This window comes from Arthrobacter saudimassiliensis (assembly GCF_059090665.1).
Map to the genome: position 1 here is coordinate 1 of NZ_JBNHFX010000001.1, position 902,726 is coordinate 902,726.

At 70.2% G+C, this 902,726-nt stretch carries 817 protein-coding genes, 10 tRNA genes, 1 other RNA gene, 2 pseudogenes and 2 riboswitches (1 of these 832 running past the window's edge); of the genes and pseudogenes, 312 read left to right on the forward strand and 518 right to left on the reverse strand.

All coding sequences use genetic code 11. The features are described from left to right. Positions 1-421 precede the first annotated feature (421 nt). The 3 genes from AC5RV6_RS00005 to AC5RV6_RS00015 all read right to left on the reverse strand — a co-directional run bounded on the left by AC5RV6_RS00005 (position 422) and on the right by AC5RV6_RS00015 (position 3,439). Positions 422-1,198, reverse strand: a complete 777-nt coding sequence (locus tag AC5RV6_RS00005; protein ID WP_494005236.1) for an MBL fold metallo-hydrolase — start codon at positions 1,196-1,198, stop codon at positions 422-424. Positions 1,199-1,205: 7 nt separating this feature from the next. Continuing rightward, the gene (locus AC5RV6_RS00010; RefSeq protein ID WP_494005237.1) at positions 1,206-2,312 is read right to left on the reverse strand and encodes a branched-chain amino acid aminotransferase; all 1,107 of its coding nucleotides are present in this window, start codon (positions 2,310-2,312) and stop codon (positions 1,206-1,208) included. Positions 2,313-2,374: 62 nt separating this feature from the next. Then, positions 2,375-3,439, reverse strand: a complete 1,065-nt coding sequence (locus AC5RV6_RS00015; RefSeq protein WP_494005238.1) for a 3-isopropylmalate dehydrogenase — start codon at positions 3,437-3,439, stop codon at positions 2,375-2,377. 180 nt (positions 3,440-3,619) lie between these two features. On the opposite strand from AC5RV6_RS00015, the gene AC5RV6_RS00020 reads away from it, so the two are divergent. The 5 genes from AC5RV6_RS00020 (at position 3,620) to AC5RV6_RS00040 (ending at position 9,711) form a co-directional block, all read left to right on the forward strand. Further along, positions 3,620-4,834 (forward strand): sensor histidine kinase, encoded by a 1,215-nt coding sequence (locus AC5RV6_RS00020; protein ID WP_494005239.1) that lies wholly within the window; start codon positions 3,620-3,622, stop codon positions 4,832-4,834. Positions 4,835-4,839: 5 nt separating this feature from the next. Then, entirely contained in the window at positions 4,840-5,535 is a 696-nt protein-coding gene (locus AC5RV6_RS00025; protein ID WP_494005240.1) for a response regulator, read from the forward strand. A gap of 163 nt (positions 5,536-5,698) precedes the next feature. Beyond that, positions 5,699-6,469 (forward strand): ABC transporter ATP-binding protein, encoded by a 771-nt coding sequence (locus tag AC5RV6_RS00030; RefSeq protein WP_494005241.1) that lies wholly within the window; start codon positions 5,699-5,701, stop codon positions 6,467-6,469. Positions 6,470-6,471: 2 nt separating this feature from the next. Continuing rightward, on the forward strand, positions 6,472-9,018 hold the full coding sequence (locus AC5RV6_RS00035) for an FtsX-like permease family protein (RefSeq protein WP_494005242.1): 2,547 nt from the start codon (positions 6,472-6,474) through the stop codon (positions 9,016-9,018). 183 nt (positions 9,019-9,201) lie between these two features. After that, complete coding sequence (locus tag AC5RV6_RS00040; protein WP_494005243.1) at positions 9,202-9,711, forward strand: hypothetical protein; 510 nt, start codon at positions 9,202-9,204, stop codon at positions 9,709-9,711. An 80-nt stretch (positions 9,712-9,791) separates the two neighbouring features. Here AC5RV6_RS00040 and metG read toward each other — a convergent pair whose 3' ends face one another. The 8 genes from metG to ilvD all read right to left on the reverse strand — a co-directional run bounded on the left by metG (position 9,792) and on the right by ilvD (position 21,131). After that, complete coding sequence (metG, locus tag AC5RV6_RS00045) at positions 9,792-11,351, reverse strand: methionine--tRNA ligase (RefSeq protein ID WP_494005244.1); 1,560 nt, start codon at positions 11,349-11,351, stop codon at positions 9,792-9,794. Between the two features lie 9 nt (positions 11,352-11,360). Beyond that, on the reverse strand, positions 11,361-12,740 hold the full coding sequence (locus tag AC5RV6_RS00050; protein WP_494005245.1) for an FtsX-like permease family protein: 1,380 nt from the start codon (positions 12,738-12,740) through the stop codon (positions 11,361-11,363). Beyond that, positions 12,737-13,474 carry an ABC transporter ATP-binding protein gene (locus tag AC5RV6_RS00055; RefSeq protein WP_494005246.1) on the reverse strand — a complete coding sequence of 246 codons (738 nt, stop codon included), beginning with the start codon at positions 13,472-13,474 and terminating at the stop codon, positions 12,737-12,739. The genes AC5RV6_RS00050 and AC5RV6_RS00055 overlap by 4 nt, the downstream gene beginning before the upstream one ends. A gap of 196 nt (positions 13,475-13,670) precedes the next feature. Next, on the reverse strand, positions 13,671-15,266 hold the full coding sequence (serA, locus tag AC5RV6_RS00060) for a phosphoglycerate dehydrogenase (protein ID WP_494005247.1): 1,596 nt from the start codon (positions 15,264-15,266) through the stop codon (positions 13,671-13,673). 171 nt (positions 15,267-15,437) lie between these two features. Further along, on the reverse strand, positions 15,438-16,463 hold the full coding sequence (gene ilvC / locus AC5RV6_RS00065) for a ketol-acid reductoisomerase (protein WP_494005248.1): 1,026 nt from the start codon (positions 16,461-16,463) through the stop codon (positions 15,438-15,440). A gap of 44 nt (positions 16,464-16,507) precedes the next feature. Next, entirely contained in the window at positions 16,508-17,020 is a 513-nt protein-coding gene (gene ilvN, locus AC5RV6_RS00070; RefSeq protein ID WP_494005249.1) for an acetolactate synthase small subunit, read from the reverse strand. Between the two features lie 3 nt (positions 17,021-17,023). Next, positions 17,024-18,931 (reverse strand): acetolactate synthase large subunit, encoded by a 1,908-nt coding sequence (locus tag AC5RV6_RS00075; RefSeq protein WP_494005250.1) that lies wholly within the window; start codon positions 18,929-18,931, stop codon positions 17,024-17,026. Positions 18,932-19,427: 496 nt separating this feature from the next. Then, positions 19,428-21,131 carry a dihydroxy-acid dehydratase gene (gene ilvD / locus AC5RV6_RS00080; protein WP_494005251.1) on the reverse strand — a complete coding sequence of 568 codons (1,704 nt, stop codon included), beginning with the start codon at positions 21,129-21,131 and terminating at the stop codon, positions 19,428-19,430. A 205-nt stretch (positions 21,132-21,336) separates the two neighbouring features. Between ilvD and AC5RV6_RS00085 the strand changes: the two genes are divergently transcribed. Next, on the forward strand, positions 21,337-21,762 hold the full coding sequence (locus AC5RV6_RS00085) for a hypothetical protein (protein WP_494005252.1): 426 nt from the start codon (positions 21,337-21,339) through the stop codon (positions 21,760-21,762). On the opposite strand, the gene AC5RV6_RS00090 is transcribed toward AC5RV6_RS00085, so the two are convergent. Next, positions 21,725-22,729, reverse strand: a complete 1,005-nt coding sequence (locus tag AC5RV6_RS00090) for a 2-hydroxyacid dehydrogenase (RefSeq protein ID WP_494005253.1) — start codon at positions 22,727-22,729, stop codon at positions 21,725-21,727. The genes AC5RV6_RS00085 and AC5RV6_RS00090 overlap by 38 nt on opposite strands. Before the next feature lie 133 nt (positions 22,730-22,862). On the opposite strand from AC5RV6_RS00090, the gene AC5RV6_RS00095 reads away from it, so the two are divergent. Further along, the gene (locus AC5RV6_RS00095; RefSeq protein ID WP_494005254.1) at positions 22,863-23,243 is read left to right on the forward strand and encodes a hypothetical protein; all 381 of its coding nucleotides are present in this window, start codon (positions 22,863-22,865) and stop codon (positions 23,241-23,243) included. Positions 23,244-23,347: 104 nt separating this feature from the next. Continuing rightward, positions 23,348-23,423: transfer RNA gene (locus tag AC5RV6_RS00100), tRNA-Lys, on the forward strand. Between the two features lie 152 nt (positions 23,424-23,575). Here the strand turns inward: AC5RV6_RS00100 and AC5RV6_RS00105 are convergent. Then, positions 23,576-24,046 carry a MarR family winged helix-turn-helix transcriptional regulator gene (locus tag AC5RV6_RS00105; RefSeq protein ID WP_494005255.1) on the reverse strand — a complete coding sequence of 157 codons (471 nt, stop codon included), beginning with the start codon at positions 24,044-24,046 and terminating at the stop codon, positions 23,576-23,578. A gap of 181 nt (positions 24,047-24,227) precedes the next feature. Between AC5RV6_RS00105 and bcp the strand changes: the two genes are divergently transcribed. The 5 genes from bcp (at position 24,228) to AC5RV6_RS00130 (ending at position 28,833) form a co-directional block, all read left to right on the forward strand. After that, positions 24,228-24,695, forward strand: coding sequence for a thioredoxin-dependent thiol peroxidase (gene bcp, locus AC5RV6_RS00110; RefSeq protein ID WP_494005256.1), 468 nt, complete (start codon positions 24,228-24,230; stop codon positions 24,693-24,695). 45 nt (positions 24,696-24,740) lie between these two features. Beyond that, positions 24,741-24,822, forward strand: a tRNA-Leu gene (locus AC5RV6_RS00115). Between the two features lie 265 nt (positions 24,823-25,087). Further along, complete coding sequence (locus AC5RV6_RS00120) at positions 25,088-26,782, forward strand: ABC transporter substrate-binding protein (protein WP_494005257.1); 1,695 nt, start codon at positions 25,088-25,090, stop codon at positions 26,780-26,782. Between the two features lie 102 nt (positions 26,783-26,884). Then, positions 26,885-27,889, forward strand: coding sequence for an ABC transporter permease (locus tag AC5RV6_RS00125; RefSeq protein WP_494005258.1), 1,005 nt, complete (start codon positions 26,885-26,887; stop codon positions 27,887-27,889). Next, the gene (locus tag AC5RV6_RS00130) at positions 27,886-28,833 is read left to right on the forward strand and encodes an ABC transporter permease (RefSeq protein ID WP_494005259.1); all 948 of its coding nucleotides are present in this window, start codon (positions 27,886-27,888) and stop codon (positions 28,831-28,833) included. Before AC5RV6_RS00125 ends, AC5RV6_RS00130 begins: the two co-directional genes overlap by 4 nt. A gap of 96 nt (positions 28,834-28,929) precedes the next feature. On the opposite strand, the gene AC5RV6_RS00135 is transcribed toward AC5RV6_RS00130, so the two are convergent. Then, positions 28,930-30,699 carry an ABC transporter ATP-binding protein gene (locus AC5RV6_RS00135; RefSeq protein ID WP_494005260.1) on the reverse strand — a complete coding sequence of 590 codons (1,770 nt, stop codon included), beginning with the start codon at positions 30,697-30,699 and terminating at the stop codon, positions 28,930-28,932. A 128-nt stretch (positions 30,700-30,827) separates the two neighbouring features. Between AC5RV6_RS00135 and AC5RV6_RS00140 the strand changes: the two genes are divergently transcribed. The 5 genes from AC5RV6_RS00140 (at position 30,828) to AC5RV6_RS00160 (ending at position 39,086) form a co-directional block, all read left to right on the forward strand. Next, positions 30,828-32,510 carry an ABC transporter substrate-binding protein gene (locus AC5RV6_RS00140; protein ID WP_494005261.1) on the forward strand — a complete coding sequence of 561 codons (1,683 nt, stop codon included), beginning with the start codon at positions 30,828-30,830 and terminating at the stop codon, positions 32,508-32,510. A gap of 88 nt (positions 32,511-32,598) precedes the next feature. After that, complete coding sequence (locus AC5RV6_RS00145; protein WP_494005262.1) at positions 32,599-34,098, forward strand: malate:quinone oxidoreductase; 1,500 nt, start codon at positions 32,599-32,601, stop codon at positions 34,096-34,098. A 126-nt stretch (positions 34,099-34,224) separates the two neighbouring features. Then, positions 34,225-37,353 carry an efflux RND transporter permease subunit gene (locus tag AC5RV6_RS00150; RefSeq protein ID WP_494005263.1) on the forward strand — a complete coding sequence of 1,043 codons (3,129 nt, stop codon included), beginning with the start codon at positions 34,225-34,227 and terminating at the stop codon, positions 37,351-37,353. Between the two features lie 70 nt (positions 37,354-37,423). After that, positions 37,424-38,563 carry an LLM class flavin-dependent oxidoreductase gene (locus tag AC5RV6_RS00155; protein ID WP_494005264.1) on the forward strand — a complete coding sequence of 380 codons (1,140 nt, stop codon included), beginning with the start codon at positions 37,424-37,426 and terminating at the stop codon, positions 38,561-38,563. Positions 38,564-38,573: 10 nt separating this feature from the next. Beyond that, positions 38,574-39,086: a MarR family winged helix-turn-helix transcriptional regulator gene (locus AC5RV6_RS00160; RefSeq protein ID WP_494005265.1), complete on the forward strand. Its 513-nt coding sequence runs from the start codon at positions 38,574-38,576 to the stop codon at positions 39,084-39,086. A gap of 28 nt (positions 39,087-39,114) precedes the next feature. On the opposite strand, the gene AC5RV6_RS00165 is transcribed toward AC5RV6_RS00160, so the two are convergent. The 8 genes from AC5RV6_RS00165 to AC5RV6_RS00200 all read right to left on the reverse strand — a co-directional run bounded on the left by AC5RV6_RS00165 (position 39,115) and on the right by AC5RV6_RS00200 (position 48,703). Further along, positions 39,115-40,578 carry an MFS transporter gene (locus tag AC5RV6_RS00165; RefSeq protein ID WP_494005266.1) on the reverse strand — a complete coding sequence of 488 codons (1,464 nt, stop codon included), beginning with the start codon at positions 40,576-40,578 and terminating at the stop codon, positions 39,115-39,117. Beyond that, positions 40,575-42,056, reverse strand: a complete 1,482-nt coding sequence (locus tag AC5RV6_RS00170; protein ID WP_494005267.1) for a M20/M25/M40 family metallo-hydrolase — start codon at positions 42,054-42,056, stop codon at positions 40,575-40,577. The genes AC5RV6_RS00165 and AC5RV6_RS00170 overlap by 4 nt, the downstream gene beginning before the upstream one ends. Positions 42,057-42,143: 87 nt before the next feature. Continuing rightward, entirely contained in the window at positions 42,144-43,292 is a 1,149-nt protein-coding gene (locus tag AC5RV6_RS00175; protein WP_494005268.1) for a cysteine desulfurase family protein, read from the reverse strand. Further along, positions 43,289-44,353 carry a carboxylating nicotinate-nucleotide diphosphorylase gene (gene nadC, locus AC5RV6_RS00180; RefSeq protein ID WP_494005269.1) on the reverse strand — a complete coding sequence of 355 codons (1,065 nt, stop codon included), beginning with the start codon at positions 44,351-44,353 and terminating at the stop codon, positions 43,289-43,291. Before nadC ends, AC5RV6_RS00175 begins: the two co-directional genes overlap by 4 nt. Continuing rightward, complete coding sequence (nadB, locus tag AC5RV6_RS00185) at positions 44,350-46,017, reverse strand: L-aspartate oxidase (RefSeq protein ID WP_494005270.1); 1,668 nt, start codon at positions 46,015-46,017, stop codon at positions 44,350-44,352. Before nadB ends, nadC begins: the two co-directional genes overlap by 4 nt. Then, the gene (gene nadA, locus AC5RV6_RS00190; protein ID WP_494005271.1) at positions 46,014-47,318 is read right to left on the reverse strand and encodes a quinolinate synthase NadA; all 1,305 of its coding nucleotides are present in this window, start codon (positions 47,316-47,318) and stop codon (positions 46,014-46,016) included. The genes nadB and nadA overlap by 4 nt, the downstream gene beginning before the upstream one ends. Further along, entirely contained in the window at positions 47,315-48,043 is a 729-nt protein-coding gene (locus AC5RV6_RS00195) for an NUDIX hydrolase (RefSeq protein WP_494005272.1), read from the reverse strand. Before AC5RV6_RS00195 ends, nadA begins: the two co-directional genes overlap by 4 nt. A gap of 141 nt (positions 48,044-48,184) precedes the next feature. Next, entirely contained in the window at positions 48,185-48,703 is a 519-nt protein-coding gene (locus tag AC5RV6_RS00200; protein ID WP_494005273.1) for an Lrp/AsnC family transcriptional regulator, read from the reverse strand. A 148-nt stretch (positions 48,704-48,851) separates the two neighbouring features. Between AC5RV6_RS00200 and AC5RV6_RS00205 the strand changes: the two genes are divergently transcribed. The 5 genes from AC5RV6_RS00205 to AC5RV6_RS00225 all read left to right on the forward strand — a co-directional run bounded on the left by AC5RV6_RS00205 (position 48,852) and on the right by AC5RV6_RS00225 (position 53,227). Beyond that, positions 48,852-49,874 carry a thiamine pyrophosphate-dependent enzyme gene (locus AC5RV6_RS00205; RefSeq protein ID WP_494005274.1) on the forward strand — a complete coding sequence of 341 codons (1,023 nt, stop codon included), beginning with the start codon at positions 48,852-48,854 and terminating at the stop codon, positions 49,872-49,874. Positions 49,875-50,007: 133 nt separating this feature from the next. Continuing rightward, positions 50,008-50,973, forward strand: coding sequence for an alpha-ketoacid dehydrogenase subunit beta (locus AC5RV6_RS00210; protein ID WP_494006592.1), 966 nt, complete (start codon positions 50,008-50,010; stop codon positions 50,971-50,973). After that, complete coding sequence (locus tag AC5RV6_RS00215; protein ID WP_494005275.1) at positions 50,966-51,298, forward strand: biotin/lipoyl-containing protein; 333 nt, start codon at positions 50,966-50,968, stop codon at positions 51,296-51,298. Before AC5RV6_RS00210 ends, AC5RV6_RS00215 begins: the two co-directional genes overlap by 8 nt. A 2-nt stretch (positions 51,299-51,300) precedes the next feature. Then, positions 51,301-52,101 carry an alpha/beta fold hydrolase gene (locus tag AC5RV6_RS00220; protein ID WP_494005276.1) on the forward strand — a complete coding sequence of 267 codons (801 nt, stop codon included), beginning with the start codon at positions 51,301-51,303 and terminating at the stop codon, positions 52,099-52,101. 181 nt (positions 52,102-52,282) lie between these two features. After that, positions 52,283-53,227 carry a serine/threonine-protein kinase gene (locus AC5RV6_RS00225; protein ID WP_494005277.1) on the forward strand — a complete coding sequence of 315 codons (945 nt, stop codon included), beginning with the start codon at positions 52,283-52,285 and terminating at the stop codon, positions 53,225-53,227. Positions 53,228-53,311: 84 nt separating this feature from the next. On the opposite strand, the gene AC5RV6_RS00230 is transcribed toward AC5RV6_RS00225, so the two are convergent. The 5 genes from AC5RV6_RS00230 to AC5RV6_RS00250 all read right to left on the reverse strand — a co-directional run bounded on the left by AC5RV6_RS00230 (position 53,312) and on the right by AC5RV6_RS00250 (position 60,434). Then, complete coding sequence (locus tag AC5RV6_RS00230) at positions 53,312-53,464, reverse strand: hypothetical protein (RefSeq protein WP_494005278.1); 153 nt, start codon at positions 53,462-53,464, stop codon at positions 53,312-53,314. A gap of 131 nt (positions 53,465-53,595) precedes the next feature. Then, on the reverse strand, positions 53,596-54,918 hold the full coding sequence (locus AC5RV6_RS00235) for an MFS transporter (RefSeq protein WP_494005279.1): 1,323 nt from the start codon (positions 54,916-54,918) through the stop codon (positions 53,596-53,598). A 73-nt stretch (positions 54,919-54,991) separates the two neighbouring features. Beyond that, positions 54,992-58,111 carry an AAA family ATPase gene (locus AC5RV6_RS00240; RefSeq protein ID WP_494005280.1) on the reverse strand — a complete coding sequence of 1,040 codons (3,120 nt, stop codon included), beginning with the start codon at positions 58,109-58,111 and terminating at the stop codon, positions 54,992-54,994. Beyond that, entirely contained in the window at positions 58,108-59,295 is a 1,188-nt protein-coding gene (locus AC5RV6_RS00245; protein WP_494005281.1) for an exonuclease SbcCD subunit D, read from the reverse strand. The genes AC5RV6_RS00240 and AC5RV6_RS00245 overlap by 4 nt, the downstream gene beginning before the upstream one ends. Before the next feature lie 95 nt (positions 59,296-59,390). Further along, positions 59,391-60,434 carry an MIP/aquaporin family protein gene (locus AC5RV6_RS00250; RefSeq protein ID WP_494005282.1) on the reverse strand — a complete coding sequence of 348 codons (1,044 nt, stop codon included), beginning with the start codon at positions 60,432-60,434 and terminating at the stop codon, positions 59,391-59,393. Between the two features lie 181 nt (positions 60,435-60,615). Between AC5RV6_RS00250 and AC5RV6_RS00255 the strand changes: the two genes are divergently transcribed. Next, a complete protein-coding gene (locus AC5RV6_RS00255) occupies positions 60,616-61,710 on the forward strand; it encodes an ADP-ribosylglycohydrolase family protein (RefSeq protein WP_494005283.1) in 1,095 nt (364 codons plus the stop codon). On the opposite strand, the gene AC5RV6_RS00260 is transcribed toward AC5RV6_RS00255, so the two are convergent. From AC5RV6_RS00260 to clpS, 8 genes are all read right to left on the reverse strand, one after another. Beyond that, positions 61,707-62,690 (reverse strand): exonuclease domain-containing protein, encoded by a 984-nt coding sequence (locus tag AC5RV6_RS00260; RefSeq protein ID WP_494005284.1) that lies wholly within the window; start codon positions 62,688-62,690, stop codon positions 61,707-61,709. The two genes, AC5RV6_RS00255 and AC5RV6_RS00260, sit on opposite strands and share 4 nt — an antisense overlap. Beyond that, a complete protein-coding gene (locus AC5RV6_RS00265; protein WP_494005285.1) occupies positions 62,691-63,377 on the reverse strand; it encodes a DedA family protein in 687 nt (228 codons plus the stop codon). A gap of 18 nt (positions 63,378-63,395) precedes the next feature. After that, on the reverse strand, positions 63,396-64,049 hold the full coding sequence (gene rdgB / locus AC5RV6_RS00270) for an RdgB/HAM1 family non-canonical purine NTP pyrophosphatase (RefSeq protein ID WP_494005286.1): 654 nt from the start codon (positions 64,047-64,049) through the stop codon (positions 63,396-63,398). Continuing rightward, on the reverse strand, positions 64,046-64,834 hold the full coding sequence (rph, locus tag AC5RV6_RS00275; protein WP_494005287.1) for a ribonuclease PH: 789 nt from the start codon (positions 64,832-64,834) through the stop codon (positions 64,046-64,048). Before rph ends, rdgB begins: the two co-directional genes overlap by 4 nt. Positions 64,835-64,843: 9 nt before the next feature. After that, positions 64,844-65,704 carry an MBL fold metallo-hydrolase gene (locus AC5RV6_RS00280; RefSeq protein WP_494005288.1) on the reverse strand — a complete coding sequence of 287 codons (861 nt, stop codon included), beginning with the start codon at positions 65,702-65,704 and terminating at the stop codon, positions 64,844-64,846. Then, the gene (gene murI, locus AC5RV6_RS00285; RefSeq protein ID WP_494005289.1) at positions 65,701-66,648 is read right to left on the reverse strand and encodes a glutamate racemase; all 948 of its coding nucleotides are present in this window, start codon (positions 66,646-66,648) and stop codon (positions 65,701-65,703) included. Before murI ends, AC5RV6_RS00280 begins: the two co-directional genes overlap by 4 nt. A 105-nt stretch (positions 66,649-66,753) precedes the next feature. After that, on the reverse strand, positions 66,754-67,317 hold the full coding sequence (locus AC5RV6_RS00290) for a DUF2017 domain-containing protein (RefSeq protein WP_494005290.1): 564 nt from the start codon (positions 67,315-67,317) through the stop codon (positions 66,754-66,756). A gap of 52 nt (positions 67,318-67,369) precedes the next feature. After that, positions 67,370-67,678 carry an ATP-dependent Clp protease adapter ClpS gene (clpS, locus tag AC5RV6_RS00295; protein WP_494005291.1) on the reverse strand — a complete coding sequence of 103 codons (309 nt, stop codon included), beginning with the start codon at positions 67,676-67,678 and terminating at the stop codon, positions 67,370-67,372. 68 nt (positions 67,679-67,746) lie between these two features. On the opposite strand from clpS, the gene AC5RV6_RS00300 reads away from it, so the two are divergent. Then, positions 67,747-69,069, forward strand: coding sequence for a nicotinate phosphoribosyltransferase (locus AC5RV6_RS00300; protein ID WP_494005292.1), 1,323 nt, complete (start codon positions 67,747-67,749; stop codon positions 69,067-69,069). Between the two features lie 3 nt (positions 69,070-69,072). After that, positions 69,073-69,687: a nicotinamidase gene (locus AC5RV6_RS00305; protein WP_494005293.1), complete on the forward strand. Its 615-nt coding sequence runs from the start codon at positions 69,073-69,075 to the stop codon at positions 69,685-69,687. A 40-nt stretch (positions 69,688-69,727) separates the two neighbouring features. On the opposite strand, the gene AC5RV6_RS00310 is transcribed toward AC5RV6_RS00305, so the two are convergent. The 6 genes from AC5RV6_RS00310 to AC5RV6_RS00335 form a co-directional block, all read right to left on the reverse strand. Next, positions 69,728-71,509, reverse strand: coding sequence for a DEAD/DEAH box helicase (locus tag AC5RV6_RS00310; RefSeq protein WP_494005294.1), 1,782 nt, complete (start codon positions 71,507-71,509; stop codon positions 69,728-69,730). Positions 71,510-71,644: 135 nt separating this feature from the next. Continuing rightward, complete coding sequence (locus AC5RV6_RS00315; protein ID WP_494005295.1) at positions 71,645-71,959, reverse strand: DUF3039 domain-containing protein; 315 nt, start codon at positions 71,957-71,959, stop codon at positions 71,645-71,647. A gap of 60 nt (positions 71,960-72,019) precedes the next feature. Further along, on the reverse strand, positions 72,020-73,588 hold the full coding sequence (locus AC5RV6_RS00320) for a transporter (protein ID WP_494005296.1): 1,569 nt from the start codon (positions 73,586-73,588) through the stop codon (positions 72,020-72,022). After that, positions 73,573-74,370 carry an ABC transporter ATP-binding protein gene (locus AC5RV6_RS00325; protein ID WP_494005297.1) on the reverse strand — a complete coding sequence of 266 codons (798 nt, stop codon included), beginning with the start codon at positions 74,368-74,370 and terminating at the stop codon, positions 73,573-73,575. Before AC5RV6_RS00325 ends, AC5RV6_RS00320 begins: the two co-directional genes overlap by 16 nt. 170 nt (positions 74,371-74,540) lie before the next feature. Continuing rightward, positions 74,541-75,506, reverse strand: a complete 966-nt coding sequence (locus AC5RV6_RS00330) for a tetratricopeptide repeat protein (RefSeq protein ID WP_494005298.1) — start codon at positions 75,504-75,506, stop codon at positions 74,541-74,543. 118 nt (positions 75,507-75,624) lie between these two features. Beyond that, on the reverse strand, positions 75,625-77,280 hold the full coding sequence (locus AC5RV6_RS00335) for a DUF8094 domain-containing protein (protein ID WP_494005299.1): 1,656 nt from the start codon (positions 77,278-77,280) through the stop codon (positions 75,625-75,627). A gap of 214 nt (positions 77,281-77,494) precedes the next feature. On the opposite strand from AC5RV6_RS00335, the gene AC5RV6_RS00340 reads away from it, so the two are divergent. Continuing rightward, positions 77,495-78,808 carry an AI-2E family transporter gene (locus tag AC5RV6_RS00340; RefSeq protein ID WP_494005300.1) on the forward strand — a complete coding sequence of 438 codons (1,314 nt, stop codon included), beginning with the start codon at positions 77,495-77,497 and terminating at the stop codon, positions 78,806-78,808. A 6-nt stretch (positions 78,809-78,814) separates the two neighbouring features. Here AC5RV6_RS00340 and AC5RV6_RS00345 read toward each other — a convergent pair whose 3' ends face one another. Further along, positions 78,815-79,165 (reverse strand): Rv1322 family protein, encoded by a 351-nt coding sequence (locus AC5RV6_RS00345; RefSeq protein ID WP_494005301.1) that lies wholly within the window; start codon positions 79,163-79,165, stop codon positions 78,815-78,817. Positions 79,166-79,205: 40 nt separating this feature from the next. Here AC5RV6_RS00345 and nucS point away from each other — a divergent pair, with 40 nt between their 5' ends. The 3 genes from nucS to AC5RV6_RS00360 all read left to right on the forward strand — a co-directional run bounded on the left by nucS (position 79,206) and on the right by AC5RV6_RS00360 (position 81,671). Beyond that, positions 79,206-79,901 (forward strand): endonuclease NucS, encoded by a 696-nt coding sequence (nucS, locus tag AC5RV6_RS00350; RefSeq protein WP_494005302.1) that lies wholly within the window; start codon positions 79,206-79,208, stop codon positions 79,899-79,901. A 61-nt stretch (positions 79,902-79,962) separates the two neighbouring features. Continuing rightward, entirely contained in the window at positions 79,963-81,186 is a 1,224-nt protein-coding gene (locus AC5RV6_RS00355; RefSeq protein WP_494005303.1) for an N-acetylglucosamine-6-phosphate deacetylase, read from the forward strand. 281 nt (positions 81,187-81,467) lie between these two features. After that, positions 81,468-81,671 (forward strand): cold-shock protein, encoded by a 204-nt coding sequence (locus tag AC5RV6_RS00360; RefSeq protein ID WP_325790278.1) that lies wholly within the window; start codon positions 81,468-81,470, stop codon positions 81,669-81,671. A 112-nt stretch (positions 81,672-81,783) separates the two neighbouring features. Here AC5RV6_RS00360 and murA read toward each other — a convergent pair whose 3' ends face one another. From murA to AC5RV6_RS00430, 14 genes are all read right to left on the reverse strand, one after another. Beyond that, the gene (gene murA / locus AC5RV6_RS00365; protein ID WP_494005304.1) at positions 81,784-83,049 is read right to left on the reverse strand and encodes a UDP-N-acetylglucosamine 1-carboxyvinyltransferase; all 1,266 of its coding nucleotides are present in this window, start codon (positions 83,047-83,049) and stop codon (positions 81,784-81,786) included. Between the two features lie 42 nt (positions 83,050-83,091). Then, on the reverse strand, positions 83,092-83,520 hold the full coding sequence (locus AC5RV6_RS00370; protein ID WP_494005305.1) for a DUF2550 domain-containing protein: 429 nt from the start codon (positions 83,518-83,520) through the stop codon (positions 83,092-83,094). A 9-nt stretch (positions 83,521-83,529) separates the two neighbouring features. Then, positions 83,530-83,823, reverse strand: a complete 294-nt coding sequence (locus AC5RV6_RS00375; RefSeq protein WP_494005306.1) for a F0F1 ATP synthase subunit epsilon — start codon at positions 83,821-83,823, stop codon at positions 83,530-83,532. A 5-nt stretch (positions 83,824-83,828) separates the two neighbouring features. Then, positions 83,829-85,292 carry a F0F1 ATP synthase subunit beta gene (gene atpD / locus AC5RV6_RS00380; protein ID WP_494005307.1) on the reverse strand — a complete coding sequence of 488 codons (1,464 nt, stop codon included), beginning with the start codon at positions 85,290-85,292 and terminating at the stop codon, positions 83,829-83,831. Positions 85,293-85,348: 56 nt separating this feature from the next. Then, positions 85,349-86,242, reverse strand: a complete 894-nt coding sequence (locus AC5RV6_RS00385) for a F0F1 ATP synthase subunit gamma (protein ID WP_494005308.1) — start codon at positions 86,240-86,242, stop codon at positions 85,349-85,351. Positions 86,243-86,340: 98 nt separating this feature from the next. Next, complete coding sequence (gene atpA, locus AC5RV6_RS00390; RefSeq protein WP_494005309.1) at positions 86,341-87,978, reverse strand: F0F1 ATP synthase subunit alpha; 1,638 nt, start codon at positions 87,976-87,978, stop codon at positions 86,341-86,343. A 100-nt stretch (positions 87,979-88,078) separates the two neighbouring features. Next, positions 88,079-88,894 (reverse strand): F0F1 ATP synthase subunit delta, encoded by an 816-nt coding sequence (locus AC5RV6_RS00395; RefSeq protein ID WP_494005310.1) that lies wholly within the window; start codon positions 88,892-88,894, stop codon positions 88,079-88,081. Further along, positions 88,894-89,442: a F0F1 ATP synthase subunit B gene (locus AC5RV6_RS00400; protein ID WP_494005311.1), complete on the reverse strand. Its 549-nt coding sequence runs from the start codon at positions 89,440-89,442 to the stop codon at positions 88,894-88,896. Before AC5RV6_RS00400 ends, AC5RV6_RS00395 begins: the two co-directional genes overlap by 1 nt. A 42-nt stretch (positions 89,443-89,484) precedes the next feature. After that, positions 89,485-89,697 (reverse strand): F0F1 ATP synthase subunit C, encoded by a 213-nt coding sequence (locus AC5RV6_RS00405; RefSeq protein ID WP_494005312.1) that lies wholly within the window; start codon positions 89,695-89,697, stop codon positions 89,485-89,487. Positions 89,698-89,768: 71 nt separating this feature from the next. Then, complete coding sequence (atpB, locus tag AC5RV6_RS00410) at positions 89,769-90,575, reverse strand: F0F1 ATP synthase subunit A (RefSeq protein WP_494005313.1); 807 nt, start codon at positions 90,573-90,575, stop codon at positions 89,769-89,771. 79 nt (positions 90,576-90,654) lie between these two features. Then, positions 90,655-90,909: an AtpZ/AtpI family protein gene (locus AC5RV6_RS00415; protein WP_494005314.1), complete on the reverse strand. Its 255-nt coding sequence runs from the start codon at positions 90,907-90,909 to the stop codon at positions 90,655-90,657. Between the two features lies 1 nt (position 90,910). Next, on the reverse strand, positions 90,911-91,399 hold the full coding sequence (locus AC5RV6_RS00420) for a hypothetical protein (RefSeq protein WP_494005315.1): 489 nt from the start codon (positions 91,397-91,399) through the stop codon (positions 90,911-90,913). A 97-nt stretch (positions 91,400-91,496) separates the two neighbouring features. Beyond that, positions 91,497-92,492 (reverse strand): MraY family glycosyltransferase, encoded by a 996-nt coding sequence (locus AC5RV6_RS00425; protein ID WP_494005316.1) that lies wholly within the window; start codon positions 92,490-92,492, stop codon positions 91,497-91,499. After that, positions 92,492-94,396 (reverse strand): polysaccharide biosynthesis protein, encoded by a 1,905-nt coding sequence (locus tag AC5RV6_RS00430; protein ID WP_494005317.1) that lies wholly within the window; start codon positions 94,394-94,396, stop codon positions 92,492-92,494. Before AC5RV6_RS00430 ends, AC5RV6_RS00425 begins: the two co-directional genes overlap by 1 nt. Before the next feature lie 201 nt (positions 94,397-94,597). On the opposite strand from AC5RV6_RS00430, the gene AC5RV6_RS00435 reads away from it, so the two are divergent. From AC5RV6_RS00435 to AC5RV6_RS00445, 3 genes are read left to right on the forward strand one after another with little or no spacing between them, the layout of a single operon-like run. Beyond that, positions 94,598-95,497 carry a glycosyltransferase gene (locus AC5RV6_RS00435; RefSeq protein WP_494005318.1) on the forward strand — a complete coding sequence of 300 codons (900 nt, stop codon included), beginning with the start codon at positions 94,598-94,600 and terminating at the stop codon, positions 95,495-95,497. An 8-nt stretch (positions 95,498-95,505) separates the two neighbouring features. After that, complete coding sequence (locus tag AC5RV6_RS00440) at positions 95,506-96,507, forward strand: glycosyltransferase (RefSeq protein ID WP_494005319.1); 1,002 nt, start codon at positions 95,506-95,508, stop codon at positions 96,505-96,507. After that, positions 96,504-97,562, forward strand: a complete 1,059-nt coding sequence (locus AC5RV6_RS00445) for an NAD-dependent epimerase/dehydratase family protein (protein ID WP_494005320.1) — start codon at positions 96,504-96,506, stop codon at positions 97,560-97,562. The genes AC5RV6_RS00440 and AC5RV6_RS00445 overlap by 4 nt, the downstream gene beginning before the upstream one ends. Here AC5RV6_RS00445 and AC5RV6_RS00450 read toward each other — a convergent pair. The 9 genes from AC5RV6_RS00450 to argS all read right to left on the reverse strand — a co-directional run bounded on the left by AC5RV6_RS00450 (position 97,522) and on the right by argS (position 109,422). Further along, positions 97,522-98,235, reverse strand: coding sequence for an L-threonylcarbamoyladenylate synthase (locus AC5RV6_RS00450; protein ID WP_494005321.1), 714 nt, complete (start codon positions 98,233-98,235; stop codon positions 97,522-97,524). The genes AC5RV6_RS00445 and AC5RV6_RS00450 overlap by 41 nt on opposite strands. A gap of 5 nt (positions 98,236-98,240) precedes the next feature. After that, positions 98,241-99,116 carry a peptide chain release factor N(5)-glutamine methyltransferase gene (gene prmC, locus AC5RV6_RS00455; protein ID WP_494005322.1) on the reverse strand — a complete coding sequence of 292 codons (876 nt, stop codon included), beginning with the start codon at positions 99,114-99,116 and terminating at the stop codon, positions 98,241-98,243. Next, positions 99,103-100,182 (reverse strand): peptide chain release factor 1, encoded by a 1,080-nt coding sequence (gene prfA, locus AC5RV6_RS00460; RefSeq protein ID WP_494005323.1) that lies wholly within the window; start codon positions 100,180-100,182, stop codon positions 99,103-99,105. Before prfA ends, prmC begins: the two co-directional genes overlap by 14 nt. A gap of 186 nt (positions 100,183-100,368) precedes the next feature. Next, the gene (gene rho / locus AC5RV6_RS00465; RefSeq protein ID WP_494005324.1) at positions 100,369-102,513 is read right to left on the reverse strand and encodes a transcription termination factor Rho; all 2,145 of its coding nucleotides are present in this window, start codon (positions 102,511-102,513) and stop codon (positions 100,369-100,371) included. A 380-nt stretch (positions 102,514-102,893) separates the two neighbouring features. Beyond that, positions 102,894-103,871 (reverse strand): homoserine kinase, encoded by a 978-nt coding sequence (thrB, locus tag AC5RV6_RS00470; RefSeq protein ID WP_494005325.1) that lies wholly within the window; start codon positions 103,869-103,871, stop codon positions 102,894-102,896. Between the two features lie 2 nt (positions 103,872-103,873). Beyond that, entirely contained in the window at positions 103,874-104,992 is a 1,119-nt protein-coding gene (gene thrC, locus AC5RV6_RS00475; RefSeq protein ID WP_494005326.1) for a threonine synthase, read from the reverse strand. Between the two features lie 4 nt (positions 104,993-104,996). Then, entirely contained in the window at positions 104,997-106,295 is a 1,299-nt protein-coding gene (locus AC5RV6_RS00480) for a homoserine dehydrogenase (RefSeq protein WP_494005327.1), read from the reverse strand. 21 nt (positions 106,296-106,316) lie between these two features. Beyond that, positions 106,317-107,768 (reverse strand): diaminopimelate decarboxylase, encoded by a 1,452-nt coding sequence (gene lysA / locus AC5RV6_RS00485; RefSeq protein ID WP_494005328.1) that lies wholly within the window; start codon positions 107,766-107,768, stop codon positions 106,317-106,319. A gap of 4 nt (positions 107,769-107,772) precedes the next feature. Continuing rightward, the gene (gene argS / locus AC5RV6_RS00490) at positions 107,773-109,422 is read right to left on the reverse strand and encodes an arginine--tRNA ligase (RefSeq protein WP_494005329.1); all 1,650 of its coding nucleotides are present in this window, start codon (positions 109,420-109,422) and stop codon (positions 107,773-107,775) included. Positions 109,423-109,631: 209 nt separating this feature from the next. On the opposite strand from argS, the gene AC5RV6_RS00495 reads away from it, so the two are divergent. The 10 genes from AC5RV6_RS00495 (at position 109,632) to AC5RV6_RS00540 (ending at position 118,340) form a co-directional block, all read left to right on the forward strand. Next, on the forward strand, positions 109,632-110,072 hold the full coding sequence (locus AC5RV6_RS00495) for an FMN-binding protein (RefSeq protein WP_494005330.1): 441 nt from the start codon (positions 109,632-109,634) through the stop codon (positions 110,070-110,072). 7 nt (positions 110,073-110,079) lie between these two features. Then, complete coding sequence (locus tag AC5RV6_RS00500) at positions 110,080-110,955, forward strand: FAD:protein FMN transferase (RefSeq protein WP_494005331.1); 876 nt, start codon at positions 110,080-110,082, stop codon at positions 110,953-110,955. After that, positions 110,952-112,466, forward strand: a complete 1,515-nt coding sequence (locus tag AC5RV6_RS00505) for an FAD-dependent oxidoreductase (protein ID WP_494005332.1) — start codon at positions 110,952-110,954, stop codon at positions 112,464-112,466. The genes AC5RV6_RS00500 and AC5RV6_RS00505 overlap by 4 nt, the downstream gene beginning before the upstream one ends. 97 nt (positions 112,467-112,563) lie before the next feature. After that, positions 112,564-112,636: transfer RNA gene (locus AC5RV6_RS00510), tRNA-Arg, on the forward strand. A gap of 222 nt (positions 112,637-112,858) precedes the next feature. Next, entirely contained in the window at positions 112,859-113,446 is a 588-nt protein-coding gene (locus AC5RV6_RS00515) for a TetR/AcrR family transcriptional regulator (RefSeq protein WP_494005333.1), read from the forward strand. 125 nt (positions 113,447-113,571) lie between these two features. After that, positions 113,572-114,363 (forward strand): ABC transporter ATP-binding protein, encoded by a 792-nt coding sequence (locus tag AC5RV6_RS00520; RefSeq protein ID WP_494005334.1) that lies wholly within the window; start codon positions 113,572-113,574, stop codon positions 114,361-114,363. Next, on the forward strand, positions 114,360-115,079 hold the full coding sequence (locus AC5RV6_RS00525; RefSeq protein WP_494005335.1) for an ABC transporter ATP-binding protein: 720 nt from the start codon (positions 114,360-114,362) through the stop codon (positions 115,077-115,079). The genes AC5RV6_RS00520 and AC5RV6_RS00525 overlap by 4 nt, the downstream gene beginning before the upstream one ends. Continuing rightward, positions 115,079-115,957 carry a branched-chain amino acid ABC transporter permease gene (locus AC5RV6_RS00530; RefSeq protein WP_494005336.1) on the forward strand — a complete coding sequence of 293 codons (879 nt, stop codon included), beginning with the start codon at positions 115,079-115,081 and terminating at the stop codon, positions 115,955-115,957. The genes AC5RV6_RS00525 and AC5RV6_RS00530 overlap by 1 nt, the downstream gene beginning before the upstream one ends. Next, the gene (locus AC5RV6_RS00535; RefSeq protein ID WP_494005337.1) at positions 115,954-117,060 is read left to right on the forward strand and encodes a branched-chain amino acid ABC transporter permease; all 1,107 of its coding nucleotides are present in this window, start codon (positions 115,954-115,956) and stop codon (positions 117,058-117,060) included. The genes AC5RV6_RS00530 and AC5RV6_RS00535 overlap by 4 nt, the downstream gene beginning before the upstream one ends. Continuing rightward, a complete protein-coding gene (locus tag AC5RV6_RS00540) occupies positions 117,057-118,340 on the forward strand; it encodes an ABC transporter substrate-binding protein (RefSeq protein ID WP_494005338.1) in 1,284 nt (427 codons plus the stop codon). The genes AC5RV6_RS00535 and AC5RV6_RS00540 overlap by 4 nt, the downstream gene beginning before the upstream one ends. Before the next feature lie 57 nt (positions 118,341-118,397). On the opposite strand, the gene AC5RV6_RS00545 is transcribed toward AC5RV6_RS00540, so the two are convergent. Beyond that, positions 118,398-119,423, reverse strand: a complete 1,026-nt coding sequence (locus AC5RV6_RS00545; protein ID WP_494005339.1) for a DUF808 domain-containing protein — start codon at positions 119,421-119,423, stop codon at positions 118,398-118,400. 204 nt (positions 119,424-119,627) lie between these two features. Here AC5RV6_RS00545 and AC5RV6_RS00550 point away from each other — a divergent pair, with 204 nt between their 5' ends. Then, positions 119,628-120,659 carry a helix-turn-helix transcriptional regulator gene (locus AC5RV6_RS00550; protein ID WP_494005340.1) on the forward strand — a complete coding sequence of 344 codons (1,032 nt, stop codon included), beginning with the start codon at positions 119,628-119,630 and terminating at the stop codon, positions 120,657-120,659. 13 nt (positions 120,660-120,672) lie between these two features. Continuing rightward, the gene (hrpA, locus tag AC5RV6_RS00555; RefSeq protein ID WP_494005341.1) at positions 120,673-124,629 is read left to right on the forward strand and encodes an ATP-dependent RNA helicase HrpA; all 3,957 of its coding nucleotides are present in this window, start codon (positions 120,673-120,675) and stop codon (positions 124,627-124,629) included. A 35-nt stretch (positions 124,630-124,664) separates the two neighbouring features. On the opposite strand, the gene AC5RV6_RS00560 is transcribed toward hrpA, so the two are convergent. The 3 genes from AC5RV6_RS00560 to AC5RV6_RS00570 all read right to left on the reverse strand — a co-directional run bounded on the left by AC5RV6_RS00560 (position 124,665) and on the right by AC5RV6_RS00570 (position 126,677). Beyond that, the gene (locus tag AC5RV6_RS00560) at positions 124,665-125,093 is read right to left on the reverse strand and encodes an HIT family protein (RefSeq protein ID WP_494005342.1); all 429 of its coding nucleotides are present in this window, start codon (positions 125,091-125,093) and stop codon (positions 124,665-124,667) included. A 91-nt stretch (positions 125,094-125,184) separates the two neighbouring features. Next, positions 125,185-126,024 carry a sulfurtransferase gene (locus AC5RV6_RS00565; RefSeq protein WP_494005343.1) on the reverse strand — a complete coding sequence of 280 codons (840 nt, stop codon included), beginning with the start codon at positions 126,022-126,024 and terminating at the stop codon, positions 125,185-125,187. Next, positions 126,021-126,677, reverse strand: coding sequence for an MBL fold metallo-hydrolase (locus AC5RV6_RS00570; protein ID WP_494005344.1), 657 nt, complete (start codon positions 126,675-126,677; stop codon positions 126,021-126,023). Before AC5RV6_RS00570 ends, AC5RV6_RS00565 begins: the two co-directional genes overlap by 4 nt. Before the next feature lie 121 nt (positions 126,678-126,798). Between AC5RV6_RS00570 and AC5RV6_RS00575 the strand changes: the two genes are divergently transcribed. Further along, positions 126,799-127,245 (forward strand): Fur family transcriptional regulator, encoded by a 447-nt coding sequence (locus tag AC5RV6_RS00575; protein ID WP_494005345.1) that lies wholly within the window; start codon positions 126,799-126,801, stop codon positions 127,243-127,245. Here the strand turns inward: AC5RV6_RS00575 and AC5RV6_RS00580 are convergent. From AC5RV6_RS00580 to AC5RV6_RS00600, 5 genes are all read right to left on the reverse strand, one after another. Continuing rightward, on the reverse strand, positions 127,242-128,117 hold the full coding sequence (locus tag AC5RV6_RS00580; RefSeq protein WP_494005346.1) for a metal ABC transporter permease: 876 nt from the start codon (positions 128,115-128,117) through the stop codon (positions 127,242-127,244). The genes AC5RV6_RS00575 and AC5RV6_RS00580 overlap by 4 nt on opposite strands. Continuing rightward, a complete protein-coding gene (locus tag AC5RV6_RS00585; RefSeq protein ID WP_494006593.1) occupies positions 128,104-128,883 on the reverse strand; it encodes a metal ABC transporter ATP-binding protein in 780 nt (259 codons plus the stop codon). Before AC5RV6_RS00585 ends, AC5RV6_RS00580 begins: the two co-directional genes overlap by 14 nt. 32 nt (positions 128,884-128,915) lie before the next feature. Continuing rightward, positions 128,916-129,896 carry a metal ABC transporter solute-binding protein, Zn/Mn family gene (locus AC5RV6_RS00590; RefSeq protein WP_494005347.1) on the reverse strand — a complete coding sequence of 327 codons (981 nt, stop codon included), beginning with the start codon at positions 129,894-129,896 and terminating at the stop codon, positions 128,916-128,918. A gap of 116 nt (positions 129,897-130,012) precedes the next feature. Beyond that, positions 130,013-131,083: a hemolysin family protein gene (locus tag AC5RV6_RS00595; protein WP_494005348.1), complete on the reverse strand. Its 1,071-nt coding sequence runs from the start codon at positions 131,081-131,083 to the stop codon at positions 130,013-130,015. Then, a complete protein-coding gene (locus AC5RV6_RS00600) occupies positions 131,080-132,423 on the reverse strand; it encodes a hemolysin family protein (RefSeq protein ID WP_494005349.1) in 1,344 nt (447 codons plus the stop codon). The genes AC5RV6_RS00595 and AC5RV6_RS00600 overlap by 4 nt, the downstream gene beginning before the upstream one ends. 510 nt (positions 132,424-132,933) lie before the next feature. On the opposite strand from AC5RV6_RS00600, the gene AC5RV6_RS00605 reads away from it, so the two are divergent. The 7 genes from AC5RV6_RS00605 to AC5RV6_RS00635 all read left to right on the forward strand — a co-directional run bounded on the left by AC5RV6_RS00605 (position 132,934) and on the right by AC5RV6_RS00635 (position 144,095). Next, positions 132,934-136,776: a multifunctional oxoglutarate decarboxylase/oxoglutarate dehydrogenase thiamine pyrophosphate-binding subunit/dihydrolipoyllysine-residue succinyltransferase subunit gene (locus tag AC5RV6_RS00605; protein ID WP_494005350.1), complete on the forward strand. Its 3,843-nt coding sequence runs from the start codon at positions 132,934-132,936 to the stop codon at positions 136,774-136,776. Between the two features lie 76 nt (positions 136,777-136,852). Beyond that, positions 136,853-137,452, forward strand: coding sequence for a GDSL-type esterase/lipase family protein (locus AC5RV6_RS00610; protein WP_494005351.1), 600 nt, complete (start codon positions 136,853-136,855; stop codon positions 137,450-137,452). A gap of 227 nt (positions 137,453-137,679) precedes the next feature. After that, on the forward strand, positions 137,680-139,437 hold the full coding sequence (locus tag AC5RV6_RS00615; RefSeq protein ID WP_494005352.1) for an ABC transporter family substrate-binding protein: 1,758 nt from the start codon (positions 137,680-137,682) through the stop codon (positions 139,435-139,437). A gap of 117 nt (positions 139,438-139,554) precedes the next feature. Beyond that, a complete protein-coding gene (locus tag AC5RV6_RS00620; protein WP_494005353.1) occupies positions 139,555-141,087 on the forward strand; it encodes an ABC transporter permease in 1,533 nt (510 codons plus the stop codon). 12 nt (positions 141,088-141,099) lie between these two features. Next, on the forward strand, positions 141,100-142,146 hold the full coding sequence (locus tag AC5RV6_RS00625; protein WP_494005354.1) for an ABC transporter permease: 1,047 nt from the start codon (positions 141,100-141,102) through the stop codon (positions 142,144-142,146). After that, a complete protein-coding gene (locus AC5RV6_RS00630; RefSeq protein ID WP_494005355.1) occupies positions 142,143-143,924 on the forward strand; it encodes a dipeptide ABC transporter ATP-binding protein in 1,782 nt (593 codons plus the stop codon). Before AC5RV6_RS00625 ends, AC5RV6_RS00630 begins: the two co-directional genes overlap by 4 nt. 96 nt (positions 143,925-144,020) lie before the next feature. Further along, positions 144,021-144,095: a 50S ribosomal protein bL37 gene (locus AC5RV6_RS00635; RefSeq protein WP_369299106.1), complete on the forward strand. Its 75-nt coding sequence runs from the start codon at positions 144,021-144,023 to the stop codon at positions 144,093-144,095. Between the two features lie 58 nt (positions 144,096-144,153). Here AC5RV6_RS00635 and rsrA read toward each other — a convergent pair whose 3' ends face one another. Next, positions 144,154-144,417: a mycothiol system anti-sigma-R factor gene (rsrA, locus tag AC5RV6_RS00640; RefSeq protein ID WP_494005356.1), complete on the reverse strand. Its 264-nt coding sequence runs from the start codon at positions 144,415-144,417 to the stop codon at positions 144,154-144,156. Then, positions 144,414-145,109: a sigma-70 family RNA polymerase sigma factor gene (locus AC5RV6_RS00645; protein ID WP_494006594.1), complete on the reverse strand. Its 696-nt coding sequence runs from the start codon at positions 145,107-145,109 to the stop codon at positions 144,414-144,416. Before AC5RV6_RS00645 ends, rsrA begins: the two co-directional genes overlap by 4 nt. 335 nt (positions 145,110-145,444) lie before the next feature. On the opposite strand from AC5RV6_RS00645, the gene AC5RV6_RS00650 reads away from it, so the two are divergent. From AC5RV6_RS00650 to AC5RV6_RS00690, 9 genes are all read left to right on the forward strand, one after another. Further along, positions 145,445-146,023 (forward strand): DoxX family protein, encoded by a 579-nt coding sequence (locus AC5RV6_RS00650; protein ID WP_494005357.1) that lies wholly within the window; start codon positions 145,445-145,447, stop codon positions 146,021-146,023. A gap of 1 nt (position 146,024) precedes the next feature. Next, positions 146,025-147,374: a 3-phosphoshikimate 1-carboxyvinyltransferase gene (aroA, locus tag AC5RV6_RS00655; protein WP_494005358.1), complete on the forward strand. Its 1,350-nt coding sequence runs from the start codon at positions 146,025-146,027 to the stop codon at positions 147,372-147,374. Further along, positions 147,374-148,480 (forward strand): ribosome small subunit-dependent GTPase A, encoded by a 1,107-nt coding sequence (gene rsgA, locus AC5RV6_RS00660; RefSeq protein WP_494005359.1) that lies wholly within the window; start codon positions 147,374-147,376, stop codon positions 148,478-148,480. The genes aroA and rsgA overlap by 1 nt, the downstream gene beginning before the upstream one ends. A gap of 58 nt (positions 148,481-148,538) precedes the next feature. Continuing rightward, positions 148,539-149,348: a histidinol-phosphatase gene (hisN, locus tag AC5RV6_RS00665; protein ID WP_494005360.1), complete on the forward strand. Its 810-nt coding sequence runs from the start codon at positions 148,539-148,541 to the stop codon at positions 149,346-149,348. Positions 149,349-149,350: 2 nt separating this feature from the next. Then, positions 149,351-150,142 carry a class I SAM-dependent methyltransferase gene (locus tag AC5RV6_RS00670; protein ID WP_494005361.1) on the forward strand — a complete coding sequence of 264 codons (792 nt, stop codon included), beginning with the start codon at positions 149,351-149,353 and terminating at the stop codon, positions 150,140-150,142. Further along, entirely contained in the window at positions 150,139-150,567 is a 429-nt protein-coding gene (locus tag AC5RV6_RS00675; RefSeq protein WP_494005362.1) for a FluC/FEX family fluoride channel, read from the forward strand. Before AC5RV6_RS00670 ends, AC5RV6_RS00675 begins: the two co-directional genes overlap by 4 nt. Then, positions 150,564-150,965: a CrcB family protein gene (locus tag AC5RV6_RS00680; protein WP_494005363.1), complete on the forward strand. Its 402-nt coding sequence runs from the start codon at positions 150,564-150,566 to the stop codon at positions 150,963-150,965. Before AC5RV6_RS00675 ends, AC5RV6_RS00680 begins: the two co-directional genes overlap by 4 nt. A 76-nt stretch (positions 150,966-151,041) precedes the next feature. After that, positions 151,042-152,121 (forward strand): carboxylate-amine ligase, encoded by a 1,080-nt coding sequence (locus AC5RV6_RS00685; protein ID WP_494005364.1) that lies wholly within the window; start codon positions 151,042-151,044, stop codon positions 152,119-152,121. A gap of 129 nt (positions 152,122-152,250) precedes the next feature. Further along, a complete protein-coding gene (locus tag AC5RV6_RS00690) occupies positions 152,251-153,351 on the forward strand; it encodes a carboxylate-amine ligase (RefSeq protein WP_494005365.1) in 1,101 nt (366 codons plus the stop codon). A gap of 2 nt (positions 153,352-153,353) precedes the next feature. On the opposite strand, the gene AC5RV6_RS00695 is transcribed toward AC5RV6_RS00690, so the two are convergent. Beyond that, complete coding sequence (locus AC5RV6_RS00695; protein WP_494005366.1) at positions 153,354-155,042, reverse strand: glycoside hydrolase family 13 protein; 1,689 nt, start codon at positions 155,040-155,042, stop codon at positions 153,354-153,356. 229 nt (positions 155,043-155,271) lie between these two features. Here AC5RV6_RS00695 and AC5RV6_RS00700 point away from each other — a divergent pair, with 229 nt between their 5' ends. Continuing rightward, positions 155,272-155,760 carry a DUF1269 domain-containing protein gene (locus tag AC5RV6_RS00700; protein WP_494005367.1) on the forward strand — a complete coding sequence of 163 codons (489 nt, stop codon included), beginning with the start codon at positions 155,272-155,274 and terminating at the stop codon, positions 155,758-155,760. A gap of 61 nt (positions 155,761-155,821) precedes the next feature. On the opposite strand, the gene AC5RV6_RS00705 is transcribed toward AC5RV6_RS00700, so the two are convergent. The 9 genes from AC5RV6_RS00705 to prfB form a co-directional block, all read right to left on the reverse strand. Further along, the gene (locus AC5RV6_RS00705; protein ID WP_494005368.1) at positions 155,822-156,454 is read right to left on the reverse strand and encodes a uracil-DNA glycosylase family protein; all 633 of its coding nucleotides are present in this window, start codon (positions 156,452-156,454) and stop codon (positions 155,822-155,824) included. A 346-nt stretch (positions 156,455-156,800) separates the two neighbouring features. Next, positions 156,801-157,171: a transfer-messenger RNA gene (gene ssrA, locus AC5RV6_RS00710) on the reverse strand. Between the two features lie 97 nt (positions 157,172-157,268). After that, the gene (locus AC5RV6_RS00715; protein ID WP_494005369.1) at positions 157,269-157,628 is read right to left on the reverse strand and encodes a hypothetical protein; all 360 of its coding nucleotides are present in this window, start codon (positions 157,626-157,628) and stop codon (positions 157,269-157,271) included. Next, positions 157,625-158,095: an SsrA-binding protein SmpB gene (gene smpB, locus AC5RV6_RS00720; RefSeq protein WP_494005370.1), complete on the reverse strand. Its 471-nt coding sequence runs from the start codon at positions 158,093-158,095 to the stop codon at positions 157,625-157,627. Before smpB ends, AC5RV6_RS00715 begins: the two co-directional genes overlap by 4 nt. Before the next feature lie 89 nt (positions 158,096-158,184). Then, positions 158,185-159,564: a peptidoglycan DD-metalloendopeptidase family protein gene (locus AC5RV6_RS00725; protein ID WP_494005371.1), complete on the reverse strand. Its 1,380-nt coding sequence runs from the start codon at positions 159,562-159,564 to the stop codon at positions 158,185-158,187. Positions 159,565-159,630: 66 nt separating this feature from the next. Further along, entirely contained in the window at positions 159,631-160,542 is a 912-nt protein-coding gene (ftsX, locus tag AC5RV6_RS00730) for a permease-like cell division protein FtsX (protein WP_494005372.1), read from the reverse strand. Beyond that, positions 160,539-161,324, reverse strand: coding sequence for a cell division ATP-binding protein FtsE (gene ftsE / locus AC5RV6_RS00735; protein ID WP_494005373.1), 786 nt, complete (start codon positions 161,322-161,324; stop codon positions 160,539-160,541). The genes ftsX and ftsE overlap by 4 nt, the downstream gene beginning before the upstream one ends. 135 nt (positions 161,325-161,459) lie before the next feature. Continuing rightward, positions 161,460-162,212 carry an SDR family oxidoreductase gene (locus tag AC5RV6_RS00740; protein WP_494005374.1) on the reverse strand — a complete coding sequence of 251 codons (753 nt, stop codon included), beginning with the start codon at positions 162,210-162,212 and terminating at the stop codon, positions 161,460-161,462. 157 nt (positions 162,213-162,369) lie between these two features. Then, positions 162,370-163,488: a peptide chain release factor 2 gene (prfB, locus tag AC5RV6_RS00745; protein ID WP_494005375.1), complete on the reverse strand. Its 1,119-nt coding sequence runs from the start codon at positions 163,486-163,488 to the stop codon at positions 162,370-162,372. Between the two features lie 159 nt (positions 163,489-163,647). Between prfB and AC5RV6_RS00750 the strand changes: the two genes are divergently transcribed. Next, positions 163,648-163,959 carry a hypothetical protein gene (locus tag AC5RV6_RS00750; RefSeq protein ID WP_494005376.1) on the forward strand — a complete coding sequence of 104 codons (312 nt, stop codon included), beginning with the start codon at positions 163,648-163,650 and terminating at the stop codon, positions 163,957-163,959. Positions 163,960-164,016: 57 nt separating this feature from the next. Continuing rightward, positions 164,017-165,210, forward strand: a complete 1,194-nt coding sequence (locus AC5RV6_RS00755; protein WP_494005377.1) for a polysaccharide pyruvyl transferase family protein — start codon at positions 164,017-164,019, stop codon at positions 165,208-165,210. A 27-nt stretch (positions 165,211-165,237) separates the two neighbouring features. Here the strand turns inward: AC5RV6_RS00755 and AC5RV6_RS00760 are convergent, their stop codons facing one another. From AC5RV6_RS00760 to AC5RV6_RS00800, 9 genes are all read right to left on the reverse strand, one after another. Then, positions 165,238-166,215, reverse strand: coding sequence for a D-alanyl-D-alanine carboxypeptidase family protein (locus AC5RV6_RS00760; protein ID WP_494005378.1), 978 nt, complete (start codon positions 166,213-166,215; stop codon positions 165,238-165,240). A 194-nt stretch (positions 166,216-166,409) separates the two neighbouring features. Then, on the reverse strand, positions 166,410-166,943 hold the full coding sequence (locus AC5RV6_RS00765; protein ID WP_494005379.1) for a pilus assembly protein TadG-related protein: 534 nt from the start codon (positions 166,941-166,943) through the stop codon (positions 166,410-166,412). Next, positions 166,940-167,329, reverse strand: a complete 390-nt coding sequence (locus tag AC5RV6_RS00770) for a hypothetical protein (RefSeq protein WP_494005380.1) — start codon at positions 167,327-167,329, stop codon at positions 166,940-166,942. The genes AC5RV6_RS00765 and AC5RV6_RS00770 overlap by 4 nt, the downstream gene beginning before the upstream one ends. A gap of 52 nt (positions 167,330-167,381) precedes the next feature. Continuing rightward, positions 167,382-167,798, reverse strand: a complete 417-nt coding sequence (locus AC5RV6_RS00775) for a TadE family protein (RefSeq protein ID WP_494005381.1) — start codon at positions 167,796-167,798, stop codon at positions 167,382-167,384. Further along, positions 167,788-167,997, reverse strand: a complete 210-nt coding sequence (locus tag AC5RV6_RS00780) for a hypothetical protein (protein WP_494005382.1) — start codon at positions 167,995-167,997, stop codon at positions 167,788-167,790. Before AC5RV6_RS00780 ends, AC5RV6_RS00775 begins: the two co-directional genes overlap by 11 nt. A 57-nt stretch (positions 167,998-168,054) precedes the next feature. Continuing rightward, positions 168,055-168,993 (reverse strand): type II secretion system F family protein, encoded by a 939-nt coding sequence (locus tag AC5RV6_RS00785; protein WP_494005383.1) that lies wholly within the window; start codon positions 168,991-168,993, stop codon positions 168,055-168,057. Continuing rightward, positions 168,990-169,841, reverse strand: a complete 852-nt coding sequence (locus AC5RV6_RS00790; RefSeq protein ID WP_494005384.1) for a type II secretion system F family protein — start codon at positions 169,839-169,841, stop codon at positions 168,990-168,992. Before AC5RV6_RS00790 ends, AC5RV6_RS00785 begins: the two co-directional genes overlap by 4 nt. Further along, the gene (locus AC5RV6_RS00795) at positions 169,838-171,061 is read right to left on the reverse strand and encodes a TadA family conjugal transfer-associated ATPase (RefSeq protein ID WP_494005385.1); all 1,224 of its coding nucleotides are present in this window, start codon (positions 171,059-171,061) and stop codon (positions 169,838-169,840) included. The genes AC5RV6_RS00790 and AC5RV6_RS00795 overlap by 4 nt, the downstream gene beginning before the upstream one ends. 162 nt (positions 171,062-171,223) lie before the next feature. Beyond that, the gene (locus AC5RV6_RS00800; RefSeq protein WP_494005386.1) at positions 171,224-172,498 is read right to left on the reverse strand and encodes a hypothetical protein; all 1,275 of its coding nucleotides are present in this window, start codon (positions 172,496-172,498) and stop codon (positions 171,224-171,226) included. Between the two features lie 238 nt (positions 172,499-172,736). Here AC5RV6_RS00800 and AC5RV6_RS00805 point away from each other — a divergent pair, with 238 nt between their 5' ends. Together AC5RV6_RS00805 and AC5RV6_RS00810 are read left to right on the forward strand one after the other, a co-directional pair. Next, positions 172,737-173,666, forward strand: a complete 930-nt coding sequence (locus AC5RV6_RS00805) for a glycosyltransferase family 2 protein (protein ID WP_494005387.1) — start codon at positions 172,737-172,739, stop codon at positions 173,664-173,666. A gap of 158 nt (positions 173,667-173,824) precedes the next feature. Then, on the forward strand, positions 173,825-176,566 hold the full coding sequence (locus AC5RV6_RS00810) for a GH25 family lysozyme (protein WP_494005388.1): 2,742 nt from the start codon (positions 173,825-173,827) through the stop codon (positions 176,564-176,566). A 183-nt stretch (positions 176,567-176,749) separates the two neighbouring features. Here AC5RV6_RS00810 and AC5RV6_RS00815 read toward each other — a convergent pair whose 3' ends face one another. Genes AC5RV6_RS00815 through AC5RV6_RS00830 form a run of 4 tightly spaced genes read right to left on the reverse strand, consistent with a single transcriptional unit; the run spans position 176,750 to position 180,223 of the window. After that, a complete protein-coding gene (locus tag AC5RV6_RS00815) occupies positions 176,750-177,883 on the reverse strand; it encodes a glycosyltransferase family 4 protein (RefSeq protein WP_494005389.1) in 1,134 nt (377 codons plus the stop codon). 25 nt (positions 177,884-177,908) lie between these two features. Continuing rightward, positions 177,909-178,301 (reverse strand): DUF2304 domain-containing protein, encoded by a 393-nt coding sequence (locus AC5RV6_RS00820; RefSeq protein WP_494005390.1) that lies wholly within the window; start codon positions 178,299-178,301, stop codon positions 177,909-177,911. A gap of 3 nt (positions 178,302-178,304) precedes the next feature. Next, positions 178,305-178,979 (reverse strand): glycosyltransferase family 2 protein, encoded by a 675-nt coding sequence (locus AC5RV6_RS00825; protein ID WP_494005391.1) that lies wholly within the window; start codon positions 178,977-178,979, stop codon positions 178,305-178,307. Beyond that, a complete protein-coding gene (locus AC5RV6_RS00830) occupies positions 178,979-180,223 on the reverse strand; it encodes a lipopolysaccharide biosynthesis protein (protein WP_494005392.1) in 1,245 nt (414 codons plus the stop codon). The genes AC5RV6_RS00825 and AC5RV6_RS00830 overlap by 1 nt, the downstream gene beginning before the upstream one ends. Positions 180,224-180,379: 156 nt before the next feature. Here AC5RV6_RS00830 and AC5RV6_RS00835 point away from each other — a divergent pair, with 156 nt between their 5' ends. Next, entirely contained in the window at positions 180,380-181,492 is a 1,113-nt protein-coding gene (locus tag AC5RV6_RS00835; RefSeq protein ID WP_494005393.1) for a glycosyltransferase, read from the forward strand. Positions 181,493-181,520: 28 nt separating this feature from the next. Here AC5RV6_RS00835 and AC5RV6_RS00840 read toward each other — a convergent pair whose 3' ends face one another. From AC5RV6_RS00840 to AC5RV6_RS00865, 6 genes are all read right to left on the reverse strand, one after another. Next, positions 181,521-183,509 carry a DUF6541 family protein gene (locus AC5RV6_RS00840; RefSeq protein ID WP_494005394.1) on the reverse strand — a complete coding sequence of 663 codons (1,989 nt, stop codon included), beginning with the start codon at positions 183,507-183,509 and terminating at the stop codon, positions 181,521-181,523. A 45-nt stretch (positions 183,510-183,554) separates the two neighbouring features. Then, on the reverse strand, positions 183,555-184,280 hold the full coding sequence (locus AC5RV6_RS00845; protein ID WP_494005395.1) for an ABC transporter ATP-binding protein: 726 nt from the start codon (positions 184,278-184,280) through the stop codon (positions 183,555-183,557). 4 nt (positions 184,281-184,284) lie between these two features. Next, positions 184,285-185,157 carry an ABC transporter permease gene (locus AC5RV6_RS00850; RefSeq protein WP_494005396.1) on the reverse strand — a complete coding sequence of 291 codons (873 nt, stop codon included), beginning with the start codon at positions 185,155-185,157 and terminating at the stop codon, positions 184,285-184,287. 1 nt (position 185,158) lies between these two features. Continuing rightward, on the reverse strand, positions 185,159-187,171 hold the full coding sequence (locus tag AC5RV6_RS00855) for a glycosyltransferase (RefSeq protein ID WP_494005397.1): 2,013 nt from the start codon (positions 187,169-187,171) through the stop codon (positions 185,159-185,161). Beyond that, the gene (glf, locus tag AC5RV6_RS00860; RefSeq protein WP_494005398.1) at positions 187,168-188,355 is read right to left on the reverse strand and encodes a UDP-galactopyranose mutase; all 1,188 of its coding nucleotides are present in this window, start codon (positions 188,353-188,355) and stop codon (positions 187,168-187,170) included. Before glf ends, AC5RV6_RS00855 begins: the two co-directional genes overlap by 4 nt. A 70-nt stretch (positions 188,356-188,425) precedes the next feature. Next, entirely contained in the window at positions 188,426-190,498 is a 2,073-nt protein-coding gene (locus AC5RV6_RS00865) for an SGNH hydrolase domain-containing protein (RefSeq protein WP_494005399.1), read from the reverse strand. A 177-nt stretch (positions 190,499-190,675) separates the two neighbouring features. Between AC5RV6_RS00865 and AC5RV6_RS00870 the strand changes: the two genes are divergently transcribed. Then, a complete protein-coding gene (locus AC5RV6_RS00870; protein WP_494005400.1) occupies positions 190,676-194,662 on the forward strand; it encodes an FtsK/SpoIIIE domain-containing protein in 3,987 nt (1,328 codons plus the stop codon). Here AC5RV6_RS00870 and AC5RV6_RS00875 read toward each other — a convergent pair. After that, positions 194,659-195,081 carry a hypothetical protein gene (locus AC5RV6_RS00875; RefSeq protein WP_494005401.1) on the reverse strand — a complete coding sequence of 141 codons (423 nt, stop codon included), beginning with the start codon at positions 195,079-195,081 and terminating at the stop codon, positions 194,659-194,661. The two genes, AC5RV6_RS00870 and AC5RV6_RS00875, sit on opposite strands and share 4 nt — an antisense overlap. Before the next feature lie 243 nt (positions 195,082-195,324). Between AC5RV6_RS00875 and AC5RV6_RS00880 the strand changes: the two genes are divergently transcribed. Beyond that, positions 195,325-195,573 (forward strand): WhiB family transcriptional regulator, encoded by a 249-nt coding sequence (locus tag AC5RV6_RS00880; protein ID WP_055239553.1) that lies wholly within the window; start codon positions 195,325-195,327, stop codon positions 195,571-195,573. A gap of 93 nt (positions 195,574-195,666) precedes the next feature. Here AC5RV6_RS00880 and AC5RV6_RS00885 read toward each other — a convergent pair whose 3' ends face one another. From AC5RV6_RS00885 to AC5RV6_RS00900, 4 genes are all read right to left on the reverse strand, one after another. Continuing rightward, positions 195,667-197,151 (reverse strand): sensor histidine kinase, encoded by a 1,485-nt coding sequence (locus AC5RV6_RS00885; RefSeq protein ID WP_494005402.1) that lies wholly within the window; start codon positions 197,149-197,151, stop codon positions 195,667-195,669. 3 nt (positions 197,152-197,154) lie between these two features. Beyond that, positions 197,155-201,993, reverse strand: coding sequence for an NAD-glutamate dehydrogenase (locus AC5RV6_RS00890; protein WP_494005403.1), 4,839 nt, complete (start codon positions 201,991-201,993; stop codon positions 197,155-197,157). A gap of 85 nt (positions 201,994-202,078) precedes the next feature. Beyond that, complete coding sequence (locus tag AC5RV6_RS00895) at positions 202,079-203,371, reverse strand: nucleotide-binding protein (RefSeq protein WP_494005404.1); 1,293 nt, start codon at positions 203,369-203,371, stop codon at positions 202,079-202,081. Beyond that, complete coding sequence (locus AC5RV6_RS00900; RefSeq protein ID WP_494005405.1) at positions 203,371-204,018, reverse strand: CpaB family protein; 648 nt, start codon at positions 204,016-204,018, stop codon at positions 203,371-203,373. The genes AC5RV6_RS00895 and AC5RV6_RS00900 overlap by 1 nt, the downstream gene beginning before the upstream one ends. Before the next feature lie 281 nt (positions 204,019-204,299). Between AC5RV6_RS00900 and AC5RV6_RS00905 the strand changes: the two genes are divergently transcribed. After that, positions 204,300-204,524, forward strand: a complete 225-nt coding sequence (locus AC5RV6_RS00905) for a helix-turn-helix domain-containing protein (RefSeq protein WP_494005406.1) — start codon at positions 204,300-204,302, stop codon at positions 204,522-204,524. 12 nt (positions 204,525-204,536) lie between these two features. Here the strand turns inward: AC5RV6_RS00905 and AC5RV6_RS00910 are convergent, their stop codons facing one another. Next, a complete protein-coding gene (locus AC5RV6_RS00910) occupies positions 204,537-205,070 on the reverse strand; it encodes a hypothetical protein (protein WP_494005407.1) in 534 nt (177 codons plus the stop codon). A gap of 203 nt (positions 205,071-205,273) precedes the next feature. Between AC5RV6_RS00910 and AC5RV6_RS00915 the strand changes: the two genes are divergently transcribed. Both AC5RV6_RS00915 and AC5RV6_RS00920 read left to right on the forward strand, forming a co-directional pair. Then, complete coding sequence (locus AC5RV6_RS00915; RefSeq protein ID WP_494005408.1) at positions 205,274-206,047, forward strand: LysM peptidoglycan-binding domain-containing protein; 774 nt, start codon at positions 205,274-205,276, stop codon at positions 206,045-206,047. A gap of 122 nt (positions 206,048-206,169) precedes the next feature. Beyond that, on the forward strand, positions 206,170-206,805 hold the full coding sequence (locus tag AC5RV6_RS00920; RefSeq protein ID WP_494005409.1) for an Rv3235 family protein: 636 nt from the start codon (positions 206,170-206,172) through the stop codon (positions 206,803-206,805). A gap of 4 nt (positions 206,806-206,809) precedes the next feature. Here the strand turns inward: AC5RV6_RS00920 and secA are convergent, their stop codons facing one another. From secA to mtrA, 7 genes are all read right to left on the reverse strand, one after another. Then, positions 206,810-209,557, reverse strand: a complete 2,748-nt coding sequence (gene secA, locus AC5RV6_RS00925) for a preprotein translocase subunit SecA (protein ID WP_494005410.1) — start codon at positions 209,555-209,557, stop codon at positions 206,810-206,812. Between the two features lie 92 nt (positions 209,558-209,649). Next, positions 209,650-210,861 (reverse strand): winged helix-turn-helix domain-containing protein, encoded by a 1,212-nt coding sequence (locus tag AC5RV6_RS00930; RefSeq protein WP_494005411.1) that lies wholly within the window; start codon positions 210,859-210,861, stop codon positions 209,650-209,652. 38 nt (positions 210,862-210,899) lie between these two features. Next, complete coding sequence (gene hpf / locus AC5RV6_RS00935) at positions 210,900-211,619, reverse strand: ribosome hibernation-promoting factor, HPF/YfiA family (protein WP_494005412.1); 720 nt, start codon at positions 211,617-211,619, stop codon at positions 210,900-210,902. A gap of 129 nt (positions 211,620-211,748) precedes the next feature. Beyond that, entirely contained in the window at positions 211,749-212,642 is an 894-nt protein-coding gene (locus AC5RV6_RS00940; protein WP_494005413.1) for a ComF family protein, read from the reverse strand. Positions 212,643-212,702: 60 nt separating this feature from the next. Then, positions 212,703-214,460, reverse strand: coding sequence for an LpqB family beta-propeller domain-containing protein (locus AC5RV6_RS00945; protein WP_494005414.1), 1,758 nt, complete (start codon positions 214,458-214,460; stop codon positions 212,703-212,705). After that, positions 214,457-216,160, reverse strand: coding sequence for an MtrAB system histidine kinase MtrB (gene mtrB / locus AC5RV6_RS00950; RefSeq protein WP_494005415.1), 1,704 nt, complete (start codon positions 216,158-216,160; stop codon positions 214,457-214,459). The genes AC5RV6_RS00945 and mtrB overlap by 4 nt, the downstream gene beginning before the upstream one ends. Then, positions 216,161-216,838, reverse strand: coding sequence for an MtrAB system response regulator MtrA (gene mtrA, locus AC5RV6_RS00955; RefSeq protein WP_494005416.1), 678 nt, complete (start codon positions 216,836-216,838; stop codon positions 216,161-216,163). Positions 216,839-217,426: 588 nt separating this feature from the next. Here mtrA and AC5RV6_RS00960 point away from each other — a divergent pair. From AC5RV6_RS00960 to AC5RV6_RS00985, 6 genes are read left to right on the forward strand one after another with little or no spacing between them, the layout of a single operon-like run. Then, positions 217,427-218,392: a DUF7847 domain-containing protein gene (locus tag AC5RV6_RS00960; protein WP_494005417.1), complete on the forward strand. Its 966-nt coding sequence runs from the start codon at positions 217,427-217,429 to the stop codon at positions 218,390-218,392. Next, the gene (locus AC5RV6_RS00965; RefSeq protein ID WP_494005418.1) at positions 218,383-219,054 is read left to right on the forward strand and encodes a DUF4129 domain-containing protein; all 672 of its coding nucleotides are present in this window, start codon (positions 218,383-218,385) and stop codon (positions 219,052-219,054) included. The genes AC5RV6_RS00960 and AC5RV6_RS00965 overlap by 10 nt, the downstream gene beginning before the upstream one ends. Next, a complete protein-coding gene (locus AC5RV6_RS00970) occupies positions 219,051-220,247 on the forward strand; it encodes a DUF4350 domain-containing protein (RefSeq protein ID WP_494005419.1) in 1,197 nt (398 codons plus the stop codon). Before AC5RV6_RS00965 ends, AC5RV6_RS00970 begins: the two co-directional genes overlap by 4 nt. Further along, positions 220,244-221,380: an AAA family ATPase gene (locus tag AC5RV6_RS00975; protein WP_494005420.1), complete on the forward strand. Its 1,137-nt coding sequence runs from the start codon at positions 220,244-220,246 to the stop codon at positions 221,378-221,380. The genes AC5RV6_RS00970 and AC5RV6_RS00975 overlap by 4 nt, the downstream gene beginning before the upstream one ends. 4 nt (positions 221,381-221,384) lie before the next feature. Beyond that, positions 221,385-222,677: a DUF58 domain-containing protein gene (locus AC5RV6_RS00980; protein WP_494005421.1), complete on the forward strand. Its 1,293-nt coding sequence runs from the start codon at positions 221,385-221,387 to the stop codon at positions 222,675-222,677. A 48-nt stretch (positions 222,678-222,725) separates the two neighbouring features. After that, a complete protein-coding gene (locus AC5RV6_RS00985; RefSeq protein WP_494006595.1) occupies positions 222,726-223,328 on the forward strand; it encodes a DUF4166 domain-containing protein in 603 nt (200 codons plus the stop codon). 15 nt (positions 223,329-223,343) lie between these two features. On the opposite strand, the gene AC5RV6_RS00990 is transcribed toward AC5RV6_RS00985, so the two are convergent. Then, positions 223,344-224,429: a uroporphyrinogen decarboxylase/cobalamine-independent methonine synthase family protein gene (locus AC5RV6_RS00990; RefSeq protein ID WP_494005422.1), complete on the reverse strand. Its 1,086-nt coding sequence runs from the start codon at positions 224,427-224,429 to the stop codon at positions 223,344-223,346. Then, positions 224,410-224,790 (reverse strand): chorismate mutase, encoded by a 381-nt coding sequence (locus AC5RV6_RS00995; RefSeq protein WP_494005423.1) that lies wholly within the window; start codon positions 224,788-224,790, stop codon positions 224,410-224,412. The genes AC5RV6_RS00990 and AC5RV6_RS00995 overlap by 20 nt, the downstream gene beginning before the upstream one ends. Before the next feature lie 106 nt (positions 224,791-224,896). Between AC5RV6_RS00995 and AC5RV6_RS01000 the strand changes: the two genes are divergently transcribed. Further along, positions 224,897-225,400: a VOC family protein gene (locus tag AC5RV6_RS01000; protein WP_494005424.1), complete on the forward strand. Its 504-nt coding sequence runs from the start codon at positions 224,897-224,899 to the stop codon at positions 225,398-225,400. A 113-nt stretch (positions 225,401-225,513) separates the two neighbouring features. Then, positions 225,514-225,804 carry a hypothetical protein gene (locus AC5RV6_RS01005; RefSeq protein ID WP_494005425.1) on the forward strand — a complete coding sequence of 97 codons (291 nt, stop codon included), beginning with the start codon at positions 225,514-225,516 and terminating at the stop codon, positions 225,802-225,804. Positions 225,805-225,905: 101 nt separating this feature from the next. Here the strand turns inward: AC5RV6_RS01005 and mnmA are convergent, their stop codons facing one another. Next, positions 225,906-227,048 (reverse strand): tRNA 2-thiouridine(34) synthase MnmA, encoded by a 1,143-nt coding sequence (gene mnmA / locus AC5RV6_RS01010; protein WP_494005426.1) that lies wholly within the window; start codon positions 227,046-227,048, stop codon positions 225,906-225,908. After that, a complete protein-coding gene (locus tag AC5RV6_RS01015) occupies positions 227,045-228,271 on the reverse strand; it encodes a cysteine desulfurase family protein (RefSeq protein ID WP_494005427.1) in 1,227 nt (408 codons plus the stop codon). The genes mnmA and AC5RV6_RS01015 overlap by 4 nt, the downstream gene beginning before the upstream one ends. A 131-nt stretch (positions 228,272-228,402) precedes the next feature. On the opposite strand from AC5RV6_RS01015, the gene AC5RV6_RS01020 reads away from it, so the two are divergent. Genes AC5RV6_RS01020 through AC5RV6_RS01030 form a run of 3 tightly spaced genes read left to right on the forward strand, consistent with a single transcriptional unit; the run spans position 228,403 to position 230,673 of the window. Next, on the forward strand, positions 228,403-229,365 hold the full coding sequence (locus AC5RV6_RS01020; RefSeq protein ID WP_494005428.1) for a J domain-containing protein: 963 nt from the start codon (positions 228,403-228,405) through the stop codon (positions 229,363-229,365). 30 nt (positions 229,366-229,395) lie between these two features. Beyond that, positions 229,396-229,863 (forward strand): tRNA (cytidine(34)-2'-O)-methyltransferase, encoded by a 468-nt coding sequence (locus tag AC5RV6_RS01025; protein WP_494005429.1) that lies wholly within the window; start codon positions 229,396-229,398, stop codon positions 229,861-229,863. A 9-nt stretch (positions 229,864-229,872) separates the two neighbouring features. After that, positions 229,873-230,673 (forward strand): class I SAM-dependent methyltransferase, encoded by an 801-nt coding sequence (locus AC5RV6_RS01030; protein WP_494005430.1) that lies wholly within the window; start codon positions 229,873-229,875, stop codon positions 230,671-230,673. A 63-nt stretch (positions 230,674-230,736) separates the two neighbouring features. On the opposite strand, the gene AC5RV6_RS01035 is transcribed toward AC5RV6_RS01030, so the two are convergent. The 4 genes from AC5RV6_RS01035 to AC5RV6_RS01050 form a co-directional block, all read right to left on the reverse strand. Then, positions 230,737-231,486 carry a PIG-L deacetylase family protein gene (locus AC5RV6_RS01035; protein ID WP_494005431.1) on the reverse strand — a complete coding sequence of 250 codons (750 nt, stop codon included), beginning with the start codon at positions 231,484-231,486 and terminating at the stop codon, positions 230,737-230,739. Further along, complete coding sequence (locus AC5RV6_RS01040; RefSeq protein WP_494005432.1) at positions 231,483-232,427, reverse strand: electron transfer flavoprotein subunit alpha/FixB family protein; 945 nt, start codon at positions 232,425-232,427, stop codon at positions 231,483-231,485. Before AC5RV6_RS01040 ends, AC5RV6_RS01035 begins: the two co-directional genes overlap by 4 nt. A gap of 64 nt (positions 232,428-232,491) precedes the next feature. Beyond that, on the reverse strand, positions 232,492-233,307 hold the full coding sequence (locus tag AC5RV6_RS01045; RefSeq protein ID WP_494005433.1) for an electron transfer flavoprotein subunit beta/FixA family protein: 816 nt from the start codon (positions 233,305-233,307) through the stop codon (positions 232,492-232,494). A 149-nt stretch (positions 233,308-233,456) separates the two neighbouring features. Then, positions 233,457-235,031 carry a S1C family serine protease gene (locus AC5RV6_RS01050; protein WP_494005434.1) on the reverse strand — a complete coding sequence of 525 codons (1,575 nt, stop codon included), beginning with the start codon at positions 235,029-235,031 and terminating at the stop codon, positions 233,457-233,459. Between the two features lie 339 nt (positions 235,032-235,370). Between AC5RV6_RS01050 and AC5RV6_RS01055 the strand changes: the two genes are divergently transcribed. Next, a complete protein-coding gene (locus AC5RV6_RS01055; RefSeq protein WP_494005435.1) occupies positions 235,371-237,401 on the forward strand; it encodes a TPM domain-containing protein in 2,031 nt (676 codons plus the stop codon). A gap of 102 nt (positions 237,402-237,503) precedes the next feature. Continuing rightward, complete coding sequence (locus AC5RV6_RS01060; protein ID WP_494005436.1) at positions 237,504-238,244, forward strand: PspA/IM30 family protein; 741 nt, start codon at positions 237,504-237,506, stop codon at positions 238,242-238,244. An 85-nt stretch (positions 238,245-238,329) separates the two neighbouring features. Here the strand turns inward: AC5RV6_RS01060 and AC5RV6_RS01065 are convergent. The 3 genes from AC5RV6_RS01065 to AC5RV6_RS01075 all read right to left on the reverse strand — a co-directional run bounded on the left by AC5RV6_RS01065 (position 238,330) and on the right by AC5RV6_RS01075 (position 242,854). Beyond that, positions 238,330-238,406, reverse strand: a tRNA-Met gene (locus AC5RV6_RS01065). A 47-nt stretch (positions 238,407-238,453) separates the two neighbouring features. Beyond that, positions 238,454-241,372 carry a UPF0182 family membrane protein gene (locus AC5RV6_RS01070; RefSeq protein ID WP_494006596.1) on the reverse strand — a complete coding sequence of 973 codons (2,919 nt, stop codon included), beginning with the start codon at positions 241,370-241,372 and terminating at the stop codon, positions 238,454-238,456. A 387-nt stretch (positions 241,373-241,759) separates the two neighbouring features. After that, positions 241,760-242,854, reverse strand: coding sequence for a YlbL family protein (locus AC5RV6_RS01075; protein ID WP_494005437.1), 1,095 nt, complete (start codon positions 242,852-242,854; stop codon positions 241,760-241,762). A gap of 217 nt (positions 242,855-243,071) precedes the next feature. Here AC5RV6_RS01075 and AC5RV6_RS01080 point away from each other — a divergent pair, with 217 nt between their 5' ends. Further along, entirely contained in the window at positions 243,072-244,577 is a 1,506-nt protein-coding gene (locus tag AC5RV6_RS01080; protein WP_494005438.1) for a zinc-dependent metalloprotease, read from the forward strand. Positions 244,578-244,635: 58 nt separating this feature from the next. On the opposite strand, the gene AC5RV6_RS01085 is transcribed toward AC5RV6_RS01080, so the two are convergent. Further along, positions 244,636-245,262 carry a M48 metallopeptidase family protein gene (locus AC5RV6_RS01085; RefSeq protein ID WP_494005439.1) on the reverse strand — a complete coding sequence of 209 codons (627 nt, stop codon included), beginning with the start codon at positions 245,260-245,262 and terminating at the stop codon, positions 244,636-244,638. Between the two features lie 141 nt (positions 245,263-245,403). Here AC5RV6_RS01085 and AC5RV6_RS01090 point away from each other — a divergent pair, with 141 nt between their 5' ends. Continuing rightward, the gene (locus AC5RV6_RS01090) at positions 245,404-246,363 is read left to right on the forward strand and encodes a ubiquitin-activating E1 family protein (protein WP_494005440.1); all 960 of its coding nucleotides are present in this window, start codon (positions 245,404-245,406) and stop codon (positions 246,361-246,363) included. 19 nt (positions 246,364-246,382) lie between these two features. Here the strand turns inward: AC5RV6_RS01090 and AC5RV6_RS01095 are convergent, their stop codons facing one another. Then, the gene (locus AC5RV6_RS01095; RefSeq protein ID WP_494005441.1) at positions 246,383-248,506 is read right to left on the reverse strand and encodes an ATP-dependent DNA helicase UvrD2; all 2,124 of its coding nucleotides are present in this window, start codon (positions 248,504-248,506) and stop codon (positions 246,383-246,385) included. After that, positions 248,503-249,468, reverse strand: coding sequence for an NAD(+) diphosphatase (gene nudC / locus AC5RV6_RS01100; protein ID WP_494005442.1), 966 nt, complete (start codon positions 249,466-249,468; stop codon positions 248,503-248,505). Before nudC ends, AC5RV6_RS01095 begins: the two co-directional genes overlap by 4 nt. A 147-nt stretch (positions 249,469-249,615) precedes the next feature. On the opposite strand from nudC, the gene AC5RV6_RS01105 reads away from it, so the two are divergent. From AC5RV6_RS01105 to AC5RV6_RS01120, 4 genes are all read left to right on the forward strand, one after another. Beyond that, positions 249,616-251,178, forward strand: coding sequence for a phosphotransferase (locus tag AC5RV6_RS01105; protein ID WP_494005443.1), 1,563 nt, complete (start codon positions 249,616-249,618; stop codon positions 251,176-251,178). Between the two features lie 383 nt (positions 251,179-251,561). Next, positions 251,562-251,942 (forward strand): GntR family transcriptional regulator, encoded by a 381-nt coding sequence (locus AC5RV6_RS01110; RefSeq protein ID WP_494005444.1) that lies wholly within the window; start codon positions 251,562-251,564, stop codon positions 251,940-251,942. Beyond that, on the forward strand, positions 251,939-252,865 hold the full coding sequence (locus AC5RV6_RS01115; RefSeq protein ID WP_494005445.1) for an ABC transporter ATP-binding protein: 927 nt from the start codon (positions 251,939-251,941) through the stop codon (positions 252,863-252,865). The genes AC5RV6_RS01110 and AC5RV6_RS01115 overlap by 4 nt, the downstream gene beginning before the upstream one ends. Beyond that, positions 252,862-253,554 carry a hypothetical protein gene (locus tag AC5RV6_RS01120; RefSeq protein ID WP_494005446.1) on the forward strand — a complete coding sequence of 231 codons (693 nt, stop codon included), beginning with the start codon at positions 252,862-252,864 and terminating at the stop codon, positions 253,552-253,554. The genes AC5RV6_RS01115 and AC5RV6_RS01120 overlap by 4 nt, the downstream gene beginning before the upstream one ends. 91 nt (positions 253,555-253,645) lie before the next feature. Here the strand turns inward: AC5RV6_RS01120 and AC5RV6_RS01125 are convergent, their stop codons facing one another. Both AC5RV6_RS01125 and AC5RV6_RS01130 read right to left on the reverse strand, forming a co-directional pair. After that, a complete protein-coding gene (locus AC5RV6_RS01125) occupies positions 253,646-254,725 on the reverse strand; it encodes an SMP-30/gluconolactonase/LRE family protein (protein ID WP_494005447.1) in 1,080 nt (359 codons plus the stop codon). Positions 254,726-254,736: 11 nt separating this feature from the next. Further along, complete coding sequence (locus AC5RV6_RS01130) at positions 254,737-256,584, reverse strand: flavin-containing monooxygenase (protein ID WP_494005448.1); 1,848 nt, start codon at positions 256,582-256,584, stop codon at positions 254,737-254,739. A gap of 147 nt (positions 256,585-256,731) precedes the next feature. Here AC5RV6_RS01130 and AC5RV6_RS01135 point away from each other — a divergent pair, with 147 nt between their 5' ends. After that, a complete protein-coding gene (locus AC5RV6_RS01135) occupies positions 256,732-257,361 on the forward strand; it encodes a TetR/AcrR family transcriptional regulator (RefSeq protein ID WP_494005449.1) in 630 nt (209 codons plus the stop codon). Positions 257,362-257,440: 79 nt separating this feature from the next. Here the strand turns inward: AC5RV6_RS01135 and AC5RV6_RS01140 are convergent, their stop codons facing one another. The 3 genes from AC5RV6_RS01140 to AC5RV6_RS01150 are packed head-to-tail and all read right to left on the reverse strand — an operon-like array spanning position 257,441 to position 264,649. Beyond that, a complete protein-coding gene (locus tag AC5RV6_RS01140) occupies positions 257,441-260,860 on the reverse strand; it encodes an ATP-dependent helicase (RefSeq protein ID WP_494005450.1) in 3,420 nt (1,139 codons plus the stop codon). Continuing rightward, complete coding sequence (locus AC5RV6_RS01145; RefSeq protein ID WP_494005451.1) at positions 260,857-264,150, reverse strand: ATP-dependent helicase; 3,294 nt, start codon at positions 264,148-264,150, stop codon at positions 260,857-260,859. Before AC5RV6_RS01145 ends, AC5RV6_RS01140 begins: the two co-directional genes overlap by 4 nt. Positions 264,151-264,184: 34 nt before the next feature. Beyond that, positions 264,185-264,649, reverse strand: a complete 465-nt coding sequence (locus AC5RV6_RS01150; protein WP_494005452.1) for an MGMT family protein — start codon at positions 264,647-264,649, stop codon at positions 264,185-264,187. 62 nt (positions 264,650-264,711) lie between these two features. Here AC5RV6_RS01150 and AC5RV6_RS01155 point away from each other — a divergent pair, with 62 nt between their 5' ends. From AC5RV6_RS01155 to AC5RV6_RS01185, 7 genes and pseudogenes are all read left to right on the forward strand, one after another. Beyond that, on the forward strand, positions 264,712-265,413 hold the full coding sequence (locus tag AC5RV6_RS01155) for a 3'-5' exonuclease (RefSeq protein ID WP_494005453.1): 702 nt from the start codon (positions 264,712-264,714) through the stop codon (positions 265,411-265,413). 400 nt (positions 265,414-265,813) lie between these two features. After that, on the forward strand, positions 265,814-267,226 hold the full coding sequence (locus AC5RV6_RS01160) for a hemolysin family protein (RefSeq protein WP_494005454.1): 1,413 nt from the start codon (positions 265,814-265,816) through the stop codon (positions 267,224-267,226). After that, positions 267,223-268,269 (forward strand): hemolysin family protein, encoded by a 1,047-nt coding sequence (locus tag AC5RV6_RS01165; RefSeq protein ID WP_494005455.1) that lies wholly within the window; start codon positions 267,223-267,225, stop codon positions 268,267-268,269. The genes AC5RV6_RS01160 and AC5RV6_RS01165 overlap by 4 nt, the downstream gene beginning before the upstream one ends. Positions 268,270-268,642: 373 nt before the next feature. Continuing rightward, positions 268,643-269,623, forward strand: coding sequence for a methionine ABC transporter ATP-binding protein (locus AC5RV6_RS01170; protein WP_494005456.1), 981 nt, complete (start codon positions 268,643-268,645; stop codon positions 269,621-269,623). After that, positions 269,620-270,297 (forward strand): annotated as a pseudogene (locus tag AC5RV6_RS01175) (methionine ABC transporter permease); the annotation flags it as partial. The gene AC5RV6_RS01170 and the pseudogene AC5RV6_RS01175, both read left to right, overlap by 4 nt. Before the next feature lie 250 nt (positions 270,298-270,547). After that, positions 270,548-271,387: a MetQ/NlpA family ABC transporter substrate-binding protein gene (locus AC5RV6_RS01180; RefSeq protein ID WP_494005457.1), complete on the forward strand. Its 840-nt coding sequence runs from the start codon at positions 270,548-270,550 to the stop codon at positions 271,385-271,387. Positions 271,388-271,599: 212 nt separating this feature from the next. Continuing rightward, entirely contained in the window at positions 271,600-273,816 is a 2,217-nt protein-coding gene (locus tag AC5RV6_RS01185; protein WP_494005458.1) for a catalase, read from the forward strand. 93 nt (positions 273,817-273,909) lie between these two features. Here AC5RV6_RS01185 and hemL read toward each other — a convergent pair whose 3' ends face one another. From hemL to AC5RV6_RS01230, 9 genes are all read right to left on the reverse strand, one after another. Continuing rightward, positions 273,910-275,217, reverse strand: coding sequence for a glutamate-1-semialdehyde 2,1-aminomutase (hemL, locus tag AC5RV6_RS01190; RefSeq protein ID WP_494005459.1), 1,308 nt, complete (start codon positions 275,215-275,217; stop codon positions 273,910-273,912). Next, entirely contained in the window at positions 275,218-276,201 is a 984-nt protein-coding gene (gene hemB, locus AC5RV6_RS01195; RefSeq protein ID WP_494005460.1) for a porphobilinogen synthase, read from the reverse strand. Further along, complete coding sequence (locus AC5RV6_RS01200; RefSeq protein WP_494005461.1) at positions 276,198-277,109, reverse strand: uroporphyrinogen-III synthase; 912 nt, start codon at positions 277,107-277,109, stop codon at positions 276,198-276,200. The genes hemB and AC5RV6_RS01200 overlap by 4 nt, the downstream gene beginning before the upstream one ends. Positions 277,110-277,130: 21 nt before the next feature. Then, positions 277,131-278,084: a hydroxymethylbilane synthase gene (gene hemC / locus AC5RV6_RS01205; RefSeq protein ID WP_494005462.1), complete on the reverse strand. Its 954-nt coding sequence runs from the start codon at positions 278,082-278,084 to the stop codon at positions 277,131-277,133. Beyond that, positions 278,084-279,268, reverse strand: coding sequence for a ferrochelatase (locus tag AC5RV6_RS01210; protein WP_494005463.1), 1,185 nt, complete (start codon positions 279,266-279,268; stop codon positions 278,084-278,086). The genes hemC and AC5RV6_RS01210 overlap by 1 nt, the downstream gene beginning before the upstream one ends. After that, positions 279,265-279,966 (reverse strand): hydrogen peroxide-dependent heme synthase, encoded by a 702-nt coding sequence (hemQ, locus tag AC5RV6_RS01215; RefSeq protein WP_494005464.1) that lies wholly within the window; start codon positions 279,964-279,966, stop codon positions 279,265-279,267. Before hemQ ends, AC5RV6_RS01210 begins: the two co-directional genes overlap by 4 nt. Positions 279,967-280,041: 75 nt before the next feature. Then, positions 280,042-281,574, reverse strand: a complete 1,533-nt coding sequence (gene hemG / locus AC5RV6_RS01220; protein WP_494005465.1) for a protoporphyrinogen oxidase — start codon at positions 281,572-281,574, stop codon at positions 280,042-280,044. Continuing rightward, entirely contained in the window at positions 281,575-282,636 is a 1,062-nt protein-coding gene (gene hemE, locus AC5RV6_RS01225; protein WP_494005466.1) for a uroporphyrinogen decarboxylase, read from the reverse strand. A 104-nt stretch (positions 282,637-282,740) separates the two neighbouring features. Continuing rightward, complete coding sequence (locus AC5RV6_RS01230; protein WP_494005467.1) at positions 282,741-284,303, reverse strand: FAD-binding protein; 1,563 nt, start codon at positions 284,301-284,303, stop codon at positions 282,741-282,743. A 246-nt stretch (positions 284,304-284,549) separates the two neighbouring features. Here AC5RV6_RS01230 and AC5RV6_RS01235 point away from each other — a divergent pair, with 246 nt between their 5' ends. Continuing rightward, positions 284,550-285,740: a 3-ketosteroid-9-alpha-monooxygenase, oxygenase component gene (locus AC5RV6_RS01235; protein WP_494005468.1), complete on the forward strand. Its 1,191-nt coding sequence runs from the start codon at positions 284,550-284,552 to the stop codon at positions 285,738-285,740. Continuing rightward, positions 285,740-286,024, forward strand: a complete 285-nt coding sequence (locus AC5RV6_RS01240; protein ID WP_494005469.1) for a hypothetical protein — start codon at positions 285,740-285,742, stop codon at positions 286,022-286,024. Before AC5RV6_RS01235 ends, AC5RV6_RS01240 begins: the two co-directional genes overlap by 1 nt. Positions 286,025-286,192: 168 nt before the next feature. Here AC5RV6_RS01240 and AC5RV6_RS01245 read toward each other — a convergent pair whose 3' ends face one another. After that, positions 286,193-287,233 carry a 2Fe-2S iron-sulfur cluster-binding protein gene (locus tag AC5RV6_RS01245; RefSeq protein WP_494005470.1) on the reverse strand — a complete coding sequence of 347 codons (1,041 nt, stop codon included), beginning with the start codon at positions 287,231-287,233 and terminating at the stop codon, positions 286,193-286,195. Beyond that, positions 287,230-288,135, reverse strand: coding sequence for an alpha/beta fold hydrolase (locus tag AC5RV6_RS01250; RefSeq protein WP_494005471.1), 906 nt, complete (start codon positions 288,133-288,135; stop codon positions 287,230-287,232). Before AC5RV6_RS01250 ends, AC5RV6_RS01245 begins: the two co-directional genes overlap by 4 nt. A gap of 226 nt (positions 288,136-288,361) precedes the next feature. On the opposite strand from AC5RV6_RS01250, the gene AC5RV6_RS01255 reads away from it, so the two are divergent. Both AC5RV6_RS01255 and AC5RV6_RS01260 read left to right on the forward strand, forming a co-directional pair. Beyond that, positions 288,362-289,546 (forward strand): acyl-CoA dehydrogenase family protein, encoded by a 1,185-nt coding sequence (locus AC5RV6_RS01255; protein WP_494005472.1) that lies wholly within the window; start codon positions 288,362-288,364, stop codon positions 289,544-289,546. A gap of 41 nt (positions 289,547-289,587) precedes the next feature. Next, entirely contained in the window at positions 289,588-290,520 is a 933-nt protein-coding gene (locus tag AC5RV6_RS01260; protein ID WP_494005473.1) for a VOC family protein, read from the forward strand. Positions 290,521-290,607: 87 nt separating this feature from the next. Here the strand turns inward: AC5RV6_RS01260 and AC5RV6_RS01265 are convergent, their stop codons facing one another. Then, positions 290,608-291,423 (reverse strand): IclR family transcriptional regulator, encoded by an 816-nt coding sequence (locus AC5RV6_RS01265; protein WP_494005474.1) that lies wholly within the window; start codon positions 291,421-291,423, stop codon positions 290,608-290,610. A 254-nt stretch (positions 291,424-291,677) separates the two neighbouring features. Here AC5RV6_RS01265 and AC5RV6_RS01270 point away from each other — a divergent pair, with 254 nt between their 5' ends. From AC5RV6_RS01270 to AC5RV6_RS01285, 4 genes are read left to right on the forward strand one after another with little or no spacing between them, the layout of a single operon-like run. Next, positions 291,678-292,493, forward strand: coding sequence for a 2-keto-4-pentenoate hydratase (locus AC5RV6_RS01270; RefSeq protein WP_494005475.1), 816 nt, complete (start codon positions 291,678-291,680; stop codon positions 292,491-292,493). Continuing rightward, positions 292,493-293,467 carry an acetaldehyde dehydrogenase (acetylating) gene (locus tag AC5RV6_RS01275; RefSeq protein ID WP_494005476.1) on the forward strand — a complete coding sequence of 325 codons (975 nt, stop codon included), beginning with the start codon at positions 292,493-292,495 and terminating at the stop codon, positions 293,465-293,467. The genes AC5RV6_RS01270 and AC5RV6_RS01275 overlap by 1 nt, the downstream gene beginning before the upstream one ends. Before the next feature lie 2 nt (positions 293,468-293,469). Beyond that, positions 293,470-294,477 carry a 4-hydroxy-2-oxovalerate aldolase gene (dmpG, locus tag AC5RV6_RS01280; protein WP_494005477.1) on the forward strand — a complete coding sequence of 336 codons (1,008 nt, stop codon included), beginning with the start codon at positions 293,470-293,472 and terminating at the stop codon, positions 294,475-294,477. Positions 294,478-294,508: 31 nt separating this feature from the next. After that, complete coding sequence (locus AC5RV6_RS01285) at positions 294,509-295,705, forward strand: flavin reductase (RefSeq protein ID WP_494005478.1); 1,197 nt, start codon at positions 294,509-294,511, stop codon at positions 295,703-295,705. 6 nt (positions 295,706-295,711) lie between these two features. Here the strand turns inward: AC5RV6_RS01285 and AC5RV6_RS01290 are convergent, their stop codons facing one another. Further along, positions 295,712-297,079 (reverse strand): TetR/AcrR family transcriptional regulator, encoded by a 1,368-nt coding sequence (locus AC5RV6_RS01290; protein WP_494005479.1) that lies wholly within the window; start codon positions 297,077-297,079, stop codon positions 295,712-295,714. A gap of 180 nt (positions 297,080-297,259) precedes the next feature. On the opposite strand from AC5RV6_RS01290, the gene AC5RV6_RS01295 reads away from it, so the two are divergent. Then, positions 297,260-298,597: a glutamyl-tRNA reductase gene (locus AC5RV6_RS01295; protein ID WP_494005480.1), complete on the forward strand. Its 1,338-nt coding sequence runs from the start codon at positions 297,260-297,262 to the stop codon at positions 298,595-298,597. A 36-nt stretch (positions 298,598-298,633) separates the two neighbouring features. On the opposite strand, the gene moeB is transcribed toward AC5RV6_RS01295, so the two are convergent. Beyond that, positions 298,634-299,809, reverse strand: a complete 1,176-nt coding sequence (gene moeB / locus AC5RV6_RS01300; protein WP_494005481.1) for a molybdopterin-synthase adenylyltransferase MoeB — start codon at positions 299,807-299,809, stop codon at positions 298,634-298,636. 123 nt (positions 299,810-299,932) lie between these two features. Here moeB and AC5RV6_RS01305 point away from each other — a divergent pair, with 123 nt between their 5' ends. From AC5RV6_RS01305 to AC5RV6_RS01315, 3 genes are read left to right on the forward strand one after another with little or no spacing between them, the layout of a single operon-like run. Then, on the forward strand, positions 299,933-300,547 hold the full coding sequence (locus AC5RV6_RS01305) for a TetR/AcrR family transcriptional regulator (protein ID WP_494005482.1): 615 nt from the start codon (positions 299,933-299,935) through the stop codon (positions 300,545-300,547). Between the two features lie 51 nt (positions 300,548-300,598). Continuing rightward, positions 300,599-300,823 (forward strand): DUF3107 domain-containing protein, encoded by a 225-nt coding sequence (locus AC5RV6_RS01310; protein WP_494005483.1) that lies wholly within the window; start codon positions 300,599-300,601, stop codon positions 300,821-300,823. A 22-nt stretch (positions 300,824-300,845) separates the two neighbouring features. Continuing rightward, complete coding sequence (locus tag AC5RV6_RS01315) at positions 300,846-301,148, forward strand: hypothetical protein (protein WP_494005484.1); 303 nt, start codon at positions 300,846-300,848, stop codon at positions 301,146-301,148. 29 nt (positions 301,149-301,177) lie between these two features. Here AC5RV6_RS01315 and AC5RV6_RS01320 read toward each other — a convergent pair whose 3' ends face one another. Continuing rightward, a complete protein-coding gene (locus AC5RV6_RS01320) occupies positions 301,178-302,269 on the reverse strand; it encodes an SGNH/GDSL hydrolase family protein (RefSeq protein WP_494005485.1) in 1,092 nt (363 codons plus the stop codon). 387 nt (positions 302,270-302,656) lie between these two features. On the opposite strand from AC5RV6_RS01320, the gene AC5RV6_RS01325 reads away from it, so the two are divergent. Both AC5RV6_RS01325 and AC5RV6_RS01330 read left to right on the forward strand, forming a co-directional pair. Continuing rightward, positions 302,657-304,345: a DEAD/DEAH box helicase gene (locus tag AC5RV6_RS01325; RefSeq protein WP_494005486.1), complete on the forward strand. Its 1,689-nt coding sequence runs from the start codon at positions 302,657-302,659 to the stop codon at positions 304,343-304,345. Between the two features lie 12 nt (positions 304,346-304,357). After that, positions 304,358-305,260, forward strand: a complete 903-nt coding sequence (locus tag AC5RV6_RS01330) for a DNA-methyltransferase (protein ID WP_494005487.1) — start codon at positions 304,358-304,360, stop codon at positions 305,258-305,260. A gap of 16 nt (positions 305,261-305,276) precedes the next feature. Here the strand turns inward: AC5RV6_RS01330 and AC5RV6_RS01335 are convergent, their stop codons facing one another. After that, positions 305,277-306,125 carry a PHP domain-containing protein gene (locus AC5RV6_RS01335; protein ID WP_494005488.1) on the reverse strand — a complete coding sequence of 283 codons (849 nt, stop codon included), beginning with the start codon at positions 306,123-306,125 and terminating at the stop codon, positions 305,277-305,279. A gap of 63 nt (positions 306,126-306,188) precedes the next feature. On the opposite strand from AC5RV6_RS01335, the gene AC5RV6_RS01340 reads away from it, so the two are divergent. After that, positions 306,189-307,796, forward strand: a complete 1,608-nt coding sequence (locus AC5RV6_RS01340; RefSeq protein WP_494005489.1) for an aminopeptidase P family protein — start codon at positions 306,189-306,191, stop codon at positions 307,794-307,796. A 106-nt stretch (positions 307,797-307,902) separates the two neighbouring features. Here AC5RV6_RS01340 and AC5RV6_RS01345 read toward each other — a convergent pair whose 3' ends face one another. Continuing rightward, positions 307,903-308,982: a YflT domain-containing protein gene (locus tag AC5RV6_RS01345; RefSeq protein ID WP_494005490.1), complete on the reverse strand. Its 1,080-nt coding sequence runs from the start codon at positions 308,980-308,982 to the stop codon at positions 307,903-307,905. A gap of 120 nt (positions 308,983-309,102) precedes the next feature. Here AC5RV6_RS01345 and AC5RV6_RS01350 point away from each other — a divergent pair, with 120 nt between their 5' ends. Genes AC5RV6_RS01350 through AC5RV6_RS01360 form a run of 3 tightly spaced genes read left to right on the forward strand, consistent with a single transcriptional unit; the run spans position 309,103 to position 312,042 of the window. Beyond that, positions 309,103-310,386, forward strand: a complete 1,284-nt coding sequence (locus tag AC5RV6_RS01350) for a magnesium transporter MgtE N-terminal domain-containing protein (protein WP_494005491.1) — start codon at positions 309,103-309,105, stop codon at positions 310,384-310,386. Further along, on the forward strand, positions 310,379-310,924 hold the full coding sequence (locus AC5RV6_RS01355; RefSeq protein ID WP_494005492.1) for a DUF1003 domain-containing protein: 546 nt from the start codon (positions 310,379-310,381) through the stop codon (positions 310,922-310,924). Before AC5RV6_RS01350 ends, AC5RV6_RS01355 begins: the two co-directional genes overlap by 8 nt. Then, on the forward strand, positions 310,921-312,042 hold the full coding sequence (locus AC5RV6_RS01360) for an Mrp/NBP35 family ATP-binding protein (RefSeq protein WP_494005493.1): 1,122 nt from the start codon (positions 310,921-310,923) through the stop codon (positions 312,040-312,042). Before AC5RV6_RS01355 ends, AC5RV6_RS01360 begins: the two co-directional genes overlap by 4 nt. On the opposite strand, the gene AC5RV6_RS01365 is transcribed toward AC5RV6_RS01360, so the two are convergent. From AC5RV6_RS01365 to AC5RV6_RS01375, 3 genes are read right to left on the reverse strand one after another with little or no spacing between them, the layout of a single operon-like run. After that, the gene (locus tag AC5RV6_RS01365) at positions 312,029-312,697 is read right to left on the reverse strand and encodes an HAD family hydrolase (protein WP_494005494.1); all 669 of its coding nucleotides are present in this window, start codon (positions 312,695-312,697) and stop codon (positions 312,029-312,031) included. The genes AC5RV6_RS01360 and AC5RV6_RS01365 overlap by 14 nt on opposite strands. Beyond that, positions 312,697-314,094 (reverse strand): xylulokinase, encoded by a 1,398-nt coding sequence (gene xylB / locus AC5RV6_RS01370; protein WP_494005495.1) that lies wholly within the window; start codon positions 314,092-314,094, stop codon positions 312,697-312,699. The genes AC5RV6_RS01365 and xylB overlap by 1 nt, the downstream gene beginning before the upstream one ends. Further along, the gene (locus AC5RV6_RS01375) at positions 314,091-315,041 is read right to left on the reverse strand and encodes a sugar-binding transcriptional regulator (RefSeq protein WP_494005496.1); all 951 of its coding nucleotides are present in this window, start codon (positions 315,039-315,041) and stop codon (positions 314,091-314,093) included. The genes xylB and AC5RV6_RS01375 overlap by 4 nt, the downstream gene beginning before the upstream one ends. A gap of 174 nt (positions 315,042-315,215) precedes the next feature. Here AC5RV6_RS01375 and AC5RV6_RS01380 point away from each other — a divergent pair, with 174 nt between their 5' ends. The 4 genes from AC5RV6_RS01380 to AC5RV6_RS01395 are packed head-to-tail and all read left to right on the forward strand — an operon-like array spanning position 315,216 to position 319,924. Then, entirely contained in the window at positions 315,216-316,250 is a 1,035-nt protein-coding gene (locus AC5RV6_RS01380) for an NAD(P)-dependent alcohol dehydrogenase (protein WP_494005497.1), read from the forward strand. 1 nt (position 316,251) lies between these two features. Then, on the forward strand, positions 316,252-317,811 hold the full coding sequence (locus AC5RV6_RS01385) for a sugar ABC transporter ATP-binding protein (RefSeq protein WP_494005498.1): 1,560 nt from the start codon (positions 316,252-316,254) through the stop codon (positions 317,809-317,811). Beyond that, positions 317,798-318,814 (forward strand): ABC transporter permease, encoded by a 1,017-nt coding sequence (locus tag AC5RV6_RS01390; RefSeq protein WP_494005499.1) that lies wholly within the window; start codon positions 317,798-317,800, stop codon positions 318,812-318,814. Before AC5RV6_RS01385 ends, AC5RV6_RS01390 begins: the two co-directional genes overlap by 14 nt. A 51-nt stretch (positions 318,815-318,865) precedes the next feature. After that, positions 318,866-319,924: a substrate-binding domain-containing protein gene (locus AC5RV6_RS01395; protein WP_494005500.1), complete on the forward strand. Its 1,059-nt coding sequence runs from the start codon at positions 318,866-318,868 to the stop codon at positions 319,922-319,924. A 137-nt stretch (positions 319,925-320,061) separates the two neighbouring features. Here AC5RV6_RS01395 and AC5RV6_RS01400 read toward each other — a convergent pair whose 3' ends face one another. The 3 genes from AC5RV6_RS01400 to sigE form a co-directional block, all read right to left on the reverse strand. Further along, a complete protein-coding gene (locus AC5RV6_RS01400) occupies positions 320,062-320,493 on the reverse strand; it encodes a twin-arginine translocase TatA/TatE family subunit (RefSeq protein ID WP_494005501.1) in 432 nt (143 codons plus the stop codon). Between the two features lie 62 nt (positions 320,494-320,555). Further along, on the reverse strand, positions 320,556-321,446 hold the full coding sequence (locus tag AC5RV6_RS01405; protein ID WP_494005502.1) for an anti-sigma factor family protein: 891 nt from the start codon (positions 321,444-321,446) through the stop codon (positions 320,556-320,558). Positions 321,447-321,450: 4 nt separating this feature from the next. After that, the gene (gene sigE, locus AC5RV6_RS01410; protein ID WP_494005503.1) at positions 321,451-322,059 is read right to left on the reverse strand and encodes an RNA polymerase sigma factor SigE; all 609 of its coding nucleotides are present in this window, start codon (positions 322,057-322,059) and stop codon (positions 321,451-321,453) included. Between the two features lie 219 nt (positions 322,060-322,278). Between sigE and AC5RV6_RS01415 the strand changes: the two genes are divergently transcribed. Further along, entirely contained in the window at positions 322,279-322,914 is a 636-nt protein-coding gene (locus AC5RV6_RS01415) for an O-methyltransferase (protein WP_494005504.1), read from the forward strand. 1 nt (position 322,915) lies between these two features. Here AC5RV6_RS01415 and AC5RV6_RS01420 read toward each other — a convergent pair whose 3' ends face one another. From AC5RV6_RS01420 to AC5RV6_RS01445, 6 genes are all read right to left on the reverse strand, one after another. Next, positions 322,916-324,598, reverse strand: a complete 1,683-nt coding sequence (locus AC5RV6_RS01420) for a leucyl aminopeptidase family protein (protein WP_494005505.1) — start codon at positions 324,596-324,598, stop codon at positions 322,916-322,918. A 13-nt stretch (positions 324,599-324,611) separates the two neighbouring features. Next, positions 324,612-324,779, reverse strand: coding sequence for a DUF3117 domain-containing protein (locus tag AC5RV6_RS01425; protein ID WP_083521353.1), 168 nt, complete (start codon positions 324,777-324,779; stop codon positions 324,612-324,614). Positions 324,780-324,950: 171 nt separating this feature from the next. Beyond that, positions 324,951-326,174, reverse strand: coding sequence for a hypothetical protein (locus AC5RV6_RS01430; protein WP_494005506.1), 1,224 nt, complete (start codon positions 326,172-326,174; stop codon positions 324,951-324,953). After that, positions 326,164-326,742, reverse strand: coding sequence for a DNA-3-methyladenine glycosylase I (locus tag AC5RV6_RS01435; protein WP_494005507.1), 579 nt, complete (start codon positions 326,740-326,742; stop codon positions 326,164-326,166). Before AC5RV6_RS01435 ends, AC5RV6_RS01430 begins: the two co-directional genes overlap by 11 nt. After that, a complete protein-coding gene (locus tag AC5RV6_RS01440; RefSeq protein WP_494005508.1) occupies positions 326,739-327,155 on the reverse strand; it encodes a DivIVA domain-containing protein in 417 nt (138 codons plus the stop codon). Before AC5RV6_RS01440 ends, AC5RV6_RS01435 begins: the two co-directional genes overlap by 4 nt. Before the next feature lie 26 nt (positions 327,156-327,181). Beyond that, on the reverse strand, positions 327,182-327,949 hold the full coding sequence (locus AC5RV6_RS01445) for an LOG family protein (RefSeq protein WP_494005509.1): 768 nt from the start codon (positions 327,947-327,949) through the stop codon (positions 327,182-327,184). Between the two features lie 155 nt (positions 327,950-328,104). On the opposite strand from AC5RV6_RS01445, the gene AC5RV6_RS01450 reads away from it, so the two are divergent. From AC5RV6_RS01450 to AC5RV6_RS01465, 4 genes are all read left to right on the forward strand, one after another. After that, positions 328,105-328,872 carry an amino acid ABC transporter ATP-binding protein gene (locus AC5RV6_RS01450; RefSeq protein ID WP_494005510.1) on the forward strand — a complete coding sequence of 256 codons (768 nt, stop codon included), beginning with the start codon at positions 328,105-328,107 and terminating at the stop codon, positions 328,870-328,872. Between the two features lie 99 nt (positions 328,873-328,971). Beyond that, complete coding sequence (locus AC5RV6_RS01455; RefSeq protein ID WP_494005511.1) at positions 328,972-329,817, forward strand: glutamate ABC transporter substrate-binding protein; 846 nt, start codon at positions 328,972-328,974, stop codon at positions 329,815-329,817. 103 nt (positions 329,818-329,920) lie between these two features. Further along, the gene (locus AC5RV6_RS01460; RefSeq protein ID WP_494005512.1) at positions 329,921-330,595 is read left to right on the forward strand and encodes an amino acid ABC transporter permease; all 675 of its coding nucleotides are present in this window, start codon (positions 329,921-329,923) and stop codon (positions 330,593-330,595) included. After that, complete coding sequence (locus AC5RV6_RS01465) at positions 330,592-331,464, forward strand: amino acid ABC transporter permease (RefSeq protein ID WP_494005513.1); 873 nt, start codon at positions 330,592-330,594, stop codon at positions 331,462-331,464. The genes AC5RV6_RS01460 and AC5RV6_RS01465 overlap by 4 nt, the downstream gene beginning before the upstream one ends. An 89-nt stretch (positions 331,465-331,553) precedes the next feature. Here the strand turns inward: AC5RV6_RS01465 and dapE are convergent, their stop codons facing one another. Further along, complete coding sequence (gene dapE, locus AC5RV6_RS01470) at positions 331,554-332,642, reverse strand: succinyl-diaminopimelate desuccinylase (protein WP_494005514.1); 1,089 nt, start codon at positions 332,640-332,642, stop codon at positions 331,554-331,556. A gap of 33 nt (positions 332,643-332,675) precedes the next feature. On the opposite strand from dapE, the gene dapD reads away from it, so the two are divergent. From dapD to galE, 3 genes are all read left to right on the forward strand, one after another. Then, positions 332,676-333,644: a 2,3,4,5-tetrahydropyridine-2,6-dicarboxylate N-succinyltransferase gene (dapD, locus tag AC5RV6_RS01475; RefSeq protein ID WP_494005515.1), complete on the forward strand. Its 969-nt coding sequence runs from the start codon at positions 332,676-332,678 to the stop codon at positions 333,642-333,644. A 21-nt stretch (positions 333,645-333,665) separates the two neighbouring features. Continuing rightward, complete coding sequence (locus AC5RV6_RS01480; RefSeq protein WP_494005516.1) at positions 333,666-334,547, forward strand: hypothetical protein; 882 nt, start codon at positions 333,666-333,668, stop codon at positions 334,545-334,547. 89 nt (positions 334,548-334,636) lie between these two features. Then, complete coding sequence (galE, locus tag AC5RV6_RS01485) at positions 334,637-335,653, forward strand: UDP-glucose 4-epimerase GalE (protein WP_494005517.1); 1,017 nt, start codon at positions 334,637-334,639, stop codon at positions 335,651-335,653. A gap of 134 nt (positions 335,654-335,787) precedes the next feature. Here galE and AC5RV6_RS01490 read toward each other — a convergent pair whose 3' ends face one another. From AC5RV6_RS01490 to fdxA, 3 genes are all read right to left on the reverse strand, one after another. Beyond that, positions 335,788-337,080, reverse strand: coding sequence for a citrate synthase (locus AC5RV6_RS01490; RefSeq protein WP_494005518.1), 1,293 nt, complete (start codon positions 337,078-337,080; stop codon positions 335,788-335,790). Between the two features lie 158 nt (positions 337,081-337,238). After that, positions 337,239-338,396: a succinyldiaminopimelate transaminase gene (dapC, locus tag AC5RV6_RS01495; RefSeq protein WP_494005519.1), complete on the reverse strand. Its 1,158-nt coding sequence runs from the start codon at positions 338,394-338,396 to the stop codon at positions 337,239-337,241. Beyond that, positions 338,393-338,719 carry a ferredoxin gene (fdxA, locus tag AC5RV6_RS01500; RefSeq protein ID WP_494005520.1) on the reverse strand — a complete coding sequence of 109 codons (327 nt, stop codon included), beginning with the start codon at positions 338,717-338,719 and terminating at the stop codon, positions 338,393-338,395. Before fdxA ends, dapC begins: the two co-directional genes overlap by 4 nt. A gap of 223 nt (positions 338,720-338,942) precedes the next feature. On the opposite strand from fdxA, the gene AC5RV6_RS01505 reads away from it, so the two are divergent. Both AC5RV6_RS01505 and AC5RV6_RS01510 read left to right on the forward strand, forming a co-directional pair. Further along, entirely contained in the window at positions 338,943-339,182 is a 240-nt protein-coding gene (locus AC5RV6_RS01505) for a putative acetyltransferase (RefSeq protein ID WP_494005521.1), read from the forward strand. A gap of 405 nt (positions 339,183-339,587) precedes the next feature. Further along, positions 339,588-341,090, forward strand: a complete 1,503-nt coding sequence (locus tag AC5RV6_RS01510) for an HNH endonuclease (RefSeq protein ID WP_494006597.1) — start codon at positions 339,588-339,590, stop codon at positions 341,088-341,090. A 173-nt stretch (positions 341,091-341,263) separates the two neighbouring features. Here the strand turns inward: AC5RV6_RS01510 and AC5RV6_RS01515 are convergent, their stop codons facing one another. The 7 genes from AC5RV6_RS01515 to AC5RV6_RS01545 form a co-directional block, all read right to left on the reverse strand. Next, positions 341,264-341,773 (reverse strand): hypothetical protein, encoded by a 510-nt coding sequence (locus tag AC5RV6_RS01515; protein ID WP_494005522.1) that lies wholly within the window; start codon positions 341,771-341,773, stop codon positions 341,264-341,266. Between the two features lie 8 nt (positions 341,774-341,781). Then, positions 341,782-343,704 (reverse strand): translational GTPase TypA, encoded by a 1,923-nt coding sequence (typA, locus tag AC5RV6_RS01520; protein ID WP_494005523.1) that lies wholly within the window; start codon positions 343,702-343,704, stop codon positions 341,782-341,784. Between the two features lie 292 nt (positions 343,705-343,996). Then, the gene (locus tag AC5RV6_RS01525) at positions 343,997-345,679 is read right to left on the reverse strand and encodes an ABC transporter ATP-binding protein (RefSeq protein WP_494005524.1); all 1,683 of its coding nucleotides are present in this window, start codon (positions 345,677-345,679) and stop codon (positions 343,997-343,999) included. Continuing rightward, entirely contained in the window at positions 345,676-346,638 is a 963-nt protein-coding gene (locus AC5RV6_RS01530; protein WP_494005525.1) for an ABC transporter permease, read from the reverse strand. The genes AC5RV6_RS01525 and AC5RV6_RS01530 overlap by 4 nt, the downstream gene beginning before the upstream one ends. Then, the gene (locus AC5RV6_RS01535; RefSeq protein ID WP_494005526.1) at positions 346,631-347,557 is read right to left on the reverse strand and encodes an ABC transporter permease; all 927 of its coding nucleotides are present in this window, start codon (positions 347,555-347,557) and stop codon (positions 346,631-346,633) included. The genes AC5RV6_RS01530 and AC5RV6_RS01535 overlap by 8 nt, the downstream gene beginning before the upstream one ends. A gap of 134 nt (positions 347,558-347,691) precedes the next feature. Next, positions 347,692-349,332 (reverse strand): peptide ABC transporter substrate-binding protein, encoded by a 1,641-nt coding sequence (locus AC5RV6_RS01540; RefSeq protein ID WP_494005527.1) that lies wholly within the window; start codon positions 349,330-349,332, stop codon positions 347,692-347,694. Between the two features lie 328 nt (positions 349,333-349,660). Further along, on the reverse strand, positions 349,661-351,418 hold the full coding sequence (locus AC5RV6_RS01545) for an ABC transporter family substrate-binding protein (protein ID WP_494005528.1): 1,758 nt from the start codon (positions 351,416-351,418) through the stop codon (positions 349,661-349,663). 402 nt (positions 351,419-351,820) lie between these two features. Here AC5RV6_RS01545 and AC5RV6_RS01550 point away from each other — a divergent pair, with 402 nt between their 5' ends. Together AC5RV6_RS01550 and AC5RV6_RS01555 are read left to right on the forward strand one after the other, a co-directional pair. Beyond that, positions 351,821-352,261 carry a hypothetical protein gene (locus AC5RV6_RS01550; protein ID WP_494005529.1) on the forward strand — a complete coding sequence of 147 codons (441 nt, stop codon included), beginning with the start codon at positions 351,821-351,823 and terminating at the stop codon, positions 352,259-352,261. 97 nt (positions 352,262-352,358) lie between these two features. After that, a complete protein-coding gene (locus tag AC5RV6_RS01555) occupies positions 352,359-352,970 on the forward strand; it encodes an NAD(P)-dependent oxidoreductase (RefSeq protein ID WP_494005530.1) in 612 nt (203 codons plus the stop codon). 18 nt (positions 352,971-352,988) lie between these two features. Here AC5RV6_RS01555 and AC5RV6_RS01560 read toward each other — a convergent pair whose 3' ends face one another. Then, positions 352,989-353,942 (reverse strand): hypothetical protein, encoded by a 954-nt coding sequence (locus AC5RV6_RS01560; protein WP_494005531.1) that lies wholly within the window; start codon positions 353,940-353,942, stop codon positions 352,989-352,991. Positions 353,943-354,117: 175 nt separating this feature from the next. Here AC5RV6_RS01560 and AC5RV6_RS01565 point away from each other — a divergent pair, with 175 nt between their 5' ends. After that, on the forward strand, positions 354,118-354,705 hold the full coding sequence (locus AC5RV6_RS01565; RefSeq protein WP_494005532.1) for a helix-turn-helix domain-containing protein: 588 nt from the start codon (positions 354,118-354,120) through the stop codon (positions 354,703-354,705). 21 nt (positions 354,706-354,726) lie between these two features. Here AC5RV6_RS01565 and AC5RV6_RS01570 read toward each other — a convergent pair whose 3' ends face one another. The 5 genes from AC5RV6_RS01570 to AC5RV6_RS01590 form a co-directional block, all read right to left on the reverse strand. Continuing rightward, complete coding sequence (locus AC5RV6_RS01570; protein ID WP_494005533.1) at positions 354,727-355,605, reverse strand: AraC family transcriptional regulator; 879 nt, start codon at positions 355,603-355,605, stop codon at positions 354,727-354,729. 181 nt (positions 355,606-355,786) lie between these two features. Then, a complete protein-coding gene (locus AC5RV6_RS01575) occupies positions 355,787-358,927 on the reverse strand; it encodes a DEAD/DEAH box helicase (protein WP_494005534.1) in 3,141 nt (1,046 codons plus the stop codon). 704 nt (positions 358,928-359,631) lie between these two features. Continuing rightward, positions 359,632-360,717, reverse strand: coding sequence for a redox-regulated ATPase YchF (ychF, locus tag AC5RV6_RS01580; RefSeq protein WP_494005535.1), 1,086 nt, complete (start codon positions 360,715-360,717; stop codon positions 359,632-359,634). Between the two features lie 102 nt (positions 360,718-360,819). Next, positions 360,820-361,902: a 4-hydroxy-3-methylbut-2-enyl diphosphate reductase gene (locus tag AC5RV6_RS01585; protein ID WP_494005536.1), complete on the reverse strand. Its 1,083-nt coding sequence runs from the start codon at positions 361,900-361,902 to the stop codon at positions 360,820-360,822. Positions 361,903-361,983: 81 nt separating this feature from the next. After that, positions 361,984-362,802, reverse strand: coding sequence for a hypothetical protein (locus tag AC5RV6_RS01590; protein WP_494005537.1), 819 nt, complete (start codon positions 362,800-362,802; stop codon positions 361,984-361,986). A gap of 265 nt (positions 362,803-363,067) precedes the next feature. Between AC5RV6_RS01590 and xseA the strand changes: the two genes are divergently transcribed. Continuing rightward, positions 363,068-364,336: an exodeoxyribonuclease VII large subunit gene (xseA, locus tag AC5RV6_RS01595; RefSeq protein ID WP_494005538.1), complete on the forward strand. Its 1,269-nt coding sequence runs from the start codon at positions 363,068-363,070 to the stop codon at positions 364,334-364,336. Positions 364,337-364,365: 29 nt separating this feature from the next. Further along, positions 364,366-364,590, forward strand: coding sequence for an exodeoxyribonuclease VII small subunit (locus AC5RV6_RS01600; RefSeq protein WP_494005539.1), 225 nt, complete (start codon positions 364,366-364,368; stop codon positions 364,588-364,590). A gap of 77 nt (positions 364,591-364,667) precedes the next feature. Here AC5RV6_RS01600 and AC5RV6_RS01605 read toward each other — a convergent pair whose 3' ends face one another. The 11 genes from AC5RV6_RS01605 to galU all read right to left on the reverse strand — a co-directional run bounded on the left by AC5RV6_RS01605 (position 364,668) and on the right by galU (position 374,809). Further along, positions 364,668-365,885, reverse strand: coding sequence for a pyridoxal phosphate-dependent aminotransferase (locus AC5RV6_RS01605; protein ID WP_494005540.1), 1,218 nt, complete (start codon positions 365,883-365,885; stop codon positions 364,668-364,670). A gap of 124 nt (positions 365,886-366,009) precedes the next feature. After that, complete coding sequence (locus AC5RV6_RS01610) at positions 366,010-366,990, reverse strand: ABC transporter substrate-binding protein (RefSeq protein WP_494005541.1); 981 nt, start codon at positions 366,988-366,990, stop codon at positions 366,010-366,012. Further along, positions 366,987-367,724, reverse strand: a complete 738-nt coding sequence (locus AC5RV6_RS01615) for an ABC transporter permease (protein ID WP_494005542.1) — start codon at positions 367,722-367,724, stop codon at positions 366,987-366,989. Before AC5RV6_RS01615 ends, AC5RV6_RS01610 begins: the two co-directional genes overlap by 4 nt. Then, positions 367,724-368,407, reverse strand: a complete 684-nt coding sequence (locus tag AC5RV6_RS01620; protein WP_494005543.1) for an ABC transporter permease — start codon at positions 368,405-368,407, stop codon at positions 367,724-367,726. The genes AC5RV6_RS01615 and AC5RV6_RS01620 overlap by 1 nt, the downstream gene beginning before the upstream one ends. A gap of 1 nt (position 368,408) precedes the next feature. Beyond that, positions 368,409-369,530, reverse strand: coding sequence for an ABC transporter ATP-binding protein (locus tag AC5RV6_RS01625; RefSeq protein ID WP_494006598.1), 1,122 nt, complete (start codon positions 369,528-369,530; stop codon positions 368,409-368,411). A gap of 151 nt (positions 369,531-369,681) precedes the next feature. Beyond that, positions 369,682-370,122, reverse strand: coding sequence for an NUDIX hydrolase (locus AC5RV6_RS01630; protein ID WP_494005544.1), 441 nt, complete (start codon positions 370,120-370,122; stop codon positions 369,682-369,684). After that, on the reverse strand, positions 370,119-371,036 hold the full coding sequence (locus AC5RV6_RS01635) for an N-acetylglucosamine kinase (protein ID WP_494005545.1): 918 nt from the start codon (positions 371,034-371,036) through the stop codon (positions 370,119-370,121). Before AC5RV6_RS01635 ends, AC5RV6_RS01630 begins: the two co-directional genes overlap by 4 nt. A gap of 26 nt (positions 371,037-371,062) precedes the next feature. After that, positions 371,063-372,265 carry a phosphotransferase gene (locus AC5RV6_RS01640; RefSeq protein WP_494005546.1) on the reverse strand — a complete coding sequence of 401 codons (1,203 nt, stop codon included), beginning with the start codon at positions 372,263-372,265 and terminating at the stop codon, positions 371,063-371,065. A gap of 22 nt (positions 372,266-372,287) precedes the next feature. Then, on the reverse strand, positions 372,288-373,004 hold the full coding sequence (locus AC5RV6_RS01645) for a hypothetical protein (RefSeq protein WP_494005547.1): 717 nt from the start codon (positions 373,002-373,004) through the stop codon (positions 372,288-372,290). 274 nt (positions 373,005-373,278) lie between these two features. After that, positions 373,279-373,905 (reverse strand): GNAT family N-acetyltransferase, encoded by a 627-nt coding sequence (locus AC5RV6_RS01650; protein WP_494005548.1) that lies wholly within the window; start codon positions 373,903-373,905, stop codon positions 373,279-373,281. Between the two features lie 4 nt (positions 373,906-373,909). Beyond that, complete coding sequence (gene galU, locus AC5RV6_RS01655; RefSeq protein WP_494005549.1) at positions 373,910-374,809, reverse strand: UTP--glucose-1-phosphate uridylyltransferase GalU; 900 nt, start codon at positions 374,807-374,809, stop codon at positions 373,910-373,912. A gap of 68 nt (positions 374,810-374,877) precedes the next feature. Between galU and AC5RV6_RS01660 the strand changes: the two genes are divergently transcribed. The 3 genes from AC5RV6_RS01660 to cpaB all read left to right on the forward strand — a co-directional run bounded on the left by AC5RV6_RS01660 (position 374,878) and on the right by cpaB (position 376,696). Continuing rightward, positions 374,878-375,477, forward strand: a complete 600-nt coding sequence (locus AC5RV6_RS01660) for a 5-formyltetrahydrofolate cyclo-ligase (RefSeq protein WP_494005550.1) — start codon at positions 374,878-374,880, stop codon at positions 375,475-375,477. Between the two features lie 81 nt (positions 375,478-375,558). After that, the gene (locus AC5RV6_RS01665; RefSeq protein ID WP_494005551.1) at positions 375,559-375,882 is read left to right on the forward strand and encodes an FmdB family zinc ribbon protein; all 324 of its coding nucleotides are present in this window, start codon (positions 375,559-375,561) and stop codon (positions 375,880-375,882) included. Positions 375,883-375,979: 97 nt separating this feature from the next. Then, a complete protein-coding gene (cpaB, locus tag AC5RV6_RS01670) occupies positions 375,980-376,696 on the forward strand; it encodes a Flp pilus assembly protein CpaB (RefSeq protein ID WP_494005552.1) in 717 nt (238 codons plus the stop codon). A gap of 48 nt (positions 376,697-376,744) precedes the next feature. Here the strand turns inward: cpaB and AC5RV6_RS01675 are convergent, their stop codons facing one another. The 12 genes from AC5RV6_RS01675 to groES form a co-directional block, all read right to left on the reverse strand. After that, positions 376,745-376,969: a hypothetical protein gene (locus AC5RV6_RS01675; RefSeq protein ID WP_494005553.1), complete on the reverse strand. Its 225-nt coding sequence runs from the start codon at positions 376,967-376,969 to the stop codon at positions 376,745-376,747. Between the two features lie 91 nt (positions 376,970-377,060). Further along, positions 377,061-381,035 carry an AAA family ATPase gene (locus AC5RV6_RS01680; protein ID WP_494005554.1) on the reverse strand — a complete coding sequence of 1,325 codons (3,975 nt, stop codon included), beginning with the start codon at positions 381,033-381,035 and terminating at the stop codon, positions 377,061-377,063. 154 nt (positions 381,036-381,189) lie between these two features. Beyond that, on the reverse strand, positions 381,190-382,740 hold the full coding sequence (gene guaA / locus AC5RV6_RS01685) for a glutamine-hydrolyzing GMP synthase (RefSeq protein ID WP_494006599.1): 1,551 nt from the start codon (positions 382,738-382,740) through the stop codon (positions 381,190-381,192). Positions 382,741-382,863: 123 nt separating this feature from the next. Further along, positions 382,864-383,280: a DUF3817 domain-containing protein gene (locus AC5RV6_RS01690; RefSeq protein ID WP_494005555.1), complete on the reverse strand. Its 417-nt coding sequence runs from the start codon at positions 383,278-383,280 to the stop codon at positions 382,864-382,866. A 41-nt stretch (positions 383,281-383,321) separates the two neighbouring features. Continuing rightward, complete coding sequence (locus AC5RV6_RS01695; protein WP_494005556.1) at positions 383,322-384,185, reverse strand: SURF1 family protein; 864 nt, start codon at positions 384,183-384,185, stop codon at positions 383,322-383,324. 45 nt (positions 384,186-384,230) lie between these two features. After that, the gene (locus AC5RV6_RS01700; RefSeq protein WP_494006600.1) at positions 384,231-384,725 is read right to left on the reverse strand and encodes a PTS sugar transporter subunit IIA; all 495 of its coding nucleotides are present in this window, start codon (positions 384,723-384,725) and stop codon (positions 384,231-384,233) included. Positions 384,726-384,734: 9 nt separating this feature from the next. Then, the gene (locus tag AC5RV6_RS01705; protein ID WP_494006601.1) at positions 384,735-386,417 is read right to left on the reverse strand and encodes a glycerol-3-phosphate dehydrogenase/oxidase; all 1,683 of its coding nucleotides are present in this window, start codon (positions 386,415-386,417) and stop codon (positions 384,735-384,737) included. A 121-nt stretch (positions 386,418-386,538) separates the two neighbouring features. Then, the gene (locus AC5RV6_RS01710; protein WP_494005557.1) at positions 386,539-387,678 is read right to left on the reverse strand and encodes a GuaB3 family IMP dehydrogenase-related protein; all 1,140 of its coding nucleotides are present in this window, start codon (positions 387,676-387,678) and stop codon (positions 386,539-386,541) included. Between the two features lie 148 nt (positions 387,679-387,826). Further along, positions 387,827-389,350: an IMP dehydrogenase gene (guaB, locus tag AC5RV6_RS01715; protein WP_494005558.1), complete on the reverse strand. Its 1,524-nt coding sequence runs from the start codon at positions 389,348-389,350 to the stop codon at positions 387,827-387,829. Positions 389,351-389,438: 88 nt separating this feature from the next. Continuing rightward, complete coding sequence (locus AC5RV6_RS01720; protein ID WP_494005559.1) at positions 389,439-391,544, reverse strand: acyltransferase family protein; 2,106 nt, start codon at positions 391,542-391,544, stop codon at positions 389,439-389,441. Between the two features lie 176 nt (positions 391,545-391,720). Next, complete coding sequence (gene groL / locus AC5RV6_RS01725) at positions 391,721-393,331, reverse strand: chaperonin GroEL (RefSeq protein WP_494005560.1); 1,611 nt, start codon at positions 393,329-393,331, stop codon at positions 391,721-391,723. A gap of 66 nt (positions 393,332-393,397) precedes the next feature. Continuing rightward, positions 393,398-393,694, reverse strand: a complete 297-nt coding sequence (groES, locus tag AC5RV6_RS01730; protein WP_494005561.1) for a co-chaperone GroES — start codon at positions 393,692-393,694, stop codon at positions 393,398-393,400. A 366-nt stretch (positions 393,695-394,060) separates the two neighbouring features. Between groES and AC5RV6_RS01735 the strand changes: the two genes are divergently transcribed. The 4 genes from AC5RV6_RS01735 (at position 394,061) to AC5RV6_RS01750 (ending at position 397,878) form a co-directional block, all read left to right on the forward strand. Then, positions 394,061-395,005 carry a siderophore ABC transporter substrate-binding protein gene (locus AC5RV6_RS01735; protein WP_494005562.1) on the forward strand — a complete coding sequence of 315 codons (945 nt, stop codon included), beginning with the start codon at positions 394,061-394,063 and terminating at the stop codon, positions 395,003-395,005. Positions 395,006-395,070: 65 nt separating this feature from the next. After that, complete coding sequence (locus AC5RV6_RS01740; protein ID WP_494005563.1) at positions 395,071-396,102, forward strand: ABC transporter permease; 1,032 nt, start codon at positions 395,071-395,073, stop codon at positions 396,100-396,102. Continuing rightward, the gene (locus AC5RV6_RS01745; RefSeq protein ID WP_494005564.1) at positions 396,095-397,123 is read left to right on the forward strand and encodes an iron chelate uptake ABC transporter family permease subunit; all 1,029 of its coding nucleotides are present in this window, start codon (positions 396,095-396,097) and stop codon (positions 397,121-397,123) included. The genes AC5RV6_RS01740 and AC5RV6_RS01745 overlap by 8 nt, the downstream gene beginning before the upstream one ends. Next, on the forward strand, positions 397,120-397,878 hold the full coding sequence (locus AC5RV6_RS01750; protein WP_494005565.1) for an iron ABC transporter ATP-binding protein: 759 nt from the start codon (positions 397,120-397,122) through the stop codon (positions 397,876-397,878). The genes AC5RV6_RS01745 and AC5RV6_RS01750 overlap by 4 nt, the downstream gene beginning before the upstream one ends. A 15-nt stretch (positions 397,879-397,893) precedes the next feature. On the opposite strand, the gene AC5RV6_RS01755 is transcribed toward AC5RV6_RS01750, so the two are convergent. Beyond that, the gene (locus AC5RV6_RS01755; RefSeq protein WP_494005566.1) at positions 397,894-399,054 is read right to left on the reverse strand and encodes a MalY/PatB family protein; all 1,161 of its coding nucleotides are present in this window, start codon (positions 399,052-399,054) and stop codon (positions 397,894-397,896) included. A 92-nt stretch (positions 399,055-399,146) separates the two neighbouring features. Here AC5RV6_RS01755 and AC5RV6_RS01760 point away from each other — a divergent pair, with 92 nt between their 5' ends. Continuing rightward, entirely contained in the window at positions 399,147-400,364 is a 1,218-nt protein-coding gene (locus tag AC5RV6_RS01760) for a THUMP-like domain-containing protein (protein ID WP_494005567.1), read from the forward strand. 49 nt (positions 400,365-400,413) lie between these two features. Here AC5RV6_RS01760 and AC5RV6_RS01765 read toward each other — a convergent pair whose 3' ends face one another. Then, complete coding sequence (locus AC5RV6_RS01765; protein WP_494005568.1) at positions 400,414-400,758, reverse strand: hypothetical protein; 345 nt, start codon at positions 400,756-400,758, stop codon at positions 400,414-400,416. A gap of 56 nt (positions 400,759-400,814) precedes the next feature. Further along, positions 400,815-401,627 (reverse strand): shikimate 5-dehydrogenase, encoded by an 813-nt coding sequence (locus AC5RV6_RS01770; protein WP_494005569.1) that lies wholly within the window; start codon positions 401,625-401,627, stop codon positions 400,815-400,817. A 150-nt stretch (positions 401,628-401,777) separates the two neighbouring features. Between AC5RV6_RS01770 and AC5RV6_RS01775 the strand changes: the two genes are divergently transcribed. Next, positions 401,778-402,923, forward strand: coding sequence for a glutamate--cysteine ligase (locus tag AC5RV6_RS01775; RefSeq protein WP_494005570.1), 1,146 nt, complete (start codon positions 401,778-401,780; stop codon positions 402,921-402,923). A 51-nt stretch (positions 402,924-402,974) separates the two neighbouring features. On the opposite strand, the gene tsaD is transcribed toward AC5RV6_RS01775, so the two are convergent. The 8 genes from tsaD to AC5RV6_RS01815 form a co-directional block, all read right to left on the reverse strand. Beyond that, entirely contained in the window at positions 402,975-404,042 is a 1,068-nt protein-coding gene (gene tsaD / locus AC5RV6_RS01780; RefSeq protein ID WP_494005571.1) for a tRNA (adenosine(37)-N6)-threonylcarbamoyltransferase complex transferase subunit TsaD, read from the reverse strand. Beyond that, on the reverse strand, positions 404,039-404,536 hold the full coding sequence (gene rimI, locus AC5RV6_RS01785; RefSeq protein WP_494006602.1) for a ribosomal protein S18-alanine N-acetyltransferase: 498 nt from the start codon (positions 404,534-404,536) through the stop codon (positions 404,039-404,041). Before rimI ends, tsaD begins: the two co-directional genes overlap by 4 nt. A gap of 17 nt (positions 404,537-404,553) precedes the next feature. Then, entirely contained in the window at positions 404,554-405,222 is a 669-nt protein-coding gene (gene tsaB / locus AC5RV6_RS01790; RefSeq protein WP_494005572.1) for a tRNA (adenosine(37)-N6)-threonylcarbamoyltransferase complex dimerization subunit type 1 TsaB, read from the reverse strand. 82 nt (positions 405,223-405,304) lie between these two features. Beyond that, on the reverse strand, positions 405,305-405,847 hold the full coding sequence (gene tsaE / locus AC5RV6_RS01795; protein ID WP_494005573.1) for a tRNA (adenosine(37)-N6)-threonylcarbamoyltransferase complex ATPase subunit type 1 TsaE: 543 nt from the start codon (positions 405,845-405,847) through the stop codon (positions 405,305-405,307). Continuing rightward, a complete protein-coding gene (alr, locus tag AC5RV6_RS01800; RefSeq protein WP_494005574.1) occupies positions 405,844-407,118 on the reverse strand; it encodes an alanine racemase in 1,275 nt (424 codons plus the stop codon). The genes tsaE and alr overlap by 4 nt, the downstream gene beginning before the upstream one ends. Before the next feature lie 19 nt (positions 407,119-407,137). After that, positions 407,138-407,686, reverse strand: coding sequence for a GNAT family N-acetyltransferase (locus AC5RV6_RS01805; RefSeq protein ID WP_494005575.1), 549 nt, complete (start codon positions 407,684-407,686; stop codon positions 407,138-407,140). Continuing rightward, entirely contained in the window at positions 407,683-408,729 is a 1,047-nt protein-coding gene (mgrA, locus tag AC5RV6_RS01810) for an L-glyceraldehyde 3-phosphate reductase (RefSeq protein ID WP_494005576.1), read from the reverse strand. The genes AC5RV6_RS01805 and mgrA overlap by 4 nt, the downstream gene beginning before the upstream one ends. Before the next feature lie 66 nt (positions 408,730-408,795). After that, positions 408,796-409,698, reverse strand: a complete 903-nt coding sequence (locus AC5RV6_RS01815; RefSeq protein ID WP_494005577.1) for a fumarylacetoacetate hydrolase family protein — start codon at positions 409,696-409,698, stop codon at positions 408,796-408,798. 142 nt (positions 409,699-409,840) lie between these two features. On the opposite strand from AC5RV6_RS01815, the gene AC5RV6_RS01820 reads away from it, so the two are divergent. Together AC5RV6_RS01820 and AC5RV6_RS01825 are read left to right on the forward strand one after the other, a co-directional pair. Then, positions 409,841-410,680, forward strand: a complete 840-nt coding sequence (locus AC5RV6_RS01820; protein ID WP_494005578.1) for an SDR family oxidoreductase — start codon at positions 409,841-409,843, stop codon at positions 410,678-410,680. Between the two features lie 80 nt (positions 410,681-410,760). Next, entirely contained in the window at positions 410,761-411,744 is a 984-nt protein-coding gene (locus tag AC5RV6_RS01825; protein ID WP_494005579.1) for an SDR family NAD(P)-dependent oxidoreductase, read from the forward strand. Positions 411,745-411,775: 31 nt separating this feature from the next. Here AC5RV6_RS01825 and treZ read toward each other — a convergent pair whose 3' ends face one another. Genes treZ through glmS form a run of 6 tightly spaced genes read right to left on the reverse strand, consistent with a single transcriptional unit; the run spans position 411,776 to position 421,924 of the window. Further along, a complete protein-coding gene (treZ, locus tag AC5RV6_RS01830) occupies positions 411,776-413,542 on the reverse strand; it encodes a malto-oligosyltrehalose trehalohydrolase (RefSeq protein WP_494005580.1) in 1,767 nt (588 codons plus the stop codon). Beyond that, positions 413,542-415,857 (reverse strand): malto-oligosyltrehalose synthase, encoded by a 2,316-nt coding sequence (gene treY / locus AC5RV6_RS01835; protein ID WP_494005581.1) that lies wholly within the window; start codon positions 415,855-415,857, stop codon positions 413,542-413,544. The genes treZ and treY overlap by 1 nt, the downstream gene beginning before the upstream one ends. Then, on the reverse strand, positions 415,854-418,064 hold the full coding sequence (gene glgX, locus AC5RV6_RS01840) for a glycogen debranching protein GlgX (RefSeq protein ID WP_494005582.1): 2,211 nt from the start codon (positions 418,062-418,064) through the stop codon (positions 415,854-415,856). Before glgX ends, treY begins: the two co-directional genes overlap by 4 nt. A gap of 54 nt (positions 418,065-418,118) precedes the next feature. Continuing rightward, the gene (locus AC5RV6_RS01845) at positions 418,119-419,651 is read right to left on the reverse strand and encodes an NAD(P)H-hydrate epimerase (RefSeq protein ID WP_494005583.1); all 1,533 of its coding nucleotides are present in this window, start codon (positions 419,649-419,651) and stop codon (positions 418,119-418,121) included. 28 nt (positions 419,652-419,679) lie between these two features. Then, on the reverse strand, positions 419,680-420,030 hold the full coding sequence (locus tag AC5RV6_RS01850) for a holo-ACP synthase (RefSeq protein WP_494005584.1): 351 nt from the start codon (positions 420,028-420,030) through the stop codon (positions 419,680-419,682). Between the two features lie 4 nt (positions 420,031-420,034). Then, the gene (glmS, locus tag AC5RV6_RS01855; RefSeq protein WP_494005585.1) at positions 420,035-421,924 is read right to left on the reverse strand and encodes a glutamine--fructose-6-phosphate transaminase (isomerizing); all 1,890 of its coding nucleotides are present in this window, start codon (positions 421,922-421,924) and stop codon (positions 420,035-420,037) included. Between the two features lie 129 nt (positions 421,925-422,053). Here glmS and coaA point away from each other — a divergent pair, with 129 nt between their 5' ends. Continuing rightward, complete coding sequence (coaA, locus tag AC5RV6_RS01860) at positions 422,054-423,043, forward strand: type I pantothenate kinase (protein ID WP_494005586.1); 990 nt, start codon at positions 422,054-422,056, stop codon at positions 423,041-423,043. Positions 423,044-423,114: 71 nt separating this feature from the next. On the opposite strand, the gene glmM is transcribed toward coaA, so the two are convergent. From glmM to rpoB, 52 genes are all read right to left on the reverse strand, one after another. After that, complete coding sequence (gene glmM, locus AC5RV6_RS01865; RefSeq protein WP_494005587.1) at positions 423,115-424,482, reverse strand: phosphoglucosamine mutase; 1,368 nt, start codon at positions 424,480-424,482, stop codon at positions 423,115-423,117. A gap of 516 nt (positions 424,483-424,998) precedes the next feature. Further along, positions 424,999-425,493 (reverse strand): 30S ribosomal protein S9, encoded by a 495-nt coding sequence (gene rpsI / locus AC5RV6_RS01870; RefSeq protein ID WP_494005588.1) that lies wholly within the window; start codon positions 425,491-425,493, stop codon positions 424,999-425,001. A 39-nt stretch (positions 425,494-425,532) separates the two neighbouring features. Then, on the reverse strand, positions 425,533-425,976 hold the full coding sequence (rplM, locus tag AC5RV6_RS01875) for a 50S ribosomal protein L13 (protein WP_494005589.1): 444 nt from the start codon (positions 425,974-425,976) through the stop codon (positions 425,533-425,535). A gap of 239 nt (positions 425,977-426,215) precedes the next feature. Beyond that, positions 426,216-427,169, reverse strand: coding sequence for a tRNA pseudouridine synthase A (locus AC5RV6_RS01880; protein ID WP_494005590.1), 954 nt, complete (start codon positions 427,167-427,169; stop codon positions 426,216-426,218). A 53-nt stretch (positions 427,170-427,222) separates the two neighbouring features. Further along, positions 427,223-427,858: a 50S ribosomal protein L17 gene (gene rplQ / locus AC5RV6_RS01885; protein WP_494005591.1), complete on the reverse strand. Its 636-nt coding sequence runs from the start codon at positions 427,856-427,858 to the stop codon at positions 427,223-427,225. Between the two features lie 64 nt (positions 427,859-427,922). Continuing rightward, positions 427,923-428,933 (reverse strand): DNA-directed RNA polymerase subunit alpha, encoded by a 1,011-nt coding sequence (locus AC5RV6_RS01890; RefSeq protein WP_494005592.1) that lies wholly within the window; start codon positions 428,931-428,933, stop codon positions 427,923-427,925. A 200-nt stretch (positions 428,934-429,133) separates the two neighbouring features. Then, complete coding sequence (rpsK, locus tag AC5RV6_RS01895; RefSeq protein ID WP_494005593.1) at positions 429,134-429,535, reverse strand: 30S ribosomal protein S11; 402 nt, start codon at positions 429,533-429,535, stop codon at positions 429,134-429,136. A 62-nt stretch (positions 429,536-429,597) separates the two neighbouring features. After that, positions 429,598-429,975 carry a 30S ribosomal protein S13 gene (gene rpsM, locus AC5RV6_RS01900; RefSeq protein WP_055239373.1) on the reverse strand — a complete coding sequence of 126 codons (378 nt, stop codon included), beginning with the start codon at positions 429,973-429,975 and terminating at the stop codon, positions 429,598-429,600. Between the two features lie 189 nt (positions 429,976-430,164). Beyond that, positions 430,165-430,278 (reverse strand): 50S ribosomal protein L36, encoded by a 114-nt coding sequence (gene rpmJ, locus AC5RV6_RS01905; protein ID WP_012397712.1) that lies wholly within the window; start codon positions 430,276-430,278, stop codon positions 430,165-430,167. A gap of 26 nt (positions 430,279-430,304) precedes the next feature. Continuing rightward, positions 430,305-430,526, reverse strand: a complete 222-nt coding sequence (gene infA / locus AC5RV6_RS01910; RefSeq protein WP_055239372.1) for a translation initiation factor IF-1 — start codon at positions 430,524-430,526, stop codon at positions 430,305-430,307. Positions 430,527-430,846: 320 nt separating this feature from the next. After that, on the reverse strand, positions 430,847-431,668 hold the full coding sequence (gene map / locus AC5RV6_RS01915; protein ID WP_494005594.1) for a type I methionyl aminopeptidase: 822 nt from the start codon (positions 431,666-431,668) through the stop codon (positions 430,847-430,849). A 69-nt stretch (positions 431,669-431,737) separates the two neighbouring features. Next, entirely contained in the window at positions 431,738-432,310 is a 573-nt protein-coding gene (locus tag AC5RV6_RS01920) for an adenylate kinase (RefSeq protein ID WP_494005595.1), read from the reverse strand. After that, positions 432,307-433,617, reverse strand: a complete 1,311-nt coding sequence (secY, locus tag AC5RV6_RS01925) for a preprotein translocase subunit SecY (protein ID WP_494005596.1) — start codon at positions 433,615-433,617, stop codon at positions 432,307-432,309. The genes AC5RV6_RS01920 and secY overlap by 4 nt, the downstream gene beginning before the upstream one ends. Positions 433,618-433,856: 239 nt before the next feature. Further along, on the reverse strand, positions 433,857-434,321 hold the full coding sequence (rplO, locus tag AC5RV6_RS01930) for a 50S ribosomal protein L15 (RefSeq protein ID WP_494005597.1): 465 nt from the start codon (positions 434,319-434,321) through the stop codon (positions 433,857-433,859). A gap of 1 nt (position 434,322) precedes the next feature. After that, positions 434,323-434,535, reverse strand: a complete 213-nt coding sequence (rpmD, locus tag AC5RV6_RS01935) for a 50S ribosomal protein L30 (RefSeq protein ID WP_494005598.1) — start codon at positions 434,533-434,535, stop codon at positions 434,323-434,325. Then, on the reverse strand, positions 434,535-435,212 hold the full coding sequence (rpsE, locus tag AC5RV6_RS01940) for a 30S ribosomal protein S5 (RefSeq protein ID WP_494005599.1): 678 nt from the start codon (positions 435,210-435,212) through the stop codon (positions 434,535-434,537). The genes rpmD and rpsE overlap by 1 nt, the downstream gene beginning before the upstream one ends. Positions 435,213-435,241: 29 nt before the next feature. Then, positions 435,242-435,625 carry a 50S ribosomal protein L18 gene (rplR, locus tag AC5RV6_RS01945; RefSeq protein ID WP_494005600.1) on the reverse strand — a complete coding sequence of 128 codons (384 nt, stop codon included), beginning with the start codon at positions 435,623-435,625 and terminating at the stop codon, positions 435,242-435,244. 2 nt (positions 435,626-435,627) lie between these two features. Beyond that, a complete protein-coding gene (rplF, locus tag AC5RV6_RS01950) occupies positions 435,628-436,164 on the reverse strand; it encodes a 50S ribosomal protein L6 (RefSeq protein ID WP_494005601.1) in 537 nt (178 codons plus the stop codon). Between the two features lie 19 nt (positions 436,165-436,183). Then, the gene (rpsH, locus tag AC5RV6_RS01955; RefSeq protein WP_494005602.1) at positions 436,184-436,585 is read right to left on the reverse strand and encodes a 30S ribosomal protein S8; all 402 of its coding nucleotides are present in this window, start codon (positions 436,583-436,585) and stop codon (positions 436,184-436,186) included. A gap of 87 nt (positions 436,586-436,672) precedes the next feature. Beyond that, complete coding sequence (gene rplE / locus AC5RV6_RS01960; RefSeq protein ID WP_494005603.1) at positions 436,673-437,242, reverse strand: 50S ribosomal protein L5; 570 nt, start codon at positions 437,240-437,242, stop codon at positions 436,673-436,675. Further along, positions 437,242-437,604 carry a 50S ribosomal protein L24 gene (gene rplX / locus AC5RV6_RS01965; RefSeq protein WP_494005604.1) on the reverse strand — a complete coding sequence of 121 codons (363 nt, stop codon included), beginning with the start codon at positions 437,602-437,604 and terminating at the stop codon, positions 437,242-437,244. The genes rplE and rplX overlap by 1 nt, the downstream gene beginning before the upstream one ends. 3 nt (positions 437,605-437,607) lie before the next feature. Next, positions 437,608-437,976, reverse strand: a complete 369-nt coding sequence (gene rplN, locus AC5RV6_RS01970) for a 50S ribosomal protein L14 (protein ID WP_055239356.1) — start codon at positions 437,974-437,976, stop codon at positions 437,608-437,610. A 365-nt stretch (positions 437,977-438,341) separates the two neighbouring features. After that, positions 438,342-438,635 carry a 30S ribosomal protein S17 gene (rpsQ, locus tag AC5RV6_RS01975; protein WP_494006603.1) on the reverse strand — a complete coding sequence of 98 codons (294 nt, stop codon included), beginning with the start codon at positions 438,633-438,635 and terminating at the stop codon, positions 438,342-438,344. 8 nt (positions 438,636-438,643) lie between these two features. Beyond that, positions 438,644-438,967: a 50S ribosomal protein L29 gene (gene rpmC, locus AC5RV6_RS01980; RefSeq protein ID WP_494005605.1), complete on the reverse strand. Its 324-nt coding sequence runs from the start codon at positions 438,965-438,967 to the stop codon at positions 438,644-438,646. A gap of 2 nt (positions 438,968-438,969) precedes the next feature. Then, entirely contained in the window at positions 438,970-439,386 is a 417-nt protein-coding gene (rplP, locus tag AC5RV6_RS01985) for a 50S ribosomal protein L16 (protein WP_494005606.1), read from the reverse strand. Further along, positions 439,387-440,199: a 30S ribosomal protein S3 gene (rpsC, locus tag AC5RV6_RS01990; protein ID WP_494005607.1), complete on the reverse strand. Its 813-nt coding sequence runs from the start codon at positions 440,197-440,199 to the stop codon at positions 439,387-439,389. Then, positions 440,200-440,565: a 50S ribosomal protein L22 gene (gene rplV / locus AC5RV6_RS01995; protein ID WP_494005608.1), complete on the reverse strand. Its 366-nt coding sequence runs from the start codon at positions 440,563-440,565 to the stop codon at positions 440,200-440,202. It abuts the gene before it with no gap. Positions 440,566-440,603: 38 nt separating this feature from the next. Beyond that, on the reverse strand, positions 440,604-440,885 hold the full coding sequence (rpsS, locus tag AC5RV6_RS02000) for a 30S ribosomal protein S19 (protein WP_494005609.1): 282 nt from the start codon (positions 440,883-440,885) through the stop codon (positions 440,604-440,606). A 12-nt stretch (positions 440,886-440,897) separates the two neighbouring features. After that, positions 440,898-441,737, reverse strand: a complete 840-nt coding sequence (gene rplB, locus AC5RV6_RS02005) for a 50S ribosomal protein L2 (protein ID WP_494005610.1) — start codon at positions 441,735-441,737, stop codon at positions 440,898-440,900. A gap of 30 nt (positions 441,738-441,767) precedes the next feature. After that, a complete protein-coding gene (gene rplW, locus AC5RV6_RS02010) occupies positions 441,768-442,073 on the reverse strand; it encodes a 50S ribosomal protein L23 (RefSeq protein ID WP_494005611.1) in 306 nt (101 codons plus the stop codon). Continuing rightward, a complete protein-coding gene (gene rplD / locus AC5RV6_RS02015) occupies positions 442,070-442,684 on the reverse strand; it encodes a 50S ribosomal protein L4 (RefSeq protein ID WP_494005612.1) in 615 nt (204 codons plus the stop codon). Before rplD ends, rplW begins: the two co-directional genes overlap by 4 nt. Before the next feature lie 4 nt (positions 442,685-442,688). Then, entirely contained in the window at positions 442,689-443,345 is a 657-nt protein-coding gene (gene rplC, locus AC5RV6_RS02020) for a 50S ribosomal protein L3 (RefSeq protein WP_494005613.1), read from the reverse strand. A gap of 17 nt (positions 443,346-443,362) precedes the next feature. Further along, positions 443,363-443,671 carry a 30S ribosomal protein S10 gene (gene rpsJ, locus AC5RV6_RS02025; protein ID WP_146361073.1) on the reverse strand — a complete coding sequence of 103 codons (309 nt, stop codon included), beginning with the start codon at positions 443,669-443,671 and terminating at the stop codon, positions 443,363-443,365. A 672-nt stretch (positions 443,672-444,343) separates the two neighbouring features. Further along, on the reverse strand, positions 444,344-444,475 hold the full coding sequence (locus AC5RV6_RS02030) for a hypothetical protein (protein WP_494005614.1): 132 nt from the start codon (positions 444,473-444,475) through the stop codon (positions 444,344-444,346). Between the two features lie 46 nt (positions 444,476-444,521). Beyond that, positions 444,522-449,720, reverse strand: coding sequence for a hypothetical protein (locus AC5RV6_RS02035; RefSeq protein ID WP_494005615.1), 5,199 nt, complete (start codon positions 449,718-449,720; stop codon positions 444,522-444,524). Positions 449,721-450,639: 919 nt separating this feature from the next. Next, complete coding sequence (gene tuf / locus AC5RV6_RS02040; protein WP_494005616.1) at positions 450,640-451,830, reverse strand: elongation factor Tu; 1,191 nt, start codon at positions 451,828-451,830, stop codon at positions 450,640-450,642. Between the two features lie 218 nt (positions 451,831-452,048). Next, the gene (gene fusA, locus AC5RV6_RS02045) at positions 452,049-454,163 is read right to left on the reverse strand and encodes an elongation factor G (RefSeq protein WP_494005617.1); all 2,115 of its coding nucleotides are present in this window, start codon (positions 454,161-454,163) and stop codon (positions 452,049-452,051) included. 111 nt (positions 454,164-454,274) lie between these two features. Continuing rightward, a complete protein-coding gene (gene rpsG, locus AC5RV6_RS02050; RefSeq protein WP_494005618.1) occupies positions 454,275-454,745 on the reverse strand; it encodes a 30S ribosomal protein S7 in 471 nt (156 codons plus the stop codon). Position 454,746: 1 nt separating this feature from the next. Then, positions 454,747-455,121 (reverse strand): 30S ribosomal protein S12, encoded by a 375-nt coding sequence (gene rpsL, locus AC5RV6_RS02055; RefSeq protein WP_494005619.1) that lies wholly within the window; start codon positions 455,119-455,121, stop codon positions 454,747-454,749. A 319-nt stretch (positions 455,122-455,440) separates the two neighbouring features. Further along, a complete protein-coding gene (locus AC5RV6_RS02060) occupies positions 455,441-456,274 on the reverse strand; it encodes an IclR family transcriptional regulator domain-containing protein (RefSeq protein WP_494006604.1) in 834 nt (277 codons plus the stop codon). Positions 456,275-456,316: 42 nt separating this feature from the next. Next, positions 456,317-457,012: a 3-oxoacid CoA-transferase subunit B gene (locus tag AC5RV6_RS02065; protein WP_494005620.1), complete on the reverse strand. Its 696-nt coding sequence runs from the start codon at positions 457,010-457,012 to the stop codon at positions 456,317-456,319. Next, a complete protein-coding gene (locus AC5RV6_RS02070; protein WP_494005621.1) occupies positions 457,009-457,692 on the reverse strand; it encodes a 3-oxoacid CoA-transferase subunit A in 684 nt (227 codons plus the stop codon). The genes AC5RV6_RS02065 and AC5RV6_RS02070 overlap by 4 nt, the downstream gene beginning before the upstream one ends. A 10-nt stretch (positions 457,693-457,702) precedes the next feature. Next, positions 457,703-458,908: a thiolase family protein gene (locus tag AC5RV6_RS02075; protein WP_494005622.1), complete on the reverse strand. Its 1,206-nt coding sequence runs from the start codon at positions 458,906-458,908 to the stop codon at positions 457,703-457,705. A gap of 68 nt (positions 458,909-458,976) precedes the next feature. Next, complete coding sequence (pcaC, locus tag AC5RV6_RS02080) at positions 458,977-459,369, reverse strand: 4-carboxymuconolactone decarboxylase (RefSeq protein WP_494006605.1); 393 nt, start codon at positions 459,367-459,369, stop codon at positions 458,977-458,979. 50 nt (positions 459,370-459,419) lie between these two features. Further along, positions 459,420-460,235, reverse strand: a complete 816-nt coding sequence (locus AC5RV6_RS02085) for an alpha/beta fold hydrolase (RefSeq protein ID WP_494005623.1) — start codon at positions 460,233-460,235, stop codon at positions 459,420-459,422. After that, positions 460,232-461,653, reverse strand: coding sequence for a lyase family protein (locus tag AC5RV6_RS02090; protein WP_494005624.1), 1,422 nt, complete (start codon positions 461,651-461,653; stop codon positions 460,232-460,234). The genes AC5RV6_RS02085 and AC5RV6_RS02090 overlap by 4 nt, the downstream gene beginning before the upstream one ends. Positions 461,654-461,655: 2 nt before the next feature. Then, complete coding sequence (gene pcaG, locus AC5RV6_RS02095) at positions 461,656-462,219, reverse strand: protocatechuate 3,4-dioxygenase subunit alpha (protein ID WP_494005625.1); 564 nt, start codon at positions 462,217-462,219, stop codon at positions 461,656-461,658. Further along, positions 462,219-463,037, reverse strand: coding sequence for a protocatechuate 3,4-dioxygenase subunit beta (pcaH, locus tag AC5RV6_RS02100; protein ID WP_494006606.1), 819 nt, complete (start codon positions 463,035-463,037; stop codon positions 462,219-462,221). The genes pcaG and pcaH overlap by 1 nt, the downstream gene beginning before the upstream one ends. A gap of 176 nt (positions 463,038-463,213) precedes the next feature. Continuing rightward, positions 463,214-464,410, reverse strand: a complete 1,197-nt coding sequence (locus AC5RV6_RS02105) for a 4-hydroxybenzoate 3-monooxygenase (protein WP_494005626.1) — start codon at positions 464,408-464,410, stop codon at positions 463,214-463,216. Between the two features lie 99 nt (positions 464,411-464,509). Further along, positions 464,510-465,316: an IclR family transcriptional regulator gene (locus tag AC5RV6_RS02110; protein WP_494005627.1), complete on the reverse strand. Its 807-nt coding sequence runs from the start codon at positions 465,314-465,316 to the stop codon at positions 464,510-464,512. Between the two features lie 165 nt (positions 465,317-465,481). Beyond that, positions 465,482-469,372 carry a DNA-directed RNA polymerase subunit beta' gene (locus tag AC5RV6_RS02115; RefSeq protein ID WP_494005628.1) on the reverse strand — a complete coding sequence of 1,297 codons (3,891 nt, stop codon included), beginning with the start codon at positions 469,370-469,372 and terminating at the stop codon, positions 465,482-465,484. 201 nt (positions 469,373-469,573) lie between these two features. After that, the gene (gene rpoB / locus AC5RV6_RS02120; RefSeq protein ID WP_494005629.1) at positions 469,574-473,074 is read right to left on the reverse strand and encodes a DNA-directed RNA polymerase subunit beta; all 3,501 of its coding nucleotides are present in this window, start codon (positions 473,072-473,074) and stop codon (positions 469,574-469,576) included. Positions 473,075-473,707: 633 nt separating this feature from the next. On the opposite strand from rpoB, the gene AC5RV6_RS02125 reads away from it, so the two are divergent. After that, a complete protein-coding gene (locus AC5RV6_RS02125) occupies positions 473,708-474,928 on the forward strand; it encodes an acetyl-CoA C-acetyltransferase (protein ID WP_494005630.1) in 1,221 nt (406 codons plus the stop codon). An 83-nt stretch (positions 474,929-475,011) separates the two neighbouring features. Beyond that, positions 475,012-475,521 (forward strand): aminoacyl-tRNA deacylase, encoded by a 510-nt coding sequence (locus AC5RV6_RS02130; protein ID WP_494006607.1) that lies wholly within the window; start codon positions 475,012-475,014, stop codon positions 475,519-475,521. 90 nt (positions 475,522-475,611) lie between these two features. Here AC5RV6_RS02130 and rplL read toward each other — a convergent pair whose 3' ends face one another. The 8 genes from rplL to AC5RV6_RS02170 form a co-directional block, all read right to left on the reverse strand. Beyond that, complete coding sequence (gene rplL / locus AC5RV6_RS02135; protein ID WP_494005631.1) at positions 475,612-475,992, reverse strand: 50S ribosomal protein L7/L12; 381 nt, start codon at positions 475,990-475,992, stop codon at positions 475,612-475,614. 59 nt (positions 475,993-476,051) lie between these two features. Further along, positions 476,052-476,621 (reverse strand): 50S ribosomal protein L10, encoded by a 570-nt coding sequence (gene rplJ / locus AC5RV6_RS02140; RefSeq protein WP_494005632.1) that lies wholly within the window; start codon positions 476,619-476,621, stop codon positions 476,052-476,054. Positions 476,622-476,943: 322 nt separating this feature from the next. Continuing rightward, positions 476,944-478,086, reverse strand: a complete 1,143-nt coding sequence (locus AC5RV6_RS02145; RefSeq protein ID WP_494005633.1) for a GNAT family N-acetyltransferase — start codon at positions 478,084-478,086, stop codon at positions 476,944-476,946. Between the two features lie 103 nt (positions 478,087-478,189). Continuing rightward, on the reverse strand, positions 478,190-478,897 hold the full coding sequence (gene rplA, locus AC5RV6_RS02150) for a 50S ribosomal protein L1 (RefSeq protein ID WP_494005634.1): 708 nt from the start codon (positions 478,895-478,897) through the stop codon (positions 478,190-478,192). A gap of 130 nt (positions 478,898-479,027) precedes the next feature. Continuing rightward, positions 479,028-479,459 (reverse strand): 50S ribosomal protein L11, encoded by a 432-nt coding sequence (gene rplK / locus AC5RV6_RS02155; protein ID WP_494005635.1) that lies wholly within the window; start codon positions 479,457-479,459, stop codon positions 479,028-479,030. Between the two features lie 127 nt (positions 479,460-479,586). After that, positions 479,587-480,408, reverse strand: a complete 822-nt coding sequence (nusG, locus tag AC5RV6_RS02160) for a transcription termination/antitermination protein NusG (protein ID WP_494005636.1) — start codon at positions 480,406-480,408, stop codon at positions 479,587-479,589. Positions 480,409-480,496: 88 nt separating this feature from the next. After that, positions 480,497-480,763 (reverse strand): preprotein translocase subunit SecE, encoded by a 267-nt coding sequence (gene secE, locus AC5RV6_RS02165; protein ID WP_494005637.1) that lies wholly within the window; start codon positions 480,761-480,763, stop codon positions 480,497-480,499. Positions 480,764-480,862: 99 nt separating this feature from the next. Next, positions 480,863-480,935: transfer RNA gene (locus tag AC5RV6_RS02170), tRNA-Trp, on the reverse strand. Between the two features lie 303 nt (positions 480,936-481,238). Between AC5RV6_RS02170 and AC5RV6_RS02175 the strand changes: the two genes are divergently transcribed. Beyond that, positions 481,239-482,459 carry a pyridoxal phosphate-dependent aminotransferase gene (locus AC5RV6_RS02175; RefSeq protein WP_494005638.1) on the forward strand — a complete coding sequence of 407 codons (1,221 nt, stop codon included), beginning with the start codon at positions 481,239-481,241 and terminating at the stop codon, positions 482,457-482,459. Positions 482,460-482,574: 115 nt separating this feature from the next. On the opposite strand, the gene AC5RV6_RS02180 is transcribed toward AC5RV6_RS02175, so the two are convergent. Together AC5RV6_RS02180 and AC5RV6_RS02185 are read right to left on the reverse strand one after the other, a co-directional pair. Next, the gene (locus AC5RV6_RS02180; protein WP_494005639.1) at positions 482,575-483,231 is read right to left on the reverse strand and encodes a LuxR C-terminal-related transcriptional regulator; all 657 of its coding nucleotides are present in this window, start codon (positions 483,229-483,231) and stop codon (positions 482,575-482,577) included. Beyond that, a complete protein-coding gene (locus AC5RV6_RS02185) occupies positions 483,228-484,598 on the reverse strand; it encodes an ATP-binding protein (protein WP_494005640.1) in 1,371 nt (456 codons plus the stop codon). The genes AC5RV6_RS02180 and AC5RV6_RS02185 overlap by 4 nt, the downstream gene beginning before the upstream one ends. 135 nt (positions 484,599-484,733) lie before the next feature. On the opposite strand from AC5RV6_RS02185, the gene AC5RV6_RS02190 reads away from it, so the two are divergent. The 5 genes from AC5RV6_RS02190 to AC5RV6_RS02210 all read left to right on the forward strand — a co-directional run bounded on the left by AC5RV6_RS02190 (position 484,734) and on the right by AC5RV6_RS02210 (position 488,738). Next, positions 484,734-486,191, forward strand: a complete 1,458-nt coding sequence (locus tag AC5RV6_RS02190; protein ID WP_494005641.1) for a PspC domain-containing protein — start codon at positions 484,734-484,736, stop codon at positions 486,189-486,191. Next, positions 486,188-486,481, forward strand: a complete 294-nt coding sequence (locus AC5RV6_RS02195; protein WP_494005642.1) for a hypothetical protein — start codon at positions 486,188-486,190, stop codon at positions 486,479-486,481. The genes AC5RV6_RS02190 and AC5RV6_RS02195 overlap by 4 nt, the downstream gene beginning before the upstream one ends. A gap of 87 nt (positions 486,482-486,568) precedes the next feature. Beyond that, positions 486,569-486,829 (forward strand): PspC domain-containing protein, encoded by a 261-nt coding sequence (locus AC5RV6_RS02200; RefSeq protein WP_494005643.1) that lies wholly within the window; start codon positions 486,569-486,571, stop codon positions 486,827-486,829. Positions 486,830-486,929: 100 nt separating this feature from the next. Continuing rightward, positions 486,930-487,961 carry a 6-phosphofructokinase gene (locus AC5RV6_RS02205; protein ID WP_494005644.1) on the forward strand — a complete coding sequence of 344 codons (1,032 nt, stop codon included), beginning with the start codon at positions 486,930-486,932 and terminating at the stop codon, positions 487,959-487,961. Between the two features lie 57 nt (positions 487,962-488,018). Then, entirely contained in the window at positions 488,019-488,738 is a 720-nt protein-coding gene (locus AC5RV6_RS02210; protein WP_494005645.1) for a GNAT family N-acetyltransferase, read from the forward strand. Here the strand turns inward: AC5RV6_RS02210 and AC5RV6_RS02215 are convergent. From AC5RV6_RS02215 to AC5RV6_RS02230, 4 genes are all read right to left on the reverse strand, one after another. Further along, positions 488,735-489,181, reverse strand: a complete 447-nt coding sequence (locus tag AC5RV6_RS02215; protein WP_494005646.1) for an ankyrin repeat domain-containing protein — start codon at positions 489,179-489,181, stop codon at positions 488,735-488,737. The two genes, AC5RV6_RS02210 and AC5RV6_RS02215, sit on opposite strands and share 4 nt — an antisense overlap. A gap of 100 nt (positions 489,182-489,281) precedes the next feature. Continuing rightward, a complete protein-coding gene (ygfZ, locus tag AC5RV6_RS02220) occupies positions 489,282-490,379 on the reverse strand; it encodes a CAF17-like 4Fe-4S cluster assembly/insertion protein YgfZ (protein WP_494005647.1) in 1,098 nt (365 codons plus the stop codon). 39 nt (positions 490,380-490,418) lie between these two features. Continuing rightward, the gene (locus AC5RV6_RS02225; protein ID WP_494005648.1) at positions 490,419-491,018 is read right to left on the reverse strand and encodes a heme-binding beta-barrel domain-containing protein; all 600 of its coding nucleotides are present in this window, start codon (positions 491,016-491,018) and stop codon (positions 490,419-490,421) included. A gap of 295 nt (positions 491,019-491,313) precedes the next feature. Beyond that, complete coding sequence (locus AC5RV6_RS02230; RefSeq protein ID WP_494005649.1) at positions 491,314-492,060, reverse strand: hypothetical protein; 747 nt, start codon at positions 492,058-492,060, stop codon at positions 491,314-491,316. Positions 492,061-492,206: 146 nt separating this feature from the next. Between AC5RV6_RS02230 and AC5RV6_RS02235 the strand changes: the two genes are divergently transcribed. The 11 genes from AC5RV6_RS02235 to AC5RV6_RS02285 all read left to right on the forward strand — a co-directional run bounded on the left by AC5RV6_RS02235 (position 492,207) and on the right by AC5RV6_RS02285 (position 503,369). After that, entirely contained in the window at positions 492,207-492,923 is a 717-nt protein-coding gene (locus AC5RV6_RS02235; protein ID WP_494005650.1) for a winged helix-turn-helix transcriptional regulator, read from the forward strand. A 57-nt stretch (positions 492,924-492,980) separates the two neighbouring features. Next, the gene (mshD, locus tag AC5RV6_RS02240; protein WP_494005651.1) at positions 492,981-493,943 is read left to right on the forward strand and encodes a mycothiol synthase; all 963 of its coding nucleotides are present in this window, start codon (positions 492,981-492,983) and stop codon (positions 493,941-493,943) included. 106 nt (positions 493,944-494,049) lie between these two features. Then, entirely contained in the window at positions 494,050-496,275 is a 2,226-nt protein-coding gene (locus AC5RV6_RS02245; RefSeq protein ID WP_494005652.1) for an RNA degradosome polyphosphate kinase, read from the forward strand. 65 nt (positions 496,276-496,340) lie between these two features. Then, entirely contained in the window at positions 496,341-497,303 is a 963-nt protein-coding gene (locus AC5RV6_RS02250; protein WP_494006608.1) for an NUDIX hydrolase, read from the forward strand. A 57-nt stretch (positions 497,304-497,360) separates the two neighbouring features. Further along, positions 497,361-497,885, forward strand: a complete 525-nt coding sequence (locus tag AC5RV6_RS02255; RefSeq protein WP_494005653.1) for a ferritin — start codon at positions 497,361-497,363, stop codon at positions 497,883-497,885. Between the two features lie 114 nt (positions 497,886-497,999). Further along, entirely contained in the window at positions 498,000-499,802 is a 1,803-nt protein-coding gene (locus tag AC5RV6_RS02260) for a hypothetical protein (RefSeq protein ID WP_494005654.1), read from the forward strand. After that, positions 499,799-500,209: a GntR family transcriptional regulator gene (locus tag AC5RV6_RS02265; protein ID WP_494005655.1), complete on the forward strand. Its 411-nt coding sequence runs from the start codon at positions 499,799-499,801 to the stop codon at positions 500,207-500,209. Before AC5RV6_RS02260 ends, AC5RV6_RS02265 begins: the two co-directional genes overlap by 4 nt. A gap of 77 nt (positions 500,210-500,286) precedes the next feature. Continuing rightward, on the forward strand, positions 500,287-501,090 hold the full coding sequence (locus AC5RV6_RS02270) for a thymidylate synthase (RefSeq protein ID WP_494005656.1): 804 nt from the start codon (positions 500,287-500,289) through the stop codon (positions 501,088-501,090). Positions 501,091-501,101: 11 nt separating this feature from the next. Then, positions 501,102-501,740: a dihydrofolate reductase gene (locus AC5RV6_RS02275; RefSeq protein ID WP_494005657.1), complete on the forward strand. Its 639-nt coding sequence runs from the start codon at positions 501,102-501,104 to the stop codon at positions 501,738-501,740. A gap of 114 nt (positions 501,741-501,854) precedes the next feature. After that, positions 501,855-502,994, forward strand: a complete 1,140-nt coding sequence (gene asd, locus AC5RV6_RS02280) for an aspartate-semialdehyde dehydrogenase (protein ID WP_494005658.1) — start codon at positions 501,855-501,857, stop codon at positions 502,992-502,994. A 171-nt stretch (positions 502,995-503,165) separates the two neighbouring features. Further along, positions 503,166-503,369: a hypothetical protein gene (locus tag AC5RV6_RS02285; protein ID WP_494005659.1), complete on the forward strand. Its 204-nt coding sequence runs from the start codon at positions 503,166-503,168 to the stop codon at positions 503,367-503,369. Between the two features lie 121 nt (positions 503,370-503,490). Here AC5RV6_RS02285 and AC5RV6_RS02290 read toward each other — a convergent pair whose 3' ends face one another. From AC5RV6_RS02290 to AC5RV6_RS02330, 9 genes are all read right to left on the reverse strand, one after another. Then, positions 503,491-504,582: a UDP-N-acetylmuramate dehydrogenase gene (locus AC5RV6_RS02290; RefSeq protein ID WP_494005660.1), complete on the reverse strand. Its 1,092-nt coding sequence runs from the start codon at positions 504,580-504,582 to the stop codon at positions 503,491-503,493. After that, on the reverse strand, positions 504,579-505,019 hold the full coding sequence (locus tag AC5RV6_RS02295) for a MaoC family dehydratase (protein ID WP_494005661.1): 441 nt from the start codon (positions 505,017-505,019) through the stop codon (positions 504,579-504,581). Before AC5RV6_RS02295 ends, AC5RV6_RS02290 begins: the two co-directional genes overlap by 4 nt. Positions 505,020-505,022: 3 nt before the next feature. Next, positions 505,023-505,472, reverse strand: a complete 450-nt coding sequence (locus AC5RV6_RS02300) for an FAS1-like dehydratase domain-containing protein (RefSeq protein WP_494005662.1) — start codon at positions 505,470-505,472, stop codon at positions 505,023-505,025. Further along, positions 505,469-505,726: a hypothetical protein gene (locus AC5RV6_RS02305; RefSeq protein ID WP_494005663.1), complete on the reverse strand. Its 258-nt coding sequence runs from the start codon at positions 505,724-505,726 to the stop codon at positions 505,469-505,471. Before AC5RV6_RS02305 ends, AC5RV6_RS02300 begins: the two co-directional genes overlap by 4 nt. A 33-nt stretch (positions 505,727-505,759) precedes the next feature. Then, complete coding sequence (locus tag AC5RV6_RS02310; protein WP_494005664.1) at positions 505,760-506,806, reverse strand: DUF2797 domain-containing protein; 1,047 nt, start codon at positions 506,804-506,806, stop codon at positions 505,760-505,762. A 99-nt stretch (positions 506,807-506,905) separates the two neighbouring features. Then, positions 506,906-507,472 carry a type 1 glutamine amidotransferase domain-containing protein gene (locus AC5RV6_RS02315; RefSeq protein WP_494005665.1) on the reverse strand — a complete coding sequence of 189 codons (567 nt, stop codon included), beginning with the start codon at positions 507,470-507,472 and terminating at the stop codon, positions 506,906-506,908. Positions 507,473-507,628: 156 nt separating this feature from the next. Beyond that, the gene (locus AC5RV6_RS02320; RefSeq protein ID WP_494005666.1) at positions 507,629-508,996 is read right to left on the reverse strand and encodes a MinD/ParA family ATP-binding protein; all 1,368 of its coding nucleotides are present in this window, start codon (positions 508,994-508,996) and stop codon (positions 507,629-507,631) included. Between the two features lie 242 nt (positions 508,997-509,238). Continuing rightward, positions 509,239-509,312, reverse strand: a tRNA-Met gene (locus AC5RV6_RS02325). A gap of 72 nt (positions 509,313-509,384) precedes the next feature. After that, positions 509,385-509,456, reverse strand: a tRNA-Thr gene (locus AC5RV6_RS02330). 241 nt (positions 509,457-509,697) lie between these two features. On the opposite strand from AC5RV6_RS02330, the gene AC5RV6_RS02335 reads away from it, so the two are divergent. Continuing rightward, positions 509,698-511,059, forward strand: coding sequence for a protein kinase domain-containing protein (locus AC5RV6_RS02335; protein ID WP_494005667.1), 1,362 nt, complete (start codon positions 509,698-509,700; stop codon positions 511,057-511,059). Between the two features lie 82 nt (positions 511,060-511,141). Here the strand turns inward: AC5RV6_RS02335 and AC5RV6_RS02340 are convergent, their stop codons facing one another. The 3 genes from AC5RV6_RS02340 to AC5RV6_RS02350 form a co-directional block, all read right to left on the reverse strand. Then, on the reverse strand, positions 511,142-513,058 hold the full coding sequence (locus tag AC5RV6_RS02340; protein ID WP_494005668.1) for a DEAD/DEAH box helicase: 1,917 nt from the start codon (positions 513,056-513,058) through the stop codon (positions 511,142-511,144). 334 nt (positions 513,059-513,392) lie between these two features. Further along, positions 513,393-514,085, reverse strand: a complete 693-nt coding sequence (locus AC5RV6_RS02345) for an MOSC domain-containing protein (protein WP_494005669.1) — start codon at positions 514,083-514,085, stop codon at positions 513,393-513,395. A gap of 39 nt (positions 514,086-514,124) precedes the next feature. Next, the gene (locus AC5RV6_RS02350) at positions 514,125-515,435 is read right to left on the reverse strand and encodes a glycosyltransferase 87 family protein (protein ID WP_494005670.1); all 1,311 of its coding nucleotides are present in this window, start codon (positions 515,433-515,435) and stop codon (positions 514,125-514,127) included. Positions 515,436-515,556: 121 nt separating this feature from the next. Between AC5RV6_RS02350 and AC5RV6_RS02355 the strand changes: the two genes are divergently transcribed. After that, positions 515,557-515,973 (forward strand): hypothetical protein, encoded by a 417-nt coding sequence (locus AC5RV6_RS02355; protein ID WP_494005671.1) that lies wholly within the window; start codon positions 515,557-515,559, stop codon positions 515,971-515,973. Positions 515,974-516,070: 97 nt separating this feature from the next. On the opposite strand, the gene AC5RV6_RS02360 is transcribed toward AC5RV6_RS02355, so the two are convergent. Together AC5RV6_RS02360 and AC5RV6_RS02365 are read right to left on the reverse strand one after the other, a co-directional pair. Continuing rightward, a complete protein-coding gene (locus AC5RV6_RS02360; RefSeq protein ID WP_494005672.1) occupies positions 516,071-517,228 on the reverse strand; it encodes a cystathionine gamma-synthase in 1,158 nt (385 codons plus the stop codon). 60 nt (positions 517,229-517,288) lie between these two features. Then, positions 517,289-518,665, reverse strand: coding sequence for a cystathionine beta-synthase (locus AC5RV6_RS02365; RefSeq protein WP_494005673.1), 1,377 nt, complete (start codon positions 518,663-518,665; stop codon positions 517,289-517,291). Positions 518,666-518,810: 145 nt separating this feature from the next. On the opposite strand from AC5RV6_RS02365, the gene AC5RV6_RS02370 reads away from it, so the two are divergent. Further along, positions 518,811-519,842, forward strand: coding sequence for a DNA-3-methyladenine glycosylase family protein (locus AC5RV6_RS02370; protein WP_494005674.1), 1,032 nt, complete (start codon positions 518,811-518,813; stop codon positions 519,840-519,842). A 21-nt stretch (positions 519,843-519,863) separates the two neighbouring features. Here AC5RV6_RS02370 and amt read toward each other — a convergent pair whose 3' ends face one another. From amt to AC5RV6_RS02395, 5 genes are all read right to left on the reverse strand, one after another. After that, positions 519,864-521,588: an ammonium transporter gene (amt, locus tag AC5RV6_RS02375; protein ID WP_494005675.1), complete on the reverse strand. Its 1,725-nt coding sequence runs from the start codon at positions 521,586-521,588 to the stop codon at positions 519,864-519,866. A 379-nt stretch (positions 521,589-521,967) separates the two neighbouring features. Further along, a complete protein-coding gene (fdhA, locus tag AC5RV6_RS02380) occupies positions 521,968-523,194 on the reverse strand; it encodes a formaldehyde dehydrogenase, glutathione-independent (protein WP_494005676.1) in 1,227 nt (408 codons plus the stop codon). 222 nt (positions 523,195-523,416) lie between these two features. Beyond that, the gene (gene trxA / locus AC5RV6_RS02385; RefSeq protein ID WP_494005677.1) at positions 523,417-523,815 is read right to left on the reverse strand and encodes a thioredoxin; all 399 of its coding nucleotides are present in this window, start codon (positions 523,813-523,815) and stop codon (positions 523,417-523,419) included. Positions 523,816-523,942: 127 nt separating this feature from the next. Beyond that, positions 523,943-524,024, reverse strand: a tRNA-Tyr gene (locus tag AC5RV6_RS02390). A gap of 88 nt (positions 524,025-524,112) precedes the next feature. Next, positions 524,113-524,376, reverse strand: coding sequence for a hypothetical protein (locus AC5RV6_RS02395; protein ID WP_494005678.1), 264 nt, complete (start codon positions 524,374-524,376; stop codon positions 524,113-524,115). 138 nt (positions 524,377-524,514) lie between these two features. Between AC5RV6_RS02395 and AC5RV6_RS02400 the strand changes: the two genes are divergently transcribed. Next, on the forward strand, positions 524,515-525,006 hold the full coding sequence (locus AC5RV6_RS02400) for a YajQ family cyclic di-GMP-binding protein (protein WP_494005679.1): 492 nt from the start codon (positions 524,515-524,517) through the stop codon (positions 525,004-525,006). A gap of 123 nt (positions 525,007-525,129) precedes the next feature. Here AC5RV6_RS02400 and AC5RV6_RS02405 read toward each other — a convergent pair whose 3' ends face one another. The 3 genes from AC5RV6_RS02405 to AC5RV6_RS02415 all read right to left on the reverse strand — a co-directional run bounded on the left by AC5RV6_RS02405 (position 525,130) and on the right by AC5RV6_RS02415 (position 528,048). Next, complete coding sequence (locus tag AC5RV6_RS02405) at positions 525,130-525,789, reverse strand: histidine phosphatase family protein (RefSeq protein ID WP_494005680.1); 660 nt, start codon at positions 525,787-525,789, stop codon at positions 525,130-525,132. Positions 525,790-525,798: 9 nt separating this feature from the next. Next, positions 525,799-526,671, reverse strand: coding sequence for a zinc metalloprotease HtpX (gene htpX / locus AC5RV6_RS02410; protein ID WP_494005681.1), 873 nt, complete (start codon positions 526,669-526,671; stop codon positions 525,799-525,801). 105 nt (positions 526,672-526,776) lie between these two features. Then, positions 526,777-528,048: an MFS transporter gene (locus AC5RV6_RS02415; protein WP_494005682.1), complete on the reverse strand. Its 1,272-nt coding sequence runs from the start codon at positions 528,046-528,048 to the stop codon at positions 526,777-526,779. 165 nt (positions 528,049-528,213) lie between these two features. On the opposite strand from AC5RV6_RS02415, the gene AC5RV6_RS02420 reads away from it, so the two are divergent. Continuing rightward, on the forward strand, positions 528,214-528,957 hold the full coding sequence (locus AC5RV6_RS02420) for an MBL fold metallo-hydrolase (RefSeq protein WP_494005683.1): 744 nt from the start codon (positions 528,214-528,216) through the stop codon (positions 528,955-528,957). An 89-nt stretch (positions 528,958-529,046) separates the two neighbouring features. Here AC5RV6_RS02420 and AC5RV6_RS02425 read toward each other — a convergent pair whose 3' ends face one another. Both AC5RV6_RS02425 and AC5RV6_RS02430 read right to left on the reverse strand, forming a co-directional pair. Continuing rightward, positions 529,047-529,739: an esterase/lipase family protein gene (locus AC5RV6_RS02425; RefSeq protein ID WP_494005684.1), complete on the reverse strand. Its 693-nt coding sequence runs from the start codon at positions 529,737-529,739 to the stop codon at positions 529,047-529,049. Next, positions 529,736-530,497, reverse strand: coding sequence for an alpha/beta fold hydrolase (locus tag AC5RV6_RS02430; RefSeq protein WP_494005685.1), 762 nt, complete (start codon positions 530,495-530,497; stop codon positions 529,736-529,738). The genes AC5RV6_RS02425 and AC5RV6_RS02430 overlap by 4 nt, the downstream gene beginning before the upstream one ends. Before the next feature lie 85 nt (positions 530,498-530,582). On the opposite strand from AC5RV6_RS02430, the gene AC5RV6_RS02435 reads away from it, so the two are divergent. After that, positions 530,583-531,029: a Fur family transcriptional regulator gene (locus tag AC5RV6_RS02435; protein ID WP_494005686.1), complete on the forward strand. Its 447-nt coding sequence runs from the start codon at positions 530,583-530,585 to the stop codon at positions 531,027-531,029. A gap of 93 nt (positions 531,030-531,122) precedes the next feature. Continuing rightward, entirely contained in the window at positions 531,123-532,613 is a 1,491-nt protein-coding gene (locus AC5RV6_RS02440; RefSeq protein ID WP_494005687.1) for a catalase, read from the forward strand. Positions 532,614-532,695: 82 nt separating this feature from the next. On the opposite strand, the gene AC5RV6_RS02445 is transcribed toward AC5RV6_RS02440, so the two are convergent. The 6 genes from AC5RV6_RS02445 to AC5RV6_RS02470 are packed head-to-tail and all read right to left on the reverse strand — an operon-like array spanning position 532,696 to position 537,901. Further along, complete coding sequence (locus AC5RV6_RS02445; RefSeq protein ID WP_494006609.1) at positions 532,696-533,544, reverse strand: prenyltransferase; 849 nt, start codon at positions 533,542-533,544, stop codon at positions 532,696-532,698. Positions 533,545-533,585: 41 nt separating this feature from the next. After that, on the reverse strand, positions 533,586-533,978 hold the full coding sequence (locus AC5RV6_RS02450) for a lycopene cyclase domain-containing protein (RefSeq protein WP_494005688.1): 393 nt from the start codon (positions 533,976-533,978) through the stop codon (positions 533,586-533,588). Further along, positions 533,975-534,355 (reverse strand): lycopene cyclase domain-containing protein, encoded by a 381-nt coding sequence (locus tag AC5RV6_RS02455; RefSeq protein ID WP_494005689.1) that lies wholly within the window; start codon positions 534,353-534,355, stop codon positions 533,975-533,977. Before AC5RV6_RS02455 ends, AC5RV6_RS02450 begins: the two co-directional genes overlap by 4 nt. Then, positions 534,355-535,956, reverse strand: a complete 1,602-nt coding sequence (gene crtI / locus AC5RV6_RS02460; RefSeq protein ID WP_494005690.1) for a phytoene desaturase family protein — start codon at positions 535,954-535,956, stop codon at positions 534,355-534,357. Before crtI ends, AC5RV6_RS02455 begins: the two co-directional genes overlap by 1 nt. After that, entirely contained in the window at positions 535,953-536,840 is an 888-nt protein-coding gene (locus AC5RV6_RS02465; RefSeq protein WP_494005691.1) for a phytoene/squalene synthase family protein, read from the reverse strand. The genes crtI and AC5RV6_RS02465 overlap by 4 nt, the downstream gene beginning before the upstream one ends. Continuing rightward, entirely contained in the window at positions 536,840-537,901 is a 1,062-nt protein-coding gene (locus AC5RV6_RS02470; protein ID WP_494005692.1) for a polyprenyl synthetase family protein, read from the reverse strand. The genes AC5RV6_RS02465 and AC5RV6_RS02470 overlap by 1 nt, the downstream gene beginning before the upstream one ends. Before the next feature lie 42 nt (positions 537,902-537,943). On the opposite strand from AC5RV6_RS02470, the gene idi reads away from it, so the two are divergent. After that, positions 537,944-538,471, forward strand: a complete 528-nt coding sequence (idi, locus tag AC5RV6_RS02475) for an isopentenyl-diphosphate Delta-isomerase (RefSeq protein ID WP_494005693.1) — start codon at positions 537,944-537,946, stop codon at positions 538,469-538,471. On the opposite strand, the gene AC5RV6_RS02480 is transcribed toward idi, so the two are convergent. Beyond that, entirely contained in the window at positions 538,468-539,223 is a 756-nt protein-coding gene (locus AC5RV6_RS02480) for a glycosyltransferase family 2 protein (RefSeq protein ID WP_494005694.1), read from the reverse strand. The two genes, idi and AC5RV6_RS02480, sit on opposite strands and share 4 nt — an antisense overlap. A 115-nt stretch (positions 539,224-539,338) precedes the next feature. Here AC5RV6_RS02480 and AC5RV6_RS02485 point away from each other — a divergent pair, with 115 nt between their 5' ends. Beyond that, positions 539,339-539,974 (forward strand): DUF2238 domain-containing protein, encoded by a 636-nt coding sequence (locus tag AC5RV6_RS02485; RefSeq protein WP_494005695.1) that lies wholly within the window; start codon positions 539,339-539,341, stop codon positions 539,972-539,974. A gap of 103 nt (positions 539,975-540,077) precedes the next feature. Here AC5RV6_RS02485 and AC5RV6_RS02490 read toward each other — a convergent pair whose 3' ends face one another. From AC5RV6_RS02490 to adh, 8 genes are all read right to left on the reverse strand, one after another. Then, positions 540,078-541,265 carry a TerC family protein gene (locus AC5RV6_RS02490; RefSeq protein ID WP_494005696.1) on the reverse strand — a complete coding sequence of 396 codons (1,188 nt, stop codon included), beginning with the start codon at positions 541,263-541,265 and terminating at the stop codon, positions 540,078-540,080. Between the two features lie 187 nt (positions 541,266-541,452). Continuing rightward, the gene (locus tag AC5RV6_RS02495) at positions 541,453-542,211 is read right to left on the reverse strand and encodes a nucleotidyltransferase family protein (RefSeq protein WP_494005697.1); all 759 of its coding nucleotides are present in this window, start codon (positions 542,209-542,211) and stop codon (positions 541,453-541,455) included. Between the two features lie 66 nt (positions 542,212-542,277). Continuing rightward, on the reverse strand, positions 542,278-542,577 hold the full coding sequence (locus AC5RV6_RS02500; RefSeq protein ID WP_494005698.1) for a DUF4193 domain-containing protein: 300 nt from the start codon (positions 542,575-542,577) through the stop codon (positions 542,278-542,280). 171 nt (positions 542,578-542,748) lie between these two features. After that, positions 542,749-545,325 (reverse strand): MMPL family transporter, encoded by a 2,577-nt coding sequence (locus AC5RV6_RS02505; protein WP_494005699.1) that lies wholly within the window; start codon positions 545,323-545,325, stop codon positions 542,749-542,751. A gap of 86 nt (positions 545,326-545,411) precedes the next feature. Beyond that, positions 545,412-546,038, reverse strand: a complete 627-nt coding sequence (locus tag AC5RV6_RS02510) for a TetR family transcriptional regulator (protein ID WP_494005700.1) — start codon at positions 546,036-546,038, stop codon at positions 545,412-545,414. 206 nt (positions 546,039-546,244) lie between these two features. Then, positions 546,245-546,676 carry a YtxH domain-containing protein gene (locus AC5RV6_RS02515; protein WP_494005701.1) on the reverse strand — a complete coding sequence of 144 codons (432 nt, stop codon included), beginning with the start codon at positions 546,674-546,676 and terminating at the stop codon, positions 546,245-546,247. Positions 546,677-546,824: 148 nt separating this feature from the next. Beyond that, positions 546,825-547,223, reverse strand: a complete 399-nt coding sequence (locus AC5RV6_RS02520) for a DUF779 domain-containing protein (RefSeq protein ID WP_494005702.1) — start codon at positions 547,221-547,223, stop codon at positions 546,825-546,827. A gap of 6 nt (positions 547,224-547,229) precedes the next feature. Further along, a complete protein-coding gene (gene adh, locus AC5RV6_RS02525) occupies positions 547,230-548,753 on the reverse strand; it encodes an aldehyde dehydrogenase (protein ID WP_494005703.1) in 1,524 nt (507 codons plus the stop codon). 225 nt (positions 548,754-548,978) lie between these two features. Here adh and AC5RV6_RS02530 point away from each other — a divergent pair, with 225 nt between their 5' ends. After that, positions 548,979-550,754, forward strand: a complete 1,776-nt coding sequence (locus tag AC5RV6_RS02530) for a DHA2 family efflux MFS transporter permease subunit (RefSeq protein ID WP_494005704.1) — start codon at positions 548,979-548,981, stop codon at positions 550,752-550,754. Between the two features lie 116 nt (positions 550,755-550,870). Further along, on the forward strand, positions 550,871-553,351 hold the full coding sequence (locus AC5RV6_RS02535; RefSeq protein WP_494005705.1) for a DUF6541 family protein: 2,481 nt from the start codon (positions 550,871-550,873) through the stop codon (positions 553,349-553,351). A gap of 40 nt (positions 553,352-553,391) precedes the next feature. Here AC5RV6_RS02535 and AC5RV6_RS02540 read toward each other — a convergent pair whose 3' ends face one another. Beyond that, positions 553,392-554,648 carry a GAF domain-containing protein gene (locus tag AC5RV6_RS02540; protein WP_494005706.1) on the reverse strand — a complete coding sequence of 419 codons (1,257 nt, stop codon included), beginning with the start codon at positions 554,646-554,648 and terminating at the stop codon, positions 553,392-553,394. A gap of 398 nt (positions 554,649-555,046) precedes the next feature. Continuing rightward, complete coding sequence (locus AC5RV6_RS02545; RefSeq protein WP_494005707.1) at positions 555,047-556,468, reverse strand: FAD-dependent oxidoreductase; 1,422 nt, start codon at positions 556,466-556,468, stop codon at positions 555,047-555,049. A gap of 156 nt (positions 556,469-556,624) precedes the next feature. Between AC5RV6_RS02545 and rarD the strand changes: the two genes are divergently transcribed. Both rarD and AC5RV6_RS02555 read left to right on the forward strand, forming a co-directional pair. After that, entirely contained in the window at positions 556,625-557,575 is a 951-nt protein-coding gene (rarD, locus tag AC5RV6_RS02550; RefSeq protein WP_494005708.1) for an EamA family transporter RarD, read from the forward strand. Between the two features lie 221 nt (positions 557,576-557,796). Continuing rightward, positions 557,797-559,515 (forward strand): HNH endonuclease signature motif containing protein, encoded by a 1,719-nt coding sequence (locus tag AC5RV6_RS02555; protein ID WP_494005709.1) that lies wholly within the window; start codon positions 557,797-557,799, stop codon positions 559,513-559,515. Between the two features lie 157 nt (positions 559,516-559,672). On the opposite strand, the gene AC5RV6_RS02560 is transcribed toward AC5RV6_RS02555, so the two are convergent. After that, the gene (locus AC5RV6_RS02560; RefSeq protein ID WP_494005710.1) at positions 559,673-561,286 is read right to left on the reverse strand and encodes a CAP domain-containing protein; all 1,614 of its coding nucleotides are present in this window, start codon (positions 561,284-561,286) and stop codon (positions 559,673-559,675) included. Between the two features lie 271 nt (positions 561,287-561,557). Further along, positions 561,558-562,913 (reverse strand): 4-aminobutyrate--2-oxoglutarate transaminase, encoded by a 1,356-nt coding sequence (gene gabT, locus AC5RV6_RS02565; protein WP_494005711.1) that lies wholly within the window; start codon positions 562,911-562,913, stop codon positions 561,558-561,560. Between the two features lie 248 nt (positions 562,914-563,161). Between gabT (AC5RV6_RS02565) and AC5RV6_RS02570 the strand changes: the two genes are divergently transcribed. From AC5RV6_RS02570 to AC5RV6_RS02585, 4 genes are all read left to right on the forward strand, one after another. Beyond that, positions 563,162-564,598 carry a PucR family transcriptional regulator gene (locus AC5RV6_RS02570; protein ID WP_494005712.1) on the forward strand — a complete coding sequence of 479 codons (1,437 nt, stop codon included), beginning with the start codon at positions 563,162-563,164 and terminating at the stop codon, positions 564,596-564,598. Between the two features lie 136 nt (positions 564,599-564,734). Continuing rightward, the gene (locus AC5RV6_RS02575; RefSeq protein WP_494005713.1) at positions 564,735-565,415 is read left to right on the forward strand and encodes a putative glycolipid-binding domain-containing protein; all 681 of its coding nucleotides are present in this window, start codon (positions 564,735-564,737) and stop codon (positions 565,413-565,415) included. 132 nt (positions 565,416-565,547) lie between these two features. Continuing rightward, positions 565,548-565,973, forward strand: coding sequence for a hypothetical protein (locus AC5RV6_RS02580; protein ID WP_494005714.1), 426 nt, complete (start codon positions 565,548-565,550; stop codon positions 565,971-565,973). Further along, complete coding sequence (locus AC5RV6_RS02585; protein WP_494005715.1) at positions 565,865-566,482, forward strand: HIT family protein; 618 nt, start codon at positions 565,865-565,867, stop codon at positions 566,480-566,482. The genes AC5RV6_RS02580 and AC5RV6_RS02585 overlap by 109 nt, the downstream gene beginning before the upstream one ends. A 120-nt stretch (positions 566,483-566,602) precedes the next feature. Here the strand turns inward: AC5RV6_RS02585 and AC5RV6_RS02590 are convergent, their stop codons facing one another. From AC5RV6_RS02590 to AC5RV6_RS02600, 3 genes are read right to left on the reverse strand one after another with little or no spacing between them, the layout of a single operon-like run. Continuing rightward, on the reverse strand, positions 566,603-567,661 hold the full coding sequence (locus AC5RV6_RS02590) for a polyprenyl synthetase family protein (RefSeq protein WP_494005716.1): 1,059 nt from the start codon (positions 567,659-567,661) through the stop codon (positions 566,603-566,605). A 9-nt stretch (positions 567,662-567,670) separates the two neighbouring features. After that, positions 567,671-569,026, reverse strand: coding sequence for a geranylgeranyl reductase family protein (locus tag AC5RV6_RS02595; protein WP_494005717.1), 1,356 nt, complete (start codon positions 569,024-569,026; stop codon positions 567,671-567,673). 1 nt (position 569,027) lies between these two features. Next, on the reverse strand, positions 569,028-569,762 hold the full coding sequence (locus AC5RV6_RS02600) for a demethylmenaquinone methyltransferase (protein ID WP_494005718.1): 735 nt from the start codon (positions 569,760-569,762) through the stop codon (positions 569,028-569,030). 144 nt (positions 569,763-569,906) lie between these two features. Here AC5RV6_RS02600 and AC5RV6_RS02605 point away from each other — a divergent pair, with 144 nt between their 5' ends. The 4 genes from AC5RV6_RS02605 to AC5RV6_RS02620 all read left to right on the forward strand — a co-directional run bounded on the left by AC5RV6_RS02605 (position 569,907) and on the right by AC5RV6_RS02620 (position 573,940). After that, entirely contained in the window at positions 569,907-571,256 is a 1,350-nt protein-coding gene (locus AC5RV6_RS02605) for an isochorismate synthase (RefSeq protein WP_494005719.1), read from the forward strand. A gap of 155 nt (positions 571,257-571,411) precedes the next feature. After that, a complete protein-coding gene (locus tag AC5RV6_RS02610; RefSeq protein ID WP_494005720.1) occupies positions 571,412-572,206 on the forward strand; it encodes a basic amino acid ABC transporter substrate-binding protein in 795 nt (264 codons plus the stop codon). A gap of 184 nt (positions 572,207-572,390) precedes the next feature. Beyond that, positions 572,391-573,176: an amino acid ABC transporter permease gene (locus AC5RV6_RS02615; protein ID WP_494005721.1), complete on the forward strand. Its 786-nt coding sequence runs from the start codon at positions 572,391-572,393 to the stop codon at positions 573,174-573,176. A gap of 5 nt (positions 573,177-573,181) precedes the next feature. After that, positions 573,182-573,940, forward strand: a complete 759-nt coding sequence (locus tag AC5RV6_RS02620) for an amino acid ABC transporter ATP-binding protein (RefSeq protein WP_494005722.1) — start codon at positions 573,182-573,184, stop codon at positions 573,938-573,940. A 193-nt stretch (positions 573,941-574,133) separates the two neighbouring features. Here AC5RV6_RS02620 and menD read toward each other — a convergent pair whose 3' ends face one another. The 5 genes from menD to AC5RV6_RS02645 form a co-directional block, all read right to left on the reverse strand. Next, on the reverse strand, positions 574,134-575,804 hold the full coding sequence (gene menD / locus AC5RV6_RS02625; RefSeq protein WP_494005723.1) for a 2-succinyl-5-enolpyruvyl-6-hydroxy-3-cyclohexene-1-carboxylic-acid synthase: 1,671 nt from the start codon (positions 575,802-575,804) through the stop codon (positions 574,134-574,136). 194 nt (positions 575,805-575,998) lie between these two features. Continuing rightward, positions 575,999-578,128 carry a PhoX family protein gene (locus AC5RV6_RS02630; RefSeq protein ID WP_494005724.1) on the reverse strand — a complete coding sequence of 710 codons (2,130 nt, stop codon included), beginning with the start codon at positions 578,126-578,128 and terminating at the stop codon, positions 575,999-576,001. Between the two features lie 176 nt (positions 578,129-578,304). Beyond that, positions 578,305-579,660, reverse strand: a complete 1,356-nt coding sequence (locus AC5RV6_RS02635; protein ID WP_494005725.1) for a nucleobase:cation symporter-2 family protein — start codon at positions 579,658-579,660, stop codon at positions 578,305-578,307. A 20-nt stretch (positions 579,661-579,680) separates the two neighbouring features. Beyond that, the gene (locus tag AC5RV6_RS02640; protein WP_494005726.1) at positions 579,681-580,982 is read right to left on the reverse strand and encodes an amidohydrolase family protein; all 1,302 of its coding nucleotides are present in this window, start codon (positions 580,980-580,982) and stop codon (positions 579,681-579,683) included. A 129-nt stretch (positions 580,983-581,111) separates the two neighbouring features. After that, positions 581,112-582,149 (reverse strand): o-succinylbenzoate synthase, encoded by a 1,038-nt coding sequence (locus AC5RV6_RS02645; RefSeq protein WP_494005727.1) that lies wholly within the window; start codon positions 582,147-582,149, stop codon positions 581,112-581,114. A gap of 121 nt (positions 582,150-582,270) precedes the next feature. Here AC5RV6_RS02645 and AC5RV6_RS02650 point away from each other — a divergent pair, with 121 nt between their 5' ends. Then, positions 582,271-583,164, forward strand: coding sequence for a phosphatase PAP2 family protein (locus AC5RV6_RS02650; RefSeq protein ID WP_494005728.1), 894 nt, complete (start codon positions 582,271-582,273; stop codon positions 583,162-583,164). A 72-nt stretch (positions 583,165-583,236) separates the two neighbouring features. Here the strand turns inward: AC5RV6_RS02650 and AC5RV6_RS02655 are convergent, their stop codons facing one another. The 3 genes from AC5RV6_RS02655 to AC5RV6_RS02665 form a co-directional block, all read right to left on the reverse strand. Further along, positions 583,237-584,682 (reverse strand): MFS transporter, encoded by a 1,446-nt coding sequence (locus AC5RV6_RS02655; RefSeq protein WP_494005729.1) that lies wholly within the window; start codon positions 584,680-584,682, stop codon positions 583,237-583,239. Positions 584,683-584,748: 66 nt separating this feature from the next. Beyond that, positions 584,749-585,405, reverse strand: a complete 657-nt coding sequence (locus AC5RV6_RS02660) for a response regulator (RefSeq protein ID WP_494005730.1) — start codon at positions 585,403-585,405, stop codon at positions 584,749-584,751. Beyond that, positions 585,387-586,490, reverse strand: a complete 1,104-nt coding sequence (locus tag AC5RV6_RS02665) for a sensor histidine kinase (protein ID WP_494005731.1) — start codon at positions 586,488-586,490, stop codon at positions 585,387-585,389. The genes AC5RV6_RS02660 and AC5RV6_RS02665 overlap by 19 nt, the downstream gene beginning before the upstream one ends. Positions 586,491-586,600: 110 nt before the next feature. Here AC5RV6_RS02665 and AC5RV6_RS02670 point away from each other — a divergent pair, with 110 nt between their 5' ends. Together AC5RV6_RS02670 and AC5RV6_RS02675 are read left to right on the forward strand one after the other, a co-directional pair. Then, complete coding sequence (locus AC5RV6_RS02670) at positions 586,601-587,338, forward strand: ABC transporter ATP-binding protein (RefSeq protein ID WP_494005732.1); 738 nt, start codon at positions 586,601-586,603, stop codon at positions 587,336-587,338. After that, positions 587,335-588,102 carry an ABC transporter permease gene (locus AC5RV6_RS02675; protein WP_494005733.1) on the forward strand — a complete coding sequence of 256 codons (768 nt, stop codon included), beginning with the start codon at positions 587,335-587,337 and terminating at the stop codon, positions 588,100-588,102. Before AC5RV6_RS02670 ends, AC5RV6_RS02675 begins: the two co-directional genes overlap by 4 nt. A 23-nt stretch (positions 588,103-588,125) precedes the next feature. On the opposite strand, the gene AC5RV6_RS02680 is transcribed toward AC5RV6_RS02675, so the two are convergent. The 4 genes from AC5RV6_RS02680 to pdhA all read right to left on the reverse strand — a co-directional run bounded on the left by AC5RV6_RS02680 (position 588,126) and on the right by pdhA (position 592,838). Continuing rightward, positions 588,126-588,980 (reverse strand): MBL fold metallo-hydrolase, encoded by an 855-nt coding sequence (locus AC5RV6_RS02680; RefSeq protein ID WP_494005734.1) that lies wholly within the window; start codon positions 588,978-588,980, stop codon positions 588,126-588,128. Between the two features lie 80 nt (positions 588,981-589,060). After that, positions 589,061-590,656 carry a dihydrolipoamide acetyltransferase family protein gene (locus tag AC5RV6_RS02685; protein WP_494006610.1) on the reverse strand — a complete coding sequence of 532 codons (1,596 nt, stop codon included), beginning with the start codon at positions 590,654-590,656 and terminating at the stop codon, positions 589,061-589,063. 2 nt (positions 590,657-590,658) lie between these two features. Continuing rightward, the gene (locus AC5RV6_RS02690; RefSeq protein WP_494005735.1) at positions 590,659-591,702 is read right to left on the reverse strand and encodes an alpha-ketoacid dehydrogenase subunit beta; all 1,044 of its coding nucleotides are present in this window, start codon (positions 591,700-591,702) and stop codon (positions 590,659-590,661) included. 14 nt (positions 591,703-591,716) lie between these two features. Continuing rightward, positions 591,717-592,838: a pyruvate dehydrogenase (acetyl-transferring) E1 component subunit alpha gene (pdhA, locus tag AC5RV6_RS02695; protein WP_494006611.1), complete on the reverse strand. Its 1,122-nt coding sequence runs from the start codon at positions 592,836-592,838 to the stop codon at positions 591,717-591,719. Between the two features lie 246 nt (positions 592,839-593,084). On the opposite strand from pdhA, the gene AC5RV6_RS02700 reads away from it, so the two are divergent. Further along, positions 593,085-593,537, forward strand: a complete 453-nt coding sequence (locus tag AC5RV6_RS02700; protein WP_494005736.1) for an Lrp/AsnC family transcriptional regulator — start codon at positions 593,085-593,087, stop codon at positions 593,535-593,537. A gap of 163 nt (positions 593,538-593,700) precedes the next feature. On the opposite strand, the gene AC5RV6_RS02705 is transcribed toward AC5RV6_RS02700, so the two are convergent. The 11 genes from AC5RV6_RS02705 to paaA all read right to left on the reverse strand — a co-directional run bounded on the left by AC5RV6_RS02705 (position 593,701) and on the right by paaA (position 602,669). Next, positions 593,701-593,949, reverse strand: a complete 249-nt coding sequence (locus AC5RV6_RS02705) for a DUF6480 family protein (protein ID WP_494005737.1) — start codon at positions 593,947-593,949, stop codon at positions 593,701-593,703. A gap of 206 nt (positions 593,950-594,155) precedes the next feature. After that, positions 594,156-595,577, reverse strand: a complete 1,422-nt coding sequence (locus AC5RV6_RS02710; protein WP_494005738.1) for a Dyp-type peroxidase — start codon at positions 595,575-595,577, stop codon at positions 594,156-594,158. After that, on the reverse strand, positions 595,577-596,101 hold the full coding sequence (locus tag AC5RV6_RS02715; RefSeq protein ID WP_494005739.1) for a copper chaperone PCu(A)C: 525 nt from the start codon (positions 596,099-596,101) through the stop codon (positions 595,577-595,579). Before AC5RV6_RS02715 ends, AC5RV6_RS02710 begins: the two co-directional genes overlap by 1 nt. Positions 596,102-596,296: 195 nt before the next feature. Then, complete coding sequence (locus tag AC5RV6_RS02720) at positions 596,297-596,890, reverse strand: copper resistance CopC family protein (RefSeq protein WP_494005740.1); 594 nt, start codon at positions 596,888-596,890, stop codon at positions 596,297-596,299. 350 nt (positions 596,891-597,240) lie between these two features. Further along, positions 597,241-597,933 carry a hypothetical protein gene (locus AC5RV6_RS02725; RefSeq protein WP_494005741.1) on the reverse strand — a complete coding sequence of 231 codons (693 nt, stop codon included), beginning with the start codon at positions 597,931-597,933 and terminating at the stop codon, positions 597,241-597,243. A gap of 142 nt (positions 597,934-598,075) precedes the next feature. Further along, positions 598,076-598,843: an enoyl-CoA hydratase/isomerase family protein gene (locus AC5RV6_RS02730; protein WP_494006612.1), complete on the reverse strand. Its 768-nt coding sequence runs from the start codon at positions 598,841-598,843 to the stop codon at positions 598,076-598,078. Between the two features lie 16 nt (positions 598,844-598,859). Beyond that, entirely contained in the window at positions 598,860-600,014 is a 1,155-nt protein-coding gene (gene paaE / locus AC5RV6_RS02735) for a 1,2-phenylacetyl-CoA epoxidase subunit PaaE (protein WP_494005742.1), read from the reverse strand. Between the two features lie 2 nt (positions 600,015-600,016). After that, entirely contained in the window at positions 600,017-600,553 is a 537-nt protein-coding gene (paaD, locus tag AC5RV6_RS02740) for a 1,2-phenylacetyl-CoA epoxidase subunit PaaD (RefSeq protein ID WP_494005743.1), read from the reverse strand. A gap of 2 nt (positions 600,554-600,555) precedes the next feature. After that, complete coding sequence (gene paaC / locus AC5RV6_RS02745; protein WP_494005744.1) at positions 600,556-601,368, reverse strand: 1,2-phenylacetyl-CoA epoxidase subunit PaaC; 813 nt, start codon at positions 601,366-601,368, stop codon at positions 600,556-600,558. 2 nt (positions 601,369-601,370) lie between these two features. Further along, positions 601,371-601,676: a 1,2-phenylacetyl-CoA epoxidase subunit PaaB gene (gene paaB, locus AC5RV6_RS02750; protein ID WP_494005745.1), complete on the reverse strand. Its 306-nt coding sequence runs from the start codon at positions 601,674-601,676 to the stop codon at positions 601,371-601,373. 3 nt (positions 601,677-601,679) lie between these two features. Then, positions 601,680-602,669 (reverse strand): 1,2-phenylacetyl-CoA epoxidase subunit PaaA, encoded by a 990-nt coding sequence (paaA, locus tag AC5RV6_RS02755; protein WP_494005746.1) that lies wholly within the window; start codon positions 602,667-602,669, stop codon positions 601,680-601,682. A 245-nt stretch (positions 602,670-602,914) separates the two neighbouring features. Between paaA and AC5RV6_RS02760 the strand changes: the two genes are divergently transcribed. The 5 genes from AC5RV6_RS02760 to AC5RV6_RS02780 all read left to right on the forward strand — a co-directional run bounded on the left by AC5RV6_RS02760 (position 602,915) and on the right by AC5RV6_RS02780 (position 608,497). Next, the gene (locus AC5RV6_RS02760) at positions 602,915-603,475 is read left to right on the forward strand and encodes a hypothetical protein (protein WP_494005747.1); all 561 of its coding nucleotides are present in this window, start codon (positions 602,915-602,917) and stop codon (positions 603,473-603,475) included. A gap of 84 nt (positions 603,476-603,559) precedes the next feature. Continuing rightward, a complete protein-coding gene (locus AC5RV6_RS02765) occupies positions 603,560-605,740 on the forward strand; it encodes a S9 family peptidase (protein ID WP_494005748.1) in 2,181 nt (726 codons plus the stop codon). Between the two features lie 206 nt (positions 605,741-605,946). Further along, a complete protein-coding gene (locus AC5RV6_RS02770; RefSeq protein WP_494005749.1) occupies positions 605,947-606,420 on the forward strand; it encodes a hotdog fold thioesterase in 474 nt (157 codons plus the stop codon). Between the two features lie 44 nt (positions 606,421-606,464). Next, positions 606,465-607,808 (forward strand): phenylacetate--CoA ligase PaaK, encoded by a 1,344-nt coding sequence (gene paaK / locus AC5RV6_RS02775; protein WP_494005750.1) that lies wholly within the window; start codon positions 606,465-606,467, stop codon positions 607,806-607,808. A gap of 65 nt (positions 607,809-607,873) precedes the next feature. Then, positions 607,874-608,497, forward strand: a complete 624-nt coding sequence (locus AC5RV6_RS02780) for a TetR/AcrR family transcriptional regulator (RefSeq protein ID WP_494005751.1) — start codon at positions 607,874-607,876, stop codon at positions 608,495-608,497. A gap of 182 nt (positions 608,498-608,679) precedes the next feature. Here the strand turns inward: AC5RV6_RS02780 and paaZ are convergent, their stop codons facing one another. Then, positions 608,680-610,773: a phenylacetic acid degradation bifunctional protein PaaZ gene (paaZ, locus tag AC5RV6_RS02785; RefSeq protein ID WP_494005752.1), complete on the reverse strand. Its 2,094-nt coding sequence runs from the start codon at positions 610,771-610,773 to the stop codon at positions 608,680-608,682. A 247-nt stretch (positions 610,774-611,020) separates the two neighbouring features. Here paaZ and AC5RV6_RS02790 point away from each other — a divergent pair, with 247 nt between their 5' ends. Further along, positions 611,021-611,974, forward strand: a complete 954-nt coding sequence (locus AC5RV6_RS02790; protein WP_494005753.1) for an SGNH/GDSL hydrolase family protein — start codon at positions 611,021-611,023, stop codon at positions 611,972-611,974. Between the two features lie 107 nt (positions 611,975-612,081). After that, positions 612,082-612,209, forward strand: a riboswitch (SAM riboswitch). An 80-nt stretch (positions 612,210-612,289) separates the two neighbouring features. Beyond that, a complete protein-coding gene (locus AC5RV6_RS02795; protein WP_494005754.1) occupies positions 612,290-612,676 on the forward strand; it encodes a hypothetical protein in 387 nt (128 codons plus the stop codon). Here AC5RV6_RS02795 and AC5RV6_RS02800 read toward each other — a convergent pair. Next, on the reverse strand, positions 612,613-613,431 hold the full coding sequence (locus AC5RV6_RS02800; RefSeq protein ID WP_494005755.1) for a tyrosine-protein phosphatase: 819 nt from the start codon (positions 613,429-613,431) through the stop codon (positions 612,613-612,615). The two genes, AC5RV6_RS02795 and AC5RV6_RS02800, sit on opposite strands and share 64 nt — an antisense overlap. A 96-nt stretch (positions 613,432-613,527) precedes the next feature. On the opposite strand from AC5RV6_RS02800, the gene AC5RV6_RS02805 reads away from it, so the two are divergent. Next, the gene (locus tag AC5RV6_RS02805; RefSeq protein ID WP_494005756.1) at positions 613,528-613,986 is read left to right on the forward strand and encodes a GyrI-like domain-containing protein; all 459 of its coding nucleotides are present in this window, start codon (positions 613,528-613,530) and stop codon (positions 613,984-613,986) included. A gap of 64 nt (positions 613,987-614,050) precedes the next feature. Here AC5RV6_RS02805 and AC5RV6_RS02810 read toward each other — a convergent pair whose 3' ends face one another. From AC5RV6_RS02810 to AC5RV6_RS02825, 4 genes are all read right to left on the reverse strand, one after another. Then, positions 614,051-614,845 carry a hypothetical protein gene (locus AC5RV6_RS02810; RefSeq protein ID WP_494005757.1) on the reverse strand — a complete coding sequence of 265 codons (795 nt, stop codon included), beginning with the start codon at positions 614,843-614,845 and terminating at the stop codon, positions 614,051-614,053. 194 nt (positions 614,846-615,039) lie between these two features. Next, positions 615,040-615,909: a 3-hydroxyacyl-CoA dehydrogenase family protein gene (locus tag AC5RV6_RS02815; protein ID WP_494005758.1), complete on the reverse strand. Its 870-nt coding sequence runs from the start codon at positions 615,907-615,909 to the stop codon at positions 615,040-615,042. Further along, the gene (locus AC5RV6_RS02820; RefSeq protein WP_494006613.1) at positions 615,909-616,634 is read right to left on the reverse strand and encodes an enoyl-CoA hydratase/isomerase family protein; all 726 of its coding nucleotides are present in this window, start codon (positions 616,632-616,634) and stop codon (positions 615,909-615,911) included. Before AC5RV6_RS02820 ends, AC5RV6_RS02815 begins: the two co-directional genes overlap by 1 nt. 27 nt (positions 616,635-616,661) lie before the next feature. Next, a complete protein-coding gene (locus AC5RV6_RS02825; RefSeq protein ID WP_494005759.1) occupies positions 616,662-617,873 on the reverse strand; it encodes a thiolase family protein in 1,212 nt (403 codons plus the stop codon). A gap of 207 nt (positions 617,874-618,080) precedes the next feature. On the opposite strand from AC5RV6_RS02825, the gene AC5RV6_RS02830 reads away from it, so the two are divergent. From AC5RV6_RS02830 to AC5RV6_RS02845, 4 genes are all read left to right on the forward strand, one after another. Further along, positions 618,081-618,908, forward strand: coding sequence for an alpha/beta fold hydrolase (locus tag AC5RV6_RS02830; protein WP_494005760.1), 828 nt, complete (start codon positions 618,081-618,083; stop codon positions 618,906-618,908). Continuing rightward, positions 618,901-619,473, forward strand: a complete 573-nt coding sequence (locus AC5RV6_RS02835; RefSeq protein WP_494005761.1) for a TetR/AcrR family transcriptional regulator — start codon at positions 618,901-618,903, stop codon at positions 619,471-619,473. The genes AC5RV6_RS02830 and AC5RV6_RS02835 overlap by 8 nt, the downstream gene beginning before the upstream one ends. Before the next feature lie 263 nt (positions 619,474-619,736). Beyond that, a complete protein-coding gene (locus AC5RV6_RS02840) occupies positions 619,737-620,294 on the forward strand; it encodes a dihydrofolate reductase family protein (RefSeq protein WP_494005762.1) in 558 nt (185 codons plus the stop codon). Positions 620,295-620,457: 163 nt separating this feature from the next. Continuing rightward, positions 620,458-620,886 (forward strand): VOC family protein, encoded by a 429-nt coding sequence (locus AC5RV6_RS02845; RefSeq protein ID WP_494005763.1) that lies wholly within the window; start codon positions 620,458-620,460, stop codon positions 620,884-620,886. A 61-nt stretch (positions 620,887-620,947) separates the two neighbouring features. Here AC5RV6_RS02845 and AC5RV6_RS02850 read toward each other — a convergent pair whose 3' ends face one another. From AC5RV6_RS02850 to AC5RV6_RS02880, 7 genes are all read right to left on the reverse strand, one after another. Next, the gene (locus AC5RV6_RS02850; RefSeq protein WP_494005764.1) at positions 620,948-621,691 is read right to left on the reverse strand and encodes a CPBP family intramembrane glutamic endopeptidase; all 744 of its coding nucleotides are present in this window, start codon (positions 621,689-621,691) and stop codon (positions 620,948-620,950) included. Between the two features lie 72 nt (positions 621,692-621,763). Next, positions 621,764-622,609: a histidine phosphatase family protein gene (locus AC5RV6_RS02855; RefSeq protein WP_494005765.1), complete on the reverse strand. Its 846-nt coding sequence runs from the start codon at positions 622,607-622,609 to the stop codon at positions 621,764-621,766. Between the two features lie 8 nt (positions 622,610-622,617). After that, on the reverse strand, positions 622,618-623,859 hold the full coding sequence (locus AC5RV6_RS02860; RefSeq protein WP_494005766.1) for a nitrate/nitrite transporter: 1,242 nt from the start codon (positions 623,857-623,859) through the stop codon (positions 622,618-622,620). Between the two features lie 60 nt (positions 623,860-623,919). Next, entirely contained in the window at positions 623,920-624,717 is a 798-nt protein-coding gene (gene narI / locus AC5RV6_RS02865) for a respiratory nitrate reductase subunit gamma (RefSeq protein WP_494005767.1), read from the reverse strand. Further along, positions 624,714-625,442 (reverse strand): nitrate reductase molybdenum cofactor assembly chaperone, encoded by a 729-nt coding sequence (gene narJ, locus AC5RV6_RS02870; protein WP_494005768.1) that lies wholly within the window; start codon positions 625,440-625,442, stop codon positions 624,714-624,716. Before narJ ends, narI begins: the two co-directional genes overlap by 4 nt. Then, complete coding sequence (gene narH / locus AC5RV6_RS02875) at positions 625,439-627,220, reverse strand: nitrate reductase subunit beta (protein ID WP_494005769.1); 1,782 nt, start codon at positions 627,218-627,220, stop codon at positions 625,439-625,441. Before narH ends, narJ begins: the two co-directional genes overlap by 4 nt. Further along, positions 627,220-630,999 (reverse strand): nitrate reductase subunit alpha, encoded by a 3,780-nt coding sequence (locus AC5RV6_RS02880; protein WP_494005770.1) that lies wholly within the window; start codon positions 630,997-630,999, stop codon positions 627,220-627,222. Before AC5RV6_RS02880 ends, narH begins: the two co-directional genes overlap by 1 nt. A gap of 151 nt (positions 631,000-631,150) precedes the next feature. On the opposite strand from AC5RV6_RS02880, the gene AC5RV6_RS02885 reads away from it, so the two are divergent. The 3 genes from AC5RV6_RS02885 (at position 631,151) to AC5RV6_RS02895 (ending at position 634,257) form a co-directional block, all read left to right on the forward strand. Further along, complete coding sequence (locus AC5RV6_RS02885; RefSeq protein ID WP_494005771.1) at positions 631,151-632,104, forward strand: 1,4-dihydroxy-2-naphthoyl-CoA synthase; 954 nt, start codon at positions 631,151-631,153, stop codon at positions 632,102-632,104. Positions 632,105-632,110: 6 nt separating this feature from the next. Beyond that, on the forward strand, positions 632,111-633,244 hold the full coding sequence (locus tag AC5RV6_RS02890; RefSeq protein WP_494005772.1) for an AMP-binding protein: 1,134 nt from the start codon (positions 632,111-632,113) through the stop codon (positions 633,242-633,244). A 128-nt stretch (positions 633,245-633,372) separates the two neighbouring features. Then, positions 633,373-634,257 carry a 1,4-dihydroxy-2-naphthoate polyprenyltransferase gene (locus tag AC5RV6_RS02895; RefSeq protein ID WP_494005773.1) on the forward strand — a complete coding sequence of 295 codons (885 nt, stop codon included), beginning with the start codon at positions 633,373-633,375 and terminating at the stop codon, positions 634,255-634,257. A gap of 48 nt (positions 634,258-634,305) precedes the next feature. On the opposite strand, the gene AC5RV6_RS02900 is transcribed toward AC5RV6_RS02895, so the two are convergent. Together AC5RV6_RS02900 and AC5RV6_RS02905 are read right to left on the reverse strand one after the other, a co-directional pair. Further along, the gene (locus AC5RV6_RS02900; RefSeq protein ID WP_494005774.1) at positions 634,306-635,364 is read right to left on the reverse strand and encodes a hypothetical protein; all 1,059 of its coding nucleotides are present in this window, start codon (positions 635,362-635,364) and stop codon (positions 634,306-634,308) included. 141 nt (positions 635,365-635,505) lie between these two features. Beyond that, positions 635,506-635,814 carry a DUF4229 domain-containing protein gene (locus AC5RV6_RS02905; RefSeq protein ID WP_494005775.1) on the reverse strand — a complete coding sequence of 103 codons (309 nt, stop codon included), beginning with the start codon at positions 635,812-635,814 and terminating at the stop codon, positions 635,506-635,508. 74 nt (positions 635,815-635,888) lie between these two features. On the opposite strand from AC5RV6_RS02905, the gene AC5RV6_RS02910 reads away from it, so the two are divergent. Then, positions 635,889-636,272, forward strand: coding sequence for a PLDc N-terminal domain-containing protein (locus AC5RV6_RS02910; protein WP_494005776.1), 384 nt, complete (start codon positions 635,889-635,891; stop codon positions 636,270-636,272). Positions 636,273-636,392: 120 nt separating this feature from the next. Here AC5RV6_RS02910 and ccsB read toward each other — a convergent pair whose 3' ends face one another. From ccsB to AC5RV6_RS02935, 5 genes are all read right to left on the reverse strand, one after another. Next, positions 636,393-637,439 (reverse strand): c-type cytochrome biogenesis protein CcsB, encoded by a 1,047-nt coding sequence (gene ccsB / locus AC5RV6_RS02915; RefSeq protein ID WP_494005777.1) that lies wholly within the window; start codon positions 637,437-637,439, stop codon positions 636,393-636,395. Beyond that, positions 637,439-639,187, reverse strand: a complete 1,749-nt coding sequence (resB, locus tag AC5RV6_RS02920; RefSeq protein ID WP_494005778.1) for a cytochrome c biogenesis protein ResB — start codon at positions 639,185-639,187, stop codon at positions 637,439-637,441. The genes ccsB and resB overlap by 1 nt, the downstream gene beginning before the upstream one ends. Positions 639,188-639,194: 7 nt before the next feature. Next, positions 639,195-639,911, reverse strand: a complete 717-nt coding sequence (locus tag AC5RV6_RS02925) for a cytochrome c biogenesis CcdA family protein (RefSeq protein WP_494006614.1) — start codon at positions 639,909-639,911, stop codon at positions 639,195-639,197. A gap of 72 nt (positions 639,912-639,983) precedes the next feature. Further along, a complete protein-coding gene (locus tag AC5RV6_RS02930; RefSeq protein WP_494006615.1) occupies positions 639,984-640,586 on the reverse strand; it encodes a TlpA family protein disulfide reductase in 603 nt (200 codons plus the stop codon). 93 nt (positions 640,587-640,679) lie between these two features. Further along, positions 640,680-641,342, reverse strand: coding sequence for a histidine phosphatase family protein (locus AC5RV6_RS02935; protein WP_494005779.1), 663 nt, complete (start codon positions 641,340-641,342; stop codon positions 640,680-640,682). A gap of 139 nt (positions 641,343-641,481) precedes the next feature. Here AC5RV6_RS02935 and AC5RV6_RS02940 point away from each other — a divergent pair, with 139 nt between their 5' ends. From AC5RV6_RS02940 to AC5RV6_RS02950, 3 genes are all read left to right on the forward strand, one after another. Next, positions 641,482-642,021 (forward strand): YceI family protein, encoded by a 540-nt coding sequence (locus AC5RV6_RS02940; protein ID WP_494005780.1) that lies wholly within the window; start codon positions 641,482-641,484, stop codon positions 642,019-642,021. A 335-nt stretch (positions 642,022-642,356) separates the two neighbouring features. Next, a complete protein-coding gene (locus AC5RV6_RS02945; RefSeq protein ID WP_494005781.1) occupies positions 642,357-643,538 on the forward strand; it encodes a hypothetical protein in 1,182 nt (393 codons plus the stop codon). Positions 643,539-643,788: 250 nt separating this feature from the next. Further along, complete coding sequence (locus AC5RV6_RS02950; protein WP_494005782.1) at positions 643,789-645,075, forward strand: hypothetical protein; 1,287 nt, start codon at positions 643,789-643,791, stop codon at positions 645,073-645,075. A gap of 38 nt (positions 645,076-645,113) precedes the next feature. Here AC5RV6_RS02950 and AC5RV6_RS02955 read toward each other — a convergent pair whose 3' ends face one another. The 3 genes from AC5RV6_RS02955 to AC5RV6_RS02965 are packed head-to-tail and all read right to left on the reverse strand — an operon-like array spanning position 645,114 to position 646,290. Beyond that, positions 645,114-645,863 carry a redox-sensing transcriptional repressor Rex gene (locus AC5RV6_RS02955; RefSeq protein WP_494006616.1) on the reverse strand — a complete coding sequence of 250 codons (750 nt, stop codon included), beginning with the start codon at positions 645,861-645,863 and terminating at the stop codon, positions 645,114-645,116. A 17-nt stretch (positions 645,864-645,880) separates the two neighbouring features. Continuing rightward, positions 645,881-646,024, reverse strand: a complete 144-nt coding sequence (locus tag AC5RV6_RS02960; RefSeq protein WP_494005783.1) for a hypothetical protein — start codon at positions 646,022-646,024, stop codon at positions 645,881-645,883. Next, entirely contained in the window at positions 646,021-646,290 is a 270-nt protein-coding gene (locus tag AC5RV6_RS02965) for a glutaredoxin family protein (protein ID WP_494005784.1), read from the reverse strand. Before AC5RV6_RS02965 ends, AC5RV6_RS02960 begins: the two co-directional genes overlap by 4 nt. A 96-nt stretch (positions 646,291-646,386) precedes the next feature. On the opposite strand from AC5RV6_RS02965, the gene AC5RV6_RS02970 reads away from it, so the two are divergent. Then, positions 646,387-647,199 carry an HAD family hydrolase gene (locus AC5RV6_RS02970; protein ID WP_494005785.1) on the forward strand — a complete coding sequence of 271 codons (813 nt, stop codon included), beginning with the start codon at positions 646,387-646,389 and terminating at the stop codon, positions 647,197-647,199. An 87-nt stretch (positions 647,200-647,286) separates the two neighbouring features. Here AC5RV6_RS02970 and AC5RV6_RS02975 read toward each other — a convergent pair whose 3' ends face one another. From AC5RV6_RS02975 to AC5RV6_RS02990, 4 genes are all read right to left on the reverse strand, one after another. Continuing rightward, positions 647,287-647,385 (reverse strand): 30S ribosomal protein bS22, encoded by a 99-nt coding sequence (locus AC5RV6_RS02975; protein WP_003792170.1) that lies wholly within the window; start codon positions 647,383-647,385, stop codon positions 647,287-647,289. A gap of 167 nt (positions 647,386-647,552) precedes the next feature. Beyond that, positions 647,553-647,765: a helix-turn-helix domain-containing protein gene (locus tag AC5RV6_RS02980; protein ID WP_494005786.1), complete on the reverse strand. Its 213-nt coding sequence runs from the start codon at positions 647,763-647,765 to the stop codon at positions 647,553-647,555. Between the two features lie 111 nt (positions 647,766-647,876). Beyond that, entirely contained in the window at positions 647,877-649,019 is a 1,143-nt protein-coding gene (locus AC5RV6_RS02985; protein ID WP_494005787.1) for a 3-deoxy-7-phosphoheptulonate synthase, read from the reverse strand. Between the two features lie 223 nt (positions 649,020-649,242). After that, the gene (locus tag AC5RV6_RS02990; RefSeq protein WP_494005788.1) at positions 649,243-649,944 is read right to left on the reverse strand and encodes a FadR/GntR family transcriptional regulator; all 702 of its coding nucleotides are present in this window, start codon (positions 649,942-649,944) and stop codon (positions 649,243-649,245) included. A gap of 78 nt (positions 649,945-650,022) precedes the next feature. Between AC5RV6_RS02990 and AC5RV6_RS02995 the strand changes: the two genes are divergently transcribed. Further along, positions 650,023-651,312 carry an alpha-hydroxy acid oxidase gene (locus AC5RV6_RS02995; RefSeq protein WP_494005789.1) on the forward strand — a complete coding sequence of 430 codons (1,290 nt, stop codon included), beginning with the start codon at positions 650,023-650,025 and terminating at the stop codon, positions 651,310-651,312. A gap of 110 nt (positions 651,313-651,422) precedes the next feature. On the opposite strand, the gene gdhA is transcribed toward AC5RV6_RS02995, so the two are convergent. The 3 genes from gdhA to AC5RV6_RS03010 all read right to left on the reverse strand — a co-directional run bounded on the left by gdhA (position 651,423) and on the right by AC5RV6_RS03010 (position 654,682). After that, positions 651,423-652,763, reverse strand: a complete 1,341-nt coding sequence (gene gdhA / locus AC5RV6_RS03000; protein ID WP_494005790.1) for an NADP-specific glutamate dehydrogenase — start codon at positions 652,761-652,763, stop codon at positions 651,423-651,425. A 132-nt stretch (positions 652,764-652,895) separates the two neighbouring features. Further along, positions 652,896-653,414 (reverse strand): ArsR/SmtB family transcription factor, encoded by a 519-nt coding sequence (locus tag AC5RV6_RS03005; RefSeq protein WP_494005791.1) that lies wholly within the window; start codon positions 653,412-653,414, stop codon positions 652,896-652,898. Positions 653,415-653,473: 59 nt separating this feature from the next. Then, positions 653,474-654,682, reverse strand: coding sequence for an acetoin utilization protein AcuC (locus AC5RV6_RS03010; protein WP_494005792.1), 1,209 nt, complete (start codon positions 654,680-654,682; stop codon positions 653,474-653,476). 100 nt (positions 654,683-654,782) lie between these two features. Here AC5RV6_RS03010 and AC5RV6_RS03015 point away from each other — a divergent pair, with 100 nt between their 5' ends. Next, a complete protein-coding gene (locus AC5RV6_RS03015; RefSeq protein WP_494005793.1) occupies positions 654,783-656,204 on the forward strand; it encodes a TrkH family potassium uptake protein in 1,422 nt (473 codons plus the stop codon). Beyond that, positions 656,197-656,865, forward strand: coding sequence for a potassium channel family protein (locus tag AC5RV6_RS03020; RefSeq protein WP_494005794.1), 669 nt, complete (start codon positions 656,197-656,199; stop codon positions 656,863-656,865). The genes AC5RV6_RS03015 and AC5RV6_RS03020 overlap by 8 nt, the downstream gene beginning before the upstream one ends. A gap of 55 nt (positions 656,866-656,920) precedes the next feature. Here the strand turns inward: AC5RV6_RS03020 and proC are convergent, their stop codons facing one another. The 5 genes from proC to trhO all read right to left on the reverse strand — a co-directional run bounded on the left by proC (position 656,921) and on the right by trhO (position 664,430). Next, the gene (proC, locus tag AC5RV6_RS03025) at positions 656,921-657,769 is read right to left on the reverse strand and encodes a pyrroline-5-carboxylate reductase (protein ID WP_494005795.1); all 849 of its coding nucleotides are present in this window, start codon (positions 657,767-657,769) and stop codon (positions 656,921-656,923) included. Positions 657,770-657,982: 213 nt separating this feature from the next. After that, the gene (locus AC5RV6_RS03030) at positions 657,983-658,801 is read right to left on the reverse strand and encodes a sugar phosphate isomerase/epimerase family protein (protein ID WP_494005796.1); all 819 of its coding nucleotides are present in this window, start codon (positions 658,799-658,801) and stop codon (positions 657,983-657,985) included. Between the two features lie 111 nt (positions 658,802-658,912). Continuing rightward, a complete protein-coding gene (gene topA / locus AC5RV6_RS03035; protein WP_494005797.1) occupies positions 658,913-661,633 on the reverse strand; it encodes a type I DNA topoisomerase in 2,721 nt (906 codons plus the stop codon). A gap of 147 nt (positions 661,634-661,780) precedes the next feature. Continuing rightward, positions 661,781-663,490, reverse strand: a complete 1,710-nt coding sequence (locus AC5RV6_RS03040) for a DUF7059 domain-containing protein (RefSeq protein ID WP_494005798.1) — start codon at positions 663,488-663,490, stop codon at positions 661,781-661,783. 46 nt (positions 663,491-663,536) lie between these two features. Further along, on the reverse strand, positions 663,537-664,430 hold the full coding sequence (gene trhO, locus AC5RV6_RS03045; protein ID WP_494005799.1) for an oxygen-dependent tRNA uridine(34) hydroxylase TrhO: 894 nt from the start codon (positions 664,428-664,430) through the stop codon (positions 663,537-663,539). Between the two features lie 139 nt (positions 664,431-664,569). Here trhO and AC5RV6_RS03050 point away from each other — a divergent pair, with 139 nt between their 5' ends. Together AC5RV6_RS03050 and AC5RV6_RS03055 are read left to right on the forward strand one after the other, a co-directional pair. After that, a complete protein-coding gene (locus AC5RV6_RS03050; RefSeq protein ID WP_494005800.1) occupies positions 664,570-665,226 on the forward strand; it encodes a GNAT family N-acetyltransferase in 657 nt (218 codons plus the stop codon). A gap of 76 nt (positions 665,227-665,302) precedes the next feature. Next, positions 665,303-667,669: a DEAD/DEAH box helicase gene (locus AC5RV6_RS03055; protein ID WP_494005801.1), complete on the forward strand. Its 2,367-nt coding sequence runs from the start codon at positions 665,303-665,305 to the stop codon at positions 667,667-667,669. 65 nt (positions 667,670-667,734) lie between these two features. On the opposite strand, the pseudogene AC5RV6_RS03060 reads toward AC5RV6_RS03055, so the two are convergent. The 7 genes and pseudogenes from AC5RV6_RS03060 to ssd all read right to left on the reverse strand — a co-directional run. After that, a pseudogene (locus tag AC5RV6_RS03060) lies at positions 667,735-668,088 on the reverse strand (Rv3654c family TadE-like protein); the annotation flags it as partial. After that, complete coding sequence (locus AC5RV6_RS03065; protein WP_494006617.1) at positions 668,088-668,396, reverse strand: TadE family type IV pilus minor pilin; 309 nt, start codon at positions 668,394-668,396, stop codon at positions 668,088-668,090. The gene AC5RV6_RS03065 and the pseudogene AC5RV6_RS03060, both read right to left, overlap by 1 nt. A gap of 254 nt (positions 668,397-668,650) precedes the next feature. Continuing rightward, complete coding sequence (locus tag AC5RV6_RS03070) at positions 668,651-668,995, reverse strand: DUF4244 domain-containing protein (protein WP_494005802.1); 345 nt, start codon at positions 668,993-668,995, stop codon at positions 668,651-668,653. A 191-nt stretch (positions 668,996-669,186) separates the two neighbouring features. Continuing rightward, positions 669,187-669,771, reverse strand: coding sequence for a type II secretion system F family protein (locus AC5RV6_RS03075; protein WP_494005803.1), 585 nt, complete (start codon positions 669,769-669,771; stop codon positions 669,187-669,189). Next, a complete protein-coding gene (locus tag AC5RV6_RS03080; RefSeq protein WP_494005804.1) occupies positions 669,768-670,562 on the reverse strand; it encodes a hypothetical protein in 795 nt (264 codons plus the stop codon). The genes AC5RV6_RS03075 and AC5RV6_RS03080 overlap by 4 nt, the downstream gene beginning before the upstream one ends. Positions 670,563-670,696: 134 nt before the next feature. Continuing rightward, on the reverse strand, positions 670,697-671,941 hold the full coding sequence (locus AC5RV6_RS03085) for a TadA family conjugal transfer-associated ATPase (protein WP_494005805.1): 1,245 nt from the start codon (positions 671,939-671,941) through the stop codon (positions 670,697-670,699). Next, positions 671,938-673,215 carry a septum site-determining protein Ssd gene (gene ssd / locus AC5RV6_RS03090; protein ID WP_494005806.1) on the reverse strand — a complete coding sequence of 426 codons (1,278 nt, stop codon included), beginning with the start codon at positions 673,213-673,215 and terminating at the stop codon, positions 671,938-671,940. The genes AC5RV6_RS03085 and ssd overlap by 4 nt, the downstream gene beginning before the upstream one ends. Before the next feature lie 214 nt (positions 673,216-673,429). Between ssd and AC5RV6_RS03095 the strand changes: the two genes are divergently transcribed. Then, positions 673,430-675,193 (forward strand): bifunctional 3'-5' exonuclease/DNA polymerase, encoded by a 1,764-nt coding sequence (locus AC5RV6_RS03095; protein WP_494005807.1) that lies wholly within the window; start codon positions 673,430-673,432, stop codon positions 675,191-675,193. Here AC5RV6_RS03095 and AC5RV6_RS03100 read toward each other — a convergent pair. Further along, entirely contained in the window at positions 675,175-676,083 is a 909-nt protein-coding gene (locus AC5RV6_RS03100) for a CPBP family intramembrane glutamic endopeptidase (RefSeq protein ID WP_494005808.1), read from the reverse strand. The genes AC5RV6_RS03095 and AC5RV6_RS03100 overlap by 19 nt on opposite strands. A gap of 134 nt (positions 676,084-676,217) precedes the next feature. Between AC5RV6_RS03100 and AC5RV6_RS03105 the strand changes: the two genes are divergently transcribed. After that, positions 676,218-677,381 carry a sensor histidine kinase gene (locus AC5RV6_RS03105; RefSeq protein WP_494005809.1) on the forward strand — a complete coding sequence of 388 codons (1,164 nt, stop codon included), beginning with the start codon at positions 676,218-676,220 and terminating at the stop codon, positions 677,379-677,381. Next, positions 677,378-678,070: a response regulator transcription factor gene (locus tag AC5RV6_RS03110; protein ID WP_494005810.1), complete on the forward strand. Its 693-nt coding sequence runs from the start codon at positions 677,378-677,380 to the stop codon at positions 678,068-678,070. Before AC5RV6_RS03105 ends, AC5RV6_RS03110 begins: the two co-directional genes overlap by 4 nt. A 61-nt stretch (positions 678,071-678,131) precedes the next feature. On the opposite strand, the gene AC5RV6_RS03115 is transcribed toward AC5RV6_RS03110, so the two are convergent. The 3 genes from AC5RV6_RS03115 to AC5RV6_RS03125 form a co-directional block, all read right to left on the reverse strand. Next, on the reverse strand, positions 678,132-678,827 hold the full coding sequence (locus tag AC5RV6_RS03115; protein ID WP_494005811.1) for an NUDIX hydrolase: 696 nt from the start codon (positions 678,825-678,827) through the stop codon (positions 678,132-678,134). Further along, positions 678,824-679,618, reverse strand: coding sequence for an endonuclease III (nth, locus tag AC5RV6_RS03120; RefSeq protein ID WP_494005812.1), 795 nt, complete (start codon positions 679,616-679,618; stop codon positions 678,824-678,826). Before nth ends, AC5RV6_RS03115 begins: the two co-directional genes overlap by 4 nt. 81 nt (positions 679,619-679,699) lie before the next feature. Next, on the reverse strand, positions 679,700-681,073 hold the full coding sequence (locus tag AC5RV6_RS03125) for a hypothetical protein (RefSeq protein ID WP_494005813.1): 1,374 nt from the start codon (positions 681,071-681,073) through the stop codon (positions 679,700-679,702). Between the two features lie 268 nt (positions 681,074-681,341). Between AC5RV6_RS03125 and acs the strand changes: the two genes are divergently transcribed. Then, positions 681,342-683,348: an acetate--CoA ligase gene (gene acs, locus AC5RV6_RS03130; protein WP_494005814.1), complete on the forward strand. Its 2,007-nt coding sequence runs from the start codon at positions 681,342-681,344 to the stop codon at positions 683,346-683,348. Between the two features lie 74 nt (positions 683,349-683,422). Here the strand turns inward: acs and AC5RV6_RS03135 are convergent, their stop codons facing one another. Then, on the reverse strand, positions 683,423-683,845 hold the full coding sequence (locus tag AC5RV6_RS03135; RefSeq protein ID WP_494005815.1) for an organic hydroperoxide resistance protein: 423 nt from the start codon (positions 683,843-683,845) through the stop codon (positions 683,423-683,425). 170 nt (positions 683,846-684,015) lie between these two features. Between AC5RV6_RS03135 and AC5RV6_RS03140 the strand changes: the two genes are divergently transcribed. Both AC5RV6_RS03140 and aroQ read left to right on the forward strand, forming a co-directional pair. Beyond that, positions 684,016-685,377, forward strand: a complete 1,362-nt coding sequence (locus AC5RV6_RS03140; protein WP_494005816.1) for an MFS transporter — start codon at positions 684,016-684,018, stop codon at positions 685,375-685,377. Positions 685,378-685,385: 8 nt separating this feature from the next. Continuing rightward, a complete protein-coding gene (gene aroQ, locus AC5RV6_RS03145; protein WP_494005817.1) occupies positions 685,386-685,853 on the forward strand; it encodes a type II 3-dehydroquinate dehydratase in 468 nt (155 codons plus the stop codon). 47 nt (positions 685,854-685,900) lie between these two features. On the opposite strand, the gene AC5RV6_RS03150 is transcribed toward aroQ, so the two are convergent. After that, a complete protein-coding gene (locus tag AC5RV6_RS03150) occupies positions 685,901-687,082 on the reverse strand; it encodes a MarP family serine protease (RefSeq protein WP_494005818.1) in 1,182 nt (393 codons plus the stop codon). A gap of 261 nt (positions 687,083-687,343) precedes the next feature. Here AC5RV6_RS03150 and AC5RV6_RS03155 point away from each other — a divergent pair, with 261 nt between their 5' ends. Beyond that, the gene (locus AC5RV6_RS03155) at positions 687,344-688,021 is read left to right on the forward strand and encodes a Crp/Fnr family transcriptional regulator (protein WP_494005819.1); all 678 of its coding nucleotides are present in this window, start codon (positions 687,344-687,346) and stop codon (positions 688,019-688,021) included. Positions 688,022-688,154: 133 nt separating this feature from the next. On the opposite strand, the gene AC5RV6_RS03160 is transcribed toward AC5RV6_RS03155, so the two are convergent. The 3 genes from AC5RV6_RS03160 to sp36 are packed head-to-tail and all read right to left on the reverse strand — an operon-like array spanning position 688,155 to position 689,693. Then, positions 688,155-689,063 carry an NUDIX hydrolase gene (locus AC5RV6_RS03160; protein ID WP_494005820.1) on the reverse strand — a complete coding sequence of 303 codons (909 nt, stop codon included), beginning with the start codon at positions 689,061-689,063 and terminating at the stop codon, positions 688,155-688,157. Further along, entirely contained in the window at positions 689,056-689,538 is a 483-nt protein-coding gene (locus AC5RV6_RS03165) for a RidA family protein (RefSeq protein WP_494005821.1), read from the reverse strand. Before AC5RV6_RS03165 ends, AC5RV6_RS03160 begins: the two co-directional genes overlap by 8 nt. Further along, positions 689,535-689,693, reverse strand: a complete 159-nt coding sequence (sp36, locus tag AC5RV6_RS03170) for a Sp36 family protein (RefSeq protein WP_494005822.1) — start codon at positions 689,691-689,693, stop codon at positions 689,535-689,537. Before sp36 ends, AC5RV6_RS03165 begins: the two co-directional genes overlap by 4 nt. Positions 689,694-689,730: 37 nt before the next feature. Here sp36 and AC5RV6_RS03175 point away from each other — a divergent pair, with 37 nt between their 5' ends. From AC5RV6_RS03175 to AC5RV6_RS03205, 7 genes are all read left to right on the forward strand, one after another. After that, positions 689,731-692,046 (forward strand): transglycosylase domain-containing protein, encoded by a 2,316-nt coding sequence (locus tag AC5RV6_RS03175; RefSeq protein ID WP_494005823.1) that lies wholly within the window; start codon positions 689,731-689,733, stop codon positions 692,044-692,046. Positions 692,047-692,048: 2 nt separating this feature from the next. Continuing rightward, the gene (locus AC5RV6_RS03180; RefSeq protein WP_494006618.1) at positions 692,049-693,014 is read left to right on the forward strand and encodes a metallophosphoesterase; all 966 of its coding nucleotides are present in this window, start codon (positions 692,049-692,051) and stop codon (positions 693,012-693,014) included. Positions 693,015-693,188: 174 nt separating this feature from the next. Further along, the gene (locus AC5RV6_RS03185; protein ID WP_494005824.1) at positions 693,189-695,021 is read left to right on the forward strand and encodes an ABC transporter ATP-binding protein; all 1,833 of its coding nucleotides are present in this window, start codon (positions 693,189-693,191) and stop codon (positions 695,019-695,021) included. Beyond that, positions 695,018-696,865: an ABC transporter ATP-binding protein gene (locus AC5RV6_RS03190; RefSeq protein WP_494005825.1), complete on the forward strand. Its 1,848-nt coding sequence runs from the start codon at positions 695,018-695,020 to the stop codon at positions 696,863-696,865. Before AC5RV6_RS03185 ends, AC5RV6_RS03190 begins: the two co-directional genes overlap by 4 nt. Before the next feature lie 144 nt (positions 696,866-697,009). Beyond that, positions 697,010-697,086: transfer RNA gene (locus tag AC5RV6_RS03195), tRNA-Pro, on the forward strand. A 93-nt stretch (positions 697,087-697,179) separates the two neighbouring features. Then, entirely contained in the window at positions 697,180-697,659 is a 480-nt protein-coding gene (locus AC5RV6_RS03200) for a hypothetical protein (RefSeq protein WP_494005826.1), read from the forward strand. A gap of 135 nt (positions 697,660-697,794) precedes the next feature. After that, positions 697,795-698,436 carry a dihydrofolate reductase family protein gene (locus AC5RV6_RS03205; protein WP_494005827.1) on the forward strand — a complete coding sequence of 214 codons (642 nt, stop codon included), beginning with the start codon at positions 697,795-697,797 and terminating at the stop codon, positions 698,434-698,436. A gap of 21 nt (positions 698,437-698,457) precedes the next feature. Here AC5RV6_RS03205 and AC5RV6_RS03210 read toward each other — a convergent pair whose 3' ends face one another. Next, on the reverse strand, positions 698,458-699,360 hold the full coding sequence (locus tag AC5RV6_RS03210) for a phosphoribosylaminoimidazolesuccinocarboxamide synthase (protein WP_494005828.1): 903 nt from the start codon (positions 699,358-699,360) through the stop codon (positions 698,458-698,460). Next, positions 699,357-700,667: a phosphoribosylamine--glycine ligase gene (gene purD / locus AC5RV6_RS03215; protein ID WP_494005829.1), complete on the reverse strand. Its 1,311-nt coding sequence runs from the start codon at positions 700,665-700,667 to the stop codon at positions 699,357-699,359. The genes AC5RV6_RS03210 and purD overlap by 4 nt, the downstream gene beginning before the upstream one ends. A gap of 162 nt (positions 700,668-700,829) precedes the next feature. On the opposite strand from purD, the gene AC5RV6_RS03220 reads away from it, so the two are divergent. The 5 genes from AC5RV6_RS03220 (at position 700,830) to purM (ending at position 705,370) form a co-directional block, all read left to right on the forward strand. Next, positions 700,830-701,849, forward strand: a complete 1,020-nt coding sequence (locus AC5RV6_RS03220; RefSeq protein ID WP_494005830.1) for an asparaginase — start codon at positions 700,830-700,832, stop codon at positions 701,847-701,849. A 13-nt stretch (positions 701,850-701,862) separates the two neighbouring features. Further along, complete coding sequence (locus tag AC5RV6_RS03225) at positions 701,863-702,222, forward strand: sterol carrier family protein (protein WP_494005831.1); 360 nt, start codon at positions 701,863-701,865, stop codon at positions 702,220-702,222. Positions 702,223-702,308: 86 nt separating this feature from the next. Then, complete coding sequence (locus AC5RV6_RS03230) at positions 702,309-702,629, forward strand: hypothetical protein (protein WP_494005832.1); 321 nt, start codon at positions 702,309-702,311, stop codon at positions 702,627-702,629. Between the two features lie 51 nt (positions 702,630-702,680). Further along, the gene (purF, locus tag AC5RV6_RS03235) at positions 702,681-704,252 is read left to right on the forward strand and encodes an amidophosphoribosyltransferase (RefSeq protein WP_494005833.1); all 1,572 of its coding nucleotides are present in this window, start codon (positions 702,681-702,683) and stop codon (positions 704,250-704,252) included. Beyond that, positions 704,249-705,370 (forward strand): phosphoribosylformylglycinamidine cyclo-ligase, encoded by a 1,122-nt coding sequence (gene purM / locus AC5RV6_RS03240; RefSeq protein WP_494005834.1) that lies wholly within the window; start codon positions 704,249-704,251, stop codon positions 705,368-705,370. The genes purF and purM overlap by 4 nt, the downstream gene beginning before the upstream one ends. Positions 705,371-705,575: 205 nt before the next feature. On the opposite strand, the gene AC5RV6_RS03245 is transcribed toward purM, so the two are convergent. Continuing rightward, positions 705,576-705,809 carry a DUF3073 domain-containing protein gene (locus tag AC5RV6_RS03245; protein ID WP_494005835.1) on the reverse strand — a complete coding sequence of 78 codons (234 nt, stop codon included), beginning with the start codon at positions 705,807-705,809 and terminating at the stop codon, positions 705,576-705,578. Positions 705,810-706,084: 275 nt separating this feature from the next. Here AC5RV6_RS03245 and AC5RV6_RS03250 point away from each other — a divergent pair, with 275 nt between their 5' ends. Then, positions 706,085-708,988, forward strand: coding sequence for a septum formation family protein (locus AC5RV6_RS03250; RefSeq protein WP_494005836.1), 2,904 nt, complete (start codon positions 706,085-706,087; stop codon positions 708,986-708,988). Between the two features lie 87 nt (positions 708,989-709,075). Here AC5RV6_RS03250 and clpB read toward each other — a convergent pair whose 3' ends face one another. After that, positions 709,076-711,715, reverse strand: coding sequence for an ATP-dependent chaperone ClpB (clpB, locus tag AC5RV6_RS03255; protein WP_494005837.1), 2,640 nt, complete (start codon positions 711,713-711,715; stop codon positions 709,076-709,078). Between the two features lie 196 nt (positions 711,716-711,911). Beyond that, positions 711,912-712,514, reverse strand: a complete 603-nt coding sequence (locus AC5RV6_RS03260) for an SRPBCC domain-containing protein (protein ID WP_494005838.1) — start codon at positions 712,512-712,514, stop codon at positions 711,912-711,914. 397 nt (positions 712,515-712,911) lie between these two features. Here AC5RV6_RS03260 and betT point away from each other — a divergent pair, with 397 nt between their 5' ends. The 4 genes from betT to AC5RV6_RS03280 all read left to right on the forward strand — a co-directional run bounded on the left by betT (position 712,912) and on the right by AC5RV6_RS03280 (position 720,192). Further along, on the forward strand, positions 712,912-715,041 hold the full coding sequence (gene betT, locus AC5RV6_RS03265) for a choline BCCT transporter BetT (RefSeq protein ID WP_494005839.1): 2,130 nt from the start codon (positions 712,912-712,914) through the stop codon (positions 715,039-715,041). Next, on the forward strand, positions 715,038-716,561 hold the full coding sequence (locus AC5RV6_RS03270; RefSeq protein WP_494005840.1) for an aldehyde dehydrogenase family protein: 1,524 nt from the start codon (positions 715,038-715,040) through the stop codon (positions 716,559-716,561). The genes betT and AC5RV6_RS03270 overlap by 4 nt, the downstream gene beginning before the upstream one ends. Next, positions 716,558-718,159, forward strand: coding sequence for a GMC family oxidoreductase (locus AC5RV6_RS03275; RefSeq protein ID WP_494005841.1), 1,602 nt, complete (start codon positions 716,558-716,560; stop codon positions 718,157-718,159). Before AC5RV6_RS03270 ends, AC5RV6_RS03275 begins: the two co-directional genes overlap by 4 nt. 107 nt (positions 718,160-718,266) lie before the next feature. Further along, positions 718,267-720,192, forward strand: a complete 1,926-nt coding sequence (locus AC5RV6_RS03280) for a penicillin-binding transpeptidase domain-containing protein (RefSeq protein WP_494005842.1) — start codon at positions 718,267-718,269, stop codon at positions 720,190-720,192. Here the strand turns inward: AC5RV6_RS03280 and AC5RV6_RS03285 are convergent. Further along, on the reverse strand, positions 720,189-720,659 hold the full coding sequence (locus AC5RV6_RS03285; protein ID WP_494005843.1) for a YccF domain-containing protein: 471 nt from the start codon (positions 720,657-720,659) through the stop codon (positions 720,189-720,191). The genes AC5RV6_RS03280 and AC5RV6_RS03285 overlap by 4 nt on opposite strands. 60 nt (positions 720,660-720,719) lie before the next feature. Here AC5RV6_RS03285 and AC5RV6_RS03290 point away from each other — a divergent pair, with 60 nt between their 5' ends. Further along, a complete protein-coding gene (locus AC5RV6_RS03290; RefSeq protein WP_494005844.1) occupies positions 720,720-721,178 on the forward strand; it encodes a pyridoxamine 5'-phosphate oxidase family protein in 459 nt (152 codons plus the stop codon). A gap of 19 nt (positions 721,179-721,197) precedes the next feature. Here the strand turns inward: AC5RV6_RS03290 and AC5RV6_RS03295 are convergent, their stop codons facing one another. Next, complete coding sequence (locus AC5RV6_RS03295) at positions 721,198-722,769, reverse strand: DEAD/DEAH box helicase (RefSeq protein WP_494005845.1); 1,572 nt, start codon at positions 722,767-722,769, stop codon at positions 721,198-721,200. A gap of 314 nt (positions 722,770-723,083) precedes the next feature. Between AC5RV6_RS03295 and trmB the strand changes: the two genes are divergently transcribed. The 6 genes from trmB (at position 723,084) to AC5RV6_RS03325 (ending at position 727,966) form a co-directional block, all read left to right on the forward strand. Continuing rightward, on the forward strand, positions 723,084-723,932 hold the full coding sequence (gene trmB, locus AC5RV6_RS03300) for a tRNA (guanosine(46)-N7)-methyltransferase TrmB (RefSeq protein WP_494005846.1): 849 nt from the start codon (positions 723,084-723,086) through the stop codon (positions 723,930-723,932). 35 nt (positions 723,933-723,967) lie between these two features. Beyond that, positions 723,968-724,969 (forward strand): NYN domain-containing protein, encoded by a 1,002-nt coding sequence (locus tag AC5RV6_RS03305; RefSeq protein WP_494005847.1) that lies wholly within the window; start codon positions 723,968-723,970, stop codon positions 724,967-724,969. 145 nt (positions 724,970-725,114) lie between these two features. Further along, the gene (locus AC5RV6_RS03310) at positions 725,115-725,849 is read left to right on the forward strand and encodes a hypothetical protein (RefSeq protein ID WP_494005848.1); all 735 of its coding nucleotides are present in this window, start codon (positions 725,115-725,117) and stop codon (positions 725,847-725,849) included. After that, positions 725,842-726,138: a transcriptional regulator gene (locus AC5RV6_RS03315; RefSeq protein ID WP_494005849.1), complete on the forward strand. Its 297-nt coding sequence runs from the start codon at positions 725,842-725,844 to the stop codon at positions 726,136-726,138. The genes AC5RV6_RS03310 and AC5RV6_RS03315 overlap by 8 nt, the downstream gene beginning before the upstream one ends. A 41-nt stretch (positions 726,139-726,179) precedes the next feature. After that, on the forward strand, positions 726,180-727,166 hold the full coding sequence (locus tag AC5RV6_RS03320) for an ABC transporter ATP-binding protein (RefSeq protein ID WP_494005850.1): 987 nt from the start codon (positions 726,180-726,182) through the stop codon (positions 727,164-727,166). After that, positions 727,163-727,966: an ABC transporter permease gene (locus AC5RV6_RS03325; RefSeq protein ID WP_494005851.1), complete on the forward strand. Its 804-nt coding sequence runs from the start codon at positions 727,163-727,165 to the stop codon at positions 727,964-727,966. Before AC5RV6_RS03320 ends, AC5RV6_RS03325 begins: the two co-directional genes overlap by 4 nt. Positions 727,967-727,994: 28 nt before the next feature. On the opposite strand, the gene AC5RV6_RS03330 is transcribed toward AC5RV6_RS03325, so the two are convergent. From AC5RV6_RS03330 to dnaK, 4 genes are all read right to left on the reverse strand, one after another. Next, positions 727,995-728,501, reverse strand: coding sequence for a heat shock protein transcriptional repressor HspR (locus AC5RV6_RS03330; protein WP_494005852.1), 507 nt, complete (start codon positions 728,499-728,501; stop codon positions 727,995-727,997). Between the two features lie 88 nt (positions 728,502-728,589). Then, positions 728,590-729,594, reverse strand: a complete 1,005-nt coding sequence (locus AC5RV6_RS03335; protein ID WP_494005853.1) for a DnaJ C-terminal domain-containing protein — start codon at positions 729,592-729,594, stop codon at positions 728,590-728,592. A gap of 85 nt (positions 729,595-729,679) precedes the next feature. Beyond that, on the reverse strand, positions 729,680-730,291 hold the full coding sequence (locus AC5RV6_RS03340; RefSeq protein WP_494005854.1) for a nucleotide exchange factor GrpE: 612 nt from the start codon (positions 730,289-730,291) through the stop codon (positions 729,680-729,682). Between the two features lie 2 nt (positions 730,292-730,293). Then, the gene (gene dnaK / locus AC5RV6_RS03345; RefSeq protein ID WP_494005855.1) at positions 730,294-732,165 is read right to left on the reverse strand and encodes a molecular chaperone DnaK; all 1,872 of its coding nucleotides are present in this window, start codon (positions 732,163-732,165) and stop codon (positions 730,294-730,296) included. Between the two features lie 209 nt (positions 732,166-732,374). Between dnaK and AC5RV6_RS03350 the strand changes: the two genes are divergently transcribed. The 3 genes from AC5RV6_RS03350 (at position 732,375) to AC5RV6_RS03360 (ending at position 734,342) form a co-directional block, all read left to right on the forward strand. Then, entirely contained in the window at positions 732,375-733,178 is an 804-nt protein-coding gene (locus AC5RV6_RS03350; protein ID WP_494005856.1) for a class I SAM-dependent methyltransferase, read from the forward strand. A 67-nt stretch (positions 733,179-733,245) separates the two neighbouring features. Then, a complete protein-coding gene (locus tag AC5RV6_RS03355) occupies positions 733,246-733,746 on the forward strand; it encodes a low molecular weight protein-tyrosine-phosphatase (protein ID WP_494005857.1) in 501 nt (166 codons plus the stop codon). Then, a complete protein-coding gene (locus AC5RV6_RS03360; protein ID WP_494005858.1) occupies positions 733,743-734,342 on the forward strand; it encodes a nucleoside/nucleotide kinase family protein in 600 nt (199 codons plus the stop codon). Before AC5RV6_RS03355 ends, AC5RV6_RS03360 begins: the two co-directional genes overlap by 4 nt. On the opposite strand, the gene cls is transcribed toward AC5RV6_RS03360, so the two are convergent. Further along, positions 734,323-735,789 (reverse strand): cardiolipin synthase, encoded by a 1,467-nt coding sequence (gene cls, locus AC5RV6_RS03365; RefSeq protein WP_494005859.1) that lies wholly within the window; start codon positions 735,787-735,789, stop codon positions 734,323-734,325. The genes AC5RV6_RS03360 and cls overlap by 20 nt on opposite strands. Positions 735,790-735,878: 89 nt before the next feature. Between cls and AC5RV6_RS03370 the strand changes: the two genes are divergently transcribed. Further along, complete coding sequence (locus AC5RV6_RS03370; RefSeq protein ID WP_494005860.1) at positions 735,879-736,754, forward strand: aminodeoxychorismate lyase; 876 nt, start codon at positions 735,879-735,881, stop codon at positions 736,752-736,754. Between the two features lie 24 nt (positions 736,755-736,778). On the opposite strand, the gene AC5RV6_RS03375 is transcribed toward AC5RV6_RS03370, so the two are convergent. The 3 genes from AC5RV6_RS03375 to AC5RV6_RS03385 are packed head-to-tail and all read right to left on the reverse strand — an operon-like array spanning position 736,779 to position 739,757. Next, positions 736,779-737,537, reverse strand: coding sequence for an energy-coupling factor transporter transmembrane component T family protein (locus AC5RV6_RS03375; protein WP_494005861.1), 759 nt, complete (start codon positions 737,535-737,537; stop codon positions 736,779-736,781). Beyond that, positions 737,534-739,069: an ABC transporter ATP-binding protein gene (locus tag AC5RV6_RS03380; RefSeq protein ID WP_494005862.1), complete on the reverse strand. Its 1,536-nt coding sequence runs from the start codon at positions 739,067-739,069 to the stop codon at positions 737,534-737,536. The genes AC5RV6_RS03375 and AC5RV6_RS03380 overlap by 4 nt, the downstream gene beginning before the upstream one ends. Continuing rightward, positions 739,062-739,757, reverse strand: a complete 696-nt coding sequence (locus AC5RV6_RS03385) for an ECF transporter S component (RefSeq protein ID WP_494005863.1) — start codon at positions 739,755-739,757, stop codon at positions 739,062-739,064. The genes AC5RV6_RS03380 and AC5RV6_RS03385 overlap by 8 nt, the downstream gene beginning before the upstream one ends. Before the next feature lie 51 nt (positions 739,758-739,808). After that, positions 739,809-739,940, reverse strand: a riboswitch (TPP riboswitch). Positions 739,941-740,026: 86 nt separating this feature from the next. Here AC5RV6_RS03385 and AC5RV6_RS03390 point away from each other — a divergent pair. Beyond that, complete coding sequence (locus AC5RV6_RS03390) at positions 740,027-740,290, forward strand: DUF4235 domain-containing protein (protein ID WP_494005864.1); 264 nt, start codon at positions 740,027-740,029, stop codon at positions 740,288-740,290. Between the two features lie 9 nt (positions 740,291-740,299). On the opposite strand, the gene mnhG is transcribed toward AC5RV6_RS03390, so the two are convergent. From mnhG to AC5RV6_RS03420, 6 genes are read right to left on the reverse strand one after another with little or no spacing between them, the layout of a single operon-like run. Next, on the reverse strand, positions 740,300-740,806 hold the full coding sequence (gene mnhG, locus AC5RV6_RS03395) for a monovalent cation/H(+) antiporter subunit G (protein ID WP_494005865.1): 507 nt from the start codon (positions 740,804-740,806) through the stop codon (positions 740,300-740,302). A 2-nt stretch (positions 740,807-740,808) separates the two neighbouring features. Continuing rightward, a complete protein-coding gene (locus AC5RV6_RS03400; RefSeq protein WP_494005866.1) occupies positions 740,809-741,069 on the reverse strand; it encodes an MrpF/PhaF family protein in 261 nt (86 codons plus the stop codon). Continuing rightward, positions 741,066-741,656, reverse strand: a complete 591-nt coding sequence (locus tag AC5RV6_RS03405; RefSeq protein WP_494005867.1) for a Na+/H+ antiporter subunit E — start codon at positions 741,654-741,656, stop codon at positions 741,066-741,068. Before AC5RV6_RS03405 ends, AC5RV6_RS03400 begins: the two co-directional genes overlap by 4 nt. Continuing rightward, positions 741,653-743,260, reverse strand: a complete 1,608-nt coding sequence (locus AC5RV6_RS03410) for a Na+/H+ antiporter subunit D (protein ID WP_494005868.1) — start codon at positions 743,258-743,260, stop codon at positions 741,653-741,655. The genes AC5RV6_RS03405 and AC5RV6_RS03410 overlap by 4 nt, the downstream gene beginning before the upstream one ends. Continuing rightward, positions 743,257-743,745: a Na(+)/H(+) antiporter subunit C gene (locus AC5RV6_RS03415; RefSeq protein WP_494005869.1), complete on the reverse strand. Its 489-nt coding sequence runs from the start codon at positions 743,743-743,745 to the stop codon at positions 743,257-743,259. The genes AC5RV6_RS03410 and AC5RV6_RS03415 overlap by 4 nt, the downstream gene beginning before the upstream one ends. Next, positions 743,742-746,744, reverse strand: a complete 3,003-nt coding sequence (locus AC5RV6_RS03420; protein ID WP_494005870.1) for a Na+/H+ antiporter subunit A — start codon at positions 746,742-746,744, stop codon at positions 743,742-743,744. The genes AC5RV6_RS03415 and AC5RV6_RS03420 overlap by 4 nt, the downstream gene beginning before the upstream one ends. Before the next feature lie 231 nt (positions 746,745-746,975). Here AC5RV6_RS03420 and AC5RV6_RS03425 point away from each other — a divergent pair, with 231 nt between their 5' ends. Next, positions 746,976-748,346 carry an MFS transporter gene (locus AC5RV6_RS03425; RefSeq protein WP_494005871.1) on the forward strand — a complete coding sequence of 457 codons (1,371 nt, stop codon included), beginning with the start codon at positions 746,976-746,978 and terminating at the stop codon, positions 748,344-748,346. A 37-nt stretch (positions 748,347-748,383) separates the two neighbouring features. Here the strand turns inward: AC5RV6_RS03425 and dcd are convergent, their stop codons facing one another. Next, a complete protein-coding gene (dcd, locus tag AC5RV6_RS03430; protein WP_494005872.1) occupies positions 748,384-748,959 on the reverse strand; it encodes a dCTP deaminase in 576 nt (191 codons plus the stop codon). Between the two features lie 110 nt (positions 748,960-749,069). Between dcd and AC5RV6_RS03435 the strand changes: the two genes are divergently transcribed. The 11 genes from AC5RV6_RS03435 (at position 749,070) to AC5RV6_RS03485 (ending at position 758,407) form a co-directional block, all read left to right on the forward strand. Next, positions 749,070-749,549: an SseB family protein gene (locus AC5RV6_RS03435; protein WP_494005873.1), complete on the forward strand. Its 480-nt coding sequence runs from the start codon at positions 749,070-749,072 to the stop codon at positions 749,547-749,549. A 153-nt stretch (positions 749,550-749,702) separates the two neighbouring features. Continuing rightward, positions 749,703-750,743, forward strand: coding sequence for a M4 family metallopeptidase (locus AC5RV6_RS03440; protein WP_494005874.1), 1,041 nt, complete (start codon positions 749,703-749,705; stop codon positions 750,741-750,743). Further along, on the forward strand, positions 750,740-751,021 hold the full coding sequence (locus AC5RV6_RS03445) for a protealysin inhibitor emfourin (protein ID WP_494005875.1): 282 nt from the start codon (positions 750,740-750,742) through the stop codon (positions 751,019-751,021). Before AC5RV6_RS03440 ends, AC5RV6_RS03445 begins: the two co-directional genes overlap by 4 nt. A 102-nt stretch (positions 751,022-751,123) precedes the next feature. Beyond that, positions 751,124-751,194: transfer RNA gene (locus AC5RV6_RS03450), tRNA-Gly, on the forward strand. Positions 751,195-751,346: 152 nt separating this feature from the next. Beyond that, positions 751,347-751,769: an aspartate 1-decarboxylase gene (panD, locus tag AC5RV6_RS03455; RefSeq protein WP_494005876.1), complete on the forward strand. Its 423-nt coding sequence runs from the start codon at positions 751,347-751,349 to the stop codon at positions 751,767-751,769. A gap of 11 nt (positions 751,770-751,780) precedes the next feature. Beyond that, the gene (locus AC5RV6_RS03460) at positions 751,781-752,707 is read left to right on the forward strand and encodes an AEC family transporter (RefSeq protein WP_494005877.1); all 927 of its coding nucleotides are present in this window, start codon (positions 751,781-751,783) and stop codon (positions 752,705-752,707) included. Positions 752,708-752,886: 179 nt separating this feature from the next. After that, on the forward strand, positions 752,887-754,206 hold the full coding sequence (locus tag AC5RV6_RS03465; protein WP_494005878.1) for a sugar ABC transporter substrate-binding protein: 1,320 nt from the start codon (positions 752,887-752,889) through the stop codon (positions 754,204-754,206). Further along, positions 754,203-755,171 carry a carbohydrate ABC transporter permease gene (locus AC5RV6_RS03470; protein WP_494005879.1) on the forward strand — a complete coding sequence of 323 codons (969 nt, stop codon included), beginning with the start codon at positions 754,203-754,205 and terminating at the stop codon, positions 755,169-755,171. Before AC5RV6_RS03465 ends, AC5RV6_RS03470 begins: the two co-directional genes overlap by 4 nt. Continuing rightward, the gene (locus AC5RV6_RS03475; protein WP_494005880.1) at positions 755,172-756,014 is read left to right on the forward strand and encodes a carbohydrate ABC transporter permease; all 843 of its coding nucleotides are present in this window, start codon (positions 755,172-755,174) and stop codon (positions 756,012-756,014) included. 39 nt (positions 756,015-756,053) lie between these two features. Beyond that, entirely contained in the window at positions 756,054-757,328 is a 1,275-nt protein-coding gene (locus AC5RV6_RS03480) for an ABC transporter ATP-binding protein (protein ID WP_494005881.1), read from the forward strand. A 95-nt stretch (positions 757,329-757,423) separates the two neighbouring features. Further along, complete coding sequence (locus AC5RV6_RS03485) at positions 757,424-758,407, forward strand: hypothetical protein (protein ID WP_494005882.1); 984 nt, start codon at positions 757,424-757,426, stop codon at positions 758,405-758,407. A gap of 92 nt (positions 758,408-758,499) precedes the next feature. Here AC5RV6_RS03485 and AC5RV6_RS03490 read toward each other — a convergent pair whose 3' ends face one another. From AC5RV6_RS03490 to AC5RV6_RS03535, 10 genes are all read right to left on the reverse strand, one after another. Beyond that, positions 758,500-760,380 carry an NHL domain-containing thioredoxin family protein gene (locus tag AC5RV6_RS03490; protein ID WP_494005883.1) on the reverse strand — a complete coding sequence of 627 codons (1,881 nt, stop codon included), beginning with the start codon at positions 760,378-760,380 and terminating at the stop codon, positions 758,500-758,502. Beyond that, a complete protein-coding gene (locus tag AC5RV6_RS03495) occupies positions 760,377-762,482 on the reverse strand; it encodes a bifunctional copper resistance protein CopD/cytochrome c oxidase assembly protein (protein WP_494005884.1) in 2,106 nt (701 codons plus the stop codon). The genes AC5RV6_RS03490 and AC5RV6_RS03495 overlap by 4 nt, the downstream gene beginning before the upstream one ends. 97 nt (positions 762,483-762,579) lie before the next feature. Next, on the reverse strand, positions 762,580-762,864 hold the full coding sequence (locus AC5RV6_RS03500; protein WP_494005885.1) for an HU family DNA-binding protein: 285 nt from the start codon (positions 762,862-762,864) through the stop codon (positions 762,580-762,582). 258 nt (positions 762,865-763,122) lie between these two features. After that, on the reverse strand, positions 763,123-763,428 hold the full coding sequence (rpsN, locus tag AC5RV6_RS03505) for a 30S ribosomal protein S14 (protein WP_494005886.1): 306 nt from the start codon (positions 763,426-763,428) through the stop codon (positions 763,123-763,125). Beyond that, positions 763,429-763,596 (reverse strand): 50S ribosomal protein L33, encoded by a 168-nt coding sequence (gene rpmG, locus AC5RV6_RS03510; RefSeq protein ID WP_003798558.1) that lies wholly within the window; start codon positions 763,594-763,596, stop codon positions 763,429-763,431. It abuts the gene before it with no gap. After that, positions 763,596-763,832 carry a 50S ribosomal protein L28 gene (gene rpmB / locus AC5RV6_RS03515; protein WP_494005887.1) on the reverse strand — a complete coding sequence of 79 codons (237 nt, stop codon included), beginning with the start codon at positions 763,830-763,832 and terminating at the stop codon, positions 763,596-763,598. Before rpmB ends, rpmG begins: the two co-directional genes overlap by 1 nt. A gap of 354 nt (positions 763,833-764,186) precedes the next feature. Next, positions 764,187-765,317: a glucose-1-phosphate adenylyltransferase family protein gene (locus tag AC5RV6_RS03520; protein WP_494005888.1), complete on the reverse strand. Its 1,131-nt coding sequence runs from the start codon at positions 765,315-765,317 to the stop codon at positions 764,187-764,189. A 62-nt stretch (positions 765,318-765,379) separates the two neighbouring features. Further along, positions 765,380-765,895: a MarR family winged helix-turn-helix transcriptional regulator gene (locus tag AC5RV6_RS03525; protein ID WP_494005889.1), complete on the reverse strand. Its 516-nt coding sequence runs from the start codon at positions 765,893-765,895 to the stop codon at positions 765,380-765,382. 30 nt (positions 765,896-765,925) lie between these two features. Then, positions 765,926-767,482, reverse strand: a complete 1,557-nt coding sequence (locus AC5RV6_RS03530; protein ID WP_494005890.1) for an MFS transporter — start codon at positions 767,480-767,482, stop codon at positions 765,926-765,928. Positions 767,483-767,632: 150 nt separating this feature from the next. Beyond that, positions 767,633-768,406, reverse strand: a complete 774-nt coding sequence (locus AC5RV6_RS03535) for an SGNH/GDSL hydrolase family protein (protein WP_494005891.1) — start codon at positions 768,404-768,406, stop codon at positions 767,633-767,635. 127 nt (positions 768,407-768,533) lie between these two features. Between AC5RV6_RS03535 and AC5RV6_RS03540 the strand changes: the two genes are divergently transcribed. Further along, positions 768,534-769,493 (forward strand): diacylglycerol/lipid kinase family protein, encoded by a 960-nt coding sequence (locus tag AC5RV6_RS03540; protein WP_494005892.1) that lies wholly within the window; start codon positions 768,534-768,536, stop codon positions 769,491-769,493. A gap of 18 nt (positions 769,494-769,511) precedes the next feature. Here the strand turns inward: AC5RV6_RS03540 and AC5RV6_RS03545 are convergent, their stop codons facing one another. From AC5RV6_RS03545 to AC5RV6_RS03570, 6 genes are all read right to left on the reverse strand, one after another. Continuing rightward, positions 769,512-770,420 (reverse strand): M23 family metallopeptidase, encoded by a 909-nt coding sequence (locus AC5RV6_RS03545; RefSeq protein WP_494005893.1) that lies wholly within the window; start codon positions 770,418-770,420, stop codon positions 769,512-769,514. Positions 770,421-770,617: 197 nt separating this feature from the next. Further along, positions 770,618-771,646, reverse strand: a complete 1,029-nt coding sequence (locus tag AC5RV6_RS03550; protein ID WP_494005894.1) for a siderophore-interacting protein — start codon at positions 771,644-771,646, stop codon at positions 770,618-770,620. Next, positions 771,643-772,524: an ABC transporter ATP-binding protein gene (locus AC5RV6_RS03555; protein ID WP_494005895.1), complete on the reverse strand. Its 882-nt coding sequence runs from the start codon at positions 772,522-772,524 to the stop codon at positions 771,643-771,645. The genes AC5RV6_RS03550 and AC5RV6_RS03555 overlap by 4 nt, the downstream gene beginning before the upstream one ends. Before the next feature lie 2 nt (positions 772,525-772,526). After that, the gene (locus AC5RV6_RS03560; protein ID WP_494006619.1) at positions 772,527-773,498 is read right to left on the reverse strand and encodes a FecCD family ABC transporter permease; all 972 of its coding nucleotides are present in this window, start codon (positions 773,496-773,498) and stop codon (positions 772,527-772,529) included. A gap of 80 nt (positions 773,499-773,578) precedes the next feature. Further along, on the reverse strand, positions 773,579-774,643 hold the full coding sequence (locus AC5RV6_RS03565; RefSeq protein WP_494005896.1) for a FecCD family ABC transporter permease: 1,065 nt from the start codon (positions 774,641-774,643) through the stop codon (positions 773,579-773,581). Between the two features lie 88 nt (positions 774,644-774,731). Then, positions 774,732-775,781 (reverse strand): glutathione S-transferase family protein, encoded by a 1,050-nt coding sequence (locus tag AC5RV6_RS03570; protein ID WP_494005897.1) that lies wholly within the window; start codon positions 775,779-775,781, stop codon positions 774,732-774,734. Between the two features lie 102 nt (positions 775,782-775,883). Here AC5RV6_RS03570 and AC5RV6_RS03575 point away from each other — a divergent pair, with 102 nt between their 5' ends. After that, positions 775,884-776,924 carry an NAD-dependent epimerase/dehydratase family protein gene (locus tag AC5RV6_RS03575; RefSeq protein WP_494005898.1) on the forward strand — a complete coding sequence of 347 codons (1,041 nt, stop codon included), beginning with the start codon at positions 775,884-775,886 and terminating at the stop codon, positions 776,922-776,924. A gap of 27 nt (positions 776,925-776,951) precedes the next feature. Here AC5RV6_RS03575 and AC5RV6_RS03580 read toward each other — a convergent pair whose 3' ends face one another. Then, positions 776,952-777,905 (reverse strand): NAD(P)/FAD-dependent oxidoreductase, encoded by a 954-nt coding sequence (locus tag AC5RV6_RS03580; RefSeq protein WP_494005899.1) that lies wholly within the window; start codon positions 777,903-777,905, stop codon positions 776,952-776,954. A 64-nt stretch (positions 777,906-777,969) separates the two neighbouring features. Here AC5RV6_RS03580 and AC5RV6_RS03585 point away from each other — a divergent pair, with 64 nt between their 5' ends. Then, positions 777,970-779,310, forward strand: a complete 1,341-nt coding sequence (locus tag AC5RV6_RS03585; protein WP_494005900.1) for an APC family permease — start codon at positions 777,970-777,972, stop codon at positions 779,308-779,310. 75 nt (positions 779,311-779,385) lie between these two features. Here AC5RV6_RS03585 and AC5RV6_RS03590 read toward each other — a convergent pair whose 3' ends face one another. The 6 genes from AC5RV6_RS03590 to AC5RV6_RS03615 all read right to left on the reverse strand — a co-directional run bounded on the left by AC5RV6_RS03590 (position 779,386) and on the right by AC5RV6_RS03615 (position 784,415). After that, positions 779,386-780,459: a YihY/virulence factor BrkB family protein gene (locus tag AC5RV6_RS03590; RefSeq protein WP_494005901.1), complete on the reverse strand. Its 1,074-nt coding sequence runs from the start codon at positions 780,457-780,459 to the stop codon at positions 779,386-779,388. A gap of 112 nt (positions 780,460-780,571) precedes the next feature. Further along, a complete protein-coding gene (locus AC5RV6_RS03595) occupies positions 780,572-780,886 on the reverse strand; it encodes a PRC-barrel domain-containing protein (protein ID WP_494005902.1) in 315 nt (104 codons plus the stop codon). A 143-nt stretch (positions 780,887-781,029) separates the two neighbouring features. Continuing rightward, positions 781,030-782,250, reverse strand: coding sequence for a mechanosensitive ion channel family protein (locus tag AC5RV6_RS03600; protein WP_494005903.1), 1,221 nt, complete (start codon positions 782,248-782,250; stop codon positions 781,030-781,032). 89 nt (positions 782,251-782,339) lie between these two features. Continuing rightward, a complete protein-coding gene (locus tag AC5RV6_RS03605) occupies positions 782,340-783,386 on the reverse strand; it encodes an iron-siderophore ABC transporter substrate-binding protein (RefSeq protein ID WP_494005904.1) in 1,047 nt (348 codons plus the stop codon). 144 nt (positions 783,387-783,530) lie between these two features. Then, positions 783,531-783,869: a bifunctional 3-phenylpropionate/cinnamic acid dioxygenase ferredoxin subunit gene (locus AC5RV6_RS03610; RefSeq protein ID WP_494005905.1), complete on the reverse strand. Its 339-nt coding sequence runs from the start codon at positions 783,867-783,869 to the stop codon at positions 783,531-783,533. 111 nt (positions 783,870-783,980) lie between these two features. Further along, positions 783,981-784,415: a MarR family transcriptional regulator gene (locus AC5RV6_RS03615; protein ID WP_494005906.1), complete on the reverse strand. Its 435-nt coding sequence runs from the start codon at positions 784,413-784,415 to the stop codon at positions 783,981-783,983. Between the two features lie 234 nt (positions 784,416-784,649). Between AC5RV6_RS03615 and AC5RV6_RS03620 the strand changes: the two genes are divergently transcribed. Beyond that, complete coding sequence (locus AC5RV6_RS03620) at positions 784,650-786,617, forward strand: acyl-CoA dehydrogenase family protein (protein ID WP_494005907.1); 1,968 nt, start codon at positions 784,650-784,652, stop codon at positions 786,615-786,617. 89 nt (positions 786,618-786,706) lie between these two features. Here AC5RV6_RS03620 and fmdA read toward each other — a convergent pair whose 3' ends face one another. The 3 genes from fmdA to AC5RV6_RS03635 all read right to left on the reverse strand — a co-directional run bounded on the left by fmdA (position 786,707) and on the right by AC5RV6_RS03635 (position 789,016). Further along, the gene (gene fmdA / locus AC5RV6_RS03625; RefSeq protein WP_494005908.1) at positions 786,707-787,963 is read right to left on the reverse strand and encodes a formamidase; all 1,257 of its coding nucleotides are present in this window, start codon (positions 787,961-787,963) and stop codon (positions 786,707-786,709) included. Positions 787,964-787,988: 25 nt separating this feature from the next. Beyond that, a complete protein-coding gene (locus AC5RV6_RS03630) occupies positions 787,989-788,276 on the reverse strand; it encodes an FmdB family zinc ribbon protein (protein ID WP_494005909.1) in 288 nt (95 codons plus the stop codon). 89 nt (positions 788,277-788,365) lie between these two features. Then, positions 788,366-789,016: a TetR/AcrR family transcriptional regulator gene (locus AC5RV6_RS03635; protein ID WP_494005910.1), complete on the reverse strand. Its 651-nt coding sequence runs from the start codon at positions 789,014-789,016 to the stop codon at positions 788,366-788,368. Positions 789,017-789,172: 156 nt separating this feature from the next. On the opposite strand from AC5RV6_RS03635, the gene AC5RV6_RS03640 reads away from it, so the two are divergent. From AC5RV6_RS03640 to AC5RV6_RS03670, 7 genes are all read left to right on the forward strand, one after another. Next, complete coding sequence (locus AC5RV6_RS03640; RefSeq protein ID WP_494005911.1) at positions 789,173-789,949, forward strand: SDR family oxidoreductase; 777 nt, start codon at positions 789,173-789,175, stop codon at positions 789,947-789,949. Further along, a complete protein-coding gene (locus AC5RV6_RS03645) occupies positions 789,946-791,268 on the forward strand; it encodes an acyl-CoA dehydrogenase family protein (protein WP_494005912.1) in 1,323 nt (440 codons plus the stop codon). Before AC5RV6_RS03640 ends, AC5RV6_RS03645 begins: the two co-directional genes overlap by 4 nt. Further along, a complete protein-coding gene (locus AC5RV6_RS03650; RefSeq protein WP_494005913.1) occupies positions 791,268-792,347 on the forward strand; it encodes a phosphotransferase family protein in 1,080 nt (359 codons plus the stop codon). Before AC5RV6_RS03645 ends, AC5RV6_RS03650 begins: the two co-directional genes overlap by 1 nt. Positions 792,348-792,585: 238 nt before the next feature. Further along, a complete protein-coding gene (locus AC5RV6_RS03655) occupies positions 792,586-793,266 on the forward strand; it encodes a DUF6318 family protein (protein WP_494005914.1) in 681 nt (226 codons plus the stop codon). Positions 793,267-793,648: 382 nt separating this feature from the next. Continuing rightward, the gene (locus AC5RV6_RS03660) at positions 793,649-794,146 is read left to right on the forward strand and encodes a hypothetical protein (RefSeq protein ID WP_494005915.1); all 498 of its coding nucleotides are present in this window, start codon (positions 793,649-793,651) and stop codon (positions 794,144-794,146) included. A 15-nt stretch (positions 794,147-794,161) separates the two neighbouring features. Further along, positions 794,162-794,809 carry a DUF6318 family protein gene (locus AC5RV6_RS03665; RefSeq protein WP_494005916.1) on the forward strand — a complete coding sequence of 216 codons (648 nt, stop codon included), beginning with the start codon at positions 794,162-794,164 and terminating at the stop codon, positions 794,807-794,809. A gap of 191 nt (positions 794,810-795,000) precedes the next feature. Beyond that, complete coding sequence (locus tag AC5RV6_RS03670) at positions 795,001-795,345, forward strand: DUF6318 family protein (RefSeq protein ID WP_494005917.1); 345 nt, start codon at positions 795,001-795,003, stop codon at positions 795,343-795,345. A 132-nt stretch (positions 795,346-795,477) separates the two neighbouring features. Here the strand turns inward: AC5RV6_RS03670 and AC5RV6_RS03675 are convergent, their stop codons facing one another. The 3 genes from AC5RV6_RS03675 to AC5RV6_RS03685 form a co-directional block, all read right to left on the reverse strand. Then, positions 795,478-796,512, reverse strand: a complete 1,035-nt coding sequence (locus tag AC5RV6_RS03675; RefSeq protein ID WP_494005918.1) for an NAD(P)-dependent alcohol dehydrogenase — start codon at positions 796,510-796,512, stop codon at positions 795,478-795,480. A gap of 131 nt (positions 796,513-796,643) precedes the next feature. Further along, positions 796,644-796,799, reverse strand: a complete 156-nt coding sequence (locus AC5RV6_RS03680) for an MFS transporter small subunit (protein ID WP_494005919.1) — start codon at positions 796,797-796,799, stop codon at positions 796,644-796,646. Continuing rightward, the gene (locus AC5RV6_RS03685; protein ID WP_494005920.1) at positions 796,796-798,289 is read right to left on the reverse strand and encodes an OFA family MFS transporter; all 1,494 of its coding nucleotides are present in this window, start codon (positions 798,287-798,289) and stop codon (positions 796,796-796,798) included. Before AC5RV6_RS03685 ends, AC5RV6_RS03680 begins: the two co-directional genes overlap by 4 nt. Positions 798,290-798,609: 320 nt before the next feature. Between AC5RV6_RS03685 and AC5RV6_RS03690 the strand changes: the two genes are divergently transcribed. Then, entirely contained in the window at positions 798,610-800,982 is a 2,373-nt protein-coding gene (locus AC5RV6_RS03690) for a hypothetical protein (RefSeq protein WP_494005921.1), read from the forward strand. A 95-nt stretch (positions 800,983-801,077) separates the two neighbouring features. Here the strand turns inward: AC5RV6_RS03690 and AC5RV6_RS03695 are convergent, their stop codons facing one another. From AC5RV6_RS03695 to AC5RV6_RS03710, 4 genes are all read right to left on the reverse strand, one after another. Next, complete coding sequence (locus AC5RV6_RS03695; protein WP_494005922.1) at positions 801,078-801,293, reverse strand: hypothetical protein; 216 nt, start codon at positions 801,291-801,293, stop codon at positions 801,078-801,080. Then, positions 801,290-801,823 carry a hypothetical protein gene (locus tag AC5RV6_RS03700; RefSeq protein WP_494005923.1) on the reverse strand — a complete coding sequence of 178 codons (534 nt, stop codon included), beginning with the start codon at positions 801,821-801,823 and terminating at the stop codon, positions 801,290-801,292. Before AC5RV6_RS03700 ends, AC5RV6_RS03695 begins: the two co-directional genes overlap by 4 nt. Positions 801,824-801,987: 164 nt before the next feature. Then, on the reverse strand, positions 801,988-802,539 hold the full coding sequence (locus AC5RV6_RS03705; RefSeq protein WP_494005924.1) for an acyl-CoA thioesterase: 552 nt from the start codon (positions 802,537-802,539) through the stop codon (positions 801,988-801,990). Between the two features lie 41 nt (positions 802,540-802,580). Continuing rightward, positions 802,581-803,654 (reverse strand): ATP-dependent DNA ligase, encoded by a 1,074-nt coding sequence (locus AC5RV6_RS03710; RefSeq protein ID WP_494005925.1) that lies wholly within the window; start codon positions 803,652-803,654, stop codon positions 802,581-802,583. Positions 803,655-803,827: 173 nt separating this feature from the next. Here AC5RV6_RS03710 and AC5RV6_RS03715 point away from each other — a divergent pair, with 173 nt between their 5' ends. Continuing rightward, the gene (locus AC5RV6_RS03715; protein ID WP_494005926.1) at positions 803,828-804,841 is read left to right on the forward strand and encodes an aldo/keto reductase; all 1,014 of its coding nucleotides are present in this window, start codon (positions 803,828-803,830) and stop codon (positions 804,839-804,841) included. Positions 804,842-804,890: 49 nt separating this feature from the next. Here AC5RV6_RS03715 and AC5RV6_RS03720 read toward each other — a convergent pair whose 3' ends face one another. The 4 genes from AC5RV6_RS03720 to AC5RV6_RS03735 are packed head-to-tail and all read right to left on the reverse strand — an operon-like array spanning position 804,891 to position 808,336. After that, the gene (locus AC5RV6_RS03720) at positions 804,891-805,751 is read right to left on the reverse strand and encodes an ABC transporter ATP-binding protein (RefSeq protein WP_494005927.1); all 861 of its coding nucleotides are present in this window, start codon (positions 805,749-805,751) and stop codon (positions 804,891-804,893) included. Beyond that, entirely contained in the window at positions 805,741-806,514 is a 774-nt protein-coding gene (locus tag AC5RV6_RS03725) for an ABC transporter permease (protein ID WP_494005928.1), read from the reverse strand. The genes AC5RV6_RS03720 and AC5RV6_RS03725 overlap by 11 nt, the downstream gene beginning before the upstream one ends. Then, positions 806,511-807,299, reverse strand: coding sequence for an ABC transporter permease (locus AC5RV6_RS03730; protein WP_494005929.1), 789 nt, complete (start codon positions 807,297-807,299; stop codon positions 806,511-806,513). The genes AC5RV6_RS03725 and AC5RV6_RS03730 overlap by 4 nt, the downstream gene beginning before the upstream one ends. Positions 807,300-807,331: 32 nt before the next feature. Continuing rightward, a complete protein-coding gene (locus tag AC5RV6_RS03735) occupies positions 807,332-808,336 on the reverse strand; it encodes an ABC transporter substrate-binding protein (protein ID WP_494005930.1) in 1,005 nt (334 codons plus the stop codon). Between the two features lie 497 nt (positions 808,337-808,833). On the opposite strand from AC5RV6_RS03735, the gene mdlC reads away from it, so the two are divergent. After that, positions 808,834-810,426: a benzoylformate decarboxylase gene (gene mdlC / locus AC5RV6_RS03740; protein ID WP_494005931.1), complete on the forward strand. Its 1,593-nt coding sequence runs from the start codon at positions 808,834-808,836 to the stop codon at positions 810,424-810,426. 12 nt (positions 810,427-810,438) lie between these two features. Here the strand turns inward: mdlC and AC5RV6_RS03745 are convergent, their stop codons facing one another. Together AC5RV6_RS03745 and AC5RV6_RS03750 are read right to left on the reverse strand one after the other, a co-directional pair. Further along, entirely contained in the window at positions 810,439-811,227 is a 789-nt protein-coding gene (locus tag AC5RV6_RS03745) for an IclR family transcriptional regulator (RefSeq protein WP_494005932.1), read from the reverse strand. 68 nt (positions 811,228-811,295) lie between these two features. Further along, on the reverse strand, positions 811,296-812,630 hold the full coding sequence (locus tag AC5RV6_RS03750) for an HNH endonuclease (RefSeq protein WP_494005933.1): 1,335 nt from the start codon (positions 812,628-812,630) through the stop codon (positions 811,296-811,298). Between the two features lie 398 nt (positions 812,631-813,028). Between AC5RV6_RS03750 and AC5RV6_RS03755 the strand changes: the two genes are divergently transcribed. Continuing rightward, positions 813,029-813,631, forward strand: coding sequence for a hypothetical protein (locus tag AC5RV6_RS03755; RefSeq protein WP_494005934.1), 603 nt, complete (start codon positions 813,029-813,031; stop codon positions 813,629-813,631). Between the two features lie 101 nt (positions 813,632-813,732). Here AC5RV6_RS03755 and AC5RV6_RS03760 read toward each other — a convergent pair whose 3' ends face one another. Then, complete coding sequence (locus tag AC5RV6_RS03760) at positions 813,733-815,178, reverse strand: APC family permease (RefSeq protein ID WP_494005935.1); 1,446 nt, start codon at positions 815,176-815,178, stop codon at positions 813,733-813,735. A gap of 235 nt (positions 815,179-815,413) precedes the next feature. Between AC5RV6_RS03760 and AC5RV6_RS03765 the strand changes: the two genes are divergently transcribed. Continuing rightward, a complete protein-coding gene (locus tag AC5RV6_RS03765; RefSeq protein ID WP_494005936.1) occupies positions 815,414-816,250 on the forward strand; it encodes a DUF8175 domain-containg protein in 837 nt (278 codons plus the stop codon). 39 nt (positions 816,251-816,289) lie between these two features. Here AC5RV6_RS03765 and AC5RV6_RS03770 read toward each other — a convergent pair whose 3' ends face one another. From AC5RV6_RS03770 to AC5RV6_RS03820, 11 genes are all read right to left on the reverse strand, one after another. Next, on the reverse strand, positions 816,290-817,312 hold the full coding sequence (locus tag AC5RV6_RS03770; protein ID WP_494005937.1) for a glycine betaine ABC transporter substrate-binding protein: 1,023 nt from the start codon (positions 817,310-817,312) through the stop codon (positions 816,290-816,292). Then, positions 817,312-818,190 (reverse strand): ABC transporter permease, encoded by an 879-nt coding sequence (locus AC5RV6_RS03775; protein WP_494005938.1) that lies wholly within the window; start codon positions 818,188-818,190, stop codon positions 817,312-817,314. The genes AC5RV6_RS03770 and AC5RV6_RS03775 overlap by 1 nt, the downstream gene beginning before the upstream one ends. Beyond that, a complete protein-coding gene (locus AC5RV6_RS03780) occupies positions 818,190-819,473 on the reverse strand; it encodes an ABC transporter ATP-binding protein (protein ID WP_494005939.1) in 1,284 nt (427 codons plus the stop codon). The genes AC5RV6_RS03775 and AC5RV6_RS03780 overlap by 1 nt, the downstream gene beginning before the upstream one ends. Further along, positions 819,466-820,107: an ABC transporter permease gene (locus AC5RV6_RS03785; RefSeq protein WP_494006620.1), complete on the reverse strand. Its 642-nt coding sequence runs from the start codon at positions 820,105-820,107 to the stop codon at positions 819,466-819,468. Before AC5RV6_RS03785 ends, AC5RV6_RS03780 begins: the two co-directional genes overlap by 8 nt. Positions 820,108-820,314: 207 nt before the next feature. Then, on the reverse strand, positions 820,315-821,022 hold the full coding sequence (locus AC5RV6_RS03790) for a DUF6308 family protein (protein ID WP_494005940.1): 708 nt from the start codon (positions 821,020-821,022) through the stop codon (positions 820,315-820,317). A gap of 113 nt (positions 821,023-821,135) precedes the next feature. Beyond that, entirely contained in the window at positions 821,136-821,684 is a 549-nt protein-coding gene (locus AC5RV6_RS03795) for a hypothetical protein (protein WP_494005941.1), read from the reverse strand. Further along, positions 821,681-821,908 (reverse strand): helix-turn-helix transcriptional regulator, encoded by a 228-nt coding sequence (locus AC5RV6_RS03800; RefSeq protein WP_494005942.1) that lies wholly within the window; start codon positions 821,906-821,908, stop codon positions 821,681-821,683. The genes AC5RV6_RS03795 and AC5RV6_RS03800 overlap by 4 nt, the downstream gene beginning before the upstream one ends. 74 nt (positions 821,909-821,982) lie before the next feature. Then, positions 821,983-822,447 carry a DoxX family protein gene (locus tag AC5RV6_RS03805; protein ID WP_494005943.1) on the reverse strand — a complete coding sequence of 155 codons (465 nt, stop codon included), beginning with the start codon at positions 822,445-822,447 and terminating at the stop codon, positions 821,983-821,985. A gap of 87 nt (positions 822,448-822,534) precedes the next feature. Continuing rightward, positions 822,535-822,732 carry a hypothetical protein gene (locus AC5RV6_RS03810; RefSeq protein WP_494005944.1) on the reverse strand — a complete coding sequence of 66 codons (198 nt, stop codon included), beginning with the start codon at positions 822,730-822,732 and terminating at the stop codon, positions 822,535-822,537. A gap of 66 nt (positions 822,733-822,798) precedes the next feature. Then, positions 822,799-823,278, reverse strand: a complete 480-nt coding sequence (locus AC5RV6_RS03815; protein ID WP_494006621.1) for a GNAT family N-acetyltransferase — start codon at positions 823,276-823,278, stop codon at positions 822,799-822,801. Then, a complete protein-coding gene (locus AC5RV6_RS03820) occupies positions 823,275-824,480 on the reverse strand; it encodes a M20 metallopeptidase family protein (RefSeq protein WP_494005945.1) in 1,206 nt (401 codons plus the stop codon). Before AC5RV6_RS03820 ends, AC5RV6_RS03815 begins: the two co-directional genes overlap by 4 nt. Before the next feature lie 130 nt (positions 824,481-824,610). Here AC5RV6_RS03820 and AC5RV6_RS03825 point away from each other — a divergent pair, with 130 nt between their 5' ends. From AC5RV6_RS03825 to AC5RV6_RS03840, 4 genes are all read left to right on the forward strand, one after another. After that, the gene (locus AC5RV6_RS03825; RefSeq protein ID WP_494005946.1) at positions 824,611-826,008 is read left to right on the forward strand and encodes a sensor histidine kinase; all 1,398 of its coding nucleotides are present in this window, start codon (positions 824,611-824,613) and stop codon (positions 826,006-826,008) included. Positions 826,009-826,095: 87 nt separating this feature from the next. After that, entirely contained in the window at positions 826,096-826,827 is a 732-nt protein-coding gene (locus AC5RV6_RS03830) for a response regulator (protein ID WP_494005947.1), read from the forward strand. A 107-nt stretch (positions 826,828-826,934) separates the two neighbouring features. Beyond that, complete coding sequence (locus tag AC5RV6_RS03835) at positions 826,935-827,816, forward strand: ABC transporter ATP-binding protein (protein WP_494005948.1); 882 nt, start codon at positions 826,935-826,937, stop codon at positions 827,814-827,816. Beyond that, positions 827,813-829,021 (forward strand): ABC transporter permease, encoded by a 1,209-nt coding sequence (locus AC5RV6_RS03840; protein WP_494005949.1) that lies wholly within the window; start codon positions 827,813-827,815, stop codon positions 829,019-829,021. The genes AC5RV6_RS03835 and AC5RV6_RS03840 overlap by 4 nt, the downstream gene beginning before the upstream one ends. A gap of 3 nt (positions 829,022-829,024) precedes the next feature. Here the strand turns inward: AC5RV6_RS03840 and AC5RV6_RS03845 are convergent, their stop codons facing one another. From AC5RV6_RS03845 to AC5RV6_RS03860, 4 genes are all read right to left on the reverse strand, one after another. Beyond that, positions 829,025-830,584 (reverse strand): acyl-CoA synthetase, encoded by a 1,560-nt coding sequence (locus AC5RV6_RS03845; RefSeq protein WP_494005950.1) that lies wholly within the window; start codon positions 830,582-830,584, stop codon positions 829,025-829,027. 9 nt (positions 830,585-830,593) lie between these two features. After that, a complete protein-coding gene (locus tag AC5RV6_RS03850; RefSeq protein WP_494005951.1) occupies positions 830,594-831,604 on the reverse strand; it encodes an ABC transporter substrate-binding protein in 1,011 nt (336 codons plus the stop codon). A 113-nt stretch (positions 831,605-831,717) separates the two neighbouring features. Next, positions 831,718-833,886, reverse strand: coding sequence for a 4-alpha-glucanotransferase (malQ, locus tag AC5RV6_RS03855; RefSeq protein ID WP_494005952.1), 2,169 nt, complete (start codon positions 833,884-833,886; stop codon positions 831,718-831,720). A gap of 93 nt (positions 833,887-833,979) precedes the next feature. Continuing rightward, entirely contained in the window at positions 833,980-834,309 is a 330-nt protein-coding gene (locus tag AC5RV6_RS03860) for a DUF6221 family protein (protein WP_494005953.1), read from the reverse strand. A gap of 159 nt (positions 834,310-834,468) precedes the next feature. Between AC5RV6_RS03860 and AC5RV6_RS03865 the strand changes: the two genes are divergently transcribed. Next, positions 834,469-834,708 (forward strand): hypothetical protein, encoded by a 240-nt coding sequence (locus AC5RV6_RS03865; RefSeq protein ID WP_494005954.1) that lies wholly within the window; start codon positions 834,469-834,471, stop codon positions 834,706-834,708. An 82-nt stretch (positions 834,709-834,790) separates the two neighbouring features. On the opposite strand, the gene AC5RV6_RS03870 is transcribed toward AC5RV6_RS03865, so the two are convergent. From AC5RV6_RS03870 to AC5RV6_RS03890, 5 genes are all read right to left on the reverse strand, one after another. Continuing rightward, the gene (locus tag AC5RV6_RS03870; RefSeq protein ID WP_494005955.1) at positions 834,791-835,735 is read right to left on the reverse strand and encodes a YsnF/AvaK domain-containing protein; all 945 of its coding nucleotides are present in this window, start codon (positions 835,733-835,735) and stop codon (positions 834,791-834,793) included. Between the two features lie 143 nt (positions 835,736-835,878). Next, a complete protein-coding gene (locus AC5RV6_RS03875; RefSeq protein WP_494005956.1) occupies positions 835,879-837,567 on the reverse strand; it encodes a long-chain-fatty-acid--CoA ligase in 1,689 nt (562 codons plus the stop codon). 131 nt (positions 837,568-837,698) lie between these two features. Beyond that, positions 837,699-838,667, reverse strand: a complete 969-nt coding sequence (locus AC5RV6_RS03880) for an ATP-grasp domain-containing protein (protein ID WP_494005957.1) — start codon at positions 838,665-838,667, stop codon at positions 837,699-837,701. Between the two features lie 46 nt (positions 838,668-838,713). Then, positions 838,714-840,339 (reverse strand): AbgT family transporter, encoded by a 1,626-nt coding sequence (locus AC5RV6_RS03885; RefSeq protein WP_494005958.1) that lies wholly within the window; start codon positions 840,337-840,339, stop codon positions 838,714-838,716. Between the two features lie 43 nt (positions 840,340-840,382). Next, positions 840,383-841,708, reverse strand: coding sequence for a M20 family metallopeptidase (locus tag AC5RV6_RS03890; RefSeq protein WP_494005959.1), 1,326 nt, complete (start codon positions 841,706-841,708; stop codon positions 840,383-840,385). 146 nt (positions 841,709-841,854) lie between these two features. On the opposite strand from AC5RV6_RS03890, the gene AC5RV6_RS03895 reads away from it, so the two are divergent. After that, positions 841,855-842,613: a class I SAM-dependent methyltransferase gene (locus AC5RV6_RS03895; protein ID WP_494005960.1), complete on the forward strand. Its 759-nt coding sequence runs from the start codon at positions 841,855-841,857 to the stop codon at positions 842,611-842,613. 25 nt (positions 842,614-842,638) lie between these two features. Here the strand turns inward: AC5RV6_RS03895 and AC5RV6_RS03900 are convergent, their stop codons facing one another. Both AC5RV6_RS03900 and AC5RV6_RS03905 read right to left on the reverse strand, forming a co-directional pair. After that, the gene (locus AC5RV6_RS03900) at positions 842,639-845,032 is read right to left on the reverse strand and encodes an ATP-binding cassette domain-containing protein (RefSeq protein WP_494005961.1); all 2,394 of its coding nucleotides are present in this window, start codon (positions 845,030-845,032) and stop codon (positions 842,639-842,641) included. Positions 845,033-845,166: 134 nt separating this feature from the next. Continuing rightward, complete coding sequence (locus tag AC5RV6_RS03905) at positions 845,167-845,658, reverse strand: Hsp20/alpha crystallin family protein (protein ID WP_494005962.1); 492 nt, start codon at positions 845,656-845,658, stop codon at positions 845,167-845,169. 170 nt (positions 845,659-845,828) lie between these two features. Here AC5RV6_RS03905 and AC5RV6_RS03910 point away from each other — a divergent pair, with 170 nt between their 5' ends. Continuing rightward, entirely contained in the window at positions 845,829-846,518 is a 690-nt protein-coding gene (locus AC5RV6_RS03910) for a hypothetical protein (protein ID WP_494005963.1), read from the forward strand. 18 nt (positions 846,519-846,536) lie between these two features. Here the strand turns inward: AC5RV6_RS03910 and AC5RV6_RS03915 are convergent, their stop codons facing one another. Further along, positions 846,537-847,289, reverse strand: coding sequence for an SDR family NAD(P)-dependent oxidoreductase (locus AC5RV6_RS03915; protein WP_494005964.1), 753 nt, complete (start codon positions 847,287-847,289; stop codon positions 846,537-846,539). A 90-nt stretch (positions 847,290-847,379) separates the two neighbouring features. On the opposite strand from AC5RV6_RS03915, the gene AC5RV6_RS03920 reads away from it, so the two are divergent. The 3 genes from AC5RV6_RS03920 (at position 847,380) to AC5RV6_RS03930 (ending at position 849,675) form a co-directional block, all read left to right on the forward strand. Beyond that, positions 847,380-848,051 (forward strand): phosphoribosyltransferase, encoded by a 672-nt coding sequence (locus tag AC5RV6_RS03920; RefSeq protein WP_494005965.1) that lies wholly within the window; start codon positions 847,380-847,382, stop codon positions 848,049-848,051. A 104-nt stretch (positions 848,052-848,155) separates the two neighbouring features. Then, the gene (locus tag AC5RV6_RS03925; RefSeq protein ID WP_494005966.1) at positions 848,156-849,010 is read left to right on the forward strand and encodes an SGNH/GDSL hydrolase family protein; all 855 of its coding nucleotides are present in this window, start codon (positions 848,156-848,158) and stop codon (positions 849,008-849,010) included. Positions 849,011-849,078: 68 nt separating this feature from the next. After that, the gene (locus AC5RV6_RS03930) at positions 849,079-849,675 is read left to right on the forward strand and encodes an HdeD family acid-resistance protein (protein WP_494005967.1); all 597 of its coding nucleotides are present in this window, start codon (positions 849,079-849,081) and stop codon (positions 849,673-849,675) included. A 36-nt stretch (positions 849,676-849,711) separates the two neighbouring features. Here the strand turns inward: AC5RV6_RS03930 and AC5RV6_RS03935 are convergent, their stop codons facing one another. After that, positions 849,712-850,590 carry an ABC transporter permease gene (locus tag AC5RV6_RS03935; RefSeq protein ID WP_494005968.1) on the reverse strand — a complete coding sequence of 293 codons (879 nt, stop codon included), beginning with the start codon at positions 850,588-850,590 and terminating at the stop codon, positions 849,712-849,714. After that, on the reverse strand, positions 850,587-851,549 hold the full coding sequence (locus AC5RV6_RS03940) for an ABC transporter ATP-binding protein (RefSeq protein WP_494005969.1): 963 nt from the start codon (positions 851,547-851,549) through the stop codon (positions 850,587-850,589). The genes AC5RV6_RS03935 and AC5RV6_RS03940 overlap by 4 nt, the downstream gene beginning before the upstream one ends. A gap of 244 nt (positions 851,550-851,793) precedes the next feature. Between AC5RV6_RS03940 and AC5RV6_RS03945 the strand changes: the two genes are divergently transcribed. Then, the gene (locus tag AC5RV6_RS03945; RefSeq protein WP_494005970.1) at positions 851,794-853,077 is read left to right on the forward strand and encodes an ammonium transporter; all 1,284 of its coding nucleotides are present in this window, start codon (positions 851,794-851,796) and stop codon (positions 853,075-853,077) included. 28 nt (positions 853,078-853,105) lie between these two features. On the opposite strand, the gene AC5RV6_RS03950 is transcribed toward AC5RV6_RS03945, so the two are convergent. After that, a complete protein-coding gene (locus AC5RV6_RS03950) occupies positions 853,106-854,896 on the reverse strand; it encodes a thiamine pyrophosphate-requiring protein (RefSeq protein WP_494005971.1) in 1,791 nt (596 codons plus the stop codon). A 223-nt stretch (positions 854,897-855,119) separates the two neighbouring features. Between AC5RV6_RS03950 and AC5RV6_RS03955 the strand changes: the two genes are divergently transcribed. The 5 genes from AC5RV6_RS03955 (at position 855,120) to AC5RV6_RS03975 (ending at position 861,721) form a co-directional block, all read left to right on the forward strand. Beyond that, complete coding sequence (locus AC5RV6_RS03955) at positions 855,120-856,121, forward strand: helix-turn-helix domain-containing protein (protein ID WP_494005972.1); 1,002 nt, start codon at positions 855,120-855,122, stop codon at positions 856,119-856,121. A 148-nt stretch (positions 856,122-856,269) separates the two neighbouring features. After that, complete coding sequence (locus AC5RV6_RS03960; RefSeq protein WP_494005973.1) at positions 856,270-857,385, forward strand: sugar ABC transporter substrate-binding protein; 1,116 nt, start codon at positions 856,270-856,272, stop codon at positions 857,383-857,385. 84 nt (positions 857,386-857,469) lie between these two features. After that, positions 857,470-859,071 carry a sugar ABC transporter ATP-binding protein gene (locus tag AC5RV6_RS03965; RefSeq protein WP_494005974.1) on the forward strand — a complete coding sequence of 534 codons (1,602 nt, stop codon included), beginning with the start codon at positions 857,470-857,472 and terminating at the stop codon, positions 859,069-859,071. An 11-nt stretch (positions 859,072-859,082) separates the two neighbouring features. Next, a complete protein-coding gene (locus AC5RV6_RS03970) occupies positions 859,083-860,135 on the forward strand; it encodes an ABC transporter permease (protein ID WP_494005975.1) in 1,053 nt (350 codons plus the stop codon). A 128-nt stretch (positions 860,136-860,263) separates the two neighbouring features. Next, positions 860,264-861,721, forward strand: a complete 1,458-nt coding sequence (locus tag AC5RV6_RS03975) for a benzaldehyde dehydrogenase (RefSeq protein WP_494005976.1) — start codon at positions 860,264-860,266, stop codon at positions 861,719-861,721. 73 nt (positions 861,722-861,794) lie between these two features. Here AC5RV6_RS03975 and AC5RV6_RS03980 read toward each other — a convergent pair whose 3' ends face one another. Together AC5RV6_RS03980 and AC5RV6_RS03985 are read right to left on the reverse strand one after the other, a co-directional pair. Then, complete coding sequence (locus tag AC5RV6_RS03980) at positions 861,795-862,262, reverse strand: carboxymuconolactone decarboxylase family protein (protein WP_494005977.1); 468 nt, start codon at positions 862,260-862,262, stop codon at positions 861,795-861,797. Between the two features lie 31 nt (positions 862,263-862,293). Beyond that, positions 862,294-863,439: a helix-turn-helix domain-containing protein gene (locus AC5RV6_RS03985; RefSeq protein ID WP_494005978.1), complete on the reverse strand. Its 1,146-nt coding sequence runs from the start codon at positions 863,437-863,439 to the stop codon at positions 862,294-862,296. A 124-nt stretch (positions 863,440-863,563) separates the two neighbouring features. On the opposite strand from AC5RV6_RS03985, the gene AC5RV6_RS03990 reads away from it, so the two are divergent. The 8 genes from AC5RV6_RS03990 to AC5RV6_RS04025 all read left to right on the forward strand — a co-directional run bounded on the left by AC5RV6_RS03990 (position 863,564) and on the right by AC5RV6_RS04025 (position 873,218). Further along, entirely contained in the window at positions 863,564-864,892 is a 1,329-nt protein-coding gene (locus AC5RV6_RS03990) for an MFS transporter (RefSeq protein ID WP_494005979.1), read from the forward strand. Continuing rightward, positions 864,889-866,553 carry a thiamine pyrophosphate-dependent enzyme gene (locus AC5RV6_RS03995; protein ID WP_494005980.1) on the forward strand — a complete coding sequence of 555 codons (1,665 nt, stop codon included), beginning with the start codon at positions 864,889-864,891 and terminating at the stop codon, positions 866,551-866,553. Before AC5RV6_RS03990 ends, AC5RV6_RS03995 begins: the two co-directional genes overlap by 4 nt. Further along, positions 866,550-868,193, forward strand: a complete 1,644-nt coding sequence (locus AC5RV6_RS04000; RefSeq protein WP_494005981.1) for an amidohydrolase — start codon at positions 866,550-866,552, stop codon at positions 868,191-868,193. Before AC5RV6_RS03995 ends, AC5RV6_RS04000 begins: the two co-directional genes overlap by 4 nt. A 26-nt stretch (positions 868,194-868,219) precedes the next feature. Then, positions 868,220-869,467 (forward strand): M20 family metallo-hydrolase, encoded by a 1,248-nt coding sequence (locus tag AC5RV6_RS04005; RefSeq protein WP_494005982.1) that lies wholly within the window; start codon positions 868,220-868,222, stop codon positions 869,465-869,467. A 33-nt stretch (positions 869,468-869,500) separates the two neighbouring features. After that, a complete protein-coding gene (locus AC5RV6_RS04010) occupies positions 869,501-870,040 on the forward strand; it encodes a dihydrofolate reductase family protein (RefSeq protein WP_494005983.1) in 540 nt (179 codons plus the stop codon). Between the two features lie 103 nt (positions 870,041-870,143). Next, entirely contained in the window at positions 870,144-870,959 is an 816-nt protein-coding gene (locus tag AC5RV6_RS04015; RefSeq protein WP_494005984.1) for an alpha/beta fold hydrolase, read from the forward strand. A gap of 46 nt (positions 870,960-871,005) precedes the next feature. Next, on the forward strand, positions 871,006-872,517 hold the full coding sequence (locus tag AC5RV6_RS04020) for a sensor histidine kinase (RefSeq protein WP_494005985.1): 1,512 nt from the start codon (positions 871,006-871,008) through the stop codon (positions 872,515-872,517). Positions 872,518-872,717: 200 nt separating this feature from the next. Continuing rightward, a complete protein-coding gene (locus tag AC5RV6_RS04025; RefSeq protein WP_494005986.1) occupies positions 872,718-873,218 on the forward strand; it encodes a GtrA family protein in 501 nt (166 codons plus the stop codon). A 43-nt stretch (positions 873,219-873,261) separates the two neighbouring features. Here the strand turns inward: AC5RV6_RS04025 and AC5RV6_RS04030 are convergent, their stop codons facing one another. Both AC5RV6_RS04030 and AC5RV6_RS04035 read right to left on the reverse strand, forming a co-directional pair. Continuing rightward, on the reverse strand, positions 873,262-874,641 hold the full coding sequence (locus AC5RV6_RS04030) for an NAD-dependent succinate-semialdehyde dehydrogenase (protein ID WP_494005987.1): 1,380 nt from the start codon (positions 874,639-874,641) through the stop codon (positions 873,262-873,264). A gap of 6 nt (positions 874,642-874,647) precedes the next feature. After that, positions 874,648-876,081: an APC family permease gene (locus AC5RV6_RS04035; protein WP_494005988.1), complete on the reverse strand. Its 1,434-nt coding sequence runs from the start codon at positions 876,079-876,081 to the stop codon at positions 874,648-874,650. A 166-nt stretch (positions 876,082-876,247) separates the two neighbouring features. On the opposite strand from AC5RV6_RS04035, the gene AC5RV6_RS04040 reads away from it, so the two are divergent. After that, the gene (locus tag AC5RV6_RS04040; protein WP_494005989.1) at positions 876,248-877,684 is read left to right on the forward strand and encodes a flavin monoamine oxidase family protein; all 1,437 of its coding nucleotides are present in this window, start codon (positions 876,248-876,250) and stop codon (positions 877,682-877,684) included. Then, on the forward strand, positions 877,684-878,844 hold the full coding sequence (locus AC5RV6_RS04045; RefSeq protein WP_494005990.1) for a CaiB/BaiF CoA transferase family protein: 1,161 nt from the start codon (positions 877,684-877,686) through the stop codon (positions 878,842-878,844). The genes AC5RV6_RS04040 and AC5RV6_RS04045 overlap by 1 nt, the downstream gene beginning before the upstream one ends. Here AC5RV6_RS04045 and AC5RV6_RS04050 read toward each other — a convergent pair. Beyond that, entirely contained in the window at positions 878,841-880,391 is a 1,551-nt protein-coding gene (locus AC5RV6_RS04050) for a PucR family transcriptional regulator (protein WP_494005991.1), read from the reverse strand. The two genes, AC5RV6_RS04045 and AC5RV6_RS04050, sit on opposite strands and share 4 nt — an antisense overlap. A 122-nt stretch (positions 880,392-880,513) precedes the next feature. Between AC5RV6_RS04050 and gabT (AC5RV6_RS04055) the strand changes: the two genes are divergently transcribed. The 3 genes from gabT (AC5RV6_RS04055) to AC5RV6_RS04065 are packed head-to-tail and all read left to right on the forward strand — an operon-like array spanning position 880,514 to position 884,621. Then, a complete protein-coding gene (gene gabT / locus AC5RV6_RS04055; RefSeq protein WP_494005992.1) occupies positions 880,514-881,875 on the forward strand; it encodes a 4-aminobutyrate--2-oxoglutarate transaminase in 1,362 nt (453 codons plus the stop codon). Further along, complete coding sequence (locus tag AC5RV6_RS04060) at positions 881,872-883,398, forward strand: aldehyde dehydrogenase family protein (protein ID WP_494005993.1); 1,527 nt, start codon at positions 881,872-881,874, stop codon at positions 883,396-883,398. The genes gabT (AC5RV6_RS04055) and AC5RV6_RS04060 overlap by 4 nt, the downstream gene beginning before the upstream one ends. Before the next feature lie 50 nt (positions 883,399-883,448). Then, complete coding sequence (locus tag AC5RV6_RS04065; protein WP_494005994.1) at positions 883,449-884,621, forward strand: acyl-CoA dehydrogenase family protein; 1,173 nt, start codon at positions 883,449-883,451, stop codon at positions 884,619-884,621. 19 nt (positions 884,622-884,640) lie between these two features. On the opposite strand, the gene AC5RV6_RS04070 is transcribed toward AC5RV6_RS04065, so the two are convergent. From AC5RV6_RS04070 to AC5RV6_RS04105, 8 genes are all read right to left on the reverse strand, one after another. Continuing rightward, positions 884,641-885,378 carry an NUDIX hydrolase gene (locus AC5RV6_RS04070; RefSeq protein WP_494005995.1) on the reverse strand — a complete coding sequence of 246 codons (738 nt, stop codon included), beginning with the start codon at positions 885,376-885,378 and terminating at the stop codon, positions 884,641-884,643. 292 nt (positions 885,379-885,670) lie between these two features. Further along, entirely contained in the window at positions 885,671-886,030 is a 360-nt protein-coding gene (locus AC5RV6_RS04075) for a hypothetical protein (protein ID WP_494005996.1), read from the reverse strand. Between the two features lie 76 nt (positions 886,031-886,106). Then, entirely contained in the window at positions 886,107-886,520 is a 414-nt protein-coding gene (locus AC5RV6_RS04080) for a CBS domain-containing protein (protein WP_494005997.1), read from the reverse strand. A 105-nt stretch (positions 886,521-886,625) separates the two neighbouring features. Further along, positions 886,626-887,555 (reverse strand): glycosyl hydrolase family 32, encoded by a 930-nt coding sequence (locus tag AC5RV6_RS04085; RefSeq protein ID WP_494005998.1) that lies wholly within the window; start codon positions 887,553-887,555, stop codon positions 886,626-886,628. Then, positions 887,536-888,336 (reverse strand): glucosamine-6-phosphate deaminase, encoded by an 801-nt coding sequence (nagB, locus tag AC5RV6_RS04090; protein ID WP_494005999.1) that lies wholly within the window; start codon positions 888,334-888,336, stop codon positions 887,536-887,538. The genes AC5RV6_RS04085 and nagB overlap by 20 nt, the downstream gene beginning before the upstream one ends. A 46-nt stretch (positions 888,337-888,382) precedes the next feature. Continuing rightward, positions 888,383-889,309 carry a carbohydrate ABC transporter permease gene (locus AC5RV6_RS04095; protein WP_494006000.1) on the reverse strand — a complete coding sequence of 309 codons (927 nt, stop codon included), beginning with the start codon at positions 889,307-889,309 and terminating at the stop codon, positions 888,383-888,385. 2 nt (positions 889,310-889,311) lie between these two features. Beyond that, positions 889,312-890,271 (reverse strand): carbohydrate ABC transporter permease, encoded by a 960-nt coding sequence (locus AC5RV6_RS04100; protein ID WP_494006001.1) that lies wholly within the window; start codon positions 890,269-890,271, stop codon positions 889,312-889,314. Positions 890,272-890,341: 70 nt separating this feature from the next. Continuing rightward, positions 890,342-891,667 carry an ABC transporter substrate-binding protein gene (locus AC5RV6_RS04105; protein WP_494006002.1) on the reverse strand — a complete coding sequence of 442 codons (1,326 nt, stop codon included), beginning with the start codon at positions 891,665-891,667 and terminating at the stop codon, positions 890,342-890,344. A gap of 105 nt (positions 891,668-891,772) precedes the next feature. Between AC5RV6_RS04105 and AC5RV6_RS04110 the strand changes: the two genes are divergently transcribed. Further along, positions 891,773-892,483 (forward strand): GntR family transcriptional regulator, encoded by a 711-nt coding sequence (locus tag AC5RV6_RS04110; protein WP_494006622.1) that lies wholly within the window; start codon positions 891,773-891,775, stop codon positions 892,481-892,483. 120 nt (positions 892,484-892,603) lie between these two features. Here AC5RV6_RS04110 and AC5RV6_RS04115 read toward each other — a convergent pair whose 3' ends face one another. From AC5RV6_RS04115 to AC5RV6_RS04150, 8 genes are all read right to left on the reverse strand, one after another. Continuing rightward, positions 892,604-893,875 (reverse strand): ABC transporter permease, encoded by a 1,272-nt coding sequence (locus AC5RV6_RS04115; RefSeq protein WP_494006003.1) that lies wholly within the window; start codon positions 893,873-893,875, stop codon positions 892,604-892,606. Then, positions 893,872-894,567, reverse strand: a complete 696-nt coding sequence (locus tag AC5RV6_RS04120; RefSeq protein ID WP_494006004.1) for an ABC transporter ATP-binding protein — start codon at positions 894,565-894,567, stop codon at positions 893,872-893,874. Before AC5RV6_RS04120 ends, AC5RV6_RS04115 begins: the two co-directional genes overlap by 4 nt. Before the next feature lie 193 nt (positions 894,568-894,760). After that, on the reverse strand, positions 894,761-895,414 hold the full coding sequence (locus AC5RV6_RS04125; protein ID WP_494006005.1) for a hypothetical protein: 654 nt from the start codon (positions 895,412-895,414) through the stop codon (positions 894,761-894,763). Positions 895,415-895,490: 76 nt separating this feature from the next. Further along, positions 895,491-897,257 carry an HNH endonuclease gene (locus AC5RV6_RS04130; RefSeq protein WP_494006006.1) on the reverse strand — a complete coding sequence of 589 codons (1,767 nt, stop codon included), beginning with the start codon at positions 897,255-897,257 and terminating at the stop codon, positions 895,491-895,493. Positions 897,258-897,594: 337 nt separating this feature from the next. Then, positions 897,595-898,641 (reverse strand): hypothetical protein, encoded by a 1,047-nt coding sequence (locus AC5RV6_RS04135; RefSeq protein WP_494006007.1) that lies wholly within the window; start codon positions 898,639-898,641, stop codon positions 897,595-897,597. Positions 898,642-898,721: 80 nt separating this feature from the next. After that, positions 898,722-899,750: a hypothetical protein gene (locus tag AC5RV6_RS04140; protein WP_494006008.1), complete on the reverse strand. Its 1,029-nt coding sequence runs from the start codon at positions 899,748-899,750 to the stop codon at positions 898,722-898,724. A 166-nt stretch (positions 899,751-899,916) separates the two neighbouring features. After that, on the reverse strand, positions 899,917-902,622 hold the full coding sequence (locus AC5RV6_RS04145; protein ID WP_494006009.1) for an MMPL family transporter: 2,706 nt from the start codon (positions 902,620-902,622) through the stop codon (positions 899,917-899,919). After that, on the reverse strand, positions 902,615-902,726 hold the 3' portion of the coding sequence (locus AC5RV6_RS04150; protein ID WP_494006010.1) for a TetR/AcrR family transcriptional regulator. 599 nt of this gene lie beyond the right edge of the window; the window shows 112 of its 711 coding nt (coding positions 600-711); the start codon falls outside the window, past its right edge; the stop codon is at positions 902,615-902,617. The genes AC5RV6_RS04145 and AC5RV6_RS04150 overlap by 8 nt, the downstream gene beginning before the upstream one ends.

Sequence of the window (902,726 nt, forward strand, 5' to 3'; positions counted from 1 at the left end):
GGGTGCGGCAAACCGGCCAAATAACCAATCAAAATAATTGGTATCAATAAACTTGGCACACTATTGAGTTCTCAAACAACAGACACATCCGGCCTACTCGGGAAAACCGTTCCAAAACCGGAACTTTCTTTTCCCTTTCGCACCGCCGTGGTGTGTTACAATCCTAAACCCTCCAACCGCTTTCCTGCAAATCCGGGTCTTTCACCGGAAACCAGGCCAACAGGCTTTCAGGACCTCCAAAACCACGGATAAAAACCGGCAGCAAAGCCACCCGGAATTCTCATCCGATCAGTTGTGAAGGGGATCGTCGCTCCGCTCTCCGGCGGGCAACAGATCCAACTATACGCACCCGGCCACCCCACCGCAACTCGACCGGATGTGATCCCGGTCAAGCAGTCGGGGGGCCGCGTCCTGCCGGAAGTTACCGGCTGCGCAGGTACTCCAGCTGAGCGGCCACCGAAAGTTCGGCGGCGGCGCGGACATTGGCCGGCACGTCCGCGTACACCAGGTCCGCGACCTGTTCCGCGGTGGCGTCGGCGCCGGCGTGCTCCACCGCCGCCCGGATCTGCGCCAGCCGTTCGGTCCGGTGGTCCCGATAGGTCAGGACCACCGAGGAGAGGTTGGGCAGCACGGGCCCGTGGGCGGGCAGCACCGTGGCCGGCCCGAGCCGGTCCAGCACATCCAGTGAACGCAGGTAGTCCGCGAGGGTTCCGTCGGGCCAGTCCAGCACGGTGGTGCCGCGGCCGAGGATGGTGTCCCCGGTGAGGACGGCGCCGGCCGGGCCGTCGTCGGGCAGGAAGAAGCACACCGAATCGGAGGTGTGCCCCGGTGTCGCCACGACCCGGATCCGCACTCCCCCGGCCGTGATCTCCTCGCCGTCGGCCAGCGGTTTTCCGTTGACGCAGTACTCGGGGTCCAGCGCACGGACCGGCGCTCCGGTCAGTTCCGCGAAGCGGGCGCTGCCCTCGGTGTGGTCCGCATGCCGATGCGTGATCAGTACCAGGTCGACGCTGCCGGCCGAAGCCAGCGCCTGCAGGTGCCCCTCATCGGCCGGGCCCGGGTCCACCACCACCAGGCCCCGCGCATCGGGCGCCGACAGCAGGTAGCTGTTGGTGCCGTCCAGGCTCATCGGACCGGGATTGGGCGCGAGCAGGAAGCTGCTGAGCTCCGAGCTGCGGACGGGGGCGGGCGCCGGCATCTGCATGCTAGGCCAGGCGGGTGAGCCAGCCGTGGGTGTCCTCCACGGTGCCGGTCTGGATGCCGAGCAGCTGCCCGCGGATGGACATGGTGACCTCGCCGGCGGCGGCGTCGGGCGAGCCGATCGTGAAGTCCTCGGACTTCAGCTCGCCGATCGGGGTGATCACCGCGGCGGTGCCGCAGGCGAACACTTCGGTGATCTCACCGGAGGCCACGCCGTCGCGCCACTCATCCAGGGTGATCTTCCGTTCCTGCACGTCCATGCCGCGGTCGCGGCCGAGCTGCAGCACGGAGGAGCGCGTGATGCCGTGCAGGATGGTGCCGGACAGGGCCGGGGTCACCAGGCGCCCGTCCTTGAAGACGAAGAACACGTTCATGCCGCCGAGCTCCTCGACGGCGTTGTCGTTCGCCTCGTCCAGGAACAGCACCTGCTTGCAGCCGTGCGCCTCCCCCTCCATCTGGGCAATGAGCGAGGCCGCATAGTTGCCGCCGCACTTGGCCTCGCCGGTGCCGCCGCGCCCGGCGCGGGCGTACTTCGTGGAAAGCCAGATGGACACGGGCTTCAGTTCACCGCCGAAGTAGTTGCCGGCGGGTGAAGCGATGACGCGGTAGGAGACCTCCCGCGCGGGCCGCACGCCCAGGAACGCCTCGGTGGCGATCATGAACGGCCGCAGGTACAGCGCTTCCCCGTCTCCGGTGGGCACCCAGTCACGGTCGACGTCGACCAGCTGGCGCAGCGAGTCCAGGAACAGCTCTTCGGGCAGCTCGGGCAGGGCCAGCCGGCGGGCGGAGGCGTTCAGCCGGGCGGCGTTGGCCTCGGGCCGGAAGCTGACGATGGAGCCGTCGGCGTGCCGGTAGGCCTTCAGGCCCTCGAAGATTTCCTGGCCGTAGTGCAGGACGGCGGCGGCCGGGTCCATCGGAATCGGCCCGTACGGCTCGATCCGTGCGTCCTGCCAGCTGCCCTCGCCGCTCTCCGGCGCACGGTAGTCGACGACGGCCGTGTGGTCGGTGAAGTGGTTGCCAAAGCCCGGGTCGGCCAGGATCGCCGCCCGCTCCTGCACTGACTTCGGGTGGGCGGAGAGCTTCCTGGTGAATTCCAGAGCGCTGACAGACATGGTTCCTCCACGCCGGACGGCACGGCCGCCCGGCAATACGGCGTTGATTTGGTAGGACGAGCTTATGCCACGGCGGCGGCGATCGCATCGCCGACGGCGGCGGTGGAACGCGGTTCGCCGGTGCGGGCGGCGATGTCGGCCTCCACCGCGCGGTTGACGGCGGCGGCTTCGTCCGCGAAGCCCAGATGCTCCAGCAGCAGGGCCACGGAGAGGATCGCCGCGGTGGGGTCGGCCAGCTGCCGGCCCGCAATGTCGGGCGCTGAACCGTGGACCGGTTCGAACATGGACGGCGCGGTGCCGTCCATGTTGATGTTGCCCGACGCCGCCAGCCCGATGCCGCCGGTGACCGCGGCGGCGAGGTCGGTCAGGATGTCGCCGAACAGGTTGTCGGTGACGATGACGTCGAACCGGGCCGGATCGGTGACCATGAAGATGGTCGCGGCGTCCACGTGGAGGTAGTCGTGGGTGACCTCCGGGAATTCCCGGGCCACCCGCTCCACGGTGCGCTTCCACAGCCGCCCGGCATGCACGAGCACGTTGTGCTTGTGCACCAGGGTCAGCTTCCGCCGCGGACGGGCTGCGGCGCGGCGGAACGCGTCGCGCACCACGCGCTCGACGCCGTGCGCGGTGTTCAGCGAAACCTCGGTGGCGATTTCGTGCGGGGTTCCTTCGCGCAGCACGCCGCCGTTGCCGACGTACGGGCCCTCGGTGCCTTCGCGCACGACGACGAAGTCGACGTCGCCGGGGCTGGCCAGCGGGCTGGGCACGCCCCGGTAGAGCTTGGACGGGCGCAGGTTCACGTAGTGGTCGAGGCTGAAGCGCAGCTTCAGCAGCATGTCCCGCTCGATCAGGCCCGACGGCATGCGGGTGTCGCCGGGGGCGGCACCGACGGCGCCGAAGAGGATGGCGTCGTGGCCGCGCAGGCGCTCGAGGGTCTCATCGGTCAGCGTCTCGCCGGTCTGCAGCCAGTGCTCGGCGCCGAGCCGGTAGTCGGTCAGCTCGAAGGTCGCCGCGCTGGCGGCGGTGGCACGGCGAAGGACCTTGACGGCTTCGGCGATGACCTCGGGGCCGATTCCGTCCCCGGGGATGACGGCCAGTGACACGGTGCGCGCTGCTTCTTGGCTCATGTCGGTATTCTAGGAACGGCGTCCGAATGCTGGGCAATCTGTCCATATTATGGACATACCGCAGGAAACACAGCGTCACGGCGCCCTGCCGGACCGGGGTTTTCCCGGCACCGGAGCGGCCTACCGGTTCATACCCCGGCATGAGGCGGCGGCGTGCCGTGCCGCCTAAAGTGGGTGTCCATGCTCGTGCACCGACGTCTCTATGCCTGGATGCAGGCGAACCACGCCAAGGTGGACCTGTGGCAGGCCCTTGCCGCCACACTGGTCTTCGCCGCCCCCTTCCTGCTCGTGGCGATCTACGACCGCTTCGCCCTGGTCGAGTTCGCCCTCTCCGCGGCCATCTGCCTGCCCCTGGCCTGGCGCAGGACCCGCCCGGTGCATGCGGCCGCCGTCCAGGCCGCGGCGTGCATCCTGCAGCTGTTCCTCATTCCGGAAACCGCCCTGCCGGCGGACATCCTCGTGATCGCCGTCGTGCACGGTCTCGCGGCTTACGGGCCGCGCTGGGCCAGCCTCGCCGGACTGGTGCTGGCCCTGATCGGCGGGGCACTGTTCCTGCTGCGCTATTTCCTGCTCCCCGTCATCGACCAGACGATGGACCTCGTCGACTTCATGATCGTGATGGGGATCGCCCTGGTCGCCATCGAAGCCACCGTCCTCGCCGCCTGGACCTTCGGGGACCTGGCCCGCACCCGGCGGCTGACCGTCCAGGCGCTCGAGGACCGGGCCCGCCGGCTTGAAGTGGAACGCCAGCAGGAACGCGACCTCGCGGCAGCCGACGAGCGCAGCCACATTGCCCGGGAAATGCACGACATCGTGGCCCACTCGCTGTCGGTGATCATCACCCAGGCCGACGGCGCACGGTATGCGAGCGCCGACGATCCCGAGGTTGCGCGGCAGACCCTCGGAACCATCGCGGAGACCGGCCGGGGATCGCTGCAGGAGATGCGCCGGCTGCTGGGCGTGCTGCGCGGCGACGACGACGCCTCCACCCGTCCCCTGCCCTCGCTGGCGGACCTGGACGGGCTGATTGAATCCGTCCGCCGGGCAGGGCTGCAGGTCTCCCACGCCATCGACGGCGTGCCGCGCCGGGCGCTGCCCGCCGGCGCCGAGCTCACCGCCTACCGGGTGGTCCAGGAGGCCCTGACCAACGTGCTCAAGCACGCCGGGCCGTCCGCCCGCGCCGAGGTCCGCCTGGCGTGGACCCTCCGCGGCCTGGAGCTGACCGTGCACGACGACGGCCGGGGCGCCGCCGCCGCGGCCTCCTCGGACGGCGCCGGACAGGGTATCAACGGCATGCGTGAACGGGTGGGCCTCTACGATGGAACCGTGGCCGCCGGCCCGGCCACGGGCGGCGGCTTCCACGTGGACGCTTTCATCCCCTATACGGAGGCCTGACCCCCATGCCCGAAGACGCCGGCCCCATCCGCGTCGCACTCGTCGATGACCAGCAGCTGGTCCGCGGCGGCTTCAAGATGCTGATCAACTCCCAGCCCGACCTCGAAGTGGTCGCAGAAGCCGGGAACGGCAGGGAGGCTCTGCAGGCACTCGCAGCGGTGCCTGCCGACGTCGTGCTGATGGATGTCCGGATGCCCGGGATGGACGGGATCGAGGCGACCACCCGGCTGCTGGGGGAAGACGGCGCCGCTGATCCCGACCGGCTGAAGGTCGTGGTCCTGACCACCTTCGACCTCGACGAGTACGCCCTCTCGGCGATCCGGGCCGGCGCCAGCGGGTTCCTGCTCAAGGACGCTCCGCCCGAGGAACTGCTTGAGGCCATCCGCACCGTCCACCGGGGCGACGCCGTGATTGCCCCGTCCACCACCCGGCGGCTGCTGGACCACGTCGCTCCCCTGCTGCGCGAACCGAGCGCCGAGGCCAGCGGCAACGCCGCGCGGGTCCAGTCCCTGACTCCCCGCGAGCGCGAGGTGTTCACGCTCATTGCCCGCGGGCTCTCCAATCCCGAGATCGCCGCGGAGCTGTTCCTCTCAGAGGCGACCGTCAAGACGCACGTGGGGCACATCCTGGCCAAGCTCGAGGCCCGCGACCGGGTGCAGGCCGTGGTTATTGCCTACGAAACCGGAATCGTCGCACCCTAGGTCCCGCCCGGCCCCGCCGCCCGGACAGCGGGCACCTGCCGGCCTGCTCCCCGAGTCCTACCGGCTGGCCGGCGGCGCTCCACCCAGGGTATGAGGCCGGGCGCCGCCGAACCGTTCCACCCTCCGATGTGCCGCCCCCGGCCCCCGCCATAGCGTTAGGGGCATGACGACACTCGCACAGCATTCCGCCGCGTCCGGCGCCGGCAGGCCGGCCCGCGCGGCCGCAGCACAGAAGCTCAACAAGACCTACGGCAGCGGCGACACCCGCGTCCACGCGCTCAAAGACGTGGACGTCAGCTTCGACGCAGGCACCTTCACCGCCATCATGGGCCCTTCCGGATCCGGCAAGTCCACCCTGATGCACTGCCTCGCCGGCCTGGACAGCGCCGACAACGGGCGCATCTGGATCGGCGACACCGAAATCACCGGGCTCAAGGATGCCGACCTGACCCGCCTGCGCCGGGACAGCGTGGGCTTCGTGTTCCAGTCCTTCAACCTCGTCCCCACCCTCACCGCCGAGCAGAACATCACCCTCCCGGTCTCCCTGGCCAACAGCACGGTGGACCGCGACTGGCTGGGGTACGTCACCGAGACCCTGGGGCTGACCGGGCGGCTGAAGCACCGCCCGCATGAGCTCTCCGGCGGCCAGCAGCAGCGTGTGGCGGTCGCCCGCGCCCTGCTGACCCGCCCCGACGTCATCTTCGGCGACGAGCCCACCGGCAACCTCGACTCCAAGTCCGGCGCGGAGGTGCTGTCCCTGCTGCGCCGCTCCACCCGGGAACTGGGCCAGAGCATCATCATGGTCACGCACGACCCGGTGGCGGCGTCCTACTCCGACCGCGTCGTCCTGATGAACGACGGCGCGCTGGTCGGCGAGCTGGACAGCCCCACCCCGGACTCCGTCCTGGCCGCCCTGTCCACCCTGGGGGCCTGACCATGCTGCGGGTTGCCCTGGCGCAGGTGCGCCTGAACGCACGGCGATTCATCGCCGTCTCCCTGGCCGTGATCATTGCCGTGGTCTTCCTGACTGCCACCCTGATTATCAACTCCTCCTCGAAGGCCTCGCTGGCCCAGAGCGTGGGGCACGGGTTCCGCCACGCGGACCTGGTGCTCACTCCCGACGATCCGTACGGCCAGAACGGCGAGCCGGACATCCTTGACCAGTCCGCCGTCGACGCCGTCGCAGACGCGGAGGGCGTTGCCGGAACGTACGCCCTCCGCGAGGCCTACGCTGTCTTCGGCGAAGGCCGGAACCGCAGCTACGGGCAGGTGCGCAGCCTGCCCGAATCCGCCCCGCTGCTGCCGGTCGACCTCGTCGAGGGAAACCTTCCCGCCACCGAAACCGAGGTGGTTCTGGACGAGGTGACCGCGGAACGGCTGGAACTGGGCCCGGGCTCCGTCCTCCCCTTGGAGACCCAGCCTCCCGCCGAACCGGGCGCGGAGGCATCCGGCGACCCCGGTCTGCCGCCCCTGACGGAGCTGACCGTCACCGGGCTGGTCACCGCTTCCGACGATCCGACCCTGATGGGCGGCGCACAGCTCTACGCTGCCGACGGCGCCGTGGCCAGGCTCGGGGAACCCGGGCAGGGTTTCACCAACCTGCAGATCGCCCTCGGTGATGACGCGGATACGGCTGCGGCCGCGGCCGCCCTGCAGCAGGCACTCACCGACGCAGGGGTCGCCGGTGTGACCGTGCGGACTGCGGCCGAAGAGGTCGACCGGACGATGGCAGGCTTCACCGGCGGGGAGGACCAGCTCACCGTCATCCTGCTGGCGTTCGCGGCCGTGGCGCTGCTGGTCTGCGCGCTGGTCGTCTCGAACACCTTCTCCGTCCTGGTGGCCCAGCGCACCAGGGAACTCGCCCTGCTGCGCTGCATCGGGGCAGGCAGGGCCCAGATCCGCCGCTCGGTCATCGTGGAGGCGCTGGTCGTGGGCGTGCTGTCGTCCGTCGTTGGCGTGCTGCTGGCGGTGGGCCTGATGGCCGGCGTCATTGCCTACCTGCAGACCGTGCCGGAAGCCGGATTCGCCACCCTCGCCGTCGGGCCCGGCGCCGTCGCGGCCGGCCTGACCGCCGGCATCCTGCTGACCGTGCTCGCGGCTCTGGTCCCGGCCCGGGCGGCCACCGCCGTCGCTCCCCTGGCTGCGCTGCGCCCGGCTGAGGACCTGCGGGTCGGCAGCCGGCGGGGCCGGATCCGGCTGGGCATCGGCCTGGTGCTGCTCGCCGTCGGCGCCCTGCTCCTCGGGACCGGAGCCGTCATGGCGAACCTGCTGATCGCCCTGCCCGGCGGAATCCTCAGCTTCATCGGCGTGCTGATGTGCGCCACGCTGTTCGTGCCGCCGCTGGTGCGGGCCGTCGGCGCCATGGCCGCCCCGCTGGGCGTGCCGGGCAAGCTGGCCGCGGTCAACGCGGTCCGCAACCCGCAGCGGACCTCAGCGACCTCCTCGGCACTGCTGATCGGCGTCACCCTGGTCGCCATGATGATGTCAGGAGCCGCGATGGCCCGAACCGCCTTCAACGACACCCTCGCGCAGCAGTACCCGGTGGACGTGAGCGTCGAGCAGGGTATGGACAGCGGGGAGCCCTACACTGACGCCGATGTGCAGAAGGTCCTGGCGCTGGACGGGGTGGACCAGGCGATCCTGCTGACGCCGGGGGGCGCGGTGGAAGTGGACGGCTCGGACTGGCCGGTCTACGTCCTGGATCCCGCTGAGGGGTCCGTGCTCAAGGACCAGGGGCTGGTCCCGGCCGACGGCACCATCTCCATGCCGGAGGGCACGAAAGCGGAGACCGTGACTGTACGCGGTGCGGCATCCCAGGTGGAGCTGGATGTGGTGGTCTCCGGGAATCCGTACTTCGATCCCCTGATCTCCCCTGCCACTGCCGAGCGGATCGGCGGCGCCCTGGCCCCGGTGATCGGCGAGTCCGCCGCCCAGCCGCAGCTCTGGCTCAGCGTCGAGGACGGCCTGGGCACCAACGAGCTGATGGACCTGCGCTCCGAGCTGTCAGCGGTCCTGGACGTCGAGGACTACTACATTGACGGCTCGGCCATCCAGCGGGCCGCCTTCGAACAGGTGATCAATGTGCTGCTGCTGGTCGTCACCGGCCTGCTGGGCGTGGCCGTGGTGATCGCGCTGGTCGGTGTGGCGAACACTCTGTCGCTGTCCGTCCTGGAACGCACCCGGGAGTCGTCGCTGCTGCGGGCCCTGGGCCTGACCCGGGCGCAGCTGCGCGGCATGCTCGCCCTGGAAGCCGTGCTGATTGCCGGCGTCGCCGCCCTGCTGGGCTGTGTGCTCGGGGTGGTGTACGGCTGGCTGGGGGCGCAGTCCGCGCTCGGCGCCTTCGCCCTTGTCGTGCCGGTGGTGCCCTGGCTGCAGCTCATCGCGGTGCTGGCCGTGGCCCTGGTCGCCGGGCTGCTGGCCAGCGTGCTTCCGGCGCGGCGGGCCGCCCGCCTCTCCCCCGTGGAAGGCCTGGCCGCCGACTGAGCCCGACGGCCCCGCGCGGCCCAGGGCCGGGTCCGCGAAGAACGCCCGGGCCGCCGACACGGCGGGCCGGGCGTTCGGCTGTCCGAAACTCGCAGCAGCCCGGCGGATCTGCAAGGATACTAAGCACGCTGAGCTGCAGGCAGGCACAACCGAGACAAACCGGCCGAACCGGAGGAGCACACGATGGCAGAGCAGGAGCAGGATTGGAAACCGGCCCACGAGTCGCTGGCCGCGTACCTGAACGACCATCTGGTGGGGGCAGAGACGGGCGTGCGCCTGTTCCGCGCCACGGCCGATACCTGGCGGGGGTCGGAGTATGAGTCGGTCTTCACGTCGCTGGCGGAGGAGCTCTCCGGCGAGCGGGACGAACTGGAGAACCTGATCATTGCCCTGGGCTACGGCAGGTCGAAGTTCAAGGCGCTGGCCGGATGGGCCGGTGCCCTGATCGGCCGGCTGGGCCCCATGAACCCGCTGGGCACCGGCGGCGGGCCGACCGGGCAGCTGGAGCTGGAGATGCTGCAGTCCCTGGTCCGACAGAAGGAATCGATGTGGCGCACCCTGCTGGTGCTCTCCGCGCGGGACCGCCGGTTCAATCCCGCCCGGCTGCGCGAACTCCTCGACGCCGCCCAGCGCCAGCAGCAGGAGGTGGCCCATGTGATGGAGGCGACCGCCGTCGCCCGCTTCCTCACCTGAACCGGACAAGGGAGCTCCGGGACACAGCTGCGGCCCGCACCATGATCGGTGCGGGCCGCAGCTGTGTGGAGTCGAGCCGGTTATTCGGCGGGTTCCTCGTACTTCGGGAAGATCGGCGCGGGGGCCGGCAGCGCCGTGCCCGGGACAAGCGGCGTGCCGATGGCACTGAACTGCCGGGCGGCACCCTCGTCCTGGCCCAGGACCGTGAGCAGCTTGGCCGCGCTGCCGGGCATCACCGGCTGGATGAGGATCGCCACGATGCGCAGCACCTCGAGCGTCACGTACAGCACCGTGTTCATGCGCTCGACGTCGGTCTTGCGCAGCACCCACGGCGCCTGCTCGGCGAAGTAGGCGTTGGTGTCGCCGAGGACCTTCCAGGTGGCCTCGAGGGCGGCGTGGAAGTCCTGGATGTCGTAGGCCTCGCGGGAGATCTGCAGCAGCTTCCCGGCGGCGTCGAGCAGCGCGGTGTCCTGGTCGGTGAACTCCCCCGGCTGCGGCACCGCAGCGCCGCAGTTCTTGGCCACCATCGACAGCGAGCGCTGGGCCAGGTTGCCCAGGTTGTTCGCGAGGTCGGAGTTCATGCGGGCGACGACGGCCTCGTGGTTGTAGGAGCCGTCGGCCCCGAAGGGCACCTCGCGCAGCAGGAAGAACCGCACCGCGTCCAGCCCGTACTGGTCCGCCCAGTCCTTGGGCGCCACCACGTTTCCCAGCGACTTGGACATCTTCACGCCCTTGTTGTGCAGGAAGCCGTGGATCATGATCCGCTTCGGCAGCTCCAGCTTGGCGGACATCAGGAACGCCGGCCAGAAAATGGCATGGAACCGGGAAATGTCCTTGCCGATCACGTGCACGTCGGCCGGCCAGTACTTCCGGAACGCCTCGCTGTCGGTGTCGGGGAAGCCGACGCCGGTGAGGTAGTTGGTCAGCGCGTCCACCCACACGTACATCACGTGGTCCGGGTTGCCCGGCACCGGGACGCCCCAGTCGAAGGTGGTGCGGGAGATGGACAGGTCCTCCAGGCCGCCCTTGACGAAGCTGATGACCTCGTTGAACCGCGAGCGCGGGGCGGCGAAGTCCGGCTGGGACTCGTAGAGGGCCAGCAGCTTGTCCTGGTAGGCGGAGAGGCGGAAGAAGTAGCTTTCCTCCTCCGTCCACGTCACCTCGGTGTCCGTCTCCTTGGAGTAGCGGACGCCGTCCTCACGGACCTCGGTTTCGTCCTCGCCGTAGTAGGCCTCGTCGCGCACGGAGTACCAGCCGGCGTACTTGGAGAGGTAGATGTCGCCGTTCTCCTCCATCCGCTTCCAGATGGCCTGGGCCGCGGCGTAGTGGTCGGCGTCGGTGGTGCGGATGAACCGGTCATAGGAGGTCCCCATGTCCGCCTCCATCTGCAGGAAGGCGGCGGAGTTTCGGTCCGCGAGTTCCTTGGCGGTGATGCCTTCCTTATCCGCGGACTGCTGCATCTTGAGTCCGTGCTCGTCCGTGCCCGTCATGAAGAACACGTCGTAACCGTCCAGCCGCTTGAAGCGGGCCATCGCGTCGGTGGCGATGTGCTCATAGGCGTGCCCGATGTGGGGCTCTCCGTTGGGATAGGAGATGGCCGTGGTGATGTAGAACGGGGTACGGGATTCGGAGGAAGTCACACTAGAAAATTACCCTCTTTTTCCGCCGTCCGCTTCCAGCGCCCGAGTCAGCACCGGCGCCGTCGCAGCGAGGCCGGCCCGCACCAGCAGCACACCGGCGGCCACGGTCGCGGCAAGGATCGCCATCGACGCCGGGCCAAACAGCAGCGCCGCGCCCACCAGCGGGGACAGCAGCACGCCCGAGACGGCCACGGACACGGTGCAGACCAGCAGCAGCGGCTGCATGACCGCTGCGATCCGGGCGGCGTCGATCACCTCGCGCGGCATCCCCATCCGGTCGAGGCTGCGGTAAAGGTCCGCCCGATCGAGGATTGCCGCCGCCTGCGAGATGCCCGCGGAGCAGGCCACCATGAGGAACCCCGCCACCACGGTGATCAGGACTCCGGTCTGGAGGTCCTGCAGCAGGAAGTCCTCCGGGTTCCGGCCCTGCGAGCCCCGGGCGGCCGCGGTGATCGAGCCGCCGATGACCGCGGTAAAGCACACCATCGACAGGGAGCTGACCTGGCGCCAGGCCGCCTTGGGCGCCTCGAGCACCATCCGGGCGGCGAGCAGTGCCTGCGGGGTGGCGGCACGCCGCAGCCGGCGCCGCGCCGAACGGGCCACCAGCCAGGGGCCGACCAGGTTGAGGACCGCCATGCCGGCGGCAAACACGCCGGTAATCACCGCAACCCCCACCACTGTGGAGCCGAACGGGACCTGCAGGGCCAGGAAACCCATGCCGACGACGGCGACGGCGCCCCAGGCGCGGCCCTTGCGCACCTTTTCGGGCAGGGCCCGGCTGCGTACGCCCAGGGGCGAGAGGACCACCCTCCGCAGTCCGAGCGCCGAGCTGAACGCGGCCAGGAGCACCACCAGCAGCAGGGTCAGCGCAAGGGCGGCCGGGTGCAGCCAGTAGGCGGAGCCCAGCGGCTCCCCGCGGAAGTGGATCAGCTGTACGAACGGAGCAAGCACGAGGTAGCCGGCCACGCCGGCCAGGGCACCGGCGGCGGCGACGGCGGTGGCTTCGAGCACCGTCACCAGGCCCACGGTCCGGGCAGAGGCACCGAGCAGGCGCAGCGTGGACAGGTGCTCGTCCCGGCGGCGGGCCGACAGGCGGGCGGCGGATCCGCCGAGGGTGATCAGCGGAAGCACCAGCAGGGTCAGGGCAAACCCGGCGAGCAGCTGGTAGAGGACGCCTTCCTCGTCGCCCCACTTGCCGAAGGACAGGGCTCCGGCCAGGACCGTCAGCAGCAGCGTGGTGACGATGGCGAAGGATGCCGCGGGCAGCAGCGCTGCCGCCCGCCGGCCCTCCCCCGGGCGGTTCAACAGCCACGCCACACGGAACGGAACGGTGGCTGCCGACGCCGACGGCGGCACGGACGCGGCGGAAGCAGCTGCAGGGGCGCTCATCGCCCGGCTCCCATCGGGCCGGTGCCGGGTGTGCCGGCGGTGTCGTGGGCGATCCGGCCGTCGGCCAGGGTGATGACCCGCCCGCACCAGCGCGCCACCTCGGGATCGTGGGTGACGACGACCAGCGCGCGTCCGGTGCCGTCGACGCTGCGCAGCAGCTGCTGCATGACCTCTGCCGAGGTCCGCGAATCCAGGGCGCCGGTCGGTTCGTCCGCGAACAGGACCCGGGCGCCGGTGACCTGAGCACGGGCGATGGCCACCCGCTGCGCCTGGCCCCCGGAGAGCTCGCCGATCCGTCGCTCCTCCATGCCTGCGAGCCCGAGATCCGCCAAGGCCCGGGCGGCGGCCTGCTCAGCATCCCGGCGGGCGGCGCCGATCAGCATCAGCGCCAGCGCGACGTTCTCTCCCGCAGTGAGCTCGGGGATCAGCAGCCCCTGCTGGAAGACAAAGCCGAAGTCGGTCCGCCGCAGGGCGGACCGGTCGTCGTCGTTCAGCGCGGTGACCTCCACGGGGCCGGCGCTGCCCTGGAACAGGACGCTGCCGGCGTCGGGCAGCAGGATGCCGGCCAGGCAGTGCAGCAGGGTGGTCTTCCCGGAGCCCGACGCTCCCATGACGGCCACCGCTTCACCGGGCCGGACGGCCAGCGAGACCCCGTCCAGGGCCGGCGGGCCGCCGTAGGACCTGACGAGGTTTTCGGCTGTCAGCAGGGGCGCTCCGGGCGCGGATGTACTCATGCCTCCATGCTGTCCCGGGCCGGGCCGGCCCCGCGTCGGAGCCGGGCATGAAACCGTACCGGGTGCTCCTCCTACCGTGGGCGGAGGCCGCCTCATCCCGCCGCCGCCCGGAGACGCCGAAACGGCAGGGGCGGGCCGTCGAAGCGGTCCGTCCCTGCCGTTGCGCGTCCCTGCGGACGCCGTGCCGGTGGAGGCGTCAGCCCTGCAGGTCGACCTCGCGGACGACGTCGGCGCTGATTTCCTGCTTCAGGGCCTCCAGCACCTCCTGCGGCACCGAGGAATCCACGGTGAGCAGCGACAGCGCCTGGCCGCCCTCGGTGCGGCGGGCGACCTGCATGCCGGCGATGTTGACCTGGTTCTCCCCCAGCACGCGGCCCAGGGCGCCGATGACGCCGGGCCGGTCCTGGTAGAGCAGGACCACCAGGTGCTCGCTGATCGGGATTTCCAGGTCGTAGCCGTTCACGCCCACGAGCTTCTCGATCTGCTTCGGCCCGGTCAGGGTGCCGGCCACGGAGATCCGGGTGCCGTCGGAAAGCGCGCCGCGCAGGGTCAGCACGTTGCGGTAATCATCCGCCTCGGGCGTGGTGAGCAGGCGCACCTCGATGCCGCGCTGCTCGGCGAGCACCGGGGCGTTCACGTAGGAGACCTGATCGGAGACGATGTCGGTGAAGATGCCCTTCAGTGCGGCCAGCTCCAGCGCCTTCACGTCGAGGGCGGCGATCTCGCCGGCCACTTCGATGTCGATGGCGGTCACGGAATCATGGGCCAGGGCGGTGAAGATCCGGCCGAGCTTCTCGATGAGCGGGATGCCGGGGCGCACGTCCTCGGCGATGACGCCGCCGGCGACGTTGACGGCGTCGGGCACCAGCTCGCCGGCCAGGGCCAGGCGCACGGACTTCGCGACGGAGATGCCGGCCTTTTCCTGGGCCTCATCGGTGGAGGCGCCCAGGTGCGGGGTCACGATGACGTTGTCCAGGGCGAAGAACGGCAGGTCGGTGCTGGGTTCCTTGACGAACACGTCGACGCCGGCGCCGGCGATCTGCCCTTCGGTCAGCGCGGTGTAGAGGGCTTCCTCGTCGACCAGGCCGCCGCGGGCCACATTGACCACGTACGCGGTGTCCTTCATCTTCGCGAACGCCTCGGTGCCAAGCATGCCCAGGGTCTCCGGGGTCTTGGGCATGTGGATGGTCACGAAGTCGGACTGCTCCAGCAGTTCGTCCAGGGAGACCAGCTCGACGTCGAGCTGCGCGGCGCGCGCGCTGGTGACGTAGGGGTCGTAGGCCAGGATCTGGGTGCCGAAGGCCTGCAGGCGGGCGGCGACCAGCGCGCCGATGCGGCCCAGGCCGATGATGCCGACCTTCTTTTCGTACAGCTCGGTGCCGGTGTACTTGCTCCGCTTCCACTCCCCGCCCTTGAGGGCGGCGGAGGCCTGCGGGATGTGCCGGGCCAGGGACAGGATGTGCCCGACCGTCAGTTCCGCGGCGGAGATGATGTTCGACGTCGGGGCGTTGACGACCATGACGCCGGCCTGGGTGGCGGCCTTGATGTCCACGTTGTCCAGGCCCACGCCGGCGCGGGCGATGACCTTCAGGTTCTTCGCGGCGGCGATCGCCTCGGCGTCGACCTGGGTGGCCGAGCGGACCAGGATCGCATCGACGTCGGCGATCTCGCGCAGCAGCTCGGAGCGGTCCGCGCCGTTGGCCTGGCGGATCTCAAAGTCGGGGCCCAGGGCCTCGACCGTGGCGGGGGACAGTTCCTCGGCGAGGAGTACTACGGGTTTGGTGGCAGTCACCGGTGACCTCTTCAGCTGGTGTCGTGTTCTGGTGGTTCCGCGCTTCACGCGCAAAAGGGCCGGGCCCGGCGGTTGCCGGGCCCGGCCCCGTTGCCGATGCGGCGTGCACTTCGAGCCTATCGCCCGCCGTGCTCAGGAGTCCGCAGCGCAGGGATTGTTACCCGGCGGGAATCAGCGGGCGACGGATCCCTCGGTGTAGTCGTCCTCGTTCTTCAGCCAGGAGAACAGCTTGCGCAGCTCGCGGCCGGTGGCCTCGATCGGGTGGTCCTCACCCTTCTTGCGCAGCGCCTTGAACTCCGGAGCGCCGGCGTCCTGGTCGTCGATGAAGCGCTTGGCGAAGGCACCGTTCTGGATGTCCGCGAGGACTGCCTTCATGTTCTCCTTGACGCGCTCGTCGATGACGCGCGGGCCGGAGACGTAGTCGCCGTACTCGGCGGTGTCGGAGACGCTCCAGCGCTGCTTGGCGATGCCGCCCTCGACCATCAGGTCGACGATGAGCTTGAGCTCGTGCAGCACCTCGAAGTAGGCGACCTGCGGCTGGTAGCCGGCCTCGGTCAGGGTCTCGAAGCCGTACTGGATCAGCTGCGAGGCGCCGCCGCAGAGCACGGCCTGCTCGCCGAACAGGTCGGTTTCGGTCTCTTCGGTGAAGGTGGTCTCGATGACGCCGGCGCGGGTGCCGCCGATGGCCTTGGCGTAGGAGAGCGCCAGGTCGCGGGCCTTGCCCGAGGCGTCCTGCTCGACGGCGATCAGGTCCGGCACGCCGCGGCCGGCCTCGAACTCGCGGCGGACGATGTGGCCCGGGCCCTTGGGAGCGACCAGGGCAACGTCGACGTCGGCCGGCGGCTGGATGTAGCCGTAGCGGATGTTGAAGCCGTGGCCGAAGAACAGCGCGTCGCCGGCCTTGAGGTTGGGGGCGATCTCCTCGGCGTAGACGAAGCGCTGGACCTGGTCCGGGGTGAGGATCATGATCAGGTCGGCCTCGGCGACGGCGTCGGCCACATTGAGGACGCGCAGGCCCTCGGCCTCGGCCTTGGCGCGGGACGCGGAGCCTTCCTTCAGGCCGACGCGGACGTCGACGCCGGAGTCGCGCAGGCTGAGGGCGTGGGCGTGGCCCTGGCTGCCGTAGCCGATGACGGCGACCTTGCGGCCCTGGATGATCGACAGGTCGGCGTCGTCGTCATAAAACATGGTGGTCACTTGTGTGTCTCCTGTTGGGTCTTGGATGAAGGTATCCGGGGGAACTAGGCGCTGCGCAGCGCGCGGTCGCTCATGGACTTCGCGCCGCGGCCGATCGCCAGGGTTCCGGACTGAACAATTTCGCGGATGCCAAAGGGCTCAAGCACTGAGAGCAGTGCGTTGAGCTTCTCGGCGGTGCCTGTGGCTTCAACGATCAGGGAGTCGGTGGACACATCGACCACTGAAGCGCGGAACAGCTCGGCTGCCTGGGTTACCTGCAGCCGGGTTGCGGCATCCGCGCGAACCTTGACCAAGATGTGGTCGCGTTGCACGGAGGATTCGGGAACGAGCTCGACAATCTTGATGACGTTGATGAGCTTGTTCAGCTGTTTGGTGACCTGCTCGAGCAGGTCACCCTCGGCGTCGACCACCACGGTGATCCGGGACAGCCCGGACACCTCGGAAGGGCCCACGGCCAGGGAATGGATGTTGAATGCGCGGCGGGCGAAAAGGCTGGCGACCCGGGTGAGCACACCGGGGACGTCTTCGACCAGCACCGACAGGGTATGGCGGGCCATGTCCTACTCCTCCTCGTCCCAGCTGGGGGTCATGTTGCGGGCGATCTGGATCAGGTCGTTGCTGACCCCGGACGGGACCATCGGCCAGACCATGGAGTCGCGGCTGACCACGAAGTCGATCACCACGGGGCGGTCGTTGATCTCCAGCGCCGCCTGGATGGTGGCGTCGATGTCCTCCTCCCGTTCGCAGCGCAGGCCGGCGCAGCCGTAGGCGTCGGCCAGCTTGACGAAGTCGGGCACCCGTACGGTGTCCGCCCCGGTGTTCAGGTCGGTGTTGGAGTAGCGGGACTCGTAGAAGAGCGTCTGCCACTGGCGCACCATGCCGAGCGAGGAGTTGTTGATGACGGCGACCTTGATCGGAATGTTGTTGATCACGCAGGTCGCCAGTTCCTGGTTGGTCATCTGGAAGCAGCCGTCGCCGTCGATCGCCCAGACCACGCGGTCCGGGTTGCCGACCTTGGCGCCCATCGCGGCGGGCACGGAGTAGCCCATGGTGCCCAGGCCGCCGGAGTTCAGCCACGCCCGGGGCCGCTCGTACTTGATGAACTGCGCGCTCCACATCTGGTGCTGGCCGACGCCGGCGACGTACACGCCTTCCGGGCCGGTCAGGGCGCCGATGCGCTCGATGACCTTCTGCGGGGCCATCAGCCCGTCCTCGGGCTCGGACCAGCCGGTGGGGTAGGTTTCGCGCAGCTTGTCGATGACGGCCCACCAGGCGGCGAGGTCGGGGGTGCCCGCGGCCTCGAACTGGGCCCGCACGGCCTCGGTGAGCTCGGGCATGATCTCCTTGACCGAGCCGACGATGGGCACATCTGCCGGCCGGTTCTTGGAGATTTCCGCCGGGTCGATGTCGGCGTGGATCACCTTCGCGCCGGGCGCGAAGGAGGACAGCACGCCGGTCACCCGGTCATCGAAGCGGGCGCCGAGGGTGATCAGCAGGTCCGACTGCTGCAGGGCGGTGACGGCGGAGACCGAGCCGTGCATGCCGGGCATCCCGGCATGCTGGCGGTGCGAATCGGGGAACACGCCGCGGGCCTGCAGGGTGGTGACCACGGGTGCGCCGACCAGTTCGGCCAGTTCCAGCAGCTCGGCCGAGGCATTGGCCTTCAGCACACCACCGCCGACGTAGAACACCGGGCGCTGCGCGGCGCCGATCAGCCGGGCCGCCTCGCGCACCTGCTTGGAGTGCCCGCGCACCACGGTGCGGTAGCCGGGCAGGTCGATCTTCGGCGGCCACGAGAACATGGTCCTGGCCTGCTGGGCGTCCTTGGTGACGTCAACCAGCACCGGGCCGGGGCGGCCGCTGGTGGCGATGTGGAAGGCCTCCGCGAGCACGGAGGGGATCTCGTCGGCCTTGGTGACCAGGTAGGAATGCTTGGTGATCGGCATGGTGATGCCGACGATGTCCGCCTCCTGGAAGGCGTCCGAGCCGATGACGGAGCTGGAGACCTGGCCGGTGATGGCGACCATCGGCACCGAGTCCATGTGGGCGTCGGCGATGGCGGTGACCAGGTTGGTGGCACCGGGGCCGGAGGTCGCGATGCACACGCCCGCCTGTCCGGTGACCATGGCGTAGCCTTCGGCCGCGTGGCCTGCGCCCTGCTCGTGGCGGACCAGGATGTGGTTGATCTTCTGCGAATCCATCAGCGGATCGTAGGTGGGCAGGATGGCTCCGCCCGGCAGGCCGAAGACGTCGGTGACGCCCAGCTCCTCCAGGGCGCGGACGATGGCCTGGGAGCCGCTCATCTCCGTGGGCGGAACAATGTTGTTGGGGCCCTGGATGCGGTCATCCACGGCGTCAGCAAGCACCGGCGCACTACCGGCAGTTTCTCGGGCCTTGGCCTGCGCCGCGCGCGGCGGTCCGGCTCGGTGGGCCATCAGCGAGGGGCTGATCGGCGATCCCTTGGTCATAAGGACTTCCTTTGCGGATGGGTATCCATATTGATGTGTGCGGCGGCCGTCCGGGGATTAGCCCGGCGCGGTCTTTGTGCTTCCTGAAGCCAATAAAAAAACCCCTCGAGCCGGTTGGCTCCGTAGGGGTCTGCGCGTGGCGTCACTTACCAGACGGGGCTCTTATGCCACGCGCTGAATAAGGACGACGGTTACCTTCTGCATAACCCTCAGTCTTCCGGTCCCCTCTGGTGAGTGTCAACCGGCGTTACCTTCGTCTCATTATATGAGACGATCCGTCCACGTTCCGGACATTACGCTCCGCCCGATCCGGGAGGCCTACTGGGCCGGAAACCGCCCCCCGCTCTGCTGTTTTGTTGTTCTGACCCGGAAGGTACCTTGCGCACCTCAGGCGGCAGGGCACCATTGAGGCACTTCGGCGGCAGGGCTTAATAAGGCTGCAACGCAGGGGCCCCAAGCGCATCCGCCCCCGGGCGGATGCGCTTGGGGAGGCGTATCAGCCGCAGTAAGCCCCCGTGGAGGCGGAATTGACCATCTTGGCGTACTTGGCCAGGACACCCTTGGTGAACTTGGCGGGCAGCGGCTGCCAGCCGACCCTGCGGGCTTCCAGCTCCTCCGGCTCCACCAGCAGGTCGAAGCTGCGGGCGGCGATGTCGACGCGGATCCGGTCGCCGTCCTTCACGAAGGCGATGGGGCCGCCGTCGACGGCTTCGGGGGCGACGTGCCCGATGCACAGGCCGGTGGTGCCGCCGGAGAACCGGCCGTCGGTGAGCAGCAGGACATCCTTGCCGAGGCCGGCGCCCTTGATGGCGCCGGTGATCGCGAGCATTTCGCGCATGCCCGGGCCGCCCTTGGGGCCTTCGTAGCGGATGACGACGACGTCGCCGGCGTGGATCTCGCCGTTGTCGAGGGCGTCGAGGGCACCCTGTTCGCGTTCGAAGACGCGGGCGGTGCCTTCGAAGATGTCGGCGTCGAAGCCGGCGCTCTTCACCACGGCGCCTTCGGGGGCCATCGAGCCGTGCAGGATGGTGATGCCGCCGGTCTTGTGGATGGGGTTGTCCAGGGCGCGCAGGATCTTGCCGTCGACGTCCGGCGGGTTGATCTCGGCCAGGTTCTCGGCCACGGTCTTGCCGGTGACGGTGAGGCAGTCGCCGTGGAGCAGGCCGGCGTCGAGCAGTGCCCGCATGATCACGGGCACGCCGCCGATCTTGTCCACGTCGGTCATCACGTAGCGGCCGAACGGCTTCAGGTCGCCCAGGTGGGGGATCTTGTCGCCGATGCGGTTGAAGTCCTCGAGCGTCAGGTCCACCTCGGCCTCGCGGGCGATGGCCAGCAGGTGCAGGACGGCGTTGGTGGAGCCGCCGAAGGCCATGGTGACGGCGATGGCGTTTTCGAAGGCCTTCTTGGTCATGATGTCGCGGGCGGTGATGCCCTTGCGCAGCAGGTTCACGACGGCTTCGCCGGACTTGCGGGCGAACTCGTCGCGGCGCCGGTCCGCCGAGGGCGGGGCGGCGGAGCCGGGCAGGGACATGCCCAGGGCCTCGCCGATGCAGGCCATGGTGTTGGCGGTGTACATGCCGCCGCAGGCGCCTTCGCCGGGGCAGATGGCCCGTTCGATACGGTCGAGGTCGCCGCGGCTCATCTTGCCGGCGGCGCAGGCGCCGACGGCTTCGAAGGCGTCGATGAGGGTGACCTGCTTCTCCGACCCGTCTTCGAGGGTGACCCAGCCGGGCATGATGGACCCGGCGTACAGGAAGACGCTGGAGAGGTCGAGCCGGGCGGCGGCCATCAGCATGCCGGGCAGGGACTTGTCGCAGCCGGCCAGCAGCACGGAGCCGTCGAGGCGTTCGGCCATCATGACGGTTTCGACGGAGTCCGCGATGACCTCACGGGAGACCAGGGAGAAGTGCATGCCTTCGTGGCCCATCGAGATGCCGTCGGAGACGGAGATGGTGCCGAACTGCATGGGGAAGCCGCCGCCTGCGTGCACGCCTTCCTTGGCTCCCTGGGCCAGGCGGTTCAGCGACAGGTTGCAGGGGGTGATTTCGTTCCAGGAACTGGCGATGCCGATCTGGGGTTTGGCGAAGTCGTCGTCGCCCATGCCGACCGCACGGAACATGCCGCGGGCCGGGGCAGCGTGAATGCCGTCGGTGACGACACGGCTTCTCGGTTTGATGTCTGGGGTGTTCTCCACGCTCATGCGCTAAATCCTATGACCATTGCCGGTCGCGGCCCGGGGATGTGACGGGGCGCGGTGCCGTGTTACGAACATGTTTCCTGCCTGGACCTCCCCCGGTTTCCAACGACCGGACGGGCCGGGACGGTTCCCGGCCGGTGCTGACGATCAGGTAACAGTCCGGCGCCCGGGCTCCCTCGACGGCGCTCCGCCTCCCTAGACTGGCCCCATGACTGCCGATCAGGGACACCCGGACAGCGACGAACTCAAGGCGGCCCTGCGGAGGATTTTCGACTCCCAGATTCCGAACTACGGAAGCTACAACCTGGTCTGCGCCTCGCCGGCCGGGGACGACGACCGGCACTATGTGCTGGGCTACCGCTGGACCCCCCTGGAGCTCATCTTCGCCCCCTTCGACCCGCGCACCCTCGAGGGCATTGAGGTGCCGACGTCCGTCGGGTCCACCAACCTGGCCCACACCGAGCCGGTCGGGCCGGGCCGGCTGGCCGTCGCGACGATCACCGGCCGTGTCTTTACGTTCGAGGTGCATCCCAAGGCCGGGCTGCCGGTGGCCTGCGGCGCCGGGGTGGTCGAGCAGGCCGCGGACCTGGAGGACTTCACCGGGTTCCTGGCGGAGTTCCGCCGGATCGGCTAGGAGCCCGCCCCCAGGGGCCGGGGATGACAAGGTTCTCCGGTTCCCTGCCGGCTGCCAAACGGGCGGCCTGCCGCCGCAGCAGGGCGGCGATCCGCGGCGGAAACGCGCCGCTGTTGCCGCCGTTGTGCGGGGTGATCAGCGCATTGGGCGCCGACCAGAGCGGGTGGCCGGACGGAAGCGGCTCCGGATCCACGACGTCGAGGGCGGCCCGCAGCCTGCCGGACACGACTTCACGGGTCAGGGCCGCGGTGTCGACGACGGGCCCGCGGGCCACGTTGACCACCAGCGCACCGTCGGGCAGCGCGGCAAGGACCTCGGCATTGACCAGGTGGCGGGTGTCCCCGTTCAGCGGGGTGATGACCACGAGCACCTCGGCCGTGCGCGCCAGCCCGGTCAGCTCGGCGGCCCCGTGCACCTGCCCGTCCGCGTCGGTGCGCGCGCGGGATCCCACCCGGGTCAGCTCCACGTCGAACGGTTTCAGCCGCGCCGCGATTTCGCGGCCGATGCCGCCCACCCCCAGGAGCAGGACACGCCGGTCCGCCAGGCCGGGCCAGCGCGCCGGTTCCCAGAGCTGCCGCCCCTGGCTGCGGACGGCCTCCGGGATGCCCCGAAGCGAGGCGATCATCAGCCCGAGGGCGAGTTCGGCGGTGGCGGCCGCATGGACTCCGGCGGCGGTGGCAACCGCGGTCTGCGGTCCGACGAGTTCGGGCACGCCGTCATAGCCCGTGGTCTGAGTCTGCACCAGCTGCAGGCGCGGCGCCCTCGCCAGCGCCGGGGCCCAGTCGCCGGCGGGAGCGTAGGGCAGGACGACGGCGTCCACTTCCGCGGCGTCCACGCCCTCCGGTTCCCCGGCCAGGTCCCATACCGCGGCCGTGATGGCTTCGGGCAGCGGGCCCAGATCACGCAGCAGCTGCGCATCCGGAACGGTGAGCGTGCGGACGGGACGGAACGGAATCTGGTCTGCCATGTCCGCCAGCCTACCGGCGCGGATCAGCGCATCCGACGCCGCCGGGGCGCGCGCCGTCCGTGCGGGTTTACCGCCGGCGCGGCGCCGTCCTACCGTCATAGGAAGCACTGCGGCATCGACGGGAGGAGCGGCGATGGAACGCTCACGGCTCAATCGGCTGGTGTTCGCGGCGGCGCTTGCCGGCGGCGCCCTGGCCGCCGCGATCCGCCGGCGGACGGACCGCGATTCACCTCCGCCCGGCTCACCGGGCGCCGGGAGCCGGGACGGCCGGCCGGACCCGGGCTCCGTCACGGTGACCGTCCGGCGGGGCGCGGACGGTGCGGACGGGCAGGAGGACGCGCGACACGGCGCCTGGCGGGGCGCACTCCCCCGCCGGATCCAACGCCGACCGCCGGCGCCGGCCGATCCGTCCCGCCCGGAACCGCGGCGCGTCTGGGTGGTGGAGGCCGGGCCGGAGTGGGACGGCACCGCCGGCGAGTGCGTGATCAGGCGCCCCGACCCCTCCGGAATGTGATCTGCCCTACTTTTACCGCCTGAATTTCAGGTTCCGGGCAGAGTGCTGGTAATGTTTCATGTCGTTGCAGCGCACCGCGGAGATATCCGGCGCAGCAGCAAAATGCACCTCTAGCTCAATTGGCAGAGCAATTGACTCTTAATCAATGGGTTCCGGGTTCAAGTCCCGGGGGGTGCACCACAATAAAGACTCCCGCCGACACTGTCGGCGGGAGTCTTTTTGTATTGTGCGGCGCCGACGAACCGGGCCCTCCCCTGACGCCGGGACCACAAACGACGACGGCGGGAGGAGGCCCCGAAGGCCTTCCTCCCGCCGTCGCGGAACGTACGTGACTACCCGGCGTTCAACACCGGAGGCTGCGGCATCCCCGGAGCCGGATCGATGGCCACCGGGATCCCGGAGACATCGACCGCGGCCTGCCAGCGGGGGCTGCCCAATTCGGTGATGACGCGGCGCAGCTGCCCGCGCAGCTCCTCGGACATCAGCTCGCCGCCTTCCAGCAGGGTCCGCTCGATGTTCTGCGCTTCACGCAGGGCCTCGCGGCCCTGGTCGGTGATCGAGACCATGTGGCTGCGTTTGTCCATGTCGTTGCGCACGCGCTTGACGTGCCCGTGGCTTTCCAGCCGCGCCAGGGTCTTGCCCATGGTCTGGGCCTGCACCCGCACCAGCTGGGCAAGGTGGGCCTGCGTCATGGGGCCCTGGGAATCAAGCACGCCCAAGGCGATGACGCCGGCGTGGGTTACTCCGATGCTGACCAGCCGCTCATTCCAGGCGTGCTCAACAAGCCGTGCGGCAGTCGACAACAGGCGACCGGTGGGCCAACGCTCCATATCCGGCATAAAGCAGAACTCTTCCTTTCAGGGGTTCGGATTCATTAGGCCGATCGGCTAGCCTGAAATCCACTGACTACGATAGCCACCGCAGTCCTGAGCTGTCGCGCGGCCCCGGGCCCCGCAACCTAATCGATACAAACAGGAGCACCTCATGTCCAGACTGACCGTCGGCGACGTCGCCCCCGATTTCACCCTCGAAGACTCGGCGTCAACCCCGGTCTCACTGTCCGACTTTTCCGGCCGCAGTGTCATTGTTTACTTTTATCCCGCCGCAGCCACTCCCGGCTGCACCAAGGAAGCCTGCGACTTCCGGGACAGCCTGGCCGGCCTGCAGCAGTCCGGCTACGCCGTCCTGGGCATCTCACCCGATCCGGTCAGCAAGCTGGCCAGGTTCACGGAGGACCAGGCGCTGAACTTCCCGCTGCTCTCCGACCCGGACCATGCCGTGGCCGAAGCCTACGGCGCCTGGGGCGAGAAGAAGAACTACGGAAAAGTCTATGAAGGACTCATCCGTTCCACAATCGTGATCGATCCGGAGGGCGTGGTGAGCCTCGCCCAGTATAACGTCCGCGCCACCGGGCACGTTGCCAAGCTGCGCCGCGACCTCGGCCTCGACTAGGCTCCGGTACACTGTAGGCTGGCCCGGCCCCCAGGGGGCGGCCAGGCGCGAGTGGCGAAATTGGCAGACGCGCTGGATTTAGGTTCCAGTGTCTTCGGACGTGGGGGTTCAAGTCCCTCCTCGCGCACTTCTCCGCCGACCCGCTGACGGGCGGCACCTGAGCCCTTCGGTTCCGACACCCCGACCCATCGGTCGGGGTGTTCTGCGTTCCGGCACCTTTCCTGCGTCCGGCGCCGCCCAGGCACGCCGTGACCCAATTGTGACCACACCCGCCTTCCGCCTGCCCGTCCCGGGCCGTCGATGCCCCTAGGCTCTGTGCATGGCTTGTGTCGCATGACACAGTCGCGGCGCCACCGCGCCGTGACCTACCACTCGCCCCTAGGAGCACCGATATGTCACCTGCTGGCAAGAACGCCGGGCGCCGCCCGGCCGGCAGGCGGGCCTCGGCCATCACGGCCGGACTCGCCATGAGCGCCCTCATCCTCTCCGGCTGCGCCGAGAGCAACCGCGACGGCGACGCCGGCGGCGGCGGGGAATCCAACGTCGACGGCACGTTCATTTTTGCGGCCTCGTCCGACCCGAAGTCCCTGGACCCGGCCTTCGCCTCTGACGGGGAATCCTTCCGTGTCAGCCGCCAGATCTTCGAAGGCCTGGTCGGAGTCAAGGAAGGCACGGCCGATCCCGAGCCGCTGCTGGCCGAGGACTGGGAGATCTCCGAGGACGGGCTGACCTACACCTTCGACCTCAAGGAAGGCGTGACCTTCCACGACGGCACCGAGTTCAACGGCGAGGCCGTCTGCGCGAACTTCGACCGCTGGTACAACTTCACCGGCATCCAGCAGGCCGAGAGCCAGGCCTATTACTACCGGATGCTGTTCAAGGGCTTCTCGGACACCCCCGAGGCCGCCACCTATGAGTCCTGTGAAGCAACCGGAGACACCGAGGCCACGGTCACCCTGGCCAAGCCGTTCGCCGGATTCATCGCCGCCCTGTCCCTGCCGGCCTTCGCCATGCAGAGCCCGGCCGCCATGGAGGAGCACGGCGCCAACAACGCCTCGGGCACCGAGGAGGCTCCGGAGCTGACCGCCTACGCCAAGGAGCACCCGACCGGCACCGGCCCGTTCAAGTTCGAGGGCTGGGAAGTGGGCAACCAGATCACCCTCTCCGCCTACGAGGACTACTGGGGCGAGCAGGGCCAGGTCACCGACATCATCTTCCGCGTCATCGACGACCCGAACTCCCGCCGCCAGGCCCTGCAGGCCGGCGACATCGACGGCTATGACCTGGTGGCGCCCGCCGATACCCAGGCCCTGACCGACGAGGGCTTCAACGTCATTCCCCGCGAGCCGTTCACCATCCTCTACCTGGGCATGAACCAGCAGGTCGAGCAGCTGGCCGATCCGCTGGTCCGCCAGGCCATCGCCCACGCGATCGACAAGGACGCCCTGGTCCGGCAGACCCTGCCGGAAGGCACCAAGGTGGCCACCCAGTTCATCCCCGAGGTGGTCAACGGCTACAACGAGGACGTCACCACCTACGAGTACGACCCGGAGAAGGCGAAGTCCCTGCTGGCCGAGGCCGGCTACCCGGAGGGCTTCACCATCGACTTCAACTACCCCACCGGCGTCTCCCGCCCGTACATGCCGACACCGGAACAGGTGTTCTCCAACATCTCGGCCCAGCTGGCCGAGGTGGGCATCACCGTTGAGGCCAAGCCTGCCAAGTGGTCCCCGGACTACCTGGACCAGGTCCAGGCCACGCCCGACCACGGCCTGCACCTGCTCGGCTGGACCGGCGACTACAACGACACCGACAACTTCGTCGGCGTGTTCTTCGGCAGCGAGAAGGACGAGTTCGGCTTCAACAACCCCGAGCTGTTCCAGGCCCTGGAGGAAGCCCGCCAGGTGACCAAGGTCGAGGAGCAGACCCCGATGTACGAACAGATCAACGAGGACATCGCCCAGTTCCTGCCCGCGGTGCCGCTGGCGCACCCGGCGCCGTCGCTGGCGTTCTCCGAGCGGGTCGAGTCCTACCCGGCCAGCCCCGTCAACGACGAGGTCTTCAACAAGATCCAGCTCACCGAGTAGCGAAACCATCCACCGGAAGGCCGGGGACGCACGCCGTCCCCGGCCTTCCGGCCGACCTTTCTCGACTCCTGTCAGCTCCTTCCGGGCTGAGAAAGGACTTCCGTGCTGCGAGTCATCGGCAAACGCCTGCTCCTGCTGGTCCCCACCCTCTTCGGCCTCTCGGTCCTGCTGTTCCTCTGGGTACGCAGCCTTCCGGGCGGGCCGGCCACCGCCCTGCTGGGCGAAAAGGCCACACCTGAAGCCATTGCCCGCATCAATGAGGCCTACGGCTTCGACCGTCCCCTGCACGAGCAGTACCTGACCTATGTCGGCAAGCTGCTGCAGGGAGACTTCGGCGTCTCCACCGTCACGGGCCGGCCCGTGCTCGAGGAGTTCGCCAACCGTTTTCCCGCGACGCTGGAACTTGCCGTCGTCGCCCTGATCTTCGCGATCGCCATCGGCATTCCGCTCGGCTACCTCGCCGCCCGCCACCAGGGGCGCATCCTGGACCACGGCTCCGTGGTCCTTTCCCTGCTGGGCATCACCATTCCGGTGTTCTTCCTTGCCTTCATGCTCAAGTGGGCCTTCGCCATCCAGCTGGGGTGGTTCCCCACCGACGGCCGGCAGGATCCAAGGATCAACGCAACGCACGTCACCGAGTTCTACGTGCTGGACGGCCTGCTGACCCGGGAGTGGGATGCCTCCTGGGACGCGATCATGCACCTGGTGCTGCCGGCCATCGCCCTGGGCACCATTCCGCTGGCCATCATCGTGCGCATCACCCGCGCCTCCGTCCTGGAGGTGCAGGGCGCGGACTATGTACGCACCGCCCGTGCCAAAGGCCTGATGGAGAAGACGATCCGCGGCCGGTTCGTGCTGCGCAACGCCATGCTGCCGGTCACCACGACCATCGGCCTGCAGACCGGCCTGCTGATCTCCGGGGCGGTGCTCACCGAAACGGTGTTCGCCTTCAACGGCATCGGACGCTTCCTGCGGGACGCCATCTTCAACCTGGACTATCCGGTGCTGCAGGGCTTCATCATTTTCATTGCCGTGGCGTACTCGCTGATCAACCTGCTGGTTGATGTGTCCTACGGCTTCATCGACCCGAGGGTGAGGGTGCAATGAGTACAGTCCTGCCGCCGTCACCCGGCGGAACCGTAACGACCCCCGACGAGAAGCCGCTGACCGCCGAGGCCCGCGGCAGCGGCATGTGGCGCGACGCCTTCCGGCGCCTGCGCCGCAACCCGGCGGCCATCGCCGGGGCGGTCATCATCGGCCTGTTCCTGCTGGTGGCCATCCTGGCACCGGTCCTGGCCCCTTACGGCGGGGAGGACCTGCCGGGCCGCACGGAGATCACCCCGACCTCCATTCCGGGTCCGGGCGAGCTGGACGCGTATCCCCTGGGCCTGGACCGCTTCGGCGGGGACGTGGTGTCGAAGCTGATCTGGGGTGCCCGCGCGTCACTGCTTATCGGCGTCATCTCTACGGCGCTCGGCCTGGCCGGCGGCATGATCCTGGGCCTGCTGGCCGGCGGCTTCGGCGGCTGGGTGGACTCGCTCATCATGCGGTTCGTGGACGTGCTGCTCTCCGTGCCGAACCTGCTGCTGGCCGTGAGCATCGCCGCCGTCCTGGGGCAGACCCCGGCAGCGGTGATGATCGCCATCGGTGTCTCCCAGGTGCCGATCTTCGCCCGGCTGCTGCGCTCCTCCATGCTCTCCCAGCGCGGGGCCGACTATATCCTGTCCGCCCAGACCCTGGGCCTGAGCCGCAGCACGATCACCATGAGCCACCTGCTGCCCAACAGCGTGGGGCCGGTCATCGTGCAGGCCACGCTGACCCTTGCCACGGCCGTGATCGACGCCGCGGCGCTGTCCTTCCTGGGCCTGGGCGGCGGCCGGCCGGAATCCGCGGAGTGGGGGCGCATGCTCACCTACGCCCAGAACGAGCTCGCCGTGGCACCGCAGCTCGCGTTCCTGCCCGGCATCTGCATCGCGGTCACTGCGCTCGGCTTCACCCTGCTGGGAGAGTCCCTGCGCGAGGCCCTCGATCCAAAGACCCGGCGCAAGTAGCAAGTGCTCTGCCGGCAGGCACCGCCGGCGCAGGAAAGGCTGCGGCCCCGGTTTCCACCGGGGCCGCAGCCTTTTGGTTTGCCCACCGCCCGCCCGCTAGGAGGCTTCCTCGGCGGCGTCGATGCCCAGCTCGTTGCCGGGAATGGAGGCCAGCAGCCTGCGCGTATAGGGATGGCGCGGGTTGGAGAAGACCTCTTCCGAGGTGGCAGCCTCCACCAGCTCGCCGTCCTTCATCACGCAGACGTAGTCGGAGATCAGCCGCACCACCGCGAGGTCGTGCGAAATGAACAGGTAGCTGAGCCCCAGCTCACGCTGCAGGTCCCCGAGAAGCGTCAGGATCTGGGCCTGCACCAGCACGTCCAGGGCGGAAACCGGTTCGTCACAGATGATCAGCTCCGGCTTCAGTGCCAGTGCCCGGGCGATCGCCACGCGCTGGCGCTGTCCGCCGGACAGCTCGGCGGGATACCGGGTGAGCATGGAGGCCGGCAGCGCCACCTGGTCCATCAGCTCCCGCACCCGCGCCGACCGCTCGGACCGGTCACCGCGGCGGTATGTCTTCAGCGGCTCCTCGAGGATCCGCTCGATGGTGAACATCGGGTCAAGGGAGGAGTAGGGGTCCTGGAAGATGGGCTGGACCCGCTGGCGGAACTGCCGCAGCTCGTCCTTCTTCAGCGCGGCCACGTCCTGGCCGTCGAAGGTCATGGTGCCTGCGGTGGGCTCCACCAGCTTCAGCAGCATCCGCGCCGTGGTCGTCTTGCCGGAGCCCGACTCACCGACGATCGACACCGTCTGCCCCCGCGGCACCTCAAGCGAGACGTTCCTGACGGCATGGAACTCCCCCTTGCCGCGGACCTTGTACACCTTGCTCAGGTCCCTGATCTCGACAATGTTGTCCTGCGCGGCAGCGTTGTCCCGCGCCGCGGCAGGCGGAGCGGCCTGCTCCGCAGGTGCCTGCGTCCCGGCGTCGGCGGTGCCGGAGGCGCCGGCATCATCGGCCGGCGCATCGACGGCGTGGAGCCGCCGGGCCGGAGCGGCGAACGCGCCCGGCGTCAGCCGGACGGCGGCCACGCTCGGGGCGGCCCGGACCAGGGACTGGGTGTAGGGGTGCTGCGGGTCCTCGAGCAGCTGCCGCACCGGCCCGGTCTCCACCACCCGGCCCCGGTGCATCACCACGACGTCGCTCGCGCGCTCGGCGGCCAGGCCGAGGTCGTGGGTAATGAGCAGGACGGAGGTCCCCAGCTCCTCGGTCATCCGGTCGATCTGGTCAAGGATCGTGCGCTGCACGGTCACGTCAAGCGCGCTCGTGGGCTCGTCGGCGATCAGCAGCCGCGGCCGGCAGGCCAGCCCGATGGCGATCAGCGCCCGCTGCCGCATGCCGCCGGAAAACTCGTGCGGATACTGCCTCGCCCGTTCCGCGGCGTCGGGCAGCCCGGCAGCGGTCAGGACCTCCACGACCTTCCGGTCCACGTCCCTGCCCGTGGCCATTCCGTGGACCAGGAGGGTCTCGGCGACCTGGGTGCCGATCTTCGTCACCGGGTTCAGGTTGGACATCGGATCCTGCGGAACCAGTCCGATGGACCGGCCGCGGATGGCGCGCATCTTGGATTCGGGCAGGCCCACGAGTTCCTGTCCGTCAAAGCGGATGGACCCGGACACGACGCGTCCGTTGCCGGGCAGCAGCCCGATGACGGCCATCGCCGTCGTGGATTTTCCGGAGCCGGACTCACCGACGATGGCCAGGGTCCGCCCCTGGGGCAGGACGAAGCCCGCCTCCTTGACGGCCTCGACGTCTCCGTCGATGGTGCGGAAGTTAATGGCGAGGTTGCTCACCTCGAGCAGCGCCGGGGCAGGGCTGGATTCAGTCATGGACTCATCCTGCCGCACAAAGGGAAGAGTGTGAGGCAGATCTCCTCCGGTTTCGCGGGTTTTTTATCGCCTAGACTGGAATCCGACCCCCGAACTGCAGGGACGCACGTCCCGAAGGAGAAGCAACTGTGGCCCGTTCCTGCGACCGCCGGTCCGTCCTGAGGGCCGGCCTGGCCGGAGCCGCCCTGGCGTTGACGGGCTGCACCGCCGCCCGCACCAGCGAGCCCAGCGGCAGCGCCTCCGCCGCAGCGAGCACCGCCGCGGCGCCGTCGGCCGTCTTCACCCTGGCCACCGCCGCCCGCCCGGCGGGCCTGGACCCGGCCCTGGTCATGGACACCGAGTCGCACCGGGTGACCCGGCAGGTGCTGGAGGGCCTCGTCGGCACCGATCCGCTCACCAGCGCCCCGGCACCGCTGCTGGCCAGCAGCTGGAAAGAGTCCGAGGACGGGCGGACCTACACCTTCACCCTGCGCAGCGATGTCCGCTTCCATGACGGCGAACCGTTCAACGCCGACGCCGTGCGGGCCAACTTCGAGCGCTGGTACAACCTTCCGGTTTCGGCCCGGGGCACCGAGAACCTCATGTACGGGGCCGTGTTCCGCGGCTACTCCGACAGCCCCGACCTGGCACTGTATGAATCCTGCGAGGTCCTGGACGAGTACACGGTCGCGGTGACGCTGCGCAACCGGCTGACCGGCTTCATTCCCGCGCTGGCCTCCCCCGCCTTCGCCATGTCCTCGCCCAAGGCGCTGCGCGAGGCCGCCGCCAACGAGCTGACCGAACGGATGAATGACATTCCCGTCAGCCGGTACGGACTGCACCCGGTGGGCACCGGCCCGTTCAGCTTCGACTCCTGGGAGGGCGACGAGGTGCGCCTGCGCTCCTTCCCCGAATACTGGGGAACGCGCGGGCAGATCGGCACTGTGGTGTTCAAGACGATCACCAGCCCGAGCAGCCGGCTGCGCGCCCTGCAGGACGGCGAGGTGGACGGCTATGACCTGGTCACGGTGGACGACGTCGACGAACTCGCCCGCGGGGGCCAGCAGATCCTGCAGCGCGACCCCTATTCAGTGCTGTACCTGGGCCTGAACCAGAATTTCCCGGGCCTGGACGAGCCCAAGATGCGCCAGGCCATTGCCCATGCCATCGACAAGCCCGCCCTGTTGGAGGGCCTGTTCCTCAACGGCACCAAGACCGCCAACCAGTTCCTGCCGGAGAAGCTGGGACTGACCTCCTCATCGGTCACCAACTACGGTTACGACCCGGAGAAGGCGAAGGCGCTGCTGGAGGAGATCGGCTACGACGGCGCCGAACTGCCCTTCCACTACCCCCGCCGGGTGACCCGCGCGTACCTGCCCTCCCCGGAGCGGGTCTACGCGGTGCTCAGCCGGCAGCTCACCGCCGTCGGGCTCAACATCCGGCCGCTGCCGGTGGACTGGTCCGAGGGCTACCTGGACCAGGTGCAGTCCGACGGAGACCGGGCCATGCACCTGCTCGGCATTTCCGGCACCTATGAGGACCCGGACACCTTCCTCGGACCGCTCTTCGGCAGCTACAGCCAGGAATTCGGCTACGAGGACCCGCAGCTGGCCACCAAGATCGAGCGGGCGCGGACGCTGCCCGCCGGGCAGGAGCAGGCCGACGCCTACGCGGAGATCGCCGACCGCATCTCCGCGCGGATTCCCGCCGTGCCCCTGGCCTTCCCCGTGTCCATCCTCGCGATGTCCCCGCGCGTGGTGCGCTACCCGACCTCCCCGGTGCTCAACGAGGTCTTCAACCTGATCGAACTGACTGATCCGCAGACCACCTGACCCGCCGCGACTTCCAAGCGCGGAGAATTGTCTGTAAGCGCGCTTTCAGAGATACCCTTCTAGGGCTAGCGCCCACGCGACTGGAGATATGAAGTTGACTGCACAAAGCCCGGCGGAGAGTTCCGCCACGACAACCGACGTACTGCTGATCGGCGGCGGCATCATGAGTGCCACGCTCGGTACGTTCCTGAAGCAGCTCGCCCCGGACTGGAACATTGCCCTCTTTGAGCGGCTGGACCGGGCCGGCCTGGAGAGCTCCGATCCGTGGAACAACGCCGGTACCGGCCACGCGGCGCTCTGCGAGCTGAACTACAGCCCGGCCGGCCCGGACGGGTCCGTCGACCCGGCCAAGGCGATCGGCATCAACGAGCAGTTCCAGGTTTCCCGGCAGTTCTGGTCCTTCCTGGTCTCCCAGGGCCATATCTCCAACAGCTTCATCAACCCGCTTCCGCACATGAGCTTCGTCTGGGGCGACGCACACGCCGACTACCTGCGCCGGCGGTACGAGTCCCTCAGCGCCCAGCCTCTGTTCCGTACCATGGAGCACAGCGAGGACCACGCGAAGATCGCCGAATGGGCCCCGCTGATCATGGAGGGCCGCGACGCCGGACAGCGCGTCGCCGCGTCCCGTGTGGCCGGCGGCACCGACGTCGACTTCGGCAACCTGACCCGCCAGCTGGTCGACCACCTCGGCGCCTCCGGCGTGGAGCTCAACTTCGGCCACCAGGTCCTGGACCTGACCCGGGCCTCCGACGGCGGCTGGGACGTGCGCGTGAAGAACCGGGCCACCGGTGAGGCCCGCACCGTGCACACCCGGTTCGTGTTCATCGGCGGCGGCGGCGGCGCGCTGCACCTGCTCCAGCGCTCCGGGATCCCCGAGGGCAAGGGCTTCGGCGGCTTCCCCGTCTCCGGCCAGTTCCTGCGCTGCACCGACGAGACCATCATTTCCCGGCACAACGCCAAGGTGTACGGCCAGGCCTCCGTGGGCGCCCCGCCGATGTCGGTGCCGCACCTGGACACCCGCTTCGTCGAAGGCCGCCGCTCCCTGCTCTTCGGACCGTACGGCGGTTTCTCGCCGAAGTTCCTGAAGAAGGGCTCGCTGCTGGACCTGCCGTTCTCCGTCCGCCCGGGCAACCTGGTCCCCATGCTGGCCGTGGCCAAGGACAACACCTCCCTGGTCAAGTACCTGGTCACCGAGGTCCTCAAGACCCGTGAAGGCAAGACCGCCGCCCTGCAGGAGTACTACCCCGAAGGCGCCACCGAGGGCTGGGAGCTGATCACCGCCGGCCAGCGCGTCCAGGTCATCAAGAAGGACCCGAAGAAGGGCGGCATCCTGCAGTTCGGCACCGAGCTCATCACCTCGGCCGACGGCACGGTCGGCGCGCTGCTCGGCGCCTCGCCCGGTGCATCCACCGCCCCGCCGATCATGGTGAACCTGCTCAAGCGCTGCTTCCCGAAGGAATTCGGCGGCTGGGAGCCGAAGATCAAGGAAATGATCCCGGGCTACGGCGTCAAGCTCAACGAGAACGAGAACCTGCTCGAGGAACTGACCAACGACACCAACCGGGTCCTCGGCCTGGACGGTTAGCATCACTTCGGGGCCGGAGGAACACTGTTCCTCCGGCCCCGAGCTGCAAGCAAGTCCCCCGCGGCGACGCGCACGGGCCGACGCCGCATCCCGGTCCCCGCTGAGCCCCTGAGCAAGGCAAGGCACATGGAGCGTTTGGCCAAACTGTCCCTGGCGAACCGGGCCCTGATCGCGCTGATCACCGTCTTCACGATGGTGTTCGGCGTCATCTCCCTGGGCTCGCTCAAGCAGGAACTCATTCCCGCCCTGGAGTTTCCGCAGATCACCGTGGTCAGCGCCCTGCCCGGCGCCTCGCCCGAAGTGGTGGATGCCCAGGTCAGCGAGCCGCTGGAAGCGGCCCTGACCGCCGTCGAGGGCCTGGAATCCTCCTCGGCGACCTCGCGCTCCGGCATCTCCACCATCAACCTGATGTTCGCCTACGGCACCAACCTGGACCGTGCACGCGGGCAGGTGGACCGGGCCATCTCGAACGCCCGCCAGGTCCTGCCCGAGGACGTCACCCCGCAGTCCCTGGCCGGGAGCATCAGCGACTTCCCCATCGTGTATCTGGCCGTCTCCTCCGACAAGCCGCTCAGCGAGCTCAGCGCGGACCTGCAGCGGCTCACCGTGCCGCGGCTGCAGAAGATCGAAGGCGTCCGCACGGCCGACGTCACCGGCGGCGCGTCCCGCTTCGTCTCCATCCTGCCGGACGAGACCGCGCTGGCCGAGGCCGGCGTACCGGTCTCGGCGATCGCCGATGCGCTGGCGAACAGCGGCGCCCTGACCCCCGCCGGCACCCTGGAGGAGGAGGGCCGCAGCCTCTCCATCCAGGTGGGCAGCCCGCTGGACAGCGTGGAGAAAATCGCCGCCCTGCCCCTGGAGACGGCGGACGGGGCAGCCGGCGGGGCTCCCCCGACCATCGCGGACGTGGCGTCCGTGCAGATCGAGGACCGGGAGCAGACGTCCATCACCCGCACCAACGGCGAGCCGACGCTGGCCATCTCCATCACCAAGACCCCCGACGGCGACACCGTGGGCATCTCCCACGAAGTGGTGGAGCTGCTGCCGGCCCTGTCGGATGAACTCGGCTCGGGTGCCAGGTTCACCGTGGTCTTCGACCAGGCGCCCTTCATCGAGGAATCCATCGAGAACCTGACCACCGAGGGAATCCTCGGACTCGGCTTCGCCGTGCTGGTGATCCTCGTGTTCCTGCTCTCGGTCCGCTCCACCCTGGTCACCGCGGTGTCCATCCCGCTGTCGCTGCTGGTGACCTTCATCGGCCTCTACGCCTTCGGCTACTCCCTGAACATCCTGACCCTGGGCGCGCTGACCATCGCGATCGGCCGGGTGGTGGACGACTCCATTGTGGTCATCGAAAACATCAAGCGGCACCTGGGCTACGGCGAGGACAAACGCACGGCCATCCTCACCGCCGTCCGCGAAGTGGCCGGCGCGATCACCGCCTCCACCCTGACCACCGTGGCCGTCTTCGCCCCCATCGCCTTCGTGGGCGACCTCGCCGGCGAGCTGTTCCGCCCCTTCGCGGTGACCACCGCCCTGGCGCTGCTCGCCTCGCTGCTCGTCTCGCTGACCATCGTTCCGGTGCTGGCGTACTGGTTCCTGAAGTCCGGCCCGCCGGTCGCGGACCCTGAGGCCTTCCGGGCCGAGGCGGAGGCGAAGGAGCAGCGGTCCCTGCTGCAGCGCGGGTACCTGCCGATCCTGCGCGGCACGCAGCGCCGGCCCGGCCTCACCCTGGCCGCGGGCGCGGTGATCCTGGCCGGCACCGTGGCCCTGACCCCGCTGCTGCAGACCAACCTGCTCGGGGACACCGGGCAGAACACGTTCAGCGTCAGCCAGGAGCTGCCTGCCGGCAGCAGCCTGGAACGCACCTCCGCCGCCGCGGCCGAGGTGGAGGAGGTCCTGACCGGCATCGACGGGGTCCGGGACGTGCAGGTCACGATGGGCACCAGTTCCACCGGACTCTCCGCCTTCACCGGCGGCAGCGCCTCCACGGCGTCCTTCACGGTGATCACCGAACCGGACACCGACCAGGTCGCCCTGCGCGACGCCGTGCGCAGCGGCCTCGACGACCTCGATGACAGCGCGGGCGATATCTCCATCGGCACCACCGGGGGCGGGTTCGGCACCTCGAACACTGTGGACATCAGCCTCTCCGCCGGTGATCCCGGCGAACTGGCTCCCGCCGCGGAGCAGGTGGCGGACGCGATGCGGGAGCTGCCCGGCAGCGCGGAGGTGACGAGCAACCTCTCCTCCAGCCAGCCCGTGGTCCAGGTGACCGTGGACCGGGCCCGCGCGGTCGCCGCCGGCCTCGACGAAGAGCAGATCTCCGGACTGGTCGCAGCCACGCTCAGCCCCCTGCCCGGCGGGTCGGTGCGCATCGGCACCGATGACTTCCCCGTCCTGATCGGTGAGGGCACCGACATCAGCGACATCGACCAGCTGCGGGCGCTGCCCGTGCCCGGCAGCGGCGGGGCCCTGACGCTGGGACAGGTCGCCACGGTCGAGGAGGTGGCGGTGCCGACGTCGGTCTCCTCCTCCGGCGGCGAGCGGACCGCCGTCGTCTCCGTCTCCCCCGCGGGAGAGAACCTGGGCGCGACCGTCGCCGAGGTCCAGGCCGAGCTGGACACCCTGGACCTGCCCGCCAGCGTGACCGCGTCGCTGAGCGGGGCCGCGACCCAGCAGGAGGAGTCCTTCCGGCAGCTGGGCCTGGCCCTGCTGGCCGCTGTCGCCATTGTCTACGTGATCATGGTGGCCACCTTCAAGTCCCTGATCCAGCCGCTGATCCTGCTGGTCTCGGTGCCCTTCGCCGCCACCGGCGCGATCCTGCTGCTGCTGGCGGCGAACGTGCCCGTGGGCCTGCCCTCGCTGGTGGGCATGCTGATGCTGGTCGGGATCGTGGTGACGAACGCGATCGTGCTGATGGACCTGATCAACCAGTACCGCCGGCCCCGTGAGGAGGGCGGCCCGGGCATGCCGCTGCAGGAGGCCATCATGCGCGGGGCGCGGCAGCGGCTGCGGCCCATCCTGATGACGGCCCTGGCCACCGTGTTCGCCCTGACCCCGATGGCGCTGGGCTTCACCGGGGAGGGCGGATTCATTTCCCGCCCGCTGGCCATCGTCGTCATCGGCGGGCTGGTCTCCTCCACCGCGCTGACCCTCATCCTGGTGCCGGTGCTCTACCGCCTCGTTGAAGGACGGAGGGAGAAGTCGGCCGCCCGCCGCGCGGCGCGCCGTGCTGCCGCACCGGTGGAATAACCCCGCGGCCGTGGCGGTTGGTAGATGCAAATGCATATACTTAACCGGTAACTCCACGGAAGGGCACACCATGCAGATCGGCGTCTTCAGCGTCAGCGACATCACTCCGGACCCCACCACCGGCCGGACCCCCACGGAGCACGAGCGGATCAAGGCCGCCGTCGCCATCGCCCGGAAGGCCGAAGAGATCGGCATGGACGTGTACGCCACCGGCGAGCACCACAATCCGCCGTTCTACGCCTCCTCCCCGACCACGCTGCTCGGCTACATCGCCGCCCAGACCGAGCGGATCATCCTCTCCACCGCCACCACGCTGATCACCACCAACGATCCGGTGAAGATCGCGGAGGACTTCGCGATGCTCCAGCACCTCGCCGACGGCAGGGTGGACCTGGTCCTGGGCCGGGGCAACACCGCACCGGTCTACCCCTGGTTCGGGAAGAGCCCGCAGGACTCGGTGGACCTGACGGTGGAGAACTACAACCTGCTGCGCCAGCTGTGGGACAACGACGTCGTGAACTGGGAAGGCAGGTTCCGCACCCCGCTGCGCGGCTTCACCGCCACCCCGCGGCCGCTCGACGGGGTCGCCCCGTTCGTCTGGCACGGCTCCATCCGCACCCCGCAGGTCGCCGAGATCGCCGCGTACTTCGGGGACGGCTTCTTCGCCAACAACATCTTCTGGCCCAAGGAGCACTACATGCGCCTGATCGGGCTGTACCGGGAACGGTACGAGCACTACGGCCACGGTTCGGCGGACCAGGCGATCGTGGGCCTGGGCGGCCAGTTCTTCATGCGGCCCAATTCGCAGGACGCGGTGCGGGAGTTCCGCCCCTACTTCGACAACGCCCCCGTCTACGGACACGGGCCCTCCCTGGAGGACTTCACCGCCCAGACGCCGCTGACCGTCGGCAGCCCGCAGGAAGTGCTGGAAAAGACGCTGACCTTCCAGGAGTACTTCGGCGACTACCAGCGCCAGCTGTTCCTGATCGACCATGCCGGGCTGCCGCTGAAGACCGTGCTGGAGCAGCTGGATCTGTTCGGCGAGCACGTGCTGCCGGAGCTGCGCCGCGAACTGGACTCCCGCCGTCCGGCGCACGTGCCGGACGGGCCCGTCCACGCAGCCCGCGTGGCCGCACGTGCCGCGGGCTCCCCCGCAGGACCCGCGGCACCCGAGCCTGCCGCTGCCGACAGCGGAGCAACAGTAGGCTAGGAGGATGTCCGTGGAGAGCAACGTTCCCGTGAAGCAGGCCGCCGAGGCCTGGGAGTCCCTGTTCCGTGCCCAGGTGGCGGTGATGCGACGCCTGCAAAGCAGCCCGGAGTTCAAGGACCTCACCATGAGGGAATATGACGTGCTGTTCAACCTCACACGCTGCCCCACCGGCTGGCTGCGCCTGAACGAACTCAACGAACATGTGCTGCTCAGCCAGCCCAGCCTCAGCCGGATGGTCGAGCGCCTCGAGGCCAAGGGGCTGGTGTGCCGCCGCCCCGCGGCCGAGGACCAGCGCGGCGTCGAGCTCTCGCTGACCGAGGAGGGCCGCCAGGTCCAGCGCCGGCTGGGCCGGGTCCACGTGCGCGACATCCACGAGATGATGACCGCCGCCCTCGACGCCGACGAGCTCGAGGAGCTGCGCCGGCTGACCGACAAGCTCCGGGGCGGGCTGCCGGTGCCTGAGCCGAAGGCGAAGGTCCGCGCGGCCGGTACCCGCCGGCCGAGGGCCGCCGCCAAGGGCTGATCCGCCGGGCCACCGGGTCAGCCGGCGTTCAACCGGCGGCCACGCCCGGCGGCACATCGGCAAAGGCCAGCTTCGGCACCGCCGTCAGCAGCACCGCGGCCACCAGGGCCGTGCCCGAACAGACCGCCCATACCGTGAGGTAGCCCGCCAGCGGGGCCGCGGCGTCGCCGCCGGCCACATCGCCCACACTGCCGGCCGCCGCGCCGAGCAGGGCGATGCCGAACACCGCCGAGGCGAACGATCCGCCCACGGTCTTAGTGGTGTTGGTCAGTCCCGTGGCCATTCCGGTACGGTCCGGCGGGGCGGCCGCCGCCGCAGCTGCGGGCAGCGCGGCCACCAGTGCGCCGGAGCCGAGGCCGGCGATCACCATGTTGACCAGCACCTGGACCAGGCTGCCGTGCAGCGGCAGCAGCAGGCCGTAGCCCAGGCCCACCAGGACGGCGGCGCCGCAGAGGGTGTTCCGCGGGGTGGTGCGCCGGGCGGCCGCCGGAAAGAGCAGCGCCCCGGCCAGCACCGACAGCACGTAGGCGCCGATGATCAGCGAGACCGACCCGGCCGACAGGCCCAGCCCGTAGCCGTGGACCTCCGGGTCGGTGCGGGCGAAGGTGGACATCGGCGCCTGCGCGCCCAGCACCGAGATGCCGAACAGTCCGGCGGTCAGCTGCACCGGCCACATGCGCCGGCTGCGCAGCATCCGCATATCCACGAGCGGGTCCTTCCGTCCCAGCTCCCAGCGGACAAAGGGCACGAAGGCCCCCAGCCCGGCCGCCAGCACCAGCCACACCCATCCGGTGTGGGGGCCGTTGATCCGCAGGAACGTCAGCCCCGAGGTCAGCAGCAGCAGCGCCAGGGCCAGCAGGGCGAATCCGGTGCGGTCCACCCCGCCGGTCCCGCGGACGCCGGTGTCGGGAACCCCGAACTGCACGGCGGCAATGCACGCCGTCACGGCGGCGGCGGGCACGGCCAGGGTCAGGGCCAGGTTCCCGGCGAAGACCTCCACCAGGACGCCGGCGGCCAGCGCCCCCACGATGACGCCGAACTGCAGGGCTCCCACCAGCAGCCCCGCGGCGCGGCGGGTCAGTGCGGCCTGGTCCGGTTCAGCGGCGGCGCGGCCGTAGATCAGCGCCACTTCCAGCGGCAGCCACACCACGTAGAAGCCCTGCAGGGACCAGGCGAGCAGGAAGGTCCAGAAGTCCGGGGCCAGCGCGACGCCCCACGAGGCCGCAGCGGTGAGGACCGTGGAGACCATCAGGATCCGCTTGTGGCCGTACAGGTCCCCCAACCGGGACAGCACCGGCACGGCGAGGGCGCTGAGCATCAGCTGCGCCGCCTCGAACCAGTTCACGTCGCCGTCGGCGATCCGCAGGTGCCGGGCGATGTCGGTCAGGATCGGTGTGTAGTAGCCCTGCAGGATGCCGCTGGTGACCTCGACCAGGGCCAGGAAGAGCACCACCGGGCCCAGCCGGCGCAGGCCGGCGGCGGGCGCGCTCATTGCCGGGCCGCCGGCAGGGCCTGCAGCAGCCGCCGGTAGAACAGGATGCCCTCGCCGAAGGCCTCGACGCCCAGCCGTTCGTTGTCGGCGTGGATGGAGGCCCGGGCGGCCGCGTCCATCCGGAACGGGGCGAACCGGTAGACGGCGTCGCTGATGCCGGTGACTCGGCGGGCGTCGCTGCCGCCGAGCATGATGTAGGGGGCCGGCACGGCGTCGGGAAACACGGCGGTGACGGTCTCCTCCAGCAGCCGGAACTGGTCGTTGGCGGTTCCGGACACCGGGGAGGGCTCGGTGCCCTCGACCACCCGCAGCGCGATGGACGGATCAGCGATCATTCGGCGGAGCCGGTCCAGGGTACCGGCGATGTCCTCCCCCACCGCCACCCGGATGTTGACGTTGGCCGACGCCCGGGTCGCCAGCACGTTGGACGCCGGCGAGCCGCGCAGTTCGGTGACCGCCGCCGTCGTGCGCACCATCGCGGCCGGTTCCCCGCCCAGCCTGCTGAACGCGGCGGCCAGCGCCGGCCGCAGCCGATGGGCCCGGCGCAGCACGGGGCGCAGCGGCAGCGGCGCCGCAGGGGCCAGCCGGTGCAGCATCTCCACCGGCACGTCCGGCAGCAGCACCGGAAAAGGCCGCCGGTCGATCCGCAGGATGGCCCGGGCCAGCCGGGCGGTCGCTCCGCCGCGGCGCGGCGTGGAGGCATGCCCGCCGGGATCCTCCGCGGACAGCTCGACGTCGAGGATCCCCTTCTCGGACACTCCGATGACGGCCATGGGGGCGGCGATGAGGGGAAAGGCCTGCGACGCGACGGCGCCGCCTTCGTCGAGGACAAGCCACGGCCGCACCCCACGGGCCGCCAGCAGCGCCGCGGCCGCCGCGGCGGTGTCTCCGGCGGTCTCCTCGTTGTTGCCGAACGAGAGGTAGACGTCCCGCGCCGGGACGAAGCCGTCGGCGGCCAGCGCTTCGACGGCCTCCATGATCGCCGCGAGCGCGCCCTTGTCGTCGAGGGCGCCGCGGCCCCAGATGAACCCGTCGGCCACCGCTCCGGAGAACGGCGGATGCATCCACCCGTCCGCGTCCGCCACGGGCACCACGTCATAGTGCGCCATCAGCACCACCGGCTGCCCATCGGCGCGCCCCGGCCAGCGGAAGAGCAGGCCGTACCCGTTGACCCGCTCGTGCTCCAGCACGGCGTGGGCGGTGGGATAGAGCTGCCGCAGCTCCGCGATGAACGCCTCGAACTCGCCGGTGTCCACCTCCGCGGCGTTCCGGGAGGAGACGGTGCGGCAGCGGATCAGCCGGGCCAGGCGCCCGGCCGCCTCCGCGCCCAGGTCGGCGGCGTCCTGCTCGGCGGCACCGGCGGGTGGACGGGATGCGGCCCGGGCTGGAGCGGCGGAGCCCGGTGCCGCCGTGCCAGGGCGGATCGGCGGGGCCGCAGGGCCGCGGAACCGGGCGGCCCGCCGGGAGGGGATGCGCATGCAGGCAGTGTAACGGCGCTCACGCCGACCGCTGCGAACGACGGTCCGGCCCGCCGGCGCGTTGCGGAACCGGCCCGGGCTCCGGCGTCAGGTGCGCGGAGCCAGGCCGCGCACCCGCGCCACTGCGGGCCCGACGACGGAGGCGGCGAGCGCCGCCTCCGCCTCCGTCACCGAGGTCGGGAAGGTGAAGCGGACCGCGGTGCCGGCGGTGTCGGGGTCATAGCCCATGGCCGTCAGCACGGGCGAGGGCTCGTCCCGGCCCGCAGCGCAGGCGGAGCCGCTGGAACACTGCACTCCGGCCCGTTCCAGCTCCAGCAGCACCGATTCCCCGCTGGTGCCCGGAAAGCAGAACGAGGCATGGGCGGGCAGCCGCTGCTCCGGGTGCCCGGTCAGCACCGCCTCCGGCACCTCGGCCAGGACCCGGCGCACGAGATGGTCCCGATACCGGCCGATCCGCTCCGCGGCCTCGCTCCGCCCGCCTTCGGCCAGGGCCAGCGCGGTGGCCACGGCGACGGCGCCGGCCACGTTTTCGGTGCCGGAGCGGCGGCCGCGCTCCTGCCCGCCGCCGTGCAGCAGCGGTTCCAGCGGCAGCGACCCCCGCATGTAGAGCAGCCCGCAGCCCTTGGGCGCGCCCAGCTTGTGCCCGGAGATGCTCATGGCGTCCACGCCCAGCGTGCCGACATCCAGCGGCAGCCAGCCGGCCGCCTGCACGGCATCGGTGTGGAAGGGCACGCCCATTGCCCGGCAGTGCGCGGCCACCTCGGCGACGGGCTGGACGGTGCCCACCTCGTTGTTGGCGTACATCAGGGTGCACAGCGTCGTCTCCGCGGTGACCGCGGCCCGGAACGCCTCCGGGTCGGCCCGGCCGGCGGCGTCCACCGGCACCAGGGTGACGCGGAAGCCGTGGACCCGGCGCAGGAAGTCCAGGGACTCAAGGACGGCGGGATGTTCGACGGCGGAGGAGACCAGGTGCCGGCCCCGCGGAGCGGCAAGGGCCCAGCCCTTGACGGCCAGGTTGTCGGCCTCGGTGCCGCCGGAGGTGAAGACGATCTCTCCCGGACGGCAGCCGAGCACCCCGGCGGCGGTCCGCCGGGCGTAGTCCAGGGCCCGGGCCGCGGTTTCGCCGGCGCCGTGGCTGCTGGAGGGGTTGCCGAAGTCCCGGGTCAGCAGCGGCGCGATGGTCTGCAGCACCTCCTCGCGCACGGGCGCGGTGGCGGCGGCGTCGAGGTAGATCATGCGCGTTCCTCCGGTGCGCCGCCGTCGAAGCTCACGTCCAGGCCCAGGTCCAGGGCCCGGACGCTGTGGGTGAGCGCGCCGGCGGAGATGATGTCGACCCCGGTTTCGGCGATGGCCCGTACGGTCCCGAGCCGGACGTTGCCGCTGGCCTCCACCAGCGCCCGGCCGGCGATCAGCTCCACCCCGCGGCGCAGGTCCTCGAGGCTGAAGTTGTCCAGCAGGACGGTGTCGGCGCCGCCGGCGAGCACCTCCTCGATCTGGTCCAGCCGGTCCACCTCCACCTCGAAGTGCACGGTGTGGGGCAGCCGCGCCTTGGCGGCCCGCAGCGCCGGGGCGAGGTCCAGCCCCGCGGCCGTGAGCAGGGCCAGGTGGTTGTCCTTGGCCATCACCGCGTCCGAAAGGCTGAAGCGGTGGTTCGCACCGCCGCCGCAGCGCACGGCCCAGCGCTCCAGCACCCGCAGGCCGGGCGTGGTCTTGCGCGTATCGGCGATGCGCGCCTTGGTTCCGGCGGCTTCGGCCACGAACGCGGCGGTGAGCGTGGCGATGCCGCTCAGCCGCTGCACCAGGTTCAGGGCCACCCGCTCGGCGCCCAGCACGGCCCGGGCGTTGCCGCTGACCTCGGCCAGCAGTCCGCCGGCGTCGAACCCGTCGCCGTCCTGCACCAGCAGCAGCACCTGGGCCTGCGGGTCCAGCGCCCGGAAGGCCGCTTCGATGACGGCGCCGCCGCAGAAGACGCCGGGTTCGCGCGCCGTGAGGAACGCCGTTGCCTGCACCTGCGGCGGTATGAGCGCAGCGGACGTCAGGTCCCCCCACGGCAGGTCCTCGGCGAGCGCGGCCCGGACGATCGCCCCGACCGCGGCCGGTTCCGGGCCCTCGGTCCCCCAGCCGGCGGGCCCAGCGCCGGACGACGGCGCCGGTGCCCCCGGGGCCGGAGCAGCGGGGCCGGCTGCCGGGGCCCGGGTCACCGGTGCGGGCGGTACGGCAGGTCCGGGCGGTGCGGCAGGTACCGCGGACGGTGCGGCGGAGAGTCCGCCCGGGGTGTAGGAGTGGGCGGTGGTCATGGGATCAGGCTCCTGGTGGCTTCTTCGGCTCCGGCTGCTTCAGCTGGGGCTTTTCCGGCTGTGACTTCTTCGGCTGCGACGGCGACCGAGCTGCCGGCGACCGAGCTGCCGGCGGCGGCCGGGTCGTCGGTCCGGTGGTGGGCGCCGAGGCTGCCCGGCCGGGCGAGCGCCGCCTCCAGCAGCAGGGCGGCGCAGGTGGCCAGGTTGGCGGCTTCGTGGGCGGCCGGGTCGGCTGCCTCCGGTGCCGCTGCCTGGGCGATGGCGGTCCGTGCGCGGCTCAGGCCGGGCCCGGACCGCAGGATACCGGCATGGGCGCTCATCAGCCGCCGGACGACGTCGGGGGCGGGCACGGCGTCGGGGACGGCGTCAGGCACGCCGGAGGGCGCGGGCGCGCCGGACTCTGCGACAGCCGCCCGGGTTCCGGACACCGCCTCGGCCGCTGCCTCTTCAGCCGGTGCCCGCTGCCCGACCGGTGCGGCGAGCGCGGCTGCCGCCCGGGCGGCGAAGACCAGGGCTTCGAGCAGCGAGTTGGAGGCGAGCCGGTTGGCGCCGTGGACGCCGGTGCAGGCGGTCTCTCCGGCGGCGTAAAGTCCCGGGACGGAGGTCCGGGCGGACAGGTCCGTGGCCACGCCGCCCATCCAGTAGTGCGCGGCGGGCACCACGGGAACCGGTTCGCGGTCCCAGTCCCAGCCGTGGCCGCGGGTCAGGGCGGCCAGCGCGGGAAAGCGGCGTTCCAGCCAGCCGGGCCCGTGGAGGGCCGCGGCCCCGGTGGCGTCGAGCCAGACCCGGCGCCCGCCCGTGGCGGCCAGATGCGCGGCGATGCCGCGCGCCACGACGTCACGCGGCGCCAGTTCCGCGTCCCGGGCGTAGCTGGGAAGGAACCGCAGCCCGGCGTCGTCGCGCAGCACCGCGCCCTCCCCCCGGACGGCTTCGGAGATCAGCGGGTTGCCGGGGACATCCAGCGAGGTCGGATGGAACTGCAGGAACTCCAGGTCCCGCAGCCGGGCACCGGCCCGGGCGGCCAGGGCCACGCCGTCGCCGGTGGCGGAGGCCGGGTTGGTGGTGTGCTCGTACATCTGCCCGGCGCCGCCGGCGGCGAGCACGACGGCGCGGGCCGCCAGCCTGCGCCGGGCCCCGCCCGAGAGCATGTCCAGGCCCGCGGCCCGGCCGCCGTCGAGCAGCACGCGCACCGCCATGGTTCCCGGCAGGACGGTGATGTTCGGCCGCGAGCGCACGGCCGGCAGCAGGGCGGCGATGATCCCCGCCCCGGTGGCATCGCCGCCCATGTGCAGGATGCGCCGGAAGGAGTGTGCCGCTTCCCGGGCCAGCGCCGGCGCGCCGTCGGGGCCGGTGTCGAAGCGGGCTCCGGCGCGGACCAGGTTCCGGATCTGCCCGTCCGCCGCCGTGCAGAGCAGCCGTACCGCCTCCGCGCTGCCGTGGCCGGCCCCCGCCGCCAGTGTGTCCGCGGCATGGCGGTCCGGACTGTCGCCGGGGTCCTGCCCCTCGGCCAGGACGGCGGCGATGCCGCCCTGCGCCCAGGCGGTGTTGCCCTCGCCCGGACGGCCCTTGGTCACCACCACGATGTCCTCCCCGGGGCAGGCCGCCGCGGTGCACAGCGCGGTCCAGAGCCCGGCCAGGCCGGAGCCGACGACGACGACCGTCACGGGCGGGCCGCCAGCATCCGTTCCAGCGCGGCACGGGCCGGCACCGCGACGTCGTCGGGCACGCTGATCCGGTTGACCACCCGGCCCTGCACCAGTTCCTCCAGCACCCAGGCCAGGTAGCCCGGGTGGATGCGGTACATGGTGGAGCAGGGGCAGATCACCGGATCGAGGCAGAAGATCGTGTGTTCGGGATGCTGGGCGGCCAGCCGGTTCACCAGGTTGATCTCGGTGCCGACGGCGAACGTGCTGCCCGGTTCCGCGGCTGCGATGGCCCGGCGGATGTAGTCGGTGGAGCCGGCCTCGTCTGCCGCGTCGACCACGGGCATGGGGCATTCGGGATGCACGATCACCCGCACGCCGGGATGCTCGGCCCGCGCCTTCTCGATCTGGGCGACGGTGAAGCGCTTGTGCACCGAGCAGAACCCGTTCCACAGCAGCACCTGCGCCTTGTCCAGGACCTCCGGCGTGTTGCCGCCCAGCGGCAGGCGCGGATTCCACATCGGCATGGCCTCCAGCGGCACGCCCATCGCCTTGGCGGTGTTGCGGCCCAGGTGCTGGTCCGGGAAGAAGAGCACGCGCCGGCCGCGCTCGAAGGCCCACTGCAGCACGGTGGCCGCGTTGGAGGAGGTGCAGACGATGCCCCCGTGCCGGCCCACGAACCCCTTCAGGTCCGCCGAGCAGTTCATGTAGGTCACCGGGATCACCGGCTGCCGGCCTGCGGCGTCGGGCGCATCACCGAACAGGTCGGTCAGCTGATCCCAGCAGTCGGTGACGGAGTCGATGTCCGCCATGTCCGCCATCGAGCATCCGGCGGCAAGGTTCGGCAGGATCACGGCCTGCTCCGGCCCGGAGAGCATGTCCGCCGTTTCGGCCATGAAGTGCACGCCGCAGAAGATGATCGCCTCGGCGTCGGGGCGGTCCAGCGCCGCCTGCGCGAGCTGGAAGGAGTCGCCCACGAAGTCGGCGTGCCGCACGACCTCGTCCCGCTGGTAGAAGTGGCCGAGGATGACGGCGCGGTCCCCGAGCGTGCGCCGGGCGGCCCGGATCCGTTCCTCCAGCTCCTCGTCGGAGGCCAGCCGGTACTCCTCGGGCAGCGGCCCCTGCCGCGGGGTGCCGGCCGGCGCGGGGTCGGCCAGCGAGGCGCCCGGGCCGTACGCCGGCGCGGGCGCGGCGTCCAGCTCCCAGGGCGCGGCGGCGAGGCCCGGGGTGCAGACGCCGTTGGAGGCGGAACCGGCGGCGGCTTCGGCGCCGGTCAGCAGGCGGACGGCGGCGGCGACGCCGGCGGAGGGGGCGATGGTCATGGCTGCTCCAGGTGGTGGGTGGACGACGGCGCGCCGGAGGCGGCGGCCAGGGAACCGGTGTAGCGGTACAGGCGGGGCGGGCGGTGCCGGCCGCCCTGCAGGTATTCGTCGGTGGGTTCGATGTCCGCCGCGCTGCGCAGCTGGCGGCGGAAGTTGGCCGGGTCCAGCTCCCGGCCGAGCACGGCCTCGTACACTTCGCGCAGCTGGGCGAGGGTGAACTTCTCGCCCAGGAACGCGTAGGCGATGGAGCCGTACTCCATCTTGTTGCGCAGCCGCCAGAGGGCGTAGGCGACGATGTCGTTGTGGTCGAAGGCCAGCTCTCCGGGGCTGCCCGCCTCGAACCAGCGCACATTCTCCTCTTCGCGGGCCAGCGCCGCCTCGTCGGGCTGGACCAGCGCCCAGTAGACGATGGAGACGACGCGGGGTGCCGGCGAGCGCTCGGGCCCGCCGAACGCGTAGAGCTGCTCCAGGTACCGGGGGGCCAGGCCGGTGGTTTCGGCGAGGTTGCGGGCCGCGGCGGCAGCGAGGGATTCACGGGCCAGCAGCGGTCCGCCCGGAAGCGCCCATTGGTCCCGGTACGGCTGGCGGATCCGCCGGACCAGCGGCAGCCACAGCGAGCTGCGACCGGTCCGCGGATCGGGGCGCAGGGCGAAGATCACCGTGGACAGCGCCAGGCTGGGCGGCTGCTGCTCGCGTTCGGAGACGTTGGCGAAGGGCAGATGCACGGTTCCGCCTCCTGTCCGGGTGCGGCCGGGGTCCCGGAGGGGGCCGCGGCACGGGGGTGGGAATGATGGGAAATGGTTAAGGTCAGGCTGACTCTAACTCATCCCGCAGCAGTGCGCCCGGTTATGACACCATGCGGCAGGTCAGTCGCCGGCGGGACGGCCGGCGCGGGCACCCCGCCCGCGCGGCGCGCCGTCGGCGGCTGCGGCATCCAGCAGCGGCAGCGTGCGGTGTTCGAAGTGCGTGTTGAGCACGATCACCGAGGAGGAGCGCATGATCGTGCCCGTGGCCACGATCGAGTCCAGCACCCGCTGCAGGTCGGAGTTGGACCGGGCGGCCACGCGGGCCAGCAGGTCGCTCTCCCCCGACACGGTGTGCACCTCCTGGATCTCCGGAATCCTCGACAGCGCCTCCACCACCGCGGAGTGGCCCCGGTTCTGGGCGATCGCCAGCGAGCAGTAGGCCACGACGTCGTACCCGAGGGCAGCCGGATCGATCCGCGGCCCCCACCCGGCAATGACGCCTTCGCGCTGCATCCGGTCCAGGCGCGCCTGCACCGTTGCCCGGGCAACGCCGAGCACCCGGCTCGCCTCGAGCACCGACATCCGGGGATCGTCGGTGAACAGGCGCACCAGGCGGGCGTCGAGTGAATCCACGGACATGGGCGGGGCCTCCTAGAGTTGCGGCATCGTCTCTCCAACTGTACAGATTGCCTAGCCAAGACCGCGCAAGGCGGCACGATCTGTACACGCTGCACAGCGTTTCCGCGCCGCTTTGCTCAGTGATGCCAGCCACAGTTACGTTTCCTCCATGGACCTAAACACCACGAGCATCCCGGCGCTGACCGCGGACGAGCTGCGCCGGCTGTACCGGCTACTCGCGGCGGTGCGCGAACTCGACGTCGCCGCCGTCGCCTGGCAGCGCCAGGGCATCATTCCCGGCTACGCCCCCGAACTGGGCCAGGAGGCCGCGCAGGTCGGCAGCGCCTTCGCCGTCGACACCTCCCGCGACTTCGTTTTTCCCACCTACCGTGAAATGGGCGTCGCCCAGGCCATGGGCGTGGACATGGTTCAGTACATGTCCACCCACAAGGCCTCCTGGCACGGCGGCCTGTACAACCCGGTCGAAACCCGGCTCGCCCCGATCCAGGCGGTCGTGGGCGGCTCGGTGCTGCACGCCGTCGGCTGGGCACACACCCAGCGCCTGGACGGCTCCGACGGCGCGGCGATCACCTACTTCGGCGACGGCGCCAGCTCCCAGGGCGACGTGCACGAGGCGATGAACTTCGCCGGCGTGCTCAAGGCACCGGTGGTCTTCTTCGTCCAGAACAACGGCTGGGCCATCTCCCTGCCGACCGAGTCCCAGGTCGCCGGCGGCCGCGTCGCCGCCCGCGCGGCCGGCTACGGCATGCCCGGCATCACCGTGGACGGCAACGACGTCGCCGCCGTCGTCCAGGCCACCAGGGCCGCCCTGGAGCACGCCCGCTCCGGTGCGGGCCCGGTCCTCATCGAGGCCATGACCTACCGACGCGGCCCGCACTCGACCTCCGACGACCCCGGCCGCTACCGCAGCCTGGACGAGGAACGGCGCGACGGCGGCACCGACCCGCTGGAGCTGCTGGCCTCCCGGCTGCTCTCCGAGGGCATTGCCGACCAGCAGTTCCTCGACGAAGCGCGGGCCGCCGGCGCCGCCGAGGCGGACCGCGTCCGCGAAGGCGTCATGGCGCTGCAGCCGCGCCCCGGCAGCGAGCTGTTCGACTTCGTCTTCCAGGAACCCACCGAAGCACTGCAGGCCCAGGCCGCCGCCTGGCGAGAGGAGTCCGAGCATGTCTGAGAAGCTGAGCACCGCCCCCGGTGCGTCGGACCTCGCCGCCGCAGAGGCCAACACCGGCGGCACCGCCGCCCAGGAGCAGTCCGTGGACGCCGTCGCCCCCGCCGGCACCGGCCCGCGCACCGAGACGCTGTCCATGCAGCAGGCCCTGAACCGGGCGCTGGCCGAAATCCTCGAAGCCAACCCCAAGGCCGCCGTTCTCGGTGAGGACGTCGGCCGGCTGGGCGGCGTCTTCCGGATCACCGACGGCCTGCAGCAGCGTTTCGGCGCCGACCGGGTCTTCGACACCCCGCTGGCCGAATCGGGCATCCTCGGCCTGTCCGTCGGCATGGCCATGGCCGGCTGGCACCCCATCCCCGAGGTGCAGTTCGACGGTTTCGCCTATCCGGCGGTCAACCAGATCATCACCCAGGTGGCGCGGATGAACTACCGCAGCCGGGGCACCCTGCCGATGCCGATCACCCTGCGGGTGCCCAGCTTCGGCGGCATCCGGGCCCCCGAGCACCACGGCGAGTCCCTCGAGGCGCTCTTCGCGCACGTGCCCGGGCTCAAGGTGGTCTCGCCGTCGAGCCCGCACGAGGCCTACCATCTGCTCAAGTACGCCGGCTCCCGGCCGGACCCGGTGATCTTCATGGAGCCGAAGTCCCGCTACTGGCAGAAGGCCGAGGTGGACCTGGCCGACGGCGGTTCGCCGCTGGGCTCCAAGGTCGTCCGGCCCGGCCGGCACGTCACCCTCATCGCCTGGGGCGCCATGGTGGCGCGCTGCCTGCAGGTGGCCGAGCTGGCCGCCGAGGACGGCATCGAGGTCGAGGTCCTGGACCTGCGCTGGCTCAAGCCGATCGATGCCGCCGGCCTGGCCGCGTCCGTCGCCCGGACCCGCCGCGCCGTCGTCGTGCATGAGGCGCCCCTGACCTCCGGGCTGGGCGCCGAGGTGGCCGCGCTCGTCACGCAGCACTGCTTCGACACGCTCAAGGCGCCCGTTGAGCGGGTCACCGGATTCGACGTACCGTATCCCTCGGGTGACCTCGAAGATGAATACATCCCGAACATTGACCGGATCCTCTTCGGGATCCAGCGAGTATTGGAGTACCGACGTGGCTGAAATTCCCTTCCCCCTGCCCGACCTCGGTGAGGGCCTGATCGAGGCCACCGTCCTGGAATGGCTCGTCGCCGTCGGCGACCAGGTGGAGCGCAACCAGCCGCTGGTCGAGGTGGAGACCACCAAGTCCGCGCTTGAACTGCCCTCCCCGCAGGCCGGCCTCGTGGCCCGCATCTACGGCGAGCCGGGCGAGAAGATCAACGTGGGCGAGCCGCTCATCGTCTTCGAGGTTCCCGACGACACGGCCGGCATCGTCGGCACCGTCCCGCAGGAGGGGCCGGCCCGGCGCCGGGTCCGCCTGTCCGCCGTCAACCTCGACGAGGACTGAGCATGGGGGTCGAGTCCCACCTGGTCGAGGGCACCGCTCCCCGGCTGTTCAGTGAGACCCACACGCCCGACGGCGCCGCCGCCGTCGGGCGCCCGGTCCTGCTGCTGCACGGGTTCGCCTCCTCGACGAAGCTCAACTGGGAGGATTCGGGCTGGATCGCGGCGCTGACCGCGGCCGGACGCACCGTCATCACCGTTGACCTGCCCGGCCACGGGCGCAGCCCGGCGCCGGCGGACCGGGAGGAATACCGGCCCAGCCGCCTGCGCGCCGAACTGCTGCAGCTGCTGCAGGACGCCGGGGCGGCTCCGCTGGCCGAGGACGACCCGGACTCCGGCGTGGACATCATCGGGTACTCGCTCGGCTCCAGGCTGGCCTGGGAGTTCGGCGCGACCCAGCCCGAGCTGGTCCACCGCATGGTGCTCGGCGGGCCCGGCAGCGGGGACCCGCTGGCCGACTTCGACCTTGACGGTGCCCGGGAAGAGCTGGCGGGCGGGCAACCGGTGGCCGATGCGCGGACGGCGGAGCTGCTGAAGATGGCTCAGCTCGCTCCCGGGAACGACATCGGCGCCCTGCTGCAGATGGTGGAGGCGATTAAGTGTGAGCCGTTCACTCCTGCCGCGCTCGTACCGTCGATGCCCCTGCTCCTGGTCGCCGGCGAGCGGGACGATCTCGCGGCCAGCGCTGACGAGCTCGTGGAGCTCAGCGGACAGGCCGAACTGGTGCGGCTGCCCGCCAGGACGCACACCAACGCGGTGACCTCGCGCGCCTTTAAGACCGCTGCCATCGGGTTCCTCGCCGGATAATCGCTGCGTCTGCGGGGGCCACGGTCCCCGCAGACGCAGCGATTATCTCGTTTTGGCTACGGCTTATCCGCATTGTCTAAATAGCTAGAAAGACAAGATAGGATGGTCGAGGCGGACTTTCGTGGAGAAATTTTCCTCAGTCTGCTGATGATTTGTTTGATGAACCTCGAGGAGGACACCCGTGGATGTACTCCTGGGACAGCGGTACCGGACCGTTGAGCTGATTGGTTCCGGCGGTGCGGCTGCTGTCTACCGCGCGGTGGACGAAAACCTCGGGCGTGAAGTGGCGGTGAAGCTGTTCCAGCCCAGCGCCGTCGGCGATGACGAACAGCGCCGCCAGCAGACGGAGACCTCGCTGCTGGCCACCCTGAACCATCCCGGCCTGGTGACCCTGCTCGACGCCGGTGTCTACCACGACGAGACCGGCCGTGGTTCCAGCTACCTCGTGATGGAGCTTGTCGACGGGCCGGACCTGCGCCGCCGCCTGAAGAACGGCCCGCTGCCGGCCCTGACCACGGCCACGCTGGGCGCCGACCTCGCCGACGCGCTGAACTACGTGCACACCAACGGCGTCATCCACCGGGACGTGAAGCCTGCCAACATCCTGCTGTTTCCGCAGGCGGACCAGGACACCCGGCTCTACCCGCGCCTGACCGACTTCGGCATCGCCCGGCTGATCGAGGCCACGGTCGCCACGGCGCACGGCGCGACCATCGGCACCGCCAGCTACCTCAGCCCGGAGCAGGCCTCCGGAGGCGAGGTCACGCCGCGCTCCGACATTTACTCCCTGGGCCTGGTGCTGCTGGAATGCCTGACCGGAGAAAAGGCGTTCCCCGGGCCGATCGTTGAATCCGCGGTGGCCCGGCTGCTGCGTGATCCCGAGATTCCCGCCCACGTCGGACCGGAATGGACCGACCTGCTGCGGGCCATGACGTCCCGCCGGATCGACGAGCGCCCGGAAGCCCACGAGGCGGCTGTGGCCCTGCGCTCCCTGGCGGTTGAGCCCGAGCAGTCACTCCCGGAACCGCCGGCTGCCGGACCGGCGCCCGAAGACCAGGTCACCGGAGGCATCACCACCGGAAACATCTTCATTCCGCAGCCGCCGGACCACGCCCCGTCCCTCTGAGCCTGCGGCAGCCGTTGCCTGCCTGGTGCACATGAGGAAGGCCCCCGGGACAATCCCGGGGGCCTTCCTCATGTCACTGTCCGGCTAGCTGTTGCCCTGGTCCTCGGCGGCTTCGGGATCCTCCTCCGGCTCGAAGCTCGTGGGCTCATCCGTCGTGGCGGCCCCGACGCCGTCTTCCTGCGCGGGGATGGTGCCTTCGGGGCCGGCCCCGCCGTTTTCCTTCTGGGATTCGCTCATCGGTGCTCCTTGATCCGGTTCCACAGGCGGATATGGCTCCCACCTGCGCTTTCATCGATACTAAGCCACCTTCGGGTCCTCGGCCAGAGCCTGCCGAAAGCACGGGTAACCATGCAGGGGCGCGGACCGGTTCAGGCGCGCGTGCTGCGGCGAAGGACGAGGTGTGCGGCAAGGCTGAGCAGGAGCATGGCGGTGGCCGCCCCGGCGGGCACCAGCAGCGACGCGCCGTGGCCGTGGGCCTCGGCGAGCGGGCCGGCCAGCGCGGACCCGAGGGCGGTGCCTGCGACGGTGCCGCTGGCCAGCAGCGTCATCACCGTCCCCACCAGGTGGCGGGGTGCGACCACGGACCCGACGGCGAAAATGCTCACCATCGTCGGACCGACCGGAATGCCGAGCACGAACAGCGCCACCACCATGGTGGGGACATCAGCGGGCAGCAGGACCAGCCAGACCAGGGCGAACATGCCGGCCGAGGAAAGCAGCCAGCGGGCCACCGGCCCGATGCGGGCCGGCCAGTAGGCGACGGACAGTGCCGCTGCGGCTGAGCTGAGCCCCATCACGGCGTAGAGCAGGCCGGCGGCGGAGGTCATGCCGAAGCTTCCGCTGAACGCGGTGAGGCTGGTCTGCATGGAGCCGAAGAATGTGCCCATGGCCAGCATGCCCAGCACGGGCACGGCGATCGTCGCCCCTGCGCGCAGGGAAAGCGGGGCCGGTGCGGCCCTGCCGCTGCGGCCGCCGGCAACGACGCAGGCGGTCGGGTGCAGGGCGAAGGCGGTGACCATTGAGGCGGTCAGCAGAGCCGCCAGCGCCAGGGGCAGCCAGGGGGCGATCACAGAGGCAAGCAGGCCGACCAGCGCCGGCCCGAGCACGAAGGTCAGTTCGTCGGCGGTCCCCTCATAGGAGAGCGCCGTGTCCAGGTCCTGCGCCGATCCCCGGCGGGACGTCAGGGCCATCCAGCGGACGCGGGCCATGGGGCCCACCTGCGGGGTGGAGGCGCCCATCAGCAGGCATGCGGCCAGTACGGCCCAGGGAGCGGTGTCCGGCTCGAGCGCCGCGGCGCCGAGCAAGGTCGCGCCGATGGCCAGCGGATTCAGGACGGCGGTGGTGAGCAGGACGCCGCGCTGGCCCAGGCGGTCGGCCAGGAAACCGACGACGGGGGCGCCGATCGCGGAACCGATGCCTACCGCTCCGGCGGCGAAACCGCCCGTGGCGTAGGAGCCGCTGGCCGCGGTGACCAGCGTCAGGGCGCCGACGGTGAGCATGGCCAGGGGCAGGCGGGCGAGGAAGGCGATGGTGAAGAAGCTTCCGCCGGCAAGGCGGCGGATCCGTCCGAACCGGCTGCCGGTCAGCTCCGACCCGGCGGCATCGGAAACACCCGCGCTGTCGGCGGCGGGGTCCCGGGGGGATTCGGTGTGGACATCGGATGAGGCTGAAGAAGAAGTGCGGATACTCATTTGACCTTTGACAGGAAAAATTGTGCGCATCGTCCCTCCTCCCGATGCGCGGGACCCGGCTTTCCCCGCCATTCTACCCGATGTCGCCGCCGGTCAGCCTGGTGACGATGTGTGAGCCGCGACGCCCCTTGACGATCTGCAGCTGGGAGGTGACCCGCTGTTTCATTTCGGCCACGTGGCTGACCAGCCCGACCACCCGGCCGCCGTCGCGCAGGCCTTCCAGCGCGTCCATCACCTGTTCCAGTGACTGGTCGTCGAGGCTGCCGAATCCCTCGTCGACGAAGAGGGTCTCGATGCTGACGCCTCCGGCTTCCTGCTGCACCACGTCGGCGAGGCCCAGGGCCAGTGACAACGACGCCATGAATCCCTCGCCGCCGGAGAGGGTACCGGTATCGCGTCGCTGGCCGGTCCATCCGTCAATCACGTGCAGCCCGAGCCCGGCCCTGCGGTTCCCGGACCGGGCGTCGCTGTGCACCAGGGCGTAGCGGCCCCCGGTCATCGCCGCGAGCCGTTCCGTGGCGGCGGCGGCCACCTGCTCGAGCCGCGCGGCCAGGACGTAGGTGCTCAGGGCCATCCGGTAGCGGTTCTCCCCCGCCCCCCGGGCGGCGTCGGCCACCCCGCGCAGCAGCTCGCAGCGGGCCGCCAGCGGTTCCACCCGCGCGCTCACCGCGCGCGCCTGCACCGCGTACCCGGCGAGGACATCGGCTGAGTCCCGCAGCCGCTGCACCAGCAGGTCGGCTGCGCGGCGCCGCTGCCGCAGGGATTCCAGGCCGGCCTCGGCGGCGGCGATCTCATCCTCCGTGGGCAGCGGCCGGCCGTCGTCGTCCTGCCCGCCCAGTGCCTCTTCCCGCAGGGCAAGCCGCCGGCCCTGCTCCTCGTGCTCCTCGACGCGCTCCTGCAGCTGCCGCGCCAGGGGCTCGTCCAGCAGCGCCCCGCGGACCGCGCCGGCGTCGGCGAACTCGGTGCCGGCCAGGGCCGCAGCCAGGGCGGCCTCCGCCTCAAGGCTTCGGGCAGCGCGCGCTTCGGCCCGGCCCAGCGCCGTGCGCGCCGCTTCAACCAGGCGGCGCAGTTCAGTGAGGACCGCGACGCGCCCGGCCAGGGTGTCGAACCCGCTGCGCAGCTCTCCGGTCCTGGCCGCCAGCTCGGCGGCGCGCTGCTGTGCTTCCGCCGCACGGGTCCGGGCCGCGGCCTCCGCCACGCGGGCTTCCTGCTCGGCCTCGGCGTGGCCCTGCTGCCGGGCCAGGAGCTGTTCCCGGCGCTGTTCGCCGGCGGCGAGGGCTTCGGCCTCGCGGACGGCCTGCTGTATTGCCTGCTGCAGCGCCTGAACCCGCCCGGCGGCGTCCGAGGCGTCACCGTCGCCGCCCTGCGCGCGCAGGCCCTCCTGCTGCAGGGCCAGCGCCTCGGCCTCGCGCCGCGCCGCCTCCCAGTCCTCTTCGGCTGCCGTGACCTTCTCGCGCAGCTGCTCCTCGGCCTCCCGATCAACGGCTTCGCCCTCCGCAGGCGGTGGTGCGGGCGCCGGATGCTCCACGGCTCCGCACACCGGGCAGGAGCTGCCGGGAACGAGCCCGGCCGCGAGGTCGGCGGCGGCCTGTTCCAGCCGGCGGGCGACGGCGTCCTGCCATTGCCCGCGCAGGTCCTGGTAGCGGCCGCGCAGGTCGGCGGCACCGGCTGCCGCGGACGCCGCGGCTGCCGCGACCTTCCGGAAGGCGGCCACCGCCTGTGCGGTCGCCTCAGCCTCGGCGAGGTCCCGTCGCAGGCCCTGCAGCGCCGCCCCGGCGTCCTTGAGCCGCTCCAGGTCCGCTTCCACGGCATCGAGCTCAGCGCGCAGCCGGAGCCGTTCGGCGGCGGCCGCTTCGGCACCGCGGGAGTGTTGGGCGGCCTGGTCGGCGGCAAGCGTGGCCTCCGCCGCGAGCTGCGCGGCCCGCTCCTCCTCCGCCAGCCCGGCCCTGGCCGCGGCGAGGTCCTCGGCCAGGGTGTAGTCAAGCCCGGTCAGCGCCTCTGCCAGCGCGTCGCGCTCAGCCGGCAGGGCGCCGTAGGCCAGGGGCGGCTCCTGCAGGCGGCGGGCCAGGGCATCGACCGCATCCGCCGCAGCGTCTTCGGCCTGCGCGGCCGCCTCCGCCGCGGCCTGCCACGCGTCGAGCACGCCCGCCACGGCACACGCGTGCCGGTGGGCCTGCAGCTGTGCCCGAACCGGCTCCAGTGACGCCTCCTCCTGGAGATGGCGCTCCTTGTCCCGGGCCAGCCGGCTGCGCTCCAAGCCGCGTTCCCGCCGCGCGTGCAGCGCGGTGCAGGCCAGGTCGGCTTCGGCCACCGCCGCTTCGCCGCCGGCGAGGTCCTCTTCGGCCTGCTTGAGCCGGGTCCTCAGCCGGTCCTCTGCTGCTGCGATGCGCTGGACCGGATCGGCCGCCTCATCCGCGGCCGCCGCCGTGTCATCTCCGGCTGCGTCTGCCTCGTCAGGTTCCCCGGGGCCCCCGCCGGCCTGGGTTCCGTCTTCCGTCACCAACAGGTCCTCGCGGTGGCGGAGCATTTCGTCGTCGGCGCGCCGCAGGACGTGGTCCAGTTCCTGCTGCTCCGCTGCGAGCTTCGCTTCGGCCGCGGCCGCCTCCAGCCGCAGCTGCTCCTCCACGCGCTCAAACCGGTCGGTGCCGAAGAGCTTCTGCAGCAGGACCGCACGTTCGGTGGCGTCAGCGCGCAGGAATGCGGCGAAGTCGCCCTGCGGCAGCATCACCACCCGGGTGAACTGTTCCTTGTTCATGCCGAGCAGCGCCTGGATTTCCGCGGACGCTTCGTCGTTGCGGGCGGACTTCTCCATCCACTGCCCGCTGACCAGTTCACGCAGCAGGGTCCGCGCCTGTTCCGTCACCGTCGCCCGCCCTCCGGCGCGCTTGGCCGGCCGTTCCCACTGCGGTGACCGGGTCACCTCCAGCCGGCGGCAGCCGGAGGAGAACTCCAGGACGACCTCGGGAACGGCAGCCGGTTCGGCGTGGTCGCTGCGCAGCCTTTTGGCCTGCTGCCGCGCCCCGGGCACGCCCCCGTACAGGGCGAAGCAGATCGCATCAAGCACGCTGGTCTTGCCTGCACCGGTGGGCCCGTTAAGCAGGAACAGCCCCTGCGCCCCGACCTCGTCAAAGTCGATGACCTGCCGTTCGGCGAACGGCCCGAAGGCCTGGATCTCGAGCCGATGGATCCTCATGCCGTCACCTCCTCTGCCTGGACGGCAGCCAGGACTTCGGCGATCAGCGAGCGCTCGGCGTCGTCCGCTGCGCGGGACCGCACGTGCTCCAGGAACCCGCAGCAGATATCGAGATCGTCGGCGGCGCGGGCCATCCGCTGGCTGTAGGTCTGGACGGGACCGTCGGCACCGGGCGGCGGGTCGAAGGACAGCACCAGGGTGTCGGCGAAGCGCTGCCGGAGCCGGTCCATGGCGCGGGCGGGCCGCTCGCGGTCGGTCAGCGTGATCTGGCACCAGGCCTGCTCGGCCCAGGCCAGAGCGGGATCCGACAGCAGCTGCTCCAGCTCGCCGCGGAGTACGGCCAGGCGCCTGGGCTGCGGCCAGGACACCGGCTCCACCACGGGCGCAAAGCCATCGCCGAAGTCCAGCAGCCAGGCGCCCTTTTCCTGGCCGGCTTCGGAGAATGAATAGGCGAGCGGGGAGCCGCTGTAGCGGGTGGCGGGGGCGAGAACCTGCCGGCCGTGCAGGTGCCCCAGAGCCGTGTAGGAGAAGCCGTCGAACAGGTCCAGCGGGACGGCCCCCACCCCTCCTACTGCGAGGTCCCGCTCGCTGTCGGAGCTGAGGCCTCCGCTGGCGAAGGCGTGGGCCATCACCACGGGCCGCACCGGCGCCCCGTCGGCGGCCCGGCGGGAGACGTCTGCGCGGATCCGCCGCACTGCCTCGGCCAGGACGGCCTCATGCGAGGGACGGTCCACGCCCAATTCGGCGGCGGCCAGCCGCGGCTCCAGATAAGGGATTCCGTAGACGGCGACCGGTTCGGTGCCCCGGCCGCTGCCCTGTTCCGCGGGGCCGCCGAGCAGCACCGGCCGGTCCAGGTCGGCGGGGCGGGTGCGCAGATGCACCCCGCCGCGCTCCAGGACCCGCCCGCCGAAGCCCAGCCGCGCGGCGGAGTCGTGGTTGCCGGAGGTGATGATCACCTGGGCGCCGGCGCCGGTGACCGCCGCGAGGGCCTCGTCAAGCAGCCGGACCACGTCGACGCCCGGCAGGGCACGGTCATACACGTCTCCGGCCACCAGAACCGCGTCAACGCCGTGTTCCGTGACCGTCTCGACCAGCCTGGCCAGGAAGTCCCGCTGCGCTTCAAGCATGCCGACGCCGTGGAAGGAACGGCCGAGGTGCCAGTCGGAGGTGTGGAGAATCCGCATACCTTCAACCTACCCGCCCCCTCCGACAGTTCCGGATTCCGGAACCGGCGGGGGGGGCGGCCGGGTGCGCTATAGGCGGCCGACGGGCTGCGGTCCTAGCTGCGGCCGCGCCGGCCCTCGCCGTCGCCGTCGTCGCCGGGCGTGTCGAAGCTGTGCGCCGCGTCGCCGGCCGTGTCGTCAGGCCTTCCGGTTTCTCCGGCGGCAGCCGGCCCGGCGGCGGTCGCGGCGGTCGCGGCGGTGCCGGTGGCCCCGGCGGTCCCGGCGGTGCCTGCGGCAGCACCGGTCCGGGGCTGCGTGCGGACCTCCGTCCGCTCCCCCTCCGCCGCAGGACCGGCCACAGCGGCGTCATCGTCCATGCGCTCCGCGGAGCCCGGGACCAGGTCGATGCTGCGGTAGATCAGGCCGGTGATGACCGCGCCCACCAGCGGAGCAACCCAGAACAGCCACAGCTGTTCGCCGCCGGAAAAGTCGGCAAACAGCACCGGGGCGGTGGACCGGGCAGGGTTCAGCCCGCCGCCGGTCACCGGCCCCAGGACGGCCAGCAGCACCGCGTAGGTCAGGCCCACGGCAAAAGGCGCGGCTCCGGCCCGCAGGCCGGACCCGGCCGTGGCTCCCAGGAACACAGCGGTCAGCAGCGCGGCGGCGATCACCTCGAGCAGCAGCGCGCCCGCCAGCGGGAATCCGAGGGCGCTGTCCTCGCCGAAGCTGTTGACGGACTGGGCAAAGATCTGGCTCACGGAGGTTACCTGCGGGTATCCGCTGAGGGCGGTCCAGAGCACGAAGACGCCGAAGACGGCGCCGATCAGCTGCGCGACGACGTACGGCCCCACCGCGATCCAGGGCGTACGGCCCGCGACGGCGGACCCCACGGTGATGGCGGGATTGAAGTGGCCGCCGGAGACATAGCCGAACGCGACCATCGCGGCGGCAAGGCCCAGGCCGAAGCCGAACGGCGCCGGCACTCCCCCCTGCGTGCTGAAGATCGTCAGTCCGAAGCCTGCGAAGATCAGCAGCGCGGTGCCTGCGGCTTCCGCCACGGACCGGCCCACCAGACCGTAGCGGCGCCCGGCGCCGCGCTCTGAGGGTTCGGGGTGTGCGGTCCCGGCCGCGCTCGCGCCGGAAGTATTGGGAGCTGTCATGGGAGAAAACGCGTCCTGTCCTCGGGCGGGCGGTAGCCCGCGGGATGCCTCGCAGGGCCGTGTGGCCCCGGCTACAAACTACCCCAGCCTGCCCGGGGCGTCTGTGCACCGCCTGGAAAAACCCTGAACACCGGCAGGAGGACCGCAGGGGTGTCAGCGGAAGCCGCCTAAGCTGGTAGCCGTGACTTCCCTTCCGCGCCCAGAGCCTGAATCCGCCCTTCCCTCCGCAGCCGGACGCATCCGGGGCTGCCTCGCCGGCCTGCTGGCCGCCGACAGCCTGCTGCAGCCGCACCCGGGCGGAGCGGGACGCCCGACGGATGAGGCCGAGCTGGCCCTCTACACGGTGGACGGGCTCGTTGAGGCGCTGCAGTGGGCCAACGACGGCGTGAGCGCCGATGAAACGGCCTGCCTCTGGCTGGCCTACCTGCGCTGGGCACGGGTGCGCGGCCTGCCCGTGGACGACGGCGCCCCGGCCGCCCCGGCGCGCCCCCTGGACCGGCTGCTGGCCGGCGCCGGGGCGTCCGCCCGGCCCGATGCTCCCGGCGGGCGGGCGCTCACCCTTCCGGACATGGGCACCATCGGGCGTCCGGTCAACCCGGGGGCCGACGACGACGGCGCGCTGCTGCGGTCGGTGCCCGCCGGACTGATTCCGTATCTTCCGGAGGAGGCCGCGGCCCGGATCGCCCTGAACGGCGCCGCGCTGACGCACGGCCATCCGCTGGCCTGGCATGCCGCGGCGGCGCTGGCCGCTCTCGTCCACGCCCTGGCGGAGGGCCGGCCGCCGCAGGCGGCCGTGTCCGCGGCCGTCTCCCTCGCCGCCTCCGCGCCCGTGCCCGAACTGGCCCGGGCCCTGGCCGCCGCACAGGCGGAGGGTGCGGCGGGGCGGCTGCCTGCAGCTGACCCGGCCGGTGAAGGCGGCGGACGACGGGCTGACGTGGTGCTGGCCGCGGCGGTCCAGTCCGTGCTGGCCGTCGCGGCGGGCGCGCAGCTGCCGGACGAGCAGGTACCGGACGGAGAGCCGGAACGGAACCGGCCGGGCGGCGCAACTGCTGCCGGTGCTGCTGTCCGGCCGGCCGAGGCCGGCTACCGGAGCGCCGTCCAGGCGGCGGCCGCCGCCGGCGGACCCGTGGCCGGCGCAGCGGCCGGTGCACTGATCGGCACCTGGCTCGGTGTCGACGCGGTGCCGGCGCTTTCCGCGGCGGAACCGGCGGCGGAGGCGCTGGAGCACGTGGCGGCGGAGCTCATCCGGGTCACCGGGAGCGCAACCGAGGGCTAGGCGGGAAGCCTGGCCTCGAGCATCTGCAGGAACTGCACCTCGGAGAGCACCAGGATGTCGCGGCCCTGTTCCATCAGGTCCAGCGCCCGCCGCGCCTTGCCGGTGAGGCGGCCGCTGCGCAGCTCGGCGGCGTCGAATCCGTCCCCCACCACGAGCACCCCGGTGCTGCGGGTGACCGTGCTGGCCGGACGGGCGCCCACGCCCGCCGCCAGGTCCTTGGCGGTCTGCCGGGGCATCGCCAGCTCACCGGTGAAGACGATGGAGCGGCCGTACAGCGGGTGGCCCGGGTCGGCGTCGGGATTCGGCGCCGTGTTCACCCCCTCCTGCGGCCAGCGCGGAGCCGGCGGCACGGTGCCCCGGGCCAGGATGTCCCTGGTCGGCCGGGACATCTCATCGATGCCGGGCCGGTAGGCCGGCATATGCGAGGGGCGCAGATTGGCGGCCGCGAAGTACTCCGCCAGCGAGGCGCAGCCGGCGCGGCGGACGACGTCGATCATGATCCCGGCGCAGGCGCGGGCGTCTTCGGCGGCGTCGTGGTGGTTCACCAGCGGCACGCCGGCGGCTTCGGCCGCGAACGGCAGCGAGTGCGACGCCAGCGTGTAGGTCCGGCGGGAGTGCTGCACCGTGCAGGTGTAGTCGTAGGCCGGCCCGGGCAGGTCGGAGACCTCCAGGGCCGAGCGGATGACGCCCAGGTCGAAGGCGGCGTTGTGCGCGACCAGGATGTCCTCGCCGATGAACGCCCCGACTTCGGCGAACAGTTCGCCGAACCGGGGCGCGGAGGCCACCATTTCCGCCTCGATGCCGTGGATCCGTACGTTGCGGAAGTCAAAGTGGTCGTGTCCGGCGGGCGGGCGCATCAGCCAGGCGGCTTCCTCGACCACCCTGCCGCCGCGGACCTTGGTCAGGCCGACGGCGCAGGGCGAGCCGCGGAATCCGTTGGCTGTTTCGAAGTCAATTGCGGTAAAGGCGAGGTCCTGCACTCAGGCGTCGCCCCGCTCCGCGGCCCGGCGGCGGCGGTTGGTGCGGATCTTGGAGACCAGCCACCAGGCGGCACCGATCACCACGGCGACGATGACGATCTTCTGGAAGACGTCGGCGTACTGCTCCACCACGTGCCAGTTTTCGCCCAGCAGGAATCCCGCGCAGATGAAGATGGTGTTCCAGATCAGCGAGCCGGCGGTGGTCAGCAGCAGGAACATGCCCACCGGCATGCGCTCGATGCCCGCGGGGATGGAGATGAGGCTGCGGAAGATGGGGATCATCCGCCCGAAGAACACCGCTTTGTAGCCGTGGCGGTCGAACCAGGCCTCGACCTTGTCCACGTCCTCCAGGTCCACCAGGGGCATCTTGTCCACGATGGCGCGCATGCGGTCCCGCCCCAGCCAGGCTCCGATCCCATAGAGCGCCAGGGCGCCGACGACGGAGCCCAGCGTGGTCCAGATCAGCGCGGCAATGATGGAGAAGTTGCCTTGGCTGGCGGCGAATCCGGCCAGCGGCAGGATCACTTCGCTGGGCAGCGGCGGGAACAGGTTTTCCAGGGCGATGGCCAGCCCGGCTCCCGGAGCACCGATGGTCTCCATGAGCTCGACGGACCAGTCGGCAAAGCGTTCGATCAGGGATCCGTCGGTGGCGGCGGCCTCGGCGGCGGCGGGAATCAGGATAGTCATAGCGCCTCCCATTCTGCCTTACGGGGCAGCGGGGGGCGGAACCGGAGCCCCGGCGAGGGCCCGGACCAGGGCGGGCAGCAGCGCCCGGAAGGCCTGCCCGCGGTGGCTGATCGCGTTCTTCTCGGCGGGCGAAAGCTCGGCGGTGCTGCGCCGGAATCCGTCCGGCGCGAGGATCGGGTCGTAGCCGAAGCCGCCGGTGCCGCGCGGAGCCTGCAGCAGCGTGCCGCGCAGTTCGCCGCGCTCCACCTGCTCCCCCGCGCCCCCGGGCAGCGCCAGGGCGGCGGCGCACACGAAGGCCGCCGACCGGTGTTCGGGGGCGATGTCGGCCAGCTGTGCGAGCAGCAGCTGCAGGTTGGCCGCGTCGTCGCCGTGCCGGCCCGCCCAGCGGGCGGAGAAGATGCCCGGCGCGCCGCCCAGGACGTCGACGGCGAGGCCGGAGTCGTCGGCGACCGCCGGCAGGCCGGTCGCCTCGGCCACGGCGCGGGCCTTCAGCAGGGCGTTCGCTTCGAAGGTGGTGCCCGTTTCAGCCACGTCGGGGGCGTCCACGGCTTCGGCGTCGACCACCTGGGTGTCGACGTCGAGCCCGGGCACCTGCCCGCGGAGCAGTTCACGCAGTTCGCGCAGCTTGCCGGCGTTGCGGGTGGCCAGCACCAGCCGGGGCGCCGCGCTCACGCCAGGCCCAGGGTGCGGCGCTGGATGTCGGCCAGCTCGGCGGTGCCGAGCAGGGCCAGGTCGAGCAGCGCATCCAGTTCGGCCCGGTCGAAGGGCGCCCCTTCCGCGGTGCCCTGGACCTCGACGAACTTCCCCGAGCCGGTGACGACGACGTTCATGTCGGTCTCGGCCCGCACGTCCTCAACGTAGGGCAGGTCCAGCATGGGCACCCCGTCGATGATGCCGACGCTGACCGCCGCCACCGAGTCCAGCAGCGGTTCGGCCCTGGCATTGATCAGCTTGTTGGCCTTGGCCCAGGCCACCGCGTCCGCCAGGGCCACGTAGGCGCCGGTGATCGCTGCGGTGCGGGTGCCGCCGTCGGCCTGCAGGACGTCGCAGTCCAGCACGATGGTGTTCTCGCCGAGGGCCTTGGTGTCGATGATCGAGCGCAGCGACCGGCCGATCAGCCGGGAAATCTCATGGGTGCGCCCGCCCAGCTTCCCCTTGACCGACTCGCGGTCGTTGCGGGTGTTGGTGGCCCGCGGGAGCATGGCGTACTCGGCGGTGACCCAGCCCTTGCCCTCGCCCTTCAGCCAGCGGGGCACGCCGGCGGTCAGCGAGGCGGTGCAGAGCACCCGGGTGCCGCCGAACTCGATCAGCGCGGATCCTTCAGCCTGGCTGGACCAGCCGCGGGTGATGCTGATGTCGCGCAGCTGGTCGGGCGTGCGCCCGTCCGCACGGCGGACGGCGCCGTCCGCCTGGACGGAGCTGGAGGGCTGGGAGGAACCGGCGGAAGCTGAAGTCATTGAGCCAGTCTATCGGCCCGCCGCCGGCGCGGCCGGGCCCGGCGCCGCGGCCAGGGGCGCCGTGAACGCGCTGCCGACCTCATAGGACACCCCGGCGACGGCGACCGCGAGGTCCCCGTCGTAGGCCCGGCGGGCCTCCTGCACGCTCAGGTTCGCGTCGTTCCAGACGGGCAGGTGGGTCAGCAGCAGCCGCCGCGCCCCGGCTTCGGCCGCTGCCTCGCCGGCGCGCAGGCCGGTCAGGTGCACGCCGTCAATGGCGTCGTCGCGGCCTTCATGGAAGGCCGCCTCGCAGAGGAAGACGTCGGCGTCGCGGGCCGAGTCGATCAGCCCCTGGCAGGAGTCCGTGTCGCCGGAGTAGGCGAGCGTGCGCAGCGTGGCGCTGCCGTCGGCCGCCACGCCGCGGGCCTCGACGCGCAGCGCATACGCTTCGTCGGCCGGATGGCGCACCGGATGCGGAGTGACCGTGAACGGCCCGATGGTCACCGGCCGGCCGGCGGTCCAGGCGTTGAACTCGAAGTCCTCATGCATGCCCGGATCCAGCTCCAGCCCGTACGCGGTCGCCATCCGGTCGGCGGTGTCCGCCGGCCCCCAGACCGTGATCCGGTCCCGGTTCCAGCCGGCCGGATCCCAGTGCACGGCCACGTGCAGCCCGCACAGGTCCATGCAGTGATCCGGGTGCAGGTGGCTGAGCAGCACGGCGTCGATGTCGCGCAGGTCCATGTAGCGCTGCAGGGCACCGAGGGACCCGTTGCCCAGGTCCAGCAGGATCCGCCAGTCCCGTTCGCCGTCGTTCGCGGTCACCAGGTAGCAGGAGGCCGGTGAGGCGGGGCCCGGGAAGGAGCCGCTGCAGCCCACAATGGTCAGCTTCATGCGGCACCGTGTCCCGACGCCGCCCGCAGCCCGGTCTCGGCGCGGGCCGCCGCGGCCAGCTCGGGGGTGATCCGGGCCATGCTGCCGGTGGGATAGTGGGCCGACACGCTGTCCACCTGCTCGACGGCGGTCACCTCGGGGCCGAGGAAACGGCGGGCGAGGCGCTCGAAGGAGGCCGCGTCGCCGGTGGCCAGGAAGTGGTGCTCGGGCACGGCGTCGGCGTCGCGCTGCAGGCCGTGGGAGACCAGGGCGCGGTAGACATCCTTCGCCGTCTCCTCGGCGCTGGAGACGAGGGTGACCTCCTCGCCCATGACGTAGGAGATGACGCCGGTGAGCAGCGGGTAGTGGGTGCAGCCCAGGACCAGCGTGTCGACCCGGCGTTCCTTCAGCGGTGCCAGGTACTCCTCCGCGGTGGCGAGCAGTTCGGCGCCGGAGGTGATGCCGGCCTCGACGTAGTCCACGAAGGCGGGGCAGGCCACCGAGGACACCTCCAGGTGCGGGGCGGCGGCGAAGGTGTCGTCATAGGCTCGGGAGCCGACGGTCGCCGCCGTGCCGATCACGCCGATCCGCCCGGTCCGGGTGGCGGCCACGGCCCGGCGGACCGCGGGCTGGATGACTTCGATCACCGGGATGCCCCAGCGGCGCGTGTAGCGTTCACGGGCGTCCCGGAGCACGGCCGCCGAGGCCGAATTGCAGGCAATGACCAGGGCCTTGACGCCGGAATCCACCAGCTCGTCCATCACCCCGAGCGCGTTCGCCCGCACCTGTGCGATGGGCAGCGGACCGTAGGGGCCGTTGGCGGTGTCCCCCACGTACAGGATGGATTCCTTCGGCAGCTGATCGATCACCGACCGCGCCACGGTGAGCCCGCCGACGCCGGAATCGAAGATACCGATCGGGGCGTCCGGGGTCTGCTGCAGGGAAAAGGCGGGGTTCGAGCTCATGATGTATCGACAATAGTCTTCGCGGTCCATCCGGCCCACCCGGGGGTTCGTGCCGTTGGTCACAAAACACGCGGATCGGGGAACCGCCTGCCGCGCGGATTCCGCCTAGCGCTGCGGCAGCTGCCCGAGCATGGCTGTCATGAGCGTCTCCTGCAGCCAGGTCACGAAGTTGTAGACCAGGGCCAGGTAGTCCTCGACGTCCTCGGCCTTGCCGGGATCGGTGATGCCGTGCAGGCGTTCGGCGTCCTCGTCGGTGCGCAGCCCGAGCCGTTCGCCCAGGACCAGCCGGACATCGTTCAGCGCCCGGGCGAACCAGCGGGCCTGCTCTTCGTCCAGCACGACGGGCGAGGATTCAAGCAGCAGGGCGGCGCCGCGCAGCGCGCCGGCCTTGCTTTCCCGCAGCGAGCGCTCGGTGAGCCTGCGGAACTCCAGCGCCTCGCCGTCGTCGCCGCGCACCGCATCGGGCAGCAGCCGCAGCAGGGCGGGATCCTCCGGGACCCGCGCGGAGGAGTCCATGCCCACCAGGGCCGCCAGCGGATCCTCGTCCTTGGGGGCGGCGGACTCGAGCATGCCGAGCACGTCGGCGAAGAGGCTGCGCAGCAGGTCCCGCTCCCCCGGCTCAAGCGAGGCCGCGATGCCCCGTCGGGTCAGTTTGAAACCTGTTGCCATGGTGTCCATCCGTACTTCGTGGTTCGGGGTCGTTCAGGATCCGGGAGCCGGCTCAGGACTCGTCGGCGCGGCGGAAGGTCGCCCAGAGCCCGTAGGTGTGCAGGGCCTGCACATGCCGCTCGGCTTCCTCCCGGCTGCCGGAGGCCACCACCGACCTGCCCTGCTCATGCACCTCAAGCATCAGCCGGTGCGCCTTCGCCGCCGAATAGCCGAAGTGGCTCTGGAAGACGTAGCTGACGTAGCTCATCAGGTTCACCGGGTCGTTCCAGACAATCACCACCCAGGGGACGTCGGAGACCGTCAGGTCCTGCTGCTCCGTCTGTCCGCCGGTGCGGGTGCCGGGATCGGTGGCAATGCTCATCGTTCCATTGTAGGGAGCCGCCGTCACAGCAGGAGCGGCACGGCGCCTCGGGGGCTAAAGTCGTATCCGTGAACAGCCTCAGCACCTGGCAGCCGCCCAATTCGGCCCTTTACACCGACCACTACGAGCTGACCATGCTCCAGGCCGCCCTGCATGCGGGCACCGCGGAGCGGCGCTCGGTCTTCGAAGTCTTCGCCCGGCGGCTGCCGGACGGACGCCGCTACGGGGTGGTTGCCGGCACCGGCCGCCTGCTGGAGCTGCTGTCGACGTTCCGCTTCTCGGACCGGCAGCTGGCCTTCCTGGAAGCCGCCCGGGTGGTGGATGCGGGCACGCTGAACTGGCTGGCCGACTTCCGCTTCAGCGGCAACATTTTCGGCTACGCGGAGGGTGAGGCCTACTTCCCGCATTCGCCGATCCTCATCGTGGAGTCCAGCTTCGCGGAGGCCTGCATCCTCGAGACCATGCTGTTGTCGGTCCTGAACCATGACAGCGCCGTCGCCTCCGCGGCCTCCCGGATGACCCTCGCCGCGCAGGGCCGGCCGTGCATCGAGATGGGCTCGCGCCGCACGCACGAGGAGGCTGCGGTCGCCGCGGCCCGCGCCGCCGTCATCGCCGGCTTCAACAGCACCTCCAACCTGGAGGCCGGACTGCGCTACGACCTGCGCACGGTGGGCACCGCCGCCCATTCCTTCACCCTGCTGCACGACTCCGAAAAGCAGGCCTTCGAGGCACAGACCGCCGCGCTCGGCCTGGGCACCTCCCTGCTGGTGGACACCTACGACGTCGAGCAGGGCGTCCGCACCGCCGTCGAGGTGGCCGGGGCCGAGCTCGGAGGCGTCCGGCTGGACTCCGGCGACCTGGTCGAGCTGGCCCGCTCGGTACGGACCCTGCTCGATGACCTGGGCAACCCGGGCACCCGCATCATGGTCACCTCCGACCTGGACGAGTATGCGATCGCCGCGCTGGCCTCCGCCCCGGTGGACGCGTACGGCGTCGGCACCTCGCTCGTCACCGGCTCCGGCGCACCCACCGCAGGGCTGGTGTACAAACTGGTCAGCCGCGAAGGTGCCGACGGGTTCGTGGATGTGGCCAAGGCCTCCAAGGGCAAGGCCTCCCTGGGCGGGCGCAAGTATGCCCTGCGCCGCCTGGACGAGGCCGGAACCGCCACCGCGGAGGTGATCGGCGTCGGCCACGCCCCGCGTTCCGACAGCAATGACCGTCCCCTGCTGCACCAGTTCGTCGCCGACGGCGAGGTGCTGCCGGGCTGGACCGGCCCCAAGGCCGTCAGCCGGGCCGGCGAGCGGCATGCCGCCTCGCTGGCCGAACTGCCCCCTGCTGTGTCCCGACTGCAGCGCGGGGAACCCGTCATTCCCACCGAGTACGAGGAGTAGCCGATGGCGCGTGCACTGATCGTGGTAGACGTCCAGAACGATTTCTGCGAGGGCGGTTCGCTGGCGGTGGCCGGCGGCGCCGACACCGCGGGCGAGATCACGGACTACCTGGAGACCAACGCCGACCGGTACGACCTGGTGGCCGCCACCCAGGACTGGCACATCGATCCGGGCAGCCATTTCTCCGAGGACCCCGACTTCGTGGACAGCTGGCCGGTGCACTGCGTGGCCGGTTCCTCCGGCGCCGCGCTGCACCCGGACCTGGATCCCGAACTGATCGACGCGTTCTTCCGCAAGGGGCAGTACGAGGCGGCCTATTCGGGCTTCGAGGCGCTGCTGGTGCCCGACGACGAAGTGCCCACCGGGGACCCGGACGCCGTGCAGGAGCCGGACGAGGCGGTGAGCCTGGACGACTGGCTGCGCGAGAACGACGTCGACGAGGTCGTCATCGTGGGCCTGGCGGCCGACTACTGCGTGCGGGCCACCGCAATGGACGCCGTGGCGGCCGGCTACACGACCACCGTGATCAAGGACCTGACCCGCGGCATCAGCCGCGAGGGCGTCCTGGCGGCCTTCGCCGAGATGGAGGACGCCGGCGTCGAGCTGGCGGACCTGTAGGCAGGACCGGCCGCGGCCCGCAGGGCTGGTTCAGCGGACGCTATTTGCGTCCGATGAACCAGTCCTGCAGTTTTTTAAGCCGCTTGTTCAGCTGTTCCTCGTTGGCCTGCGCGACGGCGGGCCCGCCGCAGATGCGCCGCAGTTCGGTGTGGATGACGCCGTGCGGCATGCCGGAGCGGGCCGACCAGGCGGCGACGTTCTTGTTCAGCTGCGCGCGCAGCTCGGTGAGCTGGCGGTGGTCCACCACCTGCGCGGCGGGCTCGGGGGCCGGGGCGGAGCGGCCCTTGCCGCGGCGCAGCTGCTCGTGCTGGCGCTGGCGCAGCAGCACGGCCACCTGGTCGGCGTCCAGCAGGCCGGGAATGCCGAGGAAGTCGTCCTCCTCCTCGCTGCCCATTTCACCGCCGGTGCCGAACTCGCTGCCGTCGAACAGCACCCGGTCGAAGGAGGCCTGGGACTCCAGGGCCTCGAACTTCTGCCGGGTCAGCTCATCCGAGGCCTTCTCGGAGCGGTTCGCGGCCTCCATCAGCGCCTCTTCGGGGCTGAAGCCGTCCTCCTCCGCGCTCTCCGGACGGTCCAGGGCGTGGTCGCGTTCCTGTTCCATCGAGTTCGCCAGCGCCATCAGCACCGGCACCGACGGCAGGAAGACGGACGCCGTCTCGCCGCGCTTGCGGGCACGCACGAAACGGCCCACGGCCTGGGCGAAGAACAGCGGGGTCGACGTCGACGTCGCGTAGACGCCCACCGCCAGGCGCGGCACGTCCACGCCTTCGGACACCATGCGCACCGCCACCATCCACCGGGTGGTCCCGGCGGAGAACTCCTCGATCTTCTCCGAGGCCTTCGCGTCGTCGGACAGGATGACCGTGGGCGATTCCCCGGTGATCTTTTTCAGCTGGCCCGCGTAGGCGCGGGCGTCCTCGTGGTCGGTGGCGATGACCAGCGCCCCGGCGTCGGGCACCGTGCGGCGCACCTCGGTGAGCCGCCGGTCCGCGGCGGCGAGCACCGCCGGAATCCACTCGCCCTGGGGGTTCAGCGCCGTCCGCCATGCGTGGGCCGTGATGTCCTTGGTCACTGCGGCTTCGCCGAGGGAGGCGGCCATTTCCTCGCCGGCGCTGGTGCGCCAGCGCATCTGGCCGGAGTAGGCCATGAAGATCACCGGGCGGACGACATGGTCGCGCAGGGCGCTGCCGTAGCCGTACGTGTAGTCCGCCTTGGACCGGCGGATCCCGGCACCGTCCTCCACATAGTCCACGAACGGAATCGGGGCGGTGTCGGAGCGGAACGGGGTGCCGGTCAGGGACAGCCGCTTGGTGGCCGGTTCGAAGGCCTCGCGGATGCCGTCGCCCCAGCTCAGCGCGTCACCGCCGTGGTGGATCTCATCCAGGATCACCAAGGTGCGCGCGGCCTCGGTCTTGGCCCGGTGCAGCATCGGCTTGGAGGCCACCTGCGCGTAGGTGACGGCCACGCCGATGAAGCCGGCACCGTGCCGGCCGTCGGAGTTCTTGAAGTTCGGATCCAGCGCCAGCCCCACCCGGGCCGCGGCGTCGGCCCACTGGCGCTTGAGGTGGTCGGTGGGCGCGACGACGGTGATCCGGTTCACGATGCCGCGGTCCACGAGTTCCGTGGCCACGCGCAGCGCGAAAGTGGTCTTGCCGGCGCCGGGCGTCGCGACGGCGAGGAAGTCGCTGGCGTTCTTGGCGAAGTACTTTTCCAGGGCCTCCGCCTGCCACTGGCGGAGCTTGGGCGCGGTGCCCCAGGCGGCACGTTCGGGATAGGCGGGCGGCAGGGTCGGGCCGGAGCCGAAGAGGGTTTCAGAGCTCACTCGTCGGAGGGCACCTTTCAGGATTGCAGGGTGTTGCCGGTGCGCAGCCCCCGCGGGCAGGGGGCACGTGGGGGCGCTGGACGCACTCAGGCCACGGCCCGGGCAGCTGTGCCGGGACCGTGGCCTGGGGAAAAGTCAGCGCTTCTTGCCGGAGTCGTCGCCGCCGGGGCGCAGACCCTCGTAAATCTCCTTGCACTGCGGGCAGACCGGGAACTTCTTCGGATCGCGGCCCGGAGTCCACACCTTCCCGCACAGGGCGATCACCGGTTCACCCGTGAGGGCGGACTCCATGATCTTTTCCTTGCGCACGTAGTGCGAAAAGCGCTCGGCGTCGCCGGGCTCAACGAGCTCGCGCTGTTCCTGGCGTTCGATGACGGCGGTTCCGCCGCGGGGATCGCTGTGCGCCGGATCGTTCTCGAAGGGATCTGGTGGCAGGCTCATGGGAACCATCTTAGTACCCGCGGACGACGGCGGCGCCCAGGTGCCCGGCGCGCGCCGTCGTCCGCATGCTCACTTGTGGACGGCGACCTGGGCCAGCAGCTCGGGTCCGCGGCGGTCCACCCAGGTGCCGCCGATCCGGATGCCCAGGACCATCGCGGCGCAGCCCCAGCCGACGCCCAGCGCGAGCGCCGTCCAGCTCCAGACCGGGCTGCCGGTGACCAGGGCCGCCACTGCAGGGACCAGCGCCGGCAGGCACAGCACGATCAGGGCCACCATGGAGCCGGTGTTGACCAGCAGCGACCGCCCGGCCGAGCCCGGAGGCGTCTTGAACGGGCTTTCGCCCGGCAGCGGCACGTTGTAGGTGAAGCGGGCGGACACCACGCTGGAGAGGCCGAAGCCGCACAGCAGCAGGGCCATCGAGATACCCAGCAGCATCGGGACCAGGTCCATCCGGCCGGTGAGGGCCGGCGGCAGCACGGCGGCGGCCACGGTCAGCGGCACCGAGAACGTCGCGGCGGCCAGTACCCGGCCGGCCCGGTCATCCCGGCCCCGGACCCCGGCGGCCAGGTGCAGGGCGAAGGCGGTGTTGTCGAAGGCGACGTCGGCGGCGAGGGAAATGCCGAGCAGGAACCCCACCAGGGGGCCCATGGCCAGCAGCATGCCCGCCCCGCTGCTGCCCCCGTAGGCCACCAGGACGACGGCGAGCAGGGGCACCACCAGCAGGGAGGCACCGTACCGCGGGTCGCGGAACCAATAGGTCAGGGCCCGGGCGGCCACGGCGCCGGCGGGGGTGCCGGGGAAGCGGCCGAAGAACCCCAGCCGGCCGGCGGCCCGCTTGGCGGAGGCCTGGTGCCCGGGAGTGACCAGGGCCCGGCTGAGCAGGGCCTTCCAGGCCAGCAGGGCCGCGGCCAGGAAGGCCAGGGCCAGCAGTCCCCGCAGCGCGGCCGTGCCGGGGCTGCCGAGCGCGAGGTCGGCGGGCACGGCCCAGGCCGCACCGAGCGGCGTCCAGGCCAGGTAGCCGGCGAGCCGTTCCAGGAAGGGGCCCCAGCCGTCCAGTTCCTCGGGTATGAGCGCCATCGCGGGGCCGATCAGCATCAGCGGCACGATGGCGACCACCGCGGTGATGTCACGGTAGCGGCGGTTGCCGGTCAGCGACGTCGCCGCGGTCACCACCACCCGCGAGAGCGCCACGCAGGTCAGCACCGCCACCAGCGCGAACACGACGCCGGCCGCGGCCGCCGCCGGTTCCTGCCACCAGGACAGGCCCCAGCCGAGGGCGGCCAGGAGCGTCAGCAGGCCGGGAAGCCCGATCAGGCCGCCGATGGCCAGGCCGGCCAGGAGCTGGCGCATGGGGACGGCGTAGGTCGTGAAGCGGGCCGGGTCCAGGGTCATGTCCGCGCCGGCGAGGAACACCGGCAGCACCGCCCATCCGGCCACGGCCAGGCTGCCGGCGATGACGCCCACCACGGCGGAGAGGGCCGGCTCCGCGGAGGTGAGCACGAAGACGCCCACGATCAGCAGCCCCAGCATGCCCAGGCCGTACAGCCCGCCGAGGATAAGGCCGACCAGCTGCCACGGGCTGCGCCGCAGGGAGTTGCGCAGCAGCAGCAGCTTCAGCCGGATCAGGTGCGCAACCATGAAAGGTCCTCTCCCGTGGTGCGGCCGCCGACGAGGTCGACGAAACGCTCCTCCAGGCTGCGCCCGGCACGCACCTGGTCGACGGTTCCCGCCGCGACGACCTGGCCCCGGGCGATGACGGCCACGTGGTCGCACATGCGCTGGACCAGGTCCATGACGTGGCTGGAGACGATGACCGTCCCGCCGGAGGCCACGTAGTTGGCCAGGATGGCGCGGATGTTGGCGGCGGAAACGGGATCGACGGCCTCGAAGGGCTCATCCAGCACCAGCAGCTTCGGCGCGTGGATCAGTGCGGAGGCGAGGGCGATCTTCTTGGTCATGCCCGCGGAGTAGTCGACCACCAGGGTTCCGGCGTCGCCGGCGAGGTCCAGGGCGGAGAGCAGGTCCGTGACGCGTTCGCGCACCGTATCCCTGTCCATGCCGCGCAGCAGCCCCGCGTAGGTGACCAGCTGCTCGCCGGTGAGGCGGTCAAACAGGCGGACGCCGTCGGGCAGGATGCCCATCAGCCGCTTGGCTTTGAGCGGCTCCGCCCACACATCGGTGCCGTGCACCCACGCCCCGCCGGCGGTCGGGCGGAGCAGCCCGGTGGCCATCGACAGGGTGGTGGTCTTGCCGGCGCCGTTGGGACCGACCAGCCCGTAGAAGGAGCCGGCGGGAACGTCCAGGTCGATGCCGGCGACGGCGACCTTGGGACCGAAGGTCTTGACCAGCCCGCGCAGGGCCAGGGCCGGCGGGGCGGGCTGGGCCCCGGCGGGGGGCGGAGTGGAGGAAGCGTGTGACATGACTCCCACGCTAGCAATCCGGGGACCGGCTGCCATCCGTCGCAGGGACCAGACCTGCGGGCCGCGGGGGCGGCCGGCAGGGGCTGCCCGCGCTTCGGTGCCGGCCTCTGCCCCCGGCGGAGTAGTCCGCAGGGAGCACCCGGGCCCGCCCGGCGCCGGGGGCCCCGCCCCTAGAAGAGTGCGCGGGCCAGGGCCGAGCGGGCCTTCGTGACCCGCGGGTCGGCCGTGCCGACGACCTCGAACAGGTCCAGCAGGCGCAGCCGGGTCCGCTCCCGGTCCTCACCGGCGGTACGGGCGACCAGCCGGACCAGCCGGTTGAACGCGTCTTCGACGTGGCCGCCGGAGACATCCAGGTCCGCGACCGCCAGCTGGGCGTCGACGTCGTCGGGCTGCTGTGCGGCACTGTCGCGCAGCTGCTGCGCATCGACTCCCTGCAGCCGGCCCATCAGCTCCACCTGCGCCAGCCCGGCCCGGGCCTCGGCGTCGGCCGGCTGTTCGGCCAGGGCCTTCCGGTAGGCCTCCGCTGCGCCCTGGTAGTTGCCGGCGACGATCGCGTCGTAGGCCTCCTGGTGCAGGGGCGGCAGGGGCGGCTCCTCCCCCTCGTCCGCGGCGCCCGTCCCGGCGTCGGCGCCGAGGGAACCGGTGACGCCGTTGGCCTCCGCCACGCGCAGCAGCTCGTCAATGACGCCGCGGATCTGGTCCTCGGGCACCGGGCCTTCAAAAAGCGGCACCGGCTGGCCCTTCAGGACGGCCGCGACGGTCGGCACCGCCACCGCCTGGAAGGCCTGGGCAATCTGCGGGTACGCGTTGACGTCCACCCGGGCCAGCAGCACCCTGCCGCCGAGGGAGGCGGTGATGCGGGCCAGCGCCTCGCTGACCTGGCGCGAGGCCTCGAGGTCGGCCGAGTACAGGTCGATCAGCACCGGCACCTGGGACGACACCTGGATGACCTGCGGGAAGGTCTGCTCGTTCACCTCCGCGGTCCAGGCGGACGCGCCGGCGCCGGCCTCGGCGGCGCCGCCGGGCGAGGGCGCCGGGGCGGAGGCGCGGGCCTTGAGGGCGGAGAGGTCCACCGCCCCCCTGAGGTTCATGGACGCGGAAGGCCCCGGTGCGGGACGGCCGTTCGGAATGCTCATTGCTTCACCCTAATACGTCTTCTCGGGTCGGTCAGGAGGCCGCCGCCGGCACCCCGCGGGCACCGGCAGCGAAAACCGGCCCGGACAGCTGTCCGGGCCGGTCGGGGTCTGCGGCGGGCTACTTCAGGACGGCGTTCAGCAGCTGCTGGGCGGCGCCGATCACCTGGGCCTGCTCGCCGCTGCCGGCGGGCGGCAGGTAGAGCAGCACGGCTTCGCCGTAGCGGACGTCGATCCCCGTGTCGGTCACGGCCTCGCCGGTGAGGGTCTCGTAGACGGTGTCCTTGAGGTTGATCGAGTCTCCGGCCTCCCGCGGTGAGCTGCTGTAGTTGTGCAGCATGTAGCCGGTGACCACGGCTCCGCCGTCCGCCGTGCGCAGGGCCTGGGTCTGGTTCTGCTCGGCGGTGTGCTGGAAGCTGATGGTGGCGAACTCGTTCTCCGGGTTGGCCGTGACCTCGGACTGGAAGCGCGTGACGGCCTCGGCGAAGGTGTTCTCGGCGAAGGTGTCGGCGTTGGCTCCCTCGGGGTTGGTCAGGGCGTCGGCGACCGCGTCCATGGCCGCGGCCGGGGAGAGCCCCAGCCCCTCGGCGGAGTCCGCGGCGACGGCGTCCACGCCGGAGCCGGCGGCGGGGACGGGCGGGAACGTGGTGCCGGGCAGCATCCCGACGGCGCTGGTCAGGCGGTAGTTCTGGCGGGCCGAGTCCTGCACCAGCATCAGCACCTGCGGCACCTGCTGGCCTTCGGCCTGGGTGACGGCCAGCAGCCGGCGGGGCCATTCTCCGGCGTCGGTGGACTCGACCAGGCGGGCCCGGACCGGTTCGGCCGCGACGGGCAGCGGGGCGGGCAGATCGGGAGCCTTGGCCCGCACCTCGTAGCCTGCGGTGCGCATGGCGAGGGCGGCCCCGGCGACCCGGGCTTCGAGGGCGGCGGGATCGGAGGCCGCGTCGGCCGCCTCCACGGTCGCCGAGACGTCGTCGAGGATCCGCTGCAGCTGCGAGTCGAGGACCACGGGGACCGCAGCCTCCTGCCCGTCGTCGTCGGCGGCGGAGGCTCCCGCCGCGGGGACCGCGGCGAGGGCCAGGGCCGCCAGGACCGCTGCGGGGCGCACGGCGCGGCGCTGCAGTGTTCCGGCCTCCTGCTTCTCGCGCGGCGGCCGGTTGCCGGCCGGTGCGTCCGCGGCGCGGCGTCCGCCGCCGCCGCGGCCGGGCAGGAAGCCCAGGGCCGCGCCCAGCACGGCCACCAGCGCGCCGAGCACGATCAGCGGCAGCGCCAGGGGGTTGGTGGAGTCGTTGTCCCAGCTGACCTCGACGGCCGTGGGGGCCTGGCCCGTGTCGGAGGCGAGCAGGATCTTCCAGCTGCCCTCGGCCGGGGGCTCGTAAGCGTACTCAACGGCGCCCTCGCCGGTTTCCTCGGCCACCCAGAGGTCGGAGCCGGCGGGGAAGGGCACCTCGGCCTCGCCCACGGTCCGCTCACCGGACAGCGCATCGCCGTCGCCGTTGAGCCTGGTCACGGCGGCATCGGCCACCCAGGCGTCGACGTCGTCGGCCCGGCCGACGGCAAGCAGCAGGTTCCCCTCGCCGGTCGCCCGGATCCGCACCGGTCCCGAACGGTCCTGCAGGACCTCGGGCTCCAGGACCGTCAGCGCCGAGGCAGGCGTGTCCTCCGCGGAGCGGGCAGTGGCCGTTTCCGGCGGTGCCCAGACGGTGCGCAGGCCGATGCCGATGAGCATCAGCACGACGCCGAGCACTATGAGCGGAACTGCTGTCTTGTTTCGCACAACTTACCTATCGTCGTCACGGGTCTGCCGGAGCCGGTGGGTCCGGCGGCACGGAGCAGCGGCACGCCCACGGGCAGCGGGCCGTTACAGCCCAATGGTAACGAATCGGCATAGACGGGCCTATTTGGGCTTCTGGCGGCGCCGGGTGCGGCAGGGGTGATCCTGATAACCTTCGCTTCATATCCACAGGCACCAGCAGGGGGAATCTGCGCAGATGAGCGAGGACAGCGGCCCGGGCCCGTCAGGCGGGACGGACGGGACGGGCGGAGCCGACGGCACCCGCTCCGACGGCGGCCCGCAGCCCGCCGCGCCCGGACACGAGCTGCGCGCCAGGCTGGTGTCCGCGGCGGCACGCCTGTCCCGGGCCCGGGTGCCCGGCGCCCGACCCCGCCGCCGCTTCGAGTTCCCTCCCGAGGCCGGTACCGCAGGCACGCCCGTGGAGCCCGAGGAGACCGCCGGGGCCGTGGCGGTCCATCCGGCACCGGCGCGGGACGTGAGCACCAACCCCGTCCGGTTCGGTTTCCTGTTCACCGTCGGCGTCGGCTTTGCCCTGCTGCTTTACTTCATGGTCACCAACGTCGGCGAACTGCTGGTCTGGATCGGGGCTGCGCTGTTCATCGCCCTGGGCCTGGATCCGGTGGTGCGCTGGCTCGCCGCCCGCGGCCTGCCGCGCCCGGCCGGCATCACGCTGACGGTCCTGGCCCTGGGCGGCATCATCGCCGGCTTCTTCGCGACCCTGATTCCGACCATCGTGAACCAGACCAGCGAGATCGTGGCCAACGCGCCCGGGTACGTCAACGCCTTCCTGGACTCGGACTTCTTCCGCACCGTCGAGGACCAGTTCCACGTCCGGGAACGGCTGGGCGAGGAGATCAACAGGTTCTTCTCCAACAGCGAGGCCCTGGGCGGCGTGTTCGGCGGGGTCCTCAGCGTGGGGTCGGTGATCGCCAACGGCCTGTTCGGCACGCTGATCATCCTGGTGCTGACGCTCTACTTCCTCGCTTCCCTGCCGTCGATGAAGGCCTGGGCCTACCGCCTGGCCCCGCGCAGCCGCAGGCGGCGCGTGGAGCAGCTCTCCGAGGAGATCACCTCCTCCGTGGGCAACTACGTGATCGGCCAGGGCGTGGTCGCCGTGCTGGACGCGACCTACGCCTTCATCGTGATGACCATCACCGGCGTGCCGTTCTCCGTGCTGCTGGCCTTCGTCGTCGCCCTGCTGGCCTTCATCCCGCTGGTGGGCCCGCCGATCGCGCTGATCCTGGTGTCGCTGGTGGCGCTGACGGCCAGCTGGCAGACGGCCGTCGTCTTCGCCATCCTCTACATGGCCTACCTGCAGTTCGAGGCCTACTTCGTCTCCCCGCGCATCATGAGCCGCGCCGTGGCCGTGCCCGGCGCGGTGGCCGTCATCGCCGTCATCGCCGGCGGTTCGCTGCTGGGCGTCCTGGGCGCGCTGATCGCCATCCCGACCGCGGCGGCGGTCATGCTGCTGCTGAAGGAAGTGCTGATCAGCCGCCAGGACCAGCGCTAGGCGCGGTCAGCGGAGCCTGCCGCCGGGGCGGGAACGCCAGCAGCGATCGTGCCAGTGCCGGCGGTCCTCCACGGCCGTCTGCCGGCCCAGCAGGGAGTCCTCCTGCCAGGCCACGACATGCGCGATGCCCGGCGGGATGACCTGCCCGCAGCCCGGGCAGCGGTACTCCTTGGCCGCATTCGAGGCGGTGATGCGCCGCACCGACCACTCGCCGTCGGCGGCGGATTCGCGGTGCGGAATGCCCGCGCGGGTCCGCTCGAGGTCGAACTCGGGGGCGGGCCGGGCCCATTTGCTCCGGGCCGTCCGTCCGGCGGCCGTGGCACCGGGGGTGCGGCGGGGGCGGTTGGAGCGGGGCATGCTCATCATTGTGCCCGAGCCCAGCGGGTAAAGTGCAACTGTGCGTTTAGTGATAGCCCGCTGCTCCGTTGACTACATCGGACGCCTCCGCGCCCACCTGCCCCTGGCCGTCCGGCTGCTGATGGTGAAGGCCGACGGCTCGGTCCTCATCCACTCCGACGGCGGCTCCTACAAGCCGCTGAACTGGATGAGCCCCCCGGCCACCCTGCGCATCACCGAGCCGGGGCCCGACGACGCCGAGGCCGGCGTGCTCGAGGTCTGGAACGTCGCCAGCACCAAGACCGACGACCGCCTGGTGATCAACGTCTACGAGCAGTTCTCCGAACTCAGCCACGACCTGGGCGTGGATCCGGGACTGATCAAGGACGGCGTCGAGGCCGACCTGCAGCGCCTGCTGGCCGAGCAGATCGACCTGCTGGGCGCCGGCAGCACCCTGATCCGGCGCGAGTACATGACGGCGATCGGACCGGTGGACATCCTGGCCCGGGACGCCTCCGGAGCCACCGTGGCCGTGGAACTCAAGCGCCGCGGCGACATCGACGGCGTGGAGCAGCTGACCCGCTACCTGGAGCTGCTCAACCGCGACCCGCTGCTGGCTCCGGTCCGCGGCGTGTTCGCCGCGCAGCAGATCAAGCCGCAGGCCCGGGTGCTCGCGGAGGACCGCGGCATCCGCTGCCTGACCCTGGACTACGACGAGATGCGCGGCGTCGACGACAGCGAGTCCCGGCTCTTCTGACGCTCCCGCCGCCGGATGCGGGCGGACAGAAGCGGATGCCGATAGTGCATAGAATCCCCCTATGAGCACCACCTCCGCCGCCTCCTCCTCACCCGCCGCCTCCGGCTGTGCCTTCGGCACCGTCGTCGCTCCCGGCGGAATCATCGACGAGGGAGCGGTGTGCTGGGAGGACGGCGTGCTCACCTTCGTCGGCGAAGCGACCGCAGTACCGGATATCCGGCCGCTGCCGGTCCTTGACCTGCCCGCCGGGGCGCTGCTGCTGCCGGGGCTGGTGGACCTGCACTGCCACGGCGCCGTCGGCGCGGACTTCAGCACCGCAGCGGCCGACGACGCGCGCCGCGCCGCCGCCCACCTGCACCGCAGCGGCACCACCACGTTCCTGGCCAGCGTCGTCGCGGGGCCGCCGGCGCGGATGGCCGAGGCCTTCCGGACCCTGGCACCGCTGGTGGACGAAGGCCTGGTCGCGGGGCTGCACGCCGAAGGGCCCTTCCTCTCCACCCGCAGGTGCGGGGCGCAGGATCCGGCCTTCCTCATCGACCCCTCCCCCGCCGTCCTGGCCCGGCTGCTCGACGCCGCGCCCGGCGCACTGGCCACCATGACGTACGCCCCCGAACTGCCCGGCGCCGATGCCCTGGTGGACGCGCTGGCAGCGGCCGGCGTCGTTCCCTCGGCGGGGCACACCGACGCCGGCGATGCGACGGCCGCCGCGTCCCTGGCCCGGGCCCGGCGGGCGCTGTCCGGCGCCGCCGGCCCCAACCGGCGCCCCACGGTGACGCACCTGTTCAACGGCATGCCGCCGCTGCACCACCGTGAGCCCGGCCCGGCCGGAGCCTGCCTCCGTGCGGCCGCGGCGGGAGAGGCCGTGGTGGAACTGATCGGCGACGGAGTCCATCTGGACGCCGCCATGGTCGGTACCGTCTTCGCCCTGGCCGGGGCAGCGAACGTGGCCCTGGTCAGCGATTCGATGGCGGCGGCGGGCCTGGGCGACGGCAGCTACCTGCTGGGTTCCTCCCGGGTCCGGGTCAGCGGCGGCCGGGCCGTGCTGTCCGAGGGCGGCTCACTGGCCGGCGGCACGTCCGGCGTGCTGGACGGGGTACGCACCGCGGTGTCGGCGGGCGTGCCGCTGGGCGACGCCGTCCTCGCCGCGTCGGCGGTCCCGGCCGGGGTGCTGCGGCTCGACGGGATGCTCGGCGCCCTGCGGGCCGGCCTGCGGGCGGACGTGGTGGCGGTCGACGGCGGACTCGACCTGCTGTCCGTGGTCCGCGCAGGAACGGTGCAGGACTGAGCGCGGGGCAAAGCCTACGCCCCCGACCCGCAAAAGACGAAAGAAAAAATGTCGAAATCCGTTGACCGGCGACTTTTTCGTATGTAAGGCTATAGCCAGTCTTTGTGTAGGTGTTTTGCATGCTCGCAAGACGGTTGCGAGCGTGAAGCTCCTCAAGGAACTGCCGTCCGGTTTAACCCCGGCAAGGAATTGGGTCTTCCCGCCTCGGTAACGGTAAGGGCGCCCCGCGCGCGGCCCGCCATAACAGTGGCGGGTGCAGTTTCTTTCCTTAGGAGATTCACATGGCACAGGGAACCGTGAAATGGTTCAACGCCGAAAAGGGTTTCGGCTTCATTACCCCCGACGATTCCGACGGCGACGTCTTCGTCCACTACTCCGAGATCCAGTCCAATGGATTCAAGACCCTCGATGAGAACCAGCGCGTCGAGTTCGAGATCGGCCAGGGCGCCAAGGGCCCGCAGGCCACCGGCGTCACCGCCCTCTGATCCAACCGCCTGCCCCGGCTGACGGCGCGGGCACGGGAACGGCTTCCTCCCCGGAGGAAGCCGTTCCTGCGTTAACAGGCTGCTCGGGAGTGTGCCCCTGCCGGGGGGGAACCTAGGCCCTCCGGCGCACCGCCCTGGCGCCCAGGCCCCGCAGGTTCTCCATGAAGCGCTCGTAGCCCCGGTCAATGTGGTCCACTCCGCGGACCTCCGTGGTGCCCTCCGCCGCGAGGCCCGCGATGACCAGCGCGGCCCCGGCCCTGATGTCGTTCGCGACCACGGGGGCTCCCGAGAGCCGGGGCACACCCTGGACGAGGGCGTGATGGCCGTCCAGCCGCACCACCGCGCCCAGCCGGGCGAGTTCGGACGTGAAGCCCCAGCGCGCCTCGAACACGTTTTCCGTGACCATGCCGGAACCGCTGGACACGGCGTTCAGGGCCACCACGAAGGGCTGCAGGTCCGTCGGGAAACCCGGGTACGGCAGGGTCGAGACATTGATGGGTTCGGGCCGCTCCGGCCCCTTGACGGTGAATCCGTCAGTGTCGACGGTGACGGCGCAGCCGGCCTGGACCAGCTTGTCGAGCACCACGGTCAGCGCGGACGCGTCCGCGTCCTGGATGGTGATGGTCCCGCCCGTGACGGCGGCGGCGAAGGCCCAGGTGCCGGCCACGATCCGGTCGGGCACCACCCGGTGGGTGACCGGGCGAAGGCTCGGCACACCGTTGATGACCAGGGTGGTGGTGCCCACTCCGCTGATGTCCGCGCCCATGTCGATGAGCATTTCGGCGATATCCGTGATCTCCGGCTCCCGGGCCGCGTTGTCCAGCACGGTCCGGCCTTCGGCCAGGGTGGCGGCCATCATAAGGTTCTCGGTGGCACCCACCGAGGGAAAGTCGAGGATGTGCCGCGCCCCGCGCAGCCCTTCGGGGACGCTGGCGATCAGGTAGCCGTGATCGATGCTGATCTCGGCGCCCATCAGCTCCAGGCCGGCCCGGTGCATGTCGAGTCCGCGGGAGCCGATGGCGTCTCCGCCCGGAAGGGCGACCTCGGCCCGGCGGCAGCGGGCCACCAGGGGCCCGAGCACGCTGATGGAGGCCCGCATCGCGCGGACCAGGTCGTAATCCGCCTGATGCCCGGGCGTCCGCGGCACGTCGATCCGCACGCTGGCTGCCTCGACGTCGTAGTCCACGGCGCAGCCCAGCCGGCGCAGCAGCTCGGCCATGATCCAGACATCCTGGATGTTCGGCACGTTGGTGATGGTGGATTCGCCCTCGGCCAGCAGGGTGGCGGCCATCAGCTTCAGGACGCTGTTCTTGGCCCCGGGGACCCGGACGGTGCCGTTGAGCGTGGAGGGGCCGGTGACTGCTATGACGTCTTCCATGTCCTCCATCCTAGGGGGACGGCGGCATGGGAAAGGATCGGGTCAGCGCCAGGTGCCGATGCCGATCACGGGACCGGCCTCCAGCCAGGAGGACAGCCCGGTGTAGACCTCGTAGCGCATCGCCATCTGCAGCGGCTCGCCCTCGTAGCGCAGGTTGACGACGACGGCGCCGGGCTGGATCCGGGCCCGTTCGGCCTCGCTGGGCTGGCGCCAGCCGTCGATCTCCAGCGAGCTGCGCAGGAAGCGGTACCGCGGGATGGGGCTCAGGGAGACCAGCCGGAGCCATTCCAGCCGGGTGTCCGTATAGCGGCACACCCCCATCCGCCACCCGCCGGGCGGGAGGCAGATGGAGGCGTCAAATGTGCCAAGGGTGCGCCGCAGCTGCGTGCGGCGCACCCAAAACAGCACTACGGCCAGAACCAGGAGGCCCAGCAGGCCCGCCAGGGCAATGAACACATAGAAGCTGCTCATTGCGTCTGGTCAGCGGTTCCCGGAGGTTGCGGACTCGTTGACCTTCGCGTTGTCGGCCACGATGACCACGCGGTTGCTGTCGACGGAGAAGAATCCCCCGTCGACGGACACCTCGATGCGCTTACCGTCCACCGGGTCGATGGCCAGCTCGCCGGCGGCCAGGATCGCGAGCAGCGGGGTGTGGCCCGGCATGATGCCGATGTCACCCTCCGTGGTGCGCGCCTTGACCAGGCGGGCCGGGCCGGACCACACGAAGTGGTCCGCCGCGACGATCTCGACTTCGAGTTCAGCAGTGTCGGCCATGGGGCTTACTTCCCGGTCTGCTCTTGGATCTTCGCCCACTGACGCTCGACGTCGTCCATGCCGCCGACGTTGAAGAACGCCTGCTCGGCAATGTGGTCAACGTCGCCGTCGCAGATCGCCTTGAAGCCCTCGATGGTGTCCTTGATGGACACGGTCGAGCCCTCGACGCCGGTGAACTGCTTGGCGGTGTAGGTGTTCTGCGACAGGAACTGCTGGATGCGGCGGGCGCGGGCCACGACGATCTTGTCCTCTTCGGAGAGCTCGTCGACGCCGAGGATCGCGATGATGTCCTGCAGTTCCTTGTTCTTCTGCAGGATCTGCTTCACGCGGATCGCGGTGTCGTAGTGCTCCTGGCCCACGTACTGGGGGTCGAGGATGCGCGACGTGGAGGTCAGCGGATCCACGGCCGGGTACAGGCCGCGCGAGGCGATCTCGCGGGAGAGCTCGGTGGTCGCGTCCAGGTGGGCGAAGGTGGTCGCCGGTGCCGGGTCGGTGTAGTCATCGGCCGGGACGTAGATCGCCTGCATGGAGGTGATCGAGTGGCCCTTGGTCGAGGTGATGCGCTCCTGCAGCAGGCCCATCTCGTCAGCCAGGTTGGGCTGGTAGCCCACGGCGGACGGCATGCGGCCCAGCAGGGTCGACACCTCGGAACCGGCCTGGGTGAACCGGAAGATGTTGTCGATGAACAGCAGCACGTCCTGGTTCTGCACATCGCGGAAGTACTCCGCCATGGTCAGGCCGGTCAGGGCCACGCGCAGGCGCGTTCCCGGCGGCTCATCCATCTGGCCGAACACAAGGGCGGTGTCCTTCAGGACGCCGGCCTCTTCCATTTCCACCCAGAGGTCGTTGCCCTCGCGCGTCCGCTCGCCGACGCCGGCGAACACGGAGGTGCCGCCGAAGTTGCGGGCCACACGGGTGATCATTTCCTGGATCAGCACGGTCTTGCCGACGCCGGCGCCGCCGAACAGGCCGATCTTGCCGCCCTTGATGTACGGGGTCAGCAGGTCGATGACCTTGATGCCGGTCTCCAGCATCTCGGTGGAGCCTTCGAGGTCCGCGAAGTTCGGAGCCTTGCGGTGGATCGGCCAGCGCTCGTTGATCTCGAGCTTGTCCTCGGTGACGTCCAGCGGCTTGCCGAGGACGTTGAAGATGTGGCCCTTGACGCCGTCGCCGACCGGAACGGTGATCGGTGCACCGGTGTCGGTCACGGCCGCGCCGCGGACCAGGCCGTCGGTGGCCTGCAGCGAGATGGCACGCACGAGGTTGTCGCCCAGGTGCTGCGAGGTCTCGAAGGTGATGGTCTTGGTCTCACCGTTGAGCGTCAGCTCGGTGGTCAGCGCATTGTAGATTTCGGGGATTGCGTCAGCCGGGAATTCGACGTCGACAACCGGGCCAATGACACGGGCGATACGGCCGGTGGCACCCGAAGCCGCGGAGGTCGCTCCGTGCTCGACAGTCTGGGCAGTCATCTCTCTCACTTCACTCAGTAGATGGCGTGTGGGCTAAGTTCTTGAGGCTCGTACGGCTAGGACGCCAGGGCGTCCGCTCCGGCCACGATCTCGGAAAGCTCCTGGGTGATCTCCGCCTGGCGGGCGTTGTTCCGGAGCCTGGTGTACTTCTTGATCAGGTCGTTGGCGTTGTCGCCGGCGGCCTTCATGGCGCGCTGGCGGGCAGCCAGTTCGGAGGCGGCAGCCTGCAGCATGGCTGCGAAGATACGGGACTCGATGTACCGCGGCAGCAGTGCGTCAAGCACCTGCTCAGGGTCCGGCTCGTACTCGTACAGCGGCAGCAGCTCACCCTCGGTGGGTGCCTGCTCCTCCTCAACGACCTCCAGGGGCAGCAGGCGGATGACCGCCGGCTCCTGGACGACCATCGACTTGAAGCGCGTGAAGACGATATGGATCTCGTCGACGCCGCCGTCCTCGTAAGGCGTGTTGAAGGCCTCCAGGAGGGCCGCGCCGATTTCGCGGGCCGTCTCGAACTCCGGGGCATCGGTGCCGCCGGTCCAGACCTTGACGGCTTCGCGTCCGCGGAAGTCGTAGTAGGCCTGCGCCTTGCGTCCCACGAGGTAGGGGCGGACTTCCTTGCCCTCTTCGTGCAGCAGCTCAATCAGGGACTCGCTCTGCTTGAGCACGCCGGCCGAGTAGGAACCGGCCAGGCCGCGGTCGGAGGTCAGGATCAGCACTGCTGAGCGTCGGATCTGCTCCGGCTCGGTGGTCAGCGGGTGGTCGATCTCCGACTGGGACGCCACAGCAGAAACGGCACGGGTGATCGCGTTGGAATACGGCAGGGACGCAGCCACTCGGTTGCGTGCCTTTCCAATGCGAGAGGCAGCAATCAGCTCCATCGCCTTGAAGATCTTCTGCATCGACGTGGTCGAGGCGATCTTCTGGCGGTAGACCCGAATTTGGGCTCCCATACTTTTCCTTTCGGTTCCCGGCCCTTCGGCCGGGGGCTACGTGGCTTTGGCGAGGGCTCCGCGGCCGGGGACTGCCCGGCCGCGGAGCTCCAAAGCCGCTAGCGCTTCTGCTTGACGATCTTTTCCTGGTCGACGGCTTCCTCGTCCAGCGCGGAGTACTCCTCGTGACCGGCGGCAACCATGCGGTTGTCGCCTTCACCGAAGAAGCCCGGCTTGAAGTTCTCGACGAGCCGCTGCATCTCCTCGACCGTGCTGTCCTCCAGCTTGCCGGTCTCGGCAAGGACCGTCAGGACCTTCGAGGTGTGGCGTACGTGGTCCAGGAACTCGGACTCGAAGCGCTGCACGTCCTCGACCGGGACGTCGTCCAGGTGGCCGTTGGTGCCGAGCCAGATGGACACAACCTGGTCCTCGACCGGGAACGGTGCGTACTGGCCCTGCTTCAGCAGCTCCATCAGGCGGGCGCCGCGGGTCAGCTGCTGCCGGGAGGCGGCATCCAGGTCCGAGGCGAACATGGCGAAGGCCTGCATGTCGCGGTACTGCGCCAGCTCCAGCTTCAAGGTGCCGGAGACCTTCTTCATGGCCTTCTGCTGAGCGGCGCCGCCGACGCGGGACACCGAGATGCCGACGTCGACCGCGGGGCGCTGGTTGGCGTTGAAGAGGTCCGACTGCAGGAAGATCTGGCCGTCGGTGATGGAGATGACGTTGGTCGGGATGTAGGCCGAGACGTCGTTCGCCTTGGTTTCGATGATCGGCAGGCCGGTCATCGAGCCGGCACCCAGCTCGTCGGAGAGCTTGGCGCAGCGCTCCAGCAGGCGGGAGTGCAGGTAGAAGACGTCGCCCGGGTAGGCTTCGCGTCCCGGCGGGCGGCGCAGCAGCAGCGACACGGCGCGGTAGGCTTCGGCCTGCTTCGAGAGGTCATCGAAGATGATCAGGACGTGCTTGCCGCCGTACATCCAGTGCTGGCCGATGGCCGAGCCGGCGTAGGGCGCCAGGTACTTGAAGCCGGCCGGGTCGGACGCCGGGGAGGCGACGATGGTGGTGTACTCCATCGCGCCCTGGTCCTCGAGCGTGCGCTTGATCTCGGCGATGGTGGAAGCCTTCTGGCCGATCGCGACGTAGATGCAGCGGACCTGCTTCGTGACGTCGCCGGACTCCCAGTTGGCCTTCTGGTTCAGGATGGTGTCGACCGCGATGGCGGTCTTGCCGGTCTTGCGGTCACCAATGATCAGCTGGCGCTGGCCGCGGCCGATCGGGATCATGGCGTCAATGGCCTTGAGGCCGGTCTGCAGCGGCTCGTGCACCGACTTACGCTGGGTCACGCCCGGAGCCTGCAGCTCCAGTGCGCGGCGGGCCTCCGCCTCGATCGGTCCCATGTCGTCCAGCGGCTCGCCCAGCGGGTCCACCACGCGGCCGAGGAAGGCGTCGCCGACCGGCACGGACAGCACCTCGCCGGTGCGGTGCACTTCCTGGCCTTCTTCGATGCCGGTGAAGTCACCGAGGACAACGACACCGATTTCACGGGTGTCAAGGTTCTGGGCCAGGCCCAGGGTGCCGTCCTTGAACCGAAGAAGCTCATTCGCCATGACGGAGGGCAGGCCCTCCACACGGGCGATGCCGTCGCTGGCGGTGGTGACTCGGCCAACCTCAACGCGATCGGCGCTTCCGGGTTCGTAGGACGCCGCGAATTCGTTCAACGCATTACGGACGTCGTCGGCGTTGATGGTCAATTCGGCCATCTGCAGTCCCTGCTCTCCTATGTTGTGATCATCGGATGAACGCCGATGACCGGGATTAATTCTCAAAACGTGCTCGTGGAACGGGCCGTTCGGCCAGCTCCTAGACGGCGAGCTTCCGTCGAAGTTCGGAAAGTCGGGAGACGACCGATGAGTCGAGCACCTCGTCTCCCACTGTAATCCGGACCCCGCCGATCAAGGAGGGGTCCACCTCGGCGTTGATCTTCAGCTCACGGCCGTAGAGCGCGTCCAGCGATGCCTGCAGGCGGGTCCGCTGCTCGGCCGTCAGGGGCCGTGCGGAGCGGACTTCCGCGATCCACCGACGCTGGCGTGCGGACACCAGCTCCAGGAAGCGCGAGATCACACCGGTGGGGCGAAGGCCGCGCGGATGCGCAACCGCCTGCCGGATGAGCACCAGGGCCTCGGGACCGGCGCCGGGCACCAGCCGTTCGGCCAGCGCCGTGCGGGCGTCCGCCGGAGCCTGCGGGTCGGAAAGCGCCCGCTGGACCTCGTGGCTGGAGGCAACTGCCCGGTTGAACCGGAACAGGTCGTCCTCCAGCGCGTCCAGCCCGGCGCTTCCCGGACCGCGGTTCTCAGCCACGGCGGAGACCACGGTCGCCGCCAGGAGCTCGAGCGCGTCGCCGATGTCGCGCGGATCGCGCCACCGGGAAGCAGCAAGTCCCGTGGCAATGGTCTCCGCCTCAGGCGAGACCTTGCCGGCGAACAGGTTCGAAACCAGCGCCGCCTTCTCGGAACCCTCGCGGGTCGGATCGGTCAGTGCGCGGCGAACCCCGGCACCGGCGTCGAGGACGCCGACGATTCCAAAGAGTTCCTCAGCCAGCGACAGAGTCGCATGCGGGAGGTACTTCTCCAGCTGCTCCTGCGCCGCTGTCAGCGACTCGCTCGATACACCTGCCATTACCTAGCTGCACCTGCATTCTCTTTGTCGAGGTCCGCGAGGAAGCGGTCCACCACGCGGGCCGACCGTGCGTCGTCCTCGAGTGCTTCACCGATGATGCGCCCGGCCAGCTCAGTGGCCAGCGTGCCGACCTCGGCACGCAGCGACGTGACGGCCGCCTGGCGTTCCGCGGCGATCTGCACCTGGGCCTGTTCGGTGATCCGGGCGGACTCCGCAGCAGCCTTCGCCTTGAGGTCGGCCAGGATCTGCGCACCTTCGGCACGGGCCTGTTCGCGGATCTGGTTGGCTTCGGTGCGGGCGTCGTTCAGCTGCGCCTTGTATTCCTCAAGGGCAGCGCTGGCCTCTGCCTGCGCCTTTTCGGCCTTCTCGATGTTGCCTTCGATGGCGGCTGCGCGCTCGGCGTACACCTTCTCGAATGCGGGAACCACGAACTTCACGACGATGAACATCAGAATCGCAAAGCTGATGCCCGTCACCAGGATTTCCCAAACATTGGGAATCAGGGGGTTGGCGCCTTCAGCGGCAGCCCGGATAGCTACCTGATCCACTATTCACCCGTCCTATCTGGTTGGTTGGTCGGTTGGCTGGGGTTAGCCAACAATGAACGCGAGAACCAGACCAAGGATAGCGAGGGCTTCGGTCAGGGCCAGGCCGAGGAAGGCGATGGGCTGAAGGACGCGCTGGGCTTCCGGCTGGCGGGCCACGCCGGAGATGTAGGCAAAGAACACCAGGCCGACGCCGATGGCGCCGCCGATGGCGGAGAGGCCGTAACCGATGGCGTTGAGGCTACCCGTGATTTCCATTTCTTATTTTTCCTTTCAAGATGCCCGAAGGCAGGTTGAGGTTGCTTGGGGGTTCCCTTTGGGGGGAAGTCTTAGTGTTCGTCCGCCAGTGCGCCCTGGATGTAGATCGCGGTCAGCAGGACGAAGACGTAGGCCTGCAGGACCATGATCAGGGCCTCGAGCATGTACATGGCGATGCCGCCGACGAGGACCAGGATGGAGGCGCCCTGCAGCAGGATGTTGTCCTGCAGCACGAGCAGGTACTCAATGCCGGAACCGGCGAGCATGACGATCAGGTGGCCGGACATCATGGTCGCGAACAGACGCAGGCTGTGCGTCATCGGGCGGACCACGAAGTTGGAGATGATCTCGATCGGCACCAGGACGGGAAGGATGTACCACGGCACGCCGGAGGGCACGACGGCCATCTTGAAGTAGCGGATGCCGTGCTTCTTGATTCCGACGCCGATCCAGGTCACGTAGACGATCAGCGCGAGCAGGTACGCGCCGCCGGGGTGCGAGAAGCTCGGCAGCTGAATGAACGGAATCGCACCGTAGATGTTGTTGACCAGGATGAAGAAGAAAAGCGCGAAGAGGAACGGCACGAACTTGAGGAAGTCGCGCTCACCGATCACGTCGCGGGCGATGCCGTTGCGGACAAAGCCGTAAGCCGACTCGCCCAGGAACTGCAGCCGGCCGGGAACCAGGGTTCCGCGCCGGGAGGCGGCGATGAAGAACCAGGCGATGATGCCCACCGACAGCAGGACGAGGATCATCTGCTTCCCGATGCCGTCGCCGTACTCCGCGCCCCAAGGCCAAACTTCAGGGAGGTGCATTTCATCAATTGCCGGCGGAACGAATCCGTCCTCAGTGGTCGCCGGGAGCGCAAGCGCGATCAACGCGTTTCCTCTCTGCTGTGTACTTCATCGGGCATATGTATCGGGGCAGATCTGTGTGCCCTTGGAAAAAGCTGTGGCATTACTGCTCGGTCTCCCGGTTCCTGGCCTCTGTGCCGCCGGGAGTTGAGTCAACGGGACGGGTCAGCCCGTGTGCGTAGGCGAGGTAGAAACCAGCGGCACCGCCGAAGAGCATTCCTACGAGCACCAGCCATCGCATATCGAACAGATTGTCCAGAAGTAACCCTATCAAACCCCAGGCGACGATCCCGCCAACGATGTAACTGAAAACGCGCATGCCGGCGTCGTAGCCGGCCCCGCCGTTGTTCTCCTGCATATCAGGCTTCCCTCCCGCTGCCGGGGCCCGCCGCAGCGTCCACGGCTTCGTCATAAAGCAGGAAACGCACGCGTGAGAAGGTGCGGATTTCCCCTGCCTGCCAGGCCACGGTCGCAGCCACCGCGGAGGCCAGGAACCAGCCGGACTCCAGCCACTGCGGACGGCCGAGGAACAGCAGGGCGGCCGCAAACAGGACCACCTTGATGCCGTAGACCACCACGAACATGGCCATCGTGCCGCCCGGATTACTGCGGCCCACGATGTGCCCGACCAGCAGGCTCAGTGCGAAGAACGCCACGATCAGGACCCAGGCGAAGGCGACGCTGCCCAGGCCGGCAACGCCCGCGAAGGCGAGGCCGGCGACGGCGCACGCCGCTCCGGCGGCGCCGGACCAGGCCAGGGCCGCCTTCAGGACCTTCAGCCACGGGGAACGTTCCTCCCCGGAGGCGGCAAGGAAGCCGGCGGCCGGGGCGCCGTCTGCGGTGCTCATGGCGAAGGGGTCATCCTTGCTGTGGTCGAACTGCGGAAAAAGTCGGGGCCGGCTGCAGCCCCTCAGGAATTCTACCGCACATAGAAGTCCGCTCCGGTCAGGCGTTCGCCCGGGCGGCGAAGATCCGCGGGGAGGCCAGATAGAAGGCGGTTACGGCTGCAGCAAAGACCGTTCCCGCCGCAGTCACGCCCAGGGACGCACCCGCCGTCACCAAGCCGGTGGAGCCCACCAGCAGGGTGCAGGCGGTGACGACGCCGGTCGCCTGCAGGTGGCTCAGGCCCGCGTCGGTCAGCCGCTGGTAGACGTGCTCGCGGTGGGCGGCGTACCACCGCTCCCCCCGCCGGACCCTCGAGAGCAGCGTGGTGAAGGTGTCGGCCAGGTAGATCACGACGGGAAAGAGCAGGTATTCCACGTAGATGCCGGCCAGGAAGGCGGCGACGGCCATCCCCGCGATCGAGGCGCCCAGCAGATAGCTGCCGACGTCGCCCAGGAAGACGGATCCGCGCCCCAGGTTCCACGGCAGGAAGGCGGCGAAGGCCGCCGCGACGACCACGCCGGCAGCCGTCAGCCACAGATGCCCGGTCAGCACGCCGCTGACGGCGTACAGCCCGCCCACCACGACGGCGTGCAGGCCGGAAACCCCGTTGATGCCGTCCATGAAGTTCGCAACGTTGATGTACCCGGCGATCGCCAGCATCCCGGCCGGGGCCCACCACCAGCTCTGGTCCATGGTCTGGATGAGCGCCGCGGTGCCGGCCAGACCGATGCCCAGCTGCAGCCCGGCGCGGGCGCGGACGGAGAGTCCGCGCCAGTCCTCCACCCAGCCCAGGAGCGCGGCCAGGAAGAGCATCCCGGCAAGGATCAGGATGATGGAGCGGTCCACGGCGACGTAGCCGGTGAGCAGCACGGCGGCCAGGCCGACGAGCACGCCCGCGGCCACCGTGGCGCCGACGCCGCGGATCACCGCCCGGGTATGGGAGGAGCGTTCATTGGGCACGTCGATCACGCCCAGGCGGCGCAGCAGAGGTATGAAGGCGAACGGCAGGAGCAGGCTGACCAGGAAGGCAGCGGCGGCCGAAGCAGCCAGGAGCATCAGCCGATCCGCCGTTCCGGCAGGTCCGCCGACGGGTCGGCGCGGCGCGCGGCACCCGAATCGAGGGAACGTACCGTGGCGGCGCCGGTGCCCGGCTGCCCGGCCTCGGGGCCGAGGCCGCAGCGCTCCAGCCACTCGTCCATCTCCAGTTCCGCCGGGTCCAGGCTCTGGACCCGCGCGTGGGAGACCTTGGGATGGAAGGGCCGTGAATCGTCCTCGCCGGTTCCGACCAGGACCTCGTGCATCTTCTCGCCCTTGCGCAGGCCGGTGAAGACGATCTCGATGTCCTTGCCGGACATGGCGATCATCCGGCGTGCGACGTCGAGGATGCGCACCGGCTCGCCCATGTCGAGGATCAGGACCTCTCCCCCGCGGCCGATCGCACCGGCCTGGATGACCAGCTGGCAGGCCTCGGGGATGGTCATGAAGAACCGGGTGACCTCGGGGTCGGTAACCGTGACCGGGCCGCCCTGGCGGATCTGTTCGGTGAACAGCGGCAGCATGGAACCGCGGCTGCCGATCACGTTGCCGAACCGGACGGAGACGTACCGCTCGCCGGTGTGTCCGGCCATCCATGCGGTGAGCTTTTCCGCGACCCGCTTGCTGTGGCCCAGCACTGTGGTCGGGTTCGCCGCCTTGTCGGTGGAGATGTTCACGAAGTGCCGGACGCCGGCCTTCTCCGCGGCGCGCAGCACGTTGGCCGTGCCCAGGACGTTGGTCTTCCACGCCTCCTGCGGGTACTGCTCCAGCAGGGAGACGTGCTTCAGCGCCGCTGCGTGGAAGACCACTTCGGGCCTGCGTTCGCGGAAGATGCGTTCCAGGGCGGCGGCGTCACGGATATCCGCCAGCACGGTGTCGCGGCCGTTGAGCAGGCCGCGGCCGGTGATGGAGAGCTGGGTCAGCTGCAGGCCGGTCTCGTCGCGGTCCACCATGATCAGCTCGGCCGGATCGAACCCGGTGAGCTGCCGGCACAGCTCGGAGCCGATGGAGCCGCCGGCTCCGGTGACCAGGACGCGCCGGCCGGAAACGTAGCCGGCCACCTCGTCGACATGGATGTCCACCGGGCGGCGGCCGATCAGGTCCTCAACGGCCACCTCCCGGAAGTCCGTGAGCCCTGCCGCCGTTCCCTTCGCCAGCATGTCGCGCAGGGGCGGCAGCACGAGGACCCGGACGCCGAGGCCTTCGGTGCGGTCGGTGACCTCGCGGACCAGGCGGGCGTCGGCGTCGCCGATGGCGATGATCACCACGGTGGCCCGGGTGCGGGCAACGAGCTCGGGCAGGTCCCCGAGGCGCCCCAGCACGGGGACGGTGGACAGGCGCAGGTGCTTCTTGGCCGGATCGTCGTCGATCAGCCCGACGGGATAGTACGGAGAGGACGGGTCCTTCATCATCCGGGTGACCAGGGAGCCGCCGAGGAAGCCGGCCCCGTAGATCAGGGCCCGGTGGGCCTCGTCCCCCGGGCGGACCCGGCTCTCGACGTACATGCGCTTCAGGTAGCGGATCGCGGCCATGAACAGGCAGGCGAAGGGGAAGGCGATGATGCCGGTGCTGCGCGGAATGTCGATGACCAGGCCGAACAGGACGCTGACCAGCACGAGGATCGAGGAGACCACCAGGGTCACGACGGCGAGCAGGCGCATCTCGTGGAAGCTGCCGAAGCTGTAGCGGCCCCGGTAGAGCGCGAACGACCAGCCCACACCCAGCTGGGTCAGCACGGCCACGGCGCAGAACACCGCCAGTCCGCCAAGGCTGATCTGCTCGACGGTCAGCTCGTAGCGCAGCACCAGGGCCAGCACGATGGCCACGATCCAGGCCAGGGAATCCAGGGCGTACTGGGACCAGAGCCACAGCGCGGGCTTGTCCCCGCCGTGTGCTGCCGACTGCTCCGTGCGTGATTGCGTCATGTTCCTCAAACGGCTGTAGGTCCCGGCTCCGTACCCGATCCGCTGCCCGATATGGTGCCCGTTCTGGTGTCAGGGCCCGGCCGGTGCGCCCGGGCTCCGGAGCCAACGTGTAATAGAGTGGACTCCAACCAGAATACTAACCGCATCCCCGCGCGCACCGGCTCAGCGCCGTTGCCCGGACGCGGCCGCGAAAGGATCAATGTGGCTGACTCCGTGGCCGTTGCAGCGGTGACCTTCGACCGTCCGGACGACGTCCGGACCCTGCTCAAGGCCCTCGCCGCGCAGACCGTTCCCCTCCAGACCGTCGCCCTCGTCGATTCGGGCAGCCGCGACGTCGCCGACATCGCCGCCGAGGCCGGCGGCCTGGTCAGCTATGTCCGTTCGAAGACGAACCTGGGCGGCGCCGGCGGCTTTTCCCTGGCCATCCTCACCGCGCTGGCCTCCGGCGCCGAGTGGATCTGGATCATGGACGACGACGCCCACCCCGAGGATCCCCATGTGCTGGCCGTGCTGCTTGAGGCCGCCCGGGAACGGAACCTCGACGTCGTGCTTCCCCTGGTGGTCGCTCCCGGCCGCCCCGACACCCTGTCCTTCCACTTCCGCATCGACGGGCGGCTCACGCATGATCGGGCCGAGGTCGAACGGCAGGGGTTCCTGCCCGGCATCGGGCATTTCTTCAACGGGGCCCTGATCCGCAGCGAGGTGTTCTTCAAGGTCGGCCTGCCGGACCTGCGCCTGTTCATCCGCGGCGACGAGACGGACTTCATGCTGCGGCTGCGGCGCGCCGGCGTCCCCTTCGGCACGGTGACCACCGCCGCCCTCAGCCATCCGGCCGCCTGGGCCGAGGTGCAGGAGGTCTTCGGCGAACGCTGGCACGTGCTGGTGCCCGAGAGCGCCTTCAAGCAGTTCTACTACTACCGCAACCGGGGCGAACTGACCCGCCGGTACCGCCGGGTGCGTTCGCTGGTCGCCGACGTCGTCGGCTACCCGGTGTACTTTGCCCGCCGCCGCGACCTGCGGGGTTTCGCCGCCTGGCTGAAGGCCTACGGCGCCGGCCTGCGGGGCCGCCGCTTCGGGGCGCCGTCGGAGCTGGGTTTCTAGGGCGCGCCATGGCCTCCGCCGATTACGCCGATACCGCGGCCGCCCCCGCCGTCACGATCGTCATTGCCACGTACAACCGCGCCGACTACCTGGCGGGGCTGCTGGCGACGGTTGCAGCACTCGATCCCGCGCCCGAACGGGTGGTGGTGGTGGACAACGCGTCCACCGACAACACAAGCGCCGTGATCGACGCCGCGCGCACCGGCCTGGCGGTGCCGCTCGACGTCGTGCGCCTTGACGTCAACACCGGCGGTGCGGGCGGTTTCGCCGCCGGCGCCGCGCAGGCGCTGGCCGCCGGCGCACAGTGGCTGTGGCTGATGGACGACGATGTCGAAATCCTTCCCGGAGCGCTGGCCGCGCTGGGCAAGTGGACCGGCTCCGCCGACTGCATCCACGGCCGCCGGCTCGACGACGCCGGCAAGCCGTTCTTCTGGCAGCACCGGTTCGTGCCCGCCCTGGGCATCCACTATCCCGTCCCCGGCAACGTGTTCCGTGACAGCCCCGTCTTCCGCACCAATGTGGGCTGCTTCGAGGGCATGCTGATCAGCGCCGGGCTGGTGCGTGAGATCGGGCTGCCCGATGCGCGGTTCTTCATCAACGGCGACGACACCATCTACGGCTGGCTCGCCTCCCGCCGCCACGAGGTCCTCTACGTCAACGATTTCGTGCTGCGCAAGGTGCGGCCGCAGCGCAGCATCGACCTGGGCATCCGGCACCTGAACGATTCCAGCGACCTGAGCCGGTTCTGCATGATGCGCAACCGCGGCTACATGGCGCGGTACCTGCAGGAGCACGGGGTGTTCAGCCCTGCAGGCTTTGCCCTCGGCACGGCCCTGACGGCGGCGAAGGAAGTCCTCCGCCTGGTGGCCGTGGAGCACCGGGTCGGCGGAACGGCCGCGCTGCTGCGCGGCTGGCGCGAAGCCCGGCGCATCCTGCGCGATGACTCCTGGCGGCCCATGCCGCCGCTGGCCGAATCCCTCCCCCCGTCCCCCGTGGAAAGCGGTTCATGAGTTCCGGTACCTCCCTGCCCCGCCCCTCCGGTTCCCCGTCCCCCGGGCCCGACCCCGCCCGCCGGCCGGTCATCGTGCTCCTGGGCGCCGGCGGCTTTGTCGGCGGCGCGGTCCGCGCGGTGCTGGAGGAAACCGGGGTCGAGGTGCGCGCCGTGGCCGCGCCGCGGCTGGAGGCCGCCGCGTCCCGCGGTGCGGACCTGGCTGCGGAAGCCGCCCGCCTGGATGCCGAGCGGGCACGCCTGGCCCGCACCTTCCTGGGCGCCGACGCCGTGATCAACGCCGCCGGGCTGGCGGTGCCAGACGCGGCCGACTCCCCCGCCCTGCGCGGAGCCAACGCCCTGCTGCCGGTGCTGGCGGCAGACGCCGCGGAGGCCGCCGGGGTCCGGCGCTTCGTGCACCTGAGCAGCGCGGCGGTCCAGGGCCACCGGCCGTTCCTTGACGAGAGCGGCCAGGTGGAACCGTTCTCGCCCTATTCGCGCTCCAAGGCGCTGGGGGAACAGGCCCTGGCGGCCCGTCCCGCCGGCTCCTGCTCCGTGGTGACCATCCGTGCGACGTCGGTGCAGGGTCCCGGCCGGCCGACGACGGAACGCCTGGCCAGGCTGGCCGGTTCGCCGCTGGCCTCCGTTGCGGCGCCGGGAACCGCGCCCACGCCGGTCAGCTCGGTGGATGCCCTGGCCCGTTTCGTGCAGCTGGTGGCGATGCATCCGGGCGAGGTTCCGGCCGTGGTCCTGCAGCCGTGGGAGCAGGCGTCGGTATCCGACGTGCTGCAGGCTGCGGGCGGACGCCGTCCGCTGCACCTGCCGGCATGGCTGTGCCGGCTGGTGCTGCGTGTGGGCTACCGGGTCTCGTCGCTTGCCTCCGAACGCCTGCACGGACCGCTCCGGCGGGTGGAGCTGATGTGGTTCGGCCAGCGCCAGGAGCCGGGGTGGGCGGAACGGACGGGCAACGTTCCTGCCCCCTCCGTCCACGCCGTCCTGCGGCGCGCCGGCGCCGGCCGGGCAAAGCGTGCCGGGGCTACCCGGCGGCCTGCTCCCCGGCGGCATTCGAACCGCTGACCCCGCCGGGCTCCTCGCCCAGGTCCAGCACGTCCGGAACCACTGAGCGCAGCCGTTCGATATCGACGGCGCCCCGGCGGACCACCCGCAGCGGCACGGAGGTGGCGTCAACGATGGTGGAGGCCAGCGCGGGCCCGGATGCACCCGTGCGTTCACCGGCTTCCAGGTAGACCTCGACGGCCTCCCCCAGCTGTTCGCGGGCCGCGGCGGCGCTGGCTGCAGCCGGCGAGCCGGTCCGGTTGGCCGAGGAGACCGCCAGCGGGCCGGTGAGGGCCAGCAGCTCCAGCGCAGTGGGATCGTCCGGCATCCGCAGCGCGACCGTGCCGCGGGTGTCGCCGAGGTCCCAGGTCAGGGAGGGCTGGGCGTGGAGGATCAGCGTCAGGCCTCCCGGCCAGAAGGCCTCGGCCAGGGCGCGGGCCTGCTCGGGGATGTCGACCGCCAGCCCGTCCATTGTCTGCACCCGGGGAATCAGCACGGGCGGAGGCATGCTCCGGCCGCGGCCCTTGGCGGCCAGCAGCGTGGCGACGGCCTGCGCGGAGAACGCGTCGGCGCCGATGCCGTAGACGGTGTCGGTGGGCAGGACCACGCACTGCCGCGCGGCGATGGCCTGCTGCGCCCGGGCCAGGCCTTCGCTGAGCAGGGCGGGATCAGTGCAGTCGAAAGTGCTTGTCACGTTGCTTATTCTTTCACAGCGGAGGTTGCCCGGGGCCGGCCGTTGAGGTCCTCGTGGCCTCGGACCTCGAGCCAGGATCCGGCGTTTTCGAGGTGCCGGGCCAGCGCCTGCGCCTGGACCTCGGCGTGTTCCATGACGAAGAAGCCGCCGCTTGTCAGCAGCCGGGCGGCGGTGGCCGCGGCCGCGTGCGGCAGGGCCAGCCCGTCCTCTCCGCCCCCGTAGAGCGCCATCTTCGGGTCGTGGTCCGCCGCCTCGGGCTCGTTGGGGACGGCGGCCGCCGGAATGTAGGGCGGATTCGAGACGACGACGTCGTACCGGCCGTCCTCGCCGGGCAGCGCCGTGCGCAGGTCCCCGTGCACCAGGCGGACGCCGCGGGGTCCGAGGTTGCGCTGTGCCCAGGCCAGGGCCAGGTCGCTGAGTTCGACGGCGGTGACCTCCGCTCCGGGGACCTCCTCGGCGACCGCCGCGGCGATGGCGCCGGATCCGGTGCCGAGATCCACCACGCGCACGGCGCCGGCAGCGGCCAGCCGTGCCCGGGCGGCGTCGATCGCCAGCTGCGCCACGGTCTCGGTCTCCGGCCGCGGAACGAACACGCCCGGGCCCACGGCCAGCTCCAGGTGCCGGAAGGCGGCCCGACCGGTCAGGTGCTGGAGCGGAACCCGCCGGGCACGCTCACGGACCAGGTCCGCGTAACCGGCGGGAACGGGCGTATCGGTGAAGGCCAGGGCCCTGACCCGCCCCCGGCTGCAGCCCAGCAGGTGCGCGGCCAGCAGCTCGGCGTCGACCCGGGGGGCGGGCACGCCGGCGGCGGCGAGCTCGGCCGCCGCCGCGGCCAGGGCCGCGCCGAGGTCGCCGGCCGTGCCGGGACTACTTGTCGTCACCGATGGCTTCGAGCCGGGCCTGCTCGTCCATTTCGATGCAGGACTGGACCACGGCCTCCAGGTCGCCGTTCATGACGGTGTCGAGGTTGTAGGCCTTGTAGCCGGTGCGGTGGTCCACGATCCGGTTCTCGGGGAAGTTGTAGGTCCGGATGCGCTCCGAGCGGTCCATGGTGCGGATCTGGGACTTGCGGATATCGGAGTTGGCGGCGTCGATCTCGGCCTGCTGGTGGGCCAGCAGGCGGGAGCGCAGCACGCGCATGGCCGCCTCGCGGTTCTGCAGCTGCGACTTCTCGTTCTGCATGGCCACCACGATGCCGGTCGGCAGGTGGGTGATGCGCACGGCGGAGTCGGTGGTGTTCACGGACTGCCCGCCCGGGCCGGAGGAGCGGTAGACGTCGATCTTGAGGTCGTTCTGGTTGATCTCGACCTCTTCGGGCTCATCCACCTCGGGCAGCACCAGCACGCCGGCGGCCGAGGTGTGGATCCGGCCCTGGGACTCGGTGACGGGCACCCGCTGGACGCGGTGCACCCCGCCTTCGTACTTGAGCCGGGCGTAGACGCCCTCGGCCGGGTCGGTGGCGCTGCCCTTGATGGACATCTGCACGTCCTTGTAGCCGCCCAGGTCCGATTCAGTGGCGGAGATGATCTCGGTGCGCCAGCCCCGGGACTCGGCGTACCGGGTGTACATGCGCAGCAGGTCGCCGGCGAACAGGGCCGCCTCGTCGCCGCCTTCGCCGCCCTTGACCTCGATGATGACGTCGCGGCCGTCGTTGGGATCGCGCGGGATCAGCAGCCGGCGCAGCTTTTCCTGGGCGTCGGCCAGCTGCTCCTTGAGCACCGGCACCTCCGCGGCGAACTCGGCGTCCTCGGCGGCCATTTCCTCGGCGGCGGCGAGGTCGTCCTCAAGCCCGTGCCAGGTGTTGTAGGCGTCGACGATGCGGCTCAGCTCCGCGAACCGGCGGCCCAGCCGGCGGGCCAGGCCCTGGTCGGCGTGCACGGCGGGATCGGCAAGCCGGTCCTGGAGCTCGGAGTGCTCATCGAGCAGGCCCTGAATGGACTCAAACATGTGTGGTGCTTCCTCTTTCGGCTGTCAATCCACGGTTCGGCGCGCCCGTGGCGATGCGGTGCACCGAACCGTCGCGGCCCGTGCCGCCGGTGCTTATCTCCAACTGTGCCGTTAACCGGCCGGACCGCCCAAACTCCGGAGCCCGCGCAGGCGCGGGTTCCGGAGCCGAGCGGTCCGGTGGTGCAGCTAGTTGTCCTTGGTTCCCAGCGTGGTCTTCTGGACCTGCATCAGGAACTCGACGTTGGACTGGGTTTCCTTGATCTTGCCGGTCAGGATCTCCAGTGCCTGCTGCGTGTCCAGGCCGGAGAGGACCCGGCGCAGCTTCCACATGATCTGGACTTCCTCGGCGGAGAGCAGGTTCTCCTCGCGGCGGGTGCCGGAGGCGTTGACGTCCACGGCCGGGAAGATGCGCTTGTCCGCAAGGTTGCGGGACAGGCGCAGCTCCATGTTGCCGGTGCCCTTGAACTCCTCGAAGATGACCTCGTCCATCTTGGATCCGGTCTCCACCAGCGCGGTGGCGAGGATGGTCAGCGAGCCGCCGTTCTCGATGTTGCGGGCAGCACCGAAGAAACGCTTCGGCGGGTACAGCGCGGAGGAGTCCACGCCGCCGGAGAGGATGCGGCCCGACGCCGGGGCGGCCAGGTTGTACGCGCGTCCCAGGCGGGTCATCGAGTCCAGCAGGACCACGACGTCGCGGCCCATTTCGACCAGGCGCTTGGCCCGCTCGATGGCCAGCTCGGCGACCGTGGTGTGGTCGTCGGCGGGGCGGTCAAAGGTGGAGGCAATGACCTCGCCCTTGACCGTGCGCTGCATGTCGGTGACTTCCTCGGGCCGCTCGTCGACCAGCACCATCATGAGGTGGACCTCAGGGTTGTTGATGGTGATGGCGTTGGCGATCGACTGCAGGATCAGGGTCTTGCCCGCCTTCGGCGGGGAGACGATCAGGCCGCGCTGGCCCTTGCCGATCGGGGCGACCAGGTCGATGACGCGCGGGCCGATGGCCTTGGCCGAGGTCTCCAGGCGCAGGCGCTCGGAGGGGTAGAGCGGAACGAGCTTCGAGAACTCGACGCGGTCCTTGTTCTCCTCCACCGGCTTGCCGTTGACCGAGGTCAGGCGCACCAGGGCGTTGAACTTCTGCCGGGTGTTGCTCTGGTTCTCGCCCTCGCGGGGGGCGCGGATCGCGCCGACGACGGCGTCGCCCTTGCGCAGGTTGTGCTTCTTGACCTGGGCCAGGGAGACGTACACGTCGTTCGGGCCGGGCAGGTAGCCCGAGGTCCGGACGAAGGCGTAGTTCTCCAGCACGTCGAGGATGCCGGCGACGGGCAGCAGCACGTCGTCCTCGGTCACCTCGACGTCGTCGACGTCGGGGTTCTGGCTGCGGCCCCGGCGGCGCTCGTTCCGGTCCCGGAAACGGTCGTTGCGGTCGTTGCGGTCGCTCCGGTTGCGGCCCCGGCGGTTGCGTCCGCGTCCGCCTTCATCGTCGTCGCGGTTATCGCGCTCACGGTTGTCGCGGTCGCGGTCGCGGCCGTTGTTCTGGCCGTTGTTCTGGGCGTTGTCGCGGTTGCGTTCGCGCCGCTCGCGGCGCTCGTCGCGGGCTGCGCCCTCGTTCTTCTCTTCGCCGCGGCTGCGGTCCTCGGACTGCCCGTCCTGCCGGCTGCGGGCTTCGCCGTCGCCGGACTCGGCGGTTTCCTGGCCCTCGGCGGCCTCGCCGCGCCGGCCCCGGCCGCGGCGGTTGCCGCGCTCGCGCTGGCCGTCCTCGCGGCTGCGGCTGCCCTGCTCGTCGGCCTTCGCGGCCGGCTTCTCGCCCTCCTGCGCCTTGTCGGCGGCGGGAGCCGGCTCCGCGGCGGTCCGCTCGGCGGCGGGGGCCTCCTCGGCACGGGCCGGCTTCCCTGCCGTATGCGCGCCGTTGTCGGCCGGCGCGCTCACGACGCCGTCGCTGCCGGCCCGCCGGTTCCGGTTTCGGGTGCGGGAGGGACGCTCGGTCGCCTCGGAATCCTGGGCCGGGGAGGCCGGGGCCTCCTTGGCGGCGGGCGCTTCCTTGGCCGTCGCGTCCTTGGCCGGGGCGTCCTTGGCCGGGGCCTGGACCGTCTCGTCCTGGCGGGCGCTGCGGACCGGGCGGTCGGCCACGGCTCCGCCGCGCTGGTGGTTCGAAATGGCTGCGACCAGGTCGCCCTTGCGCATCCGGGAACCGCCGGTGATGCCCAGCTGGCCCGCCAGGGCCTGGAGCTGGGCAAGCTTCAGTCCGGCAAGTCCGGAACTGCGGCCGGGCGCTTCAGCGGTGCCTGCGGCCTTTGAGTCCACACCTGCAGTCAGGTCGGTGGTGTCTGTCACGAAGGATCCTTCCCCCTCGTCGGGCGGTCCGGCAGGATACCGGCCGCGGTTGTTGGTCCTGTCCCCAGGTCAGATACCGGAAGTCAGGTGTTCGCCGAAGACCGGAAGAAACCGGCACGGCGAATGTGCTGGATGCCTTGATCGGAAGAATCCACTCAGTTTGCGCCGGCATCGGGTGCTGGCGGACAGTGCGGCATTCACGTCGTGGGCCGGCCGAAACCGGCTGCCCACGGAAGGCTACACCGAATTATGCGCTTTACCGGCAGGGTTTTCCGCTGCGGCCATCCGATCGGCGCTGCGGCGTGTCGGACGGATGGGTCAGCGGAAAGTCCATGGCGGCCTGAAGAAGGCGGCCGGCCGGTGAAAGCACAAGACGGTTGTCACCGTTGGTGCATGTCCACCTTAGCACCATCTGCCGCCACGGGAAGCCGACGCACGGCCCAATTCCCGCCGATGTCCGCTGCGGCCTCCCCGAGCAGTGCCTCCGCGAGGCCCGCATCCGCCGCGCTGCCGGCGAGGACCATCACGGTGGGCCCGGCGCCGGACACCACGGCCGGCAGTCCGCGCGCCCGCAGCCGGCGGATCAGCTCGGCGCTGGCCGGCATGGCCGGGGCGCGGTAGCCCTGGTGCAGGAATTCCTCGGTGGCTTCGAACAGCAGCCCGGGCGCCGTGGCCAGGGCGTGCACCAGCAGTGCGGCCCGCCCCGAGTTCGCCGCGGCGTCCGCGTGCGGCACCGTGCCGGGCAGCAGGCCGCGGGCCTGTTCGGTGGAGAGTTCGACGGCGGGGATGGCGGCTACCGGATGCACCTGGGGGTGGACCGGCACGTGGGCGCTGCGGAAGACCCCGTCCTGCTCCCAGCTGATGGCCAGGCCGCCGCGCAGGGCGGGAGCGACGTTGTCCGGATGTCCCTCGATGGCCGAACACAGGTTCAGCACCGCGTCGGCGTCGAGCCGGTCCGCCTCGGGCAGCAGGGCGTTGCCGGCCAGCACTCCCGAGACGATCGCCGAGGCCGATGATCCCAGGCCCCGGCCGTGCGGAATGGCGTTCTCCGCCTCGAGCCGGAGCCCGGTGTCGGTGTAGCCGGCGGCGGCCAGGGTCCGCCGGATGGTCCGCACCACGAGGTGGCTTCCGTCCAGGGGCAGCGTCCCGGCGCCGACGCCGGTGATCCGAACCTCCACGGATCCGTCGGCGACGGCTTCGACGCGCACCCGGTCGTGGAAGGCCAGGGCCAGGCCCAGGGTGTCGAAGCCCGGGCCGAGGTTGGCGCTGGTGGCCGGGACGCTCACGGTCGCGGCGCGGCCCGGTTCCACCGTCCGTCCCGCGGGAAGGCGGGGCGCCGGCGTCTGGTTCAGCTGCACCGTCAGCTCCGCGCGGGAGCTGCTTCGAGCCCGAGCGCCGCGGCGACCGAGACGACGTCGAAGTCCACCCGGGTGGGCTCGACCTCCGAGCCGTCGGCCATGCGCAGCGCCCACTGGGGGTCCTTCAGGCCGTGTCCGGTGACGGTGATGACGATCCGCTTCCCCGCGGGGACCTCGCCGTCCGCGTGCTTCTTCAGCAGGCCGGCGACGCCGGCGGCGGACGCCGGCTCCACGAACACGCCCTCGCGGGCGGACAGCCAGCGGTGGGCGGCCAGGATCTCGGCGTCGGTGACGGCGTCGATGAGCCCCCCGGACTCGTCACGGGCGGCCAGGGCGGAATCCCAGGAGGCGGGGTTGCCGATCCGGATGGCGGTGGCGATCGTATCGGGTTCAGTCACCGGGTGGCCCTTGACCAGCGGCGAGGCGCCTTCGGCCTGGAAGCCCCACATGACCGGGGTCTTCGTGGCGACCGGCGCCAGCTCGTCCCCGGCGGCGTTCGTGTACGGCGCCGCGTACTCGCGGTAGCCCTTCCAGTACGCGGTGATGTTGCCCGCGTTGCCGACCGGCAGCACGTGGTAGTCCGGCGCGTCGCCCAGGGCGTCGACCACTTCGAAGGCGGCGGTCTTCTGCCCCTCGATGCGCGCCGGGTTCACGGAGTTGACCAGGAACACCGGGTACGCCTCGGCCAGCTTGCGGGCCACCTCGAGGCAGTTGTCGAAGTTTCCGCGTACCTGGAGCAGTTCGGCGCCGTGCGCAATGGCCTGGCTGAGCTTGCCCATGGCGATCTTGCCGTCCGGCACCAGGACCGCGCAGGTCAGGCCGGCCTGCACGGCATAGGCGGCGGCCGAGGCGGAGGTGTTGCCGGTGGAGGCGCAGACCACGGCCTTGGCGCCGGCCTCGACGGCGGCGGTGATGGCCATGGTCATGCCCCGGTCCTTGAAGGAGCCGGTGGGGTTCATGCCCTCGACCTTCAGGTACACCTCGGAGCCGGTCAGCTCGGTCAGTGCGGGGGCGGGCACCAGCGGCGTGCCGCCCTCGCCCAGGGAGATGACCTTCGTATCCGCCGTGACCGGCAGCCGGTCGGCGTATTCACGGATGACGCCGCGCCATTGATGAGCCAAGGAACTAGACCCCTTCTACCCGCAGGACGGATGTGACGGATGTGATGACGTCGAGGCCGCGGATGGCCTCGACGGTTGCGGCCAGGGCCGCCTCGGTGGCGCGGTGGGTGACGAAGCGCAGCTGCGCCGCCGCTCCCCCGCCGTCCGCCGGGACGGTCTGGCGCATGGTTTCGATGGAGACGCCGTTTTCCGCGAAGACCCGCGCGACGGCGGCCAGCACGCCGGGCTGGTCGGAGACCTCCAGGCCGATGTAGTAGCTGGTGGTCACCTTGTCCATGGGCAGCCCGGGCACCCGTCCGGTGGCCGACCCCGGAGCGGGCGGGCCGCCCAGGACCAGCCGGCGGGCGGTGCGCACCACGTCGCCCATGACGGCGGAGGCCGTCGGGGTGCCGCCGGCGCCCTGGCCGTAGAACATCAGCTCCCCGGCGTTTTCGGCCTCGACGAAGACGGCGTTGAAGGCTCCGTGCACGGCGGCCAGCGGATGCCGGCGCGGCAGCAGGGTGGGGTGGACGCGGACGCTGACGCCGCCGTCGGCCCCGCCGCCGATCATCTCGGCGATGGCGAGCAGCTTGATGACGAACCCGGCCTCACGCGCGGCGGCGATGTCCTCGGCGGTGACCGAGCTGATGCCCTCGCACCAGACCTGGTTCAGGTCGAAGTCGGTGTGGAAGGCCAGCGAGGCGAGGATGGCTCCCTTGGCGGCGGCGTCGTGGCCCTCGACGTCGGCGGTGGGGTCGGCCTCCGCGTAGCCCAGGCGCTGCGCGTCGGCGAGGGCGTCGGCGAACTGCGCGCCGGTGGTGTCCATCTCGTCGAGGATGTAGTTGGTGGTGCCGTTGACGATGCCCATCACCTTGGTGATCCGGTCTCCGGCCAGGGAGTCGCGGATGGGCAGCAGGATCGGAATGGCGCCCGCGACGGCGGCCTCGTAGGAAAGCTGCACGCCGGCGGCGTCGGCCTTGCCGTACAGTGCGGGACCGTCGGCGGCGAGCAGCGCCTTGTTGCCGGTGACCACGGCGGCGCCGTGACCGATGGCGTGCAGGATCAGGGAGCGGGCCGGCTCCAGGCCGCCCATCAGCTCGATGACGATGTCGGCGCCCTCGACCAGCTGCTCCGCGTCGGTGGTGAACAGTTCACGCGGCAGTTCGACGTCGCGCGGGGCGTCAACCGAGCGGACGGCGATGCCGGCCAGCTCGAGCCGCGCCCCCACCCGGGAGGCCAGCGCGTCGGCGTCGTCCAGCAGGATCCGCGCCACCTGGGATCCCACGTTGCCGCAGCCCAGCAGGGCCACCTTCAGGGTCTTCATGCTGCTAAAGCTCCTCAACACTCAGCTCATGACGTCCCGCGCGAGCAGGTCGTCCTCGGTTTCGCCGCGTACGATCAGGCGGGCCGCCCCATCGCGCACCGCCACCACGGGCGGGCGGGCGATCCAGTTGTAGTTGCTCGACAGGGCCCAGCAGTAGGCGCCCGTTCCGGGCACAGCCAGCAGGTCGCCGTCGGCGACGTCGGCAGGCAGGTAGACGTCCCGGACCACTATGTCCCCGCTCTCGCAGTGTTTGCCAACCACCCGCGACATAACCGCGTCATCTTCCGAAGCGCGCGAGGCCAGCACGGCGGAGTAATCGGCGTCGTAGAGCACCGGGCGGGCGTTGTCGCTCATCCCGCCGTCCACGGAGACATAGCGGCGCGCCGCGGCGGTGCCGTCCGGCGCCTCGGTCCGCACCGTCTTGACGGTGCCGGTGCGGTACAGGGTGAAGGTGCTCGGACCGGCGATCGCGCGCCCGGGCTCGATGGAAATGCGCGGAACGGCCAGCCGGTGCTCCGCGGCGGCCTCACGGACGACGGCGGCCAGGGCGTCGGCGATCTCCGCCGGGGGCCGGGGCGCATCGGCCTCGGTGTAGGCGATGCCGTATCCGCCGCCCAGGTCCAGTTCGGCGAGCTCGACGCCGTGCCGGTCGCGGACACCGGCGAGGAAGCCGAGCAGCCGGCGGGCGGCAAGGGCGAAGCCCTCGGGTTCGAAGATCTGCGAGCCGATGTGGCAGTGCACGCCCAGCAGCCGGATGCCTTCCAGCTTCAGGGCCAGGTCGACGGCCGCGTCGGCGGCGGAGCTCCCGGTGCCGGAAGCGGCCGCGCCGTCGTCGCCGCCGGTGTCGGCGGCCATGGACAGGCCGAACTTCTGGTCCTCGTGGGCGGTGGCGATGAACTCATGGGTCGAGGCATGCACGCCCGGCGTCAGGCGCAGCACCACGTTGGCCTCCTGGCCGCGGGCGGCGGCCAGCGCGGACAGCCGGCGCAGTTCGGCCAGCGAGTCCACCACGATCCGGCCCAGGCCCAGGTCCAGCGCCCGGGCCAGTTCGGCGTCGGACTTGTTGTTGCCGTGCAGGCCCAGCAGGGCTCCGTCGAGTCCGGCGCGGGCGGCGACCGCCATTTCCCCGCCGGAGCAGGTGTCCAGGCGCAGGCCCTCGTCCCGGACCCAGCGGGCCACCTCGGTGCACAGGAACGCCTTGCCGGCGTAGTACACGTCCACGCCGCCGCACAGATCGGCGAAGGCTGCGTCGAAGGCGTCCTTGAAGGCACGGGCGCGGGACCGGAAGTCGGCTTCCGAGACCACGAACAGCGGGGTGCCGAACTCGGCGGCCAGCGCCGAGACGCCGATCCCGGAGATCTCCAGCTCGCCGTCGGCGCCGCGGGCGACGTCGCGGGCCCAGAGGCCGGGGGCAAGCGCGTTGATGTCCTCCGGGTGGCTGAGCCAGGCCGGGGCGAGGGGGGAAGCGGTCATGGAGCTACATCCGTTCGGGTGCGGAGACGCCCAGCAGGCCCAGGCCGTTGGCCAGGACCTGGCGGGCCGCGAGGTTCAGCCAGAGGCGGGTGCGGTTGACGTCGGTGACGTCCTCGCCGTTCGCCGGGGCGATGCGGCAGGCGTCGTACCAGCGGTGGTAGGTGCCGGCGATGACCTCGAGGTGGCGGGCCACCCGGTGCGGTTCACGGAACGAGGCCGCCTGCGCGACGACGCCGGGGTACTGCCCCAGCGCGGCGAGCAGCGCGCTCTCGGTGGGATGGGTGAGCAGCGAGGCGTCGAAGGCGGAATCGTCGACGCCGGCGGCCTCGGCGTTGCGCGCCAGGGCGTGGGTGCGGGCATGGGCGTACTGGACGTAGAACACCGGGTTCTCGTTGGTCCGGCGGGTCAGCAGGTCCAGGTCGACGTCGATGTTGGAGTCGGCGGAGAACCGGGCCAGGGTGTAGCGGGCGGCGTCAACGCCGACGGCGTCCACCAGGTCCTCGAGGGTGACCACGGTGCCGGCACGCTTGGACATCCGGACCGGCACGCCGTCCTTGACCAGGTTGACCATCTGGCCGATCAGCACCTCCACGCACTGCGGGTCGTGGCCCAGCGCAGCGGCGGCGGCCTTCAGCCGGGCCACGTAGCCGTGGTGGTCGGCGCCGAGCATGTAGATGTTGAGGTCGAAGCCGCGCTCGCGCTTGTTCTGGATGTAGGCGATGTCCCCGGCGATGTACGCGGCGTTGCCGTCGGACTTGATGACCACGCGGTCCTTGTCATCGCCGAACTCGGTGGAGTTCAGCCACCAGGCGCCGTCCTTCTCGTACAGGTTCTTCGAACCCTTCAGCTGTTCCAGCAGCTTCTCGACCTGCCCGTTTTCGTGCAGGGAGTCCTCGTGGAAGTAGACGTCGAAGTCCACGCCGAAGTTGTGCAGCGACTCCTTGATGTCGGTGAACATGTTGTCCACGCCGACGGCGCGGAAGCGCTCCTGCGCTTCGGCCTCGGGCAGCGAGAGGATGTCCGGTTCAACGGCCAGCACGCGCTTGGCGATGTCCTCGATGTACGCGCCGGCGTAGCCGTCCTCGGGTGCGGGCTCGCCCTTGGCGGCGGCCAGCAGCGACCGGGCGAACCGGTCGATCTGCGCCCCGTGGTCGTTGAAGTAGTACTCGCGGGTGACCTCGGCGCCCTGGGATTCGAACACCCGGGCCAGCGCGTCGCCGACGGCGGCCCACCGGGTGCCGCCCAGGTGGATGGGGCCGGTGGGGTTGGCGGAGACGAACTCCAGGTTGATCCGGGTACCGGACAGTGCGGTGGAAGTGCCGTAGGCGGGCCCGGCCGCCACGATGGCCTTGGCGAGTTCACCGGCGGCGCCGGCGTCGAGGGTGATGTTCAGGAAGCCCGGGCCGGCGATGTCCACCTTGGCCACGCCGTCGATCTTCTCCAGTCGGCCCTTGAGGATTTCGGCGAACTGCCGCGGGTTCATGCCGGCCTGCTTCGACAGCTGCAGGGCGATGTTGGTGGCCCAGTCACCGTGGTCCCGGTTCTTCGGCCGCTCGACGCGCACCTCCCCGGGCAGCTCGATGCTGAAGTCACCGGCATCGATGGCGTCTTGGAGGCAGGCAGTTACGGCGGCGGAAAGTTCTTCAGGAGTCACCGGTTAAGCATAGCCGGGGCGCGGCGGCCCGCCCCAAGCGCCGCCGCTTTGCGTCAGGCCCGCCGCCGGGGCGCGGGCGCCGCACAGGTCAATGCGGTGTAATGGAACTGCGCCGTACCGGCACCCCGGCGGCACCCGGATCCGCTTCCGGCGGCATCCAGGCGCCTCCGCCGCAGCGCCTGTAGCCCCCCGCAAAAGGAGAAACCGCAGTGAAATCCCCCGCCCGCAAGCACCTGCTCGCCGTCGCCGCCGGGCTGTCCCTGATCGGCACCGCCGGATGCGCCGCCGACGGGGCGCCGGCTCCGGCCGAAGAGTCCGCGCCCGCCGCGAAGACCCCGGCCCCCGCAGGCACCTACGCCGACGGCGACTACGCAGGGCAGGGCAGCTACATTCCTCCGTCGGGCAAGGCCGAGCAGGTCGACGTCGAGGTGAGCCTCGAGGACGGCACCATCACCGCAGTGCAGGTGAAGACCTCCGGCGCCAACCCGACGTCGAAGCAGTACCAGCGGGAGTTCACCGACCACATCCAGGAGCAGGTGGTGGGACGGAACATCGATGAGCTCGACGTCGGCAAGGTGGCCGGGTCATCGCTCACCAGCCAGGGCTTCAACAAGGCGTTGGAGCAGATCAAGACCGAAGCCCGAAGCTGACCGTCCCGTGGCGGACTTCCGCTTCGAGGCGATCGGCACCGCCTGGGCCATCACCACTCCCGCGGCCCTGGACCGCACGCTCCGTGACCGGATCCTGGCGGTCGTCCAGGCGTATGACCGGGCCTTTTCCCGGTTCCGGCCGGATTCGCTCGTCACCCGGCTCGGCCGTGACCGGGAGGTCGTGCTGCCGGCCGCGGCGCGCTCGCTGTTCGCCCTGTTCGACCGCCTCAACGAGCTGACGGACGGCCGGATGAACCCGCTCGCCGGTGCCGGGCTGGTCCGGCTCGGCTACGACGCCTCTTACACCCTGAGCCCCGCCGGCCCGCCCGTGCCCGCCCCGGACTGGCGCCTGGTCCACCGCACCGACGACGCCGAAGGCGTCGCCGTGCACATCGACCCCGAGGCGGCCGGGCCCGTGGTCCTGGACGTGGGCGCCGCCGGCAAGGGCCAGCTGGTGGACCTGGTGGCCGCGGAGCTGGCCGCCGCCGGCGTGGACGAGTACCTGGTCGACGCGGGATCCGACATGCTGCACCGCGGCCCGGCACCGGTGCCGACGGCGCTGGAGCACCCCTATGATCCGGCCCGGGCGATCGGCGTTCTCGGACTGCGGAACCGGGCGCTGTGCGCATCCGCCGCGAACCGCCGGGCGTGGGGCGACGGCCTGCATCACGTCCTGGACGCGTCCACCGGCCGGCCCGTCTCCACCGTGACCGCCACCTGGGTCCTGGCGGACGACGCCATGACCGCCGACGGGCTGGCCACGGCCCTGTTCCTCACGGAGCCCTCCCGGCTCCGCACCGTCTTCGGCTTCGATCATGTCCGGGTCTTCTCGGACGGGCGGGCCGAATTCTCCGATGCCCTCACTGGAGTCCTGTTCACATGAGCCTTTCACCCACCCGGCCGTCCCTCCGCCCCGGCGCCTCCGTCGGCCGGCTGAGCATGTACCGCCTGACGGTCCTGCTGCTGCTGGCCGTCACGGCCTGGGCTTTCGTGCTCTCCCTGGCGGGTGCGCTCTACTATGCCCCGGCCGACCTGGCCGCCCTGCTGGCCGTGACCCTGTCGGTCACCCTCGTGTCGAGCCGGGTCATGGGACTGCTGCTGCGGACCCGTCCGCACACGGAGTCCTCGGTGATCACCGCCCTGATCCTGTTCCTGCTGTTCTGGCCCTCCACCTCGGCACCGGACCTCACCGCCGCCGCGGTGGCTGCGGCGGCGGCCACCGTCTCCAAGTACCTGCTGGCCTGGCGGCGCCGGCATATTTTCAACCCGGCCGCCGTCGGGGCCTTCACGGCAGGGCTCCTCGGCCTGGCCGGCCCGGCCTGGTGGGTCGCCGCGCCGCTGATGCTCATCGTCGTGCTGCCGGCCGCTGCGCTGCTGCTGTGGCGGACCCGGCTGGCGGGGACGGCCGCGGTCTTCGCCGTGACGGCGCTGGCCGGCAGCGCCCTGCAGTTCCAGCTGTCCGGAGCGGGCTTCGCCGCCGGACTGTGGACGGCACTGGCTTCGTTCCCGATCGTCTTCCTCGCCGGTTTCATGCTGACCGAGCCGCTGACCCTGCCCCCCAGGCGGGTCCAGCGCCTGCTGGTGGCCGGCCTCGTCGGCATCCTGTTCTGCCTGCCGCTGCAGCTGGGACCGGTCCATATGTCCCCGGAGCTGGCCCTGCTCATCGGCAACGCCGTCGCCTTCGGCTTCGGGCAGCGGGGGGCGGTGACGCTGCGCCTGGCGGAAAACCGGGCCCTGACTCCCACCGCGAGGGAACTGGTCTTTGAACCGGCCCGCCCTGTCCGCTTCTCCCCCGGCCAGTACATGGAGCTCAGCCTTCCGCACGCGCCGGTGGACGGCCGCGGCAGCCGCCGGACGTTCAGCATCAGCACGGCCCCCGGCGGCCGGGTCGGTTTTGGGCTGCGGATCCAGGACCCGCCCAGCACCTTCAAGGCTGCCCTGCTGCGGCTGGCGCCCGGGGCGGAGGTGGCCGGCACGGCCGTGGGCGGAGACTTCACGCCGCCCAGGCCCGGGCAGCCGCTGCTGCTGATCGCCTCGGGCATCGGGATCACGCCGTTCATCGGGTGGCTGCGCTCCGGCGCGCTGTCCGGACGCGACGTCGTCCTGGTGTACGCCGTGGCCTCCGCCGAGGAGGCCGCCTATGCCGGGGAGCTGCGCGCCGCCGCCGCTGACGGAGAGCTGCAGGTACTGATCTGCTGCCGCGAGGACGTGCCGGGCTTCGCGCGGGTCGCCGACCGGCTGCCGGACGGGGCTGCCCTTCGATCCCTGGTGCCCGACGTCGCCGCCCGCGCCGCCTATGCCTCCGGTTCTCCTGCCGCGGTGGCCGCGGCCCGCCGGGCGGTGCGCGCCGCCGGCGGTGGAAGGACCGTGACCGACGCCTTCACCGGGTACTGAGCGGCGGACGCGCCGCGGAGGCGGGGCAGGTTTTTGCCCGCCCGGATAACCTGCTAAGCTTCTTGAGTCCCAAGGATGCCGCCGGAAACGGCGATCCGCCCTCGTAGCTCAGGGGATAGAGCGGTTGCCTCCGGAGCAACAGGCCGTAGGTTCGAATCCTATCGAGGGCACGGATGCAGGAATGATGCAGAACAAGGAACCCCGTCGCCGGGAAACCGGCGGCGGGGTTCCTTTGCGTCCGGGCGGAACCCCGGAGCCCGCATCCTTCGAAAATCCGTGCCTCAAAGCCCTTGCGCGCGGGGGTGTCCGCGGGGGTAGGGTGTGGCATACCGACCGGTGGGTATGTGCTTCCCCCGGCGACCGACCCGCAGAAGAGAACCGGCCCGCCAGCAATGAAGACACTGAACATCAAGGAGCAGCTCGCCCACACCTCGGTCGAGCTATTTGCGACCCAGGGATATGCGCGCACGAGCGTCCAGCAGATCGTGGACGCCGCGGGCGTGACCAAGGGCGCGCTGTACCACTATTTCGCCTCCAAGGATGACCTGCTCTTCGATATCTACGACCGGATCCTCACCGTCCAGCACGAGCACCTGACCGAGATCATCGCCCGCGGGCTGCCCGTGCCGGAAACCATCCGGCTGGTGTGCGAGGACCTGATCATCACCTCCATCGAACGGATCAGGGAAGGCGCCGTGTTCTTCCGTTCGCAGCACATGCTCAGCGAGGACCGGCTGGAGGAGGTCAAGCAGCGCCGCCGCGAATACAACGAGGTCTTCGCCGGCCTGCTCCGCCGGGGCCGGTCCGAGGGGTCGGTCCGCACCGACATGCCGCTGCCGGTCCTGGTGGCCAACTTCTTCTCGGACCCGCACTACCTCGCGTACTGGTACTCCCCCGACGGCAGCCTCAGCAAGGAGGAGGTCGCCGCGCAGCTGACCGAGCTCTACCTCGCAGGCCTCCGTCCTCCCCGGCCCGAGTGAGGGCCGGGCTCCGCCCGCAGCACCACCGATAGCCAGCACCACCGCACCACCGCACCACCGATGGACAGCACCACCGCACCAGGCACCACCGTTAGCGCACCACCCGCAGAGACGATGGAGTACTCATGCACGTGCAACATACCGACCGGTCGGAACCACCGCCGCGGCTGAGGCTGCGGAACATCTCGGTCCGCTTCGGCGGCCTCACCGCCCTGGACTCGGTCGACCTCGAGGTCGCGCCGGGCCGCGCCGCAGGGGTGATCGGTCCCAACGGCGCCGGCAAGACCACCCTGTTCAATACCGTCTGCGGCCTGGTCCGCGCCTCCTCCGGCACGCTGGAGCTCGACGGCGCCGCCTTCACCCCGGTGCCGCACCGGCTGGCACCGCTGGGGGTCAACCGCACGCTGCAGGCACTGGGCCTCTTCGAGGGGCTCACGGTGCTGGACAACGTCACGGCGGCCCTGCGGCCCGCCGGAACCGGCTTCATCCGGGACCTGCTCGCGCTGCCCGGAGGGGGCCGGGCCGAAAAGGCCGCCCGGGACCGGGCGATGCAGGAACTCGAATCCCTGGGGATCGCCTCCCACGCCTCGGCGCTGCCCGCCACGCTCCCCTACGGGGTGCGGAAGAAAGCCGCCCTGGCGCGCGCCCTGGCCACCGATCCCCGCCTGCTCCTCCTCGATGAGCCGGCCGGCGGGCTGGGCCGGGACGACATCGACGAACTCGCCGACCTGATCCGCGCGATTCCCGGCCGCGGGTGCTCGGTAGTGCTGGTCGAACACCATGTGGACCTGGTCATGGCCGTCTGCGACCGGATCACGGTCCTGGACTTCGGGCGGGTCATCGCCGAGGGCACCGCCGCCGCGGTCCGTACGGATCCGGCCGTCACCGAGGCCTACCTCGGGGCGGGTGCCGCGTGAGCGCCGGGCTGGCCCTGGCGGGAGTATGCGCCGGTTACGGGCCGCTGCCGGTGCTGCATGACGTGGACCTGGACGTCCCCGCAGGTTCCATCACGGCCGTCGTCGGGGCCAACGGCGCCGGCAAGACGACCCTCCTGCGCACCGTGACCGGCCAGCTGCCGGCCACCTCGGGGTCCATCCGGATGGGCGAGGGCATCGACCTGGGCCGGGTGGCCGTGGAGGACATGGTGCGCACCGGCGTCGCCCTGGTTCCGGAAGGCCGAAGCGTCATCACGGACCTGAGCGTGGACGAAAACCTGCGGCTCGGCGGCCTCTGGCGGAAGGACCGGGCCGCAGCCGCACGGACCCTCGATGAGGTGTACGGACACTTCGAACCGCTGGCCCGGCGCCGCGGGGCCGCCGGACACCAGCTCTCCGGCGGCGAGCGCCAGATGCTGGCGCTCGGCCGGGCCCTGATGGCGGTCCCGCAGCTGCTGCTGCTCGACGAACCGTCACTGGGCCTCGCGCCGAAGGTGACGGCCGGGATCTTCGCCCTGCTCCGCCGCCTGTGCGACGAAACCGGGCTCACCGTGGTCCTCGTGGAACAGAACGTGCGCAGCGCGCTGGCCGTCGCCGACCACGGAGTCGTCCTCAACCTGGGCCGGGTCGTCGCTGCCCGGCCCGCCGCCGACCTCGCGGCCGACACCGGCCTGCGCCACACCTACCTGGGGTTCTAATGGACAGATTCCTCTTCCTGACCTTCGACGGGCTCGCCCGCGGAGCCGTCCTGGCCGCGTTCGCCCTCTCGCTGGTGCTCATCTGGCGGGCCGCGCGCATCGTCAACTTTGCCCAGGGCGCGATGGCGGTCTCGGCCACCTACGTCGCCTTCATCGTTACTGCCGCGACGGGCAGCTATTGGGCCGGGCTCGCCGCTGCCCTCGCCGCGGGGTTCGTCATCGGCGCCGCCGTCGAGCGCGGCGTCATGCGGCATGTGTCCGGCTCCTCCCCGCTGAACACGGTCATTGCCGGCCTTGGCGTGCTGATGGTCCTGCAGGCGGTCCTGGGCATGATCTTCGGAAACGGCTACCGCACCATGAGCGCGCCGTTCAGCGGCGAGCCGGTCGAAATCCTCGGGGTCTCCGCGGTCTCCTCCTATGACCTGTTCGTCTTTGCCTGCATCTGCGCCGTCGTGCTGGCACTGATGCTGCTGTTCACGCGCACCCGGCTGGGGCTGCAGCTGCGGGCTGCGGCCTTCGCCCCGGAGCTGGCCCGGCTGCTCGGTGTCCGCTCGCGGCGGATGCTGACCTTGGGCTGGGCCCTGTCCTCCGCGCTGGGAGCGCTCGCGGCGCTGCTGCTGATCCCCACCGAGTTCGGACTGAACCCGCACGCGGCCGACACCGTCTTCGTCTACGCGTTCACGGTGGCCGTCGTCGGCGGGCTGGATTCCCCCGGCGGGGCCGTCGTCGGCGGCCTCGCCGTAGGCGTGCTGCTCAGCTGGGTCAGCGGCTACCTGGGAGCCGTGCTGGCCCCCCTGGCCATCCTCGTCCTGCTGCTGGCAGTGCTGCTGCTGCGGCCGTCCGGATTGTTTTCCCTCGCCAAGGAGCGCGCAGCATGACACCACGGACCCGGATCCTCACCGCCGCCGGCATCGCCGCCGGGCTGATCATGCTCACCTTCGTCCTTCCGCCCTTCACCTCCTACCAGCTGGCAACGGTGTGCGCGTATGCCTGCGCCGTCGCCGGGCTGACCCTGCTCACCGGGGCGGGCGGGCAGCTCTCGCTCGGCCAGGCGGCGATGATGGCCGCGGGGGCATACAGCTACGGCCTCAGCGCCAACGCCCTGGCCGAGGCCGGTGTTGAAGGCGCCGCCCTGCTGCTGCTGCCGGGGGCCGCCGCCGTGACCGGCGCCGCCCTGCTCGGACTGCTGGTCGGGCTGGCCGCGGCACGGCTGCACGGCCCCTACCTCGCCGGCGTCACCATGGCGCTGGTGGTCGCGCTGCCCGCAGCGGCCGGCACCTTCTCCGGAGTGCTCGGCGGGGAACAGGGGCTGTGGATCACGGTGGAGAAACGCCCGACGGCGCTGCGCGGCGCCGTCGGAACGGAGCAGTGGCAGGCGTGGCTGGCGATTGCGGCCGCAGCCGTCGTGTTCGTGCTGCTGGCCAACCTGCTCGGCGGGCGGTTCGGGCGCTCGCTGCGCGCGGTCCGCGACAACGAGACCTCGGCCGCGCTGGCCGGCATCTCCCCCGCCCGCACCAAGGTCACGGCCTTCGTCGTCAGCTCCGCCGCAGCGGGAACCGGCGGCGGCCTGCTGGCCTACATCACCCAAAGCGCCAGTCCGGGAGCGTACTCGCTGGTGTTCTCCCTGTTCCTGCTGATGGCCGCGGTCGTGGGCGGGCTGAACTCGCTCAGCGGCGCGGTCTGGGGCGCCCTGGTGCTCGTGGCGCTGCCGCACCTGATCAGCACGGCCACCTCCGCCCTGTCGCTGTCCCCGGACCTGGCCCAGCGCCTGGACGGCAACCTTTCCGTGGCGGTGTTCGGCGTGGTGCTGATCAGCGTCATCATCCTGGCCCCGCGGGGCATCGCGGGCCTCACCCCCACGCTCCGCCGCTCCGTCCGCAGCCGGCGGCCGCCCGCCGCGCCGTCGTCTGCCCTCCCCGCTGCCTCCACTGCACCATCCGGTTCCCAGCACCTCCCCGTCCACCCGAAAGGCACGCCATGACCAGGTATTCCTCCCTTTCCGCCGCCGTCCGGTGCGGCGCAGCTGCCGCCGCAGCCGCGCTGGCACTGACGTCCTGCTCCGCATCCGGCGACACCGCAGCCGCCGAGGCCGCTCCGGGCGTCACCGACACCACCGTCACGGTCGGCACGCACCAGCCGCTGACCGGGCCCGCCGCGGCCGGATACGCGACCATTTCGCCGGCCACCCGCGCGTACTTCGACTACGTCAACGACAACGGCGGCATCAACGGCCGCACCATCGAGTACCTGGTCAAGGACGACGGCTACAATCCGGCGAACACCCAGTCGGCGGTCCGCGAACTCGTCCTCCAGGAGGAGGTCTTCGCGATGGTCGGCGGCCTGGGCACTCCACCGCACAGCGCGGTGCTGGACTTCCTGAACGACAACGAGGTGCCGGATCTGTTCGTCGCCTCGGGCAGCCCCACCTGGGACCAGCCGGAGGACTACCCGTACACCTACGGCTTCATGGTGGACTACCCCACCGAATCCCGTGTCCTCGCGACCTACGCCCAGGAACAGTTCCCTGACGGCACGTACTGCTTCTTCGGCCAGGACGACGACTTCGGCGAGGAGTTCCAGGCCGGGCTCGAAGCCGTGCTCGGCGACGACGGCCTCGCCGACGTGCAGTCCTACTCCACCGCGAACACCGACATCGCCGCGCAGATCAGCTCCCTGAAGGAGTCCGGCTGCGACGTCGTCTTCATGGCCACCATCAACGGCTTCAGCGCCCAGGCGGTGGGCACCGCGGCGAAGCTGGGGTACTCGCCGCAGTGGCTCGCCTCCTCCGCCGGAGGCGACTACTCGACCCTGGCCACCTATCTCGGGGAGAACGCCGCGCCGCTGCTGGAGGGTTTCCTGTCCGCCAACTACCTGCCCATCTACTCCGATGAGCAGAACGAATGGACGGCGCAGTTCAAGCAGATCAACGAGGAGTACAACGGCGGCGCCCCGTTCGACGGCAACACCATTTTCGGGATGTCCATGGGCTACCTGTTCGTGGAGGCGCTGAAGCAGGCCGGGGAGAACCCCACCCGGGAGGCGCTGCTTGACGCGCTGGAGTCCGGCGACGTGACCGGCAACGGGCTGGTTCCGCTGGGCTTCAGCGGGGAGAGCCACCGGGGGTACACCGGGGCGATGATCACCAAGGTCGAAGGCGGGGTGCAGTCCTACGTGGGGACGCCGTACGTGGTCTCCGGTGACGAGGTCAGCGAGCACACCGGGGAGGTTCCGGCGATGCCGGCCGGGGCGATCCCCGAGTAGCCGGGCCTGTGCGGGTGCGTCGGCGGCTGAGGGCCGCCGGCGCACCCGCCCGTGTGATCAGTGCGCGGAGTCGGCGCCGTCCTTCTTGGGCCGGAATCCGGCGGCTGCCGCCCGAAGGTCACCACCGCTGTGCCCGTCCTTCCGGTTCCGGCCGAACGGCAGCACCTTCAGCAGCGGGTGCAGGACGGCCATGACGGCCAGGCCCCAGATCAGGCCCAGGACGGCCGAGCACAGGGTGTTCACCAGCCAGGCCAGGAAGCCGCCGGCCACCGGCACGCCGGCCACGGGCTCCTCGAGGACGTGGACCAGGTCGTAGGGCAGGTGCCAGCCGAGGTCGTACACGCCCTGCAGCATGATGTGCCCGCCCACCCAGAGCATGGCGACCGTGCCCACCAGGGTGATGGCGGCCAGCACGGCGGGCATCCCCCGAACCAGCAGCGCGCCGATGCGCTTCGATCCCGCGGAGTCCCGGGCGGCCAGGTGGAGGCCGATGTCGTCCATCTTCACGATGAGTCCGACGGCGCCGTAGACGAGGACGGTGATGGCCAGCGCCACCACGACCAGGATGACCGCCCGGATCCACAGGGACTGGTCGGCCACCTCGTTCATGGAGATGACCATGATTTCGCAGGACAGGATGAAGTCGGTGGTGATGGCTCCCTTGACCACCTTGGCCTCGGCGTCCGGGCCCCGGTTGACCGCCGGCGATTCCTGGGATTCGTGGTGCCCGCGGACCTTGTGCCAGACCTTCTCGGCGCCCTCGTAGCAGAGGTAGGTGCCGCCGAGCATCAGGATGAACGGAATGATCCACGGGATGAAGGCGCTGATCAGCAGCAGCGCCGGCAGGATGATCAGCAGCTTGTTGCGCAGCGAGCCCCAGAAGATGCGCTTGATCATCGGCAGCTCGCGGGAGGGGTCCGCCCCGGATACGTACTGCGGAGTGACGGCGGCGTCATCAATGACGACGCCGGCAGCCTTGGCTCCCGCTTTGGCGGCGCCGGCAGCGATGTCGTCGACCGAGGCGGCCGCGATCCGTGCCAGGGCCGCAACGTCGTCCAGCAGGGCGACCAGACCGCCGCTCACAGGCCGGCTCCGTTCCGGACGGGGGCGGTCGGCTGGGCATGGGCGTCTCGGTCGAGTCGTGTCAGTGGCATCTTCGGATTATAGGGCCGGCGGGCGCCCGGCGACCCCGTCCTCCGGAGCCGCAGTGACCGGGAAAACATCGGCAGCGCAGAGGTTTTTGGGATGAGGACAGCTATTGTCCGCGTTCAGACGTAGCCTGCTCACATGCTCGAAACCTCAGCCCGGCTGCTGCACCTGCTCTCGCTGCTGCAGATGCGCAGGGAATGGACCGGCGCGGCGCTGGCCGAGCGCATGGCGGTCACCGAACGCACGGTTCGGCGCGACATCGGAAAACTCCGCACGCTGGGGTATCCGATCTCCGCCTCCCCCGGAATAGCGGGCGGCTACCAGCTGGGCGCAGGGGCCCAGCTGCCGCCCCTGCTGCTGGACGATGAGGAGGCCCTCGCCGTCGCCCTGGGCCTGACCGCCGTCGCCACCGGCCCGGTCTCCGGAACCGGAGAGGCCAGCGTGCGGGCGCTGGCGAAACTGGAGCAGGTGCTGCCGGCCCGGCTGCGGCCCAAGTTCTCCGCCCTGCGGAACGCGGTGAGCGTGCTGGCCGGCCCCGCGGCCACCGTGAATCCGGAAATGCTCACCACGCTGTCGTCGGCGATCTCCGAGCGCCGCACCGTCGTCTTCCGCTACACGGGCGCTGAGGGCGCGTCCGCCAGGCGTACGGCCGAACCGTACAAACTGGTCAGCACCGGGCGCCGCTGGTACCTGGTGGCCTTCTGCCTGGAGCGGGCCGACTGGCGGACCTTCCGGGTGGACCGGTTCCAAAGCATTCCCTCCCCCCGCGCGCGCTTCACTCCACGGCCCCTCCCGGCACCTGACCTGGTGGACTACGTGCGGGAGTCCATCACCCGCTTCCCCTACCGGTACGACGTCGTGGTGCGGCTGGCCGCGCCGCCCGCAGTCCTCGCGGACCGGTTTCCCGCCGACACCGCGGTGCTGGAACCGGACGGCCCCGGGCACACCGTCCTGCGCGGGGGCTGGGATTCCCTGGACCTGCCGCTGATCCAGCTGGCCGTCCTGGGCGTCGAGTTCGAGGTGCTGGAGCCGGTCCAGCTGCGCAACCGCGCCCGCGATGCCGCGGCCCTGCTGCTGCGGGCGGCCGCGGCGTCCCCGGACGGACCGGGCGCTCCGCCGGCGGCGAAAGACCGGCCGATGCCTCCAGGGGCTGAGAACCGGGACGGCTAGACTGGTGCCAATCATGGCACTGACTCTTTCCTATCCTCCCCAGCTGCCCGTCTCCGAGCGCCGCGGAGACATCATGGCCGCCATTGCGGCGAACCAGGTCACCATCGTCGCCGGCGAAACCGGCTCCGGGAAGACCACCCAGATTCCCAAGATGTGCCTGGAACTCGGCCTGGCGGAGAAGGGCCTGATCGGCCACACCCAGCCCCGGCGGCTGGCCGCCCGCACCGTGGCCGAGCGCGTCGCCGAGGAACTCGGTGTGGAGATCGGCGCCGAGGTCGGCTACCAGGTCCGCTTCACCGGCGAGGTCAGCCGGGACACGCAGGTCAAGCTGATGACCGACGGCATCCTGCTGGCCGAAATCCAGCATGACCGGAAGCTGAAGAAATACAGCACGATCATCATCGACGAGGCGCACGAGCGAAGCCTGAACATCGACTTCATCCTCGGCTACCTCAAACGGCTGCTGCCCGAACGGCCGGACCTGAAGGTCATCATCACCTCCGCCACGATCGACCCCGAGCGGTTCGCCGAGCACTTCGCCGCCCCGGACGGCACGCCGGCGCCGATCATCGAGGTCTCTGGGCGCACCTATCCGGTGGAAATCCGCTACCGGCCGCTGAACCAGCCCGCCGACGGCCGCGACGAGGACGGCGCCGACGACGAGCTTGAGGAGGACCGCGACCCGGTCGACGCCGTGTGCGACGCCGTCGAGGAACTCTCCCGTGAGGCGCCGGGCGACATCCTGGTGTTCTTCCCCGGCGAGCGCGAGATCCGCGACGCCGCCGAGGCCCTGCGCGGAACGGTGCAGCGGGTGCCCCGGCTGGCCGGCACCGAGATCCTGCCCCTCTACGCGCGGCTGTCCATGGCTGAACAGCACCAGGTCTTCAGGCCCGGCCGGAACCGTCGCATCGTGCTGGCCACCAACGTGGCCGAGACCTCGCTGACCGTGCCCGGCATCAAGTACGTGATCGACACCGGCACCGCCCGCATCTCGCGCTACTCGCACCGCACCAAGGTCCAGCGGCTGCCGATCGAGCGGATCTCCCAGGCCTCCGCCAACCAGCGTTCGGGCCGCTGCGGACGTGTCTCCGACGGCATCGCCATCCGGCTGTACTCCGAGGAGGACTTCGAGGCCCGGCCGGAGTTCACCGACCCGGAGATCCTGCGCACCAACCTGGCCGCCGTCATCCTCCAGATGGCCGCCATGGGCGTGGCCCGCGCCCCGAAGGACGTCGTCGACTTTCCCTTCGTCCAGGCGCCCGATGCCAAGGCCGTCAACGACGGCGCCGCGCTGCTCAAGGAGCTCGGCGCGCTGCACCCCCAGGGCGGGCTGACCGGCGTCGGACGCAAGCTCGCGCAGCTTCCGGTGGATCCCCGGCTGGGGCGGATGATCGTCGAGGCCGGCGCCCGCGGCGCCGCCAAGGAGGTCATGGTGCTGACCGCCGCCCTGACCATCCAGGATCCGCGTGAACGCCCGTCCAAGGACGACCCCGCCCGCGCCCAGAAGGCCGCGGAGATGCACAAGCGGTTCGTCGACGAGAACTCCGACTTCACCGGCTACCTGAACCTGTGGCGGTACGTGCAGGAAAAGCAGAAGGAACTGTCCTCCTCCGCGTTCCGCCGCCTGTGCAGGAACGAATTCCTGAACTTCCTGCGCATCCGCGAATGGCAGGACCTGTTCGCGCAGCTGCGCCAGCTGGCCAGGCCGCTGGGCATCACGCTCTCCCCCGGGCCGGTGGATCCGGCGGGCCGGGACAAGGACGTGCACATCAGCCTGCTCTCGGGGCTGCTCAGCCACATCGGCCTGTACGACCAGCGCAAGCGTGAATACGCCGGCGCCCGCGGCACCCGTTTCGCCGTGTTCCCCGGCTCGGCCCTGTTCAAGAAGTCCCCGGACTGGGTCATGGCCGCAGAGCTGGTGGAGACCTCCCGGCTGTGGGCCCGGACGGCGGCGAAGTTCGACCCGCTGTGGGTCGAGGAGGTCGCCCCGCACCTGATCAAGCGCACCTACAGCGAGCCGCACTGGTCCAAGCGCAACGGATCGGTCATGGCCTACGAGAAGGTCACCCTCTACGGCGTGCCCGTCATCGCCCAGCGCAGCATCAACTACGGCCGAATCGATCCGGAACTGGCCCGGGAGATGTTCATCCGCCATGCCCTGGTGGAAGGCGACTGGCGCACCCACCACAAGTTCTTCGCCCGCAACCGCGCCCTGCTGGAAGAGGTCGAGGAGCTGGAGAACCGCACCCGCCGCAGGGGCCTGCGGGTGGACGACGAAACCCTCTTCGAGTTCTACGACGCGCGGGTGGGACGGGAGGTCGTCTCCGAGCGGCACTTCGACAAATGGTGGAAGCACGCACGGCATGAGGATCCGAAGCTGCTGGACTTCGATCCCGAGGCCCTGCTCACCGAGCAGGCCGCCGACCTGGACGAGTCGGCCTACCCGAAGACCTTCCGCTACGGCGGCTTCGAGCTGCCGCTGCAGTACGAGTTCACCCCGGGCGACGCCTCGGCCGACGGCGTCACCGCCGAGGTGCCCGTCCTGTTCCTGAACCAGCTGGCGCCCGAGCCGTTCCGCTGGCTGATCCCCGGCATGCGCGCCGAACTGATCACCGCCCTGATCAAGTCCCTGCCCAAAGCGGTGCGCAAGAATTTCATTCCGGCCCCCGACGTCGCCCGCGCCGCCGCGGCGGCCCTCGCCGAGGACTTCGACCCGTCCCGGGACGAGCTGGAACCCTCGCTGGAACTGGTGCTGCGCCGGCTCAAGGGCTCGATCATCCCGCCCGGCTCCTGGAACTGGGACGCCGTCCCGGAGCATCTGCGGATGAACTTCACGGTGGTCGACGCCGCCGGGCGGCTCCTTGGTGAAGGCCGGGACCTGGCGGCCCTGCAGGAGAAACTCGCCCCGGCCACCCGCCGGGCCATTGCCGAATCCCTGGGCGCCACTCCGGCAAGCGTGACCGCGGCCCGCGCGGGCACGCCGGGACGCGGAGGCCGGGGCAGCGCGGCCGCCGGCAACGGCCGCGGGAACGGACGTCCGCAGCAGCCGGCCGGCGCGACCGGTTCCGGCAGCCGCGGGGGCACCGACACCGGATCGGTGCAGGAGCGTTCCGGGCTGACCGAGTGGAGCGTCGGAACGGTCGAAAGGCAGGTCCGGCGGATGGTCGCCGGGCACACGGTCACCGGCTATCCGGCACTCATCGACGAAGGCGCCACCGCCGGGCTGCGCGTGTTCTCGGACCCGGCGGAGCAGGCTGCGGCCATGCGCTCCGGTGTCATCCGGCTGCTGGCCCTTCGTGTGCCCGACCCCTCCCGGTACGTACTGGAGCACCTGAACAACCGGGAGAAGCTCTCGTTCAGCCAGAATCCGCACGGTTCGGCGGCGGCCCTGATGGAGGACTGCTCGCTGGCGGCGATCGACAAGCTGGTGCCCGAGGCGCTGCCGTGGAACCGGCAGGACTTCGACGCGCTGTATGAGCGGGTCCGCGCGGATCTGATCGACACGGTGTTCACGGTGACCGCGATCCTCGAGAAGGTGCTGTCGGCCGCCCGCCGGATTACCGTCCAGGTCAAGGCCACCGGATCCCCGGCCCTGATCAGTGCGCTGCAGGACATCCGCGCCCAGCTGGATTCGCTGGTCTACCCCGGGTTCGTGGCCCGCACCGGCTACGCGCAGCTGGCCCACCTGCCCCGCTACCTGGCCGGCATCGAGCGCCGGCTGGACAAGCTGCCGACCAACGTGGCCCGCGACGCCGCGCAGATGGCCGTGGTGCAGGCCCTTGAGGACGACTACGACGACGCGGTGGCTGCCCTGCCGCCGGGCGCCGCGGTGCCCCCGGCGCTGCGGGAGGTCCGCTGGATGCTGGAGGAACTGCGCATCAGCTTCTTTGCCCAGGAACTGGGAACGGCCCGGTCCGTTTCGGAGAAACGGATCCGGACCGCTCTGAACAAGGCCCTCGCCCCGGCCTGAGCCGCCGGGTCGAAGCGGCCCGGGCCGCCGTCCGGCTAGTCCTCAGGCACGAACCGTTCGTGCCCGGCGGCGCGCAGCGCCTGCCGCAGCTTCCGGGCGTTGGCCTCCATCCGCTCCGGATCGGGGTCCTGTTCGGCGCGGCTGAAGTCGAAGTCGGCCAGGGAGTTGGCCGGCCAGACGTGCAGGTGCAGATGGTCGACCTCGAACCCTGCGATGGTCAGGCCCGCCCGCTCCGAGCCGAAGGCGGCCACCTGCGCCGCGCCGATCACCTGGGCGACGCCGGTCAGCTTCTGCATCAGGTCCGCCGGGGCGTCGGTCCACTTGTCCACCTCCCGGCGGGGTACCACCAGGGTGTGTCCGTCGGCGAGGGGACCGATGCTCAGGAACGCGACGACGTCGTCGTCCTTCCAGACGAAGCGGCCGGGGATCTCGCCCTCGATGATGCGGGTGAACAGGGTCGGCATGGACTCTCCTTGCTGGGGATGGGAGCCGCCCGGCCGCAGGGGTTTGCGCAGGGGCGGCGGAACGGGACGGCCGGTAAACATGGTTTCGACGCTACCGGTCCCCGTCGCCCGTCGCCACCGGCTGCCCGGCGGCGGCCGACCACTCGGACCAGGATCCGGGGTACAGCGCCGCCTCGAATCCTGCCAGCGCCAGGGCGGCGACCTCCCCGGCCGCGAAGACGCCGGAGCCGCAGTACGCCGCCGTCGGCCGGACGCCGTCGACGCCGGCCGCCTCGAACCGGGCACGCAGCTGCGGCGGGCTCAGGTATCGGCCGCGCTCGTCCAGGTTTCCCGCCGCCGGCACGTTGACGGCGCCGGGGATGTGCCCGGCCTGCGGGTCCACCGGCTCCGTTTCGCCGCGGTAGCGCTCGGGCGCCCGGGCGTCCAGGAGCACCCCTTCCTCCCCCAGCCGGCCGGCCAGGGCCATGTCAGCGACCGGCATATGCCCCCAGGAGAGCATGGCGGAGCCCGGTTCCGGCTGTTCGTCTCCTCCGGCCAGCCGGCCGCCCGCGTCCACCCAGGCCCGCAGGCCGCCGTCGAGCAGGCGCACATTCTCGAAGCCCGCGTGCCGCAGCAGCCACCAGGCGCGCGCGGCGGCGCTGCCGCCGGACGCGTCATAGGCCACCACGAGGTCGCCGTCATTGACGCCCCAGCGCCGCACCGCGGCGGCGAAGTCCCCGGCCGCAGGCAGCGGATGCCGGCCGCCCGGGCCCGGAGGAGCCGACAGCTCGCTGTCCAGGTCCACATACACCGCACCGGGAAGGTGCCCGGCCAGGTACTGCGCGTGCCCGTCGGTGCGGCCGAGCTCCCAGCGGACGTCCAGCAGCCGCAGGGGCGCGCCCCGGCCGCGCTTCTCCATCAGGGCAGGGGCGTCGATGAGGACCGGCGTCATACCTGGACCTCGTCACCGGGCTGCAGCGCCACGTATTCGGTGCCGTACATCGCGCCGATCCGCTCCAGGTGCTTTTCGACGACGGCACGGCCGTTGCCGTTGAGGAGGGCGTCATGGATGGGATAGGCGGTGTCCGCGCCGCAGGCGATGAGGAAGTCGAGGACCTCCTGGACCTTGGACCACGGCGCGTGGATGGGCAGCAGCAGGATCCGGGCCCGCAGGCCGTAGGGAACGATGAAGGAGTCGCCCGGATGGTAGACGCTGCCCTCGATGAGGTAGCCGAGGTTGGCGACCATGGGCACCAGGGGGTGGATCAGGGCATGCTGGCCGCCGAAGGAGCGGACAGTGAATCCGGCCAGCTCGAACTCGGCGTCGGGGACGGCGTCGACGATCCGCTCCGCCAGCTCCGGCGCCTCGTTCCGCAGGGCCCCGGCGAGGGAGGCCGGCGCGTGCAGCACCAGGTCCGGCGAGGCCGACATCGCCGCCAGGACCGGGCCGCGGTCGAGGTGGTCCGGATGCTCATGGGTGACCAGCACGGCGTCGGCGCCGGCCAGCGCACGGTCCGTCTCGGAGAAGCTGCCGGGGTCCAGCACCAGCACCCGGCCGTCCTTTTCACAGCGCACGCAGGAGTGTGAGAACTTGGTCATCTTCATGCGCCCACAGTACCCGCCGGGCGGGTGCCGCGGGCCTGCTCCGCACCGGAACCGTCCCGGTCCCCGCAGCGGCCCGGCTGGTACGCTGGACGGGACAATCGTGCCAGTGCAGGAGGATGCCATGACCGGCCAACCGCCGCGCCCCGCCAGGCGGAGCCCGGAGCAGCGGGTCACCCGCCAGCGGCTCGCCGTCGGACGCACCCTGGACGAACTCGACGACTTCGTCAGCACCCAGGAACTGCACCGGCTGCTCCAGGAGCGCGGCGAAAAAGTGTCCCTGGCGACCGCCTACCGCATCCTGCAGTCCATGGCCGAGGACAACCTGGTCGACGTGCTGCGGACCGGTGAGGGCGAGGCGCTCTACCGCCGCTGCGAGGCCGGGCACCACCACCATCACCTGGTCTGCCGGTCCTGCGGACGGACCGTCGAGGTCGAGGCGCCCGCCGTGGAGTCCTGGGCCGCCCGGCTGGGCGCCGACCACGGCTTCACCGAGGTGGCGCACACCGTTGAGGTCTTCGGGCTCTGCCCCGCCTGCACGGCCGCCCGACGGGCGGCGGCGGAGAACTAGGCGGCGGCCGCGCCGCCGCGGACCGGCACCCGCCGGCCCCGCATCCGCCGGATGAGGCGGCACACCAGGTAGATCAGGAACGAAATCGTGGTGATGTAGGGGCTGATCGAGATCCGCCCGCCCAGCGCCAGCAGGATCCCGCCCACGGCGGAGACCACCGCGAACGCCACGCTCAGCGCGACGACCAGGCGGGGCGAGGAGGTCACCAGCAGCGCCGCCGCCGCCGGAGTGATCAGCAGCGAGAGCACCAGCAGCGCACCCACGACCTGGATCGACAGGGCCACGGACAGGCCCAGCAGGAACATGAACCCGATCGACAGCCCCCGCACCGGCACGCCACGGGCCTCGGCCAGCTCCGGATCGGCGCTGGCGAAGGTCAGCGGGCGCCAGAGCACGGCCAGGCCGACGACGACGACGGCGGCGCACACGGCGAGCAGGTTCAGCTGCACCGTGTCCACCGCCACGATCTGGCCGGTCAGGAGCCCGAACTTGTTCGCCGACCGTCCTTCGTAGAGGCCGAGGAACAGGATGCCCAGGCCGAGCCCGAAGGGCATGATGACGCCGGTGATGGAGTTCCGGTCCCGGGCGCGCAGGCCGAGGACGGCGAGCAGGACGGCTGCGGCCACCGAGCCGACCAGTGAGCCGGCGATGACGTTGGCGCCGACCAGCAGGGCGAAGGCGGCCCCGGCGAAGGAGAGTTCGGCGATGCCGTGCACGGCGAAGGCCAGGTCCCGCATCATCACGAAGACGCCGATCAGCCCGCCGACCAGGCCCAGGATCGCCGCGGCCCAGAGGGAGTTCTGCACCAGGGGCAGCAGCTGCCCGTAGTCGCTGAAGTTGAAGACCTCGGAGAGGAAGTCACGCAGGTCCAAGGTCGTCCTCGTTCTCCAGGTGGTGGTGGGTGGTGGCGTCCGGGATGCCGAGCACGACGATCCGGCCGTGGCTGCGGATCACCTCGACCCGGCTGCCGTACATGTCGGACAGGACGTCGCTGCGCAGCACCTCGGCGGGGGTGCCGGTGCGGAACTGCCCGCCGGCGAGATAGAGCACCCGGTCCACGTAGTCGATGATCGGATTGATTTCATGCGTCACGAACACCACCGCGGTGTCCTCCTGATGGCAGCGCCGGTCGATCAGCGCGCTGATCGCCTGCTGGTGATGCAGGTCCAGCGAGAGCAGGGGCTCGTCGCACAGCAGCACGTCGGGGTCGGTGGCCAGGGCCTGGGCGGCGCGCAGCCGCTGCAGTTCGCCGCCGGAGAGCTGCCCGACGGGGTGGTCGGCGTACGCGGCGGCTCCGACCTGGTCCAGCAGCTCATCCACCCGGCGCCGGACGGGGGCACGGCGCATCCGGATGCCCCACCGGTTTCCGTCGATGCCCATGCCGACCAGGTCCCGGCCGCGCAGCGGCGTCGACGGCGCGAAGGTCTTCTGCTGTGGAATGTAGCCGATGTCGGCGTTGCCCCGGGTTACGGGCCGGCCGTTGACGGTCACGGTGCCGGCGCTCAGCGGCTGCAGGCCGAGCAGGACCTTCAGGAACGTGGTCTTGCCGGAGCCGTTGGGCCCCAGGACGGCCAGGAACTCGCCGCGGGCGATGTCCAGGTCCAGGCCCTGCCACAGCACCCGGTCGCCGAAGGACATGGCTGCCCCGCGCAGGCGGACGGCGGGAGCGCTCACCGGAGCACGCCCTCAATGCTCTCCACGTTGGCGCCCATCCACTGCAGGTAGTCCTCGTCCTCGGGCAGCGTCTCGGAGAAGTCCAGGACCGGCACGCCGGCGTCCTCGGCCGTCCGGCGGACGGTTTCGGTCTGCGGCGAAGCCGTCTGGCTGTTGTAGGCGAGGAAGGCGAGGTCCCCGGAGCGCACCAGCTGTTCCATCTCGTTCAGCACGGCCACCGGGACGTCGGAGCCTTCCTCCACCGCCTCCGTGAAGTCGTCGGGGGTGACGTTGTGCAGGCCGGCGTCCTCCAGCAGGTAGTTCGGGACCGGTTCGGTGACGGCGACGTCGCGGCCTTCAGCGTCCGGGTGCAGGGCCGCCAGGCGCTCCAGCAGCGAGTCGATGCCGTCGTTGAAGTCCGCCGCATTGGCCCGGAATGTCTCCGCATTCTCCGGATCCAGGCCGGCCAGGCGCTCCGCGGCGGCTTCGGCGAGCAGTCCCATGGCCTGCGGGCTGTACCAGACGTGTTCATTGAAGGCGCCGTGTGAGTGGCCCGCATGGCCGCCGGACTCCTCCGTGGCTTCTTCGGTGTGCTCATCCGTGTGCTCTTCGGCGCCGGTGTCGAGGCCGGAGATGTCGACGGCGTTCAGCACATCCTCCTCCGGCACCTGTTCCTCAGCCACGAGGGTTTCCATGAAGCTGTCGTAGCCGCCGCCGTTGAGCACCACCAGCCGCGCGTCGGACACGGCGAGGCGGTCCCGGGCGGTGGCCTCGTAGGAATGCGGATCCTGGGTGGGGCGGTCGATGATCGACCGGACGCTGACGTGCTCTCCCCCGACGCTCTCAAGGATGCTGCCGTAGACGTCGGTGGAGGCCACCACCGGCAGGGCGCCGTCGGCGGCGGTGCCGGCTTCGCCGCCCTCCCCGCCGGAGCAGGCTGAAAGGGTGAGGGCGGCAGCGGTCAGCGCCGCCGCGATGGTGGCGGTCAAGCGGCTCATGGTGGTGGTTTCCTTGCTGGCTGGGGGCGGCCTCCCGGGGTGCGGGAACCTGCCCATCGTAGCCTAATCGCGAACGGTTCGCATCAAGACGGCGGGGTGGGGAGCGGGACGCTCCCCTACCCGCGCAGCCCCTCGCCTGAGCGGCGCACGCCCTGGGCCTGCGTCACGTCACGGATCTCGCCCACCAGTTCCTCGATGACGTCCTCCAGGAACAGCACGCCCCTGGTGCCGCCGTCGGGGCCCAGCACACGGGCCAGATGGGAGCCGGTCCGCTGCATGACGGCCAGGGCGTCCTCGACGCCGTCCCCGATCTGCAGGTTCGCCAGGGTCCGCACCCGGTTTTCAGTGATCGGCTGCCCGTAGGCCTCCGCCGGCACGGCCATGACATCCTTCAGGTGCATGTAGCCGGTCAGGTTGCCCGCCGGATCCACCAGCACGAACCGGGAGAAACCGGTGCGGGCCACGGCCTTCTCGAACTCGGCCGGGGTGGAGTCGGTCCGCAGCGTGACCAGGTCCGCCAGCGGCACCATGACGTCACCGGCCGTCTGCGTGGAGAACTCCAGGGCGCCGGAGATCACGCCGGAGTCGTCGGCCACGAGCCCGTGCCGGGTGGACTCCTGGACGATGGACTGCACCTCCTCCAGCGTGAAGCTGGAGGTCACTTCGTCCTTGGGCGTGATGCCCAGCAGGCGCAGGGCGTGGTTGGCCAGCCAGTTCAGGGTCCAGATGACCGGCCGCACGATGCGCGAGACCATCACCAGCGGCGGTGCGAGCACCAGCGCGGCGCGGTCGGCCACGGAAACCGAGATGTTCTTCGGCACCATCTCACCGATGGTCACGTGCAGGAAGGTCACGATCAGCAGTGCGGCCAGGAAGCCCGCGCCGTCGGCCGCCTCCACCGGCAGCCCGACGGCCTCCAGCGGCGCCGCCAGCAGGTGGTGGATGGCCGGCTCGGCCACGGTAAGGATCAGCAGGGAACACACGGTGATGCCCAGCTGGGCGCACGCCAGCATCAGCGAAACGTTTTCCATGGCCCAGATCGTGGTCTTCGCCCGCTTCGATCCGGTTTCGGCCAGCGGCTCGATCTGGGAACGGCGGGCGGACATCACCGCAAACTCGGCACCGACGAAGAACGCATTGCCCAGCAGCAGGACCACCAGCCAGAAGATGCCCGCGACGTCGCTCATCGCGCACCTCCCGCGGAGGCGCCGTCGGAGCCGGCGGAAACCTCCGGCGCGGACGGGACAAAGCTGACCCGGTCCACGCGGCGCTCCTCCATCCGCTCCACCTCCAGGATCCCGCCCGGCACCTCGACCCGGTCGCCGACTTCGGCGATCCGGCCGAGTTCGGCCATGATGAACCCGCCGACCGTCTCGTAGCCGGCCTCATCGGGAACCTGCAGCCCCGGCACCAGGGCCGAGACCTCGTCCGGGCGCATGATGCCCGGGAAGTACCAGTTGCCCGCCGCGCTCTGGAGCACGCCCGGCTTCAGGCGGTCATGTTCATCGGAAACCTCGCCCACGATCTCCTCGACCAGGTCCTCCAGGGTGGCGACGCCGGCGGTGCCGCCGTACTCGTCGAGCACCACGGCGACCTGCAGGTTGGCGCTGCGCAGCTCGTTGAGCAGCGAATCCAGGTGGACCGTCTCGGGCACCCGGAGCACCTCGGACATGATGGCCGCGGCCGGCAGCTCCGCGCGCCGGTCGCGCGGCACCGCGACCGCCTTCTTGACGTGCACGACGCCGCGCACGTCGTCCGGCGAATCGCCGAGGACGGGGAAACGGGAGTAGCCGGTGCGCCGGGCGGCATCGATGATGTCCTGCACCGGCTGGTCGGCGTCGATGGTCTCCAGGCGGATCCGCGGAGTCATCACGTCGGCCGCGGTCCGTTCGGAAAAGGAAAAGGTCCGGGAGAGGAAGTTGGCCGTGCCGGCATCCAGGGTGCCCAGCTCGGCGGACCGGCGCACCATGGAGGAGAGCTCGGCCGGGGTGCGCGCCCCGCTGACCTCTTCTTTGGCCTCGAGACCAAAGAGATGCAGGATCCGGTTCGCGAAGCCGTTCAGCAGCACGATGGCGGGACGGAACACGAACGTGAAGGCCAGCTGCGGACGCGCCAGGGCCTTGCCGACAGCCATCGGCTCGGCGATGGAGAGGTTCTTCGGGATGAGCTCGCCCAGCAGCATGGACAGCAGCGTCGCCAGGATCATGGCCACGACCACGGACGTCGACTGCACCGCCACGGGCGGCAGGCCAAGGGCGGCGAGCGGGGTCTGCAGCAGCCGGCCCACCGACGGCTCCATGACGAACCCGGTCAGCAGCGTGGTGAGGGTGATGCCCAGCTGGCAGCTGGAGAGCTGCGTGGACAGCGAGGTCAGGCAGCGCAGCAGGGGTTCGGCGGCTTTGTCGCCGTTCTCCACCGCGCGGCGAACGGCGGGCTGGTCAAGGGCGACGAGCGCGAACTCGACGGCCACGAAGAACCCGGTGCCGAGGATGAGGATGAGGCCGAAGCCCAGATAAAGCCACTCCATCAGGCCACCGCCGCGGGCGGGAGGGCCGGAGCTGCATCAGCGCGGGGTCGGAAGGACCCTGGACTGGAAGGCTCCGATGGTGCGCGGGAGGTGTCGCGGGCGGCGCGGGCAAAGCCGCTTCCGCCGGGGTCGGGGGTGCTGCCGGCGCTGGGCGTCCCGGTGCCGGTTTCGGCTGAACGGGACGCGGGCCGGCGTCTGGAATAACTGTCCATAGACGCTCAACTCTACAGTGTCGGCCCTTTGCCGCGACAGGTGCTTCCGAGTATCGGCTCCGGCCGCAGGCGCCCGCCGGCAGCCCCGAAAACGGCGCCGCCGTCCCCGCTTTGCGATCCGGAGGCGGGGCCGCCACGCCTCTGTGGGGGATTAGCCAGTTCTTGTCAACTGTCACTAGACTGTCAGGAGGTCTCGGTCACTGCGCACCGGGCGCATACCGGCAAGTCTTGAGGCGCACGTCCTCGGAACAGGCTGCCGCAAGGGCAAAAGGCAACTCATGGAAGAGGCGTATAACCAGTGCCAAACCAATTTAGCCACCGTCTACCGGAGGAATTCGGGGGCAACGAGTGGCTGGTCGACGAGCTGTACGAGCAGTTTCTGAAGGACCGGAACTCAGTTGACAAGAAGTGGTGGAGCATCTTCGACTCCTTTAAGGAGGAGGACGGGCAGGCCGACGGCGGCTCCTCCTCCGCCGGCGGGAACGGAGCCGCCGCCGCCTCGAAGCAGGATTCGAATCCGCCCACCCGCCAGCTGCCGGTGGTGAAGAGCGAGCAGGCCGCGCCCAAGGCCTCCGGCGAGTCCCCCGCAGCGGCCCAGCAGTCCGGCCGTCCCCCCGTGGCGAAGGAGCCGGCCGCCGACGCCGCACCGGCGGCCAAGGGCCGCCCGTCCGCCGCCGAGGCCGCCGCCGCGTCGAAGCCCGAGGCCAAGAGCGCACCGATTCCGGCCCAGCTGCCGAAGTCCGCGCCGAACAGCCAGACCGAAGAGGACAAGATCACCGTCCTGCGCGGCCCGGCCAAGGCCATCGCGACGAACATGGACCTGAGCCTCAGCGTCCCGACGGCCACCACCGTGCGCGCCGTCCCCGCAAAGCTGCTGATCGACAACCGGATCGTCATCAACAGCCACCTGGCCCGGGCCCGCGGCGGCAAGGTCTCGTTCACCCATCTGCTGGGCTACGCGATCATCCGTGCCGCCGCGCAGTTCCCGTCCATGAACGTCTACTACGACGAGATCGACGGCAAGCCGACGGCGGTGCAGCCCGCCCACATCAACTTCGGCCTGGCCATCGACATGCCCAAGCCCGATGGAACCCGCCTGCTGGTGGTGCCCAACATCAAGAAGGCCGAAACGCTGAACTTCTCCGAGTTCTGGCAGGCCTACGAGGACATCGTCAAGCGCGCCCGCGCCGGCAAGCTGACCGCCGACGATTACAAGGGCACGACGATCTCGCTGACCAACCCCGGCGGCATCGGCACCGTCCACTCGGTGCCCCGCCTCTCGAAGGGCCAGGCCGCGATCATCGGCGCCGGCGCCCTCGAGTACCCGGCCGAGTTCCAGGGTTCCAACGAAAAGGTCCTGGCCCGCAACGCCGTCAGCAAGATCATCACCCTGACCTCCACCTACGACCACCGGGTGATCCAGGGCGCCGGCAGCGGCGAATTCCTGAAGATCATCCACCAGCTGCTGCTGGGCGAGCAGGGCTTCTACGACGAGATCTTCGAGTCGCTGCGGATCCCCTACGAGCCCGTGCGCTGGAGCCCGGACATTCAGGTCAACCCCGAAGAGCAGATCAACAAGGTCGCCCGGATCCAGCAGCTGATCCACGCCTACCGGGTCCGCGGCCACCTGATGGCCGACACCAACCCGCTGGAGTACGTGCAGCGCCGCCACGCGGACCTGGACATCCTCAACCACGGCCTGACCCTCTGGGACCTGGACCGTGAGTGGCCGACCGGCGGCTTCGGCGGCAAGCCGATGCTCAAGCTCCGGGACATCCTGGGCGTGCTGCGCGACGCGTACTGCCGCACCATGGGCGTGGAGTACATGCACCTGCAGAACCCCGAGGAACGCGAGTGGTTCCAGGACCGGCTCGAGGCGCCCTACAGCAAGCCGACCCGGGATGAGCAGCTGCGCATCCTGAGCAAGCTCAATGCGGCCGAGGCGTTCGAAACCTTCCTGCAGACCAAGTTCGTGGGCCAGAAGCGCTTCTCCCTCGAAGGCGGCGAATCCCTGATTCCGCTGCTGGACTCCGTCCTCTCCGACGCCGCCGAGGCCGGCATGGAGGAAGTCGGCATCGGCATGGCCCACCGCGGCCGACTCAACGTGCTGACCAACATCGCCGGCAAGACCTACGCCCAGGTCTTCCGCGAGTTCGAAGGCATCCAGGATCCGCGCAGCGTCCAGGGCTCCGGCGACGTGAAGTACCACCTGGGCACCGAGGGCACCTTCACCTCCGACTCGGGCAAGACCACCAAGGTCTACCTGGCGGCCAATCCCTCGCACCTTGAAGCGGTGGACCCGGTGCTCGAAGGCATCATCCGCGCCAAGCAGGACCGGCTGGACCAGGGCGACGAGTTCCCCGTCCTGCCGATCCTGATCCACGGTGACGCCGCCTTCGCCGGGCAGGGAGTGGTCGCCGAGACCCTCAACCTGTCGCAGCTGCGCGGCTACCGGACCGGCGGCACCGTCCACGTGGTGGTCAACAACCAGGTCGGCTTCACCACCGCCCCCACCTCGTCGCGTTCCTCCGTGTACGCCACCGACGTGGCCAAGATGGTCCAGGCGCCGATCTTCCACGTCAACGGCGACGATCCCGAAGCCGTGGTCCGGGTTGCCCAGCTGGCGTTCGAATACCGCCAGCGGTTCAACAAGGACGTCGTGATCGACATGGTCTGCTACCGCCGGCGCGGGCACAACGAGGGCGACGACCCCTCGATGACCCAGCCGATGATGTACAGCCTGATCGAGGCCAAGCGTTCGGTCCGCAAGCTCTACACCGAGTCCCTGATCGGCCGCGGCGACATCAGTCAGGAAGAGGCGGAGCAGGCGCTGCGCGACTACCAGGGCCGGCTGGAGCGGGTCTTCGCGGAGACCCACGCGGCGCAGACCTCGCCCATCCCGGTGATCACCAAGGACACCGAGGCCGTTTCCGACCTGGAGCGCCCCGCGGCGCAGCAGGAAGGCAACAGCATCGTCTCCCCGGCGACCACGGCGATCGCCCCCGAGACCCTGGCGCACATCGGCAAGGCCCACCTGGCCGTGCCGGAGGGCTTCACCGTGCACCCGAAGCTCAAGGCGCTGCTCGAGAAGCGCGAGCAGATGTCCCGCAACGGCGGCATCGACTGGGGCTTCGCCGAGGTCGCAGCGTTCGGTTCGCTGCTGATGGAGGGCGTGCCTGTCCGGCTCGCCGGCCAGGACTCGCGCCGCGGCACCTTCACCCAGCGCCACGCGGTCTTCCACGACCGGGTGACCGGCGCCGAGTGGACTCCGCTGGCCGAGCTTGACCCGAACCAGGCCAAGCTGTGGATCTACGATTCCCTCCTGTCCGAATACGCCGCCCTCGGCTTCGAGTACGGCTACTCGGTGGAGCGCCCGGACGCCCTGGTGCTCTGGGAAGCCCAGTTCGGCGACTTCGTCAACGGCGCGCAGACGGTGATCGACGAGTTCATCTCCTCCGCGGAGCAGAAGTGGGGCCAGCGGTCCTCGCTGGTCATGCTGCTGCCGCACGGCTATGAAGGCCAGGGCCCGGACCACTCCTCCGGACGCATCGAGCGCTTCCTGCAGCTGTGCGCCGAGGACAACATGATCGTGGCCAACCCGTCCAACGGCGCCTCGCACTTCCACCTGCTGCGCCGCCAGGCCTACAGCCGTCCGCGGAAGCCGCTGATCGTGTTCACGCCCAAGCAGCTGCTGCGCCTGAAGGCCGCCGCCACGGCGGTGGAGGACTTCACCCAGGGCGACTTCCAGCCGGTGATTCCGGAGCACGCCGAGCTCGACGCGAACGCCGTCGACCGGGTGCTGCTGGTCTCCGGCCGCCTGTACTACGACCTTCTGGCCCAGCGCCAGAAGGCCGGCGACGACAAGACGGCCATCGTGCGCGTGGAGCAGCTGTACCCGCTGCCCCTGGCCGAGATCCGTGCAGCCGTGGAGAAGTACCCCAACGCCGAGCTGGTCTGGGCGCAGGACGAGCCCGCCAACCAGGGTCCGTGGCCGTTCATCGGCCTCAACCTGGCGCCCGAGCTGGACCGGCGCCTGCGCCTGGTGTCCCGCCCGGCGTCGGCGGCCACTTCCACCGGGTCTGCGAAGCGGCACGCCGTGGAGCAGGACATCCTGGTTCGGAAGGCATTCGAACGCCAGTAGCCGGCTGATCCGCGGGCGGGGTGCCACCGGCACCCCGCCCGCGGCGCAGGAAGCCTTGGAGCGGAAAAGGGAGCTAGTGGAACAACGCAGAATCAGGCTCGCAGCAGTCGGAGACGAACTGCTCGCCGGCCACGGAGACCCCCGTGCACTGGGCTGGATCGGTCGTGTGCTGGCGCGCACGACGCCGGAGAATGCCTCCCTGCAGGCCTATACGCTTGCAGCGCCCTCGGAGGGCACCGAAGCGCTGGCGAACCGGTGGCTCCAGGAGGCCGGCCGCCGTTTCGACGACGGCTGTGAGAACCGGCTGGTCATCGGCCTTTCCGGCCGGGATCTCGACCTCGACCTGACCACTGCGCGCAGCCGCCTGAACCTGGCCAACATCCTCGACGGCGCCGCGCAGATGAGCATCAAGGTCTTCGTCGTCGGCCCTCCGCCGGGACTGGACCCCGAGCGCAACCGCAGGCTCGCGGACCTCTCCGCCGCCTTCGGGGACGTCACCACCCGGCGCAAGCACGTCTACGTCGACACCCTGACCCCGCTGATCAACCACGAACAGTGGCGCAGCGACCTGGCGGCAAACGGCGGCACCCCCGGCCAGGCCGGCTACGGCCTGATGGCGTGGCTGGTGCTGCACCGCGGCTGGTACCGGTGGCTCGACCTGCCCGACATGAACTGATCCTGCCTGCGAAGGGGCCCCCGGACCGTGTCCGGGGGCCCCTTCACGTTCCCGCCGTCCCCGCGGCGCTGCGCGTGGACATAACGATCGGTTAACAACGGCTAACAGTTTTCTCGGCGGAAACATTTACTGGCTACGCTTCTTCCCATGTGGCGCCTATCACGGGCGCCTTCATGGGGGGACCGCCACAGGGGGTTCCTGACGCTCACCATCAGTTAGGACTACGAATGCGTACAAAGCGCACGGCGGCCGTTGCCGCCCTCTCCGTTGGCGCGCTGTTCCTGGGCGCCTGCGGATCGGCCGGCGGAAACAACGACGCCGCCGAAACCGAAGGCGGCAACGAGAACATCGCCTCGACGATCAACATCGCCGTCAGCCAGGCACCCGATGCCTACAACGGCAATACCTCCAACGCCAACAGCGTCTACAACTCGTACGTCACCAACCTGACGATGAGCAACTTCGCCGCCATGAACAGCGATGGCGAACTGACCCCGAATCCCGACATGGGCTCGTACGAAAAGGTCAGCGAAGATCCGCTCACGATCAAGTACACGATCCACGAGGACGCGGTCTGGTCCGACGGCACGCCCATCGACTTCGATGACTACCTGCTCGACTGGGCCTCCCGCTCCGGCAAGTTCCTCAACGGCGAGGAAGACATTTTCCAGCCCGCCTCCAACAACGGCTACTCGCAGATTGAGAAGCCCGAAGGCAGCGCCGGCGACAAGGAATTCACCTTCGTGTTCACCGAGCCCTACGTGGACTGGGAAGCACTGCTCACCGAACCGGTCATGCCGGCCCACATCGCCGCCGAGCAGGCCGGCCTGAGCGTCGAGAACAACGGGGAGGCCCTTGTCGAGGCCATCCAGAACGACGACATCGCGGCCCTGACCCCGGTCGCCGAGTTCTGGAACAGCGGCTGGAACTTCGCCGATGCCGAGCTCTCCAGCATCCCCGACACCGCCCTCCTCCCGGCCTCCGGCCCCTACAAGATGGAAACGGGCAGCAACGGCACCCTGACGCTGGTCAAGAACGACCAGTACTGGGGCGAGCGTGCCGGCAAGACCGACACCATCGTGTTCAAGGCCATCGAAGACACCGAGGCCGTCCAGGCGCTGCAGAACGGCGACGTCGACGTCATCGAGCCCTCCGGGCCGACCGTCGACACCAAGACCCAGCTCGAGGCCATTGACGGCGTCGAACTTGAGGTCGGCAGCCAGATGACCTTCAGCCACATCGACTTCGACCAGCGCCCGGGCGCCGTGTTTGAGGACCTGGCCGTTCGCCAGGCCTTCGCCAAGTGCACCCCGCGCCAGGAGATCGTCGACAAGTTCCTCAAGCCCGTCGACCCCGAGGGCGTCGTGATGGACCTGCGCGAGTTCCAGCCGTCCAGCCCCGAGTACGACGAGGTCCTGGCAGCCGTGCCGACGGCCGCCGAGTACAAGGACGTCGATGTCGAGGGCGCCAAGGCCCTGCTCGAAGAGGCCGGCAAGACCGCGCCGGTGGACGTGCGCCTGATGTTCTCCGCCTCCAGCCAGGTCCGCGCCGACATCACCGCGCTGATCAAGAACTCCTGCGACCAGGCCGGGTTCAACATCATCGCGCAGCCGGACGCCGAGTGGACGTCCAAGCTCGATGAGCCGGGCGCCTGGGACGCGGCACTGTTCGCCTGGGCCGGCTCCGGCCTGGTCGCGAGCGGCGAGTCTATCTACATCTCCGAAGGTGTCCAGAACTACGGCGATTTCAGCAACGAGGAAGTTGACCGGCTCTGGGGCGAGGTCGTGACCCTGACGGACGCCTCCGAGGCCGTTGAGCTGAAGAAGGGCATGGAGGAAGCCCTCTGGGCCGACATGTACAACGTCGTCCTGTACGCCAACCCGGGCCTGGTGGCCTACAACTCCAACATGGAGGGCGTGGAGTACAACCCCACCCAGACCGGCATCACCTGGAATGCCTACGAGTGGACCAAGAGCAACGGCTAGCCTTTCCGGGCAGCTGATCCAGCAAAGCGGGGATGGGCAGGCCATTCGGGTCTGCCCATTCCCGTTTCCCGCGCACACCCCCGGCGCGGATCTGCACCATTCCCTAGGAGCCTTCCGGTGTTCTTCTTCATCCTCAGAAGAACGGTGACCTCGTTCTTCATCCTGCTGGCCGCAACGGCCCTCATGTTCGTCCTCGCCGTCAACTCCGGCGACCCCCTGCACGACCTCATTGAACTGCAAAGCAGCGACCGTGAGTCGCGCATCGCGGCCCGTACGGCCGCCATGAACCTCGACGAGCCCGTCCACATCCGCTACCTGCTCTGGCTGCAGGAGATCGGGCGGTGCGTCGTGCCCGGCGGAGCGCAGTGCACGCTCGGCCTGGACCGCTCCAGCAATCCGGTCCTGCCGCAGCTGGTCAACGCCATGGGCGCGACCTTCCGCCTCGTGGTCGTGGCCACGATCATCGCGATCCTGCTCGGCGTCATCACCGGCATGGTCACCGCCCTCCGCCAGTACAGCACCTTCGACTACTCGGTGACCTTCCTGGCCTTCCTGCTCTTCTCGATGCCGGTCTTCTGGCTCTCCACCCTCCTCAAGCAGTACCTCGCCATCGACCTGAACACCTGGCTCGGGAATCCGCAGATGTCCTATCTGCAGATACTTTTGGTCGGCGTGGTCGCGGGCGTTATCTGGACGGTGATCGTCGGCGGCGACCGCCGCCGCCGCCTCATGGTGTTCGGCGTCGCGACGGTGGCCACGGCCGCCATCCTGCTGATCCTGCTGACCACCAACTGGTTCCGGGACCCGGGGCTGGGACCGGTCGGCGTGCTCCTCAGCTCCCTGGGACTCGCCCTCGCCGCGGTCAGCCTGTTCTCCGGCCTGCGCCGGCGCGAGGTGCTTCGATCCGCGCTGGTGACCGTGGGGGTGGGCTTCGCCGCCTACTTCCTGACCATGGGCCTGCTCGAGGACCCGAACTGGCTGATTATCGCCGCCCTCGCAGCCCTCACGATCGGCGTGTCGATGCTGATCGGACACCTGCTGGGCGGGCCCTACGCCCGGCTCGCGCGGCGGGTAAGCATCGTCGCCGGCCTGGGAACCGGGTTCTTCATTTTCCTGGACCATCTGCTGTCGGCCTACAGCTCGCTGTCCCGCAAGAACGGCGGCCGGCCCATTCCGACCACCGGTTCCGAGACGCCGAACCTGAAGGGCACCTTCTGGGAGATCAACCTGGACTACGTGCTCTACCTGGCGCTGCCGACCGTGGCCCTGACCCTGATCTCGTTCGCCCTGTACACCCGCTACACCCGGGCCAGCCAGCTGGACGTCATGAACCAGGACTACATCCGCACCGCGCGGGCCAAGGGCCTCAGTGAGCGGACGGTGGTGGTCAAGCACGCCTTCCGGAACGCCCTGATTCCCATCACCACCCTGGTTGCGGTGGACTTCGCCGCCGTCCTCGGCGGTGCCGTCGTCACCGAAAACGTGTTCGGCTGGAACGGCATGGGCAGCCTGTTCGTCAACGGCCTGAACAATGTCGACCCGAACGTGATCATGGCGTTCTTCCTGGTGACGGGCGCGGCGGCGGTGCTGTTCAACATGCTCGCCGACATCGCCTACGCCTTCCTCGATCCGCGCATCACCCTGAACTAGCAGGCGGAAGAAATGACTGAAAACACCAGCCCGTCACGGGCACAGCCGGGCAGCGTCGGAGGTAATCCCGAGGCCGCAGCCATGGTCCTGCAGAACAGCGGTCCGGAGGCCGGCCAGGCCGGCACCCGGCCCGACGCCGTCGCCCCCGCCGGAGGCCCCGCACCCACCGCGGCCAAGAGCCAGGGGCGCCTGGTCCTCGAGCGGTTCCTGCGCCACAAGGGCGCCCTCGTCGGCATGGCGATGCTCCTGTTCGTCATGCTGCTTTCCTTCACCACCATCGGCATCGGCCCGATCCCGGGCTGGTGGAAGTACAACTTCTCGGAAGTGATGCCGATCGCCGAAGGCGGGCCCACCCTTTCCTGGACCGGCCTGGGCGACCACCCGTTCGGCCAGGACACCCTGGGCCGCGACTACTTCGCCATGACCATGCGCGGAACGCAGATCTCGCTGATCATCGCCTTCATGGTCGGGATCGTCTCCACGATCGTGGGCACCATCATCGGAGCCGTCGCCGGCTACTTCCGCGGCTTCACCGAAGCGGTGCTGATGCGCCTCACCGACGTCGTCATCACCATTCCGCTGCTGGTCGTGGCGGCCGTGCTGGCCGCTATGGTCTCCCGGTACGGCATCGTCGTCTTCGCGATCTTCCTCGGCCTGATCAGCTGGACCTCGCTGGCCCGGCTGGTCCGCGGCGAGTTCCTGTCCCTGCGGGAAAAGGAGTTCGTGGAGGCCGCCAAGTCGGTGGGCGCCGGGTCCGCACGGATCATCTTCAAGCACATCCTGCCGAACACCATCGGCGTGATCATCGTCTTTGCCACCCTCGCCATCTCCAGCGCCATCCTGCTCGAGACCTCCCTGAGCTTCCTGGGCCTCGGCGTGCAGCCGCCGGACACCTCGCTGGGCCGGCTGATCAACGAGAACCGCTCCGCGATGACCACCCGTCCGTGGCTGTTCCTCTGGCCCGGCCTGTTCATCGTGACCATCGCCCTCGCCGTGAACTTCATCGGCGACGGCCTGCGCGACGCGTTCGACCCCCGACAGACAAGGATCAAGCAATGAGCGCCTCCCCCGTCTACTCCGACGCCGGCGCCCCCGCGGCCGACGGCGCGCCCATCCTCTCCGTGAACGGCCTCGGCGTGGAGTTCAACGTCGACAACGAATGGGTCATGGCCGCCGAGGACGTCACCTACGCCGTCCACCCCGGCGAGGTCCTGGCCATCGTGGGCGAGTCCGGTTCGGGCAAGAGCATGTCCTCCATGGCGCTGCTGGGCCTGCTCCCCCGCAACGGGCGGTCCACCGGCAGCGCGAAGCTGCAGGGCCGGGAGCTCATCGGCGTGCCCCAGTCCACGCTGCGCCGGATCCGCGGCAACGACATCGCCATGATCTTCCAGGAGCCCATGACGGCGTTGAACCCGGTGCTGACGGTCGGTGACCAGATTTCCGAGATCATCGAGCAGCACACCAACGCGACGCCGGCCCAGGCGAAGGAACGCGCGATCGAACTGCTCCGCATGGTGGAGATGCCCGACCCGGAGGAGAAGTTCGACCACTATCCGCATCAGTTCTCCGGCGGCCAGCGCCAGCGCGCGATGATCGCCATCGCGATTGCCAACGATCCGATCCTGCTGATTGCCGATGAGCCGACCACGGCCCTGGACGTCACCGTGCAGGCCGAGGTGCTGGAGCTGCTGCGCAGGCTCAACAAACGGCTGAACAGCGCCATCCTCCTGATCACCCACGACATGGGCGTGGTCGCGGACCTGGCCGACCACGTGGTCGTGATGGAAAAGGGGCGCATCGTCGAGACGGCTCCCACCACGGAGCTGTTCGCCAACCCGCGCGAGCCCTACACGCGCCAGCTGCTGGCCGCGGTTCCCCACCTCGGCTCGAAGGTCGGCGGGGTCCTCGCCTCCGTCGAGGTCGAGGACGACGGGTCGCTGCAGGTGGCCGAGGCTCCCCGGGAGCTGCTGGCCGAGTCCGAGCGGATCAACGAGCCGGCGTCGGACGTGGTGCCGGCCCTGGCCCTGGCGGGCGTGGACATCGAGTACCCCGGCCGCTTCCGCCAGCCCCCGTTCAAGGCCGCCCACGACATCACCTTCACCATCAACCCGGGCGAGGTCATGGGCCTGGTGGGCGAATCCGGCTCCGGCAAGTCGACCATCGCGCGCGCCGTCACCGGCCTGCTGAAGACCTCTGCAGGCAGCATCCGCATCAACGGCACCGAAATCACCGGTTTGAAGGCGAAGGAGCTGAAGCCGCTGCGGCGCAGCTTCGCCATCGTCTTCCAGGACCCCGCGGCCTCCCTCAATCCGCGCCTGTCCATCGGCGAGAGCATCGGCGAGCCGCTGTACCTGCACGAGAAGCCCTCCCGGCGGGATCTGGACGCCAAGGTCGCCCAGCTGCTGGAGGACGTGCACCTGCCGGTCAGCTTCCGCAACCGGTATCCGCACGAGCTCTCCGGCGGCCAGCGCCAGCGCGTCGGCATTGCCCGGGCGCTGTCGCTGCGGCCCTCGCTGCTGGTGGCGGATGAGCCGACGTCGGCCCTCGACGTGTCGGTGCAGGCCCGGGTGCTGCAGCTGCTGCAGGACCTGCAGCAGCAGTACGGGTTCGCGTGCCTGTTCGTCAGCCACGACCTGGCGGTCGTGGAGATCCTGGCCAGCCACATCGCGGTGCTCAAGAAGGGCAGGATGGTGGAGCAGGGTTCCACCGAGCAGGTCCTGAAGTACCCGCAGGACCCGTACACCCGGCGCCTGCTGGCGGCCGCGCCGGTACCGGATCCGCAGGAACAGGCCTACCGGCGGGAGCAGCGCCTGGCCCTGCTCTCGGCGGGTTCCTGACCGGCCCGCGACGTCGGACGCGCGTGCGTTAGGCGGCGGCGGACTCCCTGTGGGAGACTGGAGGGCAGAGTGTGATCAAGAGCGAAGGAGGCAGCCATGAGCAAGCGTGCACGCAAGCGTCGTGACCGTAAGCGCGGCGGCGCAAACCACGGCAAGCGTCCCAACACCTGAGACGCGAAAAAGGCCCCCGCACTTCGGTGCGGGGGCCTTTTGCTGTCTGAGCCGCGGCTCAGTGGTCGGCGGCCGCCTGGATCTGGTTGATCCGGGCCAGGATGCCGGCCTTCAGGGTCTGGGGAGCGGCCTCGGTGCAGGAACGCTTCACCACCGAACGGATCACGCACTCCAGGTCGTGCTCCCGGGCGCACTCGGTACAGCCTTCAAGGTGCTCCTTGATCTCGACCAGGTCCTCATGGGACAGCGCCCCGTCGAGGTATTCGTACAGCCGCTCAATGCGGGCGTCGTCGCAATCGCCCAGTCTCTGGCAATCGCTCATAGCGTCTTCCCCTGTTTCGTTGTCTGGGTTTTCCCGCCCTGCGGGCTGTCAGCCTTGCCGCGGATGCCGCGCTCCTGCGCGTACTCCGCCAGCAGCTCACGCAGCATCCGCCGGCCGCGGTGGAGCCGGGACATGACCGTCCCGATGGGCGTGTTCATGATTTCGGAGATCTCCTTGTACGCGAAGCCCTCCACATCGGAGAAATACACCGCCAGGCGGAAGTCCTCCGGAATGGACTGCAGGGCGTTCTTGACGTCGGAGTCCGGCAGATGGTCGAGGGCCACCGCCTCAGCCGAGCGCAGGCCGGCGGGAGTGTGCTCCGCCGCGCGGGCCAGCTGCCAGTCCTCGACTCCGTCCGAGTGGGCCTGCTGCGGCTCCCGCTGCCGTTTCCGGTACAGGTTGATGTAGGTGTTGGTGAGGATCCGGTAGAGCCAGGCCTTCAGGTTCGTTCCCGGCTTGTACTGGTGGAAGGCCGAGAAGGCCTTGGTGTAGGCCTCCTGCACCAGGTCCTCTGCGTCGGAGGGGTTGCGTGCCATGCGCATGGCGGCCGAGTACAGCTGGTCGACATACTGCATGGCGTCCCGCTCGAAGCGCAGCTTCCGTTCCGCCTCGGACTCCTCCGCCACATCCAAGGGCGCCTCCACCTGGCTTTTGTCCACTTCCTGGCTGCCTTCCGGCACGTGAGTCTTCATCACGTTCCAGTCTACGGGTCCGGACCGGCGGTTCCCGGGAGAGCGGCGGCCGGGCAGGTTCAGGCGGACGGCGGCGTCGGCCGCCGGGTCGGCGGTCAAAGCGGTGGCGGCAGGCGGGGTCATCTTCCTCCATCTCGTACCGGCGGACCGTTGCGGGCCCCGGACATCTCTGCACAACACGGCAGGACCTCCGGGTATTCCACGCCCCCGTGTCCGAGCGCACCGACGCGGGCCGGTGAAGTGCCTCCGCCGACAGTAAATGCCAGACTAGGAGGAACACTCCGCTACGGCGGACCGGCCCGGCAGCCTCAAGGCTGCCGTCAGAAGGAGGCATCATGTCGATAGTCCGTTTCGCCGCCCGCCCGCTGCTTGCCGCAGGGTTCGTCGCCGACGGCGCCCGACGCCTGCGCAGCGTCGACGCCACCGCGGAGCAGCTGCAGCCCCTGCTTGCCGCCGCCCAGGGTGCCAACGAAACGGACGAGGCCCTCGCCGGCCGCAGCCGCGCCGTCACCCGTACCGCCGCCGGAGCCCAGATCGGGGCCGGGATCCTGCTCGGCGCCGGCCGCCTGCCCCGCCTCGCCGCCACGGTGCTGGCCTCCACCTGGGCCCTCGACACCTGGCTGGACCACCGCGCCGCCCCGGCCGGGACCGATGAGGAGAAGGCCTCGCGCCGCTCCGCCCTGCTGCGCAACCTGTCGATGCTGGGTGCAGTGCTCCTTGCCGCCGTCGACACCTCCGGCCGGCCCGGCCTGGCCTGGCGGACCGGGAAGCTCGCCGACGACACCCGCCGCAGCCTGTCCTCCGCCACCCACAGCACCGGCCGGACGGCCCGCCGCGTCAACCGGACGGCCCGCCGCCGGGTCAAGGCCGCGGACAAGGCCATCCGTTCCACCGTGAGCGGGCTCGCTGCCTGACATGGTCCGTTCCACCGCCCCGGCCGCCTGGCCCGCCCCCTTCACCGCAGGCTCCCCCGTCACCGGTACGCTCAGCGTTCCCGGGTCGAAGTCCCTGACCAACCGCTACCTGGTGCTGGCCGCACTCGCAGACGGTCCCTGCCGGCTGCGGGCGCCGCTGCATTCACGCGATTCGGCGCTGATGGTCCAGGCGCTGCGTGCCCTGGGCGCCGATGTCCGGGAAACGGCAGGATCAGGAGCGTACGGTCCGGACCTGCTCGTCACGGCCGCCCCGGCCGGCTCCGGAAGCGGCGTCCCCGCCGCAGTGGACTGCGGCCTGGCCGGGACGGTGATGCGGTTCGTGCCAGTGCTGGCGGCCCTGCGCGCCGGGCAGACCAGGTTCGACGGCGACCCGCACGCCCGCATCCGCCCGATGGGCACCACGGTGCAGGCCCTGCGCGGCCTCGGCGTCCGGGTCGACGACGAGGGCCGCGCTGCCCTGCCGTTCACGGTGCACGGCACCGGCGCCGTCGAAGGCGGGCGGCTGGAGATCGACGCCGGCGCCTCCTCCCAGTTCGTCTCCGCCCTGCTGCTGGCCGCCCCCCGTTTCCGCAGCGGACTGCACCTGGTGCACCGCGGCTCCGGGGTGCCCAGCATGGAGCACATCGGCATGACGGTCGAGGTGCTGCGTTCGGTGGGCGTGCAGGTGGATGACTCGGTGCCGAACGAATGGCGGGTCTCCCCCGGGCCGGTGCGGTCCTTCGACGTCCTCGTGGAGCCGGATCTGTCCAACGCCGGCCCGTTCCTTGCCGCCGCGGTGGTCACCGGCGGGACCGTCACGATCACGGGATGGCCGCAGGCCTCCACCCAGATCGGCGACCGCTGGCGGCAGATCCTGCCGCTGTTCGGCGCCGAAACGTCCTGGGCTGACGGAGCCCTCACGGTATCCGGCACCGGGGAACTCCACGGGGTGGACCTGGCCGACACCGGCGAACTGGCCCCCACCGTCGCCGCGCTGTGCGCACTGGCCGATTCGCCGTCGCGGCTGACCGGCATCGCGCACCTGCGCGGCCACGAGACGGACCGCCTCGCCGCCCTCACCGCGGAGATCAACGGCCTCGGCGGTGACGTGGAGGAAACCGCCGACGGGCTGCTGATCCGTCCCGCCCCGCTGCACGGCGGCATCTTCCATACCTATGCGGACCACCGGATGGCCACCGCGGGCGCGATCCTCGGCCTTGCCGTTCCCGGCGTGCAGGTGGAGGACATCGCGGCCACCGCCAAGACCCTGCCCGAGTTCCCTTCGCTCTGGGAGTCCCTGGTCTCCGCCCGGACGGCCGGCGGGGATGCCGACGGCGGGCAGGTGCGCTGATGGGACGCGGAACCAGCGGCTGGGACGAATCCGATGTGCGGATCCGGCCGAACAAGAAGGGCTCCAGGCCCCGCACCAAGGAACGTCCCGCCCACGAAGACGCCGTCCTGGGCCGCGTGGTGACCGTCGACCGCGGGCGCTACACCGCCGTCGTCGCCGAAGACACCCCCGAAGAGCGCATCGTCGTTGCCGCCCGGGCCCGCGAGCTGCGCCGCACCCCCGTCGTCGCCGGAGACATGGTGGGCCTGGTCGGGGACGTATCCGGCGCCCCGGACAGCCTGGCCCGGCTGGTGCGCGTCGAGGAGCGGGCCACCGTGCTGCGCCGCAGCGCCGATGACACCGATCCGGTCGAGCGCGTGGTCGTCGCCAACGCGGACCAGCTGGTGATCGTGGTGGCCGCCGCCAATCCCGAGCCCCGCACCGGCTTCATCGACCGGGCGCTGGTGGCCGCCTACGACGCCGGCATCGAGCCGCTGCTGTGCGTGACCAAGGCCGACCTGCAGGATCCCGCCGATCTGCTCGCCAACTACGCCCACCTCGACCTCACCGTGCTGGTCAGCGGCACGGCCGAGGACGGCGTCGACGCCGAGTCCGCCGAGGGCCTTTCCGCGCGCCTGCGCGGCGGCGCGGTGGAGCAGCTGCGCGGCCACCTGGCCGGAAAGGTGAGCGTCCTGCTCGGCCCCTCCGGCGTCGGCAAGTCCACCCTGGTCAACGCCCTCACCGGGGCCAACCGGGCCACCGGCGGCGTCAACGCCGTCACGGGCCGCGGCCGGCACACCTCGTCCTCCGCGCTGGCCCTGAAGCTGCGCGACGCCCCGCCCGGAAGCTGGATTATCGACACCCCGGGCATCCGCTCCTTCGGGCTGGCCCACATCGACCCTGACCGGATCCTGCGGGCCTTCCCGGATCTGGAACCGGGCACCGCGGACTGCGAGCGCGGCTGCCGGCACGACGACGGGGCGCCGGGCTGCGGCCTCGACGCCTGGGTGGCCTCGGGGGCCGCAGGCGAGGCCGGCCCCGCCCGGCTCGCCTCGCTGCGCCGGCTGATGGGCACCAGCGACCGGACCGAGGGGCGGGCGTCCGCCAAGGAACTGGGCACCACCTAGCCGCGCACCCGCACGTCAAACGTCGGCTTGAACGGGCCCACAGGATAGGTTGGGGAGTATGCCTGCAGCAAAGAACTACACCGACGACCTGCGCCTGGCCCACGTGATGGCGGATTCGGTCGATGACCAGACCATGTCCCGCTTCCGGGCGCTGGACCTGCGTGTGGAGACGAAGCCGGACCTGACGCCCGTCACCGACGCCGACAAGGCGGCCGAGGAGGCGATCCGGGGCCAGCTTTCCCGGGCCCGGCCGCGCGATGCCGTGCTCGGCGAGGAGTTCGGTTCCATCGGCGGCGGGCCGCGCCGCTGGATCATCGATCCGATCGACGGCACCAAGAACTTTGTCCGCGGCGTGCCGGTCTGGGCCACCCTGATCGCGCTGGTCGACGACGGCGAACCGGTGGTCGGCGTCGTCAGCGCCCCCGCCCTGGGCAAGCGCTGGTGGGCGGCGAAGGGCACCGGCGCCTACATGGGCCGTTCGCTGGCCTCCGCCACGCGGCTGGCGGTCTCCAGCGTGAACCGCCTCGGGGACGCGTCCCTGTCCTACTCCAGCCTCGGCGGATGGAAGGAGCGGGGGAACCTCGAGGAGTTCCTGGACCTCACCGAAGCCGTGTGGCGGACCCGGGCCTACGGGGACTTCTGGTCCTACTGCATGGTGGCCGAAGGCTCCGTGGACATTGCCTGCGAGCCGGAGCTGAACCTCTACGACATGGCGGCGCTGGTACCCATCATCACGGAGTCCGGCGGCCGCTTCTCCTCGCTGGAAGGCGAGGACGGCCCGTTCGGCGGCAATGCGCTGGCCACCAACGGCATCCTGCACGGCGAGGTCCTCAGCCGCCTGAACCCGGACCTCGTGGACCTGCTCTGACCGTGGCCCTCACAGGTCCCCGGCTCAGCGAGGAACGCCGCCGCCAGCTGGCCGAGGGGTACGGCGCCGGCGGCAGCCACTATGAGCGCGTGCGGCCCGGCTACCCGGCCGAAGCGGTGGACTGGCTGTTCGAGGGCTGCCAGGTGCACGGGTCCGCGGTGCGGACGGTGGCCGACGTCGGGGCGGGAACGGGCAAGTACACCCGGGTGCTCGCCGAGGCCGGCTTCCGCGTCGCGGCGGTTGACCCCAGCGCCGACATGCTGGAACAGCTGCGGCAGGCGCTTCCGCAGGTTCCCGTCCACCAGGGCACCGCGGAACACACCGGCCTTCCCGCCGGCAGCCTCGACGCGGTCACCGTGGCGCAGGCCTGGCACTGGTGCGACCCGCTGGCCGCCAGCACCGAGTTCGCCCGGATCCTGCGCCCGGACGGAATCCTCGGCCTGGTCTGGAACCAGCTGGACGTCTCGGTGCCATGGGTGCACCGGTTTGCCCGGATCAGCCACGCCGGCGATGTGCTGCGTCCCGGTTTCCGGCCGCAGGTCGGCCCCGAGTTCGTCCTGCAGGCGCAGTCCTCGGTGTCCTGGTCGCAGCCGCTGCGGGCCGACGAGCTGCCGGCTCTCGCACAGTCCCGTTCCTGGTACCGCACGGCAGGTGAGGCCGGCCGCCGGCGGATGCACGCCAACCTGGACTGGTACCTGTACGAGCATCTGGGCCACCAGCCCGACACCGTGCTGGAGCTGCCCTACCTCACCCTGTCGTGGCGGGCACGCCGGCGGTCCGGGCCTGTGCAGTGACTGCCGGACCGGAGCGGGCGGCGCTCCCGGCGCCGCGTGTCTGGGCCGCCGTCGCCATCGGCGGGGCGGTGGGCGCCGAAGCCCGATACCTGCTCGGCCTGGCCTTTCCCCAGCCCGCCGCCGGTTTCGACCTGGTGGTCCTCTGGGTCAACGCCGCCGCCTCCCTGGCCCTGGGCTGGCTCACCGGCCGCTGGAGCACCCGGCCGGTACCGGACTGGGTGCGGGCGGGGCTGGGCCCCGGCCTGCTGGGCGGGTTCAGCACCTTCTCCGCTTTGGCCCTGAGCCTTGAACGCCTGACGGCCGCCGGCAGCGCAGCTGAAGCCGCTGCCTACCTGGCCGCTTCCCTGCTGCTGGGCCTCGGGGCCGCCGCCGCGGGCCTGTTCCTGGGCCTGCGGCAGGGCCGGAACTCCAGGGCCGGGACATGAACGTCCTCGCGGCCCTGGCGGTGGCGGCGGGCGGCATGCTCGGCGCACTGGTCCGCTTCGGGCTCGACACGCTCGTGCTCCGCCGCGCCGGAACCCGTCCGTGGGCAGCCCTGCCCGTGGGCACGCTGCTCGTCAATGTGGCCGGCAGCGCACTCATCGGCGCCGCCTACGCCCTGCTGCAGGACGGCGGACTGAGCGCCCCGGCCTACGCCGCCGTCGCTGCGGGCCTGGCCGGCGGCCTGACGACTTTCAGCTCATGGGCCGTCGCGTCGGTGCTGCTCTGGAACGGGGACAGGCACCTGGCGGCGGTGCTGAACCTGGTCCTGAACGTGGTGCTCGGCGCGGGGGCCTGTGCCGGCGGATGGCTGGCGGGCGACTGGTTGTCCGCGGCCCGGTAACAGCCGCCCGGCCTCCCGCCGCACGACCGGCGCCCCTAGACTGGTCCGACCGCTGACGCCTTCCCCGGAGGGACCCGTGCGTACTTTCGGCATAGAAGAGGAGTTCCTCCTCATTGATCCCGCCACCGGGCTGCCCGGCAGGAAGGCCGGAGAGGTCATTGCCCGCGCAGCGCCGGGCGCATCCGGCCAGCCGGAACTGCTGACCTGCCAGGTGGAGCACGCCACCGGGATCTGCACCACCGTGGAGGAGGCGGCCGCCGATCTGCTGGAGTTCCGCGTCCGGATCGCGGCCGCAGCGGCCGCGGCCGGCCAGGCCGTTGCGGTTACCGGCGCCGCGCCCCGCATCTCCGGCTCCCCCGCCGATGTGACGGATGTGCCCCGCTACCGGCTGATGGGCGAGATGACCGGCGGCGTGGGCATGGAGCAGTACGTGAACGGCACCCATGTGCACGTCGCCGTCGCGGACCCCGAGGAGGGCGTGCGGGTGCTGAACGGGCTTCGGCCCTGGCTGGGCACCCTCGCCGCACTCGCGGCCAACTCGCCGTTCTGGCGCGGCCGGGACAGCCGCTTCTCGAGCTGGCGGCTGGTCCACTACCGGCGCTGGTCCGTGCAGGGCTGCCCGCCGCTGTTCGCCGACGCCGCCGATTACTCGCGCCGCCTGGCCGCCCTGCTGGCCACCGACGTCGTCCTCGACGCGGGCCACGTCGGCTGGGCGGCACGGCTGTCCGGGCACCTGCCCACGGTGGAGGTGCGGGTGGCGGACGCCCAGCTCGAGGCCGCGGACTCGGTGCTGCTGGCCGCCCTCATCCGCGCGCTCGTGTCCACCCTGGCCGGTCAACCTGCCGATGCTGACCCGGCGGATCCGGAACTGCTCGACGTCGGGCTGTGGCAGGCCGCACGATACGGGCTCGACGGGAACCTGCTGGGCCACGGGACGCCGCCCGCGGGCCTGCGCAGCGCACAGGATCAGCTGCAGGAGCTGATGAGATTTGTCTCCCCGGCGCTGGAGGCCAGCGGCGACCTGCCCTACGTGCGGGACGGCCTGGCCAGGCTGCTCGCCCACGGGCCGGGCGCCCGCCGCCAGCGCCGAGCCGCGGCTAACGGCGGAGCCCGCGGCGTCGCCGGCCTGTTTGCCGCCGCCCTCACGGCACGCTGAGCGGAACATCGCACCGGTGTTCGCGGCGTCCGGCGCCGCGCTCCGTTTGGCGCGCGGGCCGGGGACGTGTCTAGTCTCGTAGAGGTAACGATCAGCTGCCGGGCACGCCTGGCTGTCCTAAGGAGCTCCATGGCCACGCTGGGTATCGAAGAGGAATACCTGCTGCTCGATCCGCGGACCGGGCTGCCCTCCCACAAGGCCGATGAGGTGGCCGGCTATCTCCACGACTCGCCCCGGGTGACGGACAACGAAGTGCAGCGTGAGCTGCTCAGCTGCCAGATCGAGACCGCGACCCCGGTCTGCTCCACCCTGACCGAAGCCGAAGAGTACCTGCTCAACTTCCGGACGCAGCTGGCGGCCGCTGCGGAAAAGGCCGGCGTCGTGGCGGCGGGGACGGCCACCGCTCCCCGCGTCGAGGAACACTACCCCGAACTGACCGATAAGGAGCGCTACCGCGAGCTGCAGCAGAGCGCGCCGGGCATTGTCGGTGACCAGTTCGTCAACGGACTGCACGTGCACGTCTCCATCCCGGACAAGGAGACCGGCGTCCAGGCCCTGAACCGGATCCGGGAGTGGCTGCCCCTGGTGGTGGCGCTCAGCTGCAACTCCCCGTTCTGGCTCGGCCGCGACAGCGGCTTCGGCAGCTGGCGTGTGGTCCACTACCGGCGCTGGCCGGTGCAGGGCTGCCCGCCGGTGTTCCGCGACGCCGCCGACTATGAGCGGCGCATCCAGCGCCTGGTGGACACGGCCGCCATCATCGACCGCGGCGTGCTGACCTGGATGGCCCGCCTCTCGGACGCCTACCCGACCATCGAGGTGCGGGCCGGCGACGGGCAGCTGCAGGCCCGGGATTCGGTGCTGCTGGGCGGCCTGATCCGCGGGCTGGTCAGCACCGCCGTCGAGCAGGCCCGGCGCGGGGCCGGCTACGCCGTGCCGGACGAGGAGCTGCTCGACGCCGCGATGTGGCAGGCCGCCCGTGAAGGGCTCACCTCGAACCTGGTGGATCCGGTCACCGCGCGGCTGGTGCCGGCCTGGGACCGGGTCGAGGCCCTGCTGGAGTACATCGGCCCGGCGCTGGAGGCCGAGGGCGACACCGAGTGGGTGCGGGCCGGGCTCCGCCAGCTGCGCAGCCAGGGCACCGGCTCCGAACGCCAGCGGCGCGCCATGGCCGACGGCGGCACGCCCGCCCTGCTCGAGCTCTACCGGTCCTCGGTGACCGCCGAGGACTAGCCTCAGGAGGCGCTGACGCGCACCTGCCACGGGCGCAGGAGAAGCGGGTCCGCGCCGTCGTCGTAGTTGTCCATCACTGTCCTGCCGTGCGCCAGGTCCGGGGGCAGGGCCAGGTCATCGGCGGAGACGTTGGCCGTCACCTGCAGCCGTTCCTGCCCCAGCAGCCGCTCGAAGGCGTACAGCCGGGGATGGTCGCCGTGGAGCATGTGGCAGCTGCCCAGGGCAATCAGCGGCGATTCGTGCCTCATCCGGATCAGCCGCTGGTACCAGCGGAAGATGGAGCGCTCCGATGCGCGGTCCGCTTCGACGTTGATCTCCGCATGGTTCGGGTTGACGCTGATCCAGGGCTCCGCGTCCGAGAAGCCGGCATTGGGGCCGGCGTCCCACTGCATGGGAGTGCGGGCGTTGTCCCGGCTCATCCGGCGCAGGGACCGCAGCACGTCCGCCTCCGGCAGGCCCCGTGCCAGCGCGTCGCGGTGATAGTTCAGCGACTCGATGTCACGGTACTGGCCGATGTCGGTGAATCCGGCGCTGGTCATGCCGATTTCCTCGCCCTGGTAGATGTAGGGCGTGCCGCGCTGGAGGTGCAGCAGCGTGGCCCACAGGGTCGCCGACTCGTAGCGGTACCGGCCGTCGTCGCCGACCCTGGACACCTGCCGGGGCTGGTCGTGGTTGCTCAGGTACAGGCTGTTCCAGCCCCTGTCCGCCAGCCCCCGCTGCCAGCGGTTCCAGGACGTCTTCAGGTCCCGCAGGTCCAGTTCCCGGTATTCCCACTTCGAGCCCGGCTCGTGGTCCAGCTGCACGTGCTCGAACTGGAACACCATGTCCAGCTCGCCCCGCGCGGCATCGGTGTAGAGCAGGGCCTGCTCCACGGTTGCCCCCGGCGTCTCGCCCACCGTCAGGAACTCGCCTTCACGGTGTGAGAACGCGGTGCGGCGCATCTCCTGCAGGAACTCGTGGATCCGCGGGCCGTTGGTGAACCAGGGGCCCCCGTCGCCGTACGCGCTGCCCGGTTCCACCGGCCCGTCCGGGAGGCGGGGATCCTTGGAGATGAAGTTGATGACGTCCATCCGGAACCCGTCGACGCCGCGGTCCAGCCACCAGTTCATCATTTCGTACACGCTTTGCCGCACCCGGGAGGAGTCCCAGTTCAGGTCCGGCTGCTGCGGGGTGAACAGGTGCAGGTAGTACTGCCCCGTGGGCCGGTGGTAGCTCCAGGCCGGACCGCCGAAGAAGGAACCCCAGTTGTTCGGCTCGGCCCCCGGCTCCCCCGGATCGAAGCCGGGCCGCGCATCGCGCCAGTAGTAGGAGTCCCGGGAGGGGTTGTCCCGGGAGGAGGCGGAGGTGACGAACGCGGAGTGCCGGTCCGAGGTGTGGTTCACGACCAGGTCCATGATCAGCTTCATGCCGCGCCGGTGAACCTGGTGCAGCAGCTCATCGAACTCCTCGGCCGTGCCGAAGACCGCATCGATGCGCCGGTAGTTGCTGATGTCGTACCCGTTGTCGTGTCCCGGGGACTCATGGATCGGTGAGAGCCAGATGACGTCCACCCCCAGGTCGGCGAGGTGGTCCAGGCGGGAGATGATTCCGCCGATGTCGCCCACGCCGTCGCCCGTGGAATCCGCGAAGCTGCGCGGATAGATCTGGTAGACGACGGCCCGGGTCCACCAGGCGGGAGCCGTATCCAACATGCCGCATCCTTTCGGCCCGGTGCCCGCGGCGCGGGGCGGTGTCCTGCGAGTCTAGGCGGCGCAGGGGCGGAAAGGGACCGGTTTGCCGCCGGACGGCCGGCTCCGCGCCTTGTGTCTTGTTCCGGGCACGGCCCCGTCACTACTGTGGTCGATACCCGCCAGGCCGGCCCGAATCCCCGGACGGGACAGAGGGTGTGCGCCTGGATCCCGAATCGTTTGGAGTCTTCCTATGGCAACATTGACCGTTTGGAAATTCTCGGATGCAGGTGAGGCGGAGAAGGCCACCCAGACCCTTGCCAGCCTGCAGTCGCAGGGCCTGATCAACGTGCAGGACGAGGCCATTGTCACCTGGCCCGAGGGCCGGAAGAAGCCCAAGACCGTCCAGGAACACAACACGGTCGGGGCCGGCGCCCTGGGCGGCGGATTCTGGGGCCTGCTGTTCGGCCTGATCTTCTTCATCCCGCTGATCGGCGCCGCGGTGGGCGCCGCGATCGGTGCGATGACCGGTTCGATGGTCGACGTCGGCATCGACGACAACTTCATCAAGCAGGTCCGCCAGGAGGTCACCCCCGGCACCTCGGCGCTGTTCGTGCTGTCCTCCGACGCGGTGGAGGACCGGGTGGCCGACGCGTTCAAGGGCTACACGGGGGCCAGCCTGATCTACACCAACCTCTCGAAGGACCAGGAGCAGAACCTGCGGGCCGCCTTCGCGGAGTAGGCCCGGAACGACGAAGGAGGGCACGGACCTGTGGTCCGTGCCCTCCTTCCGCGTGTGCCGGCTACCTGCCGCTGATGCCCGTACGGGCCATCGCGTCCTTGTAGGCCAGGCTCATTTCCGCCAGCGAGATCTCCTGCCGTTCCGGCGTCGTGCCAAAGGAACGCCCCACCAGGGAACGGACCTTGTAAACCTTCAGGCTGCGGCGGTAGATCATCCGGTTCTCGGTCTTCAGGAAGGCGGCGGCCAGGCGCTGAGCCTCCGCGCCGTGGGCGACGATGGCCGAGGCGCGCGGCACGATGGCCAGCAGGCGCAGCAGCGGTTTCAGTCCCTCGGCGACCTGCTCCTTGGTGAGCTTGGCATCGTCCTGGCCCGGCAGGAACCACGGGTAGGTGTTCCAGGGCATGACGTACCGGGGGTGCAGACCGGCTTTCCAGTGCACGCCGAGCAGGCGGGTCGCCGCCTCGCCCGGGCCCGGGGTGATGAAGCCGGAGGGGTCCGGCTCGCCGCCGTTGTTGGAGAACAGGCTGATGATCCGGCATTCGTCGATGTCATGCATCGGATCGACGTAGGGCACTTCGGAGCCCGGCTTGAGCTCCTTCAGCGCATCGCAGAGTTCGTTGACTGCGGCTACGTTCGGCTCGTAGCGGCGGTTCCAGAGCTCGTCGCGGGGGGAGGAAACGGTGGCGGTGTGCATGGGGGTGGGGGGTCTCCTACGGTGGTGCGGTTCTTCCCGCCGCCGGATCCCGGGCACGTCTCAGGAGCCGTCCCCCGCCTCGCGGGCAGTCGGAAACGGAGCAGCTGAACAGTGGTGGTGGGTGCGGTGGAAAGGGGCAGCAGCAGCGGGCCGGATGGCTCCCGTCGAAGCCCGGCGGGTCCGCGGCTGGCCGGCTACCAGCTTACCAAGCCGACGGCTGCTTCCCCGCCGCCCGGGCCCGCGGGAGGCGGCAGGGGCGCCCCGGGAGACAAATGTCACGGCTGCCGCGGCGACCTCGGGCCCTGTTCCCGGGCACGGAAAAGGCCCCGGAAATCCGGGGCCTTTCTCGTGGAGATGGGGGGAATCGAACCCCCGTCCGATGTCGTGTTGTCAGGGCTTCTCCGGGCGCAGTCCGCGTCGGATTTTCTTGGCCCCAGCCATCTTCGCGAACGAGTGGCTGATCCGGGCCCAGCCGTCTAAGAGTCCCGGACACCCCGACGGCGAAGGTGTCCAGCAGTGGCTCTCTAAATGACGCCAGGATCCGGGGCGAGAGCATCCCCGGGCTGACGGACTATGCCCGCTGCTTAGGCAGCGAGAGCGAAGTCAGTGCGCTTGGATTCGGCACTTATTGGTTTGCAGAGAGCGTTTACGAGATAACTCTGCATCCTCGGCCCGCTTCCCCTGTCGCGACAAACATCGTCGAAACCGATCATCCCCGTATTCAGTTGCCAACCGCGGCCGGTTTCCCGGCTGCGCCGCGCCGAAGCGCGGACACCCAGTATAACCTACGCCGGTCGGAGGGTATTCCCGGCGGCTACAGCTGGACTCCGAAGACGACCACCGGCGCCTGCCAGGCCAGCACCAGGATCCAGGCGACCACGGCCATCAGCACGCCCAGGATGGACAGGCCGGTGATTCCCGCCTGCCGGCGCCGGAATGCCCAGGCGAACTGGGCGACGTTCAGGGCCACCAGGAGCGGCGAAATCCAGACGACGAACTGTGCCAGCGCGATCCAGTACACGGCGAAGAAAGGCACGACGACGAGGATCGCGACCGGGGCCAGGGCCAGCACGAGCAGCAGGTCGAGGACGATGACCGGCCAGCACCACAGCGGGATGCGGGTCTTTGCCTCGGTCTCTTCCTCTTCCTGGGGCTCCCAGAAGGTACCGCTCATCCGAGGTTCTTCTCCCGCATCGCGCGCTGCGCCTCCCGGTTGTCCTGCCGCTCGCGCAGGGCCTGCCGCTTGTCGTAGTCCCGCTTGCCGCGGGCGACGGCGATCTCCACCTTGGCGCGTCCGTCCACGAAATAGAGCTGCAGCGGCACAATGGTGAAGCCGGTCTCCCGTGTCTTCTGCGCGATCTTTTCCAGCTGCTCCCGATGCAGCAGCAGCTTCCGGCGGCGGCGGGCGGCGTGGTTGGTCCAGCTGCCGTTGAGGTATTCGGGTATGTAGGCCGCTTCCAGCCACAGCTCGTCGTTGTAGAACGTCCCGAAGCCGTCCACCAGGGACGCCCGGCCTTCCCGCAGCGACTTGACCTCGGTGCCCATCAGCACCATCCCCGCCTCATAGGTGTCAAGGATTTCGTAGTTGTGCCGGGCCTTGCGGTTGGTCGCAACGACCTTCCGGCCACTTTCCTTGGGCACGGAAACGCTCCTTTATCTCCGGGGTGCAGGACTCTCCATTGTAGGCCCTGCCCTCCCCCGGGCCCGGACGCGGCCGTGCGGCGGCGCGGCTAGAGCAGGCCCATCGGATCGACGAGGCTGCCGTTGAGCATGGTCTCGAAGTGCAGGTGGCAGCCGGTGGAGTTACCGGTGGTGCCCACGTAGCCGATCAGCTGTCCGGCCTGCACGTACTGTCCCACCGAGACCGTGAAGCTGCTCAGGTGGTAGTAGTTCGTGGCCAGGACGTTGGTGCCGATGACCCCGTGGTTCAGGACCACCCGGTTGCCCGTGCCGATCATTTCCCCGCCGCCCTGGTCCGCCCGCCAGACGTCGCCGGCTGCCGGAGCGTAGACGGGGGTGCCGCAGCGGGCGCCGTAGTCGATGCCGGAGTGCAGATAGCCTCCGCTGCCCAGGAAATCGATGGTGCCCGCCGGTGTGGCCCGCCAGCCGAACCCGGACGAGATCGGAGCGTTGACGGGGTGGCGCAGGCCGAAGGCGCTCGGTGCGGACGGAGCCACCGGCGCCTGCGGGGCGACGCCGCCCTGGCCGTTGCGGGCGGCTTCCTCGGCCGCGCGGCGGGCGGCTTCCTCGGCGGCGCGCCGGGCCTCTTCAAGCTGGCGCCGCTGCCGCTCGGCAATGTCGTTGGTGACCTGCTGCTGCTGGGCCTGAATATTGCTGAGCTTGGCCTGGATGGCCGGCTTCTGCTCCTCCAGCTGGTTGTTCAGCGTTTCGGTCTCGCCGATGAGCCCGTCAAGCTTCTCCTTCTCGGCTGCCGCCTCGCTGCGTGCTGCCTCCTCGGCCTCCAGCGCGGCGGTGGCCTGGTTCTCCAGGTCGGTGATTTCCTCTTCGACCGCGGCCAGCCGGGCCTCGGAGTTCACGTTGGTGGCGTTCTGCTCGGACAGTCGAGCCAGGGCGGCATTCTGGTTCCGCAGTGCGTGTTCGGCAAGGCCCATGGAGCCGCTGAGGCTCTCGGCGCCGTCGGCTCCCAGCATCAGGGAGAGGCTGGACGGCATGCCGCCGTTCTTGTACGCCTGGCTGGCAATCTGCCCCACCTTGCGCTCGGCCTCGGTCATGGCCTGGGCGTCCCGCTCGATCTGGGCGGTGAGCGAGTTGCGGGTCTCCTGGGCAAGCGCCAGCCGGTCGCGGAGGTCCGCCACCTTGGCTGCGGCGACGTCGACGCGCCCTTCGGCAGCGGTCAGGGCCTCCTGGCGGGCCGGCAGCTGGCCGCGCAGCAGCGACAGCTCGGCAACGGTCCGGGCGATGTCGGCGTCGAGGTATTCATACTCGGCCTGCACCTGCTGCTGGGCGGCGTCGAGCTCCGCCTTGCGCTGATCCAGCTCGTCCGCCTCGGCGGTGCCGCTGAAGGGCATCACCAGTGCCAGTGCCAGGGCAGCGGCAAGCCACGCCACGAGCATCCGCGCGCTCCGGCGCTTACCAGCAGCTACCTGCATACCAACGGCTCCCCAATAGTGTTCATTCGATGTTTCTGTGTACCGCAAATTCGTGGCTGCATCCGCCTACACCTTGAGGTACCGCCGGAGCGTCAAGAGCGAGGATACCCCCGCAAGCAGCGCGCCGAGAAGAAGTAGTGCAGGGCTGAGCAGCAGCACCTGCTGCGCCGAGATGAACGCGGTGTCGGGATACATCTCGGCCAGCCGGGTGATGCCGAACCGGGCCAGTCCCCATAGGGTAACCGATGCGAGCAGCGCCCCGATCACCGCGGCAATGACGCCCTCCAGGACGAACGGCAGCTGGATCACGGCCTTCGAGGCGCCGACCAGGCGCATGATGCCGGTTTCCCGGCGGCGGCTGAAGGCGGAGAGGCGGATGGTGGTGGCCACCAGGAGGATGGCGCAGACGAGCATTACGGCGGCCAGCAGGACGGCCACCACCGAGGCGCCGTTCATCACGGAGAAGACCTTCTCCAGCAGTTCACGCTGGTCGCTGACCTCATCGACGCCGGGCATCGAGGAGAAGGCTTCGTTGATGACCTCGTACTTCTCCGGGTCCACCAGGCCGACCCGGAAGGACTCGGGCAGCTGTTCGGCCGTGACCTGGTCCACGATGGGTGAGTTCGCGAACTGGTCCTGGAAGTGGCCCAGCGCCGTCTGCTGGTCCTCGTAGTGCACCGTGTCGACGTACTCCGCGAAGGCCGGGGAGGTCAGGCGTTCCTCGATCGCCTCGCGCTGTTCGTCGGTCACGGCGCCGCCCGAGCAGTTGGGCGAGGAGTATTCGTCCACGCACAGGAAGACCGCAACCTGCACCCGGTCGTACCAGTAACCCTTCATCTGGCCGATCTGCATCTGCAGCATCGCCGCGGCCCCCACGAAGGTCAGCGACACGAAGGTCACCAGGACCACCGAGACGACCATCGAGAGGTTGCGCCTGATGCCGGAGCCGATCTCCCCCAGGACAAAGGCAAGTCTCATTCCGTGTTCCCCTTACCGGTGACGGCACCGCCGTCGTCTGCGGGCCTGCCGGGATCGCCGGCCGCGGCCGTCTCGGCGGCGGCGTCGGCGGCCGGCGGCTCACCCAGATAGATCCCTTCACGCTCGTCGCGGACCACCTTGCCGGAGCGCAGCTCCACCACGCGCTTGCGCATGGCGTTGACGATGTCGTCGTCGTGGGTGGCCATCACCACGGTGGTGCCGTTCTGGTTGATCCGGTCCAGGACCTTCATGATGCCCAGCGACGTGGCGGGATCGAGGTTTCCGGTCGGTTCGTCGGCCAGCAGGATGCCCGGGCGGTTCACGATCGCGCGGGCAATTGCCACGCGCTGCTGCTCGCCGCCGGACAGCTCATGCGGCAGCCGGCCATCCTTGCCTTCCAGGCCCACGGTCTTGAGCACTTCGGGGACGGAATCCCGGATGACGGCGCGGCTGCGGCCGATCACCTGCATGGCGAAGGCCACGTTCTGGAAGACCGTCTTGTTGGGCAGCAGCCGGAAATCCTGGAACACGACGCCGATGTTGCGGCGCAGGCGCGGCACCCGCCAGCCGGGAATGCGCGCCACGTTGGCGCCGGCCACGTAGACCGTGCCGCGGGTTGCGTGCTCTTCCTTGAGCACGAGGCGGATGAAGGTCGATTTGCCGGAGCCGGAGGCACCGACCAGGAAGACGAACTCGCCCCGATCGACCTCCAGGTTCACGTTGCTCAGCGCCGGACGCGAGGTACGGTCATAGACCTTGGTTACGTTGTCAAATGTGATCATGGCTCTTTGTGCCCATCTTCTGCGGCCGGGGCACGGGCCTGGGTCGGGATATGGGGCACCGGCTAGTCGACTATATCGGCACCGCAGGAGAATCCGTCGCGTTCGGCTGCGTGTGTCGCCGAACGGGACCGGCGGTCACCGGCTGCTCCAGCCGCCGTCGAGCGGGTACGACGCTCCGGTGGCCATCCCGGCGTCCGGGCCCGCGAGCCAGACCGCGAGGGCGGCGACCTCGTCGGGCTCGACCAGGCGCTTGACCGCCTGCTCCGCCAGCATGATGCGCGCCAGCACCTCCTCCTCCGCAATGCCGTGGAGCCGCGCCTGATCCGCGATCTGCCCTTCAACCAGGGGCGTGCGGACATAGGCCGGGCTGATGCAGTTGGACGTGACGCCGTGGGCTGCGCCCTCCAGGGCACAGACCTTGGACAGCCCCTCGAGGGCGTGCTTGGCGCTGACGTACGCCGACTTGTTGGCCGAGGCCCGCAGCCCGTGCACGCTGGAGATGTTGATGATGCGGCCGAAACCGCGCGCGTACATGCCGGGCAGGGCGGCGCGGATCAGGAGGAAGGGCGCCTCGACCATCAGCCGGTGGATCAGCCGGAACGCCCCGGGGTCGAACTCCTCGATGGGGGCCACCCGCTGGATGCCGGCGTTGTTGACCAGCACGTCGGTGTCGAGCTGCAGCTGCTCCAGCGCCCCGGTGTCCGTCAGGTCCACCGTCCAGGCGGTGCCGCCTGCGTCGTCGGCGACCTTCCCCGCGGCGTCGCCGTCGACGTCGGCCACGGTGACCGCCGCGCCCTGCTCCGCGAAGGCACGGACGCAGGCCGCACCGATGCCTCCCGCTCCCCCGGTGACCAGCACCCGGAGGCCCGCCAGCCTGTCCTGAGTCATCGGACTGCTCCCTTCGCCGCGCGGCGCCGGCAGCGGCGGAAAGCGGTTCGCATCCGCGGCCGGCCTGTGGCGCATTCCTAGCACGGATCGCCGGCCCGGAGCGGAAGGCCCGCCGGTTCAGCCGGCACGGCAACTGGAGCGGGAGCGGGGCCCCGCGCTACTTTGCGGCGGGGATGCTGCCGTGGGCGCGCCAGCGGATGCCGGCGTCGATGAAGTCGTCGATTTCACCGTCGAACACGGCGGAGGTGTTGCCGACCTCGTGTTCGGTCCGCAGGTCCTTGACCATCTGGTAGGGATTCAGCACGTAGGAGCGCATCTGGTCGCCCCAGGAGGCCTTGACGTCGCCGGCGAACGCCTTCTTCTCGGCGTCCTCCTGCTCCTTCTTCAGCAGCAGCAGGCGGGACTGCAGCACGCGCATCGCGGCGGCGCGGTTCTGCAGCTGCGACTTCTCGTTCTGCATGGAGACCACGACGCCGGTGGGGATGTGGGTCAGGCGCACCGCCGAGTCGGTGGTGTTCACGGACTGGCCGCCCGGGCCGGAGGAACGGAAGACGTCCACCCGGATCTCGTTGTCGGGGATGTCGATGTGGTCGGTGGCCTCGATCAGCGGAATGACCTCGACCGCGGCGAAGGACGTCTGGCGGCGGCCCTGGTTGTCGAAGGGACTGATCCGCACCAGGCGGTGGGTGCCGGCCTCGACGGCGAGGGTGCCGTACGCGTAGGGCGCCTTGACCTCGAAGGTCGCCGACTTCAGTCCGGCCTCTTCGGCGTAGGAGGTGTCCAGGACCTGGGTCGGGTAGCCGTGGCGTTCGGCCCAGCGCAGGTACATGCGCAGCAGCATTTCGGCGAAGTCGGCGGCGTCCACGCCGCCGGCGCCGGCACGGATCGTGACGACGGCCTCGCGCTCGTCGTAGTCGCCGGAGAGCAGGGTCACCACTTCGAGCTGGGTCAGGGCCTTCCGCAGGGACTCGAGTTCGGCCGCAGCTTCGGCGCGGCTGTCCTCGTCGGCTTCGTCCTGTGCCAGCTCCACGAGCACCTCGAGGTCGTCAATGCGCGCCGCCAGCTTTTCCAGCCGCTCCAGCTCGCTTTGGCGGTGGGAAAGCTTGGAGGTGATCTTCTGCGCGGCCGCGGGGTCGTCCCACAGGTCCGGGACGCCGGCCATCTCGCTCAGCTCTTCGATGTCCTCACGGATGGCCTCGACGTTGGAGACCTCCTCAATGGACGAGTAGGTGGAACGCAGGGCGCGGATCTCCGCGGAAAAATCGATTTCTGCCATGGTTCCTCCAGACTACGCCATCGCCTTCGTCCGGTGGCGGGGTGAAGCCGCGGGCCCGGTCCGGCGGCCGCCGACGCGCCGGGCCCGGAGGCAGGGGGTGTCGGCGCCCGGGAGTAGATTAGTGGGCGTCAGCAACAAGCGTGAGGAGTCAGTGCAGCGATGACGGCAGGCACCAACACACACAACGGCGACGTGCGGCATCCCGAGCCGGGCCGGCGTTACTCCCTGGAGGAGCTGCAGGACCTGGCCGAGGCCGGCGACGGCTGGGCGATGGGCAAGGTGGACGAGTGGGAGCGCACCTTCGCGGACGAGTATTCCGGGCAGCTCATCGACAAGTGCCCGGATGAGGGCTGTGAGCAGTTCGGCGAACCGGTGACCTTCTGTTACGGCGAAGACGGGCAGATCGTCGACATTGATCACGGCGGCTGGGGCCACTATCCGGCCGCCCGCAGGCAGGCCAAAGCGTCCTGATTCCCTGTGCCCGGGCGTTGGCCGTTCCGACGGCCGGATGCGGGTTAGTCTGGCTGGATGGATACTCGCCCGCACTACTTGATCGGCTCTGCCGGGTACCCGAATTTCGGTGACGAATTCATTGCAGCAGCGTGGCTGCGGTACCTGGCCGAGGTGGATCCGGACACCGATGTCTGGCTGGACAGCCCCGATCCCGGCAGCGCCCAGCACCTCTTTGCCGGGCTCCATCCCCGTCTGCGCGTGACCAACACGCTGTGGCGGCTGATGGGCGAGCACAGCTCGCTGCCCCTCGATGAGGCCGCGGACCGCATCGGCACCCTGGTCCGGAACTTCGGATCCCCGCGCTACGACCTCGGGCTGATGCAGGTCCGTGAAGCGTCTTCCCTCCACCTGATCGGCGGCGGGTACATCAACGGCATCTGGCCGCAGCATCTGGGGCTGGTTGCCGCGATGAAGGCCGTGCGCAGCGTGTCGGGAGCCCGGCTGTACGCGACCGGTCAGGGGCTCCTGCCGGTGGCCGAGGGGGCCGGGGATCCCGGCACCCTGTTCGAGGGCTTCGATTACGCCGCCGCCCGTGACCGCCAAAGCGCCGAAACATTCGGCATTCCCGCCCGCCTCGACGATGCCTTCCTGGCGGCCTCCGACGCGGTGGCCGCTGCTGCTCCCGGCGCCCCGAGCGGGCTGATGGTCTGCATCCAGTCCGACCTGGCCGCTCCGGGCCGGATGGAGGAGATCATCGGCACCGTGCGGCCGATGATTCAACAGGCCGTCGACGACGGGAAGGACGTCCGGTACCTGGAGGCCATTCCCGGCGTCGATTACGCCGCGTACGAGCAGCTGGCCGACCTGATACCGGAGGATCGGTTCCTGCCCTTCTCCCACGTCTGGCGGCACGGGCTGCCCGTGGGTCCGAACCAGCAGTGGATCACCACACGGTTCCACCTGCACCTGCTGGCCGCCGCGGCCGGCGCGCGGGGCATCGCCCTGAGCGTGCGTCCGGGCTACTACGACGTCAAGCACGGTTCCCTGACGGCGATCGGCAGCGGATGGACCCTCGAGGACGGCGGGCCGCTGCGCATGCCGGTCCGGCGCGGACCGCTGGCAGGCAACCTGGCGGCCCTCACCGCCGACAAGCGCGCCGAGGCGGACGCCCTGTACTCCCGGCGGAGCGCGGCCGACGCCGAGGCGGACAGCGGTGCGGGCAGCCCCGCCGGCCTCTGGCGCAGGGCGCGCACGGTCCTGGGCCGCTGAGCGGCACCCCTGCGCCGGTGGGAGATGTCAGTACCCCGGCGCTGCGGGCAGGCCCAGGTATTCCTCGAGGGTGGCGGCGCCGGAGGCCCTGACGTCCCCGGCCAGCTGTATCCCGACGTAGCGCAGGTGCCAGGGCTCGTAGGCGTAGCCGGTCACCGGTTCCGCACCCGCCGGATACCGGATCAGGAACCCGTAGCGGTGGGCGTTGGCGGCGGCCCACTGCCCTGCAGGGGTCTGGTCGAAACAGGCCTGCAGGGCACAGGCGCCGTCGGGGTTGCCGATGTCGACGGCGAGCCCGGTCTGGTGTTCGCTGTGCCCGGGCCGGGCCGAAATGGCGTCTGCCGTGGCCTGGCCGTAGAGCGCGGTGTACCTGCGGTACAGCCCGTCCTGCACATGCTGCGGGCGGTAGCCGCTGATCGCCCGGATCGGCACGCCTTCGGCTGCGGCGTCGTCGATCAGCCGCTGCAGTGCCTGCGCCGCCTCGACGCGCAGGGGCTGGCCGTCCACGGCGCCCAGGTCGCCGGGAGCCCAGTCGGCGGGCACCAGCGGGCGCTGCTTGTTCACCACCACCCGGACGTCCGCCGGATCGTCGATCGCCCGGGCGACCCTGGTTCCGTCCGCCGCGTTCCAGGAGATCCGGCCCCGCTGGAACTGCTGGCTGCATGCGCCGTCCCCGCAGGTTTCGGGGGCGAGCGGCAGGCCGAGCAGGCCCCGCGTGCCTCCGGCACCCCATTCGGCACCGATGGCGCCCTGGACCGGCTGGGCGCCGGTGTCCGCGGTCCAGGCGATGAACCCGTGCTCAAACCCGCGGACGCAGCCGTGGATGCCCTTGCTGCACCGGGTGCCCTCGACAGGGTCGCCGAGCGGACCGGAGCCTTCGCCCATGTCCCGGTACAGGGCGTCGACGGCTGCGCGGCCGTCGCTGTAGGTGCCGAGGTCGTAGCCGACTCCCGCTGCGACCGCCCCCAGCAGGAACGGCAGCACGGCTGCGGGCAAGCGGCTCATATTCCTCTCCTGGCAGGTGTGACGGGTGATGGCTTCTCCCGGTCCTATCGGCGTTTGCTGCCCTGCAGGTAAGCGGTTGGTCCGCCCTGCCGCCAGTCTTCCACCCGCCGGGTACGGTGTCTGCGGGCACCGCCGTCGATGTCGGAGCGATCGGCCGGTGCGACGGCCGGGCCGGCGTGGTCAGCCGGGCGCGGCTAGCGCGTCAGGCGGGCGCGGGCATCGCTGACCGCCTCGATGGGGATCCCGGCGGGAACCAGGAAGTTCACCACCGGCGGGTGGGCGACGGCGGACAGCTCCACCACCGCGGTCCGTCCGTCCGGTGAGCCGGTGCCGGGCCCGAGGGACAGGTCGCTGAAGCGTTCAGCTTCCGGGGACCTGGCCAGGTGTTCGCGGGCGGCGGCCTGCACACGTTCCGACTGCAGGCGCACGCCCGGTCCGGCGGCACCCGACGCTTCCTGGGTCAGCGTAAAAGACCCGGCTGCGGCCACCGCGGCCGCGTCAGCCAGCGACAGCAGCCGCTTGTGCTCGAGGTAGACCGCCGAGACCCCAAGGACCACGGCAACGACCAGCAGCGCAAGCACGGCGTAGCCCAGCGCCAGCACCGTCACCTGCCCCTCCTCGCCCACGCCGACGCCGCGCCGGCGGGATCCGACGGCCGGCGTCGCCGCAGGCCCGTCCATCCCGCCGCTGCTGCCGCGCCTCCGGCGGCCGTACCGCAGCCCGGTCATCTGTACTTCTCCACCCGCTGGGTCGACGTCGCGGAAACCTCCACCGGCCCCTGTTCCATTCCGGGCAGCGCACCGATCAGCGGCAGCGGAACCTGGAAAGCGATCCTTGCCGTCACGTAGCCTCCGGCTTCCAGGCAGGCGGCGTCGGCGCAGCTGAAGGAGACCTCCGGTGCGGCGACCCCGAAGCCGAAGTCCGCCAGCGTGACCGCCGCTGCCTGCCGTCCTGCCGACTCGCCCTCCTCGGGACCGGCCGCAGCGGCGTAGGACCGCGCCGCGTGTTCCGCGGCACCGGCAGCTGCGTACGACGCACCCTGGATCGATCCCACGGCAAGCACCAGATAGACCACCGGCACCAGCAGCAGCACGCCGAGGAAAACGAACTCCACGGCCGCGCTGCCTGCCTCCCCGCTGTGCTCCCGGCGGCGGTCGGCGGGCCGGCTACGGCGCCGTCGCAGGCCACAGCGCATGCCCGGTCACCTCCAGGACCCTGTCCGGTCCCAGCAGTCCGGCCACCGGCAGGGGCGCCTGGACGCGGATCTGCAGCAGCCGCTGCCCTTCTGAGTAGTGCTCGTCGTAGCTGACTCCGCGGCTGTAGCCTTCGCCGAGGGTCGAACCGATCAGGTCCCGCGTGCGCTGTGCCCCGTCCTCGGGCGTTCGGTCAGCCAGGGCGCCGTAGCGGGCGCCGGAGGACGCGGCGTCCACCAGGGTGTTGCGCACGTGCATCGCCAGGGCCAGCTGCAGGACCGCCGCGAAAACCAGGGTCAGCAGTGCGGCAACCATCGCGAAATCGGCGACCGCGGAGCCCCGGTCGTGCGTGTCGCGGCGTGCTGATGGAGACGGCCGGTCATTGGGCATTCTGGACGCGCTGGATCGCCGTTTCGAACAGGTCCTTCAGCAGCGGCTGTGCCACCGCGATCAGCGCGACGACCAGCACCGCTGACATGAGCGTCACCATGACCCAGCCGGGAACGTCGCCGCGCTCGCTGTCCTTCGGCCGTGCCGCCGCCAGCAGCCGCAGCCATGCGACGGCCGCCAGCTCTCCCGGTACCGCCATCGCCCTTTTCATCCGGCCCATCGCAGGCCTCCCCTCGATCGTTGTTTGTGTAGCACCTCAAAAACCCAGCCTGAGCAGCGCCAGCCCCGGGAAGACCGCGAAAAGCACTGTCAGCGGCAGCACCCCGAAGACCAGGGGGACCATCATCGCGATCTCCTTGCGACCGGCGGCCTCCATCAGTTCGCGCTTGGCGAGGTCGCGTACGTCCTGGGCCTGCGCACGGAGCACATCACCCAGCGGAGTGCCCCGTTCCATCGCCACGCACACCCCGTCGACGAACCTGGCCAGCGGGTCCAGCTGCAGCCGGTCCGAAAAACCGCGCAGCGCCTGGATCAGCGGCACCCCCGACCGGGTCTGGACCACGACCTCCCTGAACTCTCCTGCGAGCTCTCCCCGCGCGGTCCGGGCGATCCGCTCCAGGGCGGCGGCCACGCTCTCACCGGCGCCGACGGAAAGCGCCATCATTTCCGCCAGGGCGGGAAACTCCGCCAGCATCTTGGCTTCCCGGCGACGGATCCGTACCCCGAGCAGGTAATCCCGAAAGAGGTAGCCAAGGACCGCCCCCGCCGCGGTCAGCACCAGGACCGCCGTCACCCCGATATGGCCGGCTCCGGCCAGCACGACGGCGGCTGCCCCGCCCACGACCAGGCCGAGCCCGGCCCAGAGGACCTGCTCGGCACGGAAGTCGAGCACTCCCTGCCGCAGCCCCGCGCGCTGCAGCCGCATGCCGAGCGGTTTGCCGGCCGGGCTGATCCGGTTCAGGCGCAGGACCAAATCACGCAGCACCGGGCGCAGCACCCGCTCCAGCGGCCCGAACGGCGTGAGGTCCCGGGCTGCCGGCAGGAGTCGGGACCTCCCCGCCGCCGGACGGATATGCGCCGATATCCGCTCGGCGAACTCGGTCCTCCGCAGGAACGGCAGCCGTGCCCCAACCAGGCAGAGACCGGCGCCCAGCAGCAGCCCGAGCAGTGAGGTGGTGCTCTGCAGCGGCGTCACCGCAGGACCCGCTCGTCCTGCGGCAGCGCACCGATGCGCAGCATCAGGCGGTAGCACACCACGGAGACCACCAGACCGAACGCCAGTACCGCGGCCCCGGCGGGAGTGCTGTAGGAGGCTGCTGCCGCCGGCTGGCTGGACAGCAGGACCAGCACGATCCACGGGGCCGCCACGGCCAGCCGGGCGGCGTTGATCGTCCAGGACTGCCGGGCGAGCAGCTCGCTGCGGGTGCGTGCGTTCTCGCGCAGGAAGGTCGACAGGGTTCCCAGCAGGCGGCCCAGGTCCGAGCCGCCGACATCCCGGGTCACTTTCAGGGCCTCGATGATCCGGTCCGCCACGGGGTCGGACAGCCTCTCCTTAAGGTTGTCCAGCGCGGGAAAGAACTGTCCTCCGGCCCGGTAGTCGGCCGCGAACTCCCGAAAGGGGCCCCGCAGGTCCTCCGGACCGGTGCTGCCCAGTTCTCCCAGCGCTTCGGGCAGCGGCAGCCCGGCGCGGATGGCGGATCGAAGGTGGTCCACCGCTTCGGGCCACAGCTGCTCACGCTGGCCGCGGCGGCGGGAGGCCTGCCAGTTGACGAGCGCCGGCGGCAGCGCGGCCCCGAAGAGCGCGAAGCAGGCGGCCACCGGGATGGATGCCGTGACGGCAAGGAACACCAGGAACATGAGCACGGCTGCCGCACAGCAGGCCCAGATCAGCCCGCCCGGCGTCAGCCGTTCAATGCCGGACTGGGTGATCATCACCGCAAGGCGGCCGGGGCGGTGCTCGCGTGCGATCGCCGGGGCCGCCCAGCAGGACCACCACAGCAGGAACAGTCCGAGGCCGAGCCCAAGCCCGGCCGCCGCGCTCATGCAGCCTCCAGCAGCGCGCCGACGTCGTATCCGGCCCGGGCGAACTTTTCCGGAGCGGGAAAGGACGCCGCGGTGACCTGCAGGCGGCCGTCAATGGTCCGGAACACGGAACCGGCTTCAATCACCCCGTTCTCGACGCGTCCGCCCAGCGCCAGGATCTCGGTGACGGTGCGGTGGCCGGAAGGCAGGCGCATGCAGTGCACTACGAGGTCGATGCTGCCGGCCACCGTGGGCAGCACAAAGGCACTGGAGATGTTCTCGCCCGCCAGCAGGGGAAGCGTGCACAGCTTCATCACGGCGTCCCGGGCACTGTTCGCGTGGATGCTGCACATGCCCGGCAGTCCGGAATTCAGGGCGATCAGCATGTCCAGGCTTTCGGCCTCACGCACCTCACCGACGATCATCCGGTCCGGACGCATCCGCAGGGCCTCCTTGACCAGCCGCCGCAGGGGGACCTCCCCCACCCCGTCCAGGTTTGGCTGGCGGCACTGCAGGCCCACGACGTCGCGGACCGGCAGCTGCAGCTCGAAGATCTCCTCGACGGTGATCACCCGCTCCCCGGGCCCCACCGCGGCTCCCAGACAGTTAAGCAGGGTGGTCTTGCCGGCCTGGGTGGCCCCGGATACCAGGATGTTCAGGCCGGCGGCGACCGCCGCGGACAGGAACCTGGCGGCCTGTGGGGTGAGCGTGCCCAGTTCCACGAGGTGCTCGAGGCGGCTGGCCCGGGCGATGAACTTGCGGATGTTCACGGCCCAGTGGCGGCGGGTGATGTCCGGAATGGCGACGTGCAGGCGCGAGCCGTCGGGCAGGGCGGCGTCGACGAACGGGGTGGAGAGGTCCAGCCGCCGCCCGGAGCTCTTGAGCATCCGTTCGACGATGTCCCGGACCTGCTCGGCCGTGAGGGTCAGCGGCGTCAACTCGGCCCGCCCGCCCCGGGCGGCATAGACCTCAGCCGGGGCGTTGATCCAGATCTCCTCCACGTCGGGATCATCGAGCAGGGGCTGCAGCGGGCCGAACCCCGCCACGGAGTCCAGTACCCTCCTGCGCACCTGCTCCAGCTGTCCCAGGGGCGGCAGCCGCCCCAGCAGCGAGCGCTCGTCGTAGTCCCTCAGTGCCTCGTCCACCAGCCGCCGGACTTCCGCCGGCTGCCGCTGAGGGTCCAGCCCGCGCGTCCGGATCAGCTCGCGGACCTCCCCCTCGACTATCCCGACGGCATCCATGCGCCCATCCCCCGTGTCCCCCGATATCTGCCTACGCCTGTCTTGCCACGGCGGCCAAAAAGCCGTCCGGCCGCTGCAGGACCAGAGGGTAGGGCAAAGGATGCCCGTGCGCGAGGGTGGCATCTGCGGCTGTGGATCAGGCCGTTGCGCTGCCGCTGTGCACTATGCTGCGGGCCGTCCCCGGCGGGCCAGAACGGCAAAGTGTAAGAGTGCGCCGGCCGCCGGTCCGACCGTGAGGCTCAGGATGCACCGCAGCTCCGTACTGCCGGGCAGCAGGAGGAACCCGACCGCCACCACCGTGGCCAGCGCCCAGCCCAGGGCGTAGGTCCTGTGCCGCCCCAGGGCCAGCAGGGCCGTGCCGGACAGGGTCAGCAGGGCAATCAGCGCAGCATCGAGAGTCAGTGCCGCCAGAACCCAGCCGGATACGCGGTAGTCAGGGCCGAAGAAGGTCATCAGCCACGGCCCCGCCAGCCAGGCCGGGACGGCTCCCAGCACGCCGGCGGCAAGGACGATGCCCACCGGTTTGCGGATCGCCCCCGCTCCCTGGTCCCGTGCCCGCAGCACGGCGGTCAGCGCCACCCCCTGGAACGCCTGCAGCGGAAGCATGATCGGGGCCCGGGTCAACGAGATGGCCAGCAGCAGCGGCGCAGCGAGCTCGTAGTCCGCGGCGGGTGTCGTGAGCTTGACCAGGAGCGGAAACGACACGACCAGTGCGGCTGAGGACGCGGCCGAGACCAGGGCATGGCCGGTCTGCCGGAGCAGGGCACGCAAGGGCACATCGGCCCGGGCGCGGGCAGCCCGCCGGGCGCCGCGGGAACCAATCAGCAGCAGCGGGGCTGCCGCCAGGGCTGCCAGGCTGGCCGCCTCCAACCCAAACAGCGCTCCTCCCGCCAAAGCTGCCACGCAGACGGCGGCAAGCCGCAGCAGCGCCTCCAGTCCCACGAGCTTCGTGTACGGATTCCAGTCCCCCCGGCCCTGCAGGGCCCCGGCGAGCGCTGCATGCACGGCGTAGACGATGCAGGACCCGCACAGCAGCGCCACGATGGCCGGCCCGTGCGGACCGAAGACCGTCTGTGCGGTCGGAAAGCCGACCGCTGCCACCGCTGCCGCGAGCGCCGTCCCGGTGATCAGTGCCGCGCCGAGCACCGGCGCGCCCTCCTGCTGCCCGCCCCCGGCGGCCCCTGCCACCACTGTGCTGCCGACCGCCCGGGTGGTTTCCGCTATGACGCCGTACAGGATTCCCACGACCGCGAACAGGGCGCCCCAGAAGGCGAGGAACTCGGAGTTTTCGGCAGGCGTGAGCACGCGTGCCGCGATGAACAGCACGACGAACCCGGAGAATGCGGAGAACAGCGCAGCCGTGCCGACTCCCGATGCACCGCGCAGACCAATGGCCCTGCCGGCGCTTCGCGTCGCCGCCGGATGCTCCTCTGACATGCGAGCACGATACTCCGTCGGCCGCGCGGGCGGGCACCGCCGCTTTCCGGAGCGGCGGTGCCCGCCCATCGAAAGCGGTCAGGACCCAACCGGAACATCGCCAACAGAACATGCCGGTTTCTGTTGTGGCCTCCGCCGTCCCGGCGTATGGTCGCGGTGCTTCCGGTCTCGGCGGCTGTCGTCACGGGCGGCGCGCGACAGGACCCCAGCGAACAGGAACCAGCGAAAGAGGCCCCTGATGACCACCGTCGACGTGCTCCTTCCGTACTACGGCAGCATCCCGCTCCTGCAGGACGCGGTGCGCAGCGTCCTGGGCCAGACGCATGAGGACTGGCGGCTGCTGGTGATCAATGACGCCTATCCGCACGGAGACCCCGCGCCGTGGCTGCAGGGGCTGAACGATCCCCGGATCGAGTACCAGGTCAACGGGCGGAACATCGGCTCCAACGCCAACTTCCAGCTGGCCCTGACCCAGGCCACGGCGCCGTACTTCGTCATGATGGGCTCCGATGACCGGATGCTTCCGGGCTACCTCTCCCTGGTCCACGCGGCGCTGGAACGCTTCCCCGAGGCCGTCGCCGTGCAGCCCGGCGTCGAGGTCATCGACGGCGACGGGAAGGTCTGGAATCCGCTGACCGACCGGATCAAGACGGTCGTCCGGCCCCGCGCGCGGACCCGCCGCCTGCTCGGGGGCGAGCGGCTCGCGGCTAGCCTGATGCATGCCGGCTGGCACTACTTTCCCTCCCTCGCGTGGCGGACGGACATTGTCCGGGGAATTGGTTTCCGCCCCGAGTACGACGTCGTGCAGGACCTGGCGCTGCTCATGGACCTGGTGGCGGAAGGCCACCAGCTGCTGCTGGAGCCCGCCGTGGCGTTCCAGTACCGCCGGCACGCCGAGTCCGACTCCTCCAAACGCGCCGTCGACGGGCGCCGTTTCCACGAGGAGGGCAGTTTCTTCGCCGAGCAGGCGCGCCGTTTCCACGAGCTCGGCTGGCCGCGCGCCGAGCGGGCGGCCCGCCTGCACTGGACCTCACGGCTGCATGCACTCACGCTGCTGCGCGGACAGCCCCGTTCGACGGCCGGGGTGGGGGCGGGCCTCGGCCTGGTCCGCTACGCCTTCGGGTTCGGACCCGCCGCAGCCGGCGGCACACCACAGCCCGGCACCTGAGCACCTTGTGCCGGGGCCGGCCGTGGAAGGCGGGCCGGTGCCGACGGCGGGATTACGATTCCGTTCCGAGTCCCCCTTGTTTAGCGCGCTTCTCCTTTACCCCAAGCGCCTCTCGGGTAACGTCAGTCGAGCTTTATCACTAACGCTCTGGAGACACTGTGAACACTTGGGGACTCAAAACGGCCGGCGGCCTGCTGCTGGCCGGAACGCTCATCGCCGGAACCCTGCCCGCCGTCGCGCAGGAAACCGCTCCTACGCCCCAGGACGGCGCGGCCCAGAGCGTTCTCCCCGACGTCGCGGCCACCACCCAGCCGGCTGCCCCCGATGTGCAGCAGCCCGTCCCCGACGTCGGTGAAACCGCCGGGAGCCGGGAGCCGGCGCCGGCCGCGCCCGCATCCCCCGCACCGACCGAACCGCCCGCCGCCGGTGAAGACCCCGAAGGCGACGAAGCTGAGGACACCGCGGCCGACGAACAGCGCCTTGCGGATGAACTGGCCCGGGAGCACGGCGCGCGCATGGGCCAGGGCCTGGACCGGCTGCGCGAGACCGGCGATCCCCAGGAGCCGACGGATGCCGAGCTCGACCTCGCCCAGACCCTCATCGACGGCGTCGCGACGCCGTACAGCGCTGCCGACGGCGGTGCAGCCCGGTCCGTGGCGGAGCCGCTGGCCACCTGGCGGCCCAATTTCGGCGTGCAGGGCATGGACGTCAGCAGCCACCAGCCCTCGGTCGACTGGGTCCGGGAGTACAACGCCGGCTCGCGGTTCGCCTACGTCAAGGCCACGGAGGGCGACTCCTACCGCAACCCGCTGTTCAATGGCCAGTACAACGGCGCCTCCAGCGCCGGCATGTTCCGCGGCGCCTATCACTTCGCGATCCCCACCGCGGGGTCCTCCGGCGCCGCCCAGGCGAACTACTTCATCAACAACGGCGGCGGCTGGACGGCGGACGGCCGCACGCTGCCGCCCCTGCTGGACATTGAATACAACCCGTACCCCCGGTACGGGAACACCTGCTACAACTTCACGCCGGCGCAGATGGTCTCCTGGATCCGGGACTTCTCGAACACCGTCAAGGCCCGCACCGGGCGGGTGCCCATGATCTACACCACCGCTGACTGGTGGAACAGGTGCACCGGCAACTCCACGGCCTTTGCCGACCATCCCCTGCACATCGCGCGCTACAGCACCGCGGGAGCGGGAACCATGCCCGCAGGCTGGGGCGACTACACGGTCTGGCAGTACAGCTCAACGGGGCCCTTCCCCGGAGACTCCAACGTCTTCAAGGGCAGCTACGACGAGCTGTCCTGGTTCGTCCGCAACCAGGTCCCGGACCGCGCCCACCGCGTCTTCTCCCCCGGAGACCTCAACGGCGACGGCGTGGGCGACCTGGTGGCCCGCCGGAACGACGGCACCCTGTGGCTCTCCCCCGGCACCGGCAACGGCCGGTTCGGGACGCCGGTACGGATCGGGCAGGGCTGGAACATCTACAACCTGTTCATCGGCACGGGCGACTACGACGGCGACGGCCGCAACGACTTCCTCGCGCGGCACATTGACGGCAGCCTGTGGCTGTACTCCGGCACGGGCGTCGTGAACACCGGCGCCAAGCAGGAAGGCTACAAGCCGGCCCGCAAGATCGGCACTCAGGGCTGGGAGGCGTTCAACGCGGTCATCGGCACGGGCGATGTCGACGGCAACGGCAGGGCGGACCTGCTGGCCCGGACCCGCGACGGGCGGGTCCTGCTCTACTCCGGCGCCGGCAACGGCGGCCACGGCTCCTCCCGCCAGATCGGCTCGGGATGGAACGAGTACACCCAGATGGTGGGTGTCCGGGACTTCGACGGCGACAAGCGCAACGACGTGCTGGTCCGGGTCGGCGACGGCCGGCTGCGGCTGCTGAAGGGCGACGGCCGGGGCGGCTTCGCGCCGGGTCCCTGGATCGGACAGGGCTGGAACATCTTTACCGAGATCCATGGCGGAGCCGATTTCGACCGCGACGGCAGGCCGGACCTCGTCGGACGCGCGTCGAACCGGGCGCTCACCTTCTACGCGGGCACCGGCACGATCTCCGAAGGGTACAAGGCCGGAACCCCCAGCGCGTCCCGGGGCATCGTCCGCGGCGCGTCCGTCATCAGCGTCAGCGACTTCAACTCCGACAAGCGCCCCGACCTGCTGAGCGTCCGTCCGGACGGAACCCTCTGGTTCCACCGCGGCACCGGCAACGGCCGGCACGCCGACCCGGTGCGGATCGGCTCCGGCTGGAACATGTACGCCGAGGTGCTCAGCCCCGGCGACTTCAACGGCGACGGCCGGGCCGACCTCATTGCCCGTGCGCCCGACGGCGGCCTGTGGTTCTACGCCGGCACCGGCAAGGTGGGAAGCGGGAATGAAGGCTACCGCGCCGCCGTGCGGATCGGCCGCGGATGGAACATCTACTCCCAGCTGCTCGGCACCGGCGACCTCACCGGCGACGGCAGGGCCGACCTGATCGCCCGCCACGTGGACGGCACCCTCTGGCGCTATGACGGCACCGGGAAGGTCTCCGGCAGCAACGAGGGCTACGGACGGGCCGTGCGGATCGGCACCGGGGGCTGGGCCGGCCTCGGCCTCACCGCACCCGGCGATTTCGACGGCAACGGCACCAGGGACCTCCTCGCCCGCGACCCGGCGGGAACCCTGCTGCTGTACCGCGGTACCGGACGCGGCACGCTGGCTGCGCCGGAAGCGGCAGGCTCGGCCTGGAATTCCTTCGCCCATCTGCTCGGCACCGGTGACACCACCGGCGACCGGATCGGGGACCTGCTCGCCGTGACGCCGGACGGAGCCACCTGGCATTACCCGGGCACCGGCCTGAAGAGCGAGGGCTACCGCCCGGCCGCCGGAGCCGGCAGCCTCTAGCGCGCGGCCGGGCCGCCGGCGGGAAAGACGGAAGCGGTGTTCCTTTCGGAACACCGCTTCCGTCTTTCCCAAGCGTTGTGCAGAGGCTTTCTGAAGTGCTGTACACAGGCCGGGTCCGGGCAGCAGCCGGCGCAGGCCGGCGGGCGAACACGGACAGCGGAACCCGTCCCCGTTCCGCACGGGTCAGCAGCGGGTCAGTTCCTCGGCTATCGCCAGGAACTCATCGGTGCGGCCCTGCCAGTCCATGCTGTGCAGCAGCATGGACTCCGGCATGGACGGCGGGGCGTCCAGCAGGTCCAGGACCGCGACCGTCCAGGCTTCGATGTCCGCTGCGTCAACGGTCAGCACCGGGGCGCCCTGGCGCTGCAGATAGGATGCCGCCGCCACCGGCGTACTGGCCACAGCCGCGCCGGCGGCCACCGCCTCCAGCAACGTTGTCTGGAACCCCTCCGCCAGCACGGTGGGGTTGAGCAGGACGGCGCCCGTGATGAGGGGGCGGATCTGCTCCGGCGACAGGAAGCCATGCACAAAGATGCGTTCGCGGTGCGGCGACGCCGCCACGGCTGCGTCCAGGTCGCTGCGCTGCGGTCCGTCGCCGATGAAGTGCAGTTCCACCCCGCTGCGCTTGGCCAGCACGGCCTCGCCGGCTTCCAACGTGGTGTCCCAGCCCTTGCCGGGAACCAGCCGGCCGAGGAACACGAGCTTTTCGCGCTGGGCCGGGAGGGTTCCGGGGGCGGGCTTGAACCGTTCCGTGTCGATCGCGTTGTGGAAGGTGCCGACGTCGGTCCCGGACAGCGAGCGGGCGAAGGCGGCCGCCGCCTCCGAGATGCCCAGCACACGGCCGGCACGTCGGAGCACGCTGCGCCCCAGGGTCTGATCCACCATCCTGCTGGCCAGGCCGATCAGCGGGGACACTCCGCGCACGTGGTCGGAGCCGTGTTCGGTGTGGACGGACGCCAGTCCCAGCGCGCGGGCTGCCCGGACACCGATGAAGGACATCGGGAAGAAGCGGGTGTGCGTGGAGACCAGGTCCACACCGCGGCTGCGCAGGACCGCACGGACCTTGCGGGCGGCACCGGGCAGGGGCAGCGCCAAAACGTCGGCCAGGGCGGGGGTGGCGGGCAGGCGCACCACCTCCACGCCGTCCTCCCACCCGCTCCCCGGTGCGGCGTCGGGCCCCACGGCCAGGGTCAGCACGGTGACGCGGTGGCCGCGGCCGGCCAGGCTGCGGGCCAGCGACGAGACATGGGATTCCACTCCGCCGACGTGCGGCGGGTAGTTGTTCACGACAAAGGCGATCGACATCGGGGTCGGCACGGTGCTGCTGGGTCCCTTCGCTGGGCTAGAGGTCGACGTCGGCGCCGTTGCCCCGCCCGCGCAGCACACGTTCCGCGTGTGCCTCGGGAGTGACGGCCTCGTCCACCGCGAGCCGCCGGGCCAGCTTGGTCAGCGAGGTCTCCATATGCCGGAAACGCTGATAGGTGGTGGCCATGTAGACAAAGAAGCAGACAATGACGCCGTACAGGACCAGGTCCGTCCCCCGTCCGATGCCCAGGAAGGACGCGGTATCGGAGAGGATCCGGGGGAAGAAGATGGACAGCACCGCAACCAGTGCGAAGATGCCCAGCAGGATCCGGCGGATGGCCAGGTGCCGGGCGTTGCTGCCGCCGCGCATCAGCACGAGGGAGACGAGGATTACCGCGAGGACGAGGACGATCTGAACGACAATTATCACGGTTTACCTAAAGAACAGTTCGGCGAGGATGTTGACGGAATTAAGCAGCGACTGCCCCTTGGACCTGGAGTAATCGGTGTAGATGATCTCGACCGGGTGTTCCACCCAGCGCGGCTTCATTGCGGCGATCTGGTTGACCAGTTCGGACGCGTGCGCCATCCGGTTCTGGGTCAGGTGAATGTTGGATGCGACATGCCGGTTGAAGGCCCGCAGCCCGTTGTGGGCATCGGTCAGGTTCATGCCGGTGGCCCACCTGGACTGGACGGCGGCCGTGCGCAGCACCACCTTCTTGGCCGGGCTCAGCTTGGTCCGGTCATCCAGGAAACGCGATCCGAGCACGATGTCCGCTTCGCCGGAGAGCACCCGCTCCTCCATCGCCGCCGCGTCCTCGACGCGGTGCTGGCCGTCGGCGTCGAAGGTCACGATGCAGCCGAGCTCGGGATCCTGCAGCGCGTAGTCGATCCCGGTCTGCAGGGCTGCTCCCTGTCCGAGGTTGATCGGATGCTGGACGACGACGGCGCCCGCCTCCCGGGCCGCCTGCTGTGATCCGTCCGTTGAGCCGTCATCGACGCACACCACGTACGGAAAACGCGGAAGCAGGCCCCGCACAACGTCTCCTACGACGGAGGCTTCGTTGTATACAGGTATGACTATCCACGTTCGACTCACGGGTGCCATTATTCCACACGTCCCTGCGGCTCCGCCGGGGCGGCGGGCCGGCCGGCACGCGTGCGGGGCAGGTAGGCGAGCACGGTGACCGATACCGCGGCGGCGGAAGCTCCGACGGCGAAGCCGGCGATCGCACCGCCGAGCCCGTGGCCGGGAGAGAGCAGGGCCATGGTCGCGATCCCGGCCATGGTGGCGCAGAAGGACGCGACCGAGAAGGCCCGCTGCCGCCCCGTGGCCATCAGATAGGCCCCGGGGACCGATGTGAGCGAGGAGACCGCCACCACCGCGAGCAGCAGCTGGAGCGTGGCCGTTCCGCCTTCATACCGGCCCGGGAAGACCAGGTCCATCAGCCAGGGGGCGAGCACGATCATGAGCCCGAAAATGGCCGCGAAGCCGACCGCGCTCAGGAAGAACAGCACCACGGCTTGGCGGCGGGTCTCGGCTGCCTGGCCGCGTGGCTTGCCGGAGAAGTACTGGACGAGGACCTGGTTCAGGGACTGGGCCAGCATGTTCGCGGGGGTGGCAAGGGTAAGGGCGGCGGCAAACAGGTCGGCCTTGGCCTTCACATCGAAGGTCTGCACGAACAGCATCACCGCCGGCAGCAGGCCGCCGGCCGCCACCAGCCCGAAGATCGCGTAACCGGTGTAGCTGAGCACCTCCCGCCGCTCCGCGGCCGGCAGCGGCTCCCCGGTCTCCCGCGGCCACGCCAGGACCGCGAACACCGCGTAGCCGGCACTGAGCGGCAGGAGCAGGGCCCAGTGCGCGCCGCCGCTGGTGACCGCCAGAAGCACGCCGAAGGACACACCGGCGGCGACCACGTCGAAGGCGGCCGCACGGTTGGCCCTGGCATGGCCCAGCAGCGTGCCCCGGGTAAACGTGTAGGCGCCGTACGTGACGACCAGCAGGGCGGAGGCCGCGGCGGAGGCATGGCTGCCGGTGAAGTAAAGGCCGATGGGGTAGGAAATCAGGACGCCGGCGGCCGAGGCCAGCCAGAAGGACCGTTTCAGCAGCCGCATGACCCCGCCGAGGGCCGGACCGCCCAGAGCAGCGCCGGGAATGAACCTCGTCGAGGCCACGCCCGCACCGGCCGGCCAGAACAACGAGAAGTAGACCGCCAGCGACAGCACCGCCGAAACCTCCGAAATCACATCGGAGGTGTTGCCGATCCAGGTGGTGTAGACGAAGCGGACCACACCCTGCACCAGGACGCCGAGCGTGGCCACTGCAGCGTGGAACAGGAGAACCATTTTCACCCGGCAAGCCTATAGGGTTCCGCGGCCGGCGCCGGTCCGGGTGTGCGCGCCGTCGCACCCGTCCCCCGCGCCGCTGTTGGCCTTCGCCGGCCGCTGCGGCGGTAAACTGCCATGAGAACCGGGGGCGCCCCTCCCCCGCCTACCCTTGGAGTTGCAGTGCGGATCCTCTATGTCCTGACCGATGCCGACATAGGCGGAGCGGAAGCGATGGTGGAAACCCAGGGCCTGGCGCGGCGGACGGAGGACACCGCCGAACTCGTCGTCCTGATGCGGCCCGGCAGCATGAGCGCCCGGCTCGAGAAGGCCTTCGACCGCGTCCATTACCTGGGCTTCCCGCCGTCGTCCCGCAACCTGCCGGGCATGGTCCGGGCACTTGAGCGGGCTGCCGCACAGTTCGCACCCGACGTCGTGCACTCCCATCTGTTTCATGCCGACCTGGTCACCCTGCTCGCGCGCATTCCGGGTGCGGCGAAGGTCACCACCATCCACACCCAGGGCTTCAGCTCCGCGGACCACCCCTTGACGCGGGCCATTGCCCGCGCCGTGGGGGCGCTTTCCTTCCGGTTCGACGCCGCGGTCCCCACCGGAGACGCCTGCCTGGACTTCGGCCGGCGCTACGGGTACCGGCGCCTTGCCCAACCCATCGACAACACTGCTCCGCTTCCCGCGGAGACCGCCTACGATCCCGGGGCGAAGGTCTTCCTCTCGCTGGCCCGCTGGCACCCGGTGAAAGGCCACCCGGTGCTCTTCCAGGCCTTCCGCACGCTCCTCGGCGATCACCCCGGGTGGACCCTGGTCTGCGTCGGCCCCGGTGCCCTGGCGGAGAATCCGGACGCCCTGCAGGCGGTGCGGGACGCCGGGCTGGACGATGCCCTCGCCGCGGGACGGCTCCAGCTGCGCGGTCCGACGGACAATGTCTCCGGCGCGCTGGCCGAAGCCGGGGCGCTGATCATCTCCAGCCTTTACGGGGAGACCTTCCCGGTGGTGGGCGTTGAAGCCAACGCGGCCGGCGTACCGGTCATAGCCACCGACGTCGGACAGTCGGGACGGTTCGTCGCCGCGCCCAACCACTTGGTGCCGCCCCGGGACGCCGGAGCGCTGGCCCGGGCCATGGCGGATTTTGCGTCCCTCGACGCTCCGGAACGCGTGCGCCTGTCCAGGGAAGTCCGCCGACGCGCCGAAAACGAGTTCAGCCCCCGGGCCGCCGCGGAAAAGTACCGGGAGGTCTACCGGCTGGCCATCGCACGGCGCGGCGGCCGGGCGGGCTGATCCTTCGCCGCGCCGAGGGCCTGGGGATCTACCCGCAGGCCGTGATCCGGAAGAGCTCGACGCCGCCCACCTGCGCGACCCGCTCAAATCCGGGAGCCTCGTCCAGGTCATCCAGGCCGACAAACTCCTCATGGGCCGGGTTGCCGGGCAGATAGATCAGCTCGTCACTGGTGACCGCGTACTCCACGTTGAGTTCGTCCAACGCTTCACAGACCTCGGGATCCGATGCGGCGTCCCGCAGCTTGGACGCGATCAGCTCGCGCTCCGGCGTGCGGGGGAACTGCACATGCGGGAACACCGCGGTCCTCCCGGAGACCAGGTACACCCATGCGGCGCCGTCCCACGGGTTGCCTGCGACCGCTGCCCCCTCCGGAACAATGGACTCGATCTGCTCGAACAGCTCCTCTTCGTTCGTCGACATGATGTCCGAGTGGGGATCCAGGCTGTAGGCCTTCATCCCTTTCTGGACCGTGGGACGGACGGCTGTGTCCTGGCTGACCAGGAACGTGGCCCCCAGCACGGCCACGGCGGCTACGGCGGCGGACGCCGCCACGGGGATCCGCACCCGGCGCAGCGCCCCGGCGGCGAGGTCCGCGAGGACGGCTGCTCCCTTCGCGGCAAGAGGAACGCCCAGGACGGCGACGGCGGCCGCCAGCCGGTTCTGGTCGTCGTACCATCCGCCGGTCAGGAAGGTGCGCAGCGGTGAGTTCTCGCCGCCCGCGGCGAAGGCAAAGAGTATGCCGATCAGGACGTACCCCGCCACCAGCCAGCGCGATTCGCGAAGCCGCAGCAGTGCGACGGCCCCGGCCGCCACGAGGACGGCGGTCGCCCATGCGGCCGGCTTGGCGGCATGGGTGGTCAGCAGCACCTCGCCCACGGCCTGGGCCGTGCTCTCGTACGGCTGCCAGGTATTGGCGAAGTCGGCAACCGGCAGCGGACGGAGCGCAATCCATACGACCAGCCAGGCTGCTGCCCCTGCGGCCCCCACGCCGGCCGCAAGGAAGGCGCGCTTCCCTGCTCCCGGCGTCGTTCGGGCCAGGAGGGGTTTCGCCCAGTCGAGCCAGGCTGCCACCACCAACGGGAGCAGCGCCACCATGAGCACCAGCAGGGCATTGGGGTGCGCTATGGCAAGGCCCGGGCAGAGGAGCAGCACCAGCCAGCCGTGAACGGCGACTCCGGACCGGTCCTTCCGCCACCCCCGGACCAGCAGCACGCCCAGTGCGAGAGCGGGAAGGACCAGCGCCATCGCATAGAAGTTCGGGTAGAGGACTCCCCAGTCCAGCAGCAGATAAGGATAGGCGCTGAACGCGGAGGCGCTGACGGCGGCACCGAACATGAGGATCGCCCTGCTGCCGAACAGGACCCGGGTCAGGAAGACCGCCCCCAGCGGCCAGACCACGGCGCCGATGACGATGTTGACCGCATTCGCCGCGTAGGGGATGGAAACCTGCGCGCTCTCCGCGACCAGGTTGACCGCGCTGTGCCAGACGGAGGGGTAGAACGCAGGCCCGGTCCCCTGCACGCCTCCTGCGGCAAGCGCCGAGGCGTTGTCGGTCTCCTGCATGAAGCGCACGAGGTTGAGGTGGAAGATGTTGTCCGCGGTCTGCGACAGGAAACCGGGCTGCTGGAACATCTGGACGAACCGGTAGGCGATGAAGCACCCCGCAACCGCGGCTGCCGCGAGGGCCGTCAGCTCGGTGGCGGGCGTCCGCCGCTCGGCCCAGGCCTGCGCAGAGGCACGGGCAGGAAGGAAGCGTCCCATGACCAGCCGGACGAGGAACGTGAGGACCGCCGCCACGAATGTACCCAGGATCAGCGTGCCGACATTCCAGCCCAAACCCAGATACGGCGCCACGACCGCCGAAACAGCCAGCACGGAGGCACTGACTGCGCCGGAGAGGCCTATCGCCGTCGCGAAAGGCACCCGCGCCGGCAGGACGACCAGGAAACCGGGCAGGAGCAACGCGCAGAACGCAACGCCCACGGCCGGAGCAATCTCAATCCAACTACTGTCCACTGCTCCACATTCCCGAGGTTCCTACCGTTGCTGCCCGCCGGGGCCTCAACTGCGCATCCGGGCCACGACGTCGTCGATCGGCCCGTCCATGATCAGCCGGCCGTGCTCCAGGAGCACGCCGCGCTTGCAGATCCTCGACACCAGGTCCAGGTCGTGGCTGACGACCACCAGGGTCTTGCCCTCCCCCGCGAGTTCCTTGATCTTGTCGAGGCACTTGCGCTGGAACGGCTCGTCGCCGACGGCAAGGATCTCATCGACCAGGAAGACCTCGGGATCGGTATGCACCGCCACGGAGAAGGCCAGGCGCAGGTACATGCCCGAGGAGTAGAACTTCACCTCGGTGTCGATGAACTGGCCGATCTCGGAGAACTCGACGATGCTGTCGAACTTCTCGTTGATCTCGTCCTCGGTCATGCCCAGGATCGCGCCGTTGAGATAGACGTTGTCACGTCCGCTCAGGTCGTGGTGGAAGCCGGCTCCGACTTCGATCAGTCCGGCGACCCGGCCCCGGGTACGGATGCTGCCGGCGTCGGGACGCATCACCCCGGAAATGTGCTTCAGCAGCGTCGACTTTCCGGACCCGTTCAGGCCGAGGAGGGCAACCGTCTCGCCCTCTTCGATGGCCAGGGTGACGTCGTTGAGTGCCTTGAACTTCTCCGAGAGGTCACCCTTGCGTCCCTTGATGAGCCAGACAAAGGCTTCCTTCATGGACCGGGTGTGGCGCAGCACGAACTGCTTGCTGACGTTCTTGACTTCGATGGCTGTGGCCACGGGTTCAGAGCTCCTGGGCGAAACGGCCTTCAAGCCGCCGGAAGACGGTCTGGCCAAGGATCAGGACCAGGGCCGAGACGGCCAGCCCCACCGGGAGCCAGAGGCTGAGAAGATGCGGCGGAATGGCCTCGGCACCATCGGTGGTGGGCAGCCAGAACGCGAAGTGGAAGGTTTCCACGCCGACCGTGATCGGGTTCAGCTGGTACAGGTGGAAGAAGGTGTCCCCCAGCTGTTTCTGCACCATGGTCCAGGAGTACAGCACCGGAGAGGCCCAGGTGGCGATCATCAGCAGCATGTCCACCAGGTTCTCGGCGTCGCGGAAGTACACGTTGACGGCGCCGAAGAGCAGGCCCAGGCCGGTGGCCAGCATGGCCACGATCACGAAACCGGCGACGGCGGCCGTGAGCTGCAGCAGCGACGGCGACCAGCCGGTGAACAGGCAGGCCACGATCAGGATCAGGATCTGCGGCACGAAGTGCACTCCGGAGACCCAGACGGATGCGACCGGGAACAGCTGCCGCGGCAGGTAGATCTTTTTGATCAGGCCGCCGTTGATGACGATTGACCTGGACGCGTTGCTCAGTGCTTCGGTGAAGAAGTTGATGAGCACGATGCCGGAGAAGAGGTAGATCGCGTAATTGGGCAGCCCGTCGGGATTGCGGTCGCTCTGCTCCAGGCCCAGGAACACGCCCAGCGCGATGTAGAACACCACGAACTGGACGCCGGGCTTCACATAGGACCACAGCAGCCCGAGCACCGAACCGCGGTAGCGGACCTTGAGCTCCTTGGAGACCAGGAGCTTGAGCAGGTACCGGGAGCGGAGGACGTCGGCGAGGCCGCGCCCCCGTCCCGGTACCGTCAGTTCACCGGAAGACAATCTACTTGCCCGTTTCCGAGTGCTTCTCGAAGGTCCTGCGCCAGGTTTCGAGCGAGGTGATCTCCGGCAGGGCAGCGCGGTACTGCTCGCTGAGCCGCTGCCAGTTCCGCAGGATCTCCGCGTTCAGCTGCACGGCTTCGGCCAGCAGCTCGCGTACCTGGCGGGGATCCCGCTTGTACCACGAGGCGCCGGTGCCCTCGGCGTTGGTCACCACGGCGCTGTCGTACTGGGACATCCGCCACCACTTGTTGTCCTGGTGGGCAATGTAGGCCTGCGGATGTTCCTGGCTCGTCTGCGGAACGCGCTTGACCAGCTGCTTCAGCACGGTCTTCGCCGCCCAGGGCATCAGGGTCGCGTAGGACGGCGCCCGGAACCCCTGGCCCCGGCGCGGCGGCTTGTGCATCACCGGTGCCGGGAAGGCTTCGGGCTCAGGCTGGACCTGGGCATCCGGGAACTCCTTGGCCATGGCGCGGATCTCGGGCAGCTTGGTCGGCAGCAGGTCATGCAGGTGGTCCGGACCGCGCAGGAGGTCGCGCAGTGCCATGACGCGGCCCTTGGCGGTGTAGTACTGCATCGAGATCAGGTGCTTGACGTCCATGTAGCCGGTCTCCCGGACGACCCGGCCGCCGTGTTCGTACGGGCTGTGGATCAGGGCGGCGATCATCCGGTTCCGGGTGTGGAAGTAGGCCTGCCAGCCGACCAGGTCGTCCTTGTCGATCCAGGACACATGCCAGACGGCGGAGCCCGGCAGCGACACGGTCGGGAAGCCGGCGCTCTTGGCGCGCAGGCCGTATTCGGCGTCGTCCCACTTGATGAATACCGGCAGGGACAGCCCGATCTGGCGGATCACTTCGGTCGGGATGAGGCACATCCACCAGCCGTTGTAATCCACGTCCACCCGGCGGTGCAGCCAGGGGGTCTGGCGCAGGTTGGAGCGCACGAAGTCGTGGCCCAGGGTCATCTCCGCGTGCGGCTGGTCCGGCTGGAAGCGGTACGGGTTCACCGTCTCGCCGAAGGTGTGCAGCACGGTGCGGTTGTAGAGGTCGAACATGTGCCCGCCCACGATGGTGGGCGTCTTGCAGCGGTCCGCGAAGGTCAGCAGGCGCACGATGCTCTCCGGCTCCATCACGACGTCGTCGTCGAGCAGGAGGACGTAGTCCGACCCGTTTTCCACGGCTTCGTACATGCCGCGGGCGAAGCCGCCGGAACCGCCCAGGTTGTCCTGGTTGATGATCCGCAGCTTGCCGCCGAGCATCGCCGAGACCTCGTCGAAGCCTTCGGCGTCGGCCACCTTCTGCGTGCCCTGGTCCACCAGGATGATCTCGCGCACGTGCCGGTGGGCCTCGGGATGTTCGGCCAGGATGCGCAGGTTGTTCATGCAGAACGCGGTCTTGTTCAGCGTGGTGATCTCCAGCGTCACGCTGCCCGCGGTCACCGGCGCGCCCGGAGCCTGCCACTCGGCTTCCTCGAGCACGAAGTCCTCGGAGCCGGCCACCAGGTCGAACCAGTACCAGCCGCCGTCGCCGAAGGGCTTCAGCGTCAGGTCGAAGGTGCTGGTGGTCGCATCGGTCACGCGCTGGGTCTCGACGTGCTGGAGTGCGCCGCGGGCGTTGGACTTGTAGACGCTGACCGCACCGGAGCCGGAGGTGCGCACGCTCAGCCGAACGCTCTCCAGGTGGGTCCAGCGGCGCCAGTAGCTGGCGGGAAAGGCGTTGAAGTATGTTCCGAAGGAGATGCGCTCGCCCGGCCGTACCGACGTCGAGCGGCGGGACAGGAAGTCCTCGGCATGGACTTCACGGCCGGGAGCGGCCATGACGCCGCCCGCGGCCCCGTTGCCCGTCTTGGCGTCTCCGCTCATGGTCGAGAGCTGCACGCCCATGGCGCTGCCTGTATCCATGTACAGGGGAACGGTGTCCAGCTGGCTCAGCGACGGCAGGATGACCCGCTGCAGGGTCGAATATTCCTGCTCCGTGCCGTCCTCCGACACCGCCTGTTCCACAGTGGCGTTGCTCACGCGTCCACTCCTCCGCTCTGCAGCTTTGCCCCGCCGGTGAAGTGGGGCTTGATCTTGTTGTCGAACATGGACAGTGCCGAACCGATCGCCATGTGCATGTCCAGGTACTTGTAGGTGCCGAGCCGGCCGCCGAAGAGCACGGACTGCTCCCCCTTCGCCAGGTCACGGTAGGCCAGCAGCTTACGGCGGTCCTCGCCGGTGTTGACCGGGTAGTAGGGCTCGTCGCCCTTCTCCGCGAACCGGGAGTACTCGCGCATGATGACCGTGGCGTCCTTGGTGTAGTCCCGCTCCGGGTGGAAGTGGCGGAACTCGTGGATGCGCGTGTAGGGCACGTCCTCATCCGGGTAGTTCATCACCGCGCAGCCCTGGAAGTCCTCCATGGGCAGGACCTCTTCGTCAAGGTCGATGGTGCGCCAGGACAGGTCGCCTTCGGCGTAGTCGAAGTACCGGTCCACCGGTCCGGTGTAGATGACGGGCACCTGGCCCAGGACCTTGCTTCGGGAGAACTCGTGGCCCTCGTCGAAGAAGTCGGTCTTCAGGTGCACCTGGATGTTCGGGTGGTCCGCCATCCGTTCGATCCATGCCGTGTAGCCGTCCACCGGCAGGCCTTCGTACTTGTCGTTGAAGTACCGGTTGTCGTAGGTGTAGCGCACGGGCAGGCGGGAGATGATCTCGGCGGGCAGGTCCTTGGGATCGGTCTGCCACTGCTTGCCGGTGTAGTACTTGATGAACGCCTCGTACAGGGGCCGGCCGATCAGCTGGATGCCCTTGTCATTGAGGTTCGCCGGATCCGTGCCGGCCAGCTCGCCTGCCTGCTCCTGGATCAGGGCGCGCGCCTCGGCCGGGCCCATGGAGGAGCGGAAGAACTGGTTGATGGTGCCCAGGTTGATGGGCATGGTGTACACCTCGCCCTTGTGCGTGGTGTACACCTTGTGCACGTAGCTGGTGAAGTCGGTGAAGCGGTTGACGTACTCCCAGACCCGCTCGTTGGAGGTGTGGAACAGGTGCGCACCGTATCGGTGGACCTCGATTCCGGTCTGCGCCTCCTTCTCGCTGTAGGCGTTTCCACCGATGTGATGCCGGCGGTCCAGGACGGCCACCTTGAGGTCCAGCTCCTTGGCGGCGCGCTCAGCGACGGTCAGGCCAAAGAAGCCCGATCCGACGACGACGAGGTCAACGTTCACATTTTCTCCTGATTGATTCGGTTGGGCCGCAGGGACCCACAGTCGCCCGACGGTCAAGGTTATCGGACTATTACGGCGCAGGCACTTCAGCAAGCCGCCCGGCTGCTTCAGCGCCGCTCTGCCGAAGGGCTGAATCGAAGCGTTCCTCGAAAACAGGCCGCATGGATTCCACATACGTCCGGGTCAGGTGGTCGCGGTCAATGTACACCAGGACATTGCCGATGACCGGCGGGCAGTAACCGTCCTGGCAGAGCAGATCGGTGAAGTCGAGGTGCATCAGCCCTTGCCGGTCAAGGGCCTGCTCCGCAGGGTTCCCCGCGGCCAGGGTGCGGAAGGCTTCGACGCCACAGCTGTCCGGATCCTCCGGGCTCTGGCTCACACATCCCGGCACATCCACGGGCAGCCGGGGGGTATCACGGACGGCCGCAACGGCGATACCGGCATCGGCCAGTTCAGAGACGGTCGAGACCCAGGAGGGCTCAACGTACTCGGCACCGTCCAGCACCGTGCGGCTTCCGGTGGTAAGGACCAGGTCGGGACGGTCCCGCAGAAGACGGTCCACCGTCTCCTCATTGAAATCCCGGCACTCCGGCGTAGCGCTGTCTTCAAAAGTCAGCGGGCATCCCGCCTTCAACCGCACGGACAGGTTCCACCCACGATCCTGGGCCATGCTGCGCAGATTGGTGGTCCAGATCTCCGCATGTGAACTCCCGACCACAACGACCCGGGGCGCCCCGGCACCTCCCGACTCGAGATTGCACTCGATTTCGAGCCTGTCCGAGTCGCGGCAGCCGACCGGAAAGTCGGGCCACTCTTCGGACACCTGGTCGGCCATCGGCAGAATCCCGGCCCCCGGATCGGACACGTCCTCATAACCGGGCAGCAGTGCGGCGGCTCCGGGGTTGTTGCGCTCGGCCTCCGCCGCCAGCCGCTCCGCCTGCAGCCGCAGGCCCTCCTGCCACAGGGCGACGGGTCCTGCGACCAGCGCGACGCAGACGGCGATGACCAGGGCGGACCGGCGCCGGCTCGACTCGAGCCAGCGGCTGGCGCGGAGCGGGTTCTCCACGAGCTTGGTGGTCAGCCAGGCCAGCAGGAGGGACAGGGCGATGATGGCGCTGCCGCCGACCAGGCCCACCTCCGTCCGGCCGCGCCAGATGAGGTAGATCACGAGAATCGGCCAGTGCCACAGGTACAGCGCGTAGGAGATGTCGCCGAGCCGGATCAGGGGCTGCCAGGACAGCAGCCGGTCCGCTCCGAAGCGGCTGCCGGTCTGGCCTGCGGCGATGACGAGGGCGGCGGCCATCAGGGGCCAGAGGGCCACGAAGCCGGGGAATGCGCCCTGCACATCGATCAGGAAGCCGCACGAGAGCATCGCCGCGAGTCCCAGCCATCCGGCCGCAATCCGCACGCTGCGCGGGAGCTTCAGGTACGGCAGGGCGAGGGCCAGCAGCGTGCCGAAAGCGAACTCCCAGAGCCGGGTGCGCGTATCGAAGTACGCGTAGGACTGGTTCGAATAGGTCTCCGCGACCGAGAAGGCCAGCGAAGCCACGAACACGGAGCCGAACAGCACCAGCACCACCCGCCGGAACGGTATGCGGCCGTATTTCGCCAGCAGCGCGGCGGCGGCGAAGAGCAGCGGCCACAGGATAAACACCTGGCCCTGGACCGACAGGGACCAGAAGTGCTGCAGGGGGCTCGCTGCACTGTTGTCCGATGCGTAGTAGTCCACGCTGAGCTCGGCGAGGGCCCAGTTCTGGTAGTAGAGGAGGGACGACCAGGCCTGGCTGAGGATCTCGGTCCACCGGTAGCGCGGGACCACCAGCGCGGTTGCGGCGAGAGTGCCCAGAAGGACCACGACGACGGCGGGCAGGAGCCGCTTGAACCGGTGCAGCCAGTGCCGCCCCAGTTCCAGGGGCCGGCCGGCCTCCACCTTGCGCATGAAGGACAGGCTGAGCAGGAAGGCCGAAATCAGCAGGAAGATGTCGACGCCGCCGGACACCCGGTTGAACCAGATGTGGTAGGTCACGACCATCAGGACCGCGAGGGCGCGCAGGCCCTGGACTTCCGGACGGAAGCGGGTGCCCGAGGCGGCTCCTGCCGCGGATTCAGCCTGCGGCAGGGCCTGCGTTTGTTGCTGTGACACGGAGACCTTTCGACGGGAACGCGTTCTTCCCCGTTTTGAAGTGTACCTGCGGCCGGGCACGCGCCCTGATCCGGCCGGGGGCGTCCGCTGTCCACAGGAGGCTCCGGCATCTGTTCCCCGGCACGGGCTGCACCTACCTTGTTCCTGACGGAAAGCGGGCCGCTGACGAGGGGGAGCATGGAAATCCACGCCACGCTGGTCTGCGCTCCCGGGTGGCCGGCGGGCCCTGACGGCGGTCCCCGGAGCCTGCCGGGTCCGCAGGACATCGTGATCAACGGCTCAGGTTCGGGAGCCGAGGTGGCCGCAGCCCTGGCACGGCGTTGGGGAAAGGGACGCTTCACCGTGGGGGGCCTCCCCCTCGAGGAGCTTCGGCCAGGGCGCCCGCCGCTGGTCTCCGGTTCGGTGATCGTCGGCTCCCCGGACCGGCACCGGACTGCGGAACCGGTACCGGTCCGCCGTTGGCCGGAGCTGCCCCCGCTGTTCCTGGCCGTCGAAGAGGGCCCGGCCGCCGGCGATCTGTGGCCGCTGGTACGGGGACGCTACCGCATCGGTCGGGCGCCGTCGGGGTTCCGCCGGCTGACGGTGGCCGACCCGGCTGTGTCCCGGGAACATGCGGAGCTGTCCGTGGCCACGGACAGCGTCCGGGTCAGCGGGCCCCGCTCCGCCGCCGGGTCCGCCGGCCGGCACGCCCGGCTGCTGGCCTCCGGAACCGCCCTTGCGGCGGGTGATTCCGTGCTCCGGCTGCTGGCCTCCGCCGACCTTCCCGAACCGGCCGCTGCGGACGACGTCGAGACGCCGCTGGTGGTTCCCTTCTCCGGCAACGGCGCCGGGCCCATGGTTCTGGTCGGTGCGACGCTGGCCCTGGCGGCGGGCGTCGTCCTCGCCTCGGTAACCGGCAGCTGGCTCTTTCTGGTGTTCAGCGCCCTTTCCGCTGTGACAGCGGTCGTGGGAATTGTCCACGGCAGGCTCAAGCGGCGGCGTACCCGACGCGCGCTGCAGGACGCGGCGGCCCGGGACCTGCGGCGCCGGCAGCAGGCCTGGCCCGGGCCGGGTGCCCTGGTGCTGCGCTGCCTCGCCGAAGCTGCCCGGGCCGAGCTGCCCGAGGGCCCTCCCGCACCCGGCGGAGCTCTCCGGCCCGACGGCGCCCGCCCGGCACCGGGCCTGCCGCCGACCGGGCCGCGGGTGCGGATCGGCCGCGGCGCCCAGCCGGCGCGGGTTGCGCTGTCCCCTGCCCCGCCGGAGCCGCCGGTCCAGCTGATCGCCGATGCCCCCGTTGTCCTGGACCTTGCTCCCGGCCGTATGGGCGTCTGTGGTGCCCGGGCCGAGGTCACTGCGCTGCTGCGCAGCATTTTGCTCCAGCTGGCGGCCGGCCCCGTTCCGGCAGCGGTCACGGCGCTCGGCCTGCCTGCGGAGACGGCGGCCTCGGCCCGGTTCCTCCCGGGGGTCCGGCTGCCTCGGCCCGGTTCCGGAAGCACCCCGGCAGCGTCACGGGATACTGCCCCCGCCCCGGACACGACGGCACCCCAGGTGCTGATCCTGGGGCCGGAATGCCCTCCTGACGCGGCCGGCCTGCCCGGACCCGTGTCCGCCGACGTCTGCGTGCTGGATTGCCGGCCGGAGGTGCGCGGGGCCAGGGTCGAGCTGGGCCCCGACGGCGCCCGCATCCGTGACGGCCGGCAGTGGCTGTCCCTGCGGGCAGACGGGCTGGGGGCCACGGCCTTCGACCGGGCCTGCCGGGCCCTCGCCGCCCGCGGCAGCCGCGCCGGCGGCAGGGCCTCGGCCGCCCTGCCCGGGGCGGTGCCGCTCGGCAGCCTGTACCGCACGGACCAGGCTGCCCTCGAGGAGGCGTGGGCCGCACCGCTCGACGGCCTGCCCGTACGCCTGGGCGTGGGTGAGCAGGGGCCGGTGGACCTCGATCTGGTCCACGACGGCCCGCACCTGCTGGTGGCGGGAACCACCGGGGCCGGCAAATCCGACCTGCTGCGGGCCCTCATCGCAGGGCTGGCGGCGCATTCCTCCCCCGCCCGGGTGAATTTCCTGCTCGTCGACTTCAAGGGCGGCGCCGGCCTGGCGCCGCTGGCCGGGCTGCCCCATACCGTCGGGTTCCTCACCAGCCTGGGGGTAGGCAACGCCACCCGTACCCTCGTCTCCCTCCAGGCGGAGCTGCGCCGCCGCGAAGCGCTCTTCGCAGCGGCCGGCTGCCCCGACCTGCCTGCCTTCAACGCGGCCGGGCACGGCGGCGAGCTGCCGCGGCTGGTCGTGGTCGTGGACGAGTTCCGCGTGCTCAGCGAGGAGGTCCCGGACGCGCTCGGCGAACTGATGCGGATCGCCTCCCTCGGCCGGTCCCTGGGGCTGCACCTGGTCCTGGCGACCCAGCGCCCCCAGGGCGCCGTGTCCGCGGAGATCAGGGCCAACGTCTCCGCCGCGGTCTGCCTGCGCGTCCAGTCCGAGGCGGAATCCCGGGATGTCCTGGGCGTCCCGGGCGCGGCCGGCATACCCGCTTCGGCCCCGGGGCGGGGGTACCTGCGCCGGGGGGCGACACCGCCCGAGCTGTTCCAGGCGGGATGCTTCGCGCTTCCGCACGACCCGCCGTCCTCGGTGGCGACGTTTGCGGAATACCTGGCCGGCAGCAGGCCGCCGGCACCCGGGGAGACGGCTCCCGCCGGTGAACAGCTGGTGGCGGCCGCGGCGTCGGCGGCGTCGGCGCTCTCCCTGCCGCCCGCCCGCCGCCCGGTGGCCGAGCCGCTTCCGGAGCGCTGTCCCGCCGCCGTGGCAGCTGAGCCGGGGCAGGTGGCCCTGGGCGTGCTCGACCTTCCCCGCCTGCAGGCGAGGGCCGAACTGCGCTGGCGGCCGGACGACGGGCACGTGGCCCTGCTGGGGCTTCCCGGCAGCGGAGCCGACGGGGCTCTGGGCGCGCTGCTGGCGGGGCATCTGCATGCGTTCCCGGGCCGGCCCGCCTACCTGCTGGACGGCGACGGGTCCCTCGCCTGGGCTGCACAGGCGCCGCAGGTGGGCGCCCGGGTACGCCCGGACGATCCGGCCCGCGCGGTCCGGGTGCTGCGCCGGCTGGCCGGGCTGGAGGCCACGCTCCTGATATCGGGCTGGGGCGCCTGGCTGTCCTCGCTGCGCGGACTGCGCGGGGCCGACGCGGAAGAGCTGCTGGCGGATCTTGCCCGCCGAACCGGTTCGGGCCGGACGGTCCTCGCCGTTGCCGGCGGCCGGGAGCTGCCCTCGTCACGTTTCTTCGGCTTCCTGCCGAACAGGTTCTTCCTGCCCGCCGGCGCCGGGCCGGAGACCCTGCTGTCCTGGCCGCCCCTGCCCGGAACCGACCCGCTTCCCGGGCGGGCCTACTGCCTGGGACCGGTGGTGCGGCGCGCACAGGCTCCGCTGGCCGCCGGGTTCCCGGACCGTCCGGGCTCCGGGGCGGGCCGGGCGCGGCCGGGCACGGGACGGGATCAGGACGGTGCCGTGGCTCAGCTGGCCGTGACGGATGACGCGGTACCGCTTCCCGCTCCCCCGCCGCTGCCGGCGGGTACCGCACGTCCGGCACGCGTTGACCCGCTTCCCCGCATGGTGGCGGCCAGCGACCTGCCGGTCGCTGCGCGCGAGGTCGGCGGGACCCTGCTGGTGCCGGTGGGTGTCAGCGGGGACGAGCTGGAACCGGCGATGGTCCGGCTGCGTGCCGGCGATGCCTTCCTGGTCCTGGGACGGGCGGGCACCGGACGCAGCAGCCTGCTGGAGCACATCCGCAGATCCGTCGGGCGCCTGCCCGGCTGCCTGGTGGCGGATGCCGCGGACCCGCCGGCCTCAGCGGCGGCGGCTGCTGAGGCGGGGCAGGAGGTCCTGATCATCGCGGACGACGCCGACAGGCTCCCTCCGGCACAGCTGCAGCAGCTGTCGGCCCTCCTCGCGGCGGGGGCACGGGTGGCTCTGTCCGCCGCGCCCGGCCCGGGACTGCCCGCACGGGTTCCGCCGGCCGCGGCCGTCCGGGTTCGGCCGCTCGGGGCGCTGCTGGCAGGAACCGGGCCCCTGGAGCAGGACCTCTTCGGGTTTCGCCCCGATACCTCCCCGGATCCTCTGCCCGGGAGGGGGTGGCTGATCAGCCCCTCGGCTGCGGTGCAGGCTCAGTTCGCGCTCTCCCGCCCTGAAGCGGACCGGCGCTAGGGGGCCTTGGTGTCGCCGCCGCGGCGGACCGTGTAGTTCAGCACGGGCGTGCTGAAGACCAGCAGCATCACGGCGGCTGCGGGCAGCAGCATCAGCAGCCCCGCCGGGAGCAGTCCGGCCTGGAGCACGGTGACGGCCAGGACCACCATGAACAGCTGCCAGGCCAGGGCGGCGGCGCGGGTCCACCGGTAGCCGCGGAAGAAAAAGTGGCCTACGGCCAGCAGCCAGATACCGGCCGCCGCCAGCAGCACGGTGGTGAAAATGGCTCCGCCCAAGGACAGCGGAGCACTGGTGAGCAGGTTGTAGATGTACCAGCCGGCGGCTGCGAGGAGGGCCAGCGCTTCAAGCACCAGCACCGCGCTGACGAACAGGACGGCGGCCGGCCGCCGCGCCGCGGGGGCTTCTTCGGGTCTTGACACATTCGCACACTACCGGAGATAGTCGGAATGCATCGACAGTCAGGAGGCTTACAAGTTGACCGCTGTGATGCATCCCTCATGCCCAGGGGCTGATTAACGCCTCATTACCTCTTGTTTGCGTTCTTGTTACGTGACAGTCTTGAAGAGGGGAAGGGGCCGCAACCGGCCCCTTTAATTTGCAGTTGCTCGTGAATGTTTTCACAAACACTAGGAGCCAACTTTTCAGAGGAGAAAGTGATACCCATGGATTGGCGGAGCCGTGCAGCATGCCTGGACAAGGATCCCGAGCTGTTCTTCCCCGTGGGCAACACCGGTCCGGCCCTTCTTCAGATTGAGGAAGCCAAGAGCGTCTGCCGCCGTTGCCCCGTGATCGACACCTGCCTGCAGTGGGCGATTGAAACCGGACAGGACGCCGGTGTCTGGGGCGGCATGAGCGAAGATGAGCGCCGCGCGCTGAAGCGTCGCGCAGCCCGCGCCCGGCGCGCGTCCTGATACGCACCACAGACCTGCGGGCCCCGGCCCGATAAAGCATCAACGGCACGGACCGCTGCGCGCAGCGGTCCGTGCCGTTGGCATTTGCGCGGATCAGTGCCGCGGGCCGGTGGGATCGATGAGCATTTCAATCCGGACTTCGGTGCCTCCGCCGCGCCGGCCGAGCCACTCGATGGTGCCGTCCAGCTCGCTCTGCACCAGGGTCCGGACGATCTGCAGGCCCAGGCCCTCGCGCCGCGGCTCCGGCGGCAGCCCCGCCCCGTCATCCGAGATGGCGACGGTAAGCCGGTCCCGTCCGCTGCCGGCCTGGTCACGGTGCGCGCTCAGCCGCACCGTCCCGTTCCGCCGTCCGGCAAGCCCGTGTTCGACGGCATTGGTCACCAGTTCGTTGATGACCAGCGCCAGCGGAGTCGCCAGTTCGCTGGGCAGGTTGCCGAAGCTGCCTTCGCGCTCGGTCCGCACTTCCTGGCCCGGCGAAGCCACTTCGGCCGCCAGCCGGAACTGCCGATCGATGAGTTCATCGAAATCCACGTTCTGGGTCAGCCCCTGCGAGAGGGTTTCGTGGACCAGGGCGATGGTCGAGACCCGCCGCATGGCCTGGGCCAGGCCCTGCCGGCCCTCCTCGCTCTCCATCCGCCGCGACTGCATGCGAAGCAGCGCCGCCACCGTCTGCAGGTTGTTCTTCACCCGGTGGTGGATCTCCCGGATCGTGGCATCCTTGGACACCAGCTCCATCTCCCGCCGACGCAGCTCGGAGACATCCCGGCACAGCACCAGCGCACCGAACCGCTCCTTCTCGTTGCGCAGCGGGATGGCCCGCAGGGACAGGCTCACGCCGCGGGACTCGATCTCGGTGCGCCAGGGCATCCGGCCGGTCACCACCAGGGGCAGCGTCTCGTCCACCATGCGGCGGTCCTTGAGCAGGGCCGTGGTGATTTCGGCGAGCGGCCGGCCCTCCAGCGATTCGACCTCACCGAGCCGGCGGAAGGCCGAGACGCCGTTGGGACTGGCGTACTGGACCACGCCGTCGACGTCGAGCCGGATGAGCCCGTCCCCCACCCGCGGCGCGCCGCGGCGCGAGCCGGTGGGGGTGGCGAAGTCCGGCCACAGCCCAAGGGTGCCCATCCGCAGCAGGTCGTAGGCACACTGCCGGTAGGTCAGCTCCAGCCGGGACGGCATGCGCGAACTGGACAGGTCCATGTGGGAGGTGACGACGGCGAGCGTCCGCCCGTTCCGGACGAACGGCACCGCCTCCACCCGCATGGCCGTGTCGGCGGTCCAGCTGGTCTCGCTGGAGCGCTCGATGGTCTGGCTGCGCCAGGCCCTGTCCACCAGCGGCTGCAGGTCCGACCGGATCCGCTCGCCCACGAAGTCACTGTGGAACACCGTGTGCGAGGTGGACGGCCGGGCATGGGCCAGCGCCACGTAGCTGCCGTCCGGCAGCGGGAACCACAGGGCCAGGTCCGCGAACGCCAGGTCCGCGACCAGCTGCCAGTCCCCGACCAGGAGGTGCAGCCACTCGGCGTCTCCGGGACCGAAGTCCGCGTGGTCCTTGATCGGATCAGTAAAGATCGCCACCGGCTACCGCCGCACGATCGAGCGCAGCAGGCGCAGGGCCACCGACAGGGAGGCCATGTCGTCGCGTTCGAGGCTGTTGACCTCATCGAACATCCGGATGGCCCGCTGCAGCCGGTCCGCGTTGCGCTCCTCCCACGCCGCGAGCCGCTCGCCCGGGTCGGTGGATCCGCCGTCCCGGCTGGCCTCAAGCGCCGCCACGGTGATATCCGCGACGGTGGAGTACAGGTCGTCGCGCAGCGCCGCCCGGGCCAGGGCCTGCCAGCGGTCGCCCCGGGGCAGCTTGGTGATGCGCTCCAGCAGGTCGTCGACGCCGTAGCGGTCGTACACGGCGTAGTAGAGGGCGGCAAGCTCACCCACCGGCGCATCGACCTGGCGGCTGGCGAGGGCGATGTCCAGCAGGCTGAAGCTCTCGAACTGCTCCGCCCAGTACCGGGCCAGTCCCTCGGGCAGATTCCATTCCCCGGCCTGCTTGCGGGCCTGCTGCACCCGCTCCAGGTCGTGCCCGTGCAGGTAGTCCGCCAGGTTGGCGCGCAGCGGATCGATGAGCGGCTTGAAGGCCTGGATGTCCTCGGTGATCGAGGTGCCCCGGCTGACGTGGTTCACGAACCAGCGGACCGAACGGTCCAGCAGCCGGCGCATGTCCAGGTGGATGCGGGACCAGGTTTCGGTGGGGAAACCCGGCGGAAGGGCAGCCAGAGCATCGAGCACTTCGTCGAGTTCGTAGATCTCCCGCAGCGCCACGAAGGCCCGGGCGATCACCGATTCCTCGGCGGAGGTCTCCTCCATGACCCGGAAGGCGAAGGTGATGCCGCCGATGTTGATCATGTCGTTGGCCACCATGGTGGCGATGATTTCCCGGCGCAGCGGATGGGTATCGAGCTGGTCTCCGAAGCGTTCCACCAGCTGACGCGGGAAGTACCGGCGCAGCGCGGACGTGAACCACGGATCGTCGGCGAGGTCCGAGGCGGTCAGGGCCCGGGTCAGCTCGATCTTGGCGTAGGCCGCCAGCACGGCCAGCTCCGGGGAGGTCAGGCCCTGGCCGCGTGAGAGCCGCTCCTGCAGCTCCTCGTCGGTGGGCAGCGCCTCGAGGCTGCGGTCGAGGTCCGCCTTCTCCTCGAGCCAGGCCATCAGCCGGCCCAGGCTGGGCGCCCACTCCACCACGCGCTGGCGGTCGTTGAGCAGCAGCATGTTCTGGTCGATGTTGTCCTGCAGGACCAGGCGGGCCACTTCGTCGGTCATCGAGTGCAGGAACCCGGCGCGTTCGGTGGGATCGAGCCGTCCGGCGGCGACCATGCGGTCCACGAAGATCTTGATGTTGACCTCATGGTCGGAGCAGTCCACGCCGGCGGAGTTGTCGATGGCGTCGGTGTTCAGGATGACTCCGGCCTGGGCGGCTTCAATGCGCCCGCGCTGGGTCATGCCCAGGTTTCCGCCCTCACCGACGACCTTGACCCGCAGGTCCCGTCCGTCCACGCGGATCGCGTCGTTGGCCTTGTCCCCGACGTCGGCGTGGGACTCGGTGGAGGCCTTGACGTAGGTGCCGATGCCGCCGTTGTAGAGCAGGTCGGCGTCGGCGGTCAGGATCGCCCGGAGCATTTCCGGCGGGCTGAGCCGGGTGGTGCCCTCGGGCAGGCCCAGGGCGCGGCGCACCTGCGGGGAGACCGGGATGCTCTTGGCGGTGCGCGGGTACACGCCTCCGCCCTCGCTGATCAGGGACGAGTCGTAGTCGGCCCAGGATGAACGGGGCAGCTCGAACAGCCGGCGCCGCTCAGCGTACGAGGCGGCGGCGTCGGGGTCCGGGTCCAGGAAGATGTGCCGGTGGTCGAACGCCGCGAGCAGGCGGATGTGTTCGGAGAGCAGCATGCCGTTGCCGAACACGTCGCCGCTCATGTCGCCCACGCCGACGACGGTGAAGTCCTCGGTCTGGGTGTCGACGCCGAGCTCGCTGAAGTGCTTCTTCACCGATTCCCAGGCGCCGCGGGCGGTGATGCCCATGGCCTTGTGGTCGTAGCCGACCGAGCCGCCGGAGGCGAACGCGTCACCGAGCCAGAAGCCGTATTCGGCCGCCAGCCCGTTGGCGATATCGGAGAACGACGCCGTGCCCTTGTCCGCGGCGACGACCAGGTAGCTGTCGTCGCCGTCGCGCCGGACCACGCGGTCCGGGACCACCACCGCCTCGCCGCCGTCGTCCGTCACGACCAGGTTGTCGGTGATGTCGAGCAGGCCGCGGATGAAGGTGCGGTAGCTGGCCTTGCCCTCCTCCATCCAGGCGGCACGGTCCTCTGCCGGGTCCGGCAGCGCCTTGGCGTAGAAACCGCCCTTGGCGCCGGTCGGAACGATCACGGCGTTCTTCACTGTCTGGGCCTTCACCAGGCCCAGGATCTCGGTGCGGAAGTCCTCCCTGCGGTCCGACCAGCGCAGGCCGCCGCGGGCGACTTCGCCGAACCGCAGGTGCACGCCTTCGACCCGCGGGGAGTAGACCCAGATCTCGTACTTGGGCCGGGGGAAGGGCGCGGCGTCGATCGCGGTGGTGTTGAGCTTGAAGGAGACGTAGTCGCGGTCCTGGTAGAAGTTGGTGCGCAGGGTCGCCTCGATCAGGTTCCGGAACGTGCGCAGCACCCGGTCGGCGTCGAGGGTGGGAACCTGCTCGAGGGCGGCGTCCAGCCCGCTGCGGACCCGCTCCAGATGTTCGGGGCGGTCGGCCTCGGCCAGGTCGGGATTGAAATGCGCATCGAACAGGACCACCAGGCCGCGGGCGACGTCCGGATTGGCCAGCAGCGTGTCTGCGGTGAAGCCGTAGGAGTTGGTGGCGCCCATCTGGCGCATGTACTTGGCGTAGCTGCGCAGGATCACCACCTGCCGCCACGGCATGCCCACCCGCAGGATGAGCCGGTCAAACGAGTCCGACTCGCTGCGGCCCTGCAGCCCGGCCGCGAAGGCCTCGGCCAGCAGGCTGCCGGTGGCCCGCGGATCGATCCCTGCCGGATAGGCCAGGCCCAGATCGGAGAGGAAGAAACGGGTTCCGTCCGCCCGCTCGATCTCGAAGGGCCGCTCGTCCAGCACCTCCAGTCCCATGTGCTCCAGGAACGGCAGGATCCTGGTCAGCGACCGCGGCTCCAGCAGATACAGCTTGACGCGGGCATCGGCGCCGGGGGCGCCGTCCTCACCGGGTTCGGGCACGTAGACGGACAGTTCCGGCCCGTCGCCGGCCGCGCGGGCCTCCAGCCGGCCCAGGTCCTCCAGCGCGTCCTCGACCGTGTACGCCACCCGGTAGCTCATCGGGAAGGCTTCGGCCCACTGGGCGGCGAGCCGTGCGGCCTCCTGGGGTTCGTGGTGGGCCGCCAGCACCTCCTCGATGCCCTCTGCCCACGAGCGGGCGGCGACCACCAGGCGGCGCTCCAGCGCCGCGGCGTCGATCTGGGGAACCTCGGAGCCGCGGGGCAGCCGGATCCGGAAGAACAGCCGGGCGAGCGCGGATTCGGTCAGCCGCGCCTCGAATTCGATCGCCTCGGCGTTGAAGGTGGACTTCAGCTCGTCCTGGATGCGCAGCCGGACTCCGGTGTTGTAGCGGTCCCGCGGCAGGAACACCAGGGCGGACATGAACCGTCCGTAGACGTCGGGGCGCAGGAACAGCCGGGTGCGGCGGCGTTCCTGCAGGCGCAGGATGCCGCGGGCCGTTTCCAGCAGCGTGTCGACGTCGATCTGGAACAGCTCGTCGCGCGGATAGGTCTCCAGGATGGAGAGCATGTCCTTGCCCGAGTGGGAATCGGCCGGGAAGCCGCAGCGGGCCATGACGGCACGGACCTTGTCCCGCACGATCGGCACGTTGCGGACGGAGCCGGTGTAGGCGCCGGTGGCGAAGAGGCCGATGAAGCGGCGCTCGCCGTTGACGTTGCCCTGGGCGTCGAAGCGCTTGATGCCGATGTAGTCGAGGTAGGCGGCCCGGTGGACGGTGGACCGGGAGTTCGCCTTGGTGATGACCAGGGCGCGGCGCTCGCGGGCCTTGGCCCGGCCCGCTTCGGTCAGTTCCTGGACCCGCTTCTCCGACTGCGCCCGGCGCAGCAGGCCCAGCCCGGTCCCGGACGCCGGCCGCAGGGCGTCCTGTCCGTCAATGTCGACCAGGTCGTATTCGCGGTAGCCGAGGAAGGTGAAATTGCCGTTGTCGAGCCAGGCCAGCAGTTCCTGCGCCTGCTGCAGGTCCTCGATGCCGTGGGGGTCCGCGACGGTCTTCAGGGACGCCGCGACTTCGTGGACCTTGGCGCGCATGGCGCTCCAGTCCCCCACGGCGGCGCGGACGTCGTTCAGCACCTTCTGCAGGCCGTCCAGGAGTTCGGCGCGGGCGTCGTCGCTGAGCTGGGCCACCTCGACGGCGATCCAGGACTCGATCCGCGCCGTTTCGCCGACGCCCCCGAGCAGGCCGGCAATGTTGGGCAGGGCGGCGGTGTCCCCGCTCGAGACGGCGGTGGCCGCCGGAACCCGCCGGACGGTTTCGAGGCGTCCGCTCTCCCGGTCCCGCGAGGTCAGGAAGGTGGGATGGACCACCAGCCGGATGGCGGCGTTGCGCCGGACCAGTTCCGCGGTGACCGAATCCACCAGGAAAGGCATGTCGTCGGTGGCGATCATGACGATGCTGGCCCCGTCCTGGTCCTGGATGTCCACGCAGGCGGTGGCCTCGGGACGGACTGCGGCCAGCTGCCGGTGGCGAAGTGCTCTTTCCTCAAGCGCCTTGGGCGGGTAGCCCTGGGCGTCTTCGCGGGCAAGATGCTCGTAGTAATGCCCGATGAATTCGTTCCCTGATGCGTCCGAACTGGTGAGATCCGTGGTGTGGGACCCAGTCGACATGTAAACAGCCTCCGCGATTGTCTTTCGTCCGGCCCGCTCCGTTGCGGACCGCTCCCACAGAGCCTAGCCCGCCGTGATCAAAACTTCACTTTGCCGCCGAACGCCGTCGGAACCGGCTGCGCGATCCGGCGGCGGCGCCTGCCAGCGAGGCCACGGCAGTCCGCAGCTGCGAGCCCGGGGCAGCCTCCAGCAGCGTGGACCCGGCGAGCAGCGCGGCGTCGGCGGCGGCCGGATCCCAGGGCAGGAAAGCGTGGATGTTTCCGGGCGCGAAGCGTTCCCAGGTCCGGCGGAGCTGTGCTTCGGGCGAGCGCCCGACGGCGGCGGCCCGGACCTTGTTCAGGACGACGAGCGGCGCCGCGGTGGGGACGGCCTCGGCAAGGTCCTCCAGGCCGCGCAGCAGCCGGGGCACCCCGACGGAGTCCGCCGCGCCGACGGCGATGATCCGGTCGGCCAGTTCCAGGACCCGCAGCGTCGCGCCGTTGCGGCGCGGGGCCATCATGTCGAAGCTGGCCTCTTCGTCGGCCTCAAGGGAGAACCCGACGTCGATGACCACTTCGTCCACCATGCTCCGGGCCCTGGCCAGCAGCGCGGCCAGGGCCGCCGGCCGCACCTCGGTCCAGCGGTCGGCGCGCGGTATTCCGGTGAGCACGAGCAACCGCCCGGTCCGTCCGAGGACCACCTCGGCGGCGATGCGCTGCAGCGCCCCGGCGTCGAGCATCCCCTGGTCGGCAAGCCGGCAGCCCTGGGCGGTTCCCGCCGCTTCATCCAGCAGGCCCAGATGCACGGCGATGCTGCCGCCGTAGGTGTCGGCGTCAATCAGCAACACCCGCGCGCCCGCCGCGGCCGCTTCCGCAGCAAGGTTCACGGCCACGGTGGTCCGGCCCGGCGCCCCCGCCGGTCCCCACACCGCCGTCGTCCTGGCCGGGCGCTGCTCCGGCTCGTCGGGCGCCGCCGCCGCCGGTGCCTCCGGCCCCGAGCCGGGCCCGCCGAAGGCCGCTGCCGGGTCGGACAGCGAGCGCCCGGGGTGGGCAACGGTCTCGCTGACCGCGGCGGCCACCGCGGCGGCCAGCGCAGCGGCACCCGCAGCCGCGGGAACGTGCCGCACCCCGAGGGCGTCAAGCCGGCGCTGGGCCGCAGGGGTGTCGGCCAGCACCACGAGCGCGACGCCGGATGCCGCCACCCGCTCGGCAAGGGCCGCGGTCAGGTCGGCCCCGTCGTCGGTGATCACGGCGGCCCGGGCCAGGCCCGCCTGGCAGGCGGCGATCAGCTCGGGAAGTTCCTCGCAGTGGCGGATCAGTGACAGCGATCCGTCCAGGCGCACCAGGTCGGCGACGGGCGCGGCGGCTCCGCCGCCGGCGGTGAGGACGGGGATGCTCATCAGCTGCCTGCGGGGTTCATGACGACGGTCAGCCTGGCCTGGTTCGCCATGGCCCCCAGCAGCCGGGCCATGCGGCTGTCCTCGACGAGCACGAGGAGGCGGGTCTCGCCGCCGGCGCCCAGCATGCCGGCATCCGCTTCGGTCTCGAAGACCTCCGCCGCGACGAGCAGCTGCTCCGGCGCCAGGTAACCGTTGCGCCCGTCCGGCGCCGATGCCCAGACATCCACCCGCGAGCCCGGTCCGAGGCCGGCGGGAAGGGGGTCGGTGACCGTCAGTCCCACCGGCTTGCGGTCCAGTGCCTGTGCCTTCCCCAGCGAAGCCTTGGATACCAGTTCGCCTTCCCGCAGCAGCACGCCGGCAACCGCGTCCTCCGGCACCCCGTCGGTGACGGGAAGGTAGTGCTGCTGGAGGTCGCCCAGCCGCACCGGGACGGCGCGGAGGTCCTGTGCCCGGACCGGGCTTCCCGCCGGCAGGTCCGATCCCGCCGCATAGACCTCCACGGTGTCGTCGGCGGCCGCCACCAGGGCGGTCACCCCCGCGACGCTCGCGCAGACCAGCAGCAGCCCCAGCAGCAGCCTCGGGTCCTTCCACGAGGGCTTCTGCAGCCTTGACGTTCCGGCCGCGGGCGCTGCTGTCTGCACACTCATGGTTCCCCCTGTTCCCTACCTGCATGGTCCGCACCCGGCGCCGGGCGCGGTGCGGCCTGCGAGACATGCCTGGGGCGCCGGACCCCGTGACGGGGTCATTGTGCGGCACCGGCAGCGGGATGGAAACGGTAGAAACACCTGCATCGTTTTCTGTGGATAACGCCCGGCGGCGGACCGGGGGTGCCAGACTGGGTCTGCGAAGCGGACCCAGGCGGCCGCGGCCCCTCCGACCCCCGGCGCCCCGGCCGGAGGCATGCCCGGGCTGCAAAGGGAAAGGCACCATGGTGGCGGAAAAGCGGTTTCTCACACTCGCCGACGTCGGCGAGATCCTGAATATCTCGTCTTCCCAGACCTACGCCCTCGTCCGGTCCGGAGAGCTGCCCGCCATCCAGATCGGCGGCCGGGGCCAGTGGCGGGTGGAGTCGAGCAAGCTGGAGGAGTTCATAGAGCAGGCATACCGCCGTTCCGGCACTCCGCTTCGGGAAGCCGCCGGCCACGATGCCTGAACGGGCGGAGCCTTAGCGCGCCCGGACCGCCGCCACGGCGGCCAGGCGGACCACCAGTCCACTCCGGTGGCCGTCGGCTCCGGCGGTTGACAGTTCGAAGAAGTCACCGCCGACCCGTTCGAGGCGGCCGCGAAGAACCTGGCCTGCGTCCGCCGCACCGTCGAGGTGGACGGCGACCTCGGCCCGCTCCCGGGACAGGCCCCGCAGGGCCGAGCCCAGCCCGAGCTCTGCGCGGCGGGCTCCACCGCTCAGCGCGTATCGGTCCAGGCCGCCGATCCAGCCCACGCACGCAAGGCTGATCAGGGCCTGCCCCGCCTCCTCCTCCAGCAGGATCCAGCCGCGGCCGATGTGCCGCAGGACGCCTGAGAAGCCGACACCGGCGGCCCGGACATCCAGGGTCCTGCCCAGCTGGCCGCCGAGCCGCCCGACGAGGTTGAGGTCAGCGTATTCGTTGCGTGTCCGCTCCGCTGCCTCCGCTTCGATGCCCGCCTGCCCGGCAGCCGCCAGCTGTGATTCCAGGTCCGCGAACAAGGCACTCCAGCGCATCGGGCAAGGCTATCTTCCACATACCCGCCCCACCACCACAGACGGACCCGGCGTGCCCCGGTAGACATCCACCAAAGCACATCAAATGACACCAAACGGCACCACACGACACCGCAATCCACGGAACGGTACCGCAACATACGGAACGGCCCACCCCGGGTCCGGTACACGAACCGGACCGGATCACTGACTGAAGGAGCGTCATGGGACGGCACACTCCCCCGCCCGCCTCGGGCATCCGCCCCGCGGACCTGGCGCTCGCCGCAGCCCTCGCCGCCCTGGGCACGCTGCTCTTCCTGGCCGGCCGCTTCCTTGCCCCCGCCGCCGACGCCGCGCTGCGGACCGGCTCTCCGGCCTCGCTGGAGGCCCTGGCAGGCACCGCCGCCGCCGCCGTGGGACTGGGCCTGCTGGCCTGGCTGGCTGCCGGCTTCGCGCTCGGGCTCCTGGGCGCCCTTCTGATGCGCGCCGGTCGGAGCACGGGTGCGTACGCAGCATCCCGGTTCAGCCCGGCCTTCCTGCGCCGGCTGGCCGCCGGCGTCGTCGGCGTGCAGCTGCTAGCCGGGGCGGCCCCTTCCGCTGCCCTGCCTGCGCCCGCGGACTCCTCGGCCGCTGCGCCGGCAACCGCGGCCTCCGACCGCCGGGGCGGGCAGGGTCCGGACGAGGCGGGCACCGGCACCACGCAGGAGCCACCCACGCTGCTGTGGCAGCCGGGGCGCCCGGTCGACTCACCGGGGCTGCTCGCCCGTCCCGGGTCAGGCACCGGCGCAACAGACGACATCGGCACGGTGGCGGTCCGGTCCGGGGACAGCCTGTGGACCCTCGCAGCGGATCAGCTGGGGCCGCTGGCCACCGACGTCGAAATCGCCCGCCAGTGGCCCCGCTGGTACGACCTCAACCGGCAGGTCATCGGGCCGGACCCGGACCTGCTGCTGCCGGGCCAGCTGCTCACCGTTCCACCGCCGGACCCCGGGCCCTGAAAACGGGCTGCAGACCTGCTTCGCCGCTCCGGCCCCACCCCGCGGGGCCGGCAGACCATCTTCGACCGAAACCGACCGGCCGCTGCCCAAGCCGCAGCGCCCCAGAAAAGGACAGGGATCCCATGGCCATCGTCATCACCCTTCCCCAGCCCGAAGACAGGCAGGAGCTGGCCCAGGCCAGCGGTGCTCCCCGCCCCCTGCCTCCGGCGCTCATCGAACCCGTACCGGCGGGTGCGGCGGCGCTGCCTCCCCTGCAGCTGCTGCCGCCGTATCCCGCGCCGGCGCCTCCACCGGAATCGGCGATCCCCGGCGGTGACGGCGCCCCCGGGCAGGCAAACTGGAGGAGCGACCCCGACGACGACGAGCGCGTATCCGTCATCGCCCGCAGCGTCGCCCAGGCTGCCCTGGAAGTGCTCGCCGGCACCCGCCCGCTCCAGCAGATGGCGCGCTGGCTCGGCCCCGAAAACTACGAGCGGATGCAGCTGCGCACCTCCATGGCGCTGCGGCGCCGCGCTGCGGAGGACCGCCGGCGCGCGGCTGCCGGAATCGGGGACCGGGCCCGCCGCGGGGTCTGTATCCGATCGTTCCGGGTCTGCCCCGTCGCTGAAGGCAAGTATGAGGCCTGCGTGGTCGCGTTCGAACAGTCCGGAGGCACTGCAGGGCCTGCGGGCCGCACCGAAGCCAGAGGCCGCGCCATCGCCCTGAGGATCGAGCTGCGGCGCGGCCTCTGGAAGGTCACGGAACTGGAGATCGGCTGAAGCGCTACTTCCGGCGCTTGGATTTCCGGCCGGCTGCCCCGGGCTTGCCGCTCCGCCGGCCGGGCGCAGCCGGGGCTGTCCCTTCGGCGGGAGCCTGCCGCTCCACGCGGGTCTGCACGCCGCCCTGGCTGTCGGGGGCGGTGAACTGCAGGCTGGCGGGCCGTGCGGGTTCCTCCAGGCCGGCGGCCTTGATGGTCGGAGCGCCGACGACGCCGCGGGCGTCCTTGACACCGTCCAGCGACGGCGCCGGTTCGGCCACCTGCACCTCGACGTTGAACAGCGTGGTGATGGTCTCCTCGCGGATGGCCTCCATCATGGCCTGGAACATCACGAAGCCCTCCCGCTGGTACTCGACCAGCGGATCGCGCTGGGCCATCGCCCGCAGGCCGATGCCCTCCTTGAGGTAGTCCATCTCGTAGAGGTGTTCCTGCCACTTGCGCCCGATGACGGACAGCACGACCCGGCGTTCGAGTTCGCGCATCGTCGCGGCGCCGAGAGTGTCCTCGCGGTTCCGGTACGCCAGCCGCGCATCGGACAGCAGCTCCTCCTTCAGGAACTCGCGGGTCAGGCTGGAGATGCCGCCGGCCTCTTCGATGATCTCGTCGGCTTCCAGGCCCACCGGGTAGATGCTCCGCAGGTTCTTCCAGAGCAGTTCGAAGTCCCAGTCGTCCGCGTGGCCCTCGGCGGTCGCGGCGTCGATCACGGAGGTGATCACGTCTTCGAGGAAGAAGCCGATCTTCTCCTGCAGGTCGTCGCCCTCCAGGATGCGGCGGCGGTCACCGTAGATCGCCTCGCGCTGGCGGTTGAGGACGTCGTCGTACTTCAGCACGTTCTTGCGCTGCTCTGCGTTGCGGGACTCGACCTGGCCCTGGGCGTTCTGGATGGCTTTGGAGACCATCTTGGATTCCAGCGCCACATCGTCGGGCATGGAGGAGCTGTTCATGATCCGCTCGGCCGCACCGGAGTTGAACAGGCGCATCAGGTCGTCCGTCAGCGAAAGGTAGAAACGGGACTCGCCGGGATCGCCCTGGCGGCCGGAGCGGCCGCGGAGCTGGTTGTCGATGCGCCGGGACTCGTGGCGCTCGGTGCCCAGCACGTACAGGCCGCCCAGCTCGATGACCTCCTGCTGCTCGGCGGCGACCGCCTGGCGGGCCTTCTCCAGCGCCTCGGGCCACGCCGCCTCGTAGGACTCCGGGTCCTGGGCCGGGTCCAGGCCGCGCCGCTCCAGCTCGGCCACTGCATTGAACTCGGCGTTGCCGCCGAGCATGATGTCGGTGCCGCGGCCGGCCATGTTGGTGGCCACGGTGACCGCGCCCTTACGGCCGGCCTGTGCGACGATGGCGGCCTCACGGGCGTGGTTCTTCGCGTTGAGGACCTCGTGGCGGATCCCCGCCTTGGCCAGCTGCTTGGAAAGGTATTCGCTCTTCTCGACGCTGGTGGTACCCACCAGCACCGGCTGCCCCGCCGCGTGCCGTTCGGCGATGTCCTTGACCACGGCGTCGAACTTGGCGACTTCGTTCTTGTAGATCAGGTCCGGCTGGTCGATACGCGCCATCGGCCGGTTGGTCGGGATGGGCACCACGCCGAGCTTGTAGGTGCTCATGAACTCGGCGGCCTCGGTCTCGGCGGTGCCGGTCATGCCGGCGAGCTTCTCGTAGAGCCGGAAGTAGTTCTGCAGCGTGACCGTCGCCAGCGTCTGGTTCTCGGCCTTGATCTGCACCCCTTCCTTGGCTTCGATCGCCTGGTGCATGCCTTCGTTGTACCGCCGGCCGGCCAGGATGCGGCCGGTGTGTTCGTCAACGATCATGACTTCGCCGTTGAGCACGACGTAGTCCTTGTCCCGCTTGAACAGTTCCTTGGCCTTGATCGCGTTGTTCAGGAACCCGATCAGCGGAGTGTTCGAGGACTCGTACAGGTTGCTGATGCCGAGGTAGTCCTCGACCTTTTCGATGCCCGGCTCCAGCACGCCCACGGTGCGCTTCTTCTCGTCGACCTCGTAGTCGCGGTCGCGCTCGAGGCGCTGGACCACCTTGGAGAACTCGGTGTACCACCGGTTGACGTCTCCGCCCGCGGCTCCGGAAATGATCAGCGGGGTACGGGCCTCGTCGATCAGGATGGAGTCGACCTCGTCGACGATCGCGAAGTTGTGCCCGCGCTGGACCAGTTCCTTGGCGCTCCAGGCCATGTTGTCGCGCAGGTAGTCGAAGCCGAACTCGTTGTTCGTGCCGTAGGTGATGTCGGCGGCGTACTGCTCGCGCCGGACGGCCGGATCCTGGTTCGAGAGGATGCAGCCGCAGCTCATGCCCAGGAAGCGGTAGACGCGCCCCATCAGGTCGGACTGGTACTCGGCCAGGTAATCGTTGACGGTCACCACGTGCACGCCCTTGCCGGTCAGGGCGTTCAGGTAGGCGGGGGCGGTGGCGACCAGGGTCTTGCCTTCACCGGTCTTCATCTCGGCGATGTTGCCCAGGTGCAGGGCTGCGCCGCCCATGAGCTGGACGTCGAAGTGGCGCAGGCCGAGGGTGCGGGAGGCGGCCTCACGGACGGCGGCGAACGCTTCAGGCAGCAGGTCGTCGAGCGACTCGCCCTCCTGGTACCGGGCGCGCAGGCGGTCGGTCTCGCCGCGCAGCTCCTCGTCGCTCATTGCCTTGAACTCGTCCTCGAGCAGGTTGATCGCGTCGGCGTAGTTGCGCAGGGTCTTCAGTGTCTTCTTGTCGCCGGTGCGAAGAACTCGTTCGAGTAGTGATGCCACCTGATCTGCTCCCAATGTCTTGTTGCCCGTGCTGGCGAACCCCAGTCTACGTGAGGGACGCACAGCGGCCCGCCGGTGTTCCCGAGGTCGTTTTATTCCCGGTCAACTGCCAGCTTGAGGGGGTCGGCGAGGTTTCCCGCCGGTCTTACCATAACCCCCGCCAGGCCCAGCCAGTCCGCCATCCGGGCCAGTTCCCCGGCCAGCTCGACGGCGGTGCCGGCCGGGGCGTCCGGCTCGGCGTGGGCGGCCTGCACCAGCAGCACGCCGGCGGCCCGGTCGGCCTTCAGGTCCACGCGGGCGGCGAACTGTTCGCCGAGCAGGAACGGCAGCACGTAATAGCCGTAACGGCGTGCTGCAGGCGGGGTGTAGACCTCCAGGCGGTACCGGAAGCCGAACAGCGCTTCGAGCCGCCTGCGTTCGAACACCATGGAGTCGAAGGGACTGAGCAGGGCCTGCCCGACGGCGCGGCGGGGCCGGGGCGAGCCCGGATGCAGGAAGACCGTGTCCGCCCAGCCCGGCACCCGGACCTTCTCGAGGTCCCCGCTGCGGACGAGCCGCTCGGCGGCGCCGGCCGTGTCCCGGACCGGGAGCCGGAAGTAGTCGGCCAGGCCCGCGGCGGTGGCAACGCCCAGCGCCTCGGCGGCGTGGGCGGTGAGCCGCTGCAGGGCCTCGTCGGGGTCGGCCTCGGCGTGCGCGGCCCCGCCCAGCGGGTGCACGGCCGCGGTGGGAGCGTACAGCCGTTCGAACTGGAGGGTGCGGCCCGCCGCACCCAGCTGCCCGGAGGCAAACAGGTCCTCCAGCACGCGTTTGACGAGGTTCCAGTTCCAGCCCCACCCGGCGGGCTCCGCCGTCGGGCCGTATCCCAGTTCGGCGCTGACCTGCCGGGAGGTCAGGGGCGGGCCCGACTCGAGCAGTGCCATGATCTTGCCGGCGACCTCCTCGACCAGTCCCGGGTCGAGCCGGGCTGCGGTGGGCCAGGTCCGCCGCTGCCAGGCGCGCAGGTCCGCGAAGAGGTCGGGCCGGACGTAGCTGGCTTCATGCGCCCAGTACTCGACCATGCGCCGCGGCCCGCGGGAGGCCATCCGGTCCAGGATCGAGGTGTCGTACGGGCCCAGCCGGGAGAACAGCGGCAGGTAGTGGCTGCGCGTCAGCACGTTCATCGAGTCGATCTGCAGCAGCCGAAGCTGCTCAAAGGTACGGCCCGCCCGCCCGGCGGTAACCGGGCGGGCGGGCCGCTGCCGTGCCAGTCCCTGTGCTCCGAGGGCTATCCTGCGGGCCTGCCGGAGGTTCAGGGCTGGAATCATTGGACCATCGTAGTGCCGGCGTCGCTGCCGGCGCCGGATCAGCCCTCGGCGGCGGGAGCGGTAATCTGCTCCCGGTAGCCGCGCATCTCCTCCTTCAGCTCCTCGGCGCCCTCGGCGCACTTGGAGTCAAGGGTGATGACGCCGTAGGTCCAGCCGCGGCGGCGGTAGACCACCGACGGCGCGCCGGTGGCCGAATCGACGAAGAGGTAGAAGTCGTGGCCGACCAGCTCCATGTTGTCCACGGCGTCGTCAAGGCTCATGGGGGCACCCGGGAAGACCTTGCGGCGGATGAGGACGGGGCAGTCGCCGGCGGCCGACTCGGTGTCACCTTCCGGCTGGGCGGCCTCCGCCTCCTCGGATGCGCGGGCCGCGGTCTCGTACAGCGGGGCAGTGGTGTCCGCTGCTTCAAGGGAAGCGGTGGCGGCGTACACGGGTACCGGCGTCTGCCGGCCGTAGTGGACCTTCCGCCGGTCGGCGGCGCGGCGGAGGCGTTCCATCAGCTTGCCGTAGGCAATGTCGAAGGCCGCGAACTTGTCCGCAGAGTGCGCTTCGGCGCGGACCACCGGGCCGCGTCCGATGACGGTGAGCTCGACGGTGAGGGCCCTGTCGGCCTCGCGGGCGTTGGGATCCTTGGTCACCCGCGCATCAACGCGCTGGACCTTGTCCCCGAGCTGCTCCACCTTTCCGATTTTCTCTTCGGCGTACTCGCGGAACCGCTCCGATACGGCAACATTGCGGCCGCTGATCATGAATTCCATGGTGCCCTCCAATGGTTTCGGTGACACAACAACGGCCGCTGCCAGTTTCCTACGCGGCCGCTGCCGCAGGATGGCTCCTCTGCTTGAAGCCCTCCATACCCAACACGTTAGTTGAGATTCGCCCGTTATTCACGTTCCCGGGAAACCGCCCGCCGCCGTAGGCGCAGGGGCCGGTTCCGGGCCGCCCGCCGCCCCTGCCGCCGCCAGCACCACGGCCGCGCGGACGTCGACGCCGGCTGCCCGCAGCGCCCGGACCGCTTCGGCCACGGTGGCCCCCGTGGTCAGGACATCGTCAACGACGAGTGCGCTGCCGCCGACCGGTACGGCTCCGGGCCGCACCGACATGCGGCCGTGCAGGTTGCGGCGGCGGGCGGCCGCGCCCAGCCGCTTCTGGGACTGCAGGCCCGACCCCCGGGACATCTTCAGCACCGGCGCATAGCGGCAGCCGGCGGGCAGGCGGCGCTGCCGGGCCAGGCCGCGCAGCAGCCGGTCCAGCGGCAGGAAGCCGCGCCTGCGGTAGGAACCGGGAGACGGCGGCACCGGCACCAGCAGCAGCGGCCCCGGCACCCGCACACCGGCCGCATCCGGCCCCCGGTCCCGTCCGCCGAACGTGTCCGAGGCCTGGTGCAGCGCGCCTGCCAGGGCCGCGGCCAGCACCGGTCCCAGCGCCGTCAGGCCGCGCTGCTTGTAGCCAAGCAGGACGACGGCCAGCAGTCCGGCGTAGCGGCCGGCCGCCAGCACCGGCAGGACCCCGCCCTCCCCCGGCCGGTCCGGGAGGGACGCCGCTGAGCCCTCGGCACGGAACGGCCGAGCGGTGACGCGCCGCAGCCGGGCCCGGCACGGCGGGCAGAGCGGACCCTCCGGGCCGGCGCAGCCGAGGCAGGGTGAGGGCAGCAGCACCGCCAGCAGCTCACCGGCCGCCTGCGCGGCGGTTCTTCCGGCAGGTGTCAGCGCCAGCGCATCGAGGCGCGCTGGGATGTTCCGGCGGCCGGGTCCGGGGGGCCGGCGGGAGGGCTCACGCATGGGCGCAGCCTCGCTGCCGGCCGCGCGCGGCGACAGGGGGCGCCCGGTGGCTGTGGACGGCTAGCCGGAGAACGAGGGGTCGTACACCAGGGTGGTGGAGGCCCAGCCGGCCGGCGGTTCGACCATGGTGCACATGCCCACGGCGCCCTCGCCGCCGTCGTCGGACCGGCACGCCGGATCGGAGGCCACCACGAAAAGCTGGTTGATCCCGTTGCCGACGCTGAATCCGCTGATTCCGGTCAGCGTGCTGAGCCCGTCCTCGCCTTCCTCCTGCCGCCATCCGGTGCTCAGGACCAGCGGCGTGGAGCGGGCTCCGGTGTCGTTGAGCGCGACGTAGGTGTCCTCGCCCGCCCACTTGGCGGCGGTGACCGGGTCGTCGCTGCGCAGCAGCACCGGTTCGGTGAGCGCGGCGGGCACGCCCTCGGAGGAGCGCACGACGCCGGCCAGGTAGATCCGGGTCGTCTCGCCGGTGCGGGTGACCAGCAGGGCCCGGGCGCCCTCGCGTGAGATGCGCAGGGATGTCACGGTCTGCCCCGCCAGCCAGTCCGCGGTGATCCGGGTGCTGCCGGCTCCGTCGGTGGGCGCGGCAATCACCTCCGAGCCGCCGGGCACGGTGCCGGCGGTCCAGGCCCAGCCATGGGGGTCGATGCCGGGCGCCGTGAACGCCTCGCCGCGTCCCGCCTCGCGGACGGGCTGGTTCGGGGCTCCCACCAGCAGGGTGGAGCGGGCGCCGTCGAGGAAGGCGAAGGCATCCAGGCCGCGCGAGACGGCCGGATCCTGCGGCCCGAAGCCGGCGGCGGAGAAGCCCTCGATCGAGCGCGGCTGTTCATTTTCGTAGAACACCACTTCCCCGTCCAGCACGGCCACCTGCGTGGCGGGAACGGTCTGGCCGTCTTCGGGCTGGATCAGCTGGGAGCTTTCGCTGCCGAGGTCCACCGGCCGCTGGTTGGCCGTCATCTCCACCGAGTTGATGTTGTTCAGCTTCAGGTTCCGCTGCAGCTGCATCGCCATCTGCTGTCGGTTCAGGTCGGTCGCGTTCTCCAGCACATCCGCGCTGAGGTCGACGGTCGCCACCCCGTTGGCCTGCGGGACGGCGTCGCGCGCCAGGGTGGTGCCGGAGGGGAAGGCGCTGGTGACGGCGCCCTGCAGGTACGGCGCCGGGCCCTTGAGCAGGGCCTTGACGATGGCTGTGGCCATTCCGGAGCGCTGGACGAACCAGCGGGTGTCCGGCACCCAGTACTCATAGGTGCTGCTGTAGAAGTACAGGTTGTGGGAGGTGAAGATGAGGTTGAAGTTCACCTGGCTGAGCATGATCCCGTTCGGCACATCCGCGATGCGCCAGCCGTCTCCGGTGTCGGTCACGCGCACGGTGAAACTCTCGATGTGGCCCGGTTCGGCCGCCGTACGGATGCCGTCGGCGTCGATGCTGAAGGCCAGGCCCATCCGCACCTGGTAGGTGTTCTCCTCCGGCAGCGGCATGATCTGCGGCTGGTCTCCCCCGTAGACCAGCACCCGGTCCGTCGCGGACCAGCTGTCCGACAGGTTCCCGGCCAGGTACTCGCGGGCGACGCTGTAGTCCTCGCTCGTACCGGCCCCGGCGTTGATGAAGCCCTCGATGATGTCCTGCGGACTGGCCCCGTCCTCCGGGCCGGCCGGGGTGATGCGCACCCCTTCGCTGCCGTTGCCTCCGCCGGCCCCCACGGTCTGGGTGCCGACGGGACCGACGGTCGGTATCGAGGAACAGCTCTGGACGAACAGCAGCAGGGGCACCAGCAGCACCAGCAGCAGGCGGCCGCGTGGACGGCGTGCAGGGCTCATGACGGTTCCTCCTCGTCGCGGACCGGACCGCCGGGCAGCAGCTGGCGGTGCCCGGCCCGCAGGCTGTCATACGGGGACAGGGGCACGGGCGAGATTTCGAAGGTGCCGCCCTCGCGCCGGGGCAGGGTCAGCCGGAAGCAGGACCCTTCGCCGGGCCGGCCCCAGGCCTGGAGCCAGCCGCCGTGCAGGCGGGCGTCCTCCAGGGCGATGGACAGGCCCAGGCCGCTCCCGCCGGTGGTGCGGGCCCGCGCGGGGTCCGCCCGCCAGAACCGGTCGAAGACGTGTCCGGCATCCTCTTCGCTCATGCCGATGCCGTGGTCGCGCACGGCCACGGCCACGGCGTCCGCGTTGGCGCCGATGGCGATGTTGATCGGCCGGCCTTCCCCGTGCTCGGCGGCGTTCACCACCAGGTTGCGGATGATGCGTTCGATGCGCCGCGGGTCGGCGTCCACCACGCAGCGTTCCTCGCGGGTCACCACCGACACCTCCGATCCGGCCTTGAGCAGCAGGGGCTCGGTGGCCTCGATGACGTCCCGCACCACGCCCACGATGTCGGTGGGCTCCATGTCGGGGGCGGCGGCGCCGGCGTCGAACCGGGAGATTTCCAGCAGGTCCGCCAGCAGCGCCTGGAAGCGCTCGACCTGGTTGTACAGCAGCTCGGCGGACCGCCGGCTGATCGGATCGAAGTCGGCGCGGGCGTCGTAAAGGACCTCGGCGGCCATCCGCACGGTGGTCAGCGGGGTGCGCAGCTCATGGGAGACGTCGGAGACGAAGACCTGTTGCATGCGGGAGAGCTGGGCCAGCTGGGTGATCTGGTCCTGCAGCGTGGCCGCCATGTGGTTGAACGAGGCCGCGAGGCGGGCCACCTCGTTCTCCCCCCGCACGTCCATCCGTTCCTGCAGCTCGCCGGCGGCGAGCTTTTCCGATACGACGGCGGCGTCACTGACCGCGCCGACGCCGGCCTTGGTCACGATCCAGGCGATGGTCCCGATGATCACCAGCAGCAGCCCGCCGGCGATCCACAGGATGCCGTGGATGCCGTCCAGGGTGTCCTGCATCGAGGACAGGTCGTAGATCAGGTAGAGGGCGTACTCGGACCGGTCCGGCGGGAGCGTCACCTTGGTGCCGAACGCCAGGCCGGGCCCGCCGCTGGGCAGTTCCAGGGCCGACCAGTACACCCGGTCGGCATCGCTGACGGCGTCGGAGGCGTCGACCGCGTCCGCGAGGGCCACGGGGATCTGGCTGGCGGTGAAGTTCAGGCCCTGCGGCGAGACGTACGGATCCCGGTGCAGCGGCTGGAGCAGGTAGCTGCGGGGCTCGTCAATGCCCTCGCCTTCCAGCAGGGACCGCGTGTCGGAGACCAGCCGGTCCGTTTCCTCCCGGTCGGTCGCCGTGGTGGTCCGGAAGACCTCCTTGACCTTCATCAGGTCGGCCGAGGACTCCGCAAGGTACTGGTCGAAGCGTTCCTCATAGAGGGCGCCTGCGATCTGGTGCGAGAGGAACGCTCCGACCCCGCCGCAGGCGAGGGCGACCAGCAGCAGCGTGGAGGTGACGGTCTTGAACAGCAGCGAGCGCCGCCAGCGGTTGGCCACGCGCTGCAGCAGGTGCCGCTGCAGGAACCGGCCGCCGCGGCGGACCCGGTCCAGCATCGCCGCGTGCAGGGCGCGTGCCCGGGACGGCGGAGCAGCGGTGGCCTCCAACTAGCTTTGGCCGGCCTTGTAGCCGACGCCGCGGACGGTCAGCACGACCTCCGGGGCCTCCGGATCACGTTCAATCTTCGAGCGCAGGCGCTGCACGTGCACGTTCACGAGCCTGGTGTCCGCGGCGTGGCGGTATCCCCAGACCTGTTCCAGGAGCATCTCGCGGGTGAAGACCTGCCAGGGCTTGCGGGCGAGGGCGACCAGCAGGTCGAATTCCAGCGGGGTCAGCGCTACCGACTGCCCGGCCCGGGAGACCGCATGGCCGGCGACGTCGATCTCCACGTCTCCGATCCGCAGGGTTTCCGGGGAGCGCTGGTCCACGGGGCGCAGCCGGGCACGGACCCGGGCCACCAGTTCGGCGGGCTTGAACGGCTTGGGCACGTAGTCGTCGGCACCGGATTCAAGGCCGCGCACGACGTCGGCGGTGTCGGACTTCGCGGTCAGCATCACGATGGGTACGTCGGACTCGCCGCGGATGCGCCGGCACACCTCGATGCCGTCGATGCCGGGCAGCATCAGGTCCAGCAGGACCAGGTCGGGCCGGGAGCTGCGGAAGATCTCCAGCGCCCTGGAGCCGTCCGCGCAGAAAATGGGGTCGAAGCCGTCGTTCCGCAGGACGATGCCGATCATCTCGGCCAGCGCCTCGTCATCGTCCACGACCAGAATGCGTGCCTTCATTGCTCCCTGTTCCGTTGGTCTGCCCTCCCGCACCGCGGCGGAAGCGCCCGCGTCCGGACTCGCGGGCAGCTGGACCCGGACCCGGGCGGGCCATGTCATCCCTATCATCCTAAGGGAAGGTTGCCTGCCGCCCGGTTTGGGGGGTGCCGCGTCGGCGGCAGGAACTATAGTCGGTTCAGGACCAACACGGCGTTTCTTGGGGGACAGATGGGTCAGGACAATCACAACGGCGGGGAGGAACCGCACCGGAGCGGACCGGCGGACCCGCCGGTGCCGCCCGTGCCGCCGCAGCCGGCAGCGCCGGCTTGGGGCACTCCCCCGTCCCAGGACAGCCCCCAGTGGCAGCCCCCGCAGCAGGGTGCCCCCGGCTCCGGCCCCTCAGGGCAGTGGGCTCCGCCGCCGGCGTGGGGCGCCCCGCCAACGGGTGCCGTCCCGCCGCCGTGGAACCAGCCGCCGGGAGCCGTCCCGCCGGTGTGGGGCGCTCCCTCTCCCGGGCCGATGCCGCAGCCCTGGGGCCAGCCGGCACCTGCCTATGTCCCTCCCCCGCGTCCCGGGATCATTCCGCTGCGCCCACTCGGCCTCGGCGAAATGATGGACGGGGCCTTCCAGGCCTGCCGCCGCAACGCGGGTGCCACCTTCGGATCCGCCGTCATCGTCATGGCCGTGGTCTCCCTGCTGTCCTGGCTGGTCACCAGCGCGACCTACGATTTCGACGTCCTGCTTGATCCGGCGCCCAGCGATGAGCAGGTCTTCTCGTTCCTCGGCGGGTATCTGGGCGGCAGCCTCCTGATCGGCCTGGTCACCGCCGCCGGCATCTTCCTGCTCCAGGGGCTGCTGGTGCTGGTGGTGGCCCGGGCGACGCTGGACCGGCGGACGGCGTTCGCCCAGCTGTGGCGGCTTGGAACACCCAGGCTGCCGCGTCTGCTGCTGCTCCTGCTGCTGTGGTGCGGGGCGGGGGCCGCGGCGACGCTGCTGGTCGGCGGCCTGACGGCGCTGAGCGTCCCCGCGCTGGGCTGGGGCGCAGTGCTCGTCGGGATGGTGCTGGCCGCCGGTGCCGGGGTCGCCGCGCTCTGGGCCGGCACCAAGCTGTGCCTGGCTCCGGCCGTTCTGGTGCTGGAGGACTGCGGCGTGCTGGCCTCGCTGCGCCGCTCCTGGCGTCTGACCGCCGGAAACTGGTGGCGCACGTTCGGCATTCTGCTGCTGACCTCCCTCATTGCCGGCGTGATCACCTCGGTGGTCGCGACCCCGGTCAGTCTGCTGGCAGGACTGCTGGCTGGCTCCGTGGCCGGCGAAGACCCCGCCGCCTATCTGAACCTGGTGCTGCCGGCCACCCTGCTTGTCACGAATATCTTCGCGGCGGTGGCCTATGCCTTCCAGTCCTCGGTCACCTCGCTCCTCTACGTGGACCTGAGGATCCGCCGGGAGGGCTTCGACGTGGCGCTGCTCCGCGAGCAGGAAAACCCCCGGCCGGATCCCGATGCCGTGCCGGGTGCGGGCCCGGCCCCCGCCGGCCCCGGGCCCCGTCCGCAGCCGCCGTCGGCGCCATGGAGCTGACCGGGGTTTTCCACCGCGGGGTGCCGGTGCTTCCCGACGAGGAAGAGGCCCGACGCTGGATGGAGCAGGAGCTGTCCCGGCCGGTGTACGAGGAGGCCGAGCCGGGCCTGACCGAGCGAGCCCTTGCCGCGCTGGCCGAGTGGCTGGACACGGTGCTGACCGGGCTGGGGTCCGCCGGCCCGGTCACCGGGGTGCTGGTCCTCGCGGCCATCGCAGCGGTGGTCCTCCTGCTGGTGGTCCTGGTGATCCGGCCCCGGCTGAACGCCTCGCCCGCCGGAACCCGCCCGGTCTTCGACGACGAGGCGCCCTCGACCGCGGTGGACCACCGCCGCCTGGCCCGTGAAGCGGCCGGCCGCAGCGACTGGAATGAGGCGCTCACGCAGCTCCTGCGCGCGATGATCCGCGACGCCGAGGAACGGGTGGTCCTGGAGCCCGTGCCCGGGCAGACGGCCACCGAAGCGGCCTCCCGGCTCTGCGCGGCCTACCCCGCGGACGCCGCCGGCATCAGGTGGCTGGCCGAGCGCTTCAACGAGGTCAGGTACGGAGCCGGCGTTGCGACGGCGGCGGATGCCGCCCGGGCGGAGGACCTGGACTCCCGGCTCCTGGCGGCCGCGCCCGCCGCTGCACCCGCGGCCGGCCCGTCTCCGGCGGTTCCGCGATGACCGGGCTGCAGACCGGCACCCCCCGCCCGGCCGGGGCCGAAGGCTCCACAAAGGCGACCCGTCGGCGCGGACGGCTGCTCTGGACCGCGCTCGGGCTCCTGCTGGTCATCGTGGCCGTCATCGGCTCGCTCGGGCGCAGCGGCAGCAGCGGCGAACCGCTGGGGCCCGGCAACCCGTCGCCGGAGGGGGCAATGGCCGTGGCCGAGGTGCTCGGTTCCCGCGGCGTCGACGTCCGCGTTCCTGCCGGCTATGAGCAGGCGTTGGAGGCATCGGGGCCGGATACGACGCTGTTGCTGCATGATCCCAACGGATGGATCGACGCCGAGCGGCTGCAGGCGCTGGCCGAGCGAAGCAGCCGGGTGGTGCTGCTGCGCCCGGACCTCGCCCAGCTCTCGGCCGCCGCCCCGGAGATCAGCGCAGCGGGGCTGGTGCCGGAAAGCCTTGCCGCCGGGGACGGCGACGGACCGCAGGAGCTGCTCGCCGACTGCGCGGCTGCCGATCCGTCCGCCGCACGGAGCATTGACGCCGGCGGACAGCTCTACCGCGGACCCGTAACCTGTTTCCCGGTGCCGGACGGCCCGGCCGGAGCCGGCAGCTACGCCGCCACCGCCGACGGCACCGCAGTGGTGCTGGGCAACCCCGACCTCCTGGCCAACAGCACGGTTGCCTCGCGCGGCAACGCCGCCCTGGTGCTGCGGACCCTGGGCTCGGAGCCGACCCTCGTCTGGTTCTCCCCCACGGCCGCCGATTTCCTCCCCGCGGAGGACGCCGCCCAGGCCCCGCCGCTGCCGGACTGGGTGGGGCCGGTCGCGGTCTGGCTGCTCATCGTCGCCGCCCTCGCCGCGTTTGCCGCGGGACGCCGGCTGGGACCGCTGGCCGTTGAACCCCTCCCGGTGCTGGTGCGGTCCTCCGAGACCGCCGAGGGCCGGGCCCGCCTGTACCAGGACGGCCGCGCCGCCGACCGCGCCGCGCAGGTGCTGCGCTCCGGAACCAAGGTCCGCCTGGCCCGGTTCCTGCGCCTGCACTCCACCGCCGGTCCGCAACAGCTGGCCGCAGCCGTAGCCGCAGCATCGAACCGCCCGGTCCACGAAGTACAGCAGCTGCTTTACGGGCCGCTGCCGGCCGACGACGCCGATCTGGTCCGCTGGGCACAGTCCATCCAACACCTAGAGGAAGAGGTCCTCGGATCATGAACCAGCCGCATCAGTCCTGGCCTGCCCGGCAGCCCGGAGGCCAGCCACCCACAGCGCCGCCCGGCGCAGGCTGGTCCGGCGGCCAGGCCCGGCAGCCGGCGCCCGCTGCGGCCGCCCAGCCTGCCTCGGCGGCCGCCCCGCCCGCTGACGCGCCACAGGGCCAGATTGCCGGCCAGTCCCCCGCCGATCCGGTCCGGCACGCGCTGATGCAGGTACGGGCCGAGGTGGCCAAGGCCGTGGTGGGCCAGGACGCCGCCGTGACGGGACTGATCATCGCGCTGCTGGCGCGGGGGCACGTCCTGCTCGAAGGTGTGCCGGGCGTCGCCAAGACGCTGCTGGTCCGCAGCCTCTCCGCGGCCCTGTCCCTGGACACCCGCAGGGTGCAGTTCACCCCTGACCTGATGCCCGGCGACGTCACCGGTTCACTGATTTACGACGGCCGCACCTCGGAGTTCAGCTTCCGCGAAGGCCCGGTCTTCACCAACATCCTGCTGGCGGACGAAATCAACCGCACCCCGCCCAAGACGCAGGCCTCGCTCCTCGAAGCGATGGAGGAGCGCCAGGTGACGGTGGACGGGGTTTCCCGCCCGCTGCCGGAACCCTTCATCGTCGCCGCGACGCAGAACCCGGTCGAGTACGAGGGCACCTACCCGCTGCCGGAGGCCCAGCTGGACCGGTTCCTGCTCAAGCTCACCCTCGACCTGCCCCCGCGCGAGGACGAAATCGAAGTGATCCGCCGGCACAGCGGCGGCTTCGACCCGCGGGACCTGGGCGCGGCCGGTGTGCGTGCGGTGGCCTCCGCCGACGATCTGGCCCGCGCGCGCCAGGCAGTGGCCGCCGTCGGCGTCGCGCCGGAGGTGCTTGGCTACATTGTGGACCTGGCCCGTGCCACCCGCACGGCCCCGTCCTTCCAGCTGGGCGTGTCCCCCCGCGGCGCCACCGCCCTGCTGAACACCTCCCGGGCGTGGGCGTGGCTGTCCGGGCGCGGCTTCGTCACTCCCGATGATGTGAAGGCGCTGACCCTGCCCACCCTGCGCCACCGAGTGGCGCTCAGCCCTGAGGCTCAGATGGACGGCGTACGGGCGGACGACGTGCTGGCCGGCATCCTGGCCACCGTGCCCGTGCCGAGGTAGGCCGGTGGCGGTCTCCGCGCGTTTCGTCCTCCTTGCCGCCGCCGGGACGGTGGCGGTCTTCCTGTGGCCGCAGGCTGTGACCATCTGGCTCTGGGTGCTGTTCCTGGCCGCAGCGGCGGCCCTGGACCTGCTGCTGGCCGTCTCCCCCCGCCTGCTGTCCGTCACCCGGGACCCGCTGGACCGGGTTCGCCTGGGCGGGCAGGCCCGGGCCGGGCTGGTGGTCCGCAACCCGACGGCGCGGACCCTGCATGCAGTGCTCCGGGACGGCTGGCAGCCCTCGGCCGGCGCCCGCAATCCCGTGCACCGGCTCACGGTGCCCGCCGCGGAGGCCCGCCGGGCGGCGACGCTGCTGGTGCCGGAGCGGCGCGGTGACCTGCGCGCCGAGACGGTCACCGTGCGCAGCTTCGGTCCGCTGGGCCTGGCCGCGCGGCAGCGGTCCCTGCCGGTTCCGGGCCTGCTGCGGGTGCTGCCCCCGTTTGCCTCCCGCCGCCATCTGCCCAGCCGGCTTCGCCGGCTGCGGGAGCTGGACGGCAACGCCACGGTGCAGCTGCGCGGCGCCGGCACCGAGTTCGACTCGCTCCGCGACTACGTGCGCGGCGACGACGTGCGCTCCATCGACTGGCGGGCGACGGCGCGGCGCCGCGACACCGTGGTGCGCACCTGGCGTCCGGAGCGTGACCGCCGAGTGGTGATTGTGCTGGACACCTCCCGCACCGCGGCCGCCCGGATCCAGGACGAGCCGCGGCTGGACACCGGCATTGAAGCGGCCCTGCTGCTGGGCGCACTCGCCGGCGGCGCGGGAGACCGGGTGGACCTGCTGGCCTTTGACCGGCGGACCCGGGCCCGGGTGGACTCCGCGGCGAAGGGCAACCTGCTGAACCGGATGGTCGAGGCGCTGGCCCCCGTGGAACCGGAACTGATCGAGGCGGACTTCTCGCTGCTGCCCTCCGCCGTTCACGGGATATCGCCGCGGCGTGCCCTGGTGGTGCTGTTGACCACCCTGGACTCCGGTGCGGTGGAGGACGGCCTGCTGCCGTTCCTGCCGCAGCTGCTGGAGCGTCATCTGGTGGTGGTGGCTTCGGTGCGCGATCCTGAACTGGACGCGATGCGGGCACGCCGGGGCACCGCAGCCGAGGCCTACCGGGCCGCCGCCGCGGAACGCGCCCTGCTGGACCGGGCCTCGGTCACCGCCCAGCTGCGGTCCATGGGTGTGGAGGTGGTGGATGAGACCCCGCAGGAGCTCCCGCCGAAACTCGCCGACATGTACATCCAGCTCAAGGCCGCAGGCAGGCTGTAGCCGCGGCTGCGGTGCCGGGCGGCGGGAGAGGAGGCCGGCGTGACCGGCATGTACCACCAGGTCCTCGGTGCGGCCTTCGACCGGCTGCAGCCGGAGCTCCGTGACTACTTCTCGCTGCCGATCGGCGCCGTCGGCAGGGGGAACGGGATGTTCACCCGCGCGGGCTGCCCGCGGCCGGCCCTGCGGCCGCTCATGCGCGCGGCGCCGCTGCGCGGAGCCTTCTTCGGGGACTACGGCGAGCAGGTGCCGTTCAGCATCGAGAACCGCGCCCATCCGGACGCCGCCGGCCGCCCCGCGCTGACCGCGGTGCGGACCTTCCGGTTTCCCTCGGCCACGCGCGTTTTCGAGGACACCACCACCCTGGTGGCCCCGGACCGGCTGCAGGATGCGCTGGGCACGGGGCGCCGGCTGATCACCGGGCTCGCCCTGTCGCCGGGGGCCGACGGGGCGCTGGTGATGGATTCCTTCGGCGCGGTCCTGGTGCTCGGACCGGTGCGGGTGCCGCTGCCGGGACCGGCGGGGGCATCGGCACGCGTCGTCCAGTGGTGGGATGCGGCGTCGGGCCGGTTCCGGATCAGTGCCGAGGTCCGCCAACGGCAGCTTGGCACCGTCTTCGTCTACGACGGCGCCTTCGACTACGCGGTGGGCTGAGCCCGCGGGGCGCGCTCAGGCGTCGGCGGCGACCTGTTCGAGGGCCGACGCCGTCTGGGTCAGCCGGGCCAGCACGGACCGGGCTACGGCCGGCGGGGCCGAGGCGAGCTCCGCGGCCGGAACCGGGGCCAGCGCCGGCAGCTGCCGCAGCGGCAGGCCGACGTCACGCCAGGGCCGGAGCACCGAGTCCACCAGGGCGGTCACCTGCCGGACCTGCATGCCCGGGGCCGGAAGCGGAACCAGCCCGAGTTCGATCCGCCGCCCCTCCTCCACGGTCCGGGCAACGGTTTCCCAGTCCCGTGCCTGGAGCCCGGCGGCGGGAAGCCCGAGACCGTCGTACCCGGCGGCCAGCGCCAGGTCGGCGGCGGAGGCGGCGGCGCGGTCGGCGGGGCGGCCGACGCCGGGCAGCACCAGTACGGTGTCCGCCCCGGCTTCCGCCGCGGCGTCGCGGATGAGCTGCCAGGTGCGCCGTGCCTCGGCGTCCGGCACCGCGCGGAGCGTGCGGTAGCCGCTGGCGGTGGGAATGCGTCCGCGGAGCACCCGCTCGGCGTCGGGCTCCTCCACGGCCAGGACCAGCCGGGCGCCCGGCACCGCTTCGCCGGCACGGTGCAGATATGCTCCCAGGCCTGCGGCCAGCGACTCGGCCAGTTCGCGCCGGGCGCCGGCGTCGGCCAGCGCCCGCTCGCCGTTGTGCAGGTGCAGGCCGGCCGCCAGGCTCAGCGGCCCGACCAGGGACAGCCGCAGCCCGGTGGACGGCCGCTCTTCCTCTCCGGCCAGGTCCGCGAGAGTGTTCAGGTCGCGGGACAGCAGCGCCTGGGCGCGGGCCAGGTCGCGGCCGGGCCGGTCGACCAGGCGCCATCCGTGCGGCTGCAGGTCCACGGGAAGGTCCACCAGCAGGGAGGCCGTGCGGCCCACCGCGTCTGCTCCGATTCCGCGGTCCGGCAGCTGGGGCAGGAACGGCAGGTGCGGCTCGCCCAGTTCGCCCCGGCTGATCCGGATCGCCTCGGCGACGTCCGTCCCGGGCCAGCCGGGCCCCGCGGTTGCGGCGACCGTGGTGGGCGCAGGTTCAGGGAGTGCGGACTCAGCTGTCGGCGCGGCCATTTCCGTTTCCGTTCCGGGTCTCCGAGATCGCCTGGTGGTGCCGGATGACCTCGCTGATGATGAAGTTGAGGAACTTTTCCGCGAAGGCCGGGTCCAGATGGGCGTCAGCGGCCAGCCTGCGGAGCCGGGCGATCTGTGCCGCTTCCCGGCCTGGATCGCCCGGGGGAAGCCGGTGCTCGGCCTTGAGGTGGCCCACCCGCTGGGTCGCCTTGAACCGCTCAGCCAGCAGATACACCAGGGTGGCATCGATGTTGTCGATGCTGCCGCGCATGGCGAGCAGTTCCGCCATGACCTCGTCGGGGACATGGCCGGTCAGCGAACTGGCAGCCGGGTCAAACTCATCCTCGGGTGTATCAGTCATTGTTCCAGTCTAGGGTTTGCTCTGCGGCGCCGCGGACCAGGTTACGGCCCGCCGACGCCGGCCGGGGCTTGCGGTTGCCGCTGCGGCAAGGTGAACAATGGCGGGTATGAGCGAAAACTTCGACGCCTTCTCCATCAGTCCGGTTCCTCCGCCCGGTCCCGGAGCGACGGCTCCGGAGATCTACCGCGGCATCTACGGCATGCCCATGTTTGTCACTCTGCCCACCGCCGATCTGGCCGCGTCCGTAGATTTCTGGACCCGCGGCCTGGGGTTCATCGACCTGTTCACCATTCCGGGGCAGCTCACCCACGTGCGCCGCTGGGCCTTCCAGGATGCCCTCCTGGTGCCGGGCGTACCTGCGGCCGAGGCGCCCGCCGCCACCGTGAGCTACGCCTGCGTGCTGGATGAGATCGAGGCCATCGCGGCGGCCTGCAGCGAGCTGGCTCCCGGCTGCACCGCCGGGCCCCGGCCCACGCCCTGGAACACCGTGGACCTGGAGATCCGGACGCCGGAGAACACCCGGGTCGTCTTTACCGCCGGCCGGGCCCTGGAGCCGGGCAGCGAGCAGGCCAAATGGCTGCAGGAGGCAGGCTTCGACGTCCCCGGCTGACCGCCCGGCAGAGCGTTGAGGGACGCCCTGCCGCAGTGGTGTGGCAGAGTATGGGCCATCCACGCGGGAGGTGCCGGACGGCGCCGGGACCCGCTCGGCGGAAGGAGCACGGCATGGGAAGCGGCGCCAATCCCCTGGTCCCCTCGCAGTGGGAGGTGCTGGTCGGCGGCATGGGATTCCTGATTATTGCCCTGCTGATCCATGCGGTGATCGCCCTGGCGTACAGCCGGCTGGTGAGCGGCCCTGAACGGCTGGGCCTGCTTGCCGCCTGCCTCCTGCTTCCGGTGGTCGGGCCCGCCGCGACGCTGCTGCTCCTGCACAGGCTCAAACGCCATCAGAGGGCTGCGCAGCCGGGGGGACCGGGCACAGGCGCGGGGACACGCCGCAGCGGCCTGCGCAGTTGACGCGCCGCTGATCGGTCAGCCGCCGAGGTAGGACCCCACAGCCTCAGGACCCGCGGCACGTGGGAGTCGTCGGATGCGCTGCCGGGACGGAGACGCCCGGGTCAGGAAACGGCGGCGGGGTCCCACTCGAGCGAGCGGGCCGAGTCAATGGTCGCCTGCCCGAGCACCCGGGTGCCCTGGTAGAGCACCATGGTCTGTCCGGGCGCGACGCCGCGCATCGGTTCGGTCAGCCGCACCACCAGCTCCGCCGGCGCCTCCGGATCCGCGGACGGCTCCATCCAGGCCACAGCGGCCTCCGGGTCGCCGTGCGCGCGGACCTGGACCATGCAGTCGAACCGGTCGCCGGTCTCCACGGCGGCAATGGGCAGGCCCGCCCAGGAGACCTTGATGCCGCGCATCTGGTCGATGTTCAGCAGCTGCTCGGGACCGACCACGACCTTGTTTTCCTTGGGCCGGATCTCCAGCACGAAGCGGGGCTTGCCGTCGGCGGCGGGCCGGCCGAGCTTCAGGCCGCGGCGCTGGCCGACGGTGAAGGCGTTGGCGCCGGGGTGGGTGCCGAGCTTCTCGCCGTCGGGCCCGACAATCTCCCCTTCGCTCATCTCGATGCGTTCCTCGAGCCAGCCACGCGTGTCGCCGTCGGGAATGAAGCAGATGTCATGGCTGTCGGGCTTGTTCGCCACCGACAGGCCGCGGCGTTCCGCTTCGGCGCGGACCTCGGCCTTGGAGGGCGTCTCGGCCAGCGGGAACATGGCGTGCCGCAGCTGCTCATGGGTGAGCACGCCGAGCACGTAGGACTGGTCCTTGGCCCAGTCCGCGGCCCGGTGCAGCTCGGGGTTGCCGTCGGCGTCGGTGATGACCTTGGCATAATGGCCGGTGCACACGGCGTCGAAGCCCAGGGCGAGGGCCTTTTCCAGCAGGGCGGCGAACTTGATCCGCTCATTGCAGCGCATGCAGGGGTTGGGGGTGCGCCCCGCCGCGTATTCGGCCACGAAGTCGTCCACGACGTCTTCCTTGAACCGCTCGGAGAAGTCCCAGACGTAGTAGGGGATGCCCAGGATGTCGCAGGCGCGCCAGGCGTCCCTGGAGTCCTCGATGGTGCAGCAGCCGCGGCTGCCGGTGCGCAGGGTTCCCGGCATGCGGGAAAGCGCCAGGTGCACCCCGACGACGTCGTGCCCGGCGTCGACCGCCCGGGCGGCGGCGACGGCGGAGTCCACCCCGCCGCTCATTGCTGCCAATACCTTCATGCCGTAAAACCTGTCCCTGCCGTTTGGATGCTGCTTGCCTGGCCGGAAAGTCCGGCCTTCTTCGCCCGCCCGTGCGCTTCGGGCAGGGCGGCCACCAGTGCGTCAACGTCGTCGGGCCCGGATGTATGCCCGAGGCTGAACCGCTGCGCGCCGCGGGCCTCGGTTTCGCTCAGCCCCATGGCCAGCAGGACGTGCGACGGGCGCGGCACGCCGGCCGTACAGGCCGAACCGGTGGAGGATTCAATGCCGGCGGCGTCGAGCAGGAAGAGCAGCGAGTCGCCCTCGCAGCCGGGGAAGGTGAAGTGCGCGTTGCCGGGCAGCCGGGTACCGGCGCCGTCGGCGTCCCGCGGGCCCCGCAGCACGGCGTCCGGCGCGGCGCGCTCGACGCCGGCGATCAGCGCGTCGCGCAGCGCCCGCAGCCGGGTCCCCTCCTCGGGCAGGCGGGCGACGGCGTCCCGGGCCGCGGCGGCGAACGCGGCGGTGCCCGGGGTGTCCAGGGTGCCGGAGCGGATGTCGCGCTCCTGGCCGCCGCCGTGCAGCACCGGGGTGAGCTTGACGGCGCGGCCGACAACGAGCGCCCCGATGCCCACCGGCGCGCCGATCTTGTGGCCGCTGACCGCCATGGTCGCCAGCCCGGAGCTGCGGAAGGAGACGGGCACGGCGCCGAACGCCTGCACGGCGTCCGAGTGCATCGGCACGCCGTGCCCGGCGGCGAGCCCGGCGAGGGCGGCGATGTCCTGGACGGTGCCCACCTCGTTGTTGGCCCACATCACCGTGAGCAGGGCCGTGCGGTCGGCGTGCTCGGCCAGCTCCCGGCGGACGGCCTCGAGATCGACGAATCCCTCGCCGTCCACGGGAAGCCAGACGACCTCGGCGCCTTCGTGCTTCTGCAGCCACTCGACCGTGTCCAGCACGGCGTGGTGCTCGATTCCCGCGCACAGGATCCGGGCCCGCCGCGGGTCCTCGGCCCGCCGGGCCCAGTAGAGGCCCTTCACCGCGAGGTTGTCCGCCTCGGTGCCGCCGGAGGTGAAGATGACCTCGGACGGGTGGCAGTCCAGCGCGGCGGCGAGGATCTCACGGGACTCCTCCACCACCATCCGGGCACGCCGGCCCGAGCCGTGCAGCGAGGACGGATTGCCGCTGCGGCTCAGTTCGTGGGTGAGGGCGGCGAGGGCCGAGGCCGAGATCGGCGTGGTCGCCGCGTGGTCAAGGTACACGGGCACCCGACAATTCTAGCCGCAGTCCATGGCCGCCTGTCCCCCGGGCCGCCGCTACAATTGACCCAGCTTTTACGGCGGGCCGATGCCGCAGGCTTCCACCGGCCCGGACAGCCCGCCTTTTGGAAAGGACCCGCGTGAGCCCGTCAGGCAGGACCCACTACGACGTCCTCGGGCTGGCCCCCACCGCCACCGCCGCCGAGATCAAGGCCGCCTGGCGCCGCGCGGCCCGTGATTTCCACCCGGACCGGGGCGGCAGCGACGCCCGCTTCCATCAGGCCGCCGAGGCCTACGAGGTGCTCTCGGATCCGGGGCGGCGCGCCGAGTATGACCGCCGGCTGGGCCGCGGGGCGGGAGACGAACCTCACCCGGCCCGGGCCGCCGGCACGGCAGCGCACCCGGGCGCCGGCCCCGTAGCCTCGCCGGCTGAAGTGCTGAACCGGCCACCGCAGTTCAGCCCGGATTTCTCGCCCTCGCAGCCTCCGGTCCTGCCGCTGACGCTGGCTGGCCGGCAGGTGCACGGGGAACCCCGCCGGCCCGGCGTGCTGCAGCGGATGGGCGCCGCCGGATCCCGGTGGGAGGCCGAGCAGCGCACGGTCGCCCTGCTGGAGCAGGTCCTGCTGCCGGATTACCCGTCCGCCCGGCTGATCAGCGGCCTCCGGATCCCCGACACCGGGCCCCGCGGAGGCACGCTGGAGATCGGCCACGTGGTGATCGGCGGCTACCGGATGGCGGTGATCGACTCCGCCATGGCCTCCTCCGGGCACTACCGGTGGGACGGCCGCCAGCTGCGCAGCACCGGTCGGAGCCCGGGCCTGCAGCATCTGCCCGAGGCGGTGCGGACCCTGCAGGGGCGGTTTGGCGAGTTCAACGTCGCGGGCTGGCTGGTGCTCCACGATCCGCGGGGCAACCCCTTTGAACCGGTGATCGACTATCCCCCGCAGGCCGCCGGCACTCCCCGATCCGCTCCCGCCGATGTACGTCCGGTCAATGCCGGTACCCTGGGCCGGGCCCTGCGCCGCTTCTTCAGCGAAGGCCCGCAGCCCGCCGTCGTCCGCCTGCCGGTCCTGGGTGCACTGATCGAGGCTGCGGACCGCTGACCCAAACCGCCGCTGGCATAGGATGGAGGAGTGTTCCGCATCCTCTTCCACACGCCTGAAATTCCGGGCAACACCGGCAACGCGATCCGCCTGGCCGCCATCACCGGCGCCGAGCTGCACCTGGTGGAGCCGCTGGGCTTCGACCTGAGCGACGCCAAGCTCCGCCGCGCCGGCCTCGACTACCATGACCTGGCCGTCCTGCACGTGCACCCGGACCTCGAGACGGCGTGGAAGGCGCTGGAACCCGAACGCGTCTACGCCTTCACCACCGACGGCGAGGCCTCCTACACCGACATCGCCTACCAGCCCGGAGATGTGCTGATGTTCGGCCGGGAATCGGTCGGCCTTCCGGAGGAGGTCAAGCACGATCCGCACATCACTGCGCGGGTACGCCTGCCCATGCTGCCCTCGCTGCGCTCGTTGAACCTCGCCAATTCCGCCTCGATCGCCGTCTACGAAGCCTGGCGCCAGCACGGCTTCCCCGGCGCCAAGCTCTAAGGAGCGTCCATGCCCCTGACCCCCACCGGCTCAGCCTTCCGCGAAGACGCGGAACACTTCGAACGGCTGGCCCCCTCGCTGTGGAATCCCGTCGGCAACGCCCTCGTCGCGGCGGCGGAGGTGGGCCTGGGCGACAGGGTGCTCGACGTCGGCTGCGGCACCGGCGCAGCGACGATTCCGGCGGCACAGACCGCCGGCCCGGACGGATACGTGGACGGCCTGGACCGCTCCGCCGCGATGCTTGAGGCTGCCGGAGCCAAGGCGCAGACCCTGAACCTGGACACGGTCCGGCTGCACGCGGCGGACCCGATGCAGTGGGAGCCCGCTGAACCGTACGACGTGGTGCTCACGGCCTACGCGGTGTACGGGCTGGCTGACCTCGATGCGGGAGCCGCACGCCTGGTCGCCATGCTGCGCGCGGGCGGAACGCTCGCGCTGAGCGCCTGGGCCGACGGCGCCCTGGTTCCCTTCGGACCGATCCTGGCCGAGGCCTGCGCCGCAGAGGGCGCCGATCCGGGCCCTGCCGGGGAGCTGGCCGAGCGGATCGGCAGGCTGAACACCCCGGAACGGCTGCGGGACTGGCTCACGAACCTGGGCCTGGAAGAGGTCCAGGTGCAGTCCGTTCCGGCCACCGTCCAGCTGACCCCCGAGCTGGCCTGGTCCCTGGTGCTGGGCTCGGACCTGCGGAGGCTGCTGCCGGCGGATCCGGCGGCCGTGGAGCGGGTGCGTACCCGGCTGCTGGGTGAGCTGGGCGCGGAGTTCGCCTTCAACGCCGACAGCCTGCTCGCCGTCGGACGCCGCCCGGCCTGACCTTGGCCGGCCCTGCCGGCGCCGGCGTGGTCCCTGCCCGGGTCTGTTCGGGCAGGGACGGGGTCAGAACCCGGCGATGGTGTCCGGGGTGTTGACGCCCACGGCGTGGAAGACCTCCGCGCTGCGGCCGGCCGGAAGCCCGTGGCGGGCGGCGTTGTCCTGCAGGAACCCGCGCACCGAAGCCTCCATGTGTGCCAGGTCCGGATGCTGGCTGGCATGCAGGCGGATGGCGGCCAGCTTCCGCTCCACCGTGTCGGTGACGTCGACCGCCCGGTTTTCCCGCTCCCGCGGCGCGCCGTAGAACCACAGCCACGGCACCTTCCAGGCCGCCAGGCCGGACTCCGCCAGCTCCGGATAGGCGAAGGGATTCTCCGCCGCCGGGTACACCGCGCGGGTCACGATCTCGCCGCAGGCCAGGTGGTCCGGATGCGAGGCCTGGATGCGGTCCCAGTTGCGCTCCGGATGCATGGAGAGCACGACGTCGGGACGCACCTCCCGGATCAGCGCCACAGCCTGTGAAATGACCCGGTGGTTGGGCTCCAGGTAGCCGTCCCGCTCGCCGAGGAACCGGACGTCATGCACGCCGACCAGCTCGGCGGCGGCGCGCTGCTCGGCGCTGCGCAGGTCCGGCACCGCGTCCCGGTCCCCCGGCTCGAACCCGCCGGCGTCGCCGGCGGTCATCACACAGTACGTCACCTGCGCGCCGGCGGCGGCCCAGGCGGCCACCGTGCCGGCGGCGCCGAAGTCGACGTCGTCGGGGTGGGCCGCGAAGGCCAGCACCCGCCGCGGCACGGCGGCGGCCGGGCCGGTCACGAGCGGCGCTTCCGGATCTCCTCGGCGGCCTGGGGCAGCACCTTGAACAGGTCGCCGACCACGCCGAAATCGGCGATCTCGAAGACCGGGGCGTCGGCGTCCTTATTGACCGCCACGATCACCTTGGAGGTCTGCATGCCGGCCTTCTGCTGGATTGCTCCGGAGATCCCGGCGGAGATATACAGCTGCGGGGAAACCGTCTTGCCGGTCTGCCCCACCTGGGCGGAGTGTTCGATCCAGCCTGCATCGGTGGCGGCGCGGGAGGCGCCCACCGCTCCCCCGAGCAGGTCGGCGAGTTCCTCCAAAGCCCCGAAGTCGCCGTCGACGCCGCGGCCACCGGCCACGATCACGCGGGCTTCGGCGAGGTCGGGGCGGCCGGTGGAGATCCGGCCCGAGCGCTCCGTGACGCGGGCAGCGGCCGGCACCGGCTGCGGCTCGACGCTGCGCCGGGCCGCGGGAGCCCCGTCGGCGGGTTCCGCCGGCTCGGCGCTGTTGGCCTTGACGGTGATGATCGGCACCCCGGAGCGCACCCGGCAGGTGGAGGTGTAGGCGCCGGCCAGGACCGACTTCGTGACCGACAGGTCCGGGGCCACGGCTACGGCGTCGGTGACGACGCCGGAACCGAGCCGGACGGCAGCGCGGGCGGCGATCTCCCGGTCTTCGAAGGAGTTGCCCAGCAGCACCGCGCCCGGCTGCGCCGCTTCCACGGCCGCGGCGAGGAAGGCGGCCTTGGCGGCGACCAGGACGTCAGGCAGCTCGGCGGCGGGCTCGAGCACCTCGGCCACGCCGAGGCGCCCCAGCGCACCGGCTGCCGCGTCGGAGACGGGATGGGGGCAGGCGACCACCGGCTCGCCCAGGGTGCCGGCGATGGCCAGCAGCTCCCGCGCAGCGCGTGTCAGCTCGGCGGAGGAAAGATCGACAAAGACCAGGACGGATGCCATGGACTCTCCTATTCGGTGCGGTGCGGTGCCTGCGCCGCGGCTGCGGCAGGCCCGACGGGAGGGGCTAAAGAAGCTTCTGGGCGGCGAGGAAGTCGACCAGCTGCACGCCGGCATCACCGGTGTCGCTGATGACGGTGCCCTGCCCGCGCGGCGGACGCGGGGCGGCCGCGGCGACCTCGGTCCAGGATCCGGCGGCGCCGACCTGCTCCGGGGCGAGCCCGATGTCGGCCAGCGACAGGACGGTCACCGGCTTCTTCTTCGCCGCCATGATGCCCTTGAAGTTGGGGTACCGGGGGTCATTGGCCTGGTCGGTGACGGACACGAGCGCGGGCAGCGGCGCCTCAAGGCGCTCGGAGAAGGAGTCGCCGTCGCGGCGGACCCGCACGACGTCGCCGTCCAGCTCCAGCTCGGCGGCGAAGGTCAGCTGGGCGACGCCCAGCCGTTCGGCGAGCTGGGCCGGGACCAGCGAGGTTTCACCGTCGGTGGAGGACATGCCGGTGATGATGAGGTCGGGCTCGCCCAGGTGCCTGATCGCTGCGGCGAGCGCCAGGGAGGTGGCCGCGGCGTCGGACCCGGCCAGGGCCTCGTCCGTGAGGTGCACGCCGGCGTAGGCGCCGATCTGCAGGGCCTTGCGCACGGCGTTCGCCGCCGGAGCAGGCCCCATGGCCAGCGCGGTGACCCGGTTTCCCGCGGCCTCTCCGCCGCGTGCCTCGGCCAGCTGCAGGGCTGCCTCGATCGCGTACTCGTCCAGCTCTGAAAGGATGCTCTCGGACCGGTCCAGGGTATGGCCGGGGCCGTTCAGGTGGCGGTCGAACTGTGCGTCGGGGACGTGCTTGACCAAGACGACAATGTTCAGCGGGGTGGTGGCTGGCTGCTGCATCCCGGCCTTTCCTTCTCAGCGGTTCCCGGCCGGGGTGTCCGGCGGGCGGTCCGACCGGCGGCGGACCCGGGTTTAAGCTAATCACACGTGAGCCGCCCCTGCCCGCCGGTTCCGGCGGGCAGGGGCGGCTCAGCGCGTGCTGACGGGCCCTACTGGTCCGCGGAGTCCCCGAGGGTGACCTCGGCGGTCTGCGGCTGCCCGTCCCGGGTGTAGTCGATGCTTACCTTGGCTCCGGCGGGCTGCATGCGCACGGCCGCCGTGAGGGCCTGCGCGTCGGTGACCGGAATGCCGTCGACGGCGGTGACCACGTCGCCGGGACGCAGCCCCGCCCGGGCGCCCGGGGAGTCCGGCACGGTCTCGGCGACCTCCGCGCCCACGGTGAACGAGGAGGTGTCGCTCGCCGTCGCCGGCTGCACCGTCACACCCAGGAACCCGTGGCTGGCGGAGCCGGTGTCGATGATTTCCTCGGCGACCCGCTGGGCGTAGCTGATCGGAATCGAGAAGCCGACGCCGATGTTGCCGCCCTCCTCGCTGGAGGAGGTGCTGGACGCCGAGGCGATGGCCACGTTGACGCCGATGATCTGCCCGGACGTGTTGACCAGGGCCCCGCCGGAGTTGCCGTGGTTGATCGCGGCGTCGGTCTGGATCACGTTGAGGAAAATGGAGCTTGACGCGGTGCTCTGGTTCTCGCTGGAACCGTCCGGCGGAGCGAACCGGAACCAGTTCTCGTCGTCGGGCGCCTGCTCGGAGGTGTCCGACCCGTCCTCGGGGGCGGCCGAGGACTGAACGCTGATGGTGCGGTCCAGGGTGGAGACGATCCCGTCGGTCACGGTTCCGGCGAGGCCCAGCGGCGAACCGATGGCGATCACCCGGTCCCCGACATTGAGGTCATCGGAGCTGCCCAGCTCGGCCGCGGTCAGCCCGTCGGCGTCGACCTCGACGACCGCCAGGTCCGAGAGCGGGTCGGTGCCGACCACGGTGGCCTGGAAGACACGCCCGTCGTTGAGCTGGACGGAAACCGAAGGGTCCGCGGCCGTGCCGCCGAGGGTCACCACGTGGGTGTTGGTCAGGATGTGCCCGTCGGTGTCCAGGATGATGCCGGAACCGGTGCCGCTGGAGCCGCCGGCGGAGACGTCGAGGGTGACGACGCTGGGCGAGGCTTTGACGGCGGCGGCCGTGACCGCGTTGACGCTGTCTTCGTTGTTCACGATGACCGAGCGTTCCTGGCCGGTGGTGCCTGCGGTGACGTCGCCGTTGTCCAGCACCGCGTCGGCTCCCACGGCCACTGCGCCGCCGAGCAGGCCGGCGATCAGCATCGCCGAGACGAGGGTTCCGGTGCCGTGCCGTCGCCGGCCGGCAGCTGCCGGCGCTGCTCCGGGGGCCTGGCCCAAACCGCCGTAGGGTGCCGATCCGGCGCCGGAGCCGCCCGGGTTCGGGCTGCCGGTGCCGGAGGCGTACGGGTCCGCCGGTGCCGGGCCGGTGCCGTAGGAGCCGGTGCCGTTGTAGGCGGTGCCGTACGGAGTGCCCGCGTAGGGCGGGCCACCGTAGCCGCGGGCCGTTTCCTGCGGCGCGGCGTGGGCTCCGCCGGCCGCCGCGTTCTCCGCCGCCTGGACGCCGGTGTCCGCCGCCGCGCCGTGCGCGGAAGCGCCGCCGGACGGCGGGGCCGGCGGACGCGGAGGCAGCGGGCGCTGCGGTCCTTCGGTACCCCCGAAATGCTCAGACATGTGTGGTCGTCCTTTCTGAGGTCGGAGCGCCCGTAGGGCGCCTCCTCACTATCGCAGGGGTTCCTGTGACTCCATTCTATGAACGCTGGACATCTGCTGGGAACCGGCAGGGAGCCTCCTTGGCGCGGGAGGACAGGAGGCGGCGCCGCGGTTGCCCCAGGGGTCCAGACTGCCGGCGTCGGTGCACGTCATCCGGGCAACGCCCAGTTTTCCGTGGTGGACTGGCCTCAGGGCCGGACCATAGAATCGGGGCACAGGGCCCGCAGCGGCGCATCGGCTCCGCTGCCGCTGCACCCGGATCGGCCGGACGTGGAACATACGGAACCAGGGGTTGGATAGATGCGGTTGAGGACCACGCGGCTGACGGCCGTGCTGATGTTGAGCGCGGCGGCGGTGTGGCCCGCGGCCGCCGCCCACGCGGAGCCTCCGGTGACGATCCCGCCCGGCCAGTACGTGGTCGACGACAGCGGCGTGCTCGGCGGCGACGCCTCCCGGGTAACCGATGCCATCACCGAGGTCCAGTCCGAAAGCGGCTACACGCTCTACGTCGTGTACGTCGATTCCTTCACCTCGCCCTCCGACGCCGAGGCGTGGGCGCAGGACGTCGTCACTGCCAAGAACATGGGCCCCCGGGAGGCGCTGGTCGCGGTCGCCACGGAGCAGCGCAACCTCCAGGTCGCCGTCCGCGACGACAGCCGCATCGACGATGCCCGCCAGGAGGCAATTTACAACGCCGCCGTCGAGCCCCTCACGGGCAACAGCGACCCCTCATCGGCTGACTGGGCCGAGTCCGCAGTGAACGCCGCCGAAGCCCTGGGCACGGGCCGGAGCGCAGGCAGCGGCAACAACTCAACCGGAGGATCTTCCATGGTGCCGCTGCTCGTGCTGTTCACCGCCGTCGTCCTGGGCGGAGTCGCCGCCTTCATGTTCATCCGCCGCGGCCGGGGCGGGAAGCCGCAGGTAACCCGCGGCCCGCAGCCCCGCGGGCAGGTGCAGGCCCCGGATCCCCTCGACAGCGTCAGCATCCCGGACCTGCGCAAGCGGGCCGGAAGCCTCCTGATCGCCGCCGACGACGCGATCAAATCCAGCGAGCAGGAGCTGGCCTTCGCCGAGGTTCAATACGGTTCCGACGCCGTGCGCACCTTCAAGGACGACCTGGCCGCCGCGCAGCAGCACATGGCGGAGAGCTTCAAGCTTCAGCAGCAGCTCGATGACCACATCCCCGACACCGAGGAGCAGCAGCGGACCTGGCTCAAGGACATCATCCGCCGCTGCGAGAAGGTCAACGAATCGCTGCAGGCCCACAAGGCCGACTTCGATTCGCTGCGCGAGCTCGAACGCACGGCGCCGCAGGCCCTCGACGCGGCCCGCGCCTCGGCCGCCGAGGCCCAGCGGCGCCTGGACCGTGCCTCCGAGTCCCTGGCCCAGCTGCGTTCGCGGTACTCGGACAGCGCTCTGGCCCAGATCAGCGACAACACCGACCAGGCCGCCCAGCGGCTGGAGTTCGTGGGCGAAGCCGCCGCGCAGGCCGAGGAAAAGCTGGCCGCCTCCGATTCCTCCGCCGCCGTCGTCGCCGTCCGGGCCGCCGAGGAAAGCGTGCACCAGGCCAACCTGCTGCTGGATGCCATCGAGCGGACCGGGCGGGACCTCGATGCCGCCCGGGACGAGCTGCGCACCGCCATCGCCGATGCCCGGCAGGACCTTGCCCAGGCCCGGGCGCTGCGGGACCGTGGCGGCCAGCCGGCGCTGGCCGGCCCGATCGCCGCAGTCGAGGCGGCCCTGCAGACCGTCGAGGAGGACTCGGCGGACGGCCGGATCGATCCGGTGTCCCTGCTGCGCCGCGTGGAGCAGGCCAACGGCCAGCTCGACTCGGCCCTGGCCGGCATCCGGGACCGCCAGGACCAGGAACGGCGGGCTCGTGAGGCCCTCTCCCACGCCCTGATGTCCGCCCAGGCGCAGATCTCCGGCACCAGCGACTACATCCGCGCCCGGCGCGGCGGGGTCGGCAGCGAGGCCCGCACCCGGCTGGCCGAGGCCGAGCGCCACCTGCAGCAGGCCGTGGCCCTGCAGTCCTCCGACCCGGTCTCCGCACTGTCCTACGCCCAGCAGGCCGACGTGATGGCGGCCCAGGCCGCCGAGATGGCGCGGCAGGACGTCGACGGCTTCGGCGGATACGGCGGCGGGGGCTTCGGCGGCGGGTTCGGCGGCCGCGGCGGGGGCAGCGGCCTCGGCGGCGCCATCCTCGGCGGCATCCTCATCGACTCCATCCTTCGCGGCGGAGGAGGCGGCGGCTGGGGCGGCGGAGGTTTCGGCGGCTTCGGCGACGGCGGCGGCGGCGGGGACTTCGGCGGCTTCGGCGGCAACTTCTAGCCGGCCCGGCCGGAAAATCCCCGCCGCGGCACCGAAGCGCGGAGCGGTTTCCCATTCCCACAGTTTTCGACCCACAACGAGGCACAGCGAAAGGCAGAAACGATGGTTAAGCAGTCGATTTTCGGGCGGATTACCCAGTTGGCGAAGGCGAACATCAACGCCCTCCTCGACTCCGCGGAGGATCCGCAGAAGATGCTGGACCAGATGGTCCGGGACTACAGCAACAACATTGCCGAGGCTGAGAGCGCGGTCGCCCAGACCATCGGCAACCTGCGCATGCTGCAGGATGACCACAACGAGGACCTGCAGAACGCCCGCAACTGGGGCAACAAGGCCCTCGCCGCTTCCCGGAAGGCCGACGAGTACCGTGCCGCCGGCAACACGGCCGACGCCGAGAAGTTCGACAACCTGGCCAAGGTTGCGATCCAGCGCCAGATGGCCGCCGAGAACGAGGCCCGCGGCGCCGAGCCCACGATCGCTTCCCAGGAGGAGATTGTTGAGCGGCTCAAGACCGGCCTGGACCAGATGAAGGGCAAGCTCAACGAGCTGACCAGCAAGCGCAACGAGCTGATTGCCCGCTCCCGCAACGCCGCGGCGCAGAACCAGATGCACGACGCCATGAAGAGCATCAACATGATGGATCCGACCTCGGAGGTCGGCCGCTTCGAGGAGAAGATCCGTCGCGAAGAGGCCCGTGTCCGCGGCGCCAACGAGCTGGCGGCTTCCAGCCTGGATGCCCAGTTCGAGTCCCTGGAGGATCTCGGCGAGCAGAGCGAGGTCGAGGCCCGGCTCGCTGCCCTGAAGTCCGGCGGCTCCAACCAGAACGCCATCGGCCAGGGCTGACGCCCGGCGCCTGCCGCAGCACTGAAGTGCTGCCGCAGACAGCGAAAGGCCCCGTCCGGCTGATGCCGGACGGGGCCTTTTCTCTTGGTTGCGGGGGCAAGATTTGAACTTGCGACCTCTGGGTTATGAGCCCAGCGAGCTACCGAACTGCTCCACCCCGCGGCGCTTGAATTACCTTAGCCGCCGCGGGGTGAAGCCGCAAATCGGTCCTAGCCCTCGTCCGCGTCGCCGCCGGTGTCGGAGCCGGTGTCGGTGCCGCCGTCACCGGTCTCCGGCGCGGTGGCGCCGTCGGCGCCGTCGATCCGGTCCTGTGCCTCGGTGGCCCTGCGGATGGCGTCCTGCAGCTTGGTCTGGGCTTCGCCGTAGGCGGCGAAGTCGCCCTCGGACAGGGCCGCCTGACCCTCCTGCAGAGCCGCGCCGGCGTCGGAGAGGGCCCGGGACAGCTCCTCCTGGTCGGTGCCGGTGCCGCCGCCGGGCGTGGTGCCGGCTTCGGTGCCGGCCTCGCCGGCGTTCTCGGAATCGCCGGTCACGGCCCCGGAGTCGCCGCCGAAGACCTGGTTCAACGCCTCGTCCAGGGTGGGCGCGAAGCCGACCCGCTCGCCGAAGTTCACCAGTACGCGCTGCAGCGTCGGGTAGGACGCGTCGCCGGAGGACTGGACGTAGACCGGCTGCACGTACAGCATGCCGCCGCCCACGGGGAGGCTGAGCAGGTTGCCGTTGATGACCTCGGAGGCGCCCTGGCGGAGCAGGTTCAGGGCGTTCGAGACCGTCGGATCCGAGTTGAACCGGTTCTGGGCCTGGCCCGGTCCGGGTACCGCGGTGTCGGTCGGCAGCGAGAGCAGCCGCAGCGCACCGTAGTTCTCGGCCTTTTCACCGTCGGCGCCGGTACCGGCATCGCCGTCCGCGGACAGGAAGCCGTAGAGGACGTTGCGGGCCTCGCTGTTCTCGGCGACGAACGGGATGAAGGTCGAGGTGAGCGAGAAGGTGGTCTCCTCCTGGCCCGGCATCTGCAGGGACAGGTAGTACGGGGGCTGCTTCTCGTTGGCGCTCGGCTGGGTGGGATCCAGCGGCACCGACCACGCGTCGTCATTGCGGTAGAACGAGTCGGCATCGGTCACGTGGTACCGGCCAAGCAGCTCACGCTGGACCTTGAACTGGTCCTCCGGGTAACGCACGTGGTCGATCAGGTCCGCGGACATTTCGCTGTACGGCTTCAGGCTGGACGGGAAGACTTTCTGCCAGGCCTTCAGCAGCGGGTCGGTGTCGTCCCACGCGTACAGGGTGACGGTGCCGTCGTAGGCGTCGACGGTCGCCTTGACCGCGTTGCGGATGTAGTTGACCTGCTCCGGCGGCAGGGCCATCTGGCCCGGGGTCAGCGAGTCGGTGGTGGCCGACTGCAGTTCCTGCTTCGTGGAGTACGGGAAGTACTCGCTGGTGGTGTAGGCATCGACCATCCAGACCACCCGCTCGTCCACGACGGCCGGGTAGGCGTTGGAATCGACGGTCAGGTACGGGGCGACCTTCTCCACGCGTTCGCGCGGGTCGCGGTCGTACAGGATCTGCGATTCCTCGTTGATGCTCTCGGCCAGCAGCAGCTCCGTGGACTGGAACTTGATGGCGTAGGCCAGCCGGTTGAACAGGTTGCCCACGCTGGGCCCGCCGTCTCCGGTGTAGGTGTAGAGCGTCTCCTCCTCGGAGTTGCCGGTCTGCGGCCGGTCGATCTCCACCGGATCCGTGCCCTCGGGGGCGCCGACGACCGAGTAGTCCGGGGACTGCTCACCGAAGTAAATGCGGGGCTCGTAGTTGCCCAGCACGCCGCTGGAGGGGATGCCGGACTCCATGAAGCTCGGCTTGCCGTCGGGCTGGACCGTCGAGCCCCGGGCCGCGACGACGCCGTAGCCGTGGGTGTAGTTCACGTGCTCGTTGACCCAGCCGGAGGGCACGCCGCCCATGTTCAGTTCACGCACCGCGATGACGGTGTCCTGCACGTCGCCGTCGACGTCGTAGCGGTCCACGCTCAGGGTGTCGGAGAACTGGTAGTACTGGCGGAACTGCTGCAGCTGGCGGAAGGTGTCGGAGACGACGTTCGGGTCCAGCAGGCGCACGTTCTCGGTGGTGCCGACGTCGTCGGCCAGCGCGCCGCTGGCCGCCTCGGTGGTGGCGTTGTACGGAATGACCTCCGTGTCGTCCAGCCCGTAGGCCACCCGCGTGAGGTCGATGTTGCGCTGGATGTACTCCCGCTCCAGGGCCAGCTCCGACGGACGGACCTGGTACTGCTGGATCAGCCACGGGTAGACGCCGCCGGCCACGATGGCCGTGATGATGAGCATGGCGGTACCGATGATGGGCAGGCGCCAGCGGCCGATGACGGCGGAGAGGATGAACAGCACGGCCACGATCAGGGCGGCGATCGCCAGGATGGTGCGGGTGGGAATCACCGCTTCGACGTCGGTGTACATCGCGCCGGTCCAGTTGCCGGAGGTGTCCTGCAGCGTCGCGTAGCGGTCCAGCCAGTAGTTGGCGGCCTGCAGCACCAGGAACGACGCCGCGATCACGGCGATGTGGATGCGTGCCGGGCGGCTGACGAAGATGCCCTTTTCCTCCAGGCGGATGCCGCCGTAGAGGTAGTGGGTCAGCAGGCCGGCGATGCCGCTGATCACGACCACGCTGAGCAGGAAGCCGACGAGGAAGCCCAGGAACGGCAGCGTGTTCAGGTAGAAGCTGTAGTCCATGTTGAACTGCGGGTCGGTCTCGCCGAACTCCACCCGGTGGATGAACAGCAGTACCTGCTGCCACATGTTCATGGCCGCGGCGCCGGCGAAGCCGCCGACCACCACGGGAATGCCGATCATCAGGATCCGGCGGATCGGCTCAAGCTGCGCCTGGTAGCGGCTCAGGCTCTCCTGCAGCGAGCTGTCCGGGGCATAGACCGGCCGGGAGCGGTAGGCCACCCGGATGCTCGTGTACACCGCGGCCGCCATGATCAGGAACGCCGCCAGGAACAGGGCGATCCGGGTCAGGTTCTCCGTGACGAAGACTTCCAGGAAGCCTATCTGGTTGTACCAGAGGACATCGGTATAGATCTGGGTGAAGTAGACGAAGCCAACAACCAGCACTGCCACCGCGATGAGGGTGGGGATCAGCGGGCTGCGCCGCCGTCCGCTGGGCGGGGAGCTGGTTCCTGGTCGGGAAAATGGGCCGTTTGGTCCGGAAGTCACTGTTACCTCATCGTTCGGTGCGTCGGCTCGCGGCGCCGGCAGCAGACGGCGGGCACAGGATCCCCGGACCGCCGGAAGGCAGCCGGGAAAACCTTAATATGCCGGCCGGTACATGGGGCCGTTAACGCCATTCTGCCTTGTTTGCTGCCTGCGGGGCCACTTCCCCGGCCGGACCCCTCCCCGCGGCTGTACGGGGGCGCCTGTCCGGGCGGGCGCCGGGGACGGTGCGGCGCCGTCGTGCGGGCCGAAAAGACGGCCCTGCGGACGTGCCGGAGCCACCTGCGGCGCGCCGGGAACTCAGGAATCGGTGCAGCGCGGCAGGGTGTCCGGGCTGCCGCCGGCGCCCAGGATGCGTACGGCGTCCAGGGCGCCGGTGAGGTCCTCCACCTTCACCACCTCAAGGCCGTCGGGGACGCCCCCTTCGAGGACCTCCCCGCAGTTGCCCGCAGGGGCCAGGAAAAACTCCGCACCGGCATCGGCGGCTCCGGTCAGTTTCTGGCGTATTCCGCCGATCGGCCCGACGGTGCCGCTGGAGTCGATCGTGCCTGTTCCTGCGAAGTGCCGCCCGCCGGTCAGGTCCTCCTCGGTCAGTCGGTCAATGATGCCCAGGGCGAACATGAGCCCGGCGGAGGGCCCGCCGACGCTCTCCAGGGCGATGGACACCTCGAATGGGAAATCGAAGCTGGTGCTCAGGAAGACACCGAGCTGGTAGTTGCCGTTCTCGCCCTCGGCGGGCACCACCTCGACGTCCGTCTCGGCGCCGGAGCGCCGGACGGTGATCTCGGCTGCCTCTCCCCCGCCGGCGTTGAGCACCTCGCGCAGGTTCCCGAGCCCGTCCACTTCCTCACCGTCGACGGTCAGGAGGATGTCACCTTCGCGGAGCCGGCCTTCGGCGGCGGACTCCGGCACGATGCCGGCCACCGCCAGCTCCTCCGTGAAATCAATGCCCAGCTCGCGCAGCGCAGCGGCGACGGCGGCCTCCTGCGAGGACGTCATGGCGGCCGCATTTTCCTCGTCCACTTCCTCGGCGGTGGTGCCGGGCGGATAGACCAGGTCGAGGGGCAGCACCGTCGACTCCGGATTCAGCCAGGAACCGACCGCGTCAAGGGACCCGACGCCGTTCGGCGCACCGGTGACGTACACGGTGGTCAGGTCCAGCTGGCCGCTGACCGGATAAGTGCGTGCCTCCTCGATGCTGATGAGGGACTGCCCGTCCACCTCGCCGATGGTATTGAAGGTCGGGCCCGGAGACTCCACCACATATGGAGCCGGGAGCAGCAGGCCGGCCAGCGCCAGTCCGCCGGCCAGCAGGCCGGACACCAGCAGCGTACGGCGGCGCGGACCTTCGAACCGGGCCGGGCGCCGGGCGGGCAGGGTGTCGGAAGTGCTCAAGGATCCAGCTTTCGTTTCCGGCGGAGGCCGGAAAGGCCTCGAACTGACTGCACTAGGCTACGCCAGGAGGCTGCCGCAGCCTGCACCGCCGCGGCCTTTGCCCTCAGCGAACGGGCGGTGCGGGACAGGACAGCGTCCGGCCCTGCCGGTAACGTGGAAAAACACGGCTCCCGATTGCCGGAGCCGGCACTGATCAACGACTGAACCGGTGGTATCCATGAGCTCCAATCCATCCGACTCCGGGGACACCCCCCGCGATCCGTTCTCCGAGATGCTCGCAAAACTGTTCGGCGGGCAGGGCGGCGCCGGCATGGATCCGCAGGAGCTGGCGCGCGCAGCCGGGCTGCCCAACGATCCCAACGCCCTGGCCATGATCTTGCAGCAGGTCCAGGCCATGTTCAGTGCCTCCTCCGAGGGCCCGGTGAACTGGAAGCTGGCCCATGACACCGCCCGCCAGGCCGCCGCGGCCCAGGGCGACCCCACGGTGGGCGCAGCGCAGAAGCGCGAGGTCGAGGAGGCCCTGCACCTGGCCGGGCTCTGGCTGGACCAGGCCACCGAGTTCGGCGCCACCTCCGCCGTGCCGCGGGCCTGGTCGCGGGCGGAATGGGTCGAAGCGACGATGGGATCCTGGCGCAGGCTCTCCGAGCCGGTGGCGGTCTCCATCTCGCAGGCGCTGTCGGATGCGATCAGCACGCAGATGCCTGAGGAAATGAAGTCCATGCTCGGCGGCGCGACGTCGATGCTCGCGAACATGGGCGGGGCGATGTTCGGCATGCAGCTGGGCCAGGCGGTCGGCGCCCTGTCCCGCGAGGTGGTCAGCTCCACGGACATCGGCCTGCCGCTGGCCGAGAACACCGTGGCGCTCCTGCCGGCCAACGTCGCAGGATTCGGCGAGGGCCTGGACGTGCCCGCCGCGGAGATCCGGCTGTTCCTGGCCGTGCGCGAGACTGCCCATGCCCGCCTGTTCGCCCATGCCCCGTGGCTGGCCTCGCATCTGTTCGGTGCCATCGAGAATTACGCCCGCGGGATCCACATCGACATGTCCAAGATCGAAGGCATGGCCCGCGACATCGACCCGTCCAACCCGGAGGCCCTGCAGGAGGCGCTCTCGGGCGGAGTCTTCCAGCCCGAGCGGACTCCCGCGCAGGAGACCGCCCTGCAGAACCTGGAGACCATGCTGGCCCTCGTCGAGGGCTGGGTGGACGAAGTGACCGCGGCCGCCACCGCCAATCTCCCCTCGTCGGCCGCGCTGCGGGAAATGATCCGCCGCCGCCGTGCTTCCGGCGGCCCCGCAGAGCACACGTTCGCCTCGCTGGTCGGCCTGGAGCTGCGGCCCCGCCGGCTGCGGGACGCTGCAGCGCTCTGGGCCCACATCCGCGAGGAGCGCGGCATCGACGGCCGGGACGAGATCTGGCAGCACCCGGACCTGATGCCGACGGCTGCCGACCTCGACGATCCGCTCGGCTACGGCAAGCGCCGCGAACTGCTGGAGGCCAGCGGCAGCGAGCTCGATGACGCCCTGGCCAAGCTGCTCGCCGGCGGATACGACGAGGCACCCCAGGCTGACACCGATGATGATGCCGATGCCGATGCGCAGGCTGACGGCGCGGCGCAGGCGGGGCAGGCCGGACAGGACGCCGGCACCGACGGCGCCGCTTCCGACGACGACGGCCCGGCTGATCAGCACGGCCGGGAGGCGGACGGAGACGGCCCCCGCGCCTGACCCCGGCGATAACAGCTGAAGGTGCCCGCCCGGACTGCCCGGGCGGGCACCTTTCACGTCAGCCCCCGGGTGCGGCGTCGGCCTCGGGGCCTGCGACGTCGTCCTCCTCCATGCCTCCGCTGAGGCCGCGGGCGCTGGCGAACGCCGCGCCCGCCAGGTACGCCTTGGCGGTTTCGGTCTGCGGATAGCCCTCAAGCAGCTTCCAGAACCGGGGACCGTGCGAGGCCTCGATCAGGTGCGCCAGTTCGTGCAGCAGGACGTAGTCCACCACCCACGCCGGCATGCCCTGCAGCTTGCTGGACAGCCGGATGGTGCCCCGCCCCGGTGTGGCAGAGCCCCAGCGGGAGTTCTGGTTGTCCACCCATTTCACGCTCGACGGCTTCGCCCGGCCGCCCAGGTATGTCGTGGAGAGCCGGGACGCGCGCTCGGCCAGCAGCCGGTCGGCTCCCCCGGGGTCGGCCTGGCCGGGCGCGGCGCGGTTTTCCAGGCGGGCGACCATCTTCTCCACCCACTCGCGTTCCTGCGCGCGGGTGAAGTGGCCGGGAATGGAGACGATCGCGGCTCCGTCGCGGAAGACGGCGCTGACGGTCCGCCTCCGCCGGGCTGAACGGCGGACTTCGATGGGTACGCCGCCCGGGGTCACGGAGGGGATCTCGGTCTGCGCGGGGGCACTGCGGGAAGCCATGGTTTTAACCCTAGGCGCTGCGGCCGGTTCTCCGGCCACCCTGTGGACAGGACCACCCTGTGGACAGGTCCCGGCCGAACCCGGCCGGCTGGCAGCATGGCCCGCAGCCGCGTGCACGGGCACGCCGGCAGAGGAGGAGCCATGCGTATCGATCCCCGCTTGACCGTTGCGGATCCGGGGCCCGGATCACGGCGTTACGGAGCCGAGCCGGACTGCCTTCTGCTGCAGGGACTGCTGCCCGGTGACCTGGCCTTCCTGGCGCAGCTGGAGGCAGGGGTTCCGGACGGAACAGAGCGGGCGGCCGGGGCGGCGGCGGGGCTTGACCCGGAGCGGTGCGCCGGGCTGCTGCGGGCCCTTGCCGGCCTCCTCGTTCCCGTGGCGCGGGTGCCGGCGCTGCGGTCCGAACGGCTGGCCGCGGAAGGACACCGGCCGGCTTCCGCGGGACGTGACGGCCTCGTCCTGGGCCGCCGGGCGGATGCGGTGGTCCATGTGCAGGGCCTGGGCCGGGCGGGAGCCCTCACGGTCCGCCTGCTGGCCGGCGCCGGAGTGGGCACCCTGCTGCTGGAGGACCCGGCGCGGGTGGCGTCCGCCGACGTCGGCGGGGCCTACGCCCTGACGGATGTCGGGCTGCCGCGGACCCAGGCTGCGCTCCGGCTGGCCGCGCGGACCGATCCGACGCTGCGGGTGCTGCCGCTGCCGGCCGGGCTTCCGCCGGCACACCTGGACCTGCAGCTCTCGGCGGGCCGGCTCCCGGAGGCCTGGACCGGGCCGCACCCGCTGCTCTGCCTGTGGCCCGGCAGCGAGGGGTGGAACGTGGGCCCGCTGCTGGTTCCCGGACGGACGCCGTGCCTGGACTGCCTCCGTCTGGCGCACCCGGAACTGTTCGCTGAGGGGCCGCCCGGGGCGGAGGACGCCGCAGGGTCCGGAGCGGCCGCAGGTTTGGCCGTCCTGCAGGTCCTGGCCTTCATCGAGGCCCGGGTGCGTCCGGCGGCGTGGGCGGCGGTGCTGCGCGTGCGCTCAGCGGACGGATGGGTCGGCCGCCTGCCGCTGGAGCAGCATCCGGACTGCCTGTGCCTGCTGCAGCGCCGCGGCGCCGCCTGAGCCGGTGAAGCGGAGGCCGCTAGTTTTCGGCCAGGATGCGCAGCACTGCTTCGCCGTACCGTTCCAGTTTGGCCGGGCCGACGCCGGGCAGCGTGCCCAGCCGGGTCAGGTTCTCCGGACGGTCCTCGGCGATGGCCTCGAGGGTAGCGTCGGTGAAGACCACGAAGGCCGGCACCCCGGCCTCCGCCGCCTCGGTGCGCCGCCATTCGCGCAGTGCTTCGAAGGTCGATTCGTCGTAGCCGGGCGGGCAGTTGCCGCACCGGCCCGTCTTGCGCTCTGCCCCTGTGGTCAGCAGCGACCCGCACGACCGGCACCGGACGGGCCCGCTGGAGCGCCGCCGTTTGGTCCCCGCCGTCGGGCCGCCGGAGCCGCCCCGACGGACCGGCGCCGAGTCCGGGCGCAGCCCGTCCAGGAACCGGGACGGACGGCGGCTGGCCCGCCCGCCGGGGGTGCGCGACGTGGACCAGGACAGGGCCAGGTGCTCGCGGGCCCGGGTGATGCCGACGTAGAGGAGCCTGCGCTCCTCGTCCACGGCCTCCTGGGTATCCGCGAAGGAGATGGGCATGAGCCCCTCGCTGAGCCCGACCAGGAACACGGCATCCCATTCCAGGCCCTTGGCCGAGTGCAGCGAGGCAAGGGTCACCCCCTGCACGGTGGGTGCGTGCTGCGCGGCTGCGCGTTCCTCGAGCTCCGCGACGAAGTCCTGCAGGGTGAACAGGGAGTCGGGGTCGGCCGTGCGCGCGGCATGCAGCTCATCGGCCAGGGCCACCAGCGCGGCCAGGGACTCCCACTTCTCCCGGACGGCGCCGCTCGCCGTCGGCGCCTGTTCGGTGTAGCCCAGCGAGGCCAGGATGTCCCGTACCGTTTCGGGCACCGGCTGGTTCCCCACCGAGCGGGCGCCGGCGCGCAGCTGCAGCACAGCGTCGCGCACCTCGCGTCGGGCGAAGAAACGTTCCCCGCCGCGCAGCTGATATCCGATGCCCGCCGAGGCGAGCGCCTGCTCATATGCCTGGGACTGGCCGTTGGTGCGGAAGAGGATGGCGATCTGGGCCGGCTCAACGCCCTGGGCGATCAGTTCCCTGATGCGCCCGGCCACCTGCGCGGCCTCCGCCTCGTCGTCGGAGCACTCCGTGAAGGTCGGCTCCGGGCCGGCCGGGCGCTGCGCGACCAGCTCCAGCGGGGTGGGCCAGGCCGGGGCGTTGCGCATCCGCTGCCCTTCGGCGGTGCGGGCGGCAAGGACCCGGTTCGCCAGGTTCACCACCTGCGGGGTGGAGCGGTAGTCGCGCACCAGCTTCACCACGTTCGCGTCGGGGAACCGGCGGGTGAACTCCAGCAGGTGCCTTGAAGTGGCACCGGTGAACGAATAGATGGTCTGGCTCGCATCGCCCACCACACACAGCTCGCTGCGTTCGCCCAGCCAGAGGTCCAGCAGGCGCTGCTGCAGCGGGGAGACGTCCTGGTACTCGTCCACCACGAAGTGCCGGTACTGGTCCCGCACCGTGGCGGCCACCCGCGGGTCCTCCTGCAGGATGCCCACGGTGATCAGCAGGACGTCTTCGAAGTCGATCACGTTGCGGTCCACCTTCACGTCCTCATAGGACTGGAAGATGCGCGCGACGGCGGTGTGGTCGAAGCCCGCGGGGGCCTCCCGGCCCGCTGCGGCACGGACGTAGCTGTCCGGGGTCAGCATGGAGACCTTGGCCCATTCGATCTCCGCCGCGACGTCGCGGATCGCGGCCCGGTCGGTGGACAGCCGCAGCCGGCGGGCGGCTTCGGCGATCAGCTGTGCCTTGTGGTCCAGCAGGGCCGGCAGCGGGCCGCCGACGGCCTGCGGCCAGAAGTACTGCAGCTGCTTGAGCGCGGCGGCGTGGAAGGTGCGGGCCTGGACGCCGCCGGCGCCGAGGTCGCGCAGCCGGCTGCGCATCTCCGCCGCGGCGCGGGCCGTGAAGGTCACGGCCAGCACCCGCTGCGGGGTATACAGGCCGGTGTGCACCCCGTAGGCCATGCGGTGGGTAATGGCGCGGGTCTTGCCGGTGCCGGCGCCGGCCAGCACGCACAGCGGCCCGGTGAGGGTGGTCGCCACCTCGCGCTGCTCATCGTCGAGCCCGGCCAGGATCCGTTCTTCGAGTGTCGTTGTGCTCATGCGGCGCCGGGTGCCTCCGGTTCGCTGATGGGGCCCCCGTACCAGCGTTCGATCAGGTTGCGGGCAATGGAGATGCGGCCCGGGATGCTGATCTCTCCGGCCGCGACGGCCGCGGTGAGTTCCGCCCGGGTGAACCAGCGCAGGTCCTCGATTTCCACGCCGTCGGCGCGCGCTGCCCCGGGGTTGACGGCGCGGGCGGTGAAGCCGAGCATCAGCGAGCAGGGGAAGGGCCAGGGCTGGGAGCCCAGGTAGCGCGGCTCGGCCACCGTGATGCCCGATTCCTCCTCCACTTCCCGCAGCACGGCCGCTTCCAGCGACTCCCCCGGTTCCACGAAGCCGGCCAGGGTGGAATACCGCGGCCCGGGCCATGCCGCGGCGGAGCCGAGCAGGATCCGGTCGTCGTCGTCAATGATGGAAACGATGATGGCCGGATCGGTCCGGGGAAAGTGCTGGCTGTTGTCCGCCGGACACCGCCGCACCCAGCCGCCCTGCTCGGGGACGGTGGGCTTCCCGCAGCGCGGGCAGTGGGTGTGGACCGCGTGCCAGTTGGCGACGGCGGCAGCCTCCACGAGCAGCCCGCTGTCCAGTCCGCTAAGGGAGACCGCGGCGTCGCGCACCGAGGCCCACCGCACGCCGTCGCCCGCGAGCTCCTCGTCGGGCTCGGGCAGGGTCACCAGGACGACGTCGGTTCCGGCCGGGGCGCCGCCGGCCACCAGGGTGCGGCCGAGGTAAACCGGTTCGGCGCCGAAGCCCTCCGGCCCGACCGCGGAGAGGACCAGGCCTTCTTCGCCCACCAGGGCCCTTCCGCCGGCCAAGTAGAGCACGCGGGTGGAGGAGGCCTGGAGGATGGATTCAAAGAGGTCCGGCGCCACCCGACGGTCCGATCCGCGGTCCACGCCGGTGCGTGCCAGCGGCAGCAGGCCTAGGGGCGGGACGTCGGCTACCGGGGCGGGGCTGGTCATGCCTCTACCGTAGTCTCCCCCTCCCCCAACACTGTAGTTCGGGCTGCGGCTGTGAGTTCTCGATCACGCTTGCGGCGACTCGCCGGGCCGGAAACGGTAACTCGCACCACATCTGGCCCTACGGTTGAAGATGTGAAACGGACCCCCATGGAATTGGCAGCAATGGCCAGCGCCGCTGTTCCCGGCCTGGCTCCGACCGGCGTTGCCGGCTCCCCGGACGACGCCGCGGACTTCGACGCCGCCGTGATCGTCGACGCCTCCGGCCGGCGCTGGCGGGTGCGCTGCCCCCGGCATGTGGAGGCCAGCATGCGCCTGGAGACCGAGCTGCTGGTCCTGCGCGCGTTCGTCCCGGCCGTGCGGGCCGAGCTGCCGTTCACCGTTCCCTACGTCGCCGGGACCGTCCGCCGCGGCGACCTGTGCACCTGCGTCTACTCGCACCTGTCCGGGACCGCCCGCGAAATCGACGACCTGGCTGCGGCCGGCGACGCCGTGGCCGCCGACATCGGCAAGGCCATTGCCGCGATCCACACCCTGCCCCAGTCGATCGTCCACAACGCCGACCTGCCCAGCTACACGGCCAACGAGTTCCGGCAGCGCCGCCTGAACGAGCTGGACGCCGCCGCAGGCACCGGAAAGATTCCGCCGGTGCTGCTGCGCCGCTGGGAGCACGCCCTGGAGGACGTCACGCTGTGGCGGTTCAGCCCGGTGGTGGTCCACGGGGACCTGCATGAGGACAACCTGCTCGTGGCCAACGGCAGGGTCTCCGCGGTCACCGGCTGGACGGACCTGCGGGTGGGCGACCCCGCGGACGACTTCGCCTGGCTGATCGCCGCCGCCGACCAGACCTTCACGGCCAAGGTGCACACGGCGTACATGCAGGCCCGCGGCGACGTCGCCGATCCGCACCTGATCCGCCGCGCGGCGCTGTCCGCCGAGTTCGCGCTGGCCCAGTGGATGGTCCGCGGCCTTGCCGTCGGCAGCGCCGAGATGGTGGCCGAGGCGACGGACATGCTCGCCACACTGGAAGCCGATGTGCGCGTGCAGGAGGCCCAGCAGGCCAGGACCCGGTCCGCTTCCGGGTGGCGACCCGCCACCGGCCAGCAGCGCATCGTCGAGCCCGCCGCGGGGACGGAGCCGGCACGGGCCCCGAAGGTGACCGTGTCCCCCATCGGACCGGCCGATGCCGACGGCGCGGCCCCCGCCGGAGGCGCAGCTCCCGGCATGGCGCCTGCACCCGCGCAGCCGGGCTCCGACCCTACGGCAGCTCCGGCCGGCACCGCGGACCAGGCGGCCGGACAGCCCGGCACCGTCGGCCCGGAAGGGCCCCGCGCGGACGACCGTCCCCCCGGCCCCGGCCCCGGAGCCAGGGCCAACTCGCCGAAGGTCTCCGCGGAACCCATCGATATCCAGTCCGCGAACCATGACGGGAATGACCTCGAAGGACCCGACGCCGCCGCTGCCCGCGACGCAGGCGATCAGCGCGACGCCGCCGCCGTTCCTGCCGTCGGCGGGGACGCCGGCTCGGAGAACGGCTCGGAGAACGGCTCGGAGAACACCGCCGCCGCGAACACCGATGCCCGGCCCGGCGACGGCGACGCGGTGGTCATCGCCCTGCCGACGAGGCCCCGGGACGACGCAGACGACACCGCAGCCGAGGTTGATGGCGCGCCCGGCTCCGCGGACGCGGCCGGCCGGCCGCAGCGTCGCTGAGGCCTGCCCCCGCGGGAGCGCCGCCGTTCCCTCCGCCGCGTTGGCCAGGCCTTTTGCGCGCCCCTGCGGGCACGCCGATCCCCGCGAACGCGACGCGTACCGGCCGCTCCGCCGGCCCCCTGATTCCCGCGTAGGGCCGTAACCGCGCTGCCCGACAGCAGCAGCGAACCCTCCGCAGCACCAAACGGCCCGCAGCCCCCGTTGCCCCGGAGCCCCCGTTGCCTCGGAGCCCCCGTTGCGCGTGCACCCGTCGAAAACTGCTCCTCTCCCTCTTGCCTTTCCTACGGCACCCCTCTTGCCTTTCCTATAGCTCCATGGTTAATTAGTTGAGTAATGAACCACCGCACCGACGAACCTTGGTGCAGATGAGAGGAGCCGGCCCCTTGATCGATGACAGCAGGCCGATCTTCCAGCAGGTGGCGGAGCGGATCGAGGGGGACATCCTGGACGGAGTGCTGCAGGAGGAGGGCCAGGTCCCCTCCACCAATGAGTTCGCCGCGTTCTACCGGATCAATCCCGCCACAGCCGCCAAGGGCGTGAACCTCCTGGTGGACGAGGGCCTTCTCTACAAGCGCCGCGGCATCGGCATGTTCGTCGCCCCGGGTGCCCGCGCCTCGGTCCTGGAAAAGCGCCGTGAACAGTTCTACCGCCAGTACGTGCAGCCCCTCGCCGTCGAGGCCCGCAAGCTGGGCATCTCCCCCGGGGAGCTGGCCGACCTCATTCACCGCAGTGCCGCTGAAAACGAAGGGACCCCGGCACCATGAACGTCATAGAAACCCGCAACCTCACCCGCCGTTACCGGGACCAGACGGCCCTGGACAATGTCAGCCTGGATATCCAGGCGAACCGCATCTACGGCCTGCTGGGCCGCAACGGCGCCGGCAAGACCACCCTGATGTCCATCCTCACCGCCCAGGGATTCGCCAGCTCGGGCGACGTCCGGGTCTTCGGGGAGCATCCGTTCGAAAACGAGCGGGTGTTGTCCCGCCTCTGCTTCGTCCGCGAGTCCCAGAAATATCCGGACGACTTCAGCATCCGCAACGCGCTCGACGCCGCCGCGCTGTTCTTCCCGAACTGGAGCGCCGACCTGGCCGGGACCCTGCTGGAGGACTTCCAGCTGCCGAATCCCCGAAAGCACCGGATCAAGAAGCTCTCCCGCGGCCAGCTCTCCGCCGTCGGAGTCATCATCGGGCTGGCCTCGCGGGCTGAGCTGACGTTCTTCGACGAGCCTTACCTGGGCCTGGACGCTGTGGCGCGGCAGCTCTTCTACGACCGGCTGCTGACCGACTTCGCCGACCACCCGCGCACCATCATCCTTTCCTCGCACCTGATCGACGAAGTGGCCAATCTGCTGGAGCACGTGATCGTCATCGACCGGGGCCGCATCGTCATGGATGACGAGGTGGAAGCCATCACCGGGTCCGCATTCGCTGTCGTCGGCAAGGCCTCCTCCGTAGAAGAGTTCGTGGCCGGCCGCCCTGTGCTGCACCGGGAAGGCCTCGGTGCCCTCGCTTCGGTGACCGTCGACGCTCCCCTGGCCGGCGACGACCGGGAGCGGGCGACAGCCATGGGCCTGGAGCTGGCACCGGTATCCCTGCAGCAGCTGATCATCCGCCGCACACTCAAAGCCAACGAATCCTTCGGCCACGCCGCCGACAGCAACGAGGATCTGGAGGTCCTGCGATGAACCGCGCACTCGCCGTCGCCCGCATGCAGATGCTGAACAAGTGGGTCTACCTGGGCATCCCCGGCATCATCCTTGCCAGCTCCACCCTGCTCGCCCTGGCCATTCTGGCCATCATTCCCAACGACGGCGGCGGGGTGCGGATGGCCTTCTCCGGTCAGGCGGTGCTGTGGTACTTCCTCGCCGTCGGTGTCCAGGCGCTGACCCTGACCTTCCCCTTCTCCCAGGCGATGAGCGTGAGCCGCCGATCGTTCTATGCCGGCACGCTGGGGCTCTTTTCGGTGATGTCGCTCGGCCTCGGCGTGCTCTATTGGCTGCTGGGCCTGGCGGAGCAGGCCACCAACGGCTGGGGCGTGGAAGGCCACATCTTCGCCCTGCCCTGGATCGCGGAGGCGGCCTGGTACGCCCAGATCCTGCTCTACTTCGCCCTGTCGATGCTGCTGTTCATGTTCGGGTTCTGGTTCGCCACCGTCTACAAGCGCTGGCGCACGACAGGGCTGGTCCTCGCCCTGGTCGGATTCGGCGTCATCCTGCTCGGCGCGGTGGCCCTGGCTACCTACACCGAGTCGTGGCCGGACGTGGCGGCCTGGTTCGTCCAGCTGACCCCGCTCGCGCTGGCCGGCTGGCTGCTGCTGGTCGGGGCGGTACTCGCCGTCGGCTCCTACGGCACCCTCCGCCGCGCGGTCCCGTAGGAACCTGTGCCGCGCAGCCGATGCCGCCGCCCTTCGGGACGGCGGCATCGGCTGTCTTCGGCACCTTTCCGGCCGGGCCCGGCGACGGGCTTCAGCCGCCGTCCGGCAGCTGGAGCCCGTCGGCGAGCGCCTCGAAGGAGTACACGAAGCCGCCGGAGCCGCCGCTGACCGTCATCCAGCCCTGCCTGCCGCCCGGCTCGATCACCAGGTTCGTGGCCGAGGACAGTCCCTCCTCGGGCGCCTTGATGACCGCAAGCTGCTCGCCCAACTCGCTGTAGACGAGCACCGCGGGCCGGTTGTGCAGCCCCAGATAGAGGTTCCCGGCCGAGTCCACGGCCGCGGAGTCCACCTGCGCGGCACCGGCGCTGACGTGGATGGCGGGGTGGGCGGTCACGACCGCGGTCCCGTCCCCGTTCAGGGTGAACAGGTCCACCCGGTTGCCCGTGTTGTGAGTGACCCACAGCCTGGATCCGTCCGGGGTGAAGGCTATCCCGTTCGGAGCCGGCAGGCCTTCCGCCAGCACAGTGGCCTGCCCGGTTTCCCCGTCGATGCGCACCACCCGTCCCGAGGCCTCCCAGTAGGGATCGGAGAACCCGGATGAATCAGTCACGAAAAGGTTGCCGCGGGCATCAAAGGCGATGTCATCCGGGCGCATGACCTTGCCCTCCACCTCGCCGGAGAAGAACACCTCCGCCGGCCCGGTCCCATCCGCCGGCAGGCTCAGGATCCGGCCGCCGGCGAAATCGGTCAGGTAGAGCCGCCCATCCGCCGGGCTGAACTGCGCCGAGGTCAGTGCGCTTGCGTCGTCCGTGTACACCTCCCGGCTCTGCCCGGACTCCCGGTCGACCCGCAGCAGCTTCGGCTCCCCGGCAGGCGCCGCGACGTCGGTGACATACAGCTCGCCTCCCGCGGCGAGAACCGGCCCCTCAAGCAGGGTCATCCCGGTTTCCCGATGCACGTCACTCACCGACGCTGCCCGCTCCGCAGTCCGCACAGCCGGAACGGCACCGGAGGCCTGGTCCGCGCCGCCGTCGACGTCGCCGTCACCGCCGTCGTCGGCGGGCGCAGCCGTGCAGCCGGCCAGCACCAGCGCCGCAGTGGCGGCCGCCGCCGCTGCTGCAGCCCGGCGGCCGTCTCGGTGGCGGCCCGGGGCCGGAACCCCACGGCTCACGGTCGGGGACTTCACCGCGGCCGACCGGCGCCGCTGGGTTCCGGCACGCCGCCGAAGCGCTCAGCTGTGCCGAATACGTCGGCCATGCCGGCTTCCCGCCATTCGCGCAGCAGCCGGTGGAAGGCCACCGGACCGGGGCTGTACGAGGCACCGGCGATCGCCCGGGTTCCCTCGCCGTTGTAGTAGCCGGGAGTGCACTCGGCCTGGAAGGCACGGTTGTCCGCTGCGGTCTCGAGCACAGTGGCGACCCACTCCTCCTGGGCCTCCGCCGTGGGCTCCACGGTCCGCGCGCCCATCTCGTCCGCCCGGGCAATGACGGCCGCGATGTGTTCGGCCTGCTCCTGCAGGATGTGCACGAAATTGACCGAGTTGGCGTTCTGCAGCGCGCTGAGGTGGAACAGGTTCGGGAACCCGTTGGAGTAGAAGCCGTGCAGGGTCTTCGGGCCGCGGCTCCAGGCCTGCAGCAGGGCCTGGCCGTCCCGGCCGTACACCGGCAGTGAACCGGACATCACCCCGGAGATGCCGACGTCGAACCCGGTGGCGAAGATGACGCAGTCCACCTCGTACTCGGTGTCCCCGACGACGACGCCGCGCTCGGTCATCCGGGTGATCCCGCCATGGTCCGCGGTGTCGACCAGGGTGACATTGGGCCGGTTGAAGCTCTGCAGGTATTCGTCGCTGAAGCAGGGACGCTTGCACATGTACCGGTACCAGGGCTTGAGCAGCTCGGCCGTCGAGGGATCCTCGACGACCTCATCCACCCGGGCCCGAATCCGGTTCATCACCGCGGCGTCGGCCAGTTCGTCCCGCAGCTGCCGCTCCCCGCTGCTGAGGCCGCTGTCCACGGCCCCGGAGAGGATCTGCCGCTGCAGGTCCGTGGTCGCGGTCCAGCCGTCCTGCACCAGGCTTTCCCCGACCGGCTCTCCGGCCAGGACCGCGAGGAAGTTCTCCATCCGTTCCCGCTGCCAGCCCGGCTTCAAAGACGCTGCCCAGGCCGGGTCCGTGGGCCGGTTGTCGCGCACGTCGACCGTGGACGGCGTGCGCTGGAAAACGTAGAGGTGCTCGGCGTCGCGGGCCACGTGGGGAATGACCTGGATGCCGGTGGCGCCGGTTCCCACAACGGCGACCTTCTTGTCGGCCAGGCCGGTGAGGCCGCCGTCGGCTGTTCCGCCGGTGTACCCGTAGTCCCAGCGGCTGGTGTGGAAGGTGTGGCCCCGGTAGCCCTCAATGCCCGGGATGCCCGGCAGCTTGGGCTGGGTCAGGGTGCCCGAGGAGGAAATGACCCAGCGTGCCCGGAACCGGTCGCCCCGGTCGGTGCAGACAATCCACTCCTCCTCCGCTTCATCCCAGGTCAGTTCCGTGGCCCGGGTCTGGAACAGCGCGTCCCGGTAGAGGCCGTAGTGTTCGGCAATGGCCACGGCATGGCGCCGGATTTCCTCACCGGGCGCGTACCGCTTGCTCGGCATGGTGCCGACTTCCTCCAGCAGCGGCATGTAGACGTAGGACTCGATGTCGCAGTGGATTCCGGGGTAGCGGTTCCAATACCACGTGCCGCCGACGTCGCCCGCCTCGTCCATCAGCCGGACCGAGCCGAGCCCGGCCTTCCGCAGCCGGGAGGCGGCGAGCAGCCCGCCGAAGCCGGCGCCGATCACCAGTGCTTCGACCCGGTCCGTCCGCGGTTCACGTTCGGACCGCGGAGTGTAGGGGTCCTTGGCGTAGTAGCCGAACTCGCCGACGGCGGAGCGGTACTGCCCCAGCCCGTCAGGCCGGATCCGGCGGTCCCGCTCCCTGGCGTATTTGCGCCGGATCTCCTCGAGGTCGATGTCCGGGTGGGGGGTCTGCGCATTGTCCAGCCGCATCTTTGCCTTTCGTAGTGCCTGGCTTCCCCGCCGCGAAGGCGTCGGGGAAGCCCACAAAATTCAACAGCGTTGAATTATTGACCCTAGAACTATCATCGACTGGAGTCGAATCCCGTTGGGGGGATTTGGGGATGAGGAGCTTTCGTAATGCAGGGGATGGACCGGAGCAGCGGGGGCGTGGGCGGGCCGGGGCAGCCCGCGCGGCTGTCCAAGTCGGAGACCACCAAGGCCGCCATTCGGGCAGCCGCCGCCGCTTTGTTCGGCGACCGCGGCTTTGCCCGCACCGGCGTGCGGGAGATTGCGGCGGCCGCGGGGGTGGACCCCGCACTGGTGAACCACCATTTCGGATCCAAGGAAGCCCTCTTCCTGGAAGCGCTGAGTCCGTCAGAGGACAGCTTCAGACTCATGGACGGGCAGGTCGAGGACCTGGGCTACCGGGTGGTCCGGGCGCTGCTCGAGAACGGCGGAGCCGGGCGCCGGGTGTTTTCGGCGCTGATCCGGGCGTCGGACAGCCCGGTGGTACGGGCCCGGCTGGAGCAGGACATGAATACGCAGTTCGTCGAGCCCGTCCGCGGGCGGCTGTCGGCCGGCGACGCGGACCTGCGGGCCCGGATCTTCGCTTCTCAGCTGCAGGGCCTGATGACCACGCTGTGGATCATCCAGGATGCGGCCACGCTGGCCGCGCCCCGGGAGCAGCTGGTCCTCATCTACGGGCGGGCTCTCCAGGAGACCCTGACCGGGGGCGACACGGCGGCGAGCCGGGCCGCCGGCAGGTGATCCCCGGCAGGGGCCGGCGCGCGCCCGCGCCCCGCGCCCCTTGCCAGGCCCCGTCTGTGCCGTTGCCCCTTGCGCAGGGTCAGCGGGCGGCCGCGTCGAGGATGATCTTCTCCAGCTCGGCCTCGCCCAGCAGGTTGTGCGGGCGTACCAGCTTATCCGCGGCCACGAAGTAGAACGCAGCCCGCACGTCCTTCAGCGGCACGCCCTGCAGCCGGGACCAGGCCAGCCGGTAGACGGCCAGCTGGACCGCCCGGACCTCCAGCGCCCTGCCCGAGGGCGGCGCCCCCGTCTTCCAGTCGATGAGGTCCCAGCTGCCGTCGGCGTCACGGAACACCGCATCGATCCGGCCGCGCACGACGACGGACTGCACCCGGGTTTCAACGGGCACCTCCACAAAGGCGGGCTCGCGCTGCGCCCACGACGAGGCCTGGAAGGTGGCGACCATCTGTTCGAGGTCATAGGCCTCGTCGACGTAGGCATCCGCCGCGCCCGGATGCTCGTCAATGTCGAGCATCCCCGCCCGGCCGAAGAACTCCTCGACCCAGGCATGGAAGGCCGTGCCCTTGCGGGCGGCGATGCCCGGCGCCCTGGGCACCGGCCGGCGCAGCTGCCGGGTCACGGCCTCCGGATCCTCGCGCAGGTCGACCAGCATGGAGGCCGAGATGTGTTCGGGCAGCTGCACGGAGACCACCGACTCCGGCGGCCGGTGGCGGGCCAGGACGAGTTCGACCTCGCGGCTCCAGCGGCCTGCTTCCGCTACGGCCGCACCGGAGTCCGCCGGCGCCGCCTGCTCCTGCGCTGCGGCAAGGACTGCTGCGGCGGCCTGCTCCATCGGCGCCCGCCGCCCGCCCAGCGGGTCGATGGGCCACACGGCGGTCTCGGGCCGCGTGGCGGCGGGGTTCGCATCGCCTTCCTCTCCCACGGGAGTCCAGGACAGGACCCGATAGCCGTTCTCGCCGTCGGCGGCCAGACCGTGCAGCGCCTCCAGGTAGTCGGACGGTCCGGTCGGTTTGGACCGTCCGCCGCCCCATGCGCTGGCGGTGCAGATCAGCAGATGCCGGGCCCGGGTGAACGCCACGTACGCCAGCCGCCGTTCCTCCCGCTCGGCGTGCCCGCGGGCATCGTCGGCGAACAGCTTTTCGCACTCCAGCCAGGTCTTCTGGTCCTCCTGATCCCACTCCCACTGCGGCAGGTCGGGGGCGTCGCCGCGCAGGTGCCACGGGATCGCCGCGTGCCCGGAACTCCAGCGGGAGTCCTTGTCGCTGGGGAACTGGCCCAGGTTCAGGCCCGGCACGGCCACCACGTCCCACTCCAAGCCCTTCGACGCGTGCACGGTGAGGAGCTGGACGGTTTCCCGGCTGGCTTCCAGCTGCGTGACCGGAAGGCCGTTTTCCTCTTCGTTGGCCGCCTCCAGCCAGGCGAGGAACGCCACCAGGTCCACCCGGTCCGCGGACGCGCTGAAGTTCGCGGCGGCGTCGGCAAAGGCGTCGAGGTTCCGCCGGGCTTCATGGACGTTCACGCCGGGCTTGGCGGCCACTTCAATGTCGAGCAGGATCCGCCGTTCGACCTCGCCGATCAGCGTGATGAGGTCCTCGCCCACGAAGGTGCGCAGGGCCCGCAGTTCGTCCCGCAGTCTCGCCAGGCGGCGCAGCCCCTCCTCGGAGACCGAGCGGCCGGCGTTGGAGACCCACTCGGCCCGGGGCAGGGAGTCCACGGCCTCGACCAGGCTGCCGGCCTCGGCCATGTCCGCCTCCAGCACATCCGCTTCGCCCGGCTCGTCGGGAACGTGGACATCGGCGGCTTCACGGATGGTCGCGGCGCGTTCCCGCACCCGCACCAGGTGGCGTGACCAGTCGGCCAGGGCCATCAGGTCCGCCGGCCCGATCCGCCAGCGCGACCCGGCCAGGATACGCAGCATGGAGTCCGAGCGGCCGGGATCGCCCAGCACGCGCAGCACGGCCAGCAGTTCAACCACCTCGGGGGTCGAGAGCAGCCCGCCCAGTCCCACCACCTGCACGGGCACGCCGCGTGCCTCAAGTTCCTTCTGGAAGGCGGTGAACTGGCGCCGGCTGCGGCAGAGCACGGCCACGGTGGGCATTTCTCCGGCGTCGAAACGCCCGCGGGTGCGCACCCGCGCGATCATGTCCGCGACCTCCTCGGCTTCGCCGGCGATCCGCGGGGCGTCCGGCCCCTCGCCGTCGGTAAAGCTGGTCTCGCTCAGGTACCGGGCCAGCAGCACTTCGCCCACCCCGGCACGCTCATTCTTCGCCAGCGGCGGCACCGGCGGCAGCCGCTGCACGCGCAGCCACGGGGCCTTGGCGTTCAGCGGGGCGGCCACGGCATTGGCGGCGGCGAGGATGGAGGTGTCGTTCCGCCAGGCGGTGGTCAGGGTGGCCACCGGAGCCAGCGACCGGTCGCCGTCGGCCGCCACCACCGGGAACTTCTCCCGGAACGTGCCCAGCTGGCCGGCGGACGCGCCGCGGAACCCGTAGATGGACTGGTGCGGGTCGCCGACGGCGGTCACCGCCCGGCCGTCGCCGAACAGCTGGGAGAAGAGCACCATCTGGGCGTGCGAGGTGTCCTGGAACTCGTCCAGCAGCACCACCCGGTACTTGGCGCGCTCCATCTGCACGGCTTCCGGAATGCTGCCGGCGATCCGCGCGGCGAGCTCCACCAGGTCGCCGAAGTCCAGTTGCCGGCGGTCCGCCTTGGCCTGCTGGTAGGCCTCCACCAGCTCGGTGACCGTGATGCGGGTGCGCAGCCGGTCCAGCATCTTCTTCACCGCCGCGGTGGGCGCCTTGGTCTTGCCCGACTGGTACGGCAGCGCCGCCGCACAGGAGAGGTGCTCCTGCAGCTGGGCGCGGACCTCCGCCGGGGAGACCAGGTGCTCGGAGCACTCCGAGGCCATCTGCAGCACGGCGCTGACCAGGGTGGACTTGGCCGCGATGAAATGCTCGTACTCGCCCGCATAGGCCTCCACGACCTGGCTGGCCAGCTGCCATGACTGCGCGCCGCCGAGCATCACCGAGTCCCGCTCGACACCGATGCGCAGCCCGTAATCACCCACGATGCCGTTGGCGTAGGAGTGGTAGGTGGAGACCGTCGGCTCCATCCGCGCCTCGGCGTCGGCCGAGCCCGGGTCGATGCCGGCCTCGGCGTCCTGGTACCGGTACAGCAGCGCCAGCCGCTGTCGGATGCGGGTGGCCAGCTCCCCCGCCGCCTTGCGGGTAAAGGTCACGCCGAGGATCTGCTCGGGCGCGACCAGCCCGTTGGCCACCAGCCAGACCACGCGGTCCGCCATCGTCTTGGTCTTGCCGGACCCGGCGCCGGCGATGACCAGCAGCGGCTCCAGCGGCGCCTCGATCACCCGGACCTGTTCCGGAGTGGGATACAGGACCTTCTCCCCCGGGTCGGCCAGCAGCTCGGCCAGCCGGTGGGCGGAGTAGCGGATGCCTTCCCCGGTGCCGGAGCCGGCGACGTCGGCCAGGGAGACGCTCATTCGGTGACCTGCTTTCCTTCGGGGCAGAGCGGGCAGATTTCGGGCAGCCGGCAGCCGTGGCCGCCGTAGCCGCCGCCGGCCTCGTGCCGGGTTTCGAACTCGGCGGCGGACATCAGGCCCGCGGCCTGCTCGATCATCTCCCGCGCCCAGCCGGCGTCGGGCGCCAGGGCCGGCTGCTCCTGCACGGCGACCTTGACGGCATCGGTGCCCAGCTGGACCAGGGCTGCGCCGCCGGGCGTCCCGGGTGCTCCGCCGTCGTCGTCGAGGGCGCCTTCGCGGACGGCTTCCTGGTAGGCGGCGAGCTGGGGATGCTGCTCAAGGTCCTTCTTCGACGGGGCGGATTTGCCGGTCTTGAGGTCCACGATGTAGAGCCGGCCCTGGCTGTCGCGTTCGAGCCGGTCGATCTGCCCGCGCAGCAGGGCGGTCCGCTCAACGCCGTCCAGCAGCACCGGCAGGGCAACTTCGAAGTCCTTTTCGACGTCGACGAGGGAGCGGCCCTCCTGCCGCATCGAGATGACGTAGGTCGCCAGTTTCCGGACCATCCGTTCGGCGCGCTCCAGGTCCTTGCGGCCCTCCCAGTTGTCCTTCATGCCCAGCGAGGGCCAGCGGCGCTGCAGCTCCGCTGCGTACTCGCTGCCCGTGGCGTCGGGCATCTCCTGGGCCAGCTGGTGGACGAGCGTGCCCAGCGAGCGGGCGAAATCGGTGGCGGCCTCGCCGCCGGCCGCGGAGACGAACCAGCTCAGGGGGGACTTCAGCACCGCGTCCACCTTGGACGGCGAGACCGGAATGACCGCGTCCGGCGGAATCACGGGGGCGCGGGTGGACAGGTCGGCCAGCCCCCACCAGGAGTCCGGATGGGCTCCGGGAACCGGCCAGGGGTGGTTCAGCATGGTGCCCAGATGGCTGAGTGCCTCCGCGGCGGCGCCGGGATCGGCCTCCGGCTGCTGGGCTGCGGCGCGCAGCTCGGCGACCAGTGAGCGCAGCGTCAGCGGGCGGACCACCTCGGTCCGGGGCCGTTTCTTCGCCTGCGCCGGCAGCGGATCGACGAGGTCCAGGAACTGGGAGGGCTGCTCGTCCTCCGACTCCACCGCGGTGCAGATCAGTTCCTCGCCGGCACGGGAAATGGCGGTGGAGAAGCTGCGCAGCTCATCGTGCCGGATGGCGTGCATCAGGGACACCGGGCTGCGGTGCCTGCGGAAGTCGTCGCCGTGCTCCACGGCGGAGACCAGGTCTCCGCTGCCCAGCAGCTCGCCGCGCAGCCGCAGGTTGGGCCAGACCCCCTCCTGGATGCCGGCCACGATCACCACCGGCCACTGGCGCCCGGCGGCGCTGGCCGGTGTCAGCAGTTCAACGGCCTCGCGCCGCTGCGCCCGCGCGGCCAGGGTGTCCATTGGCAGCTCGGAGCTGGTCAGGTAGTCGAGGAACTGCGCGGGCGTGGAACCGGGCAGCTGGTCGACGTACCGTTCGGCGGTCTGGAACAGGGCCATCATCGCGTCCAGGTCGCGGTCGGCGCGCGAACCGTTGGCGCCGCCTTCCAGGGCCAGCTCCGCCCACCGCCTGGACAGGCCCGAGGTGGACCACAGGGCCCAGAGCACGGTTTCGGCGGTGGCGCCGGGCTGTTCGGCGGCGCGCCGCCCGGCCTGCAGCATGGCTCCGATGCGCTGGGCGGAGCGGGCCTCCCAGGTCAGGCCGGCCAGTGCGAGGCCGCTGTCGGAGCCGGGCTCGAGCAGGGCCTCCACCAGCAGCGCGTCGCTGGCGCGCCCGCCGCCGGCACGCCGCTCCTCGCGGCGCAGGGACTGGCGCAGCCGGCGCAGCTCCAGCGGGCTTGCTCCGCCGATCCGGCTGGTCAGCAGCGAGACGGCGGCTTCGGGGGTCAGCGTCCCGGGATCCAGGACGACGGCGAAGGCTTCCAGCAGGGGCCGCACGGCGGCTTCGTCGCGCACCGCCTTCTCGGCCACGGGGATGGTGGCTTCGATGCCCTGCGAGGCGAGGTAGCGCTGCAGCCGGGACAGCTGCCCGCCGGTGCGCACGATCACGGCGATGTCCGCCAGGGACCGGCCGTCCAGCAGCTGCGCCTGCAGGATGCGCTGGGCGATGTAGCGCTGTTCGTGCATGGGCGAGTCCACCACGTGGGCGGCGGCCCGTCGCCCGCCGCCATCTGCCGGGGGTGCCCCGGCTGCGTCCGTTCCCCCGGCCTCGTCGGCGCTGTCCACGGGCGGGACGGTGTCGGCGAGCAGCCGGTAGGAGGGCAGCTTGCCGGCGACGGCGATGCGCGCGGCCGTGCGCTGCCAGGCCTCAGCCACCGTGCCCTTGAGCCGGTGCGAGGTGTGCAGGACCAGGGTCTGCGGCTCGGCGCCCAGGGTGTGGGAGAGCCGGCCGACCAGGTCGGGCCGGGCGCCGCGGAAGCCCTGCACCACGGTATCGGGGCAGGCGGTCAGCACGGCGTCGGAGGCAGCGCCGCCGCCTCCCCCCACCAGCTCGGCCAGCAGGTCGTGGATCGCGGGGTTGGCCTCCTGCAGATCATCGACCAGGATCAGCTGCAGCCGGGCCCGTTCGGCGGCCAGGAACTCCGGGTCCTGCTGCAGGATCTGCAGGGCGCTGGTGATGATGCCGGCCGGGTCGAAGGCCTCGGGCATGCGGATATCGAGCACGTCGCGGTACTCGGCGTAAAGCGCCGCGGCGGCCGTCCAGTCCGGCCGCCCGTGGCGCCGTCCGTGCTCGGCCAGTTCCTCCGGGCTCAGGCCGAGCTCGATCACCCGGTCGAAAAGCTGCCGGATCTCCTGGCGGAAGCCGCGGGTCGGCAGGGCCAGTTCCAGGGATTCGGGCCAGGGCAGCTGCGGTACGCCGTGCTGCCCGTGCCCCTCCAGCAGCTCCTTGATGATGACGTCCTGCTCGGCGCCGGACAGCAGGCGGGGCGGGCGCTGGATATGCGGCAGGCGCCCCTCGGCCTTGGCCCGGCGGATGAGGTCGAAGGCGTAGGAGGCCCAGGTGCGGGCCGGGGAGGTGCTCAGGGTGCCCTGCAGGCGTGCGGAGAGCGCGTCGCGGAGGGCGGCCGCGGCGAGCCTGGACGGTGACAGCAGCAGCACACCTGCGGGGTCCAGGCCGTCCCGCCCGATCCGGCGGACCGCGGTTTCCACGAGCACCGTGGACTTGCCCGTGCCGGGCGCGCCGAGGACCAGCACCGGGCCGCTGCCGGTGGGCAGCTCCGCCACGGCCGCCTGGTCGGGGCTCAGCTGCACGTCGACGGCGCGGGCGGTGTCCGGGGGAACCAGCCGAAGTTCAACGCTCATGCGGATACTCCATCACGGGGTACTGACATTTCCTTCATCGCCTCGGGCCAGGCCTGCTGTCGACGGCGCCCGTTCCGGTCTTCGGGTCCGGCCCGGTCCCTTCGTCGCCGCCGAAGCCGCTGTCACCGCCGCCGTCTCCGGCGGCCTGCCGGGCGAGCCGGGCGATCCGGGCCCACTCCGCGTCGTCCGGCTGCCAGCGGGCGGCATCCATCCGCACGCGGCAGTTCGCTGCATCATCCCCGCCGCGGTACAGCGGCGTGCCCTCGGCGAGATAATGCTCCCCCGCCCTTCCTTCATGGCAGCGCGGCGGCTGCCCGGAGGCGCGGAGCACCCGCCACCACGGCACGGAGGACCCGGACCCGTAGCGGGAGAACACGGCGCCGATCTGGCGGGGGCCGCCGACGCCGAGCAGCTCCGCAAGGTCTCCGTAGGCGAGGACCCGCCCCGGCGGAATCAGGCGGGCCAGGGCCAGCACCGCCTCCACGTACTCCGTCCGCATGCTTCCAGCCTAGCCGCGCAAAAATCACGGAATGTCGGTGCGGGCCGGTAGTTTGGGGAATCATGAACACCAGCTGGCACACCCTTCCCCGAGCCGCCTTCGATCTGGAAACGACCGGGCGGGATCCGCAGACCGCGCACATCGTCACCGCGTCGGTGGTCCTGGTCAACGCCCGGAACGAAGTGCTGCAGCAGCACGAATGGCTGGCCGCGCCGGACGTGGAGATTCCCGCCGAGGCCACCGCCATCCACGGCATCAGCACCGAACAGGCACGGGCCGAGGGACAGGCGCCCGGCGCGGTCGCGGCGGAACTCGCCGCTGTGCTCTCCGGGCTGTTCGAGGCCGGAATCCCCGTCCTGGCGTTCAACGCCTGCTATGACTTCACCGTGCTGGACCGCGAATGCGACCGGCACGGGCTGCAGGCTCCCGAGCCCATGCCGGTGATCGACCCCTATGTCATGGACAAGCAGGCGGACCGCTACCGCCGCGGCAAGCGCACGCTGACCGCGTTGTGCGCCCATTACGGGGTGGAGCTGGAACACGCGCATACCTCCGCTGCTGACGTCATGGCGACCCTGGGGGTCGCCGCCGTGCTCGCTGAGCGGTTCGAGGAACTGCGCCTGCCCGCCCCGGAGCTGCACCGCGCGCAGGTGGCCTGGTGCGCCGGGCAGGCGGAGAGCTTCCAGGAGTACCTGCGCCGCCGGGATCCGGAGGCCGTGGTGGACGGCAGCTGGCCGCTGCGTTCGGCCCCGCAGCCGGCCTGAGCCCGCCCCGGAGCTGCACCGCGCGCAGGTGGCCTGGTGCGCCGGGCAGGCGGAGAGCTTCCAGGAGTACCTGCGCCGCCGGGATCCGGAGGCCGTGGTGGACGGCAGCTGGCCGCTGCGTTCGGCCCCGCAGCCGGCCTGAGCCCGCTCCGGTGCCGCAGCAGAGTTTCCCGAAAAAATCCTGAAAAAAACCTGAAAACGGCGTTCAGCCAGCGCCGGTAGGCTCCCAGCTGCCGGTATCACCGACCTTTGGAGAGTGCAGAACCTCAATGGGCCGATCGACCAAGACAACCGGGTCGTCCAGCGACCCGGGCCATAGTCCGAGTTTTCCCGACCCCCCGACCCCGTTCCGAGCCGCCAGGCCCGGGCACCCCCTGAACCGGAAGGGGGTGCGGCCCTGATGCTCGAAGCGGTCCTGCTCCTCCTTCTCGGCATCCTTGTCATCCTTGCCATCATTGCCGCCAACGGCTACTTCGTCGCGCAGGAATTCGCGTACATGTCCGTGGACCGCGTGCGCCTGGCGGCCCGCGCCGAGGCGGGCGACGCCGCGGCGCAGCGGGCGTTGAAAGTCACCCGCCGGACCTCGTTCATGCTTTCGGGCGCCCAGCTGGGCATTACGGTCACCGGCCTGCTGGTCGGATACGTGGCCGAGCCGCTCGTGGGCCAGTCCCTCGGCGTGCTCCTCGGCGGCGCGGGCGTTCCCGCCGCGGTGGGGATTTCCGTGGGCACCGTCCTGGCACTGGTGCTGGCCACGGTCATCCAGATGATCTTCGGGGAGCTCTATCCCAAGAACCTGGCCATCGCCAACCCGGAGCCGCTCGCCGTCGGGCTCGCCCGCTCCACCACCATCTACCTGACCGTGTTCGGGTGGCTGATCACCGTCTTCGACCAGGCCGCGAACGCGCTGCTGCGGCTGTTCCGGATCCAGCCGGTGCACGACGTCGACACCACCGCGAACGCCAAGGACCTGGAACGCATCGTGGCCGACTCCCGCGAGAGCGGGGACCTGCCCGAGGATCTGTCCGTGCTCATTGACCGGGTGCTGGACTTCCCCGAGCAGGATGTCGAGCACGCGATGATCCCGCGCAGCCGGGTGGGGACGGTGACGCCGTCGACCACCATCGGCGAGGTCCGGGCCCTGATGGCCGCAGCGCACACCCGTTATCCCGTCGTCTCCCCCACGGAGGAGCCGCTGGGCATCGTCCAGCTGGCGGACCTGCTCGAAAGCCGGGAGCCCGACGACGCCCCGGTCTCCGCCATCATGCGCCCCCCGCTGGTGGTGCCCACCCTGATGACCCTGCCCGACGCCCTGACCCGCCTGGTCCGGTCCCGGAACCAGCTGGCCTGCGTGATCGACGAGTACGGCGGCTTCACCGGCGTGCTCACCCTCGAAGACCTGGCCGAGGAGCTGGTCGGCGAGCTGACCGATGAGCACGACGACGCGCCGCCACCCACCATCGAGGCCGAGAATCGCCGTTCCTGGCGCATGGGCGGAGAGGTCCACGTCGACGAAGTGGAACGGGAGATCGCCCATGCCCTGCCCGCCGGTGACTACGAGACCATCTCCGGCCTGGTGATCGCCGCCCACGGCGCACTGCCCGCCGCCGGCGAAACCGTGGTGGTGCCGCTGCCCGATGACCCGCGCGAACTGGCCTTGGAACGTCAGGTCAGCCGTGCCCTGCATATCGAGGTCCTGGAGCTGGCCCGCCATGTTCCGAGCGAACTGCGGGTCCGGCTGGTGGAGGATCCGGCGGATCCTGAGGCCCTGACGGAGCGCAGCAGCCTCGAGAAGGCACCGGAGGAGACCCGATGAGCAATCCCTGGATCGTCACCGCCGTCACGACGGCGCTGATCGCGCTCAGCGCCTTCTTCGTCATCGTTGAGTTCGCCCTGCTCGGTGCCCGCAGCCACCGGCTGGAAGCCGAAGCCGCCACCAAGCGTTCGGCCCGGGCCGCGCTGAAGGGCATCAACGAACTGACGCTGATGCTCGCCGGCGCGCAGCTGGGCATCACCGCCTGCACCTTCGCCCTCGGCGCCGTCACCAAGCCGGCGGTGGACGCCTGGCTCGGGCCGGTGTTCCTCTCCTGGGGCCTGCCGGACCAGGCGGCCGGCGGCGCCGCGTTCGCGCTGTCGCTGCTGTTCGTCACCTTCCTGCACCTGGTGATCGGCGAAATGGCCCCGAAGTCCTGGGCCATCGCCTTCCCGGAGAGGTCCGCAAAGCTGATCGGGGTGCCCGCGCGGATGTTCATCTGGCTGGTACGCCCCCTCCTGAGCTGGATCAACGCGATCGCCAACCGCCTGGTGGCCGCCAGCGGCGTCACACCCGTGGAACGGGCCGCCGTCGGCGGTCAGGACGCCGACACCATCCGCCACCTGGTGGAGCACTCGGCCGCCGTCGGCGCCTTGGACGCGTCCTACCGGAGCCAGCTCTCCGGAGTGCTGGAGCTGGAGAAGCTCTCCGTCCGGTCGTTGATTCCCGACGGCGCCGTGCCCACCGCGGTGCCGGAGGACGCCACCGTAGCCGATGTCCAGGACGCCGCCCGGCGCTCGCGCCACATGCGCATTCTCGTCACCGACGGCTCCGGCGGTGAGCCCGGAGTGCTCCACGTGCGTGACACGCTGCTGGAGCCGAAGGACCGACCGGTCCGCGAGCTCCGCCGCCCCGCCTTCGTGCTGGAGGCCGATACTCCGGTCTATGAGGCGCTGGCCCGGATCCGCAGCGCCAGCGAACAGCTGGCCGCCGTGATGGACGAAGGCCGGTTCATCGGGGTCGTCACCCTGGCGGACGTGCTGCGCCGCGTGCTTCCCGCCGATCCGGACTCCAACCGGCACAGCCCCGCAGCGGCCCGTTCCTGACGGACCCGCCGGACGCCGACGGCACGGGAGGCCAGCCTCCCGTGCCGTCGGCGTCCGCGGCTCCCTGCCCGGCCGCGCGGCTCCACGCCGCCGCCGGTTCCTCGCCCGTGCCGGCTCCACCGCTCTCCTCCCCCGGAACCCGGCATGCCGCCATACCCTCCGCGACGCCGCAGCGCAAGCATGTTACGCCGGATTCCGTGCCGCGGCTGGACGCATGCGATACTTGACCGAGTGTTCGGCGCTGATGGCGCCCCAGGCGCGCGTCTGCGCGCGTCTCGTGCCACGCGATTGGCAGACACCCTCTGAACGGCCGGCGCCGCGCGCCTTTTCGGCCGCATTCGTGCTGCGGCAACTCGTAGACCCTGAGGACCCCATGATCACAGTTAGAGACCTGCGCAAGGTCTACCGGCAGGGCGCCCGCGACGTCGTCGCCCTGGACGGCGTCAGCCTGTCGGTGCCCAAGGGCTCCATCCACGGCATCATCGGCCATTCCGGGGCCGGCAAGTCCACCCTGGTGCGCTGCCTCACCCTGCTGGACCGGCCGACGTCGGGCTCGGTGTCCATCGACGGACGGGACCTGGCCGCCGTCCGCGAGGCCGAGGTCCGCACTGCCCGGCGGCGCATCGGCATGGTCTTCCAGCACGCCAACCTGATGGATTCCCGCACCACCGCGGCCAACGTGGCCCACCCGCTGGAGCTCGCCGGCTGGAAAAAGGCGCAGATCCAGCCGCGGGTCGCCGAGCTGCTGCGCCTGGTGGGCCTGGAGGACTTCGCCGGGGCCTACCCGGCCCAGCTCTCCGGCGGCCAGCGCCAGCGCGTGGGCATAGCCCGCGCCCTTGCCGCGGACCCCGACGTGCTGCTCTGCGACGAGCCCACCTCGGCCCTGGATCCCCGGACCACCGATGACATCCTGGACCTGATTTCGGACCTGACCCGCCGGCTGCAGCTGACCGTCCTGATCATCACCCACGAGATGAACGTGGTGAAGCGGATCTGCGATTCGGTCTCCCTGCTGGAGGGCGGCCGGGTCGTGGAGCACGGCGCGCTGCACGAAGTCGCAGCCGACCCCGCCGGCACCCTGGCCAAGGCGCTGGTGCCGCTGCCGCCCACTCCGGTGGACGGCGGCGGGCCGGTCCTGGAGCTGCTGCTGGCCGGAGACAGCGCCGGCGAGCCGGTGCTCTCCGGCCTGACCCGCCGCTTCGACACCGATGTGAACGTCCTCGCCGGGAGCATCGAGACCCTGGCCGGACGGCGGTTCGGGCGGATGCGGATCCAGCTGGACGGGCATACCGACATTGACACCGTCGTCGACTACCTGGGCAGCCAGGGCGTGGCCGTGGAGGTGGCCGCATGAGCTTCTTCGAGGAACTGGCCGCCAACCGCGGCGTCACCGAAGCCCTTCCGACAGCCGTCCTGGAGACGCTGCAGATGGTCGGCCTGTCCGGGCTCGCCACGCTGCTCATCGGCCTGCCGCTGGGCGTCTTCCTGCACACCAGCGCACCCGGCGGGCTGCGGCCGCTGCGTATCACCAACCGGATCGTGTCCGACATCATCGTGAACATCACCCGGTCGGTGCCGTTCGCCATCCTCATGGTGACGCTGATTCCGCTGGCCCGGTTCATCACCGGAACCTCCATCGGCCCGGTGGCGGCGTCGGTGTCCCTGAGCATCGCCACCATTCCGTTCTTCGCCCGCCTGGTGGAGACCTCGCTGCGCGACGTCGCCGGCGGCAAGATCGACGCCGCGCTGGTCATGGGCTCCACCAAGATGCAGGTGGTCCGCAAGGTCCTGCTCCCGGAGGCCATGCCCGGCCTGGTCGCCGCGCTGACCACCACGCTGGTGACCCTGGTCGGCTACTCCGCGATGGCCGGCATCATCGGCGGCGGCGGGCTGGGCCGGCTGGCCTACAACTACGGCGTGCAGCGCTTCGACAGCACCGTGATGATCGTGACCATCGTCGTCATCGTCGCCATTGTGCAGATCATCCAGCTCCTCGGCGACTTCGCCGCCCGCCGCGTGGACCACCGGTCCGCCGCGGGCAGCCGGCGACGGCGCCGCACCCTGACCGCTCCGGCCGAGCCGGCCGCCGTCCCCACCCCCGCTGCGGACGCCGCCAAGGGCAGCGCGCACCCCGACGACGCCCGGGTCTGACCAAGATTTCCGGCCGCCGCCGGAGGCCGCGTGCCTCCGGCGGCGGGCCGGCCTGCAGCCAGTAGCCGCTAGCTGCACATCATCCGTGTCCCGTCCGGACCCGGATCGCCTGAAAGGAACGCATCCGATGCGTAAGACATTCACCTTCGCCGCTGCTGCGGCGGCCACGGCTTTGGCGCTGACGGCTTGCGGAGGCTCTTCGGCCTCCTCCAGCGCCGTGGAAAGCCTGGACCCCGCGAACCCTGCGACGCTGACCGTGGGCGCCAGCCCGCAGCCGCACGCCCGCATCCTGGAGTTCGTGGACGAGAACCTCGCGGCCGACGCCGGCCTCGACCTGGAGATCAAGGAGTTCGACGACTACACGACGCCGAACATCGCCCTCGAGGACGGTTCGATCGACGCCAACTACTTCCAGCACCTGCCCTACCTCGAGGCGCAGATGCAGGACCAGGGCTACACGTTCGAACACGGTGAGGGCGTGCACATCGAGCCCTACGCCGCCTTCTCGGACAAGCACGACGACATCTCAAAGATCGGCGAGGGCGCCCGCGTGGCGATCACCAACGATCCCTCCAACCAGGCCCGCGCGCTGATGCTCCTCGAGGAGGCCGGCCTGCTGCAGGACGTCTCCGACGACGCCTCGGTGCTGGACCTGACCGACGAGCAGAACCCGAAGAACCTGGAGTTCGTGGAGAACCAGGCCGAGCTGCTGGTCAACGACCTTTCGGACCCGACGGTGGACCTGGCCATCATCAACGGCAACTACATCCTGCAGGCCGGCCTCAAGACCGAGGACGCGCTGATGGTGGAGTCGGTCGACGGGAACCCCTACGCCAACTTCCTGGTCTGGAACGAGGGCGGGGCGGACGCCCGCGTGGAGAAGCTCGAGGAGCTGCTGCACTCGGACGAGGTCCGGAACTTCATCACGGAGCAGTGGCCCAACGGTGACGTGAGCCCGGCCTTCTAGGCCCCCGACGGCGGCCGCGACAGCACGGCCCCGGCACCACGAAGGGCGTCCCCCGGTTGCTCCGGAGGGACGCCCTTCGTGGTGCCGCGCCGCTTCCGGGCTTCCAGGACCGGGCACGCCGCCCAACCAACATTCAGTACCCTTACTATTTTCCGGATAGGCTGGTGGAAGGGCTGCCGCAACCGCAGCCCGGCGACGAAAGGGAGGCCCTCATGAGCCCTGACAGTGCATCCGCCAACGACCTGCCCATCCCCGGCGGGCCCGCTCCCCAGGCCCCTGGCGTGGCGGAGCCCACCGAACCCCGTGAACCGCTGCCGCCCAAGCCGGACCAGGACGGCCCCGAGACGGTGTCGGCCACCGGCGTGCCGACCGGTGCCCCCAAGACCTCCAACGCGCAGTCCGGCCGCTACCTCACCACGGCGCAGGGCGCCCGGCTGCGGGACACGGACCATTCGCTGAAGGCCGGCCCCCGGGGACCGGTGCTGCTGCAGGATCACCACCTGCGGGAGAAGATCACACACTTCGACCACGAGCGCATCCCGGAGCGTGTGGTCCATGCCCGCGGGGCCGCCGCGCACGGCGTTTTCACATCGAACGGCGCCGCGGAGGGCATCACCCGCGCCGGGTTCCTGGCGCGGGGCGTGGAAACGCCTGTTTTCGTCCGGTTTTCGACCGTCCTGGGCTCGCGCGGTTCCGCCGACACCGTGCGGGACACCCGCGGCTTCAGCACGAAGTTCTACACCGATGAGGGCAACTACGACCTGGTCGGCAACAACATTCCTGTCTTCTTCATCCAGGACGCCATCAAGTTCCCCGATGTGATCCACGCCGGCAAGCCGCACCCGGACCGGGAGATCCCCCAGGCGCAAAGCGCCCACGACACGTTCTGGGACTTCGTGTCCCTGCACACCGAAGCCCAGCACCATGCCATCTGGAACATGTCCGACCGCGGCATTCCCCGCTCCTACCGGACCATGGAGGGCTTCGGCGTCCACACCTTCCGCCTCGTCAACGCCGCTGGCGAAACCTCGCTCGTGAAGTTCCACTGGAAGCCGCGGCTGGGCGTGCACTCGCTGGTGTGGGAGGAAGCCCAGATGATCGGCGGCATGGACCCCGACTTCCACCGCCGGGACCTGGCCGACGCCATCGAGGCCGGCGCCTTCCCGCAGTGGGACCTCGGCGTCCAGGTCTTCCCGGACACCGAGGATGAGATGTTCGAAGGGATCGACCTGCTCGATCCGACCAAGATCGTGCCGGAGGAGCTGGCACCGGTTCAGATCATCGGCACCATGACGCTGCACCGAAATCCGACCAACTTCTTCGCGGAGACCGAGCAGGTCGCGTTCCATCCGGGCCACCTGGTGCCGGGCATCGACGTGACCAACGACCCGCTGCTGCAGGGCCGTCTCTTCTCTTACATCGATACCCAGCTCACCCGGCTGGGCGGGCCCAATTTCGCCCAGATCCCGATCAACCGGCCCCACGCGCCCGTGAACGACATGTTCCGGGACGGCTTCCACCAGGACGCGGTGCACAGCGGCGTGGCGCCATATCAACCCAATTCCCTGGACGGCGGCTGCCCGTTCAGGGCCGGCGCTGACGCAGGCGCGTTCATCGACGTGCCGGCCCCCATCGCCGGATCGCGGAAGGTGCGGGAGAACCCGGCAACCTTCGACGACCACTACAGCCAGCCCCGGATGTTCTTCCGCTCCCTGACTCCGGTGGAGCAGGACCACGTGATCCAGGCGTACACCTTCGAGCTCGGCAAGTGCTACGAAGAGGACATTAAGGTCCGCCAGCTGCAGGCGCTGGCGAACATCGATGGGCGGCTCTGCGCCGAGGTGGCCGCCGGCCTCGGCCTGCCGGCTCCCGAGCCGACGGTGCAGGTCGAGGACCCCGCTCCAAGCCCGGCCCTGCGGCAGGTCGGGGAAGCCTGGCCCGTCGCCGGGCGGATCGTCGGCATCCTGGCCGATGACGCCACCGACCTGGCCGCGCTCGAGCAGGTGCGCGCCGCCGTCGACGCCGCTGGCATGGTCCCCCTGGTCGTTGCCCCCAAGGGCGGAAAGCTCGGCGGCCGGATCCCGGTGCAGCGGACCTACCTCACGGCCCGCTCCACCGAGTTCGACGCCGTCATCGTCGCAGGCGCGGGCGGCCCCGGCCCCGACGCCGTCGACAGCCTGGATGCGAAGGCCGGCAACCCGGCGGGCCACCCCTCACTCGACCCGCGGATTCCGCTGCTGCTCACCGAGGCGTTCCGGCATGCCAAGGCGCTGGCTGCCTGGGGCAGCGGAGCGGCAGTGCTGGCGGCCGCCGGCGTCGCCGAGGGCAGTGCCGGTGTCCTCATCGGAGAGCCGGAGCGGCTGGTGCCCGAGCTGGCCGGACTGCTGGCCACGCACCGGGTCTGGGATCGGTTCCCTGTCAGCGCCTGACGGTCCGCAGACGACGGCGGGGCCGGTGCAGGGGTTTTCCCCGCACCGGCCCCGCTGCCGTCCGGGCTCCGGGCGGCGATCTCCAGTGAGCGGCTAGGCCGTGGCCGCCGCGGCGGCCTTCGCGGCCGCGGGCAGGGCCGCGTAGATGCGTTCCATCGCGGCGTCGTCGTGCGCCGCGGAGAGGAACCAGGCCTCGAAGACCGACGGCGGCAGGTAGACGCCGGCGTCGAGCATGGCGTGGAAGAACGGCTTGTAGCGGAAGGCCTCCTGGGCCTGGGCCTGCTCGTAGTTGTGCACGCCGGCGGCGGAGGTGCCGAAGGCAACGGAGAACAGGTTCCCGGCACGCTGGATGCTGTGGTCCACGCCGGCTTTGTCCAGTTCGGCGGACACCGCGGCGGACAGCTCGGCGGAGCGGGCATCCACGTGTGCGTAGACCTCGGGCGTTGCGGCGGTCAGCGTCGCGACGCCGGCGGCCATGGCGATCGGGTTTCCCGACAGGGTGCCGGCCTGGTAGACGGGGCCAAGCGGCGCCAGGTAGTCCATGACCTCGGCCCGGCCGCCCAGGGCGGCGACCGGCATGCCGCCGCCGATGACCTTGCCGAAGGTGAACAGGTCCGGCGTCCAGCCCTCCTGCGCACCGGTGAGGCCCCAGTAACCGGCGGGGCCGGTGCGGAAGCCGGTGAGGACCTCGTCGAGGATCAGCAGCGCGCCGTGGGCGGTGGTGATCCGGGACAGTGCGGCGTTGAAGCCCTCCGCCGGGGTCACGACGCCCATGTTTGCAGGGGCCGCCTCGGTGATGACGGCGGCGATCCGCTCGCCGTGCTCGGCGAACGCGGCCTCGACGGCGGCGACGTCGTTGTACGGCAGCACCAGCGTCTCGGCCGCGGCCGCCTCCGTGACGCCGGCCGAGCCGGGCAGCGCGAGGGTGGCCAGGCCGGAACCGGCGGAGGCCAGCAGGGCGTCGAGGTGGCCGTGGTAGCAGCCGGCGAACTTGATGATCAGGTTGCGGCCGGTGAAGCCGCGGGCCAGGCGGACCGCGGTCATGGTCGCCTCGGTGCCGGTGGAGACCATGCGCAGGCGCTCGACGCCGGGCACCCGGTCCATCACGAGCCGGGCCAGCTGCGCCTCGGCCGGGGTGGAGGCGCCGAAGGACAGCCCGCGGTCCACCGCCTCGTGCACGGCGGCCAGCACGGCCGGGTGCGAGTGGCCCAGCAGCGCCGGGCCCCAGGAGCAGACCAGGTCCACGTACTCACGGCCGTCGGCATCGGTGATGTACGGGCCCTGCGCGGAGACCATGAAGCGCGGGGTCCCGCCGACCGAGCCGAAGGCGCGGACCGGGGAGTTCACGCCGCCGGGCATCAGGGCCCGGGCCGACTCGAACAGTTCTTCGGAGGTGCTCATTTACTTGCTTTCCTTCAGCCAGGTTGCCAGCTCAGTGGCCCAGTAGGTCAGAATCATGTTCGCGCCGGCCCGCTTGATGCCCAGCACGGACTCCTCGATGGCGCGGCGGCGGTCGATCCAGCCGTTCGCGGCGGCGGCCTCGATCATCGCGTACTCGCCGGAGATCTGGTAGGCGCCCACCGGCACCGGGGACATCGCGGCGACGTCGGCCAGGACGTCGAGGTAGCTCATGGCCGGCTTGACCATGACCATGTCGGCGCCCTCCTCGAGGTCCAGCTCGACCTCCAGGATCGCCTCGCGACGGTTCGCGGCGTCCATCTGGTAGGTGCGGCGGTCGCCCTTGAGCTGGGAGTCGACGGCCTCGCGGAACGGGCCGTAGAACGCGGAGGCGTACTTGGCCGCGTAGGCGAACAGCGAGACGTCCTGGAAGCCGGCCTCGTCCAGGGCCTGGCGGATGACGGCGATCTGGCCGTCCATCATGCCGGAGGGGCCGAGCACGTGCGCGCCGGCGCGGGCCTGCTCGACGGCCATCCGGCCGTAGATCTCCAGGGTGGTGTCGTTGTCGACGACGCCGTTGTCGTCGAGCACGCCGCAGTGCCCGTGGTCGGTGAACTCGTCGAGGCAGACATCGCTCATCACCACGAGGTCGTCGCCGACCTCCCCGCGGACGGCGGCGATGCCGCGGTTGAGGATGCCGTTCGGGTCGGTGCCGGCGCTGCCGACGGCGTCGCGTTCGGCGGGAATGCCGAAGAGCATGATGCCGCCCACGCCCAGCTCGGCGGCCTCGGCCGCGGCCCGCTTCAGGGAGTCCATGGTGTGCTGGACGACGCCGGGCATCGAGGTCAGCGGGTTGGGCTCGGTGAGGCCCTCACGGACAAATGCGGGCAGGATCAGCTCGGCCGGGTCCAGCCGGTACTCTGCGGTCAGCCGCCGCATGGCGGGGGTGGTGCGCAGCCGGCGGGGACGGTGCTGGGGGAAGCTCATGAAAGCGGTTTCTGCCTTCCGATATCGGGGGAACTGGTGGATGGTGCGGGTGGCGCGTCCATGGACATAGCGGCGGAGAGGGCCTCGGCTATTCCCGCGGGTGTCGGTTCGGCCGCCACGGCGTCGGCGGGCCGGCCCAGGGCGGCGAGCTCGCCGGCCGTGCTGTCTCCGATGGCCGCCAGCAGCAGGTCCGGGGGCAGCGGGGCGCAGCGGGCCAGGAAGCGGCGGGCGGTGCTGGGCGAGCTGAGCACGACGGCGCGGGCACCTCCGTCGGCGGGTTCGGCCGCCAGCTGCTCCGGGGCGTCCAGCGGTGCGGGCGGGGCAGCGGCGGCTTCCTCCAGCGCCTCCTCCCCCGCCGGCCAGTCCACGGTGTCATACGCGCTGACCCGGTCCACGGCGCAGCCTCGGGCCAGCAGGCCCTCGTACAGGGCCGGGCGGGCGATCGAGGACTGTGGCAGCAGCACCGCGGCGCCGTCTGCGGGCCATTCCGCCAGCAGCCCGACGGCGGACTGCAGCCGGGGCACCAGATGCACCGGAACGCCGCGGGCAGCCAGCGCGGCCCGGGTCCCCTCGCCGACGGCGGCCACGCGTGCCGTTCCGACGACGGCGCGCAGGCCGGCGTCGCGGACGGCCGGAACGCGCTCCAGTGACAGCACGGTGGTGACGCTGGTGAAGACGACCCAGGTGTATCCGCCGCGCGCCAGCCGGTCGACGGCGGCGTGGAGGGCCGCGGGGTCTGCCACCGGCCGGAACCCGATCAGCGGCATCAGCCGCACCTCGGCGCCGGCGGCCTCGAGGGCGGTGACGGCTGCAGCGGCCCGGTCGGGGCTCCTGCCCAGCCAGACCCGGAGCCCGGCCAGCGGCCGGGTTCCGGGTCCGGGGCCGGTGCGGGGATCCGGTCCGGGCATGTCAGCGCCTCCGCGCCGGCTTCAAGCCGGCAGGTCCGTCAGCTCGGCGGCGCCGGCGGCCAGCAGGTCTTCGGCCAGCCGGATGCCCAGGGCGCGGGCGCCGTCTTCGTCGATGCGGGCCGTGGAGGCATGGCGGCGCATCACCCGGGAGCCGTCGTCGCTGCAGACCACGGCCTCCAGGGTCAGGCCGTGGTCGCCCAGCTGCGCGAGCGCCCCGATGGGGGCGGTGCAGCCGGCCTCGAGCCGGTTCAGCAGGGACCGTTCGGCGGTGACGGCGAGCCGGGTGGCCTCGTCGTCGTAGCTGGCCAGGGCCCGGCTGAGCCGGCCTTCCGCGGCGTCGGCCTCCCGGCTCTCCACGGCGAGGGCGCCCTGCCCGGGCGCCGGCAGCATGACGGCGGGGTCGATGTACTCGGTGACGACGCCGAGCCGGCCGAGCCGGGCCAGGCCCGCCGCCGCCAGGATGACGGCGTCCAGGTCGCCCGGGCCGCCCTCGACGAGCCCGCGGACCCGGCCCAGGCGGGTGTCCACGTTGCCGCGGATGTCCACCACCTCCAGGTCGGGGCGGGCGGCGCGCAGCTGGGCGGCGCGGCGCGGGGAGCCGGTGCCGACCTTCGCGCCGGCGGGCAGCTGGGCCAGGGTCAGCCTGTCCCGGGCGCACAGCACGTCGCGGACGTCCACGCGCGGCGGCACCGCGGCCACGGTGAGGCCGTCGGCGTCGGCGGTGGGCAGGTCCTTCAGGGAATGGACGGCAACGTCGCAGTCGCCGCGCAGCAGCGCGTCGCGCAGTGCGGCGACGAACACGCCGGTGCCGCCGATCTGGGACAGCGCGGCCCGGTTCACGTCGCCCTCGGTGCGGACCCGCACCAGCTCCACGTCGAAGCCGCCGAGGTCGGCGAGGGCTTCAGCCACGGTGGTGGTCTGCGTGACCGCCAGGGCGCTGCCGCGGGTGCCGACCAGCACGGGCGAATGTGCCACTAGCCTGCTCCCACGGTGGAGTCCTTGCCGGCGATGGTCGGCTTTTCGCCGCGCCGGTTCACGCAGCAGCCCGCCGGGCAGACGTCGTACCAGGGGCCCAGCTTGGTGACGGCCGGGCGGTCCGCGATGTTGTTCGCCTCGGTGCGTTCGCAGATCAGGTCCACGAGCCCGGTGACGAACGTGTCGTGGATGCCGGGGGTGGGCGTGCGGTCCGCGGCCAGGCCCAGCTCCGCGCAGGTGGCCAGGGCCTCGGTGTCGAGGTCCCAGATCACCTCCATGTGGTCGCTGATGAAGCCCAGCGGCACGATGACGGTGCCCTTGATGCCGCGGCCGGGCAGCTCCGCCAGCGCGTCGTTGATGTCCGGTTCGAGCCAGGGGATGTGCGGGGCGCCGGAGCGGGACTGGTAGACCAGCTGCCAGGGCAGGTCCCTGGCCTCGGGAACGCGGTCCATGATGGCCTGGGCGTTGGCCAGGTGCTGCGCGACGTAGGCGCTGCCGCCCTCGAAGTCGACGCCGCGGGGGCCGGAGGCCTCGGCGTCGCCGGTGGGAATGGAGTGGGTCGCGAAGAGCACCTCGATCGGAGCGTCCGCCTCGCCCCGCGCGGCCAGCTGTTCGCGGACCTTGCGCAGGCTCTCGCCCAGGCCCTCGACGAACGGCTCCACGAAGCCGGGGTGGTCGAAGTACTGGCGTACCTTGTCCAGTTCCAGCTTGCCGTCCAGGCCGGTCTCCATCAGGGCCATGCCCAGGTCCTCGCGGTACTGGCGGCAGCTGGAGTAGGAGGAGTAGACGCTGGTGGTCAGGGTCAGGATCCGGCGGTGGCCGGCGTCGTAGGCCTCCTGCAGCACGTCCTTGATGTACGGCGCCCAGTTGCGGTTGCCCCAGAGGACCGGAAGGTCGATGCCGCGGCGCTCCAGTTCCGCTTCGAGGGCGGCCTTGAGCGCACGGTTCTGCGCGTTGATCGGGCTGATGCCGCCGTTGGCGCGGTAGTGGGTGGCCACCTCCTCCAGGCGCTCGTCGGGGATGCCGCGCCCGTGGGTGACGTTGCGGAGGAACGGGATGACGTCCTCCTGCCCCTCGGGGCCGCCGAAGGAGGCCAGCAGGACGGCGTCGTACGGCTTGGGGGCCATCCGGCCGTCGGCCTTGGCCGCCTCCAGGATGGCCTGGGATTCGGTGTCACGTGTCATTTCAGCACCTCGGCAACTTCGGCCGCGGCGATCCGCCGGCCGGTGTAGAAGGGAATTTCCTCGCGGACGTGGTTGCGGGCCTCGGTGGTGCGCAGGTGGCGCATCAGGTCCACCAAGTCCACCAGCTCGGGAGCCTCCAGGCCCAGGATCCATTCCCAGTCCCCCAGGGCGAAGGAGGCGACGGTGTTGGAAAGCACCTGCGGGAAGTCGCGGCCCAGCAGCCCGTGGTCGCGGAGCATCTTGCCGCGCTCCTCGGCGGGAAGGATGTACCACTCGTAGGAGCGGACGAAGGGGTAGACGCACAGCCAGTCGCTGGCGGGCACGCCGCGGCTGAAGGCGGGGCTGTGGCTCTTGGCGAACTCGGCCTGGCGGTGCACGCCCATGGCGGACCAGGCGATTTCGGTTCCGCTGAACAGGGTGCTGCGGCGGATCCGGCGGATGGCCTCCTGCAGGGCCTCCGGGCGGGGGCCGTGCACCCACACCATGACATCGGCGTCGGACCGCATTGCGGAGACGTCGTACAGGCCGCGCAGGGTGACCTGCCCGGCTTCGAGTTCGGCCGCCAGGGCATCGAACTCAGCGACCGCGCCCTCGGATGCGGGGGCGGGGACCGCCGACCGTTTGAAGACGGTCCACAGGGTGTAGAAGAGTTCCTCTTCCGCGGTCTCGGGGGTGCTCTGGCCCAGGGTCTCACTCATATCTAACAGTCTGCCGTTTCGTCGGGTTGAAAGTCGAAATACAGGTTTTCTACGTCCCGTAGAAGCTACTGGCCATCATATCGTGCCGGCCTGCCCCAGCAGCCCGGCGGCCCGGCGGCGGGTATCGGCGGTGACCGCGGCCAGGCCGGTGCCGGCCAGCCAGGCGCCCACCACCTCGAGGCCGGGAACCGCGCCGACGGCCTCGCGAACCGCCGCCACGCGGGACTTGTGGCCGACGGCGGCCGAGGGCAGCGCACCGGTCCAGCGCACCACGTCCCAGCCCAGCACGTCGTCGGCTCCGAGCGGCACCTGCAGCAGTGCGGACGCATCGGCCAGCGCCTGGGTAAACAGTTCGTCGTCCGGCAGGAAGGCGGCACGGTCCGCGGAGCCGGCCAGGTCGTCGGGCCCCAGCGCCCGCCCGTAGGACAGGCGCAGCACATGGGTGCCGGGTCCTGCCTCGTCGGCCAGCCACTGCCACTTTGCGGTGGCGTGCGTGAGGGCCTTGGCGGCGACCTGCTCCACCTCGCGGGCCACCAGCATCCCGGTGCCGCGGGGCGCGGCGTCGAGCGCGGGCTGGTCGAGGACCAGGGTCACCAGGGCGACGCCGGGCCCGGGGGCCGGGCGGGCGTCGTCGGGCAGGGCGGGCAGTCCCGGCAGCGGAGCCAGGAGGTCGACGGCGGTCGGCCCGTCGGTGGCGAGCACCACGGCATCCGCGCTCCAGCGGCGTCCTTCCGCTCCCACCTCCCAGGCCTGCTCCGTGCGGGCCAGGGAGTCGACGCGGACGCCGGTCTCCAGCACGGCCCCGGCGGAGCGCAGCTGTTCCTCCAGCGCCCGGCTGAGCCTGCCCATTCCCCCGCGCAGGGACGCGACGGTGGAGCCGGCGGGAGCGGCGCTGCGCAGCGATGCGGCGGCTGCGGCCAGGGAGCCCTCGCGGGCGAGGGCCTCGCGCAGCCCGGGCGCCACGGAGTCGACGTCGAGGACGTCGGGGTCTGCGGAGTACACCCCGGAGACCACCGGGGACACCAGCCGGCGCAGCACCTGCTCGCCCATCCGGCTGCGCACCAGCTCGCCCAGGCTCATGCCCGGCCTGCGGGCGGCGGCACCGGCGGGCAGCACCCGGTCCAGCGCGGCGCGCGCGGCGCCGGCCCGGCCGATGGCGCGGACGATTTCGGGGGCGGCGGGGTCGGCCGGGATGCCCACGATGCCGCCGGCGGGCATTGGCTGGGCGGCGGCGGCCAGGTCCTCGCCGGGCAGCTGGAGCCAGGCTCCCGCCGCGGCCGGCTGGACGATGTCCGCGGCGAGGCCGAGTTCCTCCAGCAGGGCGGCGACCGCGGGAGAACGGGTGGCGAAGGACTCCGCCCCGCTGTCCAGCTCGAGCCCGGCAACCCGGTGCGTGCCTACGCTTCCGCCGAAACGGGTTCCGGCTTCCAGCACGGTGACGGCCAGGCCGCCCAGGGCGAGGTCCCGGGCCGCCAGCAGCCCGGAGATGCCGCCGCCGACGACGACGGCGCGTCGGCGGCCGGCCGGGTCAGTGCCTTCGGGCACCGCCGTCCGGCCGGTGTCGGGGGCGCCGCCGTCCCGGGCCGGGCGCAGGGACCGTGGTGCCATTTACGGCTCCACCGAGTGGATGAGCTCCACCACGCGGGTGAGCACCTCCGGGTCTGTTTCCGGGGGAACGCCGTGGCCCAGGTTCACCACGTGTCCGGGGGCGGACTCCCCCGCCGCCAGGACCGCCCGGACATGGGCCTCCAGGACCTCCCAGGGGGCGCTGAGCAGTGCGGGGTCGATGTTGCCCTGCAGCGCCACCGAGTGCCCGAGCCGCCGGTCCGCCTCGTCAAGCGGCAGCCGGTAGTCCACGCCGACGACGTCCACGCCGACGTCGCGCATGGCCGGAAGCAGTTCGGAGGTTCCGGTGCCGAAATGCACCAGCGGCGCACCGAGTCCGCGTACGTGGTCCAGCGCCCGGGCCGAGGCGGGGGCGGCATGGGCGCGGTAGTCCGCTTCCGACAGGGACCCGGCCCAGGAGTCGAAGAGCTGCGCGGCGCTGGCGCCGGCCTCGACCTGGGCGCGCAGGAACCGTCCGGAGGCGTCGGCGGCCCATTCCGTCAGGGCACCCCAGGCCTCGGGGTCGGCGTGCATCATGGTCCGCGGGCCGAGGTGGTCCCGGGAGGGCCGGCCTTCTACCATGTAGGCGGCGAGGGTGAAGGGAGCGCCGGCGAAGCCGATCAGCGGGGTGCTGCCGAGTTCGTCGACGGTGAGCCGCACGGCCTCCCGGATCGGTTCGAGCGCGGCGTCGTCCAGTTCGGGCAGTGCCTGCACGTCGGCGAGGGTCCGCACCGGTGTGCCGAGCACCGGCCCGACGCCGGGCACGATGTCGACGTCGACGCCGGCCAGGCGGAGCGGAATCACGATGTCGGAGAAGAAGATCCCGGCGTCGACGTCGTGCCGCCGCACCGGCTGCAGGGTGATCTCGGCGGCCAGCTTGGGATCCAGGCAGGAATCCAGCATGGTAATGCCTTCGCGGACCCGCCGGTATTCCGGCAGCGACCGCCCGGCCTGGCGCATGAACCAGACGGGCCGGCGCGACGGGCGCCCGCCGCGGTAGGCGGTGATCAGGGGCGAATCGGCGGTTCGGCCATCCATGAGCGGATGAGTGGCGCTAAGAGTCATACTCCGATTCTCTCCAAATTTCACGCCGATGGATAACCGGCCCGCTCCCGGTCCCGTGTGACGCTCAGCGCATCCGCGCCGCACCCCACGGGACCGGGCCCGGGTCAGCCGGCGTCCGCCGCCATGTCCTGCACGGCGCGGTAGGCGAAGACCATGGCCGAGCCCAGCGGGATGCCGGGCCCCGGGTAGGCCCGGCCCGAGAACGACGCGGTGGTGTTGCCCACCGCGTAGAGGCCCGGGATCGGGCTCCCGGCCGCCGTCAGGACCCGTGCGTCGGTGTCGGTGCGCAGGCCACCCTTGGTCCCCAGGTCGCTGAGCACCAGCCGCGCGGCGAAATAGGGCGGCTGCTCCAGGGCCACCAGCGCGGGGTTGGGTCCGTGCGCGGGATCGGCGAAGAACAGGTCGTAGGGGTCCTCACCGCGGTGGAAGTCCTCGTCGACGCCGGTGCCGGCGAATCCGTTGAACCTTGCAACGGTGTCCCGGAGCGCAGGTGCCGGCAGACCGGTCCGCTCCGCGAGCTCCTCCAGCGTGTCCGCCTGCAGCCAGGTACCCGCCGCCAGGTGCTCGTGCGGCTCCGTGTTGTCCGGACGCATGATCGCGGGCAGCTGACCGCCGAAGCGCGAGTCGAAGATGACCCAGGATGGGATCCGGTCCTCGGGCGCTGCCGCCATTACCCGGCCCATCCGGTCGTAGGGCAGCGACTCGTTGGCGAAGCGCCGCCCCCCGGCGTCCACGATGATCCCGCCGCGGAAGCCCAGCGTGAAGGCCGTCCCGCCGCCCGGCTGCGCAGCGCCCGGGCACCACCACGCTTCGTCCAGCAGATCGGTGGCCGCGCCGGCCCGTTCCGCGGCCAGGATGGCGGTGCCGACGTTCGCCCCGGCAGGCGCCATCGTCCACTCCGCGGATCCCGGAGTTCCGTGCTCCCGGCGCATGTCGGCATTGGCTTCGAAGCCTCCCGCTCCGAGGAGCACCCCGTGCCGGGCCCGGATCCGCTGCATGCCCTCCCCGGTGTCGACGAGCACGCCGGTTACGGCGCCGCCCTCGGTCAGGAGATCCGTCATGGCCGTGCGGGTACGGACTGTTCCGTTCCCGGTGCGGGTAAGGGCCAGCAGCAGCCGGCCGATCAGGGCCTGGCCGGCGGTCAGCGGGCCTTCCGGGTGAGGCCGCCCGTACCGGTCGCATTCCACCCGGGGCCGGATGAGGGATGCGAGCTGGCCGATCTCCTCCCGCGGCAGGTCCACCGGCATCATCGACCGGCCAAGCTCCCGCCGTCCGGGACCGGGGAAGTAATCGGGAAACGCGGTCCAGTAAAACTCCAGCGCCGGGTCAGCCTCGAGCTCCTTCACCAGCTCCGGAGCGGTAGCCAGGAACGCCTCGCGCCGTTCGGCCTGCTCCGATCCCAGGACCGAGACCAGATAGGCCTCCGCGTCCTCCCGGGAGTCCTGGACTCCTGCCCGCTCCTGTACCTGGCTGCCGGGGAGCCAGCACGAGGCTCCGGAGTAGGCCGAGGCGCCGCCCAGCAGGTCGGTCTTCTCGACGACGAGGGTCGTCAGGCCGCGGGCCGCGGCGGTGAAGGCGCCGGCCATCGCCCCGGCACCGGAGCCGACCACCACCACGTCATAGCTGCTGTCCCAGTCCTGCCCGACCATCGTGTCCTGTCCGCCCATCGCGCTTTCTCCCCTGTTCCGCTGCCGGCTTTCCGCCGTTGACGCGCCCCACCCAAGCAGAGCCCGCCGGTTCCCCGGGGTGCCCGTCCCACCCAGCAGGATCCGGGCCCGCCCCGCCGTGGCAGCCCGGGGTCCGTAGGCGGGTCCCGGCCATTGGGACTGGCCGCACCGCGGCCTGCCCCGCCCGCCTACATTTCAGGCTCAGGACGTTCCAGTCCGCATAGGCGCACCTGAAGGGACGATTACATGGCCATTGTTGAGCCGGAGCAGGAAGAAATCAGGAACATCGAGAACAACGGGCTGCCGACCCGGTTCGCCCGGGGCTGGCACTGCCTGGGCCTTTCCGAAAAGTTCAAGGACGGCAAGCCGCACACGGTCAAGGCGTTTGGCCAGAAGCTGGTGGTCTTTACCGGCCAGGACGGCGTGATCAACGTCCTTGACGCCTACTGCCGGCACATGGGCGCCGACCTTTCGACCGGCACCGTCAAGGGCAACGAAATCGCCTGCCCCTTCCACGACTGGCGCTGGGGCGGCGACGGCCGCTGCAAGGACATCCCGTACGCCCGCCGGGTTCCGCTGCGGGCGCGCACCAGCACCTGGCCGACCCTGGACCAGGACGGACTGCTGTTCGTCTGGAACGACCCGGAAGGCAACCCGCCGCCGGAGAACGTCACGATCCCGAAGATCCGGGGCGCGATGACCGACGGGTGGACCAAGTGGTTCTGGAACGAGATCGTCGTCAACACCTCCACCCGGGAAGTCGTCGACAACGTGGTCGACATGGCCCACTTCTTCTACGTGCACGGAAACTTCCCCACGTACTTCAAGAACGTTTTTGAGGGGCACGTCGCCACCCAGTACTTCGACGGCGACATCCGGGAGGACATGGCTCCGGAAAGCGTCGACCCGGATGCCCCGACGATGCTGAAGACCATCTCGGAGGCGTCCTACTACGGGCCGTCCTTCATGATCGATGAGCTGAAGTATGTGTACGACCGCTTCGAGATGGACACCATCTTCATCAACTGCCACTACCCCATTGATGAGAACTCCCTGGTCCTGATGTCGGGCATCATCGTCGAGAAGAGCCCGGACCTCGAGGAGGACGCCGAGCAGATCGCCGCGGACCAGGCCAAGTGGGTGCTGCGCGGCTTCGCCCAGGACGTCGAGATCTGGAAGAGCAAGACCCGCATCGACAACCCGCTGCTCTGCGAGGAGGACGGGCCGGTCTACCAGCTCCGCCGGTGGTACGAGCAGTTCTTTGTCGACGTCGCCGACGTCCAGCCCGAGATGACCGACCGCTTCGAATACGAGCTGGACACCGAGCGGCCGATGGAAAGCTGGCACAAGGAGGTTGCCCACCAGCTGGCGCTCCGGAAGGCGGCCGCCGAGCAGGCGGCGCAGGCGCCGGAGCAGCCCGCGGAGCAGCTGGTCTGATGGCAGCGGCAACAACCGACACCAGGCTCATCGACACCCCCATGCAGCCGCTGGCGTGCCGGGAGTGCATCGCCGTCGTGCAGGTCCGCAAGTCCAGCTGGCAGCAGACCAGCATTCAGTGGGACGCCGAGGCGCTGAAGGCCTGCCGCGAGCGGCCCGGCTTCTGCGCCGGCGGGGAGCCTGCCGAACGCTTCGCCGGCTGCGAGACGCTGGCCGCCAGCATCAGGCAGGCCTCGACCGAGGGGCTGCTTCCGGTCATCCACCGGGATGAGCCGGAGCAGTAGCTCCCTTACCTCTATATAAGGGGGGGTGGAAGGACCGGTACCGCACCGGTCCTTCCACCCCCCTTCTCTTTGCGTTACCCGCCCCCCTGTGCCTGCGGCACATATGAAAAGGCGCGGACCCCGGGGTCCGCGCCTTTTCATATGCTCTGCCGGCCGGCCCGGCGGTTCCTAGGCCTCGTAGGTGATCCGGACCTTGTCACTGACCGGCACGGCCTGGCAGGCCAGGATGAACCCGTCGCGGATGTCGGCCGCGTCCAGCACCTCGTTCCGCTCCATCCGCACCTCGCCCTCCAGCACCAGGCAGGTGCAGGCGCTGCAGGCGCCTTCGCGGCAGGAGTACGGCGCTTCAAGCCCGGAGCCCAGCAGGACGTCCAGCAGCTTGGCGCCCTGCGGCCAGTTGACGCTGCGCTGTTCTCCGTCGAGGTCGACCTCCACCACCGAGCTGCCCGGCCCGGCCTCGGGAACCACGGTTTCGACCGGGGCGAAGGGGTCGGCGGCCAGGGACACGAAACGCTCGATGTGGATCCGCTCCGGGGGCATGCCCAGGGCCTGCAGGGAACGTTCCACGCAGTCCATGAAGGGCCCGGGCCCGCAGATGAACACCTCCCGGTCACGGTACGGGGCGGCGAGCGCGCCGATGGCGGCCTGGTCGGGAATGCCCTGCACGGTTTCCAGCCAGTGGATGACGTTCAGCCGGCCAGGGTAGGCACGGCCCAGGGCGATGAGTTCCTCGCGGAAGATCACCGACGATTCGTCCCGGTTCGCGTAGACCATGGTCACCGAGCCGGTTCCGGCGGCGAGCGCGGACTTGAGGATGGACATCACCGGGGTGACTCCGCTGCCGCCGGCGAACAGCAGGAAGTCGGACTCCAGCGACTGCGGGGTGAAGGTGCCCGCAGGCCGCAGCACGTCCAGGACGTGCCCCTCCACCACGTTGTCGCAGATCCAGTTCGAGCCGTAGCCGTCCCGGGTGCGCTTGATGGTGACCTTGAGCTTTTCGTCCTGCAGGGGCGAGCTGCACAGCGAATAGCAGCGCGCGGCCCCGCCCGGACGGTCGCTCGGGATGCGGATGGTGAGGAACTGGCCCGGCTTGTAGCTGAAGCTGTCCTCCCGTCCGCCCGCGGGTTCGAGCACCAAAGTGTGGGCGTCCGCGGTCTCGCGGATCACTTCGAGAACCCGGGCCTGCAGGGGCGCGACGACGGCGCTCACAGCGCAGCCTCCGGGCGGCGCAGGAAGGCCAGGACGGTGCTTTCGAAGGCGTCCTTCTGCTCGATCATCGCCCAGTGGCCGCATCTCGGGAACACGTGCAGTTCCACGTCGGGAATGGTCCGCAGCGGCACCAGGGCCCCGTCCAGCGGGGTCACACGGTCGTCGCGTCCCCACAGGAGCAGGGTTCGGGCGCGGATCCGGTGCAGCTGCGCCCAGGCCGGCTGCGCCTCCGGGGCGGCGGTCGCGGCCGCCGTGGCGGCCATGGCCTCACGGCTGTACATCCTGCGGGCGCTTTCCAGCGTCAGCGGATCCGTTGCCTGCTGCCACCGCTCGTTGATCAGCTCCTCGGTGACCAGGTCCTGGTCAAAGACCATGGACCGCAGCCACTGCACCAGCCGCTCGCGGGTGGGGTCCTCGGTGAACTCCACCAGCAGGTTGATGCCCTCGGCCGGGAAGGGGCTGAAGATGCCCAGCCCCATGCCGCCCAGGGTCACCAGCCGGCGCACCCGCTCCGGATGGGCGATGGCGAACTGCGTGGCGACCATCCCGCCCATGGAATTGCCGATGATGTCCACGCGGTCCAGGCCAAGGCTGTCGAGCAGGTCGGTCACGGCTCGGCCGGCGGCCTGCATGGGGTGCAGGTCCACGGGGTCGCTGACGCCGAATCCGGGGAACTCCAGCACGAAGCACTCGAAGTGTTCGGCGAAGGCCGGCAGGACCGCCCCGAAGTTCCGCAGGCCCGTGACACCGGGGCCGGAGCCGTGCAGGAACAGCAGCGGCGGACCTTCCCCGACCTGGTGCCAGCGGAGCGTCCCCTGCGCGGTCTGCAGCTCGTGCAGAGCAGGTTTGGCGTCGCCGGAGGCTGTGGGGCTGCCTGGTTCAAGGCCAAGATCGGTGGTCATTTCCTGGGCTCCTCGTGGTACGCGTTCGTCTGTCTACGCGGAACCCTAATTGCCGCGGCGGCGGGGGCGTCCGGCGGGTCCCGATCACCGGGATGCAGCGGCCGTCGCAGGGTGCCGTCGGCCCGATCCCGGTGAACGGGACCCTGGCCGCCCGCCGTCGGGAAGCGGCCTAGATTTTCCCCAGCGGCCGAGCCGAGGCCCCGAATCAGGAAGCGAGAAGCGATCAATGACTATCACTGCAGGTTCCGACGTGCTCTCCGAGCGCGCTGAAGAGCTTCGCTCCTACGGCCAGGTCAATGAAGACCTCGGCAAGCTCAACGACGCCACCGTCGACATCCTGCGCGCCTCCGGCGTCATGAAGCTGCTGGCGCCGGTGGAATACGGCGGAACGCGCGCCCACCCCGTGGAGTTCGCGGAGACGGTCATGAAGATCGCCTCCCTGGACGGGGCCGCCGGCTGGGTGGCCGGCGTCGTGGGCGTGCACCCCTGGGAACTGGAGCTGATGCCGCCGAAGCTGCAGGAGGAAATCTGGGGCGCCGACGAGGACACCTGGATCTCCTCCCCCTACGCGCCGATGGGTGTCGCGACCCCCGTCGAGGGCGGTTACCGGTTCAGCGGGCACTGGCAGTTCTCCTCCGGCACCGACCACGCCCAGTGGGTCATCCTGGGCGCTTTCCTCGGCGATGCCGAGGGCAAGCCCGTGACCCCGTTCCGTTCCCTGCACGTGGTCGTGCCCCGCGCCGACTACACGATCGTCGAGGATTCGTGGGACGTGGTCGGCCTGCGCGGCACCGGCAGCAAGGACGTCATCATCAAGGACGTCTTCGTGCCGGACTACCGGGTGGTCGACCAGACGGACCTCTTCGAGGGCCGGGTGGCCCGCGAGGCCGGCAAGACCGAGCCGATCCACCGCATGCCCTTCTACTGCCTGTTTCCGCTGGGGCTGACCTCCGCGGTCATCGGCATCGCCGAGGGTGCGCTCGACGCCTTCCTGAACTACCAGCGCGACCGCATCCAGATCAACGGCTACAAGGGCGCCGAGGACCCGTACAACATGTACGCGGTCAGCGAAGCCGCCGGCGAGATCCGGGCCTCCCGCGCCGCCCTGCTCGACAACATCAGCCGGATCTACGACACCGTCGCCTCCGGCCGCGAGGTCAGCCTCGAGCAGCGCGCCGTCGGCCGCCGGACCCAGATCCAGGCCGCCTGGCGGGCGACGACGGCGGTGGACACCATCCTGTCCCGCTCCGGCGGCAACGGGCTGCGCATGAACAACCCGCTGCAGCGGTTCTGGCGCGACGCGCACATGGGCCTGGTCCACGCCATCCACGTGCCGGGGCCCACCTACCACGCGGCCATCATGACCCAGCTGGGCATCGATCCCCCGGCCAACCTGGCCTCGGCCGTCTAGCTCCATCTCCTGCCATCCCCTACAGCAAAGCGAGGAAAACCATGACACATCTCCGCGGACTGGGCTATCTGAAGGTCCAGACCCAGCACATTGCCCGCTGGCGGGAACTGACCGTCGAGGGGCTCGGCTTCGCCGAAACCGTGGGCCCGAACCCGGACGGCCTGTACCTTCGGATGGACGAACGGGAAGCGCGGCTGATCGTGCTGCCGGGCGACTCCGACCGGGTCCTGGCCGTCGGCTGGGAAGTCCGTGACCAGTTTGCGCTGGCCGCGGTGGCCAGGGACGTCGAGGCCGCCGGCATCGCCGTCACCTGGCTCGACGAGGAGGCCAACGACGAGCGCGGGCTCGAGCAGGTTATTTCCTTCACCGATCCCGGGGGCACTCCCGTGGAGGTGTTCTTCGGGCCGCGGCTGGACCACAGCCCCCTGAAGACGGGATACGCCCAGAAGTTCGTCACCGGCGCCCAGGGCATGGGACACGTCGTGCTGCCGACCACCCTGATGGAGGAGACCTCCTCCTTCTACACCGACGTGCTCGGCTTCCTGCCGCGCGGTGCGGTGCGCCTGGGCCCGCAGCGCCCCGCGGTGCGGTTCCGGTTCTTTGGCATTAACCAGCGCCACCACAGTCTGGCCATCGGCCCGGCCCCGCACGGCGAAGAGCCGGGCCTGGTCCACCTGATGGTGGAGGTCGAGGAGCTGGACACTGTCGGCCAGGCGCTGGACAAGGTCCGGAGCATGGGCTTCAACATCACCGCGTCGCTGGGCCGGCACACCAACGACAAGATGGTCTCCTTCTACGTCCGGGCACCGGGCGGCTGGGACATCGAGTTCGGCACGCAGGGCATGCTGGTGGACGAGTCCTACTACACCGCCGAGGAGATCACGGCGGAGAGCTACTGGGGTCATGACCACACCGGAGCCGAGCCGCTTGCGGCCTTCGTGCCGCGGGAGGCAGCGGCCGTCCCGGCCGGCTGACCGAACAGCCGGGAAGGAGGGGGGTGCAGCCTGCGGGCTGCACCCCCCTCCTTTATGTGCGGGCCGGGCCCGGTCGGTGCCGCAGGCCTATCCTGCCGAGGGCACCAGGGCGGGCGCGTTGTCCCGCGGATTCAGCGCGGCGGAGACCTGCCGGGCTGCGCCCAGGACCAGCGGTGCCAGCCGTTCCAGCGGATCCGTGGCCCGCCCCACCAGGGAAATGCTTGCCACCGGACCCCCGCGGCCCCGGATCGCCGCCGCGACGCAGCCGATGCCGTCGAAGCTTTCCCCGCTCTCATAGGCGACGCCGCCCCGCTGCCGGATGCGGTTCAGCTCGGCGTACAGCCCGCTGATGTCTCCGATGGTCCGGCCCGTCACGGCGGGCAGCCCGCTGGAGAACAGCGCGTCCACCTTTTCCGGGTTCAGCCAGGCCAGGATGGCCTTGCCCAGGGCCGTGGCATGCGCAGGCACGCTTCCGCCGACCCGCGAGGGAATAGTCACCGCGGAGGGGCCGCCGATCTTGTCCAGGTAATGGACGTTGGCACCGTCAAGCACGGCCAGGTGCACGACCATGCCGGTGCGCACCTGCAGGCTGTGCAGCACCGGGGCCGCTTCCGCCCGGATCTGGCTGTTGCCGTTGTCCAGCCCGTTGTAGCGCAGCGAACGCCAGCCCATGCAGTAGCCGTCCGGGGTGTGCTCCAGCCACCCCATCTGGACCAGCTGATCCAGGATCCGGTGCGTGGTGGAGCGGGGAAGGTGCGCCCTGGCCGCAATCTCATCCAGCATCAGGGCCACCGACCGGGGCTGGAACGCCTCCATGATCAGGGTCATGCGGGCAACCATTGACGGCGGCGGCCCGCCGGCGGGCGCCAGGGAACGGACGGCGGGGGCGGCGACGGCGCTCATCGGCACCATCCTTTGGGGTCGATTCCGCGACGCGGCTGCGGCGGAAAGGAGATATTCACCATTGAACCTCCAGGTACTTCCTGTGACTTCAGCGGGGGGACGTGGCATGTGATCTGCGCCACGCTGGGCTTCACTGTACACATCGCTACAGCGCTGCGCCAGAGGCACGCGCAGGAGCGCATCCCGCTCTCCGGGACTGCCGTCCCGGCCGACTTCCGGCCGGGACATACTGGAGCCTCACTTCGGGAGGATCCATGACAGCAACCGCCGAGAGGGCGCCGGCCGGCGCCCCCGATATCCCTCAGCTTGCCGAACGGCTGCGCCGCGCGGAACGCGACGGCGTGCCCATCGAGCCCCTTCGGGCGGAGCTGGCCGACGGCGGCATTGCCGCCGCATATGAGGTCCAACGGGTGAACGAAGACGCGTGGATCGCCGAAGGACGGCGAGTGGTCGGGCGGAAGATCGGCCTGACCTCCAAGGCCGTGCAGGCGCAGATGGGCGTGGACCAGCCGGACTTCGGAGTCCTGTTCGCCGACATGTGCCTGAGCGACGGCGACACCATGGCCGCAGGGGACGTGCTGCAGCCGCGGATCGAGGCCGAGGTGGCCCTGGTCCTCAAGAAGGACCTGCCGCGGCCGGACACCACCCTCCCCGAGCTGATGGCGGCGGTGGACTGCCTGCTGCCTGCCATCGAGATCGTCGGTTCACGGATCCGCAACTGGGACATATCGATCCTGGACACCATTGCCGACAATGCGTCCTGCGGGCGGATCGTGACGGGCACCCGCCCGGTCCTGCCCTCCGCCGTGGACCTGGCCTCGGCCGGCATGGTCGTCGAGGTCGACGGCCGGGTCGCATCCGTCGGCTCCGGGGCGGCCTGCCTGGGCCATCCCTACCGCGCGGGACTGTGGCTGGTGAAGCGCATGGCGGAGCTGGAAAGGCCCCTGCGCGCCGGCGAAATCCTGATGACCGGGGCCCTCGGCCCCATGGTCGACTTCCTGCCCGGCTCAAGCGCAGCCGCGACCATCCAGGGACTGGGCCAGGTTCGTATCAATCTAGAGGAGAAGTAGTGGAAACGGATGCACGCTGGCCGGTGGCCATTATCGGCCCGGGCAACATCGGGACGGACCTGATGATCAAGGTCCTGCGCGGATCAGGCCGCCTGGAAATGGGCGCCATGGTGGGCATCGAGCCCGGGTCCGAAGGGCTTCGACGTGCCGCCGGCATGGGCATTCCCACCACGGCCGAGGGCGTGCAGGGCCTGCTCGCCCTGCCGAACTTCAAGGACATCAAGGTCGTCTTCGACGCCACCAGCGCTTCGGCGCACCTGACCAACTGGGAACTGCTGAAGGATACCGGCGTCCGGGTCCTGGACCTGACGCCGGCGGCCGTGGGCCCGTACTGCATTCCGGTCGTCAACCTGGAGGACCACCTCGAGGAGCGGAACCTGAACATGGTCACCTGCGGCGGCCAGGCCACGGTTCCCATGGTCGCAGCCGTGTCCCAGGTGGCTCCCGTCCGCTACGCGGAGATCGTCTCCTCCGTATCCTCGCGGTCCGCGGGGCCCGGTACCCGCGCCAACATCGACGAGTTCACCGAGACCACGTCCGAGGCCCTGGTCCACGTGGGCGGTGCCGCCGAGGGCAAGGCCATCATCATCATGAACCCGGCGGAACCGCCCATGCTGATGCGCAACACCGTCTATGCACTGGTGGAGGGAACCCCGGACCACTCCGCCATCGAGGCCTCCATCCTGGCGATGGCCGCGAAGGTGCAGCAGTACGTCCCCGGCTACAAGCTCAAGCAGGCCGTGCAGTTCGAGACCTTCGGAGCAGGGAATCCCCTGCACATGCCCGGATCCGGCAGCTTCAGCGGCACCCGCGTGACCGTGATGCTCGAAGTCACCGGCGCCGCGCACTACCTCCCCGCCTACGCGGGAAACCTGGACATCATGACCTCCGCCGCCATGGCCACGGCCGAGCGCTGGGCCGAAGAGGCCGGGGTTCCCGACTTTTCCGCCGCACCGGCGATGCAGGAGGCATAAGCGTGGACAAGCTCTACATTTCGGACGTCACCCTGCGGGACGGCATGCACGCCATCCGGCACCAGTACACCGTCGACCAGGCCGTGCAGATCGCCACGGCGCTCGACGCCGCCGGCGTCGCCTCGATCGAGGTTGCCCACGGCGACGGCATCAACGGGTCCTCGTGCGTCTACGGTTTCGGCGCGCACACGGACCTCGAGTGGATTTCCGCCGTCGCCGGCGCCGTCAAGCAGGCCCGGGTCGCCACCCTGGCGCTGCCCGGCATCGCCACCATCTCCCACCTGAAGGACGCCCACAGCGCCGGAGCCTCGGTGGTGCGTGTGGCCACGCACTGCACGGAGGCGGACGTCTCCGCCCAGCACATTGCCGCGGCCCGGGAACTGGGCATGGACACGGTGGGCTTCCTGATGATGTCGCATATGAATCCGCCGGCTGAGCTGGCGCAGCAGGCGAAGCTGATGGAGTCCTACGGCGCCACCTGCGTCTACGTGGTCGATTCGGGCGGAGCGCTGACGATGCCCGGCGTCGCCGAACGGGTCGACGCGTTCCGCCAGGTCCTGGACCCCGAGACCCAGATCGGCATCCACGCGCACGAGAACCTCTCGCTCAGCATCGCGAACTCGATCACCGCCGTCGAACACGGCGCCGTGCGGGTCGATGCCTCGCTGGCGGGCATGGGCGCCGGCGCCGGGAACGCACCGCTGGAGGCTTTCATAGCCGCAGCCGACAAGTTCGGCTTCGAGCACGGCTGCAGCCTGCCGGCCCTGATGGACGCCGCGGACGACCTGGTCCGTCCGCTGCAGGACCGCCCGGTCCGCGTGGACCGCGAGACCCTCTCGCTGGGCTACGCGGGCGTCTATTCGAGCTTCCTCCGCCACGCGGAGAAGGCCAGCAGCCGATACGGCGTCCCCACCACCGACATCCTCATGGAACTGGGCAGCCGGCGGATGGTCGGCGGCCAGGAGGACATGATCGTCGACGTGGCGCTGGACCTGGCCGCCCGGCGCTGAGCGCACCGAAATGCAGGCGAAAGGAAACGCAATGACCGCAGTCAGCGCCGGCGAACGCGCCGCAGGCAGCAGCGACCCGATGGTTTTCCGCAACGTGCTCGGCCACTTCCCGACCGGGGTGGTCCTGATCACCGGCATCGCCGACGACGGCGCGCCCGTCGGGATGATCGTCGGCTCCTTTACCTCCGTGTCCCTGGATCCGCCCCTGGTGGCCTTCCTGCCCACCGTCGCCTCCCGGACCTTCGCCAAGCTGCGGACGGCGGGCTCCTTCTGCGTGAACGTCCTCGCGGCGGACCAGGAGGACGTGTGCCGGCGGTTCGCCGGGCGGGAGGAGGACAAGTTCGCCGGTGTCTCCTGGCGGCCCTCCCCGTCCGGCGCGCCGGTGCTCGAGGACAGCGTCGCCTTCATCGACTGCACCTTCGAGTCGATCAACGACGCCGGCGACCATCACATCGTCATCGGAGCCGTGCACCAGCTGGAGGTCTGCCGTCCCGTGGCTCCCCTGCTGTTCTTCCAGGGCGGCTACGGCCGGTTCGCGCCGATGTCGCTGAGCGCTCCGTTCGACGCCGACCTGATCTCCGGCGTACGGCTGGCCGAGCGCAGCCGCACCGAGATGGACCGGCTGGCCGGGGAGCTGGGGGTGGAGTGCACTGCGATGGCGATGATCGGCGACCAGATGGCGGTGATCGTGGCCGCCGCCGGCGCCGGAGCCGAAGCCCGGATCGGCGAGCGGATTCCCCTGATGCCGCCCATGGGCGAGCTGTGCCTGGCGTGGGAGGAGCCGGAGGCCATCGAGCGGTGGCTCACCCGGGCCATGCCGAGCGACGAATGCACGCCCGGGGAGTACCGGGACCGCCTTGCCGCGGTCCGTGCCCGCGGCTGGTCGATGACCATGCGCGGCGGCTACCCGGATGAGGAGGTGTACGAGGCGCTGCGCGAGTATTCCTCAGGCTGCTACACGCCCGCCCAGGAGCGGCGCATCCGGGAGATCATTTCGCGCACCTCGAGCAGCTACGCACCGGTGTCCCTGGAGGACGGGCGGAGCTACGACGCCGACTCGATCCTCGCGCCGGTGCGTGACACGGACGGGAAGGTGCGGCTCGTGCTGCGCATCTCCGACCTTCCGGCCGGGGCCCCGGCGGACCGGGTGCGGCAGTGGGCCGATCGCCTCCTGCAGGCCGCCGCGGCGGTCGAGCAGCTCACGGGCAGCGGATCGCAGCCGGCCTAGGCCGCCTTAGCCGTTCGGGACCGCCGTCCCGGCCGCAGCTCCGCTGTCGGCCGGGACGGCGCAGCTGCGTTCGGCCTGCAGCGCGGCCCCGTAGAGGGCAGTGCCCATAAGATCGGCCAGCAGTTCCGGGTCCCACTGGCGTTCGCCGATCTGGCGGCTCAGCAGCAGGCCCTCCAAAAGGATGAACAGGCACTCCGCAAGGTAGTCGGCCAGCTCGGCACGAGCGTCGTCGTCCAGGGCCGGGGACAGCACGGTCCGGAACCACTGCGCGGTCATGGCCTGCATGTCCTGCAGGACCGCCTCGAGGTTCCGCCGGTCGGCCTCGGCGACGGCGGCCCGCTGCAGAAGGAGCAGCAGGCCCAGCCGCAGGACTCCGGATTCAGCCGCCAGGTTGTCCATGGTGCGCAGCAGCTGGACGGCCAGCACCTTGGACCAGTCCCCGTCCTCGGGGCGGGGGGCCAGCGTCGGGCGGGCTGCGTCCCAGCGCCGGCAGGCCCCCGCCACCACGGTGCTGATCAGCTCGTCCTTGTCCTTGAAGGACCAGTACAGCGAGCTGGGCGGCAGCCCGGCCTTTTCGCAGACCCTGGCAACGGTGACACCCCCGTATCCGTATTCGGCGACGGCTTCCTCGGCGGCCCGGAGGAAAGCCTCCCGCGGCCCCTGGCCCTCCCCCATTTCCCGCTGCGCCGGCGCAGGCGGCGGGACACGGTCAAGCCGCACGGTCCGGGCCAGTTCCTTCAGGCGGATCTCCGCCGCGTCGAGGCAGCAGGCGAGCAGCCAGGCCACCCGGCGCTGGTCGAGCGGCCGCTGACCGTGCCGCCGGATGATCGCACCGTCCCGAATGATCGCACCGTCCCGGAGCGCGACGGTGAAATGTCCCATGAGCAGCGCGGCGTCCCGGCTCTGGTCCATGTCCTCGGGGAATCCCCGCTCCCACCACCGGCCGAGCCATCCGACGCTCTGCCTGCGGATCTCCAGGAAACGCGCCCGGGCAGGTGACTCCTCCGGCGGGCGGACGACGGCCAGCTGCAGGCCGAAGCGCCAGTAATCCATCTCGCTTTCCGTCGAGGGGAAGGCCAGGAGCTTGTTGAACAGGTCCTCGCACCGCGGCTGCCGTGCGGGGGAATCCAGCCAGTTCGGCGTGGATTCGGACTGGACCCGGAATGCATGTTCCAGCGCGGCGGCGATGAGCTGGTCCTTATCCGAAAAATGCCAGTAAATGGAGCTGGCGGACAGCCCGGTCGCGCGCCGCACCATGGACAGCTTGGTGCCCTCGTAGCCGTGGTCCGCAGCCAGGCGCATGGTCTCCTCCAGGAGCTGCGTACGGGTCTGCTCGCCCTGCCGGTTCCTGCGGTTGGTCTTGCGTTGTGCCACTGGGGGCCACCTGGTGCTCTCGGGTCGGTTCCGTCACTTCCGCCCACAGCCTACTCATACCCAGCGCGGCCGGCTGCCGCCCTCCTGCGGGCCGGGACGGCACGGATGCGTCCCAAATCACCCGTCGACGACGCCCCCGATGCCGTCGATGGACGCTTCGATGGCTAGTATTAAGCCATTGTGGCTCTTCTTTCCCTGACTGCGACTCATTCCGACGTCGACCTGGAAACCGTCGCCCGGCTCAGCGCGGGCGCCTCCGAGGTCCCGGCTGCGCTGCTCGATTCCAGCGGCCAGCTGGTTTCCGGGGCAGTCGTCCTGGCCACCTGCAACCGCTACGAGATCTACTGCGAGACGCGTTCCGACGACGACGCCGAGGCGGCGCGCGCCGCCGTCGTGGGCGAAATCAGCGCCCGCTCCGGGCTGCCCAAGGAGACGGTCTCCCGCTGCTTCACCACCAACACGGGCGAGGACGTCCCCAAGCACCTGTTTGCCGTCGGCGCCGGCCTGGACTCCGCCGTCGTCGGCGAGCGTGAGATCGCCGGGCAGGTCCGCCGGGCGCTGATCGAGGCCCAGGAGAAGGGCACCGCCAGCGGCACCCTGACCAGGCTGTTCCAGACCGCCTCACGCACCGCCAAGGACGTGGGCGCGCTGACCTCGCTCGGCAGCCGCGGCCTGTCCATCGTCTCCGTCGCACTGGACCTGGCCACCGACCTGTCGCTGGAGCCTGACTGGTCGGCCAAGAAGGTCGTGGTCTTCGGCACCGGCGCCTACGCCGGCGCCACCATGGCCCTGCTCAAGGAGCGCGGCTGCACCGATGTCTCGGTGTGGTCCTCCTCCGGCCGGGCGGAGTCCTTCACCGCGACCCGCGGCGGCACCCCGCTGTCCCGCGCCGGCCTCGGAGCCGCCCTCGCCGCCGCGGACGTCGTGGTCGGCTGCAGCGGCAGCGACGCGCCGGTGGGCGTGGACGACGTGCGCCGGGTGCGCGCCGGAGCCGACCGCCCGCTGGTCATCATCGACCTCGCCCTGACGCACGACTTCGATCCGGCGGTCCGCGAACTGGACGGCGTCGACCTCATCACCCTCGAGTCCGTGCGGCTTGCCGCACCGGCCGAGCAGGCCGAGTCCCTGAAGCAGGCCGGCGAGATCGTCACCGAGGCGGCCCGCAACTTCAACCAGGTCCAGCTCAGCCGCGAACTGAGCGGCGCGATCGTCGCCCTGCGCCGGCACACCCTGGACGTCCTCGACTCGGAGCTGGAGAAGGTCCGCGCCCAGCACGGGTGCACCGGCGCCGCCCAGGAAGTCGAATTCGCGATGCGCCGCATGGTGAAGCAGCTGCTGCACGTGCCCGCGGTCCGGGCACGTGAACTGGCCGCCGAAGGCCGCCAGGACGACTACGTCCGCGCCCTCGAGGCCCTGTACGGCATCACGGTGGGCGAGGACGCCCCCGCGCCCGCCCGCGGATCCGTCGAGCACGCCCCGGCCGGCGATGACCCGGCCGCGGAGCCGCGCACGGCCTAGGCGCCGCCTGGCCGACGGGTACGGCCCGGACGCCGGCTAGTAGACGGGCTTTTCAGGTTCGATCCGCCGCACCCAGTCCAGGATGCCGCCGCTGACGTTCCACACCTGCCCGTAGCCCTGCTCCAGCAGGTGCCGCACCACCTCCGCCGAGCGTGCCCCTGACTTGCAGTGCACGTAGATGCGGCGGTCCCTGGCCGGCTGGAACCGGCCCGAGAGCAGCGTCGCCCGCGGCGCCGGCGTCGCACCGTCGATGCGGACAATGGCGCGTTCGTCCGGTTCCCGTACATCCAGCAGGTCGAAGTCCGTGCGCCCGGCGGCCCGGTCGGCCAGCAGCGCCTCCAGCTGCTCCACGCTCACCGCCGGCAGTTCCGCCGCCGGCTGCGGCCGGATGCCGCAGAAGGCGTCGTAGTCCGCCAGCTCCGTCACCGGGGTCCTGGCCGGATCCCGCCGCACCCGGATTTCCCGCCAGCTCATCTCCAGCGCATCGAACACCAGCAGCCGGCCCAGCAGGGTGGTTCCGGTGCCGGTGATCAGCTTGATCGCCTCGTTGGCCATGACCGATCCGATCTGGGCGCAGAGCACCCCAAGCACCCCTCCCTCGGCGCAGGAGGGCACCTCGCCGGGGGGCGGCGCCTGCGGGTACAGGTCCCGGTAGGTGGGCCCGTGCCCGGACCAGAAGACGCTGACCTGTCCGTCAAACCGGAGGATCGATCCCCAGACACACGGCACGCCCAGGATTTCCGCGGCGTCGCTGACCAGGTAGCGGGTGGCGAAGTTGTCCGCCCCGTCCAGGACCAGGTCGTAGCCGGCGAGGATGTCCAGGGCGTTGTCCGCTCCCAGCCGCACCGGATGGAGGTCGACCTGGACCAGCGGATTCAGCTCAAGGACGGCCGCGCGCGCGGACTCCGCCTTGGTGCGCCCCACATCCGCCATGCCGTGCACCACCTGGCGCTGCAGGTTCGACTCCTCGACCGTGTCGTCGTCGACAATGCCGATCCGGCCGACTCCGGCGGCGGCCAGATACAGCAGGATCGGCGAGCCCAGTCCGCCGGCGCCGATCACCAGGACCCTGCTGTTTTTCAGCCGGCGCTGCGCCTGCACCCCGAACCCCGGCAGGATCAGGTGCCGGGAGTAGCGGACGGTCTCCTCGCGGGTGAGCTCGGGCCCGGGGGCGACCAGAGCGGGCAGATCCGGGGCGGCAACGGTAGTCATGAGAACCAATCTAGGCGCTGCCGCCGTGTCGGGCACGCTGTCCGGAAAAGCCGCCGCAGGTAGACTGGTCTTTTATGCCGCGGGCGCCGGGCGCCCGCACCAGGAGACGAGGTAGCACCACCCGTGAGCAACCAGCCAGCCGGCAGGACCACCCGCCTGCCGCGCGAGGAGCGACGCCGGCAGCTGATGCGCGCCGCCCAGGAAGTCTTCGTCAGCAACGGCTTCCATGGAGCAGCCATGGACGACATCGCCGACACGGCCCGGGTCAGCAAGCCGGTGCTGTACCAGCACTTCCCCGGCAAGCGGGAGCTTTACCTCGCCCTGCTGGAGGACCACCTTGAAACGCTGACCCGGTTCCTCACCACGGCCCTGACCTCCACCACCGACAACCGGGAGCGGGTGCGGGAGACCATGCGCGCCTACTTCCGCTTCGTCGCGCAGGACAGCCAGGGCCACCGGCTGGTGTTCGAGTCCGACCTGACCAGCGACCAGGAAGTCAGCGCCAGGATCGAGGCCTTCAACGCCCGCTTCGCGAACAGCATCGCCGGCGTCATCGCCGAGGACACCAAGCTCCCGCCTGCCGAGGCCAAGCTGCTGGGGCGCGCCCTGGCCGGCATGGCCCAGGTCAGCGCCCGCTACTGGCTGGAAACCGGCGGGGACCTCGACATCGAGGCCGCCAGCGAGCTGGTCTACCGTTTAGCTTGGCGCGGAATCAGCCGTTTCCCGAAGGAAACCTAGGGTAGATTTCGAACCAGCATCTGCTTTGTCAGCATTACTAGGAGGCACCACGTGGAAGTAAAGATCGGCATCCAGAACGTCGGCCGCGAGATCGCGTTCGAGTCCGGGCAGAGCGCCGACGAGGTCGCCGACCTCGTGGCCGCGGCCATGAACAACTCCACTGAGCTGCGCCTCAAGGACGAGAAGGGCCGGCTGATCCTGGTGCCCGCCGGCGTCATCGGCTACGTGGAGATCGGTGCCGAGGAAGTCCGCCGCGTCGGCTTCGGGGCCCTCTGAACGGACGACAGCCTTGAACGGTGTGGTTGAACTCATCGTCATGGTGCCCGCCGCACTTGCGGCGGGCTTCGCCGTTTGGGGCGCGGACCGGCGCCGCAGCCGTTACGGCGTGCTCCTGGCTCCCGGCGTCTCGCTGGCCGCCTGCTGCCTGTGCTGGGTCGTGCTCCGGATCGCCGGCCTGGGCTCGCATCCCGAGCTGCACTGGCTCACCTGGACGGTGTCCATAGCCGCGGGCGCCCTCGCCGCCGTCGCAGCCGCCGTCGTCACCGGCCCCCGGCGCGCCCGCCGCGACGCGGCCGACCTCGACCGGGCACTGCGCCTCTGACTCCGCCCCCGCCGGCCCTGACCGCCGGTTCAGCCGCCCAGCACGGCTGAGAGTTCGCGGGCGAACACCGGCGCCGCCGCCGCGTGGCCCGAATCGCTCAGGTGCCGCCCGTCCTCAAGCTTGAGCTTGTGGCGCTTCCACCAGTCCTGCGGGCTGATGAACGGCACGCCTTCCTCCGCGGCGACGCGGGAGAGCAGCCGGTCCACCGCGGCCCGGCGCCCCTTGCCGTCTCCGATGACCCCCACCATGACCAGCTTCGACGACGGGTAGATCTGCCGCAGGTCCCGGACCATGGTGCGGGCGGCCTGGGCGATGGCGGCGTCCGGGTAGGCGGTGTCGTTTCCGCCGCCCTCGAGGACGACCACCGGCGGGTTGCCCGCGGGCAGCAGCCACTGCCCGCTGTCGAGGGCCGTTTCATAGCGGTCGATGCCGGCGTAGGAGTTGAGGTAGCCGGTTCCGCCGGCGCCGCGAACGATGGGGGTGTAGCCCAGCCGCGAGAGCCCGCGCCCCATCCAGGTCCGGTCCCCTGCCTGGGAATCCCCCACCACCACAGCGGCCTGTTCCACCCCGGGATTGAACTCCATGACCCGCTGCAGCCGCGGCACCCACACCAGTGCCCCGCGCTGGAAGTCGGTGCGCCGGTCCTCTCCCGCCGGGTATTCGCTGGAGACCGGGTAGCCGAGCTTCTCGACTCCCCGCCGGCTCCACAGCTCGAACACCTCCGGCCGAAGCGCCCGTGCGCCGGTGGGGCCGTGCCAGAGCACCACCTTTCCGCGGAAGCGCTGGTAGCAGGCCCCCAGGGAGGCGGGGCAGGAGATGTCCGACGTCGGCGCGCCCAGCGGACTGCCCGCCGCGGCCTGGACCCGGCGGAACTCCATGAGGGCGTGCCACGCCTGAGCGTCCGTTCCCTCCGGCGGAGCGGCGACGATCGGCCGCGACGTCACGGGCTGGTCCCTGGGCAGGACGGTGCGCAGCACCGGCTGCGGCGGCGTCGGATGTGTGGGCGGCTGCCACGGCGAAAGAGGGGCCAGCACCGGCGCGGCGAGGACGGCGGCCGCCAGCAGCGGCAGGTGGCGGCGGCGGGCACCGCGGCGGACACGGCGGCGGGCGCCTGCTGCCATGATGATCTCCCCGTAACGCTCGACTGCACCGGCATCCCACCCTACCGATTCGGGCCGGGCGCGCCCAAGAACCGCTGCTTTTCGCGGGCCGGGAGGGCACCGGGTAGACTGGCGATGTAGTACACGGATGCCCGGTCGTCAGATTCTTTAATCCCCATGGATAAGGAACGGCGGCGGCAGCGATTCCGGCCCATGCCGGCACGTACGCCGCCCCGACCCGCAATACCTACGCGATCTTGATTTTCCGGCCGCCGCCACCGGCGCGCGGCCCGCAGTTGTTAGCCCGCGATCGGCTTCCACTGGATGCGCCCGCGCGTTGTCCGCTCTGACCCGGCCCCCGGCCGTCGCCCAGCGTGAGACCCCGGCGCCTTACGGAACGGTATGTAATTGAACACTGAAATTTCCCAGCTTGAAGGTGACGGCCTCCTGCACGCCGAGGACAGCGATGACCAGGTTGACGTCACGGAGACCCTCGCCGCCGCCGACGAGGCCGTCGCCCCCGAGGCAACGTTCGCGGACTACGGAGTCCGGGACGACATCGTCGGTTCCCTCGCCGACGCAGGCATCCTGCACCCCTTCCCGATCCAGGCCATGACGCTTCCCGTTGCCCTGGACGGCCATGACATCATCGGCCAGGCCAAGACCGGCACCGGCAAGACCCTCGGCTTCGGCATCCCCGCCCTGCAGCGGGTCATCTCCCCCGGCGAGGCCGGCTGGGACCAGCTGCCGCAGCCCGGCGCTCCGCAGGCCCTGATCGTGGCCCCCACCCGTGAGCTGGCCGTCCAGGTCGCGGGCGACCTGGAGACCGCGTCGCGCCGCAAGGGCACCCGCATCGCGACCATCTACGGCGGCCGCGCCTACGAACCGCAGATCGAGGCCCTCCAGTCCGGCGTCGAGATCGTTGTCGGCACCCCGGGTCGGCTCATCGACCTCTACCAGAAGCGCCACCTGAGCCTGAAGAACGTGCGCATCGTAGTCCTGGACGAAGCCGACGAGATGCTCGACCTCGGCTTCCTGCCCGACGTCGAAACCCTGATGGGCGCCATTCCGGCGGTCCGCCAGACGCTGCTCTTCTCGGCCACCATGCCCGGCCCGGTCGTGGCCATGGCCCGCCGCTACATGACCAAGCCGACTCACATCCGTGCAGCCGACCCGCTGGACGAGGGGCTGACCAAGAAGGACATCCGCCAGGTCGTCTACCGCGCCCACCACCTCGACAAGATCGAAGTGGTGGCCCGCCTGCTGCAGGCCACCGGACGCGGCCGCACCATCATCTTCACCAAGACCAAGCGCACCGCCGCCAAGGTCACCGAGGAACTCGTGGACCGGGGCTTCGCCGCCGCCGCGCTGCACGGCGACCTCGGCCAGGGCGCCCGCGAGCAGGCCATGCGCGCCTTCCGCAACGAGAAGGTCGACGTCCTGGTCGCCACCGACGTCGCCGCCCGCGGCATCGACGTCGACGACGTCACCCATGTCATCAACTACCAGTGCCCGGAAGACGAAAAGACCTACCTGCACCGTGTGGGCCGCACCGGCCGCGCCGGCAACAAGGGTACCGCCGTCACGTTCGTCGACTGGGAAGACGTGCCCCGCTGGGGCCTGATCAACAAGGCCCTGGGCATGGACCAGCCCGAGCCGGTGGAAACCTACTCCTCCTCGCCGCACCTGTTCAGTGACCTGGACATCCCGGCCGGCACCAAGGGCAGGCTGCCGCGCGCCAAGCGCAAGCTGGCCGGCATCGACGCCGAGCGCATCGAGGACCTGGGCGAGACGGGCAAGTCCCGCTCCCGCGGCGGCGATCGTGACCGCGGCGGACGCGGCGGCGACCGTGACCGCGGCGGACGCGGCGGCGACCGTGACCGCGGCGGACGCGGCGGCGACCGTGACCGCGGCGGACGCCGCAGCGAGCGGACCGAGCGTGCCCCGCGCGCCGCAGCCGCCGACGCCGCCGAAGGCGCTCCCGCCGAGGCACCCGCAGCCTCCGACGAGGCCCGCACTGAGCGTTCCCGCCGCCGCCGCAGCCGCACCCGCCGCCGCAACGGCGAAGTGGTGCAGCAGCGTCCCGCCGGCGAGTAGCCGATCCGGCCCATGGGCGGAACGCTTTTCGATCCCGACGGCGGCTCGCTCGTGGTCCACGCCGACAACGCGGACTTCCTGCCGAGCCTGCCCGACGGTGCCTTCACGCTGATCTACGTGGACCCGCCCTTCAACACGGGGCGGGTCCAGCGCCGCCAGCAGACCACCATGGTCCGCAGCGTCGACGGTACGGGTGACCGCACCGGCTTCAAGGGCCGCAGCTACTCCACGGTCAAAGGCCTGCTCACCAAGTACGACGACGCCTTCGAGGACTACTGGGCCTTCCTGGAGCCCCGGCTGGCCGAAGCGTGGCGGCTGCTGGCCGAGGACGGCACGTTGTACGTGCACCTTGACTACCGTGAAGTGCACTACGTGAAGGTCATGCTTGATGCCCTCTTCGGCCGGGACTGTTTCCTGAACGAGGTCATTTGGGCCTACGACTACGGCGGCCGGGCCAAGAACCGGTGGCCGGCCAAACACGACAACATCCTCGTGTATGTCAAGAACCCCGACCGCTACCACTTCGACAACAGCGAGGTGGACCGGGAGCCGTATATGGCCCCCGGCCTGGTGACCCCGGAGAAGGCGGCGCTCGGCAAGCTGCCCACCGACGTCTGGTGGCACACCATCGTCTCCCCCACCGGGCGGGAGAAGACCGGCTACCCGACCCAGAAGCCCGAGGGCCTGATCCGCCGGGCGGTAGCGGCCAGCAGCCGGCCGGGTGACTGGGTGCTGGACTTTTTCGCCGGCTCCGGGACCCTGGGCGCGGTGGCCGCAAAGATGGACCGCCGCTTCGTGCTGGTCGACTCGAATCCGGCGGCCGTGGAGGTCATGGCCGCCAGGCTGGCCGGCAAGGCCGACGTCGTCGACTGGGACGCACGCCCGCCCCTGCCGGAGGCTCTGCCTGCCGGTTAGGCAGGACGGGTCCGCCTCAGGGCAGGACGGGACGGCTTCCCGTCCCCAGTTCCAGGATCCGTTCCAGGACGGCCGGGGCCGTGGTGTTCTCGCCCAGGCGGTTGGGCTTTCCGGTGCCGTGGTAGTCACTTGATCCGGTGACCAGCAGCGAATGCTCGCGGGCCAGGGTGCGGAGGAAGGCCCGGCCCTCCTCCGGGTTGTCGCGGTGGTCCACCTCGACGCCCAGCAGGCCGGCGTCGATCATGTCCCGGTAGGTGCGCTCACCGACCACCCGGCCGCGCGCCGTCGCCACCGGATGGGCGAAGACCGGCACGCCGCCCGCGGCGCGCACCAGTTCCACCGCCCGCGCCGGGTCGGGCGCATAGTGGGCAACGAAATACCGGGAGCGGGCGGTGAGGATTCCGGCGAACGCCGCCGAGCGGCTCGGCACCACTCCTGCGCTCACCAGCGCGTCGGCGATGTGCGGCCGCCCGATCGTGGCGCCGGGAGCCACGTGTTCCTGTACCAGCTCCCAGTCGATCGGAAAGTCCTCGGCGAGCCGGCGGACCATAACTTCGGCCCGGGTCTCGCGGGCTGCGCGGGACCGGGCGATCTCTTCGAGCAGTCCCGGATGCTCCGGATCGTGGAGGTAGGAGAGCAGGTGCACGCTGATGCCCTCGGCGGTGCGGCAGGAGATTTCCATCCCGGGTATGAGGGTGAGCTCCTCCCGTCCGGCGGCGTCGGCGGCCTCGGCCCAGCCGGCGGTGGAGTCGTGGTCCGTCAGCGCCAGTGCGGACAGGCCGGCCCGTGCAGCTGCCCGGACGACGTCGGCCGGGGATTCAGTGCCGTCGGACACCGTGGAATGCGTGTGCAAATCGATGTTCACCCTCCCAATCTACGCGTCCTGCCGACTCCCGGGTGTTTGTCCGCGCCGCAGGCCGGTGAGAGCATGGGAGGCGTGAACAACGAAGCCACTTCCCTGCCGTCGACCGCCGCCGAGACCGAAGACTTGTCCGAGGGGCAGCCGCTGGGCGACCGCGTGAACAACCGTTCCCAGCGCCCCTCCTCCGAGGCCTTCAAGGAGTTCATGGCCTCCGGCTGGGCCGAGCGCAGCGCCGAGCTGCCGCCGCAGGCCGCCGTCGCCGGCTACGCCCGGCAGCGCCGGCTCGCGCTCTCCCGCCGCTTCCCCGGCGAGCGTCTCGTGATCCCCGCCGGCCCGCTGAAGGTCCGCTCGAACGACACCGACTACCGGTTCCGCCCGCACTCCGGCTTTGCGCACATGACCGGCCTCGGCCTGGACCATGAGCCGGACGCCGTGCTGGTGCTGGAGCCGGTGGCCGAGGGTACGGGCGACGACGGCGGCAACCACGCCGCCACCCTCTACTTCCGTCCGCTGGCTGGCACCGACAGCGAGGAGTTCTACTCCAACGCCCGCTACGGTTCCTTCTGGATCGGCGACCGGCTGAACCTGGCGGAGGTCAGCGCCCTGCTGGACCTCCCCACCCGGCACCTGGACGAGGCCGAGACCGCCATCGCCGGCAACGTCGGCGAACCGGCCTTCGGGGGGATCTCCGTGCGCCTGCTGCGCAAGGTGGACGAGATGGTGGACGCCCTGGTGGACACCGTCCGATACAACACCGCCCCCGACCCCGAGAACCTGGACCTCGGCGTGTTCGACGCCCGTGACGACGAGCTGGCCGAAGCGCTGTCCGAGCTGCGGCTGGTGAAGGACGAGTGGGAGATCGAGCAGATGCGCGAGGCCGTGGCGGCCACCGTCAACGGCTTCACCGAGGTCGTGAAGGCCCTGCCGCGCGCGATCACCCACCCGCGCGGCGAACGCGTGGTCGAAGGCGTCTTCTTCGCCCGGGCCCGCGAGGAAGGCAACGACCTCGGCTACGACACCATCGCCGCCGCCGGCAACAACGCCACCGTGCTGCACTGGATCCGGAACAACGGCCAGGTCCGCGCCGGGGAGCTGCTGCTGCTGGACGCGGGAGTCGAGGCCGAGAGCCTGTACACCGCCGACATCACCCGCACCCTGCCGGTCGACGGCAGGTACACCGAGGTGCAGCGCCGGGTCTACCAGGCCGTGCTCGACGCCGCCGACGCCGGTTTCGCCGCAGCCGTCCCGGGTGCCAAGTTCCGCGACGTGCACGCCGCGGCGGTCCGCGTCCTGGCGGAGCGTCTCGCCGAGTGGGGCGTGCTGCCGGTACCGCTGGAGGAGGCCCTGTCCGATGCCGGCCAGCAGCACCGCCGGTGGATGCCGCACGGCACCAGCCACCACCTCGGCCTGGACGTGCATGACTGCGCCCAGGCGCGGCGGGACCTGTACCTGGACGGCACGATCACCGAGGGAATGGTGTTCACCATCGAACCGGGACTGTACTTCAAGGACGAGGACCTCACCGTTCCCGAGGAATACCGGGGCATCGGCGTCCGGATCGAGGACGACGTGCTGATCACCGCCGACGGTCCCGTGAACCTCAGCTCCGCCCTCCCCCGCACTCCGGACGAGGTCGAGGACTGGATGGCCGGGATCTACGCCGCCGACCAGTAGGGGGCTCGTCGGGCCAGCGCCGCCAAATGAAAGGAGGGCCGCACCCCGTGGGGTGCGGCCCTCCTTTATGCTCCGGGAGCTGGGCGCTCAGAGCTTCGGCCCCCGGTCAGCGCTGCTGCGCGCCGCTGTCCTCCGGGGATCCGGCCTCGGGCGCCTGCTGCTCCGCGCGGCTGTCCTGCGGGTACTCCCGCGAGGAGGCCACGTCGGACCGTCCCTGTCCGCTGTCCGCAGCGGCGCTGCCCCGGGAGGCATCCGCGGCCGCATCGCCCATGGACGCATCGTCGACGGTTCCCTGCGGAGCACCTGCGGCAGCCTGCTGCCCGCTGTTCGGCCCGATGGGACGGCCCTGCGCGTCGAGGCGCACGCCGTACCGCGGACGGCCGTCGGGCAGGTCGGGGAACCGGCCCCTGCGGGTTTCACCGGCGGCGGGCGCCGGCGCCTCGGCAGGGCCTGCAGCGTGTGCGCCCTGGCCGGAGGCTGCGTAGGGATCCTGCCATCCGGCAGGACGTTCCGGAGCCTGCGGCTGTCCCTGCGGTGCGGGTCCGGGCTGGGCGGGCTGCCCGTACTGCGGCTGGCCCGGCTGCCCGTACGGCGGCTGGCCCGGCTGGCCCTGGCCGTACCCCGGCTGGCCGTACGGCGGCTGGCCCGGCTGCTGGTGCGGCGGCTGGCCCGGCGGCGCCGGATGGCCGGCCTGCCCGACCATCGGCAGCTGCGCCAGCAGCCGCCGTGCCTCCCCGGCGGCCTCGGGGGCGACGATGACGTCGTAGCTGGTGGCGATCACCTGGCTGGTGGAGGTGAAGTCCCGGCGTCCGCGCTGCAGGGCGTAGCCGATCACTCCGAACAGCAGCCAGAACACCGCGCCGAGCGCGATGGTCGGGCCCAGCGATCCGAGGGCGGGGGCACCGCCGAAGAGGGAAAGGACCAGGCCCACGAACAGGCCGAACCAGGCGCCGGTGAGCGCGCTCGACAGCGCGACCCGGGGATAGCTGAGCCGGCCGGTCACCCGTTCCACGGTCTTCAGGTCGTTGCCGACGATGGAGACGTTCTGCACGGCGAACTTGCTGTCCGCGAGGTAGTCCACCGCCTTTTGGGCGTCCAGGTAGGCGGTGTAGCGGCCGACAACCTCTCCGCGCGGCAGGCTGCGGCCCTGGTCGCGGGGACTTCCGGCGGCAAATAGGTTCGACATTTGTCCATTCTTTCGCACTTCGGCCCCGGGCGGGGGCCGCGATCGCTGGCAGTGAACGCGCGCCCGGTGCCCGGGGACCGCGATACGGCGTTGGAGGTGCCTGCAAAGTAGCCTAATAGGGTGAGCTCAAATCCGACCCGCGTCTTCGTTGCCCGCCTGCTGGGCCTGGACGTCTTCGACCCGCTCGGAGACCGCCTGGGCCGGCTGCGCGACGCCGTGGTGCTGGACCGCGGCCCCGGCCGCCGTCCGCAGGCGGTGGGAATCGTCGTCGAGGTTCCGGGCCGCAAACGGGTCTTCGTGCCCATCACCCGGATCACCAGCATGGATCCCGGACAGATCATCTGCACCGGGCTGGTCAACCTGCGCCGGTTCGAGCAGCGCGGCGCGGAGACCCTCGTCGTCGCCGAGCTCTTTGACCGCAGGGTCGTGCTCAAGGACGGCAGCGGCGAAGCGGCGATCGAGGACATCGCCATTGAGCAGAACCGTGCCGGCGACTGGCAGGTCTCCGCGCTCTTCGTGCGCCGGCTGCAGGACGGGCCCCGGCTGCTGCGCGGCCGCCGCCGCGGCGAGGAGCTGATCATCGATTGGGAGGACGCCTGGCACTGGGACCTCACCGGCCCGCAGGCAGCCACCGCCTTCGTCGCCCAGCACGACGACCTCAAGCCCGCCGACTTCGCCGAGGCGCTGCACGAGATGAGCGGCAAGCGCCGCATCGAAGTCGCCGCCGAGCTGCAGGACGAACGCCTGGCCGATGTGCTCCAGGAGCTGCCCGACGACGACCAGGTGCAGATCCTGCAGGCCCTCGACGTCGAGCGCGCCGCCGACGTGCTCGAGGAAATGGACCCTGACGACGCCGCGGACCTGCTCAACGAACTGCCAGAGGAGCAGAAGGAGGAGCTGCTCCAGCTGATGGAGCCGGAGGACGCCCGCGACGTCCGCCGCCTGCTCTCCTACGAGGAGGACACCGCCGGCTCGCTGATGACTCCCGTGCCGGTGATCCTGCCTCCCGAGGCGACCGTTGCGGAGGCGCTGGCCCACGTGCGCCGGGAGGAGCTGACTCCGGCCCTGGCCTCCTCCATCTTTGTCTGCCGGCCCCCGCTGGAGACGCCCACCGGCCGCTACCTCGGCGTGGTGCATATCCAGCAGCTGCTGCGCGCCGCTCCCCCGGAGGCCCTGGGCAACATGCTCGACACCGACCTCGAGGCAGTGAACGACAAGGCCAGCATCAGCGAGGTTTCGCGCATGCTGGCCACCTACAACCTCAATTCGCTCCCGGTGGTGAACGACGGCGGCCGCCTGGTCGGCGCGGTGACCGTCGACGACGTCCTGGACCACCTGCTGCCCGATGACTGGCGGGCCGCCGATGATGCTCCGGCGGGACCGCAGGGAAGGACCAATGGCTGAGAAGAGAAAGTCCGTCGCGCGGGGCCTGGACACGCCCCGCACCGCCCGCACCCGCTGGATGCCGAGGCTTTCCCCCAACCCGGATGCCTTCGGACAGGCGACGGAGAAGTTCGCCCGCTTCATGGGCACCCCGCAGTTCCTGGTCTGGATGACCGTGTTCTGCGTGGTCTGGCTGCTCTGGAACACGTGGGGCCCCGAACCCCTGCGCTTCGACTCGGTGGCCCTTGGCTTCACGCTGCTGACCCTCATGCTCTCGCTGCAGGCCTCCTACGCGGCGCCGCTGCTGCTGCTGGCCCAGAACCGGCAGGACGACCGCGACCGGGTCGCCATGCGCCAGGACCGCGAGCGGGCCGAGCGGAACCTGCTGGACACGGAATACCTGACCCGGGAGATCGCCGAGCTGCGGATCGCGCTGCGCGAGGTCGCCACCCGCGACTACGTACGCTCCGAGATCCGCGGCCTGCTGGAGGAACTGCTCGAGGCCGAGGGGCGCGACGACGGCGGCCGGCGTTCCCGCGGCCGGGAAGGCAGCCGATGAGCGCGGCCGAGGACGCCGTCCTCCGGGCGCTCGGCGCAGTGCTGGATCCGGAGCTGCGCCGGCCGATCACCGACCTGGGCATGGTCCGGGAGGTTGCCGTCGAAGCCGACGGCACCGCCGTCGTCGGCGTGCTGCTCACCGTGGCGGGATGTCCGCTGCGCGGCACCATCACCGGTGACGTCGAAGCCGCCGTCGCCGGGGTTCCCGGCATCACGGGCGTCCGGGTGGAGATGGACGTCATGACGCCCGAGCAGCGGAACCGGCTCAAGGAGCAGCTGCGCGGGCCCGGCGCCGAGCGCGGAGTGCCATTCAACCGGCCCGGTTCGCTCACCCGCGTCTACGCGGTGGCCAGCGGAAAGGGCGGCGTCGGCAAGTCCAGCGTGACCGTGAACCTGGCGGTGGCGCTGTCCCGGATGGGGCTGCGCGTGGGCATCGTGGACGCGGACGTGCACGGTTTCTCCGTACCCGGCCTGATGGGCATCACGCAGCCGCCCACCCGGGTGGACGAGATGATCCTGCCCCCGGTGGCCTACGGGGTCAAGACCATTTCCATCGGCATGTTCCTGCCCGAGAACCAGCCGGTCGCCTGGCGCGGGCCGATGCTGCACCGGGCGCTGGAGCAGTTCCTCACCGACGTGTTCTTCGGCGACCTCGACGTGCTGTTCCTGGACCTGCCCCCGGGCACCGGCGACATCGCGATTTCCGTGGCGCAGCTGCTGCCGGGCTCGGAGATCCTTGTCGTCACCACCCCGCAGGCCGCGGCCGCCGAGGTGGCCGAGCGGGCCGGCACCGTGGCCGCGCAGACCGGGCAGAAGGTCTCCGGCGTCATCGAGAACATGTCCTGGCTGCAGCTGCCCGACGGGCAGCGGATGGAGCTGTTCGGTTCCGGCGGCGGCGAACAGGTGGCGGCCCGCCTGACGTCCGCGCTGGGCACCGAGGTGCCCCTGCTGGGCAGCATTCCGCTGGATGTGCGGCTGCGGGAGGGCGGCGACGCCGGCTCGCCCGCGGTGCTGGAGGAGGATTCCGCCGCGGGGGCGGAGCTGCGGCGGATCGCCGATCAGCTGGCGCGCCGTCCGCGCGGCCTCGCGGGCCTGAACCTGGGCGTCACGCCCAGTTGACCGGACGGACGGTTCCGGTCTGGCGGAGATGCACCCCATCCTCCTGGAGCCGGAACCGCACCTGGGCCAGGGATCCGCAGACGAGGTCCGCGGCCGCCAGCTCGTCCGCCGGGACGGTGCCGGCCACGCCCAGCACCGTGCACTCGGCGGCTGCCGCCGCGGTGACGCCCACGGGAGTGTCCTCGACAGCCAGGCACCGGGTCGGGTCGAGGCCCATCCGCCGGGCCGCGAGGCGGTAGCCGTCCGGCGCCGGCTTCCCCGCGCCCACGTCGTCGGCGGTCACCAGCACCGCAGGTGCCGACAGCCCTGCAGCGGCGAGCCGGGCCAAGGCCAGCCGACGGCTGCAGGAGGTCACGATGGCCCACCGGCCGGCAGGCAGCTCCTCGAGCCGCGCAGGCGCACCCTCCTTCGGCGAGATGCCGTCGGTCATGGCGACCTCCAGCTCGTTGATGCGGGCCAGCGCCGCCGCCGTACGGTCGGCGGGTAGGGCGGCCCGGACAACGTCCCGGGCCGCAAGGCCGTGCCCGGCATGCCGGTAGCCGCCGCCAAGGCCCTCCTCCTCCGCCCAGCGGGCCCAGGCCTGTTCCGTCGCCGGTGTCGAGTCGATCAGGGTGCCGTCCAGGTCGAACAGGACGGCGTCATAGCCAGGACGCATCAGGCTCCGTAGAACCCGGCGCGGGCAGCACGGTAGTCGGCACGGACCTGCTGCGCCCAATCCGCCGATGGGTCCGGCGCGAAAGCCGACTCCACCCTGCGCTGCCAGGTGGGCGGAGCATCGGTGCCGGCCAGCGCCCAGGCGGCCTGCCGGGCCGCGCCCAGGGCGACATACTCGCCCGGCACCGGCACCACGACCTCGGTCTGGAAGATGTCGGCGGCGGCCGATCGCAGGGTCAGGGAACGCGCCCCGCCGCCGATCAGCAGCACCCGGCGGGTGGGAATGCCCTGCGCCCGAAGCACGTCGAGGGCCTCGGCCAGGTGGCACAGCAGCCCCAGCACCGCTGCCCGGGCCATGTTCGCCCGGCTCATGTTGGCCCGCGACATGCCGGTGAGGCTGGCCCTGGCGTGGGGCAGGTTCGGCGTACGTTCGCCGTCGAAGTACGGAATCATCGTCAGCCCGCCCGCGTCAGGCTCCGCCGAGGCCGCCAGCCGGTCCAGCTCGTCCAGGTCCACGCCCAGCAGCTCGGCGGTCGAGGCGAGGATCCGGGCCCCGTTGATGGTCGCCAGCAGGGGCAGGTTCCGTCCGCTGGCGTCGGCGAATCCTGCAACCATGCCGGAGGGATCCGTGACCATCCGGTCCGTGGAGGCAAAAACGGTGCCGCTGGTGCCGATCGACACCGCCACCTCCCCCGGCTGCAGCCCCAGGCCCAGCGCCGCTCCGGCGTTGTCGCCGCAGCCGGCGGCCACCAGCGCGCCGGCCCGGGTGCGCCCGGCCGCCGCGGCGGAGTCCAGCACCACCGGAAGCTCCGGCACCCTGCCGAAGGCATGCGCCAGGAGGTCCTCGCGGTAGCGGCCTTCCGGTACCGACCAGTACCCGGTTCCCGAGGCGTCGCTGCGATCGGTCACCGGAGTGTCGGCACGGCCGGTCAGCCGCCACGTCAGCCAGTCATGCGGCAGCAGGACCTGCCGCACCCGTGCGGCGGGTTCCGGCCGGACCTCGGCCAGCCAGGCCAGCTTGGTGATGGTAAACGAGGACACCGGGACGACGCCGACCTCGCGGGCCCAGTTGTCGGGACCGATCTCCCTGCGGAGGCGTTCGGCCTGCGCGGCGCTGCGCACGTCGTTCCACAGCAGGGCCTCGTGCACGGGCACCCCGGCCCCGTCGAGGGCGACCATGCCGTGCTGCTGTGCCGAGACCGAGACCGCGGCCGCGTCGTCGAGGTCTTCGCCGCCGGCCTGCCTGAAGGCGTCCCACCAGCGCTCCGGGTCCACGGCGGTGCCGTCGGGGTGCGGCGCGACGGTCTTGGACAGGACTTCGCCGGTTTCGGCGTCGACGCGGACGATTTTGCAGCTCTGGGTCGACGAGTCGACCCCGGCCACCACGGTACGGGTCATTCGGAGGCTCCAAGGAGTCGGCGGGCAAGTGCGGCGTCGGTCACCAGCGAGGTGACGAGCCCTGACGCGAGGGCGGCGCGGACGGCGGCGATCTTCTTCGAGCCGCCGGCCACGGCAATGACTTCGGGGATCTTCCTCAGCTGCTCGGTGCTGACGGCAATGCAGCGGTCCTCGATGTCCGGCAGGACGCGGCCGTCGGCGTCGAGCACGGTCGAGCACACCTCCGCGACGGCCCCGGAGGCCAGCAGCCGGCTGCGCGCTTCAGGGGTGATGGCGGCGTTGTCGTACATCTGCGAGTCCGGCGGGTTCCAGCTGCCGACCGCCACCAGCGCCAGGGTCACCCGGCCGAACTGCTCATAGGTGCGCTGGACGTCGTTCTGCCGGCGCAGGGCACGTGCGGTGGCGGCGTCGGAGACGACCAGCGGGGCGTAGATCGACCAGGGGGTGCCTCCGGCCACGGTGCTCACGCGGCGGATGACTTCGACGCCGGTTTCCTGGATGGGACCGGCCACCCCTGCCAGCTGGACGACTTCGCACCCCGGCAGGTGCCGCAGGGAGCGGGCGACCGCCGTCAGCGTCCGCCCGGCGGTGAGGCCGACGACGTCGCCCTCGGTCGCGATCTCCTCCAGCAGTTCAGCCGCGCTGCGGCCCAGGTGCTCCTGCACCGTCTCCGGATTTTCGGTGGGCGTGCGGACCGCCAGGGCGCGGCGCAGCCCGAACCTGCGCCGCAGCTCGAGGGACAGTTCCAGGTCCAGCGGGCCGGGGGTGGAGATCACGAACCGGACGACGCCGGCCCGCGCCGCTTCGTCCAGCAGCCGGCCCACCTTGAACCGGCTGACGCCCAGCTCCTCCGCGATCTCGATGCGGGTCCGCCCCTCAACGTAGTGGCGGTGCGCCACATGCGCCATCTGGACCAGGCCGTCCGGCCCGATCGTGCCTTCCCCCACTGCCGTCCTCCTCCATGCCGATTTCCACCGGATGGAAGTCTACCGGTTCGTTGTGCTCATATGAGCAATAGTTTTGCACACATGTTGTGTCTTGGGTAATACTCGGACAGGCCCGACGGCACGGCGCGCACACAGAGGTGCCGCCGCCGCGGGCCAGCGAGGGAGTCGATGACAATGACGACAGGATTACCCGCCGTGATGCGGGCCAGCGTCCTGCTGGAGAAGCGCAAGCTGGCGATCGAGGAACGGCCCGTTCCGGAGCTCGAGCCCGATGAGGTACTGATCAAGGTCGCCTCCGTGGGCGTCTGCGGTTCGGACGTGCACTACTTTGCGGAGGGGCGGATCGGCGACTTCGTCGTGGAGCAGCCCCTGATCCTCGGCCACGAGGCCGGCGGCACCATCGTCGCCGTCGGTGACCGGGTGAGCCCGGACCGCGTGGGCCAGCGGGTCTCGATCGAGCCGCAGCACCCGGACCCCACCTCCGCCGAGAGCCTTTCGGGCCGGTACAACCTGGATCCGCACATGCGCTTCTATGCGACCCCGCCGGTCGACGGCGCCTTCGCCGAGTACGTGAAGATCCAGTCGCACTTCGCCTTCGCCGTGCCCGATGAGGTCAGCGACGACGCCGCGGCCCTGATGGAGCCGCTCTCGGTCGGCATCGCCGCCGCGCAGAAGGGCGGCATCACCGCCGGGTCCAGGGTCCTGATCGCGGGCGCGGGCCCCATCGGCATCATCGCCGCCCAGGTGGCCCGGGCCTTCGGCGCCACCGAGATCATCGTCTCCGACGTCGACGACGCGCGGCTGGAGCAGTCCGTCCGCTTCGGCACCACCCGCACGGTCAACCCGATCCGGGAGGACCCGGCCGCCCTGGACCTCGGCGTCGACTGCTTCATCGACGCTTCCGGCGCCACCCCGGCCGTGCTCTCCGGACTGCGCTCGGTGCGTCCCGGCGGCACCGTGGTGCTGGTCGGCATGGGCGCCGACGAGATCGCCCTGCCCATCCCGGTGATCCAGAACAACGAGATCACCCTCACCGGGGTCTTCCGCTATGCCAACACCTGGCCCACCGCGATCGAGCTGGTCCGCACCGGCCGGGTGGACCTGGATTCGCTGGTTACCGGCCGCTACGGCCTGGCGGACGTGGAGGAGGCGCTGACCGCGTCCACCCGCTCCACCAGCCTCAAGACCATCGTGACGCCGGGGTCCTGACATGGGACAGTTCGAAACCACCACACCGGCGGGCTCCGGCGTCCTGGCCTGCTCCGGCATCAGCAAGGCCTTCGGCGGGGTGCCGGTGCTGCGCGACATCAGCCTGGTCCTCGAACCGGGAACCGTCACCGCGCTGGCCGGCGAAAACGGTGCCGGCAAGTCCACCCTGATGAAGATCGCCGCCGGCCAGTACCGCCCCGACCGGGGGACGGTCAGTGTCGACGGCGAGGAGCTGCCCGCCGGCAACACCGCCGCGGCACATCGTCACGGCGTGGCGATCGTGCCCCAGGAACTCGCCTCCATTCCGGAGATGACGGTCTACGAGAACCTGTTCCTGGGCCGGGAGCTGCGCCACCCGTTCGGCCTGCTCAACCGCCGGGCGATGGCCGCCGAGGCCAGGGCACGGCTGCAGGGCTTCGGCCTGGATATCGATCCGTCCACCCGCATGGGCCTGCTGCCGGTCGGCATCAGGCAGATCATCGAGATCATCAAGGCCACCAGCCGCGGCGCCCGGGTCCTGCTGCTGGACGAGCCGACCAGCGCGATCGCCGAGCGCGAGGTCGCCCGGCTCGCGGACGTCGTGCGGTCCCTGCGCGGGCAGGGCGTGGCGATCCTCTTCACCACCCACAAGATGGAGGAGATCCGGGCCATGGCGGACCGGGTCATCGTCCTGCGCGACGGATCCCTGGTCGAGGACCGGCACATTTCGGACATTACCGACGACGGCATCGTGCACGCCATGATCGGGCGTGAGCTCGAGGACCTGTTCCCCGACCTGCCCGACGCCGGCACCGCCCCCGTGCTTGAGCTCCGCGACCTGGTGGTCCAGGACCGGCCGCCGCTGAGCCTGACCGTGCACCGGGGGGAAATCCTGGGCCTGGCCGGGCTGGTCGGCGCCGGACGCACCGAACTGCTGGAAGGCATCTTCGGTATGCGCCGGACCAACGGCGGGGACATCCTCTTGAACGGACGCCGGGTCCGACGCAACGAACCCGCTGCGGCCATTGCAGGCGGCATGGCGCTGGTGCCGGAGGACCGCAAGGGCGCCGGCGGCGTGCTGTCCATGAGCATCCTGGACAACGCCACCCTCCCCCGCCTGCGCGCCTTCAGCTCCGGCGGCTGGGTCAGCGGCGGACGCACCGCGGCCGTGGAGAAAGTCATGGCCTCCCTGCGGCTGCGCAGCCGGAACCTGAACCAGTCCATGGAGACCCTTTCCGGCGGCAACCAGCAGAAGGTCGTCCTTGGCCGCTGGCTGACCGGTCCCGTCGACGTGCTGCTGCTCGATGAGCCCACCCGCGGCGTCGACGTCGGCGCCCGCAACGAGATCTACCGAATCATCGTCGAACTGGCCGGGCAGGGCATGGCCGTGATCATGGCATCGAGCGACATGCCGGAAATCCTCTCCCTGTCCCACCGTGCGCTGGTCATGCGCGAAGGCACGGTCGCCGCCGAACTCTCACGCGCCGAGCTGATGGACCCCTCCGTACAGGACCGGATCTTCCGACATGCATCCGGCCAAGAAACCACCTCCGTGAAGGAACAGAGCAATGCCCACTCCTAATTCAACCCGGACGGCCCCGGCGGCGACGGCCGAAGCCTCCCCCCGCGCCGGCCTGAGCTGGCCCTGGGTGCAGAACCTGCTGATCCGCAACGCGATGGTGGTGGTGATGCTGTTCGTCATCGCCTTCTTCCTCTACCGCAGCGCCCGCTTCGGCACCACGGACAATATGGTCACCATCCTCATTGCCGCCGCGCCCTTCGCGCTCATCGCCCTGGGCCAGACCCTGGTGATCCTCACCGGCGGCATCGACCTCTCCGTGGGTTCGGTCATCGCCGCCAGCGCCATGGCCTCCGCCCTCACCGCGAAGAACTACCCGGACCAGCTCTGGCTGGCCCTGGTGGTCGCCGTGCTCGTCGGCTTCGTGGCCGGAGCCATCAACGGCATCGTGGTCAGCTGGATCAACGTCCCGCCCTTCATCGCCACCCTGGGCATGCTGACCCTCGCCTCCGGCGCTGCCTACGTCATCGGCGACGGTGCGCCCATCAACGGCCTGCCCGCCGGATTCGGCTCCTTTGCGAACACCGAGGTCCTCGGCCTGAAGATTCCGGTGCTGCTGATGATCATCTGCATCATCGGCTTCGCCGTCCTCATGAAGCGCACCGCCTACGGCATGCGCGTCTACGCGGTCGGCGGCAACCGGCTGGCGGCGGAAATCGCCGGCATCAAGACCCGCCGAACCCTGTTCAGCGTCTACACCATCAGCGGTGTCCTCGCCGGCATCTCCGGCCTGATGCTGGCCTCCCGCGTCATCTCCGGAGCCCCCAACCTCGGTGCCGGCTACGAACTCGACGCGATCGCCGCCGTCGTGATCGGCGGGGCCAGCCTCCTCGGCGGACGCGGCACCGTCTGGGGAACCGCGCTCGGCCTGCTGCTCATCCAGACCCTCAACAACGGCCTCGACCTGCTGATCGTCCCCGCCTACTGGCAGGACGTCATCAAGGGCGTGCTGATCGTCGCCGCGGTGGCGGTCGATGTCTGGGCCAACAAGCGGCGGGAAAAATAGCCGCGCCCGGCCGCGTCGCACCACCAAACCCCCCATTAAGGAGAATCAAAGATGACTCGAATCAGCTCCCGGTTCCTTTCCGCCGCCGCCATGGCCGCCGTCGGCGCCCTGGCCCTCAGCGGCTGCGGCGCCGGCGACCCCGCGGCGACCGGCGACGGCGACACCATCACCATCGGCGTCAGCGTCTACGACATGTCCTCGTTCGTCACCCAGGGCAAGGAAGGCATTGACGCCTACGCCGAAGCCAACAACATCGAGGTGCTGTGGAACTCCGCCTCGCTGGACGTGAACACGCAGGCCAACCAGGTCGACCAGTTCATCAACCAGGGCGTGGACGCCATCCTGGTGAACCCGGTCCAGGCCGGATCGCTGGAACCGCAGGTCGCCGCCGCCCAGGCCGCCGGCATTCCGTTCGTGGACGTCAACGCCTCGCTGAAGAACGAGGCCCTGGACGGCAGCGTCCAGCCCGACGACGTCGCGGCCGGCGCCCAGGAGGCGCAGATGATGGTCGACGCGCTCGGCGGCGAAGGCAACGTCGTCATCCTGCAGGGTCCGCTCGGCGGCTCCGGCGAGATCGACCGCGGCGCCGGGATCGACCAGGTCCTCGCCGAGAACCCGGGCATCACCGTCCTGGCCAAGGACACCGCCAACTGGAAGCGCGATGAAGCGGTGAACAAGATGAAGAACTGGATCTCCGCCTTCGGCAGCGAGATCGACGGCGTCATCTCCCAGAACGACGACATGGGCCTCGGCGCCCTGCAGGCGCTGAAGGAAGCCGGCATCACCGACGTGCCGATCGTCGGCATCGATGGCATCGAAGACGGCCTGCGCGCCGTCGAAAACGGTGACTTTATCGGCACCTCCCTGCAGCACGGGACCGTGCAGATGGCCGCCGGCCTGGCCGTCGCCGCCCGGCTCGCCCGGGGCGAGGACGTTGACCCGGACCAGACGTACATCATGCCTGCCATCACCTCCGAGAACGTCGGCGACGCACTCAAGAACGTGGTGACCGACCGCGAGGCCTTCCTCGAGCGCCTGCCGGAACTGGTCGATGAAAACCTGGACAGCGGCAACGTCGCATATGAGGGCCTGCCGGGCCAGGAGCAGTAGCCCACGGGTCCCGCAGCCTGAAAAGGCAAAGGAGCGGTCCTCCATCTCGGTGGAGGACCGCTCCTTTGCGTGATCGGCGGCTATGTCGTCCACGACCTGTCGGCTTCGGCAGGTCTCGGGCGGGGCCGAACGGAAAATCAGGTGGCCTCGGTGTCGAACGGGGCCGGTGTGCCGGGTTCCAGGCGCTCGATGCGCCGCACCGGCGCCATGGCCGCCGACGCCGTCGCTGCGGCGGCCGGCGCGGCGGCAGCACCGGCAACGGCGGTCCGGGTGGCCGGGCGCAGCGGAGACGCAGCCGGCCGGATGGCGTCTTCGACATCGTCCAGCAGGGCTTCCTTGATGATGCGTCGGGGATCGTACTGCCGCGGGTCGAGCTTGCGCCAGTCGACCTCGTCGATCTCCGGGCCGACCTGTTCGCGCAGCTGCTCGCGCGCGCCTGTGGCCATCCGGCGCAGTTCACGCACCAGGCGCGCCAGCTGGGAGGCGTACTCCGGCAGGCGTTCGGGGCCGAGGATCGCCACCGCCAGCACGGCAAGGATGAGGAACTCCCCGGGGTTGATTCCTAACACTGTTGCAGGTTATCGCTTTCTTCCGCGGCGCTGCCAGTTGCCCGCCGGTGCGGCGCCGGCACTCACGGAGCGCCCGGTTCGCTGAACAGGCGCAGCCCCCGCAGGATCCGGACCAGGGCGTCCTGTTCCGCCCCGCTCGCCGGGACCAGCCGTGCCGATTCGGTGAGGGACAGTTCCTGCACGGCCTCGGGCAGGCTGCGGACCGGGAGGGACGATTTCAGGGTGTAGGTGACGTTGGATGAGGCCAGGACCACCAGCCCCGGCTGCTCGGGATGCTCCCACACCTGGGCCCCGACCGAATCGGGATCAGGCACGAACCCGTCCTCTCCCACGGCACGTCCGCTGACCGCGTTGACGGCGGCTTCGTCGCCTGCTCCGCGGGCCCCGGGCCGCTGCTCATAGACCGTGATCCGTTCGCCCCAGCCCTCCAGCTCCAGTTCGACGGCGGGCTGGCCGGCCACCTCCACAGCCTTCGCGGAAACGAGTTCCAGGTCCAGTCCCTCCAGCTCCGGGCAGGTCCAGCCGCTGGCCCGCAGCGCCTGCAGCCCCTCCGGGCCCAGTTCGTCCTGGGTGCTGGCCTGCGCCCAGCCTGCCGTCAGTCCGGCCCGCTGGCCTTCGGCGACGTCGCCCACGTTGTTGCCCACCGCGTAGGCCCCGCCGATCACCGCCGCTCCGGCGAGCCCCAGGCCCGCTGCGACGACGAGGGCTCCGCGCGCGGAGACCGCAGCCTGGCGGGGCTGGGCCTCGGGGGCGGCGAGGGGAAGTCCTTCCGACAATCCCGCGGCCGGGGACGGGACCTTCAGGGCACGCAGCCTGCTGCGCAGCCGTCGTTCCTCGGCGACCTCGGCGCGGCAGGACGGGCACTGCTCCAAGTGCCGGGAGACGGCTCGCCGGCGTCCGTCCGGAAGCCCGTCGTCCACGAACGCGCGAAGGTCTCGCGTGGGATGGCGCATGGGGTCAGTTCGCTCCCGCGATCCGGGGCAGGGCCAGCCGGGTCCCCGCGGAGCGCCGCTGCGGGTCCCGGTGTGCCAGCTTGTCCTTGAGCATGCTCCGGCCGCGGTGGATGCGTGAACGGACGGTGCCCAGCTTCACGCCGAGGGCGCGGGCCACCTCGTCATAGGACAGGCCTTCAAGGTCGCAGAGCACGACGGCGGCGCGGAAGTCCGGGGGCAGTTCCTCCAGCGCACGCTGGATGTCGACGTCGAGATTGTTGAATTCGAAGCTGCGCTCCGGGCCGGGGCCCTGGCTGGGCAGCCGCGCTTCGGCATCTTCGCTCATGCCGTCGAAGCGGATCCGGCTGCGGCGCCGGGCCTGGTCCAGGAAGAGGTTGGTGGTGATGCGGTGCAGCCAGCCGTCGAGGGTCCCGGGCTGGAACCGGTCCAGCGAGCGGAACACCCGCACGAAGACCTCCTGGGTCAGGTCCTCCGCGTCCTGGCGGTTCCCGGTGAGGCGGTAGGCAAGCCGGTAGACCTTGGAGCTGTGCCTCTGGACGACTTCCTCCCAGGTAGGGCGCACCCAGTCCGGGTCCGTGCCCGGCACGGCTCCCGCTGAAGGCGTGACAGTCACAATCGTCCTCCCTCGAACCCGGATGCTCTTACGTCAGAATTCCTCCGTCCATGGTGGCCCAACAATCTGGGAGTTGCCTGTTAGCATGCCCGACCTTTCAAGGCAAGGACTTCCGGGGGCCTCGTGCGTCGGCGCGGCCGGGAGCGTCCGCGCACCGTAAGCTTGGAGCTGTACTTTGTACCGTCCCCGATCCTCCCGAACGGCCTGAAAGTGAAGATGATGCGCGCCGATAAGCAGACCAGCTGGTCCTACACGGAGGCCCTGCCTGTCGAGGATGAGGTCCTGCTGCGCGCCCGGGAACGTTCCCACGAGTTCGGCGTAGCGCCGGTGACCACCGGCACGGGTGCGGCGCTGACCGTCCTGGCCGCAGCCTCCAAGGCGCAGACCGTGGTGGAGGTCGGCACGGGGGCCGGGGTGTCCGGAGTGTGCCTGCTTCGCGGGCTGGGCCCCCACTCGGTGCTGACCACGATCGACGTCGACGTCGACCACCTGCGGGCGGCACGGGAGGCCTATGCCGAGGCCGGCGTTCCGGGCAACCGGACCCGGACCATCTCCGGGCGCGCGGCGGACGTGCTGCCCAGGCTGACCGACGGCGCGTACGACATGGTGTTCATCGACGCCGACAAGCCGAACTTCCCGCGTTACGTGGACCAGGGCGTGCGGCTGCTCAAGCGCGGCGGCCTGCTCGTGGTCAATGACGCGCTGGACCACGGCCGGGTCGCCGAGCCCGCGGTGCGGGAGGCCTCGACCACTGTGATGCGCCAGGTGGGGCGGGCCGTGCGTGAGGACGACCGGCTGGTCACCGCGCTGCTGCCCACCGGTGACGGGCTGCTGCTTGCGGTCAAGACCGCCTGACTCAGTCCGCCCCGCTCCCCTGCCCCTGGCCCTGCAGCAGTCCACCGCTAAGGGTCTCGAGGTACGACAGCAGCACCCGGGTGCCGAAGCCCGTGGCCCCCTTGGGGTTCTCGGCGTGGTCCGCGCCGGCCCGCGCCGGGCCGGCGATGTCCAGATGGGCCCACGGCGCCCCGCCGGTGAACTTCTGCAGGAACAGCGCGGCGATGATCGCGCCTCCGCCGACCTTCGCTCCGGGCGGGGCGACGTGGCCGGTGTCGGCCACGGCGGAGTCGAGCACTGCCGCGTATTCGGGCACCAGCGGCAGCGGCCACAGCGGTTCACCGGAGCGTTCCCCGGCTTCCACGAGGGCGTCAAGCACATGGCTTTCGCTGCCGAACAGCGCGCCGTACCGGTTCCCCAGGCCCAGCTGCGCGGCCCCGGTCAGCGTGGCGATGTCCACCAGCAGGTCCGGTTCCAGTTCCTGCGCGGCCCAGGCCAGCGCATCGGCGAGGACGATCCGTCCCTCGGCGTCGGTGTTCCCGATTTCGACCGTGGTCCCGTCGAAGGTGCGGACGACGTCGCCGGGCCGGTACGCGTCGGCGCCGGGCAGGTTCTCGGCCAGTGCGAGCACCGAGGTGATCCGGACCGGGAGCCTCAGGGCGGCGGCGGCCTGCACCACCGCCAGCGCGACGGCGGCGCCGGCCATGTCGGTCTTCATGCTCATCATGGAGTCGCGGGGCTTCAGCGAGAGGCCGCCGGAATCAAAGCTGATGCCCTTGCCGACCAGCACCAGGTGGGGCGGTTCGGTGCCGTCGGCGTGCTGCGGGCGGTAGCTCAGGCGCGCGAGCCGGGGCGGATGGACGGAGCCCGAGCCCACGGCCAGCAGGCCGCCGAAGCCACGTTCGGCCAGCTCCTCGGGGCCCAGGACCTCGGTCTCCAGGCCGGCTGCCCGGCCCACGGCTTCCGCCTGTTCGGCCAGCCATGCCGGCGTGGCGGTATTCGGCGGGGTGTTCGTCAGGTCGCGGGCCAGCCACACGGCCCGCGCCGTGGCGTGCGCGCGCGTCGCGGCGTCCGGGTCCAGTCCGGTGACCTCGAGCCGTTCAGCGATCTCCGGGCCGGCCGCCGCAGCGGCCGAGGGAACCCGGTAGCCGCCGAGCTGGAAGCCCTCCAGGAACGCCCGCTGCCGGTCCGGCTCCAGTCCGTCGACCACGGTGGTGCGGATCCGGCGGGCGCCGAGCGTGGCGCGGGCCAGCGCAGCTCCGGCGCGGCGCAGGGCCGCGGGGCTTTCGTCCCCCGCCCCGACCAGGAACAGGCGGGCGGGCAGGTCCTCTCTGCCCCGGGGCGGCTCAATCACCAGCAGCTCTCCGGCCCGGCCCGACATGCCCGCGGCGAGGGCGCGGGCAGCGGCGTCGGCGCCGTAGCGCACCGCCGCCTCCACGGCGCCCAGGCGGGGTTCGGGCACGGGGCGCGCAGCGGCGCCGTCGCCGTCCTCCTCATGCTCCGGATCCGGTGAGGGGGCGACGGCGACCGCGAGGACATCCACGTCCTCGGCAGGGAGCGGCTCCAGGCCGCTGCCGCTCATCGGGCCGCGGCGGGACGGGTGCAGGCTGGGCAGCACCGTCACTTCGGCCAATGCGGCTTCGCCGGCCCGGCGCGCTGATCCTCCCGCGCCCCGGGCCGGGGTTCCCTTCGTCCTGCGCTGCATGTTCCGGGCCTGCCTAACCGGTAACCCCCAGCAGGCATTCCTTCAGCTTGCCGGCCTCCTCGGCGTTCAGCTCGACCACCAGCCGTCCGCCGCCGTCGATGGGCACGCGCAGGATCAGGCTGCGCCCTTCTTTGGTGACCTCCATCGGTCCGTCACCCGTACGCGGTTTCATCGCGGCCATGTTCGAAGTTCCCCTTTCAAGGTGCTCCCCCGAGTCACCCGTTATCTTCTGCCGCCGCGCTCTGAGCACGGCGATTGTCTCCATTATTCCGTACATCACCGTGCCGGGCGAAATCTGGTGTGTCGCAGGCCACAGTTCACCGGCCTGCCGTACCGCCCTTTCGGTCCCGGATCAGGGCGGATAGTCGCCGCCTCCGGGGAGCGCGGTGAAGCGCCACAGCCAGGTCACCCACACCACCTGCAGGGCGAGGCAGGCCCCGACCAGGCTCCAGCGGTAGGCCCGGGAGGAACTGAGCGTGACCGCTGCCAGCGCCAGCGGAAAGAGCGGCAGCAGCAGCCGGAAGGTGCTGGTCTGCGGGTTCAGGAACACGAACAGGTAGAGGGCGTAGCAGGCGCAGAACAGGGCGAGCTCCGGGCCCAGCCGGCGGACCGGTGCGCTGGTGAACGCCAGCGCACCGAGCACCACCAGCAGCCCCAGCACGGCCGGCCCGGCGCCGCCGAAGAGCAGCCCCGCCATGTCCAGCCAGGGCCGGAACGGGACGAGGTTCCCGCCCCGCCAGGCGGCCTCGGTGTCGGTGTAGGCCAGCAGGTCTCCCGTCCCCAGCCAGGCAAGCAACGGCCAGGCCAGCGCCGCGGCGCAGGAGAAGACGGCGAGCAGCCCCAGCCGCCAGGCCTGAGGCCAGGGAAAAGGCGTACGCCCGCGGCGCAGCCACCGGACCGCGAAGAAGATACCGACGGCCGCCGCGAACGGCACGCCGACCGGGCGGGACAGGCACATCAGGGCCACGACCGGCAATGCCGCCAGGTACCGTCCGCCGACCAGCAGGTAGAGGGCGGCGGCCAGCAGCAGCAGGTTCAGGGACTCCGCATAGGGCACCTGGAGGATGGGCGAAACGGGCAGCACCGCCACCAGAGCGGTGCCCCACAGCGCGTCGCCGTGGCCGGCCCGCAGCCGGAAGAGCCGGTAGATCAGCAGCGCCGCTCCGAAACCGCAGGCCGTCGCCACCAGCGCGCCGGCGGCGGACCACCCCAGCCCCAGGGAGGTGACCAGCCGCACCACGAGCGGGAACAGGGCGTAGAAGGCCCATTCGTTCTCCATGGCGGTGCCGTCGGCAGCCCGCGGCACCGCCGAGGGGTACCCGCCGTCGTGGATGCGCCGGTACCACTCGCTGTCCCAGATATCGACGAACTCCAGGTACCCGGGCGAGGGACCCCACCACGGGTTCTCGCCCTGCCGGGCCGCGACGGCGAGGAAGACCGCAGCGGAGAAGGCACGCGCGCCGGCCCACAGGGCCAGGACCTGGACGTACCAGGGCAGGCGGAGGAACGCCGCCGACGCGGCACGGACGCCGCCGCCCAGCAGCCGATGGACCGGGGTCGGTGCCTCAGCCGGCATCGCGCACCCAGCATCCGGCGACGTGGTCGTTGACGTAACCGGTGGCCTGCATCATCGCGTAGGCGGTCGTGGGCCCGACGAACCGGAAGCCGCGCCGGCGCAGGTCCCGCGCCAGGGCGGTGGATTCGGGAGTGCTGGCCGGAATCTCCGCCAGGGCCGGGGCGGCTGCCCGGGCAGGCGGGCGGTGGGCCTGCAGCAGCCCGGCCAGGGTCTCCCCCGCCGGCAGGGCCAGCAGGGCCCGCGCGTTGCCGATCACCGCTTCGATCTTGGCGCGGTTGCGCACGATCCCGGGGTCGTTCATCAGCCGTTCGACGTCTGCGGCGGTGAAAGCGGCGACGGCGGCCGGATCGAATCCGGCGAAGGCCGCCCGGAAAGCCCCGCGCTTGCGCAGGATCGTCAGCCAGCTCAGTCCGGCCTGGAAACCCTCAAGGCTCAGCCGTTCGAACAGCGCCGCCTCGCCGTGCACCTCCCGGCCCCATTCCGTGTCGTGGTAGGCGGTGTAGTCCTCGGGGCCGGCCGCCCATGGACAGCGCGGCAGCCCGTCGGGGCCGGGAACGGCGTCGCTCATCCCTGCTCCTGCCCGCCGGGAAGGGGCCGGCCGGTGCCATGCCTGTCGAAGCGGGTGCCGGGGTTCCCGCCCAGCCGGGTGATCAGCTCGTCACGCTCGGCGAGCGCTGCCGCCAGCCGGGTGAGCACTTCGTCCACCTGGTCCATCCGGTAGCCGCGGAATGCCACGGAGAACCGGAGGTCGGCGACGTCGGCGGCCTGCGGATGTTCGGGCAGCAGGACGGCCGGCAGCCGCGGATCCGGTTCGGCGAGCGCCGGCACGGCGTCCCGCCGGAGGGCCCGGGACCGGGACGCAGGCCCGGGTTCCCCACCTGCGCGGCGCGGGCCCGCGGCCAGCACGGCAACCGCGCCGGCAACGATGACTGCGGCAAAGAGCAGGAAGAAGGTCACCGGACCATCGTGCCAGATCGGCACGGGCGCCCCTGAAGCGCACCCGGAGGTCAGGGCGACTGGTGCCCGGCGCTGTCCTCGAGGATGATCCGCACCGCTTCGGCGGGATCATCCACCAGGTGCAGCAGGGACAGGTCGGAGGCAGACACCATCCCCTCGGCCTCCAGGGTGTTGCGCACCCAGTCGAGCAGCGGACCCCAGAAGGAACTGCCCATCAGCACGATCGGAAAGCTGGTGACCTTCTGGGTCTGGACCAGCGTCATGGCTTCAAACAGCTCGTCCAGCGTGCCGAAGCCGCCCGGCAGCACGATGAAGCCCTGGGCGTACTTGACGAACATCGTCTTCCGGACGAAGAAGTAACGGAAGTTGATGCCCAGGTCCACCCATTCATTCAGGCCGGTCTCGAACGGCAGTTCGATGCCCAGCCCCACCGAGGTGCCGCCGCCGGTGACGGCGCCCTTGTTGGCGGCCTCCATGGATCCCGGCCCGCCGCCGGTGATGACCGCCAGGCCGGCCTCGGCCAGCAGGCGCCCCACCTCCTCGCCCATGCGGTACCAGCGGGATCCCGGCTGGGTGCGGGCCGAACCGAAGACGCTGACCGCGGGCCCCAGCTCGGAGAGGGTGCCGAAGCCTTCAACGAATTCACTCTGGATCCGCAGGACCCGCCAGGGGTCGGTATGGGTGAACCCTCCGCCGTCCTGGGAGTCGAGCAGGAACCGGTCGGACTGCGGAGCGCGCGCCTCGCGGCGCCGCAGTTCCACCGGTCCCCGCCGCCGCGCCTGGTCACGGGTCGGCCGGTCTTCGTTACTTATCGCCATGCCCCTAGGCTAACGGCTGCCTGTGGGCCGCCCCACTGCCGGAGGCGCCGGCGCCCGGTCCGTCGCGGCCCCGCTTTGGTTTCTCTTGCGTCACGATTTTCCGACCCGAAAGTGATTTGCGCCGCACTTGTACCCGCGTCCACTAGATTGCTCGTATGAGCAGTGACACACCCACGTCCGCGCCCAATGCGCCCCTTGTCTCGCTGAAGAACGTCAACAAGCACTTCGGCGACCTGCATGTGCTGCGGGACATCAACCTCGAGGTCGCCCGGGGTGAAGTCGTCGTCGTCATCGGTCCGTCCGGGTCCGGCAAGTCCACGCTGTGCCGGGCGATCAACCGCCTGGAGACCATCGACGACGGCGAGATCCTCATCGACGGCAAGGAACTTCCGGCCGAGGGCCGCGCGCTGGCCAAGCTCCGCGCCGACGTCGGCATGGTGTTCCAGTCCTTCAACCTGTTCGCGCACAAGACGATCCTCGAGAACGTCTCGCTCGGCCCGGTCAAGGTGAAGAAGGCCAAGCCGGCCGAGGCGAAGGAGCAGGCGATGGCCCTGCTGAAGCGGGTGGGCGTCGACAACCAGGCCGAAAAGCTGCCGGCCCAGCTGTCCGGCGGCCAGCAGCAGCGCGTCGCCATCGCCCGCGCCCTGGCCATGAAGCCGAAGGTCATGCTGTTCGACGAGCCCACCAGCGCCCTGGACCCGGAAATGATCAACGAGGTCCTGGACACGATGGTCGAGCTGGCCAAGGAGGGCATGACGATGATCGTCGTCACCCACGAGATGGGCTTTGCCCGGAAGGCCGCCGACCGGGTCATCTTCATGGCCGACGGGCAGATCGTGGAGCAGGCCGCACCCGAAGAGTTCTTCACGAACCCGAAGAGCGAGCGGGCGAAGGACTTCCTCGGCAAGATCCTCGCCCACTGATCCGCCGCCGTCCCGGCGGAGCTGCAGGTTCACACATTGGGGGGCAACCCCTTGAGGCAAGGCCGGTCCGCACGGGCCGGCCGAAAGCAAGGAGACAACATGCGCAAGACCCGTTACGCCGCGGCCGCCATGGCTGCCGCAGCCGCCCTGACCCTTTCCGCCTGCGGCGGCGACTCCGGCAGCAATGCCGAGGGCTCCGAGGGCGCCGGAGGCGAGAGCATCCGGATCGGCATCAAGTTCGACCAGCCGGGCCTGGGCTTCGACGAGGGCGGCTCCAAGAGCGGCTTCGACGTCGACGTCGCCACCTACGTGGCCAATGAGCTGGGCTACAGCGACATCGAGTGGATCGAGACCCCCTCCGCACAGCGCGAGAACATGCTGGAGAACGACCAGGTCGACATGATCTTCGCGACCTACTCGATCACCGACTCCCGTAAGGAGAAGGTCGCCTTCGCCGGACCGTACTTCGTTGCCGGCCAGGACCTCCTGGTCCGCGCCGACAACGACGACATCAAGGGCCCCGAGGACCTGAACGGCAAGACCCTGTGCTCGGTCACCGGTTCGACCTCTGCCCAGAAGATCAAGGACACGTTGGCCTCGGAAGCCAACCTCGTGGAGCAGCCGTCCTACGCCGAGTGCGTGACCGCCATGCAGGGCGGTCAGATCGACGCCGTGACCACGGATGACATCATCCTCGCCGGCCTGGCATCCACCGCCGCGAACAAGGGCCAGTTCAAGGTCGTGGGCAACCCCTTCTCCGAGGAGAACTACGGCGTCGGTATCCAGAAAACCGACAGCATCGTGAAGTGCGAGGACATCAACGCCGCGATCGAGAAGATGATCGAGGAGGGCGCCTGGGAAGAGGCCATCAAGAAGAACACCGAGGGTGCCGACTACACCTTCAACGCCGAGATGAACCCGCCCACCATGGACGCCTGCGCGTAGGTTTCCGCTTCGCTCCACAAGCCGCCGGCATTTCGGCGGCAGTGCAGGGCAGGGCCGTGTGCCCTGCCCTGCACTCCGATTCACCCTATGGAAGAGGTGACATATGGAAGGTTTCCTCGAGCTGTTCGAGAACTACGACGTCGTCGGGGCCTTCTGGGTCAACATCCGCCTGACGTTCTGGGCCGCCCTGTGGTCCCTGCTGCTGGGCACCGTCCTGGCGCTGATGCGTATTTCGCCCATCGCGAGCCTGCAGTGGTTCGGCGCGGCCTACGTGAACATTTTCCGCAACACCCCGCTGACGATCATCATGGTCTTCGGCACGCTGGCGCTCTGGTCGCAGCTTCAGGTCAATCTCTCCAGCGACTTCGATGCGAACTTCTTCCGTCTTGCGGTTCTGTCGCTGTCCATCTACCACGCGGCCTTCGTCTGTGAGGCCATCCGCAGCGGCGTCAACACCGTGCCTCTGGGCCAGGCTGAGGCGGCCAGGTCGATCGGCTTGGGCTTCCTGCCGGCCGCCCGCCTGATCATCCTGCCGCAGGCGTTCCGCGGTGCCATCGCCCCGCTGGGCAACGTCCTGATTGCCTTGGCCAAGAACACCACGGTCGCGGCGACCGCGTCGGTGGCGGAGGCCTCCGGGCTGATGAAGACCATGATCGAGTTCCGGCCCGACCTGATGACGCAGATCTTCCTGACCTTCGCGATCGGTTTCGTGCTCATCGTGATTCCCATCGGCCTGCTCACCACGTGGGCCTCGAAGAAGCTGGCGGTGGCCCGATGAGCTCACGTGTCCTGTTCGATGCTCCGGGCCCGAAAGCCCGGCGGCGGATTATGGCCGGCAACATCCTCGGCGTCCTGCTCGTGCTTGCCGTCATTGGCCTGGCCGTCAACGGACTGGCCGACAAGGGGCAGTTCGATGCCGCGAAGTGGACGCCTTTCCTTGAATGGCATACCTGGCAGTACTTCATGCTGCCGGGCCTGCTGGACACGCTGAAGGCAGCCGCCCTGGCGATCGTCACGTCCATCGTGTTCGGGCTGCTCTTCGGTCTGGGCCGGCTGTCCACGTTCCGGCCCGTGGCCTGGATCTGCGGGCTCGTGGTCGAGTTCTTCCGCGCCGTTCCGGTGCTGCTGATGATGATCTTCTTCTATCAGTTCCTCTCCAAGTCCACCCCGCTGGACCCGGAGAACGTGCCGTTCACCGCCGTCGTGCTGGCGCTTACGCTCTACAACGGCTCGGTGATCGCCGAGCTCGTGCGTTCGGGCGTCTTCGGCCTGCCCAAGGGCCAGCGCGAGGCCGGCCTGGCCATCGGCATGACCCGCGGCCAGTCGCTGCGCAGCATTGAAGTGCCGCAGGCGCTGGTAGCCATGCTGCCGGCCCTGCTCAGCCAGTTCGTGGTGATCCTGAAGGACTCCGCGCTGGGCACCTTCATCGGCTATACCGATCTGCTGGCCTACGCCCGCCGCCTGGCCTCGGGTGAAGGCAACATCCTGCCCGCACTGCTGGTCACCGCGGCGATCTTCATCCTGCTCAACGCGCTGCTCACCTTCGCGGCCCAGCGGCTCTCCCGCCGCCTCGGCGCCCGCGCAGGCAAGGCCCTGGCCGCCGACGCCGCCGTGGATCCGGAAGGCGTTCCGGCTCCGGCACGGTAACCCGACCGGAATGGATGCACGAAGAGGGAGGACAGGCACAGCCTGTCCTCCCTCTTCGTGGTTTCCGGCGCTTCCGGTCTGGAGGCTGCCTAGCCCAGCCAGGTGCGCAGCGCTGCGTGGCAGGCCCGCACGGCGTCGGCGTGCACGTGCTCGTTGTCGGTGTGCGCCAGCAGCGCGTCGCCGGGCCCGAAGTTCACCGCCGGGATGCCCATTTCGCTGAAGCGGGCGACGTCGGTCCATCCGTACTTGGGCTTCGGCTCGGCGCCAACGGCAGCCACAAAGCTGGCGGCGGCCGGGTGCTGCAGTCCCGGCCGGGCGCCGGAGGCGGCGTCGGTGCGGACCAGGTCGAACCCCTCGAGCAGGTTGCGCACATAGGCTTCAGCGGCGGCGATGTCCTTATCCGGGGCGAACCGGTAGTTGATTTCCACGGTCGCCGAGTCCGGGATGACGTTGCCGGCGGTTCCGCCCATGATCTTCACCGCGTTCAGGGACTCGCGGTACTCCAGGCCGTCCACGGTGACGGTGGCCGGCTCGTGGTCGCGCAGCCGGACCAAAATCTCCGCTGCGGCGTGGATGGCGTTCTCCCCCATCCAGGCGCGGGCGGAGTGCGCCGCGCGGCCGGTCGTGGAGGCGTGGAAACGCATGGTGCCGTTGCAGCCGCCCTCGACGGTTCCGTTCGTCGGTTCGAGCAGGATCGCGAAGTCGGCCTCCAGCAGCTCGGGCCAGCGGCGGGCCAGCCGGCCCAGTCCGCTCAGGGAGGCCTGGACCTCCTCGTGGTCGTAGAAGACGTAGGTGACGTCGCGGCTGGGTGCGGCCAGCTCAGCGGCGAGCGCCAGCTGCACGGCGACGCCGCCCTTCATATCCACCGTGCCCCGCCCGTAGAGCACGTCGCCGTCCCACTGCGAGGGAACCGTGCCGCGCGAGCCGGGGACCGTGGGCAGCGGCACCGTGTCGAGGTGTCCGGCCAGCAGGACGCGTTCGGCCCGCCCCAGTTCCGTGCGGGCAATGATCGAGTCGCCGTCGCGCACCACGCTCAGGTGCGGCAGGGAGCGCAGCGCCGCCTCGACGGCGTCGGCCACGGCTTTTTCGTTGCCGGAAACGCTTTCAATGTCCACCAGCGCAGCGGTCAGCAGGGCCGGATCGGCGGTCAGGTCGAGGGCGGGAGGTAATGTGCGCACCGTCCCACAGTACCGCTCGGTAAAGTGGAGCCCATGACTTTTAGCACCTCTACCGCCTCCCCCTCCCGCACCGCGTCCGGGCTTGGCCTGGCCACCGTTGCGGCCGACGGCACCGTGCTCGACACCTGGTACCCGCGCCCGGCGCTCGGCGCCCTCGACGTCGACTCTGCCTTCCGCGACGAGCTGGAGGCCGCCGCCGCGTCCCTCGCAGACGGTATCCGCGGCGTCCACTGCACCGTGGTCGACACCGAGATCGACCTTGACGCCGCCCCGGCCGACACCTCCGACGCCTACCTGCGCCTGCACCTGCTCTCCGCCCGCCTCGTCCAGCCCAACACCGTGAACCTCGACGGCATCTTCGCCAAGCTGCCGAACATCGTGTGGACCAACTACGGTCCCTGCCTGCCGGAGAGCTTCGACGCCGTCCGCCTGCACCTGCGCTCCCGCGGCCCCGTGACCGTCTACGGCGTGGACAAGTTCCCCCGCATGGTCGATTACGTGCTGCCCACCGGTGTGCGGATTGCCGACGCCGACCGTGTCCGGCTCGGTGCCCACCTCGCCGAGGGCACCACGGTCATGCACGAGGGCTTCGTCAACTTCAACGCCGGCACCCTGGGCACCTCCATGGTCGAAGGCCGCATCTCCGCCGGCGTGGTCGTCGGTGACGGCAGCGACGTCGGCGGCGGCGCCTCCATCATGGGCACCCTCTCCGGCGGCGGCAAGGAAAAGATCCGCATCGGCGAGCGTGTGCTCCTGGGCGCCAACTCCGGCGTCGGGATCAGCATCGGCGACGACTGCGTGGTCGAGGCCGGACTCTATGTGACCGCCGGGACCCGGGTCACGGTTATGGACCCGGAGGGCGAGCCGCGCACCGTGAAGGCCGTGGAGCTCTCCGGCGTGCCGAACCTGCTCTTCCGCCGCGACTCCTCCACCGGCACGGTCCAGGCCCTGCCGCGCAACGGGCGCACCGTCGAGCTCAACGCCGACCTGCACGCCAACTAGGCACGGATCCGGTACCGGGCAATGGCCGGCGGGCAGGCAGCGGTGTTTCGGCGCCGCCGCCTGCTCGTCGGCGCCCTGGTGCTGGCGCTGGTCACGGCCGGCGTCTGGGCCCTGGCCTCGCTGGGCGAAGGCCGGGACCGCGCGGTCCCGGTACGCGAGCGGTGCACCGCCACCGTCGACGGCGCCGGCTGGTCCTTCTCCCCCGCGCAGACCGAATATGCGGCGCTGATCGCGGCCGTCTCAGTCCAGCGCGGCCTGCCCCCACGGGCGGCGTCGATCGCCATAGCCACCGCGATCCAGGAATCCTCGCTGCGGAACCTGGACTACGGGGACCAGGCGGGCCCCGATTCGCGCGGCCTGTTTCAGCAGCGTCCCTCCAGCGGCTGGGGCACCCCCGAGCAGGTGATGGACCCGTACTACGCCGCCAACGCCTTCTACAACGCGCTCGTGGAGGTTCCCGGTTACACGGAACTGCCGATCACGGTCGCCGCGCAGGAGGTCCAGCGCTCCGCCTATCCCGACGCGTATGCGGACCACGAGTCCGAGGGCAGGGCCTTCGCCTCCGCCCTGACCGGCCACTCCCCCGCGGCGTTGAGCTGCGTGCTCGGCCCGGCCGCCGCCGTCGGCAATCCCGATGCCGTCCTTGATGCGGCGACGGCGGCCTACGGTCCGGTGACCGCGGAAGTGTTCGGCTCCGTGCTGCTGGTGGAGGCCGAGGGAGCCTTCGGCTGGTCCGTTGCGCAGTGGGCGGTCGCCAACGCCGCGGCCCTGTCCATCGAGTCCGTGTCCTTTGACGGACAGCAGTGGCGGCGCGGCGCGGGCACCTGGGAACCGACGGACGCCTCCGCCTCGGAGGTGGCCATCGCCGTGGCGGGGGTCGCCGCCCCCGAGCCCGGGCAGTAGCCCCGGTCCCGGGGGTCCGGCGGCGGCAGCCGGGCCGGGGGCGGCGCTGACAGCGGCGACGACGGCGGCGGGTCGGTTACGCTGAAACCATGCGAATTCTAGTCACCGGCGGCGCCGGGTACATCGGCTCCCACACGACCCTGGCGCTCCTGGAGGCCGGGCACGACGTGACCGTCCTGGACAATCTGGCCAACTCCAGCGAGGAGTCTCTGCGGCGGGTCCAGGAGCTTTCCGGGCGGTCCCTGGTTTTCATCAAGGCCGACCTTCTGGATGAGCAGGCGCTCGAAGCCTCCTTTGCCCAGTCCCGGCCCGAGGCCGTCATCCACTTCGCCGGGCTCAAGGCCGTGGGCGAGTCGGTCGCCAAGCCGCTCTACTACTACACCAACAACGTGGTCGGCACGCTGAACCTGCTGCAGTGCATGGACCGCCACGATGTCCGCACCATCGTCTTCAGCTCCTCCGCCACCGTTTACGGCGCCTCGGAGCAGGTCCCGCTGACCGAGGACATGCCCATGGACGCGGTGAACCCGTACGGGCGCACCAAGGAGCAGATCGAGGACATCCTCTCCGACCTCGGCACCGCCGACGGCCGCTGGCGCGTGGCCCTGCTGCGCTACTTCAACCCGGTGGGCGCCCACGAGTCCGGCCGTATCGGCGAAGACCCCACGGGCGTGCCGAACAACCTGCTGCCGTTCGTCGCGCAGGTCGCCGTCGGACGCCGGGAGAAAGTCATGGTCTTCGGAAACGACTACTCCACCCCGGACGGCACCGGCGTGCGCGACTACATCCACGTGGTGGACCTCGCGGCCGGGCATCTGGCCGCCCTCGACTACGTCAGCGGCCAGGCCGGGGTGTACCGGTGGAACCTGGGCACCGGCAACGGCTCATCGGTGCTGGAGGTGCTGGCGGCGTTCTCCAAGGCCGCCGGGCAGGAGATCCCCTATGAGTTCACCGATCGCCGGCCGGGCGACGCCGCCGTCAGCTACGCCGACGCGACCGCCGCGCAGCGTGACCTGGGCTGGAGCGCCAAGCACAGCCTCGACGACATGTGCCGCGACCACTGGCGCTGGCAGGAACAGAACCCCCAGGGCTACGCGGGCGCCTAGCCGGCCGGCGTCGGCCCGGGTGCGTGCACCCGGCGCCGCGCGGCACGGCTGCCGCAGATACGGAAAGGACCCCCGGACACTGTCCGGGGGTCCTTTCCGTGTGGCGGGCCGGTGAACCGGCCGACGCCGGGCTCTTAGCCGAGCGGGTAGTCGCGGGCCGGGGCACCGATGTAGAGCTGGCGCGGACGGCCGATCTTCGTCTGCGGGTCCTTCATCATTTCGCGCCACTGGGCGATCCAGCCCGGCAGGCGGCCGATGGCGAAGAGGACCGTGAACATCTTCTCCGGGAAGCCCATGGCCTTGTAGATCAGGCCCGTGTAGAAGTCGACGTTCGGGTACAGCTTGCGCTCGATGAAGTAATCGTCGGCCAGGGCCTTCTCCTCCAGGCGCATGGCAATGTCCAGCAGTTCGTCGTTGCCGCCGAGCTTGGCCAGCACGTCGTGCGCGGTGGCCTTCACGATCTTGGCGCGCGGGTCGTAGTTCTTGTAGACCCGGTGGCCGAAGCCCATGAGGCGGACGCCGTCCTCCTTGTTCTTGACCTTCTCCATGTAGTCCTCGGGCTTGATGCCCTCGGCCTGGATCTGGCGCAGCATCTTCAGCACCGCTTCGTTCGCGCCGCCGTGGGCGGGGCCGAAGAGGGCGTTGATGCCGGCGGAGACGGAGGCGAACAGGTTCGCGTTGGCGCTGCCGACCAGGCGCACGGTCGAGGTCGAGCAGTTCTGCTCGTGGTCTGCGTGCAGGATCAGCAGCAGGTCCAGGGCCTTGACCAGCTCGGGGTCGATCTCATACGGCTCGGCCGGGAAGCCGAAGGACAGGCGCATGAAGTTCTCGACGAGGTTCAGCGAGTTGTCCGGGTAGAGCAGCGGCTGGCCGATGCTCTTCTTGTGCGCGTAGGCGGCGATGACGGGCAGCTTCGCCATCAGGCGGATGGTGGACAGCTCCACCTGCTCCTCATCGAACGGATCCAGTGCGTCCTGGTAGAACGTGGACAGGGCGCTGACCGCGGAGGAGAGCACCGGCATCGGATGCGCGTCGCGCGGGAACCCGCCGAAGAAGCCCTTCAGGTCCTCGTGCAGCAGGGTGTGGCGGCGGATCCGCTGGTCGAACGACTCCAGTTCCGCGGCGGTGGGCAGTTCCCCGTAGATCAGCAGGTAGGACACCTCGAGGAAGTTCGAGTGCTTGGCCAGCTGCTCGATCGGGTAGCCGCGGTAGCGCAGGATTCCCTCGTCGCCGTCAATGTAGGTGATCGCCGACGACGTCGCGGCCGTGTTCATGAAGCCGGGGTCGTAGGTGACGGTGCCGGTCTGCTTCAGCAGCTTGGAAACGTCCAGGCCGTCATTGCCCTCGGCGGCGGCGATCCGGGGAAGCTCGAGTCCGTCCTCCGGGCCCTCCCCATAGAGAAGCCGCGCGCTTGCTCGCTCAGTCAATTATGTCTCCTTCTGGAGTGTACGGACCCCTGCCGCTGTTCCCGCTCGGGCGGGCGGCAGACCGGTTTCCGCTCCAACTGTTTCGATAAAACGCTACCTGCTTAGTAGCGCAGGCCACTAATCAGCGGCCGGGTTGTTGTCCAAGCGCAACATGGCGTTCAGCTGCCTGATGCGTTGGTGAGCCGGCGGGCTGCGGCGGCCACGCCGTCGTCGTCCGCGGTGAGGGCGATGCGGACGTAACCTGCCCCTGCCTCTCCGTAGAAGACGCCGGGCCCGGCGACGATGCCCAGCTCGGCGAGCCGCTTGATGGTGGTCCAGGTGTCCTCACCGGCGGTGGTCCACAGGTACAGGCCGGCCTCGGAGTCGGAGATCCGCAGGCCGAAAGCCTCCAGCGCGGGCACCAGGATCTCTCGGCGTGCCCGGTACAGGTCCTTCTGCGTCTGCACGTGCGCGTCGTCGTCGAGCGCGGCCTGCATGGCAGCCTGCACGGGGGCCGGGACAATCATTCCGGCGTGCTTGCGGCTGTTCACCAGGGAGGCGATCAGCGCGCCGTCGCCGGCGGTGAAGGCGGCCCGGTAGCCGGCGAGGTTGGACTGCTTGCTGAGCGAGTACACCGACAACAGCAGGGACAGGTCCCCGCCGCTGACCGCGGGTTCCAGCACGCCGGGGACACGCGGCCCGCCGCGGGACTCGTCCCACTCGCCCCAGCCGAGTTCGGCATAGCACTCATCGGAGGCGACGACGGCGCCCTGGGCGCGCGCCGAGTCCACCAGGGCGCGCAGCGATTCGGCGCTGCGGACCGCTCCGGTGGGGTTGGCGGGCGAGTTCACCCAGACCAGGCGCACGCGGGCGCGGACTGCGGGGTCCAGGTCGTCGAGGCTGTCGGCCGCGACGGCCTCGGCGCCGGCGAGCCGGGCGCCGATGTCATAGGTGGGGTAGGCGACGACCGGGCGGACGACGACGTCGCCCGGGCCCAGTCCCAGCAGCAGCGGCAGCCAGGCGACCAGCTCCTTGGACCCGACAGTGGGCAGGATGTCCGCAGGGTCCAGGCCGGGGGTGCCGCGGCGCCGGGCATACCAGCCGGCGATCGCTTCCCGGAGGGCGGCGGTGCCGTGCGTCGTCGGGTAGCCGGGAGCGTCGGCGGCTGCAGTGAGCGCCGCCCGGATGGGCTCCGGCGTCGGGTCCACCGGGGTGCCGATGGACAGGTTGACCGCCCCGTCGGGGTGCTCCGCGGCCCGGCGGGCGTACGGCGCCATGGCCTCCCAGGGGTACTCGGGCAGGTCCAGGCCGAAGCCCGGGGCCTCAGAGGCGCTCATCCGTCCTGGTTCTGCGGCGGCAGGACGGCGATGATCGGGTGGTCCTTGTGCGTGTTGCCGACCTTGGCCGCTCCACCGGGCGAACCCAGGTCATCGAAGAACTCGACGTTGGCCTTGTAGTAGTCGGCCCACTCCTCGGGCACGTCGTCCTCGTAGTAGATGGCTTCGACGGGGCAGACCGGTTCACAGGCGCCGCAGTCGACGCACTCGTCGGGGTGGATGTAGAGGGAGCGTTCACCCTCGTAGATGCAGTCGACCGGGCATTCCTCGATACATGCCTTGTCTTTGACATCCACGCATGGCTGCGCAATTACGTACGTCACTGCCCTTGCCTTCCTGATCTGCGATCGCCCGGACGGGGCGCCCATCTCCCACGTTAGTGGTCAGGACCCATTATCTCCCAGCCCGGACCCGCGGGCGTACCATGGTCCGGTGCCTGAGACTCAAGATGATTGGCCTGCCGAAGGCGAGGGTGGGGCGGTCCGCGGCGTTGGGGCGGACGGCGACGGGGCGAACGACGTGCCTGGTTCTGACAGCTTCCGGCCCATGGGAGGAAGCGTCGCCCGGGAGCTGCTGTTGTCTCTTCCTGCCGGCTCCCGGGTCGTCGTCAGGTACCGCATCGAAGGCGGGTTCACGGATGCCGTGGGCCAGTTGACCCATGCAGATGGCGACAGCACCACCATCGCCACCCGCCGTGGTGAGGTGGTCATTCCGATGGCAGCGGTTGCGGCGGCCCGGAGAGTTCCTCCGCCACTTCCCCGCCGTCGTCCCCGCTCGGCCGGATAGGCCCCGCCCTTCCGTCTCGGATCGGGACTGTGGAGAGCCTGATGAGCACCTGCCGGTGACTTACCTGGAACGCGCAGTCGGCTACCTACCGAGCGCTTTCCACTGCCCTTGTGACCCTCATTTTGGGAACATAGATTCGAACACATGTTCGAGGGAAACAGTATGCGGGCGGCCTCATCGGCCAGTATCAGCGCCGGTACCGGGGCCGGTACCGAAAGCCCCTTGAGCCCTGCCCCTGCTGGCTCCGGTAGGGGTGCAGGTGGCGGTTCCATCACGGGTGCTGGTACCGGCTCCGGGGCCGGGGTTGGGGGCGGGGGCGACTCCTCGTGGCTGCCGTCCCAGGGTGTGGGCCGGGGCGACTCGGTCGGTCCGGGTGTTGGGGTGCCGTCGAAGGTTGCGGAGTTGGTGGGGGCGGCCGGAACCGCGGTGGCGGAGCTGATCGAGGTGCTGGGCCGGGTCTCGGTTCCTGACGTGGTGCTGGTGGATGTGCTGCGCGGACTGGAGGACTTGAAGGCCTCCGCCGCCGCCGGACAGGCGCTGGCAACGGTTCGGCTGGATATCTCGCAGCGGCGGGCGCAGGAAGCAGCAGGGGTCCCGCGCGGTCAGCTGGGCCGGGGCGTGGGAGCGCAGGTCGCGCTGGCACGCCGGGACTGCCCCGCCCGCGGCGGACGGCACCTCGGATTGGCCAAAGCCCTGGTCAAGGAGCTGCCCTGCACGCTCGCCGGGCTGGCTGCGGGGCGGATCAGTGAGTGGCGGGCCACGCTGATCGCCCGCGAGACCGCCTGCCTCGATCCCGCTGACCGGGCCGAGGTGGACCGCCTGGTCGCCGGGAACCTGGACGAGATCGAACGCCTCGGAGACCGGCAGCTCATCGGGCAGCTGCGCCGCCACACCTACCGGCTGGACCCGCGATCGGTGGTGAACCGGTCACGCAAAGCCGAGGCCGAACGCTACGTCTCCCTGCGCCCGGCACCGGACACCATGTGCTGGCTCACCGCCCTGCTGCCCGTCGCCCAAGGCGTCGCCGTCTACGCCGCTCTCTCCCGGGCCGCCGACACCGCCCGCACAACAGGCGCCGCCGGTACCGGTGCGGGCGGCTCGGCGGGTGCCGGCGGACAGCCTCGCAGCCGGGGCCAGGTCATGGCGGACACGCTCATCGAACGCATCACCGGCCGCGACCCGGCTCAACCGCCCCGGCTGGAAGTGCAGCTGGTCATCACCGACCGCACCCTGCTCCACGGAAACAACGAACCGGCCCTGCTGCACGGATACGACACCGTACCCGCCCCCTGGGCCCGAGACCTCATCAACCGCGCCCTCACCGGCGCAGGGACGGATACCGGTGCCTGCGCCGGAACAGGCGCCGGTACAGGCATGGGGACAGGCCTCGGTGCAGGCGCAGGTTCGGGGCAGGCGGCGCCGGGGCAGCGGCCCCCGGACCTGACCCTGCGTCGGCTCTACACCGCCCCCGGGACCGGGGAACTGATCGCCATGGACTCCCGCGCCCGCGCCTTTCCACCCGGTCTTGCCCGCTTCATCACCACCCGCGATCAGCACTGCCGCACCCCCTGGTGCGGGGCACCCATCCGCCACATCGACCACGCGACACCCCACGCACGAGGCGGCAGCACTGCAGCGTTCAACGGCCAGGGCCTCTGCGAAAACTGCAACTACGCCAAACAGGCACCCGGCTGGACCACCACAACCACCGTCACGACCACCACCACAACCCCCACCCACCGAACCCCGCCCCGCGCGGAACCACCCGATCAGGCGGCACCCATCGGACAGTCGGCATCCGAACCCACCGCCCCACCCGGCCCTTCGACGCCCAGCCCCCACGAAACGCTCATCACGACCCCGACCGGACACACCTACACCTCCACACCGCCCGCACTGCCCGGCTAGAGGTGTCGGAACACCATAACCAGCGGCTGTACAAGCTGAATCGGGTGCGCCCGATGCCCCTTAAACAGCTGAACCGCCGGGTCCCGAAGGACTCGACGGTTCAGCTGGCCGGTCACTGACAAGTGGCGGCAGCGGCGTCACACCGGTCGGAGTTGCCTCACACCGGTCGGCGTTTAGGGAGTCGGATGCTCCTGGGCCGGATGACCGCCCGCCGGTGGCCACTGGACCGCATGGCCCGCCGCGGCGGTGTTGCGGGCGTCAGCCCGGCGCTGGCGGCCCAGGACCATCACGCTGATCACCACGGCAGCCAGCGTCGCCGCTGCCTGGCCGAAGAGCCAGATCTGCCCGGCCACCGTAATCGGAAGCGTCTGGTCGGAAGAAGTGCCGGTGACGATCAGCGGACCGCCGAGAATGTCCATGGAGAACGCGCCCAGGACAAGGTACGTCACCGCACCGGTCACAGCGCTCATCACGGGCCGCCGGTAGAGCACCCCGGCAAACACCGCAGCGGCACCGCTCAGCACCAGGGCGGCGAACGCACCGAGCGGCAGCCCGGACATCCCGTCCTCCTGGTAGAGGATCCTGCCGTGCAGCGCAGTCCCGATCACCGCAGCCACCAGCCCCAACAGCACGGAGACCGGGAGGGCCCGCCGCAGCGTGCCCTCCCGGCTGTTCTGCTCCATGGCCGTTGTTATGCCTTCGCCCGGGCCCGAGCAGCCTTCAGGCGCTCGTTGGCGTCAAGCACAACCTTGCGGATGCGGATGGCCTCCGGAGTGACCTCGACGCACTCGTCCTCGCGGGCAAACTCGAGGGACTCCTCAAGCGTGAGCTTGCGCGGCGGGGTGAGGTTCTCGAAGCTGTCCGAGGAAGCCGCACGCATGTTGGTGAGCTTCTTTTCCTTGGTGATGTTCACGTCCATATCGTCGGCGCGCGAGTTCTCGCCCACGATCATGCCCTCGTAAACCTCGGAGGTCGGCTCCACGAAGAAGGAACCGCGCTCCTGCAGGTTGATCATGGCGAAGGGGGTGACGACGCCGGCGCGGTCCGCGACCATCGAGCCGTTGGTGCGGTACTCGATCGGGCCGGCCCACGGCTCGTAGCCGCCGGCGTAGGAGGACGCGATGCCGGAACCGCGGGTTTCCGTCAGGAACCGGGTCCGGAAGCCGATGAGGCCACGCGCCGGAACGGTGAACTCCATGCGCACCCAGCCGGTGCCGTGGTTGGACATGTTGGTCATCCGGCCCTTGCGGGCCGCCATCAGCTGGGTGACCGCGCCGAGGTATTCCTCGGGTACGTCGATGGTCATCTGCTCGATCGGCTCGTGCAGCTTGCCGTCGATGGTCTTGGTGACCACCTGCGGCTTGCCGACGGTCAGCTCGAAGCCTTCGCGGCGCATCTGCTCGACGAGGATGGCCAGCGCCAGCTCGCCGCGGCCCTGCACCTCCCACGCATCGGGACGCTCGGTAGGCAGCACGCGCAGGGACACGTTGCCGATCAGTTCCTTGTCCAGGCGGTCCTTGACCTGCCGGGCAGTGACCTTGGCGCCCTTGACCTTGCCGGCCAGCGGCGAGGTGTTGATGCCGATGGTCATGGAGATCGCGGGATCGTCCACGGTAATCAGCGGCAGCGGCCGCGGATCATCGATGTCGGTCAGGGTCTCACCGATGGTGATGTCCTCGATGCCGGCGACGGCGACGATCTCGCCCGGTCCGGCGGACTCGGCCGGCACGCGCTCAAGGGCCTTGGTGGCCAGCAGCTCGGTGATCTTGACCGTCTTCATGGTCCCGTCGTGGCGGGCCCAGGCGACCTGCTGGCCCTTGCGCAGCGTGCCGTTGAAGATACGCAGCAGGGCCAGGCGGCCCAGGAACGGCGAGGCATCAAGGTTGGTCACGTGCGCCTGCAGAACCCCGTTCGGGTCGTAGGTCGGCGCCGGGATGTGCTCGATGATGGTCTGGAACAGCGGCTCCAGGTTGTCGTTGGCCGGCGCGGAGCCGTCGGCCGGCTGCTCCAGCGAGGCTGCACCGACACGGGCGGCGGCGTAGACGACCGGCACGTTGAGGACCGAATCCAGGTCCAGGTCCGGCACCTCGTCGGCCAGGTCGCTGGCCAGGCCCAGCAGCAGGTCCATGGCTTCGCCGACGACTTCGTCAATGCGGGCGTCGGGGCGGTCGGTCTTGTTGACCAGCAGCACCACGGGCAGCTTGGCCGCCAGCGCCTTGCGCAGCACGAAGCGGGTCTGCGGCAGCGGACCCTCGGAGGCGTCCACGAGCAGGACGACGCCGTCGACCATCGACAGGCCGCGCTCGACCTCACCGCCGAAGTCGGCGTGGCCGGGGGTGTCGATGACGTTGATGGTGATGGTCTCGCCGTTGGAGGCGGGGCCGTTGTAGAACACCGTGGTGTTCTTGGCGAGGATCGTAATCCCCTTTTCGCGTTCGAGGTCCCCGGAGTCCATCACGCGTTCTTCGACCTCGCCGTGGGCGGCGAACGAGTTGGTCTGTTTCAGCATCGCGTCGACGAGCGTCGTCTTGCCGTGGTCGACGTGGGCCACGATCGCGACGTTGCGAAGATCGCTTCGCACCGCGCTGTTAACAGCCGTGTTGGTTTCTGACATGCGTGAGGACTCAATTCCTAGAGGTTCATTCGAAAGGCGCCGGGCGGCCCGGCCATATGCCGTGACCGCTGCCAGCTGCGGCGCCTGCGCCATGGTGCCCTGCGCGGCGGCCGGCACAGCTGCCCGCCGGTACCCGCCGTCAGCAGGCACCCTGCCATTGTAGTACCCAGCGTCCAGCGCACCTAACGGAGCCACCCGACGGCGGATATGCCGAGGGCGCGGAGGCTACCGTACTCGGTCTCCTCCGCGCCCGCAACGACGCCCGTCAGCGTCCGGCTTTTACTTCCAGCGGCTAGGCCACCTCGGGCGGCAGCATCAGGCCGGCGCCGGGAATGGCGGCCAGCAGCGCCTTGGTGTACCCCTGCTGCGGGGCGTCGAACACGTCGTCCGTCGTGCCGGTCTCGACCACGCGGCCCTTCTGCATCACGCAGACGTTGTCCGCGATCTGCCGCACCACGGCCAGGTCGTGGGTGATGAACAGGTAGCTCAGGCCCAGCTCGGCCTGCAGCTCGGCGAGCAGGTTCAGGATCTGGGCCTGCACCAGCACGTCGAGGGCGGAGACCGCCTCGTCACAGATCACGACCTCCGGATCCAGGGCCAGGGCGCGCGCAATCGCCACGCGCTGGCGCTGGCCGCCGGACAGCTCGTTCGGGAACCGGCGCATGGCCGACGACGGCAGCGCCACCTGGTCGAGCAGCTCCCGGACCTTCTTCTCCCGGCTCTTGGCGTCGCCGATGCCGTGGACGCGCAGCGGCTCCTCGATGGTGCGGAAGATGTTGTACATCGGATCCAGCGAGCCGTACGGGTCCTGGAAGATCGGCTGGACCCGGCGGCGGAACTCGAACAGCCGCTTCTTGTCCAGCGTCGTCATGTCCGTGCCGTTGAACAGGATGCTGCCCGAGGTGGGCGTTTCCAGGTTCAAGACCATCCGGGCCACCGTGGACTTGCCGGAACCGGACTCGCCGACCACCGCCGTCGTCGTCCCGCGCTTGATGCTGAAGGAAACGTCGTCGACGGCGGTGAAGTCCACCGACCGGCCCAGGCCCTTGCGGAGCTTGAAGACCTTGGTCAGGTTCCGCACCTCGATGACATCGTCGGCCTTCGCCGCATCCACCTCGGAGGTGAGCAGTTCCTCGGACTCGATGCCCATCGCCTTGGCCGTGTCGATCCGCTTGGACGCCAGCGACGGCGCGGATTCGACCAGCTTGCGGGTGTAGGGATGCTGGGGGTTGGTGAGGATCTCCAGCGCCGGGCCGGACTCCACCACCTGGCCCTTGTACATCACCACCACCTTCTGGGCGCGCTCGGCGGCCAGGCCCAGGTCGTGGGTGATCAGCAGCACGGCGGTGCCCAGCTCGGTGGTCAGCGTCTCCAGGTGGTCCAGGATCTGCCGCTGCACGGTCACGTCCAGCGCCGACGTCGGCTCATCGGCGATGAGCAGGCGCGGGCGGCAGGACAGGCCGATGGCGATCAGGGCGCGCTGGCGCATGCCGCCGGAGAACTCGTGCGGGTACTGGCGGGCACGGGACTCGGCGTCGGGCAGCCCGGCCTGGGACAGGACCTTGGCCACGTCGGCGGGGGCGTGCGGCAGCCCGTTGGCGCGCAGCGTCTCCTTGACCTGGAAACCGATCTTCCAGACCGGGTTCAGGTTGGACATCGGGTCCTGCGGCACCATGCCGATCGAGCTGCCGCGCAGCTCGACGATCCGCTTGGCGCTGGCGTTGGTGATGTCCTCGCCGTCGAACAGGATCTGCCCGCCGCTGACCTTGCCGTTGGCGGGCAGCAGGCCGATTGCCGCGAGGGCGGTCGTGGACTTGCCCGAGCCGGACTCCCCCACGATCGCCACGGTCTCGCCCGGCATGACGGACAGGTGGGCATTCTTGACGGCTTTGACGTCGCCGCCGGAGGTGGCGAAGGTGATCGCCAGGTCCCGGATTTCCAGCAGCGGAGCGGCTGCCTGCTTTGCTTCGGTCATCGTTTCCGCGCTTTCGGATCGAGGGCGTCACGGACGGCGTCGCCGAGCATGATGAAGCTCAGCACGGTCAGGGACAGGGCCGCGGCCGGCCACAGCAGTGCCGCCGGGTTGACCCGGAGGTAGGGCTGGGCGGAGGAGATGTCATTGCCCCAGGACATGACGCTCGGCGGCAGGCCGATGCCCAGGAACGACAGGGTGGCCTCGGCCACGATGAAGGTACCCAGCGAGATCGTGGCGATGACGATCACCGGCGCCATGGCGTTCGGGATCACGTGCTTGAGCAGGGCCTTGAAGCGCGAGACGCCGAGTGCCTGGGAAGCCACCACGAAGTCGGCGTTGCGCACCGAGATGACGGCGCCGCGGGTGATGCGGGCGATCTGCGGCCAGCCGAAGATCACCAGGGTGACCACGACCGTCCACACGTTGCGGTTCTCCCGGAAGGCCGGCAGCTGCATGATGATGATCGCGCCGAGGATCAGCGGCAGGGCGAAGAAGATGTCGCCCAGGCGGGCGATGACGGCGTCCAGCCAGCCGCCGTAGTAGCCGGCGAGGGCGCCGAGGATGCCGCCGAGGATGACCACGCAGATGGTGGTCAGCAGCCCGACGGTGACCGAGGCACGGGCGCCGTAGATGATGCGGGCGTACACATCGCAGCCCTGGTTGGTGAAGCCGAGCGGATGCCCGGAGACTGCGCCGCCGTTGGAGTTGGCGAGCAGGCACTGCTCGGAGGACGGGTCGATGGACGAGAACAGGTTGGGGAACGCCGCTACGGCAATCACCAGCAGGATCAGGACCGCGGAGATGATGAACAGCGGCTGCCGGCGCAGGTTCCGCCAGGCCTCGGCCCACAGGCTCAGGGGCTGGGAGTCCTCCTTGACGCTGTCAGTGGCCGAGACGGGAGTCTCGTCCAGCGGCGCCACGAAGTGTTCGATGTCGGAGGGGGCGGTGTCTTTATGCATAACGGATCCTCGGATCAAGCCAGGCGTACAGGAGGTCCACGAGCAGGTTCGCGATCACGTAGACCAGGACCAGCACGCTCACGATGGCAACGATGGTCGGTCCCTCACCGCGGACGACGGCCTGGTACAGCTTCTGGCCGACGCCGGGGACATTGAAGATGCCTTCGGTGACGATCGCGCCGCCCATCAGGGCGCCGAGGTCGGCGCCGAGGAAGGTGACCACCGGAATCAGGGAGTTGCGGAGGATGTGGACGGTGACCACGCGCGGGCGGGACAGGCCCTTCGCGGTGGCCGTGCGGACATAGTCCGCGTTCATGTTCTCGATCACGGAGGTGCGCGTCAGGCGCAGCACATAGGCGAACGAGGCCAGGCCGAGCACGGAGGCCGGAAGTATCAGGTTGCCCCAGCTCGCGTCTCCGCCGACGGTTGGTGAGGTCCAGGCCAATTGAACGCCGAAGACGAACTGCAGCAGGAAGCCCAGGACGAAGACCGGGATTGCGATCACGATCAGCGAGGCGACCAGGACGGTGGCGTCGAACCACTTGCCCTTGCGCAGGCCGGCGATCAGGCCGAAGACGATGCCGAAGACGGCTTCGAACAGCAGGGCCAGCACGGCCAGGCGGACGGTGACGGGGAAGATCTGGGCGAGCACATCCGCCAGGGGACGGCCGGAGAAGTCGGTGCCGAGGTCGAAGGTGACCAGGTTCTTCAGGAACAGCAGGTACTGCACGATGAACGGCTGGTCCAGGTTGTACTGGGCCCGCAGCTGGGCGGCGACCGCTTCGTTGACAGGCTTGTCACCGAACAGCGCCGCGATGGGGTCTCCGGGGAGGGAGAACACCAGGAAGTAGACGAGGAAGGTCGCCCCAAAGAAGACCGGAATCATCTGCAGGAAGCGACGGAGGACATAGCGCGCCATTAGGGGTGGCCTCCTGGCTGCTTGGGGGGGTGCGTTGTTGGCATTTGCAAACCTGTATTTCTTGGGTCAAACCCTGATGCAGGCCGGGGCCCGGCCGCCTGGCCGGGCCCCGGTCGCGTCGAAATGGAAACTGGTTACTTGGTGACGTTGTAGTAGATCGGCACGCCGTTCCAGCCGGTCTCCACGTTGTCCACGGCGCTGCTCCAGCCGGACTGCGCCACCTGGTACCACAGCGGCACCACGGGCAGGTCCTGCAGCAGGATTTCCTGCGCCTGGTTCATGACCTTGGCGCCCTCTTCGGGGGTGCCGGCGGCCAGGCCGTCCTTGAGCAGCTGGTCGAACTCGGGGTTCTCGTAGACTGCGTCGTTCGAGCCGGCGCCGGTGCCGTAGATCGGGCCGAGGAAGTTGTACAGCGACGGGTAGTCCGCCTGCCAGCCGGTGCGGATGGCGCCGGTCAGGGTCTTGGCGGTGGCGTCGGCGCGCAGCTCCTTGAAGGTGGCGTACGGCTTGCCTTCGGCGTTGATGCCCAGGGTGTTCTTCAGGCTGTTGGCGACGGCGTCGACCCACTCCTTGTGGTTCGCGTCGGCGTTGTAGCCGATGGTCAGGGCCTGGTCAGCGGGCCACGGGGAGATGGCCTCGGCCTGCTCCCACAGCTCCTTCGCCTTTTCCGGGTTGTACTCGAGGACCTCGTTGCCGGGGATCTCCTCGCTGAAGCCGTCGATCACCGGAGCGGTGAAGTCAACGGCCGGCTCGCGCGAGCCCTGGAAGATCACATCGGTGATCTCGTCCCGGTTGATCGCCATGGAGATGGCCTGGCGGCGCAGCTGTCCGGCTTCGCCGGAGAACTCCTCCATGTAGGTCGGCAGGGTCAGGGTCTGGTTGCCCGCGTACGCCTTCTCGGAGTAGCGGCCCTCGCCCAGGTCGGTCTTGAACGTCTGGAGCGCGCTGTTGGGCATGGTGTCCAGGATGTCCAGGTTGTCCGCCAGCAGATCCGCGTAGGCGGAATCGAAGGAGGAGTAGAACTTGAAGGTCACGCCGTCGTTCTGCGGCTCGCGGGTGCCCTCGTAGTCGGGGTTGGCGACCAGGTCGATCTGGACCTCGTGCTGCCAGGCGTCTTCCTCGGCGAGCATGTACGGGCCGTTGCCGACCGGGCTTTCACCGAAGGCAGCCGGATCCTCCAGCGCCTCGGAGGGCAGCGGGAAGTAGGCGGTGTAGCCCAGGCGCAGCGGGAAGTCGGACTCCGGCTGGTTCAGGGTGACCTTGAAGGTGGTCTCATCGACAACCTCCAGGCCGCTCATGGTCTCGACGGTGGCGCCCTCCGCGCTGACCTCCTCGTAGCCCTGGATCGGCTCGAAGAAGTAGGAGTTCAGCTGAGCGTTCTTGGCGGCTGCGCCGAAGTTCCAGGCGTTCACGAAGGACTCGGCGGTAACCGCCTCGCCGTTGGTGAAGGTCTGGCCTTCCTTGATCTTGATCGTGTAGGTCTGCGAGTCTTCGGTCTCGATGGACTCGGCCAGTTCGTTGACCGTGGCGCCGTTGGCGTCATAGCTCACGAGGCCCTCGAAGAGCAGGTCCATGATGCGGCCGCCGCCAACCTCGTTGGTGTTGGCGGGCAGCAGGGGGTTCTGCGGCTCGGTGCCGTTGGCGGTGATGATGGCGCCGCCCCCGGCGGTGTTCTCCGCGCCGGATTCAGCGTCGCCGCCGCCGCCGCAGGCGCTCAGGGCCAGAGCGGTCACTGCCGCGACGCTGAGCAGTTTGGAAGTGCGTGTGAAGCGCATTCCGCCTCCTAGATTCTGTAGGTGCCGGCGTCTGAAAACCGGCCAATTCGGCTGCCCTTCTGGGGTGAGCCGACTCACAAGCACACAAGCATAAGCCTCGGGACTGACCCGTGCGACCCGGGGAGGTGCATGTTTTGGCATGGGCTCTTCCCGGGAACCCGCCCAACCCGTAGACTATGCGCCCCCTTGCTAGGAATTATAGCCACCGGGGCATGCTCATAACGATTCGGCCTACTCCATCGACAAAGCGCCAAGTGACGCCCTGTTACGGCACTCTTGACGAACGCATCGGGCTCTGGACGGGGTTCCCCAGGAGCCCGAAATGAGATCAGGACGACACGTTCCAATTCCAGAGGTTCCACCACGGCCCCAGCTCATTCGGCATGTACTCCACGTTCCGCACGGTGTCGGCGAAGGCGTCGACGCCCGGCATCTGGAACAGCGGGAGCCCGTAGCGTGCCTCCCAGATCAGCGCATCGATCTCGATCTGCAGCGCTTCCTGCTCCTCGGCGTCGCCGGTCAGCCGCAGCTCGTCCATCAGCCCGTCGGCGGCGGCGCTGGAGAAACCGTTGTAGTTCGACGGCGAGCCGCTGCCGAAGACCTGCGCGACCGCGGCGGTGCCGACGCCGGTGGAGGTCCAGCCGAAGAGCGCGGCGTCGTAGTCCCCCTCCTCCAGGGCCTGGGCCCACCGGTCCCCCGGCAGCCCGCCGTCGACCACCTGGAAGCCGGCCTCCGCCGCGGAGCCGGCGATGAGCCGGAAGGCCTCGGCCCGGTTCGGGTTGTCGGCGTTGTACAGGATGCGCACCTCGGGGGTGTCACCGTCGAGCAGCCCGCGGGCCCGGTCCAGATCCGGTTCAGCGAATTCGTCGGAGCCGTTCTCAGCGGCGGCGGCCTCGTAGCCGGGCTGGTCGGGCAGGAACACCTGTGAGTCCAGGGGGCGGGCGGCGGGGTCGAGCCCGCCCAGCACGGCCTCGACGATCGCGGTGCGCGGCACGGTCAGCAGGAACGCCTCCCGCACGCTGCGGTCCGCGAACACGCCGTTGAACTTCAGGTCCAGGTGGTCGTAGCTGAGCTGGTATCCCTGCTGCACGGTCACGTTGTCCAGAGCCTGCAGGGCGCTCACCGTTCCGCTGTCCGGCAGCGGGGAGACGATGTCCACCTCGCCGCTGCGCAGCGCCTCCACCTGGGCGGCCGGATCCGCAATGAAGTGGACGGTGATTTCGTCCAGTGCCGGTTCCGGGCCCCAGTCGTAGTCGTCGTTGCGCACCAGGGTGAGCGTGCCGTCGTCGGCCATGGACTGCACGATGAACGGGCCGTTGGAGAGGTACAGCGAGGGATCCGCGGGCAGCGTGTCGGCGCTGAAGCCGGTATTCCAGAAATCGGCGACGGCGCGCAGCTCCTCGTCCTCCCCGCTCCCCCGCGGCGTTTCGCGGATCAGCCGGGTCAGGGCCTCGTCGTCGGCGAGCCCGGCTTCGCGCGCGACGATGTGCGCCGGCATGCCGATGCCGCCCCAGTCGGTGAGCGAACCGAACGCGGTCTCCCAGTCGGCGTAGGGCTCGGACCAGGTCAGGGTGATGCTGCGGTTGTCGTCGCTGATTTCCGGCAGGTCCGTGGCGGCCAGGGCCTCGGTGGATCCGGCGAAGTCGAAGTACCGGGTGCCGCCGTCGTCGAACCAGCCGGAGAAGGCCGCCCAGGCGAGCATCATGTCGTCGGCGTCGACGGGTTCGCCGTCAGACCACTGCACGCCCTCGTTGACGGTGTACTTGACGGTCAGCGGGTCGTCGGAGGTCTTTTCGTACCGCCCGAAGTCCTCCAGCTTCACGATGTCCAGGTTGTTGTCCACATAGTTGAAGCCGGAGTGCGTGGCGTAGGCGATCCGGGCGTTGGCCACGTTGTTGCCGGACACTGACTGCGGGTTAAAGGAGGTGAAGTCGTTGGCCTCGGCGACGGCGACGGAACCTCCGAGGGTGGGCGACGGCTCGGGCGCGGGGCCGGCGTCGGGCTCCGGATCGCTGCATCCGGCCAGCAGCAGGACAGCTGCCGTGCCTGCGGCGGCGAGCGTGGTGGACAAACGGGCCCGGATCATCGGTCTCCTTGCGTTGGACTTCCAGCATTAGACAACGGGTCGGCGCCGAGTGGAAAGCTGCGGCTCCTCCCCGCCAAGGCCCCGGGTGCGTGCCGTCGCGCAGTGCCATCCGGCGCGCCGTCTCGGTGAAGGGCACGTCCAGGAAGACCGAGAAGTTCCAGCGGCCGTGCAGGCCGTCGCGGTGCAGGAACATCCCCTCCACCAGGACGACGGCGTCCTGCGGTGCCTGTCGCCGCAGCGGCGAGCGCCGGGGCCAGCGCTGCGGAGAAGGTGGTCTTGCCGCTGCCGTCGACGCCGTCAACGGCCACCAGCGCCCTGCGCCCTCGGGGCAGGTGGGCGGCAAGGCGAAAGGCGAGCGTCTTGATGACCGGGTTCAGGGGCAGGCCTCCTATCCTGTCTGGCATGGGACTTTTTCGGCGGGACGATCGGCGCCGCGCTGCGGCTCCAGGGCTCCCGGGCGGCTCACCTGCCGTTCGGGCCGGCAGCGGCGACGGGGTGGACAGCGCGGCCGCGCTGCGGGAGGCCGGGGAGGCCTTCCACGCGGCCGAGCACGGGATGTGGGAAGCCTATCTGCAGCACCGGGAAGCCGCAGCGGCGGCACGGTCCCTGATCCGGGAGGTACGGGCGGCGGCGCCGGAGCTGCCCGAGGACGTGCGCGCCGTCGTGCTGCGCCAGGCGGAGGAGCTCGAGACGCAGATATCGCGGACCTTCGATGAACTGGTGGCCGAGCGGGAGATGAAGCTGATGGAGGCCGGGCGCCGCGGCCCAGGGTGGACGGTCGAGTTCTCTCCGCGGCGCTTCGGAGACCGGTACGTCCGGGACAACGGGCAGGACGACAGCTAGGCCCCGGCCGGCCTCGGCCCCCTGCGGAACCCGCCCTCCCGGGCCGCCCGTCGATAGAATGGACGCGCAACCGGCCCCTGCCAGAAAACGAGGCTCCGTGAAGATCACCATTGTCGGCGGCTCCCAGGGCACCGGCGCGCAGCTGGCCTCGCTGGCGGTGGCCGCCGGGCATGAAGTCACCGTCCTGTCCCGCAGCGGACGCGCTCCGGAAGGCGTTCAGGCAGTCGTCGGTGACGCAACCGACCCCGCCGCGGCGTCGCGCGCCGTCGCCGGAGCCGACGCCGTCGTCGTCACCGTGGGCGGCGCCAAGGGCGTGGCCCACCAGCGGGCCGCCGTCACGCGGGCGGTGATCACGGCGATGCAGGAGCAGGGAGTCCGCCGGCTCCTGGTGCAGTCCTCCCTCGGCGCCGGAGATTCCGGCTCTCAGCTGCCCGGCCCGCTGGGGTTCATCACCAAGGCCGTGCTGGCGAAGCCGCTGGCCGACCACAACGAGCAGGAGGCCGCGGTGACCGGCTCCGGCCTGGACTGGACCATCGTCCGGCCCACCGGCCTCAACGACAAGGAGCCGACCGGCTCCTGGCGGGCCCATGTGGTGGGCGACGGCGGGAAGCTGGGCGGTTCCATTCCGCGCCGCGACCTTGCCGCGTTCATGCTGCAGGCGCTGGCCGACGACGCGACGGTCGGCCAGGCCGTCGGCGTCAGCAGCTAGCCGTCCCGGCGGCCCGGGCTACCGTGCCGGTTCCTGTGCCGCGCCCTTGAGTCGGGGCGCGATGAACCACAGCAGCAGGCCAAGGAGAGCCCATCCGCCGAGGGTGATTCCGGCTGCGAGGCCGCCGGCGCCGTCGAAGTAGGCCACGGCACGGACGAGCGTGCCCGCCGCGCCCGGCGGGAGCAGCTGGCCAATGACCGCCACGCCTGCGGGCAGCCACTGGGCGCCGGCGGCGATCCCGGCGAACGGGTTGCCGACGAACATCATGGACATGGCGGCCACGGTGAAGCCCTTGGTGCCGAAGACTTCCTTGAGCCCGGCAAGCGGCAGGGCCAGCGCGGCGATGCCAAGCCCCACGCCAGCCGCCACCGGCAGGACCGGGCCGTCGATGCTGCCAAAGACGAACTTCAGGACGGCCGCAACGACGAGCCCGCCGGCGGCGGAGAACCCGAGCAGTCCGGCGAGGATCCAGCCGCGCCGGCCGGCGAGCATGGAACTGAAGGCGACGGCCGGCACGATGCCGCCGAACACAAGCGGGAACGCGAGGCCGCCGATGCCGACGCCGGTGGGATCATCCGCCGGCAGCGGCACGACGTCGACGACCTGGGCCTGGGCTCCGCTGCTGCCGGCAAGCACGGCACCGGCGTTGCTTACGGCCCCGGAGATGGCGGTGGAGCCGGCGCTGGCCACATAGACGGACAGGTCCGGTCCGGACAGGTCGAAGCCGCCGACGATGTCACGGTCTTCGATGGCCTGCTGCAGTTCTGCGGAGTCCGTGTACGTGCTCGCCTCGAACGCGCCGGGGGCCTGGTCGTCGAGCAGCTGGGCTGCCCTGTCCGTCGCCTCCGTTGGGCCCACGATCCCGACCTGCAGGTCCCGGGGGCCGGAAAGCAGGGAGGGCGAGATGAACAACATCAGCAGAGCAAGGAGGATCACGGACAACCCGACGGTGAGGCCGGCCCAGATGACCACCGGCTTTCCTCGGGAGGGCCTGGCCGGGCCGGAGGGCGCCGGGGTCGATGGTGGGGTACCGGGGGTGATGCTGGGAGCAGACATGCGAGCTTTCAGGTTTAGCGGAGGAAATTCCTCCACATACTACCGGATGAAAACTCTCCGGTTACACTTGGGGGAACCGAAGGGAGCCAGCATGAGGGCGGACGCCGCGCGACGCCGGGAGGCGATCATCACCCAGGCCCGGCACATTTTTGCCGAGCGCGGCGGTGACGTTGCCCTGGAGGCGATTGCCGCCGCGAGCGGTGTCGGCATCGCGACGTTGTACCGCAACTTCCCGAGCCGTGAGGACCTGGTTGCGGCTGTGGTGGACGACATGGTGCAACAGATCCTCGACGCCGTCGCGGCGGCGCAGGCGGAGGCCGTCGAGGATCCGGCGGCGGCCTGGGAAACCCTGCTGGGCCGGCTGCTGGACCTGGAGCTGGGGGCGCTGACGGACGGCCTCGGCCTGCAGGCGCGGTCCGATTCGAACGTGGACCGGGGTGGCGGATCGGATGGAGTCTCGCCGCTTGCCAGGATTCAGCAGCCGGCCCTGGACGCCCTCGATGGGCTGCTGGCGGTGCTTCAGGACGGCAAGGCGGTGCGGCGCGGCCTGCGCGGCCTGGACGTGATCGTGGCCCTGGCCACCATCACCCGGCCTCAGGCGGCGCCCATCCGTGAGGCGGCCCCGGAGGTGCGGGCCCAGCTGGCGGAGGCGTACCTGGCCTGGACCCGCGCCGGCTAGCGGAGGCTCCCGCGATTCCACTCAGGCACGATCGATCGGAAACCAGAGCTCGCAGGTCGCCGTCGTGAAGTCCGGGGCATGGTCGAGCACCGAAACGATCGACGGCCCGGGGCGGAGCCGGAACGGATTCGACGGGAACCACTCCGTGGCGGATCGCGCGTAGGCCTCCTGCAGTGCGGCTGGGTGCGGGCCGTCGGTCCGGAAGACCACCCACTCCCCCGCGTCCACGGCGATGACGTCCAGGTCGGGCGGCACCGGAGCGTCGGCGTCGACCGCCACGCCGTGCAGGTACGTCAGTTCGCTGCCTTCAGCGTAGTCGGGGTCGACGTCGGCGCTGACCTGGAGCAGGCCCGACGGCTCGGCGTTGCTGAGCTGCTTGAGGCGGTCGTGCTCGGAGGCGGGCAGAGAGGCGATGAGCTGCTGGATGTGCGGGTTGATTCCCTCGTGGATAAGGGGCACGCGGGCGGCGTGGCCGATCAGGCGGAAGGCGGGGCGGTTGATGATGCGGGCATCCATGGGTGTGCTCCCTTCGACGGTCAGGCGGAACCTGAGCAATGGTTGGCTGTGAAGGGGGCCGCCGAGCCGGCGGACGTCGCCGTGGCTCACGCCGTGCACGGCCCGGAATGCGCGCCCGAAGGCTTCGGTCGAGCCGTATCCGTAGCGCACGGCGATGGTGAGCAGGTCCCCGCCGCCGATGACGTCGGCCGCGGCAAGCGTCATGCGCCGCCGTCGTACGTACTCGGAGATTGGCATGCCGGCCAGGGACGAGAACATCCGACGCAGGTGGTAGCCGGTGGTGCCGGCCGCTGCGGCGAGCGCATCGATGTCGACGCCGTCGCCCGGACCCTCGCCCAGACACTGTTCGATCTCGTCGACGAGGTGGTTGAGGATCTCGATCACGGCTGCTCCCTTCGCCTTCCACTCTCCTCGCCGGCGGGCTGACGCCGCCCGACTTTTCAGGTCCGATGCGGTCGGATGTGGTTTTGCCAAGCGGCCTCAGGCTCCAACCCTCCGGCCGCGGATCGATGTGTGGGAGTGCTTTCCTGATACAAAAGTTGGGCCCCCTGGCCGGTCGACGCGCTCAGAGTTTCCCGTCACGGTAAAGCGAAAGCAACAACTCCTGCATCTGCGGCGTGTATTCGGTGGACTCATACTGCTCACCCCGGGCGTTTCGTCGCAGTTCAACCACCACGCCCAGCGTCCGAGCCAGTTTCGAGGGCTTCCATGCGCCTGGCTCCCCGTCGAGGACCCCTGCCTCACTAAGCCGGGCGTTGAGGGCTGGGGTTTTCAAGCCGGCATCCTCTGCCCGCAGCTCGCCTGCGTCGCGCCACGCCTTGAGAACGACGCTCAAGGATGCCGCAGCGGCACCGGGCTCCGCCGATATGGTCAGCCCTGCGGTGGGTGCGGGCCCTGCAGCAATGGCGACATGGTGCGAAGCAGCCCGCCCTGCTTCGACGCCGACTCCCATACCGACAACGGCGTTTTCGCGACGGGCGAGGACCGCAGTTGACCGTTGCGCAAACCTGGACATCAGGCCAAACACTTTTCCGTTGTCCCATCGGTTCGCCGCAGCGAAAACGATAAAGAGGTCCTTCGCACGGGAGACGGCAACGTTCATCAGCTCAGGGTACTGGTCGACGAACGTTGCTTGGTCGCTGTCCTGCCCGTACACAGCGGAGAACAGGACAATTGGGCGCTCCGCCCCTTGCAGGCGGTGCGCGGTACCCACTGTGACTTTCTTCCACAGCTGGTCCGGCAGATCGGCCGAGGCGTCCGCTGCCTCCCCCGCTTTCCTGAGTTCCTCTGTGATCAGCCGGGCTTGGGCGCTAAACGGAGTCACGACGCCGATCAGGGCATCCTCACTTACCCGCTTGTTCGCATCGGGCTCAGTGGACGAGTAAATGTCAAAGTAGTGCGCGTAGTTCTCCACGATCCATGCAGCGATAGCCTCCGCTTCGTTCTGGTTCTTGCGGCTGGATCCCTGCCGGGAATCATGTGATCCCGGCACATCGGTCCACTGGAAAGCGACGGACTCACCGTCGAGTTTCGAGGAGCTGGAAGGACGTTTAGCCTGCAGCATCCCGTCGTACAGCAGAGTGTTGCAGAATCCGATGATGTCCGGATGGCACCGGAAATGCTCCGCGAGGAACAGCCCCGGAGACCCCGTGCCATAGTTCCAACTCGAGGCGTGGCTCGCCGCGCGCATCAGGCTTGACTTTGCCGAGCACGTCAGACCATGTTCCCGCAGGTCCTCTGACCACTCCCGCAGGGGAATGCCTGCACCCTGCGCCACTTCGCTGTCCGTCTGTTCATCGATGGACCATATCGGTGCCAGCTGCTTCTCATCGCCTACAACAAGAGCACGTTTCGCCAGCGCGAAAACCGGAAAGCCAAGTGGGGTATCCACCTGGCCCGCCTCGTCAACGATGAGCAGGTCAATGCGGCCGACGTCGAAATGGCTGGGCTCTCTTGGGCCCATATAGAGCTCGAAGTACTTTGGCACCTGATAGATGGTCATCACGAAGCAAGGCGTGAGGGCCGCAGCTTGCCGCCAGTAGCGCTCCATGACGCCCCGGTTAGTCTGCCGCCGGTCGTCTTGTTTGATGAAGTCGGCGAGGAGCCATTGCGCCTCGAAATAGTGCACAGCCAACCAGAACTCCGCATACCGCAGGGTCACGTCGAGCTTTTGATCGAGCTGTTCCAGGCTGGTGCAGTACTTCAACTCCGTCACGTGGCTGATCGCTCGGAGAAGAGGAGATGTCTCCACCTCGTTGCACAGGGAGACGTAATCGTCTGACTGCCCCTGGGACGACATGGTCTCGATCAGGTTGATGCGATACTCGTCCAGCTTTATCAGCGCATTATGAATCAGCTGCGGCAACTCGGGGATGTCAGTGATTTCGCCGAAATAGGCATGGAAGCTCATCGCGAAGCAATCTTTCGCCTCCGCAATGTAGGCGTCGCTGCTGTAAACGGAGTACGTCTGGCTCTTATCCTTTTGCTCGACCAGGAACTTCTTTTTCGCGTCGGTTAGTTTCTTCTGCGGGGGGCAGTAGACCGCCAGTGACTGCAGCGATTTTCCGGCACGGGCGTGGCCGTTCTCCTCCTGCGGCAACCAACGGAAGTCCAGCGGACCGGGCTCGGCCTTCGTGACGGAATCGAACGAGGAGATGATGTTGGTGACGGCCTGATTGTTGGTGGACGTACCCACGATGACAGGCGGCGCCCCCTGTTCCAGCGCCCGGCGTGTCATGAGGTTAGCCACGACTGCCTGCAGCATCGTCGTCTTGCCAGTGCCGGGCGGGCCGCTGACGGCAGTGACCTCGCTGCCGGCCCCGTCGAGGAACGCATGCACCGCACGGCGCTGCGAATCCGTCAGTGGAAATCCGTCGCTCATCGACCCGCATGAGTTCAGTGCGGCCGCGTAAAGCCCCTCACCCGCATGTATTTCTGTCTCGTGAAGCTTCCCGCTCCCCCACCCCTTGGACAGCCGCTCCACCGGCGCAGGCATCTTCTTTTGCCTGCTGAGGAAGTCGTAGACCTTCAGAAGCCAACCCGCGGCATTAATCCGGTCGGCGTTCTGGACATAGCCCAGCTCGTACTGGATCGCACCTTCGCCCGGACCATGCTTCGCTGCGAATTGCTCAACGGTGTCCCCCGCGACGTCCTCAAACAACCGTGTCGCCAGCTTCATCGCATCAGCAAAGGACACTGTCTGGGAGATGCCGGCTCCGAGCACCGAACGTGCATACTTCCAATAGTCACTCAGGGATCCAATTGTTAGCTTTTCCCCGGTAATCGAAGGGGATTCCAGGCGTTCCGCCGGTATCCACGGAGAAGACGCCGTTTTGAGTTCCGGCTCCAGCCGGCCATCTCGGAACAACTTTCCCTCTAACAGCAGGAGGCCGTTTTGTGCTGTCCCGTTCTCGGCCGACTGCGAAACCAGTGATACCACCACAGAGATTGGCGCGTCCTGGAGCGGCTCTGTCGCAGCGGTTTGCTCGGCGCTGGGTGTACCTTTCGGCGCAGGGCGGAGGCCGTGTACCTCCTCCTTGTGGTGGGAGAACAGTGTCGCGGTATCCTCAACGCTCAAGGAACCTGCGGCGAGCTGCTCTCGAGTCACCGCCACGTATATGGAAGAGTCCTTGAAGGTCACCGCTTCCAACTGGCCGCGCTTGATAACCTGCGAAAAATAGTCCGCAACCCTAAACGGGTCTGCCATTGTGGAGCTCCTTTGTCTTCCTCGAACCCACCGTCCGCTACGAGCCGATGGACGCCATACCGCGGTGATTTTATAAGGCGGCTCACGATGATGTCGCTGGGGCCGTCTCGCCTTGTCGTTTCAGCCTGCGTTGAGGATTCCCTCCAGCACCGGCCGTAGAACAGCAGCGCGGATCGCGTTGCCGACCCTGCCGTTGGCGCTGGTCCATTTTTGTGATTGTGCTGCCTTTCGTAAGAATAATGGTCAATGCCTCACCGCCCCAGACCGCGTTTAGAGGGCTGTGTCGGCAGTGTCGCCTACGCAGACTTATCGACAGCCGCGCCCTCGTCGTAAGCGCCGCCGTTCGCCTCGCTCGATTTGTGATAAATACCAAGCGGCAGCAATTCACTATTCGACCCTTGTCAATGACCTTGCTTCCACCGTGACCTGTTTCGTGCCTACTGACCGAGTAAATATAGGCCACAACTAACTCTGTCTATTTAGGCAAACAGACAAGTCCCTAGCGGGAAATCGCTGCAGGACTCTTATCGACGCTCTCACGCACCAAACCGACGCCTGTGTCGCCCATTTTTTCAAGACCCAAGGGCGGCAACGAACGAAATCTACGAGGGCTGGACAATAAACCCCTCGCTCCACCTACAAGAAATGCCGCCCTAATACGTTTTCACGTAGGGCGGCATTTCCAACTGCATCAAGGGATTGAACTAGACGTTAAACCTAAACTCCACCACGTCGCCGTCAGCCATCACGTAGTCCTTGCCTTCGATCCGTACCTTGCCGCGGGACTTGGCCTCCGCCATGGAGCCGGCATCGACCAGGTCGTCGAAGGAGACGACCTCGGCCTTGATGAAGCCGCGCTGGAAGTCGGAGTGGATGACGCCGGCAGCCTCCGGGGCGGTTGCGCCCTGGCGGATGGTCCAGGCGCGTGTTTCCTTGGGGCCGGCGGTGAGGTAGGTCTGCAGGCCCAGGGTGTGGAAGCCGACCCGGGCCAGCTGGTCCAGGCCGGATTCGGTCTGCCCGTTCATCTCCAGCATCTCGCGCGCTTCTTCCTCGTCCAGCTCCACGAGGTCGGCTTCGAGCTTGGCGTCCAGGAAGATGCAGTCGGCGGGAGCGACCAGTTCGCGCAGCTCGGCCTGGCGGTCCGGGTTGCCCAGCACAGCGTCATCGACGTTGAACACGTAGATGAACGGCTTGGCGGTGAGCAGGCTCAGCTCGCGCAGCTGGTCCATGTCCAGCTTGTCCTTCTCCAGCGAGGCGAAGATCGTGTCACCGCGCTCCAGCACGGCCTGCGCGGCCTGCATGGCGGCCAGCTGCGCGGCGTCGCGCTTCTTGATCTTCACTTCCTTCTCGACGCGCGGAATGGCCTTCTCCAGCGTCTGCAGGTCGGCGAGGATCAGCTCGGTGTTGATGGTCTCCATGTCGGAGCGCGGATCGACCTTGCCGTCCACATGGACGACGTCGGGATCATCGAAGACGCGGATGACCTGGGCGATCGCCTCGGCCTCGCGGATGTTGGCCAGGAACTGGTTGCCCAGCCCCTCCCCCTCGGAGGCGCCCTTCACGATGCCGGCGATGTCCACGAAGGACACGGTGGCCGGCAGGATGCGGGCGGAGCCGAAGATCTCCGCCAGCTTGGCCAGCCGCGGATCCGGCAGCGACACGACGCCGACATTCGGCTCGATCGTCGCGAACGGATAGTTCGCCGCGAGCACGTTGTTCCGGGTCAGCGCGTTGAACAGGGTTGATTTGCCGACGTTGGGCAGGCCGACGATGCCGATAGTAAGAGCCACGTTAGCCAATGATACCGGCGGTGCCGCCACAGCCTAAAAGCACGACGGCGGCCCGCCCGGCCGGATGCCGGAGGAGCCGCCGTCGGGCGCTTGGTTCAGGGCTTAGCTGACATTGCTGCGCCGGCCGCCGAGGCCGCGGGAGTTGTCCCCCATCGCCTTCAGCGTGGCGCGCAGTTCCTTGGGCAGCGAGAACATGATGTCCTCCTGCGCGGTGACCACTTCCTCGACGTCGCCGTAGCCGTACTCGGCGAGCAGGCGCATCACGTCCTGGACCAGGTTCTCCGGCACGGACGCACCGGAGGTGACGCCCACGGTGGCCACGCCCTCGAACCAGGACTCGTCCACTTGGTTGGCGAAGTCCACCCGGTACGCCGCCTTCGCGCCGTATTCCAAGGCAACCTCGACCAGGCGCACCGAGTTGGAGGAGTTGGAGGAGCCGACAACGATGACCAGGTCCGCCTGCGGGGCGATCTTCTTCACCGCGGTCTGCCGGTTGGAGGTCGCATAGCAGATGTCATCGCTGGGCGGATCCTGCAGCGACGGGAAGCGCTCGCGCAGCTTGTTGACCGTAAGCATGGTCTCGTCCACGGACAGGGTGGTCTGCGAGAGCCAGATGACCTTCTCCGGATCCCGCACGGTGACCTTGTCCACGTCTTCGGGCCCGTTGACGATCTGCATGTGCTCGGGGGCCTCGCCGTAGGTACCCTCGACCTCCTCGTGGCCCTCGTGGCCGATCAGCAGGATGTCGAAGTCGTCGCGGGCAAAGCGCACGGCCTCGCGGTGCACCTTGGTCACCAGCGGGCAGGTCGCGTCGATGGTGCGCAGCCCGCGGTCCTCGGCGGACTGCACGACGGCGGGCGAAACCCCGTGCGCGGAGAAAACGACCAGGGCGCCCTCGGGCACCTCCTCGGTCTCCTCGACGAAGATCGCGCCCTTCTCCTCCAGGGTCTGCACCACGTGGAGGTTGTGCACGATCTGCTTGCGCACGTACACCGGCGGGCCGTAGGCCTCCAGCGCCTTCTCCACGGCAATCACGGCACGGTCCACGCCCGCGCAGTAACCGCGCGGTGCTGCCAGCAGGACCCGGCGCGGGCCGGCCACGGGGGCAGCCGCAGCCACATCCTCGGGGCTGCGTCGGCGCCTCGGGACGGTGGGCATGGGCACGGAGACTGCTGTGCTGGTCATGGTCCCTATGCTATCGGCTGGGCACGGGGGCGGGTCGAACGGGGATGTGTTCTTCCGCTCAGAGCGCACCGGCTTCCGCGCTCAGCGGCGCCGCGGGGCCAGCGCCATGCCCAGCAGCCCGAGCACCAGCAGGATGCCGCCGCCGAGCAGGGCAGGAATCAGCCAGCCGTGCACCGACGCCGCGGCCTGCTCGGCAAGCCCCGCGGCGAAGGCGGACGCCACCGGGCTGGCCCCGGCCTGATCGGCCGCCAGCGACGGGACCGCGCCGGCCGCAAACCAGAGCACCGCTCCAACCACCACGACGCCGGCCCCCAGCCAGGCCAGCGCAGCCGCGCGGCGTCGGGCCACCGCCAGGGCCAGCAGCGCGGCCAGGCCGGCGCCGACGGCGAGCGCGGGCCAGGCGCCGGCGAGCGCCGCGATGCGGGCCGGCCAGTCCGTGGCGGGGCCGACGTCGACCACCACGTCTCCGGGCTCCGGCAGCGGGACGCCGAGGTCCTCGCCGATCCGCTCCGTCGCCAGCCGGGCGAGCGGGGACAGGTCCAGCACCGCCGGGGCAGGGCCGGCGTCGTCGGCGGAGAAGGTCCGCTGATGCGAGGCTGCCAGGGATCCGGTCCAGGCCTCACCGTAGCCGGGCGCTTCCTGCAGTCCCTGCAGCACCCGCTCCACGGCCGGAGCCACCAGCCCGGCCAGCGGTCCCGGCACGTTCGCGGAGTCCGCTGCCTGCTGAGCCAGCGCCTGGCGGAGTTCGGCCTGGAAGCCGGGGTCACGGCCGAGCGGCTCGCCCAGCTCGGCGAACCCCTCGGCCGCCACCACGTTCCGCTCCAGCCATGCGGCGGAGAACGCCGCGGTTCCCAGCACCAGCGAGGCCAGCACCAGCAGCCCCGAAAGCAGCGCGCGCATTCACACTCCCATCTGTGTCGCTCCTCCGCCGGGTTCGGCGGCACCTGGTTTCCCAGTCTGCCGCACGCGGGCGCCGGCCTGTGTGCGCCCCTCCACAACGGGCGCGGAAGATGCCGCCGGCGGGGGTGGCAGCTGGTAGACATTAACGAGGCCCACCCGGGGCCGCCGGGCCCGAACACCGGCGCAACGGGCCCCGACTCCGGCGCATCGGACCGGAGCGGGAGAACCAGGCCGGAACTGCAGGCCGGAACTGAGGAGCAGACGCATGTACGACGAGGAGATCGGTGTCGACGCCGCGGCAGCACCGCAGCGGACCACCCTTCCCGCGACGGCGGCGGAAACGTCGCCGGACAACCCCTGGCCGCTGGCCCTGCTCTCCCGGAACCTCAAGTCCTACCTGGACCGGGCCCCCGCGGCCTGGGTGGAGGGGCAGGTCATTGAGCTGAACCGGCGGGCCAACGCCAGCTACATCACGCTGCGCGACGTCGACGCCGAGGTATCGCTGTCGCTGACCGTGTGGAGCACGGTGATGAACCGGCTGGAACTGCCCTTGGAGCGCGGCGCCCGCGTGGTGGCCTGCATCAAGCCGGACTTCTGGATGAAGACCGGCCGGCTGTCCATGCAGACCCGCGATATCCGCCCCGTGGGCCTGGGCGACCTGCTCGCCCGGATCGAACGGCTGCGCCAGGCCCTGGCGGCCGAGGGCCTGTTCGACGATTCCCGGAAGCTGCCGCTGCCGCTGCTGCCGGGCCGGATCGGGCTGATCACCGGCCGCAACTCCGATGCGATGAAGGACGTGATACGCAACGCCGCGCTGCGCTGGCCGGCCGTGGCCTTCGAGGTCCGCGAGGTGGCCGTGCAGGGCGTCAGCGCCGTCGCCGAGGTGAGCCGGGCCCTGGCCGAGCTGGACGCGATGGCCGAGGTCGACGTCATTGTCATCGCCCGCGGCGGCGGCTCGCTGGAGGACCTGCTGCCGTTCAGCAACGAAGACCTTATCCGCGCCGTGTCAGCGGCCTCCACCCCGGTGGTCAGCGCCATCGGACACGAGGCGGACCGCCCGCTGCTGGACTACGTGGCGGACCTGCGGGCCTCCACCCCCACCGACGCCGCCAAGCGCGTGGTGCCCGACGTCGGCGAGGAGCTGCAGCGGATCGGCCACGCCCGGGCGCAGATGCGGCGCATCCTCGACGTCCTGGTCGGACGCGAGCGCGAACGGCTGCAGCACATCCGCTCCCGCCCGGTGCTGGCCTCCCCGCACGTCACCATCCAGGCCCGCGCCGACGACATTGAGCGGCTGCGCGGACGGGCCACCACTGCCATGACTGCGGAGATCCGGCGCGACGCCGACCGGATCAACCATCTGCGGGCCCAGGTCCGGGCCCTCTCACCGCAGAAAACCCTCGACCGCGGCTACGCCGTCGTCCAGCTTGCCGACGGCAGCGTCGTCCGGCAGGCGGACGCCGTGCCCGGCGAGGCCGAGCTGCGCATCCGCGTGGCCGAGGGCGAGTTCGGCGCCGTCGCCCGCGGCAACTGATTTCCCACCCGTCACGACAGGAACCCGCCATGAATGAAACCCCCGCCCTGCCCGCCGACATCGAAGCGATGAGCTACGAGCAGGCCCGCGACGAGCTCGTCACCGTGGTCACCCGCCTGGAGACCGGCGGTGCCAGCCTCGAAGAGTCCCTGGCCCTCTGGGAGCGCGGTGAGCAGCTCGCCAACCGCTGCGAGTCCTGGCTGGAGGGTGCCCGCCGCCGGCTCGACGCCGCCCGTGAGCGCACCGCCGAGTAGCCTTCCCCCGGCCTGCATGCACACGGCGGCGGCACCCCGAAGGGTACCGCCGCCGTGTGCGTGAAGAGAGCCTGCCGTCAGGGCTTGTAGGTGGAGAGGAACTCGGCCAGGCGGCCGATCGCCTCTTCGATGTCCTCCACGCTCGGCAGGGTCACCATGCGGAAGTGGTCCGGACGGATCCAGTTGAACGCGGTGCCCACCGAGACGAGGATCTTCTGCTGGCGGAGCAGCTCGAGCGCGAACTGCTCGTCGTCCTTGATCGGATAGACCTCGGGATCCAGCTTCGGGAACAGGTAAAGCGCGCCCTGGGCCAGCTCGCAGCTGACGCCCGGAATGTCGTTGAGCAGCTTGTGCGCCATGTCCCGCTGCGCCCTCAGCCGGCCCCCGGGCAGGATCAGGTCGTTGATGCTCTGGTAGCCGCCGAGCGCGGTCTGGATGGCGTGCTGCGCCGGCACGTTGGCGCACAGGCGCATGTTGGCCAGCAGGTTGATGCCCTCGATGTAGTTCGCTGCCTGCCGCTTGGGCCCGGAAATCGCCATCCAGCCGCTGCGGTAGCCGGCGATCCGGTAGGCCTTGGACAGGCCGCTGAAGGTCAGGCAGAGCACATCGTCGCCGGTGATGGCGGCGGCGTTCACGTGCACCGCCTCGTCGTAGAGGATCTTTTCGTAGATCTCGTCGGCGAAGATGATCAGGTCCCGTTCGCGGGCCAGGTCCACGATCCGGCGCAGCACGCTCTCCGGGTACACCGCACCGGTGGGGTTGTTCGGGTTGATCAGGACGATGCCCTTGGTGCGGTCGGTGATCTTCGAGGCCATGTCCTCAAGGTCCGGCCACCAGTGGTTGTCCTCGTCGCAGAGGTAGTGCACGGCGGTGCCGCCGGCCAGGGACACGGACGCGGTCCACAGCGGATAGTCCGGGGCGGGGACGAGGATCTCGTCCCCGTTGTCCAGCAGCGCCTGCATGGACATGGTGATCAGTTCGCTGACGCCGTTGCCGAGGTAGACGTCGTCGACGTCGATGTTCTGGATGCCGCGGCTTTGGTAGTACTGCACGACGGCGGTGCGGGCGGAGAAGATGCCGCGGGAATCGCTGTAGCCCTGGGCCTTGGGCAGGTGGCGCATCATGTCCACGAGGATCGCCTCGGGCGCTTCGAAGCCGAACGGCGCGGGGTTGCCGATGTTCAGCTTCAGGATGCGGTGGCCGGCAGCCTCCATCTGCTGGGCTGCGTCCAGCAGCGGTCCACGGATGTCGTACAGCACGTTGTGGAGCTTCTGGGACTGCTTGAATTCTGCCATTTCCTTAGGATGCCACAGCGCTTTCCGAAAGCCCCAGCCCGGCGGACGCGGTTACGGCGTCCGCCGGGCCGGGCGGCCGGGCTGCGTTCGGCCGGGCAGCCCGGATGCGGTGAAAGGGTGTCCCCTACTCCATCAGGCCCTTTTCCTTCAGCCAGCGCTCGGCGGCGGTCTTCGGATCTTCCTTGCGGTCCCCGCTGACGGCCTGGTTCAGCTCGATCAGGTCCTCGGTGGTGAGCATGGAGGACACGTTGTTGAGCACCTCGCGGGCCTGGTCGTTCACCGCGTCGAGGTTCACCAGCGGAAGCACCTGCTGGGCGATGAAGTTGTTCTCCGGGTCCTCAAGGACCACCAGGCCGTTCTCCTCGATCGACGGGGTGGTGGTGTAGATGTCCGCCACCTGGATCCGGTCGGTCAGCAGCGCCTGCAGCGTCGCCTCGCCGCCGCCGTCGTTGATGGCTTCGAACCCTGCGGGCTCGCACCCGTACTTCTCCAGCAGCCCGGGCAGCCCGTAGGCACGTTCCTGGAAGGTGGTGGGGGCACCGATGGTGAGCTGGTCGCAGACCTCGGCCATGTCCTCGATGCTCTCCAGCCCGTACTTCTCGGCCGTCGCCTGGGTGACGACCATGGCGTCCTTGCTCTCGGCCTCGGCCGGTTCCAGGACGGCGATGTTCGCCTCCGGGGACTCCTGCTCCAGCGCCTCGGGCAGGGCGTCCATGATCTCACCGGCGGATTCAGCCGTGGCTTCCGGATCCGCGAAGAGCAGCAGGTTGCCGCTGTATTCGGGCAGGATCTGCACCGAGCCGTCCTCGAGTGCCCGGTAGTAGATCTCCCGGGAGCCGATGTTGGGCCGGGTGCTCGCGGTGAGCCCGGCGCTGTTCAGGGCCCCGGCGTAGATCTCCGCGATGACCTGGCTTTCCGGGAAGTCCGCGGAACCGACCACCAGCTCGCCGGACGCGGGTGCGGAGGTGGTGCTCTCCTCGGCCTGGGGGTCGTCGTTGGCGCCGCAGCCGGACAGGACCAGCGCGGCGGCGGTGAGCACGCCCGTGGCACCGAGGCCGGCACGAAGCCGTGTGCGGCTGCTGCGCCGGTGGAAGGGGTTGTTCATGGGTTTCCTCCTTGGAAGCCGGCCGCGGGGGTAGCGGACGGGGTCGGGGTCCGGCGTGGGGTCCGCAGGCCGGGTGACAGGGTCAGGCGCTGGCCCAGGGCCAGCACGGCGTCGACGGCGACGGCGGTCGCCGCGATCAGCAGGGCGCCGCCGAAGAGGCGGCCGTTGTCGCGCAGCTGGGTTCCTTCGACCAGGAAGACGCCCAGGCCGCCGAGGCTGATGAAGGCCACCACCGCCACCGTGGCGGTGACCTGCAGGGCCGCCGCCCGCACTCCGCCCATGATGACGCGCAGCCCGTTGGGCAGTTCGACCCGGAAGAGGATCTGCAGCTCCGTCATGCCCATGGCCCGGGCGGCATCCACCAGTTGGGGGTCCACCGAGGAGATTCCGGCGTAGACACCGGTCAGCAGCGGCGGGATGGCCAGCAGCACCAGCGCCCAGACGGGCGGCATGAGGCCCAGGCCCCACAGCAGCACGAACAGGAACACCAGGCCGAGCGTGGGCAGGGCGCGCAGCAGCCCGGCCCCGGAAATGATCAGTACCCGCCCGCGGCCGGTGTGCCCCACGTACAGTCCCAGCGGCACGGCGACGACGGCGGCCAGCAGCACGGCGAGCGCGGAGTAGCCCAGGTGTTCGGCGATCCGGGCGGGGATGCCCCGGTCGCCCGTCCAGTTCTCGGCTGCGGTGAGCCACTCGGTCATCTGCACGAGGACGTTGCTGCTTGAGTAGTCCATCAGGCCGCTCCCGCCCGGACCCGGGCCGCCAGGGTCGCGGTGCCGGCCCGGCCCAGTCGCGTCCACGGGGTGAGCAGCCGCTGCAGGCCGACCAGCAGCAGGTCCAGCAGCAGGGCCAGGGCCAGGATCAGCACGATGCCCACGGCGATCTCGGTCGGGAAGCTGCGGAACAGTCCGTCCATGAACAGCCGGCCCAGGCTTTCAATGCCCAGCAGCGAACCGACGCTGACCAGCGACATGTTGCTGACCGAGATCACCCGCAGGCCGGCGATCAGCACCGGCAGCGACAGCGGCAGATCCACGGCGAGGAAGCGGCGCAGCGGCCGGTATCCCATGGCGGTGGCCGCCTGCCGGACGTCGTTGTCTACGGAGTTCAGCGCGTCGACGGTGGAGCGGACCAGCAGCGCCACCGCGTACAGGGTCAGGGCGACGATCACGTTGGTGATGTCCAGGATCTTCGTGCCCAGCAGCACCGGCAGCAGCACGAACAGCGCCAGCGAGGGCACGGTGTACATGATCGCCGAGCCGGCCATGAGCGCCCCGCCCACGCTGCGGCGGCTGCGCGCGAGCCAGGCCAGGGGCACCGCGATCAGCACGCCCAGGACCAGCGGCACCACGGCTTGGAACAGGTGCAGGCCGGTCAGGCGCAGCAGCATGTCGGAGTTCTCCAGCGCCCACTGCATGTCAGACCGCCGTCCCGTGCCGGGCCCGGCCGCGGCGCATCCGCGCCCGCTCGATCAGCTCCAGCACCTCGGCGGGCCGGACACAGCCGACGACGGCGCCCGCCGGGTCCACCGCCACGCCGAGGCCCGACGGCGAGGACAGGGCCGCGTCGAGGGCCCGGCGCAGGCTCTCCCCCACCGGGTAGATGGATCCGCCGGGCACCAGCTGCTCCGGCGCGGTGACCTGCCCGCGGGCCGCCGCAGGTACCCAGCCCAGCGGACGGCGGTCGGCGTCGACCGCCAGGGCCCAGCCGTCGTGCACCGCGACCCGCGGGTCGGCGAGCTGGGCCGGGTCGAGGGTCTGGACCTCGTGCAGCCGGACGGCGTCGCCGTCCTGGAAGGACAGGTGCCGGAACCCGCGGTCCCGGCCCACGAACGCGGCCACGAACTCATCGCGCGGGGCCCGCAGCAGTTCCTCCGGCGGGGCGTACTGGGCCAGCCGGCCGCCCTCGGCGAAGACCGCCACGCGGTCGCCCAGCAGCGTGGCCTCGTCGATGTCGTGGGTGACGAACACGATGGTCTTGGCGAGTTCGCGCTGCAGGCGCAGCAGCTCCTCCTGCAGTTCGGCGCGGACCACCGGGTCGACGGCGCTGAACGGTTCGTCCATGAGCAGCACCGGCGGATCGGCTGCGAGCGCCCGTGCGACGCCCACCCGCTGCTGCTGGCCGCCGGAGAGCTGGGCGGGGTAACGCCGGCCCAGGTCGGCGTCGAGCCCCACGGTGGCCAGCAGCTCCGCGGCCCGCTGCCGGGCGGCGGAGCGGGAGGCGCCGTTGAGGCGGGGCACGGTGCCGATGTTGTCCAGGACCGTGCGGTGCGGCAGCAGGCCGGAGGACTGCATGACGTACCCCATGGAACGGCGCAGGGTGGCCGCCGGGACGGCGGTGACGTCCTGCCCGTCCACCGTGATGGTCCCGCTGCTGGGCTCGACCATCCGGTTGATCATGCGCAGCGAGGTGGTCTTGCCGCAGCCCGACGGACCGACGAAGACGGTGATGCTGCCGCGGGGCACGTCCAGGGTGAGGTTCTCGACGGCGGGGGCGGCGGAGCCGGAATAGGTCTTGGTGACGCCGCGGAACCGGATCATCGGCTCCGGGGTCCCGGCGGGGCTCGGGGCGGTCATGGCAGGACCCTCTCGGTGGCGGGACGTGCGGGCAGGCCGGTGCCCGGCCTGCGTTTAACGTATTTCACGGGCAATACCCCGTCCAGCACATGCCCGGGATCACCCGCCGTGCCGCTCAACGGTCAACCGGACCGGCGGCATGCAGCCGAAGCCCTGCGTCGACCAGGCTGACGGTGTCCAGCGCGGGCACATCGGCCAAGTCGAACCAGGCGGCTCCGTCGGTGGTGCCGTCGGCCTCCACCGTGAGGCTGCCGCCGACGATCTCGGCCCGGTAGATGACCCGCAGGGCGTGCAGCGTCCGGGTGCCGTGCATCCGTCGCTCCGGAGGAATGAAGTGGCTGTCCACGCCCAGCAGGCCGCCCAGCCGGACGTGGTAGCCGGTCTCCTCGAAGACCTCCCGCACGGCGGCGGCGGGTGCGTCCTCCAGCAGCTCCAGGCCGCCGCCGGGCAGGGTCCAGCCGCTGTGCCCGCCCTGGTTCCAGTGCGCCAGCAGGATGCGCCCTTCGCGCACGATGACCGCGTAGGCGCCCACCCGGACATCGAAGTCGCCGCTCATGCCGCGGCCTCCGGTTCCAGGCCGAGGAGGAACAGCACCCCGTGCACCGGGTCCCGGTCCAGGAAACGCACCTGCTCCAGCCCGCGGCGGGCCATCCGGCTGCGCAGCTGGTCCTGCAGCAGCGGCTGATGGACGCCCAGCCCGCCGCCGACCACCACCGGGCCGGGCAGCCCCAGCCGCCCGGCGACGTCGGCCGCCAGCTCCGTGAGGTCGTCGGCCACACGTTCCACGATGCGTGCGGCCGCGGTGCTGCCTGCCGCAGCGGCGTCGAACACCAGGGGCGCGCGTGCAGCCCACCAGCGCCGGCCCGCAGCGGAGTGGAAGAGCGCGATCAGCTGCTCGGGCCGCTGCGCCCCGCAGCCCTGCAACAGAGCCTCGCCCAGGCTGTCCATGGGCAGGCCGAGGTCGTGCCGGTGCAGGGTGTGCCGGACCGCCTCGCGGGCCGTCCAGTAGGCGCTTCCCTCATCACCGAGCAGATACCCCCAGCCGCCGCTGCGTGCCTGGGCGCCGTCGGCGTTCACGCCCCACGCCGCGGAACCGGTGCCGGCGATAACGGCGATGCCTGCGGAGGCCCGGCCGGCGGCGAGGATGAGGCGGGTGTCGTGGACGGCGTCGACCCGGGCTCCGGGTGCGGCGCGCCGGATCAGCGCGGTCAGCGCGGCGGCGTCCTCCGGGGTGTCGATGCCGCCGGCGCCGGCCACCACGCGTGCCACATGGCCTGCTCCCAGCTGGCCGAACACGTCGCCGAGGGCGTCGGCGGCGTCGGCGACGGTGACGTTCTGGACGGTGGCGCTGCCGGCAACGGCCTCGGCGACAACCCGGCCGCCGCGGATGAGCACGGCGTGGGTCTTGCTCCCGCCGATGTCCAGGCCGACGGCGTCATCGACGGCTGCGCCAAAGCGAGGTTCATGCATGGGTTCCACCCTACGTGGGCCGCGGCTCAGGGCTCCCCCGGCAGCCTCCGGTCCAGCAGCGCCTCAGCGGCGGCCAGCCGCAGTTCCGCCTCGCGCGCACGGGGCCGGAAGGCGCGCCCGCGGGCTCCCGCCACCAGGGTGAGCGCGACGGCGGCGGCGCGGGCCGCGAGTGCCTCCGGGTCGACCACGCTCTCAAACGCGGACCGGAAACGGGCCGTCTCGGCCGCTGCCTCAGGGCGGTGCGGGTTCACGGCGGCCAGGACCGCAGCGTGCCCCAGGAAGCAGGCCAGGTCATCCACCCGGTGTCCGGGCCCGACGGCGTCGAGATCCAGGAGGCCGGTCACCTGCCCCTGCCCGATCAGGAGGTTGCCGGGATGGAAGTCTCCGTGGACCGGAACCACGGGACCGACGTCGGCGGCAGCCGCCCGGCGTGCGGCGGCCTCCGCCAGGGCACGGATGCGGGCCTGCGCCTCGGGCAGGGCCACCGATGCGGCGCGGGCATAGTCGAGCACGCGCTCGCTCCAGGCCGGGCGGGCCCGCAGCTTCAGCACCCCGGCGGGCAGCCGGTCGAGCAGGGCCGGCAGCTGCAGCGGGTCCAGGCCGGATCCCGTGAGCAGCGGGCGGACCATGGGGTTCCCGGGCGCCTGGTCGGCGGCGACGGTGGCCGGCGGGGCTCCTTCGACCAGCGCCGGGACGGGCAGCCCGGCCTCCTGCAGCAGCACGTGCCTGGTGCGCAGGGCGGCCGCGGCCGGGGGCGGGAGCACTTTGAGGTAGCGGACCCGGCCGGCGTCGGAGGCGCGGATCACGGCCCGGCGCAGCGGCCGGTAGGCAAGGGTCTCCAGTGCCGGCAGGGCGCCGTCGAACAGGTCCCGGCCCACCGCCGCCGCGCTGGTGGCCCAGGGCAGGTCCGGCAGCCGCGGGTCACGGGGATGCAGCCACAGCCGCAGCTGCGTGCCGGCCACGCGCGCCGTGGTGGTTCCCGGCGTCTCCGGGGCGGCGGTGGCGGCAACGGCATGGAGGGTCAGCTGCTGACCGTCGCGGGCCTGTGCCTGCAGGCGGTAGACGGCACTCGCACCGGCACGGGGCCGATGATGCGTGCGCAGGTGCCGCCAGTCCTGAAGCCGCAGCCGCAGCGGACGCAGCAGCTGCACCAGCGCAGGCTCCATTTCCGGTGCCTGCAGCAGCTCGACCAGGGCGGCCTCGCGGCCTGGGCCCGACGCGTCCTCCACGGGGGGGGGGTGCAGCCCCGGGTCAGGCGCGGCGGCGCTGGAGGACGTCGTCGAGGTTCAGGATGCCCGTCATCGGGGACGGCTCCTGCCGGTTCCCGGAGCCGGGCAGGTCGGTGGAGGCGGTCCCGCCGGCTGCTGCGGGCGCGCGGAGGCTGGTACGGGCGGCGGGGCGGGGTTCCTCGGGCAGGTTCAGCGGTGCCGGTTCCGGCCGCTCGGCCAGGGGCGCGTCGACGTAGGTGGGACGGGGCAGCTCGACCGGCTGCCACGGCGTTTCGGCCGGACGCGGGGCCAGGGTGCCGGTTCGGACCGCTTCGGCAAGCGCGGCGGCACGCAGCTCCTCGGCGGAGAGCCTGGGGACCTGCGGTTCCTCATGCAGCTCGGCGTCGAACGGCTCTGCCGGCTCGGCTGCCGGCATCGGGGCCGGTTCCGGCGCCGCGGCGGGGGCGGCCGGCGGCTGGGCGGCCATGGCATGGCGGAACGCCCGCTGCACACGTCGCCGGCGGTCCCGGACCGCGAGCAGGCGCAGGGCCGCGACGTCGGCGGCCAGGAGCCCGGCTGCTGCCGCCGGAGCCCACCAGGGCGCCGCCCCGGCCGCGAGGAGGACTACCGTGACGGGCACCGCCACGAGTGCCGCGAGACCGGCAAGCGCCAGGGCCAGGCGGCCGTAGCGGATGCGCAGGACGGGTGCGGCGTTGGAGGGGCGGGTGGTCTGTCCGCTGCGTTCGGAGGCGTGGTTCATGGTGTTCCCCTGGGAGGACCGTGGCGGTGCGGGTTGAGTAGGCGGGACGATGCGATGGTGAACGTCCGGGCGCCGAGGCGCCGTCGGCCTGCGTGCACCGTCGACGGAACTCCCGGAGGCTGAGGACCGGCCGCCGAGCAGGTAAGGAGCCACCCAGAGCAGCCAAAGGCCCACGGCAAGCGCCAGGACCAGCGAGCTGTTCAGGGAAAAATCCACACTATGACCGTATGAGCTAAGCCGGGGCCGGGTCCGCATTCGCTGCGGTGTGTCGCGATCAGCCCGCTCCGGATCCGGCCTGCAGGCGGGACAGCAGGCCCTCGGGAACCTCCTCGGCGGTGAGCGCGAAGGAGCGGTGATCGCACCAGCGGCCGTTGATGTGCAGGAAACGCTGCCGCAGGCCCTCGTCACGGAAGCCCAGCTTCTGCACCACGCGGAGGCTGGGGCCGTTCTCCGGCCGGATGTTGATCTCCATCCGGTGCAGGCCCAGCTCCCCGAAACAGTAGTCGGTGGCGAGGGCGACGGCGGTGGGGACGATCCCGCGGCCGGCCCGGTCCCGGTCCACCCAGTAACCCAGGGTGGCCGTGCGGGCCGAACCCCAGACGATCGACGAAACGTTGAGCTGGCCGACGAGCGCCGGACGTGCGCCGGGCCCGGCCTGCCGTTCGGTGATGACCAGGGGCAGGCCCGTGTGCTCCCGTGCCTGCGCGCGCAGCGCCTGCACCATCTGCCCGTAGCTGGGCGCGATGCCGCCCGGCCGGGGATCCGTGGCATCCCACGGCCCCAGCCAGGCGGCGTTGCGTGCCCGCAGCTGTGTCCATTCGGAGCGGTCGCGGTAGCGGATCGGGCGCAGCAGCACGTCACCGTGCTCCAGCGTCAGCGACCGCAGGCCGGGCCACCCCACGGCGCTAGGCTTCGGCGTCGGCGGTGAAGTCCTTGAGCCACTCGCGCAGCTCGGGGCCCAGATCCTCGCGCTCGGAGGCCAGGGTGACCACGGCCTTGAGGTAGCTGAGCTTGTCACCGGTGTCGTAGCGACGGCCGCGGAAGACGACGCCGTACACGCCGGCCCCCTCCCCTTCGGCAGCGGCGAGCGTCTGGAGCGCGTCGGTGAGCTGGATTTCACCGCCGCGGCCCGGGCCGGTCTCCTCCAGCACATCGAACACGGCGGGGTGCAGGACGTAGCGGCCGATGACGGCGAGGTTCGACGGCGCCTCGTCGGCGGCTGGCTTTTCCACCAGCTTGTTGACGCGGACGTAGTCCTCGCCTTCGACCACGGAGATGTCCGCGCAGCCGTAGGAGCTGATCTGTTCCGGATCGACCTCGATCAGGGCGATGACGGAGCCGCCGGTGCGGGCCTGCACCTCGACCATCCGCTCGAGCAGGTCCTCGCGGGCGTCAATCAGGTCATCACCGAGCAGCACCGCGAACGGTTCGTTGCCGACGTGCTGGCGGGCGCGCAGCACGGCGTGGCCCAGGCCCTTGGGATCGCCCTGGCGAAGGTAGTGGATTTCGCCCAGGTCGGAGGAGGCACGGACCATGGCGAGCTTGTCCGTGTCGCCCTTGTCTTCGAGGGTCTGCTCGATGAACGGGACCCGGTCGAAGTGATCCTCGAGGGAGCGCTTGTTCCGGCCGGTGATCATCAGGATGTCCGGCATTCCGGAGTTGACGGCCTCCTCGACCACGTACTGGATGGCCGGCTTGTCAACCACCGGCAGCATCTCCTTGGGCATGGCCTTCGTGGCGGGCAGGAAGCGGGTGCCCAGACCGGCTACCGGGATGACGGCTTTGTTCACAGGTCGAGAAGTCATGAGCGTAAGCGTACATAGATTCCCTTTGTTTGGACCAAAAAATCCTGCCCGGCGGGCAGAATGGCCCTATGCACTCCAAGGATCAGGTCCGCGCCGAACTGCTGCTCCGACGTCGCGCCCTCAGTGCCGACGAAAAGGCAGCCGCCGGCCGGGCGCTGGCCGACGGCGGGGCGGCAGCCATCGCGGAACTCGTCCCGGAAGGCGGAACGGTCGCTGCCTACCTCTCCGTGGGATCGGAGCCGCCCACGCTGCCGCTGCTGCAGGCCCTGCATGCCGGCGGACTCCGCGTCGTGGTGCCGATCTGTGAACCCGGCTATCGGCTGAGCTGGGCCCCCTGGCAGCCGGGAACACCGATCGGCCGGAGCCGGTACGCCGCCGTTGCGGAGCCGCAGGTGCCCGGCGTCCCCGCCGAGCAGCTGCCGCTGGCCGCCGTGCTGACCCCGGGCCTGGCCGTGGACACCGCCGGAGGACGGCTCGGCAAGGGCGGCGGCTACTACGACCGGTTCCTGGCGTCCCTGCCGCCGGCTGTTCCGGTGGCCACAGTGCTCTACGACCACGAGGTCCTTGCCCCGGGAAGCTTCCCTGTCACGGGGCTGGATGCCCCGGTCGCGGCGGCCCTGACGCCGTCGGGCTGGCGGGAACTGGGCGCGCGCCGGGTGTATAGTTAGCACTCGAAGCCCACGAGTGCCAACGGGTGCCGCAGGGCGGCGGCCCGAGGGACGTCCTGATTCGCATCCAGGAGGAAAACAGTGCCTACCTACGCATACGCCTGCAAGGACTGCGGCCACGCCTTTGACATCCAGCAGTCGTTCTCCGACAGCTCCCTGACCGAGTGCCCCGAATGCGGCGGCACCCTGCGCAAGAAGTTCAACAGCGTGGGCGTGGTCTTCAAGGGTTCCGGCTTCTACCGGACGGATTCCCGCGAGGGCAAGAGCTCCCTCCCCGCTGCCACGTCTGACAGCACCGCTTCGTCCGCCGGCGCATCCTCCGGGGCCGGCGCCCCGTCAGGGTCCGGTTCCACGGAAGCCAAGTCCTCTCCTGCGCCCGCGGCGGCCTCCGCCTCCGGCAGCTGATACCTCCGCTCCTCCACAAGCAGCCCTGCCCGGGGCACCGTCCCCGGACCATCACCGGCCGCTTCCTCCATGCCGCGGGCCCCGGCAGGCTCGCGGCATGGTTGTTTTCGGTTCCTCCCGCCCTGCAGCCGGCCCCTCCGCGCATACCGTCTCCGGTACGGCCCCGCGGGGGCGCCTGCACCGGTTCCTGCTGCGGAACCGCCGTCGCGCCGCTGCCCTGTTTTTCTGCCTTGCTGCGGGCGTAACTGTCCAGTCCCTGGTTCCTGCAGGCCAGGACTACAGCACCGTCGTAACCGCCCGCCAGGACCTCGCGGCGGGCAGCCTGCTCGAGCCGACCCAGCTTGATGCCCTGCGGATCCCGGCCGAAGCCGTCCCGCCCGGTGCCGTCACCGATCCGGCCTCCGTCACGGGACGGCGGCTGGCCCATCCCCTTCCCGCCGGAATGCCGCTGTCCGAAACCGTGCTGCTGGGCCCCGGGCTCCTTCAGGGCTCACCGCCGGGCACTGCCGCCGTCACGGTTCGGCCGGAGGACCCCGCCGCCGTCCGGCTCCTGCACCCCGGGGAGCTGGTGGACGTGGTGGTAAGCGGGGAGCCGGGCTTCGCCGCCGAGCCCGGGACCCGGACCATCGGGCGGGGGCTGCCCGTGCTGTGGACCGGCGGGGCGGAGGGGTCCTCCGCGGGCCTGACCGGCGGCCCCTGGGGCGAAGCTGACGAAGGCCTCGTGGTGCTCGCTGTTCCGGGGCCTCAGGCCGCCGAGCTCTCCTCGGCTTCCCGGGAGGGCGGCCTGTCCCTGGTGCTCACGGGAGGCGGGTAGGCCATGACGCCACCGGCGGCAGCCCGGCTCTGCTCCCGGTGTCCGCGTTCAGCCCCAGTGCGGCGGGCGCTGGGCCTTGAGCCAGGATTCGCGGTCCTCGCCCTTGTCGCCCCAGGCAGCGGGCTCGTCTTCGGCGGCCTTGAGGTTGAATGCGGCACCGGGCGGGGCGCCCGAACCGCCGGTGCTGACGCGTCGATGGCCACGGCGGCGCCGCGGCTCCACGGGCGCCGCGCCCTGAACGGACAGGTCCGGCGCCGCAGGGTTCTCGACCACTGGATTCCTGGGCTCCGCATTCTCGGGCACTGCGTTCTCCGGCGCGGCCGCCCCGGCCGGCTGCTGCCGGGCCGGGGAGCCGGAGTGGCCGTTACTTGGAGCCTGCCTGCTGTCCCTCATGTTCCTCTTCCTGCCGGTCCGGGGCGGCTGTCTCCCCCGTGTCCCTGGTTCCCCGTACCCGGAACCTGGTGCTGCCATGGGGAACAACGGATACGAAACCGCCCGCAGTTCCGGCGCCCGGCGCGGCGACACCGTTGGCGGAGGCGTCCGCATCCGCCGCGGCGGTGCCCTGCACGTTGCCGTCCTTGGCGTTACCGGCGGCTGCGGCAGCCCGGTCCGCAGCGGGCTGACCCGCCGCGGCAGGCCCGGCCTGCCAGCCGGCTGCGTCCGGAGCCGGACCGAGGCCAAGGTAGCTGCCCACGAGGTCGGCGCAGGCCGCCGGATCGGAGAACACTTCAATGGTCCACAGCGGCAGGTAACGCCAGCCCTGGCGCTCCAGCATCTGCGGCCGCAGGCGGCTGCGCTCGCGCACGGTCATCCGGCGGTAGCGGTCGGTGCCGTCGGACTCAATGGCAAGCGGAACTGCGTCCTCCCCCGCCTGGTCCGTGGTGGCCACGATGTCGATTTCACCGTAGTGGTCCCAGACGCTCGCCCCGCGGGCGCGCAGCCGCTCGACCAGGTCCGCCACGAGCGGGTCGTCCTCGGTGATGCGGCTGCGCCCGGTGGGCGGCTCGGGCCTGATCCCTTCGGGGCGGTCGAGTTCGCGGCTGATCAGCTCGTAGAAGTCCAGGGCTCCGAACCCGAGCCGGCTGCGGTCCAGGTCCTCCGGGCGGAAGCAGGTAAGCACATGCAGGCGGTTCCGCGCCCGGCTCATCGCGGTGACGAACAGGCCGCGGCCGTTCGGCGCGGACAGCGGACCGAAGCTGTGCAGGGCCCGGCCGTGCGGGGTGCGCCCGAATCCCAGCGAGAAGATGACGCAGTCCCGGACCATGCCTGCCGCCCGTTCCACGGGTACCACCCGGAAGGATTCCGGGCCCGGGGAGAAGAACGAGGAGGACCAGGGGAAGTTGGCCATCTGCAGCCGGATCGCTTCGGCGACCCGGGCCGCATGCCGCGGGGTGGCGGTGATGACGGCCAGCGACTGGTGCGGACGGCGCCGCACGTGGTCGAAGACCAGGTCAACCACGCGGTTCACCTCGGCGGCGACGGATTCGACTCCCTCATGGTCGGCGCTGGGCATGCCGGTGCCGTCGGGCAGGTACTCCACGACGACGCCGCGGTCACCTGCGGTGACTTCGCTGCCGCGCGGAATCATGCTCAGCCGTCCGCCGTAGAACTCGCCGCCGATCATTTCCACCAGGGCGCGGTCCACGGCCCGGTAGACGGTGGTGAGCCGGCGCACGGGCAGCACCCCGGCGAGGGCCTCGAAGACGCTGGTGTCGTCGCTGCCGGGGCCGGGCTGGGGGCTGTCCACCCCGATGGTGAAGGGAACCGGGGCGCCGAGCTCGCCGTCGCCGAAGGCGACCACCTGTTCCGCCCGGGCCAGGGCGGGGACTGCGGCCGGCAGGCTGGTGGACTCGGCGTCAAGGACGATGACGGCGTCAAAGGTCCGGTCGGCCGGAACCACGCGCGGCACCAGGTGCGGGCTGATCGCCCAGACCGGAATGAGCGAGGACACCAACGCCTCCGGCAGTGCGGCCAGCCCGGAGAGCGTCAGCGGCCCTTCCTTGAGCATCCGGCGGAGCTCGCCGGCGGCCGAGGGGTCGGCGTCCAGGGCGTCCTGCCAGCGGCGGGCCAGGTCCCAGCGCAGGCGTCCGGCGCCGGAGGCGATGTGGGCGTTGTCCGCGAGCCGGTACTCGGCCTCCAGCCGGCGCAGGCTGTCGCCGTCGGACATGGCGAGGTAGTCATCGCCGCTGATCATGGCCTCGAGCGCGGACTGCCACCAGGCCAGTTCCAGCTCATAGCCGACCTGCCGTGCCGGCACTTCCCGGGCCTCGAGGTCATCGAGCAGTTCGCCGAGCCCCTGGGCCCGCATCTCATCGAGCAGCAGGGTCCGCTCCGGCAGGGTTTCAAGCGTCTGCCGGTCGTCCGAGAGGGCGGTCAGGCGCTTCTCCAGGTCGTCGAGGGGCAGGCCGGCGAGGTCGGGCCGGTCCGGGGTGCCGGAAAGAATTCCGGTCAGCTGGTCCAGCTCTGCCTTGATGCGGCGGTAGTCGGCGTTAAGGTCCGCCAGTCCCGTGGGGACCGAGGGGTGCCGCTGGGTCGTCGCGTAGCGGGCCCAGGTGGCGCGCTGCTGCTGGACCTGGACCAGTGAGGCGTGCAGGTCGGAGATGTGGACGCCGGGGCGGATGTACTCCTTGGCCACCCGGCGCAGCCGCGAGCGGGTCATCGAGGTCATGTCGACGCCGTGTTCCCGGCGCCACGATGAGGAGGCCGTCGCCGAAATCAGGTCGGTGACCGGGCGGTCGAAGATGTCGGCGGTGAACTTGTCCAGGCTTTCACGCACGGCGACCAGCAGCTCCAGCTGCTCGCCCCACTGCGCGAACGTCTCGCCGAGGCGGATCTGTGAATGCCCGGCCACCTCCTGCACCTTGGCCCGCAGCTGCGGCAGCTCCTCGGCGAGGGAGAGCGCCAGGCGGTGCGCCTCCTCGGTCTCCTTGCGGTTGAGCAGCTTCGCGCCGAACCAGGGGCTGGTGGTGGCTGCCCGGCTGAAACTGCCCAGCTCGGCGGCCCGGCGCAGCCGTCCGGTGAGTTCGGTGCGGTCGGTGATGCTGTCCAGGACGCTGCGCTTCAGCCGCACGGTGGTTGCCGGAGCGGGGTTCATGCTGGTCAGCTCGGCAAGGGACTGCATGGCCTGGTACGGGGAGCAGCCCCACCGGCGGCGCACGTTGTGCAGCGACTTGACGTGGTCGCGCAGCTGGTGGCGGTTCTCGGTGAGCACCTTGTGCAGGCTGGCCAGGTTCGGTTCGGTGGCCTTCTCGTTCCGGACGACGGCGCGCACCAGCTGGTCCTTCAGCTGCTCCTCGCTGAGTCCGCCGCCGAGCTGCAGCACCAGGGAACCCAGCTGCAGGGAGTCCAGCTGCTGGACGAACTGGTTCAGCGTGCCACGGCGTTCGGCGACGAGGAGCACGGATTTGCCGTCGGCCACCAGCCGGGCGACGGCGTTCAGCGCGGTCTGGGTCTGCCCGGTTCCGGGCGGGGCGGAGACCACGAGCGACTGTCCGTCGGCCACCAGGTCCAGGACCTCCTGCTGGGCCGGGTCGGCATCGAGGATCAGCAGCTCATCGGCCGGATCGCGTTCATCCAGCGGCGGCAGGTCGGGCACGCGGGCCTGGGCGGGCTCGCCGGCGGACCCGGTGGCGGTGTCGATCAGTGCGCGGAGCACGGGATGTGCGGGGTTCAGGGCGGGGTCGTCGGCCGGGTCGGCGAGGTCGGCGAAGGTGGAGACCAGCAGCTTGTGTTCGATGTTGATGCTCCGCACGCCCTCGGTCAGCGTGCGCAGCCGCTCGAGCACCGGATGCGGATCGAACCGTGCGGTGCTGTAGGCCAGCCGGGCCAGGTTGCCGGCGTCGATGTCCAAGCCCTGCTCGCGGTGGAGGTGGCGGACGAAGGCCGGGTTGAGCATGGCCTTGCCGGTCAGCTGGAACTCGTAGTCGTCCTGGGAAGCGTGCACGGTCAGGGAGACGGGCGTCAGCAGCACCGGAGCGGTCAGCGATTCGGGCCGGAGCGCGTCGTCGGCGGCGTAGCGCCAGGAGGCCGTTCCGGCGGCCATGTAGCCGACGTCGATCCCCCGGTCGGTGCCGAGCTCGTAGATCTTCGCGCGCAGCAGCCGGGCGGCGCGCATCGCGGCCCGGTACTGTTCCGGGTCCCGCAGCAGGGTCGAGAGGCGGGTCCGCCGGCCGGCGAGCAGCTGTGCCAGCCCCGACGGGTGCGCGTGGGTGAGGTCGATGCTGTTGCTGGGCGAGGGCACGAACCGCAGCAGGGTATCCGGTCCGCTGGGGTGTCCCAGCTGTGCCAGCCAGGGCAGCAGGAAGTCAGACGCAGCGTCCCCGGTGTTCTCCTCAGGCACTCCTGCCCTCTTTTCTGCACTTGCGCGCGACGATCTCGACCAGATTGGCATGGGTTTAACGCTATCGCTTCCCCTGGCCTGGGCGGGGAAGCAACGCGGGGGGCGGCCGGATCGGCCGTCCCCCGCAGGAGAAACTGTGCTCAGTTTCCCGCTTTTACTCCCATTCGATGGTTCCCGGCGGCTTGCTGGTCACGTCCAGCACCACGCGGTTCACGCCGTCCACTTCGTTGGTGATCCGATTGGAGATGCGGGCCAGCAGGTCATACGGCAGCCGCGACCAGTCCGCGGTCATCGCGTCTTCGCTGGAGACGGGGCGGAGCACGATCGGGTGGCCGTAGGTCCGGCCGTCACCCTGGACGCCCACGCTGCGCACGTCGGCGAGCAGGACGACGGGCATCTGCCAGACGTCGTCGTCCAGGCCGGCGGCGGTCAGTTCGGCGCGGGCGATGGCGTCGGCCCGGCGCAGCAGGTCCAGCCGCTCGCGGGTCACCTCGCCGATGATGCGGATGCCCAGGCCCGGGCCGGGGAACGGCTGGCGGCCGACGATTTCGGCCGGCAGGCCGAGCTCGCGGCCGACGGCGCGCACCTCGTCCTTGAACAGCAGGCGCAGCGGTTCGACGAGTTCGAACTGCATGTCCTCGGGCAGCCCGCCCACGTTGTGGTGGCTCTTGATGTTGGCTGCGCCCTCGCCCCCGCCGGATTCGACGACGTCGGGGTAGAGCGTGCCCTGGACCAGGAAGCGGATCGGCTCGCCCTCAGCTTCGGCTTGGGACATGATCGCCCGTTCGGCTTCCTCGAAGGAACGGATGAATTCGCGCCCGATGATCTTGCGCTTGGTCTCCGGATCAGTGACCCCGGCCAGGGCGGAGAGGAAGCGCTCCTGCTCGTTGGCGACGTAGAGGTTGACGCCGGTGGCGGCGACGAAGTCGCGCTCGACCTGCTCGGCCTCACCTTCGCGCAGCAGGCCGTGGTCGACGAACACGCAGGTCAGCTGGTCGCCGACGGCGCGCTGCACCAGCGCGGCGGCGACGGCGGAGTCAACGCCGCCGGACAGCCCGCAGATGACCCGGGAGGAGCCCACCTGGGCGCGGATCCGCTCGACCTGTTCCTCGACGATGTTGCCGGTGGTCCAGCTGCGGTCCAGCTTGGCGCCCTTGAACAGGAAGTTCTCCAGCACCTGCTGCCCGTAGGCGGAGTGCTTGACCTCGGGGTGCCACTGCACTCCGTAGAGCTTCTTTTCCTCATTGGCGAACGCTGCCACCGGGGCGCCGGCCGTGCTGGCCAGGACTTCGAAGCCCTCCGGGGCCTCCTGCACGCTGTCACCGTGGCTCATCCAGGTGTTCTGGTGCTCGGGGGTGCCTTCGAGGATGGAGCGGGCGTCGCCGGCGACCATCGCGTCGGTGGAGCCGTATTCGCGCAGGCCGGTTTTGGCGACCTTGCCGCCAAGGGCCGCGGCCATGGCCTGGAAGCCGTAGCAGATGCCGAAGACCGGCACCCCTGCCTCGAACAGCTTGCCGTCCACCTGCGGGGCGTCTTCGGCGTAGACGCTGGAAGGCCCGCCGGAAAGGATGATGGCAGCCGGGTTCTTCTCCAGCAGCTGCTCGGTGGAATAGGTGTGCGGCACGACTTCGGAGTAGACATCGGCTTCCCGCACGCGCCGGGCAATCAGCTGCGCGTACTGGGCGCCGTAGTCCACCACGAGCACGGGCCGCTCTTCGATGGGATCGGTGGGGGCGGAATCAGTCACGGTTCCAAGGATAGTCGGCGCCCGCCCCCGCTGGCACATCGCGTCCTGCCCGCCTCCGGGCAGGACGCACGGGCCGGAGGTTCAGTAGCGGGAAGCGGCCTCGGGATGCGCTTCGAGCTCGGCCAGGACCTGCTTGTGGATCCGGGCCTCCACGATGAAGGACAGGAAGGGCACAACGCCGCCGAGCGCGATCAGGACGAACTTCGAGAACGGCCAGCGCATCAGCTGCCAGAGCCGGAAGTCGGCGATCAGGTAGACCACGTAGAGCCAGCCGTGGGCGATCAGGACTCCGGTGTAGAGGTTCAGGGAGCCGATCATCGGCGCCGGGATCTCCAGTGCGTACTTCATGATCATCTCGATGACCAGCAGCAGCAGGAAGATGCCGGTGACGTAGGAGAAGACCTTGTAAAAGCCCAGGGCGGAGCGGATCTGGGCGTGGGTGCCGCCGAACCGGCGCTTCTTGGGCCGGGGTTTGCGGGCGGGGGCTTGATCGGTCACTGCGTTCCTCACTGTTCCTTCGGGCGGATGGCGGGGCGGGGTCAGGGTTCTCGGGCCGGCGAGGGGTCCGACACCGGTTCTTCCCCCGGTTCGCGGGTCTCGTTGCCTGCCCGCTCCTGCCCGTCCGCCGGGTCGTCCACGTCGTCCCAGTCTTCCTCGTCCTCCGCGTCCTCAAGGGCGCGGCGGTGGTCGTCGGCCACGAGCCGCCACCAGAGGAAGACCGAGAAGCCGGCGAAAATAACCCATTCGACGGCGTAGAAGACGTTCATCCAGTTGATGCTGGTCTCCTGCGGCTGCGGGCCGATCACCACGGCCTCCATGGCGCCGGTGTCGACGGGTGCGCCGGCGGCGTCCAGGGTTTCATGGGCGGGCACGAACGCGGCGTACAGCGGCAGGTCCCACCGGTTCGCCAGTTCCGCCGGGGAGAGCGTGGGCACGGTGTCGCCGCCGTCGGGCTGCCGCGGCTCGGGCGCTTCGGGGGGCAGCAGGCGCCCGACGACGGTCACTTCCCCTTCGGGGGCCGGCTCGGCATCCTGCGGGTCGGGAATCCAGCCGCGGACCACCGGAATCCATTCCCCGCCCGGCGCACCGTCCACCGACATCGGCGTCACGACCCACCATCCGGTCTTGTCGCCCTGCAGGCGCTCCTCGACCAGCACGGTGCGGCCGTCGTCGAAGGCGCCGGTGAAGGTGACCATCCGGTCCGCCTCCGTACCCATCAGGTCGGTGGCGGGGGTGAAGACCTCGGTCAGGGGACGGACGTTTTCGGTGTCCGCGGCGGGCGGCGGCGGCTCGCTTTCCGCGGTGGAGAACTGCCACTGGCTCAGCAGCACGAACACCCACGACAGGGCGAGGGCGAAGACGAGCGCGGCGATCCAGCGCGGCTTCAAAGCAGTTCTCAGCACGGGATTAACCGTACTTCGAACCCTTGTAGAAAACCCAATGGGCGGTCAATGGTCGAAGAAGACCACGGAGGAGTTGATCAGCTCCGCGATCACTCCGGCGTCCTGCGCCCGGCGCAGCGACTCCCGGAACGCGGGCCGGTACAGGGACCGCGCCAGCGTCGCCAGCACCTCCAGGTGCTCGGAGAACGATCCGGCCGGGGTGGCGATGAGCAGCACCACGGTGGCCGGTCCGTCGGCGGCCCCGAAGTCGAGGCTGTGCCCGTACTTCGTCACACCGACGGCGATGGAGGCGGCCGTGACCTGGTCGCTGCGCGCATGCGGCAGCCCGATTCCGCCCGGCAGGCCCGTGGCCAGCTGGTGTTCCCGGGCCTGGACCTGCTCGAGGAATTCGGGCAGGCTGCGCAGCCGGCCGCCGCGGTAGAGCAGTTCGGCCAGCTGCGCCGCGGCGTCGTACCGGTCCGCGGCCACCATGTCCAGCAGCACGAATCCGGGCTCGGTGAGCACCGTGTCGCCTGCCCCCAGCTGCAGCCCGCTGTCCATCCGCACCGGTCAGACCGTGGGAACGATGTCCTCGGCGGCCAGCCGGGCGGCGTCCGCGGACTTGTCGTCGGGCTGTTCCTGGCTGCGCCGCTCGGCCTCGACCCGGGCCAGGTAGTGCAGGGTCTCGTTCTCGATCCTGGCCTCGTCCCAGCCCAGCACCGGAGCCATCAGCCCTGCCACCACGGGTGCGGCGGCGACGCCGCGGTCCCAGGATTCAATCGAGATCCGGGTGCGGCGGGCCAGCACGTCCTCGACGTGCCGGGCGCCCTCATGCGTGGTTGCGTAGACCACCTCGGCCCCCAGGTAGTCGTCGGCGCCGGGCAGCGGCTCCCCCAGCGCGGGGTCGGCGCGGATGAGGTCCAGGACCTCCACGGCCAGGGACCCGTAACGGTTCAGCAGGTGCTCCACGCGGGCCACGTGCACCCCGTACTCCTCGGCAAGCCGGTGCCGGCGGTTCCAGGCCGCCTTGTACCCGGTGGCCCCCAGCAGCGGGATGGTCTGGGTGCAGCTTTCCGGAACCCGCTCGTCCATCGCCCGGGCGGCCTCGTCCACGGCGTCCTTGGCCATCACCCGGTAGGTGGTCCACTTGCCGCCGGCGACGACGACGAGTCCCGGCACCGGGTGCGCCACCACGTGTTCGCGGGAGAGCTTGGCGGTGGAGTCGTTCTCCCCGGCGAGCAGCGGCCGCAGGCCGGCGTAGACGCCCTCGACGTCCTCCCGGGTGAGCGGCGTCTTCAGCACCAGGTTCACGTGCTCGAGGATGTAGTCGATGTCCGCGGAGGTGGCGGCGGGGTGGGCCTTGTCGAGGTTCCAGTCGGTGTCGGTGGTGCCGATGATCCAGTGCCGCCCCCAGGGGATGACGAACAGCACCGACTTCTCGGTCCTCAGGATCAGTCCCACCGTGGACTGGAACCGGTCGCGCGGCACCACCAGGTGCACGCCCTTGGAGGCGCGGACCTTCAGCTGGCCGCGGTCGGTGACCATGGCCTGGGTCTCGTCGGTCCACACACCGGTGGCGTTGACCACCTGTTTGGCGAAGATGTCGAATTCCTCGCCGGTTTCGGTCTCCCGCACCCGGGCGCCGACCACCCGTTCGCCCTCGCGCAGGAAGTCCACGACGGCGAGCCGGTTGACCGCGGCGGTCCCGTAGTGGGCGGCGGTGCGCACCATGGTCGCGACGTACCGCGCGTCGTCGACCTGGCCGTCGTAGTAGCGGATCGAGCCGACCATGGCGTCGTCCTTGAGGCTGGGCGCCGCCCGCAGCGTCCCGCGCCGGCTGAGGTGCTTGTGCCCGGGGACGCCGCGGGCGTTGCCGGAGGTGATGCCCATGGTGTCGTAGAGCATGATTCCCGCCCCGACGTAGGGCCGCTCCACGAACCGGCGGGTCAGCGGGTACAGGAACGGGACCGGCTTGACCAGGTGCGGGGCGATCCGCTGCAGCAGCAGGCCGCGTTCCTTCAGCGCCTCCTGCACGAGGGCGAAGTCGAGCATCTCCAGGTAGCGCAGGCCGCCGTGGATCAGCTTGGACGAGCGGGAGGAGGTGCCGGAGGCCCAGTCCCTCGCCTCGACCATCCCCACGTTCAGCCCGCGGGTCACGGCGTCCAGGGCGGCGCCGGCGCCGACGACGCCGCCGCCGACGATGAGGACATCCAGGGCGTTTCCGGGTTCAGCCGTGGCCCGCAGCCGGGCCATCGCCTCCTCGCGGTAGGCCGGGCTCAGTGCATCTGTGGTACTGGTCAAGGCTTCCTCCTTCGGCTCCGGCACGGGTGGTCCGGACCCCTCGGTCTGACGCCGGTGCGTCAACTGTAGGAAATCAACTGCTGTACAGATAGGGCGAGACCAGGACCTCGATACGCTGGAAGGCCTTCAGGTCCGAGTAGCCGGTGGTGGCCATGGCGCGCCGCAGCGCGCCCATCAGGTTCGACGTTCCGTTGGTGTGGTGCGAGGGCCCCCAGAGGACTTCCTTCAGGGGTCCGACGGTGTCCAGGTGCACCCGGTCGCCGCGCGGCAGCTCGCTGTGGTGGGCTTCCTGGCCCCAGTGCCAGCCGTGGCCGGGGGCCTCGTCTGCGCGGGCCAGCGCGGAGCCGAGCATCACGGCGTCGGCGCCCATGGCGATGGCCTTGATGATGTCGCCGCTGGTGCCCATGCCGCCGTCGGCAATGACGTGGACGTAGCGGCCGCCGGACTCGTCCATGTAGTCCCGCCGCGCTTCGGCGATGTCGGAGATGGCGGTGGCCATCGGCGCGTGGATGCCCAGGGCGCGGCGGGTGGTGGTGGTCGCTCCCCCGCCGAAGCCGACCAGCACGCCGGCGGCGCCGGTGCGCATCAGGTGCAGGGCCGGGGTGTAGCCGGCGGCGCCGCCAACGATGACCGGGACATCGAGTTCGTAGATGAACTGCTTGAGGTTCAGCGGCTCCACGTTCTTGGACACGTGCTCGGCCGAGACCGTGGTGCCGCGGATGACGAAGACGTCGACGCCGGCGGCCAGGACGGTCTTGTAGAACTCCTGGGTGCGCTGCGGGGTGAGGGAGCCGGCCACGGTGACGCCGGCTTCGCGGATCTCGGCGAGCCGGGAGGTGATCAGCTCGGCCTGGATGGGCGCGGCGTAGATTTCCTGGAGCCGGCGGGTGGCCTGGGGGTTGAAGTTGTCCCCCTTCAGCTGCGCAATTTCGTCGAGGACCGGCTGGGGGTCCTCGTACCGGGTCCAGAGGCCCTCGAGGTTGAGCACGCCGAGCCCGCCGAGGCGGCCCAGCGCGATCGCGGTGGCCGGGGACATGACCGAGTCCATCGGCGCGCCGATGACCGGCATGTCGAAGCGGTAGGCGTCGATCTGCCAGTCGATGGACACGTCCTGCGGGTCGCGGGTCCGGCGGGAGGGGACGATCGCAACGTCGTCCAGGGAAAAGGCTCTGCGCCCGCGCTTGCCACGGCCGATCTCAATCTCAGTACTCACGCCTCTAGGTTATCCCAGTCACCTGTCCGCCCGCCGGGAAAGCGCGTCCACGCTCACAGGACGAGGCTCTTAGTGCCGCGAAGGCGCCGCCCGCAGTGCGGGCGGCGCCTTCGATTCGCTCAGAGTTCGATGCGCTCAGATGCGGGCGCTAGGAGCGCTTGGTGCCGTAGTTCGGCGCCTCCACGGTCATGGTGATGTCGTGCGGGTGCGACTCGCGCAGGCCGGCGGAGGTGATCCGGACGAACTTGCCCTTGGCCTTCAGCTCGGGGATCGTGTGCGCGCCGGTGTAGAACATGGTCTGGCGCAGGCCGCCGACCAGCTGGTGCGCGACGGCGGACAGCGGGCCGCGGTAGGGCACCTGGCCTTCGATGCCCTCGGGAATCAGCTTTTCGTCGCTGGGCACGTCGGCCTGGAAGTAGCGGTCCTTGGAGTAGGAGGTGTTCCGGCCGCGGGTCTGCATGGCGCCCAGGGAGCCCATGCCGCGGTACGCCTTGAACTGCTTGCCCTGCACCAGCACCAGTTCGCCGGGGCTCTCGGCGGAGCCGGCGAGCAGGGAACCGAGCATCACGGTGTCGGCGCCGGCGACGATGGCCTTGCCGATGTCTCCGGAGTACTGCAGGCCGCCGTCGGCGATGACCGGCACGCCGGCCGGAATCGCGGCGCGCGCCGCTTCGTAGATGGCGGTCACCTGGGGTACGCCGACGCCGGCGACCACGCGGGTGGTGCAGATCGAGCCGGGGCCCACGCCGACCTTGATGGCGTCGGCGCCGGCGTCGATCAGCGCCTGGGCGCCGTCGCGGGTCGCCGCCTGCCCGCCGATGACGTCGACGTGGGCGGCGGCAGGATCCTTCTTGAGCCGGGCGATCATGTCCAGCACGCCGGAGCTGTGGCCGTTGGCGGTGTCCACGACCAGCACGTCCACGCCGGCCTCGACCAGGGCCATCGCCCGCTCGTACCCGTCTCCGAAGAAGCCGACGGCGGCACCGACGCGCAGGCGGCCCTCGTCGTCCTTGGTGGCGAGCGGATACTGCTCGGCCTTGTCGAAGTCCTTGACCGTGATCAGGCCCTGCAGCCGGCCGGCGTCATCGACCAGCGGCAGCTTCTCGATGCGGTGCTTGTCCAGCAGCTCCATGGTCTCTTCGGGCGTGATGCCGACCCGTCCGGTGATCAGCGGCATCGGGGTCATCACTTCGGCGACCTTGCGCAGCGGATAGTCGGAGCGCGGGATGAAGCGGGTGTCGCGGTTGGTGACGATGCCCAGCAGGCGCTTCTGGTCGTCGGTGACCGGGAGCCCGGAGACGCGGAAGTGGGCGCAGAGGTCGTCCAGTTCCTGCAGGGTGGCGTCCGGGGAGACGGTCACCGGGTTGGTGATCATGCCGGATTCGCTGCGCTTGACGCGGTCCACGTGCTCGGCCTGGTCCTCGATGGACAGGTTGCGGTGGATCACGCCCAGGCCGCCCTGGCGGGCCATGGCGATGGCCATCCGGGACTCGGTGACGGTGTCCATGGCCGCGGAGATCAGCGGGGTCTGGACGGTGATGCGCCGGGTCAGCCGGGAGCTGGTGTCCGCTTCGGACGGAATGACGTCCGTGAAGCCGGGCAGCAGGAGGACGTCGTCATAGGTCAGGCCGACGAAGCCGAACGGGTCGTGTTCTGGGGACTGCTGGGACAAAGCTGCGCCTCTTTCGCGACGGACCGGGAGGGGATGTGGCCGTTATAAACGGGCTTCTTTCCATCCTAGAACGATCCGGCGGCCCTCCCTATTCCTGCAGGGAATCCGGCAGGACGGCTTCCGGCGCTTCCGCCTCCCAGCCGGTGGCGGCGCGGACCCGTTCGGCGAACACTTCGGCGGTGCTCTCGGCATACGTGCGGGTGACGTGGTCGTGGTCCATGTAGACGGCGACGTTGCCGATGATGCCGGGGCACTCCTCCGCCGTGCAGAGCTGGTCGGTCATGTCGAGCACCCTGACGCCGGGAATCCGCCCGGGCAGGCCCTCAAGCGGCGACACCGCGGCGAGCAGCCCGCTGCGCGGCACCCGGCAGGCCTGGACGTCGAGGTCGTTCGCTTCAAGGCACTTGAACATGTCGAACTCGAACCGCGGGTTGTCCCGCATCGCCAGGACCGTGATTCCCGCCTCGGCGAACGGGCGGACGCCGTCCTCGTAGCCGCCGGCCAGGATCTCGTCCGGACTGGATTCGCGGGTGACCGATGCCACCGTGTACACGGCGTCGGGCCTGCGTTCGAGCACATAGTCCCGGGCCGCCGCGTTGTGCGCGTTGCACTCCGCGGAGCGTTCCGGGTCCTCGGCGCCGTAGCGGCATCCCATCTTCAGGATGGTGACGACGTGCCAGTCGTTGGCCAGCGCCGCGGGCCGCAGCGCGGCGGACCACTGCATGGCGTGCGAGTCGCCCAGGACCAGGATGGTCTTTTCGGCACCCTCGGCGGTGCCGATCTGCTGGCAGTGCCCGTCGAGCACGGAGCCCTCCGCGGGGGCGATGTCCGCGGGGCAGGGGCCGTCGAAGCGGGCCCATTCGCTGTCCAGGTTGGCCGCCGCGGGCTTGACCAGGGCCTGCGTGGAGCCGGCGTGTTCGAAGTCCGGGTCCAGCACCCGGGCTCCGGGATTGTCCGCGATGCTCTGCTGCTGCAGCTGCCGCGCGTCGGCGTGGGCCTTCGCCTGGGCCCCGGCCAGCGGCAGGGCCACGAGGGCGGCGCACGCGGCGGTGACGACGGCGCTGCGCCGGGTGGTGGCCTCGGACCAGTGCCAGCCGCGCAGCGGTCGCTCCACCAGCCGGGTGGTCAGCAGGGCCAGCACCAGTGAGGCCGCGATGACCACCGCGCCGTCCGCCAGCCCCGCCCTCGGCTGGTTGCTCCAGGCGAGCCAGAACACCAGCAGCGGCCAGTGCCACAGGTACAGCGCATAGGAGTTGTCCCCCAGCTTCACCAGCGGGGCCCAGGCCAGGAGCCGATCGGCTCCCCAGCGCAGCCCCGTGTGTCCTGCGGCAATGATCAGGGCGGCGGCCAGCAGGGGCCATAGGGCGATCCATCCCGGGAACTGCTGCTGGACCTGCAGGATCAGGCCGCAGCTGAGCATCGCGGCCAGGCCGATCCACCCCATGGCGCCGCGCACGGCGGCCGGCAGGCGCAGATACGGCAGCAGCAGCGCCAGGAGTGAACCCAGCGCGAATTCCCAGAGTCGGGTCCGGGTGTCGAAGTAGGCGTAGGCCTGGTTGGTCGCCGTCTGCTGGACGGAGAAGGCGAGCGAGGCGGCAAACACGGCTCCGAACACCGCAACCAGCAGCGGCCGCGGGCGCAGCCCGAACCGGCGCACGGCGAACGCCGCCGCGGCGAACAGCAGCGGCCACAGGACAAAGACCTGGCCCTGGACCGACAGGGACCAGAAGTGCTGCAGCGGGCTGGCGGTGCTGTTGTCGCGTTCGTAGTAATCGACGGCGCTGTTGGCCAGGACCCAGTTCTGGACGTACAGCAGTGATGCCCAGCCCTGCCGGAACAGGCTGCTCCAGGTGCTGACCGGCAGCAGCATCGCCGCACCCGCCAGCACCGCCAGCAGGACCAGGCCGGCTGCCGGAACCAGGCGCTTGAAGGCGCGGGCCCAGTACCGGGCCAGCTCCAGCGGGCGGCCGGCTTCAAGCCGGCGGGCGAAGGAACCGGTGAGCAGGAAGGCGGAGATCAGCAGGAAAATGTCCACCCCGCCGGAAACCCGGCCGAGCCAGACGTGGTAGAGCACCACCAGCACGACGGCCAGGGCCCGCAGGCCCTGTACCTCCGGTCGGTACACGCTGCGGGGTGCCGCGTTGGGGTTGCCGGAGGCAGGCCGGGCTGGCGCCTGGAGCCGGGATGCGGACACGGAGGAGTCCCTTTCGGTCGGTGGACAACCTCACGAGTTTATCGGCGCGGTGCAAATCGGCCGCCGGCGCGGAGGGAACGAGAGCGCCGTCACAGGCACCGGGACCGGCGGCCTGAGGACGAAAAAGTCCCCGCCCGGCGACTGCCGGACGGGGACTTCCTCTTCAGCGGTGCTGCTTAGTGCTGGTGACCGTGATCGTCCGCGTCGTCGGAGGGCTTCTCCACAACGAGGGCTTCGGTGGTCAGCACCAGGGCTGCGATCGAAGCCGCGTTGCGCAGCGCCGAGCGGGTGACCTTCACCGGGTCGATGACGCCGGCGTCGATCATGTTGCCGTATTCGCCGGTCGCGGCGTTGAAGCCGTTGTTGACCTCCAGGTCGCCGACCTTGGAGACCACGACCATGCCTTCGGCCCCGGCGTTCTCGGCGATCCAGCGCAGCGGCTGAGCCAGCGCGCGGCGGACCAGGCCGACGGCGGTGGCGGCGTCGCCTTCCAGCTTGGCCACCTCCGGATCGGTGTCGAGGGCCTTGGCGGCGTGCACCAGGGCGGAACCGCCGCCGGCGACGATGCCCTCTTCAAGGGCGGCGCGGGTGGAGGACACGGCATCTTCGATGCGGTGCTTCTTTTCCTTCAGCTCCACCTCGGTGGCGGCACCCACGCGGATGACGCCGACGCCGCCGGAGAGCTTGGCCAGGCGTTCCTGCAGCTTCTCGCGGTCCCAGTCGGAGTCGGTGCGCTCCACCTCGGCGCGGATCTGGGCCACCCGCTCGGCGACGTCGGCTTCGGAGCCGGCGCCGTCGACGATGGTGGTGGTGTCCTTGGTGACGGTCACGCGGCGGGCGGAGCCCAGCACCTCAAGGCCGACGGCGTCCAGCTTCAGGCCGAGGTCCGGGGACACGACCTGGGCGCCGGTCAGCACGGCGATGTCCTGCATCATGGCCTTGCGGCGGTCACCGAAGCCCGGGGCCTTGACGGCCACGACGTTCAGGGTGCCGCGCAGCTTGTTGACCACGAGGGTGGACAGCGCTTCGCCGTCGACGTCCTCGGCGATGATGAACAGCGGCTTGCCGGCCTGCAGTACCTTCTCCAGCAGCGGCAGGAACTCCGCCACGGAGGAGATCTTGCCGGAGTTGATGAGGATGAGCGCGTCCTCGAGGACGGCTTCCTGGCGCTCCGGGTCGGTGACGAAGTGCGGGGACAGGTAGCCCTTGTCGAACTGCATGCCCTCGGTGACGACCAGGTCGGTCTGAGTCGAGGAGGATTCCTCGATGGTGATGACGCCTTCCTGGCCGACCTTCTCGAAGGCCTGGGCCAGCAGTTCGCCGATCTCCATGCTCTGCGCGGAGATGGCCGCGACGTGGGCAACCTGGTTGCCTTCGACGGCCTTGGCGTTCTCCAGCAGGCGGTTGGCGACGGCGTCCACGGACACCTCGATGCCGCGCTTCAGCGCGCCCGGGGCGGCGCCGGCGGCCACGTTGCGCAGGCCTTCCTTGACCAGGGCCTGGGCGAGGACGGTGGCGGTGGTGGTGCCGTCGCCGGCGACGTCGTTGGTCTTCGTGGCGACTTCCTTCGCCAGCTGGGCGCCGAGGTTCTCGTACGGATCCTCCAGCTCCACCTCGCGGGCGATGGTCACGCCGTCATTGGTGATGGTGGGGGCGCCCCAGGTCTTGGCGAGCACCACATTGCGGCCGCGCGGGCCCAGGGTCACCTTGACGGTGTTGGCCAGCTTGTCGACGCCGGCTTCCAGAGAGCGCCGGGCGGAGTCGTTGAACTCCAACTGCTTAGACATATGTGTCCCTTCCGAGAACTGCGTCAGAAAACCCCGGCCGCATCGGGCCGGGGTTCTCCCGTGGAACTACTTGGTGACGACAGCGAGGACGTCGCGGGCGGAGAGGATGAGGTACTCCTCGCCGCCGTGCTTGACCTCGGTTCCGCCGTACTTGGAGTAGATGACGACGTCGCCCTCGGCAACATCGACGGGGACGCGGTTGCCGTTGTCATCGACACGGCCCGGTCCAACCGCGACGACCTGCCCCTCCTGGGGCTTCTCCTTCGCGGTATCCGGGATCACCAGGCCGGAAGCGGTGGTCTGCTCGGCTTCGAGCGGACGGACAACAATACGATCCTCAAGGGGCTTGATAGAGACCGACACTCGGGCTCTCCTTTGCGTAGTTCTGCTAACGGACTGTGGACCGAAAGTTGGCGCTGGCCGTCGTCGCGGTGCCGGTTGGCGCTTCCCTTACGGAATTAGCACCCGCACAGCGGGAGTGCTAGTTGAGACTTTATGCACTGGTTAGCACTCGGTCAAGCAGAGTGCCAGCAACGGCGGCACCCCTCTGGAGCGCATATTCAACCTGGCCCGTCAAGCCGGAAGACGCCGGTGTCACAGAGTGGGACTGGAAGTTGCTTAGCCTTGCCTAACCCATGTAGCTTTCAACTGCGCGCACCAATTAGCAAACATTTGCGTGACCTATTCTCCGCACCGCCGGTAAGTCACCCTGAGATCCACGGAGCCCCCATGATCGCCAAGTCCCGCCTGCTGGCCGGCATCGCCCTCGTGTCCCTGCTGGCCCTGAGCGCCTGCTCCACCGAGAGCGCGTCCGCCGAGGCACCGTCGACAGCGCCGTCGACCATCTCCGTCGAGCACGAGCAGGGCACCACCGAGGTTCCCGTGAACCCCGAGACCGTCTACGCCTTCGACCTGGGCGCCCTGGACACCCTGGACGCGCTCGGCGTCGAGGTGGACGGCGTTCCCGCAGCCAACTTCCCCGGAAGCCTGTCCAAGTACGACGGCGAGGAATACGAGAAGATCGGCAGCATGAAGGAGCCGGACTTCGAGGCCATCAGCGCCGGCGCTCCGGACCTGATCATCATGTCCGGCCGCGTCGCCGACTCCTACGAGGAGCTCAGCAAGATCGCCCCGACCATCAACCTCAGCGTCTCCAATGAGGACCCGTGGGCCTCCTTCGAGGAAAACACCGAGATCCTCGGCCAGATCTTCGATAAGGAAGAGGAAGCCGCCGAGGCCCTGGCCGCCCTGGACGAGTCCGTCGAGGAGACCAAGGCCGCAGCTGCCGACGCCGGAACCGGCCTGATCGTGATGACCAGCGGCGGCGAAATGACCGCCTACGGCGCCGGCTCCCGCTTCGGCCTGATCCACGACGTGCTGGGCGTCCAGACCGCTGCCGACATCGCCTCGGACGGCAAGCACGGCGAGGCTGTGGCCTTCGAGTACATTGCCGACACCAACCCGGACCACCTGTTCGTGATCGACCGCGACGCAGCCGTCGGCCAGGCCGGCGAGGCAGCATCCGCCGTGCTCGACAACGAGCTGGTCAAGGGCACCAACGCCGCGAAGAACGGGAAGATCACCATGCTGGATTCCTCCAGCTGGTACCTGGTCGGCTACGGGCTGAACAACGTGCAGTCCCAGGTCGACACCATCCTGGAAGCCATTTCCTAGCACCCCCGCTCCCGCGGTTCCGGCCCCGCCGGGCCGGAACCGCGGCACTTCCCACGGATCGTGACATGACCGCAGCGCTCACCGCTCCCCCGACTCCGGCACCGGCCGGAGAACCGCCCAGGCCCCGCCGCTTTACCCAGGCCGGGGCCCTTGCCGTGTCCGGGCTCGCCGTCCTGGCGCTGGCCGTTGCCAGCATGTTCATCGGCGTCTCCGACGTCTCGCTGGGCGCGTTGCTCGCCGGGGACGCCCATGCGTGGGACATGTTCTGGATCTCCCGCCTCCCCCGGACCCTGGCCGTGGTGCTGGCGGGCATGGCGCTGAGCGTGGCCGGGCTGATCATGCAGCTGATGGCCCGCAACAAGTTCGTGGAGCCCTCGACCGTGGGCACGGTGGAGTCGGCGTCCCTGGGCATCCTGGTCGTCACGGTGCTGCTTCCCGGTGCGTCCCTGTTCCTCAAGATGGGCGTCGCTTCCGTCTTCGCCATGGCCGGCACCGCCCTGTTCCTGCTCGTGCTGCGCCGGATCCCGCTGCGCAACACCCTGCTGGTGCCCCTCGTCGGCATCATGCTCGGCGGCGTGATCGCCGCGGTTACCACCTTCTTCGCCTACCGCTGGGACCTGCTGCAGACCCTCAACAGCTGGACCGTCGGTGACTTCTCCGGGGTGCTGCGCGGGCGCTACGAACTGCTCTGGATCGTCGCCGCGCTGACCCTCGTCGGGTACCTGGCCGCCAACCGCTTCACGGTGGCCGGCATGGGCCAGGAGTTCACCACCAACCTCGGCCTGAACTACAACCAGGTGATGCGCCTGGGCCTGGTCATCGTGTCCCTGATCAGCGCCGTCGTCGTCGTGTCGGTCGGTTCCATTCCCTTCCTCGGCCTGATCGTGCCGAACCTCGTGTCCCTGATGATCGGTGACAATGTGCGCCGCGCCGTGCCCTGGGTCGCCGTTTTCGGCGCCGGGTTCGTGCTGCTCTGCGACATCATCAGCCGCACCATCCGCTTCCCCTACGAAATTCCGGTGGGCGTGATCGTCTCCGCCCTGGGCAGCGCCCTGTTCCTGTACCTGCTCCTGCGAAAGCGCTCCGCCCGTGGCTAAGCCCTCCCCCGACTCGGCGGTTTCTCCGCTGCCCCAGGCCATGACCGCGTCCCGGCGCCGGCCCGTCCGCTCCGTCTCCCCGCGGACCTGGATCCTCATCCTCGGCATCGCCGCCGCCGTCCTGGTGCTGCTGTTCATGACCATCGACCTGCGCGGCAACCTCGGCTATGTCCTGCCGCGTCGCGCGATCAAGGTCGGAACCATGATCCTGGTGGCCTATGCCGTGGCCGTGTCCACCGTGCTGTTCCAGACCGTGACCGGCAACCGGATCCTGACACCGTCGATCATGGGCTTCGACGCCCTGTACCTGCTGATCCAGACGGTCCTCGTCTTCGCCCTCGGCGGGCAGGCGCTGCTCGCCGCCCCCGAGTCCGTCCGCTTCCTCCTCGAGATCGCCCTCATGGTCGGCTTCTCGTTCCTGCTCTACCGCTGGCTGTTCACCGGCGGCGGGCGCAGCCTGCACCTGATGCTGCTGGTGGGCATCGTCTTCGGCACCATGTTCCGGGGATTCAACTCGCTGCTGCAGCGGCTGATCGATCCCAGCGAGTTCATCATCCTGCAGGACCTGTTCTTCGCCAGCTTCAACCGGGTCAACCCCACCCTGCTGGGCGTCTCGATCGTGGCCGTCGCCGCCGTGTCCGTGGTCGCCTGGCGGATGCGCCACCAGTTCGACGTCCTTTCGCTGGGCCGTGAAACAGCCATCAACCTGGGCGTGGAACACCGCAGCGCCGTCACCAGGACACTGCTGATCTGCTCGGTGCTGGTGGCCGTGTCCACCGCACTGGTCGGGCCGATCACGTTCTTCGGCCTGCTGATCGCCTCGCTGGCCTACCAGCTGTGCTCCCGCTTCCGGCACGCCGCCGTCCTGCCCATCGCCGTCTTCCTGGGCATCATCGCCCTCGTCGGCGGCCAGCTGGTCCTCGAGCAGGTGTTCTCCTTCGACACCGCGCTCAGCATCATCATCGAATTCGTCGGAGGAATCGTCTTCATCCTCCTGCTGCTGAAAGGCTCCATCAAATGATCCAGGTCTCCGGCGTTACCAAGCGGTATGGAACGCAGACCGTGGTGGACGCGGTCACCTGCTCCATCGCCGACGGCGGCATCACCTCGATCATCGGCCCCAACGGGGCCGGCAAGTCCACGCTGCTGTCCATGATCAGCCGCCTGCTGCCGCTGGATGCCGGATCGGTCTCCGTGGACGGGCTCGACGTCGTCGCCACTCCCGGGCGCGACCTGGCCCGGCGCATGGCCATCCTGCGCCAGGACAACCAGCTGACCGTGCGCCTGACCGTGCGGGACCTGGTCGGTTTCGGCCGCTACCCGCACAACGGCGGCCGGCCGACGGCCGAGGACAAGGCCCACATCGAGCGGGCCATGGAGTACCTGGACCTGACCGCGCTGGCCGACAAGTTCGTCGACGAGCTGTCCGGCGGCCAGCGCCAGCGCGCCTTCATTGCCATGGTGCTGGCCCAGGACACCGACTACCTGCTCCTGGACGAGCCGCTGAACAACCTGGACATGAAGCACTCGGTGGAGATGATGCGCCTGCTGCGCCGCCTGGCCGACGACTTCGGCAAGACGGTGGTGCTGGTCATCCACGACATCAACTTCGCGTCCTGCTACTCCGACAACATCATCGCCATGGCCGACGGGCGCCTGCTGCACCAGGGCACGCCGGAGCAGATCATGCGGCCCGAGGTGCTCCAGGACATCTACGAGATCGACATCCGCATCGAGGACATCGAGGGCAACCGGATCGGCGTCTACTTCGCGTAGCGGCCGCCCGGCGAATCAGGCTCCCGACGCCGGGACCGCCGCCAGCCGGCGCAGCGCCTCCTGAAGCACCTCCGGCGAGCAGCCGAAGTTGAGCCGGGCCCGCCCGGTGCCTTCCGAGCCGAACTTCAGCCCGGATTCCAGCGCCACCTGCGCCTGCTCCAGCGCGGTTCCGGCCGGGTCCTCGCCCCAGCCGAGGCCGCGGAAATCCAGCCAGGCCAGGTAGCCGGCGTCGGGAATCCGATACCGGACCTGCGGCAGTTCCGCGGCCAGCAGGTCGGCCAGAAGCTTCCGGTTCGCGTCCAGGGCCGCCAGGACATCGTCCAGCCAGGGATCGGCGTCGGTGTAGGCGGCCGTGGTCCCGGCCAGGCCAAGGATGCTGGTCCGGAAGCCGACCTCGGCCGGCATCGCATCCAGCAGCAGCCGGGTGCGGTCATCGGAGGCAATCATCAGTGCACATTTGGCCCCGGCGATGTTCCAGCCCTTGCTCGCAGCGGTGACGCACACACCCACCGCACGGGCGGCGTCGGACACCGAGAGGAACGGCGTGAACTCGCTCGGCCGGTACACGAGCGGGGCGTGGATCTCGTCACTGACCACCCGCACGCCGTACTGCCCGGCCAGGTCCGCCACCCGTGCCAGGGTGTGCCTGTCGTGCACCAGGCCCAGCGGGTTGTGCGGGTTGCACAGCAGGAACGCCTCGACACCGTCGTCGGCAAAGGCCTCCTCCAGGCCGGCCAGGTCCAGCGACCAGCCGTCCGGGCCTTCAAGCAGCGGCACCTCGCGCACCACGGCCCCGGCCTCGACCGGCAGTTCGAAGAACGGCGGATAGACCGGCGGCGTGATGACCACTTCCCCGCCCGGGCGCACGGCCTGCCGGAGGGCCTCGACGATGGCGACGCTGACGTCGGTGGTGGTGCGCACGTCCGCCGGGTCCACCTGCCAGCCCCACCGGCGCGCCGCGAACCCGGCAAAGGCAGGTCCCACCGGACCGGGGCCGGAGACGTAGCCGACGTCGGAGGCTTCGATCCGGCCGATCATCGCGGCGCTGACCGCCGGCGCCAGCGGAAAGTCCATTTCCGCCACGAACAGCGGCAGCACGTCCTCGGAGTAGGTGCGCCACTTGGCGCTGGTGCGCCGGCGCAGGACGTCAAGGGGATCAGCGGCAAGGTTGCTCATGGCCCCAACCTATCGAACCCGTGCGCCCGGGGCACCCGGTCCGAGGGCCGCCGCACGCCCGGGCCGCTCCGGCAGCCACTAGGCTTGTAGGCATGCCCGATACTTCCCTCGCCCATGTCCTGACCCCGGAGGGATGGGAACTGCTCAACTCGCTCGGCCCCTATCTGGAGTCCGAGTCCCTGAAGCTGAACACCGACCTGCGCCGGGCCGGGCACTCCCCCGAGCTGGTGGCGGCGGTGCTGACCCAGGCGAAGCTGCGCATGAAGGCCCGGGGCAAGTTCGGTCCGTTCGCCGAGCACATGCTGTTCACGGCGCCCGGCCTGGAGCAGGCCACCCGGCTGAACGTCGCCGCGCTGCACGCCCAGCGTTTCCAGCAGGCCGGCCTGCAGAAGGTGGCGGACCTGGGCTGCGGCATCGGTGCCGATTCGCTGGCCCTGGCCACCCTGGACCGCGAGGTCACCGCCGTCGAGCTCGATGAAATCACCGCCGCGGCCGCGACCATCAACCTGATGCCGTGGCCCAACGCGAAAGTGGTCCAGGGCGATGCGGAGAGCTTCGACGTCTCGGGGTTCGACGGCGTGTGGCTGGATCCGGCGCGCCGGTCCACTTCGTCCTCGGGTACCCGGCGGATCTTCGACCCGGAGGCGTTTTCCCCGCCGCTGTCCTTCGTCGAGAAGCTCGCGGACACAGGCATGCCGGTGGGCGTGAAGATGGGGCCGGGCATTCCGCACGAATCGCTGCCGGCCGGCTGCGAGGCCCAGTGGGTGTCGGTGGACGGCGACGTCACCGAAGCCACGCTGTGGTTCAACACCCTGGCGCGCGAGGGCGTGCGGCGGGCCGCGCTGGTCATCAGCGACGGCGGCGCGGCCGAGCTGACCAGCCCGGTGGACTATGACCCCGCAGCCCAGGACGTGGAGACCGGGCCGGCCGAGGGATTCCTGTACGAGCCGGACGGCGCGGTGATCCGCGCCGGGCTGGTGGCCGACGTCGCCCGCGCCCTCGACGGGCACCTGCTGGATCCGCAGATCGCCTACATCGCGGCGCCCGAAGCCATGTACTCGCCGTTCGCGCGCGGCTACCGGATCGACCATGTGCGCCCGTACAACGTGCGGTCGCTGAAGGCCTGGGTGCGGGAGGAAGGCATCGGGGTGCTGGACATCAAGAAGCGCGGCATGTCCGTGACGCCCGAGGAGCTGCGCCGGCAGCTGCTGTCCGGCGGGGCCAAGGGCCCGAACAAGGCGACCCTGGTGCTGACCCGGATCGGCGAGGAACGGGTCGCGATCGTCGTCGAGCCGCTGCCGTCAGCCTAGGGCCGAAGCAGGAGCCGCGGCGGTCATCTGCCGCCGTTATCTGAGCCGGTTATCTGCGCCGGTTGCCGGGAGAGGGCCAGGTGTCGTCTCCGGCCACCCGCTCCTGGGCTTCGGCAGCGAGCTCAGCGACCATGGCCCGCGTGGGCGCCGGGCGCCCCAGGCTGCGCGCTGCCAGGCTGGATCCGGCGTAGGCCTCGCGGACCGCACGCCGTGCGTCCTCGGAAAGGCCGGCGAAAAGTTCCGGCCAGGCGTCCGCCGGGTCGAGGTCGGACGTGATGACGTCCGGCCGCATCCAGATTGGCTGCCGTCCCATCAGGCGCAGGATCACGTGCTCGCGCATCTCCTGCATCTGCAGCTCTGTCCACTCAGAATCGGTCCGGTCCCGGTCCGTCATCGCTCCGCCTTCCCTGTCCGTTGGGTTCCTGTCTGTTCTCCCGCTGCCGTGCGCGGTCAGGCCCGCGAGAACTCGCCGGCTTCACGCACGAGTTCGGGTGCGGGCCGGACCCCGGTATACAGGACGAACTGTTCCTCCGCCTGGCCCGCGATCACCTCGGCGCCGGTGATCACCGGTTTGCCCGCAGCCCGTGCCGCCCTGATCAGCGGCGTTTCGGCGGGCAGGGCGACCACGTCGAACACCGTGGCCGCGGCGGCGACAGCCTCGTCGCTGAAGGCCTGCACATGCTCGTCCGCTCCGGCCATGCCCAGCGGGGTGACGTTGATCAGCAGGTCGGCAGCCAGCCCGGCGTCGTCGGCGGCCCAGGCGAAACCGTACTGCTCCGCGAGTCCCTTCCCGGTCACCGGGTTGCGGGCCAGGATGGTCACGTTCCGGAACCCGGCATCCCGCAGGGCGGCGGCCACCGCCTTGGCCATTCCGCCGGAGCCGCGGAGCAGCACCGAGGAGCCGGGCGGAACGTCATGTTCGGCCAGCAGCCGGGCGATGGCCAGGTAGTCGGTGTTGTACGCGGTCAGGACGCCGTCATCGTTGACGATGGTGTTGACCGACGCGATCGCCTGCGCGGAGGGGTCCATGCGGTCCACCAGCGCAATGACTTCCTCCTTGTACGGCATGGACACCGCGCAGCCCCGGATCGGCAGGCCGCGGACACCTGCTATGGCCTGTGCCAGGTCCGTCGGGGCGAAGGCCTTGTAGACGTAGTTCAGGCCGAGCTTTTCGTACAGGTAGTTGTGGAACCTCGTTCCGATGTTGCTGGGCCGGGCTGCCAGCGAGATGCACAGGACCATGTCTTTGTTCAGGATCGGCATCTGACCATTATGGCGGCCGCCGCCTCCTGCCCGGCCTTTGGGGAGGTGGATCGGCGGCGCCCCGGCCGCCGATAGGATTGAAGCCGGTTCTTCCGGGCTCACAGCAGCACCGGTCACCGGATCCAACCACCGAGCAGCCGGGAGACATTTGTGGAAATAGAGTTCGCCGCGTCCGCGCAGTCGACCCTGGGCGTGGAATGGGAGCTGGCGCTGGTGGACCGCGCCGACGGCGGGCTGGTCTCCGTGGCCGATGAGGTCCTGGCGCGGCTGTGCGCCGACGCCGGCCTGGAACCGGGCAGCGAGCATCCCCAGGTGAAGCAGGAGCTGCTGGAAAACACCGTCGAACTGGTCACCGGGATCTGCACCACCGTGGCCGAGGCGAAGGCGGACCTGGCCCGTTCCATGGCCGCCGTCCGGCGGGTCACCGACCCCATGGGAGTTGAACTGTTCTGCGCCGGAACGCACCCCTTCGCGGCGCCGCGCTCCCAGCCGGTCACGGACAAGGAACGTTACGCGAAGCTGATCGACCGGACGCAGTGGTGGGGCCAGCAGATGCTCATTTACGGCGTGCACGTGCACGTGGGGCTGGACTCCCGGGACAAGGCGCTTCCGGTCCTGGACGGGCTGGTCAACTACTTCCCGCATTTCCAGGCCCTGTCCGCCTCCTCCCCGTTCTGGGGCGGCGAAGACACCGGCTACGCGTCGCAGCGGGCGCTGATGTTCCAGCAGCTGCCCACCGCGGGGCTGCCGTTCCAGTTCCGCACCTGGGCCGAGTACGAGGGCTATGTGCAGGACATGTTCACCACCGGCGTCATCGACACGATCAGCGAGATCCGCTGGGACATCCGCCCCGTGCCGGGCCTGGGCACCATCGAGATGCGGGTGTGTGACGGCCTGGCCACCCTGGAGGAGGTCGGCGCCGTCGCCGCCCTGACCCAGTGCCTGGTCGATGAGTTCTCCACCATCCTGGACAACGGCGGCACCATTCCCACCATGCCGCCGTGGCACGTGCAGGAGAACAAATGGCGGGCTGCCCGGTACGGGCTGGACGCCATCATCATCCTTGACGCGGCGGGCAACGAAAAGCTGGTCACCGACCACCTGCTCGAGGACGTCCTCCCGCGCCTGGCGCCGGTCGCGGAAAAGCTCGGCTGCACCGGGGAGCTCGCCGATGTGGCGCGCATCATCGAGCGCGGCGCCGGATATCAGCGCCAGCGGCGCGCCGCCGATGCGAACGGCGGGGACCTGCGCGCCGTCGTGCGGGACAACGTGCAGCAGCTGCGCGGCGAAGCCTAGCGCCTCCCGGCCCGCCGGCCCGCCAGCGGGCCGGGAGCCTGCCGGGATTCCTCAGAGGCTGATGTGCGACACCGGCTGCGACGGGTCCGGCGCGAAGCCCAGGTCGCTCGGCTGTACCCCGGCCATCACCACCTGGGCGCCCAGCGCGGCGATCATTGCGCCGTTGTCGGTGCACAGGCTGATCGGCGGGACCCGCAGCTTGATGCCGGCCGCCGCGCACCGCTCCTCCGCCAGGGCGCGCAGGCGGGAGTTGGCCGCCACTCCCCCGCCGAGCAGCAGATGCGTGATGCCGTGCTCGGTGCAGGCGAGCACCGCCTTCGCGGTGATCACATCGACCACGGCCTCCTGGAAGGAGGCGGCGATGTCGGCCACCGGCAGGGGTACGCCGGCGGCCTCGTACTGCTCCACGCAGCGGGCGACGGCGGTCTTCAGGCCCGAGAAGGACCAGTCGTACCGGTGCGGTCCCGGCTGCTCCGCCGTCCCCATGTATTTGGGCTGGGTGAGGCCGCGCGGGAAGCGGATCGCCGTCGGGTTCCCCTCCCGCGCCAGTTTGTCGATGACCGGCCCGCCCGGGTAGCCGAGGCCCAGGATGCGGGCCACCTTGTCGTAGGCTTCGCCGGCGGCGTCGTCAATGGTGGAGCCGAGCAGCTCGACGTCGGAGGACAGCGAGCGCACCCGCAGGATTTCGGTGTGCCCGCCGGAGACCAGCAGGGCGCCGAGGTTCTCCGGCAGCGCCCCGCCGTCGAGCACGCCGACTCCCACATGCGCGACCAGGTGGTTGATGGCGTACAGCGGCTTCCCGGTGGCCACCGCGAGCGCCTTCGCGGCGGCCACGCCCACCATCAGCGCCCCGGACAGCCCCGGCCCGGAGGTGACGGCGATGGCGTCAAGGTCCGCCAGCGTCACCTGAGCCTCGTCCAGGGCGGCCTGCAGCGTGGGAATGAAGGCTTCAAGGTGGGCGCGCGAGGCAATCTCGGGGATCACGCCGCCAAACCGCACATGCTCCTCCATGGAGGACGAGACCGTGTTGGTCAGCAGCGTTTCTCCCCGGACAATGCCCACGCCCGTCTCGTCGCAGGAGGATTCGATGCCGAGCACCAGCGGTTCGGTGCGGTTCATGAGGGGTCCTTTTCGATGAGGGGGTCGGAGGGGTCCGCGCCGCGGCGGGCGGGCGGGCCCTGCCACTCGTGGAGCGGCAGCTGCATGATCAGCGCGTCCACGCCGTCGCGGTAATAGCGCGGCCGGACGTGGATCTGCCGGAAGCCGAACCATTGGTACAGGCGCTGGGCACGGGGGTTGTCGCGGCGCACCTCGAGCAGCACGTCCGCCGCACCCCGCCGGCGCGCTTCCTCGATGAGCAGTGTCAGCAGGCGCGAGCCGACGCCGGCGCCCTCCCGTTCCGGCACGACGGCGATAGTCTGCACGTCGGCGATGGGCAGCACGCACATCAGCCCGGCGTAGCCGATGATCCGCCCGTCCCCGTCCTCGGCCACGTAGTAGGCGCGGGTGTCGGAGTGGGCGAGCTCATCCCGGAACATCTGCAGCGGCCAGGCGTCGATGGGAAACAGTGCGGTTTCCAGCCGGTGCACCAGCGGCAGGTCCGCGGTGGTCATGGGGCGGAGGGAGACACTCACAGCGCGCGCTTCCGCGGTCCGGGAACCTTCGCATCGGATTCACGCAGGTACAGGGGCGCCGGGTCGGGCAGCGGCAGGCCCCGGCTCAGCGGCACGACGGCGGCCCGGCCCAGGGCGGCGGCGGTGGGCTGCGCGGAGGCGAAGGCCGGGACGGCGGGCAGCACCCCGTCGTAGAGGCCGGCACCGGCGCCGTAGGCCGGCAGCTGCGGCAGCTCGCCGGCGGCGCCCACATGCGGGCCGTCGATCAGATGGGCCGTGCCGCCGGTGCTCTGGTAGCGGGCCCAGTAGACCTCGCGGCGGCGGGCGTCGGTGGCCACCAGGAACTCGTCAACGCCGGAGCGCCACGCGTCCAGGGCCGCGTCGAAGGCCAGGGCATCCAGGCTCATCATTCCGTGCAGCGGCTTGCCCCAGGCGAACGCAAGGGTGCGGGCGGTGGCGATTCCCGCACGGAGCCCGGTGAAGGGGCCGGGGCCGACGCCGACGACCAGCGCGTCGAGCTCGGCCGGCGCGGTACCGCCTTCGGCGAGCAGGTCCCGAATGGCCGGGGCGAGCACCTCGGCATGGCTGCGGGTGTCCTCGGTCGCGAACTCGGCCAGGATCTCTCCCTCCCCGGTCAGCAGCGCGGCGCTTGCAATGGCGGAGGTATCGAGGCAGAGAATCAGCACGGTGCCTATTTTACGTCCCCTGGCTCCGGGCCCGGCACGGCGCGGAGGGCCCCGGGGATCGTCCGTGCCCGGGGGGCTGCCGTCAGTCCAGGTTCGGCGCGTGTTCCCAGCGCGGCCCGTAGCCGGCGATCCGGATGACCCGCTCCTCGTCGTCGTCATCGGCGGAGAAGTCCAGGGCGGCGTCACCGCCCCCGGGCACGCCGTGACCGCCGACGGCACGCAGCAGGACCACTTCGAGCCTGCTGTCGGCCAGGTGCTCCACGAGCCCGCGTCCCCACTCCACGACGGTGACCGCACGGTCCATGGTGGACTCGAGGTCGATGTCGTCGATCTCCCCCTCGGATCCCAGGCGGTAGGCGTCGACGTGCACCAGGTCGGGGCCGTCACCGAGGTTCGGGTGCTGGCGGACCAGGACGAAGGTGGGTGAAATGATGCCGGGCCGCACCCCCAGTCCCCTGCCCAGCCCCTGGGTGAAGGTGGTCTTGCCGGCGCCGAGCTCACCGGTGAGCAGGAGCAGGTCTCCACGCCCGAGGACACCGGCGAGGCGTTCGGCGAAGTCGCGCGTCGCCTCCGCCCCGGCTGTCCGGTACTCCCGTTCCCACGCCGGGAACCCTCCGCCCGTCACCGGTTGCCCGCCGCGGCGGTGTCGGCTTCGGCCTGCTGCGGACCGTCCGTCTCGGGTGCGGGGGCGGCGGCGTCGGCGGCGGCGGCGTCGGCGTCCGGCCGGGCACCCTGCTCGCTGTCGATGTGCACGCGGGTCACCCGTGAGCCGATCCGGGTGATGATCTCGTAGTTGATGGTGCCGGCGGCTTCGGCCCACGCGTCGACGCTCGGATGGCCCGGCCCGCCGAACAGCACCGCCTCGCGGCCGATGAGGGTGCGTTCGGTGCCGGCGATGCCGGTGGCCCCCAGGTCGACGACCATCTGGTCCATGGCGATCCGTCCCACCACTTCGTGGACGGTGCCGTCGATGCTGACCACGCCGCCGGCGGCGGTGCGGGGAATGCCGTCGCCGTAGCCCACCGGGATCAGCGCCAGCGTGGTCGCCTCCGGTGTCCGGTAGCGGAAGCCGTAGGACACGCCCTGGCCGGCCGGCACCTCCTTGCAGTTGGCCACGGTGGTGGCCAGCGTCATCGCCGGGCGCAGCCCCAGTTCCGCCGAGGTCTGTCCCGGGAACGGCGACAGGCCGTAGAGGCCCAGCCCCACGCGGACCAGGTCAAAGTGGGTGTCGGGCCGCGCCAGGACGGCGGGGGTGTTGGCGATGTGGCGCACCTCCACGTCCACCCCGGCGTCCTCCGCCACCGCGACGGCGGTGCGGAACGCGTCCAGCTGTTCATCGGTCTCGGGCCGGTCCGGTTCGTCCGCCACGGCGAAGTGGGAGAAGATCCCGACGACGCGCAGCAGCCCCTCTTCCTGGTAGGCCAGGGCGCGGCCCACGAAGGCCTCCCACAGGTCGGGCGGGCAGCCGTTGCGGCCCAGTCCGGTGTCGATCTTCAGATGCACCCGGGCCGGCATTTCCAGCGAGCGGGCGGCCGCCACCACGGACTCCAGCTCCCATCCGGAGATGCCGAGGTCAATGTCCGCGCTGATGCCGGCGGAGAAGTCGCTCTCGACGGTGTGCAGCCAGGCGAGGACGGGAGCGGTGATGCCGGCGCTGCGCAGCTCCAGGGCCTCGGAGATGTGCGCGGTGCCCAGCCAGGCTGCGCCGGCGGCCAGCGCGGCCTGCGCCACGGGTACCGCCCCGTGCCCGTAGGCGTCGGCCTTCACCACCGCCATGATGCGGGCAGGGCTGGCGATCTCGGCGAAACGGGCCACGTTGTGCCGGATCGCGGCCAGGTCGACAATGGCCCGGCGTTCGGAAGCGGGAGCGGTTTCCAGGTAGTTCACGCCCTCCATTGTTCCACCCGCCGCCGGGCTATTCGCCCGGACCGGCCGCTTCCGGCGCGAGCGGACGGTACATGATGTGCAGTCCGGTGAGGCCTTGGGTCGGATGCCGGAAGGCTTCGGGCACGGTGGCCAGGATGGAAAAGCCCAGCGACTGCCAGAGCGCGACCGCGCGCCGGTTGGCCTCGACCACGGCATTGAACTGCATCGCCCGGTACCCCTGGGCCCGGGCCTCGGCGAGGACATGGCCGGCCAGCCTGCGGGCGACGCCGCGGCCGCCGTGGGCGGGGTGCGTCATGAAGGAGGCGTTGGCCACGTGGTCGCCGGGTCCGGACCGGTTGGGGTGCAGCAGGGCGGTACCCACCACCGTTCCGTCCCCGTCCACCGCGACGTACACCGCCGCGGGGGCCGGCTCCATCCATTCCCCGCGGGCGGTGTCCTCATCCATGTCCCGGTCCCAGCAGTAGGTCTCCCCCGCGCGGACGATCGGTTCCATCACGGCCCAGATCCCGGGCCAGTCGCCGTCGACGGCGCGGCGCACCTGCGCAGTGTCCGGCTGCGGATGCGCCGCGGCGGTCATGCCTCGAGGGCCTTCGCCCACAGGTTGATGCCGGCGTCGACGGCGTGCTCGTCGATGCGGCGCAGTTCCTCGTCGCTGAACTGCAGCTTCTGCACGGCGGCGAGGCTGTCCTCCAGCTGCCGCACCGAGGATGCCCCGATCAGCGCTGACGTGACCTGCCCGCCGCCGGCCTGGGGGCGCAGCACCCAGGCGATGGCCATCTGCGCCAGGGTCTGGCCCCGCGACTCGGCGATCTCGTTGAGCGCACGCACCCGGGCGAGGTTCTCATCGGTGATCATGCCGGGGTCCAGCGACTTTCCGGCGGACGCCCGGGAGCCTTCCGGCACACCGTTCAGGTACCTGCCGGTGAGCAGGCCCTGGGCCAGCGGCGAGAACGCGATCGATCCGGCGCCCGCCTCGTCCAGTGCGGCGAAGAGGTTGGGATCGCCCTGCTCCACCCAGCGGTTGAACATCGAGTAGGAGGGCTGGTGGATCAGCAGCGGGGTGCCCAACCCGCGCAGGATCCGCGCCGCTTCCAGGGTCTTTTCCGGTGAGTAGGAGGAGATGCCGGCGTAGAGCGCCCGCCCGGACCGCACGGCCGTGTCCAGCGCACCCATGGTCTCCTCCAGCGGGGTGTTCGGGTCCGGCCGGTGGCTGTAGAAGATGTCGACGTAGTCCAGGCCCATCCGTTCCAGTGACTGGTCCAGGCTGGAGAGCAGGTACTTGCGCGAGCCCCAGTTGCCGTACGGCCCGGGCCACATGTCGTAACCGGCCTTCGTGGAAATCACCAGCTGGTCCCGGTACGGGCGGAAATCGTCGCGCAGGTGCCGGCCGAAGTTCGTCTCGGCGGAGCCGTAGGGCGGTCCGTAGTTGTTGGCCAGGTCGAAGTGGGTGACGCCCAGGTCGAAGGCCCGGCGCAGGATCTGCCGCTGGGTGTCGAACTCCCGGTCGTCGCCAAAGTTGTGCCAGAGGCCCAAGGAGACCGCGGGCAGCTGGAGCCCGCTGCGGCCCACCCGTCGATAGGGCATGGATTCATATCGGTTGTCGGCAGCAACATATGTCATGGGCCCTATCCTGCCACCGAAGCCCGCTCAGCGCGTGACCCCCTGCGCAGCGCCCGGAACGGAGTGTCAGCCTTCCTTCCCGCGCGGCGCGCCGACCGTGTTGCGGAGGGTGCCCAGCCCGTCAATGGAGATCTCCACTGTGTCGCCCGGGTGCAGGAACCGCGGCGGATCGAAGCCGATGCCTACCCCCTTCGGCGTGCCGGTGGCGATGAGGTCACCGGCCTCGAGGGTCATGCCGGCGCTGAGGACCTCGATCAGGGTGGGCACGTCGAAGATCAGATCCGCCGTGCTGGCGTCCTGCCGGACTTCCCCGTTGACCGTCGTGCGCAGCGCAAACGGTCCGTCTCCGCTCTCGCTGCGGTCCACCGCCCACGGACCCATCGGGCAGAAGGTGTCCAGGCTCTTGCCCAGGAACCACTGTTTATGGCTGCGCTGCAGGTCCCGGGCCGTGAAGTCGTTGATGATCGTGTAACCCCAGACGTGCCCGTAGGCCTCCTCCCGGGAAATGCCGGTGCCGCCCCTGCCGATGATGACGGCCAGCTCACCCTCGTAGTCCAGCTCCGAGGTGACTCCGGCGTGCGGATCAATCTCAGCGCCGGTGCCTATGACGGTGCCGGTCTCCTTGCTGAAGACCTCAACCGAGTCCGGCTGGTCGGAGCCGCCGGTGGTCGCGTCGTAGCCGGACTCGCTGAATTCCTGCGCGTGGTCGACGTAGTTGCGTCCGATCGCCAGGATGTTGCGGCGCGGCCTCGGTATCGGAGCCAGCAGCGTCACCTCGTCCAGCGGCAGGCCCTGCCCGTCGAACCGACCGGCCTGCAGCCGGGGCCCCAGGGCGTCCCAGTGCCCGATCACACCCAGAACGCTTGGATCGGCGCCGGCCGGCAGGTTGAGGGGATGGACCACAGCCGCTTCGGCGTCGAGGACGCCCGGCCCCTGGACGCCCTGATGTTCGAATGCCACGAATTTCATGTGCTCCTCCTGGGGAAAGGGTGCAGCCGCAATCGACGCTAGGCAGCGCCGGGCCGGGGAACAATGGCCTGCGCCTTGCCGAAAACTACTAAGCCTGCTTAGGTTTGTGGGGTCACCGCGTTATCCGACAGGAAGGACCACAATGAGCCAGCCGGCGCAGCAGCAGGACGTCCCCGGTATCCAGTCGAAAATGGAGCCGGTCCCCGACTGCGGTGAGCAGAGCTACCGCGGCTCCGGCAAGCTCAAGGGGAAGAAGGCCGTGATCACCGGCGCCGACAGCGGCATCGGCCGTGCGGTGGCGATTGCCTTCGCCCGTGAGGGTGCCGACGTGCTGATCTCCTACCTGAACGAGGACGACGACGCGCGCGACACCGCCCGCCTGGTCGAGGAGGCGGGGCAGAAGGCCGTCCTGGTGCCCGGCGACCTCGACACCGCCGCCCAGTGCCGCAGGGTCATCGACACCGCGGTGCAGGAATTCGGCCGCATCGACGTGCTGGTGCACAACGCCGCCTTCCAGATGGACCGGCCCACCCTGGAGGAGATCTCCGATGAGGAGTGGGAATACACCTTCAAGGTCAACATCAACGCGATGTTCTACCTGATCAAGGCAGCCCTGCCGCACATGGGGCCCGGGTCCTCGATCATCGGCGGCTCCTCCGTCAACTCGGACAACCCGGTGCCCACCCTGGCCCCGTACTCGGCCACGAAGGCGGCCATCGCCAACTTCTCCGCCAGCCTGGCGCAGCTGCTCGGCGAGCGCGGCATCCGGGTGAACAGCGTCGCGCCGGGCCCGATCTGGACTCCGCTGATCCCGTCCACGATGCCGCCCGAGAAGGTGGAGAGCTTCGGCTCCGACGTTCCGCTGGGCCGTCCCGGCCAGCCGGCCGAGCTCGCCCCGGCCTACGTCCTGCTGGCCTCCGACGACGGCAGCTACATGTCCGGTGCACGCATCGCCGTCACCGGCGGCAACCCGATCCTGTAGCGCCGCAGCTCCGGAGCCCGCCCCGCACCCGCGTCCGCCATCGCCTCTCCGCCCGTCCCGGGCATGAACAGGAGCCAGCCGTGAAGATCCGTGGATCAGTCGCCGTCGTGACGGGAGCCTCCGGCGGCATCGGCAGGGCCACGGCCCTCCGCCTGGCCGCCCGCGGGGCCGACGTCGTCCTGGCCGCGCGCCGCGGCGCGGCGCTGGAGGAGGTGGCGGCGCAGTGCCGCAGGCACGGGGTGCGAAGTCTTGCCGTGCCCACCGACGTTGCCGATGAGCGCGCCGTCCGTGCCCTGGCCGAGCGCGCCCGGGAGGAATTCGGCCGGATCGACGTCTGGATCAACAATGCCGCCGTCGGCTCCTTCGCGCCCTTCCTGCAGACACCCCTGGCTGATTTTCGGCGGGTCCTGGACGTCAACGTCATGGGGTATGTGTACGGCTGCCGGCAGGCCCTGGAACAGATGGGCGCCCAGGGGGCCGGCACGGTGATCAACGTGGCCTCGATCGTCGGTGAAGTGCCCCAGCCCTACACCGCGCCCTACTCCATGTCCAAGGCCGCGGTCCGGGCGCTGGGCGTCAGCCTCCGCTCGGAGCTGCGGCTGGCCCGGGCACGGAACATCCATGTCTGTACGGTCCTGCCGCCGACCATCGACACGCCGTTCTTCCAGCACGGCGCCAACTACAGCGGACGGCGTGCCCTGGCGATGCCGCCGGTATACACGGCCGACGCCGTCGCCCGGCAGATCGTCCGCCTGCTCCGCCGCCCCCGCCCGGAGGCGGTCGTGGGCCTCATCGGCCGTTCGCTGGTTGCGCAGCACCGGCTGATGCCGCGCCCCGTGGAGGCGTTCATGGCGGGGCAGGTGGACCGCGGACAGCTGTCCCGCCGGGAGCCGGCGGCGGCGTCGCCGGGATCGATCTACGAGCCCGCTGCCGCCGATGCCGTCGGCTCAATCGACGGCGGCTGGCATGGCCGGTCACGGACGGCCCGGCGCAACGCCCTGGCCGCCCTGCTGCCGGCGGCCGCCGTCGCTGCCGCAGCGGTGCGGCGGCAGCGACGAGGCTGACCGTAAGGGCGGTCCGTACGCTCTCCGGCGCTCAGTCTTCGCCGGCCAGGCGCAGCACGGCGGCCCCGTGCGGCGGCAGTCTGATGCCCTCGGCGGAGATTTCGGCAGGCGAGGTCTCCAGCAGGACCTCGCCGGCGCCCGGTCCCCCGGCGCCGGCCTCGACCGGCACGAGCCGTTCGGCGTCGGCGAAGTTGAGCACGATCCTCACCTCGCCCCGCCGGACCACCAGCCACCCCTGATCCTCGTCGTACCCGACGCCGGTGTGCCGCAGGTCCGGATCCGTCAGTTCGGGCAGGGAGCGCCGCAGCTGCAGAAGCCGGCGGTACAGATCCAGCAGCCGGGCGTGCTCGCCCTGCCCCGGTTCATTCCAGTCGAGCTTGGACCGGCGGAAGGTCTCCGGGTCCTGCGGGTTGGGCACCGCCTCCGGGTCCCAGCCCATCTTTTCGAATTCCTTGAGCCGGCCCTCGGCGGTGGCCCTGCCCAGTTCCGGCTCCGGGTGGGAGGTGAAGAACTGCCACGGGGTGGAGGCGCCGAACTCTTCGCCCATGAACAGCATGGGCGTGAAGGGGCCGGTCAGGTACAGCACCGCGCCGAGCGCGAGGCGGTCATATCCCAGCGCCGGGCTGAGCCGGTCTCCGGCCGCGCGGTTGCCAACCTGGTCGTGGTCCTGGATGAACGTCACCAGCTGGCGGGCTGTGTTCGCGTCCGGGTCCAGCGGCCGGCCGTGGCTGCGCTCCCGGAAGGAGGAGAAGGTGCCGTCGTGGTAGAACCCCTTCTCCAGCACCTTGGCCAGCGCGCCGAGGGAGTCGAAGTCGGCGTAGTAGCCGATGGTCTCCCCCGTGAGGTTGGCGTGGGCGGCGTGATGGAAGTCGTCCGACCACTGTCCGGCCAGCCCGTAGCCGCCCCGGTCGCGGCTGGTAATCAGGCGGGGGTCGTTCAGGTCGGACTCGGCGATCAGGAACAGCGGCTTGCCCAGGTCCGCGGCCAGCCGGTCGGTTTCGGCCGCCATCTCCTCGAGGATGTGCACGGCCCGTTCGTCGTGGAGCGCGTGCACGGCGTCCAGCCGCAGCCCGTCCACATGGTAGTCGCGGAACCACATGGCCACGTTGTCCAGGATGTAGCGGCGGACCTCGTCGGAGAGCGGTCCGTCCAGGTTGATCGAATCCCCCCAGGTGTTCGACTTTCCCTGGGAGAGGTAGGGGCCGAACATGGGCAGATAGTTGCCGCTCGGCCCGAGGTGGTTGTAGACGACGTCCTGGATGACGCCCAGCCCTGCCTGGTGCGCGGCGTCCACGAACCGCTGGTAGGCCTCCGGCCCGCCGTAGGTCTCCTGGACCGCGTACCAGAGGACGCCGTCGTAGCCCCAGTTGTGGGTGCCGTTGAAGGCGTTCACGGGCAGCAGTTCGATGTACTGCACGCCCAGGTCCCGCAGGTACGGCAGTTTCCCGGCTGCCGCATCCAGCGTGCCCTCGGGGGTGAAGGTGCCCACATGCAGCTCGTAGATGGCCTGCCCGTCCAGTCCCGGCGAGTGCCAGCCGCTGTCGTGCCACTGGTAGGCCGCCGGGTCGAAGGTGCGCGAGAGCCCGTGCACGCCCTCCGGCTGCCGCCGGGACCGCGGGTCCGGAACCGGCGTGTCGGCGCCGTTGATCAGGTAGCCGTAGTCGATGTCCTCGGTGAGCTGGGCGTGCTGGACATGCCACCAGCCGCCCTCGCCCCGGCTCATGGGCAGCCTGCGGCCGTCGGCCAGCAGCGTCATGGTGTCGGCGTCCGGAGCCCAGACCGTGAAGTCGGTGCGCATCAGTTGTCCTCCCGTACGAGCAGAGCGGCCGGATAGGTGCTGAACAGGTCCTGCACGGCGATGGTCCCGTCGGACTCGTGCAGTGCGCCCGTCACCACCTCGCGCCAGCTGCCGGCCGGCAGCTGCAGCACGGTGTCGCCCCAGCCGCCCGCTGCCGCCAGGCCGATCGGCAGCCGGGTGACGGCGGCGACCGCGCCGCCGCGGTCGAAGGCGAAGACGTGGCCGGCGGCCGGACCCCGGGCCGGCACGGCGGCGTAGCCGCTGAACAGTTCGGGCCTGGCCCGGCGCAGCTGGAGGACCCGGGAAGTCAGCAGCAGCTTGGCCCGCCCGTCGGGGCCGGGCGCCGGGGCCGCAGCGTGCGCCAGGGCGGCGAGGTCGCGGGCCCGCTCCGCGTAGTCCACCGGGCGCCGGTTGTCCGGGTCCACCAGCGAGCGGTCCCAGTACTCGGTGCCCTGGTAGACGTCGGGCACACCCGGCATCGCCAGCTGCAGCAGCTTCGCGGACAGGGAGTTGGACCAGCCGGCGGCGGTGATCCCCGCGTCCAGGCGTTCGAGTTCGCCGCGGACCCGCGGATCATCGAAAGCGGCGTCGACGGCGGCGTGCATGGCGTCTTCGAATGCCTGGTTGACGTCGGTCCAGGTGGTGGAGCTGCCGGCCTCCCGTGCGGCTTTCTCCGCATAGGCGTGGGCACGTTCGCGTGAAAGCGGCCAGGCTCCCAGCAGCGACTGCCAGAGCAGGTTGGCGAAGGGAGCGTCGGGGATCGGCGCCGCCTCCTGCAGCCGGGCGAAGGCGGCGGCCCAGTCGCCGGGCAGTTCGGACAGGACGTGGATCCGGGCGCGGGTGTCCTCGCTGCGCTTGGTGTCATGCGTGGTGAGCGTGGTCATCGCCGCCGGACGCTCGCGCTGCCGCCGGAGCAGCTCCAGGTGCAGGTCGAGGGGGTCCAGGGCGAACACGGACGGATCGGCGCCGACCTCGTTCAGGGAGACCAGCCGGCTGTACCGGTAGAACGCGGTGTCCTCCACGCCCTTGGCCATGACCATGCCGCTGGTCTGCTGGAATCGGACGGGCAGCTCCGGAAGCGGCCCGGTGTGTCCTTCGAGAGCGGGGTTCAGCAGCGGGTGCAGGACCTCCAGCGCCGCGGCCAGGTCCGGGCGGTGCACCATGGCCCGGTCCAAAGCCTCGGCAAGGTGCCCGGCGCCGTCGGGCAGGTAGCTGCGGTAGACCGGGAAGCAGGCGAGCAGCTCGGCGAGCGCGTCCGCAGCGGTTGCCGGGTCGAGGCCGGTGTCCGCCGGCAGCAGGCGAACCAGTCGCTGCACTTCCGAGTTCAGCATCCCGTCGGCGATGGCGCGCTTGGTGTCGTGGATCATCCGGCGGTAGTCCCGGGCGGGTGCGACGGCGGTCAGTGCCTGTTCCGCGGCGGGATCGACGAAAAGGCGGTCGACGGCGGCCAGGGCGTCATACCCGGTGGTTCCCGCCGTTTCCCAGCCGGCCGGCAGGGCCTCGCCGGGTTCGAGGATCTTCTCCACCAGGACGTAGGCGCCTCCGGTGAGCTTCTGCAGCTGCTCAAGGTAGCCGCCGGGATCGGCGAGTCCGTCGGGATGGTCGATCCGCAGCCCGTCCACCAGCCCGGCTTCGAACCAGCGGCGGACCTCGGCATGCGCCTGGTCGAAGACCTCGGGCTCCTCCACGCGGATGCCGGCGAGCGTGTTGACGCCGAAGAACCGCCGGTAGTTCAGTTCGCTGTCGGCCCGCCGCCAGCTGACCAGCTCGTAGTGCTGGCGGCCGTGCACCTCGCCCGCGTCGGCGCCGTCGTCGGCGGTTCCCTCTGCGACCGGAAAGACGTGGTCGTAGTAGCGCAGCGTGCCGTCGATGAGCTGGAGGTTCTCCAGCTCATCCTCTCCGTCGCCGAGCACGGGCAGGCGGATCCTGCCGTCGGCCGCGTCCCAGTCGACGTCGAAGGCGGCGGCATAGGGCGACCGGCGTCCCTCCCGCAGCAGCGACCACCACCACGTGTTGGCGCGCGGCGTCGCCACGCCCATGTGGTTGGGCACGATGTCCACCAGCACGCCCAGCCCTGCTGCGTGCGCGGCCTCGGACAGGGCGCGCAGTCCCTCGGCTCCGCCGCGGGCGGGGTCGACGGCCGACGGGTCAACGACGTCGTAGCCGTGGTCGGAGCCGGGCTCCGCGGTCAGGATCGGCGACAGGTAGATCCAGTCCGCGCCGAGGTCCGCCAGGTACGGCACCAGGGCGGCGGCGTCGTGGAGGGTGAAGGACGGCGTGATCTGCAGGCGGTAGGTGGAGACCGGTGCCCTCACGCCTCTCCCTCTTCCCCGGCGGCGTCCGCAGCTGCGGCTTCATCCGCCGCCGCGAGGACGGCGAGGGACGCGGCCACTGAGTGGTCGTGGTCCTCTTCCTCCTCGGGATGGGCCCGGAGGATGACCAGCGACTTGGCGGCAACGTTCAGCGGCTCATCCGGGGCGACCGTCTCCTCGGTCTCATACCCGCCGGCCGTGTCGATGACCCGGTCCCACAGCGGTCCGTATTCCTTGCCCGGCACGGTGAACTTCACCGTGTTGTCGTCGGCGTTGAAGTAGAGCAGGAAGTTCGCGTCGACGATCCGCTGGCCGCGCTCGTCGCGGCCGGGGATGCCCTGGCCGTTGAGGAAGACGCCGAGGGAGCGGCTGAGCTGGGCGTCCCAGTCCTCCGGTTCCATGGGGGTTCCGTCCTCGCGCAGCCAGGCGATGTCCGGCAGGACTTCGCCTTCACCGCGGCGCACCGGACGGCCGTCGAAGAAACGCCGGCGGCGGAAGGTGGGGTGCTCGGCGCGCAGCCGGTTCACGGCGGCGGTGAATTCCACCAGCGGGGTGTCCATGGCGTCCCAGTTGACCCAGGTGAGCTCGGAGTCCTGGGCGTACGTGTTGTTGTTGCCCTGCTGGGTGCGGCCGAGTTCATCGCCGTGCAGCAGCATGGGCACGCCCTGGGACAGGAGCAGGGTGGCGAGGAAGTTCCGCTGCTGCCGGGCCCGCAGCGAGAGGACCGTCGGGTCGTCGGTGGGGCCCTCGACGCCGCAGTTCCAGGAGCGGTTGTGGGACTCGCCGTCGTTGTTGTCCTCGCCGTTGGCCTCGTTGTGCTTCTCGTTGTAGGACACCAGGTCACGCAGGGTGAACCCGTCGTGCGCGGTGACGAAGTTGATCGACGCGACCGGGCGGCGGGCGGAGGACTCGTAGAGGTCCGCGGAGCCGGTGATTCGGGAGGCGAACTCGCCCAGGGTGGAGGGCTCGCCGCGCCAGAAGTCCCGCACGGTGTCGCGGAACTTGCCGTTCCATTCCGTCCACAGGGGCGGGAAGTTGCCGACCTGGTAGCCGCCGGGGCCGATGTCCCAGGGCTCGGCGATCAGCTTGACCTGGGAAACCACCGGATCCTGCTGGACGAGTTCGAAGAAGCTGGAGAGCCGGTCGACGTCGTAGAACTCGCGGGCCAGGGTCGAGGCGAGATCGAACCGGAACCCGTCCACGTGCATTTCGGTGACCCAGTAGCGCAGCGAGTCCATGATCAGCTGCAGCGAATGCGGGGTCCGCACGTTCAGCGAGTTTCCGGTGCCGGTGTAGTCCATGTAGTACCGCTGGTCGTCCTCGACCAGGCGGTAGTAGGACTTGTTGTCGATGCCGCGGAAGGACAGGGTCGGGCCCAGGTGGTTGCCCTCGGCGGTGTGGTTGTAGACCACGTCGAGGATCACTTCGATTCCGGCCCGGTGCAGGGCGCGGACCATGGCCTTGAACTCCTGCACCTGCTGTCCGGCGTCGCCGGTGGCGCTGTACTTGTTGTGCGGGGCGAAGAAGCCGATGGTGTTGTAGCCCCAGTAATTGGACAGGCCCTTCTCCTGCAGCGTGGAGTCGTTGACGAACTGGTGCACGGGCATCAGTTCGATGGCCGTGACGCCGAGTTTCTGCAGGTGTTCAATGACGGCCGGGTGGGCGATGCCGGCGTAGGTGCCGCGCTCGGCCTCGGGGACCTCGGGGTGCAGCATGGTCAGGCCCTTGACGTGGGCCTCGTAAATGACGGACTTGTGGTACGGAATGCGCGGCAGCCGGTCTCCGTCCCAGTCGAAGAAGGGATTGACGACGACGCCGAGCATCATGTGGGCCGCGGAGTCCTCGTCGTTGCGGGAATCCTCGTCGCCGAAGTTGTAGCCGAACAGGGCCTGGTCCCAGTCGATTTCCCCGGAGACGGCCTTGGCGTAGGGGTCCAGCAGCAGCTTGTTCGGGTTGCACCGGCAGCCATTGGCGGGGTCGTAGGGCCCGTCCACCCGGAAGCCGTACTTCTGCCCCGGAATGACGTTGGGCAGGTAGCAGTGCCAGACGTAGCCGTCGACCTCGTGCAGGCGGATCCGCTCCTCCTTGCCGTCGTCGTCGAACAGGCAGAGGGTTACTGATTCGGCAACCTCGCTGTAGAGGGCGAAGTTGGTGCCGTGCCCGTCGTACGTCGCGCCCAAAGGATAGGCGTCACCCGGCCAAACTTCCATCTGTGCTCCTGACGTCGGTGGTGTGCAGGACAAACTTAGTATGCCTGCTTAGTTTCACACCTTACCCCGGCCGGAGACGCCCCCGGTGGTGAGCTCGCCCACCACCGAACGGATCTCCGCCGGCAGTTTCGACGGCTCCACGGGACCCCGCTCGGCGGCCCGGGATCCCGCCAGCCCGTGCAGGCTGGCGGCGGCCGCGGCCATGCGGGCGTAGTGGCCCGGAGCCCGTTGGTCCGGCGCGGTGTGATCGGTGGCCAGCAGGGCTCCGAGGATGCCTGCGAGGGTGTCCCCGCTGCCGGCGGCGGCGAGCCCGGCGGTGGCCTCGGCCTGGCTGTAGGCGGTGCCGTCCGGGCCGACCGCGAGGGTGGCCCAGCCTTTCAGCAGCACGGTGGCTCCGGTCAGCCGGGCCGCCCGCCGGGCCCAGGACAGCGGATCCGCCTCGACCCGGGCACGGTCCACCGGCTCGCCCAGGGCGCCGAGCAGGCGGGCAAGTTCCCCGGCGTGCGGGGTGAGTATGGTCTCCGCGCCCAGGCCCGGATGCACCTCGGAGAGCGCATCGGCGTCGATGGCGGCGGGCAGGTCCGTGGCCATGGCTGCGCGGGCGCGCAGGCGCTGCTCCTCGTCGGTGCCGGCGCCCGGGCCGGCCAGCCAGGCCTGGACGTGGGTCTCCTCCACGCGGTCCCGGCTGCAGACCGCCTCAGGGTGCGCGATGTTGATCAGCCGGGCGACGTCGGGCGCGCCGAGGTAGCGGACCATCCCGACGCCGGTGGCCAGGGCGGCGCCGACGGCCAGCACGGCGGCTCCGGGATAAGTGGCCGAGCCTGCGGCGACACCGAGGACGCCGCGGGTGTACTTGTGGTCCGTGGCGCGGGGCCGGTAGATGGCCGCGGCGACGTCGGCGGCTTCCAGCCGGCGCAGCTCCGGCTCCCCCCGATGCGGGCCGAGGCCGATGTCGACGCACTCGACGCTTCCGGCCGCGGCGGCACCGGGGCCGGCCATCAGCCCGGTCTTCCACGCGCCGAAGGTCACGGTGGCATCGGCCCGGACATGCGGGCCCGCAGCGGCTCCGGTGTCTGCGTCGATGCCGCTGGGAAGGTCCGCGGCCAGGAGAAAGGGACCCTGCCCCGGGGTCTCGCGGGCCGGAACGAGGGCCTCTGCGAGCTCGGCCGCCGGCCCGCGAAGCCCGCCCCTGCCTCCGGTGCCTAGAAGTCCGTCGACCACCAGGTCGGCGGCACGGCAGAGCCCGGCGGCGCTCCGTGCATCCGTAACGGTCCGAACGGTGCCGCCACACCGGACCAGCTCCGCCAACGCTTCGGGATGGGCGCGGTCCGCGAAGAGCAGCGCGGTCACTGAGGCGCCGCGGGCAGCCAGCCGGGCACCGGCATACAGTGCGTCTCCGCCGTTGTTGCCGACTCCGGCCAGGATGACGACGCGCGAACCGTAGATCCGACCTCCGCGGCGCAGCTGCCGGGCGGCGGCTGCGTAGAGGCCGTAGGCTGCCCGCTGCATCAGTTCGGGCCCCAGGCCGCGGCGCAGCAGCGGCTCCTCGGCGGCACGGACGGCGGTTCCGGAGTAGGCGCTGATCATGCCGACCAGCCTAGTCCTGTCCCCCGGTTCAGTCTTCGGCGACCACCATCGCGGTGGCGACGTCGCCGTCGTGGCTGAGCGAGAGGTGCCAGCGCCGCACGCCGCGCTCCTCCGCGGCCGCAGCGACGGTTCCGCTGGCCTGCACGAAGGGGGCGCCGGCGCTGTCGATGCCGATCTGGCAGTCCTGCCAGTTCATCCCGGCCGGCGCGCCGAGCGCCTTCGCGACCGCTTCCTTCGCGGCGAACCTGGCCGCCAGGGAACGCAGGTTCAGCTCCCGCTCCGCGGGGGTGAACAGCCGGGCGCGCAGCCCGGGCGTGCGTTCCAGCTGGCGGCCGAACCGCGGCACGTCGACGACGTCGACGCCGATCCCGACGATCACCGGGCTACTCGACGGTGACGGACTTGGCCAGGTTGCGCGGCTGGTCGACGTCGTATCCCTTCGCCGTGGCGAGCGCGCAGGCGAAGATCTGCAGCGGGACGACGGTGAGCAGCGGCGCGAGCAGCGGCGCGGCCTCCGGCACGTAGAACACATGCTCCGCGTAGTCCTTGACGGCATCGTCGCCCTCTTCGGCGATCACAATGGTGCGGGCGCCGCGGGCGCGGATCTCCTGGATGTTGGAGACGACCTTGGCGTGCAGCGAGTTCCGGCCGCGCGGGGACGGGACCACCACGAACACCGGCTGCCCCTCCTCGATCAGGGCGATCGGGCCGTGCTTGAGCTCGCCGGCGGCGAAGCCCTCGGCGTGGATGTACGCGAGCTCCTTGAGCTTCAGCGCGCCCTCCATGGCGATCGGGAAGCCCACGTGGCGGCCCAGGAACAGCACCGAGCGGGTGTCGGCCATCATTTCGGCGAGTTCGCGGACCTGGCCGGAGCCGTCGAGGACCTGCTGGATCTTGCCGGGGATGGCGGCAAGGTCCGCCAGGATGTCCTTGATTTCGCCCTGGAACTTGTTGCCGCGCAGCTGGGCCAGGTACAGGCCGAGCAGGTAGGCGGCGGTGATCTGCGCCAGGAACGCCTTGGTGGAGGCCACGGCAATTTCCGGGCCGGCGTGGGTGTAGAGCACCGCATCGGATTCGCGCGGAATGGTGGAGCCGTGCGTGTTGCAGATGGCCAGGACCTTCGCGCCCTGCTCCTTGGCGTATCGGACCGCCATCAGGGTGTCCATGGTTTCGCCGGACTGGCTGATGGCCACGATCAGCGTGTTGGCGTCCACGATCGGGTCGCGGTAGCGGAACTCGTGGCTGAGCTCGACCTCGACCGGGATCCTGCACCAGTGCTCGATGGTGTACTTGGCGACCTGGCCGGCGTAGGCGGAGGTGCCGCAGGCAAGGACCATGATCTTATTGATCGACTTCAGCGCCTCGGGATCGACGCGCAGCTCATCGAGCGTGAGGCGTCCCTCGGAGTCGGAACGGCCGAGCAGGGTGTCGCCCACGGCCTGCGGCTGGTCGTTGATCTCCTTCTCCATGAAGGAGCCGTAGCCGCCCTTTTCCGCAGCCTTGGCATCCCAGTTCACCTCGAACTCGGTGCCTTCGGCGGGCTCGCCGAAGAAGTCGGTGATGTCCATCGTCTCGGGGGTGATGGTGACGATCTGGTCCTGGCCGAGCTCGACGGCGCGCCGGGTGAAGTCGATAAAGCCGGAAACATCGGAGCCGAGGAAGTTCTCGTTCTCGCCGAGCCCGACGACGAGCGGCGAGTTCCGGCGGGCGGCGACGACCATGTCCGGGGCGTCGGCGTGGACGGCGAGGAGGGTGAAGGCACCCTCGAGGCGCTGGCAGGCCAGCTGCATGGCCCGGCGCAGGTCTCCCCCGGCCTCGCCGCGGAAGAGGGTGCCGAGCAGCACGGCTGCAACTTCGGTGTCGGTTTCGCTGAGGAACTCCGCGCCGGCCTGCAGCAGCTCCGCCTTGATCTCGGCGAAGTTCTCGATGATGCCGTTGTGGATCACGGCCAGGCGTCCGCCGTCGGCCAGGTGCGGGTGGGCGTTCTCGTCGGTCGGGCCGCCGTGGGTGGCCCAGCGGGTGTGGCCGATGCCGGTGGCCGCTGCGGGCAGCGGGTCCGCTTCCAGGACCGCCGCCAGGTTCGCCAGCTTGCCGGACTTCTTGCGGCTCTGGACGCCGTCTTCGGTCAGGACGGCGACGCCGGCGGAGTCATAGCCGCGGTATTCAAGCCGCCGCAGCCCCTCCATGACGACGTCGAGGGCACTGTGGGAGCCGGCTTCGCGCAGCTCCGCTGCCGCGCCGGGGCGGCCGGTATATCCAACAATTCCACACATAGCCCTAAGCGTACCGGCAGCCGCGCCCGCCCCCGTGCACGGCAGGCCCGAGGGGTCACAACCGCAGCGTTTCCTGTGCTCCCGATATGTTTGACGCGTGTTTGGGATTGACGGGCCCGGCAGGGCAGAATGCACAGAGTGAGTGAACCATTGCCCCGGCCGCTGCCGTCCAACGGGTCTGAGGGCAACTTCACACCCTTTGTCGAGCTCGACAGGAGCACCTGGGCGCGGCTTGCGAACGAGATCAAGTCCCCGCTGAGCCAGGAGGACATTGTCCGGCTGCGGGGCATCGGCGACGAGCTCAGCCTCGAGGAGATCCGCGAGGTCTACCTGCCGCTCTCCCGCCTGCTGAACCTTTACGTCGCGGCGGCCGGCGAACTGCACAATGCCACCACCACCTTCCTGGGCGAGAAGACCAGCCGCACGCCGTTCGTGATCGGCGTCGCCGGCTCGGTGGCTGTCGGGAAGTCCACGACGGCGCGCGTGCTGCGGGAGATGCTGCGGCGCTGGCCGGAAACCCCCAACGTCGAGCTGGTCACCACCGACGGTTTCCTCTACCCCAACGCCGAGCTGGAGCGCCGTGGCCTGATGCAGCGCAAGGGCTTTCCGGAGTCCTACGACCGCCGGGCGCTGCTGCGCTTCGTGAGCGCGGTCAAGAGCGGGGCCGACGAGGTCCGCGCCCCCAGGTACTCGCACCTGACCTACGACATTGTTCCCGGCGAGGAGATCGTCGTGCGCCGCCCCGACGTCCTCATTGTGGAGGGGCTGAACGTGCTGGCCCCGGCCCGGGTCCGCGCCGACGGGCGCGCCGGTCTCGCCCTGAGCGACTTCTTCGACTTCTCGATCTATGTGGACGCCCGCACCTCCTACATAGAGGAATGGTACGTGCGCAGGTTCCAGAAGCTGCGCAGCGGTGCCTTCGCCGATCCGGCGTCGTACTTCCACCGCTACGCCGATCTGAGCGACGAGGAAGCGCGCGAAACGGCGCTGGGGATCTGGAAGCGGATCAACGAGCCGAACCTTGTCACCAATGTGCTGCCCACCCGGGGACGGGCGCAGCTGGTCCTGTCCAAGGACGCGAACCATTCGGTGACCAGGATGCTCCTGCGCAAGACCTAGGCTGCCGGCCGGTACCGCCCGAAACCTCCGGGCCGCCCGGCCGGTACGCCTGCGGAGCGGAAGGGGTCCGCTTAGACCGCGGCGCCTTCGGTGGGCTTCAGCGACAGGTGGGTCTCCACCGTTTCGGCCAGCCGGCCTGCGACGGCCGACGCCGTGTCCATGTCCGCGGCCTCAACCATCACGCGGACCACGGGCTCGGTTCCGGAGGGGCGGAGCAGGACGCGCCCGGTCTCCCCCAGCTGCGCCTGCGCGGCTTCCACTGCTCGGCTGACGGCCTCATTGGTGCTGACGCCGGCCTTGTCGACGCCGCGCACGTTGATGAGGACCTGCGGCAGCTTGTTCATCACGGTGGCCAGCTGCTTCAGCGGCCGGCCGGTGCGGGCGACCTGGGCTGCCAGCTGGAGTCCGGTCAGGACGCCGTCGCCCGTGGTGGCGTACTCCGAGAAGATGACGTGGCCGGACTGCTCGCCGCCGAGGCTGTAGCCGCCTTCGCGCATCGCCTCGAGCACGTACCGGTCTCCGACGGCGGTTTCCCGCAGCGAAATGCCGGCTTCGCGCAGGGCGAGCTTGAGGCCCAGGTTGCTCATGACGGTGGCGACGAGGGCGTCGTCCTTCAGCTTTCCGGCGGCCTTGAAGGCGGTGGCCATGATGGCCATGATCTGGTCGCCGTCCACCACGTTGCCCTCGTGGTCGACGGCCAGGCAGCGGTCGGCGTCGCCGTCGTGGGCGATGCCCAGGTCCGCTCCGTGTTCCACCACGGCGGCCTGGAGCGGGCCCAGGTGCGTGGAGCCGTACCCGTCGTTGATGTTGATGCCGTCCGGATCGGCGCCGATCACCACGACCTGGGCGCCGGCGTCGGCGAAGACCTGCGGTGAGCAGCCGCTGGCGGCGCCGTGCGCGCAGTCCAGGACCACCTTGAGGCCGTCGAGCCGGTTCGGCAGGGTCTGCAGCAGATGGAGCACGTAGCGGTCTTCGGCGTCCGCGAAGCGGTTGATGCGGCCTACCTCGGCGCCGGTGGGACGCAGCGACGGCTGGCTCATCTCGAGTTCAATTTCGTCCTCGAGGGCGTCGTCGAGCTTCTGGCCGCCGCGGGCCAGGAACTTGATGCCGTTGTCCGGGGCGGCGTTGTGGCTGGCGGAGATCATCACGCCGAAGTCGGCGCCGAGGTCCGCCACCAGGAAGGCGGCAGCCGGGGTGGGCAGCACTCCGGCGTCGTGGACGTCGACGCCCGAGCTGGCGAGCCCGGCTTCCACCGCTGCCGAGATAAAGTCTCCGCTGATGCGCGGATCGCGTGCGACGACGGCGGTGGGGCGGCGGCCGTCGGAGCGCCGGTGGCCGAGGACGACGGCGGCGGCCTGGGCCAGGCTGAGCGCCACCTCCGCGGTAATCAGGCCGTTCGCGAGGCCCCGCACGCCGTCTGTTCCAAACAATCTGCTCATCGCACACAATCCTAAGACACGCTTTTTCACCTCAATGAGGGGCCGCAGGCGGCAGGCTTACCGGGCTATTCTGCCACCGGTATACCCCCGATCGTGAAATCGAAGGCCCGCAGCGGGCCCGCGGGGCAGGTGATTTCCCTCCCGCGCAGGGCATCAGGGCAGTCGGGGCGCGCTGAATCCGGCACCTGTGTCTGTATGTACCTCATGTACCTCCGGTTCGGATTACCTCCACTTCGTTTCACTTCCTCCGGCCTGAAGCGGAGGCTACGGACAATACGGAGGGGAACGCTGCGAAGTGGAGGGTGGCAACCCGAAGCGGAGGGCAAGGCCGCTGTGCGGGGACGGCCGGCCACGTGCCCACCGGACGGACAGCGTCTTAAACAGCAACAGCCCCCGCTCTGCAGCGGGGGCTGTTGCTGTGCGGCGCCGAAGGGCGCTTGTGGAGCCAAGCGCCAATTCAGCGCGCGGGGCCCTGGTCCCGAACGCGCCAGCGGGCGGGACCAGGGAAGCGCTGAATTAGCGCTTGGAGTACTGCGGAGCCTTGCGGGCCTTCTTGAGGCCTGCCTTCTTGCGCTCGATGACGCGGGCGTCACGAGTCAGGAAGCCGGCCTTCTTCAGGGTCGGGCGGTTGTTCTCGCGGTCGATCTCGTTCAGCGAGCGGGCAATGCCCAGGCGCAGCGCACCGGCCTGGCCGGAGGGGCCGCCGCCGTGGATGCGGGCGATGACGTCGTAGGCGCCTTCAAGCTCCAGGACCTTGAAGGGCTCGGCGACTTCCTGCTGGTGCAGCTTGTTCGGGAAGTAGTCCGACAGCTCGCGGCCGTTGATGTTCCACTGGCCGGAGCCGGGAACAACGCGCACGCGGGCGATGGCTTCCTTGCGGCGGCCAACGGCGGAACCGGCAACGGTCAGCGCGGGACGCTCGGCAACAGCCACAGTGGACTCCGCCGGGGTTTCCGAGGTGTAGCTGGTGAGCTCCTCGGTGCTTTCATTGAGCTCTTCGTTCTGAGCCACGATTCTCCTTGAATTCTTTTCTTAGCTAACGGGCCGGAACTACTGAGCGACCTGGGTGATTTCGAAGGTCTTCGGCTGCTGGGCAGCGTGCGGGTGCTCGGCACCTGCGTAGACCTTCAGCTTGCCCATCTGCTGGGCAGCCAGGGAGTTCTTGGGGAGCATGCCGCGGATCGCCTTCTCGACGGCGCGAACCGGGTTCTTCGCGAGCAGCTCGGCATAGTTGACGGAGGAGAGACCGCCCGGGAAACCGGAGTGGCGGTAAGCGCGCTTCTGCTCGAGCTTGGCGCCGGTCAGGGCGACCTTCTCTGCGTTGATGATGATGACGAAATCGCCCATGTCCATGTGGGGAGCAAAGGTCGGCTTGTGCTTTCCGCGCAGCAGTGTTGCGGTCTGGCTGGCAAGACGACCCAGGACAACGTCGGTGGCGTCAATGACGTGCCACTGGCGGTTGATGTCGCCGGGCTTCGGGGTGTACGTACGCACGTTTTTTGCCTTCGTTTCTTCTTCTTAGGTGGCTGCACATGGCAAGCCATGTGCTTCGCAGCTTCATCTATGCGCTACCGGAGTGTCAGGTGAGGACTGCTCGTACCAGTGGTCCAAAGTTTCTCGACTATTCCCCGGGGCCAGGTGGCTCTGCAACTTAAGCCGCTCCCGTGGGCATAGACCTATCGAGGTAGGACACGCACAACGACTATAAACGATAGCCGCTCGGCCCGGCCAGGTCAAAAGGGCCCGGACAGCGCCGCGCTGTCGCGCAGCGCGCGGGTGCGGTCGGCACGGGCCCGCAGGCCCTCGTCGTCGGGGTACCGCACCTCTTCCAGCACCAGCGGATGGGGCGGAGCCAGCAGTGACTTCGAGTCGCGGACCTGGGCAAAGAGCCTCTCGGCCAGCCACGCCGGGGCGCGCTCCCCCGATCCGACCCTGAGCGCTGCGCCGATCAGCGAGCGGACCATGCTGTGGCAGAAGGCGTCTGCGCGGAGCGATGCGGTGATCACTCCGTCGGCTCCGCGGGCGAAGGCGAAGGCCTGCAGCTCGCGGATGGTGGTGGCGCCGAGGCGCGGCTTGCAGAAGGACAGAAAGTCGTGGACGCCCAGCACGGCGGCGGCGCCTTCGTTCATGCGGTCCACGTCCAGTTCCCTGCGGTGCCAGAGCGTGATGCCGCGGGTCAGCGGGTCCTGGTCCTGCAGCCGGTCGGCAATCCGGTAGCTGTAGCGCCGCCACAGGGCGGAGAACCGGGCGTCGAATCCAGCCGGGGCCGGGCGGGCGGAGAACACATGGATCGCTCCGGCCATGGCTTCGGCCATGCGCCGGGGCATGCCGGACTCCCGCAGCGGCATGGTGAGCTCCCGGTTCAGCACCCCGCGCAGCCTGCGAAGCATAGCCTGTTCGGGTTCGAGCTCGTGCCCCCGCGTCAGGCCTTCCCACTCTTCGGGTGCCAGGTCCAGGTGCGCCACCTGTCCGCGCGCGTGGACACCGGCATCCGTGCGTCCGGCTACGGTGAGGCGCACGGGCCGGCGGAGCAGTACGGCAAGTGAGTCCTCGAGGGTACCCTGGACGGTCCGCAGGCCCGGCTGAGCGGCCCACCCTGAGAATGCGGCGCCGTCGTAGGCCAGGTCAAGCCGGATACGAAGAGACCCGCCGTCCCCATGGGGAGCGGCGGGTCCTTCGATCGTCATGTCTTCCATGCTACGCGTGCCGGCACCGGGATGCCGACATGCAGCGCGGGAGGCTAGGACTGACGGGGGTCCGGCTGCGCGTTCGGCGCGTTGTCGACTGCAGCCTCGGTGGCAGCGGCAGCAGCGGACTCCTGCGCGGCCTGCTGGGCCTCGACGTCGGCCTGCGCGGTCTCCGGCGCCTCGTCAGCAGACTCAGCCGAATCGGCGCTGTCTGCGGACTCCGGCGAGTCAGCCGACTCGGGGGAATCAGCGGACTCGGCCGATTCAGCGGCCGGAGCGGCGGCGGCAGCGGCGGCCGAAGCCTCGGCGACCACGGCCTGCTTGGCGGAAACCGGCTCCAGCACCAGTTCGATCACGGCCATGGGCGCGTTGTCGCCCTGGCGGTTGCCGATCTTGGTGATGCGGGTGTAGCCGCCTTCGCGGTTGGCGACGGCCGGAGCGATCTCGGTGAACAGCTCGTGCACGATCCCCTTGTCGGTGATCATGGTCAGCACGCGGCGGCGGGCAGCCAGGTCTCCGCGCTTGGCGAAGGTGATCAGGCGCTCGGCGTACGGGCTCAGGCGCTTGGCCTTGGTCACCGTGGTGGTGATCCGCTTGTGCTCGAACAGCTGCGAAGCCAGGTTCGCCAGCATCAGGCGCTGGTGGGCCGGGCTGCCTCCGAGGCGCTTACCCTTGGTGGGTGTAGGCATTACATTTTCTCCTCAAACGGTGCCGACGGCTCTGGAGAAAGCCGGGCCGGCAGAAATTTGCTAGTTAGAGCTCGTCGTCCGAGAACTCGGTCTCGTCCTCGTCAATGGCTGCGGCACGGGCTGCCAGGTCGAACCCGGGAGGGGAATCCTTCAGGGACAGGCCCAGTTCAACCAGCTTCGCCTTCACCTCGTCGATGGACTTCGCGCCAAAGTTGCGGATGTCCATCAGGTCAGCCTCGGAGCGGGCGACGAGTTCACCCACGGTGTGGATGCCCTCACGCTTGAGGCAGTTGTAGGAACGCACGGTCAGCTCGAGGTCCTCGATCGGCAGCGCCATGTCGGCCGCAAGCGCGGCGTCGGTGGGGCTGGGGCCGATCTCGATGCCCTCGGCTGCGGTGTTCAGTTCGCGGGCCAGTCCGAACAGCTCAACCAGGGTGGTGCCTGCGGACGCGACGGCGTCGCGCGGGGCAATGGCATCCTTGGTTTCGACGTCGACGATCAGGCGGTCGAAGTCGGTGCGCTGCTCGACACGGGTGGCCTCCACGCGGAAGGTCACCTTCAGCACCGGCGAGTAGATGGAGTCGACCGGGATGCGGCCGATCTCCTGGTCGCCGGACTTGTTCTGGGCCGCGGAAACGTAGCCGCGCCCGCGCTCGATGGTCAGTTCGAGCTCGAACTTGCCCTTCGAGTTCAGGGTGGCGATGTGCAGATCCGGGTTGTGGAATTCGACACCGGCCGGCGGAGCGATGTCCGCAGCGGTGACGACGCCGGGGCCCTGCTTGCGCAGGTAGGCGACCACGGGCTCGTCGTGCTCGGAGGACACCGACAGGTTCTTGATGTTCAGGATGATCTCAGTGACATCCTCCTTCACACCGGGGACCGTGGTGAACTCGTGCAGCACGCCGTCGATCCGGATGCTGGTTACCGCAGCACCGGGAATGGAGGACAGCAGCGTGCGGCGGAGCGAGTTGCCGAGGGTGTAGCCGAAGCCGGGCTCCAGCGGTTCGATGATGAACCGGGACCGGTTGTCGGCTACGACTTCTTCAGTGAGGGTGGGGCGCTGTGCAATGAGCACTTGCATTTCCTTTCAGCGAGCGTCCGCTATATGACGCAGCACAATTGGTGGAAACGACGACGACGGGGTCTCCCGCGGGCGTCTTGGACGGCTGGATCCCGTCGCCGGCCTCCTGGAGGATCCACCCACCGGTGCCGCGGCCGCCAAAGGCGGCAGCGGCACCAGGGTGGTTCGTCCGGACCGGTCAGCCGGAAAGCCGATTAGACGCGGCGGCGCTTCGGGGGACGGCAGCCGTTGTGCGCGCTCGGGGTCACATCCTGGATGGACCCGACCTCCAGGCCGGTGGCCTGCAGCGAACGGATGGCGGTCTCGCGGCCGGAGCCCGGACCCTTCACGAAGACGTCGACCTTGCGGACGCCGTGCTCCTGTGCACGCTTCGCAGCGGTCTCGGCAGCCATCTGAGCGGCGAACGGAGTCGACTTGCGCGAACCCTTGAATCCAACCTCACCGGAGGAAGCCCAGGCGATGACGTCGCCGGACGGGTCCGTGATGGAAACAATGGTGTTGTTGAACGTGCTCTTGATGTGCGCCTGGCCCAGCGCAACATTCTTCTTATCCTTGCGACGCGGCTTGCGCACCGCTCCACGAGTCTTAGGGGGCATTACTTCTCCTACAAAGAGTTTGGTTTTTGGGTGGCCCCGGAAGGGCCCGGCGTCAGCCGCTGTTAGCGGCCGGCCTTCTTCTTACCGGCAACGGTGCGCTTCGGACCCTTGCGGGTACGGGCGTTGGTCTTCGTGCGCTGGCCGTGCACGGGCATGCCGCGGCGGTGGCGGATGCCCTGGTAGCTGCCGATCTCCACCTTGCGGCGGATGTCGGCGGCCACCTCACGGCGGAGGTCACCCTCGACCTTGAAGTTGCCCTCAATGTAGTCACGCAGCTGAACGAGCTCAGCGTCAGTGAGATCCTTGACGCGGGTGTCCGGGCTGATGCCGGTTTCCGCGAGGGTCTGCTCTGCACGGGTCTTGCCCACGCCGTAGATGTAGGTAAGCGCGATCACTACCCGCTTTTCGCGGGGAATGTCTACGCCGGCGAGACGTGCCATATGGCGGTTCTCCTCTTGTTGCTCCGGAGGTCTGGAGCAGTGCATTCCCTGTCGCCAGGTCCCCGGCCTCCGTACCGGGGGTGTGCGTCACGCGTACCGACGCTGCACTGCCTGTTATTCGATTACTACGCGTGGGCGTCCCTTACGGGACCCGTTGACCGGAGCCGAAGCTCCCGGATCAGCGGGTTCTTAGCCCTGGCGCTGCTTGTGGCGCGGGTTCTCGCAGATCACCATGACCCGCCCGTTACGGCGGATCACCTTGCACTTATCGCAGATCTGCTTGACGCTCGGCTGAACCTTCATGGCGTTCCTTTGCGTGGTTGCAGGATTTACTTGTAGCGGTAAACGATGCGACCTCGGGTGAGGTCGTAAGGGCTAAGCTCCACTACAACGCGGTCTCCGGGGAGGATGCGAATGTAGTGTTGACGCATCTTTCCCGAGATGTGGGCAAGCACAATGTGCCCGTTCGCCAGCTCAACGCGGAACATCGCGTTGGGCAGGGCTTCGTTGACCGAGCCCTCAATCTCAATGACGCCGTCTTTCTTGGCCATATCCTCCGCTAACGTCTGTGTCCTCCGTTTGGCGGGGAGGACGGTTTTCGGGTTTGATGGTCCCCGACCCGGCCCCCACCGAGGTGGAAATTGGGCACGGGTGTAGAGACAACCAACAGATAACTGTACTCCAAGGGCCCGGGAAAGTTAAATCTCCGCCGGCAGCGGCCCGGCAGCCGGTCCGGGCACGGCCCGCCGCCGTCCGCATCTGCCGACCCTGCCGTCACACCGCCGGCCCTGGAACGCGGAAAACCCGGACGCCGATGGCGATCCGGGTTTTCCGTCAATCCGTTTCCGGCCCCCAGACGGGCGGCGTCCCGCTACGGGATCGGCACCGGCGTCACGCCGAGGGGTTCAAGCCGCGACGCTCCGCCGTCGGGCGCGGTCAGCACCCAGATCCCCTTCTCGTGGATCGCCACCGAGTGCTCCCACTGGCAGGAGCGGCTGCCGTCCACGGTGATGACGGTCCATTCGTCCTCCAGCACCGCGGTCTCGATGTCGCCGCGCACCAGCATCGGTTCGATCGCCAGGCACATGCCGGGCTTCAGCTTCGGGCCGCGGTGGCCGGTGCGGTAGTTCAGCACGTCCGGTGCCTGGTGCATCTCCGAGCCGATGCCGTGACCGACATAGTCCTCGAGGATGCCCAGCTTCTCCCCCGGCATGCCGGAGACGTAATCGTCGATGGCGTTCCCGATGTCCCCTACGAAGCGGCCCTTCGCCGCAGCGGCGATGCCGCGCCACATCGCCTCTTCGGTGACGTCGGAGAGGCGCCGGTCGGCCGGGTCCGCCTCTCCCACGATGACGGTCCGCGCGGAATCGGCATGCCAGCCGTCCACGACGGCGCCGCCGTCAATGGAGATGATGTCTCCGTCCGCCAGGGCCTTGTCCCCCGGGATGCCGTGCACGACCTCTTCGTTCACCGAGGTGCAGATCGTCGCCGGAAAGCCGTGATAACCGAGGAAGTTCGAGGTGGCGCCGGCCTCCCTGAGGACGCCGGCAAACACTGCGTCGAGGTCGCGGGTCCGTGCACCGGGAACCGCTGCCGCGCAGGCGGCGTCGAGGGCGCGGCTCAGCACGAGCCCCGCCTCCCGCATGGTGCGCATCTGTGCGTTGGTCTTGTACTGGATTTTGGGCTGGCCCAAATTTCTCCTGCTTACTGTCGAGCTGAGCTGGTTGAGGTGCTGCGCGCCGGAGCGCGCAGCACCTCGCGGTTACCGGAGGTCGCTGAGCGCGGCCATGATGCGCTCGGTGACCTCGTCGATGTCTCCGAGCCCGTCCACCTGGGTGACGATGCCGCGGTCCTGGTAGCGGGCGACGACGTCGGCCGTCTCCTTCTTGTACAGGTCCAGCCGGTGGCGGATGACGTCTTCGTTGTCGTCGGCGCGGCCTTCGATCTCGGCCCGGCGCAGCAGGCGCTGCACGAGCTCCTCATCGTCCGCGGTCAGCTGGAGGACGGCGTCCAGCTTCTGCCCGCTCTCCGCGAGGATGCGGTCCAGCTCCTCCACCTGGGCGGTGGTGCGGGGGTAGCCGTCCAGCAGGAAGCCGTCGACGACGTCGTCGTTGGCCAGCCGGTCACGGACCATGTTGTTGGTGACCGAGTCCGGCACGAAGTTGCCGGCGTCGATGTACTTCTTGGCCTCCAGGCCCAGCGGGGTCAGTTCCTTCACGTTGTGCCGGAAAATGTCGCCGGTGGAGATCGCGCTGACTCCGAGCCGCTCGGAGATCCTGGCGGCCTGAGTGCCTTTGCCGGCGCCGGGAGGTCCAATAATAAGCAGGCGTGTCATCGCAGTAACCCTTCGTAGTGACGCTGCTGAAGCTGTGCGTCGATTTGTTTGACCGTCTCGAGGCCCACACCAACCATGATGAGGATCGAGGTCCCGCCGAACGGGAAGTTCTGGTTGGCTCCGACGAGCACCAGGGCGATCAGCGGGATGAGGGCAACAATGCCCAGGTAGAGAGCGCCGGGCAGGGTAATGCGGGACAGCACGTACTGCAGGTATTCGGCGGTGGGACGGCCGGCCCGGATGCCCGGGATGAAGCCGCCGTACTTCTTCATGTTCTCCGAGACTTCCTCCGGGTTGAAGGTGATGGAGACGTAGAAGTAGGTGAAGAAGACAATGAGCAGGAAGTACACCGCCATGTAGAGCGGGTGGTCGCCGGTGACGAAGTAGTTGTTGATCCACACGACCCATTCCGGCGGGGTGCCGTCGGCGGGGGTGTTGAACTGGGCCACCAGCGCCGGCAGGTAGAGCATCGAGGAGGCGAAGATGACGGGGATCACGCCGGCCATGTTCACCTTGATCGGAATGTAGGTGTTCGTACCGCCCACGGTGCGGCGGCCGATCATGCGCTTCGCGTACTGCACGGGAACACGGCGCTGGGACTGCTCGACGAAAATGACCAGGGCGACGACGAGGACGCCGATCGCCAGCACGCCGAGGAAGACGGTCCACCCCTGGGAGGTCAGGATCGCGCCGAGGGAGCTCGGGAAGGAGGCGGCGATGGAGGTGAAGATCAGCAGCGAGATGCCGTTGCCGACGCCCTTCTCAGTGACCAGCTCGCCCATCCACATGATCAGGCCGGTGCCGGCGGTGAGCGTGATGATGATCAGCAGGATCGTGATCAGGCTGTCGTCCGGGATGATGTCCAGCGAGCACTGGTTGTTGAACAGCGCGCCCGAGCGGGCCAGCGACACCACGGTCGTCGCGTTCAGCAGGCCCAGTGCGATCGTCAGGTACCGGGTGTACTGCGTCAGCCTGGCCTGGCCCTGCTGGCCTTCCTCATGCAGGGCCTGGAACCGGGGAATCACCACGCGCAACAGCTGCACGATGATGCTCGCGGTGATGTAGGGCATGATGCCCAGCGCAAAGACCGACACCTGGAGCAGTGCGCCGCCGCTGAAGAGGTTAACGAACTCGTACAGGCCGCCGGTGGTGGCGCCGAGTGCGAGGCACTGCTGAACATTGCCGTAGTCGACGCCCGGCGCCGGGATAAACGTACCCATCCGGTAAAGGGTGATGATTCCCAGCGTAAACAACAGCTTGCGTCGCAGATCTGGCGTCCGGAAGGCCCGGCCAATAGCGCTGAGCAAGCGTCCTCCTGAGGTAAGAAATAGTCCGATCGGACTGGTGACAGTGAGAGTCTAACCGGTGTGGCTGCCTGTTGCGTTAACGGGCCGCCCGCCGGATTGGTGCCTTAACGCGCTGAACTCCCGGCCGGGCCCGTTCGGGTCCTGCCGGGAGTTCAGCGTTGACGCTTCGGCGCCGGCTTCCGGGGGCTGCCCGCCGCGCAGTGCGCGGCGGGCGCCCCGGATGCCGTCTGCCAAGGCTGCTACAGGGTGGTCGTGGACCCGCCGGCGGCAGCGATCTTCTCGACCGCGCTTGCGGAGAAGGCGTTGGCCGTAACCTCAACCTTGACCGTGATGTCGCCCGTGCCCAGAACCTTGACCGGCTGGTTGCGGCGGACCGCACCCTTCTCGGCCAGGGCCTCGACGGTGACCTGGCCGCCCTCGGGGAAGAGCTCCGAGATGCGGTCCAGGTTCACCACCTGGTAGGTCACCTTGAACGGGTTCTTGAAGCCGCGCAGCTTCGGCAGGCGCATGTGCAGCGGCAGCTGCCCGCCCGCGAAGCCGGCCTTGACCTGGTACCGCGCTGCGGTGCCCTTGGTACCGCGGCCTGCGGTCTTGCCCTTGGAGCCTTCACCACGGCCGACACGGGTCTTCGCCGTGCGCGAGCCGGGAGCCGGGCGCAGGTGGTGGACCTTCAGCGTCTTCTGCTGTTCGTTCTGTTCGGCCATGTTACTTCGCCTCCTCAACCTTCACGAGGTGCGGAACCGTGGAGATCATGCCGACGGTCACTGCATCCGCGGTACGGACGACGGAGTCGCCGATGTGCTTCAGGCCCAGTGAACGCAGCGTGTCGCGCTGGTTCTGCTTGCCGCCAATGGCGGACTTGATCTGAGTGATGTGCAGCTGTGCCGAGCTGACGGCAACGCGCTTGGGAGTAGTCATCAGGCACCAGCCTTCTGCATGTTGCGAATCATCGCCGCCGAGGCAACCTCGTCCAGCGGCAGTCCGCGGCGGGCAGCCACGGCCTGCGGCTCTTCGAGGCCCTTCAGCGCGGCAACCGTGGCCTGCACGATGTTGATCGCGTTGGAGGAACCCAGCGACTTGGACAGAACGTCGTGGATACCGGCGCACTCGAGGATGGCGCGGACCGGACCGCCGGCGATAACACCGGTACCCGGGGAAGCCGGACGCAGGAGCACGACGCCGGCGGCTGCCTCACCCTGCACCAGGTGCGGGATGGTGCTGCCGATGCGCGGGACGCGGAAGAAGGACTTCTTGGCCTCTTCCACGGCCTTGGCGATGGCCGAGGGAACTTCCTTGGCCTTGCCGTAGCCGACGCCGACCAGGCCGTTGCCGTCGCCGACAACCACCAGGGCGGTGAAGCTGAAGCGACGACCGCCCTTGACGACCTTGGCGACGCGGTTGATGGTCACGACACGCTCGATGAACTTGTCCTTGTCATCGCCGCGTCCGCCGTCACGGCCGCCACGGCCGCCGCGGTCACCACGGCCGCCGCGCTCGTTGCGCTGGCCGTCCCGGCGACCGCCGCGGCGGTCATCGGTGCTGGGGGCTGCGGCGTCCTTGGACTCAGTTGCCTCAGCAGCTGTAGCTTCAGTCACCTGATTTTCCTTTTCCTTGTTAACCTCGGTCACAGTGCCAGCCCACCTTCACGTGCGCCGTCTGCAACAGCCGCGATGCGGCCGTGGTAGCGGTTGCCGCCACGGTCGAAGACGACCGCTTCAATGCCGGCAGCCTTGGAGCGCTCGGCCACGAGCTCGCCGACGCGGCGTGCCTTCGCGGTCTTGTCGGCCTCCATGGCCCGCAGGTCCGCTTCCATGGTGGAGGCGGAGGCCACGGTGACGCCCTTGGTGTCGTCGACAACCTGGACGAAGATGTGGCGTGCGGAACGGTTCACGACCAGGCGCGGACGTGCCGGGGTACCCGCAATACGCTTGCGGATACGCAGCTGGCGCCGGGTACGGGCTGCGGACTTGCTCTTGTTGGTCCGCTTCTTGTTGATGCTGATCGCCATGATTACTTACCAGCCTTTCCGACCTTGCGGCGGACAATCTCGCCGGCGTAACGGATGCCCTTGCCCTTGTACGGGTCGGGCTTGCGCAGCTTGCGGATGTTGGCGGAAACCTCGCCGACCAGCTGCTTGTCGATGCCGGACACCGTGATCTTGGTGGGGCCGTTGACGGTCAGGGTGATGCCCTCGGGGGCCTTCACGTTGACCGGGTGGCTGTAACCCAGGGCGAACTCGAGGTCCGAACCCTTGGCCAGCACGCGGTAACCGGTACCGACGATCTCCAGGTCCTTCTTGAAGCCTTCGGTCACACCAGTGATCATGTTGGCGATCAGGGTGCGGGTCAGGCCGTGGAGGGAGCGGGATTCGCGCTCGTCGTTCGGGCGGGCAACGGTAAGCGTGCCGTCTTCCTGGGAAACCGTGATCGGGCTGGGCACAGTGTGGCTCAGCTCGCCCTTGGCGCCCTTGACGGTCACAACGTTGCCGTTGATGGCGATATCGACTCCGGCAGGAACCGGGATGGGCAGACGTCCAATACGTGACATTTTTCTTTCCCCTTCCCTGCTACCAGACGTAGGCGAGGACTTCCCCACCCACACCCTTCTTGGCGGCCTGGCGGTCGGTCAGGAGACCTGACGACGTCGACAGGATTGCGATGCCCAGGCCACCCAGCACGTGCGGCAGGTTGGTGGACTTGGCGTAGACGCGCAGGCCGGGCTTGGAGATGCGGCGGACACCTGCGATGGAGCGCTCACGGTTCGGACCGAACTTGAGGTCCAGGGTCAGCTTCTTGAAGCCGCCCTCTCCCTCTTCTTCCTTCCAGCCGGCGATGTAGCCTTCGGCCTTGAGGATGTCGGCAACGCGTGCCTTGAGCTTGCTGTAAGGCATGGACACGGAATCGTGGTATGCCGAGTTTGCATTGCGCAGACGCGTAAGCATGTCTGCGACAGGATCTGTCATAGTCATTGGGCTCTGGCCCTCCCTCGTATCGGTTTCCTGCGGGACTGCCCCGGTATGTGCCGGGGGTGGTCCTTCAGACCTGATACGTAGTAATTAATCTTCGGATTTGAACGGGAAGCCGAGGTTGCGCAGCAGGGCGCGGCCCTCGTCATCGGTCTTGGCGGTGGTAACCACGGTGATGTCCATGCCCCGCACGCGATCGATCTTGTCCTGGTCGATCTCGTGGAACATCGACTGTTCGGTCAGGCCGAACGTGTAGTTGCCGTTGCCGTCGAACTGCTTGCCGTTCAGGCCGCGGAAGTCGCGGATACGGGGCAGGGCCAGGGTGACCAGGCGGTCGACGAACTCCCACATGCGGTCGCCGCGCAGAGTTGCGTGCGCACCGATCGGCATGCCTTCACGCAGCTTGAACTGCGCGATCGACTTGCGGGCCTTGGTGATCTGCGGCTTCTGGCCCGTGATCTGGGTCAGGTCGCGGACGGCGCCGTCGATCAGCTTGGAGTCCTTGGCGGCGTCGCCGACGCCCATGTTCACGACGACCTTGACCAGGCGCGGAACCTGGTTGACGTTCGCGTAGTTGAACTCGTCCTGCAGCGCCTGCTTGATTTCCGCAGCGTAGCGGGCCTTCAGACGGGGAACGGTCCTGGTGACAGTCTCAGTCATTAGATGTCCTTCCCGGTGGCCTTGGAGACGCGGATCCGGACGGTACGCTCGGTGCCGTCCTCGCGGGTCTGGGTCTCGATGCGGTAGCCGACGCGGGTCGGCTTCTTGGTCTCGGGGTCGACGATCGCGACGTTGGAGACGTGGATGGGGGCTTCCATGACCTCGATGCCGCCGGTCTTGGACCCGCGGGAGGACTGGCCCACCTTGGTGTGCTTGGTGATCCGGTTGATGCCTTCGACCAGCACGCGGTTGGTCTCCGGGAAGACCTTCAGGACCTTGCCCTGCTTGCCGCGGTCGCCGCCGCGCTCAGCCTTTGCGCCGGTGATGACCTGAACCAGGTCACCCTTCTTGATCTTTGCCATGGACTACAGCACCTCCGGAGCCAGCGAAATGATCTTCATGAACTTCTTGTCACGAAGCTCGCGGCCGACCGGGCCGAAGATACGGGTACCGCGGGGGTCGCCGTCGTTCTTCAGGATCACTGCTGCGTTCTCATCGAACTTGATGTAGGAACCGTCCTGGCGGCGGCGTTCCTTCTTCGTGCGGACGATGACGGCCTTGACCACGTCGCCCTTCTTGACGTTGCCGCCCGGGATTGCATCCTTGACGGTGGCAACGATGGTGTCGCCAATGCCTGCGTAGCGACGGCCGGAACCACCGAGAACGCGGATGGTCAAGATTTCCTTGGCCCCCGTGTTGTCGGCGACCTTCAGTCGCGACTCCTGCTGAATCACTTATTACTCCTGTCGTCGCGCCGGTTCTCATTGCTGAGCCTTGCGGAACGGATATGGGTGGACCCCGTAATACTGGTACTCAGCCATCTGCCGGCACGCGGGCACGGGAAGGAAGGCTGAACAAGATTATCGGGCTTTTGTCGTAGCGGCGGTGAGGAAGCCCGGCACCCTAAACTGGGCACACTTCCGCACCGCACAGACAAGATTTCAAGTGTACCGCGAAAGGGCCCCGGAAGCGAAATCACGGATGAGTTCGCGGCCGGGGCCCTGACGCGGTGTGGACGGTGCCGCCTTCGTCCGCTGCGGGGAGCGGGGCTCCCCGCAGCGGATCCGGCGGCGGGCCGGCCGGTCCTGGTACTGCTTGGTTACTTGGCCTTCTCGATGATCTCGACCAGGCGCCACCGCTTGGTGGCGGACAGCGGCCGGGTCTCGGCGATCAGCACGAGGTCGCCGACGCCGGCAGAGTTCTGCTCGTCGTGCGCCTTCCGCTTCTCGGTGCGGCGGATAACCTTGCCGTACAGCGCGTGCTTCACGCGGTCCTCGACCTCGACGACGATGGTCTTGTCCATCTTGTCGGAGACGACGTAGCCGCGTGCGGTCTTCCGGTACCCGCGGGTATCGGCGCCGTTTGCGTCAGTGGTCACTGCTGCCTCATTCATGTTTTCGCTCACTTGGCATCATCCTCCGCGGGAGCTTCGGACTCGGCGGCCTTCTTCTTGGACTTCTTCGAAGCCTTCTCGGTCGCTGCCTCCTCGACGGGGGCGGCAACCTCGGGACGAATGCCGAGCTCGCGCTCGCGCAGCACCGTGTAGATGCGGGCGATGTCGCGCTTGACGGCCTTCAGGCGCCCGTGGCTTTCCAGCTGGCCGGTGGCCGACTGGAAGCGGAGGTTGAACAGTTCCTCCTTGGCCTTGCGGAGTTCCTCCACGAGACGGTCCCGATCGAAACCATCCAGCTGCTCAACGGCCAGATCCTTGGATCCAACTGCCATGACTATTCACCACCCTCGCGACGCACGATGCGTGCCTTCAGCGGCAGCTTGTGGATTGCCAGGCGCAGGGCCTCGCGAGCTACCTCTTCATTGACGCCGGAGAGTTCGAAGAGAACCCGCCCCGGCTTGACGTTTGCAACCCACCACTCCGGCGAACCCTTACCGGAACCCATACGGGTTTCGGCAGGCTTCTTGGTCAGCGGACGGTCCGGGTAGATGTTGATCCAGACCTTGCCGCCACGCTTGATGTGACGGGTCATGGCGATACGGGCCGCTTCGATCTGCCGGTTCGTGACGTAGGCAGGGGTCAGGGCCTGGATGCCCCACTCACCGAAGCTGACCTGGGTGCCGCCGGTCGCAGCGCCGGAACGACCCGGGTGGTGCTGCTTGCGGTACTTGACTCGACGTGGGATAAGCATTTAAGCCTGTCCTCCTTCTGCGGCAGGCGCAGCGGCCGAAGCCTCTGCGGCAGGCGCTCCGGCACGGTCACCGCGGTCGTTGCGACGGCGACGCTCGCCACCGCCGCTGCGGCCCGGACGGTCGCCGGTGCGGCCGCGGGACGGGGCGGCGGCCTGCTGGGCAGCCAGTTCCTTGGACGTGATGTCGCCCTTGTAGATCCAGACCTTCACGCCGATGCGGCCGAAGGTGGTCTTCGCCTCGAAGAAGCCGTAGTCGATGTTCGCACGCAGGGTGTGCAGGGGCACACGGCCTTCGCGGTAGAACTCGGAACGGCTCATTTCGGCGCCGCCGAGGCGGCCGGAGCACTGGATACGGATACCCTTGGCGCCGGCGCGCTGCGCGGACTGGATGGCCTTCTTCATCGCGCGGCGGAAGGCCACGCGGGAGGAAAGCTGCTCTGCAACACCCTGGGCGACCAGCTGGGCTTCGATTTCCGGGTTGCGGACCTCGAGGATGTTCAGCTGGACCTGCTTGCCGGTGAGCTTCTCGAGCTCGCCGCGGATGCGGTCGGCCTCGGCGCCGCGGCGGCCGATGACGATGCCCGGACGTGCCGTGTGGATGTCCACGCGGACACGGTCGCGGGTGCGCTCGATCTCAACCTTGGCGATGCCGGCGCGGTCCATGCCCGTGGACATGAGCTGGCGGATCTTCACGTCTTCGCGGACGAAGTCCTTGTAGCGCTGGCCCGGCTTGTTGCTGTCGGCGAACCAGTGCGAGACGTGGTCCGTGGTGATGCCGAGTCGGAACCCGTGCGGGTTTACCTTCTGTCCCACTTAGCGTTCCTCCTCGTTCTGGGGGGTGGCAACAACCACGGTGACGTGGCTGGTGCGCTTGTTGATGCGGTACGCGCGGCCCTGAGCACGCGGCTGGAACCGCTTCATGGTCGGACCCTCGTCAACGAATGCCTCGCTGATGTAGAGGTCGGACTCGTCGAAGGCCACGCCGTCGCGGTCCGCGAGGACCCGGGCGTTGGCCATGGCCGACGCGACCACCTTGTAGACCGGCTCCGAAGCTGCCTGCGGGGCAAACTTCAGAATTGCCAGAGCCTCATTCGCCTGCTTGCCACGAACAAGGTTGACGACGCGCCGGGCCTTCATAGGCGTTACGCGGATATGGCGCGCAATTGCCTTGGCTTCCATTGCTTTCCTTCTCTCGTCTTCTGCCGAAAGAGCGGCGCCTAGCGGCGCTTGCCCTTGCGGTCGTCCTTCACATGGCCGCGGAAGGTCCGCGTCAGAGCGAACTCGCCGAGCTTGTGCCCGACCATCGACTCGGTGACAAACACCGGAATGTGCTTGCGTCCGTCATGCACGGCAATCGTGTGCCCGATCATGTCGGGGACGATCATCGAGCGACGGGACCACGTCTTGATGACGTTCTTGGTGCCCTTCTCATTTTCGGCCTGCACCTTCACGAAGAGGTGCTGGTCGACGAAGGGGCCTTTCTTCAGGCTGCGTGGCATGTTCCCAGGCTCCTATCGCTTGTTCTTGCCGGAACGACGGCGACGCACAATAAGCTTGTCGCTCTCTTTATTGGGGCGCCGGGTGCGGCCTTCGGGCTTGCCGTTCGGGTTGACCGGGTGACGGCCACCGGAGGTCTTGCCTTCACCACCACCGTGCGGGTGGTCGACCGGGTTCATGGCAACGCCACGGACGGTCGGGCGGACGCCCTTCCAGCGCATACGGCCGGCCTTGCCCCAGTTGATGTTGGACTGCTCGGCGTTGCCGACCTCTCCAACGGTGGCGCGGCAGCGGATGTCCACGTTGCGGATTTCACCCGAGGGCAGGCGAAGCTGCGCGAAGCGGCCTTCCTTGGCGACCAGCTGCACGGAGGCGCCGGCGGAGCGGGCCATCTTGGCACCGCCGCCCGGACGCAGCTCCACAGCGTGGATCACGGTACCCAGCGGGATGTTGCGCAGCGGCAGGTTGTTGCCCGGCTTGATGTCGGCGCCTGCACCGGCCTCAATCTGGTCGCCCTGCTTGAGCTTGCTCGGAGCCAGGATGTAACGCTTGGTGCCATCAACGTAGTGCAGCAGCGCAATGCGCGCGGTGCGGTTCGGATCGTATTCGATCTCGGCGACGCGGGCGGCAACGCCGTCCTTGTCATGCCGGCGGAAGTCGATCACGCGGTACTGGCGCTTGTGGCCACCGCCCTTGTGACGGGTCGTGATCTTACCGGTGTTGTTCCGGCCGCCGCTCTTGGGCAGCGGACGCACCAGGGACTTCTCCGGCGTCGACCGCGTGATTTCAATGAAGTCGGCTACGCTCGAGCCGCGACGGCCCGGGGTAGTCGGCTTGTACTTACGGATTCCCATTATTTATTCCTCGTTAAAGTGGTCTCCGCCCTAGCTGAGCGGACCGCCGAAGATGTCGATCGTGCCTTCCTTCAGGGTGACAATCGCGCGCTTGGTGTTCTTGCGCTGTCCCCATCCGAACTTGGTCCGCTTGCGCTTCCCTGCACGGTTGATGGTGTTGATCGAGTCGACCTTGACGGAGAAAATCTTCTCCACGGCCAGCTTGATCTCGGTCTTGTTCGAGCGGGGGTCGACCAGGAAGGTGTACTTACCTTCGTCGATCAGGCCGTAGCTCTTTTCCGAGACGACGGGTGCAATGACGACGTCGCGCGGATCCTTGCCGGTGGTCGCGCTCACTTGGCGTCCTCCTTGACAGTGTTCTTGCCGACGAACTCGTCGTAGGCAGCCTTGGTGAAGACCACATCGTCGGAAACAAGCACGTCGTAGGTGTTCAGCTGATCTACATAGATCACGTGGACCTCGGCGAGGTTGCGCACGGACAGTGCGGCAACGTCGTTGGCGCGCTCGATGACAACGAGCAGGTTCTTGCGGTCGGAAACCGAGCGCAGGGCGCCCAGTGCATCCTTGGTGGACGGCTTCTCGCCGGAGACCAGGGACTCGAGGACGTGGATACGGCCGTTGCGTGCCCGGTCCGAGAGGGCTCCGCGCAGGGCGGCGGCCTTCATCTTCTTGGGGGTGCGCTGGCTGTAATCACGCGGCACGGGACCATGGACGACGCCGCCGCCGGTCATGTGCGGGGCCCGGATGGAGCCCTGGCGTGCACGGCCGGTGCCCTTCTGCTTGAAGGGCTTGCGGCCGGCGCCCGAAACCTCGGCGCGGGTCTTGGTCTTGTGCGTGCCCTGGCGTGCAGCGGCCAGCTGGGCCACGACAACCTGGTGCAGCAGCGGGACGTTGGTCTGGACGTCGAAGATCTCCGCGGGGAATTCGACAGTGGTTACGTTTGCCATGAGACTAAGCTCCCTTCACGGCGCTGCGTACGAGGACGACCTGGCCGCGGGCACCGGGGACGGCGCCCTTGATCAGCAGCAGCGACTTCTCGGCATCCACACCGTGAACCGTGAGGTTCATGGTGGTGTGACGGACGGCGCCCATGCGGCCGGCCATCCGAAGACCCTTGAAGACGCGGCCGGGGGTGGAGGCACCGCCGATGGAGCCGGGCTTGCGGTGGTTCTTGTGGGCACCGTGGGAGGCACCGACGCCGGAGAAGCCGTGACGCTTCATGACACCGGCGAAGCCCTTGCCCTTGGAGGTACCGACGACGTCGACCTTCTGGCCGGCCTCGAACATCTCAACGGAGAGTTCCTGGCCCAGCTCGTAGGAGTCGGCGTCAGCGGTGCGCAGCTCAACGACGTGGCGGCGCGGGGTCACGCCTGCCTTTTCGAAGTGGCCGGCGAGCGGCTTGGTCACCTTGCGCGGGTCGATCTGGCCGTAGCCGATCTGCACGGCGGTGTAGCCGTCCTTGTCTGCGTTGCGCAGCTGGGTGATGACGTTGGAGTCAGCCTGGACCACGGTGACCGGGATGAGCTTGTTGTTCTCGTCCCAGACCTGGGTCATGCCCAGCTTGGTGCCCAGCAGGCCCTTGACCTGGCGTGTAAGCGAAGTAGACATATGTATCCTCTCCTCCCCTACAGCTTGATTTCGATGTTCACGTCTGCGGGCAGGTCAAGACGCATCAGCGAGTCAACGGCCTTCGGCGTGGGGTCAATAATGTCGATCAGACGCTTGTGCGTGCGCATTTCGAAGTGCTCGCGGCTGTCCTTGTACTTGTGCGGCGAACGGATGACAACGTAAACGTTCTTCTCCGTGGGCAGCGGCACCGGGCCTACCACCGTTGCGCCTGCACGCGTGACCGTCTCAACGATCTTCCGGGCTGATACGTCGATGACCTCGTGGTCGTACGACTTCAGCCGGATGCGGATTTTTTGTCCCGCCATGGCGTCGTGCCTCTTTCTTCGAGTCTTGCTCTGTACAGTTGTCGTGCCCGGCGTCCTGGCGGACCCGGCACCCCTCCGACAGACTGAATCCGGATAAATCCGGGTTCCTCACCCTGCCGAGGCTCCGACCCCCGCGCTCGGGCGTGTCGCCGGTCCGAAACCGGCGCCCGGCAAGAATGGGGGCGGGTTATATTTGGGCTCTTCCCCTGAAGGACCCGACCCTGCGCCGGGCATTATCCCGGCCGGGACTAGATCTCATCACGTGCATCCGAAGTCGATCTGAGGGCACGTGCGGGCACAAAAGCGCTTGAACAACTTCTCCAGTGTGCCAGAAACCGGCACGGATGGCCAATCGGCCTCTCCGCCCGCCCGGTTCGGTGCCGTTGGGCACCGGGCCGAAGAAGTGTCCCGTTGATATGTGCACCGTCGTTGACGGGTGCAGTTTTTCCCGCGCCGCACAGGATGCGGCGCGCTGTCCAGTCTAGCGCAGCCGCCGAGCCGGATCGAACTGTGGTGCGGGCCGTGCCGGCGCTACGGGTTGCGGGCCGGCGGCCCCGTGCAGCACGGCGGCAGCCCAGCGTTGCCGAGCGGTCCAGTGCAGCGGAACGGTCCGGTGCTGCGTTGCCGTGCGGGCCACCAGGGCGGTCGCGCGGCCGGCACGCCTTGTGCTGCCTACCTGCCGTCGCCGCGCCTGGCGCGCCTGATGCGCTTGGCACGGTCGATCTCGCTGCGGAAGTTCCGGCGCACCCAGACCGTGCCGCCGGCGACCGCGGCCGCGGCGCCAAGGACTATCAACAATTCCATGCAGCGAGCCTACCGGAACCGGAACCGCCGTGGATCCGGCGCACCGTCAGCTCCGCCGCCCTCCACTGCTCCCCTCCCCCGGGGGCGCCCACGGTCCGAACGCGCCGCCCTGGCCAGGCGCGCTCCCCTGGCCGGCCCCGTTCCCTCGGCCGGGGACATTCCCTCGGTCCGGGGCGCCTTGGTCGGAGGCATCACCCAGGCCCGGGGCACCGCCCAGGTCAGGGGCAGCGGCTGGGTCAGGGGCACCGCCCAGGTCAGGGGCACCGACTCGGTCAGGGGCACCGGCTCGGTCAGGGGCACCGGCTGGGTCGGGGGCAGCGAACGAACCTCGCCCGGGCTGTCCCGTTTGCGCCGGCGGGTGCCACGGAGCCCTCGATTCACCCTGGTACGTCCTCGATTCACCCTGGTACTCCTGGGGCGGGGACCATGAGCCGGACCCGTGCGTCCCCGCATCAGGCGCAGCCAGCGGGCTCTGTCCCGGGGCGGGCGGGGGCGGGAGCGGACCGTCATCGCCACTACTGCCCGGCTCGTCTGGTCCGTCGCTTCGCACCCGCACCAGCCGCCACACCGCCAGGGCGATCAGTGCCACCGCCAGCAGCGCCAGCAGCACGAAGGTGTAGCCGCGCAGGTACCACAGGACGGCCAGCGCAATGCCGGCCGCGCCCCAGACCGCGAACAGGCGCCGCGCATTCAGCAGGCCGAAGACGAGCAGCCCGGCATGCCCCAGCAGCGCCCACAGCTGCCTGTCCGTATCCCCGTCCACCACGGTGACGAGCCCTGCGGAGGACAGGATGGCGCCGGCCGCGACAAGGAAGCCGCTCCCCCGCCTGTCCCTGCCGCGGCGGAGTTCCCAGGCCGCGAGCAGTGCGAGGATAAGCACCCAGTATTGGAGGGACCAGAACCAATCGACACCCAGGAAGAACCAGAGGATCCGCTCGACGGCGAGCGCTCCCGGGAACAGGGCGGCCTCCGCCGCGGCTTCGCGGCGGTGGGACGGCACCTCGGCCACTGCTGCCATCAGTGCGACCAGCAGGGTGAAGGACCCGACCACGGCGCTGCTGCCGTAGCCGGCCATGGCCGCGATGCCGGCGGCGGCCAGCAGGGGCGCGCCGGCGGCTCCGGTAATCCGCGCGCGCAGCGCGTTCGCAGGCTGGTCGTCCCGCAGCGACAGCAGCAGGCGTGCGGCGGCGAGGACCAGGGCGGCAATCCATGCCTGCCACAGCAGGGCCGCGTCCGGCTGGACCCGTGCCTGAAGCAGGTCGGTCCGGAACCAGGCGAAGAACGCCGCCGCGCAGCAGCAGACAGCGGCGACGAATCCTGCTGCCAGCCACGGCCGCCGTGCGGTGAAGGACGCCGTCAGCAGCACGGCAGCCGCGGTGCCCGCACCGATCGCCACCGGCAGCGGGTCGGCGTCACGGAGTGCCGGCAGCACGGTGAGGAGGGGATAAAGGCAGGCCGCAGCCAGATAAGCTGCCCCAGATCCGGGGGCATGCGCGGACCCTGCGGCGGCACCGGGCGCAGCGCCCGCCCCTCGCAATCCGCCGCACACCACGTGTCCGCGCAGCACCGCGGCAGTCAGTCCGGCCAAAAGGAGCGCGGCCGCCCACCCCGGGACGGGTTTCGGCAGCAGATCGGAATCCGCCAGGTCCGGGAATCCGGCCAGCAGCAGGGGTACGGCCGGGGCCGCTGCCAGTGCTGTGACCAGTCCGCCGACGCTCCTGCCGCGCAGCGCCCCGACTCCAGCCGTCAGGACCAGGAACAGGATCAAGGCCGCTGTCGTGTCGCGGCGTGCCTGCCCGGCAGCGGCGGCCTGGTAGACAAGCGGCAGCGCTGCCAGGAGTACGTAGGTCGCATACTCCGCCGCATGCCCGACGCCGGCGGCGGCCAGATGCGCGGATCGGAGCCGCGGGTGGAGGACTACGCGCAGGACCTGCAGCACCGCAGCCAGGGCGGCGACACCGAGCCACACCGCTCCACTGTCCCCGCCGGCACCGGCTTCGGCGCCCACAAGGTCGGCGGCCGCCAGCCCGGCCAGCAGGACCGTGAGCCCCTGCACGCCAAGGCCATGCAGGGACCGGAAGCGGGGCCCGGAAGCCACGATGTATGCCAGGCAGTAACCGAGCGCTGCTCCGACCAGCAGTTCATAGCCGCGCAGTCCCAGGAGGCCGGCTCCGCCTGCGGCGGCGGCAGGGAACCCGGCGGCTCCCATCGATGTTCCCCATGCCGCGGCAAGGCTCCGGAAGGATCCTCCCGGGCCGTGCCCTGTTGCTTCGCCGGTGCCGTCGGGGAAGGCGGAGCCCCCTCCGGGCCGCGGCTCGGCGTCCGAACCGCCAACGCCACGGGCAGAGCCGGCTGGCCGGGCGGGGCGGCCGGGCACCGCCCCGTCTCCGTTGGCCGGCTCCGCAGACCGCCAGAGCAGAGCGGCGGTCAGCGTTCCCGCGGCAAGCACACCCCACAACAGGGCCAAAGAAGGGCCTGAGTCCTCAAAGCGGAACCAGCGGTCCGTGCCGACCGCCGCCCAGCCCGCCGCTGCGGCCGCCGCAGCGGTATACACGTCCCCGGTGCCCGTGGATACCCTGCGCGGTCCGGACCCGGCGCCGTGCCCGCTGGCCGACGGTGCATCCGGAGCGCCGGCTTCCGACGTCCGAAGCATCCCGGCCACGCGGACGGCGGCGCTCAGCTGCGTCGCTGCTGCCGCGCCCGCCGCGAGGAAAACCAGCACCCGCAGATCCGCTGCCCCGGCCCCCGGGACGGCGCTGAAGACCAGCGGCAGAACCAGGAGCAGCAGCAGCATCACCCAGCGGGCGGTCTGCGCAGCCCCCAAGGCGGCCAGGCGGGAGAAGAACAGCTCACGTCCCAGGTGCAGGGCCGCCGTGACAGCAGCCGTGGCAATGAACACCGTCCCCGGACCGCCGCCGGCCTCCGATGCGGCCAGTCCCGCCGTGACCGCCGCCAGGGCCTGGGCGGCCAGCAGCTGGACGCCCCGAAGCGGACCTGCCCCAAGGCCGCGCCAGCCGAACCAGAGCAGGGCGGCGACGGACAGCAGCAGGTATCCGCGGACCCCCAGCACGCCCATGCCGGCCAGGGCTGACCAGATGAACCCGGCGGGGGCCAGCAGTTCCGGCATCCGCGACCGACAGGACCCCGCCACCGCAGTGTTCCCGGCGAGCCAGGCCCAGATAAGGGCCAGCGTGACGTTCCGGTCGATGGACTGCCCCAGCACGGGCAGCAGCAGGGCGAGGCCGCCGGCTGCGCTGAAGATATACAGGTCGGCGTCGGTCCACGCGCCCGAGCCCCGCCCCTGCCTCAGGCGCGCGAACATGCCCCACGCGACCGGAGTGCCCACGGCCAGGACCGCCAGCGCGGCGGCGTGCTGCTCCCCCACCCGGCCGTCAAAGACGCCAACGGCGGCGACCAGCAGAAGCACCCCCGCGCTGGCCCAGCGGGGAGGCTCCGGCAGCCCGAACCGCCCGGTGGTGTCGAGATCCGCCCGGGCCCCCTGCGCGAGGAAAAGCGTCAGCGCCCCTGCGAGGTAAAGCTCTCCTGGTTCGGCGTGCCGCCAGCCGGCGGCGAGCACGACCGTCAGTGCGAGCAGCAGCTGGGACATCAGCAGGTAGACGCTGCGCTGCTCCGCCTCCCCGGCTCGCACCGCCATGACGGCAGCGTAGAAAAGGCCGGCCGCAGTCAGCAGCGCGTAGCCGCCCCAGCCCAGCAGCCCGCCGCCGAGCAGCGCCGCGGCAGCGAGCCCGGCCGGCGCCAGGACCGCTCCGACGATCCGCAGCTGCCTGGCGCCGTCGGTTCCCCGCCGTACGGTCAGCAGGAGGGATGCAACGATGCCCGCGCCGGCCAGAACCCACAGGAGCACGCCGCTGACCGTGGTCTGCGGGTACTCCGCCGCCCGGACGGAAGCCGCCAGCACTGCGGCGAGAGCCCCCGCCGCCGCGGCCGCCGGGGCGGCATGGTGCTCCCTGCGTCCGGCGGCGACTCGGCCGGACGTCGTCAGCAGGGCAGCCAACGCCGCGGCGGAACCTGCGCCCAGGGCATAGTCTGCCGCTTCCGGTGACGGCTCCAGCAGCGCAAGGACCGTGAGCGGTGCCAGGAGCACGCCTGCTGCACGTGCGAGCAGGACGGGGGCAGCCTCCGCAGCCTGTGTGCGGATGGCTTCGGCTGCGTACCAGGCGCACAGCACCGACAATGCACAGATCCCGCCCCACAGCGTGCCGGTGTCGGGCGCAGCCAGCCTGGGCATCAGCGCCACCAGCGGCGCTGCCAGGGCGGTGCGTTCGAATGCCCTGCCGAGTTTCCCGGCGGCGAGGAAGATGCCCTGCAGCAGTCCGGCGCAGACTACGAACACGGGAACGAACCACGGCTGTGCGTCCCCTGCCGTCCAGGCTGCCAGCATGACCAGAGCGAGGACCGAGACGGTAAGCAGCACCCCGGCGTCGGCGCGCACCGCGGCCCCCGGAACCTTCCCGCCAGCCTGGCTGGCCGGCGCCGTGCCGTGCCATCGGGCGGGGAAGGGAACTGCTGACCCGGGATAGCTTTCAGGGCTGCGAAGCACCAGGAGCAGCTGCCCTGCCGACGCGGCGACGACGGCGGCGGCCGCTGCAGGCGGTTCGGCGGTGGCGGCATAGGCCAGCGCCGAGGCGGTGACCGTCAGCGCGGCCCTCAGCGCATACCCGTTGATGCGGTGCTCTGCGCGCGGGCCCGTAGCAAGCTGCACCGCGTAGTAGGCGGCGAAGGACAGGAAGACCAGGGCAAAGGGCCACCTGCCGGTTTCTCCGGCGGTCAGGACCACGCCCACGGCCACCGCCGGCACCAGGAAGCGGTGGGAGGCCACGAACGCCTCAAGATAGAGCCGATGGACCCACCGGGGTCGACGGACCGCGGCGAGGCTGATGAGCGTGGCAAGGACAACGGTGAGCAGGAAATACCAGATCAGGCCGCCGCGCAGTGCCGCGCCGAATGCGAGCCCGGTGGACAGCAGGAACGTGACGCCAAGGTAGGCAACCACCCGGCTGTCGAGTTTGGCAGCCGCATAGGCGAACGCCACCGTCCCCGCGGCGGAGGTCAGCAGCCACGCCGCCGGCCCGTCGGGAACCACAAAGCTGTAGAGGGCGACCCCGGTCACCGGAATCAGGGCAAGACCGGTGCCGGTGAATGCCGTCGCGGCCGGCCGCAGCCGCCTGCTGCGGGCATGGACCAGCAGGCCCGCAGCGTAGAACAGCGCCGTGGCCAGCAGCACGCCACCAAAACGTGCGGGCTCCGGGACCGCCGTGCCGATGAAAAGTCCCGCAGCCGCAACGAGGAGCAGGCTGGCCGTATAGAGGGTGATGTTGATGTTGCGCAGGTCGCGGCGCCGTTTCCGGGCCTGAAGCTCTTCCGGAGAAGGCTCGTGCTCCTGCTGGCCGACGGCCGGCTGTCCGGGTCCGAACAGGAAGTCGCGTGGAGACGGCGCCGGAACCGATGGCGCTGCCGGGATCGGCGGCTGGGGCGGTACCGCAGCCTGTGGCGGTAGCGGGGCCTGCGCCGGGCCCTGGGCCTGTGCCGGGTCCGGAGCCTGTGCCTGACCGGCAGGGTAATTGGGCAGGGGTTCAGGCCGGCCGACAGGCGGAAACTGCCCGCCAGGCATCCTCTCCCCCGGAGCCGCGGACGGCGGCAGCAGCGACGGGACCCGCGGGCCCGTGGCCGACGGTCCGGGTACGGGGGCAGCAGGCCGGGAGGCCGCGGGACCGGGAGCGGCAGGCGGCTGTGGTCCCCGGACGGCAGGGTCCTGCCTTGCCGCCTGGTATCCGGCGTGGAAGCCTTCGTCATAGGCGCGGGCTGCGGTCGGCAGCGCTCCCCGGGCCTCGCGCCGTGCACGCGAGCGGCCGGCGGCCATGCCCAGCGCGAAAACTCCGCCAAGCGCGGCAAGGAACAGGACTACCCCCATGTGACTCTGCTCTCTTCAGGTGAACCGACGCCCCCATCCTAGGCCCGGGGTCCGCTCTGTTACGCGTCCGCCGCCCGGGCTGTGCACAACCGGTTCAGGTGCCCCGGACCAGGGTGCCGCACCTGAACCGGCAGGCACAGGTTGGCCCTTAAAGGCGGAAGGCTCCCGCTGCACGAAGCAGCGGGAGCCTTCCGGGAAAACCGTTATCCGGTGTTCCTACAGATACATCAAATTACTTGATGATCTTGGTGACACGGCCCGAACCAACGGTGCGGCCGCCTTCACGGATCGCGAAGCCGAGGCCCTCTTCCATGGCGATGGGCTGGATGAGCTCAACGGTCATCTCAGTGTTATCGCCCGGCATGACCATTTCAGTGCCCTCGGGGAGGGTGATGACGCCGGTCACGTCGGTGGTGCGGAAGTAGAACTGCGGGCGGTAGTTCGAGTAGAACGGGTTGTGGCGGCCGCCTTCATCCTTGGACAGGATGTAGACGTTGGCCTCGAAGTTGGTGTGCGGGGTGATGGAACCCGGCTTCACCACAACCTGGCCACGCTCGACGTCTTCGCGCTTGATGCCGCGGAGCAGCAGGCCACAGTTCTCGCCGGCCCAGGCCTCGTCGAGCTGCTTGTGGAACATCTCGATGCCGGTAACCGTGGTCTTCTGGACCGGACGGATGCCGACGATCTCGACCTCGGAGTTGATGGCCAGGGTACCGCGCTCGGCGCGGCCGGTGACGACGGTGCCACGACCGGTGATCGTGAAGACGTCCTCGATCGGCATCAGGAACGGCTTGTCCTTGTCGCGGACGGGGTCCGGGACGTTGTTGTCAACGGCTTCCATGAGCTCCTCGACGGAAGCAACCCACTTGGGGTCGCCTTCCAGAGCCTTCAGGCCGGAGACGCGCACGACGGGAGCGTTGTCGCCGTCGAAGTCCTGGGAGCTGAGCAGCTCACGGACTTCCATCTCCACGAGGTCGAGGAGTTCCTCGTCCTCAACCATGTCGGACTTGTTCAGCGCGACCAGCAGGTAGGGAACACCAACCTGGCGGGCCAGCAGAACGTGCTCACGGGTCTGAGCCATCGGGCCGTCGGTAGCGGCAACCACGAGGATCGCGCCGTCCATCTGGGCGGCACCGGTGATCATGTTCTTGATGTAGTCGGCGTGGCCGGGAGCATCAACGTGCGCGTAGTGGCGCTTCTCGGTCTGGTACTCGATGTGCGAGATGTTGATGGTAATGCCGCGCTGGCGCTCTTCCGGAGCGGAGTCGATGGCCGCGAAGTCGCGCTGCTCGTTCAGGTCGGGGTACTTGTCAGCAAGCACCTTGGAAATGGCAGCGGTCAGCGTCGTCTTGCCATGGTCAACGTGACCGATGGTGCCGATGTTGACGTGCGGCTTAGTCCGCTCGAACTTTGCCTTCGCCACGGGTTCCTCCTAGAAAGGTTAGAAGACTCGGTCTCCAGCCACGCTTTTCGCAGCTGAAACTGATGTAAGTCTACTCGGGGGCTGATGTTTATTTGAAATTGCCGGCTGCCAGCAGCCTGGCTGGGCCGCCTCAGTCTGGCTGTGCCGCCGGTCCCGGCCCGAAGGCCGGAACCGGCTGCACGCGGCGGCGGTCCGCGGGAACCGCCGCCGAGGTTTTACTACTCGCCGCGCGTCTTCTGGATGATCTCGTCGGCGACAGCCTTCGGGACCTCCGCGTAGGTGCTGAACTGCATGGAGTACACCGCACGGCCCTGGGTCTTGGACCGCAGGTCGCCGATGTAGCCGAACATGCCGGACAGCGGGACCAGCGCACGGATGACCTTCACGCCGGAAGCGTCCTCCATGGACTGCATCTGGCCACGGCGGGAGTTGATGTCGCCGATGACCTCGCCCATGTACTCCTCCGGAGTACGGACTTCGACATCCATCATGGGCTCAAGCAGCACGGGGCTGGCCATGCGGGCAGCTTCCTTGAAGGCCTGGCGGCCGGCGATCTTGAACGCCATTTCCGAGGAGTCGACGTCGTGGTAGGCGCCGTCAAGCAGCGTCGCCTTGATGCCGACCACCGGGTAACCGGCGAGCACGCCGTCGGACAGAGCCGACTGGATGCCCTGATCCACCGAGGGGATGTACTCGCGCGGAACGCGGCCACCGGTGACCTTGTTCTCGAACTCGTAGAAGGTGCCCTCGGAGGTGTCCAGCGGCGCCAGTGCGATCTGCACCTTTGCGAACTGGCCGGAACCACCGGTCTGCTTCTTGTGGGTGTAGTCGTACTTGTCCACCGTACGGCGGATGGTCTCGCGGTACGCGACCTGCGGCTTGCCCACGTTGGCTTCGACCTTGAACTCGCGGCGCATGCGGTCCACCAGGATGTCCAGGTGGAGCTCGCCCATGCCGGCGATGATGGTCTGGCCGGTGTCCTCGTCGAGTTCGACGGTGAACGTCGGATCCTCTTCCGAGAGCTTCTGGATGGCCACGGAGAGCTTCTCCTGGTCACCCTTGGTCTTCGGCTCGATGGCCACGCGGATAACCGGCTCCGGGAAGCTCATCGACTCGAGGACGATGGGGTTCGCCGGATCGCACAGGGTGTCACCGGTGGTGGTGTCCTTCAGGCCGATCGCCGCGTAGATGTGACCGGTGGTGATTTCCTCCACCGGGTTCTCCTTGTTGGCGTGCATCTGGAAGAGCTTTCCGATGCGCTCCTTCTTCTGCTTGGTCGAGTTCATGACCTGCGCACCGGAGGCAGCCTTGCCGGAGTAGACGCGGATGTAGGTCAGACGCCCGAAGAACGGGTGGGTCACGACCTTGAACGCCAGGGCGGAGAACGGGGCATCGGCGTCGGCGCTGCGCTCGAGGATGACCTCTTCGTCGCGGACGTCGTGGCCCTTGATGTTCGGAACGTCCAGCGGGCTCGGCAGGTAGGCGACGACGGCGTCAAGCATCGGCTGCACGCCGCGGTTCTTGAACGCGGAGCCGCACAGCACCGGGTAGACCTCGGAGTTGACGGTCAGCTTGCGGATGCCGGCCTTCAGTTCCTCGAGGGTGAGCTCCTCACCCTCCAGGTACTTCTCCATCAGCTCTTCGCTGGCCTCGGCCACGGTCTCGACGAGCATGGCGCGGTACTCTTCGGCCTTTTCCTGCAGGTCTGCGGGAATCGGCTCGACTTCGTACTTTGCACCCATGGTGACGTCGCCCTTGGCGTCGCCGCGCCAGGTGAGCGCACGCATTTCGAGCAGGTCGACGACGCCCTCGAACTCGCTCTCGGAGCCGATCGGCAGCTGGAGGACCAGCGGCTTGGCGCCCAGGCGGTTGATGATGGTGTCGACGGTGAAGTAGAAGTCAGCGCCCAGCTTGTCCATCTTGTTGACGAAGCAGATACGCGGGACGTTGTACTTGTCAGCCTGGCGCCACACAGTCTCGGACTGCGGCTCCACGCCTTCCTTGCCATCGAACACCGCGACGGCGCCGTCGAGCACGCGCAGGGAGCGCTCGACCTCGACGGTGAAGTCGACGTGGCCCGGGGTGTCGATGATGTTGATCTGGTTGTTGTCCCAGTAGCAGGTGGTGGCTGCGGAGGTGATGGTGATACCCCGCTCCTGCTCCTGCGCCATCCAGTCCATCGTGGACGCACCGTCGTGGGTCTCACCGATCTTGTGGTTGACGCCCGTGTAGAACAGGATGCGCTCGGTAGTGGTGGTCTTGCCGGCATCGATGTGCGCCATGATGCCGATGTTGCGGACCTTGTTCAGGTCGGTAAGCACGTCCAGTGCCACGGTTTCTCCCTTTTTTGGTTGGCCTGCCGGGCGCTGATCCGGTTGTGGCCCTGCTGCCCGCCCGAGGCGGGCAGCAGGGCCATCCGAATCAAACGTCCACTGCCAGGCTTATTACCAGCGGTAGTGGGCGAAGGCCTTGTTGGACTCAGCCATCTTGTGGGTGTCCTCGCGGCGCTTCACAGCAGCACCAAGACCGTTGGAGGCGTCGAGGATTTCGTTGCGCAGACGCTCGGTCATCGTCTTCTCGCGACGGGCCTTGGCGTAACCGACCAGCCAGCGCAGCGCCAGCGCGGTGGAACGGCCCGGCTTGACCTCAACCGGAACCTGGTAGGTGGCGCCGCCGACGCGGCGGGACTTGACCTCAAGGCTCGGCTTGATGTTGTCCATGGCCTTCTTCAGGGCGGCAACCGGGTCCTGCCCGGTCTTCTCCTGGGCACCGGCGAGGGCACCGTAAACGATGCGCTCAGCGGTGGACTTCTTGCCGTCGACGAGCACCTTGTTGATCAGCTGAGTGACCAGCGGGGAGCCGTAAACGGGATCCTGTACGAGCGGCCGCTTGGGGGCCGGACCCTTGCGGGGCATATTACTTCTTCTCCATCTTCGCGCCGTAGCGGCTGCGAGCCTGCTTGCGGTTCTTCACACCCTGGGTGTCAAGGGCACCACGGACGATCTTGTAGCGGACACCGGGCAGGTCCTTCACACGGCCGCCGCGCACCAGCACGATGGAGTGTTCCTGCAGGTTGTGACCGACGCCGGGGATGTACGCGGTGACTTCCACGCCGCCGTTGAGGCGGACACGGGCAACCTTGCGCAGCGCGGAGTTCGGCTTCTTGGGGGTGGTGGTGTAGACACGGGTGCAGACGCCACGGCGCATCGGGGAGCCCTTGAGCGCGGGAGCCTTGGTCTTGGCGACCTTGGGTGAGCGGCCCTTTCGGACCAGCTGCTGAATTGTAGGCACTGGTTAGTTCTCCGTTTTTTCTCGAGATAAATCTCTGCTTGCCCCGCCCCGCTGCCGGGCAACCGGGGAGGCGTTCCATTGCCGCATTGCCCCGAAAAGTTCCGGAACTCGCGCCGAAAGCGACCGTAGGCGTGCAAAAGTGTGGCATCCGTTGCGCAAGAACCCCGCAACCCGGAAACAGGCCCCGCCTGTGAACCCGGAGGTTCCCAAGCGGCCTTCATCCACTGCCACACAAACAATTGGCTTTCAGTCTACCATGCATCCGCGCCGAGGGGTGACCGGGAGACCAACGTCACGCCCTGCTCAGGATCGGGCCGCCTCAGGACCGGGCCGCCAGGGCCGCAGTAATCTTAGCCGACGCCGCCAGCAGGCGCGGCAGCACCCGGTCCGCCGCCTCGTCCAGGCCGGGGGCATCCAGGCCCATGGTCGCCTGCATGGAGGTGTTCAGCGCAGCCACGACGTCCCCGGAGGGGCTGAAGATCGGCACCGCCACCGATCGGAGGCCGATTTCCAGTTCCTGGTCGACCACCGCCCAGCCGCGCTCCCGGACCCTGGCGATCTCCGCCCGGAGCTGCACGGCATCGGTGATGGTGCGCTCGGTCAGCGGCGCCAGTTCGACGTCGGCGATGTACCGTTCGAGCTTCTCCTCCGGCAGGCCGGCCAGCAGCACCCGGCCCATCGAGGTGGCATACGCCGGAAAGCGGGTGCCCACGGCGATGCCGACCGTCATCAGCCGCCGCGTATGGATCCGCGCCACGTAGACGATCTCGTTGCCGTCAAGGATCGACGCGGAGGTTGATTCGTGGATCTCGCGGGACAGGTCCTCCAGCAGCGGCTGGGCAAGCTGGGGCAGGCTCTGCCCGGAAAGGTAGGCGTAGCCCAGCTGCAGCACCAGGGCGGTCAGCTCGAAGCTCCGTCCGTCGGTCCGCACGTAGCCCAGCTCGGTGAGCGTGAGCAGGAAGCGCCGCGCCGTGGCCCGGGTGAGGCCGGTCCGCCGGGCCACCTCGCTGAGGCTCATGCTTACGTGTTCGGCGTCGAAGGCCCGGATCACGGAGAGCCCGCGGGCAAGCGACTGGACAAAGTGGTCGCTTGCGGGAGCGGGCACCGCTGCGCTTTCCACCGGCCCGGCTTTGGCGTCGGCCCCGTCAGCCATGAGTTCCCGCACTGCTCTCCCTTGTGATCTGCCCAGGACGGGCTAGCCTGCGGACGGCGGCAGCAGCGGCACGTCCATGCGCTCGGCGAGCTCATCGAAGGACATGCCGAAGGTCTCCCGGACCCGGACGCCGTCTGCGGTGATGAGGAACACCGCCTCATTAGTGTAGACGCGCGTCACGCACCCCAGCCCCGTCAGCGGATAGGTGCACTCGGGAACCAGCTTGGCCGTGCCGTCCTTGGTGAACAGGGACATCATCACGTAGACCTCCTTGGCGCCGGTCGCCAGGTCCATCGCTCCCCCGACGGCGGGGATCGCGTCGGGCGCGCCGGTGTGCCAGTTCGCCAGGTCACCGGCCGCGGAGACCTGGAAGGCTCCCAGCACGCAGACGTCAAGGTGCCCGCCGCGCATGATGGCGAAGGAGTCGGCGTGGTGGAAGTAGGAGGCACCCGGGTTTTCCGTGACCGGGATCTTGCCCGCGTTGATCAGGTCCCCGTCGATTTCCTCGCCGCGGGCCTCACGGCCCATCCCCAGCATGCCGTTTTCGGTATGCAGGGTGACGTTCTGCTCCGCCTGGAGGTAGTTCGAGACCAGGGTGGGCTGTCCGATGCCCAGGTTGACGAAGGAGCCGGGCGCGATGTCCCGGGCCACCAGTTCGGCCAGTTCGTTGCGGCCGAGGCGTTCGCCTGCGGCGGTGCTGGTTTCAGTCACTGTCGGGGTTCCGTTTCCGTTGCTCATGCCGCTGCCGGTGCCTTCTCCGAGGCCACCTTCACGAGCGTGTTGACGTAGATGCCGGGGGTGGCCACCGTTTCGGGGTCGATGCCGCCGAGTTCGACGATGTCCTTGACCTGCACGATGGCGTTCTTCGCCGCGGCGGCCATGATCGGCCCGAAGTTCCGGGCTGTCTTGCGGTAGAGCAGGTTGCCGGCGGTGTCGGCCTTCAGCGCCTTGACGAGTGCGAAGTCGGCGTGGAGCGGGGTTTCGAAGACGTAGCCGCGGCCGTCGATGATCCTGGTCTCCTTGCCTTCAGCCAGCGGGGTGCCGTAGGCGGTGGGGGTGAAGAATCCGCCGATGCCGGCGCCAGCGGCACGGATGCGCTCAGCCAGGTTTCCCTGGGGCACCAGTTCGAGCTCGATCTCGCCGGCGCGGTACTTCGCGTCAAAGATGTGCGAGTCGGACTGGCGGGGGAAGGAGCAGATGATCTTCTTCACCCGGCCGGCACCGATGAGCGCTGCCAGTCCCTCCTCGCCGTTGCCGGCGTTGTTGTTTACGACCGTCAGGTCGGTGGCCCCCCGGCGCAGCAGCGCCTCGATGAGTTCCACCGGCTGGCCGGCGCGGCCGAAGCCGCCGATCATGACGGTGGCCCCGTCGTGGATGGACGCGACGGCTTCGTCGGCGTCCTGGACGATGTTCAGCACGTGATCTCTCCTACCGGGTCCGGGTGTTTTCGAGGACGACGGCCAGGCCCTGGCCGACGCCGATGCAGATGGCGGCCACGCCCCAGCGTTCGCCGGTGGTCTGCAGGCGGCGGGCGAGCGTGCCGAGGATACGGGTGCCCGATGCGCCCAGAGGATGGCCGATGGCCACGGCGCCGCCCCAGGCGTTGACGATCTCCGGGTCGATGTCCCAGGCGTCCAGGCAGGCCAGCGACTGGGCAGCGAAGGCCTCGTTCAGCTCGACGGCGCCGACGTCGCCCCAGCCGATGCCGGCCCGCTTGAGGGCGAGGTTGGCGGCTTCCACCGGCGCGTAGCCGAAGAACTGCGGTTCGTTGGCGGCCGCGCCGCGTCCGGCGATCCGCGCCAGCGGCGCCAGGCCGAGGATCTCCTCGGCGGCTTCGCTGCCCAGCCAGGCGGCGGAGGCTCCGTCGTTCAGCGGCGAGGCGTTGCCGGCCGTGACGGTGCCGCCGGAGGGCTGGTCCGAAACGGGGCGGAAGACCGTCTTCAGCGTGGCCAGCTTTTCCACGGTGGAGCCGGGCCGGATGCTCTCGTCCCGGTCCAGGGCAATGCCGTCGACGGTGATCGTCAGGTCCGCGTACCGGCCTTCGTCCCATGCCTTGGCGGCCAGTTCATGGGAGCGGGCGGCGAACTCGTCCTGCCGTTCACGCGTGATGCCGTGCCTCTCGCGCAGCTGTTCGGTGGCTTCACCGAGGGAGACGGTCCACTCGGCGGGCATCTTCGGATTGACCAGGCGCCAGCCCAGCGTGGTGGAGGCCAGGGTCTGGTCGCCCGCCGGGTAGGGCTTTTCGGTCTTGGGCAGCACCCAGGGGGCGCGGCTCATGGATTCGACGCCGCCGACCAGCATCAGGTCCGCTTCGCCGGTGTTGATCTGCCGCGAGGCGATGATTGCCGCGTCGAGGGAGGATCCGCACAGGCGGTTGACGGTGGTGCCGGGCACCGAGACGGGCAGCCCGGCCAGCAGCGTCGCCATGCGGGCCACGTTGCGGTTCTCCTCGCCGGCGCCGTTGGCGTTGCCGAAGACCACTTCGTCAACGCGTACGGGATCGAGCCCCGGGGCCCGGTCGACGCTGGCGCGCACCACCTGGGCGGCGAGGTCGTCGGGACGCACGGAGGCGAGGGCGCCGCCGAAGCGGCCGAAGGGGGTGCGTACCGCGTCGTAGATGTAGGCCTGGTTCACCTTGCTCCTTACAGAATGTGCTGCGCCTGCCGGCGCACGGAATGTCGGGGGTCGGAGACCGGGAAGGATCAGCCGGCGGCGCGGCCGTCGGATTCGGCAGCGGCGGCGGCGTCGGCGTCGATCTCGGCGAAAACCCGCTGGGCGACCTTGAAGGCGGAGTTGGCCGAGGGCACCGAGCAGTAGATGGCCGACTGCAGCAGGACTTCCTTGATCTCGTCCCGGGTCAGCCCGTTGCGCAGCGCCGCGCGGACGTGCATGGCCAGTTCCTCAAGGTGCCCGTGGGCGATGAGGGCGGTCAGGGTGATCGCGCTGCGCATGGTGCGCGGCAGTCCGGGGCGGGTCCAGATGGTGCCCCAGGCGTACCGGGTGATCATGTCCTGGAAGTCCTCGGTGAAGCCGTCCTTGCCGGCGTTGGCGCGGTCCACGTGCGCGTCGCCGAGCACCTCGCGGCGCACGGTCATCCCCTCGTCGTAGACCTGCTGCTGGGTCTTGGCTGCTTCGGGGTTCTCGGTCACGGTGTTGGGATCCCTTCGGTGGCGTTGAAGAAGTCGGAAAGCAGCCGGGCGGCTTCGGCGGGCTTCTCGGCCGGCACCAGGTGCGCGGCGTCGGCAACGACGACGGCGCGGCCGGCGGCCACGTTCCCGGCAATGAACGTGGACGACGGCGGCGGTGTGGCCTGGTCCTCGGCGCCGGCCAGGGCCAGCACGGGGACGGTGATCTGCGGCAGCCGGCCGCGGACGTCGAAGTCCGCCAGCGCTTCGCAGCAGAAGGCGTAGGAGAAGCGGTCGGCGTCCTGCAGGCTGTGCAGGAGGCGGGCGGAGGCCTCGGGCTCCCGTTCAATGAATCCGGGGGCGAACCAGCGCTGCGCCGAACCGACCAGCACCGCCGGGGTGCCCTGGCCGCCGACGGTGGCGGCGCGCTCCCGCCAGGCATCCGCTTCGCCGATTTTCGCACCGGAGCAGATGATGGCCAGGGAGTCGAACAGGTCGGGGTGGTCCACACCCAGCTGCAGGCCGACTGCCCCGCCGATCGACACGCCGGCGTAGTGGAGGGGAACGTCGGCGGCGATGTCGCCGGCCCCGCGGGCGGCGCGGACGAAGCCGGCGACGGCCTCGGCCAGCTCGGCCATGGTGAAGCCCTCATCGGCAGCCGGAGAGGCGCCGTGGCCGGGCAGGTCCCAGCCGATGACGGTGAAGCCGGCCATGCCGGCGGCGGCCCGGGACCAGAGGGCCGCGGCGGAGGTGCCCAGCGACGGTCCGGCGATGACGACGGGGGCGGCCGGGCCGCCGTCGGCGAGGCGGGTGGCCTTGATCTGCGGCACGCTCATGCGTGGTCCTTCCTTCCGGGGTAGGCGGCGACGATGCGCTCGATGAGGGCATGCGCTTCGCCTGTGTAGTTGGCCGGATCCAGCACGCCTTCGAGCTCGTCGTCGGAGAGCACGTCGGCGGGCACGGCCTTACGCAGCAGCTGCGCGAAGGCGCCCTCGCCGGCCAGGGAGCGGTTCACGGCGTCCTGGATGAGGGCCTTGCCGCGGCCGGGGGTGCCGTCGTCGAGCAGCGGCGCGACGGTGAGCATCAGTTTCTCGCTGACGACCAGCGGGCCGGCCGCGGCCAGGTTGGAGGCGATCCGGGCGCGGTCCACTTCGAGCCCCTCGGCCAGTTCGGCCAGCTTGGCGGCTGCTCCCCCGGCCAGGCGCAGGAGGGAGCGCAGCGCCTGCCACTCCACGTGCCAGGATCCGGACGGGCGTTCGTCGTCGGCTGCGGCGGCTGCCAGCTGCAGCTGGGCGCCGTATCCGGGGCCAGCCAGAGCGGCGCTGCGGATCAGCACGGACAGCACCGGGTTCTGCTTCTGCGGCATGGCGGAGCTGCCGCCGCGTCCGGCGGCGCGCGGCTCCGACACCTCCCCCACCTCGGGTCGGCTGAGCAGCAGGACGTCGTTGGCGATGCGGCCGGCCGCTGCCAGCAGCTCCTGCAGGGCCCCGCCCAGGCGGGTGACGGGCAGCCGGTTGGTCTGCCAGGGGGCGGCGGGGGCGGCGAGGCCCAGCCGGGACGCCAGGTCATCGGCCAGCTCGAGCGGCCCGGGGACCGGCCGGCCGTTCCCCGCGGCGGCGTCGACCGTGCTGCGCAGGGCCGCCATGGTGCCGGAGGCACCGCCCCACTGCAGGGGCAGCTCAGCGCGTGCGGCGGCCAGGGCCTCGGCGGCCTGGCCGAGCCCGTGCAGCCACTGCGCGGCCTTGAGGCCGAACGTGGAGGGCAGCGAGTGCTGCGTCAGGGTGCGGGCGACGCTGAGCGTGGCGGCGTGTTCCCGCGCCAGCGCGGCGAGGGCGTCGGCGGCCCGGGCGACGTCGGACTGCAGCGCGTCCAGGGCCTGCGCCGACATCACCATCAGTGCGGTGTCGAGGATGTCCTGGCTGGTGGCGGCCCGGTGCACGGCCGCCGCGGCTGCCGGGGACCCGCGCCGCAGCAGGGCCCGCAGGTCCGCCAGCATCGGGATCACCGGATTGCCGCCGCCCTGGGCGCGGGCCGCGATGTCGGCGACATCGTAGCTTTCGGCCCGGAAGGCGTCGGCGGCCTGCTCCGGTATTCCGGAGTCGATCAGGCCCGCCGAGGCCAGGACCTGCAGCCAGGTGCGCTCGACGTCGAGCATCGCCTGCAGGACCCGGACGTCGGACGTCAGGGCGGCTGCCTCGGTTCCGGCCCAGGCCGGGGACAGCAATCCGTGGTCTGCGCTCTCGGCGGGCGCCATGCTCAGGCTCCCGGGTAGGCCAGGAAGACGGTCTCGTTCTCCCCCTGGAGGAAGATGTCGAACCGCAGGCCGCCGTCGGCTTCACGGGTGGCGATCAGGGTGCGGCGGCGTTCCTCGGGCAGCGAGGACAGCAGCGGGTCGGCGGCCAGGGCCGCCTCGTCCTCGGGCAGGTAGATGCGCGTGTGCAGCTTGTTGAGCAGGCCGCGGGCAAAGACGAGCAGCGAAATGAACGGGGCGGCGCCCTCGCGGACCGGGCCCGGGTTCACCGTGGTGAAGGTGTAGTTTCCGGTGTTGTCCACCGGAACCCGGCCCCAGCCGGTGAAGGTGTAGCCGTCACGGACCAGCGAACCGGTGCGCTGCGGGATGTTGCCCTCGGCGTCCGGCTGCCAGATTTCCAGCAGGGCGTCGGGGACGACGTCGCCGGCGCCGTCGCGGACGGTGCCCTGGAGCCGGATGGCGCCGGGCAGGCCCGGAGCGAGCAGCTCACCGCCCTTGTCGAAGGGCAGCGCGTATCCGTAGAAGGGGCCGATCGTCTGGCCCGGGGTGGCGACGAGTTTTTCGCTCATTACTCTGCGTCCTCTTCTTCCATCCAGGTGCGGTTGCTGCCGGTGAGCACGATGTCCCAGTTGTAGCCGGTGGCCCACTCATGCGAGGTGATGTTGTGGTCGTACGTGGCCACGAGGCGGTCGCGCGCCTTCTGATCGGTGATCGACTGGTAGATCGGGTCCAGGGCGAAGAGCGGATCGCCCGGGAAGTACATCTGGGTGATCATCCGCTGGGTGAAGTCGGTGCCGAACAGCGAGAAGTGGATGTGCGCCGGACGCCAGGCGTTGTAGTGGTTCTTCCACGGGTAGGGCCCGGGCTTGATCGTGGTGAACTCGTAGGAGCCGTCCGCGCCGGTGATGGCGCGGCCCACGCCGGTGAAGTTCGGATCGATCGGAGCCGGGTGCTGGTCGCGCTTGTGGATGTAGCGGCCGGCGGAGTTGGCCTGCCAGACCTCGATCAGCTGGCCGCTGACCGGGCGGCCGTCGCCGTCGAGCACCCGCCCGCGCACGATGATGCGCTCACCCAGCGGTTCGCCGTTGTGCTGGATGGTGAGGTCCGCTTCCAGCGGATGCACGTCCTGGTGTCCGAAGGCCGGAGACCACAGCTCGATGGTCTCGGGGTCGGTGTGGTGCGGGTCCTTGGTGGGGTGGCGCAGGATGGAGCTGCGGTAGGGCCGGAAGTCCAGCCGCGGCTGGGTCTCCTCCGCCGCGCCGTCCTCCACGCCCTTGCGGTAGGCCGAGTGCAGCTGGCCGATCTCCGCGGAAATCTCGTCCTGGGAGGCCTGGGCCGAGTCCGGTCCCTCCACGACGTGGCTGTTCCGGAACAGGTCATCGGCCATCTCGCCGCTGACGTCCATGGGGTCGTTCTCCATGGTGGTGCTTCCTTTCCTCTTCGGACGCTTCGTCGCGTCCTGCCGGGTTCCAGGCGGGTTCCCTAACAGTACACCCGCGTTCACTTTGAGTACAGATGTTCACTAAGCGAACATCAAAGGTTACAAGGCTGCTGCCGCTCCGGTCAGGCGTGCGGCCAGCCGGTGTAGGCCTCCGCGAGGTAGGCCTGTCCGTGCCGGGAGGCGACGACGCCGCTCAGCTCGCCGAGCGCACGGCGGCGCTCGAAGGCGGAGGCGTCGGGGCGCGTGTGGAGCATGGAGGTCATCCAGTAGGAGAAGTTCTGGGCGCGCCACACACGCTGCAGGGCCTTGTCGCTGTAGCCCTCCAGAAGGTCCCGGGAGCCGGAGGCGTAGAAGGACTCGATCGCCTGGAAGAGCACGGACACGTCGGCCAGGGCGAGGTTCAGGCCCTTGGCGCCGGTCGGCGGCACGGTGTGCCCGGCGTCGCCGGCCAGGAACATGTTGCCGTAGCGCATCGGCTCACAGACGTAGCTGCGGAACCTGAGCACGGTCTTGTCGAAGATCGGGCCGCGCTTGAGTTCGAAGCCGTCCGGTCCGTCGACCCGGCGCTGCAGCTCATCCCAGATCCGATCCTCGCTCCAGTCGTCCGGGTTCTCGTTCGGATCGGACTGGAAGTACATCCGCTGCACCGTGTCGCTGCGCTGGCTGATCAGCGCGAAGCCGTGCTCGGAGTTGGCGTAGATCAGCTCGGGGGCGCTCGGCGGAGCTTCGGTCAGGATGCCGAACCAGGCGAACGGGTATTCGATGAAGTGGTCGTTGCGCACATCGGCGGGAATCGAGCGGCGGCAGATGCCCTGCGACCCGTCGGCGCCGACGAGGATGTCGCAGTGGACCTCGTAGTCCGCGCCGTCGGCGTCGGTGAAGCGGATCTTGGGACGGTCCGTGGCCTGGTCCAGCACTTCGGTACCGGTGACGGCGTACCGCACGTCGCCGCCGTCGCGCTCCCGGGCCGCGGCAAGGTCGACGAAGACCTCGTTCTGCGGGTACAGCCAGACCGACTCGCCCACCAGCTCCTGGAAGTCCACCCGGTGGCTTTCACCGCCGAAGCGCAGATCGATGCCGTCGTGCCGGTACCCGTCCCGGAGCACGCGGTCGCTGACGCCGCCCTCGGTGAGCATGCGGACCGAGCCGTGCTCGAGGATGCCGGCGCGGTGGGTGGTGCGGATGGTCTCATGGTCGCGCTTTTCCACGACGATGCTCTCGATGCCGGCCCGGCCGAGCAGGTGGGAGAGCATCAGGCCGGCGGGTCCGCCGCCCACGATACCGACTTTGGTCCTGAGGACGGTGCGCTTCTCGCCCATGCGTGAACTCCTTTAAAGAGGGGAAAGGTCTGCCTCCAGTGTGATGGGCTGCACAGCCGCACACACAGGCGATTCTCATTCAATGAGATGACGCAGGCCTCATGACGATGGCTGAGGCGGGAAGGCGACCTGGCCGGCATGGTGGGGCCCGGCCGTGCCCGCATGCACCCCCAGGGCCCGCGAAATGCCCCGCGCGGCGGTCATGAGTGCCGGAACCGTGGCGGCGATGTTCTCGCGCCCGGTCGGCACCACCACCCCAAGCGCCGCCGCCGCGCTGCCCTGGCGCCCAAAGACCGGAACCGCGATTCCCGTGGTCTCGGCGATCACCGTCCCGGGCAGGGCTGCAAAGCCGCTGCGCCGGATCTCTCCCCACTGCCGCCGCAGGTCCTCGGCGGCGGGGAACGGATCGGGCTGCTCCGCGCTGCGCTGCAGATAGGCCTCCTGGACGTGGCGGGGCGAATGGGCCATCAGGACCATGCCCGAGGATGAAATGTGCACCGGCAGCCGCCCGGCCACCTTCGCCTGGTTGAGCACCGACCCGCGGCTGGAGAGCCGCTCGATGAACAGCACCTCGCCGTCCTGCAGCACGGACAGCTGGGTGTGCTGGCGCACCACCGCCTGGATGTCCTCCATGAAGGGCTGGGCCACCTGCTTCAGGTCCGCGGCTGCGGAGCTGCGGTTGGCCAGTTCCCAGAGCCGCAGGCCCAGGCGCACCTGCCCGTCCGCGTCGCGCTGCAGCAGCTGGTGGCCGGTCAGCTCCCGCACCAGCCGATGCGCCGTGGACAGCGGCAGGCCCGCGCGGCGGGCCAGCGCGGCCACCGGCAGGGCGGGATGGCCTGCGTCGAAGGCGCTGATGATCCGGACGATCCGGGTGGTCATCGACTCCCCGGACGGTGAATTGGCCATGCCTTTACTTTGGCACAGGCCTGATCCCGGTCACGCCGGCTGTGCGGCGCCGTGCCGGGCGACGGCGCTCATGTGCTTTTCGTTCAGACCCGGTCGACGACGGCTTAAACAGGGAAGGACCCCTCCTTCGAAAAGGAGGGGTCCTTCCGTCAGCCGCGGGCTTCCTTAGCGGAACTCGCTGCCCATGTCGTAGTCATCCAGCGGGATGGCGTGGAACTCGGGGCTGAGGCCGCCGTCGACTCCGGCGTAGTCGAAGTCGCTGAAGGCGCTCGGGCCGGTGAACAGGCTGGCCTTCGCTTCCTCGGTCGGTTCGACCGTGACCTCGGTGTACCGCGGCAGGCCGGTGCCGGCCGGGATCAGCTTGCCGATGATCACGTTCTCCTTCAGGCCCAGCAGCGGGTCGGACTTGCCTTCCATCGCTGCCTGGGTGAGGACCCGGGTGGTCTCCTGGAAGGAGGCCGCGGAGAGCCAGGACTCGGTCGCCAGCGAGGCCTTGGTGATGCCCATGAGCTCGGGACGGCCGGAAGCCGGCCGCAGACCCTCGGACACCACGCGGCGGTTCTCGCTCTCGAACCGGCGGCGCTCGGCGAGCTCGCCCGGAAGCAGCTCGGAGTCACCGGACTCGATCACGGTCACGCGGCGCAGCATCTGCCGGACAATGACCTCCACGTGCTTGTCGTGGATGCCGACGCCCTGGCTGCGGTACACGCGCTGCACCTCGTCCACCAGGAACTCCTGGGCCTTGCGCGGGCCGAGGATGCGCAGGATCTGCTTCGGATCCACCGCACCGGTGACCAGCTGCTGGCCGACCTCGACGTGGTCTCCGTCGGCGACCAGGAGGCGGGCACGGCGCAGGACCGGGTAGGCGATCTCCTCGGAGCCGTCATCGGGAGTGATGATGACGCGCAGCTGGCGATCGGTCTCCTCGATGGTGACCCGTCCGGCGACCTCCGAAATCGGAGCCACACCCTTCGGGGTACGGGCTTCGAAGAGCTCCTGGATACGGGGCAGACCCTGGGTGATGTCTTCCGCGGAGGCGATGCCGCCGGTGTGGAAGGTACGCATGGTCAGCTGGGTACCGGGCTCGCCGATGGACTGCGCGGCGATGATGCCCACGGCCTCGCCGATGTCCACCGTCTTGCCGGTGGCCAGCGAACGGCCGTAGCACAGGGCGCAGGTTCCGACGGCGGACTCGCAGGTCAGCACGGAGCGGATCTTGATGTCGGTGATGCCGGCCTCGAACAGCTTGCCGATCAGCACATCTCCGACATCGTCGCCCGCCTTGGCCAGCACGGTGCCCGAGGCGTCGACGACGTCGGCCGCCAGCGTCCGGGCGTAGGCCGAGTTCTCGACCTCTTCGTGCAGCTGCAGCTCGCCGTTGGCGTCCGGCACCGCGATGGTGACGTTCAGGCCGCGCTCGGTGCCGCAGTCCTCTTCACGGACGATGACGTCCTGCGAGACGTCCACCAGACGACGGGTCAGGTAACCCGAGTTGGCGGTACGCAGAGCGGTATCGGCCAGGCCCTTACGGGCACCGTGGGTGGCGATGAAGTACTCCAGGACCGACAGGCCCTCACGGTAGGAGGACTTGATCGGACGCGGGATGATCTCGCCCTTCGGGTTGGCCACCAGGCCGCGGATACCGGCGATCTGCCGGACCTGCAGCCAGTTGCCTCGTGCACCGGAGGAGACCATGCGGTTGATGTTGTTGCCCGTGGGCATGTTGGCGCGCATGGCCGCGGCAACCTCGTTGGTCGCCTTGTTCCAGATGTCGATGAGCTCCTGGCGGCGCTCGTCTTCAGCGATCAGGCCCTTGCCGTACTGGCTCTCCACCTTCGCGGCCTGCGTCTCGTAGCCGGCCATGATGGCGGGCTTGTCGATCGGGGCGGCGATATCGGAGATGGCCACGGTCACGCCGGAGCGGGTGGCCCAGTAGAAGCCGGCGTCCTTCAGGTTGTCCAGCGTTGCCGCGGTGACGACCTTCGGGTAGCGCTCGGCCAGGTCGTTGACGATCGCGGAGAGCTGGCCCTTGTCGGCAACCTTCTCCACCCACGGGTAGTCCACGGGCAGGGTCTGGTTGAAGATGACCTGCCCGAGGGAGGTCTCGATCAGCGCCGGCTCACCCTCGGTCCAGCCCTCCGGAGCGGGCTGGTCCGCGCTGGGCACGAAGCCTTCGATCCGCATCTTCACGACGGCGTTCAGGTCCAGCTCGCCCAGGTCGAAGGCCATCATGGCCTCGGCCGGGGAGGTGAAGACGCGGCCTTCGCCGGCTGCACCCTCGCGCTTGGTGGTGAGGTGGTGCAGGCCGATGATCATATCCTGCGAGGGCAGGGTCACCGGACGGCCGTCCGAGGGCTTCAGGATGTTGTTCGAGGACAGCATCAGGATGCGGGCCTCGGCCTGGGCCTCGGGGCTCAGCGGCAGGTGCACAGCCATCTGGTCACCGTCGAAGTCGGCGTTGAACGCGCCGCAGACGAGCGGGTGCAGCTGAAGGGCCTTGCCTTCGACCAGCTGCGGCTCGAACGCCTGGATGCCCAGGCGGTGCAGGGTGGGTGCACGGTTGAGCAGCACCGGGTGTTCGGTGATGATCTCTTCCAGCACGTCCCAGACCTGCGGGCGGAAACGCTCGACCATGCGCTTGGCGCTCTTGATGTTCTGGGCGTGGTTGAGGTCAACCAGGCGCTTCATCACGAACGGCTTGAACAGCTCCAGCGCCATCTGCTTCGGCAGGCCGCACTGGTGCAGCTTCAGCTGCGGGCCGACGACGATGACCGAACGGCCCGAGTAGTCGACGCGCTTGCCCAGCAGGTTCTGGCGGAAGCGGCCCTGCTTGCCCTTGAGCATGTCGGACAGCGACTTCAGCGGACGGTTGCCCGGCCCGGTGACCGGACGGCCGCGGCGGCCGTTGTCGAACAGCGAGTCAACGGCTTCCTGCAGCATGCGCTTTTCGTTGTTCACGATGATCTCGGGGGCACCGAGATCCAGCAGGCGCTTCAGGCGGTTGTTGCGGTTGATGACGCGGCGGTACAGGTCGTTCAGGTCGGAGGTCGCGAAGCGGCCGCCGTCGAGCTGGACCATCGGGCGCAGTTCCGGCGGGATCACCGGAACGGCGTCGAGCACCATGCCCAGCGGGCTGTTGGTGGTGGTCAGGAACGCGTTGACGACCTTCAGGCGCTTCAGCGCGCGGGTCTTGCGCTGGCCCTTGCCGTTCTGGATGATCTCGCGCAGCGAGTCGGCCTCGGCCTGCAGGTCGAAGTCCTCCAGGCGCTTCTTGATGGCCTCGGCGCCCATGGCACCGTCGAAGTACAGGCCGTAGCGGTCCCGCAGTTCGCGGTACAGGCCCTCATCGCCCTCGAGGTCGCCGACCTTGAGGTTCTTGAAGCGGTCCCAGACCTGCTCGAGGCGCTCGATGTTGGCGTCGGCGTCGCGGCGGACCTTGGCCATCTGGCGGTCAGCGGAGTCGCGGGCCTTCTTCTTGTCGGCTGCCTTGGCGCCTTCGCCCTCGAGGCGGGCAAGCTCGTCCTCAAGGTCGCGGGCGATCGCGGCGATGTCGGCGTCGCGCTGGTCAACCAGCTGCTTGCGCTCCAGGTCGTGCTCGGCCTGCAGGTTCGGCAGCTCGGCGTGGCGGTTCTCCTCGTCGACGCCGGTGATCATGTAGGCCGCGAAGTAGATGACCTTCTCCAGGTCCTTCGGGGCCAGGTCCAGCAGGTAGCCCAGGCGCGACGGCACGCCCTTGAAGTACCAGATGTGCGTGACGGGAGCAGCGAGCTCGATGTGGCCCATCCGCTCGCGGCGGACCTTGGCGCGGGTGACCTCGACGCCGCAGCGCTCACAGATGATGCCCTTGAAGCGGACACGCTTGTACTTGCCGCAGTAGCATTCCCAGTCGCGGGAGGGGCCGAAGATTTTTTCGCAGAAAAGACCGTCCTTCTCCGGCTTCAGGGTGCGGTAGTTGATGGTCTCGGGCTTCTTCACCTCGCCGTAAGACCAGTTGCGGATTTCGTCCGCAGTGGCCAGGCCGATGCGCATGAGGCCGAACGTGGAATCGTTGGACATGGGTCCCTGTTCTCTCTTGTTCTCTAAATCTGAATGTCTCGGGTGCGGAAGAGGGTTCGGGCGGCCCCTGCGGGGCTTGGAACGGCGGCAACGAAATTTCCGCGCTCGCAGAGCTCGCGGGAAATATTAAAGCCGCCTTCCTCCAAGCCCCTCCGGGGCCGGTGGCAGGCCCGGGCGTTCGGCCCGGGCCTGCCGTTCCTGCTAAACCTCTTCGACGGAGCTGGGCTCTGCGCGGGACAGATCGATGCCCAGTTCCTCCGCGGCCCGGAAGACTTCTTCATCCGAGTCACGCATTTCAATCGTGTTGCCTTCGGTCGAGAGGACCTCGACGTTCAGGCACAGCGACTGCATTTCCTTGATGAGCACCTTGAACGATTCCGGAACGCCCGGCTCCGGGATGTTCTCGCCCTTGACGATGGCCTCGTAGACCTTGACGCGGCCGTGGATGTCATCGGACTTGATGGTGAGCAGTTCCTGCAGGGTGTAGGCGGCGCCGTACGCCTCCAGGGCCCAGACTTCCATTTCACCGAAGCGCTGGCCGCCGAACTGCGCCTTACCGCCCAGCGGCTGCTGAGTGATCATCGAGTACGGGCCGGTGGAGCGGGCATGGATCTTGTCGTCCACCAGGTGGTGGAGCTTCAGGATGTACATGTAGCCCACGGAGACCGGCTCCGGGAACGGCTGGCCGGAGCGGCCGTCGAACAGGCGTGCCTTGCCGGAGGCGTCGATCAGGCGGTCCCCGTCGCGGGTCACGTTGGTCGAATCCAGCAGGCCCGTGATCTCGTGCTCGCTGGCGCCGTCGAAGACCGGGGTAGCGACGGTGGTCGGACCGGTTTCGCGCGGCAGGTTGGTCAGCGCGCGGGCCCACTCGGGGTCGCCCTCGATCTTCCAGCCCTGCTTGGCGGCCCAGCCCAGGTGGATCTCCAGGACCTGGCCGACGTTCATGCGGCCCGGAACACCCAGCGGGTTCAGGACGACGTCGACGGGGGTGCCGTCTTCCAGGAAGGGCATGTCCTCGATCGGGAGGATCTTCGAGATGACGCCCTTGTTGCCGTGGCGGCCGGCCAGCTTGTCGCCGTCAGTGATCTTGCGCTTGTGGGCGACGTAGACGCGCACCAGCTGGTTCACGCCCGGGGGCAGCTCGTCGTCGTTGTCACGGTCGAAGATGCGCACGCCGATGACGGTTCCGGACTCGCCGTGGGGAACCTTCAGGGAGGTGTCGCGGACTTCGCGGGACTTCTCGCCGAAGATCGCGCGCAGCAGGCGCTCCTCCGGGGTCAGTTCCGTTTCGCCCTTCGGGGTGACGCGGCCGACCAGGATGTCGCCGGCTTCAACCTCGGCGCCGATGTGGATGATGCCGCGCTCGTCGAGCTGCGAGAGCACCTCCTCGGACACGTTGGGGATGTCGCGGGTGATTTCCTCGGCGCCCAGCTTGGTGTCGCGGGCGTCGACCTCGTGCTCCTCGATGTGGATCGAGGTGAGGACGTCGTCGGAGACCATGCGCTGGGAGAGGATGATCGCATCCTCGTAGTTGTGGCCTTCCCAGGACATGAACGCGACGAGCAGGTTCTTGCCCAGCGCCAGTTCGCCCTGGTCGGTGGAGGGACCGTCGGCGATGATGCTGTTCACCTCGACGCGCTGGCCCTCGGAGACGAGCACCCGCTGGTTGTACGCGTTGCCCTGGTTGGAGCGCGCGAACTTCATGATCGGGTAGCTGGTCTCGGTGCCGTCGTCGTTCAGCACGGTCACCAGGTCGGCGGAGACCTCGGTGACGACGCCGGGCTTGGCGGCCACGACGGAGTCACCGGCGTCGACCGCGGCGTACTTCTCCATGCCGGTGCCCACCACGGGACGCTCGGAACGGAGCAGCGGCACGGCCTGGCGCTGCATGTTCGCACCCATGAGGGCGCGGTTGGCGTCGTCATGCTCGAGGAACGGGATCAGGGCGGTCGCCACCGACACCATCTGGCGCGGGGAGACGTCCATGTACTCGACCTCGTTGGGCTCGACGAGCACAGGCTCGCCGGATCCGCCGCGGGCACGGACGAGGACCAGGTCCTCTTCGAAGTGGTTGTCGGCGCGCAGCGGGGCGTTCGCCTGGGCGATGGTGCGCTCCACCTCGTCGTCGGCGGTCAGGTAGTCCACCTGATCGGTGACGACGCCGTCGACGACCTTGCGGTACGGGGTCTCGATGAAGCCGAACGCGTTGATCCGGCCGTAGGAGGCCAGCGAACCGATCAGGCCGATGTTCGGGCCTTCAGGGGTTTCGATGGGGCACATGCGGCCGTAGTGCGACGGGTGGACGTCACGGACCTCCATGCCGGCGCGGTCACGGGACAGGCCGCCCGGGCCCAGCGCGGACAGGCGGCGCTTGTGCGTCAGCCCGGCCAGCGGGTTGTTCTGGTCCATGAACTGCGAGAGCTGGGAGGTTCCGAAGAACTCCTTGATCGCGGCCACGACCGGGCGGATGTTGATCAGGGTCTGCGGCGTGATGGCCTCGACGTCCTGGGTGGTCATGCGTTCGCGGACCACGCGCTCCATGCGGCTCAGGCCGGTGCGGATCTGGTTCTCGATCAGCTCGCCCACGGCGCGGATGCGGCGGTTGCCGAAGTGGTCGATGTCGTCGACCTCGACGCGGATTTCGACGTCCTCGCCGTCACGCTTGCCCGGGATGGTCTTCTCACCGGCGTGCAGCGCGACCAGGAACTTGATCATCGCGACGATGTCGTCGGTGTCGAGCACCGAGGACTCGGGAGCGTCGATCGGCTTGTCGACGCCGAGCTTGCGGTTGATCTTGTACCGGCCGACCTTGGCCAGGTCGTAGCGCTTCGGGTTGAAGTAGAGGTTCTCCAGCAGCGCCTGCGCGGCCTCGACCGTCGGCGGCTCTCCCGGGCGCAGCTTGCGGTAGATGTCCAGCAGGGCATCCTCGCGGGTTTCGGTGGTGTCCTTCTCCAGCGTGGCGCGGATGGAGTCGTACTCGCCGAAGGTCTCCAGGATCTGGCCCTCGGTCCAGCCCAGTGCCTTGAGCAGCACGGTGACGGACTGCTTGCGCTTGCGGTCGAGGCGGACGCCGACCTGGTCGCGCTTGTCGATCTCCAGCTCGAACCAGGCACCGCGGGAAGGAATGATCTTCGCGGTGTAGATGTCCTTGTCGCTGGTCTTGTCCGCGGCGCGCTCGAAGTAGGCGCCCGGGGAACGCACCAGCTGCGACACGACGACGCGCTCGGTGCCGTTGATGACGAAGGTGCCCTTGTCGGTCATCAGCGGGAAGTCGCCCATGAACACGGTCTGCTGCTTGATCTCGCCCGTGTTGTTGTTCATGAACTCGGCCTTGACGTACAGCGGGGCGGAATAGGTCGCGTCGCGGTCCTTGCACTCGGCCATCGTGTACTTCGGATCGGCGAACTCCGGCTCCGAGAAGCTCAGGGACATGGTGCCCTGGAAGTCTTCGATCGGGGAGATTTCCTCGAAGATGTCAGCGAGTCCGGAGGTGGTGGCGACACCCTGCTCACCGGTTTCCTGGGCCTTGGCAACCCGCGCCTTCCAGCGCTCGTTGCCGACGAGCCAGTCGAAGCTGTCCGTCTGCAGGGCCAGAAGATTGGGAACGTCCAGCGGTTCATGAATCTTGGCGAATGAAATCCGGGAGCCGATGTTCCCGGCATTGCTAGCGGTTGAAATATTAGAGGTGCTCGAGGCGACCAAGAGGGATCCTTCCACAGACCTTCAGGCGTGTTTCGCGCTTCTCCCCCTGCCCGCTGCGGACAGAGTCCGCACGCATGGCGCCGGCCGGCAACGGACCGGCGGAACAAAGCCCACCGCTATATGAAGGCTGAAGGTTAACAGAGGGAAGCAAATACCTACTATAGGCTTTTCGGGCACAGAAGTCTACCCGGTCCCGCGATCCCGGTGCGCTCAACCTCGTCGCTGCGCCGGGTTCCTGTCTCCGGGCTTCCCTCTGCAAGGAGCCGGTCCCGGACGGTGACCGGGAAGGACAGTACTGCCGCGGCGCGCTGCCGGGGAGCTGCGGGATGTTCGCTTCGAACTGCCGGCTTGCACCGACCTGCCGGACGCACCGCTGACGCACCGGACAACAGACAGAGTACCCCAGATTCCGCGCGGGCGCCTCATTTCCGGTGTTTTCCGGGGATAACCCGGCCGGCGGACCGCCCGGCCGCGAAACCGGGCGCACTTCCCACCGCCGCCGCCCGCCGTCGCCCGCCCTGATCGGCCCCATCCGGCGTCGCCCACCCTCCGGGAAAGCACTCCCCCAGCGTCGGGCGCGCCTGTACTCTAAGGGGCAGCATCCGTTTCGACGACGAAAGTGATTCGACGCACATGAGTAATCCCCCGCATGGCACAGGACCCGCGACGCCTGAAGTCGTCATCGTCGGCGGGGCACGCACCCCGCAGGGCCGGCTGAAGGGGCAGCTCGCTGCCTTCACCGCCGTCGAGCTGGGTTCCTTCGCGATTGCCGGCGCCCTGGAGCGTGCCGGGGTTCCGGCCGCCGACGTCGATTCCGTCATCATGGGCCATGTGGTGCAGGCCGGCTGCGGGCAGAATCCGGCCCGGCAGGCCTCCCTGGCTGCGGGCATCGGCTGGAACGTGCCCGCCGTGACGGTCAACAAGGTCTGCCTTTCCGGGCTGGCTGCGGTGATCGACGCCGCCCGCCTGATCCGCGGCGGCGAGGCCACGGTCGTGGTCGCCGGCGGCCAGGAGTCCATGACCCGGGGCCCGCACCTGCTCCCCGGGTCGCGCCAGGGCTGGAACTACGGCAACATCTCGGTGCTCGACTCCGTGGCGCATGACGGCCTCACGGATGCGTTCGACGGCGACTCCATGGGCGTCTCCACCGAGCGCGGCAACACCCGGCTCGCGATCAAGCGGCTGGAACAGGACGAGGTGGCCGCCGCGTCGCATCAGCGCGCCGCCGCCGCCGCGGCCGCGGGAGTCTTCGACGTCGAGATCGTGCCCCTGACCGTGCCGCAGCGCCGCGGCGAGCCGCTGGTGCTCTCCACCGACGAGGGCGTCCGGCCGAACACCACGGTGGATACGCTGGCTTCCCTGCGCCCCGCCTTCGATCCGGAGGGCACGATCACGGCCGGCAACTCCTCACCCCTGTCCGACGGTGCCAGCGCACTGGTGCTGGCGACCCGGGAATACGCCGACGCGCACGGCCTGCAGGTCCTCGCCTCCGTCGGTCTCCCGGGCCAGGTTGCCGGGCCCGACAACACGCTCCACTCACAGCCGTCCAACGCACTGTTCCAGGCGCTGGAGCGCGCAGGCTGGACGACGTCCGACCTCGATTTCATTGAGATCAACGAGGCCTTCGGCGCGGTGGCCGTGCAGTCCCTGAACGAACTGGGCATCGACCTGGACCGGTGCAACATCCATGGCGGCGCCATTGCGCTGGGCCATCCGATCGGCGCCTCCGGTGCCCGCCTTGCCCTCCATGCCGCGCACGAACTGTTCCGGCGCGGTTCGGGCCGCGCCGGCGTCTCGCTCTGCGGCGGCGGCGGCCAGGGTGAGGCGCTGCTGCTCTACCGCGACGGAGAGTGAGCATCCCCGACGGCCGGGCACCGGGCGGCGCGGAGGCTTCCGGCAAGGAGCCTTCGGGCGCTCCAGGCGCTCCGGTGACTTCGATGCCCGGGGCGGCCGCGCACGTGCCGGACACCCCGCCGGCGGCGGACCCGAGGGTGGTCCGTGCCGTCCACGACGCCGGGCTCGACGTCGAGTTCACCGTCCGGCCGCCGGCGGCGAGCCTGCCGGAAGCCGCCGCGCTGCTTGGCATCACAGCCGCCGATGTCGTGAAGTCGCTGGTGGTACGCCGCAGCGAGGGTGAGTACCTGTTTGCCCTGGTCCCCGGGGACCGGCAGATCTCCTGGCCGAAGCTGCGCGCCGCCGTCGGCGTCAACAAGCTGTCGATGCCTTCACCCGCGCTCGCGCTCGAGGCGACCGGATATGAGCGTGGCACCATCACTCCCCTGGGCAGCAGCCGCACCTGGCCGGTATACGCCGACGAACGGGTGCGCGGACGCCGCGTCTCGATGGGAGCGGGCGCCCACGGCGTGAACCTGTTCGTGGCCGCTGATGACCTGCTGCGGGCCCTGGACGCCGTGGTCACGGACATCACCGACCCGGCTCCGGCGTAGGCGGGTTGACGAAAGGTTAAGCGGGAAAGACCCCGCTCCCATCGGGAGCGGGGTCTTTCCGTAAGCAGCTGCCGGCTGACCGGCAGGAAACTACTTGAGGGTGACGGTGGCGCCGGCGGCCTCGAGGGCCTCCTTGGCCTTGTCGGCAGTCTCCTTGTTCGCGCCTTCCAGCACGGCCTTCGGAGCGGAGTCGACCAGGTCCTTGGCTTCCTTCAGACCCAGGGAGGTCAGCGCGCGGACCTCCTTGATGACGGCGATCTTCTTGTCGCCGGCGGCTTCGAGGATGACGTCGAACTCGGACTTCTCCTCAGCGGCAGCGGCATCTCCGCCACCGGCGGCCGGGCCGGCAACGGCAACGGCGGCAGCGGTGACGTCGAAGGTCTCCTCGAAGACCTTAACGAAGTCGGAGAGCTCGATGATGGTCATTTCCTTGAAAGCTTCGAGGAGCTCTTCGTTGGTGAGCTTCGCCATGGTGTGGCGTCCTTCCTAGTAAGTGGTGCTCAGCACCGGGAGTTTGAAAAGAAGAGTTCTTACTCTTCGGTGGCGGCTTCGGCAGCCGGAGCTTCTTCTGCGGCGGCCGGGGCCTCTTCCGCAGCGGGAGCAGCGGCGGCGCCGCCCTCTTCCTCGAGCTTCAGGCGCAGAGCGTCCATGGTGCGGGCCAGAGCGGACATCGGTGCCTTGAGGACACCGGCCACCCGGGCGAGCTGGAACTCGCGGGACTCGAGCGCAGCCAGTTCGGCAACACCGGTGGCGTCGAGGGCCTTGCCCTCGAAGAGACCGGTCTTGATGATCAGCTGCGGGTTTGCCTTGGCAAAGTCCGTGAGGCTCTTGGCGGCAGCAACTGCGTCACCCTTGATGAAGGCAATTGCAGTGGGGCCGGACAGCTGGCCGTCGAACGCGTCGATGCCGGCTTCCTTGGCTGCAATGCCGGTCAGGGTGTTCTTCACGACCGAGTACTTGGTGTCCTGGCCGAGCGAACGACGCAGCTCCTTGAGCTGTGCAACGGAGAGCCCGCGGTATTCGGTTAGGACAGCAGCGGTCGAGTCCTTGAAATCGCTGGCGATTTCCTCGACGGCTGACACCTTGGTTGGCGTTGCCATAACCCTCCTTCCGGGGAATTGGTGCCGGTGGATCGGGTCCCGAACATAAGAAACGCCCCGGGCAGATGCACGGGGCGCCGGAGGGCATGCACGGCATGCCGGAAAGCTTCCTTCGTTCACCTGCGCAGGCCGCCCCGGTGCGGGGACTTTCGGATCCTGTCCATCCCGTGTTTCCCGCGCAGCGGCCAGGCTGGCTTTTGCGAAGGGGGTGTGAACAGCATCGACCGACGGTCTTTGGTAGATCCAGACTACGGGAGATCCTCTCGCGGGACAAATCCGCCGGGTCCGGGACGGATCCGCCCACCGGCGGGCCGGGTCCGGGTCAGCGGCGGAGCACCTTCTGCCATTCCCCGGAGGCACCGACAGCCCGGAAACCGAGCGCTTCGTTGATGTCCAGCATATGCCGGTTCTCGACGGCGTTCCAGGTCCAGATCCGCTCCACGGCCGGGAGTTCCCCGTACAGGCGCAGCAGGTTGGCTGCCTTGAGCACGGTGCCCAGCCGGTGGCCGCGGTGCCCGCGCAGCACCAGTGTGTCGTCCTGGAAGGCGGCGGCCGGGACGGCGTCAAAGACCATCAGCACCGTGTGTCCCACCAGCGTTCCCGACGCCAGGTGCCGGACCGCGCTGACCAGCTCGCGGGCGCCCATCGCCGCGATTCTGCGCTCCGCCTCCCGGACCCGGGCCGCATCCCAGCGTTCCTCCTCCAGGTCCAGGTCGGCCATCGGAGCGTCGGTGCTCATCCGCTGCTTCAAATAGGCGTAACCGGCAACGGTTTCCTCGGGGCAGGCGCCCTGCCAGAACTCCACGGCATAGTCGGACCCTGCTTCGGCGACCGCGGCTTCCAGCTGTGCGCGTGCCGGCCGGCCGCCGGCCAGGTCCAGCCTGCTGACACGTTCCACCTGCTCGAGACTGAACCCGGCGGCCAGCGCGAAGCCCGTTGCCGCGTCCCGGGGAACGGATCCTGCCGCACTTCCGGGCGTCAGGCCCGCGGCGGCGTCAGCAGGTGCGGCGGCTCCGGCCGCAGGGGCCGGCCCTCCTCCCGGGACGGGCTGCCGGCCGGGGTGCTCGGTCTCCGCCAGGAGCGTGGTCCTGCCCTCGGCCGCCACCGCCTGCTCCATGGCGGCATAGAGCCTGCGGCCCACCCCGGACCGGCGGGCCCGCGGGGCCACGGTGACGTGCACGTAGGCCGACCGGGTGTTGTCCAGCAGCGGCAGCCGTGCCGTCGCGATCCCCACGATGGCGTCCCCGCGGCGCGCCGCCAGGAGCAGGCGCCGCCGCATGGGGCTCGGCCGGTGCGCTGCCAGCTGTGTCCGCACCGACTCATCGAAGTCGCTGCTGCCCCACAGATGCCGCATCGACTCATTGACCAGCGCGACGGCCGCAGCGAAATCCGCGGCGGCCGGGCCGGCGTCGTCCAGGGACGCCGGGATGCGCAGGGCCTCGACGGCGATGGGAAGCTGTGTCATGGCCCACATCCTGCCCCAGGGAGCCCGGGGCAGCAAAAAGGCGGCCGCAGCAAATGCTGCGGCCGCCTTCTGGCGGAGCCGGATGCAGGACCCGGCAGCCGGACTAAGCGTCGGCGAGGACCTTGGTCACGCTCGGGTCCACGGCGATGCCGGGGCCGAAGGTGGTGGTCACGGTGGCCTTCTGGATGTAGCGTCCCTTGGCCGCGGACGGCTTCAGGCGGAGCACTTCCTCCAGGGCGGCAGCGTAGTTCTCGGCCAGCTTCTGGGCGTCGAACGAGGTCTTGCCGATGATGAAGTGCAGGTTCGAGTGCTTGTCGACGCGGAAGTCGATCTTGCCGCCCTTGATGTCGGAGACAGCCTTGGCGACGTTGGGGGTCACCGTGCCGGTCTTCGGGTTCGGCATCAGGTTACGCGGGCCGAGCACGCGGCCCAGGCGGCCGACCTTGCCCATCATGTCCGGGGTGGCGACGGCGGCGTCGAAGTCGGTCCAGCCGGCGGCGACCTTCTCGATCATGTCGTCGGAGCCCACGAAGTCGGCGCCGGCGGCCAGGGCCGCTTCAGCCTTCTCGCCGGTGGCGAAGACCAGGACGCGGGCGGTCTTGCCGGTGCCGTTGGGCAGGTTGACCGTGCCGCGGATCATCTGGTCGGCCTTGCGGGGGTCGACGCCCAGGCGGAAGGCGACCTCGACGGTGGCGTCGGTCTTCGAAGGGTTGGTTTCCTTCGCCAGGGCTACGGCCTCAACCGGTGCGTACAGCTTGTCCGCATCGATCTTGGCCACAGCCGCTTCATATGCTTTGCTGCGCTTTGCCATCTGCTTTTTCTCCTTGTGCAGTTGTGGTCTGTCGGACCGCGCCGGGCCCTGCCACGTGCCGCCCTGCGGCGGCGTTTCGGTTGGTGTCCGCTTGGAGGCGGACGGTTGCCGCGGAAGCGGCGGAGGGGTATTAGCCCTCGACGGTGATGCCCATGGAACGGGCGGTGCCGGCGATGATCTTGGCCGCGGCCTGGACATCGTTGGCGTTCAGATCTTCCATCTTGGTGGCGGCGATCTCGTCGACCTGCGCCTGGGTCAGCTTGGCGACCTTGACGGTGTGCGGAGTGGCGGAGCCCTTCGCAACGCCCGCAGCCTTCTTGATCAGCTCAGCGGCCGGCGGGGTCTTGGTGATGAAGGTGAACGAACGGTCCTCGTAGACCGTGATCTCCACCGGGATGACGTTTCCGCGCTGGGATTCCGTGGCGGCGTTGTACGCCTTGCAGAACTCCATGATGTTGACACCGTGCTGGCCAAGCGCAGGACCGATCGGAGGAGCCGGGTTGGCGGCGCCTGCCTGGATCTGCAGCTTGATGAGGCCGGTGACCTTTTTCTTGGGGGCCATGAAAGGGTCCTTCTCTTCATTTTGTTCCCGGAGGACAGGAGCGTCCGGCCGGGTTGGTGGCCGCCGTGGCGCGGCGGCCGAACGCCGCCCGCGGGTAAAGCACTCCCTCGGGCGGCGAAGTCTTCGACTACTGGATCTTGGTGACCTGGCTGAAGGACAGGGTCACCGGGGTCTCACGCTCGAAGATGGTCACGAGGACCACCAGCTGCTGGGACTCCGGCTTGATCTCCGAGATCGTAGCGGGGAGGGTCTCGAACGGTCCGTCGTTGACGGTGACGGACTCGCCGACCTCGAAGTCTACGGTCACGGCGCTGGCCTGGGCCTTCGCGGCGGCCTTGCCTGCCTCGGCCTTCGGCTTGGCGATGGTGTGCTCCAGCATGGAGAACACCTCGTTGAGGCTCAGCGGGACCGGGTTGTGGGCGTTGCCCACGAAGCCGGTGACGCCGGGCGTGTGGCGGACGACGCCCCAGGACTCGTCGGTGAGCTCCATGCGGACCAGGACGTAACCCGGGATGCGCACCCGGTTCACGATCTTGCGCGTGGTGTTCTTGATCTCGACGACTTCCTCCATCGGGACCTGGATTTCGAAGATCTGCTCTTCCATGTCCAGGGTCTGGATGCGGGTCTCGAGGTTGGCCTTCACGCGGTTTTCGTAGCCGGCGTAGGAGTGGATGACATACCAGTCACCCTCCTGGCGGCGGAGCTTCGCCTTGAAGGCGACGGCGGGATCCTCTTCCTCGGGCTCGGCGGCCGCCTCGGCGGTGTCCTCACCCTCGTCCGGTTCGCCGGCGTCGGCCTGGCCCTCGGCGTCCTCGCCGGTCGCGTCGACGACGGTCTCCTCGGCGGTGTCGCCTGCGGCGGCCTCGTCGATGGCAGCGGCCACCTCGGGCTCGGCGTCAAGGCCGGCGTGGCCCTCGTTCGTCTGTGCTTCGAGTTCCTGCTCGGACACGTAGATTCCTGCTTTCTGCTTCAGAGCTCCGAATTTGTCACCAGCTCAGGGCCTCGGGCGTCTCTCCGGGCCTGGCGGACAGGGTCGGCTAGCTTTCGCCGCCGCCCGAGCCGAAGATCCACAGAGCCCCCGTGCCAAAGACAAAGTCCAGTGCCGTCACGATGAGCATCATGACGACCACGAAGGCCAGGACGACGAGCGTGTACCGCAGCAGTTCCGCGCGGGTCGGCGTAACGACCTTCTTCAGTTCAGCGATGACCTGGCGCAGGAAGAGTGCGATCGACGCGAAGAAGCCCCGCTTCCCGGGCTCTCTGGAGGGGCGCCCCTTCGAGCTGCTGGCAGCCGTTTCGGTCACCTTCCGCCTCACTCTGTGTCGGTTCACAGCCCCAGCACGAGCGCTGATGACTGCTGCTGCATGTTGGACTGCGAATGCTGCCTCGTCGACAGCCGTGCGCAGGGCAGACAGGACTCGAACCTGCAACCTGCGGTTTTGGAGACCGCTGCGCTACCAATTGCGCCACTACCCTTTGGAGGAAACCACTCTACCGCCTGCACCTGCCGTTCGGCGAACCGGGCGGATTACCCCGGTTTCGCCTGTCCTGCGGGCACAGGTCAGTGGATGTCTTTTCGCACCGCTCATCCACTTTACGCACTTTTTCCCGCCACGTCGAACCGGCCTCCCGGCAGGCGCCGGTTTGTGGCGTCCGGGGGCAGCGCCGCCCGCCCTGCGAGTGGTGTGCGCCGCCGCACAGACCTAAGCTGGAACCGGCCCGGACCGCCTGTCCGGAACCGCACCACCAAGCACCTGCTCCAGCACAGACGGGAACGCAATGCCATCCACCGGGCGCATCTCACAGCGCATCGCCGCCATCACCGAATCCGCCACTTTGGCCGTGGACGCCAAGGCCAAGGCGCTGAAGGCCGCGGGGCGCCCCGTGATCGGCTTCGGAGCGGGAGAGCCGGATTTCCCCACCCCCGGCTACATCGTGGAGGCGGCCGTGGCGGCCGCCCGGGAAGCCCGCTTCCATCGGTACTCCCCCGCCGGAGGCCTGCCGGAGCTGAAGCAGGCCATTGCCGAAAAGACCCGCCGGGACTCCGGCTACGAGGTGGATCCGGCGCAGGTGCTGGTCACCAACGGAGGCAAGCAGGCCGTCTACGAAGCCTTCGCGACGCTCCTGGATCCGGGTGACGAGGTCCTCGTGCCCACTCCGTACTGGACCACTTACCCGGAGGCCATCCGGCTGGCCGGCGGCGTTCCCGTCGAGGTCTTCGCCGGTCCGGAGCAGGGCTACATGGTCACCGTGGAGCAGCTTGACCAGGCGCGCACCGACCGCACCAAGGTCCTGCTGTTCGTCTCCCCCTCGAACCCCACCGGTGCCGTCTATCCTCCCGACCAGGTTGCCGAGATCGGCATGTGGGCCGCGGACCACGGGCTGTGGGTGATCACCGACGAGATCTACGAGCATCTGACGTATGACGGCGTGCCGTTCACCTCCATCGCCACCCGCTCCCCCGAGCTGGGCGACAAGGTCGTGGTGCTCAACGGCGTCGCCAAGACGTATGCAATGACCGGCTGGCGGGTCGGTTGGATGATCGCCGCGAACGACGTCGTCAAGGCTGCGACCAACCTGCAGTCTCACCTGTCCTCGAATGTCTCCAACGTGTCCCAGATGGCGGCGCTGGCAGCCGTGTCCGGGCCGCTGGCCGAGGTGGAGGAGATGAAGCTCGCCTTCGACCGCCGGCGCCGGGCGATGGTGACGGCCCTGAACAGCATCGACGGCGTGGACTGCCCCGTTCCGCAGGGCGCGTTCTACGCCTATCCCGACGTGCGCGGGCTGCTCGGCCGGGAGTTTCCGGCCGCTGCGGGCCCGGTGCGCCCGCAGACCTCGGCCGAACTGGCGGCGCTGATCCTGGACGAGGCGGAGGTCGCCGTCGTACCGGGTGAGGCGTTCGGCCCGTCCGGTTTCCTGCGCCTGTCCTACGCCCTCGGCGACGACGACCTGGCGACGGGCATGCAGCGGCTGCAGGACTACCTCGGCCGCGGCCGGTAGTCCCGCAGCCCCGAACATCCCCGCAGCAGCACAAAGCCCCGGCCGTTGAGGCGGACCGGGGCTTTGTGCTGCCTGCCCTCCGGGGAAAGGCCCCGGAGGGCAGGCCCGGCCCGGGTCAGAGCAGCCGCCGGGCGGCCGCCCATCGGGTGAGCTCGTGCCGCGAAGAGAGCTGGAGCTTGCGCAGGACGGCGGAGACATGCGTTTCGACCGTCTTGACGGAGATGAACAGTTCCTTGGCGGTCTCCTTGTAGCTGTAGCCCCGGGCGATCAGCCGCATCACTTCCAGCTCGCGGGCCGAGAGCCGGTCCAGCTCATCGGCGGCCGCGGGGGCAGGGGCGGTGCCGAAGGCATCGAGCACGAAGCCCGCCAGCCGCGGCGAAAAAACGGCGTCGCCCTCCGCGACCCTGGCCACGGCATCGGAGATCTCGGCTCCGGACACGGTCTTGGTCACGTAGCCGCGGGCGCCGGCGCGGATGACCGTGACGACGTCCTCCGCCGCATCGGACACGCTGAGCGCCAGGAATCGGGTGGCGGGCAGGAGGTCGGAGCAGGCAGCGATCACCTCGGCGCCGCCGCCGCCCGATCCGCCGGGCAGATGCACATCCAGCAGCACCACCCGGGGCCGGGCGGTGCGGATGGCCGCGACCGCCGACTCAACGGTGTCCGCCTCATCCACCACCCGGACCCGCCCGTCCAGGTCCGCCCGCAGGCCGGAGCGGAAAATGGCATGGTCGTCGACGACCACCACGCTGATCGGTTCCCCCGTGTTCACTTGTCCTCCGTCGTCGTACCGGTTCGAAATCCGCCTGCCGCAGGCCGCCCTGCGGCCGTCCTGCCGTCGGGTGCCGGCCGCCGGCCCTGTCCCGGGCCCGACGGCGGCTGGTCCTGTGCGGGGTCCGTCGGCGGGACCGTGACCGGCTGGCTGAGATGGACCTCGGTGCCTTCCGCCCCGCTCCTGATCCTCGCCTGGCCGCCATGGCGCCGCATCCGGCCCACGATCGATTCCCTGACGCCGAGGCGGTCCTCCGGGACGGTGTCCGGATCGAACCCGGTGCCCCGGTCCCGGATGAAGACCTCCAGCGTCTCCGGCCCGCACTCCAGGTAGACGGAGATCGGGCCGCCCGCGTGCTGCGCGGCGTTGAGCAGGGCGGCACGGGCGGCCTGGGCCAGCGCACCGGTGTCGGTGCCGGGCGCTTCCTCCCCCACGGCCACCACTTCCACCGGGTGCCCGTACGCGTCTTCGACCTCGGCCGCGATGGTGCCCAGGACGTCGGCCAGCCGTCCTGCGGTGCGGCTGCGGTCCGCGTACAGCCATTGCCGCAGTTCACGTTCCTGCGCGCGGGCCAGCCGGGTCACCTCGGCCTCCAAGCCGGCCCGGTTCTGGATCAGGGCAAGGGTCTGCAGCACGGAATCATGCAGATGCGCGGCGATTTCCGCCCGTTCCGCCTCGCGGATGCGCCCGGACCGTTCCCGCTGCAGCTCCCGCCAGTACTTAACGGCCCACGGAGCCAGCACCAGGGCCGCCCCGGCGACCACGGCCAGGGAGGCCAGCATGCCCGCCGCCAGCACGTCCCAGGTCATCGAGCCGGCCACTATCAGCAGCAGGCCGAAGATGGCCAGCAACAGTCCGAGGAGCAGCCGGACGAGTCCCGCGGCCCGGTTGGCGCCGACGCCCTGGACCAGTTCCGCCCGGCGGGTGGCATCAAGCTGGGACCAGGCGAGCACCGCGCCGCCCGCAACCGCCGCGACCGGGATCAGCATGCCCAGGTCGATGCCTGCCCCGAAGCGCTGGGCGATAACGGCCCCGGCCAGCAGCAGCAGCGCCGCTCCGATCAGGACATCCCGGTTCCCCAGGGCCGCCACCCGGCGGCCCGCCGATCCGCTGCCGGCCTGCTGGAGATAACGGGCGAAGTTCTCCGCCACGCTGCGCGGGTTGCGGCCGGCGCCGGCGGCCGACTCCTCGGCCGTCGGAACGCTCACCCACAGCCAGGCGTACAGGACCGCGCCGGCGCCGCCGGCCAGGGTCAGCGCCGCCATGCCTGCGCGCACCAGGCCCGGCTCCCAGCCGAGATGGGCGGCCAACCCGGCGCAGACTCCGGCCACGGGGGCGCGCGAAGGACGGACGAGGGGAGCTTTCACGTCTCCATCCAAGCACGCGCCGCGCCCCGGAGCGGGGTCACTTCGGTTCTTTGTCGAACGTTCAGGGCAGGTTCAGGGACGGTCTCAGGGACATCCCCGATGCGGCGGACACCTGCGCCCGGTTGACTGGTATCCATGAACGAATCCTCCGTGCCGGGAGCAGCCGGCACCCACGACTCCCCCTCCCCGGCAGGCGGCCGCCCCGCCGGTTCCCCGGGCCGGCCGCCGGCCGGCGCCTTCTTCGCCTGGCTGCGCGGGCTCGGCGTCGTGCGCTCGGAGAACCGGTGGATCGCCGGCGTCGCCGAGGGCATCGCCGTCCGGACCGGCCTTGATCCCGCACTGGTCCGCGGGCTGTTCATCGTGTTCGGACTCTTCGGCGTCGGGCTGCTGGCCTACGGCGTGGCCTGGGCCCTGCTTCCCGAACCGGACGGACGCATCCAGGTCGAGGAGGCGGCCGCCGGCCGCTGGAGCGCAGGCATGACCGGTGCCCTCGTCTTCTCGGTGCTGGGCCTGGGTGGTCCGGGGATCTCCTTCTGGGCCCGGGACGGCTGGCTGTCCGGCGCCTACTGGGGGGTCTTCTGGATCGCCGGCGTCATTGTGCTGGTGTACTGGCTCTCCACCCGGAACCGCCGTCCAGGCGAAGCCGACGGTGACCCGCCTGTGAACGGCTCCGCGGCCTCCGAGGGCGGGCACAGGGACCAGCACGGGAGAACCGACCCGGATGCCTCCGATGCCGGCCAGGCCCTGCCCGGGGTTTCCACCGGGACCTCCGCTTCCGCCGCCGACGCCGGTCCGGCCGGCCCGGACGTAGCCGCCGGCTACGGGGCGGCGGACTACGGTTACGGGGCCGCAGGTGACGCCGGCACCCGGAACGGTCGCGACGGCTGGGGAGCAGCCTATGGTCCGGCGGCGAGCGAGCCCGCTTCGGAAACCTGCTCGTCCACGCCTCCGGCGGGCTGGACCATGCTCCTGCTCGGGTCCGCCCTGCTGACGGCAGGCGTCCTGCTCGCCCTGGATTACACCGGCTCGCTGATGCTTGAGGAGCCGGCTGCCACCGCCCTCGCGGCGGCAGCCGGGGTCCTGGGCCTGGGGATCGTCGCGCTGGGCTGCCTCGGGCGGTCCTCAGGCCCGTCCGGAGCGCTCGCGGTCCTGGCCCTGGTCGGCGCCGCGGCCGCAGGCGGAAACCTGCTCCACTCAAATGTCGTGGTGGCCAACCAGTCGACCTGGACCGTGGACTCCGCCGGCAGGGCCGCCGACGGCTACACCGTGGCCGCAGCGCAGGGCAACCTGGACCTCACCGGCCTGTCGGACGAGCTGCGGGACGGCACGGTCACAGTGCCGGTGTCCGTTGCGGCCGGCGACGTGGCCATCCTCGTGCCCGACGACGTGCCGGTGAGCGTCCGCTCGGAGATGGTGCTCGGAAACGTGTCCCTTGAAGAGGGCGGCTCGCAGCAGACCTCCGCCGGCATCTGGACCGGCGGCGAGGAGAAGCGGCTCAATGCCGACGAAGAGGGCAGCCGGCTGGTCATTGAAGTCCAGGGCATCGTCAGCAACGTCCTGGTCACCACGAATGAAAGCGGGATCAACCGATGAGCAGCATGAACAGCGGGGGCTTCCTCCCCGATCCGGAGCACGTGCCGGGTGCCGGAACCGAAAGCGGCGGACTGCAGCCCGGGAACGGGCCTGCCCGGGAGCGCCGGCCGATGCGCGTGGGCACAATAGTCTGGGGCCTGGTCCTGATCTCCCTGGCTTCCCTCCTGCTGGCCGTGCGGGTGGCCGATGTGCAGCTGGACGCCGGGCTGGTGGCGTTGGGCCTGACCATCGGTGCGGGTACCGCACTGGTGGTCGGCGGGCTGTTGACAGCTGTGAACCGCCGGAGCTGATGCTCCGCAGCACACCGGACCGCGGCCGCCCGGCCCGGAACCGTCACGACGAACGCGGCTGCGGCCGCAGTTAGGAACTTCGCCTCCATGGACAGCTTCTTCAATTTCCTCCGCCGCTCCCCCATCCGCCGCGGCCGCGGCTGGCTCGGCGGGATCTGCGCCGGCATCGCCGCCTACTTCAGATGGGATGTGTCCCTGGTCCGGGTCGGTGTGCTGCTCAGCTTCCTGCTGCCGTTCATCGGAGTGGGAACGTACCTGGTGGCCTGGCTGCTGCTGCCCCGGTACGACGGCCGGATCCTCCTGGAAAGCATCGTGGGCCGCACGACGCGCCCCGGCCCGGGCCATTAGGCTCCGGATCAGTCGTACCGGCGCCGCCTGAGTCCTTCCCGCCGTTCCCGTGGCTAGAATGGCGGGAAGTCCGGCGCTTACGACAGCAGGGGTGTGCAGCATGAAGATCGGGATTCTGACCAGCGGCGGCGACTGCCCCGGCCTCAACGCGGTGATCCGCGGCGCGGTGCTCAAAGGCATCAAGGAGTATGACGGCGTCGAGTTCGTCGGGTTCCGCGACGGCTGGCGGGGCGTCGTCGACGGCGATGTCATGGATCTGCCCCGCCAGATGGTCCGCGGCATCTCGAAGCAGGGCGGCACCATCCTGGGCACTTCACGCACCAACCCCTTTGAAGGCCCCAACGGCGGGCCGGAGAACATCAAGGCCACCCTGGACCGGCTGGGCATCGATGCGATCATCGCGATCGGCGGTGAAGGCACGCTCGCGGCCGCCCAGCGCCTGACCGACGCCGGACTGCAGATCGTCGGCGTGCCCAAGACGGTGGACAACGACCTCGACGCCACCGATTACACCTTCGGCTTCGACACCGCCGTGCAGATCGCCACCGAGGCCTGCGACCGGCTGCGCACCACCGGCGAATCCCACCACCGCTGCATGGTGGCCGAGGTGATGGGCCGCCACGTGGGCTGGATTGCCCTGCATTCCGGCATGGCGGCCGGTGCACACGCCATCCTCATTCCCGAGCATCCCGCGAGCCTGGACCAGGTCGCGCAGTGGGTGAATGAGGCCTGGGCCCGTGGCCGCGCGCCGCTGGTGGTCGTGGCGGAGGGCTTCGTCACCACCGACATGGAAACCCCGCACTCCGAGCGCGGCCTGGACAGCTTCGGCCGCCCGCGGCTTGGCGGCATCGGCGAGCTGCTGGCGCCGGAGATCGAAGCCCGGACCGGCATCGAGACCCGCGCCACCGTGCTGGGGCACATCCAGCGCGGCGGGGTACCCACCGCGTACGACCGGGTGCTCGCGACCAGGCTGGGCATGGCCTCGGTGGATTCGGTGATGCAGGGGCTGTGGGGCACCATGGTTTCGCTGAGCGGTACCAACATCGTCAACGTCGGCTTTGAGAAGGCATTGGGCAACCTCAAGCGGGTTCCGCAGTCCCGCTACGAGGAAGCCGCGATCCTCTTCGGGTAGGCCGCGCACCCTGTGGGTTTCCCGTGACGGACAGCCTGCGGGTGTAGGTTGGCACCTATGGATCTTGATCCGGGAACAATCGCCATCATCCAGCTGGCATGGTCCCGGGGCCTCGGCCTCGATGACGGTGCCCTCGCTGATGCCGACGCGAACGAGCGCATCTACCACGTCACCGCCGAACCGCGCCGGCTTTCCTTCGTCCGTCTGTTCGGGCGGGAGGTGTTCTGCGGGCCGGAGTGGGCCGCCGAGTACGTCCGGTCCAAATCGCTGTCGGAACTGACCCGCGGCTCCACCCTCATGCGGCTTTCGCACGACGTGGGCGGGCGGGCGCTGGGCACCGAGCTGCTGTACTTCGCAGATACGTTTCCCACCCTGTTCCCCGCCGAGGACTACGCGGTGGGCGAGGATCCCCTGCTGGTGAGCGCGCTTGAGCGGCTCTGCCCGCCCGACGACGTTTCCGAGGCCGGACTGAGCGCGCGGGACTCGGTGTTCGCCCTGGTCGATGACTCCGCCGGGGAGGAACGGGTCCTGTCCGGGGCCGGCTATTCGCTCAGCGAGGGGATCCTGGCGGACATGTCCGTCCTGACGGCGCCGGCCGTACGCCGCCGCGGACTGGGCAGCTACATCAGCGCGGTGGCTGTGGAGGATGCCATGGCGGCGGGCCTGATCCCTCAGTGGCGGGTGGAATCCGGAAATGTGGGCGCCGCCCGCACGGCCGTGAGCAGCGGATTCATAGCGGCCGGTCTGCGCGCCTCGGTCGCCCTGCCGGCAGCCTAGGCCTGCTCCGCCGGGCCGGCGCCCAGCAGGGCCGCCAGGTCCGGGCGGTTGAAGAACGCCGCCGCCTCGCGGGCGGAGGGCGTGCCGGCGTCGGGGTCCGCGCCGGCGGCAACCAGGACCTCCACGACCTCCGAGTACCCCTTGAACACCGCTCCGGCCAGGGGCGACTGGCCCCGGTCGTTGAGGGTGTCCGGATCGGCGCCGCGGCGCAGCAGCAGCTCCACCAGCGGCGCATGGCCATGGTACGCGGCGAGCATCAGCAGGGTGTCACCGGTCGAGCTGGTGAGGTTCACCGGAACGCCGGCGTCGAGGTAGGGCACCAGAACGGAGGCATGGCCGGCGCGTGCGGCGTCGAACAGGCGTGCCGCCAGCTCCAGCATCTGCTCATCTTCGTTCGGGCCGCCGGCGGGGACCCGGGCCCCGGTGTCCGGATGCTCACTCATTGATCGGTCCTCTCCTCACCGCGCCGTTCCGGCGGCGGTTTCCGCGTGCCGCCCGTCCGGGCGGGCTGCTGTCCCTGCGCTTACCAGTTTCGCACGACGGTCAGCGCGGCGTGCGGACCCCGCGCAGCAGCCCGGCGGGGCGCCCGACCACCTGTCCGGCGTCGGGAGCGACAATCAGTTCCTGGGCGGCGGCGTAGATCTCCTCACCGTCACGCACCTGGAGCGTGGCCGTCGGATCGGTGGACCGCTTGACCACGGCCAGCGCCACGGCGCCCATCTCGTAATGCTGGGCGGCGCTGGTCACCCGGCCGACGGTGCGCTCGCCGGCCACGACCTCGCTGCCAGCGGCGGGAAGGGTGTGCAGCGAACCGTCCAGCTGCAGGAACACCAGCCGCCGCGGCGGGTGGCCGAGGTTGTGGACGCGGGCCACGGTCTCCTGTCCCTTGTAACAGCCCTTGGACAGATGGACCGCCGTGCGGAGCAGGTCCAGCTCGTGCGGAATGGTCTTTTCATCGGTGTCGAGTCCCTGCCGGGGCCGCCACGCGGCGATCCGCAGCGCCTCCGCGGCCATGCTGCCGGCCAGCGGAAGCCCGGCGGCCTCCACCGAGCTCTCCAGCCTGTCCGCCGGCACCAGATACTCGTGCCAGCTGCGCTCGTGGCCGGGATGGGATTCCTCCGCCACCGCAGTGTAGGCCCAGCCGCCCGGAGCGACCCGGGGCCAGGGATCCGTCCACATCAGCTCGTCCGACCAGGCTGGCACCTGAACGGTGCTGCCCAGGACGGCCCACCGGGCCGACACATCGGCGACCTCCACGCGGAGCATGAACTTCATGGACTCCAGCCACGCCGCAAGCGGCGCCGCGAGGTCCGGTTCGACGATCAGCCACGTCCGCTCGCCGTCGTCGAGCACCCGCGCCTGGTAATCGATGCGGCCCTGGACGCTGAGCAGCAGCAGTTCGGTGGAGGTGCCGGGGGCCAGGCCGGTGAGCTGCTGGGAGGACAGCGTATGCAGCCAGCTGAGCCGATCCGGACCGGCCACGGTCACCACACCGAGGTGGGACAGGTCGACCACGGCCTGCCCCGCGGCAAGGGCACGCTGTTCGGGCAGGGGGCGGCCGTAGTGGGCCGCGACGCCGGCGTCGGGGCCGGAGGCCTCAACGGCGCCGGGGCGGGAAAGCAGGGGGCTGGAGTACGTCATAACAGGTCCAACGCTCCGGTGCGTCCGGGTAATCCCGACTCAGGCCTGCTTCTTCAGGATGGCGGAGGCGTGCGCCTTCAGGGACTCGCCTTCGGCGGCGGTGTCCCAGCGCCAGTAGAGGTCGCCGTTGACCAGCCCGAAGATGCGCGTCGCAGCCGAATACTCCTTGGAGTTCTGCCCACGCATCACCAGGTCGGTGGTGAGCTGGATCTGCGGGCCCTTGATCTGCCCGTAATACAGCTCCGCGATGCCGCCGGGGTGCACGATCGTGGCGGTGATGTCGAACCCGCCGTTGTCGTTGCGCAGGGCTTCGACCTCGTCGGCGCTGCGCAGCGCCGGGACGATGTCTCCGGGCACCAGGCCCGGGCCGGCGTCGGCCTCGTTGAGCGGACGGTCCAGCGCCCAGAACCCGGTCTCCACGGCCAGCGGACGCAGGAAGGTGCCTTCCTCGTCGGTGAGCCAGCTTTCGGCGGTGTACTGCAGGTACGGCAGCCCGTTCTGGCTGAACGTCACCCGCTGTCCGAAGTGCTCGGAGTCGGCTTCGCCTTCGCCCAGGCGCCCGGCACCCTCCCAGGTGCCCAGCAGCCAGGACAGGGGAACCAGTTCGGGCGTCAGATCGGTGGGGATTTCCATGGGCATTGCTGATCCGTCCCTTCGGTCGTTCGCGCCGCGCAGGCGCCGTTATGCGGTTGTCCGGCCCGCAGGCGGGGCGCAGGGGAAGAAGGTTACTTCTGTCCCTTGTACAGCCGGGAGATGACGAGCCCGGCGAAGCCGGCCATACCCAGGCCGGCGAGACCCAGCAGGACGATGAAGAAGATTTCGAGAGCAAGAAGCGACATGCCTACATCCTAGCGTGGAGTTGGAGCGGACCCGTTGCCTGTGACACGCGCCCGCAGGAGAGTGCAGGTCCCGGGGCGGTCCCGGGAGTGCATGGTCAGGGCAGCAGCAGCCGGCTCAGGAAGTAGGTGCCCGCACCCAGCACCAGCACCGGTCCGAGCGCGACGGCCACCTTGCCGCCCAGGTTCAGGGCCTCGTCCCGGGAAAGCACCAGCCGGCGCACCGCCATGATGACGGCTGCGCTCACGGCGCCGAGAACGGCGCAGGGCAGCAGTACGGAGGAATCCAGCAGGACCGCGGCCAGCCCGGAGGCGATGGCCCCGGCCAGCACCCCCAGCGGAGCCAGCATCCGGTCCGGAAGGGGGATCATGGCCGCCGCGAGGGCCACCAGCGCTCCGGCGGCGCCGGCCACCGCGGCCAGCGGTTCGCCGTCGGCCAGGTGCGGCAGCCGGTCCAGGGCGACCCAGCCGGAGCCCAGGACAACGACGAGGGCCCCGGAAACGGCGCCGATGGTCGATTCCAGCCGGTGCGCCTGTCCGGTGCCGCGCAGCAGCTGGATCAGGAAGATCGCGCCGACTCCCACGGCGGCGGCGGCCGGCATCCAGGACATCAGCGAGGTGGGCGGGGCGAAGGCCGCCCCGGCGACGGAACCGACTCCGACGAGGGCCAGGGCGGCGCCCTGGCTCTTCCGGGCGGGAATGTCGAGCAGATGCGGCCAGGCCAGCCCGACGGCGGCCGCGGCGGCGGCGCTGACGCCTGCCACCGCCCATTCATTCCAGAAGGATGCGGCAACGACCGCGACGAGGGCAGCGGCCGTCCCCAGTGCCAGGCTCCAGTATTTCACCCTAGCCATCCTGCCTTATGACGCGGATGGGTCGAAAGCTACGGGGCATCCGACCCGGCGTGGGTATACTTTCAACCACTCTCAGGCCGGCGAGGACCGGGCTCAGACAGTGCCCGACGATGTGCGCCCCGACTCTTGGAGGACCTATGTCGCACATACTGCTCTTGACCAACGGTTCCGGCCCGTCCGTCGAAGTCCTGCCCGCCCTGGAACTGCTCAACCACCAGGTGCACGTGGTGCCCGCGGAACCCACTGCGCTGCTGGATACCGATCCCTGCGACGCCGTCCTCGTCGATGCACGCCGCGACCTCGTCGGGGCGCGTTCCCTCACCCAGCTGCTCAAGGCCACCGGCCTGAGCACCCCGCTGATGCTGGTGCTCACCGAAGGCGGCATGGCGGCCGTGGCGGCGAACTGGCAGGCCGACGACGTGATCCTTGACAGCGCCGGCCCCGCGGAGCTGGAAGCCCGGCTGCGGCTGCTCATCGCCCGTGCCACCGCCGCCGCCAGCGACACCGGTACCGAGATCCATGCCTCCGGCGTCGTCATTGACGAGGCCTCGTACACGGCCCGCGTCAACGGCACGGCCCTGAACCTCACCTACAAGGAGTTCGAGCTCCTGAAGTACCTGGCCCAGCACCCGGGCAGGGTCTTCACCCGGGACCAGCTGCTGCACGAGGTCTGGGGCTATGACTACTACGGCGGCACGCGCACGGTGGACGTCCACGTGCGGCGGCTGCGCGCCAAGCTGGGCCCGGACCACGAGAACCTGATCGGCACCGTGCGCAACGTCGGCTACCGGTTCGCCCGGCCGCGCCTGACGGAGGATCCCGTGAGCAGCGCAGGCCGCGACGCCAAGGGCTGATCCCGCCGCTGCCCGGCGGCCTGTCGCCTCCGACGCCGCCCGCGCTAGGCTGCTGCAATGAGCGAGCCGACTGCCACCAATGATCTGACCAACTGGCCCGTGGAGGAATCCGCCGGAGCGCCCGCACCCGAGCTCCTGCAGGAGGTACTTCGGCTGGCGGAGGATTCCCGGGAGGCGGACGGAAACCCGCCCTTCTCCGAGCAGACCCTGCTGGACCTGCGCTCCCCCGACTTCCATGGGCACCTGTTCGTCTGCCGTCCCGACGACGGCGGACGGCCCTCCGGTGCGCCTTTGGCCGGCGCCGCCGTCCTCGTCCCCGGCGGGGACGGCCCGGCCGTGGCGGAGCTGGCCGTGCACCCGGCCTACCGGAGCAAGGGCGCCGGAACCGCACTCGCCTCGGCCGTGCTGGCGACCGGGGCGGCCCCCCAGGCCTGGTCCCACGGAAACCATGAAGCGGCAGGACAGCTGGCCGCACGGTTCGGCTACACTCCGGTCCGCGAACTGTGGAAGATGCGCCTGACCCGGTCCTCCCTGACGGAACCGCTGCCCGCGCCGGTCCTGCCGCCCGGGACGGCCCTGCGCGCCTTCGAGCCCGGCCGCGACGAGGAGGCCTGGCTGGCCGCCAACGCCGCGGCATTCGCGCACCACCCGGAGCAGGGCAGCCTCACCCGTGCGGACCTGGATGCCCGCATGGCCGAGGACTGGTTCGACCCGGCCGGCTTCCTGCTGGCCGTGCGGGAGGACGACGGCGCGCTGCTCGGCTTCCACTGGACCAAGGTGCACGCAGGCTCCGCCGGACATCCCGACGTCGGCGAGGTGTACGTGGTGGGAGTGGTGCCCGATGCTCAGGGCACAGGGCTCGGAAAGGCGCTGACGCTGGCCGGGATCGACCACCTGCACCGGGCGGGACTGGAGTCGATCATGCTGTACGTGGACGCCGACAACGCGCCCGCCGTCGCCCTCTACCGCCGCCTCGGGTTCGTGCGCTGGGACGTCGACGTGATGTACGCGAAGCAGTAACCGTCCACCGAACCGCGTCGCTTGTAATGTTGAGGTGAGGGCCGCACGGCCCGGGCCTCCGCGCCCCGGGCCGTGCCGGCCATGCCGCCAGCAGTCAGGAGAAAAGATGGACTCCGATATCGCCGCCGACGCGCGGTCGGGCTTCGGCTCGGCCGATGCGATGTCAGCGCCGCGTGCCACCCAGGACCGCATCGACCTGCCCGACTTCGGGCCGGCCCTGCTGCCCAGCGGGGACATCACCCCCGAGCGGTTCCTCGACCGCGAGATCAGCTGGCTGCATTTCAACGCCCGGGTGCTCGAGCTCGCCGAGGATCCGGACCTCTACCTGCTGGAGCGGGTCAACTTCCTGTCGATCTTCGCGTCCAACCTGGACGAGTTCTTTATGGTGCGGGTTGCCGGGCTGAAGCGGCGCATCGCCACTGGGCTGGCCGTTCCCTCCGCCGCCGGGCTGAGCCCGGTGGAACAGCTGGAGGAGATCATGGAGGCCGGCTACCGGCTGCAGCAGCGGCACGCCGACGTCTTCGCCAAGCAGATCCGCCCCGCCCTGGCCCGTGAGCAGATCTACCTGGTCAGCTGGGACGAGCTCGACGACGCGTCCAAGGCGTATCTGCACCGGCAGTTCGCCTCCAAGGTCTTCCCCATCCTGACGCCGCTCGCAGTGGATCCGGCCCACCCGTTCCCCTATATCTCCGGGCTCTCGCTGAACCTGGCCGTGGTGGTGCGCAACCCGGTCAGCGGCAAGGAGTTCTTCGCCCGGGTCAAGGTGCCGGACCAGCTGCCCCGGCTGGTGTCGGTCGACGGCGCCCGGGCCGGCAACGTGGCCGGGCGCACCGCGCGGTTCATTCCGCTGGAGGACGTGATCGCCGAGCACCTCGACCAGCTCTTCCCCGGCATGGACGTCGTCGAACACCACACCTTCCGGGTGACCCGCAACGAGGACCTGGAGGTGGAGGAGGACGACGCCGAGAACCTCCTGCAGGCCCTCGAGAAGGAGCTGCTGCGGCGCCGCTTCGGCCCGCCCGTGCGCCTGGAGGTCACCACCGACATCAACCCGAGCATCCGCGAGCTGCTGGTCCGTGAGCTCGGCGTGGAGGAGGACGAGGTCTACGCGCTGCCGGCGCCGCTGGACCTGCGCGGGCTCTCCCGGATCAGCGACATCGACCGGGCGGACCTGCACTATCCCAAGCACGTGCCGCACACCAGCACGCACCTGAAGGAATCCGAAACCTCGAAGCCGGCAAACGTGTTCGCCGCGATGCGCCGCCGCGACATCCTGCTGCACCATCCCTACGATTCGTTCTCGACGTCGGTGCAGGCGTTCCTGGAGCAGGCCGCCGCGGACCCCCGCGTGCAGGCCATCAAGCAGACCCTCTACCGCACCTCCGGCGACTCCCCCATCGTCGATGCGCTGATCGACGCCGCGGAGTCCGGCAAGCAGGTCCTGGCCCTGGTGGAGATCAAGGCGCGCTTCGACGAGCAGGCCAACATTTCCTGGGCGCGGAAGCTGGAGCAGGCCGGCGTGCACGTGGTCTACGGCATCGTGGGCCTCAAGACGCACTGCAAGCTCTCCCTGGTGGTGCGCCAGGAAGTGGACGGGCTGCGCCGCTACTGCCACATCGGCACCGGCAACTACCACCCCCGCACGGCCCGGTACTACGAGGACCTGGGCCTGCTGACCGCCAACGAGCAGGTCGGCGAGGACCTGACGAAGCTGTTCAACCAGCTTTCCGGCTACGCGCCGAAGTCGACGTTCAAGCGCCTGCTGGTGGCACCGCGCTCCGTCCGCTCCGGGCTCATCGACCGGATCGAGCGCGAGATCGCGAACCGGAAGGCCGGCCTCGACGCGCGGGTGATCATCAAGGTCAACTCCATGGTCGATGAGGCGATCATCGATTCCCTCTACCGAGCTTCCCAGGCCGGGGTAAAGGTGGACGTCATCGTCCGCGGCATCTGCTCGGTGCGTCCCGGCGTGCCCGGGCTGAGCGAGAACATCACCGTACGCTCCATCCTCGGCCGGTTCCTGGAGCACTCACGGGTCTTCGCCTTTGCGAACGGCGGGGATCCGGTGGTGTACATCGGCTCCGCGGACATGATGCACCGCAACCTGGACCGCCGGGTGGAGGCGCTGGTGCAGCTGCGCGCGAAGGAGGACATCGACGAGCTGATCGAGCTGATGGACCGGTACCTGGATCCGGGCACCTCCAGCTGGCACCTGGACGAGAAGGGCATCTGGACCCGGCACCACAAGGACCCCGACGGCACTCCGCTCAGCGACGTCCAGTCCTGGCTGCTGGCCCAGCATTCCCGGCAGCGCACCGGAAGCCGCCGGTGACCGTCGAACCCCGGCAGCAGCCGGAACCGGGCACCGCCGCCCCCGCGGCCGCGGACGACGTCCCGCTGGCTCCCGTGCCCGCAGCCGGCCCGGAGCCCCTCGGCGGGGAGCCGAAGGTCGTGGCTGCGGGTGCGCTGTGCTGGCGTATCCGGGACGGGGCGCTGCAGGTGCTGCTCATCCACCGCCCCCGGTACGACGACTGGTCCTGGCCGAAGGGCAAGCTCGACGCCGGTGAGACCACCCCCGAGTGCGCCGTGCGGGAGGTCAGCGAGGAAGTGGGCCTGCAGATCCGGCTGGGCGTTCCCCTGCCCTCGACCCGTTACCTCGTGGGCTCCGGGCTGAAGGTGGTGCACTACTGGGCGGCCAAGGTTGAGCGCGGACGGCCCGAACCGGACGGCAGGGAAGTCGATGAGGCACGGTGGCAGGATCCGGGCAGCGCCCGGACCCTGCTGACGAACCCGACCGACCGGGAACCGCTGGACGCCCTAGTCCGGGCGTTCGACGCCGGCCGGCTGGACACCTTTCCGCTGATCATCGTGCGCCACGCCAAGGCCAAGCCGCGTTCCGCCTGGTCACGGGCCGAGGGCGACCGGCCGCTGGTGGCAACCGGGCTGCGCCAGGCCAAGGCCGTGTCGCGGCTGCTGCTGGCATGGCGGCCCGGGCGGGTGCTGACCAGCCCGTGGGTGCGCTGCGTGCAGACGGTGCGCCCCTACGTGAAGTCCGAGAACCCGCGGTTCAAGACCGTGGACGCGGTGACCGAGCACAATGCCCGGCGCAAACCGGGCAAGGCCCGTGCCGCCGTCGAGTCCCTGTTCGACAAGGGCAAGCCGGTGGTGCTGTGTACCCACCGGCCGGTGCTGCCGCTGGTCTTCGAGGTCCTGGCCGGGCACATGCCCGCGGACATGGCCGAAGGGCTGCCGAAGAAGGACCCGTATCTGGCGCCCGGTGAGGCAGTGATCTGCCAGGTCAGCCGGCGGGACCCGTCCACGGTCCTCTCCCTGGAGCAGTACAGGGCCTTCGACGACTGAGCTTAGCGAAGCCTATCCGTCCTTTCGCTGGACGCGGCCGCTGCCTAGGGTGAAGCCATGAGCTCCTTTAATGACCTTCTTGACGCCCAGATCGGCAACGAATTCGCCGCCTCCCAGCAGTATGCCGCCATGGCGGTGTATTTCGACGGGCAGGACCTTCCCCAACTGGCCCGCCACTTCTACCGCCAGTCCGTGGAGGAACGCAACCACGCGATGATGCTGGTCCAGTACATGCTGGACCGGGACCTGCCCGTGCGCATTCCGGGCATCCCGGAGGTCCGCAACGACTTCGGCGACGTCGTGGAGCCGATCGCCATGGCTTTGGAGCAGGAGAAGCAGGTGACCTCCCAGATCGAGGCCCTGTTTGCCGCCGCCCGCGCCGAAGGCGACGCCCTGGGCGAACAGTTCATGCTGTGGTTCCTGAAGGAGCAGGTGGAGGAGGTGGCCTCGATGAGCACGCTGCTGACGGTGGCGCGCCGGGCCGAGAACCTCTTTGACCTGGAAAACTTCATGGCCCGCGAGGCCGTGGGCGACGGCGGCGAGGACCCGGGAGCACCGGAAGCTGCAGGCGGCGCCCTGTAGACCCGTCCGGGCCCCGGCGGCCCGCCGGCGGCATCACCCCCTTGACCTCCCCTCGTTTGTGGCAAATGATTGACACATTGATACATTGCCGTTGCTTCAGAGGCTGGGGGGCCGATGCCGACATTCTTCGCCACGGTGCTGGGCGCGCTGTTCTGGGCCGCCGTGCTCGCCGTGACCGTCGCGGCCGTGCGGCCGCGTGCCGGAACTGATGCGGCTGCCGTAGCGTCAGCAGCCGATCGGTACAGCCGTCGGATCGGACTCGCCGGCCTGGTGGCTGCAGGCTGGCTCCAGATGTTGGTGCCCGGCCTGCAGTCCGGCGGCCCGGGCTTCCCGGCCTTGTGGTTCAACGGCCACTTCAGCTGGAACTCGTCCCTGCTCCAGCTGGGCGTCCCTGTCATAACCGCCCTGGCCATCCTTGCCGTCGGTGAGGTCACCTGGCCCCGGCCCAGGGGATCCGTGCGTTCCGCCGGACTCCGGCGCCGGAGCGCGGCAGGGTACGTCCCTCGTTACATGGGCGTGGTGTTCGCCCTCCTGGCCGCCGTGGACCTGGTGTTCCTGCTGCTGACGGCGTTCCTGCCGCCCGCCGGGCCGAAACCGCTGCTGCTGATCGGCTGGGGGCCGTGGCTGGTGCTCACCGTCATCGGAACGGCGGCCCTGTTGAAACTCATCGCCGTCCGGGGAACCGTTCCCGGCGCAGCGGAGGATGTGGACGAAGCCCTGCGGCGGGCGTCCGCCCACCGCGCACTTCGGGTGGGGTCCCTGCTGTGCCTCCTGCTGCTCTGGAACGCAGGCGTCTTCTACTCGAACTACCCGTGGCCCGCTGCGGAAACAGGCGTCCCGGTGTTCTCCGGGGTCATGGCGGGCCTCGCCCTGATCCTGACCCCGCTGGCCGGGATCCTGCTGCTCCGCCGCGCCCCCGCCGTGCCCCTGGCCGGCGCTGGCCACGGAACCGGATCCGGCCAGGCACCCGGGCAGCCCGCGAACGGTTCCGCGGCGCAGGGTTTCGGGCCGGCGGAGCAGACGCCCACGGCCGTCCGGGCTGTGCAGATCAGCCTGACTACGGGAGTCATCGGCCCGGCCCTGGCTTACGTTGCCGTGATCGCGGTGGTCGCACTTGGACCGGACCGTGCTGCCTCCTGGGCTGCGGTACCCGGCGCGGCTGCCGGCGCCTACCTGGCAGGATGGCTCACGGGCGCCCTCCGCCTCGGCAGGTTGGCCGGCGCAGGGCACGCGGCGGCAGACCCGCCGGCCGGGACACCGGCAGCCGGCGGGGCCTGGGCACAGGGCGCAGGTCCCGGTGCCGGGCACCGCGACCCACAGGCAGCGGAGCGTTCGTTCACGGCTCCGCCGCGGTGGCTGTCATGGATTACGGCGGCGGCAGGCGTCGCCGTACTCGGCCTGGCCTGCGCCGCTGTGCTCCTTGAACCGCACGTGCGTGCCGCCCGTGAACAGTACTATTCCCCCCTCGGCCGGCCCGGAGCGATCCACGGCTTCCAGGATCCTTCCGCCACGACCATCCTGGTCCTTACCGTCGTCCTCGTCCCGCTGCTGTGCCTGCTCTGCCGTCGCATCGAGGAACGGCGGCCGATCCTTCATGACGCGCCACTGACCGCCGCCCGCCTGCGCCGGGTGGCCCTGAGCCGGCTGGCACGCACCGCGGCCGCAGTGAACGTTGGCGCGCTGGGGATCCTGCTGGCCATGCTGGGCAACCAGCAGGAGTCGATGTACGCCGACGACGCGCGGCTTCCTCCACTGCTGGAATGGCTCGATCCTTTGCTCCAGGCTCTGGGAAGCGGTGCCACCGTGCTTTTCCTCGTGACGCTGGTGATCGTGTTCCGCCCCTTCGGCCCGTCCCATTTCGAGGGGCGGCCCGCGGCACCGGCGCCGCCGGCGGGCAGGCCGGGGGCGGTTCCGTGAGTGCCCGCATCAGCATCAACCTCGCTTCCCCCATCCCCCCGTACGAGCAGATCCGGCTGCAGGTGGTGCAGCTCGCAGCCGCCGGGGTTCTCCGGCCCGGCGACCGCCTGCCGACCATCCGGATGCTGGCCGCCGATCTGGGTGTGGCCCCCGGCACTGTGGGCCGGGCGTACCGGGAGCTGGAAGCCGAGGGCGTCGTGGCCGCCATGCGCCGCCGCGGCACGGTGGTGACCGCGGTGCCTGCGGACACGAAGCCGCCCACGGCGGACCTGGAGGCTGCCATTGCGGCGGCGGCGCAGCTCGGCCGGGCGCTCGAGGTTCCCGACGAAACGCTGCTGGCCATGTTCCGGCGGGCGCTGGGCCCGCAGGGCACCCGCCCCCTGACGCCTTCGCCGGAGGCGCCATGACCGGCCGGCCCGGGGACCGCCGTGCCCGACGGGCAGGCCCCCGGCAGCCCTCCAGCTTCCTGAACTAGACTGTCCGGGTGAGCATTCCTACCCCGTACGAAGACCTGCTGCGCGACGTGTTGGCGAACGGAACGCAGAAGTCCGACCGCACCGGCACCGGCACCCGCAGCGTGTTCGGCCGGCAGATGCGCTTTGACCTCGCGGAGTCCTTTCCGCTGATCACCACCAAGCGCGTGCACTTCAAGTCCGTGGCCCTGGAGCTGCTCTGGTTCCTGCGCGGAGACTCCAACGTCCGGTGGCTGCAGGAGCGCGGCGTGAGCATCTGGGACGAGTGGGCCGACGACGACGGCGAGCTGGGCCCCGTCTACGGTGTGCAGTGGCGCTCCTGGCCCACCCCCGACGGCGGGCAGATCGACCAGATCGCCAAGCTCATCGACGGCATCCGCAGCAACCCGGACTCGCGCCGGCACATCGTCACCGCCTGGAACCCGGCCGAAGTGGACAACATGGCGCTGCCGCCGTGCCACGCCATGTTCCAGTTCTACGTCGCCGACGGGCGGCTCTCCTGCCAGCTCTACCAGCGCTCCGCCGATCTGTTCCTCGGCGTGCCGTTCAACATCGCCTCCTACGCCCTGCTCACCCTGATGGTGGCCCAGCAGACCGGTCTGGAGCCCGGCGAGTTCGTGTGGACCGGCGGCGACGTGCACATCTACGACAACCACATGGACCAGGTCCACGAGCAGCTGACGCGGGAGCCGTTCCCGTACCCGCAGCTGCGCCTGGCCCGGCGCCCGGAGAGCATCTTCGACTACCGGCTGGAGGACTTCGAGGTCCTCAACTACCGGCACCACCCCGGCATCAAGGCCCCGATCGCGGTCTGAAAGGACTATCCGTGCCCACTGAACCCACACGTTTCTTTCCCGTGCCCGCCGGGGACCAGGCAGACGACTTCACCCTGGCCGACGCCCTCGCCCGCGAGGGTGAGCCGGTACCCAGCCCCGTCATCGGCATGATCTGGGCGCAGACGGCCGACGGCGTCATCGGAGCCGGCGGCGGCATGCCCTGGCACCTGCCCGAGGACCTCGCCCACTTCAAGGCCGTGACCGAGGGCCACCCCGTCATCATGGGCCGGCGCACCTGGGAGTCCTTCCCGGAGCAGTACCGCCCGCTGCCGGGGCGGACCAACATCGTGGTCTCGTCCTCCCCTGCCCTGGGGACGGAACTGGACGGCCGGGCCGTCGTCGTCGATTCCGTGGACAAGGCGCTGGACACCGCCTGGCAGAGCCCGGGCGGCGACGAGATCTGGCTCATCGGAGGGTCCGCCCTCTTTGAAGAGACGGCAGCGCTGGCGCACGTCGCCGTCGTCACCGTCATCGACACGACCGCTGAGGGGGACACCTTCGCCCCGCGGCTGGGCCCGGACTGGACTTTCGTCGGTGTCAATCCCGCCAGCGGCTGGCACACCTCCGCGAACGGCCTGAACTACCGGTTCGCCCTGTGGACCAGGGCCGGGCAGGACGCCGCCGAATAGGCAGGCCGGCCGGGCCGGCGGAACCTCTGCCGGTCCGCCGCCGACCCTCTGCCCGCAGCGTACAGAGACGTAACCGACAGACCGGATGCGGGCCGCTGGCCTAGAATGGTCCGCATGACTTCTGCAGCTTCCTCCGTGCCCACCGCAGGCTTCGTCGGCTGGCGGGGCATGGTCGGCTCCGTCCTCATGCAGCGCATGCAGGACGAAGGCGACTTTGACCGGATCAACCCGGTGTTCTTCTCCACCTCCAACGCCGGCGGCGCCGCTCCGGCCTTCGCCGACGGCGCGGGCCCGCTGCAGGACGCCTATGACATCGAGACGCTGGCGAAGCTGCCGATCATCGTCACCGCCCAGGGCGGTGACTACACCGCCGAGGTGTTCCCGAAGCTGCGCGATGCCGGCTGGGACGGGCTGTGGATCGATGCCGCCTCCACGCTGCGGATGGACGACAGCGCCATCATCGTGCTGGATCCGGTCAACCGCGACGTGATCGACGCCGGCCTCGCCGCCGGAGTCAAGAACTTCGTGGGCGGCAACTGCACCGTCTCCTGCATGCTGATGGGCCTGGGCGGCCTGTTCCGCAACGGCCTGGTCGAGTGGGGCACCTCCATGACCTACCAGGCCGCGTCCGGCGGCGGCGCCCGGCACATGCGCGAGCTGCTCAACCAGTTCGGGTCGCTTAACTCGGCCGTGGCCGCGAACCTGGCGGATCCGGCGTCGGCCATCCTCGAAATCGACCGGGCGGTGCTGGCGCAGCAGAAGGATCCCGGCATGGACTCCTCCCAGTTCGGCGTGCCGCTGGCCGGTTCCGTCATCCCGTGGATTGACGCGGACCTGGGCAACGGGCAGTCCAAGGAGGAATGGAAGGGCGGAGCCGAGACCAACAAGATCCTCGGCCGCGGCTCCGACACCCGGATCCCCTTTGACGGGCTGTGCGTGCGGATCGGTGCCATGCGCTCGCATTCCCAGGCGCTGACCCTCAAGCTCACCGAGGACCTGTCCGTCGCGGAGATCGAGCGGATCATCGACGCCGACAACCAGTGGGCCAAGGTCGTGCCGAACACCAAGGAGGCGACCATGGAGCAGCTGACCCCGGTGGCCGTCACGGGCACCTTGGACATCCCCGTGGGCCGCATCCGCAAGCTCGAGATGGGCCCGGAGTACATCAGCGCCTTCACCATCGGTGACCAGCTGCTCTGGGGCGCCGCCGAGCCGCTGCGCCGCATGCTGCGGATCGCGACCGGAACCCTGTAGGTCGGTTTCATCTGGCGTCTCAATGCCAAAGCCCGTCGCTGCACAGCAGCGGCGGGCTTTCGCTTTCCCTGCCGACGGTGAAGGGTTCTCCGGGACAGCAACCGTGTCGCATAGACTGCCGGCAGGAGCCGGACCCTCCGGCACCTGCTGAACGCGTACCCGGGGGACGATGTGAAGGCAACGATTCTGCTCATCGCCGCAGGCCTGCTGGCCCTGGCCGGAACCTCAGCCTGGCTGGTCGCCAGCCCTGAAGGAAGCCGGCTGCTGCCTGCACTGCTGTCCGGATTGATTGTCTTTGCGGGAGCCGTCGCTTCAGGATGGCTCAGCCGCCGACGCCGGTCGGCAGCAGCTCGGCACGGCGGCCGCGCCCGCTGAGGATCCCGGGCCTGACCTGAGGATTCCCGACCCGGACCGCCGCCCCACGACAGACCTCAGGCGGGACCGCAGCGCAGGCGGGAGCGGGGCCCAGATGAACCCATGCCGGGCACGGCGTGGGTCAGCTGCGCGCAGGCAGCGAGCAGCCGATGAGCAGCGGTTCGGGGTGCAGCCTGATCCCGAAGGCTTCCTCCACGCCGTCGGCTACGGCCCCGGCCACGGCCAGCAGGTCCCGGGCCGTGGCGGTGCCCCGGTTGGTCACGGCGAGGGTGTGCCGGGTGGACAGAGACGCGCGGCCGCCGGCCAGCTGCTCCCCCGCCGTTCCGGGCAGGCCGAAACCCTTGCCGAAGCCGGCCCGGTCGATCAGCCAGGCGGCGCTGAGCTTGACCTGGCCATCGGCGGCGGGCCAGCGGGGCGCGTCCGCGGGCAGGGCGGCCGCCTCCGCAGCGTCAACGATGGGGTTGGTGAAGAAGGAGCCGGTGCTCCAGGTGTCAGGGTCCCGGGCGTCCAGCACCATGCCCTTTCCGGCCCGGAGCTCGAGCACCGCCTGGCGGATGTCGTCGGCCGGTGCCGGCTGCCCGGGCTCCACTCCCAGCACGCGGGCCAGTTCGGCGTACCGCACCGCCGCTCCCAGCGGGCCGCGGTGCAGCTGGAAATCAACGCTGAGCACCACATACCGCGGGGTTCCGTCGGTGGTGGTGCGCTTGAGCAGCGACGTGCGGTAGCCGAAGGCCAGGTCGGCGTTGGAGAAAACGGTGATGCGGCGTTCCTGCCGGTCCCAGGCCCGGACCTCGGTGATGCTCTGGGAGACGTCGGCGCCGTAGGCGCCCACGTTCTGCACGGGGGTGGCACCGGCCAGGCCGGGAATGCCGGAGAGCGCCTCTAGCCCGGCCCAGCCCTCGGACAGGGTGTAGGCGACCAGCGCGTCCCACGGTTCGCCGGCCTGCGCATGCAGGACGGCCGCGTTCCCGCCCTGTTCGCGCAGTTCACGGCCGCGGGTGGCAATGTGGACGACGGCGCCGTCGAACCCCTCGTCCGAGATGACCAGGTTGGACCCGCCGCCGATCACCAGCAGCGGTTCGCCTGCCTCGTCGGCGGCGCGGACCGCGACGATCAGCTCCTCCTCCGTCTCGGCCTCGAACCAGCGGCGGGCAGGGCCGCCCACCCGTGAGGTGGTCAGCCCGGACAGCTTCAGGGACGTACCGGTGCTCACGGGAGGCGGACCAGGGCCTGCGACTTCATCAGGACCTTCTGGCCCTCGAAGGTGACTGTGAGGTCGATGCGGGCGGTGCCGGCCTCGGCGTCGAGCGCTCCGACCGTCCCGCCGACCTCGATCTGCGCGCCCGGAGCGGATGGATCCGAGGGGGTGTCGGCAACGACCACCGGGCGGGTGAAGCGTGTCTGGTAGTCGACGACGGCGCCCGGGTCCTGCGCCCAGTCGGTGACCAGCTGGACGGCGGCGCCCATGGTGAACATGCCGTGCGCGATCACGCCGGGCAGCTCCACGGAGCGGGCGAAGCCCTCATGCCAGTGGATCGGGTTGAAGTCGCCGGATGCGCCGGCGTAGCGGACGAGGTCGGCGCGGGAGACGGAGACCGTCCGGCTGCCGATGCTGTCCCCGACGGTCAGGGTGTCGAGTGCGGGTGCCATGGCTTACTGCCCCTCTCCGCGGACGAGGATGGATGAAACCGTGGTGGCCACGCGCTGCCCGGCGGCGTCGGACAGTTCGGCGCGGGTGGTGATCAACGCGCCGCCGCCCATGGCACGCACGCCGTCCACGTGGAGTTCGGCGAAGATGTCGTCGCCGGCGACGATCGGCCGATGGTGCGTGAACCGCTGGTCGGCGTGCACCACCCGGCTGAAGTCGATGCCCGCGTCCGGGTCCCGGACCAGTTCGGCGTCGGCCTGCTGGGCGATCAGCACCGCGAATGTGGGCGGTGCCACGACGTCGGCGTAACCGAGACTGGCCGCCTCAGCGGGGTCGAAGTGGGCGGGGTGGGCGGCCTGCACGGCGTGGGCGAACTCGCGGATCTTCTCGCGGGAGACCTGGTACGGCCCGATGGCCGGGTAGCTGCGTCCCTGCAGCTCGGGGTTGATGCTCATGGCCGGCCCTTCTTCGGTGCGTCCTTGGTCAGCGCTCCAACCCGCCGGCGGGCGTCGCGGGCCCGGACGGCGAGGCCGCCCAGGTGCGCGGCCATGCCGAGCACGATGAACGGCAACGCCGTGTACATCAGGGCCTGGGAGCCGGTGAATGCTCCGAGGACCACCAGCAGCACGCCGGCTCCGGAGAGGATCAGCGCGGCGATCACGATTTTCCGGTACAGCGGCGAACCGGCTTCCCATGGGGTGTTGAGCATGGTTTCAGCTTACCGGTACCCCGACGGCGGGTTTCAAAGCCCGGGTGCCTCGAAGAGGGTGGGCTGCCGGGCCGGCAGGGCGGCGGTGAACCGGCCCAGCTGCAGCCGCCTGCCCTTAAGTCGGGCCAGGTCCATGACGAACCTCTCCCCGGTCGGCGGTACGGCGGCGAGCAGCGTCGGACCGAGCACCGCCAGCACCTGCACGCCGTGCTCCCCCGCGGCCGGGTTCAGCGGATAGGCCGGAGCCGGCAGCCGGGCCAGGAACTGAGCAAAGGCCTGCGGCCTTTCCCAGCGCCGGTCCACCACGGCGAAACCGTCCACGGCGACGTCCGCGAGGACGGACCGCACCTGTTCGGCGGCCTGCGCGTTGATCCGGGCCAGGGCGTCGTCGGCCGCCGCCGGCCCGTCCCGCCCAGCGGCTGCGGGCGGGCCGGGCGGGGCCAGGAGCGCGGCCAGGGCGGCCGTCTTCACGGCGGAGCGCACCGCCTGCGGCAGCCCGAGGGCGGCGCTGACCGCATCCTCCAGGACCCGGACCACCAACCCGTCATGGGCGCGGGCGACGTACCGTGCGTGCAGGGCTCCCTGCTCAACCAGCCGGTGGTGCCGGCTGGTGTCGGAAGCGGTGCCGATCTTGGTTATGCCGCCGGCGAAGGTTGCCACGTAGAGCCAGTGCGGCTGGGCCAAATAGCGCCGCAGGCCGGCGCCCATGCGCCCGCTGCGGTGGCTGTCGTGCTGCGGGCGGACCTCGTCACGGCCGGAGCACTCGGCGCAGGCGTAACCGCCCGCTGCGGGACGCTGGGCGGGACAGGGGTGATGGCGCCGGTGGTCGGCGTCAGTAACGGACCACCAGCCCAGGCACCAGCGGGTGTCCTCCGCCAGCACCCGCCAGCCAAGGGTGCTCTCCGGTGCAAGGGACAGCGGAGCCGGCTGCCCGTCGGGCGTATGCAGTGCCAGCACCGGCCGGCCCGACCGCCAGATCGGCCCGGAGCAAAGGAAACGGCGGTCGGTGCCGTGTCCGCCGGCCCCGGCAGCGGGGGCACCTGCGGATTCCGGTCCTGCGCCGGCAGCATGCTCGGCCATTGATGTTCCCTGTTCCGGCGGCCCCGGCGCCCCGGCGGGGCGGGCAGAGAAAAGCGGGGCAGCGCTTTCCACGCTACCCCGCCTTGGTCCCGGGCCTGATCAGGCGTGCTGGGCCTCATGCTCGCCTTCGGCGATCTCCTCGAGGAGCTTGTCGTTGAAGGCCGGCAGGTCATCAGGGTTGCGGCTGGTGACGAACCCGGCGTCCACGACCACTTCCTCGTCGCTCCAGTTGGCACCGGCGTTCTTCAGGTCGGTGGCGAGCGTGTGGTAAGAGGTGAGGTCGCGGCCCTTGACCACGTCGGCGTCGATGAGCAGCCAGGGGCCGTGGCAGATGGAGGCCACCGGCTTGTGCTGTTCGAAGAAGGCGCGGGCGAAGGCCTGGGCGTCCTTGTCCACGCGGAGGTAGTCGGCGTTGACGACGCCGCCGGGCAGCACCAGGGCGTCGAAGTCGGAGGCGTCCGCGGCGGAGACCTGGAGATCGACGGTGAAGGTGTCGCCCTTCTCGGTGCCTTCGAAGCCCTGGACGGTGCCCTCCTTGGGCGAGACCAGGACGGGCTGTCCGCCGGCGTCCTTCACGGCCTCCCAGGGGCTGGTGAGTTCGACCTGCTCCACGCCGTCAGTGAGCAGGAAGGCGACCTTCTTGCCGGAAATATCATGCTTAGCCATGTTTTCCTCCGTTCCAAGATGGGTGCCGCCCGGTGGGGCGGCCGGGGCCGCTGCGGCCCCTTCCGCTCCCTACCCTAGGAAAAAACACCAATAGTAAGCAAGCTGATGTCTTCCTGCAGGCCCTTCGTCCGCGGTGGTGCTCAGGCTGCCGGGAGGCTACAGGCCCTCTGCGACGGCCGCCGCTGCGGCAAGCCAGGCCCGGCGGGTGCGCGGATGGAGGCCGGACCATCGGATCTGCCCCTTGCGCAGCGCCGGGTCATACGGGATGGTCACTGCCGCACGCGCCAGCGGACCGAATCCTGCGGCGACGGCGTCGGCCTGCGCGGTGCCCCCGTTCCGGTCCGCCTGGCTGACGATGACCACGGACTGCTCCGCGAGCATCGCGTAGTGCCCGCCCCTGGCCTGCAGCGCCTCGAGCAGGAGCGCCCCGGCCTCGGCATGCTCCTCCATGGTGGTCGTGGCGATGACCAGCTGATCGGTGTGGTCGATCATCCGCAGCCACCGTTCGGCGCTTTCGTCGTTTCCGGAGTCGATGATGTTCAGCCGGAAGTACTTCGAGGCCACTTCGTGGAGGGCGTCGAAGTCCGCCGCAGTGATTTTCTGCTCGGAGGCCAGAACATCGGGCTTCGAGCGCAGGACGTCGAACTTGTCCTCGATCTGATGGTGCACGAACCGGGCCAGCAGCGCGGACTGGGCCGACGGCGAGAGCAGCTCCCCGGTCTGCGGCAGCAGGTCCATGACGGTGGAATCGTGCGGGCCCTGTTCGGTGCGCCAGCCCAGGGTGCCCCGGGTTTCGTTGTTGTCCCAGGCGAGCACGGGACCGCCGCCGTTGCGGGCGAACACCGCGGCCAGCATCACGGTGGTGGGCGTCTTGTTCGCGCCGCCCTTGCCGTTGACGACGGAGATGGTGCGCGGTCCGGGCCAGTGCCTGCTGACGACCGAGGTGTCGTGCCGCTCCTCCAGCTCCGCCTGCGAGGGGCCGAGCTTCAGCCCCAGCCCGGCCAGCACACCGCGAAGGCCGCGGGCCGCGGGCGGCGTGGGGGCATGGGTGTCGAGGAAGGAGGCGCGACGGCGGGCTTCGCGTCGGGTCGCCGGCAGCTCAGCGACGGCGGTCTCCGACCACCCCTGCTGCAGATCCGTCCATTCAGGGGCCTGCACCCGTCCGGCCGGCGGTTCGGGCCGGTCAGCAGCCACCGGGGCGGCCGACGGGCCAGGCCGGTCAGCGGCACCGGGCATCGCGGCGGCCGGGGGCTGTCGAGGGGGCACCGGCGCGGTGACGGACGGGCCGGCGGCAGGTGCGTGATCCGCCTGTCCTCCGATTCCGCTGTAGAGGCCGAGGGCATCGGGGGTGTCTGCGAAGGCAAAGGCGGGCGCAGCCCACGATTGCTCGTCGGCCGGATGTTCGGCGGCGGCCAGGTCCTCCCGGGGACTGAAATCCGCTCCCTCCGACCCTTCCGCCTCACGTCGGCGGCGCCTGGTCAGCGGCTCGTGGGCAGCATCGTACTCGGGGCTGGTCTCGCGCATGTCTGTGTCTTTCGTTCCGGGGATTCGGCGATTGGCTGGACGCGGGGCGCACGCATGCAGATGCATGCCGCACGCCCCCTACGCTCCCCCAGGCGATTAACGACCTTCCCACACTACCGAAAAACCGCCGGCGGGGGCGGATCGGGGGTTGGCCGGAGTCATGGCTGCACCCATGGCTGCAGGTGGCCGGTCCAGACGCGTGCCTTAACGAAAAAACCCCCGGTTTCCCGGGGGTTTGTCCGTAGCGGTGGGGAGGCTCGATCTCCCGACCTCACGATTATGAGTCGTGCGCTCTAACCAACTGAGCTACACCGCCAAGAATGAGGAAAACCCGCGCGCAAGGCCTATGCTGTGTCTGCATCCTTGGCCACGCGGGCGCTCTCTTGAGAGCCCCGACCGGGAATCGATCCCGGGACCTCCATCTTACCAAGATGGCGCTCTACCACTGAGCTATCGGGGCATCGCCCCCTACCGGGGCAACGACATAAGACTCTACCAGCAGTTTTCCCGCTGCGCGAATCGAAGCAGCCAAATCCCGCGTGATGTGACGGAACACACTATATCTCCTTGTCAGCGGGCGTTTTCCCGCCTCCGCAGGAAGCCGCACGGCGTAAACTCCGTAAAGGGGGACAACAGCGTCCCCGCCGAGCCCCGGACGGGGTCGGGAATGACGGGAGTGTGGGGCACAGATGCCAAGGCACATGGGGGCCGGCACCGTCCTGGGCGGACGATATCGGCTGGTGGGGCGCATCGGTTCAGGGTCCATGGGTGCGGTGCACCGGGCCGTCGATGAATTCCTGGACCGCGAGGTCGCCGTCAAGCTCATTGCCTCCACCGCCCGCACGGAGGAGCAGCGACGCAGCGATGAGGCGGAGGCCAAGGTTTTGGCCCGATTGAGCCATCACAGCCTCATCACGCTGTTCGATGCCGGAACCGATATTTCCCCTTCAGGCACCTCCATCGTGTGGCTGGCCATGGAGCTGGTGCACGGCCCGGATCTGAGCCGCCGGCTGTCCCAGGGGCGCCTGCCGAGCCGGCAGGTGGCGTTCCTCGGCTATGACCTGGCCATCGGACTGGACTACATGCACCGCAGCTCGATCGTGCATCGGGACATCAAGCCGGCCAACATCCTGCTTTTCGACTACCGCGACGACGAGTCCCGGCTCCGGGCCAAGCTCACCGATTTCGGTGTGGCTCAGCTGGCCGGTGAGCCGCACCCCCAAAAGGGCCCGTTCACCGGCACCGCAGGGTTCATGAGCCCCGAGCAGGCCCGCGGGGAAACGGCCGGCCCGCAGAGCGACGTGTATTCGCTGGGCCTGGTGCTGCTGCAGTGCCTGACAGGCGAGCGGGCTTTTCCCGGCCCCGCCTTGGAAAGCGCTCTCTCCCGGCTGTTCCGGTCCCCCGAGATTCCCGACTGGCTCGATCCCGATTGGGCGCAGCTGCTGGGTGCAATGACCGCCCTGGACCCGTCGGACCGTCCCAGCGCGCATGACGCGTCCGAGGTGTTGTCGGACATGGCGTCCGCGGGCCGCGGCCGACGGCGGGCTGAAGACCCGGCCTCCGCGGAGGAGCAGGACCGCCTGCAGGCGCTGGGCGAGCTCGACGTCATCGACCGCGGCGAGGATCCCACCCTGGACAGGCTCACCTCGCTCGCTGCCCGGCTGCTCAACGTGCCGGTGGCAGCGGTCTCCATGGTGGGGCGGGACAAGGTGTGGACCATTGCCGGTACCGGAGCCACGCGGGGCTCGGCTCCCCTTGAATCCTCCCTGTGCCCGGTGACCGTCAGGCAGGACGGCCCGTTCATCGTCGACGACGTGCAGAACGATCCCCGCACCTGCGACGACGAGCTGGTGCGCAGCTCCCCCGGGTTCGGCTTTTACGCGGGTATCCCGCTGCGGGATGCCGAGGGCCGCGCGGTGGGCACCCTGTGCGTCATGGACCGGCGGGCACGGAGCCTGACGGGCGAGCAGGAGGCAACCCTGAAGGACCTGGCCGCGGTGGTGATGGACGTGCTGCTGCTGCGTTCGGCGGCCGGGCAGCCCCGGACTGCCGGCCGGAGCTGACCACCCAGCCGGAACGGAGCCGGGCCCCGGATATGGGAAAGGCCCCCGCCAAACGGCGGGGGCCTTTCCCATATATTGGCGCTTAGTCCTGGTAGCGCGGCTTGCGGGCGAACTTGTTGCCGCCGCGGTCGCCGTCGAACCGCTTGCGCTGCGGACGGTCGCTGCCGCGGTCGCCGAAGGACCGCTCGCCGTCGCGCTTCTTGTAACCGCCGCCGCGGGGCGCGCCGCCGTCACGGTCACGGACGGGACGGCGTCCCTTGTCCAGTTCCAGGTGGATCAGCTCGCCGCCGATCCGGGTGCGGGACAGTGCGCGCAGCTGGTCCTGGGACAGGTCGGCCGGCAGCTCCACCAGGCTGTGGTCCGAGCGGATGTCGATGCCGCCGATCTGGGCTGCGGACAGGCCGCCCTCATTGGCGATGGCGCCGACAATGGAGCCGGGCATCACGCGGTTGCGGCGGCCGACGGCGATCCGGTAGGTCGCGTTACCCTCGGTCAGGCTGCGGGACGGGCCGCGGGAGTTGAAGCTGTCCCGCTTGCCGTCGGCGCGGTCACGCTGGCGGGCCGGGGCCTGCGGCAGCTCCTCGAGCAGCAGCGGGCGGCCGTTCTGCGCCATCAGGGCCAGGGCTGCAGCGACTTCCTCGGCGGTGACCTCGGCGTTGTCGGCCACGTAGCTGTTGACCAGGTCGCGGAAGACCGTCAGGTCCTGCGAGGCGATGGTCTCGGTGATCCGCTCGGCGAACTTGGCCAGGCGCTTGTTGTTCACCACGTCGACGGACGGCAGCGGCATGTGCTCCACCGGCTGGCGGGTGGCCTTCTCGATGGCCCGCAGCAGGTACTTCTCGCGCGGGGTCATGAACAGGATCGCGTCGCCGGTGCGGCCGGCGCGGCCGGTACGGCCGATGCGGTGCACGTAGGACTCGGTGTCGTGCGGGATGTCGTAGTTCACGACCAGGGAGATGCGCTCGACGTCGAGGCCGCGGGCGGCGACGTCGGTGGCGACCAGGATGTCGATCTTGCCGTCGCGCAGGGCCTCCACGGTCCGCTCACGCTGGGCCTGCGGGATGTCGCCGTTGATCGCGGCGGCCTTGTAGCCGCGCGCCTTGAGCTTGTCGGCGAGGTCCTCGGTGGCCATCTTGGTGCGGACGAAGGCGATCACGCCGTCGAACTGCTCGGCTTCGAAGATGCGGGTCATCGCATCGAGCTTGTGCGGGCCCATGACCTGCACGTAGCGCTGGCGGATGTTGGACCCGGTGGTGACCGAGGACTTGACCGTGATCTCCGCCGGGTTCTTCAGGTACTGCTTGGCGATCTTGCGGATGGCGCCGGGCATGGTGGCCGAGAACAGGGCCACCTGCTTCTCGTCCGGGGTGGAGGAGAGGATCTGCTCGACGTCGTCGGCAAAGCCCATGCGCAGCATTTCGTCGGCCTCGTCAAGGACCACGTACTGCAGGTTGGACAGGTCCAGGGAACCCTTGGCGATGTGGTCGATCACGCGGCCCGGGGTGCCGACGACGACCTGGGCGCCGCGGCGCAGCCCGGCCAGCTGCGGGCCGTAGGGGGAGCCGCCGTAGACGGGCAGGACGGTGAAGTCCTCCATGTGCTTGGCGTAGGAGGTGAAGGCTTCGGCAACCTGCAGGGCGAGCTCGCGGGTCGGGGCGAGGACCAGGACCTGGGTGTCGCGGCTGGGGCCGTTGACCTCGGCCAGTTCGGCCAGGCGGGACAGGGCCGGAACGGCGAAGGCGGCGGTCTTGCCGGTGCCGGTCTGGGCCAGGCCGACGACGTCGCGGCCTTCGAGCAGCACCGGAATGGTGGCGGCCTGGATCGGCGAGGGCTTCTCGTAGCCGACGTCGGTCAGGGCGGCCAGGACGCGGGCGTCCAGGTTGAAGTCGGTGAAGCGGGGAGTGCTGTCCGCTTCCGGCTGCGCGTCGTCGACGGCGGCACCGGACTCGGCCTCGATGGAGGCGGTTTCGGGCAGGTTTTCGTTGATGCTCTCAGGCACGGAGAATATTCCTCACGGGGATGGAACCGGGCAGCACGGTGGCTGCAGGACGCAAGTCCGGCGCTGTTCCAATCCCAGGCAGGACTTTCCGCCACAGCTGGTGGCCGAAGGCACTGGGTTGTGCGCGCAGCCGGTGTGGCGATTTCTTTGCCGGCCTTCCCCAGGAGATGAATCTGCCCGCATAAAGGATGCGGGCCCCAACACAACGCTCCGCCGGTACTGGCGGAAAAACAGGGATACCGGAGTGGGGGATGTTTCAAGTGTACGCCATGTACGGCCGGAGCCGGTCCACCGGGCCGGTGAGCTTGGGCACAGCCGGCGATTCAGGCCCGCTTCAGGCCCGGCCCGCCGGTTCAGCCGTGGATTCCACACCGGGCGCGGCGGCAAGCCGCCGGGACGCCCGACGCAGGCTGCGCACCAGCTCCGGGGCGAGCTTCAGGCCGGCGGCCTGGGCGTCGAACAGCGCCTGGATCTGGTCTTCGTCCGGACCGCGGAAGACCTGCGCGATGCTGACGCCGTGCCCGGGCTTCGAGAGGACCTCGACGGCGTCTCCGGCGGCGACGGGCCCGGTCTTCAGCACCCGCAGATAGGCGCCGGTGCGGGCGGCGCGGGTGAACCGGGCGGTGAAACGCGGCTCCCCCATCCGATCCTGGAAGTTCCGGCAGGGGGTACGCGGGCCGGTGACCTCCAGTTCCACTGCCCCGCCGATCCGCCACCGCTCCCCCACCAGTGCGTTGGAGGCGTCAATGCCGGCCAGGCGCAGGTTCTCGCCGAACAGCCCCGGCGGGATCTCCCGTCCCAGTTCCGCGGCCCAGTAGTCGGCGTCAGCCTGGCTGTATGCGTAGACCGCCTTCGTCTCGCCGCCGTGATGCCGGCGGCTGACCTGGACGTCGCCGGTGAGGCCCAGGTCGTAGACCTGGACCGGGCCGTCCACCGGGCGCTTGTCGATGGCGGTCACTCCCACGGTGTCCCGGGTGGGATGCAGCTGATGGACGCGGCACACGGCCAGCACGGTTCCGGCGGTCATGGGGCCCATCCTAGACGAGGCCGCGCGGCCCGCACCGGCTTATGACCGGCTTTCCCGCACTCCCGGCTGCGCCCCTTCGACGGCGGCGCCGGGCAGGTACACGGGCCGCCGGTTCCAACGGCGCCTGCGCTGGTAGGCGCACAGCAGCCAGGCCAGCACGGACACGCCCCAGAACACCCCCAGGCTCGCCGCGATCAGCCACAGCTGCGGCTGCTGGGCGTCCAGGTCCTGCGCGCCCAGCAGCAGCGCGGTCTTCTTGGGCGACAGGTAGAAGATGACGGCGCCTGCGGCGAGCAGGGCGGCCCCGGCGCCGCGCAGGCGCCGGTGGCCGGCGGGCAGGTCCATCAGGTCGCGCAGCAGGACCGCGCCCAGCAGCGCCACCCACACCCAGTGGTGGGACCAGGAGACCGGGGAGACAAGCAGCATCAGCAGCGCCGTCCCCGCCAGGGCCGTCATGGGCCGGCCCGCGACGTCCGCGCGGCGGATCAGGACCGCGACCGCCGCCAGGGCAGCCGCCGCCAGGACGAGCCACACGCCGGTGCCTGGAAAGTCCGGACCGGCGATGTGCGCAATGGCCCCGCGCAGGGACAGGTTGTCCACGTATCCGGGGCCGCCGATCCGCTCGGTTTCGGGCAGCAGCTCACCCCAGTAGGTGCGTGACTCGCGCGGGAGCACCAGGAAGCCGAGGGCGAAGGTGGCCAGGAACCCGACCGCCATGTTGCGCAGCCCCCGCCAGTCCCCCCGGAGCAGGTAGTAGAGGCCGAAGACAAGCGGGGTCAGTTTGATGCCGGCGGCGATGCCGGTGAGCAGCCCGGTGGGCCGGCCGGGCCGGCGGGAAAGGTTGTCCCCGAGGATCAGCATGAAGAGCAGGATGTTGATCTGCCCGAAGGCGATGGTCTCGCGCCACGGGCCGAGGGCTGCCAGCAGTCCGAAGCCGAAGATTGCGGCAGGTCGCAGCCACGGATGCGCCAGCACCTGCAGCGGGCTACGCCGCCCCGCGAGCCAGCCGGTCAGCCAGACCGCGGCGAGGAAGGTGAGGAGGTAGGAAAGGATGCGGAAGAGCAGGAAGCCGAGCGAGTCGCCGAAAGGCGCCAGGAGGGCGAAGACCAGGGCGGCGAACGGCGGATAGGTGAACATCAGCGGCGGGTTCTCGCCGTTGGGGATGGAGCGGGTGTACAGCTCGCCCCGTGCGTCGATGACGCTCTGCCCGCCCAGCAGGTAGACCCGGAAGTCCAGGCCGTCCGCAGGTGCCGCCAGGTATCCGAGCCAGACCAGGCCGGCGGCTGAGAGGGCAGCCGCCGCGGTCAGCGCAAGCATGGCCACGCCGCGGGATCCGCCGACTGCTGCCACGCGGCCCTCCTGCCTTCGCTTTGGTGCCGCCCGACGGGCCGCGACGACCAGTCTACCGGCGGCTCTCCCTGCCGAGGACCCCCGGGCCCGCAAACAGCGCCGCCCGGGTAGGTTGGAGGAGATGAAAGCGCCGCGCCCTCCCCTGCCACGAACCCTCCGCTTCGCCTGCACCGGGTGGCTGCTGTCCGCTCTGCTGCTGGGCGCCGTCGGGATCTCCTTCATCCTGTCCGCCCGCACCGGCGGCGACGACGGCCCCGGACTGATGAGCCTTGGGGTCCTCAGCCTGGTCCTGGGACTGGTGGCCGCCTGGGGGGCCCTGCAGCTGCGCCGCGGCCGGCGCAGCGGGCGGGAGACCCTGACCAGCCTCGGCGTCCTTCTCGGGGTTCCCCTGCTGTTCCGCGGCGCATCCCTCGCCGCGCTGGGCGTGCTGCTCCTGGCCTGCGCGGCGCTGCTCTGGCTGCCGGAGAGCGTGCGCCACCTGCGGACCACCGACCCGCGCCCGCCGCGGCGCCGCGGCCGCCCCCTTCCCCCGCGCTGACGGCCGCCGGGGCGGAGCCCGTTAAACGGCACGGGGGGCCGGCGGTTGCCCGCCGGCCCCCCGTGCCGTTCAGTGCGAAACGGACCGGTTCGCCGGCTCAGCCCGCCTGGAGCTTCCCGAGGGCCTGGTCCAGGTCGGCGATCAGGTCCTCCACGTCTTCGATGCCCACGGACAGCCGGATGAGGTTCTCGGGCACGGCCAGTTCGGTGCCCTTGACCGAGGCGTGGGTCATTTCGGACGGGTAGTTCATCAGCGACTCGACGCCGCCCAGCGACTCGGCCAGGGTGAACACCCGGGTCGCTTCGGCCACGGTGCGCGCCGCCGCTTCCCCGCCCTTGAACGCCACGGAGACCATGCCACCGAAGTCCTTCATCTGGGCCCTGGCCAGCTCGTGGCCGGGATGGTCCTCCAGCCCCGGGTACAGGACGGACTCGACGGCGGGGTGCTCCTTCAGCCAGCGGGCCACCGCCATGGCATTGGCGGAGTGCCGGTCCATGCGCACGCCCAGGGTCTTCAGGCCGCGGGTGGTGAGCCAGGCCTCCATCGGAGCCGAAACCGCGCCGACCGCGAACTGGATGAAGCCGATCTTCTCCGCGGCGGCGTCGTCGTTGAGGATGACCGCGCCGCCGACGGCGTCGGAGTGTCCGCCGATGTACTTGGTGGTGGAGTGCACCACGATGTCCGCGCCCAGGGCCAGCGGCTGCTGCAGGTAGGGCGAGGCAAAGGTGTTGTCGACGACCAGCCAGGCACCGGCGTCGTGCGCGGCCTGCGCGACGGCGGCGATGTCGGAGATCTTCATCATCGGGTTCGACGGGGTCTCCAGCCACACCATCCTGGTGTTGCCGGCCCCGATGGCGGCGGTGAGCGCCTCCATGTCCGCCATGTCGACGGCGGCGTTGGTGATGCCCCAGCCCGAGAGCACCCGGTCGATCAGCCGGTAGGTTCCGCCGTACGCGTCGTTGCCGAGCACGATGTGGTCGCCCGGCGCCAGCAGCGCCCGGATCAGCGCGTCCTCGGCGGCGAGCCCGGAGCTGAACGAGAAGGCGTGGGCACCGCCCTCCAGGGCAGCCAGCTGTTCCTGCAGGGCATCCCGGGTGGGGTTGGTGCCGCGGCCGTACTCGTATCCGTTGCGCAGTCCACCGATGCCGTCCTGCGCGTACGTGGTGCTCTGGTACAGCGGCGGAATGACGGCGCCGGTGCTCGGGTCGGGGGCCTGGCCGGCGTGGATGGCGCGGGTGTTGAAGCCGTTGGTCATGGTGCTCCTTTCCGGGTGCTCCCGGCTGGTGCGGTTGGAAGTCTCTTCGGCGGTCCCTGCTCAGGCGCCCAGGAAGGCAAGCAGGTCGCGGCGGGCCAGTATTCCCAGCGTCTCGCCGTCGCGCATCACCAGGACGGCATCGGCGTCGGCGAGGGCCTCGACGGCGGCGGCCACCGGGGCCGAGGCACCGATCACGGGCAGGACGGGGTCCAGGTGGTCCGCAACCGGGTCGGAGGCTGCCGCCTCGCCGCGGAACAGCTTGTCGGTGAGGCTGCGCTCGGTTACCGCCCCGCGGACTTCGCCGGTGCGGACGGGAGGCTCGGCCGCCAGCACCGGCAGTGCGGGCAGGGATTCCTTGGCCAGGCGGGCAATCGCGTCGCGGACGGTCGTCTCAGGGCTGAGCCAGGGCAGCTCCGGTGCGCCGCCGTCGCCGGCGAGCACGTCGGACACCACGGTGCCGTCCTCTTCCCGGCCGAGGAAACCGTAGGAGCGCATCCAGCCGTCGTTGAAGATCTTGCCCATGTAGCCGCGGCCGCTGTCCGGCAGCACGATCACCATGACGTCGTCCGGGCCCAGGTCCCGCGCCGCGCGAAGGCCGGCCACCACGGCCATGCCGGAGGAGCCGCCGACGAGCAGGCCTTCCTCGCGGGCCAGACGGCGGGTCATGGCGAAGGACTCCGCGTCGTTCACGGCGATCACCTCATCCGGCACGGAGGGATCGTAGTTGTCCGGCCACATGTCCTCGCCGACGCCCTCGACGAAGTAGGGGCGTCCCGTGCCGCCGGAGTAGACCGAGCCCTCGGGATCGGCGGCGATGATCCGCACCGGACCCGAGGCGCGGTCCGCGGAGATGTCCTTGAGGTACCGGCCGGTGCCGGTGATGGTGCCGCCGGTGCCGGCGCCGGCGACGAAGTGGGTGATCCGCCCGTCGGTGTCCTGCCAGATCTCCGGGCCGGTGCTCTCGTAGTGGCTGGCCGGGGCGGCCGGATTGGAGAACTGGTCGGGCTTGAAGCCGCCGGGGGTTTCCCGCACCAGCCGGTCCGAGACGCCGTAGTAGGACTCGGGGCTGTCCGGGGCGACGGCGGTGGGGGTGACGACGACGTCGGCGCCGTACGCGCGCAGCACGTCGCGCTTCTCGATGCCCACCTTGTCGGGGGTCACGAAGATGGTCTTGTACCCCTTCTGCTGGGCGACCAGGGCCAGCCCGACGCCGGTGTTGCCGCTGGTCGGTTCGATGACCGTGCCGCCGGGCTGCAGCCTGCCCTGCTTTTCGGCCTCCTCGATCATCTTCACGGCAATGCGGTCCTTGATGGAGCCGCCCGGGTTCAGGTACTCCAGCTTCACGAGCACGGTGGCGTCGATGCCCTCCGTGACGTGGTTGAGCTTCACCAGCGGGGTGTTGCCGATCAGGTCCAGGACGGTGTTGGCATACTTCATGGGCTCCACGTTACTGGCAGGCGCTGCCCGGGGTCAGCCTCGGCGGCATCCGGCGTAGCAATGGCCGCCGCCGGTAGCGAACGCCACACCCGGCGGAACCCGAACGGCGCGGCTTGACGGGGGTGCCCCGTGAAAGGATGAAGCCATGTCCCTGCCGGTGTCCGCGCTGCCTGCCTCGGGGACCGGTCTCTCCGCCGTCGTTGAGCTGCCGGGCCCCTACAGCCTGGGTGCTTCCCTGGCGCCGCTGGCCCACGGACGGCGGGACCCCACCACTCTTGTGGGCACGGACGAAGCCTGGCTGGCCTTTGGCACCGCCGACGGTGATGCGACCCTGCGCCTGGCCGTCCTTGCCTCCTCAGGCGCTGCCGCCTCCGGCGCCGCCCACCCGCCCGCTTCCCCGCGCACCGGGCCGGGTGCCGGCCCCGTGCTGATCCGCGCATCCGCCTGGGGCCCGGGAGCGGAGGCTGCCCTGGCCCGCGTGCCGCGGCTGCTGGGTGCCGACGACGACTGGTCCGGCTTCGACGACGCCGGCTTCCTCGCCACGCTGCCCCGCCTGGTCACCGAGACCCGGCGGCGCAATCCCGGGCTGCGCCTGCCGGCCTGCGGGCGGATGCTGGACACGCTGGTGCCGGTGATCCTGGAGCAGAAGGTCACCCTGATGGAGGCCTACTCCGCCTGGCGGTATCTGGTGACGAAGTTCGGCCGGCCCGCCCCGGGCCCCGGGCCGGCGCACCTGCGCGTGGCGCCCGACGCCGCCGGCTGGCGCCGGGTACCCAGCTGGGAGTGGCACCGCGCCGGCGTCGACTCCTCCCGTTCCGGGACCATCATGCGGGCCTGCGCCGCGGCGTCGGGCCTGGAACGGTTGGCGGAGGCTCCCGCGGGTGCGGAGCTCGAGGCCCGGCTGCGCACGGTGCCGGGCATCGGCCCGTGGACCGTGGCGGAGACCGTGCAGCGCACGCACGGCGCTCCGGACACCGTCTCTGTGGGCGATTTCCACCTGGCCAAGTTCGTGGGCGCGGCCCTCACCGGCCGCCGGACGGACGACGCCGGCATGCTGGCCCTGCTCGAACCCTGGCGCGGGCACCGGCAGCGGGTGGTGCGGATGCTGATGCTCAGCGGGTTCCGGAAGCAGGCCTACGGGCCGAAGCTCGCCCCCGAAGACCACCGCCGGCGCTGAGGGCCGGTTCCGCCGCGCTGCTCAGTAGGGGGTCACGTCCAGGCGGTGGATGGTGTGCGGTTCCGCGCCGAAGCGCTTGAGGACAGCCACCACCGCCTCCTCATGCTCATCGTCGACCCCGGCCTGCACCCGCAGCCGGTCATCGAAGTCCAGCGTCCGTTTCTCGGACCGGAAGAGCTCGGTGCGGACGCGGCCGGTGTAGACGGTGGTCTCCGTCAGCTCCACCGACCGCGCCCCGGCCATCAGCAGTGCATCGCGCAGCCCGTCGACGCGTGAGGTGTTGACCACCGCACTGATCAGGTGGTGCACGTCCATCGCGCTGCCACCGTGTCCGGCAGCGCCGGGCCGGGCGCCGCCGCCGACCGTGCCTCCCCCACCCGTGCCACCGGCGCCGCCGCCGGTGCCGGACGTGCCCGGGGCGCCCGTACCTGGGGAGGTCGGGGCGCCTGTCTCGGCCGGCTGCGCTCCGTCATCGGCCTTCGCGCCGCGGCCGCTCGTCGTCGGCCGGGCCAGGATCCCGCTGAGGGCGTAGCCGGAGGCGCCCTGCTGGACCCGGTCCAGGTCGTCCTGCTCGGGCCCGGGTTCGCGCAGGCCCATGGTGCGGCTGATCAGGGCGGCGATGATCCAGCTCAGGATGAAGGAGAAGGCCACCACGGACAGGATGGCCACCATCTGGCGCCAGAGCAGGCTCCCGCCCCCGCCCGCGAACACACCGTCCGCGCTGACCGGGTTGATGGTGCCGTCGGCAAAGAAGCCGAGGAGGAAGGAGCCGAGTACGCCGCCCACGAAGTGCACGGCGATGACGTCGAGCGCGTCGTCGTAATGCAGCCGCCGCTTCGCCCGGACGGCGAAACAGCACACGCACCCGGCGATCAGGCCGATGATCAGGGCGGAGCCTGTGTTGACGAACCCGGCGCAGGGAGTGATCGTGGCCAGCCCGGCAATGGCGCCGGATGCGGCTCCGACCAGGGTGGAGTGACCGCTGCTGAACCGCTCCACCAGCAGCCAGGTCAGCATGGCGGCGGCTCCGGCGATATGGGTGTTCATCAACGCCTGGGCGGCGATGTCGTTGGCCTGCAGCCCGTCGCCGGCATTGAACCCGAACCACCCGAACCAGAGGATGCCCGCCCCGGCGAGCATCAGCGGCAGGTTGTTGGGCGAGGTCTTCGGGTTCGGCCAGCCGCGGCGCCGCCCGACGACCAGCAGGACGGCAATCGCGGCGGCGCCCGCGGCGGCGTGCACCACCATCCCTCCGGCCCAGTCCTGGGCGCCGAGCCGGACCAGCCAGCCGTCGGGATGCCACAGCCAGCGCGCGACCTGCGGATAGACCAGGATGGACCAGGCCGCCAGGAACACGGTCCAGCCGGCGAACTTCAGCCGGCCTGCGGTGGCGCCGGTGAGCAGGGCCGGGGTGATGACGGCGAACATCATCTGATACGCCACAAAGGCGAGCGCCGGAATCGTGACGCCCGCGGTGACGGTGTGGAATTCGGGAGTGTCGACGTCGACCAGGGCGAAGGCGTCGAACCGGCCGAAGACGGAGTCCCCTTCGTTGCTGAAGGCGAGGGTGTACCCCACCAGTACCCAGGTCACGGAGATGATGCCGAGCGGAATGATGTTCTGCATCATCATGGTCAGCACGTTGCGGACCGGAACCATGCCTCCGTAGAACAGGGCCAGGCCCGGAGTCATGAACAGCACCAGCCCGGCGCAGATCAGCACCCAGGCGGTATCGCCGCCGTTCATCGGGGGCCTGCCCCGCCGCGGGTGCGCTGCTGCCTTTGCGCGGTTCCCGCCGGACCTGGCTGCTGTCGGAACGATGTGCTTTCAGTTGCCATGGCTCCCCGCTTTCGGCTGGGCCTTGGCCGGGCGACTGTCCGCTGGCGTCAGGGTGCCTGGGACGGGCCCCAGGCTGACGCCGGGGCGGTCGGCCAGGCTGTTCGGGCCCAATGAGCGTACCGCCGTCCGCGGGGCAGGCAGAAGGGCAGCCGGGCAGAACGGTCGCGACGGCGCCAAAACGGCGGCCGGACCGGAAAAGGGCGGCGGGAGCGGATGTGCTCCCGCCGCCCTGGCTGTGTCCGGCGGTGCCTGCTGTGCGTGCCTGAGCCCGGCGTGCCGGGTCAGGTCATCCCGCGGCTCCGTTGAGCATGCCGTTGGGATCGATCACGTACTTCCGGGCCACCCCGGAGTCGAACTCCCGGTAGGCCTGCGGGGCGTCGTCGAGGCTGATGGGGGTGGCACCGACGGCCTGTGCAATCTGCACCTTGTCGTTGAGGATCGCCATCATCAGCTCCCGGTTGTACTTCATCACCGGACACTGGCCGGTGGTGAAGGACAGGGACTTCGCCCATCCGGTGCCCAGGTTCAGCGAGAGCGAGCCGACCTTGGCGGCTTCATCGACTCCGCCGGGATCACCGGTGACATACAGTCCGGGGATGCCCAGGGCTCCGCCGGCGGCCGTGATGTCCATGAGCGAGTTCAGCACCGTCGCCGGGGCCTCGCGGGCGGCGTCGGCTCCGTGCCCGCGCGCCTCGAAACCGACGGCGTCGACCGCGCAGTCCACTTCCGGCACGCCCAGGATCTGCTCGATCTGCTCCCGGGGATCCCCCTGCGAGACATCCACCGTTTCGCAGCCGAAGCTGCGCGCCTGGGCGAGACGGTCCGCATTGAGGTCTCCCACGATCACGACGGCGGCGCCAAGCAGCTGGGCGCTCGCCGCGGCGGCCAGCCCCACCGGGCCGGCACCGGCGATGTAGACGGTGGAGCCGACCCGGGTGCCCGCGGTGACGGCGCCGTGGTAGCCGGTCGGGAAGATGTCGGAGAGCATGGTCAGGTCCAGGATCTTCTCCATGGCCTGGTCCTTGTCCGGAAAGCGCAGCAGGTTCCAGTCCGCGTAGGGAACCAGCGCGTACTCCGCCTGCCCGCCGACCCATCCGCCCATGTCCACGTAGCCGTAGGCACTGCCCGGGCGGTCGGGATTCACGTTCAGGCAGATGCCGGTCTTACGCTCCTTGCAGTTGCGGCAGCGCCCGCAGGAGATGTTGAACGGCACCGACACCAGGTCCCCCACCTTGATGAACTCGACGTCCGGGCCGGTCTCCACCACCTCGCCGGTGATTTCATGCCCGAGCACCAGGTTCGGCGGTGCCGTGGTGCGGCCGCGGACCATGTGCTGGTCGGAGCCGCAGATATTGGTGGTGACCACCTTGAGGATGGCCGCGTGCGGCAGCTTCCTGCCCACGTTGTCCGGGTGCACCCCGGGCCCGTCCCGAAGCTCGAAGGCCGGATAGTCGATGTCCTGCACCTCGACCACGCCCGGCTCGATGTACGCTACTCCGCGATTTGAACTCATGTGCGCTCCTGCTCCTGTCCGTGGGGTGACAGGCGGCAGAGGGTCCAAGGCGTCCCTGCCCTGCCTGCCCTGTGGCGGCGCCTGCCGGCAGGCGGCGTCGTCCGTGGTGTCGGGAACACTACTCCTTGAACGGGGCGGGAACCAGAGGCACAAAAAGAGCCGGAAGCCCTCCTTCAGGAGGGCTTCCGGCCTGGTCTTTGGGGTGCGGCTGCCGGGGCCGGACTAGGACTGCCCGGCGGCGTCGGAACCGGCCTGCGCCTCGCGCTCCTGCGCGGCCAGCTGCTCGTGGACGGCCTTCATGTCCAGTCCCTTGACGGCCTCCACGAGGCCGCTGAACTGGGTGGCGTTCAGCGCACCGGGCTGGGAGAAGACCAGGACCTGCTCGCGGAAGGCCATCAGGGTCGGGATGGAGGTGATGCCCGCTGCCGCGGCCAGTCCCTGCTGGGCCTCGGTATCCACCTTCGCGAAGACAATGTCCTGGTACTCGTCGGAGACCTTGTCGTAGACCGGAGCGAACTGCTTGCACGGTCCGCACCAGTCCGCCCAGAAGTCAACGAACACGATGTCGTTGCCCTCGACCGTTTCGTTGAAGTTAGCCTCGGTGATGTCGATAGTTGCCATCCCTCCACGCTAGCGGTCCGTCAGCCTGCTGTCTGCCGCTGTTCGCTTTCCGGTGAAGCCCCCGGCCGCCTGCAGGGGGAAAAGGCGAAGGGCCCGGAACCAAGTGGTTCCGGGCCCTTCCGTTCGGTGGCAGATGAGGGATTCGAACCCCCGTAGGCTGTGCCAGCTGATTTACAGTCAGCCCCCTTTGGCCGCTCGGGTAATCTGCCGAACGTCTTCTGAGAAGACCTGCCGCAACAACGCGGCAAGACAACTTTACAGAAGAATCCTCCAGTTTCGAAATCGAACTCCGAAACCCTAGTGCCCGTGGGCGATACGGGCCTGGAGCCGGGCGTAGAAATCGGCGGCCTGCTCCTCGGTGACGGTGCCCCAGGCGACGGCGTTGGCCAGGTCCCGGCGGATGCCCTCCAGCCGCTCCGCGGCGTCGGGAGCCGGGCGGGCAGCAGGCATCAGGCCGCCGCGGAGGATCGGAAAGGGACGAAGGGCCGGGGCGGGAAACGGGCGGGTGTCAACGGCGGGGTGGTCGAGGAGGCGGCGGTTCGGCGCGGTGTTCTGTCTCACGGGCTCCACAGTGCCCCGCCAGGGTTAAGCGAATCCCAACAGAACCTGAACGCAGGCTGTGAAACGGGCAGGCCGTGATGGGCCGGCACCCAGCCAGTACGCTGGAGGCAGGCAAGAACGCGCACAGAAGGAGAAGCCATGGCAAGCGAGTCATCGTTCGACGTCGTCAGCAAGGTCGACAAGCAGGAGGTCGCCAACGCCCTCAACCAGGCCCAGAAGGAGATCGCGCAGCGGTACGACTTCAAGGGCGTGGGTGCGGAGATCGATTTCAGCGGCGAGAAGATCCTGATGAAGGCCAACTCCGAGGACCGGGTCAAGGCCGTGCTGGACGTCTTCGAGTCGAAGCTGATCAAGCGCGGCATCTCCCTGAAGTCGCTCGACGCGGGCGAGCCCTACGCCTCGGGCAAGGAGTACCGCATCGAGGCCTCCGTCAAGGAGGGCATCGCCCAGGACGCGGCGAAGAAGATCAACAAGCTGATCCGCGACGAAGGCCCCAAGGGCGTCAAGTCCCAGATCCAGGGCGATGAGCTGCGGGTCAGCTCCAAGTCCCGCGACGACCTGCAGGCCGTCATGGCCCTGCTCAAGGGCGCCGACCTCGAGGTCGATGTGCAGTTCGTTAACCTGCGCTGATCCGCCGGGCCGTCCCGGCCCGGCAACGGATGCGCGACGGCGGTGCCTCCCCTCCCCGGGAGGCACCGCCGTCGTCGTTCGCCCGGTCGTCTGCAGCTGCCGCAGGCGGCCCGCCCGGACCGGCTACGAGGCCAGGCCCTCGGCGGCGGGGCCGTCCTCTCCGTCGTCCTGAAGCGCCCGGCCGCCGACGGCCTCGCCCATCCAGGTCAGCAGCTCCCATCCGGAACCGCCGTGCTCCAGGACCACGATGCCGGTGTTGCTCAGCGGATTCGCGGTGATGAAGTCCGGTGCCACGTTCCCTGCCCGGGCGACGGACCAGGCGCGGATGATGGCTCCGTGGCTGAAGACCACCGGCGAGCGCAGGCCGGCCCGCAGCATCCGGTCGACGGCGTCATCGAAGCGGCCGAGGGTCTCGGCGCCGTCGGGACCCGAGGGCATCCGCGCTGCCAGGTCGCCGCTGACCCAGGCGTACACCGTCTCCAGGTAGGCCCGGATGGCTGCGTCGTCGCCGCGCATCTCCAGCGAGCCGGCGCTGATCTCCCGCAGCCCGGGATCGACCTCGACGGGCAGGTCCCGTTCCCGGGCGAGCGGCGCCGCGGTGTGCTGAGTGCGCACCAGGTTGGACGCGAAGAGGCCGTCCACGGACTCTTCACCGAGCGCCGCAGGCACGGCCCGGGCCTGCTCCCGGCCGAGGTCGGTGAGGCCGGGACCCGGTGCACCGGTGTCCAGCAGCCGGCGGACATTCGAGGGCGTCTGCCCGTGGCGGACCAGGATGAGGCGCATGCCGTGCCCCTAGTAGCCCAGCGGACGGCCGGCCATCCGCTCGAGGCGGCGGACCCGGTCATCCATGGGCGGGTGGGTGGAGAGCAGGCCCCGGACGCCGGCCTTGAACGGGTTCGCGATCATCAGGTGCGAGACATTGGCCAGGCGCTGGTCCTCCTTGGGCAGGGGCGCCCGCTGGGTGCCGGTTTCGAGCTTGCGCAGCGCGGAGGCCAGGGCCAGCGGATCGTCGGTCAGCTTCGCGCCGTCCTCGTCGGCGTCGTACTCACGGGTGCGGCTGATGCCCATCTGGATCATCGAGGCGGCGATGGGGGCCAGCAGGCCCATCGCGATGGCCGCGAGCGGGTTCGCGTTCCGCCGGTCCCCGCCGCCGAAGAAGAGCAGGAACTGTCCCAGCGAGGTGATGACGCCGGCGATGGCGGCGGCCACCGACGAGGTCAGGATGTCCCGGTTGTAGACATGCATCAGCTCATGGCCCAGCACCCCGCGCAGCTCCCGCTCATTGAGCAGGGCCAGGATGCCCTGCGTGCAGCAGACCGCCGCGTGCTGCGGGTTCCGGCCGGTCGCAAAGGCGTTGGGAGCCATGGTCGGCGAAACGTACAGGCGGGGCATCGGCTGCCCGGCCTTGGCGGAGAGCTCGCGCACGATCCGGTACATTTCCGGTGCCTGGGCCTCGGTGACCGGCACGGCGTGCATGGCGCGGATGGCCAGCTTGTCGCTGTTCCAGTAGCTGTAGGCGGTGGTGGCCAGGCCGATCAACAGGAAGATCCAGATGAAGGCGGAGTTGCCGGTGCCGCTCGAAAGCAGCCCGCCGATGATGAGCAGGACGGCGAAGAGCACGCCGAACAGTGCCGCGGTCTTCAGGCCGTTGAAATGACGGTGCACGTAGCCACGTTTCCTTCCATGCGGCACCCCGGTCGGCGCCGCGTCTGAACTGGGGGTTGGATTGGTCCACCATGTACAACGCTTTGTACCGTCCCCCTGTTCCGGTCAGGGCAGCGGATGCCTGGCGTCATAGGCCGCGAAGCCGGGCTGCAGGCGCAGGAGCAGCAGCAGGACGCCGATGCAGGCCAGGCCTCCGGCGACGGCCGCCCCGCCTTCCCCCAGCACCGTCGCGCCGAACCCGGCCACCAGGTCCCCGAGCCGCGGCCCGCCCGCGACGACCACGACGAACACCCCCTGCAGCCGTCCGCGCATATGGTCCGGCGTGGCCGACTGCAGGATGGTGGTGCGGAAGACGGCGCTGACCGAGTCCGCCGCGCCGCCGGCCGCCATGCAGGCGGCGGCGGCCCAGAGCCACCCGGGATGCGCCGGGCCGTCCTGCGCCCCGGCCAGGACGACGACGGCGCCGAACGCGGCCACGGTCAGGCCCCAGGCGGTGATCGACCAGGCGACCGCAACCCCCTGCCGCCTGACCGCTCCGAGCGGCCCGGAGAACAGTCCGGCGAGGACGGAACCCACGGCGGCGGCGGCCAGCAGCAGGCCGACGGTTTCAGCACCGCCGCCGAGCACCATCGCCCCGACGGCGGGCAGCAGCGCACGGGGGTTGGCCAGGACCATGGCGGCCAGGTCCACCAGGAAGGTCATGCGGACGTTGGGCCTGGTGCCCAGGAAGCGCAGGCCCTCCAGGACCGACCGCAGCCCGGCCCGGTTCACCTCCCCCTCCGGCGGCAGGGCACGCAGCCGGTACAGCGCGTTCATCGCTGCGGTGAAGGTGAGCACGTCGATCGTGTAGGTCCAGCCGTATCCGACGGACCCGACCAGCACACCGGCGGCCAGCGGGCCGACCGCCGCGGCCAGGCCGAAGGTGATCATGTTCAGGGCGTTCGCCGCCGGCAGCAGCTCCGGTCGGACCAGGTGCGGGATGATCGCGCTGCGGGCCGGATGGTTGATTCCGCCGGCCGCCGCATGGACCGCCACCAGCGCGTAGAGCAGCCAGATGTTGCCCAGCCCCAGCCAGGCCTGCGCGGCGATGCCGATCGTGGTGCCCCAGAGCACCAGCGCCGAAACGAGGGCCACTTTGCGCCGGTCGTAGGCATCCACCACGGACCCGCCGTACAGGCCGGCCAGCACCAGCGGCGCCAGCCCGACGAACCCGAGCAGGCCGACGTAGAGGCTGGACCCGGTGAGCGCGAAGACCTCCAGGCTCACGGCGGTCAGGGTCAGCTGCGTGCCGACGGCGGACAGCGCGGTGCCGAGCCAGAGCCGGCGGTACTCAAGGCTCTCCCGGACGGGGGTCAGATCGGCTAGCAGTCGAGGCACCAGAGCAGTCTAGGGCCCGGCACCGGCCGCCGCCGGAAAGATGTCCGCGTCGGGCTCCGCCCGTGCCCTGCCCGGCAGGCGGCGGCGATGGGTCGGGTTCCCGGCAGGATTGCCAGCATGCTTACGATAGGGGCAGAACCGCCGCCCATCAGAGCAGGAGGCACCATGTTCCAGCGCAGCGTTGCCGACGGAGTCCACCGGATTGAGCACGCGTACGTCAACAGCTACCTCGTGGAGGACGACGACGGCGTGATGGTGGTGGACGCCGGCCTGCCGGGCATGTGGCCGCATCTGGTGCGTGCCCTGACCCGGCTCGGCTATTCCCCCGGCTCGGTCCGCGCCCTGGTCCTGACGCACGCGCACTTCGACCACGTGGGCACGGCGGCGAAGCTGCGCCGGGAGTACCGCACCCCCATCCTCGTCCACGACGCGGACCGCCGCCTCGCCGCGCACCCCTACCGCTATCTGCACGAGAACGCGCGCCTGCGCTACCCCGTCCAGCATCCGAGCGCCCTGCGCACGCTCGGAGCGATGACGCTGGCCGGCGCCCTGACGGTGCGCGGCGTGAGCGACGTCCATTCGCTGGACGCGTCTGCAGCGGCGGCGCTGCCCGGGGCTCCGGAGCTGCTGCACACCCCGGGCCACACTGCGGGCCATGTGGCGCTGCACTTCCCGGACCGGGGAGTGCTCATCACCGGCGACGCCCTGGTGACGCTGGATCCGTACACCGGCCGGCACGGTCCGCAGATTGTTTCGGGAGCCGCCACGGCGGACAGCGCAGAGGCGCTCGCCTCGCTGGAACGGCTTGCAGCCACCGGCGCACCCACCCTGCTGACCGGGCACGGGGAGCCTTACCTGGACGGCGCCGCGTCCGCCGTCGAGCAGGCACTGGCCAGGGGCGCGTCCTAGGCGCGCCCGCGCCGGTGTGGTCCCGCCTGTGCTCCCGCGACGGACCCGCGACGGACCGCGCCCGGCCCGCGCCTCTTCGGACGGGCCGGCTATGCGTCCGCCAGCTCCGCCGCGACGATGCGGTGCAGACGCGGATCGCCGATCGGGCGGAAGTGTCCCGAGGACTCCAGCACGATGTTGCGCGCGCCGTCGAGCCGGCTGCCGCCGGGAATGTGCGGATCAAAGGAGGCATAGACGCTGGTGATCCGCTCGTTCACCGCCAGGCTCGACTGGAGCCGGCGCAGATACGGGTCGCGCGGAGAGAACGCCCGGATGGCGGGGCTGAGGAAGAAACGTGCGTAGACCGAGCCGGAGAAGGGCGTGTTCACCGCGACCATGCGGCGCACCCTGCTTCCCTCGGGTCCGAGCATCACCTGCTTGCCGACCAGCCCGCCTTTGCTGTGCGCCACGATGGCCGCGGCGTGGACGTCGCGGGCCCGCAGATATGCCTCCACCAGGCGGGCCATGTCCTCGATGCGGCCGCGGTTGTAGCCCAGCGGTGCGACCGTGTGCACCGGGTGCCCCAGGGCGGACAGGTACACGGCCAGCGGCCGCAGGAACTGCCAGTTCTCGTAGACCCCGGGGATGAGGATCACCGGCAGCCCGCGAGGACCGGACGCCGGCGGGCTCAGATACGCCGCCGGATCCTGCCGATGCAGAAAGCCCTGGACCTGCCAGCGCACCACGTAGGCGTAGTCGGCCGCCCAGGCGAGCGCCCGCGCGGCGGGCCCCTGCCGGATCAACGCCGCTCCTCCGCCTCCACCCGGCGGCACCAGCCGGCGGTGTCCGCCGGGCGGCGCCACATCATCACATGCGGCTCGCCGGGCACCTCGCCCGCCAGCGTGCCCGGCCTGGCCCGGGCCAGGCGCTCGATCCAATCCTGCGGAACCACCGGATCCCGCTGCCCGCGGACCAGCGCCACGGGGCAGTCCACCAGCGGCAGCCGCTCCTCCAGCCGGTGCCGGATCATCCGCGGCAGCGTGGTGAAGTACCAGCGGGGCCCGGCGCGAAGGTAGTCGGTGAACACGATCCGATTGACGGCCGGAGCTTCCCGCAGCGTGTCCTGGCCCAGGCGCAGGGCCTGCAGCGGGGCGGACCGCTCGGCGTCATTCACGGTGGGGCCCAGCAGCACCAGGGAGGAGACCAGCTCCGGCGCCTGGATGGCGGCCTCGACGACCACCTGGCACCCCATCGAGTGACCCACCAGCTGCACCGGGCCGACGTCGGCCCGCCGCAGCGCCTCGACCAGGACGGCTGCATATCCGGACATGGTGAGCGCATGGCCCGGCCGCCGCAGCCTGGCGTGGCCCGGCAGCTCGGCGGTGTGGACCAGATGGTCCTCGGCCAGTTCACGGGACAGCCGCTCGTAGTAGCGTCCCGACATGCCGATGCCGTGGACCAGGACGACGCCGGGCCCCTGGGCGCCTGAGGTGCGCAGGCCGACGTCGTGCTCTCCCACCCGCAGCCGCCGCACAGCCGGTTCCGCAGCCATCTCCACCATCCGCCTCCTCCGTCTTTCCTCCACCCTAGCCGGGTTAGGTCCGCCTTATTATGAATCAGTCAGAATAAGCGTGTACGATGGAGCCATGGCATCGACAGCAGTACCCGGCAGCAGCACCGACAGGTGGTCCGCCGAGCTGCGTGCGCACGGCAGGCGCGTCACGAAACAGCGCCTCGCCGTCCTCGACGCCGTCGAGCACTCCCCGCACGCGGTGGCCGACGACGTCGCGGCCGCCGTACGCACCCAGCTCCCCGGCATCAGCCTGCAGTCCGTCTACGTGATCCTTTCGGACCTCACCGACACGGGCATGATCCGCAGGTTCGAACCGCCCAATTCCCCTGCCCGGTATGAAACCCGCGTCAACGACAACCACCACCACGCCGTATGCACCGGCTGCGGAAAGATCGAAGACGTGGACTGCGCAGTGGGGCACTCGCCCTGCCTGACGCCGTCGGACAGCCACGGAATGAGCATCCAGATCGCCGAGGTGCTCTACCGCGGCCTCTGTGCCGACTGCGCCGCCAAGGGCTGACGCGCGGCACCGGAACCGCACCATCACTCGTCCCGGCCGTTTCCGCGGCCGGACACCCCATGTCCGCATGGACCAGTAGAAGAAAGAGAAGGCATGTCCAACTTCACCACCACGCAGACCGGTACTCCGGTCGCGAGCGATGCGCACTCCCTCGCCACCGGCGCGGACGGCGCAATCGCCCTGCACGACCGTTACCTGGTCGAAAAGCTGGCCCAGTTCAACCGTGAGCGCATCCCGGAGCGCATCGTGCACGCCAAGGGCGGCGGCGCGTTCGGCGAGTTCGTGGTGACCGAGGACGTCTCCAAGTACACCCGTGCCGCTGTCTTCCAGCCGGGCGCCGTCACCGAGACCGTCCAGCGCTTCTCCTCCGTCGCCGGTGAAATGGGTTCCCCCGACACCTGGCGCGACGTGCGCGGCTTCGCCCTTCGCTTCTACACCACCGAGGGCAACTACGACATCGTGGGCAACAACACCCCGGTGTTCTTCATCCGCGACGGCATCAAGTTCCCGGACTTCATCCACTCCCAGAAGCGCCTGCCGGGCTCGGGCCTGCGCGACGCCGACATGCAGTGGGATTTCTGGACCAACTCCCCCGAATCCGCCCACCAGGTGACCTACCTGATGGGCGACCGCGGCCTGCCCCGCTCCTGGCGGGAAATGCCCGGCTTCGGCTCGCACACCTACCAGTGGATCAACGCCGCCGGTGAGCGTTTCTGGGTGAAGTACCACTTCGTCTCCAACCAGGGCAACGTCGAGATGACCGGCGCCGAGGCCGAGAAGATCGCCGGCGCGGATGCGGACTACTACCGCCGCGACCTGTACGAGAACATCGAAGCCGGCAACTTCCCCTCCTGGGACCTGTTCGTCCAGGTCATGCCGTACGAGGATGCCAAGACCTACCGCTTCAACCCGTTCGACCTCACCAAGGTCTGGCCGCACGCGGACTACCCGCTGATCAAGGTGGGCACCCACACCCTGAACCGCAACCCGGAGAACTTCTTCGCGCAGATCGAGCAGGTTGCTCTGTCCCCGGCGAACCTGGTTCCGGGCATCGCCGCCTCCCCGGACAAGATGCTGATGGCCCGCATCTTCTCCTACCCGGATGCGCAGCGGTACCGCGTGGGCACCAACTACAACCAGCTGCCGGTCAACGCCCCGAAGGCACCGGTGCACAACTACTCGCAGGACGGGCAGGGCCGGTACCACTTCAACCCGGCCGACGCCCCGGTCTACGCGCCGAACACCCTGGGCGGCCCCGTGGCCGATCCGGCGCTGGCCGGCGAGGGCACCTGGGAGAACGACGGCGCGCTGGTGCGCTCCGCCGCGACCCTGCACTCCGAGGACAGCGACTTCGGCCAGGCCGGCACCCTGTACCGCGAGGTGTTCGACGACGCCGCCAAGGCCCGCTTCCTGGAGACCATCACCGGTGCCGTGGGCGGCGTGAAGCGCCCGCACATCCGTGAGGCCGCCATCCAGTACTGGACCAACGTCGACGCCGAGCTGGGCGCCAAGCTGCGCGCCAACCTGGCCTCCGGCGAGACCACGGCCAACGAGCAGGCCGAGTACGTGGGCGTCGCCGAGTAATTCCGGCAGCGCACGGATAAGGCGGCCGGTCCCTTCGGGGGCCGGCCGCCTTTGCGTTGCCTGGAACCGTTGGCGCCGGCGCCTAGCGTCCGGGCCAGTACCAGATGATGATCAGCGTGACGAGGAAGCCGGTGAGGAAGTTCAGCTTCAGGAAGCGCTTCCAGCCGGCGTTCGCCCGTTCCGACTCCGCATCCGTCAGGTTTAGGTAGGGCAGCAGGCTTGCCACGTACGGCAGGGCCAGCAGCCCCGCCAGGACCGCCGGCCACGGAGTCAGCAGCATCAGCGCGCCTGCGGCCAGGTACAGGGCGGCCGCCAGGCGCACCACGGACTTTGCGCCGAGGACGGTGGCGATGGAGGAGATCCCGCCTTCCCGGTCCGGCACGATGTCCTGCACGGCGCCGAAGGCCTGGCTTGCCATCCCCCACAGGAAGAACGCACCCAGGACCGCCCAGAGCCCGGGCGTGAACGCGGCTCCGGCCAGGACCAGGCCGTACACCGCCGGGGAGACAAAGTGCGTGCTGGAGGTGACGGAGTCCAGGAACGGACGTTCCTTGAACCGCAGCCCGGGCGCGCTGTAGGCAATCACCGCGAAGACGCTGACGGCCAGCACCAGCCAGGACAGCGGGCTGCCCAGCAGGACCAGGGCGGCCAGGAAGGGCACGTTGGCGACGACGGCGGCGGCCAGGGTCACCTTATGGAAGCGCCGGTCCAGCAGCGCTCCCTCGACGCCGCCCTTGCGCGGATTACGCAGGTCGGATTCGTAGTCGAAGACGTCGTTGATGCCGTACATGGCCAGGTTGTAGGGCACGAGGAAGTAGAGGGTGCCGATGATCCACGCCGCGTCGATCGTTCCGTGGGTGAGCAGGTAGGCCGCGGCGAACGGATAAGCGGTGTTGACCCAGGACAGCGGCCGTGAGGAGACAAGCAGCATCCTGGCCGTTGCGCCGGGGGTGCGGGCGGCCTGCGGGGTGGTCACGGGTTCTCCGATCGTTCTGCGGTCGTGGCTCGGCCGGCCCGCTCAGGGTCGGGGCGGGCACCCGCCCGCCCGGGTTCGTCCGGCCGGCTCCGGGAGGTCCGGGACCCGCCGATCAGGGCCCAAAGGGCCGGCAGCAGCAGCACGGCCGCAATGGAGTACGCGAAGTCCTCCAGCGGCGCGGCGCCCAGGAAGGCTCCGGAGATCCGGTCCGGGTTGTAGCCGAAGAGGCCCGCGGCGATCATCAGGTTGTCGAAGACGGCGGTCAGGACCAGCAGGATGGCCGCCGTTGCGGCGAGGGCGAGGCCGCGCATCCGGCGGCGCAGGACAGCCGCCGCAAGCACCGCGGCTGCGGGAACAAGGAACGCGGCGTTCAGGGCCCAGTACGTCATGGGGCCTGCCCTCCTCCGGCGCGGCCGGCCGCCGTCGTTCCGTTTCCGTTCCCCCGCCTGCTGCGCAGCGTCTCCAGGGCCACCAGGCAGAGCCCGTACAGCACCACGGTCAGGTAGCACAGGAACGTGAGGAAGAAGAGTTCCTCCACCGGCAGCTCGGGGGCCACCTCGAGGCCGAGCATGAACGGGGTTTCGCCGCGGTAGAAGATGTCCAGCCCGATGCCGAAGAGGTCCCAGGTGACAAAGAACGCCAGCCCGATGGCCAGCGTCAGCGCGGCGCGGCCCGGCCGGTGCCAGAAGAACAGCTTCCAGCGGCGGTCCAGCAGCGCCATGCAGCAGAGCGAACCGATCAGTGCCGCCAGGTAGGCAAATCCCATCAGCGCCGGCCCCGGCCCGTCCCGGCTGTGTCAGGCACCGGCAGCGCACCCGTGCCGGTGTCGCCGCGCAGCCGTTTGAGCACCAGCTCGGCGCTGATCAGGCACATCGGCAGCCCGATGCCCGGCAGCGTGGAACCGCCCGCGTAGAGCAGCCCGTCGACCTTGCGGCTGGCGTTGGTGCCGCGGAGGAAGGCGCTCTGCCTGAGCACATGCGCCGGACCCAGCAGCGTCCCCTGCCAGGAGTTGAGGTCCTCCACGAAGTCCTGCGGTCCCACAGTGCGGCGTACGGTGATGCGGTCGGCGAGGTCCGGGATTCCAGCCCACTTGGCGATCTGGCCGATCACGGTGTCCGCCATCGCTTCGATCCGCGGATCGCCGGCCCGGTCGACGCCGCCGCGGCCGAGCCCCGGATCGCTGGGCACCGGGACGAGCACGAAGAGGTTCTCGTGCCCCTGAGGGGCGGCGTCGGGGTCGGTGGCGCTGGGGCGGCAGATGTACAGCGACGCCGGATCCGGCACCGAGGGGTCCCGCCCGAAGATCTTCTCGAAGTTCGCCTTCCAGTCCCGGGTGAACATGAGGGTGTGGTGCTCCAGCTGCGGCAGCTCCCCGCGCACGCCCAGGTGCAGCAGCAGCCCGCCGGGGCCGGGAATCCGGCGCTTCCACCAGCTCTCCGGGTACGTCTGCAGTTCGCGGGGCAGCAGCCGGGTCTCGGTGTGGTGCAGATCCGCCGCGGAGACCACCAGGTCGGCGTCGAGGGCGGCCGGACGGCCGCCGTCCACCAGATAGTCGACGCCGGCGGCCGCCGTGCGCCGGCCCTGCTTCCTCGTGCGGATGCCGGTGACCGTCGCGCCGGTCACGATCCGGACGCCTTCGTTCCGGGCGAGGTCGGCGATGACCTGGGTGATCCGGTTGAAGCCGCCCTGCGGATAGAGCACGCCGTCGGCAAGGTCCAGCTTGCTCATCAGGTGGTACATGCTGGGGGTGGTGTAGGGCGAGGAACCCAGGAACACGGCGGGATAACCGAGGACCTGGCGCAGTCGCGGGTCCCGGAAGCGCCGCTCGACGAAGGCGCTGAGCGGCTGCAGCAGCAGCTGCGCCAGCTGCGGCCCCCGGCGCAGCACGTCACGGTTCAGCAGCGGCAGGAACGAGGCGAAGCTCGTGTACAGGAAGTACTTCTTCGCCATGTCGTAGACGTCTTCGGCCGACTCCAGGTAGCGCCGCAGCCGCTCCCCCGCGCCGGGCTCCAGGGACTCGAACAAGGCGATGTTCGCCTCCCGGCCTGCGGCGATGTCCACCGGTTCCGGGGTGTCCTCGAACAGGACCCGGTAGCCGGGATCCAGCCGGACCAGGTCCAGCTGCTCGTCGGCGCTGGTGCCCATCAGGCGGAAGAAGTGGTCGAAGACCTCGGGCATCAGGTACCAGGAGGGGCCGGTGTCGAAGCGGAAGCCCTCCGCCTCCCAGGTGCCGGCGCGGCCGCCGGTCTCCGGCTGCTTTTCCAGGACGGTCACGTCGAGACCCTCGCGGGCCAGCAGTCCGGCCACGGCGAGTCCGGTGATGCCGGCTCCGATGACGACGGCGGTACGCGGCGGAGCGGTTTTCATGCTGTCCTTCCCGGGCTGCGGCGCAGGCGGTGGGCGTAAAGCGCTTCGGCTGCGATCCGCGCCTTGACCGGATTCGGCACCCGGACCCGGGTCGTGCGCAGCTCCACCGCCGGGGTGCGGCGCAGCCGGCGCGCCAGTTCCGTGAACAGCTCCTGGGCCAGGGCGACGGCGGCCCGGGAATTGGCCGGCAGGTGCGGCACGGCGGCGCCGGAGACGCGCAGGTCGGCGTCGATGTCGGCCAGCAGGCGCGCCTTGTCCGCCTCGTCGAAGCGTTCCACGTCGATGCCCGGGAAGTAGCTGCGGCCCAGGCCGGAAAAGTCGTCGGCCAGGTCGCGCAGGAAGTTCACCTTCTGGAAGGCGGCTCCGAGACGGCGCGCGCCCTCCTCCAGGTCCAGGCGCTGTTCCTCCGTGGTCGCCGTGCCCTGCAGGAAGCAGCACAGGCACATCAGGCCGATCACCTCCGCAGAGCCGTACACGTAGTCGGTGAACGTCTCCGGGGTGTGCTTCGTCCGGCGCAGGTCGGCGCGCATGGACCGGAAGAACGGCCGGGTCAGTTCGTCCCCGATGCCGTTGGCCCGGGCGGTCAGCGCAAAGGAATGCACGATCAGGTTCACGCTGTAGCCGGTGCGCATGGCCTGCTCGGTTTCCAGTTCCAGGGCATCGAGTATCCGTTCGATCTCCTCGGCCGGAACCGCGGCGGCAGCGGCGACGCCGTCCACGATCTCATCGGCAAGGCGGACCAGTGCGTAAATCGCCTCGATGTGGTGCCGCACGGATCGGCTGAGCAGCCGGGCGGCCAGTCCGAAGGACGTCGAGTAGGAACGGATCAGCACCGCGGAGCTCTGCACGGCCACCCGGTTGTAGAGCTCCAGGCCGGTCGCCATCAGCGGCGCCGCTCGACGGCGTCGGCAAGGATGCCGCAGAGGACCACTCGGAGGGGCTCCGGGACGGCCGGGCACTCCAGGTGGCCGCGGGCCCGGGCCGCGTATTCGGCGGCGAGGTCCTCGGCAAAGGCACGGGCACCGCAGGATTCGAGCAGTTCCCGTGCCCGGTCGGCCTGCCGGGGCCCGAGTGCCGGGTCGCCGATGAGGCCCGACAGCTCATCCCAGACCCCGGTCTGCGCGGCGTGCGCGATCAGCACGGTGCGCTTGCCTTCCCGCAGGTCCGACAGGCTGGACTTCCCGGTGGCGCTTTCGCTGCCGAAGATGCCCAGCAGATCATCCACGACCTGGTAGGCGATGCCGGTGTCGCGGCCGAACTTGCCGAGCGTGGCGGTGACCTCGCCGTCGACGCCGGCCAGGACGGCGCCGGCCCGCAGCGGGGCCTCGAACGAGTACACCGCGGTCTTGAGCCGCTCCATGTGCAGGATGTCCTCCACCGGCGGAGCCGCCGGGTGCAGGGAAAAGTCGATGTCGATGAGCTCGCCGCCGGCGGACGCGAACATCGCGTCTTCGAGGATTTCGGTCAGCGCGAAGCGGGTGGCGGCATCGGTCTGGACGGTCTCAAGCATGCGGAAAGCGTGGACCAGGGCCAGGTCTCCGGCGATGACGCCGGCGGAGAGCCCGCGGTGCCGGGCGATGTCCCCGCTCTCGCCGGCGGCTTCCGCCCGGTCCCGGTAGGCTCCGGCCACATTCCGCCGGCCGCGGCGCATGAAGTCCAGGTCGATCACGTCGTCGTGGATGATCAGCGCCGTGTGCAGCAGCTCGAACGCGGCGCCGGCGCGGGCGGCGGCTTCAAGGTCCTTCCCGCCCAGGCCGGCGTAGGCCGTCAGCAGGATCCTGGGGCGCACCCGCTTTCCTCCGCGGGCGGAGGATTGCAGGATTTCCCACAGGCTAAGGTAGCGGGGACTGAGTTTCCCTGCCCGCGCCCGTGCCTGGTCAAAGAATTCGTCCAGGACACGTTCGACCAGATCGTGGCCGGCCGCGTGTGCTGGCAGGGAAGCCATTTCCATAGACAAGAGTAAACATGCTGACCACGAAGGGAAGAAATGGAACACCGGTCAGAGCAGGTGGTTCTGGTAAATCCCGACGGCGAGGTCATCGGCACCCATCCCAAGGCGACCGTCCACACCCGGGACACTCCGCTCCATTTGGCGTTTTCCACGCACGTCTTTAATTCCGACGGCGACATCCTGGTGACCCGTCGGGCCCTGTCGAAGCTCACCTGGCCCGGAGTATGGACGAACTCGTTCTGCGGCCACCCCGGACCGGGCGAGGCCACGGAGGACGCGGTGCACCGCCGCGCCCGGCAGGAGCTGGGGCTGGAGGTGGACCGGCTCGAGCTTCGGCTGCCGGACTTCAGGTACCGGGCGGTGGACGCGTCCGGGGTGGTCGAGCATGAGATCTGCCCGGTCTACACCGCCGTGGCCGCGCAGGACCCCCGGCCCTCGGCCGACGAGGTCATGGAGTGGCGCTGGGCGGATCCGCGGGAGCTGGTGCCCGCCGTGCGGGCCACGCCCTGGGCATTCAGTCCGTGGCTCGCACTGCAGCTGCCGCTGCTGTACCCCGAAGGCTAGGCGGGGGCGCGGCCGGCGGCCAGCCGGCGCTGCCACCGCACCCAGGGCAGCCCGCCGCCCCGCCAATGCACGCGCAGGGTATGGAAGGCCCGCCGAAACCGGCGGCGCAGGTTGGCTGCCCCGAGCACGGCCCGGGGATCCATGTCGACCGCCAGGTCGCTGCGGTAGGCGCAGCGGAACCGCTGGCCGAGGTGGAAGCTCAGGCACACGTCGTCGTGCTGTTCGGGATCCGCCCGGTGCACTTCGGTGCGGATCTGCTCCCACACCGCCCGCCGCAGGGCGAGGTTCGAGGCGAACAGAGGCCGGTGGGCGAGGGCTGCGCCCATGGCCAGGTAGTAGGAACCCAGGTAGAGCCGGTCCACGGCCCGGGCCAGCGGCCGGGGAAAGCCGCGGAACCGGCCCGGGCCGCTCATCGCCGCCAGGACGGGATCGGCGGCGAAGGCGGTTTGGAGCTTTTCGATCCAGTCCGGCGGCAGCACGCAGTCGGCGTCGCAGCGGGCAATGATGTCCCCTGCGGCGGCGTCGTACCCGGCGGCAGCGGCCGCCGGAATGCCCCGGAGGGGTTCGGTGACCACGCGGGCTCCCGCCTCCTTCGCCACCCGGGCGCTGTCGTCGGTGCTGCCGTTGTCCACCACGACCACTTCCAGCGGCGCACGTGTCTGGCGGGCCAGGGAGGCCAGGGCACCGGCCAGCAGCTCGGCGTCGTCCAGGCAGGGAATGACGACGGAAACGGTGGGCGGGGAGGCGGCCATGCCAAGGAAGTCTACCGGCCCCGCACCTGCCGCCGATGTGCCTGATTGGCCGGAAAACGGTGCCGGGACGGGCGGCGGAGCGCTGGCGGGCGCGCATCTGGGCTACCGTGTTTTCATGATCGACGCCCTTCTCCGCCGGCCCCGGCTGCCCGGGGACGCGGTGCCCGACGGCGTCCGCGCTCTCGGTCTTGGGAGCCTCCTCGCTGCCGCCGCATGGTTCGGCCCGGTGGAAACCGCTTTGTTCGCGCTGGTCCTGCTCGGGCTGCTGGTCCTTCGGGCGCTTGCGGTCCCGGCCGTCCTCGACGCCGCGGGCGGGATGGTCCTGCTGGGCGCCGCGTGGAGTTCGGTGGCCGACCTTTACGCCAGGATCAGCTGGTGGGACATTGCCGTGCACCTGGCCGCCACGGGAGCCCTCGCCGCCATGGGGTACCTGCTGCTGGCGAGGCTGAACGCCGTGCCGGACCCGCAGGGCGCGGCGGACGGTGTCCGGGCGTTCCGGACGGTCATCGTGCTGCTGGTGACCGCCGTCGGCCTGGCGCTCAGCGTCGTCTGGGAGTTCGGCGAATGGTGGGGCCACACCTTCATCGACAGCCGGATCAACGTCGGCTACGACGACACGCTGGGCGATCTCCTGGCCGGAGGCCTCGGATCCGTCGCCGCGGGCCTCGCCCTCACGATGGGCCGCCGCAGCACCTCCCCTGCCTCCGCCGCCTCCCGGGAGGGCCGCCGGCTGCCCTCGAACCGGCCCTGACGTCACGGCCGGGACGTCCCCGGCCGAAACAACGACGGCGCCCGGCCTGCCCTGATGGGCCGGCCGGGCGCCGTCGTTGTTGTGGGTGCGGTGCCGGAAGCGGTTACCGGGAGATGTAGCGCTCGTGTTCGGCGTGCGCCTGGCGGATGGTCTCGCGGATCTCTTCGATGTCCTTGACCTTGTTGCGGTGCTTGATGTCCATCTTCAGGATCTGTGTCTCCTCATCGCACAGCGCCTTGTACACCCGCTCCCGCTCGGCCGGATCGGAGGTGTAGCTCAGGTCGAGGTAGGCCGCGGCATGCCGGCGGGCGTTGTTGACGGCGTTCTGCGCCTTGCCGGCCGGGCTGACCAGCGACGCAATGACGGTCACCACCAGGACGCCGATGATCACGCTCAGCGAGAGCCCGGTGGAGACTTCGATGACCTGGACGTGCTCGCCGCCGTTGATGAACCACAGGGTGTTCTCGTGCAGGGCGTGCAGGATCAGCTTGACGCCGATGAAGGCCAGGATGGCGGCCAGTCCGTACGAGAGGTAGATCAGGCGGTCCAGCAGGCCGTCGATCAGGAAGTACAGCTGGCGCAGGCCCATCAGCGAGAACGCCGTGGCGGTGAAGACGATGAAGGTGCTCTGCGTCAGGCCGAAGATTGCCGGGATGGAGTCCAGGGCGAAGAGGATGTCGGTACCGCCGATGGCCACCATGACCAGCAGCATCGGGGTCAGGACCTTCTTGCCGTTCTCCACCGTCATCAGCTTGTCGCCGTCGTAGTGGTCGGTGGTCGGCAGCACGCGCTTGGCGATGCGGATGATGAAGTTGTTGGCTTCATCCTTCTCGCTGTCCTCGGGCTTGAGGAGGTTGCCGGCGGTCAGCAGCAGGATCAGGCCGAAGGCGTAGAAGACCCAGGAGAAGGAGTTGATCAGGGCCGCACCAAGGAAGATGAAGCCGGTGCGGGCGATCAGCGCGAAGACGATACCGAACAGCAGGACCTTCTGCTGGTCCTCGCGGGGCACCCGGAAGCTGGCCATGATGATCAGGAAGACAAACAGGTTGTCCACCGACAGGGCCTTCTCGGTGATGTAGCCGGCGAAGTACTCCCCGCCCGCCGTTGCCCCGCCGAAGACCAGCACGAGGACGCCGAAAACGATCGCGAGCCCCACGTAGATCGCGGACCAGATGGCCGCTTCCTTCAGGGTCGGGATGTGGGCCTTGCGGATGTGGAAGAAGTAGTCGAAGGCCAAAAGTCCGAGGATGACCACGATGGTCACGCCCCAGATTGTGGGGGAAACAGTCATGCTGCCTCTTTCGTAGGTACGGCGAAGGACCATAGGTCTCTCCGCCGACACTGATCGGTGTCGACCGCTCCATCCGGCGCGGCAACGATGCCCCACGTGCTGACGGGTGGAAACGAGGTGGATACTCCCCTACGAAGCCTCAAGTGTAGCGGCCGCAACACTGCCCCGGCAAAGACGCCCCTGGACCTCAGCCCGCTCCCGGCGGTGCGCCGTCCAGCAGGGGCAGGTCCGCGGGGGTGTCGATGTCCCTTCCGTCCGCCAGGTCCGAGCAGTCCACCAGCTGCACCGCTGTGGCGTTGGCACGCAGCCAGGCCCGGGCTCCGGCGTCGCCGGATGCGCCGGCAGCGGCAGCCCGGGCAGCGGCGGGGCTGAACAGCACGGGGTGCCCGCGGCGCAGCCGGCCGTCCGAGGTCCGGTAGGCCGCCGCGGTGGCGAGGGACGGTTCGGCGGACGCGGCGGCCGGCGCTTCCGGGGCGGACGCGGCGGCCGGCGCTTCCGGGGCGGACGGGCCCGCCAGCCGTTTAGTGTGTGCATCGGCAATGCGTTGGATCAGCTCGGGGGCCAGGCCGGGTTGATCGGCCAGGGCCACGAGCACGCCTGCGTCCGGGTCTGCGGCGAGGGCCCGGGCGACGCCCCGGCGGAAGGAGCTGCCCATGCCCTGCCGCCAGTCCGGGTTGACCTCGAGTTCGTACTCCCCCAGCGCGGCGGTGGCCGCCACCCTGCCGGCGTCGGCGCCCAGCACGACGACGACCGTTGAGCAGCCGGCGTCACGCAGGACCTGCGCCAGCACCGCCGCCAGCGCACGCCCCCGGTACGGCAGCAGCGCCTTGGGCCCGGCTCCGAGCCGGGTGCCGGCGCCCGCGGCCAGCAGCACCGCGCTCACGGCCGGCCGCGCGGGTCCGGGTGGCCGGGCGGGTCCGGCCCGCGTGCGTCCCCTATCGTCCATCCGCCCATCCTAGGCAAAGGAAAAGGCGCCGCACCGGCGAAACCGGTGCGGCGCCTGGAAGCGGGGCTATCCTTCGCAGTCGACGCAGTACTGCAGGCCGTCCTTTTCCTTCGCGACCTGGGAGCGGTGGCGCACCAGGAAGCAGGAGGCGCAGGTGAACTCATCGGTCTGTGCGGGCACCACCCGCACCTGGAGTTCTTCGCCGGAGAGGTCCGCGCCCGGAAGCTCGAACCCTTCAGCGGTATCGGCTTCGTCGACATCCACCACGGCCGACTGGGTGTCGCTTCGGCGGGCCTTCAGCTCCTCGATGGAGGAAGGCCCCGCGTCCTCATCGGTTTTGCGCGGTGCGTCGTAATCCGTAGCCATTTACGCGGTTCACACTCCATTTCGTTGTTCTGCTGCCCGTCGCGGTTCCGCGGCGCGCACCTGATGGTAACCGATCAGACGGTGTGGAAATTCCGGCACGGCATAGTGGGAAAACGCTTCCCTGCACAGCTGGTCGGAGGCCGCGTGCTTCCGTGGCCTCCGACCCGCCGGTCAGCGGGAGGCGGCGGCCGCTTCTTCCCGCGGCGTCTCCTCCACCGTGGCCTTCGGAGCGGTCACCAGCCGGGCACCCTCGACGTCGACATCGGGCAGGATGCGGTCCAGCCACTTCGGCAGCCACCAGGCCTTGTTCCCGAGCAGGTGCATGACGGCCGGGATGAAGGTCATGCGGATGACGAAGGCGTCCAGCAGCACGCCGAACGCCAGCGCGAAGCCGATCGGCCGCACCATGGTCAGGTGCGAGTAGATGAAGCCGGCAAACACCGACACCATGATGATGGCGGCCGCGGTCACCACGCGGGCTCCGTGGTCGAAGCCGGTGCGCACGGCCCTGCGGGCGTCCTCACCATGGGCGTAGGCCTCGCGCATCCCGGAGACCAGGAACATCTGGTAGTCCATGGCCAGCCCGAAGAGCACGCCGGTGAGGATGATCGGCAGGAAGCTCAGCACGGCGCTGGGATTCTGCACATCGAAGACCGGCCCCAGCCAGCCCCACTGGTAAATGGCGACGACGGCTCCGAAGCTGGCCATCAGTGAGAGCAGGAACCCGCCGGTGGCCAGCAGCGGCACCAGGATCGAGCGGAACACGAGCAGCAGCAGGACCAGCGAGAGCCCGACGACGATGGCCAGGTAAATCGGCATCGCCTCGGCGAGGCGGTCGGACAGGTCGATGTTGACGCCGGTCATGCCGGTGATCGCAACGTCGACGCCGGTGGCGTCCTTGATCTCGCCGTGCAGGTCGCGGATCTCGTGCACCACGTCCTCGGTGCTCTCCGCCGCCGGTCCGTCTTCAGGTACCAGCTGGAAGACGGAGAGGCTGCCGTCCTCGCTGATGTCGCCCGGGACCACCGTGCGTACGTTGTCGACCTCGCTCAGCCGCTCCGCGACGGTCAGCTGCACGTCGGTGCGTTCGGCGTCGTCCAGCCCGTCGGGCATGTAGCCGACCACGATGACCGCGCCGTTGACGCCTTCGCCGAACTTTTCGCCCAGCAGGTCGTACGCCTGGTAGGCGGTGGAGTCCACCGGCTCGGAGCCGCCGTCGGGCAGGCCGAGGCGCAGGTCCGAGGCAGGCAGTGCCATGGTGCCCAGCAGCAGCACGCTCAGGATCACGGTGATCACCGGGTGGTTTGTGACGAGGCGGCCCCAGCGGCGCGGGGTCTCGGCCCGCGCCGGAAGGCCGGCATCGTCGTCGCCGGCGGCCGGGGCGGCGGCGTCGGCTTCCGCCTTGGCCCAGGCGCGGCGGGAGACCAGGCGCCGCCCGGCGAAGCCGAGGAAGGCCGGGGTCAGGGTGAGTGCGACGGCGATCGCCAGCGCCACGGTTCCGGCGGCGGCGAGGCCCATGACGGTGAGGAAGGGCAGGCCGGGAACGGCCAGGGCGGCCAGCGCGATGACCACGGTCAGTCCGGCGAAGAGCACGGCGTTGCCGCTGGTGCCGGTGGCGCGGCCGGCCGATTCCTCCAGGTCCATGCCGGCCAGGATCTGGCCGCGGTGGCGGTTGATGATGAACAGCGAGTAGTCGATGCCGACGGCCAGGCCGAGCATCAGGGCCAGGATCGGCGACACGGAGGTCATCTCCACCACGCCGGTCAGGGCCATGGTGGCACCCACGCCGGCGATCACGCCGACCAGCGCCAGCAGCAGCGGCAGCCCCGCTGCCACCAGGGTGCCGAGCATGATCAGCAGGACGACGGCGGCCACGGCCACGCCGATGATCTCCGAGGGGCCGAACAGGGCGCTGACGTCTTCGGTGATCTCCTTGCTGAAGTACACGTTCAGGCCGGCGTCCTCGACCTGGGCGCCGACGGCCTGAACCTGCTCGCGCTGCTCGGGCGTCACGGAGTAGGAAGCGTCGGTGAACTGGATCGGGGCGTAGGCGGTGGTGTTGTCCTCGGAGACGAAGCTGACGCCCGAGGCGAGGTCCAGGGTGCGCCTGCCCTGCTCGTACTCCTCACGTCCGGCTTCCAGTTCCGCGCGGGCGGTGTCCAGCTGGGCCTTGGCGGACTCCAGCTGTGCCTGGCCCTGGCGGACCTGCTCCCGCACCGCTTCAGCCTGGGCTGCCTGCCCCGCTGCCGCCAGCTGGTCGGCCTGGGTGAGGGCGAGCTCCGACTGTGCCTGCGCCTGGGCTGCCTGCGCGTCGTACTGTGCCTGTCCGGCCTCGAGCTCGGCGGTTCCGGCCTCCAGCTGGGCCGAAGCCTGTTCGAGCTGGGCCCGGGACTGTTCCACCTGCTCTTCGGTGGTGAAGGGGTTGGTCACCGAAGCCATGAAGTCCTGTGCTTCAAGCTCCGCCAGGGTGTCGTTGACTGCCCGGCGCTCAGCGTCGGTGAAGCCGCCGTCGGAAACGCTCTCGAAGACGACCGTCCCGGTTCCGCCGGCGGCGGAGGGCACCTTCTCCTGGAGATCGTTGAGTGCGCTCTGGCTCTCGGTTCCCGGAATGGTGAAGTTGTTGCTCGTCGGCTTGCTGAAGGCGAGGAAGGAACCGCCCACTGCCAGCAGGATGACGAGCCAGGCGATGAGGAACCACCACCTGTTGCGGAAACTGAATTTGCCAAGCCGGTATAACAGGGAAGCCATCGTGTTCTTTCTGACTGTGGACGTATCGGTTAGTGGACCGGGTGCGAAAGCTGGTGGGGTGGGCCCGGACCGGCCGGGCCGGCGGCTCAGGGCCTGCGGGTGAACCCGTGACGCAGGAAGCCGACCGCTTCAACGAAGAGGGCTTCGAGTTCCGCGACGGATGCCGGCGTGATGGCGCCCTTGTTGCGGCGCTGCCATTCCTTGAAGGCGCTCCTGCCGCAGGCAAGCACGGAGCCCACCAGGCAGGAGATGTAGAACGGATCGGCGTCCTCGCCCAGCCGCTGCTTCACGGAGGTGACGATGCGCTGTTCGGCCCGGTCCCAGGTTTCGAGCTCATACCGCATCATTTCCGGGTTGGCCTGCGCCAGCGCATGCAGCTCTGCCATGACGGCGAGCTGTTCGGGGTCCTGCGGCCGGGTCAGGGCGTACAGCATGGAATCGACGATGTGCTCGTCATGCGGGCGGGTTTCGAAGCAGCCCAGCACCCCGGTGAGGAACTCATCCATGGAGACCGTGAGCGCGGCCTCGGCGCTGGGAAAGTAGTTGAAGAAGGTGCGGCGGGAGATCCCGGCGGACGCTGCGACGTCGTCAATGGTGAAGTTGCCGGGGCCGTGGCTGCGCACCAGCCCCAGCACGGCGCTGACGATGCCGCGGCGGGTGGCGGTCTTGTTCATGGCCCGCCGCGAGAGCGGGACTTCTCCTGGCTGTTCCACGGTCGCCTACACTACGTGCAAATTTGCACACCATGCAAGTCTGCCGCCGGGGCGGCCCGGTACAGGTGCGGCGCGGGCGGCGGAGCCACCGTCATGGCCCGCCGAACCGGAACCCAAACCATAAAGGCCCGCCCCGAAAGGACGGATCCTTTCGGGGCGGGCCGATGGCCGCCGCGGCCTTCAGCCGGCGGCGGGCTGCATTGAACCTAGCGGCCGGCTTCGGGCTGCGGGTGTGCCGGATCCATCGGGCGCTCGCCGCCGGACGTCTGGGTACCGGTGGCGCCGGGGGTGGTGGCCGAAGCGGGGCGGGCCGAGGCACCGCCCGAGCTCGACGAGCCGGAGGAGCTGGAAGTGCCGGAGGAGCCGGAGTTCGAGGACCCCGAGCCGCCGACGCTCTCCTTGGCCTGGCCGACGGCACCCTTGGCGCTTTCCTTGGCGGAGTCGACGGCGTCCTGCGCCTTCTCCTGCAGACCCGGAGCCTTCTCCTTGGCCCAGTCGGTCCCCTGCTGGACCGTGTCCTGGACCTTCGGGTCATTCCAAAGCTGCATCAGCTTCTCGCGTCCATCCTTCGAGCCGATGAGGTAGCCAACACCGATGCCGACGAGAAAAGTGACCTTCTTCATCATGGTTATCCTCATTCCCGCTCCCCCTGGGAGCATCCAGTGAATACCTTTCACGAGGCACAATACCGGGATCGGGAAAAAATAGAAAGCTTGCTTATATTGACTGCCTGCCGGCGGGTCCCCGCAGCCCGGGGAAACCGCCGGCAGCGCCCGCCGTGCAGGGTCAGGGATCCAGCAGCCGGGACCGGATCAGGAAGCGCTTGCCTTCCGGGGCCTCCACGGAGAAGCCGCTGCCCCGCCCGGTGACGACATCCACGGTCAGATGGGTGTGTTTCCAGTACTCAAACTGTTCCCGGGACATCCAGAATTCAAGCACCTCGCCGTCCAGGTCGAACACCCCCAGCAGCACGTCCGCTTCGGACGTGATGAAGTCTCCGGCCGGATAGCACATGGGCGATGACCCGTCGCAGCAGCCGCCTGACTGGTGGAACATCAGGGGGCCGTGCTGCCCGCGCAGCCGGCGCAGGAGCTCAAGCGCCGGCTGCGTGAGGGCCACCCGGGAACCGGCCTCCCCCGGCAGCGCGGGAGCGGCGGCAAGGACGGAAGCGGGGACGGCATCCATGGCGGCCTAGAAGAACCCGAGCTTGGTCTCGGCGTAGCTGACCAGCAGGTTCTTCGTCTGCTGGTAGTGGTCCAGCATCATCGCATGGTTTTCACGCCCGATGCCGGAGGACTTGTAGCCGCCGAAGGCCGAGTGCGCCGGGTAGGCGTGGTAGTTGTTCACCCAGACCCGGCCGGCCTGGATGTCGCGTCCGGCCCGGTAGGCGGTGTTGCCGCTGCGGGACCAGACGCCGGCGCCGAGCCCGTACAGGGTGTCGTTGGCTATGGCCAGGGCCTCGCCGTAGTCCGAGAACCGGGTCACCGAGACCACCGGGCCGAAGATCTCCTCCTGGAAGATGCGCATGGTGTTGCTGCCTTCGAAGACCGTGGGCTGGACGTAGAAGCCGCCCGCCAGGTCGCCGTCAAGGTGGGCACGCTCGCCGCCGGCCAGGACCTTGGCGCCCTCCTGCCTGCCGATGTCCAGGTAGGAAAGGATCTTCTCGAGCTGGTCGTTGGAGGCCTGGGCGCCGACCATCGTGTTGGTGTCCAGCGGGTTGCCCTGCACCATCTGTCCGGTCCGCGCCAGCGCGTCGGCGAGGAAGCTGTCGTAGATGGAGTCCTGGATCAGGGCCCGGGAGGGGCAGGTGCAGACCTCGCCCTGATTCAGGGCGAACATGTTGAACCCCTCGAGAGCCTTGTCGTAGAACGCATCATCCTCGGCGGCGACGTCGGCGAAGAAGATGTTCGGGCTCTTGCCGCCCAGCTCCAGGGTCACCGGGATGAGGTTCTGGCTTGCGTACTGCATGATGAGCCGGCCCGTGGTGGTCTCGCCGGTGAAGGCGATCTTCCGGATCCGGTTGGAGGAGGCCAGCGGCTTGCCGGCCTCGACGCCGAAGCCGTTGACGATGTTCAGCACCCCGGCCGGGAGCAGGTCCCCGATCAGCTCCGCCAGGACCAGGATCGACGTCGGCGTCTGCTCCGCAGGCTTCAGGACGACGGCGTTGCCGGCCGCGAGCGCGGGCGCCAGCTTCCAGGTGGCCATCAGCATCGGGAAGTTCCAGGGAATGATCTGCCCGACCACGCCGAGCGGCTCATGGAAGTGGTAGGAGGTGGTGTTGTCGTCGATCTGGGAAATCCCGCCCTCCTGGGCGCGGATCGCGCCGGCGAAGTAGCGGAAGTGGTCGACGGCGAGCGGCAGGTCCGCGGCCAGCACCTCACGGATCGGCTTGCCGTTGTCCCAGACCTCCGCGACGGCGAGCATCTCCAGGTTCTCCTCGATGCGGTCCGCGATCCGGTGCAGGATCAGCGCGCGTTCGGCCGGGGCGGTCTTGCCCCAGGACCCCGCAGCCTTGTGCGCGGCGTCGAGGGCCAGGTCGATGTCCTCGGAGGTGCCCCGGGCGACTTCGCAGAACGGCTGGCCGGTCACCGGCGTGACGTTCTCGAAGTACTGTCCCCGGACGGGGGCCACCCACTCGCCGCCGATCCAGTTCTCGTAGCGGGGCTTGAAGGAGACCTTGGCTCCTTCGGTGCCGGGCCGGGCGTAAACACTCATCTGGAAGCTCCTCGGGTCAGCGGCCGCCGCTCTGGGGCGGCCGCAGCGGGGCAACGCGCTGTCCGGCCGCGGAACCGGCGCTGCCTGCGGATGACTCAAGGGTAGGCCGGCGGACGTTGCATGCACGTTGCATCGCTCCGGGCCTAGGATGGGCGGCGCGGGACGCCCGGCCGGGCGCCCGGGCCTCTCCGGCGTCCTTCGCCGGAAAGCAGGAAGGAACCCCCGATGGACGCTGCCGGGCCTGATTCCGGACAGGTACCTGCCCGATACGTGAAGTACCGATGGTGGGGGTTGGTGGCGATCAGCCTGGGCGTGGCGACCATCATCATGGACGCCACGATCGTCTCGGTGGCGATCCCCGCCGTTGTCGGGGATCTTGGCATTTCCAGCACCGGGATTCAGTGGGTCCAGGAGATCTACACTCTGCTTTTCGCCGCGCTGCTGCTGACCTGGGGCCGGATCGCGGACCGGGTGGGCCGGCGGCGGATCATGCTGATCGGCGTCGCGCTCTTCGTCGCGGCCAGCCTGCTGTGTGCGCTGGCGGAGTCCGCCGGCGTGCTGATTGCCGGGCGGGCCCTGCAGGGCCTGGGCGGTTCGATGATCCTGCCCACCACGCTGGCGCTGCTGAACGCCAACTTCCACGGACGCGAGCGCGGCATCGCCTTCGCTGTCTGGGGCTCGACCATCGGCGGCATGGCGGCCGTGGGCCCGCTGCTGGGCGGCTGGCTGACCGAGCACGCCAGCTGGCGCTGGGCCTTCGGGATCAACCTGCCGGTGGGCGTGCTGGTGATCGCCGGACTGCTTTCGTTCGTGGCCGAGTCCTCGGAGTCCTCGCTCGGGCGGGACCAGCGGCTCGACGTCGGCGGCGCCCTGCTCTCGATCCTCGGCTTCGGTGCCCTGGTGTTCGGGCTGATCGAGGGGCGCAGCTTCGGGTGGTGGCGGCCCGCGGAGGACGCACCGTTCAGTATTGCCGGGTTTTCTCCGGTGCCCTGGGCCTTCCTGGTGGCCGCAGCGGCGCTGACCGTGTTCGTGCTCCGGGAACGCAGCCGCACGGCGGCCGGCAAGGGCGTGATCCTGGACCTGTCCCTGTTCCGGATCCCGTCCTTCGCCAACGGCAACGTCACGGCGCTGATCGTCAGCTTCGGGGAGTTCGGGCTGATCCTGTCCCTGCCGCTGTGGTTCCAGAACGTGCTGGGATTCTCCGCGTTCCAGGCCGGGCTGGCGCTGCTGCCGCTCGCCGTCGGCTCCTTCCTGGCCTCCGGCGCCGTGGCCGGGCTGTCCCGACGGCTCAGCCCGATCAGCGTGGTGCGGATCGGCCTCGGCCTCGAAGTGTTCGGCATCGCCGGGCTGGCGCTGTTGATCCGCCCGGACAGCAGCGCCTGGCTGACCTCTCCGTTCCTGTTCGTCTACGGGCTCGGCGTCGGGTTGGCGACGGCCCAGCTGACCTCCGTGATCCTGGCCGAGGTGCCCGTGGAGCGCAGCGGGCAGGGCTCGGCGACGCAGAGCACGGCCCGGCAGACCGGGTCGGCGCTGGGCATCGCGGTGCTTGGTACGGCGTTCTTCACCGCGCTGCGTGAGGGCACCCGGGAAGGCACCGAAGCCGCCGTGGCCTCCTCTCCGGGACTGGCGGAGGCGGTCAAGTCCGTGGATGCCAGCTCCGGGGGCACCATTGCCGGGCTGGCGGAGAACCCGGCGACGGCGGTCGTCGCCGACGCTGCCCGGGAAGCCATGACGAACGGAGCCTCCCTGGCGGGGTGGATAGCGGCGGGTGCGCTGCTGATCGGGCTGCTGACCAGCCTGCGGATCCGTCCGGTCACCGGCGCGCAGGCGCAGCCGCAGACAGGGACGGGCACGGGGGCCGGCACGGAGGCCGGCACGGAGGGCGGCACGGAGGGCGGAAGCAGTGAGGCGCCTTCGGCGAAGCCGAACGTGCGGGAGGCCGGGCGAAGCCGTTCAGCAGCAGGGGAAACCCGCGACTCGGGAACCTCCGGCTCCGGATAGGCCGCCCACCCTGCTCATCCACCGGTCAGGTGAGGTAGGTTGACGGGGCCGCCGCGTCCTCCCATGCATTGCCGGCCGCGGTCGCCGAACATGACATCCGTTGACTCGGGGGACAGATGGAATGGCAAGAAACGGGTTTGGTCCTGCTCGCCGCGTGCACGGTGCTGCTCCTGCCGGGCCTGGCCGTGTGCGCTGCGGCAGGCGCGAGGAGCATGGTCCTGCTGGGGTTGTCCGGACCTGTGTCGGTCAGCATCATCGGCCTGGGCGCCGTGCTCCTGGGGCTGCTGGACCGTCCGCTGACTCCGGGCGCCGTCGTCGTCGCCACTGGTGTTGCGGCCGTCCCCATCCTGGGGCTGAGGCTGGCAACCGCCGGACCTTCCGCGGTCTTCGCAGCGGCGCGTCCCACATGGGCCACGGCGGCCAAGGCCCTTGCCGCCGCCGCTGCATGCGGGTTCCTGGGGTCGCGGCTGCTGGAGGTCTTCCAGCGCCCCGACAGCATTTCCCAGACGCTGGACAACATCTTCCATCTCAACCTGGCCAAGTTTGTCCTGGACACCGGCAGCGGATCCTCGCTGGCTGCCGGGCAACTGACGGATCCGGGAGCCGAATTCAAGCCCTACCCTGCGGCCTGGCATGACGTCGTTGCCCTCGTTGCCGAGGCCTCCGGCGCTTCCGTGCCGGTCGCCGCGACGATCGTCAACCTGGTCATCGGGGCGGTCCTGTGGCCTTTCGCCGTCATGCTGCTCGGCACCGTCCTGGCCGGTGACCGGCCGGCTGTCTGGCTGCTGAGCGGGCTGCTGGCCGGCGCGTTCGCCGCGTTTCCCTACCTCATGGTCGATTTCGGCGTGCTGTACCCCAACTACCTCTCCCTCGCCCTGCTTCCGGCGCTGCTGGCCCTCCTGGTCAGCGGAACCCGCAAAGGTACTGCCGGGATCCGGCTCTCCTGGTTCCTGTTCCTGCTGGCGCTGCCCGGCCTGGGGCTTGCCCATCCCAGCTCCCTGGTGGCCCTTGCCGCCCTCAGCCTGCCGATGGGCGTGCGGGCGGTCGGCGCCGTTGCCGGGAGCCGGCGCTTCTCCCGACGGTCAGCCGCGGTGTGCACGGCGGCCGCGGTCGGGGCGGCCTACGGGGGCGTCGTCTACGCGGTGTGGGCCTTCCTCCGCCCGGAGATTGACGGCATCCGATGGGAAGCGCGGATGAACCCGGCGCAGGCGTTCGGTGAAGGCATCCTCAATGCCCCGCTGAGCTATCCCGTCCCGGTGCTGGTCGCGGTACTGACCGCCCTCGGCGTCGGGAGCGCCCTGCGTTCACGGCGGAACGGGTGGGTGATCGGAGTCCTGGGGATCGGCGTCGGCCTGTATACGGTGGCCATCGGCTTCCCCTGGTCCGACCTGCGCACCGCATTGGTGGGCAGCTGGTACAACGACCCGGTCCGTCTGGCCGCCCTCCTCCCGGCGGCGGCGACGGGCACGGTTATCCTGGGCGCCATGGCAGCCGTCGACGGGGCTGCGGCGCTGACCGGTGCCGCAGCCCGCGCCCTGCGTCGCGGTTCCAGGCCGCATCGGCTGCCGCCCGAGGAAACCGCGGAACCGGGGCCGGAGCAGCAGGCCGGCGGGTCGAAGGGGGCGGCACGGACGCCGGACCGCAGCGCGCCGGACCTGAAACCGTCCGGCCCTGCCGCGGGCGGTCGTGAACCTTTCGAGCATCCCGCGGCGCCCGCTCCTGCGGTTCCTGCGTCCCCGTCGTACTCTGCAGCCCGGGAGCCGGCTGCGGCGGGACGCCCGACGACGGGTGCAGTGACGACGGCGACGGAGTCGGCGTCGGCGTCGGCGTCGGCGTCAGCGTCAGGGGCGGTGACGGCGTCGGCGGCGGTGACGGCGTCGGCGGCGTCGGCACTCCCGGCGTCTGAGCTGCGCTGGGCAGCCGTCCAGCTGCAGACAGGGGAAGCGGTCCCTGCCAGGCCTCGGGAACACAGGCCCCCGGCCGGCCGTGCAAAGGCCCCCTTGGCACCACCGTCAGGAGGCCGGACCCCGCCGGGCCCGCGTTCCCGGCGGGGCCCGCGGCCCCTGCCCGGATCCGGTGCGGCGCTGCTGGTCGGCTTTCTCTGCGCCGGCGCCCTGGGCTGGGCGGCGAACGAATCCGCCGCCGTCGACCACGCGGTCCGTTCAGCGGCCCACAGCTATGACACGGAGGGCAACGGCCGGCTGCTGGACCGGGACGAGCAGACGCTGTTGTCCCGCCTCGGGCAGGCGGTGCCCGAAGACGCCGTGGTCGTCGGCAATCCGTGGACCGGGACGGCACTGGTCTACGCCCTCGCCGACAGGGCAGCGCTCACTCCGCACGTCTTCTGGACGGACACCGCAGATTCGTGGCTGATCCTGAATCATCTGGACGAGGCCGTGGCGGGAGGGGAAATCTGTGCCGCCGTCGAGCGCACCGGAGCCTACTACGCCCTCGACTTCGGCACGGCGGGGGTCCACGGCGAGGCTCCCGATCCGCCCGGTCTGGACAACCTGGCCGACAATCCCTCCGTGCAGCTCATCGACCAGGTCGGCCAGGCACGGTTGTATCGGGTGACGGCGTGCGGCGACGGGCCCTGACGCCGGGGACGGCCGCACGCCTGACAGTCCAGGCCCGCGTCTAGCCGAGTTCCTTCTCCAGCCGCTGCAGGCGGGCAACGACCGCGGCGCGGCGCGGCGAGTCCGGCGGCAGCAGGCGCAGGGCAACCGTCCACGCCTCGACGTCGTCGGCGGCCTCCTCCAGCTGCAGGTACTGAAGCAGCAGGTCCGGCGCCGCGTCGGAGAGCATGGACTCGCGCAGCACGGCGGAGACCTCTCCGCGCAGGGCCGCGATAGCCGGCGCCTCGGACCGCGGGAGGGCGGGCCCGGCGTAGATGTTCAACGCCAGCCGATGCGCACCGTGCTCAAGGTAGCTGAGTACCTGGCGGGCATCGACCACCAGCTCCCGCGGCAGCCGATACGGCCGCGACTGCGGGACGAGCCCGTCAGGCCCGTCGGCGGCACGTGCCAGCAGTGCACGCAGGCGCAGCATTTCCGCGCGGACGGTGGCCGGCGGCACGTCCTGGGCATACGCCATCGTGGCCAGCTCCTCAGCCGTCAGCCCCTGCGGATGCAGGGCGAGCAGCGTCAGGAGCTCCGCGTGCCGGCCGCTGACATTCAGCGACCGCCCGCCCACCGTCAGCAGCGCGTGGTCACGGCCCAGGATCTGCAGGCTGTCCCGGTACAGGCTCCGGCGCACCGACTCAAGCCGCCTGCGGCGGTGCCCCCGGCTGCGCACCCTGTGCTCCAGACGCTCAACCCGCAGATGGGACTGTGCCGCCGCGACAGTGGCCTCCACCAGCGAAAGGGTGTGCGGAGCCACTGCGTCCGCTCCCCCGGTGATATCGATGACGCCGATCACCGCACCCGAGTCCGGGTCCCGCACCGGCACCGCCGTGCAGCTCCAGGCATGCACCCGCCGGTTGAAATGTTCGGCGCCGCAGATCTGCATGGCCGTCCCCGCGGCCAGCGCCGCACCGGGCGCGCTGGTTCCAATCGACGGCTCGGACCAGTCCGTTCCCGGCATGAAGTACATGCCTTCGGCCCGCCGCCGGAGCGCGGCGTCGCCCTCCACCCACAGCAGCCGCCCATGCTGGTCCCCCACCGCGACCAGGACGCCGGTATCCGCCGCCGGTTCCACCAGCAGCCGCTGGATCACGGGCATCACCACGTGCAGCGGGTGCTCCCTGCGGTACTCGGCAAGCTCATCAGGCGCGAAGACGACGGCGGGGGTGTCGACGTCGGGATTCCGGGCGTAGGCGAGCGAACGCTGCCAGGACTCCCGGACAGCGGCCCGCAGCCCATCGGGCTGGGCATCGAAGGACGGCCAGGCGTGCACGGGCGATTTGTGTCTGTGTGGGCGGGCGTCCCCGTTGCCGTAGGCAGGCCCGTCGCCGGGGCCGGGGAAGGCGGACGGAGGGCTCACTGCCAGCAGGTCGTGGGCCCGTCGCGCCGCCCGGTCACGCTCTTGCGCGGTGCCCGCGCGCAGGGCACCCGCGCGCGTCTGTCCGCCGGCTGCAGTGTCCACCGCCCCGCCTATCTGCTCTGATAAGGAGACCGCTCCGGCAGTCGCCGGATGCTGCAGGCAACAGTACCGCGCGCCCCGGACAAGGACCATGGGTTGACGCCGGTCATATGACCGGCGTCAGCGGGCAGGCAGAGTCCTGCCCCCCACGCTGAGACGACGGGAGGCCGCAGCCTTCCGGCTGCGGCCTCCTGCGACGGTGCGTTTCGCTGCTACTCTCCGCGCGAAACCCGGATCATGTCCTCACGGTCGACGACCTTGACCCGCTCGCGGACCAGCTCGCCTAGGCCCGGATCGCCGTGCACGTAGGCGGCGCCGAGTTCCCGTTCATGGGCGTCGAGCTTCTTCCAGCCCTCCCAGGTGGTGTAGCGGACTCCGCGGTCCTCAAGCAGGTTGATGATGGCATCGGGGCTCGGCTCGGATGCCGCCGGCAGGTTCAGCCGGTCCTCCAGGAGGAACCCGATGGTCTCGAGGGCGTCGCCCTTGGTGTGGCCGATCAGGCCCACCGGTCCACGCTTGATCCAGCCGGTGGTGTAGATGCCCGGAACCGGGTTGCCTTCCTCGTCGATGACGCGGCCGCCCTGGTTGGGGATGACGCCGCGGCGCTCGTCAAAGCCGACCTCGGGCAGCTCGGATCCGAAGTAGCCGATGGCCCGGTAAACGGCCTGCACGGGATAATCCACGAACTCGCCGGTACCGCGGACGTTCCCGGTTCCGTCCAGCTCCGTGCGCTCGAACTTGATGCCGGCCACCTTGCCCGGGGTCGCGGCGTCGTCGTAAATCTCCACCGGGCTGTGCAGGAAGTGCAGGTGCAGCCGGCGGGACGCGCCGGTGTCCTGTTCCTCGGCCAGCCAGTTGGTCAGGGTGTTGACCATGGTCTTGGTCTGGTTGTTCGTGCGGATCTGCTCATCCGAGGCCTCGTCGAACTCGAAGTCCTCCGGGTACAGCACGATGTCGACGTCGCGGGAGTGCGAGAGTTCGCGCAGCTCCAGCGGGGTGAACTTCACCTGCGCCGGGCCGCGGCGGCCGAAGACGTGGACGTCGGTGACGGGCGACTTCTTCAGGCCCTCGTACACATTGGCCGGGATCTCGGTGGTCAGCAGATCATCCGCGTGCTTGGAAAGGATGCGGGCGACGTCGAGGGCCACGTTGCCGTTGCCGATGACGGCAACTTCCTTCGCATCAAGCGGCCACTCCCGCGACACGTCGGGGTGCCCGTCGTACCAGGACACGAAGTCTGCGCCGCCGTAGGATCCGTCGAGTTCCACGCCGGGCACGTCCAGCGGAGCGTCCTTGAGGGCACCGGTGGCGAAGATGACGGCGTCGTAGAAGTGCCGGAAGTCGGTGAGGGTCAGGTCCCGGCCGTAGTTGACGTTGCCGAGGAAGCGGATGTCACCGCGGTCCAGCACCTTGTGGAGGGCAGTCACGATGCCCTTGATCCGGGGGTGATCCGGCGCGACGCCGTAGCGGATCAGACCGTAGGGGGCGGGGTACTGGTCGAACAGGTCGATGCTGACCTCGAAGTCGCGCTCGGCCTTCGTGAGGATATCTGCGGCGTAGACTCCGGCGGGGCCAGCACCGATGATGGCAACTCGCAGGGGACGCTGCGAGAGGTCCGTGGCTGGGTTAGACACTGATAGTCCTTTTTCTCGGGGAAACCGCGGCGCGCGACAATAAGCGCACAGTTTCCTATTCTAAATGTCCGGACCTGCCCCCGTCTAAACGGCGGCCGCACCCAACCCGGGCCCGGAAACGGGAATAGCCGGACGCTCCCGGGCGTTGCCGCCGTCGTGCTTCCCACAGATGACAAAACCACGGCCCGGGCACCCCGCCTCTCCCCCAATGCGTCGGGGGTCCTGTTCGGCATCGGCGCCTACGGGCTGTGGGGCGTGCTGCCGCTCTACTTCCTCGCCGTGCAGCGTGCCGGCGCCGTGGAGATCGTCGCCAGCCGCGTGCTCTTCTCACTGGTGTTCTGCGTACTCCTGGTGACGGCCATGCGGAGCTGGCGGCCGCTGCTCGCAGCTGCCCGCAACCCGCGGACGGTAGCGGTTCTCGCCGGAGCCTCGGTGCTTATTGCCGCCAACTGGCTCACCTATTCGTGGGCGGTGCTGAACGAGCGGGCCGTCGAGGCTGCCCTCGGATACTTCATCAACCCCCTCGTCTCGGTGCTGCTCGGGGTGCTGCTGCTGAAGGAGAAGCTGCGTCCGCTCCAGTGGACTGCGATGGGGGTGGGCTTCATCGCAGTCCTGGTGCTCGCCGTCGCCTACGGATCCGTGCCGTGGGTGGCGCTGACGCTGGCCTTTAGCTTCGGTTTCTACGGGCTGGTGAAGAAACAGGTGGGAGGCCGGATCGACGCCGTCGCCAGCCTGACCATCGAGACGGCGGTCCTGACTCCCGTGGCCGCCGCGGTTCTGCTCTGGCTGGGCCTGACCGGCGGCGCCACGCTCCTGTCCGAGGGCCCGGCGCACTTCTGGCTGCTCGCCGCCTCCGGCGTGATCACTGCCGTTCCCCTCATCTTCTTCGGAGCCGCCGCCCGCCGGCTTCCCCTCTCCACGGTGGGCCTGTTGCAGTATCTGGCACCGACGCTGCAGTTCATCCTGGCGTTGGTCGTCTTCCAGGAACACATGCCTCCTGAGCGATGGGCCGGGTTCGGGCTCGTGTGGCTCGCGCTGGTGCTGCTGACGATCGACATGGTGGGAGCACCCGGGCGGGCCCGGAAGCTTCAGCGCGCGGTCGCCTGAGCGGCTGTTCAACCGCGGGCTTGCGCTGCGCGGCGGCGCAGCTGGGCGCCTCCACCCTGAATTACGCGACAGCAGCCTAAGCGGCCTGTCAGCCGCATGCATGAACCTCGCATAGTTGTCCGTTCCTCCACAGGCCATGCTCTGCCTGCGCCCCGACCCGGTCATCCCCAAGGCTGGCCGGTCCCCTGCCATCGCAGCCGACACAGCGGGATGCTCAGGACATGGTCTTTTCCGTCCAGCAGCACCCCGCCGAGGCAGCGGCACCTGCTCTTCGCCCGCCGTCGGCCCTTCCGTCCGCCGCCCTGCAGGAGCAGGCCCTTGAACTTGCCCGGGCGGCGCGGGAGCTGTGCGAGGAAGCAGCTGAAGGATGGCCGCTGCTGTCGCTGGATGACGCCGCAGGGTTCGCCGAGCACGTGGAGCAGCTCTCCCGGTCCGTGGACATGCTGCAGATGGCAGCCGCCGCTGCCCTCGACGGCGGGCGACCGGCGGACAACTATGGGCGCCCGAAGCGCTGGGGGCGTGGCGTCGGTGACGGTGAGGTGATCGGTGCCGACGGAGGGGAACGGGAGCAGCGGACCGATGGCGTGCGGGGCAGGTCGCGCGAGTTCCGCTCCACGGCGGACTTTATGCGGGCCAGGCTCCGGATCAGCCGGTCGGCGGCGAAGCGGCGGCTGGCCGCCGCAGCCGCGCTCTTCCCGCCGACCTCGACCACCGGCGAACCGCTCGCCTCACCCTGGCCCCGGCTGGCCGAGGCCTGCCGGACCACGGAAATCTCGGCATCAGGCGCGGCAACCGTCCTGCAGGCGCTCGACGAGGCACAGCCCCGTCTGGCTCCGGAAGCCCTTGCGGACATGGAGGCCCAGCTCACTGAGATCGCTGTCGGCCAGGACGAGGATTTCCTGCACCGTGCTGCCCGCTACTGGGTGGCTTTCCTGAACCAGGACCGGCCGCCGACTGAGCAGGAGCTGCAGCAGTTCCAGGGCATCTTTCCGGGCCGCCGCCGCAACGGGCTGAGCCACATGCACATCTATTGCACGGACGACCAGCATGAGGCCCTCCAGACGCTGATCAACAGCGCGGCAGGGGCTGGCCGACTGTCCGAGTCGCAGGAACCCGGCCTGCCCCGGATGACGCGGCCGCAGCTGCTGCTGGAAGGGCTCCTCAGCGGAGTGCGGGCCGGCCTCGCCTGCGGCGGCGTGCCCGCAGCAGGCGGGCTGCGACCGCAGGTGATGGTCACGATCAGTCATCGCTCACTGCTGGACGGCCTCACCACCCCCGTGCCGGAGGGTGGCGCAGGCCGAGCGTGGGCCGTGCGTCCGGAGGACGCCGCACCCCGGGAGGGTGCCGCGGCCTCAAAGAGCACCACCGCCACAGGCGCAGGCGCAGCCGCAGCGGCAGCGGCAGGTGCGCACGCAGGTGCTGCTTCGTCGCCCGGTAGCGTGTGCCCACCCGCGCACCCGTCCACAGCCGTGGCCCTGCATCCTGAACAGCACAGCCCACCCCCGCCCGGCGCGGGCGCCTTCTCCGGTCCGCTGCCGGTCTCCGCCATAAGGCGGCTGGCCTGCGATGCGGAGCTGATCCCGATTCTCCTGGGAACGGAAGGCCGGGTCCTGGATGTGGGCCGATCGGCCCGGCTGTTCCCTCCGCACCTTCGCAAAGCGCTGTATGCGCGAGACCGGGGGTGCACCTTCCCCGGCTGCACGGTTCCAGGGCCGTGGACGGAAGCGCATCACGTGACGTTCTGGGAGTCCGGCGGTTCGACGGCGCTCGAGAACGGCGCCCTGCTCTGTTCCTTCCACCATCACACGATTCATGACGGAAACTGGCGCGTCGTGATGCGCTCCGGGGTGCCATGGTTTATGCCGCCGCCCTACGTCGACCCGCAGCAGCGGCTGATGCGGAACCGGTATTTCCACGCCGGGGAGCGGGCCGGCAACTGAGCGGAATCACGAGGAGAAGCGAAGCTCCCGTGACCGTGTCCAGCCGTCGGGCCCAGGGCTTCCCGGTGAGGTGTTCTGCCGGTCGGGGCTGTCTGCCGAAAACATGGGGCAGGCGGACCACCGAAGTGATCCGCCTGCCCGCTCAGATGTCGGAAGCCTAGGCCTCGTCGACTGCACGCTTCTGCTGCCGAAGGATCAGGAGGATTCCCATCCCCCCGGCCACCAGCAGGGCGCCCAGCCCGCCAACCATCAGCTGTGCACGGGTGAGCCCGGTGTCGGCCAGGGTCGCAGGCCCTGAACCCGCCACGGCGCTGGCTGCCATGACGTTGACTGCGGCCTCGACCGTGATGGGCTGCCAACCAACCAGTTCCCCTTCCAGGTAGAGGGCGACCTTGTGCTCCCCGGCCGGAAGCTCTGCAGGGACGGCCAGTGCAAGGGTGCCCTGCTCATCAGCAGCGACGAGGCCCATATTGATCGGGTTTGAGTGCAGGAAGACCTGGTAGGTGGCGCCCGGGGTCAGCCCGGACAATGCCAGGCCGCTGCCGCGGGATTCGGCTCGGAAGTCTCCCCTGGTGGCGGGGGTCAGGGCAGCGGCATCGCTTGTCTCGAGCATGACGGGGATGCCCGGAGTGCTCGCCGTCGACGCCGCTCCGTTCACCTCGGCGACTGCAGGCTCCTCGGCCGGTCCCTCCCCGTCAGTGCCTGTAGCTTCAGAGCCTGCAGCGGGATCGGTCTCGTCGGTGTGTTCCGCCTCGGATGCGCTGGCCGGAGACGTCGTGGCGGGTGCCGGTTCGGGAGCGGCACCAGGCTCAGGGGCGACAGGCTCGGAAGCGGTCTGGATGGTGGCAGCTTCCTCAGCCGCCTTCCGCTCAGCCTCAACCCGGGCAGCTTCCTCAGCCGCCTTCCGCTCAGCCTCAACCCGGGCAGCCTCCTCAGCGGCCTTCCGCTCAGCCTCAACCCGGGCAGCCTCCTCAGCGGCCTTCCGCTCAGCCTCAACCCGGGCAGCCTCGTCTGTCGCTGCCTTATCTGTTGCAGCCTGATCTGCGGCTTCGTTCCGCCCGGCCTCAGCGCGGGCCGCCTCCTGCTCCGCGTGCTCTGCTGCAGCCTTGCGCTCCGCCTCCACGCGGGCGGCCTCCTCGGCAGCCTTGCGCTCTGCCTCCACGCGCTCTGCCTCCACGCGCTCCGCTTCCTTGCGCTCCGCTTCCTTGCGCTCGGCTTCCTTGCGCTCTGCCTCCACGCGCTCCGCTTCCTTGCGCTCGGCTTCAATGCGGGCCGCTGTTCCCTCGTACTGCCCGAAGTTGGCCGTCGCGAGATACGCGCCCTTGTTGGGCCCCGAGGTCAGCTGAACCACTGCAATCCCGATGTCAGTGTCCGCGCCGCGGAGCATATTGGCCCGATGCGGAGCAGAACCGGCCCACCATTGGAAGGACTGGTCCGCGCTCATGCTCCAGGCGATGTTCTCCGAATAGGACAGCGCGCCGGCCGGATACTCGTTCATGAAGTTCGGGTTGTGCATGAAGCTTCCCGCGCCGTGGACATTGGCAACGGCGGCGGAGTGCTCCGTCCATGCACCGGCGACACCCGCCAGGCCCTCATTCCAGGCCAGCGGAGGCAGCGCATGCTGGGCACGGTAATCATTGATCAGAGTGTGGATGCGGTTGGCCGCCTGATGATCCGCTGCGCTGGCCGGAGCCATTGGCAGGGCCGTCACAGTAGCCACCAAGGTGACGGCAAGGGCGGCGAGCACGCTGAGAAGCGTCTTGATTCGCATAAACGACAAACCTTCATATATGAGACCCCGGCTGATCAGCCGGCGCTGGTTCCACGCAGCTACCCCAGAAGCTGCCCGCTCGGAAGGAAGGCCCAAGCGACCTAGTGAATGTATCGCAGCAGCACATGAGTCACAACAGCCACATCATTCGCAGCATGGAGCACCGTCCAGGCTGCCCACGGCCGGGGACGTATTTAAGCCACGGAAGGCCGGGATGCTCTGCGGGCATCCCGGCCTTCCGTCATCCGGTCATCCGTCGTGGATGCTGCGCTTAGACGTTGGCGCGGATGGCGGCTTCCAGAACGTCCAGACCGTCCTGGAGCAGCTCGTCGGAAATGACCAGCGGCGGAAGCAGCCGGATGACGTTTCCGTACGTGCCGCAGGTGAGGATGATGACGCCCTGCTCGAGGCAGTCAGCGGCGATCTTCTTCGTCAGCTCCGCGTCCGGGGTCTTGCTGCCCGGCTTGGTGAACTCAAGGGCAAGCATGGCGCCGCGGCCGCGCACGTCGCCGATCACGCCGGTTTCCTCGGCAACAGCGCGGAAGCGCGGCAGCACCGCGGCTTCAATGGCCTTTGCGCGGCCGGCCAGGTCCTGCTCCTTCATGGTGTCCATGGCAGCCAGGGCAGCTGCGCACGCCACCGGGTTGCCGCCGTAGGTGCCGCCCAGGCCGCCGGGGTGAACGGCGTCGAGCAGCTCGGCGCGGCCGGTGACGGCCGAGATCGGCATGCCGCCGCCGATGCCCTTGGCCATGGTCATCAGGTCGGGCACCACGCCTTCATGCTGGACGGCGAACCACTCGCCGGTGCGGCAGAATCCGGACTGCACCTCGTCGGCGATGAACACCACGCCGTTTTCCCGGGCCCACTCCGCAAGGCGGGGCAGGAAACCCTCCGCGGGGACGATGAACCCGCCCTCGCCCTGGATCGGCTCGATCAGGATGGCGGCCAGCTGGTCGGCCCCGATCTGCTTTTCGATTGCGAGGATCGCCCGGTCGGCGGCTTCCCGGCCGGTGATCTCGGGGTTCTCCTCGCGGAAGGGGTAGCTCATCGGCATCCGGTAGACCTCGGACGCGAACGGACCGAAGCCGGTCTTGTACGGCATGGCCTTGGCGGTCAGCGCCATCGTCAGGTTGGTGCGGCCGTGGTACGCGTGGTCGAAGGCGACGACGGCGTTGCGGCCGGTCGCGACGCGGGCGATCTTCACCGCGTTCTCGACGGCCTCGGCGCCGGAATTGAACAGCACGGTCCGCTTCTCGTGGTCACCGGGGGTGAGCTCGGCCAGGCGCTCCGCAACGGCGATGTAGCCCTCGTACGGGGTGACCATGAAGCAGGTGTGCGTAAACCGGGCCACCTGTTCCTGGACCGCGGCGACGACGGCCGGATCGGATCCGCCGACGCTGGTCACGGCGATGCCGGACCCGAGGTCGATGAAGGAGTTGCCGTCCACGTCGACGATGACGCCGCCGTCGGCGTCGGCCGCGTACACGGGAACGGAGGAGGCAACGCCCTTGGCGACGACGGCGGAACGGCGGTTGTTGAGCTCAACGGACTTGGGGCCCGGGAACGTTCCGGTGATGTTCCGCTTCTGCTCCAGCCGGTATTCGGGCCGGATTGCCTGAGTGCTCATGGTGCTGCCTTTCGTTGATGCGAGTCTGCGTGCTGCTCTGCGCGCCCGGACACTTTCCCCCAATGAAGCGGAAGGCCCGGGGCGGAACCGGGATTATGGGCTGGCGCCCGGCGCATCCGTCCCCGCGGAGTCCGGCTTCTGCCATTTTCCCAAGGTACGTGCAGACGGGAGCGTCACCTACATACATTCGCACAACGACACCGAGCCGTTGCAGTGCACCCGCCCAGATGCTCCCTAAGATGAACTGCATGGCGTTGTCTCTGTCCGGCCTGCTGGCCGCACCTCATCTTGAGCTGGTCCTGCGCGGCGCCGCACCGGCCTCGGAGGATCCGATTCAGTGGGTGGCGGTGACTGAGCTGGAGGACCCGGCGCCCTTCCTGGGCGGCGGAGAGGTTGTGCTGACCACCGGGCTGCGGCATCGCACGCGTTCGGCGCAGGTGCGCTTTGTCGACAGCGTCTTCAAGGCAGGAGCCCTGGCCATCGGTTTTGGCACCGGCCTCAGCCATGCCAAGGTCCCGGCACCCCTGCTGGAGCAGGCCGACGCGTTGAAGCTGCCGGTGTTCGAGGTTCCTTATCAGACGCCGTTCGTCGCCCTGGGCCGCATGGTGGCCCAGGCGCAGGCCGCCGAACACGTTGACCACCTCGAGGGCCTGCTGCGCTCCCACCAGACCCTGGCCGGAGCCCTGCTGAGCGGCCGCGGCCTCTCCGGCCTGCTCGGGGAACTGGCCCGGCTGCTCGACAGCTCGGTAACCCTCCACCAGTACGGCGCCCAGGTCCTCGCCTTCAACCACGACCGTCGCCCGGCGCCCGGGGAAACGCAGGACGGCTGGCACCGGCTTCCCGTCGCCACCGGCATGCGGGACCGCTGCACCCTCGCAATCGCCGAACCCTACCGCCAGCCCGAGATCGTGGCGTATGCGCAGAGCCTCATCAGCGTCGAGCTGAGCAACCTGGCCCGACGGCGCGCCCGCGACCGCGCCGTCACTGGCCAGCTGCTGGCCGACGTCGGCGACGGACGCCTCGCCGGCCGGGAGGCAGCGCTCCGCCTTGCCGCCGCAGGCCTCGGCGGGGAGGAACCACGGGCCCTGCTGCTGGCCGACGTGGGCCCGGACAAGTCACGGCTGCTTCCATCCCTGCCGCTGCCCGCCGCCTTTGTGGACGCGGTCACTGCCGTCGTGGATTCGCGGCTGGTGGTCATCGTCCCTGCCGGCAGGGAGCCGCATCAGCTCGCGGAGGACCTGGGCGATTACCTTGACGGTGCGGGCCTGCCCGCCCGGATCGGCGTCGGCGGCGGGTTTGTCGATCCGGCGGGCCTGCGCTGGAGCTACTTCGCCGCGCGGGAAGCCCTGGCACATGGCGGGCGGGTCAACGAAGCGGACCGGCTGAGCCTTGCCTCCCTGCTCATGACGGCGAGGGACGTTCCCCTGTCTGCGCTGGCCGAGGAAACGCTGCAGCCGGTGCTCCGCTTCGATGAGGAGCATGGCGCGGGGCTGCTCGACACCCTGCAGCAGTACCTGGACCTCAACGGCTCCACCGCCGCAGTCGCCGAAGCCCTGTCGCTGCACCGCAACACCGTCCGGTACCGCCTGGCCCAGATCCGCGAGCTGACCGGATATGACCCGGCCAGGACCGCCGACCGCGTCCACCTGTTCCTGGCCCTGCGGGTCCACGGCCTCTCCGGCTAGCCGGCAGCCGGCAGGGCAGGCAGAGCCTGCGGCCGGCAGGGCGGCAGAGCAGCGGAGCGTCGGCCCGGAGCGCCGCTGCCGGGGCCGATTCAGGTCCACGTTGTGCGCTGCGCCCGCCCCTCCTTACGCTGTAGGGATGCACACTCCGCCCGTTGAGCCGGTGATGACCTATCGCTGGCGTGGAACCGACGACCCGTCCCGGCTGGACAGCGCCGTCGTTTCCTTCAGGGAGAGTGAGCTCGCCGCCTCGGGAACCTCCGACTGCGACGGCTATCGGCTGCGCTGGTCACTCCGGACGGATACGGGATGGGTGACCCGCCGGATGCGCGTCGACGTCCAGGGAGACGGGTGGGCGCGGAGCCTGGAACTGAGCCGCAGCGCCTTTGGCCGCTGGACGGCCGAGGTCGATGAGGAGGGCACCCCGGATCTGCCCCCGGCCGGCATCGACGACCCCACGGCATTGGACAACGCCCAGGACGTCGACCTGGGCCTGTGCCCGCTCACCAACACCATGCCGATGCTTCGCCTCGACCTGCTGGGCGACTCTGCGCCGGCCGACGACACCAAGCTGACGATGGCCTGGATTGAAGTCCCCAGCCTGCGCGTGGTCGCCAGCGAACAGGTGTACACCCAGGTCAAGCCGTGGACCGAAGACCGCGGACACGCTCTCGTGCTCTTCAGTTCAACCGCTTCCGGCTTCACCACGGAGCTGCCCGTGGACCGGCACGGCGTGGTCCTCGACTACCCCGGGCTGGCCCGGCGCACGACGCCGGCTCCCGCGGGTTCGCCGCTGAAGGGCGCCGGGCTCTTCGCGTAGGGCCGGCCGCTCCGAAAGCCGGGCGGAGTTCCCGGCGGGCAGGAGCCGCAGCCGGCTCAACGACCCGTCAGAAGCTCCGATGCCCCGCGGCTAGGATGGAAGTACAGCACCATCAACTTTGGAGACCGACCCATGAGCGATATGTTCCTCGACAAGTTCCGTGACCTGGTCCCCAAGTATCTGGAGGACCAGTGGCGGGCGGAGGACGGCATTCCCGCCCCTGAACTGGACGGCATCCTCGCGGAGCGCGAGCTGTGGATCCCACTGGTCCTTCGCGAGTTCTACCTCGCCATCGGCGGCTGCGATGACCTGATGGAGGCCTACCACTTCTTCTGGGACCCCGATGAGCTGGAGATCGAGGACGGCTACCTGCTGTTCCTCGAAGACGAGGATGAGAAGTTCGTCTGGGGGTTCCGTGCGGACCAGCTGGATGTCCCGGACCCCATCGTGTGGCGCAGGAACAACGTCCGGGGCACCTGGAAGTCCGAGGAAGGGACCTTCAGCGAGTTCGTCTTCGACATGTTCAACTGGATTTTCGAGGAAGCGGACGAACTCTGAGCGCCGGACACATTCAGCGGACCACCCCGGCTGGCTGGACCAGCCATGCGCCGGAGGGCTACGAATGTCCCTTCTGCGACCTTGCCTCCGGCGAATTCAGGTTCGCCAGCAACCTCTGCGAGCCGGGCGACCTCGTCTACTCCGATGACCTGGTGCTGGCTTTCATCGCCTCCCACGGATTCGACCCGCACCCGGGCCACGTCCTGGTGACGCCGCGGGAACACTACGAGCTGCTCTACGAGCTTCCCGACGACGTGGCCTCCCGGATCATGCTCCTCACCCGGGACATCGCCGTCGCCATCAAACGCGCCTGGGAGCCGGACGGCGTGACCACGCGCCAGCACAACGAGCCGGCGGGAAGCCAGCATGTCTGGCACTACCACCAGCATGTCCTGCCGCGCTGGAACGGCGACGGGCTCTACTTCACGCCGAAGCGTCCGATCGTGCCGCCGGCGGTCCGCGCCGTCAAGGCCGCCGAGCTGCGGGCCGCCCTCTCCGGCGGACACTGATCCGCACCTGCCGGTCCGGCAGCTGCTGATCCGGCAGCTGCTGATCCGCGGATCCGCCGGTGATGTGCTGATCCGCGGATCCGCCGGTGATGTGCAGATCCACCGGCCAGGGCGGGCAGCCTAGGCGTCGCGCTCCACGACCGCTTCGGCGAACGCTGCGAGGGCGCGCTTGACCACGCTGTCGGGCAGCGGGGCCAGCGCCGCGATCGCCTCGGCGGACCAGCTGCGGGCCACGGCCCAGGCCTCTTTCGTCACCGGATGGGCGCGGAGCGCCTGTACGGCCGCGGCCAGCGCCTCGTCCGAGCTCAGGTCCGATTCCACCAGCTCCAGCACCCGGGCAGCGGATTCGTCTCCGCCGGAAGCGGCACGCCGCAGCAGCAGCACGGGAAGCGTGGGCACTCCCTCGCGCAGGTCGGTGCCCGGAGTCTTGCCGGACTTGGCTTCCAGCCCCGTGACGTCGATGACGTCGTCGGCGAGCTGGAAGGCCATGCCCACCTTCTCGCCGTAGTCGACCATCACCTGGACGGCGGCATCGTCGGCGCCGCCGAAAAGGGCACCGAGCTGTCCGGCTGCGGCGATCAGCGAGCCGGTCTTGCCCGCGAGCACTCCCAGGTAGTGTTCCAGCGGATCCTGGCCGTCGGCCGGGCCGACGGTCTCGTGCAGCTGGCCCATGCAGAGCCGCTCAAAAGTCCGCGCCTGGATACCCAGGGCCTCTCCGCCCAGCACCGACACCAGGCTGGAGGCCCGGGCGAAAATCAGGTCTCCGGTCAGCACGGCCACCGAGTTGCCCCACACCTCGTGGGCGGTGGGAGCACCACGCCGCACCGGCGCCTCGTCCATCACGTCATCGTGATAGAGGGTGGCCAGGTGCGTCAGTTCGACGACGACGGCCGAGGTCAGCACATCGGCGTTGGCCGGGGCGGGGCCGAGGTGGCTGGCGAGCAGGGTCAGCAGCGGGCGTACCCGCTTGCCGCCGGCTTCCACCAGGTGCCGGGAGGTCGCATCGGCGAACGGGTCGGAGTTGGCGATGGCCTCGCGCAGCTGGGTCTCCACCTGCTCCAGCCCCTCGGCGATGGCGGGGCCCAGGTCAGGGTCGTCGGCGAGGAGCGCAAACCCGGCAGGCAGCCGCGTCCGCTGCCCGTCGGCTGCACTGGAGCTGGTGTTGGTGGATTCAGTCACTGTTCCAGACTAACTATTCTCTAGGGCGGAAGGGGCGGTTCGGACGGCCTGGCCGCCGACGGCGGGCGGGAGCGGACCGCGGTTGTCGGCCGCGGGGACCAGCTTCTCCAGCAGCGCGATGACACGGTCCTGGAAGTCGGGCGCGTTGTGGTCGGTGAGGTTGGCCAGCATGCGCACCACGAAGCGCATCAGCACCGGCACCGGCATGCCGGTGCGCAGGGCGAGCTTCATGACGGCCGGCTTGCCGATCATCCCGGCGAAGACCCGGCCGAGGGTGAAGTGGCTGCCCCACTGGCCGCGGATGTAATCCGCGTAGCCGGCCAGCACGGCGTCGGCTGCGGCGTTGGAGGACAGCAGCCCGGGGGTGCGGGCGGCCGCCTCGGCGGCGACAATGCACTCCGCGGCATAGCGGGCGGATTCCATCGCGTAGGAGATGCCTTCACCGTTGAACGGACTGACCATGCCGCCGGCATCGCCGAGCAGGAGCAGCCCGGGAGCGGCGTGCGGGGTGCGGTTGAAGCCCATCGGCAGCGCCGCCCCGCGGATCTCCCCCACCTGGTGTTCGGGAGTGAAGCCCCACTCGGCGGGCATCGCCGCCGTCCAGTCCCGCAGCACCTTGCGGTAGTCCAGCTTCCCGAACTCCTTGGAGGAGTTGAGGATGCCCAGGCCGACGTTGGAGGTACCGTCGCCGACGCCGAACACCCAGCCGTAGCCGGGCAGCGGGTTGCCGGAGGCATCGGGCAGTTCCAGCCACCCCTCCATCCACTCGTCGTCGGAGCGCGGGCTGGTGAAGTAAGTGCGCACCGCGACGCCGAGGGGCCGGTCGTCGCGCTTCTCCAGGCCGAGGCTGAGCGCGGTGCGGGAGGAGTTGCCGTCTGCGGCCAGGACGACGTCGGCGGCGAACTCCCGGGTTTCCCCGGTGCGGCGCCCGCGCTCGTCCAGCACGTTGGCGGTGACACCCTGGACCCGTCCGTCGGGTCCGCGCAGCGCCCCGGTGACGGTGTGGCGTTCCAGGACGACGGCGCCGGCGGCCCGCGCGTGCGCGGCCAGTTCGGCGTCGAAATCCAGCCGGGTACGGATCAGGCCGTAGTCCGGGAACTCAGAGTGCTCCGGCCATGGCAGTTCCAGCTTCCGGCCGCCGGCGATCAGGCGCAGGCCGCGGTTGCGGCGCCATCCGTCCTCTTCGCGGTGCGGCAGGCCGAGCAGCTGCAGCTCACGCACGGCACGCGGCGTCAGGCCGTCGCCGCAGACCTTTTCCCGCGGGAAGGCGGTCTTTTCCAGCACGGTGACGTTGATGCCGGAACGGGCAAGGTAATAGGCAGCGGTGGAGCCGGCAGGGCCCGCACCGACGATCAGGACATCCACGTCAGGCCTGCTGCGCTCCGGCAACCGCTGCGCCGGAAGCGTCCTCCGGCTTGACGGCGCGGTGCACGGCCACGATGCCGCCGGTCAGGTTGCGGTAGGCCACGTCCTGCCAGCCGGATTCGGTGATCCAGCCCGACAGGGCGTCCTGGTCCGGCCAGGCCCGGATGGACTCGGCAAGGTAGACGTAGGCGTCAGGGTTGGAGCTGACCTTGCGCGCGATGGGCGGCAGGGCACGCATCAGATACTCGGTGTACATGGTCCGCCACAGCGGAACCACCGGGGAGGAGAACTCCGCGATGACCAGCTTGCCGCCGGGCTTGGTGACGCGAAGCATCTCGGCCAGCGCCTTGCGCGGCTCGTTCACGTTGCGCAGGCCGAAGGAGATGGTGGTGGCGTCGAAGGAGTTGTCCGCGAACGGCAGCGCGGTGGCGTCGCCGGCGACGAAGTCGATGTCCGGGCGGCGGCGCTTGCCGACCTTGAGCATTCCGAGCGAGAAGTCGCAGGCGACGACGTCGACGCCGGCGTCGGCGTACGGCTCGCTTGAGGTGCCGGTGCCGGCGGCCAGGTCCAGGACCCGCTGGCCGGGCACCGCGCCCACCGCGTCCACGACGATCCGGCGCCAGCGCCGGGTCTGCCCCATGGACAGGACGTCGTTGACGACGTCGTACTTGGGAGCGACGTCGTCGAACATGGCGGCAACTTCGTCAGGGCGTTTTTCCAGCGATGCGCGGTTCACGCGTTCATTGTCTCAAAGATTGCCGGAGGCACCGAACGGAAGGCCGGGGATGTTGAGCGGCTCACTCCCCTGCCGGCCCGGGACCGCCGCCGCGCGGCACGTAATCCATGCCACTGCGCGGGCGAGAGTAGGCTGGAAGGCACTATGACCACCCTGCGTTCCGTTACCGTTCCCATCAGCGAGCCCTCGGCGGCGATCGGCCTGCTGGAATACCTGGTCCGTGACGAGCAGCTGTGCTGGCTCCGCTGCGGCGAGGGAATGGTGGGCTTCGGCGAGGCGGCCCGCTTCACGGCCTCGGGCCCGGACCGGTTCACCGAGGCCGAAGCCTGGTGGCGGGAGACCGTTGCGGCGGCCGACGTCACCGACCCCATCGGAGCGCCGGGCACCGGGCTCAGCGCCTTCGCGTCGTTCGCGTTCAGCAAGCGCTCACCGTTCCGCTCGCGCGTCATCGTTCCGGAGCTGGTGATCGGTTCCCGCGAGGGCACCGCCTGGGTGACCATGACGACGTCGGACCCCGGGAAGGCACTGGACGAGGACTCCGTGCTGGCCGCCATGGCGGGCTGGATCGACGCCGAACCGGCGCACCGGGAGTCGACGGCCGAGGATGAGATCCGCCCGGGCATGCTCAGCGAGTCCGAATGGAAGAACGCCGTGGCCCGCTCGGTGGCGCACATCAGCGCCGGAGACCTGAGCAAGATCGTGCTGGCGCGCGACATTGTCGCGTCGCTCGGCACCCCGGTGGCCGCGCCGCAGGTGCTGCGCGAACTGGGGCTGCGCTACCGCAGCTGCTGGACCTACTCGGTGGACGGGCTGCTGGGTTCCACTCCGGAGATGCTGATCAAGGTGGAGGACGGCGTCGCCCGCGCCCGGGTCCTCGCCGGCACGCTGGACCGCGCCACCGCGCCCGAGGATGATCCGGGGTACGCGGCGCGGATGCTCGCCGGCTCGGAGAAGCAGCAGCAGGAGCACCGGATCGCCATCGAATCGCTGCTGGCGCCGCTGGAACCGTTCACCTCCAGCATGAGCAGCCACAGCGAACCGTTCGTGCTGGAGCTGCCCAACGTGTGGCACCTGGCGTCCGACGTCACCGCCGATCTGGCCGAGGACGCCGACGGCGCGCGTCCCGGCGTGCTCACCCTGCTGGAGGCCCTGCACCCCACCGCTGCGGTGTGCGGCTTCCCCACCAGCGTCGCCGGGGAGCTGATCAGCGAACTGGAGCACATGGACCGCGGCCCGTACGCGGGGCCGGTGGGCTGGATCGACGCGGCCGGCAACGGCGAGTTTGGCATCGCCCTGCGCGGGGCGGTGATTGAGGATCCGCAGACGGTGCGCCTCTACGCAGGGTGCGGAATCGTGGCCGGCTCCAATCCGGCGGCTGAGCTTGAGGAGACCTGGAGCAAGTTCCGTCCCATGCTCGAAGCCCTGGGCCTGGACAGCCATTCCGGCGGCCGGTCCGCGCTGCCCGGACGCACCCCGGCACCCGTCGGGGCGTGAGCGCCGGAGGCTGCCGAATTCCGGATCGCCGACAAAAAATGATCCAGCTTCACATTTGAATTTCCGGCCCGGTTTCGCCGCCCTCCTTTAGACTGCTTTTCAACGCTCTGTACGGAGAACAGTCACCGGACCCGATACGTAAGGTAGAAAAACGCATGCTGCACAAAACCCGCAAAGCGGCACTGGCCGCCCTTGCCGTGGGCGCCCTGGCCCTGACCGCCTGCGGCGGAGGAGACCAGGAAGGCTCCGAGTCGGCGTCGGGCCTGGACCTGGTCAATGACGGCCAGCTGACCGTCTGCTCGGACATCCCCTACCCGCCCTTTGAATTCGAGGAGAACGGCGAGTACACCGGCTTCGACATGGACCTGGTCCGGGAGATTGCCTCCGGCATGGACCTGGAGCTGTCTGTCCAGGCCGTGGGCTTTGACGGCCTGCAGTCCGGCACCGTCCTGACCGCCGGGCAGTGCGACCTGGGCGCCAGCGCCATCACCATCACCGAAGAGCGTCAGGAGCGGCTCGCCTTCTCCGATCCCTACTACGACTCGCTGCAGTCGCTGCTTGTTCCGGCCGGGTCCGACATCTCCGGCATCGACGCCCTCTCCGGCAAGCGGGTGGGCGTGCAGCAGGGCACCACCGGCGAGGCCTACGCCCGCGAGAACGCCGAGGGTGCCGAGATCGTCGCCTACCCCAGCGACGCGGAGCTGTTCCTGGCCCTGCAGTCCGGAGGCATCGATGCGATCCTTCAGGACCTGCCGGTGAACATCGGCCACGTGGGTGAGGGCGAGTACGAAATCGCTGAGGAGTACCCGACCGACGAGTCCTACGGTTTCGCCATGATGAAGGGCAATGACGACCTGGTCACCGCCGTCAACGAGCAGCTGACCGAGCTGCGCGAGAACGGCACCTACCAGGAGATCTACGACAAGTACTTCAGCGAAGCCGCGCAGTAGGAGAATTAACCGCAGAGCGCCGTTCCGGTCATCTCCGGAACGGCGCCCGCGCGTTGGGCCGCAGCCATTCTGCAGCCGGCATCCGGCGGGGCCACCGCCGCCGCCGGACAGCGCGTGTGAACCGACCGACAGATGCCGGCCGCCCCACCCATCCGGCGCCGCCTGACCAGACCGAAAGGTCCCAGTGAAACCCTCAACCCGCAGACGCCTGTTCCGGGGCATCCTGTACGCGATCTTCGTCGCGGCCGTAGCCGCCGTGGTGTTCCTGGCCGACTGGGAAAAGATCGGCGTCAACTTCTTTGACCCCGAAGTGGCCCGTGAGGCCTTCCCGCAGATCATCACCGTCGCGGCGAAGAACACCGTCATCTACACGGTGATCGCCTTTGCGGGCGGCCTGCTGCTGGGCCTGATCCTGGCCCTGATGAAGCTCTCCCCCGTGGCCCCGTACCGATGGGCCGCCACCGCCTACATCGAGCTGTTCCGCGGCCTGCCGGCGCTGCTGGTGATCTTCGGTTTCGCGTTCGCCGTACCGATCGCGTTCGGCTGGCGCCCGCCGGGCGGCAGCACCACCCTGGGCCTGTTGGCGCTCATCGTCGTATCCGCTGCCTACATCGCCGAGACCATCCGCGCCGGCATCCAGGCCGTCCCGCCCGGACAGGTCGAAGCCGCCCGTTCCCTGGGCATGAACCCTGCGTGGACCATGGTGTCCGTAGTGCTGCCCCAGGCCTTCCGGATCATCACCCCGCCGCTGACCAATGAGCTGGTGATCCTCATCAAGGACACCTCGCTGCTGTTCATTGTCGGCATGGCCATGCAGGACAAGGAACTGACCACCTTCGCCCGCGACTCGGTCACCATGAATGCCAACGCCACCCCGCTGGTCATCGCGGCTCTCATGTACCTGGTGATCACCCTTCCGCTGACCCAGCTGGTGGCCAGGCTTGAACGACACAACCAGAGAGGCCGGTAGGATCCGTGGCCGCACACACTGAGAAGACCGCGGGCACGCCCGCCATCCAGGTCCGCAATCTGCACAAGAGCTTCGGCAGCAACGAGGTGCTCAAGGGCATCGACTTCCACGTCGACCAGGGCGAAGTGGTCTGCGTCATCGGCCCGTCCGGCAGCGGCAAGTCCACGCTGCTGCGCTGCGTGAACCGGCTGGAGGAGCCGACCAGCGGCACCATCCTGGTCGAGGGCACCGACATCACTGATCCGGAGACCGACCTGGACAAGGTCCGCACCCGGATCGGCATGGTGTTCCAGCAGTTCAACCTCTTCCCGCACCTGAACGTGCTGAGCAACCTGATGCTCGCCCAGCGCCGCGCCAAGAAGCGCGGCAAGGCCGAGGCCAGCGAAACCGCCCTGCGCAACCTGGAGAAGGTCGGACTGCGGGACCGGGCGGATGCCTTTCCCTCGCAGCTCTCCGGCGGCCAGCAGCAGCGCGTGGCGATCGCCCGCGCCCTGTCCATGGACCCGGACATGATGCTCTTCGACGAGCCCACCAGTGCCCTTGATCCCGAGCTGGTCGGCGATGTCCTCGGCGTCATGCGCCAGCTGGCCGAAGAGGGCATGACCATGATGGTCGTCACCCACGAGATGGGCTTCGCCCGCGAGGTCGGCGACCGGGTCGTCTTCATGGACGGCGGCGTCGTCGTCGAGCAGGGCCGCCCCGAAGACGTGCTGGGCAACCCGCAGCACGAGCGGACCCGGGCCTTCCTGTCCAAGGTGCTCTAGGACGCGCCGTCCGCCAGGCCCTTCGGGCTCAGCGACTGCGGGCTCACCCCCTGCGGGCTCAGCGCCTGCGGGCTCAGCGCCTGCCGGACATCCAGCCAGCCGGCCCCCTCAGGCATCGCTTGAGGGGGCCGGCTGCATATCCGGGTCCGCCGGGCCGGCCCGGCAGGCGGCGTGTGTCCGGGAACTGCTGCGGCTATCCGACGTCGAGCGCCCCCTGCACTGCGTCCCGGACCGCTGCATGCAGCCGCCTCAGGCCGTGCCGCTGGACCGGGACCTCGAGTACCGAACGGCCGCTGATCGGCGCGGTGAGGGCGGCATCGAGTTCGGCGTCGTCCGTGACCAGCTGGTGCCGGACACCGTATCCGGCGGCCAGCGAGGCCAGATCGGCGTCGTGCGGAGTGCCGAAGAACCGCTCCACCAGCTCCGCGTATTCGGGCTGTTCGCCCAGGGCCCCGTGCTCCAGGACGGAGAAGATGCCGCCGCCGGTGTCGTTGAGCACCACCACCTGCAGGTCCGGTTCCGTTTCGGTGCGCGGCACCAGCAGCCCGCCGGCGTCGTGCAGGAAGGTCAGGTCTCCGGCCAGCAGCCGGGTCGGGATCCCGTTGGCCAGGGCCACGCCGGACGCCGTGGAGATCATTCCGTCGATCCCGGCCAGGCCGCGGTTCGCGTAGACGTCCAGCGGATGCCGGGCCGGGGCGGCGATCAGGTCAAGGTCGCGGACCGGGTTCGAGGAGCCGACCACCAGGTTGCCGTCCGTGTGCTCCCACACCAGCTGGGCCACCCGCAGCCCGGTGAGGCCCGGCTCGCGCTCCAGCACGGCCTGCAGGGCCCGCTGCGCTGCAGCGGAGGCATCCTGCCAAAGCTTCAGCCACGCCGCGCTGCCTGTCCCGGAGAAGGCGAACAGGGCCGCCAGGTCCGTGATGACGATTTCCTGCCGGCGTCCGGGCCGGAACCAGTTGACCGGCCGGGGCAGGTAGATGGCCCGCTGCACGTCCCTGCGCGCAAGCAGAGCGGCCACGGGCCGGGACAGCGTGGGCCGGCCGAACACGACCACGCGCTGGATCCGCGGACCCAGCTGCTCAAGCAGCAGCCGGTAGGCGACGACGGCGTTGGGGCCGAACCGGGCGTTCGACGACGGTTCGGCCAGCAGCGGCAACCCGGCGCGTCGGGCGAACAGCGCCGCGATCTCGCCGGCGCCGTCGCCCGCAATCACCACCGTGCGGGCGGTTCCCGGCTCCGCCGGAACGCGGACCCGCTCGTCCTCCTCGGGCTCGGGAACAGTGCCCACGGCAGCCGGGCCCACGCCCGGCTCCAGCCCCAGCGGGTCATCGAGGCCCGGGACCAGCGGATCCCGGAACTGCAGGTTGATGTGGATCGGGCCCGCGGCCCCGCCGGAGGGAGCGGCAAAGGCTTCGGCGATGGCACCTGCCGGATCCTCCCCTGCTTCCACGTTGGCCTCCGCCACCGGGAAGCCGGAGAACAGTCCGGGCTGCACCGTGGTCTGGTTGGCGCCGGTGCCGTGCAGCTCCGTCGGCCGGTCAGCCGAGAGGACCACCAGCGGCACCGCGGCGTGGTGTGCCTCCATCACGGCCGGCACCAGCTCGCCGACGGCGGTGCCGGAGGTGGTCACCACCGCTGCAGGCCGGTGCCCGCCCCGGGCCAGGCCGAGGGCCAGGAACCCGGCGGCGCGCTCGTCGATCCGCACGTGCACGCGGATCCGGTGCTGCAGCTCCGCCTCCGCCAGGGCGTAGGCCAGCGGGGCGCTCCGGGACCCGGGCGCGAGGACGACGTCCTGCACGCCTCCGGCCGCAAGGGCGGCGACGGCGGAGCGGGCGGACTGCAGGGAGGTGAGGGGGCCGGTCATAGCCTTATCCTACGAACCTGCCCCCGCCTCCCGGCCAGTCGACGGTGCCGGGGTGCGTCCCCAAGGCCGCTGATCAGCACCCGCGGCCCGCTTCCGTGCCGCGCCGCAGGCCGCGGGCACGAAGGCCCGCCCGACCCCGCCCCTGGGTGCCCCTGGGTTTCACCGCCCCTGGGTTTCACCGCCCCTTCCGGATTTCACCGTCCCTTCGGGCCTCCGCCTCCGCCGCGGCCCTGATCCTTGTCCTCCCGGTAGACCTGCACCACGGAAGGCCGCGGCGCGGCCACTGCGTCCGACGTCGGCCGGCCGGGGCGGGTTCGCGTTCCTCCTGCGCCCGCATAGTCGGGGAAGAGCGAATGCGGCTGCCCGTAGCTGCCGTCTTCGCCCGGGTGCTGCACTGCGACGAAGACCATGTCCTCGTCATCGTGGATCACGGGGCCGCAGGTTTCGGCCTCCCGCGGCACGGACAGGAACTGCTCCACCTTCCCCCGGTTCCGGCCCTCCAGGCCCACCTTGAACAGGCCGTCGTTGTATCCGATGCCGCCGGGAGCGCCGTCGGTGGATACCCAGAGGTTGCCTTCGGTGTCGAAGGCGAGGTTGTCCGGGCAGGAGATGGGGCTGACCTTCTCCGCCGGGTATCCGGAGAAGTATGTCGCTCCGCCCCGGGCCGGGTCCCCGCACAGCATCAGGAGGTTCCAGGTGAACCTTTCCGCAGCGGCGTCGCCGCGGTGCTCGATCAGTTCGACGATGTGTCCGTCCCGGTTCTGCGAGCGCGGGTTGGCTTCGTCCGGTCCGGGCTGCCCGGAAACGCCGCGGTTGGAGTTGTTGGTGCACGCCACGTACACCCGGCCGGTGGCGGGGTTCGGTTCCACGTCCTCGCAGCGGTCCATCTTGGTGGCTCCGGCGCGGTCCGCGGCCAGGCGGGTGTAGGCCAGCACCTGGGGCACGTCCATGCCGGGCACCGCGCTGCGGCCGTCCACGACCAGGGGCAGCCACTCCCCCTTACCGTCGAACCCGCCGTCGGCCGGCACCGTCCCCGACCCGTCGATCTCGCCCTCGGAGCTGCCGCGGAACCGGGCAACGTACAGGTTGCCTTCGGCCAGCAGGCGCATGTTGTGCCGCCGGTCGTTCTTCCGGTACCGGTGGCGGGAGACGAACTTGTAGAGGTAGTCGAACCGCTCGTCGTCGCCCGAGTAGGCGACCACCCGGCCGTCGCGGGCGATGGTGACGTTCGCGCCCTCGTGCTTGAAGCGTCCCAGGCTGGTGTGCTTCACCGGCACCGACCCGGGATCCTCCGGGTCGATCTCGACGATGTAGCCGAAGCGGTTCGGTTCGTTGCGGTAATCCTCGCCGCGGGCGTCGAACCGCGGGTCGTCCTGCTCCCAGCCCATGGCGGTGGCCTTGTCCGCCAGCCCGTAGCGGCGTTCCTCCGCCGTCGTGCCCTCTGCCCGGAAGAAGCCGTGGAAGTTCTCCTCGCCGGAGAGGATGGTGCCCCACGGCGTGGTGCCGCCGGCGCAGTTGCCCAGGGTGCCGCGCACCCAGCGGCCTTCCGGGTCCTCCTTGGTGCGCACCAGGTCGGTGCCGGCCAGCGGGCCGGTGAGTTCAAAGACGGTGTCCATGGTGATGCGGCGGTTTCGCCGTGCTCCGCGGACGTAGTCCCAGGGCCCGCCGCGCCGTCGGCGGCTCAGCTCGACGACGGAGAGCCCGACGGCGTTACGGAAGATCGCGCGCCGCTCGCGTTCCTCCGCGGCGGACGCCGGTGCGGCCGGAAACATGATCTGCGGGTTCACGTATTCGTGGTTGCAGACCAGGACGGCCCTGCGTCCGTCCCGGGCGCGCAGGATGTCGAGGTAGTCGTTGTTGTAGCCGAACTGGCGGGCCTGGGCCGCGGCGGTCTGGGCGGCGAAGTCGAACTCCGGGGAATCGCTGAACAGCGGATCGCCCCAGCGCAGGATCGGCTCCCACCTGTAGCCGCCGGGGACGTCGAAGGTGTCGGAGGCGGCGTCCACCGGGGAGATGGGGCTGAAGGGCAGCCTGCCGCGGCCGCCGTGTCCGGGCCGGCCGGGACCGTGGGCCGGAACCTGTCCGGCGGCCGCAGGCTGTGCGCCGCCCAGCAGCACCACCGCCGCGCTCAGCGCGCCTGCAGCCCCGGCACCCAGCGCGGCCCGGCGGGAGAACTCCGCCGATGCGATGTCGCGGAAGTAGCCGTTCGACGACGTGTTGCACACCGCCTTGGTGCACGCGTCGTCGCACTTCAGCCGGCAGGTTACGGGACTGCGCTTGCCGCGGGCGTGCGGTGCCGGCAGCAGCTTCAGCAGGTTGGTCATGGGGCAGGTCCTTCCGTCCAGGCAGGCCCCGGGCAGGATGCGGACCCTGCGGCCGGGCCACCCGCGCCGCAGGGAAAGACCCGGAGCGCCTCCACCGTGGCAAGCCAAGATGACGGGCGGGCCGCCGTGCGGTGAACGGAAAGTGAATTGAGGCACACGTGCCGGTTCCCCGCCGGTCAGGCGGGCAGCTGGGCCGGCGCGGTATCCGGTCGGGCACCGTCCGTCTCCGATCCGCCCGGGCTCCTGCGCAGGACATTGAAGACCAGGTTGAGCACGATGGCCGCCAGGCAGGCGAGCACGATGCTGTTCTCGACGACGATCTGCAGGGACGGCGGGAAGCCGCTGAAGATACCGGGCTTGCTCACCGGCACCATGGCCAGGCCGAGGCTCACGCTGACGATCAGGATGTTGCGCGGATCGTTCAGGTCCACCCGTCCCAGGATGCCTACGCCCACCGCTGCCACCCCGCCGAAAAGGACCATGGCCGCACCGCCGAGGACCGGCATCGGGATCGCCGCGACCACGGCCGACACCTGCGGGAACAGGCCCATGAGGACCAGCAGCACGCCCGCCACGGTGATGGCCCACCGGCTCCTGACCCCGGAAAGCCGGATCAGGCCGACGTTCTGTGCGTACGCGGTGAAGGGGAACGAGTTGAACACGCCGCCCAACATGGTCGACAGCCCGTCCGCACGGAGCGTGGCCGCCACCCGCTTTTCATCGACACGCTCACCGGTGATCTCACCCACCGCCAGAGCGTCGCTGGTGGTCTCCACCATGGTGATCAGCATGACGATGACCATGGCCAGCACCGCGGAGAGGTGGAAGGTTGGCAGTCCGAAGGCGAACGGGGCGGGAAGCTCGAACACCGGTGCGGCTGCGACGGCGGCGAAGTCCACCATCCCGAACGGAATGGCGATCAGGGTGCCGAGGACCAGACCCAACAGGACGGCGATCCGGCCCAGGAAACCGGAGAAGATCCGGGACACCGCCAGGATGATGACGAGCGTCACGCCCGCCAGCAGCAGGTTCGGTCCGGAGATGGCGGTGGCCGACTGGTCCCCGCCCAGCATCCAGTTCGCCGCGATCGGAATCAGGGAAATGCCGATCGCCGCGATGGTCGTGCCGGTGACCACGGGCGGAAAGAGGAACAGGACCCTGCTGAAGTACGGGGCCGCGAGGAACGTGAAGAGGCCGGCCGCAATCACCGACCCGAAGATGGCGGGCAGGCCCCATTCCCCGCCGATCAGGATCATGGGTGCCACCGCGGTAAAGGTGGTTCCCTGGACGATCGGCAGCCTGCCGCCGATGTTCCAGACGCCGACGGACTGCAGGATGGTGGCCACGCCGCTGGCCAGCGCGGTGACGGCGAGCAGGTAGATCACTTGGTCCGGAGGCAGCTGCAGCGCCACGGCAAGGACCAGTGGTGCCGCCGCGATGCTCGCGTACATGGCCAGCAGGTGCTGGGCACCTGCGAGCGCCAGCTTGCCCGGCGGGAGCTTTTCGTCGACTTCGGTAACGGCAGCGGACATGGGTGTTCCTTTCGCGGCATTCATTGCGGGCATTCCCAGGCCAGGCTTCTGGCGCGGAGGTTCCGGGCGCTGTCCTGGAACCGGCGGCGCACCTCGGCCTCGTCGAGGCCGGGGATCTGCCCGTCGTCGAGCAGCACCCGGCCGGCGACGATGGTGTACCGGACGTCGTCGGCACGGCTGGCGTAGGCCAGCGTCGATTCGGGGTCGTAGACAGGCATGGTGTGGGCGGTGTCGAAGTCGACGACGATGATGTCCGCCGGATGCCCCGGTGCCAGCTGTCCCAACTCCGGACGGTGCATGGCGGCCGCCGACCCGGTGGTGGCCAGGTTCAGCAGCCGGCGGGTGGGCAGGAAGGACGGGTCCTGGGTGCGGTCCTTGTGGATGAGCCCGGCGAACTTCATTTCCTGGAACAGGTCCATGGTGTTGTGGCTGGCAGGCCCGTCGGTGGCCAGGCCGACGGTAATCCCGGCGTCCGTCACCGCGCCCAGGTCCAGGGTGCCCGAGACGAGTTTGGCGTTGCTGATCGGACAGTGGGCAATCTTCACTCCCCGCCGCGCCATGATCTGCCGGTCCACGGCGTTCAGGCGCGTGCAGTGCGCCGCGGTGACGTCCGGGCCGAGGAAGCCCAGGGATTCCAGCCACTGCACGCTGGTGGTGCCGTAGGTTTCCTGCATGTACCGGACTTCGTTCATCCCCTCGGCCAGATGGGTGTGGATGGAGACGCCGAACTCATCGGCGACCTCACGCGTCAGCTTCCACATCTCCTGGCCCACCGAGTACGGCGCATGCGGTGAGAGCGCGACATGGATCCGGCCCTCCTCGCTCAGGTGGTGGCGTGCGACCTTTTCCCCGAAGTTCTCCAGCGTGCGCCAGGACCACTCAGTGACCGGTTCGTAGATACCCCGATCCGCGAACCCGTAGCCGAGGGTGGCCCGCAGCGGAATCAGTTTGAGTGCCTCGACCTCGGGCTCGACGGCGTACGCGTCGAAGTGTTCGTTGAAGCAGGTGATGCCGGAGCGGACCATTTCAATGAGGCCGCAGAGGCTGGCCCAGTAGAGGGTGTCCGGGTCGAAGTTCTGCTTGAGCTTCCACATCGACTCCAGCCACGCCCACAGTTCGGCGTCCTCGTCGAGGCCGCGCAGCAGCATGTTGGACGCATTGTGCGTGTGGGAGTTGATGAACCCCGGCATGATGGCCCCGCCGCGGGCATCGATCACCCGGCCGACCCCGGTCACGTCGATGGATCCTGCAGGTCCCACCCGGTCGATCGTGCCGTTGCTGAAGGTCACCACGCCATCGGGAATCGGGGCGCGGTTGTTCATCGGCAGAACATAGCCGTTGATTACTGCGACATCATGGGGTCCCACACTCGTGCCTTCCGTCTTCGGTTCTCCGGCGTTAGCGACGCCGGAGAACCGAGGTTGGCAGAGCCATGTTTCCGCGGAGTGTTATTAAGTTTCTGTCCGGTGTTCCGATGTTTCGGCCGTGTTGCCGCGCGCCGCCAGCACCCCGTGGACCCGTTCCAGCCGTTCCAGCCACCAGCGGGTGCGCTCGGCGGGTGCCGCGTACCGTTCGGTAAGCTCCTCGTCGACCGTCACGGGGCGCACGGCCAGCGCCCCGCCGTCGGGCACCAGTGAATCGGAGGTGACATCGGCGGCCATCAGCGACACCGTGCCCAGCCCGCACGCATGCGGCAGCTGCGGCAGCGACGCGGCCAGGGCGACGCCGGTCCGGATGCCCACCGAGGTATCCAGGGCGCTGGAGACGACGGCGGGCAGCCCCGCCTCGGCAACGATCCGCAGCGCCCGCCGGACTCCGCCCAGCGGCGCGGCCTTGACCACGATCAGGTCCGCAGCGTCCTCGCGCGCCACCCGCAGCGGGTCGGATTCCCGGCGGACGCTCTCATCGGCGGCCACCGGCACCGGGATGCCGCGGCGCATCAGCTCCATCCGCACCTCGCGGAGGCCGGCAATGTCGGGCACGGGCTGCTCCGCGTATTCAAGGCCGGCGTCGGCCAGCGCCGTCAGGGCCTCGACGGCGGCAGGCACGTCCCACCCGCCGTTGGCGTCCACCCGGACAGCGGCATCGGGCAGCAGCCGGCGCACCTCGGCGACCCGGGCAAGGTCCTGGGCCAGGTCCTGGCCCCGCTCGGCCACCTTCACCTTGACCGCGGACACGGCGCCGAACCGGCCCAGCACCTCCTCGACCCGCTCCGGACCGACGGCGGGAACGGTCGCGTTGACCGGAATGCTGCGGCGGACCGGTTCCGGGTAGCCGTGCCAGCCGGCTTCCAGGGCCGAGGCCAGCCAGGCGGCCGCTTCGTCGTCGCCGTATTCCGGGAAGGGCGCAAACTCGCCCCATCCCGCCGGGCCCTGCAGCAGCAGCGCCTCACGGTGCAGCACACCCCGGAACTTCACCCGCATGGGCAGGGACACCACGCGGGCGCGCCAGATCAGGTCGGCAAGGTCGGGCAGGGTGTAGTCAGGCACGCTGCCAGCCTACGCTCCCGGTTATTCCAGCGACGTTTAGTATCCTGTTGGTTCATTGCGGGGCGGGTACTGCGGCGCCCGGCACCGCACCACCCCTGCCGCAGTCCCTACGCTGGAAGCAATGGACACACGCAATCTGTTGAACAACCGGGGCACCTCCGCCCGGCGGCCCGCCCACAACCCGGCGCTCTTCATCTTCACCGCGCTGTGGTGCGCTGCGGCGCTGGCGCTGACCTACTGGGCGTTTGTCCGCACCACCACGGGGCAGCTGCTGGACGAGTCCGCCTTCAAGGAAGCCGAGCTGCTGGTCTCCCCGCAGCGGCTGCCGATCCTGGAATTCCTGGACAGCCTGCCGCTGATCTCGGTGTTCCTGGCCGGCATAGTGATGCTCGTCGTGTCCATCTACCGGCGGTCCCTGGTCCCGGCGCTCATCGCGTTCATCACCTTCGCCGGCGCCAACGTGACCACCCAGGTGCTCAAGCGCCTGCTGCTTGACCGGCCGGACCGCGGCGTCGTCACCCTGGACTTCAATTCCCTGCCCAGCGGGCACACCACCCTGGCTGCCTCGGCCGCCGCCGTCGTCTTCCTGCTGGCCACCCCGCGCTGGCGCCCGGCCGCAGCGTTCATCGGCGGCACCTATGCCGTGCTGGCCGGCGCCGCGACCGTGGTGAATCTGTGGCACCGCCCGGCCGACGTCGTCGCCTCCTTCCTGGTGGTCGCCGCATGGACCCTGCTGGGCGGGCTGGCGATGATGCGCCTGCAGCCGGAATGGAACCGGTGGCAGGGACGGCGGCACGGCAGCGGCGCCTGGGGGCTGCTCAGCTGGTTCGCCGGGCTGCTGTCGCTGGTCGCCTGTGCGGGCGCCTATCTGTACGCGCGGTTCCTGGCCCCTGCCTCCACTGCGGCCGATCCGCTGCTGCCCTATTTCTGGTGGGGGCTGACGCTGATCATCGGAGTCGGGTACGTTCTCTGGGCCCTGGCGATCGCACTGTTCAACCAGCAGACCGGAGACTAGGACCGAAGCCGGCCTGCCTCCCCCGACGGCGCGCTTCTCGGGTACGGCCAGTGGGTCACGCAGGTCCCGCGGTCAGGCCGCCGGGCGAAGCGGAAGCGGCTCCTCCCTGGGCCGCTTCGGCACCCAGGCCCACAGCGCTACGGCGCCGAGGAAACCCAGTGCCGCCGTCGCGGCGATGCCGGCCGGCAGCGCAGCCAGCGCCGTCACTCCCGACAGCAGCGCCGGGCCGCCCATGGTGCCGAGGTCTGCCAGCAGCCGCCAGATGCCCAGGAACTGCGGCCGGCCGGGTGACGGCGAAAAGTCCGCGCCGAGGGTCATCACAATGCCGGAGCCGATGCCGTTGCCGAACCCGATCAGCATGGCGACGGCGAGCAGCTGCCCGGGGGTGGAGGTCAGCGGCAGCAGGGCAAGGCCGGCACCCATCGTGAGCATGCAGGGCACGGCGATCCACCGCCGGCCGAAACGGTCCATCACCTTGCCGGCCGGGTAGAAAATGAGCATGTCGATGGCACCTGACAACCCGTAGATCAGGCTGGTGGCCGTGGGGTCCAGGCCGAGGTGCTGGGCCCAGAGCGGAATCACGGCCTGGCGGGTGGCCCGGACCGCGGCGATCAGCAGCACGCCCACTCCCACGGTGCGGAAAACCCGGGCGTGGCTGCGCAGGATCCGCCGGACCGTGGGCGGCAGCGCAGTGTCCTGAAGCCCGACGGCGCCCGCTTCGGTACCGTCGGGAGCCCGGTCCCCGTCTGGCTTCCCGGCCGGCAAAGACGCTGCCGGCGACGGCCCGGTCAGAGACGATGCGGGCGAGGCCGAGGCGGAGGATGACGAGGCGGAGCGCGACCCGGCGGAGGGCGGCCCGGCGGAGGGTGACCCGGCGGAGCGTGACCCGGCGGAGGGCGAGGACCTGGTCGGTGCCGGCTCAGGCCTCCGCCGCACCGGATGGGCCGGGGAGGCCGTGACGGGCGGGACCTTCAGGCTCAGCAGCCCGGCGCCCAGGGCGGCGACGGCACCGGTCCAATATGCGCCCGGGGTTCCCAGGAAATGCATGGCGCCGGCCGAGATGAAAGGCCCGGCAAAGACACCGATCCGGTTCACCCCGCCAAGCGTGGAGAGAGCCCTGGCCCGCATGTGCAGCGGCACTGCCTCGGTGAGGTAGCTCTGCCGGGCCAGGCCGAATACCGAACCGGCCATCCCCACCATGAACACTGACAGGGCGAAGACTCCGAGCAGCGGCACGGTCGCCGCCGTTGCCATGGCGGCCGCGCACCACACGGCGGCGACGACCAGGGCTCCGCGCTCACCGAATCGGGTGGTGATCACCGTCGCGGGAACGTTGGTTACCAGCGAGCCGATGCCGGTCAGCGTGATGATCAGCGCGGCCAGCGGCACCGAGGCGCCCAGGTCCCGTGCCGTCAGGGCGATGACCGGCAGGATGGCGCCGGTGGCCAGCCCGTACAGCAGCGTGGGCCCGTAGGCGGGAACGGCGATGCTCTTCAGGCTGAACGGTTCGGATGGCACCGATTCAGCCTACTCCGGGGACGCTCGCGCCCCGGCGCACCCTGCGTGCGCCCGGGCCCTCGCGGCCTAACGAAGGTGTCCGTCCTGCAGCGCCCGGAGGACTGCGTGGGTGCGGTCCCGGGCGCCCAGCTTGGCCAGGATTGCGGAAACGTGGTTCTTTACCGTTCCCTCGGCGAGGAACAACGCGTCTGCGATCTGCCGGTTGCCGAACCCCGAGGCGACCAGGCGCAGGACCTCGAGCTCCCGTGCGGTCAGCTCGCCGCCTGAAGGACCCGGCTCGGGCAGGGATCCTCCGGAGCGCACGCCGCGCAGCAGCCGGTCGGTGAGAACCGGGGCGACGAGCGTGCCGCCGGCTGCGAGGACCTGTACGGCGTGGGTGAGCTGATCCAAGGTGACGTCCTTCAGCAGGTAGCCGCGCGCTCCTGCCTTCAGGGCATCGAGCACCAGGGCGTCGTCGTCAAAGGTGGTGAGGACCAGCACCGGCACGTCCAGGCCCAGCTCCTGCAGCCGGCGCAGCGTCCAGATACCGTCGAAACGGGGCATGCGCATGTCGAGCAGCACCACGTCCGGGCCCGCCCCGGCGATGGCGTCGACACCGGCCCGGCCGTCGGAGGCCTCTCCGACGACCTCGATCCCCGCCACCGCCAGCAGCCCGGCAATACCCTGCCGGATGAGGGCCTGGTCGTCCACGATGACCACCCGGATCACGGCGCCGGTATCCATGCCGTGACCTGGAATCCCCGGCTCCCATCAACCGCTATGTCACCGCCGAGTTCCGTGAACCGGTCCCGCAGCCCGGACAGGCCGTTGCCGAATACCGCTTGCCCGGCGCCGATGCCGTCGTCGCGGGCCAGGAGGGTGACCGTGTCCGATGCGGCGCTGACCTGGATGTGCAGCTTTGCGGCGTCGGCGTGGCGAAGGGTGTTGGTGACGATCTCCTGCGCAGCGCGCAGGAACGCGGCACTGTGCTCATCTCCGAGGCGGACATCGGGGGAAACGTCGACCCGGACCCCGAGGCCGGGAAGACCACCGGTCATCTCCCGCAGCGCCCGCTCAAGGTCGGTCGGGGCGCTCCGCAGCCGGCCGACCGTGGTGCGGACGTCGCGGAGCAGCTCCCGGGCCGTGGTGTCGGCGCGGTCCAGATGGACGGCGGCGCCCGGGCCGTCAAGGTGCCGGGCGGTCTCCAGTTCCAGGGTCAGCACGGTGAGCTGGTGGCCGATCAGGTCGTGCAGTTCCCGGGATATCCGCAGCCGCTCCGCGGTGCGGGCGGACTCCGCGAGCAGGACCCCGGCCGCTTTCAGCTCGGCATGCGCCTCACCAAGTTCCCGGCGCATCTGCTGTTCCCGGATCAACGTGGTGCTGCTGAGCAGGGTGGCGAGCTGGATCAGCAGGTAGAACCCGACCAGGACAACCATTTCCGTCCGGTAGGCCTCCAACGGCAGGCTGACCAGGGCGACGACGCCGGTGTTCAGGGCCACCAGGACCAGGCTCAGCCACAGCGGCACTACGTAGGCGCTGGTGGCCGCGGTAATAACCAGCAGGATCAGCAGCAGCCCGGTGCTCTGGGCCGTAAGCACGGCTGCCCAGGCCGCCGTCACGGCGACGGCGAACGCCCCGTACTGCAGCGGCGACCGCTCCCGGGCGGCCGTGGAAATGAACAAGGCGGCCAGGAACAGGGCAAACAGCAGGGCCCACCAGGCCCGCGGGATCACCGGTTCAAATGCCCCGAAGAGGGTGGGCGCGGCGACACCGGCGGCGAGGACGAGCATCGCCAGTCCCGCCCACCCCTCCGTCCCCAGCCGTCGCATCCACCCATCCTAGGAGGCGGGCCGGCGCGGGTACATGTGCCAATGGTCATGGCCGTGAAGGCTGACTATCGGCACTGCCCCCGCGGATTCGGCGCGGACAGCATGGAACCATGACGACGACGGAACCGGCGGTGCTCGCCGAACACCTTGCCAAGAGCTACCGGGGCAGGACTGCGGTTGCCGATGTGAGCCTGCGGATCCTTGAAGGAGAGGTCTTTGGCGTCCTCGGTGCCAACGGGGCCGGAAAAACGACCACGGTCGAGATGGTCGCCGGGCTGCGCCGTCCGGGCGGCGGCAGGGTCAGGGTGCTGGGCCTGGATCCCCGCCGGGACCGGGACCGGCTCCGACAGGTCCTGGGCGTGCAGCTCCAGGAGTCCTACCTGCACGGGGCGCTGAGGGTGCGCGAGCTGGTGGACCTGTACCGCAGCTTCTATCCCAACCCGCGGGCGTGCGATGAGTTGCTGGAACTGGTGGAGCTGACGGACCAGCACCGGATCCGGTTCGAGAACCTCTCCGGCGGTCAGCAGCAGCGTCTCTCCATCGCCCTCGCGCTCGTCGGGCGGCCGCGCGTCGTGATCCTGGACGAGCTCACCACCGGCCTCGACCCGGGAGCACGCCGCCGGATGTGGCGGACCGTGGAGCAGCTGAAGCAGGACGGCGTGACGGTGCTGCTTGTCAGCCACGCCATGGAGGAAGTGGAACGGCTCTGCGACCGGGTGGCGGTCCTGGACGCCGGGCTGGTCCGGGCGCAGGGCACCCCGGCGGACCTTCGTGCGCTGGCGGGCGCCCACACCCTCGAGGAAGCCTTCATCGCCCTGACCGGAAGAGAACTGGAGGAAGCCGAATGACCACCTTGGTTGAGGCACGCGGCCCGGGCATCCGGGCATGGTTCATGCTCATCGGCTGCGAAGCGCGGATGGTCGTGAGGGACGCGCCGGGACTGATTGTGCCGCTCGCGCTGCCGCTGCTGATCCTGCTCACCAGCGCGGCCGGAGCGGCCCGGCAGGAGATCGCCGACGGCATGACGGCGATGGAGGTCTTTGTGCTCCCGCTGGTGCTCGTGATGGTGGTCTCCAGCATCGGGGTCCTCAACATGCCGGGGTTCCTGGCGTACTACCGGCGCTCGGGCATCCTGCGCCGGCTGGCCGTGACCCCGGCCTCTCCGATGATGGTGCTTGCGGCGCAGGCGGTGGTCAGCGTGGTGCAGGCCCTCATCGGCATCGCGGCCGCGCTGACCGTCGCGGTGGCCGTCTTCGGCGCGAACCTGCCCGCCAGGCCGGCCTGGGCCGCGGGGGTCGCCGTGCTGACGATCGCAGCAATGTACAGCCTCGGCATGACGGTGGCGGCCGTCGCGCCCACACCGAACTCCGCCGTCGCCATCGGGCTGGTGCTGTTCTTCGCCCTTGGGGCGCTGGGCGGAATGTTCGGCGGCCCCGGAGCCCTCCCCGGGCCGCTGGCCGACCTCGGCGGCTGGCTGCCGTTCGGGGCAGCGGTCAGTTCCCTGGGCGCCGCCTGGGTGGGCACCGCTCCCGACGCCGGAGCCCTGATCGGCCTCGCGGTGACCACCCTCGTCGGCGTCAGCCTCTCCGCAGCCTTCTTCCGGTGGGAGTAGCAGCGGCTTTCACGGCGTGCAGCTCAGGTCCGCAGCCACTTCCACTGCGCCAGGGTCCGCAGCCGGTTCAGCAGGGCCCGGCTCTGCACGGGACCGTACGGCAGGATGGGCACGGCCTTGGTCACGTCGGTGGAGGCCTGGTCCATGGCGCTGCGGGTCACGGTCACCGCGGTGCGCATCTTGTTCATCTGCGTGGTCACGAAATCCAGTTCCACGGGGTCGCCGTGTCCGGGCACGAACACGTTGTAGAGGTCCTCCAGGGCCACCACTTTGCCCAGGGTGCGGATCCATTCCTTCGGAAAGGAGTCCTCGAACGCCGGATCGGCGCCTTCCTCAACCAGGTCTCCGGTGAACAGCACCTCCCCGGCGCCGACCAGCAGGTCGTGTCCGGTGTGGCCGCGGCCCAGATGGAACAGGGTGGCGGTGATGCCGCCGAGGTCCAGGTCCACCGGGGCGTCCTCCACCAGCCGGTTCGGCACCCTGACTGCGGTGTGCGGCCCGGCATCGGCCGCCATCTCCGGTTCGGCGTCGGCGACGTGGATGCGCTGCTCTTCGCCGTGCCCGCCCATCTCCGCTGCAGCCGCGGCAGTGGCCCAGAAGTCCTCCACGCCGGCCTCGGCGGCAAAGAACCCGTTGCCGAAGAAGTGGTCAAAGTGGGCGTGTGTGTTGACCACCGTCAGCGGCAGGTCGGTGACGTCACGGACTGCGGCCAGCAGGGCGGCGGCCTGCCGCGGTCCGCTGCCGGTGTCGATGAGCAGGGCCCGCTCGTCACCGACCACCAGCCCGGTGTTCACCCGGAAACCGGGGCTGCTGAAAACCCAGGTCCGTGGTGCGATCTGCTCGCCCCGCGGTGCCGGTGCTGCTGTTGCTTCGCTCATGCTCGCCCTTCCGCCCTGATCCTGCGCCTGCCATCCAACTTATCCCGGCCGGCCGGAGCCGGCCGGGATAAGCGCAACATTCAGAGATCGGCGAGCACGCTGCCCGGGTTTTCGACGGCGTCCGCGACGTAGCGCAGGAAACCGCCGGCCGTGCCGCCGTCGCACACCCGGTGATCGAAGGCCAGCGTCAGTTCGGTCACCTTGCGCACCGCCAGCCGGCCGGCCACCACCCACGGCTTGTCGATGATCCGGCCGATCCCCAGGATCGCGGATTCCGGATGGTTGATGATCGCCGCGCTGCCGTCGACGCCGAAGACCCCGTAGTTGTTCAGCGTGAAGGTGCCCGAGGTGAGCTCGTCCGGGCTGGCCTTGCCCGCCCGGGCCGCGGCGGTCAGCCGGCGGATCTCGGCGTCGAGCTGGCGGGCGTTCATGGAGTCGGCCCGGCGGATCGAGGGCACGACCAGGCCCCGCTCCGTCTGGGCGGCGAAGCCGAGGTTCACGCCGTCGAAGGCCGCGATTTCGGCGCCGCCGTCCTTGTCCTCCCAGCGGGTGTTCAGCTCCGGGAAGCGGGCGAGGCCGGCCAGAGCAAAGCGGGCCAGGAAGGCCAGGAGCCCCGGCGTGGAGTCGGGGTGGCGCCTCTTCAGGTCCGCGCGCAGTTCCAGCAGCGCGGTGGCATCGACGTCCACCCAGACCGTGGCCTCGGGGATCTCGCGGCGGCTGGCCGCCAGGTTGGCGGCCACTGCCTTGCGCACGCCGCGCACCGGGGTGCGGGTCACGCCGAGGCCGCTGCGGGCGTCGGTGACGCCCGGGCCGGGTTCCGCGTCTGCAGCGGAAGGGCCGGAGGCGGCCGCAACGTTGCCGGCGGCCTCGGGCGCCTGGCCGCCGGCGACGGCCTCACCGGCGCGGGCCAGCACGGAGAGCGCCTGGTCGACATCGCGGCGCAGGATCAGGCCGTCGGGCCCGGAACCGGTCAGGTCCGCCAGCCGGAGTCCGTTCTCGCGGGCGAGGCGGCGGACGATCGGAGAAATACAGCGGGGAGCCTCGGCCTGCTGCGATGCCGCCGGGAGTTCCGACGGCGCGCCGGCCGTCCCTGCCGGGGCCGTGGCAGCAGCGGCTGCAGCGCCGTTCGCGCCTGCTGCGTTGTCCGGGCCCACAGAGTTGTTGTTCCCCGCGGCGGACGACGCGTGCTTCGGGCGCCGGCTCCGCCTGGACTGCCCGTGGCCGCCCGGAGTGCCGTAGCCGATCAGCACGTTTCCGGAGCCGGCCCGTTCCTCCTGGCGGTACGCCTCGCCGGCCGCGCCGGCGTCGCCGCCGGCGGAGGGCAGGGCATGTTCGGGGGTGGCGGGGTCGGGCCGGGTGCCGTTGTGGGCCGCGGCGGACGCATCGGCAGGGCCGCCCGCCTCCGCGGCGGCAGCGGACGGTCCGCCGGCCGCCTCAGCGCCAGGCTCGGCCACCGAGATCAGCGGACGGCCGACGTCGATCGTTTCCCCGGCGGCACCGTGCAGCTGGGCGACGGTACCGGCGTAGGGCGAGGGCACCTCGACCAGGGACTTGGCGGTTTCCACCTCGGCGACGGGCTGGTCGACGGCGATCACCTCGCCCTCCTTGACGAGCCAGGTCACCAGCTCGGCCTCGGTCAGCCCCTCCCCCAGGTCGGGGAGCAGGAAAGTGCGCACGCTCACTGGTCCTCCCACTGCAGCTCGTCGACGGTGTCCAGGATGCGGTCCACGCCCGGCAGGAAGTGGTGTTCCAGCTTGGGAGCCGGGTACGGGATGTCGAAGCCGGTCACCCGGCGCACCGGGGCGGCCAGGGAGTGGAAGCAGCGTTCCTGGATCCGGGCCACGATCTCCGAGGCGACGGAGGCGAACCCGGGTGCTTCGGAGATGACGACGGCGCGGCCGGTCTTGCGGACGGAGGCCGCCACGGTCTCGTCGTCGTAGGGGACGATGGTGCGCAGGTCGATGACCTCCAGCGACCGGCCTTCGGCGGCGGCGGCTTCGGCGGCGTTCAGCGCCGTGGACACGGAGGGCCCGTAGGCGATGAGGGTGGCGTCGGTGCCGGTGCGGGCCACCGACGCGGTCCCGTAGGTGCGGTGCGCGTCGGGATCGCCGGCGCGGCGGCGCTCCTCGGCCAGGTCCACCTTGTCCTTGGACCAGTACAGCTTCTTCGGTTCCAGGAACACGACCGGGTCGTCGAGGCTGATCGCCTCGCGCAGCATCCGGTACGCGTCGCGCACGGTGGCGGGCGCGACGACGGTCAGGCCCGGGGTATGCGCGTAGTAGGACTCGGAGGAATCGCAGTGGTGTTCGACGCCGCCGATGCCGCCGGCGTAGGGAATCCGGATGACAATCGGCATGCGCACCGCGCCGCGGGTGCGGTTGGCCAGCTTCGCGACGTGGCTGACGACCTGCTCGAACGCCGGGTAGGCGAAGGCGTCGAACTGCATCTCGACCACCGGCCGCATGCCGTTCATGGCCATGCCCACGGCCATGCCCATGATGCCGGACTCGGCCAGCGGGGTATCGAAGCAGCGCTCTTCGCCGAACCGGGCGGTCAGCCCGTCGGTAATGCGGAAGACGCCGCCGAGCGGGCCGACGTCCTCGCCGAACATGATGACGCGGGAGTCCGCTTCCATGGCGTCGGCCAGGGCGGTGTTCAGCGCCTTCGCGAAGGTCAGGGTTTCGGTGCCGGCCTCGGCGGGCGCCTGGGTGGTGGCTGTCATCTCGGGGCTGCCTTTCATGCCTCGGTGCGGGAAAGTTCCCCGCGCAGCATTTCGGCCTGTTCCCGCAGCTGCGGGGTCGGCTGGGTGTACACGTAGCGGAACAGGTCCATCGGATCCAGCTCGGTCTCGGCGTTCAGGCCCTCGCGCATGCGGGCGGCGACCGCCTCGGCGTCGGCGGCGATGCGTTCCTCCGCGGCGTCGTCGAGCAGGGACAGGCCGCGCAGGTAGGTGCGCATGCGCAGCAGCGGATCGCGCGGCACCCACTTCTCCACGTCTTCGGAGGACCGGTAGCGGGTGGCGTCGTCGGCGTTGGTGTGGGCCTGCATACGGTAGGTGTGGGCCTCCACCAGCGCGGGGCCGCCGCCTTCGCGGGCCCGGGCGACGGCGGTGCCGAGCACGGCGAGCAGCGCGGCCAGGTCGTTGCCGTCCACGCGCTCGCCGGGCATCCCGTAGCCGATCGCCTTGTGCGCCAGCGACGGCGCGACGGTCTGGTTCTTCAGCGGCACCGAAATCGCGTATTCGTTGTTCTGCACGAAGAAGACCACCGGGACGTGGAACACGGCGGCGAAGTTCAGCGCCTCATGGAAGTCGCCTTCGCTGGTGGCGCCGTCACCGCACATGGCCAGGACCACGGTGTCCTCGCCCTTGAGCTTCGCGGCGTGCGCGACACCGACGGCGTGCAGCAGCTGGGTGGCCAGGGGCGTTGCCTGCGGGGCGACCTTCAGCTCGTAGGGGTTGTAGCCGGCGTGCCAGTCGCCGCGCAGCAGGGTCAGCACCTGCAGCGGGTCGACGCCGCGGGAGACGACGGCGACGGAGTCCCGGTAGGTGGGGAACAGCCAGTCCTGGCTGCCAAGCACCGCTGCGGCGGCCACCTGGCAGGCTTCCTGCCCGTGCGACGACGGGTAGACGGCCATCCGGCCCTGACGGACGAGGGCGTTGGCCTGGTCGTTGATCCGCCGGCCGGTGACCAGGCGGGCGTAGGCTTCCAGCAGCGCCTCGCCGTCGGGTAGGGGGTAGCGGTCGTCGTGGCGGTGCGCGCCGTCGGCGTCCACCAGCTGCACGGGCTCCGCGGAGGGAAGCATCGTGGCGGTGAGGTCCGCGGTCTCTGCCTCGTCCTGGCTGCGGGTGTTGCCCATCGAAATGGTCATGGTGCCTCCCTTGCGTCCGCACGGCCGTCCACGGTGAGCGGTTCGGGCCGGAGGCCGGGCAGCACTGCCCGAGGACCACCGGCGTGGGTGGTGGATGTTCTGTAACCCCAGTATGGGCAGCACCAATTATTCGTATCCAGCACTCCGGGAAACTCTGGACGTTCTGAACAAAGCCCAGTATCGTTGTGGACTGATTGGCGACGTGAGCTGGATAACAATACGAGGTGTAGACGCATGGCAGATCCACAGGCACCGGCCCTGGAGGAGATCGACAAACGCATCCTGGCGGAGCTGACCGCCAACGGCAGGGCCTCGGTGACGGCGGTGGCCGAAGCCGTGCACGTATCCCGTGCGCATGCCTATTCGCGGATCGCCAAGCTCACCGAAACCGGCGTGCTCAGCCGCTTCACCGCCGTCGTCGACCCGGTCAAGGCCGGCCTGCGGGCGAGCGCCTACGTGACCCTGAAGGTCCGCCAGCACGCCTGGCGGGAGCTGCGCGAACAGCTGCGGAAGCTGCCGGAGGTGCACCACATCGCCCTGGTCGGCGGCTCCTTCGATGTGATCCTGCTGGTCCGGGCCGAAGACAACGTCCATCTGCGGCGGGTCATCTTCGACCAGCTGCAGTCGATGCCCGGCGTCCTGGACACGCAGACCTTCCTGGTGTTCGAGGACCTGGACACCCGCTGAGCTGAGGGGCGCAGGTTGCCGGCGCGAACCTTGCCCGCAAACCAAGCCCGGCAACCAAGCCCGGCACCGGACGCACAAACGGGCCCGGCAGCCGCATGGCTGCCGGGCCCGTTTGTGCGCCGGCCGGGGCGGATGGAATGCCCGTCCCGGCCGACCTCAGCGGTCAGTCCTCGTCGTGGCCCTGATCGGTGCTCATCTGCCCCTCGGCGGGCGGGGTCTCTCCCGGAGGAACGCCCCCGCCCGGCTCCAGGCCGGTGATGTTGCCCGACGCCGGGTCCGGGTTCGGGTGCCCGGCCTTGTCCTCGCTGTGGGCGTGGTTGCCGGTACCCTCCTGGGTGCCGGGACCCATCTGCGCATCCTTGGGCTTGTCTGGATTCGCCGGATCGTTGTTCGGGTTGTAGCTGTCAGCCATGCGCCGCCTCCTCATCGGTTCCGTTCAAGCCGCCGTCCGCCGAAGCGGAACTAAGCATGCTTAGTAGCTTGAGTCCAACCTAGCCGCCGTACAGGCGCAGGGCAACCTGCGTTACGGCAGCCGGTCCCGGGTTGCGGCAGCCCGTCCCGGGTTGCGCCACCCGCTGCGGACCGCCGCCGGCCGTGTGTGCGGCGGCGCCTGCCTGCTCAGCTGAACAGCTCCTCCCCCACGAATCCGCCCTCCCGGGCTCCGGGCGGAACCGCGAACACGGCCGATCCGATCGGCACGGTCCATTCGTTGAGGATGTCCAGTTCATCCAGCCTGCGCTGGATGGGCACGAACTGCCGGTCGACGTCGGCCTGGTAGGACACGAAGATCTGCCCGGCGTCGGAGACGGATCCCCCTCCCCCGCCCGCAGCTGCCGGCTCGTCGTAGTTGTAGGACCGCCGGTAGATCCGCTGCCGGGGATCGTCGGGCCGGGCCCGGCGCATGTGTGAATACTCCGGAATGATCGGAAAACCGAGGGAACTCCGGGCCTGGAAGTCCGGCTCGTCGTCCTCCCGGGTGCCGGTCAGCGGGGCCCCGCTGTCGAGCCGGCGCCCCACGCTTTCCTCCCTGGCCGGGCGGTCAAGTTCATCCCAGGTGTCCAGGTTCATGGCGATCCGCCGGATGACCATGGAGGTGCCGCCGGGCAGCCAGGCCGGCATGTCGGCGTCGCCCCACACCACCCGGGTGAAGTCCTCCGAGCCCGCCCGCGGGTTGGCGGTGCCGTCCACCTGGCCGAACAGGTTGCGCATGGTGGTCCCTGCCGCTTCCGTCCCGTAGGAGCGGCGGAAGCCGGACTGGGTCCAGCGCAGGACGGCAAAGGCGCGGCTGTCCTTGAGCAGCATGCGCCGGGCATGCGCCACGGTCAGCGGGTCGTCGGCCGCGATGGCCAGCAGCAGGTCCGCAGCTCCGAACTCCGGCTGCAGCCGGTCGATTCCGAAGGCGGGCAGCGGCCGCAGCCACGACGGCACCAGGCCCGGATTGGCCCGTTCGACCAGCTTCGGTCCGAAACCGAACGTGACGGTAAGCCGGGCCGGCCGCAGAGCCAGCTCCGGTTCGGTGTCCGCGAGGGCCGGCCTGCCCTGGGTCAGGGCGGCGGCGTCATCCGAGAGCAGCCGCAGCAGGGCCTGAAGGCGATCCCGGGAGACCTCCGGCAGCAGATCCAGGCCGAGGAAGACGGCGTGGGCCTGCTCCGGGGTCTCGATTCCGGCCTGGTGCAGCCCGTGGAACGGCACCGTCTGCAGTCCGTTGCCGCCGTCGTCCGCTGCCGCGGCCCGCTCCGGCTCTCCCCGGCCGGAGGCGATCTGCGCTCCGGCCGCGACGAGCGCTCCCAGCCCGGCGGCGGCGCCCCCGGCCAGCAGGTGCCGGCGTCCGACGCCGGAGCGCGGGCGGGCCGCAGCCGGCACCGCGGAGCCCGCGGTAACTGCCGCGTCAGCGGTGTCAGGGGCCGCGCCGGGCACCCCGGGGTCCGCGTCCGGCTTCTCCCGCGGGTCCTCCGGCTGCCCCCGGCCGGGGTCGTTCCGACCCGGATCCGTGCCTCCGGAGCTGCCGGAGCTGCCGGAGGCGCGGTGGAAGCGCTTCATCAGTGGCCGCCGTCGTAGTTCTCGTTGGCGCCTGCGAAGTCCTTGGCGGGGGCCTCGAAGTCGATCAGGCTTCCGTCCTCGAGCTTGAGCTCGATGGTTACCGTGTCTCCGGGCTGAACCGGTCCGGTGAGGCCCATGAGCATGAGGTGGTTGCCGCCGGGCTCCAGCGTGTACTCACCGCCGGCGGGAACGGTGAAACCGCCGTCTACTTCGCGCATGACCATTGCCCCGTGCTCGTTGGCGGCCATTTCGTGCAGTTCGACCTCCTCGGCGGCGTCGGAGGACGCGCCGGTGACGACCAGGTCGCGGTCGCCGTCGTTCACCAGGGTGCCGAAGGCCCCGGTCATGCCGTCGTCGGCAGCCTTGATCCAGGCCTCTTCGACGGACAGCTGTGCGACTTCGGCGGTGGGCGGGGCAGCATCGCCGCGCTCCTCTTCGTAGTTGCAGGCGGTCAGGGCCAGGCCTGCCGCGGCGAGCAGGGCGGCGGTGCGGGTGGAGCGGGAAAAGCGGAAGGTGGTGCTCATGGAAGTGGTGTCCTTTGCAAGGGTTCAGTCGTCAGGTGTCAGTGGAGGCCGGCGCCGGCCGGTCACGCCTGTCCGGTGCGTCCACGCGGTTGCGCGGGCGCACCGGACGGCCAGGCGTCCCGGGTGTCGAGTGCGTGGGCGCAGCCGCGCCGGCACCCGGCCGGTGACACATCAACCGGCCGGGGGTGCGTCAGCTCAGCGGCGCCCGCGCCGCCGCAGCCAGACGGCGGCCGCGTAGATGCCGATCCCGGCCAGGGCACCCAGCCCGGCCGCGGGAACCCAGCCGGGAAGGCCGGAGGCGTCGTCGCCGGCGTCCGGCCGGTCGGCCTCATCGCCTGGGGATGCCTCGGCGGCGCCCGGGGAGGCTGCCCCGGTTCCTCGGCTTGCCTGGTCCTGGCCGGTTGCGGCGCCGGTGGATGCGCTGTCCGCCTCGCCGGAGCCGACCTGGAAGCTGAAGCTCCCGGTGATGGGGTGTCCGTCGCTGGACACGGCCCGCCAGGTGACCTCGTAGGTTCCGTCCTCGAGAGCAGCCAGGGGCTGGGTCAGCGTCTCGCGCTGCAGCTGCAGTTCGCCGCCCGTAACGTCGATGCCGGCGGCATCCTCGACCCGGACTTCATTGCCCAGGTCCATGAGCTCGGCGCTGAACACCAGCTCGACGGCGGCCGGCGCCTCGGGGAGCACGTCGCCGTCGGCGGGGTTGGCGGAGATGAGCCGGTCGTGGGCCAGTGCGGCCGGGGCCGTGGCGAGGGAGGCCGCGAGTCCTGCGGCCAGCGTGGCAAGCGCCAGCATCAAGGCGCCCCAGAGGCGCCATACCGCGTCCGGGGTCGGCAGCGGGCGAACGGATGCCGCCTGTGAAACGTTCGGTGTCGCGGCGGGGTTGCCTTGGGAGGCAGTGGAGTGGTGTGTCATAGCTGCTTTCCGCAGCGCGTGCGGCAGGTGATCGGGAAATGGCCTGCGCCCCCCCGAAGGGTCGACGGACAATGCCGCCTACGCCTTGATGAGGAGTCGGCCGCTGCTGCGCGGTGCAGGAGCAGCAGCATTGGCGGCAAGGGCCACTTCGCGGACCTGTCGGCCCGCGCAGCCTGAAGTCGATGATGGCGGCAACCTGCAGGGTGCGGGCTGCCGCGGGGAATCGGTGATCAGGCGGGCAGCGGAGGCCCGCGGTGGCGCATGGCACGCAGCGGAGCGCCCAGGCGGTGCAGCGGCGAGAGGAAATCCGTCAGGACCGGAACCCGGACATGCCGGACGGCCGGTTGACGGAACAGCGGGAGGTAGGCCGTGATGCGCAGCCGCACGGCCTCGACCAGGCGCCGGGCCGTGGTTTCGCCGTGCCGGATCAGCACGACGGTGATCAGGGCAGCGGCCAGGTGCCCTGCCCACATGAGTGCCCCGCCGGCAGCGAGGCCGGCGGAAGGGACGCCGTCGGCGGCCACGGCAAAGGAGGCGGCGTGGTGTGCGTGACTGCCCAGCCCCGCGGCGGTTCCCAGGGCGTCCAGGCCTGCGCCGGTGGAGCCCGCTGCCGGCGCGGCTGCGTCGGCGCTGAGGGCTGCGGCGTCCCGTCCGGTACCGGACACGTAGGCGCCCGCGCCGCCGACGCTGAACAGCAGGTGGAAGATGCCCTGGCTGCCGGTCACGGCTGCGGCGAGGCGGGGCAGGGACAGCGACCGGCCGGCCACCGCGCAGGACATAAGGCCGGACAGCGCCAGGGAGAGCAGCAGGATGGCCGGGGTGCCGATGGCACCACCGGCGAGCACGTGCGCCGAGGCGGCGACGGCGGTCGCGGCGAAGGCCGCCGACCAGCCGCGCAGCAGCCTCAGGTTACGCGCGTGCATGGATTCTCCGTGGTTGTTCCATCTGCCGTCCGCCCGCTCCGCCGCCGGCACGACGCCGGGCAACGGACGGGCAGTGCCATTCTGCCCGGATTTCTACAGGGTGTCGAATAGTTGCGGACGCCGGGCAGAGAAGGAGCCGGAGTCAGCCCTTGAAGACGGGCTTGCGCTTCTCCTGGAAGGCGGCGAAACCCTCGGCGTAGTCCGCGCTGCCGCAGAGATCGCCCTGGGCGCGGTTTTCGGCCTCCACGGACGTCCACAGGCCGATCCGCTGGTCGCGGATCTGCGTCACCAGCTCCTTGGAGGCGCGGAAGGCGCCGGTGGCGCCGTCGGCCACCCGGGCCACGGTTTCCCGGGTGCGCGGCAGCAGCTCCTCCGCGGGGAAGGCGCGGCTGAACAGCCCGCCGGCCACGGCTTCGGCGCCGCTCATCAGGTCGGCGGTGTAGATCAGGTCCAGGGTGCGGTGCGCGCCGAGGCGTTCGGTGAACAGCCAGTGTCCGCCGGAGTCCAGGGTCGCGCCGAGGTTGGCGAACGGGGAGCCGATCTTCGCGTTCTCGGCCACGTAGACCACGTCGGTGGCGATCAGCAGGCCGAGCCCGACGCCGAGGCAGGCACCCTGCGCGGCGGCAAAGGTGGGCGCCGGGAACGCCGCCATCTTCCGCAGCAGCGGGGTGACCTTATCGGCCAGGTAGCCGTACGCGTCGTCGTCGGCGGGCACGACGCCGGAAATGTCGCGGCCGGCGCAGAACCCGCGGCCTTCGCCGCGCAGCAGCAGGGCCCGGACGCCGGCGGCGGCTGCCTCGTCGTAGGCGCGGTCGAGGTCGGCGAGGGCCTGCTCATCCAGCGCGTTCATCTTCTGCGGGGCGTTGAGCACCACCTCGGCGACGTTGCCCTCGATGCTCAGCTCGATCATGCTCATGCCTGTCCTCCTAGGCGTCGTAGTCGACGGTGACTGCGGGGCTGGTGGGCCGGGTCTGGCAGGTCAGCACGTAGCCCTTGTCGATCTCGTCGGGCTCCAGCGCGTAGTTCTCCTCCATCTCGACCGTGCCGGTGACGACCTTGGCCCGGCAGGTGCCGCAGACGCCGCCGGCGCAGGCGAACGGTACGTCCGGGCGCACCCGCAGCGCGGCGTTGAGGATGGATTCGCGGGCGTGGGTGGGGCTGGCCACCTTGCCCTGCAGGCCGTCCAGGTTGAAGGTGATCTCGAAGTTGTCGGCGGACGGGTCCACCTCCACCGGGCGGCCGATCTGGCCTTCGGGGCGGGCGGGCTGCCCGGTGGTGAACAGCTCGAAGCGGACCTTTTCCGCAGGAACGCCGCGCTCGGCGAGGCTGTCGCGGCAGAGCTGGACCAGCTCGAACGGCCCGCAGAGGAACCATTCGTCAACGTCGCCGGTGGGCAGCACCGAGTCGATGAGCGTGGTGAGCTTCTCGGAGTCGATCCTGCCGGAGAGCAGCGGACTGATCCGCTGTTCGCGGGAGAGCACATGGTGCACGGCGAAGCGGGTGGGGTATTTGTCCTTCAGGTCCGCGATCTCCTCCAGGAACATCACGTCCATGGCGGCCTTGTTGGCGTAGACCAGGTCGAAGCGCACGGTGTCGGAGGCGGCCAGCACGGTGCGGGCGATGGAGATCACCGGCGTGATGCCGGAGCCGGCGGCGACGGCAACGAACACGTCCTGGCCGGCGACGTCGATCTGCTCCGGGTGGTTCAGCTCGGTCATCTTGTGCTTGGAGATGAACGCGCCGGTGGGGCTCATGACGTCCAGCACGTCTCCGGCCTTGAGGCTCTCGTTGGCCCAGGTGGAGAACTTGCCGCCCAGGTCCCGCTTGATGGCGACTTTGACCTCACCCGGGCGGGGCTCGGCGCAGATGGAGTAGCTGCGCCGCAGCTCCTGCCCGTCGAGGACAGTGCGCAGCGCCACGTACTGGCCGGGCAGGTAATCGTAGTGGCCCACCAGCTCCTCGGGCACCGCGAAGGTGACCTCGACGGCGTCGTCGGTGAGCCGGCGGACCGCGCTGACGGTCAGGGGGTGGAACGTGGTGCGGCGCGACGGTGCGGCCGGTGCGGCGGTTTCGGTTGTCATTCTTAGAGCACCTTGAAGTAGTCGAAGGGTTCGCGGCAGTCCTGGCAGACGTAGAGCGCCTTGCAGGAGGTGGAACCGAAGCGGGTCATTTCGCGCGTGTTCAGCGAACTGCACTGCGGGCATTTCACACTGAGCCCCAGCCGGACCGGCCCGGCGGCTGCCTTGCCGGTGGGCGGGGCGATGCCGTATTCGCTGAGCTTGGCCTTGCCGGCCTCGCTCATCCAGTCCGTGGTCCAGGCCGGTGACAGCACCAGGTCCACCTGCACGGCCGGGTAGCCGGCGGCCATCAGCGCGGCGGTCACGTCGTCGCGGATGGCGTCCATGGCGGGGCAGCCGGAGTAGGTGGGGGTGATCTGCACCCGCACCGCCGGATGGCCGCCGGCGTCGCCGGCATCCTCCACGGAGACCGAGCGGAGCACGCCCAGATCCTCGATGGTGAGCACCGGGATCTCGGGGTCGCACACCGTGGCGGCGACGTCCCAGGCGGCGGCGGAGGCGGCGTCGGCGGGCCGCAGCGGTGAGTGGACGGAGATGCCCATGGCTACCAGGTGGCTCCGGGGTGCTGGCGGGCGAGGACCTGCATCTCGGCCAGGATGTAGCCCAGGTGCTCGCTGTGCTGTCCGCGGCGGCCGCCGCCCGGAGCCGGCTGCACGTCGGGAACCTGCAGCTCGGCCTCGGCGAGGACCGCACCGACCTTGGCGTCGAAGGCCGTGCGCAGCGACGAGGGCCGGACGGCGACGCCGTCGAGCTTCTCCACCAGCTCGTCGTCGACAAAGAGCTCGTTCACGTAGGGCCAGATCTTCTCCAGCGAGCGCGTCATCCGGCGGCGGGATTCATCGGTGCCCAGGCCCAGGCGCAGCACCCACTGGGAGCTGTGGTCGCGGTGGTAGTCGACCTCCTTGACCGCCTTGGCGGCGATCGCGGCGATCGTCTCGTCCGTGGACTCCAGCAGGGCGGTGTAGAGCTCGTACTGGAAGAAGGAGACGATCAGCTGGCGGGCGATGGTGTCCGCGAAGTCCCCGTTGGGCTGCTCGACGATGTGTGCGGAACGGAATTCGGTCTCGTCCCGCCAGTAGGCCAGGTCGTCTTCTGTCTTGCCCCAGGCGGTGCCGGCGTAGGTGAGGAAGGAGCGGGCGTGCCCGATGAGGTCCAGGCCGATGTTGGCCAGGGCCACGTCCTCTTCCAGCTCGGGGGCGCGGGAGATCCACCAGCCCAGGCGCTGGGCCAGGATCAGGGCGTCGTCGCCCAGGCGCAGCGCGTACTCGGCCACGTCCCCGGGGGCGTGCAGCTCGGAGGCGGCGATGTCCTCGGGGCGCAGGGCGTTGCCCGGGGTGATGCGGGTGGCGCTGTCCATGTTCACAGGTGCTTCACCCCTTCGGACTTCGTGTAGTACGTGGCGTGCCGGTAGTCCTTGCCCTGCGGGGACTCGAAGAACTGGCCCTTGGCATCGGGGTCGGAGGCGATGATGGCCGACGCCGGCACCACCCAGAGCGAGACGCCCTCGTTGCGGCGGGTGTAGAGGTCACGTGCGTTGCGCACGGCCATGTCGGCATCGGGGGCGTGCAGCGATCCGGCGTGGACGTGGGAGAGCCCACGGGAGGAGCGGACGAAGACCTCCCACAGCGGCCAGGCTGCGCTGACTCCGGTTGATTCCTGCGCCATCTCTTATGCCACCTCGGCCTTTCGTGCCTGTCGTGCCGCGTAGGCCGCGGCGGCTTCGCGCACCCAGGCGCCTTCTTCGTGGGCCTCGCGCCGGCGGGCCAGGCGCTGCGAGTTGCAGGGGCCGCGGCCGGCTAGGACTTCCTTGAACTCGTTCCAGTCGAGCGGGCCGTGCTCCCACTTGCCGGTTTCCTCGTTGAACCGGACCTGGTCATCCGGCAGGGTCAGGCCCAGGACGTTGACCTGCTCGACCATCATGCCGACGAAGCGCTGGCGCAGCTCGTCATTGGAGAAGCGCTTGATCTTCCAGGCCATCGACTGCTTGGAGTTGGGCGAGTCGTCGTCCGGCGGGCCGAACATCATCAGGGCCGGGGCGTACCAGCGGTTGATTGCGTCCTGGGCCATCTGCCGCTGGGCCTCGGTGCCGTTGGCCAGTTCCAGCAGGATCTCGAAGCCCTGCCTCTGGTGGAAGGACTCTTCCTTGCAGATGCGGACCATGGCCCGGCCGTAGGGGCCGTAGGAGGCCCGGCAGAGCGGAACCTGGTTGCAGATCGCGGCGCCGTCAACCAGCCAGCCGATGGCTCCCATGTCCGCCCAGGTCAGCGTGGGGTAGTTGAAGATCGAGGAGTAGCGGGCCTTGCCGGCGATGAGGTCCTCGGTCATCTTCTCGCGCGGGGTGCCGAGGGTTTCGGCGGCGGAGTAGAGGTAGAGGCCGTGGCCGGCCTCGTCCTGGACCTTGGCCATGAGGATGGCCTTGCGCTTGAGCGAGGGCGCACGGGTGATCCAGTTGGCTTCGGGCTGCATGCCGATGATTTCCGAATGCGCGTGCTGGGAGATCTGGCGGACCAGGGTCTTCCGGTAGGCCTCCGGCATCCAGTCACGGGGCTCGATGCGCGAGTCCTCGGCAATGATCCGATCGAAGTATTCCTGCCCGGCCGTTTCCTCGGCCGAGGGAACAGCATGCAGTTCGGGCGATGCCTGTGCCTGCGTAGCCATATATGTCACCTCACTGTGCGTCTTGCCGCTGCTTTATCCGGAACAGCGCCCGCCGCCCGGTGCGCTCCGCGGGCGCGGAAGCGCGGCCGTATTTACCGACCGTTCGTTCAGGATATGGGTGTGGTCGACGGCACGTCAAGGCGGCGCCCCGGGATCGGCGTCGGCATGGCCGGTCCGGGCCACCCGTGGGACGGGGATACCGTTGGAACAGACAGCTTGAGCAGAGAGCCGACGAAGGGAGGACCGTGGAGACCGAGGAACCCCCGGCTCCCGGGCAGGGCCCGGAGCGGTGGGCCCTGCCCCGCCCGACCGCCGCACAGGCCGCGCGCATCACCGTCCCGACGCTCCTCGGCCTCGCCGGCTTCTCTGCCGTCGCCGGAGCCGTTGCCTCCACCGGGGGAACCCTCGCGGTGACGCTGCCGGCGGCGGCCACCCTCGCCGTACTGCTGGTCTCCGCCGGAGCCGCGCCCTTTGTCCTGCCGACCCTCGCACGGGTGCCCTGGTGGAAAACGGCCGCGGGCGTCATCGGGGCAGCCGTCTTCCTGTTCGTGCTGCACCTGGCCGCCGGACACGTGGTCCTGTTGACGCTTCCGGCGGCTCCCGTCGCGGTGGCGGGCGGTGCCCTGCTGCTCAGCACCTCGCTCTGGGGCCAGTTCCGCCGCGGGCCCGCCCCGGACCCGGTCATCGTGCCTGCCCGGGACCTCAGTTCCCGCCCTTACGCCGGGACCCTGCTGACCGTGCTGGCGAACTGGATCCTTTTCCTGGCCGCCGGAGCCGTCACCGCGGGGTTCCTGTTGAACCGGTAGCCGCGCCGACGGGTGCACCTAAGCCCCGGGCATAACCGGCCGCGGCAGCCTTCCCCCCGGCACCCGGCTGGATATATTCGACAGATGACTACTTCGCAGCCACCCGTCGCCAAGAAGGTACCGACCGAGCGCATCCACCACGGCCACACATTCGTCGACCCGTATGAGTGGCTGCGGGAGAAGGAGAACCCCGAGGTCGTCGCCCACCTCGAGGCGGAGAACGCCTACACCGCGGAGGTCACCAAAGACCAGGACCAGCTGCGGCAGGACATCTTCAACGAGATCAAGGCGCGGACCGTGGAAACCGATCTCTCGGTTCCGGCCCGCAAGCGCGGCTGGTGGTACTACACCCGCACCGAAGAAGGGAAGCAGTACGGCATCCAGTGCCGCACCGCCGCCCGGGACACCGGCGACCTGCAGGCGGACTGGACCCCGCCCGCCGTCGAGCCCGGGGTCCCCGTTCCCGGCGAGCAGATCCTGCTGGACGGCAACGCGGAGGCCGAAGGCAAGCCCTTCTTCTCGCTCGGCGGCATGGCCGTGACCGAAGACGGCAACCTGTTCGCCTGGGCCGAGGACAACGCCGGCGATGAGCGCTTTACGCTGCGGATCAAGGACCTGCGCACCGGCGAGCTGCTGCCGGACGTCATCGAGAACGTCTTCTACGGCCTGGCCTTCTCCCCCGACGGCACCCGCGTCTTCTACATGGTGGTGGACGACTCCTGGCGGCCGCACCAGGTCAAGGCCCATGTGCTCGGGACCGACCCGGCGGACGACGTCGTCATCTACCAGGAGGACGACGTGGCAATGTGGACGGGCTTTGAGCTCTCCGCGGACCGGCGCCAGCTGGTGATCGGCATCGGCAACTCCGAGTACAGCGAGTACCGCGTGATGGACTTCGAGGACCCCGCCTCGCAGCTGCGCACGCTCATCCCGCGCAGCGCCCGCATCCTCTATGAGGCGGAGCCGCTGACCCTCGCCGGGCAGCGCCAGTACCTGCTGACCCACAACCGGGGCGCCCTGAACTCGATGGTCTCCCTGGTCGCGGAGGAGGAGTTCGCCAAGCCGCTCGAGGAGCAGCTGTGGAACACCGTGGTCCCCCACCGCGACGACGTGCGCGTCAACGGCGCCGCGGTCACCGGCACCCATGTGCTGGTTTCGGTGCGCAAGGACACCACCGAGCGTGTCCAGGTGCTCCCCGTCCAGGGACTGGGCACCGAGGCCCAGGGCGATCCGCTGGAACCGGCCTTCGACGAAGAGCTCTACACGGCCAGCCTGTCCAACGCCGAGTACGACTCCCCGGTGATCCGCCTCTCCTACACCTCCTACCTCACCCCGCCGCGGGTGTACGACTACGTGCTGGAAACCGGCGACCTGCAGCTGCGCCGCGAAACCCCGGTGCGCGGCGGCTACGATCCGGCGGACTACGTGGCGGAGCGGGACTGGGCGACGGCGGAGGACGGCACCCGGATCCCGCTCTCCGTGCTGCGGCGGGCCGAGGTGGCACGCGACGGCGGCAACCCCGCCCTGGTGTACGCGTACGGCAGCTACGAGATCAGCATGGACCCGGCCTTCAACATTGCCCGGCTGTCCCTGCTGGACCGGGGCGTCGTCTATGTCATTGCGCATGTGCGCGGCGGCGGCGAAATGGGCCGGGCCTGGTACGACGACGGCAAGAAGCTGAACAAGAAGAACACCTTCACCGACTTCGTGGCCGCCACCGACCACGTGGCATCCTCCGGCTGGGCGGATCCGGCCCGGATCGCCGCCATGGGCGGTTCCGCCGGCGGGCTGCTGATGGGCGCCGTCGCGAACCTGGCCCCGGAAAAGTACCGCGCGATCGTGGCGCAGGTGCCGTTCGTGGACGCCCTGACCACCATCCTCGATCCGGAGCTGCCGCTCTCGGCGCTGGAATGGGAGGAGTGGGGCAATCCGATCACCGATCCGGAGGTGTACCGCTACATGGCCGAATACACCCCGTACGAGAACGTGCGCGAGGCCGCCTATCCGCGGATCGCCGCGGTGACCAGCTTCAACGACACCCGCGTGCTGTACGTCGAGCCTGCCAAGTGGGTGGCCGCCCTGCGGGAAAAGGGCACCGGCAGCGAGCCGATCGTGCTCAAGACCGAAATGGACGGCGGGCACGGCGGCGCATCCGGCCGCTACGAGGCCTGGAAGGACCGCGCCTGGGACTACGCGTTCATCCTCGCCGCCCTGGACGCGCGGGATCTGCTCCCCTCCGTCAAGCCGGTGGCCGCCGGAAGCTGACCGGCGGAGGGCTGACCGGAAGCCCCGCGAACGGGGGCCTGGATCGGGCCGGGATGGCGCTGCGGCGCCCGTCCCGGCCCTTCCGTGTATCCGGGGCCGGTGAGAGCGGCGTCATGCAGCCATGTGGCGTGGCTCAAACTTGACAGTGAGAACCCTCACAGGATTACCTAATGAACATTCGGTAAATAAGGCGAGAGGGTTTCCACATGGCTGACGGCGCCGTCACCACCCACCCGGGGAGCACCCCGGCCCATCCCATCCTGGAGCAGGACGCCACGAGCGAGTGGCTCGGCATCGAAGTCCTGCACACCGCCGCCGGCGAAGCGACCATCACCATGGAGCTGCGCCCGGAAATGCTCAACGGCTTCGGCATCGCCCACGGCGGCATGGTCTTTGCCTTCGCCGACACCGCCTTCGCCCTGGCCTGCAACCCGCACGACGGGCCCGCCATGGCCGAGGCCCCCATGGTCACGGTCGCCTCCGGCGCCGACATCAACTTCCTCGCCTCGGCCAAGGCCGGGGACCGGCTGACCGCCGTCGCCCGCCACCGCGCCTCCTCCGGGAGGAGCGGCGTCTACGACATCCAGATCACCGCTGCCTCGGCCGACGGCGGCAGCACGGTCATCGCCGAGTTCCGGGGCCGTTCCCGCACCATTCCCAATCCACGCACCCGCCGGTAGCAACCGCCACCCCCTTCCCCCACAGCAAGAAACGAAGGTTACGCATGAAGACCGCGCCCGCACCCATCAAGTCCACCGCAGCGGACCCCTCCACCTGGGATCCCGAGGAACGGATGAGCCGCGACGAGCTGGAGGCGCTGCAGCTGACCCGGCTGCAGCACACCCTCAAGTACGCCTACGAGCGCGTTCCGCTGTACACGAAGAAGTTCGACGACGCGGGCGTGCGGCCCGAGGACCTCAAGGAGCTCGCGGACCTCCGGCTGTTTCCGTACACCACCAAGGAAGACCTGCGGCAGACCTACCCCTTCGGCATGTTCGCCGTTCCTCAGGACCAGGTGGCCCGCATCCATGCCTCCTCCGGCACCACCGGCCGGCCCACCGTCGTCGGCTACACCCGTGGCGACCTGGACCGCTGGGGCACCCTGGTGGCCCGCTCGCTGCGCGCCTCCGGCGTCAAGAGCAGCTACAAGGTGCACAACGCCTACGGGTACGGCCTGTTCACCGGCGGCCTCGGTGCGCACTTCGGGGCGGAGACCCTGGGCTGCACCGTGATTCCCATGTCCGGCGGGCAGACCGAGAAGCAGATCCAGCTGATCCGCGACTTCGAGCCGGACACCATCCTCTGCACCCCCACCTACCTGCTGACCATCGGCGACGCCATGCAGAAGGCCGGCCTGGATCCCCGCAGCACCTCGCTGAAGAACGCCGTCCTGGGCGCCGAACCGTGGACCGAGGAGATGCGCCGCGAGCTCGAGGCGATGTTCAACATCGACGCCTGCGACATCTACGGCCTCTCAGAGGTGATGGGCCCCGGCGTCGCCGGCGAATGCGTGGAGACCAAGGACGGCGCGCATATCTGGGAGGACCACTTCCGCCCCGAGATCATCGACCCGTTCGATGACACGAAGGTCCTGGGCGACGGCGAGCACGGCGAGCTGGTCTTCACCTCCCTGACCAAGGAGGCGCTGCCGATCATCCGGTACCGCACCCACGACCTGACCCGCCTGCTGCCCGGCACGTCCCGGCCGTCCATGCGCCGGATGGGCCGCATCACCGGGCGCAACGACGACATGATCATCCTGCGCGGGGTGAACCTGTTCCCCAGCCAGGTGGAGGAGATCGCGCTGCGCGTGCCGGGCCTCAGCCCGCACTTCCAGCTGGAAATCACCCGTCCGGACCGGATGGACGAGCTGACGGTGAAGATCGAACGGCGTGAGGACTGCACTGCGGAGGCCGCAGCCGCTGCGGCGGTCACCCTGAAGAAGGAAATCAAGATTCACATCGGATCCTCCTGCGGCATCCAGGTCGTCGAGCCGGGCACGCTGGCCCGTTCCAGCGGCAAGCTGCGCCGCATCTATGACCTGCGCAAGGAGCAGCCGCAGGGCTAAGGCCTGCGGGGGCAGGCAGGGCCCCGGCCGCCGTTCATTCAGTGACACATGCGAAAATGGGAGCCATGCCTACTTCAACCTCATCCGCGGCGGGTGCTGCCGGCACCCGCCGCGGACGCCCCGGCTACGACCAGCAGTCGGTGCTCAACATCGCGGTGGACGTGTTCAACCGGCACGGCTACGAGGCGACCTCCATGGGCATCCTCGCGGAGAACCTGGGCATCACCAAGTCCGCGATCTACCACCACGTCCCTTCCAAGGGCGACCTGCTGAGGCTGGCCCTTGAGGAGGCCCTCGGCGGCCTAGAAGGCGTGCTGGATGACCCCCGTGCATCCGAGGGTCCGGCCGAGCAGCGCCTGGAGTTCGTGCTCCGGGGCACCATCGCGGTCCTGGCCGAGCGGCTGCCCTATGTGACCCTGCTGCTGCGCCTGCGCGGCAACACCGAGATCGAGCGCGATGCGCTGGAACGCCGGCGTGCGTTCGACCGCCGGGTCGCGGCGCTGGTCGACGCCGCCCGCACCGAAGGCTCGCTGCGCAGCGACATTGACCCGCGCACCACCACACGGCTGCTGTTCGGCACCATCAACTCCATCGTGGAGTGGTACAAGCCCGGCGGGCCGATCTCCCCGGAGAAGCTGGCCGACGACGTCATCACCATGGTCTTCGACGGGCTGCACGCCCGCTCCTGAGGCGTCTTTTCCGCCCTCCGGCCGCCCGGGAGGCGGATTGGGCGACGCACCGGCGCAGCCGGCGAGGGCATCCGGCGAGAATGACCAGCGCAAGCAGTTCATGATTCGACCGCTTAACGGCAAAGGCCGGCGGCCCCCAGGGGCCCGCCGGCCTTCGCCGTTGCCTGCAGTGTTGCGGCTGATCAGCCGTCGGCGCGCTGCTTCTCGACCAGGGTGAGGACGTCGTAGGTGGCCACGATCTCGTCGTTCTGGTTGGTCAGCACCGCATCCCAGGCCACCTCGCCGTATTCATCAGTCTCGCGCGGAGTGATCTTCTTGGCGGTCAGGGTGACGCGGATGGAGTCACCGGCCGCGACCGGAGTGATGAAGCGCAGGTTCTCCAGGCCGTAGTTGGCCAGCACCGGTCCCGGAGCCGGCTCCACGAACAGTCCGGCACCCCAGGAGAGCAGCAGGTAGCCGTGCGCCACGATGCCCGGGAAGAACGGGTTGGCCTCGGCTGCTTCCTGGTTGGTGTGGGCGTAGAAGGTGTCGCCGGTGCTGTTGGCGAAGGCGGTGATGTCCTCCAGGGTCACCTCGCGCAGATCCGAGCGCACGGCGTCGCCGATCTTCAGCGTGGCCAGATCCTTGCGGAAGGGGTGCACGTCGTCGAAGGTCCGGTCGGCGCCGGTGTGCCAGACGCCGGTGACGGCGGTGAGCATGTTGGGCGAGCCCTGGACGGCGGTGCGCTGCATGTGGTGCAGCACCGAGCGGATGCCGCCCAGCTCCTCGCCGCCGCCGGCGCGGCCGGGACCGCCGTGGACCAGGTGCGGCACGGGCGAGCCGTGGCCGGTGGAGGTCCGGGCGTCTTCGCGGTTCAGCAGCAGCACGCGGCCGTGATGCGCGGCGATTCCGGTGAGCAGCTCGCGGGCGGTGTCGGGGTCGTTGGTGCACACCGTGGCGGCCAGGGAGCCGGAGCCCATGGCGGCCAGGCGGACGGCGTCGGCCAGATCCGTGTAGCCCACCACGGAGGCCACAGGGCCGAAGGCTTCCACGGAGTGCAGCTCCTCGGCCTCACGGTTGTCCCAGGTCAGCAGGACGGGCGCCAGGAAGGCGCCGTCGTCGGCCGGGCCGCGGCTGCCGTCGGCATGGACGACGTCGGGCGCCTCCAGCGAGCCGTAGGCGATCTGCGCTCCGCCGCCGAGCAGCCGGTTCACGGACTCGCGCACGCCGTCGAGCTGCTCCACGGAAGCCAGAGCGCCCATGGTGACACCCTCGCCGCGGGGATCACCGAGGACGATGCGCTCCTCGATCCGGGCGGCGGCAGCCGAGACGACGTCGTTCACCCGGTCAGCGGGCACGATGGCGCGGCGGATCGCAGTGCACTTCTGGCCCGCCTTGACCGTGATCTCAGTGACCAGGGACTTCACGAACGCGTCGAACTCGGGGGTGCCGGGCGCGGCGTCGGGCCCCAGGATCGCGGCGTTCAGGGAGTCGGTCTCGCAGGTAAAGCGGACCCCGCCCTCCACCACGTTGACGTGGGACTTCAGGCGGTTGGCGGTGGAGGCGGAACCGGTGAAGGAGACCATGTCCCGGTAGTCGAGGTGGTCGAGCAGGTCGCGGGCGGACCCGGAGATCAGCTGCAGCGAGCCGGCGGGCAGGATGCCGGATTCGGTGATCATCTTCACCGCTTCGGCCGCCAGGTATCCGGTGGGGGTGGCCGGCTTGACGATGGTCGGCACGCCGGCGATGAACGCGGGGGCGAGCTTTTCGAGCATGCCCCAGACCGGGAAGTTGAAGGCGTTGATCTGCACCGTGACGCCGGGAATGCGGGTGTAGATGTGCTCGCCGATGAAGGAGCCGTCCTTGGACAGCTGCTCGATGGCGCCGTCGATGATCACCGTGGAGTTGGGCAGCTCGCGGCGGCCCTTGGAGCTGAAGGTGAACAGGACGCCGATGCCGCCGTCGATGTCCACCATGGAGTCGCCCTTGGTCGCGCCGGTGCGGGCGGAGATCTCGTACAGCTCGGCCTTGCGGGAGTTCAGGTACTGCGCCAGCTCCTTGAGCTTGAGGGCGCGCTGGTGGAAGGTCAGGGCGCCAAGTTCGCGCTGGCCCACGGTCCGCGCATGCTCGACGGCGGCGGCCAGGTCGAGGCCTTCGGAGCTGACCAGGGCGAGGGTCTCGCCGGTGCTGGCGTCCCGGACTTCGGCGGGAGCGGAGACCTGGCTGCGCTCGGGGGTCCACCAGGCGTCCTGGACGAAACTGGGAACGATCTGCACGTCAACGGCTGTTGCGGTCATCTTTGACGGGCCCTTTCGGAACGGGACGGGATTCCGGCCTTGGATGCGGCAGCGGGGCCATCCCCGTGCACAGATAACTGACCGGACGGTCGGTAATAAACTCCAGCGTACCGCAATCGTCCGTGGTGCACACCACTGCGTCGACCGTTCACCGCCCGGTTTCGGGCCTCCCCGGCTGACAGCGGCCCGGCTGCGCACTAGCCTTGATCCTCCCTCAGCTGCTCCACCCTTTCGCCTGGAGGCTCCCATGGCATCCCGTATCCTCCGCGCATTGCGCCGTTCTGCCGGCGCCGCTGTCCTCCTGGCCCTGGCTGCCGGAGTTGCTCCGGCAGCGGGGGCTGTTCCGGCAGCGGGGGCTGTTCCGGCAGCAGAGGCCACGGTCACCTGGCACGGAGGCAGGGGCGATGACGGCGGGCGCCACCCGCGCGGCCGCACCGTCGACTATGTGGCCCTCGGCGATTCCTATGCCTCCGGCTACGGCGGCAGCGACGACGTCCGGGAATGCGGCCGAACCGCCTTCGGCTACCCGGCCCTGCTGGATGCCCTGCGCCGGGTGGATCTGCAGGCCGACGCCACCTGCGCCGGAGCGACGGCGCTGACCACCGATCCCGCCCCGCCGGCCGGGCCCGTGGACCTGCCGCAGCAGATTGACACCGTGCTGGCCCAGGGACTGCTGCACCGCGGCACCGATCTGGTCACCGTGACCATCGGCGGCAACGACGTCCGCTTCGGTGACGTCGTTGCCGCGTGTGCCGGCCCCGGACTGCCGGCCACCTGCGCCCCGGCCATTGCCCAGGCCCAGGCGTATGCCCGGACCGTCCTTGCTCCGGGCATCGCCGCCTCGCTGCAGCGGATCCGGGACGCAGCCCCGCGGGCCGAACTCGTGGTGACCGGGTATCCCCACCTCTTCGAGGCCGCCGTCCCCGGCGCGCTGAGCGTACCCGCCCAGGAGCTGTTCAACGCCGGCACCGACGAGCTGAACGCCGTCATCTCGGCACAGCTGCCTGAGGACGCGGTGTTCGTGGACGTGGTGGACGAGTTCGCCGGGCACGGCATCGGCTCGCCGGACCCCTGGATCCGGCTCGAAGGCGGGCCGTTCGACCTGCACCCGAACGCCGCCGGCTACGAACAGGGCTACCTGCCGGCCATCCTCGCCGACGCCTCATTCGACGACCGCCGCGGGCGGCCCGGCTGCCGTTGAGCCCGCAGGAGAACCCGTCGGAAGCTGCGGCGCGGGGACGGACCGGGCCGCGCCGGACAGGACCGGCGCTTCCCCGGTGTCCGAGCCCTGCGCTACAGTAAATCCAGCTTCACGAGATGTGGCACCCGACGCGCCCGGCGCCGAGGGAAGGCTCCGACCTGCCACACACCAACCCCCTTGTTCGGCGGGTGGTTCGGATGACGAAGCGGCCTGCATTCGCCGCAGGCCGTCCGCCTGCGGCACCTCCAGGGTTCCGGTACGGCGGGGGGGCAGCGGCATCCGGCGCAGGCAAGGACAACCCGAAGGGGAACTTTCTTGGGCACCGATACCACGTCCCGCTGCCGCAGCTACACGCCCGGCCACCGCGTCCACTGGATCCACCACCGCCGGATGGCCGAACTGGACTACTGGGTGGACGTCGAGATCCATGTGGATGCCGACCTGCAGCTCATCCATCTGATTCGCGAGGGGCAGCAGCAGCTGTTCTGGTTCCACGACGTGCCGGCGCTGGCCGCGGCGCTGAAGATCGCCGTCGCCCCTCCGCAGTGGTGCCCGCGGTATTCCACGCTGATGGTTCCGGGCGGTTTCCTGGGACCCACCGGGAGCTCTTTTTTCTACTTGGCCCGGCTGGACCGGGTTCATCCCTGCCTGCGCCCGGGCCTCAGCCGATCCGCTGAGGACCAGGTGGCGTCGAGTGAGTGACCGGTCAGTGAGCGGCCATTCGGATCGAGCATCCGGGCCCGCAGCAGGTCCGGCACCTCCGGCCGCGCACCTGCGCTGCGCAGGTAGCCCTCGGTATCGAATCCCTCCAGCGCCGTGAGCAGCGCCGCCCGTTCCGCCTCCGCGCGGTCATGCAGCTCGGCCGGGGTCAGCGGCCGTTCCCGCGGCGTACGCTGCCGGGCGTGGTGGGCGTTGATGCCGCACAGGCCCTGGACATAGTCGGCGGCGATGGTCTCCGGGGCCGCGCCGGCCAGCTGCAGCAGCAGCATGGCGACCAGCCCGGTGCGGTCCCTGCCGGCGGAACAGTGGAAGACGACTCCGCCGTCGGGCGCATCAGCGATCGCCTCCATAACGGCGGCCAGGCGCTGCGGCCAGCGGCGCAGGTTCTCGCGGTAGAACCTGGGCGAATCCATGTAAGGGCCGGTGAGCGCGGTGAAGTCGGGATCCTGCCAGTCCTGAATCGGCAGGGACAGCCGCCGGAAGCGGGCCTGGACGGCGTCGGGCACGTCAGGGTCGCTGTCCCTGCGGCCCTGCTCCTGGACATTTCGCAGGTCGATCACGGTGCGGACCCCGTCATCCCAGGCCTGGCGCCAGCCCTGTTCGGTCAGCCACTCCGCGCGCCCCATCCGGATCAGGCGGCCCGGCCGGACCCGGCGTCCGCCTGCCACGGGCAGCCCGCCCAGGTCCCGGGCGTTGACGGCTCCGTCCCAGTGCCTGCTCCGGCTGTCGGCTTCCATGCATCCAGCGTAGCCTCGGGCGGGCAGGGAGCCTCCGCGCGGTCTCCGCCACCGCCGGATGACCGGCGGCTCCACCGAATCGAGAAGGAGAACCGGATGTCCCCGATTGAAATCATCGAAAAGCCCCTCCCTGCCCTCCGGCTGGCTGCCCGCACGGCCGTCGTGTCGGAGCAGCCCGAGATCGCCGGCGTCGTCGGCCCGCTGTTCGACAGTGTGGCTGCCGAACTGGCCCGGGCCGGAGCGTCGCTGGCGACGCCGGTGGCAGTGTACGAGGCAGGCGAGGCAGGGTTGCGTGTGACCGCCGGCTACGAGCACGCCGGGACGGCGCCCGACGGCGTCGAGACGGTGGGACTGCCCCGCGTCGCCGCCGCGGTATGCGGCGTCCATCTGGGCTCCATGGAGCGTATCGGCGAAAGCTGGCAGGCCCTGCACACGGAGATCATCGCCAGGGGATTCGTTCCGTCCGGGCCCTGCCGGGAGCTCTACCTACGCGCGGTCTCCGATGATCAGAGTGACTGGGTGACTGAGCTGCAGCAGCCCGTCATCCGGCCCTGAAACGACAGTTTCCCGCGGTGGCCGGCCGGACGCCGACAAACGCGGGAAACTGTTGGTGGCCTTGCTAGTTAAGGATCTGGTACCTGAATTCAGGCTGCACGCCGGAGATGCGAAGCTGACCGTCCTCGCTCTTCGTGAAATGGTAGATCAGCTTTCCTTCCACTTCCTCGTCGGTCTTTTTGCCGTTTACCTCGGCGACGTTGACGTAATCAATATCCAAGGCGACGGAAATGCCGTTCTCATCTCCGATGGGGCCGGCGTCGATTGCGGTCGTCTCGATGGCGCGGTCCTTGATATGGACCTCGCCCTCGCCGTAGACGAGGCCGTAGCCGTCCGATGTATCACTGGCTTCCCGGTGGGTGCCCTTGAACACGACGGCGAGGTTCGGGTCATCGGAAATCAGGCTGTTGTAAATCTCCTGCTGCCAGACCGGGTCGAACTTGTCCATGTTCAGCTCCCACCAGTCGACCCTGGCCTGGCTGTCGCCCGGGGCGCCGTTGGCTGCGGTGTCAATCATGTCGACCGCCATTTCAACGGCGAGGCGCTGGGCTTCCTTGATGTCCGCCTCGCTCCAGACCGAGCCTGCCGCCTCGGTGATGACCGAGGGTTCGAACGTGAAGGCAGGATCATCCGGCAGGATGGTTGTCTTGCGCCACTCTCCCCGCTCGTCGGAGGCCAGCTCCTTCAGGGTGGGCATGCCGTCGATCGTCGGCCCGTACTCCACCCCGTCCACAATCACTGTGGTTGGGGACGCTGCGGGGCTCTGGGCGTCAGCCTCGCTTTCACCTGAACAGCCGGAGACGAGAAGGAGGACGGCTGCGGCACCGGCAACCATTCCGGGCTTAATGATCCTGGACATACGCGGCATGCTGACCCCCATTGTCATAAGTATCCGCTTTCAGGCATTCCCGGCAGCGGCCTAAGGCGAGTAGTCAACCCGGGGCGAAGATTGAAGTCAAATCCGCAGATAGGCATTCGCTATCTCCGCGAATTCTCCGGATGCAGGCAGCCCGCCCCCGAAAACGGGAACGGGCTGCCGATGCCGGTTGAGGGTCAGCTCCAGTCGTAGAAGCCCTTGCCGGACTTGCGGCCCAGTTCGCCGCGGGCCACCTTGTCCCGCAGGATCTGCGGGGGCTCGAACCGCGGGCCGAGCGTGGAGGCGAGGTACTCGCTGATGCCCAGGCGCACGTCCAGGCCCACGATGTCGGTGGTCTTCAACGGGCCCGTGGGGTGCTTGTAGCCCAGCACCATGGCGTTGTCGATGTCCTCGGCGGACGCCACGCCCTCCTCGACCATCCGCATCGCCTCCAGGGAGATGGCGACGCCGAGCCGGGAGCTGGCGAAGCCGGGGGCGTCATTGACGACCACGGGGGTCTTGCCCAGGTCCGTGACCCAGGCCGGAGCCAGGGCGGCCAGCTCCTCGGACGTCTGCCGGGCCAGGACCACTTCGATCAGGGTGGAGGCGGGCACCGGGTTGAAGAAGTGCAGGCCGCAGAACCGCTCGGGGCGGGCCAGCTTGTCCGCCAGGTCGGAAACGGACAGCGACGAGGTGTTCGACGCCAGCCACGCGGTCCCGCCCAGCTGCTCCTCGACCCGGGTCAGGGCGGAGACCTTCAGCTCGAAGTCCTCGGGCACGGCCTCGACCACCAGGTCGCAGCCGGCGAAGGATGCGTAGTCGGTGGACACCGACAGCCGGGCTTCGAGCGCCTCGCGGGTCTCGCTGACGGTGCCGCGTTCCACGCTCTTGCCGACGGCCGAGGTGACCCGCTCCAGGGCACCGGCCGCGGCGTCGTCGTCGCGCTCCACCACGGTGACCGCGGCGCCGGAGACGAGGAAGGCGTGGGCGATGCCCGCCCCCATCCGCCCGCCGCCGAGGACGCCGACGGTTTTGGGGATGCTGGTCGGGGTGGTGCTGGATGCCATTACTTCTTTTTCCTTTCCAGGAATGCCTGCATGCGGTCGAACTTCGCCGGGGATTCGAAGAGGATGCCCTGGGCGAGGGTGTCGATGACGGGGTGCGCCTCCGCCGGAGCGTGGAACACGGTCTTGGTGATGCGCACGGCCAGCGGGTCCTGCTTCCCGATCCGGTCCGCCAGGGCGTTCGCGGCGTCGAGCAGGGCGTCGGGTTCGTGGATTTCGGTGATCAGCCGGACGGCGAGGGCCTCCTCGGCGTTCAGCACCCGGCCGGCGAGCAGGATCTCCTTGGCCAGCGGCTCGCCCACAAGCTCCTTCAGCCGCCAGGTGGCCCCGGCGGCGGCCATGATCCCGAGCCCGGTCTCCGGGTTGCCGATCTTCACCTTCGGCGTGCCCAGGCGGAAGTCGGCGGCGAAGGCCAGCTCCGCTCCCCCGCCCAGCGCATAGCCGTCGACGGCGGCGATCACCGGCATCGGCAGCTTGGCGATGCGGTGGAAGATCGTCGAGTTGATGCCGCGCAGGGCATCTTCCCGACGGCGCTCGCGCAGCTGGGCGATATCGGCGCCTGAGGCGAAGATGCCGTTCGACCCGGCGAGGATGAGGACCTTGGGGTTCTCCTCCAGCTCGGCGCACAGGGCATGCAGCTCATCGACCATGGCCTGGTCGATGGCGTTGCGCACCTCGGGCCGGTCCAGGACGGCGATGACGCGGTCCTGCTGCTCGGTGACGCGCAGGGTCTTGAAGGCTGCGAAGTCCGCCACTTAGACCGCCTCGAGGAGCATGGCGGTGCCCTGGCCGACACCCACGCACATGGTGGCGATGCCCTTGGACACGCCTTCGCGCTCCATCCGGCCGAGCAGGGTGATCGCGATCCGGGAGCCGGAGGAACCCAGCGGGTGGCCGAGCGCGATCGCGCCGCCGTCGGTGTTCACGATCGACTCGTCCACGCCGAGGCGGCGGATGCAGGCCAGCGACTGGGTGGCAAAGGCTTCGTTGAGCTCGAAGGCGCCGACGGCGTCCAGCGGGGTGCCGGTGCGCTCGAGCAGCTTCTGCGTGGCCGGTACCGGGCCGATGCCCATGATCTCCGGCGCGACGCCGGCGGACACGCCGTCCACGATCCGGGCGCGGGGCTTCAGGCCCAGCTTCTCGATGGCGCGCTCGGAGGCGACGATGATCGCCGAGGCGCCGTCGTTCAGCGAGCTGGCATTGCCGGCGGTGACAATGCCGCCGGGCTTCACCACCGGGCGCAGCTTGGCCAGCACCTCCAGGGTGGTGCCTTCACGGGGACCTTCGTCAGTGTCCACGACGGTGTCGCCCTTGCGGCCCTTGACCGTCACCGGCACGATTTCGTCCTTGAAATGCCCCGCGGCGATGGCGGCGAGTGCCTTCTGATGGGAGGCGACGGCGAACGCGTCGGCGTCCTCGCGGGAGATGTTGTCGACGGCGGCCAGCTCCTCAGCGGTTTCCGGCATGGAGTAGGTCATCTTGCCGTCACGGGCCAGGTCGCCCTTGCTGAAGCGCTCGTTGACGAAGCGCCAGCCGATGGCCGTGTCGAAGGTGTCGCCGGGCTTGGCGAAGGCCTTCGACGGCTTCTCCATGACCCAGGGCGCCCGGGACATGGATTCGACGCCGCCGGCGATGACGACGTCGGCCGCGCCGGCCTTGATCATGTGCGAGGCCATGATGATCGCGGAGAGGCCGGAGGCGCAGAGCCGGTTGACGGTGATGCCCGGCACGGCGTCGGGGTAGCCGGCCAGCAGTGCGGCCATGCGCGCCACGTTGCGGTTTTCCTCGCCGGCACCGTTGGCGTTGCCGAGGATGACCTCGTCGACGACGGCCGGGTCCAGGCCTTCCCGGGCCGCGAGCTCGCTGAGCACGAGGCCGGCCAGATCATCGGGACGGACCGAGGAGAGCCCGCCTCCGTAGCGGCCCACCGGGGTCCGCACGCCGCCCACCAAAAACGCTTCAGCCATGTCACTCCTTCGTGCGGGACGCCGGCGGATCCGGCTGCCCAGATGCTTCTCAGCCGGCTGAGGGCACAGGACCACCCTTATTTACCGACCATTCGTTCACTTTAGCGTCCCATTCCGACGGAGGAGGGTCAACCGCGTGACGGACTGCTGAAACTGCATACGGCGCACCCCTTGCCAAGTTTGGCTAATAGCATTAGCTTTTGGGTTATGACTATTAGCCAAGTGCAGTCCGCCGGCGGAACGCTGGCTGTGGAGGTCCGTGGCGACGGGCCCCTGATTGTCGCCTCCCCCGGGATCGGCGAAGACCGCAGCGGGTTTGTCCTGCTGACGGATGACCTGGTCCGCAGCGGCTTCCGCGTGGCGGTCGCCGACCTTCGCGGGCACGGTGAAAGCTCCAGCAGGTTTGACTCCTACGGGGACGAGGCGACGGCCCGGGATCTCATCGCCATCGTCGAACACCTGGGCGGCGGACCGGCCCTGCTCGTGGGCGCGTCCATGTCCGCCGCGGCTGCCGTGATTGCTGCAGGCCGCCGTCCGGACCTCACCGCCGGCCTGGTCCTCATCGGACCGTTCCTGCGCAACGGAACCTCGTCCGCGGGCCGGCTGATGCTGTCCGCGGCCCTGCTGAAACCCTGGGGCCCGGCCATCTGGCGGTACTACGCCTCGACCCTATGGCCGGGCCTGCCGGATGCGAAGACCCGGGCCCGGGAGCTGACCCGGCACCTCAGCTCCTCCGGGCGCTGGGCAGCGTTCCGGGCCACGGCCACCACGAATCACGACGTCGTCACCCCCTGGCTGAACGGCCGGATCGAGGCACCGGCCCTGGTGGTGATGGGCGAACAGGATCCGGACTGGAAGGACCCGGCCGCCGAAGCGCGGTGGGCAGCGGCTCAGCTGCGCAACAGCAGCCTCCTGATGGTGCCCGGCAGCGGCCATGCACCCATGCTGGAGAACGCCGAAGTGACGGGCCCGGCCATCCGGGACTTCGCACGCGCCGTCTTTGACGGAGCGAACGGCGGGACGCGCAATGCCTAGGGCGGGGATCGGACCGGAGCGGATAGCCCGGGCGGCTTCGGCCATCTGTGACAGTGACGGGCCCGCGGCGGTCACCGTAGCCCGGCTGGCTGCCGACCTCGGTGTCGCGGCGCCCAGCCTGTACAAACACGTCGCCGGCCGCGACGAGATCATGGCCCGGGTCGCGGCCGAGGCCACCCGGATGCTCGCCGACACCCTGCTGGATGCCGTCGCCGGCAGGTCGGGATTCGAGGCCCTGGAACGGCTGGCCTGGGCGTATCGGCGCTTCAGCAGCGAGCACCCCGGCCTGTACCGCCTGTCCCAGACCGCCGTGCCCGCCGGGGAGGGCGCCCGGCAGACCGAGGCCGGGCGGGCCGTGGACGTCGTGGCGGCTGCGCTGGCCGGTTACGGCCTGCCCGAAGAGGCGATGATCAACGCCATCCGCCTCACCCGCTCCGCCCTGCACGGATTTTCGGACCTCGAGTGCCAGGGCGGTTTCGGACTGCCGCACTCCAGGGACGACAGTTTCGAGGTGCTGGTCACCGCACTGGACACGGCGCTCCGGGGACTCGCCGCCGGCAGCTGAGGACGGCGGGTCCCGGCCGGGCCGGGCCATGCGGCTGCCGCGCCCACCCGTCCACCGGGTTGGGCGGCACGGCCGCGCGGAGGCGGGCCGAAGCCGATGAACTGCGGGCGTTCGTGTGCCGGCGGCAGCGCCCGGGGCCCGGGCTGCCGGAAGGCCTTTCCCTCAGGCGCTGTCCGGTGCGAGAGTAGGTGGCATCCGCAGCGGCCCGGCCGGGCCTACGACACGGCCACGGGCACGACCCGCGACAGCGTACGGAGGCCAGGATGGGACAGCTGATCGTCACGGAGTTCATTTCGCTGGACGGCGTCATCGACTCCCCCGGCGGTGGCCCGCATCCACATGCCGGCTGGACCTTCCATGACGTGCCGTATGAGGAAGCCGCATATGAGATCAAGGACCGGGAGCAGCGCGAGGCGGGTGCCCTCCTGCTTGGCCGCGTCAGTTACGACGAGTTCGCTCCGGTCTGGCCCGCCATGGAGGAGTTCGCCGAGTACAACGCCATGCCCAAGTACGTGGTCTCCACGACCCTCTCCGACCCGGCATGGGACAACACCACGGTCCTGGGCTCGGTGGACGAAGTGGCCCGGGTGAAGGACGACACGGACGGAAACCTGCTGCTGCACGGCAGCGCAACGCTGGCCAAGTCCCTTGCCGCGGCGGACCTGGTGGACCGCTACCACCTGCTGGTGTTTCCGGTGGTCCTGGGCCGGGGCCGCCGCCTCTTCGATGACACCGCCGACACCCACGGAACGCTGCGGCTGGCAGAGCACGAGGCCTACTCGAACGGCATCGTGAAGTCCGTGTACGACGTCGTACGCTGAACACTGCGCTTCCGCTCCCCGTGCACGTCGCTCCGGCTGCCGTTTCGGGAAGCCGCTGCCGCTGCGGACCGGCAGCCGGTTCCCGGAGTGGCAGCGACAGCAGCGGACAGCACCTGTCCGCAATACCCGCCTCGAGGTCCTGCCGTCGTCCTAGGCTCTCGGCATGAGCTACGACATCCAGATCTGCATCGACTGCACCGATCCCCTCGCCCAGGCCGATTGGTGGGCGGAGACCCTGGGCTGGGAGGTGGAGCCCACGGACCAGCAGTTCCTCGACGGGCTGCTCACCCAGGGCCTCATCACGGCGGACGACCTTGTCGAGCACAAGGGAGTGCGGGTCTTCCGGCAGGGCGCCGCACTGCACCGGCCCAACGGGGACGGGCATCCGCGGATCCTGTTCCAGGCCGTGCCCGAACCGAAGACGGTCAAGGACCGGATCCACCTCGACATCCGGCTGGCCGGGGACGACAAGGACGCCGTCCGCGCCGCCTTGGAGGCCCGGGGCGCCAGGTATCTGTGGACCGCCAGCGAGGGACCGCACGAGTGGTACACGATGGCCGATCCCGAAGGCAACGAGTTCTGCATCGCGTAGGCCGGCGTCGGGGCCGGCGGTGCTGCTGTTACTGCTGCAGGTGCGCCGGGGTCCACCCCGGTTACTGCTGCAGCAGCTCGGCGGGCACGGCGTAGGTCAGCAGGACGGCGAGCAGGTTCTTCGCCGCGTGCACGCCGTAGCTGAGCATGAAGTTCTTCCCGGCCCAGATGTAGACGGCCACCAGGACCGCCCCCATCGCCAGGTACGGCGCAAGCACCGGCGCGGTGAGTTCCTGCTTGCCGACCACGTGGATGCCCGCGAAGAGCAGCACGGACAGGACGGCGCAGAGCCAGATGTTGAGGTATCGGCTGAGCTTGCCGATGAGCAGATGCCGGTAGACGTACTCCTCCACGAACGGAGCCAGCACCACCACCATGGGAATCACCAGCAGCGGAGGCAGCCCGGTCACCAGGTCCTGGGCGGCCTGCTGGTTGACCGGGGTCTCCGCCGGCCCGGCCAGCACCACGGCGACCATCGAGACCAGCAGCATCAGGAGCACCCCGCCGGGTATCGCCGCGGCCGTCAGCACAGGACGGGCCGCGAGCAGGCGCAGCTCCGTGGCGATGGCGCGGCGGGAGGCGAGCCAGGCCAGCACCGCCGCGGCCAGGTAGAAGGTCACGTTCACGGCGTAGGCGGCGAGCAGCGGGTCCTGCGCCAGCTGCTCCGGCAGCGCGATGGGCAGGAAGCTGAACACGCCCACGAAGAGCAGGTAGAAACCGGCGGCTACGGCGTCCCCACGGTTGAACCGCCGCTCCGGTGAGACGGAAGGGGCGGTCTGCCGGGGAGGAACACGGTATTCGGCCATGCATGCCAGCCTAGCGAGCGACCTTGACTGTTCGCTGGACGGCGCCGGCCCCGCTGGACGACGCCGGCCCGGTCATCCCTCCCGGTGGTCGGTGATCCATGCCCCGCCCGTGGCGAGGTGGTCCACCTGGTTGTACCCGGACACCTGCCAGGGGCCGTTGCCGGAGGGCCGTACCAGCCGGGTCACCGACCCGTTGCGCACGCCGGTTTCGGCGGCTATCCGCTCGATCTGCTCGGGCAGCAGGAACTCACAGACATAGCGCAGCAGCAGGATCACGGCGTCGTGGCAGAACACCGCCACCCGCCGCCCGTCCTCCGCGGCGTCAAGGTCGCCCATCAGCGAGCGCAGGCGCAGCGCAACGTCGGCCCAGGACTCCCCGCCCGGCGGCCGGTAGGCGAACCGGCCCAGCAGCCTGCGGCGCGCCGCCTCCTCCGGCCAGCGCTGCCGGATCCCGGCCTCCGTCAGCAGGTCCAGCACCCCCTGCTCCCGGTCCCGGAGCCGCTCATCCACCCGCAGCACTCCGCTCCCGCCGCCGGCGGGCATCCCCGGGCCGGACCCGCCGTCGGCGGGCGCCCCCGGGCCGGATCCGCCGCCACCGGCGGCCGCCCCCGTACCGGATGCTTCGCCGCCGGACTCCCGTCCGCTGATCAGCTGCCCGGCCCCGGCCAGCTCGGCGGTCTGCCGCGCCCGCAGATAGGGCGAGCACCACGCCGACTCCGGGCGCCGGTCAGCCGGCAGCCCGGCCAGCCATACCCCCAGGGCCCGGGCCTGCCGCCGCCCGGCGCCGGTAAGCGGCACGTCCCAGTCCCGCAGGCCGCCGACGTCGGCCGCGTGGCTGCCGGCCCGCCGCGCTTCGGTGGCGGCGACGTTCGCCGCGCTCTCACCGTGCCGGATCAGCAGGAGTTCGACGGCGCCCATGGAAACGCTCAGCCGGTGCCGGCCACGGCGCGCTGGTCAACCCGCCCGCCGTTGCGGACGATGAACGTCAGGATGAACGCGAGCACCGCGAAGACGGCCAGCAGGCTCAGCCCGACGAAGTAGCTGCGGTTTTCGGCATCGTAGGTCGCCCCCATGACCAGCGGCGGGAAATAGCCGCCCAGGCCGCCGGCCGCGGCGATGATGCCGCCGACCGTGCCGACGTCGCGCGCCGGCGCGGCCCGGCCGACCCAGGCGAACACTCCCCCGGTACCGAGTCCCAGGAACACGGCCATGGCCAGGAACGCCGTGCCGTAGACGCGTTCCTCCTCGGGCCGGAAGGCCACCACCATGGCCAGCACGGCCGTGCCGGCGAAGGAGGCCAGGGTCACGGCCCGCGGTCCGACCCGGTCGGCGAGCGTTCCGCCGATGGGACGGGCAATGACGGCGGCGACGGCGAAGCCCGCCGTCCGGGTGCCGGCGGCGGTGGCGTCCCAGTCGTAGACGTTGCCCAGGTAGGTCGGCAGGTAGTTGGAGAACGCCACGAAGGCCCCGAACACCACGCCGTACAGGAAGCACAGCTGCCAGGTCACTTTCAGCGTGAAGGCGTGGCGGATCTTCGGCCACGTCGGCTCGGTGGGCCGCGACCAGGCCGGGGACTCGCGCAGCAGCAGCCAGCTGAGCACCGCCATCACCGCGACGACGGCGGCGATCACCAGGTGCGCCGGGAAGTAGCCGACGGCGGCCACCAGCCGCGGGGTGAAGAACGCGGAGACGGCGGTGCCCACCATCCCGGCGCCGAAGATGCCGGTGGCGAAGCCCTTGCGGCTGCGTTCATACCAGGCGGAGCAGAAGGGAATGCCGATGGCGAAGACCGTTCCGGCAATGCCCAGGAAGAACGCCACGACCACCGTGAACGCGAAGCTGCCGGTCTGCCCGGCGACGGCGGTCAGCAGCACCAGCGGCGCGGTGACCCCGAGCACCAGGGTGAACATCAGCCGGCCGCCGTAGCGGTCGGTCAGCGCCCCCACCGGGATCCGGGCCACCGAGCCGACGAGGATCGGCATGGCCACCAGCACCGAGGCCTGCCCCGGGGACAGGTCCATCTCGGCCACATACCGGCTGGAGAGGGGGCCGATGACGGTCCAGGCCCAGAACCCCACCGTCGAGGCGATCGTTGCCAGGACCAGGTTCCGCAGCTGGCCGTCCTTCAGGTTGACCCCGCTCACCGGAGCATCGGCTGCACTGGACATCTCATCTCCGATCCCTTGGACGGGCCGCCGGTGTCCGGGGCCGGACGACGGCGGCGTCGGTTACCTGCGGATGTTGCGGCGGTCCCGGTCCGGGGTGCCGACCGGTGCCCAGCCGCGGCGGACGGGAGCCGCTCCCACGCCCTGCGGATCGCGCGACCGGTAGACGATGTAGGGGCGGAACAGGTACTGCAGCGGCGCCGTGAACGCATGCACCAGGCGGGTGAACGGCCAGATCGCGAACAGCGCCAGGCCCCACAGCACGTGCAGCTTGAAGGAGAAGCTCGCCGCCGCCATGGCGGCGATGTCCGGCTGGAAGATCCAGATGGACCGGAACCAGGGCGAGACGGTGAGCCGGTAGTCGGTGACCGTCGGGTCGAAGACGTTCACCAGGGTGGTGGCCAGCCCCGCGAGCAGGGCGCCCACCAGCACCACGTACATGAACTTGTCGTTGCGGGTGGTGGCCATGAACACCGGTCCCGTGGTGCGCCGCCGGTAGATCAGCAGGGCAACCCCCACCAGCGTCCCGAACCCGGCCACCGCCCCGATGCTCAGCGCCATGATGTGGTAGGCGTGCTCGCTGATCCCCGCCGCGTCCGTCCAGGACTCCGGGATGACCAGCCCGATGAAGTGCCCGGCGATCACCGCCAGGATCCCGAAGTGGAACAGCGGCGAGGCGATGCGCAGGATCCGCGACTCGTACAGCTGGGAGGAGCGGGTGGTCCACCCGAACTGGTCGTACCGGTATCGCCAGATCGTGCCGCCGATCATCACCGCCAGGACCACGTACGGCAGCACGCCCCACAGCATCACGTCGTCCATGCCCACGTTCACATCGGTGGGGATGTCCATCGCCTTCATGATGACGGCTTCCTCTCACTCACCGGCAGCAGCCGCACATCGTACGGTTCCAGGCCCACCGATTCGGCGGGCGGACCGTAGCCGGCCATCCGCATGACCGCGTCCCGGTCCGCCGGGGACGGCCCCGGCAGGGTGCGGCAGATCAGGGCGACGGCGCCGTGGTGGGGCAGCCCGTCGTCGTGCAGGGCCAGCCGCAGCAGTTCCAGCGACGGGCGGTAGCGCTGCAGCAGCCCGTAGCCGTCCTCCGGCGAGACCCTGGCCGCGAACTCCAGCACCATCGGCAGGTAGTCCGGCAGATCGGCGTCGTCGGTCACCGCCCCGTGCCGGCGGTACACCTCCTTGAACCCCGAGAGCGCCTGCCCCCGGCGCCGGGTGTCGCCGTCGGTCCAGTAGGTCAGGTGCAGGCTGTGCTTTCGGGACAGGTCGAACTCCTGGACGTAGTCGCCCTGCACCTCGCGCAGCGGGCGGTCCGTCAGCCAGCGGCACAGCTCCTGCACGTCTGCGGCGGGGCAGGCCGCCTCCCCCGGCCCGCCGTCCGCTGCCACCTCGTCGAGCGCCCGGCGCAGCAGCGGCAGGCGGTCCAGCAGCGCTTCATCCGGGTACTGCAGCAGCTGCGCGGCGGCGAGCCGGCAGACGGCGCTGCGCCGGGGATGCGGGTCCGCGTACGGCCCGGCGGCCAGGGTGCCCCGGGCCGGTTTGCCCAACAGTTTCTCCAGCAGGCTCACTGTGCTTCTCCCGCCCCGCCGGGGCCGCGGTCCGGGCCTGTTGCGTTGTCCGCGGAACCCGGATCGCCGCCCTTGCCCGGCGGACCGGCAGCGTCAGTGCTGCCGGCGTTCCGGGACTCACCGGCGTCGGGCCGCTGCGGAAACAGACCCCGCGGAGCCCCGCGGCCGTCCCAGTTCAGCAGGTTGATCCGCCCGGTGCCGCGGTTTCCGGCGGGATCGTCCCCGCGCTGCCGGGCCTCCAGGGCGGCGAAATTCTCGACGGCGATCGGCATCGGACGTCCGGATGCTTCCCCGAACACGCCGGTCTGGCCCATGCCGGGCCCGCCCTCCACGTCCAGCGAGCAGCCGATCTCCTCGAGGTTGTGTGCGTCCTCCAGATGAGCGCTGGGGATGACGTAGCGCTCCTCGTACTTGGCCACCGCCATCAGCCGGTACATCTGGACGATCTGCCGGCCGCTCATGCCCACGGCGCCGGCGATGTCCTCGTCCGGCTCCTCGCCCAGGGCGATGTTGCGCATGTAGGCCCGCATCGCGGCCAGTTTCCGCAGCACACCGGTCACCAGGTCGGTGTCGCCGGCGGTGAACAGCTCGGCCAGGTACTCCACGGGGATGCGCAGCGAGTCGATGGCGCCGAACAGGTTGCCGGCGTCCTCGCCGTCGTGCCCGGAGTCCTTAAGCACGTCCACGATCGGGGACAGCGGCGGCACGTACCAGACCATCGGCATGGTGCGGTATTCGGGATGCAGGGGCAGCGCCACGCGCAGTTCCTTGGCCATCGCGTAGACCGGCGAGCGCCGCGCGGCGTCGAGCCAGTCCTCCGGAATCCCCTCCGCCCGGGCCGCGCGGATCACCTCGGGATCGTTGGGGTCCATCATCAGGTCCAGCTGGGCCTCGTACAGGTCCTGCGGGTCCGGGACGGAGGCCGCCTCGGTGACCCGGTCGGCGTCGTACAGGAAGATCCCGATGTACCGCAGCCGGCCCACGCAGGTCTCCGCGCAGACCGTCGGAATGCCGACCTCCACGCGGGGGAAGCAGAACGTGCACTTCTCGGCCTTGCCGGTGCGGTGGTTGAAGTACATCTTCTTGTACGGGCAGCCGGTCACGCATTGCCGCCAGCCGCGGCAGCGGTCCTGGTCCACCAGCACAATGCCGTCCTCGGTGCGCTTGTAGATGGCGCCGGACGGGCAGGAGGCCATGCAGGAGGGGTTCAGGCAGTGCTCGCAGATGCGCGGCAGGTAGAACATGAAGGTCTGGTCGAACTCGAACTTCACCTTCTCCTCGGCGTCGCGGCGCATTTTCTCCACCACCGGATCGTGCGGGCCGATTTCAGGGGACCCGCCGAGGTCGTCGTCCCAGTTCGCGGACCACTCGATCTTGGTGTTCTCCCCGGTGATCAGCGACCGCGGCCGGGCCACCGGGAAGTCGTCCCCGGCCGGAGCGTTGATCAGGTTTTCGTAGTCGTAGGTCCACGGCTCGTAGTAGTCGCTCAGCTCGGGCTGGACCGGGCTGGCGAACAGGCCGAGCAGCTTCTGCCAGCGCCCGCCCGACTTGAGCTTCAGCCGCCCGGCCCGGTTCAGCTCCCACCCGCCGCGCCACCTCTCCTGGTCTTCGTAACGGCGCGGATAGCCCTGCCCCGGCCGGGTTTCCACGTTGTTGAACCACACGTACTCGGTGCCGGCCCGGTTCGTCCAGGCCTGTTTGCAGGTCACCGAACAGGTGTGGCAGCCAATGCACTTGTCGAGCGCCATCACCATGGCGACCTGGGCGAGGATCCTCATCAGTACCGCACCTCCTGGGAGCGTTTGCGCACCACGGAGACAATGTCCCGCTGCACGCCGGTGGGACCGAGGTAGTTGAACGCCCAGGACAGCTGGGCGTAGCCGCCGATCATGTGCGTGGGTTTGAGCAGGATCCGGGTCACCGAGTTGTGGATGCCGCCGCGCCGGCCGGTGGCCTCGGATTTGGGGGTATCAATGATCCGTTCCTGGGCGTGGTGCACATAGATGATGCCCGCCGGCATCCGGCTGGAGACGATGGCCCGGCCCACCAGCACCCCGTTGGTGTTCACGCACTCCACCCAGTCGTTGTCCGCCACCTCGATCAGCTTGGCGTCCTGCGGGCTCATCCACACGGCGGTGCCGCCGCGGGAGAGGGAGAGCATGAACAGGTTGTCCTGGTATTCGGAGTGGATGGCCCACTTGTTGTGCGGGGTCAGGTAGCGCACCGCCACGGACAGCTCGCCCCGCTGCCCCAGCTGGGGTTCGCCGAACAGCCGGTGCATGTCCAGCGGCGGCCGGTAGATGGGCAGCGTCTCGCCCATGTCCCGCATCCAGTCGTGGTCCAGGAAGAAGTGCATCCGCCCGGTGAGCGTGTGGAACGGCTTGAGCCGCTCAATGTTGATGGTGAACGGCGCGTAGCGCCGCCCCCCGGTCTCCGAGCCGGACCATTCCGGGCTGGTCAGCACCGGGACGGGCTGCTCCTGCGTGGCCGCGTAGGTGATGCGTTTTTCCTCGGAGCCTTCGGCCAGATCCGTCAGCGGCATCCCGGTGCGCTGCTCCAGGTGCCGGAATCCCTGCACCGCGAGCGCACCGTTGGTGGTGCCGGAGAAGAGCAGGATCGCCTCGGCCATCTTCGGCGCGGTGTCCACCGCCGGCCGTCCGGCGGCCGGACCGGAGTCGAACACCCCGTGCCGTTGCGCCAGCTGCACCACCTGCTCGGCGACGTCGTATTTCACGTTCTTGGTGACGAAACCCAGCTGCTCGGCCAGCGGGCCGACGGCGACGAACCTGCTGCCGATGGCCGTGTAGTCCCGCTCCACCACCTTGAGGTCCGGCAGGTTCTCGCCGGGCACCGCCGGCAGGTCGGTGCCTTTCCAGTCCGGGGCGTGGCCGCCCGGCTGGCGGATTTCGCCGGGAGTGTCGTGGGTCAGCGGGGTGGCCACCAGGTCCTTCCGCACGCCCAGGTGGGTTTCCGCCTGGCGGGAGAACTCCTCGGAGAGCAGCCGGAACAGCTCGTAGTCCGACTTCGCCTCCCACGGCGGGGCGATCGCCGGCGTGAAGGCGTGGATGTACGGGTGCATGTCGGTGGTGTTGAGGTCGTTCTTCTCGTACCAGGTGGCGGCCGGGAACACGACGTCGGAGAGCAGGGTGGAACTGGTCATCCGGAAGTCGGCGGTCACCAGCAGGTCGAGCTTGCCCTGCGGCGCCTGCTCATGCCAGGCCACGTCCCTGGGCCGGGCGTCGGCGTGGTCTGTGCCCTGGACGTTGTTGAGCGTGCCGAGCAGGTGCTTCTGGAAATATTCCTCGCCCTTGGCGGAGGAGCCGAACAGGTTTGAACGCCACAGCAGCAGCGTGCGGGGCCAGTTTTCCGGCGCGTCCACGTCCTCGATGGCGAACCGCAGCGACCCGTCCTTCAGCCGGTCCGCCGCCCAGCGGCCCTCGTCCGGAGCCTCGCCGGCGGCAACGGCGGCCGCCGCCGCGTCCGCCAGGTCCAGCGAATTGCGCTTGTCGAACTGCGGATAGAAGGGCATCCAGCCCATGCGGACCGACTTGGCCAGCAGGTCCGCGGTGTGCATCCCGGCCAGGTGTCCGTCCGCCAGCGGCGAGTGCAGCGCATCCCCCGAATAGCCGTCGGAGCGCCACTGGTCGGTGTGCATGTACCAGAACCCGGTGCCGATCATGAAGCGCGGCGGCCGGGTCCAGTCGGTGGCGGCGGCCATTGCGGCCCAGCCGGTGATGGGGCGGCACTTTTCCTGGCCCACATAGTGCGCCCAGCCGCCGCCGTTGCGGCCCTCGCAGCCGGTGAGCATGAGCAGGGCCAGGATCGCCCGGTAGGTGACGTCGCCGTGGTACCAGTGGCAGAGCCCGGCGCCGAGGATGATCATCGACCGCCCGCCGGAGTCCTCGGCGTTCCGCGCGAACTGCCGCGCGGTGCGGATCACCGCGTCGGCGCCCACCGAGGTGATTTCCTCCTGCCAGGCCGGGGTGTAGGGGGTGGCGGCGTCGTCGTACCCCGCCGCCCAGGTGCCGGGCAGCCCGTTCCGGCCGACCCCGTACTGGGCGAGCATCAGGTCAAAGACGGTGGTGACCTTCCGGCCGGCGACGACGGCGACCGGCACCCCGCGCTGCAGCACCGAGCCGGTGCCGTCGGGGTCGGTGAAGGCGGGCAGCTGAAGCTCGCTGACCGTTCCGTCCCAGCCGGCGGTGTCCGCGGCGGAGAGGGAGGGGCGCACGCCGGCCAGGTCCAGGTTCCACTTTCCGGCGTCGGCGTCGTTGTACCGGTGGCCGATGGAACCGTTCGGCACCACGGGTGTGCCCTTGTCGCAGTCCATCAGGACGGTCTTGAACGCCGCATCCGCACCCGCGGCGCCGGGGCGGGGGCCGCCGGCCCGGTGCGCGCCCCGGCCGCCGGCACCGCCGTCGGCGTCGGTCCCGGCCAGGTCGGCGGCGGTGAGGAACTTGCCGGGCACCACCGTGCCGTCGTCGCGCTCGTCCAGGGTGACCAGGAACGGCAGGTCCGTGTACTGCAGCACGTAGTCCTCGAAGAACGGCACCCGCCGGTCCACGAAGTTCTCCTTGAGCATCACATGTCCCATGGCCATGGCCAGGGCGGCGTCGGAACCGGCCGCGGCCGGCAGCCACTCGTCGGCGAACTTGGTGTTGTCGGCGTAGTCCGGGCTGACCGAGACCACTTTGGTGCCCCGGTAGCGGGCCTCCACCATCCAGTGCGCGTCCGGGGTGCGGGTCACCGGAATGTTGGAGCCCCACATCATCAGGTAGGTCGCGTCCCACCAGTCCCCGGATTCGGGCACGTCGGTCTGGTCGCCGAAGACCTGCGGGCTGGCCACCGGCAGGTCCGCATACCAGTCGTAGAAGCTGTTCATCACCCCGCCGATGAGGTTGATGAACCGGGCCCCGGCGGCGTGGGAGACCATGGACATCGCGGGAATCGGGGAAAACCCGGTGCAGCGGTCCGGACCGAACGTCTTGACCGTGTAGACGTGGGCGGCCGCGGTCAGTTCCAGTGCCTCGGCCCAGCTCGAGCGCACCAGCCCGCCCTTCCCCCGGGCCTGCTGATAGCGGCGCCGTTTCTCGGGGTCCGTGACGATCCGTTCCCACGCCAGCACCGGATCCCCGCCGACGTCGCGCTTGGCCTCGCGGTACATCTCGGCCAGGACCCCGCGCAGGTAGGGATAGCGGACCCGGGTGGGCGAGTAGGTGTACCAGGAGAACGCCGCGCCGCGGGGACAGCCGCGCGGCTCGTATTCGGCGCGGTCCGGGCCCACGGATGGATAGTCGGTCTCCTGGGCCTCCCAGGTGATGATCCCGTCCTTGACGTAGACCTTCCAGGAGCAGGAGCCGGTGCAGTTCACCCCGTGCGTGGAACGGACGATCTTGTCGTGGCTCCACCGGTTGCGGTAGAAGTCGTCGGCCTGCCGGCCGCCTTCGCGGTAGACGGCGCGGCGGTCCGCGCTCTCGTCCCACCGGGTGAAGAACCGGCCAAAGCCAAGCAGGGCATCGGATGCGGGGCCGTCAATCCCCGCCGGGGAGCTGACCATTCTGCAACGCTAGCGACGCCGTTCCCGGGCCGGTAGGTTTCGCCGGTGTATTGGGCGGACCGGGCCGGCATCAGGGGCCCGGACAGCCGGCATCAGGGGCCCGGATACCGGTTCGGAAAGCGGCCCGGAGGGCGGGGGATAGACTCGATGCGTGAGCATCGAACTTCCGGAAAAGGTATCGGACATCTTCGACCCGCGGCAGTGGCGTGTGGTCAGCGGGTTCGGGGACCTGCAGGACATGACCTACCACCGGCAGGTGGAGCGTGACGCCGACGGGCGGATCCTGCGCGACCTGCCGACCGTCCGCATCGCCTTCAACCGGCCCGAAGTGCGCAACGCCTTCCGCCCCGGCACCGTGGATGAGCTGTACCGGGCCATGGACCACGCGCGGATGACCCCCGACGTCGCGACCGTGCTGCTCACCGGCAACGGCCCCTCTCCCAAGGACGGCGGCCACTCCTTCTGTTCCGGCGGGGACCAGCGGATCCGCGGCCGCGACGGCTACCGGTATGCCGAGGGCGAGACCCAGGAGACGATCGACCCGGCCCGCGCCGGCCGGCTGCACATCCTGGAGGTGCAGCGGCTGATGCGCACCATGCCGAAGGTGGTTATCGCCGTCGTCAACGGCTGGGCCGCCGGCGGCGGGCACAGCCTGCACGTGGTCTCCGACCTGACCCTGGCCAGCCGCCAGCACGGAAAGTTCAAGCAGACCGACGCCACCGTGGGCAGCTTCGACGCCGGCTACGGCTCCGCCCTGCTGGCACGGCAGATCGGGCAGAAGCGGGCCCGGGAGATCTTCTTCCTCGCCCGTGAGTACTCCGCCGAGGACATGGTGGCCATGGGGGCCGTCAACGAGGCCGTGGACCATGAGGACCTGGAAAAGGTCGCCCTGGAGTATGCGGCTGACATCGCCCGGCAGTCGCCGCAGGCCATCCGGATGCTGAAGTTCGCGTTCAACCTGCCCGACGACGGGATGGCCGGCCAGCAGGTGTTCGCCGGCGAAGCCACCCGGCTGGCCTACATGACCGACGAAGCGGTCGAGGGCCGGGACGCGTTCCTGGGTAAACGGGAACCCGACTGGTCCGCCTTCCCCTACTACTTCTAGGCCCGAATGGAACTGCTTCCCGTCCACACGCCCCCCGGCTTCGACGGCCGTCAGCTGCTGGCCCCGCTCGCCGCCGCGCTGGCCGGTGAAGGACCGGCCGTCGCCCCCCACGCCGATCCCGGCCAGGGTTTCTCCGGCCAGCTGCCGAACGATGACATCGCCCTGGTGGTCAGCACCTCCGGTTCGACGGGGCTGCCGAAGCAGACCATGCTCAGCACGGATGCGCTGGCGGCGTCCTCGATGGCCACGGCTGTGGCCCTGGAGGCGGACGGGCAGTGGCTCTCGGCCCTGCCGGTGAGCTACGTCGCCGGGGTCCAGGTCCTGGTGCGGTCCCTGTTCGCCGGCACGGATCCCGTATTCATGGACCTGGCACAGCCGTTCACGGCGGAGGCCTTCACCGAGGCGGCAGCCGACATGACCGACCGGCACCGGTTCACCTCCCTGGTGCCCACCCAGCTGCACCGGCTGCTGCAGGATCCTTCGGAGGCGACGCTGCGGGTGCTGAGGCGCTTCGACGCCATCCTGCTCGGCGGCGCCCCGGCCGGGGCCCGGCTGCTGGACGCCGCCCGGTCCCACGGCGTGCGCGTGGTGACCACCTACGGCATGAGCGAGACCTGCGGCGGCTGCGTGTACGACGGCGTTCCGCTGCCCGGGGTCGAGGTGATCCAGGACGAGGGCCGGCTGTGGGTCAGCGGCGACGTGCTGGCCGACGGCTACCTTGGCCAGCCGGAGCTGACGTCCCGCCGCTTTCCCTTCCACTCCGGCCGGCGCTGGTTCCGCACCGACGACACCGGCGTCGTGGCCGGCCGCAGCGTACGCGTCACCGGACGGGTCGACGATGTGGTGATGAGCGGCGGCGTGAAAATCTCCGCCCCCGCGGTGGCCGCGGCGATCGAGCAGCTGCCCGAGGTCCACCAGGCGGTGGTGCTGGGGATTGAGGATCCCGAGTGGGGCGAGGCCGTCGGCGCTGCCGTCGTCGGCGAGGTGGATCCGCGCAAGGTCAGCGAGGCGGTCCGCGCGGCGCTGGGACCGGCGTCCGTGCCCAAGGTGGTGCTCCTGCTCCAGGAGCTTCCGCTGCTGCCCAACGGAAAGACCGACCGGCTCGGCCTGCGCCGTCTGCTGGCCGCAGCCCGGCGCTGAGTCCGCGCGCCGCTGCCGGCGCCCGGCAGGCCCGGCCGGCCGAGGCCGCTGCGCCGATTTCTGCTGGACGCGGCGGCGGAGAAGAATGGTCCCGAGGGATACCAACACCATGACGAGAAGGATGCACAGTGGCCACAGCCGCCCAGTGGATTGAAGGCGCCCGACCCCGCACCCTGCCGATGGCGGTGGCGCCTGTCATCATCGGCAGCGCCGCAGCCTTCGGGCTGGATGCCTTCAAACCGGTCAACGCCGTCCTGGCCCTGCTCGTGGCCGTGCTGCTCCAGGTCGGGGTCAACTATGCCAACGACTACTCCGACGGCGTGCGCGGCACCGACGACGTGCGCGTGGGGCCCCTGCGCCTGACCGGTTCAGGCGCCGCCGCCCCCAAGCAGGTCAAGTATGCGGCGTTTGCGTGCTTCGCCGCGGCGCTGCTCGCCGGCCTGGCGCTGGTGCTGCTGTCGCAGGCGTGGTTCCTGCTGCTGGTGGGGGTGGGCTGCATCGCCGCCGCCTGGGGCTACACCGGCGGGCGCAACCCGTACGGCTATCTCGGCCTGGGGGATGTCTTCGTCTTTGTGTTCTTCGGGCTCGTCGCCACCCTGGGCACCACCTACACCCAGGCCGGCACCGTGGACGGAGCGGCCGTGATCGGCGCCGTGTCCACCGGCCTTTTTGCCACAGCCCTGCTGATGGCCAACAACGTGCGGGACATTCCCACGGACCGCGAGGTCGGCAAGCGCACGCTGGCCGTGCGGCTGGGCGACGAGGCCGCGCGCATCAGCTACGTGATGATGCTGGCGCTGGCCCTGCTGCTGCCGCTGCTGATCGCCCCGGACCGGCCGTGGGTGCTGCTGGTGCTGCTGCTCGCACCCGCCTGCCTGATGCCGTCCTGGCTGATGCTGCGGGGCAAGAAGCGCAAGAGCCTGATCCCGGTGCTGAAGCAGACCGGGCTGATCAACCTCGGCTTCAGTGTGCTGTACGGTTTGGGCCTGGTCCTGACCCGGGTCCTGGCCTGACGGTCCCGCCCCTTCCGGCCGCCCGCTCCGCCGGGGCCCGGCCGGAACTCAGCCTGCTGCTGCGCCGGCGGCTTTGGGCAGATCGGCCGCCTGCCGATAGGCGTTGACCAGGGCGCAGGCGCGGGCTGCCGTTTCAGGGTCGGGCATCGAGATCACGTGCCTGAGTGCAGGGCCGGTTTCCAGGACCAGGGCCGGGCCGTTTCCGGTGATGAAGCCGACGGCGCCGAGGTTGAGCCGGTAGCCCCAGCCGCCGTGGTCCATGGCCCGGATATCCTGCACCGATGCGGAGCGGATCTGCCCGTGGCCGACCGGCATGAGGGTCTTGACGCCGCCGGCGAGCACCCGCACGCCGTCCCGGTCGATGATGGCCCGGCCGTGCAGGAACGCCCACATCACGGCTGCCGCCGGGATGCCGAGCAACGCCAGGAGCGGGTGGAGGAACACCACGCTGAGTGCCACGAGCCCTCCGGTTCCGAGACTGAGCAGCCAGGCCGTGCGGCCCATCGAGACGGTGACGGCCAGTGTCCCGCCCTGCGCGGCCGAGGCCTGGGCGGCCTGGACCACGGCGGAACGGTCATCGGCTGCGTCCCGGCCGGCAGCCGCGGTCTCCGGGGTGGGAGTCCGATCCACCTCTCCGGGCCGGTACAGGAGCGCTGCCGCCGTCCCGAGGGCAGCTCCCACCGCCGAGCCGATCCCTGTCACCGGCCCGGAGACCGCTGCCTGGGAAGCGTCGGCGAGGTCGATCTGGCCGGCCACGACGCCGACGGCCAGGGCTGTGATGAGGGTTCCGAAAGCAAGGCCGAACCCGACGGTGACGCGGCCCAGCAACAGCGAGCAGCCCCGGGTCAGGATGCCCAGCCCGGCGATCAGCGCCCCGCTGCCTCCGCCGGCCAGGACGGCGATCAGGGCGGTGACCCACAGCGGGGAGTATCCGTCCACGCCGTCGCTGCCCCAGTGACTGGCCAGCATGTCCGGAAGCCGGTCCGCAACCGAGTACATCCAGCCGGCCGCCGCACAGCCGAGCACCAGCGGCCCGGCGGTCACGCCGATCAGCCATCGGCGGTTGTAGGTCCGCTCGTCCGGATCCGTTCGATTCGGATGCCCCATGGCCTGCAACCCCCCCCGTTGTCGGCATGATGCCGGCGCTGCGCGGTTGACGGCTGCCGGCCGGTAATCCAGGCAGTCTACCGGTCGGATGAGGCGGGGGCTTCGCAGCCGGAGGGAACAGCGGGGCCGGCCGCCGCCGGGCTAGTTGCCGCGGGGCTTGCGGTCGTTGTCGATGCGCACGTCCGGGACCTCGTCGACCAGGGTGTCCTCGGCCTGTGCGTCGTCCAGCTCGGCGCGGTTGCGCTTGGGCGGGGCTCCGTCGCGGAAGCGCGCCTGGAGGCTGCGCGCGGCGTCGTCGCGCATGGTCCGGAAGAACAGATAAGTGACGCACCAGGCCAGGATCGCCGACACCACGGCCGAGTAGACCAGCCCCAGGTTCAGCCAGAGGCAGGCGGCGAAGAAGACGGCCACGAGGCCAAGGCGCAGTGCGGTGAATTTCCAGAAAGCCACCTCTTCATTCTACGCAGGTCCTGCACTGCGTCGGGGCTGGCGGTTGACGGAAGGCCCTCCCCTACAATTGGGATATGCCACGCCTCCTGCTGTTCGGTATCATCGTCGTCGCCGCCGTGATCATCTACGCGCTGATCGACTGCATCATGTCCGCGGCCAAGGAGGTGAGGAGCATCTCCAAGCCCGCCTGGCTGGCGGTGATCCTGCTGCTGCCGCTGCTCGGAGCAGGGCTGTGGTTCCTCTTCGGCCGCCCGCGGTCCGGGCCCGGGCCCAAGCGGCCCCAGCCCCGCCACCCCACCGCGCCCGACGACGACCCCGAGTTCCTCCGCAACCTGGAGATCCGCCGTCGGCAGCAGGAAAAGGAAGCCGAACTGCGCCGCCGCGAAGCCGAGATCCGGGAGCGGGAGAAGCGCGCCGCCGAGCGCGGGGAACAGGGCGAGGAGCAGGACTCCGCCTAGGAGTTTCCTGCGGGCGCAGCCCCAAGATCATCTAAGGACCAAAGAGAGCCCGCCCCGGAACTGACGTTCCGGGGCGGGCTCTCTTTTCAGCTGCAGGCTGGCTGCGTGCCTGGTGACCGGTCAGACTCCGGCGTAGCTGTGCAGGCCGGAGAAGAAGATGTTCACGATGGTGAAGTTGAAGACCACGCACAGGTAGCCCACGATGGACAGCCAGGCGGCACGGGTGCCGGTCCAGCCGCGGGTGGCGCGGGCATGCAGGTAGCCGGCGTAGACCACCCAGATCACGAATGACCAGACCTCCTTGGTGTCCCAGCCCCAGTAGCGGCCCCAGGCCTGCTCGGCCCAGATCGCGCCGGCGATCACGGTGAAGGTCCACAGCACGAAGCCGACTGCGTTGACCCGGTAGCTGAGGTTCTCCAGGCTCAGGGCGGAGGGGACCAGGCGCATGAAGCCCATGGTGTTGCCGCCACCCGCCCGGATCTTCGCCTCGCGGCGGGACTGCAGCAGCTGCAGCACCGACATGGCGAAGGTCAGGGTGAACAATGCCGAGGCCAGGACGGCCACGGAGACGTGAATGATCAGCCAGTAGCTCTGCAGGGCCGGAACAAGGTGCGCGACCGGCGTCGGGAAGCCGATGGTGGCGGCCATCATCATGATCAGCACCAGGCCGATGACGAAGGTGCCGAGGAACCGCAGGTCCTTCTTGACCAGCGCGATGAGGAACACCACGGCCACGACGAGGGCACCGGTGGTGCAGAACTCGTACATGTTGCCCCACGGAACACGGTGGGCCGCCATGCCGCGGGTGATGACGCCGGCGGCATGGATTGCCGCGGCCAGGACCGTCAGGGCGACGCCCACGCGGGCGGCGTTGCGGCGCGCGCCGGAGTACTGCATGGCGTCATCGGCGGTGTGCGCGCCGGTGTCCCGGCCTCCGCGCTCCGCGGCGGGCAGGGCATCCGCGGAGCCCCCGGCGGAAGCGCCGGCTCCGACCATCTCGCGTGCCGGCTGCTGCTGCGCCGCCAGGCGCTCTTCGAGGGAGGCCAGGGACCGGCTGCTCCGGGCCAGGTCCCAGCAGAACGCCAGGAACGCCACCGTATAGGTGAACGCGGCCAGGAGCATGAACAGCTCGCTGTACTCCGCCAGGGTCTGATCGATGGAGGGCATTACTTGTCCTTACCTGGTTCTGTTTCCCGCACGTCAGCGGCGACGGGGTCGTTTCCGGTCGCGGTCCCGGCGGGGGACCACTGCTTTTCGAAGAGTTCGTGCAGCGCCTTTGCCTCCGGGCCCAGGCGTGCGTCCTCGCCGCGGGCCAGCAGGCCGTACTCGACCATTATGCGGCCATCCTCCCCGCCGGCGGCACGGACCCACACCCGGCGGCGGGCGAGGAAGAGCGAGGCGATCAGTCCGGCGAAGCCGAGCGTGGCGAAGACCAGGGCCCCGATCTCTCCCGGATCGTAGGCGATGTCGACGGCGATGTAGCGCTTGAGGCCGTCAAACGTGATGCTGCCCTTGCCTTCGGGCAGTTCGTAAGTGTCGTTGGCGCCCAGCACGATGCCGCCGGATTCCAGGTCCCGGTTGTTCAGCTCGGTGAGCTCCTCGGTGTCCAGCACGTAGACGTTGCTGGGCACGCCCTCGTCGAGCCCGAGGTCGCCGTAGTAGGAGTTCAGGTTCAGCTGGGGATTGAACGGGTCCGGGTCTCCCGAGTAGGAGACGCCGTTTTCGTCCAGCATCGCGGTGGGCAGGAAGAAGCCCACGAATCCGAGCTGGTCGGGGCGGGCGTCCGGCACCTTGATGACGGCAAGGGAGGTGAACATCCCGTCCTGCGGGACGCCGATCACCGGTCCGGAGAAGGCGATGTCTCCGTTGCCGTCCCGCACGGTCACCATCGGAGCGTAGCCGTTGCCGACCAGATAGACGCGCGTGCCGTCCACCGACAGCGGAGAGTTGACCTTCAGCTCCTCGGTCCGCGGCTCGCCGTCGACGTCGTCGCGCACCGTGACCTTGGCGGTGTAGTCCAGCGGCTGCCCGTAGTGGGTCTGTGACTCCCGGTCGAATTCCACCTGGAACTCATCGAGCGTCACGGAGAACGGGTCGAGCTCCTCCGCGGTGAAGCTGCTTCCCGGGGTGAAGGTGTCGTAGCCGACCAGGGTGTTGACGAAGGTATCGCCCTCCACCACGATCTTCTGGCCGTTGTACCCGTACAGGCTGCCGACGGCCACGGAGATGAGCACGCCGATCAGTGACGTATGGAAGACCAGGTTGCCCAGCTCCTTGGCGAAACCGCGTTCGGCTCCGACCGAGGGAGCGTCGGTGCCGGCGTCGCGCACGTCCACTTTGTAGCCGCGGCGGCGCAGGATGGCGGCGGCCTCGCGGACCGCGCCCTCCGGGGTGAGGCCGCGGTCGGCGGGGATGGCCAGCGTGCCGTGCTCGGGCAGCCGGGACAGCCGCCGCGGAGTCCGCGGCGGCTTGGACCGCATGGCCTTGAAGTGCGCCTTGGCCCGCGGCGCGACGCAGCCGATCAGCGAGACGAACAGCAGCAGGTAAATGGCGGAGAACCACACCGAGGAATACACATCGAAGAGCTGGAACCGGTCCAGCCAGGGCCCGAGGGCCGGGTTTTCCTGCAGGTACCGGTTGACGCCGGCGGGGTCGGAGGGCCGCTGCGGGAACAGCGAACCCGGCACTGCCGCCACTGCCAGCAGCAGGAGCAGGAACAGGGCGGTGCGCATGCTCGTGAGCTGGTTCCAGGCCCAGCGCAGCATCTCGCGGGCGCCGAGCGCCGGGAGCGCGACGTCGGCGTCCCGGCTTCCCTTCCGGGGCTTGCCGGACTCAGGTCCGGAGCGTCCGGACGGGGTTTCGTGTTCGGTCTTCACGGGCTTCCCAAGGGGTTCGGTGTTCGGGTTCTCGGTCATGGGGTGCTCAGATCGGCAGGGTGACGGAGTCCAGCCAGCCCTGCAGGTGGTTGATCCACAGGTTCCAGACGCCGGTGACCATCAGCAGGCCAAGCAGGATCAGCATCCCGCCGCCGAAACGCTGCAGGCCCAGGCGATGCCGCCGCAGGAAGCCCAGGGCGCCGGAGGCACGCCGGAATCCGAGGGCGATGAGGAGGAACGGCAGTCCCAGCCCGAGGCAGTAGACAAAAGTCAGCAGGGCGCCCTTGGCTGCGCTGGCGTCGTCGCCGGAGAAGGACAGCAGCTGCACGGCGGAAAGGGTGGGCCCAAGGCACGGAGCCCAGCCAAGGCCGAAGGTGACGCCCAGCACCGGCGCGCCCCAGAGGCCGGCCGGCGGCCGGGCAGTGATCTTCCGGTCGCGCTGGAACCAGCTCAGACCGCCGAGGAACACCACGCCCATGAGGATGATCAGCACACCCAGGACCTGGGGCACCCAGCCCTGGTCGGGGCTGCGCAGCCAGCCGCCCAGCTGGCCGACGCCGGCGCCGATGAGCACGAAGACCACCGAGAAGCCGAACACGAACAGACTGATGCCGGCCAGCATCCGGCCGCGGCGCTGGTTCGCCAGGTCGATGCCGGTCAGCCCGGTCACGTAGCCGAGGTAGCCCGGTACCAGGGGCAGCACGCAGGGAGACAGGAAGGACACCAGTCCGGCCAGGACAGCGACCGGAATGGCCAGCAGCATGGAGCCGTTGAGGATGGTCTCCGCGAATACGTTGGCCGCCGGGAGGGCCGCCGGAAGGAAGGGCTGCACGGATCAGGCCGCCAGGGCGTCGGTGATAAGCGCCTTGAGGGTTCCCTTGTCGGCCAGGCCAAGGATGCGGGCGGCCACGCGGCCTTCCCGGTCCAGCACCAGCGTGGTGGGTACCGCCTGCGGCGGAACATAGCTGGTCATGGACAGCAGCACGCCGCCGTCGCGGTCGTTGATGCTCGGGTAGGGGATGTTGAAGGTGCGCTCGAACGCCTCAGCGGTCTGCCGCTCGTCACGGATGTTGACGCCGTAGAAGCGCGCGCCCTCGGCTTCGAACTGGTTGTGCAGGTCCACCAGGTCCGGGGCTTCCTTGCGGCAGGGCGCGCAGGCGGCGTACCAGAAGTTGAGGACGACGACGTCGCCGGCCCAGTCGGCCGAGCTGACTTCCGTTTCGTCGAAGAGCCGGGCGCTGAGCTGCACCGGCTCGCCGCGCTCGGACGCCGCGTACTCGGTGACTGAACCGTCACCGGCGATGTAGTTCTTGTTGTCTCCCGCACGCGCCTGGGCGGCAAGCGGGTCCTCCTCCGCACTGCACCCCGCGGCCATGACGGCGAAAGGCGCCGCGACCGCGAGGGCCGCACCGGCACGCAGGAAGCGGCGGCGGCCCATGGTGTCCGGCTCAGGGCTCCGGGGATTATTCAAGGCTGTCCAACTTTCATCGCGGTGCGGGCGGCGCCCTTTCTACGAAGCGTAGTAATTCTATTACGCTCCGGGGACGTTCGCCGCCCCGGGCAGCAGGTCGGCGGAGGGCTCCGCATATCGGACCCCCGTCAGCACGGGCCCTTCGAAGTTCAGGGTGGTGACGCTGGTCAGCGTGCACTGCCGCTGCCGGGGGTCATGCCAGAGACGTCGGCCCTCCGCGGCCAGCCGGGTGACCCAGATCGGAAGCTGGTGGCTGACCAGGACCGCTTCGGCGCCGTCGCCGGCCGCCTCCACCGCGGCAACGCGGGCATCCTCGACGGCCGCCATGACCCTCGCCACCTGCTGGGCGTACGGCTCCCCCCAGGACGGCGTGAACGGATTGCGCAGCAGCGGCCAGTACCGCGGATTGCGCAGCTGCCGCTGCACCGCCGAAAGCCCTTCAAAGCGGTTCTCCGCTTCCAGGATGCGTTCATCGGTGACCACCTCCAGTCCCAGGGCTGCGGCGATCGGCGCCGCGGTTTCCTGGGCGCGGGTCAGCGGCGAGGCGACAAGCCGCACCACGTTGGCGCCCGCCTGCTGCCGGTCCCCGAAGTAGCCGGCGACCCGGTCGGCCATCTGCCTCCCCAGGTCGGAAAGGTGGAATTCGGGCAGCCGGCCGTAGAGTACGCGGTCCGGGTTGTGCACTTCGCCGTGGCGGACCAGATGTATGGATGAGCGGGACATGCACCCCAGTTTCGCAGAGTCGGGGCCGGGCACTAAATCAACACTTGAACATTCAAGCGATCCATGCCAGACTGCATGCATATGCATGAACCTGCGTCGGAGATGTCTTCGCCGCCCTGACCCACCTAGGAGAAACCACATGATCCCCAACGGACTTGCCACCGGAACCTGGACCCTCGATCCCTCCCACAGCGAGGTCGGGTTCTCGGTCCGGCACGCGGGCATCAGCAAGGTGCGCGGCGCTTTCCAGGACGTGGAGGCCGTCATCGAGGTCGGCCCGACGGCCGAGGAGTCCCGCATCGCGGCGACCATCAAGGCCGAATCCTTCAACTCGAAGGACGCGAACCGCGATGCCCACGTCAAGGGCGAGGACTTCTTCGACGTGGCAAACCACCCGGAGCTGACCTTCCGGTACACCGGCCTGGAGGCGGCCGGCGAGACGTACCGGGTTGCCGGTGACCTCACCATCAAGGGCGTGACCCGTCCGGTGGTCCTGGACGCGGAGTTCAACGGCGTCACTGTCGACCCCTTCGGCGTCACCCGCGCAGGCTTCTCCGCCAGCACCAGCCTGAGCCGCAAGGAGTTCGGCCTCACGTGGAACGCGCCCCTGGAAGCAGGCGGCGTCCTGGTCGGCGACAAGGTCAGCATCAACATCGACGCCGAGTTCGTGGCCAACTGACCCGGCGGACGGACACCGCTGCCTGAGAGGCAGACATGGACCGCGGCCCCGGACGCCTGACCCCCACGCGTCCGGGGCCGCCTCATCTGTGCCGCAGCCCGGGCGACCCGCGTACCCTGGTTGTCCTGCGCAGGTCCCGGGGCTGCCGGGCTGGTCCCGCACGGGTCGCGGGGACGGAGGGCCGGGCGCAACCTCTCCGGTGAGACGGCCCAAATATCGGGTACGCAGGTAGGCTGGGCGAACGGGCCTGTGACCTGCTGCATGGCCCCGGTCCATTTCCCCACCCGCACCGGCGAGCCGGTGTCCGGGCCTGTCAGAGAGGCGAACCAACTGCGATGACCACACCGAACAGCCCCGAACCCCAGGACGCCGGGCACGGGAGCCCGGACGCCGGGAATGAGCCCGGCACCGGCGCGCCTGAATCCGCGCACGGCTCGGGGGCCGTCGGCGGCGACGCAGTCTCCCCCGGTTCGCACTCCGCCGGAGCCGGGCAGGCCGAGGCCGCCGCTGCTCCCGACGCGCAGGACGACGCCGCCGGGCACCAGCAGTACAACCAGCCTGCCGAGCCGACTCAGCAGCCCCGGTACGGCCAGCAGTACGGACAGCCGACGGACCCGACAGCCCAGCAGCAGTACGGGCAGCCCCAGTACGGCCAGCAGCAGTACGGACAGCCCGCCGACCCCGCCCAGCCCCAGTACGGGCAGCCGACGGACCCGACAGCCCAGCAGCAGTACGAGCAGCCCCAGTACGGCCAGCAGCAGTACGGACAGCCCGCCGACCCCACGGCCCAGCAGCCCTACGGACAACCGCAGTACGGCCAGTACGGCCAGCCGGCGGACCCCACGGCCCAGCAGCAGTACGGGCAACCGCAGTACGGACAGTACGGCCAGCCCGCGGACCCCACGGCCCAGCAGCAGTACGGACAGCCGCAGTACGGACAGTACGGCCAGCCGGCTGTTCCTTCGCCCTACGGTTACCAGGCTGCCCAGCCCTCGGGATACCCGCACCCGGGCACCGCCGGACCTGCGGCGAAGGGCCCCCGCCCCCGCGAAGTGATGATCAGCTTCTGGCTCCTGGTTGCTGCGGGGGTGCTGTCCCTGATCAACAACATCGTTGCCGCCTTCAACCCGGAAGGCTACGTCTCGGCGCAGCAGGAGCGTGACTTCGAAGCCCAGGGCCTGTCCTTGGACGAGGTGCTCCCGGTCTTCTCCGGTGTTCTGGTGGTAATGGGCCTGCTCGCTCTGGGCGTCTACCTGCTCGTCGCCTTCTTTGTCCGCAAGGGAAGCAACTGGGCCCGCATCCTGGGCACCGTCCTGGCGGCGCTGAGCCTCGTTCCGTTCCTCTTGAGCCTGCTGGCGGATCCGGCGTCCCTGTTCCTGGGCACCGGCCTGCTGTACACCGCGGTGAACCTGCTCGGCTACGCGGCGATCATCCTGCTCTGGCTCACCCCGTCCCGGCCTTACTTCAGCGGCTCCAGGGCCGGAACCGGCAGCACGAACCCCTACGGCACCTACTAGCAGCAGGCGGGTTTCCGACCCGTCGGGTTCGGCTCCCGGGCCGCCTCCGCAGGCGCCCCGGATCCTCCGTTCCGCTCACCGTCCGACGCCGGCGGTCCCCCAGGGACCGCCGGCGTTCCTTCGTTTTCGGGTGCGGCAGCACCAAAGCCTTCCCGATGTGGTCCGCCCACGGGACCTGCAGCGTAGCGTTGTTGCTCCCGCAGCAGACCAGCGCGGTTTCGCACCTGCTCCCTTGAAGGCGGCGATGACCATGAGCTCCTCACCCGCAGCCGGCCACTCCGATCCCCGTTCCCTGCGCGTCACACACGTACCTGCGCCGTTGAAAAGGCCGCGGCATTCCAGTGTCCCGCCCGTCCCCGTCGTCCGCCCGCTGTCCAGCGTCCCGCCGCCGCCGGCCCGGCGCCCCGCTCCTGCGTCTTCCGCCGCACCTGATGCCCGCCGTCCTGCTCCGGACCGGCCGACATGGCCCCGGCGCGCTGCCGCGGCCCGCGTCTTCGGCCGACCGCCGGCCCTGCTGCTTGGGACCGGACTGATCGTCGCCGCTGCCTGCTTTGGCCTGAGGGACAACCTGGGAGGCAGCGGCCCGTTCGGCCTCTCGGACGAAGCCGGCGCTTTTGTCCTCGACCTCGGAGTTCCGCCGCCGGTGCTGGACGGCGTGTTTGCCTTCGTCAATGCGGCGGCAGCGGTGGTCATTTTCGGTCTCTACCTGCTTATTGCCGCCTGTGCCCTGGAGGGCCGTCCCTGGGCCCGGGTTGTCGGTGCGGCCGCCGCGCTCCCGGCAGCCGCGGCCGCCTGCGCGGCGCATTCCGGAGCACAGCTGTTCGCCGTCCTCCTCGCCGGGCTCGGCGTGGCGCTGCTCTTCACCCAGCAGGTCTCGCTCTGGCTGGCGGACCTGGCTGAACGTTCCCGTGCGGACGCCGCTGCTGCCAGGGCGTTCCTCGACCAGGCCGCGGAGCGCTACGACGAATCCGAAGAACACCAGGAGCCGGACGGCAGCGACGCCGCCGGGCCCCCCGGCGCCCTGGGCCCTGTCTCGGAAGCGGAACCTGCCGCCGAGGCGGCGGCGACGGTCGACGCCGGCCCGCCCGCCGGCCCGCCTGTCGGCCAGCAGGCGGACCGACGCATCCGTAACACTGCAGGCAGCCCCGGGGCGGGGAACGTCTGGCTGCGGCGGGGCCCCTCTCGCCGGCTGGCCAGGGTGCTGAACCTTGTCCGGCCGTCCCACGGCCGGGCGGAGATGCTGCCCGCAGGCGGCCCCGATCCGGTCGGGGCAGGCGCTTCCGGCACGCCGATGGAGACGGGTTCAGGCGCCGTCCGGACGGCTGCTGCCGGCCTGAAGAACGGCGCCGGCTCCGCCGGGCCCGACGCTGCTGCCGGGTCCGACACTGCGGCCGGGCCCGATGCTGCTGCCGGTGAGCGGGCCGACGTTCACGCCGGGATCGGCGGGACCGGCACCACGGCGTCCGGCCTGGTCAGCCTCGACTCCGCTCGGAGGCGGACCGTCAACGGGCTGCTGGCCCGCAGGCGACGGCGCTGACACGCGCACTGCTGCAGTTTCCAGCGCCTTGACGGCGCCTATCCGGCCTTTCCCGACGAGCGGCGCAGGCCCTGCCCGTCCGCCAGCCGGGCCCTGGCGTCCGTCGCGATTTCCGAGACCTGCGCCCGCTGGGCGTGGTAGGCCAGGATCTGCAGTTCGGTTGCCATGTCCACCTTCCGCAGCTGCACGTGGTCCGGGGCCTGGAGCAGCACCGGGGCAAAGCTGAGGATGCTCCTGACTCCGGCGGCAACAAGCCGGTCGCAGAGGACCTGCGCCACCTCCGCGGGGACCGCCAGAACGGCCATGTTCGATGCAGTCCGCTTAAGTATGGTTTCGAGGTCGTCGACGTGGCTGACCTCAAGCCGGCCCACCTGCTGGCCGACGGCCTCAGGGTCGGAATCCAGCAGGGCCACGACCTCGAAGCCGCGCGAGGCGAACCCCGGATACCCTGCCAGTGCACGCCCGAGGTTGCCGGCGCCCACGATGGCCACCCGCCAGTCGAGGGTCAGTCCCAGGGCCGCGGCGATGCGGCCGCTGAGATAGGAGACGTCGTAGCCGACGCCGCGCGTCCCGTAGGAACCCAGGTAGGACAGGTCCTTGCGCAGCATCGGAGAGTTCACGCCTGCCGCTTCCGCAAGCTCCTCGCTGGAGACCCGCTCGACCCCCTCGGTCAGCAGCACACCGAGCGCCCGCAGGTAGATGGTCAGCCGGGTCAGTGATGCGGGCGGAATATGTCGGCCGACCGGGTGGACCCCATCGTCCGGCGCTTTGTCCGCCGGCGCCTTGATCGGCTTCGGAGGGCGGCTCACAGCTGCTCCCTCCCCCGGTTCGCGCGACGGCGCCGCCGGCTGATGTCCTGATCCAGCACTACGATAGGCCGCGCCGGGCGCAGCCGGAAGCCGCCGCGCAGGCTGCCGGCTTCTGCCGTGGGATCGGCGGTGAGGCTCATGCCTTCCTCGCAGCGAGCAGCCGGCGCAGCCTGGTCTCGTCAATCTGCCAGAAGTCGCGCTGGACCCCGTCGACGAAGAGCACCGGCAGCTCCTCGCCGAAGCGGCGTGCCCGCTCGGCGTCGCCGTCCACCGATTCCTCCCGCCACTGCAGTCCGAAGTCCGCCGCCACCCGCTGCAGCACGTCCCGGGCCTGCTCGCAGAGGTGGCATCCGGTGCGGGTGAGCAGCATCAGGTCGGGCGTGGCGGAGGCTGGCGAAGCGTGCATACTCCCAAAATAGCGCCCGTTGGCGCCCGCTCCGCATTGTGCGACGCCTTCGACGGCCCGTGCTGCCGCCTGTCCGGCATTGCGTAGACTCGAAACATGCCCCGTTCCACCGCCGTCAAGTTTCCGGGTCCCGAGGCCGCGGCTGGGCGGCCCGGAGAAGCCGCGTTCTTCGACGTCGACAACACCCTCATGCGCGGAGCGAGCCTGTTCCATGTCGGGCGGAAGATGTACCAGCGGGGGGTCTTCACGCTGCGGGATGCGGCGGGTTTCGCCGCCAAGCAGATGCGCTTCATGCTGCGCGGAGAAAACATGCAGGATGTGCACTCGGTCCGTGACGCCGCCCTGGCCTTCGCCACCGGGCTCGCCGCCGACGACGTCCGCGTACTGGGCGAAGAGGTCTACGACGAGATGATCGAGTCGAAGATCTGGCCCGGGACCCGTGCCCTCACGCAGCAGCACATGCAGGCGGGACGTCCGGTGTGGCTGGTGACCGGCACGCCGGTGGAGGTGGCCTCGGTGATTGCCAGCCGGCTGAACCTGACCGGGGCCCTCGGTACGGTGAGCGAGGTGACGGACGGGCTGTACACCGGCCGTCTGGTGGGAGAATTCCTGCACGGCCCGGCCAAGGCGGAGGGGGTCCGTGAGCTGGCGCTCCGGGAAGGGCTGGACCTGTCGTCCTGCTGGGCCTACAGCGATTCCTACAACGATGTGCCCCTGCTGACCATGGTCGGGCACCCGGTGGCCATCAACCCCGACGCGCGGCTGCGCCGGCACGCCAGGGACAACAACTGGCCCATCTATGACTTCCGAGCCGGCCGAAGGGCCGCAACGCTCGGGCTCAAGACGGCGACGACGGCGGGGGCGGCCTATGGGCTCTGGCGCGGCTGGTCCTGGATGCGGGCCCGCTGACCCGGCGGATGCCACGGCGCCGTTAAGGCGTGAAGCCCGCTTCCCGGAGACGGGATGCGGGCTTCCTTTCACAAGGGCCGAAGAAGGCTACTTCTTGTTGCGGCGCTGGTGACGGGTCTTGCGAAGCAGCTTGCGGTGCTTCTTCTTGGCCATACGCTTGCGGCGCTTCTTGATAACAGAACCCACGTAGTCCTCACAAACTCTTGTCGGATTGCTCCGGCACAGGGGCACCTCCGCCGGAAGGCAACGATGCATCCATACCGGCAGCACATGCCATGAATGAAAAACGTTCGTTAACAGGGTACCGCTTCGCTGCGGCTCCCGTTGACACCGGTTTCCGTAGCCTCGAAAGGCTACGCGGTGTCGGTGCGCCGGTTGGTTGCGGCGTCGCGCAGCACCTGCTGCACGGCGGATTCCGGAACCCGGTAGGAGCGCCCGAACCGCACCGCCGGCAGTTCACCGGAGTGAACGAGCCGGTAGACGGTCATCTTGGAAACACGCATGACATCGGCGACTTCCGACACGGTCAGGAAGCGCACGTTCGAGAAGTTGCTCTCGTCTGCCATTGGTCAATAGTTCCTTCGCTCGCAGGCAGCGGGGCGGTCCACTTGAGGGTGTGCCGCACCACAGCCGCCATCCGGGAGGCGTGTCGCCTTGAGGACCACTGCGGTGATCGTCTAGTCCACCACTCTAGTGGCTGAAGTAACCATAGTGGAAGTTCCGGGAACCGTTTGACGCCCGTTCCGTCTGTGCCCGGCGGCCTCCGCCAGGTCCGCCAGGACCGCCTCCGTCGCAGCCCAGTCCATGCAGGCGTCGGTGATGCTCTGCCCGTAGGTCAGGTGCGCGGGTCCGGACGCCGGCAGCTTCTGCGCTCCGGCTTCCAGGAAGCTCTCCAGCATGACCCCCGCCACCTGCTCCGCGGCGTCGTCGGCGGCGGCGACCTGGGCGGCTATTGAGCGGGCGACGGCGGCCTGGCGGATGTGGTCCTTGCCGCTGTTGGCGTGGGAGGCGTCAATGATGAGGCGTGGGTTGAGGCCCCGGGCCGCCAGCCCGGCGGAGGCCTCGGCGACGTGCGCGGGCGAGAAGTTCGGCCCGTGGTTGCCGCCGCGCAGGATCAGGTGCGTGTCCGGGTTCCCGGCGGTGGCCACCATCGCCGCCCGCCCCTCCTCGTCTATGCCCAGGAAGGTCTGCGGTGCCGCTGCGGCGGCGCAGGCGTCCAGCGCCACGGTCGTGCCGCCGTCGGTGCCGTTCTTGAAACCGACCGGCATGGACAGCCCGGACACCAGCTGACGGTGGATCTGGCTTTCGGTGGTCCGGGCGCCGATGGCACCCCAGCCGACCAGGTCGGCGAGGTACTGCGGGCTGATCGGCTCGAGGAACTCGGTGGCGGTGGGCAGGCCCAGGTCGGCCACGTCCAGGAGGAACCGGCGCGCCGCCCGCAGGCCCGCCTCGATGTCGTGGCTGCCGTCCAGGTGCGGGTCGTTGATCAGGCCCTTCCAGCCCACGGTGGTGCGCGGCTTTTCGAAGTAGGCCCGCAGCACGATCAGCAGCTGCCCCCGGTGCCGGTCGGCGGCTTCGGCCAGCCGGTGGGCGTACTCCAGCCCTGCCTGCGGATCGTGGATGGAACACGGCCCGGCGATCACCAGCAGCCGGCTGTCCTCGCCGTCGAGCACGCGCCGGATCTGCGCGCGGCCGGCCTCCACGCCGGCGGCGGCCAGCCCGCCGAGCGGCAGCTCGTCGAGCAGCTGCCCGGGCGAGGGCAGGGCACGGAAGGAGGTGACCCGAAGGTTTGAGGTGGCTGCAGGAGCAAGTGTGTGCATGATGGTCCGTCCCTGTGGTGACACGGCGGGACCGGATGCTCAGAACCCGCCGGGAATGGCGAAGGGCAGGGAATTCTCCCTGCCCTGTTGGCTCTGAAGGTAAGCGTCAGCGTATTACCGCGCGGGCTCCTCCAGAGCCAACGAAAAATACGCATACCAACGCTTGGTCATGCCCCGACCCTAGACCCCTGCCCGCCCCGGGCGCAAACCCATGACGGCGCCGTCAGCCGGCAGCGGCCTCCTGCGCGGGCTCGGTCTCACGGTAGTAGCCGCGGATATGCTCCGCGAGCAGCCGTCCCGCGTCGCCGCTGCGCCCCTCCCGCACTGCGGCCAGGACCGCACGGTGCTCGCCGCGCAGCCGGCAGGCGGTGGCTTCCCATTGGGGCACGTTCCGGGCACGGGCCAGCGTGTAGCCCCGGATCGACTCGCGCAGCGAGGCCATCATGGCGTTGATCAGTGAATTGCCGGCGGCTTCGGCCAGCGCCACGTGGAACCTGGTATCGAGTTCCAGGAAGTCGGCCACCTCCAGGCCGTCGTCATCCATGGCGTCCAGCAGCTGCCCGGCCTGCTCGAGCGACGGCGCCCCGGCCTTGGCGTGCAGCCCGGTCCAGGACTCCAGCATGACCCGGGTCTCGACGACGTCGGCCACCGCCAGGTGGGAGCTGGCAATGTGCAGGCGCAGGGCCGAGCTCAGGGCCGCGGCCGGATTGGCGGTCACCACGGTGCCCGATTCCGGACCGGAGCCCACACCCGCACGCACCATGCCCATGGCTTCCAGGATCCGGATGCCTTCCCGGACGGACGCCCGTGACACACCGATCTGCTCGGCCAGGGCGCGCTCTCCGGGGAGCCGGTCGCCCACAGCCAGGTCCCCGGCTGCCAGGGCGGTCTCAAGCCAGTTCAGCACCAGCTGGTGGGTTCTCATTGGTTCAGGATACTTGTCCCCCGACAGGCGGTTTCCGTAGGCTCGGAAAACCCGAACCGACCTGCAAGGAAGCAGAACGTGACTCATCTGCCCCCCGCCCTGAGGCGACGAATCCCCAAGCCCGCCGATCTGCGCCCGCTGCTGCAGTTCAAGCCCCCGGTGGTGGGGCAGGCCGCCCGCCTGCGGCGCGCTTCGACGATCTGGGACCTGCGGGACATGGCGCGCCGCCGCACCCCCAAGGCGCCGTTCGACTACACCGACGGCGCCGCCGGTGAGGAGATCACCCTGAACCGCGCCCGCGCCGCCTTCCGGGACCTCGAGTTCCGTCCGGGCGTGCTGCGCAACGTCCAGCAGATCGATACCGGGGTGGACATCCTCGGTGCCCGCTCCGCGCTGCCCTTCGGCATCGCCCCCACCGGCTTCACCCGGATGATGCACTCCGAGGGCGAATACGCCGGCTCCCGGGCGGCGGCCGCCGCGGGCATCCCGTACACGCTCTCCACCATGGGCACCGCCTCCATCGAAGATGTCGCCGACGCCGCCGGGCAGGGCCGGAACTGGTTCCAGCTCTACCTGTGGACCGAGCGGGAGAAGTCGCTGGAACTGATCGAACGGGCGGCGGCCGCAGGCTATGACACGCTGATGGTCACCGTGGACACCGCGGTCGCCGGTGAACGCCTGCGCGACGTGCGCAACGGCATGACCATCCCGCCGGCGCTGACGGTGAAGACCGTCCTCGACGCCTCCTACCGGCCGGCCTGGTGGTTCAACTTCCTCACGCATGAGCCGCTGGCCTTTGCCTCGCTGAACCGGTACAGCGGCACGGTCGGTGAACTGATCAACTCGATGTTCGACCCGACCCTGACCTTCGCGGACCTGGACTGGCTGCGGGAGGTATGGAAGGGCAAGCTCGTGGTCAAGGGGATCCAGACCCTCGACGATGCCCGGAAGGTGGTCGACCACGGGGCGGACGGCATCGTGGTCTCCAACCACGGCGGCCGGCAGCTGGACCGCGCACCGATCCCGCTCCACCTGCTGCCGGAGATCGCGGCCGAGCTGAAGGGCCGCACCGCCATCATTGTCGATACGGGCATCATGAACGGCGGTGACATCGTGGCCGCCCACGCCCTGGGCGCGGACTTCACCCTGATCGGGCGCGCCTACCTGTACGGGCTGATGGCCGGCGGCCAGGCCGGCGTCGAGCGGGCCATTGAGATCCTCGGCGCTCAGGTGCGCAACACCCTCGCGCTGCTGGGCGCGGCGTCCATGGGCGAGCTGTCGGAGGACCACGTCCGGCTGCCCGCCGGCGCCGCTGTGAGCGGCAGCGCCGCCGCACTGACCCGGACCACCTGGGCCCAGCGGAACTGACCGGCCCGCCCGCCGGGCGGGCGGGGCACGGACAGCGCAGGGGCGCGGCACCTTCAGCGGCGCCGCGCCCCTGCACAGCCGGGCGGATCCGCCCGGAGTCCGGGCCGGTGCTAGATCACGCCCAGGGCGAGCATCGCGTCGGCGACCTTCACGAAGCCGCTGATGTTGGCCCCCACCACGTAGTTGCCGGGGGCGCCGTACTCGTCGGCGGTACGGGCGCAGCGGTCATGGATGCTGGACATGATTTCGCTGAGCCGGCGCTCCGTGTGCTCGAAGGACCAGGCGTCCCGGCTCGCGTTCTGCTGCATTTCCAGGGCGGAGGTGGCCACGCCGCCGGCGTTGGCCGCCTTGCCCGGGCCGAACAGCACCTCCGCATCCTGGAAGACCTCGATCGCTTTCGGCGTGCAGGGCATGTTGGCGCCCTCCGCCACGGCCACCGTTCCGGACTTGACCAGTGACACGGCGGCCCGCTCGTCCAGCTCGTTCTGCGTGGCGCACGGCAGGGCAACCGTGGCCCCGGCGTCCCAGACACTGCCGCCCTTCACGAACCGGGCCCCGTTTCCGCGGCGGGTGGCGTAGTCCACGATCCGCCCGCGTTCGACCTCCTTGATGGTCCGCAGGAGGCCGACGTCGATGCCCGCCTCGTCCACGACGTAGCCGGAGGAGTCTGAGCAGGCCACCACGGTGGCGCCCAGGGACTGGGCCTTGTCGATGGCGTTGATCGCCACGTTGCCCGAGCCGGAGACGATCACGCGCTGCCCGTCCAGGCTCATGCCGCGGGTCTTGAGCATCTCCTCGACGAACATGACCACTCCGTACCCGGTGGCTTCGGGGCGGACCAGGGAACCGCCCCAGCTCACGCCCTTGCCGGTCAGCACACCGGATTCGTAACGATTGGTGATCCGTTTGTACTGGCCGAACAGGTAGCCGATCTCCCGGCCGCCGACGCCGATGTCACCGGCGGGAACGTCGGTGTATTCGCCGATGTGCCGGTACAGCTCGGTCATGAAGGACTGGCAGAACCGCATCACCTCGGCGTCGGACTTGCCCCGCGGGTCGAAGTCGGAGCCGCCCTTGCCGCCGCCGATCGGCATGCCGGTCAGCGCGTTCTTGAAGATCTGCTCAAAGCCCAGGAACTTGACGATGCCCAGGTAGACGGAGGGATGGAACCGCAGCCCGCCCTTGTAGGGGCCCAGGGCGGAATTGAACTCCACCCGGAAACCCCGGTTGATCTGCACCTGGCCGCGGTCATCGGTCCACGGCACCCGGAAGATGATCTGCCGCTCCGGTTCGCAGATGCGCTGCAGGATGGCCGCCTCGCCGAACTCGGGGTGTTTCTTCAGGACCGGGCCGAGGCTGTCGAAAACCTCGGTCACCGCCTGATGGAACTCAGTCTCACCGGGGTTCCGGTGAAACACCTCGTCGCGCACGCGCTCCAGTACAGCATCCATAATTTCTCCTCGTTGCAGGCCCCCTTCTACGCTAGCGGGGCTGCGGCGTGGAGAAAATTCGGCGGGCCTCCGGTTACGGCCGTGCGGCCGGTGTGCCCAAAGCGGCGGGCGTGGCCCGCGGGCCCGGCACCGTCAGCGGCGGCGGCGGAACTTCGGCAGCTGGCCGAGCAGGTCGGCGGCCCGTTCGGCGGCGCGGCCCACGGTGCGGCCGAGCTGCGGCTGGGGACGCGGATCATCCTGCGGCGCCGGGCTTCCGGCTGCGGCTGCCGCCGCGGCGGCGGGCGGCAGGACGACGGCGGGCGCCGTCGTCGTACGGGTGGCGAAGATGCCGCGGCCGGCACGGGAGCCGACGACGGCGAGGCCCGGCTGCGGTTCGGCCGGCTGCAGCGACTGCAGCCCGAACCCGCGCAGCCACAGGACCACCTCGTCGAGGGGGCCCGTGAGCAGGGAGTAGTAGCGCTTCTGGCCTTCGGCGCGCATGGAGACCAGGCCTGCCTCGCGCAGGACCTTCAGGTGCTTGGATACCGTGGGCTGGCTGACCTCCAGCTCCTGCACCAGGGTGCCGACGGACTTGTCGCCGGCCCGCAGGGCGGCCAGGATCTCACGTCGGGTACCTTCCGCGATGACGGCAAACACATCGTCGATGACCATGCCCAATACCTTAGCCCCGTTCCCGGCGGGAACGTGTATCCGCAGGTCGCGCTGGAGGGTCAGTCGAACCAGGGGTCCAGCCCGTGCAGGGGAAAGACTTCCTTGCGGGTCGCCATGACGGTGCGGTCGATCGCGTCATTGGGGTCGTAGCCGACCTCCCAGGACCGCCACCAGGTGTCGGCGCCGTCGCCCATGAGCTCGGGCACCCGGACGCCGTGCTTTTCCAGGACGTAGTCCCGCCACGGGGCGGGCACCGGCGTGCTGCAGCGGATCCCGCCGTTGGCGGCCGCGGAGATCAGCATCGCCCAGGAGCGCGGCACCACGGACGCGACGTTGTAGCCGCCCCCGCCGGTGGCCACCCACCGGCCCTCGCACAGCTGGCCGGCCAGGTCGGCGATGGTCAGCGCCGCCTGCCGCTGGGTATCCACACTCAGGCGCAGGTTGGTCAGCGGATCCTCGGCATGGCCGTCGCAGCCGTGCTGGCTGACGATCACCTCCGGGGCAAACGCCTGGGCCAGCTGCGGGACCACGGCGTGGAAGGCGCGCAGCCAGCCGGCGTCGGAGGTGCCGGCCGGCACGGCCACGTTCACGGCCGTCCCCTCCGCTCCCGGCCCGCCGGTTTCGTTGGCGAACCCGGTGCCCGGGAACAGGCTCAGCCCGCTCTCATGGATGGAGATGGTCATGACCCGGGGGTCGTCCCAGAAAATCTGCTGCGTGCCGTCGCCGTGGTGCGCGTCGGCGTCGATGTACAGGACGCGGGAGGCGCCGGCCTCAAGGAAGCGGGCGACGGCGGCCGCTGCGTCGTTGTACACGCAGAACCCCGCCGCCTTGCCCCGGCCGGCGTGGTGCATGCCGCCGCCGAAGTTCACTGCGTGCACGCTGCGCCCGGACAGCACGGCCTCGGCAGCGGCCACCGAGCCGCCCACCAGCCGGGCGCTGGCCTCATGCATGCCGGCGAAAGCCGGAGTGTCCTCGGTGCCCAGCCCGAACGCCTGGTCCGCGGCCGCCGGGGCCTCGCCCGCGGCCCGGACCGCCGCGATGTAGGCGCGGTCGTGCACGGTGGCCAGGCGGTCGTCGTCGGGCACGAAAGGCTCCGCCAGCGAAACGGCGGGCAGGTCGAACAGGCCCAGCTCGCGGGCCAGGCGGGCGGTCAGGTCCAGCCGCAGCGGACTCATGGGGTGGCTGGGACCGAAGTTGTAGGCCAGCATCGACTCATGCCAGATGACGGTCGTCGGCATCGCCGGCAGGCTGAGCCCGGAACTGGTCATGCAGACAGGCTACGCGATGCCGGCAGCGCAGGCATGCGGGGATCGGTTAGTGGTTTACTAGCTGTTGCACAGCCCCGTAACAGAACTGGAAAACAGCGAGATGGCCTTTCCCCGGCCGGCCCGGCCGCAGGCACCGCCCGCCGAGAAGCGGCGGATCATTCCCCCGGTCTTTACCTGGCTTCGGACCCTGGTCGAGGACCTCTTCGGCCGTTCCCCCGCGCGCCTGGCGCTGACCGTGTTCGCGCTGGTCATCGTGCTGTTCACCGCCCTGCTGGCGCTGCCCATCTCCTCCGCCACCGGCTACGCGACGCCGCTGCACGACGCCCTGTTCACCGCGGTCTCCGCCGTCTGCGTCACCGGCCTGACTGTGGTGTCCACGGCGACGCACTGGTCCGCCTTTGGGCAGGTCATGATCCTGGTGGCCATCCAGGTGGGCGGCCTGGGCATCCTGACCCTCGCGTCCCTGCTGGCGCTGGCCGTCAACCGGCGCCTCGGGGTGCGCGGGAAGCTGATCGCCCAGGAGGGCATGAACACCGGCCGGCTGGGCGAGGTCGGCTTCCTGCTGCGGATCGTGGTGCTGACCACGGTCAGCATCGAAGCCGTGCTGGCGCTGGTGCTCGCGCCGCGGTTCATGATGCTGGGCGAGTCGCCCGGCCAGGCGATCTGGCATGCGGTGTTCTACGCCGTCTCGGCGTTCAACAATGCAGGGTTCACCCCGCACTCCGACGGCCTGGTGCCCTATGAAGAGGACATCTGGATCCTCGCCCCGCTGATGATCGGCGTATTTGCCGGCAGCCTCGGCTTTCCCGTGATCATGGTGCTGCTGCAGACCCGGCTGCATCCGGGCCGGTGGAACCTCCACACCAAGCTCACGCTGCTGGTCTCCAGCATCCTGCTGATCGGCGGCGCCGTCCTCTGGGGTGTGCTGGAGTGGGCCAACAGCCGGACCATCGGCGAGCTGGACGTCGGCGAGAAGCTGCTGCACTCGGTGTTCGCCTCGGTGATGACCCGGTCCGGCGGGTTCAACCTGGTGGACATGGCGGACCTGACACCCGGCACGCTCCTGATCACCGACATGCTCATGTTCGCCGGCGGCGGGTCGGCGTCGACGGCCGGGGGAATCAAGGTCACCACCGTGGCCGTGATCTTCCTGGCGATCGTCGCCGAGGCGCGCGGCAACTCCGACGTCCGGGCCTTCTCCCGGACCATCCCCTACGGCGCCATGCGGGTGGCGATCTCCGTGGTCGTCCTGGGCGCCACCCTGGTGGCGGTGTCCACGCTGGCCCTGCTGGTGATCACGGGCGAAACGCTGCAGCCGGTACTGTTCGAAGTGATCTCGGCCTTCGCGACGGTGGGGCTGAGCATCGGCCTGAGCCCCACCCTGCCGCCGGAAGGCAAATACGTCCTCTCCGCCCTGATGTTCGCCGGCCGGGTGGGAACCATCACCCTGGCCGCCGCCCTGGCGGTGCGCCAGAGCAACACCCTGTACCACTTCCCGGAAGAGAGGCCCATCATTGGCTGAACGTCCCCCGCACAACGCCCCCGTCCTGGTGATCGGGCTGGGCCGCTTCGGCATGGCCACGGCGGAGCAGCTCGTGCGCCAGGGCCGCGAAGTGCTGGCGATCGAGCGTGATCCGTCGCTCGTGCAGAAGGCCTCCACCCTGCTGACCCACGTGGTGCAGGCCGACGCCACCAACATCGAGGCGCTGAAGCAGCTGGGGGCGCAGGATTTCAGTTCCGCCGTCGTCGGCGTCGGCACCTCGATCGAGTCCAGCGTGCTGATCACGGTGAACCTGGTGGACCTGGGCATCGAGCACCTGTGGGTCAAGGCGATCACCCCTGCGCACGGCAAGATCCTTGCCCGGATCGGCGCCAACCACATCATCTACCCCGAGGCCGACGCCGGACGCCGCGCCGCCCACCTGGTGGCCGGACGCATGCTGGACTTCATCGAGTTCGACGACGACTTCGCGATCGTGAAGATGTACCCGCCCAAGGAAACCCAGGGCTTCACCCTGCGCGAGTCCAACGTCCGCTCCAAGTACGGCGTCACCATCGTGGGCGTGAAGTCACCGGGCGAGGACTTCACCTACGCCCAGGCGGACACCAAGGTTTCCGGGCGGGACCTGCTGATCGTGGCCGGCCACGCAGACCTGCTGGAGCGTTTCGCTGCCCGCCCCTGACGCGGGGCGGGCAGCGGGCCCCGGGCCGGGCACCGGGCCGGGCAGCGGGCAGCTCCTAGTTGTCCCGCAGCTCGGCGCTGATCTGCGCGGCACGCGCCGCGGCTGCCGAGGCGCCGTCGGCAATGATCGAGGGCAGGCCACGTCGATCGAATTCGGCGATGGCGGCTTCGGTGGTGCCGTTCGGGCTGGTGACGGCGCGGCGGAGGGCCGCGGCGTCGGCGTCGGGTTCGGCGAGCATGGCTCCGGCACCGGCGACGGTTTCGCGGGCGAGCAGCGCCGACAGCTGCGGATCCAGGCCCAGCTTCTCGCCGGCGGCGGCCATGGCCTCGGCGAGGTAGAACGCATAGGCGGGCCCTGAGCCGCTGACCGCGGACAGCGCATCCACCTGCTCCTCGGGCACCTGGACAACGGTTCCGGCGGACGCCAGCAGCCGTTCCGCCTCGTCGAGGATCTCCTGGCTGCAGGAGGATCCGGGCGACAGGGACACGACGCCCCGCCCCAGCTTCGACGGCGTGTTGGGCATGGAGCGGATCACCGGCTGCCCGGCGGGCAGCGCCGCTTCGAGCATCTGGACGGTGACGGCAGCCGCCACGCTGATGACCGGCGCTCCGGGCTGCAGAGCAGGCGCGATCTCCTCGAGCAGGGCCTTCACGCCCACGGGCTTGACTCCGACGATCACGACGTCGGCCGCGGCGGCCGCAGCTCGGTTGGCGTCTTCCTGCTCGGAACCGGCCAGGACCTCCACCCCATGCCGGTTCCGCAGTTCGGCGGCCCGCTCGGCCCGCCGCACGGTGGCGGTGATCCGGTCCTTCGGATGCCCGCCGGCGAGCATGCCGGCAAGGATCGCTTCGTTCATGGAACCGCAGCCCAGGAAAGCCACGTGGGGAATGTTTTCGCTAGCCATGGTCCCGATTCTGCCACGCACGGCGGCGCCGGCCGTTCCCGGGAAGTGCCCGGCGCCCGCCCAGCCGCTGCACAGGTTGCGGGGCTACAGTCTTAACTGCCTCTTGGAGGTGCGAGTGACGAAGGGCTTCGGCTCTTCGGGTGCCGGCGATCCGCGGATGTTTTCCCCCAACCGTCCGCAGGAATCGCCGGCACTTCCCGTTTAACCGTCGGGTTAGCCGTCGAGCTGGCCCAGATGACGGCGGGTGAACTCCAGGGTCCGCTTCAGCAGGTCCTCCCGCTCTCCGGCGCCCTTGGCCCGGCGGGTGCTGACTTCGATGCTGACGACGCCGGTAAACTTCCGTTCGGCCAGGTAGCTCAGCGCCTCGGCACACCGCTGCGTGCCCTCCCCCGGCAGCAGGTGCTCGTCCCGGCCGTTGGGGGTGCCGTCGGTCAGGTGGACGTGGGTCAGGCGGTCTCCGAGCCGGCGGATCTCCTCATAGGAATCCATTCCGGCGATGGCGGCGTGCGAGAAGTCCCAGGTGACGTGTTCATAGGGTTCGGGCACCGGGTTCCAGTGCGGCAGGTAGGCCTTGGCCTCGCGGCCGCGCACCCGCCACGGGTACATGTTCTCCACCGCCACGGTCACTCCGTACTCCTCCGCGACCCGGCGCACTCCTTCGGCGAAGTTCTCCGCGTAGCCGGTCTGCCAGCGGAACGGCGGGTGCACGATCACGGCGTGGGCCCCGACCTCGGCCGCCATGGCGGCCGACAGCTCCACCTTGGTCCAGGCCTTGCCCCAGACCTGCTGGGTGACCAGGAGAGTGGGGGCGTGAATGGCGAGGATCGGCTGCGCGTACTTCTCGCTCAGGTGCTTGAGTTCATCCGGGTTCCGGCTGATCTGGCTTCCGGTGACCATGACCTCCACCCCGTCGTAGCCCAGGTCATGGGCCACGGCGAACGTGTCATACACGCTCAGCGGATAAACGGAGGCGCTGGAAAGCACCACCGGAATGTCAGGCAGGGGCCTGGGGCTGCTGGAGGACTCGGGCATTCAGCTGCGCTTTCGCTAGGGAACCTGGCTTGTCTCCATTATGTCCCCGGCGGTGCCGGCCGCCGTCCGCCCGCCGGGGCGTTCACCCGGGCGGACGGACGGCCGCAGCGGCTACTTCCGCGCCGCGGCCCGCTTGCGGACCGGTTTCTTCGCAGGGCCCTTGGCGCGCTTTTCCGCCAGCAGCTCAATGGCCTGCTCGCGGGTCAGCTCCTCGATGCTGGTGGCCCGGGGCACGGTGATGTTGGTGACGCCGTCGGTGATGTACGGGCCGAAGCGGCCTTCCTTCACCACGATCGGTTTCTCCGAGACCGGGTCGGGCCCGAACTCGGCCAGCGGCGGAACGGCGGCGCGGGCGCCGCGCTGCTTGGGCTGGGAGTAGATCTCCAGCGCCTGCTCGAGGGTGATCGTGAAGATCTCCTCCTCGGAGCCGATGGAGCGGGAATCGGTGCCCTTCTTCAGGTACGGGCCGAACCGCCCGTTCTGCACCGTGATCTCGTTGCCCTCGGCGTCGGTGCCCAGCACCCGCGGCAGGCTCATCAGGGCCAGCGCCTGCTCGAGGGTGACGGTGTCCACGCTCATCGACTTGAACAGCGACCCGGTGCGCGGGCGCGCCTTCACAGGCTTCTTCGGCGGCTTCGGCTTGCCGTTCTTGTAGTACTCCACCGGCTGGGCGGCGAGCTCCTCCTCGGTCGGTTCCGGGATGATCTCGGTGACGTACGGGCCGTACCGTCCGTTGCGCGCCACGATGGTGCGCCCGGTTTCGGGATCGGTGCCCAGCACCCGCTCCTCGGGCCCGGCGCTGTTCATCAGCTCCAAGGCCTTCTCGGCGGTCAGCTCGTCGGGGGCCAGGTCCTCGGGCACGTTCGCGCGCTCCGGCTCGGTCCCCTCGGGGGCGTCGGCCGGCAGGACGCGTTCCAGGTACGGACCGAACTTGCCCACCCGCAGCACGATGCCGTCGGCGATCTCGATGGAGTTGATGGCCCGCGCGTCGATCTCGCCGAGATCGTTGACGATGGTGTGCAGCCCGGTCTCCTGCCGGTCGCCGTAGTAGAACCGGTCCAGCCACTCCACGCGGCCGGCCTCGCCGCGGGCGATCCGGTCCAGGTCCTCTTCGAGCTCGGCGGTGAAGTCGTAGTCGACGTAGTCCGTGAAGTGCTCCTCCAGCAGCCGCACCACCGAGAACGCGATCCAGCTCGGAACCAGGGCCTGGCCCCGGCTGGTGACGTACCCCCGGTCCATGATCGTGGAGATCGTGGCGGCGTAGGTGGAGGGGCGCCCGATGCCCAGCTCCTCCAGGGTCTTCACCAGGGAGGCTTCGGTGTAGCGGGGCGGCGGGGAGGTCTCGTGCCCGGCAGGGGTGATGTCCCGGGCCGCCAGCGGGTCCTGCGCCTTGAGCACCGGCAGCCGCGCGCCGTCACCGGACTCGCCGTCGTCCTCGCGGACCGCGTCGCGGCCCTCCTCGTACGCGGCCATGAAGCCGCGGAAGGTGATCACGGTGCCGGAGGCGGTGAACTCGGCGTCACGCCCGTCGGAGGACACCGCACCGAGGCGCACGGACGCCGTGGAGCCCTTCGCGTCGGCCATCTGCGAGGCGACGGTGCGCTTCCAGATCAGCTCGTACAGCTTGAACTCGTCGCCGCGCAGCGCGGAGGCGACCTGCGCCGGAGTGCGGAAGGAGTCACCGGCGGGCCGGATGGCCTCGTGCGCCTCCTGGGCGTTCTTCGACTTGCCCTTGTAGATGCGCTTCGCGTCCGGCACATACTCCGGCCCGTACAGCTCGGAAGCCTGCCGGCGGGCGGCGTTGATCGCCTGGTCCGACAGCGCCGGGGAGTCGGTACGCATATAGGTGATGTAGCCGTTTTCATACAGCCGCTGCGCCACCTGCATGGTGACTCGCGAGGAGAAGCGCAGCTTGCGGCCGGCCTCCTGCTGCAGCGTGGAGGTGGTGAACGGCGCCGCCGGGCGGCGGGTGTAGGGCTTGGTGTCCACCGAGCGGACCGTGAACGCAGCTGCTTCCAGCGACGCGGCGAGGCTGACGGCGGCCGCCTCGTCCAGGTGCGCGACGTCGGCGCTCTTGAGCTGGCCGCGGTCGGTGAAGTCCTTGCCGGTGGCGATGCGCCGCCCGTCCAGGCTGACCAGCTTGGCCTTGAAGGACTCGTCCTGCGCGGTGGTGAAGGTGCCCAGCAGGTCCCAGTAGGAGGCGGAGCGGAACGCCATGCGCTCCCGTTCCCGCTCCACGACCAGGCGGGTGGCCACCGACTGCACGCGCCCGGCGGACAGGCCGCGGGCGACCTTGCGCCAGAGCACCGGCGAGATCTCATAACCGTAGAGCCGGTCAAGGATGCGGCGGGTTTCCTGCGCATCCACCATGGCGACGTCGACGTCCCGCATTTCCTGCAGGGCGCGCTGGATCGCTTCCCGGGTGATTTCCGGGAAGGTCAGGCGGTGCACGGGGACCTTGGGCTTGAGCACCTGCAGCAGGTGCCACGCGATGGCTTCGCCTTCGCGGTCCCCATCGGTTGCGAGGTAGAGCTCATCGGCGTCCTTGAGCGCCGCCTTGAGCTCGGCGACCTTCTTCTTCTTGTCCGTGGACACCACGTAGTACGGCTCGAAGCCGTTCTCCAGGTCGACGGCGAACTTGCCGAGCGAGGACTTCTTCAGCTCGGCGGGAAGGTCCGAGGGCTGGGGCAGGTCCCGGATATGACCCATCGAGGCGGTCACCTCGAAGTCCTCTCCGAGATAACCGGCAATGGTCTTGCCCTTGGCGGGGGACTCGACGATGACGAGCTTTTTCTTCTTGCCGGTGTTCTTGTCCGATGCCTTAACTGGCACGTCTCTCCTACGTAGCGGAAGTGCTGATGGTTTGGATGATGGTCTTGCCGCGGGCCGCAGCGCCCGGCGCCGGTTCATCCACAGACAGTATGGGGGTTGCCCCAGCACTAGGGTAACTGGTCGGCGGAACAGTTACCGACGTGCGGGTTAATTACCTGTGGAGGGCTGCTCCGGCCGCTGCCGGGCCGCCAGCGGTACCAGGAACCCGTCCAGCAGCAGGTTCCGGACCTCGGCCTCCAGCCCGGACGCGAAGCCGGCATCGCCGTCGCGGCCCAGCAGCGCGGCCAGCGCGCCGATGATCTGTCCGGCGGTGAGGTCCCCGTCGGAGGCCGAAACGAAGCCGGCCAGCTCCGTGCTCATCAGGTTGGTGCGGCGGAATCCGGCGCCCTGGCGCAGCAGGATGACGCCCGGGTGCTCGGCGCCGGGGCGCTGATGACGTTCCTCGGTCACGTCGTCCGCGACCACCAGCCGCTCGCGGAGCAGGGAGGGCCGTTCGGCGGCCCAGTCGAAGCGCTCGACGGCGGCGCCCAGGTGCGGCCCGATCGGCTGTTCCAGGGGATGCGTAATCTCCTCAAAGCGCAGCAGCGGTTCGCTTCCGGTCCTCCGGCGCAGCCAAATCGAGCCGAAGCCGACGGCCTCGGTGCCGCGGGAGGCGAAGTCGCGCAGGTAGGCCTCGTAGGCGGCGGTGTACAGCTCCCGGTCCCGGTTCTCGGCGGCATCCCGCAGCCACATTTCCGCGTACTCGGCGGGGCTGAGCTGTTCGCGCTGGATTACCCAGGCGTCCAGCTCCGCCGGCACCCAGGAGCGGATCCGCCGCTCCCAGCCGGTGCCCGTGGCAGCCGCAGCGGTGTCCGGAGCGGCAGCCGGGGCCTGGATCTCCCAGTTGCCCAGCATCTGGGCGGTGCCGCCGGGGGCCAGCACGTCGCCGAGGCCGCGGATCAGCGAGGAGACGATGTCATCGCCCGGCAGTCCGCCGTCGCGGTAGGTAAAGCGGTCAGGCTCGTCCGCTCCGGTGCGCGGGGTGATGACGAACGGAGGATTGGAGACCACCAGGTCGAACCGTTCCCCGGCCACCGGTTCCAGCAGGGAACCCAGCCGCAGCGACACCCGGTCCTCGAGCCGCAGCGGGTCCAGGCCCAGGGCCGGGGCGTTCAGCAGCAGGTTGAAGCGGGTAAAGCCGAGGGCGCGGTCGGAGATGTCGGTGGCCGTCACGTGGCGGGCGTGGCCCAGCAGGTGGAAGGCCTGGATGCCGCAGCCGGTGCCCAGGTCCAGCGCCCGGTCCACCGGCCGGCGCACCGTCAGCTGCGCCAGGCTCAGCGAAGCCTGCCCGATCCCCAGGACGTGGTCGCGGCGCAGCACGCCGGGCCGCTGATGGGCTCCGAGGTCGCTGGCCACCCAGAGCGACGCGGCCGGGGTGTCCCCTTCCCCGCCGATGCCGTAAGGCCGCAGATCGACGGCGGCACGCAGCGCCTCTTCCCCGCCGGCAGCACCCGAACCAAGGGCAGCGGGGGCGGCGGAGTGGCTGGCAGGCTCCACGAGCCCCAGGCTGAGGAGCCCGGCAGCCCCGGCGGCGGGAAACGCACGGTCCAGATCAGCTGCAGGGAGCTCCGCTCCGATCAGCCACAGCGCGACGGCGGCGGCCACCGGGCGGGGCTGCGCGGCCGCCGCTTCCTGCCGGCAGGCGAGGATGGCAGGCACCAGCTGTTCCCGCCCCAGCGCCTCGGCCGCCTCCTCGCCGAGGAAGGCGGCGACGCCGTCGACCGTGTAGTCCATTGCCGTGAGGTCGGCCGCCAGGCGGGCCAGCAGATCAGGGTCGTCACTGTGCGGGGCATCCGGAATCCGGGCAAAGCTGTTCACCGCTTCAGTCTATGGGCGGATTCACCGCCCCTCGGGCAGCGGCAGCTCAGGCCGCGCAGCCCTCCGGGCAGCGGAGCGTGTCCGGATCCGATGCGCAGTCGGCGCAGTAGAGGGTGAGTTTGCGGCAGGCCGGGTTCGAACAGTTCTCGAACTTGCTGGTGGGCGCCTCGCAGCGGGCGCAGCGGCCGATCACCTCGGCGTCGTCGCTGAACTCGGTGTGCATGCGCCGGTCGAACACATACAGCGAGCCCTCCCAGAGGCCCTTGTCGCCGTAGGCCTCGCCGTAGCGGACGATGCCGCCGTCGAGCTGGTAGACCTCCTTGAAGCCGCGGTTGACCATCAGCGAGGAGAGCACCTCGCAGCGGACCCCGCCGGTGCAGTACGTCACGACCGGCTTGTCCTTCAGCTCGTCGTACTTGCCCGAGTCCAGCTCGCGGATGAAGTCCCGGGTGGTCTCGACGTCGGGCACCACGGCATTCCTGAACCGCCCGATCTGCGCTTCGAAGGCGTTGCGGCCGTCGAAGAAGACCACGTCCTGCCCTGCGGCGCGGCGGGCGTCCACCAGCTCGTGCAGTTCCTCCGGCCGCAGGTGCACGCCGCCGCCGACGACGCCGTGCTCATCGACCTTCAGCTCCCCGGGGGCGCCGAAGCTCACGATCTCCTTGCGCACCTTCACGGAAAGCCGCGGGAAGTCCTCCGCGGAGCCCTCGGAGTACTTCACCTCCAGTCCGCGGAATCCCGGGTACTGCCGGGTGGCCTTTACATAGGCCTTCACGGCATCCAGCGGGCCGCCGACCGTGCCGTTAATACCGTCCGGGGAGATCAGGATGCGCCCGCGCAGCCCGAGCGAGTCACACAGGGTGTGCTGCCACAGGCGGACCGCCTCCGGGTCCGGCAGCGGGGTGAAGAGGTAGTACAGAGCGATTCGGTTCATTGCCACCCCTCAAGGGTAGTCGGGCGCCGGGAACCGGCCGTCGACGTCGGGCCGTACACGGGGCCTGCAGGGCCTGCGCAGGGGCCGGCTGCGGGTTTACCGCCGCTGCATACCGTTCCCCCGCCCCGGCCGCTATCGTGCATGCATGATGGGCGAGCTGAGCGAGGAACTGCTGGAGACCTGGGTCTCCGGATGGGCGCAGGCCCGGGGCTACCGGATGCGGCACGAGGGCCGCTTTCCGGCCGCGCTGCTGCACGACAAAACCAACGACTGGGAGTACTTCGCCCTGGAACCCTCCAGCGACGAGTTCGCGGCGCTGGCCTCCTCGGCCCGGCACAGCCCGCAGCGGCTGTTCACGATCGTCACCCGGCGGCTGGACGAAATCCACGGCGCAGCGTCCGTGTACGGGCTCCAGGTCCGCTCGGCGGACGAGGTGTTCATGGTCCTGGCCATGGAGGGCCAGGACATCGAGGACCCGCTGCCCCCGGGGGATGGATATGTGACGGACACCCTGCGCTCCGGAACGGTGGGCGATGTCTCGGTGACGCTGGACGGGGCTCCGGTCGCCAGCGGCCGCGTCGCCGTGGTCAACGGCATTGCCGTGTATGACCGGATTCTCACCGACCCGGAATACCGGCGGCTGGGGCTCGGCAGCTATGTGATGCGGGCGCTGACTGCGGTGGCCCTGGAGCACGACGCCGAGACCGGACTGCTCATCTCCACCGCCGAGGGCCTGGAGCTGTACCGGTATCTGGGCTGGGAGCCGCTGGCCGGCGTCGTCATGCTGGAGCCGCGCCTCTGACGCCGGGCGACGGCGGGCGGCTCGGCCCGCGGCGAAACCGCTGCGGGCTGTCTGATCCCGGTGGGAGAATGGCCGCGTGGCCCTACACGACTCCCTGATTCCGCTGCTGGGCGGCGGAGCAGACCCCGAGCAGCTGGTGCATGTGCATGAGATCCCGGCCCGCGCGGCCCGGACCGTGCCGTGGCCGCAGTGGGCGCACCCCGACGTCGTGGCCGGCTACCAGCGCCTGGGCGTGCAGCTGCCCTGGCGCCACCAGGTTGAGGCCGCGGACGCGGCGCACGCCGGCAACGACGTCATCGTGGCCACCGGCACCGCCTCCGGCAAGTCGCTGGCATATCAGCTGCCCGTGCTGGATGCGATCCACCGAGGCGGGCTGGATGAGCGCGCCACGCTGGAGCCCTCGGGCGCCGTCGCCCTGTATCTGGCGCCCACCAAGGCGCTCGCCGCGGACCAGCTCTCGGCGGTCAAGGCGCTTGGGCTGCCCACGGTGCGGGCCGAAACCTACGACGGCGACACGGATCCCGGAGCCCGCCGCTGGATCCGCGACCACGCCAACCTGGTGCTCGCCAACCCGGACATGCTGCACTTCGGGGTGCTGCCCAACCACTCCTGGTGGGCACGGTTCTTCCGCCGGCTGAAGTACGTGGTGATTGACGAGGCGCACAGCTACCGGGGCGTGTTCGGGTCCAATGTGGCGAACCTGATGCGGCGGCTGCGGCGGATCTGCCGCTGGTACGGGGCCGACCCGGTGTTCATCGGCGCCTCGGCGACCTCCTCCGATCCCGGGGAGTCCTTCGGTCGGCTGATCGGCGGCCCGGTGCGGGCCGTCACCGACGACGCGTCCCCGCACGGCGCGGTGACGGTGGCGTTCTGGGAGCCGCAGCTGACCGAGCTGAAGGGCGAGAACGGAGCCCGCGAGCGCCGGACGGTGATCGCCGAGACCTCCGACCTGCTGGCCAACCTGGTCTCCGCGCAGGTACGCACGATCGCGTTCATCAAGTCCCGCCGCGGCGCGGAGAGCATTGCGTCGATCACCCGCCGGCTGGTGGAGGAGGTGCACCCGTCGCTGGCGGACCGGGTGGCGGCCTACCGTTCCGGCTACCTGCCGGAGGAGCGGCGGGCGCTGGAGCGTCGGCTGCGCAACGGCGAGCTGCTGGGCATTTCCAGCACCTCCGCCCTGGAGCTGGGCATCGACATTTCCGGACTGGACGCAGTGCTGGTGGCCGGCTGGCCCGGCACACGGGCCTCGCTCTTCCAGCAGATCGGCCGCGCCGGGCGGGCCGGGCAGGACGCGCTGGCTGCGTTCGTTGCCTCCGACGACCCGCTCGACACCTACCTCGTGCACCATCCGGAGGCGGTGTTTGACCGTTCCGTGGAGGCCACCGTCTTCGACCCCGCCAACCCCTATGTGCTGGGCCCGCATCTGTGCGCGGCCGCCGCGGAGCTGCCGCTGCGGCCCGAGGAGCGGGCGGACTTCGGGCCCACCGCTGCCGGCCTGCTGGAGCAGCTGGTGGCCCAGGGCTACCTGCGGCGCCGTCCGGCGGGCTGGTTCTGGACGCATGCCGAGTCCGCGGCGTCGCTGGTGAACCTGCGCGCCGCCGGCGGCGGGCCGATCAGCATCGTCGAGTCCGAGACCGGCACCCTCCTCGGGACGATGGATTCCCCGCAGGCCCACTACCAGGCGCACACCGGCGCCGTGTACGTCCACCAGGGTCAGACGTTCCTGGTGGATGAGCTGAACGCGGCCGACCACTGTGCCATGGTCAGCCGCGCCAACCCGGAGTTCTACACCCAGGCCCGCGACGTGACGCAGATCGAGGTGCTGGAGACCGAGCGGAGCGAGCAGTGGGGCCCGCTGCAGGCGTGCTTCGGCACGGTCAAGGTGACGACCCAGGTGGTGTCCTTCCAGCGCAAGGCCCTGGTCTCGAACGAGATCCTCGGCGAGGAACCGCTGGAGCTGGAGGCCCGGGAGCTGTTCACCAAGGCGGTCTGGTTTGTCCTGCCGGACGACGAGCTCACTGCCGCCGGGCTGGCCGCCGCGGATTTCCCCGGCGCTCTGCACGCGGCCGAGCATGCCTCGATCGGCATGCTGCCGCTGGTCGCGACCTCGGACCGGTGGGACATCGGCGGGGTATCGACCGCCCTGCACGCCGACACCGGCATGCCGACCATCTTCGTCTATGACGGCCACCCCGGTGGAGCAGGCTTTGCCGAGCGGGCCTATGAAGCTGCACAGATCTGGCTCTCGGCCACCCGCGATGCCATCCGCGCGTGCGAGTGCGAGGCCGGCTGCCCCTCCTGTGTCCAGTCCCCCAAGTGCGGAAACAAGAACAACCCGCTGGACAAGAACGGCGCAGTGACGCTGCTCGGGGTGCTGTTGGAGCACGCGCCCGCAGCGGCTGCCGGAACGGAGCGGGAACAGGTGCCTGCGGCGGGCCGCTGACGCGTCCGCGCGTCAGCACCGGCCTGCCGTTGTTCCACAGGGCCTGCACCGGGCGGCCCGGCATGGGCAGTTCCGGTCACGGACATTCCGGCCAGCGCCGGGACCGGCACCCGCACGGTGACGGTCGCGGTGCCCGCCGCTTCGTCCAGCAGGCACTCTCCCAGCCGGGCGCCGTTCCGGCCGGCTGCCTCCTCCGCAAGGCTGCAGGGCTGTGCCGACCTGAGCCCACGCACCGCGTCGGCGGCGGCCAGGGCGGACAGGTCCGCCGCCGTCGACGCCCGTGCGGAGGCCACCAATGCCTGTGCCATGAGCAGGATGCCGGCAAGCAGCAGGACTACGGCCAGGGCGACGCCGAGCAGCAGCGCCGTGCCCGCTCCCCGCTCCCCGTCGGCGGGCCGGCCGACGCCGGCGGATGCCATCAGGGACCGCCTTCCGCCGGCGCTGCGGCCGAGGCCCGAAGCGTGACGGGAAGCCACCGCAGCAGGGGTGCGTCCAGTCCTGCGGATACCTCCACCTGCACCCAGCCGCCGGCTTCCTGCAGTTCCACGGCAGCCTCCTCCCCGGCAATTCGACGAGCCGCCCCCACCGCCAGCTCATCCTGTCCCCGCATCACCTCCCTTGCGGCTGTCCGTGCCGCTTCCTGCACCCTGAGCTGGGTGACCCCTGCAGCTGCTCCGGTGAGCAGAGCAGCCAGGATCAGCGTCAGAGCGGGCAGCCCCACCGCCATTTCGGCCGTGACGGCGCCCCGCTCCCGCTGCCGGCAATGCCCCGTTGCGGTTCCAGCCCCGGACATCCCGCCGGAACCGCTGCTCTCACGCGGCTGCCCGGCACCGGAACCCGCACCCGATAGTCCCCGCATCCTGCCTTCCTCCTTCCTCCTTCCTCATTCCTCCTTCCGCGCATGGCACGCCCCTTTCCCAGATGAGGCGTGGGGCAGCCCGTTGAACTGCCCCACGCCTCCCGAGGCAGGCACAGCGGGTTTCAGCCGAAGCTGAGCGCCGACTGGATCAGCGACATCAGCATCCCCCGCACCTCACCGCTGCCGAGGACGGCGGCCAGGAGCGCGGCGAAGGCAACTGCCGCCAGGGTGGCGATGGCGTACTCGGCGGTGGCCATGCCCGCTTCAGGGTCATCCGGCAGCTGCCGGGCGGCCGTACGGCGAACCTTCCAGTCAGCCAGGTCCACGACGTCAGAGCTTGCCACCCGGCTGCGCCGGGCGGCTTCCGCTGCCGGGCTGCTTTCCCCGAGAGCCGGTTCCGCCCCGCAGCCGGTGAGGTTGCCCGGCCGCTGGTTCTCAAAGCGGCGGGCGTTCTGGATCTGCTTCATCATTCGTCCTTCCCGGAGGTGCGGCGGTCGGCTGACCGCCCGTGAACGCCATACTTCGGGAGCGCGGGGCCCGACGGGACGGGCCAAGGGACGGCTCTGGACCGGGACGGACGCTTCGCCGGGGTGTGGAGGAACTGCGCCGGCGCCCGTCAGCCCAGTATCGGCGCCGGTCATCCCAGGTTTGTCGCCGGTCAGCCCAGGTCCGGCAGCAGGGACATGAGCAGCGGAAGGACGGTCAGGGCGGCGAATGCCGGCAATGCGCACAGCCCCAGGGGCAGCACCAGGCGGACCCCGAGAACTGCGGCCCGTCGTTCCAGCGCACGCATCCGGCGCCGACGGAGCTGGGCCGCCTGGGCCTGCAGCACCCGCGCGGCAGGCGCCCCGCTGCCCGCCGCGTAGGTCAGCGCGTACCGCAGGTCGGCCAGGACCTGGCCGGTGCCGCCCGCCACGCCCCGTGCCGTGTCCGCTGCGGGCCGGCCGGCAGCCAGCGCCCAGGCTTCCTCCCAGGGAAGCCCAAGGCCCAGACCTGCAGAGAGGCGTTGCAGCCCGTCGGCCGCCCGCTGCTCGCACAGGCCTCCGACCACCTCCAACGCGGAGCCGAGCGGTCGCCCCGCCGCCAGCATCACCGCCACGAGGTCCAGCATCAGCGCCGGGTCGCTGATGCCCGGCGGCGGGTCAGGTTCGGTGGACGGCTCAGCCTTCCGAGCCGCGGCCGGAGGAAGAAGCAGTACAACGGAGCCGGCGGCGAGCAGCAGCGCCACCAGCGCTCCGATCATTGCGGTGCCGTTCCGGCTGCGGAGGCAACGAGCCGCCTGGACCAGACGCGCCCCGCCACGGTCAACGCCGCCGCGGCCGCCAGCACCGCCCAGCCAAATCCTGAGGCCAGCAGCGTGCCCAGCGGATCCGCGCCCAGCGCGTATCCCAGTCCCAGCCCGCCCACGGGCAGCCAGGCCAGGAGCCGGACGGTGGCCTGCGGGCCGGCAAGCACGCCGTCACGGGCGGCCTGAGCGTCCAGATCCGCCTCCAGCGCCTCCGCATACCGGTGCAGCAGCTCCGAGAGCGGCGCGCCGCTGGCCTCGGCAACGTGCACGCAGGCGGCAAGGTCCCGCCAGAACCGGGCCTCGGTCGACACCTCCCCGGAGCGGCGGCCCGACTGGAGGATGAGCGCGCCCGGCCGCCGCCGGCCGGCTGTGGACGCCGCGTCCTGCAGCACCGGAACCACGCTCAGGCCCAGCCGGGCGGCACGCGACGCGGCAGCCAGGACGTCGGCCCGAGCCTGCGGGACGTCCCCCGCTTCCGCTTCAGCCCGGCAGAGGGAGGCCGCGTCCGCCCACAACGATCCCGGAGAGCGGCCCGCGGCCAGCAGCCCGGCCAGCTGGTGCACCAGCAGCGGCAGGGAGTCATCCTGTGCGGACTGCGCCCGCGGGACCTGCCAGCGGTCTTTCTGAAGCGGCCGGCGTCCCGGGGCCGGGTGCCCGGGTCCGTCCGGCCGTCGGTCCTGGCCGCCCGGGGCGGGCTGCTCCGGGACCGACGGCCGCCCGGCGGGCCGGCGAAGCTGCCTGGGCATCCGGGGCACCGTTGCACCCAATGTTGCCCCCGCACCCGGTCCCGCTCCCCCGCGTGGGCGGCCCCGGCGTCCGGGCGGTGCTCCCTGCACCAGGGCGAGGGCTGCGAGCAGCAGCAGCGTCACGGCGGCCCCGGTCACGGTCCGCCCGCGGACAGCAGAGCGTCCAGCTCTGACTTCGCCGGCCCCGGAACCATGGCGCCGTTGCTGCGGATCAGGGCAGGGGTCACCGACAACCCCTCCGGGCCGCTCCTCAGCAGCGCCACCTCGTCCACCTGCCGTCCCTGGCGGGTCCGGTTGAGATGGATGAGCACGTCGAGGGCGCTGCCGACCTGCAGTTCCAAGGCCCGCCGGCTCATGCCCGCGAGCGCACCGAGCGCGGCCAGCCGGGCCGGGACAGCCTCAGCGGAGTTCGCGTGCAGCGTTCCGCCGGCGCCGTCGTGCCCGGTATTCATGGCAGCCAGCAGCTCGCGCACCTCGCCGCCCCGGCACTCCCCCACCACGAGCCGGTCGGGGCGCATCCGCAGGGCCTGGCGCACCAGATCCGCCAGGTCGATGCCTCCGCTGCCCTCGATGTTGCCGCGTCGGCTCTGCAGCCCCAGCACGTGCGGATGGTCCGGCTTCAGCTCGGAGGCGTCCTCCACCACCACTATCCGTTCCCGGTGGCCGCACAAGGACAGCATGGCAGCCAGCAGCGTGGTCTTCCCCGTGCCGGTGGCGCCGCTGATCAGGAAGTTGAGCCGCCGTATGATCACTGCGCGCAGCACCGAGGCAACGGCGTCGTCGGCCATGCCGCCGGCAACCAGCTCCGGCAACAGCAGGACCCGGCTCCGCCGGATCCGGATCGACAGCACCGTTCCGGCCGTGGAGACAGGCGGCAGGACGGCATGAATCCGGTACGGTCCCAGCTGCACGTCGGCGCAGGGGCTGGCGTCGTCAAGACGTCGGCCGCCCGCGGCGACCAGCCGGACTGCCAGGGCCCGTACATCCATCTCGGTGCCCAGCCGCAGTCCGGACAGGGCCAGCCCGTCGCGGCCTTCAGTCCAGACCTGGTCAGGCGCGTTGACGAGGATGTCGGTCACCGCTGGGTCCTCCGCCAGCGGCTGCAGCGGCCCCAGGCCCTGCAGCTCGGCACGCACCCGGTCCACGGCGGCCAGGGCTCCCTGGGTGCCGAGCACCCGCCCGCTCTGCTGGACCGCCTCCGCCAGGCCCACCCGGGTCACGGGTGCCGGATCCGCCACCACCCTGCGGCGGATCAACGCCACGACGTCGTCCATGCCGGGTTCCCCGGGCGGGCCGGCGGACGACGTCGGATGGCCGGGACGGAACGGCAGGGACTGGACAGGCTCTCCGGCAACGTGGCGGCCGGACCGGGTACTCATGGAGCACCCGCCGTCCGGGCCAGGCCGGCTGCGAGCACGCCCTGAAGGCGGCGCCTGACGGAACGGCGCCGCCCCGCAGCCAGCACTCCGACCCGGTCCGACTCGCGGTCCAGCCGCGGGTAGCGGGGCAGGTACCCGGCGAGCGGCAGGCCCACGATCTCCGCCGCCCGCTGCTCGTCCAGCCCATCGGCCAGCGGCCCGCGCACCACGACCTGCGCACCGGAGAGCCGGACCGCGGACTGCGCGGCGGCAAGCAGCGCCCGCCGTGTTCCGGGAACCACCAGCAGGACAGCGTCGCAGCGGACGGAAGCGCTTCCACTGCCCCTGCCAAGGTCCATTACCACCGTGCCGGCCTTGCCGCGTCCGGCCTCGAGCACCGCATCCAGCAGCTGCATATCCGGCGGTCCCTCGCTGCCGCTGAGGACACTGATGCCGGCCGCCGTCGGCAGGGCCGGGAACAGCTGCTCCGGGTGGATGGAGCCGCGGACCTCCCGCAGCCCGGACCAGCGCAGTCCGGGCACATCGGCGATGTCCAGGCAGAGGTCGAGCCCGTGGCTGCCCGGGTCGGCGTCCAGCAGCATTACCGGTCCGGTACGCAGCGCTTCCTGCGCCAGCCAGCAGGCGGTGGTGCTGGTCCCGGCGCCGCCGCAGCCGCCGGCGACCCCGAGTACCACCGCCGGGGAAGCCGCTGGAGCCGGGCGCAGGTGGTCGACAAGCCATGCCGCCGCATCGGGCAGGACGGCGACCCGGTGCGCGCCCAGCTCCGCGGCAAGCTCCCAGACGTGGGCCTGCCCGGGGCCGGCCAGCAAAATGATCCGCCGGCCGCCGCTCCGGAGAGCCGCCCGCGCTCCGGCCCGTCGGGCCGTGTCCACGTCGATCAGCAGGGTTGCGGCAGCAGCCGCGGCGGCTTCTCCGATGCCGGCGCAGACGATCAGTTCCCGGTCTGCGGCGGCAGCTATACGGGCGATTTCCTCATGCAGGCTCTGGGACCCGGTGAGCAGCAGCAGCGCCTCAGGCGCCCCTGCCCTCCCTGACCCGGCTGCTGCCCCAACCCGGGCAGTGTCCGTCCCCGCCGGGGCTCCCGGCCAGGAGTTCATCCGGCGCTCCGGCACCTGCACTCCGTCCGGTGCCGCCCGGGCGCGTCGACGCCGCCGCTCCCCGGGCGCTCCGGCCGCGGCCGGCCCTGCCGGCACCCACCCCGTGTCTGCTTCCGGCAGCACCGCCGCCATCCTGCCCTCCCCAACCTCGTCCCGCACCTGTCCGGCGCCGGCCATCCGGCCATCCTGCCGCTGCGCCTCCGTCCCTGCCGGAGAGGCAGTCCGGGCAGTCTGCCGTGCCTGCGCACTCAGCCTGGGGCGTGGGAAGGCCGCAGGGATCGGGAACGAAGCCGGCTGGGGACCGGGCGGAAGGCAGCCGCTGCTGTGGAGGACGGCGGCAGCCCGAAGAGTCCTTCCCTGCCGTGACACGGCAGGCAGGGACAATGGAGGCATGTACGTTCTCCTCGCCCCCGGCATCGTGGACCGCCGTGCCGCCCGGGCGGCCGGCCATCCGGCGTCGGCTCCTCCCGGGACCGCAGCGGAGCCGGTTGTGCTTCAGCCGGCGGACGAGCACGGCCAGCCCACCGGCGAGGCCCGTACCGTGGGTCCGGCGGAGCTGCCGGCCGCCGTCGCGCACTTCGAAGCCGCCGGGGCCCGCTGGGTCTGGGAAGGCAGCCGGGCAGCCTACGCACCGCTGCTCGCCGCCGGGCTGCGGGTGGAACGCTGCCATGACCTCGCCCTGGTGCGTGGCATCCTGCGCTTCTCACCGGCCGCCGCGGCCACCCCCTATGTGGAGAAGCTGAGGGCTGAGGCACCGGACGAGGATCAGCCGGAGCTGCTGCCGCGCTCCGTGCCGCCGGCCCGGGTCAGCCCGGACCAGGGTTCGCTGTTCGATGACGCAGGGCTGCTTGGCGCCGGCGGCCCGGCTCCCGGCCCGGATACGGAGGCAATGGCGTCCGAGCTGACCGAGCAGCTTGCAGCCATCGCCGGTTCCCCCTCCCGGCAACGGCTCGCCCTGCTGTGCGCCGCGGAGTCGGCCGGCGGGCTGGTCGCTGCGGAGATGGAGCACGCCGGAATTCCGTGGCGGCGGAGCCTGCACGAGGCCATGCTCGAGGAACAGCTCGGCCCGCGCCCGCCCGAGGGCCTGCGCCCCCGCGAGCTGGAATCCCTGGTGGAGCAGCTGCGCGCGGCGCTGGGCAGCCCCCGGCTGAATCCGGATTCCCCTCAGGAGCTGATTCGTGCCCTGCACCGGGCCGGAATCGAGGTGCGCAGCACCCGCTCCTGGGAACTGCAGCAGCACAACCACCCCGCCATCGAACCGCTGCTGCGCTACAAGAAGCTCGCCCGGCTGCTCGCCGCCAACGGCTGGCACTGGCTGGATGCGTGGGTGCACAACAACCGGTTCCGCACCGAGTACGTGGTGGGCGGCGTCGTCTCCGGCCGCTGGGCCTCCCGCGGTGGCGGTGCGCTGCAGATTCCCAAGGAGGTGCGTGACGCCGTCCGCCCCGACCCCGGCCACCGGCTGGTGGTGGCCGACGCCGCCCAGCTGGAGCCGCGGGTGCTCGCGGCACTGGGGCAGGACGACGGCCTGGCAGCCGCCGCACGCGGGCAGGACCTGTATCAGGGCATCGCGGACCAGGGCTTCGGCGGTGACCGGGCCAAGGCAAAGATGGCGATGCTGGGGGCCATGTACGGCGCCACCAGCGGAGAGGCCGGGCGCCTCATGCCGGTGCTGACCCGCGCCTATCCCCGGGCGATCGGCGTCGTGGAACAGGCTGCACGCACCGGCGAGGCCGGCGGCACCGTGGCCAGCCATCTCGGCCGCGGCTGCCCGCCGGCGTCCGAACGCTGGCTGGCGGCTCAGCGGACGGCGAGCGCCGAGGAACAGCGGCGGGCGGACTCCCTCGCCCGGTCCCGGGGGCGGTTCACCCGCAACTTCGTGGTCCAGGCCAGCGCCGCGGAGTGGGCACTGTGCTGGCTCGCGGGAATCCGGCGCCGTCTTCGGGCGGCCTCGGCGGACGGCCGGTCGGCCGGGGAGCTGGTGTTCTTCCTGCATGACGAGGTCATGCTGCACGTTCCGGCGGACCGCGCCGAGGAGGCGGCCGCTGCGGTGCAGGCCGCCGCGGCTGAGGCGACGTCGCTGCTGTTCGGCCGGATCCCGCTGGAATTTCCGGTGCAGACCGTCATCGTCGATTCCTACTCGGACGCCAAGTAGGCCTCTGCGGCGCGGCCTCTTGCCGGAGCGGGAAACCACCGCCGGATCATCAGGCAGTAGCCGCCGAGGAACACCAAGCTGAACAGGAGGCCGGCCGGAGCCAGATCCGTTGCGTTCGGATCGAGGAGGCCGGCCGCGCCCATGCCCAGCACCCCGACGTTGTTGACTACATGCAGGGCGACGGCGGCTTCCAGCCCCCCGGTCCGCCAGGTGGCCCAGCCTGCCGCCACGGCGAACGCGGCCACATCGATCTGGCCGACGAGGCCGTAACCGTGGAGGATGACGAACAGCGGAACCGGCAGGAGGATGGCGAACGCCGGATGCCGCAGCCAGGATCCGATGACCTGCATCAGCAGGCCCCGGAACGCATACTCCTCCGCCGCGGCTTGAAACGGCACCAGCGCCAGGACCACGAACAGCAAGGACCAGGAGGCGTTCGTTTCCATATCGGCCGGCCGGGCAAGGCCGGGGACCAGCAGGCCCGCGCCGTAGATGGGAACGAACAACGCGCCCGCCAGGGCCGAGAACCGCAGGAGCAGGCTCCACCGCAGCCGCCCGGTCACCGATGACAGCCGGCCCGGCGGACACCCGCCGCCCCAGCGAACGCCCAGCACCACCGCAGGCCACATCAAAATGACAGTGCCGAGCAGGAATGCCAGCTGGCCCGGGTGGGTGAGGTCCATCTCGGCGGCCATCGCCTGATCCAACGCGGCGCCCACCGCCGGCACCAATACGCCCAGGACCACCAGCGGCACCATTACGGCCAAGACCAGGCCCAGATACACCAGGAGCGCGGCCAGCACGGTGGTGACCGGCCGCCACCAGCGGTAGTTCGGTTCAGCCCGGGCCAGGCGGTGGAACGGTAGCGGCGGGAACTGTGATGAAAACATGGTGTCCAGCGTGCCCGTGCACCGCGCACCACCGCTTCGGCCATGCGGATGCAGCCGGCCTGCCGAAAGGCTGGAACTGTTTCATGCTTTTGGCTGATTGCCGACCGCACCCGGCTCTGGCTAGCGTTGATGCAATGCCACACGATCCGTTGCGCCGCGGGACCCTCCAGGTGGTGGGTCTGACCACCGCCGCTGCCATGACCGGCCTGTTGGCATTTTTAGTGGTGCGCGGTATCGGGATCTCGCTGGAGGATCCGGATCCCCTGCCGTTCCTGGGCCTGATGCTCATTGATTTGCTGCTCGGGACGGCCGCCCTCGTGCTCCTCCCGTTCGCACTGACGCGGGCACCGTTCGGAGCCGGATTGGCGGTCGTCGCCATGGCGTCGCTGTCGGTCCTGGCGTTCCCCGCCGGTTGCCTGGCCCTCATCGAAATCGCCGCGCTGCGCCGGCCACGGGAACTGGCGACGGCGGTCGCCGTCTTCACAGCGGCCATCGCCGTCGACCTGCTGCTTTTCCCCGACCCGGAGGTCTCACCGTGGGCCGCCGGCGCCCTGGGGCTCGCCATGCTCCTGGTCCTGGTCCTGATCGGGCTCAACCGCGGCGCCCGGCGGGCGCTGGTGCTGTCGCTGCGGCACGAGGCCGAAAGCGCCCGCCGGGAGCACGGAATCCGGGAGGAGAAGGCCCGGCTGGCCGAACGGACCCGGATCGCCCGGGAAATGCATGACACCCTGGCCCACCGTCTGAGCCTGGTCTCCATGCACGCCGGCGCCCTGGAATACCGCACCGATCTGGACCCGGAAACCATCCGTTCCACCGCCCGAACGCTCCGCGAGACCGCGCACAAGGCCTCCGAGGAGCTGCGTGCCGTGCTGAATGTGCTCCGGGAGGAGGCTGCGGAAGCGGTTCCCCAACCCGATGTGCAGTCCATTCCCGCCCTGGTGGATGCGGCGCGCTCCGTCGGCACACAGGTGGACCTGAGCATTGACCCTGCGCTCCGGGACCCGGAAGCGCACGGCCTGGCCGATGCCACCTCCCGCCATCTCTACCGCACGGTGCAGGAGTGCCTCACGAATGCCCGCAAGCACGCCCCCGGCTCCCCCGTCAGCGTGGTGCTGGCCGGGCGGCCCGGCCGCGGAATCTCGGTAACGGTGAGCAACCCGCTCACCTCGCCTCCGGCCCGCGCTTCCGGAGGCATGGGCCTCGTCGGCCTGGCCGAGCGGGCACGCCTGTCCGGCGGGTCCCTGGAGTCGGGGCCGGAGAACGGAAGCTACACGACAACTGTGCGGGTGCCGTGGTGAGCGGGCCGGTGCTGCGCGTCCTGGTCGTCGACGACGAGCCGCTGGTCCGCGCCGGGCTGCAGCTCATCCTCGGCGGGGCACCGGACCTGACGGTCATCGGAGAGGCAGAAAACGGCGAAGCGGCGGTCCGGCTGGCCGCTGAACAGAAGCCCGACGTTGTCCTCATGGATATCCGCATGCCCGTCCTGGACGGTGTGGCGGCCACCTCGCGCATCAGGTCCGCCGCTGAGGCCCCGCGCGTCGTCGTCCTGACAGCCTTCGACACGGATGACTTCATCCTGGGTGCCCTCCGGGCCGGAGCCAGCGGATTCCTGCTCAAGGACGCCGCCCCGGAGGAAATGGTCTCAGCGGTCCGCGCGGCCGCGCGCGATGACCTGCGCTTCTCACCCGAGGTCCTGCGCCGCATCGTCGCCGTCGCCGCTGCAGGGTCCCTGCCGGCTGCTCCGGACCGGGAGGACCGGCTGGCGGTACTGACCGAGCGGGAGCGCGAGGTTGCCCACGCCGTCTCCCGAGGGCTGACCAACACTGAAATCAGCAGCGAGCTGTTCCTGAGCATCGCCACGGTCAAAACGCACATCGCCGGCGCCTTTGCAAAGCTGGACGTGACGAACCGGGTGCAGCTGGCGGTCGCCGTCCTGGACGCAGGCGACGCCCGGGTTCCGGGGCACGCCGGGCGCCCCGACGGCTAGACCGGCGCCGCGTTCGGTGGCGGCCGCGGCATCGCGGGCCTGCCCGGGCACCAACGCCTTGCTACAGCGGCGGATCGATCTCCAGCGAGCTGTCCCAGGGCAGGGTCCACCCCAGCCGGTCCAGCAGCGCGTCAAGGATCATCCCGGTGAAACCCCACACCAGCACCCCGTTCACGGTGAACGCCGGGGTGCGGTGGACCATCCGGCCGCGCCGGACGACGGCGGTGCGCCGGTTCGCGGGATCCAGCAGGTCCGCCACCGGGACCCGGAACACCTGTGCCGACTCCGCGTAGTCGACCACGTCGACCGGGGTGGGTTTCTCCCACCAGGCCAGCACCGGGGTCACCAGGAAGTTGCTCACCGGAAGGCCCATCTCGGGCAGCTGGCCCAGCACGCGCACACCGGCCGGATCCAGGCCGGTTTCCTCTTCCGCCTCGCGCAGCGCGGCGCCGGCGAATCCGTCGTCGCCCGGGTCCACGCCGCCGCCGGGAAAGGCCACCTGCCCGGGATGGGAGTTCAGGGTCGCGGCACGCTCGACCAGCAGGACGTCGAGGTCGGCCGGCGCCGCTGAGCCGGAGAAATCGGCCGGACGGTCGTCCAGGACGCCGAACAGGATCAGCACCGCCGCGCGGCGCGCCCGCTCCGGGTCCACGCTGCGGCGCATCTGCTCCAGCGCCACGTCCAGGTCCGATCCGGAGCCCGGAGTCCAGTCCCGCGCGGCGGCGGCCAGCGCCTCAAGCTGTGCGCGGGCGCTCATGCGTCGAGGCTGAAGCCGGCGGCCCGCAGCTGGGCCCTGGTTTCGGCGGCCATCATCCGTTGGTACAGCTCCTCGCGTCCGGGGGCCAGCTCGTACTTGAGCAGTTTCCGGGCCTTGTCGGGGTCGGTCTCGCCTTCGCCGTAGGACGGGCACAGCTGCGCGACGGCGCACGCCCCGCACGCGGGTTTCCTGGCGTGGCAGACCCGCCGCCCGTGGAAGACGACCCGGTGCGAGAGCATGGTCCAGTCCTTCGGCTCGAACAGCTCGGCGACGTCCTGCTCGATCTGCACCGGGTCCGTGGACTCCGTCCAGCCGAAGCGGCGCGAGAGCCGCCCGAAGTGGGTGTCGACGGTGATCCCGGGAACGCCGAAGGCGTTGCCCAGCACCACGTTCGCCGTCTTGCGGCCGACGCCGGGCAGGGTGACCAGGTCCTCGAGCCGGCCCGGCACCTCGCCGTCGTACTCGTCGACCAGCCGGTTGGCGAGGGCCAGGAGGTTCGTCGCCTTGGCCCGGAAGAACCCGGTGGGGCGGATCAGCTCCTGCAGCTCCACCTCGTCGGCCTCCGCCAGCGCCCGCGGGTCCGAGTAGCGGGCGAACAGCGTGGGGGTGACCATGTTCACCCGCACATCGGTGGTCTGTGCCGAGAGCACGGTGGCCACCAGCAGCTCATAGGGGTTCGTGAAATCCAGCTCGGCCACTGCGTACGGATACAGCTCGGCCAGCAGCCGGTTGATGCGGCGGGCCCGGCGCTTGCGCGCCAGTTCCGTCTCCTGTCCCCAGGCCTTTGCCACGCGAGTCTTCCTTTGTTCGGTCAGCGGCCGGGCCGCAGTGTGCTGTTCTCCGGCGCCCGGGGCAGCCCTGCCCCGGGGCCTTTAGTTGTCGTCGCTGGACACGCGTTCGATGTTGCTCAGGTCCCGCAGGACGCCGATGCGGCCGGTGCGCTTGTCCTGGACCAGGAACTCGTGCCCGCGGTCCTCCAGGCCCAGCTCCCAGTCCCCGGGGTAGAACATGAACAGCGGCAGCCCGGTGCGCTCGTCGACGATCTGCCGGGGCGTGCCCACCGCGAACCAGAACGCCTCGACCACGGGTTCGTTCTCGTCGCGGACGGCGCTGATCGATTCGGTGCGCGGATGCGCGGCGGCGTTCTCCACCACCGGGTTGGCGGTCGTGGCGGGCAGGGGTTCCTCGCGGCCGGCCTGGACCGTGGCGGCGCCCTCGGTGCGGCCGTCGGCGACGTCGCCGCCGCTCACTTCCGGGTGCCCGGTGCCGGCCGGCGCTCCGGCCTCGCTGCGGCGGGGGTCCGCCGGTGCCGATTCGGCGCGCCCGGCGTCCACGGGTGCGGATCCGCTGCGGTCGGAGGTGTCCTGTGCCGCCGGTTCCGGTGCGGCTGCGGCGGTGTGAGCGGCCGGCGCGGAGGCACCGGCCTGCTGCGGCGACTGCGGGCCGGACGGGTGGATGGCCTGTCCGGCTTCGGCGGCTCCGACGCCGGCCCCGGCCGCGGCGGCGGCACCGGCACCGGCGGCAGCGGCGGCGCCGTCGGCCGAACCGCGGCCGACGGGCACGCCCTGGATTCCGGCTGCCGGAGCGCCCGTCCGCCCGGACATCCGGGGGTCCGGGTGTCCGACGCCGGCGGGCGCCACGGGCTGCCCGGGCTGCCCGGGCTGTCCGGTGGCGGCAGGCGCCTTGGGCTTGCGGGCCAGCGGGGCGGCGTCACGCGCCACCCGGGATGCCGGAACTTCTGCACGTCCGGCGAAGTCGGCCGAGAAACCCGGGATATGGGGAGCCAGCGTGGTCGCGGCGAAGAACACCAGCGCACCGATCAGGCAGATGAACAGGGATGCGCTCAGGAAGACCGAGAACTGGACCAGGAAGTAGATCAGGCACAGCACGGCGCTGACCGAGGCAAACTGGTCCAGCGACAGGGAACCCACCCGCAGCCGGGTGCCCGGGCTCAGCCGCCGGGCCGCGAAGAGCGCGCCCACGGCCAGTGGCACCAGCACGCCGATGCCCAGGAAGAACACCGACCCCGTGTTCCAGATGTTGGCTCCGAACAGTTCGCCGCGGCGGATGCCGAAGGGCACCAGGGAGGCGACCAGGATCACGAGCAGCGCTCCGAAGACCACCAGCTCCCGCAGGCTGAAGGGGCCGAGTACGGCGGTGCCGGCTTCGCCGCCTTTCTGCTGAGGGGCCGCCGCGCGCGCGGCGGCGTCGTTCCTGCCTTCGTTCCCGACCTGGGGCTGGTTCATGCTGCTCTCCGTTCCGACCCTGCGATGACGCGGTTGAGTCCCTCAACAGCCTAATCAACGCAGGGAACACACACTAGCCGAGGCGGGGCACGGCGCGCGGGCCGGGGCGGGCCGGGGCGGGCCGGGCGGCTACCGCTCACCGCACGTTCACCCCCGCTGACGGCCCTGCATGTGACCGCCACCACAGCTCGGCGATAGTGTGGAAGCCAAGCCGGTGGACGCCCAGGCGTCCGCCGCACGCATTGGACACGTCGAGAAAGGGCCAAAGATGTCTGTGAATCCCCCCGCCGGGCAGGAAGCCTCCACGAAGCGCCACGGTGACGCCCTCGAGAACCTCATGCATGAACGGCGCAGCTTCCCGCCCAGCCCGCAGTTCGCCGAGAACGCCGTGGGCAAGGCCTCCCTCTATGAAGAGGCCGCTGCGGAAGGCCCCGAGTTCTGGGCACGGCAGGCCCGGGAGCTGCTGACCTGGGACGAGGACTTCAGCCAGACCCTCGACTGGTCCGACGCCCCGTTCGCCAAGTGGTTCGTCGGCGGCAAGGTCAACGCCGCGTACAACGCGCTGGACCGCCATGTCGAAGCCGGCAACGGCGACCGGGTGGCCATCTACTTCGAAGGCGAGCCCGGCGACACCCGCACCTACACCTACGCCGAGCTGACCGAAGCGGTGAAGAAGGCCGCGAACGCCTTCGAGTCCCTGGGCGTGGCCAAGGGCGACCGGGTGGCCGTGTACCTGCCGATGATTCCCGAAGCGGTCATCACCATGCTGGCCTGCGCCCGGATCGGCGCCGTGCACTCGGTGGTCTTCGGCGGGTTCTCCGCCGAGGCGCTGCGCAGCCGCATCGACGACGCCGAGGCCAAGCTGGTGGTCACCGCCGACGGCAGCTACCGCCGCGGCAAGCCCAGCGCGCTGAAGCCCGCCGTTGACGCGTCCCTGGCCAAGGACGGCCACAGTGTCGAGCACGTGCTGGTGGTGCGCCGCAACGAACAGCCGGTGGAGTGGACCGAGGGCCGCGACGTGTGGTGGCACGACGCCGTCGATTCCGCGAGCGCCGAGCACACCGCGGTGGGCCACGACTCCGAGCACCCGCTGTTCATCCTGTACACCTCCGGCACCACCGGCAAGCCCAAGGGCATCCTCCACACCACCGGCGGGTACCTGGCGCAGACCGCCTTCACGCACCGGAACACCTTCGACCTGCATCCCGAGACCGACGTCTACTGGTGCACCGCCGACATCGGCTGGGTGACGGGCCACAGCTACGTGACCTACGCCCCGCTGGTCAACGGCGCCACCCAGCTGATCTACGAGGGCACCCCGGACACCCCGCACCAGGGCCGCTGGTGGGAGCTCGTGGAAAAGTACAAGGTCTCCATCCTGTACACGGCGCCGACGGCGATCCGCACCTGCATGAAGTGGGGCCGGGACATTCCGGGCAGGTTCGACCTCGATTCCCTGCGCGTGCTGGGCACCGTGGGCGAGCCGATCAACCCCGAAGCGTGGATGTGGTACCGGACGGTCATCGGCGCCAACGGCGGCAAGAAGGAGCATCCGGCGCCGATCGTGGACACCTGGTGGCAGACCGAGACCGGGGCGCACATGATCGCCCCGCTGCCCGGCGTCACGGCCACCAAGCCCGGCTCGGCGCAGGTGCCGGTGCCCGGCATCAGCGTGGACGTGGTCGACGAGATGGGCGAATCGGTACCGGACGGTTCCGGCGGTTTCCTGGTCATCCGGGAGCCGTGGCCGTCCATGCTGCGCGGCATCTGGGGAGATCCGCAGCGTTTCAAGGACACCTACTGGTCCCGCTTTGACGGCATGTACTTCGCCGGCGACGGCGCGAAGAAGGACGAGGACGGCGACATCTGGCTGCTGGGCCGGGTGGATGACGTCATGAACGTCTCCGGGCACCGCCTGTCCACCACCGAGATCGAATCGGCGCTGGTGTCCCATCCGTCGGTGGCGGAGGCCGCCGTCGTCGGCGCCGCGGACGAGACCACCGGTGAGGCCGTGGTGGCGTTCGTGATCCTGCGCGGCAGCGCCAAGGAGGATCCGGACATCGTCACCACGCTGCGCAACCACGTGGGCAGCGAGATCGGCCCGATCGCCAAGCCGCGGAACATCCTGGTGGTTCCGGAGCTGCCCAAGACCCGCTCCGGGAAGATCATGCGCCGCCTGCTCAAGGACGTTGCCGAAGGCCGCGAAGCCGGCGATGCGAGCACGCTGGCCGACAACACGGTCATGCAGCAGATCGCGGAGTCACTGAAGAAGTAGAGCAGACGCACAAAAGGTGCGCGCCCCCGCCTGGGGACGCGCACCTTTTGCCGTGCAGGTCTTGCCGTGCAGGGTCAGCCGACGACGGCGTCGACCTCCACCTCGATGTTCCCGCGGGTGGCGTTGGAGTAGGGGCACACCTCATGCGCGCGGGCGACCAGCTTGTCCGCGGTGCCCTGGTCCACTCCGGACATCTCGGCGTGCAGGGCCACGGAGAGCTGGAAGCCGCCGCCGTCCACGGGGTGGATGCTCACCTCGGCAGTGATCGCGCTGTCGGCAATGTCCGCCTTGGCCTCGCGGGCGGCGAGCTTGAGGGCGGAGTGGAAACAGGCCGCATAGCCCAGGGCGAAGAGCTGCTCCGGGTTGGTGGCGCCGCCGGCGCCGCCCATCTCCTTGGGCACGGCGAGGTCGACGGCGACCTGGCCGTCGCTCGTGCGGGCCTCTCCGTTGCGTCCATCGCCGACGGCGGTTGCGACCGCGGTGTACAAAGCGCTCATGAGGGTTCCTCCATTGTTCGGGGACAGTGTCAGGTGTAACCATCCTCGGGCCCGGCTATTCCCCGCCGCCCGCAGCCGCGCCCGCCCGACCGGCGCCCAGACGAAAAGAATCGTTGCACGCGTCACACATACTGGCGCCGCAGCGCCCCCGCAGAGCAGAATCAGCTTTCGTGTCCATCTCCCCCGCCCCAGGTTCCTCCCCCGCTCCCGACGCCGCTTCGGCGGCATCCGCCGCTCCGGCACCGGATGCCCGAACGGCACGCAAGGTCGCCGCGGCCTCGTTCATCGGCACCGCCCTGGAGTCCTATGACTTCTACGTGTTCGGCACCGCTGCGGCACTGGTGCTCAACCGGATCTTCTTCCCCGATGTCGATCCGCTCACCGGCACCCTGCTGGCCTTCCTGAGCCTGGGCATGGGCTTCGTAGCTCGGCCGGTCGGGGCCGTGCTCTTCGGCCACATCGGTGACCGGATCGGGCGCAAGAAGGCGCTGATCTGGACCATCGTCCTGATGGGCACCGCGACCGGCCTTATCGGCCTGCTGCCGGACTACGGCGTCATCGGCGCCTGGGCTCCCGTGCTGCTGACGGTGCTGAGGCTGCTGCAGGGCCTGGCCGTGGGCGGAGAGTGGGGCGGAGCCGTCCTGATCGCCACCGAGTACGCGCCGCGCCGCCGCCGTGCGCTCTACGCCGCGATCCCGCAGATCGGCTCCCCCGTGGGCACCATCATGGTCAGCGGAACCTTCCTGGTGCTGGCCCTGGCCAGCCCCGAAGCCGTGGAGGCCGGGCTCTGGCGCATTCCCTTCCTGCTGGCCTTCCCGTTCATGGCCATCGCCATCTACCTGCGGGTCGCCATCGACGAGACACCGGTGTTCAAGCAGGTCGAGAACCGGCACCAGGTGGCCCGCATCCCGCTGCTGGACGTGCTGCGCAGCCAGCCGCTGGCCGTCCTGACCGCCGTGGCCGCCTCCCTGCTCGGCATCGGCTCCTACTTCCTCATGACCACCTACACCCAGTCCTACGGCGTGGAGGTCCTGGGCCTGTCGCAGAACACGGTGCTGAACGCCGCCCTGGTCGGCTCGGTCCTGCAGCTGGCCACCATCCCGGCCTTTGGCTGGCTGGCCACGCGGATCGGTTCAGCCCGCGTCGTGGCCGGCGGCGCCGTCGCCACCGCCCTGATCTCCTTCCCGCTGTACTACCTGATCAGCATCGCCGACCGGCCGCTGTACATCCTGACCATCCTGATCGGCGGCATCGCCCCCACGGCCGCCTGGGCGGCTCTGGGCGGGCTGATGGCGGACCTTTTCCCGGCCCGCACCAGCTTCACGGCCATGTCCCTGGCCTACAGCTTCGCGGGCATCGCCGCCGGCTTCACGCCGTCGGCCACCGCACTCTTCGCCGACCTGACCGGCAGCGCCTGGTGGCACCCCGGCGTCGTGCTGGCCCTGATGAGCCTCGTCACGCTGGCCGGCGCCGCAGGCGCCGCCCGGATGAGCCGCACCCGTTCCGTAACGTCAGAGGCTTCTGCGGCATAGTGGTAGGCATGAACGCTGCTGATTCCGCCCGCACCCTGCTCATCCTCAACGGCCCGAACCTGAACCTGCTCGGCACCCGGGAACCCGCCGTCTACGGCACCGACACCCTGGCGGACCTGGAGGCCACCGCAGAAGACGCGGCGCGGGAACTGGGCTGGAACGTGGAGTGCTTCCAGTCCAACCACGAAGGCGCACTGGTCGAGGCCATCCACGCAGCCCGCGGAAAGGCCGCCGGCATCGTCATCAACCCCGCGGCCTACACGCACACGTCGGTGGCCATCCGCGATGCCCTGACCGGCGTCGGCCTGCCGGTGGTCGAGGTGCACCTGAGCAACATCCACCGGCGTGAGGAGTTCCGCCACCACTCCTTCGTCTCCCCGGTGGCGGAGGCGGTCATCGCCGGCGCCGGCCGGCACGGTTACCGGATGGCGGTGCAGTTCCTGGCCTCGAAGCTGCAGGAAGCGGCCGCCGGCTAGGCACTCCGCCCGGCCTCCGGCGCGGCAGGCAGGCAGCCGACGCCCGGTCAGCGGCTGGTGCACTCCCCCGCGGACACGGGCTGGGCGTAGCCCGGCGCGGCCTGCACCAGCGGCGCGAGCTCCGCGGCCGAGAGGGCGTAGCCGATCGGCTGGTCGCCGGTGGTCTTCGCGAAGATGACCCCGACGGCGCGGCCCTCGGTATCCAGCAGCGGTCCGCCGGAATTGCCCTGCTGCACGTTGGCGGCGAGGGTGTAGACCTGCACCGGCCTGGGGTCGGCGCCGTAGATGTCACGGACGATGATGTCGGACAGTGCCTCCACGCCGGCGCCCTGGAGGCGGAACGGGCCGCCGGCCGGATAGCCGGCAAAGGCGGCGGTGTCGCCGCGGGCGAGGTCGGTGCCGAGCGGAATGGGATCCGCCGACAAGCCGTCCACGGCAAGCACCGCGAGGTCGCGGGCGGCATCGAAGTGGACCACACGTGCCGGCAGCGCTCCGCCGGAAAGCAGCTGCACCACCGGTTCGTCCACGCCGGCCACCACATGCGCGTTGGTCACCACGCGTTCGTCGGACACCACAAACCCGCTGCCGGTCTGGTTCTGCCCGCATTGGAAGGCCGTGCCGGTGATCTTCAGGACCGAGGCCGAGGCGCTGCGCAGCCCCTCGGTGTCCGGGATGCCGGCCGGAACCTCCACCTGCTGCGGGGCGGCGCTGTCCAGGATGGTGGGCAGCCCGTCCGAGAGGGTGAACGAGCGCAGCTGCGCGGTCCACCGGTCCACCGGCTCGGGCGTGAGGCGGTCAATGGTGCCCAGCACACGGGATGAGGCGATCTGTTGGGAGACCGCAGGCATGCCCAGGGTGGTCAGGCTGAAGGCCAGGATGGACATCACCAGCGCGGCGACGCCCAGGTTCAGCACCCCGCCGAGCGCACGGTCCAGCCCCCGCAGGGGGCGGAAGCTCAGCCAGCGGCGCAGCCCGGATCCCAGGGCGGCTCCGGCGGCGTGGCCGCCGATGACCAGCACCACGGCCACCGCGAGGACCACGACCATGCGCCAGGTCGGATCCGGCACCCAGGCCGAGACGAACGGGACCGCGAAGAACGCGGCCACTCCGCCGGCGAGGAACCCCAGCAGCCCGCCCAGCGTCACCATCAGGCCCCTGCGCAGCCCGGCCACCAGGTAGGAGAGCAGCAGCAGGAGCAGGATGATGTCGAGGACGGTCAGGTCGAGCACAAACAGCTCCAATGGGGGTCTGCCGCGGCCGATCGGGTTCCGGCCGATGATCCACGAGTCTATCCCGGCCCTCCCCCGCTTCCGCAGCCGCCGGCCCGGCCCGGCAGGGCATCGCAGGGCCGCGCCACGGGCCTGGGCGGCGGCCGGAGGCTCGTCACTGCGCGGTTTTCTCATCCAATGGCGAACATGGCCGGTGCAGGTGTGACATCGACCCCAGGTGCGGCAAGATAATAGAAGAGACAACTATTTACAGGAGATTTCATGGATATCGAGGTACTGCGCCGCGCGCCGTTGTTCGCCTCACTGGGAGACGATGTCTTCGCCGCTCTGACCGAGGAGCTGACCGAAGTCGACCTCTCCCGCGGGGCTTCGGTCTTCCGCGAGGGGGACCAGGGCGACCAGCTGTATTTCATCGTGTCCGGAAAGATCAAGCTGGGCCGCACCTCCCCCGACGGCCGCGAGAACCTGCTGGCCATCCTGGGCCCCGGTGAGCTCTTCGGCGAAATGGCCCTGTTCGACCCGAGCCCGCGCAACGCCACGGCGACGGCGGTCTCCGAGACCCGCCTCGCCGGCCTGCGTCACGAGAACCTGCGCCAGCTGCTGCAGTCCCGCCCCGAGGTGTCGGTGCAGCTGCTGCAGGCCCTGGCCCGCCGGCTCCGCCGCACCAACGAGTCCCTCGCGGACCTGGTGTTCTCCGACGTTCCCGGCCGCGTGGCCAAGGCCCTGCTGGACCTGGCCGACCGGTTCGGCCGCCCGGCCACCGACGGCATCCTCGTGGCGCACGAACTCACGCAGGAGGAGCTGGCCCAGCTGGTCGGCGCCTCGCGTGAGACCGTGAACAAGGCCCTGGCCGAGTTCGTGCAGCGCGGCTGGCTGCGACTGGAAGCACGCGCCGTCGTCATCCTCGACGTGCAGCGGCTGCGCCAGCGCTCGCGCTGATCTTTCCGACACCGATGTGAGATCCGGCCTTATGCGCCGGACGCGGTGACGGCGGCGGGCCCGGACTTCGGTCCGGGCCCGCCGCCGTTAACGATGCCGCGGCCGGTAGAGGCGGCCCCAGGGGTCCGCAGGCTCAGCGTTCCCGGCGGCCTGCGTCCTCGCTGCGCGGGGCGCGGACCGCCAGCCTCAGCTCGCCGTCCACCTCCACCAGCTCCGGCCGGAACGGCTCGGGGGCCCGGCGCTTGGACAGATAGGCGATGCAGCTGCGCGAGGCGGCGATCTTCTCCAGCATCAGGCCGACGGCGGGCACGGTCAGCTCGCCCAGGGTGCGGCCCTGCGTCTCGGGCCGGCCGATCTCGTCGCCCAGCGCCGATGTGCCGGCCCCGGCGACCACGTCGGCGGCCGCCACCCAGCGGCCCCAGACACCCTTGCCCTCCAGCAGCGAAGCCTCCTGGCCCATGGGTGCGACCGCGGCGAAGTAGCGGGTCTCGAAGCGGCGCAGGGCGAAGTCCGGGCTCTGCCAGTAGGACAGCGGCCGCAGCAGGTCGGTGCGCAGGCCCAGGCCCCGGCGGTTCAGCAGGTCCAGGAAGTTCGCGTCCCGGGAGGCGATGGCCGTGCGGGCGGCCATCCAGTCGGGCCCGCCGTTGCCCTCCAGCAGGGAGGAGCCGTCCCGGCCCGCCAGCAGGATGCCGGTTTCCTCGAACAGCTCGCGGATCGCGGCCACCACGTGGCGCCGTGCGGTGTGGTGGTCCTCCAGCCCCATGGTGCGCGCCCACTGGGCCGGTTCCGGCCCGAACCACCCCACGGCGTCGTCGTCGCCGGCCTCAACGCTTCCGCCGGGGAAGGCGACCCGCCCCAGCGGAGACTCCCCCGGCCGGTAGGCCAGATACGTCAGCGGCCCCTGCGGCGAGTCACGCACCAGGACCACGGACGAGGCCGGCCGCGGCCGGCGCGGCGCGCGGTCCGGATCCTCTAACCAGCTCTCCGCAGCTCCGCGCTGATCGGGCGCGACGGGAAAGAGCCGAACGGCTGAATTAGACAAACTCGGCGGTCACTTCCACTTCCACCGGCGCGTCCAGCGGCAGGACCGCGACGCCGACGGCGGAGCGGGCGTGCGCTCCGGCCTCGCCGAACACGCTGCCGAGCAGTTCGGACGCGCCGTTGATGACCGCGGGCTGGCCGGTAAAGGACGGATCGGAGGAGACGAATCCGGTGACCTTCACGATCCGGGTGATCCGGTCCAGGTCGCCGATCCGGTCCTTGATCGCGGCGAGAGCGTTGATCGCGCACAGGGCCGCGAGGTCCTTCGCCTGCTCCGGGGAGACCGAAGCGCCCACCTTGCCGGTGGCCGGCAGGGCCCCGTCAACGAAGGGCAGCTGCCCGGAGGTAAACACATGGCTGCCGCTCACGACCGCGGGAACGTAGGCGGCCACCGGAGCCGCGACGCCGGGCAGGCTATGGCCCAGCTCCTGCAGGCGGGCCTCGACCGCGGACACGGCTCCCGTTAGTTCGCTCACGCCGACTTTTCCCGCTTCATGTAGGCCACCGAGCCGGTGCCGTTGGGGGCCGGCGCGATCTGCACCAGCTCCCACCCCTCGTCACCGTGCATGTTCAGCACCTGGCCCGGAGTGTGAAGGGGCAGCGGAGTGATGAAGTATTCCCATTTGCTCATAGCTGACAGGGTAACGCGTGCTTGTAGACTGGGGCGCATGGCCTCACGCAAATCCCCGTTTTTCGACACGGCGACGACGCTCGGAAAGCTGGTTGCCTTCTTCGGTGTCAGCGCCCTGTGCGGCGTCCTTGCCGCCGGTCTCATGGTGCCCGTGGCGGCGGCTGCCGGCACCGCCGCCTCCGGTTCGCTGCAGTTCTTCGACCAGCTTCCGGCCGAACTGGAACGCGGGGCGCTCGCCCAGCCGTCCAAGATCTACGCGAACGACGGCGCGCTGATCGCCACCCTGTACGAGGAGAACCGCCAGCCGGTGACCCTGGACCAGGTGTCGGAAAACATGGTCGACGCCATCCTCGCGATCGAGGATGACCGGTTCTACGAGCACGGCGGGGTGGACCTGCAGGGCATCGCCTCGGCACTGGTGTCCAATGCCACAAGCGACACCAGCCGCGGCGCCTCCACCATCACGATGCAGTACGTGAACAACGTGATCATCGATACCGCCCGTCAGAACGGTGAGGACTACGTCCTCAGCGGCAACAAGACCGTGGGCGACAAGCTGCGTGAGATCAAGCTTGCCATCGCCGTCGAGAAGGAGCTGAGCAAGGAGGAAATCCTTGAAGGCTACTTCAACATCGTGCCGTTCAGCGGCACCACGTACGGCGTGCAGGCAGCGGCCCGCTACTTCTACAACGTCGACGCCAAGGACCTGAACGTCCAGCAGTCGGCCATGCTGGCCGGCCTGGTGAACGGGCCCACGTACTACAGCCCCGAGGCCTACCCGGAGCGGGCCATCGAGCGACGGAACCTGGTGCTGGGCGCCATGCTGGACAAGGGCCGGATCGACCAGGCCGAATACGACGCCGCGGTCGCCTCCGAGTTGGGGATCACCCCCACGCCGGTGCCCAGCAACTGCGTGGGCGCCGCGCAGGCCCCCTACTTCTGCGACTACGTTCAGGCGCTGATCGAGAACGACGAGAACTTCGGGGCGACCCGTGAGGAGCGCCGGAAGCTGCTGCTCCGCGGCGGCCTGACGATCAACACCACCCTGAACTCCAACATCCAGGCGGCTGCCCAGGAGGCCATCAACGAGACCGCCAACCCGGACACCACCGACGGCGAGATCGGCCATGCCATGGTCTCCGTGGAACCGGGAACGGGCAACATCCTGATGATGGCGCAGAACACGCGCTACAACCCGGATACGAATGTCCAGGGCAACTCGGTGCAGAACTTCAACGTTGACGTCAACCAGAACGGTGACCCGAACAAGCCGCTGAACGGCCTGGGCGGTTTCCAGCCCGGCTCCACCTACAAGCCTTTCACCGTGGCAGCCTGGCTGGATGCGGGCAAGACCCTGAACACCTCGCTGGACGGACGCAAGCGGACCTACCCGCCGGGACACACGTGGAATGCCAGCTGCCTGCCGGGCGGCCGGTATGTCACGCCCGAGGCGTGGACGCCCATCAACTACGGCGACACCAACTACAAGACCACCACCGTGCTGGATGGCCTGGCGAACTCGCTGAACACCATCACGCTCGCCGAGATCAACCAGCTGGACCTCTGCTCCTTCCAGCAGCTGGCCTTCCAGGCGGGCATCCACAACGGCAAGGGTGCGGACGGTGAGCGGCAGATGCTGTCCGTGGATCCGCCCTCGACCTTCGGCGGCGGCGGCGACGCCTCGCCGCTGTCCATGGCCACCGGCTTCGCCACCCTGGCCGCCGAGGGCCTGAAGTGCGAGCCGCGTGCCCTGACCTCGGTCACCGCTGCCGACGGCCGGGAGTTCCCGGTGCCGGAGCAGCAGTGCGAGCAGGTCATGAAGAAGGAGGTCGCGCAGGGCGTCAACTACGCCACCCAGCGCGTGATGACCAACGGCTCCGGTTACAACCTGCAGATCGGCGTTCCGGTCGGAGGCAAGACCGGTACCAACGATGAGCGGTCCCAGACCTGGTTCATGGGATACACGACCGGCATGTCCACCGCTTCCTGGATCGGTAACTGGAAGGCCAACAACACCACCATGAGCGACAAGCTCATCGGCGGCCGTGTCTACCCCGAGATCGACGGCTCGCTGATCGCCGGGCCGTCCTGGAAGAACTTCATGCAGCGCATCCCGGGTCAGTATGAGGCCAACGCCTTCAACAACCCTCCGGGCAGCGTCATCGGCCAGGTGGCCCAGCCCCGCCCCGCGCCCAACAACAACAACAACAACAACAACAATGACAACAACAACGGCGGGGGCGGAAACAACAACAACGGCGGCGGCAACAACAACGGCGGCGGGAACAACAACGGCGGCGGAAACGGCGGCGGAGGGAACAACGGCGGCGGCGGAGACGGCGGAGACGATTGAGTTTGACGGCTGAGGCCACCCGTTCCGCCCTTCGTTCCGCCACCCGTACCGCCGCCTGGACCGCCGGCAGCCTGCTCGGAGCAGGCGCGGCCGCCTTTGCCTACGGTTCGCTGGTAGAGCGAAACCTGTTCGGCGTCCGGTCGGAAACCGTTGCAGTGCTTCCCCCGGACGCCGCACCGCTGCGGGTGCTCCATCTCTCGGACATCCACTTCGTGCCCGGCCAGGCGGCGAAGGTCCGCTGGCTGCAGTCGCTGGCGGACCTTGAGCCGGACCTCGTGGTCAACACCGGCGACAACCTGAGCCATCTTGAGGCGGTCCCGCCGCTGCTCGAGGCCCTGGAACCGCTGATGCGGTTCCCCGGCGTGTTCGTCCCCGGGTCCAACGACTACTACGCGCCCATGCTGAAGAACCCGTTCACCTATTTCACGGGCCCGTCCAAGGTGACGCGCCAGCCGAAGGACCTGCCCTGGGAGGACCTGTTCCTGGCCTTCGGGCGGGCCGGCTGGCTGGATCTGACCAACCGCAGCCTGTCGATGGTGCTGGGCAAGACCCGGGTGGACTTCTCCGGCGTCGACGACCCGCATCTGTCCAGGGACCGGCATGTCGGCTTCCCGGCCGGCAGCTCGACGTCGGGCCGGTCCCGGCACCTGCGCGTGGGAGTGGCGCACGCGCCCTACCAGCGGGTCCTGGACCGTTTCACCGACGACGGCGCGGACCTGATTCTGGCCGGGCACACGCACGGCGGCCAGGTCTGCATCCCCGGTTACGGAGCCCTGGTGAGCAACTGTGACCTGCCGACCTGGCGGGCCAGCGGCCTGACCATGTGGGAGCACCGTGGCCGCGAGGTGCCGTTGAACGTTTCGGCCGGCATCGGCACCTCCCGCTTCGCGCCGGTCCGGTTCGCCTGCCGCCCCGAGGCCGTGCTGCTGACCCTGGAGCCCCGCAGCGTCGAGGCCGCCACGGCCTGATCGGTCCATGCCGCAGGAGTCCCGGGACGGGTCCGCGCAGATTCCGCCGGGGAAGCCGCGTCGGATGCTTCCGAAAAAGCGCCGGAACCCGCCCTGGGCCACAGGATGTGGCCTAGGATGATCCGGTACCTGCTGCACCCCGGAGCGTGCGGCGCCTTGCAATGAAGGGGTTTCATGCCCGCGCAGACGACTTTGTGGCAATCGCTTGGACGTCTGTACCCTCATCTCAAACCGATCCTGCCCCGCCTGCTGTTAGGCCTGCTCTGCGCCCTGGGGGCCAGCCTGATGGCGCTGGCCATCCCGCAGGTGCTGCGGGTGCTCATCAACTCCTACCTGGAGCCGGGCGGCAGCGTGCCCGCCCTCTGGGCCGCGGCCGGGATCGTCCTGCTGCTCGGCGCCCTGGAGGCCGCGTTCGTCGCCATGCGCCGCTATCTGGTGATCGCCCCGGCGGCGACCGTGGAGAACCGGATGCGGCGGGGTTTCTACCGCCACCTGCAGGACCTCTCGGTCGAGTTCCATGACCGGTGGGGCAGCGGCCAGCTGCTGTCCCGCTCCATGAGCGACCTGAACCTGCTGCGCCGCTGGATGGCCTTCGGGGCCATCATGCTGGTCGTGACCTCGCTGACGGTCCTCATCGGCGTCACGGTCATGTTCTTCACCAGCTGGCAGCTGGCCCTGGTGTTCCTCGCCGCCGCGGTGCCGATCATCTTCTACGGCTTCCGTTTCCGCCGCTTCTACGGCCGGGTCACCCGGCGCAGCCAGGACCAGGCCGGTGACCTCGCCACCACCGTCGAGGAATCCGTGCACGGGATCCGGGTGCTGAAGGCCTTCGGGCGCAGCCGTGAGGCGCTGGACGGGTTCGAGGAACAGGCCCAGGAACTGCGGGAAACCGAGATCGAGCGGGCCGGTTCGCTGGCCCGGTTTTCGCTGGTCGTCACGCTGCTTCCGGAGGCGGCCCTCGCCGTCGGGCTGGTCCTGGGCATCTTCCTGGCGGCCGACGGCGCGCTGAGCATCGGCGGGCTGGTCGCCTTCTTCGCCACCGCTTCGGTGGTGGCCGGCCCGGTCGAATCGGTCGGCATGCTGCTGTCGATGACGCTGACGGCGAAGACCGCGATCGACCGGCACTACGAAGTCATGGATGCGCGCAGGACCGTTACCGACCCGGAGCACCCGGCGGACGCGGACGCCGTGCGCGGCGAACTGGCGTTCGACCAGGTGCACTTCGCGTATCCGGACGCGGACGCCGGGAAGGGCGGCGCCCGCCGCGACCTGCTCGACGGCGTCAACCTCACCCTGCGGGCCGGAGAGACGATGGCGCTGGTCGGGGTCACCGGCAGCGGCAAGTCGACGCTCCTGCAGCTGGTGCCCCGGCTTTACGACGTCACTTCCGGCGCCGTCCGGATCGACGGCATCGATGTGCGCCACCTGCGCCTGGCCGACCTGCGCCGGATCACCGCCGTCGCGTTTGAGGATACGACCCTGTTCTCCAGCTCGGTGCGGGAGAACGTGCTGCTCGGAGCCGACCCGTCGGACGAGGCGGACGGTGACCGGCTGCTCGCCGAGGCGCTCGACGTCGCGCAGGCCGGGTTCGCCTACTCCCTGCCGGACGGGGTGGACACGCTCATCGGTGAGGAGGGGCTGAGCCTCTCCGGCGGGCAGCGCCAGCGCATCGCCCTGGCCCGTGCGATTGCCGCCCGGCCCAAGGTCCTGGTGCTGGATGATCCCCTCTCGGCGTTGGACGTGCAGACCGAGGAGCTGGTGGAGACCCGGCTGCGGGAAGTGCTGGCCGACACCACTACCCTGGTCGTGGCGCACCGGCCCTCCACCGTGGCCCTGGCGGACCGGGTTGCCCTGTTGGAGGACGGGCGGATCACCGCCGTCGGAACTCACGCCGAGCTGCTGGCTTCCAGCGCGCACTACCGCTATGTGATCGCCAGCCTGCCCGAGGAACCGGCGGATCTCGACACCGCGCTGGCCGACGCCGAGCAGGGAGGGGTCAGCCTGTGAGCCGCGTACGCTTCCGGCCGGCCCGCCCCTCCGCTGGAGCCGTGCCCGTGGGCACCGCCGGGGAGGACGCCGTCGAGCTCACCCGGGGGCAGAACCAGGCCGTCCGCCGGCGGTCGCTGGCCCTGCTTGGCTCACTGCTGCGCCCGCGGCGTGCCCGGTTCCTGTTCACCATCACCCTGGTGGTGCTGTCCCAGGCGGCGCGGGTGGCCGGCCCGGCCATCATTGCCTTCGGCATCGATCACGCCCTGCCTGCGCTGCAGGCCGGCGCCCGGCTGCCCCTGCTCGGTGCCGGCGCCGCATATCTGACCGCCGCGATCCTGGCCGGGGTCCTGACCGCCGGTTACGTGGCTGCCACGGCGGCGCTCAGCCAGGCGATGCTGCTGGACCTGCGGCTGCGGGTGTTCCGCCACACGCAGCGGCTGAGCCTCGAGTTCCATGAGAAGTACACATCGGGGCGCATCATTTCCCGGCAGACCTCGGATCTGGAGGCGCTGCGGGAGCTGCTCGATTCCGGCATCAGTTCCCTCGCCTCCGGCGCCATGTACATGCTCTTCACGGCAGTGAGCATCTTCCTGCTGGACTGGCAGACCGGCCTGCTGCTGCTGGCCGCGTTCGTGCCCATGTACCTGCTCACCCGCTGGTACCAGAAGCGTTCCGCGATCGCGTACCGGGGCCAGCGGGTGGCCAGCGCGGCATTGATCGTGCACTTCATCGAGACCATGACCGGCATCCGCGCCGTGAAGGCCTTCCGGCGCGAGCGCGCCAACGCCGAGCGCAACGACGAGCTGACCGAGGACTACCGGCTGGCGACCATGCGCTCGATCAACCTCAACGGCGTCTTCCAGCCCGGCCTGGTGCTGATCGGCAACGTGATGGTCGCCGTCGTCCTGCTGGCCGGCGGGTTCCGGGTGCTCGACGGCGGGCTGGAGGTGGGTGCGCTGCTGGCCCTGCTGCTGTACTCCAAGCGGTTCTTCCAGCCGGTGGACCAGATGGCGATGTTCTACAACTCCTTCCAGTCCGCCTCCGCGGCGCTGGAGAAGGTCTCCGGGCTGCTGGAGGAGGTGCCCACTGTGCGGCCGCCGAAACACCCCGTGCCGCTGCCCCATGCCGCGGGAGAGGTCCGGTTCGACGGCGTCGAGTTCCGCTACGGGGACGGACCGGTGGTGCTGCCCCGCATGGACCTGCAGGTGCCGGCCGGCCAGACCGTGGCGCTGGTCGGCGCCACCGGGGCCGGCAAGTCCACCCTCGCCAAGCTGATCGCCCGGTTCTACGACCCCTCCGAAGGAGCCGTGCAGCTGGACGGCGTGGACCTGCGCAGCCTGTCCCAGCGCGACCTGCGGCGCGCCGTCGTCATGGTCACCCAGGAGGCGTTCCTCTTCTCCGGTTCGGTGGCGGAGAACATCGCGCTCGGCCGTCCCGACGCCACCCGGGAGGAGATCGTGCGGGCGGCCCAGGCGGTGGGCGCGCATGAGTTCATTGAGGCGCTGCCCGAAGGCTACGACACCGACGTCAACAAGCGCGGCGGACGGGTCTCCGCCGGCCAGCGCCAGCTGATCAGCTTCGCCCGTGCCTTCCTGGCCGACCCGGCGGTGCTGATCCTGGACGAGGCCACCAGTTCCCTGGACATCCCCAGCGAACGGCAGGTGCAGCAGGGCCTGCAGACCCTGCTCGGCAACCGCACGGCGCTGATCATCGCGCACCGCCTGTCCACCGTGGAGATCGCGGACCGGGTGCTGGTGCTCGACGGCGGCCGGGTGGTGGAGGACGGAACGCCGGCGGACCTGATCCGCGGCGAGGGCAGGTACGCCGCCCTGCAGGCCGCCTGGCAGGACTCCCTGGTGTAGGCGGAGCCGGGCAGGCCCGGACCGGACTGCGCCGTGCCGCGCTGTGACGCAGGGCACGGCGTCCGGTTTCGCGTTCGGCGGCGGCATCGGCTATATTTGTAAAGTTGCTTCGGCGGGCCGACAAGGCGCAGGAGGCAACTGCCACGGGGTGTGGCGCAGCTTGGTAGCGCGCGTCGTTCGGGACGACGAGGTCGCAGGTTCAAATCCTGTCACCCCGACCAGGATCAAGGATCCGCTGGAAACAGCGGGTCCTTTCTTGTTTTCCCAGCCACCCCCTGACAGCTTTTCCCCCGGGAATGGGCTAGGGTGCCGGCATGCCCACCATCGTCTCCGCGCCCGGCGATCTCGTCGTCGCCACCGTCGACGGAATCGACGTCCGTTTCGGCGCCCTGAACATTGGTGAGCTGCCGCCCGGCCTGGAGCGGTACGGTCCGGGACTGACCGTGAGCCTGTACGGGGTGCGGGGGCCGGAAACGATGCGACGGGACAACGCCTTCATGAAGGCCCTGTACGCCTGGGCCGAGACCCGCCACGATTCCGATTCCGAGACCAGGGACCCGCCGCAGATGCCCGGAGCAGCGGTGCTTGGCCGCCTGAAGGCGCAGATCACCGACGACGTCGGCACCCGGTACCGATGGGTCGGCAGTCGGGCGGCGGGAACCGGAACCGACTGGGAGGGCAGCTCGTCCTTTATCCCCGAGCCGCCGCCCGACGCCGCCGCCCTGGTCCTGGCCTTCACCCTGGACGGCGCGGCGACCGGCAGGGAGATCAGGATGCGGCTCAGCGAAGGCTGAGCCTTCCGGTTCCGTTCCCCGGCTGCAGGCCGCCGCCGTCCTCCTGCCTGATCACCGTTTCCGGGTGGTGACGGTCCAAACACCGCGGTACGGTGAGGCACAAGCAGCCGCCGCCTCTCAGCCGAGGAGCCTCCCATGGCCGTCCGCGTCGATCTGAACATTTCCCTGGACGGGTTTGCGACCACCACAGACCAGACCCCCGAGGAACCCTTCGGCCGGGACTGGGGCCGGCTGGTCGACGCCTACGTCGCCACCCGTACGTTCCGGACCCGGGTGCTGGGGGAAGACGGCGGTGAAGGAACCACCGGCGTCGACGACGCCTACGCCCGTGCCTACTTCGAGAACATCGGCGCGGAAATCATGGGCGCAGGAATGTTCGGGCTGCACAACTTTCCCGACGATCCGGATTGGCGCGGCTGGTGGGGCGACGAGCCGCCGTTCCATGTCCCGGTCTTCGTGCTCACGCACTCCCCCCGGCCGCCGCTGGAGATGGCCGGCGGAACCCGCTTCGAATTCCTGTCCGCCTCCCCGCAGGAGGCCCTGGAGCTGGCCGCCGAGGCGGCCGGGGACCGCGACGTGCGGATCGGCGGCGGCGCCGACACCGTGCGGCAGTTCCTCACCGCCGGGCTGGTGGACCGCCTGCACGTCGGCATCGCCCCGATCCTGCTGGACCGCGGCACCCGGCTGTGGGAGAACCTGCGGGAGCTGGAGGCAGGCTACGAGGTATCCGGCGAAGTCGCCGAAAGCGGCACCGTACACCTCACCTTTGCCCGCTGACCGCCCGGCGCAGCCCCTCCCCTATCCGAAGCGGCGTCCGGTCAGCCGCTCGAAGGCCTCCACGTAGCGGGCACGCGTCCGCTCCACCACCTCGTCCGGCAGCGGCGGCGGAGGCGTATCCGAGCCCCGGTCCCATCCCGATTCGGGCGAGGTGAGCCAGTCCCGCACGTACTGCTTGTCAAAGGAGGCCTGCGCCTGGCCGGGCCGGTACATCTCCGCGTCCCAGAACCGGGAGGAATCCGGGGTCAGCACCTCGTCGCCCAGAGTGACCGCCCCGGTGGCGGGATCGGCGCCGAACTCCACCTTGGTGTCGGCGAGGATGATGCCGCGTTCCCGGGCAATGCGCTCCGCCGTGGTGTAGATGTCCAGGGTCAGCGAGCGCAGCGTCTCCGCGGTCTGCGCGCCGACCGTGTCCACGACGGCGTCGTAGGTAATGTTCTCGTCGTGTTCGCCCTGCTCGGCCTTGGCCGACGGCGTGAAGATCGCCGGCTCCAGCCGCGAACCGTCCACCAGCCCGCCGGGCAGCGGCACCCCGCACACGGTGGCATCGGCGCGGTACTCGGCCAGGCCCGAGCCGGTCAGGTAACCGCGGGCAATGCACTCCACCGGATACATGTCGAGCTTTTTGCAGATCATGGCCCGTCCGGCCACCTCGGCGGGCACGCCGTCGTCGGCGCTGATGACGTGGTTGGGCACGCCGGCGAGCTGATCGAACCACCACAGGCTCAGCTGGGTGAGGATCCGTCCTTTGTCCGGAATCGGGGTGGGCAGGATGTGGTCGTAGGCGCTGATCCGGTCGGTGGCGACCACCAGCACCCGGTCGGTGACCGCCTGGTCCTCGGGGACGTACAGTTCGCGGACCTTGCCGGAATAGACGTGCCGCCAGCCGGGCAGCTGCGCGGGTGCGGGCAGGTTCAGGCTCATGCGTCGGCTCCGTCCGTGCCGGCGGCCGCTGAGGTTCCGGGCACGCTGATCTCGCCGCGCTCGGCCCGCAGGGCAATGTCGGTGCGGTGCTGCGAGCCCTCCAGGCCGATCCGTTCCACCCCGGCGTAGGCGCGGGCACGGGCCTCGGCGAGCCCCTCCCCGAGGCCGACGACGGCGAGCACCCGCCCGCCGGCCGAGACCACTTCGCCGTCCTGCTCCCGGGTGCCGGCGTGCAGCACGTGCACGCCCTCCAGCAGCTCCGCCTCGGGCAGGCCGAGGATCGGATCCCCGGTGCGCGGCGCGTCGGGGTAGTTTTCGGCGGCGACGACGACGGCGACGGCGGTCCGCGGATCCCACCGCAGCTGTTCCGCGGCGTCGAGGGAGCCCTTGGCCGCGGCGAGCAGCAGACCGCCGAGCGGAGTCTTCAGCCGTGCCAGCACGGCCTGGGTCTCCGGGTCACCGAAACGGGCGTTGAACTCGATCACGCGCAGGCCGCGGGAGGTCAGGGCCAGCCCGCAGTAGAGCACCCCGGTGAAGGGGATGCCGCGGGCGGCCATCTCGTCAATGGTCGGCTGTGCCACGCGGGCCATGACGTCCTCGACGAGGTTCTCCGGAACCCATTCCAGCGGCGAGTAGGCGCCCATGCCGCCGGTGTTGGGGCCGGCGTCGCCGTCGAAGATGCGCTTGAAGTCCTGGGCCGGCGCCAGCGGGACCGCGTGCCGGCCGTCGGAGAGGACGAACAGGGAGACCTCGGGGCCGTCGAGGAACTCCTCGATGACCACGGTGCCGCCGGCCTCGAAGCAGGCCTGGGCATGGGCGAGGGCCTCGTCCCGGTCGCTGGTCACCACCACGCCCTTGCCGGCGGCCAGGCCGTCGTCCTTGACCACATAGGGGGCACCGAACATGTCCAGGCCCTCTTCGGCTTCGGCGCGGTTGGCTGCCACGTGCGCCATGGCGGTGGGCACGCCGGCGGCGGCCATCACCTGCTTGGCAAAGGACTTCGATGCCTCCAGCCGGGCGGCCTCCTTCGAGGGTCCGAACACCGGAATGCCGGCGGCGGCGAGTGCGTCCGCCACGCCGGCAGCCAGCGGGGCCTCCGGTCCGACGACCACGAGGTCCGCGTCCAGCCGGCGGGCCAGCAGCGTGACGGCGGCGGGGTCCGAGGCGTCGATCGGGTGGACCGGGACGACGGCGGCGATGCCGGCGTTGCCGGGCGCCGCGTGGACTTCTTCAACGTAGGGGTCGGCCAGCAGGGCCCGGACAATGGCGTGTTCGCGGCCACCGGGGCCGACAACGAGAACCTTCACAGTGAGCCAGCCTACTAACCGCCGGGCGGGCGCTGAAAGCCGCCTGCGTAGATGACGTTCCCCCGGCCGCGTAGCCCGCCTGTGCTCCCCCGCCGCGGCCGGCCGGCGCTTCGGCCGGGTCCGCGTCCCGGAGCATCCGTCGATCCTCCGTAGACTGGCATTATGGCAGCTACCTTCACCGCGTCCGACGCCGTCGAGCTTGCCGTTGTGGAACGCAGCGGCTTCATTGAATCCCGCCACGTCGGCTCCGCCGTCGTGATGGCCGGCGACGGGACCGTGGTGACGCAGCTGGGCGACATCACCTCGCCGATCTTCCCCCGCTCCACCCTGAAGCCGTTCCAGGCGATCGCCGCCATGCGCTCCGGCGTTCCGCTGCGCGGCCCGCAGGTGGCCCTGGCCGCAGCCAGCCACGTGGGCGCCCGCGAGCACCAGGACGTCGTCGAGTCCATGCTGACCGCCGCCGGCGTGACGGAGGAGCACCTGCAGTGCCCGGCCGACTGGCCGCAGGACGAGGCGATGCGGTTCGAACTGATCCGTTCCGGGCAGGGCAAGCGCCGCATCAGCTTCAACTGCTCCGGCAAGCACGCCGCCTTCCTGTGGGCCTGCACCGAAAACAACTGGAACCACGCCACCTACCTTGAGCGCAGCCACCCGCTGCAGCAGCAGGTCGGCGCCGTCATCGAAGAGTTCTGCGGCGAGCCCGTGGCGCACTGGGCCGTGGACGGCTGCGGCGCCCCGCTGGCCGCCGTGTCCCTGACCGGCCTGGCCCGCGGCATCGGCCGGCTGGCCAAGGCGCCCTCCGCGAAGGAGGGCGACGCCCGCGCCGCGACGGTCGCCACCGCCATGCTGGACTACCCGTGGGCGGTGCACGGCCACGGCCGGGAGAACACGGTGGTGATGGAGGAGCTGGGCGTCATCGCCAAGAACGGTGCGGAGGGAGTGCTGGTGCTCGGCACGCCCACCGGGGTGTCGGTGGCGTTGAAGATGCTGGACGGCAACACCCGCGCAGCCACCCTGGTGGGCCTGACCCTGCTGGCCGCCACCGGCGTCGTCGACCCCGAAGCCACGGTACGGGCGCTCGAACAGGTGGTGCCGCCGGTACTCGGCGGCGGCCAGCCGGTCGGCCAGCTGCGCCTGGGCGCCCCGGTCGCGTCGGTGCTGGACGAGGCCCTGCTGGGCTGAGGACCGGACAGACATGGCACGACGGCGGATCAGCCCCGAAGACGGCCGCGCGGCCCTCGCCGCAGCCGGACCCGACGCACCCCGGGCCACGAAGGCCATGGCCGTGCGCTACACCTTGGAGGAACTGGCCGAGCGGGTGCCGGGCAACAGCGTGGAGGTGCGGGTGCCGCCGTTCGGCGTCACGCAGTGCGTGCCGGGGCCCCGGCACACCCGCGGCACTCCCCCGAACGTCGTGGAGACCGACGCCGCCACCTGGCTGGAGCTGGTGACCGGCCGGTCCACCTGGGCGGAAGCCACCGCGGCCGGCAAGGTGTCGGCGTCCGGCCTTCGGGCGGACCTCACCGAGTGGCTGCCGCTCTTCCCCGGCGCCTGAGCCGGACATCGGCGGCGTGAGGAGGGGCCGCTCCGCCGCCGGCGGAAACGTCCCCGGGCGTCTCTACCCCCGGTAGAATTTCCTCCATGAGTTCCCCCCAGCCCGGCCCCGAGCGCCGCGAGATCACGATCCGCCGCGCCCCCAAGTACGCTCCGTTCCTTGCCCTCGGCGCCCTGCTGGGCTTCCTCGCGGCCCTGGTGGTGGCCTACACGGGCCCGGCGCACCCGGACTACACCCGGGAGGCGGCGCTGGGCCTGTTCACCATCCTGTTCGCGCTGATCGGCGTCGGCCTGGCCGCGCTGGCGGTGCTGCTGATGGACCGGATCAGTGTCCGCCGCACCCGCCGGGCCGTCGTCGAGGCGGAGGCCGACGACGCCGCGGAGGGTTCCGGCCCGACTGCGCCGTAACGCTGGCGCACGGGGGCGTCCCGGCACCCCCTGCCGTGAGAGAATGCTCGCATGGCACGCGGTGACGGTACGCTTTCCCATGACCTGCTTCCCGGAGAAAAAGGACCCCAAGACGCCTGTGGCGTCTTCGGTGTCTGGGCCCCCGGGGAGGAAGTCGCCAAACTGACCTATTACGGGCTGTATGCGCTGCAGCACCGTGGACAGGAGTCCGCGGGCATCGCCACCAGTGACGGCAACAGGATCAGCGTCTACAAGGACATGGGCCTGGTGTCCCAGGTCTTTGACGAATCCACGCTGAACACCCTCCAGGGGCACATCGCCATCGGCCACTGCCGCTACTCCACCACGGGCGGCTCGCACTGGGCCAACGCCCAGCCCACCCTGGGCGCCACCTCCGAGGGCACGGTCGCCCTGGCCCACAACGGCAACCTGACCAACTCCGCCGAGCTCTACGAACGGATCCTCGAGCGCGAAGGCCGCCCGCGGCAGGGCGAAATCGCGCAGGGCAACACCTCCGACACCGCGCTCGTCACCGCACTGCTCAACGGCAGCGACGGACGGAGCCTGGAGCAGACCGCCCTGGACCTGCTGCCGACCCTGCGCGGAGCGTTCTCCTTCGTCTTCATGGACGAGCACACCCTGTACGCCGCCCGCGACACCTACGGGGTGCGGCCGCTGGTCCTGGGCCGGCTCGAGCGCGGCTGGGTGGTCGCCTCCGAGCAGGCCGCGCTGGCCACGGTGGGCGCCAGCTTCATCCGGGAGATCAAGCCCGGCGAGTTCATTGCGATCGACGAAACGGGCGTGCGCTCCCAGAGCTTCGCCCCCGCGACGCCGGCGGGCTGCGTGTTCGAATACGTCTACCTCGCCCGCCCGGATGCCAGCATTTCCGGGCGCTCGGTCTACGAATCCCGGGTCGAGATGGGCCGCCAGCTGGCCCGCGAGAACACCCACGACGCCGACATCGTCATTCCGGTGCCCGAGTCCGGCACCCCCGCTGCCGTGGGCTACGCCGAGGAATCCGGCATTCCGTTTGCGCACGGCTTCGTCAAGAACGCCTACGTGGGCCGCACCTTCATCCAGCCCAGCCAGACGCTGCGGCAGCTGGGCATCAAGCTCAAGCTCAACGCCCTGGAGTCGGTGATCCGCGGTAAGCGCGTGGTGGTGGTGGACGATTCGATCGTGCGCGGCAACACCCAGCGGGCGATTGTGCGGATGCTGCGCGAGGTGGGCGCCGCCGAGGTCCACGTGAAGATCTCCTCCCCGCCGGTCAAGTGGCCCTGCTTCTACGGCATCGACTTCGCCTCCCGCGCCGAGCTGATCGCCAACGGCGCGGACACCGAGGAGATCTGCACCTCGATCGGCGCCGACTCGCTGGCCTACATCTCCGAGGAGGGGATGATCGGCGCCACCGAGCAGCCGCGCGAACGCCTGTGCACCGCCTGCTTCACCGGCAGCTACCCGATTCCCCTTCCGTCCGCGGACCGGCTCGGCAAGAACCTGCTCGAATCGGCCGGCGGCTGCAGCCCGGCCGCGCAGGCCGCCGGTTCCAACGGCTGCGATCCCGGCCCGGACAGTGAACTTGAACCCCTCGTCACCGCATCCGACAAGAAAGAATCCGTATGAGCGAGAACGCCATCACCTATGCCTCCGCCGGCGTCGACGTTGAAGCGGGAGACCGCGCCGTGGAGCTGATGAAGGCGGCCGTCAAGGCCACGCACAATGACCAGGTCCTCGGCGGGGTCGGCGGATTCGCGGGACTGTATGACGTCTCCCGGCTGCTCACCTACCGGAAGCCGCTGCTGGCCACCTCCACCGACGGGGTCGGCACGAAGGTGGCCATCGCCCAGGCCATGGACATCCACGACACCATCGGCTTCGACCTGGTCGGCATGGTCGTCGACGACATCGTGGTGGTGGGCGCCGAGCCCCTGTTCATGACCGACTACATCGCCTGCGGCAAGGTCGTTCCCGAGCGGATCGCGGGCATCGTGCGCGGCATCGCGGCAGCCTGCGAGGTGGCCGGCACCGCGCTGGTCGGCGGAGAGACCGCCGAGCATCCCGGACTGCTCGGCGAGCATGAGTACGACGTCGCCGGCGCCGCCACCGGCGTCGTCGAAGCTGATCAGCTCCTGGGCCCGGAGCGGGTCCGCGAGGGTGACGTGGTCATTGCGATGGCCTCCTCCGGTCTGCATTCCAACGGCTATTCGCTGGTCCGCCGCGTCGTCAACCATGCCGGCTGGCAGCTGGAGCGGCAGGTCTCCGAACTCGGCCGCACCCTGGGCGAGGAGCTGCTGGAACCGACCCGCGTATATGCGGCCGACTGCCTGGACCTGGCCCGGCACGAGCCCGCCGGGGTGCACGGCTTCAGCCACGTCACCGGAGGCGGGCTCGCCGCCAACCTGGCACGGGTGCTGCCCAAGGGCCTGCAGGCCACCGTGGACCGCTCCACCTGGGAGCTGCCGCCGATCTTCCGACTGGTCAGCGAACTCGGAAACGTGCCGCTGCCGGACCTGGAGCGAACCCTGAACCTGGGCGTGGGCATGGTCGCGATCGTCGACGCCGGCGGAGCCGATGCGGCCCTGGCCCGCCTCGCCGCACGTGGCGTTCCGGCCTGGGTCATGGGCACCGTGGGAGCCGCGGAAGCCGCACCCGGGCCCGACCCCGACTATGTGCAGGGAGCCAAGGGCGTGGACGGCGGCGCCGTCAGGCTCGTCGGCCGCTACGCGGGCCAGCGGGGCTAAGCCTCAGCAGCGTTCGGAAGGCGGGGATCCACCGGGTTCCCGCCTTCCTGGCTCCTCGCCGCGGACGGGGAGGCGGCGGCGCTGTTGCGGGCCTGAAGCGGCGCGCGGGGGCGGGCTGCCCGTTAACAGCCTTCAGCGGATCCACCCGATGGGTGATCCGCTGAAGTATGGCTGGTCGCCAACGCCTGAAAAGTTGCTGCCGCGGCTAGCCGGTGCGGCGGGTGTCCTCATCATCGTTATCGTCGCCAAATTGATCCGCGTACTTGTCTTCATACACCGAGTAGTCCGGCTCTGCCGGTTCCTCGGGGTAGCGACTCGAGGGACGATTCGACGGACCCGACAGCTCACGCTGCAGCGCCGAATAGTCCGTGGCCGGGGTGAAGTACTTCATCTCCCGAGCCTGCTTGGTAGCTTTTGCCTTCTGACGGCCGCGCCCCATGGCGTGACCCCCTTTTTGCGTCGATCCGGAAGAGGTCGCTCGGGCACGAGCGAGGCCCCGGAATAATTGGTCAATTTGTCGTAACTACAGGTTACATGCTTTCCGGCTGCCTTGTGGGCGCGCGACGGCGTCCGGCGCCCCTGAGGTCCGCATCGGCCGGGGAACCGGGTACGCCACCATCCTGCGTTGCGGGGCCGGCATTGGCTAAAGTCGGGGGTGAGAAGGATTTTGCGGGGCACACGTGTGCCCCCGACAGGGAGGATCAGGCGTTCACCATGAGCGATCAGAAGAACACACCCGGAGAGGATCCCTCCCCGGAACAGACGCCTGGCCGTCCCGAACCGGAGGGCGGTGGACTGAAGGGACTGGCGCGCAGCCTGTTCGGCCGGCGCAAGGGCAGGGATGACCGGCAGGACGGTGCAGCCCGGGAGGGCACGGCCGGAGAGACCGGGCAGCCGGCCGCCGCGGAACCTGACGCTGACAGGGCAACAGGCCCCGAGGGCGGCACCGTCGCCGCAGCGGACGCTCCAGCCGGCACCGACGCCGGGGACGCGGCTGCGAAGGAGGGGGCCGACGCCCCTGCCCCCGGCCCGGTCTCCGATGCCTCCCCCGCTGCGTCCGGCTCGCCGGACGGTGCTGCTGACACAGTGGCGGCCGGTTCAGAGCCGGCGCCCTCCGCAGCTGCCGATGCAGCCCCGGCAACCGGCATGATCGATCTGGTGGCCCATACTCCCGCTCCGGCCTGGCTCTCCCCTGACGACAGCCGCGACGCCGAGACCTGGACGGCAGCCTTCGAGGTCCAGGAGTCTGCGACCGCTGCGGACGGCACGCCCCCCACCGCTGACGTGGCGCCGGAGGCTCCGGCTCCCGACGCCCGGTCTGACGGGTCGCAGGAGGCTGCCGGACCCGACGGCGCGGCCGATGAGGACGCATCGGCCGCGCCGGCGGCCGCGGACACTGCGGACACTGCGGACACTTCGGACGCCGGAGCCGGGGACACCGGGACCCCGGCCGCTTCCTCCGACCCTGCTCCCGCTACCGGGCTGATTGATCTCGCCTCGCACACCGCTCCCCCGGCCTGGCTGTCCGCCGACGGGGGTCACGACGTCGACACCTGGACCCAGGCCTTCGAGGTGCAGGCACCGGACGGCGACTCGGCCGGCGGGGCAACTGATGACACGCCCACCGACGCGGCGGGCGCTGAGTCCGGCGACGCCGACAGGGCAGGAGACGCCGACAACGCCGGAAAGACCTCCGCCGCCGAGGCTGCCGGGGCGGCCGGCGTCGCCGGTGCCACAGCGGCGCCGGCTGTCGCCGCCGTGGCACCGGAAGCCGCCGTGGCGGAAGCCGAAGCTGCCGTGACCGCTCCGGACGACCTTCAGCTGGAGGAACCGACGCTGGCCGAGCCGGCCATCAGCGCCGACGCAGCCGCGGCCGCGGGTGTGGAGGACGCGTCCTCCGAGGCGCGCGCGGTGGAAGAGGAAGCCGCCGAGGCCGGAAGGCTCGCGGCCGGAGGGCAGCCCCTGCCGCCGGGTACGGAGTTCCCCACCGATGCTTCCTCCGACGCTGCGGATGCGGCTGATACCGCTCAGGAAGCCGGTGCTTCGGAGGCTGCCGGCGACGGCGCGCCCGCGGATGGCGCAGCTGCCCCGTCCGATCCCGCAGCCGCCGACGAGGACGTCCAGGTCACGAACCCTGAGGACATCCAGCTTGAGGAACCCACGCTTGCGGATGCCGCCGTCAGCGCGGACGTGGCGGAAGCCTCAGGAGTCCGCGACGCCGCCCAGGAAGCCCGGGCGGTTGAAGAGGAGGCTGCCGAAGCCGGCCGCATCGTCGCCGGCGGTGAGCCCCTTCCCCCGGGCTCCGGTTTCCCTGCGGCCCACGCATCCGCTGGTGCGGTTTCCACCGGCGCTCCGGAGTCCGCCAACGATGCTGCCGCCGGAGAAGACGCCGGCGCTGGAGACGACTCCGGCGCCGACGCTGACACCGTGCCGGAGGCGGTCGGTGATGCTGAGGGCGAGGACGGGGAAGACAGCTCCAAGCCCGGCGCGGACGTGGACGCTGGCGCAGAGGCCGGCTCCGACACCGATGCCGTAACTGCCGCCGACGCCGACGCCGAGCCCGAACCAGACGCCGACGCCGAGACCGGAGCCCAGGCTGAGGCAGGAGCAGAGGCGGAAGTCTCCGATCCCGACAACCGCCCTGAGGCCGACGCGGAAGAACCCACGTCGCCGGCCGACATCACGTCGGACGCTGACACGGAATCGGAATCGGACACCGCCACCGGCACCGAGACGGACACCGACACCGATGTCGACGCCGCGGCGGAGACTGTGGCCGATCCGGCGGCCGACGGGCTGCCAGCCGACACCGACACCGACACCGACACCGACACGAACGTTGATCGCGACGCCGAGACCGACGCCGCTTCCGCGGCCGGCACGGCTGCCGCAGGCGATTCCGCGGCGCATGCTTCCGCCACCGGCGCTTCCGCAGCGGGCGCTTCCGCAGCCGATACCGCTGCCGAGGATCAGGATGCCGACTCGTCCCACACCGCGGGGATCGCCGCTGCAGCACCGGTCACCGGCCGGCTCACGGCGGCGCCGAGCGACGCGGACGGCCCGGAAGAGCCCGTCGTGGTGGCCAGCCCGGTCCCGGCGTCGGACTCGCGCCGCGCCCGGCGGGAAGCGGAGGCACCGCAGCGGAAGGGCGCCGCCAACCGCCGCACCCTGGTGATGATCGGCGTCGCAGGCATCCTGGTGCTGCTGGCCGTGCTGCTGCTGACCCGCATTCTCGGCCCCGGGGAACCCGGCGAGGGAGTGCTCCGGCAGGGCGTGGCCGCCAATGACCTGACCGCCGGAGACTGCCTGCGCGGCTATGAGGGCGTGAGCAGCACCGTGGACGTCGTCACCTGCGAGACCCCGCACAACGCCCAGCTCGTGGCCAGCGAAACCTACCCGGACGACGACGGCTTCCCCGGCGCGGACGAGCTGTCCGAGCGGGCGGAGCAGCTGTGCTCCGCTGCCCCGTATTCGGCGGCCGTGTCCGACTACCCGGACCTGGAACTCAACCGGGCGATCCCGACCGAGGGCAGCTGGGAGCGCGGCGACCGCCGCATCGACTGCTTCGTCGTCTCCCCGAACGGAGACGAACTCGAGGCCTCGATGATCGCGCCGTGATCCCGGGGCCCTGAGGTACTAGGCAAGACGCAGGAAGGGGAGGCACCGTGGGTGCCTCCCCTTCCTGCGTCTGGCCGTGTTCAGCGGCTACGCGCGCGCCGCCTCGACCGTGAGGCCCTGCGGTCCCACCGAAAGCCCGCCGTCGCCGGAGACATCCAGGCTCTCCTCCGGCCGGTCCACCAGCACCGTGTCGCCGTCGCTGATCCTGCCGGCCAGGATGCCCTTGGCCAGCTGGTCACCGATCTCGCGCTGCACCAGCCGGCGCAGCGGCCGGGCACCGTAGCCGGGGTCGTAGCCGGTGAGCGCCAGCCATTCGCGGGCGGCATCCGTGACGTCCAGGACCAGCCGGCGGTCGCGGAGCCGCTCCGCCAGCGCCTGCACCTGCAGGTCCACGATCCGCGACAGGTCCTCCAGGCTCAGCGGATCGAACAGGATCACGTCGTCGAGCCGGTTCAGGAACTCCGGCCGGAAGCTGCTGTTGACCATGTTCATCACGGCGTCGCGCTTCTGCTCATCGCTCAGCCCCGGATCCACCAGGAACTGCGACCCGATGTTCGAGGTGAGGATCAGGATGGTGGACCGGAAGTCCACGGTCCGTCCCTGCCCATCGGTGAGCCGCCCGTCGTCGAGCACCTGCAGCAGGATGTCGAAGACCTCCGGATGTGCCTTCTCCACCTCATCGAGCAGGATCACGGAGTACGGACGGCGCCGCACGGCCTCGGTGAGCTGGCCGCCCTCCTCATAACCGACGTATCCCGGAGGGGCGCCGACCAACCGGGCCACCGAATGCTTCTCGGCGTACTCGCTCATGTCGATGCGCACCATGGCCCGCTCGTCGTCGAACAGGAACTCGGCCAGGGACTTGGCCAGCTCGGTCTTGCCGACACCGGTCGGGCCCAGGAACAGGAACGAGCCGGTCGGCCGGTTCGGATCGGCGACGCCGGCCCGCGAGCGCCGGACGGCGTCGGAGACGGCAGTGACGGCGCGCTTCTGGCCGATCAGCCGGGACCCGAGGGCCTCCTCCATGTGCAGCAGCTTCTGGGATTCGCCCTGCAGCATCCGCCCGGCGGGAACACCGGTCCAGGCGGACACGACGTCGGCGATGTCGTCGGCCGTGACTTCCTCGGAGACCATGAGCTCGCGGGCCTGGCCGCCGTATTCCTCCTCCTCGGCCTTCTGCGCGACGTCGAGTTCCTTCTGCAGGTTCGGGATCTCGCCGTAGAGGATGCGGGACGCCTCGGCCAGGTCGCCGTCGCGCTGGGCCTGCTCGGCCACTCCGCGCAGCTCGTCGATGCGGGCCTTGAGGTCGCCCACCCGGTTCAGGCCGGCCTTCTCTGCCTCCCACCGGGCATTGAGCGCGGCCAGCTGTTCCTTCTTGTTGGCCATGTCCTCGCGCAGCGCCTCCAGCCGCTCCACCGAGGCCTCGTCGGTTTCGTTGGCCAGGGCCAGCTCCTCCATGGTGAGGCGGTCGACGGCGCGGCGCAGCTCATCGATCTCCTCCGGCGCCGAATCGATCTCCATCCGCAGCCGGGACGCGGCCTCATCGACCAGGTCGATGGCCTTGTCCGGCAGCTGCCGTCCGGTGATGTACCGGTTGGACAGGTTCGCCGCCGCCACCAGGGCGGAGTCGGCGATGGCGACCTTATGGTGCGCCTCGTAGCGCTCCTTGAGGCCGCGGAGGATGCCGATGGTGTCCGGAACGGACGGCTCGCCCACGAACACCTGCTGGAAGCGGCGCTCCAGCGCGGCGTCCTTTTCGATGTTCTCGCGGTACTCGTCCAGCGTCGTCGCCCCGATGAGCCGCAGCTCCCCGCGGGCCAGCATCGGCTTGAGCATGTTCCCGGCGTCCATGGACCCCTCGGCGGCTCCGGCGCCGACGACGGTGTGCAGCTCGTCGATGAAGGTCACGATCTGCCCGTCGGAGTTGCCGATGTCCTCCAGCACCGCCTTGAACCGCTCCTCGAACTCGCCGCGGTACTTGGCGCCGGCCACCATCGACCCGAGGTCGAGGGAGACCAGGGTCTTGTTGTTCAGGCTCTCCGGCACGTCGCCGGCGACCATCCGCTGGGCCAGGCCCTCCACCACGGCGGTCTTGCCGACGCCGGGCTCGCCGATCAGCACCGGGTTGTTCTTGGTGCGCCGGCTGAGCACCTGGATCACCCGGCGGATCTCCGCGTCGCGGCCGATGACCGGGTCGAGCTTGCCGGTGCGGGCGAGCTCGGTCAGGTCGGTGCTGTACTTCGCCAGCGCCTGGAAGGTGTTCTCCGGGTCTGCATTGGTCACTTTGCGGTCTCCCCTCACCGCCGGCAGGGCGGTGGTCAGTTCGTCATGGCCGGCACCGTTGTCCCGCAGCGCCTTGCCGGCCGCGCCGCTGTCCAGCGAAAGGCCCAGCAGCAGGTGCTCGGTGGAGACGTACGCGTCGCCGAGCTTTTCCGCCTCCTGCTGGGCTCCGCTGATGACCTGCAGCAGCGGGCGGGAGAACTGGGGCTGGGACACGCTGGAGCCGGAGGTGGAGGGCAGCTGCCGGATGGCGTTGGACGCCGCGACGCTGACGGCGTCCACATTGACGTTCAGCGCCTTGAGCAGGGCCACGGCCACGCCGTCGCGCTGGTCCATCAGCGCCTTAAGCAGGTGGGCGGGCTCGATCTGCGGGTTACCGGCCGTATTCGCGTTCATCGCGGCGGCCGAGAGAGCCTCCTGGCTCTTGTTCGTGAACTTCGGTTCCACGGCGGTTCCTCCCTGGCTCAGAAACTCTTCCTACAGCTTCCGGCGGAGAGCAGGCCCAGCAGTACGGGCCCTAAACCCACCGAACGCAACAAAGTTGAGTGTAATCAACTCAACTTGAATTGTAAAGTTATCCACAGCCTCCTCCACAGGGTTCAGGCCACTTTTGGGGCCGAGGCTGCCCGGCCGCCGCCGGTGTCTAGCGGCGCGCGTTGCTCCGGTGCTCGCGGTCGAACTCCAGCTTCGCCTCGGCCCACAGCCGGTTGCGGAGTTCGAAGAGTTCGCGGTCCTCGCCGCCGATGTCCGCAAGCTCCAGCGACTGCGCCGGCGTCGTCAGGGACCCCTCCAGATAGGAGGCCAATCGGTCCAGAACGAACTCCCACCCCGGGCCGGCCGGCCATTCCTCTTCCCCGGGATCGGCGTAGACGAAGCGCTTGCGGACCGACGCGTACCGCAGTTCGAGTCGGGTGGTGGAGTCCTCGGCCGCCAGGCGGATCTCCAGTTCACCCGCCTGCCCGTGCCCGGGAGTCCAGGACACGGTCAGCAGGCGCGGCGGGTCGCAGCGCTCAATGACGCCGGTCGCGTTGTCCGGCATCCGATACTCACCGCCGCGGCGGAAGTCCCCCTCAGGCTCCACCAGATAGACGGCAAGGCGCCCGGGGTCGGTCAGGGCGTTCCAGACCTCTTCAATGGGGTGCGGCAGCGTCCGCGCGATCACGACCATGACGGCGTGCCCGGCATGGATCTGCCGAAGACCGAAGCCCCTCTCCGTTTCGTTGAGCTTGACCTCAAGTTCAGGCATGTTTCGTCTCCTTGCTGCTGCCGCCCGGTCGGGGCCTGCAGCCGGGCCGCCACGACCGACGGCTGTGGCGGCGGTCACTGCTGGATTGCTTCGACGGTAGCAGGGTTGGCCCCGCGGTGACAGGGGTCCCGGCTGCCCGGACGCGGCCCGGCCGCCGCCGCGCCGCACCCCGCGCAGCCCGGGGTCCGGGCCTGTGTGAAGTGTGACCGATCTCTAAGAAATGGAATCCCCAGCAGGCTTTTGGATAAGTTCGAAGTATTCCCGTGCCACGGCTGACGCCGTCGCCGGGGCCTGCCCTGCCCTCAACGGCGGGGCCGGCACGGCCCGCCGCGTGAGTCGCTCCGCAAGTGTCGGAGGGCAGCGGCGAGCCCGTCCCTGTCGCCGATCCAAGGACCACATGAGCAGTCCAGCGAAGCAAACGACCAGCAGCACGGAACCGCCCGCAGAGGTCCCGGAACCCCGTACCAGGGCCAACTGGACGGTCTTCACAGGCTCCGCCGTCGGGATCCTGGCCATCGCCCTCTGGGCCATGATCGACACCGACGGCGCCGAGGCCGTCATCGGCTCCATGGTGGGCTGGGTGTCCACCAACATGGGCTGGTACTACTTCCTGGTGGTGAGCCTGGTCGTGGTCTTCGTCCTGACCACGGCCCTGACCCGGGTCGGCAGGACCAAGCTGGGCCCCGACCACTCCAAGCCGCAGTTCGGTCTGTTCACCTGGGGCGCCATGCTGTTCGCCGCGGGCATCGGCATCGACCTGATGTTCTTCTCGGTCTCCGAACCCGTCTCCCAGTTCCTCGCTCCCCCGCAGGGCGACGGCTCCACCGCCGAAGCCGCCCGCCAGGCGCTGGTCTGGACCCTGTTCCACTACGGCATCACCGGCTGGGCGCTCTACGCCCTGATGGGCCTGGCCCTGGGCTACTTTGCCTACCGCCACAACCTGCCGCTGAGCATCCGCTCCGCCCTTTACCCCATTTTCGGCAAGAAGATCGAGGGCCCGCTGGGCCACGGCGTCGACACCGCGGCCCTGCTGGGCACCATCTTCGGCATCGCCACCTCCCTGGGCATCGGCGTGGTGCAGCTGAACTACGGCCTCGCGGTCCTGTTCGACCTGCCGGAGAACCTGACCGTGCAGATCGCCCTGATCGCCCTGTCCGTCATCATGGCCACCGTCTCGGTGGTCTCCGGCGTCGAAAAGGGCATCCGGCGCCTGTCCGAGCTGAACGTGATCCTCGCCGTCGGGCTGATGCTCTTCGTGCTGATCGCCGGCAAGACCAACTTCCTGCTGGACGGCATCGTCCAGAACATCGGCGACGTGCTCAGCCGGTTCCCCGCCATGACCATGGACACCATGGCCTACGACCGGCCGGACGAATGGATGAGCGCCTGGACCCTGTTCTTCTGGGCCTGGTGGATCGCCTGGGCGCCGTTCGTCGGCCTGTTCCTGGCCCGCATCTCCCGCGGCCGGACCATCCGCGAGTTCGTCCTCGGCACCATGATCGTGCCGTTCGCCTTCATCCTGCTGTGGATCTCCATCTTCGGCAACTCCGCGCTGGACCTGGTCATGGGCGGCAACGCGGCGTTCGGCGAAGTGGCCATGAACCAGCCGGAACGCGCGTTCTACGGCCTGCTCGAGCAGATGCCCTGGGCCCCGGCCACCATGGCCATCGCCACCTTCACCGGCCTGCTCTTCTACGTCACCAGCGCAGACTCCGGCTCCCTGGTGATGGCCAACTTCACCTCGCACCTCAAGGACGCGGACTCCGACGGCCCCAAGTGGCTGCGCATCTTCTGGGCCGTGGCCACCGGCGTGCTGACCCTGGCCATGCTGATGGTCGGCGGGGTCACCACCCTGCAGAACGCCACCATCATCATGGGCCTGCCGCTGTCCATCCTGCTGGTGTTCATCATGCTCGGCGTCTACAAGGCGCTCCGGGTGGAGAACACCCTGACCGACAGCTACCGCGCATCCCTGCCCAACATCATCGCCGGGCGCAGCGGCGAGGCCCGCGGCGGCCGCAGCTGGCGCCAGCGCCTGGCCCGGGTCATGACCTACCCGGGCCCGAAGCAGGCCGAACGCTTCGTTGAGGCCGTCGCGCTGCCCGCCCTGCGCGAGGTCCATGACGAGCTGAAGTCCCAGGGCGCCGACGTCGCGCTCTCGGTCGGCGAGGCCGGCCCGCACCGGATCCGCTGCGTGGACCTGCAGGTCGGCATGGGCGAGGAGCGGGTGTTCAAGTACCAGATCTACCCGGTGCAGTACGACACCCCCTCCTACGCGGTGCGCAACGCCTCGGCGGACAGCAAGTACTACCGCATGGAGGTCTTCTCGCTGGAAGGCAGCCACGGCTACGACCTGCTCGGCTACACCCGCGAACAGGTCATCACCGACGTCCTGGACCACTACGAGACCCATCTGGAATTCCTGCACCTCAACCGCGAGGTGCCGGGAGGAACATCCATCAGCGAAGAGCAGGTATCCAAGGACAACTGGGATGCCGACTTCGCCACCGAGGAGGAGAAAGCATGACCGCTGCAAGCACGGACACAGCGACACTGTTCATCGACGGCGCCTGGACGGCGTCCTCCGACGGCGGAACCCGGGAAATCCGCAACCCGGCCGACGGCGAGCTGGTCGGCCTGGTCTCCGAAGCCACCCGCGAGGACACCGAGAAGGCGATCGCCGCTGCCCGTGCGGCCTTTGACCGCGGCGACTGGTCCTCCGTGCCCGCCCCGGAGCGCGGCGACTTCCTGCTGAAGGTGGCCGCCCGGCTGCGCGAGCGGAAGGACGAGTTCGCGATGGCCGAGACGCTCGACACCGGCAAGCGGCTGGTGGAGAGCGAAATCGACATGGACGACATCGCCAACGCCTTCGCCTACTTCGGCAAGATGGCCGGTTCCAACGCCGGCCGGGTGGTCGACGCCGGCGACGCGTCCGTCGTCAGCCGGATCGAATACGAGCCGGTGGGCGTCTGCGGGCTGATCGCCCCCTGGAACTACCCGCTGCTGCAGGCCGCCTGGAAGATCGCCCCGGCGCTGGCCGCCGGCTGCACGTTCATCCTCAAGCCCTCGGAGCTGACCCCGCACACCTCCATCCTGATGATGCAGGTCCTCGAGGAGCTCGGCCTGCCCCGCGGCGTCGCCAACCTGGTCCTCGGTGCCGGTGCGGTGGCCGGTGCTCCCCTCTCGGAGCACCCCGACGTCGACCTGGTCTCCTTCACCGGCGGCGTGTCCACCGGCCGGATCATCGCCGAGTCCGCCGCGAAGACGGTCAAGAAGATCGCGCTGGAACTGGGCGGCAAGAACCCGAACGTCATCTTTGCCGACGCCGACTTCGACGCCGCGCTCGACAACGCGCTGAACGCGGCGTTCGTGCACTCCGGCCAGGTCTGCTCCGCCGGCGCCCGGCTGCTCGTCGAGGAACCGATCGCCGAGCGCTTCGTGGACGAGCTGGTGCGCCGCGCCAAGCAGATCCGCCTCGGCGGGCCGTTCGACGAAGCCACCGAAACCGGTCCGCTGATCAGCCCCGAACACCGCGAGAAGGTCACCGCCTACGTCGCCAAGGCCGTGGAGGAAGGCGCCCGCGTGCGCTGCGGCGGCGCCTGGGGCGAAGGTGACCTCGCCAAGGGCTGGTTCTACCTGCCGACCGTGCTGGACAACGTCAAGGGCGGATCCACTGCCCTGCTCGAGGAGGCCTTCGGCCCGGTCGTCACCGTGGAGACCTTTAACGGCGAGGACGAGGCCGTGAAGCTGGCCAACGACACCGACTACGGCCTGGCCGGCGCCGTCTGGACCCAGGACGCCGGCAAGAGCCAGCGCGTGGCCCGCCGGATGCGGGCCGGAACGGTCTGGATCAACGACTTCCACCCGTACCTGCCGCAGGCCGAGTGGGGCGGCTACGGACGCTCCGGCTTCGGCCGTGAGCTTGGGCTGGCCGGCCTGTCCGAGTACCAGGAAGCCAAGCACATCTACCACAACACCAACCCCCAGGTGACCAACTGGTTCACCGATCACGAGAACGAGAACGGAAAGGACGGCCAGGCATCATGACCGCCCTGGAACAGACTGAATTCGACTACATCGTGGTGGGCGGCGGCTCCGCCGGAGCCGCCGTGGCCGCACGGCTGAGCGAGGACCCCGAGGTCCAGGTGGCCCTGGTCGAAGCCGGCCCCGACGACCGCGGCGTTGACGAGGTCCTGCAGCTGGACCGCTGGATGGAGCTGCTCGAATCCGGCTACGACTGGGACTACCAGATCGAGCCGCAGGAGAACGGCAACTCCTTCATGCGCCAGGCCCGGGCCAAGGTCCTGGGCGGCTGCTCGAGCCACAACTCCTGCATCGCCTTCTGGGCCCCCCGCGAGGACATCGACGAGTGGGAGGCCAAGTTCGGCGCCGAAGGCTGGAACGCCACGATGGCCTGGGAGCTGTACAAGAAGCTCGAGAGCAACGAGGACGCCGGCCCCGATGCCCCGCATCACGGCGATTCCGGGCCCGTGCACCTGATGAACATTCCCGCCGACGACCCCTGCGGCGTCGCCCTGCTGGACGCCTGCGAGCAGGCCGGCATCCCGCGGGTGAAGTTCAACACCGGCGAAACGGTCATCAACGGCGCGAACTTCTTCCAGATCAACCGCCGCGCCGACGGCACCCGTTCCTCCTCGTCGGTGTCCTACATCCACCCGATCATGGAGCGGGAAAACTTCACCCTGCTCACCGGGTACCTCGCCAAGGAACTGACCTTCGACGACGCGAACCGCTGCACCGGCGTCGACGTCGTCGACAACCCGTTTGGACGCGCCAAGCACCTGGGCGCCCGCCGGGAGGTCATTCTCTCCGCCGGAGCCATCGATTCCCCGAAGCTGCTGATGCTCTCGGGCATCGGCCCGAAGGAGCACCTCGAGGAGCGCGGCGTGACGGTGCGGGTCGATTCCCCCGGTGTCGGCGAGAACCTGCAGGACCACCCCGAGGGCGTGATCCAGTGGGAGGCGAAGAAGCCGATGCCCGAATCCTCCACCCAGTGGTGGGAAATCGGCATCTTTACCCCCACCGAGGAGGGGCTGGACCGCCCCGATCTCATGTTCCACTACGGGGCGGTGCCGTTCGACATGCATACCCTGCGCCACGGCTACCCGACCACGGACAACGGCTTCTGCCTGACCCCGAACGTCACGCATGCCCGCTCGCGCGGCACCGTGCGGCTGCGCAGCCGGGACTACCGGGACAAGCCGATGGTCGATCCGCGGTACTTCACCGACCCGCACGACATGCGCGTGATGGTCTGCGGGATCCGGAAGGCCCGCGAGATCGTCGCCCAGCCGGCGATGGCCGAGTGGGTGGGCGAGGAGCTGTACCCGGGCAAGGACGTGCAGACGGACGAGCAGATCATCGAATACATCAGGAAGACGCACAACACCGTCTACCATCCCGCCGGCACGGTCCGGATGGGCGCGGCCGACGACGCGATGGCGCCGCTGGACCCCCAGCTGCGCGTCAAGGGCGTCACCGGGCTGCGGGTCGCCGACGCCTCGGTCATGCCGGAGCTGGTGACCGTCAACCCGAACATCACCACCATGATGATCGGCGAGCGGGCCGCCGAACTGATCAAGGCCGACCGCCGGGCTTCGCTCACCGAGGCCGCCGCGGGCTAGCCTGCGCACTTCATCACCGCACTTTCCGGGCGGCGTCGGAACTCCCGGCGCCGCCCGGACGCCTTAACAGGCGTGGTGCCCACCGGCCCAGCAGGTACCCTGTGCGGATGGGGAAGAAGAAGCTGCTCGCTGCAGCAGCCGTGGTGTCCGTTTCGTTGCTGCCGCTGACCGCCTGCCGGTCCGAACCTGATCCGCAGCAGGCGGCGGACAGCCTCGCCGCGGCCCTGTCCGGCTTGAACATCTCGCAGGAGTCCTTCAATTCCGACAGCGACACTCCTCCGGACCTCGAGCTGCAAAACATCACCGGCGGCCTGTCCAACCTGCCCAATCCCACCGTCACCGCCGGCGAAGTCAGCAAGCAGGACCCGGCAACGGCCTCCGTGGAGCTGGACTGGACCTGGGACCTGCCGGATACCGACGACGATTTCAGCTACACCACGACCCTCCGGCTCGACCGCGACGAGGACGCCGACGACGACCAGTGGCGGGCCCGCTGGCACCCTTCCCTCGTGCATCCGATGCTGGAGGACGGGCACGCCCTGCAGCTGCAGACCTACGGCGCCGATCGGGCGGACATCCTCGGCGGGGACGGGCAGCCGCTGGTGACGGACCGCCCGGTGTGGCGGGTGGGCCTGGACAAGTCCTCCCAGGGCCTGGACGTGCTCGACGTTTCCGCCCGGGCTCTCGCCGCCGAGCTCGGCCTGGACCCTGAGGCCTACGCCGCGCAGGTGGCCGCCAACGGCCCGCAGGCCTTTGTGGAGGCCATCGTATTGCGCCAGGACGAGGAGAACGCCGACATCGAAGCACGGATCTCGGACATCCCGGGTGCCGTGGCATTGCCCTCCACCCGTGAGCTGGCACCGACCCGCACCTTCGCCCGGACCCTGATCGGCAGCGTGGGAGAAGCCACGGCCGAGCTCATCGAAGAATCCGACGGTGCACTGCTGCCGGGCAGCCAGGTCGGCCTGTCTGGCCTGCAGCAGCAGTATGACGACCAGCTGCGCGGCATCGATGGGCGCGCTGTCGTGGTGACCCGCACCGACGGGACGCAGCCTGTGCTGCACCAGGTGGACCCGGTCGCCGGCACGCCGGTGCAGCTGACCCTCGACGCCCGGCTGCAGACCCTGGCCGAAGAGGTCCTGGCGGAGGAACCCTCGGCCTCGGCGATCGTCGCCATCCGCCCCTCGACGGGTGAGGTCCTCGCTGCGGCGAACGGGCCCGGCAGCGAGGGCCGGCAGACCGCGCTGCTCGGCCAGTACCCGGCGGGTTCGACCCTGAAGATCGCCACCTCGCTGGCCATGCTCCGCGGCGGCGCCACCGCCGATACCACCGTGCAGTGCCCGGCCGAGGTGAGCGTTGACGGGCGACGGTTCGGCAACGCCTCCACCTATCCGTCGGCCTTCGTGGGAGAGATTCCGCTGCGCCAGGCGTTCGCCCAGTCCTGCAACACGGCGTTCATCAACGCCGCCGACGAGGTCTCCCAGCAGCAGCTGGCCGACGCCGCCGCGGACCTGGGCATCGGCGTCGAGGCCCCGCTGGGTACGGGCGCCTTCTTTGGTGCGGTGCCGGCCGAGGCCGAGGGCACCGACCACGCCGCCTCGCTGATCGGACAGGGCCAGGTGCTGGTGTCTCCGCTCGCCATGGCGGTGGCCGCCGCATCCGTGGCGGCCGGCGAACGGGTGAGCCCGGCCCTGGTGCGGGCCGAGGGCCCTGCTGAAGCCGGCGGTGACGACGGCACCGACGCGCCGGCCGCGTCGAAACTGACGGCGGCCGAGGCCTCGGTGCTGCAGGACATGATGCGGGCCGTGGTCACCGACGGCGGCGGACAGGTCCTGCTGGACCTGCCCGGCGAGCCCGCCGGCGCCAAGACCGGCACCGCGGAGTTCGGCAGCGAAACGCCTCCCCGCACGCACGCCTGGTTCGCGGCGACCCAGGGCGACCTGGCCGCCGTCGTGTTCGTGGAGGAAGGCGAGCTGGGCTCGACGTCGGGCGGACCGCTGATGCGGGCGTTCCTGGCCGGGGCCGCCGGCTAGAAGCGCCCGTCCCGTCCCGGGTAGGCGGTGGCGCCGTACGGGGCCTGGCCGTACGTGCCCCGGTACTGCCCGTAGGGGGTGATCCCGGGCCGGTCGGTCGGCACGATGGCCTTGCCCAGCGGCATCAGCGAGACCGGGATCATCTTCAGGTTGGCGATGCCCAGCGGAATGCCGATGATGCTCAGGAACATCGGAATGGCCGTGGCGATGTGCCCCAGCGCAATCCAGATGCCGGCCACCAGGAGCCAGATGATGTTCCCCAGCGTGGAGAGCACCCCGGGGCCGCGGCCGCGGTCCACGATGGTGCGGCCGAACGGCCACAACGCATACGCCGCGATGCGGAACGACGCGATTCCGAAGGGAATCGTCACGATCAGCACGCAGCACACAATGCCGGCGGCGGCGTAGCCCAGGGCCAGCCAGATGCCGCCGAAGAGGAGCCAGATCACGTTCAGGATGGCGTTCATCCCCCCATTGTGGCCCGGAACCCCGGCCGGGACCATTCCCCCGGTGGCTACAATGAGGCCATGACGAGCCGCAATGATGCCCCGTTCACACTGTCCGTCAGCGAATGCTGGGAGTACCTGAGGGAGGCGGCCGTGGGCCGGCTTGCCGTGCTGGTCGACGGGCAGCCGGAGATCTTCCCGATCAACTTCGCGGTGGACCGCGGGTCGGTGGTCTTCCGCACGGCGTCCGGAACCAAGCTGGCCGGAGCCCTGGCGGGCGGTCCGGTGGCGTTCGAGGTGGACGGCCACGATGACCGGCTCGGTTCGGCCTGGTCAGTGGTGCTGAAGGGCACGGCCCGGCAGCTGGAGGCCATCGAGGAGGTCCTGGACTCCGACCAGCTGCCGATTTACCCGTGGCAGGACGGCGAAAAGAACCATTTTGTGCGCATTGAACCTGCACAGACGGACGGACGGCGCTTCATGATTGCGTCGTCTGCGCGCCGTCACATCGTGCAGCAGCGCGGGTCCCGGACGGAGTAGCCGGGACCCGATCAAAGGATCAGCTGCGGCGTTCGTTCGACGCCGGCGCCGTGGCACGGCGCGGGCCGCGCCGGGTACGGGCCGGAGCAGCCGCCGAGGGGGTCTCCGAGGTCCAGGTGCGGGGTCCGTTGCTCCGGGATCCACCGGCGGCACGGGCGGAGCCTGCCTCCGCGGGACGCCGTCCCCGGCCACCCTGGCGGGGGCCGTCGGCTGCCTGCTCGCGGTGGCGCTGCGGGCGGGCCTCCTCGGAGCCGCGGCCGGCACCCCGGCCGGCGGGAGCGGCAGCTGCGCCGCCGCGGCCGTTGCCGCTGCCGGTGCGGGCTGCGCGCTTGCGCTTGGCGTTGGCGCCGGTGGAGGAGCCGCCGCCCTGGCGGGGCAGCTTGGCGGCCAGCGCCTCGGCGCGGACGTGCGGAGCCACGGGGTCGGCCTTCTCGCCCACCAGTTCGGCAACCGCCGCGGAGGTATGGCTGGCCTGTTCCATGGCGACGTTCACACCGGCCGCCTTGAGCAGCTTCGTGACTTCACCCTTCTGCTCCGGCAGGGTCAGGGTGACGACGGTGCCGTCGGATCCGGCCCGGGCGGTACGGCCGGAACGGTGCAGGTAGGCCTTGTGCTCCGTGGGCGGATCGATGTGCACCACGAGTTCCACATCGTCCACATGCACGCCGCGGGCGGCAACGTCGGTGGCCACCAGCACGCGGACGTCGCCTGCGGCGAACTCGCCCAGGTTCCGGTCACGGGCGTTCTGGGACAGGTTGCCGTGCAGGTCCACGGCGGGGATGCCCTGGTCGGTGAGCCACTTGGCCATCTTGCGGGCGTGGTGCTTGGTGCGCATGAACATGATGCGCCGGCCGCGGCCGGAGGCCAGTTCCTTGACCAGCAGCTTCTTGGCGGTGGCGTCCTGAGTGAGGAACACCCGGTGTTCCATGGTGGTCACGGCGGCCTGCGGGTCGTCCACCGAGTGGGTCAGCGGGCTGTGCAGGTAGCGGCGGACCAGCTTGTCCACGCCGTTGTCCAGGGTGGCGGAGAACAGCAGGCGCTGGCCCTTTTCGGGGGTGCGGTCCAGCAGGCGCTTGACCACCGGCAGGAAGCCGAGGTCCGCCATGTGGTCGGCCTCGTCCAGGACGGTGACCTCGACGGACTCCAGGGACACGATGCCCTGCTTCATCAGGTCCTCAAGCCGGCCGGGGCAGGCGATGACGATGTCCACGCCGGCTCCGAGCGCCTTTTCCTGGCGGGCCTGGGAGACGCCGCCGTAGACCACGGTGGTGTTCAGGCCCAGGGCCTTGGCCAGCGGCTCGACGACGTTGTTGATCTGGTTCGCCAGCTCACGGGTGGGTGCCAGGACCAGGCCCAGCGGGCGGCCGCGCCGGCGGCGGGCGACGGCGCCTGCCTCGGCGAGCCGGGAGACCAGCGGGATCGAGAAGGCCAGGGTCTTGCCGGAGCCGGTGCGGCCGCGGCCGAGCACGTCGCGGCCGGCCAGGGTGTCGGGAAGGGTGCTCACCTGGATGGGGAACGCTTCGGTGATGCCCTGCTCGGCAAGGGTGTCGGACAGTGCCCCGGGCACGCCCAGGGAAGCAAAGGTGGTCATGAAGACGGAAAGCCACTTTCGGTTGGTGTCCCCGCGGCCGTTTGGCACGGGGTTCGCCGAAGAAAAATCAGACTGCGTCCACCGCGGGCCTGGCCATGGAGGCCGGCCGAACCGCGGGACGGAAGAGAGCGTTCATCGACGCCGGCTGTGCAGCGGAACGGTGATCCTTCGGCACAGCAACTTGCCCAGTGTAGCCCATTCCGGGGCCCTTCCCCGCATCGGCCCCTCCGGGCGGCCCGGCGTCCGGCAGCCGTCGGCCCGGTGTCCCGGCCCGGCCGCGGCGGAGGGCATCGCGCCTCGCTACCATGGGAGTGATGAGCACTGAACCCTCCCCCGACCGCTCCGGGCCGCCCCCCGGCCCCGCCGCCCCGGGCTACCGCACCCAGCCGGTGTCCTTTGTCCGCCGCGGCTCCAGGCTGCAGGGCCGCCGCCGGCAGGCCTGGGATGAGCTGGCCGACCGCTTCGTGATCGACGTCCCCCGGGTCCAGGCGGACACCTCCGTGGATCCCGCCTACGTGTTCGACGCCGAGGCGGCCTTCGGGCGCAAGGCCCCGCTCGTCGTCGAAATCGGTTCAGGCCTGGGCGAAGCCGTGGTCCACGCGGCCGCTGAGGATCCGGACCGGAACTACCTTGCGGTGGAGGTCTACCGCCCCGGCCTGGCGCACACCCTCCAGCGCATCGGGCAGCGCGGACTCACCAACGTGCGCGTGGTCCAGGCCAACGCCCCCGAGGTGCTCGGCACCATGCTGCCCGCGGCCTCCGTCGAGGAGCTGTGGCTGTTCTTCCCGGACCCCTGGCACAAGACCAAGCACCACAAGCGCCGGCTGGTGAAGCCCGGGTTCGATGAGCTCGCGGCCCGCGTGCTGGTCCCCGGCGGCCTCTGGCGGCTCGCCACGGACTGGTCCGACTACGCGGTGCAGATGCGCGAGGTCCTCGAGGCCTCCGCCGACTTCACCAACCTGCACGCCGGCGAGCGCGCCGGCACCGACAGCCCGCTGACCCGGGTGCAGGCCGAAGGCCTCGAAGGCCGGGACCCCTCGGACGACGTCGACACCCGCGGCGGGTGGGCACCCCGCTTCGAGGGCCGGATCCTCACCAGCTTCGAGAACAAGGCCCACCAGGCCGGCCGGCTGATCTTCGACCTGACCTTCCGCCGCCTGTAACCCACACCCTCCGCCACCCCATAGGACTTTTCCCCATGCCTGAACCGAGCGATGCACGCGTCGGCCTCTACATCGACTTCGACAACATCGTCATTTCCCGTTACCAGCAGCTGCACGGCAGGAACGCGTTCCAGCGGGACGGCATCCGCGACTTTGACCGGCACAGCCGCGACGCCGATCCGGACATCGCCGCCCGCCTCACCGCCGCCACCGTGGACTTCAACGCCATCATCGACTTCGCCGCCTCCTTCGGCACCCTGGTGGTCAACCGGGCCTACGCCGACTGGTCGGTGCCGGTCAACGCCAGCTACCAGCGCCAGCTGATGTCCCGGGCGGTGGACCTCACCCAGCTGTTCACCACCACCACGCGCGGCACCAAGAACGGTGCGGATATCCGGCTGGCCGTGGACGTGGTCGAAGACCTCTTCCGGCTGCCGGACCTCACCCACGTCATCATCGTCGCCGGGGACTCCGACTACATTGCCCTGGCCCAGAAATCCAAGCGGCTCGGCCGCTTCGTGGTGGGCATCGGCGTCGCGGGCTCCACCAGCACCTCCCTGGCCGCAGCGTGCGACGAGTTCGAGGACTATGACTCGCTGCCCGGCGTCGCGAAGGCGGAAACCGCTCCGCCGGCTGCCACCGGCAAGCCGGCGACGGCGGCGGCCCCCGACGCCGCCCGGGGCGCGGACAAGGCCCGGCAGCTGACCGCGGTGCCCATGTTCTCCCACATGGGCGATGTGGTGTTCGAGGACCCGGAGCCGGTCGAGGACATCGATCCGCAGACCCTGGCCACCGAGCTGCTCATGCGGGCGCTGAAGATCGCCCATGCCAAGGGCGACGCCGACGAATGGCTCAACACCGGCACGGTGAAGAACCAGATGCGCCGCATGGATCCCTCCTTCAACGAAAAGCCGCTCGGGTTCCGCTCCTTCACCGACTTCCTCACCTCCCACGGCGACCTCGTGGAGCTGAACGACGACGGCCCGCAGCGGCTGATCCGGCTGCGGCCGGAAGCCGCAGACCCGGGCCGCAGCTAGGAGGCCGCCGGAGCGCTCCGGCTGTCGGCTGCGCTCCGGCTGTCGGCTGCGCTCCGGCTGTCGACTGCGCTCCGACTGTCGAAATCCTCACCGAAGATGAGGCGACCTCTTGCGCCACACAACTTTGCAGTGCAAACTACTTTGCATGATCGAAGACACAGGCGGCGGGCTTCCCACCGACTCCGCAGCTTCCGCCCGCCCCTCCGCCCACTCCGCCCGCCGAGCGGCCGCCGACGAGGCGGGCCGCGAGACGCCCGGCACCCTTGACCTGCTCGCCGCGCTGGCCGTGGTGCAGGACGCCGAGCGTTCGGCCCGGCGCGACCTCACCGGCAACACGGCCCTGGTCTACCTCGTCTGGGGACTGACCTGGGTCTTCGGCTACGGCGCGCTCCAGGGCAGCAGGCATGGGTGGCTGCCGCTGGCGCCGGAGGCGGCGCTGGTGGTCCTCGGCGTGACGCTGGCGCTGGCGGCTGTTTTCACGGTGGTGGTCTTCGGGCGCAGCTCCCGGGGCATCCGCGGACAGTCATCCTTCCAGGGCGGCATGTACGGTGCGGCCTGGGCCCTCGGCTTCGCCGTCATGGGCGCCCTGGGCGCCGTCATCAACCGGGAGGTCGAGGACTTCTGGACACGGGGCCTGCTCATGAACGGCATCGCGGTGCTCATCGTCGGCCTGCTCTACATCACCGGCGGCACCACCTTCAACGACAGCGCGCAGTCCATCCTGGGCGTCTGGCTCCTGGTGGTGACACTCATTGCCCTGGTCGCCGGTTCCCCGCATTTCCTCACCGTGTTCCTCCTCCTGGGTGCGCCCGGCCTGTTGGCCGCGGCACTGGTGGAGCACCTGCGCACCCGCCGCCGGGGAGGGCCCGCGCATGCCTGAGCTTGACCCCGTCATCCACGCCGAATCCCGGCTGCGCGCCCTGACCATGCTGAACGAGGTCGGGGAGAACAACCGGATCGCCTTCACCAAGCTCCAGAAAATGCTGGACATGACGGCAGGCAACCTCTCCACCCACCTACGGAAACTGGAAAACGCCGGCTACGTCGAGGTCAGCAAGACCATCGAAGGCCGCACCCCGGCCACCTACGCGGGCATCACGCCGGAGGGCCGCGCGGCATACGCCCGGTACCGCAAAAACCTGCAGGACCTGCTGTCCGGCCTCAGCTAAGCCCGCCGTCCCCCGTCCATCGCACCCAGGAGCAGCCGCCCGTGAGCATCAACAAACCAGACCCCGATCCGCCGGAGATCCTCGCCGTCGCCCGCGGCGTCCACAAGTCCTACGGCTCGGTGACGGCGCTCTCCGGCGTCGACTTCGCAATCAGCGCCGGCGAGACCGTGGGCCTGCTGGGCCCCAACGGAGCCGGAAAGTCCACTCTGCTGAGCCTGCTGACCGGACTGCGCCAGCCGGACCGCGGAACGGTGGAGCTCTTCGGGCGGGATCCCAGGACTCCGCAGGCCCGCCGGGCCCTGGGCACCACGCCCCAGGCCACCTCGGTCCCTGCAACCCTGCGGGTGCGCGAGACCGTGGACTTCGTCGCGGCCCACTATCCCGACCCCGTTCCGACGGCGGAGCTGCTGGAGCGGTTCGGCCTCGCCGCGGCCGCCGGAAAGCAATGCGGCGGCCTGTCGGGCGGACAGCAGCGGCGGCTGCTGGTGGCCCTGGCCCTCGTGGGCCGGCCCCGGCTGGTGGTCCTGGACGAACCGACCACCGGACTGGACGTCGAGGCACGGGAGAACCTGTGGGAGCAGCTCGCCGCCTACCGGGCCGGCGGAGGAACCCTGCTGATCACCAGCCACTATCTGGACGAAATCCAGACCCTCGCGGGGCGGGTGGTCGTCGTCAATGACGGCGCGGTCATCGCCGACGGCAACGTGGACGAGATCCGCAGCCGGGTCAGCGTCAGCCGCGTATCCTTCCATACCTCCCTTTCCGCAGAGGCCTTCCGGACCTGGCCCGGCACCGCCGCCGTCAACGTCACGGCGTCCGGCGCCACCACCATCGTCAGCCATGACGCCGACGAAACAGTGCGCATGCTGGTCGGCAGGGGCGCCGACTTCCGCGGCCTGGAGGTCCACGCCGCCAGCCTGGAGGAGGCCTTCGTGGCCCTTACCCATTCCACCTCCGGCCGGGAAACGCCGCCGGCACCGGATGCCGGCACCCCGGCAGGACCCTCAGCGGAAAGGCACGTCGGATGAGCACCTCCCCTGCCCTGCAGAACAACAGCTCGCAGCTGCACCTGGTCCGTGTCCATACCCGGGCGCAGGTCCTGGAGCAGCTGAGGATTCCCGTGGCCGTGCTCTCCTCCACGGTCTTCCCCACCCTGGCGCTGGTGTTCTTTGTGCTGCCGCAGACCGCCGTGACCTCCAACCCGGTCGCCTCGCTGATGTCGATTGCCCAGCTGGCGGTGTTCGGCGTGATGAGCGCCTTCCTGTTCAACTACGGGATCGGAGTCGCGGAGGACCGGGCCAACCCGTGGAGCAGCTACGTGCGCACCCTGCCGGTCGGCGCGCTGCCGCCGACGGTCGCGCGGGCGCTCACCGCCATGATGTTCGCCTTCTTTGCCCTCATCCCCGTGTTGGTGGTGGGTGCCACGACGACGGCGGGCATGGACCTGTACACCGACGGAACCCTGCCCTGGTGGCGGGTGCCCCTGGCCGTGGGGGTCTGGCTGGTCTGCGGGCTGCCGTTCCTGTGCCTTGGCCTGCTGATCGGCTATCTCTGCACCTCAAAGGTGGCGATCGCTCTCACGCAGGTGGTGTTCTTTCCGCTCGCGTTCGCCGGCGGCATGATGCTGCCGCCGGAGATCTTCTCTCCGGGGCTGGACACGTTTTCGCGGTTCCTTCCCTCGCGGGCAGCGCGGGACCTGTCCGTGTCGGCCCTCTCCGGGGAACCGTTTGAACCGGCAGCGCTGGCCTGCTTCCTTGCCTGGACGCTGCTGCTGGGCGCCGGCGCGGTCTGGGCCAACCGGCGGGACCAGGGCCGGCGCTTCCGCTGACCGGCGCACCCGGGGTGCGGGCTCCGCCTCAGAGCGAGGCCGCGTAGCCGTTCGCGTAGTCCCGTGACTGGGGCTTGCCGGCCGGCAGCGCCCGCAGCCGGCTGTGCCGCTGGACCAGCGAGACCAGTCCCAGCGGTTTGAACGCCGCCGAGGCGGGCGGGCGCTGCCCGCGGGCCAGGGGCACGACGTCGCCGCCGAGCCCTGCGGCGAAGATCCTGCCCAGGTCCGGCTGGCGCTGCTGGGCCTGGTCGAGTTCGGCCGACAGCTCCTCCACCTGGGCGCGCAGCCCCCGAACCTCTTTTTCCAGCTCCATGATCCGCTTGATCCCCTCGAGGGAGACGCCCTCCTGGGAGAGCCGCTGGACCTGCCGGAGCATCTCGATGTCGCGCTGCGAGTAGCGGCGGGCGCGGCCCGGTGCCCGCGACGGGCTGACGATGCCCATCCGGTCATACTGCCGGAGGGTCTGCGGGTGCATCTCCGCCAGCTCGGCCGCGACCGAGATGACGAAGATCGGCGCGTTTGCGTCGATGGCCACAGGATCCTCCTTTACGACGTCGGCTGTGGGGTGTGATCAGTGATCATAGGTCAAAGCGCCGGTTCCCGGGCGGAAGCCGGTTCCGGACTCACAGGCGTGCCTTGGCCGCCAGGGAGGCCCGGGGGTTCTCGCCCGTGGTGGCCCGGGCGAAGGCCTCGACGGCATCCTTCGCCTCCTTGCTCAGGTTCTGCGGGACCGCGACGTCCACGGTGACCAGCAGGTCGCCGGTGGCCTTGGCGGTCTTCACTCCGCGCCCCTTCACCCGCAGCGTCCGGCCCGACGGCGTTCCCGCCGGCACGCGCAGCCGCACGGTGTCTCCGCTGAGGGTGGGCACCTCGATGGTCGCGCCGAGCGCGGCCTCGGGGAAGCTCACCGGAACGTGGATGCGGATGTCGTTGCCGTCGCGCTTGAAGAAGTCGTGCGGCGTCACGTGGACGGTGACCATGAGGTCGCCTGCGCCGGCGGGCCCGGGCTGGCCCTTGCCCCGGACGCGGATGGTCTGGCCGTCCCTGACGCCGGCCGGAACACGCACCTCGATGACTTCGCCCGAGGGCTCCCGCAGGCCGATGACCGTGCCGTTGATGGAGCCGGCGAAGGAAATCGTGGTGGTCGCCGTCCGGTCCGCGCCCTTGGTGGGCGGAGCCTGGCCGAAGCCGCCACCGAAGCCTCCGCCGCCGCCGAAGAGGTCGGCGAACTCCGGCGGGATGTTGCTGCCGCCGGTGCTGAAGGTGGTGCGCCGGGAGCCTCCGCGCGGCCCGGCGCCCTGGCCGAACAGGCCGCCGAACAGGTCCTCGAACCCGCCGGCTCCCGCTCCTGCGCCCGGTCCGCCGGCACCGCCGGCGCTGAAGCGGGCGCCGCTGCCCATGGCACGGATGGCGTCGTACTGCTGGCGTTCCTCGGCGTCGGAAAGGACCGAATAGGCCTCGGAGACGTCCTTGAACATGCGTTCCGCGGAGGCGTCGTTCTGGTTCTGGTCCGGGTGGTACTTCCGGGCCAGCTTCCGATATGCCTTTTTGATGTCCGATTCGGAGGCATCCTTGGGGACGCCCAGAATCTTGTAGAAATCCTTGTCGACCCAGTCCTGGCTAGCCAATGGCGTCCCTTTCTCGTTCCAGTCTCCAGTCCGTGCCCGGCGGGGCACGGAAGGCCCGGGGCGCCTGCCGCCCCGGGCCCTGCCGCTACTGCTCCGGTACTGAGACCACAACCTGGGCCGCGCGCAGCACGCGGTCCCCGGCCTTGTAGCCGATCCGCAGGATCTGCGTCACGGTGTCGGACTGCACGTCCGCGCTCTGCTGCTGCATCAGCGCCTCGTGGATGTTCGGATCGAACTCGACTCCGGTCTCGTCGATCCGGGTCAGCCCGAACGTGCCCAGCGCGCTCTCCAGCTTCTTGGCGATCGCGGCGAAGGGCCCCTCCGCCAGGTCGCCGTGCTGCCGGGCGGCCTCGATGTCGTCCAGGGTCGGCAGGAGGGCGTTGATCACGCCGATCACGGCCATCTCCCGGGCGACGTCGCGGTCACGCTCCACCCGCCGGCGGTAGTTCACGTACTCGGCCTGCAGGCGCAGCAGGTCCCCGCGCAGCTCCTCCGCCTCCGGGGAGCCGGCCGCCTGCGGGGCGTCCGGAACCTCGGCGCTGTTCAGGATCTGCTCCGCCTGCGACAGGGCGTCACCGTCAGCCCCCTGGCCCGGTGCGGGGTTCTCCGCACCGGCCGGCTGCGAGGCCGCGTCGTCAGGGGTGCCGCGGGGCTCGTCGGAACCCGGCTCCGGGTTCGCGCCGTTGTCCTGCGCCATGGCTACTTCTTCTCTTCGTCGTCGACGACTTCGGCATCCACGATGTCCTCATCGCCTGCGGACGCGGAATCCGTTCCGGCTCCGGCGCCGCCGGCGGCACCGGCGCCCGGGGCGTCGGCCTGTGCGGAGGCGTAGATCGCTTCGCCGAGCTTGGTCTGCGAGGCCTGCAGCTTGTCGAAGGCGCTCTTGACCTCGTCATCGTTGTCGGTTCCGGCGAGGGCCGTCTTCAGGGCGTCGACGTCGGCCTTGACCTCGGTCTTGACGTCCTCGGGCAGCTTGTCGTCGTTGTCCGTGAGCAGCTTGTCCACGGAGTAGGCCAGCTGCTCGGCGGAGTTGCGGACGTCGGCTGCCTCGCGGCGCTTCTTGTCCTCGGCTGCGTGCTCCTCGGCCTCGCGGACCATGCGGTCGATGTCCTCCTTGGAGAGCGAGGACCCGCCGGTGATGGTCATGGACTGCTCGGCGCCGGTGCCCTTGTCCTTGGCGGACACGTGCACGATGCCGTTGGCGTCGATGTCGAAGGTGACCTCGATCTGCGGGACGCCGCGCGGCGCCGGGGCGATGCCGGTCAGCTCGAAGGTGCCCAGCGGCTTGTTGTCGCGGGTGAACTCGCGCTCGCCCTGGAAGACCTGGATCGCCACGGACGGCTGGTTGTCGTCGGCGGTGGTGAAGGTCTCGCTGCGCTTGGTCGGGATGGCCGTGTTGCGCTCGATCAGCTTGGTCATCACCCCGCCCTTGGTCTCAATGCCCAGGGACAGCGGGGTGACGTCGATCAGCAGCACGTCCTTGCGCTCGCCCTTCAGCACGCCGGCCTGCAGGGCTGCGCCCACGGCCACGACCTCGTCGGGGTTCACGCCCTTGTTCGGCTCCTTGCCGCCGGCCAGCTGCTTCACCAGCTCGGACACGGCGGGCATGCGGGTGGAACCGCCCACGAGGATGATGTGGTCGATGTCGGAGACCTTGATGCCGGCCTCGGAGATGACGTCGTTGAACGGCTTCTTGGTGCGGTCCAGCAGGTCCTTGGTCAGGTCCTGGAACTTGGCGCGGGAGAGGTGCTCGTCCAGGTGCACCGGCCCCTCGGGGGTGACCGAGAGGTACTGCAGGGAGATGTTGGTGGAGGTCGCGGAGGAGAGCTCCTTCTTGGCCTGCTCTGCGGCTTCCTTCAGGCGCTGCAGGGCGATCTTGTCCTTGGACAGGTCCGCGCCCTTGGCCTTGGCCTGGCCCAGCAGATAGTCAACGATGCGCTGGTCCCAGTCGTCGCCGCCGAGGCGGTTGTCGCCGGCGGTCGCGCGGACCTGGATGGTGGAGAAGTCGTCCTCGTCCTTGCCCACTTCGAGCAGGGACACGTCGAACGTGCCGCCGCCGAGGTCGAAGACCAGGATCAGCTCGTCTTCCTTGCCCTTGTCCAGGCCGTAGGCCAGGGCCGCGGCGGTGGGCTCGTTGACGATGCGCAGCACGTTCATGCCGGCGATCTCGCCGGCTTCCTTGGTGGCCTGGCGCTCGGCGTCGTTGAAGTAGGCCGGAACGGTGATCACCGCGTCGGTGACCTTCTCGCCGAGGTAGGCCTCGGCGTCGTTCTTCAGCTTCATGAGGATGCGGGCCGAGATCTCCTGCGGCGTGTACTTCTTGCCGTCGATCTCCTTGGACCAGTCGGTGCCCATGTGGCGCTTGACGGAGGAGATGGTGCGGTCGATGTTGTTCACGGCCTGGCGCTTGGCGATCTCGCCGACCAGGACCTCGCCCGACTTGGCGAAGGCCACGACCGACGGGGTGGTGCGGCCGCCTTCGGCGTTGGCGATGACGGTGGGCTCGCCGCCTTCGAGGACGGAGACCACGGAGTTGGTGGTGCCGAGGTCGATACCTACTGCACGTGACATATTGCTTCCTCTTTCCTTGGGAAAACGTCGCCTGCCGGCCCGAAGCCCGGCAAGTCTTGAGCGTTCTGCACTCAACTTTACCGAAGCGGCGGTGAATGTCAACAAACTTGAGCCGAGCACGCTCAAGTTGTCGTCGGCCCCTTGACGGAGGATGACGTGCCGTTACCGGACCATGGCCGCAGCCGCCGGCCCGGCGTAGGGTCCTGTTCATGCCTCAGGAAACGTACTCGCACGGTCATCACGAGAGCGTGGTCCGCACGCACGCGGGCCGGACGGCGGAGGATTCCGCCGCCTACCTGCTGCCCCTCCTATCCCCCGGAATGGACCTGCTCGACGTCGGCTGCGGCCCGGGCAGCATCACGCTGGGGCTGGCCCGGGCCGTGGCTCCGGGCATGGCCACCGGGCTTGACGCCTCGGAGGAGGTCGTGGGCCTGGCGGCCCTGGCCGCAGCGGAGCGGGGCGTGGAGAATGCCCGCTTCCGCGCCGGAGACGTCTACGAGCTGCCCTGGCCGGATGCATCGTTCGACGTCGTCCACGCCCACCAGGTGCTGCACCACCTTGCGGACCCGGTGGCGGCGCTGCGGGAGATGAGGCGCGTGACGCGCCCCGGCGGCCTCGTTGCCGTGCGCGAGGCGGATTTCTCCGCCATGTCCTGGTACCCGCAGCTGCCGGAACTGGACGAATGGATGGACCTGTACCAGCAGATTGCCCGCGGCAACGGCGCCGAGCCCGACGGCGGCCGGAGGCTGCTGGGCTGGGCGCTGGCCGCCGGCTTCACCGACGTCGAGCCCTCCGCCTCGAATTGGCTGTACGCCACCCCGCAGCGGCGCCGGGAGCACGGCGGGTCCTGGGCCGAGCGGGTGCTGCACTCCGCGTTCGCCGAACAGGCGCTGCAGCGGAACCTGGCCGACCGGCCGGCGCTGGAGCGGATCAGCGCCGGGTGGCGCAGCTGGGCCGAGGATCCGGCAGGCTGGTTCCTGATGCCTTCGGCCGAGGTCCTGGCCCGGGCCTGATCCCCTGCGCCTGCCTCCTGTACCCCGGCCTCCTGTACCGGGGCGCATCCCTCGCTAGGCTGGAGGAATGTACCGCATCGAGGTGGTCTGCACCGGCAATGTCTGCCGCTCCCCCATATCCGAGCTGGTGCTGCAGCGCGCCTTCGCCGAGGCCGGGCTCGCGGACCGCGTTGCGATCACCTCGGCGGGCCTGGCCGCCTGGGATCCGGATGAACCCATGGATCCGCGCAGTTCCGCGGTGCTGCTGCGCAACGGCTTCTCCGAGGACCAGATCACCGGATTTGTCGCCCGCCCGTTCCGTCAGGAGCGGATCCCCGTCCTTGACCTCCTGCTGGCCCTGGACCGCGGCCATGAGGACCGGCTGCTCGCCTGGGCGCCGCCGGAACACCGGAGGCGGGTCCGTCTGCTGCGCTCCTTCGACCCCGCCGCCGCCGGCCTGCCCCGCGAGGAGCTGGATGTCCCCGATCCCTGGTTCGGCGAGGACGTGGATTTCGACGCCGCGTACGCCCTGATCGAGGCGGCCGCCCCGGGAGTGGTCGCCGCAGTGCGCAGCGAGCTCCAGGCATGAGCCGCAGGCGTCCCGTCCTGGCGGCGGTCGACGGGTTCTCCGGGGCAGGCAAGTCGAGCCTGGCCGATGAACTGATGATCGCCCTTGCGCAACGCGGAGTTCCCGCCGCCCTGTTTCGGCTGGAGGACATCTACCCCGGCTGGGACGGCCTCGCAGCAGGGATGGACTGCTACCGCCGCCTGGTGCTCGAGCCCCTGGCCGCGGGCCGGCCAGCCCGCTGGCGGGCCTGGGACTGGGACGCCGGCACCTGGGGCGCCGAACGGATCACCGAACCGGCCGCCGTCGTGCTCTGCGAGGGGGTGGGGGCCTTCCACGCCGCCGCCCGCCCGCTGCTGGATGCGGGCATCTGGCTGCAGGCCCCGGCCGGGCTCCGCCGTCGTCGCGCCCTGGCCCGGGACGGCGACACCTACGCACCGCACTGGGAGCGCTGGGCCGCGCAGGAACGCGCCTGGGCCGCCTCCGACGACGCGGCGGCGGCTGCGGACCTGGTGCTCGACGGCGGTGCGGCAGGCAACGCCGCGGCGGTCCTGGCCCTGCTGGCCGGCACCGGCCCCGGGACCGCGCCGACCCCGGGGGTTACTGCAGGGTGGCGGTAAGCCGCGCCACGTTGTCCACGTAGCGTTCCAGCAGGGGCCGGTTCCGCCAGTCCTCCAGATGCAGTTCCTTCGACAGGCTCCGGTAGGTGTCCTCCACCCGGCGCATCTGTTCGACGATCCCGCCGCCGAACATCATCAGCGAGACCTCCAGGTTCAGCGAGAAGGAGCGCATGTCCATGTTGGAGGAGCCCAGCACCGCCACCTCATCGTCCACGGTGAAGTGCTTGGCGTGCAGGACCAGCGGCTTCGGGTACTGGTAGATCCGGATCCCGGCCTCCAGCAGCACCTCGTAGTAGGAGCGCTGCGCATGGTCCACCAGGAACTGGTCGCCCTTCTCGGACACGAACAGCTCCACCTGCACCCCGCGCTGGGCCGCGGTGGTGATCGCGTACAGCAGCGAGTCGTCCGGCACGAAGTAGGGGCTGGTGATGGAGATCCGCTCCGAGGCCGAATAGATCAGCGACGTGAACAGGCGCAGGTTGTTCTCGGTGGTGAACCCGGGCCCGCTGGGCACCACCTGGCAGGTGACCCCGCCCGGCGCGGACTCCCATTCGTATAGGCTGAGCTCCCGCTCCAGGTTCTCGTCGGTCTCGGCGTTCCAGTCCGTGGCGAACACGACGTTCAGCTCATCGACCACGGGGCCTTCGAGCCGGGTCATCAGTTCCACCCAGCGGCGCCCGATCCGGTGGTTGGCGCGCTTGCGGTAGCCCGGTTCAATGAGGTTCTGCGAGCCGGTGAATCCGATCCTGCCGTCCACCACCATCAGCTTGCGGTGGTTGCGCAGGTCAGGCCGGCGCCAGTTGCCGCGGGTGGGCTGGATCGGCAGCATCCGGTGCCACTGGATGTCGGAGTTCCTGAGCTGGCGCAGCAGCTGCCGGTATCCGTGGATCCGCAGCGTGGCGATGTGGTCGAAGAGCAGGCGGACCCGGACCCCGCGGGCGGCGGCCTCGGTGAGGGCGGTAAAGAACTCACGCGTCTCGTCGTCGTAGCTCATGATGTAGAACTCAACGTGCACATGCTTGTCCGCGCCGCGGACGGCGGCGGTCATGTCCCTGATGCTCTGCCGGTAGTCCCGCTGCAGGGTGACCCGGTTGCCGTCGAGGGTGGGCAGCGAGCCCAGCCGGCGGTTCAGTTCCGCGGCGGAGAGGACCCATTCCGGGCCGGCGTAGCTGCTGCCTTCAGCCTCGAGTTCGCGGGTGTTCTCACGCACCGCCCGGTTGATCTCGGCCTGCCGCCGGACACGTGAATCGTTCAGCCGGTTGTTGCCGAACAGGGCGAAGATGATGATTCCCGGGATGGGGAGGAAGAAGATCGCCAGCAGCCAGGCCATGGCCGTCGTCGGCCGGCGGTTGCCGGGCACCACGCCCAGCGCCACGATCCGGATGCCGAAATCGATGATCGTCAGAATCGTCGCGATCCACCCGGGGGGGCTAATCGTCCACCACACAGCTTGCTCCCTCCGGCACCTGCCTCTGATCAAGACTAGTGGACGTGCCGGCCCGTCCGGCCCCGCGGGCCGGGCGATAGGGTGGGGGCATGACGACTCTGGTGTTCCTCGATCCGGCGTTTGAGGACGGCCGGCCGGCGGACGCCGCCGAACCGCAGCTGCTGGCCACCGACCTCGGGGTGACCCGCGGCGACGGTGTCTTCGAGTCGCTGCTGGCGGTGGGCGGCCGGCCCCGCAAGCTGCCGGCCCACCTGGCCCGGCTGGCGGGCTCCGCCGCCGCCCTGCAGATCGAGGCCCCGCCCGCTGCGGCCTGGGAACGGGCGATCGGCACCGCGCTCGCCCGGCAGGTCCGCGCCGAGGGCGACGGCCCCGCCGTCGTGCGCCTGTTCCTGACCCGCGGCCCGGAGGGCGCCGGCACCCCGACCGCCTGGGTGTCCGCGGCGCCGGTGCCGGCGGCCACGCTGGCGCAGCGGGAGCACGGGGTGAAGGTCCTGCTGCTGGACCGCGGCTACGACAGCATGGACGCGCCCCGGCAGCCCTGGCTGCTGCTGGGCGCCAAGACCCTCTCCTATGCGGTGAACATGGCGGCGATCCGGCACGCGAAGGCCAACGGCGCCGACGACATCATCTTCACCTCCTCGGACGGCCGGGTGCTGGAGGGCGCCACCTCCACCGTGCTGCTGGCCATGGAGCAGGACGGGGTGCGGACCCTGCTCACCCCCGAGCTGGAGAGCGGGATCCTGGCCGGCACCACGCAGGCCGCGATCTTCGACGCCGCCGGAAAGGCCGGCTGGGCCCTGGCCTACGGGCCGCTGGAGCCGGCGCATCTGCTGGAGGCCGACGCCGTGTGGCTGGCCTCCAGCATCCGCCTGCTGGCGCCGGTCACGCACATCGACGGCGAGCCGATCCGCACCTCGCAGCGGCTCACCGCCGAACTGTCCGCGCTCGTCGAAGACATCCTCTAGCCGCCCGCGGCCGGCCCGGCGGGCCTAGCTGAGGATGAAGTTGAACGTCCCCGCCGCCAGGGCCGCCGCAACCGCACCGCCGCCGAGCAGCACCCCGTAACCGGCCACCGCGGCATCGAGCGGAGCGAAGGTCGAGGTCCGGGACCAGGTGCGCGGTCCGGCGCCGAACCCCCGGGCCTCCATGGCCGCCGCCAGCCGGGAGGACCGCCGCACGGCCTGAACCAGCAGCGCCAGCGCCTGGCCCGGGAAGTCCTTCAGCCGGGCCGGGCCCGAGGAGCTGCCGGCTCCCCGTGCCCGCCGGGCCAGGCCCAGGGTGCGCCATTCCTCCACCAGCAGCCCCACCAGCCGGACGGCGGCCAGCGCACCCAGGACGAACCGTTCGGGCAGCTTCAGTTTCTGCGCCAGCGCATCGGCGAGATCGGTGGGGTCCACCGCGGTCAGCAGGAACAGGCCGGGCAGGGCAATCGCCAGGCCGCGCAGCGCGATGGCGGTGCCGGCCGCGACGGAATCCGTGGTGAACAGCAGCGGCCCGGCCTGAAGCAGCACCTCTCCGGTCTTCTCCGCGAGCAGGGCGGTGGCGTATCCGGCCAGCAGGGCCGCCGGCAGCACCGGCCAGAACCGCAGCAGGATGGCCGGGCGGATCCGCAGCAGCGGTAGCAGGGCGAGCTCGCCGGCCAGCACCACCGCCGCACTGACCCAGTCCACGGTGGCCAGCACGGCCAGGGTCACGGCCACGGCCGCGGCGAGCAGGGACAGCGGGTTGGCCCGGCGCAGCGTGTTCATGCCCCGGCCCCCCGCAGGACAGCGGCCGGCCCTCCGGCCCCCGCGGCGCTGCCCCCGCCCACCCGCAGGCGGGCGGCGTCGAGCGCGGCCAGGAAGTCGTCGTCGTGCGTCACGGCGACGACAGCGCGGCCGCCCGCGGCCTGCTCGGCGAGCAGGCGCACCAGCTGCGCCCAGGTCCGGGCGTCCTGGCCGAAGGTGGGTTCATCCAGCAGCAGCACCTGCGGCGCCGCCGCCAGCACCGTGGCCACGGAGAGGCGGCGTTTCTCGCCTCCGGAGAGGGTGAACGGGTTGACGTCCATCAGATGCCCGAGCCGCAGCCGTTCGGCCAGCTCCTCGACGGCGGAGTCCCGCTCCCGCCGGATGCGCCGCGGCCCGTAGGCCAGCTCGTCGCGCACCCTGCCGGTGAGGAACTGGTGCTCGGGTTCCTGGAAGACCGTCCCGATCCGCTGGATCAGCTGCGGCGGCTTCCACCGCCTTGGCTCCGCGGCGAGCGTCCCGCGCAGGGCCGACTCGGCGCGCAGCGACCCGGCCCAGGGCGCGGTCAGCCCCCCAAGTGCCAGCGCGAGGGTCGATTTGCCGGCGCCGTTGGGCCCGACGACGCCGAGCACGGTGCCCGCCCGCAGCTGCAGGTCCACCCCGGCCAGCACGGGTCCGGCGTGCCGGTTGCGGGCCACGGCCAGGTCCTTGGCGGTCAGCAGCGCTTCTCCCGGAGCGCCGGGGGCCGGCAGGGGCGGACCGCCGTCGGCCGTCAGCGGATCCAGGCCGGGCACCCACACACCCGCCGCGGCCAGCCGGCTGCGGATGCCCTGCCCGTTCAGCACCTGCTCGGGCGGCCCGTCGGCGAGCAGGCCGCCGTCGGCCGCAAGCACGAGCACCCGGTCCACGACCGGGGCCCAGACCGCGGTGCGGTGCTCGACCACGATCAGAGTGGCGCCGGTGCGCTCCGCGGCGCGGGCGACGGCGTCACGGACCTCCAGCACTCCAGCCGGGTCAAGGTTGGCGGTGGGCTCGTCCAGCAGCAGCAGGCCCGGCTGCATGGCCAGCACGGCCGCGAGGGCCAGGCGCTGCTTCTGGCCGCCGGAAAGGGCGGCGGTGGGATGCCCGTGCGGCAGGTGCCCCAGTCCGACGTCCTCCAGCGCCCGGGCGGTCCGGGCCGGAATCCGTGCTGCGGGCACCTGCAGGTTTTCCGCGCCGAACGCCACCTCGTCGCCCACCCGGGAGAGCACCACCTGGCTCTCCGGATCCTGCAGCACCAGCCCGGCGCGGCCGCGCGCCCGACGCGGGTCGACGCCGTCGATGCTCAGGCGCCCGGACTGCTCGCCGCCGCCGTCGCCCTCGTCGTCGGCAAGGATGCCGGCCAGCGCGTGCAGCAGCGTCGATTTGCCTGCGCCGGAAGCTCCCAGCAGCAGGACCCGCTCGCCGGCACGGATGTGCAGGTCCAGTCCGCTGACCGCGGGCCGGCGGCGCCCGGCGTGCCGCCAGCCGAACCCCTCGGCGCGGACTTCGGCCGGGGCGGCGGGCCGGTCAGGCATCGGCGCTGCGGCCGGCCGCGAACTGGGACAGGGCGCCGGTGCGTGCCAGTGCACGCATCGCCAGCCAGGAGAGCAGGCCCGCGATCACGAGTCCGGACACCGCGGCGAACAGCACGTAGAGGCCCTGCCACTGCGCGGCCCATTCGACGTTGTAGAGGATGTTCTCGCTGACGCCCAGGAAGACCCCGGCGGTCAGCCCGGCCAGCAGCGCCACCGGCAGGGTGTACCTGCGGTAGAGGAAGAGCAGGAAGATCAGTTCCGCGCCCAGGCCCTGGACGGCTCCGGAGAGCAGGACGGACAGGCCGTAGCTGGTCCCCAGGACCATGGACACGGCCGAGGCCAGGACCTCGCAGTAGATCGCGGCACCGGGCCTGCGGATGATCAGCCCGCCCAGGACGCCGGCGATCAGCCAGCCTCCGCTGTAGAGGCCGAGCAGGGGCGGGAAGGCGGCGGTCAGGGCGCCGATGCCGCCGGCGCCCAGGGACCAGGCCCAGAAGACCACGCCCACGGCCACGGAAAGCACGGACGCGGTGACGATGTCCACCACCCGCCAGCGGGCGGAGGTTCGCCAGGATGCGGCGAGCCGGGCGCCCCACCGCGGGCCGGGTGACGGCGTCGGGCGCGGGTCGGGGCTCGGGGACGATGCGGTGGGGCGGGGCTGCGGCGCGCCGCCGGAAGTGTTCTGCATGGAAATCCTCCTGGGTTGCAGGAGGGGAGGGAGAACGCCGGTACCGGCGCCGCCCCTGAGATCTCGACTCCCTTCGCCGGTACTAACCGGATCAGGTTCGAGGGTCTGCGGTGATCCGCACTCTCAGCGCCCTGTGCCGTGCCCGGTGTTCCGGTCCGCGGCGGCGCTCCCCTGTCGTGTGTTGGCGCTACCACTGTACATCCGATCGGGACGCGTGGGGCGGCTGTGTCGTAGGGTGGGGTCAAAGCCCCACAAGCGAAGGAATGCCCATGAACGTGATCCTCAAACTGCTCGGCACAGGCGTCAGCATCCTGGCCGGAATCGTCTCCGCCAAGGCCCTGGACTTCGTCTGGGAGAAGGCCACCGGGCAGGAGCCGCCGAAGGACGCCGAAGGCAGCCTCGAGGCCTCGCTGCGCTCGGCGCTCGTCTTCGCGCTGGTCTCCGGCGCCGTCAGCTCCGCGATCCGCGTGCTCACCAACCGGGGCACCCAGAAGGCCATCCAGCGCTACAAGCGCACCCCCGAGGTCGTCTGACCCGCGGACCTATCCTTCGAGCCGGCGGCGGCTGCGGCTGCCGCCGGCTCCGTCCGTTTCACGGGCGGCAGCCAGCTCCTCGGCGGACAGGTTCCCGGTCTGGTGCACGTCGTCCACCTGCGGATCGGCGTCGGCGCCCTCCTCGGCCTCCTGCGCCTCGGTGATGTAGCGCTGGGCGCGCTCGACGACGTCGTCCAGCTCGTCGATGCTCAGCAGCTCCGGCCGCAGGTGCTTGGTGCGGTAGCCGGCGCGGCCGATCATATGGGCGCTGACCGGGGCGGTCAGCAGCATGAGCAGCCAGCACAGGAACAGGACCGGCAGCAGCTTCCAGCTGGCGAACTCCACCGCCATGGCGGAGAGGAACAGCAGCAGGCCCAGCACCTGGGGCTTGGACGCCGCGTGCATGCGGCTCATCAGGTCCGGGAAGCGCATCAGGCCGATCGCGGCGGCCAGCGACATCAGGGCGCCGCCGATCATGAGCAGGCCGACGACGGCGTCGTGGAGGTTCTGGGACATTGTTACCTCCTGTCCGTGACGAAGCGGGCGACGGTGACCGAGCCGATGAAGCCGACCAGCGAGATCGAGATCAGCAGCGCCAGGTAGTCAAGGTGCCGGTTGACGATCATGTCGGTGGCCAGGCCGGCGCCGACCACCGCCAAAAGCACGTCCGCTGCGAGCACCCGGTCCAGGATGGACGGGCCCAGGATGATCCGGCCGATGGCGCCGAAGGCCGCCACCGCCAGCATCACGGCTGTGATCACGGCAAATACATTCATCATGCGCCTGCTCCCTGCTGTGCGTCGTCGAGCTGCCCGCCGGTGCGCTGTTCATCGGCCCTCAGCAGCTGCAGGTCCTCGCGGCTGCCCATGGTCCGGATCAGCCAGGCCTCGGTGCTGCGCACGTCCCGGCGGATCGCCTCCGCCTGCTCCTCGTTGGCGACGTTCAGGCAGTGCAGGTAGAGGGTGGAGGTGGAGCGGTCCACGTCCACCACCAGCGAACCGGGAATCAGCGACAGCGCGTGGCCGGTGGCGGTGGTGAGCAGGTCGGACCGGGTCCGCAGCTTGACCGCCACCACGGCGTTCCGGATCCGCGGGCCCTTCCGGATCGCCAGCCAGAACACCTCGAAGCTGGCCAGCACCAGCTTGTACAGGAAGCGGACGCCGAACCCGAACGCGTACAGCACGTTGAACCTGCCGCTGAGCTGCACCGGAGGCAGGTAGAAGATGCGCATCACCACGGCGGCGATGACCACGCCGAACGCGAGGTTGGCGAGGCTGAAGTCCTGCCAGAGCGCTCCCCAGACAAAGACCAGCCAGATCAGCAGCGGCAGTTCCTTGAAGACCGAAAGGTGGCGTTTGCGGCTCACGGCATGGCCCCCTCTCCCAGGACCGCTTCGATGTACGGGGTGCGCTCGAGCAGGTCCATCGCGGCGTTGTCGCTGAGCTCATAGAGCGGACCGGCGAAGACGGTCAGGGCGACGCCCAGGCCGACCAGGCCCAGGGTGGCGCCGACCATGCTCTTGGGCAGCAGCGTGACGGCGTCGCGCCCGGAGAACCGGCCGCTGTCGTGGTCGGTGACGTCCACCGAGCTGTTCAGGGTGCGCCCGTCCGGGCCGACCGCCAGCAGGATCGGGTCCGGGTGCACCGCATCCTCCGGGGTGCGCCAGAAGGCGCGGTTCCAGACCCGGGCCATGACCAGCAGGGTCAGCAGGCTGGTGACGGCGCCGGCGGCGACCAGCGCATAGGCCAGCGGCGTGCCCAGGTCCACGCCGGCCTGCATCAGGCCGAGCTTGCCGAGGAAACCGGAGAACGGCGGAATGCCGGCCAGGTTGATCGCCGGAATGAAGTACAGCACGGCCAGCAGCGGCGACAGCTTCGCCAGCCCGCCCAGGCGGTCCATGTTGGCCGTCCCGCCCCGGCGTTCGATCAGCCCGGTGACCAGGAACAGGCTGGTCTGCACGGTGATGTGGTGCACCACATAGAACACCGCGGAACCGATGCCGACCACGGAGGAAACCGCCAGGCCGAAGACCATGTAGCCGATGTGGCTGACCAGGGTGAACGAGAGGAGTCGCTTGATGTCCGTCTGCGCCAGCGCGCCGAGGATGCCCACCACCATCGTCAGCCCGGCAACGACCATCAGCAGCGAGTTGATCCGGTCCCCGGGGAACAGCAGCGTCTCCGTCCGCACCATGGCGTACACGCCGACCTTGGTCAGCAGGCCGGCGAACACCGCGGTCACCGGTGCCGGCGCCGTCGGGTAGGAGTCCGGCAGCCAGAACGACAGCGGGAAGACGGCGGCCTTGATGCCGAACGCGACCAGCAGCATCACGTGCAGCACCATCTGGGTGTCCGGGTCCAGCTCGCCGAGCTTGAGCGCGAGGTCGGCCATGTTGACCGTGCCGGTGGCGCCGTAGACCATCGCGATGGCGATCAGGAACAGCAGCGAGGAGACCACACTGACCACCACGTAGGTGACGCCGGCCCGGATCCGGGGGGTGGTCCCGCCGAGCGTCATCAGCACGTAGCTGGCGGTCAGCAGGATTTCGAAGCCCACGTAGAGGTTGAACAGGTCCCCGGCGAGGAAGGCGTTGGAGACGCCGGCCACCAGGATCAGGTAGGTGGGGTGGAAGATCGAGATCGGTCCGTCTTCGTCGCCGTCGGCCATGCCCTGGCCGGTGGCGTAGATCAGCACCGCCAGGCTCACCGCGGAGGAGATCACCAGCATCATCGCGGAGAACTGGTCCACCACCATGGTGATGCCGAACGGCGGCAGCCAGCCGCCGAGGTTGACGGCCTGCGCGCCGGTCTCCCAGACCGAGGCCAGCAGCAGGCACTCCAGCAGCAGGGTCAGGCTGAGCAGGCTCACGCTGACGATCCGCTGGGAGCGCTGATGGCGGATCAGCAGGAAGGTGACCGCGGCGCCGAAGATCGGCAGGACGACGGCGAGGGGGGCAAGGCTCGGACTCATCGGCGGGCCTCTCCTGTCGTGTTCGGGTTGTCGACGCGCAGCGAACCGGGCGCTTCCTCGGCCTCTTCGGGCGGGGTGAACTCGGTGGTGTCCTCGGGCACGTCGGCGTCGTCCTCGGCGTCGAAGCTGGACTGGCTGGCAACGCGGCGGTCTTCGATGTCCACCTGGACCTCGTCCTGCCGGCCCAGGATCCAGGACCGGTAGACGATGCCGAGCATGAACGCCGTCACCGAGAAGGAAATGACGATCGAGGTCAGGATGAACGCCTGCGGCAGCGGATCGTTGTAGGCCTCCGCGGGGGTGTCCGCGTTGAACAGCGGGGCCAGGCCCTCATACCCGCCGGTGGTCAGCAGCAGCACGTTGGTCGCGTTGCCCAGCATCGACAGGCCGAGCACCACCCTGGTCAGGCTGCGCTCAAGCAGCAGGTAGATGCCGGCGGCGTACAGCGTTCCCATGATCAGCAGAAGGGTGAGGTTCACGCTCATCGGGCCACCTCCCCTTCATTGACGAGCTGCGGTTCCGGCTCGACAAGCCGGCCGCCGGCGTCGTCGTCGTCGTTGCCGTCTTCGCTGCGCTCGTCGATCTCGGAGCCCAGGCTGCGCAGGACGTCGAGCACCAGCCCGACGACGACCAGGTACACGCCGATGTCGAAGATGGTGCTGGTGACGAACTTGACGTCGCCGAACACCGGCAGCGTGAACTCGAGGATCGCGCTCTGCAGCACCTGTCCGCCCAGCAGCAGCGGGCCGGCGGCCGAGAGGGCGGCCAGGCCCAGGCCGCAGCCGAGCAGGGTGCCGGCGGAGACCGGGCTGGCTTCGGCCAGCTCGAACCGGCCGCCGGCCAGATAGCGGATGGTCAGTGCCAGGCCGGCCATCAGGCCGCCCGCGAAGCCGCCGCCGGGCAGGTTGTGCCCGGCCAGCAGCAGGTAGACGGAGAAGATGATCACCGTGTGGAACAGCAGCCGGGTGACCACTTCGAAGATGATCGAGCGCCGCTCCGGTGCCAGTGTCCGGCCGGCCACGAGCCAGGGATTGCGGCGGACGGCGGAGAACTTCCGGGCCAGGGCGAGGGTGGCCTCGCGGCGCGGACTGGCCAGCAGTTCACGCCCCCGGTCCACGGAACCGGTGGCGATGTGCTCGGCCCGGCGCCGGCGGTCACCGCGGCCGCGGACGAAGATCAGCGAGGCGATGCCGGTGGCCGCCATGGCCAGGACGGCGATCTCGCCGTAGGTGTCCCAGGCGCGGATGTCCACGAGCGTGACGTTCACGATGTTGTATCCGCCGCCGCCCTCATAGGCCAGCTGCGGGTACTCCAGCGAGATCGGCGCCGCGGTGCGGGCCGCCATCGCGGACATGGCGATGATGATCATGGTGACGCCGAACGCGATGCCCAGGGCGGCCCGCAGCGCGCGCTGGCCGACCGGCTCCCGCTTCCACATCCGCGCGGGCAGCGACCGCAGGGCAAGGACGAAGGCCACCAGGACGATCGTTTCCACCAGGGTCTGGGTCAGGGCCAGGTCCGGGGCTCCCTGCAGGGCGAACAGCAGCGCCAGCCCGTAGCCGCAGACGCTGACCATCAGCACCGCCAGGAAGCGCTTGTTGGCGCGGGCCGCACCGATGGCTCCGGCGGCGATCGCCAGGGCGATCACCACCTGCAGCGGATTGTCGAACCAATGGAACTCGCCGAGGCCCGGAACGCCGCCGCGGAGCAGGATGATGGCCGGGGCGGCCGTGGCCACGCTCAGGATCACGAACAGGTAGAAGGTCAGCGAACCGCGCTGGGTGCGGCCGGTGACCCACACCGCGACGTCGTCCAGCACGCCGATCAGGCCGCGGTAGGAGCGCTCGGCCTCCAGCGGGACGGAGAGGGCGCGCTGGGCGCGGAAGACCCGGTCACGCAGCAGGAACAGCACGACGCCGGCCGCGAGGGTCAGGGCGGTCAGCCCCAGCGCCGGGGTCCAGCCGTGCCACAGGGCCAGGTGCGTGTCCGGCCCGTCGGCCGGGAAGAGGCCCGCGTAGGAGGCGATGACCTTGTCCACCGGTGCCGGCCAGAGGCCGAAGAGCACGCTGGCCGCGGCCAGGACGGCGGGGGCGGCGAGGAACGCCGGCGGGACCGGCTTGAAGCTGATCGGGTCCACGCCGGGCTTGGCCGCGAACCCTCCCCACACGAAGCGGGCGCTGTAGGCAAAGGTGAGGATGGAACCGACCACCACGCCGATCAGCATGAGCGTCCCGACCGGGCCGGTCTCGGCGTAATGGACGAAGGTCTCGTACACCGATTCCTTGGCGACGTACCCCAGCAGCGGCGGGACGCCGGCCATGGACGCGGCGCCGATGGCGGCCACCACGGCCAGCAGCGGAGCCGCGCGTCCGACGGCGGAAAGCTTGCGGATGTCGCGGGTGCCGGACTGGTGGTCGATGATGCCGACGACCAGGAACAGCGTGGCCTTGAAGAAGCCGTGGGCCACGAGCAGGCCAAGGCCGGCCAGGGCCGCCTCCCGGGTGCCGAGGCCCGTGACAATGGTCAGGAAGCCGAGCTGGCTGACCGTGCCGTACGCCAGGATGAGCTTGAGGTCATGCTGGCGCAGCGCCCGCCAGCCGCCGAGCAGCATGGTGAGCAGGCCCAGCCCGAAGACCATGGGATGCCACAGCGGGGATTCCGCGAATCCCGGGGCCAGGCGGGCGACGAGGTAGATGCCGGCCTTGACCATGGCTGCGGCGTGCAGATAGGCACTGACCGGTGTGGGCGCCGCCATGGCGGCCGGCAGCCAGAAGTGGAAGGGCACCAGCGCGGACTTGGACACCGCGCCGACCAGGATCAGGGCGACGGCGATGTCGATCAGGGTCCCCCGGGCCAGCAGCTCGGGTGCGGCGGCGAGGATCTCGGAGATCCGGTACGTGCCGGCCGCCTGGCCCAGCATGATCATGCCGACCAGCATGGTCAGCCCGCCGAAGGTCGTGACGATCAGCGCCTGCAGCGCGGCCCGGCGCGCCGAAAGGCGGTTCGACGCGTAGCCGATCAGCAGGTAGGAGAGGATCGTGGTGATTTCCCAGAAGATGAACAGCAGGATCAGGTCATCCGAGGCCACCAGGCCGAACATCGAGGCCGCGAAGGCCAGCAGCTGGGCGCCGAAGGAACCCATCTTCGGGTCCTCCGGGCGGAAGTAGCGGGCGCAGTAGAACAGGACCAGCGCGCCCACGCCGAGGATGAGGATCGAGAGGACAGCGGCCAGCGTGTCCATGCGGAACGCGAGTTCCACCCGAAGGTCGGGGATCCAGGGGATGATCACGGCCGGCGGGGCGTTCGGCGCCCCGGATTCCAGCGATTGGTCGGCGCCCGTGTAGCTGGGGAACGTCGCCATCAGCCAGACGAAAGCGCCTGCCGGGACTGCGGCGAGGATGTAGAAGGCCGATCGGCCAAACCAGCGGAAGAATACGGGCGCCGCCAATGCCACCGTGAACAGGACGGTGAGCACAACGAGCACTAGGTTTCTCCCAATCTCTCTCTGGCGAGCGAGTGTCGCGGCCGCTGCCACGGCCGTGCGGATATCAAGATGTCAAGGCGTTCCGGAGCAAAGCCCTTGGATCTATTCTACCCGGGGCATAAACATGGCCGTCACCAACAGCACATCTACAAGCCGCAACGTCCCGCAGGGGCGGCGAAATTCCCGGCGGGAAAACTCCGCCGACGCCGGCACTGCCGCTAGGCTCTGCCTATGGTCTCCAAAGCAACAGGTCAGGGGCGCACCGCCGCGCCCGCCTCACCGCCCGTGCAGCGCCTCCGTGTCCTGGCCTGGGCCGGCTGGGACTGGGGCTCGGCGTCCTTTAACGCGGTCATGACCACCTTCGTGTTCACCGTGTACCTGACCAGCGACGCGTTCGGCGGCGAAGACCACGCCACCTCGGTGCTCAGCTTCGGACTCGCGGCGGCCGGTTTCGCCGTTGCGCTCACCGCCCCGGTGGCCGGGCAGCGGTCGGACCTCGGCGGGCGGCGCCGGCTCTGGCTCTCGGCCAACACGCTGGCGGTCTGCGTGCTCACCGGGCTGTGCTGGTTCGTCTATCCCTCGCCCGAGTACCTGCTCCTCGGCGTCGCCCTGATCTCCCTGGCCCATGTGTTCAGCGAATTCGCCGCAGTGAACTACAACTCCATGCTCACCCAGGTCTCGACGCCGGCGACCATCGGCCGGGTAAGCGGTTTCGGCTGGGCCATGGGATATGTGGGCGGCATCGCCGCCCTGGCGCTGGTCCTGGTCGGTTTCGTGAACCCCGACGTGGGCTGGTTCGGAGTGACCGCCGACGACGGAGAGAACCTGCGCGCCGTCGCCCTGTTCTCCGCGGCCTGGTTCCTGGTCTTCGCCCTGCCCGTGATGTTCGCCGTGCCGGAGGTGCCGCGGCTCGAGCGCGCCGAACGCATGGGCATCGGCGCCTCCTACCGGCTGCTGTTCCGGCGGATCAAGGCGATCTACCGGACCAGCCCGCACACCATCTGGTTCCTGCTCGCCAGCGCCGTGTTCCGCGACGGGCTGGCGGCGGTCTTTACCTTCGGCGGCGTGATCGCCGCCGGAACCTTCGGCTGGGAGCTCACGCAGGTGATCATGTTCGCGATCGCCGGCAACGTGGTTGCCGCCGTCGGCTCGGCGATCGGGGGCTTCCTCGATGACCGGGCAGGCCCCAAGGCGGTCATCGTCGCTTCCCTGATCGGCCTGCTGGTCAGCGGTACGGCGGTCCTGGTGCTGGGCCCGGAGACGCGCAGCTTCTTCGGCACCGAGTGGAGCGGGGACACCACGTTCTGGGTCTTCGGCCTGCTGCTGTGCCTCTTCGTGGGCCCCGCCCAGTCCGCCTCGCGGGCCTTCCTGGCGCGGCTGGCGCCCGAGGGCGAGGAAGGCGAGCTGTTCGGCCTCTACGCCACCACCGGCCGTGCCGTCAGCTTCCTCTCGCCGGCCCTCTTCGGCGCCTGCATCGCCATCTTCGGGGCCCAGCGGTACGGCATCCTGGGCATCCTGATCGTCCTGGCGCTGGGGCTGGCGGCGCTGCTGCCGGTCAAGGCGCCGGGCCGCACGCCGAAGGCCGAGGTGCCGCTGCACTGACCGGCGGCGGGACCGGCGGCCGCGACGGCGCCCCTGCCTAGACGCCGGTGCGGTGGAAGTTCAGGTGGCTGCGGGAGGCGGTGGGGCCGCGCTGGCCCTGGTAACGGTTGCCGTACCGCTCGGATCCGTAGGCGTACTCGGCCGGCGAGGAGAGCCGGAAGAAGCACAGCTGGCCGATCTTGGACCCCGGCCAGAGCTTGATCGGCAGGGTGGCCATGTTGGACAGCTCCAGGGTGACGTGGCCGGAGAAGCCCGGGTCGATGAACCCGGCGGTGCTGTGCGTCAGCAGGCCCAGCCGGCCCAGCGAGGACTTGCCCTCGAGCCGGGCGGCAATGTCCTGCGGGAGGGTCACCGTCTCGAAGGTCGACCCCAGCACGAACTCCCCCGGGTGCAGGATGAAGGGCTCATCGGGAGCCACCTCCACCAGCCGGGTGAGGTCCGGCTGGTCCAGCGAGGGGTCGATGTGGGCGTACTTGTGGTTGTCGAAGAGCCGGAAGTAGCGGTCAATCCGCACGTCGACGCTGGACGGCTGGACCATATCGGGGTCGAAGGGGTCCAGGCCGATCCGCTCGGCGGCGATTTCGGCTCGGATGTCGCGGTCGGAAATCAGCACCTTCTAAAAATAACGCATCGGCACCCGCCAGCCCGGCGCGGCGCCCGGGCCCGCGCACGGTTTCCGGACCGCGCGCCGTCGCCCGGCGCGGTGTGGAAGACTGGGCTGCCATGGAAAACGATCCCAAGGAGGCCCCCATGGACCTGTCCGTGCCGACCGGCAGCCCGACCCCCGCAGGAGACGCACTGGAGGAGGCCATCGAGGCCGGCCGGGAAGGACGCCTCAGCTCCCAGGAGCTGCTCGGCGTGATCTGGACCGCGGAGATTCTCTCCGTGGGCCGGCTGGAGGAGGAAGGCAACCCGGACACGTTCCAGGCGTTGGTGCTGAAGGCTCCCGACGGCGGCGCCCCGGTGGCGGCGACCTTCACCAAGGAGGACCGCATTCCGGCGAAGATCCGCGATGCCGCGCCGGTCATCGTCCGCGCCTCGGGGCAGGCCACCATCCGCAGCATCGCGCCGGGCTACGGACTCGCCATCAACCCCGGTTCCGACCTCGGCCTGGAACTGGGCCCGGAGGGCGTGGAGGCCATCGTCCAGGCGGCCGAGCAGGCCGTGGAACGGGGTGCGGGCGCCCCCGGCACCGACGCCTAGCGGCCGACGGCGGGCTGCGGGCGGTTTACCTGTTTCCACCCGCTTCCCCCCGGTCGGTCACATTTCGGTGCAGGTCAGGGGCGGATTCGTCCGCCCTCCTTGCGGTGTCGGTGCCCGGGCCTAGTCTTGGACCCTCATCAGGAGGGCTGAACCGTGAAATGTGCAATCGTTCCCCCGTACGTACTGGCCCGGATCGCCGAGGCCCACCCCCGCCTCCCGGTCGCGGCCGACGCCGCCCGCCGGGCCCTGTCCGAACTGGAACCGCTGAACCGGGCCCGGCGGGAGGCCGGCGCGTCGGCCGGGCACCGCGGCGGCACCGCGGTGGCCGCCACCCTGCGCCGCCAGGTCAGCGACGCCCGGAGCCGTGAGGAGCTGCCCGGCGAGCCGGTGCGCGGCGAAGGGGACCCGCCTGCGGGCGACCCCGCCGTCGACGAAGCCTACGACGGCCTCGGCGCCTTTTATTCGTTCCTGGAAGCGGCGTACGGCCGCTCCTCGCTGGACGGGGCGGGTTTCGGGCTGGAGGCCACCGTCCACTACGGGCGCGAGTACGACAACGCCTTCTGGGAGGGCAGCCGGGTGGTCTTCGGCGACGGTGACGGCGAGGTGTTCAACCGCTTCACCGTCTCGCTGACCGTCATCGCGCACGAACTGGGACACGGTCTGGTCCAGTTCGCCTCTCCCCTGGATTACCAGGACCAGGCGGGGGCGCTGAACGAATCGCTGTGCGACGTCTTCGGGGTCCTGGCGGAGCAGTACCTGAGGCGGCAGGCAGCCGACGACGCCGCCTGGCTGGTGGGCGCCGGGCTGTTCACCCCGCAGGTCTCGGGCGCGGCCCTGCGCTCCCTGAAGGCGCCGGGCACCGCCTACGACGACGACGTGCTCGGGCGGGACCCGCAGCCGGCCACCATGGCCGGCTACGTGCAGACGTCCTCCGACCACGGCGGCGTGCACATCAATTCCGGCATTCCCAACCACGCGTTCTACCTGGCCGCGGCCCGGCTGGGCGGCTTCGCGTGGGAACGGGCGGGCCAGATCTGGTACGACACCCTGACCGAGCAGCAGCTGCCCCGGGACTGCACCTTCCGGACCTTCGCTGCGGCCACGGTGGCCGCGGCGGAAAAGCGCTACGGCGTCGGAACGGTTGAAACCTCGGCTGTGCAGGCCGCATGGGAAGCGGTTAACGTCATGCTATGAGACTCACTGTCGTGCGCAGCGGCGGGCTGGCCGGTATGCGGCGGACATGGAGCGCGCAGCTCAGCTCCGAGGAGGCCGAGCAGCAGTGGCTGCCGCTGTTCCGGCACCCGCCGGACGCGGACGACGCCGGCGCCGACCGTTTTACCTATGAGATCTCCGTGGGCCCCGCTGCGGTGACCATCCCCGAGGCCCGCCTCACCGGCCCGTGGCGGGAGCTCGTGGAGCGCGCCCGGGCAGGCGACGACGGCCGGCCGGGCGGGGGCGGCGGCCGCGGCTGAGCCCCGCCGGCGCCGTCCGTGACGCACCCCGGCAGGGCGGTTCGCCGACTGCCCGCGCTTGCATGTAAAGTAGGGTCCGTTGCCGCGCCAGGGTGCGGCGGCGCGGGCGTAGCTCAATGGTAGAGCGCTAGCTTCCCAAGCTCGATACGCGGGTTCGATTCCCGTCGCCCGCTCGTTTCCGGCTCCGGCCGGAGGAAAACCCCGGCCCCTGCGGCCGGGGTTTTCCTCGTTCCGGGGTCCGTCCGCCGCCGGGCGGCTCCGGCCGGATCGCGCGCTTCCCGGCAGGGGAACCCGCCCCGCCGGCGCGGGCGTAGAATGGGCGCCGATGAAACGCACAATGTTCAAGTCCAAGATCCACCGCGCCACGGTCACGCACGCGGACCTGCACTACGTGGGGTCCGTCACGGTGGACCTTGACCTGCTGGAGGCCGCCGACATCCTGCCCGGCGAGCTGGTCGCCATCGTGGATGTCACCAACGGCGCCCGCCTGGAGACCTACACGATCGCCGGCGAGCGCGGCTCCGGCGTGATCGGTATCAACGGCGCCGCCGCCCACCTGGTCGACGTCGGCGACACCGTCATCCTCATTACCTACGCCGCAATGGAGGACGCCGAGGCGCGCGCCTTCGTGCCCACCGTGGTCCATGTGGACGCGGAGAACCGGGTGCTGGCCCTCGGCAGCGACCCGGCCGAGGCCCTCGCCGCCGGCGTCGAGGCTCCCCCGCTCTCACTGCACCGCCTGCCCTAGGCGCGCCGCCGGTGCTGGGGGTACTCACCGGATTCACCGTTGTCTGGATCATCATCGGGGTCGGATATGCCGTGGGCCGGCTGCAGGTCCTGGGCCCCGGCGCCCAGCAGGTGCTGAGCCGGCTGGCCTTCTTCGTCGCCTCCCCCGCCCTGCTGCTGGTCACGCTCAGCGACGCCGACCTGCACCAGGTGTTTTCGCTGCCGCTGCTGGTCGCCGCGGGATCGGCGGTGTCCACCGCCGTCCTCTACCTCCTGGCCACCCGCTGGTGGCTGCGCCGGCCCCTGCCGGAGCTGCTGGTGGGCGGCATGTCGGCGTCGCTGGTGAACGCCGCGAACCTGGGCCTTCCCATCGCCGTCTATGTGCTCGGCGACGCCGCGCTCATCGCCCCCGTGCTGATCTTCCAGCTCGCCGCCTACACCCCGGTGTTCCTGCTGCTGATGGACGCCACCGGCGGAGCCCGGGGCCCCTCCGTCCGGGCCGTCGCGGCGCAGGTGGGCCGCAACCCCATCATCATCGGCACGCTGATCGGCCTGCTGCTCTCAGCCACCGGCACCACCCTGCCGACCATTGTGCGGGAACCGATCTCCCTGATCGGCGGGGCCGCGGTCCCGGCGATGCTGCTGGCCTTCGGGATCTCCCTGGTCGGTTCGCGGCCGCTGGAGAAGGCCGCCGGCCGGCGCGCCGACGTCCTGCTGGCGTCGGCGTTCAAGCTGCTCGTCCAGCCCGCCCTGGCCTTCCTGCTGGCCCGCTGGGTGCTCGGCCTCGAGGGGCACCTGCTGTTCACCGTGGTGGTCTGCGCGGCCCTGCCCACGGCCCAGAACATGTTCGTCATGGCCTCCCGCTACGACCGCGGCGTCGTGATCGCCAAGGACACGGTGCTGCTGACCACCATTGCCTCCCTTCCGGTCCTGGCCGCCGTCGCCGCCCTGCTGGCCTGACCCGCCCTTCCGCGGTCTCCGCCGATCACGCCCCCGGCTATGGGTTTTCTTCGGCTTTGCCCGGTTTTCAGTGGAAAATCCTCCTGTCTTGGGCATACTGTCAGTCGACAGGCTGCTGACGATTCCTGCGGCCCACGGGAGAACAGCCCGTGCCGACAACGACGTGGAGGCACACGCCCATGGCAAAGGTTGCAAGACAACGGGGCTCCAGCCGCGGGGGAACGCGGGCGGCAGCAGGCTTGGTCCTGGCCGTCGGTGCCACGCTCCTGACCGGCTGCGCCGCGGATGACGGCACTCCGACACTGACCTGGTACATCAACCCCGACGACGGCGGGCAGGCCGAACTCGCCTCACGCTGCACCGACGCAGCCGAGGGCGAATACCGCATCGAAACCTCGCTTCTGCCCAGCGACGCCGCGTCCCAGCGGGAACAGCTGGCCCGCCGGCTCGCGGCCGGAGACCAGACCATGGACATCATGAGCCTGGACCCGCCGTTCGTGCCCGAACTGGCCGAGCCGGGCTTCCTGGCTCCCGTGCCCGAGGACGTGGCCGAACGCACCACGCAGAACATCGTGGAAGGCGCCCTGGAGGGCGCCACCTGGAACGACGAAATCGTGGCCGTCCCGTTCTGGGCCAACACCCAGATCCTCTGGTACCGCAAGTCGGTGGCGGAGGCGGCCGGCCTGGACATGACCCAGCCGGTGACCTGGGACCAGATCATCGAGGCGGCCCGCAGCCAGGGCAAGTACCTGGGCGTGCAGGGCGCCCGGGCCGAGTCCATGACCGTGTGGGTCAACGCCCTGGTCGAATCGGCCGGCGGGGCCATTGTGGAGAACCCGGAGGCTCCGGCCGACGAGATCCGGCTCGGCCTGGACACCGAGGCCGGCGCCCAGGCCGCTGAGATCGTCTCGACCATCGGCACCGAGGGGCTGGGCGGGCCGGGCCTGCCCACCCAGACGGAAAACACCTCCATGGTCCAGTTCCAGGGCGACCAGGGTTCGTTCATGGTGAACTACCCGTTCGTCTGGCCCGCCACCAACGCCGCGGTCGAGGAGGGGTCGCTGCCGGCCACGCTGATCGACGACATCGGCTGGGCGCTCTATCCCCAGGTCAACGCCGGTGAGGAGACAGCTCCCCCGCTGGGCGGGATCGACCTCGGCGTGGGCGCCGACAGCAGGTACCCCGACCTGGCCTACGACGCCATCGAGTGCATCGTCCAGCCGGAGAACCAGGCGTACTACTTCGTGAGCAACGGCAACCCGCCGGCCAACACCGACGCCTACAACGACCAGGCCGCCCTGGAGTCCTTCCCGATGGCGGACACCATCCGGGAGTCCCTGGAGCTGGCCAAGCCCCGGCCGCAGACTCCGTACTACAACGAGGTATCGACCGGCATCCAGCAGACCTGGACGCCGCCGGCCGACGTTGATCCGCAGACCACGCCGGAGACAAGCCAGGAGTTCATCCTGGCCGTCCTCAGAGGGGAGAAACTGCTGTGAGCACTTCCGTTGAAACCCTTCGCGGCAGGCCGGCGGAGACCGGAGGCGGCAACGGCCGGCAGAAACTGAGCGACCGCGCCCGGGCCGAGCGCCGGCTCGGGTTCTGGCTGGCCGGCCCCGCGTTCATCATCATGCTGGCCGTCACCGCCTATCCCATCCTGCTGGCCCTGTGGGATTCGCTCTTCCGCTACCGGCTCACCGCTCCGGGCGAGCGCGAGTTCGTGGGCCTCACCAACTACGCGGTGATCCTCTCCGACGGCGTCTTCTGGCGGGACCTGGGCGTGACCACCCTGATCACCGTGGTCACGGTGGTCATCGAGCTGATCCTCGGCTTCGCCCTGGCCCTGGTCATGAACAGTGCCCTGAAATCCGTGCGGGGCTGGCTGCGCACGGCCATCCTGGTGCCCTACGGGATCATCACCGTGGTCTCGGCGTTTGCCTGGTTCTACGCCTTCGACATCAACTCCGGGTACATCAACAGCTGGTTCAGCTGGGTGCCCGGCATCAATCCGGACCTGAACTGGTTCGCGGACTTCGGCACCGCCATCACGGTGATCATGGCCTCCGAGATCTGGAAGACGACGCCGTTCATCTCCCTGCTGCTGCTGGCCGGCCTGGCGCAGGTGCCCGGGGAGCTGACCGAAGCGGCGGCCGTCGACGGCGCCACCTGGTGGCAGCGGATGAGCCGGGTGATCATTCCCAACATGAAGGCAGCCATCATGGTCGCCGTCCTGTTCCGTGCGCTGGATGCCTTCCGCATCTTTGACAACGTCTACATCATGACCAACGGCGCCTACGGCACGGAAGTGCTCTCGCTGCTGGCCTACCGGACGTCGATCAGCAGGTTGGAAATCGGCCTCGGCTCGGCGGTGTCCGTGCTGCTGTTCCTCTGCGTGATCCTGATCTGCTTCATCGCCATCAAGCTGTTCAAGGTGGACCTGTCCGGTGCACGAGGGGGTAATTAGATGCAGAAATCATCCACCCGCCAGCGGGTCGTCTGGGGGATCATCTCGGTCCTGGTCATCCTCTACGCCCTGTTCCCGGTGGCCTCGATCCTGGCGACCTCGTTCAAGACACCCGCGGGGCTCACCTCGGGCACCTTCCTGCCGACCACCTGGACCACAGGCAACTACGAGCAGATCCTGGTCGGCGACGCCCAGGAACTGTTCCTGACGGCCCTGCGCAACTCGGTGGGCATCTGCCTGATCGCCACGTTCATCGCCGTCATCCTGGCCACGCTGTGCGCCTACGCCATCGCCCGCCTGGACTTCCCCGGCAAGCGGCTGGTGCTGACCACGGCGCTGGGCGTGTCCATCTTCCCGGTCATCTCGATCGTCACCCCGCTGTTCAACCTGTGGCGGAACATCGGCCTTTACGACACCTGGCCCGGCCTGATCATCCCCTACCTGTCGCTGACGCTGCCCATCTCCATCTGGACGCTCGCAGCGTTCTTCCGGCAGATCCCCTGGGAACTGGAGCAGGCCGCGCAGGTGGACGGCGCCACCACGTGGCAGGCGTTCCGCAAGGCCATCGTGCCGCTGGCCGCCCCGGGCGTGTTCACGACGGCGATCATCGCCTTCTTCATCGCCTGGAATGATTTCGTGTACGGCATCTCGCTGACCTCCACCGAGGCCGCCCGCCCGGTGCCCGCCGCACTCGCGTTCTTCACTGGGGCGTCCCAGTTCGAGGAGCCGACCGGCGCGATTTCCGCAGCGGCGATCATCGTGACCATCCCCGTCGTCGTGCTGGTGCTGCTGTTCCAGCGGCAGATCGTTTCCGGCCTCACCCAGGGCGCCGTCAAGGGCTGACGCCCTGCCGTCCGGACATAGAAAAGGATCACGAACAAAATGGCATCCATCACCCTCAACAATCTGGTCAAGAAGTACGGCGACGGGTTCCCGGCCGTCAACAACGTGTCCCTGGACATTGCCGACGGTGAGTTCATCATCCTGGTGGGCCCGTCCGGCTGTGGAAAGTCGACGCTGCTGCGGATGATCGTCGGGCTGGAGGACATCACCTCCGGGGACCTGCTCATCAACGGTGAGCGGGTCAACGACAAGGCCCCCCGGGACCGCAACCTGGCCATGGTGTTCCAGAACTATGCCCTCTACCCGCACCTGACCGTCTTCGAGAACATCGCCTTCCCGCTGCGGCTGCAGAAAAGCAAATACTCCGATGACCAGATCCGGAAGCTGGTCACCGACGCCGCGTCCACCCTGGAGCTGACCGAGCACCTGGACCGCAAGCCGGGCAACCTCTCCGGCGGCCAGCGGCAGCGCGTCGCGATGGGCCGGGCGATCGTCCGGCAGGCCGACGCGTTCCTGTTCGATGAGCCGCTGTCGAACCTTGACGCCAAGCTGCGCGGCCAGATGCGCTCGGAGATTTCGCAGATGCAGCGCCGGCTGGGCATCACCAGCGTCTACGTCACCCACGACCAGACCGAGGCCATGACCCTGGGCGACCGGGTGGCCGTGCTGAAGAAGGGTGAACTGCAGCAGGTGGCCTCGCCGCGGGAACTCTACGAACAGCCCGTCAACCTGTTCGTCGCCGGCTTCATCGGCTCCCCGTCGATGAACTTCCTGCCGGCCACCCCCGCCGGCGAGAACACGCTGAGCACCGCCGTCGGCGATATCCGGATTCCTCCGGAGAAGGCGGCCAAGGCCGCCGGAAAGAAGGTCGTGCTGGTCGGCATCCGGCCCGAGTTCTTCGAGGACGCCTCACTGGTCGACGAGTCCAAGCGGGCGCACGGCTCCACCTTCACCGCCCCGATCACCCACACCGAGTGGCTGGGCAATGAACAGTACGGCTACATCCACTTTGATCCGACACCGGAGGTGCGTGAGCTCCTCAACAGCCTCGCCCGCGACATGGACGCCGACGAGCTGCGGCCGCAGGTGGTCGTCACCCTGGACGCGGCGAGCCGGATCCGCGGCGGCCGCGACGCCGAGCTGTGGCTGGACACCCGCAAGATCCACATCTTCGATCCGGAGACGGGCGAGAACCTGACCCGGGACGCCGACGCCGGGGCCCGGCTCACCGAGGAGGCCAACAGCCAGCGCGCCGAGGAGATCGCGATGGCACGGGAGGAACAGGAGCAGGAGGTAGCCACGGCCCAGGACTGACCGGGCCGGCACGGTGCCCGGCGGCGGGGTTCATCCCCGCCGCCGGGTCTCCTGCGCGCCGCGCCGGGGCCCGTCCTGCAGGTAACCTTGAGCGGGTGCAGGCAACATCACCACTGGTCCGGACCGTCACGACGTGGCTCTCAGCGCTTATGCTCGCCGTCGCGGCGGCGACCGTCAGCATCTACCTCGTCAATACCCGCGTCTACGGGCCCGAGGCGAAGGTCGAGGAGTACCTCGACGCGCTGCGCGCCGGTGACGGCGGCCTCGCCCTCGGACTGCTCAACGCGGCGGTCCCCGAGGGGGCGGACGCGGCGCTGCTGGACGGCGAACCCCTGGCGCAGTCCGTCACGGATCTGCAGGTGCAGGACATCTCCGCCGGCGGCGCGTCCGGCGACCAGGTGCCGGTGGCCGTGACCTACACGCTGGACGGCTCCGAGGGCAGGACCGAATTCGCCCTCCGCCGGGCCGGCACCAGCTGGCTGTTCTTCACCCGATGGGAGTTCGTCCCGTCCACCCTGCCCACGGTGCAGGTCAGCGCGCCGAACCTCGCCGAGGCCGGCGTCAACGGCGCGCGGGTGGCCCTGCCGGAGGGCACCGGCACCTTCGCGGCGTTCTACCCCGGACGGGTGGGTGCCTCCTACGCCAGCAAGTACTTCGAAGCGCCGGAGGAGGCCGCCGTCGTCGAATCCTCCGACGCCTCCGCGCGCCTGCCCCTGAGCACCCGGGCGACGCCGGCCCTCGTGGAGGACGTGCAGGAACAGGTGCGGGGCTTCCTCGACGGCTGCACGGACGGACAAAGCCGCCTGGCCCCGCCGGGCTGCCCCTTCTACCACTTCACGAACAACCGGGTGGAGGAGCCCATCACCTGGGAGATCACCGAGTATCCGGAGGTGGAGATTTCCGCAGGGAACCAGGCCTGGGTGGTGGCGCCGCTGAACGGGCGTGCCAAGGTCACCGCCACCGAAACCGATCTGTTCACCGGGGCGAAGAAGCCGCTGGTGGCCGAGACGGACTTCAGCTTCGCCGCCCGCCTCTCGGTGGGCCAGGACTCCGCCGTCCTCACGCCGCTGGTCGACTAGGGCGGCCCTCCCGGCCGCAAACAGCACAGGAGGCCCTCCCCGCCGGGGAGGGCCTCCTGTGCATCAGCTGCCGGTTCGCCGGCCGCGCGGACTCAGTCCATGCCGCGCAGGTCCAGGGTCAGCTCGCTGACCCCGTCGGCCTCGATGCTGACCGGGATGCCCCAGTCCTGCTGGTACAGGTGGCAGGCCGCGTGGTCGGGGATCTCGCCGCCGGGCTCCCCGTCGCAGGCCGCCGCCCGGGCGGTGATGTGCAGGACCCCCTCCGCCACCTCATCGGAGAGGACCAGCTCGCGGACCAGGCCGGTGGAGGTGCCCCCTCCCGAGATGAGCAGGGACTCCGGCGAGGAGGAGATCTTCAGCTGCGTGGGATCGCCCCAGCGGTCGTCCAGCTTCTGGCCCGTGGGGGCCTTGAAACGTACGGTCAGCGCCAGCGGGCCCGGCGCGACGGCGGTCTTCGGGCGCTGCGTCTGGCGCGCGCCTTCGTCCACCGACTGCGCCTCCCGCGGAATGGGAACGCGTACCAGCTGGTGCCGGTTGGCCTCGACCACGATCAGCAGGGGCTCCGCGGCCGCGGTGTCCAGCAGGACGCCGGAGGGCTCGGCCAGTCCCCGGGCCAGGGTGGAGACGGTGCCGGAGGCCGGGTCGTACCGCCGCACGGCGCCGTTGTAGGTGTCGGCGACGGCCACGGAGCCGTCAGGCAGGATCGCGGTGCCCAGCGGGTGCTGCAGGCGCGCCTCGGCGGCCGGGCCGTCGCGGAAGCCGAAGTCGAACAGTCCGCTGCCGATGGCGGTGTCCACCTGCACGGTGCCGTCCGGCTGCGGGGTCAGCACCCGCAGGGCGGAGGTTTCGGAGTCGGCCACCCAGATCCGGCCTTCGGCGTCCTGCGCCAGCCCGGAGGACTGGGCGAACCAGGCTTCGGAGCCGGGACCGTCGAGCAGGCCCTCCAGTCCGGTGCCGGCCAGGACGGCGACGGCGCCGGTGAGCGGATCGAAGCTGAAGATCTGGTGGGTGCCGGCCATGGCCACGACCACGGTGTCGAGCGCCGTGGAGAACAGGGCGTCCCAGGGCGAGGACAGGCTGACGTTCAGCGGGTCCGGCCCCAGCTCCTGCCCGGCGTCCAGGAGCCGCTGCACGCCGTTGCCGGCAAGCGTGGTCACCGTGCCGTCGGCCAGCCGCACCCCGCGCAGCCGGTGGTTGACGGTGTCGGCGACGACGACGTCGTACCCGGCCTTCTCGGCGACGGCTGCGGGAAGCACAGCCAGGCCCTGGGGTTCGTTGAAGCGGGCGGTGCCGGCATCGCCGTCGCGCCAGCCCTTGGTGCCGTCGCCGATGACGCGGCGGACGGTGGCCAGGTCGGACTCCAGCTCCACGAGCCGGTGGTGGCCGGTGTCGGCGACCAGGAAGCTGCCTTCGGGCAGGGCCACGGCCTTGCCCGGGAAGCGCAGGTCTCCGGCGGTGGGCTCGGCCGGGACGTAGGGGCCGTCGCCGCGGTGCAGCGTGCCCTTCGCTTCGTGCTCGGCGACCAGCTCGGCGACCAGCGAGTCCAGCCCGGCGGCGTGGCCCTCGCCGGACAGGTGGGCGACGATGTAGCCCTCCGGGTCCACCACCACGAGGGTGGGCCAGGCACGGGCGGTGTAGGCCTGCCAGGTGGCGAGCTCGGGGTCGTCCAGGACGGGGTGGTGGATCTCGTAGCGTTCGACGGCGGCGGCCAGCGCCTCCGGGTCCGCCTCGTGCTCGAACTTGGGCGAGTGGACGCCCACGGTCACCAGGACGTCGGAGTACTTTTCCTCGAGCGGGCGCAGCTCATCGAGCACGTGCAGGCAGTTGATGCAGCAGAAGGTCCAGAAGTCCAGCAGTACGACCTTGCCGCGCAGGTCCTCGAGCTGCAGCTGCGCTCCGCCGGTGTTGAGCCAGTTGCGGCCCACCAGTTCGGAGGCACGCACCCGGTATCCGGCGTGCACGGTTTCGGTCATGGACGATCTCCTCGGTTCTCGGTCCTGGCGTCACGTTCGGCCAGCTTGGCGAACATGTCGTTGTAAGCGGCCAGGTCCGCATCATTATTCCGTGCGGCCGCCCGATCACTGCGTTTTGTTTCGCGGGCGTCATCACGGGACCACTGATAGGCGACGAGGATGGCGACGATCAGGGTGGGGACCTCTCCCACGCCCCACATGATCGCACCGCCGGTCTGCTGGTCCTCGAGGGCGCTGAAGCCCCAGTCGTGGCCCATGGCCCCGAAGTAGGAGGCCTGGATCAGCGAGGTCTGGCCCATCACGGCCACGCCGAAGAACGCGTGGAAGGCCATGGTGGCCAGCAGCACCACCAGCCGCATGGGGTACGGGAAGCGCTTGGGCAGCGGGTCGATGCCGATCATGGTCAGGACGAAGATGTACCCGGTGAGCACGAAGTGGACGACCATCAGCTCGTGGCCGACGTGCTCGCGCAGCGCGAACCCGAAGAGGTCCGAGTAGTAGAAGATGATGATCGATCCGGCGAAGTTGATCGCCGCGAAGATGGGGTTGGTGATGATCTTCGAGTAGGTGGAGTGCACGCCGATGAGGATCCACTCGCGCAGGCCCCGGGTTCCGTCCCCGCGCGGGGTCAGGGCCTTCAGCGCCAGCGTCACCGGCGCGCCCAGGACCAGGAACAGCGGCACCACCATGGTCATCGCCATGTGGCCGAGCATGTGCGTGCTGAACAGCACCGCCCCGTACACGGCCGGCGCGCCGCTGGTCACGTAGGTGAGGGCAAGCAGGCCGATCAGCCAGCAGACGGTGCGGTGCACCGGCCATTTGTCGCCGCGGCGGCGCAGCTTCGCGGCCCCGCGCAGGTAGGCCACGGCCAGGGTGATCACGATGGCCACCCACAGCCAGTCGAACCGCCACTCGGTCAGGTACCGTTCCCCGGTCAGCTCCGGCGGCAGGTCGTAGCCGGTCAGGATGCGGGCGGGCGTTGCGTCCGGCGGGAGTTCCTCCGGCCGGGGCGTGGCCGTGCGGCCCAGGGCGACGGCGACGCCGGAGACGGCGCCCATGATCAGCAGTTCCACGGCGATCAGCTGCCACAGGACCCGCCGGGCACTCATTCGGCCGAGCTGCGGGATCACCCATCGCCGGTGCATGAAGCCCAGCACGCCCAGCAGCAGGGTCAGGGCCGCTTTGACGGCGACCAGCATGCCCCAGCGGCTGCCGAGCTGCTCCAGGGTGGTGATGCGCAGCAGGGAGTTGATCACGCCGGAGGCGAGGACCAGGAAGAACGCGAATCCGGCCAGCGCGGAGTAGCGCCGCAGCACGGGTTCGAGGAACCCGTCCAGCTGGCGGGAGATGAAGGCGAGCACGATGATGCCGCCGATCCAGAGGCAGACGCCCAGCAGGTGCAGGCCGATGGAGTTGACGGCGGCGCTGTGGTCGTCGCCGCCGGCGGAGTGCCCGGTCAGGGCGATGGGCAGCAGGGCGGCGAACGCCAGGACGGCGGTGAAGGCCAGCCCGCCCAGGGAACGGACGCCGAAGGTCAGCGTCGCGGTGACGGCGGCGAGGATGCTGACCGCCAGCCAGGCCCGGCCGACGGCGAAGTCGGTGAGGAACGAGGCCAGGCCGGAGGTGTACGCCGGGTCCGCGCTCAGCGGCAGGCCGGAGACATCGGAGTACGTGAAGACCAGCACGCCGAGGGCCGCGAGGGTCCAGACGGCGGCGGCGCCGCCGGCCAGCGACAGCGCGCGGGTAAAGGCCGGATGCTCGGGCTCGTCGGGGCGGAGCTTGTGCCCGCGGCGGGTGGCGCGGTCCTTGGGCAGGATGAACAGCGCGAAGACCAGGGCGCCGATCACGGCGGCCATGGCGACGTTGTTCAGGCCCTTGGCCACCGGCAGGGCCCACCGGGTCAGGGCCCCCGGATCGGCGAGCTGCTGTGCGGCTGCGGCGCCGCTGAACAGCAGCGCGGCGGTCATCGCCAGCAGCAGGGCCGCGGCCGCCGCGGCAAGCCAGCCCGGCTTGAGTCCCGCCCCGGCGGATTCGGTCCCCGCGGCGGCGCCGTCGGGGCGCCGGGCAGTCTCGGTCTTGGCAGAGTTTGGCACGGTATCCATTCTCTACCCCCGGAACCGGGCGGGCCAATCGGGGGGCCGGAGACGGCGAAGGGGCCGGTGCAGATGCACCGGCCCCTGCCGTGGTGTTCTGAAAGAACTACTTCTTGGCGACGGCGGCCTTCAGCTTCGAGCCGGCGGTCAGCTTGACGCTGTGGCCGGCGGGGATCTGGATGGTCTCGCCGGTCTGCGGGTTGCGGCCGGTGCGGGCGGCACGGTCGGTGCGCTCGACGGCGAGCCAGCCCGGGATGGTGATCTTCTCGCCGTTGGCGACGGAGTTGGCGAAGATATCGAACACTGCGTCGAGGACGCCGTTCACTGCGGTCTGGCTGTTGCCGGACTTCTCAGCGACAGCGGCAACAAGTTCACTGCGGTTCATAGCCAATTTATGTCCTCCTGGACTCTTTGGTGTGCGGCGGTGCATGTGCGGTCCGCTTCTGCGGTTCCGCCTCTGTTGGAAACTTACCAGCTTGGCAGGACGCCGGACGCCAAATTCCGCTGATTTTCAGGGGTTTTTCCGGATTTCCGCGCGTTTGGGGCCCCGGATGCGCGGCGAACAGGTGAACCGGCCGGCACGGCCGTTAACGCCGGAAGGACGGCGCCCCTTACGGGGTGCCGTCCTTCCGCAGCTCTCAGGCGTTGCCTACCAGCTGGACTTCTTGATGCCGGGCAGTTCGCCGGCGTGCGCCATGTCGCGGAAGCGGACACGGGAGATGCCGAACTTCTGGAGGGTGCCGCGGGGACGCCCGTCGATCTGGTCGCGGTTGCGCAGGCGAACCGGGGAGGCGTTGCGGGGCAGCTTCTGCAGGCCCAGGCGGGCCTCTTCGCGGGCCTCGTCGGTCGCGTTCGGATCGACCAGGGTCTTCTTCAGCTCAGCGCGCTTGGCGGCGTAGCGCTCGACGACGAGCTTTCGCTGCTCGTTGCGGGCAATCTTGGACTTCTTTGCCATTTAGCGCTCCTCGCGGAATTCGACGTGCTGACGGATCTTCGGGTCGTACTTCTTCAGGACCAGACGATCCGGATCGTTGCGGCGGTTCTTGCGGGTCACGTAGGTGTACCCGGTGCCGGCGGTGGACTTCAGCTTGATGATCGGACGTACGTCCTTGTCCTTGGCCACTACAGCTTCACGCCCTTCGCAAGCAGTTCCGCGACGACCGCGTCAATGCCGCGCACGTCGATGGTCTTGATGCCGCGGGCCGAAACCTGCAGCGTCACGTTGCGCCGCAGGGACGGAACCCAGTAGCGCTTCTTCTGAATGTTCGGATCGAACCGGCGCTTGTTGCGGCGGTGCGAGTGCGAAATGCTGTGACCAAAGCCGGGAACGGCTCCGGTTACCTGGCAGTAAGCTGCCATGATCTCTCCTCCAGTAGTAGTAAATATGGCGGTCCCTCACGAAGAGCGTCCCGCCACCAGTTTTGACACCGTTATTACTGCGACTTTCCGGAGGTTGACCTGGCGGGGTGAGATCCAGCCGAAGTGCCTCGCCGCGGGGAAGACGGTGAAGTTCGGGTTGCCGCCGGGGAGCCCGACAACAGCCTTCAATTCTAGGTTCAAACGGACGCCCACGCAAATGACGCCCTGCCAGGCAGGGCGGTCCACGACGTGGGTTAACGCCCCACCATCATAGGGTGCCGGACCGAATCATTCAAACCGGGCCTGCGGGCGGCCCGCCGGGCAGGGCCGCCCTGTGGGCCGCGGCACAGCGGGTCAGCTGCGCTCCACGTCGCCGTTGCGGGCCATGACGCCGATGCCGGTGTCGCCGCCGGCGCCGTCGATCACCGCGTCCGCGGGGACCTCGACGCCGGAGTCCACCACCAGGTTCCGCAGCCGGGCACCTGAGGGAACCATCACATTGTCCAGCAGGACGCAGGAGTCCACCTCCGCCCCGGCTTCAACCACGGTTCCGGGGCCGACAACGCTGCGGACGAGCGTGCCGTCCACCCGTGAGCCGGGGGCCAGCAGGCTGGTGCGGACCTCGGCCTGCTCCCCCACGAAGCCGGGCAGCCGGCGGGGGCTGGCGCTGAGGATCGGCCAGCGGGGGTCGTCGAAGTTCAGGCCGCGGCCCTCCAGCAGGTCCATATGCGCTTCGTGGTAGCTGGCCGGGGTGCCCATGTCCCGCCAGTACCCCTCGAGCCGGTGCTCGGCCACGGTGCGGTGCTCCACCAGCCAGGGCACCAGCTGGTCGCCGTAGTCCTCCAGCTGCCCGTGTTCGGCAGCGAGCGCATCCATGGTGTCCAGCAGCACGGCGGCGTCGTAAAGGAAGACCTCCGCCGCCACCAGGTCGCTCTTCGGTTCCTCGGGCTTGTACTCGAACCCGGTGACCCGCCCGTCCCGCACCTCGACCACCCCGTGCTGTGAGGGGTTGTTCCGGATCCGGTTGGTGACGACGGTCAGGTCCGCGCCGGCGTTCCGGTGGGTCTCGACGACGTCGCGGTAGTCCAGGGAATACAGATGGTCGGCGCTGAGCACCAGCACCAGGTCGGGGTCGAACTCGCGGATGTAGTCCGCCTGCCGGTGCAGGGCATCGGCATTGCCTTCGGCGAAGCCCTCCCCCTCCCCGCCCTGGAACGGCGGCAGCACGCGCAGTCCCCCGTTGGTGCGGTCCAGGTCCCAGGGCCGGCCGCTGACCAGCTGGTCGTTCAGGGACTTGGGCTGGTACTGCTCCACGATCCAGACATCGCCGAACCCGCTGTTGTGCAGGTTGGACAGGGCGATGTCGATGAGGCTGTAGGAGCCGGCGACCGGCATGGCCGGCTTGGCGCGGTGGTCCGTCAGGCTGCCGAGGCGGCCTCCGGAGCCACCGGCGAGGATGACGGTCAGTATCCGTGGGGTGCGCATGGGTGCGTTTCCTCTCGGGTCGGCGTTGATGGTCGACGGCGGGGGGCGCGCCCGACCGAGGGCTAGGCGTCCGGCCGGGACATGAAGGTGTTGCCCGGGTCCAGGCGCCGCAGGATCCTGCTCCCGATCCGCTCCAGGTCCGCGATGTCCTTCGCGTCCAGGCCGTCGAACACGGCGGTCCGGACGGCTTCGACGTGGCCGGGGGCCAGTTCCCGGATCGCCGCGAACCCTTCGTCGGTCAGCTCGGCGGTGGTGACGCGTGCGTCGTCGGGCGAGGGTGCGCGGTGCATCCAGCCCCGGCCCTCGAGCTTCTTGACCACGTGCGAGAGCCGGGACAGGGAGGCGTTGGAGCGGGCGGCCAGCTCGCTCATGGGCAGCTTGCGTTCCGGGGTTTCGGAGACCATGGCCATGACGTGGTAGTCGAACAGCGTGATCCGGGCCCGGCGGAAGAGGTCGGCGTCGAGCCGGCCCGGGAGCCACTGGGTGACCCCGTAGAGGGCCAGCCATGCCCTGCGTTCCTCGGGGGCCAGCCAGCGCGGGGCCTGCTGGCTGCCGGGCTGCCCGGATGCGTCATCCATGGTCCAATTCTTCCACAGCTGGTTGAGGCTTCAACGGTTGGCCGGGGATTCGGCGGATCCCTCCGCGCGCTGTGCGTCAACCAGGTCGAAGGGCAGCTCGTCCACGTCGAGCAGCGGGTTCTCGTCCTGGCCGGCCACCAGCTCGCGGGCCTCCTCCTCGGTCGCCACGCTGGGCATGGAACCGGGCATCGGGCGCCGGGCCGATTCCTTCATGACACCGATCGCGACGGCGCCGATGGCCGAGGTGAGCATCAGGTAGTACGCGGGCATCATGTCGTCGCCGGTGGCGGCGATCAGGCCCTGCATGATCAGCGGGGCGGTGCCGCCGAAGATGGCGACCGCGAAGTTGTAGGCGATGCCCATGGCGCCGTAACGGCTGGCGGTCGGGAACAGGGCCGGCAGGGCCGAGGCGAGGTTGGCGACGTAGAAGGTCACCGGCACGGCCAGCAGGGCCAGGCCGAGCAGCGTGGACCAGACCGGGCCGCGGTCGATGAGCAGGAAGGCGGGCACGGCCAGCACGATGGTGGAGCCGGCGCCCATCCACAGCACCGGGCGGCGGCCGATCCGGTCGGAGAGCCGGCCGGTGAGCGGAATGCACAGGGCCATGGCCACCAGCACCGGGATGGTCAGCAGGGTGCCGTGCAGCGGGTCGTAGCCCTTGGCCTCGGTGAGGTAGGAGGGCATGTACGAGGTCAGCGCGTAGCCGACGGTGTTGGCGGCGGCCACCAGCACCATGGCCAGCACGATGCCCCGCCAGTAGGTGCGGAAGATGCCGAAGGTTCCCTGCGCGACGGCGTCCTGGTCCTTACCGGCGGCGGTGGCGGCGCTTTCCTCCTGCGCGTCCAGGGTGGCCTGGAAGGCCGGGGATTCCTCGATCCTGAGGCGGAAGTAGATGGCGACGGCGCCCAGCGGCCCGGCGATCAGGAACGGAATGCGCCAGCCCCACTCGAGCATGGTTTCCTCGCTGAGCGTCAGCTGCAGCGCGGACACCACGCCGGCCCCCAGGGCGAAGCCCATGTAGCTGCCCAGGTCCAGGATGCTGGCCAGGAAACCCCGGCGCTTGTCCGGGGCGTATTCGGAGACGAAGGTGGTGGCGCCGGCGTACTCGCCGCCGGTGGAGAAGCCCTGCAGCAGCTTCATCAGCACCAGCAGCACCGGCGCGGCGATGCCGATCTGCGCGTAGCCGGGCAGCAGGCCGATGACGAAGGTGGACGCTGCCATCATGATCAGCGTGGCGGCCAGGGTCTTCTGCCTGCCGATCCGGTCCCCGATACGCCCGAAGACGACGCCGCCCAGCGGCCGGGCGATGAAGGTGGCCGCGAAGACGCCGAGGCTGAACAGCAGCTGGGCCTGCGGATCCGCATCGGACAGGAAGACGGCGCCCATGGTGACGGCCAGGTAGCCGTAGACGCCGATGTCGAACCATTCCATGGTGTTGCCGACGACGGTGCCGCCGACGGCCTTTTTCATCATGGCGTGGTCGACGACGTTGACGTCTTCGACTTCGAGCCGGCGCCGTCGGAGCGGACGGCGGCGCGGCCTGGCGGCTGCTGCTGCGGGCGGATTGCTGGGCGGCTCGGCGGGCATTTGGTTCCCCCTCATGCGTGTGCGTGCAGTGCTTATCCCCGGCGGTTCACCGGATAAGCACTTGATTCTAGGGAATCATCAGCACACTGACGAAATCGGGGGGCCGCTCAGGGGCGCCGCCCGGGCGGGGCGGCCCCTGCTCCGGCGGGCTCAGCCGACCGGCTGCAGTGAGCGCAGCTGAGGGTATTTCGGGCTCATGCCGTCACCGGAGGAGACGCCCCGCAGCCGGCGCCCGATCCAGGGCCCGAAGTACTCCCTGGCCCACCGGGCGTCGTGCCGCAGCTGGTCCAGCCGGCCTCGGGCCGCCTGCGTTTCAAGCTCGGGGACGTCGATCGTGTCGGCGCTGCGCAGCACCTCCAGGACCTTCTTGGCCACGAGGATGTGCCCCGCTGCGGACATATGCAGCCGGTCCACGTCCCAGTAGCGTTCGTCCTGCAGCTGCCGCATCCGCCAGTAGTCGACCAGCTCGGCTCCCTGGTCCTCGGCCATTTCGCGCACCAGCTCGTTGTAGATCGCGGTGCGGCCCCGGGTGGTGCCGATCAGCGGGGCGGAGCCGGAGTCGAAGCCGGTGAAGACCAGCACCGCCGCGCCGGAGGCACGCAGCCTGGCCACACCCTCTCCGTAGGCGGCCACCAGGGAATCGATGTCCACCTTGGGGCGAAGGATGTCATTCCCGCCGGCGTAGATGGTGACCAGGGTCGGCTCCATCGCCAGGGCCGGCTCGATCTGCTCCGCCAGGACCTGGTGCAGCTTGCGTCCGCGGATCGCCAGGTTCGCGTATCCCCAGCCCCGGTCGGCAGCGGAGAGCTGCTCGGCGACCCGGTCCGCCCAGCCGCGTACCCCGTTGGGCCGGGAGTCGTCCCAGTCCCCCACTCCCTCGGTGAACGAATCTCCCAATGCCACGTATCGATGCGTAAATCTCACCTAGTCAGGGTACTTCCACTTGGGGGCCCGTCCCGTTTCCGCGGGGCGCGTGCGTCTAGACTCGAACCAGCGCGACGGCGCGCCCGGGCTGCCGGGCGCGACTGCCCCACGACCGAAAAAGGACTCCATGGCACCCTCAGCTCCGGCCGGACGACGCGCCGCCGTCGTCGTCAATCCCAGCAAGCGGACCGACGTGGATATCCGGGCCCTGACCGCGCAGGTCTTCCGCGAGGAGGGCTGGGAGGAGCCGCTGTGGTTCGAGACCACGGTGGAGGACCCCGGACACGGCCAGGCGCGCCGGGCACTCGAGGAGCAGGTGGACCTGGTCATCGCCGCCGGCGGCGACGGCACGGTGCGCTGCGTGGCCGCGGAGCTCGCCGGAACGGACACCCCGATGGGGCTGCTGCCGCTGGGCACCGGGAACCTGCTGGCCCGCAACCTCGACATCGGCGTCGACGACCCGGCGCAGGCGGTACGCGCCGCGCTGACCGGCACCGAGCGGCGCATCGACGTCGTGCATGTGACCGTCGACGAGGCCGTGGACAGCGACATCTTCCTGGTCATGGCGGGCCTGGGCTACGACGCCGGCATGATGGCCGATACCCGCGACGAGCTCAAGGACCGGATCGGCTGGCTGGCCTACGTCGACGCCGGCATCCGCAACCTGCCCGGCAAGCCGGTGCGGACCACCATTTCGATCGACGGCGGCAAGCCGATCCAGCGCCGGCTGCGCAGCGTCATGGGCGGCAACTGCGGAAAGATCACCGGCGGGCTGGAGATCTTCCCGGGCGCCCGGATCGACGACGGGCTGCTGGACATCCTGACCCTGGCGCCCAAGGGCCGGCTCGGCTGGATCGGCGTGGTGGCCGGGCTGCTGCGCCGGGGCAGGGGCAAGGGCACCGCCGTGGAGTACTTCCAGTGCAAGCGGGCCGAGGTGTGGGCGGACTCGCCGCTGGAGTTCGAGATGGACGGGGACCATCTCGGCGACGCCACGCACATCCTGTTCGAAATGGATCCCAACGCCCTGCGCATCCGGATGCCCTACGGGAAGAAGGACCCGGCGGTCCTGACCAACCCGGAGCCCTGAGCCCGGCTTCCGGGCGGTCTAGGCGGCCAGCCAGGCCATGGGGTCGACATAGTCTCCGTCGCGGAGCACCTCGAAGTGCAGGTGCGGGCCGGTGGAGTTGCCGGTGGAGCCGACCGCTCCGATGTGCTGGTTGAAGTCGACCCACTGGCCTTCGCTGACGTCGATGGCGCTGAGGTGGTTGTAGGTGCTGGTGAACCCGTCACCGTGGTCGATGACGATCCGCAGGCCGCCGCCGCCCTCGTAGTGCCAGTGCGCGTAGACGACCGTTCCGGCCCGTGCCGCCTTGACCGGGGTTCCGGTGACGGCGCTGAAGTCGGTTCCGGTGTGGAACTCCGAGCCGAAGATGTTGCGCCAGCCGAAGTTCGAGGTGATCTCCATCGTGTCCAAGGGCACGTTGGGGCGGGGCGCTTCGGCTTCGGGGGCGGGTTCCGGCGCGGGCTCGGCGGCAGGGGCTTCGAGCGGCTGCGTGGACCCGGTGCCGCCGCCGTCACCGCCGGCGCCCTCGCCGCCGCTGCCCTCGCCGCCGCCCTCAGCTGCGGTGCCGTCGGTGGCCTCGGCGCCGTCGTCGGCCTGGTCCAGCTCCTCGACCGAAACGGCCCGCATCAGCGGCAGCGGCTGCTGGGCGGCTGAGGCTGTGCCGGCCACCACGACCCCGAGGGCGACGGCGGCGGTCCCGCCGAGGATCGCCAGGCGCCGGGTGCCCTCGCCCAGGCGTCGCTGCAGTCCGGCGGGCAGCCCGCCCCCGCGCGAGCCGGCGGCCCAGTGCAGGGCACGCCGCCGCGCACGGCGGCCGTGCTGCTGCACCTGCCCGGCCGCGGCGTGGGAGGTTTCGCGGACGGCATCCGCCTCCGACTCGATGGCCGAGCCGACGGCGTGGAGGGCGTCCAGGGAAAAAGAAGGGGAAAAGAACGTGTGGTTCCTGGTCAAAGCATCATTCCAGTGTGAGGCGCGGTCAGAGTCAGTGGGCCTCAGGGGTGCGAATGGCGGCGGGCTCCCGCCCGCGGCACTGGTTCCATTCTCCGGGCTGTCAACCCCTCACCGGAAGGTTTTTGTGAGCAACTCCCCAGCCGGGCACGGCTGGACGGAGGGAGGCCGCTCACAGCCTCCCTCCGCAGGGGTTCGGGCTATCCCTCGGCCCGGCCCTCCCGCCAGTAGCCCATGAAGGCCACCTGCTTGCGGTCGATGCCGGCGTCCCGGACCAGGTAGCGGCGCAGGCCGCGGACGACAGCGGCCTCGCCGGCGATCCAGGCGTAGAACGGCAGCGCGCCGGCCGGGGCGTGCGGGTTGGCGCTGGATTTCAGCACCTCCGGGTCCAGCCGCTGGGGGGTCTCCCAAAGGATGGTCTGGTCCACGTCGACCTCTTCGGGCTCCTGCCCGGTGCGGGGCAGCGGCAGGGCCCCGCCGGGAAGGGCGACGGCGGTCCGCACCGCCCCTTCGAGCAGAGTGCCGTGGGGGCGTCCCTCCCGGGGCAGCCAGCGGACGCCGACGCCGGAGGCGGTGCGGACCGGCTGGATGTCCGCGGGGTCCGGCACTTCCAGCAGGGCGTAGCCCGTGACGTCTGCGGGCAGCTGCTCCAGGATGGCGGTGATGGCCGGGACGGCGGTCTCGTCGCCGGCGAGCAGCACGTGGCGGGCCAGGCCCGGACGCCATTCGATGCCGCCGTAGGCCTCGGCGGTGACGCAGTTCGCGACGTTGGGCCCGATGATGGCCACCCGGTCCCCCGGCTGCGCCTCGGCGGCCCAGCTGGACGCCGGGCCGCCCACGCCGTCGGCGTCGAAGTGCAGCACGAAGTCGACGTCGATCTCCGGTTCCGGCCCTGAGCAGCGGGCCGCGCGCACGGTGTAGGTGCGCATGGCGCCACGGACCGAGGGGTCCAGCTGCAGCCAGTCCTGGTACCAGCGCGGGTTGGCGCAGTCGAAGTCCGGCAGCGGGAGGATGCGGCCGTCCGGGGCACGGGAGGGCAGCACGATCTTGATCCGCAGGTCGTCGGTGCGGCCCTGCACCCCGAACTCGGCCAGGCAGGATCCGGTGAAGGTGATCCGCTGGAAGTTCGCTCCGATGCGGCTCACGCGGCGCACTTCGACGTCGAAGCACATGATGGCGCCGGCGGCGCGGGTTCGGCGCGCGGCGGGGGCGCGGTCGGCTGGGCTCATGAGGCGGCCTCCAGGTTGTTCGGTGCCGGCTCGCGGCGAAGACGGTCGTCGGGGTTGGGCAGGTAGCCGCGTCCCTGCGGCTTCCTGCGGGAATGGTGACGGCCCACGGGAACCACCAGCGGGGTTCCGGAGACCGGGTCGGAGATGACTTCGCAGTCCAGCCGGAACACGTCACGGACCAGGTCGGCGGTGATGACCTGGTCCGGAGCACCCTGGGCGGCGATGGCGCCGGACTTCATGGCAATCAGGTGGTCGGCGTAGCGGGCGGCGAGGTTCAAATCGTGCAGCACGATCGCCACGGTGGTGCCGCGTTCCCGGTTCAGGTCGCTGACCAGGTCCAGCACCTCCACCTGGTGCGTCACGTCGAGGAAGGTCGTGGGCTCGTCCAGCAGCAGGATGCCGGTCTCCTGGGCCAGTGCCATGGCGATCCACACCCGCTGCCGCTGGCCGCCGGAAAGCTCATCGACACTGCGGCCGGCCAGTTCCGCGGTGCCGGTGGCTTCAAGCGCCGCGGCGACGGCCTGCTCGTCACGGGCGGACCACTGCTTGAAGAAACCCTGGTGCGGGTACCGTCCGCGGCCGACCAGGTCCGCCACGGTGATGCCTTCGGGCGCGGTGGGCGACTGCGGCAGCAGCCCCAGCTTCCGCGCCACCTCCCGGCCGGGCAGCGAGTGGATGTCCTGCCCGTCCAGGGTCACGGCTCCCCCGGCGGGCTTCAGCAGCCGGGCCATGCCGCGCAGCAGCGTGGACTTTCCGCAGGCGTTGGCCCCCACGATGATGGTGATCTTCCCGGCGGGCAGCTGGACGTCCAGCCCGTCGACCACCACCCGGTCCTCGTAGGAGAGCACCAGCTTCTCGGCTTGCAGCAGGTTGGGCATCGCTAGCCTCTTCCCGATTTGTTGGTTCGCATGAGCAGCCACAGCAGGAACGGGGCACCCAGGGCGCCCGTGACCACGCCCACCGGCAGGCTGGTGGCCGGCAGCAGGTTCGCGGCGGTGAACTCGGCGGCGAGCACGATCAGCGCGCCGGTCAGCGCCGCGGCGGGCAGGCTGGCGGCTCCGCCGCGCAGCCGGGCCGCGATCGGCCCGGACAGGAAGGCGACGAACACCACCGGCCCTGCGGCGGCGGTGGCGACGGCGGCCAGCGCGACGGCGGTCATCACCAGGCCCAGCCGCACCGGTTCGACGGGCACGCCGAGCCCGGCGGCGGTGTCGTTGCCCAGCTCCAGGGCGCGCAGCCGTCCGGACAGCGCCGCTGCGGCGGGAACCAGCACGGCCAGCGCCAGGGCCAGCAGCCCGGCGCGCTCCCAGGTGGCGGCGTTCAGGGATCCGCTGAGCCAGACCAGCGCCTCGGAGGCGGTGCGCACGTCGGTGCGGGTGAGCAGGAAACTGACCACGGCCTGCAGTACGGCGGCGAACCCCACGCCGATCAGGATCAGCCGGTAGCCGCCGGCGCCGCCGCGGCGGGAGAGGAGATAGATGGCCAGCGCCACGGCCAGCGCTCCGAGCAGGGCGGCGAGGGAGACGGTGCTGCCGGAAGCGCCGAAGAACACCAGCGCGGCCACCGCGGCGGCGCTGGCTCCGTAGCTGATGCCGATGATGTCGGGGCTGGCCAGCGGGTTGCGCAGCAGGGTCTGGAACAGCGTGCCGGAGATGCCGAACGCCGCGCCGACCATGAGGCCGGTCACCGCCCGGGGCAGCTTGCCCTCCATCACGATGTAGGTGGCGCCGGGAATCTGCTCGCCGCCGAGGATGCGGAGGAAGTCCGGGATCGTGACTGTATAGCTGCCCAGCAGGATGTTGACGAAGAAGGCCGCCGTGACGGCCGCGGCCAGCACCGCGGCGACGCGCACATGCCGGGTGCGGCCGGTACGGCGGGCGGCCCGGACCTGCTGGAGGGCGGCGTCGGGGGCGGGCGTCAGGACCGGGGCGCTCACAGGGCCGCCAGCTTCCGGCGCCGGATCAGCCAGATGAACACGGGCGCGCCCAGCACGGCCGTCATGATGCCCACAGGCACCTCACCCGGCGGCAGCACCAGCCGCCCGACGACGTCGGCCACCAGCAGCAGCGCAGGTGCCAGGAGCGCCGAAAACGGCAGGATCCACCGGTAGTCCGGCCCGGTGAGCCCCCGTACGGCGTGCGGCACCACCAGGCCCAGGAAGGCGATCGGTCCCGCGGCGGCCGTGGCTGCGCCGCAGAGGAGCACGATGCCGAGGGCGGTGATGCCGCGGGTCAGGCCCACCCGCTGGCCCAGGGCGCGGGCGACGTCGTCGCCGAGCGAGAGTCCGTTGAGGACCCGGCCGGCGCCGAGCACCAGCAGCGCCCCGACGGCAAGGAAGGGCGCCACCGGGGCCAGGATGTCCCAGCCGCGGCCGGAGACCGAGCCCACCTGCCAGAACCGGAAGGTGTCCAGCGTCTGCTGGCTGCCCACAAGCACGGCAGAGAGGAGCGAGGTCAGGCCGGCGGAGAGCGCGGCTCCGGCCAGGGCCAGCTTCACGGGGGTGGCGCCTTCCCGGCCCAGCGAGGCCACGGCGTAGACGACGGCGGCGGCGGCCGCGGTGCCGGCGAGGGCGAACCAGACGTAGCCGGTGAGGCTGGTGACGCCGAAGACGTAGATGGCGGTGACGACGGCGAACGCGGCGCCGGCGTTCAGGCCCAGGATGCCGGGATCGGCCAGCGGGTTGCGGGTCACGCCCTGCAGGGCGGCCCCGGCCAGGCCGAGCGCCGCTCCGACCAGCAGTCCGGTCACGGTGCGGGGCACCCGGGAGAGCACGACGGCGTGGTCGCCGTTGGCGGGATCGAAGGCGGTGAGGGCCTCGAGCACCGTAGGGAAGGAGACCTGCCGGGCGCCGAAGGCGACGGAGGCCAGGGCCGCGAGCAGCAGGACCACGGCCGCGGCCGCCAGGCCCGCCGCCCTTCGGCCCCGAACCGCCGAAGCGGGGGGCCGGTGGGCGTGCACGGGGCGGGCGGCGGCAACGTCCGCAGCGGACATGCTCATGCTGGACCCTCCCTCCCCGCGTATGGCTAAAGTAAGGCTAACCTACGCAGGCGGGAGTTACGAAAGACTTCAGTTGCGTAAATAACAGCTATCGGTCGGCGCCGTGTCCGGGCGCGACCTCCTCGCCGGGACGGACCGGGCCGGGGGCGGTGCCGTCGCCGAAGGGCCGCCCGCCGAGCTCCTCCCGGCCGTGCGGGGTGAGCCATCCGGACAGCTCCGGACCCTTGGGCACGATGCCGGTCGGGTTGATGTCCTCGTGGACGATGTAGTAGTGCGCCTTGATCTGTTCGAAGTCCACGGTGTCGCCGAAGCCCGGGGTCTGGAACAGGTCCCGGGCGTAGCCCCACAGGGCCGGCATTTCGCTCAGCTTGTTCCGGTTGCACTTGAAGTGGCCGTGGTAGACGGCATCGAAGCGCACCAGCGTGGTGAAGAGCCGGACGTCGGCCTCGGTGATGGTGTCCCCGATCAGGTACCGCTGCCGCGACAGCCGCTCCTCCAGCCAGTCCATTGCCGACCAGAGCCGGTCGTAGGCGGCGTCGTAGGCCTCCTGGGAACCGGCGAAGCCGCAGCGGTAGACGCCGTTGTTGATCTCGGTGAAAACGCGCTTGTTGACCTGCTCCATTTCCTCCATGTGCTCGGCCGGCAGCAGGTCCGGGGCGCCCTCGCGGTGGAAGTCCTTCCACTCCGTGGAGAAGTCCAGGGTGATCTGCGGGAAGTTGTTCGTCACCACGGCACCGCTGGGGACGTCGACGATCGCGGGCACGGTGATGCCGCGGGTGTAGCCGGGCACGCGCTTGAAGAAGGCCTCCTGCAGCCGTTCGATGCCGAGCACCGGATCCCTGCCGTCGGGATCGAGGTCGAAGGTCCAGCTGCGGGCATCGTGCGTGGGGCCGGGGGTGCCCAGCGAGATGGCGTCCTCCAGGCCGAGCAGCCGCCGGACGATGATGGTCCGGTTGGCCCACGGGCAGGCGCGGGCGGCGATCAGCCGGTAGCGGCCGGCCTCCACCGGATAACCGTCCCGGCCGTCGCGGGTGATCCGGGTTTCGATGTAGTTCGTGTCGCGGGTGTACTCGGTTCCGCCGGTGACATAGGAGCCGCGCGTGCTGTGGGGGTCCGCCTGGACGCTCTCGTTGGCCATGCCCCCAGCCTAAGCCCCGCGCGTCCGCCGTCTCCCGTGCCGCAGGTACGAACCGGTATCGTTTCGTGGATACCGCCGCCGGATCTGAAAGGACGTGCGCAGATGCGTATCGCCGTCATTGGTGCCACCGGGAACATGGGCACGGCCCTGCTGCGCCGCCTGGCAAAGGCCCGCTCGGAGTCCGGCGAACCGCTGGAGGTCGTCGGCGTCGCCCGCCGTCTTCCGGATGCGTCCCGGCCGCCCTATGACGGCGTGCAGTGGCACAGCATCGACATCACCGCCCCCGACGCCGTCGCGCAGCTTTCCGAGGTGCTGGCCGGCGTCGACTCCGTGGTGCACCTGGCCTGGGCCATCCAGCCCAACCGGGACGAGGACCTGCTGCACCGCATCAACGTGGACGGCACGGCCAACGTGCTCGACGCCGCCGGGGCGGCCCTGGTGCGCCAGGTGGTCTGCGCGTCCTCCGTGGGCGCCTACTCCCCCGCACCCAAGGACCGACTGACCTCCGAGGACTGGCCGGCCCGCGGCATCGAGAGCTCGCACTACAGCCGGCACAAGGGCGAGCAGGAGGCCCTGCTGGACCGGTTCGAACGGCAGTATCCCGAGATCCCGGTGGCCCGGCTGCGGCCGGGGCTGATCTTTTCCACGGAAGCGGGAACGGAGATCGGCAACTACTTCCTGGGCCCGCTGATCCCCAAGGCCTTCCTCAACCGGCTGAGCCTGCCCCTGATTCCCCTGCCCTCCAGCTTCAGCTTCCAGGTGGTGCACGCGGACGATATCGCCGACGCCTACTGGCGGGTGATCGAGCAGCGCGCCGAGGGCGCGTTCAACATCGCCGCCGACCCGGTGGTGACGCCCGAACTGCTGGCCGGGGTCCTGGGCGCCCGCCGGATCCTGAACGTTCCGGCCAAGGCGATCCGCGCCGTCGTCGGCGCCACCTGGGCGGCGGGCCTCCAGCGGACCGACCCGGGCTGGGTGGACATGGCCGCCGGCGCTCCGGTCATGGACACCACGCGGGCCCGGGAGGTGCTGGGCTGGACGCCGACGGTGTCCAGCCTGCAGGCCCTGCAGTACGTGCTGGACGGCATGGCCTCCGGCGAGGGCGTCCGCGGCTCGGACCTGATGGCGCCGCGGCGGAAGTAGCCGCAGGGGCTGCTGTACCGGGTAAGGCTAGGGAGCGGCCGGCTGGCGGTGGGCGGCGAGCCGCTGCTCGACGTCCTCCTCCAGCAGGATGGCGTTCAGGGCCACGGCCATGCGGTACGCGTCACCGGCGGCGGTCACCACCTGCCGGGCCGGGTCGGCGGCATTGCCCGCAGCCCAGACCCGGGAGACGCTGGTGCCGCCCAGGCTGTTGGTGTGGATGGTGCCGTCCTCGTTCAGTGCACAGCCCAGCTCCTCCACAAGGGCGGATGAGGCGTCGGCGCCGGGCTCGCAGAACACGGCCTCGCACGGCACCTCCCGCCCGTCCTCGAGCACCACGGCCGCCAGCGCATCATTGGGTGCCTTGAGGGCGGACGCCGCGCCGCGGACGACGGCGACCCCCATCGCCTTCAGCTTCTCCAGCGCTTCGGCGTCGGGTTCCAAGCCCGGCTGGACAATCAGGGTGACGTCATCGGAGAGGGTGCGCACCAGCAGTGCCTGCTGGATGGAGCTTTCCGCGGTGCCGAGGACCGCCAGCGGCCGGTCCGCCGTTTCCCAGCCATGGCAGTAGGGGCACTGCAGCAGGTCCCGGCCCCAGCGCTCGGCGGCGCCGGCCAGTTCGGGGATCACGTCGCGCAGCCCGGTGGCCAGCACCAGGTGCCGGAACGCCAGCCGGCGTCCGTCCTCCAGCCGCACCTCACCGGACCCCGCGGCAGGGACCTGCGCGGAGGCTACGGTGCCGTGCACCAGCTGCACGCCGTATCCCTGGACCTCACGGCGGACTTCGGCGATGAGGTCCCGGGGCGGCATGCCCTCCCGGCCCGGGTAGCCGTGCACATGCCCGGCAGCGGAGTTGCGCGGCGAGCCGGCGTCCACCACGGCGACCCTCCGGCGGCCGCGGCCCAGGACAAGGGCGGTGGTGAGGCCTGCGATGCCGCCTCCGGCCACCACCACGTCATAGCTGTCGGTTCCGCTTTCATTCATCTGCCCATTCTTGCAGACCGGGCCCCGATCATCAGCACCCTTACAGTGACCTAGAATCCACATCATGAGTGAGAACAGGGCCGAAGCGCCCAGCAAGCTGAAACAGGGCATCACCGGGAAGATGCTCTATTTATTCATTCTCGGCGACGTCCTGGGAGCCGGCATCTATGCGTTGGTCGGAGAGGTGTCGGGCGCCGTGGGCGGCGCCATCTGGGCACCGCTGCTCCTGGCCCTCGCCATGGCGCTGCTGACCGCATCCTCCTACGCCGAGCTGATCACCAAGTATCCGAAGGCCGGCGGCGCGGCGGTGTTTGCCGAGCGGGCCTTCAAACTGCCGATCGTGTCCTTCATGGTCGGCTTCGCCATGCTGGCGGCGGGCGTCACCAGCGCCGCAGGCCTCTCCTTGGCCTTCTCCGGAGACTATCTCGCCGTCTTCCTGGACGTGCCGGCGGTGCCGGCGGCCATTGTGTTCCTGCTCCTGGTCGCACTGCTGAACGCCCGGGGCATCAAGGAGTCGGTCCGCAGCAACGTGGTGATGACGGTGATCGAGCTTTCCGGCCTGGTCCTGGTGATCGTGCTCGTGGCCCTCATGGTCGGCCGGGGCGACGGCTACCCGGAGCAGGTGCTGCAGTTCCGCGAGGACGTCAGCCCCGCCTCCGGGATCCTGGCCGCGTCGGTGATCGCGTTCTACTCGTTCGTGGGCTTTGAGGTTTCCGCCAACGTGGCCGAGGAGGTCCGCGACGTGCGGCGCGTGTATCCGCGGGCGTTGTTCGGGGCCATGCTGACCGCCGGCGTCGTGTACCTGCTGATCGGCCTGGCCGCCTCCGTCGCGCTTCCCACCGACGAGCTGGCGGGCTCCTCGGGTCCGCTGCTGGCGGTGGTGCAGGCCACCGGCTTCGGCGTGCCGGCGGAGCTGTTCAGCCTGGTGGCCCTGGTGGCGGTGGCCAACGGCGCCCTGCTGACCATGATCATGTCCAGCCGGCTGGCCTACGGAATGGCGGAGCAGGGACTGCTGCCCAGCGTCTTCGGCAAGGTGCTGCCCAACCGGCGCACCCCGTGGGTCGCGATTGCCGCCACGACCGCGGTGGCCATCATCCTGACCCTGACCGGGGGCCTGGCCGCGCTGGCCGAGACCGTGGTGCTGCTGCTGGTGATCGTGTTCCTCAGCACCAACGTGGCGGTGCTGGTGCTGAAGAAGGACAAGGTGGACCATTCCCACTTCCGCACCCCGGTGGTGCTTCCGCTGCTGGCCATTGCCACCTGCATCGTGCTGCTGATCCAGCAGGACGCCGGGATCTGGCTCCGCGCCGGCATCCTGCTCGCCGTGGGCGCCGTGCTCTACGTCATCCGCCGATCGGTCAAGGGCCCGGGAGCGGGCGTCCGCCCCACCGCTGCTGCCGGCTGAACCCGGCCGCCCGGACACGGAAGAGGCCCCCGCCGGATCGGCGGGGGCCTCTTCCCTGCGCGGCCGGGGCAGCGGCTACTCGTGCAGGTCGTCGTCGTAGTCCTTGCCGGCGTGCTGCTGGCGCAGCTTCCGGCCCTGCTCGATGTCCTTCTCCTCCTGCTCCTGGCGCTTGTCGATCTGGCGCGTGTCCCGCGGGGGCAGCTGCACCGACTCCTCGGCCTGAATGCCGGCCTGCAGCTCCCGTCCGCGCTCCATCTCGGCGTCGAACTCGGCGCCGAACAGCAGCGACAGGTTCGCCAGCCAGAGCCACAGCAGGAGTACGATCACGCCGCCGATGGTCCCGTACGTGGCGTTGTAGTTGCCGAAGTTCGCGACGTAGAAACCGAAGCCCGCCGTCACGATGGCCAGGACGACCAGGGCGATGAACCCGCCCATGCTCATCCAGCGGAACTTGGGCTGCTTCACGTTGGGGGTGGCGTAGTAAAGGATCGCGATGATCACGATCGCGAAGAGCACCATGACCGGCCACTTGGCGATGTTCCAGATCATGACGGCCTGGCTGCCGAGGCCGATCACGTCGCCCACGGCTTCGGCGATCGGGCCGCTGATCACCAGCATCAGCAGCAGCGCGGCGGCGAGCAGGATCATCACCAGGGTGACGAGCAGCAGCACCGGGCGCAGCTTCCAGATCGGGCGGCCTTCCTCGACTTCGTAGATCCGGTTCATGGCCCGGCCGAAGGCGCCCACGTAGCCGGACGCTGACCACAGGGCGCCGGCAATACCGATGAACAGGGCGAGCCCGGCTCCCTGCGAGCTGGTCAGCTGGGTGATCGGACCTTCAAGCAGGCCGACGGCGTCTTCGGGGGCAACCTGCCGAACGTAGTCCAGCAGAGTGTTGGTGGTGCTTTCCGCCTGTCCGACGAGCCCGAGGATGGAGACCATCGCCAGCAGCGCCGGGAACAGGGACAGGACCATGTAGTACGTCAGCGCCGCCGCGAGGTCGGTGCACTGGTCCTTGGAAAACTCGCGGATGGTCTTGCGGAAGATGTACTTCCAGCTGGGCTTGGTGACCTCGGTGGGATCGTCCGGTTTGCGGGCGTCCTCGGGGTCCGGTGCCGACCCGGGTGTGCCGGTTTCCTGTTGCGCCATGGCGGCCTCCCTGATCTGTCTGGCAGTTCACTTCAACGTCTTGATAAGTGAACTTAGCATCAAAGACGCCGCTCGACGCCGTCGGACGGCAGCAGGCGTCAGGCGTCAGGCGTCAGGCGCGGGCGTAGTAGTCCTGCAGCGCCTTCTCCTGATCCGGGGTGAGCGCACCGTCCGGCTGCAGCTCCGGGGAGTCCTTGATCGCCTGCTTGGAGAAGGCGACGTAGATGTTGTCCTGCCCGTCCCGGCGCGCGCCGGCCAGCGGCACGAAGTACTGCCTCGACTCGAACAGGCCCAGCGCGACGGTAATGAACACCGGCCGCCCGGTCTCGCGGTCCAGGTGCACTTCGCTGACCAGGCCGAGCCGCTCGCCGTCGTTCGCCCACACGTTGGCGCCCTGGATCTGATGGATCTCGTACTGGTCGGTCATGGCCGGTCCCCTCGCCTCTGGTTGCTGGCTCCTGAAGTTCCCCGTTCCGGTCGGAAACAGGGTGACTCCATCCAGCCCCAGCTCGCTCCCCGTGTCAACGCGGAGCGGCGGTGCGGGCGGGATCAGGGGCGGCCGCGGGGTGGTCAGGCCCGGCTGGCGCCGTCGGATGGCAGCGGCTCGTCCTGGCTGCGGTCCTCATAGGCCTGCTCTCCCGGGCCGGCGAACGCCCGGCGCCGGTTCACCGCTTCGAGCGAGCCGGTAAACATCTGCGAGGCGCCGGTTTCCTCTGCGGGCGCCTGGCCGCCCCGCCGGGGCTGCGGCTCGGCCCGCACCTGCTCCCAGCGCTGGCGCGGCAGCGCGTAGGCGTGGTGCTGCTGCAGGTAGGTGACCATGGTTTCGCGGACCAGGCAGCGCAGGTCGAAGAGCGTGCCGCTGTCCGCGGCGCTGACCAGGATGCGGACCCGCACCAGGCCGGCCACCGCGTCCGTGATCTGCAGGACGCCGGTGCGTCCGTCCCAGAGCTCCGTGCCCTCCAGCGTCTCCGTGAGCTTGGCCCGCAGGTCGGCGGCGGGAACCCGCCAGTCGACGTCGAGCTCCACCGTGCCCAGGATCGCGGACTGGCGGCGGGTCCAGTTCTCGAACGGCGTGGTGGTGAAGTAGGTGGAGGGCAGGATCAGCCTGCGGTCGTCCCAGATGTGCACCACCACGTAGGTCATGGTGATTTCCTCGATGGTGCCCCACTGCCCCTCCACCACGACGACGTCGTCCACGCGGATCGAGTCGGTGAAGGCGATCTGGATGCCGGCGAAGACGTTGCCCAGCGTGCTCTGCACCGCGAGGCCGGCCACGATGGAGACCACACCCGCCGAGGCGAGGATGCCGGCTCCAAGCGCGCGGACTTCGGGAATGGTCAGCAGCACAACGGCCACCGCCATCACCGCCACCAGCGCGACGGCGATCCGGCGTCCCAGCGTGACCTGGGTCTTCAGCCGCCGCAGCCGGCGGTTGTCCTTGGTGTCGGTGCTGTATTTGGTGAGGATCACCGCTTCGATGATCAGCAGCAGCACGATCGCCAGCCAGGCCAGGGACGCGATGAGGCCCAGGACCAGCACGTAGTCCACGGGGCCGAACCAGGACTGCCCCGAGGCCGTGGCGTTCAGCGCGATCCGGGTGCCGATCAGCGCGAGCGCGAGGCGCAGCGGGTTGCGGCCCAGCGTGGTGATCTGGCGGATGCCCGGCACCTTCGAGAACAGCCGGGTGACCCCGGTGCGCACCAGCCGGGCCGCCAGCAGGGCGGCACCGACGGCCAGCGCGACGGCGATGACGGGTTCGAAGCCGGACAGGGAGGAGACCAGTTCATCCATGGGTTTTATGCTGTCAGGCCGTGCGGGGGGCTTGTCCAATCGGCTGCCGGAGGAAGCCGCCGACAGGACAGGCCCGCCCCGCCCGGAACCTACCCGGCGTTGCCCGCGGCCTCAGCCAGGAGCGGGACGAAGTTCTCCAGCGCGTAGGGAATGCTCAGGACACTGGCGGCGGAGATGGACAGGGTCAGCGTGTTGTCCGAATCGGCCAGCAGCGCACCGGAGCGGACCGCCGGGATCTGGCTCAGCAGCGGGTCGGCGGCGATGGCGTCCTTGGTCGCGGCGTCGGGCACCCAGGTGACGAAGACGTCCGATTCCAGTTCGTTGGCGCGCTCGGCGGACCAGGTGATGTAGAAGGCCTCCGAGGTGGTGTTCTCCTCCACCACGGGCGCCTGGGTCATGCCCAGCTCGGTGAGGAACCGCGGCCGGTTGTCGCCGGCGGTGTAGACGTAGATCGATTCCGCGGCGGCGGGGTCCAGGTTCCCGTAGATGAAGGTCTTGCCCTCAAGCTCGGGGTGCTCGGCTGCAGCGTCGCTGATGGCCTGCTCGGTGTCGGCCACCAGCTCCTCGGCCTGGGCGCTGCGGCCCAGGGCCTCGCCGATCATGGTCGTGGATTCCTGCCAGGCGGTGCCGAAGGCGGCCTCCGGGTAGGCAACGACGGGGGCAATGGCCGACAGCCGGTCGTAGTCCTCCTGGTCCAGGCCCGAGTAGGCGGCCAGGATCACATCGGGGCTGGTTGCGGCGATTTCGTCGAAGGCAATGCCGTCGGTCTCGGAGTACTGCACGGGCGCGTTCCCGCTGCCGATCTCAGCATCCAGGCCGGCGAGCGCGTCGTCGATCCAGGGGGTGGTGCCGTTGTCATTTCCGCCGTAGTCGATGACGGGCATGCCCACGGGCACGACGCCGAGCGCCAGGGCGGTGTCGGCGTTGACCCAGGAGACGGTGGCGACCCGTTCGGGAGCCTCTTCGATGACGGTCTCGCCGAAGGCATGCTCGATGGTGACCGGGAATTCATCCTCGGCTCCGGCGGCGTTGCCGGACGGCGACTGGCCGCCGGAGGAACCGGTGGAGCAGGCGGACAGCGACAGGACGGCGATGCAGGCGGCGGCCGCAGCGCGGCGCATCCGGGACAGGGCCATGGGGGCTCCTTGGGCGACGTAATGGTGGTTTACGAAGTAAGGCTAACCTACGTTCAACCCAATTACGCAACATGAATATGGCCTAATCCCGGGTCTTCTGTGAACCCGGCACCGGGTTGCTGCGGCGCCCCGCGCCGCCCGCCGCTACTCGGCCGGAGGCTCACCCGGATAGAGGAAGACCTCGCCGTCCACGACCGCCACCCGGTGGGTGCGCGCATCGACCGTCGCCGGCAGGCACAGGGCCTTGCCGTCCCGCAGGCAGAAACGGGCCGAGTGCACCGGACACTCCACCTCGCCGTCCTCGATCCAGCCCTCGGCCAGGGAGGCCTCTTCGTGGGTGCAGGTGTCGTTCAGGGCATAGAAGCGCCCTTCGCTGTGGAAGACCGAAATGTCGTCATCGGTGCCGGCGGTCTCGGCGTCGACGACGACGGCCTCACCTTCGTCGATCTCCTCGACGGCGGCTACGCGGATGCCCTCGCTCACGGTTCTCCTGTCCTGGCCCGGGGCCATGCAGTGGTCTGCTTCCGCCTTCCACGTTACCGCTGACAACACCGCAGCCCGCACCGCCCCGGAGCGGCCCTCTTCGGCCCTGCATCAGCGGCGCTGCTGCACCGACATCCGCCCGACCTCCAGCTGGCGGATCAGTCCCACCAGTTCCTTGCGCAGGCGCGGATCGAGTTCCGCGACAAATCCGCCCTGCTCGATCTCCTCGGCTTCATGGAGCATCCGCCGTCCGTGGTCGGTGACGGTCACGGCCCTGCGGCTGGCGCCCTCGCCCTCGCCGACTTCCTTCACCAACCCCTGGTCCGCCATTGCAACCAGGGAGGTGCCCAGCGTCTGCGCGGTGACCCGCAGCCGCCGGGCCAGCTCCGCCCGGCGCAGCGGCCCGCCGGCCATCAGCACGCGCAGCACCGTAATGCGTTCCTGCGTCAGCCCCAGGCTCCGCAGCCTGTTGTCCATATGCCTGCGCACCAGCCGGGCCGCCGTCGACAGCAGCCGGACTGCCTCCCAGTCCCCCTCATCCTGCATATTCCTGCTTCCCTCAGTTGACTTCGGTTAGCGATATACGACAAACACCGAGATAATCAGCGTGCTTACCATTTGATGCCGAGGGACGGGGGTGTTGTCAAGCCGGGGCCGGGTTCCGGTCCCTCGGCCAGGTGCAGGCCGCATCCCTCTTTACCTCCCGGGAACGCCGCGTGAGAATTGGCCGCAGCAGCCGCGGCCGGCCCGCGGAAGGCCCCGACGGAGGGAAGCTCCCCCATGGATTCCACCGAACTGCGCGACGCCGTGAACGCCGACGGCGCGGCCGGCGTCCGGGACCGGGTGGTCACCGAACGCGACGCCCGGGCCGCCACCGAGGAGGCCCGCGACACCGGCGAGCAGCGCCCCAGCTTCGCGAAGGGGATCTATCTCGGCGATTACGACCTCGACCTCATCCGGCACCGGCCCGAAGATCCCGCAGAGGCCGCCCGCGGACGGGACTTCCTCGACGCGCTGACCGAGTACTGCCGGACCATGGACGGCCGGCTGATCGAGCGGACCGGCGTGATTCCCGACGAGTATCTGCGCGCCCTGGCCGACCTTGGCGTGTTCGGGATCAAGATTCCCCGCCGCTACGGCGGGCTCGGCCTGTCGCTGCTCTGGTACGGACGGGCGCTGATGGTGCTCGGCACCGTCCATCCGTCCCTGGGCGCACTGGTATCCGCACATCAGTCCATCGGTGTGCCGGAACCGGTGAAGACCTTTGGCAGCGAAGCGCAGAAGGAGCGGTACCTGCCGCGCTGCGCGGGGGGCGCGGTGACGGCGTTCCTGCTCACCGAGCCCGACGTCGGCTCGGACCCGGCGCGGATGCGCACCACCGCCGTCCCCACCCCCGACGGCAGCGGCTACGTCCTGGACGGGGTGAAGCTCTGGACCACCAACGGCGTCATCGCCGAGCTGGTGGTGGTCATGGCCGCCGTTCCGCCGCATGACGGGCAGAAGGGCGGCATCAGCGCATTTGTGGTGGAGATGGACTCGCCGGGAATCACGGTGGAGAACCGCAACAACTTCATGGGCCTGCGCGGCATCGAGAACGGCGTCACCCGGTTCCGGCAGGTGCTGGTGCCGGCCGCCAACCGCCTGGGCCGGGAGGGGCAGGGACTGAAGATCGCGCTCACCACGCTCAACACCGGGCGGCTGTCGATTCCGGCGATGTGCGCGGCCGGCGCGAAGTGGTCCCTGAAGATTGCCCGCGGCTGGACCGGAGCCCGCGAACAGTGGGGCCGGCCGGTGTGGCGGCACGAGGCGGTGGGCAAGAAGGTGGCCTTCATGGCCGCGACCGCCTTCGCCATGGAGGCCGTCTTCGAGCTCAGCGCCGAGATGGCGGAGGCCGGCACCAAGGACATCCGGATCGAGGCTGCCCTGGCCAAGCTCTGGGCCAGCGAAATGGCGTACAACGTCGCCGACGAGCTGGTGCAGGTCCGCGGCGGACGGGGTTTTGAAACCGCGGATTCGCTCGCCGCGCGCGGTGAACGTGCCGTGGGCGCCGAGCAGCAGCTGCGGGACCTGCGGATCAACCGGGTGTTTGAGGGCTCCACGGAGATCATGCACCTGTTCATCGCCCGGGAGGCCGTGGACGCGCACCTCAAGGCCGCCGGCGACCTCGCCGTCGCCGACTCCTCACTTCCGGCCAAGGCGCGCTCCGCGGTGAAGGCCAGCCGGTTCTACGGGCGCTGGCTGCCCACGCTCGCGGCCGGGCCGGGGACGCGCCCGACGTCGTACGCGGAGTTCGGCGTGCTGGCCCGGCACCTGCGCTTCGCCGAACGGGCGTCGCGCCGGCTGGCGCGGCAGACCTTCTACGGCATGGCCCGCTGGCAGGCGGGGCTGGAGCACCACCAGGTGTTCCTGGGCCGCATTGTGGACATCGGGGCGGAGATCTTCGCGGTGTCCGCGGCCTGCATGCGTGCGCACACCATCCGGCAGCGTGATCCCGAAGAGGGCGCCGCCGCCGTCGAGCTCGCCGACGCGTTCAGCGCCCAGTCCCGGGTGCGGATCGGGGAGCTGTTTGACGGGCTCTGGCGCAACTCCGATGCCCAGGACGCCCGCTTGGCGAAACAGGTGCTGGCGGACCGCTACACCTGGCTCGAGGAGGGCATCATCGACCTGTCCGAAGGCACCGGGCCCTGGATTTCGCCCACGGCGGCCGGCCCGGAGCCCAAGGAGAACCTGCACCGCCGGTACCGGTAGAGGAGAACGGCGGGGTGGAAAGGCGAGCGGGGCGGCTGCCGGCAGGCAGCCGCCCCGTTTCGTGGTCGGAGGTGCGGAAGAGCCTGCCGCTAGCGGTTGGCTGCCCGCGGCGCCCCGATGCCGGGATCGATCCGGTGCGGACCGGAGGCCGACGGACGGATGTCGAAGTCGAAGATCGACGTCGGGATGTAGACCGTGGAGCACGAGTTCGGGATGTCCACGACGCCGGAGAGCCGGCCTTCGATCGGCGCGGCGCCCAGCAGGAGGTAGGCCTGCTCCGGGCTGTAGCCGAACTTGGTCAGGTAGTCGATCGCATGGAGGCAGGCCCGCTGGTAGGACAGGTGCGAGTCCAGGTAGCGCTGCTCGCCGTCGAGGGTCACCGAAGTGCCGGAGAACGCGATCCACTCGCTGAACTGCGGATCCGTGGTGCCGGGCATGAAGATCGCGTTCTCGCTCACCCCGTAGGTGTCCATGCCGCCCTTGATGATGTCCACCCGCAGGTCGATGAACCCGCCCATCTCGATGGCGCCGCAGAAGGTGATCTCGCCGTCGCCCTGCGAGAAGTGCAGGTCCCCGACCGACAGGTTGGCGCCGTCCACGAACACCGGATAGAAGATCCGGCTGCCCTTGGATAGGTTCTTGATGTCCTGGTTGCCGCCGTTTTCGCGCGGCGGGGCGGTGCGGGCGGCCTCCCCTGCGACCCGGGCGAAGTCGGCCTCCGGCAGCGAGCCGAGCACGGCGCCGTCGGGCTCCGGCGGCAGCGCCAGCGGCGGGACCCGCTGCGGATCGGTGGCGATCAGGTCGCCTTCACGCTTGTTCCACTTCGCGAGCAGGGCGGCCGACGGCGCGGTGCCCATCAGCCCGGGGTGGATCAGGCCGGGGAAGGAGACCTCGGGAACGTGCCGGGAGGTGGCGGTCTGGCCGGAGAAGTCCCAGATCGCCTTGTACGCGTCGGGGAACTGATCGGTGAGGAAGCCGCCGCCGTTGTTGCGGGAGAAGATGCCGGTGTAGCCCCAGCCCTGGCCGGCGAGCGGCCCGGAATCCTCCTGCGGAATGGGCCCGACGTCGAGGATGTCCACCACCAGCAGGTCGCCTGGCTTGGCGCCCTCCACCGCGAACGGGCCGCTGAGCTTGTGCACGGTGTTCAGCGGGGCGTTGAGGATGTCCTCGGCGGAGTCGTCGTTGCGGATCGCGCCGTCGAACCATTCGCGGCACTCCACCCGGAAGGAGTCCCCCGGCTTGACGGTGGCGACCGGAGGAATGTCCGGGTGCCAGCGGTTGTGGCCGAGCTTCTGCTGCTCTTCGAAGCTCTTGGACGAATCCAGGGGAAACAGGACCTCAGGCATGCGAATTCCTCCTTGGGGGTGGGGTTCAGTCGGGGCGGGGCAGCTTTCGGTGGAGCGGGTTGGTGGTGACGGGGGCGGGGCGGCGGGTGCCGGGGCCGGGCGAGGAGACGACGGCGGGCTCGGCGGCGCTGCGCTTCGTGGCGTCGATGAGCCGGTAGGCGGCCGAGCCGGAGCGGGAGAGGAACGGGGAGCTGATCCGGCGGCCGGCCGGCCCGGCGCAGGTGGGGCAGGAGACGGTCTCCGCAGCCTCGCCAATCGGGAAGACGGCCTCGAAGTCGGTACAGTCCGGACAGCGGTATTCGTAGACAGCCACGGGAAACCTCCTTGTCAGCAGCCTAGGCAGCTGCGTTTCGGAGGGTCAACGGCAATTCCGCCGGAACGGGGAATATGACGCGGGGCGGGCTACGCCGGGCCGGTGCGTCCGATCCGCAGCAGGTCCAGGGCGAACTGGACGTAGGTGGCCGCCAGTTCCTCGGGGCGCAGCGGCCCGTCCAGCCGGTACCACTGGGCGACGGCGGTGCACATGGTGGTCACGGCGCGCATCGCCTCGTGCGGAACCGGGGTGCCGACGCGTCCGGCCGCGGCGGCGGCGTCGACGGCGTCGGACAGCAGCCGCTGCTGCCGGTCCCGGGCCGCGATGTGGGCGGCGCGGGCGTCGCCGTCCAGGCTGCGGATCTCACTGGCCGCGATGAACGCCGAGGGCCCCCGGTGGGCGTGGAAGAGCACCAGGGACTCCACGACGGCGCGGATGCGGTCCACCGGATCCGCACCGGCTTCCTCCGCCGCCGCGAGGGTGCGGTCATACAGTTCGGCCATGGCCTCCTGCGCAATGCCGACCAGCAGCGCCTGCTTGGACGGGTAGTGATGGTAGATGCCCGGCACCGAGAGTCCGGCGCGGGCGGCGACTTCCCGGATGGTGGTGCCGTGGTAGCCGTGCTCACCGAAGCAGTCGAGGGCGGCCTGCAGCACCGGAGGCAGCGCCGAGGCCTCGTAGCGCCGCCAGCTGCCGCCGCCTGAGTTCGCGATGCCCGCGCTTTCCGGCGCCCTGTCCATCCCGCTCCATCCCCCCTGTTGTCGGTCCAGGTCCATCATGCCTGCCGCCGCCATGCACTTCCGGCAGGGCGTGACCCTTGACACATTGTCCCGCCGTCACGAGACTGTCAGTCTACCGAGCAACTGATCGGTATGCGACGAGCATCGGGAGACTCAATGACGGACAGCTTCGCTCCCCGGCTTGCGGGCCGGACCGCCCTCATCACCGGCGCCAGCCGAGGCATCGGCCTGGCCATCGCCCGGCGATTCGTCGCCGAGGGCGCCAGGGTGGTGATCACCGCACGCAAGCCGGAGCCGCTTGCCGAAGCGGCCGCGGCCTTCCCCGAGGGCTCGGTCCTGGCCATGGCCGGGAAGGCCGATGATCCGGACCACCAGGCGGAGGTGCTGGACACGATCGCCGCCGAGTACGGGCAGCTGGACATCCTGGTCAACAACGCCGGCATCAACCCCGTGTACGGCCCGCTGGTGGATCTGGACCTGGATGCCGCGCGGCGGATCCTGGAGGTCAACCTGCTCAGCTCCCTGGCCTGGGTGCAGCAGGCCTGCCGGCACCCGAAGCTCGATCTCCGCGGCCGGGGAGGATCGGTCATCAACCTGTCCTCGGTCAGCGCGCAGACACCGGCCGCGAACATCGCCTTCTACGGCATCAGCAAGGCGGCCCTGGAGCAGCTGACCCGCTCGCTGTCCGTGGAGCTGGCCCCCACGGTCCGCGTCAACGCCGTCGCACCCGCCGTCGTGAAAACCGATTTCGCCCGCGCCCTCTATGAAGGCCGGGAGGACACGGTGTCCGCGGACTACCCGCTGGGGCGGCTCGGCACCCCGGAGGACGTTTCCGGCGCGGTGGCCTTCCTCGCCTCCGACGACGCCGGCTGGGTCACCGGGCAGGTCCTGAACCTTGACGGCGGCCTGCTGGTGGCCGGAGGATCGGCGTGACGGGCGCGGCGCCGTCGAGCACTCCCGTCGCCGGCTCGACGGCCACCGGCGCCGACGGAGCCGACGCCGGCCCCGCCCGGAGCCTGGCCGAGCGTACCGCCGCGTTTATCCGCGACGTCGTGATCCCGGCCGAGCCCGTGCCGGGCACCACGCTGGACGAGGCCGAGCTGGCCCGGCTGCGCTCCGCCGCCCGGGACGCCGGAGTCTTTGCCCCGCATGTTCCGGCCCGGTTCGGCGGGCAGGGCCTGCCCCTGGTGGACTGGTCCCCCGTGTTCCAAGCCGCGGGCTACTCGCTGATCGGCCCGGCGGTGCTGAACTGCTCGGCGCCCGATGAGGGCAACATGCACATGCTCGAACTGATCGGCACCCCGGAACAGCAGGAGCGCTGGCTGGTGCCCCTGGCCGCGGGCACGGTGCGTTCCTGCTTCGGCATGACCGAACCACACCCGGGGGCGGGCTCCGATCCGGCCGCGCTGGCCACCACCGCGGAGAAGGTGCCGGGCGGGTGGCGGATCAACGGACACAAGCGTTTCATCAGCGGCGCGCAGCTGGCCGGGTTCTGCATCGTGATGGCCCGCACCGGGGCCGTCGACGGCACCCCCGCCGGCGCGACGATGTTCCTCGTGGATATGGACAATCCCGGCGTGCGGGTCGGGGAGCACATTGAGACCCTGGACCATGCCATTGCCGGCGGGCACCCGCACGTGCACTTCGAGGACTGCCGGGTGCCCGACGACTCTGTGCTCGGCAAGCCGGGCGAAGGGTTCCGGTACGCGCAGGTGCGGCTGGGCCCGGCCCGGCTCACCCACTGCATGCGCTGGCTTGGGCTGGCCCGCCGGGCCCACGACATCGCGCTGGACCGGGCCAACCGGCGTGAGCTGTTCGGCTCGCAGCTGGCGGAGCTGGGCATCGCGCAGGAGATGATCGCGCAGTCGGTCATCGACATCGAAACCTCCGACGCCATCATCAGCCGGACCGCGCAGCTGCTGCAGGAGGACCCCAGGGCCGGCAGCGCGCTGTCCTCCGTGGCCAAGGCGCACGTCTCCGAAGCCGTCTACCGGGTGATCGACCGCAGCCTGCAGCTGTGCGGCGGCGACGGGGTGTCCAACCGGCTGCCTCTGGCCTCCTACCTCAACGAGGTGCGGGCGTTCCGCATTTACGACGGATCGAACGAGACGCACAAGTGGGCCATAGCGCGGCGGGCGGCGGCGGCCCGCCGTCGGCGCACCGACGCGGGGGAGCCGGCCCTCGACCGGGTCAACGGCGCTCGCGCCGCGGCCGCCCAACCCGACGCCGCGCGCGGCGGAGCAGGAGAATGATGCACACGGTTCCCGACGGCGTCGAGACGGTCCGCACCCCGGAGGAGGCGGCGGCGCTGGAGTCTCCCCCGCTGCTGGTGCTCGAGCCGGTTCAGGCCTGGCTGGACGCACAGGGCCTGGGATCGGGGCCGCTGGCCTGGGAACGGATCGGGGACGGGCAGTCGAACGTCACCTACCGGGTCCGGCGGGGAGCGGAAACGTTTGTGCTGCGCCGCGGGCCGCGGCCGCCGCTGCCCCGCTCCACCCATGACATGGTGCGTGAGGCCAGGATCCAGCAGATGCTCGGCGCCGAGGGACTGCCCGTTCCCGAGATCCTGGCCGTCTGCGGGGACGAGTCCCTGCTGGGCGTGCCGTTCTACGTGATGGAGCATCTGGAGGGGCTGGTCATCACCGACAGGGTGCCGCCGGCGCTGTCCGGGCCGGAGCAGCGGGCGGCGACGTCCGAGGCCCTGCTGGACTTCCTGGTCCAGCTGCACGGCGTGGACACCACCGCCGGGCCGTTGGCTTCGTTCGGGCGGGCCGACGGATATCTGTCCCGTCAGGTGCAGCGGTTCGCCGGGCTGTGGGAGGTGAACACCACCCGCAGCCTGTCCGACGTCGGGCTGCTGGCCGAGTGGCTGGCGGACAACATGCCCGACAGCCAGGCCGCGGCCGTCCTGCACGGGGATTTCCGTCTGGGCAACCTGATGTTCGCGCCGTCCGCGCCGGCCCGGGTGCTGGCGGTGCTGGACTGGGAAATGGCGGCGATCGGTGATCCGCTGGCAGACCTGGGCTACCTCACGGCGACCTACGCCGAGCCGGGCAGCGCGACCAGTCCGATGGAGCTCACTTCCGTCACCCGGGCGCCGGGATACCTGACCCGCGCGCAGCTGGTGGGCCGGTACCGGGCCGGCACCGGCCTGGACGTCGATGCGCTGCCCTGGTACCAGGCCCTGGCGCTGTGGAAGGCTGCGATTTTCTGCGAGGCGATCTACACCCGGTGGCTGCGCGGGCAGCGGCCCGGTGACCGTTTCGCTCCCACGCTGGAGGCGGGGGTGCCGCAGCTGCTGGCGGACGCCAGGAAAGCCGCCGGGCGGTAGCGGGCGGGTGAAGGCGGGGTCGGTGACGGCCGCACAGGTCTTCGAACTTCGTGCTGTGGATTTCTCCGGGCTGCGCGGTCTGGACGTTAGGGTGGTGCGCACACCGGCGCATTCCTGACGGTACCGCCTCGAGAACGACCATTACTGTGGCGTTTTGGAGGTCCCTGCGTATCGTCGGCGCAGTCTCTGACTGCCGGGCAGGTTGCCGGCGGTCCTGTCGCCTTCCTCGGGGGTTCCTATGACCGGCACATCCATGACCGGCGCTTCCGCCGTCCTGCGGCGCACGGCAGCGGTCGGCTTCAGTCTGGCCCTGGCGTGGGGAATCACCTCCTGTGCCGGCAACGGCGCGGGTGCGGAGGAACCTACGGCAGGCGCATCAGCTGGGCCAAGCACCGAATCCGCTTCTGTTTCTCCTACCCTGTCACCGACCCCCACCCCATCTGCGACCTACAGTCCTGCGTCGGCGGCAGGCCCCGCACAGAATGTGCCTCTTCCGGTCATGCCGGACATCGCGAGGGAGAAATCAAAGGAGGGGCTGGAGGCGTTCGCCCGCTACTTCTACGAGGTAGTTAATTACGCTTACGAAACTGGGGACCTCGCCCCTCTGGAAGCAATAAGTGGACCCGACTGTGTGGCATGCAACTTCGCTAGGAATCAAATAAGTGTGGGCTACGAAGGCGATGACTGGATCGTTGGGGGTCAGCTGGACATCAAGGCGGTGGTCTCTGAGTTCGTCGAAACGCCTGAAGGCTTGTATCAAGCACTTGCCGATCTGAAACAAGAGGATATTAAGTTCCACTCCCCCAACGGGTTGTTGCAAACCAACCCTGGTACGCCGACGAGTTTTGCCCAACTCTTTGAAGGACGATATTCAGACGGACGATGGAGCGCTGAGGATGTCGTCTCGCTCGGGCGGTGAATGGCGGGCCCCACTGGTAGCCCTTATGACACTGCTTTTCCTTATCGTGCCTGTGCAATGGGCTGGCGCGGGGGAAGGAGCAAGTGGGAATTTCGACAACGGCGGTGTTACCGGAGTCGGGCATGTGCAAGATCCTGGCACAGGGGTCTGGACTGACGCCCCTGTGGGCATCCCGGACGACCCCTACGACTTCAGGTTTGAGGTGCTTTGCTGGGACGACGATGCAGGTGACATTGCCTGTTTCGCTGGCCTGGGCATCAGCTGCACCGCTGCCGATGGCGGTAGGGCGGTCCAGTGGTATCGCGGCCTCAAAGGGACACCTCCTGAGACGTGGAGCCCGTACAAAGGTCCCAGCTGTGTTTACTCGGAGGACCCGGGTGACGTGACGGAGCGAATCCGCGAAGTCATTCTTTCCGAATTCCAGCAACGCCCCATCGCTGCCAGCACTCTGACGATCCAGCCCGGCCCCCACTCCCTGGTCGGCATGCACACCAACATGTTCGTGGACGCCCCCGAGCAGGTCTTTGACATGGAGCTCCTCGGGCAGAGCCTGCGCATCGTCGCCACCCCCACCAAATTCGAGTGGTTCTACGGGGACGGCACCTCTTTCGGCCCCAGCCCTGTCCCCGGCGGCCCCCTGCCCGAAGACCGATGGGGAGAACAAACGCCCACCAGCCATGTCTACGCGAACACCGGAGACTACGCGGTGTCCGTCACCACCTATTTCTCCGGCGAATACTCCGTCAACGGCGGCCCCATGATCCCCATCGATGGCCGCGCCACCGTCTCCACACCGGCGCAGACGGTCAGCATCTGGCGCTCCGAATCACGCAACGTCGCCGATGACTGCATCATCAACCCCTCCGGCATCGGCTGCTGACGGGAAGGAGAAGCTATGGCTGTACGCATCAGCCGGACCCTACTGCGTGTATGCCTCAGCTCAGCACTGCTGCTCGGGACCATCTCTTGTTCTGACGACGGGGCAGGCGCCAAGGCACCGACAGTTGCCTCCGCTGATTCGAGCGCGACAGCGACAGTGCCGAGCCCCTCTCCGTCTCCCACGCCCTTAGTGACCTACAGCCCCGCATCTGCTGCCGGCCCTGCGCAGAACGTCCCCCTTCCACTCATGCCCGAGATTGCGAAGGAGAAATCAAAGGAAGGCCTGGAGGCGTTTGCCCGGCACTTGTACGCCCTCGTTAACTACGCCTACGAAACAGGGGATGTTGGCCCCTTGAAAGCGGTCAGCGGACGGGAGTGCACGATGTGTAACTTCGTTATCACCCAAGTAGGAGATGGATTCGCGAACGACGACTGGATGGCCGGCGCACAAATCAACTTCAAGGCAGCCAGCAGCACATTCGTTGAGACAGCTGAAGGCCGGCACCAGGCAGTCGTCGACATCATGCAAGACGACCTCGAGTTTTTCTCCCCCGAGGGACACCTCTCCACAAGCCCGGGTCCGGAACTGTCCTTCGCGCAGCTCGTGGAGTGCCGCTACGTACAGGGATCGTGGATAGCGGAAGATGTCGTCACGCTCGGGTGAGACACCGGTGACCGAGCTCCAGTACCCGCAGTGGCAAATACGTGCTGCGGATACAGGCCACCTGCTGGCCGCGCAACATACTCTCAGCGGCAGTCGCCCGGGTCGATCCCGGGTAGTGGCCCATCCGGGGGTGGTTATGTTGGTCTTCCGAACAGGTTTCAGCGCGGCAGCACTGATGCTGCTGGGGACGGTTGCCTGCAGCGCGACGCCTCCCTCGACGCATCACGGGCCTTCACCCGTTCCGGACGGGGCCTCCGCCGCGGCCTCGTCGACACAGGCCACCACACCTTCACCCAGTCCAACCCAGGTCCAGCCCAGGTACGGGAAGGGGAGCTGCCCTGAATGTGCCGATCCCACAACTGCCCGATGAGGCCAGGCAGGAACCGGAGGAAGGGCTGATTGCTTTCGCCGAGCACTGGTACGACCTCTTCAACTACACATACGAGTCAGGAAACGGTGAGCCGCTGCGTGCAATAGGCGGTCCACTTCGTCCTGGAGCAGGTCGAAACGGGCTACCGGCGGCGACGATTGGATGATGGGAGGCGACGTCGACATCAACTACTCATGGTCCGAGTTCGAAAATCTCGACGCCGGCCACTACGTCGCCTGCATCAACCTGGACCAGGAAGACATCGAGTATTACGCACCGGGCCCGACGCGTCCCGCAGCTACGGCACAATCACCGCACGTCCGAGCAGCTGGTTGTTGTGCAGCTTCTCGTACGCCTCCGGGGCGTTGTCCAGCGAGAACACCTCGGTGTGCACGTCGATGCCCGAGCCGCGTGCCAGGTCCAGCACCTCGTACAGCTCCGACCGCGAACCCCAGTACGGTGAGCGGATGCTCGTCTCATACGGCGCAGCCATAAGCCCCACCGGCAGGGTCCCGGCACCCACGCCCACCAGCACCTGGTCGCCCTGCGCCCGCATCATCGCCTGCCCCAGGTCCATCGTCGCCTGGTTCGCCACGAAGTCGAACACCACGTTCGCGCCTTCACCGTTAGTCGCCTCCCGGACCGCGGCCGCTGCGCCGGGCTCCGAGGGGAAGGCCTGGTGGGCGCCGACGTCGGTGGCAAAGGTCAGTTTCTCCTCGCTGACATCCAGGGCGATCACCCGGGCGGAGGTCATGCTCCGCAGGATCTGGATGGCGACGTGCCCCAGCCCGCCCACACCGATGACGACGGCGGTCGCGCCGGCGTGCAGCTTCTCCAGCGAGCCCTTGATCGCGTGGTACGGGGTCAGGCCGGCGTCGGTCAGGGACACGTTCTTCACCGGATCCAGGTCCCCCAGCGGCACCAGGTGCCGGGGGCTGTTGACGATCATGTACTCCGCCATCGCTCCGGGCGAACCGAGCCCGGGCGGCAGGATCCCGTACTTGGCGGCGTTGACGCAGTAGTTCTCGCGCCCCTGCGCGCATTCGTAGCAGAGGCCGCAGCCCCACGGCCCGTAGACCGCCACGGACGTTCCAAGCTCCAGGTACTCCACGCCCTCGCCCAGCTTGTCGATGACGCCGGCTCCCTCGTGCCCCAGGGTGAGCGGGAGTCCGTAAATGTACTGGTCTTCGGGAAGCGACATGATGAACGAGTCCGAGTGGCAGACTCCGGCGGCGGTGACCTTCAGCCTGACCTGCCCGGGCCCCGGCTCCGGGGTCTCGATCTCCACCACTTCGGGCGGCTGGCCGATGGTGCGGTACTGCAGAGCCTTCATGGCGTTCTCCTGATCTCCGCGCCGGACGTACCGGCGCGGCCGTGGATGGGTCGCTGGCTGGTGACTCGCTGATTAATGGTTGCACCCGGACGGCGGCAGCCACAGGGGCGGGCCCCCTCGAAGCGCTCCCGTCAGCCGAACAGGGCCGCCGCCCGGGTCAGGGTCTGGAACACCCCGTACCCCAGGGGCACGCCCACGAGGATCCAGCTGCCGACCAGCTGGGCGCGGACGGCCGCGCCGTGTTCCGGCCGGCCGTCGTCCCCGGAGTGGTTCATCTGCGCGTTCATCGGTTTCCCTCCCTCTCCGGCGCGCCCGCGCCGTCGGCGGTCTGCGGCTCCCCCGCCGGTGTCGTCGTGCCGGGGCCGGTCCCGACGTCGGCGGGAGCCGGACCGTCGCCTGCACCGTCAGCAGCCGCGGCGGTTTTGTGGGGTTCGTGGTACTTGGCGGCAACCGGGCTGATCAGCAGGTTCGCGATGAAGCCGATGACCAGCAGCGCCACCATCGTCAGCAGGGCGGGGCGGTAGGCGCCGGCGGTGAGTTCGCCGGGGGTGCCCTGCGAGTCCAGGAAACCGTTCACGATCAGCGGCCCGGCAATGCCGGCGGCCGACCATGCGGTGAGCAGCCGGCCGTGGATTGCACCGACCTGGAATGTGCCGAACAGGTCCCGCAGGTAGGCCGGAACGGTGGCGAACCCGCCGCCGTAGAAGGAGAGGATGACGAAGGCCAGCAGCACGAACAGGATGGTGTTGGCGTTGCCGAACAGCGCCAGGACGGCGTAGAGGCCCGCGCCGACGCCGAGGTAGACCATGTAGATCCGCTTGCGGCCGATTACGTCCGAGGTGGCCGACCAGGCGAAGCGCCCGGCCATGTTGCCGATGGACAGCAGACCCACGAAACCGCCGGCGACCGCCGCGGTGACCAGGGACGCGCCGTCGGGCTGGCGGAAGAAGTCCTGAATCATGGGCGCGGCCTGCTCGAGGATGCCGATCCCGGCGGTCACGTTGCAGAACAGCACGATCCAGACCAGCCAGAACTGGCGGGTCCGCACCGCGTTCGAGGCGGAGACCTGCGCCGTCGTCACCAGCGGCTTGGAGGCCACCTTGGCGGGGTCGAACCCGGCGGGCTTCCAGTCGGCGGCGGGCACCCGGATGCTCCATGCCCCGTAGAGCATATAGGCGAGGAACACGACGGCGAAGGTCAGGAAGAGCTTGCCGACGGCGTCGCCGCTGGCCACCCAGCCCGGGGTGCCGGAGTTCGGGTCGTACAGCGAGAGCAGGGCGGAGGAGAGCGGACTGGCGATCAGCGCGCCGCCACCGAAGCCCATGATCGCCATGCCCGTGGCGAGGCCCGGCCGGTCCGGGAACCATTTGATCAGGGTGGACACCGGGGAGATGTAGCCGATGCCCAGGCCGATGCCGCCCAGGACGCCGTATCCGAGGTAGAGCAGCCAGAGCTGGCCGGTGAAGATGCCGGCGGCGCCCACGAGGAAACCGCCGGACCAGAACAGGGCGGAGACGAACATCGCCTTGCGCGGACCGTTGCTGTCCACCCAGGTGCCCATGACGGCGGCGGAGAGGCCAAGCATCACGATGGCGACCGAGAAGATCACGCCGATCTGGGTCAGCGATGCGTCGAAGTAATCCACGAGCGCCGTCTTGTAGACGCTGGTCGCGTAGACCTGCCCGATACACAGATGCACCGCCAGCGCCGCCGGCGGTATCAGCCAGCGGTTGTATCCCGGCGGCGCGATGGTTCTGTCCCTGTCCAGCCAGCTCATCGAAACTCCCTTGTCCGAGGCGCAATCGTTGGGTCAGAAGCATTGCCTACGCGGGCAGGAGAGCAAAGCGCCGACACACCTTTCGGGCTTTCGGAACGCCTAAGGGAAGCAACCTACCCGCTGGTAACAAATTTTTCCGGAGCCCTTGATTTGTTACCCATCAGTAGCTTAGATGTAACCGACATCACATTCCGGGGGTATGTCGCACGATTTTTCTGCGCTGCGGAAAGCTCCCTGAACTCAAAGGCGGACGGCTTGCGCTGCCTGCCGCACCTGGTCTCTTGGCCACTCGCATCACTCACAGCAAATGGGGAATATCAATGACGAGTTCCACCTCCGGCCGCGCTTCAAGCCGGCCGCACGCAATTCTGACGGGCCTTCTCGCCCTGTTCCTGGTCCTTCTGCTGGCCTTCTTCGTGCTGTTCAGCAACCAGGTTGCCAGCGGAGCGACGCAGCTGAGCGAAGGAGCCGAACGTGCCTCCGATGGGTCTGTTGAGCTGCGCGACGGCGCGGCGCGGGCGCGGGACGGCGCGGCGGAGCTCTCCGCCGGTGCCAGCAAGGTCGACGACGGGGCCCAGACCGTGTCGAACGGTCTCGGCACGGCCCGCACCGGAGCCCAGTCCCTCAAGGACGGCGCGGTGACGCTCAACGACGGGGCGACCCAGCTGCTTGAGGGCGCGAACAGCGCAGCCGACGGTGCAGGACGCCTCGTCGCCGGCGCCGCCAGCGCCAACGAAGGTGCCGGCCGGCTGGCTGCCGGTGGCGGCGACCTGGCCGCCGGCGCGGGCCGGATCGCGAACGGCGGAGCCGAGCTCCAGGCCGGCGCCGAGCGCGCCAATGCCGGAGCCGCCCAGCTCTACAAGGGCAGCGATGACCTGAGGAAGGGCGCAAACGCCGCCCGTGACGGTGCCCAAGCGCTCAAAGCAGGCGGACAGGACCTCAAGGCCGGCATCTCCGACGTCGATTCCGGCGCGCAGCAGCTGCGCGACGGCACCACCGCCCTGGCCACCGGCGCCGGAACGGCCAAGACCGGCGCCGAGGCCCTCGCCGACGGCGTGGGCCGGATCTCTGACGGCGCAACGGCCGCCAACAACGGCGCCGGACAGCTGGTGGACGGCGGCACCGAGCTCAAGGCCGGCACTGATGAGGCCGTCGCCGGAACCCAGGAGCTGCAGGCCGGAGCCCTGCGGGTGAAGGACGGGGCCGCTGCACTGAGCGACGGCATCAATAAGGCCTCGGATGGGTCCACAGAGCTTCGCGCCGGAGCCCAGCAGCTGTCCAACGGCATCCTGGCGCTCGTCAACGGCAGCGCCGCCCTGCGTGACGGCGGCACTATGCTGGCAGCCTCCGCTCCACCCGTCAACACGGCTGTGGGAATCCATAACCTTCAGGCCGATACACTGGCAAGCTCTGCCGGCTCGCTCCGGCAGGAAACGCAGGACCTTGTTGACGGCCTGTCCAATCTCCAGACCCAGGCACCGGGCATGTCGGATGCAGACCTCGATGCCGCCATCGGTGAGCTGCTGGCCAGTGCACAAGAGACCAAAGCTGGACTCGATTCGGTGGCTGACAATGCCGCTGGCTTCAGCGAGACCTACAACAACACCCTCCGCGAGAACCTCAACACCTTGGCGGCCGGCGCCTCCGAGGCTTCCCTCGGCGCTGCGGCTCTCAACGGCGGTGTCGAGCGTGTCCGGGGCGGCGCTCCCGAGGTTGCCGCAGGGGCGGCCCAGCTCGATGACGGCATCAAGACCATCAAGGCCGGGTTCGACGGCCAGGGCACCGCGGAGGAACCAGGCCTGAAGAACGGCGCGGCCGGCGTGTATGCCGGCGCCAGCCGCCTGGCCGAAGGTTCCAAGGCTCTGCAGGCCGGCGCAGGGGAGCTCCTGGCCGGACTGAAGACCCTCCGGGCCGGAACGTCCGACCTGGCTGAAGGAGCCGAAGCGGCCAAGGCAGGCGCCGATGATCTGGCTGCCGGCAACGAAGCCCTTGCCGCAGGCGCAGGCGAACTGAAGGCCGGCGCAGGTCAGCTCGCCGCAGGTACTCCGCTGCTCCTGGCCGGAGCCGACAAGCTCTCCGCAGGAGCCAACGAGCTGGCCGCCGGAAACGGCGCCCTTGCCGCCGGAGCCGGTCAGCTGAACGCCGGAGCCGGGCAGCTCGCTGACGGTACTCCGGCCCTCGCAGCCGGCGCCGGCCAGCTCGCGGCCGGCGGACAGGATCTGAAGACCGGTGCCGGCACGCTGGCCGCCGGAGCCAATACCCTGGCGGCCGGCCTGAACACCCTGCAGACCGGTGCCGGTACCCTGGCGGCCGGAAACCAGAAGCTCGCCACCGGCGCGGGTTCGCTGTCCGAAGGCACCGGCCGACTGATGACCGGCAGCGACACTCTCAACCAGGGCATCGTGAAGCTCGACGACGGGGCCAAGACGCTCAGCACGGGCACCGGCGACCTCGACGAAGGCGCCGCCGCCCTGGCCGAAGGCACCGAAACGCTCGCCGAGGGCACCGAAACCCTCGCCGGCGGCAACGGTGAGATCTCCGACGGCGCCAACACCATGATGGAGCGCACCTCCGCCATGACGCCCGGCGGGATCTTCACCTCCCCTGCCGTCCTGGCGGTCATCATCCCGCTGGTGCTGCTGGCCATTCCGCTGGTCCTGATGCTCGGCGGGCGCCGCCGGGCACAGCACTAGCCGAGAACGCCCGGCCTCCCGGCCAGGCATAACAGAAGGGGCGGATGCTTAGCATCCGCCCCTTCTGTGTGTGTCCGGCCCTGGCTGCGGCCGGCCTAGTTCCATTCGCGCGGCAGCGGAGGGTTGTCGCCCGGGTCTTTCTCGCCGGTCGGGTTGACGTCCTCCTCGGCCGGGCCGCCGGCATCGCGGTCCCGGCTGCCGCCTTCGGCGCCGCCCTCCCCGTCCCAGGTGCGGTCTTCGGGAGTGCCGTCACCGTCGGGGTCGCGCGCGGCGCCGTCCTCGGGATCCCGGGCGCGGTCGCCGCTGCTCAATGGAACAGGCCCTTCTTGACCTGCGTCGGACGCTGCTGCTCGCCCTGCTGGGCACCGAGGACGACGACGGTGCCGGAGAACACCGGAATCAGCCACTGCAGGATCTTAAGCTGCTTCTGCGCGGCCTTCAGCTCATCGGAGGCATGCGGCGAAGGCTCCGTTGCGCCTTCGGCGCCCTGCTCGGAGAGCTTCTCGACCTTGCCGCCCAGGATGCCGGCGTAGAGAGTCACCCCGGCGCCGGCCAGGGTCACCAGCGTCTTGACGGCAGCCGAGCCGGCGACACCCTGCTGATTCGCGAGCCGGGCCTTGTTGTCCCAGATCAGGGGAAGCCCGGCGGCCATGTGGGCGAAGATGGCGGCGGACTGCACCGGGGCCCACTTCTTCCAGCCAAGGCTGGAGAGGCGGGTGCGTTCCCTCGGATCCTTCGCTTCGGCGGCCGCGCCGTTAAGGCCGACGGCCCCCATCAGGGAGCCGCCGAACCACGCGGCGGCGGTGAGGTCGTGGACAGAGCGGGCGAACAGACTGGACATATGAGGCTCCTGGCTTCCGTAGGACGGGGATTTCCGGGAAAGGAGCGGGCGGTAACCCGCGCCGCCCAACGTAGTCCCCGGAGCGCGCGGGCACCAGAGCAGGACGCCGGACGGAGAATTCCCGGCGGGCGTTCAGGAAGGGGCAGGCAGCGGTCCGCGCAGCCTCAGGACATCCAGGTGTGCGGGGCCGGCTTGCGGGTGGAGGGCAGGGCCACGTTGAGCCGCCAGTCCTTGATCCATTCCGGCAGCACCATCTCGGCCGGAGGCCTGCGGCCCGCGGCTTCGAAGATCTCATCGTTGCTGACCGGGCCCTTCTTCGACACCAGGCGGCCGGCGATGTGCGCCTCGGCGTAGACCTCGCCGTCCACCACCATGCGGTGCTGGAAATAGATCGACTTTTCGTCAAAGCCGATGATCCGGGTTTCGATGCTGTAGCGCTGCCACAGCTGCAGGGATTTGCGGAAGCTGATGGTCTCGTTGCCCACCACGGGCGTCCAGCCGCGGCGGCGCATGGTCTTCCAGAGCCCGCTGCGGGCCATCAGGTCGAACCGGCCCAGGTCCATCAGGGACAGGTACATGCCGTTGTTTACGTGCATGGCGACGTCGATGTCGGTCGGCAGCACCCGCATGGGCACGGAGGAGACCCCGAATACATCCAGCGGAGGTCGGCGGCGGGAACGGAGCAGGGTCAGGATGGTGCGCAGGAGCAGGTGCATGCCGCTATGTTACTGAGCAGTAACATAGCTGGCAAGCACCGTTACACGCCGCCGGTGCTCAGGACATCGTCCAGGTCGTACCGTACGGGCTCTTCCAGCTGCGCGTAGGTGCAGGACTCGGGCTCCCGGTCCGGCCGCCAGCGCTGGAACTGGGCCGTGTGCCGGAACCGCTCGCCCTCCATGTGGTCGTACTTGACCTCCACCACCCGTTCCGGGCGCAGGAACGTGAAGGACAGGTCCTTGTCACCGCTCCAGCGGCTGCCCTCGGCGTTACGCGGCGTGCGGGTGCCGGTCTGTTGCTCGGCCGGCGCCCAGGGATGCCCGGCCGCTTCGGTGACCAGCGGCTGCAGCTCCTCGAACAGCTCCCTCCGCCGCGGCATGGGAAAGGAGCTCGCGACGCCCACGTGCACCAGCGCGCCGTCGTCGTAGAGGCCCAGCAGCAGCGAGCCGACGGCCTTCGGATCGTTCTTGTGCGTCCGGTAACCGGCGAGCACGCAGTCCGCGGTGCGTTCGTGCTTGATCTTCAGCATGGTCCGACGGCCCGGCTCGTACGGCGCGTCCAGGGCCTTCGCGAGCACCCCGTCCAGCCCCGCGCCCTCGAAGCTGCTGAACCACTCCTCGGCGACGGCCCGGTCGCGGGTTCCGGCCGTCAGGTACAGCGGCGGCGGCAGCTGCGCAAAGGTCTCGGCCAGCAGGGCCCGACGGCGCTCGTAGGGTTCGGCGAGCAGGCTGCGGTCCCCGAGGGCAAGCAGGTCGAAGCCGACGAAGGCCGCCGGCGTCTCCTCCGCCAGCTTCCGTACCCGGCTCGCGGCAGGGTGGATGCGCTGTTGGAGGGTGTCGAAGTCCAGCCGGCGGGCGGCGTCGTCGATCAGCACGATCTCTCCGTCCACCACGCACCGCTCCGGCAGCAGGCGGCGGAAGGCGTCCTCCAGCTCCGGAAAGTAACGGTTCATGGCCCGGCCGTTGCGGCTCGCGATCTCCACCTCGTCCCCGTCCCGGAACACGATGGTCCGGAACCCGTCCCACTTGGGCTCATAGCCGTAGTTTCCGGCCGGAACCCGGGCCACGGCCTTGGCGAGCATGGGAGCGAGCGGGGGCATCACGGGCAGATCCATGGCGGCGTCTCCAATCGGCGGAACCTCTGCGGGCAGTCTAGCCACCCCGGCCCGGGCGCCGGGACGACGACGGCGGCGCGCGCACATGTCCGGCCGGCGTCCCGCGTGCTATCAAGGGAGGAACGATCACATCTGCAGGGGAACAGGACCGCCGGTCCGGAAACGGGGACTTCATGGCTGCTGGCAGCCGCACCATCGGGCAGCGGGACGTCGGGGCGATCGGCCTGGGGTGCATGAACATCAACCATGCCTACGGCCGGCCGCTCGCGCGTGAGGACGCCGCCCGGCTGCTGCTCCACGCGCTGGACACCGGGGTGCGGCATTTCGACACCGCCGCGATCTACGGCGCCACGGCCAACGAGGCGCTGGTGGGTGAGATCCTCGGGCCGCGCCGCGACGAGTACTTCCTGGCCAGCAAATGCGGCATGACCGATCTGGGCGGACGGCGGGTGATTGACGGGCGGCCGGAGACGATCCGGGCCACCGCCGAGCAGGCCCTGGCCCGGCTGCATACCGACCACCTCGACCTCTACTACCTGCACCGACTGGACCCGGCGGTTCCGGTGGAGGACAGCGTGGGGGCCCTTGCCGAGCTGGTCCGGGAAGGCAAGATCGGCGGCATCGGCCTGTCCGAGGTCTCGGCGCAGACGCTGCGGCGGGCGGCCGCCGTGCATCCGATCGCCGCCGTGCAGAACGAATATTCGCTGTGGACCCGCAACCCCGAGCTCGGGGTACTGCAGGCCGCGCAGGACCTGGGCACCGCGTTCGTGGCGTTCAGCCCGCTCGGCCGCGGCTTCCTGGCCGGTGCGATGCGGGATCCCGGAACACTGCACGAGGCGGATCTGCGGCGCGGCATGCCCCGCTTCCAGGGCACCAACTTCGCCGCCAACCTCTACCTGGTGGAGGAACTGGAACTGCTTGCCCGGCAGGCCGCCGTCACCCCCGCGCAGCTGGCGCTGGCATGGGTGCTGGACCAGGGCAGCCATGTGATCGCCCTGCCGGGAACCACGGACACGGCGCATCTGACGGAGAACATGGCGGCCGCGCACCTGGATCTTCCCGAGTCGGTGCTGCGCCGGGCCGGCCATCTGATTAACCAGCACACCGTGCGGGGCGCCCGCTACTCTGACGCCGCGCAGGCCGACGTCGACACTGAAGAGTTCACGGCGGAGCGGGCCGACCGCTAGGACCTGCCCGCTCCGCCGCCTATCCGGCCGCCGGTCCGGCGGCCGGGAATCAGGCGCCGGCCGCGGCCTCGGCTGCCGGCGCGGCTCCGGTGCCGGCCCCGGTCCGGGCACCGGCCTTGGCGATCTGGATCTGCTCGTAGACGTGGTTCCGAAGCTCTACGAAGCGGGGCAGCGAACGCGTGGTGAGCTGGTCCCGGTCGGCCGGAAGGTCAATCAGGATGTCCTCCTGCACCACGGTCGGCGAGGACGAGAGCACCACCACCCGCTGGCCCAGATACACCGACTCGTCGATGTCGTGGGTGACGAACAGGATGGTCACGCCCAGGTCCTTCCAGACCTTGCGGACCAGGTCCTCCAGGTCGGCGCGGGTCTGGGCGTCGACGGCGGCGAACGGCTCGTCCATCAGCAGCACCTTGGGCTGGTAGGCGACGGCGCGCGCGATCGCCACGCGCTGCTGCATGCCGCCGGAGAGCTGCCACGGGTAGCTGCGCGGCACGTGCGCGAGCCCGACGGCGTCCAGCGCCTCCTCGACCAGCCGGTCGCGCTCGGCCTTGGGCACCCGGGCGTTCTTCAGCGGCAGCTCCACGTTGGCCCGGACCGTCATCCAGGGGAACAGGCTGCGCCCGTACTCCTGGAAGACCACGGCCATGTCCTTGGGCGGTTCGGTGACCGGCTTCGATTCGAGCAGCACCTCGCCGGAGGTCGGGGCCATCAGGCCGGCGATGATCTTCAGCAGGGTGGTCTTGCCGGAGCCCGAGGGCCCGACCAGGCACACCAGCTCGCCGTCGGCCAGGTCGAAGGTGAGGTTCCGGACCGCCTCGAGCTCACCGCCGTCGACCTTGTAGACCTTCTGGATGCCGCGGACCGAGAGCAGCGCCGCGCCGTCGGGGTTCGTAACGTTACTCTGCATGCTCAACCTCTCTCTGGCCGTGGTACCAGGCGAGGATGCGCCGTTCGGACCACTGGAAAACTAGGGACATGGCCACGCCGATCAGGCCGAGGACCACGATGCCGCTCCACATCTCGGGGATGGCGAAGCTGCGCTGAAACTGGACGATGGTGAACCCGAGGCCCTCGCTGGAGGCGAACATCTCGCTGATCACCATCAGGATCAGGCCGATCGACAGGCTCTGCCGCGCACCGGCCATGATCTGCGGTCCGGCGCTGGGCAGCACCAGGTACCGCAGGCGGGCCGCTCCGGAGATGCGGAAGGTGCGGGAGGTGTCGCTGAGGGTGCCGTCGACGGCGCGGACGCCTTCGATGGTGTTCAGCAGCACCGGCCAGATGCAGCCCATCACGATGACGCCCACCTTCATCTGGTTGTTGACGCCGATGAGCAGCATCAGCACCGGGATTAGGACCGGCGGCGGAATGGCGCGGAAGAACTCGAGCAGCGGCTCCAGCAGGCTGCGCAGCCAGCGGATGGTGCCGATGGCGGTGCCCAGGGCCACTCCGAGCAGGATCGCCAGCGCCACGCCCAGCAGCAGCCGGCCGACGCTGGGGAGGATGTCCTGGAAGAACCGCTCTCCCACCCACACGTCCACCAGGGTGGTGGCCAGTTCGCCCGGTTTGGGCACGAAGAAGCTCGTGGAGCCGAGCGTGGCGGCCCACCAGATCAGGATCAGCAGCAGCGGCAGGCCGACGGCGTAGCCCGCGGTACGGATCATTTTCACAGGGCCACCTCCGAACGGACCGAGCTGTGCCAGGCCAGGGCCCGCCGCTCAATGAAACGCATGCCGGCGTTGATCAGGATGCCCAGCACTCCGGCGGTGAGCACCAGCGCGTACATCTGGGCGACGGCGCCGCCGGACTGGGCGCGGGTGATCTCGTTGCCCAGGCCGGGTGTGCCGATCAGCAGCCCCGCGGTCACGGCCAGGATCAGCGCCACCGCGGCGCCCAGCCGGATGCCGGTCATCAGGTACGGCAGGGTGGTCGGCCAGACCACGTACCGGATGCGGGCCAGCCGCCCCAGCCCGTAGCTGCGCGCGGTGTTCCCGGCCACCGGATCGACGTCGGCCACGCCGTAGAGCACCTGGATCAGCACCTGCCAGAAGGAGGCGTAGACCACCAGCAGCAGCGTGGATTCCAGGTGGATGCCGAACAGCAGCACGGCCAGCGGAATCAGCGCGACCGAGGGCACCGGGCGCAGGAACTCGATGGTGGAGTGGGTGGCCCGGCGCAGGAACGGACTGGACCCGATGAGCAGTCCGAGGACGACGGCGGCGGTGGACGCGATCAGCAGGCCCAGGGCCCAGCCGGTCATCGTCTGGCCGACGGCCCGCCAGAAGGCGGCGAGCCCGAGGTTGCCGAAGAAGACCTCCAGCACCTGCGACGCCGGCGGCAGGTAGGTGGGGTTGACGATGCCGAGCCGGGGCACGAGCTCCCAGATCAGCAGGAATCCGAGGATGCCGGCCAGGCCCAGCGCGGGCCCGGCCAGCCGACGGGAGGTGAGGTTCATGGGCGCTTTCCGAGGTTGGCGTGCACTGCGGATCAGGAGCCGGAGGGCAGCATGGCGTCCAGGTCCGGCTCCTTCGAGAGGGTGCCGTACCGGGTGGCCGCGGAGCCCAGGGCCTCGGCCGCTTCGCGGTTGAAGTCGGAGCGGTAGGCGGGAAGGACCATGCGGGCCCGCATCTCGTCACCGATGGAGGTGTAGGTGCCGACGATGTCGCGCACCGCGTCCGGGTTCTCCTGCGCGTATTCGAGCGACTTGTTCATGGCCTCGGTGAAGGCTTCGGCGATCTCGGGGTTTTCCTCGGCGTAGGAGCTGGTGGTGAAGTACCCGGCGACGTCGAGCCCCTCATGCATGTCGGCGAAGTTGTACGAGACCACCCGGGCGCCGCCGTCGAGCGCCTGGGTCAGGAAGGGTTCGAGGATCCACGCGGCGTCGACCTGCCCGTTCGCCAGGGCGGCCGGGGCGTCGGGGAAGCCGACCTCCACGAACCGGATCGATTCGTGGTCGCCGCCATCCTCCTCCACCACGCTGCGGATGGTGGTGTCGCCGATGTTGGAAAGGTTGTTCACCGAGACCGTCTTGCCGGCCAGGTCGGCGGGGGTCTGGATGGGCGAATCCGCCGGGACGACGACGGCGCCGACGTCGGAGGTGGTGTCGCCGCTGGTGGAGATGCCGTTGGCGAGGAACTCCAGGTCCAGGCCTTTGTCGTTGGCCACCATGACCGAAATGATGTTGCCGAAGGCGAACTGGAAGTCTCCGCTGACCACGCCGGGAACCGCGGCGGCGCCGCCGGAGGTCTCGGTGATGTTCAGGTCCAGGCCGGCCTCCTCGAAGAAGCCCTGCTCCTTGCCGAGCCAGATGGGCGCCGTGTCCAGGATCGGAATGACGCCGGCCGAGACCTCGGTCAGCCCTTCGCCGCCGGCGGCAGCGCCGTCACCGGTCGCTTCTCCGGTGGATCCGCCGGAGAGGGAACCTCCGCCGCAGGCTGAGAGGGTCAGGGCGGTGACTGCGGCTGCGGCGAGGAGAAGCGGGCTGCGTTTCAACGGTGGCTCCTGGAAATTCGTGACGACATGCGGCAGCTTGCTTCCGTTCCGAGACCCGGCGACGGCTGTGGCGCTGAGGTGTTCGCATGGTGAACATGTGTTCTTTTTCAAAGGTATGAGCTGGATCACATCCCGTCAAGGATTTCCCGGGATGGTGCAGAGTTGTGACCTTCCCGTCATCGGCGAACGTGTGGCACCGACAGGCCCGTCGGCGGGTCATGCACACCGGTTCATGACGGCCGGTCTGGAAATTGATGCTAAGAATGATCTACATCACACCTCCCGGTGCCGCTCGGAGCGCTGCACGGGTTCCCGGCGCTCACCGCTCCGCAGCCGTCACGGCCGCAGGAACCGGCCCGTCCGGTCCCGTTCTCTGCGGCCTGCCGGTCCGGTTCTGCCGGCCGCACCTGCTCGGCGCGGCGGTGCCGGCCGGCAGCCGGCAGCCGATGTCCGGCGGAGAGTGATCCCCCTACCGCACAACCGATGGGAAAAGATTCATGGCAGACGACAGGACGGTCCTGGCAGCCTCGGCGGACCTGCTGCGCACTCACGGCATGACGACGATCTTCGGCAACCCGGGCTCGAACGAGCTGCCCTTCCTGGCCGGGCTGGGGAAGGACTTCGACTTCGTCCTGGGGCTGCACGAGCAGGCCGTGGTGGGGATGGCCGAAGGCTACGCCAGGGCCACCGGGCGTCCCGTCCTGGTGAATCTGCACGCGGCGTCCGGTACCGGAAACGCCATGGGCGCGCTGACCAACGCCAGGTACGCGCACGTGCCGCTGGTGCTGCTGGCCGGCCAGCAGGTCCGGCGCACGGTGGGGCAGGAGTCGATGCTCGCGAACGTGGCGGCCGGCTCGCTGACCGCTCCGCTGACCAAGTTTGCCCACGAGCCGCTGGCCGCGGCGGACGTGCCGCGCACGCTCTCGCAGGCCATCCTCGAGGCCTCCTCCCATCCGCAGGGGCCGGTCTATGTGTCGGTTCCGTTGGATGACTGGAACGAACCGGCGCTGCCGGATGATGCCCTGCTCCGTGAACGCTCCGTCACGGTGGCGGGCGGGCTCTCCTCCGAACTGGCCGCCGCGCTCATTGCCGCCGTCGAGCAGTCGGAGAACCCGGCGCTGGTGCTTGGCCCCCAGGTGGACGCCGCCGCCGTCCGGGATCCGGCGGTGTTCGAGGCGATCGTGCGGCTGGCCGAGAACGCCGATGCGACCGTCTACGTCGCGCCGTCCCCGCCGCGCTGCCCGTTCCCGACCACGCATCCGAACTTCGGCGGCGTCATGGTCCCGGGGATCGATTCGGTGCGCCGCCGGCTCTCCGGACATGACGCCGTGTTCGTGATCGGCGCGCCGGTCTTCCGGTATCACCGGTGGGAGCCGGGAGATTACCTGGACGCCGGCACCCGGCTGTGGCACCTCACCCAGGACGCCTCCGAGGCCACCCGGGCGCCTTTCGGAACGGCCGTCGTCGCCGACGTCGCCGCCGCCATCGGTGTCCTGGCCGACGGCGTGCGGGACCGCGGCACGCGCCGCCCGCCCCGTGAGCTGACCGTGGCGGCGGGCTCGCCTGACGGCATGACCGGGGCGGAGATCCTGGAGGTGCTCAACGCCCACGTGCACGACGGCGTGGTGTACGTGAACGAAACCACCACGCTGGATCTGGACTACCTCGAGCGGATCGCCATCGACCGGCCCGGACGCTACCACTTCCCGGCGTCCGGCGGACTCGGTTTCGGCCTGCCGGCGGCCGTCGGGATCTCCCTGGCCTCCCCGGAGGCGACCGTGGTGGCCACGGTCGGCGACGGCTCGGCGAACTACGGCATCACCGCGCTGTACACCGCGGCGCAGCGGGGCACCCGGACGGTGTTCGTCATCGTCAACAACTCCGGCTACGGCGCCCTGGCCGGCTTCGCCCAGCGGATGGGCGTGCCCGATGTGCCGGGCCTGACGCTCGGAGCGATCGATTTCGTGGCGCTGGCCGAGGGGTACGGCGTGCCGGGTACCCGTACGGCCACGCGGGAGGAATTCGACGCCGCCTATCAGAAGGCCCTCCACGCGGAAGGCCCGGTCCTGATCGACGCCCGGGTGGTGTAAGGCCCGCCGGGGTCAGCGCTGCGCGGGCGTGCCCGGGACGGAGGCGCGGGGGTTCAGTTCCTGCCCGACGGCCCGGGCCGCCTCCTGCAGCAGCGGTACCGCCCGCTCGGCGAAGGCCTCGTCGACGCGGGAGATGGGGCCTGAAACGGAAATGGCCGTGGGAGTGGGGGCGTCAGGAACGGCGATGGCGAAGCAGCGCACCCCCAGCTCCTGCTCCTGTTCATCGACGGCATAGCCGCGGTCCCGGATTTTCTGCAGCTCGGCCAGCAGTTCCGTGGCGGTGCCGATGCTCTGGTTGGTGGGTGCCGGCATGCCGGTCCGTTCACAGATTCCGCGAACACTCTCATCCGGCAGCTGGGCGAGGATGGCCTTTCCGACGCCGGTGGCGTGCAGGTGGGCCCGGCGCCCGACCTCGGTGAACATCCGCATTGAGTGCCGGGACGGCACCTGGGCGATGTACACGACCATGTCCGAATCGAGGACGGCCATGTTGGCGCTTTCCCCCAGTTCGTCGACCAGCCTGCTCAGATGCGGAAGGGCCAGCGCTCCGAGCTGCTTGTTGGCGGCTTCGCCGAGCCGGATCAGCCGCGGTCCCAGGGCGTAGCGCCGGTTCGGCAGCTGGCGGGCGTAGCCGAGGCCGACCAGGGTCCGCAGCAGGCGGTGAATGGTCGGGAGGGGAAGGTTTGTGGAGCCGGCGAGCTCGCTGAGCGTCACTGCCCCGCCGGCGTCGCTGATCAGTTCCAGCAGCTCGAAGACACGCTCAACGGACTGCACCCCGCCGGCGGCACTGCGCTCAGCCATGTCGTTCCTTCCAGGTAGGGCAACACTTTATCGCTACGTGGAATGGTTTTTCAGCGATCGCCCAAACCCTAGCCGGGCGGGTGGGCGTGCGCCAGAGCATCCGCGCTCCCCGGGAGCGACGGCGGCGTGGAGACGTACCGATGCCCCGTTGGCGTCCGGATTTCGATCGCCTGCTCCGGCTTCTGCGGGCCGTCGTCGGCCCATTGGCGCCACGCCCCGACACCAGCCGCTGATCGCCCCCGAGGAGGGACGGCAACTGCGTGCGATGACCATCCCGGCGCCTCTTTCGTGTAATTGCAGTTCTCGCAGAGCCCCTGGCCGTTTGCCGCCGAGGTGCCGCCCCCAGCGGCGTGGCTTTGCACGTGGTCGATGTGGCGGACAGGCGCTCCGCACCACGGGGTACGGCAGCGTTGGTCCCTGGCGGTGATGAACCGGGCAAGCCCCTGCGGAAAGGCCCTCGCCCGGGAGTCCATGGCTATCAGCTCCCCGCTGGCTGGAGCGGTGTAGAGACGGCGCAGCGTCGCTTCCGATGCGCCGCCGATCGTCGCGCGCGCCCAGTCGGCCGGAACTGTTCCGTACCCGGCCAGCACGGCCGGCTCCTTGGCGCCCCGAAGCAGCGTGCGGTCGGTGAGGATGAGCTGCACCTCGATCCGCGGCCCGGCCGCAGCCGGCGCGCCGGTGATCCGTTCCACCAAGGTGTCGGCCATGATCTGCCCGCGGCCGCGCGGATCTCCCATGCAGCGCATCCGGTCCGCTTCCTGGGACAGCGCGGCGTAGACGGCCACCCCCTGCGCCACGGGCAGCAGGCCGGTCACCCAGGTCATGGTGTCGGGAGCCGGGCGGCAGGAGACGTAGCGTTCGTTTTCTGCCTTTCGGGCCCGCCGAACGACCGCAGCCGGGTCGATCCGGTACGTCCCCCGACGCAGCCGCTCCACCAGGGCCCGGTCCCCCAGCTTTTCCGCCTCGTCGGGATCTCCCAGGACGGCGGCGTCGAGCGCGGCGCGGTCCTCAGGCTCGAGGCAGGCGGTTTCCCGGGCCACGAGCGTCGCCCGCCACTCGCTGAGCTTTCCCTCCCGCAAGGCCCGAAAGGTGCAGGGCAGCTCATGCAGCAGTGCCTTGCCCAGTCCGAGGTACCGTCCTCCGCGCAGGGGCGATTCCCGCCGGGCCAAGGCGATCTGGGCCCCGACGCCGCGTCCCAGATCCTGCGGGCGCACGCCGGCCTCCGCCTGTTCCCTGCGCTGCATCTCGTCGAATCGGACCGCCGCCACCGCCTGGACGGCCGCGGCCGCGCCCTTCAATTCCTCCATGGACCGGATCAGGTCGATGAGGTCCGCGGCCTGGAGTGATTTCGGAGCCGGCGAGGCAGCCTGCGGGTCTTCCAGCCGCTCAACGAGCGCGGTCACTGCCTGTACGGCAGATTCGGACAGAGAAGCCAGGGAAGGCAGGGGAGACAGGAGCGCTGGCGGCGCCTGACCGACGACCCCCGCGGGCCCGCCGGGCGCAATGACGGAGGGGCCGCCTCCAACGCCGTATTCGAACATGTGTTCGAGACTAGAAGTTGGTTTGAGGGCCCGCAAGGGCAGTTGTTTTCCCTGAAATAAGTGGTGACCTGGTCGGGTCAGGTAAGCGGCCAGTAGCGAGGCCCTGCACCGTACGGGGTTGCATTCCCCCGCTACGCTGTCCCCGAACGAGGTGATTGCGGCGGCCGGAAACCCGGTGGTCTTTTCCCACCGATTAGCCCACTCCGACGATTTCTCCCGAGGAAAGTGGAACTGTTCCCGTGAAAGGCTTTGGAAGAATAATGGTCCGCCGCCAAACGCGACTCCGCTGCAGCGCCCGCCTGCTCTGCGCCGGCGCCGTCCTCACACTGGCCTCCACCGCCTGCGCCCCGCCCGCACCGGCCGAAACTCGACCTACAGAAAACGCCACGGCACCCGACGCCCAGGTCACGCTGGAACGTGTGGTTCCCCTGCTGCAGGAAACCGCGGAAACGGTCGATCTGGACGTCGTGGCAGTCCGTGAAGAGTCCTGCCTTCGGGTCGAAATCGAGGAACAGCAGACGGAAACACGATGGATTGGATCGTTGGAAGGCCTACCCGCCGATGCGGCTGCAGCGAACGCCGCCCTCGACAGCATCCGGGCAGCCCTTGAAACCGACGGGTGGTCACTCATCAGCGAAACCGACGAGCCCGGGAATGAAGTGGGGGACGTTCGGGTACTGATTTTCCAACAGGGCGACATGGACCTTTCCGCCGTATATGCACGCTACGGTGCTGCTGCCGACTCGTTGGACATCTTGGCCACCACCGAATGCACCGAGCATCCAGGCGACCATCAGATGCTGCGCTCCGAACTGGACCCTGAGTACGGCATCAGCAGCCGGTACTACCCCGACGGCGCCTGACCCCGCATGAGCGACGGCGGCGCCCCTCCCCCGAGGTGCGCCGCCGTCGTCGTGTGTTCCAGCTGAGCGGTTCTGGTGGGGCTCGGTGGGGCTCGGTGAAGCTACTTCGCTCGCGCCGCGCGGCGGGCGCGGACCGCTTCGATGACCCGTTCCTCGGCGTCGGGGCCGGACTTGATGCCACCCGGAACCCGGAAGAAGAACGCCAGGCCGATTACCCACCAGATGCCGAACAGAATCCACGGTTCCATGCCCAGCTGCGCGGGCATGCCCGGCATGTAGAGGCTGAACAGGGCAGCACCCAGGATGGTGGCAGCGACACCGATGACGACGCCGCCGCGCCCGCGGCCGCCGATCCGCAGCGGGCGGTCCATCTCCGGTTCGCGGCGGCGCAGGATCAGGAACGCCACGCCCACCAGGGTGTAGGCCGCCACGATGCTGGGCGCTCCCGAATCGACCAGCCAGCCGAGCATTTCCGCACCGAAGAACGGCGCAAGGAAGCTGAGCGCCCCGATGAACAGCAGCGCGTTGTGCGGAGTGTTGTACTTCGGGTGCAGCCGCCCGAACCAGGCGGGCAGCATGCCGCCGCGGGCGAGCGAGAACATCAGCCGGGAGGCGCCGAGCAGCAGCGAGTTCCACGACGTCAGGATGCCCGCAATGCCGCCGGCGATCAGGATGTTCGCCATCAGATCCGAACCGAACATCGCCCCGACGGCGTCGGCGGTCGCGATGTCCGCCCCGGCCAGCTCGGCGGCGGGCATGGCGGAGGACGTTGTGAGGATCACCATCAGGTACCAGATGGTGGCCAGGACCACCGACAGCACCACCAGCCGGCCGATCTGCCGGGCTGGAATGTTCACTTCCTCCGCTGACTGCGGAATGACGTCGAAGCCGATGAACAGGAACGGCACCACGACCAGCACGGCGAAGAAGCCGTTCATCCCGCCGGTGAACCAGGGCTCCATGTTCTGGGCGGAGCCGCCGGTGAAGGCGCCGGCGATCATCACCAGGCCGATGGCGAGCAGGAACAGCACCACGAAGTTCTGGACGATGCCGGCTTCCTTGACGCCGCGGATGTTGATCCAGGTGATGACGACGGCGGCGAGCGCACCGACGAGGGCCCAGGTCAGGTTCACCTCGAAGCCGGCGATGGTCCACAGCGGAATCTGGCTGAGGTCCGGGAAGATGTACTGCACGGTGCGCGGGAGGGCGACGGCCTCGAACGCCACGATGGTGACGTAGCCGCCGATGATGGCCCAGGAGCCGATGAACGAGGTGCGCGGGCCCATGGCCCGCAGGAGGTAGTTGTGCTCGCCGCCGGCCTTGGGCATCGCCGCGCACAGTTCCGCGTAGGTGAGCCCGACGACGGCCATGATGGTGCCGCCGGCAACCATCGCGGTGACCGCGCCGAGGGTGCCGGCGTTGCTGAGCCAGTCGCCGGTGAGGACGACCCAGCCGAAGCCGATCATGGCGCCGAAGCCGAGGGCCAGGACGTCGAGCCGGCCGAGGACTTTCTTCAATGAGGGTTCGGTGGCGGTTTGCTGTGCCATGCCGGGCCCCCTTTCCTGTAATGCTCTGCCCGGTGAAAGGCGATGCGGAGTGATTGGGCGCACTACGGTATAGGGCAGGGTTGGAACGCACCTAATGTGGCTGCGCCGTGCTCTTCACATTTACGTCTGCCTTGCAGTCCCTGCGGCCCCTGTGCGGTCGGGTTTCCACCACGGGGTCCAAATGCCGCCCGGCTAGATATAGTGCAGCCACATTCTCGATGTTGGGGGCTAAGCGATGACCGATCCAAACCACGCGGGCCGTCCACATCTGCACCAGCGGCGGCGAAGCGGCCTTTATGTGATCATCAGCGTGGCAGCCGTCATAATTGCTGCGGGCGGGATACTCGCGGGCCTCGCACTTTCCCACGGTGACGTCACCGACAGCGCTGCGGCGCCTTCTCTGCCGCAGGAGTCATCGGCCCCAAGTACTGTCGCGCCGTCCTCCGGTGACCGGACCCGCGCCGATGAGGCTGCAGACCCCGGTGCCGGCTCTCCGAATGATCCGAGCGGGAATTTAAGCAGCTGCGGACTGGACGGCAGCGAAATTACCGGCGGGCTTACAGAGGCACCGGATGCGCAGTGGGAGTACCACGGTCTACTCGCCTATCCCGTCTCGGCCGTTGCCGGGCCCACAGAGACGGCCCCGGAAGGCTACCGGTACTGTTTCCAGCGCAGTCCGGAAGGCGCGCTCCTCGCGGCTGCCTATGCGGCCATCGCGGGCAGCTCGGGCGACTCTGAGCTTGTGGGTGCTTGGGTCCCATACGCGCTATCGGAGGGGCCGTACCGCTCCGAACTCCTGCCCCGGCTTGACGCAACAGCCACGGCTGATGACGAAGAGGACGCGTTCCGTGCGGCCATTGCCGGCTTCCGTCTTCTGGCCTACGACGGGGACACCGCCCGGGTAGATATTGCCATGGTCGTTGCCGTCGACGGGCAGACGCTGCACATGTCCGGTGTCTATGAGCTCCTCTGGGCAAATGACGATTGGCGGCTGAACACCGTCTTCGAGGAACCGGTGCAGGTGGCCCGCATACCGGGACTCACCGGATACGTCCCTTGGTCGTCCTCTTAGATTCCCGGGCATCGGCCCGGCCCCCGTGTGGACACAGGGTCACTCAGGAACGGTGACCAGGCCCTCCGAGACCATCCAGTCGAAGGCGACGTCGGCCGGTTCCCCGCCCTCGACGTCGACCGCCAGGTTCATCTGCCGCAGCTCCTGGTCGGTGAGCAGGGGGCTGATCTGCGCGAAGACATCCTCAAGCCCCGGGTACCGCAGCAGCGCCTCCGTGTTGAACACCGGGGCGACGTTGTAGGCCGGGAAGTAGGCGCGGTCATCCTCCAGCACGGTCAGGCCCAGCGAATCGATCCGACCGTCGGTGGCGAAGACCTCGCCGAAGTTGCATTCCCCGGCGTCGGTGGCGGTGTAGACGGCTCCGGTGTCGTAGATGCCGATGTTCCCTTCGGGCACGCCGTCCGGCGAGCCCCGGGGCAGGTCGTAGGCCTCCAACAGGGGGTTCATCCCGTCCGGCCGGGAGTTGAACTCCGCCTCCAGGCAGAAGGTGCGCTCCTCGACAGGCAGCGCCGCGATGTCGGAGATGCGGGTGACACCGAGCTCCTCGGCGGCCTCGCTGCGGATCGCGAACGCGTACGTGTTGTTCAGCGGCGCGGGACGTCCCCAGGTCAGTCCGTTCGCCAGGTCGGCGTCGTACACCGCCTGCCACTGCTCCTCCTGGTCCGGAATGCCGGTGGCCTGGCCCAGGTAGGTGATCCAGGCGGTGCCGGTGTACTCGTAGGTCATGTCCGCCTGCCCGGAGACCATCAGCTCCCGGACCGGCTGGCTGCCGGGAACGTTGGTGAGGTCGGTGACGTCGAACCCGGCGGCCTTCGCGGCGATCACGGCGATCTTGCCCAGCACGAGCTGTTCGGTGAAGTTCTTGCCGGTGATGGTCAGCGGGGCGTCCTGCGGCAGGCCCTCGATGGGCTGAATCTCCCCGGGCTCCGCCTCGGGCACGTAGGAGTCAGCGGGCTGCAGCCCGCAGCCGGCGGCAAGGAACCCGACGACGGCGGCGAGCGCGGCCAGCCGCCTCCTCCGGCGGGCGGGAGGGCGGACAGGCCGGGCCGAAGCGCTGCCCATCAGAGGCCCTTCGGCCGGGCGACGTGCTCGATGACGCGGCCGATCCAGTCGACGGTCAGGGCCAGCAGCGCCACCAGCAGGGCGCCGGTGACCAGGACCGCCTCCAGGTTCAGGTTCACCCCCGTGGTGATCAGGATGCCGAGCCCGCCGCCGTTGATGAACGTGGAAAGCGTCGCGGTGCCGACCAGCAGCACCAGCGCCGTGCGCACCCCGGAGAGCATGACCGGCACCGCGAGCGGCAGCTCCAGGCGGAACAGGACGCCGGCGGCGCTCATGCCTACCCCGCGTCCGGCCTCGACCACCCGCGGATCGACCTGCTGGATGCCGATCATGGTGTTCCGCAGCACAGGCAGCGCGGCATAGAGCACCAGCGCCACGATGGCCGGCCAGAAGCCGAAGCCCAGCCAGAAGGCAAGCAGCACCAGCAGCCCGATCGCCGGGGCGGCCTGGCCCAGGTTCGCCACGGCCAGAACCGGCCCGCTGACCCGGCGCAGCGGGCCCCGGGTCAGCAGGATGCCCAGGGGAATCGCCACCGCCAGCACGATCGCCGCCGAGACCACGGTGAGCGCCAGGTGCTGCACGGTGTAACCCCACAGCGTTCCCGGCTCCAGGGTGGCGCGCTCGGTTGCGCTGAGGTCGGCGTTGGCCAGCCAGAGCACCAGCAGCCCGAAGGCGACGGCGATGCCGGCGAGCTGCAGCAGCAGCGGCCGCCAGGACAGGCCCGGGGCAGTATCGACGGTCTCAGGCAGCGGCGTCGCCCTCGCACCCGCCGCCCGGGCGTCTCCCGCCCGGGTACCTCCCCCGCCTGTCGCCGTCGTGCCCTTGGCGGTGGAGGCCGCAGCCGCACCGCCGGCGGCACCGGCACCCGCGGCGCTCATCAGCTGTCCTCCGCGGCCGTGGCGCCGGCCGGAGCCGGAGCGGGTCCGGGCGCCTCATGCCGCGGCGTCGTGTCGGTGTTGACGCCCACCGGTGCGGCGGCGTCGTCCCGGGCGGCGGCCTGTGCCGCCGTGATCGCGTCCATGACGGTCTGCACGGTGACCAGGCCCGTGAAAGCGTCCCGCGGACCGGTGACGAGTGCCGCTCCCGTGCTGGAGCCGAGCATCGTGTCCAGCGCGTCGTTCAGGGTCGCCCGGGCGCCGATCACCGGGAGCTTCGGGTCCGCCGTCGCGGGCAGCCGGTCCAGCCGGCTGATCTGGCGGCGGGAGAGCCACTGCAGCGGCCGATCGCGGCCGTCCAGGACCACCAGGTTCTGCTCGCCGGCGCCCTGCAGCCGGGACAGGGCGTCGCTGGCCGGCTCGCCGCCCCGGGCGGTGACCGCCTCGCTCAGCTTCACCTCGTTGACCCGGGTCAGCGTGAGCTGCTTGAGCCCGGCGCCGGAGCCGATGAAGTTCTCCACGAACTCGTCGGCGGGGTTGGCCAGGATCCGTTCCGGCGAGTCATACTGCACCAGGCGGGCGCCCTCGCGGAAGATCGCGATCCAGTCTCCCAGCTTCACGGCCTCGTCGAAGTCGTGGGTAACGGCGACGATGGTCTTGTGCAGCTCCGACTGGATGTGCAGCAGCTCTTCCTGCAGCCGCTGCCGGGTAATCGGGTCCACCGCACCGAACGGCTCGTCCATGAGCAGCACCGGCGGGTCCGCGGCCAGGGCGCGGGCTACGCCCACCCGCTGCTGCTGGCCGCCGGAGAGCTCCTTCGGATACCGGCCCCGGTACAACGCGGGATCGAGGGAGACCAGCTCCAGCAGCTCGTCCACCCGGTCGCTGATCCGGTCCCTGCTCCAGTCCAGCATCTTGGGCACGACGGCGATGTTCGCCGCCACGGTCATGTGTGGAAAGAGCCCGCCGGCCTGGATCACGTAGCCGATGCCGCGGCGCAGTTGGTCGCCGTCCATCGCGGTGACGTCGTCGCCGTCGAGGATGATCCGGCCGCTGGTCGGCTCGATGAGCCGGTTGATCATCTTCAGCGTGGTGGTCTTGCCGCAGCCGGAGGGCCCGACGAGCATCACCACGCTGCCGTGTGGAATCTCCAGGGTCAGGCCGTCCACCGCAGGGCGGTCCTGCCCGGGATAGCGTTTGGTCACCTCGTCCAGGAGGATGCCGGCGCCGCCGGCGGGAGCACCGCCGTCGGCGCCGTTGGATGCTGTCGGAAGGGTTTCAGACACGGATACCTCGCGGGATGGTCAGCCGGCCGAGACCGAGCAGGAGGAGGTCGAGGATCAGGGCCAGGAGGACGACCCCGACGACGCCGACCACGACGGATTCAAGCGAGTTGGCGCCGCCCAGGCGGGACAGGCCGTTGAAGATGAAGCCGCCCAGGCCCGGGCCGAGAGCATATGCGGCGATTGCGGCGATGCCCATGACCATCTGCGCGGAGACACGCACGCCGGTCAGGATCACCGGCCAGGCCAGCGGCAGTTCCACCCGCAGCAGGGACCGCACTCTGCCCATGCCCACACCTCGGGCGGATTCGACGACGGCCGGAGAAATCCCGGAGAGCCCCACGAGGGCATTGCGCAGGATCGGCAGGGTGGCGTAGAACGCGACGACGATGACGGCCGGCAGCGTGCCGAAGCCGAGCGGGGCGATCAGCAGCCCGATCAGGGCGAAGGACGGCAGGGTCAGTCCGACGGCGGAGATGCCGTTCGCGATGCCGTTCAGGGTCCTGCTGCGGTAGGTGAGTGCCGCGATGACGATCGCGAGGACCGTGGCGAGCACCAGGCACTGGAACACGAGGCTGAAGTGCTGCCACCCGGCGAAGAGGATCTGCGGATAGCGGTCGGCCAGGAATTCCAACAAGAGCAAGACCTCATTCGCCTCGGGGACGGGTTGCCTGCCGGTGCTCCTTTCGCTGGTGTTTCAGCCGCGGTTCGGCTGCCCTGCTGCACAGCTTCCTCTATGGTCCCGCTGTGCCGTGCCGCTGGCCAGACCCTGCGTAGGGTTGGCTGCTCCGCAAGCCGGATGCGCTAGGGTCTGCGGCTCGGGTGAGAAGGTGTTCTGCCGTCTTCAGCCTTCGTCCTCCACATCCAAGGCGGACTCCTGCAGCCCGGTGTCCTTGCCATGCATCCAGAGGACTACGTCCAGCGTTCGCAGCCGGGAGATCGCGAAAGGAACGTGTGCCTGCGCCTGGATGTCATCGAGCTGCTTCGCCAGCTTCTTGTCCTCGGCGGTCAGCGCCGCGTGCCAGTCCGTCCACTGGGTCAGCGACGAATCAACACCGGTGACCTTGGAGACGATGGAGTCCCAGATCGGAATCAGCCGAGGGCGCTTCCGGGCCAGTATCTTGCTCGCCTTGGTAGGCCCGATCCCCCACTTTTCGTCAGGCTTGCCTTCGCTCTTTCCCCGAAGCAGGTCCCACAGTTCCCAGGCAGGGCTGCCTTCCCCGAGCACGGACTTGAACTCATCCTGCCCCAGATCGGCCAGGTCAAGGTCCGCCGGAATGCGGGAGAGAAGGGCGGCAATGTCGGTGCGCCGCGTCTCAAGAATCCCGATCGCCGCCCGGTGGGAGAAATCAACGGAGAGGAACGATGCGGCCAGCAGGTCATCAGCGGTGACCCGGTTCATCACCTCCGGTGCGTCACCACCTCCGGCCCAAGTGTCAAAGCGGGCCCCGGTGCGCACCCGACCCGAGCTGAGGACTCGCGTGTAGTACTCGCTAACGAGCCCTGCGGTCTCGGACTGGTGGCCGTCGCTCAGGATGGCAGGCAGCTGCATAACTTCCCCCGGTGTTTGTGAAGGGGCGCTTTGCTCCCTCCGTTTCCGGGAGCCTACCCGGCATGGACGACATTCTGGGCAAGAGCCGGCACGGTTTTAGACAGCGTCGCCCGCTACCCCTCCCCCGCGCCCCGCATGCGGTTTGCCCGCCGGTAGCCCTGCACCCCGCCAAGGATGGCGGCCAGGCCGCCGATGACGCCGCCGATGGGAGCACCCTGCGCCATGCCCCCGAAGAACCCTTCACCGGGAGTCACGTCAAACCGGGGCGGAGTGAGCAGGGGCTGGCCCGCGAACACCGTGTAGGCGATCGCGGCAGAGGTCAGGACCATGCCGATACCGAAGACGGTGACGCCCACCATCGTGGACCGGGCACCTGCGGTTTCGGCGAGCTTCTGCGGGTTGACTCCGCGCCGCTTCGCGTACCAAAGCGCCGCCAGCGAGGGCAGCATGCCGGTCAGCACCAGCAGGGCCACCGGAAGAAGGATCAGTCCGAAAGCGGCGGCAACCAGCGCGCCCAGCAGCCCGATGTAGAGTGCGGCCGTCAGTCCGAAGGCATTGGATTCCATGATCACGGCCCGCTCCCGCTCGTCCCCGTAAGCCGGGCTGTCGACGTCCATGATCTTCTCAGCGGCCCGGTCGAGCCTGCTCGTCCTGCGCGTCATTTCCGGTCTCCCGTCTCGTCCGTGAAGAGTTCCTCGACGGTTCCGCCCAGGGCCCGGGCAATCTTCAGGGCCAGATAGACCGACGGCGCATAGTCGCCCTGCTCGACGGCGATCACCGTCTGCCGGCTCACGCCCACCTGCTCAGCCAGCTCTGCCTGAGTCATGCGTTGCTGCTTCCGGCGCTCCCGCACCGGACTCGCGTAGTCAGTCTTTCGAGGAACCATGCAGCGATGTTAGGGATCCTTGACATTGGAAGTCAAGGATCCCTGACATTTTTATCGCTGGCCCCGCTGTCGGGTTACGGCTTCTCCTGCTCCGCCCGCAGCGCCTTCCACGCACCGGTGCCCCACAGCGCCCAGAGCACCAGCAGCGGCTGGAAGAACAGCCGGATCAGCCGGTCCCGGTCCGTGGACAGGCCGAAGGCGTCGGTCTGTGTGACGTACTGGGAAATGTTGCCCGGGAAGATCGCAATGAAGAACGCGGCGGCAGCCAGGCCCACCGGCACCCGGCGCTTCCGCCATAGGATCAGCGACGCCCCCAGCCCGATCTCCGCAACGCCGGAGACCAGGACCACCAGGTCCTTGCCCACGGGAACCCAGTCCGGCACCTGGGCCTGGAACTCACTGCGGGCGAACGACAGATGCGAGATGCCCGCAAAGGCAAGGAACGAGCCGAGCACGACGGCGGCGGCACGGCGCGGCTTCGAGGTCCTGCCCGCCGGGGCCTTGACCGCACGGACGAGGGCTGAGCTGAATCGGGACATGGGCAGACGGTAGCAGGTCGGGCTGAGCGCCGACGCGGGCTCCCCTGCGGCTGACGACGGCTCAGCGGGCGACGGCGGCCCCGCGGCTCAGCTGTCCGGCTTCCCGCCCCTGCCTCCGGCCCGGGAATTGCGGCCGGACCGGATCCAGGCGAGCACCGCAGCGATGCCGACCAGGGCTCCGATCCCCTGCAGCCCGGGAGAATCATCGGCCCCGCCGGCGATAAACAGCGCGATGCCCAGGACGAAGCCGGCGGCGCAGAGGGACAGGATCAGCGCGGATCGCATGGGCCGATTCTGCCATTCGCCTGCGCTGCCGTTCGGAGCACGTTCCGGGTTCAGGGGGAACGGCGTTCAGTCAAACCGCACGAAGGAGCGCAGTCCCGCCCCGCCGCCCTCGGCGCCGACCCGGGCAAAACCAAGGGCTGCGTAGAAGGCTGCCTGCCCGGGCTCGTCGTCGGTCAGCAGCACCTTCTGCCGCACATGGGCGAACGGCTCCAGCACCAGCTCCACCAGCCGCCGTCCGATCCCCCGGCCCTGAAACCCAGGACGCACCAGCACGTCCTGGAGATAGCAGATGGTGTGCCCGTCGGACACCACCCGGGCCAGTCCGGCCAGCTGCCCGTCCACCCGGCCGACTGCGACGGCGGCCGACCCGGCGAGCGCGGCAGCCAGGACGCGGGGTTCCTTGGTGTAGGCACCCCAGCCGACGGAGTCATACAGCGACAGCAGCTCGGCAAGCGGCGGCAGGGCGACGTCGGCGCCCGATCCCCCGGCGCGGACCAGCTGGCAGGCAGGTTCTCCGGCCGCGTGGACTCCCGCGTCCGTGCTCAGAGTTCCTGCTCCGCGCCCAGGTCCTCGGTCAGCCGGTTGTACGCCAGCTGCGCCAGGGCAGCAGCCTGGTCCGCCAGCACCGAATCGTCGAACAGCACGCGCGGGGAATGGTTCCAGTCCGCCGTCGCCGGATCCACCTCCGGGGGCGTGGCCCCCAGGAACATGAAAGTGCCGGGCACCTGCTCCAGGACCAGCGAGAAGTCCTCCGAGCCCATGAGCGGGTCCCGGGATTGGATGACCCGATCCATGCCGAATAGCTCACGCAGCTCCCGCAGCGTCTCGTCGGTGCGCGCGGCGTCGTTCACCGTCACCGGATAGAGCACGTTGAAGTCCACCTCGGCGCGCAGCCCGTGCGCGGAGGCGATCCCCTCGGCCAGGGCCTTGGTCTCCATGATCACCCGGTTCAGCGACTCCTCGGACAGGGTACGGACCGAGGCGCCCAGCTTCGCGGTGTCCGGAATGACGTTGATCGCCTCGCCGGCCTCCAGCTGGGTCACCGTGAGCACGATCGGATCGAACACGGAGAAGCGGCGGGTGGCCATGTTCTGCAGGGCGGTGACCATCTCGGCAACGGCCGGCACCGGATCCCGGGCGGCCTGCGGCTGGGAGCTGTGCCCGCCCGAGCCGGTCACGGTGATGCGCAGTTCATTGGCGCCGGCCATCAGCGTTCCCGGCTTGGTGCGGAAGACCCCCAGCGGTCCGGGCCGGACATGGATACCGTACGCCGCCACCGGACGCTCGCCGGCGGCGTCGAGCACCCCCTCGGCGATCATCGCCTCCGCACCGTGGAAGCCCTCCTCCCCCGGCTGGAACATGAAGATGACGCTTCCGGCCAGATCCCGCTGCTGGGCGGCCAGCAGGTGCGCGGCACCCACCAACCCGGCCACGTGCAGGTCATGCCCGCAGGCGTGCATGCTGCCGTTCTTCGACGCGTACTCGAGGTCCGTCAGCTCCGCGACCGGCAGCGCATCCATGTCACCGCGCAGCAGCACGGCCGGGCCCGGTTCCCCGCCGCGCAGCACGGCGGTCACCGAGCTGCAGTTCTCCCCGAGGGTGATCTCCAGGTCCAGGCCCTCCAACGCTTCCAGAATCCGCTTCTGCGTGTTCGGCAGGTCCAGCCCCACCTCGGGATCGGCATGCAGCTCGCGGCGGAGGGCGACAAGTTTCGGCAGCAGGGACTGGCTTTCGGAAAGAAACGGCATGGCACTCCTGGGTCGCGGTGACGCCGCTGCGAGTGGGGGCCGGCAACAGCTGGGAACTGTGCCGTCAGTAAACCATCCTCATCCCTGCGACGGAACTGCTCAGGACACCCCGCGACCTAGACTGGACCCCATGATCGACGTCGCCGAGGCGCCGGCGCCCGCCCGGCGCGGCCCCGCCCTGCGTACCCTGCTGTCGAAAGCAGCCATGCCTGTCCGCAGCATCGACACCTGGGAGCGGCCCCGGCCCACCCGCGAACAGCAGCGCCGCGATGTCATGGGCACGCTCGCGTTCGTGGCCCTCAGCTCGGCGGTGCTGGAGCTTGGCCGGGGCATCGGCGTCATGGGCGGCGCCACCTCGCCGATCTGGGGGCAGCACCTGGCGCTGGCGCTCATGGTGCTACCGCTGGCCTGGCGGCGCCGGTTCCCGATCACCGTCCTGCTGGCCAGCAGCACCCTGTTCCTGGTCCTCAGCCTGGCCGTGCCTGAGGTCAGCGGGTTCCTGAGTTTCCAGATGGCATATTTCACTGCCATGTACAGCGCCTTCGCCTGGGCCCGGGACCGCCGCCTGCTCTGGGTCTCGATGATCCTGGTCATCGCAGCCATGGCGCTGTGGATCCTTCTCTCCTTCACGGTCTCCAACGCCTACGACTCGATTTTGGAAAGCGTCTCCGAGGGCGACGAAACCCACCGCGGAGTGCTGCCGCCTCTGCTTAGCCTCGCCCTCTACAACCTGGTCATCAACGCCGCCTTTTTCGGCGGGGCCATCATGTTCGGACTGCGTTCCTGGCGCAGCGCCCATCAGCGCCAGCAGCTGCGTGAGCAGTCCGCCCAGCTCGCCGCCCAGTCCGCCGAGCTGGCCCGGCAGGCCGTCATCGACGAACGGCTGCGCATCGCCCGGGAACTGCACGACGTCGTCGCCCACCACGTCTCCGTGATCGGGGTGCACGCCGGCGCCGCCCGCCGGGTCCTGGACAAGAAGCCCGAGGCGGCCGCGGCCGCGCTGCAGACCATCGAAGAGGCCTCCCGGCAGGGCGTGGCGGAGATGCGCTCGCTGCTCGGCGTGCTCCGGTCCGCCGACGCCGACGCCGACGGCGAGGGCGGTGACGGCGCCGCCCGCCGCCCCGAGCCCGGGCTGGCCCAGATTCCCGAACTGATCGAGGAGCACCGCGAGCTGGGCCTGAACGTCCGCTACGCCGAGGCCGAGGACGTTCCCGGCACCCTGGCCGCTGTGCCGGCCCCGCTGGCCCTGAGCATCTACCGCACGGCCCAGGAGTCCCTGGCCAACGTTCGGCGGCACTCCACCGCCGGGAACGCCGTCGTCGCCCTGCGCACCGGCGGCCCGGATGATGCCCGCTGGGTGGAAGTGGAGACCGTGGACGACGGCCGGCCCCGCCAGGGCGCCACCGGAGGCTCCGGATTCGGCCTGCGCGGCATCCGCGAGCGCGCCGCCCTGCACCGCGGCTGCACCGAGATCGGGCCCCGCGCCGACGGCGGGTGGCGGGTGCGGGTGCGCTTCACGCTTCCCTGACCGGCGGCCGCACGCGCTACGGTGGAGCGGGGGCGGCCCGCCGGCCGTCATGCGAAGCATGCAGTGCGTGAAAAGAGGCAACCGTCCATGGAACCGACCCGAGTCCTGCTGGCCGATGACCAGGCGCTGGTCCGCGCCGGCTTCGCCATGATGCTCTCCGTCGAGGACGAGATCGAGGTGGTCGGCCAGGTCACCAACGGCCGGGAGGCGGTGGAGTTCGCCGCCGCGAACCCGGTGGACGTCATCCTCATGGATGTGCAGATGCCGGTGCTGGACGGGATCGCCGCCACCTCGCAGATCACGGCCGCGGACACCGCGAAGGTCATCATCCTCACCACCTTCGAACGCGACGACTACCTTTTCGACGCCATCCGCTCCGGCGCCAGCGGCTTCCTGCTCAAGAACGCCGACCCGGATGACCTGGTCGACGCCGTCCACGCCGTGGCCAGCGGCCACGCGCTGCTCGCTCCGGAGGTCACGGTCCGGGTGATCGAACGCTTCGCCCGGCAGCTCGACGCCGAGCAGACCGGCCCGGCAGGCACCGGCCCGGCCCCGGCAGCAGCGGTACAGCAGCCTGATCCGGCGCGTGCCCGGCTGCTGGAGACGCTCACCGCCCGCGAGCGCGAAGTGCTGACCAAGGTGGCCTGCGGGCTCTCCAACGCGGAGATCGCCGGGCAGATGTTCGTGGCCGAAGCCACCGTGAAGACCCACGTGTCCAACCTGCTGGCCAAGATCCAGGTCCGGGACCGGGTGCAGGCCGTGGTGTTCGCCTACGAATCGGGGCTCATCCTTGCGGGGGACAGCCCCGCCGAGGGCTGACCGGGCGCTTTCACTCCCGCGGCCGATCCGTTGCGCGGGTCCCTCTGCCTAAAGTCGAAGCAGAAGGTCCCCCACGCACCCGGCCCGCCGGGAAAGGAGCAGCCGCCATGCTGCAGATACGCAGCCTCACCCGACGGTTCGGCGACAAGACCGCCGTCGACGACGTCACCTTCGACGTTCCCTCCGGCAAGATGACCGGCTTCGTCGGCGCCAACGGTGCCGGCAAGACCACCACCATGCGGATGATCATGGGCGTGCTCAGCCCCAGCTCCGGCGAGGTGCTGATGGACGATGTGCCGCTGACCGCGAAGATGCGCTCCCGGTTCGGGTACATGCCCGAGGAGCGCGGCCTGTACCCGAAGCAGCCGATCCTGGACCAGCTGGTCTACCTCGGCCAGCTGCACGGCATGAGCCAGAACGACGCCCGCACCTCCGCCCTGGAGATGCTGGAGCGGTTCACGCTCGCGGACCGCACCAAGGACAAGCTCGAGTCCCTGTCCCTGGGCAACCAGCAGCGCGTGCAGATCATCGCCTCGCTGATGCACCGGCCCACCGCCCTGATCCTGGACGAGCCGTTCTCCGGCCTGGACCCGGTGGCCGTCGATTCCATGGTGGAACTGCTGCGCGACTACACCGCCCAGGGCGTGCCCGTGCTCTTCTCCAGCCACCAGCTGGACCTGGTGGACCGGCTCTGCGACAACCTGGTGGTGCTCCAGAAGGGCCGCATGATCGCCTCCGGCACCGGCGAGGACCTCCGCGCCCGCGCCGCGAACCGACACCGGCTCACCGTGCACCCCGACGCCGGCTGGATCCGGGAGGAACCCGGCGTGCGGGTCATCGACGTCGCCGGCCCCACCGCCGTCGTCGAACTGGACGACGACGCCGCCGGGCAGCGGCTGCTGGCCGCCGCCCTCTCCCGCGGCTCCGTGGAGGAGTACGCCCCCATCCGTCCGTCCCTGAGCGAGATCTACCGCGAGGTCACAGCATGAGCGCCGAACGTTCCACCGCCCCCTGGGCCATCGTCACCCTCCGCGAGGTGATGGTGAAGGCCCGCGACCGCAGCTACCTCATCTCCACCCTGGTCACCGTGCTGATCATCGTCGGCACCGTGCTCTTCAACGCCTTCATGAGCTCCCGCGGCGAGGAGTACACGGTGGCGGTGTACAACGGGAACGTCGACATCACCGTGACCGTTTCGGAGGGGCAGGAAATCGTCGAGGCCGCGGATGAGGCCGGCCAGGCCAACGGCGGCAACACCCGTTTCGAGGCTGTCGAAGCCGACAGTCCGGACGCCGCCAGGGAACTGGTCCGTTCCGGGGACGCCGACGCGGCACTGCTGGTGGCCTATGACGGCTGGACGCTGGTCGGCAATGAAGAACTGCCGGCCGACCTGCAGCAGGGCATGGCCGAGGCCCTGCGGGCCCACGTTCTGGAGATCAATGCGGTCAACGCCGGAACCACGTCGGAAGCCCTGCTGGAGAACAGCGAGTTCAAGACCGACCTGCTGAACGGCGACGCCGAGAACCAGCTGCTGGCCACCCTCGTCGGGTTCGTGTTCGCGTTCCTGTTCTACATGGCGGCGATCATCTTCGGCATGGCCATCGCCACCTCCGTGCTGGAGGAAAAGCAGAACCGGGTGGTGGAGATCCTGGCCACCGCCATCCCCATCCGCCAGCTGCTCTACGGCAAGGTGGCCGGCAACACCATCCTCGCGATGGTCCAGCTGGCCCTCTACGCCGGCGCCGCGCTGCTGGCCCTGAACCTCACCGGCACCGCGGAGACCGTGGGCGGCATCATCCCGGCGTCGGGCTGGTTCCTGGTCTTCTTCCTCGCCGGGTTCCTGATCCTGGCCTCCGCCTGGGCCATGATCGGCTCGATGGCCAGCCGCAGCGAAGACCTGAACAACAGCTCCGGCCCGGTGCTCACGGTGATCATCGTGGCCCTGTTCGCCGGCCTGTTCGCCAAGGGCCAGCTGCTGGTTGCCGCCTCCTTCGTGCCGGTGGTCTCCTCGGTGGCGATGCCGGTGCGCATGCTCAACGGCGAGGTCCCCCTCTGGCAGACCCTGGTCTCGCTGCTGATCGCCCTGGTGGCGGCCTACGGCCTGCTGCGCTTCGGCGAGCGGATCTACCGCCGGGCCGTCATGCAGAGCGGCGGGGCGCTGACCCTGCGCAAGGCGATGAAGCTGGAGTCCTAGCCCTCAGCCCGCGTGCCGCCGGCGCAGATCCGTTTTGCGGATCTTGCCGCTGGCGGTGCGCGGCATCTCGGTCACGAACTCGAAGGTCCGCGGAATCTTGTAGCGCGCCAGCCTGCCGGACAGGTGCGCCCGGATCCCCTCGCCGTCCAGCTCCGCGCCCTCCCGCACCACCACGACGGCGTGCGGCACCTCGCCCCATTTCTCATCCGGCACGCCGATGACCGCAGCCGACGCCACCTGCTCCAGGGCGAGGATGGCCTGCTCCACCTCCGCCGGATAGATGTTCTCACCGCCGGAAATGATCATGTCCTTGAGCCGGTCGACGATGAAGAGGAAGCCGTCGTCGTCCAGGTACCCCAGGTCCCCGGACCGGAACCAGCCGCCGTCCGCGAAGGCGGCGGCGGTGGCGTCGGGACGCTGCCAGTATTCCCGGATGACGTTCGGGCCGGTGATCTGCACCTCGCCCACTTCACCGGCGCGTGCCGGTTCCCCGGAGGCGGCCGCCACCCGCACGCCGGTGAAGAAGTGCGGCAGCCCGGCTGATCCCGCCTTCTCCCGGGACCGGTCCGCCGGAACCGCAGTGGCACCGGGGGCCGTCTCGGTCATTCCGTACCCGCAGGAGAAGGCCAGGCCGCGCGCCTCGTAGGCCTCGATCACCCGCAGCGGCACCGCGGATCCGCCGCAGGTCAGCTTCTGCAGCGACCCGATGTCCCGTTTGGCCCAGTCCGGGTGCTCGCACAGCATCTGGTAGGTGGTGGGGACGCCGCTGATGAACGTGGCCCGGTGCTGCTCGATGAGCTCCAGGGCGCGGCCGGCGTCGAACTTCGGTTCGAGGATCACTGTTCCGCCCTTCAACAGGGTAGGAAGCACGCCCATGTCCAGCGAGGCGACGTGGAACAGCGGGGAGATCATCAGGGCCGTGTCGCTGCTGCCCAGGTCGTAGTCCACCAGCACGTTGAAGCAGTTCCAGGTCAGGTTGCCGTGCGTCAGCACCGCCCCCTTGGGCCGGCCGGTGGTGCCGGAGGTGTAGAGGATCATTGCCGGATCCGCGAGGCCCACCGGCGTCTCCGCGTCGGGGGCGGCCGCGGCGGCGAGGGCCCGTTCATAGTCCTCGCCCGCGTCGTTCCGCCCCGCCGGCGGGGCCGGAGCAGTGGCCGGCTGGGCCCCGGCGTCGGGCACCACCAGCCGGCGGACCTGCGCCTGCCCGCTGCCGGCTACGGCCAGGGACCCGAGGCCGGCGCTGTGCACCAGGACCCCGGCACCGGAATCGGCCAGCGCATACTCCAGCTCCGGCGCTGCCAGCCGCGTGTTGAGCGGCACGAAGACCGCCCCCAGGATTCCGGCCGCGAAGAACGTCTCCAGGAACGACGGGTGGTTCTCGCCCAGGAACGCGACCCGGTCCCCGGCCGCGGTGCCCCGGGCCCTGAGGGCACCGGCCAGGGCCAGGGCCCGGCGGTGGAGCGCGGAGTAGGTCAGGGCCTCACCGTTGAAGACGACCGCGGGCTTGGGCCCGAACTTCCGCTGCAGCCGGCCGGGCCATGCCCCGATCCCCTGGTTCAGCATGGCCGCGCCCTACCGGGCCGTCATGGCATCGACGTCGGGTTCCGTGCCGACGAACTCATACTTCCGCATCAGGCTGCCCAGCTGGTTGAGCTCCTCCGTGCGGATCTGCGGATCGAACTCCTCCATGGTCAGCTTTTCCGCGACCGCCGGATCCATGCTCATGAAGGCCGGCAGCACGGCACGGACATCGTCGATGTTGGCCTCCGCCTGCTCCAGGGTTTCCTCCATGGCGGCCCGGAAATCGGCCACCACTTCGGGGTTTTCCTCCGCGAAGCGGCCGGAGGTGAAGGAAACCATGGTCGGCATGCCGGGCAGGGCCTCCTGGTTCGGATAGCCGACCAGGACATTCGCGGGGTCGGCCAGCGCCCGGCTGAGGAACGGCTCAGGCAGCCAGACGGCCTCCGTATTGCCCAGCTCCAGCTGCGCCTCCATGTCGGGGAACGGCATCTCGCTGAAGCTGATGGCGGTCGGGTCGGCGCCGGCCAGCGCCGCGCTCTCCATGATGGTCAGGTCGCCCTGCGTGTTGACGGCGTTGACGGAGACCGTCCTGCCCTCAAGGTCGGCGAAGGAGGTGATGCCCGAATCCGCCCGGGCCACGACGCCGTTGATGTCGTTGCCCTCGCGGTAGGAGTTTGAGTACCCGGAGACGATCTTCATGTCCAGGCCCTTGTCCTTCGCCACCATGACCGTGAGCGGGTTGCCGACGGCGAAGTGCATGTCGCCGGTGGAGACGGCCGGCAGCATGGCCGCGCCGCCCGTGCCGGTCTGCAGCTCGATATCCAGGCCGTGCTTTTCGAAGATGCCCTCATCAATGCCGTACTGCACGGCCGACGACGGAGCAATGGTGAGGATTCCCACCACCACGTGCTCAAGTTCGCCGCTGCCGCTGCCGCCGGAGGCGGATTCCGAGGCGCCTTCCTGACCGGACAGCGAGCCGGATCCGCATCCGGCCAGCGCCAGCATCAGGGCTGCTCCGCCGGCGAAGGTCCGGGCGAACGTACGCGCGTTGACTTGCCTCATGACTGTCCTCTTCCTTGAGGTGGGCGGTGGACCCGCCCGGCAGGCCGCAGGCCTGCCGGGCCTCGGTCAAATCATGAGAACTTAAATAGTTGAAACTGTCAACAGTTTTTGGGTCACCCCTTCGGCTCCACCGCGTCGCGCATCAGCGCCACGAGGGCCCGGAAGCGTGCGTTGCCGGCCAGGTCGTCAAGCAGCACGGCCTTCCCGTCCGGGCCCGTGAGCGGTATCCGCCAGTTGGGGTACTCGTCGGAGGTGCCCGGCTGGTTCTGGGTACGCCGCTCCCCCACGGCGTCCGCCAGCGAGACGCCCAGCAGGACCGACGGCGTCTGGGCGATGAAGCGGTGCAGCGCCTCCACGACCTGCCGGACCTGGTCCTCGTCTTCGGGAAGTCCGGACGCCGGGCTGACCGCGCCGTCCGGCAGCAGCCCCAGCCGGTCCAGCAGGCCCAGGATGTCCCGGCGGGCCGCCTCGTCGGCGGCACGCTCCTCCTCCACGGGCCGGCCCAGCAGGCCCAGGCTGCTGCGCAGCTCCACATGCTCGCCCGCGAGGTACCCGGCGGTCGGCGGCAGGTCATGCGTGCCGATCGTGGTCAGCGCTCCTTCGCGGTACTGCTCCGGGCGGCTGGGCTCATCACCGCTGCGTTCGAACCAGAGGATGGAGGTGCCCAGCACGCCGCGCTCGGCCAGGTAGTCCTGGACCCAGGGCTCGAAGACCCCCAGGTCCTCGCCGACGACGACGGCGCCCGCCCGCTCCGCCTCCAGCGCCAGGATGCCCACCAGCGCTTCATGGTCGTAGTACACGTAGGCGCCTTCGGCGGGCGAACCGCCTTCCGGAATCCACCAGAGCCGGAACAGGCCGAGGATGTGGTCCACCCGGATGCCGCCGGCGTGGCGCAGGATGGTGCGGACCATGTCCCGGTACGGGGCGTAGCCCGCCTCCGCCAGGCGCTCCGGGTGCCACGGCGGCTGGCTCCAGTCCTGGCCCTGCTGGTTGAACATGTCCGGCGGGGCGCCCACGGAGATGCCCTGGGCCAGCACGCCGCGCAGGGACCACGCGTCGGCGCCCTGAGGATGCACCCCCACCGCCAGGTCGTGGACGATGCCGATCGACATGCCTGCGCTGTCGGCGGCCCGCCCGGCCGCTGCCAGCTGGCCGTCGCAGATCCACTGCAGCCATTTGTAGAACACGGCCCGGGCTTCCAGATGCTCCCGGCGCTCCCGCACGTAGGGCGAATCCGGCGCCTGCGCCTCCTGCCAGCGCGGATCCCCGGGCGGCAGTTCGGCCGCCAGGGCACACCAGAGCGCAAAATCCTCCAGGCCGGGGCCCTCGTCACGGACGAACTGTTCAAAGTGCTGCCGCCGGGCCTCCTCCAACGGCACCTGATAGACCGTTTCCAGTGCCTTGAGCTTGGCCGCATAGGTCGCGTTCCGGTCCAGCAGCGCGTCGCTGCTGTTCGCGCGGCCCAGCTCCGCGGCGGCCGCTTCGACCGCCTGCCGGTCCGCTTCGGGAAGCAGGGCATACTCGGGGATGTCCTCCACCCGGATGTAGAGGGGGTTGAAGAACCGTCGGGTGGCCGGCAGGTAGGGCGAGTCCTCCAGCGGCGGCACGGGCTCGGCGGCATGCAGCGGGTTGATGAGCAGGAACCCCCCGGCCGGGATGGCGGCAAGTTCGGCGAGGTCGCCCAAATCTCCGATACCCCAGGACTTCGATGAGCGGACGGAGTACAGCTGGGCCATCAGTCCCCACTGCCGCTGTTCCCGAAGCCGGTCCGCCGTGCTCAGCCGGTCGGGGGTCACCACCAGGCAGGCCTCGGCCTGCAGGCTGCTGCACTCCAGGCGGAGCCGGTGCCAGCCGAGAGGCAGCTCCTTGGGCAGCTCCAGCTCGTATCGTTCCAGGGTCCGGCCATCCACCTCCCGCCGGTCCACCGCCGCGGCCGGCAGGTCCAGCGTCCGCTGCGTGCCGTCCTCCAGGCGCAGGCTGATGTCCGCCCGGTCTCCGGCGGGAAGGTGAACGGCCACCGTGGAGAGGCGGCCGCTGCGCAGCACCACCGTGGGCGGCAGCGGCCGGTGCCAGGGAGCGGCCTCCGCTTCGACCAGTGAGCGCCGCACCTCGGCTTCGGTGCGGGCGCTGATCCCCAGCGCCTCCAGAACGCGCAGCAGGGTTGCCCTGCTGACCTGTTCCTCGCCGCCGTTCCACCCGGTGAAGGTGGTGGCCACCCGGTGCCTCTCGGCGAGGCGGAGCAGATCGGCGTCGGGCATTCCGTCAGCGTGCTTATCAGTCATGCGACCAATCTAGGCGAATCCCGCCGCCTCCGCAGGCGACGGGCTCCGGCCGGCTTGCCGGCACCGCCCCCCAGGATGCAGAGGACGACGGCGTCAGCGGGCCCGCCGGGTCAGGCGCCATGCATCCTGGAAGTCGTCGTGCTCCTCGTAGGGCTCGGCAAGGGCGGCGAGGGCGAGCGTGGTCCATTCCAGCTCCGAGGGATGCTGGCCATCCTCCTCGGTGCCACCCAGGAGCAGCCGGGCCAGCGTGCTGCGCCGGGCAGCGCCGATGATCTCGAGCAGCGTGAGTTTGGCCTCGCACTCGCGAAGCAGCCGTTCTTCGTACCACCTGTCGGAGAGCGGGAGGTCGGACCGCGCCAGGAGCTTGCGCGACTCCGTGGCTTCGTCCTCGAGGCGGGACAGGAGGAATTCCACGATGTCCATGGCGATGATGCTACGCCGCAGCGCCGCAGCCGTCAGCGGCTCGATTCCGTACCGGGAATATTTTGCCCAAAACGGGGGTTGGCTAAGGTGAAGGCCCGCCGGGCGGCTGCCCGCCTGCGAGAGCTGCACTCCTTATCCAGCGAACCCTACGGAGAACGTTTGTCTGTTCCTGTCCTGCATGAAAACACCCCGACACCTGCCCCGCGGATGCGACGGATCCGCAACCCCCGAGCCGTTCACCGCGGCGACCTGATCGAAGCGCGCGCCGGCGGGCGCGTAGCCTATCGCGGAGAAGTCAGGGATACCGCCCCTGGCCTGTCCACGATCTGGCTGCGCGACGAGGACACCGGCGGCGCCGTCGCCATCAGCACCGACGAGTTCGAGCTGTTCGCCGCCTGAGCGGACCGGCACAGCGAAAAGCCCCGGCGGAACACCGGCTTCTACCGGTGCCCGCCGGGGCTTTCCCTTAACTAAGTTCCTCCTAGCGGCTGTCCCCTGATCCGGAACCGTGTCCGGACGACCCGCCGGAGGAGTCGCCCGAGACGTGCCGGCCGCTGCTTTCGGAGTCGGATACGTCGGTCTCGATCCGCTCCTTCTGCACATCCTCCGAGACGTTGCTGGTGCCGGTCACCTTTTCCTTCTGCAGCCGGACCCGCTCGACGGGCTCGGTGTGCTTGGACACGACCGGCTCCTCGGCCTCCAGGGTGACCTCGTACTCGTTCTCGGTGATTTCCGGCCCCGACAGGGCGGCGTCCATGTTTTCCTCGGTGATCGGCTCCCGCTCGATCCGCACCTCTTCCCGGCTGACCGGAACCTGCTGGGTGACGGTGTCGGTGACGACGTACTTGCGCAGCCGCGCCTTGCCCACCGTGCGCTTTTGGGTGCCGATGTCGAGGCGCTCCTCGGAGCGGGTCATCGCGTCGTCGATGTTCGCGCCGCGGGTGCCTGAGGCATCGGAGGTTCCGGAGCTGTGCGTGCCGGTGTCGGTCCCGGACAGGCCCGACGAGGTGCCCGACATGCCGGTGTGGGTTCCGGACGTGTCCGTGCCGAGCCCGCCGGAGGTGCCCGAGGAATCCGTGCCCGAGGTGCCGGAGCTGGAGTCGTCGTCATAGCTGAAGCCGTAGTACCGGTACAGCATGACCTCCTCCTCCGGGCTGATCGACCCGTCGGACTCGACCTGCGGAGCGTTCTTCACCTCATCCTTGCTGTAGGGAACCAGGACGTCGACGCCTTCCACCGTGGCTTCGCTGAGCGGCACAAAGCTCTCATTGCCGCCGAACAGCCCGGTGTTGACCGTCACCCACGCCGGTTCGTTGGTCTGGTCGTCCAGGTAGAACGTCCCGACGGCGCCGATCCGGTCACCGTTCGGGCCGAGGACGTTGCCGGACCCTGACATAAGACCTTCGACTTGCTGATTGTTGATCATCCTGTTCTCCTTGCCGCGGCGAATGGGGGTCGCACGGCCTGGAACCCAATGTCCGGAAGGGTCCCTTCCGGCAATCCCAAGCCTACTTACCATTGCAGACCGCAGGGCAGGGAGCGTCAATAGGTGACGCCGATCAGCGCGGGCTACTGCGCTTCCAGCAGCTGGGTGCGCACCTGGCGGCGCAGCACCTTGCCCAGCATCGACTTGGGCAGCTCCCCGATGGCCACGATCCGCCGCGGCACCTTGTACGGCGTCAGGCGTCCGCGGCAGTAGGAGCGCAGCGCGGCCTCATCGAGTTCGGCGTCGGGATTCATGACGACGGCGGCCACCACCTCTTCGCCGCCGTCGGGCCGCGGCAGGCCGACGACGGCGGCTTCGGCGACGTCCAGGTGGCTGCGCAGCACTTCCTCGACCTCCGACGGTGAAACGTTGAAGCCGCCGGTGATGATCAGTTCCTTGCGCCGGTCCACGACCTTGACGAAGCCGTCCCCATCCACCGTGACGATGTCGCCGGTCCGCAGCCAGCCGCCGGGCAGCAGCACCTCATCGGTGTCCTCGGCGTTGTTCCAGTACCCGGCGAAGACCTGCGGCCCCTTGATCAGCAGCTCGCCGGGGGTGCCCTGCTCGACATCCTGCTCCGGGTGCTCCGGATCGGCCACCCGCATCAGCGTGCTCGGGAAGGGGACGCCGATGGTGCCGTTCCGGCGGGTCTCGGCGAAGGGGTTGCCCAGCGCCACCGGGGAGGATTCCGTGAGGCCGTAGCCCTCGACCAGCAGGCCGCCGGACACCTCCTCCCACAGCTTGACGGTGGAGGCGGGCAGGGTCATGGCCCCGGAGATTGCGTAGCGGATGGTGGACAGGTCGATGCCGCGTTCCTTGGATTCGTGCGCGGTCTTCTCATAGATGGGCGGCACGGCGCAGAACACGGTGGGCCGGGACTTCTTCGCCGCCGCCAGGACCAGGTCGACGTCGAACTTGGGGAACAGCACCAGCCGCGCGCCCATCAGCACCGAGAAGGTCAGGTAGAGGGTGAGGCCGAAGGCGTGGAACATCGGCAGCACGCCGTAGATGACTTCCTTGCCCTCCTCGGCGCCGTGCATCCAGGCCTGCCCCTGCAGGGCGTTCGAGCGCAGGTTGTAGTGCGTCAGCATCACGCCCTTGGGCACTCCCGTGGTGCCGGAGGTGTACTGCAGCGCGGCCAGGTCCTTCACCGCGGGCTTGGGGTGGGCCGGGTCCAGGCGCGGTGCGGAGAGCAGCTGCTCCCAGGAGGTGGTGTTCTCGGTCTTCGCGGTCAGCCCGGCCCGGGTGCGCCGGAGGGAGGGCAGCGGCAGGCGCAGCGCCATGCGCTTCAGGCGCGGCATGGCCTTGGTGATGTCCACGGCGACGATGCTGGTGACGCGGACGTCGCCGGGGAAGTCCTGGATCTTCTCCACGGCCTTGTCCCAGACGATGGCCACCTGCGCTCCGTGGTTTTCGAACTGGTGGCGCAGTTCCCGCTCCGTGTAGAGGGGGTTGTGGCCCACGACGACGGCGCCCAGGCGCAGCACGGCGTAGAAGGCCACCAGGTACTGCGGGCAGTTGGGCAGGATGACGGCCACCCGGTGGCCGGCGCGGACACCCATCCGGCGCAGGCCCTCGGCCGCGCGGTCGATCTGCTCGCCCAGCTGCTCATAGGTGGTTTCGGCACCGAAGAACTCGAGGGCGACCTTGGGCCCGAACCGGGCCACGGCGTCGTCCATCATGGCTGTCAGGGATTCGGTGGGCAGCTCGATCTCCGCCGGCACGCCGGGCTGGTAGTTCCGCACCCACAGCGGTTCCTGGACAGCGGTCATGGCAAAGCTCCTTCGGGTTTGGTTAACCCCGACTATAGCCACCGCGCGCGGGCACGCTGAAACCCGATATGCCCCCTCCGGCATATCTCCCGGTCAGGGCGGCAGGGGCGGCCCGGCGCCGGGCGCTCCTGCTACCAGCGGGCAGCCAGGGAGCCCAGGTAACGGGCCAGCGCGCGGGGCGCCGAGCGCGGCGCGACGGCCTCCACCGCGGCGTTGTAGTTGGTATTGGTGTTCACGTCGTAGGTCAGCACCCGGCCGTCGGCCGCCTCAATGAACTCGATGCCGCAGACCTCCAGCTTCATCCGGCGGGCGAACTCCAGGTACTGCCCGATGATGGGGGCGTCGAAGCCTTCCCGCAGGCTGAACAGCTGGGTGTCCGGATCCGGGGTGATCGTGGCCCCCGGCGGCAGCACCGGGCGCCCGGTCAGCGGGTCGACGGCGCAGGCGTCGGCGGGGCACAGCTGGAAGCCGCCGCGGGCGGTGTCGGCCCGGATCGCGTAGATGAACTCCCCGCCCACGATCTCCACGCGGGTGATGAACGGCTCAGCGGCCTGGATGTACTCCTGGATCAGGGTGATGCCGTCCTGCGGTTCCTCGAAGTCGGCGGAGGCGACGTAGTCCGCGAGCTCGCCGTGGGAGTCGAACTTCCGGACCCCGAGTCCCTTGCCGCCCTGGTTGTGCTTGGTGATGAAGGGGGCCTGGAACTCCTTGGCGGCGGCCAGGACCTGATCCCGTCCGACGGCGGCCACCGTGCGGGGCGTGTCGATGCCCGCCGCGCGCAGGGCGGTGAGCTGGTCCACCTTGCTCATCTCCAGTTCGAGGATCCGGCGGCCGTTCACTGTGCGGCGGCCGTGCGCCTCGAGCCAGGCCAGCACGGCCCGGGCGTAGTCCTTGGAGAGCCCGTGCTCGCGGGTGTGGGCGGAGGCGCTGATCCGGGACCAGAAGATGCCTTCCGGGGGAACCGAATCGAGGTCCAGCACGCCGTCGGTCAGCAGCCACTCCTCCACCTGCAGGCCTTCCGCTTCGAAGGCGCGGGCAAAGGGAGGAAACCATTCGGGGTTCTCGTGCAGGGCGAAGATGCGGGGTGCAGCGGATGCCATGGGGCGGGCCTTTCGGTCAGCGGGCCCGGACGGGCCCGGAGGAGAACTACGGGATGAAGATGCCGTTGCCCGGTCCCAGCGGGAGGTCCAGGACGTAGAAGACGGTGAGCACGGCGGTCCAGGCGAGCCAGAACACCACCGTGAACGGAAGCATCCGGGCGATGACCGTGCCCAGGCCGGCCGCGGGTTCGTAGCGGCGCAGCATGGTCAGCAGCACGATCATGTAGGGGTTGAGCGGGGTGAGCACCTGGGTGGCGGAGTCCCCCACCCGGAAGGCGGCCTGCACGAAGGCCGGTTCATAGCCCAGCAGGGCGAACATCGGCACGAACACGGCCGCCATCAGGGTCCACATCGCGGAGCCGGAAATGATGAACAGGTTCAGCAGGGAGGCCAGGGCGACGAAGGCGAGGATGGCCGGATAGCCGGTCAGCCCGATGGATTCCAGGCCCGAGGCGCCCATCACCGCGATCCAGCTGCCGATGCCGGACCAGTTGAACAGGGCGATGAACTGGCCCAGCACGAAGGCCAGGACCAGGAAGCCGCTCATCTCCTTGATCGAGGCGCCCATGACGCGTGGAATGTCGCGGGCGCCCGGCATGGATCCGGTCACCCGGCCGTAGACCAGGCCCGGAATGATGAACAGCACGAACACCACGAACACGATCGAGGACAGCAGCGGGGACCGGGGCAGGAAGCCGCCGTCCTCGTTGCGCCAGGGCGAATCCGGCACCAGCACCGCGGCGGCGATTGCGGCGGCCGTCAGGGCCCCGATCAGCAGCGCCAGCCGCACTCCGCGCCGCTCCACCGGGCTCAGGTGCGGATCCAGGGCAGTCGGGGCGGCGGGCTGCGCCGGCGCCGGCCCCGACGCCGTTGTCCCCGGGGCGACCGCGCCGTCGTCGTCGGGATCCGACTCCTCGCGCGGAACGCCCTGGCGGACCAGCCGAGGCTCCAGGACCTTGTCGATCAGGAACCCGGCCAGCAGGATCAGCACCACCGATGAGGCGATGTTGAAGAAGTAGTTGGACAGCGGGTTCACCGGTGACCCGGGGTCGGGCAGGGTCTCGGTGACCGCCGTCGTGATGCCTGCAAACAGCGCGTCGAGGCTGGTGACCACCAGCGAGGTGGAGTAACCGGCTCCGGCGGCGGCGAAGCCGCCCAGCAGCCCGGCCACCGGGTGCCGGCCCGCGGCCCGGAACACCAGGGCCGCCAGCGGCGGAATGATGACGAAGGCGGCGTCGGCCATGATCGAGCCCACCACCCCGACCAGCCCGACGGCGTAGGGCAGGGCCCAGCGCGGCGCGGAACCGAAGGCGCGGCGGATCAAGGCGGCCAGCAGCCCGGACTTCTCGGCCACACCCACCGCCAGCAGGATCGGCAGGACCGTGGCCAGCGGCGGGAACCCGAGGTAGTTCTCCCCCAGCGTCGTGGTGAACCAGGCCAGCCCCTCCCCGGTGAACAGGCCCTTGATCACCGTGTCCTCGTCGCTGCCCGGGACCCGGACGGTGACGTTCGCCCAGGCCATCAGCGTGGAGGCCACGGCCACCGCGGCAAACAGGATCAGGAAGAGCAGGAACGGGTCGGGGAGCTTGTTGCCGGCCCGTTCAATGCCCGCCAGCAGGCGGTCAGTGCGGCGGGCAGAGCCGGCATCGGCCCCGGCGGGTGCTGCGCTCATGCGGTGTTCCTCCCGGTCGGCGGATCGGATGACGGTGCAGGGGTCAGTCGAAGTAGGCGGGCACGTCCACCGGTCCGCCGGCGTCGGCGAACTCCTGCGCGACGGCGTCCCGGAGGGCGGGGTCGCAGAGATAGTCCAGGGCGGTCAGGGCCAGCCCGGCGGCGGCGTCGACCGCCCCGCGTGCGGCGGCCGGGGACCCGGCGGCCGCGGCGAATTCCCGGGTGTGCAGGGCGACGTCGGCGTCGGCGATGCCGATCAGCGGGTGGATCCCGGGAATCCGGTAGCTGACGTTGCCGAAGTCGGTGGAGGCGGCGATCGTCTCGGACACCACGCCGCCGGGCAGCGGGCTGCGGCCCCGCCGGCGCTGTGCGGCGACCCAGCGGCCGGTCAGCGCCTGGTTGGTGCGCACCGGCAGCGACGGCGGATGCTCGTCCCAGGCCAGCTCCACGCCGGTGCCGGTCATCAGGGCGGCGCCGCGGGCCACGTCCTCCAGCCGGCGGCTGAGCTCGCGGAGGGTCTCCGGGTACTTGGAGCGCGCGTACAGCTTCATCACGGCCCGCTCCGGAATGATGCTCGGCCGCGTGCCGCCGTCGGCGATGACCGCGTGCACCCGGTCCACCGGCGGCAGCTGCTGCCGGAGCAGCCCGACGCCCTGATAGGTGAGGGTGGCGGCGTCGAGCGCGTTGCGGCCCATGAACGGCTGTGCCGAGGCGTGGGCGGCGACGCCGGTGAAGGTGACGGTCAGCAGGCGCCGGCCGAGCCAGACCTGGTCCGCCAGGTCGTAGCCGTACGGGTGGACCATGATGGCGGCGTCGATCCCGTCGAACGCGCCGGCCCGGGCCAGGACCTCCTTGCCGGAGTAGCCTTCCTCGGCGGGGGTGCCGAGCAGCACGACGCGGCCGGGGAAGGCCTCCGGGTCTGCCCGGATCGTTTCGGCCAGCGCCAGGAACGCGCCCGTGCCGGCGGCGGCAATGACGTTGTGGCCGCAGGCGTGTCCCACCTCGGGCAGGGCGTCATACTCGGCGAGGACCGCAATGGTCGGGCCCGCGCTGCCGACCTCGGCGCGCAGCGCCGTCGGCACTCCGTACGCCCCCGCCTGCACCGGGATGCCGTGCCGTTCGAGGAGGTCGGCGATCCGGGCTGCGCTCCGGTGCTCCTCGTAGGCCGTCTCCGGGTCGGCGTGCAGCTCGGCTGCCAGTGCAGCCAGCTCCGGGGCAAGGGAGTCAACGCGCTGCTCCACGGCCTCCGCCAGCTGCCCCGGAGCGCCGGGGAAAGGCGACTCCTCCGTGCGGGCGGTGCTGCGGCGGGCCTCGGTTTCCGCCGCCAGGCGGTCCAGGTAGCTGCTGCTGGGCTGGGTGGGCTGGTTCATAGAGCCACCCTAGAACCGACATGGTTCCCCGCGGCCACCTGTTAACGCATTGCGGCGCCGGGCCTGTCCCGACGCCGGAGGCCGGCGCTATGCTTCTCCCTCGGCGGCGCGGACGGACCCGTGGCCCGGCCGGATCTGGAGGATGCGTGGACGACCTGCACTATGCCGAGCCCCGCCTGGTGGCCCTGTACGACGAACAGAATGCCGGTTCCCGGGACACGGACTTCTATGCGAATTTGATCGGGACCGGCCCGCTGCGGGTGCTGGACGTCGGCTGCGGCACCGGGTCCTTCGCCGTCCGGCTCGCTGCGGCGGGGCACACGGTGACCGGCGTCGATCCGGCGCCGGGCATGCTGGCGGCGGCCCGCGCCCGTCCCGGTGCGGGTGCGGTGCGCTGGGTGGACGGCACGGCCGACGGTGCACCGGCCGGGCCCTACGACGTCGCGGTGATGACCGGCCACGCGTTCCAGTGCCTGCCGTCCGAGGACGACATCCGGGGGACCCTGGCGGCCGTGCGCAGCCGGCTGGCGCCCGGCGGCAGGTTCCTGTTCGAATCCCGCAACCCCGCCGCCCAGGCCTGGCTGGGCTGGGATTCGGCGGAGGACGGGCCTGAGCTGTCGGACACCGCGGCCGGACGCATTGCCAGCGAATGGTCGCTGCTTGATGTGGCTGATGCGGAGCACGACGCCGTCCTGGTCACCTTCGAGGAACGCACCCGGTTCCTGGCCGACGACGCGGCCTTCGCCAGCCGCAGCACCCTGCGGTTCACGTCCGCGGCCCGGCTGGCGGTACTGCTGGCGGACGCCGGCTTTGTCCGCGTCGACTGGTTCGGGGACTGGGACGGCGGACCGCTGGACCCCGGCGCCAGCCGGGAAATCATCGTGGCGGCCTCGGTCCCGGCCTGAACGGACCCGGCTTGGGTGCGCCTGTTCAGGCGCCCACGTAGTCGGCCAGGTGCTGTCCGGTCAGCGTGGACCGGTCTGCGACCAGCTGTGCGGGCGTGCCCTCGAAGACCACGCGGCCGCCGTCATGCCCCGCACCGGGGCCGAGGTCGATGATCCAGTCGGCGTGGGCCATCACCGCCTGGTGGTGCTCAATCACGATCACGGTGCGTCCCGAGTCCACCAGCCGGTCCAGCAGGGCCAGCAGCTGCTCGACGTCGGCCAGATGCAGCCCGGTCGTGGGCTCGTCCAGGACGTAGATGTCGCCCTTTTCGGCCATCTGCGCGGCCAGCTTCAGCCGCTGCCGCTCGCCGCCGGAGAGCGTGGTCAGCGGCTGCCCGAGGTGCAGGTAGCCGAGCCCGACGTCGGCGAGCCGGTCGAGCACCTTCCGCGCCGCGGGCGTGCGCGCGTCCCCGGCGCCGAAGAACTCCCGGGCCTCGGTGACCGGCATGGCCAGCACCTCGGCGATGTTGCGCCCGCCCAGGGTGAACTCCAGCACGGCCGGCTGGAAGCGCCGGCCCTGGCAGTCCTCGCAGGTCGATTCGACCGTGGCCATGACGCCCAGGTCGGTGTAGATGACTCCGGCGCCGTTGCAGGCCGGGCAGGCGCCCTCCGAGTTGGAGCTGAACAGGGCCGGCTTAACGCCGTTGGCCTTGGCGAAGGCCTTGCGGATCGGCTCCAGCAGGCCGGTGTAGGTGGCGGGGTTGGACCGCCGGGACCCCTTGATGGGCCCCTGGTCCACCAGGACCACGCCGTCGCGTTTCGCCACGGAGCCGTTGATCAGCGAGCTCTTGCCCGATCCGGCCACACCGGTGAGGACGCAGAACACTCCCAGCGGAATGTCGACGTCGATGTCCTTGAGGTTGTGGGCCGAGGCGCCGCGGACCTCGAGCGCACCGGTCGCGGACCGGACCGTGTCCTTGAGCGTGGCCCGGTCATCCAGGTGCCGCCCGGTGAGGGTGCCGCTGCGGCGCAGGCCCTCGACGGTGCCTTCGAAGCAGACCGTGCCGCCGGCGCCGCCGGCGCCCGGGCCGAGGTCCACCACGTGGTCGGCGATCGCGATGGTCTCCGGCTTGTGCTCGACGACGAGCACGGTGTTGCCCTTGTCGCGCAGCTGTTCCAGCAGCCGGTTCATCCGCTGGATGTCGTGCGGGTGCAGGCCGACGGTCGGTTCGTCGAAGACGTAGGTGACGTCGGTCAGCGAGGAGCCCAGGTGCCGGATCATCTTGGTGCGCTGGGCCTCGCCGCCGGAGAGCGTGCCGGCGGGCCGGTCCAGGGACAGGTAGCCGAGGCCGATCTCGGCGAAGGAGTCGAACAGGTGCCGCAGCCCGGCCAGCAGCGGGCCCACCGAGGGCTCGTCCAGGTCCCGAACCCACTGGGCGAGGTCGCTGATCTGCATGGCGCACGCGTCGGCGATGGAGATGCCGCGGATCTTCGAGGAGCGGGCCTCGGGTGAGAGCCGGGTGCCGCCACAGTCCGGGCAGGTGGTGAAGGTGACCGCCCGGTCGACGAAGGCGCGGATGTGCGGCTGCATGGCCTCGCGGTCCTTGGACAGCATGGACTTCTGGATCTTCGGGATCAGGCCCTCATACGTGACGTTGATGCCGTCGGCCTTGACCTTGGTGGGTTCCCGGTAGAGCAGGTCGTGCAGCTCGCGCTTGGTGTAGCGGCCCAGCGGCTTGTCCATGTCGAAGAAGCCGGAGCCGGAGAAGATCCGCCCGTACCAGCCGTCCATGCTGTAGCCGGGCACCAGCAGGGCGCCCCCGCTGAGGGACCTGCCGGCGTCGAACAGGGCGGTGAGGTCGAAGTCGGTGACCGCGCCCATGCCCTCGCACCGGGGGCACATGCCGCCGAGCCGGTTGAACACCGCCTTTTCCGCCTTCGTTTTGCCGCCGCGTTCGACGGTGATGGCCCCGCTGGCCCGCACCGAGGGAACGTTGAAGGAATAGGCGTTGGGCGAACCGATCTGCGGCTGCCCCAGGCGGCTGAACAGGATGCGCAGCATGGCGTTGGCATCCGTGGCGGTGCCCACGGTGGAGCGCGGGTTGGCGCCCATCCGTTCCTGGTCCACCAGGATGGCAGTGGTCAGTCCTTCCAGCCGGTCCACCTCGGGGCGGGCCAGGGCGGGCATGAAGCCCTGCAGGAAGGCGCTGTAGGTCTCATTGATCAGTCGGCGGGATTCGGCGGCGATCGTGTCGAACACCAGCGAGCTCTTTCCGGACCCGGACACGCCGGTGAAGACCGTCAGCGCCCGCTTGGGAATCTCCACGGTGACGTCCTTGAGGTTGTTCACGCGGGCGCCCTGCACCCGGATGACGTCCCGGCCGCGGCCTGCGGCCGGTGCCTGGACCGCAGGCTCCTCCGTTGCCGTGCTGCGCTCCATGGCTTCTCCCCTCTCGGCTGCCGACGGCCGAAATCCTGCCATGGGCAGCAAGCGGGTGTCCATGTCCCTGCGGACAGGTCCTGACCGCTTTAGGGCCCGCGGACGCCGGTCCGCGGGCCCGATGCCCTGTGGGGCTAAGCGTTGGCTGCCTCCATCTTCCGGTTGGAGGATCCGGCAGCGGCGGCGCCGCCGTCGGCCTCCGCCTTCAGCGCCGGCGCCGCGCCGGCGTCGGCGGCCGAACCGGACTGCACCTCGATGCGCCGCGGGCGGGCCTTCTCGCTGACCGGGATCACGACGTTGAGGACGCCGTTGTCATAGTGCGCGGTGATGTTCGCGGTGTCGATTTCCCGGCCCAGGCTGAGCTGGCGCAGGAAGGAGCCTCCCTCCCGTTCCCGGTTCAGCCACTGCACGCCTTCGCCGCCGTGCAGGGTGCGTTCGGCGCGGATGGTCAGCAGCTGGCCGTCGACGTCGATGTCCACGGAGCCGGGGTCCACGCCGGGCAGGTCCACGCTGAGCACGTACCGGTTCTCTTCACGGTAAAGGTCCATGGGCATCCCGCGCAGGGTTTCGCGGCGCATGGCCTGGGCAAAGCGGTCCAGTTCGCGGATGGGATCGAATCGGTCCAAAACAATCAACTCCTTCAACTCGCAGTCGATGAAGCATCGTGCTGATGGGTCTTCGCCGAAGTTGAGTTGGCTTCGCTCAACTTCGTCGGTAGATTAGCACTTGCATCTGGAGAGTGCTAACTCGCCAGTTCCCGTCTTTCATTCGCCCACGCTGTGGAAGGTAGGTCACCGTGTCCGTTCCGATGCCGGCTGCCGGCGGGCAGTCCGCACGCATCCGTTTCGCCGCTGTGCGCGGCTCCCTATCCGTGCTTCGGCGGTTTGCCGGCCCTGCCGGAGTCCGTGCCCTGCGGCAGTGGTGGCACCAGGCCTCCACGGAGGCGCGCGCACGGGCAGCGGCCGGTGCAGCGTCGACGGCCTGGCTCACCGCTGCGGCGCTGGGGCTGTTCTCCGGCGGCGCGTCGTCGCTGCCCCTGGGGCTGGCGCTGATCTACCTCACCGGCATCGCCCTGCTGGTGCTGGTCTGGCTGGCCTTCGGCCGGGTGCGGCAGGCTGCGGAAAGACGCGCCCGCCGCGATGAGGCACAGGCGCTGCGGACCTTCCTGGAAGCGACCTCGGCGGCGCGCGAGGAGTTCCTCTCCGCCCTGGTCCCCGCAGGCGCGACCGGGACGCCCGAGGTGCAGCGGGCGCTGGCGCCGTCCCGGGCGGCATCTGCGGCGGCGCCGCGGACGCAGCTGCTCCCGGTGCCGGCGGCAACGGCACCCGCGGTGACGGCGACGCGCGGCCCGGACACCGGGTCCGGCCCGCGCCCCGGGGCCGTTCTCTCGCCGGTGAAATCAGCGATCCGCAAGAACGCCGTGCGCAAGAGCCGCCCGGCCGGGAGCACCGGGCTCACCCGCGCCGATCTGGACCGGGCGGCCTGACCTGCGGGCCGGCCCCCGCTACCTGCCGCGGCCGGCGATCCGGGCCACGAGCCGCTGCGGGCCGCGGGCGCCGAGGGCGGCCAGCACCTTGTAGCGCCTGGAGGGAATCGAAATCGCCTTGCCGGCGTCGGCGTCGGCGAGCGCTTCGCGGACCACGCGGGGAGCGTCCAGCCACATCCAGTTCGGATACACGGACTTGTCCATCTGCATGCGCTGATGGAACTCGGTGTGCACGAACCCGGGACAGACTGCGGTGACGTTGATGCCGCGGCCCCGGTAGTGGATGTTGGCCCAGCGGCTGAAGCTGATCACCCAGGCCTTGGCGGCGCTGTAGGTGCCGCGCGGCAGGAACCCGGCCACGGAGGCGACATTGAGGATGGTGCCGCCGCCGGCGGCGAGCATGCTGTTGATCGCAGCGTGGGAGAGCTGCAGCGGAGCGGACACCAAGACGTTGAGGTGGTCGACCTCGTCCTGCAGGGGGTTCGCGTGGAAGTCGTTTTTCAGCCCGTAGCCGGCGTTGTTGACCAGGATGCCGATGTCCGGCCGGGCCACGCGGGCGGCGACGGCCGCCACGCCGTCGGCCGTCGCCAGGTCGGCGGCCAGCCATTCCGTGGGCACCTGCCATGTCGCTGCCAGCTCCTCCGCCGTTTCCTTCAGCCGGGCTTCGTTGCGGCCGGTCAGGACCACTGCGTGCCCGCGCTCGGCCAGCTGACGGGCGAACTCACTGCCCAGTCCGGAGGTGGCTCCGGTGACAAGTGCTGTTTTTCTCATGGGTTACACCTTTGCCGGTGCCGGAAGCTTTGGCAACGATCGTTCACGGCGTCCTTGAACCCCGGGCGGGCGGCTCCTAGCGTGTGGATGGTGGACGGGACGCAGCGGTATCGGGACCGGCACGACGCCGGCCGGCAGCTGGCCGCGGCACTGCAGCCCTGGCGGCGAACGCCGGGCCTGCTGGTGCTCGGCCTGCCGCGCGGGGGCGTTCCGGTGGCGGCGGAGGCGGCGTCCGGCCTCGACGCGCCGCTGGACGTGCTCCTGGTCCGCAAGATCGGCCATCCCGCCCAGCCCGAACTCGCCGTGGGAGCACTGGCCGGCGTGGCCGGTGAGCTGGTCCGGGCCGTCAACGACGACGTGTACCGGCGGTGGGAGGCCCGCGACGGCGCTGCCCGCGCCGCGGCGGCGTTCGAAGCCGCAGCCGATGCGGAGGAGCGCGAGCTGCGTCGGCGGCAGGAGCTGTACCGCAGGGGGCGGGGGCCGCTGTCGCTGCAGGACAGGACGGTGCTGCTGGTCGATGACGGCCTGGCCACCGGCGCCAGCATGCGCGCGGCCCTGCTGGCCGCGCGGGCCGCGGGGGCGAAACGGCTGGTCGCCGCCGCTCCTGTAAGCTGCGGCGGCGCGGCGGCCGCCGTCGGCGGGTTGGCCGACGACGTCGTCGTTCCGTACCAGCCGCCGCGCCTTGCGGCGGTGGGAATGGCGTACGGGCAGTTTCCGCAGACCACGGACGCCGAGGTGACCGGGCTGCTCGCCGCCGGCTGAGGCTCCCGCGGGACCGCGATCCGGAAGCCGCAATCCGGGGCCGGGCAGGCCAAACCGGTGCCGACAGATGGCAATAGCCCGCACTGAAATCGACAATTGACCCTATGGAGGAAGCTTCCGGGGCCGCCGGCTCCCCGCAGTGGCGGGGCGCCCGCTACGTTGCCCTCGGCAGCTCCTTCGCCTCCGGCCCCGGCCTCGGGCCGCGTGCCGCGGGCTCCGTGGCCCAGGCCCGGCGGACCACCGGCAACTACCCGCATCTGCTGGCGGAACGGCTCGGGCTGCGCCTGGTGGACGCCACCAGCTCCGGGGCCACGACCGCGCAGGTGCTGTGGGCCCGGCAGTACGGGCAGCCTCCGCAGGCGGACGCGCTGACGTTCGACACCCGGCTGGTGACCGTCACGGTGGGCGGCAACGACATCGGCTACGCGACCGCGCTGATGCTCGCCGGCCTGCCGGCCCGCAGCGTGCCGCTGCTCCGCGCCGCACACCTGGTCCGTGCAGCGGCGGCGCCTGCCGCCGCCCCGCGGAACCTTGCCCTGCTTCCGGCATCCATGCTGCTGGTGGCGCAGCTGCTGCGGCGCCGGGCTCCCCTGGCCAGGATCCTCTTCGTGGAGTACCTGACCGTCGTTCCGCCGGATCCGCGCACCCGGGTGCCGGTGCTGTCCGCCCGGCAGGCGGCCCGGGCACGCCTGCTTGCGGCCGCGCTGAAGCGGGCCACCGAGGAGGCCGCGGCAACCGCGGGATGTGAGCTGGTGGCCGTCGCGGACGCCGGCGCGGAGCACCACGCGTGGTCGGCCGAGCCGTGGACCAGCGCGGCGCTGCGTCCGGACGGCGAGGACGCTCCCCTGCCCTTCCACCCCAATCGTGAGGGCATGGCCGCCGTCGCCGCCCTGGTCGAAGACCATCTGTCCCGGCCCGAGCCGGGACGCCACAGCCAGAGCCCGGCCGCGGCGCGCTAGCGCAGCTGCCGGGCCGCGGCGCCAGGGAAACGGCCGTCCGTTCCCGACAACCGAAAGCGGAGGCAGCCATGTCCTTCTCAAGCAGCACGTTCGATCCACGCGGCACCCTGAACCTGAACGTCGAGGACCTGACCAGCAGCGCCCTCAGGGCCTTCCGGACCGCGCTCGGCGTCACCGGCGCCGTCAGCCTGATTCTGGGACTGGTGGTGCTCTTCTGGCCCGGAGCCACCCTGGACGTCATCGCTGTCCTGTTCGGCCTCTATTTCGTCATCAGCGGCGGAATCCGGATCATCAGCGGCATCATCACCCCGTTCTCCACCGGGCTGCGGGTCCTGAACATCATCGTCGGGGTGCTGCTGGTGATCGTCGGCATCGTGGCCATCCGGAACCCGCTGGCTTCGCTGACGGTCCTGGGCATGGTCGTGGGCATCGCCTGGATCGTGGAGGGGGTCATGGCCCTGACCGAGGTCGAATCCGGCGGCTCCCGCTGGTACGCCATCACCTACGGGGTGATCTCCCTGCTGGCCGGCGTCGTGGTGCTGTTCCTGCCGGTCAGCTCGCTGGCCGCGCTGGTGGTCTTCGGCGGGATTTTCCTGCTGCTGCTCGGAGTGGTCCAGCTGGTGCGCGCCCTGACCTTCGGCCGGGGCGCGGCCCGCCACGCCTGAGCCCGGGACCGGCACCGTTCAGCGGATCCGGCGCCGTCAGCGGATCCGGCGCCGGATCCGGACCGCGGCCAGCAGCGTGAAGGCGACGAGCATGGCGCAGAGGACACCGACCACGAACACCCCGGTGATCTCCCGGCCCCCCACGCTCGCGGTGATCCCGAAGATGCCCTGGATCTCCTCCACCGCCCCGGGCTGGCCGCCCGCCATGGCCTCCAGGGCGTCCCCGGTCATTTCCTGCCGGATCGGCACGGCCGCCTGCATGAAGGGCAGCGCATTGACCACGGTGCGCACCCCGTCGGGAAGGGCTCCCACCGGGATGTAGGCACCGGCCAGGAACCCCAGGATGGTGCCGACGATGGTGGACAGGGCGGAGTACGCGCCCGCCGTGCGGACAAAGGACACCGCGAAGGCGCTGAGCGAGGCGAAGGCCAGGCAGCTCAGCGCCAGGAAACCGTAGATGACGGCGATGCCCGCCGCCGTGTAGCTGATGCCGTCCACGAAGTACAGGTAGGCCAGGGAGACGATCAGCACCACGGTCGTCATGATCAGGGCGATGATCCCGGCGGACACGAGGTAGCCGAGGATGAGCTTTTCGCGGCTGATCGGTGAGACCAGGAAGTCGCGGAACCGGCCCGACTCCGAGTCCTCCACGAAGACGTTCACCGCCCCCAGCCCGGTGGTGATGGCGGTGATCCCGACGATGCCGGAGAACATCCAGCTGTCCACAAATCCCTTCACCTCGTCCTCGGTGGCGCCGGGGAAGGACTGCTGCAGGTCCTCGACCTGCGTACTGCCCAGGAAGAGGGTGTAGAGCAGGAACAGGATGAGCGCCGAAAGCAGCGAGAAGAACACCCCCAGCCGGTCCCGGAAGAACAGCCGCAGGTTCCTGCCCACCAGCGTGCCGACGACGTTCATGCCGCAGTCCCTGCTTCGTTGCGGCCGGAGGGCGTTCCGGAACCCTGCCCGGTGAGGGCCAGGAAGACGTCGTCCATGGTGCCGTGCCGGAATTCGAAGTCCACGACCTTCTCCCCGTGCCGGGCGAGGAGGGCGCGTGCCGTGCCGGCGCCGTCGACCACCAGCCGCACCACGCCGTCGTCGTCCGCGGCCCGGACCTCGGCACCCGCCGCCCGGGCGAGCTCCAGCAGGCCCGGCCGGTCCGTGGTGGCAATGCTGAGCACGGAGGCGCTGTACCGGGCCCGCAGCTGCTCCGGGGTGCCGTCGGCGATGATCCGGCCGCGGTCGATGATGCACACCCGGTCCGCCTCCTCGGTTTCCTCCATGTAGTGGGTGGTGAGGAACACGGTGAGCCCGCTCGCTTCGCGCAGCTGCCGGATGGTCGACCAGACGACGGCGCGGCTGGCCGGATCCAGGCCGGCCGTGGGCTCGTCCAGGAACAGCACCGCGGGCGAGTGCAGCAGGGCGCGGGCGATGTCGACGCGGCGGCGCTGGCCGCCGGAATATGTGCCGTAGCGTCGGTCCAGAAAGTCCGTGAGGCCGATCAGCCGGCTCAGTTCCTCAATCCGCGCCTCGTTCGCCGACGCGTCCGGGGAGTAGAAGCGCGCGCGGGCCCGCAGGTTTTCCCGTCCGGTCAGCAGCGGGTCAAGGAGCGAATCCTGGAACACGACGCCGATCTGCCTCCGGACCTTCGCCGCGGCGGTGCGCACATCGGCTCCGCAGACCGAGGCCTCGCCCTCGTCGAAGCCCAGCACCGTGGTCAGGCAGGAGATGGTGGTGGACTTGCCGGCCCCGTTGGTGCCGAGGAAGGCGAACACACTGCCCGGTTCCACGTCGAAGGACAGCCCGTCCACGGCCGTCGTGGGCCCGTACCTTTTCGTCAGGCCCCGGACGCTGACCGCCGGCTCCGTGGTGTCCATGGTCGCTGCTCCCTGTCGCCCGGCAGGCCGGTCCTTTGCCGGCGTCGTGAGAAGTGTAGCGGGGGGCGCATCCAGCGAGCGCCCAGTGTCCTCCCAGCAGCGGTTAACGCGCTGCTAACACTCCGGATCTGCCGCGTGTAACAAACCGGCAGGAAGCTGGAGGCGTTGCTCGGTCCCGGTCTCAGCTGGTCCCATCCGCCCTTCGCGGCCCCCGCCGCCGCCGTAGCGAAACGGAGCACCCTCCATGGACGCTGGAAACACCGCCTGGCTGCTGGCCGCAGCCGCCCTGGTCTGCCTGATGATTCCGGGCATCGCCTTCTTCTACGGCGGGATGGTCGGATCCCGCCGCACCCTGAACATGATCCTGATGTGCCTGGGCAGCGCCAGCCTGGTGGCCGTGCTCTGGGTGGCCTTCGGTTACTCCGCGGCGTTCGGCGACTCCGTTGCCGGGCTCGGCCTGCTGGGCAGCCCGACCGAGTACGCGGGCCTGGGCCAGCTGCTGGCCGAGGACCCCGACGCCGTGATTCCCGGCGCCCTGTTCGCCGCGTTCCAGCTGATGTTCGCCTGCGTGACCACGGCCCTGGTGGCCGGTGCCGCCGCCGGACGGATGAAGTTCGGCGCCTGGATGGTCTTTGCCGGGCTCTGGGCCTCGCTGGTGTACTTCCCGGTGGCGCACTGGGTGTTCGCGTTCGACAGCGCGGACGGCACCGTGACCGGAGGCTGGATCGCCAACGCCCTGGGGGCCATCGACTTCGCCGGCGGCACCGCGGTGCATATGAACGCCGGAGTCGCGGCCCTGGCCCTGGCCCTGGTGCTCGGCCGCAGCGCGGGATGGCCGCATGCGCACGGCAAGCCGCACAGCCGCCCCCTGGTGGTCCTGGGCGCCGGGCTGCTGTGGATCGGCTGGTACGGGTTCAACGCCGGGTCGGCGCTGAGCGCAGGCCAGGCGGCCGCCGTCGTCTTCCTGAACACCGCCGTCGCCGCCGCCGCCGGGCTGCTCGGCTGGGCGGCCACCGAGCGGCTGCGGCTGGGCCGTTCCTCGGTGATGGGCGCGGCATCGGGCCTGATCGCCGCCCTGGTCGCCATCACCCCCGCCTGCGGGGCGGTGAGCCCGCTCGGTGCGCTGGCCATCGGCGCCCTGGCCGGAATTGTCTGCTCGCTGGCCATTGAGTGGAAGTACCGGCTGGGCTACGACGACTCGCTGGATGTGGTCGGCGTGCACCTGGTCGGCGGCGTGCTGGGCACCCTGCTCATCGGCCTGTTCGCCACCGACGCCGCTCCCAACGGGGTCAGCGGCCTGTTCTACGGCGGCGGCTGGTCGCTGCTGGGCGTCCAGGCGGTGGCCACCGCTGCGGTCCTCGCGTACTCGTTCGTGCTCACGTGGGTGATCGCGAAGGTCCTGAACATGACCATGGGCCTGCGGATTCCGCCCGAGAGCGAGCTGCAGGGCATCGACCTGGCCACGCACGCCGAGTCGGCGTACCTGAACGACGACGAGCCGGTGGAGCTGGGCGCCCCGGCCAAGTAGTCCCCGGCCGGGGCGGCGGCGGGCGGCTTTAGATTCCGTCCATGAGCCCCTGCTCCTGGCCCAGGTAGGTGCGCAGCAGCTCCACGGCATGTTCCGTGTCCGGTTCCTTCGCCAGGGCCCCGAGCATGGACTCCCCCTGCGCCGCCCCGCCGGGGAAGGGCGGCAGCAGCGGGATCTCGGGGTCGGTGAGCACCTCGAGGATGAAGGGCCGGTCGGCGTCGAGCGCGTCGTCCCAGGCGGCGGCGAGGTCGGCGGGATCCTCCACCGTGCGGCCGGCCAGGCCCAGCAGCTCGGCGTAGGCCGCGTAGCGGAAGTCCGGCAGCGCCTGGGATTCGGGATAGCGCGGATCCCCCTCCATCTCCCGCTGCTCCCAGGTCACCTCGGTCAGCTCCCGGTTGTTGAAGACACAGACCACGAACCGCGGATCGGCCCAGTCCGGCCAGAGCCTGCTGAGCGTGATCAGTTCGGTGAGGCCGGCCATCTGCATGGCGCCGTCGCCGGAGAGCGCGACGACGGGGCGGTCCGGGGCGGCCAGCTTGGCCGCGAGACCGTAGGGCACGGAGCAGCCCATGCTGGCCAGCGTGGAGGACAGGTGTGCCGGCACGCCGGCCGGCAGGCGCAGCTGCCGGGCGTACCAGTACACGCAGCTGCCGACGTCGACCGCCACCTGCGCGTTCTGCGGCAGCCGGGCGCCCAGCTCGGCGACCACCTGTTCCGGGTTCACCGGCCGGGCCGGCACCTGGGCGCGTTCGGCGGCGAGGCGGTGCCAGCGCCGCACGGCTTCCTCCACCCGGGCCCGCCAGGCCGAGTCCGGCCGTTCCTGGAGCCGGGGCAGCAGCGCGTCCAGGGCGGCCGCGGCGTCGCCGGGCAGCGCGACCTCCACCGGGTACCGGTTGCCGATCGCCGCCGGGTTCACGTCGATCTGCACGGCCCGGGCCTGGCCGGGCGCCGGATAGAACTCGGTCCACGGGTCGTTGGAGCCGATGATCAGCAGCGCGTCGCAGTTGTCGAGCACCCAGCCGCTGGAGGCGGTGCCGAGGTGGCCCATGGTGCCTGCGGCGAGCGGATGCGACTCATCAATGTACGGCTTGCCCTGCAGGCTGGTGGTGATCCCGGCGCCGATGCGCTCCGCGAGCGCCTGCACCTGTTCCTGCGCGTGCCGGGCCCCCTGGCCCACCAGCAGCGCCGGGCGCTGCGCCTCGTTCAGCAGCGCCGCGGCGGCCGCGACGTCGTCGGCCGCGGGCACCGCGTGCGCCGGCCGCCAGACGGGCGCGGTCGAGAGGATCCCGTGTTCCTGTTCGAGTTCGGGCGCCGGCTCCTTCTGCACATCGTGCGGGAGGATCACGACGGCGGGCGAGCGGGTGGCCAGCGCCGACTTGAAGGCCCGGTCCAGCACCAGCGGCACCTGCTCGGGGCTGTTGATCTGCTGCCGGAAGGAGGAGGCGACGTCGCGGGTCAGGTTCAGCAGGTCGATTTCCTGCATATAGGCGGACCCGAGCACGCTGCGGGACTGCTGCCCGACGATGGCGACCACCGGAACGCCGTCCATCTTCGCGTCGTAGAGCCCGTTGAGCAGATGCACCGCCCCGGGGCCCTGGGTGGAGAGCATCACTCCCACCTCGCCGGTGTACTTGGCATGTCCCACCGCCATGAACGCGGCGTTCTCCTCGTGCCGGGCCTGCACGAAGTCGATCTCCCCGCTGCGCCGCAGCGCCCCGAGGACGGTATTGATGCCGTCACCGCTGTAGCCGAAGATCCGCTGCACGTTCCACGCCCGCAGCCGCTCCACGACGACGTCGGCCACCAGTTTCCCGCTCATGCCACTCCCTCCGCGCCCGCGGTGCGGGCGGTTCATCAGCCTGCTTATGGTTGGGCACCACTATTCCAAACCGGCAGGCGAACCGGAAACCCCGCCCCCGGCAACGGGCCGCCGGCGCGAGGGCCGGACGCGTATCTTCACATCATGTGGCCTGAGCCACAATCACGTACCCTTGGGGGTATTGCCCGTTCCGTGCCGATGATGCCGCCTGGAGGTGAAAGCCGTGCCGAGTTCAAGGGGATCAACGGGTCCGGCGGCGCAGCAGCCGCGGCCGGCCGGCGACGCCGCCGGCCGCACCAGCCGGTTCTCCACCGCGCAGGCGCCGCTGGCCCAGCGGCTGGGCCTCTGGGAGGAATACAACGAGCTGGCGCTGTTCGGCCTGCGCTGCAGCACCCTCTCGGAGCGCAGCCTGCTGGCCACCCAGACCAACCTTGAACTGCCGCGCATCCGCCTCACCCACATCCAGGGCAACGACCACGTCATCGAACGCGCACCGGAGAACATCCGGCGGAACCCCGTTGACGCCGTCATGCTCTGCCTGCTCCTGGAAGGCAACGCGTTCTTCTACCACGACGCCGGCTGCGAGACGCTGGTTGCCGGCGAAGCCGTGGTGTACGACGCGAACCGGCCCTTCATGTACGGCTTCTCCACCGACATGCGGCAGGTCATCGTCGAGGTCCCGCGCGCCCTGCTGCGTGAGCGGTCGGTCCGGGAGGAGTACTTCCGGCCGCGGGTGCTGCGCATCTCCGGCTCCCCCGCCGCCGTCCACGCGCGCAGCACCGCCAATACCGTGCTCGGCGCCTTCCGGAACGCGGTTCCCGACACCGCCGGCATGGAGGAAAGCGTGCTGGAGACGTTCTCGCTCATCGCCGGCGAACCCGGCCCGGCGCCGTCGCGCGCCTACCTGGCCACGGCCCGCGACTACATCAGGGCACACCTCGGCGAACCCGACCTGTCCCTGGCCCGGGTGGCCCGGGCCGTGGGGGTCAGTGAGCGCCACCTGACCCGCATCTTCACCGAGGAGGGAACCAGCCCGGCCCGGTACGTGCTGGAAAGCCGGCTGGAGCGGGCCCGCGGGCTGCTGGCGGACCCTGCGAACGCCGCCGTCCCCGTGGCCGAGGTCGCTGCGGCGGCCGGCTTCGTCTCCGCCGCCCACTTCTCCCGCAGCTTCCGGCAGCATTTCGGCTTCAGTCCGCGCGAGGCCCGGGAGGCGGCAGGCGGCTAGCGACGGCGCGGCCGCGGAGACCTGCGGTTGCCTGATCCGGACACCGGCTTGCCGAATCCGGACACGCCCTTCTGCGGCGCGGACAGCGAAGCGACAGTGGGATCTGCATCACACCCAGTGTCTCCGCCCCGAAAGGCTCCGGACCCCCATGAAACACACTTCACGCCTGCTCGGCCTGCTCGCCGTCCCGGCGCTGGCCTTCTCCCTCGCCGCCTGCTCCGGCTCCGACGCCGCTGAGTCCCCGACCGCCGAGGGCAGCTCCTCCTCCATCGACACCGCCGCGCTGGACACCATGCTCGAGGAATTCCAGCAGCCCCTCGACGAAGAGGTGCCCACGGAGTCGCCGGCCATCGCCGAGGACAAGAGCATCGTCGTCATCCCCTGCACCTACTCCTCCGAGGCCTGCGCCCGCGGCGCGGACGCCGCCATGGAGGCCGCGGAGTCGCTGGGCTGGGAGACCCGCATGATCGATCCCGCCGGCAACCCCGAAAAGGCCCGCCAGGCCGTCGAGCAGGCGATCCAGCTCGGCGCCGACGGAATCATCTTCACCGCCGCCGTCGGCGACCAGATCAGCGATGCCCTCCAGGAGGCCCGCGACGCCGGGATCTTCCTGGTCAACAGCATGTCCCCCGCCGACGACCGCTTCGACGTGGAGATCGTGCCCGACGAGGATGTCTCCGGCAAGATGATGGCCGCCGCCATCGCCCAGGACAGCGGCGGCACCGCGAAGGTGCTGGTCACCACCGACCCGGCCTTCCCGTCCATCACCGCCCGCACCGAGGCGTTTACCAAGTGGCTGCCCGAGCTGTGCCCCGAATGCGAAATCGTGGAGACCATCGAGACGCAGATGTCCCAGCTGCAGTCCGGCCTGCCGCCGCAGATCCAGGCGACCCTCACCGCCAACCCGGAGATCAGCTACATCTGGACCCACACCGGCGCCGCCGTTGTCTCCTCCCAGGCCACCGTGGCCCGCAGCGCCAACGGCGACTCCATCAAGATGGTGTCCTACGACGGCAACTCCGCCAACCTGGACCTGATCAAGGACGGCAAGAGCCAGTTCGCCGACGTCATCAAGCCCATGGAGCACGCCGGCTACCTGTCCGTGCACGAAATGAACAAGCTCTTCGCCAACGGCTCCTCCGGCCATGAGGTGATCGAAATGTCCAAGCGGATGGTGCTGCAGGAGACCCTGCCCGAGCTGCCGTGGACCGGAGACACCGATTGGAAGTCCTCCTTCACGACCCTGTGGGAGAACGCGGGCTAACTCCGCGGACCCCCGCGGCCGGCCCGGCCTCACCGGGCCGGCCGCACCCCGTTCCGCCCCGGCACCCATCTTCAGGAGCACCACATGCAGCACACCGCCGCCCTGAGCATCCGCGGTATCAGCAAGACCTTCACCGGACAGCGGGCGCTCGACGACGTCACCCTCGATATCCAGGCCGGCGCGGTGACCGCGCTGCTGGGCATGAACGGATCCGGCAAGTCGACGCTCATCAAGATCCTGGCCGGCGTCTACTCCCCTGACCCGGGCGGGGCGCTGCGCGTCCGCGGGCAGGACCTGTCCCTGCCCCTGACCCCCGCCGCTGCTCACGCCGCCGGCCTGCGCTTCCTGCACCAGGACCTGGGGCTGGTGGACGCGCTGACCATCGCGGACAACTTCGCGCTCTCCGACGGCTTCTTCGCGCGGACCGCACTGTCCCCCGTCCGGCTCCGGCGCGAATATGCCCATGTGGCGGCCACCCTGGAGCTGCTGGGCATCAACGAGCATCCGGGCCGGCTGGTCGGGGACCTGACGCCCTCCACCCGCACCATGGTCGGCATCGCCCGCGCCTTCCAGCACCGCTCCGGCGGACCGGACGGCGGGGACGGTGCGGACGCGGCCGACGTCGATGCGCTGCGGCGGAACATCCTCGTCCTGGACGAGCCCACCGCGTCGCTGCCCGCGGATGAAGCCGACCGGGTGCTGGCGCTGCTGGACATGCTGCGCAGCCACGGCGGCACCGCGGTCTATGTCAGCCACCGCATCGAGGAGGTCCGCCGCATCGCCGACAACGTCGCGGTGCTGCGCGACGGCCGGCTGGTTGCCGACGAACCGCTGGGCGAGCGCGACGCCGCCGCCATCGTGTCCCTGGTGATCGGCCGCGAACTGGAAACCCCGGCCATCCGGCCCGCCGAGGAACGCGAAGGCGCGGTGCTGCTGAGCACCCGAGGCCTCCGCGGACCCCGGCTGGACGGCGTCGACCTGGACGTCCGGGCCGGCGAGATCGTGGGCGTCACCGGGCTGATCGGCTGCGGACGCAGCGAACTGGTCCGCCTGATCGCCGGCGCCCAGCGCCCGTCCGCCGGCACCATGACCCTCGGCGGCCAGGCCTATGCCCCCGCCACGGCCGCCGCGGCCATCGCGGACGGCGTGGCGTGCGTGCCGCAGAACCGCCGCCGCGACGGCGTCGTGCTGGACCTGGGGGTCGGCGACAACCTGACCCTGGGACGGCTGAAGCGGTACACCCGCGGACCGCTCCTGGACCGGGCGGCGGAAACCGCCGCCGCCGCCGACCTGTCCCGGCGGTTCCTGGTGAAGACCGCGTCCCTTTCCGCCCCCGTCCGCAGCCTCTCCGGCGGCAACCAGCAGAAGGTCGTCGTCGCCCGCGCCGCCAGCGGCGCACCGCGGATGCTGCTGCTTGACGAACCGTCGCAGGGCGTGGACGCCCTGGCCCGGCAGGAAATCAGCCGCCTGCTCAAGGAGCTCGCCGACGACGGCGTGGCCGTCCTGGTCGCCAGCACCGACTACGACGACTTCGTGGGCCTGGCTGACCGGGTGGTGGTCCTGGACCGCGGCCGGGTCGCCGCCGAACTGGCCGGCCCGGAGATCAGCGAGGACGCCATCGCCCTGGCCTGCCAGACCGGAGCACCGGCCCGGCCCGCCGCCCCTACCCCCTCCAACCCCTCCTAGGAGCCACCACAGTGAACGCCCGCTTCAACCCCGGCCTGCTGATGAGGAACTACGGCATCGTGGTCTTCCTGGTCCTGATGATCGTCGTCTTCTCGCTGCTCATGCCGGACACCTTCGCCACCTCCGGCAACTTCCGCCAGATCCTGGCCGATCAGGCCGTGCCGGGCATCCTGGCCCTGGCCGTCATCCTGCCGCTCGCCGCCGGCGAGTTCGACCTCTCGGTCGGCGCCAACCTGGGCATCTGCACCATCGCCGGCATCGTGCTGGCCGGCACCGGCCTGCCCCTGCCGCTGGTCCTCATCGCCACCCTGGCGCTGGGCATGCTGATCGGCGCGATCAACGCGTTCATGACCATCGTCGTCGGCGTCAATGCGTTCATCGCCACCCTGGGCATGTCCACCATCCTGGCCGGCTTCAACCTGCTGCTGACCAACTCGACGCTGATCACCCACTCCTCCGACGCCTTCTCCGCCCTGACGGGTGTCCGGCTGCCGGGCGGCCTGCAGGTGGTGGTGTTCTACTTCCTGGCCGCCGCGCTGGTGCTCTGGTTCGTCCTCGAGCGCACCCCGTTCGGCCGCTACCTGCGCGCCACCGGCATGGGCCGCGACGCCGCGGAGCTCTCCGGCGTCCGCACCAAGCGGTATCTGGCCGCCGCATTCATCGGCGCCGGTATGCTCGGCGGCCTCGCCGGCACGCTGCAGGCCTCCCGGGCCGGCAACGCCACGCCGGACCTCGGCCCGGAATTCCTGCTGCCGGCCTACGCTGCGGCGTTCCTGGGCGCCACCGCCATCCGCGCCGGGTACTTCAACGTCTGGGGCACCGTGGCCGGGGTGTACCTGTTGGCCGTGGGTGCCAACGGGCTGGTGATCCTCGGCGCCAAGACCTGGGTGACGAACATCTTCAACGGCGTTGCCCTGCTCATCGCCGTCTCCGCCGCCACCCTGGTCCAGCGCCGCAAGGCGAAGGCCCGTGCCGTCCGGAAGGCCGACACCGATTCCGGCGCCGGCACCGGTGCCGGATCCGGGGTGGCCGACCGGGAGAAGGGCGCCGCCGCGCCGGCCTGATCCGGGCGAGCGGTGCCGAAACCGCCTACCCTCTTCTCCAACTCCGTCTTCTCCAACCCCGTCCGTTCCATCGTGCGACCCGCTTTATCTCACGTCCGCCTCTTCCCTTTCTGCAATTAGGAGCAGCCATGACCCTCCTCGCCACCTCCGCCTGGCACGGCAAGATCCACACCGATGCCTGGACCGCCGGGTCCGCCGGGGTCCTCGACGTCGTGGAACCCGCCACCGGCCGCATCCTGGGGTCCGTCGGCGCCGCTGACCGGTCCGACGCGCTTGCCGCCGCCACCCGGGCCGCGGCCGCCCAGCAGGCCTGGGCCAGGACCAAGCCGGAGGAACGCGCCGCCGTCCTCCGCCGCGCCGGCGCCCTGTTCGAGGAACACGCCGGAGAAATCCAGGACTGGATCATCCGGGAGACCGGATCCATCGCCGCCAAGGCAGCCCTGGAGACCCACATTGCCGCGAACGAGTGCTACGAGGCAGCGGCCCTCCCGGCCCACCCGGCCGGCGATGTGCTGACCAGCAACGAAGACCGCTGGTCCTTCGCGCGCCGCCGCGCCGCCGGCGTCGTCTCGGTGATCTCCCCGTTCAACTTCCCCCTGATCCTCTCGATCCGCTCCGTCGCCCCCGCCCTGGCCCTCGGCAACGCCGTACTCCTGAAGCCGGACCCCCGCACCAGCATCTCCGGCGGCGTGTCCATCATGCGCGTCTTCGAGCTGGCCGGCCTTCCGGCCGGCGTGCTGCAGCTGCTGCCCGGCGGCGCCGAAGTCGGCCAGGCGGTGGTCGAGGCGCCGGAGGTGCGCATCGTCTCCTTCACCGGCTCGACGGCGGCCGGCCGCAAGGTCGGCGAGACCGCCGGACGGCTGCTCAAGCGGGCCCACCTGGAGCTGGGCGGCAACAACGCCCTGATCGTGCTGCCCGGCGCCGACCTGGACCTCGCAGCCTCGGCCGGCGCCTTTGGCTCCTTCATGCACCAGGGACAGATCTGCATGACCACCGGCCGGCACATCGTCCACGAATCCCTGCTTCAGGAGTACGTCGACCGGCTGGCGGAGAAGGCCGCCTCACTGCCGGTCGGGAACCCGAGCACCGGGCAGGTGGCGCTGGGACCGATCATTGACGAGCGCCAGCGCGACAACATCGACCGCCTCGTGCGCGCGGCCAAGGACGACGGCGCACAGGTCGCCGCCGGCGGCACCTATGAGGGCCTCTTCTACCGGCCGACCGTGCTCACCGGCCTGACGCCCGAAAACCCGGCCTGGACCGAGGAGATCTTCGGCCCGGTGGCTCCCGTGCTGGGTTTCTCCACCATCGACGAGGCCGTCCAGCTGGCGAATGCCTCGGAGTACGGGCTCTCCCTGGGCGTGCTGGGCGAGGTCGGGCTGGCCATGGAGGTCGCCGACCGGGTCAACACCGGCAAGGTCCACATCAACGAACAGACCGTGTCCGACGAGGCGAATTCACCGTTCGGCGGCATGGGCGCCTCGGGAACCGGTTCCCGCTTCGGCGGTGCGGCCGCGAACATCGAGGCGTTCACCGAAACGCAGTGGCTGACCATGCGTCCCGAGATCGCCCGATACCCCTTCTGACGGCCGGGCCCGGGCGCGCCGGACAGTTTCCGGCGCGCCCGGCGCCGTTTCGCGGCCAGGGCGGCACCTCAGGTCAGCGGGCGGATTTGTCCGCCCGGACGGGATGGCCGGAGATGATGGAGACCCGGTTGAAGGCGTTCATCGTCACCGCGGCCCAGCTGATCACCGAGAACTGCTCGTCGGTCAGCCCGGCGCGCAGACCGTCGAAGGCCTCCTCCCGCTCTGCGCGGGGCGGCAGGTCGGTGACCGCCTCCGCCAGGGCCAGGGCAGCCCGCTCGGTGTCCGAAAAGACCTCGGTGTCGCGCCAGGCCGGCAGCACCGCGAGCCGGCGCGGGTCCTCGCCGGCTTCCAGCGCCTGCCGGGTGTGCAGGTCCAGGCAGTACGCGCAGCCGTTGAGCTGGGAGACCCGCAGGTTCACCAGTTCCATCAGCCGGCGGTCCAGCCCGGCGTCGGCCGCCGCCTCACGCACCTGCACGGCGGTCGCGGCGAGCGCCCGGTAGGTCCCGCGGTGCTGCTTGTCGAGATAGATCCGCCGGTTCATCCTGCTCCTTCCATCTGCTTCCATCCTCACCCTAGGCCCACGCCACCACCACCCGTGCCGCCTGGTCCGGCACCGTCACGTCCAGGCCGGTCAGTTCGCGGAAGCGGCGCAGCCGGTTCAGGATCGTGTTGCGGTGGCAGTAGAGGTCCGCGGCGGTCTGGCTGACCGAGCCGGTGGCCAGGAACAGCTCCACGGTCTCCTTCAGGCGCTCCCGTTCGCTCAGCCGGCTCTGCCCCAGGGCCTCGTCCAGCGGGCCGCGCAGGTCGACACCCGCGTCCAGCAGCAGGTGGCTCGCCAGGCGCACCCATCCCCCGGAGAGGCTGACCGGCCCGCGGTCCCGCTCGTCGAGCAGGCCGGCCAGGCGCCCCGCCGCCGCGGCGGCTCCGGGCACCGCCCGCAGGCCCGGGACCCGGGGCGCCAGCCCGCACGGCAGGCGTTCCAGCCCGGGCAGCAGGCGGCCGGCTCCCGGCCCGGTCGGCGGAACCCAGAACGCGGTGAGGAAGTGTCCCTGCTGATGGGTGAACACGTCACGCCCGGCCGCCCGGGCGGCGTCGACGGCGGCCCGCAGCCCGGCTGCGACCGGCGCAGCGGCGGTGACCACCGTAAAGGTGTCGTGGGCCCGCACGCCCAGGGCCTGCGCAATCGCGGCCAGGCCCTCCTCCGAGGGGGCGGCGTCGAACAGCCGGTCGATGAAGCTCCGGCGCACGTCGGCCTCCTCCCGGGCCATGCCGATCCGCTCGGCCGAATAGCTGAGATAGGTCTGCGTGGCGAAGTTGTCCACCACCTGCCAGACCCGCTCCACCCGGCGGGTGAGCAGATCCGCGTCCTGCGGCGAGGAGATCTCCAGCAGCGCGTTCCAGATGATGCCGAAGTCCAGGCGCACCGCCGCCGTCAGCGAATCCGGCGGGACCCGCTGGCGGGCCCGCCGGGACCCGAGTTCCCTGGCCAGGTCCAGCAGTTCGGGCGCCGGGGAGCCCGTGGCCAGGCTGCTGAGCAGTCCGCGGAAGGTCTGCACCGCGGTGGCCCTGACCTCATCGGAACGGGCGAGGTCGGCGTAGTCCTCGATGCCGCCCAGCTGCCGGAGGAATCGCTCGGTCAGCAGGTCCGAGCGCCCGCTGAGCAGGATCAGCAGCTGCCGCCACCGTTCCTGCTCCTCCTGATTAAGCGAAGTGTGCATATGCACACTTTATTCGCCGGTTTCCGTGTTGTTTTACTCGGGAAACTGCGGTTTCCCACTGGCAGGATGAATGCAGTCCCGGCGTTCAGTGATGCGCGCCACCCTGCGACCTTGGAGTTCCCCAATGGCCCAGCCAAGCACCGCCGGCCCGGCACCCGCCGCGGCGGCGAAGATCAGCGAGAAGACCGCGGGACAGGTGGCCTTCGCCGCCCTCGTCGGCACCGCCCTGGAGTGGTACGACTTCTTCCTGTTCACCACCGCTTCGGCCCTGGTGTTCAACGTGCAGTACTTCATCTCCGAGGACCCGGTCCAGGCCACCCTGTACTCCTTCGGCACCCTCGCCGTCGGCTTCGTCGCCCGCCCCATCGGCGGAGTCATCTGCGGCATGCTCGGCGACAAGTTCGGGCGCAAGAAAATCCTGATGATCACCATCGTCGGCATCGGCGTGGTGACCGGACTCATCGGCCTGCTGCCCACCTACGCAAGCATCGGCGTCGCCGCTCCCGTGCTGCTGATCGTCCTGCGCATCCTGCAGGGGTTGGCCGTGGGCGGTGAGTGGTCCGGCGCCGTGACCATCGCCGTGGAGAACGCCCCGCCCGCCAAGCGCGCCCGCTACGCCGCCATGCCGCAGATCGGCTCGCCCATCGGCACCCTGCTCTCCTCCGGCGGCTTCTTCCTCGTCGCCGCCCTGATCAGCGAGGACAACTTCGACTCGTGGGGCTGGCGCATTCCGTTCCTGGCCGCCATTCCGCTGCTGCTGGTGGCACTGTGGATCCGCAGCCGGCTGAGCGAGTCCCCCGAATTCGAGGCGCTGATGGCCAGCGGCGAAACCGAACACGCCCCGGTCCGCCGCACCTTCGTCGAGTCCTGGCGGCAGATCCTCATCGGCATGGCCTCCACCCTGCTGGGCGTGGGCGGCTTCTACCTGGTCACCACCTTCTCGGTGTACTACGGCACCTCCATCCTCGGCCTGCCGCAGGCCCTGATGCTGCTGGCCACCCTGGTGGCCGCCGCCGTCGAAATTCCCATCCTGATCTGGGGCGGCCGGCTCGGGGAGAAGTTCGGCGCCAGCAAGGTGATCCTCTGGGGCGGCGTCGCCGCCGTCCTCGCGTCCTTCCCGGTGTTCCTTGCGGTGCAGAGCGGAGAACCGGTGCTCGTGGTGCTGGGCGTGACCGTGGGCGTGGCCTGCCTGTCGCTGCCCTACGCGGTCTCCGGCACCGCGCTCACCGGCCTGTTCCCCGCCAAGACCCGCTACACCGGCGTCGCGATCGCCTCCAACGCCGCCAGCGTGATCAGCGGCTTCGTACCCATGGCCGCCACCGCCCTGCTCGCCGCGGCCTCCAACTCCATCGTGCCGATCGCCCTGCTGCTGATGGTGATCGCCGGCTTCACGGCGGTCTCCGGCCTGCTGATTCCGCGCTGGTCCGTGGTGGAGAAGGGCCTGCTGCGGTGAGCAGCGCAGCAGGCACGGTCAGCGCCGGGCACCTGCTGGTCGCCCAGCTGGAGGCGGCCGGCATCCCCCGGGTCTATGCGGTGCCCGGGGAAAGCTACCTGGACGTGCTCGACGGCCTGCACTCCTCCCCCATCCGCACGGTGGTGGCCCGCCACGAGGGCGGGGCCGGCTTCATGGCCCTGGCCGAGGGCCGGCTCACCGACCGGCCGGGCATCGCCATGGTCACCCGCGGCCCCGGTGCGGCCAATGCGTTCATCGCCGTGCATACCGCCTATCAGGATGCGACGCCGCTGGTGCTGTTCATCGGGCTGGTTCCGGTGGCGGACCGCGGCCGGGAGTCCTTCCAGGAGTTCGATCCGGCAGCTTGGTTCGGCAGTACCGCCAAGAAGGTGCTGGTGCTGGAGGACCCGGCCTCAGCGGCGCGGATCGTGGACGAGGCGCTGCACACGGCGGCGTCGGGGCGGCCGGGACCGGTCGTCGTCGGGCTGCCGGAGGACCTGCTGGTGCGGCAGGTTCCGGCGGCCACCGTACCGCCCCGGCCGGTGGCCGCCCCGGCGCCCGACGACGCCGCCCTGGCCCGGCTGGCCGACCTGCTGGCCGCCTCCCGCCGGCCACTGCTGGTGGCAGGCGGCGAGGGCTGGACGGCGCAGGCTGCGGACGCCGTCGCCGGGTGGGCCGCGGCCCGCGGGATCCCGGTGGCCACGGACTTCCGCGCCTTCGACTCCGTGCCCCACGCCAGCGAGGCCTACGTGGGCGGGCTGGGCTACGGGCGCGCCGAGTCCACCGCCGCCTGCCTGGCGCGCGCCGACCTGCTGCTGTTCGTCGGCTGCGTCCGCTCCGACGTCCTCTCCGACGGATACCGGCTGGGCGGCTCGGCGGTGACCGCCGTCGTGAACCCCGATCCGGAGCTGCTCGGCCACGACGGCCGGGTGGACCTGCAGCTCATCGCCGGCCCGGCAGCCTTCGCGGCGGCGCTGCCGCGGCTGGACGCCCTGCCCGGCACCGCGCCCGCCCACGAGGAGGGCTGGCTCAAATCCGCCCGCGCCGCCTGGGAAACCGCACGCATCCCGGCACCCGACGGGGTCAGCGGCGTCGACCTGGGCCTGGCCATGGCCGCGGTCGAGGCACGGAAGGAGCCGGACGCGATCCTCACCTTCGGGGCCGGCAACCACACCGGTTGGGCGGGCCGGTTCCTCAGCCTGAACGGGCCGGATTCGCTGGTCGCCCCGCGCAACGGCGCGATGGGCGCCGGGATCCCGGCCGCCGTCGCCGCCTCCCTGGCCTATCCGGAGCGGCAGGTGATCTCCGTGGCCGGGGACGGCTGCTTCCTGATGAACGCCCAGGAGATCGCCACCGCCGTCGCCGCCGGTGCCAGGTTCACCGCCATCGTGGTGGACAACGCCGGCTACGGCACCATCAAGGGCCACCAGGAGCAGTCCTATCCGGGCCGGCCCTCCGGCACCGACCTGGTGAACCCCGACTTCGCCGCCTGGGCACAGTCCTTCGGCGGCTACGGCGAGTGCGTGGAACACACCGATGACTTCGCCGCCGCCTTCGAACGCGCGGCGGCCAGCGGCCGCCCGGCGGTGCTGCACGTGCTGCAGGACCCGGCGGTCCGCGCCCCGCTCAGCCGGAGCATCCCCGAGGAAAGGCCCCTGTGAAACTCGACCTGCTGATCCGCAACGCCCGCATCATCACCATGGACGCGGCGCAACCCGCGGCGTCCGCCGTCGGCGTCCTGAACGGGCGGATCGTGGGGCTCGACGACGACGTCGCGCACCTGCCCGCCGCCGAGACGGTGGACCTGGGCGGGGCGGTGCTGACGCCTGGCTTCAACGACACGCACTGCCACACCACCTGGTTCGGGCTGGGCCTGGCCGAAACCGATGTGTCCGGCGCCGCCGACATGGAGGAGCTGTACACCCTGCTCGAAACGGCCGCGGCGCAGCCTGACACCACCGGCACCGGCTGGGTGATGGGCACCGGGTTCAACCAGGTGGACCACGGCGGCCGGTTCCCCGACATCAGGGTGCTGGACCGGATCTGCGCCGGCCGGCCGCTGTACCTGCGGCACAACTCCGGGCACATGGCGGTGGCCAACACCGCCGCGCTGCGGCTGGCCGGCGCGGATGCCCCGGACTTCCCGGATCCCGCGGGCGGGCGGGTGGTCCGCCACCCCGACGGCACGCCCACCGGGCTGCTGCAGGAGACCGCGCAGCGGCTCATCCAGGACCTGGTGCAGCCCTACTCCCTTACCGCCATCGAGGCGGCCCTGGACCGCGGCACCGCCCGCTACGCCCGCGAAGGCATCACCAGCTTCACCGAGGCCGGAATCGGCGGCGGCTGGATCGGCCACTCCCCGCTGGAGCTGGCCGCCTACACGTCCGCCCTGCGGGGCGGCCGGCTGCATGCCCGCGCCCAGGTCATGCCCGCCATCGACGCGCTGCACGGGCTCACCGGCCACGCCGACGACGACGCCGGGCTGGGCCTGGACCTCGGCATCGTCACAGGGTTCGGCTGCGACCGGCTGTCCCTGGGCCCGGTGAAGGTCTTCACCGACGGATCGCTGATCAGCGAGACCGCCGCTGTGGCCGAACCGTACTGCGGGCACGACCACGGCACGAACACCGGCTATTTCCAGGACGACCCGGAGCAGATGCGCTCCCGGATCCTCGCCGCCTACCGTTCCGGCTGGTCCATCGCCGCCCACGCCATCGGGGACCGCGCCGTCGACTTCGCCCTGGACGTGCTCATCGAATGCCAGCGCACCTACGGGCGGCGGGCGGTGCCCAACCGCATCGAACACGCCTCCATCACCCGGGACGAACACCTGCCGAAGCTTGCGGCGGCCGGGATCGCGGTCACTCCGCAGGCCGGGTTCTTCGCCACCCTCGGCGACGCCATGACCGCGTCCCTGGGGCCCGAGCGGGTGCGGCTGGCCTACCGTGGACGCTCCTTCGTGGACGCCGGCGTGCTGCTGGCGGGCAGCTCGGACCGCCCGGTGGCCGACGGCAACGTGATGCGCTGCCTGCAGGCCTTCGTGGACCGGCGCAGCGGAAGCGGCGAAGTCTTCGGCGGACCGGAGGAAGGCCTCACCCCGTACCAGGCGCTGGCCGCCTACACGGTCAACGCCGCCGAGGCCACCGGCCGGCGGGGCAGCCTCGGCAGCATCACTCCCGGCCTCCTGGCGGACTTCGCCGTGCTCTCGGACTCTCCCCTCGACGTACCCGTGGGCGAGATCGGCGGGATCGAGGTCCGCGCCACCCTCGTGGGCGGCGAATTCACCCACAACGCCCTCTGATCCCTTCCACCGACAGGAGAACCGCCGTGCCCGGCACCGCCCCCACAGAAGAGAAGTTCCTCGCCGATTTCGCCGTGCTCAGCCGCTTCGGCGCCACCGAACGCGGCGGCGTGGACCGCCAGGCCGGCACGCCGGCCGACGGCGAGCAGCGCCGCTGGCTCGCGCAGCTGCTGGCCGATGAAGGCTTCGAGGTGCAGTACGACCGCGTCGGCAACCAGTTCGCGCTGCTTGAGCTGGTCCCCGGCGCCCCCTACGTCCTGACCGGCTCGCACCTGGATTCCCAGCCCACCGCCGGCCGGTTCGACGGCGCGTACGGCGTGCTCGCCTCGGCCCACGCCTGCCTGCGGCTGGCCGCGGAGTTCGCCGCCGCCGGCACCCGGCCGCGGTTCAACCTGGCCGTGGTGAACTGGTTCAACGAGGAAGGCTCACGGTTCAAGCCGTCCATGCTGGGCAGCAGCGTCTTCACCGGCAAGCTGGACGCCGGGACGGCGCTGGCCGTCCGGGACGCACAGGGAATCACGGTGCGCGAAGCCCTGGAGTCCATCGGCTGCCTGGGCGAGGGTGAGGGCCCGACGGCGGCGTTCTGCGCGGAGATCCATATCGAGCAGGGACGCAGCCTGGAACGGGACGGCATCACCATCGGCCTGGTGGACTCCAACTGGGCGGTGAACAAGTACGAGTTCGTGGTGCACGGCGAGCAGGCGCACACGGGTTCGACCGTGATTGCGGACCGCCGCGATGCCCTGCTGGGCGCCTCGATGCTGGTGGTGGCCGCACGGGAGGCGGCGGACCGTTTCCCAGGCGAGGTCATCACCTCCGTGGGCCAGCTGAGCGTGTATCCCAACTCCCCGGTGGTGGTGCCCAGCCGGGTGGAGCTGGTGCTGGACCTGCGCAGCGCGCAGATGCCCCTGCTGGCCGAGGCCGACGCCTGGCTGCACGAGCGGATTACGGCCATCGAAGCGGCGGCGTCGGTCAGGATCGAGCAGCGGGTGTCGCACGGCTGGCCCGTGACCCCCTATCAGCCGGAGGGCGTGGAGCTGGCGGCGAAGGTGGCCGCGGACCTGGGCCTGCCGGCACGTCCGGTGAGCACCCTGGCCGGGCATGACTCCACCAACCTGAAGGATGTGGTGCCCACGGTCATGCTGTTCGTGCCCAGCGTCGAGGGGATCTCCCACAACGAACGCGAGCTGACCAGCGACGCCGACATGCTGGCCGGCGTCGCCGTGCTGACCGAAGTGGTGCGCCGCCTCGCGCTGGGGGCCCTTGCGGAGTAGACCGGGGTGCGGGCCGCCGCCTATCCTTCCGGCATGCCCAAGACCATCTACTACGTGGCGTGCTCGCTGGACGGGTTTATCGCCACCGACGATGACAGCCTCGACTGGCTGCTCTCGTTCGGTTTCGAGGCCTTCCAACAGGAATACGACCGGTTCCTGTCCACCGTGGGGGCGCTGGTGATGGGCTCGGGCACCTACGAGTGGCTCCGCCGCGAGGAACCGGACACCTGGGACTACGGCTCGCTGCCCTGCTGGGTGCTGACCAGCCGTGACCTCGCTCCGCCGCCGGGCGCCCCGGTCCGGTTCGCGTCAGGCGACGTGCGGGAGATCGCCGCGGCCGCCGCGGAGGCGGCGGGCGGGCGCAACATCTGGGTGGTCGGCGGCGGGAACGTCGCAGCCCGGTTCCAGGACGCGGGCCTGCTGGATGAGCTGCGCGTGACCTACATGCCGGTGGCGCTGGGCAGCGGCCGTCGGCTGCTGCCCGTCGCCGGCCCAACGGAGCGGTTCACCCTGGCGGCCACCACCGCCTTCGACGGCGGCGCCGTCGAGCTGCGCTACAGCCGGGACCGTTAGCGGGCGCCCTCGCCGGCCCCTGAACGCACCGAATAACCGCCGTATATACCTGTAGGATTTACGCCAGCGCAAGTTTCGATTACCACTGACAGGCGGCCGGTGAATGGGTCCTGATATTCGTGCACGCAACAACGTAAGAATCCTCGGACGGGAAGACGGGCCGACAGTGGTGTTCGGCCACGGTTTCGGCTGTGATCAGGGCATGTGGCAGCGGGTGCTGCCGCGTTTCATCGATGATTACCGCGTGGTGCTCTTTGACTACGTCGGATCCGGCAACTCCGACCTCGACGCCTACGATCCGGCACGCTATTCCAGCCTGGACGGCTATGTCGAAGACGTCCTGGAAATCTGCGACATGCTGGGCGGCGGCCCGGTGACTTTCGTGGGCCACAGCCTCAGCGCCATGGTGGCGGTTGCCGCGGCAGCCAAAGATCCCTCCCGTTTTGAGCGCGTTATCCTGCTGGCGCCCTCGCCGAGCTATCTGGATTATCCCGCGGACGGTTATCGGGGCGGTTTCTCCCAGGCGGACCTCGATGAATTGCTGCTTTCGCTCGATTCCAATTACTTTGTCTGGGCCAACTCCATGGCCCCGATGATCATGGGTAATCCCTCCCAGCCGGAGCTGCACAGCGAACTCGCCGGAAGCTTCTGCCGGGTCAACCCCACCGTGGCGCGTGACTTCGCCCGGGTCGCCTTCCTTTCCGATGTGCGCCACCTGCTGTCGGATGTCAAAGTGCCCGCGCTGATCCTCCAGGCGTCGAACGACGCGCTGGTGCCCCCGCATGTCGGCTCCTACCTGCTGGAGCGCCTGCCCGAAGGCACCCTCCGGGTGATGCAGGCCGAGGGCCACCTGCCGCACGTCAGCGCCCCGGCGGAAACGGCGGACCTCATCCTCGACTACCTGCGGCAGCCGGCCTGACCCTCCCGCCGCTCCGCCCAGCCCGTCCACGCACCGAAAGAGGCCCGTGTCCCACGACCCCGCCCGCGCCGACGTCGACTACGCCGCGCTGTTCCACGACGCGCCGTCCGGGTACCTGGTCACCAGGACCGACGGCACCATCGTCGAAGCCAACGCCACCCTCCTGGCCTGGCTGGGCCGGCGCCGCCACGAGGTAATCGGCTCCAGCCTGCTGGACCTGCTCCCGGTGGGCGACCGCATCGTCTACACCACCCATGCCCTCTCCCAGCTGGGGCTCATGGGCGCGTTCGCGGAACTCGCCGTGGACCTGCGCGGCGCCGACGGCGTCCGGCTCCCGGCGCTGCTGTCGGGCACCCGGGCCGGGGGCACGGGCGGGCTGCCCGAACTTGACCGGATCATCGTCTTCAACGCCCACGAACGCCGCCTCTACGAGCGGGAGCTGGTGGCCGCGCTGCGCAAGGCGGAGGAGGCCGAAGCGGCGCGGGCCGCCGCGGAGGCCAGCAGCCGGCGCAAGGAAACCCTCCTCGAGTCGGTGCTGAACACCGTGGAGGTGGGCGTCACCGTGGTGGACGCCGAGGGCAACACGGTGCTGACCAACGCCCGCCAGCGGGCGAACTACAAGCGCGCGGTTCCGGACGGCATGGAACGGCCGGATGAGTGCCAGCTGCTGCTCTTCGGGCCCGACCGGGTGACGCCGCTGCCCACCGACATGCGTCCCATCCGGCGCGTCACCATGGGCCAGTCCTACTCCGATGAACTGGTGTGGATAGGCACGGGCGAAGGACAGCGGGCGCTGTCCACCACGGCCCGGCCCATCCGCGGCGACGACAAGTCCTTCACCGGATCGGTGATCGCCTTCAGCGACGTCACCGATTTGGTCAGCGCCATCTCCGCGAAGGATGACTTCGTGGCCAACGTCAGCCACGAGCTGCGCACCCCGCTGACCTCGATCATGGGTTACCTCGACCTCGCCCTCGAGGAGGAGGACGAGCTGCCCCCGCACGTGGCGTCCGCCCTGCGGGTGGCGCTGCGCAACTCCGAGAAGCTGCTGCAGCTGGTCTCGGACCTGCTCTCGGCTGCGGCCGGGCAGACCAGCATGGAACCGGTCCGGACCGACCTGGCGGAGGTCATTCGGGCTGCCCTGACGTCGGTGGCGCCCCGCGCCGAGGCCAACGGGGTGGAGCTGGCCGCCGAACTGCCGGAGCGGCTGCCCGCCGTCGTGGACGGGCAGCGGATCAGCCAGGTCCTGGACAACCTCCTCTCCAACGCGGTCAAGTACTCGCCCGACGGCGGGCGCACCACCGTGCGGGCCCGCCGGGAGGACGGCGCCGTCCGAATCGAGGTCGAGGACTCAGGCATCGGCATGACCGACTCCGAGCAGTCCGAGGTATTCACCAAGTTCTTCCGCTCCGTGAGCGCACGCCGCGCCGCGATTCCCGGCGTCGGGCTCGGCCTGGCGATCAGCCGCAGCATCGTCGAGGCCCACGGCGGAACCATCACGCTGCGCAGCGAATCCGGGCGCGGCACCTGCTTCACGGTGCTGCTGCCGGTCGACTGAGGCCCGGCAGCCGTTCGGCCCGGTGATCCGGACGCATTCGTCCGCCGGTCACGGGGCGATCACGATTACCCGGCCGATTTTGTCCCTGTCTGCGCAGCGTGCAAATATCCAAAGCAGGAAGACCGCGCTGCGGCCCGCGGAGAATCCGGGCCCGGCAGCGCCCAGGGCGCCCCGGGGCGCAGGAACGGAAAACAGGTGGCATGAACCGGACTGCCCGGAAGGTCGTCAAGAGGGTCGGCTCCTTCTCCGCCGTGGGCGCGGTCGCCTTCGTCGTCGACGTCGGGCTGTTCAACCTGCTCAACGAGACCGTGCTGCAGGGGAATCCGGTGACCGCGAAGGTCATTTCCGTGGCCGTGGCCACCGCCGTGTCCTGGCTGGGCAGCCGCTACCTGACCTTCCGGCACACCCGCGGGCGCAGCCTGCGCAGCGAGACGCTTCTCTTCGCCCTGACCAACGCCGTCGGCCTGCTCATCGCAGCGGGCTGCCTGGTGGTCTCCAACTACGTCCTCGGGCTGACCGGCCCGGTGGCGGACAACATCTCCGGCAACGTGGTGGGCGTGGCCCTGGGCAACGTGTTCCGTTACTTCGCCTACCGCTACATCGTGTTCAACGCTCCGCGCGGTGCCGACGCCGACACTGACGCCGACACCGAAGCCGACGCAGGCACCGACGAACGCACGGCCGCCTCCTCCGGCAGGTAATCCGCCGGAGGAGGCGGGACGCAGTGCAGCGAGCCAGCCCGGATCAGCGGCTGCCCGGGCGGCGGATCAGCTTCTTGTTCACAAACTCGTCCATGCCGTACCGGCCCAGCTCCCGGCCGACGCCGGAGCGCTTCACGCCGCCGAACGGCAGGTCCTCCTGGGTGCCGGCCACACCGTTGATCCACACCATTCCGGTGTCGAGCCGGTCGGCGACGGCGAGCGCGCGGTCCTCATCGGTGCTCCAGACGGCGCCGCCGAGCCCGTACGGGGAGTTGTTGGCCAGCTCCACCGCCTCGTCCTCGTCAGCGACCTGGTAGACCATGGCCACGGGGCCGAACAGCTCCTCGGAAAAGGCCCGCATCTCAGGGGTGATGCCGGTCAGCAGGGTCGGGGCCACGTAGGCGCCGGGGCCGTCCAGCAGGCCGCCGCCGGTGTGCAGCTGCGCACCCTTGTCCACCGCGTCCCGGATCTGCTCCACGAGCCCGTCGGCGGCGGCCTGTGAGGACAGCGGACCGAAGCGGGTGCCCGGATCGCGCGGATCTCCGGGCTGGATGCGGGCCAGCTTTTCGGCCATCTTCGCGACGAACTCCTCGTAGAGCTCCTCCATCACGATGAACCGCTTGGGCGAGTTGCAGGCCTGCCCGGAGTTGCCCATCCGGCCCGCGACGGCGGCCTTGACCACGCCGTCGAGGTCGGCGGTGTCCAGGACGATGAAGGGATCGGAGCCGCCCAGCTCCAGCACCACCTTCTTCAGGTGCCGGCCGGCAACTTCGGCGACGGCGGAGCCGGCGCGTTCGGAGCCGGTGAGGGAGACACCCTGGATGCGGGGGGCGGCGATGATGTCGGCCGCCTGGGCGTTGGTAGCGAAGACGTTGACGTACGCGCCCTCCGGCAGCCCGGCTTCCCGGAAGATCGCCTCCATGGCCAGCGCGGACTGCGGGCAGTTGTTGGCGTGCTTGAGCACCACCGTGTTGCCCAGCATCAGGTTCGGGCCGGCGAACCGGGCCACCTGGTAGTAGGGGTAGTTCCACGGCATGATGCCCAGCAGCGCGCCGACCGGCTCGGTCCGGACGACGGCGGTGCCGCCGCCCTTGGGGTCCAGCTGCTCGTCGGCCATGAACCCGGGGCCCTCGGCGGCGTAGTAGTCGTAGATGTCGGCCACCAGGGCGACCTCGCCGCGGCCCTGGGCCACCGGCTTGCCCATCTCGAGGGCAATCAGGTCCGCCAGTTCGCCGGCCCGCTCCCGGTAGAGTTCGGCGACGCGGGAGAGGACCTTGGACCGGGTTTCCACCGGTTCGCGCCGCCAGCCGGCGAAGGCTTCGTGGGCGGCGGCGACGGCCTGCCCGATCTGTTCGTCGGTGGCTTCGGGAAACTCCCGGACGGTCTCGCCTGTGGCGGGGTTCACTGTCTTGTACACGCTCATGCGGCTTTACGTTACCTTTCCTGTGATCGGGGTCGCATCCCGGCCCGCAGCGGCGGGCACCCCCGGCGCCGGGAGGGGCTCATGCTCGGCGTCCAGGTCGACGGCGGGCGGCGGGCGGCGGAAGCCGCGGGTCAGGACCAGCAGGTAGGCGGCGCCGACGGCGAGCCAGGCGAGGCCGACCATCAGGGCGGCGCCGGACAGGCTGAACCACAGCCAGACCGTGAGCAGGAAGCCGATGCCGGGAACCAGTCCGTAGCGCAGCAGGTCCGGCAGGGAGGGCGTGCGGCCGGCCAGGAAATGCTTGGCCGCGCCAAGGTTGACCAGCGAGAACGCGGCCAGGGCGCCGAAGCTGACCACCGACGCGACGGTCTCCAGGTCCGCGGCCAGCGCCAGCAGGGCCACTGCGCTGACCACGAGGACGGCGCCCACCGGTGACCGGAACCGGGCGCTGACCCGGCCGAACACCCGGCGCGGCAGCACGCCGTCGCGCCCCATCGCGAACAGGATGCGGGCTACGGAGGCCTGCGAGGCCATCGCCGAGGCGGTGGACCCGGCAATGTAGGCGGCCAGGAAGAGGGCCACCAGGGCCTGACCGCCGACGCTGTCCATGATCTCGACGGCGGCGGCGTCCGGATCGGTCAGCGACTGCCAGTCGGGAAAGGCCAGGTGGCTCACCCAGGAAACGAGGATGAAGGCGGCGCCGCCGATGAGGGTGGTGAGGATGATGGCCCGCGGAACGGTGCGGCGCGGGTCCTTCGCCTCCTCGGACATGGTGGACACGGCGTCGAACCCCAGGAATGACAGGCAGAGGATCGCCGCGCCGGACATGATCAGCGGCAGCGACATGTCAGGGGAGGCGAACGGTTCGAGCAGTGACTGTCGCCCGCGCACCCGGGTCAGGGCCAGCGCCGCGAACACGACGACGAACACCGCCTGGGCGCCCACCAGCACCAGGTTGGCGCTGCGCACCACGGTGATGCCGACGACGTTCAGCACGGTGACCAGGGCAATCGCGGCCAGCGTGAACACCCAGGTGGGCACGGCGGGGAACTGGGCGTTGAGGTACAGCCCGATCAGCAGGTAGTTCAGCATCGGCAGCAGCAGGTAATCCAGCATCACGGTCCAGCCGGTCAGGAAGCCGACGTGCCGGCCGAAGATCCGCTGGGTGAAGCTGTAGGCGGAGCCCGCCGACGGGATGACGCGCACCAGGAACGCGTAGCTGAACGCGGTGAAGAGCATGGCCGCCAGCGTCACCGCATAGGCCGCGGACAGATGGCCCTCGGTGATCGTGGTGACCAGGCCGTAGGTGGTGAAGATCGTCATCGGCACCATGTACGCCAGGCCGAAGACCACCAGCGACGGGGTGCCCATGACCCGCTTCAGCCTGGCGGGTGCCGGGGCGGAGAGTGGAGCGGCGGAGGATGCGGGGGGCTCGGTCATATCGGCTCCGGTCTCGTGGGGGCGTGATCGCGCCGACGCTACAGAGGCGTGTCGGCCGCGGACAAGACCGGCTTTCCGCCGGTTTGAACAACGTCCGGGATGAATCATCCAAGGAATCCCCCGGCACTGCGTGGCTAGACTCCTCGGATACCGGAAGGAGCAGTACGTGCAGAAAGCGCCAATGCATGACGTGGTGGTGGTCGGCGCCGGCCTGGCCGGCCTGTCCGCCGCCCGTCAGCTGACCGCCGGGGGCCTCGACGTCCTGGTGCTGGAGGCCAGGGACCGGGTGGCCGGCCGCAATGAGGGCGCCGTTCTCGGCAACGGGGTTCCGGTGGAGCTGGGCGGCCAGTGGGTCGGCCCGGGCCAGGACGCGGTGCTGGCGCTGATCACCGAGCTCGGCCTGCAGACCTTCCAGGTGTACGACGCCGGCCGGTCCGTGCTCCGGATGGACGGCGGGCTCGCCTATGCGGAGGGCGGAGCGTTCGGGCTGCCGGAGACGGCGCTGGCCGAGTTCAACCGGGTGCAGGAGCTCATAGACGACCTCGCCGCCCAGGTGGACCCGGCGGATCCCGGGGCCGGCCCGGATGCCGCCGGATGGGACCGGGTCACCGCCGACGCCTGGCTGCGCGAAAACGTCCGCGACGAGACCGCCCGGCGGTTCTACGACGTCATGCTGGCCACCATCTTCGCCGCCGACACCTGCGAGTTCTCACTGCTGCACCTGCTGTTCTATGTCCGCTCCGGCGGCGGGCTGGTCCGGCTGATGTCCACCATCGGCGGCGCGCAGGATTCCCGGGTGCTGGGCGGCACGCATCGGATCTCCGAAGCCATGGCCGCGCAGCTCGGACAACGTGTGCGGCTGCGCTGCCCCGTCCGGCATCTGGAGCAGGAGGAGGACGGGGTGCGCGTGCACTTCGACGGCGGCGTTGTCCGCGCCCGTCGGGTGATCATCGCGCTGCCCCCGGTGCTTGCCGGGCGGCTGCGGTACAGCCCGCCGCTGCCCGCGAACCGGGACAGCCTCACCCAGCAGATGCCCGCCGGCACCGTGATCAAGTTCCAGGTGGCCTACGAGCGGCCCTTCTGGCGGGACGCCGGCCTCAGCGGCACCGCACTGAACCTGGACGGCCACGTGGGCCTCGTCTACGACAACTGCCCGCCGGACGCGTCCTGCGGAGTGCTGGTGGCGTTCATTGAAGGCGCCCACGCCCGCGACGCCGCGGACCTGACGCCCGGGCAGCGCCGCGAACTCGTCCTGGCCGAGCTGGCGGACCTTTTCGGACCGGAGGCGGCTGAACCGCTGGACGTCCTGGAACGGAACTGGAGCGACGAGGAGTACACCCGGGGCTGCTACGGCGGCCGCCTGGGCACCGGGCTGTGGAAGCGACTGGGACGGTCGCTGCGCGAGCCGGTGGGGCGCCTCCACTGGGCGGGAGCCGAAACCGCGGAGGTGTGGAACGGCTACATGGACGGCGCCGTCACCTCCGGCCGCCGTGCCGCCGCTGAAGCCGCCGCCGCCCTGGCCGCGGAGTCGGCCGAGTCCGCAGCCGGCACCGGCAGCATGGCCGCCGGCGTCAGCGCCGTCGCCGGCACCGGGAGCGCTTGATGGACGCAGTCCGCCCGCTGGAGGGCATCCTCGTCGCCGATTTTTCCCGCGTGCTTGCCGGCCCGCTGGCCACCATGACCCTCGCCGACCTCGGGGCCCGCGTGATCAAGGTGGAACGGCCCGGAACCGGCGACGACACCCGCAGCTGGGGCCCGCCCTACTCCCCCACCGGCGCCACGTACTACGAGTCCGTGAACCGGAACAAGGAATCGGTCTGCCTGGACCTGTCCGATCCGCAGGACCGTGAACTGGCCCGCGCCCTGGCCCGGCGTGCGGACGTGCTGGTGGAGAACTTCAAGCCCGGCGGCCTGGACCGGCTTGGCCTGGGCTACGAGGAGCTCTCCGCCGACAACCCGGGCCTGATCTACGCCTCGGTCAGCGGCTTCGGCAGCAGCGGCGGCGCGGACCTGCCGGGCTATGACTTCGTGGTCCAGGCCCTGGGCGGGCTGATGAGCATCACCGGGGATGCCGACGGCGGGCCGATGAAGGCCGGCGTCGCCCTGGTGGATGTGCTGACCGCCAAGGACACCGCCATCGCCGTCCTCGCGGCCCTGGCGAACCGGCAGCGCACGGGACGCGGCGCCCGGCTGGAGCTGAACCTGCTCTCCAGCCTGCAGGGCGCGCTGGCCAACCAGGGCCAGGCCTGGCTCGGGGCGGGCAAGGTGCCGCACCGGATGGGCAACGCGCATCCTTCGATCGTGCCGTACCAGCTGCTCGAATGCGCCGACGGTCCGCTGGCCGTCGCCTGCGGCAACGACGGTCAGTTCGCCCGGCTGGCCGCGGCCCTGGGGATGCCGGACGCGGCGCGGGATGAGCGCTTTGCGACCAACGACGCGCGGGTGGCGCACCGGGACGAACTCATTCCGCTGCTGGAGCGCGCACTGGCCGCCGACGGCGCGGCCGCCTGGCAGAAGAAGCTCACCGACGCGGGCGTTCCCGCCGGGCAGGTGGCCGGCATCGACGAGGGCCTCGCCTTTGCCGAGACGCTGGGCCTGGAACCGACCATCGAAGTCCACGACGCCGCAGGCACCGCCGTCGGCCGCCAGATCCGGCATCCGGCCACCTGGACTCCCCCGCTCCAGCCGCGCACCGCCGCCCCGCCGCAGCTGGGTGAGCACAGCGAGGAGCTGCGCGCCTGGCTGCGGCAGCCCGAAGGCTAGCTGCCGGCCGGCTGCGCGGGAACCGAGCGCAGCGCCAGCCACAGGCTGGCCGCGACGTCCGGGTCATCCAGATCGGCGTCGAGCAGCCGCCCGGCAACGCCGATCCGGTGCCGCAGCGAATTGCGGTGCACCCCCAGCTCGCGGCTGGCCGGCTCCCACTGCCCGCGGTGGCGCAGATACGCCCGGACGGTGCCGGCCAGATCCGCCCGGTCGTAGGCCTGCAGCGCGGCGACCCACTGACTGACCCGGGGGTCCAGCAGTCCGGCGCTCATCGCCAGCGTGCCCGGCGCCGCGGCGCCGGCCGCCGCGCAGGTGGCGGCCAGCTGGTCGGCTGCGCGTTCCAGGGGCACCGCCTCGCTCAGCGCGCCGGCCCACTCGGGAACATCGGCCGCCGCACCCAGCGGCGGCGTACCCGCCGCGGCGACGGGAACAGCGTCGCTGCGGGCGTCGGCCGGCAGCAGCAGGCAGGCCAGGCCGGAGTCGAGATACCGGAACCTGGCGCGGGCGACCGCCGGCCCCAGCGCCGGCCACGGCGTTCCGGTGCCCGGCGGCACGGTCAGCCCGGCGGCGATGCGGGCGAGCTCCGCCGCAGCGGGCAGCGCCTCCGTTCCGGCCGGCGGGCGCAGGACCAGCACGCGGACCTGCTCGGCCAGCGGCGCCCGGCCCAGCTCGGCAGCCAGGGTCCGCGCGGCCACCGGGTGGGCGCGGAGCACCAGTTTCGCCACGGCGGCGTCGAGCACGGCTTCGGTGTCCGCGGCGTGCTGCTCCTGCTGTTCCCGCAGCGACAGCAGCACACACACGGTGAGAATCACCTGCCGGTCCGCGCGGGTGAGCTTGCGGCCGGCGCCGATCGCCAGGAAACCGACCAGCCGCCGGCCCAGCAGGATCGGATGCTCCACCACGTCGGTTCCATGCAGCTGGAAGGTGGCGGCGGAGTGCGTGGCGGCCGTGTTCAGCCGGGAGGTCTCCTCACGCAGCCGTGGCACCAGGGCCGAGGCGGCCTGCGGCCAGCAGGTGACCTTCCCGCCGTCGGCCGGCAGGTACGCTGCCCAGCCGCCCAGCGCCTGGGCGAGGGCCTTCAGCACCGAAGCCCGCGCATCCGGGCGGGTGGCGGCGCGGGCCAGCGCCGTCTGGGTGCCGAGGCTGGCGGCCAGGTCCGCCTGCCCGGTGCGGGCCACGAGGTCCCAGTAGGCGCGGGAGATGTTGCGGAACGGCACGCCGTCCGGCACCACCAGAAGGGCCAGGTCCGCCGCGGCGCAGGCGTCGGCGAGCGCCGTCGGCACCGTGTCCAGCCCGGCCCCCAGGCCCAGCCCCAGGGCGGCGACTCCGCCGGCGGCGAGCCGGCGCACATACCCGGCCGTCGCCTCGGCGCTGCCGGCCACCGGGATGCCGGTGGTGAGCAGCAGCTCCCCGCCCTCCAGGTACGGCAGCGGATCCGGCAGCTCGGAGATGTGGACGCCGCTGAGCTGGCGGCGCGGGACGCGGGTCCCGTCGAACGGCTGGAGGTCCGCCCCCACCTGCCCGCAGAGCTGGGCGAGACTGATCATTGTTCCTCCCTCGGAAGCCGCCGGACGCCAGGGGCGTCCGTTGGATGAATTATCCCCGGCGGTTCCTCTGCGGGGCCATCCTGACCAGTGTTGTTACGCGCGCTGCTGGCTAGCGTGATCCCATGACGACGACGCTGCCCCAGACCCGCCATCTCGCCACGGCTGTTCCCGGCCCCCGGTCCGCCGAGCTGCATGCCCGCCGGCGGCAGGAGGTGACCGCTGGATTCGGGGTGACCCTGCCGGTCTTCATCGACCGCGCCGACGGGGGAATCCTGCAGGATGTGGACGGCAACCGCCTCATCGACTTCGCGTCCGGCATCGCCGTGACCAGCGTGGGGGCGGCGAACCCCGCGGTACGCGAGCGGGTCTCCGCGCAGCTGGAGCGTTTCACGCACACCTGCTTCATGGTCACCGAATACAGCGCCTTCACCGAGGTCTGCGCCTGGCTGAACCGGCATGTGCCGGGCGACTTCGAGAAGCGCACCGCCCTGTTCTCCACGGGGGCGGAGGCCGTGGAGAACGCGGTGAAGATCGCCCGCGCCGCCACCGGCCGGCCGCGGGTGCTGGTGTTCGACGACGCCTATCACGGCCGCTCCCTGCTCACCATGGCGATGACGGCCAAGGAGAACCCGTACCGGCTCAATTTCGGGCCTTTCCCCGCCACGGTGCACCGGGCGCCGACCGCCGCACCGCTGAACCGCGGCGGAACGCCCAGGACGGCTGAGGAGGCGCTGGCCGGCGTCGAGGCTGTCCTGGCCGAGCACGGGCCGGAATCCTTCGCGGCCATGGTCATCGAACCGATCCAGGGCGAGGGCGGGTTTATCGTGCCGGCCCCGGGCTTCCTCGCCGGGCTGCGCCGGATCGCGGACCGGCACGGCATTGTGCTGGTGATGGACGAGATCCAGGCCGGGATGGGCCGCACCGGCACCCTGTTCGCCAGCGAGCATGAGGGCGTGGCCGGGGACCTGACCCTCACCGCGAAGGCGCTTGCCGGCGGGCTGCCGCTCAGCGCGGTGACCGGCCGGGCGGAGCTGATGGACGCCGTGCATGCCGGCGGGCTGGGCGGCACGTATGCGGGCAACCCGCTCGCCTGCGAGGCTGCACTGGCTGTCTTCGACCAGTTTGAGGACGGCACCCTGCTGGCGAACGCCCGCGCCATCGAGCAGGCCGTCCGCGCGGCGCTGGAACCGCTGCAGGCCGAGGTGCCCACCGTTGCGGAGATCCGCGGCCGCGGAGCCATGCTCGCCCTGGAGTTCGCCGACCCGCAGACCCTGGAACCCCGCCCGGACCTGGCCCGCGAAACCGCGGCCGCCTGCCACGCCCAGGGTGTGCTGGTGCTGGTCTGCGGCACCTACGGCAACGTCATCCGGCTGCTGCCGCCGCTGGTGATCGGCGAAGAGCTGCTCACCGACGGTCTCCAGGTGCTCGCCGGTGCCATCCGCACCGTCGCCGGCGCACCGGCTGCGGCTACGGTGGTCGCATGAGCCAGGACACGGAGCCCGCCCGGACCGCAGCGGATCCCAGTTTCAACCCGCGCACCGGCGAACAGCACGGCGCCGTCGCGCACACAGCTCCGGCTGACGTCGAGGCCCTGCTCACCGCCGCTGCCGAGGCAGCCGGCGCCGTCGCCGCCGTCGCACCCGCGGAACGGCAGCGCTGGCTGAACGCCGTCGCGGACGCCCTCGACGCCTCGGCCGATGACCTGGCCGCCCTCGCCGATGAGGAAACCGGACTCGGGCTGCCCCGGCTGACCGGCGAGGTGGCCGGCGCGGCAGCCAGCGCCCGCTTCTACGGGCGGGTGGCCGCCGAAGGCAGCTGGCTCGGCGCAGCCCGGGACAGCACTCCGGCCGGCACGCTGGTGCGTTTCAAGGTGCCCCTCGGCCCCGTGGCGGTCTTCGGCGCCAGCAACTTCCCCTTCGGCTTCGGCGTCTTCGGCCATGACACCGCCTCCGCCCTCGCCGCCGGCTGCCCTGTGGTCGCCAAGGCCCACCCGGCCCATCCGCGGCTGAGCGTGCAGATCGCCGAACTGGCGGCCGCCGCCCTGGCCGAAGCCGGGGCGCCTGCGGGAGCGTTCGGGCTGGTCACCGGGTTCGACGCCGGGCTGCAGGCGGTGGATTCTCCGCTCATCCGCGCGGTGGCCTTCACCGGCAGCCAGGCCGGCGGCATGGCCCTGGTGCAGCGCGCCGCCGGCCGCGGCGTCCCCGTGTTCGCCGAGATGGGCACCGTCAACCCGGTGCTGGTCACCCCCGCCGCAGCTGCGGACGAGGCAGCCGTCCGCGCCCTCGCCGCCGGTTTCACCGGCTCCTTCACCCTCGGCGCCGGCCAATTCTGCACCAAGCCCGGACTGCTGCTGGCGCCCGCCGGGTCCGGCCTGCCGGCGGCCGCGCGCCGTGCGCTGGCCGACGTCGTGCCCGCCCCGCTGCTGACCGCCGGCATTGCCGGCAGCTACCGCAGCGGCCTTGCCGCCCTCACCGAGGCAGCCGGTGCCCCGGCGCCGCCGGCCGACGCCGGGACGGCGGCCGGCTGGCAGGCCGTCCCCGAGCTGATCGAGGTGCGCCCGGAGCAGCTGGCGCCCGGTTCCAGGCTGCTCGAGGAATGCTTCGGGCCCGTGGCGCTGATCTGCGAATACGAGGACTTCAGCCAGGCCCTCGCGCTGGCCGCGGCGCTGCAGCCCTCCCTCGCCGCCTCCGTCTTTTCCGGCGGAGACGACGACGCGGACGCTGCGGCCGCCGTCGCCGCCCTGATTCCACGGGTGGGGCGCGTGGCGGTCAACGCCTGGCCCACCGGCGTCGCGAACACCTGGGCACAGCAGCACGGCGGCCCGTGGCCGGCGACCTCCCGGCCGGAGGCGACCAGCGTCGGCGCCGGGGCGCTGGACCGGTTCGTGCGGCCGGTGGCCGTGCAGAACGCGCCGGAGGCAGTGCTGCCGCCTCCGGTCGCGCCGGACAATCCGTGGGGCATTCCCCAGCGGATCGACGGCGCCTGGCCCGCGTCCGGCACCGCCTAAGCGCCGTTTCCGTCAACCTCAATTCCACCCACCGACCTGAAAGAAGAACCGTGAACGACAATTCGGACCTTATCGGCATCGAAGGCCTCCTCAGCGCGGAGGAGATCACCGTCCGCGACAAGGTGCGCGCCTTCGTGGATACCGAAATCCGCCCCAACATCGCCGGCTGGTACGAGCGCGCGGAGTTCCCGCTGGAGATCGTGCCGGAGATGGCGCAGCTCGGCGTCCTCGGCATGCACCTGTCCGGCTACGGCTGCCCGGGCCGCTCCGCCGTCGAGTACGGGCTGGCCGCGATGGAGCTGGAGGCGGGCGATTCCGGGCTGCGCACCTTCGTCTCCGTGCAGGGCTCGCTGGCGATGAGCGCCATCCACAAGCACGGCTCCGAGGAGCAGAAGAACGAGTGGCTGCCCAGAATGGCAGCCGGCGAGGCGATCGGCTGCTTCGGGCTGACCGAGCCGACCGCCGGATCCGATCCGGCCGGAATGCAGACCTTCGCCCGGCGGGACGGGGCCGGAGACGACGCGGACTGGGTGCTCAACGGCACCAAGCGCTGGATCGGCCTGGCGTCGGTGGCGCAGGTGGCGGTGATCTGGGCCATGACCGACGACGGCGTGCGCGGCTTCGTGGTGCCCACCGACACCCCGGGCTTCAAGGCCGTGCCGATCACGCAGAAACTGTCGATGCGCGCCTCGATCCAGTGCGAGATCGAGCTGACCGACCTGCGCCTGCCGGCGTCGGCCATGCTGCCCAAGGCCAAGGGCCTGCGCGGGCCGTTCGAATGCCTCAACGAGGCCCGCTACGGCATCATCTGGGGCGCCATGGGCGCGGCCCGCGACTCCTACCTGACGGCGCTGGAGTACTCGAAGGAACGGCTGCAGTTCGGCAAGCCGCTGGCCGGCTACCAGCTGACGCAGGAGAAGCTGGTGAACATGGCCCTGGAAATCAACAAGGGCACGCTGCTCGCCCTGCAGCTGGGCCGGCTGAAGGACGCCGGAGGGCTGCAGCCGCACCAGATTTCGGTGGGCAAGCTGAACAACTGCCGGGAGGCCATCGCGATCGCGCGCGAGGCCCGCGCCATGCTCGGCGGCAACGGCATCACGCTGGACTATTCACCGCTGCGCCACGCCAACAACCTGGAGTCGGTGCGCACCTACGAGGGCACCGACGAGGTGCACACCCTGGTGATCGGCAACCACGTCACCGGCATTCCGGCGTTCCGGTAGGCCCGGGCTGCATGCTTTCTCAGGCCGGGGTGCGTTCGTAGGTCCAGTTCCGGCCGTCCATCACCAGCCGGTGGCGGGCGGCCGGGGCGGTGCCCGGCGTGCCGGGGTAAGCGGCGTCGCCCTGCCAGATCACCATGGCGGTGCCGGGCGCCTCCCCCGGATGCTGCCGGCTGATGAAGGTTTCCGGCGCAGCGGCCGCTGCGGCCCGCAGCGCCTCTTCGGCGGTGCTGAAGCCGGCCAGGTGATGCAGGGTGACCCAGGTGGGAGTCACCAGCTCGATCTCGCCGCGGCGGTGCCGGTCCAGGGCTTCGGCCGGTGTCAGCCAGGCACCGTCCACGTGCTCGTCCGGACTCAGCCGGATCCTGCCCTCGGGAGCCGGCGCAAGGAAGAACCAGGTCCGGTACCGGCGGGGCACTTCGGCCGGCGGAATCCAGCACGACAGCGGCACCAGGGCGGCCGGGTCCAGCAGCAGGCCGGTTTCCTCTTCGGTTTCCCGGACGCCGGCCCGGCGGACAGCGGCGGCCGTCGCTGCATCGACAACGGCATCGACGCTTCCCGCAGCGGCCAGGGGGTCCGCCACCGGAGCCGTCCCGTCAGGCTGCGGGGCGTGGTCTTCCGGGTCCACCAGTCCGCCGGGAAACACCCAGGCCCCTGCGAAGGAGCCCCTGCGGCTGGGCCGCTGCAGCAGCAGCGTCCGGAGTCCGTCGGCGCTGTCCCTCAGCAGCACCACGGTTGCGGCATACCCGTGCAGTTCCATTGTTGATGCGCCCTTTCGCCGGATGCGGGCAGCACCGCCCGCCGGGTTTCAATCCTAGCCATTCGGGGACACCGCCCGGCAGCGGCTGGACACCGGGGCAGCAAAAAAGGGAAGCGTGCGGCGCTTCCCTTTTTCGTGGAGATAGGGGCTCTCGGCCAGCCCCAGCCGGCGTGGCAGACGCTGCGGCTGATCCGCGATCATCCCCGTATTCAGTTGCAGTACTGAATATGAACGAACGGGGAGGGCCGGGATATTCCCGTCCCTCCCCGTTGCGGACTGCTTCGAAGCAGGCCTACTGCTGCTCGTCATCCTCATCGTCTGCGGCGTCCTCATAGGACGCTGCCTCATCCTCGGCCCCGTAAGGGTACTCGTCATCATCGGCGCCGGAGAGGGCCTGTGCCTGCTCCAGCCGGTCCGCTTCGGAACCGCCGGGCAGCACGTCGTCAGCGGTCGGGAGCGTCGCACCGCCGCCGGGAACGGCGGGCAGCTGCTGCTCGTGCCGGTCGGCGTCCGATCCGCCCTCGAGCGGGGCCTCCGTTGCGGGCGCGCCGACGTCGGGCCCGCCGTCGGGCACGGCCGGCAGCTCCTGCTCCAGCCGGTCCGCTTCGTAGCCGTCGGGCAGGGCCGGTGAGTCTTCGGTGTTCCTCGCCATGCTTCCTCCTCGTTCCGTCGTCGTTCCGGGTCGGCCGGCGGGCACCGCAGCGGGCGCTCCGCCGGAGTCCTCCAGCCTAGTACGAGATGAACTCGACCAGCCCGCCCACCTCGTCCTCCGGATAGTTGCGGGCAATGTCGGCCTGGCTCAGCATGCCCACCAGGTCGTGTCCGTCGATCACCGGCAGCCGGCGGATCCGGTGCGCCTTCATCGTTTCGATGGCCTCGTCGATGCCGTCGTCGGCGCCGATGGTCACCGGTTCTCCGGTGCCCAGCTCGCCGGCCTTCACGCTGCGGGGATCCGCGCCCTCCGCCAGCACCCGGACCACGATGTCCCGGTCCGTCACCACGCCTTTGAGCCGGTTGTCCTCGCCGCAGATCGGCAGCGCGCCGACGTCGAGGTCCGCCATCTTCCGGGCGGCGGCCTCAAGCGTGTCGTTCTCGCCGATGCACTCGGCGTTGCCGGTCATGATCTCGCGGACTGTGAGCATCGCGGGTCCTCCTTCGCCGTTTACTAAGGGTACTTATGGTCTACCATCGTTGGCCCCGGGAAGGAAACCGCGCCGCCGGCGCGGGCGTCAGCCGAACAGCGGGCGTCAGCCGAACAGCGGCCGGCCGCCGGTGAGCTCCTTCAGCGCGGTCGGCCCGGCGATCTCGCCGGTGAAGTTGCCGTTCTGGAACCCGAGCAGCACCCACTCGCCGTCGCGCTTCTGCACGAGCTGGGCGGCGTAGATGCCCTCGAGGTAGAACTCGGCGGTCTCCTCCAGCTTCCAGGGCCCCAGCAGCGAGCCGCCGGGCGCGATCCAAGTGCCGGTGGGCTGCCGCGAGGCGTCCACACCTGGGGCGAACTCCGGCAGGCAGGAGAAGATCAGCACCGGCTGACCGTCCACCACCTTCGCCTGGATGACCTCCATCTCCCCGAAACCGGCCGGCGCGGTCAGCGGGGGACGGACCTCCCACTCCTGCATGTCCGTGCTGACGGCGTGCCCGACGACGCCGCGGCCGGCCGGATCTCCCTCGTTGGCACGGGCGGTGATGAGCATGTGCCAGAGGCCGGTGTCCTCGTCGCGGAAGACGAACGGGTCCCGCCAGGCTTCATCCGGCCACGTGCCCTCGCCCAGCTTCTCGTACCAGCGGGGATCCGCTTCCAGCGGCGGCCGGTCCAGACGCTGCCAGGTGATGAGGTCGTCGGAGACGGCGTGCCCGATGCGCTGCTGCAGCCCGTTCTCGGCGCGGCTTACGCCCGTATAGAACAGGTGCCAGCGCCCGTCGTCGCCTCGCACGGTGCAGCCGGTCCAGGTGGCCAGGTCATCCCAGGCCGGCGCGTCGGCGGCGACCAGGGCATCCGGCAGCAGGGACCAGTCCTCGAGGTCGGTGGAGACCGCGTGCCCGATCGAGGCCCGGTAATGCCGGCGCTGCGGATCCTGCAGTGCGCGGGAGGCGCGCAGGAAGAACAGGTGGTACTGCTCGCCGTCGTCGGCCAGCCAGCTGTCCCAGGCCCAGTGGTCATTGAGGCGGAAAGCCATGTGTTCCCCGTTTCGCGTCGTCCGCCTCGAAGGCGGTGCGGTAGTAGTCGGTCAGGGTCAGCTGCGCGGCGGCGGCCTCGTCCACCACCAGCACGGCGTCGGGGTGGAACTGCAGCACCGACGCCGGACACATGGCCGTGACAGGGCCCTCGGCGGCGCCGGCGACGGCGGCGCCCTTGTGGCTGCCCTGCGCCACCAGCACGATCTTCCGGGCGTCCATGATGGTGCCCAGCCCCTGGGTGAGGCAGTGGGTGGGCACGTCGGCGAGGCTGCCGAAGAACCGGGCGTTGTCCTCGCGGGTCTGCCGGGTCAGGGCCTTGACCCGGGTGCGGGAAGCGAAGGAGGAGGACGGTTCGTTGAAGCCGATGTGACCGTTGGCGCCGATGCCCAGGATCTGCAGGTCCACTCCCCCGGCCGCGGCGATCGCCGCCTCGTAGGCGGCACCGGCGGCGGCGAGGTCGGCGGCGTTGCCGTCCGGCACGTGCACCCGTGCCGGGTCCAGGCCCAGCGGGCCGGTCACGTGCCCGGCAATGTACGCGGCGTAGCTGTGCGGGTCCTCCGGCGGCAGGCCCGCGTATTCGTCCAGCGCGAAGGCGGCGGCGCGGGCGAAGGAGAGCTCCCCGGCGTCGACGGCGGCCGCCAGCCGGCGGTAGATGCCCACCGGCGAGGAGCCGGTCGCCACCCCCAGCACGGCGTCCGGCCGCGACCGGACCAGCGCCGCGACCAGGCCGGCCGCGTGCTCGGCGACCGCATCGCCGTCGGGCAGGATCACCACCTCCATGCCGTGCCTCCCTCCGCCCGGGCGCTGATGTCCACAGCCTCCATGCTCAGCCCTTCACCGCCGAGCTGGCCACGCCTTCGATGAACCAGCGCTGGAAGAGCAGGAAGACGACGATCACCGGCAGCACCAGCAGCACGCCGAAGGCCATGACCTGGCCCCAGGCCGGCGGCAGCTGGCCGGCGAAGACGCTGATCTGCAGGGGCAGCGGGCGCAGGTTGGGTTCGGAGACCATCAGCACCGGCCAGAGGAACGCCCCCCACTGGGTGAGGAAGGTCAGGATGGCCACCGAGGCGTACGCGGGCTTGCTCATCGGGGCGATGATCTGTGTGAAGATCCGCCACGGACCCGCCCCGTCCAGCCGGGCCGCCTCGTCGATGCTGCGCGGAATGCCGGAGAAGAAGGAGTAGAACAGGAAGATCGACAGGGCGTTGCCGATGAACGGCACGATCTGGATCCACAGCGTGTTCCGGGCGTCGTTGTACAGGTAGAACATCGGCACGGCGACGGCTTCGAACGGAACGATGAGCAGCATCAGGATGCCCAGCAGCGCCAGCCCGCGGCCCCGCCATTCCAGCCGGGACAGGGCGAAGGCGGCCATCGAGTTGACCACCAGGCCCAGGCCGACGACGGCGACGGTCACCGTGAAGGAGACCAGGAAGAACCGCCAGAGGTGCCCGGTGCTGTCCGAGGACAGGCTGGCGGAGACCCCGGAGTAGTTGTGCAGCCCCCACTGGGTGACGTCGAAGACCTTGAACCCGGCGAGGGTGTCCGACGCCGGGGCGAAGGACGCGGCGACCATGTACGCCACCGGGGCCAGGAACACCAGGCCGGTGACGACCAGGGCAAGGTAGTGCGCGGCGATGCCGGCGCGGTGCCGGGGACTGGACCGGCGCAGCCGGGCGGGTGCCGCCGTCGTGCCGGCCGCGGCTGCCGCGGAGCCGGACGGGATGGGATTCTGCGTGGTGGTTGCCATGCTCAGGCCTCCCGTTCGCGGGTGAGCCGGCGCTGGATCAGCGACAGGATCAGCACCAGGATGAAGAAGACGACCGAGATGGCGCTGGCCCGGCCGATATTGTTCTGGTCGAAGGCCGCCGTGACGGCCTGGTACATGACCGTTCGGGTGGCGTCTTCGTTGAGCCCGCCGCCGGATTTGGCCAGCACGTAGATCTGGTCGAAGACCCGCAGCGACAGGATGGTGGTGTACAGGGCCACGAACACCAGGGTGGTGCGGATGCCGGGCAGGGTGACGTGCAGCAGCCGCTGCCAGGCGTTGGCGCGGTCCAGCTCCGCCGCCTCGTAGAGCTCACCGGGCACCTGCTGCAGAGCGGCGAGCAGGATGACCATCTGGAAGCCGCAGCCCTGCCAGATGGACAGCACGATCACCGAGCCCAGGGCGGTCAGCTCGGAACCGAGCCAGTCCTGGGCGCCGAAGTTGCCGCCGGAGAAGAAGTTCAGGGTGGCGTTGAGCAGGCCTTCGTCGCCACGGGCCAGGATCAGGCGCCAGATGATGGCGACCAGCGCCATCGGGAAGACCACGGGCAGGAAGTAGACCGCCCGGAACACGGCCATGCCCGGCAGCGCCCGCTTGACCAGCATCGCCAGCGCCAGGGCCAGCGCGGTCTGCACCGGCACCACGATGACGGCGAAGATCAGGTTGTGTGCCAGCGAGCTGAGGAACTGGGCGGACACGTCGGGATCGGTGAGGATCCGGGCGTACTGGGTGAAGCCCATGAAGTTGGGCTCGCGGGGGTCCCCCAGCCGGACGTTGTAGAGCGAAAAGCCGATGGCGGCCACGAAAGGCACCGCCACGAACAGGATCAGCAGCAGCATGGCCGGGGCGGCCATGGCCGGCCCGGCGGTGCCGCGGCGCCGGGCGGCCCGCGCCGGCGTCGGGGGTGTGCCGGCCTTGGGCGGCAGCAGTGGCGTGGTGGTCATGGCACGTTCCTCCGTCCCGGGCGCAGCGGTACCGGGCGCCCGCAGGCGCCCGGTACCGCTGCCGCCAGGCTTATTCGTCTTCGTAGCCGTTGTTGTCGGCGAAGTCGGAGTCGATGGCGCGGGCTGCCTTGTCGAGCTCCTCCTGCACATCCGCACCGCCCCAGATGGCCAGCAGGGCGCTGCCCACGGAGCTGGTCACGGTCGGGTAGCCGGGAGTCACCGGGCGGGCGACGGCGATGCACTCGGCGGTGACGTCCTCGGAGCCGCAGGCGGAGGCCAGGTTGTCCGCGAAGAGCGCCAGCGGCTTGCCCTCGCCGTACAGCTCGCTGGTTTCCAGGGCGGAGGTGCTGCCCGGGATCGCGGCGTTCGCCTCGGTCATCGCGGTGATCGACTCATCGGACATCAGGAAGTCCAGGAACGCGCCGGCGGCTTCCTCGTTGCCTTCGGCGGCCGGGGTGGCGCCCCACTGCCAGGAGCCGTGGCCGGCCTTGGTGCCGTTGCCGAAGTCCGGCAGCGGCATCAGGACCAGGTCCTCGCCGAGGGCTTCGCTGAAGCCGGGGTACATCCAGTTGCCGGTCCAGGCCAGGGCGACCTGGCCGTCCTGGAACGCCGTGCCGCTGGTGTTCGGGTCGGTGAATTCCTTCCAGGAGGCCCATTCCTCGAGGGCGGCGACGTTCTCCTCGGAGTTCAGCACGCCGTCGGCGGCACCGTCCTTCATCAGGGTGCCGCCGGCGGACCACAGGTTGGGGCTGGTGGTGAACAGGCCCCACTCGGCGGCGAAGGAGTTGGCTTCACCCAGGTCGATGGCGTTGCCGGAGGGGCTGACCTCGGCCAGCTTGGCCAGGTTGGCGCGGAACTCCTCCACGGTCCAGGCCTCTTCCGCGGTGGTCGGCGCCTCGATGCCGGCGGCCTCGAGCAGCGAGGCGTTGCCCCACAGGCCCAGGCCGACGTCGAACATGCCGACGGCGTAGGTCTCGCCGTTGTAGGTGCCGGATTCCTTGACGCCGCCGATGCGGTTCTCCAGCACCTCTTCGGAGACGATGCCCTCCAGCGGCACGAGCTTGCGGTCATAGACGAACGACGCCATCGTCGGTGCGTCCATTTCCATAATGTCCGGCAGGTCATCTGCCGCAGTGGCCTGGACGGTGCTGGTGTAGTCCGCCTCGGGCACCAGGGTCAGGTTGACCGTGACGTCGTCGTTGGCGTCGTTGAACTTTTCCACGAGCGCTTCGAGCGCCTGGGCCTCGGCCGCCTGGCCGGAGTGGGCCCACACTTCGAGCGTGCCGTCGGCCGCGTTGCCGGCGTCGTCGCCGCCGCAGGCCGTCAGCATCAGTGCCAGCGCGAGACCGGCGCTGACGGACCCGGCGCGCAGCCGGGTGCCTTTCGATGAACGCATTTCTGCCCTTCCCCTAGGGTTCCCGGCGCCTCGGCTCCGGGGCTGTCGATGAGGTTCAGTTTGGCCTAGACCAATTTCTGAGTCAATCGATATGCTGTCGCGGTGATGTCACAATTTCGCGGCGCTCCGAAGTACTACCGCCTCAAGGAGCACCTGCGCACCCTCGCGGCGGCGGGCGAGCCCGGCTCGCTGCTGCCTACGGAGCGGGCGCTGGCCGCGGAATTCGGCACCTCGCGGACCACGGTCCGCCAGGCCATCGCCGAGCTGGTGGCGGAGGGTGTGCTGGACCGGCAGCAGGGCCACGGGACCTTCGTGGCGTACAACCGGCCCACCTATGTGCGGCAGCTGACCTCGTTCACCGAGGACGCCGGTGCGCAGGGGCTGCGCAGCTCCTCCCGGCTGCTGGGCATTTCCACCGTGGCGGCCGACGGCGAGGCGGCCGTCCGCCTGGAGCTGCCGGAGGGCTCTCCCCTGACCCGGGTGGAGCGGATCCGGCTGATCAATGACGAGCCGCTGGCGCACGAGACGGCGCTGCTGCCGGGGGACCTGCCGGAACTGGCCGAGGCGCTGGAACGCACCGGATCGCTGTATGCGGCGCTGCAGGAGAGCTACGGGGTGCGGATCACGGAGGCTGAGGACACGGTCCAGACCCGTTTGGCCGGTCCTGACGAAGTGGCGCTGCTGGGCCTGGAAATGGGCTTTCCGCTGTTGATGGTCCACCGGCTGGGGCTGGCCGGAGACCGCCCGGCGGAATGGACGCGGTCCCTGTTCCGCGGCGACCGGTTCCGGTTCCAGGCCCGCCGGCACCGGGACTGAGCTGTTCCGGCGGAGGCGGGGCCGGGCTGCCGCGGATGGCCACGGCGCCCGCATGCCCAACGGCAGGCGGGGCCGGCCCTGATCAGGACCGGCCCCGCCTGCGCTTGGTTATCCGCGCCGCTACTCGTAGCGCAGCGCGTCAATCGGGTTCTGCTTGGCGGCCCGGGCGGCGGGCAGCGTTCCGGCGATGAAGGCGATCAGCAGGACCAGCCCGATGATGCCGGCCACCGTTGCGGGGTCGAAGGCGGCGATCTGCAGGCCCGGCAGGTCGGCGAGCGGCCCGGCGGCCAGCAGGTTGCTGGCGGTGGTGCCGACGATGCCGGCCACGCCGGCGCCGAGGGCGGCGCCCAGCAGGCCGATGACGACGGCTTCGGTGCTGAACAGGGCGAAGATGCGCCCAGATCCCATGCCCATGGCCTTCATCAGCCCGATCTCCCGGGTCCGTTCCTGCACGCTCATCAGCAGGGTGTTCACGATGCCGAACCCCGCGGCGATCAGCGCGATTACGGCGAACGCGTTGAGCACACCGATCAGCCCGTCCAGGACGGTCTGCACCGCCCCGATCTGGTCCGACACCGTGAGGGCCGTGTAGCCCTGTGCGGAGAGCGCGTCCTTGACCGCGGCGGTGGCGGCCTCATCGGCGCCGTCCTCCACGTAGCTGAAGGCCATCATGTAGCCGCCGGTGAGCTCGGCCGGCAGCCCGGCGGCTTCGATGTCGGCGATGGCGGCGCGCAGCGAGGTGTTCATGCCCGCTCCGGCGGCGAACAGCGAATCGTTCTGCACGCCGACGACGGTGGCCTCCAGCTGGTGCAGCGTCCCGGCGTAGTCTTCGACGCCGATGGTGACCGTGCTGCCGGGCGCGGCGGCGACGTCGTCGTACCCCATCGCCTCCACATAGGAGACGGGCAGGATGACCTCGGGAGCCTCGGCGCCGGCGTCGAGCTGGCGGCCCGCGGCCAGGTCGACGTCGGCGACGCTGGCGGCGGGGCCGACGGTCAGTTCGTACTTGCCGTTGTCGCCGTATTCGATGAAGTCGGGGCTGAGCATCACGGCGGCCTCGACGCTGCGGACGCCTTCGGTGCCGCGGATGGCCTCGAGGTCGGCGTCGTCGAGCGTGGGCATGGCATTGGCGGGCTGTTCCGCGGCCGGATCGTAGGGTGCCGGTCCGGTGCCGGCGGCTTCGGTGTCGGCGGCGGCGGTGACCAGCAGCATGTCCTCGCCGCCGATGGACTCCATCTGCGCATCGATGTACGAGGTGATGCCGTTGCCGATCGCCGTCGTCAGGGTCAGGGTGAAGGCGCCGATGAAGATCGCGACGACGGTCAGCGCGGTGCGGGTCTTGCTGCGGAAGGTGTTCGCCACCGCGCGGCGGATGATGTCCCAGGCGCTCATGCGCGTGCCTCCTGCCGGGCGTCGACCTGACGGCCGTCGCGCATATGCAGCTGGCGGGCGCAGCGGGCGGCGAGGTCCGGATCGTGGGTGACGGTGACCAGGGTGATGCCGTCGGCGTTGAGGGAGAACAGGATGTCCTCGACCACCTCGCCGGTGGTTGTGTCCAGGTTGCCGGTGGGCTCATCGGCGAAGATGACCGCCGGGTCGTTGACCAGGGCGCGGGCGATCACCACGCGCTGCTTCTGCCCGCCGGAGAGGTCGGTGGCGCGGTTGCGCGCCTTGTCCGCCAGCTCGAGGCGCTCCAGGGCAGCCATGCCGCGCTCGCGCCGCTGCCGGGCGGGAACTCCGGCGATGGCCAGCGGCAGTGTCACGTTCTCCAGCACGGAGGCATTGGGGGTCAGGAAGAACTGCTGGAACACGAACCCGAAGTCCTGGTTGCGCAGCCGGTTCAGGTCCGTTTTGCCCAGGGTCGCGGCGTCCTGGCCGTGAACCGTCAGGGTGCCGCCGTCGGGACGGTCCAGCAGGGCGAGCAGGTGCATCAGAGTCGATTTGCCGGAGCCGGACTTGCCGATGATGGCCAGGGAGTCGCCCTGGTGGATGTCCAGGTCGACCCCCTTCAGCGCATCGAACCGGGTTTCGCCGCGGCCGTAGGATTTCCGCAGGTCACGTGCGGAGAGGACGGGATTGGTCATACGTTCAACACTAGGCAAGCAATCTGGACGAAAGTTGTGTGAGGTATTGACTTTTCGCCCTAGGTGCGGTGGGCGTGCGGACGGCTCCGGCCGACCTGCCGCCGCGCTGTCCTTGGCCGCCGCCCTCGCCGGTTCCGCCGGTTCCGCCGGTTCCGCCGGTTCCGCCGGTTCCGCCGGTTCCGCCGGCGGATTGTCAGAGCGTCACGCCGTCGGGCAGCTCCGGCTCCTCAAACTTCTGCTTGTCGCACTCGGCGCGGAGCTGCGGATAAGCCTCGGCGATGAGGTCCAGGATCCGGTTGCGGACCACGAGGTAGGCCTCCCCGACGCCGACCACGCCCTTGAATTCCTTCAGTTCCTCCTCGTAGGAGGTCTGGCGGTGGCGCAGGTAATTCACGGTCAGCCGGTCCAGGCGTGCCGGGGCGGTTTTCAGGCTGGCCGGCGACTGGCTGCGCCGCAGCCGGCTGTTGTAATGCTCAATGGCCTTCTGCCGCATGGTGTCCCACGGTTCGGCCTCAATCCGCAGCTCAAGCGACTGCGCGACGGCGACGGCTTCCTTCTTCTTCGCCAGCGCCCGTTCCCGGGCCGCCAGCTGGCGGGTGCGGGAGGCTTCGCGGGCGCGCTGGTACTCGGCGGTGGCCTCCACGGCAAGCACCCGGTCCCGGGCGTAGAGCTTCATGGGCGCGGCCTTGCGGGAGAACGGGTTACGCGCTGTCTTGTCCGGCTCGGGCAGGAACGTCTTGATCTGCGCGTCGGTCCAGCCGCGGTCCTTTTTCAGGTCTCCGGCGATGAAGAAGTCCTCGCTGCCGGCGGGTTTGGGACGCGGTGGGTGGTGCTTGCCTCGGGCCATGGGGTCTTTCCGGACGGTGGAACGGTGCCGCTCCATCTTACGGAGGAACGCGCTGCCCCGGAGCAGCGGGGGATGGTCAGAAGGGCGGTGGAACGTCGCCTGATGTCGCCTGCGGGCGGCCCGGTGGAAGGAGCTGCTGGAATCGGCGCCGCCGCACCTTCTCCAGAACCGCTTCCTTCGCCGCTTCACGTTCACTGGAGGACTTCGTTTCCCCCGCTGCTTGTCCGGACGGTTTCGCCGCTTCCTCCTCGACCGGTTTCCTCGCACCGCCGCCGTCACCGTCACCGTCGTCACGCCGTGTCGTTTCGGTGCCATCGTTGGGAAGGATGAGCGGTGGTCTCAGGGTGAGCTGAGGATCGGTTGTGTAGCTCCCGTGCAACGAGGAACTCCATGTGAGTTGCCCGTGGCTGTCTTGGCCGGCGTTCCAGAAGCCCTGTGACTTCAGCCGGTGGTGCTTCGGACACAGGTGGGCGAGATTGTCGTGGTCCGTCCGGCCCCCGTGGGACCAGGGCACGGTGTGGTCGATCTCCGACCGGGTTGCGTCCACGCTGCAACCGGGAAACCGGCAGGTTCCGTCGCGGGCGCGCAGCCAGCGGGACAGGCCGGCCGGAACCTTCCGACGCCGTCCCACCGCCAGGATTTCTCCCGTCGAGGGATCCCGGACCAGCCCGGTCCAGTATCTGCTCCTCCGAGCCAGCCGGCGGGCGGCGTCGGCGCTGATCGGGCCGTATCCGGCCAGCTCCGCGGGGAGATCATCACCGCCGAAGAGCGTGTCCGCATTGATGATGACCATGACCTCGGCCTTGACCCGCGAAAGATCCGGGTCGATGTCTGCGTCAACGTCGGCGATATCAGCAGGGCCGGCAGCAGGGCCGGAGGCGGCGGCGCCGGGGCCAGCGGCGGTGCCGGGGCCAGCGACGCCACCGGGGACAGGCCGGGACGGAGTTTTGGGCGGCGCGTTGGGGCTCAGCCCCTCCCGGCCCGACGTGCCCAGCAGGGTTCCGGTGAGCAGGTCAACGCGCAGCTGATCCATGGTCCGCCCGTCGCCGCTGTTCTTGTTGGCACGGGCGGCAGCGGAGAGCGCCCCGAACAGTGCCATGCCCTTTTCGGCGGCCATCATCGCTCCCAGGCAGGCCATGCCGTCGGGTGCAGGTTCCAGCCAGACCCGCCGCTTCGACAGGGCATCACGGTGCCGCTGCCGAATGGTGTCGGGATATCGCCGCTCACGGAGGGTGCGGGCTCTGCGGGACAGCTGCGCTGCCGTCAGCTTTGGGGCCGCCCGCAGCACCTCACTCTCGAAGGCCGGCGCATCCTCCGGCGGCACAAACTGCAGCTCCTCCAGCAGTACCCGCGCCTGCGGATAGGTGATGGCCCCGTACGACAGGTGCGCCAGCGTGGCGGAGCGTTCCCGGGTCAGCTTCCCGGACTCGGAGACCAGGCGCATGGCGCTCATGTGCGGCAGCCGCAGCACGGCCCCGACCTCGGCGGCCGTGGCGGACAGGACCGCCCCCGCCGTCTGGTCCGCAGGCAGGAGGGCCTTCGCCTTCCGATCCACCAGTTCCTCCACCCGCGCCACCACCCGGGCCTGCTGCGCCTGAGCCCATCCCATCAGGGCATCGAGCCGGGCAAGCGTGGCTGCGGCCTCGGCTTCATCAAGCGATTCCGCAGCCCTCAGCGACAACCAGCCGTCGAATCCCTCAGGCAGTGATTGCGGCGCGGGCCGGGACGCTCCGGCCGGGGCATCAGGCGGCAGCGCTCCCTCGCGCGCGCTGAAAGCCAGCGCAACCGACGCCGAAGCACCGAAAAGCGCCCTCTGCCCGGTGTCTGTCTGCGGCTTTTCCATGCGTTAAGAATTTCAGCCGGCACTGACAAAACAGGGCCGAAAAGGAGGATATCCACCACCACCCGATACCGGTTCTCCGGCAGTTTTTACCCGTGTTTTCAGCCGGCGGATTACCCGCTCTCACATCCGTTACGTGTCGGTCCGTTGGTGCCCCGGGAGGTGACCGACGCACCCCTGAACCGCTGCCCCGGCAGTTCGTCCGACATCCCTTACCATCGCTGACCGGAGCTGGGCCGGTCGCGGTACGGACCACGACAGCGCTGGCGGGTCCAGGACGGACTGTTCGGACGGCTCAGGCCCGTCCAGTCGGTCCAAGCAATACAAGCCGGCTCGGGGCTCAGTACAGTTCGGGCCGGTTCAGGTCGTCCGCGTCCCACGACAGATCGGCGCCTTCCCGCAGCGGAAGCGCCTCAATGTTGGGATCCTGCACCAACGCCGCAATCAGCTCCCGACTGCCGGCAACGACGGTGGAATCGAAGTCGATCTCCGAGACCAGCACCCAGGCGTGGTCGGCCGGCCAGAGAATATTGGGCGACTGTGGAAACCACGGTGCGTGGTGCCACAGCACCTTTTCAACCCATCCCCGGTCCTGGAAGAACCTCGCTCCGGCAGCGAAAAGGTAGTAGCTGCGGTCCGGCAGATCCAGGGTTGGGGCGAGCACGACGTCGGCGGGCAGCAGCCCGGACCCCGGGGGCGGGTTCCCCGCCAGCGGGTCGGTGCCGTGCGGCCCGGTTCCCAGCCCGAGCCGATGGGCTTCCTCCAGGCTGACCCACCTTGCTGGTTCGTCCGCGCCTGCCGCTTCCGCACTGCCGTCGTGAGGCTGGTCGCTGCCACGGTCGCCGGCGTCACGCTCCGCCTCACCCGGTTCCGTTTCCTCGGACCAGGCGACCTCAAGTTGGGCATATCCGGCCGAGCTGGTCAGCCCGCCGTATCCTTCCCAGATGGCGGCCACGCCGGCGTCGGGCGTGGCAGTGTGGGCTGCCAGATGGAGGCAGACCCGGGCGAGGACGTCGGCCGCCAGGTTGCCCTGCTGCGGTTCGGAGTAACGTCGTCCCCGATCGTCCAGCGGCCCGTAGGCGCTCTGTACCCCCGGCAGGATCAGCCGGCTGAACTGAGCAAGCGGATGCATGGTCGTTCCCATCGCAGCAGCCACGTCAGCCCAGCGGATGGTCTCTTCTTCGATCTTCGGCCCGGCTGCGCAGGCCCGGTCCGCCGGCCCGTCAGGCGGCTGCCGGTCCCATCCCGAACCCTTCGGCCAGTCCCGCTGCACCGGGTGGAAGATCCGCGCGTACGCCTCGAATCCGCGGGGCACGACGGCGTGCATGTCCTTCCACTCCGCATCGATCCGCGGGCGCAGCCACTCCCCCGGCCCGGCCTGCTTCAACGGAGTTCCCGGCGGGAGGGCCGGCGGCGTTTCCTCCCTGTCCGGTTCTCCCTGACCCCGGCTGCTGTCCATCCGTCGTCCTAGCCCGAGACCGCAAACGGGTCGAAGCGGAGCCGCGCGAACATCTGCTGCTGCGCGGCCTGGGCCGCGTCGTCCTCATCCTCCGTGATCCGCTGGGCGACATAGCGGTACATCTTCTCGCGGACCAGATACGCCTCGGCGTCGGTCAGCGGCCCGGCAGCCAGCGCCCCGGCGCGTTCCTCCAGCTCCGGCAGCCGGGCCAGCCCGGCGTCGTCGGGCGCCATGGCAATGCCGAACGCGACGTCGAGCACGGCACCGGCCGACTCACCGTCGGTGGCGACGGGGTCGGCGTCGACGACGGCGAGCGTGCGCTCCGCGGCAGCCCGCGCCGCCCCGTAGGACTGCAGGCCCAGCAGGAAACGCACCTGCTCGGCACCCGAGGAGGAGTCGTATATCGGCCCGTCCAGCCACTCCAGCACGCTTTCACGCCACTGGTGGCTGCCGGTATAGAAGAGCAGGACCGTGGCGTGGCCGGCGACGGCGGCGCGCAGCCGGCGGATTTCCCCGCCGTCCGGCCCTGTTCCGTCGCTGTCATCGCTGCCGGCGGGGAATTCGCGCAGGGCCTGCTCGGCGATCTGCTGCAGGTGCGCGGCCAGCTCGTCGTCCCGCACCGACCCGAACTGTCCCCACTCGGCGATGTCCTCCGTGTACAGGCTCAGCTCACGCATCAGGAACCGGACCCAGGGGCTGCCCGGACCGTACTCCTCCACAGCCAGGGGAAACGCCCCGATCAGGTAGTAGGGATCCCGCGGGGTGCGCAGGTCCCAGGCCGCGGTGAACAGGTGGATGGCAAGCTCGCGGTCATAGGTGAGCGCGGGAACGGATTCGGTATAAGCCCACGCCTGTTCGCAGGCCGCCGCGCCTTCCTCCGGCTCGCCGGTGATGTAGAGCGTCTCGGCGGCCCGCAGCAGCGTCATCGCGTATGCCTTCGGATCCGGGATGCCTGCTGCTTCCATCGCCCGTGCGGCGTCGGCCAGGTCGGCGGCCGCAACAGCCGGCGGCCGACCCTCATTGTGTTGTCTCCCCATGCAGACACCCTAGTGGGAGCGGGGATTCCCGCCCGGAGCGGCACGCGGAAACCCCGATACCGGCCCGGAAAGGCAACCCGGCCGAGGGACGGTCCGGCCCGGAAACGGCAGGTGCCGCCTCCCCCGGAGGGACGGCGGCACCTGCGCAGCGGATCGCTGGCTGCAGCTATCGGCGGGAGCCCGCCCCGGCGTCGGCCGGAACCGTCTGCCCGCCGTCACCGGCAGCGGAGGGGTCCAGGTGCGGGTGGCGGCGCTCCAGCGAAGCGCCCTCCACGTCCACGTCGGGCAGGATGCGGTCCAGCCACTTCGGCAGCCACCAGGCCTTGTCGCCGGCCAGGTGCATCAGCGCCGGAATCAGCAGCATGCGGACCACGAAGGCATCCAGCAGCACGCCGAAGGCCAGCGCAAAACCGATCGGCCGGATCATCGCGCTGTGCGAGAACACGAACCCGCCGAACACCGAGATCATGATGATCGCCGCGGCGGTCACCACGGACCGGCCGGCACGCACGCCCTGCACCACGGCCAACCGCGCCGGCGCGCCGTGGGCGTACGCCTCACGCATGCCGGAGCCGATGAACAGCATGTAGTCCATGGCCAGGCCGAACAGGATGCCGACCAGGATGGTGGGCAGGAAGTTCAGGATCGGGCCGGGCGTCTCCACGCCGAACACTCCGGCCAGCCAGCCCCACTGGTAAATGGCGACGACGCCGCCGAGCGCACCGAAGTAGGACAGGATGAACCCGAGGGTCGCCACGATCGGCACGAAGATCGAGCGGAACACCAGGATCAGGATGATCAGCGAGAGCCCGACGACGACGGCCAGGTAGATCGGCAGCGCTTCGGCCAGCTTGTCGGAGATGTCGATGTTGCCCGACGCCGAGCCGGCCACGCCCAGCTCGTACTCACCGTTCAGCGGGGACAGGTCGCGCAGGGTGTGCACCAGCTCCTCGGTGGACTCGCTGGTCGGCCCCTCTTCGGGAATGATCTGGAAGGCGGTGGTCTGCCCGTCCTCGGAGCTGCCGATCGGGGCGACGGCGGCGACGTCGTCCTGCTCGAACAGGGTCTCGGCGATTTCCTGCTGCGCGGCCAGGCCGGCGGCCTCGTCGGCCGGAGCCTCGGGCAGTTCGGCGACCACGAGCAGGGACCCGTTCTGGCCCTCGCCGAACTTCTCGGACACCGCGGTGTAGGCCTGGTACTGCGTCGAATCCGTGGCCTCGGAGGAGCCGTCCGGCAGGTTCAGGCGCAGCTCCAGGGCCGGAATGGCGACCAGCAGCAGGCCGGCAATGCAGGCCAGGGCGGTCAGCACCGCGCGGGCGGTGCCCATGGGCTTCGCCTGAGCGGCACCCGGAACCGAGGCTCCGGCAGAGCCGGCCGCGTCCGGGCCGGCGTCGGATGCATCGGCGGACCCGGCGGCGTGGGACCCGGCTGTGTAGGAGCCGGCCGCGTGCGCGCCGTGCGCGGCTGCCGGGGCCTGCCCCGCCGTCGTGCCGGTGCCGTGCGCCTCGTCCCGGGCGGCACGTTCCTTGCGGCTGAGCACCCGCATGCCGGCCAGCTTCAGCAGCGCCGGAGTCAGGGTGACGGCGATCAGCACCGCGATGGCGATGCAGCCGGCGCCCACGGTGCCCATCAGGCCCAGGAACGGAATGCCGGTGACGTTCAGGGCCAGCAGGGCGATGAAGACCGTCATGCCGGCGAAGACCACGGCGTTGCCGGAGGTGCCGTTCGCCAGGGCGATGGACTCCTGGACGTCGTAGCCGCCCTTGAGCTGGCGGCGGTGCCGGTTGACGATGAACAGCGAGTAGTCGATGCCCACGGCCAGGCCGAGCATCAGGCCCAGCACCGGGGTCACCGAGGCCATCTCGACGACGCCGGAGAAGGCCATGGAGCCCAGCGCGCCGATGCCCACGCCGATCAGCGCGGTGATGATGGGCAGGCCGGCGCCGATCAGGGTGCCGAGCATGATCACCAGCACGATGCCGGCCACGACCAGGCCCACGACCTCGCCGACGCCGAAGATGCTGGGCACGCCGCCGGCGATTTCGGCGGAGAAGTCGGCGGTGACGCCGTCGATCGGCTGGTCTTCGAAGACCGCGACCAGCGCGTCGGTGGTGTCCTTGGAGATGTCCAGCTGCGCTTCGGAGAAGACCACGTTCACGATGGCGGCGCTGCCGTCCTCGGACACGGTGCGGATCTCGGCGGCCATGTCCAGCAGCGAGGCGCCGGATTCCAGCTGCACGGCCTGCGCTTCGAGTTCGGCGGCGCCGGCCTCGAGCTCGGCGCGCCCGGCGTCGAGCTGGGCCTGCTGCTCATCGAGCTGGGCCTGCTGTGCGTCCAGCTGGGGCGCGGCGGCGTCGAGCATCCCGCCGGCCTCGGCCTGGGCACGGGCGGCATCCAGCTGCGCCTGACCGGCGTCGAGCTGGGCCTGTCCGGCGTCGAGCTCGGCGCGGGCGGACTCCAGCTGTTCCCGGCCGGCGTCGAGCTGCGGCTGGCCGGCCTCGATCTGCTCGCGCTGCTCGGCGCGCTGGGCCTCGGTTTCGAAGGGGTCGACGGCGTTCTCCACGCCGTCCACGTCCGCCGTCTTCGTGACCAGCGCGCTGATCTGCTCACGCTGCTCGGGGGTGAAGGCGGAGCCGTCCTCGGTCTGCAGGACCACGCTGCCGGTGCCGCCGGAAGCCTCGGGCAGCTCGGACTGCAGCTGCTCGGTGACCTCAGCGGTGGGGGTGTTGGGAATGGAGAAGCTGGTGGCAAGGGTGCCGCCGAACATGGCAAACGCGGCGCCGGCCGCAACCAGCAACGCGAGCCAGAGCCCGATCACGGTCTTGGCCCGGCGCGCGGCGGCCGCGCCCAGGCGGTAAAGGAATTCAGCCAAGGGGAGACTTTCCGTCAGGGGTGGGTGTATCAGGGAACGTGCGGGAGCAGGCCGTGGTGCCGTGCCCCGACTTCAGTGCGGTGAGGAACTGTTCACGAAGCCGG

Bases quoted from the DNA above. Each gene is read 5' to 3' on its own strand.
- AC5RV6_RS04010 (WP_494005983.1), top strand. From the start codon at position 869,501: ATGCCCAAGACCATCTACTACGTGGCGTGCTCGCTGGACGGGTTTATC.
- adh (WP_494005703.1), bottom strand. From the start codon at position 548,753: ATGAGTGTTTACGCCCGGCCCGGCACCGAAGGAGCCAAGGTCTCCTTC.
- paaE (WP_494005742.1), bottom strand. From the start codon at position 600,014: ATGACAACCGAAACCGCCGCACCGGCCGCACCGTCGCGCCGCACCACG.
- AC5RV6_RS01415 (WP_494005504.1), top strand. From the start codon at position 322,279: ATGCGCGCCGATAAGCAGACCAGCTGGTCCTACACGGAGGCCCTGCCT.
- AC5RV6_RS03945 (WP_494005970.1), top strand. From the start codon at position 851,794: ATGGACGCTGGAAACACCGCCTGGCTGCTGGCCGCAGCCGCCCTGGTC.
- mnhG (WP_494005865.1), bottom strand. From the start codon at position 740,806: ATGTCCCAGAACCTCCACGACGCCGTCGTCGGCCTGCTCATGATCGGC.
- idi (WP_494005693.1), top strand. From the start codon at position 537,944: ATGGAACACCGGTCAGAGCAGGTGGTTCTGGTAAATCCCGACGGCGAG.
- AC5RV6_RS01575 (WP_494005534.1), bottom strand. From the start codon at position 358,927: ATGGCAGACCCGTTTAGGGTTGCGGACTATTTTTCGCAGGTTATCAAG.
- AC5RV6_RS01630 (WP_494005544.1), bottom strand. From the start codon at position 370,122: ATGAGCGGCGACTTCGATGTCCGGGTGGGCGCCTACGCGGTCATCGTG.
- AC5RV6_RS00965 (WP_494005418.1), top strand. From the start codon at position 218,383: ATGGAGCTGACCGGGGTTTTCCACCGCGGGGTGCCGGTGCTTCCCGAC.
- AC5RV6_RS00905 (WP_494005406.1), top strand. From the start codon at position 204,300: ATGGTGGCGGAAAAGCGGTTTCTCACACTCGCCGACGTCGGCGAGATC.
- AC5RV6_RS00775 (WP_494005381.1), bottom strand. From the start codon at position 167,798: ATGCCCAATGACCGGCCGTCTCCATCAGCACGCCGCGACACGCACGAC.
- AC5RV6_RS00325 (WP_494005297.1), bottom strand. From the start codon at position 74,370: ATGTCACACGCTTCCTCCACTCCGCCCCCCGCCGGGGCCCAGCCCGCC.
- AC5RV6_RS03230 (WP_494005832.1), top strand. From the start codon at position 702,309: ATGAGTTCCCCCCAGCCCGGCCCCGAGCGCCGCGAGATCACGATCCGC.
- AC5RV6_RS02570 (WP_494005712.1), top strand. From the start codon at position 563,162: ATGGCGTTGTCTCTGTCCGGCCTGCTGGCCGCACCTCATCTTGAGCTG.
- AC5RV6_RS02320 (WP_494005666.1), bottom strand. From the start codon at position 508,996: ATGCGCGAGACCAGCCCCGAGTACGATGCTGCCCACGAGCCGCTGACC.
- AC5RV6_RS00370 (WP_494005305.1), bottom strand. From the start codon at position 83,520: ATGAGCAGCTTCTATGTGTTCATTGCCCTGGCGGGCCTGCTGGGCCTC.
- AC5RV6_RS00825 (WP_494005391.1), bottom strand. From the start codon at position 178,979: ATGGCACCCGTGAGTCGAACGTGGATAGTCATACCTGTATACAACGAA.
- AC5RV6_RS00725 (WP_494005371.1), bottom strand. From the start codon at position 159,564: ATGCAGGTAGCTGCTGGTAAGCGCCGGAGCGCGCGGATGCTCGTGGCG.
- AC5RV6_RS00175 (WP_494005268.1), bottom strand. From the start codon at position 43,292: ATGATCTACCTCGACGCCGCCGCCACCGCGCCCGTGCGCGAGGAGGTG.
- AC5RV6_RS02210 (WP_494005645.1), top strand. From the start codon at position 488,019: ATGGATCTTGATCCGGGAACAATCGCCATCATCCAGCTGGCATGGTCC.
- AC5RV6_RS02810 (WP_494005757.1), bottom strand. From the start codon at position 614,845: ATGTCCAGGATCATTAAGCCCGGAATGGTTGCCGGTGCCGCAGCCGTC.
- AC5RV6_RS01460 (WP_494005512.1), top strand. From the start codon at position 329,921: ATGGAAGGTTTCCTCGAGCTGTTCGAGAACTACGACGTCGTCGGGGCC.
- AC5RV6_RS02500 (WP_494005698.1), bottom strand. From the start codon at position 542,577: ATGGCTACGGATTACGACGCACCGCGCAAAACCGATGAGGACGCGGGG.
- AC5RV6_RS04030 (WP_494005987.1), bottom strand. From the start codon at position 874,641: ATGAGCGTGTACAAGACAGTGAACCCCGCCACAGGCGAGACCGTCCGG.
- AC5RV6_RS04045 (WP_494005990.1), top strand. From the start codon at position 877,684: ATGGACGCAGTCCGCCCGCTGGAGGGCATCCTCGTCGCCGATTTTTCC.
- AC5RV6_RS01260 (WP_494005473.1), top strand. From the start codon at position 289,588: ATGACACATCTCCGCGGACTGGGCTATCTGAAGGTCCAGACCCAGCAC.
- AC5RV6_RS01360 (WP_494005493.1), top strand. From the start codon at position 310,921: ATGAGCGCGGCCGAGGACGCCGTCCTCCGGGCGCTCGGCGCAGTGCTG.
- nudC (WP_494005442.1), bottom strand. From the start codon at position 249,468: ATGACCAGCCCCGCCCCGGTAGCCGACGTCCCGCCCCTAGGCCTGCTG.
- AC5RV6_RS02650 (WP_494005728.1), top strand. From the start codon at position 582,271: ATGGACACACGCAATCTGTTGAACAACCGGGGCACCTCCGCCCGGCGG.
- AC5RV6_RS01880 (WP_494005590.1), bottom strand. From the start codon at position 427,169: ATGACGATCGAAGGACCCGCCGCTCCCCATGGGGACGGCGGGTCTCTT.
- AC5RV6_RS00035 (WP_494005242.1), top strand. From the start codon at position 6,472: ATGCTGCGGGTTGCCCTGGCGCAGGTGCGCCTGAACGCACGGCGATTC.
- AC5RV6_RS02030 (WP_494005614.1), bottom strand. From the start codon at position 444,475: ATGGAATTGTTGATAGTCCTTGGCGCCGCGGCCGCGGTCGCCGGCGGC.
- AC5RV6_RS03590 (WP_494005901.1), bottom strand. From the start codon at position 780,459: ATGGCGCAACAGGAAACCGGCACACCCGGGTCGGCACCGGACCCCGAG.
- AC5RV6_RS00515 (WP_494005333.1), top strand. From the start codon at position 112,859: ATGAAGACACTGAACATCAAGGAGCAGCTCGCCCACACCTCGGTCGAG.
- nadA (WP_494005271.1), bottom strand. From the start codon at position 47,318: ATGACCATCGCCCCCTCCGCCGGCGTCGCCGCCGCCGTCCGCCTGCTG.
- AC5RV6_RS00795 (WP_494005385.1), bottom strand. From the start codon at position 171,061: ATGGATGCCGTCGGGATAGTCGAGGGGGAGGTCCGCGAGCTGATCCGG.
- AC5RV6_RS03175 (WP_494005823.1), top strand. From the start codon at position 689,731: ATGGCCTCACGCAAATCCCCGTTTTTCGACACGGCGACGACGCTCGGA.
- paaK (WP_494005750.1), top strand. From the start codon at position 606,465: ATGAAGACCGCGCCCGCACCCATCAAGTCCACCGCAGCGGACCCCTCC.
- AC5RV6_RS03845 (WP_494005950.1), bottom strand. From the start codon at position 830,584: ATGCTGAACCAGGGGATCGGGGCATGGCCCGGCCGGCTGCAGCGGAAG.
- AC5RV6_RS00005 (WP_494005236.1), bottom strand. From the start codon at position 1,198: ATGCCGGCGCCCGCCCCCGTCCGCAGCTCGGAGCTCAGCAGCTTCCTG.
- AC5RV6_RS03755 (WP_494005934.1), top strand. From the start codon at position 813,029: ATGGTCCGCCGCCAAACGCGACTCCGCTGCAGCGCCCGCCTGCTCTGC.
- AC5RV6_RS00740 (WP_494005374.1), bottom strand. From the start codon at position 162,212: ATGACTCAGGACAGGCTGGCGGGCCTCCGGGTGCTGGTCACCGGGGGA.
- ilvN (WP_494005249.1), bottom strand. From the start codon at position 17,020: ATGGCCCGCCATACCCTGTCGGTGCTGGTCGAAGACGTCCCCGGTGTG.
- rpmC (WP_494005605.1), bottom strand. From the start codon at position 438,967: ATGGCAGTTGGATCCAAGGATCTGGCCGTTGAGCAGCTGGATGGTTTC.
- AC5RV6_RS00375 (WP_494005306.1), bottom strand. From the start codon at position 83,823: ATGGCCGACACTGCTGAACTCGAAGTCGAGATCGTCGCGGCGGACCAC.
- ftsE (WP_494005373.1), bottom strand. From the start codon at position 161,324: ATGATCACATTTGACAACGTAACCAAGGTCTATGACCGTACCTCGCGT.
- AC5RV6_RS01615 (WP_494005542.1), bottom strand. From the start codon at position 367,724: ATGGACTACTCAAGCAGCAACGTCCTCGTGCAGATGACCGAGTGGCTC.
- AC5RV6_RS00630 (WP_494005355.1), top strand. From the start codon at position 142,143: ATGAGCGCCTCCCCCGTCTACTCCGACGCCGGCGCCCCCGCGGCCGAC.
- AC5RV6_RS02930 (WP_494006615.1), bottom strand. From the start codon at position 640,586: ATGGGCCGCCGCCGCTTCCTGCGTGCCGGTGCGGCCCTCGCGGTCGCG.
- dapD (WP_494005515.1), top strand. From the start codon at position 332,676: ATGACTTTTAGCACCTCTACCGCCTCCCCCTCCCGCACCGCGTCCGGG.
- AC5RV6_RS00210 (WP_494006592.1), top strand. From the start codon at position 50,008: ATGCAGCAGGCCCTGAACCGGGCGCTGGCCGAAATCCTCGAAGCCAAC.
- AC5RV6_RS02670 (WP_494005732.1), top strand. From the start codon at position 586,601: ATGACGACGACGGAACCGGCGGTGCTCGCCGAACACCTTGCCAAGAGC.
- AC5RV6_RS00600 (WP_494005349.1), bottom strand. From the start codon at position 132,423: ATGGAGTGGCTTTATCTGGGCTTCGGCCTCATCCTCATCCTCGGCACC.
- paaB (WP_494005745.1), bottom strand. From the start codon at position 601,676: ATGGCGCAGGAATCAACCGGAGTCAGCGCAGCCTGGCCGCTGTGGGAG.
- AC5RV6_RS01425 (WP_083521353.1), bottom strand. From the start codon at position 324,779: ATGGCCGCGATGAAACCGCGTACGGGTGACGGACCGATGGAGGTCACC.
- AC5RV6_RS03960 (WP_494005973.1), top strand. From the start codon at position 856,270: ATGAAACACACTTCACGCCTGCTCGGCCTGCTCGCCGTCCCGGCGCTG.
- rpsN (WP_494005886.1), bottom strand. From the start codon at position 763,428: ATGGCAAAGAAGTCCAAGATTGCCCGCAACGAGCAGCGAAAGCTCGTC.
- AC5RV6_RS01230 (WP_494005467.1), bottom strand. From the start codon at position 284,303: ATGGGCGGACAGGACACGATGGTCGGGCAGGACTGGGACAGCAGCTAT.
- AC5RV6_RS02245 (WP_494005652.1), top strand. From the start codon at position 494,050: ATGGACTCCGATATCGCCGCCGACGCGCGGTCGGGCTTCGGCTCGGCC.
- AC5RV6_RS03295 (WP_494005845.1), bottom strand. From the start codon at position 722,769: ATGACCACCTTTGCTTCCCTGGGCGTGCCCGGGGCACTGTCCGACACC.
- AC5RV6_RS02765 (WP_494005748.1), top strand. From the start codon at position 603,560: ATGACTACTTCGCAGCCACCCGTCGCCAAGAAGGTACCGACCGAGCGC.
- rpmB (WP_494005887.1), bottom strand. From the start codon at position 763,832: ATGGCAGCTTACTGCCAGGTAACCGGAGCCGTTCCCGGCTTTGGTCAC.
- AC5RV6_RS01755 (WP_494005566.1), bottom strand. From the start codon at position 399,054: ATGAGCAACCTTGCCGCTGATCCCCTTGACGTCCTGCGCCGGCGCACC.
- AC5RV6_RS03260 (WP_494005838.1), bottom strand. From the start codon at position 712,514: ATGCCTGAACTTGAGGTCAAGCTCAACGAAACGGAGAGGGGCTTCGGT.
- AC5RV6_RS02105 (WP_494005626.1), bottom strand. From the start codon at position 464,410: ATGGGCGAGAAGCGCACCGTCCTCAGGACCAAAGTCGGTATCGTGGGC.
- trxA (WP_494005677.1), bottom strand. From the start codon at position 523,815: ATGGCAACTATCGACATCACCGAGGCTAACTTCAACGAAACGGTCGAG.
- AC5RV6_RS01820 (WP_494005578.1), top strand. From the start codon at position 409,841: ATGAGCCAGCCGGCGCAGCAGCAGGACGTCCCCGGTATCCAGTCGAAA.
- rph (WP_494005287.1), bottom strand. From the start codon at position 64,834: ATGACTTCAGCTTCCGCCGGTTCCTCCCAGCCCTCCAGCTCCGTCCAG.
- AC5RV6_RS00520 (WP_494005334.1), top strand. From the start codon at position 113,572: ATGCACGTGCAACATACCGACCGGTCGGAACCACCGCCGCGGCTGAGG.
- rplB (WP_494005610.1), bottom strand. From the start codon at position 441,737: ATGGGAATCCGTAAGTACAAGCCGACTACCCCGGGCCGTCGCGGCTCG.
- AC5RV6_RS00575 (WP_494005345.1), top strand. From the start codon at position 126,799: ATGACCGGCCAACCGCCGCGCCCCGCCAGGCGGAGCCCGGAGCAGCGG.
- rplD (WP_494005612.1), bottom strand. From the start codon at position 442,684: ATGGCAAACGTAACCACTGTCGAATTCCCCGCGGAGATCTTCGACGTC.
- AC5RV6_RS00585 (WP_494006593.1), bottom strand. From the start codon at position 128,883: ATGTCCTTCGGCGACCGGGTGCTGTGGCAGGGCCTGGACCTGGACATC.
- infA (WP_055239372.1), bottom strand. From the start codon at position 430,526: ATGGCCAAGAAAGACGGCGTCATTGAGATTGAGGGCTCGGTCAACGAA.
- mdlC (WP_494005931.1), top strand. From the start codon at position 808,834: ATGGCAGACGACAGGACGGTCCTGGCAGCCTCGGCGGACCTGCTGCGC.
- AC5RV6_RS02440 (WP_494005687.1), top strand. From the start codon at position 531,123: ATGTCCAACTTCACCACCACGCAGACCGGTACTCCGGTCGCGAGCGAT.
- AC5RV6_RS00200 (WP_494005273.1), bottom strand. From the start codon at position 48,703: ATGTCCGTGGATTCACTCGACGCCCGCCTGGTGCGCCTGTTCACCGAC.
- AC5RV6_RS03595 (WP_494005902.1), bottom strand. From the start codon at position 780,886: ATGACCGACCAGTACGAGATCCATCAGATCCAGGGCGCCAACGTGTGG.
- AC5RV6_RS03070 (WP_494005802.1), bottom strand. From the start codon at position 668,995: ATGAAGCAGATCCAGAACGCCCGCCGCTTTGAGAACCAGCGGCCGGGC.
- AC5RV6_RS02200 (WP_494005643.1), top strand. From the start codon at position 486,569: ATGGACAGCTTCTTCAATTTCCTCCGCCGCTCCCCCATCCGCCGCGGC.
- paaZ (WP_494005752.1), bottom strand. From the start codon at position 610,773: ATGACCGCAACAGCCGTTGACGTGCAGATCGTTCCCAGTTTCGTCCAG.
- AC5RV6_RS01455 (WP_494005511.1), top strand. From the start codon at position 328,972: ATGCGCAAGACCCGTTACGCCGCGGCCGCCATGGCTGCCGCAGCCGCC.
- AC5RV6_RS01120 (WP_494005446.1), top strand. From the start codon at position 252,862: ATGAACCGCGCACTCGCCGTCGCCCGCATGCAGATGCTGAACAAGTGG.
- gabT (WP_494005711.1), bottom strand. From the start codon at position 562,913: ATGAGCACTCAGGCAATCCGGCCCGAATACCGGCTGGAGCAGAAGCGG.
- AC5RV6_RS02950 (WP_494005782.1), top strand. From the start codon at position 643,789: ATGAGCTCCTCACCCGCAGCCGGCCACTCCGATCCCCGTTCCCTGCGC.
- rpsG (WP_494005618.1), bottom strand. From the start codon at position 454,745: ATGCCCCGCAAGGGTCCGGCCCCCAAGCGGCCGCTCGTACAGGATCCC.
- AC5RV6_RS00505 (WP_494005332.1), top strand. From the start codon at position 110,952: ATGAGCCTTTCACCCACCCGGCCGTCCCTCCGCCCCGGCGCCTCCGTC.
- AC5RV6_RS01270 (WP_494005475.1), top strand. From the start codon at position 291,678: ATGACAGCAACCGCCGAGAGGGCGCCGGCCGGCGCCCCCGATATCCCT.
- AC5RV6_RS04100 (WP_494006001.1), bottom strand. From the start codon at position 890,271: ATGACCACCACGCCACTGCTGCCGCCCAAGGCCGGCACACCCCCGACG.
- AC5RV6_RS03490 (WP_494005883.1), bottom strand. From the start codon at position 760,380: ATGACCGAAACCGTGCACGCCGGATACCGGGTGCGTGCCTCCGAACTG.
- AC5RV6_RS02725 (WP_494005741.1), bottom strand. From the start codon at position 597,933: ATGCACGCGCGTAACCTGAGGCTGCTGCGCGGCTGGTCGGCGGCCTTC.
- AC5RV6_RS02855 (WP_494005765.1), bottom strand. From the start codon at position 622,609: ATGGGCGCCGTCGAACTCCTGCTGATCCGGCACGGTGAGAGCGCGGCG.
- AC5RV6_RS03280 (WP_494005842.1), top strand. From the start codon at position 718,267: ATGGGGAAGAAGAAGCTGCTCGCTGCAGCAGCCGTGGTGTCCGTTTCG.
- AC5RV6_RS00340 (WP_494005300.1), top strand. From the start codon at position 77,495: ATGAGCGAGGACAGCGGCCCGGGCCCGTCAGGCGGGACGGACGGGACG.
- AC5RV6_RS01445 (WP_494005509.1), bottom strand. From the start codon at position 327,949: ATGGCGATAAGTAACGAAGACCGGCCGACCCGTGACCAGGCGCGGCGG.
- AC5RV6_RS03640 (WP_494005911.1), top strand. From the start codon at position 789,173: ATGACGGACAGCTTCGCTCCCCGGCTTGCGGGCCGGACCGCCCTCATC.
- AC5RV6_RS00930 (WP_494005411.1), bottom strand. From the start codon at position 210,861: ATGATTCCAGCCCTGAACCTCCGGCAGGCCCGCAGGATAGCCCTCGGA.
- AC5RV6_RS02450 (WP_494005688.1), bottom strand. From the start codon at position 533,978: ATGACGTACTGGGCCCTGAACGCCGCGTTCCTTGTTCCCGCAGCCGCG.
- AC5RV6_RS02605 (WP_494005719.1), top strand. From the start codon at position 569,907: ATGACCACCCTGCGTTCCGTTACCGTTCCCATCAGCGAGCCCTCGGCG.
- AC5RV6_RS01345 (WP_494005490.1), bottom strand. From the start codon at position 308,982: ATGTCGAACCTATTTGCCGCCGGAAGTCCCCGCGACCAGGGCCGCAGC.
- AC5RV6_RS02840 (WP_494005762.1), top strand. From the start codon at position 619,737: ATGGGACAGCTGATCGTCACGGAGTTCATTTCGCTGGACGGCGTCATC.
- ilvD (WP_494005251.1), bottom strand. From the start codon at position 21,131: ATGAGCGTGGAGAACACCCCAGACATCAAACCGAGAAGCCGTGTCGTC.
- AC5RV6_RS00995 (WP_494005423.1), bottom strand. From the start codon at position 224,790: ATGACTGATACACCCGAGGATGAGTTTGACCCGGCTGCCAGTTCGCTG.
- rplO (WP_494005597.1), bottom strand. From the start codon at position 434,321: ATGGCCGAACAGAACGAACAGCAGAAGACGCTGAAGGTCCACCACCTG.
- AC5RV6_RS01750 (WP_494005565.1), top strand. From the start codon at position 397,120: ATGATCCAGGTCTCCGGCGTTACCAAGCGGTATGGAACGCAGACCGTG.
- AC5RV6_RS02530 (WP_494005704.1), top strand. From the start codon at position 548,979: ATGGACGCTGCCGGGCCTGATTCCGGACAGGTACCTGCCCGATACGTG.
- AC5RV6_RS00050 (WP_494005245.1), bottom strand. From the start codon at position 12,740: ATGAGCGCCCCTGCAGCTGCTTCCGCCGCGTCCGTGCCGCCGTCGGCG.
- asd (WP_494005658.1), top strand. From the start codon at position 501,855: ATGACTTCTGCAGCTTCCTCCGTGCCCACCGCAGGCTTCGTCGGCTGG.
- AC5RV6_RS02405 (WP_494005680.1), bottom strand. From the start codon at position 525,789: ATGCGCCTCATCCTGGTCCGCCACGGGCAGACGCCCTCGAATGTCCGC.
- AC5RV6_RS00120 (WP_494005257.1), top strand. From the start codon at position 25,088: ATGTCACCTGCTGGCAAGAACGCCGGGCGCCGCCCGGCCGGCAGGCGG.
- AC5RV6_RS01040 (WP_494005432.1), bottom strand. From the start codon at position 232,427: ATGGCATCCGTCCTGGTCTTTGTCGATCTTTCCTCCGCCGAGCTGACA.
- AC5RV6_RS02770 (WP_494005749.1), top strand. From the start codon at position 605,947: ATGGCTGACGGCGCCGTCACCACCCACCCGGGGAGCACCCCGGCCCAT.
- AC5RV6_RS04110 (WP_494006622.1), top strand. From the start codon at position 891,773: ATGTCACAATTTCGCGGCGCTCCGAAGTACTACCGCCTCAAGGAGCAC.
- mnmA (WP_494005426.1), bottom strand. From the start codon at position 227,048: ATGAAGGTATTGGCAGCAATGAGCGGCGGGGTGGACTCCGCCGTCGCC.
- AC5RV6_RS00750 (WP_494005376.1), top strand. From the start codon at position 163,648: ATGACGGCAGGCACCAACACACACAACGGCGACGTGCGGCATCCCGAG.
- AC5RV6_RS00800 (WP_494005386.1), bottom strand. From the start codon at position 172,498: ATGTCAGAGGAGCATCCGGCGGCGACGCGAAGCGCCGGCAGGGCCATT.
- AC5RV6_RS01000 (WP_494005424.1), top strand. From the start codon at position 224,897: ATGAGCGAAAACTTCGACGCCTTCTCCATCAGTCCGGTTCCTCCGCCC.
- AC5RV6_RS00920 (WP_494005409.1), top strand. From the start codon at position 206,170: ATGGCCATCGTCATCACCCTTCCCCAGCCCGAAGACAGGCAGGAGCTG.
- AC5RV6_RS00615 (WP_494005352.1), top strand. From the start codon at position 137,680: ATGCGTACAAAGCGCACGGCGGCCGTTGCCGCCCTCTCCGTTGGCGCG.
- AC5RV6_RS00040 (WP_494005243.1), top strand. From the start codon at position 9,202: ATGGCAGAGCAGGAGCAGGATTGGAAACCGGCCCACGAGTCGCTGGCC.
- AC5RV6_RS04015 (WP_494005984.1), top strand. From the start codon at position 870,144: ATGGGTCCTGATATTCGTGCACGCAACAACGTAAGAATCCTCGGACGG.
- AC5RV6_RS03340 (WP_494005854.1), bottom strand. From the start codon at position 730,291: ATGGCGCAGGACAACGGCGCGAACCCGGAGCCGGGTTCCGACGAGCCC.
- groL (WP_494005560.1), bottom strand. From the start codon at position 393,331: ATGTCTAAGCAGTTGGAGTTCAACGACTCCGCCCGGCGCTCTCTGGAA.
- AC5RV6_RS03665 (WP_494005916.1), top strand. From the start codon at position 794,162: ATGGCTGTACGCATCAGCCGGACCCTACTGCGTGTATGCCTCAGCTCA.
- AC5RV6_RS01740 (WP_494005563.1), top strand. From the start codon at position 395,071: ATGACCGCAGCGCTCACCGCTCCCCCGACTCCGGCACCGGCCGGAGAA.
- AC5RV6_RS00570 (WP_494005344.1), bottom strand. From the start codon at position 126,677: ATGAAGATGACCAAGTTCTCACACTCCTGCGTGCGCTGTGAAAAGGAC.
- pcaC (WP_494006605.1), bottom strand. From the start codon at position 459,369: ATGACCGTGCGCCGCGAGGTGCTCGGCGACGCGCACGTGGACCGCGCC.
- lysA (WP_494005328.1), bottom strand. From the start codon at position 107,768: ATGACCGCTTCCCCCCTCGCCCCGGCCTGGCTCAGCCACCCGGAGGAC.
- AC5RV6_RS01115 (WP_494005445.1), top strand. From the start codon at position 251,939: ATGAACGTCATAGAAACCCGCAACCTCACCCGCCGTTACCGGGACCAG.
- AC5RV6_RS04070 (WP_494005995.1), bottom strand. From the start codon at position 885,378: ATGGAACTGCACGGGTATGCCGCAACCGTGGTGCTGCTGAGGGACAGC.
- AC5RV6_RS01620 (WP_494005543.1), bottom strand. From the start codon at position 368,407: ATGCAGTGGGCGCTGGAGAACTCCGACATGCTGCTGCGCCTGACCGGC.
- AC5RV6_RS03935 (WP_494005968.1), bottom strand. From the start codon at position 850,590: ATGAACGTCGTCGGCACGCTGGTGGGCAGGAACCTGCGGCTGTTCTTC.
- AC5RV6_RS03930 (WP_494005967.1), top strand. From the start codon at position 849,079: ATGTCCTTCTCAAGCAGCACGTTCGATCCACGCGGCACCCTGAACCTG.
- AC5RV6_RS00095 (WP_494005254.1), top strand. From the start codon at position 22,863: ATGGAACGCTCACGGCTCAATCGGCTGGTGTTCGCGGCGGCGCTTGCC.
- rplX (WP_494005604.1), bottom strand. From the start codon at position 437,604: ATGGCAAAGATCAAGAAGGGTGACCTGGTTCAGGTCATCACCGGCGCA.
- murA (WP_494005304.1), bottom strand. From the start codon at position 83,049: ATGGAAGACGTCATAGCAGTCACCGGCCCCTCCACGCTCAACGGCACC.
- AC5RV6_RS00290 (WP_494005290.1), bottom strand. From the start codon at position 67,317: ATGGCAACAGGTTTCAAACTGACCCGACGGGGCATCGCGGCCTCGCTT.
- AC5RV6_RS02370 (WP_494005674.1), top strand. From the start codon at position 518,811: ATGTCCCTGCCGGTGTCCGCGCTGCCTGCCTCGGGGACCGGTCTCTCC.
- AC5RV6_RS00975 (WP_494005420.1), top strand. From the start codon at position 220,244: ATGAACCAGCCGCATCAGTCCTGGCCTGCCCGGCAGCCCGGAGGCCAG.
- AC5RV6_RS02970 (WP_494005785.1), top strand. From the start codon at position 646,387: ATGCCCCGTTCCACCGCCGTCAAGTTTCCGGGTCCCGAGGCCGCGGCT.
- AC5RV6_RS02825 (WP_494005759.1), bottom strand. From the start codon at position 617,873: ATGGCTGAAGCGTTTTTGGTGGGCGGCGTGCGGACCCCGGTGGGCCGC.
- AC5RV6_RS00700 (WP_494005367.1), top strand. From the start codon at position 155,272: ATGGCAACATTGACCGTTTGGAAATTCTCGGATGCAGGTGAGGCGGAG.
- purF (WP_494005833.1), top strand. From the start codon at position 702,681: ATGGCACGCGGTGACGGTACGCTTTCCCATGACCTGCTTCCCGGAGAA.
- AC5RV6_RS03985 (WP_494005978.1), bottom strand. From the start codon at position 863,439: ATGCACACTTCGCTTAATCAGGAGGAGCAGGAACGGTGGCGGCAGCTG.
- AC5RV6_RS00890 (WP_494005403.1), bottom strand. From the start codon at position 201,993: ATGTCGACTGGGTCCCACACCACGGATCTCACCAGTTCGGACGCATCA.
- AC5RV6_RS04060 (WP_494005993.1), top strand. From the start codon at position 881,872: ATGAGCCAGGACACGGAGCCCGCCCGGACCGCAGCGGATCCCAGTTTC.
- AC5RV6_RS03765 (WP_494005936.1), top strand. From the start codon at position 815,414: ATGACCGATCCAAACCACGCGGGCCGTCCACATCTGCACCAGCGGCGG.
- AC5RV6_RS02445 (WP_494006609.1), bottom strand. From the start codon at position 533,544: ATGCTGCTTGTCTCCTCACGGCCGCTGTCCTGGGTCAACACCGCTTAT.
- AC5RV6_RS02635 (WP_494005725.1), bottom strand. From the start codon at position 579,660: ATGTCCGCTGCCGTTACCGAAGTCGACGAAAAGCTCCCGCCGGGCAAG.
- AC5RV6_RS01385 (WP_494005498.1), top strand. From the start codon at position 316,252: ATGGGACAGTTCGAAACCACCACACCGGCGGGCTCCGGCGTCCTGGCC.
- AC5RV6_RS03495 (WP_494005884.1), bottom strand. From the start codon at position 762,482: ATGGATACCGTGCCAAACTCTGCCAAGACCGAGACTGCCCGGCGCCCC.
- AC5RV6_RS03185 (WP_494005824.1), top strand. From the start codon at position 693,189: ATGCCCGCGCAGACGACTTTGTGGCAATCGCTTGGACGTCTGTACCCT.
- glgX (WP_494005582.1), bottom strand. From the start codon at position 418,064: ATGGAAGTTTGGCCGGGTGACGCCTATCCTTTGGGCGCGACGTACGAC.
- AC5RV6_RS03850 (WP_494005951.1), bottom strand. From the start codon at position 831,604: ATGAGGCAAGTCAACGCGCGTACGTTCGCCCGGACCTTCGCCGGCGGA.
- AC5RV6_RS01095 (WP_494005441.1), bottom strand. From the start codon at position 248,506: ATGAGCACAACGACACTCGAAGAACGGATCCTGGCCGGGCTCGACGAT.
- AC5RV6_RS02665 (WP_494005731.1), bottom strand. From the start codon at position 586,490: ATGCGACGGCTGGGGACGGAGGGGTGGGCGGGACTGGCGATGCTCGTC.
- AC5RV6_RS04095 (WP_494006000.1), bottom strand. From the start codon at position 889,309: ATGGCAACCACCACGCAGAATCCCATCCCGTCCGGCTCCGCGGCAGCC.
- AC5RV6_RS02235 (WP_494005650.1), top strand. From the start codon at position 492,207: ATGTCGCACATACTGCTCTTGACCAACGGTTCCGGCCCGTCCGTCGAA.
- AC5RV6_RS02060 (WP_494006604.1), bottom strand. From the start codon at position 456,274: ATGGCTGACGGGGCCGACGCCAAAGCCGGGCCGGTGGAAAGCGCAGCG.
- gdhA (WP_494005790.1), bottom strand. From the start codon at position 652,763: ATGGATGCTGTACTGGAGCGCGTGCGCGACGAGGTGTTTCACCGGAAC.
- AC5RV6_RS03830 (WP_494005947.1), top strand. From the start codon at position 826,096: ATGGAACCGACCCGAGTCCTGCTGGCCGATGACCAGGCGCTGGTCCGC.
- AC5RV6_RS01150 (WP_494005452.1), bottom strand. From the start codon at position 264,649: ATGCGGACGGAGTACGTGGAGGCGGTGCTGGCCCTGGCCCGCCTGATT.
- AC5RV6_RS03005 (WP_494005791.1), bottom strand. From the start codon at position 653,414: ATGGTCATCGACGATGTGTTTGCCGTCATCGCGGAAGGTACCCGACGT.
- AC5RV6_RS00690 (WP_494005365.1), top strand. From the start codon at position 152,251: ATGGCCACGCTGGGTATCGAAGAGGAATACCTGCTGCTCGATCCGCGG.
- AC5RV6_RS02295 (WP_494005661.1), bottom strand. From the start codon at position 505,019: ATGGCACCCGCACTCGACACCCTGACCGTCGGGGACAGCATCGGCAGC.
- AC5RV6_RS01600 (WP_494005539.1), top strand. From the start codon at position 364,366: ATGAATGAAACCCCCGCCCTGCCCGCCGACATCGAAGCGATGAGCTAC.
- AC5RV6_RS00165 (WP_494005266.1), bottom strand. From the start codon at position 40,578: ATGAGCGCGCCCGCCGCCGGCCTGCGCCGGCTGGGCCCGGTGGTGCTC.
- AC5RV6_RS00395 (WP_494005310.1), bottom strand. From the start codon at position 88,894: ATGGCAGGTGTATCGAGCGAGTCGCTGACAGCGGCGCAGGAGCAGCTG.
- AC5RV6_RS02345 (WP_494005669.1), bottom strand. From the start codon at position 514,085: ATGACCGCCGGAACCGTGCTGGCCGTGTGCCGCGTCCATCAGCTGCAT.
- AC5RV6_RS03095 (WP_494005807.1), top strand. From the start codon at position 673,430: ATGTACGTTCTCCTCGCCCCCGGCATCGTGGACCGCCGTGCCGCCCGG.
- AC5RV6_RS02850 (WP_494005764.1), bottom strand. From the start codon at position 621,691: ATGGCCGAATACCGTGTTCCTCCCCGGCAGACCGCCCCTTCCGTCTCA.
- AC5RV6_RS00715 (WP_494005369.1), bottom strand. From the start codon at position 157,628: ATGAGCGGTACCTTCTGGGAGCCCCAGGAAGAGGAAGAGACCGAGGCA.
- ygfZ (WP_494005647.1), bottom strand. From the start codon at position 490,379: ATGACGTACTCCAGCCCCCTGCTTTCCCGCCCCGGCGCCGTTGAGGCC.
- AC5RV6_RS03565 (WP_494005896.1), bottom strand. From the start codon at position 774,643: ATGAGCATGTCCGCTGCGGACGTTGCCGCCGCCCGCCCCGTGCACGCC.
- bcp (WP_494005256.1), top strand. From the start codon at position 24,228: ATGTCCAGACTGACCGTCGGCGACGTCGCCCCCGATTTCACCCTCGAA.
- AC5RV6_RS03615 (WP_494005906.1), bottom strand. From the start codon at position 784,415: ATGCAGGATGAGGGGGACTGGGAGGCAGTCCGGCTGCTGTCGACGGCG.
- AC5RV6_RS02675 (WP_494005733.1), top strand. From the start codon at position 587,335: ATGACCACCTTGGTTGAGGCACGCGGCCCGGGCATCCGGGCATGGTTC.
- AC5RV6_RS00960 (WP_494005417.1), top strand. From the start codon at position 217,427: ATGATGGACGGGGCCTTCCAGGCCTGCCGCCGCAACGCGGGTGCCACC.
- AC5RV6_RS03965 (WP_494005974.1), top strand. From the start codon at position 857,470: ATGCAGCACACCGCCGCCCTGAGCATCCGCGGTATCAGCAAGACCTTC.
- AC5RV6_RS01770 (WP_494005569.1), bottom strand. From the start codon at position 401,627: ATGCCGATCCTGAACAAAGACATGGTCCTGTGCATCTCGCTGGCAGCC.
- AC5RV6_RS03555 (WP_494005895.1), bottom strand. From the start codon at position 772,524: ATGCCCAACCTGCTGCAAGCCGAGAAGCTGGTGCTCTCCTACGAGGAC.
- AC5RV6_RS01050 (WP_494005434.1), bottom strand. From the start codon at position 235,031: ATGTCTGAGCATTTCGGGGGTACCGAAGGACCGCAGCGCCCGCTGCCT.
- AC5RV6_RS03810 (WP_494005944.1), bottom strand. From the start codon at position 822,732: ATGCGATCCGCGCTGATCCTGTCCCTCTGCGCCGCCGGCTTCGTCCTG.
- AC5RV6_RS03115 (WP_494005811.1), bottom strand. From the start codon at position 678,827: ATGAGCGCCCGCGCACAGCTTGAGGCGCTGGCCGCCGCCGCGCGGGAC.
- AC5RV6_RS02125 (WP_494005630.1), top strand. From the start codon at position 473,708: ATGAGTAATCCCCCGCATGGCACAGGACCCGCGACGCCTGAAGTCGTC.
- AC5RV6_RS03105 (WP_494005809.1), top strand. From the start codon at position 676,218: ATGCCACACGATCCGTTGCGCCGCGGGACCCTCCAGGTGGTGGGTCTG.
- AC5RV6_RS00130 (WP_494005259.1), top strand. From the start codon at position 27,886: ATGAGTACAGTCCTGCCGCCGTCACCCGGCGGAACCGTAACGACCCCC.
- AC5RV6_RS00020 (WP_494005239.1), top strand. From the start codon at position 3,620: ATGCTCGTGCACCGACGTCTCTATGCCTGGATGCAGGCGAACCACGCC.
- AC5RV6_RS01265 (WP_494005474.1), bottom strand. From the start codon at position 291,423: ATGAGCGCCGTCGCCGCCCCCGCCGTCCGTTCCCTGGCGCCCGCCGGC.
- AC5RV6_RS01405 (WP_494005502.1), bottom strand. From the start codon at position 321,446: ATGCGCCATCCCACGCGAGACCTTCGCGCGTTCGTGGACGACGGGCTT.
- AC5RV6_RS04080 (WP_494005997.1), bottom strand. From the start codon at position 886,520: ATGCTCACAGTCCGCGAGATCATGACCGGCAACGCCGAGTGCATCGGC.
- AC5RV6_RS01430 (WP_494005506.1), bottom strand. From the start codon at position 326,174: ATGCCGGCTGAGGCACCGACCCCGGTCCATCGGCTGCTGGGCGGCGGC.
- AC5RV6_RS03085 (WP_494005805.1), bottom strand. From the start codon at position 671,941: ATGAGTACCCGGTCCGGCCGCCACGTTGCCGGAGAGCCTGTCCAGTCC.
- AC5RV6_RS04125 (WP_494006005.1), bottom strand. From the start codon at position 895,414: ATGGCCCGAGGCAAGCACCACCCACCGCGTCCCAAACCCGCCGGCAGC.
- AC5RV6_RS01030 (WP_494005430.1), top strand. From the start codon at position 229,873: ATGCCCCTGACCCCCACCGGCTCAGCCTTCCGCGAAGACGCGGAACAC.
- AC5RV6_RS04025 (WP_494005986.1), top strand. From the start codon at position 872,718: ATGAACCGGACTGCCCGGAAGGTCGTCAAGAGGGTCGGCTCCTTCTCC.
- AC5RV6_RS00355 (WP_494005303.1), top strand. From the start codon at position 79,963: ATGAGCACCACCTCCGCCGCCTCCTCCTCACCCGCCGCCTCCGGCTGT.
- AC5RV6_RS02880 (WP_494005770.1), bottom strand. From the start codon at position 630,999: ATGGTCAGCTCCCCGGCGGGGATTGACGGCCCCGCATCCGATGCCCTG.
- AC5RV6_RS00280 (WP_494005288.1), bottom strand. From the start codon at position 65,704: ATGAAGCTGACCATTGTGGGCTGCAGCGGCTCCTTCCCGGGCCCCGCC.
- AC5RV6_RS02435 (WP_494005686.1), top strand. From the start codon at position 530,583: ATGGCATCGACAGCAGTACCCGGCAGCAGCACCGACAGGTGGTCCGCC.
- AC5RV6_RS01235 (WP_494005468.1), top strand. From the start codon at position 284,550: ATGGCCATTGTTGAGCCGGAGCAGGAAGAAATCAGGAACATCGAGAAC.
- AC5RV6_RS00705 (WP_494005368.1), bottom strand. From the start codon at position 156,454: ATGCACACCGCCACCGTTTCCTCCCCCCGCGACGAGCTCTGGAACCGC.
- AC5RV6_RS00420 (WP_494005315.1), bottom strand. From the start codon at position 91,399: ATGAGCACCGCAGACGGCGCCCCGGCCGCCGGCTTCCTTGCCGCCTCC.
- AC5RV6_RS01735 (WP_494005562.1), top strand. From the start codon at position 394,061: ATGATCGCCAAGTCCCGCCTGCTGGCCGGCATCGCCCTCGTGTCCCTG.
- AC5RV6_RS03155 (WP_494005819.1), top strand. From the start codon at position 687,344: ATGGATATCGAGGTACTGCGCCGCGCGCCGTTGTTCGCCTCACTGGGA.
- AC5RV6_RS03860 (WP_494005953.1), bottom strand. From the start codon at position 834,309: ATGGACATCGTGGAATTCCTCCTGTCCCGCCTCGAGGACGAAGCCACG.
- AC5RV6_RS02090 (WP_494005624.1), bottom strand. From the start codon at position 461,653: ATGGCGCCCGCCGAGAGCGCAGACCACGGATTGCTGTCCCCGGCCTGG.
- AC5RV6_RS03720 (WP_494005927.1), bottom strand. From the start codon at position 805,751: ATGCAGAGTAACGTTACGAACCCCGACGGCGCGGCGCTGCTCTCGGTC.
- mshD (WP_494005651.1), top strand. From the start codon at position 492,981: ATGAGCGAGCCGACTGCCACCAATGATCTGACCAACTGGCCCGTGGAG.
- AC5RV6_RS01540 (WP_494005527.1), bottom strand. From the start codon at position 349,332: ATGCGCTTCACACGCACTTCCAAACTGCTCAGCGTCGCGGCAGTGACC.
- narH (WP_494005769.1), bottom strand. From the start codon at position 627,220: ATGAGGATCCTCGCCCAGGTCGCCATGGTGATGGCGCTCGACAAGTGC.
- AC5RV6_RS01590 (WP_494005537.1), bottom strand. From the start codon at position 362,802: ATGCGCGCGCTGCTTTCGGGGCTGCTGGTGCTGGCCTCGCTGGTGCTG.
- AC5RV6_RS03795 (WP_494005941.1), bottom strand. From the start codon at position 821,684: ATGACGCGCAGGACGAGCAGGCTCGACCGGGCCGCTGAGAAGATCATG.
- AC5RV6_RS02935 (WP_494005779.1), bottom strand. From the start codon at position 641,342: ATGTCCCGCTCATCCATACATCTGGTCCGCCACGGCGAAGTGCACAAC.
- AC5RV6_RS01465 (WP_494005513.1), top strand. From the start codon at position 330,592: ATGAGCTCACGTGTCCTGTTCGATGCTCCGGGCCCGAAAGCCCGGCGG.
- ftsX (WP_494005372.1), bottom strand. From the start codon at position 160,542: ATGAGACTTGCCTTTGTCCTGGGGGAGATCGGCTCCGGCATCAGGCGC.
- AC5RV6_RS00970 (WP_494005419.1), top strand. From the start codon at position 219,051: ATGACCGGGCTGCAGACCGGCACCCCCCGCCCGGCCGGGGCCGAAGGC.
- AC5RV6_RS02225 (WP_494005648.1), bottom strand. From the start codon at position 491,018: ATGCCCATGGAAATCCCCACCGATCTGACGCCCGAACTGGTTCCCCTG.
- AC5RV6_RS02300 (WP_494005662.1), bottom strand. From the start codon at position 505,472: ATGAGCATCAACCCCGAGCTGCAGGGACGCAGCTACCCGGCCATCGGG.
- rplK (WP_494005635.1), bottom strand. From the start codon at position 479,459: ATGGCCCCCAAGAAAAAGGTCACCGGCCTCATCAAGCTGCAGATCCAG.
- xseA (WP_494005538.1), top strand. From the start codon at position 363,068: ATGTACGACGAGGAGATCGGTGTCGACGCCGCGGCAGCACCGCAGCGG.
- AC5RV6_RS02430 (WP_494005685.1), bottom strand. From the start codon at position 530,497: ATGGTGGAGATGGCTGCGGAACCGGCTGTGCGGCGGCTGCGGGTGGGA.
- AC5RV6_RS03245 (WP_494005835.1), bottom strand. From the start codon at position 705,809: ATGGGGCGCGGCCGTCAGAAGGCAAAAGCTACCAAGCAGGCTCGGGAG.
- typA (WP_494005523.1), bottom strand. From the start codon at position 343,704: ATGTCAGAAACCAACACGGCTGTTAACAGCGCGGTGCGAAGCGATCTT.
- AC5RV6_RS03065 (WP_494006617.1), bottom strand. From the start codon at position 668,396: ATGGCGGTGGGGCTGCCCGCTCTGACGCTGATCCTGGCTGCTCTGCTC.
- AC5RV6_RS02720 (WP_494005740.1), bottom strand. From the start codon at position 596,890: ATGCTGGCGCTTGCCACGCTGGCCGCAGGACTCGCGGCCTCCCTCGCC.
- AC5RV6_RS02830 (WP_494005760.1), top strand. From the start codon at position 618,081: ATGACTATTAGCCAAGTGCAGTCCGCCGGCGGAACGCTGGCTGTGGAG.
- AC5RV6_RS02420 (WP_494005683.1), top strand. From the start codon at position 528,214: ATGTTCCAGCGCAGCGTTGCCGACGGAGTCCACCGGATTGAGCACGCG.
- AC5RV6_RS01635 (WP_494005545.1), bottom strand. From the start codon at position 371,036: ATGCATGAACCTCGCTTTGGCGCAGCCGTCGATGACGCCGTCGGCCTG.
- AC5RV6_RS02470 (WP_494005692.1), bottom strand. From the start codon at position 537,901: ATGGCTTCCCTGCCAGCACACGCGGCCGGCCACGATCTGGTCGAACGT.
- rpsH (WP_494005602.1), bottom strand. From the start codon at position 436,585: ATGACTATGACAGATCCTGTCGCAGACATGCTTACGCGTCTGCGCAAT.
- glmM (WP_494005587.1), bottom strand. From the start codon at position 424,482: ATGAGCAGATTGTTTGGAACAGACGGCGTGCGGGGCCTCGCGAACGGC.
- AC5RV6_RS00430 (WP_494005317.1), bottom strand. From the start codon at position 94,396: ATGACGCAATCACGCACGGAGCAGTCGGCAGCACACGGCGGGGACAAG.
- pcaG (WP_494005625.1), bottom strand. From the start codon at position 462,219: ATGAGCGAAAAACTCGTCGCCACCCCGGGCCAGACGATCGGCCCCTTC.
- AC5RV6_RS03075 (WP_494005803.1), bottom strand. From the start codon at position 669,771: ATGATCGGAGCGCTGGTGGCGCTGCTGCTCGCCGCCGGCTCCGTTGTA.
- AC5RV6_RS01160 (WP_494005454.1), top strand. From the start codon at position 265,814: ATGCTCGAAGCGGTCCTGCTCCTCCTTCTCGGCATCCTTGTCATCCTT.
- AC5RV6_RS01420 (WP_494005505.1), bottom strand. From the start codon at position 324,598: ATGCAGCGCAGGACGAAGGGAACCCCGGCCCGGGGCGCGGGAGGATCA.
- rpmD (WP_494005598.1), bottom strand. From the start codon at position 434,535: ATGACTACTCCCAAGCGCGTTGCCGTCAGCTCGGCACAGCTGCACATC.
- AC5RV6_RS04035 (WP_494005988.1), bottom strand. From the start codon at position 876,081: ATGACCGAGCCCCCCGCATCCTCCGCCGCTCCACTCTCCGCCCCGGCA.
- hisN (WP_494005360.1), top strand. From the start codon at position 148,539: ATGCCTGCAGCAAAGAACTACACCGACGACCTGCGCCTGGCCCACGTG.
- AC5RV6_RS00565 (WP_494005343.1), bottom strand. From the start codon at position 126,024: ATGACGCCGGTCCTCATCGACGCCCCTGCCCTGATGGAGAAGCGCGGC.
- menD (WP_494005723.1), bottom strand. From the start codon at position 575,804: ATGACCGGCCCCCTCACCTCCCTGCAGTCCGCCCGCTCCGCCGTCGCC.
- proC (WP_494005795.1), bottom strand. From the start codon at position 657,769: ATGGCTAGCGAAAACATTCCCCACGTGGCTTTCCTGGGCTGCGGTTCC.
- AC5RV6_RS00425 (WP_494005316.1), bottom strand. From the start codon at position 92,492: ATGCTCCTGGCTGCTTCGGCCGCCGCTGCCTTCCTGGTCAGCCTGCTC.
- AC5RV6_RS03900 (WP_494005961.1), bottom strand. From the start codon at position 845,032: ATGGAGCGCAGCACGGCAACGGAGGAGCCTGCGGTCCAGGCACCGGCC.
- galE (WP_494005517.1), top strand. From the start codon at position 334,637: ATGCGAATTCTAGTCACCGGCGGCGCCGGGTACATCGGCTCCCACACG.
- AC5RV6_RS03690 (WP_494005921.1), top strand. From the start codon at position 798,610: ATGACGAGTTCCACCTCCGGCCGCGCTTCAAGCCGGCCGCACGCAATT.
- AC5RV6_RS00910 (WP_494005407.1), bottom strand. From the start codon at position 205,070: ATGCGCTGGAGTGCCTTGTTCGCGGACCTGGAATCACAGCTGGCGGCT.
- AC5RV6_RS00940 (WP_494005413.1), bottom strand. From the start codon at position 212,642: ATGCGTGAGCCCTCCCGCCGGCCCCCCGGACCCGGCCGCCGGAACATC.
- AC5RV6_RS03605 (WP_494005904.1), bottom strand. From the start codon at position 783,386: ATGGCCCTGTCCCGGATGCGCCGCGCTGCGGCCGCCGCCTGCATCGCC.
- glmS (WP_494005585.1), bottom strand. From the start codon at position 421,924: ATGTGTGGAATTGTTGGATATACCGGCCGCCCCGGCGCGGCAGCGGAG.
- AC5RV6_RS00205 (WP_494005274.1), top strand. From the start codon at position 48,852: ATGGACCTAAACACCACGAGCATCCCGGCGCTGACCGCGGACGAGCTG.
- AC5RV6_RS01140 (WP_494005450.1), bottom strand. From the start codon at position 260,860: ATGAGCGTCTCCCTGGCCGACGTCGCCGGCTCCGGCACCGGGGAAGGC.
- AC5RV6_RS03835 (WP_494005948.1), top strand. From the start codon at position 826,935: ATGCTGCAGATACGCAGCCTCACCCGACGGTTCGGCGACAAGACCGCC.
- AC5RV6_RS02800 (WP_494005755.1), bottom strand. From the start codon at position 613,431: ATGGAAGCCGACAGCCGGAGCAGGCACTGGGACGGAGCCGTCAACGCC.
- ccsB (WP_494005777.1), bottom strand. From the start codon at position 637,439: ATGCCCTCCATCGATCAGACCCTGGCGGAGTACAGCGAGCTGTTCATG.
- treZ (WP_494005580.1), bottom strand. From the start codon at position 413,542: ATGCGCACCGACTTCACGGTCTGGGCTCCGGACGCCGACACCATGACG.
- AC5RV6_RS00085 (WP_494005252.1), top strand. From the start codon at position 21,337: ATGACTGCCGATCAGGGACACCCGGACAGCGACGAACTCAAGGCGGCC.
- rplC (WP_494005613.1), bottom strand. From the start codon at position 443,345: ATGTCTACTTCGCTTACACGCCAGGTCAAGGGCCTGCTGGGCACCAAG.
- AC5RV6_RS02195 (WP_494005642.1), top strand. From the start codon at position 486,188: ATGAGCAGCATGAACAGCGGGGGCTTCCTCCCCGATCCGGAGCACGTG.
- AC5RV6_RS03575 (WP_494005898.1), top strand. From the start codon at position 775,884: ATGCGTATCGCCGTCATTGGTGCCACCGGGAACATGGGCACGGCCCTG.
- AC5RV6_RS00540 (WP_494005338.1), top strand. From the start codon at position 117,057: ATGACCAGGTATTCCTCCCTTTCCGCCGCCGTCCGGTGCGGCGCAGCT.
- AC5RV6_RS03940 (WP_494005969.1), bottom strand. From the start codon at position 851,549: ATGGACACCACGGAGCCGGCGGTCAGCGTCCGGGGCCTGACGAAAAGG.
- betT (WP_494005839.1), top strand. From the start codon at position 712,912: ATGAGCAGTCCAGCGAAGCAAACGACCAGCAGCACGGAACCGCCCGCA.
- AC5RV6_RS01005 (WP_494005425.1), top strand. From the start codon at position 225,514: ATGGGAAGCGGCGCCAATCCCCTGGTCCCCTCGCAGTGGGAGGTGCTG.
- AC5RV6_RS02505 (WP_494005699.1), bottom strand. From the start codon at position 545,325: ATGGCTTCCCTGTTATACCGGCTTGGCAAATTCAGTTTCCGCAACAGG.
- AC5RV6_RS00235 (WP_494005279.1), bottom strand. From the start codon at position 54,918: ATGAGTATCCGCACTTCTTCTTCAGCCTCATCCGATGTCCACACCGAA.
- AC5RV6_RS02960 (WP_494005783.1), bottom strand. From the start codon at position 646,024: ATGAGCCTCACCGCCGATCCCACGGCAGAAGCCGGCAGCCTGCGCGGC.
- AC5RV6_RS02985 (WP_494005787.1), bottom strand. From the start codon at position 649,019: ATGCACACACTTGCTCCTGCAGCCACCTCAAACCTTCGGGTCACCTCC.
- amt (WP_494005675.1), bottom strand. From the start codon at position 521,588: ATGAACGGCGGCGATACCGCCTGGGTGCTGATCTGCGCCGGGCTGGTG.
- galU (WP_494005549.1), bottom strand. From the start codon at position 374,809: ATGACTTCTCGACCTGTGAACAAAGCCGTCATCCCGGTAGCCGGTCTG.
- fmdA (WP_494005908.1), bottom strand. From the start codon at position 787,963: ATGCCTGAGGTCCTGTTTCCCCTGGATTCGTCCAAGAGCTTCGAAGAG.
- AC5RV6_RS03010 (WP_494005792.1), bottom strand. From the start codon at position 654,682: ATGACCAGTTCCGGGCTCAGCCTGCCGGCGATGCCGACGACCGTCATC.
- AC5RV6_RS01340 (WP_494005489.1), top strand. From the start codon at position 306,189: ATGGGAGGCGTGAACAACGAAGCCACTTCCCTGCCGTCGACCGCCGCC.
- AC5RV6_RS02945 (WP_494005781.1), top strand. From the start codon at position 642,357: ATGACCACACCGAACAGCCCCGAACCCCAGGACGCCGGGCACGGGAGC.
- AC5RV6_RS03125 (WP_494005813.1), bottom strand. From the start codon at position 681,073: ATGAACCAGCCCCAGGTCGGGAACGAAGGCAGGAACGACGCCGCCGCG.
- AC5RV6_RS00170 (WP_494005267.1), bottom strand. From the start codon at position 42,056: ATGCGCATCCCCTCCCGGCGGGCCGCCCGGTTCCGCGGCCCTGCGGCC.
- AC5RV6_RS03390 (WP_494005864.1), top strand. From the start codon at position 740,027: ATGAACGTGATCCTCAAACTGCTCGGCACAGGCGTCAGCATCCTGGCC.
- AC5RV6_RS00550 (WP_494005340.1), top strand. From the start codon at position 119,628: ATGCTCGAAACCTCAGCCCGGCTGCTGCACCTGCTCTCGCTGCTGCAG.
- atpD (WP_494005307.1), bottom strand. From the start codon at position 85,292: ATGACTGCCCAGACTGTCGAGCACGGAGCGACCTCCGCGGCTTCGGGT.
- AC5RV6_RS02485 (WP_494005695.1), top strand. From the start codon at position 539,339: ATGATCGACGCCCTTCTCCGCCGGCCCCGGCTGCCCGGGGACGCGGTG.
- aroA (WP_494005358.1), top strand. From the start codon at position 146,025: ATGGTCCGTTCCACCGCCCCGGCCGCCTGGCCCGCCCCCTTCACCGCA.
- AC5RV6_RS03525 (WP_494005889.1), bottom strand. From the start codon at position 765,895: ATGGATGACGCATCCGGGCAGCCCGGCAGCCAGCAGGCCCCGCGCTGG.
- AC5RV6_RS02660 (WP_494005730.1), bottom strand. From the start codon at position 585,405: ATGGATACCGGCGCCGTGATCCGGGTGGTCATCGTGGACGACCAGGCC.
- AC5RV6_RS03480 (WP_494005881.1), top strand. From the start codon at position 756,054: ATGGCATCCATCACCCTCAACAATCTGGTCAAGAAGTACGGCGACGGG.
- rpmJ (WP_012397712.1), bottom strand. From the start codon at position 430,278: ATGAAGGTTCAGCCGAGCGTCAAGCAGATCTGCGATAAGTGCAAGGTG.
- AC5RV6_RS03770 (WP_494005937.1), bottom strand. From the start codon at position 817,312: ATGGGCAGCGCTTCGGCCCGGCCTGTCCGCCCTCCCGCCCGCCGGAGG.
- AC5RV6_RS01250 (WP_494005471.1), bottom strand. From the start codon at position 288,135: ATGACCACCGATCTTGGCCTTGAACCAGGCAGCCCCACAGCCTCCGGC.
- AC5RV6_RS00990 (WP_494005422.1), bottom strand. From the start codon at position 224,429: ATGGCCGCGCCGACAGCTGAGTCCGCACTCCCTGAACCTGCGCCCACC.
- AC5RV6_RS01240 (WP_494005469.1), top strand. From the start codon at position 285,740: ATGGCAGCGGCAACAACCGACACCAGGCTCATCGACACCCCCATGCAG.
- AC5RV6_RS00945 (WP_494005414.1), bottom strand. From the start codon at position 214,460: ATGAGCCCTGCACGCCGTCCACGCGGCCGCCTGCTGCTGGTGCTGCTG.
- AC5RV6_RS03350 (WP_494005856.1), top strand. From the start codon at position 732,375: ATGCCTCAGGAAACGTACTCGCACGGTCATCACGAGAGCGTGGTCCGC.
- AC5RV6_RS02355 (WP_494005671.1), top strand. From the start codon at position 515,557: ATGAAAGCGCCGCGCCCTCCCCTGCCACGAACCCTCCGCTTCGCCTGC.
- AC5RV6_RS03825 (WP_494005946.1), top strand. From the start codon at position 824,611: ATGATCGACGTCGCCGAGGCGCCGGCGCCCGCCCGGCGCGGCCCCGCC.
- AC5RV6_RS03415 (WP_494005869.1), bottom strand. From the start codon at position 743,745: ATGAGCGTGAACCTCACCCTTCTGCTGATCATGGGAACGCTGTACGCC.
- aroQ (WP_494005817.1), top strand. From the start codon at position 685,386: ATGAACGCTGCTGATTCCGCCCGCACCCTGCTCATCCTCAACGGCCCG.
- AC5RV6_RS03400 (WP_494005866.1), bottom strand. From the start codon at position 741,069: ATGATGAATGTATTTGCCGTGATCACAGCCGTGATGCTGGCGGTGGCG.
- AC5RV6_RS03585 (WP_494005900.1), top strand. From the start codon at position 777,970: ATGAGTGAGAACAGGGCCGAAGCGCCCAGCAAGCTGAAACAGGGCATC.
- AC5RV6_RS02805 (WP_494005756.1), top strand. From the start codon at position 613,528: ATGTCCCCGATTGAAATCATCGAAAAGCCCCTCCCTGCCCTCCGGCTG.
- AC5RV6_RS01090 (WP_494005440.1), top strand. From the start codon at position 245,404: ATGCGTATCGATCCCCGCTTGACCGTTGCGGATCCGGGGCCCGGATCA.
- AC5RV6_RS00595 (WP_494005348.1), bottom strand. From the start codon at position 131,083: ATGAGCGACGTCGCGGGCATCTTCTGGCTGGTGGTCCTGCTGCTGGGC.
- AC5RV6_RS00025 (WP_494005240.1), top strand. From the start codon at position 4,840: ATGCCCGAAGACGCCGGCCCCATCCGCGTCGCACTCGTCGATGACCAG.
- AC5RV6_RS04140 (WP_494006008.1), bottom strand. From the start codon at position 899,750: ATGGGGAGACAACACAATGAGGGTCGGCCGCCGGCTGTTGCGGCCGCC.
- AC5RV6_RS03015 (WP_494005793.1), top strand. From the start codon at position 654,783: ATGGCCTTTCCCCGGCCGGCCCGGCCGCAGGCACCGCCCGCCGAGAAG.
- AC5RV6_RS01535 (WP_494005526.1), bottom strand. From the start codon at position 347,557: ATGGCGCGCTATGTCCTCCGTCGCTTCCTGCAGATGATTCCGGTCTTC.
- gabT (WP_494005992.1), top strand. From the start codon at position 880,514: ATGACGACGACGCTGCCCCAGACCCGCCATCTCGCCACGGCTGTTCCC.
- AC5RV6_RS03250 (WP_494005836.1), top strand. From the start codon at position 706,085: ATGAGCGATCAGAAGAACACACCCGGAGAGGATCCCTCCCCGGAACAG.
- rplJ (WP_494005632.1), bottom strand. From the start codon at position 476,621: ATGGCAACGCCAACCAAGGTGTCAGCCGTCGAGGAAATCGCCAGCGAT.
- AC5RV6_RS00780 (WP_494005382.1), bottom strand. From the start codon at position 167,997: ATGGCGGTACCGGGAGAGCTGGCGGCCGTCGCATGGCTGCGGCTGCTG.
- mgrA (WP_494005576.1), bottom strand. From the start codon at position 408,729: ATGACATATGTTGCTGCCGACAACCGATATGAATCCATGCCCTATCGA.
- AC5RV6_RS01515 (WP_494005522.1), bottom strand. From the start codon at position 341,773: ATGGAGCAGAACAGCCGGGAGGGCACGCTGCGGCGGGCCCTCCCGGTC.
- AC5RV6_RS02065 (WP_494005620.1), bottom strand. From the start codon at position 457,012: ATGAGCAACGGAAACGGAACCCCGACAGTGACTGAAACCAGCACCGCC.
- AC5RV6_RS01605 (WP_494005540.1), bottom strand. From the start codon at position 365,885: ATGGCAGAATTCAAGCAGTCCCAGAAGCTCCACAACGTGCTGTACGAC.
- AC5RV6_RS01320 (WP_494005485.1), bottom strand. From the start codon at position 302,269: ATGGCAGCAGGCGCCCGCCGCCGTGTCCGCCGCGGTGCCCGCCGCCGC.
- rplL (WP_494005631.1), bottom strand. From the start codon at position 475,992: ATGGCGAAGCTCACCAACGAAGAGCTCCTCGAAGCTTTCAAGGAAATG.
- AC5RV6_RS03730 (WP_494005929.1), bottom strand. From the start codon at position 807,299: ATGAACCTCACCTCCCGTCGGCTGGCCGGGCCCGCGCTGGGCCTGGCC.
- AC5RV6_RS03760 (WP_494005935.1), bottom strand. From the start codon at position 815,178: ATGGCACAGCAAACCGCCACCGAACCCTCATTGAAGAAAGTCCTCGGC.
- AC5RV6_RS03840 (WP_494005949.1), top strand. From the start codon at position 827,813: ATGAGCGCCGAACGTTCCACCGCCCCCTGGGCCATCGTCACCCTCCGC.
- rplR (WP_494005600.1), bottom strand. From the start codon at position 435,625: ATGGCGATCAGCATCAACAAGAAGCGGACCAACAAGAGCAAGTCCGCA.
- AC5RV6_RS03275 (WP_494005841.1), top strand. From the start codon at position 716,558: ATGACCGCCCTGGAACAGACTGAATTCGACTACATCGTGGTGGGCGGC.
- AC5RV6_RS02700 (WP_494005736.1), top strand. From the start codon at position 593,085: ATGGCAGATCCACAGGCACCGGCCCTGGAGGAGATCGACAAACGCATC.
- AC5RV6_RS00645 (WP_494006594.1), bottom strand. From the start codon at position 145,109: ATGAAGACTCACGTGCCGGAAGGCAGCCAGGAAGTGGACAAAAGCCAG.
- sp36 (WP_494005822.1), bottom strand. From the start codon at position 689,693: ATGAGCAAATGGGAATACTTCATCACTCCGCTGCCCCTTCACACTCCG.
- AC5RV6_RS01660 (WP_494005550.1), top strand. From the start codon at position 374,878: ATGCACTCCAAGGATCAGGTCCGCGCCGAACTGCTGCTCCGACGTCGC.
- AC5RV6_RS02640 (WP_494005726.1), bottom strand. From the start codon at position 580,982: ATGAACAACCGCGCCCCGATTCCCGATGGCGTGGTGACCTTCAGCAAC.
- AC5RV6_RS00625 (WP_494005354.1), top strand. From the start codon at position 141,100: ATGACTGAAAACACCAGCCCGTCACGGGCACAGCCGGGCAGCGTCGGA.
- AC5RV6_RS01170 (WP_494005456.1), top strand. From the start codon at position 268,643: ATGATCACAGTTAGAGACCTGCGCAAGGTCTACCGGCAGGGCGCCCGC.
- AC5RV6_RS00330 (WP_494005298.1), bottom strand. From the start codon at position 75,506: ATGAGCATTCCGAACGGCCGTCCCGCACCGGGGCCTTCCGCGTCCATG.
- AC5RV6_RS02455 (WP_494005689.1), bottom strand. From the start codon at position 534,355: ATGGGATTTGCCTACCTGGCGGCACTGATCGGTTCGCTCTGCTGCATG.
- AC5RV6_RS00895 (WP_494005404.1), bottom strand. From the start codon at position 203,371: ATGAGCATCCCCGTCCTCACCGCCGGCGGCGGAGCCGCCGCGCCCGTC.
- AC5RV6_RS03975 (WP_494005976.1), top strand. From the start codon at position 860,264: ATGACCCTCCTCGCCACCTCCGCCTGGCACGGCAAGATCCACACCGAT.
- pcaH (WP_494006606.1), bottom strand. From the start codon at position 463,037: ATGGCCGATGACCTGTTCCGGAACAGCCACGTCGTGGAGGGACCGGAC.
- AC5RV6_RS03380 (WP_494005862.1), bottom strand. From the start codon at position 739,069: ATGCCTGACCGGCCCGCCGCCCCGGCCGAAGTCCGCGCCGAGGGGTTC.
- AC5RV6_RS02815 (WP_494005758.1), bottom strand. From the start codon at position 615,909: ATGGCATCCAGCACCACCCCGACCAGCATCCCCAAAACCGTCGGCGTC.
- AC5RV6_RS02130 (WP_494006607.1), top strand. From the start codon at position 475,012: ATGCCCGGGGCGGCCGCGCACGTGCCGGACACCCCGCCGGCGGCGGAC.
- AC5RV6_RS03635 (WP_494005910.1), bottom strand. From the start codon at position 789,016: ATGGACAGGGCGCCGGAAAGCGCGGGCATCGCGAACTCAGGCGGCGGC.
- AC5RV6_RS01565 (WP_494005532.1), top strand. From the start codon at position 354,118: ATGAGGGCGGACGCCGCGCGACGCCGGGAGGCGATCATCACCCAGGCC.
- rplV (WP_494005608.1), bottom strand. From the start codon at position 440,565: ATGGAAGCCAAGGCAATTGCGCGCCATATCCGCGTAACGCCTATGAAG.
- mtrA (WP_494005416.1), bottom strand. From the start codon at position 216,838: ATGAAGGCACGCATTCTGGTCGTGGACGATGACGAGGCGCTGGCCGAG.
- AC5RV6_RS02845 (WP_494005763.1), top strand. From the start codon at position 620,458: ATGAGCTACGACATCCAGATCTGCATCGACTGCACCGATCCCCTCGCC.
- AC5RV6_RS02535 (WP_494005705.1), top strand. From the start codon at position 550,871: ATGGAATGGCAAGAAACGGGTTTGGTCCTGCTCGCCGCGTGCACGGTG.
- alr (WP_494005574.1), bottom strand. From the start codon at position 407,118: ATGGAGGGCGTGAACTACCTGGAAACCGCTCCCGCTTCCGAACGCCGG.
- AC5RV6_RS00150 (WP_494005263.1), top strand. From the start codon at position 34,225: ATGGAGCGTTTGGCCAAACTGTCCCTGGCGAACCGGGCCCTGATCGCG.
- AC5RV6_RS00030 (WP_494005241.1), top strand. From the start codon at position 5,699: ATGACGACACTCGCACAGCATTCCGCCGCGTCCGGCGCCGGCAGGCCG.
- AC5RV6_RS03885 (WP_494005958.1), bottom strand. From the start codon at position 840,339: ATGAGCGCAGCACCCGCCGGGGCCGATGCCGGCTCTGCCCGCCGCACT.
- AC5RV6_RS03710 (WP_494005925.1), bottom strand. From the start codon at position 803,654: ATGGATCTGCCCGTGATGCCCCCGCTCGCTCCCATGCTCGCCAAGGCC.
- AC5RV6_RS00405 (WP_494005312.1), bottom strand. From the start codon at position 89,697: ATGGAAATCACGGGTAGCCTCAACGCCATCGGTTACGGCCTCTCCGCC.
- AC5RV6_RS00315 (WP_494005295.1), bottom strand. From the start codon at position 71,959: ATGGTTCCCATGAGCCTGCCACCAGATCCCTTCGAGAACGATCCGGCG.
- AC5RV6_RS02310 (WP_494005664.1), bottom strand. From the start codon at position 506,806: ATGGCCGAGCATGCTGCCGGCGCAGGACCGGAATCCGCAGGTGCCCCC.
- AC5RV6_RS03135 (WP_494005815.1), bottom strand. From the start codon at position 683,845: ATGAGCGCTTTGTACACCGCGGTCGCAACCGCCGTCGGCGATGGACGC.
- hemL (WP_494005459.1), bottom strand. From the start codon at position 275,217: ATGAGCACCTCCGAAGAACTGTTCGAGTCGGCCCGGGCCCTGATGCCC.
- AC5RV6_RS02690 (WP_494005735.1), bottom strand. From the start codon at position 591,702: ATGACAGCCACCACCCAGGCGCCCGCCGAGGCCGGCACCGAAACCCTG.
- AC5RV6_RS03360 (WP_494005858.1), top strand. From the start codon at position 733,743: ATGAGCCGCAGGCGTCCCGTCCTGGCGGCGGTCGACGGGTTCTCCGGG.
- AC5RV6_RS02790 (WP_494005753.1), top strand. From the start codon at position 611,021: ATGGCATCCCGTATCCTCCGCGCATTGCGCCGTTCTGCCGGCGCCGCT.
- AC5RV6_RS03475 (WP_494005880.1), top strand. From the start codon at position 755,172: ATGCAGAAATCATCCACCCGCCAGCGGGTCGTCTGGGGGATCATCTCG.
- AC5RV6_RS01525 (WP_494005524.1), bottom strand. From the start codon at position 345,679: ATGACCGAAGCAAAGCAGGCAGCCGCTCCGCTGCTGGAAATCCGGGAC.
- AC5RV6_RS00680 (WP_494005363.1), top strand. From the start codon at position 150,564: ATGAACGTCCTCGCGGCCCTGGCGGTGGCGGCGGGCGGCATGCTCGGC.
- AC5RV6_RS03805 (WP_494005943.1), bottom strand. From the start codon at position 822,447: ATGTCCCGATTCAGCTCAGCCCTCGTCCGTGCGGTCAAGGCCCCGGCG.
- AC5RV6_RS03890 (WP_494005959.1), bottom strand. From the start codon at position 841,708: ATGAACCAGCCCACCCAGCCCAGCAGCAGCTACCTGGACCGCCTGGCG.
- rsrA (WP_494005356.1), bottom strand. From the start codon at position 144,417: ATGAGCGATTGCCAGAGACTGGGCGATTGCGACGACGCCCGCATTGAG.
- hemE (WP_494005466.1), bottom strand. From the start codon at position 282,636: ATGACTCTTAGCGCCACTCATCCGCTCATGGATGGCCGAACCGCCGAT.
- narI (WP_494005767.1), bottom strand. From the start codon at position 624,717: ATGAAGGCGATGGACATCCCCACCGATGTGAACGTGGGCATGGACGAC.
- AC5RV6_RS03410 (WP_494005868.1), bottom strand. From the start codon at position 743,260: ATGAGTCCGAGCCTTGCCCCCCTCGCCGTCGTCCTGCCGATCTTCGGC.
- AC5RV6_RS00805 (WP_494005387.1), top strand. From the start codon at position 172,737: ATGACCACCGTCGACGTGCTCCTTCCGTACTACGGCAGCATCCCGCTC.
- AC5RV6_RS01365 (WP_494005494.1), bottom strand. From the start codon at position 312,697: ATGCGTCCTGGCTATGACGCCGTCCTGTTCGACCTGGACGGCACCCTG.
- AC5RV6_RS00250 (WP_494005282.1), bottom strand. From the start codon at position 60,434: ATGACAGCTCCCAATACTTCCGGCGCGAGCGCGGCCGGGACCGCACAC.
- AC5RV6_RS03700 (WP_494005923.1), bottom strand. From the start codon at position 801,823: ATGTCCAGTCTGTTCGCCCGCTCTGTCCACGACCTCACCGCCGCCGCG.
- AC5RV6_RS03210 (WP_494005828.1), bottom strand. From the start codon at position 699,360: ATGAGCCTGAACCTGCCCGCACCCGCGCAGCTGCCCGGCTGGCGGCAC.
- AC5RV6_RS01380 (WP_494005497.1), top strand. From the start codon at position 315,216: ATGACGACAGGATTACCCGCCGTGATGCGGGCCAGCGTCCTGCTGGAG.
- AC5RV6_RS03370 (WP_494005860.1), top strand. From the start codon at position 735,879: ATGACGACTCTGGTGTTCCTCGATCCGGCGTTTGAGGACGGCCGGCCG.
- AC5RV6_RS02260 (WP_494005654.1), top strand. From the start codon at position 498,000: ATGCCGACATTCTTCGCCACGGTGCTGGGCGCGCTGTTCTGGGCCGCC.
- AC5RV6_RS02900 (WP_494005774.1), bottom strand. From the start codon at position 635,364: ATGGGGCATCCGAATCGAACGGATCCGGACGAGCGGACCTACAACCGC.
- AC5RV6_RS03355 (WP_494005857.1), top strand. From the start codon at position 733,246: ATGTACCGCATCGAGGTGGTCTGCACCGGCAATGTCTGCCGCTCCCCC.
- AC5RV6_RS03325 (WP_494005851.1), top strand. From the start codon at position 727,163: ATGAGCACCTCCCCTGCCCTGCAGAACAACAGCTCGCAGCTGCACCTG.
- AC5RV6_RS03315 (WP_494005849.1), top strand. From the start codon at position 725,842: ATGCCTGAGCTTGACCCCGTCATCCACGCCGAATCCCGGCTGCGCGCC.
- AC5RV6_RS02515 (WP_494005701.1), bottom strand. From the start codon at position 546,676: ATGAGGATAACCATGATGAAGAAGGTCACTTTTCTCGTCGGCATCGGT.
- AC5RV6_RS03600 (WP_494005903.1), bottom strand. From the start codon at position 782,250: ATGGATGAACTGGTCTCCTCCCTGTCCGGCTTCGAACCCGTCATCGCC.
- AC5RV6_RS02495 (WP_494005697.1), bottom strand. From the start codon at position 542,211: ATGGACGATAGGGGACGCACGCGGGCCGGACCCGCCCGGCCACCCGGA.
- AC5RV6_RS00230 (WP_494005278.1), bottom strand. From the start codon at position 53,464: ATGAGCGAATCCCAGAAGGAAAACGGCGGGGCCGGCCCCGAAGGCACC.
- AC5RV6_RS00915 (WP_494005408.1), top strand. From the start codon at position 205,274: ATGGGACGGCACACTCCCCCGCCCGCCTCGGGCATCCGCCCCGCGGAC.
- AC5RV6_RS00695 (WP_494005366.1), bottom strand. From the start codon at position 155,042: ATGTTGGATACGGCTCCCGCCTGGTGGACCCGGGCCGTCGTCTACCAG.
- AC5RV6_RS01055 (WP_494005435.1), top strand. From the start codon at position 235,371: ATGCGGTTGAGGACCACGCGGCTGACGGCCGTGCTGATGTTGAGCGCG.
- AC5RV6_RS02190 (WP_494005641.1), top strand. From the start codon at position 484,734: ATGAACGAATCCTCCGTGCCGGGAGCAGCCGGCACCCACGACTCCCCC.
- paaD (WP_494005743.1), bottom strand. From the start codon at position 600,553: ATGGGCATCTCCGTCCACTCACCGCTGCGGCCCGCCGACGCCGCCTCC.
- AC5RV6_RS01330 (WP_494005487.1), top strand. From the start codon at position 304,358: ATGGGCGGAACGCTTTTCGATCCCGACGGCGGCTCGCTCGTGGTCCAC.
- AC5RV6_RS02110 (WP_494005627.1), bottom strand. From the start codon at position 465,316: ATGGCCAATTCACCGTCCGGGGAGTCGATGACCACCCGGATCGTCCGG.
- AC5RV6_RS01625 (WP_494006598.1), bottom strand. From the start codon at position 369,530: ATGATCCGGTTCCGCGGCGTCACCAAGACCTATTCCGGCTCCGCCGCC.
- AC5RV6_RS03675 (WP_494005918.1), bottom strand. From the start codon at position 796,512: ATGAAGGCTCTGCAGTACCGCACCATCGGCCAGCCGCCCGAAGTGGTG.
- atpA (WP_494005309.1), bottom strand. From the start codon at position 87,978: ATGGCCGAATTGACCATCAACGCCGACGACGTCCGTAATGCGTTGAAC.
- AC5RV6_RS02965 (WP_494005784.1), bottom strand. From the start codon at position 646,290: ATGCACGCTTCGCCAGCCTCCGCCACGCCCGACCTGATGCTGCTCACC.
- AC5RV6_RS00985 (WP_494006595.1), top strand. From the start codon at position 222,726: ATGTACCACCAGGTCCTCGGTGCGGCCTTCGACCGGCTGCAGCCGGAG.
- AC5RV6_RS01210 (WP_494005463.1), bottom strand. From the start codon at position 279,268: ATGACACGTGACACCGAATCCCAGGCCATCCTGGAGGCGGCCAAGGCC.
- AC5RV6_RS00755 (WP_494005377.1), top strand. From the start codon at position 164,017: ATGGATACTCGCCCGCACTACTTGATCGGCTCTGCCGGGTACCCGAAT.
- AC5RV6_RS03465 (WP_494005878.1), top strand. From the start codon at position 752,887: ATGGCAAAGGTTGCAAGACAACGGGGCTCCAGCCGCGGGGGAACGCGG.
- AC5RV6_RS02315 (WP_494005665.1), bottom strand. From the start codon at position 507,472: ATGGCTAAGCATGATATTTCCGGCAAGAAGGTCGCCTTCCTGCTCACT.
- AC5RV6_RS00480 (WP_494005327.1), bottom strand. From the start codon at position 106,295: ATGAAGACCCTGAAGGTGGCCCTGCTGGGCTGCGGCAACGTGGGATCC.
- AC5RV6_RS02990 (WP_494005788.1), bottom strand. From the start codon at position 649,944: ATGAGAACCCACCAGCTGGTGCTGAACTGGCTTGAGACCGCCCTGGCA.
- AC5RV6_RS01165 (WP_494005455.1), top strand. From the start codon at position 267,223: ATGAGCAATCCCTGGATCGTCACCGCCGTCACGACGGCGCTGATCGCG.
- AC5RV6_RS00265 (WP_494005285.1), bottom strand. From the start codon at position 63,377: ATGACTATCCTGATTCCCGCCGCCGCCGAGGCCGCCGCCACCGACGGA.
- AC5RV6_RS01545 (WP_494005528.1), bottom strand. From the start codon at position 351,418: ATGATCCGGGCCCGTTTGTCCACCACGCTCGCCGCCGCAGGCACGGCA.
- AC5RV6_RS03580 (WP_494005899.1), bottom strand. From the start codon at position 777,905: ATGAATGAAAGCGGAACCGACAGCTATGACGTGGTGGTGGCCGGAGGC.
- AC5RV6_RS03570 (WP_494005897.1), bottom strand. From the start codon at position 775,781: ATGGCCAACGAGAGCGTCCAGGCGGACCCCCACAGCACGCGCGGCTCC.
- AC5RV6_RS03270 (WP_494005840.1), top strand. From the start codon at position 715,038: ATGACCGCTGCAAGCACGGACACAGCGACACTGTTCATCGACGGCGCC.
- AC5RV6_RS03050 (WP_494005800.1), top strand. From the start codon at position 664,570: ATGATGGGCGAGCTGAGCGAGGAACTGCTGGAGACCTGGGTCTCCGGA.
- AC5RV6_RS01550 (WP_494005529.1), top strand. From the start codon at position 351,821: ATGGGACTTTTTCGGCGGGACGATCGGCGCCGCGCTGCGGCTCCAGGG.
- hpf (WP_494005412.1), bottom strand. From the start codon at position 211,619: ATGGAATTCATGATCAGCGGCCGCAATGTTGCCGTATCGGAGCGGTTC.
- clpS (WP_494005291.1), bottom strand. From the start codon at position 67,678: ATGAGCATTGCCACCGATCCCGGCACCCGCACCGGCGGACAGACGGAG.
- AC5RV6_RS01085 (WP_494005439.1), bottom strand. From the start codon at position 245,262: ATGGCTTCCCGCAGTGCCCCCGCGCAGACCGAGATCCCCTCCGTGACC.
- AC5RV6_RS03305 (WP_494005847.1), top strand. From the start codon at position 723,968: ATGCCTGAACCGAGCGATGCACGCGTCGGCCTCTACATCGACTTCGAC.
- AC5RV6_RS00765 (WP_494005379.1), bottom strand. From the start codon at position 166,943: ATGACCGGGCTGCGGTACGGCCGCCGGAGGCGCGGCAGCAGCGGCGGG.
- AC5RV6_RS00320 (WP_494005296.1), bottom strand. From the start codon at position 73,588: ATGGTTGCGCACCTGATCCGGCTGAAGCTGCTGCTGCTGCGCAACTCC.
- AC5RV6_RS03650 (WP_494005913.1), top strand. From the start codon at position 791,268: ATGCACACGGTTCCCGACGGCGTCGAGACGGTCCGCACCCCGGAGGAG.
- AC5RV6_RS02175 (WP_494005638.1), top strand. From the start codon at position 481,239: ATGCCATCCACCGGGCGCATCTCACAGCGCATCGCCGCCATCACCGAA.
- AC5RV6_RS02305 (WP_494005663.1), bottom strand. From the start codon at position 505,726: ATGCTCAACACCCCATGGGAAGCCGGTTCGCCGCTGTACCGGAAAATC.
- AC5RV6_RS01705 (WP_494006601.1), bottom strand. From the start codon at position 386,417: ATGGCCCGGCTGCGGGCCACGGCTGAACCCGGAAACGCCCTGGATGTC.
- AC5RV6_RS00245 (WP_494005281.1), bottom strand. From the start codon at position 59,295: ATGCGGATTCTCCACACCTCCGACTGGCACCTCGGCCGTTCCTTCCAC.
- AC5RV6_RS01920 (WP_494005595.1), bottom strand. From the start codon at position 432,310: ATGACACGCCTGCTTATTATTGGACCTCCCGGCGCCGGCAAAGGCACT.
- AC5RV6_RS00385 (WP_494005308.1), bottom strand. From the start codon at position 86,242: ATGGGAGCCCAAATTCGGGTCTACCGCCAGAAGATCGCCTCGACCACG.
- hemG (WP_494005465.1), bottom strand. From the start codon at position 281,574: ATGGCACCACGGTCCCTGCGCCCGGCCCGGGACGGCGGCGCCCCCGAC.
- malQ (WP_494005952.1), bottom strand. From the start codon at position 833,886: ATGACTGATAAGCACGCTGACGGAATGCCCGACGCCGATCTGCTCCGC.
- AC5RV6_RS03425 (WP_494005871.1), top strand. From the start codon at position 746,976: ATGGTCTCCAAAGCAACAGGTCAGGGGCGCACCGCCGCGCCCGCCTCA.
- ssd (WP_494005806.1), bottom strand. From the start codon at position 673,215: ATGGCCGGCGCCGGACAGGTGCGGGACGAGGTTGGGGAGGGCAGGATG.
- rpsK (WP_494005593.1), bottom strand. From the start codon at position 429,535: ATGCCCCCTAAGACTCGTGGAGCGGTGCGCAAGCCGCGTCGCAAGGAT.
- AC5RV6_RS03435 (WP_494005873.1), top strand. From the start codon at position 749,070: ATGGAAAACGATCCCAAGGAGGCCCCCATGGACCTGTCCGTGCCGACC.
- AC5RV6_RS02890 (WP_494005772.1), top strand. From the start codon at position 632,111: ATGGAACTGCTTCCCGTCCACACGCCCCCCGGCTTCGACGGCCGTCAG.
- AC5RV6_RS04115 (WP_494006003.1), bottom strand. From the start codon at position 893,875: ATGAGCGCCTGGGACATCATCCGCCGCGCGGTGGCGAACACCTTCCGC.
- AC5RV6_RS03680 (WP_494005919.1), bottom strand. From the start codon at position 796,799: ATGAACGCGCAGATGAACCACTCCGGGGACGACGGCCGGCCGGAACAC.
- AC5RV6_RS03445 (WP_494005875.1), top strand. From the start codon at position 750,740: ATGAGACTCACTGTCGTGCGCAGCGGCGGGCTGGCCGGTATGCGGCGG.
- tsaD (WP_494005571.1), bottom strand. From the start codon at position 404,042: ATGAACCGCACCGAACCGCTGGTGCTCGGCATCGAATCCTCCTGCGAC.
- AC5RV6_RS03220 (WP_494005830.1), top strand. From the start codon at position 700,830: ATGGCAGCTACCTTCACCGCGTCCGACGCCGTCGAGCTTGCCGTTGTG.
- murI (WP_494005289.1), bottom strand. From the start codon at position 66,648: ATGAGCTCGAACCCCGCCTTTTCCCTGCAGCAGACCCCGGACGCCCCG.
- AC5RV6_RS02730 (WP_494006612.1), bottom strand. From the start codon at position 598,843: ATGATCGAGCTGAGCATCGAGGGCAACGTCGCCGAGGTGGTGCTCAAC.
- AC5RV6_RS01505 (WP_494005521.1), top strand. From the start codon at position 338,943: ATGGGAGGAAGCGTCGCCCGGGAGCTGCTGTTGTCTCTTCCTGCCGGC.
- paaA (WP_494005746.1), bottom strand. From the start codon at position 602,669: ATGGCTACGCAGGCACAGGCATCGCCCGAACTGCATGCTGTTCCCTCG.
- AC5RV6_RS02780 (WP_494005751.1), top strand. From the start codon at position 607,874: ATGCCTACTTCAACCTCATCCGCGGCGGGTGCTGCCGGCACCCGCCGC.
- AC5RV6_RS03030 (WP_494005796.1), bottom strand. From the start codon at position 658,801: ATGCCCGAGTCCTCCAGCAGCCCCAGGCCCCTGCCTGACATTCCGGTG.
- AC5RV6_RS01045 (WP_494005433.1), bottom strand. From the start codon at position 233,307: ATGCAGCAGCCAGCCACCACCCCGCTGAACATTGTCGTCTTGGTCAAG.
- AC5RV6_RS00055 (WP_494005246.1), bottom strand. From the start codon at position 13,474: ATGAGTACATCCGCGCCCGGAGCGCCCCTGCTGACAGCCGAAAACCTC.
- AC5RV6_RS01355 (WP_494005492.1), top strand. From the start codon at position 310,379: ATGGCTGAGAAGAGAAAGTCCGTCGCGCGGGGCCTGGACACGCCCCGC.
- AC5RV6_RS00760 (WP_494005378.1), bottom strand. From the start codon at position 166,215: ATGAGCCGCTTGCCCGCAGCCGTGCTGCCGTTCCTGCTGGGGGCGGTC.
- rpsS (WP_494005609.1), bottom strand. From the start codon at position 440,885: ATGCCACGCAGCCTGAAGAAAGGCCCCTTCGTCGACCAGCACCTCTTC.
- AC5RV6_RS02560 (WP_494005710.1), bottom strand. From the start codon at position 561,286: ATGCGAATCAAGACGCTTCTCAGCGTGCTCGCCGCCCTTGCCGTCACC.
- AC5RV6_RS03100 (WP_494005808.1), bottom strand. From the start codon at position 676,083: ATGTTTTCATCACAGTTCCCGCCGCTACCGTTCCACCGCCTGGCCCGG.
- AC5RV6_RS03880 (WP_494005957.1), bottom strand. From the start codon at position 838,667: ATGGCATCCGCTGCACCCCGCATCTTCGCCCTGCACGAGAACCCCGAA.
- AC5RV6_RS04085 (WP_494005998.1), bottom strand. From the start codon at position 887,555: ATGGCTTTCCGCCTCAATGACCACTGGGCCTGGGACAGCTGGCTGGCC.
- AC5RV6_RS00155 (WP_494005264.1), top strand. From the start codon at position 37,424: ATGCAGATCGGCGTCTTCAGCGTCAGCGACATCACTCCGGACCCCACC.
- AC5RV6_RS01585 (WP_494005536.1), bottom strand. From the start codon at position 361,902: ATGACCAGCACAGCAGTCTCCGTGCCCATGCCCACCGTCCCGAGGCGC.
- purM (WP_494005834.1), top strand. From the start codon at position 704,249: ATGAGCGAGAACGCCATCACCTATGCCTCCGCCGGCGTCGACGTTGAA.
- rplQ (WP_494005591.1), bottom strand. From the start codon at position 427,858: ATGCCTACACCCACCAAGGGTAAGCGCCTCGGAGGCAGCCCGGCCCAC.
- AC5RV6_RS03820 (WP_494005945.1), bottom strand. From the start codon at position 824,480: ATGCCGTTTCTTTCCGAAAGCCAGTCCCTGCTGCCGAAACTTGTCGCC.
- AC5RV6_RS01760 (WP_494005567.1), top strand. From the start codon at position 399,147: ATGCCCGATACTTCCCTCGCCCATGTCCTGACCCCGGAGGGATGGGAA.
- AC5RV6_RS03950 (WP_494005971.1), bottom strand. From the start codon at position 854,896: ATGAGCGGGAAACTGGTGGCCGACGTCGTCGTGGAGCGGCTGCGGGCG.
- AC5RV6_RS02580 (WP_494005714.1), top strand. From the start codon at position 565,548: ATGAGCGATATGTTCCTCGACAAGTTCCGTGACCTGGTCCCCAAGTAT.
- AC5RV6_RS03550 (WP_494005894.1), bottom strand. From the start codon at position 771,646: ATGAGCCCAGCCGACCGCGCCCCCGCCGCGCGCCGAACCCGCGCCGCC.
- AC5RV6_RS03080 (WP_494005804.1), bottom strand. From the start codon at position 670,562: ATGCCCAGGCAGCTTCGCCGGCCCGCCGGGCGGCCGTCGGTCCCGGAG.
- AC5RV6_RS03285 (WP_494005843.1), bottom strand. From the start codon at position 720,659: ATGAACGCCATCCTGAACGTGATCTGGCTCCTCTTCGGCGGCATCTGG.
- nagB (WP_494005999.1), bottom strand. From the start codon at position 888,336: ATGGAGGTGGTGATCCTGCCCGACGGCGATGCGGTCGCCGAGCACGCG.
- AC5RV6_RS01700 (WP_494006600.1), bottom strand. From the start codon at position 384,725: ATGGACAGCGGGCTGCAGCTGGGGGCAGGCGACACGGTGCTCACCGAG.
- AC5RV6_RS01480 (WP_494005516.1), top strand. From the start codon at position 333,666: ATGGCCGGCGGGCAGGCAGCGGTGTTTCGGCGCCGCCGCCTGCTCGTC.
- AC5RV6_RS02980 (WP_494005786.1), bottom strand. From the start codon at position 647,765: ATGGCAGACGAGAGCAACTTCTCGAACGTGCGCTTCCTGACCGTGTCG.
- AC5RV6_RS02705 (WP_494005737.1), bottom strand. From the start codon at position 593,949: ATGGCTGACAGCTACAACCCGAACAACGATCCGGCGAATCCAGACAAG.
- rsgA (WP_494005359.1), top strand. From the start codon at position 147,374: ATGGGACGCGGAACCAGCGGCTGGGACGAATCCGATGTGCGGATCCGG.
- AC5RV6_RS01815 (WP_494005577.1), bottom strand. From the start codon at position 409,698: ATGAAATTCGTGGCATTCGAACATCAGGGCGTCCAGGGGCCGGGCGTC.
- hemB (WP_494005460.1), bottom strand. From the start codon at position 276,201: ATGAGCTTCCCCCAGCACCGTCCCCGCCGGCTGCGCACCACCCCCGCC.
- AC5RV6_RS01395 (WP_494005500.1), top strand. From the start codon at position 318,866: ATGACTCGAATCAGCTCCCGGTTCCTTTCCGCCGCCGCCATGGCCGCC.
- AC5RV6_RS03530 (WP_494005890.1), bottom strand. From the start codon at position 767,482: ATGCCCGCCGAGCCGCCCAGCAATCCGCCCGCAGCAGCAGCCGCCAGG.
- AC5RV6_RS02860 (WP_494005766.1), bottom strand. From the start codon at position 623,859: ATGTCCAGTGCAGCCGATGCTCCGGTGAGCGGGGTCAACCTGAAGGAC.
- AC5RV6_RS02085 (WP_494005623.1), bottom strand. From the start codon at position 460,235: ATGAGCGTGCCGCAGATCAAGGCCACCCGCCTCGCCGACGGCGGCCCG.
- hrpA (WP_494005341.1), top strand. From the start codon at position 120,673: ATGGCACTGACTCTTTCCTATCCTCCCCAGCTGCCCGTCTCCGAGCGC.
- AC5RV6_RS00145 (WP_494005262.1), top strand. From the start codon at position 32,599: ATGAAGTTGACTGCACAAAGCCCGGCGGAGAGTTCCGCCACGACAACC.
- AC5RV6_RS00135 (WP_494005260.1), bottom strand. From the start codon at position 30,699: ATGACTGAATCCAGCCCTGCCCCGGCGCTGCTCGAGGTGAGCAACCTC.
- rpsJ (WP_146361073.1), bottom strand. From the start codon at position 443,671: ATGGCGGGACAAAAAATCCGCATCCGGCTGAAGTCGTACGACCACGAG.
- rpsM (WP_055239373.1), bottom strand. From the start codon at position 429,975: ATGGCACGTCTCGCCGGCGTAGACATTCCCCGCGAAAAGCGGGTAGTG.
- xylB (WP_494005495.1), bottom strand. From the start codon at position 314,094: ATGACCCGTACCGTGGTGGCCGGGGTCGACTCGTCGACCCAGAGCTGC.
- AC5RV6_RS01060 (WP_494005436.1), top strand. From the start codon at position 237,504: ATGGTTAAGCAGTCGATTTTCGGGCGGATTACCCAGTTGGCGAAGGCG.
- paaC (WP_494005744.1), bottom strand. From the start codon at position 601,368: ATGGACAGCGCCACCCGCATCACCCCGGGCAACGCCCTGCGCCCCGAG.
- crtI (WP_494005690.1), bottom strand. From the start codon at position 535,956: ATGAAAACCGCTCCGCCGCGTACCGCCGTCGTCATCGGAGCCGGCATC.
- AC5RV6_RS03620 (WP_494005907.1), top strand. From the start codon at position 784,650: ATGGATTCCACCGAACTGCGCGACGCCGTGAACGCCGACGGCGCGGCC.
- AC5RV6_RS03775 (WP_494005938.1), bottom strand. From the start codon at position 818,190: ATGAGCGCCGCGGGTGCCGGTGCCGCCGGCGGTGCGGCTGCGGCCTCC.
- AC5RV6_RS03385 (WP_494005863.1), bottom strand. From the start codon at position 739,757: ATGCAGAACACTTCCGGCGGCGCGCCGCAGCCCCGCCCCACCGCATCG.
- AC5RV6_RS00240 (WP_494005280.1), bottom strand. From the start codon at position 58,111: ATGAGGATCCATCGGCTCGAGATCCAGGCCTTCGGGCCGTTCGCCGAA.
- AC5RV6_RS03925 (WP_494005966.1), top strand. From the start codon at position 848,156: ATGGAGGAAGCTTCCGGGGCCGCCGGCTCCCCGCAGTGGCGGGGCGCC.
- AC5RV6_RS01610 (WP_494005541.1), bottom strand. From the start codon at position 366,990: ATGAACAACCCCTTCCACCGGCGCAGCAGCCGCACACGGCTTCGTGCC.
- AC5RV6_RS02465 (WP_494005691.1), bottom strand. From the start codon at position 536,840: ATGGCGACCGGCCTGGAGCTCTACAACCGGGTGGCCGTGCAGAGCTCC.
- AC5RV6_RS00220 (WP_494005276.1), top strand. From the start codon at position 51,301: ATGGGGGTCGAGTCCCACCTGGTCGAGGGCACCGCTCCCCGGCTGTTC.
- AC5RV6_RS03875 (WP_494005956.1), bottom strand. From the start codon at position 837,567: ATGACCGCTGTCCAGGAACCGCTGTGGGTGCGGAACTACCAGCCCGGC.
- AC5RV6_RS03520 (WP_494005888.1), bottom strand. From the start codon at position 765,317: ATGCGCACCCCACGGATACTGACCGTCATCCTCGCCGGTGGCTCCGGA.
- AC5RV6_RS00650 (WP_494005357.1), top strand. From the start codon at position 145,445: ATGTCGATAGTCCGTTTCGCCGCCCGCCCGCTGCTTGCCGCAGGGTTC.
- AC5RV6_RS02115 (WP_494005628.1), bottom strand. From the start codon at position 469,372: ATGTCCAACGATTCCACGTTCGGCCTCATGCGCATCGGCCTGGCCACT.
- AC5RV6_RS02520 (WP_494005702.1), bottom strand. From the start codon at position 547,223: ATGGATGCCGTCCCCGCTTCCGTCCTTGCCGCCGCTCCCGCGCTGCCG.
- AC5RV6_RS03685 (WP_494005920.1), bottom strand. From the start codon at position 798,289: ATGAGCTGGCTGGACAGGGACAGAACCATCGCGCCGCCGGGATACAAC.
- AC5RV6_RS02255 (WP_494005653.1), top strand. From the start codon at position 497,361: ATGAGCTCCTTTAATGACCTTCTTGACGCCCAGATCGGCAACGAATTC.
- AC5RV6_RS03800 (WP_494005942.1), bottom strand. From the start codon at position 821,908: ATGGTTCCTCGAAAGACTGACTACGCGAGTCCGGTGCGGGAGCGCCGG.
- AC5RV6_RS01435 (WP_494005507.1), bottom strand. From the start codon at position 326,742: ATGAGCGACGCCGTTCCCGGCCCCGACGGGCTGCCGCGCTGTCCATGG.
- AC5RV6_RS01155 (WP_494005453.1), top strand. From the start codon at position 264,712: ATGAACACCAGCTGGCACACCCTTCCCCGAGCCGCCTTCGATCTGGAA.
- rpsQ (WP_494006603.1), bottom strand. From the start codon at position 438,635: ATGAATGAGGCAGCAGTGACCACTGACGCAAACGGCGCCGATACCCGC.
- AC5RV6_RS02480 (WP_494005694.1), bottom strand. From the start codon at position 539,223: ATGGCCGCCTCCCCGCCCACCGTTTCCGTCGTCATTCCCTGCCTGGAC.
- AC5RV6_RS02400 (WP_494005679.1), top strand. From the start codon at position 524,515: ATGGCAAGCGAGTCATCGTTCGACGTCGTCAGCAAGGTCGACAAGCAG.
- AC5RV6_RS04075 (WP_494005996.1), bottom strand. From the start codon at position 886,030: ATGGCGAGGAACACCGAAGACTCACCGGCCCTGCCCGACGGCTACGAA.
- trmB (WP_494005846.1), top strand. From the start codon at position 723,084: ATGAGCACTGAACCCTCCCCCGACCGCTCCGGGCCGCCCCCCGGCCCC.
- AC5RV6_RS02335 (WP_494005667.1), top strand. From the start codon at position 509,698: ATGGGGGCCGGCACCGTCCTGGGCGGACGATATCGGCTGGTGGGGCGC.
- AC5RV6_RS03705 (WP_494005924.1), bottom strand. From the start codon at position 802,539: ATGCACCTGCTCCTGCGCACCATCCTGACCCTGCTCCGTTCCCGCCGC.
- prfA (WP_494005323.1), bottom strand. From the start codon at position 100,182: ATGTTTGAGTCCATTCAGGGCCTGCTCGATGAGCACTCCGAGCTCCAG.
- AC5RV6_RS03715 (WP_494005926.1), top strand. From the start codon at position 803,828: ATGGCTGCTGGCAGCCGCACCATCGGGCAGCGGGACGTCGGGGCGATC.
- AC5RV6_RS01105 (WP_494005443.1), top strand. From the start codon at position 249,616: ATGGAATTGGCAGCAATGGCCAGCGCCGCTGTTCCCGGCCTGGCTCCG.
- AC5RV6_RS01200 (WP_494005461.1), bottom strand. From the start codon at position 277,109: ATGCCCGGACCGGATCCCCGCACCGGCCCCGGACCCGGAACCCGGCCG.
- AC5RV6_RS01130 (WP_494005448.1), bottom strand. From the start codon at position 256,584: ATGCGGCTGGACAATGCGCAGACCCCCCACCCGGACATCGACCTCGAG.
- AC5RV6_RS00345 (WP_494005301.1), bottom strand. From the start codon at position 79,165: ATGCCCCGCTCCAACCGCCCCCGCCGCACCCCCGGTGCCACGGCCGCC.
- rplE (WP_494005603.1), bottom strand. From the start codon at position 437,242: ATGACTGAGACTGTCACCAGGACCGTTCCCCGTCTGAAGGCCCGCTAC.
- rplP (WP_494005606.1), bottom strand. From the start codon at position 439,386: ATGCTTATCCCACGTCGAGTCAAGTACCGCAAGCAGCACCACCCGGGT.
- AC5RV6_RS01845 (WP_494005583.1), bottom strand. From the start codon at position 419,651: ATGATCAGCGCCTACTCCGGAACCGCCGTCCGTGCCGCCGAGGAGCCG.
- AC5RV6_RS03540 (WP_494005892.1), top strand. From the start codon at position 768,534: ATGGCACCCTCAGCTCCGGCCGGACGACGCGCCGCCGTCGTCGTCAAT.
- AC5RV6_RS00440 (WP_494005319.1), top strand. From the start codon at position 95,506: ATGGCCTCCGCCGATTACGCCGATACCGCGGCCGCCCCCGCCGTCACG.
- AC5RV6_RS00880 (WP_055239553.1), top strand. From the start codon at position 195,325: ATGGATTGGCGGAGCCGTGCAGCATGCCTGGACAAGGATCCCGAGCTG.
- AC5RV6_RS02630 (WP_494005724.1), bottom strand. From the start codon at position 578,128: ATGACCAACCTGCTGAAGCTGCTGCCGGCACCGCACGCCCGCGGCAAG.
- AC5RV6_RS00870 (WP_494005400.1), top strand. From the start codon at position 190,676: ATGGAAATCCACGCCACGCTGGTCTGCGCTCCCGGGTGGCCGGCGGGC.
- AC5RV6_RS02610 (WP_494005720.1), top strand. From the start codon at position 571,412: ATGCTGCACAAAACCCGCAAAGCGGCACTGGCCGCCCTTGCCGTGGGC.
- AC5RV6_RS00790 (WP_494005384.1), bottom strand. From the start codon at position 169,841: ATGAGCGCGGCGGCCGGGCTTGGGCTCGGCCTCGGACTGTTCCTGCTG.
- AC5RV6_RS04120 (WP_494006004.1), bottom strand. From the start codon at position 894,567: ATGACCAATCCCGTCCTCTCCGCACGTGACCTGCGGAAATCCTACGGC.
- AC5RV6_RS02555 (WP_494005709.1), top strand. From the start codon at position 557,797: ATGGTCTTTTCCGTCCAGCAGCACCCCGCCGAGGCAGCGGCACCTGCT.
- moeB (WP_494005481.1), bottom strand. From the start codon at position 299,809: ATGACTACCGTTGCCGCCCCGGATCTGCCCGCTCTGGTCGCCCCCGGG.
- AC5RV6_RS03980 (WP_494005977.1), bottom strand. From the start codon at position 862,262: ATGAACCGGCGGATCTATCTCGACAAGCAGCACCGCGGGACCTACCGG.
- AC5RV6_RS02490 (WP_494005696.1), bottom strand. From the start codon at position 541,265: ATGACTGTTTCCCCCACAATCTGGGGCGTGACCATCGTGGTCATCCTC.
- AC5RV6_RS03225 (WP_494005831.1), top strand. From the start codon at position 701,863: ATGGCACGACGGCGGATCAGCCCCGAAGACGGCCGCGCGGCCCTCGCC.
- AC5RV6_RS03915 (WP_494005964.1), bottom strand. From the start codon at position 847,289: ATGAGAAAAACAGCACTTGTCACCGGAGCCACCTCCGGACTGGGCAGT.
- AC5RV6_RS00015 (WP_494005238.1), bottom strand. From the start codon at position 3,439: ATGAGCCAAGAAGCAGCGCGCACCGTGTCACTGGCCGTCATCCCCGGG.
- rplF (WP_494005601.1), bottom strand. From the start codon at position 436,164: ATGTCACGTATTGGACGTCTGCCCATCCCGGTTCCTGCCGGAGTCGAT.
- AC5RV6_RS00530 (WP_494005336.1), top strand. From the start codon at position 115,079: ATGGACAGATTCCTCTTCCTGACCTTCGACGGGCTCGCCCGCGGAGCC.
- AC5RV6_RS02940 (WP_494005780.1), top strand. From the start codon at position 641,482: ATGATCCCCAACGGACTTGCCACCGGAACCTGGACCCTCGATCCCTCC.
- AC5RV6_RS00445 (WP_494005320.1), top strand. From the start codon at position 96,504: ATGAGTTCCGGTACCTCCCTGCCCCGCCCCTCCGGTTCCCCGTCCCCC.
- AC5RV6_RS01180 (WP_494005457.1), top strand. From the start codon at position 270,548: ATGCGTAAGACATTCACCTTCGCCGCTGCTGCGGCGGCCACGGCTTTG.
- panD (WP_494005876.1), top strand. From the start codon at position 751,347: ATGAAACGCACAATGTTCAAGTCCAAGATCCACCGCGCCACGGTCACG.
- coaA (WP_494005586.1), top strand. From the start codon at position 422,054: ATGCACAGAGTGAGTGAACCATTGCCCCGGCCGCTGCCGTCCAACGGG.
- AC5RV6_RS01805 (WP_494005575.1), bottom strand. From the start codon at position 407,686: ATGACCGCCGCGGCGCATCCGCAGCCGGACACTGCGCAGGTGCGCCGC.
- AC5RV6_RS00535 (WP_494005337.1), top strand. From the start codon at position 115,954: ATGACACCACGGACCCGGATCCTCACCGCCGCCGGCATCGCCGCCGGG.
- AC5RV6_RS01185 (WP_494005458.1), top strand. From the start codon at position 271,600: ATGAGCCCTGACAGTGCATCCGCCAACGACCTGCCCATCCCCGGCGGG.
- AC5RV6_RS03310 (WP_494005848.1), top strand. From the start codon at position 725,115: ATGATCGAAGACACAGGCGGCGGGCTTCCCACCGACTCCGCAGCTTCC.
- AC5RV6_RS02715 (WP_494005739.1), bottom strand. From the start codon at position 596,101: ATGAGCACCACCTTCCGCTTTTCCCGCTCCACCCGCACCGCCGCCCTG.
- AC5RV6_RS03745 (WP_494005932.1), bottom strand. From the start codon at position 811,227: ATGGCTGAGCGCAGTGCCGCCGGCGGGGTGCAGTCCGTTGAGCGTGTC.
- AC5RV6_RS04105 (WP_494006002.1), bottom strand. From the start codon at position 891,667: ATGCGTTCATCGAAAGGCACCCGGCTGCGCGCCGGGTCCGTCAGCGCC.
- dnaK (WP_494005855.1), bottom strand. From the start codon at position 732,165: ATGTCACGTGCAGTAGGTATCGACCTCGGCACCACCAACTCCGTGGTC.
- AC5RV6_RS03655 (WP_494005914.1), top strand. From the start codon at position 792,586: ATGACCGGCACATCCATGACCGGCGCTTCCGCCGTCCTGCGGCGCACG.
- cpaB (WP_494005552.1), top strand. From the start codon at position 375,980: ATGGTTGTTTTCGGTTCCTCCCGCCCTGCAGCCGGCCCCTCCGCGCAT.
- nadC (WP_494005269.1), bottom strand. From the start codon at position 44,353: ATGACCACCGCCCACTCCTACACCCCGGGCGGACTCTCCGCCGCACCG.
- rimI (WP_494006602.1), bottom strand. From the start codon at position 404,536: ATGACCACCGCGGACCTGCCGCTGGTGCACCGGCTGGAAACCGCACTG.
- AC5RV6_RS03990 (WP_494005979.1), top strand. From the start codon at position 863,564: ATGGCCCAGCCAAGCACCGCCGGCCCGGCACCCGCCGCGGCGGCGAAG.
- AC5RV6_RS02145 (WP_494005633.1), bottom strand. From the start codon at position 478,086: ATGACACAGCTTCCCATCGCCGTCGAGGCCCTGCGCATCCCGGCGTCC.
- AC5RV6_RS00560 (WP_494005342.1), bottom strand. From the start codon at position 125,093: ATGCCGACCCTGTTCACCCGCATCATCGAGGGCGAGATCCCCGGCCGC.
- AC5RV6_RS00415 (WP_494005314.1), bottom strand. From the start codon at position 90,909: ATGCAGGAGAACAACGGCGGGGCCGGCTACGACGCCGGCATGCGCGTT.
- AC5RV6_RS03200 (WP_494005826.1), top strand. From the start codon at position 697,180: ATGCCCACCATCGTCTCCGCGCCCGGCGATCTCGTCGTCGCCACCGTC.
- AC5RV6_RS03375 (WP_494005861.1), bottom strand. From the start codon at position 737,537: ATGAACACGCTGCGCCGGGCCAACCCGCTGTCCCTGCTCGCCGCGGCC.
- prfB (WP_494005375.1), bottom strand. From the start codon at position 163,488: ATGGCAGAAATCGATTTTTCCGCGGAGATCCGCGCCCTGCGTTCCACC.
- AC5RV6_RS02365 (WP_494005673.1), bottom strand. From the start codon at position 518,665: ATGAAGTATGCCAACACCGTCCTGGACCTGATCGGCAACACCCCGCTG.
- AC5RV6_RS02710 (WP_494005738.1), bottom strand. From the start codon at position 595,577: ATGAAGCGCTTCCACCGCGCCTCCGGCAGCTCCGGCAGCTCCGGAGGC.
- AC5RV6_RS00305 (WP_494005293.1), top strand. From the start codon at position 69,073: ATGGCGCGTGCACTGATCGTGGTAGACGTCCAGAACGATTTCTGCGAG.
- rplA (WP_494005634.1), bottom strand. From the start codon at position 478,897: ATGGCAAAGCGCAGCAAAGCATATGAAGCGGCTGTGGCCAAGATCGAT.
- fdhA (WP_494005676.1), bottom strand. From the start codon at position 523,194: ATGAGTTCAAATCGCGGAGTAGCGTACATCGAGCCGGGCGTGGTCGAG.
- AC5RV6_RS00590 (WP_494005347.1), bottom strand. From the start codon at position 129,896: ATGAGCCGCTTGACCGCCACCATCGCGGCGGCGCTGACCGCTGCCGCC.
- acs (WP_494005814.1), top strand. From the start codon at position 681,342: ATGTCTGTGAATCCCCCCGCCGGGCAGGAAGCCTCCACGAAGCGCCAC.
- AC5RV6_RS01450 (WP_494005510.1), top strand. From the start codon at position 328,105: ATGAGCAGTGACACACCCACGTCCGCGCCCAATGCGCCCCTTGTCTCG.
- AC5RV6_RS02680 (WP_494005734.1), bottom strand. From the start codon at position 588,980: ATGAGCGAAGCAACAGCAGCACCGGCACCGCGGGGCGAGCAGATCGCA.
- AC5RV6_RS00360 (WP_325790278.1), top strand. From the start codon at position 81,468: ATGGCACAGGGAACCGTGAAATGGTTCAACGCCGAAAAGGGTTTCGGC.
- AC5RV6_RS01145 (WP_494005451.1), bottom strand. From the start codon at position 264,150: ATGAGCGTTGAACTTCGGCTGGTTCCCCCGGACACCGCCCGCGCCGTC.
- AC5RV6_RS01765 (WP_494005568.1), bottom strand. From the start codon at position 400,758: ATGACGGACCGGGACCGGACCGATTCTGAGTGGACAGAGCTGCAGATG.
- AC5RV6_RS00090 (WP_494005253.1), bottom strand. From the start codon at position 22,729: ATGGCAGACCAGATTCCGTTCCGTCCCGTCCGCACGCTCACCGTTCCG.
- AC5RV6_RS03790 (WP_494005940.1), bottom strand. From the start codon at position 821,022: ATGCAGCTGCCTGCCATCCTGAGCGACGGCCACCAGTCCGAGACCGCA.
- AC5RV6_RS01255 (WP_494005472.1), top strand. From the start codon at position 288,362: ATGACTATCACTGCAGGTTCCGACGTGCTCTCCGAGCGCGCTGAAGAG.
- AC5RV6_RS02360 (WP_494005672.1), bottom strand. From the start codon at position 517,228: ATGACCAACGGCTTCAACACCCGCGCCATCCACGCCGGCCAGGCCCCC.
- AC5RV6_RS02835 (WP_494005761.1), top strand. From the start codon at position 618,901: ATGCCTAGGGCGGGGATCGGACCGGAGCGGATAGCCCGGGCGGCTTCG.
- hemQ (WP_494005464.1), bottom strand. From the start codon at position 279,966: ATGAGTGAGACCCTGGGCCAGAGCACCCCCGAGACCGCGGAAGAGGAA.
- AC5RV6_RS01135 (WP_494005449.1), top strand. From the start codon at position 256,732: ATGCAGGGGATGGACCGGAGCAGCGGGGGCGTGGGCGGGCCGGGGCAG.
- resB (WP_494005778.1), bottom strand. From the start codon at position 639,187: ATGACCGAGAACCCGAACACCGAACCCCTTGGGAAGCCCGTGAAGACC.
- AC5RV6_RS01530 (WP_494005525.1), bottom strand. From the start codon at position 346,638: ATGCATAAAGACACCGCCCCCTCCGACATCGAACACTTCGTGGCGCCG.
- AC5RV6_RS01390 (WP_494005499.1), top strand. From the start codon at position 317,798: ATGCCCACTCCTAATTCAACCCGGACGGCCCCGGCGGCGACGGCCGAA.
- pdhA (WP_494006611.1), bottom strand. From the start codon at position 592,838: ATGGGCAACACCCGCAGCCAGGACGAGGCAGAGACCGCGGACCTCACC.
- AC5RV6_RS02575 (WP_494005713.1), top strand. From the start codon at position 564,735: ATGCACACTCCGCCCGTTGAGCCGGTGATGACCTATCGCTGGCGTGGA.
- AC5RV6_RS02910 (WP_494005776.1), top strand. From the start codon at position 635,889: ATGCCACGCCTCCTGCTGTTCGGTATCATCGTCGTCGCCGCCGTGATC.
- dapC (WP_494005519.1), bottom strand. From the start codon at position 338,396: ATGAGCGCCTCTGAGGCCCCGGGCTTCGGCCTGGACCTGCCCGAGTAC.
- AC5RV6_RS00075 (WP_494005250.1), bottom strand. From the start codon at position 18,931: ATGACCAAGGGATCGCCGATCAGCCCCTCGCTGATGGCCCACCGAGCC.
- AC5RV6_RS02205 (WP_494005644.1), top strand. From the start codon at position 486,930: ATGAAGATCGGGATTCTGACCAGCGGCGGCGACTGCCCCGGCCTCAAC.
- AC5RV6_RS02925 (WP_494006614.1), bottom strand. From the start codon at position 639,911: ATGCTGCTGGCCATTCCGGTCGCTGTCCTGGCCGGACTGGTGTCCTTC.
- AC5RV6_RS00010 (WP_494005237.1), bottom strand. From the start codon at position 2,312: ATGTCTGTCAGCGCTCTGGAATTCACCAGGAAGCTCTCCGCCCACCCG.
- AC5RV6_RS01285 (WP_494005478.1), top strand. From the start codon at position 294,509: ATGACCGCAGTCAGCGCCGGCGAACGCGCCGCAGGCAGCAGCGACCCG.
- AC5RV6_RS01080 (WP_494005438.1), top strand. From the start codon at position 243,072: ATGAGCTCCAATCCATCCGACTCCGGGGACACCCCCCGCGATCCGTTC.
- AC5RV6_RS01645 (WP_494005547.1), bottom strand. From the start codon at position 373,004: ATGAACCACGCCTCCGAACGCAGCGGACAGACCACCCGCCCCTCCAAC.
- AC5RV6_RS04130 (WP_494006006.1), bottom strand. From the start codon at position 897,257: ATGGAAAAGCCGCAGACAGACACCGGGCAGAGGGCGCTTTTCGGTGCT.
- AC5RV6_RS02215 (WP_494005646.1), bottom strand. From the start codon at position 489,181: ATGAGTGAGCATCCGGACACCGGGGCCCGGGTCCCCGCCGGCGGCCCG.
- AC5RV6_RS03870 (WP_494005955.1), bottom strand. From the start codon at position 835,735: ATGATCAACAATCAGCAAGTCGAAGGTCTTATGTCAGGGTCCGGCAAC.
- AC5RV6_RS04050 (WP_494005991.1), bottom strand. From the start codon at position 880,391: ATGATCAGTCTCGCCCAGCTCTGCGGGCAGGTGGGGGCGGACCTCCAG.
- AC5RV6_RS03205 (WP_494005827.1), top strand. From the start codon at position 697,795: ATGGCCGTCCGCGTCGATCTGAACATTTCCCTGGACGGGTTTGCGACC.
- AC5RV6_RS03290 (WP_494005844.1), top strand. From the start codon at position 720,720: ATGACGAGCCGCAATGATGCCCCGTTCACACTGTCCGTCAGCGAATGC.
- AC5RV6_RS00900 (WP_494005405.1), bottom strand. From the start codon at position 204,018: ATGAGTGTGCAGACAGCAGCGCCCGCGGCCGGAACGTCAAGGCTGCAG.